This window comes from Amphritea sp. HPY, from assembly GCF_050870985.1.
Lineage (GTDB): Bacteria > Pseudomonadota > Gammaproteobacteria > Pseudomonadales > Balneatricaceae > Amphritea.
Window position 1 is genome coordinate 4483874 of record NZ_CP194015.1, and the last position, 915475, is coordinate 5399348.

The window sequence follows — 915475 nt, forward strand, 5'->3', positions numbered from 1 at the left end:
GTATTCGGTGCGACCTTACACAGCTGCGGTACAACTCTGGATAGACGGTCGATATCTTCCATGGTGAAGTCGATCTCGGCTTCCTGTGCGATAGCCAGCAGGTGCAGGATCGTATTAGTTGACCCGCCCATGGCGATATCCAGAGTCATCGCATTTTCGAATGCTTTGAAACCGATTGAACGCGGTAGCAGAGCATAATCATCTTGCTCGTAGTGACGCTTGGCCATCTCAACAATGCTACGGCCTGCCTGCAGGAACAGCTCTTTACGATCGGCATGGGTTGCTACGACGGTGCCGTTTCCTGGTAATGCCAGGCCGAGTGCTTCCGCCAGGCAGTTCATTGAGTTTGCCGTGAACATGCCCGAGCAAGAGCCACAGGTCGGACAGGCAGAGCGTTCGACTTCGTCGACCAGCTCGTCAGACGCATCCGGATCTACCGCCAGCACCATCGCATCGACCAGATCCAGCTTATGCTCGGATAGTTTAGTCTTGCCGGCTTCCATCGGGCCACCGGAAACGAAGATGACCGGAATGTTGAGGCGCATAGCGGCCATCAGCATTCCCGGTGTGATTTTGTCGCAGTTAGAGATACATACCAGGGCATCGGCGCAGTGCGCGTTAACCATATACTCAACTGAATCTGCGATAAGATCCCGCGATGGCAGAGAGTAGAGCATGCCGTCGTGACCCATCGCGATACCGTCATCGATCGCAATTGTATTGAATTCTTTTGCCACACCGCCGGCTTTTTCAATCTCGCGGGCGACCAATTGGCCCATGTCTTTCAGATGGACGTGGCCCGGTACAAACTGGGTGAAAGAGTTGGCAATAGCGATAATAGGCTTCTGGAAATCATCATCCTTCATACCGGTGGCGCGCCATAGTGCACGGGCACCTGCCATGTTGCGACCTGCGGTGGAGGTCTTGGAGCGATATTGTGGCATGCACAGATCCTCAACGACTTAACTGGGTTTATTTCAGACCGCGAATTATATCAGAAACTGCATTGCTGAATGTTGAAATATTCACCTTGGCCCAAGGTTTACTATGGAACCGATATAGGAGCGCGTATGATTAGCGGTTGAACAATCTGTGGAGAGTAAAATGGCTGTGGATAAAAAACAGATCCGAGCGGATCGCTGGCTGAAAATGATGATGCGTACCGGGGTGCCGGTGGCTATCGTCAGTATCCTGTTTCTCTGGCTGGGACATTTCTTTGAAAGCCAGGCTTTTGGTAGCGTGTTCGTAGTAACTATGCCGATCGCCCTGGTCTTTGGTTTTGCCTATAACCTGCGTTATGTCATGCTGGCTGTGCGCGCGCAACGTGAAGAGAACAATACACCGCCAGCCAATGACTGAACGAGTAAATGAGCTACAACAGCTTACCGAGCGCTTTCCGATACTGACTGAACTGGATCAGATCGGGCATCTTATTCTGAGCCGGGCGCGAAAGGTGGTGCTGCCAGCTAATCAGATAGTATTCCATCAGGGTGACAGCTGCGCCAATTACATTATTGTTGTTTCCGGCACAGTTAAAGTTCTGGGGCGTAGTCCTTCCGGGCGTGAAATTATCCTCTATCGGATCGAACAGCAGGGCTCCTGTGTCCTGACTACATCTTGTCTGCTCGGCGGTGAGCAGTACCCGGCGGAAGGCATTACCGAGACTGAAGTCACCGCCTATCTTATATCGCAGATTGACTTTCAGCAGGCTCTGGCTGAATCTGCTCAGCTGCGCAGTTTCATTTTCGACTCCTATGGAGAACGTTTGGCGCGGATGATCGGGCTGGTGCAGGAGATCGCCTTCGAGCGGATCGAAAAGCGCCTGGCGCGTTATCTGATCGATCATGCGGGTAGTGGTTTTGTGCTGTTGCGATCGCATCAGGAGATAGCCGATGAGCTTGGTACCGCACGTGAAGTCGTCAGCCGGCAGCTTAAAAGTTTTGAGCAGAAGGAATGGCTGGCGCTGAGCCGAAATCAGGTGATGTTCCTCAATAAAGAAGCGATAGCCGTCATCGCTAAAGGTTAATTACTGAGAAAACTCTCTACTGTGTGACTTTGTCACAGACGCAGCTCTCAGAACTCCCGATAATTGGCTCATCACTGATTAGTCGAGGGTTGGGAAAATGGAAAACAATATTGGCTCTGTGGATAAAGTGCTACGGATATTGGTTGGACTGGTACTGATCGTATTGGTCTTTGTCGGCCCGCAAACAGTATGGGGCTGGGTCGGTGTGCCGGTAATACTGATCGCTCTGTTTGGCTGGTGTCCGCTGTATAAAGTATTGGGCATCAGCAGCTGTAAGAAGTGTGCCGCTGAATAGCCTTGTTCAATAAATGAAAAAAAGCCCGTCAGCTATGCTGCGGGCTTTTTGGGTTTGTAGTATTTACATCCAGTTTGCAGCCAGATCTGGAGCGAGTACTGCGGCGTCTGCAGGATCTACTACAGAACCCACGCCGCTTGGTACAGCAAAGCTGGCCATCGCGGTGACCAGCGCTTCGACACCTGCTGTATCAATAGTAGAGCTGTTGCCGATCATAATCTGTTCGATTTTGAAATCGCCGGAGGCTTCAAACCAGTTCAGTACTTTTACCTGATCATCACTACCGACAACGTTAATAAGCAGGTCATCATTCTGTTGTGAGAACCACATATCGGCTACATCAGTAACACCACCAAAAACAAACTCGTCTGACGTACCGCTGGAGTCGGTGACAAAGTCGGAACCGTCGCCGACAGCAAAGGTATATTTGTCATCGCCACTGGCGCCTTTCAGACGGTCGGTACCAGTACCTCCGACCAGCGTATCATCACCCAGGCCACCATCAATCAGATCGTTGCCCTGGCCGCCAACCAGCAGGTCGTTACCAAAGCCACCCAGCATACGGTCATTACCAACATTGCCATACATAGTATCGGCACCGTTGCCGCCCTTCATCAGGTCTTTACCGTCGCCACCCCACATAGTGTCATCGCCAGCGCCGCCTTCCATGATATCGTCACCAGCACCGCCACCCATTGTGTCGTTACCTTCGCCGCCATAAAGGGTGTCATTGCCGTCGGCAGCAAATACCCGGTCATCGCCTTCGCCGCCATCCAGTATGTCATCACCGAAGCCACCGATCAGCAGGTCGTTACCGTTACCGCCATTGAGGATATCGTTATCGGCGCCACCGTTGAGACGATCAGCACCTTCACCACCATTCAGGGTATCAGTGCCGAGCCCGCCGTTGAGGCGATCATCACCATCGCCACCGCTAAGAGTATCGTTACCGTTGTTGCCATTAAGCAGGTCATCACCTGCTCCGCCATCAACGGTGTCGTCACCCGCGGCAGCAACAACAGTATCGTTGCCGTCACCCGCAGTGATAGTATCGTCGCCAGCCAGTGCTTTAATGAAATCCGGCTCTGAAGTGCCTACAAGAGTATCGTTGTCAGAAGTGCCAGTAATTGTAGCCATAGTAAAACTCCCTGTTTATAAATCGCCGCAGAAGAAACTGAAGCGGATAGTTCATCCTTGATTAATATGTGACTGCCACAGTAAAAATAGCAGTGCTGTATATTATTTGAGCGTATTCTAGAACAAATTAACCTGTTCATGAATTAATTTGAATGCTTATTTCTTATTTTCTTGAAAAAGCATTTGAAATGTAGTGTTTTTTGCTAAAAACAAGTTCAGCCATGATTCAGTCGCCAGCCCCGACAATTGATTCCAGAATTCAGCACTATTCTGAATCCGAGGAGAGGCGAAATGAAAAAAATTATTACTGTTGCCGTCCTGGCATTAGGTCTGTCAGTTTCGATCGCACAGGCCGGTTCGCATTATGATAAGCGACACAATAGCCACCGTGATTTTGCCAAAGTTGTTGGTGTAAAGCCGATCGTTGTGCAATCAGAGCGTAGGATTCCCCACCGTGAATGCTGGGATGAAGAGGTTAGCTATGAGCAGTCCCGACAGCGGAGGAACTCCTATACAGCACCGATTCTGGGCGGAATAATTGGCGGAGCTATTGGCAACGAGCTGGGACATAACAAGAGCAATAAACGGGTTGGCGCGGCAGTAGGTGCCGTATTGGGGGCGTCTATTGGCCATGATATTACCCGGGATAGTGCCTATAGTGGGGATAGAGTGCGCTATCGCACTGAAACCCGTTGTAGCGTTCAACACGATGTTGAGTATTATGAACGGATAACCGGTTATAACGTAACCTATCGCTATCGGGGGCGCACTTATCATACTCGTATGGATCAACATCCGGGTAAGCGCATCAGGGTCAGGGTGAACGTAGTGCCGGTCTCCTGAATACTGTCTTGTAAGGTGATTATTGATGTTAAAAGCTCTGCTTAAATTAGTTCGGCCGATGGGGTTTTTTATGCTCATCATTGGCGCATCCCAGGCGTCTTCAGTGGCATCGGCAGAGCTGAATACAAGCTTGTTTACTTCCCCTTTAGTTTTGGCAGAAGCGGGCATCAGTCTGCAAAGTGCGGCCAGTAAAGCCCGGGCCAAGCATGGCGGTAAGGTGGTCAAGGCAGAAACAGTATCTAAGGGGGGGCATCAGATACACCAGATTAGGCTGGTCAAAGAGGGGCGGGTCAAAACTGTCAGGATAGATGCCACTACAGGCATTGAGATAGCACGTTAAGATATGCGGCAGGCTGCATAGCAAGGAGTAGTAAATGAAATTACTGGTAATTGAAGATGATGCTGATCTGAGACGGCAGCTGGTGACCGGATTGACGGGTGGTGGTTATACCGTTGAAGAGGCGAGCGATGGCGAAGAAGGGCTCTATCTTGGCTCAGAATTTCCGTATGACCTGGCGATTATAGATCTTGGCTTACCAAAGCTGTCAGGGGTCGAAGTGATCAGGAAATTGCGAAAGGCGAATATCAATTTTCCGATTATTATTCTGACCGCCCGTGGGGATTGGCAGGATAAAGTGGAGGGCCTGGAAGCCGGTGCTGATGATTATCTGGTGAAGCCTTTTCACATGGAAGAGTTGATGGCCCGTCTGAATGCTTTATTACGCAGAGCTGCAGGCCATGCCACGCCGATGCTTGTTTTTGGTCCGGTTACGCTGGATAGCAGCGGCCGCAATGTGTTTGTCAATGATGAGCCAGTTAAACTGACCAGCTATGAATACCGCACCCTGGAATATCTGATGCTGAATGCCGGCAAAGTAATCTCCAAAACGGAGCTGACTGAACATCTCTATCATCAGGATTTTGACCGCGACAGTAATGTACTGGAAGTGTTTATCCGCCGTTTACGGCAGAAACTGGATCCGGATCAGGTGCTGCAACCGATCGCTACTGTTAGGGGACTGGGGTATCGCTTTGATCTGGCATCGGGGGATAGTCTCAGCAAATGATGCCCAATGCGCTTCGGGCCCGACTCCTGTTGGCATCATTGCTTCTGTTACCGGTATTCTTCGGGCTTACCGGGTTTGCTCTACAGCAAGCTTTTCATCATAGCCTCGAAGCGGCCGAAGAGGAGCGCCTCAAACTCCAGGTATATTTGATTCTGGGTGCAGCTGAACTTGATGGTGATCAGATAATGATCCCTGATACGCTGCAAGAGCCCCGCTATGCGCAGCTTGAATCAGGCTTATATGGAGTGTTGCACGGCAGTAACCAGCGGCTGATCTGGCGCTCGGGTTCCAGCACCCTGATTGCTGATGAACTGTTGCAGCAGTTAGCTGAAGCTGAGCTGGGAACCGGTGAATCGAGCTTCTATGAACTGCCGGCACAAGCACTGTTTGTCTATCAGTTTGCCCTGATCTGGGAGATCAATGGCAATGAACAACACTACCTGTTCACGGTGCTGGAATCGAACAGTTCGGTCAGGGCGGAGCAAAAAGCGTTTAATACCCGTTTGTGGGGCTGGTTGGGGGCTGCAATTTTCCTGTTCCTGTTGGTGGAAACATTGTTGATCAGCTGGGGCTTGAAGCCGCTTACCCGTCTGGCTAAAGACCTCAAACGGATAGAGCAGGGGCAGAGCGATCACCTTACCGGTGAGTATCCGACGGAAGTGCAGGCGGTAACCGATAATCTTAATCTTCTGATCGATAATGAGCGCCAGCAACGGGAACGATATCGTAATACCCTGGGGGATCTGGCGCATAGTCTGAAAACTCCCCTGGCCGTTGTTCGAGGGGCGAAAGAGGAAACTCTCAGTTTTGATCAATACCAGGCATTGATAACTGACCAGGCTGCGAGGATGGAACAGATTGTGCAGTATCAGCTGGCCCGGGCGGTAAAAAGTCAGGGCCGGACTTTAGCTAAGCGCGTTCCAGTGGCACCAATTGTCGAGCGGATGGTTGGTGCGTTACAGAAAGTGTATCGGGATAAGGCGATTGATGTTCAGTTAGCCCTGGAAGGCGGTTATCAGCTGGCTGCTGACGAGCGGGATCTGATGGAACTGATCGGAAATATCCTTGAGAATGCATTCAAATATGGTTGTTCTCAGGTATCTGTAGGCTTGAGTCATGGTAAAGGTATGCTGCATATTGAAATAGCCGACGATGGCGCGGGAGTATCGCTGGCGCAGCGGCAAACTATTCTCAAGCGTGGTCAGCGGGCTGATACATCAGCCCCGGGGCAGGGGATTGGCTTGTCGGTTGCGGTGGATATCCTGAGTAGTTACGACGGCGAACTGGATGTTTCCGAATCTGATCTCGGTGGAGCACTGTTTACTGTCAGCTTGCCACTGCATTGAAAAATCAGCCGTCGTTGAGTTGCTTAATTCGTTCTGAAGTCGCCGGATGGCTGGATAGCCAGGCCGGTGGCTGATCATCCGGTTCGCCGCTCAGGCGTTTGAGCATAGTAACCAGATGCTGAGGATCTTTTCCCTGTTCGATAAGCAGGGTCTTGGCAAACAGGTCGGCCTCCAACTCGAAACCTCTGGAATAATGGCTCTCGACCAGAATAGTCGGTAAGGCCGCTAACAGGGTGCTTGCGGTCGCCATATCCCCGGTGATCGAGATCAGCAGCAGTGGCAGGGCGCTGCTTTGCAATACTGTGCGCAGTCCGTGACGTTGATTTACATGTCCAAGTTCATGGGCCATTACAGCCTCAAGTTCAGCATCATTCCCGGCCAGTGTGACCAGTTGGTCGGTGATGATAATGTCCCCCGAAGGCAGTGCAAATGCGTTGGCGCCGACTTTTCCTCCATCGCGCAGATGCAGTCGGTATTCAAATTCATCATCTCTCAGGCTGACCAAGTGTTCGAACTGTAATGTGATGCGGTCACTTTGCTTGCTGTCCAGGCTGGATTCGTCGAACACGTATCGGTCCAGTGTCTCTAGTGTATGCCGGGCAATCTGTTGATTAGTACTGACAGGAAGTTGAAAGGCGACCTGCTTTGCAAGTCCGGGTAAGCCGTATTGCACTCCCCACCAGACGAACAACATGACCGCACATACTGAAATGATTACGAAACGTAGCTTACTTTCGAGAAAATGAATCCAACCCTGAGGGTTATCTCCATCAAACTGGCGGGTTAACTGATCGATCTGGTCATTGGCATTGCTTTCAAAGCGAAAGCCGTTGGGTAGATCCAGGTAGCGGGCGCTGGAACCGATTCGTGGACTGATATTCAGATCGGACCAATGGCAACCGCTGGTACCCAGTTCGGTACTTTCAAACCTTACTGAGCCTTGTTCGCAGACAATCAGCGTGGCGCTGTGGCTGTTTGACGTGTGACCGTCAAACAGCCTGCCTGATAAACGAACTTGCTGAGGTGTATCCTCTGGCTTTCTCTGCTGCATCAGAGACCGAACTCCACATCCATAATATCGGACATCTCTTCGCCGATAGCATCCTGTTCACTCAGTTGTGACTGGGTAAATGAATTCATATCGCCACAGGTGATTAGTTGTGTGCATTGGGCGCGGTAGCGAGCTATGCGTATTCGTGCCCAGGGAATAAGCAGACCGATAGAAAACAGGATTGCTAGTGTGTTGCTTAAATAGATCCAGAATAAGCTACGGGCGCGGAGTTGGCTATGCAGGCGATGTTGCTCAAGCAGGCAGTGGTTCAGGGTTGCATTGGTAACTCTGGAACGGATGTAAACAAAAGCAAAATAATAGATAGGAAGCATCAGCAGACCGGAAAAAACAGCAGCCATCTCTCGAAGGTCTGGCCCGTTGCTCAGGTCATTTTTCAGTGTTTCAGTGCCGCTATCGCCATAGTAGGCCACTGCTGCTGCGACTATCGCAATCAGAATAATACCGCCTAATACCATCAGGAAAGCCAGACTATAGGCTTTATATATCGGCCCGGACTCCAGTTCGGAGGTGAATTTGGTCTGACCAAAGCTACTGTGTTTAACCAGCCAGCGCTGCTGCAGGTAAACGGCAAACGGGTAGAGAATACCCAGCGTAAAGAGACTTAATCCGGGCAGTAGAACAAAATTGATGAAGGCATCCCAGTACTGGCCATCAAAATTAAAACGAATATTCCGGTAGCGGGTATTGCGGGCGCGGAACTTGAGCGAGCGTGAGATTAACCAGGGCAGCAGGCCAAAGAACAGCAGCATAAACACGGGCGATGTCAGTGGCCAGACGCTGGTTGTAGCAACGTAGATAACAATACAAAACATTGCCAGCAGTCGTCCCTTGAGAATGGTCATCGGCTTAGCGGTGTATTCAAAGCTGCTGCCAGCGACAGATGTATGGCCATAAAAATACTGATTAGTGCGTACTTTGGCCCACGCAGAGTAGATGCCTAAGGTGACAATGGTAAGACAGACGTTAACGATCCAGATACGAAAGAATTCACCGGCCTGACCGGTGAAACTGAACCCATGGTGCAACTGTTGTTCTTGTGTCGATGACTGAGTTGACGCCTGAGCCTGAGGTGGAAAAGTATTCACGTATCATCAATCCTTGATGGTCAGATTACAGCGCTTTAGCAAAGGCTTTGGAGTTGCGCTGGTAGTTATATAAGGTTTGTTTCTGGGTCGGCAGCTCGGTGACATTCAGTTCACTGAAACCTCGCTCTATAAACCAATGGGCTGTTCGGGTAGTTAATACAAATAGCTTGAAGAGCTGTTGTTTCCGGGCTGATTCTTCCAGTGCCTGTAACAGTTTATCGCCCCGGTCACCGCCTCTGTATTCAGGTGCTATAGCAACGCAGGCCAGTTCGCCAGCATGTTCTTCCGGGAAGGGATAGAGTGCAGCACAGCCGATAATTGCGCCATCCAGATCAACCACGGTGAAATGATGAATTTCAGCTTCAAGCCGTTCTCTGGAGCGGCGTACCAGTACGCCGGCTTGCTCCATTGGCTGTATAAGCTCAAGCACGCCGCCAACGTCTTCAATCGTAGCTGACCGTACCTGTTCGTAGGATTGTTCAATAACCATAGTGCCGGTGCCGTTGCGGCTGAACAGCTCGCTGACCAGAGCGCCATCCTGTTTATAACTGAGCAGATGGCTGCGGGGTACACCGTTTTTACAGGCTTTTGCCGCGGCGGCAAGATTACGTGACAGCTCAGTGGATCGCTCCGGCGAGGTTAATTTAGCTTTATACTGTTTGACCAGCCGCTCAGCAGTATCTGCCAAAAGTTCGGAGCGCAGGCTGTCTTTACTGTCCATGACGCCTTTTTCTGAGCCGAACAGAATCAGTTTGTCGGCCTTCAGGGCGATGGCTGTCTGGGTAGCAACATCCTCAACCGATAGATTAAATATCTCTCCAGTGGGTGAATAGCCGAGGTGGGATAACAGCACGATATTGTTATGGTCCAGCTGTTGCCGGATCGCCTGTTTGTCGATCCGACGGACTTCACCTGTATTACACAGGTCGATGCCTTCAAATATCCCAACCGGACGGGCGGTGACGAAATTACCACCACAGACCCTGATCTGAGCGCCATGCATGGGGGAGTTAGCCAGTCCCATCGATAGCTTGGCTTCAATCTCAATACGTTGGGTCGCAGCGGCTTCTATAACGTATTTCAGCGTCTCACTGTCGGTCACCCGCAGGTGATGATGCAGCCGGGTCTTAACTTGCTGTTGCGATAGTTTTTCTTCGATCTGTTGGCGCGAGCCGTGAATCAGCACCAGCTTCACGCCGAGGCTGTTCAGCAGTGCAATATCATGAATGATATTGGCAAAGTTATTATCGGCGAGTGCCTCGCCCCCGAGCATCAGGACGAAAGTCTTGCCCCGGTGCGCGTTGATATAGGGAGAGCTGTGACGAAACCAGTTAACGTATTGGGTCAGATCATCATTCATGATTAAAAACAGTACTTTGCAATCAGTTGTTCCAGTATCGCTACTGTAGGCTTTATCTGGTCAAAAGCCAAATACTCATCCGGCTGGTGGGCCTGATCGATAGAACCGGGCCCCATCACAATAGTATCCATGCCAAGATCCTGGAGGAACGGAGCCTCAGTGCCAAAGGCAACAGCCTCAGCCTGGTAACCGGTCAGTTTCTCTGCCGTCTGAACCAGCTCCGAGTGCTTATCATTGTGAAACGCAGGAATGCCAGGAAATAGCGATTCGGCTTTAATCTCTACATTAAATTGCTCTGCCAGGGGCGAAAGACGTTTGAAGACAGCCTCTCGTAGCAGGTCGGCGCTCATTCCTGGAAGTGGACGCAGGTCGTATTCCAGCTCGCAGGCGCCACAGATCCGGTTAGGATTATCGCCGCCATGAATGCAGCCCAGGTTGAGGGTCGGCACTGAGACTTTGAAATCACTGTTTTGATAGTCGCGCTGTAATTCTTTACGAAAGCTGATTAGCTCTCCCAGTACTGAATGCATCGCGTCCAGAGCATTTGATCCCAGGCCCGGGTCCGAAGAGTGGCCAGCGCTACCGGTAACCCTGACCGACTCCATCATCATCCCTTTATGCATGTAGATGGGGCGCATGGAGGTTGGCTCGCCGATTATCGCATAGCGGGCTTTAGGTTTACCGGCTTCAGCCAGTGCACGGGCGCCGTTCATTGAACTTTCTTCATCGGCGGTTGCGAGGATGATTAAGGGCTGTTGCAGTGCCTGATCTGTGAATTTTCGTGCCGCCTCAATTGCTATCGGAAAGAAACCTTTCATATCGCAGGTGCCCAAACCATAGAAACGGTTGTCTTTCTCAGTAAGTTGGAACGGGTCGCTGTTCCACAGTTCGGCGTTGAAAGGTACGGTATCGGTATGTCCGGATAACACCAGACCGCCTGGGCCTGAGCCTAAAGTTGCGATCAGGTTAGCTTTCTCCGGGTGGCCCGGAATGGGCATTATCTCGGTCTTAAAACCGAGGCTGGAGAGCCAGCTTTCCAGCTTGTTGATAACATTAAGGTTACTCTGATCCCAATGGGCAGCAGTACAACTAACCGAAGGAGTAGCGATCAGCTCGGTTAGCATAGTTACCAGGTCTGGTACGGTTTCGGACATAGCAATTACCGGAAATATGACGGGTGATAGGGCTATTGTGCAGGGTTTGAGCGGAAGGGTCCATTTTCAGGATAAACATCGCGACTCTTTTTTGCAGATATAAAAAAGGCGAGCCCGATGCTCGCCTTTTTTGAAATTGTCAGTGCTTAGCTGAATATGCCCTTGAACATAAAGAAGAACATGATAGACAGTGCAGCACCTGCAGGCAGAGTCACTATCCAGGATACGAAGATGGTACCAACAACCCGCAGGTTCAATGCTGATAAGCCACGGGCAAGACCTACACCCAGTACCGCACCTACTAAGGTGTGGGTGGTGGATATCGGCAGACCAGTACCTGATGCGAACACTACAGTGGATGCTGCCGCCAGCGTCGCAGCAAAGCCACGGCTTGGCGTCAGTTCGGTAATATTGTTACCAACAGTGGCGATAACCTTGTGGCCATACATAATCAGACCAGCGACGATACCTGCGCCACCCAACAACAGTATCCATACCGGCATCGCAGATTTCTGAGCTACTTCGCCGGCAGAGGATACTACACCAACAATCGCAGCCAGTGGGCCTACCGCGTTAGCAACATCGTTCGAACCGTGGGCAAAGGCCATTGCGCAGGCGGTGAACATCATCAGTACACCGAAAACTTTTTCGACGCTGGCAAAGTGGTAATCACGGTTGTCTTCTACGCGGGAATGGATCTTACGCAGCATCAGCATACCCAGGAACATGGACAAAAACCCGACACCAATAGAGATGATGGCGCTGGTACCGAAACCCGGGTTAAGGCCGATATGCTTAAGACCCTTGGTGAAGGTCACCATTGAGATCATGAAGCCAACAATGAAGATGTACATAGGTACATACTTCTTGGCGTTTTTGAACGGGTCTTCGGTATCCAGGATCAGTTTCTGTACGCTACGGAACAGGAAGAAGGCTATAAAGCCTGCCGTCACCGGTGAGACTACCCAGCTGGCAACGATCTTCATGACCTTGCCCCAGTTGACCGCATCGACCGAGATGCCGACGGCGGCGAAACCGACTATAGCGCCGACAATGGAGTGCGTTGTCGATACAGGCCAGCCCATGAATGTGGCTATTAACAGCCAGATACCGGCTGCCAGCAGCGCTGACAGCATACCGTACACCAGCAGTTCAGGCGTGCCCGAGAGCAGTGCCGGATCGATAATACCTTTACGTATTGTGGCGGTAACCGCGCCACCCGCCAGGTATGCACCGGCAAATTCGAATAAGATGGCAATAACAATTGCTTGTTTCAGGGTCAGTGCCTTGGAACCAACGGATGTACCCATCGCGTTAGCTACATCGTTCGCGCCCACACCCCAGGCCATAAAAAATCCAAAGATACATGCCATGATGATCAGGACGTCACCATACTGTGCAATGATGCTCATGATTTTTACCTATTAAGAAATATATTCAGAAACTTATTGAGCCAGCAGTAGCTGTAGACGGCTACCAACCTGTTGTGCTTTATCCGCGACATCGCCGATCCAGTTGACGATCTTGTACAAGAACATGGCATCGATCGGATGCATCTCTTTTTCGACCGCGAACAGTGCTAAGCGTACCCGACGCTCCATCTCATCAGCATCGTGCTCCAGATCGTCGAGTTCATGGATCATGTCTTCGACAACATCCACCTCGTGACCACGGAAACCGGTGGTGACCAGTTCATCCAGCTCATTCAGTGCTTTAAGTGCCTGAGCTGACGCTTTCAGTGAGGAGCGGATATACTCCTTCATGATCGGCTGGATTTCAGTAGGAATGGTCATCTTACGACCCAGTGTCAGGCCGGCAATGTCTTTAGCTCGGTTAGCGATTTTGTCCTGCATGCGCAGCAGGTCCAGCAGATCGGTACGGGGTACCGGCAAGAAGATGTTTTTCGGCAGGTTCTGACGAACATCTTTCTTCATGACGTCTGCTTCGCCTTCCAGCACAGCAATTTTGTGCTGTACTTTAGCGGCTTCATCCCAGTCTTCGGCCATCACTGCGTCGAAAAACGGGATCAGCTCAACCGCACAGGACTGTGCTTTAGCGATATGCTCCTGCATCGGTTTAAACGGGGAGCGGGCAAACATCTGCATAATCGGGTTATTTGTAACCATAAAATCACCAGGTTAGATGCATAAAATTTGCGCGAGTATACGCGCAGAAGTTTGTGGTTTGTAGTCAATCTGAAACATAAATGCCATGGGGTTGACATAAAACCGCAGTCATCGACTGTTATAAGTTAATCGGGACTCTTATAAAGCCCTGAATTTACTGTATTTCGGGCATGATATTACAGTTATGTTAAAGATTTGTTACAACAGTATGGCAGATAAAAATATCGAGTAGGAATTAGGCTTTTGGTAAGCTTAATGGAATACACGGCCAACAAGAGTAAATGGACATATGCTCAATCTACAGATCACAAAGCTACCGGAAGTTCTGCAACCCGTCCTGATTCAGAATTGGGATAAAGTTGAGGCGAGAGTCTCTACGCTGGAAACCCCACCGGACCGTTTCGCTGATGATCTGGCCCGGGTGCTGACCGGCAGTGATTATGTGGCTGAACAATTTAGCCGAACCCCCGGATTGCTGGAAGATCTGCTTGAGAGTAATGATCTTTATCGAGAATATGATGCAGATACTTATGCTAACTCATTAGCAGAGAAGCTACAGGTAGCCGATACTGAATTGCTGCTGCATATGCTGCTGCGGCAGTTCAGGCAGCGGGAGATGGTGCGGATCGTGTGGCGTGACCTGACCCGTATCTCTGATATGCGGGCGACCACCCGTGACCTTTCAGCCCTGGCAGATGCCTGTATCGATCAGGCTTTGAACTGGTTGTATAAAGAGTGTTCCGGTAAGTGGGGCGTACCCCATTCCAGGGCCAACGAAGATTCTCCTGCATTGCCTCAGCAGATGGTCGTACTGGGGATGGGTAAGCTGGGTGCCAATGAGCTGAACCTGTCTTCCGATATCGACCTGATTTTTGCCTATCCGGAAAAAGGCGAAACCGAGGGTGGTCGTCGCTGCCTTGCTAATCAGGATTTCTTTAGCCGGCTGGGACAGAAGCTGATTCAGGCGCTGGATAATATGACTGCAGACGGCTTTGTCTTCCGTACGGATATGCGGTTGCGCCCTTATGGCGCAAGTGGTCCTCTGGTGTGCAGTTTCGCCGCGATGGAAGAGTATTATCAGGATCAGGGGCGGGACTGGGAACGTTACGCAATGATTAAGGCCCGGGTGGTCGGTGGCAATATTCAGGCCGGTGCAGAACTTCAATCGATGCTCAGGCCCTTTGTCTATCGTAAGTATATTGATTTCAGCGCGTTTGATTCCCTACGTTCTATGAAGGAGATGATCAACCGCGAAGTGCGGCGTAAAGGGCTGCACGGTAACGTAAAGCTTGGCGCGGGTGGCATCAGAGAAGTTGAATTTATTGCTCAGGCGTTCCAACTGATCCGTGGCGGTCGGGATCCGCGGCTGCAACAGCGGGAGCTGATGAACATCCTGCCCTTGCTGCCAGACACTGTGGGGCTGCCAGAGCAGGCGGTTACTGATCTGACCGGTGCCTATACATTTTTACGAAATGCGGAACATGCGATTCAGGCTGTAGCTGATCGTCAAACCCAGGAGCTGCCCACCGATGAGCAGGGGCAGGCCCGACTTGCCTACAGCATGGGGTTTGATGACTGGGGTAGCTTTATTGCAGAGCTTGATCAGCAGCGCGGTAAGGTGACAGAGCATTTTGCCAACGTGATAGCGCCCTCAGAAGATGAAGGCTCTGAGCAGAAGGAAGATGGCGATAGCGAATGGTTACTGCTCTGGAACAGTGATTTCGATGATGAGGAAGGCGTAGCCTTCTTTGCTGAACATGGTATGGATGATCCACAAGCTGCCTGGAAAGCATTCGGTAATCTTAAGAGCAGTCGTAATGTGCAGTTAATGCAGGCAGTGGGGCAGGAGCGGCTTTGTGCGGTGCTGCCAAAAATGATGAATGAAGTTGTCGGAACCGAAAACCCCGCGGAGACGCTGGGACGTGTATTACAACTGATTCAAGCGATTATCCGTCGTTCCGCCTATCTTGTATTGCTGGCAGAGAACCCGGGAGCGATGCGCCAGCTGGTACAGTTGTGTTCGGCCAGCTCATGGTTTGCCGACACCCTGGCGAAGCAGCCGGTATTATTAGATGAGCTGATTGATCAGCGAGCGTTGTATTCACCGCCAAGTAAAGCTGAGCTACAAACGGAACTGAGACAGCAGTTGCTGCGCATTCCTGAAGAGGATGTGGAAGAACTGATGGAAACGCTGCGCTATTTTAAAAGTGCGCATTCGCTGCGGGTTGCCGCGTCGGATATCACCGGGGCACTGCCGTTAATGAAGGTCAGTGATTACCTGACCTGGCTGGCGGAAGCGATTCTTGAGGTGGTGCTGGATATCTCCTGGCGATTGATGGTCGAGAAGCATGGCGCACCATTGAAGGCTCCGGGAGTGCCTTGTGATCCTGACTTCATCGTTGTTGGTTATGGCAAGATGGGCGGCATTGAGTTGTCCTACGGTTCCGACCTTGATCTGGTGTTTGTCCACGATGCGGATGCCAATCTGTTTACCGATGGAAAAAAACCGGTGGCTAACTCGGTCTTCTTTACTCGCTTAGGTCAGCGCATCATCCATATTCTTAATACTTTCACTACCGGTGGTCAGCTCTATGAAGTTGATATGCGGCTGCGCCCTTCTGGTAATTCCGGCTTGCTGGTCAGTTCATTGAAAGCGTTTCAGGAATATCAGGAGAAAGAGGCCTGGACCTGGGAGCATCAGGCATTGGTTCGGGCGCGCGTTATTGCCGGATCGGATGAGCTGAAAGCGCGTTTTGAAAAAGTTCGAGGCGAAATTCTGAGTCGACCAATAGAACCGTCTGAGCTGGCTGATGAAGTAGTCAAGATGCGCGCTAAGATGCGTGACCATCTGGGTACGTCGACTAAAGAAGCCGACGAGAAGTTTAATTTGAAGCAAGACCGCGGCGGAATTGTCGATATTGAATTTATCGTACAGTACAGTGCTCTGGCGAATGCAGAGCGCTTTCCCGAACTGATAGAGTTCACAGATAATATCCGGATTCTGGATGCGATGGAAAAAGTCGGCGTGATTCCTGCTGAGGATGCTGAAACACTGCGTGAGGCTTATAAAACTTACCGTGCTGCGGGTCATCGACAAGTACTGCAGGATAAGTCGAGTACAATTACGGATCACGATCTCGAAGGTTGCCGTAGCGAGGTCAGCCGGATTTGGGATGCTCAGGTGGCATCGCAGCAGTCTGCATAATGCCTGACTCTGAAACTCAAAAGTAAAAACAAAAAAAGCCCGCATCAGCGGGCTTTTTATAGACTTATGAATGCAGCTCAGATGCTGGTCAACCAGCCGTGCTTATCTTCTGCCTTGCCCCACTGAATGTCGTTCAATGCCTGACGCAGCTTAACGGTTGTTGCGCCAACTCCGCCGTTACCTACCGGATACTCTTTACCGTTGTGGATCAGGGTGCCGACCGGAGTCAGTACTGCTGCAGTGCCAGACAGTGCGGCTTCGCAATTTGGTTTCGCAGCGCGCTCAAGTAGTTCATCGACAGTTAGCTGGCGCTCAGACACTTTCATGCCCAGGTCGCGGGCGATGGTCAGGATTGAGTCACGGGTTACACCGTGCAGGAAGCTTTCGTCCAGCGCCTTGGTGATTACTTCGTCGCCATCGATCAGCAGGAAGTTCGCGGCCCCTGTTTCCTGAACATCGCCATCCGGGCAGAACAATACCTGGTCGGCGTTCAGATCAGCTTTCGCTTGCATAATTGGGCGCAGGGCGCTGGCGTAGTTGCCGCCGCTTTTGATCATTCCCATATGGGCAGCACAACGGGCACCGTTTTCTTCGAGGAGCAGGCGCAATGTTGTATCGCCGCCAGAGAAGTAATCGCCAACCGGAGACAATAGCATGTACTGGCAGGAAGTCAGGGATGGGCTGGCCGCTTTGCCTATCGCCGGTTCAGTACCGAAATGGGTCGGGCGGATATACATGGATCCGGGAGGTTCAGGTACGTCGCTTTTAAAACGGGTAACGATATCCAGAATCATTTTTTGTGTTGCCGCTTTGTCGATTTCAGGTAGCGCGAGTAGTTGGCTGCTCTGGGCAAAACGTTCGAGGTTACGATCCATACGGAAGATTTTTATTGAACCGTCTTCGTGGCGGAAGGCTTTCAGACCTTCAAAACAGGTGCTGGAGTAGTGCAATACGTGTGCACCCGGATGGAGTTGAAGGCTATCGCTGCTGACGACTTCTGCGTCGCTCCAGCTATTACCATCAAACCAGGAAATTGCCATTTCAGGCATGAACACCGTACCGAAAGCTGCCATTGACTACCTCAAAAAAAATAAAAGATTGATTACCCTGTTACTCGCAGCGTGTGTAAGCGACTCAGTTAAGGGCATTGATTGTAATCAGCAACGGCTGAAAAGGGAATTGCCCGGATCAAGAAAAAACATTAATTATGCATAGGTTGGTACGACAAGGTATACCCAGAACGGGATAGTGGATTGCGCCAGTAAAAACAGTGGCTGCCGTTAATCGTCAAACATCGGTATAATGCGGGTAATTTGATGACTTGTATTGCCTGTCATCTTCCCCTGACTTTGTTAAATGAGTAATTGTGTGAGTAATCTGGCTGAGCGTGCACGACGCTTTCCTAAAATATCCTACCTCCTGATTATTGCTGCGATAGTGGTGCTGGACCTGTTATTGGTACGGGATCTTTCGTGGTTTCTTGAGAATTTTGCCGGTAAACGCTTCTGGGTCAATCTTGGCTTCAGTACGCTGGCTATGCTGCTGTTGCTGCCGCTTGTTGTCGGCACGCAAAACCGATTAGTTCAATGGCTGGTTATCGGCTTGATTCTGGTGCCGCAGCTGGTTCAGCTGTCGTATTTCAGCGTTTACCGAAATTTTGTCACTGTATTTGATCTGCGTTTCTTTGCTGAGGATCCATGGCTCTCTTTTGAACTCTGGTTTGATAATGCGGTGGTCTTCAAGCCTTTGCTGCTGATCGTGCTGGAGCTACCTTTGCTGTTACTGATTTTTAAGTTACAGCTTAAGCCCCGCTGGTGGTGGCAAACCGGTAATGGCGTGCTGGGCACGCTACTGTTTCTGTTAATAACCTTTAACTGGTATGGCGCAGCGAAATTTCAGTTAAGTTCGGTTGCTTACATCGGCGTCTTTCCCAGCCTGATCGAACGGCAGGCATTTGCTGATACGCTGGCGGCAAAGCCGGTTATTGAAGCGCGTAAGGCCGCTGCGGATGCTCCCAATATTGTGTTTGTTGTTGGCGAATCGCTGACCCGCAGGAATCTCGGTGTGTATGGATATGACCGTGATACTACACCTAACCTGCAACGCCTGGCTGATCAACAGCAACTGGTTGTCTATAACAATGCAGTCAGTATCGGTACACGGACCCTGAGTTCAGTGCCTTACATGCTAACTGGTCTGCAGGGCATCGATCCATTGGGGCAGATCTATTCGACCCCGACGATATTTAATTACGCCAGGGCGGCGGGTTACCAGACCGGGTTTATTACCGCTCAGGACTTTCAATGGCGCAATATCGATCAGATCTTTGTCGATCAGGATATGGGCTATTACCGCAACGGTACCGATTTCAGTGCCGAAGTTTCCGTATCGATCGGTGCCGACGATATGAAGGTGCTGAACCGGGGTGTGAAACCGTATCTGGATCAATTGGATGCTGCAAAGCCATTTATGCTGGTGGTGCAGATGAATGGCAGCCATTACCCTTACGATGAACACTCCCCGGCCGAGGTTAAGAAATTTCTGCCGGAAACCGATCCGAATGGCCTCAATGCTTACGATAATACGGTGCTGTATACCGATCTTTACCTGAGTGAACTGGTTAAAGCGGTACGGGCGAAAGATCCTCAGGCATGGGTTTTTTATTCCACCGACCATGGTCAGGATGTCTCAGCTGATGAGACCTTTTTCAACCGGGGTTATAGTTCAGGGACTATCCACAACGCTATGATGGTTTTTCCGCCGCCGCAAATGTATGAACTGTTGCAGCGGAATCAGGATAGCCCGGTGAGTCAGGCTGATATTTTTGCGACAATTCTGGCCTTAATGGATATCGAACCGGTCGTAGATATCGATGGAGTTGATCTGCAGCAGGAGATATCGACAGAGCGGTTACGGGTGGTTTCAGCCTATATGAAGACTCTGCATAATGAGCCTAATGCGGTGTTGGTGTTTCCTGATATGCGTTATATCCATGTTGACTTTGAACGCGGTAGCGCGACTCTGCGAGATGGTAAAACACTGACAAAATATGAGGCGTTGCCTGCAGAATACCGGGAAGTTTTTGAGCGCCGTATGCAGTCACAGCCGTCGATACAGGCCTCAGCTTTGGACAAGGAAAAGTAATGGATCAGGCAGCACTGGTAGTCGGGCCTTCCTGGGTGGGCGATATGCTGATGAGTCAGGCGCTTTATCGCCGCATGAAACAGCAGAACCCTGAACGCAGAATTGATGTGCTGGCGCCGGACTGGTGTCGGGCTGTGTTATCGCGGATGCCTGAGATTGATAACGCCATTGCCATGCCGGTGGGGCACGGCAGCTTACAGCTTGGTGTACGCCGGGAGTTGGCCAAAGAACTGAAAAAAAACGGTTATCATCAGGCTTTTGTACTGCCGAATTCGCTTAAGTCAGCGTTGGTTCCCTGGTTGGCAGGAATTCCTCGTCGTATCGGTTGGCGCGGTGAGATGCGCTATGGTCTTTTGAATGATCTGCGGGTATTGGATAAGCAAGCGTTTCCGCTAATGGTGCAACGTTATGCTGCGCTAGCCGAGGCTCCGTTGGAAAGTGCTGAGCAGTTACCGCCGATTCTGAAGCCTAAGCTGCGTATCGATAACGATGGTCAGCAGCAGGCGCTGGCGCAGTTTAATCTCGTTACGGATAATGCGGTTGCCTTCTGTCCCGGAGCCGAATTTGGGCCCGCAAAGCGCTGGCCTGACTATCATTATGCCGCTTTAGCCGCAAAGCTGATCGCTGAAGGTAAGCAGGTCTGGATCTTCGGTTCCAAAAAAGACCATCCGGTGGGTGAGCAGATTCGGCAGCAGCTGAGTCCGTCGGAACAGGCGCAATGTATCAACCTGGCGGGCGAGACCTCTCTTGAACAGGCTATCGATCTGTTAGCACTGGCGGATGTTGCAGTAAGTAATGATTCCGGGCTGATGCATATGGCAGCTGCGGTAGATACGCCCCTGGTCGCACTGTATGGTCCGACCAGCCCTCAGCATACGCCGCCTTTGTCTGACAAGGCGGAAGTGATTCGCCTGATCGATGGCTTTATCAAAATCCGCAAAGGTGATGCTGATCAGGGATATCATCAGAGCATGATCGATATATCGCCTGAACTGGCATTCCAGTCTTTGCAAAAGTGGCTGAAGGGCTAGGTTTCAAAAGGATTAAGCGGTTGAAAGTACTGATTGTAAAAACCTCCTCGATGGGAGACGTGATCCATACCTTGCCAGCGCTGACCGATGCAGTGAAGGCGATCCCCGGTATCCGTTTTGACTGGGTTGTTGAAGAGGGCTTTGCTGAGATACCTGCCTGGCATCCCGCGGTGGATCGGGTTATTCCAGTGGCGATTCGCCGCTGGCGCAAGAGCTTCTGGCAGACCTGGCGAAGCGGTGAGTGGAAAGCCTACCGTGAAGCCCTGTCAGCGCAACAGTATGATTTTGTGATCGATGCCCAGGGGCTGATGAAGAGTGCTATGCTGGTTACTCGATACGCCCGGGGAATCCGTTGTGGCTTCGACCGGGATTCAGCCCGGGAGTCGTTAGCATCCCGTTTATATGACCGGACTTTTACCGTCGATAAGCAGCAACATGCAGTAGAGCGAACCCGACAGTTGTTTGCCAAAGCGTTGGGCTATGAGCTGGAAGGTCGGGGAGATTTTGCCATACGTAGCAGTTTTGTAGCGCAAGATGCTCCTGCTTCTGACTACCTGGTGTTCCTGCATAGTACTACCCGCTTCGATAAGCACTGGCCTGAGGTTTACTGGCGTGAATTGATTGCTAAGGCAACTGAAGCCGGTTGGAAGGTTAAATTACCCTGGGGTAATGCTGAAGAGCAGGCCAGAGCTGAGCGGTTGGCTGTTGAAAATTTGGCAGTAGAAGTATTACCAAAGCTCAATCTGGCAGAAGTGACTAAAGTGTTGGCGGGTGCTGCTGGTTGTGTCTCGGTCGATACCGGTCTGTCACACATGGCGGCAGCACTGGATAGGCCAAATGTTATACTCTTTGGCCCGACCGATCCTGGCCTGGTTGGCGGCTATGGCAAAGATCAGCTGTGTCTGGAGTCCGCTAAGCAGTCGGCAATTGATTCGAATGTGGAACCTGCAGTATTTGCGGCCCTGACTCCTGCCATCGTTTGGCAGGAAGTGACTCAGCTGTTATCGCGCTGATCGCAGAGCAGCATCAGCTTGGCGTATTTGTAGTAGGTAGCTTCGGCATTGGTTATCGCCAGCATTAAGCCTTGTTTACCGTCGAGAAAACCTGCCCGTAGTAGGTAAGTACGGAAAAAGGCCCAGAAGCCCTTCAATACGGCTTTGGTCAGGCCTGAGCGTTTACCCTCTTTGAATAGTTTTTCTGCCCCTAAGTCTGAATAGAGGTTGGCTTTCTCCACCGCCTGAAACAAGGTGTCGTAGGTGTAATGCATCAGCGGATTAGATAGCTTTCCGGTCTCACCTTTACAGATTACCCGTTCGTGCACGATATCATCACTGAAGCGAGCTGACTCCCTTCTGAACAGCCGCAGTACATGATCCGGATACCAGCCGGAATGCTTCATAAACCGGCCACAGAAGTTGGAGGAGCGGGGGATATCAAAACCGTTCTGCTGGGTTTCTGACCGGATTAGAGCCTGTATTTCATCGCGTAACTCCGGCGTAATCCGCTCATCTGCATCAATAGATAATACCCACGGTTTCGATGCCAGGGCCAGCGCCCGGTTTTTCTGCGGACCGAAACCCGGCCAGTCAGTTTCCAGAACGATACAGCCAAACTCTTTACATATATCGACAGTAGAATCGCTGCTACCTGAATCCACGACGACTATCTCGTCAACCCAGCTAATAGAGTTCAGACAGGCGCGAATATTAAGTTCTTCGTTTTTGGTAATGAGGATGGCGCCGATCATCTGTCAGTTTGTTCCTGGGATATTAGTTCTTCAGTTGTCTTGTATAAGGGAGTATCCCAGTTGCTACCGCAAAACAGGGCTATAAGTATCATGAACAGGGTGCCGTCACCGTGATCCATAAAGGATGAATTGAATAGACAGGAGATCAGGATAGTAATAAATATAGCGGCCTGAAATTGCCGCTGTTGGGAAATGGCCTGCTTGTCTCGTTTGATCAGTAACGAAAGAAGAAATGCACTAAATAGAATTACACCGGGGATACCAGTCTGAACGCCTATGTTAAGGAATTCATTATGCGGGTTGTTGGTCTGGCCGTAGTAAGTTTCCATTGACGAATGAAGTTGTAGGTATTCGGGCCCGAAATCACCAAGGCCTGTTCCAATGACCCAATCTTGTAAGAACAGAATTGTTGATAGGAGATAGAACTCAACCCTTTGATCTGCTTTCTGCAAGTTCAATAAGCTCAGGGAGGAATTGCCTGTTAACAGGCTCTGATCCTCGGCAAAAATTCTTAATTCAACGAGATTATAAAACCACATGGTAATAGTTAAGGCAGAAGCTATGAATATGGCGACTATGGCAAAACCTCTCCAGCGAAACATTTGCCAGAAGAACAAAGCCGATAGGCTGATAATCAGAAGATAGCCTGTTCTGCCATTCTCAATGAAAAACAGGTTAGCAAGTGTGGCACAATAAATAAGTGCAAACAGCCAACGGTACGAAGGGATTCGTACCGCCAGTTGAAGACTCATATAGGCGAAAATTGACATGCTAATGCCGTGATAAATCCTATTGCTAAGACTGTGTTGGTTCTCCGAGAGGTCGGCTATTTGGAAGTGGATTAGATAAGATGCTACCAGTGAAAGAAGCATTGCGATGTAAATTGAGGTGAACGCTGCATGCCGTTGCTTGGATGCAGCGAATATTAGCATGAACATCGGAATTAATAAGAACTCCCGAAACTTGGAGAGGTATTTTACGCTAACAGCTATTTCGGAATTGGCCCAGCTGATACTTAAGCCCAGATAAATGAATAAGACTGTACCAATCAGGGCTGTTTTATTGGCAGATAACAGGCAGCGATATTCTTTTATCTGGGGAGTAAAAAGCAGCAATATTACGGATAAGCTCAGAAATATATTGTTTGCGGCAGTCAGTGCTAGTGGCACCGTGAAAGTGCCTATGATCGTCAGCCATGCGGCTGACTGAAAGGCAGAATTACTTTGAGCCTTTGCATTCTCAGAGTAGTTATACATCTATTAGACTCTTATAAATATGTATATGCTGTTGCGCTAGGTCGGCCCAGGTCAGATCCAGGTTGTGTACTAACTCTGTTTGTTCTAGCAGGCTTTTGCAGTGTTGCGCCCATAGTTTAATATCTCCCAGTGGTAGGGATGAACCTTGCTCTTCAGATATTAAAGGGCTGATACCGCATAGGTTCGAAATCAGAACAGGAATGCCTGTCGCATTAGCCTCGGCCATGACCATGCCAAAGGGCTCTACCTTTGCCGGGTGAATCAGCAGATCTATTTGCGGCAGCATATCTTCCGCTCGGGTCCAACCCAGCAGCTGATAGCTATCTTTGGGCCAGCCTTTAAACAAGTGGATAATATCATCCGGTTCGGGGCCTGCGACCACAAATGATATCCCTGAGTCTTGCTTACGCAGTTCTGAGATAACTGAAACCGCAAAATCTAATCCCTTTCGCTTCCACTCTTTGCCAATAAAGCCAATAGTATGCCCATCTGAACTCTTTTTCAAAGTTGAGAATAAAGGGTCAACTCCTGGGTATGCAGGAGCGCCGATCTTAACTGCAGCCTCTGGATAAAAAGTCTCCAACTGAGCAGCTACAGGCAGAGAGTTTGGTAGTACACGTTGGACGTTATCAGCACAAAGCTCTCGGCGCTCAAGGTATTCCCAGGTCATGATCCGGGGTGATAACCAGTCCAGTACTTTTGGTTTCCGCTGTAAAATTGGAGGGCCGTGAAAAGTGGTAACCTGATGAACAGCCGTTCTTTCATGACTGTGTATAATCCAGCCTGCCCGATCAAAAGTGTTAAAAAACTTAGAGACCCGTCGGGAGAAACGTAGCATCGCCAGCCAGCGAGGTTTGGGTTTAACCTGTCCAAGCTCTACTACCTCAATATGTTCAGTCGTTGGTTCATGAAGCTTCTCACAGACGACCATGACTTTCTGGCCTTGCCTGGCTAAGGCGTGGGTCAGTTCCCAGACATACCGTTCCATACCCCCGACGGGGCCAAACTGTCTGACAATATGTATTGAAGCTGTGATCATGAGATAACGTAGTTTCTGTAGAAGTGGATCGAATAAAGTCAGCGGGTATTGTAACTGAATATATGTATTGATGGTGCGGCTCTTCGTGCTGTTTCAGGGTAGATGTACACATTTTGTGCGCTGTGGAAGACCTTTTGAATAGCGGTTCATATTTTTACTCAATCAAATGGTTGGGCCGTGGTATTAAAATAGTCGATCATCGCTTCAGCCCCCAGTCGATAGCCGGCAGATGACCAGTGGGTATCGTTCGGCAGGTAGATATCTACAGTTCCTTGTGCCACTTCCTCTTTCAGGAGCAGGTCCAGTCTGATCAAATTAAGGCTTTTCTGCTTTGCCAAACCTGGAATAATACTGAGTTGGGATAGTGACTCATTGGCCAGGACTTCAGAATACGCTGTCAATTTATCAGGAATGACCATTATAACTACTTTTGTATAGCCATTAGCTTCTATTCTCTGCTGTAAATTCAACAGGTTGCAGGCCGTTGTTGCCGAACTGTCTTCCGGCCAGTTACGTTTTTCAATATCAGTTGTATAGATCAGAATATTATCCTTTACTCGGCTTGAAAACAGATCGTCACGTGTAAGTGCCAACTCAGTTACATCAGAAACGTTGAGTCCGAGAGCTCTGGGAATCGCTTTTATCAGGTAGTTTCCTGCATTATCAAGGTTCAACCCCTGTTGATAGGTTTCACGCTTGAATGCGTTTGTTTGATACAGCTTATCGTTGGCCAGTTTTGTATCATAATGCTGTTTAGCAGGTAGCTTCTGTTCTGATACCTGACAGTTGCGGTTAGGAAATCGACGATAAATACTCTCTTCAATACTTTCAATGACCAGATATTTTGGTGGTGTCTGGCGAAAGACGCTGCTGCTGATGATTCGTTCTATACCGCCTTGATTGAAGCTAAATACCTGGGTACTTACACCGGTTCTATCGACAAAATAATTTACCCAATTTACTGTCGGGATTTCTCCCGAGAATGAATCCCCCAAAACCACCAGGTCACTGTGCTCATGGTAGTTGCCTTTATTGGACTGATAAAGTGGTTTGGCATAAGCGTGCTGAGGCTTATTCCAGCCATAGTCGTTTTCACTATAGCCTCCAAGCCGGGTCATGTTGCCCCCGGCAGACTTATCCAGATAAAGACTAGTGGCTACCAGAATTGCGCTGATTATCGTAACCACACTAACCAGTATTAGATTGAAACGATGGAAATCGGCCATAAATTAAAACCTGAAGTACAAAAAATCGCTGACATTATTCATCTTTAAGATCACCGTAATAGCCAGGCCGGATATAAGTAATATCCAAACATAATTGGGCTTCAGCCGAAACCTGCTTGCGCCAGGTGCTAAACCTACAATTTGCAGACTATTAGGCAGGAATAAAACGGTAAGGATCAGGACGCTAATCCAGTTAGTGATGGTTGATGACCTGCGGAACAGTTCATTATAAAAATAACCCTGACCATCTGAAAGTGGATTCAGGCCCAGCATTGCCTGCCAGACCCGTAGGGCACTATCCATATTCTCTGCCCGGAATACTACCCAGGCGAAAACCACCGCCGTAAAGGTTAGTAGCCAACTCAAAGAATTTGACAGCAGCGAAGGCAAACGGGGTATCTGTAATCTATTTATCAGGGATTGCCACAGGTGGTTAACAGCAAGCATCAGGCCGTGCATCCCCCCCCAGATTACAAAGGTCCAGCCGGCTCCATGCCATAGGCCGCCGAGCAGCATAGTAAGCAGCAGGTTTTGGTAGCGCCTGAATTCCCCTTTACGGTTTCCACCCAGAGGGATATATACATAATCCCGCAAAAAATGGGACAAAGTGATATGCCAGCGGCGCCAGAAATCGGTGATGTTTAACGATTTGTAGGGGGAGTTGAAATTAAAGGGAAGTGTGATACCAAACAGTAGTGCTATCCCAATAGCCATATCGGCATAACCGGAAAAATCGAAATAAAGCTGGAAAGTATAACAGAGCGCGCCATACCAAGCCTCAAGGGGGGACAGTGCGACCCCATTATCTGCGGCATTGAACACCTGATGAACATAGAGAGATAGTTTGTCCGCGATAATGACTTTCTTAAACAAACCAAGGGTAAGTAGAGTAAGTCCCTGGGCAACTTTTTTTGCGTTATAACGATAAGTTGCTTCGCTGAGGAACTGTGGCATCATCTGTTTGTGGTGTACGATCGGACCAGCGATTAGCTGAGGAAAGAAAGTGACAAACAGGCAGTACTGCAGGAAATTATATTCTCGGGTGTAGCCGCGATAAGCATCGACCAGATAAGCGATCTGCTGAAAGGTAAAAAATGAGATTGCCAGTGGCAGCAGTACCTGACCAAATTCGATCGGGCTGGACAGTATCTGATTCAGGTTGTCGATAAAAAAGTTGGCGTATTTGTAATAACCCAGCAGGCCTAAATTGGCAGCGATACCCGAAAGTAACAGTAATTTTCGACTCGTAGAGCTATTTTCGCTGCTATGCAATTGGGTGCCTAGTGCGTAGTTAAACAGCATTGAGCCCAGAATTAATCCCAGGTAAGCCGGATTCCACCAGCCATAAAAGAACAATGATGCGGCTACCAGCCATGAGACTGCAACCCGGTGATGGCCGCGTGTACCGATTAGCAGGAAGCCGGCCCACACAATTGGTAAAAATAAAAATACAAAAGTATAGGAGTTAAAAAGCATTACAGAATCTAAGAATTTCCGTGGTTTTAGTAAGACCCCTACTAGCCATAAGAGGGACAAGATCAAGGGCAACTTGATATATATCTGGTTTGAAAATGTACGGGCTATTTCAAACCGGAAAGTTAACTAGGTATCTCTCCGGCTTTTGAGGGTGGTTCATTCTTAAACAGAGTTGCCGAAAATAGCATTCGCTATCAGGGTTTATGTTTATTTTCTGATTTTTTCAAATCAGTGTAATGTTTTTTACTAATTTCGATATTCAGAGCATCTTCAACTTTCAGCTTTAACCTGACCTTCTTATCCCGCTTGCTCAGTTTGTAATCTGGGTTCTGGGCAAAGTCCCATTCAGCATCTTTTTCCAGCCATTCCTTCATGATTGCAGGATGGGTCCCTTTAAAAGGACGGATTACTGCAGTGTCGATATCGCCGTAGCCTGGGAATGGCTCTGGTTTATGATCCCAGTACTTCGATACCTGATTAATTTTTTCCTGCATATTTTCAACATTACGAACATGACCGTAATGGTAAACGTTACCGCCCGCGTGGACCGCTTTCGGATAACGGCCCTTCTTATTTTTATCCAGCACTACGAAGAACAGCCCGTCAGGAGCAATGCTCCGCAGCGAATTACGGATGATACGTGGAGCCCGGCGGTAACCTGAAATGCCGACCTGATCAGGGCGTCCATAAAAGTGATAAAAATCGAAGTAGAAGGCTTCTACCTCTTTGTCATCGAGAAAGCGTTCCATATTGCCACGAATTGTATCCAGTTCATCTTCGTGTAGTACTTCATCACCTTCTATGTAAAGCGCCCAGTCGCCGCTACAGTTGAAGTGTGCAATCATTTTTTGCTGACCGTAAACATAGCCCCGGTCCTGCATCTTTTCATTCCAAGTAGTATGGATGATACGAATTTTAGGGTCGCCGATGGCGAGGATTTTCTCTTCTGTATCATCATCGCATTGACCTAATGCAATGATGAACTCATCACAGATAGGCAATGCAGACTTTATACTCTCAACGAACGGATAGCCCAGAACGGAGCCGTTTTTCAGGAAGGTAAATCCACTGACTTTCATAATGTCTCCGTGGGATCTCGTTAGCAGTTATGGATCTGATACAGTTTCTGATTGCCGTCAGGTTGAGTCTTGAAACGCTTATGCACCCACATGTATTGACTGGGAGCGGTGCGAACACAGCCCTCGATCGCTTTGTTGATCAGTGCCGCGTCGGTAGTTTCATCGCCTGATGGAAAGCCTTCTACTTGCCTTATTTCCAGGGTGTAGCCGCTGTTGTCCAGATTACGGGAGCATCCTAACACGACTAGCGGTGAGTTGTTCAGGGCGCTCATCTTAGTAGTCGCGGTGATGGTCGCGGCAGTCTGGCCAAAGAAAGGCACGAATACACTGCCTTTGCTGCCGAGGTCCTGATCCGGGGCATACCAGATGCAGTGGTTTTTACGCATGTCACGCAACATCTGGCGCGTCTTCGATCGCTCCAGAGGTTTGCTGAAACGGCTACGGCCTTTGCAGAAAAACCACTCCAGCAGTGGGTTATTATGCTTACGATATAAAGTACTGCAGGGTACATCATAGAATGAAAACAGCAGGCCGCAGAGATCCAGTGGAGAGTAATGTCCGCCCATCAGAATTACGCCATTATTGTTAGCCAGGGCATCATCCAGAATACCAAAGCCCTTGAAATGGGTAATACCCCGGAAAAAATCTTTGTTGCCCCAATAAGCCCAGCCGGTTTCTACCAGGCCGATACCGTTATTATGGAATACTTCACGGACCATAGTTTGCTGCTGTTCGGCGCTCAGCTCAGGAAAGCACAGGGCTATATTCACTTCTGTAACACGGCGTCGTTTTGGCACGGCGAAATACAAAAGGTTGCCCAGCTGTTTACCAACCCAAAGTCCGGTTTTGAATGGCAGTAGGGCTAAAACGCGTAGAATTCCGATAAATAACCAGATAAACCAGTACTTTGGCGCTAAAAAATCGGACCAGCTTGTTTCTTTGTTGCCCACAACGTATCCAGATACTGTAAAATCACGCAATTATAATGTTCGCCGCCGATGAACACTAGTTTTCTATCTGCCAGATTGTGCAATCCGTATGCGCTTATCTGTAAGACTTGATCGGTTGGTTGCGAGCTGTATCTATTATCAGACAAGGTTAGAGCAGTACGTGAAAAACGATAACAGTATGCAGGTATATATCCGCCTGCTGAGCTATGTAAAACAATATTGGCCGGCTTTTTCCGTCAGTGTTGTCGGCTTTGTGATTTATGCTGCTTCACAAACCGCTTCGGCAAAGTGGTTGGAGTTTTTTGTCGATTCTATAGAGGCTGGCGAGTTTGATAACCGGGTCTTACTGGCTCTTTCGATCATCGCAATCTTTTTTGTTCGTGGAGTCGGTACTTTCCTGGGTAACTACGGCCTGTCTTACGTTGCCCGATATGTGGTTCACCTATTACGCATCGACTTGTTCAATCACCTGATGGTCCTGCCGAGTAATTATTACCACCAAAACTCATCCGGAGAGTTGTTGTCCCGCTTAACCTACAACGTAGAGCAGGTTACGGGTGCTGCCACCGATGCGCTTAAGATTGCGATCAGGGAAGGGCTGACAGTAGTGGGCCTGTTTGGTTATATGCTCTATCTGAACTGGAAGCTGACCTTGCTTTTTCTGGTGATCGGCCCTGTGGTTGGCTGGGTCGTGGGTATTGCTGCCCGACGTATGCGGCGAATCAGCCATAATGTGCAAGGGTCCGTCGGAAACATTACGTCTGCAGCATCGGAAGCGATAAAAGGTTACCAGGTAGTACGTATCTTTGGTGGTGAACCATCCGAGAAAAAGCGCTTCTTCGATGCCAGCCAGTACAACCGGCAACAGTTTATGAAAATGGTAGTAACCCAGTCGGTAACCATTCCGATAGTCCAGATGCTGGTGGCCTGCGTGATCGCCTTGCTTACCTATCTGGCGATGGAGCCCAGCCTGATTCAGCAGATGTCGACCGGTCAGTTTATCGCATTTATCTCGGCAGCTTCACTGATGGCTAAACCGATACGATCGTTGACTGAAATCAGTGGTATGATTCAGAAAGGGGTGGCTGCGGCCGAGAGTCTGTTTGAAGTGATCGACTCTCCTCCGGAGAAAGACACAGGCTCAATCAGTGTTGAGCGGGTAAAAGGTAAATTGGAACTTAATAATTTGAGTTTCACTTACGCTGACCCTGAGAAGATGGAACCGGATAAGATGATTCTACAGGGGATCGATCTGACCGTTGAATCCGGTGAAACCGTCGCCCTGGTGGGGAAGTCCGGTAGCGGAAAGTCGACCTTGGCTAGCCTGCTACCCCGTTTTTACGATCTGACCAGCGGTGAGCTGAAGCTGGATGGTTTGGATATAAATGATTATCAGCTGGATAACCTGCGCCGTCAGATCGCTCTGGTGAATCAACAGGTCGTTCTTTTTAACGGCTCCATTGCCGACAATATCGCGTACGGTGCGATGGCCGGCTGCAGCAGAGGGCAGGTAGAAGCGGCAGCTGACGCGGCCCATGTCACTGAGTTTGTTAAGCAATTACCGGACGGTCTGGATACGCTTGTCGGTGAAAACGGTATGCTGCTTTCCGGCGGTCAGCGACAACGTATCGCTATCGCCCGGGCGATCCTGAAAGATGCGCCGATTCTGATTCTGGACGAGGCAACCTCGGCGCTGGATACCGAGTCCGAAAGACATATCCAGGATGCGCTGGATAATGTTATGCAAGGTCGAACAACGATAGTGATCGCTCACAGGCTTTCTACGATCGAGAACGCAGATCGTATCCTGGTGATGGATTCCGGGTGTATTATTGAACGCGGCAGTCATGCTGAACTTTTACAACAAGGTGGCGTCTACGCTAACCTGCATAAGCTTCAGTTTACCGAGCAGAATGAAAGCCCGGCAGATGCTGCCGGGGATAGTACGCAACAGGAAGATAAAGTATGAAACTGGTGATGCCCCGTTTTGATAATGCCCAGGTGCTTGTAGTTGGTGATCTGATGCTGGATCGTTACTGGCACGGAGCAACCTCCAGGATCTCCCCCGAAGCGCCGGTGCCGGTGGTCAAAGTTGATCAGCGGGAGGATCGTCCCGGTGGTGCTGCCAACGTAGCCCTGAATATTACTGCTCTGGGTGCCGGTGTGTCGCTGGTGGGTATAGTTGGTAAAGATGAAGCGGGTCAGGCGTTGCAACAACAGCTGGAATCGGCACGGGTTAACTGTCAGTTCTGCCTCAGCGAAAGCGAACCGACGATCACCAAGTTACGGGTATTAAGTCGTCATCAACAACTGATCCGGCTTGATTTTGAAGAGCCTTTCGCTGTGGACTACAGTGCTCAGCTGGAACAGCAGGTAGCAGCTTTGCTGGAGAATGTAAGCGCGTTGATCTTGTCGGATTACAACAAAGGAACTCTGAGTGATAGCCAGGCGTTGATCAAAGCAGCGCGGGCGGCAAAAGTGCCGGTGCTGGTGGACCCTAAGGGCAGCGATTTTGCCCGCTATCGGGGGGCTACTCTGCTGACTCCCAATCTGAGTGAATTTGAAGCGGTGGTCGGTCATTGTGCAACTGAGCAGGAGCTAATCACAAAGGCTCAACTACTTGTGAGTGAATTGGATCTCGAAGCGTTGCTGGTAACCCGAAGTGAGCAGGGTATGACCCTGATTAAGCCGGGACAAAATGAAGTGCATTTCCCGGCCCGTGCCCGTGAGGTTTTTGATGTTACCGGTGCCGGTGATACGGTTATCTCAACTCTGGCTACCGCGCTGGCGGCGGGTCAGTCGCTGGAAGTGGCTACTGGACTTGCCAATATTGCCGCAAGTATCGTCGTTGGTAAGCTGGGTACTGCTGCGATCAGCGCTCCGGAACTGCGTCGTGCAGTGAATGAGGAGCATGGCTACGAACGTGGTGTTGTTTCAGATGAGCAGTTGTTGATTGCGCTTGAAGATGCCCGCGCCAGTGGCGAAAAGATCGTCTTCACCAATGGCTGCTTTGATATCCTCCACGCAGGCCATGTTGGTTATCTGGCGCAAGCTCGCGCCCAGGGTGATCGGCTGGTGTTGGCAATTAATGATGATAGCTCGGTGAAGCGTCTCAAAGGCGAAGGCCGTCCTATCAATCCGGTTGAGCGTCGTAAGGCTGTGTTGGCTGGTTTGGAAGCGGTCGATTGGGTGGTTAGTTTTGCTGAAGATACGCCTGAACGCTTGTTGCAGCAGGTGCGACCCGAAGTGCTGGTAAAAGGCGGTGATTACGGTCTGGATGAAGTGGTAGGTGGCGAATTTGTCAAAACCTACGGTGGCGAAGTTCGGGTACTATCCTTCCTTGATAATTGCTCAACAACGGCGATCGTCGAAAAAATTCAGGCGGGTGAAGAGGGCTAGTTTATTTAGTCTATAGGCAAAGGCTGGCGCGGGGCTAATACCTCGCTCAGCCGGGTTCCTGTTGGTGCCCGCATCGGTACTACATTGCCTCTGATCAGCTTCCCCAGTTGAGTAATCTTGCCTTGGTTTAGCCGCGCTAGCCAGAGATCGGCACTGAGTTCTACTTCTAATAACTGATTTGCCGGATTCAACTTTTCCTCCGCGTGCAATAGCGATAGTGTTTCACTATCTGGTAGTTCCAGTCTTAGTGGATACACCAGCTGTACCGAACAGGTCTGTTTGTGGATATACAGTAGCGGCTGGCCTTTGAGAGGCTGTTGATTGATAAATACTTTTGTCTGCGGCAGCTGTAGCGGATTATAGTCTTCACTCATGAACTCCATGCTGAGCTCATCGTTATAATCCAGCTTGCTATAGGGCTTTTCCAATTGGCACCCGTTCAGAAGGCTGAGGCAGAACAGTTTTCCATCGAGTAACAGACACTCTTCAGCCAACTCCTGAGCCAGAGTCAGATAGGGATTGCTGAACTGCTGCTGGGGAATATAACCGGAAGGAAGTTTAAGAACGGAGTGATCTTTGTGCTCCTGGCGAACCAGTAGAAGGTATTCCTGCGTATCTATGCGAAGGTGGATCTGTGCTGAAATGCCAAGGTTGGCAAATTGCCCAGGTATAGATGCAGAGCAGGATTTTCGCCGGCGCTGCATAGTTTCAAAATCTATAGGGTTGCCGACAGAGGTGATATTGATGCCGCCAGCGTAAGGGGTCAGTTCGATCCCATAAGTTTGAAAATCGCCTGGATCTTTGCTGGCTAGAATCATATCTACTCCATCGAAGCTAATATATTTACAAACCCAGTGCCTTTTCTACCGCTGCTGCGTTACTGCGCAAGTGCAATGGATTAATAGTGCCTATGATGGCACTGCTCACCCCCGGATGAGCAAAAATGAAATCAAAGCTGGCCTGCACCGGGTCCTGCTCATCCCTCAAACAAGCATGACCGGATGCAAGGGCTTTCTTAACCAGAATCCCTTTATCATGTTGCTGGGCGTAATCGATTACCGGTAGCTCTTCTGCATGGGACAAGTTATAGGTCACCATCGCAACATCTGAGCGTTTCAGGGTTTCGATACCACCCTCGACTGTTTTAGTGGACATGCCTCCGGCGCGGATTTTACCTTCCGTTTTGAGATCGTCGAGCAGTTCGAGCACACCGTAGCGCCGGATGATATCCATATCGTTGCCGTCGGAATGCACCAGCATCAGGTCGATAACATCTGTTTCCAGTCGGCGCAGGCTTCGTTCTACACTTAATCGTATATGTTCAGGGGTGAAATCAAAGTGTGACTGTCCAGTCTGGTTATCAAACTCTTCACCAACTTTACTGCAGATCAGCCATCGGTCGCGCTGGCCGCGGAGCAGAGGTCCCAGCCTCTCTTCGCTGCGGCCATAGGCGGGAGCAGTGTCCAGCAGATTGATGCCCAGGTCGTGGCACAGTGCCAGCAGATTAGCGGCTTCGCGGTCGTCCGGGATAATGAAGCTATCAGGGTATTTTACACCCTGATCCCGGCCTAGCTTGACAGTGCCTAATCCGATCGGACTAACTTTCATATCGGTACCGGCTATCAGGCGTTGTTGCAGCGGTTTTAGCTGTTCTTTCAGATCGGATCTCAAAACAAGGTCTCCCATACCGGCTCAGCTACTTCGGGACGGGGGAGATCAGTTAGTAAACTCAGGTCAGCTTTTTCTAGTGGAACGATGGCCTGCTGGTTTAGCTGCTGCAGAATCTGATCGGCAAGGTCCGGTGACAGCGCCAGCTTGGTTGGCCAGGATACGATGCCGTTATTCACTACCTGTGCAAAGGCGGAATCGGGTCGGGTCAGGGAGGATTGCTTAGGTTCGGCCCGGTCTATCCGGAAGCTGGCCCAGCGCGCGTTTGGCAGCTCGATCCAGGGCAGCAGTTTTTTCAGGATCTTTTTCGCTTCAGCTACCTGCTGCTCTGGACTCCGCTTAACACCGCTTTCTGCCAGATCGCCGCCGAGATACCAGGCTTGCTCGCCATTGCTTGCGGGGTGGGTGGTGATAGTAACGACAGGCTTACTGCCGGTACTGATGCAATGCGCAAAGGTTGGTAAATTGGCACTGTGCCGGACCACCACCATATGCAGCGGTCGTCGCTGCATCTTAGGTTGATCAATGCCCCACTGAGCAAGCAGGTCCTGAGTGCCTTCACCGGCGGTCAGGATATAGCGTTGTGCCTTTAGCTCAATACTTATATCACTAAGTTCTATCGCTTCGATTGTACCTGCAGGGTTGGTTCTAATATTTGTCGACTTTGCATTGTTTTTGAAAATACGGTCTTTATGGGGCTCAACCAGTGCCTGAATCACTGAAGGTACGTCGAGAACGATTTCATTCAATTTGTACAGGCCGCCGCGAAAGTCTTTGTGGTTGAATACGGCAGGGCGATCCTGTTCAGGGACATCGTCAACTCTCCCTTTCAGCGCTTTGCTGGCAAAGAAAGTGGTCATTTTTGATCCTAAAGAGCCTTTTGACCACATATAGTGCGCGTCGGACAGAACGTTTGCGGATCGCAAGTCCAGCTCGCCGCTGCCTCGCAGGCATTCACGCCAGCGTGACGGCATGTCTGAGATCGCATTGGATGCCTGGGTCAGTGCGCCACTCAATGCGTATTTTGTACCACCATGGATAATTCCCTGCGAGCGGACACTCTGTCCACCACCGAGGGTTTCGCTTTCCAGTAACAGGGCATCAAAACCGGCCTGGCGGGCACGGTTCAGCAACCAGAGGCCTGCAATACCGCCGCCGAGAATGATCAGGTCTGTGTTAACTGTCTGCATGGTGTTTTTAGTCCTTAATGGTTGCTCGCATTATAACCTTTCATCCAGACAGACTGATAATGTTAAACTGATGTTTTACGAAAGGATTTCAGGTATTCCTTCTATGGCGCGACTGCTCTATACACTGTTGCTGTACTGTTTGACCCCGCTGATTTTGTTAAAACTCTGGTTTAGAGGCCGAAAGTCTCCGGAGTATCGCCAGCGCTGGGGGGAGCGGTTCGGCTTGATTCCCGATTTTACGTCCAGTCACGCAGTCTCACCGTTGTGGATACACAGTGTTTCATTAGGGGAAACTGTTGCTATAACTCCCCTGGTTGAACAGCTTCTGGCGCAATACCCGGAACAGCCGATCATTATGACGACCATGACCCCTACCGGTAGCGAGCGGGTCAGGGCACAGTTCGGCGACAGGGTGATGCATGTCTATTGCCCCTACGATCTGCCGGATGTACTGGCCCGCTTCCATAACCGTGTTAAGCCTCGTTGCTGCATTATTGTTGAAACCGAACTATGGCCAAATCTTATTCGCAGTTGTGCCAGCCGTGATGTCCCGGTGCTGGTTGCCAATGCCCGGCTTTCGGCCCGCTCGGCGAAGGGCTACCAGCGGTTTGCCTGGCTGACCCGGCCTATGCTGCGTGATATCAGCTGCATTGCTGCTCAGAATCCGGTGGATGGTCAGCGTTTCCTCGATCTGGGATTAAGCACGGCACAGCTGGCTGTGACCGGCAGCATCAAATTTGATATCACACCGCCGCAAGGTGATGAAGAAGAGATAAAACAACTGCGAAGCGCCTGGGGAATCGATCGCCCAGTGTTTATCGCAGCTAGCACTCATGACGATGAAGAGCAGCAACTGATTGGGCTTTACAAGGCTTTACAGAATCGTAGTCCAGAACTTTTACTCATCCTGGTGCCGCGCCATCCGGAGCGTTTTGTCGAGGTGTATAACCAGTGTTTGCGGGCCGGTCTGAAAACCTCTCGGCGTAGTCTGCGCGAGCCGCCCGCTACGGATATCAATGTCTATCTGGGCGATACCATGGGCGACATGATGAAGCTCTATGCCGCGGCGGACATTGCGTTTGTAGGTGGCAGTCTGATCGAACGGGGCGGGCATAACCCTCTTGAGCCTGCTGTATTAGGTAAGCCTGTGTTGATGGGGCCGCACCTGTTTAATTTTCAGCAGATCGCGGATCAGCTGGAGAAGCAGCAGGCGTTAACAGTTGTCTCAGATATCGAGCAATTGCAATTAGTCGTAAGGCAGTTGCTGGATAATCCGGAGCAGGTAAAGATGATGGGGGCTGCTGGGCAGGCCTATATGGATGCTAACCGTGGTGCGCTGGTAAGGTTGTCTCAGCTGGTGCAGAAATACAGCCAGCCGAGTTAGCAGGCATCGACTATTAGTTGGTACTTACCTAGTCAGAATTTATTAGTCCGTGCTAAGCAGATAATCCATCTCTTCGCAGAGCCAGTGGCCGATAAAGATATGGGCTTCCTGAACTCTCGCTGTTTCTGCGGCCGGGACTTTGATGATGTTGTCTGCGATATCAACCAGCTGGCCACCGTTTTCTCCGGTCCAGGCCCAGCACTTTGCACCAATTGTCTGAGCGGCTTTAATAGCATCGATAACGTTTGCACTATTGCCCGAGGTGGATATGCCGATCACCAGGTCTTCCGGGCGGCACAGGGCTTCAATCTGACGGGTAAAAACCGAAGCAAAGCTGTAGTCGTTGGAGTGAGCGGTCAGGATAGAGCTGTCCACTGTCAGTGCAATAGCGGGCAGAGGCTTGCGTTCCGCTTTGTAGCGCACGACGAACTCGGCAGCCAGGTGCTGGCTATCTGCGGCGCTGCCACCATTACCCATAAAGAACAGCTTGCCCCCGGCGGCAAAAGTTTCTGCGATCTGGTCGGCCAGTTGTTCAACGTCGGTCTGTATTTCCGGCAGACGGTTGAAGGTCTCAGTATGGCGCTGTAGGGCGTTACTAAAAGACATGGTCATTCCTTAATTGCGGTGAAAAATTACAGAGCGAAATTAAATGTTTCACCGGCCTGCTCGGTGAAAACGGTGTGGAGTACATCATTTAATGGTGCTTTGTCACTGTCTCTGAGCCAGGTTTGCACATCGAAATCATAATCAAAATGAAAGCCGCCACTTCGGGCAGCCAGCCAGAGTTGCAGGACCGGGGTCTGGCGAGTAAAAATTATCTGGCTCTGGTTCTCACAGATAACGGTCAGTACTCCGCCATTGTTGATATAGTCGAGGTCAGTCTCGGCTTCATCTAACAGTTCTTCGATGGTGCTCAGGGTGTCATCAACCCGCTGGTTAAATTCAGATTCGTTCATTGCTGCACTCGTTACTGCCGGATTGGAAATTAGTGGACAGAGTATATAGCAGTTCGTTCCGCTACTCATCTTTAGCTCAGGCTAGTATGGCGGCATGAATCCGGTTCCTGCCAGCACCTTTGGCTTCGAGCAGCTTTTGATCGGCAAGCGTTAGCAGCTGGTAAGGAGTTTGATCGGTAATCACTCCAGATGTTGCAATCCCTATACTCAGTGTAATAGTCGAAAAATTATCAGCATCGGCCCCTTTTTTATCCGCGGACAGTTGATGCTGAATTTTGTGGGCGATTAACCTGGCCCCTGCCTGATCGGTGTCTGGCAGCAACAGGATGAACTCTTCACCGCCATAGCGGAATGCTCTGTCAGCGGGACGTTGGATTGCCTGTTCGATGACTGAGGCGGTGCTGCGCAGGCAATCATCGCCGACAAGATGGCCGTAATTATCGTTATATTGCTTGAACAGATCGATATCGATCATCAGCAAAGAAAGTGGTTGTTTGGATCTGGAAGCCCGTAACCATTCCAGCTCTAATTGGTGTTCAAATTCTCTGCGGTTATAGAGCTGAGTCAGATGGTCCCGGTTGGATTGTTGTAATAACTGGTCCGTCAGGCGCTTAAGAGTGATTAGCCTGTCTATGCGAGAGATCGATACTTGTACAGGAACGTCCGGATGCAGGTAGTCACTGTAGCCAAGCTGGCAAGATAATGCATGCTCCGTAGGGCAGTATTGCTGGCTCAACATGATGACTGATAAATGCTGTAACGAATGTTGCTTAATCAGTTGCAGGCAGCGCATGTTATGTTCATTGTCAGCAACCCCGGTCAGGAGCAGAAGGTCTGCTTGTTCAGGTCCATCGTGAAATGCGCTGAATTGATCGGCATCGGCAATCACCCGGATATCATAGTCATCACGTAAAGGTTGAATCTGCGGCCAGTATTCGGTCAATGATCCCAACAGCAGGATGATAGGGCGAGGCTTAAAGCTGCAGCTGGCAATTGTATGGGACTGTTGATGATCAGCTTTAATAAGGTAGCTTAATATATCCTGGATACTGGCTAAGCCTATCAGAGGTTCACCTTTCGGGTGTTGCATAACCGGTATTCTTTGATCGTACCTGCCTTGTTCCCAGTTCTTTTGCCAGTCGCTGAGAGTTTCTTTCACTACAGGATTGAATTCTGGTTGATGACTACCAGCCTGCTCTAGCAACTGTTGTAGAACCTTGGGGGTTGATATATCCAGGCCATCTTGCCACAACGCTCTGTAGACCAGCTTTCTGAACTGTTCCGATATATCGTTCCGTATCTGCCTGAGGGACTCGGCAATTACATTCGCCTGTTCAGTATTAGGCCTGGACGGGGGAAGGGCAATGCTGATGTCCGGCGCCCGGTGACGAACGGTGGCGACTTCGGAAGTTAGTTCAATCTGATCATCGGTAGTGCTCAGATGGCTGCTGACTTCTGGAGTGTGTTGAATTAACCGCCACTCGACCAGTTCCAGGCGATTGTGCGTCTGCAGATGTTCGTGCAGGGCATAGCAGAAGGGGCAGTTGAAATCTCCATATACAACAATCTTTTGCAGTGTTGTCTGTGGCATAGCTTCTCAATAATTCGGCAGCTGAATTCTAATAATAGATAGATACGTAAGAACTTAACAAGTTATCTTGCAATTCTGTTGTCAGAACGCGTCAGTGGCAGGTACTCATCATGCCGTCGGAACGGTATAATCTTCGCATTAACCTCGGATCAGGATGCAGAACAGTGAAACATTGGTGGGTTGCTCTATTTGTCAGCACCATAGTGCTGGGTGGTTGTGGTCAGAAAGGCCCGCTATATTTGCCTGAAAGTGGGGCAGGTGAGGTTCAGGAAGGTGCTGCAGCTAACTAAGCGCGGTAGCTAATAAACAGCCCGGCAAATAAAGACCGGGCCGTAACAGAATTTAATAAGATCAGAATATTTCGATGGATAATTTTGAATATCGTAACGGCCGCCTGTGTGCCGAAGAAGTACTGGTAAGCCGAATAGCGGAAGAATTTGGTACGCCAACTTATATCTACTCCCGGGATAGCCTGGAACGGGCTTATCTGGATTATGCCCAGGCTTTGGAAGGCCGTGATGCGCTGGTGTGCTATGCGGTCAAAGCTAACTCCAACATCGCAGTATTGAATGTACTGGCGCGACTGGGTGCTGGCTTTGATATCGTCTCGGAAGGCGAACTTGAGCGGGTCCTGAAAGCGGGCGGCGATCCATCGAAAGTGGTTTTCTCAGGTGTAGCCAAACGTGAGAATGAGATGCGCCGGGCACTGGAAGCGGGTATCCACTGCTTTAATATCGAATCCGAAGCTGAGCTGGACAGACTCAATACGGTTGCCGCAGAACTGGGTAAGGTTGCTCCGATCTCGCTGCGGGTGAATCCGGATGTCGATGCCGGTACTCATCCGTATATATCGACCGGACTGAAAGACAATAAGTTTGGCGTGGCGATAGAAGATGCTGCCCGTATTTATAAATATGCTGCCAGCCTGAGTCATCTCGATGTGCAGGGTGTGGATTGCCATATCGGTTCTCAGCTGACCGAGATCGATCCGTTTATTGATGCGCTGGATCGTCTGTTGGTTTTGATTGATAAGCTGGCTGCTGATGGTATTACTATTAAGCACCTGGATCTGGGTGGTGGCCTTGGTGTGTGCTACACCGATGAAGTACCGCCGTCTCCGCAGCAGTACATAGCTGCAGTGGTTGAAAAGCTGGGTGATCGTCCGCTGAAACTGATCTTTGAGCCTGGCCGTTCGATTGCCGCCAATGCGGGTATCATGATCACTAAGGTTGAGTTCCTGAAGTGTGGCGATCACAAGAACTTTGCCATCATCGATGGGGCAATGAACGACCTGATCCGTCCGGCACTTTACAGTGCGTACATGGAGATTATTCCGGTACAGGCACGTGATGAAGGTGAAAGCCGAAGCTATGACCTTGTTGGCCCGGTATGTGAAACCGGAGACTTCCTGGGTAAAGACCGGGAATTGAATATTGAACCAGGTGACCTGCTGGCGGTTTGCTCTGCAGGAGCCTATGGCTTCACTATGAGCTCCAATTACAATACCCGAAACCGGGCCGCTGAGGTCATGGTCGACGATAATCAGGCGCACCTGATCCGTAAGCGTGAAACTGTGGTTGATCAGTTGCGTGGCGAGAAAGTGTTACCCGGTTGAATCCTTTTTTACTAGGGCCCGCTAAAAGGCAAAGCTAAGAAGGCAACCGCTAAACTAAGGCAAAAGTGTCGTCCATATCGACCCGGCCTTACTGAGAGAGTTATGTTAGTTAGATTTACAAAAATGCATGGTCTGGGGAATGACTTTCTGGTGCTGGATACTATCACCCAGAAGGTGAAGGTTAATTCCGCGCTGGTAGCGAAACTGGCGGACCGTAACTTCGGGGTGGGTTTTGATCAGATGCTGATCGTTGAACCACCGAGCGACCCGGATATGGATTTTCGTTACCGTATCTTCAATGCTGACGGCAGCGAAGTTGAACATTGCGGCAATGGTGCCCGCTGTTTTGCTAAGTTCGTGCGCGATAAGCGCCTGACGGCGAAAGAAACCGTTGCGGTAGAAACCCAGAAAGGTCCGATCTACCTGACAATAACTGAAGATCGTCAGGTGGTGGTCGATATGGGTCAGCCAGTATTGGAGCCACAGCAGATTCCGTTCAGTGCGGATCAGCAGGCGGCAACCTATCCTATTGATGTGGCAGGACAGACCATTGAGATCAGTGCTGTTTCAATGGGTAACCCTCATGGTGTGCTGGTGGTAGATTCAATCGATACTGCCCCGGTTGAAAGCTGGGGTCCCGAATTGGAGGCCCACCCTAAGTTTCCTGCGAAAGCGAATATCGGTTTTATGGAGATCGTTAATCGTAACTCAATTCGCTTGCGGGTCTTCGAACGTGGCGCAGGAGAAACCCTGGCCTGTGGTACTGGGGCCTGTGCCGCTGTTGTCGCGGGCCAGTTAAGGGGGTTACTTGATCCCGGTGTAACAGTGCAGCTGCCCGGTGGTGCATTGCAGATAGACTGGAACGGTGTCGGTCAGCCATTGGTTATGACCGGACCGGCAACTACGGTATACGAGGGGCAGATCTTTCTATGACGGATAATAGTGTTACTGAGCTTCAGGTAGTTGAATACCTGAAGGCCCATCCGGATTTCTTTACCGGCAATGAGCAGCTGCTGGAAAAACTCTATGTGCCCCATCAGCGTGGCAATACGGTTTCTCTGGTAGAGCGTCAGACCAGCCTGTTGCGGGAAAAGAACCGCGAGCTGCATGATTACCTGGGAGACCTGGTCGGCGTTGCCCGGGAAAATGATATCCAGTTTACTAAGACTAAGAAGATGGTCGTAGCATTGCTGGAAGCTGAAACTCTGGATGATGTGGCGGTCGCGGTTGATGAGAGCCTGTGTCAGGACTTTCACAGCGACACCACCTCATTGGTTCTGTTCAGTAAAACAACCGCAGAGCAGAGCAATCTGCGTTTGTTGCCGCAGGACGATGCCGCTGCAATTCAACCTCTGGCCGATAGCTCGCAGACCAGCTGCGGCAGCCTGAGTGAGCTGCAGAATGAGTTCCTGTTCCGCGAGCAGGCTTTCAAAGTTAAATCTGCCGCTGCGGTGCCCCTGGTTAAAGGTGAAACTTTAGGCTTACTGGCAATCGGCAGTTTCGATCCTACCTATTTTCAGAGTAATCAGGGAACCTTGTTCCTGGATTATATCGGCCAGGTTCTGAGCCGGGTATTGTCCCGTCTGTTAAAGGACCAGCAGGTCTGAAACGGTGAACAGCGTCGATGAAGCCCAGGTACGCTTCTTCAACTACCTGGGCAGCGAGCGCCAGCTTTCCCCACATACTCTGAGCAATTACCAGCGCGACCTGCAGCGTCTGCAGGATTATCTTATCGATTGTCAGCTGTTTACCCCGGATAACAGTCAATGGCAGCAGGTTGATGCGCGCCATATCAGGGGCTTTGTTGCCATTATTCATCGTCAGGGGCTGGCTGGTAAGAGTATCCAGCGGGTGCTGTCGGCGGTGCGGTCTTTCTACAAATTTCTCAATCGGGAAGGGCTGGCTCAGCAGAATCCGGCGCTGGGTATTCAGGCGCCAAAGAGTCCCCGTAAACTGCCTCAGACGCTGGATGCCGATCAGGTCGGCCAGTTGTTAGATGCCCCCGATGGTGGCGACCCTCTGGTATGCCGTGATCTGGCGATGATGGAGATGATCTATTCCTCAGGCCTGCGTTTATCAGAGCTGGTCAGCCTGAATCTGAACGATCTTGATCTGTACGATTCCAGCCTGCGGGTGACCGGTAAAGGGCGCAAAGCCCGGATGCTGCCTATCGGCCGTAAGGCGATGCAGGCATTGGATCGCTGGCTGGACCTGCGGGATAGTATGGCTAAGCTGGATGAAATGGCAGTGTTTGTCAGTCAGCGTGGCACCCGAATAACTACCCGAAGTGTGCAACAACGGATCGACCGACTCGGTAAAATGCAGCATACTCAGGGTAAAGTGTATCCACACAGATTACGCCACTCGTTTGCCAGCCATATGCTGGAATCCAGTGGTGACCTGCGAGCGGTACAGGAGCTGTTGGGGCATTCCGATATATCGACAACCCAGATCTATACCCATCTCGATTTCCAGCATTTGATGGATGTATACGATAAGGCTCATCCAAGAGCCCATAAACAGAAAGATAAAGACCATGATTAAGTGCATTACGTTCGATCTGGATGACACCCTGTGGGCAGTTGATCCGGTAATAGTACAAGCGAATAAAACACTCTACAGTTGGCTCAGTGATAACGCCGAGCTATTTGTAAAGTGCCATCGTTTGGATGATTTTAATGAACTCAAGCGACAAGCGTTGGAGCGTTTTCCAGAGATCTCTCACAGCGTCACGCTGATCCGTGTTAAACAACTTGAAATTGGCCTGGAACAAGCAGGCTATCCAGAGGATCAGGCGGCAGCACTTGCCAGTCAGGCCTTTGAAGTATTTATTGAAGCCCGCAACCAGGTTGAACTGTTCGAACATGCCAGGGCTATGCTGGAACAGCTCAAGCAGGATGGTTATACCATTGGCGCTTTGAGTAATGGCAACGCTGATGTAAACCGGGTGGGGCTGGGCGATCTCTTTGATTTTGCCCTCAATGCCGATGGTGTGGGTAAAGAAAAGCCTCATCCGCTAATGTTTGAACAGATGCTGGAGCAGAATCAGTTGCGCCCGGAACAGGTAATCCATATTGGTGATAATCCCCACCATGATATTGAAGGGGCGAAGCATGCCGGTCTGTGGACGATCTGGGTAAATCTGGATAATCGTAAATGGCCTGATGGTGAACCCGCCGATCAGGATGTCAGTTGTCTTAGCGCTATTCCAGAGGCAGTAAATGTAATCGCTGGGCAGGCTTCGTCCCGGGTAACATTGTAGGAATTCAGTATGGCTGAACAGATTGGGCATAATCAGATCAATATGAGTTACGATGCGGCGGAAGACCGGATCCTGATACGGGCCACTGAAAACGGTAAAGAGTATCGAGCCTGGTGGACCCGACGTCTGGCGTTGCGCATGCATAAGCTGTTTGGTGAACATGCGTTTCCTACGGAAAACAGTGGTAGCCATCTGGCACCGGCTCAACAGCAAACCTTAGGCTCGATGGAAAAACAGGGTGCGGTGCAGCAAGCCGATTTTGCTACACCTTTTCAGGCAGAAGCCAGCCTCTATCCATTGGGAGAAGAGGGTGTTCTGGTGCAGCGGGTAGACGTCAAGACCGAAGGCAAAGTGGTCAAGTTCGTAATGCTGCCCAAAGAGGGCGAAGGGCTTACCCTGGCGCTACCACCGAGTCAGCGTTACTCCTTCGAACATATGCTACAGCAGGTAATGCAAGCCGCCGAGTGGATCACGCCACAACAGACAGAGGCTATAGACTCACTTGTTGAGCGTGTGGCGCATTAAAGTCGACTCTGAGACAGCTCAGTGGTGCTCGTCGTTACACAGCGAGTGATCCGCCAATACTTCGAGCACCTTGCACTGGTGCTCATCATCATAGTTGCAACTTTCAATCATCCGCGCCAGTTCTGTTTCCATCGCCTGAAGCTGGCGAATCTTATACTGAACATCGGCTAAATGTTGTTTTGCTATCCGGTCAGCCTCAAGGTGATCATCCACGCAACAGCTACAGAGTGTTTGTAGCTGTTCTATTGCCGCCAGATCGAAACCCAGCGCCCGGGCATGACGGATAAAGCGCAGCATCATCAGGTGCTGCTCTGTATAGCGCCTTTGATTGCCCTCGCTACGGCTCGCTACCGGTAGCAGGCCTCTTTCTTCGTACCAACGAATGGTCGTGCTTTTACAGTCGGTTAGTTTTGATAACTGGCCGATGGAATAGTGTTTTGACATTTTTTAAATTAAGCCTTGAACCTCTAGTTACTAGAGACTTTATAGTTTCCTTATCAATTAAGAAACTATAGAGGCTTTTTTCATGTCCCACTGCTGCGGCAACACTACGTTTACCGGACTGGATCCGGCCTACAAGCGGATACTCTGGCTGATCATCGGGATCAACGGCGTGATGTTCGGTGTCGAGATGGTTGCCGGTATTGCGGCTCAATCCCAGGCACTGCAGGCCGATGCTCTGGATTTTCTGGGTGATACCCTGAGCTACGGAGTCTCGCTCTGGGCGATTGGCAAAGCGGTATCAATCCGCAGTAATGCTGCACTGTTGAAAGGTCTCAGCCTGATCCTGATGTCACTGTGGGTGTTCGGCAGTACGGTATATCGGATTTTTGTAATGAGCAGCCCCGATGCATTCACTATGGGTGGCGTTGCTATCGCGGCATTTGTTGCCAATATGCTCAGTGTTCTGCTGCTGATGCGCTATAAAAATGGCGATGCCAATGTTCGCTCGGTCTGGCTCTGCAGCCGCAACGATGCGATCGGAAATCTGATCGTACTGGTGGCTGCTTCCGGTGTCTGGTATTCGGCTAGTGCGTGGCCTGATCTGATCGTCGCGGGGATCATGGCTGGCCTGTTCCTCTCCTCAGCCTGGCAGATTACCAGGCAGGCCTTGCTCGAGAAAAAAGAGTCTGAGAAGAAAGTGTCTGAACAACAGCCTGAACACTGTAATTCCCGGCAGGGAGTATGAGTTCTGAACGTGGTAGTTTTTTAAGGCAAAGCGCTGTGAAGGGCAGCGCTTTGTGAAAGGTGAAGTTACCGGCGTTCAGGGTCTATGCGACCAGACCTGAAATTATCAGGTTCGGGGTTTTCGGTAACCTGCGATAAGGGATCCGGCGACGATGGCAAGGCAGGCCAGTGCCAGTGTTGAATCTGCAGTGGCCATTCCAGCTAATACCAATAACAGGGCTGAGATGAGCGGTGCCGAATAGGCTAATACGCCTAATAGTTGGAGGTTGCCGTGTTTAATGCCGTAGTCCCAGGTGAAAAACGCGATACCCACTGGTCCGATGCCTAAACCGATAATACCGATCCATTGGCTGGTGGTCTCAGGCCATAGGGTGGTTTCCCACAACAGATGGCAGATCAGGGCTAATAGGGCAGTAACGGCACAAAACCAACCGGCGGCATCGGTGGAAACCTGTTTTACCAGACGACTCAGTACGGAATAACCGGACCAGATAAAAGCGCAGCAGATGGCCAGCAGGTAGCCGCTCAGGTATTCAGAATTGAAGCCGGAGTTGCCCTTGCCTATTAGTAGCCAGCAACCGTAAAGCGCAAGTATTGCCCCGATAAGGTGACGCTTCAATCGCTTCTCTTCTGGCAGGAATCCGGCCAATAGTACTATCAGTAATGGCCACATATAGGCCAGCAGGCTGACTGTAACTACCGGCGCTTTGGTCATCGCGACGAAATAACAGAAGTGATAACCGAAGTAACCACCTACTCCTAATAGCCAGGCCAGTTTAGGCTGGCGCAGATGTTTCAGTCCCAGATGCCCCTGCCGCCACCAGTTCAGGCTCATCAGTAAAAATGCCAGCGCAAAGGTCATGGCCATCATCTGAAAGGGAGGGATACGGCCTTCGGTCAGGCTGGTTAACAGGGCCAGAGTGCCCCAGAGAAAAATAGAAACCGAGCCGATCAGTGTTGCACGTATGACCTGGGTGTGAAGAAGTGCAGACATAGTCTTATCCAAATAAAATAATCTTCGAGCATAATATGTCGGTACGCTATGGCAGTCTTTGCCAATAAAGCGGGACTATTTGCCGGATCGGCGGAAGTGGCTGGGGGCGATATCAAAATGTTTACGGAAGCGGTCACTGAATGCCGCGAGGCTGCTATAGCCAACTCGCTCGGCGACTTGTTGCACGCTTAAACTATCAGTTTCCAGTAGTTGCCAGGCCTGCTGCATTCGCTTCTCGATCAGGTATTGCTGGGGCGTCATGCCCAGCTGACGGCGGAACAGTTCGCTGAGTTGGCGTGGGCTGATACTTGCTACGGTAGCCAGCTGAGCAATACTGATTGCCTGGCTGAAATTGTTATCCAGATAGTCCCTGGCAGTTGCTATGCGGCGGTCAATACTGGTCTTTTCTCCGTATTGCTCGTGGAGCAACTGAATAAGTAACAGCAGCATTTGGCGCTGGCTACTGATAGTCGTGTGTTGCTGCTGCATTTGTTGGAACAGGAAGCACACATACTGATTCAGGGCTGGATTCAGCGTGATAAATGCGGGTAAGCGCTCCAGTTCCGGTGCCAGAAGGTCAGGAATATCGGCAACCAAAAAGCAATTATCCGGGGAGCCGGAAAAACCGTGATCTTCACCTGCAACAACCACAGCAGCTTGTTGCGAAGAAACCAGACCAGAGCGATGACCTACGGTCATATCCAGCTGGCCGGAAACCGGCAGTACCAGCTGATGATAATCATGCTGGTGGCTGCTCGTCTCGGCACTGTAACTGCGCAGGTCTAGTGTAAGGTGGAAAGCTGTCTGGCTCATAAGCGGATTGTAGCAGCCTTGAACCAGACGAATAGCCCTGGGCTAACTAAAAGTTAAAAGCCCTGAGTAAGTAAAAAGCCTTGAGCCAGACTAACGGTTCGTTAGCTCATGTACTCTCCGCCATTAACCGACAGATTAGTACCGGTAATATAACCGGCATCTTCTGCGGTCAGGAATGCCACAGCCCTGGAAATCTCTTCTGGCTGCCCCAGACGGCCTACTGGAATTCCTGCAACAATCGATTCCAGTACGTTTTCAGGTACCTGGCGTACCATCGGGGTATCGATAAAGCCAGGTGAAACGGCGTTTACAGTCACCCCTTTGCGGGCGCCTTCCTTTGCTATCGCCTTGGTAAAACCATAAATACCGGCTTTGGCGGCTGAATAGTTGGCCTGGCCGAACTGGCCCTGTTCACCGTTCAGGGATGAAATATTAACAATCCGGCCGAAACCGCGGCTGCACATGGCATCGAATACCGGCTGGCACATGTTATACATGGAATCCAGATTGGTACGCAGCACTTCCTGCCACTGTTGCGGTTGCATCCGTTTCAGCGGCGCATCGCGGGCAATACCTGCGTTGTTAACCAGGATATCGATCGGGCCAAGGTCTTTTTCAACCGTTGCGATAAAGCTGCAGCAGTTATCGTAATCGGTGACGTCCAGAGGGTAGATAGCCACCTCATAGCCCGCTTCTTTCATGCTAGCCTGCCAGCTACGGTTAGCCTCTTCGGTGCCTGGCACATAGCTACCGACCACTGTGTGCCCCTGATCGGACATCGCTTTGCACATGGCTTCACCAAGACCGCCGCTGGCGCCGGTTACTACTGCTATACGTTGAGTCATGATTGTCTCCATTAGGTTTTTATATTTACTGTCTGTTTTTAGATATATGAGTCTGTTTAATCTTTGAGCAGGTGCTTCAGCGCTGATGACTGGGCGACCTTACCCTGTAACGTGTAATCCTGACTGCGGGATTCAATATGTGGCAGCTGGTACAGGTAGTTCACCATGATACCGGCGGATTGCTGTATGCCCTTTTCTGATGAGTCAGCCATCCAGTTAAGTTGCGCAATCTGCGCGCCATTACTCAGATGAAAATGGCTGACCGGGTCTTTACTGAAATGACCCCGGCCCTTTTCATTGTTCAGGTAATGACAGGCCAGTTTCAGCAAAGCCTCTTTGCTATCCGGCTGGTTCAGATGCTCATCGCAGATACGAGGCTCGGGTAAATGGCTCCAATACCTGCCGCCAGGAATCTGCTTCAGCTGTGAGTCGTTTAATCCGCTGAGCCAGCGGCAAAAGCCGGGTACCGGTGACAGTGTCGAAAAATTCTCCAGTTGAGGGTAATCCTGTTGCAGACGGGCCACCACGCGCTTAATCAGGAAATTACCGAAACTGATGCCTGCCAGCCCTTTCTGGGCGTTGGAGATAGAATAGAAAATTGCCGTATCAGCATGGTGGATATCCTGTATCGGAGCGTTCTCATCAAGCAGTGCCTGAACGTTATCCGCGAGCCCTTGTACCAGGGCGACTTCGACGAAAATAAGCGGTTCATCGGGCATGTTAGGATGAAAAAATGCGAAGCAACGGCGATCTGAGTCAAGACGGTTTTTCAGGTCGTCCCAGCTTTGTATCGCATGGACGGCTTCGTACGCGATCAGTTTTTCCAACAGTCCGGCGCTGGACTGCCAGCTGATCTGTTCCAGTTGCAGCAGTCCGATATCAAACCAGCTGATCAGTAAGCGTTTCAGATCCGCTTCCAGCGCCGCCAGCTGTGGATAAGTTTTCTTCAGCTGCAACAGTTCGGCCCGCATATCGACCAGAAATTTAACCCCTTCCGGCAGGCCGTTAAACTGGGTCAACAGTTGCATCCGCGGTGGGTCCAGCGCTTCTCGCAGCGCCATTCCAGTGCTGGCTCGCTGATCTTCCGCTGCGTGATACCAGCGTTGAAAGCTTTGCTCCACTTCTTCGCGATTAACGTCATAACGTTCCGCAAGCAGGATAAGGAAGCGAATTCGTCCCTGCTGATTCAGTTCCAGATAGCTACGGCCGAGTATCACCGCCCGGCTGCGCGCTGTGACCTCGTCGCCATCGTTGATCAGGCAGGCATCCATCCATTGCATCAGCGGCAGGGTATCACTCTCTTCCAGGTCCGGGTTGAGCTTAAGTTCAGACATTTTGAGATCACTGCTGGATTGGTCCCGCCACACTTTTTGCAGTTTGTTCAGGCGCAGATGGCTGAGGGTTCGCTCTATAAAGCTATTTCTGGCTGGTGCCGACATGATTAGCTCCCCGGTATTTCCCGTTATTGATACTGAATTCTTGTCAGGTGCGAATTAAATTAACAAATGATCTTGAAAAAACCAAGGGTTTTTACTTGGTTTTATAAGTAAAAACCATTATTGTTAACTGCATATCCAATCTTAATGCTTGTAAAAAGCCTCGGATTCCCAACCAATAAGAACAATGATAGAGGACACTCAAATGCATGATTTACATGGCTATTATCTGGAAGACCTGGAAGTAGGGCAGACTGCAAGCTATGCAAAAACAGTCACAGAAGCTGATGTGGTGCTGTTTGCCGGAGTATCCGGGGATGATAATCCGGTGCACATTAATGCCGAGTATGCGGAACAGACTATGTTCGGTCAGCGTATAGTCCATGGCATGTTCAGCGCCGCCCTGATCTCAGCAGTATTAGGTACGCGGATGCCGGGGCCGGGTGCGATCTATATCGATCAGCAATTGAAGTTTAAGGCGCCGGTACATATTGGTGATACCGTCACTGCGACCGCCAAAGTGCTGGAAATTAACGAAGAGCGGCGCAGGGTGGTACTGGAAACGGTGTGTACGGTAAAAGGTAAAGTCGTCGCTGCTGGCGTTGCAACCAACATGGTCGATCGTCGTCCGGTCTGAATCGAGGGATAAAGAATGCTGATTAATAAAGAACGAAGCGCGCTGCTAGTGATCGATGTACAGGCTAAGTTATTGCCAGGTGTGTATGAAAGCGAAGACCTGGTCAAGGGTTGCCGCTGGTTGATGGAGCTGGCTCAGCTAGTGGGTGTTCCTGTATTGGGCTCTGAACAATATCCACAGGGTGTCGGACCAACTACCGATACGTTGAAAGAACTACTGCCGGCAGAAGACTTCATTGGTAAGACTTATTTCTCCTGCGCGGATTCCCCTGAATGCAGCGCCCGTATCGATGCGATGGACCGGGAAGAGATCGTCATCTGCGGTATGGAAGCCCACGCCTGCGTTATGCAAAGTGCTTTACGCTTGCTGGAGCAGGGTAAAAAAGTCTATGTAGTCGCTGATGCGATCTCGGCGCGTAACCCGGTTGATACTGAATATGCCATCGCCCGAATGCGCGAAGAAGGCGTCAAAATAGTCACCCGTGAAATGGTTGGCTTTGAATGGATGATGCGTTCTGATGTGCCGGAGTTTAGAGACTTCAGTATGAAATTCCTGCGTTAGTAAAACTATTGCGACTTGGCTATAGGTCGTTAAAAGTTCGCTCAAGATGCTCATTTACATTAGTAACCCCGCAAGGGGACAGTGACTGCGCTCTTTCACTAACTTTTGCCTACTCTAGCCTGCGCTCATGACGTTTTAGAATTTTGATGTGATCGAAAAGGAGTCTGTATGGAAAACAAAAATAACAATCCGTACGAAATGGGCCTGGAGCAGAACAGCGCGAATTTTTCCGCGCTGAGCCCGATCGGCTTTATCGAGCGTGCCGCCAGTGTTTATCCACAGCGGACCGCCGTTATTTACGGAGACCTGCAGCGCAATTGGTTGGAAACCTACCAGCGCTGTCTGCGGCTGGCATCGGCCCTGAGTAAAAGGGGCGTGGGTGTCGGCGATACCGTTGCTGCGGTACTGCCGAATATACCGGAAATGCTGGAGCTGCATTTTGCCGTACCGATGATCGGTGCGGTTCTCAATGCCCAGAATACACGGCTCGATGCCGAGACTGTCGGTTTCATGCTGGATCATGGTGAAGCCAGTGTATTGATTACCGACCGGGAGTTTTCCAAAACAGTAAGTAAGGCACTGAAGATCTGTCAGCAGCAGCCATTAGTTGTCGATGTGGATGATCCGCAATTTGATGGTGGTGAACTGTTAGGCGAACTGAGTTACGAGGCGCTGTTAGCCGAAGGGGATGCAAACTTTGCATGGCAGCCGCCTGCGGATGAGTGGCAACCGATTGCACTGAACTATACCTCGGGCACCACCGGCAATCCGAAAGGCGTTGTGTACCACCACCGTGGTGCTTATCTCAATGCGATGAGTAATATTCTGGGGCAGAACCTGCCGCCCCATGCGGTGTATCTCTGGACCCTGCCGATGTTCCATTGCAACGGCTGGTGTTATCCCTGGGCGGTGACGGCTGTTGCGGGTACTCATGTCTGTCTGCGTCATCTGCTACCAGAACGGGTATTTCAATCGATTCAGGCTTACGGGGTGACCCATTTCTGCGGTGCGCCGGTGGTGTTGAATATGCTGCTCAATGCGCCGGAGGAGGTAAAACTACCGATCGATCATCCGGTTACAGTTACTACTGGTGGCGCCGCGCCCCCGGCTTCAATTATCGAAGGGATGGAGCAGATCGGGATTCAGGTGGTGCACGCCTATGGCCTGACTGAGACATACGGCCCCAGTGTATTCTGCTCGTTTCAGGATGCGTGGGCGCAACTGCCATTGCCGGAAAAGGCCGCCAAAATGGCCCGCCAGGGAGTGCGGGCACCAGGGATGGAGCGATTGATGGTTGCTGATCCGATGACGCTGCAACCGGTCACAATGGATGGCAAGGCGATGGGCGAGATCTTTATGCGTGGCAATACTATGATGCAGGGTTACCTGAAAAATCCGTCCGCAACGGCGGATGCGTTTGCCGGCGGTTGGTTCCATACCGGGGATCTGGCGGTGTGGCATCCGGACGGCTACATCGAAGTAAAAGACCGCTCCAAGGATGTGATTATCTCCGGCGGCGAGAATATCTCGACCATTGAGGTGGAAGATACCCTCTATCGTCACCCGCAAATTCTTGAAGCAGCGGTGGTGGCACAACCCGATGACCATTGGGGGGAGGTGCCCTGTGCGGTGGTTACTCTGAAACCCGGTGATGAGGCGACGGAGCGGGAAATTATCGATTTCTGCCGCGATAACATGGCGCATTTCAAATGTCCCAAGCGGGTTGTATTTGCCGAATTACCGAAGACCTTAACCGGTAAAATTCAGAAATATGCGCTGCGTAATATGCTGCAACAGATACAGCAATCTGTGCCTAAACCTATGCCTCAACTCTTGCCAGAGTCTATGTCTCAAGAACAGGACTCCTGAGGTGTTGTCGGCCACTGTACAGGTCGCCGTTGTGGGTTCGCTTTTGTTACTATCGGGGGGATGATCAATGTTATTGAGTCAGCCACCCGATAACTCTGTTAAGAGTAAGAACAAGAGCAATACCAGAATGAAGCAGCGCCCCGATAAAGATAGATCTGAAGTTGTGCCGGCCAGCACCGCCGACAAGGCCGCAGAAACCGAGCGTAACCGTCTGCTGGCGGAGATGGCCGAACAGTCGACCGATATGATCTCGAGGCACACACCGGATGACTGGTGTTTTATTTACGCCTCACCTGCGGTAACCCATCTGTTGGGCTATAGCGTAGCCGAGATTATCGGCATGTCGGCCTATGAACTGTATCACCCGGATGATGTCGAAGATTTCAAGCGTCGCTCGCCGAGCGTCAGCTATGAGCGTGGTCTGTACACCCATACCTATCGATTTCGCTGTAAAGATGGCCACTATACATGGCTGGAAAGCACCAGCCGCTCGATACGTGATCCTGACACTGATGAACTGCAGGAAATTCTCGTTGTATCCCGTGATGCCAGTCAGCGTATCAATGCTGAGCAGGCGAGCCGCAGGCTGGCCCGGGTGCTGGAATACAGCAGCGATCTGGTGGCGTTCGTAACGCCCGATCATCGGGTTACGCAACTCAACGAGGCCGCTCGCGAATGTCTGGGTATTGAAGTGCCTGAGCATGACCGATTGTTACTCAAGCAGCTGTTTCTGCCGGATAGCTATGCCCTGCTGCAGCAGGAAGCTTTTCCCCAGGCTCTCGATCAGGGACGCTGGCGGGGTGAGGCTGAGATGTTCAGCCAGGCCCGGCAATGTGTTATCCCGGTGATGCTGGAGGTTCTGGCTCACCGTACCCTGGATAACCGGTTGGAATACTATTCAACCGTGGCCAGGGATATGAGCGCAGTAAAAGACGCTGAAGCGAAAAAACAGCAGTATCAGCTGGAAATCGATCATGCTGCACGGCTGATTACTATGGGCGAGATGGCAACCGGGCTGGCCCACGAGATCAACCAGCCGCTGACCGCCGTTGTAAACTATGTGCGGGGCATTCAACGCAGGATGAACCTTGAGCAATCAGTCACGATGGCAGATATTGCCATACCGCTGGAACGGATCAGCAGTACCGCGTTGCGGGCCGGTGAGATCGTTCACCGGATGATGGACTTTACCCGTAAGACCGAACCGAAGTGGCAGATGCTGGAACTGAATCCGCTGGTGGATGATCTGTTGCAGTTTTGTGCTAACAGTGCCCGGCGACATAATGTTGAGATTGAGAATCGTCTGCCGCAATCTTTACCGGCGGTATATGCCGACCGGATTCAGCTGGAACAGATTCTGCTTAATCTGCTGTTAAACGGAATTGAAGCCTGCCACCGTGACAGCGATGAAACTTCGCTAAAGGTATGGCTTGACGCTTCTATGGTGAAAGCCGATCAGGTTATAATTTCGGTGCAGGATCAGGGGCCCGGTTTACCGGTGGCTGATCCGGAAAAGTTGTTTGAGCAGTTCTTCACCACTAAGGCCGATGGCCTGGGTATGGGGCTGGCCATAAGCCGGACTCTGATTGAGCGGCACGGCGGACAACTGCAAGCAGCCAACCGAGAAGGCGGCGGTGCTATTTTCAGCTTTGCGCTAAGTACTAATTGAAGAGGTACTAAGTGAACAGATACTAGCTGAATAGATATCGGTAAATGGCTGCCTGAAAATTAACCACAGCAGTGAAGGGCAATATGGCAGAGCAGACAGTATACGTAGTGGATGATGATGCCGATGTCCGTGACTCGCTGCAGTGGTTACTCGAATCTGTTGGTTTAAGCGTAACCAGCTTTGCCAATGCCCAGGATTTTCTCGACAGTTATCCGCCCGGTAGTAGCGGTTGTGTGGTGATGGATGTGCGAATGCCGGGACTCAGTGGTATTTCAGCGCAGAAAAAACTACCGCAATACCATATCGATATCCCGCTGATTATGATCTCCGGCCACGGTAACGTGGATATGGCGGTAACCGCCATGACTCAGGGCGCCCGCACCTTTATCGAAAAACCTTTTAATGACCAGGTATTGCTCGATCATGTCCAGCAAGCGCTAGAACAGGATTTGGCAAACCGCGCGGGTCAGCATCAAATACTGGCAGTACAAAAGAATTATGCAGCGCTGACCAAGCGTGAACGGCAGGTATTTGAGCAAGTAGCGAAAGGATTAGCCAATCAGGATATTGCGGATGTTCTCGGTATCAGTCGTAAAACCGTAGAAGGTCATCGAGCCAATATGATGAACAAGATGACGGCACACTCCCTGCCGGAACTGATCCAGATGGCGATTAGTCTGGGAGTTGTTGGCGGTTATGGGGCAGGGTAGGCGCTAGTTGAGCTTCGGGTGAATTAATTTTATCAGATTCCATTTATTATCTTAAATAACGGCATTACCATGAGATCCCGTCTTAGCGAGGCTTTTGGTGTTTTATGCCTAGTAATAAATTAACAAGGGCGTGATTCAGTTTTCGTGCAGCTCCTGTCCTTGTTAGCTTCCATAAACGACTGTAAATTGGTTTTTTCCGTTTAAAGGATTCAGTTCGATCATTACTGATACTTGATTGTTCTTCTGCGAAGTCGGCAGGTCTTATGGGTGGTTCTACAAATCCATAAAGTGATATTTTTTTATGTCTTCGTAATTTTTTCCATGCATCTATTGGTGATTTAATTTTATTAAATTCAATCAGCATAACTTGCGCCGCTTCTCGAGAAATATAATAGGAGCAAGTTAAGTCAGATGCATAACCTTCTACGCATGTAGCATTTCCTAGCGACCATATAACCCTTCTTCTATAATATGACGAAAGCCAGGAGAAAAGGATGACGTGGTTTGGTTTATAGCTGTGACTTTCTATCTTATTGATAGTGTCCATAATGTTATTTTCTTTAATAAAGACATCATCTTCAAAGATAAAGGCGCCTTTTGATCCGCTTTGAATGATTTCTTTATAAATTTTTAGATGGCTTAGGGCGCAGCCTATCTCATTTGCCAGGATTTCGCGTCCCCAAAACTTTTTTGCGAGGTCAGGGTCGTAAACAGTTTGAAGTTCTTCCTCACTTAAATCTTTCCCATATACAGCTTCTATAAACTCATAATTAAGGATCCCTTTTTCCTTAAAATGCTTTGTTATATAGTCTTTTTTGTCAGTATCTTTTTTAAGATTAATGACGTAAATGTTCATGGGTATCCTTTTAGGAATTGCTTGTCAGATTGGAAAGTATAAGAGTTGACAAGGTTTTTATAAATTATTCAGTGTATAAAGGGCTTGATATTTCAGTTGTCGAAGATGTATATGCTGATGTCCTAATGGTCTCACATAGCGAGGCTCATTAACAGACTCAATCCATGACTGTTTTGAACTGACAGAAGCAAGATTAGCCGCTATTTAAACGGTAAAAGGCGGTAATTATGCAGTGTAGTGAACGATATCTGTTCTGCTAGAATTGGTAATAGCTTGTTAGTTGATACAAAACAGTTGCTTAGGAGGTAGGGGGGAAGCGTATTCTTGGAAAAATTGATGCTTACAAGTTGCGTTGACTTTGGGCAGAGTTTGCGAGAATGTTGGTTTTTTAAGAAAACATTGCCCTGAAGCTCTACGTAATCTGGCGATGAATAAGGTTGTGACTTGAAATGTGAATGCTCACAAGTATATGTTAAATGTTGTATATTTGTTGTGAAGATGTAGTTCTTTGTTTGTAAAAGGATATTGCCCGGGGAATGGTCGTGAATAACGTTAAGAGTGAACATGATTTTCTTGTTTTTACATCAGCAGGAAATAATAGTAACTTAAAGGAATGGGTTAAAGGTAAACCAAATTTTGATCTTTGGATTACTTATTATGGTGAAAAGGGCTCGCTTTATGAAGAAGTAAGCCCGTTCTATTGCCGTCGATCTGACGGAAAGTTTCCCAACCTGCACGATCTATATACAAGTAACCCAGGATTTTTACAGCAGTATAAAGCAATCTTTGTTATGGATGATGATATAGAAATATCAACGGAAGAGATAAATGAGCTGTTTGAAATTCAACAAGAATACAATCTTTGGGCATTGCAGCCTTCGTTTGATGAACATGGAAAAATAAGCCATCGTATAACCCGGCAGACTCCGGGTTACTATATGAGGTATTGTAATTTCATCGAGATGACATGCCCCCTTTTCAGAACTGATAAACTTCTGGATTTTTTGGATGTGTTTGACCCCGCCTTGAAAGGCTGGGGCACAGACTATTGGTTTATGGATAGTATGGGCGATGATTTAAAATATAAGGTGGCTGTTGTGGATTCCATAAGCTGCTTAAATCCAAAAGACTGCTCAAAGCCAGGGGGGGGGCGAGAAATTGATAAGCTGCAAACAACCGATGACCGCAAGGTTATTTGGAAACGAATAGCCGACAAATATAATATTCCGCTCGAAGGAAGGTCGAAAAAAACATTCTATAAAATGAGAAGAAAAAACAGCGTTATTTTATCTTTCCTTATATGGGTGTCAACAAGAATGAATAAGGTCCGTAAGGGGGAGTAAATGACTAAGCAAAAAGTATTATATATCGTTGCTGCATATCCACAAATTTCTGAGACATATATCAAGGTAGAAATAGAAACATTAGCTAGTCAGTATGATCTTGAGATTATATCGATCAACAAGGCTAACTACGCTTTTGAAAAACCGCATCCATTTCATGAGATAAATAACTATGATGATATCCTGAATTTTGCTAAGAAGTTTAAGCCAGATGTTATACATACTCACTGGATAGACTTTCAGCTGGAAAGAGTATTCAGGCTATCAAAGGAACTCAATATTCCTTTTACCATTCGTTCACATTCATTTGATACCCTGTGGAAACCGGCTCGCTGGTATAAACGGATTCTTGGTGGCCCGGTTCCGGCCAAGGTCCGTAAATATATCAAGATGGTGAACCATCCATTGTGCCTGGGTGTGCTTGCCTTTCCTTATGCTGTACCAAAGCTGATTACGGCTGGCGTAAAACCCGAAAGGGTTGTCGAGTCCGGGCCGGTTTTTGCTTATGATCTTTTTAACGATCAATCATCTAATGGCCAAGGTATTGTTAATGTTGGTGCCTGCTTGCCAAAGAAGAAGTTTGAAGATTATATACACTTAGCAACTCTGGTACCTGATCGGAAATTTCACCTTTATTCATTGGGGTATCTGACGGAGGATATAAATAATAAGAATAATGCTGTGGGAAATCCAGTTCTGATGCATGAACCGATTCAACACTATGAAGTTGCAAAAAAACTAAAAGATATGCAATGGATGGTGTATACCGCTGACCCTGAGCTTGCAACGGTTGGCTTACCACTGACTCTGCTTGAAGCCCAGGCATCCGGAGTCGGTGTTTGTATGAGAAAACTCCGTCCTGATCTGAAAGAATATCTTGATGGCGCTGTTATTTTATATGATTCAGTTGAAGAGCTGGTTGAAATCGTTAAGAAGCCTGTGTCCGAACAGATGCGGCAGCGAGGTTTTGAAAATGCCAGGCGCTATGACATCCGTACAAATATCCATCAATTGACTGATTTATGGGATCCCCTACAGGCTGAATCATCACCGAAATCAGGTTTGAAGTAAGAGAGCAGTAAGCATGACTCACTGCCATATTTGAAAATCTCTCACTTTAATGGATGTGCTGTCATTAAAGTGAGATTAAGTGCTATTTAACAATGAAATCAATTCTTAACATAAAAACATATTAAGCATAATGTATGAAATAAATCGAAAAAATCCTTATATTAATCTTCCAAAAAACATTGTTTAAGGCGTAAGGATGATTTTAAAGCGACTGCCCGTATGATGTCGTTTAATTTTTTAATAGTACTTTTGTTCTCTAATGTTGAACAAACGTCTTTTATCGTTTTGTGAAAATTGAAAAGTGATAAGTCTTCCCAATAGACATAGAATTTTTGTAAAAAAAACTGTGCATATAAGGTTTCCTTTTTCTTACTACCTAGCGTTCCTTTGTCATGTTTTGCACCATAGCCTATTAAAATGGCAGGGATTCCTCTGGCCCATGAGTTTACGGCCATATGATAAACATCTGTTATTACAAAGTCATAAGAATAAAGATTCTGTATTATGTCGGATGGTTGCTGTTGTTCTTGACTAACTTTGCCAGACAAAAGGTAGGAAAAAATACGGTCTCGATTTTTCTGAGGGAACCACTGTACCCATTTTGGTTTTTTGCCTGATTTTTTGGTTACAAAATAGGCGAAGGTCAAAAATTTAAGACGCTCTAGTCGACCAGACCTTCCGAAGTAAACAGCAACTTTATTATTGATTTTTGTGCTGATTGGGTAAGTATTAGAGTTTAATATAGCGCAGTCAGTGCCATACATAGACCGGTCACTATCAAGAAATGAGTACTTAGCGTTGGAAAGTGCGTCACGGAAAAACACGCCTCTCGAATGCGACAGTAATCGCTTAATCCCGGAGAAATATCTATCTTCTGTAAGAACTGTCGAATCGTCAGGCAGCATAGTGGAACCATAAATAACAACTTTATTTAACACTGAAGTTTCAGCACCTTCTAAAAGGATTGTTTTGTATATGTGTTCGATAGACTCGTCAAAGCTGCTGGATACTTTATGTGCTAACATCCGGGGGATCAGGTCGTTAATCCAATATGTGTATGAATGTAAAAAATCACCCCAGTAGACGATACGGTCTGATGAAATAAATGATTCATAGTTGTCCAGCAATGACATGTAGTTTATCGTTTCTTCACTTTCACCACTATCAAACTGGCTTAAGTCGCCGATGGTGTAGAACGATAATTTTGCATCGGGGAGGTTCTTAAAAAAATCTAATGCGGCTTTGTCAACAGTATACATTCCGGTATTTCTGTTGGGATTGAAGGCGCAAACAATGGAAATTTTCATTTATAACACCAGTAAACTTAACTGAACTATGCTCAGTACATATAAAATATAATTGAATTGTTTTCAGGATTGTAGGTTCTATTTTATCTTAAAGCTCCGTGCTGAGAATAAAGTCTGTTTTGGTTTTATACTTTTTACAAGAGTAAAAAAGTAATTCTTCTATCTTATTCTTTATTCAGTTCTCTTGATCTAATAATGTAATTTCCCCGTTTCAGCGTGGAGGAGAGTGTTTAATGCCGAAGGCAACATCAATAAGATAGTTAGTTGTTGTCCTGACGATACCTGATCTTGTTTTTTTCCATAGACGACTGTATAGGGGCTTTTTTTTCATGAAAGCATCTTGCCTGTCATCGCTTATGCTTGATTTGTCTTCTGCAAAATCAGCAGGTGCTACGAAAGAAGAAGTTAAACCATATAGGGATATTTTATTCTCTTTGCGTAATTTGCTCCAGGCATCAATAGGCGCTTTTATTTTTTCAAACTCAAGGAGCATAACTTCAGCGGCTTCTCGAGAAATATAATAAGAACAAGCCAGATCAGATGAGTAACCTTCGACGCATGTGTGATTGTTAATGTTCCATATAACTCTTCTTCTGAAAAAAGAGTCAAGCCATGAGAAAAGAATAATAGGATTTTCTTTGTACCTATGGCTTTCGATCTCATTAACGAGTTTCATGATGTTGTCTTCCTTGATAAAAACATCATCCTCAAAAATAAAAGCGCCTTTCGAACCGTTCTTAATGATTTTTCTATAAATCTTCAAGTGACTGAGAGCGCAGCCTATCTCATTTGCCAGGATCTCTCGCCCCCAGTATTTTTTTGCCAGATCAGGGTCGTAAACTTCGTCAAGTTTTTTTTGGCTTAGGTCTTTCCCGTATACGCCTTCTATGAACTCATAATGAAAGATCCCCTTTTCTTCGAAATGCTTTCGAATATATTCTTTCTTGTCGGTATCTTTTTTTAGGTTAATAACATATATATCCATGCCAGCCCCTGCTGAATAATAGTTCGAATCTGTCCAGGATATGCCGTTAGGAGGTCGTTAGCCGGGAGATCGGTCAAATTTTTGTTGAATCATCGGGTTCGTTTTTAACTTGCTTATTTTCATCTTCATACCCTGGCTAGTGCGCTGATGGAAAAGGCGCGTAAGCTGGTATCGCTTGAAAATAAATCTGGCCAGAAGATAGCAGAGAACATGATGGTCGTCGAGTACAGGTAAAGGTGTGTCTATGTACCTTTTCTAATGATACAGGGACTGTGGGCATCGTTCGTATTATGAACAGGTAAGGATTATTATTTCTCTGAAGTTGATTTCGATCCATTCTCCCAAAGATGTATCGCCTGCTTGCGCTCTGCACCCCAGCGATAGTTTCCGCTCTCCCCAGTCTCCCGGATCACCCGATGGCAGGGGATAAGATAGCCGATATTGTTGGCGGCTACTGCACTGCCAATTGCTCGTTGAGCTTTAGGCGAGCCGGCGATACCCGCCAGCTGGGAGTAGGACAAAAACTGCCCTTGTTCAGTGTTAAGCAGGGCTTCCCAGACCTTGATCTGAAAATTGGTACCGCGCAGCAGCAAGTGGAGTTTGCCCGGTTGTGGCGTGCCGGGAAATATCTTCCTGGCCAGTAAATCCGCATACTGATTATCTTCAGCAGTGCTGGCGTTAGGCCACTGATTGAACAGCTCCTGTAATCTGCCGTCCTTGTCTGCGTCGAGGAAGGCAAGATAACAGAGGCCGCGCTCGGTCCAGCCAAACAGGGCGAGGCCGAAGGGGGTGGATGCTATGCCATAGTTCAGGGTGACACCGAGGCCGCCGGACTTTATTTCACCGGGGGTCATCGCTTCGCAGCTGATCATCAGATCGTGCAAGCGGCCACTGCCGGACAACCCTGCATCCAGCGCGGCACTCAGAGTATCAGAGGACTGCTGTAGTGCTTGTTTAGCATGTTCTTTGGTCAGGTATTGCAGAAAACGCTTCGGTGAAATACCAGCCCAGGCGCTGAAGGTTCGCTGCAGATAGTGCTCACTCAGACCGACCGTTGCGGCGATTTCTCTCAGCTCTGGCTGGTTCGCGGCGTTGTCACGGATATAACGAATTGCACAGGCAACTATCTGATATTGCTTGGGATCGAACTGTTCAGACATAATCTGCTTTCCGCCTTTGGCTTTGCTGACAGATTCTTAGTTTTGCAGGTTAGCTTAGTTGTTAGCCACCCGATTCTTGCGCTGTTATAAGAAAATTACTCGTTTAGAAACAGTTCCAGCAGGTTATTCAGGAACAGTCGGCCCTGTTCCGTCGGCGCTATACGTGCCGGATCGTCGACTAGCAGACCCTGGCTGCGGGCTTTGCTTAGTACAGGAGCTATGCTTTGCAGGCCAAGCCCGGTACGTGGAGTGAATAGTTCGGACTCAACACCATCAGTCAGTCGTAGGGCGTTCATCATAAACTCAAACGGCAGTTCATCCAGCCCGATATTCTGCTCGCCACTCAGTGTTGATAGAGCATCCATATAGGCTTTAGGCTGACGCTGCTTCCAGCGGCGCTGAATTCGATTCTGCTGTGGATAAGTGATTTTTCCGTGGGCGCCGGCACCGATCCCGATATAGTCACCAAAGCGCCAGTAATTCAGGTTATGCCGTGCCTGCTTGCCGGTCTGGCTATAGGCCGATATCTCATACTGTGTATAACCTTCAGCTGCCAGCAGGGCCTGGCCCTGTTCCTGTATTGCCCAAAGGGACTCATCTTCCGGAAGTTGTGGTGGTTTGCTGTGAAATTCAGTATTGGGTTCGATGGTTAGCTGATACCAGGACAAGTGCTGCGGCTGCATACTGATCGCCAGCTGCAGGTCATCAAGCGCCTGTTGCGGGGTCTGCCCGGGCAGACCGTGCATCAGGTCTAAATTGAAGTTATCGAAGCCGGTTTCTCTGGCTTTGCTGGCAGCCAGGAGCGCATCATCCCGGTTGTGGATGCGGCCGAGAGTTTGCAACTGCTCGCTGTTGAAACTCTGGATGCCGATCGACAGTCGATTGACCCCGGCGGTATGGAAACCGGCAAAGCGCTCCTGTTCGAAGGTCCCGGGATTGGCTTCCATCGTGATTTCGGCGGTCGGGCTGAGCGGGGTCAGGTCGGCTACGCCGCGAAGTATCCGGTCGATACCTGCAGCGCTAAACAGGCTGGGGGTACCGCCGCCGATGAATATGGTTTCGATAGTGCGGCCCTGAACTCCGGGAAGTTCTGCTTCGAGGTCCCTGAGCAGGGCGTCGATATAGCGCTGCTCGGGCAGCTCGCCGGTCAGCGCATGGGAATTAAAGTCGCAGTAAGGGCACTTACGCACGCACCATGGGATATGGATATACAGCGATAGCGGCGGCAGCGTGAGTGCCTGTTGTAAGGGAGCAGACAGTGTCATCTTCAGAGGTAAGCCTGAATGTTCTCGATCAGTTGTTTAACCGCCTGGCCGCGATGGCTGCGGCTGTTTTTTTGCTCCGGCGTCAGCTCTGCCGAGGCTTTGTCCAGTTCGGGTACCAGAAACAGGGGGTCGTAGCCAAAGCCGTTATCTCCCCGTGCAGAATCAAGGATCAGACCGTCCCAGGTACCCTGGCAGATCAGTGGCGTCGGGTCTTCAGCGTGGCGCATATAGACCAGCACACAGCGAAAGCGGGCGCTGCGTTCGTTGCCTGTTTTGCCTTCAAGTTGCTGCAGCAGCTTACGGTTGTTATCGGCATCGCTGGCACCGGGGCCTGCAAAACGGGCAGAGTAGATACCCGGCGCGCCTTGCAGGGCGTCTACTTCCAGCCCTGAATCGTCGGCCAGTGCCGGCAGACCGGTTAGCTGACAGGCGTGGCGGGCTTTAAGAATGGCGTTTTCAACAAAGCTGAGGCCGGTTTCATCGGCGTCGGGCACCTGATAATCGGATTGCGGGACAACGCTGACGCCCAGACCACCTAATACCTGATTAAACTCTTTAAGTTTGCCTTTGTTACCGCTGGCGAGAACGATTTTGCTGGTCATGTCTGATCCTTAGCAGGTTGTTGAGAACGTTTGTTACTCTTGTTACGAGAACGGTAACGTTATCAACAATCTGTTGCTGAGCTGCTATATGAATTATCCGGCGAACTATTAATCGACGTAGAAACGTTGTTCGAAATCGATGTCATAAGCTGGCTGATTTGGGTCTGGCTGCACCTGCAGGCTGAAGCGCAGTACCTGATCGTCGGTAAAACCAAAGTCTGCCAGATAGTAGAGTGCATTGGTCTCTTCTACTTTATCGAAGCTGAGTTCCTGCTTCTGGGATATCAGATTTGTAACCGCTCCGCTAACAACAGCAGAAACTGGCTTAGTCGAACCGTCAGATTGCTTTTGCAGTACAGAAATATTCAGTAAGGCTTTGGTTTTACTCCGCGTAATGCCGTAAGCCTGGGCCACTTTGGGTTGCAGAAAACTGCTGTTGAATGCGTTGTAATGGATCATGTAGTCGCCGTGGGACACCATCTGTTCGGCAAAACTACTGCTGCTGAACAGTACAAAAACAAATGCCAGTGAGCTCACTATGCGCTTATACCAGGCCAAATTGATGTTCATAAATAGACTCCCTTAACTTCCTTTTGTAGTACTTGTTTCACGCTTCTTTGTTTCTTAGCTTAGTTTCTCAGTACTGATTCTGGCTACTAATTCAAGCTACTTAGTGATCCGGTAGATGGCGACTTCGCCAAGCATATTAGGCCATAACCGGATCGACCAGTGATGTTTGTGCTGATTATCCACCACGGTACGTTCCATAATGTATATGTTGCGTTCCAGGCAGAGGTTTTCAAAATCCTTGAAGGTACAGAAATGGATATTGGGCGTGTTGTACCAAGTATAGGGCAGGAATTTAGATACCGGCATTTTGCCGCGCAGTGCCAGATAACCCCGCGCCCGCCAGTGGCCGAAGTTCGGGAAAGTGACGATACACTCTTTTCCGATGCGTAGCATCTCATCGACAATCTGATCCGGGCGGTGCATGATCTGCAGGGCCTGGGTCATGATGACAGTGTCGAAACTGTTGTCTTTAATACTGGGGAGGCCTTCATCGATATTCTTTTCGATGACATTGACGCCTTTTTCGATACAGGCGGTAATGTTGTCGTGCTCGAACTCCAGGCCGTAACCGGTGATATTTTTCTGTTGCTTCAGGTTGGCCAGCAGTTCGCCGTCACCGCAGCCCAGATCCAGTACTTTTGAGTCTGGAGCGATCCACTCCTGAATGATTTCCAGATCTGCGCGCATTACTTGGCCTCCTTCTGTTGCCGGGGAATATCGGCGCTTACCTGTTGCATATAGGCGGCAAAGATATCCATATATCGGGGATTAGGAATCAGGAAGGCATCATGGCCATGGCTGGAATCGATCTCTGCATAGCTGACCTGCTTTTCCGCATCGACCAGAGCATCAACAATCTCCCGCGAGCGTTCCGGTGAGAAGCGCCAGTCAGTAGTAAATGAGATCACCATGAATTTACAGCGAGCCTGGGCCAGTGCCAGTGGCAGGCAGTGGTCAAAATCGGCAGCCGGGTCGAAATAATCCAACGCTTTGGTCATCAGCATGTAGGTATTGGCATCGAAGGCGGTGGAAAAGCGCTCGCCCTGATAGCGCAGGTATGATTCCACTTCAAACTGGGGATTGAAGTCGTAGCTGAGCTTGCCTTCGCGCAGCTCGCGACCAAATTTATCGCGCATACCATCGTCGGAAAGATAGGTAATATGACCCAGCATCCGCGCCAGCATCAGGCCGGTCTTAGGTACTTTACCCTCTTCATAGAAGTGACCATCGTTGAAATCAGGGTCGCGGGAGATCGCCTGTCGGGCGACTTCATTAAAGGCGATATTCTGAGCGCTGAGCTTAGGCGCTGCGGCGATCACCATGCAATGACGCAATCGCTCCGGGTAGTTGATCGACCATTGCAAGGCCTGCATACCTCCCAGACTGCCGCCGACGATGGCGGCCCACTGACTGATACCGAAATGATTCGCCAGCCGGAGCTGGCTTTCGACCCAGTCCGCTACCGTCATAATCGGGAAGTCAGGGCCAAAAGGTTTGCCGGTTTCCGGGTTTATGCTCTGTGGGCCGGTTGAGCCGTGACAGCCACCCAGATTATTCAGGCTGATAACAAAGAACTTATCAGTATCGATCGGTTTGCCCGGGCCAATTGCAGAATCCCACCAGCCGGGTTTCTTGTCTTCCATACTGTGAAAGCCGGCGACGTGGTGGTTGCCGGAGAGAGCATGGCAGATCAGTACTGCATTGGATGCGTCGGCATTCAGGGTGCCGTAAGTTTCGATCACCAGATCGTAACTTTCCAGAGTTCGGTCACAGGATAACTTAAGGGGTTGATCAAAATGGATGGTCTGTGGTGAGACGATGCCAACTGAATCGGCGGGTATTGATTGAGGCATTGTTAATTACTCAAAGTAGCACTTGGAAACGCAAAGAATATGAAGCTGTCAGCTCGCTATGAACTTCACATTTCGTACAGCAGGGCGTAGCTATCGATGATCAGATAGCCGGCCGGGCGGTCTCTTTGTTGCGTTATAAGTTTCACTTTATTCCTGATCAATCGCTGAGTTTAATCGATAAGCTTTCAGGTATTTTTCCTGGTTGGCTAATTTTATGTACAGGACGTACGGTATGCCGCGGGTGCATGGATGCACAAGAGCGGCGTCCCTTTTCTGACGGTCCAGTTCACCGCTGATAATGCTGATGGCGCTTTTTGCTACGCTGAACTGTTTCGCCAGATACCCATTTCAAATGGGCATTCGCTTTGCTTTCAATCGGCGGCGCCGTAATGCGAATCTTAAGGCTATCGCCATGCAGACCGACAATACTGTCATTGCTTGCTTTCGGTTGCAGGGGGCAGTTCAGAATAAGGTCATCACCCTGCCAGCGATAGAATTCTGTCATTACTACGCTATAACGCCATCTGAGTGATCGTACTGAGTTGTGAACGGGCAATCTGGATGACAATGAAGATCAGGATGGGCGAAAGGTCCAGCCCGCCCAGTGAAGGCACTACTTTACGGGCCAGGTTAAACACCGGCTCGGTAATCTGGGTAATAAGTTGTGGACCGGGGTGGTAGCTGCCCGGAGCAACCCAACTGATAATAACCGAACCGATAACGGCCCAGAAATAGATAGTCAGGATGGTATCCAGTACGGTGACCGCGGAAATAACCAGAATCGCGGATAAGTTTGAACCCAGGCCATGACCTTTAAACATGATGATCAACAGCCAGGTGGCAATATTGACTATAAATGCCAGTAGCAGCGGTGAAAAATCAATATTTGCCGGGCGCGGTACTACTTTTTGTAACGGCGCCAACGGTGCTGAGGTGATTTTTACTATCGCCTGACAGATTGGGTTGTAGAAGTCGGCTTTAGCGAGCTGCAGCAAAAAGCGTAGCACCACGAGAAAAGCGTATAGCTGGCCAAATAGCTGGATAACTGTGCTTAACGGATCCTGTCCCATGTTCTATTCCAATCCTGTAACAGATTAATAAATCAGTATTTTAAATGAGTATAGAGCCTTTCGCTGGTTCTATGAAAGGCTCAATTTCTTGTTACTTATTTACCAAGCTCTTCGGCCATTGTAATGGCTCGATCATGGCAAGCCTGCATCGCTTTATCGAACAGTTCGATCAGACCTTCCTGCTGGAACGTTTTGATCGCCTGTTCAGTGGTACCGTTGGGGGAGGTAACCCGACGCCGTAGTTCGGCGGGCTCTACATCGCTTTGACTGGCCATCTCGGCCGCGCCCAGGGCGGTCTGGATAGTCAGTTGTGCGGCGATCTCTTTGCTCAGTCCTAATTTTTCGCCAGCGGCAACCATCGCCTCCATGACCATGAAGTAATAGGCCGGTCCGCTACCGGATACTGCAATGACGGCATCAAGCTGAGCTTCCTGCTCTACCCACAGGGTGAGACCAACCGCGTTAAGAATCTGTGTTGTCTGTTGTCGCTGGATCTCAGTGACCATGCTGTTAGCGCATAAACCACTGGCGCCTTTCTGGACCAGTGAAGGGGTGTTTGGCATGCAGCGAACCAGGGCAATATCGCCTCCCAGCCATTGCTCAAGGCTGGCGCTGGTGATGCCGGCTGCAACAGAGACGATCAGCGGCTGACGGCTTTGTACTGTCGCGGCGATGGTCTGGCATACTGCTTTCATAATCTGCGGCTTCACCGCCAGGATAACGATGTCGGCATTCGCGATTGCATCATTGTTATCGGTGGTGGTATTGAGCCCTTGCGCCTGCAGATCGGCAAGATTTTCCAGTCGCGTTGCTGTCGCCCAAATATTATCAGTTGGATAGCCATTGCTGATCAGGCCGCCGATAATAGCGCGGGCCATATTGCCAGCGCCGATGAATGCCAGAGTCGGTTGTGTGCTCACTGTATATCCTTGAAAACGAATTTGATAATTAAGCCGATTATGCCCGGTTAAGGGCATCAAGCAAAAGCTATTTGCCTGATACTATTTGCAGCAGTGCTATTTACTGTAAACCCTGGCGCCGAAGATCGCGGTGCCGATTCTGACGATGCTGGCGCCTTCAGCGATTGCAGCATCCATATCCCCGGACATGCCCATCGACAGGGTATCCAGCTCGGAGTGGTCAGGATGATTTAGCTGCAGTTGCTGTAGCAACTCCCGCATACGGGCAAAGGGGCGTCGTTGTTGCTGCGGATCTTCACTGCTGGCCGGAATCGCCATCAAACCGCGTAGTTGAATATTAGGCAGTTGCAGAACCTGACTGGCCAGTTCTGGCAGCTGCTCTGGTAAAATCCCCGACTTACTTTCTTCACCGCTGATATTGATCTGCAGGCAGATATTAAGTGGAGGCAGTTGATCCGGACGTTGGGCACTGAGACGCTGGGCAACCTTGAGCCGATCAACGCTGTGTACCCAGTTGAAACTTTCCGCTATCGGCCGTGTTTTGTTGGACTGGATAGGCCCAATAAAGTGCCAGCAAATCTCAAGATCCTGCAGCTGTTCGATCTTTTCCAGCGACTCCTGCAGGTAATTCTCGCCGAAATCCAGCTGTCCCTGGGTATAGGCAGCACGCAGCTCGTCTGCCGGGCGGGTCTTGCTGACAGCCAGTAATGTCACAGTCTCAGTACTACGCTGCGCATTTTGGCAGGCAACGTTGATCTGTGAACGGACTATTTCAAGGTTATTTGCTATGTTTGTCATATAGTTATAACGGTCAGTGGCTTGAATAAAGTATTTTGCAAAATATAGATGGTGTGACGGGCTGATTTGTATTGCTATCAGGCTCAGTCCGGCCGCTTTTAGGTTACTATATTTACGCTACTATGATTTGCGACCATATAATAACAGAGATCACACAGCGCCAGAGACATTATGGATATTACAGAACTATTATCGTTTACAGTACAGCAGGGAGCTTCTGACCTGCATATCACCGCCGGCATGCCGCCCGTTATCAGGGTTGACGGTGAAGTCAAAAGGATTAAGCTCCCCTCTCTGGAGCATAAGCAGGTACATACGCTGATCTATGACATCATGAATGATAAGCAGCGTAAAGATTTTGAAGAACGCTTCGAAACGGATTTTTCTTTTGAAGTGCCAAAACTGGCCCGTTTCAGGGTTAACGCATTTAACCAGAACCGCGGTGCTGCTGCGGTATTCCGGACTATTCCCAGCAAAGTACTGACGATGGATGATCTGGGGCTGGGGACGGTGTTTCAGGATCTGGCTTCTAAACCACGGGGACTGGTGTTGGTTACAGGACCGACCGGTTCTGGTAAGAGTACGACTCTGGCGGCGATGGTGGATTACATTAACGAAACCCGCAACGACCATATTCTGACCATCGAAGATCCGATCGAATTTGTCCACGAAAGTAAGAAGTGCCTGATCAACCAGCGGGAAGTTCATCGTGATACTCTTGGTTTTGATGCAGCACTACGTTCAGCGTTGCGTGAAGACCCCGATGTTATTTTGGTAGGCGAGATGCGAGATCTGGAGACTATCCGGCTGGCGTTGACCGCTGCCGAGACAGGCCATCTGGTGTTCGGCACGCTGCATACAACTTCTGCAGCGAAAACAATTGACCGTATCATCGATGTGTTTCCCGCCGCGGAAAAATCGATGGTTCGCTCCATGTTGTCGGAGTCACTGCAGGGCGTTATTTCCCAGACCTTGATGAAAAAGCCAAAAGGCGGTCGTGCGGCAGCGTTTGAGATTATGGTGGGTACCCCGGCAATTCGTAACCTGATCCGTGAAGATAAGGTAGCTCAGATGTATTCGGCGATTCAGACCGGTGCCGCATTTGGTATGAATACTCTGGATCAGTCTCTGACGGATCTGGTGCAGAAGGGTATGATCAGTCGCGAAGCGGCCCGTGAAAAAGCCCTTATTCCGGCTAACTTTTAATTAGGGAAGGAGTATTAAGTTTTGGATATTACTCAACTCTTAAAGGTAATGGTGGATCGCGGTGCGTCGGATCTGTTCATCACCGCGGGTGCCCGTCCCAGTATTAAAGTGGATGGTTCGATCAAGCCCCTGACCAAAGAGTCACTGAAGCCTGCCCAGGCCCGCTCGCTGACCTACAGCACGATGAATGATCGTCAGCTGTCCGAGTTTGAAGGTAGCCGGGAATGTAATTTTGCTATCAGTGCGCCGGGTATCGGACGCTTCCGGGTCAGTGCTTTTTTTCAGCGCAACTCCCCGGGTATGGTACTGCGCCGTATCAATACCCACATACCGAGTATGGAAGATCTTAACTTGCCGCCGGTATTGAAAGACCTGGCGATGACCAAGCGTGGCCTGATCCTGTTTGTGGGTGGTACCAGTACCGGTAAATCGACTTCACTCGCCTCGATGATTGATTACCGCAATACTAATACTGCCGGCCATATTATTACTATCGAAGACCCGATCGAATATATCCATGACCATAAACAGAGCGTGATTACCCAGCGGGAAGTCGGTCTGGATACCGAATCATTTGAGATCGCCCTGAAAAACACTCTGCGTCAGGCGCCGGATGTTATTCTGATGGGTGAGATCCGTAGCGCCGATACGATGGGTTATGGTCTGACCTTCGCCGAAACCGGCCACCTCTGTATGGCGACTCTGCACGCGAACAATGCCAACCAGGCGCTGGATCGGATCATCAGCTTCTTTCCACCGGAGCACCATGCCCAGATCTGGATGGACTTGTCGCTTAATCTGAAAGCGATTGTGGCGCAGCAGCTGTTGCCGACAAAAGACGGCAAAGGCCGGCGCGCGGTTGTTGAAGTGCTGATTAATACGCCGCTGATGCAGGATCTGATCCGCAAGGGTGAGGTACATGAGCTGAAAGAGGTGATTAAGAAGTCGACCAATCTGGGTATGCAGACCTTCGACCAGGCGCTGTATAGCGAATATAAGGATGGCACCATCAACTATGATGTGGCGCTTGCTCACGCCGACTCGCCTAACGACCTGCGTCTGATGATCAAGCTGAACTCAGATACTAATCCGGATATCGACAATGGCGGCGATGACTCTGCATTCTTCCTGCAGGATGACGATGACTTCCTCAGTAATGAAGGCTCGCTGGATGTGAAAGGGATGTAATCGTTACTTACAGTGACAAAAAAACCGCCGAATGGCGGTTTTTTTATTGATCTGATATTAGCGCTTAACGCTGATAGACGACCTGACCATTGAGCAGAGTATTGTGGACCACCCCGCGGAGTGGGTAGTTCAGGAACGGCGTATTGATACCCGCTGAGTGACTGTTTTCTTCATTCAGAGTCCACTGCTCTTCCGGGTCGAAGATACAGACATCAGCGTTACTGCCTGTGCTGAGGGTACCCAGTTCCAGTCCGAGCACCCGTGCCGGTCCCGCCGTTAGCTTGTCGATCATCTCCGGCAGCGAAATCAGTTCCTGTTGTACCAGCATCAGGGACAGGGAAAGCAGGGTTTCCAGTCCGGTCATGCCCGGTTCCGTTGCGGCAAAAGGTGCCTGCTTAGCCGCCAGCTCGTGGGGCTGATGGTCAGAACAGATAGCCTGGAAACCATCTGACAGTAGTGCCTGGCGCAGGCCTGCCCGATCCAGCTGGCTGCGTAGCGGTGGAATCAGGTGGAAGTTCGGGTTAAAACCACTGACATTTTCATCGGTGAGCAGCAGGTTTTGAATCGCGACATCGGCGGTGACGTTTAATCCGCGCTTTCGGGCATCCATCACCATTTTGATCGAACGCTCACAAGACAGCTGGCCGAAGTGGGCTTTGACACCGGTCTGCTCAATCAACAGCAGGCAGCGGGCGACTTCAACGGTTTCAGCGGTTTCCGGAATACCATTCAGGCCTAGACGGGTGCAGGTGGTATCTTCATGCATCGCACCGCCATCGGCCAGCTCAGCATCCTGGGCCTGAAACAGCACCAGCAGATCATGGGTTGCGGCATACTCCATGCAGCGAGTCAGGATCAGCGAGCTTCTTATTGGATTGCGGGTGTTAGTGAACGCGACACAACCGGCTTTATGTAAAGCAAACATCGGGCTGAGTTGTTCGCCGGCTAAACCCTGGGTCAGGGCGCCGATCGGCAGGACCCTGGCATTGCCTGCTTCAGCGGCACGGTCCTGAATCAGGTCAACCACTGCGGTATTGTCGGCGATCGGTTTAGTCGTTGGTGGCGTACAGATCGTAGTGACACCGCCGGCTGCCGCGGCCGCGGTTTCGGTGGTGATGTTGCCTTTACGGGTATAGCCAGGCTCACGCAGGTGGGCGCACAGATCGATAAAGCCGGGGCTGACAATCTTACCGCTGGCATCGATGGTCTGGTCGGCTTTGAAACCTGATGGAGCATCACCTATTGCTAAAATTTTTCCGGCAGCGATATAGAGATCACTTAGCTGGTCCAGTTGATTTGCAGGATCGATAATGCGGCCGCCCTGAATTTTAATATTCATACTGTTGCGTCCCTTATTCGCTATCGATCTTATTTTGATGTTCGGTCGTCTGTCCGCTCATGGACATCGACATTACCGCCATACGTACCGCGATTCCGTTGGTGACCTGATTCAGGATCAGTGACTTAGGGCCGTCGGCGACGGCTGTTTCTATTTCAACGCCGCGGTTGATCGGGCCAGGATGCATTACCACTGAATCGGGTTTGGTCAGCTTCAGTTTCTCTTCAGTGAGGCCGTAAAGGCGATAGAATTCTGCTTCACTGGGTAGCAGGGCGCTCTGCATACGTTCCTTTTGGAGCCGTAGCATCATCACCACATCGACATCCTTCAGGCCTTCATTCATATCGGTAAAGACCTTTACCCCGAGTGCTTCTATGTGCCTTGGCAGCAGGGTATTTGGCGCAATTACCCGAATCTCAGCTGCACCCAGAGTACGCAGGGCGTGGATCTGTGAGCGGGCCACCCGGGAGTGCAGTATATCGCCGACAATCGCCACGATCAGTGGCTCGAAGCTGCCTTTATGCTGGCGGATAGTCAGCATATCCAGCATCGCCTGGGTTGGATGCGCGTGGCGGCCATCACCGGCATTGATAACGGCAACATTCGGGGTCACGTTTTCGGCTATGTAATGGGCCGCGCCACTGTCGGAGTGACGGACCACAAACATATCCGAATGCATCGCTTCCATCGTCATCAGCGTGTCTTTCAGAGTTTCGCCCTTGGATGTCGAGGAAGTCTTGATATTCAGGTTCAGCACGTCGGCAGATAAACGTTTAGCGGCCAGCTCAAATGTACTGGCGGTTCGGGTGCTGGCTTCGAAAAACAGGTTTACCACGGTGGCACCGCGCAGTAACGGTACTTTCTTAACCTGTTTAGCGCTCATGTCGACGAAAGAATCAGCGGTATCGAGTATCTCTGTCAGCAGCTCCCGGCTTAATCCTTCGGTGGTCAGGAAGTGTTTTAACTGACCGGCGCTGTTAAGTTGGATCAGATTAGGATCTTGGGTTTCGAACATAGCGAATTCCGGCAGTCAGTTTATTGGGAGTCTTTCTTTCGGATTTCCAGAGCCAGCGGCTCTGGTCCGGTCAGCTTGACCTGTTCATCTCGGGCCAGCGGCAGCAGTTCGCCGATCACATCTGCCTGGATCGGCAGTTCACGTCGGTTCAGATCGAGCAATGTGACCAGGGTGATGGATGCAGGACGGCCATAATCGAACAGTTCGTTCATTGCCGCCCGGATAGTCCGGCCACTCATGATGACATCATCTACCAGAATAATATTGCGGCCTTCGGTGGCGCTTGGCAGTACCGATGGCTGAACTTTAGGGTTCAGCCCGACCCGGCTGAAATCATCCCGGTAGAACGAAATATCCAGGGTGCCCAACGGGTTGTTGATCTGTAGCTGCTGATGCAACCGCTCTGCCAGCCAGACACCGCCAGTGCGGATGCCGATCATCATAGGATCTTCAATCTGTCTGGTTTTCAGCAGGGCGTTCAGCTCAGCTGCCATTTTATCCAGTAATACGTCGACCTTAATTACGCCCGATACCATAGAGGTCCTCCAGTCGGGTTTCGCTGGGAATGCGCTGCTCTGATGCAAACCAGTCTTCCAGAATAAGTTGGGCGGCGATGCCGTCCACTGAATTTTCTTTAAAATTAGTACTGCCGCCACGGCTCAGACTGATCTGTTTAGCTTCACGGGTTGTCAGCCGTTCATCAATCAGGAAACAGGGGACTTTGCAGCGTTCGTGAAGCCGGTTGGCAAACTTACGGGCACGGCGAGCCATATCGCTGATCGTGCCATCCATATTCAGGGGGATGCCGATTACCAGCGCTGCCGGTTGCCACTCACTGATCAGTTTATCGAGGACATTCCAGTCGGGAATGCCATCGCGGGCCGCGATTGGCTGTAGTGGGGATGCCGTACCGGTCAATGACTGGCCACTTGCTACGCCGATACGGGTCGTGCCGAAATCAAATCCTAGAACGGGTCCTGATAATGTGTTCATGTTGCATCTTATAGTTGGCGGTGCCGTCAGGCGTGTCCACTCTGGCCGGTCAACAGATCAAGGTTGACCCCCAGGCTTGATGCGGCCGCTTGTAAACGATCAGCGGCCGGAGTGCGGAACATTATATCCAAATTAGCCGGGCAACTTAACCATGCATTATCAATCAATTCCTGTTCCAGCTGACCTGCGCCCCAGCCGGCATAGCCGAGCGCTACCAGATATTCGTCGGGGCCTTTTGAATCGGCGATTGCGCTCAGGATATCGGTTGAGGTGGTCAGGCTGAGTTGATCGGAAATAGCAAAAGATGAGGACCAGTCTGAAGCGTTAGGACGATGCAGGATAAAGCCTCTGTCGCATTGTACCGGACCGCCTGCATACACGGGTACAGAGGCCAGTTCCGGTGGCGGAGTCATGTCCAGCTGTTGCAGCAGGGCATCGAGTTCCAGTTCAAGTGGCCGGTTGACTACGATACCCATAGCCCCATACTCATTGTGATCGCAGATGAAGGTGACAGTGTGATCGAAATTCTGGTCATCCATGTGCGGCATGGATATCAGGAAATGCCCTTGCAGACTGTCTGGAGAGTAAGGTGACTCTGTACCGGATGAACCTTGTGAGCTGGATTGGCTGGTCATGGTGAGTACCTGTTTGTGGCGGATCTTTTCGATCGGTTATTGGAGAACTGCGCGTAGCGGATATTTATAAGGTATAACTCCCTGTTTTGCTGATGTTGTCCTTGTCTTCTCCGTGGTTACTATATTACGCAAAGCACCCTATCTGCCTGACAGTTAACTCTTAGTATAAACGGGTGGATTTCTCAAACTTCCAGGTCCGGATAATCTCAAGTATGTCGGTGTTTTTACGCATCTCAATCGGAAATTGCTGGAACGGTGATGCCATCTGTACGATACGCACTGCGGCGTCATCGAGGACTTTATTCCCGGAAGAGTGCAAAATTCTGATCTCTTTAACTGATCCGTCCGGCAGTACTGAGACCATCAACCGTAAGCTGCCATAGAGTTGCTGACGTCTGGCTTGCTCCGGGTAATTCAGGTTACCGGTGGCCTCGATCTTTTTGCGCCAGTTATCCAGATAGACGGCATCGGAATGGCTGCGGGTGGACGCTGATGTTAAACGCTTTACCCTGGGGCGTTTAGCATATTCCTGGCGCTGAAGTTCAAGCTGTGCTTCCAGACTGGCAATTTCCAGACTGCGGGCCAGCAGAGATGTTGAGCTGCCAGGGGCGGGTGCCGGAGCTGTCGATTTTTTCCGTGGCGCAGGTTTCTCATTGGTTTGCGGCTTGTTCTGAGCGCTCGTGCTTATAACCTGCGCTGTTGGCTTGGATTCAGACTGTTCAGCGTTTTCGCTGAGTTCAGGGGTTGGCGCCTCAGGTTGTGGTTGAGCCGGTTTTGGAGTGGTCAGCTGCGGCGGTGCCTGGGGTTGAAGGGGCGCAGTTTCCTGAATGTCCCGGTGCTGAAAATCTGCCTTTTCCCGGGTTGTGGGAATGAGTTTTTCATCGCTCTGGCCGCTGCCAAGCTGATCGGCCTGAGCGAGAAAATCGGCTTCTTTGGGGGCCTCTTCACTCTGGTAATGAGCCAGGGTAACCTCTATCGTTTGTGCCGGAGGTTGTTTTTCGCTCAGACTAAAGCCAATACCGAGAATACCGGCGGCATGCAAAGCAATGGCGAGGAACAAGGTAAAACCGAGGCGATCAGATGCAGAAACTGCGGCCACCGTCGCGCCGTTCATAATACCGTTCCCTGTTGTATATATGCCATTGCTCTATCCGTACTGGCAATTATGCGTTGAGCTTACGTTCAATCGCATTCATCAGATCCATCGCTATATCCAGACCAAACTGGTCATCCAGCTCCCTGATACAGGTCGGACTGGTAACGTTTACTTCGGTCAGGTAATCGCCGATTACATCGAGACCCGCGAACAGGATGCCCTGAGCTTTCAGAGTTGGGCCTACTTGCGCTGCGATCCATTTTTCCCGCTCGGTTAATGGCCGGCCTTCACCCCGGCCGCCGGCGGCCAGATTGCCCCGGGTTTCACCCCCGGTAGGGATTCGGGACAGGCCATAAGGCACGGCCTCACCGTCAACCAGCAGAATGCGCTTATCGCCATCGACTATCTCTGGCAGATACTTCTGCGCCATGATGGTTTCGGTGCCAAATTTGGTCAGGGTTTCGATGATCACACCCAGGTTCACCCCCTCCTCCTGAATACGAAAGACCGAGGTGCCGCCCATACCGTCCAGCGGTTTGAATATCACGTCTTTGTATTCGGCGTGGAAATCCCGTAGCAGATCATCCCTCCGGGTTACCAGGACCGGTGGACAGCACTGTGGGAAATGGGTCGCGAATATCTTTTCGTTATAGTCGCGCAGGGACTGCGGTCGGTTAACGACCAGGGTATTGCCTTCGGCAGCTGCCAGCTCCAGCAGATGGGTGGTATAGATGAACTCGTTATCGAAAGGCGGATCTTTACGCATCAGGACGACGTCCAGCGTCGACAACTCCAGGGTCTGGTATTCGCCCCGTTGATAAAAGTCATCCGGGTTCATATCGACAGTCAGTGGTGCCATTTTGGCCAGAACCTTGCCATCGCGCAGATAGAGATCTTTCTGCTCCATATACCACAGCTCCCAGCCTTTGCGCTGAGCGGCCCAGAGCATTGCCAGAGAACTGTCTTTTTTGAAGCTGATGTCCTCAATCGGGTCCATCACAATACCGACTTTAACTGTCATCTAGAAACCTTAACTAACATGTTGATTGAATGTGAGTTTACCTGTGCCGGGCGGTGACCACCAGTACCGGTTTGGATGCCCGGAATTAACCCAGGTCACCCCATATATATTGCAGAACCGATAATGCCGCAATGGGGGCCGTTTCGGTACGAAACACCCGAGGGCCGAAAGCGACCGGCTTAAACCCCTGTTTCAGTGCCAGACTGACTTCATCTTCAGTCAGGCCTCCTTCCGGGCCGACCAGTAAGGCAACCGATTCAGGCAGCTGAAACTCACCCAGCGGCTGTTCTGTATGGTGGTGCAGCACCAGCTTCAGATCGGCTTCAACGCTGCCGATCCAGTTCTTCAGCTGTTCCGGAGCCGCTATCTCTGGGACATCACAACGCAGGCTTTGTTCACAGGCGCTGATGGCGATCTGTTGCCAGTGGCGTTGCCGTTTCTCCTGTCGGTCACTGTTGAGTTTGACCTCGCAGCGTTCTGAGAACAGCGGTGTCATGCCGCTCATGCCCAGCTCGGTGGCTTTCTGAATCGCATAATCCATCCGCTCACCGCGGGATAGTGACTGGCCGATCTGAATCCGTAGTGGCGATATTCTTCGGGGCTGGGAAATTTCGTTGATCTCGGCCTCAACGCTGCGCTTGGCGATATTAGTTAACGTCGCCAGGGATTCGTTACCGTCACCGTTAAACAAAATAATCTGCTCGCCGGGACGCATTCTTAATGCCCGGGCGACATGTTGGGTGTTGCTATCGCCCAAAGTAACAGTTGTGCCAGTCGTGAGTGTTTGCGGCTCGTAGAAACGTGGGGTTCTCATAATACTTACTATTCTGAAATCGATGCGGTTGGATTATACAGCGCCCTATTATGCCATGGGGATTACTGTATCAGTGTATTTTTTGCTGCGTGATTTACTCCGGCAGTTGGCGTTAAGCCTTTGCTACTCCTAGGCTAAATCATACCACCATCACTCGGATATATGCCGTTGGTATGAAATTGTTGAATCGTGAAAGTGAGCTGCTGCGGGCGTTGTTGAATCGAGACGAACAGGGATACCAGTTTGCCGTACGCAAGTATTCAGCGGGGATGCTGGCAACAGCGCTACGGTTGGTCGATAGCGCGACCGCGGAAGATGTGGTGCAGGATGCCTGGGTAACGGTGGTCGATGCAATTGGCAGTTTTGAGCAGCGTTGCTCACTGCAAACCTGGTTGAACACGATTACCGCTAACCGGGCACGCTCCCGCTTGCGACGCAGCTGGCGCGAGTTGAGTCTGGACCAGCAGGATATTGAATCTGACTTCAGGTCGCGTTTCAGTGGTGAGGGCCGTTGGAAGCAGATGCCTGCGGTCTGGGATACGGTATCACCTGAGCAGCTTTTGCAATGCGATGAGCTACAGAATTGCCTGAATCAGCATATTTCCAGTTTGCCGGAAAACCTGAGAACGGTATTGCAGTTGCGTGATATTTCACAGCTGGAAGCGGACCAGATCTGTAACATTCTGGATCTTAGCGCGTCCAATTTCAGGGTTATGCTGCATCGGGCAAGGCAGCGGGTTTATCTGATGGTGGAGCACTTTGAGGAGACCGGGCAATGCTGAAATGTCGGGATATAGTCGAGCGAGGCAGTGACTTTATTGACCAGGATATGACCCTGGTACAGCAACTTGAGTTTCGCGTCCATCTGATGATGTGTCACCGGTGCCGGACGTTTGTCGGTAACTTACGCAAGGTTGTGTTGTTGTTACACCGTGCGCCAGAGGATACCGTGCCGGCAGATCTGATGGCCAGACTGGATAATGTAATTGTTAAAAAGCTACGTCAGGCAGAAGACAGCGACTAGCTTCTGAGGATTGATCATAGAAGGAATAAGCTGCGGAGGATTATATGAATCACCAGCGAATATCTATTTATACTGCTATCGCTCTGATAATGATACTTGTCTTACCTGTTAAATTGACGCTAGCAGGAACAGCACCTTCAAGCCCCGTTTTTACCGGACATGTTCAACCATTCGTTTTCTCGTTCGTACCGGCACCGTCGATACCTTTTTTTGATTCTGTTAATCAGCTACACAGGTTGTCGGACTTTAAAGGACAAGTGTTAGTGGTGAACCTTTGGGCGACCTGGTGTGCCGCATGTTTGCAGGAGATGCCGGAGCTGGAAGCGCTGCAGCAGACTATGGGTGAACAGGGGGTGACTGTGCTTGCCCTTAATCAGGATCTGCCCGAAGGCGAAAAGGTACGGCGTTTCCTCGATGTACGCGGATATTCCGGTTTAACCGCTTACCGGGATATCAATATGCTGTTTGGTGAGGCGGTAGGACAGAAACTGTTGCCGATGACACTGTTGTTTGATCGTAGCGGGCAAGGCATCGGTTATCTGATCGGTCCGGCAGACTGGAACTCTGCGGCAGCCAGGGCATTAATCAGCCGCTATCTTAACGAATAATCCAGTTTCCATTCCCGCAGGAAATGTCCTTCTCGTTTCCTAAGTATGTCTGGCCCCTTATTGGCGTTATTCATGAAGTTGTTCTAATACGAAAGACAGTATTAAACAGTGATTGTAAGTGTAACGTTCTCCTGTGTTATGCGTCTCAATCTAAACCGGTGCTTGTCATTATCCGTTGTTGTGACCGGTGAAACTGTTTTATTCGGAAATAAGAGATTTAAAACCTTCTGATGCTGGTTGCAGGGAACTTAACTGGTTCATCCAGAATAATAACGAGAAGGTAGACCAAAATGGACATAATAATAAAACGATGTTGCATCGCTCTGTGTAGCTTCGTTACATTTTTACTGTTGAGCCAGAACGTGATTGCCGGACCAGAACATGAGTATCGGTATATAGGGACTGTTGATATAGCTAATACGCTGGCTGCCGCGAATCCTTGCGCTGCTAACCCATGCGCTGCAAACCCCTGTGCCGGGAAAAACCCATGCGTGGCTAATCCCTGTGCTGTAAACCCTTGTGCCGGGAAGAACCCCTGCGGAGCTAATCCCTGTGCTGCAAACCCTTGCGCCGGGAAGAATCCTTGCGGAGCTAATCCCTGCGCTGCAAACCCTTGCGCCGGGAAGAATCCTTGCGGAGCTAACCCCTGTGCCGCGAGAAACCCATGTGCAGGTAATCCGTGTGCTGCGAAGAATCCTTGCGCTGCAAACCCTTGTGCTGGAAATCCATGTTCGGCAGCCGCGGCTGTTAATCCCAAATTGATTACCCGGCCACCCAGTGCGGCGGTGTGGTATGGCAATATGGCGGAGCTAAGAGTATTGGGTGAAAAACTGTGGAGCGATACCAGTGTCAGCAGTAATGGCTTAAGCTGCGACACCTGCCATCAGAATAACGGTGCCTTTATGGCCAGCTTTAAGCAGCCATACCCCCATCGTGTGGCAATGGCCAGCAGCAGGGCCGGGCTTAAAACTATCGCTATGGATGAGATGGTCCAGCTCTGCCTGGTAGTGCCGATGGCAACTCATCCGATGCTCTGGGGCTCAAAAGAACTGGCTGCTCTGACGGCTTATACTGCGATCATTCAAAAATCATTCCGGTTGAGTGCAATGAATCCTTGCGCCGCGAGAAACCCATGTGCAGGTAATCCGTGTGCTGCTAAGAACCCTTGCGCTGCAAATCCATGTGGCGCAATGAATCCTTGCGGAGCTAACCCATGTGCCGCAAAGAAACGATACAGTAAATAGCCGTTGTCTGGTTTGGAACCGCGAGGCTGGCAAGTGTTGGCTGAAACTGGCCTGAGAAAGTCATCAGGCTGGGGGCTGGGGTATCTTTTGATATCCACCCTGGCGGGTTGCTTGTGGGCGAGTCCAGTCCTGGCAGAAAACCAGGTGGCTGATTTTCTGCAACAACACTGGCAACGACCTTTGTTACCCCAGGGGGATAGGCCGGAGGGCTATTCAGATGTTGAGGCATCACTGAGCCCGGAAGCCTGCGGAACCTGTCATGCGGAACAGTTAGCTGACTGGAGTAGCAGCATGCACAGTAAGGCTATGGGGCCGGGATTAATGGGCCAGCTGGTGACTATGGCGCCCCATGCACGTAGTGAACAGCAGGCCTGTTTGAGCTGCCACGCACCATTGGCAGAGCAGGCTGACAGTCTGGTTGATGAGTTGAAAACCGGTGATGGCAGTGGCCTGCATCGACAGGGACTGGTCTGTGCCGCATGTCATGTCAGGCGGCATAAGCGCTTTGGTCCTGCCCGTAAGGATGGTTCAGTTCCGGCAATCGATCAAAAGTTACCTCATGATGGCTGGGTTGTGACTAATGCATTTCAGGACAGTCGTTTCTGCGCCGCCTGTCATCAGTTTGACGAAAGTGGCTTTGCGCTGAACGGGAAGCTGCTGGAAAACACCTATGAGGAGTGGCGACAAAGTCGGTATGCCGATGCCGGTGTTAGTTGTCAGCAGTGCCACATGCCGGGTCGCCGGCACCAGTGGCGTGGCATTCATGATCCTGAAATGGTACGTAGCGGAGTCAGTATTGAGGTAACCGATATTACCCAGGCCGGCACTGAGCTTCGTGGGCAGATGGCAATGACCAATACCGGTATCGGTCACCGCTTTCCCACCTATGTAACACCACAGGTGGTGATGCAGGGGTATCAACAGTCGGCAGCGGGAGAGCTGTTGCCGGGGACCGACAGCTACTTCGTGGTTGCCCGGCGGGTGGCGCTGGATCTGTCTGCCGAGATTTTCGATACCCGTTTGGCGCCGGATCAGACCGCCCGCCTCGATTATCAGCTGCCACGTCACCCAATGGCGAAGATGCTGGTGTTCCGGATCTGGGTGGAGCCGGATACCTTTTATCAGCAGTTCTTTACCAGCAGGCTGCAGCATGCACCGCCGGGTCCCGCCACGGATATGTTACAGAGTGCTTTACAGGCAGCTGCAGAATCCCGGTTTACCTTGTTTGAGCAGCGTTTGGCATTGCCTTATGAATAAATAGCGCTTCCCCGTTGTCTGAGTACAAGGGAAGCTGTGAACAAGGTCTTTAGTATTTACATCTAACGCCTTCCTTTGGCGAGGTGGTGAATTATGGTTATTGAAAGCAGATATGTTGTGGCCGGTCTCCTGTTGCTGGTTCTGAATAGTGGCCAGGTGGTTGCAGCGGATCCCAGGGTGGTTGTTCTGACACAGCAGGCCTGCCAGTTCATTGAAAGTGAAAATGGTCTCGATCGTGGTTATAAGTCATTCAGCGCGGAGGACTGTCTTACGATCAATAGAGCAACATCAGAACAGCGCTTGCAGCAGGCCAAAGTGCTACAGCTTCGCCCCGGAAAACATCTGTTCAGGGTGACAAACGAGGACGTGCCCTATGAACTGGGTTTCTGGCTGCGTGGCCATGGGGTGTTAGGCTACGCAACTTTGCCCAGTATTTCAGGAGGTGGTTTGACTACAGGTAAGACCCAGGATTATCTGATCGAACTGAAACCGGGCAGTTATATCTATTCCTGTCCGCTTAATCCTACCCCTGACTACCGCTTGATTGTGAGTGAATAACGTTTGGCTCAGATAAAAAAAAGGCAGAGTATTAACTCTGCCTTTTTTGTTTCCAATGGCGGTTTTTTACCGCTCGATCAGATATTACAAGCCTGCAGCGTCGCGCAGTTCGTCGGCTTTGTCGGTCTTTTCCCAGCTGTATGCGGTAAAGGTATCGTTACCCACCGTCATCTCAAATGGGTTATGACCAAAGTGACCGTATGCTGCAGTCTGACGGTACATCGGGTGCAGCAGGTCCAGCATGCGGGTGATCGCATGTGGGCGCAGGTCGAAGTGGTTGCGGATCAGTTCGATGATCTTAGCGTCGGCTATTTTACCGGTACCAAAGGTATTGATTGACATCGAAGTTGGCTCAGCAACGCCGATCGCATAAGAGATCTGAATCTCGCATTTGGCAGCCAGACCTGCGGCAACCACGTTCTTCGCTACATAGCGGCCTGCGTATGCTGCAGAACGGTCTACTTTCGATGGGTCTTTACCGGAGAACGCGCCGCCGCCGTGACGGGCCATGCCGCCGTATGTATCAACGATGATCTTGCGACCGGTCAGACCACAATCGCCTACCGGACCGCCAATAACAAATTTACCGGTCGGGTTGATGTGGAACTTAGTGCTGGCATCGATCCATTCTGCTGGCAGAGTATGCTTGATGATCAGCTCCATTACTGCTTCCTGCAGATCGGCCATCGATACTTCAGGGTTGTGCTGGGTCGACAGTACAACAGCATCGATGCCAACCGGCTGACCGTTTTCATAGCGGAAAGTTACCTGGCTCTTGGCATCCGGACGCAACCATGGCAACAGGCCTGATTTGCGTGCTTCTGCCTGACGCTCAACCAGACGGTGGGCATAGCAGATCGGTGCTGGCATCAGTACATCAGTTTCGTTGCTGGCGTAGCCGAACATCAGGCCCTGGTCACCGGCACCCTGGTCTTCAGGCTTGGCACGGTCAACACCCTGGTTGATATCCGGAGATTGCTTACCGATGATGTTGATCACACCACAGGTTTCGCCATCGTAGCCAACTTCTGATGAGGTATAGCCGATATCGCAGATAACGCCACGAACCAGAGCTTCCAGATCAACCCATGCAGAGGTTGTGATTTCGCCGGATACTACGGCAACACCAGTTTTAACCAGAGTTTCACAGGCAACACGGGCGTGTTTGTCTTCTGCAATAATCGCATCAAGTACCGCGTCAGAGATCTGATCGGCAATCTTATCTGGATGGCCTTCGGAAACTGATTCCGAAGTAAACAGGCTGTATTCGCTCATTTCGCGTCATCATCCTAAAAATAGAGGGTTTGAAGAAGAGGGGATTCAGATTTGAGGGCCCCGGATCTTAAATTGGAGCGTATTTTAATCCGGTTATGCCTCGATTGCATGATGAAGATTAGCTTTTTAGATGATTTTTTTACTTTTTTAGATGAAAACCGTTCATTTTGGTCAATTTCCTGCGAAATAGGTTTGAAGCTGGTACCCGGTTGCGAGAAAATAGCGGCCTAAATTTTTAGTGATGTTTCTAAATATCGTTTTTAACGACCACAACTTGGGTTTCACCCCTGGAGTTAATGAATGTCCTCGCGTAGAGAACTTGCCAATGCTATCCGTGCCCTCAGTATGGATGCTGTTCAGAAGGCTAAATCCGGTCACCCTGGCGCACCTATGGGTATGGCAGATATCGCTGAAGTACTCTGGAATGATTTCCTGAAGCACAATCCGGCGAATCCACATTGGCTTGATCGTGACCGTTTCGTACTGTCTAACGGCCACGGTTCCATGCTGATCTACAGCCTGCTGCATCTCAGCGGTTATGATCTGTCTATCGATGACATCAAAAACTTCCGTCAGCTGCACTCCAAAACCGCAGGTCATCCTGAATATGGTTATGCTCCGGGTATTGAAACGACCACCGGCCCTCTGGGTCAGGGCATCACCAATGCAGTAGGCTTCGCGGTTGCAGAGAAATCTCTGGCGGCGCAGTTTAACCGTGTCGGTCATGAGATTATCGATCATCATACTTATACATTCCTGGGCGATGGCTGCCTGATGGAAGGTATCTCCCACGAGGCGTGCTCGCTGGCGGGTACTCTGGGTCTGGGTAAGCTGATCGCATTCTACGACGACAATGGCATCTCAATTGATGGTGAAGTTGAAGGCTGGTTTACTGATGATACGCCGAAGCGTTTTGAATCTTACGGCTGGCAGGTTATTCCAAACGTTGACGGTCACGATGCCGAGCAGATTAAAGCAGCTATCGAAGCGGCGCAGGACAACGAAGATCAGCCAACACTGATCTGCTGTAAGACTGTTATCGGTTTCGGTTCTCCGAACAAGCAAGGTAAAGAAGATTGTCACGGCGCACCACTGGGTGAAGAAGAGATCAAACTGGCGCGTAAAGAGCTGGGTTGGGAGCACGATGCTTTCGTTATCCCTGAAGATATCGCAAGCCAGTGGAATGCGGCTGAATCCGGTACCATTCTGGAAAACGAGTGGGAAGAGCGCTTTGCCGAGTACAGCAAAGCTTACCCAACTGAAGCACGCGAGCTGATCCGTCGCTACACTGGCGAACTGCCCGCTGATTTCTCTGCCAATGCCGATACCTTCATTAAAGAGCTGCAGGAAAAAGGCGAAACTATCGCTTCCCGTAAAGCTTCTCAGAATGCACTGAATGCGTTTGGTCCGTTGCTGCCGGAACTGATGGGCGGCTCTGCCGACCTGGCCGGTTCCAACCTGACCCTGTGGTCTGGTTGTAAAGGCGTTACTAAAGACGATGCTTCCGGTAACTACATGTTCTACGGCGTACGTGAATTCGGTATGTCTGCGATCATGAACGGTATCGCTCTGCACGGTGGTTTCATCCCTTACGGCGCGACCTTCCTGGTATTTATGGAGTATGCCCGTAACGCGCTGCGTATGGCGGCTCTGATGAAGCAGCGTGCTATCCACGTATATACCCATGACTCTATCGGTCTGGGTGAAGATGGCCCGACGCACCAGCCGATTGAGCAGATCGCTAACCTGCGTCACACGCCAAATATGAGCACCTGGCGTCCGGCGGATGCGGTTGAATCTGCGGTGGCATGGAAGTCTGCGCTGGAGCGTAACGACGGCCCGACTGCGATGATCTTCTCTCGTCAGAACCTGCCACATCAGGCGCGTACTGATGAGCAGCTGGCGAACGTAGCCCGCGGTGGTTACATCCTGCGTGATACTGCAGGTACTCCGGACGCGATCATTATTGCCACCGGTTCTGAAATTGGCCTGGCGATGGATTCTGCAGAAGCACTAGCTGCTGAAGGTAAGCAGATACGCGTAGTATCTATGCCTTGTACCGATCTGTTCGATAAGCAGGATGCTGCATACCGTGAAGCGGTATTGCCTGCAGCAGTGACGGCCCGTGTTGCGGTTGAAGCAGCGCAAGCTGATTATTGGTACAAGTACGTGGGCCTGAACGGCGCTATCGTCGGTATGACCAGCTTCGGTGAATCTGCTCCGGCGGGTGAACTGTTTAAGCTGTTCGGCTTTACCGTTGAGAACGTAGTTGAAAAAGTTAAGTCTGTTATCTGATAACAGGCATTGATAAAAGGCCAGCTGATTCAGTTGGCCTTTTTGGTTTAGCCAGGTTTGGATTAAGAATGGCATATCGCGTTGCTATTAACGGCTACGGCCGAATCGGACAGTGTGTACTGCGAGCTATCTATGAAGGTGGTTTTCGTGATCAGTTGCAGGTTGTTGCACTGAATGAACTGTCTGATATTGATACTGTCAGTTATCTGACCCGTTATGATACGACCCATGGCCGCTTCCCGCTGCCGGTCGACCATGATGGCCAGAATCTGCTGATCAATGGCGATTCGATCCGGGTGTTGAGCAAGGAAGATCCTCGCCAGCTGCCCTGGGCGGAGATGGATATCGACCTGGTTCTGGAATGTTCCGGCTCGTTCAGTGACCGGGCTACGGCGCAGTTACATCTGGATAGCGGTGCTAAGCGGCTGTTGTTTTCACAGCCGGCGGAGCCTGATGTCGATGCTACCATCGTGTATGGCTATAACCAGCAGTTACTGGCGGCCAATCAACAGGTGGTTGCGGCGGGTTCCTGTACCACCAACTGTATCGTACCAGTGCTGGATCTGTTGCACCGGGAGTTAGGAATTGTCAGTGGTGTAACTACCACAATTCACTCGGCGATGAATGACCAGCCAGTAATCGACAGTTATCACCAGACCGATCTGCGTTTGACCCGCAGTGCGATGCATTCGATCATTCCGGTTGATACCGGGCTGAATAAAGGTATCGAACGACTGTTACCGGAACTGACCGGGCGTTTTGAATCCCTGCACTTGCGGGTACCGACAATCAACGTTTCGGTGCTGGATATCTCCCTCGACCTGGCGACAAAAACCAGTGCCAGAGAGATAAACGGGATTCTCCGGCTGGCGGCTGCGAACCAGCTTAACGGACTATTGGGCTATACCGAAGAACCGCATGCTTCGGTAGACTTCAACCGCGATCCCCGTTCCGGCATTGTCGATGGTACCCAGACCCGGGTCAGCGGCGGTAACATGCTGAAATTGTTGTGCTGGTTTGATAACGAGTGGGGCTTTGCCAACCGGATGCTGGATGTGGCAGATAGCTGGCTACGATGTAAATAGTCGGCAATGTAATTGATTATTGTGTGACTGCTTAACTGTGGTTGCATACGTTCTGAGCAGAACGTTTGAGATTTAAAACTTAAAGGAAGTAGGAAGCGTCATGAGCGTACTGAAAATGACTGATCTGGATCTGAACGGCAAGCGTGTTCTGATTCGTGAAGACCTCAATGTGCCGGTTAAGGATGGCCAGGTAACCAGCGATGCCCGTATCCGGGCGTCACTGCCAACGATTAAGTTCGCCCTTGAGGCTGGCGCGAAGGTGATGATTATGTCGCACCTGGGCCGTCCGACTGAAGGAGAATATGATGAGGCCAGCTCTCTGGCACCGGTAGCCGCTCACTTGGGTGGTCTGTTGGGTCGTGAAGTTCCGCTGATCAAGGATTGGCTGGAAGGTGGCTTTGATGTAGCTGAGGGCGATCTGGTACTGCTGGAAAACGTACGCTTCAATGCTGGCGAGAAGAAAGACAACGAAGCACTGTCACAGCAGATGGCCGGACTGTGTGACATCTACGTGATGGATGCTTTCGGTACTGCTCACCGCGCCCAGGCTTCTACCCACGGTGTCGCAAAGTTTGCTCCTGTTGCCTGTGCCGGTCCTCTGCTGGCGGGTGAGCTGGATGCGCTGGCCAAGGCGCTGGATAACCCGGCCCGACCTATGGCAGCTATCGTTGGTGGTTCCAAAGTATCAACCAAGCTGACCGTACTTGAATCTCTGTCAGATAAAGTCGATCAGCTGATCGTCGGTGGTGGTATCGCCAATACTTTCCTGGCGGCTGCAGGCAAGCCGGTTGGTAAGTCTCTGTGCGAGCACGATCTGATCCCTACGGCTAAGGCGCTGATGGAGAAGGTTAATATTCCACTGCCGGTTGATGTTGTTGTGGCGACAGAGTTTGCTGAAACGGCTACTGCAACCGTTAAGTCGGTTGATGATGTTGCTGAAGATGACATGATTCTGGATATCGGTCCGCAGACTGCTGCTAACCTGGCCGGGTTGCTGAAAGACGCCGGTACTATTATCTGGAACGGTCCTGTTGGCGTTTTTGAGTTCGACCAGTTCGGTGAAGGTACTAAAACCTTGTCTCTGGCGATTGCTGAAAGCAATGGTTTCTCTATCGCAGGTGGCGGCGATACGCTGGCTGCTGTGGATAAGTACAACATTGCGGAACAGGTGTCTTACATCTCTACCGGAGGCGGCGCATTCCTGGAGTTTGTGGAAGGAAAAGCGCTCCCTGCTGTTGCTATGTTAGAGTCTCGCTCTTAATAGCAAATCATTATAAAAAGTGGCTGTTGAAAATAGCCACTTAAGATAGAATTTAAAGCCGCTAACCGGCTCAATTTTTTTAAAGGTGAACATATGGCTCTTATCAGTATGCGTCAGCTGCTGGATCACGCAGCAGAGAACAGCTACGGTATCCCGGCGTTTAACGTTAACAACCTGGAACAGATGCGTGCCATCATGGAAGCGGCGAATAAGACCGATTCTCCGGTAATCGTTCAGGCTTCTGCCGGTGCTCGTAAATACGCAGGGTCTAACTTCCTGCGCCATATGATTCTGGCGGCGATTGCTGAATTCCCGCATATTCCGGTATGTATGCACCAGGATCACGGTACTTCTCCGGCAATCTGCCAGCGTTCTATCGCAATGGGCTTCTCATCTGTAATGATGGATGGTTCCCTGATGTCCGACGGTAAGACTCCGTCCAGCTACGAATATAACGTTGATGTAACCCGTCGTACTGTTGAGATGGCACACGCTTGTGGTGTATCTGTTGAAGGCGAGCTGGGTTGCCTGGGTTCTCTGGAAACCGGACAAGCTGGTGAAGAAGATGGCGTTGGCGCAGAAGGTACTTTGTCTCAAGAGCAGATGCTGACTGACCCTGAAGAAGCGGCTGATTTTGTTGCCAAGACCGGTGTTGATGCGCTGGCGATCGCTTGCGGTACTTCCCACGGTGCATACAAGTTCACCCGTCCGCCTACTGGCGATATTCTGGCGATCGATCGCATTAAAGCGATCCATGACCGTATTCCGAACACTCACCTGGTTATGCACGGCTCCTCTTCTGTTCCGCAGGAGTGGCTGGCGGTGATCAATGAGTTCGGCGGTGAGATTCCTGAAACTTACGGTGTGCCGGTTGAGCAGATCGTTGAAGGTATCAAGCACGGCGTGCGTAAGGTCAACATTGATACTGACCTGCGTCTGGCGTCTACCGGAGCGGTACGTCGCTTCCTGGCTGAAAATCCTTCTGAATTCGATCCACGTAAATTCCTTAAGGTAACTATGGATGCGATGGGCGATATCGTAACTGATCGCTATGAAGCGTTTGGTGCTGCGGGTAACGCCAGCAAGATCAATGCGATCTCACTGGAAGATATGGCAGACCAGTACGGTTTATAAGTCGTTAGTGGCCAGAGCGTCACGTATGCGTGACTAGTTAGACGTCGCTACTCGACTTGCTAGGAAAAACAAAAACCGCCAATTGGCGGTTTTTTTCTGACTACTCGCAATTTTTTAAACTTCTTCCTCTTCAATAACCTCAGTTTCCTGCTTGGCTAACTTAAGCCATTCCATACAGGCTGGGAGGTTCAGTATCCGTTGTTTATAAGCTTCCAGTTGTGGTGGTAGTTCAACACCGTAACTGTTAAAGCGATACACCACAGGTGCGTAGAACGCATCGGCGATACTGAACTCTCCGTACAGGAACTGCTCTGAACTGCTCAGTTCGAGTGCTTCCGTCCAGAGCGTAATGATGCGGTCGATATCCGTCTGTACTCCGCCTGATACCCTGAAGTTATCAATAATCCGACGGCAGTTCATAGGTACTTCACTGCGCAACTGCATAAAACCGGAGTGCATCTCTGCGCAGCTGCTACGGGCATGGGCGCGCAGATGTTTATCCTCAGGCCAGCAGCTGCCATCAAGGTATTGTTCGTTAATATATTCGCAAATCGCCAGTGAGTCCCAGATGGTATGGCCATTATCGATCAGCACCGGAACCTTGCCGGCGGGATTGTACTGTTTTATCTGATCGGTAAAGTCCGGTGCAAACAGGGCAATTCGAACGGTTTCAAATTCCAGTTCTTTATACTGCATCAACAGCCAGGCCCTTAATGACCAACTGGAATAATTGTAATTACCGATCACTAATTTCATCGTTATATGTCCCTGTTTACGGATAGATTGGATTGATTTAGTCTGGCGTTTAATCCGTTGTTCCACAAACCAATTAAACTGATACCAGGTATTTATCCCGCTGATGCTTGATCACGAACTACTCAGAACCTTCGTTGCCGTTGTCGATACCGGCAGCTTCACCCGGGCCGCTGCTCAGATATTTCGTACTCAGTCTGCGGTGAGTATGCAGATGAAGCGATTGGAGCAGCAGCTTGAAAAGACGTTATTTGTTAAAGACAAACGTGAGCTGCAGCTGACCGATGATGGCCAGAAGTTGATCGGCTATGCCCGCAGAATTCTGAAATTGCATGATGAAGCGATGGGGGTTATGGCGTCTGAGGCGACGTTGCGTCCGTTACTGCTTGGTTGCCCTGATGATTATATTTCCGGAGTGCTGCCTGAACTGCTGGCACAGGTGAGAAAGCTGATTCCCGGGCTGCCGGTACAGGTTCGTTCCGGATCATCCGGGCAGTTGCGTCAGCTGATGGATGAGGGGCAACTGGATCTGTCCGTTCTGACCCGGCCAGCGGATAAAGAGGAGGGTTACCTCTTACTGCAGGACAGAGGAGTATGGATCGCGCCATCGGCTGACTTTATTGATAGCTGCGATACTTTACCTCTGGCCCTGGTGGAACCCGATTGTAAATTTAACAGTTCGGCTGTGGATGGTCTGATTAAGCAGGGTGTTGATTTTGATGTGATCTGTATCTCTGGCAATTGCACTCTATTGTCAGAGATGGTCAGGCGGGGGGAAGCGGTCAGTACGTTAGCATCCTGCAGCGTACCAAACGATCTTTACCGGGTGCCAGCTGGCAGAGGATTACCTGAGCTGCCCGAAGTTGAGATAGTGCTGCAATCGGCGGCTAATTCCCACCCTGAACTAGGCTCAGATCGACTCTCTCTGTTGGCAACCCGGACCGCAGAAGTGATTGCACAACGCAGTCCGACTCTTAGCTGATCAGCAACATCCACCACTGTCTGGCAGAGTCTCAGTCAGGTCAAACGGCAGGCTGGTACCGCAGCCGTCAAAGATACCGAAGTGGTTGTCGAAGTTACCGATAAATTCAAAGTGTGCCTTGAAGCGCGTATCGTGCAGCATCTTCCAGGTATTACCGCATACCGGGAATATTTTGCCTTTTTCTATGGTGTGATGCTTGTCCAGGGTAAAGGCGTTAGGGTGATGCTCGATCGTTCCCTTATAGATAACCGCCTGGCCGTAGTCTTCACAGTGGCTTTCCAGATCCGGAAGTTTGAACAGGCGATAGGTAGCGGAGAAAAAGTTTATATGGCCAATGCGATCGATGATTTTCGGATTATCGATCGTGATAGGGCGATCACTGACCAGACGGGGATCGGTAAAGCCAGCTTTCTTGGCAAGGTTGTGGAAATCATTCCAGTACAGGGCGCCGCTAAGGCACTCGCCATACAGTACCGGGTCATCGACCAATTCTGCCGGGATTCTGCGTTCGGCGTAAACATCGGAGAAGTAGATCTCGCCGCCGGGTTTCAGCAGGTCGTAGGCTTGCTTCAGTACTGCTTCTTTATCCGGTGAGAGGTTGATTACACAGTTGGATACGATGATGTCGAAGCTGTTGTTTTCCAGCCCCAGTTGGTCCAGTTTTTCAATATAGCCTTTTTTAAACGAGGTATTGGCCTGGCTGAAGCCAAATTTCTCACGGTGATAATCGATGTGGCGGTTAGCGACTTCCAGCTGTTCGTCAGTCATATCCACACCGACCACCGAGCCCTGTTCTCCAACCAGTTGAGCCAGCGCGTAGCAATCACGACCTGAGCCACTGCCCAGATCTAATATACGCATGTCTGCAAGCTCTTCCGGGCAGACCAGGCCACAGCCGTAGTAACGCACCATCACTTCATCATGAATGTTGCTAAGTACCGGTTTCAGGAATTCGGGCATCCCATCATCGGTGCAGCAGGCATTAGTTTGAAGATCGTCAGAGCCCTGCAGGGTCTTGCCGTAATATTCCTGTACTTGATCATGCATTGTTGGTCACTCGTCTGGTCCGGTTTGGGGGGAACTGCGTGCTATAAATAGCATAAGGCTGAAGGTATTAGAAATGACTTATTGGCCTAACGAAATAGCGCCGGTGAAGGGGTTTTATAGAGCCTGAAACATTTGCCTGATTCGTGTCATTATTTCCTATAGGAAACTGTTGACTTGTATAGTGGACTGTTGCACTGTGCGCACCTTCTTTTTACTGATCAGGGAGTGTACAGCTCACTATGAATGCTGTGATTGTTGCGGTTCTTACTATGTTGGTACTGAGCCTGCTACGAACCCATGTTGTGATGGCTTTGCTGATAGGGGCAATTGCCGGTGGTCTGGCCGGTGGCCTTGGCCTTGAGGGCACTATTGCCGCTTTTAACTCCGGTATCGGTGGCGGTGCCAGCGTGGCATTAAGTTATGCGCTGCTGGGTGGTTTTGCGGTCGCTATTTCACAATCGGGTTTGCCCCATGCGCTGGCGGATCGGGTGGTTGTCATGCTGGGTCATAATCATAATCCGCAACGGGTTACACTGGTCAGAAACGCAATGTTGCTGGTTATTCTGCTGGTGGCAATGTCATCCCAGAACATTATGCCGATCCATATTGCGTTTATTCCGCTGCTGATTCCGCCATTGTTGCTGGTGATGAGCAGAATGCAACTGGATCGCCGTTTAGTAGCCTGTGTCCTGACCTTCGGTCTGGTGACGCCTTACATGTTTCTGCCAGTAGGCTTCGGTGGCATCTTCCTGAATGAGATCCTGCTGAAAAATATCAGTGCCAGTGGCCTGGACGTTACCGGCATCAGTGTAATAGAAGCGATGGGGCTTCCGGCACTGGGTATGTTGTGCGGTCTGTTGATTGCCGTTTTTATCAGCTACCGCGGTAAGCGTAATTACGATGTCGACCGGGTTGCAGCGACTGAGCATGCGGCAATACAGTACAGCCCACGAAGTATTCTGTTCGCATTGCTGGCTATCGCTGTTGCCTTTGTTACTCAACTGTATACAGACTCGATGGTGATGGGCGCGCTGCTGGGATTTATCCTGTTCTCGGTAACCGGAGTGGTACGCTGGAATGAATCCGACGACCTGCTGACTGACGGCATGAAGATGATGGCGATGATCGGTTTTATCATGATCGCTGCTGCTGGTTTTGCTCAGGTTCTGCGCGAAACCGGCGAGATAGCCACGCTGGTGAGCAGCTCGGTTGAGATCATCGGCCAGAATAAAGCGCTGGCTGCATTTCTGATGTTGTTAGTGGGTCTGTTGATAACTATGGGTATCGGCTCATCGTTCTCGACTATTCCTATTATTGCCTCGATCTATGTGCCCCTGGCGATGGAACTGGGCTTTACCCCGCTGGCTATCGTTGCGCTGGTTGGTACAGCTGCAGCGTTGGGTGATGCCGGTTCTCCGGCCTCTGACTCTACCCTGGGGCCAACATCCGGTCTGAATGTGGATGGTCAGCACAACCATATCTGGGACAGTGTGGTGCCAACATTTATCCACTACAACCTGCCGTTACTGGTTGCAGGTTGGATCGCTGCGGTCATTCTCTGATCCAGCTATTAGTTAGTAGTGAAAAAGAGACCTGACTGCCACAGAAATCAACATCTGTGGCAGTCAGGCAAAATATGGAACAACAGCAGGCATTGTTCCACAGGCTGACTGTTTAGCTATCTGCTTAATCAAAAATCTCTGGTTTTATCGGTTCCATCTCAGTAATCAGGTCGCGATAGTGCTGCGGTACTGCAGCTTTGCAGTTTTGTTTGTAATCGACACAAACAATTACCCCTTCACCCTCTGCGGCTACCGCATTATGCTCCGGGCTATAGATCAGGTGTTCCATGGTAAAGCGATCCTGTTCCAGCCGGGTTACCCGGGTAGCTGAAATTACACTACCGGGAAAGGTTAACGGAATCCGATAGCGGATACGGCTATCCCTCAGAATTGGACCAATACCGGTTTCCTGCATCACTTCCAGATAATTACAGTTACCAAAGTACGCCATACGCGCGCTTTCAAACCAGCGCAGGTAGACCAGATTGTTTACATGCTGAAAGGAATCCATTTCGCCCCAGGCGATGGGGATCTCAAGCTGTACCGGGAAACGTTCCAGAATATCACTGCCCATATGCTCTCGCTTATTATCTGTTTCAATCGTTATAAGGCTATTTAGAAGGAATTAGTTGAATAAGTGAAATCTTTAATAATTATTTAAAGCATAAATATAATTTATAGTTTGGATGGGCTATTGTGATTTCTCATAGCGTTGCTACTGACATAAGCTGGGTAATAAAGCGGAGGACATGATATGCAAAGCGAACAGAATCAATATCGTGGTGGCTGCCATTGCAGCAATATCAGCTACCAGCTGAGCAGCCGCCGGGACTGGCAAAAGCTGGTTCCACGACAGTGCCAGTGCAGTTTCTGTATGAAGCACAATAACCGTTATCTGTCCGACTCCGCAGGCCGGTTGCAGGTATCTATAGGACAGCAACGGGTTTCATATTACCGATTTGGCCATCAGCTGGCCGACTTTATGGTGTGTGGTTGCTGCGGCGTGATGCCTCTGGTCTGCAGTGTGATTGATGGTAAACGCTATGCAGTTATAAATATCAACACGTTAGAGCCCGCGCTTGAGTATTCTGCTGTAGTAGCGGTTGATCATAATGGTGAAGGGCTGGAAACGCGCTTACAGCAATGCCGTGAAAGCTGGATAGCGGATGTGACTATTATCGCGGAGAATTAGTATGGAAATTCGTCAGGTTTGTTACTTTCTTGCGGTACAGGAAAGCGGAAGTGTCACCAATACCGGGGGGAACTAGTATGGAAATTCGTCAGATTCGCTATTTTCTTGCGGTACAGGAAAGCGGAAGTTTTACCAAAGCGGCGGAGAAGATGTTTGTCACTCAGCCGGCGCTGTCCGCCGCAGTCAAGTCTCTCGAAGAGGAGCTGGGCGTTTCGCTGCTGCGACGCAGTCATAAACGGGTGACACTGACGCCCGCAGGATTGCGATTTCGGGACCGGGCTTTTGCCATACTGGCTGAGTGCAGCGCTGCGAAAAGTGAGCTGATGAATGAACAGGACCAGAAACAACTGAGAATCGGTGTGCTGGATACACTGAATACGCCACCAATTAATCAGTTACTGCACGAGTTTCATACCACCTACCCAGAAATTCTGATCCATCTGCATAGTGGCAGCAAAGATGAATTGGCCAATAAACTGGGCCAGAATAAAGTCGATATGCTGCTGACTTCATTTGCTGACGAAGTTTCTTCAGAAACCACGTTGCCGCTTTATCAGGAGCGCTTCCAGTTGATGGTGTCCCGCCAGCACCCGCTCGCTAACCGGGCCAGCGTGCGACTGGCTGATCTGCATGGCCTGCCTTTTGTATTGCGAAAAAACTGTGAAGTACTGAATGAGGGCAAGCGGGTGTTTCTGGCGGAACAGGCGCAGCCACATATTACCTGCCGGACCGACAACGATTCATGGGCGCTGACCATGGTACGTAATAATCTGGCTGCAGCAATTCTAGCGGAAACCGTGATCGAAGAGGGTACAGTCAGTATTCCTATTGTGGATTTCGGTCTGGTCAGGACTGTTGGCTGCTTGTGGCGCAATCACTGCGACCAGGAAACTGTTCCGGTATTTACCGCATTTGCCGCCCAGAATAGTTGGCGCGGACTGGCCCGAATCAGTTAATACGATTGAATATAGTCGAGCCGAATCCTGAAGCGTTTTCCGGCACGGTTCTCTGCCACCAGAAACTCTTCTGAGTTGCTGATTTCAAGATCCAGAAAGCGTAGTTTCTGTTTATGAATACGGCCCTGCGGGTCTCGCCAGATCACCTGATAAATGGCGCGGCGCAAACAGGCCAGTTCATAGTCATCGTGTACTTCGCAATTGATCGGTTTATAGCTATCCATTAGGCTAACCTCGGTGCTGCAACAGCCGGGGATATGCTGACCGGCTGCTAACAGTAAGGTTAGTTGAAACGGCTATTTTTGTCCCGCTAACTCATAGCGCTGATCGGTCAGGGTGTGCATAAATGCGACCAGAGCGTCGATGCGCTGGTCATTCAGAGCGGGTCCGGACTCCAGCTCCTGGAGAGAGATGTTTTCGATCACTTCCGGCTGTTGCCACTGGGTACCCGATTCAGGATTGATCTGACGTGCCGCATTGCGGCTGTTGTACTTATTGTAGAACAGTACGACGGTACGCAGATCCTGGAATACGCCGTTATGCATATAAGGTCCGGTTACCGCTACATTACGCAATGTTGGCACTTTAAATTTACCCGCCTGCGCAGGATCATTAACCGCCGGGTTATTGAGTAGTCCGATATCTTTGTAGCCCTCAGCTACGCCATTGATTTTCCGTGCAGCGCTATTCTCCGGAATGCCAATATTATGGTACTCGTAGTTGCTGAAGGTTTCAGCCTCTGCCCCCGGTCGCGATTTTAGCTGATGACACTGGTTGCAGTTAGTAAACTGCTGGGAAAAGAACAAAGTACGTCCTAACTCTTCCTGCTCGCTGAGCTGGTATTCACCACGCAGGAAGCGATCATACTTTGAATCAAATGGAGCAAACAGTTCAGTCTTTTCAAAAGCTGCGATGCTATCTGCCATAGCAGCGTAAGCTGCTTCGCTGTCTGAAAAAATATCTTTGCCATAGAGTGCACGGAACGCGATCTGGTAGGTGGTATTCTCCTGTAATCGTTCTGCGGTAAGCTGTTTTGACGGCATACCCATCTCTATCGGATTGGTTGGCGGCCCACCGGCCTGACCTGACAGGTCGTTTTCTCGTCCGTCATGAAACTGCCCTCCCTTATACTTGCCATCGATGGTCAGCTGAAACGCTGGGCTGAACATAGCGTAAGCCGCGGTTGGGGCGTTACGGTCGCCGAGGGAGTGGCCATCATCGCCTAATGAAACTGCGCCTTTTACCCCGTTATCTCTGGGGTCGGCAAACCCCTGTTCGGGTGAATGGCAGGTTGCACAACTTTGAGTGCGGTTGGCTGAGAGGTTGATATCAAAGAACAGGCTTTGGCCAAGCTCGGCTTTAGTCATTATTTTGGTTGGTTTTTCCGTAGCTCCGGATATGCAGCCGGACAGAGAGAAAGCAGACAAAATCAGTGGTAGGAGAATGATTTTTTTCATACAAATCTAAATGTTAATGAATCGTATTCGCAATAATATCATCTTGTGATCCACATGTGTTGATTAGCATCAAAATCTTGGCATAATCCGGATCCCGTTTTGTATCAGAGGCTTTCTGGCTTGTTTTGCTCTTGACGGAGGTGCTGCTGAGGAATGAACAGTTACCCATTTCAGGTAGCCTGCTGCGCTTTGCCAGGGCAATTATTGGTAGGCTATGGAGCAGATTAATATAGCTATCTAAAGATCATTTGATTCTTAGGCATGCTGGTATGTAGCACAAGTATTGCGGCTTTCTGCATAGGCTTGGGCTACGGTGATGTCTGGTGTAGTACATGAACTGAGATGGTGGGTATGGCCAAAATCAAACAGATCAGAAAGCTGTTTTCTGATCTCTCATGGAAAGAAATTCTGACCTCAGGGTATTTCATAAGCACCCTGGTTTTTGCCGTGCTTATCTGGTTGGTGGGGCCTGCGGTTAACTCAGTATTGACGGCGGATGGTAGCTTCTGGAGCCGCTTAACTCAGCCTCAAGCTACATCTGTAGTTATTAGATTTCTGGCATCGTTGCTATTTTTACTGTTTGGATTGGTTGGCAGTGCGATGATGATCCATTACCGCAGGCAACAGCATGAGCTGCTGGAACAAAGGGAGCAGACGGCCAGTATCATTAGTTCTGAGCCTGAGTGCGTAAAGACCGTTGCCCGGGATGGTATTCTGTTGGATATGAACCCTGCGGGGTTAAAGATAGTCGAAGCGGAAACCCTCGAGATGGTGCAGCACCGTTCGGTATTTGACCTGATTGCACCTGAAGATCGGCAGCGGTATATCGAATTTAATGATCGGGTTTTTACCGGTAACAGAGAGCAGATTCAGTACGATATTATCGGCCTCAATGGCACCCGCAAGCATGTGGATAGCCATGCTGTACCGCTGTTTAACCGTCAGGGAGAGGTGACTGCACACCTTGCCATCACCCGTGATATTACCGAGTTTAAACAATCACAGGAGCAGTTGCTGCGTTTTTCTCTGGCTATTGAGCAGAGTGCCAGTATGGTGATGATCACCGACCTGGGTAGCTCTATCTGCTATGTGAATTCCCGTTTTTGTGAGGTAACCGGATACCAGAAAGAGGAGTGTATCGGGCAAACACCTGCGATTATTCAGTCGGCACAGACCTCACGTAAGACGCTGGAACATCTCGACCGGACGATTCATGCTGATAAGGAGTGGCGCGGCCAGCTGCAAAACCGTTGTAAGGACGGTGCCTTGTTCTGGGCCTCTGTGGTGATCTCCCCGATCCGTAATGCTGATGGTGTTACCACTCACTTTCTCAGTACTCAGGAGGATATTACCCATACTCAGAATCTGGTTGATGAATTAAATTATAAGAACAGCCACTGTACCTTGACTGGTTTGGTAAACCGTTCAGCATTTGAAAACCGTATGCGTAGCGTGGCGGCCCGGTCAATGATCGATGACAGCAGCCATTCTGTGTTGTTTATCGATATTGACCAGTTTAAGTTAATTAATGATACCTGTGGCCATCTGGCCGGTGATCAGTTGCTGATACAGGTGGCTCACCTGCTGCGGGATGGTACTCGCCAGCAGGACAGCGTTGCCCGTTTATCCGGCGACGAGTTTGCTGTTTTGCTGGAGTATGTTTCGCCGGGAGAAGCACTGCAATACGCACAGCAGCTGAAACAGGCGGTTGAGAGCTTTGTTCTTACCTGGAAAGATCAGAACTACCATACCTCTGTCAGTATCGGCATCGCCTGTATTAACAATAAATCGGCCAGTGTCACGGGGATATTGAAGAATGCGGATACCGCATGTTACCTGGCAAAGGGGCTCGGCCGGAACCGGGTGCAGGTCTATAGCGATGATGAATCGACAGCACTGCATTACCGGGAAATGAACTGGGTCGCAAGAATTCATCAGGGCATCGAGCATGACCGGTTTTGTCTTTATGCGCAGAAAATAGTCGGTCTTAACCGGGTTGAGCAAGGGTTACACCTGGAAATACTGATTCGCTACCAACAGGATGAAACAGTTGTAGCCCCGATCGAATTTCTGCCCGCAGCAGAGCGCTATGGCCTGGCGCCGAAACTGGATCGCTGGGTGATTAATAAACTGTTTCGTACGTTACAGCATGAAACCGGCTTCCAGCGTCGGCTGGCATTGGTTTCGGTTAATTTATCCGGGCTCTCTCTGGCCGATCAGCAATTTCTTGAATTTGTTGAACAGCAGTTTTGTGAATATCAAATTGATCCCGGGATGATCTGTTTCGAGATTACTGAAACTGCAGCGATCAGTAATCTTAATACGGCGGTCGACTTTATTACCCGCTTGAAGCAGTTAGGCTGTAGTTTTGCGTTGGATGATTTCGGTAGCGGGTTATCTTCATTTGGTTATCTGAAAAGACTGCCGGTGGACTACCTCAAGATCGATGGAATTTTCGTAAAGGATATTGCTGAGGATAAGATCGACCTGGCGATGGTACGTAGTATCAATGATATTGGCCATCTGATGGGCAAACAGACCATTGCAGAATTTGTCGAAGATGATGCTATTCGGGCACATCTGCGTAGCCTGAATGTCGATTTTGGTCAGGGCTACGGTATCGACAGGCCTCAGCCGCTGCAGACTTTTATCGATGACAACGCAGAGAAATCAGCCCCGGGTGAGCGAATCAAAGTTGAACCCTTTGCCTGGTAGTCCGGCTCAGGCAGACACTTTAACTTCTTCAATAATATCGATCACTGTTTCGTAGCAGCAGCCGCAACCGGTATTTGCCGTGGTTTCTTCGCGTACCTGTTCGATGCTGAACAGTTGTTTTTCGGTGATTTCAGCGACAAAGGCTTTCTTGCGGATTTTTCTACACAGGCAGACGGCGGTATCCAGAGGATCTCTTACCTGAGTACTGTTGATTGTCATAAAGATTATCTCATTATGGGGATGGTATGGTGGCATAACAATACTTGTGTGCTTGGATATAAAACAGTGATGGCGAAGAATTGCTCTCTTTCCGGTCAGGAAAAAATCATAGTGATGCTCCGCTTTTTAAAACTGTTGGCTGATAGCGTCAGTTATCCGGTGTGTAAGTCTTAGGGTAACGCCTGCACCTTGTTACATCGCCTGACGGAGGTGGTATGGATTCGATTAAAACGGTGGTATTACTGGTCGCACTTGACCCTGATGCCGAGCAGATGTTGCAGCAGGCGCTGCCGGATGAAGAAACGCAGATTCTGAGCGCTGAAGGGCTGGAGCAGGCGCTAGCTATGATCGGTACTGACGTTGTTCATATCGTGGTGCTGGATCAACGACAGGGTGAAGACCTGGCGCTGGAATATTTGCAGCAACTAAAAACCGTAAACAACGATCTTGAAGGTTTTCTCCTGACGACGGACTACCTGTATCAGCCACAGGGCCAGGTGGCTGCGGATGGCTTGATTCATCATTATATTGAGTTTCCTTCTGATCCTCAGATTCTGGCTTACCGTATGCGTCAGGCGGTACGGGTGGCTCGCCTTAAACAGGAGCTGGAAGGTGCCAGAACAGACTTCGACCATGATATGGATGCTCAGCGCAGCCAGTTTCGGCGTCGTCAGCAGCACTTAGTAGGCAAGATCCAGGCGAGTGAAGCTGAAGTTGCACGCTCCCATCATCAGTTGGATAAAACTAATCAACAACTGGCTGATGGTTACCGCCAGGTTATACGGATGTTCTCTAATATTGCGTTACATCGCATGGGGCAGCGGGCCAGTGGCCAGAACCAGCTGCTCAATCGCATGGTGGCTGATGTGGCTCAGGCAAGCTCGCTGGGTGAAGCTGAACGTAAGCATCTGACAATGGCCTGGATGCTACGCAGTGTCGGCAAATTGAGTTTTAGCGATCATCTACTGGCAACTCCTTATCTGATGTTGTCGCCGGAGCAGCAGCGGGAATTTCATAGCCATCCGGATCATGCCTACGCGATGATGACAATCGTGCGGCCGTTGAACCGGGCTGCTGCCATCGTACGGCAGCATAAGGAATATCTCGATGGCAGTGGCTATCCTCAAGGGCTTAAGGCTGATCAGATCTCGTTGGGAGCTCAGCTTCTGGCGCTGCTTAATGATTATACCGAGTTGATTGGCGGGCTCTATCATGAGCGCCAGCTCAGTACAGCAGAGGCTCTGGAATATCTGCGCGTTACTGCCTGTGAACGCTATAACCAGACGCTGGTGGATATCCTGCAGGCAGTGCTCTCAGAGCTGGCACCAGTTACAGACCTGTATACCGATCAATTGCTCAGTACCGTTGACCTGCAGCCGGGTATGGTACTGACCCGGGATCTGATCAGTAAAGAGGGGGTGCTTTTATTAGGCGAGGGAGAGATTCTGGACCAGGAGACAATTGAGCGGATAAGAGAGCTTGAGTTTAACTTCTCAGAATTCTTTCAACTATATATTGAGCTGCGTTAAGTCGAGCCTGAAGAAGCGCATTCAGGTGTAATATATTTTTCAAAACCGATAGGCAGGACATGGCAAAAAGCTGGGTGGTGCAGGCAAAACAGCTGTTCTCACAGGTCAAGCCTGAGCATTTTACCGATTATCGGCATTGTGATGAGTGTGGCGAGCATGATCAGACCCTGCTCCAGTGGGATGTTGATAGTATTGGTCTGGCCCAGCTGGGTAATCCGGGCTGGGATCCTATCTGCTTTTGTTCCTGCGAGGGCAAACAGTATTACTTGCCAGCAATGATTCGCCTGACGTTGGATACGATTGAGACGGAGCTGTATCTGGAGCAATTACTGTTTCATCTGTCGTGGGATGGTGAGAATAATGCATTTTATCTTAGCTGCAGCCTGCAACAGAGGCAGTTTATAGCCGCATTTATAGTGCATCTGACAGATCATTACACTGATCAGGTTGAGCAGGCATTGTGTACTGACGATCTGCTGCGGGTGTATCAGATATGGTCTCAGTAAGTTGTTTTGCCTACCTTAAACGATAAGGCTTAGGTAAAATCAGGGCATGATTGAATTTCCGACTACTCCTTCCGATAGGCAACACCGCTTACAGCTTCTGGATCAGCTACTACAGCAGTCTGAGCTGTTGTGGCGTCCGCAGCCGTTTAAAGAACCGCGTCCTGAATGGTGTCGGAAGTATCCAGAGCTTAGTGCTGCACTTCTGCAGTTAACTGATGCAGAGCTGGAACGTTTTGACCGCACTCCGGATAGTCTGTTGCCCTGGCTAAGCCGTTATCTGCCCCAGCTTGATTTGTTGCCGCAACTGACAAGCTTAGCTGAACTCCCTGATAAAAGACCGGTTACTGTGGAAAATCGTTTCTTCGATGCAATGCCCGGTCGTAAGCGTGCACAGGTTGAAGCCTTTACCGGCACGCTCGGTGAGGTCTCTCGTCCCCTTCTGGAATGGTGTGGCGGTAAAGGCTTTCTTGGTCGTCTGCTGGGCTTTGTCTGGCAGCAACCTGTGACTACCCTGGAATGGGATGCAGCACTCTGCAGGGCTGGCGAGAAACTAAGCCAACGAGGTCGGGTTGAGCAAAAATTTTATATACAGGACGTATTGCAGTCCGAACTGCCGGTAATTCTTACCAACAAGCATGCGGTCGCCCTGCATGCCTGTGGTGGACTGCACCGTCAGTTGATCCGTCGCGGCGTCTCTGAGCGTACAGAGATGTTGGATATTGCCCCTTGTTGCTATGCGGTGGGGGTGCCGGATAATTACCAACCGTTCTGTGACTTTACCCAACTTAAGCTGAGGCGGGATGATCTGCGTCTGGCGGTGACTGAAACGGTCACCGCAGGGCGTAGCGAGATCCGCCAGCGGGATACTGAGATGGCCTGGAAGTTGGGTTTTAACCGGCTGCGTTCCGCGCTGTCCGGTAGTATCGAATACCAACCTCTTAAACCGATCCCTAAAGCCTGGCTGAAGCTTGGCTTTACCCAGTACTGCCTTAATCTGGCGAACCGGGAAGGGCTGGAGTTACCTGTCGACATCGATTGGCAGATGTATCAGGAATATGGCTTGATGCGGCAACGGGAGGTAATGCGCTTGTTGCTGGTACGTCACGCTTTTCGTCGGGCTATTGAGCTATGGTTAGTGCTGGATATGGTGTGCTGGCTGGAGCAACAAGGGTATCGGGTTCGGTTAGGCACTTTCTGCGCCCGAGAACTCACACCTCGAAACATAATGATTTCGGCACGTAGAGAGCTATAACTTAGATTCTTAAACCAAGTTTCTTAAACCAGGATTCTTAAATCCTGGCTCCTGCAGGAGATGTCAGCTGATGGAAACCGAAGAGCAGCTAATTCAGCGGATACATAATTGCACGTTGTGTGAAGAGTATCTTGCCGATGGGGTCCGGCCAGTGTTTCAGTTCAGTTCGTCGGCGCGGATTCTGGTAGCAGGTCAGGCTCCAGGCAGAAAAGTGCATGAAACGGGTATCCCTTTTAACGATCCTAGTGGTGATCGGTTGCGACAATGGATGGGAATCGATCGGGAGACTTTTTATGACGCATCGCGCATAGCTATTCTACCGATGGGTTTCTGTTATCCGGGGCACGGTCGCTCTGGCGATCTGCCACCGCGTAAAGAATGCGCGCCGCAGTGGCGGGGCCTGCTGTTGGAACGTTTACCGGAGCTGCAACTTACTCTGTTGATTGGCCAGTATGCTCAGGCCTGGCATCTGCAGGAAAAGGGCAGCGTTACCGAAATAGTATCCCGTTGGCGCGAGTATGCACCGGATAGGTTTCCGATGCCGCATCCAAGTCCACGCAATAATCTCTGGCTGCGACGTAATCCCTGGTTTGAGAAGGAGCTGGTGCCGGAGCTGCAGAAGCGGGTTAAGCGGGTTCTTGCGTTGTAGGAGGCGCGCCCTCGCGCCGATTGATTTAATTGTGGCAATGAGCTTGTTCCACTGTCCTATTATCATAGTGAGACAGAGCTTTCTGTTCCGCTCTCGCTGAGCGGGTTAAGACTTTTGCTCGGCCAAAAGTCTTAACAATCTAAAGGCCGCCCTTACTGCTTGCTCGGCTGCGCCGACTGCCCTGCGCGTTTCATTTTTCAATGACATGGGAAAAACTCGATTGCTTCGCAGTCTCAAACAGTTCCCATGTTTTCCATTGAAAAATTCCAATGCTCGGCTGCGCAGAAGGGGAGCAGGTCCGTGCCAATCTGATGGCTCAGATCAATTGTCTGGAACTGATCTTTCAGGCAAACTCAAGTGAATGGATATGTATAGCTTAAGCTTAAAAAAGCTCCGGCAAGAAGTAGACGAAGATGGCAATGCCTAACAAAAAGGTCAAGTACACTCTGCCACTTCGTAGCTGCGCGGGACTGTCCAAGCTTAGCTTGGTCAGCCCCTTACCTTAGGCGTTAAAATGCTACGAAGTAAGTAGCTCAATCACTCATGGGTAACGCCCATACGAGGCAAGTGAAGCGATGCCGAAATCTGAATAGGCCGCACGTAATTACGGTAGAAACAGATCACTTGAGCCTATTCAGATATAAACAAAAAGAGAGCCGTCAGGCTCTCTTTTTGTTTCGCTTTTTCTAGCGACTAACCACTAGCAAGTCGCGAAGCGACGTCTAGCTACTGCTCTTAATGCAACTCGGCATACTTCTGCTGGATCGCCATCAGGGCCGGTTGTGCTTCCAGTGGAGCATAGGCTATTGCCTGATCAAACAGTTCCTTATTTTCTTCAGATAGACGTTCATCTTCATTCATTGCAGATAGTTTCTGCATCGCTTCGATAAACTTCGGGTGCTGTTTCTTTGCAGGTTTCATAGGAACTACCTCCTTAAGCGTTGCCGTTACGTGCGAAAAATGGTTTGGATGAGGTGAAAACCGAACTGGGTTTTCACCGGACCATGAATTTCCAGAACCTTCTTCCGGAATACCACATTATCGAACGCTTTTACCATCTGTCCGGGCCGAATTTCGCCCAGCTCACCACCGCGTTTGGCCGAATTACACTGGGAGTACTTTTTTGCCAGTTTGCCAAAATCTTCACCCTGGGCCAGTCGCTGTTTAAGTTTCTCAGCTTCTGCTTTTGTTTTTACCAGAATATGCCGTGCGGATGCTACAGCCATATTACGCCTCATTATAACCGGATTTTAAAGAATACGAACCTTGAAGCGGCTACCTTTAATTTTGCAGTTGATCAGACTGCCGTGTGCTTTACGGGCAATGCTGCGTTCAACTGCAACGTAGGCGACAAAATCATAAATGTCGATCTTACCTACGGCGGATCCGGCAATGCCTGCTTCACCGGTAAGGGCGCCCAGGATATCGCCTGGACGGATCTTGTCTTTTCGACCACCGGCGATGCAGAGGGTTCGCATCAGCGGTTTTTCTGGCGCTTCCAGCGAGGTTTTTTTCAGGCTGGTCAGCGACTCCTTACGTAAGGTCTGGCTTTGGTATTCGCTGATACTGTCCAGTTTATACTCTTCTGAATCACGGTAGATGCTCAGGGCAAGGCCCTCTTTACCGGCCCGGCCGGTGCGGCCGATACGATGGATATAGATCTCAGGATCGCGCGGCAGATCATAGTTGATGACCACTTCCAGATCGTCGATATCAAGACCACGGGCGGCAACGTCAGTGGCGATAAGGATTGAATTACTACGGTTGGAAAATTGTACCAGTACCTGGTCCCGTTCCCGCTGGTCGAGGTCACCATGCAGGGCTGCAGCAAAGTAGCCCTGATTACGCAGGTGGTCAGAAACCTCCCGGCACTGGTCTTTAGTGTTGCAGAAGATAACGGCCGATTTTGGTTGGTGATGACTTAGCAGGCGGGACAGGGCCTCAGGCTTCTTGGTTTTATCCAACGGATAGAAAACCTGCTCAATCTGCCCGGTGCTGTGCAGCGCTTCAACTGTAACTTCTACCGGGTCTGTTTGCAGATCAGCACTCAGCTTCTGAATTCCTTCCGGGTAAGTTGCCGAGAATAAAAGGGTTTGGCGTTGTTTTGGCGTGTTATCGATGATCCCTTCGATCTGGTCGAAGAAGCCCATGTCCAGCATACGGTCGGCTTCATCCAATACCACTGTTTTGCAACGCTCCAGGTGCAGTTTACCTTTGCGGATAAGATCCTGAATCCGGCCAGGGGTTCCAACGATGATGTGCGCGCCATGCTCCAGCGAGCCGATTTGCGGACCGACCGGCTGGCCACCAGACAGGGTTACTATCTTTATATTGTCTTTAAAACGGGCCAGGCGGCGGATCTCTTTGGCAACCTGAGTACTGAGTTCCCTGGTTGGACAGAGAATCAGCGCCTGGGTACCAAAATCACGCTGGTTCAGTTTCAGCAACAGACCGATGCCGAAGGCCGCTGTCTTACCGCTACCGGTCTTTGCTTTTGCAATCAGGTCGCGGTTGTCCAGGGCGTAGGGAATGCTTTGTGCCTGGATCGGCGTCATTTCCTTGTAGCCAAGGGCATCAAGGTTATTCAGCATCGCTTGGGGCAATGCCAGGGAGGAAAACAGGGTATCGGTCACTGGAGGCTCGGAGAAAAGAGTTGAATTGGGCCGATTATACCGAAAAGCGTCGGTTTTTGCTGCATATCTTCTTCAAACGGCCACTCTGAATCGGTTTGCTTAATTTCATTTGTCCGGAGGGTGTCATGATGGGTGACTGGGGCTTATTAGCAGCTAGTTCTGAGTTGTTAACAGTCGGTAAGCGGCAACGAATTATTGGCGCTTGGGCTAAGCAATTTATCGCCCGGCCAGGCTGATCTTTTGAGTTCAAAGGTGCAGTTTAGCCGCTCGATTGTGGTCTTTTGTTGGTAGGAATAATAGAGGGGTATTTGTTTAAAATTTTTTACGATATGGTTTGGAAGTTTTTTGATATAGCCCCTGGTTAATATAGATGCCAATCTCTATTTCTTGATTTTCAGGCAAAACTTTTCACTATGCGGAAGCAGTTTCGTTTAATTGTGCTTGTTCGGTGTTTAAAAACAATTGAAACGATTGTTTGAATTGTTTAGCTTTGATGATAGTTTCAGTGATGACTTTGAGTATCGCTGCTGAGCTCCTCTGCTGAGGATGAATAACTAACCGAGTGAGATTGATTTGATGCGTATATTTTTCGTGTTTCTGTATATGTCCCTGACCGCTGGCCATGCTTATTCTTTCGATACCAACCAGCGTTACTCATCAAGTTATTCCCCTGCGGCCGATCTGCAGTATCAAAGCTCAGTTACAGATCAGCGGTATCGGGAATGGCAGCAGCTACTGGATTCAAAGTTTGATGATAGTAGCGAGATTGATCTTATTCGCAGGGTGAATTTTTTTATTAACCGTACGGATTATGTTTCTGATATAGAGCAATTTGGTGTTAATGATCACTGGGCCTCTCCCCGGGAGTTTATAAGTTCGGGACAGGGTGACTGCGAGGATTATGCTATAGCGAAATACTTTACATTGATAGAAATGGGCGTTCCCAGGCATAAACTCAGGCTGGTCTATGGCTTGCAATCGAGCAGGTCGGTCGGGCATATGGTTGTGCTTTATGATCCTGAGAGCGGTGGTGAATTAATGACCCTGGATAATCTTTCGTGGTCGCTTACTCCAATTAGCCAGCGCAGGGATTTTAAACCTATCTATAGCTTTGATCGGACGAATCTCTGGTTTATGCGGGGCTGGCAGTTAGACTCAAAAAGCTCTAAGTCATTAAAGGCCGGGAAATGGCAGCGAATTGTTGACGTCTGGGATCTGCAGCAGTCAGAGCTGCGGGGTTGATCGCAGGCTTAATCCCGAGCAGTTAGCAGGTTGGCTAAGGGGTTAAGGTAATCGGTGATTTCACCATCCAGTTTTAAACTCAGCATATCATCTGCCCGGGTTTTACCCCGGGTCAGGGCTAGGATCGGTTTATTCATTTGCGTTGCTCGCTTACAGAACCTGTAGCCTGAATACACCATCAGTGATGAGCCAACGACCAGCATGGCATCGGCTTTCTGTAAGCTGTCCAGTGCCTGAAATACGCGCTCTTTTGGTACGTTGTCGCCAAAGAAAATTACATCGGGTTTGAGCAACCCGCCACAATCCTCACAGTCAGTTACCTGAAACCGGCTGAAATCCACATGCTCCAGATCGGCATCACCATCGGGTGCAGCCGCTGCTGTGAAATTGGCATAGTAATGGTTGTTGTCCAGCATCTGTTGGTGGATGCGGTTGCGATCATAGAGCCGGTCACAGGACATACAACGGACCCGATCCGACCGGCCATGCAGGTCGATGACTCTTTGCTGGCCCGCCTGTTGATGCAGGCGATCAACATTCTGGGTGACGAGCTGCTGGCAATAGCCTTTCTGTTCAAGTAACTGTAAGCCTTGATGGACCGCGTTTGGACGAGCCCGTGCCATGACAGGCCAGCCGATAAGGCTGCGTGCCCAGAATCGTTGGCGGGTAGTGTTGCTGGTCATAAAGTCTTTGTGCTGAACCGGTGGCGGTCGCTGCCAGCAGCCATTTTGATCCCTGTAGGCGGGTATCCCGGAAGCAGTGCTGCAGCCGGCTCCGGTGAGGATAAACAGACGGGGATAATTCTGGATAAATCGACTTAGTTGCTCAGGCATTGCAGTAGTGTAATCGTTCCCCGGGCAGGCTACAAAAAATGACACTCACTTGCTCGTTTCCAGTCTGAGAAAGGTTCGAACTCTGAGACCGTTAAACCCAGAGGTTGTTTGAAACAGGGGGGCATTTAAGCTAGGCTGCTTTTCGGTGTCCTGATGTTGTAACTGCCTGGTTATAACTGCAACAGACTCTTTCATGGATGAAAGTTACAAGACAAGGAATGTCTGTATGTTCAAAATCGCCCTCAGTCTGGTGGTAATGTTTAGTTGTTTGACTCAGGTAAGCGCTGTCGAGGCGCCAGCTTCTGAACTTTCAGCCAGTAGCGTTTATCCAACGCCATCTGCAAAGCTACGTTTATCCCGCTGGCACAATCTTATCGCAACCAAAGACAGCTTCCGCTCAGAAAAAGAGCTGGTAGTTGCGGTTGATGAGTATATTAACCGGGTTGATTATCAACCGGATGGTCCGGTGTCTGCGGATGTGGATGACTGGGCTCCTCCCTGGGAGTTTGTTGCTGCCGGTCAGGGTGATTGCGAGGATTTTGCCATCGCCAAGTTCTTCACTCTGCAGGCGATGGGGGTGCCCATTCAGCGTTTGCGCTTAGTCTATGTGATTCTTGATGATTGGCGGAATCGACATATGGTGCTGGCATACTATCCTGATGACCGATCCGAGCCTTGGGTATTGGATAATCTGACCAGCTATATTACTTTTGCCGGACAGCGGCCGGACCTTCAGCCAGTCTTCAGCTTTACCCCGCAAAACGTCTGGCTTATGAATGGCTGGCTGCCAACGATAACATCGCCTAAGTCGTTGAATTTGCCAAAATGGAACCGGATAACCCGAAGCTGGCAGGAAAAACTGAATGAGCTTTCCCGAAGTTAATTGGCAGGAGACGAAAATAAACCGCGCGAAATATCAGGTTTATGAACAGCTGGCAGTAAATGATCACTCTTCCCAAGCAGCTGGGTTTTCTGCAATAGCAGCATCAATTAGCTGACAGAAGAGGAAAAAAAACCGCGCAATGCGCGGTTTTTTTCAGGCTGAAAGCATTAAGCACCGAATTTAGCTTTGGCTTCCAGGCGACGACGGTGCAGCACCGGTTCGGTATAACCGTTCGGCTGAACCCGGCCCTGAACTACCAGCTCTACGGCTGCCTGGAAGGCAACGCTGCCTTCGAAATCGGCTGCCATGGGGCGGTACAATGGATCATCAGCGTTCTGGCGGTCGACAACCGCAGCCATCCGCTTCAGGGTTTCCATGACCTGCTCTTCAGAACAGATGCCGTGGTGTAGCCAGTTGCAGATGTGCTGACTGGAGATACGCAGAGTCGCGCGGTCTTCCATCAGCCCGACATCATTGATGTCAGGAACTTTGGAGCAACCAACACCCTGGTCTACCCAGCGTACAACATAACCCAGGATGCCCTGAGCATTGTTGTCCAGCTCCTGCTGAATCTCTTCAGCAGACCAGTTCGGGGAGGTCGCAACCGGTACCGAAAGGATATGATCCAGGCTGGCGCGGGCTCGGCTTTTCAACTCTTCCTGACGGGCAAATACGTCTACCTTATGGTAGTGCAATGCGTGCAGGGTAGCTGCAGTCGGAGATGGAACCCATGCGGTGTTGGCGCCGGACATCGGGTGGCCGATCTTGGCTTCCAGCATATTCGCCATCTGATCCGGAATTGGCCACATGCCTTTGCCGATCTGAGCGCGACCTTGCAGGCCGCAAGCCAGACCATTGTCGACGTTCCAGTTCTCGTAGGCACCGATCCATGCCGCGGCTTTCATATCGCCCTTACGGATCATCGGGCCTGCTTCCATGGAGGTATGAATCTCATCGCCGGTGCGGTCAAGGAAACCGGTGTTAATAAATACAACACGGTCTTTAGCTGCGCGGATACACTCTTTCAGGTTTACTGTAGTACGGCGCTCTTCGTCCATGATGCCCATTTTCAGGGTGAACCGGTCCAGACCCAGTACGTCTTCGATGCGACCGAACAGTTCGTTGGCAAATGCCACTTCTTCCGGGCCGTGCATCTTCGGCTTAACGATATACATAGAGCCGGTGGTGGTATTGCTGAACTGACCGGTGCCTTTAACATCATGGATAGAGATCAGGCTGGTAACGATACCGTCCAGGATGCCTTCAGGAATCTCGTTGCCTTCTTTGTCGAGAATCGCGTTGTTGGTCATCAAGTGGCCAACGTTACGTACGAACATCAGGCTGCGGCCTTTCAGGCTTAGCTGCGAGCCATCCAGCGCAGTGTACTGACGGTCTGCATTCATGCTGCGGGTAAAGGTTTTACCACCCTTGCTGACTTCTTCAGTCAGGTCACCTTTCATCAGCCCCAGCCAGTTGCGGTAGGCAACGACTTTGTCGTCAGCGTCAACGGCAGCAACGGAATCTTCACAGTCCATGATAGCGGTCAGGGCTGATTCTACAATCAGGTCGCTGACGCCAGCGGCATCGCTTGAGCCGATCAGGCTGTCATGGTCGATCTTGATTTCAAAGTGCAGACCGTTATTGCTTAACAGGATTGCAGAAGGTGCTGCTTGCTCGCCATTATAACCGGCCAGCTGGGTTTTATTTTTCAAACCGGTTGCAGAACCGTCTGCCAGTGTGACGATCAGCTGGCCATTCTCGATGCCGTAGTGGGTGGCATCCTGATGGCTTCCAGTTGCCAGTGGTGCCGCTTCGTTGAGGAAGTTGCGGGCAAATTCAATAACTTTGGCGCCGCGGATCGGATTGTAACGATCAAGGCTGCCAGCGCCTTTTTCACTGGATATAGCATCAGTACCGTACAACGCATCATACAGGCTGCCCCAGCGGGCATTGGCGGCATTGAGTGCGAAACGTGCGTTCATTACCGGAACAACCAGCTGTGGACCAGCCATTGTTGCCATTTCCGGATCGACATTGCTGGTGGTCGCGCTGAAGTCTTCGCCTTCAGGGAGCAGGTAACTGATCTCCTGCAGGAATGCTTTATAAGCCGAGAAATCAAATGTCTGACCCTGGCGTTCTCGGTGCCAGGCATCAATCTGCTCCTGGATAGCATCACGCTTAGCCAGAAGTTCGCGGTTCTTTGGTGCCAGATCATGAACGATGGCATCCAGACCGGACCAGAACTGATCTTCGGTAACGCCGGTACCCGGAATTACCTGATTGTTCACAAAGTTGAATAGAACTTCGGCGACCTGCAGGCCACCCGTCTGTACCCGTTGACTCATATTTTTACTGCCCCATTATACTTGTGCCGCTACCAGCGCGAGGCAACCGGTGCGGTTATTTCTATTTCAGTTTAGCCCGGAACTCCTATCAGTTCAGGGGGATAAGCTGTGAATAAATCATTGTTTGTGCAACGCAACAATAGCGTAATTAATAAGGGCTGTCGCCCCCACCCGCACCTAAAGTATGAGGCTTATCCCCCAATTGAGGCAGCTATCGTTTTCACATACTAAAAAATCACAAAAGCTGACTTGTAAGTCAGATTTTTTGTGCTAAGGCTGATTTCTGGTGCTGATTCTCAGTCTGTAATGCTCGCACAAGGGAATTAAACAGTGATTGCCAGGCAGATTATAAGATAAGGGAAGTGATATTTTTCTTATGCTGAAATATTTTTTCGGATCTGGTCTGGTAACGGAACTGAGCGGCCGCTGCTGTGATCCATCCACACCACCTTAGAGTAGCCTTCGCTGCAGAGGATGTCCGGGGCGTCGGTTGTGCTCAGTTCATAATGCACCATAAAGCTGCTACGGCCGATTTCGCCAACAAAGCTTTTTATAATCATGGTTGCGGGATAATTGACCGGGCGTAGAAAGGTACAGCCGACATTAATGACTACAGGGTCAATTCCATTGCCATCCATAGCAGCTCCTATATCGGCGAGAAATTGTACCCGGGCCTCTTCAAGGTAACGCATGTACAGCGCATTATTGACATGGCCATAGGCGTCCATATCGCCCCAGCGTACTGGAACCTGGCAGCTGTGGAGCAGCGTTTTGTTGTTAGTATCCGTCATTTGTCTTCTCAGAGAGTCAGGTTGAGAGCCTGATACTACTCTATTTTTGTGGCGGATTGTCACCCCGAAGATTGACATCGAGCTGCGGAAATGCGATCTCAATTTTATTCTTGCGAAATAGCTGGTCGATGGCTGTGTGCAGCTCGTGGATGGTCTGGCTGCGGCTATCCATCGAGCTGACATGGGCCCGGAGTTCAAAGTCCAGCGTGCTTGCGCCGAAGGCCAGAAACAACGCCGTTGGGGGGGGCTCTTTGAGAACGTTGCTGTTATTGCCCGCAACCTGCAGCAGTAATCGCTGTACTTTGTCGGTATCGGTACCATAAGCAACACCGATATTGATGATGATCCTGGTGACTGCATCGGTCAGGGACCAGTTAATCAGCTGGTCGGTAATAAAAGTCTTGTTCGGGATGATGACTTCTTTGCGATCCCAGTCGGTGATTGTCGTTGCCCTGATCTGGATGCGGCTGACGGTACCGGTTACACCGCCGATAGTTACGGTATCACCGATTCGTACCGGTTTTTCAAACAGGATAATCAGGCCGGAGACGAAGTTCGCCACAATTTCCTGTAAACCAAAGCCCAGCCCGACACCGAGTGCGGCAATCAGCCATTGTAGCTTGCCCCATTCGAGACCAAGGAAGTTTAGGAAACTGATCAGGCCGGTGATGATCAGGATATATTTCAGCAGGGTGGATATAGCGAAACTGGTGCCCTGGGCCAGGGGCAGATAATTGAGAATCAGCAGCTCAAATAAGCCGGGCAGGTTACGGGCCGCGATCAGCGTAATAATCAGGGCGGCGAAAGCAAATAACAGTTGCTTAAGAGTGATTGCATCGAGTACTTCACCTTCAGCCGAGACGCTGCTGGTTGACCAGAGAGTGACGCTGTCTAATATCTCCAGTGTTGGCAGTGTCCAGCCCAGCGTCAACCACAAAAGGCTGATAAATATGACCGCAATGGCTGTTTTGAGTAGCATGCTGCCCTGGGCTGAGATCGTTTTCAGATCGATAAGGTCCTCCTTTTGCGGCGGCTCCTCTTTTTGTTCTTCGCGGGCGCTGACAATTTCAGCCCGGCGGGCTTTTACACGGGCAAAGTGAAGCTTTCGTTCTTCTATCAGTAGCCATCGCTGACCCAGTTGATAAAGCAGATAGATCAGAATGCCGATGCAAACCAGAATAAACAGCAGGCTGATCAGGATGCTGGCGGAAAGCATATAGCCCCAGAGTATCAAGCCTATCATGGTCAGATTAAATACTGTGATGATAGCGATCCAACCGCGGATATTGCTCCAGATCCTGAGATGTTTGCGGTTTTGTAACAGCATCGGGCCGTTGCGCCACAGGCTAAGCCAGAACAAGGTAAAGTTAAGCGTCAGCAAGATCAGTAATAACCGGCCAGGGCCGGAACGAATCTGCTCTGAATCAAAAGCATCAATTAATAACAGTGCCAGGATCAGAGGAGTATTGCTCCAGAATAGCCAGCGGATTCGTCGCTTCAGGGTTTGTATCAGTGGTTCAGGCAGGTTGAACTGACCTTGTAATAAACCTGTAGGTTGTTGCATCCAGAATATCAGGGTCAGGTAGAGCCAGCTGAGAAATGCTGTGACGTAGAACGCATTTCTCAATGCCGGGTGAGGGTCGTCCGGGCTAAAGCTAAGTCCGATCAGGTAGAACAGCAACGGCATCGGGATTACGCATAACGGCCCGTAGAACACGGGTCGCAGCGTATGACTGATATGATCGAGGGATACGTTACCGATCTGCTGCGACCAGAGAGACTGCCGGGCCGTCAGATAGCGTTTTAAGAACCAGGCGGGTATCACCGACAGAAAGAAAGCCAGCAATGGCCATGTTCGCCTGGATGCCAGATGTTCGGACTGCTCCCTGAGTACTAACGGGGCTCGTTGGATCAGCTCACCAGTACCTCCGATGATATCGATGGCCCAGTTACTGTCAACCGGGCGGGTGCTTGGAAACCAGAGCAGGTGTTTATTGAATAAGGCTTTGCTACTTTCAATCTGATTATTAATCTGATCCTGTAGCGAGAGCAGCAGCGATAGTTCATTGATCTGTTGCTGCCGGGCGGTGCGCAGCTCTGCGGCCAGGTTCAGGTAGTCCTGTTCAATCCGGCTGAGTTGTTGCTGCTGCAAAAGGGGGAGAGGTTGCTGACTTTCCAGTTCTGGCAACGGCTGTTTCAGGGTTAGCTGGCTCAGCCTGAGTTGATTGAGCCGGGTACGTGTTTCTTCGGTATCCAATGGCTTAGTCAGCTGCTGAATATGATGGCGAATTTCTGACCCCATATAGCCGATACTGAGCTCCAGTTGTAACTGAATTGCCCGGTAACTTTGGTTTATCAACAGTAGTTGTTGTTCCAGGTCCTTACGCTGGAGCAATGTTTCTTCTCGTGCGGTCAGTGTTCTTCTGATCTGTTCACTGGTGTCGTTGTTGCGTTTTACTGCTTGCTTCAGGCGTGGATGGTCCAGTTCCTGCTCCACCGTTTCCAGCTCGCTAAGTGTCTTTTCTGTGGCGGCTCTGCTTTGCTTTTGGAGTTGATTTTCGCTGTTGCTTATCCATGCTGCGTATTGTTCAATCTGGTGTTGCACCGTCTTCTGTTGCAATGTCGCCAGTTCGGTGCGGCCCGGCAAGGCAAGGATCTTCAGCTTGAGTACTTCGAGCGTGGCTTGGTGTTCTCTGAGCAAGGCTTGTTGTAACTGTACTTTTGCCTTTTGCTGCTCGGTTGACGGAGACGCATCAGTGCCCGAGGGAGTTGTATTCAGCTTTTGTTGCAGGTCTGCCTGTTGCTGCCTCATGTTCAGGAGCTGCTGATCACTTTTCTGAATTTGCTGACTCAGTTCAGCTTGCTGCTTCTGTAAGTTGATCTGCTCAGCTTTGTAGCGCACCAATAATTGTTCTAGTTCCGGGACCGACTGCCGATCTATAGAGGGTAAGGGGGAAGGTTTTTTTGGTGAGCGGGTTCTGGCCAGGTCTAACTTATTGGGTAATTGTTCAATCCGGAGACGAAGCTCGTTGCTTAACTCTAACTGCTGTTTTGCCTTCTTAAGGTGCTTATAGGTTTCTCGGTAGATATCAAGCAGTGGGTTGTCTGTTGTATCTTCAAACTGTTTTATTTGAGAATCCAGTGCTTGCAACTCTGTTTCAATGTCCGCCCATGCTGAGCTGATGTTAAGCAACAGTAGTAATAACAAGGTAAACAGAGCTCGCATGCATTCTTAACCCGATATCAGTTAGTTTAGCTGTTTCAATATAGTTGAAAGTGTACTGAACAAGGAAACTATCCCGGATCTGGCCTAAATTTATATAAGCGAGAAACGTTGCTTTCACCATAGCCGGCAATGGCTGTCGGACTTAAGGGGAAACGTTATGCAAATGCTGAATCCTGAGCTGTTGCGTCGCAAGCTGCCCGTATACAGTGGACACACTACAATAGCGACCGGGGAATTGTTGGATGAATACCTTGGCTGCTTCCGGTTGCAACAGATTCTGAATGCAGGACACAGACTGAATGCCACGCAGCAGTCTGTGCTTGGGCGCTCTCTTTTTGTGCAGCATTATCGCAGCAGGCACCTGGCTCGTGGCACTGTGGTGGTCTTGCACGGTTACTTCGACCATAGTGGCCTGTATAAGCACCTGATCTGTTATCTGCTGGAGATAGGCTGGGATGTGCTGATTTTTGATCTGCCGGGGCATGGCTTATCGGAAGGAGAGCCGCTATCGATAGATGCCTTCTCTACCTATGCAGCACAGCTGACTGAACTGTTGGATAGCCGCAAAGGTCAGCTTACAGCCCCCTGGGCGATGCTGGGACAAAGTACCGGTGCGGCAATTCTGATGGAGCAGCAGCTTAAGTTTGGCTATCGTAACTGGCCGGTCGAAAAGCAGATTCTGCTGGCACCTCTGGTGCGTCCTTGTGGCTGGCAAAAGATAGCGGAGAAATATCGTTGGCTGAGGTTCCTGTTACGCCGCGTAAAACGAACCTATGGTGATAGTTCAGGGGATCAGGGTTTTCTGGATTTCGTCGAGCATAAAGACCCGTTACAACATAAATATGTCCCGGTGAAATGGATTGGCGCTATGCTGCGCTGGATTAACGAGGTGGAGCATGCAGAAAGTTTGCCGACCCGACCGCTCTGTATTCAAGGTGTTGAGGATACGACGGTCGAATGGCGGCACAATCTGGGTGTGATCGGCCGTTTATATCCAGGATTGGATATTCATCTGCTGGAGAAGGCGCGGCATCATCTGGTCAATGAGGAAGCTAAAATCCGGTTACAGGTGTTTAAGCTCATTGAAGAGCACCTTAATCAGACTTAGCTAAGTTATAAGTACAAAAAAGGCAGCCAATGGCTGCCTTTTTTAGTTACCGAAGGAGGGATCAGAACAGGCGGCGGGCGCGGATAGTACCGTTAACCTGCTTCAGCTTATCCAGCGCAACCTCAGAACTGCCAGCATCAACGTCGATTACCACATAACCGACCTTCTCGTTGGTCTGCAGGTACTGACCAACGATGTTGATATTGTGCTCGGAGAACAGGTTGTTGATCGCACTCAGTACGCCAGGAACGTTCTCGTGAACGTGCAACAGACGGTGAACATTGGTGTGTTCCGGCAGTGCAACTTCCGGGAAGTTGACGGAGGTGATGGAAGAGCCGTTATCACTGTATTTGATCAGTTTTTCAGCGACTTCATAACCGATGTTTTCCTGCGCTTCCATAGTGGAACCACCGACGTGTGGCGTCAGGATAACGTTGTCAAATTCACGCAATGGAGAGATGAACTCGTCATTGTTGGTGCGCGGCTCAACCGGGAATACATCAATCGCTGCGCCGAGCAAACGTTGCTCTGCCAGAGCACCGCACAATGCATCGATATCGACAACAGTACCGCGGGCAGCATTGAGGAAGATAGAACCTTGCTTCATCTCAGCAAACTGAGCCGGGCCCATCATATCTTTCGTTGCAGCTGTTTCCGGTACGTGCAGTGAAACAATATCACAGGTATTCAGCAGCTCTTTAAGGGAACCCGCCTGGGTTGCATTACCCAGTGGCAGCTTGGTAACAACATCATAGAAGTATACGTGCATACCCATGGACTCAGCGATGACGCTCAGCTGAGTACCGATGCTGCCGTAACCGACAATACCGAGTTTCTTGCCACGGATCTCGTAAGAGTTTTTGGCCGATTTCTGCCATTCACCGCGATGCGCTTTAGCATTCTTTTCTGCAACGCCACGTAGTAACAGAATCGCTTCAGCGATAACCAACTCTGCGACCGAACGGGTGTTGGAGTATGGTGCGTTAAATACAGCCACGCCACGCATAGTCGCAGCTTGCAGGTTGACCTGGTTAGTACCGATGCAGAAACAGCCGACCGCAACCAGTTTCTTTGCAGCATCGAAAACCTCAGGGGTTAGCTGGGTACGGGAACGGATGCCGATGAAGTGAACATCTTTCACTCGCTCGAGCAGTTCATCTTCAGGGAGGGAGCCGGTCAGGTACTCAATATTGGTATAACCGTGCGCATTCAGCGTATCCAGTGCAGACTGGTGCACGCCCTCCAGCAGCAGAATCTTGATCTTGCTCTTATCCAGAGAGGTATTTTGGCTCATCGTCTGAAACTCTTATGTAATTGGTGGTTATCCCGTGTGTGGCAGGATTCCACCGGATTATCCGGTAAAAGAAAGCGCGCTATGTTACCACAGTGTGAAACGGTTTTGTGGGACCAAAAAGGGGGATCTGGTGGATTTTTATTCAATCGAATATGAATCCAATTCAGAAAAGAGTGTTTATGTGTGACTGTAATTCATATTTTTGAGTGCTTAGCCCGAGCTAAAGGCTAAACCGGGATCAGTTATTACAGCTGATCCCAAACGCTTAATCGTAAACGCTTAGCCGTAATAGCAGAGGTAGGCAGTCGGAGCCGCGACCTGCAGCTGGAAGCTCTGGTTGGCAGCAACTTTGAACTCTGTTCCGGTAGGGAAGGACTGCCATTCGTCGCTCCCTGGAAGCTTAACAATCAGCTCGCCGCTAACGACTTTCATCAGTTCGTTTTCAGAAGTGCCGAATTCGTATTCGCCAGCGGCCATAACGCCAGAGCTTACCTTGCCTTCTGCGTTTTCAAAGCCGATAGATTTAACGGCGCCATCAAAATATTCGTTTACGGTCAGCATGTGCCACTCCTGTTAAAGGAACCCGGAAGCCTGAAACATTACGGGGCGCTAACCCGGGTTCTGTAAATTTGGAGCGACATAGTATGCAGATTTGTTTATTTTGTCATCTTTGCGCTGCCGTGGCGGAATGCTCCAGCAAATAATCGACAAATGCGCTGTTAGCTTTGGATAGGTAGCTGCCTTTACGCCAGGCAATACACAGATCGAGCATGACCGGTTCGGTAAAAGGTATACCGATGAGATCGCCGGCATCCTCTATCGCCCGGTTAAGCAGCGCTGAGATACCGAACCCCTGTCGTACTATCGCCTGAATCAGGGGGATTAGATTGGTTTCAAAACTGATCTTCGGTATTAGTTGCAACTTCTTTGCGATCTGTTCAGTGACCTGGCGATGAAAGAATCCTTCTTTAAACAGGACCAGTTCTTCGGCAAAAAACTCCTGGTAACTGATACTCTGCTTCTGAGCTAGTGGATGATCCTGCGGCACGCAGACCAGCATCTGCTCCTGCAGGAAAATTTTTCCCTCAAGAGATTCTGGTTTCAGCTCGTCGACAATGATGCCGATATCCAGTTCTCCCTGCTCCAGTAACTCCTGAATCCGGGCGGTTCCACCTTCAACTACTGATAGGCGCAATCCAGGGTAGCGGTGGCGAAAGCCCATCAGTAGCGGTGGAAAATAATAGGAACCCAGCATGCTGGGGATGCCGACTCTGACCTCGCCATTGGTCAGGCCGGTTAACTCCTGCATTTCCAGTTCCGCATCATTGACCGCCTGCAGAATTTTATCGGCATGAAGTCGTAATCGATGGCCTTCATCGGTCAGCGAAATTTTACGTTCTTTGCGATGGAACAGGGTCAGGCCCAGTTGCTGTTCTAGGCGTTTGATCGTCATGCTGACCGCTGGCTGGGCCAGATGAAGTTGTTCGGCAGCCCGGGTGAAACTGCTATAGCGGGCGACGTTACTGAAACAACGGAGCGCTTTAATGTCCATACTCTTTAATCTCGATAAATAGGCATCACAAATATTGATGGGTGAGATAATTATTATATATTTTTGTGATTAATGCGCCGCTGTTAACCTTGCTTTTCATTAACAGTGGGAGGTTATGTGGTGATTGAGGCAGGTTCTTTACAGTTCTGGCGCGCTACGCTGGCACTCTGTATTGGCTCATTTATGATCTTTGCCAATGTATACATCACCCAGCCTTTGCTGCCGATGTTACAGCAGGAATTTCAGATTTCGACACTGCAGGCGGGTTGGTCGTTCACCATAACAACGCTGACTCTTGGTATCTCGCTGCTGTTTTTCGGACCTCTGTCTGATGTCCTTGGCCGCCGGGGGCTGATGCTGCTGAGCATGGCCGGGGTTACTTGTATTACGCTGCTGCTCGGTTTTGTGGATAACTATTGGTTGCTGTTGTTGTTGCGGGGGCTGCAAGGTTTTTTTCTTGCCGGATTGCCGGCTATAGCTATCGCATATATGGGGGATGAGTACAGTCGTAAAGCGCTACTGCTGGCGGTGGGTTTATATATCAGTGGCAACACTCTGGGCGGGATTTCCGGCCGTCTGATCGGGGGATTCGTCGGTGACTGGCTGGGCTGGTCAGCTGCTTTTCAGGCAATGGGACTGATCAGCCTATGCTGTGTGATGTTATTTGCTCTGTTATTACCTGGGTCAAAGCGCTTTTTGCAACAGCCCCTGCATCCTGGAACGATGCTGCTGGCGCTGTGGAACCATCTGCAAAATCCGCTGTTACTGCTGGTTTATCTTATCGGTGGCTTCAATTTCTTTATCTTCATCAATCAATACAGTTATATCACCTTTGTTTTAGCGGCTGAGCCATTCAGTCTGAGTGCCAGTTGGCTGGGGATGTTGTTTGTAACTTATCTTAGTGGCACTTTTGGCTCGGCTATCTCCGGCAAGCTGGCGCAACGTTTTGGACCGTTGCCGTGTATAGCTGCGGGAATTGTGATTCTGATGCTGGGTAGCTGCGTTACTCTGATGGCTGACCTGACTGCCATAGTTGTCGGCTTTTTTCTAAACAGTTTTGGTTTCTTCTTTGCGCATTCGACCGCGAGTAGCTGGGTCAGCCGTCACGCTATGCATTCTAAAGCGAGTGCTTCTTCATTGTATCTGGCGTTTTACTATCTGGGGGCCAGCAGCGGTAGCTTCTATCTGGATCCGTTCTGGCAGTTTCATGGCTGGAGTGGCGTGATTGCCGGTTCGCTACTGGTGCTGTGCGGCACTCTGCTGGCAACCCTGCTACTGTTTAAGTATGATCGGGTGCGGCATCTTGAGGCTATGGAGCAGCCATGAGCGGTAATAGCTGTCTTGAGCGATAACAACAGCCCTGAGCGGCAATAGCAGCCCTGAGCGACAACAAGCAGTCCTGAAAGTGGAGATTACAATGCAGTATAAGCATCAGTTTGTTGATGGCACCGAGCCAAGCCTGCCGGTAGGAAAGGTGGTCTGTGTCGGACGTAATTACGCTGATCATGCTGCGGAACTGAATAACCCGATACCGACATCACCGATGTTGTTTATGAAGCCGTCAACCGCGGTTGTTGAGATGTCTGAGCCGTTTGCTGTGCCAATGGATTACGGTACTGTGCATTTCGAAACGGAGATGGCGGTATTGATCGGTCAGCCGCTAAAAAATGCGAATAAATATGAGATTGAAGACGCGATCGTCGGCATAGGTCTGGGTCTGGATCTGACTTTGCGCGATCTGCAGAGCAAGTTAAAAGAGCGGGGACATCCCTGGGAAAAAGCAAAAGCCTTTGATGGCTCCTGTCCGTTATCTCCTTTTATTGAACCCGCAGCGATCGATGATATCCAGAATGTTCAGATACGCCTGACCGTTAACGGCAAGGTGCGTCAGGACGGTAACAGCAGTTTTATGCTGAATAAGGTCTATCCATTGGTGGCGTATATGAGCCATTACTTCACCCTGCTGCCAGGCGATGTCATTCTGACAGGTACCCCTGCGGGTGTTGGCGCGGTCAGCCCAGGCGATAAACTGATAGTCGAGCTGGACGAAAGACTGCGGATTGAAACCCAGGTCCTCTAGGTTTGAGTCTGCTAAGACTGATGCTGTAATACCCAGGTTTTGTAACATTCAGATATTTTCTAAGTAAGGCTCAGGAGTCTAAACCTTGTGTTGTGGATAAAAGCGTTTCATATTTTGGCAATGACCAGCTGGATGGCTGGTATCTTCTATCTGCCACGCATTTTTGTGCATTATGTTGAAGGGCGTGAAGCAGGTCAGGATGTTGCCCGGCTGGAGATTATGGCAGGTAAGCTATACAGCTTTATGAGCATTATGGCGTTGTTTACGCTGGGGCTGGGGTTGTGGCTTTGGTTTGGCTATGGTTTTTCCGGGGGCTGGCTGCACGCTAAATTAGTCTTTGTTGCATTACTGATTGGCTATCATTTCTGGTGTCAGGCTTATCTGCAGAAGTTGCGGGGAGGTGTGCTGGATAACAGTGGTCGTTACTTCCGTTTATTTAACGAGCTGCCGCTGCTGATCTTTATTCCGATTCTTGTTTTTGTCGTAGTTAAGCCGTTCTGATCGCCTGGATTAATCGTCGGGGCGAATACTAAGAGTTGGAACGTAAAGGCTGGAACGTCAGGAAAGTTTTGCTTTCAGGCGCTGTAGCCGGGCTTCGGCCCGCTCTGTGCTTTCACTGAGTGTATCGACCTGATCACTGAAATGCTCAAGCTCCGGTCGTGTCGGCAGTAGTCGGATCTCTTCTTTAAGGTATTCTTCCATATTCTGCATCAGGCTATTGCCGGCATTGATATAAAATGCAGCTTTCCAGCGCAGGTAGCTGCCCAGCTGGTGGGCGGGCAGGTCGCCGATGATATCAGCCAGAATGCCTTCCCAGTCCATGCCGGCATCGATCAGAATCTGGCTGAACCGGGTAGCAAGACCACTATCGCCGGTTATGCGTATGCTCTTACCGAACAGCGCGTCAGTTTTTTCCTGTGCTGTCAGTAAGCGCAGGAAATCACTGACATTCCCGGTGAGAGTCACGTCAGTGTCATCCTGGTCGATCAATTCGATCTGCAGGCCTTTGCGGTGGGGGCGCAGAGAGAGGCTGCAGGCTGGTGCTTCAAGCTTTAGCCCAATCACTTTCCCTTCCAGTTCTGCCAGGCGTCGCAAGGCTTCCGGGTTGTGTCCCAGAAGCTGGTTAAGCGACGTTTCTGTCAGGGTCAGCAGTGTGGCGTTGATCGTCTCGAAGGTCATCGTCAAACAGTCCGCCGGTTAAGGCTTAATGCCGGTATGCAGCGCGACAATGCCGCCGGTCATATTCTGGAATTTACACTGTACCAAACCGGCCTCTTCCATCATCTGTTTCAGGGTTTCCTGATCCGGATGCATACGAATCGATTCCGCCAGATAGCGATAACTTTCTTCATCGCCGGCGATCAGTTTGCCAATTTTTGGCAGCAGGCTGAAAGAATAAAAATCGTATGCTTTAGTCAGCAGAGGATTATCAGTCTTGGAAAACTCCAGCACCATCACTTTGCCGCCAGGCTTAAGTACACGGGCCATAGAAGCCAGCGCACGGTCCTTGTGGGTGACGTTACGCAGGCCGAAAGCGATGGTGATGCAGTCGAAGGTGTTATCCGGGAACGGCAGCTCTTCAGCGTTTGCCTGAACAAACTCAACATTGCCGGTGATGCCTCGATCCAGCAGGCGGTCACGGCCCACTTTCAGCATTGAGTCATTGATGTCGGCAAGAACCACTTTACCTTCAGGGCCTACCAGGCGAGAGAAACGCATGGTCAGGTCGCCGGTGCCGCCGGCGATATCCAGCACTTTATGGCCACGGCGAACACCACTTTGCTCGATCGTCAGTCGTTTCCATATGCGGTGCACACCACCGGACATCAGATCGTTCATCACATCGTATTTATTGGCTACGGAATGGAATACATCGGCAACTTTGGCCTGCTTGTCTTCTACATCAACCTGTCTGTAGCCGAAGTGGGTTTTGCCCTGTGTGTCTTTCTGGTCAGTCATGGGTAACCTGTTATCTGCGATTTAGCGTAGGCGCATTCTACCCGGACGCTGCTGGTTTGTCTTTGCCGGAAATTAACCTTTGGCGATCATATTGTGATTGCGGGTTTCGCCCGCCTCCTCAAGTGCCTTGAGGTAACTGTTCCAGTACTGGTCGTGATTATGGCAGAGGTCGTATAAATATTCCCAGGTATACAGGCCGCTGTCGTGACCATCATCAAAGATTATCTTCAATGCATAGTTGCCAGAAGGCTCAAGACCTTTGATGCCAACCAGTTGCTTACCGGTTTGCAGTACGCCGTTACCACGACCATGACCACGTACTTCAGCTGAAGGCGAGTGAACCCGCAGGTACTCAGCGGTCAGTTCAAAATTTTCGCTATCACTGTAGATCAGCTCAAGGGTGCGGGATTTTGTGTGTAACTTAATATCCTGGGGGAGCGGGGTTTGTGCCATTTTAGGCCTCCGATGGTGGAACAAAACGGACTGTTTTGCTCCACCTGCGGGTTAATTACAGAATGTAGTGGCTTAGATCTTCGTCCTGGCTCAGTTCCGCCAGATACTGATTGACGTAATCGGTATCGATGGAGATCGACTGGCCCGATTTATCTGCCGCAGTGAATGAGATCTCTTCCAACAGGCGTTCCATCATCGTATGCAGACGACGGGCTCCGATATTTTCAGTTTTCTCATTGACCTGATACGCCAGCTCGGCGATACGGCTAATGCCTTCTTCGCTGAATTCAACAGTTACGCCTTCAGTCGCCAGCAGCGCCCGGTATTGCTCAGTCAGGGACGCGCTTGGTTCGGTCAGGATACGACGGAAATCATCCGGTGTCAGGGCGTTGAGCTCGACTCTGATCGGCAGACGACCCTGCAGTTCCGGGATCAGGTCGGACGGCTTGGCCAGGTGGAATGCACCTGAAGCGATAAACAGAATATGATCGGTTTTAATCATGCCGTACTTGGTGGAAACGGTGCTGCCTTCGATCAGTGGCAGCAGGTCGCGCTGAACCCCTTCGCGAGAAACGTCGGCACCTGTACCTTCGCGCTTGCAGACTTTATCGATCTCATCGAGGAAGACGATACCGTTTTGCTCGACCGAATCGATAGCCATCTGTTTCAGGTCTTCGTCGTTGACCATTCTTGCGGCTTCTTCGTCGATCGACTGTTTCAGTGCGTCCGAAACTTTTATTCGACGGCTTTTCGTCTGACTGTTGCCCATGTTAGAGAACATGTTTTGCAGCTGGCTGGTCATCTCTTCCATGCCGGGAGGCGCCATTATTTCCACGCCCATTTGAGACTGGCTCAGTTCGATATCAATCTCTTTATCGTCCAGTTTGCCTTCGCGTAGCTGCTTGCGTAGCAGTTGCCGGGTTGCGCTGTCCTCTTTAACTTCAGGCTTCTGGTCAAAGTTGGTTGGTCGTGCTGGTGGTAACAGAGCATCAAGGATACGCTCTTCAGCGGCATCTTCAGCGCGGAAACGAACTTTCTCCATCTCCTGTTCGCGCAGCATCTTAACCGCCATATCCATCAGGTCGCGGATAATCGTCTCAACGTCGCGTCCAACGTAGCCAACTTCGGTAAACTTGGTGGCTTCAATCTTAATAAAGGGGGCGTTGGCCAGTTTCGCCAGACGGCGGGCGATTTCGGTTTTACCGACACCGGTCGGGCCGATCATCAGGATGTTCTTAGGTGTTACTTCAACGCGCAATTCAGCGTCGAGCTGCATCCGGCGCCAGCGGTTGCGCAGTGCGATAGCGACGGAACGCTTGGCATCGTCCTGACCGATAATGTGGCGGTCCAGTTCAGAAACGATTTCACGGGGAGTCATATTAGACATTGGATCAGATCTCCAGATCAGTTAGTCAGCCAGCCGGATTTATTAAACGTTAGGGGAAACGTCAGATGACACGTTAGATTCCAGCTGCTCAACTGTCAGGTTGGCATTGGTGAAGACGCAGATATCGGCAGCGATCTGCAGGCTTTTCTCGACGATCTCGCGGGCATTCAGCTGGCTGTTGTCGACCAGGGCGCGGGCTGCTGCCAGAGCGTAATTACCACCGGAACCGATAGCGATAACGCCATCTTCAGGTTCGATAATATCGCCGCTGCCTGAGATCAGATACGTTTTCTCGCTGTTGGCAACCAACATCAGGGCTTCCAGCTTGCGCAGGGCCCGGTCGGTGCGCCATTCACGGGCCAGACCGACAACCGCATTAAAGATATTGCCCTGATGTTTTTCCAGCTGCTGCTCGAACAGGTCCAGCAGAGTGATAGCATCGGCGGTGCTGCCTGCAAAGCCGGTAATGACATCGTGTTTAGGCAGGCGTCGAACCTTGCGGGCGGTGCCTTTCATCACAGTGTTGCCAAGTGAAACCTGGCCATCACCGCCGACTACAACCTGGTCGTCACGGCGTACAGAAACAATGGTGGTCATGGGGTTATCGATCCCGTATCAGTTCAATGAATTTGATATAGATATGGGACTGACAGTCAGGATTTCAAGGCTGGCGTAAAGATAAAGCAGATCGTCTGGCTGGCCGGTGTAGTTAGCAGATCTGCGGGGTGAGCTTAACGCTGTCTAATCGATCTGGCGCAACAGGGGCTGGATGTTCATCCGGGCAAGCCGATCCTGGGCTTTATTGAGCAGCGATCGGTTGTCGAAAGGGCCGACTCTGACCTGGTACCAGAGTGAGCCGTTACTATTGGTTACCTTACGGGTATGCACGCCGGGCAGTCCTTCGAGAATTAGTCGGGCACGCATTCGTTCCGCGTCACTGGCGTTCTGAAAGGAGCCGGTCTGCAGTACATAGGTATGTTGAGATTTAGCATCTTTAGGCGTCGATTTGTAAGGCTCGACATTGGTGGTATCGACTTCGCTCTCTTTGAGCATGCGATAGAACTCGAAGCGTTCTGATTTGTCTTCTACCGGTGTAACGGTTGTATCTGCTGACGGCGTTGTGACTTTTGTCTGACTGGCTGTTTTTTGTGCCGGCTTAGGAGTAGGTTTCTCTGCTGGTTTGGTTGTTACTTGCTGCGGTTTGCTTACCGGAGCCTGCTTAGCATTGCTGCCTGCCGCTTGTTTGTCGTTGGCTTGCGGATCCGGAGATACGCTGGTCAGTTGTACCAGGGCGTAGCCGAAGCCGACCAGAAAAAGCAAGCTAAGGACTACGCGAATCAAAGGGAAAGAGCGCTTAGGTGGCGCGCTCTTTTTTCTGCCGGCAGGGCTGGCAGATGATTTGCTGCGCTTCTTTTTCGCGTAGTCCCTGGGTGCCATCGGTTACATCTGCTCCGGTGCGGTTACACCCAGCAGGGCCAGGCCGTTTGCCAGAATCTGACGGGCAGCGACGCTCAGGGTGATGCGGGCGTTACGCAGAGCGGTGTCTTCGATGATCATTTTATTAGAGTTGTAGTAAGTATGGTAATCACCAGCCAGTTCGCGCAGATAGTTTGCCAGCGCATGAGGCTCATAGTTAACCGCAGCGTTTTGCAGTACTTCCGGATACTTGGATAGCTTGGTGATCAGGTCTTTCTCGTGTTCCGTGTCCAGCAGGGCAAGATTGCTCAAACCATCTTCCTGATCCCAGGCCAGAGACTGTTCTTCCAGTTTACGCAGCACGCTGCAAACACGGGCGTGAGCATACTGAATATAGTAGACCGGGTTATCTTTGGATTCTGACTTAGCCAGTTCCAGGTCGAAGTCCATATGCTGATCGGCTTTGCGGGTCACGTAGAAGAAGCGGCAGGCATCGGCGCCTACTTCTTCGCGCAGCTCGCGCAGGGTTACGAATGAACCGCTACGGGTGGACATCTGCACCCGTTCCTGGCCACGGTAAAGAATGGCGAACTGAACCAGCTTCACAATCAGGTTATCCGGGTTGTAGCCCAGTGCCTGAATAGCCGCTTTAACCCGGGTGATATAACCATGGTGGTCGGCGCCCCAGATGTTGATCACTTTATCGAAGCCGCGTTCAAACTTGTTCATATGATAAGCGATGTCAGACGCGAAGTAGGTAGTCTGGCCATTGGCGCGCTTGACTACCCGATCTTTGTCGTCGCCGAAATCGGTTGAGCGGAACCACAGGTTGCCATCTTCCTCGCTCTCGTAGATGTGCCCTTTGTCGATCAGGCTTTGCAGGGCGCGATCAACATCTCCGGTGGAGGTCAGAGAGCGTTCGGAGAACCAGTTCTGGTAGTTTACGCCGAACTGGCCCAGGTCATCACAGATATCATCGCGAATGCTGTTAAGGCCAGCATCGAAAACAATACCGTAGCCTTCGTCACCTAACAGGCTCTGCGCGCGTTCGATCAGGGCGTCGATATGCAGATCCTTGTCGCCGCCGACCGGCTCATCAGCAGGAATGTCGGCAAAAACATCCGCTACCGGGCGTTGAAACTTGTTACCGTTATTCTCAAAAAGCTGTGCCGCGATAGTGTGTATATAAGCGCCCTTATAGCCGTTGCTGGGAAAGGTGATCTGCTCGCCACACTTTTCCAGATAGCGTAACCAAACGCTGGTACCGAGGATGTTCATCTGACGGCCAGCGTCGTTGACATAATATTCGCGTTCTACATCGAAGCCTGCGGCCTGCAACAGATCGGCAACAGTGGCACCGTACGCTGCGCCACGACCGTGGCCTACATGCAGAGGACCGGTCGGGTTGGCTGATACAAACTCAACCTGAACTTTGTCGTTTGAGTTGGCTGGCTGACGGCCAAACTGTTCGCCCTGTTCGAGAATCTGGCTAACAACCTGTGCGGTAGAGGCACTGTTAACAAAAAAGTTGATAAAACCGGGACCTGCGATCTCTGTACGATTCAGAATGTCGGATTGAGGCAGGTTATCGCAAATTTTCTGAGATAACGCACGCGGGTTGGATTTTGCTGCTTTTGCCAGAGTCAGTGCAACATTGGAAGCAAAGTCACCATGGCTCTTGTCGCGGGTGTTTTCCACCATAATGCGGGGCTGAATATCGGCCGGCAAAGTGCCGTCTTCAATCAGTGTGGTGAGGGCTGTATTAATTAAATCCGCAATATGTTGTTTCATGATGGAATACTGTTACCGGTTGTTTTTCAGGGGAACGGAAAGCTTGAAATTTAAGGACCGCGTATTATCCCTTGTTGTGAGGGTTTTGTTAAGCCCTGATCGCAATTGATAAGGGCTGGTTTTTATGGGTATGTTTTATATCGGGGTAGTTACCTGAGTGTTAAAACATATCGACCGGGTCAACATCCAGCGACCAGCGTATTTTGCGTGATAGTGGGTTAGCTTCCATATAATGGGTCAGGGCGATAAGTTGCCGGTGCAGCGCTTTGCGATCAGGGCACTGCAATACCAGCTGAGCCCGGAACTGACCTGCCCTCTTCTCCATTGGTGACGGAAAAGGACCAAGCCACTGCACTCCTTGAGGCTGAAGGATATCTTCTTCCAGGTCCTCTCTTACCTGACGCAGTAATCGTTCGGCGGTGCTTTGGTGATTAGCCTCGGCTCTTAATAGTGCGCAGTTAGTTAGTGGAGGTAGCTGTGCGGCCTGGCGTTGTGCTAACTCCTGGCGGGCAAATTCAAGATAACCCTCGCTGACCAGGCTGTTGATGATCGGGTGGTCGGCATGATGAGTTTGCATGACGACTTTACCCGGATGGTCGGCACGTCCAGCACGTCCGGCTACCTGGAGAATGAGTTGCGCGGTGCGTTCCATACCCCGGAAGTCGGCGCTGAACAGGCCGCTATCGGAATTAAGGATGGCGACCAGTGTGACTTTCGGGAAGTGGTGGCCTTTGGCCAGCATCTGGGTGCCGACCAGAATGCAGGGATCACCCTGGTGAATCTGCTCCATAATCTGTTGCATGGCGTTTTTGCGCTGTGTGGTATCCCGATCAACCCGTACCACCGGAAATCCCGGGAACAGCTTTAACAGGGCTTCTTCGGTGCGTTCGGTGCCTGCGCCAACCGGCTTCAGTTCGTCGCTGCCACAGTTATCGCATGCTTTGGGTACCGGTCGTTGGCTGTCGCAGTGATGACAGTGCAGATGCAGTGGTTTGCGATGCAATGTCATATGCGCATCGCAGCGACGACAATCGGCCAGCCAGCCGCAATCGTGACACATCAATGTGGGGGCAAAGCCACGGCGATTGAGAAATACCAATACCTGGGTGCCCTGTTGCAGGTGCTGGCCAATTTGTCCGATAAGCTCGCTGGAGAGTCCGTCTTGCAGTGCCGATTGGCGAATGTCCAGTAACTCGAATTTTGGAGGAAGGGCGTTGCCTGCGCGCTGGGTGAGTCGAAGCCATTGGTAGCGCCCCTGCTGGGCATTGTGCAGGCTTTCGATTGAGGGTGTCGCGCTGCCGAGGATCACCGGTATATTTTCATAGCTGGCGCGCATGACTGCCAAGTCCCGGGCGGAGTAGCGATAGCCTTCCTGTTGTTTGAAAGAGTTGTCGTGCTCTTCGTCGATAATGATGATGCCGGGGTGTTGCAATGGTGTGAATATGGCAGAACGGGTACCAATAATTATTTTCGCGATACCTTCCCGCGCCTGCAGCCATGCATCCAATCGTTGGCGGTCGGTCATATTGGAGTGCAGGGCAACTATTGGCAGATTAAAACGGGCTTTGAAACGGGCGGTTGTCTGTGGTGTCAGGCCTATCTCCGGTACCAGAACCAATGCTTGCTTACCTTCCCGGATTACCTTCTCTATGGCCTGCAGGTAAACCTCGGTCTTACCTGAGCCGGTGATTCCCAGTAGCAAAAAGGGCTTGAATTTATCTTCCGCAATGATCTGTCGAAGGGCTTCTTGCTGTTCCGGGTTCAGGGTTAATGGTGCTTCATGCAGCGGTTCGCGGATCTGCCGCTCAGTGTTTGGATGGTGAATGAATGATTCTGCGAGGTCTTTAGCTTCGAGCTTTTTTAACAGGCTGGTCTGGCCGCCTTCGGCCCGGATGGCATCGCTGCTGATACCTTTAGGATGTTCAATAAGAAGTTGCAGTAATTCTTTTTGCCTGACCGCGCTGCCTGATAGTTTGTTGATTTCAGCGCCTTTTGCTGCGCGCCACAGATGTTCATGGGCATACTCGCAAGGGTCGCCTTTCCTTAATAGTACCGGTAGTGCCTGGCTGATCGCTTCGCCAATCGGGTGTTGATAGTAGCTGGCGCCCCAACGTGCCAGTTTGAATAACTGAGGTGGCAGCGGTGGTGTGGCATCCAATATTGCGATAGCGGGCTTCATTTTAGCTATAGGAACGTCGCTCTGTTCAACGACCTCCATTAATACCCCGACCAGCTGGCGCCTGCCAAAAGGCACCATTACCCGGACCCCGGGCTGCAGCTGTTCAATGCTACAGCCTTCTGGTGGCAGGTAGTCAAACAAGCGGCGCAAAGGGGTAGGGATCGCCAGGCGAAGAAATGGCATCGGGTCGTTGTCCAAGGTTACAGATGGCGCCCAGTTTAAGTTGTTTTAAGTCTGGGATAAATGCCTGGGGAGGTGCTAGCCAGCCCGTAAGTCCTGGCTTAAAGGGAATATATCGGACTTGTTTGTTCCTTCTCTTGCTGTGCGGTTCGAGTCTGCGTATAATGCGCGGCCTTGATCCCATAAGGCAGCAATGCCTGGGTGCGGTGCCCGGCACAAGATCGGGTGGCGGCATACCAAAAATACTGAGGTTTAAAATGAAAAACGGAATCCATCCTGAATACACAGAGATGAGCGCTACCTGCTCTTGCGGTAATGTTGTTAAGACTCGCTCTACTCTGGGTAAAGATATGCACCTTGATGTGTGCAGCGCTTGTCACCCTTTCTACACTGGTAAGCAGAAAGATGCTACTACCGGTGGTCGTGTTGATCGCTTCAACAAGCGTTTCGGTGGTCGCGGCCTTAAGAAGTAATTCTGGCTTAACGCGTTCTGAAAAAGGCACCCAATCGGGTGCCTTTTTTGTTTCTGGTCAATACAGGCTGATTTTTATTAAACTTTGGGATAACTAGTTGGATCCCCTGATTTCGCTGTTTCCATCTTCAGTAAATTCTGTTTAACCCCTCAAAAGTAGTAGAAAATGCACTGAATATCCTGTTTTTATCAGGTTTTTGGGCTGTTTTTCGTGTTGAGTGGGTCGATGCTTTTCTATATGATGCCAAGTCCGTATTTTTATAATTAGTTGGAACCGCGACAATGTCTGAAGATATGAAACAAGCTGCACTCGATTATCACGAGTTTCCTCGCCCAGGTAAAATCAGTGTTGAGCTGAGTACTTCTGCTGCGTCTGCCCGTGATCTGGCACTGGCGTATAGCCCGGGTGTTGCTGAGCCTGTACGCGCTATAGCAGAAAATCCTGATGATGCTTACCGTTATACTGCAAAAGGTAACCTGGTAGCTGTTATTTCTAATGGTAGTGCGATTCTGGGTCTGGGTGACCTGGGGCCTCTGGCTTCTAAGCCTGTTATGGAGGGTAAGTCCCTGCTGTTCAAGAAGTTTGCAGGCGTTGACTCTATCGATATCGAAGTTGACTCTGAAAGCCCGCAGGCGCTGATCGATACTGTTGCCCGTATCGCAGATACTTTCGGTGGTATTAACCTGGAAGATATTAAAGCTCCTGAATGCTTCGAAGTTGAGCGCGCGCTGATTGAGCGTTGCAAGATTCCTGTATTCCATGATGATCAGCACGGTACTGCGATTGTAACTGCAGCCGGTATGATCAACGCTTTGGAAATTGCTGGTAAGAAGCTGGAAGAAGCTTCTATCGTGTGTCTGGGTGCCGGTGCTGCTGCGCACGCCTGTATGACATTGCTGGTGAACATGGGTGCTAAGGTCGAAAATATTTACATGATCGACCGTACCGGTGTTATCCATTCTGGTCGTGATAACCTGACGCCACAGAAAGCGGCTTTCGCTTCTGAGACTGACAAGCGTACGCTGGATGATGCGATCGAAGGTGCTGACGTATTTGTTGGTCTGTCCGGTCCAAACCTGCTTTCTGCTGAGCAATTGAGCAAAATGGCTTCTAGTCCTGTTGTATTCGCATGCGCAAACCCAGATCCAGAGATCCGTCCTGAACTGGCTCATGAGACCCGTGATGATGTGATCATGGCAACAGGTCGTTCTGACTTCCCTAACCAGGTGAATAACGTACTGGGCTTCCCGTTCATCTTCCGTGGTGCGCTGGATGTTCGCGCTTCTGCTATCAATGAAGAGATGAAGGCGGCTGCAGTACTGGCGCTGGCTGAACTGGCTAAGCAGCCTGTACCACAGGACGTGCTGGATGCTTATGAGCTGGATTCTCTGGAATTCGGTCGTGAATACATCATTCCTAAACCGACTGATACTCGTCTGTTGGGTGCTGTGTCTGGTGCTGTTGCTCAGGCTGCGATCGATTCTGGTGTGGCGCGTCTGCCACTGCCGGCTCATTACCCGCTGACAACTGTTGATGCGTTGCTGAAGTAATAATCAGCGAGCAATAAAAAAACCCGGCATTAGCCGGGTTTTTTGTATCTGGGGTTTGTTTAGTGTGATTCTGTTGTATCCAGTGGCAGTTTAGATGATCTGGCTGGTCTGGTTTTTTCCGCAGTGCCAGGTTGCTCAGGGTTGTATGCGACTCTGGTGTGGCGCGTCTGCCACTGCCGGCTCATTACCCGCTGACAACTGTTGATGCGTTGCTGAAGTAATAATCAGCGAGCAATAAAAAAACCCGGCATTAGCCGGGTTTTTTGTGTCTGCATTCTGTTTTACTGTTCCGCGGGCCTAATTGGCGCTTTAAAAAATTTCGTCGGTCTGGTTGCTGTCGGCAGTATTGGGCAGTCCTGGGTTGCGTGCTACTTCTGTTGGCGCGCTTTCCTCCGGGAATAACTCAAATATTGCGTTTTCCTGACCCGGATAGGCTAGCAGTCCAGTTTTAGGATCGATCTTTACACTGACGATATCGTCAGGTTGAGGTGTTGGCTGATCAGGACTGTTGCTGAGTGCCGTTTGCATGAAATCGATCCAGATTGGCAGTGCTGCGGTGCCGCCGAATTCGCTTCGTCCCAGAGTTGATGGCTGGTCAAAGCCCACCCAGGCGGTGGCGACAAGGTCGCGGTTGAAGCCGGAGAACCAGGCGTCTTTCTGATCGTTGGTGGTGCCGGTCTTGCCTGCAAGATCGGTCCGCTTCAATGACTGAGCACGGCGCCCTGTGCCCTGGGTGATAACATCCTGCATGATGTTGTAAATCATGTAAGCAGTGTTGGGAGCCATAATTCGTGGGGCCAGTGGTGCTGATGTGATCTGGCTGCCTGCAGGGGGGGCTGCTTGTATTGCGTCTTGTGCAATAGCTGCTTCTGCAGCTTGTTCAGTGATTGTCGGCGTGCTTGCTGGCTGGCTGTTGTCTTCTGCGTCTGGATGCTTGTTGTTCAGCTGAATGTCAGAGAACTTGCTTGGTGCCAGTTGCTGAGCTGGCTGGTAGTAACAATCCGGGCAGACGCGGGCTGGTTGTGCGGCATAGAGCAGGTTGCCTGATGAATCTTCAATGCGACTGATAAAGTAAGGTTGTACCTTGAATCCCTGGTTGGCCAGACCTGCATAACCTGTTACCAGCTCAAGCGGTGTGATATCAGCGCTGCCGAGAGATAAAGACAGGTTGCGCGGCAGGCGGCTTTTATCGAAGCCAAACCGGGTCAGGAATTCAGTTGCTGTATCGATTCCAATAGAGCGAAGGATACGGATCGAAACCAGATTGCGTGACTTGTACAGGGCTTCCCGAAGGCGTGTTGGGCCGTAGAACTTTTTACTGTAGTTCTCCGGTCGCCAGCTGGCTTCCAGGTTGTTGTCATGAAATACAACAGGTGCGTCATTGATCATTGTGGCGGGTGTAAAACCCTGTTCAAGCGCAGAAGCGTAGATGAACGGTTTCAGGTTTGAACCGGGTTGACGTTGTGCCTGGGTCGCGCGATTAAACTTATTGTGATTGAAGTTAAATCCACCGACTAATGCTTTAATGGCTCCATCCTTGGGTGATAGTGCTGTGAAGGCGCCCTGTACACGTGGGATTTGTGCTAGTCGCCAGTTTTTATCTTCGAGTTGACGAACGCGTATCAGATCACCCTTGTTGAGAATGTCAGCGGCCTTCTTGGGCTTTTTGCCTAACCGGTTTGGTCCTTTGTATTCCCTGGCCCATTTCAGGTTAGTCCATTTCAGTGTGGTGCTGGTGCCATCTTTGAGGCGTATCGTTGCCTGTTGCTTATCAATACTGGTAACTATTGCGGGTTGTAGTGGGCCGAAAATTCGCTGTTTTTTAAGTTGCTCGGAAATGTTTTCCGGACTGATGTTATCTAGTTTGCTTTCGGCGCCGTAATATCCGTGGCGTTCTGTGTAGGCGAGCAGGCCGTTTTCGACGGCGGTATTGGCGGCTGTTTGCATCTGGCTGTTGAGTGTAGTGAATACTCGCAAGCCGTCTGTATATAGGTTGTCGTTAAAATATTGATGTAGCTCATTGCGAACCATTTCTGCGACATAAGGGGCATACAGGTCTATCTGGGTGCCGTGGTACTCTGCACTTACTGGCTCGCTACGGGCGGTTTCGTATGCCTGGTCATCAATGAAACTCAGGCTGTGCATGCGTTTCAGAATCCAGTTACGGCGTTCCAATGCGCGGCTTGGGTTAGTTATTGGGTTGTATGCTGACGGAGCCTTAGGCAAGCCTGCGATCATCGCATACTGGGCAACACTTAGCTGGTCGATGTTTTTGCCGTAATAGATGTTGGCGGCGGCCTGGATACCGTACGAACGATGGCCCAGGTAGATCTTGTTAATGTAGAGCTCAAAAATTTCCTGCTTGCTAAGTTCCTGCTCAATACGTAGTGAGAGCAGTATTTCGTTGAATTTACGGACGAAAGAGCGCTCTCTGCTGAGAAAGAAATTCTTAGCTACCTGCATGGTTATTGTGCTGCCGCCGCTTTGTATGCGGCCGGTGCTGGCAAGCTGTACTGCTGCTCTGGCAAGACCTTTTATGTCGATACCGACGTGGCTGAAAAAATTACGGTCTTCGGCTGCCAGTAGTGCATTGACAAAGGTTTGTGGAACTTCGTCATAGGTGATCGGGGATCGCCTCTTTTCTCCGAATTCGGAGATCAGGGCGTTATCTGCAGAGTAGATGCGCAGCGGTGTTTGCAGTTTAACTTCTTTCAGCGTTTGAACGTCGGGAAGCTTGGGGGCAAAGTAATAATATGCACCAGCAAGCGCGATCGCTCCGATAAAGCAACTCAAGATGGTGAGTTTGAAGCCTAGTTTCAATAACGTCGTCAGTATATTCATGCTAAGTTGCTTAAAGTTAAGTTGTTTGTGGCCGAGCTATTATATCTGTAAGAAACAGTTGGTCACTAGTGAAACAGTGGTTTAATTTTTATCAATTCCGCGATAAGGTTCTGAGTCGGCGGACTGTGCTGGATATTTAAGGACTATTTATTGTGCTCAGCTTTCTTAATAAGCAGGAAAAGGGATGGGTCGGGATCGATATCGGATCTTCGTCGGTCAAACTTGTAGCGTTGTCAAAGCGCGGTAAAAATCTGGCACTTGACTCCTATAGTGTAGTGCCTTTGCCTGCGTCGGCGGTGATCGATAGCAGTGTTCAGGATGTCGGGCAAGTATCTGAAGCTATTGAAAAGGCGGTTAAACTCTGCAGCAGCTCTCTAAAGAACGCCGTAACGGCGGTTCCTTCCTCTGCTGTTATCAGCAAAAAGATCGAGTTAAGCTCTGCATTCACTGAGTTTGAACTTGAAGATCAGATTAAGCTGGAAGCTGACCGTTTTATTCCCTATCCACTGGATGAAGTTGCGCTTGATTTTGAAGTGCTGGGGCCGGTTGAAAACAGTACCGCGGAAATGAATGAAATAATGCTGGTCGCCTGTCGCCGGGATGATGTTGAACAGCGGGAAGATGCTATCAACGGCGCTGGGTTGAAGTGTGAAGTGGTTGATGTCGATCGTTTCAGTATTGAGCGGGCTTATCCTCTGGTGCTGGCTGAAGCTGCAACCGGTTCAGAATTGGTCGGACTGGTAGATATCGGCGCCTCGACGTTGACCCTGAATGTTTTTAAGAATGGAGAGATCGTTTATAACCGTGAGCAGGCGTTTGGCGGTAATGATCTGAGCAACGTGATTCATCAACAGTCCGGGATGCCAATTGCAGAAGTAGAGCATCAGTTACGGAGCGGAGAATTATCGGAAGAGATCCTGCAAACCCTGGTTATTCCATTTCGAAGTACTGTTTCGCAGCAGGTCTCCAGGGCGTTGCAGTTCTTTTATTCTTCAGGACCCCATAATGAACTCAGCAAACTATACCTGCTGGGTGGTACAGCGACTATCGGCGGTTTGGCTGATCAGCTACAAGCCGAGGTTGGGGTGATAACAGAAACAGCTAATCCGTTTGTCAGTATGGCGGTTGATTCGAAAATCAATCCGTCCCGGCTGGAACGGGATGCGCCAACTCTGGTGAAGGCGTGCGGCCTTGCTTTGAGATGCTTTGAGCAGTAGGGATCAGATATGGCGAGAATAAATCTTAGGGCCTGGCGGGAAGAGCAGGCGACAGAAAGGCAGCGACAATTTGTTGTGAATATCGTTGCTGCTGCGTTTCTGGCTGCGGTTATAGTATTTCTGGTTGGCTTTTATTTTGATCTGCAGACGGATCGTCAGAAAGCACGGAACAATTATCTGAAACAGGAAATAGCGCAGCTTAATGTCCAGCTGAAGGAAATTAAGCAGTTGAAGGCAACCCGGGCGCGTCTGTTAGATCGCCTGAATGCTATTCAGGAGTTGCAGGGGAGCCGGCCGCTTATAGTCAGGAGCTTCGATGAGATGGTGCGGGTGCAGCCGGATGGCGTGTATTACCTTAGCCTGGATCGTAAGGACGATCGGATCAGAATGGTTGGTCGGGCCGAAAAGAGTGACGATGTTTCGTCCCTGATGCGGCGGATTTATGCCAGCGTCTGGTTTGGTGAGCCAAACCTGTCCACGGTTGCAGATGATTCCGGAATGAAGAAGTTCAACCTCAGCGTGCCGGTGCTGAAGCCGAAGCTGGAAGAGGTGAACTGAGATGGCATTAAACACAATAAAGAATAGCTTTCGCGGATTTGATCCCGACAACCTGGATCTCAATGCGGCAGGTAACTGGCCGATCGGTGTAAAGGTCGTTGCCTATCTGCTTGTATTTGCAATCATTGCTGGTCTGGGTCTGCATTTCTATATCAGTGATATCCAGAAAGGTCTCGACCGGGAAGTGAAGAAAGAGGCCGGGTTGAGGCAGCAGGTGCAGATTAAGACGACACAGGTTGCCAGTTTGGCTCAGCTGCGTCAGCAAATGGCTGATGTTGAGGAGCGTTTCGCCGAGTTGCTGAAACAGTTGCCGACGGAAAAAGAAGTGCCTGGATTACTCGAGGATATAACTGATATCGGCCGTTCCAGTGGCTTGAATATCGCCAAGATTGAATTGGCGGCGGAGAAGAAAAGTAAATTTTATATCGAGTTACCGATCAATATTCAGGTTAGTGGAACCTACCATCAGATGGGACAGTTTGTCAGTGGCGTCGCGGCTATACCGCGAATTGTAACCCTGCACGACTATAGTATTTCTCCTTCCGGTGGAAGCCTGGCAATGAAAATAAGTGCGAAGACATACCGTTATGATGATACTAAATAGTCGTTTCCGCTGGTCTGTTTTGCTTGCTCTGATTATCAGCAGCAGCGGTTGTGTCTGGATCGATGATGCAGAGGATCTGCGCCGCTTTGTCAGTCAGGAGAAACAGAAAAAGAGTGTAAAGGTTAAGCCGTTGCCCGAGTTTAAACCCTATCATAGCTTTGTTTATGAAGGGGCCAGCTTACGCAGCCCGTTTAAGCCTTTGGTGGCGCTGATAGAGTTGGTTGATGATGACACTAGCCAGTCAGGTACTGATAATGGAATAAAACCGGACCAGCAGCGTGCTAAGGCGTATTTGGAAGGTTTTGCGCTGGATAACCTGAAGATGGTTGGCACCATTGGGGTGAAGAGCGGTAGCGGTTTGTGGGCACTGATCCGGGATGGTCAGGGTGAGGTGCACCGGGTGTCGGTTGGCGACTTTATGGGCCTCGATTTCGGTGAAGTGGTTACCGTAAAAAATGGCCGCGTGGAAATAGTAGAAATTGTATCGAATGGCAGGGGTGGATGGATGAAACGTCCCCGTAGCGTAGTGATGGATTTATGACGATGATGGTGAATACTGTGAATAGATATATTCAGGTGAGCAAAGCAGCTGGTTTGGCGCTCACGCGGGTAGTGGGGATGTTCATCGGGGTTCTGATGCTCAGTCAGTCGGTCTATGCTGCTGACGCGAAGCTGTTGAAATCCTCTTTTGTCGCATTGCCAAATAGTAAGTTGGAGGTGCGTTTCGATTTTGACGTGCCGCCAACAGTCCCTAAATCCTATATGACGAATAGCCCTGCGCGATTAGTGTTGGATATGTGGGGGGTTGAAAATACTCAGGATAGTCGTCAGCTGAGTGTCGAAAATGGTGCGGTGGAGAGTATCAGTTATGCCCAGGTTGCCGGTCGGTTAAGAGTGGTGGTGAAACTGTTTGAAGCTGCAAACTATGATCTGAGTGCTGATGGCAATAGTTTATTTCTGGTTGTCGGCGGAGAGCAAGCAGGACAAACAAAATCTGCAGTGGTCGCTAAGCAGGATGCTTCTCCTAAGCAAACAGCTTTAGCTAAGCAGGTTACTGCATCAGCTTTACCTGAGAGGACCCGGGTCCAGGGCGTTGATTTTGAACGTACCAGCGAAGGCGCAGGTCGGGTGGTGATATCCCTTTCCGATGATAAGGGCGGTGTCGACGTTATAGAAGAAGGTAACAATATTGTTGTTAACCTGTTAGGCGTGGATATTTCAGGCAGCTTGCAGAACCGTATCGATGTGCAGGATTTTGCCACACCGATTATGTTTATCGATTCGATGGCCAGTGGCGAGAATACTTCAATTCTGGTTAAGCCTACGGCCGAGCCATATGATTATATGGTGTATCAGACCAATACTCAGTTGGTGATCGATTTTAAGCCCCTGACGCAGTTTGAAAAAGATGCAATCGAGGAAGCTAAATTCCCTTACACCGGAGAGCGGATTGATCTTGATTTTCAGAATGTAGAGGTCCGCTCAGTACTTCAGATTCTGGCTGAAGTGGCTGAAATGAATCTGGTAGTGAGTGATCAGGTTGGCGGTAATATTACGCTGCGCCTGAAAAACGTACCCTGGGACCAGGCGCTGGAGCTGATTCTGAGTACCAATAAACTCGATAAGCGTGAAGTAGGTAATGTGCTGCTGATCGGTACTGCTGAAGAGATCGCTGAGCGCGAGCGGGTTGAGTTAGAAAGCAGCAAGCAGGTTGAGGAGTTGTCGCCTTTGCGCACTGAATTTATTCAGGTCGATTTCCGTAAGTCTTCAGATATGATGGCGCGTCTGAATGAGGCCAAACTGATTTCGGAGCGGGGCTTTATTCTGGCGGATGACGAGACCAATGTACTGATGGTTCGGGAAACCGCCTCCCGGATGGAGGAGATTCGTAGCACGTTGCGTCGCTTTGATACCGAAGTCGCTCAGGTATTGATTGAAGCCCGTCTGGTAACGGCTAATACTGATGTGTCTAAGGATCTGGGTATCAAATGGGGACTTGGTTTGGGTGACACTATCGGCGATAGTGCGATCTCGATTGGCGGTTCGATTGCCGATGTTTCCAGTCCGGGTACTGTGCCTGGCGGATTAATGGTTGATCTGGGCGCAGCAGTAACCAGCCCTACTTCTGTCGCGATAGGTATTACCGGCGGCAGTAGTTCTCTGTTGCAGCTTGAGTTGTCGGCGCTTGAAACTGATGGTCGGGTAGAAGTAATCTCGCAACCTAAGATCGTTACTACTAACGGTAAAGCGGCGATGATTCAGTCCGGTCAGGAGATTCCTTATCAGACCGTTGAAGACGGTGAAGTGAGCGTAGCGTTTAAGGATGTGGTATTGTCCCTCGACGTGACTCCCCGAATCAATCCGGGGGACCGTATCGCGATGGATCTGGTAATTAAGAAGGACTCTGTCGGCGATCTGTTGCCAAACGGAGAGATCAGCATTATTAACAATGAGCTGGAAACTTCTGTAGTGGTACCTGATGGCCAGACCATTGTTTTAGGCGGTGTGTTTGAGAACGAGACCCGTGATGTGTTAAATAAGACTCCTCTGCTGGGAGACCTTCCGGTTGTCGGAGCGCTATTTCGCAATTCTCAGACCAAGAACAGTAAGTCCGAACTGCTGATCTTTATTACACCAAAGCTGGTACGGGAATCTCTCGCCAATCAGTAAGGCAAATAGATTTTGAATATTTTTCTTGTAGGCCCTATGGGAGCTGGAAAGAGCACCATAGGGCGACTTCTTTCCAACGAACTGAAACTTGAGTTTGTTGACTCAGACAAAGTGATCGAAGAGCGAGCCGGGGCGGATATTCCCTGGATCTTCGATGTCGAAGGTGAAGACGGTTTTCGTAATCGCGAAGCCAATATTATCGATCAACTGACTTCAGATGAGGGGCAGGTGCTGGCCACTGGTGGTGGTGCCGTGATGCGTCCTGAGAATCGTTCCTGTCTGCAGGGCCGAGGCACTGTGGTTTACCTTAAAGCGTCCGTCGAGCAGCAGCTTGAGCGTACCGCCAGGGATAAAAACAGACCGCTGTTGCAAACTGAAAACCCACAGCAGGTTTTAACTGAGCTGATGGCGTCCAGGGATCCTTTGTATCAGCAGGTTGCTGATTTTATAGTGGAAACTGACCGACGTAATCCTAAAGCAGTGGTTGCTGACATAGTTGCCCATCTTCGCGAACAAAAGATTATCAGATAGATATACGACCATGAATACTCAAATATTGAATGTTGATCTGGGTGATCGTTCTTATCCTATTTTTATCGGTGCGGATCTGTTTCAAACTGAGATGATAGCGCCATATATCAAGGGTAATCAGGTGCTGATCGTCAGTAATGATACTGTTGCGCCATTATATCTTGATGCTTTGAAGTGCGTTTTGCCTGATGTTCAGGTCGATCAGGTGATCCTGCCGGATGGTGAGCAATATAAGACCGTCGAGCAGGTCAATGCTATCTATGATGCGCTGCTACAGCAGCGGCATAACCGAACCACTACGCTGATAGCTCTGGGTGGTGGTGTGGTTGGTGATATGACCGGGTTTGCCGCAGCTAGTTATCAGCGTGGTGTTAACTTTATTCAGGTGCCAACGACATTATTGTCGCAGGTTGACTCATCAGTCGGCGGTAAAACCGGAGTAAACCATCCCTTGGGCAAAAATATGATCGGTGCTTTTCATCAACCGCAGGCGGTTCTCGCCAGCATTGATGTACTGGCGACGTTACCTGATCGTGAACTGGCCGCCGGGATGGCCGAAGTTATTAAATACGGTCTGATCTACGACTATGACTTTTTCTGTTGGCTGGAGCGGAATATGTCGGCTCTGATGGCCAGGGATAGTGCTCTGTTGTCTCAGGCGATCTACCGTTCCTGTGAGATTAAGGCTGAAATTGTTGCCCTTGACGAGAAAGAATCTGGCATTCGAGCGTTGCTGAATCTGGGACATACTTTCGGTCATGCAATAGAAGCAGATCAGGGCTATGGTAACTGGCTCCACGGCGAGGCGGTTGCAGCAGGAACAATGATGGCTGCTGACCTGTCGATGCGGCTCGGCTGGCTGACCGAAGCGGACGTTGAGCGTACCCGCAATATTATGTTGGCAGCGAACCTTCCTGTGGCTGCGCCACAGGGGATGACTGCGCAACAGTTCATGGACCTGATGTCGGTCGATAAAAAGGTGATAGACGGTCAGTTACGGCTGGTGTTGTTAGAACAAATGGGCAAAGGTGTCGTAACCGCCGAGTTTGCGCCGCAGCTGTTGCAGCAGACCTTACAGCAGAATATCAGCTAGAAAGGCTTGAGGGGGAGACGATGGCGATTGCTCAGACGAATCAGCAGGTGCTGGAAGCGGCTTTTGAGTCCGCTGAGAAGCGCAAACGTTTCTTTTTTGAACCCGGATCGCGCCTGCAGCTTGTTGAAAAGCTGCAGCACCTGGTTCGTTTCAGTGACTTTTTGTTATTAATAACAGGCCCTGAAGGAGCAGGAAAAACGACTTTACTGGATCAGCTTGTTTCAGCTGAAACAGATACTACGCTGAGAAGTTGTCGTATATCAGGGTCGAGTCACGGACAACTCGATGCCATGCTGCAGCAGCTTGCGCTTCAGCTGGTGCCTGGTGTCGAGCCTGATGCTGGTCGAGAGCGGTTGTTGAGCGAGATCTACCAAGCCGCATCGATGATGGCGCAAGAGCGTATCCAGTGGGTCGTTATGGTCGACGACGCAGAGCAGCTCGGTGCGGATGCCCTGAGCTTCTTGCTGCAGTTGTTGAGTGATGCGGAAGGTGCAGCGTTGAAGCCTCACCTTATGTTGCTGGGGCTGCCCGCACTGCAGCAGAAGCTCAGTCAGGATCATGACTTCGATCTGCTTGAAGGGCAAACTCATCATCAACAGTTACCGCCTTTTTCTGAGGCAGAGTCCCGCAGTTATCTGCAACAGAGATATAGTGCCGCTGCATCATTGTCTGATAAGCAGTTGCGCCAGGTATGTGAGTCTGCCGAGGGCTATCCTGGGCAACTCAATAGTGCCGTTGAATCCTTGTTCCGCTCTGGTAGTGTAAGTAAACCACCTGCCCGGACCGGGCTACCTAAGTTGCACCTGGTCAGTGTTGTTGTAGTGCTGCTGGGTGTATTAGCAGCATCGTTATGGCAGTACTGGCCGGCAGGTGGTGGTGATCAGGAAAGAACTCTCGTGCAGCTGGATGTGTCTGTGGCACAGAGTCAGGTGGAGGTAGCTGATATTGTTGAACCGGTGTCAGAGATTAAGGTTAATCAGCCAGGTTCGTTCACGCATCAGGCTGAATCAGGTTCGTCAACTGCAGAGGCTGTTGAGGTAAAAGTTGCGGATGAGCTTAAAGCGCCTGAAGTTGCTTCTCTAAAAGATTCTCCCAAGACTGAGGTTGTCGCTGATGAGGTTCCTGGCGATGTTTCATCTGAATCTGTTGTTATCAGAAAGCCTGCGCCTGCAGTGCCGGTTCCTGCCGAAACCGTGGTGACTAAGACTGTTCAACCTGCACCTGCACCTGCACCTGCACCTGCACCTGCTATTGTTGTGGCTGATAAGGTATCAGAGAGCAAGGTTCAGGCGGGAGACGCAAAGGCTTTGTTAAGCTGGCCTAAAACCAGCTACACGCTCCAGGTGCTTGGGGCTGCGGTTGAAAAAAGTGCCCGTGATTTTATCGCCCGACAGCAGCAGCCACAAAAATTTTATATATTTGCTACTACGTATAAAGAAAAGCCTTGGTTCGTAGTGGTTTATGGTCAATATAAAAGTCGTAAAGCTGCTGTTTCTGCAAGTAAAAATCTGCCACAGGCTCTGCGCAAATTACGTCCCTGGGCACGCTCTGTTCAGGGGATTCAGGCTGATCTTTCCGCTATCAAATAGTTATTTTCGGTATTGCTTACCGAAACAAAAATATCTTCTGTGTTGCTTATAATTTGTCCTTCATACCCTCGCTGTGTAAAATACCTGTCCCTTTTTCCCTGTAAGCGCAACTACAGCTGGAAATCGATGGCGGTAATATACTGATAATTAAAGAATATTGGGTGGGATTCGTTTTATGAGCAAAGGTCTATTTCGTCCTGGCGAGTTCAAGGATAACTGTGGTTTCGGTTTGATGGCCCATATGCAGGGTGAGCCAAGCCACGACTTGCTATTGAAGGCGATTGAAGCTCTAACCTGTATGACTCACCGCGGTGGGATCGCAGCAGACGGTAAGACAGGCGATGGCTGTGGCTTACTGATGCAAAAGCCGGATGCTTTTATGCGAGCGGCTGCGAAAAGTGAGCTGGGTGTCGAGTTGGGAGACAACTATGCAGTAGGCATGGTCTTCCTGTCCAAAGAGCCTGCACAAGCTGATGCAGCGCGTAATAAACTAAATGCTGAACTGGCAGCTCAGGGGCTGACTGTCGCTGGCTGGCGCGTAGTGCCGACAGATGAGAGCTGTCTGGGCCCGATCGCAAAAGATACCTTGCCAACAATTGAGCAGGTATTCATAACAACTGATACAACTCAGCGTGAGTTTGCTATCAGCCTGTATACGGCGCGCCGTAAGGCTGAAAATGCACTGGCTGACGATCAGGATTTCTACATCTGTAGTCTGTCTGACACTGTTATCTCCTATAAAGGTCTGACTATGCCGGTGGATCTGCCGGTGTTTTATAAAGATCTGGGTGATGAGAGTCTTGAGACAGCGATCTGTACTTATCACCAGCGTTTCTCTACCAATACGGCCCCTCGCTGGCCTCTGGCGCAGCCATTCCGGCTGCTGGCACATAACGGTGAGATCAATACCATTGATGGTAACCGTAACTGGTCACGTGCCCGCTCCAGCAAGTTTGCCACTGAGATGCTGCCTAATGTTGATGAGCTACAGCCGATCGTAAACACCACCGGTTCTGACTCTTCCAGCATGGATAATATGCTGGAATTCCTGATGGTCGGCGGTATGAACCTGTACCGTGCCGCACGTATGATAGTTCCGCCAGCCTGGCAGAATGTCGATACTATGGACGCTGAACTGCGCGCTTTCTACGACTATAACTCCATGCATATGGAGCCGTGGGACGGCCCGGCCGGTATGGTAATGACCGATGGTCGCTACGCCGTATGTATGCTGGATCGTAACGGTCTGCGTCCATCGCGTTGGGTTATGACTAAAGATGGTTACATCTGTACCGCTTCTGAAATAGGCGTATTTGATTACAAGCCTGAGGATATTGTTTCCCAGGGTCGTGTTGGTCCGGGACAGATCCTGTCTATCGATACTCAGACCGGTGAAGTACTGCATACCGCTGATGTTGATGATCGTCTGAAGAAGGCTCAGCCATACAAGAAGTGGATGCGGGAAAATGCTCTGCCACTCGAGCAGACCATGAACCTGACTGAAGAGTCACAATCTTTCTGCGAAATGACGCCGGAAGAAGTGAAGACTCATATGAAGATGTTCCAGGTCACTTTTGAAGAACGTGATCAGGTACTGCGTCCACTGGGTGAAACCGCTATGGAAGCGGTGGGCTCCATGGGTGATGACAAGCCGATGGCGGTGTTGTCGTCTAAAGTGCGCTCTGTTTATGATTACTTCCGTCAGCAGTTTGCCCAGGTAACTAACCCGCCAATCGATCCGCTGCGTGAAGCGATTGTGATGTCGCTGGAAACCTGTGTTGGTGCCGAGCGCAACGTATTCGAAGAGACACCTGAGCATGCTCGCCGTGTGATTCTGACCACGCCTGTGCTGTCGGCAAGTAAGTTTCTGCGTCTGAAAAACAATACCGAAGAAGGTTTTGGCGTTGCGACTATCGATCTGAACTACGATCCGCAACAGATCGATCTGAAAGCGGCTGTTGAAGCGGTTGCTGATCAGGCCGAACAACTGGTTCGCGAGGGCAAGGTTATTATTATCCTGTCCGATTTCAATATCGCTCAGGGTAAGCTGCCGGTTCATGCTGCTATGGCAACCGGCGCAGTGCATCACCGCCTGATCAATAAAGGTCTGCGTGCCGATGCTAACATCGTCGTTGAATCCGGTACCGTTCGTGATCCTCATCACTTTGCGGTGCTGTTTGGTTTTGGTGCGACGGCGGTTTACCCATACCTTGCCTACCGTGTACTGACTGATCTGTGTGCGACCGGCGAGTTACAGATGGACTGGCTGGACAGTCATGAGAACTACCGTAAGGGTCTCAATAAGGGCTTGATGAAGATCCTTTCTAAGATGGGGATCTCAACTATCGCTTCTTATCGTGGCGCGCAGCTGTTTGAAGCTGTCGGTATCAGCGAAGATGTTGTTGGTCTGTGCTTTACCGGTGTTACCAGCCGAATAAAAGGCGCGGACTTTGAGGACTTCCAGCAAGATCAGCTGATGCTTTCTGAGGATGCCTGGATTGCGCGTAAGAAGATTCAGCAGGGTGGTTTGCTTAAGTATGTCCACGGTGGTGAATATCACGCTTATAACCCGGATGTGATCCGTACTATCCATACTGCCGTACGCAGTGGTGAGTCGACGGATTATCAGCAGTATGCTGACCTGGTTAATCAGCGGGGTGTTGCGACTATCCGTGACCTGATGTCCCTGAAAAAGGGTGCTAAATCGATTCCTTTGTCTGAGGTCGAGCCGGTAGAGAATATTTTCCCGCGCTTTGACTCGGCTGCGATGTCTCTGGGGGCATTGTCCCCTGAAGCACACGAATGTCTGGCAATGGCGATGAACTCGCTTGGCGGCCGTTCTAACTCCGGTGAAGGTGGTGAAGATCCAGCCCGTCACGGAACCAATAAGCGTTCCAAGATCAAGCAGGTTGCTTCCGGTCGTTTCGGTGTAACGCCGGAGTATCTGGTAAACGCTGAAGTTATGCAGATCAAAGTTGCCCAGGGTGCTAAGCCGGGCGAAGGTGGTCAGCTGCCGGGTGGTAAGGTAAACAGCCTGATCGCCCGTCTGCGTTTTGCGGTCCCTGGTGTCACTCTGATATCACCACCGCCGCATCATGATATCTACTCGATTGAGGATCTGGCTCAGCTGATCTTCGATCTTAAACAGGTTAACCCTGCTGGTCTGGTATCGGTGAAACTGGTATCCCGTCCGGGTGTTGGCACTATCGCTTGTGGTGTTGCCAAGGCCTATGCTGATCTGATTACTATCTCCGGCTACGATGGCGGTACTGCAGCGAGTCCGCTGACTTCTGTTCATTATGCCGGTTCGCCATGGGAACTTGGTCTGGCTGATGCTCACCAATCCCTGCGCGGTAACCATCTGCGCGGCAAGATCCGTCTGCAAACAGACGGTGGTCTGAAGACTGGTCTGGATGTTGTTAAAGCGGCGATCCTGGGTGCAGAAAGCTTTGGCTTCGGTACTATGCCGATGGTTGCTGTCGGTTGTAAGTACCTGCGTATCTGTCACCTGAATAACTGTGCCACCGGTGTTGCTACTCAGAACGATGTTCTGCGTGACAAGCATTACAACGGTACCGTTGAGATGGTTAAGAACTACTTCCGCTTCGTTGCAGAAGAGACCCGTCAGTGGATGGCGTCAATCGGTGTGCGCTCGATGCAGGAACTGGTTGGCCGGGTTGATCTGCTGGAGCTACTGGACGGTACTAACGCGAAGCATCAGAAGCTCGATCTGTCACCGTTGATCAGTGATGCAGGTATTCCGGCTGAGTATCCGCAGACATGTGAAGTTGAGCAAAACGATCCTTACGATCTGGCAGAGCTGAATACTAAAATGGCAGAACTGGCGCAGCAGGCTATCAATGATAAGTCTGGCGCAGCGTTTGAGCTGGTTATTACTAACTGTGACCGCTCTGTGGGTGCCCGTACTTCCGGTGCTATTGCTAAAGTTCACGGCAACCTGGGCATGGCCGATGCGCCTATCCGCTTTAACTTTACCGGTCATGCCGGTCAGAGCTTTGGCGTTTGGAATGCTGGCGGTCAGGAACTGTATCTGAAAGGTGATGCTAACGATTACGTTGGTAAGGGTATGGCTGGCGGTAAGATCGTTATCAGTCTGCCTGATGCTGTTACTTTTGCCAGTAACGAAACCGCGATTATCGGTAATACCTGCCTGTACGGAGCTACCGGCGGTAAGTTGTATGCAGCGGGTAGCGCTGGTGAACGTTTCGCCGTACGTAACTCCGGTTGCCATGCCGTAATCGAGGGTGCCGGCGATCACTGTTGTGAATACATGACCGGTGGTCTGGTAACTGTGCTGGGTGAGACCGGATACAACTTCGGTGCAGGTATGACCGGCGGCTTTGCTTACGTACTGGATATGGATAACACCTTTGTGGATAAGTACAACCACGAGCTGGTTGAGATCCACCGTGTGGCTCCGCACCACATGGAAGAATACAAGAACCACCTGCGTACTGTGATTACTGGTTTCGTTGACGAGAGCGGTAGTGTATGGGGTGCACAGATTCTTGAAAACTTCGATGATTACATCGGTCGTTTCTGGCTGGTTAAGCCGAAAGCGGCAAGTCTGGGGGCGCTGTTAACTGACATGCGTTCACGCCCGGAATAATAGGTTCATCGATCAGGTGTTAAGTTAATAGTGTGCCTGCCGTAAGGCAGGCGCCGGTGGACGGGGTAGGAATATGTCTGAACGTCTAAGTAATGATTTTCAGTTTCTGGAAGTAGAGCGCCAGGGGCCAGGTAAGATAGAAGCAGATGTGCGTAAGCAGGAATTTGCTGAGATCTATGAGCCGTTTAAGGCTGATGAAGCATCCACCCAGGCACACCGTTGCCTGGAATGTGGTAATCCATATTGTGAGTGGAAGTGCCCGGTGCACAACTATATTCCGAACTGGCTCAAGCTGGTATCGGAAGGCAACATCATCGAAGCGGCAGAGCTGAGTCATCAGACCAACTCGCTGCCAGAAGTCTGTGGACGGGTTTGCCCACAGGATCGTTTGTGTGAAGGTGCCTGTACCCTGAACGATGAGTTCGGAGCAGTGACTATCGGTTCCGTTGAGAAACACATTACCGATACCGCGTTTGCTATGGGTTGGCGTCCGGATATGAGCAAAGTAACTGCAACCGATAAGAAGGTTGCGGTGATCGGTGCTGGTCCTGCGGGTCTGGCCTGTGCCGACATCCTGGTGCGTAACGGTGTTAAGCCGGTAGTGTTTGATCGTCACCCTGAGATTGGCGGTTTGCTGACCTTTGGTATACCAGAGTTCAAGCTGGATAAAGACGTGATGGTTCGCCGTCGTGAAATCTTTACTGATATGGGTGTTGAGTTCCGTCTTGGTACTGAAGTCGGTAAAGATATCCAGATGCAGGAGCTGATTGAGCAGTACGATGCTGTCTTCCTTGGTATGGGTACTTATACATACATGAAGGGTGGTTTCCCGGGCGAAGACCTGGACGGTGTCTACGATGCCCTGCCGTTCCTTATCTCTAACGTGAATCGTTGTCTGGGTTACGAAAAAGACGCGGCGGACTACATCGGCGTTGAAGGTAAGAACGTTGTTGTACTCGGCGGTGGTGATACGGCGATGGATTGTAACCGGACGTCGATCCGTCAGGGTGCGCAGAATGTATTCTGTGCTTACCGTCGTGATGAAGCGAACATGCCAGGTTCCAAGCGTGAAGTCGAGAACGCCCGGGAAGAGGGTGTACAGTTCATGTTTAACCGTCAGCCGGTAGAGGTTGTCGGTGAAGCGGGCAAAGTGACCGGCGTTAAAGTGATCACTACCCGGATGGGTGAGCCGGATGAAAATGGTCGCAGTCGTCCTGAAGTCGTTTCCGGTAGTGAAGAAGTGCTGCCTGCTGACGCTGTGCTGGTTGCTTTCGGCTTCCGTCCAAGCCCGGCGCCATGGTTTACGGATTTCGGCATCGAGCTGGAACAGGATGGCCGGATCAAGACCTCTGCAGATGAGCGCTTCGCATTCCAGACCAGCAACGACAAAGTTTTTGCCGGTGGCGATATGGTGCGAGGTTCCGATCTGGTGGTTACGGCTATCGATGAAGGGCGCAAAGCCGCAGAAGGAATTATGGATTACCTGAAGGTGTAAGCCGAACGGATAAGAAAAAGGCCGCTTAATGCGGCCTTTTTTATGATCTGGAATAGAGGCAGTTTTGTCCCGAACCATGTAAAATGCGGACATATTTTAGAATTGAATTGACCGATTAAGTTGAGAGACGTAATGGCTGAACTGAAGAATGATCGTTTTCTGCGCGCGCTGATGGGCGAGCCTGTCGATGTTACACCGGTATGGATGATGCGCCAGGCCGGCCGTTATCTGCCGGAGTATCGTGCTACCCGCGCTCAGGCAGGTGATTTCCTGAGCTTGTGTAAGAATAAAGAGCTGGCCTGTGAAGTGACGATTCAGCCTCTGGAGCGTTATGAGCTGGATGCCGCGATTCTGTTCTCTGATATCCTGACGATTCCTGATGCAATGGGGCTGGGGCTTTATTTTGAAGAGGGTGAAGGGCCTAAGTTTAAGAAGGTTATTCGCACCGAAGCTGATGTAGAAGCGCTGCCTGTACCTAACTCAGTGTCCGATCTTGATTACGTGATGAACGCGGTGAAAGAGATTCGTCGTGAATTGAATGGCAGGGTGCCGCTGATCGGTTTCTCTGGCAGTCCGTGGACGCTTGCGACTTACATGGTTGAAGGTGGTTCCAGCAAGGACTTCCGTCATATTAAAAAGATGATGTATGCGACACCTGAAGTGCTGCATGAACTGCTGCGTAAGCTGGCTGAGTCTGTGACCGATTACCTGAATGAGCAGATCCGCAGTGGTGCTCAGGCGGTACAGATCTTTGATACCTGGGGCGGTGCATTAAGCGGTCCTATGTATCAGGAGTTCTCGCTCAAGTATATGCAGCAGATCGCAAATGGCCTGATCCGTGAATACGATGGCCGTAAAGTGCCAGTGATTATGTTCACTAAGAACGGTGGTCAGTGGCTGGAGCAGATGGCTGAAGCCGGAGCAGATGCCCTGGGTCTGGACTGGACTACCAATATTGATGACGCTCGACGTAGGGTCGGTGATAAGGTGGCACTGCAGGGTAATATGGATCCAAGCGTACTGTACGGCACGCCGGAGCGTATCCGTGCTGAGGTAGCCGATATACTGGGGCGTTACGGCAACGGTTCCGGCCATGTCTTCAACCTGGGTCATGGTATCCATCAGTTTGTTGATCCGGATCAGCCGAAAATATTTGTTGATGCGGTGCATGAACTAAGTGCGAAGTATCACGTCTAACACAAGAATTTTTAATAAGAGGGCATATCGCCCTCTTTTATTGTGTAACAGGACTTGTTGACAGACACCTAAGATGAAAAGACTGACAGAACTACTGGAAAGTAATCGTAAGTGGGCGGAAAAGATTAATCAGGAAGATCCGCTATTCTTTGAAACACTGGCCCAGCAACAGGCGCCGGAGTATCTGTGGATAGGTTGTTCCGATAGTCGGGTGCCGGCGAATGAAATTGTGGATATGATGCCCGGTGAGCTGTTCGTGCATCGTAATGTATCTAACCTGGTGGTCCATACCGATATGAACTGTCTGTCGGTGATTCAGTACGCGGTAGAAGTGCTCAAGGTTAAGCACATCATGGTGGTGGGGCATTACGGTTGCGGTGGTGTTAAAGCCGCTATCGAAAGCACTCCACACGGTTTGATCGATAACTGGCTGCGGCATATCCGGAATGTTTACAATAAACACCGGACACTGTTGTCAGCCTGGGATCATTCCCATCAACAGCTGGATCGGTTATGTGAACTGAATGTCATTGAGCAGGCTTACAATGTCTGTGAAACAACGATCGTGCAGCAGGCCTGGGCTAATGGTCAGGAAGTCGCCGTGCATGGCTGGGTCTATGGTTTGAACGATGGTCTGATGAATGACCTGGAGTTTAATGCCTGCAGCCTGAATGATGTGGATAATGAGTATCAGGTCGCGATTAATAAGATTGAGAAACTGCGGGAACTGGCCGTGGCATCAGAAAAAGGCCATAACGCCCGTTCCTTGTGGGACAAGATGCGCAAGCTTTTTAATTAGAGCTGTTTAGTTATCTGAAACAGAAAAGGCCCCGAAATCGGGGCCTTTTGCTATCTGAATCTTTTGTTAACTAAAAGATCGCAGTTTTACTGAACAGTTGCCTGCAGAGCCTGATCGAGATCGGCGATCAGGTCGTCGATATGTTCGATACCAACCGACAGGCGAACCATCTCAGGTGTAACCCCTGCAGCCTTCATTTCTTCATCATTCAACTGACGGTGAGTGGTCTCTGCCGGGATTGAGGCCAGCGACTTACAGTCACCAATATTCACCAGGCGCAGGAATACGTTCAGCGCATCGTAGAATTGACGGGTTCCTTCGCGACCGGACTTCAGTCCGAAGCTGAGGATGCCGGATGCCTGGCCATTCATGTACTTCTTCGCCAGCGCATGATCTTTGTGACTTTCCAGGCCTGCATAGTTAACCCAGGTTACCTGCTCGTGATTTTCCAGGTACTCAGCCACTTTCTGCGTATTTTCGCAGATCCGTTCCATGCGCAGGGTAAGGGTTTCCAGGCCTTGCAACAGCAGGAAAGCGTTCATTGGTGACAGCGCTGCACCGGTATTACGCAGAGGTACTACACGGCAGCGGCCGATGAAGGCAGCGGGGCCAAATGCTTCGGTGTAAACCACTCCATGATAAGAAACATCCGGAGTGTTAAGCAGAGGGAAACGATCGGCATTGTCAGCCCACGGGAAGTTGCCGGAATCGATGATAACGCCGCCAATGGAGTTGCCGTGGCCGCCAATATACTTTGTTACCGCCTGGATCACGATGTCAGCACCATGCTCGATCGGGCGCCACAGGGCCGGGCTGGCAACTGTGCTGTCGACGATCAGTGGCAGGCCGTGTTTGTGCGCAAGTTCCGCCAGTTTCTCGATATCGGCGATGCCACCGGATGGGTTGCCTATTGATTCGCAGTAGATAGCGCGTGTGCGGTCATCAATCTGTGCTTCCATTGCCGCGAAATCGTCTTTCAGGGCGAAGCGGGTTTCGATACCCTGACGCGGCAGGGTGTGGGCGAACAGGTTATAGGTGCCTCCGTACAACTCGCTGGTAGCGATGATGTTGTCGCCGACTTCTGCGATGGTCTGGATTGCATAGGTAATAGCTGCCATGCCTGAAGCGACGGCCAGCGCCGCTACGCCACCTTCCATTGCCGCGACACGTTGTTCCAGAACGTCACTGGTCGGGTTCATGATACGGGTGTAGATATTACCCGGTACCTTGAGGTCAAACAGGTCAGCGCCGTGCTGGGCGCTATCGAAAGCGTATGACGTTGTTTGATAAACCGGTACTGCTACTGCTTTAGTGGTTTCTTCCGGGTTGTAACCGCCATGAACGGCAATGGTTTCCAGTTTCATTCGCGAATCCTCAAAAACTATTTTGATACGTTTTTTTTAGTTAGATCGTTAGTTACGTAACGCTCGATTGTAGACCTTCGGGGGAATAAATAAAGCCATCTTTTGTACAAGCACTCACCGGCTTTGGGTAGAATAGCCGGAGTTAAATAAGGAGAGCCCCGATGGCGAAGGTAAAGACCGCGTACGTCTGTAATGATTGCGGTGCTGATTACACCAAATGGCAGGGTCAGTGTACTGCATGTAATGCGTGGAATACCCTGACCGAGGTTCGCCTTGGTAGTAGTAAATCAACAGGTGCCCGAAACGCTCGCTTTGAGGGCTACACCGGTGCTGCCTCTCAGTCTCAGATACAGGATCTGTCAGAAGTAAATCTGGCTGAGATGCCTCGTTTTGCATCGGGCTCCAACGAGCTGGATCGGGTCCTTGGTGGCGGTTTAGTGCCGGGCTCAGCCATATTGATAGGCGGTCATCCGGGAGCTGGTAAAAGTACTCTGCTACTGCAGACAATGTGTCATCTGGCGCAGCAGATGTCGGCGCTTTATGTTACCGGCGAGGAGTCGTTGCAGCAGGTTGCGTTGCGGGCTAATCGCCTGGGTATTAACAGTCAGAATCTGAAAATGCTGTCGGAAACCAGTGTCGAGCAGTTGTGCCGAACCGCGGAACAGCTTAAGCCGAAAGTATTGGTGGTGGATTCCATCCAGGTGATGCACGTCGAAGATGTGCAGTCGGCGCCGGGCAGTGTTTCCCAGGTGCGGGAGGCTGCTGCTTATCTGACCCGTTTTGCTAAACAGACCGGTACGGTACTGTTTCTGGTCGGGCACGTCACCAAAGATGGCTCTCTGGCGGGGCCAAAAGTGCTGGAGCACATGATCGATTGTTCGTTGCAGCTGGAAGGTGACAGCGATGGTCGTTTCAGAACTCTGCGCAGTCATAAGAACCGTTTTGGTGCAGTAAATGAGCTGGGAGTATTTGCCATGCTCGAGACCGGACTGAAAGAAGTAAAGAACCCCAGTTCGATCTTTCTAAGCCGTGGCGATCAGCCGAGTCCTGGTAGTCTGGTGATGGTTGTTTGGGAAGGTACGCGGCCATTATTGGTTGAAGTGCAGGCCCTGGTTGACCAGAGCCATATGAATAATCCGCGGCGGATTGCGGTTGGTCTGGAACATAACCGGCTGGCGATGTTGCTGGCGGTATTGCACCGTCATGGTGGCTTGCAAACCGGTGATCAGGATGTCTTTGTTAACGTGGTTGGCGGTGTAAAAGTGCTGGAAACCAGCGCCGATCTGGCGTTATTACTGTCGGTTGTTTCCAGTTTTCGGGACCGGGCGTTACCGCAGGAGTTGATTGTCTTCGGTGAGGTGGGGTTATCCGGCGAGATTCGTCCGGTGCCTAATGGTCAGGAAAGGATTCGCGAGGCGGCTAAACATGGTTTTACCAGGGCAATCGTGCCTAAAGCCAACGCGCCAAAGCAGTCACCTGAAGGGATGGAAGTGGTAGGCGTCAGTCGTCTGTCTGAGGCGCTGGAGGCTATCTGAGCAGCAGGCCAGGTTCAGATGTGGATCAGATGATCCAGTTCGCGCTCCAGTAGCTCTTCGTCGCCCAGGTTGAGTTCAACCAGGCGGCGCAGGTGAGATATGCTGTCCAGATCCATATTTTCTGCTTCAAAGCCAAGGTGATCGGCTTCCTGATGTTTCAGAACTGCCGGCATAGTGATCACAATGTTATTAGCAAGGTGAATCACAATATCTGCTCTGTCGCCGGGCTCAAGCAGAGGTGTGATCTCAATTTCCGCCAGTATGCCTTTAAGTGAGATGTCTATCAGCTTGATCGGCCAGCTGCATTCGGGGGTTCTTACTTCGCTCTGGGCGTCAAATTCGATACGTTGGAAGCGACGTCGTTCTTGCACGTAATCTACTCCTGAAATGATCTAACCTTTTTCATTAACTACAGCATAATAGTACAGCATGACTTTGCTTGATTGATGTGATTGCTCAGAGTGAGTAACAACAATAAAAAAAGCCGGCTTGTGCCGGCTTTGATTGTTGTGCACTGGGCTAGCCGATGCGCTTGTACTTAATCCGCTCCGGCTGATGGTCTTTACCGTAGCGACGCTTATAGTCATCTGCGTATTCGGTATAGTTACCTTCAAAGAACTCAACCTTAGAATCACCCTCGTACGCCAGCATGTGGGTACAAACACGGTCCAGGAACCAGCGGTCGTGGGAGATAACCACGGCGCAACCCGGGAAGGCCAGCAGTGCTTCTTCCAGCGCTCGAAGAGTTTCTACGTCCAGATCGTTGGTTGGCTCGTCAAGCAGTAATACGTTGCCGCCCTCTTTCAACAGCTTGGCCATATGCAGGCGATTGCGCTCACCGCCGGACAGATCCTTAACAAACTTCTGCTGGTCAGCGCCTTTGAAGTTAAAGCGGCCACAGTATGCGCGGGAAGAGGTGCTGTAGTTGCCAACAACAATGTTGTCCTGGCCGTCTGAGATCTCTTCCCATACGGTTTTGCTGCCTTCCAGGTTACGGCTCTGGTCGACATAAGCCAGCTGTACCGTTTCACCCAGTTCAATAGTACCGGAGTCAGGCTGTTCCTCGCCGTTAATCATTTTGAACAGGGTGGACTTACCAGCACCGTTGCCGCCGATGATGCCGACAATCGCGCCCTGCGGAACGTTCAGCGACAGGTTCTCAAACAATACCTTGTCACCGAAGGATTTAGTGACATTGTTCAGCTCAATTACTTTTTCGCCCAGACGTGGTCCCGGCGGAATATAGATCTCTGAGGTTTCGTTACGGGTCTGGAAATCGCGGGAGTTCATCTCCTCAAACTGTTTAAGGCGTGCCTTGGATTTAGCCTGGCGACCTTTCTGGCCCTGACGTACCCATTCCAGCTCGGAGTGTACAGCTTTCTTGTGCGCCGCTTCCTGTTTTGATTCCCGTTCCAGGCGTTGCTCTTTCTGCTCCAGCCAGGAAGAGTAATTGCCTTCATAAGGGATACCGCGACCGCGGTCCAGCTCCAGAATCCAGCCGGCAGCATTATCGAGGAAATAACGGTCGTGGGTGATTGCCACTACGGTGCCGGTGTATTCCTTGAGGAAGCGCTCGATCCAGGCTACTGATTCCGCATCCAGATGGTTGGTCGGCTCGTCCAGCAGTAGCATATCTGGCTTGTCCAGAAGCAGGCGGCACAGCGCAACCCGGCGTCGCTCACCACCGGACAGGTTCTTCACTTCAGCATCCCAGGGTGGCAGGCGCATCGCGTCGGCGGCACGTTCCAGCATAGTATCCAGGTTATGACCATCTTTCGCAGCGATCAGGTTTTCAAAGCGGGCCTGCTGCTTCGCCAGTTCGTCAAAGTCGGCATCTGGCTCGGCATAGGCGGCATAGACTGCATCCAGGCCGGCCAGTGCATCTTTAACGTCGGAAACTGACTCTTCAACAATCTCGCGTACGGTCTTACTGTCATCGAGTATCGGTTCCTGCGGCAGGTAACCGACATTGATGCCGGGCATCGGGCGGGCTTCACCGATGTACTCCTGATCCAGTCCGGCCATGATTTTAAGCAGGGTAGATTTACCCGAACCATTCAGGCCCAGAACGCCGATTTTGGCACCCGGAAAAAAGGATAGAGAGATATCTTTAAGGATTTCACGTTTGGGTGGCACAACCTTGCCAACCCGATTCATGCTGTAAACGAACTGAGCCATTGTAAGACCTGTTTAACTGTTAACTCGAAATTGCTGCATATCTTAGCGGTACCGCGACTTGATTGCCATTTGATATAGATCAAAAGATACGATTGGAGAACTTAATTATTGGCTTCTAAGCTTAGAGTGCCCCTGTGCAGGGGTGACCCTTGTCTGTGTAGTGAAGGGCCTGCCTGAATATAAATAGGGAGGTATAACTATGAAAAATCTGACCCGATTTAATAGTTTGTTTGATGATACTTTTTTCAATGATTTTTTTCGCCCGGGTGTGCGTAGTGATAGCGGTGACAGAGTACCTGCAATTGATGTGCATGATGCAGATGGACAATATCTTGTAAAAGTAGATCTGCCGGGTATAGCCAAGGATGACATCAAAATAAGCCTGGATAACGGAGTGCTGTCGATCAGTGCAGAAACGTCTACAGAAGATAAAGAGGAGAAAGATGGCAAGCTGATCCGGCAGGAGCGGCATTACGGTAAATTTGTAAGGCAGTTGAGTGTTGGTTCCGATGTCGATCCGGCAGGTGTTAAAGCGGCCTTTGATAATGGTGTGCTGAGCCTGACTTTGCCAAAAATGAAGCAACTACCGCCTTCTACAGTATCGATTGATATCGATTGATTGGCTGGTGTAAACAGCGACCCTGCTGCAGCGGGGTTTTATTGCTGCAGGGTTTCTGGTCGGGAATACTTAATATTGATGGATCTGTCGAAGAGAGAGTGACATTAACTAATTCTTCAGTGCTTATTTCTGCATGAACGGCATTCTGCTTCAAATGACGCTATTTCATGTGCGTTTTACATAATAAATCGACTATAATACGCGCCTTTTTCCAGGCCCCGGCTATCGCTACTGCACTGGCGACATCCGGGCCACGCATAATCTCAAATCTTGGGGACCGCTAATGTTTAGCAAAGAGATGACTATTGCCGATTTTGATCAGGATCTTTGGACTGCGATGCAGGCTGAGGCGAAACGTCAGGAAGAGCATATCGAGCTGATCGCTTCTGAAAACTACACCAGCCCACGGGTTATGGAAGCGCAGGGTTCTGAGCTGACCAATAAGTACGCGGAAGGTTATCCTAACAAACGTTACTACGGTGGTTGTGAGCACGTTGATGTCGTTGAACAGCTGGCAATTGATCGTGCCAAAGAGCTGTTTGATGCAACGTACGCAAATGTTCAGCCGCATTCCGGTTCCCAGGCTAACGCTGCTGTGTTTATGGCTCTTTGCAAGCCCGGCGATACAATTCTGGGAATGAGCCTGGCACATGGTGGGCACCTGACACACGGTTCTGCAGTAAGCTTTTCCGGTCGTATCTACAATGCGATTCAGTACGGTCTGAATGCTGAAACAGGTGAGATCGATTACGCTGAAGTAGAGCGTCTGGCACTTGAGCATAAGCCAAAAATGATCATTGCAGGCTTCTCTGCATACTCTCGTGTTGTTGACTGGAAGCGTTTCCGCGATATCGCCGACAAAGTAGGTGCTTACCTGTTTGTCGATATGGCTCATGTTGCAGGTCTGGTTGCTGCGGGTGAGTACCCGACACCGCTGCCATTTGCTGATGTTGTTACCACGACGACCCATAAAACTCTGGGTGGACCTCGTGGTGGTTTGATTCTGTCTGCGAATGCTGACGAAGATTTACAGAAGAAACTGAATTTTGCGGTATTCCCTGAATCTCAGGGCGGCCCTCTGATGCACGTAATCGCTGCTAAAGCGGTATGTTTCAAAGAAGCGCTGCAGGATGACTGGAAAGCCTATCAGGGCCAGGTTGTTAAGAATGCTCAGGCGATGGCTAAAATATTCATGGAACGTGGTATCAAGATCGTTTCTGACGGTACTGATGATCACCTGTTCCTGGTTGATCTGATCGATAAAGAGTACACAGGTAAAGACGCTGATGCCGCTCTGGGTCGCGCTAATATTACTGTGAATAAAAACTCTGTACCGAATGATCCACGTTCACCGTTTGTTACTTCCGGTCTGCGTATCGGCAGCCCTGCGATTACCCGTCGTGGTTTCAAAGAAGCCGAAGCGGAGCAGCTGACACACTGGATCTGTGATGTTCTGGATAACATCGAAGATCAGGCAGTGAGTGACAAAGTGAAGCAGAACGTACTAGATATCTGCGCTCGCTTCCCGGTTTACAAGTAAACCGTTACAATAGGACCTCCGAGGGCCCAGGCTCTCGGTTTGATTCTTTTATCAGGGCGCTTTTAGCGCCCTGATTGTTTGATAGATCGTTGTTTTTAAAAACGAACTTTTTAACTGGTCAGACGTTCTGACCTACGCTCTTTGAGGTTGATGCATGTATTGTCCATTCTGTGGTGCCCACGAAACCAAGGTCGTGGATTCCCGTCTGGTGGCCGAGGGCCAGCAGATCAGGCGCCGCCGCGAATGTATCACCTGTCACGAACGTTTTACTACCTATGAAGCAGCTGAGCTGCTTATGCCTCGCCTGATCAAGGCTGACGGCACCCGCCAACCTTATGATGAAGACAAGCTCCGTGCCGGTATTCAGCGAGCGCTGGAGAAACGTCCGGTTGGTGTGGAAGAGATAGAAGCTTGTATCAGCCGTATAAAGCATCGTCTGCGCGCCACCGGTGAACGTGAGTTACCATCCCGTTCGGTTGGTGAAGAGGTGATGCGTGAACTGCGTAAGCTGGATGAGGTTGCCTATGTTCGCTTTGCATCGGTATACCGCAGTTTTCAGGACATTAACGAATTTAAAGAAGAGATTGAGCGTCTGTCTGAATTAAAAGACGCGAATGGCAACGGCGGCTGATCTGAATATGATGCAAAGCGACGTTAGCTGTGACTGGAGTGAAGCAGACCACCGCTTTATGGCCAGGGCCATTCAGATAGCCTGGAATGGGCTATATACCACTGAGCCTAATCCAAGAGTAGGATGCGTACTGGTAAAAGACAGTGCAATAATTGCCGAAGGCTTTCATCAAAAGGCGGGCGAAGGGCACGCTGAAGTTAATGCGCTGCGTGCTGCTGGTGAAAAAGCCCAGGGTTGTACCGCCTACGTGACGCTGGAGCCTTGCAGTCACTTCGGCAAGACACCACCCTGTGCCGATGCTTTGATTGATGCCGGGGTTGCTGAAGTTATTATCGGCATGGTCGATCCCAATCCGCAAGTGTCGGGGAATGGCATCGCCAGACTTGAGCAATCAGGTATAAAGGTACGCAGCGGTTTACTTGAAGCACAGGCGCGGGAACTGAATCCGGGCTTTATTAAACGTATGGAAAGCGGCTTGCCATATGTGCGTATCAAAATGGCAACCAGTTTGGATGGGCGCACCGCGATGGCATCCGGTGAGAGTCAGTGGATTACAGGTCCGCAGGCACGTCAGGATGTGCAGCGTTTGCGGGCCAGGAGTTCGGCGATAATCAGCGGCATTGGCTCAATTATTCAGGATGATTCGGCGCTGACTTTACGCGCTGAACAATTGGGTCTGGAAAATGCTGAAGAGATCGTTAAGCGGCAGCCCCTGCGGGTGGTTCTGGACAGTTCCGGAAGAATGCCGGAAAACGCTAAGATGCTGAATCTTCCGGGCCAGACTCTGATTTTTAGTTGTGCCGAAGCGCCAGCGTTTATCGCCAGGCATGAAACTGTTGAGTGGTTGCAGATTAAAGCAGGTCAGGGCGGTATTGATCTGCAGAAAGTGTTGCACACCCTGACGCAGCGTGGCTGCAATGAGGTGCTGGTGGAAACCGGCGCTACCCTGGCGGGGGCATTTGTTGAAGCCGGGTTAGTGGATCAGTTGGTGATCTATCAGGCGATGAAGTTGCTGGGTAGCAGTGCGCGGCCTATGTTCCTGTTGCCGCTGGATACTATGAATCAACAAGTTGAGTTAAAACTGACCGATAGCCGTGTGCTGGGGCAGGATATTAGATTAACGCTGGAGCGGGCGGAGGATAGCCAGTAGTGTTTACCGGAATAATTGAAGCGATAGGTACTATTGCTGCAGCAGAACAGGTGCAGGGCGATCTGCGCCTTTATATACGCACCGGTGATCTGGATCTGAGCGATGTAAAGCTGGGCGATAGCATTGCTGTCAATGGCGTTTGTTTAACTGCTGTAGACCTGCCGGGTGACGGTTTCTGGGCCGATGTCTCCTGTGAAACGCTGGTTCATACGCGTTTTCCTGATCTTGTCGCGGGCGAGAGAGTGAACCTGGAAAAAGCGATGTTGCCGACCACTCGATTCGGTGGTCATATTGTGACTGGGCATGTGGATGGTCTGGGTGAAGTATTGTCTCGTGAAGACGATGCTCGCTCGGTACGGTTTAAAATCAGTGCGCCAAAGAATATTGCCCGGTATATCGCTGCGAAAGGCTCGATTACGGTAGATGGCGTTAGTCTTACTGCTAATGCCGTAGATAAGCATATGTTTGATCTGAATATAGTGCCTCATACGGCGCAGGAAACTATAATTGCCGGCTATCAGGCTGGTCGCAAAGTGCATCTGGAAGTTGATATTATCGCTCGTTATATGGAACGACTGATCAGCTACAACGAACAAAATGAAACGGAACCGGCAGCGGGAGTGAGTATGACGACTCTGGCCGCTGCGGGTTTCCTGAATCGCCGCTAATCCGGCTACAGAGGTTTTAGATTAATGGATCTGAATACACCGCAGGAAATTATTGAAGATATTCGTCAGGGTAAGATGGTTATCCTGATGGATGATGAAGATCGTGAGAATGAAGGTGATCTGGTTATCGCGGCCGAAATGGTGCGTGCTGAAGACATTAACTTCATGGCTACCCATGCCCGCGGCCTGATCTGCCTGACCCTGACTCAGGAGCGTTGCGAGCAGCTGAACCTGCCGCTGATGGTGCAAAGTAACGGTGCTCAGTTCTCCACTAACTTCACCATGTCTATCGAAGCGACAGAAGGAGTTACCACGGGTATCTCTGCTGCCGACCGTGCGCTGACCGTACGTACCGCCGTACGCCATGATGCCAAGCCTGATGATATTGTACAGCCGGGTCATATTTTCCCGCTGATGGCGCAGCCAGGTGGTGTGCTGAGTCGTGCAGGGCATACCGAAGCGGGTTGTGATCTGGCGCGTCTGGCTGGTCTGACTCCGGCTTCTGCGATTGTCGAGATCATGAATGAAGATGGTACTATGGCCCGTCGCCCTGATCTGGAAGAGTTTGCTCAGAAGCATGATCTCAAGATCGGAACCATCGCTGACCTGATCCATTATCGTACTACCAACGAGCATACTGTGATTCGTGAGAGTGAAGGTACGCTGGAAACAGAGTTTGGCGACTTCAATTTTACGACTTACCTGGATGAGATTCAGGGCTGTACTCACCTGGCGATGTCTCTGGGTGATATCAGCGAAGAAGAGCCTACTATGGTTCGTGTACATCTGCGCACCGAAGTGCTGCGTGATGTTGTAGGTGTTGCTCAGACCGAAGAACTTAAATGGACTATGCGTCGGGCACTGCAAAAGATTGCCGAAGAAGGTAAAGGTGTTGTGTTGTTACTGGATACCGGTGAGCGTGTTGATCTGGGGGATGCCCTGAATCAGATGCTGAATACCGAGAAGAAGATCCGTCAGCATAATATCAGTTCATCCGGTTCTTACCTGACGGTAGGTACCGGTTCGCAGATTCTGCGTGATTTAGGGGTGGGCAAAATGCGAGTGCTGAGCTCACCAATGAAATTCAATGCGATCTCAGGTTTTGATCTGGAGATCGTAGACTATGTTGCATGTGAAGAGTAAAGAATATGTCAGTTCAGTATATTGAAGGTGATTTTCTGACCGGTAATGGTCAGTACGCGATCGTAGTGGGTCGGTTTAATAGCTTTGTTGTTGAGAGCCTGCTGGAAGGTGCTATCGATACGTTGAAGCGTCATGGTGTTGCAGCGGACAAGATCCGTGTAATCCGGGTGCCAGGCGCGTTTGAGATTCCACTGGCAGTGCAGAAAGTAGCGCAACAGAAGAAAGACGATGCGATCATCGCGCTGGGTGCCGTGATTCGTGGTGGTACACCGCATTTTGAATATGTCTCAGGTGAGAGCTCTAAAGGTGTAGCTCAGGTTTCCCTGGAGCATAACGTGCCGGTAGCTAACGGTATCCTGACAGTTAACTCTATCGAGCAGGCTATTGAGCGTTCCGGCACTAAAGCGGGTAACAAGGGTGCTGAAGCAGCCCTGTCCGCGCTGGAAATGGTTAGCTTGCTGCGCCAGCTTGAGGTTTAAGGTCGATGAGCGATAGTCCTGCGCCGAAAAAGCAGAAGAAACCTTCTCTGACCGAGATGCGTCGTGCGGCTCGTAGTTTTGCGCTACAGGCCCTGTACCAATGGCAGATCTCAGGTAACAGCGTTACCGATATCGAACTGCAGTTCCGTATGGACAACGATATGTCAGGTACTGACCTGGCGCTGTTCAGCGAGTTGTTACACGGTGTGCCTGCGAATGCCGGCGATCTGGACCGGTCTTTCGAACCGTTCCTGGACCGTGCGCTGAACGATCTTGATCCGATTGAGCTTGCGGTACTGCGAATTGGCAGTTTTGAGCTGGTGCATCGTATCGTCGTGCCTTACAAAGTGGTCATCAATGAAAGTGTTGAGTTGGCCAAAGTGTTTGGTGCTACAGAAAGTCATAAGTATGTTAACGGTGTGCTGGATAAGTTGGCTGCCCGGGTACGAATGACTGAGATCAATGCCAAGCGTGGCAAGTAACTCCTGATCACTGGTGCAGCATGTCAGTAGGTGAATTTGAGCTTATCCGGCACTATTTCAGTGCTTTGGGTAATGATTCAAGCGGTTCCGTACGACTCGGTGTTGGCGATGATTGCGCGGTAATAGCGCCGCCGGTCGAGCGGGAACTGGTGATCTCTATCGATACCCTGGTGGAAGGTGTTCATTTTCTGCCGGGAACTGCTCCTGAGCATGTTGCTACTCGCTTGCTGGGGGCCGCCCTGAGTGATCTGGCGGCGATGGGGGCAGAGCCTGGGTTCTTTACCCTGGCTCTGACCTTGCCTGAATCCGATCCCCAATGGATGGCACCCTTTGCCCGTGCTTTAGCTGAAATGGCTAAGCAGCATGGCGTGGCGCTGGTTGGAGGAGATACCACCCGGGGGCATCTTACCCTGAGTGTACAGGTGCATGGCTGGACCCGTCCCGGTAAGGCGTTGCTGCGTAGTGGTGCTCAAGCCGGTGACAGGATCTTCGTTAGCGGCACTCTCGGTGATTCCAGAGGTGGTTTAGAAACCTTGCTGCAGAAATCCAAACCGAAGCATAGCTGTAATTACCTGCGACAACGCTTTTACCAGCCGGAACCGCGCCTTACCACCGGGCAGTTGATCAATGAGTTTGCGACAGCTGCGATCGATATTTCGGACGGTTTGCTGGCTGATCTCGGGCATATTCTGCAACAAAGCAACGTCGGCGCGACGTTAAATGTCGCAGAACTGCCGATATCCCAATCTCTGCATGCCTGGGCGGGTAATAAAAAATCCCGCGAATGGGCGCTGAATGGCGGTGAAGATTTCGAGCTTTGTTTTACTGTGCCGGCGTTACTGGAACAGAAGTTAGCCTGGGTGTTACGTGATCATCCGGTTGCGGTGACTTGTATCGGTCAGATAACATCGGATTCCGGTATTCTGCTCGCCGAAGATGGTAAGCTGACACCGGCTGACGCCAAGGGATATAACCACTTCCGCACTGCTACTGCTAATTAGCAAGGACCTCTGAGCTATGAACCGAGCGCCCGCATCCGTATGGCGAAATCCGATCCACTTTCTGGCCTTTGGCCTGGGTAGTGGTGCAGCGCCAAAAGCGCCGGGAACCGTGGGAACCCTGGCTGCAATTCCTTTCTACCTGCTGTTACAACCGTTAGACCTGACCTGGTATGCCCTTGTCCTAGTCGCCACGTTTCTGTTTGGCATCTACCTGTGCGGTAAAACCTCTGAGGATATGGGGGTACACGATCACGGAGGGATTGTCTGGGATGAGTTTGTCGGCTATTGGGTAACTATGTTTGCCGCCCCGGCTGGCTGGTTATGGATAGTGCTGGGTTTTGTCCTGTTTCGTTTCTTCGATATCGTTAAGCCCTGGCCAATCGGTTGGGTCGATAAGAAAGTGGCCGGTGGCTTCGGGATTATGCTGGATGACTTGCTGGCAGGTCTTATGGCTCTTGGCTGTCTGCAGATTGTTGTGTTCTTTGTTGGCTGACCGACGCCTGAGCCCTTTTGTATCCCATTGTTTTCAGCTACATTTCAGATTTGCCTGTTAGCCTGAGTTATAACCATTATTAAGCTGCATATGATTTTAATTTGTAGCGGGGTGGTTTTATAGATCAGGGATCTGTTTATGAAATGTATTTATGGACTGGTGACGGCACTTGTATTGATGTTATCAAGTGTTGGCTATGTCCATAGCGCAGGGGTCGAGCGGCTTGATTATGAGTCCTGTCGTTTGTTGGTCGAAGAAAAAGAGATTTTATCTATCGCTGAGTTATCCGAGCGTGTACACCAGCTCCGATTGGGTCGGATGATTGATATGATGCTCTTGAAAGTGGCAGATAAATATATCTATGAGATGGAGATAGCCGAGTCAGATGGAGAGATTCGACTATTCTATATTAATGCTCGAAATGGCAGACTGATAAAAACGGAAGATGCACTATTAAACCGTGCACCGGAAGAGGATCTGTTCGAGCAGCTTTTCCCAGGCTACAGGCGGTAGCGTATTGGCAATGGATCTGCCAAATCCAAGTTGATAATCACAAAAGAACAAGGTATTGATATGAAAAGAGTATTTGCTGCTATTTTTTTAGCTGCCATGCTTGTGAATAGCAATGTGCAGGCTGAAGACATCACAATGAATACTCTGGACTATGACGCCTGTCGGGTATTAGTCGAGCAGGGCGAGATCCTCTCTATGATTGAGTTGATGGAGCTGGTAAAAGGGCTTTCAGATGGCCGTATTATCGACACCCGGTTATTGCAACTAGGGAATGTGTATACCTATGAAATGGAGATCGCAGGTAAAGACGGTATGGTGACAATGCTATATGTTGATGCTCGTAGTGGAGCATTGAGCCATCACCCAATTGCTGAGGAGCAGCTGAGTCAGTCAAAAGGGGGCTGAGTAATGCGTATTTTGTTGGTTGAAGATGATCCTGCTCTGGGACCTGAGCTGAAAACTTCGCTGGCCAGAAATGGTTATGCTGTCGATCTTGCGGTTAACGGTATCGACGCCGAGATAATGGGCAAAGAAGATATCTATGATCTGGTGGTGCTCGATCTGGGACTGCCGGACAAACCCGGACTTGAGGTGCTGAGGCACTGGCGGGCGATAAAGAACAATATCCCGGTATTAGTATTGACCGCCCGCAGTGCCTGGCAGGAGCGGGTCGATGGTTTTGACGCCGGCGCGGATGACTATCTGCCTAAACCCTTTCATACCGAAGAGCTGCTGGCTCGCATGACCGCGTTGCTGCGCAGAGCTAACCAACAGATATCATCACAGCTGGAGACCTCCGGGCTGACGCTGGATGAAAATACCCAGTCCGTCATTAAAGATAACCAGGAGGTCGCCCTGACCGGTACTGAGTATCGTTTGTTGCGCTATATGATGCATAACCCCGGTCGGGTGCTGTCCAAACTGCAGCTGGTCGAACATATGTATGATGATGGTGCCGAAAACGACAGTAATGTGGTTGAGGCCTATATCAAAATGATCCGCAAGAAGATCGGTCATGAACTGATTAGAACCAAGCGTGGGCAGGGGTATGTATTCGGAGCCCCCCGTTGAGATCGATCCAGACCCGGCTAAATTTCAGTTTTGTTGTTGTCACGTTGTTGCTGTTCGCACTGTTCTGGCTTGGCCAGAGCTGGTTTTTGCGGCAGATGGCGTACGAGTTTGTATCGACCCGGCTGTCCAGTGATGCCTACACCGTATTACGCGCGGTTGAAATGGATATCGGTCAGGGCTGGCGGGTGAATGTCGATAACACTTCGTCGGTTTATCAGCAGCCGATGTCTGGTCACTATTTTCAGGTTGCGGTGGATGATAAGTGGTTCTTTTCCCGCTCCCTCTGGGACGGAAAAATCCCCCATGATGAAGGTCAGGATGTTGGCCAGGAAGATGTTCAGTTAGTCACTCAGAACGATGCACCCTGGCTGGTATATTCCAAGCGCTTCATGAAACAGGGGCGTGAAATTCATGTTGTGCTGGCCGAAGACGTAAGTCGTATCGAATCTTCCCTTATTCAGCTGGGCTGGCTCATTGCTGCTTTGGGCGTTGCCGCGGTACTGATTTTACTGATATTGCAGATCTGGATTATCCGGCGCGGACTCAGCTCGCTTAAAGATGTGAAACATGACATCTCCAGACTTAAGGCGGGAGATATCCGGCAACTCTCTTCGGTGACGACTGCCGAGGTTGAGCCCCTGGTTACTGAGATCAATTATCTGGTTCAGAACATGGAGCTGCGCTTGCAGCGTTCACGCAATGCGGTGGGCAATCTGGCCCATGCGGCAAAAACTCCCCTGACCGTCATTGATCGCCATGTCGACACTCTACTGGAGTCAGATATTCCCCAGGGTAAAGATATTCAGGAGCAGTCAATAAGGCTGCGAGAGATGATCGAGCGTGAGCTGACACGGGCCCGGATTGCTGGAGCAGCGTTGCCTGGTCAGCGTATTTATATCGAAGATGAGTTGGCAAAGCTGACCCGAACTCTGAAAGCGATCTATCGTGAAAAGGCGCTACGCTTCAATGTAAATGTTTCTGCGAAAAGCTATTTCCCCGGCGAACGTGATGATCTGGTTGAGCTGATGGGTAATCTGTTGGATAACGCCAGTAAGTGGGCGAAGGGACAGATCAGTGTTACTGCAAATATGGATGAGCACTGCCTTGAAGTGATCGTAGAAGACGATGGTCCGGGTATCTCTGAAGCCGACCGGGAGCGATTGATGAGTCGTGGCGAACGGCTGGATGAGTCGACCACCGGTCACGGGCTGGGGATGAGTATTATTGCCGAGATCGTCCGTCAGTATCAGGGAAAGTTCTTTCTCGATACGTCAGAGAGGCTTGGTGGGCTGGCAGTGCAGGTGATGTTACCACGCCGGATCGACAGTGATATGCCTGATCAGGACAGCACAAAAAACGACTGAAACCTTGTATTTGGTCAGTTGGCCCCCAAATCAAGGTATGCACCTTAGTCTGATGGCTGGTAGAATACCGGCCTCATTTTGTGAAGGAATTTGTTAGTGTCAGTTAAATACGTTGCATCATCCAAATTACCGACCCCGTGGGGTGTATTCACCATGGTCGGATTTGAGGATCTGACCACAGGTAAAGAGCATGTCGCCCTGACCTTTGGTGAACTGACTCCTGATGCTCCGGTACTGGCTCGAATTCATTCCGAGTGCCTGACCGGGGATGCCCTGTTTTCTCTGCGTTGTGACTGTGGTTTCCAGCTTCAGGAAGCTTTAAAACGGATATCTGAGGAGGGCGCTGGCGTGCTCTTGTATCTGCGCCAGGAAGGCCGCGGTATCGGTTTACTGAACAAGATAAAGGCTTATCATCTGCAAGATGGCGGTGCCGATACTGTTGAGGCGAATGAAAAGCTGGGCTTTGAAGCTGATATGCGGGACTACAGCATGTGCCAGCAGATGCTGGAACATCTGAATGTAGCCAGCGTAAAGCTGATGACCAATAATCCGCGTAAGGTAAAGGCCTTGCAAAAGGATGGTTTGAAGGTTGCTAAGCGGGTGCCGCTACAAGTGGGCAAGAACCGCCATAACGAAGATTATCTGGCAACCAAGATGGGTAAGCTGGGGCATATGATGTCGGAGCATCATTTCCAGGACGATGATTAAGGCTTATTCTGCAATAAGCCTGTTATTTAACAGAAGCCCTTAGCTTTAAATAACAAAAAACCTTAGCTTGCACTTACCAGGAAGCCTTTAGCTTTATATCTGGTTTTCAAGCGCCTGCTTAATCGACTGCTCTATACCCGCCTGATCCAAACCACACTCATGCAACTGTTGTTCCCGGGACGAGTGTTCTATCCAGCGATCCGCTACTCCCAAATTAAGCAGTCTATTGCAGTACATTTGTGAGTGTAGGTATTCACTTACTTCAGAGCCAGCGCCACCTTTGATTGTATGATCTTCGATCGTCACCAATAGAGAGTGGCTATCAACAATTTTATCGATCACTGCAGTATCTAAAGGCTTCACAAAGCGCATATCGATCAGGCTGTATCCGAATTTTTCAGCCACCTCTCTGGCTTGTGGCAGTAGCACGCCGAAATTAAGAATGGCGACCTTTTGGCCATTTATAATTGTCCGGCTGCAGCCCAGTGTTACAGGTTGCGCAGTGGATGTTGCTGTGCCACACCCGCTGCCTCTGGGATAGCGCACGGCGGCTGGACCGGTGAAGTCATATCCGGTTTGCAACAGATTACGCAGTTCCTGCTCGTCGGATGGTGTCATGATCAGCATGCCGGGAATACAGCGCAGGAAACTGATATCGTAGCAACCCGCATGGGTCGCACCATCTTCACCAACCAGTCCTGCGCGGTCGATCGCCAGCAGCAGATCCAGTTCCTGAATGGCGACATCGTGGATCAGTTGATCATAAGCCCGCTGCAGGAACGTCGAGTAGATAGCAACGACCGGCTTGATCCCCTGGCATGCCATACCAGCAGCAAGAGTAACTGCATGCTGTTCGGCGATAGCAACATCAAAATATCGCTCGCTGAAGCGCTGGGAGAACTCGATCAGATCTGAGCCTTCGCTCATCGCTGGCGTTATGGCCACAGTACGGGGATCGGTTGCCGCTTGTTCGCAGATCCAGCTGCCGAAAATATTGGCGAATTTTGGTTTCTTAACAGTGTTGACAGGTTTACTGTCGACCGGCTCGATCTTAGTGATCGCATGGTAGCCCACAGGATCTTTTTCGGCAGGTTCAAAGCCTTTACCCTTGCGGGTAGTGATATGCAGGAACTGTGGTCCCGGGGTGTTCAGTGATCTCTGCAGCGCGGGTAATAACAGTTCAAAATCATGTCCATCCACCGGCCCGCTGTAATGGAAGTCCAGCGCTTCGAAGAGGGCAGCGGTGGTTTCGCCCATATTATCTTGCAAGGCATCTTTCAGATTTTTTGACAGATAAGTCGCCAACCCTCCTTCATTGTGGGAGATCGACATATCATTATCATTCAAAATTACCAGCAGATCGGCTCCCGTATGGGCTGCGTGATTGAGTGCTTCAAATGCCATTCCCGCGGTCATAGCGCCATCGCCAATTACTGCAACGGTACGACTTTCTTTGCCGAGTAGCCGATCCGCCAGAGCCATACCTAAAGCCGCGCTGATTGAAGTGCTTGAGTGCCCGGTACCAAAATCATCGAATTTACTTTCCTGCTGGCGAGGGAAAGGCGCCAGGCCATCCTGCTGACGGATAGTTTGCAGCGCTTCACGGCGGCCAGTCAGAATCTTATGCGGGTAGCACTGGTGGCCAACATCCCAGATCAGATGATCGTCCGGTGTCCGGAGCAGATAGTGCAGGGCGATAGTGAGTTCTACCACACCGAGTCCGGCGCCGAAGTGGCCGCCGGTTTTGCCAACGCTGTATAACAGGTACGCACGCAGTTCCTGTGCTAACTCTGATAGCTTTTCTTCCGGTAACAGGCGTAACAGAGCAGGATCCGCGATAGTATCCAATAGCGGGGTTACAGGGCGCTCTGTGGGGATTTCATAGAACATGTTCAGTGGTTGCGCTCAATAATTGCGTTCAACTATATAGTCAGCCAGCCAGTGCAGTGGAGCAGCGGCGTCGCCATAACCGTCGATGGTAGCATGAGCCTGCTGGTTTAGTAGGTCCAGTTTCTGTTTTGCTCCGGCCATACCCAGCAAGGCGGGATAGGTAGGTTTGTCCTGTGCCAGGTCGGATCCCTGAGGCTTACCTATGGTCGCAGTATCGCCTTCGATATCGAGGATATCGTCTTTTACCTGGAAGGCCAGGCCGATCGCAGCAGCATACTGCTGAAGGGAATGCAGGTCCTGTTCAGTTGCCTTACCGCTGGACAGCGCACCCATCTCTATACTGGAACAGATTAACGCGCCGGTTTTATGCTGGTGCATCAGTTCCAGTTGCTGCAGGCTGACCTGCTTGCCGACATTGCACAGATCGATAGACTGGCCGGCGACCATACCAAAGTTGCCACTGGCTTTAGCCAGTGATTGCATCATCTGCAGTTGAATGCGTGGCTCAAGCGAACTGTCAGGAGAACTGAGCAGATCAAAGGCCAGCGCTTGCAGGCCATCACCGGCCAGTATGGCGGTCGCTTCATCAAAAGCGATATGGCAGGTCGGTTTACCCCGGCGCAGGTCATCATCGTCCATCGCCGGAAGGTCGTCATGCACCAGCGAGTAACTGTGAATAGCTTCAATCGCGCACGCCGGTATATCTGCGTTTTTCAATTCACCCTGTAATAACTGGTTGGCCATATAGACCAGTACCGGGCGCACCCGTTTACCGCCATTGAATAGCGAATAGTGCATGGCTTGCTGCAGATGGGGGGCGGGTTGTTCTGCCTGCATTACTTTTTCAAGATGGGTTTCGACCCGCAGTCGGTATTCTGCCACCAGGTTTTTCAGATCCACGGGCATTATTCCTCAGGCATTTCAAATGGCACCTGTTCAAGCTGCCCATTTTGTTGAATTAGCATCTGCACTTTTTGTTCCGCCTGAGCGAGAATAGACTGACAGTCCCGGGTCAGCTTTACGCCCTGCTCGAAAGTTTGCAGCGATTGCTCTAGCGACAGGTCGCCCTGTTCCAGTTGTTCGACCATAGTTTCCAACTGGGCCAGCGAGGATTCAAAATCAGGAGTCTTTTTCTTTGCGGGCATTGCTGTTTCTCAGGGTGTTTTTCGGTGTTAAGAAGTCGATAAAACTACCGGACATAGAGGTAGCGGTCAAACTGAGCAGTAAATTGTACTCTAAACATATCGATAAGGGTGAGCCCGGTGATTTTTTTGTTATCATCGGGCTAAAGTTGGATGGGTATGCGGGCGATAACAGGTTTTACATCGGTGCTGTTGATTGTTCCGGTATCGATAACTAATTTATGAAACTGGGAGTATAGAGTGGATATAGCGTCGCTCATCGGTATTTTAGGCGCCTTTGGTATTGTAGTTGCTGCAATGGTTACCGGAGGCGACGCCGGAGTATTCATTAATGTTCCGTCAGCGTTGATCGTTCTTGGCGGGAGTCTTTTTGTCGTATTGATGAAGTTCCCATTGGCGCACTTTCTGGGTATGGGAAAAGTGATTGGTAAGGCCTTCAAGTTTAAATCAGTTAAGCCGGAAGATATTATCGCTGAAACAGTCGATCTGGCTGATGCCGCGCGTAAAGGTGGACTGTTGTCCCTGGAAGATAAAGAGGTCAGCAGTGACTTCATGCAGCGGGGGATACAGTTGCTGGTCGATGGGCATGATCCTGATATTGTTAAAACATTGTTGAATAAAGAGAAAAGCCTGACCACAGAGCGGCATGAGTATGGCTCAGATATTTTTAAAGCGATAGGCGATGTCGGCCCTGCGATGGGAATGATAGGTACCCTGGTGGGACTGGTGCAGATGCTATCCAACATGTCTGATCCTAAATCGATCGGTCCGGCGATGGCGGTTGCACTGTTGACGACACTCTACGGCGCGATGTTGGCAACTATGTTCGCCTTGCCTGTCTCGGATAAGCTGGATGCACGTAAAGCTGAAGAGGAACTCAATCAGGCATTGATTATTGATGGCTTGCTGGCTATTCAAGCGGGACAGAATCCGCGGGTTATCGAGCAGATGTTGCGTAACTATCTGCCAGAATCTAAACGTGCAGTCGCTGCTGAAGGTTAAAGGGACAGAATCGGATGAGTGAAGAAGAACATAAATGTCCTCCTTGTCCGGCGGGATTGCCGGGATGGTTAGCGACCTTTGGTGACCTGATGTCACTGTTGATGTGCTTCTTCGTACTCCTACTGTCTTTTTCAGAGATGGACGTGCTTAAGTTCAAGCAGTTGGCGGGCTCAATGCGGGAAGCCTTTGGTGTACAGAACCAGGTAAAAGTGCAGGACATCCCTAAAGGTACCAGTATTATCGCGCAGGAGTTTAGTCCCGGGCGGCCGCAACCAACGCCACTGAATGAAGTTCGCCAGATGACCACTGATAACGATATGCAGACCCTCGACGTACGAACGGCGGAAGGCGAGTCGGAAGTCAGTGATAAGAAGCAGGGCGAAACCGCTGAGCAGCTGCAACAGATGATCGAACAGTTGGAAGCTAAAGCTGAGGCACAGGCGCAGGAGGAAGCGGTGGAGTTTGCCGCGGCACTGCGACAGGAGATTGGCCAGGGCAGTGTCGAAGTCGAAACCGACGGTAAGAAGATTATTATCCGGGTTAAGGAGAAGGGCTCCTTTTCGTCAGGTTCTGCGGAGCTGAAATTTGCCTACATTCCGGTGATCGCCAAGATCCGTGATGTATTGCTGAATGTTCGGGGTACAGTGGCCATTGAAGGTCATACCGATAATATTCCGGTGTCCGGTGGGCAGTATGAGTCAAACTGGGGGCTGGCAACAGCCCGGGCACTGTCGGTGGGCCATGAGTTGTTCGCCGACCCACGGATCGATCAGTCTCGCTTTACGGTTATTGGGTTGGCGGATACCCGGCCACTGGCGCCAAATAATACCGCTGAGAATCGAAGTATTAATCGTCGGGTAGAGATTATCATTCAGAAGGGTAATGACCCGGAAGCGCTGGAAAAACTACAGACCCGCGAGCCGGGGGATGATGACTTCGGACCGCTGGAACCTCAGGAAGTGTTCTGATCAGCTTTTTCAGATTGTAAAAACATAAAAACCGGCAATAGCCGGTTTTTTTATGCTCTGAGTAAATTTGGCTTACTTAGAGTTGTCCATCATGTGCTGGATAGCGGCTTTCAACTCGCCATCGGTGCAATCCATGCAGGTGCCACCATTTGTGGAGTGGCATTGCGTTAATAGAATTAGCGGCGGCTTTCAGCTCACCATCGGTGCAGTCCATTCAGGTGCCCCATATGCAGTGAGGTGGTATTGCGTAAACGGAGTTGTCGGCGGCTGATCTGATCATTTTTTTCATATTCTAAAAACAAAAAAAACCGGCAATAGCCGGTTTTTTATGCTCTGAGTAAATTTGGCTTACTTAGAGTTGTCCATCATGTGCTGGATAGCGGCTTTCAGCTCGCCATCGGTGCAATCCATGCAAGTGCCCATCGGAGGCATCGCGTTAATACCGCTCTTAGCAGTTGCCAGCAGACCGTCGATACCTTTTTCAATGCGTGGAGCCCACTGGTCAGCTTTACCTACGATAGGAGCGCCCGCAGCGCCTGTCATGTGGCATGCCATGCACTTAGTGTTGTATACGGTAGCGCCGTCACGTTCAGCCATCGCTGCAAGAGGGGTCATCAGCATAGCGGTTGCTGCCAGGATCAATGCTTTTTTCATAATAATATTCCTTCAGATCTCTTTACTGTATTTGCCAGAAATCTGGCCCGTAAATGTGGTCTGCGCAGTGTATGCGCTTGGGGTACTTACTGTAAATACCTCATCTGGTCTGAATAGAATCTGAATCAATAAAACGGGGATCGCTGAAAGTGATCCGATAATAGCTTATAAACTCATCGCATAAGCCGCCTGACTGTGCTGAGTAATCGCTCTGCGATGCTGCTGGCGGAGGTACTCAAAATGGTTGTTCCGGATCTCGATTATCTGATTGCTGGAGAGGCCGGTTGTGGCCGAAATTTGTTCCGGCAATTGTCCGGCATCGATTAGTTGTTTGATTTTATGTTCACTTTGTTCGCTCATCATTGTTTTAATCCTTTTGTCATTTAAAACAATGATACGTCGGGAAGTGTTACAAAACTGTTGCAAAAGCCTAATTCTATTAGAAAAAAGGGGGTATATGTTGTCTCTATTGGTATTTATAGTATATGTTTAAGTTATTAATTTAGTATCAGATCTGTTTAACTGAGAGCAGTGCGCTGAAGGAACGGTAACAGACAGGGGGAGTCAGTATGGAAAAACGCACGGTAGCTTTGAATAGTTCGGATCAGGAAAACACAAAATCTCTGATAGGAGACGGTATGCCAACAAGCCTGAGAGCGAGTTATGATGCGGATGAGCTGGCCCAGAAACTAGGGTTTGTGTCATTTTCCACTGATTTTCTGATTCGTTGTTATCGGGTATTCGATGGCGACATCAAATCAGCCATTATTTTTAATGTGATCTCTTTGTGGGCGTTACGCCAACGCGAAGAGACTGAGAACTCTCAGGAAGTTGCAGGTTTCTCATGTAATAACCACTCCATCAGTATTGCTACCGGTATTCCGTACGAAACAGTACGCCGTAAGGTCAAAGCGATGGTTGAAAATGGCTGGCTTGAATTCAGTGACTCTTCCCATGTGGTGCTGAATTCAGATAAGTGGCGTGAAGTGCTCAGTGATGTGATCGATCCGGAGCGTTGTGTCGTCGGTTATGTGCGTAGCACAGATATTTCTCCTGATTTCAGTGGTCGTGAGCGAGAGCGTCGTGGTTCTGCTGCTGACCGCCGGGGAACGCCTGCTGATCGTCGCAGTTGAAGCCGACAGCAATACACTGTTTGATTGAAGGCTGCCTTTTGGCAGCCTTTTTTGTGCCTGATGATTGTTATTCAGATCAACTAAACGGTTAAAGCGTTTGCTTCGCTGTTGGAAATCCTATATTTAACTGCAGCAACACAATACGTTATCTACGGTTTGGGAGTGAGTATGGCTGAGCAACCACTGTTTGAGCAGATCGCCAATGATATATACAGTCAGGGCTACAGTGTGCGGGAGGCTGCCTTGCCGGCATCACTGGCCAGTGCTTTAGCAGAGCAGGTCCGATCGCTACCCGATGACAGTTTCAGCCGCGCGGGTATTGGGCGGCAGCAGGATCATCTTAAAACAGAGCAGGTTCGTCGTGATGAGATCTGCTGGATTGATGATTCAACTTCAGCCGGTGCTGATTGGCTGGAGTGGACCGGTGAACTGCAAAATTATATTAATCGGCGTTTGTTTCTGGGTTTGTTCTCGTTTGAAAGCCATTTTGCACACTATCGGGCAGGGGATTTTTATAAAACTCACCTGGATGCTTTTCGTGGTCAGCAAAACCGGGTGCTGACCGTAGTCACTTACCTAAATCCGGACTGGCAGCGGGAATATGGCGGTGATCTGGTGATCTATCCTGAGCAGGGTGATGCCCCGCTGATGCATGTACCTCCGGCGATGGGCACACTGGTGGTCTTTCTTAGCGAAGAGTTTCCCCATGAGGTGCTACCCGCCGACCGGGATCGCTACAGTATCGCTGGCTGGTACCGGATCAACAGCTCGGCAGGCTCTTCGGTTGATCCCGAAAGCTGATAACAGCAAAAGTTCAGAACAGCTCGACCTCGCCAGCATCCATATTATGCGTGATGTCCTGCCGTTTCTGGTTGCGTTGCATGGTTGCTTTTTGCAGATCCCGGCAGCGCTTGATGCAGAGTTGCGCGGCATCGCAGTCGACAGATCCCTGCTGCGGTGCAATTTGGGCGATCAGGTAGGCAATTTCACTAAGCGCCTGGGTATTGTGCTCTATCGACTGTAGTGTCTGGGTTGTTATATCGTCAAACTGCAGTGAACGAACCATCTGATCGACGGATGAGCTGAGTTGTACGCTAATGTCCGATACTTCTGTGACCCGTTGTTGTAAAAACTGACTCATAGCGCCCATATGGCCCATCATCTCATTCATTTTTGATTGAGTGGACAGCGTATCGTTCATATCGGCACTGGCCATACCGTTGACCGAATCATGCAAGATTTCAATTGTTTGTTTGGCTGATCCTACCTCTTTTCGAATCAGCTCATTGAGCTGACTTGAGTTTTTTGAAAGGGCTCTGACCTCTTCTGCAACTACAGCAAACCCGCGCCCGGCATCGCCGGCCCGGGCTGCTTCGATACTGGCATTCAGTGCCAGCAAGTTGGTCTGGCTGGCCAGCCCTTCGACATTTTCGATCAGGGTGAAAATACTATCCAGCTTGGTCATCATCTCGTCGATATGCAGCACCGTTTCCTGACGGTTATTGCTCAGGTTGCTCATCAATGAAACAAACTGGTCGAGAATATTCTGTGTTTCATCAATAAATGTCTGAATGCTAAAGTGATTGTTGTCGCGGTCGGAGCTCTGTTCTGCCTGGGTCTGGGATAAAATTTCAGTAGTGATTGAGGCTTGTTGGGCAGTCAGTGCATGCATGCTCTGAAAGCTGTCATTCATGAGGCTGGTTGCTTCACTGACCAGGCCTTGCACCTGATCCAGTTCCTGATGCACGGTACTGGTTTCATTTTCCAGAGCCTGCGATAGCTCTGCTACAACCTGCTTGATAATAACGCTATCCTGAGGTTCCGCTTCTGCGTCATCAGGGGGAGCTGGTGCAGTATCCTTGCCGGAGATCAGTAGCAGACAGAGGCTTAGTAGCAGAGCGGAAATGCCAGCCCAGAATAGTAAACTGTTAAGGCTGAGCAGCTCGGTGATGGCCAGCAACACAGTGCTTAACAAGGCCAAAAAAATTAAAAGCTTTTGATTTGTCATAATGTGACCCTCTATTCCTTTAGGATGACAGATGCTTAGTTAGCTTTGCGGGCATTTTTTGTAAGGAAACAATCTCTTTTGCGGCGCCATATTTTGCTGCTGCCCCCGGCATTCCCCATACCAGGCTTGAAGCCTCATCCTGGACTATCGTGTGAGCGCCGCTGTCGAATAGCCGTTTCATCGCTTTAGCGCCATCCTTGCCCATGCCGGTCAGCATCATCGCGGAGACTTTAAATGGTGTCACCTCGAGCAGCGAGTCAAACATCACCTCAACCGAGGGTTTATGCCGGTTTACCTCAGCACCATTGTTAAGATTGCAGATGAGTTGGTGCCCCTGCTTTCTAATCTGCAGATGGTGGGAGCCAGGCGCTATATAGACACAGCCCGGCTGCAGTATATCGCCCTCTTCCGCTTGTTTGACGGTCAGGCTGCATAACTTGTTCAGGCGCCGGGCAAAGCGTTCACTGAAGCTTGCCGGAATATGCTGGGTGACTATTATCGGTGGAATATTATTGGGTAACTGAATCAGTAACTCGGCCAGGGCTTCGGTACCTCCGGTTGAGGCGCCAATCGCTATGACCTGTTGCTTGCCACCCAGAATGTCGGAGACTGGGCCGATTTGAGGTGCCTGACGTAAATGACGTTCGGCGACCGGTTTGCGGTGAAATTTAAGTTTACTGGCCGATGCCGCAGCGGTTTTTACTTTGTTGCATAATTCACTCTCAAATACTGCGAGTATATGGCTTTGATCGGTCGCCTTAGGTTTGGCAATAAAGTCCACAGCGCCTAGTTCCAGTGCCTGCAGGGTTACTTCTGCCCCGGCATGGGTCAGGGTTGAGAGCATAACCACCGGCATTGGATTGAGTTTCATTAAGTTACGCAGAAAAGTGATGCCGTCCATACGGGGCATCTCGATATCCAGCGTCAGGACGTCAGGCTTAAGCTGCTTGATCTTATCTCTGGCATCATAAGGATCGACTGCGGTGCCGGCGACCTCAATGCTGGGGTCATTAGCTAATAGTTCTGAAATGACGCTGCGCACCAGCGCAGAGTCATCGACAATCAATACCCGGGTTTTATTCATACTATGACCCTTAGTCCTTTAAAAATAACTGCGCATCGGAGGCGTCGAGCTGATGATGAACGTCAACACGATAGCGCTGTTCCTGTTGGGCGAGACCGAGGTTGCCGCGAGTATCCAGCTTCCTGATCAGGAGCTTTCCGGTAGCCGGAAAGTAAGCGATCCTGCGTGCCTTGTTACCGCCCAGATCCGATGCTGCAAGGGGTAAGCCGTCAGTGGCCAGATACTGCTGTATAAAGTCGATGTTCTGATCACCTATATTCGTCGAACCGCCCATCATATCGCCACCACCACAAATCTTTATTTCCATATCCTGGCGCTGACAGCCTAGCTTCATCAGCTCGTTGATCAGTTTTTCCATCGCAAACATGCCGTAGCGAAGGGGGCGGCTATGATCACCCTGTTGATCGCCATCGGGTAGCATAAAGTGATTCATACCGCCGATACCGGTTGCAGGATCGCGGATGCAGGCTGAAATACAGGAGCCGAGTATCGTGGTTATGGCCAGATTTTCGCGGGTAACAAAATAGTCGCCAGGGGATACCTTTATGGTAAACAGCTGCCATTTCGGATCCCAGTAGCGGTTGTCATCGGCCTGTGACTGAGACGGGTTTAAGCAGGTCGCCGGGCTCGTCATATTTCAGCGTTCCTTCTGGTAAATCGTGTTGCCGATCAGGCGAAAGCGTTGTTGTTGCCTGGCGAGGGACTCCGAGTGGCCGACAAACAGATAGCCGCCGGGTTTTAGCAGGTCGGCCATGCGGTTGAGCAGTTTTTCCTGATGTTGCTTGTCAAAGTAGATCATCACATTGCGACAGAAGATAAAGTCGAATGGTCCTTTCATCGGCCAGTCATGCATCAGGTTAAGGTGATTAAAAGTCACCAGACGCTGTAGCTCCGGACGAATCCGAACCTGCCCCCGGTTAGCTCCGGTGCCTTTTAAAAACCATCTTTGTGGCTGGCTGATAGGCAGTGACTCGATGCGTTCCAGGGGGTAGATCCCGCTGCGGGCACTGTCCAGCACATTGGAGTCGATATCGGTCGCCAGAATCTTCAGATCACAGCTGCTCAGGTCGACCGCTGAGTTGAGCAGTGTTATCGCCAGGCTATAAGGTTCTTCACCCATTGAGCAGCCGGCAGACCAGGCCCGGATGCGCCGTTGACCGGCTGCCGCCAGTTCGGGGAGGATAGTCTGTTCGATAAAATCGAAATGATGCTTTTCCCTGAAGAACGCAGTCAGATTGGTGGTCAGGGAATTGATAAACAGCGGGTGTTCGGCCGGCGTCTCCCGGAGATAACAGAAGTAGTCATCAAAATTGTTAAGAGAGAGCGCCCTTATACGGCGGATCAGCCGGTTATACACCATGTTAATCTTATGATCGGCCAGCACGATGCCTGCAAACTGATACAGTTCGTCACGCACCAACTCAAAATGCTCAGGCGTAAAATTATAATCCTTGCTAAGCGTATTGGCTGCGGTTACCGGCATATCGTCATGTGTCATCGGCATCTGATCCGGGCCGGCGCCTCAGAACTCCTCCCAATTTTCATCGTCGGGCGATATCGTTGAGGCCGGTCTTGCGGTCTTGATAGGTTGCGCGGGGGTTGCTGCTGCCGACGTCAGGGCTCGGATCCGGTCCAGATCGTTGCGGGTATTGGCCGTGATATGCTGGTCTGTATTGGTACTATTTACCGAGAATACGCTAACCAGGCCCTGTAACTGATGGGCCTGATCTTTCAGCGAAGAAGATGCGGCGGCGACCTCCTCAACCAGCGCGGCATTTTGTTGCGTGCCTTCATCCATCTGGGTGACGGCAATATTCACTTCTTCAATGCCGATCGCCTGTTCCCGGCTGGCACCGGCAATTTCACTTATAATGTTGGAGACGTTTTTGATTGCGGCCATCATGGTTTCCAGCGCCTGGCCGGATTCATTGACGAACAGGCTACCCTCTTCAACCTTAGCGACACTGTCGTTGATCAGCTCTTTGATCTCTTTGGCTGCACCGGCACTGCGTTGTGCCAGGTTGCGTACTTCGGATGCCACTACCGCAAAGCCCCGCCCCTGTTCGCCGGCTCGTGCTGCCTCGACTGCTGCGTTCAGTGCCAGCAGGTTAGTCTGGAAGGCGATCTCATCGATCACGCTGATAATCTCTGCAATACGGCTGGAGCTGGAGCTGATATTGCCCATGGATACGACGACTTTATTGGAAATATCACTGCCTTTCCCGGCCAGTTCCAGCGCATTGCTGGCCAGTTTTCGTGCCTCTTCGGCATTGTCCGCGTTTTGTTTTACGGTGCTGGTCATCTGTTCCATGCTGGCGGCGGTTTCCTGCAGGCTGGCGGCCTGGGCTTCGGTGCGTTGACTCAGTGTGGCATTACCGCTGGCAATTTCGGTAGAGCCTGTGTTGATGTTGGTACCGGCGTTACGGATCTCACCGACCATACCTTCCAGGTTTAGTATTGAGCGGTTGAGTGCGTCGTTCAGTTTGGCGAATTCACCGTGGAAATCACCCTCCATCTGTTGCGTCAGATCACCTTCGGCAAGCGCTGAAAGTACCCGGGTTACTTCCCGCATCGGGGTAACTACTGCGTCCAGCATCTGGTTAACGCCGTTTGAGATATCTTTCATGAAACCGCTATAGAGTTCGCTCTCCAGGCGCTGATCCAGATTGCCGCGGCTGGCATTCTGTATCATCTGCTCGACTTCACTTTCGGCATTCAACTGATCGGTGATATCGGCCCATTCGACAACCGTACCGAGGCGATACCCCTGATCGTCGATTACCGGATTGGCGGTCAGTTCAAAGCGTCGCTGGCCCACTTTAATCCGGCCAACATGGGTGGTCTTAAGCGCCTCCAGCATCTTGCGCTGATGTTCCGGGTGCTTATGGAATATATCAATATTAGCACCGAGGATTTTGCTGGCGTCAAAGCTGGGCAACTGGGCCTGGATATCTGATTCAGCGATACTCATCATATTTAGCACCGCATCGTTGCAGTAGATGATATCGCCGTTGTTATCGGCCAGCATGACGTTGGATGATACGTTATCCAGTGCGACTTTAATGCGCTGTGCACGGCGGGCGGCTTCGTTGGCATCGTTGACCTCGAATCCAAGGCGGACGGCTAACATTTTGGCAATCCGGTTCAGTTCCCCCGTTTCGCCGGGCTCACCGATTGGAATCGGGGTCAGGTAGTCGCCTTCCGAGACATTCAGCATCTGGCGTTTGGTCGCAATAAGCGGCGCGATAACCTTGTTGCTGACAAAGTGACGGCTGCCCAACAGCATTACTGCAAATGCAATGATCGGTCCTGCCATCAGTGCAGCATCGGGAAGGCCGGAAAAATAGATGGCCAGATTGATCAGCACCGCGGCTCCGGCACCGCTCAGGGCGTATTGGTTGAGCATACCGCCAAGATTGCTACTAGGAATCTGAGCCGGGCTGGGCAGGCTTGCTTCACCATTGTTGAGTTCACGGTACAGCGCTATCGCCTGCTCGATCTCTTCCTGAGAAGCGCGGGTACGCACCGACATATACTCTATAATCTCACCGTTGCGGAAAACCGGAGTGACGTTAGCTTTTACCCAGTAATAGTCGCCATTCTTGCAGCGGTTCTTCACCAGTTTGGACCAGGGCCGACCAAGCTTGAGGGTTTCCCATAGATCCTTGAACGCGGCTGGTGGCATGTCCGGATGGCGGACAACGTTATGGCTCTTATCTACCAGTTCATCATAGCTGAAACCGCTGACCTCGATGAATGCCGGATTCGCATAAGTAATAATGCCTTTCAGGTTAGTCTTAGTGACAAGTTCCTGATTGTCAGTGAGTTTTACTTCGCGATCGGTAACCGGTTCATTGATCTTCATTGTCGTTCCTCCACCTGCGCCAGCGTTATACTTCCAAATCCGTGGGTATCGTGACCGCCAGTTCATCTGAATTCATTAGTTCGTCGATATCGATCAGTACGATCATGCGTTGTTCCTGTGCCACCAGGCCGGTAATAAATTCCGGATTAATTACACCGCCAAGCTGGGGCGCTGACTGGATCTGGTCGATGGGAAGGGTATAGGTTTCGGCCACGGCATCGACGATAATTCCCATGATTCGCTCATTGTTGCCGCTCAGGACATTGATAACGATAACGACCGTTGTCGGCCCGTACTCGACCAGTGGCAGGCCAAAGCGTTGCCGCAGATCGATCACCGGAATGATCGCACCGCGCAGATTCAATACACCTTTAAGGTAGTCCGGCATATCCGGAACCCGGGTAACAGGTATCCAGCCGCGGACTTCCTGAACCCGTAAAATATCGATGCCGTATTCTTCATTATCCAGCAGGAAACTAAGGTACTGCTGGCCATCAGTATTCTGCTCAAGGGAATCTCCCTGGGCCTGCCAATCCTGTGCCGTCATGCACTACTCTCCTGCTTCTGTGTTCTTAAAATACTATTTCGTTTGATGGCTGACTGGGCCAGAGAATGGTCCAGGCCCCGTTTCATTAATCCGGCAATATCCAGAATCAGGGCGACGCTGCCATCGCCCAGAATAGTGGCGCCGGTTAAGCCTTCGATGCGCTTGAAATTGACTTCCAGGCTTTTGATCACAACCTGTTGCTGACCATATAGCTCATCCACAATCAGTCCGGTTTTGTGACCGCCGTTCTCGACAATTGCTACCAGCAACGCCTCCTGCCCGGAGTCATTGTCAGCTGAGGGCAGGTTAAACAAGGTGCGCAGGTTGATCAGGGGAATATATTCGTCACGGAACAGCAGCAGATTATTTTCCCCGGCCATCGGGCTAAGGTCTTTGCTGCGGGCCTGAATTGTTTCGACAATGCTGATCAATGGAATAATGTAGGTTTCCTTATCCAGGCGAACCAGCTGCCCATCCATGATTGCCAGCGTCAGTGGCAGCCGCACGCTGATTTTAGTGCCTTTACCCGATTTAGAGCTGAGGCGAATGTTGCCGCCCAGCGATTCAATATTGCGGCGTACCACATCCATGCCGACGCCGCGCCCCGACAGGTCGCTGACCTGTTCGGCGGTGGAAAAACCGGGGCGAAAGATAAGTTCATTAATCTCACTGTCAGAGAGTTGTTGCTCTGCAGTAATCAGACCGTTGCTGATCGCTTTCTCATAGATCACTTTGCTGTTCAGGCCGCGGCCGTCGTCTTCGATATCAATAACAAAGAAACCGCCCTGATGGTATGCGCTGAGCTTTAGCGTACCGGTGGCAGGCTTGCCTGCTGCTTTTCGATCTTCGGCTGTCTCCAGGCCGTGATCCAGTGAGTTACGGATCAGATGAACCAATGGATCCCCGATCTTCTCCATTACGGTTTTATCGATCTCGGTCTGTTCTCCTGAAATTTTCAGTTCGACCTGTTTGCCCAGTTTCGAACTGACATCATGAACCAGCCGGGGAAAACGGTTGAATACAAAGCTGATCGGGAACATCCGGACCCGCATCACGTCTTCCTGAAGATCCCGGGTATTGCGCTCCAGCTGTTCCAGTCCGGCCTTGAGTCGCTCGACATCGATACCCGCTATTTCGGCCAGATCTGCGCCGATCTGGCCCAGCATCGCCTGGGTTATTACCAGTTCGCCAACCCGGTTGAGCAGGGTATCGATCTTATCTGTATCGACCCGTACCGAGCTGCTTTCCGACGCGTTCTTGCGCGGCGTCTGACTGTTGCTGCCAGTGCCGGTGGTTTTCGGTGTGCTGGCGGGTGTTGAGGTTGATTCCCGAGCGGTCGCAGGTTCGGATCTAACGGCTGTTATCTCCGGGCTCGGCTCAGGAATCGGTGCGCTTGCCTCCGCTGTATCTGATACCGCTTCAGCAACAGCGGTTATCGGTTCCTGTACTGACTGTGCAGAGGAGTCTTCAGAAGATTGTTGATCAGAGTTTGTCAGAGCGTGAATAGTCAGCTGGCACTCACCTTCTACCCATTCAAAAACCTCTTCGATCTGCTCCCGGCTGCATTCTGAGGTCAGTATCAGATCCCAGCTGAGGTAGAGTTGTTCGGGCTGCAGAGCGTCCAGCTGTGGCAGTGTGCCGGTGTCAGCTGTTATCTCAAGCTTGCCCAGCTCGGCCAGCGCTTCAAGCATAAAACCGGGTTCGTGTCCGGCCTGGAGTAATCCCGGGACAGGGATGAAACTGATCTGCCAGCGATTGTCGGTCTGTGGGGTATTACTATTACAGCGCTGAATGTTCAGCGTGCATTGGTCTTCGGCCCATTCGAAAACTTCCCTGATAGCATCTTCGCTGCAATCGGATTCAAGCTTCAGTTGCCAGCTCAGGTATATCAGTTCCGGGTCAAACTGCTCAATGTCATCCAGTTGAGTGGTATCCACCAGAGTGTGCAGAGTACCCAGTTCAGCCAGTGCTTCAAATAGGAATGCCGGCTCATGGCCCTGCTGTAATAGCTCCGGCACTGGTGCAAAATCGATCTGCCAGTAGTCGGACTCTGCGCTAACAGTATCCTGGACGGGTTGTGGAGTGACGTTTGCTTCTGGTGCCTGTTCCACTGTTTGTGGGACTTCTGTTTCAGAAGAGCCTGTTTCAGGAAGGTCTGTTTCAGGAGAGTCTGCATGATGTGCATCGGTCAGATGCGCTGCTATCTCTGAGTCTTGTACCACTGGCTGCTCGGCGACAGGGGTCTCACCATTAATAGCTTGCTGTACCCGTGTCTGCAGCTGGTCGACCTGCTCCGTCGGCGCTGCTGAACCGTCTTGCGAGGAGACCAGCAACAGGCGTATGCAGTCGACAGATTCGAGCAGCAGGTTGATCAGTTCCGGAGATATTTCAAGCTGATCATTACGCAGCTTATCCAGTAGCGTTTCTACGCCGTGGGTAAATTCGGCGATGGCATCAAAACCGAAAGTCCCTGCACCGCCTTTGATCGAGTGAGCCGCGCGAAATATGGTATTGATCGTTTCCGGATCACTATCGTCCAGATTGAGCAGGCTGGACTCCATAATATCCAGACCTTCGTAGCTCTCTTCCAGAAAGATGCTGATGAATTGGGAGAGATCGATGCTCATATGGCTACCTTACAACCCGTTTTATGGTGCTTAGCAGCTTTTCAGGATTAAACGGTTTAACCAGCCAGCCAGTTGCTCCGGCGGCTTTGCCTTTTTGTTTCATCTCGGTGGAGCTATCGGTGGTTAGCATCAGCACCGGCGTGAAGCGGGCAGAGGGTAGCTTTTTAAGTGCGGTGCAGAAAGTAATGCCATCCATTACCGGCATATTGACGTCTGCCAGCACCAGATCGAAACGGGATTGTTTTGCTAAATCCAATGCCAGCTGACCGTTTTCAGCTTCGCTAACCTGATAGCCTGCCTGCTTCAGGGTAAAAACGACCATGCTTCGGAGCGAGGCAGAGTCATCGACAACTAATATATTTGCCACAGGCATTCTCCCGTTACTTCTGAGAGGCGTTAAACAGCAATTGATCGAGGCCCAGTTGTTGGGCTGTCGTCTTTAAATTGTCTGATACTGACAGCCAGTTAATATTGACGCCTGAGTCCCGGGCGGTATTTGAAAAAACAGTGAGCAGCTGAACCGCTGCGGTATCTAAGCGGGAAAGGTCTGAGGCATCGATATCGATGCCTGATGCCTGTTGCAACAGGTCGCTGAGTTCTGAGTGCCATTGGCTGATATTGGCAATAGAGATCTCTTCCGGCAACATCAGTGTTTTGTCTGTCGTCATGGTCACCCCCCAGTGGTCATAAATACCTGCTGAACAGCCATATAACCGGATGCAATTGCGCTGCAGAAGCTTTTATAGCTCACTGGAATTTGGCTGAGATATTGAGTTAAGTCAAAGGATTGAAGGCTGGGGGGTGCCCATATTGGGGGGTGAGCCTTTTTATTCTCCGCCACCGGACCGGGTGTCGAAACCGGTTCTGTTGGCGGAGAATGTCAGACCGCTGATTACTCGGCAGTCACAGTGGATAGGAATGTACTAAAGCGTTGCCAGGACTTTTGATCGGCATCCTGGCGGTAGCGATCACTGCCGAACACTGTAAATGCGTGGGGAGCACCGCTATAGGTGATCATTTCATGACTGATACCGTTACTCTCCAGTTCGGTGGCAAGACCAGCAAACTGATCCATTGTGATAGCGGAGTCGGCGCTACCATGCATGATCAGTATTTTGCCTGACGTTTCGCTGTAATCCTGGCCCTGCGGTGTGGCCAGACCGCCATGAAAAGTGGCGAAACCTTTGAGCGGCATGCCTGATCGGGCCAGTTCCAGTACCGCAGCACCGCCGAAGCAGTAGCCCATGGCAACGCTGTTATTGGTGTTGGCACCCAGTCGCCGGGCTTCCCTGAACGCTGCCAGCATCAGGTTGCGTAGCTTCTTGCGGTCCTTATAAAGTTCACCGGTATGCTGGCGTTTATCTTCCAGCTTTGTAGGTCGTACGCCGTGACCAAACAGGTCTGCGGCGAACACCGCGTAGCCCATCTGTGCCAGCATATCAGCACGTTTAATCTCGTAATCGGTCAGGCCATCCCAGTCGTGTATCAATAATACCAATGGAGCATTTTTTGAAGTGGAAACGTAATATCCCTGATAGAACTCACCATCTACCTGATAGAGAACATGATTGTCAGACGCGTGAGCAGAAGAGGGGAATAAACAGCATAAAATAAAAAGCAGAGTCTGTTCCATGACAGCCTCCTGTTGGTAGTTGTTGCATATTGTTTAAGTGTAGTTTGCTTACTAGAGTTTCGGCTGCCTTTAATCAAGATCCCCAAAATGGCGTATACCGACAATGTGGCCAGATATTCGTGTGGTACATTGGGTTGGTCAAGGTTTTTTTATATAGCCTGTATTGATATGTAATTTCTGCGCACCGGGAGATATAGATGTTATCTTTACTGAGGATTAAACGCCTGTTCTGGCTCATCCCAACCCTGTTTTCTTTGGTTGTACTAAGCGCTTGCTCCGAATCTGGGCCCGTTGCCGGTAAACAGAACCAGCCTGCTGCGATGGCAGAGGAAAAGGAAGTTATCGCCCTGGTAATGAAGACCCTGACTAATCCATTCTTTATTGAGATGGAGCGGGGAGCACGTGATGCTGAACGGGAGCTTGGGGTGAGGCTGGTGGTGAAAACCGCGGCCCAGGAGACATCGATTCAACAGCAGATAGGCATAGTTGAAGATCTGATCCGGGATCAGGTTGATGCGATCGTTATTGCGCCCGGCGATTCGGTTGAACTGGTGCCGGTGCTTAAGCGGGCTCAGGATGCAGGGGTTGTCGTAATTAATATCGATAACCGGTTGGATCAGGAGTTTTCCCGAGTGTCCGGGCTAACCGACGTACCGTTTATCAGCGTGGATAATGAGCAAGGGGCCTATACCGTGGTACAGGCGTTGACCCGGCCGATGACCGTACCTACCCAGATCGCAATTCTGGAAGGCATCCGGGAAGCGGGCAATGCGATAGAGCGGAAGAACGGCGCTTTAAGAGCGATCAGGTCTCAGCCACTGGCTGAACTGGTGGCGCAGGAAACCGCGCACTGGAAAATTGATGAAGCCTATGACGTGACCCGTCAGATGTTTGAACAGCACCCGCAGATCAAAGCCCTGTTCTGTGCCAACGATATGATGGCTCTGGGGGCGGTTCAATACCTGCAGGAAACCGGCCGACAGGATGTCAAAGTAGCGGGTTATGATGCCCTTGAACAGGCTCTTACCGCGGTTAAAGAGGGATCTATGGTTGCGACTATCGATCAACAGGCTGCCGAGCAGGGATACCAGGGTGTGTTGTTTGCCCACCGGGCTTTACATGGCGAACGTCAGCCCGCGGTTGTGCTGATCGATACCCGTCTGGTGACCGCTGATTCTTTGTAAAAGTTTTTCTTAGCCTGATAGTTGTAGATATATGATCAGACCACAGAAAAAAATCATCATTAAATATCTCAGTTTTCTGATGTGTATCGCGATAATTCCTATGTTGCTGATAGGTTATTTCTCTTATCAGACCTCCAGCAATACCCTGCAGCGATCTGAGGATCAATTCGTTCGTACGCTGTTGAACAGTCAATCTGAACGGTTGGATCAGCAATTGGGACAGGTCGAAAGCCTGATTGCCAATATCGCCGGTGTGGAGGAAATTACACGGGTACTGGACGACATAAATTCACCGACTAACACCTATACCCGGCTGGCGACTCAGGCCCGCATCGGCTATATCCTGAACGGCTATCTGAATCTGCAAGGATTGGTCTCTATCGATATATTTACCGAAGGTGGTGCCCATTATCATGTCGGTGATAGCCTGGATATTGAGGAGATCAACACAACGGTACGTGACCGGATTCGGGAGGCTGCCATGATTTCTGGCCAGCAGGTATATTGGGCTGGCGTGCAGCCTAATGTGAGCAAGGCATCAAGTTATAAAAAGGTTCTCACTGCGGCCCGTGTTTTCAACACTATTGATCGTGAAACCATGCGACAACGGCCAACCGCAATGCTTATGGTCAACTACAGTCTGGAGTATCTGGCGCAGCAGTTCGCGCAGTTTGAATTGATGGCGGGTAGCCAGTTAGTGCTGCTGGATCAGACCGGAAATATCATTTACAGCAACCAAACGACTCGGGTAGGACAGCCTGCCGAAGGTATTTTTGAACATCTTCTGCAGACCGACATTAAGGGGGATGGGCTAACCTGGAACCAGCAACGTTTTCTGGTGCGGGACCGGCCGATGGCAAAGTATGGCTGGCATCTGATCAGTGTCATACCGGAAGAGAGCTTGTTGGCCGGGGCTAAAAATATCCGTGAGGTCACGCTGTTGCTGTTGCTCATCGGATTTATGATGGTTGCGCTGGTGGCCTGGTATTTTAACCGGAATATACTCACCCCGATTCGCGCGATTATTGATGGCTATAAACAGCTGCAGGCTAATGCCTTTGATCCCGAACGACGTCTTACTGTCCGTAGCAGTGATGAAGTGGGCGAGCTGGTTAAAGGATTTAACAGCTTTCTAGATAACCTCGCTGCCCAGAAAGCTTCTGCGGCGGCTCTGATAGAAAGTGAACGGCGCTACGAGCTGGTGGTTAATGCCTCCCGTGAGGGGTTGTGGGACTGGAACCTGAAAACCAATAGCTTATATCTGTCACCGCGTTTTTTGACCCTGATCGGGTTAGATTCCAGTGTTGATTTTTTAAGTGACAGGACCGAGAGCTGGTTTGACCTGATTCATCCGGATGATCTGGAAATAGTGCAGCAGGAGGTCGATCAGCATATCTGCGGCAATAGCCCGCATTTCGAATGTGAGTATCGTCTGCGGCATAATGACGGTAGCTATCTTTGGGTGTTATCCCACGGTCTGGCTGAACGGGACTCAACAAATCAAGCGATTCGGATGGCAGGCTCCCTTTCTGATATCAGTGACCGCAAAGAAGCCGAACATCAGCTGCGCCATGATGCATTCCACGATAACCTGACCGGCCTGAGTAACCGCTTCTGGTTTGTCAGTTATCTGGAGAAAAAACTGAACCATATCAGCCGGCATAGTGAAGAAGTCTTTGCGGTGCTGTTCCTTGATCTCGACCAGTTTAAACTGACCAACGATATTCTGGGTCATGCTGCCGGTGATAAATTACTGATTCAGGTCGCCGGACGCCTGCAGGATTGCCTGCGCAGTAGCGATCTGTTGGCCCGGTTTGGAGGGGATGAATTCGTTATCTTGCTGGAGCACAGCGAGGACTTCCACTATATCAACGTAGCAGAGCGGATTATTGAAGCCCTGGCCAGGCCGTTTCAGATTAATGGTCAGGAAATCATGTCCGGAGCCAGTATCGGTATCACCCTGAGTATCTCCGGCTATACCGATCCGGATGAGATGCTGAGGGATGCGGATATAGCGATGTATCAGGCGAAACTGTCTGATAAGCAACGCTATATGCTGTTTGATGAGAATATGCGCAAGCTCTTGCTGACTCGTACCTCACTGGAACAGGACCTGAAAGAAGCGCTCGCGGCGAATCAGCTGGAACTGCATTACCAACCGATTATCGCGCTGGCGGATGGCAGTCTGGCAGGCTGTGAAGCTTTACTTCGCTGGCGACATAAGAGCCGGGGTATGGTCAGCCCTGATGAATTTATTGCGGTCGCCGAAACCAGCAACCTGATCAACAGTCTGGGGCAGTGGGTGCTGGAAACGGCGTGCAAGCAGATACAGCTCTGGCGGCAGTTGCCTGGGCTGGATGACTTCCGCTTGTCGATCAACCTGTCGGCACGGCAGTTTCATGATGAGCAGTTTCTCCAGGGGCTGCCGCAGACCCTGGCAGACTTTGATATCGACTGTACTGATCTGGCATTTGAAATTACCGAAACCGCCATTATCAGAGATAACAAACTAGCGGCGCGGGTTATCGGGGAGTTTAAGAAGATGGGTATAAAAGTACATCTGGATGACTTCGGTACCGGCTTTTCGTCCCTCAGCCATCTGTCAGATTTTCCGATTGATCAGATCAAAATTGACCGCTCATTCGTGATGCAATGTATCGAACACAAAAAACATGACCGGGTGGTGCGGGGTATTCTGAATATGGCTCAGGAGCTGGGTATCCACTGCACAGCCGAAGGCATTGAAACCCCGGAGCAGCTGCAGTTGCTACAGGAAAATGGCTGTGAGTATGGTCAGGGCTATCTGTTTGCCAGGCCGATGCCGGCACCAGAGATGGAGCGGGTGATTAAAAACTATCAACCGGCTTGCGTGGAGGAGGTTTAGAGGTAAGAGGGAATAAGTATTAGTTTAACCGTTGTCGTTCAATTCAATCTTACCGGGTATCGGTTCAATTTCGCATTTGGTCTGAATGGACGATGTCACGGAGCCAGGGAAGGCCGAGGATCAGAACATACAATATGTTGATCCTGTTGAAATAAGGAGAAAGGTCGTGGCAACAGCAAACAGTACTGGCCGGTGGGGTAATCTGCATGCGCACTATGCATTGCTGATGCTCGCGATTATATATGTCTTCAACTACATAGACCGGCTGGTTATCTCGATCCTGATCGAGCCGATTAAGTCTGAGTTTGGTATTACAGATACTCAGGTTGGTCTGTTATCAGGCGTCGCCTTTGCAATTTTCTATACCGCGTTCGGTTTTCCTCTTGGCCGGTTATCCGACAAAATCGGGCGCAAGCCGGTAATTGCCCTGGCCTGCATCGCCTGGAGTGCTATGACCATGCTTTGTGGCGTCGCAACCAGTTTCGCCATGTTGCTGTTGTTCCGCATCGGCGTTGCTGTTGGTGAAGCGGGGGGCACAGCGCCCTCAGTGGCGATGGTGTCAGATCTGTATCCACCGGAGAAGCGTTCCCGTGCCCTGTCCGTATTTCTGATGGGACCCAGTCTGGGCGCCCTGATCGGATTAGGCCTGGGTGGCTGGATCGCGCAGACCTACGGCTGGCGTACCGCCTTTATCGCGATAGGTGCACCCGGGGTCATACTGGGTTTGATATTTATGCTCACCGTAAAAGCACCCACACTGGTCCGCTCTGCTTCAACAGACGCAGGGCAAAACTGGCGGGCAACGCTGAGCTCGATACTGGAGACCCCCGCGTTCCTGCTGATCGTTGCTGCAGGCACCTCGGCAGCCGTGATGGGCTATGCCATCGGCACCTGGAATCCCAGCTTTCTGATCCGTTCTCACGAGCTTACCCTGCAACAGGCCGGGCTGCTGGTAGGTGTTGGCGGTGGTATTACGGCAACTATCGGCACCCTGATGTGTGGTGCTGTTACCGACCGTCTCGCGGCCCGTGATCCCGGCTGGCAGCTGGGCATTCCGCTGATCGCCTGTCTGGTGAGTATTCCATTTGGTCTGGGTTTCTATCTCTGGCCCACGGGAATCGCGTTCCATGCCGGCTCTATACCCGTTCCGCAAGCCTATCTTTTCTATCTGGGATTCAGCTTCTTCGCCACCTGGTGGGCGGTGCCTTGTTTCGGCGCCATCAGTCATCTGTTTCCGGCCAATAAACTGGCACAGGCCTCTTCGCTGTTCGTTATGGCGATGACCCTGCTTGGCGTGGGGCTGGGGCCGATCCTCGTCGGTGGCATCAGCGATTACCTGAGTGCCAGTATTGGTAGCGAAGCCCTGCGTTACGCGCTGGCCAGCTCGGTAGGCTTGTATGTAGTTACATCGCTCTGTTTGCTGGTGGCCTTGCCGCGCTATCGGCGTCAGCAGCTGGCTGTGTCGAAGCAAACTGAGGATGCCGTTAACGCAGAAGCTGAAATGGCCTGAATGGTACGGACAGGTCCTGCTTCCCGCTTGTGCTTTGAGTAGAGCCGTCAACAGAGCTGAGAGCAGGGCTTCGAATTGAGCAGCGAATGGCAACAATTAAGCTATTGGCTGGTCAGTTCGGGGTTTCTGACTGATAAAAGGCATAGCTGAACAGCAGAAAATTGAATCACAGCACAACAATTGCGCTAGTCAGACGGTATAGATCAGGAGAGATTAAGTCATTCAGGGAAGGATAACGAATACCGGTTACCCGACAGCCAGGACGATGTTCCCAGTGCCAGTGTAACCGGTGTTGCCCCGTTATTATTTTTATTAGAGGCGGTGTTGTTCACTTCGGGTCGCAGTTATTTTTATTTTGACCGTTGCTTACAAATTTTTTGTTGTTGTTATTATTATTTTTGTTGTTATTGATCTATATAGAGCAGGTGACGTGCCAGAAGTGATAAGTTGTTGATTTTTAACGGTATGTCATTTTGTTGTTACCCGGTGTGCGATCCAGAATGGTGCAAGTGTTACCTTCTGACCCAAAAGGGGTAACAGTTAGTTGGGTCGGAAGGTAACGTTGGGTGTTTTGTTACCCTGATTATGAAGTCAACTTGTAGGTTGCTTGTTCAGGAAACAATAGGGGAAAAGCTTCAGGCCTAATTTTAAATAAAGGTCCTTTTTCAGAAACCCTACCTTTAGGATTTCGCTTAATTAGGTGGTCAAGGGTGATATCTCCCCGCTCTAGCAGAAGATCAAATGCTGAGGCGATAGGTTTTCTGGTATGAAGGATTTTTGTATATGAGAAGCACTCAACACCTTGTTCTATTTCGCTTTTAGCTTCTATCCAAAACGTTTCGTTATGTTTCTCGAGGAGTTGTTTACGTAGCTCTTTAAGTGACCAGCATGCAAATTCACCACATTCGTTATTGGATGAATGTTCTGTGAGCAGCCCGTTATCATAATCGATAGCTAGGCTTAGACCTTGGCTATTGATTGTTTGGGTCGATACTGTGCAATAGAGCTTGAAGTCAGCTCCAGATTCATAGCCAAAGTGACTGAGAATTTCCCGACTACTCTTGAATTTACTGATTTCCCAGTTTGGGACCTTGGCAAAAAGCGTTTTTCTATTCTTATCCTTTCCACTGTTATTCTTTCTGTAACTTTTAAGCTCAATGCCTTTGTAATCGGGAGATTTTGAGCTGTTGGCTGCAATTCCTAATGCGGTTTCCAAAGTGAAGCCTACAGCAGTATCACCGTGACGAACTGTCCTGATTGGTCCAATAGCTGCAATTTTCTTAAGCTTATGTAATAGCTCTTTCGAAGTTTCGGTTGTGTCTGCTCGTTTCCTGCTTAAAATTTCATTTAATGCATTTGGGGTAGAGACTTGTTCAAATAAGTCTAGGCATCTAGGCGAGGGTTGTTCACATGCTTTATTGCGGGGATGGGTTCTTGAAATCTCATTTGTGAAAGTAAGATCCAACTCAATTGCTTCTTGAGTGATATTTAGTACGTAAATATGATTCTGTAGGTTAAATGTTGCGATGATATCTTTTGGCGTAGCGTGATTATTTAGCCCATAAATCCAAACTCTGGGGTCGCCTTTTTTTGTCTCAGGACGATAGAGAGACATTTTTGTTTTATATGAGCTCAAGCGGGTTAGGATCGTTGCGGGAATGACCTCTTTATATGACGGTCCTTGCTTCTGGTTGCCAAAGTCGTGTATGTCCTGTTCAAGCAAGTAGTTTCGGAATGGTATTGTGGCATCCATAATCCCTTTCTTTAGTCCCGTTTCCGTGACTTCAAGTAAAGATGTTTCGATGGATGCGTTGATAAGTAATTGAATTCTAGATCTTTCTATTTCCGTAAGGCGGCGCATATTATTCCATTAATCTATTCAACTGAATGTATCGATGATATTTGAGTCGTTGGTCTAAGTGAATGACTTACGTGCTACAAGATGCTCAGTTTGGTGAGGCGCATTCTTCAGCTAAAGAGGATAATTAGCCTGGACTTTTACAGGCGTCTGGATTAGAATAAATCCTTCAGAATTTTATCTATTGAAAGTAGAAAGGCCGACATTGAATCATATTGAGCTTTTTGCAGGTTGCGGTGGCCTAACTCTAGGGCTAGAAGCAGCTGGTTTCGAACTAGTAATGGCTAATGAGCTATCCCCAATGGCGGGAGAGACATTCGCGTACAACTTTTTCGGAGAAAACTTGAGTGCCATTGCTGATGGTACTGAGGAAATTGATGGCCAATTGAGGGTTAAGTGGCTGAGTAGCCAGTTTCAACTGGCCGATATGAAAAGCCGCATGCGGGAAAATCCTCGTGAATTCAAGCCGTTAGGTGATGGAATTTGCGACTTTAAAATGACAGAAGAGTTGAATGGAAGCCTTGTCATAGGAAGTATTGTTGAGCTGAACAAGTGGCTACAGTCTAGCCCAACTGGACAGGATAAGATTCGTGACGGTTTTGGGCGAGGAGGGGTCGACCTAGTTTCAGGCGGCCCTCCTTGTCAAAGCTTTAGTATGGCGGGATTACGTCAGAGGTCTAATGATAGGAATTCACTGCCATGGGAATTTGCTCGTTTTGTTGAGGTCGTTCAACCCCGTGTAGCAATGCTTGAGAATGTGACTGGCATCCTACGTGCTTTCACCGAGAATGGTGAAAGTTTCCATGCATGGTTTGAAGTTGCGAAGGCGTTTGCTGAGATTAACTACGTGCCATTGTGCTTGCACGTAAATGCTAAGCTAGCGGGGGTGGCTCAGAACCGTCCTCGCTTTATCATGATTGCTGTACGCCATGACGTATTTCAAAGCTTACAACCTACATTTGATGGTGTGGAGAATGACTTATTCACTCCGTCTTATACTTTCTTTCGTGACCTCACCAAAGGGAAGCCAACCCCTTACGGTTCATTGCCATATTTTGATGTTGTAAATGCCAGCCATTTCTCTTTATACGAGAAGTCTTTCTTAAGTCCTCTTGTTAACTATAGTGATAACCTTCGCTCTGTACGTGATGCTATTGATGATCTTAAGAAAAACAAGCCTGTAGAGCCTTCTCAGTATGTTGAGCAGATTAATAGCGTGTTCAGCAGGCATATCCAGAACGATGATATGCTGAACCATGAGCTCCGCCAAAATGGTAAACACGTCCAACGTCGCTTCCGTATATATCAAATACTTCAGTTGCTGGATAAGCCAATACAGAAAGAAGTGCGAAAATTCCTTAAAGGCGATATCGATACGCTTAGTACAGACTATGCCATTAAGCTTTTGGAAAATGACTACTTAACTGAGGATGATAGCTTTAAATTCTTTGAAAGCCAGCAAGAGTTGGAATGCTACCTTCGACAGCATCAAACGAAGAAGCAGACGCAGAAAGCCTTGAATGCGGACTCCCCAGCACCAGCAGCCCTTTCTATCCCCGATGATGCATGCCATTACGACCATGGTGAACTGCGTACGTTGTCAGTTCGTGAGATGGCTCGTATCCAGTCCTTTCCGGATGGCTTTGCTTTGCGCTCCAAAGTAACAACTGGTGGGCAGATGCGGAAGTTTGAGGTGCCACAGTACACACAAGTAGGCAATGCTGTACCGCCACTACTAGGCCGAGCACTGGGGCTTGTAGTTTCAGGGTTACTAGGAAGGCTAGACGCTGATAATTAACAGGTGTTAGATAGCCTAAAATGTGCTTCAAGCGAAACATATGGTATGAGTAGCGGGCTACAGCAGCTTCTCAAGTCTATTTTGAAGTTTTGCAGGGTTATCTAACTCACACTCCCAAATAACCTCTACACGCCACCCCATATCTCGCAGGTCGTGCTCGTTTCTCTTATCTCTTAACTTGTTAGCCTTAAACTTTTCCGACCAATACTTACTATTGGTTTTTGGTTTAGATGCCAGGTAGCAACCTTGATGCTGATGCCAAAAACAACCATTTACAAAAATGCAAAGTTTCCTGCCAGGTAGAACGATATCCGGCTTTCCTGGTAGGTCCTTCCTGTGAAGCCTGAAGCGAGCCCCCATCGCATGCAGCATCCGGCGAATGTCTAACTCAGGTTTAGTATCCTTACTCTTGTTGGCTTGCATGATCCGACGGCGTACATCGTCTGTGATTTCTGCCATGGTGAAGCTTTCAATGTTTTTGGTGCTTAAACTATAGCCTGTAGTTGGTATAACTAAACTGAGTCATAAGTTAGCACCGGAGGCCTCAGGGTAGCATCGCCCCAATCGAACACATTCTCCGTTCAATAAAGGAGTCACCATCTAAATATACTTCTTTTGTCTGGCGGATGAATTACTAGAAAACCCATTGATCGTGAGCGGATCTCCGGGCTTGAGATACAAGAAGGAGTGTCAGATTCAGCCAGAACTCATCCGCCTCAACATTGAGACCTTCATAGGGGAAACACTCACTGATAACAAAGTTCTATTCCAAAATATCTATAAATTCAGGAAACTCCTGGGCCACATCCAGTAGGACATGCGCAAAGCTTGACTCCAAATCATCAATACTGATAACCAAAGTGTCGATAGGTCGAGTTAATGGAATCAACAACTTCCGCCATGCTTCTCGTGCTGCAATATCATCTATATCCTCAAAGGCTTTCTCTTCCTCAATAGTTAGTCCTGTAAGCTTCCTAATAGACTTACACTCATCCCAATAAGTATCAGCATTATGTAATACAACAGTCCACCCCTCTAAGCCGCGACAGGAAGCATACTGAACAACTCTGAATTGCTTCTTTGATCGAGGGAAATCCCTTCGTGATAAGTCATCAACTCCATCCCATACTTCATAACCTTGCTGGGAGAGAAAGTTACCTATCTTACTTTGCTTATATCCATCATGCTGAATTACGCCTGACGGTGGCACACAATGGAGAAAATCTAACTCCGCATTTCCCTTTTCTTTTGCTGCCGCCAATAAATCCACATGGAGCTCGGGACGTGTAGTGTAAGGCTTCTTTAGGATAATTACCTTACCGCCACCAGCCTTATCATTTGGAGTAACTTGCCACTTAACCCCACTCAGGTCTGCAACTTTATTGATGAAGACCGCCAAGTTCCTCTTCATGCGAAGGCAGCGATTCAGAGAGATGGTTTCCCTTAACTCAGGTTGAACTCCGCATTCCCATTCAGCCCGTCCTCCCCGTATTATTTGGTCTACACCATCTGCAAGGCAGATATTTTCAGGGCTATATAAAGCCTTAAGCAACTCAATCTCTCCTTGAGGCCAATCCTGTGCCTCATCGACTATGACACAATCATAATCATACCGATCAGGATTCCCTGAGATGATCTCAGCGATATCTTCCTTGGAAATTGCTCCAGCCGTTAGCATTTCTACAGCGGCATCACAGTTCCCTTCATAGTTATCATAAGAAAGATCCTCTTCCTCAAGAAACTGCAAACGGCTGAACCAGGAGTACATAAAAGACATTACAGTCTCAACCACAATCCCACCTTCCTCTGGGTTGGACGGTATGTGTAGTAATGCAAGTAACCTTCGGATATCTGCTGCCAAGGCATGGTTATAAGTAAGTACCAAGGTTCGCAATCCCTTTTCATCAAACGCCTTCCATGCCATTTGTAGGCACATAACTGTTTTTCCTGTTCCTCCATGGCCACGTAATCGGACCATTTTTCGGCCCATGCTGGAAAGGAGGGCATCACTCTCTGGAGTGTTAACCGCTATCATGTCCATCCGCTTACGATCGAGAGCTGTAGGTACGATCGAGCAAAAGACAGGCGCTTTTAAAATAGGAGTAATTTCTGCATCCGTGCCCGAAGATAAGCTGAAGCCTTTTGCAGTCTTTCTGACTTTAGAAGCTGATGCAATTGCCGTGAAGAAGTCATTTCCATCAAATCCTGCAGCCAAGGCTCCACCAATGTTATTGAGAGACCCTAAGCCCCTCATATACACACACCTGTGTATATAAGCCCCCAAGCCTAAGTCTTTAAGGTAGTGGTTTAACGAATGTACTTGATCGATGTTTTGGTCTGTAGCACTCTTCCAACCAGTCTTGGCTCCCCTTGAATACTTAACATTGATTTTATCTCCAATGATTTGGACACTACTCTCATCGTGATCCTTTACCTCAATTGCCACAACAAAGTTCTGCACTTGAACCGGTTTTCTCATGACACGAGAGCCAACAAAGTCATAGATAACCTTTCTAGGAATAAATGCCCGCATACGGCGAAAAACCCCACAAACAACTACATCTATATCAGTTATCCTATAACCCGATATCTTTACGTTTGCTGCTACACGGATATGTTCTTGGTCAGGAGCGGACTTCTCCACCCCTGGCCATAGCCTTGAAATAGCATCTGCTATCGAAACCGCCGCGCTATACTCCCTTGTTCCTTCTTCCCCTATGACCTCAAGCATCTGGTTGCCCTATTTTCAAAATATATTGCTGTGGTCGCATCCTAAATTCGCGAATGTCTACAAAATCAACCGACAACTCAGCACCATACTTGGATTGGAGATCATACTTAGCATTTAACTGCCGATCAGTAATCAATCCTTCCCTCATATGCCACAATGGATGCCCAAGGACCAAGGCACGGCTTCCCTGATAAACAAGGGCTGGTAGGGAGTCAGCCATTTCAGCTGTAACGTCCATCTCGCTTTGCTTGCAGAGTTCAGCAAACCGATCAGCTACATCCTTGCCATTTTTCAACCACCGATCTTCAATCAAGGGTTTGCCTAGTACTAACTCAGCAACATCCAGCGCCAGCCTCCAATCTAACAGGGCATGAACCATACGATTCCCATAGTTTCTTAGGCAATCTGGGCATGAAACATCACAATCAGCATGGCTATTGGATTCCCAATCACGTCTTATAACCAAGTAGTACTCTTCCAATAGCTCCAGCAGCATTTTCTTGTCATACAATCTCCTTGTATATCCAGCTCCATTTTCTAGGGCATCCGCAAGGAACAACTGCTGTGTAACGCATTCCTGCAATCGATACCTCTGCCGGCCAATACGAATTTCCATTGGGTCGATATCCAAATACGTCGATGCTGCCATTCTCAACAATTCGCCGAATGAGGCAATGGCTGGCTCCGCCGAAGGCTGTTCTTCTACATCAAGTACCCCGTCGTATCCAACATCTGGCGCGGAAGTAATCAAGAAGCTTAGAACATCTGTTTTAAAAACAGTCCCTATAGCCCCACTCTCAAAAACGGGGCTCTTAACATACCTCTCAAGTGAATCATTGCGATAAAGGTGAGAATCGGTGACGACAACAGAGTCATAATCCTGATGGAAGTCATACATTCGACCACTATTATCGTTAACCAATGCAATAGGCTCCTGATCAGTTAATGCCACCTGAGCTATGCCAAGGTTAAGTGCATGGTCGTAGTTAGGCTGGAAAGCCAATATTGGTGGGGCAATAGTTGGGCCCCTTTGTCGCTGCCCATCATAGTCAAAGGGCTTGCTGGTGGTTCTGAACCCTTTAGGTTGGAAGAGGTTGAATATCTCAGATGGGCTCATACAGACATTACAGCTTTCGTGCTCACCACTAGCTATTGCCATGCAATCTGGATCAGTACACTTTGAAAACTTAAGTGAGGGCCCTAAGGGGGTCTTATCAGCAAAAGTTCTCCCTCCAAATGAGACCTTATGCATAAAGCCGCAGGCGGTATGTATCTGCTTATCCTTGGGGATCTCTGCACCAGGGGAAAATGCCCAGATTGCATGATCAAGAGGCCTATCACTAACAACCATATCATCAGCTGAATCCCCCCCCCTTGGCGTAAATAAGCTTCTAACTTGGGTTGGGAATCCAAACATTGGGAGTATGCCCGCAGTTGCCAAGCGCTCACTCAACTCTTCCTGAATAAACTTTTGGTCAGCTACAACACCAGAAACCACATTACAAAGCTGCTGCCTACAATAGAACTCAATATCAGAAGCTCCACTCCCTTCTCGCGGAGCGTAGGCACATAAACGAGCTACCACATCACTAACTTCGTTGGAGCTTTCTAGCCAAAACTTTAGCTTAGGCTTGTGAATGCTTTCCCACTCATTAGCCTTACCAAACGCACCATGGGTACTATCAGCACTTCGCTCAGGGGGATTGCTCAATTGATTAAAGGCCCTCCGAAGAACTTCTGCAGACACAACACGCTTAATAATTTCTGTTCTACTCAAATCTAAGTACGGCTGTGGCGGAAGGTCCCCTGTAATCCTCTCTGGATGGTTATAGTAAAAGTCATCATGGGAGCCTCCGCGACAAACAGTTAGGGCGTAAGAAAAAGACTGGCCTGCTCGACCTGCTCTACCAACCCTTTGTTGATAGTTAAACCGCTGGGGCGGCATATTTGCCATCATCACAATATTTAGTGAACCAATATCTACACCAACTTCCATTGTCGTTGTGACACTGAGGACATCAATACCTTGGACTCTTACACTCTCACCCTCTATAAAAGCCCCTTTAAAGCATCTTTGCCTCCTACGCTGCTCGCTTAGCGGCTTGGTTTGCCCTGTCAGCTCCTCAACATGAAGCCTGTGAGCAGCTTCACCAGCCAACCAACGGTAATAATCTTCATCAGAAGAGCTAACTCCTGTAAAAATACGCGACTCGCACTGAGGGGTAATACAAGCACTCAAAGGAGTATTAAGCAGTAAGGATGAGCAGTTCGTGCATCTTTTAAGGTTTCTTAAATCACTTGAGCAAATTTCTAGCTTCAATCCGGCATTATTAGAAGTCCTAAGTATCCAGTTATCAGTAATAATGCCGCCTTGCTTTAGAACATCTTTAACATTTTCAATGAACTCTGTTGCATTCCTAGATGCGCTACTAGCTACTCTTTCTAAGTATGTCTTCAAGGGCCTTGGAGCTTCAGTAGTTGAGCGATTTCTTCCGGCCCCCTGATAGTACTTTTTCTGGCCAAGGATTCTTAATGTATTGGCCAAGATACCGTGGGCAATATCATTTGCCATTCCTAGCTTACTGGTTACATCATGTTCAGGAGCTAAATACGCCACCCCCATAGACTCGAGATCTCGCCCCCCTGCATCAAAAATCGCGCCGGCTATATATTCGGACAAATACTTTCTTAGCTCCTGTTGACCGTCCTTTGCAATAGTTGGCTCGAGTGGCTCCCAGTCTCCTTCTTGTGGCGGATCATAGAATCGCCACCACGGTTCCCCATCTATGTTGCTTCTTGATACTTCTGGTCCTGCAGGGTTTATACCTAATGCTAAAAGTTGCTTCTCTACCTTCCTGAGCAACAAGGGCCAAGAAATCACGCCTGCTTTCATATGATTTGATACATACTCTTCTATTTGCTTCAGCTGGATCTCAGTCGCAACTCCTGCAGCATCTAGCATCAAGGCAGTCCATACATCAACGGAAGCCTGCTTTAGGTCATCAGCAATTGATTGTTCTTCTGACGTTAGCTCTTGCGTCGAGGAACGAGAAGCTATCTGTTTAAGACTTTCTAATGATGTGCACGAGTTACTATTTAGAACCTGAAAAAGCACTTGTCTCATCAAATCTCTAAAGTGATTGAGCTCCAAGCCTGCTGCCACGTCAGCCGCATCATCACGGCTGTCAGTAAATGCAATCATCTGAGCAGCTTTTCCATCTTCTCCCAAGAAGGAAACCGCTCGGTCAGCAATTAACTGCGTTGTGACATTAAGGCCTGTTCGTTGGGCACGGATTGGAGATTGAACCGACCCAGAGAAGAAGGACTTAAGGTTTGACTGATATCTCGCTGAGTAACACTTAGGGCACTTTTCTGGCAATGCTGCGACCGAAGAGCCTTTAGAACAAATATACATAGTACCGGCAGCATTATCGCCATGGGCTGCAGGTTGCAATAAACCAAGGCTAGGCCAGTAGGAAGCAGGAACGAAAGAAAAAGTAGCATTTTTATTAGTATCAGGGTTTTTATGGCTCCAAGATGCAAAGTCTCCAGTTATTTGATTCCCTGGCCAATACCACATGTATTTTCCATACTCGCGCTCAAAAACTAAGGTAGGGGATACATTGTTCGCCTCTGAAGACCCTGATTCCAGAAAATAACCTTCATCATCTAGCATGCCCTCTGGTGTAGGGGTGACATAACCTCCTAGGTACATCTCTCCACAATCGTAACAGTAGAGCAGCTCTAGGACTTGGCCTCCACAATTACATTTCAATGATGGAGATTTAAATAGCCTACCAATGGTTCTATTTTCGTATCTGTGCTCTTCTTCCACCTGATCACATTTAGGATTAGAGCATGCCCACATTCCTTGTATTTGACGTAAAAACATATGTGCCCGGAAGGCGGGTAGAGGCTTTTCATATGATTCAAATTTCTCGTATTTTGCTGCGTTAAAAACTGCATGGAGGGCCTCAGGGCTAAAATTATCACCCAATAATTGAGAACCTAGCTCATTAAGCCGTGCGGGCACATGCCGCCCATCAGCCAATTTACCTGCAGCTATACATGCTGCACCAATAGCGTTCCTTGGAGAAAATTCCGATATGAAATTATCTACTGCACTTTGATCATCACTATTCACCGGATCGGTAAGTGCCAAAACCTTTTCATGGTCTAAAGGTAATTTGGCGGTTGGCATAAGAGGATTACCAGGGAAAACATCGAATGTATCCCGGTTTACCCCAAAGAACTGTTGAAGATAGGTTCGTCCCTCTTCACCGTCCAAAGAAGCACTCGTACCAAGGCAGCGAAGTTGTGGTGAATCTGGCTCTAATCCTAATCGATGCAGGAGGTTTCGTACTACGAGGGCTACTTCTGTACCTTGAGTGCCCCTGTAGCTGTGAAGTTCATCAACAATTAATGAGAAATGATTATCTGGAGACTCTTCCAGCCACTTTCTGGTTTTTAGAAAAATCTCATCCTCATTTTCCCTCATCAACATTACGTTGAGCATCGATACGTTTGTAATCATAATGTCCGGCGGACAGTCGATCATATCCCAGCGCGTCATCATCTCGCCGCAGTAAGGATCTGAGAATTGTGCGCGCGTTTCAGGATCAGTCCCCCGCAGGCGCTCCATTTCCCGCTCAATCTCTTTAACTTCCCTTGCGACCTCTTTTATTTTTCTACGGTCTTTACTGCCTAATTCTTCAGATGGATAGTACATCCCCCCAGCGGTTGCACCGGTATAACGGCCAAAGAAAAACAATGGCGAACCATGTATTTTCTGGGCGCGAAAAGCAGCTTGTCTAAGACGAGAAATTTGATCCTCAACTAGAGCGTTTGTTGGATATAGTAGCAGTGCACGTACCGCCGGCTTGGAAGCAGCATTTTCGCAGGACCTTAGGGAATTCCATGTCTTTTCCTTATCCCATGGTTCTTTCCACCATGGGTATAAACTCGCAGGGCCACTTCCCAAACGCTCAGCTATTAGGCGTGCAATAATTGGCAACAAAAAGCTTTCTGTTTTACCTGAGCCAGTACCTGACGTAACTACAACATTTCTCTTAGTTGCTGAGTTAGGAGCCAATGAGGTAATTAAGGATTGGGCTTGGTGGAGGCGTAACTTAAAGTCTCCCCCCTTCCCAAAAATAATGCGCCCTAAGTTTTCAGCGACTTCTGGTGCAAGGCCTGCTTCTAAGCAAGCTTCATTGATCGTAACCTCAGAGGGATAAGGCAAAACAGTCTCAAGCAAAATTTCCTGAGCTGTTAAGCCTTTCTTACCAAGTAACGCTCGCCTCTCCTTCATGAGGGCTTCATCCCTCATCCAAAACGCGCTATCGTAGTACTTGTGATACGCCTCTTGGATATACGGCAATACTTCCATCGGTGTATTTTTTTCCATAACTCAGATCCCTATGAATAAAGCTTAGTAATCAAAGCTTTTGCTAACTCTTCGGAAACACCTGAAAAAGTTAGTTTCCATTCTCCTCTTTCTGGTACCAGCCCAGAACAAGATATCAGCATCCTGCGATAAAGATCAGGTGGCTCACATCCAATAATACATTCAAGGTTCCCAGTCCCTTTGTTGTAGCCGTGTAACCTAATGCCAGCATCACGGGCAGCTATAAGCTTCACAACCTCATAACCAGCCTCGTAAGATTCACCGTGCTCATTTAGATAAAAGTATCGGCGACCGGCGAAAGATGTTCTGTATCCTCCTACTCCTTTAAGAGGGTGCTTTGACCAACGCCCCGTCTTGGGATCAAAGCGCTCTATGTCACCTTGATCTTCAATATGGATTGGCCGTAGCATCTGCTTCATCTCATAGATTGAAGGCATAAAGTTATTGATAGAAGAGGCCGGTGAGTTCACTACTTTAATCTTTCTGCCGTGGGGGTCCTTAATGTTCCCCAAAAGCCCCTCTACGTCTGTAATCGTTAAATTACTCAGTTCCCAAACATAAGCAGGAGGTGCAAGCTCTTGTTTCACGACTCGATGAGAACACCCCTCCCCAGAAAGTGCAGAGGCCACCTCCTCAAGTAGTGTGTCATTCCGAAACCCAGATAAATAAACCTCTCCATTTGGGGTTGCAACTAAAGCAGGTGGGCTACATGACCAAGATACCGGCTTCCTACCATCTTCACTTAAAGTAACATCGATATATCCCAAGTCGACAAGTCTTCTAGCAAACTCTGTTATCTGCCATGGGAGCTCTACATGTGCAGATATAACTGACTCAATGGACCTCCAGCTACCCGCTCCTAGGTAGCAAATTGCATCGAGCACAATCTCTGGGCTTACATTATCTATAGATCTAGATTCAATCCTCATACCTGAAATCGAGCGTGCCTGAGCTCGGAAAATATTCTTCTTACGCTTCAATCCTCGGCCGACTCTTTTTGATAGGACAGAAGACTTGCAGTCCTTGCAGGTCATATGCTTTGCAGAATATCGATCACCGTGGCTAACACACGGTTCACACTCCCATACGTGGTAGCCTCTTAATATGCAGGACTCAGCAAACCCCTTCACAGGATCATGATTGTAGTCCCCCCAAAAATCTTCTTCCTCATGCGTAATGTCGAGGCCATGGTCAAAGTCGGTCAGAAAGCTTCCAATACCCTCTTCAGGGCCGATATGATCACCCTCAATAATCATCCCCCTTAGCAACACCGTATCGTCCTTACAGCCATTTAACGGAAGTGCGCTACTCCACCAGCCCCTTCTCTCATGGTTGAGTTTGTAACCGAGTTCTTGGGTTCGGCTTGAGTTTAGTTTTCTTGGTAATTTAGCTGATCGAAATGAAATATCTTTTTCAGCTACTTTTCGTGAATTCCTTATTGCAGCTACCGTGTAGGTTCCAGAGTCTAGATCTATCTTGCTGGACTTCAAGAAGGCTGGGTTATCTGGTTTGATCTTCTGCTCAAATTGAAGCTCTTCTTCTCCTTCTAATGCTATGTAACTCACTTCCAATTCAAGTAGGCCCTTATCATCCGAAGAAAGAATCTCCGGAGGCGCTTTCGAATGCCAAATATTAGGAGATAGCTTCAATCCCCCTGTTAACTGGATTGAAACCCCTTCTGAAAGGGGGACTATCGGTTGAAGGTTATCCTCAACACTTTCTTGTGGAGCACTTAAATACTCCACACCTTGAAAGATAATCCACTGTTCAGGTAACCCAGTAACATCCTTCGCATTGTGGGAAACAAAACCTGATCGGGCGTATTTTTCTAGATGGCTATCCACCCTAGCTTTCCAGTTTTCATGGCATAGGATGATATGGTCAGTATGGAGCGATACACGAGATACCTCGCGAAAGTATGGGCTAGATTCTAATTTAATTAGCGGTATAACCGGGCGAATATCATGCTTATAGCACCCCCGGCCATTTTCAGTGACTAATTGGAAAGGAGAGAGCATCAATGCGTCAATATTCAACTTATCAACAGGCTCGATACACTCCAAGTTGGCACCTTGGAGCGGAGATAACCATATATTGCCATTACACTTTTCAAATGCTTTGGCAGCGAGCTCGGGAGTTTTATCGCTTAGTTTCAGACTACTTTCTTCAATCCCATCATTGGAGGCACCAGCTAGGTAAAGCTTAATTCTCTTGTTTGGAAAACTTTGAATTATTGCTGTCCAGCTAAGCCTTTTGATTGAAAGGCTACTGCCATTATTCCCTTGCATATCTCCATGCCAGCACTCAAGTTCCTGAATGGCAGAGGATGCTACTCTTTCCCTCAAGTCTGGTACCGCCCAAATTTTCTTCAGCCACTCTGAAGGGCCATGGCCAGTCATCCACTCATGGATATACAATGATATTTCAGCTTCACTCAAACTTTCATGAGGCGATATGCCGAATTCCGCAAACATCCTGTGAAATCGCTTTCGATCTGCATCTCTTACAAGGGACTGTGATAAGGCAAAACTAACATACTTCCAGTTATTCACTCGTCTAGCAGTAGGCCGGCCATATTCATAGTCGTTCCACATAAGCCATCGATTGAGGGAGTTCCAGAAAGAAAGGGTATGCTTCGCCCCGAGACGGGCCTTATTCTTGCTAGCCTCATCATCAACACCAAGTATTTCAAATAAGCGCTGATAATAATTAGTTGAAGAATACTGGCTATCTTGCCGCATATGTTCAGCAGCTAATGAAAATGTTAGCAGAATAGTAGTATAAGGAGGGTAGCCTAATCGTGATTTAGCGTTCCAAGCCCTAAGACCCTTCAGATGCGTCTTATAGATATTGGAACAGGACCAATCTAGAGTTCTAGAAACAGTAGTTCCTATTAGCAATTCAATATCAGCCGCAGCGCAGTCGAGTCGCTGGGCTAGTTCGGATCTGATTTCATCCTCTAAATCTAGATAAACAGGAACTGATTCATAGCGACCATCAAAGAATACTTGATTTACTACATCATTTACCTTTCCGTATGTATATGTTTCAACCAAAACAACCCCTTTACCTTTAGCAGTCCATTGAAGATATAAGCAGTCTAGCTATTAAAACCTATTCTATCCTGCCAATAGCAGTCAACTGATGTGCCATATACAGCCTCTCAGATTGGTGGCAATGGTCAATGTGCGGTTCATTGATTGCATACCCCGCACCCAACAGAAAGTCCCGCTCGTTAGAATCGTTAGCGTTCTTAATCTGTGTTTAAGCTGGGCTTGGTGCGGTGAGTTGATTTAACTAGGGAATATTGACAGGGTATTGTTAGATTGACATTAATGTCACTCGTTAATGAATGCTATGGGCTATTAGTACCTGTGACTGACTTTAACTGAGGTCGTATACTTTGCTTTGAAATAAGTGGGGTCAGATGAAACTTATTTATGCAAAGAAAAGACTGCCTGATTGAGGGGGATTGTGCAGAGTTGAAAGTGCATGGTGGCGGGAGTGTTAGCTATAATAAATGGGGTCAGAGTAAAAGAAGAGTGGCGGGAGTATTCGCTTCTGCGCAGCTCACCCTGCGGGTCATCGCGAAGAGCAGCGATGATGTGTCGCGCAAAGAACGCGCTCGGTTCGACCCCGCTCCGCGGTTATCAACACCCTTCACACACCACGGATACACAAAAGGCAGGGGCATTGTGCAAAGCTGGAAGGTTAAGTGGCGGGAGTACTAAGGCCGTTCAGGCCTTGCCCTTCGGGTCATCGCGAAGAGCAGCGATGATGTGTCGCGCAAAGAACGCGCTCGGTTCGAACCCGCTCCGCGGTTATCAACCCCCGATCCACATTCCACGGATACAAAAAAAAGGCCACCCCGATGGGATGGCCTTTTCTTTGTATTTGGTGGAGGTGGCGGGTGTCGAACCGCTGCCTACTCTGTCCAATAAAATCAGGCAGTTATCTCTGAAGACCGTGTGGCCGTAGTGTATCTTAGTAGCAAACTTAGTAGCAAATTCTGGAATGGAGATCTTATTTCGTCAGTAACGGTTCTACTGTTGCGGTTGCTTGGGTAGTTCTACTGGTCTGTGTTCGTATAACCTCAGCCGGTCATGAGGATGCGTTAAGGATGACTTTTGGGGTGATGGAATGGATTTGAATAAGTGTCTACATGATATTGCAATAAGTAGGGGGTAGTACTGGGTGCTGAGTGATAGCTTCCCCCCGGCGTGTCTAGCCCACTTAAAGTATCTCAACGCAAGTTGCGTATCAAAAGGGTATCAGAGGAACAGTTCAAACGGTTATTTAAAAACGTGACTCCGTAGGTATCCCTATACACTGAAAAGAAAATTTTTTACGGTCTTGGTAATCAATACTGATATATATCTGTTCGTCACCACAGAGCTGACCTTTGGTCGTCACATATCACTAAATTATGATGTAATCCCTTAAATAGAGGTTTTAGTAGCACTAATTATCTTAACGATTTTACCTGCAGCACTGCTGCTTACTAAATGCTTTCCAAGAATGTTGTTATAAAAATATTACTGAAAGTCCGATATTAAACATAAATGTTACTGCAAGTAAGATATTCGTATTAAATGAAACTTTCAGTACGATATTTTATATAAAAATCACTGATGGTGATGTTTTGATGTGATCGTATTGTGATGGCTGTTTTTGTTGTAAGATATTTCTTGACTGTTTGATTTGTAAGGCTTAGGTTAGTGTGTAAATATCAAGGAGAAGTGTTATGAGTAGCGTTATGAACGACTCGGACATATATAAAGGATTGCTTAAGTTTATTATAACAGATGACAAGATAAGATATATTACTGAGTTAATGGTTGCCATTGATATTGAAAATGGAAAGATCTGGCCTAGTTCCAGACAGCACATGCTAGAGATTTTAAGAGATACAATTTTTGAAAATATGGCATATAGTGATTCTGATTTATATGACATAATAATGGAAAAAGTTAAAGGCACACCTTCTGAAAAGCTAGACAAACTACTTCGCTTTGATGATCTTGATTTGCTTTTAAAGAAGTTTGATCATCAAGATAGCTTATTCCCAAAAAAGGAAAAAGAGCCAACTCCTGATAGAAGAAGCTTTCGCACAGAATCCGACATATCAAAATTATTGTCTTTAGCAACGGATGAACAAATAGATATAATAAACAGAGTAAACAGTGATAATAGATCTATTACTTTGCAGGGCTATGCTGGCTGCGGAAAGACTACTGCGATAGAGCAAATATTTTACTCAAACCCATCAAGGCAGAATGATACGTTATTTACCGCATTTAATAGGTCAATAGTTAGATCTGTTACGTATAGAAATGAACACTTAGAAGCAAAGACATTTGATTCCCTTGGGTGCAAGTTCGGATTAAAGCGCTCACCCTGGATCGGTGAAGATCTAACAGTAGAACATATTGATTATACTAAGCTATCAGAAATTCTTGGTATTAAAGGATCTACAGAAATTACTGGCCATCCATCTATAAAGGGCAACAAAATAAGTAGGCTATGCTATTCAATAGTTGAGTCATACTGTAATAGCTCCCTGAACAGCCTCGATATCTCTCTCGTTCCAAAGGAAATAACAGGCATTGACGCTAGACTAGAAATTCTTCACCTGTCAAATAACTTATGGTCAATAATGATAGCCACTCCTGACTTATTTGGTGTTCCAGTTATAAGACCTTCTTTTGTAACTAAACACTGGAGTTTGATGGGGGGGAGGCTGCCTAGGAAATACTCACGAGTGTTTTTAGATGAGGCGCAAGATGTTAACCCTGCTTTTTCTGAAATAATTAATCGATCTACAAACGCTCAAGTAATATCAGCTGGAGACCACTTCCAACAACTGTATACATGGCGTGGGGCTATTAATGCCATGAAAAACTCACAAAATGAATTGTCTGTCACTAAAACATTTAGGTTTGGTCAATCCATAGCAGAGCTTTCAAACAAGATATTATCTAAGACTATGGAGCCACCTACTGATAAAATATCTCCCTTTAATGAAAATCATATTTCTGAAATAAAGTCTTATAATTCCATACCAGATGAGTGTGATATAATTCTAACGAGAACTAGAGCTGAAGCTTTTTATCTTGCAAGAACGCTGTCAAATAATAATCATTCGTTCTATCTAAATGTTGATATTAGCGAATGGAGAGACCTTATTAAAAGCTCTCTTGATCTTTATAATGGGGTTTCTGGAAGAAAGCACCCTAGAATTAGTTTTTTTGAGGATTGGTTTCAACTTGAATCATATGCTGAAACATCTATGGATAGTGATTTGTTAACATGCATAAATATTGTTAAGAGCTGCCACGCGACATTGGACGATGACTTAAAAAAGATTATAAATTTAAATCAGGCGCGTGAAGAAGATGCTAAAATAATATTATCTACGACCCATAGAATAAAAGGCAGAGACTGGAATAATGTAGCTATACATACTGACTTTACTAAATCAATATTTAGAGCAAAAAATGATGATGCAAGGTTGGATGATGAGCTCAAGATTTTGTATGTGGCAATTACTCGGGCCAAGAAAAAACTCTTTTTACCTGAGGGCCTTCTCGAAGAATTAAACAGCCTATCAATTGAATGAATGGTGATTTTTTTGGACCCGGTAGTTTCTTTTATAAAGATTAGCTGAGGTACCTGCTAATAGAATAACACCAAGGCTAAGCAGTGTATAAACCATCTGAAGAATTGTCCTTGAAACTGCTTCTGTTACAATTTTGTGAAGCCCTATACCGGTATTGGTTTGCCTGAGGTTCCCCCATAGGGGGGCTTCATCTGCCCCTGAAACAACAATAGCCCTCCCCCTATAATCTCCCCAGTTTTATACATATATTGACCTGAAAATGGCTGTTTTTGACCATCGCTGAAACCCGCATGGTTACTGGGTTTCTCTTTAGTGACCACACTAGGAATACCAGCGCGCCGAAAATACCCCTTAGATTACCCTACTGAATCACACATAAATCAGCACCAAATTGATCCATTAATTACCTGTTGATTAGCCAGGAATTACCTGTTTTTAGTGATTTATGAAACCCCCGTGGTTACTGGGCTAGCGAATAGGGCCTCTACTAGGAATACCAACGTCTCCAAAAGCACCTCTATTTATTATCAATAAGGTACACCTCTGTGATTGGTGATAAACATACCTGAATTGGCTATCAATAGGGTTGATATGATAGATATGATATGAAACTATCACAGCATCGATACTCTACTGATAGGCATCATCGACATGAAAGTATACGGATATGCACGGGTAAGTACTGAAGATCAGGATCTGACTATTCAACGGGAAGCTCTGTTAGCTGCAGGGTGTGATGTGGTCAGGGAAGAGAAGGTATCTGGTCAGGCTTCTACAGATGATCGAAAGGAATTATCCACTCTGCTGGAGTTTCTCCGAAAAGGGGACTGTCTGGTGGTTACCCGAATAGATCGCTTGGCACGTAGCGTAAAGCATCTACAGGATATTGTTCACCAGCTGAAAGAGAAGGGCGTATCGTTACGTGCTACAGAGCAGCAGGTCGATACCAGTACAGCAGCCGGTAAAGCCTTCTTCGATATGCTGGGGGTGTTTGCTGAGTTCGAAACTAACCTGCGTAAAGAGCGTCAGGCTGAAGGTATCGCTAAGGCCAAGCTGAAAGGTGTTTACAAAGGCCGTAAGCCTACTGCCCAAGAGAAGTCTGATGAAGTGCTGCAGTTGATCGGTGAAGGGCTTAAGCGTCAGGAGGTTGCTGATCAGCTAGGGATAGGCATTGCCAGTGTTTATAGGATTCTGAAGAGTAATAAGCCTGCTACGGTATAACAACAGTGCATCTGTAGATGGCTGCTGAAGGGTAATAATATAGTGGTCACTAACCAGAAAGCTCTTTAGTCTACCTCCTAGGAACACACAAACATTTTTACCCTCTGATCTGCATCTGATCAACCAATCCAATTGAACATATCTGCGTTATCTACACGGCTCATCTGCTGTGGGCTTCCGCACGTCTGCTCTTTATTAACTCTTTCCTCCATCCGTTTCAGGGGGGAAGTAACTCCCATTAACCAACACCACAACTGTCATAACTAACCAATAGGAAAACCACCACGACATGACTAAACAAGAACCAAAGAAACAGTACCTGACACGTAAAGCGATAAGCCAGCGGATAGGTCTGACTGAAAGCTCTGTAGAAACTCTTCGAGATATCAAGAAGGTCTTAAAGGCGTTCACTAAAAAGGACCACAGCAGGGCTTTGCTGATCCGGAGAGCCGTTGAGGTCTACGCTGAGTACCTGCTGGAGCAATACCATAAAGGCCTTCTATCTTCTGAGACGTATTACATAGAAGAGCTGACAGGCATCAGGGGTCGACCACCGAAAGTTTCCGCTGCTGAAGGCGAAACCTCCAAAGCAACACAAGGGGGGATATAGCTATATTGAATCTTAGATGGGTCATCGTATCCCTTACCCTAGAAATCCTCCTATATCCCCCTTTGTATCAAGTGACAGGGCTACTGATAGTCCTGCACGTAGCAACTCCGTTCGACCAATAACAACAATAATAATAACTATAAGAAGAATAACTACTCATCATGATTACACCGACCGAATGCCCCAAATGGGAAAGCTGCTCTGCGCCTGTCTGTCCACTAAACCGTTCTGGCAAACACCTGAAGGATGAACCGATCTGCTTCTATGCAATGGAACTGGTTAAACCTAATGCCTATCTCCGATTTACAGAACACGACCTGGACTGGTTACACGAAGGACTAAAACCCAATCTTAACTGGCTTCATGATCAATCATCTGATCTTCGAAAGAGGCTGTTTAAAGCTTCACTGACACGCCCAAGACTGATCGTTTAACCAATTAAAAAAAACTGCTGTGTTACCTGCAATAGGCGACACAGACCCAATAACCAATTTTGTACTTAGTATGGAGGAGGTGGTCTTAGGATCTCTCTCTGAAGATGGAACTGAGGTATATCTATAGATAACTATGATAGGTGATATTAGATGGATACCTATACCAGTACCTAGGAATATCCAGAAGATAACCTCTAGGTGTCTGCTAGTGGATCTACTACAGATTACCTTAGATATTCCCTGTGATATTCCTATTGATACCTCCTATAGATACATCTCACCGGTACATCTATACCACCACCAGAGATATCTATAGACCTCTCCGGAACCCCTCTCTCCATACTAAGTACGTTTTTACTGAACGACTTTAAATACTAATGATTAATACAATAATAACTAACGATATTTACCTGTCCCAGCAGATGTCTCTGGATTTGGACGATGCACTGTCCATGAACTTTAACGTACGACCTGTCCACGATGATCTCTTACGGTTAGCTGAAGAACTGGTCGCTGAATTAAACCCTAAAGGATTAACCACTTTAAAGACTCAGCAGGCTCTTGAGGCGATGAACATGGTGATTGCTAACCTGTACTTGTGCTATCAGCATTGGAGGTTTCTTGGCGCAGTCTGTGGGCATATTCCATGGCTTAGCTTTAGCCGTAACAAGAATAAATACGGTATAAAAGAACGGTACAGGAGGCCTGAGATTACTTATCGGACTGTAGTTGATAAGACGGTAAATCCTTTGATGATGGCAGGCCTTCTGTATGAAGTGCCGGGCTCCTTTAACAAAGTAACAGGCTCCGGTAGACAAGGCCGATTAGGCTTTGAAGGTATGCGCTTAACGTCTGAGTTTGAGGATGTTTTCGTCAGCTCCCAGTTGCTGCATAAGTCTGCGGTAGAGCTTCTACCTGATGCTGAAGTGCTGATTCTAAAGGATCACGAAGGGAATCTGATTGACTATGAAGATACCTCAGAAACTAATGCTACCCGTTTCAACCTTATAGAAGGCAATGCTCTCTTGGCTGCGCAGTCGATTACTCTGAACGGTCAGCAGTTAAGCCCTATGCATATGCGTAGAATCTTCAATAACGAAAGCTGGGAACAGGGTGGTCGATACTATTGCCATGCCTGGCAGAATCTTCCAAAGGATGACCGTAAGCAGCTCAAGATTAACGGTAGCGTTACTGTTGAACGGGACTTCAGTGGTCTGCACATGAATATGGCGTATGCGATGGCTACCGGATCAATCTGTCCGACCTATCCCTACGATTATAGTGACTATGGATTAGACCTGCATACGTTCAAGCCATTAATGAAGGCTGCTACGTTGATTGGCTATAACTGCAATACTACAAAGCAGGCCAAGGGTGCTATCAACAAAGAAATCAATGAATTGCCTGAAGAGCTGAGAACGCAGGTCTCTGGTGAAACGGTACTGCAGATGATCCAGGAAAAACACGAACCGATCTCCCTGTTCTTCTGCACAGGCTTCGGTCTGACTCTCCAATACGCTGACTCCCAACTTACCTCCTCCATTCTGGGTCAGTGCATGCGTGATGGTGTGGTAGCTTTGCCCGTGCATGACTCCTATATCGTGCCTGTAGAGCATGACGATTACATTCAAGGGTTGATGGGAGATGTCTTTAGGCAGGCATACGGATGCGAGATCGGCGTTGAGTAAGGCTGATTCCTAGGGGGATATAGCTACATAAAGCCTTAGGTGTACCGATGGTCTTCTTAGTGGCTATGTATTTCTATATTCCCCAATGAAGGGCCTGAAGAGGAATGTGGTACCTGCATCCGACACGAATCTTCCGCTCTAGCACTAGTGCTTAAAACAATTACGAGCATTTTATAATCAGTATTCAAGCCTTCGCTCATCCTTTTAGTTGCTCTGTGGGAAACCAGCCCCTCTCAGTGTTTCAGCAATTTGATTAATCGTAATATGTAGCGACTTTTGGTCAGCTATATCGACGAACTGGACGATTAAGCCACAACCTATGAGCCCTGCACCAACATGAGGAAGATCTTGGTCTACCTGAAAGGATTCCTTTGGATCAGGGGTTTCAGCTTCTAACCAACTGCTATACCAGTTGTTATTTTGGTCTGTTATCGGGCGATACGCATATATTTCTATGCGACTTTCCGTAGATTCTGGTGGCGCTATTGAAAGAGGATCAGGCTCAATACGACCAACGCCCTCTTCATAGAATACAGAATCCGTTATCACCCGAATTTCTAATAACCATTCCTCCACTGACTGTTTGTTGGCGTCCTTTGCGTTGGTGAATACAAGGCAAGTTTCAAACAGCGGCACCATGTCCCACGCCCACCGAGATAATGGATTTGTTGTAAGATTTCCCAGACGGCTGAAATGCGCAGGTTCCCATACATAAAACTTAACGCCCAATCCATCAGCAATCGCTTTCACCGAATCTTGAATTCTCTGGTAATATGCCACCAGCAACCGCTGAGACTTACGCACTTCCAGCATCAGTTCATCCATTACATTCTCTTCCATTTTTCAAAGCATTTAGGTGCTAAGTTAACTGAATAACCGGTAATATCATCCCAGTTCCTTTCAGAGGAGAGAGGAGTTTCTCGCTCCCAGTCAAATATTAAATTTTGATTTATGCTACAACCGTTTAATAGGTCCTGTAACAGGTGATTTAGCCCATCCATACATCGATATTCCCGAATGCCGTATAATTCACAAGATTCGATCATATCGTTAATAATCCGAGATTCTTCATTGTCACTGTCAAGATTGAGTGCTAACTCTTTCAATACCTTGTAGAACTGTTGCCAGCTTGTCCCCTTAACCCATACAGAAGAAGGGATGTTTTGTAACTGACTAGACAAAATGTCAGTAACCTCTTTCGGGTTGTCGCCTAGCCCTCCCAATGCAAGGAATAGTAACGGTTTCTCTGTTGAAATATTTTCAAAAAAAGCATCAAGTTCCTGCTGCCACTGTCGGCTATTCTGAGTAATACCACCAGGCCTCTTAACCTCAACCAATAGTTCACAATGCTCGAATCTCATAAGCACATCGGGTTCGACTTCTCGACCTTCAAGCCTCCAACGAGGCCAAAACTCAAGTTCGACAATACGACCAAACCCTGGATAAAAATCAGGAAATAGTTGGATTAAAAGTTGATTAGATGTTGGCTCTCGCAGATAGCTTAACCGGCTAAAAATAGCCGCAGAGAGAAGATCTTCGCGTTCCTGGAATAGAGAACGCCAACTTTTGTTCACTCCATTTATATCAACTCTACCCGCCTTTCCTTGCAGTATTGCGCGTAACATGCCGGTTCCCTATATTTTGATTCAAAATACGCTGACTTGATAGATCAGGCTTCTAACTGAAGTTTAAGTTGAAGCTTTGCAAAAGCTCTATTGTACAAACCATGGGCTAGCGGTCGCTATGAGCCAATGAGAGTCTAACTTTAGTTTCTGAACCTTTAACCGCAATTGGTTTAAATCAGATGTAATGCCTGCTCTGAAAGATAACTTTGTTGTCATTGCTGTTGTAAGATTCTGGGATAGGTTAGATAACCTTCATCTAACGCTATCCCTCCACGTCCTGCAGTACAGAGCGATGAGGCAAGAATATCCCCACACAGTTACCCACAGAATATGTGCATAACTGATCTTGAAGACTTGTTGTGAATATGTCGAGTTTGCAGGATGTATTGTTACTAATAAATAGTTACTTCTGTAGCTTTGAATCTATAAGCGGTCATGTTTGTATTCATAGGCGCAGCTTTATCTGCTTGAGCAATTACATAGTACTGCCCTCCCGGGGAGAAATATCCAGTAGGCTTTGCTTGTAATTTTGCTAAAACGGCTTCTCCTTGATACAAGGCTCCATGGAATGATAAGTCACCAATATTCCTGTTTCCTGTGTACTTCACTAAGAAGCGCCATTGCGTTTGTGATAGCTGCTCTATATCAACCACTTCAAGTAACCCATTAACAGCTTTTATATTAGCTATTCGATTCGACTGTCTTTGTTCTTCAGCCTTGGCCTCTAAGTGCTGTGTATATGACTGTAGGCTAGCTGATAATAGTGAAGCGAGCCCCCCACCTTGTCCAGCTTCAGGTCCATTGTCTTCTTGATATGCAAACAACGAATTACTCTTCAGGATAGACTGGTGGTTTGGATTTATATTTCCGGCTTTGTAATATTGGCTGACTTGTTCTGCTACCGACTTTGTTTGTGCTGCACGTTCAGAATACACGGGATGATCTACGAACATATCCGAGCGATCACCAGATTTCTTATAGAACCTATTCCACACACGGTGTGCTCCGTAAGGATCAAATCCAGCCAGAGCTGAATATAGAATTCCTATTTTGTCTGCTTCTTCCTCACCTTCGTGTGTAAAGGCCGTTTTAAATGAGCTGCGCTGACTTGAGTTGGATCCCATCAAAGATGCTAAGTTATGATGGCCGCTAGACTCTCCAATATGATTTGCTGCTACGTGAGCAAATTCATGACCAATAACAGCAGCAAGTTCAGAATCATCTGACAGCTCATTCATCAGCCCTATATGAACAACTACATACGTGCCACCATTTACAGAGGCATTAAACGATTGCTCTGGTATCAGTAAAACCTGCCACCGTTCATCCTTTAAGTGGCTTACAGATTGAATTCTGTCGAAAACTCTAACGAGCCTTGCATACGCTTTCGCATCTAAACTAGCGTTATACTTTAAGCCTTTTTCGTCGGCATTCGCTATTGCTGCTTCGATGAATGCATTTCCTTTTTTAATTTGCTCTTCCCGAGAGCTAGATACAGTGCGCTTTCCAGTTATTTTGTCTTTTTGAGTAAAAGACTCTGATACAGAATACAAGCCTTGATCAATTGCCTGCATTGCTTCACAACCCGTTAGAGCTAGAAGAGTCAACACAATAAAAGCCAACCTCATTAACTACTCCTTGAATTCGTTGATACTGCTTTTTAAAGAAATATATAGATATGTTACAGAGCTAAAACTCTCGCTGAAGTCCCTAGCAGTCATGGAATTCACTTCTAGGTAATGTTGTTACTTTCATTCCTGATGGTTTAGAAGCATTGTCATAATTCAGTCAAATAAGGCCCCATAAGGAGCCTTGGTAGCATCAACAGCCGCGATAATGGCCAGAAACGAAAGTACCATCTTTGCGATAGTATCCATTAATCCACTGACACTTAGTATCCGCTTGGGCTGGTATTGAAGAGAAACCTTGCGTGGATTGATCTTGAGCTGCGACAGGCAGTGAAGTAAAGAGAGCTACAGATAATATCAGTAGTAATTTTTTCATTATATTGTCCTTCTTCTTATCGATTAATATCCTAAGCCAAACGATATAAAGCGAAGAGAAGTGGTGATATAGGAAATAGTCCTAGTTTCAGCCATTTAGTCTGGATTAACCTGATTGACTACTCATTCTGGGTTTTATTGTTTATCTGAACAGCTGCATAATTCTTATATCAGCTTTAGCAAATCCGTCCGTAGGTTCTTCAAAGCAGTCTGTTCACCGTACTGGTCAGCAATGGATTCCCTACTACAGCCCTGAAGCTCTTTGATACGCGGTTCAGGCACATCGACATTCTTCAACATGGTACGAAGCGTGTGCCTCAGCCAATGAGGTGTCTGGCACTCTAATCTCTTCATGACCTTACGCATCGCAGCAGATGTCCGCAGACGTTTCAGACTTATCCTCCATTCCGGGTCAGTGCATGCGTGATGGTGTGGTGGCTTTGCCCGTGCATGACTCCTATATCGTGCTGGTAGAGCATGATGATTACATTCAAGGGTTGATGGGAGATGTCTTTAGGTAAAAGTGCTGATACGAGATTGGTGTAGAGTAAATATTAACAATGAGGGCTACTTAGGTTTAGTCTAGGGGGCTGTTCCTGTTGCATAGCAGCAAGATCGATATTACTCTGATCACGCCTCAAAGGCGCTTTTTTTAGTTTTATGTGGTCTTTTTTTTGGTTTGTTTTTTACGTGATTGAAGTTTTATAAATGGATTGTAGATAATGGAATTTGAAGATCGACTAAAAAGTCTAAATGATATGGGAGTTAGTGGGCGCTACATGACCGAAGCTTTTATATTGAATTTGCTTCGAAAATATATAGAAAATCAAGGGAAAGAGTTTGTAGAGAATCTTAAGGTTTCGAGTTACTTAACAGATAAGGTGACTAAAACTATAGCGTTTTTTGATGCTTTTGCCCCTGAAGGTTTTGATGATTTTGCAGAGCCTACTTATATTGAAGTGACATCGTCAGTTAGTTTTGAAAAGCTTGATAGTTTAGGTGATATGTTTGAAAGGGTGGTTTCTGATGGCCTTCCTGCTAGGCTGTTAATACTTGTAACTAAGTCGTACGATGAAGAATTTTTAACAAGATGTCGTGATTATTTTGATGCGCTGAATATTGCTGTTAGTATTTGGGGGGTTAATAGAATACAAGCTATAGCCGATAGTCTAGTTGATGATGTTAATGAGATTGGTAATAAGTTATTTCACTTAAGGCTAGAGTCTGCTTTTAATAAAGATTCTGAAGACTGGAAGGATAAAAGAGATGATGTTATAAGAGATGTAAGTACTTCATATGGAACGGGTCAGTTCTCTCTTTTTCTTGGGGCAGGAGTTTCGAGTAGTGCAGGTTTGCCTGATTGGGATACATTACTAAATTCATTATTTGTATCCTTATTAACATCCGAGCTGGATCAGCATAGAAAAATAGAGAAGGCAGAGATATCTAGCATTGTAAAAAGACTTCGCGACGTAGACGAACCATCTGCGTTAATGTCGGCCAGATACATTAGGAAAGGGATGTCCAGCAGTGGCTCAGTTGAACAGAATACATTTATCAATGAGGTTACAGAACAGTTATATAGTTTGAGGGATCAAAGGTTTTCTCTAGAATCACCTCTAATAAAATCAATTGCTGATATGTGTATGCCTGGAAGAACTGGTGCGAAGGTTAAATCAGTAATTACTTATAATTTTGATGATTTAGTTGAAAGGCAGCTGAATAATAAAGGAGTTGTCCATAAAAGTATATTTGAAGAAGTAGAGGTGCCTAGCCCCGAAGAACTTCCTGTGTATCATGTTCATGGTTACCTTCCTGAAGATAGATCTGCTTATAATAATCTTGATCGTAGTACATTGGTTTTTTCAGAGGAAGGTTATCATAAAATATATGGGGACTCATACCACTGGTCGAACTTGGTTCAGTTAAATAACCTTAAAGAATCTACCTGTATGATGATAGGGTTATCATTAACAGATCCAAATTTGAGAAGGTTGTTGGAGATTTCTGCTCGTTCAATAGAAAAGCCTAAACATTATGCTTTTATGCAGAGGATTGATATCGATTACTTTAGTAAGGAAGGCTCTAAGAAGATTGTTAATGCTCCTTTGTCAACAATAAAAACTTTTTTGGATAGGCATCATATTCTTAACGAAGAGGTTTTAAAGGAACTTGGTGTTAATGTTATATGGTATGAGAGCTATGATGAAATACCGAGGATAATTAATAAAATCCATAGGTATAGCTGATTTTTTTTGAAGGGCGTAAGGTCACGTTGTGACGAAAAGTTACAGGGGTGTTATTTTACTCCAATTAACTACAGTTGTTGTGTTACGCCCCCCTATTTGTAAGCCAGATAGTCCCTCGTACGGTTACCCTGCGATAGTGAGAATAACCCTACGATTATGACTCTATTAAAATGCCACCTGATTTATCGCCTTTGCCAATAACTTGATATCGGTTGATCCATACCGGTCATGAGTTTCGCTCTGTGTTGCATGACCCATGATACGTTTGATGACGTAGTCTTCAGTGCTTAGACCGCGTAGCTTATCGGCCATCGTGTGTCGGTACGAATGAAAGGTCTTGCCATCCTCAACACCTGCTTTCTTTTTGGCCCGACTGAACCACTTCGATACATTGTGACTGTACTTACCGTCGGTTTTATATAGTTCAGGGAATATAAGTCCATCCGGAGCTTGTTGATCGGCTTTCGTTAGGTAGTCAATGAACCCTGCTTCAATCAGGTGTGGGTGCAGAGGGATAACACGCGGGCTTTGCTGGTTCTTTAGGTGCTGATCCGGGCGTGAGGCGTTGATATCAATGAAATGGATTCCCTCGACCTCTTTTATATCCCCTGTATGCAGCTGGCAGAGTTCTTCCAGTCTGGCCCCAGTGTACATGCCCAGACGAGGTAGCCAGAACTGATGCGGTTTCTTCGCTGAGAGCTTGTTAATCTGGGAATGCTTCAGAATGCTAGTGACATCAGCATCATTCAGCGGGGAGCGTTCATCGCGGGTGTTATGTTTTCGCTTCGGGATCATGCCTTTGGCTGGGTTCTCTGCGATAAAACCGTTACGTTGGCACCAGTCTAAGAATGATGAGATCAGATTCAGGTACTTTTTAATGCTGGTGGGACTGATGTAATTGTCACTGATGCCTGAATCAACAATTTCCTGGATGCCTAGCCCGGTAAAGCGCTTATCTTTAGTGATGTTCTTTGGCAGGCGGGCCAGTGTTTCTTTCACCTTTAGGATATCAGCCTTGCTGATGGTTGATACGGACTTGTCACCGATAAAGCCGATTAAGAGCTTTAGGGCGTAACGGTGTTCGTGCTGAGTCTTCTCTACCCAGTCTTTATTCAGTAGCTTTTCTGAAGCGTAGGTTTCGAAAGTCGTCGACATCAGGGCATCACAATAGGCGTCATCATCGACCCCAGCGGTTGATGTGGTGTTGGATGTTGGAATCTTACCTTTATATAGCTGGGTCTGATGCTCTATCGCCTCAATGCGGGCTTTGGCCAGTTCGTAGGCTAACTGCTGAACATCAGTTGGTGCGTGTGATTCTTTACTCAGGAGTTCAGCTGCTTCTTCTGTCAGGTCAGCGTAGTTATTCAGTGCAAATCGTTCACGCAGGTCGCTTAGTAGCAGCTCTATCGATGTCAGCTGTTCTTCGTGCGCGCTGAGAGTAATGACGCTGGCAGTCGCTTTGTCCTCTTCCATGGACATCAGGTGACGGGTCTTCCAGTGTTGAGCAATGCGCTTCAGGTCAGCTTTAGTGAACTGGGTGCCCATAGCAGTCTCCAAGGTACGTTTCAGTGTTAACGCCATCCCTGTGCTGATATGTTTTGCTTTATGCATGTCGCTGATATGTAAGGGCAGTTGCAGTTCATTACAACCCACTGCGGATCGAAAACGTGCGGGTATCTGGTAACGGAAATAGAAGCCTGAAGGACGTCGAAGCAGGTATGAGGGTGTGCGTAGATGGGTCATGACACTGAAACCTTAGTAGCAAACTTAGTAGCAAATTGGTTTCAGAGAGAGCTGTAGACAGCAAAAAGCCCCGGAATACGGGGCCTTTACAGTGTTTGGTGGAGGTGGCGGGTGTCGAACCCGCGTCCGCCAATCCTCTGCCTCTAGATCTACATGTTTAGACACTTCTACTGAGTTAACCCACCACGGCCCGAAGGTCAGGGCGTTTAGGGCGAGCCTCTTTAAGTTTTAACCGTTCCGCTTGAGACAAAGCTTCCGGGCGATTCTATCTCGAATGACACTGCAAAATCCTCTAGTTATAGACACCTGAAGGAGCAGCGCAAGCTGACTTATGCAGCTAGAGCGTAGTTATCGTCGTTTGCAACTATAACTGTGTAGTAATTGATTTACGTGATTCACTACACTCACGACATGCACCAAAGGGTTCGTAATCAGCGTCGAAGCCAAGTCACCCCCGTAGTATTTCCGACAACAGAGTAACGCGGTAGTTCTCTGAAGCAGGCGGCCATTATAGCCGTTATGACAAAACTTACATCAACATTTCTGCTGATTTGAAAAGAAAGTGTAAAAAAGACGCTTACTTGGCGGCCATCAGGCGTTGCTTCTGGCGGTTCCAGTCGCGATCTTTTTCTGTATCCCGTTTATCGTGCTGCTTTTTACCTTTAGCCAGTGCAATTTCACACTTAACCTTGTCGTTCTTCCAGTACAGGGAGAGGGCGATACAGGTATAGCCTTTGGCCTGGGTAGCGCCGATAAGCTGATCGATCTCACGCCGGTTCAGCAGCAGTTTGCGCTGGCGGGTGGGGTCGGCCACAACGTGGGTACAGGCGGTTTTCAGTGGTGTGAAGTGGGCGCCGGCAAGCCAGGCTTCGCCGTTATGCAGAATCACGTAGGAATCCACAAGCTGGGCGCGGCCATCGCGCAGACTTTTCACTTCCCATCCGGCCAGGGCTAATCCGGCTTCGAACTTAGTATCGATGTGATACTCGTGTCGGGCCTTTTTGTTCTGACAGATGGTGTTACTACTGGTTTTTGCTTTCTTCTTTGCCATGGGCCGGGATTATATAGATATGCAGGGAAAGAGGCTACGCCGATTTAGGAATCTGTCTTAAAGACGCAGACTGAATATAGATATACTATTTTGTTTCAGGTCCCTTGATGCAGACCGTTGTATTTGGCGGGCAAAACCCGGAAAATCCACAATCCGAAATTTGTGCTTATTTTAAGAGATTTTAATGAAAGATCGTCAAAATATTCATGGTTCCTGGGCGAACCGCTGGATCTTTATCCTGGCAGCAACTGGTTCCGCTGTCGGCCTTGGTAACATCTGGAAGTTTCCATACATCGCGGGTGAGAACGGCGGTGGTGCTTTTGTGCTGGTGTACCTGGCGTTTATTCTGGCGGTTGGTGTGCCGATTATGATGGCCGAGGTGCTGGTTGGCCGTCGTGGCCGGCAGAGCCCGATCAACTCCATGCGAGAAGTAGCCATTGAGTCTGAACATTCTCCGAAGTGGGCTTTAGTCGGATGGGTCGGTGCACTGGCCGGTTTCCTGATCTTCTCCTTCTATTCGGTGGTGGCCGGTTGGGTGCTGGCTTATGTTGCCGGTATGGCGAATGGCGACTTCCTGGATATCGGTAGTGAGCAGGCGGGCAAGGCGTTTAATGATCTGCTGGCAGATCCACAGGCGCTGGTGATCTGGCACACGGTGTTCGTCATTCTGGTTATGACCGTGGTGATGGGCGGTGTTAATAAGGGGCTGGAGCGTGCGACCCGCATCATGATGCCGGCACTGTTTGTGCTGTTGACGGTGTTGCTGGGCTATTCCATGACTACCGGTTCGTTTGGTGCCGGTGTGGATTTCCTGTTCCACTTTGATCCGTCTGAGCTGTCCTGGGATGCAGTGCTGGTGGCGCTTGGCCACTCTTTCTTTACCTTGTCACTGGGTATGGGCGCGATTATGGCGTACGGCTCTTACATGCCGAAGGATGCGTCTATCGGTGGTACTGTGCTGACCATTGCTGCGCTGGATACTCTCGTCGCGCTGATTGCGGGTCTGGCGATCTTCCCTATTGTGTTTGCTAACTCGCTGGATCCTGGTGCGGGTCCTGGCCTGATGTTTATTACGCTGCCGGTGGCCTTTGGTCAGATGCCAGGCGGTCAGATCTTCGGCTTCCTGTTCTTCGTACTGGTTGCTTTGGCGGCGTGGAGTTCTGCGATCTCGCTGATGGAACCGGCGGTTGCCTGGATGGTTGAGCGTTTTGGCCTCGGTCGTGGTCCGGTCTGCACCCTGCTGGGTATTGTGGTCTGGATGCTGGGCCTGGCGGCGCTGAGTTCATTTAATGTCGGTAGTGATGTCGCTCTGTTTGGTATGAATATTTTCGATTTCCTGGATTTCATTACCGCTAATGTGATGTTGCCACTGGGTGGCTTGTTTGTTGCGTTCTTTACCGGTTGGGTGCTGAAGCAGAAGATCACCGAGGATGAACTGGATATTAAAGAGGCTCGTATTTATATGGCCTGGTCTTTTTCGATCCGTTATATTGCACCGATCGCAGTGGCTGCGATCTTTATTCTTAATCTGATTGAGAAGCTGGGCTGATTCGATGACACAGGTAGACCGTAGCGCACTGGTACTGCACACCGCTGAGCAGATGTTTGATCTGGTTAACGATGTGGCAAACTATCCCGAGTTCCTGCCATGGTGCTCCGGTTCTACCATTATTGAATCGACCCCTGAGGTGATGCAGGCAAGCCTGTATGTGGCGAAAGCGGGACTGAAGTACAGCTTTACGACCCGCAATGCGCTGCAGCGACCCGGTGAGATTCAGATGGAGCTGGTGGAAGGTCCTTTCTCCAGCCTGTCCGGGGTCTGGACCTTTACGCCGCTCAGTGAAGAGGCGTGTAAGGTTGGTCTGAGCCTGCAGTTCGATTTTTCCGGTAAACTGGCGAGTATGGCGATGAGCAAAGTGTTTAACCAGATGGCTGCGACCATGGTGGATGCGTTTGTTAGCCGTGCAGACCAGGTTTATAGCTAAAGCTCACTGAGAGAGTCAGCAGGAATTTATATGATTGATGTAGAAGTCGCTTACGCGTTACCCCACGAACAGAAAATTATAGCGTTGCATGTGGCGGACGACTGCTCTGTATATGATGCGGTGATTCAATCGCGTATTGCTGAGATCTTTCCGCAGATCGATGTTGAAAATGATCCGATGGGGGTCTTCGGCAAGACTATTCGCAATCCTAAAGATACGACTATCAGGCAGGGGCAGCGGGTCGAGATCTATCGGCCATTGATTGCTGATCCTAAAGATGCACGGGCGAAGCGGGCGGCGAAAGCCAAAGCGGAACGGGATGCCGCTAAGTAACATTAGTTACCTGCGTTAAATCCCGGACATAAAAAAGGCCAGATATCTATCTGGCCTTTTTATATACAGGACGTACAGTATGCTGCGAGTGCAGGGATGCACAAGAGCGACGATATTGTTGGTCTTACTGCGGATTCGGACGGAAGTCGCCGGACAGTCCGATCAGTTTTCCTTCATCATCAAAGGTCAGTTGTATGCGTTCCTGGCTAGTCGTACCTGTTTCACCAGACTTAAGGCGGTACAGGTAATCCCAACGGTTTTTGTTGAAACTGTCGGTGATCAGGGGTGTCCCCATTACATAACGAACCTGGTTTTGGGTCATTCCCGGACGAAGTTTGTCGACCATTTCCTGTGTGATAATATTTCCTTGTGGAATATCGATCTTGTAAACACCAGGGAATTCGGCACATCCAGCGAGTAATACGGCAGCAATAACGCTAATAAGAACTTTTTGCATCAGTAAATGACTTCCACTTTCGCGTATAAAATCAGATAATTGGGTCAGCAAGTCTATCATTCGTTTAGGCAAACATCATAGAGAAAGATTATGGCACTTGAAAATCAGGAATTAAGGAAAGCGGGACTTAAGGTTACGTTGCCCCGGGTTAAGATCTACCAGATTCTGGAGAAAGCAGGAGAAGGTGATCATTTCAGTGCTGAAGATATCTATAAGATCCTGCTGGACCAGAGCGAAGATGTTGGTCTTGCTACAGTTTACCGGGTGCTGACCCAGTTTGAAGCGGCAGGTCTGGTATCACGTCACCACTTCGAAGGTGGCCATTCGGTATTTGAGCTGTGCAAAGATGAGGAGCATGATCACATCGTTTGCGTTAAGTGCGGCAAGGTACGTGAATTTACCGACCCGGAGTTGACTAAACGTCAGGATGAGATCGCCAAGAAGCTTGGCTTCACTGTAACCGACCGGACATTGTATCTGTACGGTGTCTGTGCCGATGGGTGCGAGCGCAAAGGTTAATTATCTACGCTAGAAAAAACCGGCTTTTGCCGGTTTTTTTTGGTTCAGGTTTTGCGTCAGGGATTGTCGTCTGAACTCAACGGATGCCAAGCATCTCCCGGGCATGGTCGAGGGAGGTTTCGGTAACATCGATTCCGCCAAGCATGCGCGCAACTTCGCCGACCCGCTGATCCTGGTTGAGCTGGTCGATGCGGGTGTGGGTTTTATCTTTATCGCTTTGCTTACTGACAAACAGATGTTGATGACCCTGAGAAGCTACTTGCGGCTGATGGGTAACGCAGAGTATCTGGCTGTGTTCGCCCAACTGGCGAAGCAGGCGGCCAACGACTTCGGCGATTGCGCCGCCGATGCCGACGTCGACCTCATCGAAGATCAGGGTCGGGGTGCTGGACGACTGCGCGGTTATCACTTGTATGGCAAGGCTGATCCGGGACAACTCGCCGCCAGAGGCGATCTTGTTCAGTGGTCGTGCTGGCAAGCCTGCGTTGGTGCTGATCAGGAATTCGATCTCTTCCAGGCCATGGGGGCTGAGATGATCGGCTTTGTAAGGTGTCAGCGAAACTTTGATCTGCGCGGCGGGCATGCCCAGACTGTGCAGCTGTTTGTTTACTTCGCTGCTTAGGGTTAGAGCGGCTTTTTGCCGGTTCTTGCTTAGTTTACTGGCGCTGGTGACGAATTTCTGACGCGCCTGTTCCGTATCTTGCTGCAGTGATTCAAGTTGCTGATCTGACATGGTCAGATTACTGAGCTCTTGTTGTAGCTGTTGCAGGAAATCAGTCAGGGTTTCGGCGGGTATCTTATGTTTACGGGCAAGATCAAAGATGCTGCTGAGTCGCTCTTCGACGATGGCCTGACGACCGGGGTTCAGCTCAACCCGATCCAGATAATGGCTGATTTCCTGAGCCGCTTCTTCGATCTGAATATGTGCGTTGTTGAGCATTTCGACGGTTTGAGTAATCGAGGGGGATTGTGCTTTTATGTTACTCAGCAGGTGCAGGCTTTGATTCAGCAGATTAAGGCAGTTTATCTCTTCGCCTTCACTGGTCAGTTGTAGTAGTTGCTGACCGGTCTGCAGTATCTCACCGGCATTGGCCAGCGTTTGCTGTTCTGCAACCAGGGCTTTGAACTCGCCGTTTTCCATGCTGAGCTTTTCCAGCTCTTCGATCTGATAGCTGAGAAGCTGAACCCGGGCGGCCTGCTCTTCGCTCTGTTCCGACAAGTGAGCAAATTTATTGCTCAGGCTTTGCCAGTGGCGATACAGTTGTCGGGTGGTTTTTGCCAGCTCGGTCTTGCCGGCATAAGCATCCAGCAGATAGCGATGATGGTCTTTCTTAAGCAAGCGTTGGTGTTCATGCTGGCCGTGGATCTCGATCAGGTATTCACCGAGTTCTTTGACTTTGGCGATCGGGCAGGGGCTGCCATTGATATAGCAGCGGGAGCGGCCTTCGCTGGTGATTACCCGGCGCAGGATACATTCGCCATCACCATCCATATCTTGTAACTGCAGCCACTTCTGGGCGGCAGGGATGTTGCTGATATCGAAGCTGGCGATGATCTCTGCCCGCTCGGCGCCATTGCGCACGGCGCCGCTATCGGCACGGTCGCCCAGGGTCAGGCCCAGAGCATCGAGCATGATTGACTTGCCGGCACCGGTTTCGCCGCTGACCACTGTCATTCCCTGTTGCAGCTCAAGATCAAGCTGTTCGACTATTGCGTAATTATGGATATTGAGTTGAATAAGCATAAGGTAAACATCTGTTTTTTTATACAGTGTTTACTGTATAAGACATTACAGGCTGATGCGCAACTTCTTTGTACCCAGCGAGAGTAGAAAGCTGCCGGAATAATTTGTCGAAAAGACTCTTGAATCTTGTGGCTATAACCCCATATAGAAGCTCAACGACAATTTTTACGTGACATGTTTGGAGAAAGTGATGGCGGGCGAAGATAAAGCGCAAACCGAAACAGTACAGCCGGAAGCGATGGCTGAAGATGTGAACAGTGCATCTGATGCGGCGGACTTTGTCGAGCCTGCTGCTGAAGCGGATGTCGATGCGCTGCAACTTGAACTGGCGAAGGCTAAGGATACGATTTCTGCGCTGGTCGATCAGGAGTTACGGACTAAGGCCGAGATGCAGAATCTTCGTCGCCGCGCCGAGCAGGACGTTGAAAAAGCACATAAGTTTGCTTTGGAAAAGTTTACCAATGAACTGCTGCCGGTTATCGATAGCCTGGAACGTGCTGTCGAAGCCTGCAACTCTGAAGATGAAGCTATTCAGGCGATCGCTGAAGGCGTTGAGATGACTCTGGGCATGTTTGTCAGCGGTATCGGCAAGTTTAATGTTGAGCAGCATGATCCGCTCGGCGATGCTTTCGATCCTGCATTGCATCAGGCGATGTCGATGGTACCGAACCCGGAAGTCCCGGCAAATAATGTTATGGCGGTGATGCAGAAAGGCTACAGCCTGAATGGTCGTCTGATTCGTCCGGCGATGGTTATCGTTTCAAAAGGTGCTGAATAAACGCACAGCGGTACTTGAAACTGAGAAAACCGGACTTATATAGCTAGCAAGTATTAGTTAAAGAATTTAGCCCGTCCTAGCGGGCACAGAACTACGGGAGTTATTCGAATGGGTAGAATTATTGGTATCGACCTGGGCACAACCAATTCATGTGTTGCTGTACTGGATGGTGAGAAGTCTAAGGTTATTGAAAACGCAGAGGGTGAACGCACCACCCCTTCCATCATCGCCTATGCGAATGATGGTGAGATTCTGGTAGGCCAGCCGGCTAAGCGTCAGGCGGTTACTAACCCGGATCATACCCTGTTCGCGATCAAGCGTCTGATCGGTCGTCGTTTTAAAGACGATGTGGTTCAGAAAGATATCACTATGGTGCCATACAAGATCGTTGAAGCTGACAATGGCGATGCCTGGGTTCAGGTAAACGATACTAAAATGGCTGCGCCTCAGATCTCTGCCGAAATTCTGAAGAAGATGAAGAAGACCGCAGAAGACTACCTGGGTGAAGATGTAACTGAAGCAGTTATTACTGTACCGGCTTACTTCAACGACTCTCAGCGTCAGGCAACTAAAGATGCCGGTAAGATCGCTGGCCTGGAAGTTAAGCGTATCATCAACGAGCCAACTGCTGCGGCACTGGCTTACGGTATGGATAAGTCCAAGGGCGATAAGACTATCGCGGTATTCGACCTGGGTGGTGGTACTTTCGATATCTCTATCATCGAAATCGCTGAAGTTGATGGCGAGCACCAGTTTGAAGTACTGGCGACCAACGGTGATACATTCCTGGGTGGTGAAGACTTTGACCTGCGTCTGATCGAGTATCTTGCGGCTGAATTCAAGAAAGAATCCGGTATCGACCTGCACAACGATCCACTGGCGCTGCAGCGTCTGAAAGAGGGTGCTGAGAAGGCTAAAGTTGAGCTGTCTTCTACCCAGTCTACCGATGTTAACCTGCCGTACATCACTGCCGATGCGACCGGCCCTAAGCACCTGAACGTTAAGATCAGCCGTGCCAAGCTGGAATCTCTGGTTGAAGAGCTGGTTGAGCGTACGCTGGGACCTTGCCGTCAGGCGCTGAAAGATTCCGACCTGTCTGCTTCTGAAATCGATGAAGTAATCCTGGTTGGTGGTCAGACCCGTATGCCAATGGTGCAGGAGAAAGTAACTGCATTCTTCGGCAAAGAGCCACGTAAAGACGTTAACCCGGATGAAGCCGTAGCGATGGGTGCTTCTATTCAGGGTGCGGTACTGGCCGGTGACGTTAAAGACGTACTGCTGCTGGACGTTACTCCGCTGAGCCTGGGTATCGAAACTATGGGTGGCGTAGCGACTCCGGTTATCGAAAAGAACACCACTATCCCGACGAAGAAGTCTCAGATCTTCTCAACTGCGGATGATAACCAGAACGCGGTAACTATCCACGTTGTTCAGGGTGAGCGTAAGCAAGCGTCCGGCAACAAGTCTCTGGGTCGTTTCGATCTTTCTGAGATTCCACCGGCACCGCGCGGTATTCCGCAGATCGAAGTAACTTTCGATATCGATGCTAACGGTATCCTGCATGTTGGCGCGAAAGATAAGGCGACCGGCAAAGAGCAGTCTATCGTGATCAAGGCCTCTTCCGGTCTGAGCGATGACGAAGTCGAGCAGATGATCCAGGATGCTGAAGCTAATGCTGAAGCGGATAAGAAGTTTGAAGAGCTGACCCAGGCCCGTAACCAGGGTGATGCGATGGTTCACTCTGCTAAGAAGACCCTTGAAGAAGCCGGTGATAAGGCGACTGAAGAGGAAACTAGAGCAATCAACGCTGCTACTGAAGAGCTTGAAGAAGCGCTGAAGGGCGATGATAAAGAAGCGATCGAAACTAAGACCGCTGCCCTGACTGAAGCTGTTTCTGGTCTGGCGCAGAAGATGTACGCTGAAGCTGCACAGCAGGCTGAAGGTGCAGAAGGCGCTGAGCAGGCTCAGGCTGAGCCGGCTGACGACGCTGTAGATGCAGAGTTTGAAGAAGTTAAAGACGACGACAAAAAGTAAGTCGGCTTTAGCAGATTCAATGTTGTAAATGACAGCGCGGGCCGGTCCCGCGTTGTCGCGTTTTTATTGCCAGCTAATTGCATAACGCGGTTAGCGAGAACAGATTGCGAAACAGATTATGTCGAAAAAAGATTTTTACGATGTGTTAGGCGTTTCCAGAGACTCATCTGACCGGGATATCAAGAAGGCGTTTCGTCGCATGGCGATGAAGTACCACCCGGATCGTAATCCCGATGACAAAGCTTCAGAAGACGCTTTCAAAGAGGTCAACGAAGCCTACGAAGTGCTGTCTGACCAGCAGAAAAAAGCCGCCTATGATCAATATGGTCATGCCGGTGTAGATCAGCAGGGTATGGGTGGAGGTCACGGTGCTGGTGGCTTCAGCGATGTCTTCGGCGATGTCTTCGGTGATATTTTTGGTCAGGGTGGCGGTGGACGTCGTAGTCACGTGCAGCGTGGCGCGGATCTTCGCTATACCATGGATCTTTCACTGGAAGAGGCTGTTCGTGGTTGCGAGAAAACCATAACCGTACCGACGCTTGTTGCCTGTGAAACCTGTGATGGTAGCGGTGCTAAGCCGGGTACCAGCGCTAAGACCTGTGGTACTTGTGGTGGTGTAGGCCAGGTTCGGATGCAGCAGGGTTTCTTCTCGGTACAGCAGACTTGTCCGCACTGTCACGGCGAAGGTCAGGTGGTATCTGACCCTTGTGGAACCTGCCATGGTCAGGGCCGTAAGCAGCAAACCAAGAAGCTATCGGTTAAAATTCCGGCGGGTGTTGATACCGGTGACCGTATTCGCCTGTCCGGTGAAGGCGAAGCTGGCTCTCACGGTGGTCCTGCCGGCGATCTGTTTGTTCAGGTTAACGTACGTGATCACGCTATCTTTGAAAGGGATGGCAAACACCTGTTCTGTGAAGTGCCGATCAGCTTTATCGATGCAGCCCTGGGCGGTGAGCTTGAAGTTCCGACCCTGGAGTCCCGCGTTAAACTGAAGATACCTGCTGAAACCCAGACCGGAAAGTTATTCCGTCTGCGGAATAAAGGTATTAAGCCGGTTCGCGGTGGTGCAGTTGGCGATTTGTTGGTACGGGTTATCGTGGAAACCCCGGTAAACCTGAGTGGCAAGCAGAAAGAGCTGTTGCGTGAGTTTGAAACAGCGATGGATGAGCGTCAAAAACATCATGCCCCGAAGAAACATGGTTTCTTTGACAGTGTGAAGAAGTTTTTTGAAGATATGACCTGAAGGTTACTGCCGGGGCGCTGAGAAAGGCGCCCCGTTAACTTTTGGATGAGCGGGAGTAGTTTTGAAATGAGCGATTGGCCGGTCAAACCCGATCCGTTATGGCAGCTAATTCAGCAGGAAGCTAAAGAAGAAAGCAAGCGCGAGCCATTCCTGGCAACCTTTTTTCATACCAGTATCAATGGCCATAACAGCCTGTGCGCTGCGGTCAGTTATCTGCTGGCGAGTAAACTTTCCGATGAAGTAATGCCCGCGGTCGCTCTACGTGAGCTGATTGAAGAGGCGTTACAGAAAGATCCGGATATTATGGACCGCATCTGCCGCGATCTGATTGCGGTACGTACCCGTGATCCGGCGATCGATCGGTTCACTACTGTATTGCTGTACCTGAAAGGTTTTCATGCCTTGCAGGCATACCGTATAGCGCACTGGATGTGGAAGCAAGAACGGCGCTCGATGGCGCTTTACCTGCAAAGCAGGATCAGTTCGGTATTTCAGGTGGATATTCATCCGGCGGCGAACATTGGTCATGGTGTCATGTTTGACCATGCTACCGGTATTGTTGTGGGTGAGACCTGCGTGATTGAGAACGATGTCTCTATTCTGCAATCGGTGACGCTTGGTGGTACCGGTAAAGAGTGCGGTGACCGTCATCCGAAGATTCGTGAAGGGGTAATGATTGCCGCCGGAGCGAAGATTTTTGGCAATATTGAGATCGGTAAAGGCGCTAAAGTTGGCGGTGGTTCTGTGGTGCTGGATAATGTTCCGCCTCACACAACGGTTGTAGGTGTGCCGGCTAAAGTAGTTGGTCATCCTGATTGTGCCAAACCAGCCCTGGATATGAACCAGAACGTTCACCAGGACGAAAGTTAAGATTAGTGGCCGTTGCCGGCGATTAACAAAGATTCAGGAATTGATAATGATCAGAATCGCAGTAACCGGCGCCGCCGGGCGTATGGGAAAGACCAATATTGAAGCAATTCAGGCTGCCGAAGGTGTTGAGCTTGGTGCGGCTATTGTTGAGGCTAGCAGTAGCCTGATCGGAGCCGATGCCGGTGAAGTGGCTGGTGTTGGCAAACTGGGCGTTGCGATTGTTGGCTCGCTGGCTGAGGCGATCAATGATTTTGATGTGTTGATCGACTTTACGACGCCTGAGTCTACCCTGGCTAATCTGGCGCTGTGTGCTGAAAGCGGCAAGGCGATTGTGATCGGTACCACCGGTTTAACTGATGCTGAGCGTGCTGAGCTGAATGGCTACGGCACTAAGATGCCGGTCGTTTTTGCGTCGAACATGAGTGTAGGGGTCAACTTGTGCTTTAAGTTGCTTGCTGAAGCGGCTAAGGCGTTGGGTGATGACTACGATGTTGAGATTATCGAAGCCCATCACCACCACAAGGTTGATTCACCATCCGGTACTGCGTTGAGTATGGGAGAGGCTGTAGCGGGTGCCTTGGGTCGCGATCTGAACGAATGTGCAGTCTATGGCCGTGAGGGTCAGGTCGGTGCCCGGACTCAGAAAGAGATCGGTTTTGCCACGATTCGTGCTGGCGATGTGGTCGGAGATCATACCGTCTTGTTTGCCAATGAAGGTGAGCGGATTGAGATCACCCATAAGGCGAGTTCACGTATGACCTTTGCTAAAGGTGCAGTACGGGCAGCTGGCTGGTTAGCGGGTAAGGCTAATGGGGTCTATGATATGCAGGACGTCTTGAGTCTGCGTGATTAAAGCCTGGTCGGTCGGATTTCAAAAAAACCGCCGGCAGGCGGTTTTTTTGTTTCTGTAGGAAGCTTTTCCGGTGACTTAAATCAGTCATCAGTTCGGGGAATCAGGGTTTTCTTTCAGTTAGTTTTTTTAGTATGTTGTTGCTGTGTCCGGAAGATCCCGGGTAATCAGGTTTAATAAGGGAGTGATGTGAATGTCCGCCGAAAAATTTTCCACTTTGAAAGAGATGGGCTTTGAAAACCCGCATGAAATCCAGCGTTTTTCAACGCGTACTGAGAACGATGTTGATGTACTGAAGGTCTATCTGCACCGCCATCAGGGCGAGTGGATGGCTAAGAGTAAGAAATTTAAGTTTAAGCGCAAGCATACGAACGTGCCTGTTGATGGTGGTCTGGTACCTTACCGCGCCAGCACGGAACCATCACCTTACTACCTGCGCGCACTGACGGAGCTGGAGCAACTGGTTGACCAGGATAAGTCTTCTAAAGATAAGAAAGAACATCTTCTGGATGAGCTCGAACATCTTGAGAAAGTTGTCGCCCGTAAAGTGGAAGATATCAGACGTCAGATCGAAGAGCTCTGATATAGTGCCGGAGAAATAGCCTGGATGGCTATCCGACAACATGCGTATCACTCTCGGCTGAAGGGCAACACCCTTCGGCCGTTTTTGTTTTTGCAGTGAAGAATATGGGTAGCAGTGATGTATAAGTTAGCTTTTTTTGTTCCTGAATCGGATCTTGAGCCGGTTAAGCAAGCGCTCTTCAGTGTTGGAACCGGGCGAATTGGTGATTACGATAACTGCTGCTGGCAGGTTTTAGGTGAGGGGCAGTTTCGGCCGTTGGTGGGGAGTAATCCCCATATAGGCGATCAGGGGGTTGTTGAGCGGCTGGCTGAGTGGAAGGTGGAGATGGTGTGCCAGGATGAACTTATTCACAAGGCCGTGGCTGCACTAAAGCAGGCGCATCCGTATGAAGAAGTAGCCTATGAAGTTTGGCAGCTAGCTGAAATTTGAGTTGTTTTTTTGTTGTTTATAAAATTTGCTGACGATTGAATTTAGTTGCTAACAGATTCTGTGTGTAAGCCTGTTGATTAGTTTTGGATAAGTCTCCTTAAGGTCTCTTAAGTTATTGTAATATAGGCTTTAATTATGTTTGTGCTATTTCTGTTCAGGTTTTCAATAGGGAGCTGAAAAGGGCCTGTTTTTAGTCACAGATTCTGTGGATAAGGTTGTGAGTAATTGTTGTGTATAGTAGGGGTAAGCGCTGCGGGGCCCGTTATTGCAGGCTCCGCTAAAACTGGTGCTTAGATGAGCAGTGCTAGATAAGCATCAGTAGAACTTATTGAACCGATGCTAAAAATCCGGTGACACCTGTGAGTACAATTTGCGAAGCCATTGCCGCCAGTACCAGGCCGGTGATTTTACTCAGGATGTTCAGACCGGTACTGCCGAGTAAGCGTTCCAGCCAGGATGCTGCGTGCAACAGGATCAAAAGCCCCAACAGTGCCAGAAACATACCGCTGAGACCGAACACCAGGTCTATACCGGTTAACTCGGAACCGTATACCAAAATAGCACCGATGGTCGCTGGCCCGATGATAGTCGGTATCGCCAGTGGAACAACTGATTGATCTTCTCTGGGAGCGTCGGGCAGTTGAGCGTGAGTGCGAACCCCTTCCTTAACCAGGCTTATAGCAGATAGAAATAGCAGGATGCCGGCTCCGATACGGAATGAATCGATGGTGATGCCGAGTATTTCAAACAGGGTATTACCGAAGAAGAACAGTACGATGGCGGCACACAGGGCCGCAAATACCGCTTTGTTGGCGATGCTGCGGCGCTCGGCCGGGGTGTCGTTGCGGGTCAGGGAAAGGAACATCGAGACGACAAAGAAGGGCGCGAACAGGAAGAAGAATTTGATCCAGGTTGAGAACAGTAAGGTCATTTAAGTAGCTCAGATAGTCGCTGGGTAAGCGTTGAAGGGGGCGTATAAGTCCCTTCCTATGATAAAAAAAACGGCCTTGTGAGCCGTTTATCTGTTGCTTATTTTAACACCAGCCAGAGGCCATGGAGAATCCCCGGGATGTAGAAAATCAGACAGAGAACGATATTAATCAACAGTTGCATGCCAACACCGGCTTTGAGGAATACTGCGATCGGTGGCAATAGTATGGCAAGGATGATCAGTACCAGCTTGTTATCCATAGTTTAAAGTCCTTTTTGTTGTAGTTTAAGGTTGTTCTACATAGCGTCCTGGCGGCATATCAAGATCGATATGCCGTGTTGGAAATATACCGGATTTCCGGTCTTCAAAATAGAAGTGTAAAGCGTTGCGGATGGTCTGGAAGGCTAGTTTGTCCCAGGGGATATCCTGCTCGGTGAATAAACGTACATCAGTGGTTTCGTCTCCGGCGCTGAAGTTAAGGTCCTCCAGTTGTGCCAGATAGATCAGTTGCACGTGGCTGACCGGTGTCAGTGAGGTCAGAGTGTAGAGTTGCAGGTCGCTGACGCGGGCGTTAGCCTCTTCCAGCGTCTCTCTTTGTGCCGCGTGGCGGGTTGATTCACCATTTTCCATGTACCCGGCCGGCAGGGTCCAGTATCCGTTACGTGGCTCGATAGCGCGTTTACAGAGCAGAATCTTATCTTCGAAGACGGGCAGACAGCCAGCAACGAGTTTAGGGTTGCTATAGTGAACATGGTGGCACTGGGTGCAGATATGGCGCGGCCGGTTATCATCTTCAGGGATTTCAAATTTAACCGGTGAACCGCATTGACTGCAGTAATTCATAATGAGCCCTTCAGCGCTAAACTTTCGCAACCGCGAAAGGTATGATGGGTAGATAGCCTCTACTGTAATGCATAATGATCAATAAGCTCAAACAACGATTGCACAGCTACGCCCCCCGGACTATTTTGAGTGACTGTCCGGAAGCGGGAGTACTGATCGCCCTGACCGATAATACTGCCGATCCGGAGGTGGTGTTGACTCGCCGTGCCAGTCATTTGTCGACCCACAGCGGTGAGATCGCTTTTCCTGGCGGTAAGCGTGACGATACTGATACTGACTTGCTCTATACCGCCTTGCGTGAAGCTGAAGAAGAGGTCGGGCTGGATCCTGCCGCGGTTGAAGTGCTGGGCCCGCTGGGTCAGGTGCTGTCTAAGCATATGCTGCAGGTCACGCCTTTTGTTGGCATTATCGCCAGTGACACTGAGTTGGTGCCTAATCTGGATGAGCTGGATCGGATTTACAAGGTGCCGCTCAGCTTTTTTCTGGAGGATCGGCGCCATCATACCGATACCATTCAGTTCAAAGGGATGACCCATTATGTGCCTGCGTATGAATATGAAGGTGATATTATCTGGGGACTGACCGCTTATATGTTGGTGGAATTGCTGAATGTTGGTTTTGACGCCAATATTCCAATGAAGATACGTCCTGAGCACCGTTAGAATTATATAAGGATACCGATATGCTTTTTTCTGTCGACGATCGTAGCGTTAACCTGATTGGCGATGAACACTATATTGCGCATAACGCGACAGTGATCGGGTCGGTTGAGATACATGACCTCGCCAGTGTCTGGTTTAATGTCGTGATACGGGGTGATAACGATCTGATCAGTATTGGTGAAGGCTCTAATATTCAGGATGGTTCGGTACTGCATACGGATCCCGGTTTTGCGCTGAAGATTGGGCGTAATGTTACGATTGGCCATCAGGCGATGCTGCATGGGTGTGAGGTGGGCGACGGTTCACTGATCGGAATTGGAGCGGTGGTGCTTAATGGCGCGAAAATAGGCCGGGGCTGCCTGATCGGTGCTAATGCGCTGATCCCTGAGGGTATGGTGGTGCCAGATGGCGCGATGGTTGTTGGCTCGCCGGGTAAGGTGAAGCGTCAGCTCAGTGATGAGCAGCAGCAAGGATTGCTGGATAATGCAGCGCACTATGTGGAAAATATGCGTCGTTACCGTAGCGATTTTAAACAGCAGAACATAAGTTATGAATAATAGACAGAATGAACCTCTTTTCACTCGCTCTCCTTGTATCGGGGTCTGTGCCCTGGATGAGAAAGATATCTGTATAGCCTGTCGTCGCAGCGCAGTAGAGATAGGGGAGTGGGGGGTAATGAGTGAGCCGCAAAAGGCAGAAGTTATGGAGCTGATTGTTCAGCGTATAAGACAGGAACGTGAAGAGAAGCTAAATCAAGCCGGGAAAACTGATTAGCTTTCTTAGCAGGAAGATTAACAGCGTTAATCTTCCTCACTCTCATGGGCTGGTTTCTCCAGCTTAATCATACGGATGGTCTTTATCAGGTTGTCACTGACCTGAAGGGTTTCCAACTGGTAGCGATCTATCATCATGCAGACATTGGCATCGGGGATAGCTTCCAGCAGTTCCGTTACCAGTCCGTTGATGGTTTTCGGGCCGTCAGTGGGCAGGTCCCAGTCCAGCGATTTATTAACATCCCGGATGTTGGCTGTGCCATCGATAAAGAAGCTGCCATCCTCCTGGGGATAGATATCCTGATTATCCTCTTTGTTACTGCTCGACAGTTCACCAACAATCTCTTCGAGAATATCTTCCAGCGTAACGATGCCCTGAATGTCTCCGTATTCATCAACCACCAGGGCGATACGTCGGCTCTCTTTCTGGAAATTAAGCAGTTGGGTCTGCAGCGGAGTGCTCTCCGGAACAAAGTAAGGTTCATGGATAACCTGCAGGATAGCTGCCTTGGAAACCGCGCCCTGCTGAAACACCTGCGCCAGGTTACGCATATGCAGGATGCCGACAACTTTGTTGATCTCGCCGCTGTATACCGGCATCCGGGTATGCGGTGTTTTGCTAAGTTGTTCGATGATCAGGTCAAGATCGTCATCCAGATCGATGCCCAGTACTTCGTTGCGTGGGATCATTATGTCGGTGACTGTGACATCGTCCAGCTCCAGCACGCCCAGCAACATCGACTGGTTACGCTGCTGTAATACCGCGCCTGATTCATTTACCAGGGTACGTAACTCTTCAGTGCTGAGGTGGTGATGATTACCTTCGGTCAGTTTAATACCGAATAGCTTGAGCAGGCCATTGGTGATCATATTAACGATCCAGACCAGCGGATAGAGCAGTTTAAGTAATGGATGCAGAATATATGCTGCGGGAAAAGCGATCTTTTCCGGGTGCAGGGCGGCAACGGTTTTGGGGGTCACCTCAGCGAAGATCAGGATCACAAGGGTTAATGCAGCGGTCGCAATTGCGATACCTGCTTCGCCCCAGAGTTCTACTGCGATAATTGTGGCGATGGCCGAGGCCAGAATATTAACAAAGTTATTACCGATCAGGATGACGCCGATCAGGCGGTCCGGTCGTTCCAGCAGTTTGCCGGCTTTGGTGGCTGAGCGGTGTTTGTTCTTTATCATATGGCGCAGCCGATAACGGTTGAGCGACATCATGCCGGTTTCTGAGCTAGAGAAAAATGCAGAGCAAAGAATGAGAAAGAAGAGAAGTCCCAGCAGGGACTCGATCGATGCGTCTTCCAAGACGGTATAACCTTAGGTGGCCAGTTGGATAGCCATTGTCAGGTTATCCATAAATGCTGTCAAGCGTGCTGTATCGAAGCTTACTTCCGGGCCAAATCAGAGCAATTCAATTACAAACTTACTGCCGAAGAAAGACAGCATCAGAACGATGAATCCGCCCACTGTCCAGCGAATCGCTTTATGACTGCGCCAGCCCAGAAAGTGACGGCCAATTAACAGAATGGCATACAGCAGCCAGGCCAGAATTGAGAGTACGGTTTTATGGACCAGGTGCTGGGCAAACAGATCTTCAAATACCAGCGCGCCGGTAATCAGTGAAACCGTCAGCAGGATCAGGCCGGTCCAGATCATCTCGAACAGCAGGCGTTCCATTGTTTGCAGTGGTGGTAACGAGCGCAACAGGCCTCGTGTGACGTGATGTTTGAGCTGATAATCCTGTTTCGCCAGTAAAATGGACTGGAAGGCGGCCAGGGTGAAAATGCTGTACGCCAGAATTGATATCAGAATGTGAAATACCAGTGCTCCGTCATAATGCTTGCTGGGGTGAGTGTCGAGGCCGAAAAGCGTGCAGGCAAGGGCCAGAGCTGCAACCGGGAAAATACCGATAAACAGATTGTCGATCTTCTGGCGTAAGCTACTGAGCAGAACCAGTGCTGCAACCAGCCAGCCGATCAGAGAGCCAATACTAAAGAAGTCCAGGTGGATCCCGCCATCACTGTGCAGATCGAGATACACTGAATATGCATGGCTGATTACCGCGACCAGACCAAGCAGTTTAATCAGCTTGCCCGACGGCTTACTGCGCTCGGTCAGGATGCTCCACTGCATCGTGGCAGCACTCAGGTAGCATACAATAGCGATAATGATTGGCAGTGTTTGCATCGGGGCTTAACTCTTAAGTTCCATTTCAGGTGGCTAAGTTTGTCATAAATATGAAGCCGATGAAAATAGTCGGCGGCTAAATTTACCGGTCTTTTGACCACAGATAGCACATTGGGCTTATTCGCATGTTCCTGAGACCGATGCTGCTGTATAATGCCGGGCAAATTTGTATATTCTTTTTATCCACTGCGGCGTGAATGGCTGCACCAGATAATACTCCTCAGGATAATAACCATGTTTGAAAATCTGACGGACCGTTTATCGAAGACGTTAAAATCGGTTACGGGTCAGGCGAAACTGACCGAAGATAATATTAAAGGCACGCTGCGTGAAGTGCGTATGGCGCTGCTTGAGGCCGATGTCGCGTTGCCGGTTGTTAAAGAGTTTATTAACAACGTCAAAGAACGTGCTGTGGGTACCGAGGTAAGTAAGAGCCTCAGCCCCGGTCAGGTTTTTGTTAAGATCGTCCAGCAGGAGCTGGAAAAGGTCATGGGTGAAGCCAACGAAGGGCTCAACCTGGCTGCACAGCCTCCAGCCGTTGTAATGATGGCGGGTTTGCAGGGTGCTGGTAAAACCACTTCTGTTGCTAAGCTATCCCGTTTCCTGCGAGAGCGGGAAAAGAAAAAGGTTCTTGTAGTTTCTGCCGACGTATACCGTCCGGCGGCGATCAAGCAGCTGGAAACTCTTGCGGCTGAAGTCGAGGTGGATTTTTTCCCATCGACGGCTGAACAGAAACCGATCGACATTGTTAATGATGCGATCAACCACGCAAAGGTTAAGCACTTCGATGTACTGATTGTCGATACTGCCGGTCGTTTGCATGTCGATAGCGGCATGATGGATGAAATCAAGGATCTGCATGCGGCGGTGAATCCGGTTGAGACCCTGTTTGTGGTCGACGCAATGACTGGTCAGGATGCTGCTAATACCGCGAAGGCGTTCAATGATGTGCTGCCGCTGACCGGTGTGGTTCTGACCAAGACCGATGGTGACGCCCGTGGCGGTGCTGCGCTGTCTGTTCGTCAGATTACCGGTAAGCCGATCAAATTCCTGGGTGTCGGTGAGAAAGTTGATGCTCTGGAACCGTTTCATCCGGATCGTGTTGCTTCCCGTATTCTGGGGATGGGCGATGTTCTCTCCCTGATCGAGGAAGTTGAACATAAGGTCGATAAGAAGAAAGCCGAAAAACTGGCGAAGAAGGTCAAGAAGGGTAAAGGCTTTGATCTGGAAGACTTCCGCGACCAGTTGCAGCAGATGCAAAATATGGGCGGCATGTCTTCGCTGATGGATAAATTGCCTGGTATGGGGCAGATGGGCCAGGCGATGCAGGGTGCCAACATGGCCAATGCTGAGAAAGGCTTTAATCAGATGGAGGCGATTATTAACTCTATGACGCCCCATGAGCGTAAACGCCCGGATGTTATTTCCGGTTCGCGTAAAAAGCGTATCGCTTCCGGTTCCGGAACCCAGATTCAGGACATCAATCGTTTACTGAAGCAGCATAAGCAGATGCAGAAGATGATGAAGAAGTTCTCTACCAAAGGCGGCATGCAAAAAATGATGCGCGGCATGAAAGGTATGATGCCGGGCGGCGGTGGTATGGGCGGCCCGGGCGGTTTCCCAAGAATGTAATTCAGTCCCGGTTTATAAACGGGCTTATATCGCCAAAAAGCTTTTCAAGGGCGGGGTATTCGCGTAGAATTCCCGCCCTGTTTTATATGATAGGTGCAGTCTGCATCGGTTACTATGCCGGAATGGGGCTGTTATCTGTAAACCGTGAGCGATTTTAAAACTCACTTAATAAAGGGACCAAACGCATGGTAACTATTCGTCTATCTCGTAGCGGCGCTAAGAAGCGTCCTTTCTATCACCTGACTGTGGCTGATTCTCGTAATCCGCGTGACGGTCGTTTTATTGAGCGTGTGGGTTTCTTCAATCCGCTGGCTAAAGGCCAGGAAGAGCGTCTGCGTGTAAGCATGGAGCGTGTTGAACACTGGGTATCTAAAGGTGCACAGGTTTCTGATCGTGTTGCTACACTGCTGAAAGAAGCTAACAAAGCATAATTTAAGCGATCAGTCGGGTTATAGAGATGAGTGGCTTTACGTCAGACAAGGTTACAATAGTAGGGCGGATCACCACGATCTACGGCGTTAAAGGTTGGGTTAAAGTTTATTCCCACACCGAGCCGATGGAGAGCATCCTTAACTACTCACCATGGCTACTGAAGATTGATGGTCAGTGGCAGCCGATCAAGATTAGTGACGGCAAAGTACATGGTAAGGGACTGGTAGCTAAGCTGGCAGGTATCGATGATCGGGATGTGGCGCGCCAGTATTGTGGCATGGATATCGCGATTGAGAAGGACCTGCTGCCAGAACTGGGTGACGGTGATTATTACTGGAGCCAGCTGGAACAGCTTGAAGTATTAACCGAGTCCGGCGTTAAGCTGGGTAAGGTGAGTCATCTGATTGCAACCGGCGCAAATGATGTGCTGGTAGTGAAAGGTAAAGCGGATAGTGTCGATCGTAAAGAACGACTCATTCCTTACCTGCCAGATCAGGTGGTTAAAGAGATAAACCTTGAAGAAGGTACGATTCGGGTCGATTGGGATCCGGAGTTTTAACCGGTGTGGATCGGTGTTGTAACCCTGTTTCCTGAAATGTTTGAGGCGATAACCCGCCATGGCGTAACAGGTAGGGCAGTGCGCAACGGCTTGCTCGATGTGCAGTGCTGGAACCCTAGGGAGTTCACAAGGGATAAACATCGTACGGTAGATGACCGCCCTTATGGCGGTGGTCCCGGTATGTTGATGAAGGTGCAGCCGCTGCGGGACGCGATCCAGGCAGCGAAACAAACTGCCGGTGAAAAGACCAGAGTGATCTATCTTTCACCGCAGGGGCGCCGACTCGATCATGCAGGGGCAAAGGAGTTGGCCGCCAGTGAGCGGTTAATCCTGGTCGCAGGACGCTATGAAGGTATTGATGAGCGTCTGGTGGAGACCGAAATCGATGAAGAGTGGTCGCTGGGAGACTTTGTTCTCAGTGGTGGCGAGTTACCAGCGATGGTAATGATCGATGCGGTTTCCCGGCTGGTTCCAGGTGTCTTAGGGCATCAGGACTCGGCGGCAGAGGACTCCTTCAGTGATGGGATGTTGGATTGCCCGCACTATACCCGACCGGAAAAACTTGACGATATGTCCGTACCGGATGTGTTGCTTAGCGGTAATCACGAGGCGATCAGACGCTGGCGTCTGAAACAGCAACTGGGCAGAACCTGGCAACGGCGCCCGGAATTGCTGGAAGAACTCGTATTAGATAAAGAGCAGCAATCATTGTTAAACGAATTTATCCGTGAGACAGAAACATCTCAGGATTAGTATTTAGGAGCGAGCTATGAGCAGCAAAAACCTAATCATTCAGCAGATCGAAGCTGAACAGATGAACAAAGCAGTACCAGAATTTGCACCAGGCGACACCGTTGTCGTTCAGGTAAAAGTTGTTGAAGGTGAGCGTCAGCGTCTGCAGGCGTTTGAAGGCGTGGTTATCGGTATGCGTAACCGCGGCGTAAACTCCGCATTTACCGTGCGTAAGATCTCTCACGGTGTTGGTGTTGAACGTACTTTCCAGACTTTCGCTGCTACCGTTGATAGCATCGAAGTTAAGCGTCGTGGTGACGTTCGTCAGGCTAAACTGTACTACCTGCGTGAGCGTAGCGGTAAGTCTGCACGTATCAAGGAAAAGCTGGCTAAGTAATTTTTTACCTGTCAGTTTGAGTAAAAAGGGTGGCTTAGGCCGCCCTTTTTGTTGTCTGGGATTCGCTGTGAGTCGGTTTGAACGCTAAAATCACCTGAATGGATTTATACGTGCTGCAGCCCTTTCGTAGTGGGAGACACGCTTTTCGGGAGTGAAAAATGGCCAAACTGTTACGGCGTCTGGTGATCATGGTGCTGGCGGCGTCGTTGGTGCTTACGACGGTCGCATTCTATTATCGGCTGCAGGTTCAGCAAGCGGTTGATAGTGCTGTGGCGCAGGTCGCGTCGTTAGTGGTGGTCGATTACGGTTCGCTGAGTGGTGATGTCGATGGCGCGATCGAACTGCAAGATGTTGTGCTTACCCCTGCAGGCTCTCAAGCCCGGCTTAATGTCGAACGTATCGTGCTTCAAACTTCTGGGTGGCAATACCTGTTGCAGGCGGGAGAACAGCTTGATCAGGGTGTCTGGCCTGCGCAGATACGTGTTGAGCTTCAGGGGCTCAGGCTGCAACTAAATCCCGCTAATAGCCAGTTGGTCGATCGGTTTTTAACCAGGGTCGTTCCTCAGAGTGAGACTGTGGCTTTGCTAGCCATGGCTTGCGGTGGCCATAAACCCCTAAGCTTTCAACAATTGCACGAGATGGGCGTCACGCAGTTACGGGGCGGACTGACGTTTAACTATCAGTATGATTCAGAAACGGGTGCTGTCGATGCATCTGTTTCACTTAATCCAGAACAAATGTTTGCCTTGGGTTTTGATCTCCAGGGGATGATGCCGGCTACCCAACTGACAACGGCGTTGTTGGATTCTTTTCCTCTTCGGTTGAAACAGCTGCAGATTGGCTACCGCGATACGGGCTATCATCGGCTAAGAAATGGCTATTGTGCCGGTCTTGATGATGATCTTGTCAGTCAGTATATGAAGATCCATGGCTTACGGCTGAGTGAGAATCTTAAGCAGCAAGGGTGGGCTGTACCGCTTCGTGTAGCGACCGATTATCAGGTGATGATGGCCGATGGTGGTGGTTTTGAGTTGAGTCTGATGCCTGGGGATCCGCTCTCTTTAGATGTAAGGGGCTGGCAAGCGTTGCAGGAGATGTTGCCGCAGGGGGTGTTACAACGGCTGAATCCGATTCTGACGGTTAATCGGCGTTCGGTTGATCTGCAGGCTATGTTGCCGGTCGTCAGAGATCAGTCGTCTGAAGTTGTAGCTTTGTTGCAGCAGACAGAAGATCATGCGCCTGGAGCGGGAGTGTCAGCGCAAGAAGCGTTGCAGGATGGGGCGCAAGCACTATCGCCTGAGCAGATCAGAAGGCAGCAGACGCAGGCGTTATTGCGGGATGCTATGAAGGCTACTGATCAAGATGACCTTGCGGTAAAAAGTTATAAGTCGGTATCGGTTGATGAAGTCATTAAACATGTTGGCCGCTCAATCCGTTTGCAAACCTATTATGGCCGTCAGGTTGAAGGTACACTGCAGCGTGTAGAGGGTAAGATGTTGTATGTGACTCAGCATCTGCAGCAGGGTAGTGCCGTCTACCCAATAGATAAAACCAAGCTGTCTGAACTGGAGGTGTTGCACTAAAGGGATTGCCCGGGTGTTGCGCTGAATGTGTCAGGTAAGCGCTAAAGGTTCATACAGTGACATCTGATAATCAAGCAGTCGATGCCCGAAAGGCAAAGCAGCAGCCATCCAATGTTGATCAGTCTATTATCGAGCAGTTTGTTGATGCGCTCTGGCTTGAAAAGGGCTTAAGTGATAATACCTTGTCTTCCTATCGACGGGACCTTTCCCTTTATGCCTGTTGGTTGAACGAGCGCAGTACTATGTTGTTGGGCGCAAGCAGGCTTGATCTGATGGCGTATCTTAACTGGCGTATGCGGCAGCGCATGAAGCCCAGTTCTACCTCGCGCATGTTGTCCTGTCTGCGGGGTTTCTATCGTTACTTTCTGCGAGAAAATCGTATCGACCAGGATCCTACCCTTGAGATAGAGAGTCCGAAGCGTGGTCGTCCGTTACCGAAAACCCTGACCGAAGCCGAAGTTGAAGCGCTGCTGGCGGCTCCTGATATCAATGATCCGTTGGATTTTCGTGACCGGGCGATGCTGGAAATGCTCTATGCATCAGGTTTGCGGGTGACTGAACTGATAAGTCTCACGTTGCAGCAGATTAACCTGCGACAGGGGGTTATTCGGGTGATGGGCAAGGGGGATAAGGAGCGCTTGGTGCCATTGGGTGACGAAGCGCGTGATTGGTTGTTGCGATACATGAAGGATGTCCGGCCGTTATTGATTGGTGATTCGTCCAGTGAGGTGGTGTTTCCCAGTCGCAGGGGGCAGCAGATGACCCGGCAGACTTTCTGGCACCGGATCAAGCGTCACGGTCTGGTGGCCGGTGTAGACAAACTGCCGTCGCCCCACGTGCTGCGGCATGCTTTCGCCACTCACCTGCTTAATCATGGTGCTGATTTAAGGGTCGTGCAATTGCTGTTGGGGCATAGTGATCTTTCGACGACTCAGATCTATACGCATATCGCACAGCATCGTTTACAATCGGTGCATAAACAGCATCACCCGCGGGGGTGATGTGGCTGATCTTCGGCAAAGTTTTTCAATTTGTTTTTAGCTTTACCCGCAAGCCTTGAACTTTTGTTGCTGGCGGGTGGTCACACTGTTAAACCAGGCAACTGACAATATTATTTATAGAGGACTCTATGCGTAAACTGATTTTGATGATGGTGGCGTTCTCTGCGCTGAGTTTTAGTGCGGTCGCTGAAGAGACTGAAGAGTCTGCTATTCGAGAAGCCTTGCGCGGCCTGAATGCGATAGTGCCAATTACGGCGGTGAATCCTGCGCAGTTCCCGGGCCTTTACGAAGTAACGCTGGCCAGCGGCGAAATACTTTTCACGAATGCCGAAGGTAGCCATTTCCTGGTAGGTGAAATGTATAAGGTTAAGGCGGACGGTCAGCTTGTTAATATGACTGAAGAAGGCAAAAAAACAGGTCGGACCGGTATGATGGCGGGGATCGATCGCCAGGATATGGTGATTTTTCCGGCAACCGGTGAGACTAAGTCCCATGTAACTATCTTTACCGATGTCGATTGTTTCTACTGCCGTAAACTGCATAAAGAGATCGATCAGATTAACGCTAAAGGCATAGAGGTTCGCTATCTGGCGTTTCCCCGTGCCGGCGCCGGATCTGCGGCCCATAAAACTATGGATGCGATCTGGTGTTCAGACAAGGCTGAGCAAGGCTCATTGATGACTAAAGCCAAAGCTGGTCAGTCGTTGCCAGCCAAAAGCTGTGATAGCCCGGTGATGGAACAGTGGCAGCTGGGTCAGAAAATGGGTATTACGGGTACGCCTGCGCTGATTCTGGAAGACGGTTCATTGGTGCCGGGGTATGTGCCTGCTGATCAGCTGGCGAAGATGCTGGGTGTTGAAGGTTGATAGTCTGTTCATAGGGCGGTAAGCCCTGTATAACATTTAAAAGGGAGCGTTTTGCTCCCTTTTCTCTTTACTGGCCGCTAATTCGTGGAGCTGAGGGCAGCTTTTCGCTATAATGCGTGCCTATTTTTCGCCGCAGTCGAAAGCTCTGGATGAGTCCTCGGTTTTCGGCACTGCAACAGCAAAGAAACAGCGCGAGGTAATGGTTTGAAACCGGTTAAAGTAGGTATCTGTGGTCTTGGCACCGTTGGTGGCGGTACGTTCAACGTACTGCAGCGTAACGCTGAAGAAATTTCCCGTCGTGCGGGTCGTCATATCGTAGTTGAAGCGATTGGTGCCCGTCGTGAAAATCCTGATTGCGATACCAAAGGGACGCATATTACGGCGGACATTTTTGAAATCGCCCGTAACCCTGAGATCGATATCGTAGTCGAGCTTATCGGTGGCTATGACGTTGCACTTGAGCTGGTAATGACAGCTATTGAACACGGCAAGCATGTTGTTACTGCCAACAAAGCCCTGATTGCTGTTCACGGCAATGAGATTTTTGAAGCGGCGCAGAAGAAAAACGTAATGGTTGCGTTTGAAGCGTCTGTTGCCGGCGGTATACCGATTATTAAAGCGATGCGTGAAGGTCTGTCTGCCAATAAGATTAACTGGCTGGCGGGTATCATCAACGGTACAGGTAACTTTATCCTGACCGAGATGCGCGATAAAGGTCGTGATTTTGCTGATGTGCTGGCTGAAGCTCAGGCGTTAGGCTATGCCGAAGCAGATCCGACGTTCGATGTTGAAGGTATCGATGCCGCGCATAAGCTGACTATCCTGGCATCCCTGGCGTTTGGTATTCCACTGCAGTTTGACAAGGCTTATACCGAAGGTATCAGCAAGGTCACCGCTGAGGATGTGCAGTATGCCGAAGAGCTGGGTTACCGGATCAAGCATCTGGGTATCAGCCGTCGCACCGAAAACGGTGTTGAGCTGCGGGTGCATCCGACTATGATTCCGGAAAAAGCGCTGCTGGCTAATGTGCACGGTGTTATGAATGCGGTTCTGGTTGATGGAGATGCCGTTGGTCAGACCATGTATTACGGTGCCGGTGCTGGTGCAGAGCCAACCGCTTCCGCTGTTATTGCCGACATTGTTGATGTTGTGCGTACCCTGACAGCAGATCGCGATAACCGTGTACCGCATCTGGCATTCCAGCCGGCTAGCCTGGCTGAAACTCCGGTACTGCCGGTTGAAGAGGTAATCAGTGCCTATTACCTGCGTCTGAACGTTAACGAACGTCCGGGTGTGCTGGCGATGGTAACGTCTATTCTGAGCGAGTCGGGCATCAGTATCGATGCGATTGTTCAGAAAGAGACTCACGAACAGCAGGTTCCTGTCATCATCCTGACTCAGGAAGTTCAGGAGAAGCAGATGAATGAGGCGATTGCCAGTATTGAGGCGCTTGACGACGTAAATGATGCGGTTACCCGTATCCGCGTTGAGCACCTTTAAAGCAATCATAACCATCGGGAAATAAGACAGTGAAATATATTTCTACCCGGGGCGACGCTCCAGCACTGAATTTTGAAGATGTCCTGCTGGCGGGTCTGGCCAGTGATGGTGGTTTGTACGTACCGGAAGTTCTGCCGACGTTCAGCAAAGAAGAGATCGCTTCCTGGGCGGGACTGCCTTACAACGAACTGGCTTATAAAGTGATTAAGCCGTTCGTTGAGGACTGCGTTGCTGACGCCGATCTGAAGCAGATGATCGACGATACCTATGCCGGTTTCAACCATACTGCGGTTGCGCCGCTGAAAGAGCTGGGTACCAACGAGTGGGTTCTGGAACTGTTCCACGGCCCGACGCTGGCATTCAAGGATTTCGCGCTGCAGTTGCTGGGCCGTCTGATGGACTATGCCCTGACTAAGCGTCAGGAGCGTCTGGTAATCATGGGTGCGACTTCCGGTGACACCGGTTCTGCCGCGATCGAAGGTTGCCGCCACAGCGAGCACCTGGACATCTTTATTCTGCACCCTTACAACCGGGTATCAGAAGTTCAGCGTAAGCAGATGACCACGATTATCGAAGATAATGTGTTCAATATTGCGCTGGAAGGTAACTTCGACGACTGCCAGGAGATGGTTAAAGACAGCTTTGCTGATCAGGGCTTCCTGGGTGGTCGTAAGCTGGGTGCTGTGAATTCGATCAACTGGGCACGCATCATGTCCCAGATTGTTTACTACTTTTCTGCGTCGCTGGCTGTGGGTGGCCCGCACCGTGAAGTAGCCTTCTCTGTACCGACCGGTAACTTTGGCGATATCTTTGCTGGTTATCTGGCGAAACAGATGGGCCTTCCGATTAGTCAGCTGGTGGTTGCGACCAATAATAACGACATTCTGCACCGGGTTATCTCCGGTAATGATATGAGCAAAGGCGAGCTGGTACACACCCTGTCACCGTCCATGGATATCATGGTGTCGTCTAACTTCGAGCGCCTGTTATTCGATGTGTATGGCCGTGATGGTGCAGCGATCAGTGAGCTGATGGCTAAGTTTAAGTCTGAGCCGGTACAGCTGGACGAGGCACGCTGGGCTAAGGTTCGGGAGCTGTTTGACAGCCATGCCTGCGACGATGAGTCGACCTGCGATACGATCGCTAAAGTGCATGCCGAGACCGGTTATCTGCTGGATCCGCATACTGCGATCGGTGTTGCTGCCGGACGTGAGTGTAATCGTGATGCCAGCGTACCGATGATCGTGCTGTCTACCGCGCACCCGGTTAAGTTTCCGGATGCTGTGCTTAAGGCTGATCTGGAATCACCACAATTGCCGACGCATATGGCCGACCTGTTCGAGCGTGAAGAACAGTTTACCGTACTGCCAAACGAGCTGAGCAAGGTGCAGCAGTTTGTTGCTGGTCATGTGCATAGCGATTAAAGCTTCATAAGGCTAGAATAAGCCCGTTACAGCTGACTGTAGCGGGCTTTTTATTTGGGGGAATAAAGCTGTATGGATCTGTTTTTTCTGTTATCCAAGACGCTTTGGGTGTTGGCGAACCCTGGCAATTTTTTAATTTTCATTCTGATTTTATCCGTGTTAATGGGGTGGCGAGTGCTTACTTCACTAGCGCTGCTAAGCCTTTTTCTGGTAACGCTTTATCCGTTTGGTAATCTGCTGCTGCAACCGTTGGAAAAGCGCTTTCCCACACCGCAGGAGTTACCGGTTGAGGTTGCCGGTATTATTGTGCTTGGCGGGGCCGAGGAGGCTGAATTAAGCAGTATCTGGAGCCAGCCCCAGTTCAATGCTGCGGCTGAGCGGAATATGGCAATACTGCCATTGTTACAGCGCTATCCTGGGCAGCCGGTGTTGGTCAGCGGTGGCTCCAGTTCGGTACAGAAGCCTGAATATCGCGGTGCAGATGTTCTGCAGGAGTGGCTGGCTGATCAGGGGCTGGAGCAATCGGTAATCTTTGAACGGGATTCCAGAAATACCTTCGAGAATGCCATCTATAGTCAGGACAGTCTGCCCGTCGGCGCCGATATAGCCGATCCAAAAGGCTGGCTGTTGGTGACCTCTGCATTTCATATGCCTCGCTCGGTTGGTATCTTCCGTCAACAGGGTTGGCACATAATCCCCTATCCTGTGGATTATTACTCGAAACCGCTGACTCTGGCGAACTGGCGGCCAGACCTGGGGAAAAACCTGTTTGAGCTGAGTCTTGCGGTGCGGGAATGGCTCGGGCTTACCGCGTACTATCTGACTGATAAAACCGATAGCTGGTTGCCGGCTAAGGAATTAAGCAATGAGTGAGCTGCTGATCCGGCGCCGTGAAGCGCCCGTTGATCTGCCGATCTACAACCAGGTTCATCCGTTGCTGGCGCGTATCTATGCCAGCCGCGGTCTGGATAACCTGGACCATCTGGGCCGCAGCCTGCAACAATTGCAAACCGGGACCGATATTCGGGGACTAGATGCTGCCGTTGCTCGCCTGATTGTCGCGCTGGAGCAGGATCAGCATATCCTGATTGTCGGTGATTTCGACTGTGACGGTGCCACTAGTACTGCGGTCGGTATGCTGGGGCTTGGAATGATGGGGGCGTGCCGGGTGGATTATCTGGTACCCAACCGGTTTGAGTATGGTTACGGCCTGAGCCCGGAAATCGTTGCCGTCGCGGCTCAACAGCTGCCGGACCTGATTATTACCGTAGATAACGGCATTTCCAGTGTGGAAGGCGTTGCCGCGGCTAACGGTTTGGGTATCGATGTCATTATCACCGACCACCACCTGCCGGGAGATACTCTGCCGGATGCCTGCGCCATCGTAAATCCGAATCAGCCGGGTTGCAGTTTTAGTGAAAAATCGACCTGCGGTGTCGGCGTAATCTTCTATGTGATGACCGCGTTGCGTCGTGCGTTGGATCAGCGGGATTGGTTTAGCCAGCGTAATCTGGCGAAGCCGAATCTGGGCTCTCTGCTGGATCTGGTGGCCCTGGGCACTGTCGCCGACGTGGTACCGTTAGAGCAGAATAATCGTACCCTGGTGTATCAGGGAGTGCAGCGGATCCGGGCAGGTAAAGCGCGGCCGGGTATTCTGGCCCTGATCGATATCAGCGGTCGGCAAGGTAGCCGACTGACTTCCACCGATCTTGGTTTTGCGCTCGCACCACGCCTCAATGCGGCGGGGCGTTTGGATGATATGTCGATCGGTATTGAGTGTCTGCTGACTAATGATCCTGAGCGGGCCCGACAGCTGGCGTTGCAACTGGATGGTCTGAACCAGGAGCGGCGCAGCATCGAACAGGAGATGCAGCAGCAGGCGCTGACCCTGCTGGATGAGCTTGAACTGGATGCCGAAGGTGAGCTGCCGTTCGGTCTCTGTCTCTATGATGACGACTGGCATCAGGGTGTAATCGGTATTCTGGCATCCCGGATCAAAGAAAAGGTCAATCGTCCGGTAGTTGCGTTTGCCACCGGGGATAGCGGTGAGCTGAAAGGTTCGGCCCGTTCTGTTCCCGGCTTTCATATTCGTGACGGACTGGATGCGGTAGCCGCTAAGCACCCTGAGCTGTTGAAGAAATTTGGCGGGCACGCGATGGCCGCGGGTATGACTATCGCTGCGGATAAGCTGCCTCTGTTTCAGCAGGCATTTGATGCTGAGGTGCGACGCCAGCTGCCCGCAGAAGCGTTGCAGCATTCTGTACTAAGTGATGGTTCCCTCAACGGCGATGAACTGACCATGGGTATGGCAGAGCTGTTGCGTGAGGCGGGTCCCTGGGGGCACAATTTCCCGGAACCGCTGTTTGATGGTGAATTTTCCCTGTTGCAGCAAAGAATAGTTGGTCAGCGCCACTTGAAATTGGTGCTGATGGAACCAGATAGTGGTATCGCGGTTGATGCTATCCATTTCAATGCTGATACTAAAATCTGGCCCGATGAATCGATCCAGAAAGTGCGTGCAGTATTTCGCCTCGATGTGAATGAATTCCGTGGCCAGAGAACTCTGCAGCTGATGATCGATCGGCTGTTGCCGCTTTGAAGCGGCAATGGTTGATTCATAATGTTATAGACAAAAAGAGAACAGAATAATGAATGATTTTACCCTTGATGAACTGAATGTACTGGTTGCCGTATTTGAAAAAGCAGGTATCGCTGAAGGCAATGGCAGTGAAGGCGAGATGTTCAGCCGAATCAAGTCTGCGCAGGCAGAACGCGCTGAACTGGAAAGCATGGATTTTGATGACTGTCTGGGCGGTGCTTGCAAGCTGTGAGTCAGGAACAAGCTAACTACTACGTCGGTGCTCATGTTAGTGCCGCCGGCGGCGTAGAAAATTCGCCGCTTAATGCTGCTAAGCTGGGGGCCAATGCTTTTGCTTTGTTCACTAAGAACCAAAGGCGCTGGGAAGCCAAGCCGTTGACGGCTGGCAGTATTAAAAAATTTCGCGATAGCTGTGATCGGCTCGGTTTTCTGCCCCAGCAGATCCTGCCCCACGATAGCTATCTGATCAATCTCGGACATCCTGAGGCCGAACCGCTGGCAAAATCCCGTGCCGCTTTTATCGATGAACTGCAGCGCTGTGAACAGCTGGGTTTGTGTTATCTAAATTTTCATCCCGGCAGCCATCTGCGCAAAGTCGATGAAGAGACCTGCCTCACTACCATCGCCGAATCGATCAACATCGCACTTGATCGAACAAAGGGTGTCACGGCTGTCATCGAAAATACCGCCGGTCAGGGCAGTAATCTGGGCAACCGGTTTGAGCACCTGGCACACATTATCGAGCGGGTCGAAGATAAAAGTCGGGTCGCGGTATGTCTCGACACCTGTCATACCTTCGCTGCAGGCTACGATATGCGCGACCGGGCCGACTGTGAAAAGACCTTTGCTGAGTTTGAGCGAATCGTTGGTTTTCAGTACCTCAAAGGGATGCACCTGAACGATTCAAAAGGTGAGTTTGCCAGCCGTAAGGATCGTCATCACAGCCTGGGTATGGGTGAGATCGGTCTGGAAGTGTTTCGCTATATCATGTCTGATGACCGTTTCAGGGGCATCCCCCTGGTGCTGGAAACCATCGACGATACTATCTGGCCTGAAGAGATTCAGATGTTGCGGGAGTTTAGTCTGTAATACCCGTTTAACTGGTCTTACGTTTTGACGAGCGATGGTGCAGCTTAATTTCCGTATCGCGTCATCGGTGGTAAAGAATACCTTGCCCGGCCGAATATGTTGCTGGGCGTTGGCATTACTAACAATGGTGCTTTTCAATTGATCTATTATCGGTTTCTTTACTTTCGCAGCAGCAAATATCAAGTTAGCTTATGAAACCCGATCAGTGGGTCTTACGTTTTGGCGAAGGGTGGTAGCAGCAGCTAAGCTCCCGTACCGCTTCGTCGGTGGTAAAGAATACCTTGCCCCGTTCTTATATGTTGAAGGGCATTGGTGTATATCAAGAGTGGTGTTTTTCAATTGATCCATTGCCGGATATTCTACTTACTCTAAGGACGTAGCAGATTGATTGAAGTGTTTAAATGTTCTTGCCTTTTGGTGAGGGGTGGTAGCAGCAGCTAAGTTCACGTACCGCTTCGTCAGTGGTAAAGAATACCTTGCCCGGTCTTATATGCTGAAGGGCATTGGTGTATATCAAGAGTGGTGTTTTTCAATTGATCCATTGCCGGATATTCTACTTACTCTAAGGACGTAGCAGATTGATTGAAGTGTTTAAATGTTCTTGCCTTTTGGTGAGGGGTGGTAGCAGCAGCTAAGTTCACGTACCGCTTCGTCAGTGGTAAAGAATACCTTGCCTGGTCTTATATGTTGAAGGGCATTGGTGTATATCAAGAGTGGTGTTTTTCAATTGATCCATTGCCGGATATTCTACTTACTCTAAGGACGTAGCTGATTGATTGATGTGTTTAAATGTTCTTGCCTTTTGGTGAGGGGTGGTAGCAGCAGCTAAGTTCACGTACCGCTTCGTCAGTGGTAAAGAATACCTTGCCCGGTCTTATATGCTGAAGGAAATCAGTGTTTTTCAACTGATCCATCACTGGCCCTTTGACTTCAGAAAGGTGTAGTGTGATGCCTTCTGAGGCCAGGTGAACAGACAGGTTTTCCAGGGTTTCCAGGGCGCTGGCATCGATGAAATTCACCGCATTACAGATCAGCACGACATGTTCTATTTCCTGACGATGTCCACATTGCCGGCGGATAAAATCTTCAACAAAGCGAGTGTTAGCGAAGTACAGGCTCTCATCGACCCGGATAGATAAAAGCTGCTTGTCGGTAGTTACATCGTGACGATCAATGTTGCGGAAATGCTCGCTGTCACCAACCCGGCCCACGACCGCTATATGGGGCTGACTGCTGCGATAGAGCAGCAGCAGAAAGGAGATGGCGATACCACTGAGTATGCCCAGCTCAACCCCTAATATTAATACCAGACAAAAAGTACTCAACAGAGTCAGTCCGTCTGCTTTATTGAAGCGCCAGCTGTTGGTAAAGGCTTTCAGGTCGATCAGTGGTATCACTGCCATAATAATCACCGCACCTAACGCGGCTTTGGGCAGGTAATAAAACAGGGGCGTAAAAAAGGCGACAGTCACGGCTACAATCAGCGCAGAAATCATCGATGCGATAGTGGTTTGTGCACCAGCTGAAAAGTTCACCATAGAGCGGCCGAAGCCGCCGGCGACCGGAAAGGTGCCGCTGAATGCCGAACCGATGTTGGCGACGCCCAGGGCGACCAGCTCTTTATTAGGATCGATCCGTTCGCGGCGCTTGCTGGCCAGGGTTGTCGCCACTGAAACACTTTCCAGGAAGCCAATAAGGGCGATCAGTGCTGCCGGGGTGATCAGCTGTTGCCATAGTTGCAGATCGATCGATATATCTGAAATTGTTGGCAGGCCTTGTGGAATTGTACCGACAATCGCAACGCTATGGTTTTGATCGAGTTGCATTGATGCCACTACAAGGATACCGATAACCATCGCAAACATCGGTCCGGCACGACAGATCGGTTTAACCAGCCAGTCCGGCAGAGGAGAGCGTTCCAGCATGCAGCAGAGCTTGTCTTTAACAAACCAGAGTACCGCGATGGATAGCAGGCCGAGTAATAGCGTCGCGATGTTTGTCTGCTGCAGGTTGTTGAAAAGATAGATAAACGGGTCGGCGATGAAGCCGCCATTGGGGATATCGAGACCGAAGAGATGTTTGATCTGGCTGATAGCTATCAATAGTGCGGCGGCACTGGTAAAGCCTGATATCACTGAGTGGCTCATGAAATTAACGATAGAGCCGAGCTGGAGTGCGCGCAGTAATATCAGGATGACGCCGACCAGCAGCGACAGGTTAATCGCAATGTTGATCGGATCCCCCAGCCCTTTGGCGGCAGTGTCTGCGATAGTTGAGCCAACCATCAGCGATGCGATAGCAACCGGGCCGACCGCCAGGCTGCGGCTGGAACCAAGCAGGGAATACAAAAACAGCGGGATAATAGCTGCGTAGAGACCAAACTCCGGTGGCAGTCCGGCAAGAAAAGCATAGGCCATGCCCTGTGGGATCAGCATGATACCAACGACGATGCCGGCGACCAGATCGCTGGCAAAGCTATCCCTGTGGTAATGCTTCAACCATTGGCTTAGCGGCAGGTAGTCGATTATCCGGCCCATAGGTACCTCTTTGGGTGAGGAATATTAGCTGCATCTCGCATATGATATAAAGAGATATGTATATTCTCGATGATTATAACTGGCTCCCGGAGGCTGTGACCAGCCATGTTATATTGGCACAAGACCTATGAGTGAGTTTTATTGATCTGAGGCGCAGGCCAGGGGTATTAGTAAGCGATGACTGACTGGAAACCGCGCTTTGGCGCACAGCATATGGAAGTAGTTGAGCAGGAACGGGTGTTCGATGGTTTCTTTAAAATTAACCGGATGAAAATTCGTCATGCTCTGTTTCAAGGCGGCGATATCGAGATCGTCCGGGAACAGTTTCAGCGTGATGATGCGGTCTGCGTGTTGTTGTTCGATCCGGTAAAAGATGTGGTTGTGCTGATTGAACAGTTTCGGGTTGGCGCTATCGCAAAAGGGCGCGATACAGTGGGGAGTCCCTGGTTGCTGGAGCTGGTGGCTGGTATCGTCGAACCCGGCGAAACAGCGGAAGATGTGGCGCGGCGAGAGTCGGTTGAAGAGGCTGGCGCGCAGATCAGCGATATTGTGCCTATTAACCGTTATCTGCCGAGTGCCGGAGGCAGCGATGAATATATTGATCTGCTCTGTGCCAGGGTCGATAGTAGCGGGCTTGGTGGGGTGCATGGCTTACCGGAAGAAGGGGAGGATATACTGGTGCACCTGATTCCGCTGGCCAAAGCGTTTGCTCTCGTGGCTAGTGGTAAGATAGATAATGCTGCAACCATTATTGCGTTACAATGGTTACAGCTTAATAAAACAGAACTGTTGTCCCGATGGCGGGTACTGTGAGTGGTTTTATTTAAAAACAACAGGTTACCGTTGTAATAAGATTTAAGACGTAACTGTATTTTAGAAGAGTGTAATGAGAAAGCGTTATATACCCGATCTGGTGAAGCAGATGGCCGATTGTGAGGCCAACTACTTGCGGCTGATGCGGTTGATGCCGGATATCGAAGAGTGCAATGAACGTGAGTTCGAGGTTCACTGGCAGCAACAGCAGAGTACCGTGCGCCTGCAGATCGAAGAACGCTTTAAGTACACGACGACTGTGGTTGTTTCGCAAAGTTTCGATCACAGTTGGCTGGAGGTTCCCAGCCTGGTGGTGCGAATATACCACGATGCCCGTGCCGCCGAAGTGATCTGTATGAAGAGTAGACGTCAGCTACGGGGTGTTTATAGTTACCCCAATACGCAGATGCATCAGCGCGATGAAAAAGCTCAGCTGAACCAGTATTTGGGTGAATGGCTGAGCCACTGCCTGACCCACGGCCATGAAGCTGAACCCGTTTTTTAGTTATTAAAGAACGATTATTAAGTCAGTAGCTATTAATTAAGAGAGTTCCCCATGAGCGCTGCGCTGACTCTGGTTCAGATAACTGATTGCCATCTGCAAAATAATCCCCGCCACTTATATCGTAACTATGATGTTGAGTCTGCCCTGAGCCGGCTGCTTACCGATATTCTGAGTTCCATTACAGATCTTGATGCTCTGCTCTGGACCGGTGACCTGGTACACCATGGTGGTTCGGACGGTTACCGCCGGTTGCAGCAGCGTATAGCACAGCTAGCGCTGCCAAGTTACTGGATTCCGGGTAATCATGATGATGCCGAATTGATGCAGCAGATCGGAGGCTCGTTAAATCAACGTAGCTTCTGTTCTGATTACTGGGTTGTGATCCTGTTGGACAGTTCTGCGATGCCAGACGGTAAAGGTAGTGGTTCGCTGGCGGAATCCGAACTGAGATTTCTCAGACAAGAACTTGAGCAATACCCTGATAAACACTGTTTGGTGGTGCTGCATCATAACCCTTTACCGGTAAACAGCCGCTGGCAAGACCGGATTATGCTAGCCAACGCTCTCCCATTCTGGGATGTCGTGACAAGTTATCCCCAGGTTAAAGCGGTGCTCTGTGGTCATGTCCATCAGGAGTGGGGTCTTGAGCATCAGGGCGTACAGGTTTTAACCACGCCTGCCAGTTCCGTGCAGTTTAAAAAGTGTTCTGACGATATGTTGCTGGAGGATAAACCAGAGTTGCAGGGGCCCGCCTATCGGGTATTGCAGCTGCATCCGAATGGCAGTATTACGACTTCAGTCAAAAGGATCGCGGTTGATGGTTGCAACGATTGAGCCGGTCCGGTACTTTTAGCAAAACTCTGTATATTTATACATAATTTTATCGGGCTTTATCGGCACTGCTTAGTGGCGACAGTGGCCCGACGAAACAGAACCTTATTTAAGGCATCCGATGTCGCAACCCCTGATTATCTATATTCACGGTTTTAACAGCTCGCCTGATTCTTTCAAGGCACGTTGTTTTGTAAAGTGGATGGCCGAGGCTGGCCGCAGTGACGAGGTCTTGGTGCCCAGACTGCCACATTGGCCGCAACAGGCGATCAGACAGCTGGAACAGCTGGTGGAAGAGCATGCCAAGCGTGATATTACGCTGGTTGGCAGCTCGCTGGGCGGGTATTACAGCACCTGGCTGGTGGAAAAGTATGGCCTGCGCGCGGTGCTGATCAATCCTGCTGTACGCCCCTATGAACTACTGGCAGAAATGTTAGGAGAGCAGGGTAACTTTTATACTGATGAGCGCTATGAACTGACTTCTGAGCACCTGGAGCAGCTGCTGGCGGTTAACTGTGGTGTACTTAAAGAGCCAGCGCGCTATCTGTTGCTGACCCAGACCGCCGACGAAACCCTGGATTACCGTGAAGCGGTGGATAAATTTTCTGATTCCCCCAAACTGGTACAGCAGGGTGGCTCGCATGGTTTTGATCAATTTGAACAAGTAATCCCGTCACTGCTGGCCTTTGCCGAAGGACGGGTTGAATTGCCGTTGCAGACCGACTTAACGGTAGCGGCTGAGAAGGACTAAGACTTCTGATGACCAATTATAATGCAGATGCAATTGAAGTACTGAGTGGCCTGGATCCGGTGCGACGGCGTCCCGGTATGTATACCGAAACCGATCGGCCAAACCATCTTGCTCAGGAAGTGATCGATAACAGTGTCGATGAGGCGCTGGCTGGTCACGCAACTCAGATGGACGTGGTCTTGCATAAAGATGGCGCTATCAGTGTTAAAGATAACGGCCGCGGCATGCCTGTGGATATCCATCCGGAAGAAGGCGTCAGCGGTGTCGAACTGATTCTGACCCGGCTGCATGCCGGTGGTAAGTTTTCTAATGAAAACTATAACTACTCCGGTGGTTTGCACGGGGTGGGGGTATCGGTAGTAAACGCCCTGTCGAAGTTGCTCGAGGTGACCATCCGGCGTGGCGGTAATGTCTATCGCATGACATATGCCGATGGAGAAAAGGTTTCTGATCTGGAGATCGTCGATAGCTGTGGTCAGCGTAATACGGGCACAGAAGTACGTTTTCTGGCCGATGGCCAGTATTTCGATACACCGAAATACCATGTCACTAAGCTCAAGCATATGTTGCGTGCTAAAGCGGTACTCTGTTCTGGCCTGACGGTGACGTTTACCGATGCTACCGGTGACAGCAAAGAGAAAGAGCAGTGGTATTACGAAGACGGCCTGGTTGATTACCTGAAGGGGACCACCCAGGTCTTTGAAACCTTACCAGAAGAACCGTTTACTGCGTCTTTGCAAGGTGAGATCGATGCCATGGATGTAGCACTGCAGTGGTTGCCGGAAGGTGGTGATCTGACCTGTGAAAGCTACGTTAACCTGATCCCTACCGCTCAGGGGGGTACCCATGTTAATGGTTTGCGTACCGGACTGTTGGATGCGATGCGGGAGTTCTGTGAATTCCGCAATCTGTTGCCCCGTGGCGTAAAGATTTCAGCCGAAGATATCTGGGAGCGATGCTGCTACGTTCTGTCGGTAAAGATGCAGGATCCGCAGTTCTCTGGCCAGACTAAAGAGCGACTTTCCTCCCGGCATATTGCCGCTTTTGTGGCCAGTGCCGCAAAAGATGCCTTCAGTTTGTGGTTGAACCGCCATGTAGACGATGGTGAAAAACTTGCTGAGCTTGTGATCAGTCACGCACAGAAACGTTTGCGCTCGAATAAAAAAGTAATTCGTAAGAAAGTTACCCAGGGGCCGCCACTGCCAGGCAAGCTGACCGATTGTACCGGTAACGATGCGATGCAGGGGGAGTTGTTTCTGGTGGAGGGTGACTCCGCTGGTGGTTCAGCCAAGCAGGCACGGGACCGTGAATATCAGGCGGTGATGCCGTTGCGGGGTAAGATCCTTAATACCTGGGAGGTTGATGCGAGCGAGGTGCTGGGCTCTCAGGAAGTGCATGATATCTCGGTGGCGATCGGGGTAGAGCCGGGATCAGATAACTTTGATACTCTGCGCTACGGTAAGGTCTGTATTCTTGCCGACGCCGACTCCGATGGACTGCATATCGCGACTCTTCTCTGTGCCTTGTTTGTGCGTCACTTCAAGCCGCTGGTCAGCGCGGGGCATATCTTCGTTGCGATGCCGCCGTTATACCGGATCGATGTTGCAAAAGATGTCCATTACGCACTGGATGATGCCGAAAAGGATAGTGTCGTTGAGCGGATTAAAAGTGAACGTAAGAACGCGAAGATTGGCGTTCAGCGCTTTAAGGGTTTGGGTGAGATGAACCCGCTGCAGTTACGGGAAACCACTATGTCCCGGGATACCCGCAGGTTGGTTCAGCTGACCATAGAACCGGGTGACGGGACTAATGAAGTAATGGATATGTTGCTGGCCAAGAAGCGGTCTTCCGATCGTAAAGAGTGGTTGGAAACTAAAGGCAATCTGGCTGAAGTCTGAGTCGAGCTGTAGGAAAAGTAATGAGCGGAACAGTACATATTGACGAAGGCGTAGAACGCCTGTCATTGAAAGAATATACCGAGAAAGCATACCTGGACTATTCCATGTACGTTATTCTCGACCGCGCCTTGCCTCATATCGGCGACGGCCTGAAACCGGTTCAGCGACGCATTGTTTATGCCATGTCCGAGCTGGGGCTGAAATCAACGGCCAAGTATAAGAAATCGGCACGTACAGTCGGTGATGTGTTGGGTAAGTTCCACCCCCACGGTGACAGTGCCTGCTACGAAGCGATGGTGCTGATGGCGCAGCCGTTCTCTTATCGTTATCCGTTGATTGACGGTCAGGGTAACTGGGGTTCGCCGGATGACCCTAAGTCATTCGCCGCGATGCGATATACCGAATCCAAGCTCGCGAAATATGCTGAAGTGTTACTGAAAGAGGTTGCTCAGGGGACCGTAGAGTGGGGGCCTAACTTCGACGGTACTATTCAGGAACCGTTGACGTTGCCGGCGCGTCTGCCGAACATCCTGCTTAACGGCACTACTGGTATTGCGGTCGGTATGGCAACGGATATTCCGCCGCATAATCTGCGTGAAGTAACTCAGGCCTGTATTCAGCTGCTATCTAAACCGAGTACCAGTATAGAAGAGCTATGTGAGATTATGCCCGGGCCGGATATGCCGACCGATGCCGAATTGATCACGCCGCGTAATGAACTGCGTAAGATGTACGAAACTGGCAAGGGCAGCCTGCGGATGCGGGCGGTATATAGCCGGGAACAAGGCGATATCGTTATTACTGCGTTGCCGCATCAGGTATCGGGTGCGAAGATTCTGGAACAGATTGCACAACAGATGCAGCAGAAGAAGCTGCCGATGGTTTCAGACCTGCGCGATGAATCGGATCATGAAAATCCTACCAGACTGGTAATCGTCCCCCGTTCAAATCGGGTGGATGTTGAGCAGCTGATGGCGCACCTGTTTGCCAGTACTGATCTGGAACGAACCTATCGCGTCAACATGAACATGATAGGTATCGATGGTAAACCACAGGTTAAAGATCTGAAACGGATCCTGACCGAGTGGCTGACCTATCGGACTGAAACAGTACGCCGCCGGCTGCAGCATCGACTGGATAAGGTGCTGGCCCGGCTACATATCCTTGAAGGCCTGATGGTCGCGTATCTGAATATCGATGAAGTGATCGAGATCATTCGAACCGAGGATGAGCCGAAACAGGTGATGATGGAGCGTTTTAACATCTCTCTGATTCAGGCCGATGCGATTCTCGAAATAAAGCTCCGACATCTGGCGAAGCTGGAAGAGATCAAGATTCGGGCAGAGCAGGAAGAGCTTGCTGAGGAGCGTAACAAGCTCGAGGAGATTCTTGGCTCAGATCGTCTGATGCGTAAGCTGATTAAGGATGAGCTGAAAGCGGATGCCAAAGAATTTGGCGATGATCGACGTTCGCCAATAGTTGCCCGCGAAGAAGCCAAGGCGCTGGATGAGAAAGCGCTTCTTTCTGCTGACCCTATTACTGCTGTTATCTCCAAGCAAGGTTGGATTCGTGCGGCGAAAGGACATGATATTGATCCTGAAGGGCTAAGCTACAAGTCCGGGGATGGTTTCAAGCTGGCGTGCGCTGGTCGTATGAATCAACCTATTATTCTGCTCGATACTACTGGCAGAGCGTATGCGTTAGAAGCACATACGTTGCCATCAGCCCGCGGACAAGGGGAGCCTGTTACTGGTAAGTTAACATTGCCCAAGGGTGCCACCATAGATGCTGCTGTCGCAGGTAAAGATAATGACGCGGTATTGCTGGCGTCTGATGCGGGTTACGGTTTCGTAACTAAAATTGGTGACATGACCAGCAAGACCCGAACTGGCAAGGCAACGCTTACTCTGCCGAAAGGCTCAAAAGGCATGGCACCTTTGCCGGTTAAAGACAAAGCCAGAGATCTGTTGGTTGCGGTGACCAATGAAGGCCGAATGCTGGTATTCCCGGTAAGCGAGTTACCTGAGCTGGGGCGGGGTAAAGGTAACAAAATTATCAATATCCCATCGGCCAGAGCTGCGACGAGAGAGGAGTTGCTGGCAGGGATGGTGATCTTATCTCCTGAAGATACTTTGCAGGTTAACTCCGGCCGCCAGCACCTGAAGATGAAACCCGCGGATCTTGAGCATTACCGAGGCGACCGTGGTCGTCGTGGTAACAAGCTACCAAGAGGATATCAGCGGGTAGATTCCCTGGAGGTTCTCGTTAAGGTGGGTGACAGAGCTGGGGAAGAGCCTGGTACTTCTGAAGGTTAGATCCACAAGACCGCCTCGCGGGCTCGGCTAGCTAGAATGGAAGGTAAACCTTCCTGCTAGACGCGACTGCGTCGCTTGCTAGTGGCTAGAAAAAGCAAAACCAAAAACCGCCGCCAGGCGGTTTTTGAGTTTTGGCAGAGCCAAAACGAATACAGTGGCGAGACCGCCAAACAAGTTTGGCTCGCTAGAGCGACACTACGTGACTTGCTAGTAGCTAGAAAAATCAAAAGCCAGTTCAAAAACGACAGTCAAAATCAAAGTCAAAAGTAGAATCTAAATCCCCACCGCTATCCCTTACTCCTGCGTTTTCACCACATTCAATTAAGAAGGTTTTTTCTAGCCACTAGCTACTAGCAGGAAGGTTTGCCTTCCGTTCTAGCGAGTCGCGCAGCGACGGTCTGTCTTTTCAGGCTTTTTCTAGCCACTAGCAGCAAAGCTTGCTTTGCGATCTAGCGAGCGACTCAGTCGCGGTCTAGCCACTGGCCTTATCGAAGTGCGATGTATTTCATAAAAACGACACTATTTTGTGCTCCCCTGTTGACTCCTCTGCCAGTCGATGTAGAATGCGCTTCCTCGCTTGAGACAGCAGCCGGCAACGGCCACTGAGACAGGTTGAGGTGTTGAGTTTAACTCTTTGAAAAACAGTGTTTTTTAAACGAATTAATCACAACATGAAGCACAACGGTTTGTTTGTAAGTTTATTACAACTTCTCAAATAAAACGGTTGACTTCAACAGGGTGTTGAGTAGAATACGCACCTCGCTTGAGACGACACACCGGCAACGGTTTGAGTCACTCAGGCACGCTCTTTAACAGATTGATCAGATAATTCGTGTGGGCGCTTGTTGAGATGGAGCACAAAAGCTTTATCAAAGACAAAGCGACCATATGTGAATTCATTTACATGTAGTTGTTTAGTACTTTGAGCTAGATTTACAGAATGTCTTTTTCCGACATTCTTGATTTAAACTGAAGAGTTTGATCATGGCTCAGATTGAACGCTGGCGGCAGGCCTAACACATGCAAGTCGAGCGGTAACATTTCTAGCTTGCTAGAAGATGACGAGCGGCGGACGGGTGAGTAACGCGTAGAAATCTACCTAGTAGTGGGGGATAGCCCAGAGAAATTTGGATTAATACCGCATACGTCCTACGGGAGAAAGCGGGGGATCTTCGGACCTCGTGCTATTAGATGAGTCTGCGTCGGATTAGCTTGTTGGTGAGGTAATGGCTCACCAAGGCGACGATCCGTAGCTGGTCTGAGAGGATGACCAGCCACACTGGAACTGAGACACGGTCCAGACTCCTACGGGAGGCAGCAGTGGGGAATATTGCACAATGGGCGCAAGCCTGATGCAGCCATGCCGCGTGTGTGAAGAAGGCCTTCGGGTTGTAAAGCACTTTCAGCAGTGAGGAAAGGGGTGTCGTTAATAGCGGCATCCTGTGACGTTAACTGCAGAAGAAGGACCGGCTAACTCCGTGCCAGCAGCCGCGGTAATACGGAGGGTCCAAGCGTTAATCGGAATTACTGGGCGTAAAGCGCGCGTAGGCGGTTTGTTAAGTCAGATGTGAAAGCCCCGGGCTCAACCTGGGAACTGCATCTGATACTGGCAAACTAGAGTACAGAAGAGGGTGGTGGAATTTCCTGTGTAGCGGTGAAATGCGTAGATATAGGAAGGAACACCAGTGGCGAAGGCGACCACCTGGTCTGATACTGACGCTGAGGTGCGAAAGCGTGGGGAGCAAACAGGATTAGATACCCTGGTAGTCCACGCCGTAAACGATGTCTACTAGCCGTTGGGAGACTTGATCTCTTAGTGGCGCAGCTAACGCACTAAGTAGACCGCCTGGGGAGTACGGCCGCAAGGTTAAAACTCAAATGAATTGACGGGGGCCCGCACAAGCGGTGGAGCATGTGGTTTAATTCGACGCAACGCGAAGAACCTTACCTACTCTTGAAATCCAGAGAATTCGCTAGAGATAGCTTAGTGCCTTCGGGAACTCTGTGACAGGTGCTGCATGGCTGTCGTCAGCTCGTGTTGTGAAATGTTGGGTTAAGTCCCGTAACGAGCGCAACCCTTGTCCTTATTTGCCAGCACGTAATGGTGGGAACTCTAAGGAGACTGCCGGTGACAAACCGGAGGAAGGTGGGGACGACGTCAAGTCATCATGGCCCTTACGAGTAGGGCTACACACGTGCTACAATGGCCGGTACAGAGGGCTGCAAACCTGCGAGGGGGAGCTAATCTCAGAAAACCGGTCGTAGTCCGGATTGGAGTCTGCAACTCGACTCCATGAAGTCGGAATCGCTAGTAATCGCGAATCAGAATGTCGCGGTGAATACGTTCCCGGGCCTTGTACACACCGCCCGTCACACCATGGGAGTGGATTGCACCAGAAGTAGCTAGCTTAACCTTCGGGAGGGCGGTTACCACGGTGTGGTTCATGACTGGGGTGAAGTCGTAACAAGGTAGCCCTAGGGGAACCTGGGGCTGGATCACCTCCTTAAACGATAGCGAAATCTTAGCAAGCGTTCACACGAATTATCTGATCTTCTTTAGAGAGAGCAACTGGGGCTATAGCTCAGCTGGGAGAGCGCCTGCTTTGCACGCAGGAGGTCTGCGGTTCGATCCCGCATAGCTCCACCATTTCTTCTTAACTGAAGAATACCCAAAAGCTCTAAAACATACTCACTGCTTAAGTGACTATCTTTTAAAGCTTTTTGCTTTAAACGCTCTTTAACAATTGAATCCTGTAACGAGAATGAAAAATATGTACAAGCGCTAATCCGGCGTAAATGTATCGTTATTTCATCGTCATTGAAAAATGACATGAAGTTTTATCAGTCTCTTCGATCAGACCCTTTTGGGTTATATGGTCAAGTGACTAAGCGTGCACGGTGGATGCCTTGGCAGTCAGAGGCGATGAAGGACGTGTTAACCTGCGATAAGGTTCGGGGAGCCGGTAAATGGGCTTTGATCCGAACATTTCCGAATGGGGAAACCCACCCAGTATAAGCTGGGTATCTCTTAAGTGAATACATAACTTTTGAGAGGCGAACCCGGGGAACTGAAACATCTAAGTACCCGGAGGAAAAGAAATCAACCGAGATTCCCCTAGTAGCGGCGAGCGAACGGGGACCAGCCCTTAAGCTGTAATGTAGTTAGCAGAACACTCTGGAAAGTGTGGCGATAGTGGGTGATAGCCCCGTATGCGAAAACTTACTTACAGTGAAATCGAGTAGGACGGGACACGTGATATCCTGTCTGAATATGGGGGGACCATCCTCCAAGGCTAAATACTCCTGACTGACCGATAGTGAACCAGTACCGTGAGGGAAAGGCGAAAAGAACCCCTGTGAGGGGAGTGAAATAGAACCTGAAACCGTGTACGTACAAGCAGTGGGAGCGGTCCTTGAGACCGTGACTGCGTACCTTTTGTATAATGGGTCAGCGACTTAATTTTAGTAGCAAGGTTAACCGTTTAGGGGAGCCGTAGGGAAACCGAGTCTTAATAGGGCGTACAGTTGCTAGGATTAGACCCGAAACCGAGCGATCTATCCATGGGCAGGTTGAAGGTTGAGTAACATCAACTGGAGGACCGAACCGACTGTCGTTGAAAAGCCAGCGGATGACTTGTGGATCGGAGTGAAAGGCTAATCAAGCTCGGAGATAGCTGGTTCTCCTCGAAAGCTATTTAGGTAGCGCCTCATATCTCACCTACGGGGGTAGAGCACTGTTTCGGCTAGGGGGTCATCCCGACTTACCAACCCGATGCAAACTCCGAATACCGTAGAGTGCAATTATGGGAGACACACGGCGGGTGCTAACGTCCGTCGTGAAAAGGGAAACAACCCAGACCGTCAGCTAAGGTCCCAAAGTTATGGTTAAGTGGGAAACGATGTGGGAAGGCTCAGACAGCTAGGAGGTTGGCTTAGAAGCAGCCACCCTTTAAAGAAAGCGTAATAGCTCACTAGTCGAGTCGGCCTGCGCGGAAGATATAACGGGGCTCAAACCATACACCGAAGCTACGGACGCAATTTATTGCGTGGTAGAGGAGCGTTCTGTAAGCCGTTGAAGGGAAAGCTGAGAAGCATCCTGGAGGTATCAGAAGTGCGAATGCTGACATGAGTAACGATAAGGGGAGTGAAAAACTCCCCCGCCGGAAGACCAAGGGTTCCTATCCAATGCTAATCAGGGTAGGGTGAGTCGACCCCTAAGGCGAGGCTGAAGAGCGTAGTCGATGGGAAACAGGTTAATATTCCTGTACTTTTTGTTATTGCGATGGGGTGACGGAGTAGGCTAGGCCGGCACGGCGTTGGTTGTCCGTGTTTAAGGCAGTAGGCTGAGATCTTAGGAAAATCCGGGATCTCATACGGCTGAGAGCTGATGACGAGTCCTCTTTTGGACGAAGTGGTTGATGCCATGCTTCCAGGAAAAACCTCTAAGCTTCAGATAACAAGAAATCGTACCCCAAACCGACACAGGTGGTCAGGTAGAGAATACCAAGGCGCTTGAGAGAACTCGGGTGAAGGAACTAGGCAAAATGGTACCGTAACTTCGGGAGAAGGTACGCCGCTGACGGTGATGGGATTTACTCCCTAAGCTGTTGGTGGTCGAAGATACTAGGTGGCTGCGACTGTTTATTAAAAACACAGCACTCTGCAAACACGAAAGTGGACGTATAGGGTGTGACGCCTGCCCGGTGCTTGAAGGTTAATTGATGGGGTTAGCTTCGGCGAAGCTCTTGATCGAAGCCCAAGTAAACGGCGGCCGTAACTATAACGGTCCTAAGGTAGCGAAATTCCTTGTCGGGTAAGTTCCGACCTGCACGAATGGCGTAACGATGGCCACACTGTCTCCACCCGAGACTCAGTGAAATTGAAATTGCGGTTAAGATGCCGTATATCCGCGGCTAGACGGAAAGACCCCGTGAACCTTTACTATAGCTTCGCAGTGGACTTTGATATTACTTGTGTAGGATAGCTGGGAGGCTTTGAAACCTGGACGCCAGTTCAGGTGGAGCCAATCTTGAAATACCAGCCTGGTAATATTGAGGTTCTAACTCAGGTCCCTTATCGGGATCGAGGACATTGTGTGGTGGGTAGTTTGACTGGGGCGGTCTCCTCCTAAAGAGTAACGGAGGAGTACGAAGGTGCGCTCAGCATGGTCGGAAATCATGCATTGAGTATAAAGGCAAAAGCGCGCTTGACTGCGAGACAGACACGTCGAGCAGGTACGAAAGTAGGTCTTAGTGATCCGGTGGTTCTGTATGGAAGGGCCATCGCTCAACGGATAAAAGGTACTCCGGGGATAACAGGCTGATACCGCCCAAGAGTTCACATCGACGGCGGTGTTTGGCACCTCGATGTCGGCTCATCACATCCTGGGGCTGAAGCCGGTCCCAAGGGTATGGCTGTTCGCCATTTAAAGTGGTACGCGAGCTGGGTTTAGAACGTCGTGAGACAGTTCGGTCCCTATCTGCCGTGGACGTTTGAGATTTGAGAAGAGTTGCTCCTAGTACGAGAGGACCGGAGTGAACGAACCTCTGGTGTTCGGGTTGTCATGCCAATGGCATTGCCCGGTAGCTATGTTCGGACAGGATAACCGCTGAAAGCATCTAAGCGGGAAGCCCCCTTCAAGATGAGATCTCACTGGGGCCTTGAGCCCCCTGAAGAGCCGTTCAAGACCAGGACGTTGATAGGCTGGGTGTGTAAGCGTTGTGAGGCGTTGAGCTAACCAGTACTAATTGCTCGTGAGGCTTGACCATATAACGCCAAAAGCGTTTGTTGAGCTGATAGATTAAGATACACTGTTCGATAAGAACAGACGAAGGATTAGAGCTTGTACTCTCCTTCTCTTACAGGATTACTTTTGTTAACAGTTTTTGCTTGGCGACCATAGCGAGATGGAACCACCCGATCCCTTACCGAACTCGGAAGTGAAACGTCTTAGCGCCAATGGTAGTGTAGGGTTTCCTTATGCGAGAGTAGGTCATCGCCAAGCACCTAATTACGGAAAGCCCCGATCACTTTGTGATCGGGGTTTTTTCGTTTCTAAGGCGTCGCTTAGAAACGAAAGGACAGTAGCTAGAACGTCGCTACGCGACTCGCTAGAACGGCGCGCAAGCGCACCTGCTAGTGGCTAGAAAAATCTTAAAGGCAGTGGCTAGATCGCGTCTGTGCCGCTGGCTAGAGCGGAACCTTTGGTTCCTGCTAGTGGCTAGAAAAATCAAAAGCGACAGTCAAAGACAAGGTCAAAAGCAAAACCTAAAACCCCGCAGTCTTTCCTTACGCCAGCGTTTTCACATTATTGATTAAGAAGGTTTTTTCTAGCCACTAGCTACTAGCAGGAAGGCTTGCCTTCCGTTCTAGCGAGTCACGTAGTGACGGTCTGCTTTTACAGGCTTTTTCTAGCCACTAGCAAGTCACGCAGTGACGTCTAGCAAGCGCGTAGCGCGTTCTAGCCACTGCTTTATCTTATTGATATCTCTGCCCCCGGTGCTCTATCCAGCCGTCAGGATGGTCGCCGTCCGGATCCCGGTGGGTCCAGTGGATAACACCGCCCTGATTATTCCATTCATAGACACCGTAAAATCGAATAACGTCACCTTTACGGAGGTCATTGATACGCGAAGCAAGATCAATATTATGTGCAATAAGGATTGTCTGTCCGTGCTTTAAGCTAATCAGGAACCTTTGGTGGCGGATATCTTTCAGGTCATCTGGCAGGAGTTTTTTTACTACGGCACTGCCCTCTATTTGCAGGTCGCTTTCCAGGTCATTAAACGCTTGAAGTAATCTTTGGTCAGTGCTGACGGGGTGGTTTGTTACCGGCTCAGGAGATTGGTAAGGTAACATCACCGAAGCGCCGACAGCTATGACTAGCAGTATTATGATTCTGTTTAGTCGGTTCACAGGTTATCTCTCTTATCTTGATCGTCTGACAGCGCCAGGTGTTTGGCCAGAGATAATTCTATTAGCTTTTCTGCAAGATACTACTGAATTATAGCCGCACAGCTGTGCATAACCGTTCGCTGGGTATGCTGGTTTTCATAGTATGGGGGTGGACTGTTCAGCTATGTATAAGTGTTAGCTATAGGCATGCTGATAAAGGAGCGTCCTGTATTGAGGGCGGATGGTCGTTTCAGAGGGTGTTATTGGATAGAAAATACACATCGTAGAAGAAGTAGATGGTTATTCCTGTGCTGGCAACTATGACGAAGTTTCGTACCCATTGTTGCGGCAGTTTACGGGACAGGTGAGCAGCGAAATAACCACCTGCCAGAGTGCCTGTTAATACAATTGTTCCTTCATACCATGCAATTGCGCCGTCATAGATAAACAGGGCGATGGCGATCAGTGATACGAAGGATGATATCAGCAACTTCAGCCCGTTCATTGTGTTGATGTTGGTGTAGCCGGCCAGAGCCAGATAGCTCAAGGTGATGATGCCCAGTCCGGCGTTAAAGAATCCGCCATACAGACAGACCCCCAGAAGCAACAACGTTAGCAGTAATGCTCCCATCGATGAAGCGTGGCGGTGACGAGTACTCAGAGTCTTTAGAAGGCTATTTAGCTGGCCGCCAAAGATGAACAGTACAGTAGCAAAGAGCAGTAGCCAGGGAATTGCCACGCGGAATGCTGTTTCTGGTGTTTGCAGTAACAACCAGGCACCCGCGATACCGCCGATCAGGCTAATCAGAATGAACTTGGGTAACTGATCTTTTACTTCTCGAAGGTCTTTTCGGAACGCCCAGGTGCCACTCATATAGCCAGAGCAGGCTGCAAAAGTATTTGTTGCGTTAGCGCTGATAGGCGGAATGCCCACAAACAGAAGTGCCGGAAATGTGATAAAACTACCGCCGCCGGCAATCGAATTGATCATGCCGCCAAAAAATCCGGCAGCAAGTAGAAATAGCAGTTCCAGCATAGGACAATCCGGCCTGTTGAAAAATTAAATAGTAATCAGATTGTTAAGGTTACAGGCTGAGATGTTTTGGCAAAAGATACAGTTAACACAGGTGTTTATGAATTTCTGTACTGTAGTTCGACGTTGTATTGGCCCTGATTGGGAAATAGTTGAGTAGTAGGCTTATACCGGAATCAGGGAAATAGTTTATTCAGCAGGTGCTTAGCCTGTTTATCCAGTAGCTTCTGGTAGTTTTCATTAACCGACAGAATGAGTACTTTGTCTTCTTCAGCGCGTTGTATTTCAGCTCCTGCCAGTAAGCTGACTTTTAGGTCAGGTGCTTCGCTTAGGGCTGTGTGCGTGATCAGTTCGTTGCTTTCTGTGCTATGCGTCAGGTAACGGGCTTCTTCCTGCAGTCTGGGAAGTTTTTTGTAATGGCCCCGTACCAGTGCCATATGCAGATTCAGGACCGGCTGCATATTCCGGATGCGCTGCTGGTTAAACAGCTTATAGAGTCGGTTGAACAGCTGGCTGGCACAAATTGCATTGACGCCGTGGGAGTCATCTTTATGTGGTTTGAGGAATGCCAGTTGCAGATCTCCATTGCTGACTTTTGCCGCTTCTCCCTGGTAAATTGCGATTACCATATCCAGCATTCGGTAATAAAATTCCTGCATTTCATGCAGTTGCTTTTGGGATATGTTGTCAGAATGGCCGCTGGCCAGGTCTAGATAAAGCAGGTAGCCTGCATTATCAGCTGAAACGATCAGTTCCAGTTCTTGTTCAAACGAATAGAGGTCTAGCTGTACCTCTTTTTTGTCATTCTCAAACAGTGGGTTTTTGAACTTACTCTTTTCTTTCTGAAGCGGAGAGAGATTGATCTCTTCGACGATAGGTTTTGCTTCAGGAGCTGTCTGTAGCTTGCTTTTCTTCGCTGACTCTTTGTATTCGGTGAACGGAGCAAAGCCCGGCATTTCTGGCGCATCTTCGGCAGGGCGTAGCAGGTCGACCAGCTCTTCTGAATTTTCTATGTTGGATTGAGAGGTGTTAAATGGAGTTGTCTCTAGAATATTTTCAGCCTCGACAGACGTTTCGATATTCGCTTCGTTCGAAGGAATTATTTCTGTTTCCTCAGGCAACGATTCAGCTGTTGCGAAGGGGTTGGTTTTTGATCGAGTCGCGGGTGAGGAACGAAGGTAATACCAGAGTGAAGATAAGGCGATGATAATCACGATCAGGCTTAATATCAGCGCCTGAATCAATAACTCATAATATGGGGTGCGATAGTAGGTCGGGTTAAGGCTTAGCTCAAGAAAGGCGAGAGGCTGATTCTGTTGGTTGATATCTGCCTGCAGGGTGACCAGATCGTCGTTAGTCTCTTCTCCGGCCCTCCCCAGCAGGCGGTCCTTGGTGTCGGTTAACTTGATCGCGGCGATATGATCTTGTTGTACCAGCTGATTGAGTACAAAGTTCAGGCTTACCGGGTCTGCCGCCAGCAGGGCGGGTTTGATCAGAGTGGCGGTTTGCTGGCTGAGCAATTCACCCTGGGATCGGGTTTGCTGGTTAGCCAGGCGGTCGGCTACCAGTGCGAGATAAACTCCGGACAACAGTAAACCTGCCAGTAATATAGCGGCAAGTACTACGACCAGCCGGTTGTATTGCTGGCCGCGTTGATTGTTGTCGTACTCTGAACTCTGCGGTTGATCCATATTCCGACTGCACTGATTCCCTGACTATAGCTGTATAAAACAGAACCCGCAGATGATAACAGCTTCTTATATGGCCGATAAACGGCTTTTTTCAATGAATCTAAGGTGCAGGCTATGGTCCCCGCTCTGCAGCGGGTTATAATGTGCGATCTCCGACCGGGAAGGATATATATGAACGTTAAACAGTATATGGCAGAGTTGGGCCAGCAAGCACGCGTTGCGTCCCGCGCTATCGCTAAAGCTGATACCAATGTTAAGAACCAGGCATTGCTTGCGATGGCTGAGGCGATCGATGTTGCCCGTGCCGATCTGGTGGCGGCTAACGCTAAAGATCTTGAGCAGGGGAGTAAGAATGGCCTCGATGATGCGATGCTGGATCGTCTGGAACTGAAGCAGTCCCAGATCGATACTATGATTGAGGGCCTGCGTCAGGTTGCCTCCCTTCCCGATCCGATCGGTGCGATTACCGATATGAACTATCTGCCAAGTGGTATTCAGGTAGGTAAGATGCGGGTGCCACTGGGGGTGATCGGTATTATTTATGAATCCCGTCCTAATGTGACGGTGGAAGCTGCTAGTCTGTGCCTGAAATCAGGCAATGCGACTATCTTGCGTGGTGGATCGGAAGCGATCCACAGCAACGCTGCAGTTGCTGAATGTATCAAGGTTGGTTTGCAGGCTGTCGGGCTACCGGAAAATGCGGTGCAGGTGGTTAAGACTACCGACCGTGAGGCGGTGGGCGAACTGATCACGATGCCAGAATACGTGGATGTGATCGTCCCCCGGGGCGGGAAAGGCCTGATCGAACGGGTTAGTCGCGACGCTAAGGTGACAGTGATTAAGCACCTGGACGGTATCTGCCATGTTTATATCGATGACGATGCCGATAAGACTAAGGCGATCAACGTCGCGATCAACGCCAAGACGCATCGTTATGGCACCTGTAATACCATGGAAACTTTATTGATTCATGAAGCACGGGCAGCTGAGATACTGCCAGAGCTAGCGGAACGCTACCAGTCTATTGGAGTTGAACTAAGGGGCTGTGAGAGAACCTGCGCGCTGCTGCCATCGGCTATCGCAGCGACGGAAGAAGATTGGCAGACAGAGTACCTGGCACCGATTTTGTCGATCAAACTGGTCGGTGATATGGATGAAGCGATCGCTCATATTAACCAATATGGTTCGCATCACACTGATTCAATCATTACCGAGAACTACACTAAATCCCGCAGTTTTTTGCGTGAAGTGGATTCCAGCTCGGTCATGGTTAACGCTTCAACGCGTTTTGCTGATGGCTTTGAATACGGCCTGGGAGCAGAAATCGGGATCTCTACAGATAAGATTCATGCCCGCGGACCGGTTGGCCTTGATGGTCTGACCTCACAAAAATATGTGGTTCTCGGCGATGGTCATATTCGGCAGTAATCTTTAATGACAGTTACAGCACTGGCCTTTATGGGGGGGACATTTGATCCTATCCATAATGGTCACCTGCGCACGGCTTTGGAAATTCAGCAATGGCTGGGTATTGATCGGGTCGCGCTGATGCCATCTAAAGTGCCGGTGCATAGGGCGCAACCGGAGCGCAGCCCACAACAGCGACTTGATATGCTGCAGCGCGCGGTCGAAGACGAACCGGCGCTGTATGCCGACGCGCGGGAAATTCTATCATCTAAGCCCTCTTATACTGTGCTGACACTGGAAGCTTTGCGGCGGGAATTTGGGGCCGAGTTGCCGATCTGTATGATCATGGGGATGGATGCATATCTGTCCCTTCCGACATGGGATCGCTGGCAGGAGCTGCTGCAACTGGCTCATATAGTGGTGGTTAAACGGCCCGGTTGGGTCTACAAGCCAGGCGATCTGATCAGCCGGGTGACCAGAAATCATGAGGTTTCTGATAAACAGCGGCTGCTCAGTAGTGCCGCAGGGCATGTTATTTTTCATGAGCTGACTCCTCTCGGGATCTCAGCAACTCAGATACGCAACCTGATAGGTGATGGGCATTCGCCCCGATACCTTATTCCGGATGGTGTCTGGGATTATATTCAACAACAGCAGCTATATGGCTGCAGCGAAATTAAAGGTAAACGGTAACCGATGGAAATTGACCAGATGATCAGCGTTGTACGTAACGCCCTCGACGATTTGAAAGCGAAAGAGATCGTTGTACTGGATGTGTCCGGTAAGTCGACTGTCACTGATCGAATGATTATTGCCAGCGGAACTTCCAAGCGTCATGTGATGTCCCTAGGTCAGCACGTACATGAAGAAGTAAAGCACAACGGTATTTTGCCGTTGGGTATTGAAGGGCAGGATACCGGTGAATGGGTGTTGGTCGATCTGGGTGATGTGGTGGTACATATCATGATGCCGGATGCGCGCAGCTTCTACGACCTGGAGCGCCTGTGGGGTTTTGATGAGGATGAAGAGCAGACTTCCTGATTAGTGAGACAGAACAACTGATGAAAATACGTCTGATAGCCGTAGGCACTAAAATGCCGGGTTGGGTGAACGAAGGGTGCAACGAATATATCAAACGCCTGCCTCAGGAGTTTTCTCTTGAAGTGATTGAGATCGGCCTTGGTCATCGCGGTAAAGGTGCCGATCTGGCACGGGCTAAACGGCAGGAAGGTGAGCAGATGCTGGCGGCGATTCCTAAAGGGGATCGGGTGATCGCTCTGGAAGTCGGTGGCAAGAACTGGAGCACCGAACAGTTAGCGCAGCAGGCTGAAAACTGGCAGATGTCGGGGCAGAATGTATCATTACTGGTCGGCGGTCCCGAAGGGCTGGCGCCAGAGTGTGTAGCCATTGCTGATCAGAAATGGTCGTTGTCAGGTCTTACCTTACCTCATCCATTGGTGCGAATCCTGCTGGCTGAACAACTGTACCGTGCCTGGAGTATCCTGCAGGGCCATCCATACCATAAGTAAGCGGTTTTGAGCGAACATTAATGTCGGCATTCGATAGCTTTAAGGATCATTCGAAAGAGGGAAAAGTATTCTTTTCCCGGGCTCTTATCGCCTTTCTGGTGGTTATATTGCTGATGGGAGTATTGATTAGTCGTCTTTATTATCTGCAGGTGATCCAGCACGATCAACAGGCGGCTAAATCTGATGATAACCGGGTACAGCTAAAGCCTGTCGGTCCGACCCGCGGGCTGATCTATGATCGTAATGGCGTATTGCTGGCGGATAACCGCCCCAGCTACAGTGTTACCCTGCTCAAGGAAGAGGTTAAGGATATTGATGCAACTCTCGCCGAATTAGAGGCGCTGATACCGATTACCGAACGTGAATTAAAGTCCTTTCGCAAACGCCTTAAACAACGCCGTCGTCCCTATGAAACCGTACCATTGCGTTTTCGCCTTACCGATGAGGAGATCGCCCGGATTGCCGTTAATTACCAGCGCCTCCCCGGGGTGCAGGTGGAAGCGGATCTGATCCGATATTATCCGTACGGCGCCAGCCTGGTACATGCAATGGGTTACGTAGGACGAATTAATGAAAATGAACTGAAGCGGGTCGACGGGACTAATTACAGTGCAACTCACTATATCGGTAAGCTGGGTATCGAGAAGTTCTATGAGCCACTGTTGCATGGTTCTGTAGGCCATCACAAGGTAGAAACTAACGCCCGGGGACGGGTCATGCGGGTGCTGGAGCGGACCGATCCGATACCGGGTCGGGATATAGTGCTACATCTTGATATCCGTTTGCAGCAGGCGGCGGAAAAACTGGTCGCCGGACGACGCGCCGCGATTGTCGCTATCGATCCCAGTAACGGCGGGATTCTGGCCCTTGTGAGTACCCCCGGGTATGACCCGAATATGTTCGTTACCGGGATTAGCAGCAAAGACTACAATGCGTTGCGTGAATCACGGGAGTTACCATTGTTTAACCGCGCGTTGCGCGGTCAGTATCCTCCGGGCTCAACCATTAAACCGATGGTTGCGATGGGAGTGATCGACAGTGGTTTGATTAGCCCTAACCATACCGTACATGATCCTGGATTCTATACCTTGAACAAAGGCGGTCGTCGGTACCGTGACTGGAAACGGGGCGGACATGGCAAAGTGGATATGGAAATGGCGCTCTATCAGTCCTGTGATGTCTGGTTTTATGATGTCTCGAACCGCGCAGGAGTCGATGTGATCTCAGATTATCTGGGGCGTTTTGGCTTTGGCCAGGTAACCAGTCTTGACCTGCCAGAAGCGCTGCCCGGCATTCTGCCTTCTCGGGCATGGAAAAAACGTACTGGTCGTGGTTCCTGGTACCCCGGCGATTCTCTTAACCTGAGTATCGGCCAGGGCTGGATGTTAGCAACCCCGCTACAGCTTGCAACTGCTTCATCGGTTATGGCAAACAGGGGCATCTGGAAGCAACCCCGGATGCTTAAAGGTGTGGTACAGCAACCCGCTGTCGCAGAGGGCGAGCTGCAGAATACAAATTTGGAAGCCGGTGCTGGCATCGAGCGTAATTCGTTGCTGGAAGGCAGTGTTATCGATATTACAGGGTTGGAAGGCACTGGTGCAGTGTTGCCCGATGTGCAGCTGAAAACGCCGGAATACTGGCAAAAAATTATCGATGGCATGATCGCTGTGGTACATGGAAAACGGGGCACTGCGAGAAAAATTGGTAAAGGTATCGATTTTCAGATCGCCGGTAAAACAGGTACTGCGCAGGTGGTCGGAATTAAACAGGATGAAGAATACGATGCCGATAAGCTCGATGAGCGGCATCGGGATCATGCCTTGTTTATCTCTTTTGCGCCGGCGGATAAGCCGGAGATTGCGGTCGCAGTGATCGTTGAAAATGGTGGTGGTGGTTCCAGTACCGCAGCCCCGGTCGCCCGTGGTGTGATTGACGCTTTCATGGCCCTGAAGCAAGCTGACCAGGAAAAAGAGTTACAGCATGCTCAATTAGGATCACCACAGGCAGCCCTGAGCATCGTTCAACTAGCGCCGGGAGATCAACCCTGATGCGTGACTTTCAGCGCAGTATGCCTGATGCTCAACCGCACCTGGCCAGACGCCGGGGGGTATGGTCACATACCCGGCTGGATGCCTGGTTAATGGTATTTGTTCTTTTGCTTTGCAGCTATGGTTTGTTGATTCTGTACAGCGCCTCTGGCGGTGATATGGGGTATGTCACCCGGCAGGCTGTGCGCATGGGCGCTGGGTTTTTTGTCATGGTGGTGCTGGCACAGTTCCGCCCCAGAATCTTTGCCCGCTGGGCGCCTGCGATGTATGTGGTTTGCCTGGGATTATTGCTAGCTGTGCTGCTGTTTGGTGTCGGAGCTAAAGGCGCGCAGCGCTGGTTAGCTTTACCAGGTTTTCGTTTTCAGCCATCAGAAATTGTCAAATTAGTTCTGCCATTGATGATCGCCTGTTATATGGCTAACCGCCCACTGCCGCCGAGCTTCAGGCATATTATTATTTCATTGGTGCTGATCTTTGTGCCAGTGGTGATGATTATGAAGCAGCCGGATCTGGGCACTTCTTTGCTTATTGCTGCCTCCGGCGTGTTTGTGCTGTTGTTATCGGGTATTTACTGGCGTTATATCTTCGGTGCCCTGGCGGTTGCTGCTGCAGGATTGCCAGGGTTGTGGATGGTAATGAAGGATTATCAGAAACAGCGGGTGCTGACCTTTTTAGATCCGGAAAGTGATCCGCTGGGCTCGGGCTGGAATATTATTCAGTCTAAGGCGGCGATCGGCTCCGGTGGTATCGATGGCAAAGGCTGGATGCAGGGGACTCAGTCACAACTGGATTTTCTGCCGGAGAGCCATACCGACTTTATTATCGCGGTGCTGGCGGAAGAGATGGGTATGATCGGGGTGCTGGTCCTGCTAGCCATCTATCTGCTGATTATCGGCCGAGGACTGATTATCGCGGTGCGGGCCCAGGATAGCTTTGGCAGGCTGGTCGCGGGCAGTGTGACCCTGACTTTCTTCGTATATATTTTTGTAAACATCGGCATGGTAAGTGGTTTGCTGCCGGTAGTCGGGGTACCGTTGCCGCTGGTGAGTTATGGCGGCACCTCAATAGTAACCCTGATGGCAGGCTTTGGTTTATTGATGTCGGTTCAGGCGCACAGGCAGATGATTAGCCATTAGCGTTGTTTATTTGCGTTATTTTTTGCAACAGGTTTGATAAAGGCCGGATTAAGATTTAGGGTGCTTAAGTAGCGCTTTCAGCCCAGGGACAGTTAAGGTAGCAGATGATGATAAAACAGACACTGACACAGTGGATTACAACCGGCATTGTTGTAAGCGGACTGGCGCTGGCAGCACCGGCGTTCGCAACGACAGACAGCACAAATTATGCAGAACATCCGCAGGCGCAGCAGCTGATAACTGAGCTGGGCGATGAAGGTTTTGATAGCGCCGAAGTAAAGCGGGTATTGGCGGGTGCTAAACGCCAGGAGAGTATTCTTAAAGCGATATCCCGTCCGGCTGAGAAGCGCCTTAACTGGGGTGAATATCGTAATATTTTCCTGAAATCAAAGCGGATTAATCAGGGCGTCAGTTTCTGGAACCAGTACGCAGATGAATTGCAGCGTGCCGAACAAACCTACGGTGTCCCGGCCGAGATAATTGTTGCAATTATCGGTGTCGAAACCCGTTATGGCCGGAATATGGGTAGCTACCGGGTGGTTGACGCGTTATCGACACTCGGCTTCGATTATCCGAAACGGGGTAAATTTTTCCGTGGCCAGCTGAAACAGTATTTCTACCTGGTGAGGGATGAAAAGGTCGAACCGTTCAGCTTAAAAGGCTCGTATGCCGGGGCGATGGGCTATGGACAGTTTATCCCAAGCAGCTTTCGCAGCTTTGCCGTCGATTTCGATGGCGATGGTAAAAAAGATATCTGGAACAATCCGGTAGACGCTATTGGTAGTGTAGCTAACTACTTCAGCGCCCATGGCTGGAAGAGCGGCGAACCGGTACGCTCCAATGTCGTGATTACTAAGGCTGCACAGGATGAATGGTTTAATAACGGCCTGAAACCAGAGCTATCTCTTACGGAATGGGGTGAGCGGGGTATCTCTACCCGTAATGATCTGGCCGGGGATAATATGGCGACGTTGATGCGTATGGAGTCCAACGGTGAATTTCATTACTGGTTCGGTCTGCATAATTTTTATGTCATAACCCGCTATAATCACAGCCGGCTGTATGCAATGGCGGTGTATGAACTGAGCCGGGCCGTCGTTGAAAAACGCAGCGCCAAGGCGGGATAAGTGATAGGGGTGGTAAAGACAATGAAGCTGGGTAGTAAACTAATCCTGTTAACTATACTTGCCTCCCTGGTGGGGTGCTCTGGTAATAGTGGTCGTTATTCGATCAAGCAGGATCATGGTCCTGCCCAGGCGGTCGATGTTTCGAATGTGCCTGATGCGGTGCCACGCGCAGAACCGAAGAGCCGTGGTGGCAATAAGAGTCCCTATCGGGTATTGGGTAAAACCTACTATGTGATGCCGAGTAGTCTTGGTTATAAAGAGCGAGGTACGGCGTCATGGTATGGCAAAAAATTCCATGGCCACAAAACGTCTAACGGCGAAGTCTACAATATGTATGGCATGTCGGCGGCGCATAAATCCTTGCCGCTGCCGACCTTTGTTAAAGTAACCAATACCGCAAATGGTCGACAGGTAATTGTAAGGGTAAACGACCGTGGTCCCTTTCATGGTGGCCGGATCATCGATCTTTCCTATGCCGCGGCAAAGAAGCTGGATATGTTGGGCCACGGAACTGCAAACGTAGAAGTCGAAGCGATTGATCCAGGTAGCTGGAACAGCACCACGGTGGTTGCTGCCGGAAGTGCGACTGCTCCTGTGACCAGGTCAGAGCCCGGAGGTAGCCGTTATCTGCAGGTTGGAGCATTTAGTCTGCAGGCAACGGCGGATGATGCTAAGCGCCAGCTACAAACGATGTTTCCGGGATACCCTGTCCGGGTTGCACCGGTGCAACGCAGTGATCAGGTTTTGTACCGGGTTCAGATCGGCCCGGTGCGGCTGGATGCCAACCTGGCGGAATTAGTTTCGAGAGTGGAAGCGGCAGGTTATCTGCGGCCACATCTGGTAGACTAGGCAACTAATTTCTTGAATTGAGAACCATTCAAGTTTTTATCGGTCCTATTTGCTGTTGTTCGTTCTTTTGTCGCTCATTGTAAGTCAGACCCACTGTAACTGTTGGAAATAGTTAAAAATCATGATCAAGAATCTTATTATCCGTTCTCTGTTGTTGGCAATGGTTATTATTTTACCCGCGCAGGCCGCAAGCCTGATACCTGCACCACCGCAAGTGGCGGCCCGGGCATATATGGTAATGGATGCTGATACCGGCAAGGTGATCATGTCCAGTCGTGAGGCTGAGCGCTTCCCTCCTGCCAGCCTGACCAAGATGATGACCAGCTATATTATTGCGGCTGAACTGGCTAAAGGAAATATCAGTAAGAGTGATCTGGTGCCGGTTTCAGTTAAGGCCTGGCGTTCACCGGGATCGCGGATGTTTATCCAGGAGGGCACTCAGGTTCTGCTGAGTGACTTGCTGAAAGGTATTATTATTCAATCCGGCAATGATGCCAGTGTTGCCATGGCGGAATATATTGCGGGCAGTGAAGCGGCCTTTGCTGACCTGATGAATCAGCATGCCGGTTTGCTGGGTATGCAGAACAGCCACTTTATGAATGCTACTGGTTTGCCGGCAGAGGATCACTATGCATCAGCCGAGGATCTGGCGTTGCTGGCCCGCGCGATTATTCAGGAATATCCAGAACATTATGGCATTTATTCCGAGAAATATTTTACCTATAACAAAATTCGCCAGCCCAATCGTAACAAATTGTTATGGCGGGATAACAGTGTCGATGGCCTGAAAACAGGCCATACGGATGCTGCAGGTTACTGTCTGGTATCTTCTGCTAAACGTGAAGGTATGCGTCTGATCAGTGTGGTTATGGGTACTAACAGCGAAGAAGCCCGCGCCCAGGAGAGTCAGAAGCTGCTGGCTTACGCTTTCCGCTACTTCCGCACACACAAGCTTTATGATGCCGGCCAGGTACTGGAAACGACTAAAGTGTGGGCCGGTGAGCAGGATCAACTGAAGCTGGGCCTGACAGAAGAGTTGGCGGTGACTATTCCCCGTGGCCAGTCAGAACAACTAAAGGCGGTACTTGACCTGGATAAAGTGATTTCCGCACCGGTTACTAAAGGTCAGGCATTCGGTATGGCTAAGGTGATGCTTAACGACCAGGTTGTTGCAGAAGTACCGGTAGTTGCATTGGAAGCGATCGAAGAAGCAGGGTTATTGAAGCGGATCTGGGATGCGATCGCACTGTTTTTCTATAATTTAATTAACTGATCCGGCAGCAGATTACTCAGGGAGGAATGCCTGCATCAGCTGATGCGGGCATTTGTCGTTTATAGATGAACATAATATATTTGAACGGCCAGTTGTTACCGGCTGAACAGGCAAAAATTTCGGTATTCGACCGGGGCTTTCTGTTTGGTGATAGTGTCTACGAAGTGATCCCGTTTTATCAGGGCGTAGGGTTTCGTCTGGAGGCTCACCTACAGCGCCTTGAGCACAGCTTAAAAGCGGTACATATAAAGGCTGAGCGAGACTGGCAGAGTATATTGCAGCAGTTGGTGGCCGCCAATGGCGGGGGTAACTTGTCGGCATATCTGCAGGTTTCCCGGGGTGTTGCTGATGGTCGAAGCCATAGTTACGATGACAGCATGGAGCCTACGATATTTGCCTGCTGTAATCCGATCAGGGATATCTATCAAGGGGGCGCTGAGCAGGTTGTCGGAATCCGCGCGATAGTAACTGCGGATCTGCGCTGGCACCGCTGTGATATTAAAGCCAATGGCCTGCTACCGAATATACTTGTAGTGCAGCAGGCGAAGCATGCCGGGGCCGACGAAGCGCTGATGATGCGTGATGGATTTCTCACCGAGGGTGCTTCGTGTAACCTGTTTGTGATCGATAAAGGGGTTATTTATACCCCTAAGCGCAGCTCAGAGATTCTTGGCGGGACCACTCGTGAGCTGATACTCGATCTGGCTGATGAACATGGCATTCCCACCCAGGAGGTGGATATTGATTATGAACGACTGATGGCTGCGGATGAAGTCTGGATCAGTAGTTCAACCCGGGCGATCGTGCCGGTCCTGAATATAGATGGACAACCGATTGCCGATGGAAAGAAGGGAGCCTTATGGGCTCAGATGTTTGATCTGTTTATCCGCTATCAGCAATCCCTGATGCGGGGTGACTGTAGCTGATGCGTTAGAGAGTTAGAAAATGAACGAACAAGAAGCACCAAAAATTGAATTTCCCTGTGCCGACTATCCGATCAAGGTTATTGGTCGTGACGGCCCAGACTTTAAAGAGCTGGTGATTGATATCGTGCGCAAGCATGCGCCTGATCTTGACCTGTCAACGCTGGAGCACCAGCCAAGTAGTAAAGGCACTTTCGTTTCTATTCGCCTGAAGATTACCGCGACCGGAGCAGAGCAACTTAATGAGCTGCATCTGGAGTTGAAAGCTAGTGGCCGGGTGCAGATGGTGATCTGATGGGGTTGTCTGAACAACTGATAATCCGCAATCTGGGACAGGTTCCTTACCTGCCGACCTGGCAGGCGATGCAGGACTTTACCGCCAACCGGGGCGCCGATACAGTCGATGAAATCTGGGTCTTGGAGCATGAGCCCGTATTTACTCAGGGGCAGGCGGGTAAAGCAGAACATATAATTAATACCGGAGATATTCCGGTCGTGCAGGTTGATCGCGGTGGTCAGGTGACCTACCACGGTCCGGGACAGGTCGTGGTATACCTGTTGCTGAATCTGCGCCGTAAGAAATTCGGTGTACGTGAGCTGGTTGCACGGATGGAGCAGAGCATTGTTGAAGTGCTGGCTGAGTCCGGTGTTGAAGCTTACGTAAAACCGGATGCGCCCGGAGTCTATGTCGAACAGGCGAAGATCTGTTCCTTAGGTTTGAGGGTGCGTAAAGGCTGCTCTTTCCATGGGTTGGCATTTAATCTGAACATGGATCTGGAACCTTTTAACCGGATCAATCCCTGCGGCTATGCTGGCATGGCGGTAACCTGCCTTAGTCAGCTGGTACCAGGCCTTGATCCGACTACTGTGAAAACTTCGCTTACAGAGATACTGGTTAAAAGACTCGACTATACCGAGCGGACCAGCAAGACCACACTGGACTAATATAGCCATGTCTGAAGAAAAAAGCTCAAAACCGCAACGTGCAGAAGCCGGAGTGAAGCTGAGAGGCGCTGAAAAAGTCTCACGAATTCCGGTAAAAGTAATTCCAACCGAACGTGACCAGATGCTGCGTAAGCCTGAATGGCTCAGGGTTAAGTTGGGATCATCGCCGAAAGTAAATGGCATTAAAGATAAATTGCGCCAGCATAAATTGTCTTCCGTTTGTGAAGAGGCCAGTTGTCCGAATCTGGGTGAGTGCTTCAGCCATGGTACGGCTACGTTTATGATTATGGGCGATATCTGTACCCGCCGCTGTCCGTTTTGCGATGTTGCCCATGGCCGACCTAATGCCCTGCCGGAGAATGAGCCAAAAGAACTGGCTGCGGCGATTGCTGATATGAAGCTTCGCTATGTGGTTATTACCTCGGTGGATCGTGATGATCTGCGCGATGGTGGTGCAGGGCACTTCGCTGAATGTATATCTGAAACCCGTCTGGCGATCCCTTCTATACAGGTGGAAACCCTGGTGCCGGACTTCCGTGGTCGCATGGATATTGCGCTGGATATCCTGCAACAGACACCGCCGGACGTGTTTAACCACAATATGGAAACCGTGCCGCGACTGTACCGTAAAGTACGCCCGGGTGCTGACTATGAGTGGTCGCTGAAACTGTTGCAGCAGTATAAGAAGCGCTGCCCCGATGTACGTACTAAATCAGGCCTGATGGTGGGTGTCGGCGAGACCAAGGAAGAGATCTTTGAAGTATTAAAAGACTTGCGCGCCCACGATGTCAATATGCTGACCATCGGCCAGTACCTTCAGCCGAGCCGGGATCACCTGCCGGTAGACCGCTACGTCACTCCGGAAGAGTTTGACGAGTATGCGGCAGTGGCAAAAGAACTCGGCTTCTCCCAGGTCGCCAGCGGGCCTTTAGTTCGGTCTTCCTACCATGCCGATCTTCAGGCTATGGGTGAAAAAATCACCTAAAGGCAGTAGCTAGACCGTCGAACAAGTTCGACTAGCTAGAACGTCGCTCTGCGACTTGCTAGTAGCTAGAAAAAGCCAGTCCTGAAAGAAACGTACCTGTTGCAAAGCCGGTGCGTTTATTTATTTTGGGGGCCTCTATATAAAGCTTTAGATGGTAGATAAAGAATGCGTAAATCTGATAAGAAAATGGACAACAACATTCGGATCGCTTTAACCGATGTGTGTGAAACGGCGTTGAAGCAATTAGATGGCTTTCAATGGCTGACTCACCTTGTTAACTATTCTGATTTTCCTGAAAGCCTCAAGATTGTTTGTGTCTTTGATAGCAATGAAAACCTGGCATTTTGTATGTCGCAGGGCAGAACAAGTGAACTGGCATCTCTAATCCAGAAGAAGCTTGGTGAAATTGATGTAAATGTTAAAAATATATCCTCCCAGATTACATATGACACTGAGGAAAACTGTAAAAACCATAACAATGGCAGTTGGGCTGATAGACTTGGTTGAATCGACCAGCCTCTCCTAGCCACTAGCAGTGACGCTTGCGTCACGTTCTAGCTAGCCGCGAAGCGGCGGTCTGACAGCTGGCGTTCTCATCCCCCCAAAGCGTTAGTCCTCTATATAGCTTCTAGGCCTAACCTTAGGCATAATGTATACATTAGATAATTCTTATGTAACTTAAAAGGACTTCCATGGCTAACAAAACTATCTCTGTATCGACTTCTATGCTGGCGGGCGCAAAAGTAACCTCTGACATTCGCGGCCATAAGCTGACTATCGATCAACCACAACCGGCAGGTGGTACCGACGAGGGGCCGACGCCGCTGGAATATTTTCTGTTTTCGCTGGCGGGCTGTATTCAGAGCATTGCCCGTATCGCAGCGACTCAGCAAAAGATTGAAATGCGCGGTATGGAGATCAGTGTTGATGCAGAGCTAAACCCTGCGGGCCTGCTGGGGAAGGATACTGAGGATCGGGTAGGCTTTCAGACCATTACTGTTAAAGCACAGATCGATGCCGATCTTACCAAAGCTGAAAAAGCTGAGTTTCTCGATGCAGTATGCGAGCGCTGCCCACTACATGACAACATCCGCCTGGAAACAGCTGTCAATCACTCAATGACTTAAAGACAGTCGCTGACCAAGTATAAAAAAACCGCCACCGGCGGTTTTTTAGGTTTTCAGCTTTTGATTTTTCTAGCCACTAGCAGTGACGCTTGCGTTACGTTCTAGCTAGCCGCGCAGCGGCGATCTAGCTACTTAAGTTCAACCGTACCCCAGCCAGTTGCAGGACGATACCGGTCAAAGTCAGCCAGGCATCCCCCGGGGCACCTTTGATCTGTTGGTCCGCTTCAAAACAGCGGCTGAGCATCTGTTTAAGGGTATCGGCAGGGATGCGTTGAGCAGCTGCGCCAACCAGGTTCTTTCGTTTGCCCCAGATACGTTCTTTCTGGCAGATGGTATCGAATGGGGTGCCGTCTAGCATGCCTTGCTGGATAGCCAGCAGGGAGCGGACTTCGCGGCTGATTGCCCATAAGGCGACAGAGGCTTCGGTGCCTTCCTGTTTCAGTACTTCGATGATCTTGTTGCTGCGCGGTACCTGCTGCTGAATTGCGGCATCGACCAGACCGTAAATGTCATAGCGCGAGCTGTCGGAGACGCTGTCGATGACCATGTCTGCGGTCAGGGTCTGTCCAGGATGGAGCAGGTTAAGTTTGTCCAGTTCCTGCTTTGCCGCCAGCAGGTTGCCTTCGATTCGCTCACAGAGTATCTGAACGGCATCGTGCTCCAGTGTCAGGCCGATCTGGCGGGCGCGGTTATTAATCCAGCCCGGCAGTTGCTGTAGCTCGACCGGCCAGATCTCAACGATAATGCCTTGTTGATCGATCGCTTTGAACCAGGCGCTTTTTTTTGCCGCGGCGTCCAGTTTGCCGGCGATAATGAGCAGTACGTTATCCGGTGGCGGATTACTCAGGTACTCCCGCAATATGTCACTGGCCTGTTTGTTGGGTTTGTTGCTCAGGCGCAGTTCTATAATTTTCTGTTCGGCGAACAGGGACAGGGCGTTGGCACACTCGAGCAGGTATTCCCACTTGAAGCTACCGTCGGTGTATAAGGTTTCGCGTTCGATAAAGCCTGTTTTGAACAGGTGTTGCCGTAGCAGATCGCCGCTTTCCTCGACCAGCAGGGTTTCATCGCCGGTGATCAGATAAACCGGAGCAGGTGTCTGGCTGAGTTTCCCCGCGAGCTGTTCCGGTTTAATCTTCATGCTGGTGTTTCCTACTGGGCAGGCTGGATAGCGGTATAGAAACGTACTATCTGGCTGGCCAGTTGTAGATTCATTTCCTGGCGCAGCTGCTGTTCCTGTGCTTCGCTGGCGGTTTCGTTGTCAGCGTCGTAGTCATAAGTACGCTCAACGATAACCGTTTGTTCCGCCAGTACGATCTCATCAGCACGGTCTTTCACCAGGAAGCGGACTTTTCCGGTCAGCTCATATTCGTCGATATCAGCCGATGCGCTTAGTGTTGCGGTACGACGGGTATGGCTTTCTTCGATGATCTGCAGCAGATAGTTAGCCTGGGTAGCTGGCAATATCTGAACGCCGTTGGCCTCCAGATATCGTTGCAGAGGTTTTTCAACCTGACTGCGAACCTTCTCTGGAGTCTCAATCGCGAGCTGTTTCAGTGGCTCGGCGATATCAACAAAACCACGCAGCTGAAAGCCGCAGGCGGTTAACAACATTGTGCAACACAGCAAAAGTGATGCTGCTACTGCTGATGGGCGCATACGGCTTGTCATCTTGAGTTCCCTGTTAGCCTACGACAATATTAACCAGTTTGTTTGGTACCACGATCTGTTTACGAATCGTTTTACCATCCATGTGGCGTTGTACGCCTTCATCGGCAAGCGCAGTGTGTAAGACGACGCTTTCATCGGCGTCAGCTGCGACCTGGATCTTAGCCCGGACTTTACCGTTAACCTGCACCACCATCTGTACGCTGGCACGGGTCATTGCGGCCTCGTCGGCGACCGGCCATTCGCTATCCAGCAGGCTGCCATCGTTACCCAGATCAAGCCATAGCTGGTGGGTAACATGAGGTACGATAGGCGCCAGCAGGCGAACAGCAGCAGACAGTGCTTCACGGGTTACCGCGCGGCCCTGATCGCTGGCATCAACAAAACGACTAATGGCGTTGCTCAGCTCCATCACCGCAGCGATTGCGGTGTTGAAGGTCTGGCGGCGCTCAATATCGTCGCTGACTTTCTTGATCGTTTCGTGGGTCTTGCGACGCATCTCTTTTTGGCGTTCATCCAGCGCATCAGCATTCAGTGCGACGTTATCGCCGGGGCTCTGCAGATGCTCGTATACCAGTTTCCACAGGCGGCGCAGGAAGCGCTGGGCACCATCGACACCGGAATCAGACCATTCCAGAGATTGCTCCGGTGGTGCGGCAAACATCATGAACAGGCGCACGGTATCGGCGCCGTACTTATCGATCATCATCTGCGGATCGATACCGTTGTTCTTCGACTTGGACATTTTGCCCATGCCGGCAGATTCAACTGGCAGGTTGTCTTCGATATGAACCGCTTTAATAACACGGCCTTTATCGTCGCGCTCAACCTTAACGTCCTGTGGCGAGATCCAGTCCTTGCCGCCTTTCTCGTCTTCACGGTAGTAGGTTTCGGCGAGCACCATGCCCTGACACAGCAGGCGTTCGAATGGCTCGTCGGAATTAACTAAACCTTCATCGCGCATTAGTTTGTGGAAGAAACGTGAGTACAACAGGTGCAAAATTGCGTGCTCGATACCACCGATGTACTGGTTCACCGGCAGCCAGTAATTGGCTTGCTCAGGATTCAGCATAGTCTCTGCGTTGCGACAAGCGTAACGGGCGTAATACCAGGAGGATTCCATGAAGGTATCGAAGGTATCGGTTTCCCGTTCGGCAGCGCCACCGCAGGTTGGGCAGGTAGTCTGCTTGAAGCTATCCATCTTCTTGATCGGAGAACCGACACCGTCGAAGGTGACTTCTTCTGGCAGAACTACTGGCAGTTGGTCTTCAGGTACCGGAACCGCACCACAGCTATCGCAATTGATCACCGGAATCGGCGTGCCCCAGTAACGCTGGCGGGATACACCCCAGTCACGCAGGCGGTAATTAATGGTTACCTTGCCCTTGTTGCTGCTTTGCAGTTCGGCGGCGATCGCCTTAAACGCCATCTCGAAATCAAGTTCGTCGAAATTACCGGAATTAACCAGTAAACCCTTATCAGTAAAGGCTTCACTATCGATGTCGATAGCCTGACTGTCGTCTGTCGGACGGATTACCTGTTTGATCGGCAGGTCGTATTTCTTGGCGAATTCGTAATCGCGCTGGTCATGGGCTGGTACTGACATGACCGCGCCGGAACCGTAATCCATCAGGACGAAGTTTGCCGTCCATACTGGTACTTTATCGCCGGTAATCGGGTGGATGGCTTCAATACCCAGAGCGAAGCCTTTCTTTTCCATGGTGGCCATGTCAGCTTCGGCCACTTTCATGTTCTTGCACTCTTCAGCGAAGGCGGCAAGTTCAGGATTGTTTGCCGCAGCTTGTAGCACCAACGGATGACCTGGTGCTACGGCAACGTAAGTCACGCCCATCAGCGTATCCGGACGGGTGGTGAATACTTCCAGTTCGCCAAAGCCGTCAACATGGAAGTTCAGCTCAACGCCTTCGGAACGGCCGATCCAGTTACGCTGCATCGTACGCACCTGTTCCGGCCACTCTGCCAGCTTGTCCAGGTCGTCCAGTAGTTCGTCAGCGTAATCGGTAATCTTGAGGAACCATTGTGGAATCTTCTTGCGCTCAACCAGAGCGCCGGAACGCCAGCCGCGACCATCGATAACCTGTTCGTTAGCCAGTACTGTCTGATCCACAGGATCCCAGTTCACTTCAGCTTCTTTCTTATAGACCAGGCCTTTTTTCAGCAGGCGGGTGAAGAACCACTGCTCCCAGCGGTAATATTCCGGATGGCAGGTGGCAACCTCGCGGCTCCAGTCATAACCAAAACCCATCAGGTCCAGCTGAGTACGCATGTAATCGATGTTTTCGTAAGTCCAGTTAGCTGGGGGTACATTGTTTTTCAGCGCGGCATTTTCTGCCGGCAGGCCGAAAGCGTCCCAGCCCATAGGCTGCAGGACATTTTTACCCTGCATCCGCTGGTAGCGGGAAACGACATCGCCGATGGTGTAGTTACGAACATGCCCCATGTGCAGCCGACCACTAGGGTAGGGGAACATGGACAGGCAATAGAATTTTTCTTTGGAAGGGTCTTCAGTTGTTTTGAAACTGTTGTTATCAACCCAGAATTTCTGAACCTCAGGTTCAATGTGCCGTGGCTTATATTGTTCGTTCATTTTGACTCAAATTATAAGAAAGCCGGCCAACTTATCGGTACCGGCTTTAATCTCAAATGGAAAGTTTCAGCTATGGCGCATAGGATACAATATATGCAATGCTACATATAGGCTTAAGTCGTTTTTGGAGAAGGATTATGGGCGATAAAAACAGTAGCGGAATGGATCGCAGTGCTCAATATGACCGGGTTCTGAACCGGTTACGGAGTAATCTGGAGGATGCAGAGTACAGATCATGGGATTATCTGCAGTCGAAGATCGAAGAGGCGGTTGAGTTAGAACTGACCGCAGAAGAGATGACCCGAGATGAGATGGACCTTCTCAACGCTTATCTGAAACGGGATCTTAAACGACTGGGCTATTATGCCCACGAGACCGGAGAGGGGATTGCTGCCTGGTTGAGTTTTGATCTGAATACTCTGGAGCAGAAGGTAGCCCAGCAGTTAATGGATCTGGCCGACCGTACCCGTATTGGTATAACTGAACTGGAACAGCGGTTGCAGCATGGAGAAGAACAGTATGCCTCCGGTGAGATCGCCGCGGCTGGTACATTCTCCTGCCTTATGTGCGGTGAACCGATGACTCTGACCCGGACCAGCCGCATTGAACCCTGCTACAAATGCGGATCAGAGAGTTTTATACGTATTTCGGCGCCCTGGGAAGGCGATCAAAGCGACGAATAGCATTGCTGGAACAGCAGCGCTGATCAGGAAGTTTGATACGTTCTTCTGCGATTCGCCCTTGGTCGGGTGATCAAAGCGAAGAACAGCATTACCACTACCGCGACCTGTAACGGTTTCACGCCATATTGTTGGTATGGGGTGAGACCTTCCATACGCTTGACGTTGCCGATCAGTACGGCCTGCTCAAATTGTGGAATAGTTGAGGTTATCTCGCCTCGGGGTGAGATCAGTGCGCTGATACCGTTATTGGTGCTGCGGATCAGCCAGCGGCCGGTTTCCAAAGCCCGCATTCGGGCTATTTGAAGATGTTGGGCGGGGGCAATTGAGTGGCCGAACCAGGTATCGTTGCTGACCGTGAGTAACAGGTCGCTGGTCAGACTGGATTGCCGGACCAATTCCGGATAGGCGATCTCATAGCAGATGTAAGGGGCTATCTTAAGTCCGTTAACTTCAAGTGGTGGCTGATTTTCAGGGCCGAGACTGAAGTTAGACATCGGCAGGTTGAAGAAATCGATCAGTCCACGCAGCTGTTGCTCCAGCGGTACATACTCGCCGAATGGCACCAGCCGCTGTTTATGATAGCTGCCGCTACCGCCAGCAAAAACGCTCAGACTATTGTGATAGCCGATATTACGGGGCTTTGTTGGGTCTGGATATACCGAGGGGATGCCGCTGATCATTCCGGTATTGTTCTGTTGCAGATATTCCATCAGTGGGCTGAGCATAGTTGATGCGTTGCGATAGAAGGTCGGAATCGCTGTTTCCGGCCAGATCAACAGGTCGACTTTGCCGCTATCCTGGCTCAGGTCGACATACTTTTGCATGATCCCGTCCAGTTCGCTGCGTTGCCATTTCAGTTGCTGCGGTATATTAGCCTGCACCATCATCACGCTGACTTCGTCACCTTGTTCCCGGGTCAGGTCTGTGGGTATCTTGCCTTTTTCTGCCGCAAACCAGGGGATAATAATTATGGCTATCATCGCGAAAGCCTGTAGCGGATGCTGCCAGCGCTTAATGATAGTGATCAGCAAGGTCCCGCTCAGTACGACATACAGGCTAAGCAGCCACACGCCGCCGAAAGGTGCGTACTGGGCCAGGGGGGTATCGAGCAGTGCGTATCCCAGGTAGAGCCAGGGGAAGCCGGTCAGTAGCCAGCTGCGTAGCCATTCAAACAGCAGCCATAACGCAATGAAGCCGAGTACGTTATAGAACAGTCTGCGGTAGAGCCAGCACTGAATCACCATCAGGATCGCCATCGCCGCGACAAATAGTCCGGTTAAGCTTCCCGCCAGCAACGTGGGAGCGTTGCCGTGTTCGTGGATGCTGACGAAAACCCAGGATATGCCAACGCCGAAGAAGCCGAGTCCGTAGCACCAGCCAAGCCAGCCGGATGCTTTCGGGGTGCAGCCCTGCAGGGTAAAGAAAAGTAGTGCGACAGATATGGCTGACAGGTACCAGTAGTCGAACGGTGCCAGTGCCAGTGGGGCAATTGCGCCGGCAGTAAGGGCCAGTAGCACCCGTAACAGGATAAACTGAGTGCTATCGGCCATGAGCTGTATTCCTATTCGCTTCTGGTAACCTGCAACAGGCGTATGCGGCGGGTATCCGCACTGAGAATTTTAAAGTGAAATTCATCGATCTGTACTGTTTCTTCCTTGCGTGGCAGGTGACCGAACTGCTGTGTCACGATACCGCCGATAGTATCAAATTCATCATCCGGCATGCCAACATCGAAAAATTCATTGAAATCTTCGATCGGAGTCAGCGCTTTGACTATATAACCGTTTTCATCAAAAGGCTTGATATTACCATCATCTTCCTCGGCATCATGTTCATCTTCGATCTCGCCAACGATCTGTTCAAGCACGTCCTCAATCGTAATCAGGCCGGAAATGCCAGCGTATTCATCGACCACTATCGCCATATGGTTACGGGTAGCACGAAACTCATTTAGCAGGACGTTCAGACGCTTACTTTCAGGAATGTAGGTTGGTTTGCGCAGTTGTTGGGTGATATCGAAGTTTTCCAGATTACCGTCCAGGATTAGTGGCAGAAGGTCTTTTGCCAGCAGAATGCCAAGGATGTCGTCGGGATTTTCACCGATTACCGGAAACCGGGAGTGGGCGCTGGAGATGATAATAGGTAGAAATTCTTTTGGTGTCAGGTCGGATTCGACCACCACCATTTGCGAACGGGGGATCATGACATCCCGCACCTGCTGATCGGATACCTGCATAGCGCCTTCGATAATGCTGAGGGCTTCCTGATCAAGTACGTTTTCATCGGCAGCGTCTTTCAGGTCTGCCAGCAGGTCAGCTCGGGTTTTCGGCTCGTCAGAAAATGCTTGGGCCAGCTTGCCCAGCCAGGTTTTCTGCGGGCCATTGCCCGATCGGTCTTCGTTCATGGTGTTCCCCAATGATTATTCATTAATAAGGTAAGGGTCTGGAATGCTCAAAGACGCGAGTATTTCAGTCTCCAGCGCTTCCATCTCCTCTGCCTCGTCATCATTTATATGATCGAATCCAAGCAGATGCAAGACTCCATGAACAACCATGTGGGTCCAGTGGTTAAACAAAGGTTTTTTTTGCTCTTCGGCTTCCCGGCTGACGACCTCTGCGCAGATTACCAGATCACCGAGCAGGTCCAGTTCTATGCCATCCGGCACCTCAAAAGGAAAGGATAGAACGTTGGTCGGTTTGTCTTTGCCCCGGTATTCAGCGTTAAGCTGCTGGCTCTCTTCGGCATCAACGATACGGATCGATAGCTCGGCCTGATCCATTTTGTTGTTAAGGGCGGCACTGACCCATTGGGTCAGTTGTTCTTCTGAGGGCAGGCCTGAATCTTCGATCTGGCACTGGCGGTCTACGTAATAGCTCATCGTTCGTTCTGCTTAGGCGGATGTTGTTGTTCAAACTTATCGTAGGCCTGGACTATATGCTGCACCAGCGGATGACGCACCACATCTTTAGCTGTGAAGTGGGTAAAGCCTATGCCTGTCACGTCTTTCAGTACTTCCGACGCATGGATCAGGCCGGAACGAACCCCTTTTGGCAGGTCTATCTGAGTGGTGTCACCGGTAATCACGGCGGTTGAACCAAAGCCGATACGGGTCAGGAACATCTTCATCTGCTCGCGGGTGGTGTTCTGGCTCTCATCAAGAATGACAAACGAGCCGTTCAGTGTGCGGCCGCGCATATACGCCAGCGGAGCCACTTCAATGACATTGCGCTCAATCAGTTTGGTGACCCGTTCAATACCCAGCATCTCATACAGAGCATCGTACAGCGGGCGCAGGTAAGGATCGACTTTCTGGCTCAGATCGCCGGGCAGAAAACCCAACTTTTCACCGGCTTCAACAGCGGGACGCACCAGCAGTATACGGCGAACTTCTTCCCGCTCCAGCGCTTCGCAAGCACAGGCTACCGCGAGATAGGTCTTACCGGTACCCGCAGGGCCGATACCGAAATTGATATCGTGGGTCAGGATCGAACGGACATAGCTTTGCTGGTTAGGACCCCGTGGGCGGATCAGAGCCTTGCGGGTTTGAATAGAAATATCCGCCTGTGGAACAGTGGCCGATGTAACAGCGCCCTGTAGTTGTTCAACGCCTGACTGTTGCAGGATCAGATGGACCTGATCCGGGGTGATCAGCGTACCTTTCTGCGCTTCTTCATACAGCTGTTCCAGCATTTTAGCGGCAGCTCTGATCAGGCTGGATGAACCTTGAAGTTTGAAAGTGTTACCGCGATTGCTGATATCGATGCCCAGACGTTGCTCCATCAAACGCAGATGCTCATCTAACTGGCCACAGAGGTTGGACAGGTGTTGTGGGTTGTCCGGTTGCAGAGTGAGCTTGATCGATTGCGCTGTATTCAAAAAAAATTCCTTAACGGGTCACTGTTAATAGTTTAGTTCAGCCTGCTTAAAACAGGCTATTCAGCCGTTGCTGAGCGAGCGTTTAGTCTAGCTCGGAGCTGACCAGTTCGCCTACCAGAGAGTTGGTGTAGACATCGATAATACGGACGTCGGCAAAGTGACCGATCATATCAGGATTGTCGCAACGGAAGTTCACCACCCGGTTGTTTTCGGTGCGGCCCTGCAGTTTACCCGGATCTTTCTTTGAGTAATCGGTCACCAGAATGCGCTGGACGCTATCGACCATGCGGCGACTGATCTGTTGCGCCTGCTGGGTGATGCGATCCTGCAGAATACTCAGGCGCAGTTTCTTGGTTTCTTCAGATACATCATCCGGCAGGTCGGCGGCGGGTGTGCCAGGACGACGGCTGTAGATAAAGCTGTAGGAGGTATCGAAACCGATCTCCTGAATAAGGTTCATGGTCGCTTCGAAATCGGCATCGGTTTCGCCGGGGAAACCGATGATGAAGTCTGAGGATAATGTAATATCCGGTCTGGCGGCACGCACCTTGCGGATCAGCGACTTGTATTCCAGCGCCATATGACCACGCTTCATCGCCATCAGTATCCGGTCGGATCCGCTTTGTACCGGCAGGTGCAGGAAACTAACCAGCTCAGGCACGTCACGGTAAGCTTCGACCAGACTGTCGCTGAACTCCACTGGATGGGATGTAGTGAAACGGATGCGGTCGATACCGTCGACGGCGGCTGTACAGCGGATCAGCTCGGCCAGGTCGGCGATGTCACCGTCATGGGTTGGCCCGCGATAAGCGTTGACGTTCTGGCCCAACAGGTGGATCTCACGTACCCCCTGTTCAGACAGTTCAACCACCTCTGCCAGAATATCGTCCAACGGGCGGCTGACTTCTTCGCCACGGGTGTAAGGTACCACGCAGAATGTGCAGTATTTGCTGCAACCTTCCATAATTGAAACAAAGGCTTCGGCCCCTTCAACCTTAGGTGCGGGCAGGTGATCGAACTTTTCGATCTCCGGGAAACTGATATCGACGATGCCCTTGGCCTCGACATTGGTCAGGTCGATCATTTCAGGCAGTCGGTGTAGGGTTTGTGGCCCAAAGATCATATCCACGTAAGGTGCGCGCTTAAGGATAGCTTCGCCTTCCTGGCTGGCGACACAGCCGCCAACGCCGATCTTCAGATCAGGGTTCTTCGCTTTCAGCTTGCGCCAGCGGCCCAGTTGGTGAAATACCTTGGCCTGCGCCTTCTCCCGAATCGAACAGGTATTCAGGAGCAGCACATCGGCCTCATCCTGGTTATCGGTCAGTTCCAGTTCGTGGCTGTCACCCAACAGATCCGCCATACGGGCGGAATCATATTCGTTCATCTGGCAACCATGGGTTTTAATGAATAGCTTCTTCGCCATTACACACCTGTTCTTTCGGGGGAATTAAAGGGGCAGGAATTATACGTTATGGCAGCCGGAGTGCATAGTTTTTAACCTGACTTGTAATCATACAGAGTCAGCCCCATATAGCAGGCTGATAAATCTTATGAGTAAGTACAGAACCATGGCTAAAGACCCTATATATCGTATTAAATTTGTTAATCAGGACGAGGTGTACGAGATTTACGCCCGTTATATCTATCAGAGCGATCTGTGGGGCTTTCTCGAAATAGAAGAGCTGGTATTCGGCAGCCAGACACAAGTGGTGGTTGATCCATCTGAGGAAAAGCTGAAGCAGCAGTTTGAAGGTGTCGAGCGCAGCTATATTCCGATGCACTCGGTGATCCGTATCGATGAGGTAACCCAGGAAGGCGTAGCGAAAATTACCGAAGCGAAAGGCACCGGTACGGTAAGCCATTTCCCGATGATGCCGCCGCGGAATTGAGTTCTTAAGACTCTGGATTGTGAACCAGCAACGTTAGATGTTGATTTAACTCTGGAGTCGTTTCGTTATTCTTTGTCGTACGTGTTTGTATTCAACCCTCCCATTCTTTGCCCCCGAAATACTCTTCATCTAATTAGATTTTTCGACCCGGACAAACTCGGCCTGACTTCGTTTAGGGGCGCCGGGGTACTGATAGGTTGTTATGTATCTATGAGTAGTTGCTTTAGCAATTGATGGCTGAGCTTATTGCAGGCTGAAGCAACTACATCACCTATTGGTTGGAGTGGTTGTGATTGTTCAATCTGGATAGCAAACAATTGAATGTCAGGTAGTTCATGTCCGGTTATCATTGCGAGTTGCAGGCTGTCCGCGATGCCTAGTTGATGGCTGCTTCGGCCTTGCAGTTCAGCGCAATCCAACAGTTCCTGCAAACTGAATCGCTTGATAGCACCTGCTGTCCAGCCAGCCATACAGGCATCGATCAGTATGGCCCGGTCGCAATCGCGCAAGTAACCTAGTAGTGCCGGTCCTGGTCTGTCCAGACTGAGCAGCTCTATATTTTCCGGCAGCTCCTCCTGTTCTACTTTTCGAATCACTTGCCAGCCGGCCTGGTCATCGCCATGGGGTGAACCCAGACCGATGATTTTTATCCTTAAAGTCCTGTCGCTCATTGGCGTACCGTATTGAGTTTAAGGAAGTGGGTGGCGCAGGAAATACAGGGGTCGTAGTTACGGATTACTTTTTCACAGTGCCGGCGAATATCGTCGTCGCTGTTATCCAGCCCGAAATTCAGTAATGATTGGTGCAGGTCCTGTTCGATGCGTGCCTGGTTCTGGCTGGTGGGCGGTACCAGGCGGGCGTTCTGTATGATGCCCTGGTTATCCAGCTCATAGCTATGCCAGAGCAGACCGCGGGGGGCTTCACTCCAGCCAGAACCGTTACCTGCTCTTGGTGTCGGTTCGATAAAGGTCTGGTCCGGGCGGCGATAGTCACGCAGGATCCGGATCGCTTCCTGCATCGCAAAGCAGATTTCGATACCCCGGGCCAGCATACTGTCGAACATATTGTGACTGGGGAAACGGTCGTTAAAACGATTGAGTATTGCCGCACTCTCACAGGGTAGAGTCTGTGAGGTCAGGTTCATCCGGGCCAGAGGACCGACCAGATAAGCCTCTCCATCCATCTGGCTCCACAGTGCGGTGGATTGCTGCTGGTGGAATTCGTTGAAGTGGTTTTCATACTGCTGTGGATTCAGTTTGAGTCCGGTGTTACTCACCAGTTGACCGTTTTCGACCGCATAGTTGTCGGCGCAAAGCGCAGCATAATTGAACTGTTGCTGATCATCGGGCAGGTCTATCGTTGCCAGCCACTCCGTCATTTCGATCGCTTCCGGCAGGCCTTGTTCCAGCGCTCGCAGCAGCAGTTCCAGTTTCTCTTCATCCGGTGCATTGTGCATACCGCCGACTTTGATCGATACCGGATGCACCGAACGGGCGCCGATAGTGCGCATTATTTCGTTACCCAGGTTCTGCAACATAAGGCCGCGGCGGACTTCGGTGGGATGATCTTTGGCCATCGCGATGCCGGTGTCGTAGCCGAAAAAGTCAGGCAGGGCCAGCAGGTGAATGTGCAGGGCGTGGCTCTCTATCCATTCGCCGAGGTAGATTAAGCGGCGCATCGCCGCAACCCAGGGGCCGGGGTCCATATTGAACGCACTTTCTATCGCGTTAACCGCACTGACCTGGTAAGCCACCGGGCAGATACCACAGACACGTGCCACGATATCCGGAATCTCATGGTAGGCACGGCCTTCAAGAAATTTCTCGAAGAAGCGCGGCGGTTCGTAAATCCTTAACTGAAGCTTTTCGATAATACCGTTGCGGATTTCCAGGTCCATCGCGCCTTCACCTTCGACCCGGGCCAGAATCGGTACTCTGATACTGAGATTCTTTTTAGTCATCGCTTTGCTCCGACCGAATTACGCTTTGATATTGCTCTGCGGATGAGTGGATCAGTTGGAAACGTCTTTGTATCTCATCGGGTACCAGACCCAGTCCGCTAAAACGATTAGCCAAACCGCTCGCGTTGCTGCTTTCTGCAGGCCCGTAGCAGCCGAAACAGTCGCGGCCAAACTTGGGGCACAGAGCTCCGCAACCGGCGCGGGTGACGGGGCCAAGACAGGGCTTGCCTTGGGTTACCAGAGTACAGACAACCTGTTCCTGCTTACAGCTGAGACAGACTTTGTCGGTATGATCGGTCGGACTGACACCTCTTAGCAGAGAGTTAACCAGTTCAATCACCTGGGCACTGTTAATAGGGCAGCCCCAAAGCTCAAAATCAACCTTGATGTAATCGGCTATCGCACCGGAGCAATCCAGAGAATCTATATATTGTGGCTGGCCATAAATCTGTGCCGGCCATTGTGCTGCGTCATCGGCCAGGTTCTTCAGCGCCTGAATTCCGCCGGAAGTGGCGCAGGCCCCTATAGTGATAAGGTAACCGGAGTTTTTCCTGATTTGACGGATGCGCTCTTCATCGTGTGCGGTGACGACGCTACCCTCAATAAAGGCGATATCTACCTTGGCGCTCTCGGCAACGGCACCGGCTTCGGCAAAATGAATAATATCTACCTGCTCGGCGAGGTTGAGCAGGTCTTCGCCCATGTTCAGGAAGGCCAGCTGGCAACCATCGCAGGAGCTGAACTTATGCACAGCAATACGTGGCTTGTTACTCATACTGTAGTTCCTCCAGTTCAGAGCGGTATGGCCTGAAATATAATCCGGCCATCATAATCCGGGTACTCCCAGTCGATCCTGTATCTCCGGGTAGGTAAAGACCGGTCCGTCTTTGCAGATGAAGTCTTTACCGTACTGGCAGTGGCCGCAGTGACCGACGGCGCACTGCATATTACGCTCCATACTGAGGTAGATCCGTTCGGCCTGCAGGCCATGTTCGAGCAGTCCTTTGCTGGCTGCCTGCATCAATCCTTCCGGTCCGCACAGCATAGCAAAGGCGTCACCCGTATCGACAATGCTCTGCTCCAGCAGGTCGGTTACCAGGCCGCGGTGAAATGGCCAGAAAGTACCGCCGTTGTCTGCCGCGATCAGAACCTGAGTCTCCGGCAGGGTATTCCAGTATTCGTAGCGTTTTCGCCAGATCAGATCATCGGAATGTTTGACGCCCTGAACGATAGTCAGCTTGCCGAATTCAGTACGCCGCATGAGGATGTAATTGATCACCGCTACTACGGGGGCGCAGCCGAGGCCGCCGGTGACGATGATCACATCATGCCCCCTGCTTTGCTGCATCGGCCAACCACGGCCATAGGGACCTCTGAGGCCGAGACGATCGCCCTTGCGTAACTGTTGCAAACCTCGGGTGGTACGGCCGACTGCACGGATAGTATGGTCTATCAGGGTTTCATCCTGTGGGTCCGAGACTATGGATATAGCGACTTCACCGACGCCGTGCAGATAAAGCATGTTGAACTGTCCCGGCTGAAAGCTGTAACACTGGTTATGCTGGGTATCGGTTAAACGCAGACGCAGGGTGAAGATTGTCGGAGATTCTTCGATGTATTCCACTACCTCAGCCTCCATCGGCAGGTAGGGGTGGGTGTCGCACTGTGGCTTCGGGCTTGGCCGTGTCATTTATCACCTCCGCAAATTTCGGCGACTTCGAGGGGGAAGTCGATAGCGGCCGGACACCAGGTAGAGCAGCGCCCGCAACCGGTGCAGCCACTGCGACCGTATTGCTCATGCCAGCTACTGAGCTTATGAGTCATCCATTGCTGATAGCGTTGTTTAGTGTCTGGTCTGGCCTGATGCCCGGCCATATAGCCATGGCCTTCGCTGAAGCAGGAGGCCCATTCCCGAACATGCTGGCTCTGGCTCTGATCCAGAGTGGCCAGATCGCTCTCTTTATGACAGAAACAGGTTGGACAAACCTGGGTACAGTTACCGCAGGCCAGGCAACGTTCGGCAATATCATCCCAGCGCGGGTGGTCTCTATGCTTCGTCAGCAGATCTTTGATCGGAATATTGGGCAGTGCCCGTTGCTGCTGGCTGGCCTGCAGCTGTTGTTGCAGTTGTTGGTGCAGTTCGTTATGGCTCGCTTTACGCAATGGTAATTGTTGATACAGGCTTTCTCCGAGTACGCTGCCGGCACTGATCAGAAAACCATCATGCAGCTCAGTCAGACACAGGTCGAAGCCATTTTCAGCGTGGGGGCCGTCACCGGTCGAGGTACAGAAGCAGGTGTCAGCCGGGTGTGAGCAGTTAACTGCAATGATCAGAAGCCCCTTGCGGCGAGAGGCATAGTAAGGATCATGGTACTGGCCATTGAGAAAGTGTTGGTCCTGAAGTTTCAGCGCGGCCAGGTCGCAGCTGCGTACGCCAATAATTGCAAGCATGCGGTCAGGTTGTTCTGGCTGGCTGAATTTCAGCGTGCCATCAGCATCTTTTTCCGCCTGCCAGATGATCTCGCGAGGTGCGAACAGATAGGGTTTTAAAGCCTGGGGGCCGTTAGCCCAGGAGAAATTCAGTTCAGTGCCGGTGTGTTGTAAGCGGTAGCTGCCGGGAGCCTGTTGTTCCTGCCAGCCGAGTGGCAACTCATCACAACTTTGCAGGGGCTTATAGAGTATGGTGTCATCCCGGATGATCGGGCCAATAACTTCATAGCCATGGGATATCAGCACCTGAAACAGCTCGGTGAGGTCGGGTCTTCGCAGAAAGCCGGTTTCTGTTCCGTTCATCTTCAACTCGCTTTTTTTGTTATCGGCGATTTACCCAAGACTAGCGCAAGAACAGTATGGGTTAAATTGATCTCAGTCGGGGACTGATCAAACTGGGCATAAAGGCTCTTGCAACTATTGGAAAAACCAAGTTTATCAGTCAGACTTTCAACGAGTTACGCTGTTCTGACAGTTTGCAGCTGTGAGTTGTAGCTTTTTAGTGCTTATCATTGTTCATTACACGCCTGGAACGGAGGTTACTGCGTGGGGATGTCCCTGTTTAGTCGTCTGCTGACAACTCATGTATTACCTGGTTTAGCGTATTATGTCGTGGCTAAGCTATCTATTTTGCTGCTGGCGATTCCGCCCAGCGAAGCATCTGCTGTGTGGCCTGCCGCAGGTATCTCTCTCAGCGCGATAATGCTGGGCGGTTACCGGGTCTGTTACGGACTGTTCGCAGCGTTATTGCTGCTTTATTCAGAATCCTGGCTGGATCTGAGTTCGGCCAGTGAGATATTAAAGTCTTTATCGCTGATTACTCTGCTGAGCATTGCAGGCCTGAGTCAGGCGGTCGTCGGTGTGTGGCTGGTGAAGCGGCTGATCGGATCGGATGATCCGCTGATTGACGATAAACGGATCGTCTATTTCCTGCTTATCATTGGCCCCCTGGCATCGGTAATCGCCAGCAGTATCGCAATCACCAGCTTTTTCATGCTTGGCATCATTACGCGTAGTGAGTTTTTAATCAGCTGGCTTACCTGGTGGGTTGGCGACAGTATTGGCGCGATGGTGATGACGCCCTTGCTACTAACCTTTCTGGCCCGTTCAAATCCAGCTCTGTATAGCAGACGAATGACCGTCGGTTTACCGTTGCTTGGGATGTTGATAACGATATTTTTGTTGTTTTTTATCACGTTATCCTATGAAAAGAATGACCGGCAACAAACTTTTGAAAGGCAGGCCCGGGAGCTGCATTCCTATGTTGAAAAACGCTTGCAGGCAAACTTTGAAGTACTGTACTCGATTCGTAGTTTTATTAATGCCAATGACGGTGTAAATGGCCGAGAGTTCAGCCTCTTCACTCAACATCAATTGTTACGTTATCCGGAAATTCAGGCATTGGAATGGACGCCGCGGGTGAGTCAGAAACAGCGCATTGTATTTGAGGACAGGGACGATGGCCCCGGTGTCATTACTGAATTAGGCGCTGATGGTCAGATGGTCATTGCTGCTCAGCGCGATGAGTACTTCCCGATTATGTATATTGAGCCTTTGGCGGGTAATAGTCGGGCCCACGGCTTCGATATCTCGACTAATGAGCAGGCCCGGGAGGCGCAGCAGAGAGCATTGCATGCGGGGGGCTTTGCACTGACAGCACCTATTCGCCTGGTGCAGGAAAATGGCACTCAGCGGGGGCTGGTGGCTTATCTGAAATCCAGCCAGCCAGATATTGTCAGCAGTTTGTCCGGTTATGGGCTTATTGCCGGAGTGTACCGTATGGATGACTTTGTTTCTTCAGTAATGCAGCAGCGGGAGGACCTTTCGGTCAATGTTGCGGTGAGGATTCTGGATATCTCTACTGAGCCTGTCGTGTTGTACCAGGGCAATAATGAGGCATCGACCGGTAATAGGGCTTTGGCAGAGTTTACCTGGCAAGCCGATTCTGCGATCGGAGGCCGGGTGTACCGTTTTGTTTATCATCCTCAGTATGGATTTCTGGCTGACCTGGTGCAGTGGAGTAGCTTGCTGGTGCTGCTGGCCGGGCTGTTTTTTACCGCCTTACTTGGTGGTTGGTTGTTGTCTCTGACCGGCAGGACAATGCGGATCAGCCAGCTGGTAGATGAGCGTACCTCTTCGTTACAGCACGAAGTTGAAGAACGTAAGCGGGCGCAGCAAGAACTACTGAAGCTCTCCAAGGCGGTTGAATTTAGCCCGTATATGGTGTTGATAACCAAGCCCGGTGGCGAGATAGAATATGCCAGCCCTAAGTTTACTGAAGTGACCGGGTACAGTGCTGAAGAAGTGGTTGGTCATAACATCAATATGTTGCACTTTGCTAAGCAAGGTGAGACCTCATATTCCGAAGTCTGGCAGACATTATCTGAGGACCCTGACTGGACCGGAGATATCATTAATCAGAAAAAGGCGGGAACGTTGTATTGGGCGCAGGTACATATAGCACCGATCTATGATGCAGAAAACCTGTTAACCCATTTTGTTGTGACGCAGCAGGATATAACCGAAGCCAGAATGATATCTGAACAGATCAGCTATCAGGCCAGTCATGATCAGTTGACCGGCCTGGTTAATCGGCGTGAGTTTGAAGTCAGGCTGAATAACTTGTTGCAGTTGAATGCTTATGCCGAGTCTAAACATGCCTTTTGTTTTCTGGACCTTGACCAGTTTAAAGTAGTTAACGACACCTGTGGCCATATTGCCGGGGATGAGTTATTACGGCAAATTTCTGTGTTGCTGCAGGAGCGGATCCGGGCATCGGATACCCTGGCCCGCCTCGGCGGCGATGAGTTCGGTATCCTGATGCAAAATTGCCCTTTATCGAAAGCCCAGATGATCGCTGAAGAGATTCGCGATGCGGTCGCGCAGTTTAAATTTGGCTGGGAACAACAGGTTTTCTCAATCGGTGTCAGTATCGGCGTAGTGCAGATCGATATTAATTCGGTGAGTATGACCGAAGTGTTGCAGCAAGCTGACTCTGCCTGCTATACCGCAAAAGATTCCGGGCGCAACCGGGTTCACCTGTACCAGCAGGGGGATGAACTGCTGGCGCAGCGGGAAGGCGAGATGCACTGGGTGTCAGAGATTAACTCGGCACTGGAAGAGGACCGTTTTCTGCTCTACGGGCAAGTGATTTTGCCGTTGCAAAATAAGCAACTGAAGCCGGATGTCGAAGTGCTGGTCAGGATGCTGGACCGGGAAGGCAATATTGTCCCGCCGGGGGCATTCCTGCCAGCGGCAGAGCGTTATCAGCTGTCCAGCCGGATCGATCAGTGGGTGGTACGTCATGCTTTTAGCTGGCTGGAGGAAAATTTTACGGCTTTCAGTCAGCACCTGGGCTGCTGTGCGATTAATCTCTCCGGTGGCTCATTAGGCGACAATATGATCCGCGATACGATAAGCAGTCATCTGGAAGGTTCTTCGCTGTTGCCGTATAAAATCAAGTTTGAGATAACTGAAACCTCGGCAATTGCTAACCTGTCGGAAGCCCGGCGTTTTATCCACAGTATTAAATCCTATGGTTGCCAGTTTTCGCTGGATGATTTCGGCAGTGGTTTATCATCGTTCGCTTATCTGAAAAACCTGCCGGTGGATAATCTCAAGATCGATGGGCTTTTTGTTAAAGGTATTGCCGAAGACCCGCTGGATCTGGCGATGGTTAAATCAATTAACGATATTGGTCATGTGATGGGTAAAACCACTATCGCAGAATTTGTTGAAAATGATGAAATACGGCAACTTCTGGTAGATATAGGGGTGGACTATGGTCAGGGGTATGGCCTTGGCAGACCATTACCGCTGGATCAGTTACTGGCCGAGTTCAGTGCCCCTGTGAACGATAATTATTATAGCGTGTAGTTGTCGAAACGCTGCAGATCGTTGTACTCGATCATGTTTCTCAACCGTTTAATATAAGTGTCACCCAGTTCGCTGTAGCTACCCAGGTGCTGGATCAGCTGCAGTGGATTATCCGTGTTACTGCGGGCTGCTCGCAAGGACCGGTAAGGGCCGCCCCGGCCCAATGTCATAAAGTAGTCATCCACCGCGCCTAACAGCGAGTCATATTTCTTTACATAGATAGCCTTGCCATTGCGACTTTCGCTGGCTCTTATTCTGGGTTCCCGGGCATCAACCGACCATACGCCGAAGATGTTATTACCTTCCAGGAAAAAGCGGGAGGTGCCCCAGCCGGTTTCGATCGCCGCCTGCGATAACACAATACTGTTAGGCATATCGATCATCTTCGCCGGCAGTTGTTCCGGTGTGTCGGCCCGGTATCGGGCCATATATTGATCAAGCCATGCTTGTTCGGTGTCACTGAGTGTTGTTTTCTGAAGCAGTAATTCAATCTGTTGTCGGGTTTGTTGCAGGCGTTGCTTACCGATCAGAATCGCCGGTAGCATCATCGCAATAAACTTATCTTTCTTGGCTTGTACTGGTAGTGCCTGCAGCGAGATTACACGGGTATAAGCGATCGCTGCGACTCTGTCGGATTCGAGGCTGCGGATATCTTCAGGGCTGTTTATATCCTGGTAGATAACTGATAATTCAGGCTGCACAGGCTCAGACGCTTGCTGAGCGATCTGCAGTAGCGCTCCGATGCCGAACATAGCGACGGCAAATAACAGAATGGCAGTTTGTGCGGTTGAACGCATGAATACATGCTCCTGGCTGATAACAGCGGTAGTCCAATTGGGCGTTTAGCTGAGTTAATTAATCGAACTTTATCAGTAAAACTGTTTTGGCGCCTTTGTCGTCGGGTACTTCCCTGCCAATTTAGGAACTTGCCTGTAACAGCGATAGTTCAATTGAGAGCTTTGCTTCCTTATCTAATCGAACTGTATAGGTAACACGGTTTTAGAACCCCTGCCGGGGACTTCTCTGGCTAACTTAGGTACTAAGTAACCCGGAAGTTCCATATGCAGCTGTTGCATCAGTTGCTGGGCGTCACTATCGGCAAAGTCGAAATGGGCAGCACCGGCTACCGGGTCAAAAGTGAACAGATAGTAAGGCAGTATACCGCTGGCAAACAAGGTTTCACTTAACTGTTTAAGGACTTCAACAGAATCATTGACTTGCTTCAGCAAAACTGCCTGATTTAATACGGTGATACCGGCCTTCTTTAACTGTTGCACAGCGGCTGTAACTGAGTCATCAATCTCATTAGGATGGTTGATGTGCAGCACGACAACGCTCTGCAGGCGGGTGTCCCGCAGCGTGGTTGTCAGCGTATCCGTTACCCGCTGAGGAATGACTACCGGTAGTCGGGAATGGATACGTAAGCGTTGTAAGTGAGGGATCTGTTCCAGGTCAGCGATCAGCTTCTGCAGCCGTTTATCACTAGAAACCAGTGGGTCGCCACCGGAGAAGATAACTTCTTTAATGCTATCGTCGTTTTGGATGTAGTTGAGCACCTGCTGCCATTGTTCAGGCCCCAATCGGTTATCTTCATAAGGGAAGTGGCGTCGAAAACAGTAGCGGCAGTTGATCGCGCAGGCACCGGTTATTACCAGCAGGACCCGCCCTTTATATTTATGGATCAGGCCATCACGATGATTGGCCGCCATCTCAGCTAATGGATCAGTGACAAAGCCCGGTACCTGGCGAAGCTCGTCGCCTAGCGGCAGTACCTGACGCAGTAAAGGATCATTGATGTCACCTTTACGGATACGCTGCAGGTAGGGCGCCGGTATCCTGAGAGGAAAACCCTTGCTGGCTTCCCGGGCCGGCTCAATCAGCTCTTCAGGAAGCTGCAGATGCCTGATCAGCGCTTCCGGTGAGTCGATGGTCTGGCTGAGAATTGTCTGCCAGTTATCCAGCAAGGGGGTAGATGAATTCATAAAGAGGCAGGTCTGCTCCGTTAATATAACTCCCGAATAGTTGACCTTGATTGGTCTGGCGGGATTATTTTTTGTGGAAAATTGGCTCGCATTCTCCTTTCAAGTAGAATGTCTGTCAATTTCGTGGCGGTAATCCGCCTTTAGCGTCCACATTATTCAGAGATCGATATGGCAAACTACTCTACCAACCAGTTCAAGAACGGCCTGAAAGTCATGCTCGATGGTGATCCATGTTCCATGGTTGATGTTGAATTCGTTAAACCAGGTAAAGGTCAGGCCTTTACCCGGGTTAAAATGAAAAATCTGATGTCCGGTCGTACCTGGGAGCGTACCTTTAAGTCAGGCGAAAGCGTAGAAGGTGCCGATGTAATGGATACAGATATGGAGTATCTGTACAGCGATGGTGAGATGTGGCACTTCATGGATCCAAACACCTATGATCAGGTTGCTGCTGATGTGACTGCGATTGGCGATGCACATCTATGGCTGAAAGAGCAGGATTCCTGTCAGGTGACCTTGTTCAATGGTAATCCGATCTCAGTGACTCCGCCCAATTTTGTTGAGCTTCAGGTAACTGAGACTGATCCGGGCCTGAAAGGCGATACAGCTCAGGGCGGCTCTAAGCCAGCTACTTTACAATCCGGAGCCGTGGTTCGTGTACCGCTGTTTATTGAAGAGGGTGAGGTGCTGAAGATTGATACGCGGACAGGAAGCTATGTCTCCCGCGCATAATTAAAGCTAATGCTCTAATCCAAAATGGCAGCTTCGGCTGTCATTTTTGTTTCCGGATTTTGCTAATTAACAGGTGAGAGAGGGTCAGTTGAAAGAGAGTCGGGTGAATAATAACTGGCAGGCAACGGCGCCGATAGAAAACCTGCGCAGGCGGGCGGAGATCTTTGCTCAGATTCGCCGCTTCTTTGTTGTGCGGGATGTACTGGAGGTGGAAACTCCGCTGATGACCACTGCTGCGGTCAGCGATCCATATATAGATACGATCGAGTGTCGCTATCATCCTGTACCAGAGCAACAGGAGTCAGCCCGTTATCTGCAAAGTTCGCCGGAATATGCCATGAAACGGCTACTGGCCAGCGGCAGTGGATCGATTTTTCAGATCTGCAAAGCGTTTCGTAACGGTGAGTCCGGCCGTCGTCATAATCCGGAATTCACCATGCTGGAGTGGTATCGGGTGGGCTACGACCACCGCCAGTTGATGGACGAAGTAGAAGCGCTGATCGCCCCGATACTAGGTCTCAATCAATGCCATCGACTTAGTTATGGTGAGCTGTTTCAGCAATATCTGAATGTTGATCCGCATACTGCATCAGTAACAGAACTGAAGCAGATAGCCCTGTCACGTATAGAGCTGGAGATGGACGATGATAATCGGGATAACTGGTTAAACCTGCTGATGTCCCATGTGATCGAGCCACAGCTGGTTGGTCAGGGTGGTGTGTTTGTTTACGATTATCCTGCTTCTCAGGCGGCATTGGCTAAAACCAGCGAGGATGCTTCGGGAAGATCTGTTGCCTGTCGTTTTGAACTGTTTATTAACGGTGTTGAGCTGGCGAATGGTTATCACGAGTTGACCGACGGTGCGGAACAGGCTCGACGTTTTGATCTGGATATCGCCCAGCGCAAAGCGGAAGGGCTGCCACAACGCCCTGTGGATAACCAGCTGGTGGCTGCACTGACCGCTGGTATGCCTGATTGCGCCGGGGTCGCTATTGGGCTGGACCGGTTGGTTATGTTGGCGCTGGGTGCGGTCGAAATCAAAGATGTGATTGGATTGCCGTTTGATCGGGCCTGAAAAGCAGTGGCTAGATCGCCGCTTCGCGGCTGGCTAGAACGGAAGGCAAGCCTTCCTGCTAGTGGCTAGAAAAATCAAAAGCGAAAAGGCATTGATTCATGGGTCAGTGGCTTTTTTCTATTTAGGTAATAGTTAGTGCCTGCTTTATACAAGAAGTAACCTTATTAGGCATGGCTGCTTGAGCTGGGGCTACCTGTCATTAGAAGTCAGTTCAGCTCCGACATAATCATTTCATCACAACACTGTTCTCCACATATTCCCCATTAAGGCATCGATATTTCCTTATCGTCTCTGTGTCTTGACTTAATGCAACCAGCAACTACTTTTTAAGTTATATCCGAGTCGAGGTTAGTGCCTTCCAGCAGAAAAAAAATAGCGTAATCGCTGTATCTAGCCCTTCAAAATCACACAAGGAGAATGGCATGTTAAAGGCTACTTCGCTAAAAGGACTCACAAAAAAATATGGAGCAATCCTGCTGTTAATTGCGCCGTTTGGCATTAGTGATGCTGCTGCTAAAGAGGATCTGGCAGGATTCGACGAGTTTCGTGCATCTTGTGCTTCTTGTCATGGTATTGACGGAAAAGGTCGTGGCCCTCTACGTAAGCATCTGACCATAAAACCAGCAGATCTGACTGTACTGGCAAAAAATAATAACGGGCAATACCCTTTTAAAAAGGTGATGGAGACCATTGATGGAAGAGCAGGAGTCTCAGTTCATGGTGAGAGCGCAATGCCTGTTTGGGGGCAACGCTACAGAGAAGAGGCGGGGCTGGAGATTCATTTCGTGGATTATGAGAGAGTTATTCGTGGAAGAATTCTTGAACTGGTTTATTACATCCAGAAGATTCAGGAGAAGTAACTCTAATCGCTAAAAGTTTCGAGTTGCAAGTAGGGTTATTCCCTCCAGCTCTAATGAGCTGTACTAATTCAGACCCGATCTGACAGGTACTGATTTTTGGATCCTGTAAATAATTCTGTCTACCTGCCAGTGTTAAATGTAATCCGCGACGTTTGTTGAAACTCGTCAGTTATTGCAAGAGTGACCGCTCTGTGTCGAAAGCGGAAATTTCAAATAAAAATATTCAATGATAAAATCTTCGGCCAAATACTGATCCAGTGATTTGTCACTCTTCTATATGTTTCATCGTCATGAGAGGCAGAGTGTGCTTATGGCTATTCACAAAACAACATGAAAAATACATGGCATGAAATAAGTTGCTTAAAGCCAGTAGCTAGATCGCTAGCTTCGCGGCTAACTAGCAAGGAAGGTAGGCCTTCCTGCTAGTTGTTAGGAAAAGAATTCCCGCGTTGCGGGAATAAGAAACCGCCAATAGGTGGTTTTTTTGTTTTTGATTTTTCTAGCCACTAGCAGGAGCCGAAGGCTCCGTTCTAGCAAGCAAAGCTCTGCTTTGCGTCTAGCTCCTGCCCTTACCCCCCTGGCAGGTGATTGAGCATGGCCTTACGTATCCGGTTAACTGCTTCGATGACCATCTCTCGGGTGCAGCCAAAGTTAAGCCGCATAAAACGTTCATCGCCGAAGTCCCTTCCCGGTGACATGCCGACGCCGGCTTGTTCGAAGAAGTGCGCGGGGTTTTCCAGTTTGGCGGCGGAGATGTCAATCCAGGCAAGGTAGGTCGCCTCGATATTGTTCAGTGTCAGGCCGGGGATCTGGTTGATCTCTTTGACCAGATAGTCGCGGTTGCCCTTAAGGTAATCCAGTTGTTGCTGGTTCCAGTCGTCGCCCTCTTTATAGGCGGCGAGAGCGGCGGTAAATCCGAGCAGATTAACGTCAGGAACGATACCTTTACGTGCCTGATTGAACTCTTTGCGCAGGTTTGCATCGGCAATGATAGCGAACGAGCAACCCAGCCCTGCAATGTTGTAGGTCTTGCTTGGTGCCATTAGCGTAATAGTGCGGGCGCTTATCTCTGCATTAAGGGAAGCCAGCGGGATATGCTTCAGCCCGGGTTCCAGAATCAGGTCGCAGTGGATCTCGTCAGAACAGACATACAGATTATGCCGAACGCAGATTTGCGCCAGTTGTTCCAGCTCATCCTTGCTATATACGCTGCCACCTGGATTGTGCGGGTTACAGAACAGTAATAACTTTGATTCTGCCGTGATCGCTTGTTCAAGGGCCTCGAAATCGATTAACCAGCGCTTGCTCTCCTGTTTCATGGGAATAGTTGTCAGGGTTCGGTCTGACAGGCGCGGGGCCGACATGAAAGGTGGATATACCGGTTTGGGCGCAATGACGTTGTCGCCATTGGTGCCGATGCTGCGGCAGGCAAGGTTCAGGCCGCAAACTAATCCCGGTAACCACACCAGCCAGTCGGTTTCGATCTGCCAGTTATACAGATCCTGCATCCGCTCAATCACCAGTTGATTCAGCTCTGCAGGCGTGTTGGTATAACCAAAAATGCCATGATCGATACGTTCCTGCAGAGCTTCAATGACGGCAGGTGGTGCCAGGAAATCGGTGTCTGCCACCCACATAGGAAGGATGTCGCTATCACTGTATTTTGCCCACTTTAAACTGGAGGTGGGGCGGCGATCGACAGACTGATCAAAACGGTTACTGCTCATCGGCTGAATCCCTTTAATAAAGCGCTTAACAGACTGTTATTTGTACGTCATTAAGTTGCAAAAAGCCATCAGCAAGTTATATTAGTCGGTAACCAATTATTGAGTTGGCGTGGCCCTGTATCAGGCAGATTTAAACGCTGTTTTGAGTACTATTCAGTACACGTCACTTTCCTGCCCGTCCTGGGTAACCGTATTTAAGCGTTAATCGCTGCATTGCACCGAACTGGTTCAATGAGCGAGCAGTTTCTGGAGTTTGGCAATGACCGATAATAACCGAGTAATTATTTTTGATACCACTCTGCGTGATGGTGAGCAGAGCCCGGGCGCGTCAATGACCCGTGAAGATAAGATGCGGATCGCCAAACAGCTTGAAAAGATGCGGGTCGATGTTATCGAAGCGGGTTTTGCTATTGCCAGTCCGGGCGACTTTGAGTCGGTCAAATCAATCGCTGATACGATTAAGGATAGTACTATATGTTCACTATCCCGGGCGCTGGATGCCGATATTGATCGTGCTGGCGAAGCCCTGAAAAATGCCAACTCCGGTCGTATTCATACGTTTATCGCGACCTCTCCTATTCATATGCAGTATAAGCTGCAGATGGAACCTTCTCAGGTGGTTGAACAGGCGGTATATGCGGTAAAACGCGCCCGTAACCTGGTTGGCGACGTTGAGTTCTCGCTGGAAGATGCAAGTCGCTCGGATCTGGACTTTATGTGTAAGATTATCGAGCAGGTGATTGCTGCCGGTGCCCGGACGATCAATATTCCCGATACCGTCGGTTATGCAGTACCAGAAGAGTTCGGTCATACTATTAAACAGCTGATTGAGCGTGTGCCAAACGCCGATCAGGCGATCTTCTCGGTGCATTGTCATAATGACCTCGGCCTGGCGGTGGCGAATTCGCTGGCAGCGGTCAACTACGGTGCCCGTCAGGTGGAATGTACTATCAATGGTTTGGGTGAGCGGGCTGGTAACGCTTCACTTGAAGAGTTTGTGATGGCACTGCGCACCCGTAAAGACGTGATGGGATTAGAGACCGGTATTGATACCACTCAGATCGTACCGGCTTCCCGGCTGGTTTCCAGCGTTACTGGCTTTCCGGTACAGCCGAATAAGGCGATCGTAGGTGCCAACGCTTTCGCCCATGAGTCTGGTATTCATCAGGACGGTATACTTAAACACCGGGAAACCTACGAGATCATGACTGCTCAGGATGTTGGCTGGAATGCTAACCGAATGGTGATGGGTAAGCATTCCGGTCGTAGCGCTTTCCGTGCTCGTTTAGAAGAGTTAGGCACTACGTTTGAGACCGATGCTGAATTGAATACCGCATTTGCCCGGTTTAAGGATCTGGCGGATAAGAAGCATGAAATCTTTGATGAGGATCTGCAGGCACTGGTCAGCGATACTCAGATTTCACACTGTGAGAAATTCAAGCTGAATAGTCTGAGTGTCACCTCTCAGACCGGTGAGGTGCCAGTGGCTACTATCACTGTTGCGGTGGAGGATCAGGAACAGACGGGCGAAGCTTCAGGCAGTGGCCCTGTTGATGCGGCATTTAAAGCGATTGAATCTATCGTTCAGTCCGGTGCCGGACTGGAACTGTATTCGGTGAATGCGATCACCAGTGGTACCGATGCCCAGGGTGAAGTAACCGTTCGGTTGGAAAAAGGTGGTCGTATGGTTAATGGTCTGGGCGCAGATACCGATATTATTATCGCCTCCGCTAAAGCCTATATTCATGCCCTGAACATGCTTGAGTCGACTGAAGAGAAAGCCCATCCGCAGGTCTGATCGGGTTATTAAACTAACAATGAAAAAGAGTCGCCGGAATGGATGAGCAACTACGCCATCAGTACCTTGAAGCCATGGGGATTTCCAGCTGGTTGCCACGGCAGCAGTTATCTGGCGCCCGTGCGACTCCCGACTGGGTGTTTGAGTTTACTTACCCGGATAACGCGGTTACTGAAGCTGGAACCCGGGGCGGCGTAAGGAGCTCCGTTCATAGTGCCTCTTCGGCGCCTCTGGCAACGCCTGCAGAAGTAAAAAAAGCGGCGGCGCAAGCGCGCTCTGATCTGGCGGCCAGTATTGGTGGACTGGATCCTGCTGCAGATAAAGTAAAGACTAAACCGGGCATGAAGCCTGCAGCGACCCCATCAGAAGCCGTAGCAGGTTCTGTGGACAGTGCAGCGCCGGTGAGTACTGATAGCAGGTTCAAAGCTGCTGAGATGGTCGAGCAGCGTCCGGATACTTCAATCGAAGTGAACATCCCTGAAGTGAGGATGCCTAACGCTGATAGCCAGCATCAGGAACCTTTTAAACTCGCGTTCATAGCGTATCAGGATTGTCTGGTGGTGGATTCTTTGCCGCCCCGGTCGCGGCAGGGTGTATCACCGCAGCATCAGATTCTGCTGGATAAGATTCTTCGTTCTATTGGGCTGCTGGGTGGCGCCGCCGCCGATCAGTTTATGTTGCCCTGGCCGATGTTTGCCAGCCGCTCTCTGGATCAGGGGGCAGAGCAGGCAAGGCTGACGGTGCAGCATAAACTGGCGAAAAGCCTGCAACATAACAAAGTGTCGCAGGTGATCTTATTGGGTGAAGCGGCTGCGCGAATGGTGCTGGAGCGTGATGAACCTTTGGATCAGTTGCGCGGAATGCTGTTCAGTCTGCGCTCTGATGTTAAGACGCTGGCCAGCGCAAGTCTGACCGAGATGATTGCGGTACCTGGCTGTAAGCGGGATGTCTGGCGTGACCTGCAGCCGTTGCTTGAACATATTGAGGCAACCGGCAATCATGACTGATCTCCAGTCTGTGGATAACCTTACAGAAGCAGACCTGGATCGCCTGATCGATATTGAGAATGAATGTTTTACCTCTCCCTGGTCCCGGTCTCAGCTAGCCTCGTGTCTGAATAAACAGCGATATCTTTGCCTTGGTATCCGATCGAACCAGACGCTGCTGGGCTTTGCTATTTTTTCCTGGTTGTTGGATGAAGCAGAACTGTTGCAAATTGCTTTGCTGAAAGAATTTCGCGGTCGGGGAGGCGCAGACCAGCTATTGCTTGAGGCTTCTGCTCAATTACAAACACTGGGGATTAACCGGTTACTACTGGAGGTGCGTGAGTCGAATGTCGCGGCAATCTCGCTGTACCGGCGGTATGGCTTTACCGAAGATGGCCGGCGCAAAGGTTACTATCCACTATCGAACGGTCGTGAAGATGCCATTCTGATGAGTTACAGTAAAGTATAAGATTTTATTTCTGATACACTTTTTAGTAAATCTCAAGAAACTCTTTACAGTAAATATTGGATCGACCTGATGAATCTTACGACGGATCTGATTGGCGGATTCTGGTTCTGGTTAGCCCAGGGTGTCTATTTTCTGGGGTTGTTGATCGCCTTATATTCCGCTCCCTGGCGTACGTTGCTGAGTAATCGTCAGCTGCAGCACCTGTTTCTCGGTACTACGGTTATTCTGATGCTGTTATGGCAGATGCGGGCGGGTATCTCGCCGGGTTTAGGTATTCATTTTCTTGGGGTGACGGTTCTGACCCTGATGTTTGGCTGGGATCTGGCTATCCTTGCTGCCAGCCTGGCGTTGTTAGGTACGAGTATTATCGGTCAGGAAAGTTGGCAGGGATTTGCTGTTAATGGCCTCTGCACAATTATTATCCCAGTGTTTGTCAGCTATGGGATATTGCGGCTGGTGGAGGCGAAACTGCCGCTGAATTTCTTCATCTATCTGTTTCTCTGTGGTTTTCTGGGGGCGGGTGTTGCGACAGTGAGCGGCGGCCTGAGTATGGGGTTCCTGCTGTGGATCAGTGAAGTCTATAGCGGCGCCAAAATCTATCAGGAGTATATTCAGTATCTACCTCTGATTATGTTTCCCGAAGGGCTGCTCAACGGTATTATCATGACCGGGATGATGGTGTTCTATCCGGACTGGATCAGAACCTTCGATGCAACAAAGTATATCGATGAGCAGTAAGTATTTACTGCGCCTATCGGCATTGTTATTGCTTTGTTGGGCGTTTCATCAGTTTTCGCTGAAGTGTGCGGCGGTGCATACCCAAAGCACGGGCTGTAGCTGAAATATTCCCCTCATGCTCCAGCAATACCTGTTGAATATGTTCCCACTCGAGGCGTCCTACTGACATTGGCTTTTCGGCAATCTCAATATCCGGATCGGGTTCACGATGCTGTAATTTCGCCAGAATCTGGTCGGCGTCGGCTGGCTTGGCCAGGTAGTCGGTTGCTCCCAGTTTGATAGCCTCCACAGCGGTGCTGATACTGGAGTAGCCGGTCAGGATCAGGATCTTAACCTGTGGATTACTTTCCAGTAACGCGGGAATAAGTGTAATACCTGAGGCTCCTCCCATCTTCAGATCGACAGTGGCATAGTCCGGGCGGAACTGCTGCAGTATTTCACAGGCCTGCTCAGCGCTGTCGGCAACCATCGTATTAAAGCCGCGGCGCCTGATAGCTTTACTCAAGACCTGAGTAAAAACAGGGTCATCATCAACGATCAGAAAGTCAGGTTTAGGGTCTGGGGTAGTCATCGTTTTACTCTTTATCTGAACAGATCAGCAGCGGAATTATCCAGGCAGAGCTGTTGCAGTATTTTACTGACATGTTCTGACTATCGACAATTAAAAAATCAGCTTTCTGGTTTGTCGAGGTCATCGATTTACTCTTTATCTGCATGGGGTAATGTTATCTCTGTCAGGGTGCCGCCTTGTGGGTGGTTATACAGGCGCACTTCGCCGCCATAGCTGGTCAGGGCTGATGCTGTTAAAAACAGGCCGATGCCAAGGCCTTTGCCTTTGGTTGTTATAAAAGGTTTACCCAGGTCTTCGGCCTGCTCCAGTGGGATGCCGGGGCCCTGATCATGAATCTTAACCACAATCGCCTGTTTCAGATAGTCGAGTGAGATCTCTAACGGCTCCGGACTGGCATCGGTGGCATTGTTCAGCAGGTTTATAAAAGACTGTTGTAGTGGGATAGAACTCTTAATCATCGGACTGGTGCCTGACGAGATAACTGGCGTTTCAAAACGTGCATCAGGACGCAGAATCTGCCAGCGATGCAACAGCTCGTTAAGGAACTGATCGGCGGGCAGGTAGCGGGCTTGCTCATGCTCCTCTTTGACCGAATCGGCGAGTTGTTTAAGCCGATCGCTACAGTTAGCAACCTGGGATTGCAGAATACGGATGTCGTCACTTAGTTCGTTGTCCTGACAATGGTCTAGTGACATTTCGTGTAGCAGTACCCGCATGGTGGCTAAAGGCGTACCCATTTCGTGTGCAGTACCCGCCGCCATTGTTGCCAGAGAGAGCAGTTGCTGGTCGCGCAGCCTTTGCTCCCGGGCTTTGGTCAGTACCAGGTCTTTTTGTTTCAGGTGTTCGCCGATATTGACCACAAAGTAGGTGATCAGGGCCGCTGTAATCAGAAAGTTTATCCACATACCGGTCATATGTAGATTCATCAGAGCAACAGCCTGATGCTGATGACCGGTGTCGGGTAAGGTGATCGGAATATTAAAGTTAAGCAACAAACTGAAACAGACACAGGCCAGAGTAGCGATCGCCCAGGTGAAGTTACGACCCAGGGTGGTTGCGCTGAGTATTACCGGCATCAGCAGCAGCGATGAAAAAGGATTGTTCGAACCGCCGACCTGATAGAGCAGACAGCTATAGAGCAGAATATCGGCAATAAGCTGGATGAAAAGCTCCTGCGGCGTGGTCGGTGTTGCCGATTGTAGCCGGATCAGGGTAAAGAAATTCAGCAACGCCAGCGCCAGCAAGGTAGAGGTCGTCAGCCATGGATTTAACTCTGCACTGAGGGCAAAGAAGGTATACAGCAGCAACGCACCCTGACCGAATATGGTGATAGTACGGATATAACTGAGTTGCAGTAACTGGTGCCGGGTGTTGCTGGAATAAGTCATAGTTTTACCCGGATTTTTCATAAAGGCGCTCAAATAACGATACGGGCCAGATAGTTAGTAGGAAAGCAGCTTATAGAAGAAAGATGCGCTATGTAATGAAGTATCGCTGATCGGTTTTCTGAAAATTCTAGCGTTGCATTTGGCTCTATTTTCCTCGAGCCATAGAATGACTAGGGCTTTTCGAAAGATCAAGCCAACTGCTTAGCCAGATTTCCCAGAAGTCCCAATCCCCTCACGAAATACCCGGATTAGCTTCGCAGAAAGCAGGATTATAACCAATAGTTTTACTTCACAGGTGTGGCAGATTGTCGCAGGGCTGGTGATCTCTATAGGTTGTTTTTATTCAATATTGTGGATCGGGGCTGTTTCAGGGCAGTGATATATTGTTTCATCAACTGCTATCTTCCGAAGTTTTTTTTATTTCACATTGAGGGTCGGGTTCGTTTCAGCAACGGTTATCTCGGGTGGTTATTTTTATTTAACATTGTGGATCGGGGCTGTTTCAGGGAAAATAGCGCCCAGTTAAATTTTAACCATGCAGTATCCGGGACTACTTACCATTAGGCCGATGCTGTTTTCTTGATTACCGGATCACTATGTCTAGCAGTGCCATTGCCCAGGAAGTTTCGACCCGTCGGACTTTCGCGATTATCTCCCACCCGGATGCGGGTAAAACCACGATTACCGAAAAACTGCTGTTGTTCGGAAACCTGATTCAGAAAGCCGGTACCGTTAAGGGTAAGAAGGCTGATCGCCATGCCACGTCTGACTGGATGAGTATGGAGAAGGAGCGTGGTATCTCGGTAACGTCTTCCGTGATGCAGTTTCCGCATAACGGCCGTATCGTCAACCTTCTGGATACTCCTGGACACGAGGACTTCTCGGAAGATACCTATCGTACGCTGACCGCTGTGGATTCGGCTTTGATGGTAGTTGACGGCGCAAAAGGTGTCGAGGACCGGACTATTAAGTTGATGGACGTTTGTCGTCTGCGGGACACGCCGATCTTGTCTTTTGTCAACAAGATGGACCGTGATATCCGGGAGCCAATTGATCTGCTGGATGAGATCGAAGCGGTATTGAAGATAGCCGCAGCGCCGATAACCTGGCCGATCAGCATGGGACGGGATTTCCGCGGCGTGTATAACTTGTACACCGATACTATCCATGTCTTCACGCCGGGACAGGGCAGCATCATTCCTGATGATATCCAGATTAAAGGGCTGGAAGGGGATGAGGCTAAAGAGTTACTGGGTGATCTGTACGAAGACTTTGTCGAAGAGATAGAACTGGTGCGTGGTGCAAGCCATGAATACGATCAGGATGAGTATCTGGCGGGTCGCCAGACGCCGGTCTATTTTGGTACTGCACTGTCTAACTTTGGTGTGCGTGAGATGCTCGACGGTTTCGTTGATTTTGCTCCGGCACCGATTGCTCGCTCAACTATCAGTCGTGAAGTAGCGGCTGATGAGGAGAAATTCTCCGGTTTTGTGTTTAAGATTCAGGCTAACATGGACCCTAAGCACCGTGACCGTATAGCATTTATGCGGGTCTGTTCCGGTCGGTATTCTAAAGGCATGAAGATGCGTCATGTGCGGATCAAAAAGGATGTGAAGATCGCGGATGCGGTTACCTTCCTGGCGGGCGATCGCTCTAATGTTGAAGAAGCCTGGTCCGGCGATATTATCGGTTTGCATAACCACGGCACGATTCAGATCGGCGATACTTTTACTGAGGGTGAAGACCTTAAGTTCACCGGCATCCCGCATTTTGCACCGGAAATGTTCCGCCGGGTTCGGCCACTGGATCCACTAAAGATGAAACAGTTGCAGAAAGGCTTGCAGCAGTTATCGGAAGAGGGTGCGGTACAGCTGTTTCAGCCTATCGCTAAGAATGACATGATTCTCGGCGCTGTCGGTCAGTTGCAGTTTGAGGTAGTGGTTTACCGCCTGAAAGATGAGTACAAGGTTGATTGTAAATATGAGCCTGTGACCATTGCGACTGCCCGTTGGGTTGAGTGTGATGATGAACGCAAGCTGGAAGAGTTCCGTCGTAAAGGCGGTGACAACCTGGCAATTGACGGTGGTGGTTTGCTGACATACCTGGCACCAACCAGGGTGAACCTGAGCCTCACGGAAGAGCGCTGGCCGGAGATGCAGTTTCGGGCAACCCGCGAACACTGATCTAAGATTGTATAAAAAGCCGGCATCTGCCGGCTTTTTTATGTACAGGGTGTACGGTATGCCGCGAGAAAGTGGATGTGCAGGAGCGGCGATATCAGGATGTACTCGCGGCATCTTGTTATCCTCGCAATTAATCGGTTTATACTGAAGCTATGGAACTGATTGATACCCACTGCCATCTGGATTTTCCCGCTATCAGTAATGATATTGACGGTGTGCTGGAGCGTGCCCGAAATAACGGTGTAACCCGTTTCGTCGTGCCAGGAGTGAGTAGCGAAAACTGGAGCAGGGTACTCGAACTCTGTGCTGAACATGAAGAGCTGTATCCGGCCCTGGGTCTGCACCCTTGTTTTCTTAAGGCTGATCATGGTGCTGATCTGATGCGATTGGAACAGCTGCTGAAGCATCGCCCTGAATTGATCGCTGTAGGTGAAATCGGACTTGATCTGTTTATCCCGGATGCTGATCTTCAGTATCAGCTTGAAGTGTTGCAGCCTCAGCTGAAGCTGGCGAAAGAGTATGAGAAGCCGGCTCTGTTGCATGTTCGCAAAGCTCATGATCAGATGTTGCAACGGCTACGGCGGATAAAATTACCCGCTGGGGGCATCGTGCATGCCTTCTCCGGTAGTGAACAACAGGCTAAGGAATATCTGAAACTGGGGTTTAAGCTCGGTATTGGTGGCGGTGTGACCTATGAACGGGCCAGAAAACTGAGGCAGTTGGTGACAAACCTGCCCTTAGACAGTTTTGTGCTGGAAACGGATTCGCCCGATATGCCCCTGAGTGGTTTTCAGGGGCAAACCAATTATCCGGAAAGAGTCTCGCTGGTATTAAAGGTGATTAGCGAGTTAAGACCTGAAACTAAGCTGGAGATTGCCCGTAATATGTTATTAAACGGGCGGCAGTTGCTTCGAATTTAATGAGCTCTATCGTAGCGGGACTGAATCTCGGTCAGTGTTTTCCATACGGTATCAGTCATATCGTTTGCGGGTACGCGATGGTACCGGCCATTCTCGCTAATCTGTTCCGATGTATAGCTCTTATTAGCTGGTGTCAGGATCATTCTAGCCAGGCTGGCTCGGTAGTTAGGGCCGGTAATTTTCTGTTTGTAGCTTTCCTCAATGGCCCCGGCGAAATAGGCATCAATGGTAATGCTTGTCATACTCTGGCAAACGTCGCTCAGGCCTTTGCAGAAGTCAAATTCTTTCAGATCAACGACATAGTAACTGGTATCTGCAGGTTCAGCAGGAGTTGTTATGCTGTTCATACAGCCAGTAAGGCCTAGGGCCAGAAGTGCTGCAGTAAATGCTCTGAGCATAGTGTTATCTACTCTAATCTCAAAAATGGGGTTAGCTCATATCGCCAAACGGATTTTCAATGTCCAGGCTAACACTCTTGTTATAACCAGGAAGCTTGATTTCATGCTCGCTGATCTCCAGGTCTTGGCCTTCCAGTACATTATTGTCATACAAGTAGATCGGCCGGGTCAGGCCTTTAATGCTCTGCTGGTCATATGCGCAGGCATGCTCTTGTGTCATCGACAGCTTGTTCTGGTACTGGTTCAGGGCTTCCTTTCCATGGCGCTTTAACAGCATTTGGTGCGTGATGTGAGGGGCCAGAATAACCGCACTCGCGTTGTTGCCACCAAAGCCTTTGGAGTTCAGGATGACGGAGTCCATACCTGTTGTACCGACCTCCATATGCTGATTGCTAAGGTGCAGGTTGCTGGCATGGATATCATCGGCAAATTCAGGAGTGGTGGCGATGCCTGGTATATAACCATACTGCCATATACCTAAAGACAGGTTGAGCTGATCGCCACCGGCTGTCCCCTGGGAATGTCCCAGGTAGCACTTCAATGCAGCAACTTTCCAGTCATTGATACCGAATGCCTTGGCTGTTTCATTGATCACGTGAGATTCTGTGACCCGGTTCTGAGGAGTACTGGTGCCGTGGGCCTGGACAAAGCTACGCTGTTGCAGGGATTGTTGTCCCAGCATATTACCTACCAGTGATGCGGCTTTTGCCAGCGTAATGTAGTTGCCGATGCCAGGGGCAGAAATTGATTTCTTGTGGCCGTCGGCGTTGACGAATACTTCCGGTACAGCGCCGTAGATCTGTGCACCCAGCTCAAGCGCCAGGTCGTCACTCATCAGTAAAGTGAACTGGGTTGATTCGGCAATAGTGAAACCGCAGTTATTACCGAATGGTCGGCAGGTTTTGCGGAAGTCGGCATCGGTTAGTGAACTCAGACCATCCAGAGCCAGCAGGTCTTTGTTTTCTGCCAGCGCACCCATGGCGCGGAAGCCTTCGATAATTTCAGGGGTAACCGGGGCATCACTACCACCGACTAATACTACCTTGCGTCGGCCAGAGCGAATATCATTTACTGCACTGCGCAGGTTATACAGATAGGTTGCACAAGCGCCCAGAGCGCCGCCAGTAACGCCTACGCTGCCAAGTACATAGGCATTGACAAAATCTGCTGGCATCTGGGCATAGCCAAGCGGCATCTGTTTTGAGGTGGTGCGTTTGCCGATGGCCGGGAACTTGGTCAGGCCGCCAAATCCGAAGTCATCCAGTTGGCCAATGGAGTTGCTGGCGTAAACGCCAATCTGATCGGGGCGTACGCTATCGGCAATTTTATCCCAGGGAATACCGCTGGACTGCAGCGCGTCTGAAGCCCCGAAAACGGTCATCTGCAGATTGCGCGGGTGATTTCGGGATTGATAAAGCTTGCCGGGTTGGAAGCCGGTCGGTAACTGACCTGCCGCCTGAACCTGTGCTTGCTTGGTATCCGGGAAGATGACGTCAAGATCACCCTGCAGAGTGACCTCAACCTGACTTCCGCTCAGCTGTTTGATATCCCAGTTTTGCGGGATGTTCAGAGGCAGTTGGCGCTTGCGCAGAGTGAATCGGATGGTCTCTTCGCTGTTGATGGTAGCGGGGCGGTTGAAGGTGACCTTGTCGACATCAAAGCACTCTTTCTGAATCTTGCGGATCAGCGTGTTGTCTTTGATCTGTTCGCTGATATTGCTAAGCAGTTCAGCGGTGCTCTGTTGTCTTCCTTCAGTATCGATATAGCAGCCATCCTCGAACGAGGCCAGACCCATCAGGGTCGCCAGATCGAGTAATGTCTCGTCGCGTTTCGCGTCATTCAACCGTTCCAGAATCAGACGACGGTAGCCGTGATGAAAAGAGCTGCGTCCGGCAGGGCTGACGCCGCCGAAACCTACGATTACAGGAAGTTGAGACAAAGGACTATCCTCGGGACTGATCAATACAAAGTCATTACTGCAGAGATTCTATAAGTTGTTGTATCGGGTGACCAGATCTATCACTGCTATTTTGTGCAACTAAGCTAATATTCAGTTAAAAAAAGTAATATAACTGTGATAAGCAGGAACTTTTTGTAAATGCTCAGGCCCCACGCTGTTCCAAAGGGGATCAAATTTTATGGTTGAGGCGAGGTATTGGTAATGAAAAAAGCAGTGATTTTGGTAGCGGCATTAACCCTTTCGGGTTGTCAGACCCTGGACCCTTATACTCAGGAATCAAAAACCAGTAATGCGACTAAAGGAGCCGGTATCGGTGCTGTTACTGGGGCGGTGCTGGGCGCAGCGGTATCAAGTAAGAAGGATCGTACCAAAGGTGCGATTACCGGGGCGTTGGTTGGTGGCGCAGTGGGTGGTGGTATCGGCTATTACATGGATCAACAGGAGATGCTGCTGCGTCAGGAGTTGGAGGGAAGCGGTGTTCGGGTTGAGCGTATCGGAGATCAGATTCGCCTGATTATGCCTGGCAATATTACCTTCCCAACCGATTCTTATACGGTCAGTGGCGGTTTTTATCCAGTGCTGGATTCGGTAACCAAGGTGTTTATAAAGTTTGATAAAACTGTCATCAGTGTTGATGGTTTCACCGATAGCACCGGTTCTTTTGAATATAACCAGAATCTTTCCGAGCGGCGTGCTGCCAGTGTTTCTCAATACTTTGCCAGCGGCGGCGTGGCAGCGTTACGGTTGCAGTCCCGAGGTTACGGCGAGCGCTATCCGGTGGCCAGCAACGATACTTCTTCCGGCAGAGCGCAGAATCGTAGGGTAGAAGTAAATATTCGCGGAAATCAATAAGGCAGACCGCAGCGCAAGCGCTGCTAGCTAGAACGTGACGCAAGCGTCACTCGCTAGATCGCAAAGCAAGCTTTGCTGCTAGTGGCTAGAAAAATCAAAAGCATAAAAACCGCCAGCAGGCGGTTTTTTAGTCTCTGGTTTTGAGGTCGGGAATTTGGATGAAATCATTGTTCCCACAAAACAAATTGTTAATGCTATTCGATTTTGACTTTGCTTTTTCTAGCCACTAGCAGGAAGGTTTACCTTCCGTTCTAGCTAGCCGCGCAGCAGGCGATCTAGCCACTGCTTTTTGCACTATGCGCAAATTACCAGGCCATAACCACATCGTCGGGCTGAATGTTGTAAACGGCGCCATCCATAGCCAGGCGGCCGATAGCAAACATCGGTTGTACTTCAGTGACTGTCAGTGTCTTGCGAGTATTAATCAGTTGTACATGGCTGCGCATATCCTCAGTAAAGAAGCTGGATTTGCGGTAAACCGTTAGCTTATCGCCTGCTTTGATGCCGGATAAAGCCCCTGCGTTGAACCATATATGCTGGCCATCGCTGCGAGTTATCTTGGCTGAAAAGGGCATGCAGCGCAGCTTATCGCTAAGGTCATTGCCGATTTGCTGTAACAATTTCTGGCTCTGTAAACCGTAATCCTGTTGCCAGAATGCGGCACTGGCAAAGCCGGTACGTGTTTCCGGCGAGAGATTCCAGCGACCAGCAGTTATATATTGCTTATTGAAGAGCAGTGCACCAGAAAAGCCATCGTGGACATACAGATCCAGCGCCAGGGTGCGCAGATGGCGTTTGCTGCGATAATCCATACGGTTGTAGAAATCTATCAGGATGTTGCGTTGTACTGCGGTAGTCGCCGGGTCATGCATGCTTACGTCCCGAATCACGCCGGATACAATATACTGCACATCCAGTTGACGGGTATGGTCCAGTACGGTTGTCAGAGCGCCTGCGCTAAGTTGTCGGCTGGGAGCTGTTTGCGCCGTTTCGTGAACGCTAAGCTGGCCGGCATTGAGTGCGCGCAGATTGCTGTTTTGGTTTAGCAGGTTGCTAAGCTGGTTACCTAGTTCGGTTTGTATGTTGCTGAGGTCTCCAAGGTTGGCCTGAGCAGGATATAGCAAGGGAAAAGCGGTTATAGCGACCGACTTCTGATAGCCGTGGCCTTCCACGCCGCCAGCGCAACCCTCTTCAAAATTAACGTCAGCACGGATCTTAAGCCATAGCATACGGCCTTGAATTTTCTCATCCAGAATTTTGATATTGCTGATCATGCCCAGGGAACTGACCTGCATATTATCGATGCTGAGCACGCCTTGATTGATGCTCTGGGTGCTGCTGACATACGCGCTAGCCTGCAGTGATGCCTGTTGTGAGGCACTTTTAATTGCCGCCTGACGGGCAGAGTCGAGATCTTTATTAAAGATCAGGGCGCGACCTTCGGCCTCCATAGTGATGGCTTGTGTGGTAAGGCAGAAGCAACTGAACAGCAGGGTTGTGATGAAACGCAGCATAAGGTTAAACATAATTAGTAGATGACCGATAACCTAAAGTATGCAATTTGCCGGTCAGTTGCAAATATGCCTGAGCAATATCGGAACACCTGTTTAAGTAACTGATTTATGTTAATTTATGCGGATAGATAACTGTGGGTGTGGGTTCTCGATGAGATACTGTTTATTGCTGTCGGTTTTGCTGCTGTCTGCCTGTGCTTTGGATAAGCCGGTGCCGGTAACTGTTGAAAGTGTAAGTCCTGAAGCGATAGAGGCGATCCGACAAGCGGATGCCGCTAACCTGGAGGCCGAAGCTGCGAACCTGAAGGCTCGCCGTGAGCTGACCAAATTTGAGGTTGCAGTTGTCGATGGCCAGGCTAATGGCGCCGACCCGTTGAGCGAGGCAGTCGCTCAGATGGCAGTGCAGCTGAATGCCGGATTGCAACAGAATAGGGTTAAGAAACTGCCGATTGCGATACTACCGTTTGTTAAACTGGGCGCTAAAGAAACCGGTACTCCGACCGGAGAACGGCTCAGCGAGAACTTTATTTTTCAGTTACAGCAGCATGGTTATAACCTGGTGGATTACCGGGCTGTTAGCCTGAATACTTCAGCAAAAGATCCATTGTCGACGGGTAATCTTTCGGCGCTGCATAATCGCTACCGTATCTATTTTGTGTTGACCGGCACGTATACCCAGCATCCGGATGGTGTCGTAGTGAATGCAAGAGTGCTGGATACGACTACCCGTCAGATATTGGCCGCAGCGCAGACCAATGTACCGATATCCCGACTGGAAGGGGCTTTGCCAGGATATGATCCTATCCAGTCTATGGATAAGGGGATGATAATTGAAAATGGTACCCGGACCAGTAGTACCAGGAGAGAAGAGCAGTGAGAAATAACGCTAAACGGTTAAATGGAGCTGTGATGATGAGGTTTTATCGTGGCTTATTCTGCGGAATCTTGGTTCTGATGTTGAGTGGCTGTGAAACTTTTGTTGAGTCGACCAAAGATATAGTTTCAGCTCTGCCAGATCTGCCGCCCTCTGTAGACACCACACCGCTTGAACCAGACTGGGTGCAGGTAACCGGTTATGCGCCGATCAGTCTGCAATCAGGGCTGACCGAACAGCACAAAGTCTTGATGGCGATGAAGGCTTCTAAGCTGGATGCCTATCGCGAGCTGACCGTTCTGGTGCATGGTCAGCATCTGGCTGGCACGTCTTCGGTAAAGGATATGATGTTACAGGATAATCAGTTCCGGGGCGCTGTGGCGGGTATTGTACAAGGCGCCCGGGTGGTGAAAAGCTATCCGGTGCAGACTGATGTGTACGCCACAATTCTGGAGATCGATATGAATCAGGTTCAACGAGCCTGGAAGGCGGGTAGCTGACTTTAGCCCGACTTTTAAGACCAAAAAAACGCAGGCGATGGCTGCGTTTTTTTTTGGCTATAGCGGCAACGTTTATTTCGGTTTTTGCGTCGCTTCAAAAGCGGCCAGTTGTTCCGGCGTCGCTTTTTTCTGGTGTTGTGCTTTCCATTCAGAGTAGGGCATGCCGTAAACCTGCTCACAGGCCTCTTCGTAGCTCATTTCTACGCCTTTCTCATCCGCTGCGGCTTTGTACCATTTAGACAGGCAGTTGCGGCAGAAACCCGCCAGAATCATCAGGTCGATATTCTGTACGTCTTTGCGATCATCCAGATGTTTAACTAAGCGGCGAAATGCGGCGGCTTCGAGTTCTGTCTGTTGTTGCTTATCCATTTTGCTTATCCATGTTATTAGTCTTAATGCTTATTTGTTATTCGGATTGAATATGTTCATCCAGCTGCTGGCAGATAGCGTCCTGAAGCTGCAGGCAGATATTCGGATCACTGATTGGCTGGCCCTGATCATCGGAGATGAAGAAATAATCTTCTACCCGCTCACCGATACTGGCTATTTTTGCTTTACGTACTGAAATGCCAAAGTCGACAAAGATGCCGCCAAGGCGTGCCAGAAGACCCGGGCGGTCAGGAGTAATGACTTCCAGGGTGGTCAGCAGGGTATTAGGGTCAGTACTCAGGTTGACCTGAGTCGGATAGGCAAAAAGTTTCATCTGTCGCGGTATGCGTCGCTGGATTATCGCCGGAAAGTCATCCGGGTCATCAAGCTCTTCAATCAGGCTTAGCTGGATCTGATCCAGATACACGTCATCGTCTGGAAGCGGTAAATTGTCTTCGGTCAGTACCGTGTAGGTATTTAACGCCTGATTATTGTCTGCCACCATAATTCGCGCATCCTGGATGTTCAGGTGCAGCTGATCGAGTGCTGAGGCCGCAGCGGCAAACAGGTTGTGAGAGTCTTTTGTGTAGATGAAAATCTCGGTCGCGCCCTCAAATGCCCGGTATGAGGTCTTGCGAATCATTACCAGTGGCAGGTCTGAGTCGCCGTGTTCCAGTATCGCCTGGGTTTGCCAGGCAATATGCTGAGGCTGCTCGGGTAGGAAATAATCTTCGCCAAGCATGCTCCAAAACTCGAGTATCTCTGTTTCGCGATAACCTTTGCGTTTGAGGATGGCCATCGCTTCGTTCTGGATTTGTTCGATGCGGTCTTCTTTGTTAATCGGGTTTTCCAACCCTCTGCGTAGCGCCCGCTTAGTATCGGTGTAGAGCTGGCGCATCAGAGTTGCCCGCCAGCTGTTCCAGAGGGTGTGGTTGGTGGCGTTGATGTCGGCTACCGTCAATATATAGAGATAATCCAGATGTACGATATCACGGACCTGCAGGGCAAAATGATGGATTACATCCGGGTCTGAAATGTCTTTACGCTGTGCTGTCATAGACATAAGCAGGTGGCTGCGAACCAACCACTGCACCAAATGAGTGTCCCATCTGCCCAGGTGGTGGCGTTCGCAAAAATGAATGACATCTTCAGCGCCAAGTTCCGAGTGGTCGCCACCACGGCCTTTGCCTATATCGTGATATAGCCCGGCGACATAAATCAGTTCGAGTTTGGGCAGTTGATTGATAATGCGGTGGGCGATGGGGAACTTTTCCCGATAATCGCTATGCCGGAACTGACGGATCTTCTGAATTACTTTCAGGATGTGGGCGTCGACCGTATAGATGTGAAACAGGTCGTGTTGCATCTGACCGACGATTCTGCCAAATTCCGGCAGATACAGCCCCAGAATGCCATAACGATTCATGCGCTTCAGTTCTGTGGATACTTTATTTTCCTGCTTCAACAGTTCCATGAACAACGATACATTGCGAATGTCGCTACGGAAATCGTCATCAATCCGGTGCCTGTTATCCCGTATCAAGCGAATAGTCGAAGCCCTGACACCTTTGATCTCATCGTGTTGAGCCAGCAGGACGAACATCTCCATCATGGCAAATGGATGGTGTTCAAATACTTTGGGGTGGGCTGCCTTGATAAAACCGTTATGCAGGTTGAAGCGATTGTTCAGTGGTTCAATAGCCTGCTTTTCTTCGCCGCGAAGGATTACCTCATCAAAATATTGCAGCAGCATATTATTGAATTCGGACATCGCTTTGGCGATCCGGTAGTACTTGACCATGAATTGCTCGACCGCCAGTGCTCCATCGCTGTCGGTATAACCGAAAAATTCAGCCAGAGTCCGTTGATGGTCAAACAAAAGCCGGTCTTCCCGACGATTACAGAGCATGTGCAAAGCGTAACGCACAGTCCAGAGGTATAGCTCGCCTTTATTCAGAGTTTCCAGTTCTGATTCGGTAACAAAACCGTGATCAACCAGGTCTCTGATATAGGTGGCGCCGAAGTGGCGTTTTGCGACCCAGCCGATGGTCTGTAGATCGCGCAGACCACCGGGAGAGTTTTTCAGATTAGGTTCCAGGTTGTATTCGGTATCATTGGTTTTATCGTGCCGGCCTCGCTGCTCTTCGACCTTGGCGATGAAGAACTCTTTATCCGACCAGGCGCCTTCTGAGGTGACTCGCAGGTACATCTGGATATGCAGATCTTCATTGCCGACCAGGGGGCGGGACTCGATCAGGTTGGTGGCGATGGTGATATCGTTCATCGCTTCTTCGTAGCATTCGTCGATAGTGCGAACGCTGGAGCCAATGTCCAGGTTGATATCCCAGAGTAGTGTCAGGAAACCGCTGATACTTTCCTGAACAGTGTCGTCTTTGACATTATCGAGCATTATCAGCAGATCGACGTCGGAACGGGGGTGAAGCTCTCCTCTGCCATAACCACCAACGGCGAGCAGTGCATAATGCCGAGCATCCGGCCAGTCGAACAGGCCCCATGCCTGAAGCAGAAGCTGGTCAATTAACCAGGCTCTGCCGTAGATCAGTTTGCGGATATCTTCGCCATTCCTGAATCGCTCATTCATTTTATCCTGAGCGTCATTGAGGGTCTGTTTAAATACAGGGATAGGTGAATCTGATTCGGTCAGTGCTGATTCAAATTCTGCCGCCGAAAACAGTGTTTCATCGGCGGCGAAGGCTGTACTAGGCATAGAGACAGGTTTCCGGTAATTAGCGCCAGAGCAAACGGCCAGAGGCTGTTAGCCGTCGTTCAGAATTTTTCTTCTGAACGTTTGGTCAGAACTTCGTAGCCATCGGCGGTGACCAGCAGTGTATGCTCCCATTGTGCAGATAGCCGCTTATCAACGGTTTCTACCGTCCAGCCATCCCGTTTTAATAGTTTAACGTGGCGTTTGCCGGCATTGATCATCGGCTCGATGGTAAAAGTCATGCCTTCCTGTAATTCTACACCGGTATCAGGCTTGCCGTAGTGAACGACCTGTGGGTCTTCATGGAACTCAGCTCCGATACCGTGCCCACAGTACTCACGTACTACGGAATAGTGATTGCTCTCTGCGTGGTGCTGAATGACGTGGCCGATATCACCGAGGCGGGCACCGGGTTTTACCAGTTCCATGCCCTTGTAAAGGCATTCAAGTGTGACCTCGCACAGTCGCTCGGCGTGGGCCGGAACTTTGCCAACATAAAACATTTTGCTGGTGTCGCCGTGATAGCCGTCCTTAATTACGGTGATGTCGACGTTGATAATATCCCCGTTCTTCATTTTCTTATCGTTAGGAATACCATGGCAAACAACGTGGTTTACGGAGGTGCAGATAGATTTCGGAAATCCATGGTAGTTCAGCGGCGCAGGGATGGCATCCTGCTCATTGACAATATAGTCGTGACAAATCTGGTTGATCTCGTCGGTAGTAACGCCGGGTTTGATGTAGGGCTCAATCATTTCCAGGACTTCAGCAGCCAGACGGCCGGCTACCCGCATTTTTTCAATCTCTTCCGGCGTTTTAATCGTAATGCTCATATTAACCCTTAAAATAGTGTGTCTTGGTGGCTGTTGCTTTGTGGTCGATTGTAGCCAATTAACGCTGCGAGGACAAAAGGCTTCAAACTTTAACTTCAAAAGTTGTCTGGTTTATGGTATAAATCCGCGCTCGAAATTTGTGGCAAAGATCACAGGTTTTTAAATCCACACATGTACCGTCACATCGCCTTGGGTGCCGCTTGCGGTTGGGGGATGGGGTGCATGGAGGTCTAACCCTTACATATTTAGGAAAATATAATGGCAAAAGTTTCAATGCGTGACCTGCTGAAAGCAGGTGTTCACTTCGGTCACCAGACCCGTTACTGGAATCCAAAGATGGGTAAATACATCTTTGGTGCTCGTAACAAGATTCATATCATCAACCTGGAGCACACGCTGCCAGCTTTGAATGGTGCTCTTGATGTAATCCAAGGTATGGCTTCCAACAAGAACAAGATCCTGTTCGTTGGTACTAAGCGTGCTGCGAGCAAGACCATCAAAGAAGAAGCAAGCCGTGTAGGTATGCCATACGTAAACCACCGCTGGTTGGGTGGTATGCTGACGAACTACAAGACTATTCGTCAGTCTATCCGTCGTTTCCGTGATCTGGAAGCACAGAGCCAGGACGGTACTTTCGCTCAGCTGACCAAAAAAGAAGCACTGATGCGTCAGCGCGAAATGGAAAAGCTGGAGCGTTCTATCGGTGGTATCAAAGATATGGGCGGTCTGCCGGATGCTCTGTTTGTAATTGACGTTGATCACGAGCGTATCGCTATCAACGAAGCAAACAAGCTGGGTATCCCTGTTATCGGTATCGTTGATACTAACAGCAACCCGGATGGCGTTGATTACGTTATTCCAGGTAATGACGATGCACTGCGTGCGATCCAGATCTACGTTAAAGCTGCTGCTGATTCCTGTTCTGATGGTACTGAAGGAAACGCTGCCGATAAAGGCGAGTTTGTAGAAGTACAAGACGACGCGGCTGCTGCTGAGTAATCAGGCTGGCAGGTGGTTTGAATCAAGTATTCAAACACGCAGGAGGGGAGCGCTGCTCCCCTTTTTTGAATTTGAAATTTTAGATTGTTGATGGGGTAAAACCAAATGGCAAAGTTCTCCGCTAAGCAGGTTAAAGAACTGCGTGATCGTACCGGTCTGGGTATGATGGAGTGTAAAAAAGCGCTGGCTGCTGCTGGTGGCGACGTAGATGTGGCTATCGAAGAGCTGCGTAAAGCGTCTGGCATGAAAGCTGCTAAAAAAGCTGGTCGTACTGCTGCAGAAGGTGTTGTTGTAGTTCAGGTTGCAGACGATAACAGCTATGCGGTTGCTGTTGAAATTAACTCTGAAACTGACTTTGCTGCCCGTGATGAGAACTTCCTGGCATTCACAAAGACGGTTCTGGCGAAAGCGTTCGCTGAGAAGCAAGCTGATGTTGAAGCGTTGATGGCTGGTGAGCTGGCTGAAACTCGCGAAGCGCTGGTTCAGAAAATTGGCGAAAACATTAGTGTTCGTCGCGTGATGATCGTAGAAGGCGACGTTGTTGCTGCATACGTGCACGGCACTGGTACTTTGGCTGCTCTGGTTGCACTGACCGGTGGTGACGCGGAGCTGGCTAAAGACGTTGCAATGCATGTTACTGCTGTTAACCCTCAGGTTGTCAGTAAAGAAGATATGCCTGCTGATGTTGTTGCGAAAGAGAAAGAGATCATCCTGGCGCAGCCGGATATGGCTAGCAAGCCAGCCGAAATCGCAGAGAAGATGGTTGTTGGTCGTATCAACAAGTTCCTGGCTGAAAACAGTCTGGTTGAGCAGGCGTTTGTTAAAAATCCAGAACTGACCGTTGGTCAGCTGGTTAAAAATGCCGGCGCTTCTGTTGCTTCTTTTATCCGCGTTGAAGTGGGTGAAGGTATTGAAGTTGAGAAGAAAGACTTCGCTGACGAAGTTGCTGAACAGCTGAAAGGTTAATATAACCTTTCTGACTGATTGCGTGCCTGTTCTGGGTGCGCAATCACTTTTTTTCTTGTTACACTGGTGCGAACTCAGTCTGGGTGGAGACGATACCAATGCCGGCCTCAAATCAGCATTCCAAATATAAACGTATTCTTCTGAAACTAAGCGGTGAAGCCCTGATGGGTGATGAGAACTTTGGTATTGATCCCAAGGTTATGAGCCGTATGGCGCTTGAAATTGGCCAGTTAGTGGGGATTGGCGTTCAGGTAGGCATAGTTATTGGTGGTGGCAATCTGTTCCGTGGTGCTGCATTGAGTGCTGCGGGCCTGGATCGTGTCACTGGCGACCATATGGGTATGCTGGCGACGGTGATGAATGCTCTGGCAATGCGCGACGCTCTGGAGCGCTCCAATATACCGACCCGTGTAATGTCGGCAATTCCGATGACCGGGGTTGTTGATGATTATGATCGCCGTAATGCGGTCCGTTACCTTAATCAGGGTGATGTAGTTATTTTTTCTGCCGGTACCGGCAATCCATTTTTTACCACCGACTCTGCGGCCTGTTTGCGCGGCATTGAGATCGATGCGGATGTCGTTATTAAAGCGACTAAGGTGGATGGCGTGTATACGGCTGATCCGATGAAAGATCCTACGGCAAAGCGTTATCGCCATCTGACGTTTGATGAAGCGTTAGATAAGCAGCTCGGTGTAATGGATCTTACAGCTCTTTGTCTGACTCGTGATCATGATATGCCGATCCGGGTGTTTAATATGAATAAACCAGGTGCGCTGGCCAATCTGATTGTTGGCAGCGATGAAGGAACCGTCATTGATAACAATGAGACGGTAGGAGAAAAGTATGCTGAATGAGATCGCAGAAGACGCTCAGGCGCGGATGCAGAAAAGCCTTGATGCACTGGCAACTAACCTGAAGAAAATCCGTACTGGTCGTGCTCATCCGAGCATTCTTGAGACGGTTCAGGTGAACTACTATGGTTCTAACGTTCCGCTAAGTCAGGTTGCCAATATTAGTGTTGAAGACGGTCGGACTTTGTCGATTTCCCCGTGGGAATCCAACCTTGTGCCTGATATTGAAAAAGCAATTTATAAGTCGGATCTGGGGCTTAACCCTTCGACAGCGGGTGCGGTGATTCGCGTGCCGATGCCTGCGCTGACAGAAGAGACCCGTAAGGGATTTATTCGTCAGGCACGCCAGGAAGCTGAGAATGGTCGCGTTTCTGTGCGCAGTATTCGTCGAGATGCTAATGGTGATATCAAGGATCTTCTTAAAGAGAAAGAGATTACCGAAGATGAGAGTCGTGGTGCCGAAGATCGGGTTCAGAAGCTGACAGATAAGTTTATTGCTGAGGTGGATAAACTGCTGGAAGCGAAAGAAGTCGATCTGATGGAAATCTGATAGGGATATAATCCTGTCTGCGGTAGTCGATATTGCAGACGGGATTTTGGTTTATATATGCCGGAAAAAATACAATTGCACCTGCCCGATGGTAAGTCTGTGCCAAGGCATATTGCCATTATCATGGATGGTAATAATCGTTGGGCCAAAAAACACAACAAAGCCAGCCTTTCCGGTCATAAAGCTGGTGTTAGCAGTGTGCGAAGTGTTGTTGAAGGTTGTGCAGAGATGGGTGTTGAAGCTCTGACTCTATTTGCTTTCAGTAGTGAGAATTGGCAACGCCCTGCGCTCGAAGTCAAAGGCTTGATGGAGCTTTTTGCATTCGCACTTGAACGCGAAGTCAAAAAGCTACATAAGCACAATATCCGTCTTCACGTTATTGGCGATAAAGGCCGGTTTAGCCAGTCCTTACAGAAAAAGATAGCTAAAGCTGAGCAGTTAACGGCGGGCAACTCCGGATTGATTTTGAATATCGCGGCCAACTACGGTGGTCAGTGGGATATTGTGCAGGCGGCCAAGCAATTTGCTGAAGCTTGTCTGAGGGGGGAGGCAAAGCCTGAAGACCTCAATGAAGAGGTGTTGGGTTCTTATATCACCCTGAATGACCAGCCGGCACCGGATCTTTGTATCCGAACCGCTGGCGAACAGCGGATCAGTAATTTCCTGATCTGGCAGATGGCCTATAGCGAATACTACTTTAGTGATCTGCTGTGGCCTGATTTTGATAAATTTTCATTGGCAGAAGCGATTCAGAGCTATCTGACCCGTGAACGCCGTTTCGGAAAAACCAGTGAGCAGATAGGGGTAGATAATGCTTAAACAACGATTCTGGACCGCCCTGGTGCTGGCGCCAATTGTTCTGGCTGGGTTGTTCTTGTTGTCGTTTGAACTGTTTAAGTTATTTATAGCCGCCATAGTCCTGTTGGGGGCCTGGGAATGGGCTAACCTTTCCGGTATCCAGTCTGCTACAGGGCGTTTTGGTTATGTGTCTCTGGTTGCTGCGCTGCTTGCACTAGCTAATTACATTTTGCCCGGTGGCGATTATGAATCATTGCTGTTGCTTGCCGTTGGTTTCTGGATTGTTGCCCTGTTTTGGGTGGTTAATTACCCGTCAGCCAAAGGCTGGCAGTCAGGTTGGCAGCGTTTCCTTATAGGTCTGGTGGTATTGGTGCCGAGCTGGATGGCGCTGGTCAGTATTCAACGTCATCCAGGGGGTGATGTTATTTTGCTGATGCTGTTGCTGCTGATCTGGGGGGCTGATATCGGGGCGTATTTTGCCGGTAAAACCTGGGGTAATAAGAAATTGGCGCCTCACGTCAGCCCAGGTAAGACCCTGGCTGGGTTATGGGGTGGGTTAGTCGCTTGTGCTTTGGTTTCGCTTGGTTTTATTGTCTATCTTGAACTCGAGCTGATGGTCGCTGTCTATCTGTTGCTGTTATCAGTAATCGCAGGGCTGGTATCAGTCCTTGGTGATCTGTTTGAGAGTATGCTTAAGCGCTATCGTGGCATTAAAGATAGTAGTAATTTGCTACCGGGTCACGGCGGCATTCTTGATCGAATTGACAGTATTACTTCAGCGGCACCTTTGTTTGTAGTTGGAATTCATGCCCTGCCTATTTTTTAAAGGTTGTTGGTTGATGGGGTTTCTCAATACAGTATTAGCTTTAATCGTTACTTTGAGAGTTCTGGTAACCATTCGTTTTAAAAGGGCTGTTTAGTCGATGGAATTTCTCAACACTGTTCTTGCCTTAGTCGTGACTCTGGGAATCCTGGTGACCATACACGAGTATGGACATTTTTGGGTTGCCCGGCGTTGTGGTGTCAAAGTGCTGCGTTTTTCGGTTGGCTTTGGCAAACCGCTGCTTAGCTGGCGAGATAAGTCAGGTACCGAGTACGTAATTGCGCTGATCCCTTTGGGTGGTTATGTCTCAATGCTGGATGAGCGTGAAGGAGATGTGCCTGATGAACAGTTGAGTCAGGCGTTCAATCGTAAGCCGGTGCTGCAGCGGATAGCTGTTGTCGCGGCCGGTCCATTGGTTAACCTTGCTTTTGCAGTATTCGTTTACTGGGCCATGTTTGTGGTCGGCGTTGAGAAAGTCGTACCTTTGATTGATGCCGTCGTGGAGCAGAGTGTTGCTGAGCAGGCTGGAGTGCTGCCCGGAGGTGAGCTGGTTTCGATCGGTGGCCGTTCAACTGAATCCTGGGATGAGGTAAATCTGGCGCTGGCGGCTTTTGTTGGAGAGGATCGCGAGGTAGTGGTCGAGGTGCGCTATCCAGCTACTCCGGCTTTGAAGCGTTTTACGCTGGATTTAACAGGCTGGCAGGTTGATCTGGAAAACGAAAGTCCGTTGATGGCGGTTGGTATCGAACCATTTCGACCGTCGATACCTGCCGTACTGGGCGAATTGGTGGCAGGTGGTCAGGCTGAGTTGGCAGGGTTACGGCAGGGGGATCGGGTCACTCATATTGATGATGTTGAGCTGAAAGACTGGGATGAGTTAGTCGAGAAGGTTCAATCAAGCCCGCAGCAGTCGCTGATGTTTGCGGTCGAAAATAACGGAGTAGCACGAAATGTGGCTGTTATTCCTGCTGAAATAGTGGCCGATGATGGTCGTAGAATCGGAGTGGTTGGGGCTGCAGTAGTGCCGGTTGCCTGGCCGTCAGAGATGTTACGCACGGTGCGCTACGGCGTATTAGAATCGGTGCCGCAGGCATTTACTAAAACCTGGCAGATGATATCGCTAACCCTTGATTCTATTTGGAAAATGCTCGAAGGGATCTTGTCAGTAAAAAACTTGAGTGGGCCGATAACCATTGCTAAAGTGGCGGGGGCTTCTGCTGCTTCCGGTATCGAGGCTTTTGCCGGTTTTCTTGCTTACCTTAGTATCAGTCTCGGTATTTTAAACTTGTTACCAATACCGATGCTGGATGGTGGGCACTTGTTGTATTACAGTGTGGAGCTGTTTCGTGGTCGACCGGTCTCTGAAAAGATTCAGATGTTCGGGTTGCGGATCGGAATGACTCTGTTGTTTATGTTGATGGGCGTCGCGATTTTCAACGATCTGATGCGGCTTTAAATAGAATTTTATAAAAGAAGTAGTTCATGAAAATCAGACTCGGGCTTCTCTTCTCTCTGGCTCTGCTGGCTTCAGCAGTGCAGGCAGAAAGTTTTCAGGTAAAGGATGTACGGCTAGAAGGTCTTCAGCGGGTGGAACCTGGCCTGGTACTGAGAAATTTTGACGTGGATTCCGGCGACCAGGTTGATCAGTCCTCACTGGCAACGGCTACCCGGCGGGTATTTAAAACCGGCTACTTTGATGATATACAGATCGCTCGGGATGGTGATGTCCTGGTGCTGACCCTGCAGGAACGACCAGCAATAAGCCTGATTCGCCTGGAAGGCAATAAAGCGATAGAAGACGAAGCGCTGTTGAAAGGTCTGGAGCAGACCGGATTGCGTGAAGGTGATGTGTTTAAACGGGCTACTTTAGAAAAAATTCGCCTCGACCTGCTCCGTATGTATGCGGGGCAGGGGCGCTATGGCGCAGATATCCAGACTGAGATTGAACAATTGTCAGGTAACCGGGTGGCCCTGAATATTGATATCAAAGAGGGTAAAGTTGCCACCATTCAGCATATCAATATTATTGGGAACAGCGTTTTTGTTGATGAAGATCTGAAAGATCTGTTCTCGCTTAAATTGCCGAGTTTTTGGAAGTTTTTCAGTGACGATGATAAGTACGCGCGGGAAAAACTGGCCGGCGACCTTGAAAGACTACGTTCCCATTACATGGATCAGGGTTATGTGAATTTCAGTATCGACTCATCGCAGGTGTCGATCTCTCCTGATAAGAAGCATGTTTATATAACCATTAATATCACCGAAGGTGATCAGTTCACCGTGCGTGATGTTGGTGTCGCCGGTGAGTTGGTGATTGATGAACGGAAGTTGCTTGACGCTATTGTAGTCGAGCCGGGCACTGTCTTCTCGCGTAAGGATATGACCCTGTCACAGGAGGCTGTACGTCGCAAGCTGGGTGATAATGGCTATCTGTTTGCTAATGTCAGCCCGGTTCCTGAGCTGAACGATGATAAGACTATCTCATTAAAGTATTTTATCTCGCCGGGTAAGCGGACTTACGTGCGCCGTATAAACGTCAGGGGTAATACTAAGACTGCAGATGCTGTAACACGGCGCTCTCTGTCGCAAATGGAGGGCGGTATTGCTTCAACGGCGGCAATCGAACGTTCTAAAGAGCGGGTCGCACAGACGGGTTATTTTAGAGATATTAATGTTGAGACAGTGCCGGTGCCAGGTACCGACGATCAGGTTGATCTTGAGTATTCAGTCGTTGAAGATAATACCGGTAACTTCACCGCCAGCGTCGGATTTTCACAAACCAGTGGTGCGATACTGAACCTGAGCGTTTCCCAGGATAACTTCCTTGGTTCCGGCGACAACGTTAGCTTTGGCATCACTAACAGTGATAGTGTAACAGAGTATAAATTCAGTTATTTTGAACCTTACTATACCGTCGATGGTGTGAGTCGGGGATACAATTTCTTCCTCCGTGAAACCGACTATGAAGAGGAAGATATCAGTAGCTTCAGCACCGATGAATGGGGTGCGGGTGTTACTTTTGGTTATCCTATCGATGATTATCAGCGTTTGAGCTTTGGCTTGAGTGTTGAAGGGGTAAAAATTAAACCGTCAACTGATGTTGCCGCAGAAGTGTCAGCGTTTATTGCGCAAGAGGGAGATACGTACACTAACTTTATAGCTAAGGCCAGTTGGAGTAATAATCACCTGAATAGACGTATATTCCCTACTAACGGTTACTCCCATAGTGCCTCGGTTGAAGTGGGCGTTCCGGGTAGTGACCTTAGCTACCATAAAGAAGAATACAAGTATCGTATGTATCAGCCATTATCTGAAGATAGTGGCTGGGTCCTTTCTACACGGGCCCGGCTTGGTTATGCCGGTACTATGGGGGGGAATGACTATCCGTTCTTTAAGAACTTTTACGGTGGTGGTTTGCGCTCAGTACGAGGCTTTGATGCTAACTCGCTGGGCCCTCGCGATTCAAATAATGATCCGTTTGGCGGAACTGCGGCAATAGACTTCAGTGGCGAATTGATCTTCCCTATCCCGTTTATTCAAGATTCCAATTCGATGCGTACGCTGTTGTTTGCTGATGCCGGTAACGTGTTCCAGATGGATTGTCCTGCTGGTAGTTCTAACTGTGAATCAGGAATTAAGTTTGATGAGATCCGTTATTCTGTCGGCTTAGGCTTTAGCTGGCTGACACCGATAGGGCCATTGTCGTTTGCTTTCAGTAAACCAATGAATGCTAAAGACGGTGATGATGAACAGTTCTTCGAGTTTGCCCTGGGCAGAACTTTTTAATTGAACTTGTAGTCAAGCCTTTTGTAGAAAGTTTTTACCGCGCCATCTTAGTTCTAAGGAGAGAGTTATATGAGTTATTTGCGTTCACTTGTTGCTGTTGTGTTAGTTTTATTCAGTGTCTCGGCGATGGCCGATAAAGTGGCAACTTTGAGTGTCCAGCAAGCTTTGCTTTCCAGTAAATCCGCAGAAAATTTCAGGGCAAAGCTGAAGTCCGAGTTCGGCTCTGAGCAGAAGAAACTGGTTGAACTGGAAGCTCAGGCTAAGAAAATGCAGCAGGATATGCAGAAAAGTCAGGGGACTCAGTCTAAAGAGGTTGCTGATAAGCAGCGCTTGCAGTTCCAGAAGGTGTTTTCTGAGTATCAGCGTCTGGGTCAGGAGCTGCAGCAAAAGCAGCGTGACCGGGAGCAGGCTTTTCTGCAGGAGATGCGTCCGAAGCTGGATGCGGTTATCCGTAAGCTGATCGAGAGCAAGGGCTATGACCTGGTGATCAACAAGCAGGCGACTATTTATGCTAAGCCTGAGTTGGATATCACGCAGACCGTTATTGATCTGTTAAATAAACAGTAACAGTAGCCGTAAGATCTGAATATGAGTGGTTGTAGTTATACCGTTGCAGAAATCGTTGAATTCCTTGGTATTGAATTTTCCGATGATGCAACGCTTTGTCTGAAAAGCATCGCTACGCTCGATTCGGCAGGTGCTGATCAGCTGTCTTTTTTCCATAACCCGAAATATGCTGAAAAGCTTTCGCGCAGCACTGCGGGAGCTGTTCTGGTTACAGCTGAGTATGCAGATCAGGTGCAGGGTGTTGCTCTGGTCGTATCGAATCCTTATCTTGCCTATGCCCGCTGTACAGCGTTGTTTAATAACACTGCAGATGCTGAGGCATCGATAGATGTTTCAGCTTGCGTTGCAGAAAGCGCCAAAATTCACGAATCCGCCCAGTTAGGACCGAATGTAGTCGTCGGTGCCAACGCTGTGATCGCTAAAAGTGTAGTGATCGCAGCCAATACGGTGATTGGTGATCGTTGTGTTGTCGGTGAAGGGTGCCAGATTTTAGCTAATGTAACCCTTTACCCTGATGTTAAGCTGGGACAACGTTGTCGTATCCATAGTGGTGCTGTGTTGGGGGCTGATGGTTTTGGCTTCGCTAATGAGCAAGGGCGGTGGGTGAAAATACATCAGCTCGGAGGGGTCTCCATTGGTGATGATGTTGAAATCGGCGCAGGAACGACCATCGATCGTGGTGCGCTGGATGACACTGAGATCGGTAATGGCGTGATCCTGGATAACCAGATTCAGATAGCTCATAACGTGGTAATAGGTGAAAATACTGCGATCGCAGGCTGCACCGCCGTCGCAGGCAGTACTCGCATAGGTAAAAACTGTACAATAGCAGGCGCTTGTGGAATTACCGGGCATCTTGAAATTGCTGATGGCACGCATGTGACTGCTATGACGCTGGTCAGTAAATCGATTAGTAAGGCTGGAGCCTATTCGTCCGGGACAGTTGCGGAACCGCATCACCAATGGAAAAAGAATGTGGTTCGCTTTCGGCAGCTTGATGATATCTCCCGGCGCGTAAAGAAATTAGAATCAATTGTTAAGCAACAGAACAGTAAAGGTCAGTCTGAATGATGGATGTAAATGAGATTCGCAAATATTTGCCCCACCGCTACCCGTTTCTACTGGTAGACCGTGTGGTTGAGCTAACGCCGGGCGAGTCAATTGTTGCCTATAAAAATGTGACCGTAAATGAGCCGTTTTTCAATGGTCACTTTCCGGACCATCCGGTGATGCCTGGTGTTCTGATTCAGGAAGCGATGGCGCAGGCGGCGGGTATTCTTGGTTTTAAAACTATGGATAAGACGCCGCAGGATGGCTCCATTTACTATTTTGTAGGCTCTGATAAGCTGCGTTTTAAGCGTCCTGTAGTGCCAGGTGATCAGCTTCAACTGGAGGCCCGTATCGTTTCTGAGAAACGGGGTATCTGGAAGTTTGATGTACGTGCTACAGTAGATGGTGAGCTGGCAAGCTCCGCAACTATTCTTTGTGCTGACAGAAAGGTTTAGTCTTGATCGATTCACGTGCAATTGTTGATCCTTCTGCCCGGTTGTCTGACGATGTTAAGGTCGGCCCCTGGAGTATTATTGGCCCCGATGTTGAGATTGGGGCGGGTACAGAAATTGGCCCGCATGTGGTTGTGCGAGGACCGACTCGAATCGGCGCAAACAACCGAATATTTCAGTTTTCCAGTATTGGAGAAGACTGTCAGGATAAGAAGTACGCGGGTGAACCCACTGAACTGGTGATCGGAGATAATAATATATTCCGTGAAGGCTGCACCATTCACCGTGGCACTATTCAGGATAACAACATTACTATCATCGGTAGTAATAACCTGTTTATGGCCAATGCGCACGTTGCACACGACTGTGTCGTTGGCGATAACAACATTATGGCCAACAATTCAGCGATCGCCGGACACGTACACCTGGGGGATAATATTATTCTGGGTGGGTTCACTGCAGTGCATCAGTTCTGTCGTATCGGATCTTATAGCATGTGCGGTGCCGGTACCGTGGTGCTGAAAGATATCCCTGCGTTTGTGATGTCGAACGGTAATAGTGCCAAACCTCATGGGATAAACTCTGAAGGGCTTCGCCGTCAGGGATTCAGTGCTGAGTCTATTCGCAAAATCAAACAGGCGTACAAAGTTATCTACCGTAGTGGTCTGAAAGTTGAAGAAGCTTTGCTTGAACTTAAGATTATGGTGTCAGAGACTTCTGAAATTCAGCTGATGATTGATTCTTTAGAGGCCTCAGATCGGGGCATTATCCGCTAGGGACTGTGATGGGGAACAAGCTACGTGTCGGGATTGTTGCCGGTGAAGCATCCGGGGATATCCTCGGTAGCGGTCTGATTAAAGCCCTGCAAGCTCGCTTTCCTGAAATAGAAGTAGAAGGTATCGGTGGTGATCTGATGATCGCCGCCGGATGCCACTCACTCTATCCGATGGAGCGACTGTCGGTTATGGGGTTGGTGGAAGTGCTTGGTCGGCTGCGTGAGCTGATGGGCATACGCAAACATCTGGTCCGGCATTTTATCGCCACTCAGCCTGACGTTTTTATCGGTATTGATTCTCCGGATTTTACACTTAATCTAGAAGGTAAGTTGCGTGCCGCGGGTATCGCAACCGTTCATTACGTCAGTCCTTCCGTCTGGGCCTGGCGCCGTAAGCGCGTATTCAAAATTCTCAAAACGACCGACCTGATGCTGACGCTGTTTCCTTTTGAGGCACGCTTTTATCAACAGCATGATATGCCGGTACAGTTTGTCGGCCATCCTTTAGCTAATATGATTTCGCTAGAGCCGGATCAGCAAGCGGCAAGGACCGGTCTTAACTTACCTGCCGATGCTAAGTTGGTGGCGATCATGCCCGGGAGTCGTGGTGGTGAGCTTAAATATCTTGCTGAGCCGTTTCTTGATACCGCAGGTTGGTTAGCGCAGCGTCATCCACAGTTACAGTTTGTCATGCCTGCGGCTAATCAAACACGCTTTGATCAGTTACGAGTACTGCTGGATGAAAAGTATCCACAGCTAAATGTTAAGTTGATTTTGCAGCGCTCGAGAGAGGTTATGGCTGCGGCTGATGCCATTCTCATGGCGTCGGGTACTGCAACGCTTGAAGCGATGCTACTGAAGAAGCCGATGGTGGTTGCCTATCGAATGGCTCCATTGAGTTATAAGATTCTTTCCCGGTTGGTAAAAAGTGCTCATATTTCATTACCGAACCTGTTGGCTGATGAAGCACTGGTTCCAGAAATACTGCAGGATGATGTTACCCCTGCAATACTGGGTCCGGCGGTAGAGCAAGCCTTGAGGGATAGTGAGCAAGGTAGTCCGCTCAAGGAACGCTTTACTGCAATACATAAACAGTTACGCCAGGATGCTGATCAGGGTGCCGCCGAGGCGATTATTCAACTGTTACAGCAGCGTGGTTATAAACCTATTCCGGAGACTGATTAATGCACCCGCTTGGGTTTGATTTTACCGGCACGGATCTGGTCGCCGGGGTTGATGAAGTTGGTCGCGGACCATTAATCGGCAATGTTGTAGCTGCAGCAGTGATTCTTGATCCAGCGCGCCCTATAGCCGGTCTGACAGACTCTAAAAAATTATCCGAGAAGAAACGTGAGCAGCTGTACCCTTTGATTAAAGAGCGGGCGCTGGCCTGGCATATCGCCTGGGCGAGTCCGGTTGAAATTGATGAGCTTAATATTCTTCATGCGACAATGCTGGCGATGCGGCGCGCAATTGCCGGGCTTTCGGTGCAGCCTGAATTTGCCCTGATTGATGGTAATCGCTGTCCAACCGGATTGCCATGTCCAGCGGAGCCGATAGTGAAAGGTGATCTTAAAGAGCCTGCTATCAGTGCCGCCTCTATTCTGGCTAAAGTGTACCGTGATCGAGAGATGGTTGAGCTGGATCAGCGCCACCCTGATTATGGCTTTGCCAAGCATAAAGGCTATCCTACTGCGCTGCATATGCAACGTTTACAACAGTTGGGGCCGCTACCTGAACATCGTCGTAGCTTCCGGCCGGTAGCTGAACTAATAAACCGTTAACCTTCAGGCAACTAAGATAACGATGACCGATCCTTCCTTTGTTCACCTTCGTCTGCATACAGAATTTTCCCTGGTAGACGGGCTGGTTCGTATAAAAGAGCTGGTGAAAGCCGCTAAAGAGCAGCAGATGCCAGCCGTTGCGATGACTGATCAGGCTAATTTATTTGCCTTGGTTAAGTTTTATAAAGCGGCAACCGGTGCCGGTATAAAACCAATTTTTGGTGCCGATATCTGGGTTGAAAACGAAGCAGAACCAGAATCTGAACCCTATCGCATGACCTTGCTGGTCATGAATGACAAGGGCTATCGTAACCTGATGGAATTGATTTCCCTGTCATATGAGCAGGGGCAGAATATTGTTCCTGAAAAGGCGCTGCTGAAACGTAGCTGGATAGCTAAAAAGTCTGCAGGCCTGATCGCTCTGTCCGGAGCAAAAGAGGGCGAGGTCGGTTGTGCGCTATTGGCCGATAATGGCTCAGCACAAAGTGTCCTGGATAAATGGTTGGCGGTGTTTCCAGAACGTTTTTATCTAGAGATACAGCGCACTGACAGGCCGGGTGATGAGGTCTGTGTTCATGGTTCAGTTGCGCTTGCTCATGCAACGGGGTGCCCGTTGGTGGCGACCAACGAGGTTATGTTTATCTCAGCAGATGATTTTGAAGCCCATGAAACCCGGGTTTGTATTAATCAGAGTCGAACCCTGGATGATCCGAACCGTCCAAAAACTTATAGCGATAAACAGTATCTGCGGACTGCTGACGAGATGGCAGAGCTGTTTTCTGATATCCCCTCGGCAATTGAAAACACGATAGAGATCGCTAAGCGTTGTAATGGCGAGCTTGATCTGGGTACATATTACTTGCCTAAGTATCCGATCCCTGCCGGTAAAACGATGGATCAGTTTTTTGCTGATGTTTCCTGGAAAGGATTGGAGGATCGCCTGGAGATCCTGTTGGACCGCGACGATCCGGATTACGCAGAAAAACGTCAGCCCTACGAAGACCGGCTAAATTTCGAGCTGGATATCATTACCCAGATGGGTTTTCCCGGTTATTTTCTGATTGTTATGGACTTTATTCAGTGGGGTAAAGATAACGGTGTTCCGGTAGGTCCGGGGCGGGGGTCTGGTGCCGGATCTCTGGTTGCTTATGCCCAGAAAATCACCGACCTCGATCCATTGGAATATGATCTGCTGTTCGAGCGATTCCTGAACCCGGAGCGGGTATCGATGCCCGATTTCGATATCGACTTCTGTATGGATAACCGGGAGCGGGTTATCGATTATGTTGCAGAAACCTATGGTCGGGATGCGGTATCGCAGATCGTTACTTTTGGTACGATGGCCGCCAAAGCGGTAGTGCGTGACGTTGCCCGGGTGCAGGGCAAGGCGTTTGGTCTGGCGGATAAACTATCCAAGCTGATCCCGTTTGAGATCGGTATGACGCTGCATCGGGCGATGGATGAAGAGCCGTTGATGCGCGAATTTGTCCAGGGCAATGAAGAAGCCCAGGAAATCATGGATATGGCTTACAGGCTGGAGGGTGTTACCCGAAACGTGGGTAAGCATGCCGGTGGTGTGGTTATCGCGCCAACTAAGCTGACTGATTTCGCAGCAACCTATTGTGACGAGCATGGTCACGGTCTGGTTACGCAGTTCGATAAGAACGATGTCGAAGAGGCTGGTCTGGTTAAGTTCGACTTCCTCGGTTTGCGGACCCTGACTATCGTCGATTGGGCAGTAAAAACCATTGATCGTATACGCGCCAGGGCCGGTGAAGAGCCCTTGGATATAGCACTGATCGATCTCGAAGACCGGACTACTTTTGATCTGTTGCAGTCGGCTGAAACGACGGCGGTATTCCAGCTTGAGTCCAGCGGTATGAAAGACCTGGTACGACGCCTGCAACCAAGTCGCTTTGAGGATATTGTGGCCTTGGTGGCACTGTTCCGTCCGGGGCCGTTGCAGTCCGGCATGGTGGATGACTTTATCCTGCGTAAGCATGGCCAGGCTGAGCTGGCTTACCCGCATGCGGATTATCAGTTAGAGAGCCTTCAGCCAGTGCTGGAACCGACCTACGGTATTATCCTGTATCAGGAACAGGTCATGCAGATCGCCCAGGTTATGGCTGGTTATTCCCTCGGTGGTGCAGATATGCTGCGTCGGGCGATGGGTAAGAAAAAGCCTGAAGAGATGGCAAAGCAGCGGGCCTCTTTTCTTGAGGGTTCTGAAAATAACGGTATTGATCGTGATCTGGCAGGGAATATCTTCGATCTGGTGGAGAAGTTTGCCGGCTACGGTTTTAACAAGTCTCACTCAGCAGCTTACGCTCTGGTTTCCTATCAGACGGCCTGGTTAAAGGCGCATTACCCGGCACCCTTTATGGCGGCGGTACTGTCCTCTGATATGCAGAACACCGAAAAAGTGGTTATCTTCATCGAAGAGTGCCGCACCATGAAGTTACCGCTGGTGCTGCCGGATGTTAACTGTGGCGAGTATATGTTCACGGTTAACGATAATGGTGAGATCGTCTACGGCCTGGGTGCCGTTAAAGGTGTTGGTGAGGGGCCGATCGAGTCAATTGTCGAAGCTCGGGAAAAGGGCGGAGAATTCAGCGATATTTTCGATTTCTGTAAGCGGGTTGGCAGTAAGAAACTAAATAAGCGAGTACTGGAAGCGTTGGTTCGCGCTGGTGCTTTAGATCATTTAGGGCCTGACAGAGCTCAGCTCTGGGCGGCTATACCTGAGGCCCTGAAAGGTGCTGATCAGCAAGAACGTAACCAGAATGCAGGGATGTTTGATCTGTTTGGTGAGGTGGAAGCTGAACAGCCGCGGGATCCATATTCAGAGTATATGAAACTGCGCACCTGGACCGATAAAGAGCGTCTTCAGGGTGAGAAAGATACTTTAGGCCTGTATGTTACTGGTCATCCGATCGATGAGTACGAATCAGAGCTGCCTAACTTTATATCCAAACGTATTGTTGAGCTGGTTCCGGCCCGGGGCCAGCAACAGAAAATGCTGGGTCTGGTTGTTGATCTGCGGGTGAAAAAAACCAAGAAGGGTGACCCGCTCTGTTTTGTCACCCTTGATGACAGAACCTCGCGTATCGAGGTCTCTCTGTTTGGTGAGTCTTATGATGAAAATCGTCATGCCCTGGCTAAAGATGCGATTTTACTGATTGAGGGCGAGATTACGGTAGATAGCTATTCCGGCACAGATAAACTCAAGGTGCGGGGGAATAAGGTGACCAATATTACCCAGTGTCGGGCGCGCTATGCCAGCCATCTTGAGATCAGTTGTTCGGCGGATCGCCTTAAAATGCAGAGTTTGAAGTTGCTTGAGCAGACTTTGCAATCAGCTAAAGGACGATCTCAGCTTGAAGTGGCATTACGCTATCAGCGTGAGGATGCGGCAGGAACGATAGGTCTGGGGCAGGGCTGGCAGGTTGAGCCGACCGATGAGCTGTTGCTGAAGCTTAAAGACCAGTTTGGCGGTGATGCCGTCAATATTCGCTATTGAACACACTGGTTCTTGAGTCGATCTACAGGTAGAATTAGCCCAATTTTTTATCGTTCAGCAGAGCATTTATATTATGCGACTGGGCTGAATGAAGTAAAACAAACGGAACACGTGACCTATGAATCCCAATTATCTGGATTTTGAACAGCCGATTGCCGACCTTGAAGCCAAAATTGAAGAGCTTCGCCTGGTGGGTGACGACAATGAGCTGAATATCGAAGAAGAGATCGGTAAGTTGCAGGCTAAGAGTCGCAATCTTTCTGAATCACTGTTTAAGGACCTGTCTGAATGGCAGATTTCGCAGATCGCACGTCACCCTTTGCGACCGTACACCCTGGATTATGTGAAGCATATCTTCGATGATTTTGAAGAGCTGCACGGTGATCGTCATTTTTCCGATGATCATGCGCTGGTTGGTGGTATAGCCCGGCTGGAAGGTCGTCCGGTAATGGTTATTGGTCATCAGAAGGGCCGTGAAGTAAAAGAGAAGGTGCGTCGCAACTTTGGTATGCCGCGGCCTGAAGGTTATCGTAAGGCGTTGCGCCTGATGGAGATGGCTGAGCGCTTTAAGATGCCGATCCTGACCTTTATCGATACACCTGGAGCATATCCGGGCATAGACGCTGAGGAGCGTGGCCAGAGTGAAGCGATCGCTTTTAACCTGGCTGCGATGTCGCGTCTGAAGACCCCTATCATTGCCACGGTTGTTGGCGAAGGTGGTTCCGGTGGCGCGTTGGCTATCGGTGTCTGTGATGAACTGCTGATGCTGCAATATTCAACCTACTCGGTTATCTCTCCTGAAGGTTGTGCGTCTATCCTGTGGAAGAGTGCGGATCGTGCTCCGGATGCAGCAAAAGCGATGGGCCTGACCTCTGACCGCTTGCATGAGCTGGGTCTTGTCGATCAGATTGTCGATGAGCCTTTAGGTGGTGCGCATCGTGATCATGGTCTGATGGCTGCGAACCTGAAGAAGCATCTTCTGGAAACCCTTGATCGCTTCGTTGACCTCGAGCAGGAAGAGCTGCTTGAAAAACGCTATCAACGACTGATGTCCTACGGCATCGAGTAGAAGAAATACCGCTGGCCTGTCCGGCGGTTTTTGTTTATGGCCGATATCGAACAACAATTCACTAAGGCTCTGCAGCAAGCAGATTCACGTATGGATATCCGGCGTTGGGTTATCGGCCTTAGTGGTGGTCTCGATTCGATGGTGTTGCTGGCATTAGCTGCCAAAGTTTTACCTGCCGATCAGATAGTCGTTTTGCACGTCGACCATCAATTGCAGATCCGCTCTTCTCAATGGCGTGACTTTTGTCAGCGTCAGGCGCAACAACGAAATCTCAGTTATCATTCTGTTAGCGTTACTGTCGATGCCTCAGCCAGTCTTGAGAGAGCTGCCCGGGATGCCCGTTATCGGGCATTTGAGGAGTTTCTGAATGTCGGTGACTGTCTGCTGCTGGCACATCACAGTAATGATCAGGCTGAGACCATGTTATATCGTTTATTGCGTGGTGCTGGCTTGCGTGGTTTGAGCGGTATTCCAGTAACCCGGACTGTCGGTGCCGGCCGACTGTTAAGACCATTGTTACAGCGTAACCGCGCAGAACTGCAAAACTGGGCTGATCAAAATCATCTGGATTGGATTGATGATCCAAGTAACCTGGATCCGACCTTTGACCGGAATTTTCTACGCCATCAGGTGATGCCGTTGCTGGAATCGCGCTGGCCGGGCTTTGTCGGGCGTTGGCAGCGTACAGCCGAATATATGAGCGATGCTGACCAGCTTTTGGATGAGCTGGCGGCAATTGATCTGTCGCACATCGCTACAAAGTTCACTGCCTTGGATCTGAATCTGCTTTCCGAATTATCACTTTCCCGGCAGCATAATTTGTTGCGCTTCTGGATCGCCAGGCAGGGCGGGGGGCGAATCAGTCGCCAGCAGCTGGCGGTTGTTTTCAGTGATGTAATTGCAGCACAGCCCGGTAGTTCTCCAGAATTGCAGCTTGGTGAAAGGCTGTTGCGGCGCTATAGGAATAACCTTTATCTGACAGTTGCATCTGAAGCAGGCATTGAGTGGCCTGTGCTGCCTTTGACTGAGGAGGGGGTCTCTCTGTCGCAGGGGGAGCTGCAGGTTGAGGTTGCTGATTCAGGGCTGAAAACCCTGGCTGGAGTGGTTATTCGAAGTCGCCGTGAAGGAGACCGCTGCCGGCCTGCCGGACGGGGTGGCTCCTGTCCTTTGAAAAAGCTATTTCAGGAAAAAAACATACCACCATGGCTACGTGCGCAGTGGCCGGTTTGCGTTGTTGGCGATGAAATTGTGGCGGTTCCCGGAATCTGTATTTGCGAGGGTTGGCAGAGTGAAAAAAATGTCTCTGGATTTGTCTTGAAATGGCGTTCTGCTGCATTGTCTGCCAGTGGCGAATCTGGTACCCTGTAGCCCCATCTCGTATAGCTGTTTTCAAAGCAGTTTTATCATTTTTTCAAGACCAGATACAGGTTCCTCATGACGCGTTATATTTTCGTCACAGGCGGTGTTGTTTCCTCATTGGGTAAAGGCATCGCATCCGCATCACTCGCAGCTATTCTTGAAGCGCGGGGGCTGAAAGTAACTATGCTGAAGCTGGACCCATATATTAATGTTGATCCGGGTACTATGAGCCCGATCCAGCATGGTGAAGTATTTGTCACCGAAGATGGTGCCGAAACCGATCTGGATCTTGGCCATTACGAACGCTTCATTCGTACTACCATGAACAAGCGTAATAACTTTACTGCCGGTCGTGTATATCAGCACGTACTGCGTAAAGAGCGTCGTGGTGATTATCTGGGTGGTACGGTACAGGTTATTCCGCATATCACTGATGAGATCAAGCGTCGGGTCATTGAAGGTGCTGGTGATGCTGATATCGCGTTAGTCGAGATCGGCGGTACTGTCGGTGATATTGAATCCCTGCCGTTTATGGAAGCGGTACGTCAGCTGAAAGTTGAGATGGGCTTTAACCGTGCGATGTTTATGCATCTGACCCTGGTGCCTTACATAGCCACAGCTGGCGAGCTTAAAACCAAGCCGTCACAGCACTCGGTGAAAGAACTTCGCTCCATCGGTATTCAGCCGGATATTCTGGTTTGTCGTTCTGAAGTAGCAATTCCAGCATCTTCCCGTCGCAAGTTGTCGCTGTTTACCAACGTTGAAGAACGTGCGGTTATCTCTCTGCCAGACGCTGACTCTATCTACAAGATTCCACGGATGCTGAGTGAGCAGAAACTGGATCAGATCGTATGCGAGCGTTTCAACCTGGATTGCCATGCTGCAGACCTGACTGAATGGGATCGCGTTGCGGATGCCAAGCTCAACCCGCACCGTGAAGTGACTATCGCCATGGTCGGTAAGTACATGGAGCTGTTGGATGCGTATAAGTCACTGATCGAAGCGATCTCCCATGCGGGAATCGAGCTTCGTACCAAAGTTAATATCAAATATATCGACTCCGAGCACGTTGAGCGTGATGGCGTAGAGCTGCTGAAAGATGTTTCAGCGATTCTGGTGCCAGGCGGCTTCGGTGAGCGTGGTGTTGAAGGTAAGATCGCGGCGGTGAAATATGCCCGTGAGAATAAAGTCCCTTACCTGGGTATCTGTCTCGGAATGCAGGTTGCTGTCATTGAGTATGCTCGGCATGTTGCGGGTATTGAAGATGCCAGCAGTACCGAATTTGATAAAGATTCGGCTTCTCCTCTGATCGGTCTGATCACCGAGTGGATGACTGAGGAAGGCGCTACCGAAGTCCGTGATCACGCTGATGACCTGGGTGGAACTATGCGCCTGGGCGCACAGATTTGTCATCTGAAAGAGGGTACTACAGCGCATAAAGCGTATGGTGCTACTGAAGTCAGTGAGCGTCATCGTCATCGTTATGAAGTAAACAATAACTATGTTCCTCAGCTGGAACAGGCAGGCCTGATCATCTCTGGTCGCTCGGTTGATGGTGAACTGGTTGAAGTGGTGGAAGTGCCGGATCATCCTTGGTTTGTTGCTTGTCAGTTCCATCCGGAATTTACCTCTACTCCGCGGGATGGCCATGGTCTGTTCCGGGGCTTCATTGAGGCAGCCCTCACACAGGCTGACCTGCAGAAGTAAAAAGAATACTTATAATTTTTGGAGTTTGATCAATGGCACAGATTGCTGATATTAAGGCCCGCGAAGTTCTTGATTCGCGCGGTAACCCTACCGTCGAAGCCGACGTTATTCTGACCTCTGGCGTAATGGGTACTGCCTGTGCACCATCCGGTGCGTCTACCGGTTCCCGTGAAGCGCTGGAATTGCGTGACGGCGACAAGTCCCGCTACCTGGGTAAGGGTGTATTGAAAGCAGTTGCTGCCGTTAACGGTGTTGTTCGTGACGCTTTGATGGGCATGGATGTTATCGACCAGCGCGCGCTGGATAACAAGATGCTGGATCTGGACGGTACTGAAAACAAAGCGACACTTGGTGCTAACGCTATTCTGGCGGTTTCTCTGGCAGCAGCTAAAGCGGCTGCGACTGAGAAAGGCGTTGAGCTGTATGAGCATATCGCTGATCTGAACGGTACATCTGGCCAGTTCTCTATGCCGGTACCTATGATGAATATCATCAACGGTGGTGAGCACGCTGATAACAACGTTGATATCCAGGAATTTATGGTTCAGCCGGTAGGTGCGCCGAATTTTGCTGAAGCTCTGCGTTGTGGCGCCGAGATCTTCCACGCACTGAAAGCGGTGCTGAAAGCCCGTGGTCTGAACACTGCGGTCGGTGATGAGGGTGGTTTCGCACCTGACCTGGGTTCTAATGAAGAAGCATTGGTAGTGATCAAAGAAGCGATCGCTAATGCCGGTTACGAACTAGGTAATAATGTAACACTGGCACTGGACTGTGCAGCGTCTGAATTCTACAAAGATGGCAAGTATGATCTGTCCGGTGAAGGTAAAGTGTTCGATGCAGAAGGTTTTGGTGATTACCTGGCTGAGCTGACCGAAAATTACCCAATCGTTTCTATCGAAGATGGCCTGGATGAGTCTGACTGGGATGGTTGGGCGTACCTGACTAACAAGATCGGCGACAAAGTACAGCTGGTTGGTGACGATCTGTTTGTAACTAATACTAAGATTCTGAGCCGTGGTATCGAGCAGAGTATCGGTAACTCGATTCTGATCAAGTTTAATCAGATCGGTTCCCTGTCTGAAACTCTGGACGCTATTAAGATGGCGAAAGATGCTGGCTTCACTGTGGTAATTTCTCACCGTTCCGGTGAAACTGAAGACACTACCATTGCGGACCTGGCGGTCGGTACTGCTGCAGGTCAGATTAAGACTGGTTCCTTGTGTCGTTCTGACCGAGTCGCTAAGTATAACCGCTTGCTGCGCATCGAAGGCGAGCTGGGCGAAAAGGCTGTTTATAACGGTCTGAGCGAAATTAAAGGTCAGGCTTAATCTGCCTGCTGACTTGTGAAATACTAAGGGGGGCTTTATGCCCCCTTTTTTATGAAATAAAAGTATCGCTTCACCCATAGACTGAAAATTATGTTTCGCTGGATTCTGTTACTACTGACCATAACCCTGTTGGGGCTGCAGTACCGACTTTGGTTCGGTGAGGCTAACCTGCGTGAGGTTTGGGCGTTGCAACAGGAGATTGAACGGCAACGTTCAGAGAATGATCATCTGGTGGCGCGTAATCATCAGCTGGATGCTGAAGTGAAAGACCTGAAACAGGGGTTGGCGGCGCTGGAAGAGAGAGCCCGAAATGAACTGGGAATGGTAAAACAGGGTGAGACTTTCTTTCAGTTAGTGCCTGCGTTGCCACAAGCCGTTCCATTACCCATTGACAAGAAAAGTAATTAGTAACCGATGACATTAACTAACGATTCTACTATTCCTTCTTCCCCAGCTCTGGCCTTTCCTACAGATCTTAGCTACCTCTATGGTCAGCCAGAATGCAGTGCAGTGATTCGTACTGAGCCTGATGATTTTCAGGTTTACGAGAATCTTTCCTTTGAGCCAGAGGGTGAGGGTGATCATGTCTTTTTGTATATTCGAAAGACCGGGGAAAATACCGACTGGGTCGCCCGTCAGCTGGCTCATTTTTGTCAGGTAAGCCCTAAGGAAGTGGGTTATGCCGGGAAAAAAGATCGCCATGCGGTGACAGAGCAATGGTTCAGTGTGCACCTTCCGGGACGCTCGCCGCTGACCTGGTCGTTGTTTGAGACCGATACTATTAAAGTGCTGAAAGCAGTGAAGCATACCCGCAAGCTTCGTTTGGGGAGTCTGACTGGCAATCGCTTTGTTATCCGCTTGCGGGGCGTCAGCGATGCTGTCGAGTTGGAACAGCGGCTGGAGATGATCCGACAAGGTGTTCCAAACTACTTTGGTGAGCAACGTTTCGGGCATCACTACGGCAACCTGACCAAGGGCGCGGCCCTGATCGCGGGTAAGCTGAAGGAGCGCCAGCGGCATAAGAAAGGCTTGTATATCTCAGCTGTACGTTCGTTTCTGTTCAATCAGCAGGTGTCTGGTCGGATTGAGCAGCAATTGTTCAGCCGCTGTATGACCGGTGATGTACTGATGTTGAATGGTAGTCAGAGCTGTTTCAGTTACGATGCTGCAGAGGCGTCCATAGAACCCAGGCTGGCTGATGCAGAAATCCATCTGACCGCATCTATGTGGGGACGTGGTCGTTCAATTTGCAGTGATGATGCTTTTGCCTGGGAACAACAGCAACTGTCTGGATATGATGAGCTGCTACAGGGCCTGGAGCGTTTAGGGTTAAATCAGGAGCGCCGTTCAATTCGCCTGATGCCCGAAAATCTAGTCGCTGTAAAAGAAGCGGATGACCAGTTTCAACTTAGTTTTGACCTGCAGGTTGGATCATTTGCGACCAGTGTTTTGCGCGAGCTGTGCAACGTTTCGGCGCCATCCAGAGATCAGTCTACAGGTGGAGAATCCTGAGTATGCGGATTTTACTGTCAAACGATGACGGGGTGTTTGCCCCCGGACTGGAAGTCATGGCCAGGGTGCTGGCGGAAACCATGGATGTTAATGTAGTTGCGCCGGATCGTAATCGCAGTGGTGCCAGTAATTCATTAACCCTGGATCGGCCACTTGAGGCGCACCATCATCATAATGGTTTTATCGGCATCAATGGCACGCCGACCGATTGTGTCCACCTTGGTATTTCAGGCGTATTTTCTGAACGGCCTGAGATGGTGGTGTCCGGTATTAATGCCGGCGCTAACCTGGGCGATGACGTGATCTACTCAGGTACAGTTGCGGCGGCAATGGAAGGGCGTTATTTGAAGTTGCCCCCAATCGCGGTGTCTTTGGCGGGTGGTAGTAGCCCGGTTCATTACGAAACCGCAGCTGAAATTGTTAAGCAATTGCTTAACAATATTCATACTCTGAATCTGGCACCGCGGACGGTACTCAATGTTAATGTGCCGGATCTGCCGATCGCAGACATTAAGGGAGTTCATGTTACCCGTCTAGGACATCGGGTGCTGGCGGATAAGCCGGTAGAATCGATCGATCCGCGAGGAGTACAGCGCTATTGGATTTCTGGCGCAGGTGCTGCAGAGGACTGCGGCCCGGGGACGGATTTTTATGCAGTAAAATCTGGCTATGTATCCGTTACCGTTTTGAATATAGATATGACACAGTATTCAGGCATGGATAACCTGAGCAGCTGGCTCGAGGAGTTGGTTTGAGGGGAGTGTGAATAAGTTGCAGTTGCTGAATATTGATATGGCTAAGCCTTGCTGTATGGGTAATCGAAGTAGTTTGCTTGAGGAGTTAGCGTGAATAAGTTGCAGTTGCTGAATATTGATATGGCTAAGCCTTGCGGTATGGATAATCTGAGTAGCTGGCGTGAGGAGTTAGTGTGAATAAGTTGCAGTTGCAGGGAATTGGTATGACCTCGCAGCGTACCCGTGGCCGATTGGTTGAGCGGCTGAAAGAGCAGGGCATATCTGATCAGCAGGTTCTGGATGTGATGGGTGGGACGCCGCGACATATTTTTATTGATGAGGCTCTGTCGCACAGGGCGTATGAAGATACTGCTTTGCCAATCGGTTTTAACCAGACAATCTCTCAGCCCTATATCGTCGCCCGGATGACAGAGGTTTTGCTCAGTGAAGGGCCTTTAAAGAGAGTGCTTGAGGTGGGTACCGGCTCCGGCTATCAGACCACTATACTGGCCCAGTTGGTTGATCAGGTATACAGCGTTGAGCGGATTAAACCGCTGCAGGATAAGGCCAGGCAGCGGTTTTCGCTGCTCAAGCTGAGAAATATCATGCTCAAGCATTCCGATGGTGGGATGGGCTGGCCCGAACGTGGCTCGTTCGATGGTATTATCGTCACTGCGGCCCCGGAAGAAGTGCCAGAAGAATTATTGCAGCAATTGGTTGTTGGTGGGCATTTGGTGATTCCTGTGGGTGGCAGTCGTGGGCAGATGCTCAGGCTGGTGACGCGCAAATCAGAAACTGAATTTAAGACAGAAGTACTTGAAGGGGTGAAGTTTGTCCCCCTGTTGAGTGGTACTGTACGATAACAGGCTTAGAATGGATCAGATGAAAACTGGACGGAATCTGAGGGATTTCATCTCTCTGTTTTTTAAAGGGATGATGATGGGCGCCGCGGATGTTGTTCCGGGTGTTTCGGGCGGTACTATCGCTTTCATTACCGGTATTTATGAAGAGCTGATCAATACTATAAAGAGTTTTGATCTGGCGGCTGTCAGGATTTTGTTTAAGCAAGGCCCGGTGGCTTGCTGGCGGCATGTGAACGGGACTTTTTTATTAGTTTTAGTGGCCGGTATTATAACGAGTATCGCTTCCGTAGCCGGAGGGATACTTTTCCTCTTAGGTAATTTCCCGGTACTGCTATGGGCGTTTTTCTTCGGCCTTATCCTGGCTTCAAGCTGGTTGGTGATGAGTCATGTGGACCGCTGGGATACCGATGTACTGAGTAGTTTTAGTATCGGCATACTGGTCGCCTATCTGATAACCAGTATTTCACCTTCCGCTGTAGAACCAACCAGTCTGATGGTATTACTGGCAGGTTCTGTCGCCATCTGTGCCATGATTTTACCGGGTATCTCTGGTAGTTTTATCCTGCTGCTTATGGGGATGTATGCTCCGATTCTTGTGGCAGTTAAGGCGTTAGATCTGCAGGTTATCGGGCTCTTTGTAATGGGCTGTATTATCGGCATTACCAGTTTCTCCAGGGTTCTGAGCTGGATGTTCAGCCACCATAAGGTTGTGACACTGGCCTTGTTGTCTGGCTTTATGCTGGGTTCGCTAAATAAGGTCTGGCCGTGGAAATATACGGTTGCCTATACCATCAATCGCCATGGTGATCAGGTACCACTACAGCAGGAAAATGTTTTGCCATGGAGTTATCAGGGGATTACCGGTGAGCCGGCATTCCTTATTTTCTCCTGTGGGCTGGTGCTGTTGGGGGCGGCGATGGTGATAGTGATGGAGCGCTCCCATAAAACTAACGGATAGGATATAGATGCGACCAGCCACCAGACAAATGACCGTTTGGCTGACACTGATTATTTCAGTGCTGCTGTCTGGTTGTGGTGGCTCCAGTGCATATACTCCGGTCAGTGAGCGATCAATCGGTAGTCGCGGTCCTGTTCAGGTTGTCTCCTCAGTTAATAGACCTTCTGTTTACCGGGTGCGTAAAGGGGACACTCTTTACGCTATCGCATTCCGCTACGGCCTGGATTACCGTCAGTTAGCTCAAAATAACGGCATCAGCAGAACAAGCTTTTCGATCTATCCAGGGCAGAAACTGCACCTTAATGCTGCTAACCCGGCGGTAAAAAAGACTGCTGTCAGAAAAAAAACTCAACAACCTGTCACCCCTGCCGTTACACAAAAGACCAGAGCAACGACTCCTGCACCAAAAAAAACCTCGAGCCAACAGCGTTCAGTGGTTGCTGCGACCCCGGCTGGCCGTGCGCTAAAATGGCGCTGGCCCAGTGCCGGACGGGTTGTTCAGGGCTATTCAAATAGTGGTAAGGTAAACAAAGGAATTAATCTGGCCGGCCGCAAAGGAGATTCAGTAAGTGCTGCAGAGGCAGGAAGGGTTGTCTATGCCGGTAGTGGTCTGCTAGGTTATGGGAACCTGGTCATTATCAATCACAATCAGCAGTATCTGAGTGCTTATGCACATAACAGTCGCATACTGGTGAAAGAAAATGATATGGTAAAAATAGGTCAGAAAATAGCCGAGGTTGGTAGTAGTGGTGCCACCCGGGATATGCTGCATTTTGAAATCCGTAAAGATGGCAGGCCGGTTGATCCTACCAAGTATCTGCCACGTAAGCGTTAAGGTAAGGTGTAGCGAGAATAAAAAAAATTGCTTGGGGTAAAGCAATGACAAATAGCGAGGATGGCTCTCTGGAGCCGGATCAGGTGTCTATGGAAACTGAAGAACTGAAAGCTGATAGCAAACAAGCGAAACAGGGTTCGGCTAAGGAAGAGCCTGCATTTCTCAATAGCGGTCGCGGCAAAGGGAGTATGGCGCATAATGACCTGCTTAATGCTAAGACGCTTGATGCAACACAGTTATACCTAAATGAGATAGGATTTTCACCGCTGCTTAGTGCAGAAGAAGAGGTCTATTTCTCCCGTCGGGCACTGAAGGGTGATGAGGCTTCGCGTAAGCGGATGATCGAAAGCAACCTTCGATTAGTGGTTAAGATTGCGCGGCGTTATATCAACCGCGGGCTGACCCTGCTGGATCTGATAGAAGAGGGTAACTTAGGCCTGATCCGGGCGGTTGAGAAATTCGATCCGGAGCGGGGCTTTCGTTTTTCTACCTATGCCACCTGGTGGATTCGACAGACCATAGAACGGGCGATCATGAATCAGACCCGGACCATCCGGTTGCCTATCCACGTTGTTAAAGAACTTAACGTCTATTTGCGAGCGGCCCGTGAACTGGCTCAGAAGCTGGATCACGAACCAACCGTTGATGAAATTGCTGAAGCGGTCGATAAACCGGTGGAGAACGTCGAACGGATGTTCGGGCTCAATGAGCGGGTAACTTCAGTCGACGTTCCGGTCGGAAAAGACTCCGATAAAATGTTGCTCGAGACTATTCCCGATGAGGAATCGTCCGATCCTGAAACGCTGCTGCAGAAATCCAATATAAGCGGTAACCTCGAAGGCTGGCTGGATATACTCCCGGAAAAACATGCGGAAGTCCTGTCGCGTCGCTTTGGTTTGCGTGGTTACGAAATGAGTACCCTGGAAGAGGTCGGCAGAGAGATTGGTCTGACCCGGGAACGGGTGCGTCAGATACAGGTAGAAGCGCTTCGCAAGTTGCGTGAGATAGTTGAACGCAACGGCCTCAGTGGCGAAGATCTGCTGAAAGAATGATGGAAATGTGAAATAAAAAACGGGCTCTGGGCCCGTTTTTTTATGTACAGGGTGTGCGACAGTTTTTTGCTCCTGCAAAAACTGCATTTCCGCCTTCTGTGGCAGTCGTATGCCGCAAAAGCCATGGATGGCGGTGCGGCGATAAATGCAGAAGTGACAAACTACTGTCGTTCAGCTTCTTTCTTTAGCAGGTACAGCAAATCCAGGGCCTGACGTGGTGTAAGGCTATCAGGATCAAGTTCCTGAAGTTGTTTCAGGGCTGGGTGAGGCTTAGGGGCAAAGAACAGGTCGTCCTGTACCGGTGGTGGCAGTCGGCGTTGTTCACCATGGCCGGCATCCTCTTCAAGCTGGATCAGCTTCTGCCGGGCTCGACCAATGACATGTCCCGGAACGCCGGCCAGTTGAGCGACCTGCAACCCATAACTCTGGCTGGCGGGGCCTTCCTGAACTTCGTGCATGAAGATAATATGGTCCTGGTGCTCCATCGCAGTCAGGTGAACATTAAATACATTCTGACAGAGCTCAGGCAATACGGTCAGTTCGAAATAATGTGTGGCAAACAGGGTCAGGGCTTTTACTTCATTAGCCAGATATTCTGCTGCGGACCAGGCCAGCGACAGACCATCAAAGGTACTGGTTCCACGGCCGACTTCATCCATCAGAACCAGGCTTCGCTCGGTTGCATTGTGTAGAATGTTAGCTGTTTCTGTCATCTCCACCATGAAGGTGGAACGGCCGCCAGCAAGATCATCAGACGAGCCCATACGGGTGAAAATTCGATCGACCAGGCCGATAGTAGCGCTTCTGGCCGGCACATAGCTTCCGATATGGGCTAATAGGGTGATCAATGCTGCCTGACGCATATAGGTGGATTTACCACCCATGTTCGGGCCTGTAATGATCAGCATCTGACGGTCAGCGGAAAGGTTCAGGTTATTGGCGACAAATGGATCGTCGAGCACATCCTCGACTACCGGGTGGCGGCCTTGAGCGATATCTATCTGCGGGTGATCAGTCAGAGTTGGTGCAACATAGTCCAGCCTATCGGCACGTTCTGCAAGATTGCTGAGAACGTCGATCTCAGCCAAGGCTGAGGCGCTGTCCTGTAGCGGGGCCAGTTGTTCGGCAAGGGTCTCAACTAACTGCTCATAGAGCATTTTTTCACGTGACAGGGCGCGACTCTTGGCGCTAAGCGCTTTGTCTTCAAACTGCTTAAGTTCTGGTGTGATGTAGCGCTCAGCGTTTTTCAGGGTTTGGCGACGCACATATTCTGCAGGAATATCACCATTCTGAGCTTTGCCTATCTCAATGAAATAGCCGTGTACCCGGTTGTAACCGACTTTAAGGGTCGCGATACCGGTGCGTTCCCGCTCCCGTGTCTCCAGCTGTACTAAATAGTCCCCGGCATTTTCACTCAGGCCTCTGAGTTCATCCAGTTCGGCGTCATAGCCTGGTGCGATAACGCCGCCGTCGCGGATAACTACCGGAGGGTTTTCAATCACTGCGAGTGATAACAGTTCGCTTAACTCGGGAAAAACTGATGCGGTTTCCGCCAGTTGTGCGATTAATGCAGAGCTGGCATCGACCAGTTCCTGTTGCAGCAGCGGCAGAATTTCGAGTGCAAGTTTAAGTCGTTCAAGGTCGCGGGGGCGTGCTGAGCGTAGAGCGACCCGGGCCAGTACGCGTTCGATATCGCCGATCTGTTTGATCGGCGGTGCTATATTCTCGTAACGGTAGTCACTGATCAGCCATTGAATAGCGGTCTGACGGCTGGTCAGTGTGTTACGACAGCGTAACGGGCGGTTGAGCCAGCGTCGCAGCATTCGGCTGCCCATCGGTGTTGCTGTCTGGTCGATTACCGAAGCCAGGGTATTTTCTTTGCCACCGCCAAGGTTGATATCAATTTCGAGATTCTTACGGGTAGCCGCGTCCAGAATAACGCTGTCGTCACGTTGCTCGAGTAACAGGCGGCGAATATGGGGCAGAGAGGTGCGCTGGGTTTCTTTAGCGTATTGCAGCAGGCAGCCGGCGGCACCCAGTGCAACCGGCAGGTGCTCGCAGCCGAAGCCGGTCAGATCTTTGGTTTGAAATTGCTGGCATAACAGGCGTTCTGCGGTTTCGATTTCGAAGTTCCACGGGGCCTGGGGGCGCAGTCCGCGATTGCCATCTATGATCGAAGCTATATCGTGACCATCGTTAAACAGGATTTCAGCCGGTTTGAGGCGTTCGAGCTCACCGAGCAGAGCTTCTTCGCCGCTGATCTGCATTAAGCTGAAGCGACCGGTGCTGATATCGACGATGGCAATACCGTAGTGTTGCAGATCGGTATTGATTGCGATCAGCAGGCTGTCACTGCGCTCATCAAGCAGCGCTTCGTCACTCAACGTGCCGGGGGTGACGATACGCATCACTTTTCGATCGACCGGTCCTTTGCTTGTAGCGGGATCACCGACCTGCTCGCAAATAGCAACGGACTCTCCAGCACGAACGATCTTAGCTATGTAACCGTCGGCAGAGTGGTACGGGATACCTGCCATCGGTATCGGCTCGCCGCCGGATTTGCCGCGGGCGGTCAGGGATATATCGAGTAGCCGTGAAGCTTTCTTGGCGTCATCGTAAAACAGCTCATAGAAATCACCCATCCGATAAAACACCAGCTGATCGGGATGCTCTGCCTTTATTTTCAGGTACTGCTGCATCATCGGAGTGTGTTTAACTGCTGGCGTATTCATGGCTGTCATAGGCGTATAGAAGCTGAGATTTAATTGCTTAATTTGAAAAATAGGGTAAAGCACTTGCGCGCTGTAATGAAGCAAAGCATTCTACGTGAAATAGTTGAGGTTGCGTAGCGTGAATCGCGCCCTGAATAACAGGCAGGATATCGAGCAGGAAATGGTACAAAGTAAACTGGAAAAATTAGTAGTCGAGTTGGCTCGTCAAGCGCAACTTAAACGGATCCGCATAGCAACGGCTGAATCTTGTACCGGAGGCTGGGTGGCGCAGGAACTGACTGCTCTTGCGGGCAGTTCAGAATGGTTTGAGTGTGGCTTTATTACCTACAGTAATGAGGCTAAACAGAGCATGCTGAGTGTGCCGCAAGAGCTGTTTTGTACTGAAGGTGCAGTAAGTAAAGCGGTGGTCATCGCAATGGCGCTTGGTGCTGTACAGAACAGCAGGGCTGATCTGTCTGTTTCGATCAGCGGCGTTGCAGGTCCTGGTGGTGGTAGTCCGGAAAAACCCGTTGGTACGGTCTGGCTGGCCTGGTATCTGGAAGGCAATGAGGTCGAGAGTCGCTGTTATCACTTTCCTGGTGAGCGCTCAGAAGTTCGCCAGCAGGCGGTTGAGCAGGCGATAAAAGGTCTTATAAAACAGTTGTCTAAAAGTACTGTATAAAAAAACATATTTTTTGCTTGCAAAGTGGTCCGGCACTGTTAATAATGCTGTTCAAACGTACAGTATATTAATTCGTCTGCCGAGATAGGTCGCCACTATGGATAACAATAGAAAGAAAGCACTTGATGCAGCTCTGAGTCAGATTGAGCGTCAGTTTGGTAAGGGCGCTGTTATGCGTATGGGCGACCACCCCCGCGAAGCAATTCCTGCAGTTTCTACCGGCTCGCTCTCACTGGATATCGCACTGGGTATAGGCGGCCTGCCAATGGGGCGTATCGTCGAGATATACGGTCCTGAATCTTCTGGTAAAACAACTCTGACTCTGCAGGTTATCGCTGAAGCTCAAAAAGCTGGCAAGACCTGTGCTTTTGTTGATGCGGAGCATGCTCTGGATCCAGGCTATGCAGAGAAGCTGGGGGTAAATGTTGATGATATGCTGGTTTCTCAGCCGGATACGGGAGAGCAGGCGTTGGAAATTACCGATATGCTGGTGCGTTCCAATGCGGTTGATGTGCTGGTTGTCGACTCGGTTGCTGCGCTGACACCAAAGGCCGAGATCGAAGGTGATATGGGCGATCATCATGTTGGCTTGCAGGCGCGACTGATGTCCCAGGCGCTACGTAAGATGACGGCTAACGTTAAGAATGCTAATACACTGGTGATCTTCATCAACCAGATCCGGATGAAAATCGGAGTTATGTTTGGCAACCCTGAGACCACGACCGGTGGTAATGCCTTGAAGTTTTACTCTTCAGTCCGACTGGATATTCGTCGTACCGGTGCGGTGAAGAAAGGGGATGAGATTATCGGTAACGAAACCCGTGTTAAAGTTGTAAAGAATAAGGTTGCACCGCCTTTCCGTCAGGCTGAGTTCCAGATTTTATATGGCGAAGGCATCTACCATATGGGCGAAGTTATCGATCTGGGCGTGAAAGAAGGGCTGGTGGATAAGTCCGGTGCCTGGTACGCCTATAAAGGCGATAAGATCGGGCAGGGCAAGGCGAATGCGGCTAAGTTCCTGGTTGAGAATCCTGAGATTGCCAATGAAATTGAATCGATAATCAGAGACAAGTTACTGAGTGTGCCTGAGCCTAAGAAAAAGGGCGAAGAAGACGCGGTACCGCAGCTTGATCTGTAATTAATCTGATATAAAAAGAGCCTGCGGGCTCTTTTTTTGTTTCTGATCCGGAGCCTACTGTGTTTAAGACTGAGCAGGAAGCCAAAAGCGCAGCACTGTATCTGCTATCAAGGCGTGAATATTCACGCAAAGAGCTAACTGAAAAGTTGGCTAAAAAGAGTGAGTCGATAGGACTCGATAATGTTCTGAATGAGCTGGTACAGTCAGGTTATCAGAGCGACAGACGTTTCACCGAAAGCTTTATCAGAATGCGTATTGGCCAGGGGCACGGTCTAATACGGATCCGTTTTGATCTGCAGCGCAAGGGTATTCAGAGCGAGATGATAGAGCAAGTGCTGGAATCAATGGAGCCAGATTGGTTCGAGTTAGCGCAAGAGCTGTATCGTAGAAAATATCGCACAGCATTAGCCGCTAATGACTATAAAGATAAAGCAAAAAGAATTCGTTATATGAGTCAGCGAGGCTTTTCAATGGATCAGTGCCTCTATGCGATGGCTGAAAATGATCAAAATTAAACAGAAAGAACATCGCTGCTAAGGCGGAAGGAACTGTTATTGAGGCCTTTAGGCACCGTTTTTTCAAAAAAATTCGTAGAATTTATAATCACGTTATATACTATATCGCCATTTTTACAGTGATTTCCACGCCTGTTTCTAAGTTTTTGTTTTATATCAGAAACAGAGAGTGGTGACGGTTAGCTATTACGAGCGATAAAAGCTATGAAAAATATGACAAGTGCTGAACTGCGTCAGGCGTTTCTGGGATACTTTGAAAACCAGGGTCACCAGATTGTAGAAAGTAGTTCCCTGATTCCTGCGAACGACCCAACCCTGATGTTCACCAACGCAGGTATGGTGCAGTTTAAAGATGTCTTTCTCGGCAGCGACAAACGCGCGTATAACCGTGCGACGACCAGTCAGCGCTGTGTCCGCGCCGGTGGTAAGCATAACGACCTTGAAAATGTAGGCTATACCGCCCGCCATCACACCTTTTTTGAAATGTTGGGTAACTTCAGCTTCGGTGACTACTTCAAGCGCGATGCGATCAATTTTGCCTGGACCTTCCTGACTGAAGTACTAGAGCTGCCGAAAGAGAAACTGTGGATAACAGTTCATATCTCTGACGATGAAGCTGAAAAAATCTGGAAAGAGGAAGTGGGCGTTGACCCGCAGCGTTTCTCTAAACTGGATGAAGATAACTTCTGGTCGATGGGAGATACTGGTCCTTGTGGCCCGAGCACCGAAATTTTCTATGATCACGGTGAAGGTGTCTGGGGTGGCCCTCCGGGCAGTCCGGAAGAAGATGGCGATCGTTATATCGAAATCTGGAACCTGGTATTCATGCAGTTCAATCGTGATGCCGACGGTTCAGTTGAGCCTCTGCCAAACCCTTCGATTGACACAGGTATGGGCCTTGAACGTATTGCTGCGGTACTGCAGGGTGTTCACTCAAACTACGAAATCGATCTGTTCCAGAATCTACTTAAAGCAGCTTCTACTGCGGTTGGTTGCAAAGAAAAAGATAACCAGTCGCTGCGAGTTATTGCCGACCATATTCGTTCTTGCGCATTTCTTATCTGCGACGGTGTAATTCCTTCTAACGAGGGTGCTGGCTACGTGCTACGCCGTATTATCCGTCGCGCTGTGCGTCATGGTAATAAACTTGGCGCAAACGGTCCGTTCTTTAACACGCTGATGGCTGCGTTGGTTGCAGAGATGGGTGAAGCCTACCCTGAACTTAAAGAGAAGCAGGCACAGGTTGAACGTGTGCTGCTGAAAGAAGAAGAACAGTTCGCTAAAACCCTTGATCATGGTTTGCGCCTGCTTGAAGAAGTGATCGCAAACCTTACGGGTTCTGAAATTCCGGGCGAGACAGTATTTAAACTGTATGACACCTACGGATTCCCAGTTGATCTGACCGCCGATGTTGCCCGCGAACAAGAACTGTCTGTTGATATGGCTGGTTTTGAGAAGGCGATGGATGATCAGCGTAATCGTGCTCGTGCGGCGGGCAAGTTTAATGTTGATTATAACGATGCTATCCGTCTCGAGGGTGAAACTGAATTTACCGGTTATGAACAGTTAGTGGGTGATGCGAAAGTAGTTGCCCTGTTCCGTGAAGGAGAGGCTGTTGATCAGCTTAATGCTGGTGATGCAGGTATGGTCGTGCTCGATGAAACGCCATTTTATGGTGAATCCGGTGGTCAGGTAGGTGATAGAGGTACGCTGACTACTGGCTCTGTTGAGTTCGAAGTGCAGGATTGTACCAAAGAGTCGAAAAACCATCTGCACCATGGTGTGCTTAACGCGGGTGTACTTAAGGTTGGTGACAATGTACAGCCGAAGGTTGATGCTGAAAAGCGTCGTGCTACTGCGGTGAACCACTCTGCTACCCATATTCTGCACGAGGCGCTTAGTCGTGTTCTGGGAAATCATGTTCAGCAGAAAGGCTCGCTTTGCGATGCTGATCGTCTGCGTTTCGATTTTTCGCACTTTGAGGCGGTCAAGCCGGAAGAACTGCAGCAGATTGAACAGATCTGTAACCAGCAGATTCGTCTTAACTCCGAAGTACGGACCGATATCATGGATATCGAGTCGGCCAAAGCAACCGGTGCTGCGGCATTGTTCGGTGAAAAGTACGATGAAACTGTGCGTGTCCTGACGATGGGTGGTGACTTCTCTGTTGAGCTTTGTGGTGGTACCCATGCATCCCGTACAGGAGATATTGCTCTGCTTAAGCTTGTTTCAGAAGGTGGCATCGCCGCTGGCGTACGTCGGATTGAAGCAGTAACGGGTGCTAAAGCGCTGCAGTTCATCGATCAGTCTGCACTGCAGCTTGAGGAGAAGTTACAAGAGCAAAAAGCCAAGAGTCGCCAGCTTGAGAAAGAGCTTGAGCAGATGAAGGCTAAGCTGGCTGCAGCTAAAGGCTCAGACTTGCTGAGTAACGCTGTTGACGTTATTGGCGTCAAGGTTCTGGCTGAACTTCTGGAAGGTATTGAGCCTAAGGCGTTGCGGGATACTATTGATCAGCTGAAAAATAAGCTTGGCAGTGGTGTCGTTGTTCTGGCAACTGTTGCTGACGACAAGGTTAGTCTTGCCGCCGGCGTTACTAAAGATCTGACGGCTAAAGTAAAGGCCGGCGATCTGGTGCGAGAATTGACCACTAAGCTTGGTGGTAAAGGTGGTGGTCGTCCTGATTTTGCTCAGGGTGGCGGTACTGATGTTGCAGCGTTGCCTGATGTTCTGGCTGAAGTTCAGTTGTTGGTTGAAAAGAATTTGTAACAACTTACAGCCCTCGGGCTGATTAAGGGAACAGTTTAGTATGGCCCTATACGTACAAAAATATGGTGGAACTTCTGTTGGCACAGTTGAGCGTATTCAGGCTGTTGCTGACAAAATAAAAGGCTTTCGCGAAGCTGGGCATGACATTGTTGTTGCTGTGTCTGCGATGAGCGGTGAAACCAATCGCCTGATCGGTATGGCTAAAGAGATGCAGGAGCAGCCAAGTCCTCGTGAGATGGATGTTCTGGTGTCTACCGGTGAGCAGGTAACAATAGCACTGCTGTGTATGGCGCTTGAGTCGCGTGGTGTAAGCGCTCGCTCTTATACGGGTGCTCAGGTCAAGATCCTGACTGATGACGTGCATATGAAAGCCCGAATTCAGGACATTGAAGTTAATAAGATGCGATCTGACCTCGAGCAGGGTCGGGTGGTGGTGGTTGCTGGCTTCCAGGGTGTTGATGATGGCGGTAATATTACCACGCTAGGGCGTGGTGGTTCAGATACTACCGGTGTTGCGCTCGCGGCTGCTCTGAAAGCTGATGAGTGTCAGATCTATACTGATGTTGATGGCGTATATACCACCGATCCGCGCGTTGTTGAAGGCGCGCGGCGGATGGAAAAAATTACTTTCGAAGAGATGCTGGAAATGGCCAGTCTTGGTTCGAAAGTGTTGCAGATTCGTTCAGTTGAATTTGCTGGTAAATATAATGTGCCGTTACGGGTTCTTCATAGCTTTCAGGAAGGCCCGGGCACACTTATAACAACAGAGGAAGAGGATACTGTGGAAAAACCAGTCATCTCAGGGATAGCATTTAACCGCGATGAAGCGAAGCTGACAGTTCTGGGTGTGCCAGATATTCCAGGTGTCGCCTCTCGTATTCTGGGACCTATCAGTCGCGCCAATGTTGAAGTGGACATGATTGTTCAGAATATTGCGGCCGATAATACGACCGACTTTACGTTTACCGTTCATCGTAATGACTATGATAATGCAGAGGTTATTCTGCAGAAAGTCAGAGAGGAACTGGGAGCGCGTGAGGTAGTCGGTAATAATAAAATCGCTAAAGTCTCAATTGTGGGCGTAGGAATGCGTTCTCATGCTGGTGTGGCAAGCAAGATGTTTGATACATTAGCCGGCGACAACATCAATATTCAGATGATCTCGACTTCTGAGATTAAAGTGTCTGTGGTGATCGCAGAAAAGTACCTGGAATTGGCTGTACGCGGTCTGCATTCGGCGTTTGATCTGGATGCTGCTGATACTGTAAGTGAATAACAATCGCGGTTGTGGTCTATATTAAGACTGCTGTTGCACATTAATTTTGTTTAACGCAAGGTAGGGGCTGCGACAGCCTGTTTCGTAGATGCAGTAACTACGAATTGGATATGTCAGGTCAGTAGTACTTGTCGGTTAAATATGGAGATTTATTAAATGCTAATTCTTACTCGTCGTGTCGGTGAGACCCTGATGGTCGGTGACGATGTTACCGTTACTGTACTGGGTGTTAAAGGTAACCAGGTTCGTATCGGTGTTAATGCGCCTAAAGATGTTTCTGTCCACCGTGAAGAGATCTATCAGCGTATTCAGAAAGAAAAACAACAAGATAGCGAATAATGTTGGTTTTTTTAAAAATGCGCTTTTCTTTTTAAAATCAATCTTGTACTATACGCGCCGTTGTTGAGGTGAGATGGCCGAGTGGCTGAAGGCGCGCCCCTGCTAAGGGCGTATAGGGGAAACTCTATCGAGGGTTCGAATCCCTCTCTCACCGCCATTTGCGCCCGTAGCTCAGCTGGATAGAGTACCTGGCTACGAACTAGGGGGTCGCACGTTCGAATCGTGCCGGGCGCACCATCAAACAGATTACTTAGGTGTTCGTTTGTTGGTTTGATAATGGATACAACAAGTTTGGGTTTTTAAGCGCCCGTAGCTCAGCTGGATAGAGTACCTGGCTACGAACTAGGGGGTCGCACGTTCGAATCGTGCCGGGCGCACCAACCTAACCCAAACGTCACAAATGCAATACCTGCTTAATGATCAACCGATACGCGCCCGTAGCTCAGCTGGATAGAGTACCTGGCTACGAACTAGGGGGTCGCACGTTCGAATCGTGCCGGGCGCACCATCTTCTGTAATATCCTGCTAAATTTGCATCGTCTTTCTAATCGCAGAGAAACTGCGAAAGAATTGGTCTTTCAGAATCTAAAGCTTGTTTCCTGATTACACTCCTTTATCTAGTAAAAATCATCAGACGTTAAGTTTTGTTTATTGTCTGGCGCGCTTAGGCTGCAGCAGGCGGGCTTTTTTGCTTTCGTCGTGTTGGGCGTCGAGTTTTAGAGATTCTCTTATGCAGCTGTTCTGAGGCTGTTTTTGCTATCATATCAATGCTCAGATTTTAGTGCTCTGTTTTTAGCTCTAAGCTTCGAGTACCGTTGAGGTATCTGTAACCAGAACCGAAAAAAAACCGCCATCGGGCGGTTATTTGGCTGTTTAGGTAGCGCTGCTAAGAGGGCTGTAGTGGTGGTTTAGCGCTCTCTGAATGCGTTATTAAAGCCGCGAGAGATCGGTTTAAGCAGATAGTCGAGGATCGACTTTGATCCAGTCTTGATATCTGCTGTTACGGTCATTCCCGGAGTTACCTGAAAATCCTTGTTGTTCGCCAGGTTGGCCTGGCTAAGGCTGATCTCTGTACGGAAATAAGGATCTTTCTTTTCGTCCAGGTAGGTCGATGCAGATATTCGCTCGACGATGCCCGGTACGCTACCGAAGCGGGCAGAGTCGTAGCTGTCTACTTTAACGTCGACTTTCTGTCCTGGATGGATGTGGCCAATATCAGTCGGCAGTATTCTGGCTTCTACCACCATATCGTCCCCGGTGGGAACCAGTTGCATGATGACCTGGCCGGGTTCAACTACTGCATTGATACGGGTGATTGACAGATCCTGGATGATGCCGGTCAATGGTGCATAGACATCGAGGCGGCTTACCTTATCCCGGGCTCTGATCAGTGTCTGTTCGACCTCTGCCAGTTCTTCGGCAACTGTACCTGCTTCCAGTTCGGTTTCTTTGTTGAAGCGTGCGGTAAGCTCATAGTGCCGGGTTTTAGCTTCTGCGAGTGCTGACTGCGAGACTCTTATACCATCATGCAGATTGCTTTGTTCGCTTTGTGCTTCGGCCAGGCTAGTTTGGGTTGTAATCAGATCAGATTTTGAAACTACATTACTTTCTGATAACTCTATGCGCATGGCTACTTGCTGTTCCAGCAGTTTAACTTTCCTTTCTACTGAGCTGGCCTTGTTGCGTTGCTGTTGAAGTTCCTGTTTGCGCTGAGCTATCTGGGCATCGATGACGCTCAGTTCGCTTTCGTGACTGGCTAGCTGGGCGGTGTAAATTGTCATCTGCTTCCTGGCAAGATTCGGATACTGCTTACCGATGTTCTCGAAGTCCGGTTTCCGGTTTTCGATAATGGCTTGTAAGCGTTCTGCTTCCAGAATGAAAGAGCTGCGGCGAATCTGGGTCTGCTCCAGTTCGGACTTAGAGGTCGGTGGCGAAAAGCGTAGCAGCAGGTCTCCCTCACGGACTTTGTCGCCGTTGCGCACTTTTATTTCGCTGACGATGCCGCCTTCGAGGTGCTGTACTTCATGGATCAGGCCTGCAGGTACCACTTCGCCGCGGGCCGATGTTACTTCGTCAACGTTGGTTAGAGCGGCCCACATGATTGCGGCGATAAGGATGAAGGCGGTGAAGTAGATCGCCGTGTTTATGATGGCGGCTGGTTCATGTTCTTCCAGTTGAATAGCCTGGGCCAGGAAGCGGGCTCTTGCCCGTGGCAGGCTAGCCCCGCCGCGGGATGAAAATACATTGGTGTTATCGGTCATGCCACATTCTCCAGCAGCAGGGCAATTACTTCGTCAGGATTTCCGATATTAACAACGGAGCCCTGATCCATTAATACAGCTTTATCGGCTAGCCGAATATGACTCGGTCGGTGACTAACCATTACTATTGATCGTTTACCTTTCATTTTTTTCAGCTGTTCTACAAAACGGTTATCAGATTCTTCATCCAGAGATGCGCCGGGCTCATCCAATAGCAGTATCTTAGCCGGGCTTACAAATGCCCGGGCCATCGATAGAGAACGCAGGAAGCCTGGCGGCATGCGATCAATCATTGTATCGCCGATGCGGGTATCAAAACCCTCAGGCAGCGCCAGAATCTCTTCGAGTACGCCGGCCTCCTCGGCTGCCGAGTGTATCTGCTGGTCGGTAGCCAGGCTGTTATTGAGGCGAATGTTCTGGGCGATAGTGCCGTGGAACATGTGTGTTATCTGGGGTACATAGGCGATGGCCCGGCGCAGATCCATAGCGTTCAGCTGGCGCAGATCCATTTTGTCGACTGCGATAGCGCCTGCCTGTGGCGCGTACATGCCTGCGATCATTTTAATCAGGGTCGACTTTCCTGAGCCAGTGTTGCCTGAGATAGCGACCATTTCGCCGGGTTTGACCTCGAAGGATACGCCCAGCAATGCTGGATCCCGGTCGGGTCCGTAACGGAAGCTTATTCGTTCAAGTTTGATATCACCCTGCAACTTATCCAGGATCAGTCCTGATTTTCCGCCTTTGCGCTCGTTACGCAGCTTCATCAATTGATTGATCTGTTTAATCGCCTTCAGGGTCTGTTGAAATTTGGAGAATGAGAGGAAAGCGCTCTGCAATGGTGACAGTACCCGCCATACCAGTGCCATAATAGCGATCATCGCGCCGATTGTGATCTCACCGGCCATGACCTGCATTGTACCAACGCCCAGTACTGCTACGCCGGCAAACGTCATTAGTCCCTGCGCCAGATTGTTCATCACGTTGCTGGACAGAAAGGTCTGATAGTTTGATAACACGGCTTCGCCGGAATTTTCTCTGAAGCGCTCCCACCAGACGGTCTCACCACCGATAGACTTGATCTCTTTGCGACCAGCGACGGTTTGCATAATGATCCGTTGTTTATCGGTACGGGCTTTTCCAGAGCGAAGAATTTTGCCCTTAAGAATAGGAATCCAGATTAAACCTAAGATAAAAAAGGCCAGTACCATGGCTAATGGAATGAGCGCAAGTGGTCCGCCAAGTATGCCGATGACGATTAGAAAAAGGGCGACGAAGGGAAGCTCAAGAGCAACCGCTGCACTTGGTCCGGTAAAGAAGTCCCTGACTGAATCGAACTGTTTCAGCCTTGATAGTTGTGCTGCTACGGTAGACCGCTCGGTATAAAGCGGCGGCAGATAGAGCATGCGTTTGAACGTCTCTACGCCGATCAGGTAATCAAGTCTGCCGGCTGTAATGCCAAGTAGTTTTGCCCTGAGAAAGCGCAAGCCAAGATCTGCGCAGAGTAATATTGCTGCTCCACTGATCAGGTAAGGCAGGGTTTCAGCGGATTTGGCGCCGATTACCTTGTCGTAAATTACCATGATAAATAATGGCACTAAAAGTGCGGCAAGGTTGATGATAAGTGTCATGCCGAGAAGATGGACAATCATCTTATGAAAGCGCTGCAGAAGGTTGCCGAACCAGTCAGAGTCGGTCAGATCGGCCGGGTTTTGTCCGTATGATGGATGGCTGTCGGTGAACAGGTAAGCGGTTCCGCTCATGTTCAGGGTGCTGCTTATCAGGTAGTTATCACTTTTGGTGTCGTAGTAGTGAATCTCATCGCCAATTTTGCCTTGCAGGAGGAGTACTTCTCCCTTGTCGCTAATAAAGAGGGCGGGATAAAGTTCATGCTTAAGTTCACTGATACGGCTTTTTACCGGGGTGCTCTCGTAGCCCAGCGAAGCCAGAATATTTCGCAGATCGATAAGGTCCAGTTGCTCGGAGAAGTGTGGCAGGGCTTCAACCAGCTCTTTGGCATAACTATCCCAGCCTAATTCACGTAGCAATGGTAGCAGACAGGCTGCGTAAGGTGATGCCGAAGTGAATTCATCCGTAGTGCCGTTGCGCAGCGCTTCGGCCAGGGTTTCCGATATGAGTTCAGGGCGCTCTGATTGTTGAGTTGATGTCGACATACTACGCTACACCTCCTCTTTCTGTGGCTGCTGTTGAGATTTTGCTTTAGCTTTAGCTGCAATATAGGGATCGATATACTCTTTCAACCGACCTTCCGTCAGTTGATACTGACGATCACAAATGCGCAGGAATGACGGGCGGTGAGTAACGATGATCATGGTTCTGTCTCCCCTCATCTGCTTGATGACATTGAGCAGTCTGCCGTCATTTTTAATATCAAAGTTCGCATTGGCATCATCGAAGAGAATTATTTTGGGGTGCCCGACTAATGAGCGAACCATTATTATTTTTTGTCTTACGCCTTCCGACAGAGTGTCTACGGCCGAGCCGCCAACCTGGGTATCAAGACCGTCGGGCAGGCGGGCAACGATTTCTTCAAGGCCTAAGACCTTCGATAGTTCCAGTGCCTGCTGGAGCGCGCTTCCTTCGCGGTATAGCGTCATGTTTTCAAGAATGGTTCCTTCAAATAAGATGCCTTTCTGCGGCATGATGCCGACCTGAGCGCGCAGGTATTCCAGATCATATTCATGGATGTTGTGTTCATCCAGATAGATCTCGCCCTTATCAGGGTGAATAAATCCTGAAAGAAGGCCGATCAGGGTTGATTTGCCGATGCCGTTATTGCCGGTAATACCGATTGTTTCACCAGACCGGACAGTTAAAGACAGATCTTCGATCAGATTTTCAGCTTGGCTTGGGTATTTAAAGCTTACGTTGCGAATATCAATATTGCCGGCCATTTTTTGTTCTTGTTTGATGCCACCACCGGACTCTTTTTCCAGAGCATAGAGCTCTTCAATTTTCACCAGCGCCAGACGCAGGGTTTGGAACTGCGACCAGAAGCCCATCGCCTTCAGGCCAGGCTGGAGTACGCGGCTGGAAAGCATTGTACCTGCGGCTAAAGCACCGACTGTGAGGTTGCCTTCGATAACGGCCATGCTGCCAATACCAACAAAAGCGACGACCGCCAGTTGTGAAAACGTGGCGCCGATACCCTGTACGATGCTGTTGATCCGGCTCAGGTCGTAAACGCTTTCCGCCGATTGCTGCTGCAGTTTTTCATAGCGGCGCAGCATCAGTGCTTCCATCGCCATAGATTTGATGGTGTGGATCCCTTTGAGGGTTTCAATAATAAAGTTTTGCCGTCGGTCCTCCATGATCGAGCGGGTTTCCAGGGCAGTGCGCAGTTTTTTGCCGGTAATTGCAGCTACAGCAAAGAAAATGAGTAGCAAACTGATGGGAATGAGAATAAGTGGTCCCGCGATGGCCCAGATCAATACCAGGAATATCAATACGAAGGGCAGATCCATGATTAGTAAAACAGACTGCCCGGAATAAAACTCCTGAATTTGCTCTAAAGCATGAATCTTGTCGAGGTAAAAGCCGGCAGGTTTAGATTCGAAAGCCTGGTTGTCGGCGTCCAGAATGTGGTTCATCGCCTTGAGGCTTTCCCGGTGATCAAATTTTGCACCGTTCCAGCTGAGTATTATCGAACGGAAAATTCGTAGTGCAGTGTCTAAGACCACCACGCCTAGCATGCCCAATATGAGGAATATAAAGGTCCCTGTGGCTTGATTGGGAATTATTCGGTCATAGACTTGCAGTATGACAGTAGGTAAGGCCAGCGCCAGGATATTAATGGCAAGCGATGACATCAGAACGCTGGGTTTACTCCAGGTTCTAGGGGTTTTTAACCGTTTGACGGTAAATAAACTGGACCTTTTACTACTCATGAAAGCTCTTGCTGATAGGTCAGGTTCTGCAACCTGTTGAATTATTGAATCTTCCGGAAGTTATATTGCATTTCTTCGGTAGCTATCTCAAGAGCTTAAAGGTTTTATGTACCCCAAATTGGTGCCCCATTCCCGTTGTTGGGAGTGATGGCCGGATTATTTCGATGTAGAGGCATTTTGTATGGCTGATAACAAGTATCCAACTTCTGATTCCACCCGGAATGCGGCAACAGAAGACCTGTTTAATCAGGAGGCCACTGCGCGTATTAATCCAAACAGAAAAATGTCAGATGACCTGCATGGCCATGATGAACTTAGGTCAGAAGAGTTGTTTATGCAAAATCTTCAGGGGCGGATTGATCATGATACTGCTGATGATTTGCTGCCAACTATTCGATCTGAAGGATTTAGTTTTGAGCCTGCACCAGAGTTGCTTGATTCATTAACGGAATCAGGCGCTATTCCTGCGGGTACCGTTTTGGCAGCCATGAGTGTTCCGGTAGAAGGAGGAGACTTTTCTTTTACCCTGAATGATGATCGCTTTGTTTTAATGGGTGAACGGCTTGCTCTGAAACAGGATCTGACTCCCCAGGTTGGCGAAGAGTTCTCTTTTGCGGTTCAGGTATCCAGTAATACCAGTAGCTTCGAAATCGATGTGCCGGTACGGATCGATTTTAATGATCTCGCAGAGTTTACTGAGGAATATATTAACCAGGCACCGCAAGCGATCGAGCTGTCCGCTGGCAGCCTGGATGAAAATTCAGAGGCGGGTACATTTGTAGCGAACCTCATAGCAGTGGATGTGGATAATGATACGGAGGCAGCTTTTGAACTGACCGGAGTAGGGGCCGATCTGTTTGAAGTTGTCGGTACTCAGTTGCTGGTAAAAGAAGGTGCTGTTTTAGATTTTGAAAGCCAGTCGCAGTTGTCTGTAGAGATAACGGCAACTGATTCCTCCGGAAATAGTTTTACACAGACAGTTACGATCGACCTGAATGATATTAACGAAGCTCCTTTGCTTGATTCTGCAGCTTTTGCGCTTAATGAGGGGGGCGGGAGATTTAGCGCTGCACTACAAGCGGAAGATCAGGATATAAATGACCAGCTGACTTTCGTTATCGAAGATGGTTTTGAAATGCCAGCCGGTTTTGAGTTATCCACAAACGGTGATTACAGCTTTGATCCCGCCGATGCCGGCTATGATCATTTGGCGCAAGGCGATAGCCAGATTATTACAGTCCCGGTAAAAGTGATCGATAGTGGAGGCTTGGAAAGTACAGCTCAGATCAAAATTACAATTACTGGTACTAATGACGGCCCGGTCGCTGGAGCTGACTTTGTTTTCACTGGAGATGAAGGCGACAGCGCCATTTCCGGATTATTGGGCGGTTCCGACGTCGATGCGGGTACCGATCTTAGCTACAACGCCGATGTCACGTTACCAGCCGGTTTCACCCTGGATACCGATACCGGCGCGTACAGCTTTGACCCAACCGACGCTGCCTACAACAGCATGGCGGTGGGCGACAGTCAGACTCTGAGTATTCCGGTGACTGTATCGGATGGCGACGGCGGCGAAGCCCAGCAGATGATCACCATCACGATCGATGGCACCAACGATGCGCCGGTGGCCGGTGCCAATGTTGTGGCTGACGTTAACGAAGGCGACAGCGCCATTTCCGGTTCGTTAGGCGGTTCCGATGTCGATGCCGGTACCGATCTTAGCTACAACGCGAACGTAGATCTCCCAGCCGGTTTCACTCTGGATACCGATACCGGCGCGTACAGTTTTGATCCAACCGACGATGCCTATAACAGCATGGCGGTGGGTGATAGCCAGACCCTGAGTATCCCGGTGACGGTGACCGATGGCGACGGCGGTGCTGCACAGCAGATGATCACCATCACCATCGATGGTACTAATGATGCGCCGGTGGCCGGTGCGAACGTCAATGCGTCTGTTGAAGGAGGTGACAGCGCGATCTCCGGTTTATTAGGCGGTTCCGATGTCGATGCCGGCACCGATCTTAGCTACAACGCCGATGTCACGTTACCAGCCGGTTTCACCCTGGACAGCGATACCGGCGCGTACAGCTTTGACCCAACCGACGATGCCTACAACAGCATGGCGGTGGGCGACAGTCAGACTCTGAGTATTCCGGTGACCGTATCGGATGGCGACGGCGGCGAAGCCCAGCAGATGATCACCATCACGATCGATGGCACCAACGATGCGCCGGTGGCCGGTGCAAATGTGGTGGCTGACGTTAACGAAGGCGACTCTGCAATCTCCGGCTCCTTAGGCGGTTCAGACGTCGATGCGGGTACCGATCTAAGCTACAACGCCGATGTCACGTTACCTGCCGGTTTCACCTTAGATACCGATACCGGCGCGTACAGTTTTGATCCGACCGACGCTGCCTATAACAGCATGGCGGTGGGCGACAGCCAGACCCTGAGTATTCCGGTCACCGTATCGGATGGCGACGGCGGTGCTGCCCAGCAGATGATCACCATCACGATCGATGGCACCAACGATGCGCCGGTGGCCGGTGCCAACGTGGTGGCTGACGTTAACGAAGGCGACTCTGCAATCTCCGGCTCCTTAGGCGGTTCCGATGTCGATGCGGGTACCGATCTAAGCTACAACGCCGATGTCACGTTACCTGCCGGTTTCACCTTAGATACCGATACCGGTGCATACAGTTTCGATCCGAGCGACGCTGCTTACAACAGCATGGCGGTGGGTGATAGTCAGACCCTGAGCATTCCGGTCACTGTATCGGATGGCGACGGCGGCGAAGCCCAGCAGATGATCACCATCACCATCGACGGCACCAACGATGCGCCGGTGGCCGGTGCGAACGTGGTCGCCGATGTGCAAGAAGGCGACAGCGCGATCTCCGGCTCATTAGGCGGTTCCGACGTTGATGCCGGTACCGATCTTAGCTATAACGCCGATGTCACGTTACCAGCCGGTTTTACCCTGGACAGCGATACCGGCGCGTACAGTTTTGATCCAACCGACGCTGCCTATAACAGCATGGCGGTGGGCGATAGTCAGACCCTGAGCATCCCGGTCACCGTATCGGATGGCGACGGCGGCGAAGTATCGCAGATGATCACCATCACGATTGATGGCACCAACGATGCCCCGGTGGCCGGTGCGAATGTTGTGGCTGAAGTAAGTGAAGGCGATGCAGCGATCTCCGGTTCATTAGGCGGTTCCGACGTCGATGCCGGCACCGATCTTAGCTACAACGCGGATGTGGCGTTACCGGCGGGCTTTACTTTAGATACCGATACCGGCGCGTACAGTTTTGATCCGACCGACGCTGCCTATAACGGCATGGCGGTGGGTGACAGTCAGACCCTGAGTATTCCGGTCACCGTATCGGATGGTGACGGTGGCGAAGCCCTGCAGATGATCACCATCACCGTGAGTGGCACCAACGATGCCCCGGTGGCCGGTGCCAACGTGGTGGCTGACGTTAACGAAGGCGACAGCGCGATCTCCGGTTCATTAGGTGGTTCCGATGTCGATGCCGGCACCGATCTTAGCTACAACGCGAACGTAGATCTCCCAGCGGGCTTCACCCTGGATACCGATACCGGCGCGTACAGTTTTGATCCAACCGACGCTGCCTATAACAGCATGGCGGTGGGCGACAGTCAGACCCTGAGCATTCCGGTGACTGTGAGTGACGGTGACGGCGGTGCTGCACAGCAGATGATCACCATCACGATCGATGGCACGAACGATGCGCCGGTGGCCGGTGGCAACGTGGTGGCTGACGTTAACGAAGGTGATGCAGCGATCTCCGGTTCATTAGGCGGCAGTGACGTTGATGCGGGCACCGATCTTAGTTACAACGCAACAGTCGACCTGCCAGCGGGTTTCACCCTGGATGCCGATACCGGCGCGTACAGTTTTGATCCAACCGACGATGCCTATAACGGCATGGCGGTGGGCGACAGCCAGACTCTGAGTATTCCCGTGACCGTCAGTGACGGGGACGGTGGCGAAGTATCGCAGATGATCACCATTACTATCGATGGCACCAACGATGCGCCGGTGGCCGGTGCGAACGTGGTGGCTGAAGTTAACGAAGGCGACTCTGCAATCTCCGGTTCATTAGGCGGCTCCGACGTCGATGCCGGTACCGATCTTAGCTACAACGCCGATGTTGATCTGCCAGCCGGTTTCACCCTGGATACCGATACCGGCGCGTACAGTTTTGATCCGACCGACGCTGCCTATAACAGCATGGCGGTGGGCGACAGCCAGACTCTGAGTATTCCGGTCACCGTATCGGATGGCGACGGCGGTGCTGCCCAGCAGATGATCACCATCACGATCGATGGCACCAACGATGCGCCGGTGGCCGGTGCCAATGTGGTGGCTGAAGTAAGTGAAGGCGATGCAGCGATCTCCGGTTCATTAGGCGGTTCCGATGTCGATGCCGGCACCGATCTTAGCTACAACGCCGATGTCATGTTACCAGCCGGATTCACTTTAGACAGTGATACCGGTGCATACAGTTTTGATCCGACCGACGCTGCTTACAACAGCATGGCGGTGGGTGATAGTCAGACCCTGAGCATTCCGGTGACTGTCAGTGACGGCGACGGTGGCGAAGCACAGCAGATGATCACCATTACTATCGATGGCACCAACGATGTACCGGTGGCCGGTGCCAACGTGGTGGCTGACGTTAACGAAGGCGACTCTGCAATCTCCGGCTCCTTAGGCGGTTCCGACGTCGATGCCGGTACCGATCTTTCATACAGCGCAGACGTAGCTTTACCAGCAGGCTTCACCTTAGATGCCGATACCGGTGCCTACAGTTTTGATCCAACCGACGCTGCCTATAACAGCATGGCGGTGGGCGATAGTCAGACCCTGAGCATCCCGGTCACCGTATCGGATGGCGACGGCGGCGAAGTATCGCAGATGATCACCATCACGATTGATGGCACCAACGATGCCCCGGTGGCCGGTGCGAATGTTGTGGCTGAAGTAAGTGAAGGCGATGCAGCGATCTCCGGTTCATTAGGCGGTTCCGACGTCGATGCCGGCACCGATCTTAGCTACAACGCGGATGTGGCGTTACCGGCGGGCTTTACTTTAGATACCGATACCGGCGCGTACAGTTTTGATCCGACCGACGCTGCCTATAACGGCATGGCGGTGGGTGACAGTCAGACCCTGAGTATTCCGGTCACCGTATCGGATGGTGACGGTGGCGAAGCCCTGCAGATGATCACCATCACCGTGAGTGGCACCAACGATGCCCCGGTGGCCGGTGCCAACGTGGTGGCTGACGTTAACGAAGGCGACAGCGCGATCTCCGGTTCATTAGGTGGTTCCGATGTCGATGCCGGCACCGATCTTAGCTACAACGCGAACGTAGATCTCCCAGCGGGCTTCACCCTGGATACCGATACCGGCGCGTACAGTTTTGATCCAACCGACGCTGCCTATAACAGCATGGCGGTGGGCGACAGTCAGACCCTGAGCATTCCGGTGACTGTGAGTGACGGTGACGGCGGTGCTGCACAGCAGATGATCACCATCACGATCGATGGCACGAACGATGCGCCGGTGGCCGGTGGCAACGTGGTGGCTGACGTTAACGAAGGTGATGCAGCGATCTCCGGTTCATTAGGCGGCAGTGACGTTGATGCGGGCACCGATCTTAGTTACAACGCAACAGTCGACCTGCCAGCGGGTTTCACCCTGGATGCCGATACCGGCGCGTACAGTTTTGATCCAACCGACGATGCCTATAACGGCATGGCGGTGGGCGACAGCCAGACTCTGAGTATTCCCGTGACCGTCAGTGACGGGGACGGTGGCGAAGTATCGCAGATGATCACCATTACTATCGATGGCACCAACGATGCGCCGGTGGCCGGTGCGAACGTGGTGGCTGAAGTTAACGAAGGCGACTCTGCAATCTCCGGTTCATTAGACGGCTCCGACGTCGATGCCGGTACCGATCTTAGCTACAACGCCGATGTTGATCTGCCAGCGGGTTTCACCCTGGATACCGATACCGGTGCCTACAGTTTTGATCCGACCGACGCTGCCTATAACAGCATGGCGGTGGGCGACAGTCAGACCCTGAGCATTCCGGTGACTGTGACCGATGGTGACGGTGGCGAAGTATCGCAGATGATCACCATCACCATCGATGGCACCAACGATGCCCCGTTGGCCGGTGCCAACGTGGTGGCTGACGTTAACGAAGGCGACTCTGCAATCTCCGGCTCCTTAGGCGGTTCCGACGTCGATGCCGGTACCGATCTTTCATACAACGCGAATGTAGATCTCCCTGTCGGTTTCACCCTGGATGCCGATACCGGTGCCTACAGTTTTGATCCTACCGACGCCGCTTATAACAGCATGGCGGTGGGCGACAGCCAGACCCTGAGCATCCCCGTCACCGTATCGGATGGCGACGGAGGTGCTGCACAGCAGATGATCACCATCACGATCGATGGCACCAACGATGCGCCGGTGGCCGGTGCCAACGTGGTGGCTGACGTTAACGAAGGCGACTCTGCAATCTCCGGCTCCTTAGGCGGTTCCGACGTCGATGCCGGTACCGATCTTTCATACAACGCGAATGTAGATCTCCCAGCCGGTTTCACTCTGGACAGCGATACCGGTGCCTACAGTTTTGATCCTACCGACGCCGCTTATAACAGCATGGCGGTGGGCGACAGCCAGACCCTGAGCATCCCCGTCACCGTATCGGATGGCGACGGAGGTGCTGCACAGCAGATGATCACCATCACGATCGATGGCACCAACGATGCGCCGGTGGCCGGTGCCAACGTGGTGGCTGACGTTAACGAAGGCGACTCTGCAATCTCCGGCTCCTTAGGCGGTTCCGACGTCGATGCCGGTACCGATCTTTCATACAACGCGAATGTAGATCTCCCAGCCGGTTTCACTCTGGACAGCGATACCGGCGCGTACAGCTTTGATCCGACCGACGCTGCCTATAACGGCATGGCGGTGGGTGACAGTCAGACCCTGAGTATTCCGGTCACCGTATCCGATGGTGACGGTGGCGAAGCCCAGCAGATGATCACCATCACCGTGAGTGGCACCAACGATGCACCGGTAGCCGGTGCCAATGTGGTGGCTGACGTTGATGAAGGCGACAGCGCGATCTCCGGTTCTCTCGGTGGCAGCGATGTCGATGCCGGCACCGATCTCTCGTACAGCGCGAACGTAGATCTCCCAGCCGGATTCACACTCGATGCTGATACCGGCTCGTACAGCTTTGATCCGACCGATGATGCTTACAACAGCATGGCGGTGGGTGATAGTCAGACCCTGAGCATCCCGGTCACCGTATCCGATGGCGACGGCGGTGCTGCACAGCAGATGATCACCATCACGATCGATGGCACCAACGATGCACCGGTGGCCGGTGCCAACGTGGTGGCTGACGTTAACGAAGGCGATTCTGCGATCTCCGGCTCCTTAGGCGGTTCAGTTGTCGATGCCGGAACCGATCTTAGCTACAACGCGGATGTTACATTACCGGCGGGATTCACTTTAGACAGTGATACCGGCGCGTACAGTTTTGATCCAACCGACGCTGCCTATAACAGCATGGCGGTGGGTGATAGTCAGACCCTGAGCATTCCGGTGACTGTGAGTGACGGTGACGGCGGCGAAGCCCAGCAGATGATCACCATCACCATCGATGGCACCAACGATGCGCCGGTAGCCGGTGCCAATGTGGTGGCTGAAGTCAGCGAAGGCGACAGTGCCATTTCCGGTTCATTAGGCGGCAGTGACGTTGATGCGGGCACCGATCTTAGTTACAACGCAACAGTCGACCTGCCAGCGGGTTTCACCCTGGATGCCGATACCGGTGCCTACAGTTTTGATCCGACCGACGCCGCTTATAACAGCATGGCGGTGGGCGACAGCCAGACCCTGAGCATCCCGGTCACCGTATCGGATGGCGACGGCGGTGCTGCACAGCAGATGATCACCATCACGATCGATGGCACCAACGATGCGCCGGTGGCCGGTGCCAACGTGGTGGCTGACGTTAACGAAGGCGACTCTGCAATCTCCGGCTCCTTAGGCGTTTCAGACGTCGATGCGGGTACCGATCTAAGCTACAACGCCGATGTCACGTTACCTGCCGGTTTCACCCTGGATGCCGATACCGGCGCGTACAGTTTTGATCCGACCGACGCTGCCTATAACAGCATGGCGGTGGGCGATAGTCAGACCCTGAGCATCCCGGTCACCGTATCGGATGGCGACGGCGGCGAAGTATCGCAGATGATCACCATCACGATTGATGGCACCAACGATGCCCCGGTGGCCGGTGCGAATGTTGTGGCTGAAGTAAGTGAAGGCGATGCAGCGATCTCCGGTTCATTAGGCGGTTCCGACGTCGATGCCGGCACCGATCTTAGCTACAACGCGGATGTGGCGTTACCGGCGGGCTTTACTTTAGATACCGATACCGGCGCGTACAGTTTTGATCCGACCGACGCTGCCTATAACGGCATGGCGGTGGGTGACAGTCAGACCCTGAGTATTCCGGTTACCGTATCGGATGGTGACGGTGGCGAAGCCCTGCAGATGATCACCATCACCGTGAGTGGCACCAACGATGCCCCGGTGGCCGGTGCCAACGTGGTGGCTGACGTTAACGAAGGCGACAGCGCGATCTCCGGTTCATTAGGCGGTTCCGACGTCGATGCCGGCACCGATCTTTCGTACAACGCAGACGTCACGTTACCCGCGGGTTTCACCTTGGATACCGATACCGGTACCTACAGTTTTGATCCGACCGACGCTGCCTATAACAGCATGGCGGTGGGCGACAGTCAGACCCTGGACATTCCGGTCACTGTCAGTGACGGCGACGGCGGTGAAGCACAGCAGATGATCACCATCACCGTGAGTGGCACCAACGATGCGCCGGTGGCCGGTGCCAATGTTGTGGCTGACGTGCAAGAAGGTGACAGTTCCATTTCCGGTAGTCTGGGCGGTTCCGACGTCGATGCGGGTACCGATCTTAGCTATAACGCCGATGTCACGTTACCAGCCGGTTTTACCCTGGACAGCGATACCGGCGCGTACAGTTTTGATCCAACCGACGCTGCCTACAACAGCATGGCGGTGGGCGACAGCCAGACCCTGAGCATCCCGGTCACCGTATCGGATGGCGATGGCGGTGAAGCACAGCAGATGATCACCATCACCATCGATGGCACCAACGATGCCCCGGTGGCCGGTGCCAATGTGGTGGCTGACGTTAACGAAGGCGACAGCGCGATCTCCGGTTCATTAGGTGGTTCCGATGTCGATGCCGGCACCGATCTTAGCTACAACGCGAACGTAGATCTCCCAGCGGGCTTCACCCTGGATACCGATACCGGCGCGTACAGTTTTGATCCAACCGACGCTGCCTATAACAGCATGGCGGTGGGCGACAGCCAGACCCTGAGTATTCCGGTGACTGTGAGTGACGGTGACGGCGGCGAAGCCCAGCAGATGATCACCATCACCATCGATGGCACCAACGATACACCGGTGGCTGGTGCGGCGGTAAACCGTGAAGTGAGCGAAGGCGATGCGGTAATCTCTGGCAGCTTGGGAGGCTCCGATGTCGATGCCGGTACCGATCTCTCATACTCTGCAAATGTCGATCTGCCGGCGGGCTTCACTCTGGACGGTGATACCGGCGAGTACAGCTTCGATCCGACCGATACCGCATACGATAGCCTGTCTTCGGCTGAAAGTATTCAATTGCAAGTACCGGTTACTGTATCCGACGGTGACGGCGGCACAGCGCAGCAACTGGTCACCATCGATCTGCAGGGAACCAACGATGCACCGGTGGCAATAACGTCTGTTGGAAATACAGTGGATGAAAATGCCGGATCGGGAATAGTGGTTGCAGCGCTTAGTGCTACTGATGTCGATGCCGGCGAGACCTTCAGCTACAACCTGACCGACAGCTCCGGTAACTTTGAGATCGTCGGCAATCAGATCCAGGTGAAAGCCGGCGCCAATATCGACTTCGAATCCGCTGAGTTGCACAACGTCAGCGTTGAAGTGATCGACTCTGCCGGCAACACCTACTCTGAAAACTTCGCGCTGAGCGTAAATAACCTCAACGAAGGCCCGACCGATATCACCCTGAGTGGTGGTTCTGTGGATGAGAACGCAACCGGTGGCGCTGTGGTCGCTACGCTGGCCACAGCCGATCAGGATGTCGGTGAGGCCTTCACCTATAATCTGGCCGACAGCTCCGGTAACTTTGAGATCGTGGGTAATCAGATCCAGGTGAAAGCCGGCGCCAATATCGACTTCGAATCCGCTGAGTTGCACAACGTCAGCGTTGAAGTGACCGACTCTGCCGGCAACACCTACTCTGAAAACTTCGCGCTGAGCGTAAATAACCTCAACGAAGGCCCGACCGATATCACCCTGAGCGGTGGTTCTGTGGATGAGAACGCAACCGGTGGCACTGTGGTCGCTACGCTGACCACAGCCGATCAGGATGCCGGTGAGACCTTCACCTATAATCTGGCCGACAGCTCCGGTAACTTTGAGATCGTGGGTAATCAGATCCAGGTGAAAGCCGGCGCCAATATCGACTTCGAATCCGCTGAGTTGCACAACGTCAGCGTTGAAGTGACCGACTCTGCCGGCAACACCTACTTTGAAAACTTCGACCTGAGCATAAACAACCTCAACGAAGGCCCAACCGATATTACCCTGTCCGGCGGGTCTGTGGATGAGAACGCAACGGGCGGTACCGTTGTGGCGACTCTGGGGGCGGCCGATCAGGATGCTGGTGAGACCTTCACCTATAGCCTGCCCAGCGATGCCTCCGGTCACTTCGAGATCGTAGGCAATCAGATCCAGGTGAAAGCCGGTGCCAATATCGACTTCGAGTCAGCTGAATCCCATAACATCACCGTTCAGGTGTCAGATTCAGCTGGTAATACATATTCCGAACAACACACTATTCAGGTAATTGACCAGGACGACACAGCTTACGCGCCGGTCATTGAGGTATCTGTCGGTGAAGCGATCATACACCAGGGGTTTGAGGCCAGTGTTAGTGATCCTGTTCAGCTACTTATAGACAATAGCTCATTTGAAGATGCGAACTTAAAAAGTGGCAAGGGTACATATTCAGTTAGCGGCTGGTCGGATACTGGTACCGGCGGGAAAAGTGATGTACTTGATCCAAACGGCAAACATACTCAGGGCGGCAAGACCAGTGATGGTCAAAATCTGCTCTATCTTGGTGGTGATACTGGGGTAGAACAGGCTCTGAGTGACACCTTTTCTGCTAATAGCCAATATACGTTGAGTGCAGATCTGGGGGTGCTGAAAAACGACACTGGTAATGGTGATTTTGAAATTAGATTGTATGCTGGTGATCAATTGGTTGGTTCGGTTGATGATACAAATATAAATCTTTCGAGTAGTACGACAACTTCAGTTACTTTGAATGTTGATAGCAGTGATTTTCCCTCTGGCTTCAGTGGCTTTGGTGAACCGCTAAGAATTGAAGTGGTTAATATGCAGAGCACAAACAGTAGCTATTTCTCTTCATCTGCATTTACTGTGGATAATATTCAGTTGACGGAAACCACTGTTGTTGAAGCTGTTCCTGCCATAGTTGAATACCCACTGGATATCGCTGTCTCGCTGACTGACACCGATGGTTCTGAATCTGTTGGTGATATTACAATTTCCGGTCTGCCTGATGGTGCAGTTTTATCGGTTGGTGTACATAACGAAGATGGCAGCTGGACCGTGAGTCAGGCCGATCTTGAAGGCTTGAGGGTGACCGTGCCTGAAGGTTCCGGTGAACTGAACTTTACGGTGAGCGCGACATCGACGGAAGAGAATGGTGGTGATACTGCAACCACCACGGTTGATGTGAATGCCAGTGGTGGCAGCTCAGGTGGAGAAGGATATAGTTCTGGAGGGGGGCAAAATAGTGACGAATTCTCTGAACCAACCATTGATGATATTGATACCGACGGCCTGAATCTGATCGAGGGCACCCCCGGCAATGGAACTTTTCATGCCGGCTCTGATAACGACCATTTTATCGGAGATGAAAGTGATGAAAAGGTCCAGGGCGATGGTGGTAACGACGTTATCGAAGGTGGGCTGGGGGATGACACCCTGCGCGGCAACGATGGGAATGACGCAGTATTTGGCGGCGTCGGCGATGACTATATCCGGGGTAACGATGGTAACGATATTGTATCCGGCGGTGAGGGCGATGACTATGTCGGCGGCGGAGTTGGAGATGACAAAGTCTTCGGCGGTGCGGGTGATGATGAGCTGGATGGTAGCTCGGGGGCTGACCTTCTTTCCGGAGGTGCAGGTAATGACACTCTGGATGGCGGCAGCGATGATGACAGGTTGTCTGGTGGTCAGGGCAATGATACGGCTATCGGCGGCAGCGGTAACGATACTTATGTATTTAACCCATTCGATGGTAACGACAGCTTCTCTGGTGGTACTGGTGGTGGCTGGACCGATACTATCGAGCTAAGTGCTGATGGTTCCAGTGACCCGGATAATCCATGGACGATTACCGTCGATGGTCAGGAACTGGAATATGACATTGCGGCTCAGGCGTTGGAGCTGAATCCGGATACCTCCGGTGTCGTGACCATGGCGGATGGTAGCGAACTGACCTTTGAGGGTATCGAAAAGATCGAGTGGTAAGCCAGTATTTAAAGAGAAAGTTGAAATAAAGGGGGTAATGAAGAAAAAAGAGGCTGCGGCCTCTTTTTTGTTTTTATAGGCATGAAAGTGTCGTAAGCATGAATTTTGCCCCACTGCAGCGGCGATGTATAATGGCCGCCTTTTTAACCTGGCATAGATAACCATCATGAAGTTCATCGTTAAGCTGTTTCCGGAAATTACCATCAAGAGCAAGCCGGTACGTAAACGGTTTATCCAGCGTTTGCAGTCTAATTTGCAGGTAACGCTGAAGCGAGTGGATAACGATATTAAGGTTCGTGGCCTGTGGGATAAAGTCGAAGTAGAAGTACCTTCGGAAGATGCCCAGCTGCGCGAACAGGTTATCGAAGTGATGAGTCGCACACCGGGGATTCTGCATTTTCTCGAAGTGGTGCAGCATCCGCTGGGTGATTTCGATAATGTGTTTCAGATCACTAAGGCCGCTTATGCCGATAAGGTGAAGGGCAAAACCTTTGTCGTGCGGATCAAGCGTGGCGGTAAACATGACTTTAAGTCTGGTGATCTGGAGCGTTATGTTGGTGGTGGTCTGCTGCAGCACTGTGATACTGCAGGCGTCGATCTGCACAATCCTGAGGTTAAAGTGAAACTTGAGATCCGTAATGAGGATCTGTTTGTTATATCGCATCAGCATCCGGGCCTGGGGGGCTATCCACTGGGCAGCCAGGAAGCGGTGTTGTCACTGGTGTCCGGAGGCTTTGATTCGGTGGCTGCAAGCTATATGACCATGCGCCGTGGCTGTAAAACGCACTTCCTGTTCTTTAATCTCGGTGGCCGTGCCCATGAGATCGGCGTAAAACAGATCTCATTGCACTTGTGGCAGCGCTACGGTACGGCTGCAAGGGTTAAGTTTATCAGCGTTCCGTTCGATGAGGTTGTTGGAGAAATACTACAAAACGTCCATCACACCCAGATGGGGGTGATATTGAAGCGGATGATGATGCGGGCGGCAGAAAAGGTTGCCGATCGGATGAAACTGCCGGCGATTGTCACCGGTGAATGTATTGCTCAGGTGTCCAGTCAGACCTTGCCGAATCTGCAAATCATTGATTCTGTGACAGATAAACTGGTAATACGTCCTCTGATCACTATGGATAAGCAAGATATTATCGACCTGACTAAGCAGTTGGGTGCTTATGATATGGCGAAGAATATTCCGGAATATTGTGGTGTTATTTCAGACCGGCCGACCACTAATGCCAAGCTAAGCCGGATCGAAGAAGAAGAGGCTAACTTTGACTACAGTGTGCTGGAACAGGCGCTGGAGAACGCTCAGGTAATTGCAATCGATAAAATGGTTGAAGATGTCAACATACATGCAGACATCGCCGCGATGACCAAAGTCGGAGACAATCAGGTGATCATTGATATCCGTGCTGAGCATGAGCAGGAACGTAAGCCGCTGAATATGCCGAAGGCCGAAGTGTTGACAATTCCGTTCTTTAAGCTGGAATCAGGTTTTGCTGAGCTGGATCAGGAAAAGGAATATTTACTGTATTGTGAAAAGGGCATGATGAGTCAGATGCATGCTCAACACCTACAGGAGAAAGGGCATCTGAATGTTGGTGTTTTTCGCCCAGAAGCCTGAATAGATTAGATAAAATCAGCAAAAGTTAGGATCTTAACTTTATGGATTTTCAAAGATTTTTGTAGTTTTTTTACAGAAGTTTGCAGTACTTTATGTCATGTATTTATGACCTAATCGGTTGCCAGTTAACGCGTTTTCGGGTTTAATTGTTGACCATTTATTAACTGTTCATCTGTTCTGCCACAGCCGGTTAGTCCCTCCGGGGGTGATACTGCGGTCACAAGCCAACGGCAGACTTATGGGTTTCGATACACAGAGGAGCTCCCGTTAGATGGATAATCTAATGTCAGAAGGCCTTAATTTAATGGTCTTTGGAATGGGATTCGTTTTCGTATTCCTGACACTGCTGGTTTTTGCAACCGGTTTCATGTCCAAGCTTGTTAACAAGCTGGTACCTGAGCCGGAACCTAAGCCTAAAAAGCCAGCGGCACCTGCTGCGGCAGCCGGTAATAATGATGAATTGATCGCTGTAATGACAGCGGCGGTTCACCAGTACCGCTCCCGTTAAGTAACGGCAAAGACAAAGAATTTAACCTTAAGAGTAATAATCGACAAAAGGCCTATACCCATGTCCGATAAAAAACCTCTTGGCATTACCGACGTAGTACTGCGTGACGCACACCAGTCATTGTTTGCTACTCGTATGCGCCTGGATGACATGCTGCCAATCGCTGAGAAGCTGGATAAAGTTGGCTTCTGGTCCCTCGAAAGCTGGGGCGGCGCAACCTTTGATTCCTGTATCCGTTTTATCGGTGAGGATCCTTGGGAGCGCATTCGCGAATTGAAGAAAGTAATGCCGAACACTAAGCAACAGATGTTGCTGCGTGGTCAGAACTTGCTGGGCTATCGTCATTATGCTGACGACGTAGTAAACAAGTTCGTTGAACGTGCTGCTCACAACGGTGTGGACGTATTCCGTATCTTCGATGCGATGAACGATCCGCGTAACCTTGAAACTGCAGTTAAGGCAGTTAAGGCAACCGGTAAGCACGCTCAGGGCACCATCTCTTATACCAAGAGTGCAGTACATACCAATGACACCTGGGTAGAGTACGCTAAGACTCTGGAAGATATGGGTGCAGATTCCATCGTAATCAAGGATATGTCCGGTATCCTGACACCTTACGATGGCTTCGATCTGGTTTCCCGTCTGAAGGCGCAAACTGATCTGGAAGTTCAGTTGCATGCACATGCAACTTCCGGTCTGTCTGACATGACTATCCTGAAAGCGGTAGAAGCCGGTATCGACCGTGTCGATACAGCAATTTCCTCTATGTCCATGACTTACGGTCATACAGCGACTGAATCTGTTGTAGCTGCACTGGCAGGTACCGACCGTGATACCGGTCTGGATCTGCTACAGCTGGAAGAGATCGCAGCTTACTTCCGTGAAGTACGTAAGAAGTATGCTAAGTTCGAAGGTTCTCTGCGTGGTACTGACTCCCGTATCCTGGTTGCTCAGGTGCCTGGTGGCATGCTGACCAATATGGAAAACCAGCTGCGTGAGCAGAATGCTTCCGATAAGTTCGATGACGTACTGGCTGAGATCCCACGGGTTCGTGAAGACCTTGGTATGATCCCGCTGGTAACGCCTACTTCTCAGATTGTTGGTACCCAGGCGGTAATCAACGTTCTGATGGGGGAGCGCTACAAAACTATTTCTAAAGAAGTTCAGGGTATTCTGAAAGGCGAATACGGTGCTGCTCCAGCGCCTTATAACGCTGAGCTGCAAGCGCGAGTGCTGGATGGAGGTGAAGCAATTACCTGTCGTCCTGCCGATCAGCTTGAGCCTGAAATGGATAAGCTGGTTGTTGAACTTAAAGAGCTGGCTGCTGAGAAGGGCGCAAGCCTGGCAGCGGGTGAGAACGAAATTGATGACGTTCTGACTTACGCTCTGTTCCCACAAGTTGGTCTTAAATTCCTTGAAAATCGCGGCAACCCAGACGCATTTGAACCCGCACCTACATTAGAGGACGCCCTAGCAATGGCTGCACCTAAGAATACTGGTCCACAGACTTATACTATCAACGTTAATGGGCAGAACTACGTTGTTCAGGTTTCTGAAGGTGGTGATATCACCGCTGCTGCGCCTGCTGCTGCACCTGCTGCTGCCGCTGCACCTGCTGCCGGTCCTGCAGAATCCGTACCGGCTCCACTGGCGGGTAACATCTGGAAGGTTGAAGTGGCTGCAGGTCAGGCTGTTCAGGAAGGTGATGTACTGGTAATCCTGGAAGCGATGAAGATGGAAACTGAAGTGCGTGCCGCTCGTGCGGGTACTGTAGTGACTGTTGACGTTAAAGAAGGCGATGCTGTACAGGTTGGCGACAGCCTGCTGACTCTGGCATAAGGGCGGGTTCTTTATGGAAAACCTACTTAACCTATGGCATGCCTCCGGGATTTACAACCTTACCCCGGGTCAGGTCGTGATGATTCTGGTTGGCTTGCTGCTGTTGTTCCTTGCGATTCGCAAGAACTTTGAGCCACTGCTGCTGGTTCCGATCGGTTTTGGTGGCATCATGGCCAATATTCCGGAAGCGGGTCTTGCATTTTCTGCTGTAGAAAATGCTCTGCATCTGGGCGGTCCCGAAGTAATGCAGGCGCTGGCTTCAGCACTGGGTATTGACTCTGTTGATCCTTATGCAATTAAAGAGGCGTATAACGCATCATCTGCTCAGGCTCATACAGCGGCTGTATATGCGGCCAATGATAACGGCTACAACAACGGTATGATGTATAACTTCTATACCGTTGCTATCGCCTCTGGCGTCGCGCCCCTGTTGATCTTTATGGGTGTTGGTGCGATGACCGATTTTGGTCCTCTGCTGGCAAATCCAAAGACTCTGTTCCTGGGTGCTGCGGCGCAGTTCGGTATCTTTGCTACCGTACTGGGTGCGGTTGGCCTGACGACTCTGGGTCTGATGGACTTCAGTATTCAGGATGCAGCCGCTATCGGTATCATCGGTGGTGCTGATGGCCCGACTGCGATCTATGTGGCAAGCTTGCTGGCGCCGGATCTGCTGGGTGCTATCGCCGTAGCGGCTTACTCTTACATGGCACTGGTACCTATGATCCAGCCGCCAATCATGCGTGCCCTGACTAACGAGCGGGAACGTAAGATTGCGATGGTTCAGCTACGCCACGTAACCAAGTCTGAAAAGATCATGTTCCCGATCGTTCTGCTGATGCTAGTGGCTATGTTGCTACCGGATGCGGCACCACTGCTGGGTATGTTCTGTTTCGGTAACCTGATGCGTGAGTGTGGTGTTGTGGATCGTCTGAGCGATACAGCTCAGAACGCCCTGATCAACATCGTAACCATCTTCCTGGGTCTGTCTGTTGGTTCTAAGCTGTCTGCTGACAAGTTCCTGGACGTTGAAACACTGGGTATCCTGCTGCTGGGTGTTGTTGCATTCGGTATCGGTACTGCCTGTGGTGTCCTGATGGCTAAGATCATGAACAAGATGCAGGGTGGTAACTCTATCAACCCGCTGATCGGTTCTGCGGGCGTATCTGCTGTACCTATGGCGGCGCGGGTATCTAATAAGCTGGGTCTGGAAGCTAATTCTCAGAACTTCTTGCTGATGCACGCGATGGGTCCTAACGTAGCCGGTGTAATCGGTTCTGCGGTAGCGGCTGGTGTGATGATCAAGTTCGTTGGCTAAACGCACACGGACACTGAAAAAGCCGCTGCTCTTAATGAAGAGCAGCGGCTTTTTTGTGTCGAAAGCTTAGACCGGAAAACAAGTTTTCCTCGCTAGACGCGACTGCGTCGCTTGCTAGATCGGAAGGTAAACCTTCCTGCTAGTGGCTAGAAAAGTCAAAGGCAAGATCATAAGCTAAAAGCACGCCCTCCCTTACACCTGCGTTTTCACCTCATTCATTAAAGAAGGCTTTTTCTGGCCACTAGCTAGCAGAACCTGTTCGGCGATCTAGCGAGTCGCGAAGCGACGTTCTAGTTACTGCTTAGAAGTGATGCCTGGCTAATAGCCAGCCATCACTTCTAAGTGTGCCTGCACACTGAAAGCCAGAGCTACAGGGTTATAGCCACCTTCCAGTACCGATACGATACGTCCGCCGCAGGTTGTGCGTGCAGCATCCATCAACAGCTGAGTCGCCCAGCGGTAATCGTCTTCAGTCAGGTTAAGATCGGCCATCGGGTCTTCGTGGTGCGCATCAAACCCTGCAGAGATAAAGATGATATCCGGTTTGTGGCTCTGGATTGCGGGTAGCCAGAACTTCTCCAGCTGCTCCCTGAATACAGAGGCGCGGGTATGGGCTTCGATAGGGCAGTTAATAATATTGTCGCGCTGAATATCGGAATAACGTTCGGGATAGTAGGGATGCTGAAAGGTTGAGCAAACCAGTACTTCGGGTTTGTCTTTAAAGATATCGACCGTGCCATTACAGTGGTGTACGTCGAAATCGACAATCGCAACCCGGTTAACATTAGGCTGCAGCAGGGCGTGCAGAGCACCAATGGCAACGTTATTAAAAAAACAGAAGCCCATAGCGGCATTGTGCTCTGCATGATGACCAGGTGGGCGGACTGCACAGAAAGCGTTGTCGACTTTGTCCGCCAGAACCTGATTGGTTGCCAGTACGGTAGAACCTGCAGCAAGGCTGGCTGCGTGCAAAGAGTCGGGACAAAGCGCAGTATCTTCATCGGCATAAACTACGCCTTCAGCTGGCAGCTTCATTTCAAGCCTGGTCTGATGCAGGTTGGCGTGTGCGAGTTGGATCTGTTCTTTAGTTACGTGTACCGACTCCATCTGTCTTAGCTGGTCGATAAGGCCGGTTTTCTGCAGCACTTTCTGAATCGCCAGTAGTCGAATCGGGCTTTCCGGATGCTCCGGGCCCATGTTGTGCAGGCCACAATCCTGGTGGGTAATAAATGCGGTAGTCATATTGGCTCAGATTCTTTTATTTTTCTTAAGTTTACTGGAATACCACTGTGGCAGCGCTTAGTCAAAGGTTGTAGTAAATCATCATTAAAAGATTGCAATCTTGATTTGGATCATTATCTGTTTTGGTGTTTGGGGCTAGTATGTTTGTCACAGCATAGAACTGTATTTAGCACCGAGTGTTTCACCCTACACCGGTGCTTTTTTTTGCCTGAAATAAATCAGATCCCGTTTTGGTGTGTTTTTACTTTCTACTCCCTACTGCGACTCATATAATCAACTTATTGTTTGAAAGTAAGGATATGGCGCCCAGTGAGTGTGATCCGTGAAAAGCTGTCGGAAATTAATGTTGATTACAGTGATAAAAATGTATTGCTGATCGACAGCAGCGGTAATATGCGCGCAACCATCTACTATATGCTGCGTGAGCTGGGTATCAGTAATGTTAAGGCCATTACCATCAATGATCGGGTAATTTCACTAATTGCGCAGAATGATTTTGATGTGATTCTGCTGGGGCATAACGCCAGCGATAGTATTACCGGTATTCAGATCCTTGAAGAGGCGCGTTTTAGAGGCTACATCAAGCCCAGTGCGGCCTGGATCTGTATGACCAGTGACTCGTCCCAGGAAGTTATTTTACACGCTATAGATAGTCACCCTGACGATCTGATCACTAAGCCATTTTCAATAGAAGAGCTAAAATATCGCCTCGATCAGATTATGCGGCGTAAAAAATCGTTACGCCCGGTTGATCTGGCTATTGAGTCAGGAGCCTTGCACCAGGCGCTGCAGATTTGCGAAGCGCTGATTGATCGGCAGCATCCTGATTACGACCACCTGCAATTGCTGCGCGGCACACTCCTGCTTCAGCTTAATGAGTATGAACAGGCGAAGCAGCTATTTGATGCGATCTACTGGCAGTCCAGAGATAAAGAGGCCGGACTGTATCTGGCTCAGGCTTACTGTGGCCTGGATGATCTGGACGCCTCAGAGCAGTTGCTACAAGAGCTTATTAGCAATCATCCGCTGTTGATCGCGGCTTATGATCTGTTAGCTGAAGTGCATGAGCGTATGGGCGATCTTGAGCAGGCAAGAGACACTCTGAAGCAGGCTACCGCAAGAGCACCGTTAGGCATTCCACGACAGATGGAGTTGGGCAGGGTGGCAATACAGACCCAGGAGATAGAACTGGCGAAGGGAGCTTATCGTAAATCTATCTCGTTAGGTCGGCACAGCTGTTACCGCTCGGCAGAACCTTACCTGAAGCTGGCAAATATCCGGCGGATGGAGGTCAAAGGGGCTGATGATGCCACTCAGGAGCAGATCGAACGTGAGATCGATGGGCTGTTGGTCAGTGCGCGAAAGAAATTTCCTGCAGATACCGAGTCTGAAGTTAAAGCGTTCCTGATTCGCAGCCAGTTTGCGGAAGCGATAGGTGAGAGCAAAGAAAAGGAGCGTTTTCTGCGGGAGGCCAAGCTGGTTAACCGTCAGCTTGAAACGCCGGTTGATCTGGATCGGGAACTGCTGGTTATGTCCGGCGATGCCGTACCTGTTCTTGAAAAGCCTGCTAAACCAGTAGCAGAGCAGACTGAAGCCAAGCCTAAGCGGCTTAACCCTGAGATGAGTGAAAAAGCAAATCGCCTGGGTATTAAACATTACCTGGCTGGAAAAGTAGGTGCCTCGATTAAATCATTTGGTGCTGCTGTTGATTTTGACTTCAATAATCACGCAGCAGTATTGAATCTGGCGCAGCTGTTTCTGGAGACTGCGCGGGATGATAAGGAGCGTCGGGACGGGCGACTTAAAATGGTTGATCGGTACCTGGGGCTGGTCGAGCGCCGGGTTCTGGATGGCGAACTGAATGATAAGAAAATACTGCTGAAGAAGCTGCGTAGTCAGGATCCGGGTGAGCTACCGTCTGGGTCCCTTGGTGTTTTGTTGAAGTAATTCGATATAGGGTAAGACTGGCCTCCCCGAGAGGACTCGAACCCCTATCTAAGCCTTAGGAGGGCCCTATTCTATCCGGTTGAACTACGGGGAGGCAGTGGGGCAATTCTACATATTTTGGTGGGTGGCGTCACCCGTAAACAGTAAGAAAATCAGGCTTTTCCAATTCGGCTCTGGGCTGAATAATTACCCTTTTCTCCACTCTGGTCGTAGAGCATTGTTTTCTGGTTCTGGCCGCGGAGTATGCTCAGTAATTGTTCCAGATTACGGCTGTTTCGACTGATGATCAGTTCGTTACGCTGGTTCTTATCGTTAACCGAGTGCAAGATCTGCTCCAGTTTGCTCCATTGGCTTTTGAACGTCGTCGCCTGAGTCTCAGGTAGCTGGTCACAGTATTGCTGAAGACCTGCTTTATTTGGCGTGATGCCAGCCTGTATAAATAGCTGATTTCGGGCAGTATTGTTTTCTTCCAGCTGAGTAAGTGCGTCGGTTTTCTGTACGATGAGTTGTTGCAGCTGATCGATATTGCGCTGATTGAGCGCCTCGAATTCCTGCTCAAGCAATTTTTCCAGAGTATCGAGCAGCAAAACGCCCTGATGGGTCAGGGCATTGAGTGGTTCGAATGGCGGTAGCGATGACACGTTCTTGGTTAGTCCAGTTGAGTTTCGATCTGGAAAAGATTACGTGCGGTGCTTTCGTAATCTATCTGGTACGTACCGTTATCGATTGCGGCTTTAAGTTCGGCGACCCGTTGTTCGTTGATGCTGCCGGTTTCGTTTGAAAGCTGCTCTACACCTTTCTGAATTGCCTGTGCTGCATCGCTGAGGCTGACGTTACTGTTCGTAACGCTGCTCTCAGGCGCTGTCTCAGTGGTTTGCGCCTTGTTCGCGGCTGCAGGTTGCTCATTTACCTTGCCACGAGAGGTAGTCGCCTGGTTTGACGTATAACTCGTGATATCCATAACCATCTTCTGGTCCTCATAATGTTCTGAGCAAAGCTATCGGCTACCGCAGAGAAACCTTTAGCAAAATTTTACTTTTGAGTAGCGAAATTATAGCAGTCTGCCCGGGAGGTGGCGACGTTTCTGTTAGCGGGAAACATTAATCACGCCTTTGGCCGTTACATAGCCACGAACGACTTTACCGGAGCGATTGTTTTGTACGGATATTTGTTGTCCCATGGTGCCATCCTGCAGCGCTGTTCCTGTCATGCGAATCTGCATATTAGTAACACCTGCTTCGATGTAAACCATATCACCTTTTTTGACCAGCATATGCTTTGCCAGTAGCGAGGGCGAGAATGGCTTGTGTTGGCCCAAACTTCGTTTCAGCTCCCGGCCAATCAATTCACTGGCATCGAGGAAGTAAGGTTTGTTGAAACGGCGGACATCGATATCCTGCAAAAAAATGTCCCGATCTCCCAAAATGGTGCCTTTGCTCAGCGGTCGGCTACTGGTGGCGATGGCGCGCCATTGCTCGATACTTCCAGTGATGAAAATTGTCCATTCCGGGCTGCTGCATTTTGCTTTAAGGGATAATCTGCTGGAGCGTACAGGCGCATGGATAAAGGCTATTGGCTGATTGCAGGGTCTGTTTGCAAGCGTTGCAGGCAGGGGGTTCAGTTTAATAACTGTTCGTGCCAGGGGGGCCTGTGCATAGTATAGCGAGAGGAGGTGGTTTTCTGCCTGTTGTGTAATTCCTGTACGGATGTCGCCGGCATAGCTCTTTACTGGGTGGGCGAAGATCGCTATAAGTGTGATTAACACAGCAGTGAACACACTGTGCTTCAATTTACTGGCAAGGCCGTAATAAATGGTTTTGATCAAAGTTTTTTCGTCGTTGCTAAATATGCAGAGATCATCATGTCAGGTATCAACAGTACTGTAAACCAACGCACCAGCCAGTCAGGCCAAAACCGGCTGGAGTTGCTATTGTTTGGCCTCAATAGTAATCAGGAATACGGTATCAATGTCTTTAAGGTAAGAGAGGTGCTGCCCTGCCCTGACCTTACCGGTATTCCGAAGCAGCATTCATCGCTAAAAGGGTTGGCACATATCCGGGGCGAGACTATTCCTGTGATTGACCTGGGAGAAGCGATCGGTGAGGCGCCTGTAGCTGAAGATCAGCGAGCGGATTGCTTTCTTATTGTGACTGAATATAACCGGATGGTTTTATCTTTTCTGGTACGTCGGGTGGATCGCATTTTGCCAACCAAATGGGATCATGTGTCGGCACCACCGATGGAATTGGCGGGTGGCAACTATCTGACCGCAGTGGTAGAGCATGACGGCAAATTGATTGAGATATTGGATGTGGAACAGGTGTTGTCCGATCTGATTCCGGTCTCGGCCGAGGTGAGCAAGGGGATCGCGACTGAAGAAGTTAAACAGCGGGCTGAACATCACCATATTCTGGTGGTTGATGACTCGAGTGTTGCCCGTAATCAACTAAAAACCGCCCTTGAAAGTCTCAATGTTAAGGTTACAACAGCGAATAATGGTCGGGTTGCGCTGGATATTTTGTTGCGCCTGGCGGATAAGGATATTGATATTTCCTCGCTTTTTCTGATGGTTATTTCTGATATTGAGATGCCGGAAATGGATGGCTATTCTTTTGTGAAGAAGATTCGGGAAGATGTAAGGTTGCGTGGTCTGCATGTGGTTTTGCACAGCTCCCTCAGTGGTCGATTTAATCTGTCGATGGTCAAACGAGTGGGAGCGAATGCTTTTATCGGTAAGTTTAACGCTGACGAATTAGCCAGTACGGTCATTGAGCGGATGCAGTCATTAGCCGCCCAGGGATCAGCTAATTAAGGGTGGGGTGCGATTCTGAACGGATCAAAGGTACAGATCTCTGAACGAGATTTTCAGCTTTTCTGTGAATACCTGGAGCAGGTATGTGGAATCTTGCTGGCCCGGCATAAACAGTACCTGGTCGAGAGCCGGTTGGGTAAAATTCTGCATGAGCGTGGCGATGGTGGGCTGGGTGAACTTGTTGCAACCTTAAAGAAGCCTGGTAACAGCGCTTTACAGGAACAGGTTATTAACGCTATGACGACCAACGAAACGTTGTGGTTCAGAGATAACCATCCATATGAAATACTCAAAAATAAACTGTTACCTGAACTCTCAGACAGTAGTAATTTTAAGCGCCTTAAGGTCTGGTCTGCGGCCTGTTCTACCGGCCAGGAACCCTATTCCATCAGTATGATTGTTGATGAGTTTAAAGAGCAGAATCCAGGCTCTTTGCGTGGGGAGGTCGAGATTACCGCGACCGACATTTGTACCCGGGTTCTGGCGCAGGCAAAGCGGGCAGAGTACGAGATGCTGGCGTTGGGGCGGGGGTTGTCAGAAGAGCGGCTGGTGCGGTTCTTTGAACCTGGCAAAGATGAGGCCTGGGGGATTAAATCGCATATTAAGTCGAGGGTGCGTTTTCGTGAAATCAACCTGCTCGGGTCATTCGACGCGATGGGGTCGTTTGATCTGGTTTTTTGTCGTAATGTGCTGATCTATTTTTCCAGCGAACGAAAGCGAGATATCCTGCGTAAGATTCATAAGTCATTGAACCCTGGTGGGTATCTGTTGTTAGGGGCGTCAGAGTCGGTTGCTGATCTGAACGATTTGTTTGAGATGATCCACTGCCGGCCGGGGATTGTTTATAGGGCTAAATAGGGTAGTGGCTAGATCGCCGAACAAGTTCGGCTAGCTAGAACGCTTCGCTGCTAGTGGCTAGAATAATCCTTCTTGCTTGAGTGTGATGAGAAGTGATAGATGAATACTTTGTAAGATGGTTTTGTATGTTAAGACGCGCCCTGGGCGCGTTTTTTTGTACTAGTGAGTTGATAACTTAGCCTCTCTTTTCTGGTTGCCGCCTTTGATGGGCTCCTTGCCGCTGTATGTCGGTACGGTTTGTATCCCGGTCACGTATCTGTTGAATAAAGTAGCTAGACCGCCGAACAAGTTCGGCTAGCTAGAACGCTTCGCTTGCTAGTGGCTAGAAAAATCCTTCTTACTCTGAATTGGTGAGAAGCGATACATGAATACTCTGTAAGATAGTTTTGTATGTTAAAACGCGCCTTGTGCGCGTTTTTTTGTACTAGTGAGTTGATAACTTAGCCTCTCTTTTCTGGTTGCCGCCTTTGATGGGCTCCTTGCCGCTGTATGTCGGTACGGGTTGTGTCCCGGTCACGTACCTGTTGAATAAAGTAGCTAGGCCGCCGAACAAGTTTGGCTAGCTAGAACGCTTCGCTGCTAGTGGCTAGAATAATCCTTCTTGCTTTGAATTTGTGAGAAGCGATACATGAATACTCTGTAAGAGAGTTTCGTTTGTGAAGACGCGCCTTGTGCGCGTTTTTTTGTATCTGTGAGTTGTGAACGTCCTCCTCTTTCCTGATTGCCGCCTGTCGTGGGCTCATTGCCGCTTTGCCGCTTTTTGTGGGCATGGGGTTGCCGCTTAATTATCTTGCTCCTGTTAAGTTATTGAAATTATAGGGATTTAATAGTTGGCATTAGTATTGCTTTATAAGTCGTATAACGGGAACAGAGGCAAGCCGATGGCCATTAGCTTTGATAGTGCATTAGGAATTCATGAGAAAGCGGTTAACGTGCGGGTACAGCGCGCGGAGATGCTGGCGAATAATATCGCGAATAGCGATACCCCTAACTACAAAGCCCGTGATCTGGATTTTGAAAGCATTCTTAAAGGTGTTGAATCCGGTCAGTCGATGGCTATGAAAGTAACTGATGCAGGGCATCAGGGCTCAGTTATCAATCCAGACTTCGCAGCGGAGATGATGTTTCGCATCCCGAACCAGCCGAGTGTGGATGGTAATACAGTCAACCTGCAGGAAGAGATGGCGCGGTATACCGAGAATGCGGTGGACTACCAGGCGTCTTTTTCGTTTCTGGATAAAAAGTTTAAAGGCTTAGTAAGCGCGATTAAGGGTGAATAACGATGTCATTGTCTAATGTTTTCAATATAGCCGGCTCTGCGATGAGCGCTCAGACTATCCGTCTTAATACCACTGCGAGCAATATGGCGAACGCCCAGAGTGTCAGCAGCAGTGAAGGTGAGACTTATCGTGCCCGCAAGCCCGTGTTTGAGCTGCAGCAGGCCGAGACGCTGCAACCTGGCTCTATTCCGCTTGGTGTACAGGCAGGCCAGGGAGTTAATGTTGCAGGTATTGTTGAAAGCGATTCTCCGCTGCGTCAGGAATACAGCCCTGATCATCCGATGGCGGATGAAAATGGCTATGTCTACTACCCTAATGTAAATGTTGTTGAAGAGATGGCGGATATGATCTCAGCGTCGCGCTCTTTTCAGATCAATGCTGAGATTATGAATACTGCAAAACAGATGATGCAGCGGGCGCTGACCTTAGGTCAGTAAAAGTGGCCTGAGCGCCCGTCCATTTAAGAGGTAAATATTATGGCTGATGTGAATAACGTCAATAATACACAGTCAGTATTTGATCAGATCAATACTCAGAATAAGGCTTCAGCGACTAGTCAGGGTTCTTCTAGTCAGGGGGCTGACAGTGAGATGTTTATGAAGCTGATGATTGCTCAGCTTCAGAATCAGGATCCGACCAGTCCGGCCGATACCACTGACTTTATGCAGCAGATTTCCAGCATGAGTACGGTGGAGAATATTGCCAATCTCAATACGACGATGGAGCAGATGTCTGCGTCGTTATTATCCAGTCAGGCTGCTTTGCAAGCCTCATCGCTGGTCGGTCAGACTGTGTATGCAAAAACAGATGCTGGGCAGTTGGGAGACTCTGGAGAGATTAAAGGGGTTGTTGACCTGCCGGTGAGTACACCCGATCTAAGGGTGTCGATCTACGATTCTAAAGGTGATCTGGTCGATTCGATAAGTATGGGAGCGCAGGTTCAAGGGGATCATAATTTCACCTGGAATGCCGGCGATCGCCCCCAGGGGGCCTACCGTATTGTGGCTGAAGCTAAGGTTGATGGTGAATACGAATTAGCCAACAGCTACATCGCATATAACGTGAATAGTGTCACATTGGGACAGAACGGAATCGGTATGAAAGTGAATACCGATGCGGGCTCGGTCTCAATGAATGATATTAAACAGATAGGTTAAACGAGGAGAACACCATGGCGGGTTTTAATACTGCGATTACCGGTCTGAAGGCGGCAACCACTGATCTGGATGTAACCGGTAATAACATTGCCAACGCAAGTACGGTGGGTTTTAAAGCTTCTCGTACCGAATTTGGCGACATCTATACATCGGCGGTAGTGGGGGCGGGTTCCAGTAATACACCGGGGTCAGGTGTTACCGTGACCGATATCGCGCAGGATTTCAGTGCCGGTACCGTTGAGTCCACTAACAATAACCTTGACCTGGCAATTAATGGCGGCGGCTATTTTGAACTGGCTGACGAGCAGGGGGGGAAAACTTATACCCGTGCAGGCGCATTTGAGCTGGATAAGGATGGCTTCATTGTCAATAAAACCGGCCAGTTTCTGCAGGGCTTTCCAGTCGAAAATGGTGTCGAGCTGCCCCTGGGTAATCTGGCAGTGACCGAAAAAGAGAGTCCGCCTCAGGCAACTTATGAGATGTCGTTGGAGCTGAATATTGATGATCGAAAAGACGCTAGTCAGCTGCTCTCTAATTACAATAAAGATGTTCCTGCTTCGTATACTTACAGCACGACGATGGAGCGGGTTGATAGCTTAGGCGACAGTTCAGTTATTAAGTATAACTTCGTTGAACAGCGTCCGGTTAAAGAGGTGCATACTTACGACTTTGTCGATGGCGGTTCTGGCGATCTCTCCATATCTGGTTTTAGTCTTAATACTGCTGATTTTACTGGCCCGGGCGGAACCCTGGATGCAACAGTGCTGGGTAACCTTCAGGCTGCAGATCCTCGCATTTTTGACGTGGTCCTGAATCAGCCTTCAGCGGGTGAAATTCAGGTGATTTTCAATTCTGAGTCGACCCAGTATGGCAACTTGGTCACAACTGATGTGGCAGGTGGCGTGGCGTTAACCAATGAGTCTATAACGGAGATTGCTGCGGGCGAGCAGCATATCTTTAATTTTACTGGTGGTCCTAATTATGGCGCAGGCGATGTTATTGAGCTGAGCGTTGCTGGCGTGAATATTTCGATAGACGGTGGCGTCGGGGGGGTTACCGCCGAAGATATTGTCAATGAGATCAATGCTCAGCGTAGCGCTATTACCGATTCGAATTCGAATATTGATACCTTAGTGTATGATTCTGCAAATAACTCGCTGGTTATTAGCTATCGTGCCGATGCCGGCGATATTGCCAGTGATAGTCTGGACATGCAGATTCTGTCTGGGCCGGTTGACCCGTTTGGTGGTGCTGTACCATCGGCTGCTGCTATAGCTCCTGATACCGAGGTAAATGGCGATGATAGTTATGAGGGTACATATCGATTGTACGCTTATCTTCTGAATGCCGGCGCTAGCGGTGAAGATCAGACGCTTACTATTGGTAAAGCACCTGATCCGGGTGAGCTTGGCAGCCTGCCGGAAAAAGGTCCTGTGTTGATTAACTTCAATCAGTCTTCAGGTATCTTGTCTGAAATTAACGGCGTTGCCGTGACCAGTAATTTGTCGGTGCCTGGGCTGACTGTTCAGGGCTTCTCGGATAATGATCCGATCCTGGCAAACGGTACCGATTCGCAGGATGTCATAACGCTGGATCTGAGTAATACCTCACAGTTTGCGTCTGACTCGATTGTTAAGAACTCTTCTCAAAATGGTTATGCTAAAGGCGACCTGATTGGCGTAAGTTTCGGTATTGACGGTGAGATGGTTGCCAGCTTCAGTAATGGTCAGAACCAGACCCTGGGTGTGGTTGCGATAGCGACCTTTGAAAACCAGGCGGGTTTGCAGCCGGTCGGTGATACCCAGTGGGCAGCTTCTCTGAGTTCTGGTTCGGCAATTACCAACCCGCCGGGAACCGGGCTTAACGGCACATTGAAATCCGGCTCACTGGAGCAGTCCAACGTTGATCTATCTGAGCAGTTGGTAAAGCTGATCGAGGCGCAGCGTAACTTCCAGGCAAACTCGAAGACGCTGGAAACCCTTAATACGGTAACCCAGGCTATTTTGCAGATCTAAACCGTATTCAACAATACTAAAAGGCGACTACGGTCGCCTTTTTTTGTGGTCTTTTTTATTGTTCGGGACAGGTTGGCACAGGCATTGCATTTTACTCTGTAACAAGTTTTTTCAGGCTAAAGCGGCAACGGTTAACCGCTTCTGTTGCCGCTTAACAGCCCGGTGGCTAAAGAGGGATGGTATGGACAAAGTATTATATCTGGCAATGAGTGGTGCACGGGAAACGATGCGCTCCCAGCAGGCCCATGCCAGTAATCTGGCCAATGCCACGACCACGGGCTTTAAGTCAGATTTTGCTCAGGCCCGGGCGATGCAGGTGTATGGCGAAGGCCACGCCTCCCGGGTTTATGCTATGGCTGAAAGACCGGGTACTAATCTGTCAACCGGCACTCTGATTCAAACCGGGCGGGAGCTGGATGTAGCGATCGGCGGCGAAGGCTGGATCGCCGTAATGGATGCTAACGGTAAAGAAGCCTATACCCGGTCCGGTGAATTGCAGGTAAACCAGTTTAACCAACTGGTTACCGGCGGAGGCCGTGCGGTAATGGGTAATGGTGGTATCCCTATCACCCTGGCTCCCTTTGAAAAACTCGATATCAGCGGTGATGGCACTATCACCATCCGGCCTTTAGGCGAGGGTGCTGCGGAACTGGCGGTGCTGGATCGGATTAAGCTGGTTAAAGACCAGGATGGTAGTCTGTTCAAAGGTACTGATGGCCTGATGCATACCGGCAATAACCAGCCGCTGCCACTGGCAAATGATGTCCAGCTGCGGGCTGGTTATCTTGAATCCAGCAACGTTAACTCAGTGACTGAGCTGACCTCAATTATTGAACTGTCCAAGCAGTTTGAGATGCAGGTCAAAATGATGAAGAACGCGGAAGAGAACTCCTCAGCGGCGGCCAAGATATTACAGCTTCAGTGATATTGCTAATGATAAGACTGAAGTAAGAACAGGAATTTGAACGTAAATAGGTTCAGCGGAGAATAAGCATGCACGGTGCTCTATTTGTAGCAAAAACAGGCCTTAGTGCCCAGGATACCGCGCTTAAGGTGGTGTCAAATAATCTGGCCAACGTCAGTACCGTCGGTTTTAAGAAAGACCGTCCGGTGTTTGAAGATCTGATGTATCAGATTCAACGCCAGCCTGGTGCGCAAAGCGCTGAAGGCTCACAACTGCCTTCTGGCCTGCAACTCGGCTCCGGTGTGCGGGTGGTAGGCACCCAGAAACTGTTCACGGGGGGGGAGCTGCAAACCACCGGTGAAGCTTTTGATATCGCTATCGCCGGGCGGGGCTTCTGGCAGGTAACGCTGCCCAACGGTGATACCGGTTATACCCGTCACGGCCAGTTTCAGCTCAGTGCCGATAATGAAATAGTGACCGCCGAAGGCTATCTGCTGGATCCGGGTCTTACCCTGCCGTCAGAAGTGCTTTCGATGACGGTCGGTGTTGATGGCGTGGTCAGTGTGGTGACTGCCGGAGACCCGGCTGGGCAACAGATAGGTCAGCTGCAACTGGCTGATTTTGTTAATCCACAAGGTTTGCAGGCGCTGGGGCAAAACCTGTTTATGGAAACTTCAGCCAGTGGTACCCCGGTGTTGAGTAATCCGGGGGAAGGCGGCACAGGACAGCTGCGGCAGGGGATGTTGGAAGGCTCTAACGTCAATGCGGTGGAAGAGCTGGTGAATATGATTACTACTCAGCGGGCCTACGAAATTAACTCAAAAGTAATCTCTACAGCGGATCAGATGCTGTCCTTCGTGACACAGCAGCTGTAACGGTCGCCTGAAGGGGAGATAGAACGATGCAACGGTTATTAATTCTGATTATCGGTACGCTGCTGGCACTGACCGGGTGTGTTAATACGCCGCCGAAGCCGGATAATCCTCATTTTGCACCGATCCGGCCGCAGGCGCTGCAGGCGCCGCGGGAGGTTACCGGCTCTATCTATAACGCTGCAACCAGCAATAACCTGTATGGCGATGGTCGTGCCCATCGCGTCGGAGATATTCTGACCATAGTGCTGCAGGAAAGTACCCAGTCTTCGAAGCAAAATAAAACCAGTGTGGATAAAGAGAATACCCAGACTCTGAGCGCACCGACGCTTTTTGGTCAGGGAGTGGATGTGTTTGGTCGTCCTCTAAGTGCCAGCCTCCCTACCTCCACTACTGAGTTTGAGGGTGAAGGTAAGTCGGATATGAGCAACAGCCTGAACGGCAATATTACGGTCACTGTGCATGACGTTCTGCCCAATGGCCTGTTGATTGTTAAAGGTGAAAAGTGGCTGACCCTGAACCAGGGGGATGAGTATATCCGTGTCAGCGGAATGGTCAGACCGCAAGATATAAGCAGCGCTAACACCGTGGCGTCAACCCAGCTTGCCGATGCCCGGATCACATACAGTGGGACCGGTGCGGTACATGATTCTAACGCGATGGGCTGGCTGGCGAAGTTCTTTGTCGGGCCGTTGTGGCCATTTTAAGGGCCGAAGGAGAAAAGTGATGAAACGTTTCTGGATTACAGCTCTGCTGCTTTCGCTGATCAGTACTACTATCAGCACGACAGTGCTGGCTGAACGGCTTAAGGATCTGACCACTGTTGCGGGCGTGCGTGGTAACCAGCTGGTGGGCTATGGTCTGGTGGTTGGTCTCGACGGTACCGGAGATAAGACCTCTTTTACCTCGGCTACGTTCCGCAACATGCTGAATAACTTTGGCGTGGCAATACCGGCAAATATTAACCCTTCGTCAAAGAATATTGCCGCCGTCGCGGTTCATGCCGATCTGCCGCCGTTTGCCAAGCCAGGTCAGGTAATTGATATTACAGTGTCGTCTATCGGCGATGCCAAAAGCCTGCGCGGCGGAAGCCTGATTATGGCACCACTGAAAGGTGCTGACGGCCAGGTTTATGCAGTAGCCCAGGGCAATATGGTGGTCTCCGGTTTCGGTGTACAGGGGGCGGATGGCTCCCGCTTATCGTTGAATGTACCTAGTGTCGGTCGTATTCCGGGAGGTGCGACCGTCGAGCGTACAGTACCTAATGCATTTGGCCAGGGCGATAGTCTGGTACTGAACCTGAATCATCCTGATTTTACCACCTCGCGCCGGGTTGCTGAGCAGATTAATAGCTTGCTTGGGCCGAACATGGCGCAAGCTCTGGACGCAACCTCAATCAGAGTTGCCGCGCCGCGGGATCCTTCACAGCGGGTGTCATTTGTATCGGTATTGGAAAACCTGCAGGTTCAGCCCGCGCAAGAGGTAGCAAAAGTTATTATCAACTCGCGCACCGGTACCATCATCATTGGCCAGAATGTGCGGGTCTCGCCGGTGGCTATCACCCATGGCGGCATGACAGTCGCTATTACAGAGGACCTGGATGTAAACCAGCCAGAAGCGTTGTCGGGTGGTGAGACTGTAGTAACACCGCGTACCGGGATTGAAGTCGATGAAGGCAGTGGTCATATGTTTGAGTTTTCTCCGGGCGCGTCTCTGCAGGATATTGTCGAAGCGGTCAATCAGGTGGGCGCTGCGCCGGGGGATCTGATGGCGATCCTTGAAGCTCTGCGCCAGGCCGGTGCCCTGAAAGCCGAACTGATAGTGATCTGAGGTCTGATATGAAAACTGATCCGAGTCAGCATGCTCAGCTATATACCGAACTGAGCGAGATGCAAAAGCTGCGGCAGCAGGCAAAAAATAATGATCCGGCAGCATTGCAGGCGGTGGCGGAGCAGTTTGAGCAACTGTTCCTGAATATGCTGATGAAAAGCATGCGCGAAGCAAATGCCAGCTTCGCCGAAGACAGTTACTTCAACAGCTCCCAGGTGCAGTTCTTTCAGGATATGGCGGACAGTCAACTGACCAAAGATATCGCCGAGAATAAAGGTTTTGGTCTGGCAGAAATATTAGTGCATCAGCTGGGCGGCAAGATCGATTCACGGGCGGCGGATAACGAACAGCCAATAAAACCGTTGTCAGAATCGGAACGGATGTTAAACCGCACGGTGGATTCCGCAGCCAGTATGGCAGCATCGGCAATCCTGGGCCAGGCGCAGGCCGATGCTCGACTGCAGACCCGACAGCAAGTCGGTATTGAAAATGCTGTATCAGCGCCAGAGCAAAGTGTGGCGGCTAGCCCGAACACCACTGCGAATGTTTTGACGAGCAGCCCGGCAGATAAACCGCCAGTAGCCAGACTTCCGGATCGTTTCGAATCGCCAGAAGCGTTTGTACAGGCATTATTACCTATGGCAGAAGGGGTAGCCCGGGAGCTGGGCGTTGATCCTAAAGTATTGCTGGCTCAGGCAGCGTTAGAAACCGGTTGGGGTCGTTATCTGGTGCAAAAGCCGGAAGGTGGTACCAGCTTTAATCTGTTCAATATTAAGGCAGACAGTCGCTGGAGTGGTGATCGTGCCCAGGTTGGAACGGTGGAGTTCCGTGACGGGATAGCGCAAAAAGAGCGGGCTGCATTCCGGGTGTATGACTCATACGAGCAGAGCTTTCGTGATTATGCCGACTTTCTGAGCAACAGTTCGCGCTATGAGGGGGCTTTGCAGCAGGCGGCAGATCCTTACCGCTACCTTACTGGTTTGCAGGAGGCAGGCTACGCCACCGATCCCAAGTATGCAGAAAAGATCAGCAAAATATTTGATGGGGATATTCTGGCTGGCGTTAGTCGCGGGTCTGAAACTAAAGGACCTGAAACTAAAGAAAGTTAGCCGTTGGCCGCTAATTAACGGAGTAAAAGGTGAAACCTGTCTGCTCCCTGCTATTGCCGATAGAGTGTTCCCGGGAGTTAAAGTATGTCCAGTTTCAATTTGTTAAGTATTGGTAATCAGGCGCTGCAAGCCAACCAGAATGCGTTAAATACGGTTGGCCAGAATATCAGTAACGTTAATACCCCTGGTTATAGCAGGCAGGTTGCCAACTTTGTTAGTCGGGAAAACCTTTCCGGTTCCTACATTAATGATATAGAACGTGTCGCCGATGATTTTATGACCCGCCAGGTCTGGTCTGATACGTCAAATTATAGCTATTACCAGAAGCTGGAAAGCTTTGCTAACGAGCTGGATAACCTGCTGGCGACAGAAAACACCAGTTTGTCTTCGGCGATGAATGAATATTTCGGTGCCCTGCAGAGTGCTGTGGATGATCCTACTTCACTGCCTAACCGTCAGCTGTTTCTGGCTCAGGCCGGAGCCTTGGAGAATCGGATCAGTGGTTTGCATGAAAGCCTGACCCGGCAGAATGAATCGATCAACGTGCAGCTCGACAGCACCGTAGCCCAAATCAATAATATTGTTCCGTATATCGCCAGCCTGAATGATCAGGTCGCCAAAAATAGTGCGTCAGATACGGTGCCGAACGAGGTGCTTGATCAGCGAGATCTGTTAATTGAGGAGTTGTCAGGTTTTATCGATATCACCACTTCGGTGGGCTCTAACGGTTTAGTGGATATCTATATTGGTGAAGGGCAGCCGCTGGTGGTCGGTACTAATTCCAATCGTCTGGTGTCTATTCAGGGCAGCCCGGATCCTTCGAAAAATGATATAGCACTGGATATCGGTTCCACCCCCAATGTGATTACTGATCGTATTAAAGGAGGCTCCCTGGGCGGCCTGCTGGAGTACCGTGAATCTAACCTTGCCAATGCGACTAATGAGCTGGGTCGGGTGGTGATGGCTTTTACTGAAACCATGAATGAACAGCATAAGCTGGGCGTGGATCTGGATGGCGATCTTGGCGGTTTGCTGTTTAAAGATATTAATGACCCGGAATTGGTGGCTAATCGAGTTAATGGTTCGAGCAGTAATGGCGGCACGATTCAGCAGACTAAGGTTGAAATAACGGATGTTTCGGCGTTAAAGGCTTCCAGTTATAGCTTGATCTTTAATAGCAGCGATAACTTCACTCTAATCCGCAATCAGGATGGTCAGCAGACCAACCAAAGCGCCTTTGGTGCGGCTGAGGCCAGTGCCAATGATGTTGATCAGGACGGTGAGTACTTCTGGGATAAAAGCAGCAATGAGCTGATAGTTCAGGTCGAAGGCTTTAAGCTTACGTTAGATGGCCAGACCGCGTTCGTCGGTGGTGACAGCTATCTGATCGAGCCGGTCAGTAACGGTGCATTTGATTTTGCCGTAGCGATGACTGACCCGCGTGATCTTGCTTTGGCGTCGCCTTTGGCGGGTAGTTCATCTATCAATAATACCGGTACCGGTTCGATCGAAATTAACGTTACCGATACCTCTGCCACAACCTTCAGCACCGCTGCTGGGGTAATGACTCCAGCTATCGATATCAGCTTTAGTACTGGCGGCTCAGGGCTCGAATATACGATTACCGAGCAAGGTACCGGTACCGTTATTACACCCGCAACGGCTTATGTGGCTGGCGCAGCTATTATGCTTAATGGCTACGAAGTGACCATCAGTAACTCGCCGGCGGCTGGCGATACTTTTAGTGTTAATTTTAATACCAATGGCGTGTCGGATAATCGCAACGCCCTGGCGATGTCTGATCTGCAATTTGCCAAGGTTGTTGAAGGTGCCTCTTATCAGGGGGTCTATGCCAAGCTGGTGGAGCAGGTCGGTAGCGAAACTAAAGTGGCCCAGTCCAATACCCTGGCCAGTCAGGCTGTGTTGAATGTCAGTATCGATCAACGGGCTTCGGTCAGTGGCGTAAATCTGGATGAAGAAGCGACTAAGTTGATACAGTACCAGCAGGCTTATTCAGCCTCGGCGAAGCTGATCAGCGTATCCCAGACAATTTTTGATACATTGCTGCAGAGCGTATAGCGTCTGTAATAATGAGGTTTAGTCTATGAGAATCTCGACCGCACAGGTTTTTGCAAAAAGTGCCGAAAGCCTGAATAGCACCAGTAACAGTCTGTTTAAAATACAGCAACAGTTATCGACCGGTAAAAAAATATTACAGCCGTCGGATGATCCTTTGGCGTCAGCACAGATTCTGAAGCTGACTCAGGAGGTGGAAAAAACCGAACAGTATCAAAGTAATATTGATATTTCCCGGCGCCGCATCAGCCTTGAAGAAACCACGCTTAATGCGATCAATACCGCCACCCTGCGGGTTAAAGAGCTGGCAATACAAGCCAACAGCGGAGCGGTGTCAGATACCGATCGCACGCTGATTGCTAATGAGCTGAAAGAGGTTGAAAAAGAGCTGCTGGGCCTGATGAACACTAAAGATGTTCAGGGGGAATACCTGTTCTCGGGGTATAAGGGGTTTGAGGCCGCTTATAGTTATGATGGAGCTTCCGACAGCTATGTCTATAACGGCGACGAGGGCCGGCGTTCTATTCAGGTTGGTTCTGATAACAAAGTGGTATCGACCGATACGGGTTTTGAAATTTTTGAGAAAGTGCCAGGTGTTCTGACGCTTACGGCAACGGCGGGAACTGAGTTTTCTGAACGGATAATTACCGATCATACGGCGTTTCAGAAATTCACCGATGATCTGGGGCCGGCAACTATCAATTTTGATACGGGGGCAGGTACTTATTCGGTGACTGATAAAAATGGAGATCCGGTGTTCAGTGGTAATCCGGCAGCCGAGCTGACAGGTATCGCCTATCAGCCGGGTGATGCCATTGAATTTGAAGGCGTTCGTTTGGTTATCGATAACCCAGCGGATGGTGCGCTAGTGTTAGGAACTGAAGAGCAGCGCGAGAATGTGCTGAATATGGTGCATAATCTGGCGGCTTCTCTATTGAGTACCAATACAGCCGGTGCCGAAGGGAATAATAAACTCGATGAAGCGGTCGACCGGGCGTTGCTGCTGATGGAAGGCATCCAGAACAAGAATATCGAAGCCCGGGGTTCAATTGGTGGGCGGATTAATGCGCTTGATCACCAGCAGGATGTGAATGAAGATTTTCTGCTGTTTACCAAAGAAGCGCGCTCCGCGTTTGAAGATCTGGACTACAACGAAGCGATCAGTGAATTTGCTCTGCAGCAGACATCGCTGAATGCAGCGTATTCCAGTTTTGCTAAGATCCAGGAGCTGAGCTTGTTTAACTTTATTCGTTAAACTGATAGGTCAGACATAAAAAAACCGGCTTTTGCCGGTTTTTTTGTTGCGAGTGTAAAGCCGCTGATCTGGGTTAAATATCCTGAGTCTGACGGTAGGCGTTGATGCTGCGTCCGGCTTTTTTACTTTGGCTGGACTGCAGTAGCAGGCCTTGCCGTTTGTTTGTGACGACCTCAGTCAGCTGTTTGTGATTGTGTTGTAGTAGCTCGATCTTTGGCTGTAGTTCGGTCACATCGGCGGCGCTAAGCTCGCTGAAGGGCAGCTGTCGGATCGCTGAATCCTGTTTCGGGATCAACTGATTGAGACGTTCGGTTGCATCTTCACTGTCATCCCGCAATACGGCATAAATTTCAGACTGGAGGGCCTGGATGATAACAAACAGATCCAGCCAGCGTTGTCGGGAAGAGCTTCTGCTTTCGGTCATTTGGCTATTTTTCAACCGGGCTCTGGGTATTGTGGTGCTCCGTCGGAATCTGTTCCCAGGAGGATTTGATATCCAGTAGCAGAGAAGTGACTTCGTTTAACTTTTCCTGGGAAGACTGAACATTTGCCTGTACTAACTGATCCGCCATGTAGGTATAAAGGTTATCCAGATTCTGCGCGATCTCATTGCCTTCAGTCGTTGTCAGGGATGCCTGTAGACCACCGACAATAGAGATGGCCTTGCTGATGCTGGTACCTTTCAGTTCAAGATCTTTGCGCTCAATAGCACCTTTTGCAGTAGCGATGCGTTCCAGAGCGCCATTCATCAGCATAAGAACCTGCTGGTGGGGTGTGGCGTTAGCCAGTGCTGAGTTCAGGCCAACTTTCTGATACTGCTTCATGCCTAAGTGGCGATTCATGGTTAATCCTTAAAATAATAGTTATGCACAATACTTGTAGCGTAAAGAGGTGGACTGAGTATTGTCGTGAATGGTGTCTGCCGGTAAGTAATATCGGTAACTTAATTAGTCTTTTTTTACCACGCCGGGCAAATTATCTAAAGCGGATGTCAGCCACTGTCCGGTGGAGTTTAGCTGGTTGACTAACAGGTCCATTGCGTTGAATTGCTTAAACAGTCTGGCTTCCAGTTTGGCTGATTTAAAGTCCAGCTTTTCCCGCTCTTCCGTAAGACCTTCAAGTTTATTGTTGATCGAATCCGTTCTGCTATCAAATGTGCCACTGCTCTTAAGGTAATTTTCAAGAATGGTATCAACCTTCTGAGCCACACCAATGTCCTCCCCAGAGAACAGTGTGGTAACGCCAGCGTAGTCATCATTCAGTGCAGTATCTAATTTATCGCTATCAAGTTTAAATGTTCCATCAGCTTCGGTAGTGATGCCGATAGATGACAGCGAGGTGTAACTACTGGAAGAGTTGCTGATTTGGCTGGTGAGCGCGTTGCGAATCTGTGATTGCAGATTGTTAACCAGTGAGTCGCCGAGCAATGCGCCTGCTGCATTGGTTTCACTGTTATAGCTGGTTTGCTGGTTGATCAGAGTGATCAATTCATTATAGCCATCAACAAGCGTCGAAATCTGGTTTTTTATAGCGCTGCTGTTTTCACTGATCGACAGGGTAATAGGTTCGCTCGCATTGCTCTCTTTCAGGGTGATGGTCGCATTGGGTATGACATCTTCAATTGTATTGGTGGCACTGGTCATCGGTTGACCATCGACACTGAATACAGCATCGGCCGCGGCAATTACTTGATCGTAATAGCCTGTCACATCACCTTTGTTCGGGTCAGATGCATTTGGTGTTGCAGTGCCTGAGTTGTAATCATAAATATCCAGATCACCGCTGGTGTCAGTGCCAGTGATCGTCAGCTCATTGGCCGTCCCGGTTTCATCGGTACTGAATACCAGTCGCTTATCGCCATTTACTACCAGAATGGTGGCAGTAACACCGATATTATCCTCGGCATTGTTGATCGCATCGCGCACGTCTTCAATGCTGGCGTTGTTATTGCTGTCTAGTGTTACGGTAAAGCTATCATTGGCATTGGCAAATTCCAGCGTACCTTCGCTTATCACATAGTCCTGTTGGGTCACCAGTTTCTGAGCAGTTGCCAGGCTGGTGATCTCCAGCGAGTAACTGCCGGCCGCTGCATCATTATCGGCTGTGAAGCCTGCAATTGCAGAGTCCGATGATGAGGCGCTTCTGTTACTGAACGTTGACGCGTCTTTTAAACCGCTTAATTTGCTCTGGAAGTCTGATAGTGCTCCTTTCAGAATGCCAACGGCAGAGAGCTCGGTCTGGAGCGAGGCTTCTTTTCGGGCGAGACTGTTCAGGGTTGGTTGACGTTCAGCAGCGACCAGATCAGGAACAATTGTCTTGATGTCGATGCCGGAGCCTATGCCCGGTGATGAAAGGGCCATGGTAGCCTCCTGTTACAGCTCTCTGGGGAAACGAAGCGGGAAGGCGGGTCAGGCCTTCTCGCTGAACAGCAGATTATTCATCTGCTCTATGTGCTTACTGATCTCGATAAAGTCTTCCGATGGAATCTGGCGTACCAGTTCATCGTTGGACGTATCGATGACCTTGATTATGGTCTGTCCTGCGGCAATATCAACAGAGAAGTTGAGGGTGCGCTTGAACTGGGACATAAAGTCATTAATGGCAGCAACGGTTTCGTGAATCGCTTCAGCACTCTGTTCGGATAATTCTGCCGGGCTAGGCCCTTCCGGCTTCTTCACTACAGGCTGTTGCTGTGTTTGTTGCGCCTGCTCAGTGAGCTGAGTTTCGGTAGCAGGTTTAACACTGGCCTGAGCGGATGTGACTTGCATTTCACCAGCCATGATAGAACTCCTTCTCAGATTAAAAAGGCGGGCAAAGCCCGCCCTTTCAGTTTTTCTTAATTAAAACCAAATTGCTTATTGCAGCAGGGACAGCACACCCTGTGGCAAGGTATTCGCCTGTGCCAGCATCGCAGTACCGGCCTGTTGCAGAATCTGGTTTTTAGTCAGGTTCGCAGTTTCAGCGGCGAAGTCGGCATCCATGATACGGGATCGGGCAGCAGAGACGTTCTCACTGATACTGGTCAGGTTAGAGATAGTGCTATCTAAACGGTTCTGCACCGCACCTAGGTCTGCACGCTGCTCGGCGATAAATGCTAAAGCGTTATCAATGACAGTCAGAGCTGAGTTCGAGCCAGTTTGAGTGGCGATGTCTACATCGGCTACTGAGCTAAGGGCTGCATCCAAGCCATTTGCATTATTGGACAGCGTGGAGGAAGTGCCCTGGTCAGAGGTTACAGTGAAGTCAGCTGCTGCAGAGAAAGTAACGGTGCCCGATACCATCAGCGCCTCATCTGAGACTGCGCCGGTAGTATCACCGAAAGAAGTAGTAGTGACTGTGCTGCCGTCATTGCCAACAGTTTTCGCGCCCAGAATATCTGCGTCAGCAGTGGCATCATCATTGTTAACATTGGTCAAACCAATGTTATAGCCCTGACTATTAGTCAGTGTAACTGTCGCAAGATCTGATGATAGTGTTGCCGTAATTCCTGTTGAATCGCTTTCTGCATTTATCGCATCAGCTACATCAGTAAGGTCGCCTGTGTCATTAACGGTAACGCTGAAGGTTTTGGCGGTACCAACATTATTGGCTGCTGTAGTATAAGAACCTAAAGTCAGTTCCAGAGTATCACCGTTCGCCAAGTCTGCGCCTGAGGTAATATCAACTGTTGTCGAAGCTGTAGCGGTGACCCCGGTATCTGTACCATTAACCTTATCGGCTAGCTCCTTAGCAGAATCTGTTGCAGCAAAAGTTACATTCTCGGAGCCATTAGGACCTGCAACGGTGATTGCTTCTGCGGTACGGCCAAGGTCTCCTAAAGTAGCGCTGCCCGCAACATCAATGCCAGTGTTACCTTCAGAGGCAGTGCTATATGCTCCCATGTCGGTTGCTGCAGATGACTTGATGCTTACATTAATTGTTTGGTCTGCATTGGCGCCCACATGGAATTTCGCTGCGGTGAAAGACCCGTCCAGAATGTTCTTGCCGTTGAAGGTAGTACTTTCCGAAATGCGGTTCAGCTCGGATTGCAGCTGCGCAACCTCTTTCTGCAAGTTAGCACGGTCAGATGCGCTGTTAGTATCGTTGGCAGACTGGATTGCCAGCTCACGCATACGTTGCAAAATATTGGAAGATTCCTGCAGAGCGCCTTCAGCTGTTTGTGCCAGAGAGATTCCATCATTAGCGTTACGCACAGCCTGATTCAGGCCACGGATCTGGGAGGTCATACGATCGGAGATCGCAAGGCCGGCAGCGTCATCTTTAGCGCTGTTGATACGCAGACCAGAGGACAGACGTTGCAGAGATGTCTGCAGGTCGTTCTGAGATTTGCTCAGGTTGTTTTGAGCATTCAGGGATGCAACGTTTGTGTTAATTACGGCCATTTTCTTATCTCCTTTACCTGATCAGCTTGGTTGTCCCCTGACCGGTACTTCTGAGCTTGGGGTAGCGTTGGCTACCTTCTTAGAATTTCTTAACGTGGAAGGGTTAACGGCGCTCGGTTTTTAAACTTTAGGAAAAAGATTTCGTTTTTCGTGAAGTTTTGAAAAGCCCTTGAATACTGGGCTTTACAGGCGATTTAATGATTACCCATTTTGTGTATTTGCCTATATCGTGGATATCTTTAGAAGTAAAATGGAGGCGTTCCTGGGGCATAGTTTTACTGCAGAATGATAGCGTCAAAAAAATAGCAGGTTATTTGGTTGTAATCTAAATTGCGATGTCATAAATTTGACGTGTGTGGTTTTTGCTCAATCGACCGGAGCCGGGAAATACAGGGTTATGACCAATCCATTGCACCTTATATATATAGATGACGACAGTCGGGCCCGTACTGAGCTTGCCGGGCGGCTCAGTTTTGCCGGTATTAGTCATTCGGTAACGGACTATGTGGCGTGGTTGCAGGGCGGCATACAAGAGCTGCCATCGCGGTTGACGGTGATCTGGCTGGGGCATTGTTCGCTGCCGATCTCACTGGAAAAACTGATGCAGCAATTTGTCGAGCTGGATCAGCAACTGCCACTGATCGCCATCACCCCCTGGGATGAGCTGGATAGCCTGAATCCGAAATTGCAGGACCGGATCATCGGTCGCCTCAATCCAGATGCCAGCCTGGATCAGCTGACCCGGATGTTGCACCGGGCGCTGGTTTACCGTCAGCTGGAACAGCAGATCGCCGGTCAGCCGGATCTGTTTTCGCCGAAAACCGTCGCCAGTCAATTTGAAGGTATGGTTGGACAGTGCGCTGCTATGGCGCTGGTACGCAAGATGATCAGCCAGGTGGCCGGGCGGGATGTCAATGTGATGATTACCGGTGAGAGTGGTACCGGTAAAGAGATCGTCGCCAATAATCTGCATCGGGCATCAAAGCGCGCCGATGGGCCTTTCGTACCGGTTAACTGCGGTGCTATCCCCTCTGAATTATTAGAAAGCGAGCTGTTTGGCCATGAGAAAGGCGCCTTTACCGGTGCTATTTCCAGCCGTGCCGGTCGTTTTGAGCTGGCTAACGGCGGCACCCTGTTCCTCGATGAGATCGGCGATATGCCGCTGACCATGCAGGTTAAATTGCTGCGGGTGTTGCAGGAGCGCTGTTTTGAACGGGTCGGTGGCAGTAAAACGATCGAGTGCGATGTACGGATTATCGCCGCCACCCATAAAGACCTTGATGCGATGATACTGGATGGCAGTTTTCGCGAAGACCTTTATTACCGGCTCAATGTCTTCCCTATCGATATGCCAGCGTTGCGTGATCGGGTGGAAGATATTCCGCTGCTGGTGGAGGAATTTGCCCGACGGCTGGGTGAGGATGGCTTCGGTCGTTTGCGCTTTCATCCATCGGCGATCAGCTCGATGCAACAGCATAACTGGTCGGGCAATATTCGGGAACTGGCTAACCTGGTGGAGCGGTTGGCGATTCTTTATCCCGATGGGGTGATCGGTATCAGCGAGCTGCCGGCCAAGTTTCAACATGGTGTTGAGCCCGACCCGGAAATTTATCAAACAAGAGAAACGTCCAGTCAGAGCACTGCGGTGTTACCTGACGCGAATTCAGATAGTGACAGGTCCCTGTTGCCGGAAAGCGGCCTGGATATGAAAGGTTATCTGGAAGGTATTGAGCAGGATCTGATCGAACAGGCGCTTGAAGCTTGTGGTCATGTGGTCGCCCGGGCGGCGGATAAGTTGCAGATTCGACGCACTACTCTGGTCGAAAAAATGCGTAAGTACGGCATTCAGCGTAAGTAATACAGGTCTTATGAACAGTTCACAGAACACAAAAGCAGCAGTAACTGACTCGGAAACTGATCCAGAAACTACGATCGCCGATCTGCAAGCTCAGGTGGCCGGGCTGCAGCAGCAACTCGCCGCGATGCAACAGGCCGATGAAGCCCGTCAGCAAGAGCATCATCAGCTTTCAGGGCGAATGGAAAATCTGCTTAATCTGTTGCCTGCGGGCATTATGGTGGTGGATAACCGGGGGTTGGTTGCATTGTGTAACAGCGCCGCTGAATCATTGCTGGGTTCACCATTGCAGGGGGAGAAATGGCTTGCGGTGATAAATCGTAGCTTTGCCCCGCGCAGTGATGACGGTCATGAGGTGTCGCTGAAAAGTGGTCGCAGGGTGAGCTTGCAAACCCGCTCACTGGAAAATGAAACCGGGCAACTGGTGATGCTGACCGATCAGACCGATACCCGCTTATTGCAGGGGCGTCTGGCGCATTATCAGCGATTATCCGAGATGGGGAGAATGATGGCGTCGCTGGCGCATCAGGTGCGTACCCCGCTATCAGCCGCGCTGCTTTACGCCAGCCATCTGATGAAACCGGAGCTAAGGGCGGATCAACGGATCAATTTTGCCGGCAAAGTAAAATCCCGGCTTGAGACTCTGGAATTGCAGGTCAGGGATATGCTGGTATTTGCCCGGGGTGAAACCCGGCTGGAAGATAAGCTGACGTTGGCGCAGCTGTTTCGAGAACTGGAAGATGCGCTGGATATGCCGCTGCTGTCCTGGGATGCCGACTGTGAATGCCTGAATCAGGTACCGGATCAGACACTGCAATGTAATAAGGAATCGCTGCTGGGGGCAATTATGAACCTGGTGAATAACAGTTTGCAGGCGGTAGGCAAAGGTGCCGAACTGGTTATTACGGCAAAGCTGGAAGCTGACATGCTGTGCATTGAGGTGCAGGATGACGGGCCGGGAATGGATCAGGCAACCTGCGCCAAAGTGCTGGAGCCTTTTTACTCGACTAAGTCGCACGGTACCGGTCTGGGGCTTGCGGTTGCGCAGGTCGTTGCGCGGGCGCACCACGGTGAGTTTCGACTACAGTCAGAGCCTGGCGTTGGCACCCGGGCGGCGTTTCTCATCCCTTATGTAAAAGATAATAACGGGCAGGCTGAATAGATTATGAGCACACAGATTCTTGTCGTGGAAGACGATGCCAGTTTGCGCGAAGCGCTGGTGGATACCCTTGAACTGGCCGGCTTTGGTTATGTGGAAGCCGAGTCCGGTGAGCAGGCGCTGGAGCTGATTGCCGAACATCCGGTGGATATGGTGGTCACTGACGTCAATATGGGGGGGATGGATGGACATCAGCTGCTGGAAAAAATACAGCAGAATCAGCCCTGCCTACCCGTTATGCTGATTACCGCTTATGGCCAGGTGAACAAAGCGGTCGATGCGATTCGCAGTGGCGCGGTGGATTATCTGATGAAGCCTTTTGCCCCGGAAGCACTGATTGAGGTGGTAAAACGTTTCACCGGTGCAGAGATCGATCAGAAAGAAAATGCTAAGCCGATCGCAGAAGAGCCAAGTAGTAAGCAGTTACTTCAGGTGGCAAGAAGGGTGGCTGAAACCGATTCTACCGTATTGATTACCGGTGAGAGCGGAACAGGTAAAGAGGTGCTGGCGCAGTATATTCATGCCCACTCCCCCAGAGCGGATAAGCCGTTTGTCGCGATCAACTGCGCGGCGATTCCTGAGAACATGCTTGAGGCTACATTGTTTGGTCATGAGAAAGGTGCTTTTACCGGAGCGTATGCCAGTAACCCGGGTAAGTTTGAGCAGGCTAATGGCGGAACTATATTGCTGGATGAAATCTCAGAGATGGATCTTGGCCTGCAAGCGAAACTGTTGCGGGTGTTGCAGGAGCAGGAAGTAGAGCGGGTTGGCGGCCGCAAGGTTATTCACCTTGATGTGCGGGTGCTGGCGACGACTAACAGAAAGCTGGAAGAGTATGTCACGGAGAACAAATTCCGTGAGGACCTCTATTACCGGCTCAATGTGTTTCCATTGCAATGGTTACCGCTGCGCGAGCGCAGGGCTGACATCGTACCCCTGGCGAGCCGCTTACTGGCTAAGTATTCGGTGAAGATGAATCGTACTTCGGTATCGCTGAGTGATGAGGCGCAGCAAACCCTGCAGGCGTTTGACTGGCCCGGTAATGTGCGTGAGCTGGATAACGTGATGCAGCGGGCGCTGATCTTGCAGCAGGGAGCGTTGATTGGTGCTAATGACCTGCATATTCAGCCCGGCAGTATTCAAAGTGCCGATATTTCGGCACGATTATCCCAGGACAGGTCAGCGGAAGATGACGGTGGCCAGTTAGGGGCCGATATGCGGCTGCATGAATTTCAACTGATCGTTGATACTTTGCGGGCAACTAACGGCAGCCGTAAAGAGGCTTCTGAAAAGCTGGGCGTCAGCCCCCGGACTTTACGCTATAAACTGGCAAAAATGCGTGAATCGGGTATCGACCTGGATGCAGAACTGCAAAGCTGATCTATTCTTAATTCAGGCTCGGGCGAGCTGTCCGAGCGTTCATATTGGCTGTTTTATACGCCTTAGGTCGTAGGTTTTTGCCGTTCTACGACTAATGGCCTGTGCCGGATAGACCAATGTCTAATTTAGTCAGAAATGGTCGATTAGGTATAAATCTATACCAGAAATAAACCTCGTTTGACTCACCGCGAAAAAACAACAATAACGGCTGAGCAGAGATAGGGAGTCGTGATTGCATGAAGTACCGCTCACGATTACTGCATAACAAGAATATATAACAAGCTAAGGGCATCATAATGAGCGATTCTAAGGTATATCCAGTAAGCCAGGAGATGGCTGCATCTGCACATATTGATAATGAAAAATATCTGGCGATGTATGAGCAGTCAATTAACGATCCGGATGCTTTCTGGGGAGAGGAAGGTAAGCGACTGGATTGGTTCAAGCCATACACTAAGGTTAAGAACACCTCTTTTGATCCGCACAATGTTGATATCCGTTGGTTTGAAGACGGTACCCTGAACGCATCCTACAACTGTCTTGATCGTCATCTGGAAACACGCGGTGATCAGGTTGCGATCATCTGGGAAGGCGACGACCCGAGCGAATCCGAAAATATTACCTACCGTGATCTGTACGAGCGCGTTTGTAAGTTTGCCAATGCACTGAAATCCCAGGGCGTTGAAAAGGGTGATGTGGTTACCCTGTATATGCCGATGATCCCTGAAGCGGCGGTTGCTATGCTGGCCTGTACCCGTATCGGTGCGGTGCACTCTATTGTATTCGGTGGTTTCTCTCCGGAAGCACTGGCTGCGCGTATTGAAGGTGCTAACTCTAAAGTAGTCGTGACTTCCAACTACTCGCTGCGTGCGGGTAAGTCCGTACCACTGAAAGCGAATGTTGATAAAGCTCTTGAGCAGGACGGCGCTAAAGCCTGTATTGAAAGTGTAATCGTTGTTAAGCGTGTCGATCAGGATGTTGCCTGGAACGACAACGTTGACGTTTGGTACGAAGATCTGGTGGCTGATGCCTCTGCTGAATGCGCTGCTGAAGAGATGGAAGCGGAAGCGCCGATGTTCATCCTTTACACCTCCGGTTCTACAGGTGCTCCGAAAGGTCTGAAGCATACTACCGGTGGTTACATGGTGTATGCGGCGATGACCCATGAGTACGCATTCGATTATAAGGATGGCGATATCTACTGGTGTACTGCCGACGTTGGTTGGGTAACCGGTCACAGCTATATCGTTTACGGCCCGCTGGCGAACGGCGCGACCTCGCTGATGTTTGAAGGTGTGCCAAGCTATCCGGATAACAGCCGTTTTGGTCGTGTTATCGAAAAACATAAAGTTAATCAGTTCTACACGGCGCCAACGGCGATCCGTGCACTGATGCAGCAGGGTGAAGACGTTCTGGGTGATTCCGACCTGTCCAGCCTGCGTATTCTGGGTTCTGTAGGTGAGCCGATCAACCCTGAAGCATGGGAATGGTATTACCGTATTGTCGGTCAGAACCGTTGCCCTATCGTTGATACCTGGTGGCAGACTGAAACCGGCGGCATGATGATTCTGCCTCTGCCTGGCGCTACGCCTGCTAAGCCGGGTTCTGCAACTCGTCCGTTCTTCGGCGTACAGCCAGCGTTGCTTGATGCCGAAGGTAAAGAGTTGGAAGGTGCGGTTGACGGTAACCTGGTATTGAAAGACTCATGGCCGGGCCAGAGCCGTTCTATCTGGGGCGATCATGAGCGCTTTATCCAGACCTACTTCTCCACTTACAAAGGTGTTTATACCACCGGTGACGGCGCCCGTCGTGACGAAGATGGTGACTACTGGATTACCGGTCGTGTTGATGACGTAATCAACGTCTCCGGCCACCGTATGGGTACTGCCGAAGTTGAATCTGCACTGGTTGCCCATGAAGCCGTTGCTGAGGCTGCGGTGGTAGGTTATCCACATGAGATTAAGGGTCAAGGGATCTACGTGTACGTCACTCTGCAGTCCGGTTTTGAACAGTCTGATGAGCTGCTCAAAGAGCTGCGTCTGCACGTACGTTCCGAGATCGGTCCAATCGCATCTCCGGATCTTATTCAGTTCGCGCCAGGTATGCCTAAGACCCGTTCCGGTAAGATCATGCGTCGTATTCTGCGTAAGATTGCTGAGGATGATTTCGGTGCATTGGGTGATACTTCTACCCTGGCCGATCCGTCGGTTGTTGACGATCTGATCGAGCACCGCATGAACCGTAAGTAATTGTTTTCCGGGCGTCTACCTGGGCACAATTAATCTGCTCCCTCCCGGTTTTTAAGCCGGGGGGGAGTTTTGCGTTTAAAGTGGTGGTACTATTTAATTAAGTGCAATACTAATAAAAGTAGAGAAGTGCATCATTGATGTGCCTGAAGGCCGGTGCTGTCGGCAGGTGCAGAGGGAGATTAGCTGAATGCAATTGGCGCAGAAGATAATTATTGCGGATGACCATCCGTTATTTCGGGCTGCTCTTAAGCAAGCTGTAACTCAGGCTGTTCCAGGTGTGGAGATCGTAGAAGCGGACTCCCTGGTGGCTGTACAGGAGGCGGTGGATACTCACTCCGATGCTGATCTGGTGTTGCTGGACCTGCATATGCCGGGCACTAATGGTTTTACCGGACTGGTTTTTCTGCGGGGACAAAACCCCGGCATCCCGGTGGTGGTGGTTTCCGGTAGCGAGCAAACACAGGTGATGAAGCGGGCGATCGATTACGGCGCGTCGGGCTTTATTCCGAAATCCTCACCGTTGGAAGTGATTGCTGAAGCGATAAGGGTTGTTCTTGAAGGGGAAGTCTGGCTGCCGCAGGATATCGCTGATAATTTTGATGATGTACCGGAAGAGGATCAGAAGTTTGCTGCTAACCTGGCTTCTCTGACACCACAACAATTCCGGGTACTGACTATGCTGACCGAAGGCTTGTTGAACAAGCAGATCGCCTACGAGCTGAGCGTGTCAGAAGCCACTATCAAAGCCCATGTCACGGCAATTCTGCGCAAGCTGAGTGTACACAGTCGTACCCAGGCTGTTATACAGGCGCAGCGTCTTGGTGTAGAGCCACCGAAGACTGAGCTTGGTTAAGCCTGATTAGTGGCTAGACCGCCGAACAAGTTCGGCTTGCTAGACGCAGCAAAAAGCGCTGCTTGCTAGTGGCTAGAAAAAGCTAAACAAATAAAACCGCCTGCAGGCGGTTTTTTTTGTTTATTCTCCGATAATAAATCTACGGAAGTTCTTGCTGGTTACTACCAGGCTTTTGTTGGCGTTTGTCCTGCCGCGATGGATGCCAACCAGAGACCATTTGTCTTTGTTTCGTATCAGCACCGGTCCGCCGGAATCGCCGCTGATGGTGTGGCAGCTGGTTTGGATTATTTTTCCGTTGTCGTACGTTTTGTCTACCCGGCAGTTTCGTTCTACGGTGAGCACAAATTCCCTGTCTGCCCGGTAGCCGGTTTGAATGATATTCTGACCAGGGCTTACTTGTGCAGCTAAGGGCAGGAATCCCAGTGACTTACCGATCGGTTTGGCGAGTTTAATTAACGCCCAGTCGTGTTCCAGCGCTTCAGGGTTGGTTAGTGTCCTGGGTGAGAAACCATCGGCGATCTCATATGAGACCGCGTTAGCGTAATCCTGATAGCTCTCTTTTTCAGCGCCAGCAACAAATGTGACATATTGTGCCGGAAACCATCGGTCAGTGCTGCGGTTCCACAGGCAGTGGGCTGAAGTAATAACCGTATCTTTGGCAACCAGAACCCCGCTGCAGTGACCCCGGCCGGCCAGATTGACCCGGCCAATTGTCCGCCAGGGGTAATCACTGCTGGAGACCCATTTTCTCTCTTGTGGATAACTTACAGGTGCCACCTGCTGCCAGTCAGTCCCGCCTTTATCTATATCTGCGGCATTGCATATAGAACTGATAAGCAGATTGAGTAGCAGTATTGGAATTAGCTTCATTAGGTAACCCGTACTGTTTTTCGCTTTCGTTTTTTCTAACCACTAGCAGTTGCGTAGCAACGTTCTAGCTAGCCGAACTTGTTCGGCGGTCTGGACTGACTGAGCGCTTTGCGCTCAGTCAGTCATGCGCTCAGGCTTTCGTGCTGGCGATCATCTTGTTGATCATCGCCCGCAGTGCAGCAGGTTTGATCGGTTTAGTCAGTAGTTGCGCTTCGGATTGTGCTATCTCTTCCTTTACGGTATCGGTGCGGTCGGCAGTGATCACAACAGCCGGGATCGGCTTGTGCCATAGTTCGCCAAGTTCCTGCAGTGCCATAATGCCGGTACGGGTTTCGTCAAGATGATAGTCGGCGAGAATGATATCTGGAATGAACTCCTGTTCGACAACTTTCTGCCGGGCTTCGGCAGCTGAGATGGCGGTCAGGGTTGAGCAGGACCAGCCCTGTAGCAGGGCTGACATGCCTTCCAGAATTTTTGGTTCATTGTCTATTACCAGAACTTTGATCCCCTCGAGCCCTTTGCTGCGGATCCAGCCGCGTTTCTCAGGACGGGATTTGATCGCCTTGTCTTTCTCGCCCAGCGGTACACTGACGCTGAAAACGGTACCGCTGCCTGGCCATGAACGCACGTTGAGCGTGTGCTTAAGCATTCGGGCAATACGCTCAGTGATTGCCAGACCCAGACCTAAGCCGTCGACCTGTGAGTGTTTCGGGTTATCGATGCGCCGGAACTCTTCGAACACCTCGCCAAGTTTATCTTCTGGTATGCCTACGCCGGTATCCCAGACTTCAATACGCAGGTTGTTGCCCCGGCGGCGACAGCCCAGCAAAATTGTTCCTTGCTGGGTATAGCGGATCGCATTGGACAGGAAATTCTGCAATATCCGGCGCAACAGTTGTTGGTCGGAGTGCACTACCTGGCTGCATTTGACGTTGTGGAACTGTAACTGTTTTTCATCAGCCAGGGCGGTGAATTCCGCGTTAAGGTTGTCAAACATCGCGTCGATACTGAAGTGGCTTAAGTTGGGCTCAAGTGCGCCGGCATCAAGCTTAGATATGTCGAGAATGGTTGTTATCAATCCTTCTGCCGCTTTCAGTGAGCCGTCCAGGTTATCTACCAGTTGTTCTGTCTCTGAAGTGTGCCGCTGTTGTGCCAGGGCTGAGGTGAACAGGCGGGCGGCGTTAAGGGGTTGTAACAGGTCGTGACTGGCTGCTGCAAGGAATCGGGTTTTGCCCAGGTTGGCGGCTTCAGCGTCGGCTTTTGCCTGGCGTAACTCATCCTCTATCAGGGCTCTGATAGTATTTTCTTTGCGTAGCTCTTTGTTGACTACAGATAGTGTATGGGTTCGTTCCCGTACCCGTTGTTCCAGGTTTTCGTTGGTTTCCTGCAGGGCGACTTCTGCTATGCGACGTTCGGTAATGTCCTGGTACAGGGTGAAATAGCCCAGCATTTCACCCGCTTCGTTGGTGTGTGGGATGTAGGTGACTTCGGCATAACGGACAGAGCCATCCGGCGTGGGAAGCTCTGTTTCAAAGCGTTGCCGTTCGCCCTGGATGACTTTGCTGATGTATGGGCTGCGCTTATCGTAATCTTCCTGTGACAGAACGGTAACGCAGGGCGTACCGGCTATGGTGTGACGGTCTACGCCAAAGGTGTTGGCGTAGGCCTTATTAACAAACAGGTAGTTACGATTGATGTCGAGGAAGGCGATCAGGACCGGCACGTTATCGGTGTAGTTTCGGACATTCTGCTCGCTCTCTCGCAGAGCTTCCTGGACTTGTTTGTGCTCTGTTATATCCATGTAGGTATTAACAAAGCCGCCGTTGGGCATTTTGTTGCCACGTACTTCCAGCACCGTACCGTCCTGACGGTGGCGCTCGTATGAGTGGCGTTTGCCCGCGCGTAATACGTTGACCCGTTTGCGTACCTGATCGTCAACCGGACCTGAGCCGTACTCGCCTTTGGCTGCGTTGTAGCGGAACACTTCTTCAATCGGCCGGCCAACACAGATCAGGCCATCCGGATAGTCAAACATCTCGACATAGCGCCGGTTCCAGGCGACCAGGCGCATCTGCTGATCGACTACGCTGATACCCATAGTGATGTTTTCGATGGTTGATTGCAGCAGTGATCGGTTGAATCGCAGAGCCTGTGATGCTTCATCGACGATAGTTACCACGTCGCCGATCTGCATATCTTTGCCGCGCAGTGTCGAGGCCAGTACTATCCGGGCAGAGGATGCGCCGATGACACCGGCCAGCAGACGTTCGGTGAACTGAATCATTTCCGGGCTGGCACGGTCGCCAGATAGTGGTGGATCGATTCCCGCTTTCAGGGCGAAGCCGGTAAAGGCGTGCTGGGTCCGGCTGATACCAAGGAAGCGCTCGGTCAGGATCTGCAGGTCGCCGACGGTGGCGTGACTGAACACCCGGGAGGGTTCTGAAAGGTCTTTGTTGTAGACATCAACAAAAGCGCTTGCCTGAATCCGGTCCACCAAACGGGGTGAGGTGTAGCGGGAGATGAAGAAGTAAAGCAGAGCGTTGACGCTGACGCTCCAAAAGGCACCGTGGCTGAGCGGATCGAGACCGCTGAGGCCGAATAACTGCATCGGTTTAAGTTCCGGATAGCCGAACAGACCGGTCTCAATAAATCCGGAAGGGATTAGCCCTGCGCTGGCCATGGTTGGCAAAACCAGGGTGTAAAACCAAAGAATAAATCCGGCACTGAGTCCGGCCAGCATGCCGTAGCGGGAACCTGTTTTCCAGTATACCCCGCCGATGATGCCTGGCAGGAACTGTGCCGATGCGACAAAGGCCAGCAGGCCAAATGAAGCCAGGGTGCTCTGGTCACCCAGGATACGATAGTAAAAGTAGGCCATTATCATCAGGCAGATGATGGTGATGCGGCGAACTTTTAACAGCAGTGCGCCCAGGTCTTTGTTTTTCGAAAGTTTGAGCCATGAGATGCGAAACAGCAGTGGCATTACAATGTCGTTACAGACCATTGTTGCCAGCGTGATTGAAGCGACGATTACCATGCTGGTGGCTGCTGACAAACCGCCGATAAAGGCGAATGTCGCCAGGTCTTTATGTCCGGACTGGAGTGGCAGCATCAGCACGAAAGTATCGGCATTGGTCTGGCTGGGGTCGAACGAAGCCATACCCGCAGTGGCGAGTGGTAGCACGAACAGCGCCAGCAGGATCATGTAAAGAGGAAACATCCAGCGGGCGGTTTTCAGGTTGTTGACGTCGGTGTTCTCGACGATTGTTACGTGAAACTGACGTGGTAGACAGAGGATAGCTGCGCATGCCAGCAGAATCTCTGTGATAAAACTGTCACCCAGCGAGTTGCTGAAGTTTTTGTTGTAGCTGAGCTGATTACTGATGTTGAAAATGAGATCGTCAACGCCGTCAAATATTTCAAAGGTAACCAGTAATCCCACCGCCAGAAAAGCGGTGAGTTTGACTATGGATTCGAAGGCAACCGCTAATACCATGCCTTCATGGTGCTCTGTTGCATCGATATGCCGGGTGCCGAACAGGATGGCAAACACGGCCATCAGCAGGGCGACGAATAGTGCAGTATCGCTACCTTTGCTCATCGCCTCAGTTACGCCGGGAGCGATAGTGTCATAACTGATGGCGACCGCCTTAAGCTGCATTGCGATATAGGGGATGGTACCAAATACCGCAATGATCGTTACCAGAACTGCGAGAGCCTGGCTTTTGCCATAACGGGAGGATATAAAGTCGGCTATAGACGTGGTGTTTTGCTGCTTGCTGACCAGGATGATTTTTTCAATGATCCGCCAGCCGAAGATGAACACGATGGCGGGGCCAAGATAGGTTGCAAGAAATTCCCAGCCGGTAACTGAAGCCCGGCCAACGGCGCCATAAAAGGTCCAGGATGAGCAATAAATCGCCAGTGACAGGGAGTAGATGACCGGATTGCCGGCATAGGAGCGGCCTTTAGCACTGCGATCACCGAAATAAGCGATGGCAAATAAAAGGCCAACATAAGCCAGGGATATCAGGATTATTGAACCGCCGGAAAGCATCGTGTGGTCTACTCGCTTAAATCGAAGTTAAAAAACAGTGTAACCGATCTTGCATATAAGCCCCCTCAACGCAGTTCGTATTGAAAGCAACGTTGGCCCAAAACAAAACCGAAGCCTGCCGAAAATGCCAGAGAGATTCTGATTCTTGAGCCGCCGGAAAGCGTTCGGTGGTCTGTCCGCTATAACTAAAGTCGAAAAGTAAGTGTAACCGATCTTTGCGGGCCACCCAATTGCTCTTATACCTTTGTCTAGCGCTTTGAGTTTTAAAGATTTTTTAATATTGGCTGGAGCCTGCGTGAACTCTGGGATAGGGCTGTTTCGTTGGCTTTACGTTTGTTCTGATCAGACCAAAGTAGGGGCTTTGTTTGCTATGCCAGTTTGTTAAATTCTAATGGTCCACAACTTTTACTTAATCTAATAACAAAAAAATAAGGATGGTGCCGATGTCTACTAATGACAACGCTCAGGCCTATTGGTCCGAAAACCTGCGCATTATCATTACGTACCTGTCTATCTGGTTCGTAGTCTCATATGTGTGCGGTATCCTGCTGGTTGACCAGCTCGACGCAATTCCGTTTTTCGGTTTCCCACTGGGTTTCTGGATCGATCAGCAAGGGTCTATTTTTATCTACGTTGCTCTGATCTGGGCTTATGTAGTTAGCATGAATAAACTCGATGAAAAATACGACGTTCACGAATAACAATAACAATAATTAATTATAGGACGGCATAATTATGAGTCTTGATTTACTTACTTACCTGTTTATAGGGGGCTCTTTCGCACTCTATATCGGTATCGCAATCTGGGCCCGTGCAGGGTCAACTAAAGAGTTCTACGTTGCTGGTGGTGGTGTGCACCCGATCGCAAACGGTATGGCAACTGCAGCTGACTGGATGTCTGCGGCTTCCTTCATCTCCCTGGCGGGTCTGGTATCTTTCATCGGTCGTGATGGTAGTGCTTACCTGATGGGCTGGACCGGCGGTTACGTGCTGCTGGCAATGCTGCTGGCGCCTTACCTGCGTAAGTTTGGTAAGTTTACCGTGCCGGACTTTGTTGGTGACCGTTTCTACTCTAAAACAGCGCGGCTTATCGCGATTATCTGTACTATCGTTATCTCCTTCACGTATGTGGCAGGTCAGATGCGTGGTGTAGGTATCGTATTCTCCCGCTACCTGCATGTTGACATCAATACTGGTGTAATCATCGGTATGGCGATCGTATTCTTCTATGCTGTACTGGGTGGTATGAAAGGTATCACTTATACACAGGTTGCTCAGTACTGCGTACTGATCCTGGCGTTCATGGTACCGGCATTCTTCATGTCTATGCAGATTACTGGTCACTTCCTGCCACAGGTTGGTCTGGGTGCGACGCTTGATACAGGTATGTCAGTTCTGGCTACGCTGGATCAGCTGTCTGTTGACCTTGGTTTTGCTGAGTATACCGCCGGTAAGAAATCGACTATCGATATCTTCTGTCTGACAGCTGCGCTGATGGCCGGTACTGCAGGTCTGCCACACGTTATCGTACGTTTCTTCACTGTGCCTCGTGTAAAAGACGCGCGTACTTCTGCTGGTTGGGCGCTGATCTTCATCGCTATCCTGTATACATCAGTACCAGGTGTTGCTGGTTTCGGTCGGGTTAACCTGATTCAGACTGTTAACGGTGCGGATAACGCTGGTACTGAATATGCAGCAATGCCTCAGTGGTTCAAGAACTGGGAAAATGCGGGTCTGCTGGGCTGGCACGATTACAATGGCGATGGCAAGGTTCAGTATGCTGCCGGCGCTGCGTTTGACGGTGCTAAAGGTAAGCCTGCGTTTGATGGCGATGCCCGTGGCGAACATGGTGAGCGTGCGGTAACTAACGCTAAAGCTAACCCTGTTGCTGTTAATGGTGCTCCATATGCCAACGAGGTGTACGTTGACCGTGACATCATGGTACTGGCTAACCCTGAGATCGCTCAGCTGCCAAACTGGGTAATTGCCCTGGTCGCTGCTGGTGCGGTTGCTGCGGCACTGTCTACTGCGGCAGGTCTGCTGCTGGTAATCTCTACCGCGATTGCGCATGACTTGATGAAGACAATTATCAATCCGAAAATTACCGAGAAACAGGAGTTGATGTATGCACGTCTGGCTGCGATCGTGGCTATCTGTATCGCCGGTTACTTCGGTATCAATCCGCCTGGATTCGTGGCGCAGGTAGTGGCACTGGCCTTTGGTCTGGCTTCTTCCTCCGTATTCCCGGTTATTGTGATGGGTATCTTCAACAAGCGCATGAACAAAGAAGGTGCTATTGCCGGTATGGTTGTAGGTCTGGGTTCCACTATGGCTTACATGATTTACTTCACCTTCATGGGCGGCGATAAAGCTGACCTGTTCCTGGGTATCTCTACCGGTGGCTTCGGTGCTATTGGTATGATCCTGAACTTCATCGTGGCATACGTTGTTTCAATGATGACTCCTCCTCCGCCAGCGGAGATCCAGGAGCTTGTTGAGAAAATCCGTGTACCACGTGGTGCGGGTACAGCTCACGCTCACTAAGATCTGAAAGGATCTGGCTAAATGTAAGGCGCGTCAGCTAAGGTTGGCGCGCCTTTTTGTTTGTCAGATGGATGTCGTTCTGGTTTAGTTAATACAGAAACAGAAAATAGATGTTCTGGCTTTGATTGGTTAAAGCTTCGGTTTAAAGGGTTGGTTACAGACTCTTTATGCAGAGACTTTAGATGGTGCTTATGGCCCTTAAGGAGAGAGATTCATGCCTTCTTCGTTCAAAATGGAAAATATGCCATTCAGCCTGCTGGATGAGCAGGAACAGAATCAGCTGCGCGCCAGCCTGGATATTGGTTATTACCAGGCCGGTGAAACATTGCTTGCCGCCGGTGATGTGCCTGAAGGTGTTTACGTAATACTTAAAGGGCAGGTTGGTGAGAGTGATGTAGTCGTGTCCGATGATGAGGAAGACCGGCATGAACATGTGTTTGTGCATTACACCAATGAAGATTATTTCGGTGCCTGGTCGGCTATTCGGGGTAAGGCGATCCATAACTTCATCGCTGAAGAGGAGACTATTTGCCATATATTGCCAACTAAAACTTTGTTGGATCTGTCGGCCAGCAATAGTCGTTTTGCCGACTACTTCCAGCAGAGCCTTTCTGCCAAGACTGAGATACAGGCTCAGGAAGGCGGCGATCAGGATATGGCCGAATTCATGCTGGCACAGATTAAAGACGGTGTGATCCGAGAGCCGTTGATAGTGCTGGAAGGGACTACTATCTATGAAGCAACTCTGATGATGCGTGAAAAGCATGCTGATTGTGTGCTGGTTAAGCGGGGAAATCGTTACGGTATGGTAACTGGAACGGACCTGCTGGATGCCGTGGTTATCAACAAGCTCGAATTGACTTCTGATGTGGCTGAGATCGCCAGTTATCGCCTGATCTCAACGACCTCAGATGATTACCTGTTTAATGCACTGATTACGATGACCCAACAGCATATTGAGCGGGTTGTGGTAATGGATGATAACCAGCTGGCCGGCGTTGTTGAGCTGACCGATGTGTTGAGTTATTTTTCCAGTCATTCCCATGTTATCGGCTTACGTATTGAGCGGGCCAAGACGATTGAAGATCTGTACGAGGCTGCTCATGGCCTGAATGATCTGATCAAGGCTCTGGTAACTCATGGCGTTAAAGCCCGCTTTGCTATGGATCTGATCGCGGCAATGAATGGGCGGGTTATCGCTAAACTATTCGATCTGATCGTACCAGTGGATATGCAGCCCCATGTTTGCCTGGTCGTGATGGGTAGTGAGGGGCGTGGGGAGCAGGTTATTAAGACCGACCAGGATAATGCGCTGATCTATCGTGATGGTCTGATCTGGCCGGAGATGCAGGAGACGATGAATAAGTTCAGTGAAACGCTTATCTCGTTTGGCTTTCCGAAATGTCCGGGCGATATTATGGTTTCTAACCCGGCCTGGGTTAAGTCTATCGGGGACTGGACGCAGCAGCTGAGTGACTGGTCATACCGGTGCGAGGGTGAGGCGCAGATGAATCTGGCGATTGCTGTTGATGCACACCCGGTGGCCGGTAATCACGCTTTGTTCAAAACGTCCCGGAACTGGTTTCTGCGGCACCTGCAGGATAATGATGTTTTCTTCTCACATTTTGCCAAGGCGTCGCTGGAGTTTGATACCCCGCTGACCTTCTTCGGTAACCTGAAGGAGAAGGGTGAGCTGGATGTTAAGAAGGGCGGAATTTTCCCTATTGTGCACGGTATTCGTACCATGGCGTTGCAGTATAAAATTCTGGAAACAAATACCTTCAAGCGGATAGAGGCTTTGGTGGAGCTGGGGCAGATGAAAGAGGAACATGGCAGGGAGATGGCAGAGGCTCTGGCGCTGTTTATTCAGACCCGTTTGCGCCAGCAGGTAAAAAGAATTGATGACTCAGCTGATGGCGTAGACCAAACGCCTAATACCATTGAGTTGGCAAATCTGGATAAAATGGAGCGTGACTTGTTGCGTGATGGTCTGCATATAGTCAAAGGATTTAAAAAGCACCTGTCACTCAGGTATCACCTGGGAGGATAAGCCGGAATATGATTATTCCCAGATCGATAAGAAGAATGAAAGAGCGTATGGACCATAAGACGGGTCCATACGCGCACCTGTTTGAACCTTACGACGGTGATGAGGTTGTATCGCTGGACTGTGAAACGACCAGTCTGAATGTAAAAGAGGGCGAAATTTTATCTATCGGCGCTGTAAAGATAAAAGGGCGCAAGGTGATGACCAGTGAACGGCTGGATATCAAGTTGAAACCACCGAAAAGCCTGACAGGTGATTCGATTAAGATCCATAAGATTCGAGCCGCGGATCTGGTGGATGGTGTATACATGGATGAAGCGCTTGAGAAAGTGCTGGAGTTCGTGGGTAATCGCCCGATTCTCGGCTACTACGTCAACTACGATATCCGGATGCTGGAGAAGTACCTGCGACCCCGCTATGGATTTGGATTGCCGGGTAAGGCGATTGAGTTGTCCCATGTTTATCATGACATTATTAAGTGGCGACATGTCGGCGGCGATGTTGATCTGCGTTTTGATACGATCTCTCAGAATCTCGATATTCCAATGCTGGAGCGGCATACCGCATTAGGTGATGCGATTACGGTAGCGCTGATGTATGTCCGACTACAGCATGGCTCACCGCCTAAGGCGAACTGATAACGATAGAGCGTCAAAAAATAAGCGAGCCACTGGCTCGCTTTTTGCATTATATATTATGAAGATTGTTTTTTGACGTTGTAGTGTGACGTTTTATTGGCGAAAGCGGTGGTTTTAATGCTTGCGATGCCTGAGACCTTACTTATAATGTCAATATAATGCCGTTTTGGGGTGGTTATGATTGAGAGAACTGACATTAATTCTGTGCTGGAGCAGATGCGTTCGCTTCAGGCGCAGGCTCAGCAGGGCTCAACGCAGCAAGGTGTCAATCAGTCTGTAGCGATCAATAAGGGCTCAGACGCGCCGGATTTTGGCGAGATGCTGAAAGGTGCCGTTGATAGCGTTAATGAAACTCAGGGTGAGGCCAAGGCTCTGGCAACGGCGTTTGAGCGTGGTGATGCTGGCGTAGATCTGCATCAGGTGATGATCAGTATGCAGAAAGCATCCGTTTCGTTTCAAGCGATGACCCAGGTACGGAACCGTATGGTAACCGCCTATGAAGATATTATGAAAATGCCGATCTGATCGGTGGCTTTTGATTAGTACGGTTTTTCGATTGATTCAACTTTTTATTGGTAAAGACAGATATTCATGATTCGACAGGTGTCCGACTAAATGGATAACGCAACTATGCAAGCAGGAACCGGAAGTGGCGGTGGTCCCGTAACTTTTGGTTTTAACCGCTTAGGGCTTGTGCGTCAGCTGGGGCTGATGGTGGGGCTTGCTGCCACTATCGCCATCGGCTTTGCTGTTGTGCTCTGGTCTCAGGAACCCGATTATCGGGTGCTTTACAATAATGTTGCATTCGCCGACGCCAACGAAATAATTGAGCAGCTACAATTTAATAATATCCCCTATAAATTTGATGCCAGTGGTCGGGCCATTCTGGTGCCTGATGAAAAATTGCATCAGGCGCGATTGCGGTTGGCTGCGGAAGGTTTTACTGGCGACAATACCGTCGGTTTTGAGCTGCTCGATAAGGAGCAGGGCTTAGGTACCAGTCAGTTTATGGAAAATGCCCGCTATCGCAGGGGGCTGGAAGGTGAGTTAGCGCGGACGATTACCAGTATGATCGCGATACGTAAGGCGCGGGTTCATCTGGCTTTGCCTAAGCAGTCAGTATTCGTTCGTGATCAGCGTAAACCGACCGCCTCGGTCTTTCTTGAGCTTCTTGCAGGTCGCAGGCTGGAGCAGAATCAGGTAGCCGCAATCGCTAATCTGGTGGCTTCGAGTATTCCGCAGCTTGCCAGCGACGATGTTACCGTGGTCGATCAGAAAGGCCGTTTGCTGAATACCCGTGAAGCTGATGTCGATGTAGTGCTGGCGGCAAAGCAGCTCGAGTATACCCGCAAAGTAGAAGAGACTATGCTTAACCGGGTCAACAGTATACTGCAGCCGGTATTGGGGCTGGGTAGGTTCCGGGCTGAGGTTTCCACCGATATTGATTTCACCTCGGTTGAGCAGACCGATGAGATTTATAATCCTGAACTGCCTTCTCTGCGCAGTGAGCAAGTCCTTGATGAAAGTACTACGGGTCAGAATAAAGCGTCGGGTGTACCCGGAGCCTTATCTAATCAACCCCCCGGAGCCAGCTCTGTACCTGAAACGACTGCTGACGGTCTGGATGCTGCAGGGGAGGGGGTTCTTGCGCGTCAGGGCGGGCCGAAGAGTGCTCGTTCGCAGGCGACCCGAAATTATGAACTGGACCGCTCTATCAGCTATACCCGGCATCAGATGGGACAGGTAAGGCGTCTGTCCGTCGCAGTCGTGGTTGATGATCTTTCGACAGTTAATTCGGACAGCGGCGAGGTTACCCGAACACCCTGGAGCCAGAATGAGTTAGATCGTTTAACAATCCTGGTACGTGATGCGGTCGGTTTTTCTGCCGCCCGTGGTGATAGTGTTAACGTAGTGAACTCTCCTTTTGCAGTACCTGAAGCTTTTGTTGAAGAGGAAGTTCCTATCTGGCAGCAGGAATGGGTCTGGGATATCGCAAAACAGGTATTGGCGGGGCTGTTTGTGCTGATATTGGTGTTTGGTATTCTGCGACCGATTATGAAAAATCTGGCCGGTGCGGCGGCTCAAAGTACCGATAAAGACGCTGCTGAAGGTGAAGCTGGCGGTATTGGGGCAGAGCTTGAATCCCTTGAAATGGCGGATATTTCTAAGGATCAGGTGACCTTTAGTGGCATCGATAATGCGTTGGCACCGACCCCGAATGAAACCTATGAGTACCAGTTGAATGCTATACGTAGCATGATCGCTGAAGATCCGGCCAAAGTGGCTCAGGCGATTCGTCAGTGGGTGGTTGAAAATGAATGATCAGGTAGAGTCTTCTGTAGAACTGACCAATATCCAGAAAGCGGCGGTACTGCTGATTTCGTTGGGTGAGAATGATGCGGCTGAAGTGTTGCGTTATCTTGGCCAGAAAGAGGTGCAGCAGATCGGTCTGAGTATGAGTAATCTGGATAATATTCCTCAGTCCACGGTTGAATCGGTAATGGTCGATTTTATGGAGTCGATTAGCGACCAGACCAGTATCGGTATCAATAATGATCTTTATATCAAGGAGATGCTGAATCAGGCGTTGGGTAATGAAAAGGCTCAGTCGTTGGTCGATCGTATCCTGATGACAACGAATACCTCGGGTCTGGAGACGCTGAAGTGGATGGAGTCGCGTCAGGTTGCCGATATTATCCGCTATGAGCATCCGCAGATTCAGGCGGTGGTGCTGGCTTATCTTGATCCCGATCAGGCCGCCCATATATTGCAGCGTTTTGATGAAAATGTACGCCTTGAAATTATGATGCGAATCACCTCTCTGGATCAGATTCAGCCGTCAGCATTGCAGGAATTGAACGACATTCTGGAAGCTCAGTTTACTGGTGCCGGTAGCCAGGCAGCCAGCCTTGGAGGTCTTAAGACCGCAGCAAATATTATGAACTTTGCTGATAGTAGTGTTGAGCAGGAGTTGATGGAGAAGATTAAAGAGGTTGATGAAGCGCTCAGCGATCAGATCTCCGAAATGATGTTTGTATTTGATAATCTGGCGGATGTGGAAGATCGGGGTATTCAGGTTATTCTTCGTGAAATTAACACCGAGGTTCTGATAGTAGCCCTTAAGGGTGCTGATACCTTCTTGCAGGAAAAAGTTTTCAAGAATATGTCGAAGCGGGCGGCAGAGTTGCTGCGTGATGATCTTGAGGCTAAAGGTCCGGTACGGGTAAGTGAAGTTGAAGATGCTCAGAAAGAGATTCTTTCTGTGGCTCGCCGTCTGGCTGATGAAGGTGAAATCATGCTCGGCGGTGGTGGCGAAGAGATGTTGTAATAGTGATGAAAGCGGTCGATAAGTCGGTTATCCGGATTCGGGCTGAAGATGCCAGGGCTGCAGCGTTGTGGACGCTTCCTGTGGTGAAAAGTGCGCATGTCGTGGGTCTGCAGGAGAAAGCCGAGGCCTTTGAGCCGGTCACTGTCGAAGATGAGATTGTTGCCGAAAAGGTGACGGTCTCCGAACTAGAAAAAATTCGCGAAGATGCCTATCAGGAGGGGTTGGCTCAGGGGCGTAAGGATGGTCTTGCCCAAGGGGTGGAAGAAGGTCGCGAAAAGGGGCTGCAGGACGGTCTGCTTGCCGGTCAGCAGCAGTTAGATCAGCGCTTACAATCTCTGGCTGAGGTTTTTAGTGAGTTGGAACAGCCGTTGCAAAAACTGGATGTTCAGATTGAAAATCTTGTTGTCGATCTGGTACTTGAGTTAAGCCGGGCTGTAGTTGAGCATGAGTTGACAGTTGCACCTGAAGCTATCGCTGGCGCAGTTTCTGATGCGGTTGCCCAATTGCCCCATGGCTCTTCAGAGGTTCGTATCAAGGTTAATCCAGAGAACGTCGCCAGCCTTTCTGAGCTGGTCGCCGAGCATGAGCGCTGGGTTCTGGTTGAGGATGTCTCACTGTTGCCGGGTGGCTGTAAGGTCTCAACCAGTAATACGCTGGTCGACAACTCTGTCGAAAGTCGTTTCGAAGCGGTCGCAAAGCAGTTATTACACGCCCTGGCTCAGCCTCCGGTGGATGGTTCTTCAGATGAGCAATAAGCGTCTTTTAGATCGCTTGTCCCGCCTTAAAAGTCTGCAATACTCGGTTCCCGCGCCAGTCGCTCAGGGCCAGATAACCCGTCTTATAGGTCTTACCCTTGAAGCTGTTGGTATTAAAGCTTCTATGGGTGAGTACTGCATGATCTATCCGGATAAAGGTGATCCTGTGGAGGCCGAGGTGGTTGGTTTTTCCGGTGATCGAATCTATCTTATGCCGATCGATCTTGTCGAAGGATTGTCGCCGGGAGCGTTGGTTCGACCTATAGCCGGTGGTGGTGATGTGCAGGTTGGTTTTGAGCTGTTGGGCAGGGTAGTCAGCGGGGTTGGTCAGCCGCTTGACGGCAAAGGTGAGCTGGGTTGTGAGCAAAGTGTGTCGTTGCAGGGGCGTGCAATCAACCCTTTAAGCCGGCAGCCTATCAATCAGACGCTGGATGTCGGTATCCGGGCAATAAATTCTCTGTTGAGTGTTGGGCGTGGTCAGCGTCTGGGATTGTTTGCCGGAAGTGGTGTCGGCAAGAGTGTTCTATTGGGCATGATGACCCGCTTTACTGAGGCCGACATTATCGTGGTTGGTCTGATTGGTGAGCGGGGACGGGAAGTAAGAGAATTTATCGATCATAGCCTGGGCGCTGAGGGTATGGCGCGTTCGGTGGTGGTTGCATCGCCAGCCGATGAATCACCGTTAATGCGGTTGCGGGCTGCGCAGCTGGCAACACGGCTGGCTGAGTACTTCAGGGAGCAGGGCAAGAATGTTCTGCTGCTGATGGATTCGCTGACCCGTTACGCTCAGGCGCAACGGGAGATCGCCTTAGCAGTGGGCGAGCCGCCGGCCACTAAAGGCTACCCACCATCGGTATTTGCCAAGTTGCCCAAGTTGGTTGAGCGAGCCGGTAATGGTGATCATGGCAGCGGCTCTGTTACCGCTTTCTATACGGTGCTGACAGAAGGTGATGATCAGCAGGATCCGATTGCTGATTCAGCCCGGGCTATTTTGGATGGCCATATAGTGTTGTCCCGAAATCTGGCTGAGCGGGGCCATTACCCTGCAATCGATATTGAACAGTCGATCAGCAGGGCGATGCCGCAAATCGTCGGTGCAGATCATCTGCAGGCGGCGATGGCCTTCAAGAAGCTATACTCAAAATACCAGCAAAATAGCGATCTGATCTCGGTGGGGGCCTACGTGCGGGGTAGCGATGTAGAGACTGATTTTGCCATCGAGCGGATGCCGTTGATGAATGCCTTCCTGCAGCAGGGGTTGGATGAATCTTATCAGTTTCAGAAGAGCCTTACCGATCTGGCGTTAGTGTTGACGCCGAATCCTGCAGGTACGCAGCAGGCCGCCCAGCAGCAGATCCAGATGGGGTAGTGACTAATGGCTAAGCGTTCAAAACGATTGCAAGTAGTCCTGGATCTGGCCGAGCGAAAGCGTAAACAAGCCGACCAATTACTGGCTGAAGCGCAGAATAGGGTGCTTCAGGATCAGCAAACGCTGGAACAGTTGCAGCAGTATTACAGTGAGTATGCGAATAACTTTTATGCCGACGGTGCTGCGGGTGTGAGTGTTTCTCAGTTGCATACCCATCAGGCATTTATGCATAAGCTGCGCCAGGCAATAGCTCAGCAGCAGCAAGCCCGACAGATTAATGAGGACCAGTTGGCGCGGGTTAAGGAGCACTGGCAGTCTGTTTACGGTCATTTCAAGGCGATCGATTCACTGGTGGAAAAAGCCCGTGATGAAGAGCGTATCCAGGAAGAAAAATCGCAGCAGAAACAACTCGATGAGCGATCGCAGCTGATCAGGCCCCCTTATATCTGATTCATATTCGTGTTGTTCGGCTTGAGTATCCGATTGTCGGTATATTGACGCTTTTTATGTGGCCGCTGTTTTTTATCCGATTGGCACTTTTTATGCAGTAGTCTAGGTAATAGGTAATCTGCACTTGGAGTGCTGCATGAATCAATCTTTGCCGGTTTCAGCCGGAATCGGATCTTTATTAAGCCCTGGTAATGGTGCGGGTCGCCCGGATGGTGCGGCTGTAACACAGCCTGATATCGCTGGCTTTGACTCCGTGATGGGGCATGCTGCGGCACAGAGTGAAGCCAAGCCTCAGTCAGGGGAGGTTTCATCAAAGGTTGGCGACGGAGAAGGTTTGCCGGTCAGAGGCGATTCTTTGCCGGAGAGTAATATGGCAGAGGTTGTTTCGACGGCGGCCGTTGAGCCGGGGCGATCTGTAGCAAGCGAGGCTGAATCGATAGTTCAGAATGTTGCGGCAACGGTCGCCCAGATCAGTGGTTTTCGGGAGGCTGACCTTGGTGTTAGCGGTGGGATACTGCGATCCGCTGCTGAAACTCCAGCTGCTCTGGCGGTGCAGGAGCGTATTGCTGCGCTTGCATTATCTGAGGTTGTGGATAAGACAAGGAGGGGGGCAGGTGATGGTACTCCTTTGGCTGCTGAGAGTTTGGCGGCAGACTCTGCTTTAGATAGCTCAGCCCTGAAAGGCGCTGTGTCGGCTGAGTCTGCATCACCCGTAGCTGGGTTAAATAGTCCACTTGATAAAGGCGCTGGGCAAAGGCAGTCTAGCCCCGCTGATACTGTTTCTCCAGAGTTGGCTGTCCGGCGAGTAGCAGAGGCTTTCAGGCATTCTGAGAGCAGTGCTGCCGTAAAACCAGGTGCAACCGGTCAGACCGCAGGTGTTGAGCAATCTGTTGTTGATCCTGTAATGCCGTCTGCAACCGCTCATGAAGAGGCATTGTTAGCGGCGGTGCAGCGGGGTAATGAGCAGCTGGCCGGGCAATCGCAGCAGGTTGCTGCTATCGATACTGTTGCTGAGAATATTCCCGGAGCCGCCGTAGGCAATGTTACTGCAGGGGGGCAGCAAGGCGGGAGGGATGTAGCTGCTGTTGTTGATTCTGTAGCGCCGCAGGTTAGTGTTATCGATGAGCAGGTTGCGTTTGTTGCTCAGCCGGAAGAGGCTCAGGCACAATCCCAGGCTGTGGGTCAGAATGTTGATCAGAGTAGAACAAGCGCTACAGATATTGCGCAGCCCTTGAGCCAGGGTACGGTTGTAGATGTAGCTCCTGTGGATACAGCAGTGCATCGTGATATTGCCGGGTGGGCTGCTATTGAACCCGACTCCCTGCAGCGCTCCGGTTCGAGTTCGCAGGCGTTGGAAAGCCGGTCAGCTGTTGTATCGTCTAATGTAGTGTCGACTAATGCAGCGTCGACTAATGCAGCGTCGACTGTCGCAGCCGATAGTAAACCATTGGGTGAAGATACTCATAGTCAGCCGGCATCACCAGTGTCTCAGAAGTTGGCGCCGGGCAGTCAGTCTGAGCAGGCGCTAAAACAAACCGGTGATGGCTTGATGGAGTCGGTGGCGAGTGAAGCTAATACTAAAAATCTGTCTAAAACCCAGGCTCTTGCGGAATCTTTTGCCGCGAGTCTGGCTAATAGTACCGAGCGTGCTGCTAAAGTGGCAACTGAACCCCAGGTCCCGACATTGCCAAATGGTGTTAAGCCCGGAATGCCGGCCTGGAATCAGGCCATTAATGAGCGGATTATGATGCTATCCTCCCAAAATGGGCGGTTTGTAGAGATTCAGCTTGATCCACCGGAGTTGGGTAGTTTGCAAGTGAAGCTGCAGCTGAAGAATGATCAGGTCAGCGTCGTCTTTAACACCCCTCATGGCAGTGTAAGGGAGGCTTTAGAGCAAGGTATGCCAAAGCTGCGGGAGATGTTTGAAGAGCAGGGCCTGAACCTGGCTGATTCATCTGTTGAAGATCAGGGGGCGGGGCAAAGTGGTGCCGACCAGGAGGGTGAGTCGCAACAGGCTGCGTCGAGTTATGGTGAGTTTGATAGCGGGTCTGCGGCTGAATCTGTTACGGGTGTTGAGCAGGCTTCTCTGTCGTTGGTGGATTATTATGCCTGATAATCTTGGCTGAACAGATCCTATCGCTTCTTCCGCTGTCGAATCAGTATGTTATATTAGCGGCATAGTTTTTTTCGAGTGCGGTTGTGCGCCCTGAGCGCTTTGCCAATGGAGCATTGGGTATGGCTGAAGATACTACTGCAGTTGATGCAGAAGAGGGTATGGAAGAGAAGAAGTCGGGAAAGCTGAAGCTTATCCTGATCATCGTTGTTGTTTTGTTGGTACTTGCGCTGGGGGGTGTCGGTGCGCTGCTGTTTTTAGGCGGTGATGATGAGTCTGCCGAACAAGCGGTTGCCGAACCTGCGCGGCCTGCGCAGGCGCTTTATACTAAGATACGAACCCTGGAGGGTAACCCTTCCTTTACGGTAAGCGTTCAAAGTAATGATGGGCGCACCCACTATCTGCAGGTTTATGTCGAGGCTAAATCTAGGGAAGATGAAGTCGTGGCTGCAATGACTAAGCATATGCCAAAAATCGTTGCCAAACTGAATCAGCTGTTTTCACGACAGACTCTGGCCATACTTCGTACCGCGGAAGGCAAAAAATCACTACAGCTGGCTGCGCAGCAGGAAGTTCAGGCTGTATTGCAGGAAAAAATAGGCAAGCCGGGTATCGAAAAAATACTCTTTACCGGCTTTATCATGCAGTGATGGGTAACAGGCTATGACGGTAAAAGACCTGCTTTCTCAGGATGAAATTGATGCATTACTGCACGGTGTTGACGATGGTGACGTTGAAACTGAGGAAGAGTTAGCCGAAGAAGAGGGCGAGATTCGGGTATATGACCTTGCCAGCCACGAACGGATAGTCCGTGGTAGGATGCCGACGCTGGAGATGATTAACGAGCGTTTTGCCCGTCATACCAGGATCAGCTTATTTAACCTGTTGCGCCGCAACGCTGATGTTTCCGTTGGCAGTGTGCAGATTATGAAGTATGGCGACTATATTCATACTTTGTATGTGCCGACCAGTATAAATCTGCTCCGGGTGTCGCCATTGCGGGGCACCGCGTTGCTGGTTATGGATGCCAAGCTGGTGTTTAAGCTGGTGGATAACTTTTATGGTGGCGATGGACGTCACGCCAAGATTGAAGGGCGGGAGTTCACCCCAACAGAAATTCGCCTGATTGAGCGCGTTATCGAGCAGTTTTTTGGTGACCTGGAAGAGTCCTGGGCGCCGGTCATGGCACTAAAGTTTGAAGTTAACGGCCACGAAGTAAATCCGGCTATGGCCAACGTCATTAACCCATCTGAGGTAGTCGTGGTGAGCTCGTTCCAGGTCGACCTCGAAGGTGGAACCGGTGAGTTTCATGTGACGATGCCTTACTCGATGCTGGAGCCGATCCGCGATCTGCTTGTTTCCGGATATCATCCTGCTGAAGAGGAGTTGGATGAGCGCTGGCTGGATTCGATGCGGCGTGAGGTTATGGTGGCGCCGATGGATATCTCGCTGAAGGTTGCCGAGCGAAAGATGACGCTGAGAGATGTGCTGGAATTTGAGCCTGGTGATATTATCCCGGTTGATATCCCGTCGGAATTGCCTTTGTCGATAAACCGGGTTCCGACTTTTTCCTGCAAACTGGGAACCTCCCGTGGCAATCTGGCGGTAAAGATTGTTGATCAGATAAAAGAACATAGAGATGAATAAGCGTGGTCACTCATGAGCGATGAAGAGATAGGTAGTCAGGATCAGGATGCGGCTGATGATTGGGGCGCTGCGATGGAAGAGCAAGCGCAGTCTGAGGCTGCGGGTCAGTCTGTCGGGCTGGATGAGCTAAGCGATGATGGAGCGCCGCTTAGCAACCCAAATCTCGATGTTATTCTGGATATTCCGGTTAAATTATCGATGGAAGTCGGGCGCACAGATATTGCTATCCGCAACTTATTGCAGCTGAATCAGGGGTCAGTCATTGAACTTGATCGTGTTGCTGGTGAGCCTCTGGATGTAATGGTCAACGGCACCCTGGTCGCCCATGGTGAAGTGGTGGTGGTCAATGACCGTTATGGTATACGCCTTACCGACGTGATCAGCCCGCAAGAACGCATAGATAAGCTGAGGTAGTGCTGTTGCATTACGTAGCTGGTTTTCTGGCGTCAGTTTCAGTTCTGTTTGCGCAGCCTTTATTTGCGGCTGTCGCGTCTTCCGCTGCGCCAGTAGTGGTAAAGCCTGCCTATGTTGAACCTTTTAATAGTGGTTCACTGATGCAGTTACTGTCAGGTTTGATTCTTGTTGTTACGCTGATTTTTGTACTGGCCTGGTTTTTAAAGCGCTTTACCGGCATGCCGGGACAGAACCGCGCGCTTAAAGTCGTCGCTTCCGTGCCTTTAGGTACCCGTGAAAAACTGGTTTTAGTCGAGGCCGGAAAAAAACAGCTGTTACTTGGAGTTGCGCCTGGGCGGGTTAATCTGATTGAAAGTTATGATGAGCCTCTGATTGAGTCGGCTGGGCAGGGTGGTGAATTTGCTGCACGCTTGCAGCAGGTGTTGAACAGGAAGGATGCCGAGTGAAGCCGCAGGGTCTGATTAAGCATATGTTGCGTTTGTTACTGCTGATAGCCTCTTTGGCTCCGTCACTGGTACAAGCAGCAGACACGGGTATACCGGCGGTAACCCTCACCACGAATCCCGATGGTAGTGCTGATTACAGTGTAACGATCCAGATTCTTGCGCTGATGACCATGCTGACATTCCTGCCGGCGGTCATGATGATGATGACCTCTTTTGCGAGGATTATTATCGTTTTCGCCATTTTACGGCAGGCGTTGGGTTTGCAGCAGACGCCGTCTAACCAGATTATGGTAGGCCTGTCGCTGTTTCTGACGTTGTTTATTATGTCGCCGGTGCTGGATCGGGTGAATGAGACGGCGGTGCAACCCTATCTCGATGAGCAGGTTACCTCGCTTGAGGCGGTACAGGCTGCGAGTATACCTTTTCGTGAATTCATGCTGGCGCAGACCCGCGAAAATGATCTTAACCTGTTTATGGATATCTCGCGTACGCCTGCGGTTGAGACGCCCGAAGATATTCCGTTTACGGTGTTGGTGCCATCGTTTATCACCAGTGAGTTAAAAACTGCTTTTCAGATCGGCTTTATGCTGTTTATACCGTTTCTGGTTATCGACCTGGTAGTTGCCAGTGTGCTGATGGCGATGGGTATGATGATGCTGTCACCGGTTATTATCTCATTACCGTTTAAGATTATGTTATTTGTTTTGGTCGATGGCTGGGTTATGGTTGTCGGAACGCTAGCCAGCAGTTTTGTAGTCTGACGAGAGGTCGCTATGACACCTGAGATGGTACTTGACCTGTTTGCTGAAGCGCTCTTTCTGGTGGTGGTGCTGGTAGCCGTTATCGTGCTGCCATCGCTGGCGGTGGGTCTTGTGGTATCAATGTTTCAGGCGGCAACCCAGATTAATGAGCAAACGCTGAGTTTTCTGCCTCGTCTGCTGGTGACGCTGGCTACTATTATGATGGCCGGGCCCTGGATCCTGACCCGCTTGCTGGACCATTTCAATAATATCTTCGCCAATATACCTCTCTTGTTAGGGTGATTGGGTATGGAGTTTTCTTCACTACAGATTGAGCAGTGGGTGGCTCAGTTTCTGCTTCCTTTTTTTCGCATTGCGTCTTTCTTTATGGTTATTCCAATGGTCGGAACTCAGTTGGTACCGGCGCGTATCAGGATGGGGCTGGCATTGGCTATGACCGTAGTGTTAGTGCCTGTTCTGCCAGACATGCCTCCGGTTTACGGTATGTCACTCGATACTTATATTCTGATTGCTCAGCAGGTTCTTATTGGTACTGCATTGGGTTTTGTGGTGCAGGTTCTGTTTCAGGTCTTTGTTATGGGAGGGCAGCTGGTTTCATCGCAGATGGGTCTGGGTTTTGCCTCTGTCAGTGACCCCGCTAACGGTGTCTCGGTGGTGGTGCTGTCACAGTTCTATCTGACGATGGTTATGTTGCTGTTTCTGGCGTTCAATGGCCATCTTGTCTTGTTTGAAGCGCTGGCGCGAAGTTTCTATGTACTGCCGGTGGCTGATGGTGGAATGCCTGCTGCCGGTTTTCTGGCGTTGGCCCGCTCGGGTAGCTGGATGGTGGCCAGTGGCTTGTTAATGTCATTGCCCGCGGTGACCGCTTTGCTGGTAATTAACTTTGCCTTTGGTGTGATGACTAAGGCAGCGCCGCAGCTGAATATTTTCGCTATCGGCTTTCCGTTTACTATGATGATGGGGTTGCTGATAACCTGGGCTAGTCTGGAAGGGTTTCTGGGGCAGTATCAGCGTTTTACTCAGCTGGCTTTTAATTACCTCGATTATATACTGGGCGTTGGAGGGCTGTAGATATGGCTGAAGATAGCGGCCAGGAAAAAACCGAAGAACCCACACCCAAACGGCTGCAAGACGCCAAAGATAAAGGCGATGTGGCCCGATCCAAAGAGCTGGCCACAACAGTTCTTTTGCTGGCTTCTGCTGCCGCTGCACTGATGTTTGGCGGTCAGGTGGCTGACGCCATGTCCGGCATGATGGAATATAATTTCAAACTCGATCGGCAGGCGGTCTTCGATAGTAATCTGATGTTTACCCATTTGGGGAATTCCCTGCGCGAAGCGTTCGCTTCCGTGGCGCTGTTTTTTCTTATTATGCTGGTGGCTGCAATCGTTGGGCCCCTTGGTCTGGGGGGGTGGAATCTTAGCCTTAAGGCGATGGCGCCAAAGTTCAGTCGCCTCGACCCTTTGGCGGGGCTGAAACGGATGTTTTCCCTGAAAGCGTTGCTTGAGCTGTTTAAGGCGCTGGCTAAGTTTCTGCTGATCGGATCGTTATCGTTTTTAGTACTTATCGGATCCAAGCACGCCTTGTTTGCTTTGGGGGCTCAGGATGTCATGCCGGCAATGTCCGCTGCGGTAGAATTAGTGATCTGGGCGTTCCTGATTATGAGCTCGACGTTGATTCTGATTGCGCTGATCGATGTGCCGTTCCAGATTTACGACTATACGAAAAAACTGAAAATGACGCTTCAGGAAGTCAAGGATGAGATGAAAAATACCGAAGGTAAGCCTGAGGTAAAAGGGCGGATTCGGCAGTTGCAGCGTGAGATATCTCAGCGCAAGATGATGAGCGCTATCCCGGAAGCCGATGTGGTGATAACTAACCCGACCCATTATGCGGTCGCACTTAAATATAATCAGGCGGGTGGTGGCGCGCCGATGCTGGTTGCTAAAGGTGCTGATTTTATCGCTCTGAAAATCCGGGAAGTCGCCAATGAGTATGATATTCCGGTGCTGTCTTCGCCGGCGCTGGCGAGGGCGATCTATCACTCGACAGAGTTGGAAGAAGAAATTCCGACCGGGCTGTTTAAAGCAGTCGCTGAAGTGCTGGCTTATGTGTTCCAGTTGAAGCGCCATCAGCAGCGCCAGGGCCCGGCTCCACGAGAGTTGGGGGGCGATATGGATATCCCGGAAGAATACCGTAAGGACGAATAGTTTTCAGCGGTCAGTATCTTACATCCGCCCCCTCCATTCTATCCTCTCGTTATTATTTGGCGGGATTCTTGCTGTATTTTCACCATAGTGGGTAAAGCGTCAAAAAATTGATGTTTTGTGACGCTTATTGGTGTTATTTTTGTTTTCAGAGAAAGTATATTTTTTATTGATGTTTTTTTGACGCTTTTGTTTCGATTTAAGGCGTTAATGGTCTAACCGAGCAGGTATTGAGTGGACAGAACCGCTATTTATAGTAGTGTGCGTAGCGCCAGCAGAGGGAATCTGGGTATCCCGATTTTGCTGCTGGTGGTGCTGGCGATGGTTACCCTGCCGATGCCGCCTTTCCTGCTGGACGTACTTTTTACGTTTAATATAGCGCTTACAATCGTGGTGCTGCTGGTTTGTGTCTATGCTATGCGGCCGCTTGATTTTGCGGTATTTCCCACTATTTTGCTGATCGCAACGCTGATGCGGTTGGCGCTGAATGTCGCTTCAACACGGGTTATATTGTTGCATGGTCACGAGGGTGGCGATGCTGCGGGTAAAGTGATCGAGGCGTTTGGTGAGGTCGTAATCGGCGGTAACTATGTCGTTGGTCTGGTGGTGTTTCTTATCCTTGTAATTATTAACTTCGTTGTAGTTACTAAAGGTGCAGGCCGTATTTCTGAAGTGAGCGCTCGCTTTACGCTTGATGCAATGCCAGGTAAGCAGATGGCTATTGATGCCGATCTTAATGCCGGACTGATCGGCCAGGATGAAGCAAAGCTGCGTCGTCAGGAGGTTACCCAGGAGGCTGATTTCTACGGCTCGATGGATGGTGCCAGCAAGTTTGTTCGTGGCGACGCGGTTGCCGGTATCCTGATCCTGGTGATAAATATTCTCGGTGGTCTGGGTATCGGCATGGTGCAGCATGACCTGTCATTTGATCTTGCAGCCCGTTATTACTCGTTGCTGACCATCGGTGATGGTCTGGTAGCGCAGATACCTTCATTACTGCTGTCGACAGCTGCGGCTATTATGGTTACCCGGGTGAATGCCTCCCATGACATGGGGAGTCAGATTATCGGTCAGTTGTTCGGTTCGCCAAAAGCTTTGGCGGTGGCTGGAGGGATCCTGTTCGTGATGGGCTCAATTCCCGGTATGCCCCATGTCGCGTTCCTCTCTCTGGCCATTGTTGCCGGGGTTGGCGCCTATTATATTCATCAGCGTAACCTCCAGATTGAGCAGAAACAGGCGGCACAGGCTGCTGAACAACCGAAACAACCGGCTCAGGAGCAGGATGTTAAAGAGCTGGACTGGGATGACGTCATGCCGGTGGATATGATCGGCCTTGAGGTGGGTTACCGGATGATCCCGATGGTGGATAAGCTCCAGGGTGGACAGCTGCTTAATCGGATTAAAGGCGTGCGGAAGAAGCTATCACAGGATCTTGGTTTTCTGGTACCTTCAGTGCATATCCGGGATAACCTTGATCTGCTGCCGGGGGCTTACCGGATTACGTTGATGGGGGTCGTGGTTGGTGAGGCAGAAGTGTATCCCGACCGGGAGCTGGCAATAAATCCGGGTCAGGTATTTGGTTCGCTGAATGGTATTGAGGTTAAGGATCCTGCTTTTGGTCTGGATGCGGTGTGGGTTGAGCAGAGTCAGAAAGAGCAGGCGCAGACCCTGGGCTATACCGTAGTCGATGCCGGAACTGTAGTGGCAACCCATCTGAATCAGATTCTGCAGGCTCACTCGCATGAGTTGTTAGGGCATGATGAAGTACAGAAGCTGCTGGATCTGCTGGCTAAAACGTCCCCAAAACTGGTAGAAGAGTTGGTTCCAAACAGGCTATCTGTGAGTACTATGTTGAAAGTGCTGCAGAATCTGTTAATGGAGCAGGTACCGATCAGGGATTTCAGAACAATTACCGAAGCGTTAGCTGATGGCGTTGCCCGGAGTCAGGATGCGGTGGCGTTGACTGCGGCGGTCAGAGTGGCGTTGTCGCGACTGATTGTACAGAACATTATTGGTTCAGAATCTGAGCTGCCTGTGATAACGCTTGATCCGCAGCTGGAACAGCTGTTGTTAGGCTCGGTACAGCAAGGTGAAGGTGGCGGTGAAGGTCTGGTTATTGAACCAGGCATGGCTGAAAAATTGCAGAACTCTCTGGCTGATGTGGCGCAACAGCAGGAGATTGCCGGGCGAGCTTCAGTGTTGCTGGTCGCGGCTCCGGTGAGACCGCTGCTGGCTAAGTTTGTACGTTATGGTGAACATCAGATCAGCGTACTTTCTTATCAGGAAATTCCGGAGAATAAGCGGGTAACGATTATTGCAACAGTGGGCGGTCAGGCAAATGGTTAACATAGCCATTAACCGGTTGATGAATAGGGACAGCTATGAAAGTTAAACGCTTTTTTGCCCCGGATATGAGGCAGGCGATGCAACGGGTCCGTGAGGAGATCGGAGCGGATGCTGTTATTGTTTCGAATCACCGTGTTGCTGGTGGCGTTGAAGTCGTTGCAGCGCATGAGCACGAGTATGAAGCTGCGCAGGAAGAGTTTAAGCGTAAGCGGGCGATAGAAAAACGTAAGCAGGCAGATGCCCGCAGATTGAGTGATGAGGATAAGGTTCATAGTAACCTGGCGGAAGAGTTACGAAAGGCGCAGGCCCGGATAGCAACAGCGCAGGTTGGTGGCGAACCTAGTCGGGATAAGAATCGCCAACTTGATAATGATGATGCTGAGCTCAGTGACATTCTGGATACTCTTAAGCAGCGACAGCGGGGGCGTACGCAGCAAACGGTGCGTAACGCTGATAGCAGGCCGGTAGTTGATAATCGGCATTCAGACCCGGGCTCGTCTCTGCTGAAAAGACAGGGGGAGGCGGCTACCAATATTGAATCTGATCAGCGGTTTCAGCCAAAGCTGGACCCTACTCGTTTTGAATCGCCACCTGGTGGTGCTGTTGATAGCGCAGCAGGCTCTCAGGGTTTTGAGCATGAGCAGCAGGTTATTAGTTCAATGCAAGAGGAGATCGCGTCCCTCAAAGCGGTTCTGAAGCAGCAAGCTGCGGCGCAAGAGAATGTGCCCGAGCCGGTTATTCCTGTATCCCCGGTGTCACAATCAAATGTGGCTGAGTCGGTACCTGATCGTGTTGAACGCCGTCTTGAACGTATTGGTTTGGGTCAGCAGTTGAGCCAGCAGCTGACCGGCGACCTGGCTGATCGGGCAGGGCTTGATGATGCCTGGCGCAGCACTCTGACCCGTTTGAGTGATGTTATCCCGGTCAGTGGTGAAGATTTTATTGAGCGAGGCGGGATGATCGCCTTTGTCGGGCCAACCGGTGTCGGTAAAACGACGACTATTGGTAAACTCGCGGCTCGTTACGTGCTTAAGCATGGTAGTTCTAGTGTCGCTCTGGTCACTACCGATTCCTATCGGATAGCCGCCCATGAGCAGTTGCTGACCTTCGGTCGTATTCTTGATGTGCCAGTTCGGGTAGTCGATGAGAATAATCCCCTTGAAGAAGTATTAAACTCGTTACGCAGTAAACGGCTGGTTTTGATCGATACTGCGGGTATGAATGCCCACGAGCCACATACTCAGGCACAGCTGGATATGTTGCTGGATGTGCCGTTACGGTTGAAAAAGCTGCTGGTGCTATCCTGTTCCAGTCAGCGTCATGTTATTGAAAGCGCTTACCAGACCTATACTGCGCTGGGTCTGAATGGTTGTGTACTTAGTAAGCTGGATGAGTCGGGTAATCTGGGTGAAGCGATCGACCTGATCGTAGAAAACGGCTTGCCGGTTACTTACGTGACGGATGGTCAGCGGGTTCCTGATGATATCGATGTGGCTCATAAACGTGATCTGGTGAGTCGTGCTGTAGTTACCGCGCAGAAGGCATCCCGTAGCCACCGATTGTTCAATGAGCAGCAGCGTGAGCGGTTGTCCCATGATGAACAATGGGAGAACTGATGTTGTTATTAATGACAGGAAAGAACAATGAGTAGCCCGCGTCCGGTTAAAGTGATTGCCGTTACCGGAGGTAAGGGTGGCGTCGGTAAGACCAATGTGTCTGTCAATATGAGTCTGGCTCTCGGAGAGATGGGGCAAAGGGTTGTGCTGATGGATGCTGATCTGGGCCTGGCGAATGTTGATGTCCTGCTGGGTGTTAAGGCGGAAAAAAATATTTCAGACGTTCTGTCCGGTGACTGTAGCCTTAAAGACCTGCTGATCAATGTCGATGAAAATGTACGTATAGTCCCGGCAGCATCAGGTACTCAGGAGATGACTTCGCTGAGTGTGCATGAGCATTCTGAATTGATTCACGCCTTTAGTGAGATCGGCGATGATCTGGATGTGCTGGTTATCGATACCGCTGCTGGTATCTCGGATGCGGTAGTCAGTTTCGTCAAGGCGGCACAGGATGTGATTGTTGTGGTCTGCGATGAGCCAACTTCGATTACCGATGCTTATGCGCTGATGAAGTTATTAAATCGTGATTACAATATGACGCGGTTCAGGGTATTGGCCAATATGGTACGTAGCGAGCAGGAGGGCAGGAACATGTTTAATAAGTTATTGACGGTTACTGATCGCTTCCTGGATGTAACGCTTCAATACCTGGGATCAATCCCTTATGATGAATCTGTGCGTAAAGGGGTTCGTAAGCAACGTGCTGTTTTAAAAGCATTTCCTAATAGCAAAGCCGCACTGGCATATAAGCAGTTAGCGACCAGGGTAGAGACCTGGCCGGTGTCTTCCTCATCCAGGGGGCATCTTGAATTCTTCGTTGAAAGACTGGTTAAGGGCGCTTAGTAGTAGCAAAGGAAACGATGGACTGTATGTATAGTCAGACTCAATCCAGAACCAATCAACAGGTGATTGAACAGCATGGGGTGCTGGTCAAAAGAATCGCTCATCATCTGCTTGCGCGTCTGCCATCGACGGTTGTGCTGGATGATCTGATTCAGGCCGGGATGGTTGGTCTGCTGGAAGCGGCAAAGAAATATGATGCCAGCAAAGGTGCTAGTTTTGAAACCTATGCCGGAATCCGTATCCGCGGTTCTATTATCGATGAAGTTCGCCGGGGTGACTGGACTCCGCGTTCGGTGCACCGCAATGGCCGTCGAGTGTCTGAAGCGGTTCAGGCGGTAGAGGCGCGCACCGGAAGAGATGCCCAAGATGGGGATGTTGCCGCTGAACTGAATATAACTGTAACGGAATATCATGCATTATTGAAGGACTCAGCAGAGAGTCGGTTATTCAGTTTCGATAAGCTGATCGGACCGCAGGATGAAGGCCCCGGCGAATCGATCGCGGGCAATACCCCAGATCCGCAGGCTCAGCATGAGCAGGAAGATTTTATTAAATCGATCGCCCGGGAGATTGAAGGTTTACCGGAACGGGAAAAGCTGGTTTTGTCACTGTATTACGATGAAGAGCTTAATCTGAAAGAGATCGGTCAGATTCTGGGTGTCAGTGAGTCCAGAGTTAGTCAGATTCATAGTCAGGCAGCGTTGCGATTACGTAGCCGGCTGAAGGACTGGCGCTAATTCAAGGTTGCCGGAGGTAAAGCAGTAGCGGCAACCAGTATTCTTATTTGCTGCTAGGAGAAGTTGTCTTGAATAAAGACATGAAGATACTTGTCGTTGATGATTTCTCTACTATGAGACGTATCATTAAAAATTTGCTTCGGGATCTGGGCTTTACCAATATTGTTGAGGCCGACGACGGAGCCACCGCACTACCCATTCTTAAAGCTGGCGGCATCGATTTTCTGGTTACTGACTGGAATATGCCGGTGATGACGGGTATTGATCTGTTGAAAGCCGTTCGGGCTGATCCTGGGCTGCGCCACACGCCGGTACTGATGGTGACGGCTGAGGCTAAGCGTGAACAGATTATTTTCGCGGCCCAGGCAGGGGTAAACGGTTACATTATCAAGCCTTTTACTGCGGCTGTTCTGAAAGAAAAAATCGAAAAGATCTTCGAACGTATTCAGGGGTGATTGCAATGGCAAATGCCGGGCTGTATCAGGATAAACTTGGTTTTGAACAGGCGTTGCAGGGACACGCTGACACGTTAGTCAATCTATTGGCAAAGGGCGATATGACTGCAGCAATGCGGCAGATTCAGGCGCTTAACGAGATGCGTCATCAGGCGCTTTATCATGAGGTTGGGAGGCTAACCCGGGCGGTTCATAATACGATTATCTCTTTTACTGACGATGTCACCGCCTCTGAATTGCTGGAAGACTCAAAAGTTCAGATCGCATCTATCGCCGATGCCAGTGATCGGCTTTCTTATGTAATTGAATTGACAGAAAGTAATGCCCATAAAACCATTGATAGCGTCGATGAGTCACTGTCTCTGGTGGCCGAGCTGGAGCAAGGTTTTCTGCGTCGTACCCAGGTACTGGCTGAATTTGAGCCGCTTAAGTCTGGCAATCCCCAGTTGGAGATGTTGTACGATAAAGCGTGCGCTTATGCCGATGATCATTCACAGGCGTTGGCGGCCATAAAAAATCGTATGACCGATATCCTGTTGGCACAGGAGTATCAGGATATTACCGGGCAGCTGATTAAGCGGGTTATTCAGCTGGTTTCCGATATTGAGGATGAGTTAGTTGGCCTGATGGAAGTTGCCTCCAGAGTTAACCGTTTTAGCGGGCTTGAACTTGAGTCTGAACCGGAAGCGCCAACGCCAACGGTGGCAGCACCGGTATCAGTTAAAGGTGAAGGCCCTCAGTTGGCAGGCAGGCCTGCAGCGGAAGTTGCATCCAGTCAGGATGAAGTAGATGACCTGCTTTCAAGTCTGGGTTTCTGAGCGGAGATAGCTATGGCATTGGATGTAGATCAGGAAATTCTTGCTGATTTTCTTGTCGAAGCGGGAGAGATACTCGAGCTGCTTTCTGAACAGTTAGTTGATCTTGAACAGCACCCGTCCGATCGCGAATTGCTTAATGCAATCTTTCGCGGTTTTCATACCGTAAAAGGTGGTGCGGGATTCTTGCAACTGGAGCCTATGGTGGACTGTTGTCACAGTGCAGAAAACCTGTTCGACCGGTTGCGTAATGAAGAACTGCAGGTCAGCTCGCAGCTGATGGACCTGGTGTTACAGGCACTGGATGCAGTGAATGCTATGTTTGAGTCAGTACATGAGGGGGATTTCCCTGAACCAGCGGCGCCCTCGTTAATCGCTGATCTGAATCGGATGGCCAGCGGGCAGGCGGTGGCTCAAGCGGCTGTTCCTCCTGTTAATACTCCTACAAATATTTCCGCTGCAGAGCCCCGGCTGGCTCCAGTGCAAAGTGATATTGAACTTAGCGCTGTGTTTGATCAGTTAGTGGCGGATCTTGGGGGCGAATCTGTTGTGCAAGTGCAGCCTGCAGCGGTAGCCCCGGTTGATTCTGATCTGATTACAGAAACTGAATTTGATGCCCTGCTGGATGAGTTGCATGGTGACGGTGCCCCCGGGATACCTGTTAAACCGGCAACGCCGGTGGCCGATCCTGATCTGATTACCGAAGCTGAATTTGATGCCATGCTTGATCAGTTGCATGGGCCTGCCGGGACTCCCGGTCAGGTTGTTAGCAGTGCAGCTAGCAATACAGAGGGCGCACAGGCGGATAGGGAGTTTGATCAATTGCTGGGGCAGCTTACTGCTCAGCCTGAAACGGTGCCGGGTGCACCTGCTTCGGATATGATCACTGAAGATGAATTCGAAAGTTTGTTGGATGACCTGCAACAGAAAGGTGAAGGAGCATTTGCCGCACTTGCACCGCGTGTTGTCGGAGCGACTACAGCGACTACAGCGACTACATCAAGAACTGCCAGTAAGCCCCATGCGCCGGCAAACAAAGCACCGGCTAAGGTCGATAATAAAAAAACGTCAGCCGACAGCAATGTCAGGGTTGATACCCGGTTGCTTGATCAGATCATGAATATGGTTGGCGAGCTGGTACTGGTGCGTAACCGGCTGGTTCGTCTGGGCGCTGAAAGTGAAGGTGACGAGCTGAATAAGACGCTGGGTTCACTGGATATGGTGACCGCCGATCTGCAGGCGTCGGTTATGAAAACCCGTATGCAGCCGGTAAAAAAAGTATTCGGCCGTTTTCCCCGTTTGGTTCGCGACCTGTCCCGTCAGCTGGGCAAGGAGGTATCGCTTGAGCTGAAAGGGGAAGATACAGATCTTGATAAGAATCTGGTAGAAGCGCTTGCTGACCCATTGATTCACCTGGTACGAAATGCAATCGATCACGGTATCGAAGCTCCGGCTACCCGTCAGCAGCAAGGTAAACCCCGTGAAGGTCACGTGCTGCTTTCTGCTGAGCAGGAAGGCGACCATATCCTGTTGGTGATAGAAGATGATGGTGCAGGGATGGATGCTGAAAAGCTCCGTGCTCTGGCGGTAGAGCGGGGGATGCTTGAACATGAGGCCGCGGAACGCCTTACTGAACAAGATTGTTATAACCTGATTTTCTCCGCCGGTTTTTCGACCAAAAAAGAGATCTCCGATGTTTCCGGTCGGGGGGTCGGGATGGATGTGGTGAAAACCAAAATATCCCAGCTAAATGGTAAACTGGAGATTGATTCCTCCTTAGGTGAAGGTTCCCGTATTGAGATTCAGGTGCCTTTAACTCTGGCGATAATGCCGACTTTAATGATATTGCTGGAAGGGCAGGCTTTTGCTCTGCCACTGGTTAATGTCAATGAGATATTCAGTCTTGATCTGACTCAGATTAACCGGGTTGATGGCCAGCAAGTGATTATTGTTCGGGATAAGGCGATGCCGGTATTCCACCTCAAACGCTGGCTGATTGCCGGGCATTCGGATGATCCATTGCCGCAACAAGGTCATGTCGTGATCGCAAATGTCGGAGCCGTGCAGGTAGCATTTGTTGTTGATCAGCTGGTCGGTCAGGAAGAAGTTGTAATAAAACCATTGGGCTCAGTTCTGCTGGGAACTCCTGGTTTGTCCGGTGCAACAATAACCGGCGATGGCAAGATCGCGTTGATTCTTGACGTGCCAAATCTCCTGAAACATTACACATCATGATAAGTAACCCATTTCACTGCGGTGGTAGATAGTATGCCGGTTAAAGTACTGATAGTGGATGATTCGGTGTTTTTTCGTAACAGAATTAGCCAGATTCTCCGCGCGGATAGCCGAGTTAAGGTGGTAGGTACCGCGAAGAATGGTGCTGAGGCGGTTACGTTGGCCGAACAGTTGCAGCCGGATGTTGTGACTATGGATGTGGAAATGCCGCAGATGAACGGCATCGAAGCGCTGAAGCTGATTATGCAACGCAGTCCATGTCAGGTGCTTATGTTGTCATCACTGACCCGGCGCAGTGCGACTACAACCCTGGAGGCGCTGGAGTGCGGAGCAGCCGATTATATGGAGAAGGATGCCAGAACCTGGGTCGCTGATGCCGATAAGGTTGGTACTATGATGGTTGATAAAGTCATCATGCTGGGGCGTAAACAGCAGCAGCTAAGTCGCCGTAATACTATTGAACGGTCGATGTTGCAGCGCCAGTCGGATACCGTCAGTAGCCTGGTGGCTAACAGAGCAGAAATACGGAGCTCTGAACAGCAGCGGAGGCTGCGAAATAACAGCGTAGCGCCAGAAGCAGCATCGCGCAGAGATAATCCTGACAGTGTTCGGATTCCGGCTAACCGGATTCTGGCGATAGGTGCTTCAACTGGTGGTCCGGCAGCGTTACAAGCTATCCTGCCGCAGCTACCGGCCAGCCTTCCGATGCCAGTACTTCTGATCCAGCATATGCCTAAGACTTTTACTTCTGTATTCGCCAAGCGGCTCAATGAGCAGTGCCAGATCACCGTGAAAGAAGCTGAAGACGGTGATCGGCTGTTACCTGGGCACGCTTATCTTGCGCCGGGGGGGCTGCAGATGGTTATTGACCCTGCAGCAGAAAACCGTATTAAGGTTATTGCCGGAGATGATCGGATTACTTACCGGCCCAGTGTTGATCTGACTCTGGCTTCGCTGGCTAAAGTCTACGGTAATAAAGTGCTTGCGGTGATCCTGACGGGTATGGGATCGGATGGTTGCGATGGCGCACGATTATTGAAAAATGCCGGAAGCAGTGTCTGGGCCCAGGATAAATCAAGCTGTACTATTTTCGGTATGCCTAAAGCGGTAATAACCGCCAATCTTGCGGATAATATATTTTCGTTGGATGATATCGGTAAATTATTTCAGCGGGGGCGTTGATGGATCTGGTAAGTATTGCAGGGGTGTTACTGGCCATATTGGCAGTATTCGGCGGTAACTTTCTCGAAGGCGGTCAGCCTGAAGAGTTGATGAATCTGCCGGCTCTGGTCATTGTGTTGGGTGGTACTTTTGCTGCAGCGGCGGTGCAATCGCCGCGGGATGATTTCAGAAGGGCGTTTCGTTTATTGCGCTGGTCCTTTGGTAAAAACAGGCTGGACTATGAAGAAGGTATTCATCAGGTCGTCAGCTGGTGTGTGATTGCCCGGCGTAAGGGGTTGCTCGGTCTGGAAGCGGAGATTGGCAAGCAGTCTGATCTGTTTCTGCGTAATGCCTTGCAGTTGCTGGTTGATGGTCGCACCCCGGACGTCATACATGGCGTGCTTGAGGCCGAACTGGTGAGTCGGGAACAGCGTGATTTGCGGGGCGCCAAAGTGATTGAAAGTATGGGCGGCTATGCGCCTACGCTGGGTATTATTGGTGCGGTGCTTGGCTTGATCCATGTGATGAGCAATCTGGCGAGCCCTGATAGTCTGGGCGCAGGAATCGCAACCGCCTTTGTTGCGACAATCTATGGCATCGGTCTGGCTAACCTGTTTCTGCTGCCTGTAGCGGGCAAGATCCGTGCTCTGGTGCAGCAACGTTTCCATTATCAGGAGATGATGCTGGAGGGCTTGATCTATATTGCCGAGGGGCAGAACCCACGGGTAATTCAGCTGCGTTTGCAGGGTTATCTGGACCAGGACGCCTGAGATGCCCCGCCGTCGAATTAGCGATGATGATATCCGTACCGATCGTTGGGTTATCTCCTACGCGGACTTTATAACCCTGCTGTTTGCTTTTTTTGTGGTGATGTACGCTATTTCGTCGGTTAATGAAGAGAAGTACAAACAGGTTGCGGAATCACTGTCAGGGGTCTTTACCGGTCCGGCCGGGGAGTCCCAACGCCCGGTAGAAGGTGAGGCTGAAACAGATCCTTCGGGTATTGGCGTATTTGCCGGAGGCGAATCCGATGCGGCAACCCCTACGGTGAAGATAGTGCCGCCGAATCCGGCGAATAATTGGGTCCTGAAGCAGATCGGCGAACAGATGGAAGTGCAGTTTCGCAAGCTGATTCGGCAAGGTCATGTTGCGGTCCAGAGTAATGACCTTTGGGTGACAATCGAGATGGGTGCCAATCTGTTGTTTCCTGAAGGGGGCGCTCTGCCTGCGATCACTGCTGACCCTGTGTTTGAAAGATTAGCCCTGGTGTTGAAAGACCAGCCGAATCCGATCCATGTAGAGGGCTTTACCGACAATCAGCTTATCTCGACAGATCAGTTTCCATCTAACTGGGAGTTATCTGCAGCGCGTGCTGCGGGAGTGGTTCGGATTCTGGAAATGAATGGTATTGAACCTGGTCGAATGTCTGCAGTCGGTTTTGGTGAATATCAACCGTTGCAGAGTAATTTTACCGAGCAGGGGCGGCAGATTAACCGGAGAATTGTTATTGTCGTATCCCGGGATCGTAAAACCCAGCGCGTCGTATCGGCCTTTGGCAGTCAGCAGGTCAGTGAAGATGCAGTCAGTGGCATTTTAACCGAAGAGGCTCTGCCGCCTTCGGCCATCGAGCAGGTGACTACCGATGACGGTAGCGTAATGTTCCGGCGTAGAGAACTGTCTGCAGAGTTGCCCGGCGAATTAGATCTTGAGGCGCTTCGTGAAAACGAATTTAATGCTCAAAGTACACTCCTGGAGGATGCGCAATAATGCAGGTTTGGGCGGTTGCTAATCAGAAAGGTGGAGTCGGAAAAACCACGACTGCGATCGCTCTGGCTGGGTTGTTGGCGGATGCCGGTCAGCGGGTATTGCTGGTTGATCTTGATCCGCACGGTTCTATGACCAGTTATTTCAGGTATGACCCGGATGAGCTGGAGCACAGTGTTTATGACCTTTTTCAGGATGCCGAGCCTATCGATATGCGCATTCTGGAACCTCTGCTATTACCCACCTCTGCTCAGAATATCGATCTGATTCCCGCTACCGCTGCGCTGGCGACATTGGAGCGAAAGGCTGTAGGAAAAGAGGGTTTGGGTCTGCAGGTCGCTAAAGCATTACGGCTGGTGAAAGATCGTTACGATTATGTGTTGATCGATAGTCCGCCGGTCTTAGGTGTGTTGATGATTAACGCGCTGGCTGCTTGCGGTCACCTGCTGGTGCCGGTGCAAACTGAGTTTCTGGCTCTGAAGGGGCTGGAGCGGATGCAGCGTACGATCGCAATGGTGAATCGGGCGCGTTCACGGCAGCTGACTTATACTCTGATTCCCACATTCTATGACCGCAGTGTACCGACCGCCGTAACATGTCTGCGAGAGTTACATCAGCGCTACCCTGACAATATGGCCGCGGCAGTGGTGCCGGTGGATGCGAAGTTTATTACAGCAAGTTCCCGGGGTGTTGCACCGTCAGCGCTGGATGATAGCTGTGCAGGTGTGCAAGCGTATATGCGGATTCTGCGTCGGTTGGCGCAACGGAGGGTAGCATGACCGGCTGGCTTATGAATCAGCAACAACAGGTGGTGCAGGACTACCTGGAGTCCCTGTTGCGGGATGATGATACAGAATCAGCGAATCATTTTGTGTCAGAGCCAGGAGCGTTCGAGGTTAGTGCTGTTCCGACAGTGCTTACCATTGCGGCTGAAGAGCAGGGCCTCCCGGCCATGATCGAGGTGTGCATTGATTCCGCAGAAACTTCAGTGGGTTTTGATGAAGAGCCTTCAGCGGGCGTTGAAGATGAGCCTTCAGCTGTTTTTGACGATGAGGCCGAAACTGACATTGTGCTTGATTCTGTCGGGTTGCTGGTAGCTGAGCAATGCGTGCCGCAGCAGGTTGCCGGTGTAGCAGAGGTTGTGATGTCAGACTCTGAAGTGCTGGCCGGGGTTGTTGAACCTTGCGCAGTTGTAGCGGATGCTGACGATGATGAAGAGCTGGATCTTGAAGATTTGGAAATAGTGATAGATCTGCCTGAAGATGAGTTAGAGGCTGAACAACCAGAACCAGAACCAGAACCAGAACCAGAACCAGAACCAGAACCAGAACCAGAACCAGAACCGGAAGCAGAAGCAGAAGCAGCAGCAGCTGCAGCAGCAGCGAAAATTGGCCACGCGACAGAACAAGAAGCGTTAAAGTGTTTGCTGGTGAATATGTTTGGCGTGAAACTGGCGCTGCCGATTAAATATATCCGGGCGGCGCGCTATCTTACGACAACAAATTTGTTGTTGGATAACCGGGATGACTGGATTCTGGGTAACTTCACTGAACAGGGTGTGGATATCCATCTGGTTGATAGTGGAATGTGGATGATTCCTGAGAAGTATGAGCCGGACAGTGCTGAATATGATCAGCTGCTGTTGCTGCAGGAGCCGGGCTGGGCCATAACCTGTGACTCTATGATCGGGTCTCAGGTTATTGATATGGCAGACATAACCTTGAACAATCAATCGGTTAATCGTGGCTGGCTATTGGGTACTTGTATGAAGTATCGTTGTGCAGTGGTCAATGTGCCGCTAATGGTGCAGCAATTTAAGGCTCGGTTGGGTTAATTAACGGGCTTGGTTGTTCATCTTTTGATGGTATCAGGAAAACTGATCTAAGCGATTAGTGATGTAGGCAGAGGAACTAGACGATGATCTGGATAGCAATGGTTATAGTAGCGCTTATCGCGGTAGTCGCTATAGGCTATAGCATTAGTGCACAACGTCGTTTGCAGCAACATCAGCGGCAGTATGAAGCGTTGATCAATGTTCTGCGAAATGAGATTCAGGCGATGACCAGCAGTTCCATTGGCATGGGCCATCGTTTGATGGAAATTGAAAATAAGCTCAATATGACCGCTGAAAAGCAGCAGGAGCTGGCAAACCGGGATCCGGGAGTACTGGCCTATAATCAGGCAGCCCGCCTGATGGAGATGGGTGCCGATGTTGATGATCTGGTTAAAAACTGTGGTATTGGCCGGCCTGAAGCTGAGCTGATGGCGCTGTTGCATAAAGAGGTTGCTGCGCCGGAAGGTGATCGTTAAGTCGTTACTTTTTCAGACTATAGGCAAACGCAATAATCTCTGCAATAGCCCGGTACAGGGCCTCCGGTATTTCATCCCCTAGTTCTAATCTTAGTAAAACTTCAACCAGTTCAGGGCTTTCGTGAATGTGTATGTCGTGCTCCTTGGCGAGTGCGATAATCTGTTCCGCAATCAGCCCCTGCCCTTTTGCTGTCAGCGTAGGTGCGCGTTGATGATCGTAGTTGATCGCGATCGCTTTCTGCCGTGGACGTGAATCTTTTTCAGTCATAGAGCATCCTGTTTTTCGTTGAAGCTGTGCTGTCAGGTAGTCACATCGATAAGCTGTTCGACGCTGGTTGATGGTTTTGGTGCCTGGCCTTCGCTACAGTGCAGGGCATTGATGGCAAAGCCTTTGTCCCGCATCTGCTGGTTAAAATCCTCAAGCCGGTGCTGCATAGTTTGATGCATGTCCGGGTTGCTACACCAAAAGCGCGCGGTTATCTGATGTTCCTGCTCCAGAATCAATTCTGCATCGATAGTACCTTGTTTTTGCAGGTCAAAATGTAACCGAACCCGCCATGTGCTTTGCCATTCCGTTTCTGTCTGGGGTTGGCGGTGCTCCGATATTTTAAGTTCGACGTTGTCCAGTTGCTGGCCGTGCCGGATCGGCAGATCGAGGGCGAAGAAACGTTCAAGGCCGCCATCGTTGTTGGTTCGGGTATTCTGAATGCTTTCGAGTTGTTGACTGGTGACCCGGTTGAGCAGGCCTTTGACCAGCTCAAGCATCTGCTGTCGAGGCTGCTCTGGTAGTTTCTCAGCCAGCTGTAATAGCTTGCCTAATTGCCCTTTCATCTCGCCGGTCGGTAGTTTACCGCCCGGGGTGGTTAGTCTGTTTTCTGTAAATAAACCGCCGTTCACCAGGTTCTGCTGGATGCTTTGGCGGGCTTCACTACCGGCATCGGTTTTTACTGCGAACAGGTTGATCATTGAGCTTACAATGCTGTTAAGGGCGCTGCGCCCTGATTCCGGAGTATTACCGGCCAGTTGTTGTAGCTGTTGCAGCACACTGGCAACAGGTTGTTGTGCCGGCAGCGTAAGCCGTAACGCGTTGTTGATACTCTGTTGTGTGATAGCTGTATCGGCGCTATTGGCTAATGGCTGTAGTACCACCTGTTGTGCAGATGTACGGATGAGCAATGCTTTTTCACCTGAAGGCATCGTTTGTGGGCTGTTTAACAGAATGCGCTGGTTGCCAATACGAACACTCAGGTTGTGTTGCTGAGGGTTTCCTTTATCAGCAATTGATGAGTTCTCAATAGTGACCAGTAGCGGTCGGTTGAGCGGTAGCTGACGACTAAGTTGTGCGGGTAATCTGGATTCGATACTGGCACTGACCGGGCTCTGCCGGGGTGGTATCGGTTTATCGCCGGCTGTTGCGGATTGTCCTGGCTGGCGCTGTGATTGCGGTTGATTATCCTTTTGTCGGGAACTTATCCGGACAATAGGTTTCTCATTGGGGGCAATGCTCTGGTTGCTGGTGGACTGATGGCTGGCGGTTGTTTGCTGAATGGGCTTTTGTTGGGTTGTCGCTGGTTGGTTTAGCGGCTGGTAACCCGTAGTTGTAGCGGCGTTTTGAGTGGTCTGGCCAGGCGTTGCGGATGTACTGAGAATTAGCTGGCCGCCTGCTGTTCGGGTCAGGGTTGCATGGCTGCCGGGGCTGAGTGGCTGATCGCTTTTAAGTTGATACAGTGCGCTGCCAAGTTGTACCTGCAGAGTAAATTGTCGGGGTTGAGCGGGATTAGCAACAGACTGCTTAACGGTGATGTTGGTGGGGGTGTTCAGCGGCAGGGCGCGCACTAGTTCCGCAGCGGACAGGCTTTTGCCGGAGTTGCTTTGCAGGCTTTGTATACTGAGCGGATTCAGCATCGGCGTATCTCTAATTGCTGACTACTTAAAATGGGTTTAATTGGGTAGTTCTTTTGACCCAGTTCTGCACCATGGCTGATTATTTTGTATATAATGCCTTGCTTTCGGCGGGTTGCGGTAAAATTGTAGGCTTGTCGGGATATTTCCTGTTATTGAGATGGTTTAGTTCTGAGGTCGTTCTGTTGTCTATACCAAGGCTGAAAGTCGATAATCTGTTCTGTGAACGGGACGAGCGTGTTCTGTTTGATCAACTGAGCTTTGAGGTGCAGGCCGGAGAGGTGGTTCAGATAGAGGGGCAGAACGGTAGCGGTAAAACAACGTTATTGAGAATTCTGGCCGGATTATCACGTAATTACGAGGGAGACCTGTATTGGCGTGATCAATTGATCTCTGATTGCGCGGAAGAGTTTCGTGAGTCGTTATTGTATTTTGGCCATCAGCCTGGAGTAAAGGCCACGCTGACGGCTGAAGAGAATCTGCGCTGGTACGCGGCAATGCATCCTAGTATCGATCTCAATAAGCTCGAGTACGCCTTGCAGCAGGTCGGTCTGAGCGGTTATGAAGATGCACCTTGTCATACCTTATCAGCGGGTCAGAATCGTCGTGTCAGTCTGGCGCGTTTATACCTGAGTTCCGCACCGATATGGATTCTTGATGAGCCTTTTACCGCCATCGATAAGCGTGGTGTCGCTGAAAAAGAGGCGTTGATGGCGCGTCATGCAGACGAGGGTGGAATGGTTATTCTGACGACTCACCATGAATTGGCGATCAGAGATAGAATTCGCCGGGTTAACCTTGATCAATTAGCGGGAACTTCATGAGCGATATCATGACTAAACAACCTGCAGACAGTATTGATGTGATGAATCAGGCAAAAGTGGACGGACCGTTTCTCGGCGCTTTAAAACGCGACCTGTTGCTATCTTACCGGCGCAAGAGTGATCTGGTTAATCCCCTGATTTTCTTTCTTATGGTGGCAACACTGTTTCCTCTGGGCGTGAGCCCTGATCCTAAATTCCTGGCTGATGTGGCGCCGGGAGTGGTCTGGGTTGCCGCCTTGCTGGCAACGCTGCTGTCAATGGATAGTCTGTTTCGTTCCGATTTCGAAGACGGCACACTGGAGCAGTTACTGCTGAGCCCGCAACCTCTGTTTATGGTGGTGCTGGCAAAAGTATTGAGCCACTGGATGATGAGCGGCTTGCCGCTGACGCTGTTGGCGCCTTTGCTGGGCGTAATGTTGTTCTTGCCCGCCGATGGCATGCTGGGGCTGATGCTGAGTTTGTTGCTGGGCACGCCAACGCTGAGTCTTGTCGGTGCGATTGGTGCGGCGCTGACGGTAGGCCTGCGTAAAGGTGGGGTGTTGATCTCCCTGCTGGTGCTGCCACTGTACATTCCGGTGCTGATTTTCGGTAGCGGAGCGGTGCAGGCGGCGATAACAGGGATTCCTCTCGGTGGTTATCTGGCGTTGCTCGGAGCGATGCTGGCGCTGGGGTTGATTATGGCACCGCTGGCAATTAGCGCTGCGCTACGTATAAGTGTAAGTGGATAGAGAGATTTTAAGGGTTAAAGATGGCTGAGAAGAAATGGATGCCGCGTTGGTTTTATCAGTTGGCATCACCCCGTTGGTGCTACGAAATTACCGGCAAATTATTACCAATTTTCGCAATTCTTGCGCTGCTGTTATTAGGCGCCGGAATTGTCTGGGCGTTGGCCTTTGCGCCGGCTGATTACCAGCAAGGAAATAGCTTTCGAATTATCTATATTCATGTGCCGGCAGCCATTCTGGCACAGTCCTGCTACATGATGATGGCAGTCGCGGGGGCGATCGGCCTGATCTGGAAGATGAAAGTGGCCGATATGGTGGCCAAATCATGCGCCCCGATCGGTGCCACTATTGCGATTCTCGCACTGGCAACCGGTGCTATCTGGGGTAAGCCAACCTGGGGCTCCTGGTGGGTCTGGGATGCCCGGCTGACCTCAATGCTGATCCTGCTGTTTCTCTATCTTGGTGTGATCGCGCTGCACTCTGCAATCGAGAGTGAGGCCACCGCGGCACAGTCCACTGCCGTTCTGGCTTTAGTAGGGCTGGTCAATATTCCAATTATTAAGTACTCGGTGGACTGGTGGAATACCCTGCATCAGCCGGCCACTTTTACCCTGACCGAACGTCCGGCAATGCCTTCTGAGATGTGGGTGCCGTTGCTGGTTATGGTGATCGGCTTCTACTGCTTCTTTGCCGTGGCGATGATGTTGCGACTACGTAATGAGATTGTGCGCCGTGAGCGCCGTGCCGGTTGGGTGCGCGAGTTGATCTCCCGGTCAAACTAATATTTTTTTATTGTTTTATAACGCCCTTGTGAGGTTGTTGTGAGTTTTGAAACGTTTGCTGATTTTATCGCCATGGGTGGTCATGGCCTCTATGTCTGGCTCAGTTATGCCATCGCGCTGGCTGTGATTGCGGTCAATATCGTTAATCCACTGGTTCATAAGCGCCAGATCTTTACCGAACAGGCCCGGCGCCTGCGCAGGGAGAAACAAAACCCATGAATCCGAAACGTAAACAGCGACTGATGATTGTTCTCTTCATCGTGTTTGGTGCCGCTATAGCGGTAGGTCTGACGATGTATGCGCTGAATCAGAACATTAATCTGTTTTACTCGCCAACCGATATTGCCGAAGGTAAAGCGCCTGAGTCGACCCGCATTCGTGCCGGCGGCATGGTGGTAGAGGGCAGCGTTAAGCGTGATACTCAAAGTCTGAAAGTCGAGTTTGGCATGACCGATTATGCACACAGCGTAACAGTCGTTTACAACGGTATTCTGCCGGACCTGTTCCGCGAAGGGCAGGGTATTGTAGCTCAGGGTGAAATGAACAGTGAGGGCGTATTTGAGGCCGTAGAAGTGCTGGCTAAGCACGACGAGAATTATATGCCGCCAGAGGTCGCTGACGCACTGGAGAAAGCAGGTCAGATGCCGGATCAGCTACGTAAGAAGGAGGCCCAGGCACAATGATTCCTGAATTAGGTCAATATGCGCTGATCCTCGCGCTTTGTATGTCCGCCGTGCTGGCGGTAGTGCCGATGGTGGGTGCTTCCACTGGCAATACGTTGCTTATGTCTTACGCCCGTCCGCTGGCGACGGGCATGTTCCTGTTTCTGCTGATCAGTATTTTTTGTCTGGGGTATGCTTTCGTTACCGATGATTTCTCGGTGGTGTACGTTGCGAATAACTCGAATACGGCATTACCTTACTATTACAAGATCAGTGCGATCTGGGGGGGGCACGAAGGTTCTCTGTTATTGTGGGTAGTGATTCTGGGTGGCTGGACTCTGGCGGTTGCACTAAAAAGCGATAACCTGCCGCAGGAAATTATCGCACGGGTGCTTTCTGTGATGGGCATGGTCGGCGTTGGTTTTGCACTGTTTACCCTGCTGACTTCGAGCCCGTTTGATCGTTATCTGCCGGGCTTCCCTGCCGAAGGTGCGGATCTTAATCCACTGCTGCAGGATATCGGTCTGATTATCCATCCGCCGATGTTGTACATGGGCTACGTGGGTTTCTCTGTGGCCTTTGCATTTGCCATCGCAGCGCTGATGACCGGGCGTCTGGATGCAGCCTGGGCACGCTGGTCGCGGCCCTGGACTAATGTTGCCTGGGCGTTTCTGACGTTGGGTATCGGACTGGGTAGCTGGTGGGCGTATTACGAACTTGGCTGGGGTGGCTGGTGGTTCTGGGATCCGGTTGAGAACGCTTCTTTCATGCCCTGGCTGATCGGTACTGCGTTGGTTCATTCACTGGCGGTGACTGAGAAACGTGGTGTATTCAAAAGCTGGACAGTACTGCTGGCAATCTTTGCTTTCTCTCTGAGTCTGCTGGGTACTTTCCTGGTACGTTCCGGGGTGCTGACGTCGGTTCACGCCTTTGCTTCAGATCCTGACCGGGGCTACTTTATTCTGGCCCTGCTGGCGATATCTGTCGGTGGCTCACTGGTGCTCTATGCGGTTAAAGCCGGCAGCGTTAAGAGTGAGTCCAGTTTTGATCTGCTGTCCCGGGAAAGTTTGTTGCTGGTCAATAATATTCTGCTCGTCGTTTCGACCATGATGGTTCTGTTGGGCACTATCTATCCGTTGATTGTCGATGCCCTGGGCTGGGGGAAAATCTCCGTTGGCCCGCCATATTTCAATTCGCTGTTTATTCCGCTGATGCTGATGTTAGTAGGTGTCATGGGGATCGGTGTTCAGTCCCGCTGGCGCAATACTACCGTGGCGGCGCTGGTAAAGCAGTTATGGTTACCGGCCATTTTTTGTGTGCTGGCCGGGCTCGGTTTCCAGTGGTTATATGCCGGTGAGTTTACCTTTACCGTTGCCGGTGTGATGATGCTGGTGTTCTGGGTCGTCTTTAGTGGCATCCGGGATATTCAAAATAAGATAGCCAATAAAGCCAATGCGGTGAAAGGCCTGAAAGGTCTGTCCCGCAGTTACTATGGCATGGTCTTCGCTCATATCGGTATCGCTGTCACTATCGTTGGCGCGGTGATGGTGAGTGTGTACAACGAAGAACGCGATCTGCGTATGGCACCGGGTGATGTGCTGACATTCAACCATTATCAGTTTGTATTTGATGGTGCGGATCAGGTTAAGGGCCCTAACTATAGCTCTGATATGGGCCGAATCCGGGTGCTGAAGGATGGCCAGCCTTATGGTGAAATGAATCCTGAGAAGCGGCTCTATACCGCCCGGGGTAACGTTATGACCGAAGCGGCTATCGATCCGGGTCTGTTCCGCGATCTGTATGTTGCAATGGGTGAGTCACTGGGTGATGGTGCCTGGGCTATCCGTATCCAGTATAAGCCATTTGTACGCTGGCTCTGGCTGGGCGGGCTGTTGATGACCTTTGGTGGGTTGTTGGCTGCTACTGATCCTCGTTACCGGAAGCAGGCGCGGCGTGAAGCCGCGCGAGCTGCTGCCTGAGCTTGACTCGGGAGTATAGTTAGAATGACTGGAAAGGTGTCCTGATGCGTCGTTTATTGGTTTTTATCCCCCTGGTGCTATTTGTTGGGCTGGGACTGTTTTTATGGAATGGTATCGGTAAAGATACCGAAACTATCCCTTCTCCGTTACTGGGTAAGCCGGTTCCGGCATTTGCCCTGAGCTCAGTATACGATGAGAGTCGAATCCTGACTGCCGATGATCTGAAAGGCAAAACCGCACTGATCAATGTCTGGGCGACATGGTGTCCGACCTGTAAACAGGAGCATGCCCAGCTAAACCGGATTGCACAGGATGAAGGTGTCGTAATCTACGGAGTCAACTATAAGGATGACCGGGCTAAGGCTAAGATCTGGCTAGAGAAATATCTCAACCCTTATGCGCTGAATATCTTTGATCCGCAAGGCAAACTAGGTCTGGATCTGGGGGTCTATGGCGCACCGGAGACTTATGTTATCGATGCTCAGGGCATTATCCGTTATAAGCATGTCGGAGCGGTGGATCAGCGAGTCTGGGAACAGCTGCGCGAGATCATGCAGAAACTGGAGTCATGAGTGTGAACGCTATTTCTAACATGATCAGTAAATTGTTGTTTGTGGTGTTATTCAGCTTGCCGCTGGCCGCTAACGCAGCAATTGATACCTATGAGTTTAAAGATGATGCCACCCGGGAGCGGTTTCAGGTGCTGGCGGCGGAGTTGCGTTGTCCGAAATGTCAGAATCAGAATATTGCCGATTCCAATTCGCCGATCGCTGAGGATCTGCGTACTGAGCTGCACCGTATGTTACAGAGTGATGCCACCAATGACGAAATTATCGACTTCATGGTGACCCGCTACGGTGAGTTTGTACTCTACCGTCCGCGATTGAGTGAGCACACTTACTTGTTGTGGTATGGCCCTGCAGCATTGTTGGTGCTGGGGATTATTGTGGTTCTGGTAGTCTCCCGTAAGAAGAAACAAAAAACTGATTCCGCTGGCAGCGGGTTATCCGCTGATGAACAGCAGCGACTAAATGATCTATTGAAGCAGGATAAAGATAAATGACGGCTCTTTGGTTGGGTATTGCGCTACTGACTTTATGCGCGGTCGCGATTGTTATGTTGCCTGTAGTGAGGTTACGACGACAGTCTGCTGAGGCGAACGTGGATCGTAAGGATCTGAATATAGCCATCTATGAGGAGCGGGTTGCGGAGCTTGAAGAAGAGCTGGCGGTCGCGAATCTGGATCAGGAAAGCTTTGCTGCACTGAAGCTGGAACTTGAGCGTAACTTGCTGGTGGATGTGTCCGATACTGACACAGACACAGACACAGACACTGAAGTGGCAGCGCCGCAAAAGGTTACGTTAGGCGCGAAGGTGACCGCATGTGTGCTGGCGCTCCTGGTTTCAGTGATGGCACTGTCAATCTATGCTAAATATGGCCACCAGGCGGAGCTGGCAATGGCGTTGGATCCATCACTGGCTCCACAACAGGCGGAAGGTGAAATGCCGACTATGGAGCAGGCGATAGCCCAGCTTGAAGCACGCCTTGAGGTAGAGCCTGAGAATGCCGAAGGCTGGTATATGCTGGCTAATACCTATATGGGATTGGAGCAATTTGATAAGGCGGTGGCCGGTTTTGCCAATGTCTTGAAATACCTGCCTCAGGATGCGCAGCAATACGCTGGTGTATCGGGCCAGTATGCCCAGGCGCTGTTCTTCGCTAAAGGTGGCAAGATGGACGCTCAGATCCGCCAGGTTATTGATCAGACCCTGGCCCTGGAGCCGCTTGAAATAACCGCTTTAGGCTTGCTCGGCATCGAAGCATTTGAGATGGGTGATTATCGCACTGCGATGGAATACTGGCTGAAGGCGCTGCCGAATGCCGATGGCCAACCTGCCGAATCACTGCGCTCAGGCATTCGCTCAGCCCGCGAACGTTTGATTGAAGCAGGTGAAGAGGTTGCTGAAATACCTGAATTGAAACAGGTTGAACTGCGCTTGAACGTCAGCCTGGATCAGAATCTACTGGCTCAGGTTGATCCCCAGCAACCCGTATTTATCTTTGCCCGTCCGGTCGGTGGCAGAATGCCGTTGGCGGCAGTTCGCCTGACGGTTGCAGATCTGCCAGCGACAGTAGTACTGGATGATAGCCTGGCGATGCAGCCGCAAAGTAAGCTTTCTTCTGTTGATCAGGTCGAGGTCGTTGCCCGTATTTCGACCTCCGGTGAGCCGAAGCCTCAGGCCGGTGATCTGATGGGAGTAATTTCACCTGTTGCTGTTCAGGGGCAAGTTGATATATTAGACCTGTCTATTGATCAGATTGTTGAGTAACAGTCTGATAACGGGACAGGTGATTTTTCAGGGTGAATCGGATTTAGCGATAGGGGTTACGCCGGGCGATGGAATTAAGTTTACGTGAATGGCTGATAATTGGTGGTGGGATCGTGGTGGCGCTGATCGTACTCGATGGCTGGCGACGTATGCGGGGCAACAGAAATACCCTGAAGATGGGTATTGATACTTCCCTGACGGATACCTCCCTGAGCGATGAGGATGAGGAAAATTATAATCCGGAACTCCCTGGTGGCGGGTTCCGGGTGCTGGACGCTGAAGGTAAGGTCGTTACTAAACCGGCTGAAAACCCAGCGTTGCAGTTGAATACTTTTGTTGATGTCCCTGTTAATAGCTCTTTAGATAGTTCTGCTGGTTCTTTGGGGCAAACTTCAAGCCAGCCTGGCTCGAATACTGCCTTTTCTGCCGAACGTGATCCGCTGTTTGAACCCCTCGATGATTTCAATAGCCTTAGCGAGGGTGTATCCGCTGTGCGGGTGGTTAAGTCTGAGGATAAGGCTGAGCCTGAATTCAATTCAGCTGATGTCGTTGATCCTGTCGTGACTGAAAGCGGCGCAGCAGAGCCCAACGATGAAATTCCAATTGTCTCTGATACTTATGTTACTGATCTGGGGCCTGCAACCGATCAGTATGAGCAGCCTGGATTTGACCCCGACCCTCTACTTGAAACGCTGAATGATGAGCTGACGACACAAGTGTCTGACGAGGCGCATCAGACGTATTCTACTGATCAAGAGATTGCGTCAGCTGAAGACAAAGCCGATACCCAGCAACCAGAATACAAGGTTGAGCCTGAACCTGAATTTGAGTCTGAACTTGAATCTGAGCCGGAACCTGAATTTAAAGAGCAGGCTGAAGAAGAGCAGTTATGCTTCGATGCTTACTCTGAACCAGAAGCGGAACCCAAACCAGAACCTGATACAGCTCCTGAGCCGGAACCAGACATAGTCAGGCCGCAATTCACCGCCAGCAGGACGCAGTCTGCAGACGAGGATGATCTGATCGCCTCTTTACCTGAAGGCTTTAGTTTTGAACCGCAACCCCCGGCTGGCCAGAGAGTTGAAGCAGAAGCTTATAGTGAAGATGAGCTTGACCTGACCCGGCCAGTCTCTGAGCTGATGCGGCGCACTCAGGTTGACGAAAATAGCCCGCAGCAGGAAAGCATGGAGCTGGTAGAAACCCCGGAGCCGGAAGCTGAATCAGCATTAGCGCCACTACTGAATGAAGAACCGGTGACGACTGAAGCGGATTCTTTGTATACCGATGATCTGTCTGATAATTCAGATATCGATCCCTTTGTGGATGGTAAGTCGTTACAGACATTACCTGAAGCGGATAAGGTTCTGGTGATTTCGGTCGTCGCACCTGAAGCAGCGCCAGATTTTAATGGTCGTAGCCTGCTTCAGATAGTGCTGGCTTGCGGTATGCGTTATGGCGATATGAAAATCTTCCACCGCTATGAAGATGGCATTGATAAAGGTGCGATCCAGTTCAGCATGACCAATGCACTGGAGCCGGGTTATTTCGAGCTGGATACTATGGATCAGCTGGAAACCCGCGGCGTTACTTTTTTTATGTCGATGGAAGAACCACGTGATGTGATGAACGCCTATGAATGTATGTTGGCGACAGCGGAGGCGGTTGCCAAGAATCTGCGTGGTGAGCTGATGGATGAAAACCGCTCGACCATGCGCAGCCAGACCAAAGAACATTATCGCGAACGTATCCGCAAGTTTGAGATGCGTAAGCTGAAACAACCCGTCTAAGGCATACAGCCAGTAGCCGGTTGTTAATAGCTTGTAGTAGCAACCTGAAGTAAACAGCCCGTAGTTGATCGCTAATTACCAGCCGTTCCCGCCAGTACAACCGACCGGACCCCTGAATGAGTTCTGAACTATCCATAACGCAGCTGATCAGTCAGCTGCGTGAGCAGTTACAGCAACATAATTATCAGTACTATGTGCTGGATAATCCGACAATTCCTGACGCTGAATATGATCGTCTATTCCACCAGTTAAAAGCGCTTGAACAAGAGCATCCCGAACTTATTACTGGGGATTCGCCAACCCAGCGGGTCGGGGCGCAGCCGTTGTCGGCGTTTAGTCAGGTTAGTCATGAGATGCCGATGTTATCGCTGGATAATGCCTTCAGCACTGAGGATATGCAGGCGTTTGAAAAGCGTCTGTATGATCGTCTCAAGTTGGTTGATGATCAGGTGATCGAGTATGCCTGCGAGCCGAAGCTGGATGGTATTGCGGTCAGCCTGCTGTATGAAGATGGTGTGTTGGTGCGTGGTGCGACCCGGGGGGATGGTTCCACCGGTGAAAACATCACCCTGAATGTACGTACTATCCCCTCTATTCCGTTGCGTCTGATGGGCGATGGCTACCCTGTACGCCTCGAAGTGCGCGGCGAGATCTATATGCCTAAGCAGGGATTTGCAAAGCTCAATCAGATCGCAGAACAGCACGGTGATAAGCCGTTTGTTAACCCGCGAAACGCATCGGCGGGTAGCTTGCGTCAGCTGGATCCTAAGATTACCGCTTCCCGGCCGCTGGAAATGTGCTGTTACAGCGTAGGTATCGTCGAAGGCGGTGAGCTACCCCACAGCCACACAGACATACTGCATAAATTGGCGACCTGGGGATTGAAGATCAATGCTGAGATGGCGGTTGTTAAAGGCTCAACCGGTTGTATGGAGTATTACGCTGAGCTTGCCGAGCGGCGCAATGAGCTGGCGTATGAGATCGACGGTATCGTATTTAAGGTCAATGATATCGGTTTGCAGCAAAGGCTTGGTTTTGTATCCCGGGCACCGCGTTGGGCCATTGCTCACAAGTTTCCCGCTCAGGAAGAGATTACCAGGGTTCGCGCGATCGAATTCCAGGTTGGTCGCACCGGGGCGGTAACGCCTGTTGCCAGGTTAGAACCGGTCTTTGTTGGCGGTGTTACTGTGAGCAACGCGACCCTGCACAACATGGACGAAGTGGAACGTCTGGGAGTACGCTCTGGCGATAGTGTCATTATCCGGCGGGCCGGCGATGTAATCCCTCAGGTGGTCAGTGTGGTGCAAGAGCGCCGTCCTGAAGGGACTGAGCCGGTGCAGATGCCGGCAACCTGTCCGGTCTGTGATTCTGAAGTGGTGCGCATTGAAGATGAAGCAGTAGCCCGATGTTCCGGTGGCCTGAGTTGCGCGGCCCAGCGTAAAGAAGCGCTGAAGCACTATGTGTCACGTAAGGCGATGGATATCGATGGTCTGGGTGAAAAGCTGATCGACGCACTAGTCGAACGGGAATTGGTACATAGCCCGGCTGAACTGTACCGTTTACATCACCGTCAGCTGGCCAGTATGGAGCGGATGGGTGATAAGTCGGCGACCAAACTGCTCAATAGCATCGAGAAAAGCAAGGCGATTGAGTTGGCAAACTTTATCTATGCCCTGGGTATCCGGGAAGTAGGCGAAGCGACGGCAAGAACCCTGGCGTTACATTTTGGGTCCCTGCCTGCGATCAGGGCTGCCGACGAAGAGGCTCTGCAGCAGGCGTCAGATATCGGGCCGATTGTAGCGAAATATATCGTCAGCTTTTTCCATCAGCAGCACAATCTTGAGGTGATTGAAGCCTTGATTAGTGCGGGGGTTCACTGGCAGGATATTGAGGTCTCAGATCAGGCGTTGCCGCTGGATGGCAAAACCTATGTTTTAACCGGCACGCTGGAGCTGATGAGCCGGGCCGAAGCAAAGAAACAGCTTCAGGCGCTGGGGGCCAAAGTAGCCGGTAGTGTATCAAAGAAAACTGATTGTGTTGTTGCAGGCCCCGGCGCAGGTTCTAAACTGCAGAAAGCAGAAGAACTGGAAATTCCGATTTTAGATGAAGCGGCAATGATCGCTTTACTTGAGCAGTTAAACAGTTAATTACGGGGCGAAAGCCAATGAAAGCATTGATTACCGCAGTTATGGCCAGCCTGATTCTGCTGACCGGCTGTAGCAAGGTGGAGACTTTGTTGCCGGTTATCGAAGAGCAACCGAGTTCCGATTTTTGTGAGGCACTTAAGTCAAATAATGCATGGCTTGATGGTGCGGTTGCTGCAGAGTCTCGCTGGGGGATACCGATCTATGTATCGCTGGCCGAACTGAATCTTAAGATTGGTACCGAAAGCAGCCGTTATATCGACCCGGTAGCGGGTGATTGGGAGCAGTACCGTATCAGTACTGAGGCCTGGGATGCATCGCCTGCCGATGTCGATTCGGCGCTGGACTTTATTGGCTGGCATAGCCGCCTTGCAGTAGAGCGTAATCAATTGAAGATGGAGCAGGCTGGTCAGCTATATCTTGCATCACGTCTGGGGCATGGTGGTTTTCATCGTTTCCAGCAGCAGCCTGACCTTGTGCTTAGCCGACAGTCTGAACAGGTGGATCTGCGGGCCGCTGAATACAGGGAACAGCTTAAATTCTGTCCGAGAATTCGAGAGCGGGCGGGTAGCTTCTTTCGCTGGCCCTGGTAAATTTTTTAAATACTGAATAGTCGATATGATAATTCCGATACAACAACTTCCTGCTGATACTCTGCGTAATATGATTGAAGAGTTTGTCACCCGCGATGGCACAGACTATGGTGAAACAGAGGTAGGCATCGAACAACGGGTTGAGCAGGTTAAAGCCCGCTTGATCTCTGGTGAGGTGGTGGTCCTGTTCAGTCAGAGTACAGGCCAATGCAATATAGTGGCCAGTAATATGCTTGATTAACGACGCTTGGAATTGCTCTTCCAACCGTTTGGAGGGTAATTACTATGGATCAACTGGAACAGATAACGGCGCTGATCGCCCTCACGATGGGAGTGGGCTGGGCCAGTGGTATCAACCTGTATGCCACTATCCTGATGTTGGGCGTCCTGTCCAACATGGGGCATATGGAATTGCCCGCAGGCCTTGAAGTTGTGGGTGATCCTCTGGTACTGATGGCCGCAGGTTTTATGTACTGCGTTGAGTTTTTTGCCGATAAGATCCCCGGCGTCGATTCCGGCTGGGATACCCTGCATACCTTTATCCGTATACCCGCGGGTGCCGCGCTGGCAGCTGGCGCTGTCGGCGATATGAATGAAGCGGTTGTCGTTGCCGCGGCATTGGTAGGTGGATCACTTGCCGCATCCAGTCACGCCCTGAAGGCCGGTACCAGGGTGATGATCAACACCTCGCCAGAACCTGTATCAAACTGGGCAGCTTCGTTTACCGAAGATATCGCCGTATTAGCAGGTCTTTGGGCTGCTTTGAATCATCCTCTGTGGTTCCTGGGGGCTTTACTACTATTTATTATCTTGCTGATCTGGGCGTTGCCAAAAATCTGGCGCGGAGTGCAGAAGGTATTTAAATTTCTGTCAGGTTTGTTTGGTGGTAAAAGCGCTGTTGAGGATACTACCGCGCCAACTGATAAGGATTATCGCGAAGCAGTAGGTGGAAAAGAGGGGAAAGCAAACCCCTTGCCTGGTGGTAAGACCTGATCATTGTTAATCTTCTTAAAGTCGGCCCTCTTAAGTCGAGCCTTTTAAAGCCTGTTTTTATAGAGTAGTTCTAATAGCCGTTAATTCTAACGGCTATCCAGCCACTCATTATTAATCAAAGACTGTAACAGATCGGTACGGGTGACAATCCCGTTGAGATTACCATTATCCTTAACGATCGGGATACAGGACAGCTGGTGCTCGACACAGCTGACGGCCAACTGGCGAATATTAGTATCCGGTGTGGCAGTAATGATCTTAGTCGAATAACAACCTTCAATACTGTCTTCAAGTGTTGCACGACTGGCAATGAGTGCTGTCAGATGCTGCAGTAGAAGCTTTTCGGTAATAACGCCCATAATTCGCCCTGAACCGGACAATACCAGCAGGTGGCTGATATCAAACTGGCGCATTTTGTAAAATGCCGACTGGATAGAGCTACCTTGCATGACAGCCTGCACCGGATGCGACATGATCAGAGAGGCTGGAATGTAGCTACGCGGCTGCTCCTCTTTTGGGCTGCTACCGCCGGTTTGCTTATACAGGCTAGCCACCTGACGGGCCTTTCCGCCGGAAGGGCTGCTTTTTTGCTCGCGGGGAGGAACCGGATTAACCCGTTCACGATCATGCTGGCCTGCAGTCTCCGCTGCAGGGGCAGGTTCACTAAGTTGTTCCACTCCGCCCGGTCTGAATATTGATTTTACCGGGGTTTGAATACGATATCCCTGATCGTAAATTACCAGTGCCATAGAAAAAACCGCTTACCTTTTAGATAAATATACTGCCTATATCGCCCGACGGATGAGATTCTTGATGATAAACCGTGCTGGATTGAGCTTATCGATCAACTCATTTGCGATCGGTAAAGTCTCATTTTCAAGCATAGCAGCAATGATCTCTCCACTGATTGGACCAGTGATTAGCCCTTTAGATCCGTGCGCGAGATTAACATATAAGCCAGGGTAATGCTGCGGCGGTGTTTCGATTTTAATGGTTCGATCATTCCGTAACTTCGCGTAATCTTCACAAAAAGCATCGAAAACCGGTGCCGGGCCAACAATTGGTAGCTTGTCAGGGGAGGCGCAACGAAAAGCGACCCGCCCATGAAACTGATCGACAGGCGTACTTTGAGTAATTGACACGGCAAGGTCGGGAGCCATATCAGCTATCTTGCCGATATTATGACTGTGCCCATCGGGCCGTATATCGGTACCCTCATCTTTAAGATCGAAGGTTGCGCCGAAGCAGAATCGATCTTCTTTTGCCGGGGATATATAGCCCTCGCTGCAAAGAACAGTGTTTAGCTTAGTTGTCGTATCGTCTGTTTTTGCAATAGAAACCTGACCGCGGATTTTCTGCAGCGGAAGGTGATTGAGCTGAACGAAGCGAGCGCTATCGGCCGCAGAAGCAACAACGGCAACGGAAGCTTTGCCAATAATTGATTGATCAGATAGAGCGGACCACTGTTTGCGCACGGCATCGTATTCAAGCTGAGTAACTTCCTGGCTGAGCTTAAGCGTGATATTCGGATGTTGATTTAACCATTGGCACAGCAGAGGCGGCGTAACCCAGCCCGCATCAGGAAAGAACAAACCGCTATTGGTAACAGAGGTGCCTGCAACTTGCGAAGCCTCAGCCTGACTCAAGTGTTGTACTAATGATCGTGGATAATTACCTGAAGCCACCAGATCAACCTGCTTCTGTTGCTCCTTATCGTTAGCCGCGATCTGAAGCAAACCACAAGGTGACCAGATATTACGATCATCGGGCAGCTCACGGGTCAGAAAGTTACTGCTATAAAGAAAGCCTGCCAGGTGTATCTGGCTGGCCGGAATCGGTTGTACCGGTAGCTTGGCATAAAGCGCGCCCTGACGATTACCAGAACCTTCCTGGGCTATAGAATCATTACGGTCAATCAGCATAACCTTCCAGCCTCGCTGAGCTAGGGAATAGGCTGTTGAACATCCGGCTATGCCTGTGCCAATGATCAATACCGTATTGCTTCTAGAGTGCGCTTCAGGTAATTGAAACCAAGCAGGTGAAGAGTAAGGTTGGTTTGTTTGAGAAGTAGTAATAAGTATCTCCTGATAAATCTGTACATTTGGTAGCATATACCACGATCAGACTATTTCGGGTGTTAAAGTTATTCTAATTGCAGATGGAGAGATATTTGTTGATACAGTTTAAGTTTTGATTGCTTAGATGTTTGGCTTGATAAACATGATAAGAGATGCTGTATCAGGGCAACACAAAGCCGAACTGGAAATCGTGACTGTATAGATTACTTTGTGAAATAAATTATACCGCCAGGAGTAGGAGTTTCCGAAAGGAAATTTGATGCCAAGCTTGTGATTGTTATATGGTACTGCAATCTAAACTCAAATGGCTAATGCCATGCAGGTATAAGACATGTTGTGATATCATTTATGTCAGTTGTAGGTGCCTTGTGTATCTGCCTGGCGCTATGATTACTCTGTTTTATAGAATGGAATGCGAACAGGTAGACTGAAGGGGATTGGCAGGAGCGCAAACTGAATTGATTGATAAAATCAAACTAACTGTGAAATTAATACCTGTCATAAAATTAAAATGAGTTGGTAGTCATTGGACGCTTGTTTAGGAGTAACGGATTACAATAGTTTATTATTGAATATGATTTGAATAGACCTGAGAGTGATAATATTTTGGATATGTTAAGCAAGAAAAAGCAGACTCTCAGTTCGGATTGCTATACACCTCTCAACATCCCTTCCCCTTCACACACCCTTCCAGAAAAAAAGTTTTATATCTCTTTGAGCTCGTACGAATTAAAATTAATTACTAAGTGGTATTTATAGGCTTATGAGTGATAATTCATCAGGAAGCGTCTTTCGTCAGTTGGTAGAAGGTAAGTTGTTTTTCTTATCATTCTCAATGTTTTTAATGAAGTTAGACTTTAAGGGCTTTGTGCTAGGCGTGCTTTATAAGCTGTTGGCTAAAGTTTTGATATTCATATCAATGATTCTACCTATTAAGATAATCCTGTTTTTAGCTCCAGCTCAGGAAGTTCCAGGGATATTGTCTCAATATTTTGAGAATAAAGTTCAATTCGTTGGCTTGCTGTGTGTCTTAATGTTAATTTTTATGGTTTTATCTTCACTTTTTTCGAAATTGGCAGTAAATGTTTCTAAAACAAAAGTAGATAAGATCGCTAATATATCCAAGAAAGAATTTGGTGTAGAAGCAATAGAAAAAATAAAGAAGAATGTTGATATTTGCATGTTATCGCATGCGTTATTTTTGTTTTGTTTGTCTTGTTCTATAACTGTATATTTTATCTATCCAGAGCTTTTGTTAGTTTTTTTTCTAGTGTTGGTTATTTCTGCTATCTTTTTTATGGCTGTTGGTAGGTATGAACATTCAACCTTGCAGAGATTTAATGAGAGTCCTGATAAGATGCTAAATGGTATAGCAAAGCTCATTTTTCTAACTTCATTCTTTTATATTGTGTATGACTCAATATTTAATAGTTCAGCCTTAGAGCTGATTTTGATGGTGGTTGGTTTAATTATGATTAGGCAGTCTGGCTTGTTAATTAGCCAGTTATTATTATTGATGATAAAGTTTAATAAAATTAGTAAACCTGCGTTAAAGTTGTTGGAAGTAAAATAATGAAAGGTTATTTGTTGAGTGGAGGCAAGTTAGGTTACAGATATTTTCCTAAGGTTGCTTGTACTAGTATTAAAACAGCTTTGTATGAAATTGATGAACAGAAGCGGTTTTCTAGAGATGAATCAGGAATGCACATTCATCAATATGTTAAAATGAATAAGTTAGCCGAAATGGATGGATGTGAAAGAAGATTTGTTGTAATTAGAGATCCGGTGAAGCGTTTGTTATCAGCTTACAGTAATAGAGTTACTTATCATAAAGAATTAAGTGAAAAATATATAAGAGAAAAGGCAAGTAAATACTACGACACTATCCCCTATTTTGACCCTACTCTGGATCAGTTTGTCGATAATTTAGGAGTGTATTTAAATATAGGTGTGATAAAGCACCATGTCAGGCCAGTTTCTTACTTTATGGAAGGTGAGGGGCTCAACTATTTTACTGATGTATATAGAATGGAGGATATCTCACAATTCGAGTCAGATCTTTCTGAAGTGTTCGAACGAGAGGTTACGTTTGAACATAAGCAGACAGGAGGAAAAAAGTTGTCGTTAAAAGATTTAAGTGCAGGTCAAGTAAGAAAGCTACTTAAATATTACAAGAAAGATTATACACTGCTTCGCAATTATTATTCGGAAGATGCTGTGTGGGAAGAGTGGAAAAAAGAAAATAACTGTTCAAATTCATCATTAAAATTTCAGCTTATTTGTGATTGGGTGGGTTTTTCGCGCTCTAAAGTAATAAAACAAAGGCAGTCAGCATGACTGATAATCCACTAGTATCGGTGTTGCTACCAGCATACAATGCTGAAAAATTCATATGCCGAGCAATCGATAGTATCCTCTTGCAAATTTATGAAGAGTTTGAGTTGATCATAGTTAATGACGGCTCTTCTGATAAGACGCTAGAGTTAATGACTGGTTATGAAGATGCTCGAATAAAGATAGTTGACCTAGAGGATAATGTCGGAATAATTGAGGCGTTGAATATCGCTATTTCGAAGGCTAATGGTAAGTATATAGCGAGAATGGATGATGATGATATCTCTATGCCGCAACGCTTCTTAGAGCAAGTTGAATTCTTAGAGTCTAACCCTGATTATGTGGCTTGCGGATCTTCGATTGTTAATTTTAATGAAAAGGGTGATCAATCTGCGATGGCGTATCCAACAGAGCATGGTGAGATAATGTCGGCGTTGAAGTTTTTTGAGCGAAATATATGTCATCCCTCAGTAATGATTCGTTCTGGTACTATAAAGAAAAATAATATTCGTTATCGACGAGAATACCGTTACGCTGAAGATTACGTCCTTTGGAATGAATTATCTGCATACGGTAAACTGCATAATCTCAGATCGTATCTTCTTTTGTATAATCGCCATGAAGATCAAATTTCATCAAGATATTATTCGAAGCAAATAGAAATTTCTAAAGAAATTGTTAAAGATAACATTGGAGATTTTTTTGATAAGAAAGAGTTAAGATATAGATCAACAGTGTATTTAAATTTCTTGATCCAGGATGCCGAAAATAAAAATGTATCTTTGTCTCCGGCTGAGGCTGAAGGAGCCTATGAAGACTTGTTGTTGTATTCAGAATCTAAAGATGACATGGATACACGGTATGCAAAAAAAATTCTAATGTTCAAATATGTACGAGCTACTTTTCATTATGAATATTCTATTATTCATAAGATTAAATCATTAATTCGATGTATATTTACGAGTCCACGTTTAATGGTAATGAATCTGTTAGAAATTTATCGTTTGTTTTCCATTATAAAAATTAAAAAAGAAGTTGCTAATAATAAATAGTAGGTAATCAGTTGAAAATATTATATGTGGTTAATGTTGATTGGTACTTTTGTTTGCATTGGCTTGATCGTGCCGAAGCAATGCGTGATAAAGGTTATGATGTTCATGTGTTGACAACAATCACATCTTCTGAGCACTTGCTGGATATGGAAAGTCGTGGATTTACTGTTCATCAGATGAGGCTGAGACGAATAAGTATAAATATATTTTATGAGTTTTATACGCTCATGACTATCTTTAGGTATTACTTGAAGTTGAATCCTGATTTGACACATTTGATAACTATAAAGCCTGTGATTTATGGCGGTATTGTTTCAAAGATTCTAAATGTTAAAGCTATTGCCAGTCTTGTTGGTTTTGGGCTGGTGAACAGTAATGATGATAATTTGAGATTGAAAAGATTAATAAAGTTTCTTTTACGATTATCATTGCCAAGTGATATTGTTCTGGAAAATTCAGATGATAGATCTCATATAGAGAAGTTAAAGCCTAATTCTAAACCTATAGTCATAGATGGGGCTGGCGTTGATATTACTAAGTTTTCTTATACGAAGCGAACAACGGGTGGAGCTATTAAAGTTCTTTTTGCTTCAAGATTACTTTGGTCGAAAGGGCTGGGATGCCTTGTTGAAGCATGTCAAAGATTAAAAGTCGAGGATATTCATATTGAGTTGCATGTAGCTGGCATACAAGATACTGACGCAAAAAATGCGATTCCTGATGAAATCATTAATCAATGGGCGGGGGACGGCGATATTATATGGCATGGCAATGTTCAGGATATGCCTGGTTTGATTTCTCAGGTAGATATAGTGTGCCTGCCAACTACATATGGCGAAGGTGTTCCTAGAATACTCATAGAATCGGCTGCGTGTGGAAGACCAATTGTAGCGCCAAGTGTTCCAGGATGTAGCGATATTGTGCAGCATAATGTTACTGGCTTATTATACTGCCCGTTGGAAGATGACGGGCTTTATTTGAGCTTACTCGAAATGGTCAAATTAAGGGATTCATATCACCAATTTGGCAGAGAGGCGAGACAGCTTGTAAAGCATAGATTCAGCAATGAGGTAGTGATAGGGCAATGGATGGAGTTTTATAAGGAACGGCTGGTTGATGTAGGTGCTTATAGATGAAGTTACATTTACACCTGGGAGCACATAAAACAGCTACAACACATTTTCAGAACGTGCTTGAGGTTAATCGACACCTTTACAATAGAAATATTAATTATATTTCTATGGAGGAGTTTAGAAAAGAACTGAATTGGCGCGATGGGTGCTTAAATTACACACTATGCGAAAGATATCTTGATAAGCTAAAAAGTAGCTCACCTGATACATTAGTGATCTCTGAAGAAAACCTTTCGGGTGAGACTAAGGATATATACAAACATTTTTTTTTATATTCTGATATTGCAAAAAGATTGAGTAGTTTTGTTCACTTTACAGAGTCTTTTGATGAAGTTGAAATATGGTTCAGCATACGGAGCATGGATGGGTTCTTACCATCAATATACTGTGAGTCATTAAGACATTGGCCGTATAACAAATTTGAAAACGTGTACTCTGGAAATTACAATCAAACTTGGCTGCCAGTTATTGAATCAATTCGTCGAGTTTTTCCTGAATCCAGGATCAACGTAATAAGATATGAAAACTACACTGCGTCTTTACCATATGTAATAGACAGGGTTTTTGGTGGAAGTGAGAGTTGGGAGTATCTTGAGTCTGAAAGGTCAAGAGTATCAATGAATCACTATGCATGTAAGTTAATGAAGGCCGGAAGATTCTTCATTCCCCGTAATAAATCCTCATGCGTGATACAGTCGTTATCAAATATTCTTGATAGAACAAAAATTGGTTTCAAATTTTCACCCTTTAAAAAGCCTCAAGTTGAAGGGTTTTTGGATGTTTACTCTAGTGATGTTAGACAAATTAGATTTCTTGAGAATGTCCATATCTACTGAATCATAATAATTATTATCTTGGATGTAGATAATTATTAAATACATAACGTTCGCGAAATGAGTTCTTCAGGGAGAGGGCATAGTTTGCGATTTGCAGAGAGTAAAATGAATCAAGTCAAGGTTAGCGTAATAATACCTGTATATAATACAGAGGTGTATTTAGAACAATGCCTGGATTCTGTTCTGTCACAATCTCTAGATGATATTGAAGTTATCATTGTAAATGATTGTTCATTAGATGGATCATCAGATGTTATTAATGATTATGCTGAAAATGATAGTAGAGTTTTCCATATCGATCATGAAGTGAATAAAGGATTACCTGAGGCAAGAAATAGCGGTGTTTCTATTGCGAGAGGTCAATATATAATCCATTTGGATAGTGATGACTTTTGGCTAGATAAAAATATGCTTAATACCCTCTATCAGACAGCCGAAATTGACAACTGTGATATTCTGAAATTTGACGGATTACACGCTGATAATGATAATATTTCACGGCCTATCTTTAAAACAGAAAATATTGTTAATGGTAGTTTCAAGAAGAATCGTGAGTTTTGGAGTTATAGATCTGTCTATTTGTATTTTTTCAGAAAGAACTTTGTAGATAAACACAATCTTAGGTTTGTACCGGGTATTAATTTGGGAGAGGATGCGATATTTTTATCTTCAGCTCTAAAATGTGCTAATAAAATTTCATCTATACCTGATATGTTCTATGCATACAGAGTTGATAACGTCAGTCTGATGCGAAAGCCTTGGGCTTTAAAGGATTATTTAGAAGAAGAAGACGCAGCGAGAATTGTTTCAAATAATATTGAAGGAATAAATGAGCCTTTTGTGAACTATTGGGCCTTTAGATTAAATCATTATTGGAGTACTAAGCTTATTGTTAGGGCTTTCAATGATCTTGATTATAATGAACGGCAAGAACTATTAGCATATGTTTCCGCAACACTAGATCAAGTAGATGTAAAGGAGATAGAAGAAAGTGGATTTTTGACAAGTGTAGGACAAAACGTTTTAAAACTTTTGATAAGAAAAGACTTCTCGGCTCTGGAAAAGTTTATAGCAAAGGTTAACATGTTGCCTTGTCACTATTCTCAATTTTCATCAGTTTTAAAAAAAATATCGTATGTTAAAAATAAACTAAGACCTTTGCTTGTAATGCTCTTTTGGAAGTGTAAAGGGTTACTTAGATTGATCCTTGGCAGGATTAAAAGAATCATTGGTCGTGCTATTTTAAAGGATAGAGTTTTTCATAATATCGAAGGTGATTCTGACTATAATTTTGTACTGACAAAGAAAGGGAAGCTGCTTGGTGCCAGTGCAATGCTGAGAGTTAAAAATGAAGAAAGGCGTATTGTTTCTTGTTTGGAGTCGATCGTAGATTTATTCGATGAGATTGTAGTTATTGATAATGGCAGTAAAGATTCAACTAAAGAACTTGTTGAAAAATTCAAAGTTGAGCATGTTTTGGGTGATAGAGTTGTAGTGCACTCCTATCCTTTTACCGTAGCTAAGTGTGGGTCAGAACATCAAGCTACAGAGGCGAATTCTCTAAGAAGCCTGGCCTATTATTATAATTGGTGTGTTAGTCGATGTGGATATAGTGTTATCTGTAAGTGGGATGCAGATATGTTACTGGGTTCGAACATGGATAGTAGGGAAATATTTAGGCGTTATATCCTAAGCGTTGTAAATGCAAGGCAGTGGCATATCGGTAGCATACCAGTTCAAACTATGTATATTGACGCTGCTGGCAATAGGTTTATTTCTCGTAATGAAATACATCAAGAAGTTAGGCTGTTTCCAAATATACCTGCCGTTTATTTTATAAAAGCGGAACTTTGGGAGGCCTTACAAACAGCGTTTCCAATTAACAACAAGATTTTGGATCCTTGTGTTATTTATGAGTTAAAAGATGTTTCAGAAGATGAGTTTTCACACTGGTCATCTACCACATTTGTTGGGGGAAGAAAGGCCATAGAATTCAGAAACTATATGCGTGTGAAAAAATTAATGCACTTAAATGATTCTAAAGAATTTCTGTCTTCTAACGGCTTATGATATTTGGCATTATATTGAATTTTTTGTCGGAGATGCACATGTGCTTGGGTAAAAGTACGAGCCATCGATCCTGTGTTAATCTTGCTTGGATGTTTAAATGAGAAAACTATATCTTCATATCGGTACTGAAAAAACCGGAACAACTTCCATTCAGGAATTTTTGTATTCCAACAAGAAGGCCCTCTCTAAAAGTGGTTATCACGTTTTGCAGTGTGCAGGAAAGAAGAACCATAGGGCTATCCCATCGTACTGTATGTCTGAGAATAGTTATGATGATTTTTATTTTGATAGACAGATCGATAACCTAGAAAAAAAGCGAATATTTAAGAAGAAACTGTATAATTCATTTGTTAAAGAAATTAATTCATTGAGCGATAATATTCACTCAGTAATTATTACTAGCGAGCACTTTCATTCAAGGCTAAAAACCTTGGAGGAAGTGGCTGCAGTTAAAGATCTGGTTTCCCCGTTTTTTACTGATATAGAAATAATTTGTTACCTCAGGGAACAGTCAGATTTAGCTTCTTCACTATATTCTACAGGTATAAAATCTGGCTCTAACATCGATTTTTCATCTTTTTTGGAGAGGTGTTCACCTGATAATACTTACTACAACTATTATTCTTTTTTGAACAGATGGTCCAATGTTTTTCCTTCAGAAAGCTTAAGTGTAAGGGTTTTTTCTAAAGGCAGTTTTTATAATAATGATTTGATTGACGATTTTTGCTTCGGTATTAATGAAGATCTTCTCTCAAAGGTGGATAGGAAGGTAAACATTGAAAATGAATCGTTATCTAATTTTGGGAAAGTAATTGGGCGGGCTGTAAATTCAGTATCTCCAAAGTATAACGGAGACGGGTCCGTTAATAAAAGTAGAGCTAATGCTTTGCGCAGAGTAGCAAGCTCCTTTGGCGGGCATGAGTCGAATCTTAGTATTGAACAATATAATACAATTTATAAAAGCTTTCTTGCTTCTAATGTTAAGGTTGCTAATGAATACCTGAAAAGTAGTGACCCTTTATTTCCGTCAAACCCACCTGCTGCCTCTAATAAGCCATTAAACGAGATTCAGGTAGCTGATCTTGCAAAAATAATTCTTGATGTGAAAGGTATCGCGCAGGTTTCTGATCAAGATGCCGTTCTTTTTAGAGATGCAGCAATTTTATTGGAAAATATTGATATTAACATTGCATACCGACTTATGAGGCTAGCTCAGCTGGGTAGACCAAAAGGACCATTTATCAAAAGTAAGCTTGAGGAGTATGAGAGTAGACTCTAATGATTATTTACTAAGTCGTTTTTATTCTGTTGTTACCGTAGTGTATATTTGCTTAGTAGTAAAAAGTATTCTTTTTGTTGGTGTAGCATATGTTTAAGTTTGCATCCGGTTAAGTGTTTTTAGCGTGTGCTTTTTCTAAGCTGACTCTGTCTTGTTGTCTTCGTTTTTTGAACAGAATTTTGGTGGTTTCTAATGAGAACATTTTATTTAGGTGTTGGTGCTCAAAAAGCAGGTACAACTTGGTTGTTTAAACAAATTATTAAATCAGATAATTTCCGTAGAGGTTTTTCTAAAGAATATCATCTGTTTGATGCTTTGTATTTGAATGATGGTAAGTCTGCAAGAGCTAATGTTTCTAAAAGAATTAAAAACTACCCTTTTCAGGAGGGAGAGTTTTTTTTAGAAAAATATAAAAATATAATGCTGAGTTTTTATGCTGACAAGAAAAACTACTATGATTATTTTGATTCTATATTGACGGATGATGACTCTTTTTCTTCTGATATTACGCCTTCCTATTCAGGCCTTTCGAGTGAAGTTCTTTTTGAGATAAAGGAAGAATTTAAACGTCGAGATATTTCTCTTAAGATTGTTTTTATAATGAGGGAACCTATTACTCGTCTTGAAAGTGCGATCAGAATGCAGATGAAACGAAAAAAATGTCTACGCGAATTAAGTAGCGTCGATATGACGAAAAAAATGTTTGATTCACTCAACTCTACAAGCGATCGTTCACGAAGTGATTATTTATATACTTGTCAGCAAATAGACAAAGTGTTTTCTAATGATGAAGTTTTTTATGGTTTTTATGAAACTTTATTTTCTCAGATTGAAATTGTTAAATTAAGTTCGTTTTTTAATATGCGGCCACATGAGTTTGATGCTTCTAATATAGTTAATTCTACAATCAAGCCGTTTAAATATAGTTTGCAAGATGTTAATGATTTTCAAACTTCGGTGACTGACCGGTACCAGTTTGTGTTAGATAGGTTTGATTTTGATTTGTCTGTATGGAATGAAGCTGTTTATAACATGGTGGATGAAATGTCTTAGTTCTTCGTGAGTTAATTACTACTCAAATGACGTTTTTACAAACGTTAACTGTGCTACTTGCCTTTTGTAGCCATAGCGCTGTTTTCTTTATACTCAGATTAATGCGTTAAAGTGTTTGTCTGGTTTAGGGTGCTCATCTTGTCAAATTAATGCTAAAGATTTATTTCTTATGCGTTTTTTATTTTTGGTATGATAGACTGATCTCTTGATTTTTTATATCTGCCAGTCTCTTTTATATGATTATATAAGGTAATATCCTTTTCTAAGTGTGATTCTAGTTTTGTTCGTGTTTTATATTCAAGTTCTTCTACTTTTTGTTTTGGTGATATGTTTTTTTGAGGAATAATGATTTTTTTTCCGGTTTTAACCTCTAAAAAGTCTGACACTGCGCTTAAGTTATCGACTGTAAATATGTTGTCGACATAAATTTCATCTGAGCTGGATTTAATGAAGTCAAATTGCGTGGGTAATATGGCAAAGGGAGGTCTTTTTCCGTTACTAGTATAGGCCTCAATAAATTCATTGTACGTAATATCACCTGTATAATTTTTATGATTAGGGTGGCTTGTACTTTTAAGCTCTGCTCTTGCTCTATACTTATACCAGCTCTCAATCCATTGATAGGGATCTCTAAATATACAGAATGACTCTATTTCAATTTTCGGATAGATTTTGAGATGAAAGTTTTCTAAGTATGTCTCAAACCCCCTGGCATTCATGTGTTTGATTTTTGGATGACCTGCGAATTTTATATTACATATGTCGTCTATTGCGTTTTCAATAGACGTTGATGCACATTTAGGATTGCATAGAAATGCAAATCCATACTTAGTAGATATTTTCAACTTTTGTCCTTCCCTAAAAAATACATGAAGGGTCTGATCTATTAGGATCAGCTTCCAAATTCAGTTTTTGCAGTATAAGTTACTGAGCAGGAAAACTTTCCTGATTTTGACCATCAGATAAACTTAGATAGCTGAGCTGAGGCGGCTTAACCAAGCCTGCTTCAGGTTAGATTAGTCCGCTATTGGTTACAGCGGTACCTGCAGTCAGTTAGCCTTGTTCCTGTGTCAGTTGTTGTACCAACGCTTTTGCATAATTACCTGAAACTATCAGATCAACCTGCCTCTTGTCACTAGCCGTGATTAAAGTAGGATCGCTAGTAGACCATATATTATGATCATCGGGTAATTCCCTATTTAGAAGCTCACTGCTATAGAGAAAAGCAGCCAGATGAATTCGGCTGGTAGGAATCAGTTGTACCGGCAGCTGTGTTTACAACACGCCCCAGATAGGCTGACCGCTCAGCCTCATTGAGCGGGAGACTATGTCGTTAAGCAGCCTACGATTCCGGTGCCAATAATATGGTTTTTTCGGTTATCAAATGTTTGCCAGGTAACTGTAACCAGGCGGGTTTGATTGGTTTTCTTAGACGAAGTTGCGATGGGTGCCCCCTGTTGTGTTCAGTTCAGAAGTTTGCTTTGATTTCTCGCGTCAATAAGGCCGTATAAGGTCGCTTAGGGCAGTAAAAGACTTTAACTCACTTCTCAAGTGAAGGTTGTTGATACAGTTTAAGTTTTTGTACTTTTAGATGTGTAAGTAGCATGAAGTTACTATTGGCTGCTGTATCTAAGAAGCGGTTCAACCGGATTGGGCCGATGAGTCTGGCATACTGCTAGGGATTGAATCGTCAGGATATGACATCACCTAAAGGAGATTGATCTGAAGCATCAACACGATCATTGTCTGATTCTTTTACAACCCAAAATGAGTATCGGTGTTGAACAAATAAAATTTGTTGTGATATTGTCTGCACGAATTTTAGGCTGTGTCTGTATAGGTAAAGATTTTGCTGCTATGATAGCCCTGCTTTATTTATTCAGATCGTAAATAGCAAGCCTAAAAAGGAATAAACAAGTTGCTCTCAGCAACTTGTTTCTATATGCCAAACAGGATGTTTGCCGTGAAATTAATCCCCGTTATTATGTCTGGAGGAGTGGGTAGTCGTCTGTGGCCCGTTTCTCGCGTATCCCATTCAAAGCCTTTTATCCCGTTGCCTGATGGCGAAAACCTGATTCAAAAGACATTTACCCGTGCGTGTGGGCTAAGTAATGTCGAAGAAGTACTTACTGTTACCAATCGTGAGCTTTTCTTTAAAACTGAAGATGAATATCAACAGTCTTCAGCACTACCTTGTGCGCAAAGCTTCATTTTAGAACCTTTTGGCCGAAATACGGCTGCTGCAGTGGCAACGGCTGCGCTTCATCTGGAAAGTATTTATGGCACTAATGCTCAGATTTTAGTGCTGGCGGCTGATCACCTTATTAAAGATCAACCGGCATTCGCTGAAGCTGTCCTTAAGGCCCAGACGTTAGCGGCTGAAGGCTTGCTTGTGACCTTTGGTATTCAACCAGAGTCTCCTGAGACTGGTTTTGGATATATTGAAGCCGATAGAGAAGCACCGCTACCCGGCGGCATGCGAGTTAATCGTTTTGTTGAAAAACCTGATTTGGCAACCGCAAAGAGTTATCTAGAATCCGGTAATTATTACTGGAACTCAGGCATGTTTTGTTTCAGTGTCGGTACCATTATTGAAGAGTTCGAACGTCATGCGCCAGAAGTAATTGATTCAGTACGTACGGTATTGGAGCAATCACGGATTAGTGAGAGTGAACAACATCGAAGTCTGAAACTGGATGCCAAAAGCTTTGCTACTGTGCCGGATATCTCCATTGATTATGCTTTGATGGAGCGCTCCGAAAGAGTAGTGACAGTGCCTTGTGATATAGGCTGGAGTGATATCGGCTCCTGGACTGCAATGAGTGATCTGACAGATGCCGATGAGAATGGTAATCGCTTTGAAGGTGAAGTGATGTCCCATGAATCCAAAGGCAATTATGTGCAGAGCAAGAATCGACTTGCAGCTTTGGTTGGCGTTGATGATCTGATTGTTGTCGATACACCCGATGCTTTTCTGGTGGCACATAAAGATAAGGCGCAAGACGTTAAGCATATCGTAAGCCGCCTTAAACAAAATGGACATGATGCTCATCTGCATCATCAAACAGTTCATCGCCCATGGGGAACCTATACCACTCTGGAAGAGGGTGAGCGTTTCAAAATGAAGCGTATTTCGGTAAAGCCTGGCGCTTCGTTATCATTACAGATGCATCATCACCGCTCGGAACATTGGATCGTTGTAAGTGGTATGGCACGTATCATCAACAACGATAAAGAGTTGCTGTTAAGTACTAATGAATCGACATACATCCCTGCAGGCCATAAACACCGTTTGGAAAATCCGGGTGTCATCGAACTTGTAATGATCGAAGTGCAGAGTGGTGATTATCTGGGTGAAGACGATATTATCCGCTTTGAAGATAAGTATGGTCGAGCCGGGCAGTAAATCTGGTTTTCAGACCGCTACTCCGGTTCTTGCACTGGTCGTGTTCTTGAATTAGAGAGCTAGGTGTGACTATTTTTTCATGGCTCGATAAACCCTTATTGTAGGTTTTTGATCTGCACTTGTTTAATGAAAATGTTTAAGTTTATCTGAATGATGGTCCCAATGAAGATACTATTAGTATTTGGAACACGGCCTGAAGCCATAAAAATGGCGCCGGTGTATTTTGCACTCAAAAATGCCGGTGTTAGTGTGAAAACATGTATAACCGCCCAGCATCGAGAGATGCTTGACCAAGTGTTGAGTTTTTTTAAGATTGCACCGGATTATGATCTTAATGTGATGAAGCCTGGTCAGAGTCTGACGGTAATAACTTCATCTGTTTTATTAGGATTGGAGAGTGTTATTGATGAATTTTCCCCTGATTGGATAGGTGTTCATGGGGATACTACAACAACGCTTGCGGCGACAATTGCCGGTTTCTATGCGAACGTTTCAGTTTTCCATGTTGAGGCGGGTTTAAGGACCGGGAATAAAAAGTCACCTTGGCCTGAAGAGATGAATAGGCGAGTAGTTGGCTCTGTAGCTGATTTACATTTTGCACCTACAGAAATATCTAAAAATAATCTCATTAGTGAAGGGATAAGTGCAAATGATATTGTGGTTACGGGTAACACTGTAATAGATGCCTTATTGTATACGTTAGATCAGCAAGGTTCGGAATATAATTGCGATATTAGATTTCCCTTTATGGAAGATGGAAAGTCGATAATATTGGTTACGGGACATAGGAGAGAAAATTTTGGGCGGGGTCTAGAGCAAATATGCTTTGGGCTGAAAAAAATAGCCAAAGAATTCCCGAGTTGTAGGGTTGTTTATCCAGTTCATTTAAATCCCAATGTACAGGAGCCGGTTAAGCGTATTTTAGGAGGTATCTCAAATGTATTTCTAATCGATCCTCTTGATTATCCCTCTTTTGTGTTTTTGATGTCGCAATGCCACATTATTCTGACAGACTCCGGTGGTATTCAAGAAGAGGCTCCTTCATTAGGCAAGCCAGTATTGGTTATGCGAAATACTACTGAACGATATGAAGCAATTGAGGCTGGTGTGGTTCGGTTAGTGGGGACGTCGGCTGATAAGATATATTCAGGTGTAGCCGAGCTATTAAAAATGCCAAATTTGTATGCAGAAATTGCTAAAAGATCAAATCCGTTTGGGGATGGGCAAGCGAGTAATCGGATTGTGCGTGCGCTTTTAAACGAACGCAATAAATAGATATTTACTTTTAGAGGTTGTAGATGGAAGAGTTGTGTACAACACCATTAGAGTCCCGTCAAAAAGTTAAAGAGTCAAGGTACTCTTTAGCTTTACGGGATCTTCTCGGAGGTATAAATAAGGCTTCTATATGGAGTGTCCTGGGTTGGCAGGACATAAAGCAACGCTATAGAAGATCTGTGCTGGGACCATTTTGGTTGACAATTAGCAGCGCAATTATGGTTGCAGCACTTGGTATTTTGTATGCAACGTTGTTGGGGCAGAGTATTCAAGAGTTTATACCTCATGTTGCTGCCGGTTTACTTGTATGGACATTTTTGTCTACGATGATCCTGGAAGGCTGTACGGTTTTTATAGCGTCTGAAGGCCTCATTAAGCAAATTCGACTGCCTTTGACTGTGCATGTTTGCAGAATGGTGTGGCGTAATGTAATGATTTTTTTACATAACATCGTTATTTTATTTTGTGTTTTGTATTTTGTGCCTGAAGTAAATATTCCTGATCTTCTATCGATACCATTTTCAATTTTTCTTATTGCCTTAAATGGAATCTGGCTTGGTATCGTCCTAGGAGTGTTATGCACTAGGTTCAGAGATATTCATCAAATTATTACAAACTTTGTACAAATCCTGTTCTTTCTTACTCCAATTTTCTGGAAACCAGAGTTGTTGCAAGATAGGGGGTGGGTTGCAGTTTATAATCCGGCATTTCACTTTATTGAGCTTGTTCGATCGCCTTTGATGGGCAATGGCATTCCGGTTTTTTCATGGGGAGTAGTAACGGCGCTAACAGTTGCTGGTTTTATGTTTGCTTACGTCCTACTTGCGCGCTACCGACATCGTGTCGCCTACTGGTTGTAACGGTATTAATATGGCTTTAATTGAAGCAGAAAACTTGGTTGTAGAGTTTCCGGTATTTACAAATTCGCACCGGTCTTTAAAAAACACGCTTTTGAACGCAACTACGGGCGGTCGTATTGCTCATGCTGCAGGTAATAAGGTATCCGTACGTGCTAATGATCAGCTCTCTTTTAAAATTAGTGAGGGCGAACGTGTTGGGCTATTAGGTCATAATGGTTCGGGTAAAACAACACTTCTAAGGGCATTGGCAGGGGCTTACGAACCTACAGAAGGTTATCTTAATGTTCAGGGTAGAGTGGCATCATTGCTCGATATATCGCTGGGCATGGATGTTGATGCATCCGGCTATGATAATATTTTTCTTCGTGGGATTATGATGGGCCTCACTCCCAGGGAAATTAGGGGGAAAATGAATGAAATCGCTGAGTTTACCGAATTAGGCGAATATCTTGATATGCCTGTAAGAACCTATTCAAGCGGTATGCAACTGCGCTTGGCATTTGCTGTTTCAACAAGTATAGATGCAGATATCATAATCATGGATGAATGGTTGAGTGTAGGAGATGCTGACTTCAATGAGAAGGCCTCACAAAGGCTAACCAGCTTCGTAGAAAATGCCTCAATTTTGGTAATAGCAACCCATTCAGAAGATTTACTGCGAAATGTTTGCAATAGGGCCTTTAGACTGGAACATGGGCGATTCGTTGAAGAGTTTGATCCACGGATGGAGACTGTTGGATGAGTCTGAAGTTTTTAAAGCTTTCGCAAGGTGTCTTGAGCGCCACAGTTGCATATCCGTTGGCAGAGAAACTCGAAAAGAGGGATATAAGAGCTAAGTTCCGTGAGCTTAAGAAGTATTATCGGCTTCCTTTTCAGCAACGAAAGCTCATCGCAGAAAAAAGGCTAATAGAGACGATTGAATTTGCTGCTCATCATGTGCCTTATTACCGGGATTTATTTAGAAATATATCTTTTAATGTTTCTCAATTAAAAAAAGATACCAGGTACTTACAGGAGATTCCTCTACTAACGAAAGATATTATTCGAGAACAAGGTGATAGATTGCTCTCAGCTCCGTTGGAAAGAGTTAGGCATCATGTGTGTAAAACGGGTGGTTCCACCGGTCTTTCAGCTCACATCTTTTATGATCAGATAGCCGCGGATTACTCGTCAGCTGTAACGTTGTTTGCCAGGAGGGCAATCGGCAAGAGCAAGCATAAATTTGAAACCCATTTTGCTTGTCGATTTCCTGACGACGTTCCCCAAAAATGGCCTACACGTGAAGATTTTAAATGTTTCGCGATGAATAGAAACAATATCTTTTTTGATAGTGTTGATAGTCAAGGCCTGGAAGAAATATGGACAGCACTTAAAAAGAATCCGGCATATCTGGTGCATGCCCATCCATCCACGGTCTATGCGCTTGCCTGCTATATCGAGAAGACCCAAGGGACAGCAAAGGCGTTTGAAGTATTTGAGTCAAGTGGTGAACTTCTGGAACCTTATATGAGAGAGCTTATATCAAAAGCGCTCCAGTGTCGGGTGGTTGACCGTTATGGATTGGCAGAACTGGGCGTCATGGCCTATGAATTATCAGATCAAGGCGGATTGCAAGTATTGGACTCTGAAGGCTGGCCAGAGTCACAGCCACTTGAAAACTCTTCAGGTGATGAACAATTGATCTTTACCGGCTTTAGAAATCGTCTGATGCCATTAATTCGTTATTGCACTGGTGATATGGCTAAAGTTGAAACATTGGATGATGGCTTTTATCTAACAAATGTTGTTGGCCGAATACATGATATTGTGCCGATAAATGGAGTGGATCATCCGACTCACCATATACAGGATATGCTAGATCATCGCGTAGGCGGAATTCAGGAATTTCAAATCGATTTGAGATCCAAGCCGCCCATATTGAAGATAGTACCGGAACCCTCAGCGAACACTGAAGAAATTCAAAGCAAAGTTAAAGAATTTTGGGGGCAAGGCTTTGAAGTGAATTTTGTAGGACATGATGAATTCACCAGGGTTGGGCGTCACGCAAAATTCAGACATGTGGTAACCCAATGAAAAAACTTTTAGTCATAACATCTGCCAGAAATGGATTGTTAGAAACTTTAGGTGCTGCTCTGAGACGTTCTTTCACTCGTGGAGTTGTTGTTGAGGCTTCTGTTGCATTATGGAAGCAGTATTTGTCTGAAGACAGGTCATTCGTACTGGTCGTTGCAGATCCTCGTCCAGAGTGGGGTGAGTTAATTCGAGCTACCATTGATAAAGCTGGATCAAAGGTTATTATTTTTGGGGCAGTCCCTGATAACCTATTGGGAATTCTGAACGTGCAAACGTTTCCTTATTTTAATGGGGATGAAGTGTCGTTATTCGCGTCTCTTCCAGCAGAAACTAATAATTATTCTGAAAGTCCGGCTGCCGTTTTTTATAACACTGACAATGAACTCGGTGCTAAGTCTCCAATCCAGATAAGGCGCTGTGAACGTTTCGACTTTATGGCCGAGTGGAATAATCTTGGTTTTGGGGCAATCAGAGCGGATCAGTCTATCTGGGCAGTTTCATCTAAAGTCACAATCCCTCAGGAAAATATCGTTGCAGAAGTGAGGGTCGGTTCACGGTCAATCACTTCCTATGCGGGGCTCTGGAGCATTGCAGGCTCTTGTTTATTATGGATTAACAGACCTGTCGGTTCTGTTGACTCTCAAGAATGGTTAGTAGTTGAAGAATTTGTTAGCAGCTATGCCTTTGAGTCTGCTATATGTTTGCCTGTGATTTCAGAGATACCTCCAGGTTATGATGCTTGTGTAACCATGCGGCTGGATTGTGACGAAGATATTATATCGGCCAAGCAGCTTTATGAGCTATATAAAGACAAATCTGTACCATTCTCCTTGGCAGTCCATGCCAGTGTACTCGAAGATGAATCTCATCACTCATTTCTCAAAGAGTTTGTCTCTGAAGGAGGGAGTGTATTAACGCACTCCTGGAGTCACCCTGTTAACTGGGGAGGGAGCTATGAGGAGGCTATATCTCAAGTTAATCGATCAGTTGAATCTATCAAAAGTGTGTTGGGTGAAAAGGGTTCGGTAAAATATGCAGTGTCACCGTTTCACCAAAACCCATCCTACGCTGTTCAAGGCATGGCAAATGCCGGCTTGACAGGGTTTGTGGGCGGAATTATATGTAATGATCCTGAATACCTTATTGCGCGAGGCGGTGAGGTTCCTTTTGCTCCACATGGTTTTATAAGTCACTCCCAGCAATGTATGTTGCACGGTGAGTGCATGCTGACAGGAGAGGATCCGTTAGAAGTTTTTAAAGAATCATTTGATATCGCAAAGCGCGGTAAAAGCCTCTTTGGTTTTCTTGATCACCCCTTTTCTCCAAGGTATGCCTACGGTTGGTCTTCTGAAGAAGACCGGTGTGAAGCCCATAGCCAGTTTATCGATTACATCAACTCTACCGGAAAGGTTCTTTTCCTGACTGAGGATCAAGCTATGGACTGGATCGCCTTGAAGGATTCGGTTGAATTAACACTGGATGGTAATGGCTATATAAGCGCTGTATGGACCCCCCGACTGGTTGAGAACAGGCTGCCTGAAGTCAGGTATCAAAATCAAGCATATTCACTAGGGGAGCTGGAAAAATTCATGGATGAGGTTGTTGCTGGTGGTTAGTAAAGACGTAATTCTTTTTTCCACTGCTGATTGGGACACTCCTTACTGGACTAATAAGCAGCACTCTGCCAGACAACTCGCGCAGAAAGGGTATCGCGTGCTCTATATCGAGAGTGTAGGGCTTCGTCCTCCAAATCTTGGTAGCGGTCGTGATCTTTCCAGAATTCAGCGACGCCTGAAGCGTGGGTTACAAGGCGTCCGGCAGGTTGAAGATCGTATATGGGTGTTGTCGCCGCTGGTGGTTCCCTTTAAGCATCAGCATCCTCTGATACGAGCTTTCAATCAAGGATTACTGCGTAGAACGATCCATCGTTTTTTGCGAAGAAAGTCTTTTAAAAGCCCGACGGTGTGGACTTATCATCCATTCATACTTGAAACCCTGAAAGGCTTAACGGTGGGACCATTGGTTTACCATTGCGTGGATGATCTTTCAGCCATACCGGGTATTGACGCCAATAGTTTCAACAGAGAAGAGCAGCGCTTATTGGGAAATGCGACAGTGGCTTTTACTACCAGCCCTGCCTTGCAGGAAAAGTGTGCCGCTCATTGCTCCAATGTGCATTATTTTCCAAACGTAGCGGATTTATGTCATTTTAATCAGGCATTTGATAAATCCCCTCTGCCAGATGATTTACAGGCGATTCCAGAGCCAAGGGTCGGCTATATCGGAGTGCTTTCTGATTTCAAAGTGGATTTCCAGCTTCTCTCCGAAGTAGCAGCTAATAGACCGCATTTGAACTTCGTATTAATCGGTGAAGAACGGGAAGGGCAGTCCAGCCCGCTGGTCGAGCATTTGCGAACACTACCTAATGTACATTTTCTGGGCTATCGGCCTTATGAAGCTTTGCCAAGTTACTTGCGGGGAGTCAATGTAGCTCTATTGCCGACCCTGATTAATGGCTACACAAGGGCGATGTTTCCGATGAAATATTTTGAATATCTGGCGGCAGGTGTGCCCGTGGTGTCAACTCCCTTGGATTTTACAAGGTACCATCAGGCAGGGCTTGAGGCAGGAAGTGATGCTGTTAGCTTCGAGAAAGCTATTGATCAACAGTTGAAACGTGGGAAATTGACAGCGAATGAGTCGATCGATTTTGTTGGAGAGAATACCTGGAGTGCACGAATGGATAATATGCTTAAGATTGTGGAAAAAACCTTATGAAGGTTATGTTTGCTACTTATCCTATGGCTTTCCACACTCCTGGCGGAGGTGAAATACAGCTACTGGCTTACCAAAAGCATCTGCCGGCTCAAGGAATAGAAGTCATTCCTTTTGATCAATGGAGTCCGCGTTTTCTCGAGTACAATCTTGTTCACTTTTTTTCTTGTGTGGGTGGGTCATCTCATTTCTGTGGCTTCGTAAAACAGTTGGATTTACCTCTGATTGTGTCTTCCAGCCTTTGGATTACCGAAGAGACTAAAGATCTTTATCCAATCGGTGAAATACGCACACAACTGGATCTGGCAGATTGTGTCGTAGCCAACTCGGATATGGAATGCGATATGCTGTCACAGGTTCTTGACCTGCCAAGGGATAAGTTTTCGACAGTTTACAATGGCGTCGACGATATCTTTTTTGATAAACCGAGCCCAGATCTTTTTCGACGGGAGTTCGGGATTGGTCAACCTTTCATCCTCAATGTCGGGAATATCGAGCCACGTAAGAACCAGCTGCGGCTTGCTCAGGCGATGAAATCTTTTCCTGATTACAAATTAGTCTTGATCGGCCATGTTCGAGATCAGGCCTATTTTGAAAATCTGATGGAAACAGCAGAAGAGCAACTCATCCATATTGGTTCGTTGCCGCATGAGTCCGAATTATTAAGATCAGCCTACCAGTCCTGCGAGGCATTCGTATTACCGAGCACATTGGAAACTCCAGGGCTTGCCGCATTAGAAGCTGCTGCTCAAGGGGCAGCTTTAGTGGTGACCAAAGAAGGCTCCACCCAAGAGTATTTTGCCGATGATGCTATTTATGTTAATCCTGAAAGCATCGATTCGATCAGTCAGGGAGTCAGCGCTGCCTTGAGCGGGCAGCTATCTGCTATAGACGTAAAGCGGTTGGAAGAACGTGTGCGCAGAAGCTTTTCCTGGTCGTCTGCAAGTAGACGCTTAAGCCTGGTTTACCGCGAAGTTACAACTAAGAAGGAATTTATAAATGAAACCTGAAGTGGCGGCCATCATCCCTACAGTGAACGACGATATTAAGATTGTTTCAGGTGGGTACGATCTGGAGACCGCTGATCAAGGTCCTTTTTTCTGGTTGGGCGAGTCAGTCGAGATTGAGGTCATATCAAGCGGTGGCTTGATGACACTGGGTGGCTGGAGTCCACTCGGCGGAAAAGTAAAGATCACTACCCCTCAGGTTTCTTTTGACGTTGGCTTGAATAGGGAAGAGGATACTGAGCTGGTTATTCCTATCGGTCCAGCAGATGGAAAGCAACGGGTGCTGATCGAGTTCCAGCAATCTCTGGATATAGAGTCAGACAGTCGTAGCTTAAGTTTCAAAGCATATTGTCTCTCTTGGCAAGAGTTGCAATCCCCAAGAGAGAAAGAAGTATCGGCAACCCCTTTGTTTGAAAGCCGAGGGTTATTGTCAGGTCAGGTTGCCACCGTGTTTTCAGCGGGCTGGTTAAGAATGTCTGTCCAGAGGCTGGATGATGATAAATTAAGAATCAGCGGTATCCTGGTAACTCCTTCCTGGCGAAAAGAAGTAGCTGTACTAACCGCGAATGGAGAGCCATTGCAGGAAGTCGAGTATGGCTTATTCAATCCAGATTATGCCTTCGTAGGAAATGTAGCCTTCGAAGGCACAGTCAACCTGAAGCTATATGCTGATACTGATCATATTCGATTTGGGAGTCAGTACCCAATGGATGGATCAATCGCAACGCCTTGGTATCAGGACTGGTTCTATCCTATTCGCAATAGCAGTCTTCCGCTGCCTAAGGGAGAGAATATGCGCCGCATAGGATCATCCGAAGCGGATTGGTTTCTCTTCTCTGGGGCGAGCTTTGTTGGCAAATTAGCTGACATATTTCATCAGTTTTCGGGTTCTGACTCTTTGAAAGAAATCAGCGTTCTTGACTGGGGCTGTGGATGTGGGCGTCTCACCCGACAGCTGATTGACGAAGACTATGGCGATGTAGCAGGTATTGATATTGATCCGGTGAACATTGAATGGTGTACAGCCAACCTTCCCGGAGCATCGTTTTCATTGGTCGGTCCTGACCTCCCTACTGAGTTGCTGGCCGAAAACTTCGACCTGATCATTGGTCACTCTGTATTTACTCATCTGACAGAGCTCGACCAGTTTATGTGGCTGGCAGAAATCAATAGGTTACTCAAGCCAGGAGGCCTGGCCCTCGTTACTGTTATGGCAAACTACTCAACAGCGATAGAGCCATTCTCTCCGGTGGGCTACACCTCTTTGATGAACGATGGTTTCCTTGATGTCGGTTGGCAGGAGGATGGCGTCGACAGTCAGAAGCCCGGATTCTACCGCCGCATTTTCCATACTTCCGATTATATAAATAAACACTGGACTAATTCTCTTGAAGTGGTCTCTATACAGGATGGGTATTCTGATCACCAAACCGCAGTAGTTCTCAGGAAAAGAAAGAAGTAATAACCCAGGTTTAATTGACTAGCTAGTGGCAATGAAAAAGTTAATCTTGTTGGTGTGAATTTCTTGTCATAGCACTTATAAACAGCACCGAATATTTATTTAGTTGAAAATTATATGCCGATTCGAAAAAAGGATAACCCCACCGTTGAGATTTCTGATGTGTCTTCAACGCCTCGTATGGACCTGGCAATTATCATCCCATTTCTCGAAAAGTATGGCGGTGCTGAGAGATATCTGATCGAGTGTATAAGCCGGTGGCAAGACCGCCACGATATTACACTTTATGCTACAAAAATTAGCGACAAGCTCCTTGTGGAGCACGGTATTGGAGATCAGGTAAAGCGGATTGAGTTGTCTCCCTATTTTGAGGGTGAGCACTCTATGGTTTTAAATGCCCAGCTTCTGCCAAAAGTTTGGCGAGAGGAAATTGGTCGTCACGAGCTTTATCATACCCATTTATGGCCAACCCATATTATCGACTTACACCCGATGGTGTGGTTTCCACATGAACCTTTACGTGTGTTGCATGACCTGCGCTATGAACAGAATGTTGAGAGTGTGGGTAAAGACGCTGCACGTAATATCCATATATATCCAAAATATAACTATGACCGTATTGGAGATTCTTTATATAGCGCGTATTTGAGTTCCATTGAAGCAATGGATAAAGCTGCTAAGCCGGAACGGATTGTAGCGAACAGTGGTTATACCGCAAAGTATCTGGAAGATGTATACGGTTCTCCTGTAAACGATATAGTTTACCCTGGTGTCGAACCAGAGATGTTCATCGACCTGCCTGTGGATAAAAACCTGTTTGTAACAATCAGTCAGCTCTGGCCTCATAAAAGGATCAACCTGCTTATCGAAGCCATCGCGCTGACAGATGATACCCAGCTGATGGTGATAGGGTCAGGCCCGGAAAAGGAACGTCTGATCGAGATAGCCACAAAACTGGGGGTTGAGAATCGGGTGTTTTTCCTCTCCGGTTTAACTAACCGGGAGCTTAGTTTGGTACTCGCTCGCGCCTGCGCCTTTCTGTTCTCTCCTATAAAAGAGCCGTTTGGCATTGTGGTGCTTGAAGCTATGGCTGCAGGTAAACCGGTGATCGCTGTTAACCAGGGAGGGTACATGGAGGCTTGCGAACCGGATAACTCATTCTTGGTACCACCCTTTCCGTCAGCTTTCGCGGAAAAAATAACCTATCTTCAGAAAAATCCGGATGTCGCTCGAAGTATGGGGGAAGCCGGTCGATTAGTTGCACCACGGTACACGTGGCAGCGCGCGGCGCAGGAACTGGAAGAAATTCTCCTCGAAACATGGCATGAAGAAGGTGGTAGACGGAAAGAGGTTTCAGTTAGTGCTGATGGGAAAACCCTGGTAGGAATACAGTACTACCTCTGGTATGGCGAAGGCTTCGGGGCTTCGCACTGGAATGACAATCCTAAAAGTGGTCATGTGGGCGACAAGCCTATGCTTGGATATTATAGCTCGACCAAAGGGCAGACCATTGAATATCACTTTGACCTGTTCGAGCAGATGGGGTTGGACTATGTCGTATTGAACCTTCACGTCGATGCTAACGGAGCTAATGGTCTGGAGTTAATGGGGATTCAGCACGTATTCGATATTGCTAAAGAGCGCGGCAGCAAGCTACGTTTTGCTGTTCAGCTTAACCCTTACGCAGATGATGTGCCGGAGCTGGAGCGTGTCATCCGTATGGTAACTAAGCTTTACTCGGGTCACCAAAATTATTTTAGTCTCAATGAAAAACCAGTGCTTTTCTGGTTCTGGACCAGCGCCCATGATGGGAATAAGAGTCTGATTGGTAAATTGAAAAACGCCACAAGCCAATACGTAAATTTAGCTACCAGTCTCAGGCTACCGAGTGATGTGGATGAAGATAAATTGACCTTCGGATTATTCCAGGGTTTTACTCCATTCTCGCCACTTGAATTATCTGAGGAGAAAAACTGGAATAAGGTTTGGAATGCCGCATATCAAGGTGCAGATAAGGCCGGAATGAGATACCGCATGGTTTCTCTGTCACCGGGTTACGATGATGTTGCACTTGATGATGATGTTCGGGTGGGTAATCCTTATCGATCAGTATCCCGCTTGGAAGGAAAGACTTATCAACAAGGTATGAGCTTTGTGGAAAATCTCGAGAATCAACCTCATTTGATTATGATTTCCACATTTAATGAGTTCCATGAGAATACCCACATTGAACCATCTCAGAGTAATGGGGTGCACTATATAGAAATGACCGAGAAGTTTGTTTCAATGGTCAAGAATAAATGGGAACTGTCATGAACCAGGTACATGCTTTAGAGACTCAGCCTAAGATTGCTTTTGTTAGCAAAGATATTGTGCTGGCTGAGGGGGGGGGCTTTGAACTTGAGCTCTCAGAGGGGACTTCCAGCTTGGATGTTTCTTTGGTTATCGATATTTATGACCTGGATAATCCAGTTCATCCCGAAGGGCATTTAGGTTGGTGGCAGTTTTCAGTCGATTCTATAAAAAACAGTGTTAGTGGAAGTCTTGCGCTGCGTAACGGCAGTCTTGATTTGATGCTTGATGATCTGCCTGTGCAAAATAATTGGCTTAACGAACAGGAGGTCGCCTTCGATCGTTTTGTCGTCAATGCAGTTTTACGAGACAATATTACCAACAGTATTGTGTATCTGGATAAAATAGCCGGCTTTAATAATGACAAAGACCTTGCAATGTTTCGTGCAGGTTTTAATCGAAACTGGGATACTCCGAGATACGAAACTAGCGGTTATATCTTCCCAAAAGAGAGTACTATTCGCCTTGTTACTCGAAACCTCTATGCGGGCGATGCAGTCGGAAATTTATGCTTAGATATTCTTCGAATGCTGGTTCAAAACGGTATAAAGGCAGAAGTGTATGCTGAAAATTTTGATCTCACGCTGAATGATTTTGTTCATAGAGTCGATAACCTTCGAGATGAAGCATACGATAAAGATCAGCTGCTTTACTTTTATTCTACTTATGATCCGTATCTTGAAGAGTTGCTATCTATACCCTTTGCTAAACGAGTGGCTTATTACCATGGCATTACTAAGCCTGAACTGTTGCAGGTCTTTGACCCTGAATTGAGCGTAGTTTGTCGCAGGGCTTATGCCCAGCTAAGTAAACTCCAGGGCTTTGATGTTCTGGCTGCTAACTCATTGGCTTCAACCCGCACCATGTTGTCTCAGTTTGAATTGGATATTGAAGCAGATACCGGGTTAGAAAATGGTTTCGATTCAGAATCGAACCATAAACTTCAGAGTAAAGTTATTGGTTCACAGGGGGAGACTCGCACCCTCGTATTGCAGTTAGAATCGGACGTTAAGGTTGAAGCCCGATGGACTGAAAAAGATGTAAACATAATACCACCAAGATTGTTGAGTTCCTGTTTTGTTCGTGAAAAAAATCAGGAGGTTACAAATAAGGGGGCAAAGCTACTTTATGTTGGGCGTATAAAAAGTCATAAGAAAATTGAGCATCTTCTGGAATTATTTTCAGCTTACCTTGAATTTGATGCTGATTCTGAGTTGTGGTTGGTCGGGGGGGCTGGTGATAAGGCGTATTCGGATTACCTGCAATGGGTTGAAACATCTCAGTTGAATATAGCTGAGAATAAAGTGCGTTGGACTGGCCATGTAAGTGATGAAGAGTTAATGGGCTGCTATGCGTCCGCAAGTGCTTACATCTCAATGAGTGAAGACGAAGGTTTTTGTTTACCTGTTCTTGAAGCAATGTTGTCAGGGTTACCTGTTTTTGCATATGGAGTTCCTGCGATCAGAGAGGTTATGCAAGAGGCAGGCAACTACTTTCTGGATAAGGATTTCAGGTACTTGGCAAAACACATGAATAAATTACTCAGCGATAGTGAGCGCATCGCAGATATGATATCCAGGCAGAGAGTGCGAGCACAAGAGTTATCCAATCAGATGGATGGGAGAGGTTTTCTAAACTTACTGCAGCCGGAATAATATTGCTGTAGATGAGAAAAAATAGATATCATCAGTATGGGATTTACGGATAAACGTTGTTAAGCCACCTTCTATGAAGGTGGCATTTCTACACGTTAGCAATAATTAGTCGAATTATTTAGATTAGTGATAGTTGTAAATGGAATAACCTATCAATGAAAGTACTTCATGTTTTTAAAACCTATTTTCCTGATACTGTAGGTGGGGTCGAGCAAGTTATTAATCAGATAGCGATCGGGACGGTTAAACTAGGTGTCACTACCGAAGTATTCGCTTTGAGTCGTACTGCAAAAAATAGAACAATAAATGTGAATGGGCACTTGGTGCACCGTTGCCGCTCCAACTTCGAGTTGGCATCGACTCCTTTTTCTGTTTCGGCATTCTACAGGTTTAGGCGGTTGGCCAAGGAAGCTGATCTTGTTCACTATCACTTTCCATACCCGTTTGCTGATGTTCTGCATCTTTCCGCAGGAATAAATAAACCAAGTCTTGTGACTTATCACTCAGACATCGTTAAACAAAAGCAATTATTAAAGCTCTATCGCCCTCTGCAGCAACGGTTTCTGAATAGTGTTGATCACATCGTTGCGACCTCTCCCAATTATCTGCAGACCAGTAATGTTCTTTCGGGCTTTAAAAGTAAGACCAGCGTCATTCCAATAGGTCTCGATAATAGCAGCTATCCTAAAGCATCTACCGCGAGGTTAAACGTCTGGCGGGAACGATTTGGTTCTCGATTTTTTCTCTTCGTGGGTGTGATTCGCTATTACAAAGGGCTACACATACTTCTCGATGCCGCCCAAAAGTCTAGCTATCCAATTGTGATCGTGGGGAGTGGGCCTATCGAGGTGGAGTTGAAAGAAAAAGCTGCGAAGCTTGGTTTGCGAAATATTCATTTTCTCGGCCGCTTATCGGACGAAGATAAAGTAGCACTTTTGGAACTTTGCTATGCAGTTATTTTTCCATCACACCTTCGGTCAGAAGCATTTGGTATCTCGCTATTGGAAGGTGCTATGTATGGTAAGCCTTTAATCTCCAGTGAAATCGGTACCGGAACTACGTATATAAATATCGATAAAGAAACAGGTGTAGTGGTGCCGCCTAGTAACCCTTCAGCGCTTCGGGATGCCATGGATTACCTGTGGAATAATCCAGAAGAGGCTGATGCGATGGGTAAGCGTGCAGAGGCTCGTTATTGTAAATTGTTCACAGCTAAACAGATGGCCCAGTCTTACGTGGATACATATAAAGGTCTGTTAGATCAACGCATTTCTTGAATTTAACTTTGTGCTGAGATTCTCTTCTCTCAAACTTCTAGCCAGCCTACCTCTTCCTGTTATCTCTTCAGTGGGTATTTTGGCACTTGAAGCAGCGGTGCTCTTTTTTATGATTAACTCCTGAACTTTGTAACAGAGGCAAGGGAAGCGTGCGTCTGGGCGATAGGGCTGCTTTCATGTAACTATTTGCACAAATTTATTTGTATCATTTATCCGTTAGTCACTGATGGTATATTGGATCTCAATAGCGTGAACGTAGGTATCATTGGGCTTGGATATGTAGGCCTGCCTCTGGCCGTAGAGTTTGGAAAAAAGCATCCTGTTTAAGGGGCGATATTAACCCCGTACGCATCGAAGAACTCTAAATGTGGATGCCCCTATTCTAGGGGAGGTTTACAATAGCTTATAAATGGACACCTTGTTTTTGCCTTTATTGTTACGCTATCAAGTGTTTAGGAGACTAGGGCTTGGCAGTCTGAAAGTACTAGTAAAGTAGGCTCTCTACCTGTCGCTATGTTTCAAATTGAGTACTTCAGTTCAGATTCTGACCGCTGTTGTTGTAAAGTGGTACATCGATAATTCGATTCTATATAATGTTGAAGGTGTATCTTAATCACTCGCTTGTTTAATAAATTTCCTGATTTCTAATAAGAGAGAATGATTACTGGTTGAATGAGAATTTGTGAGATAACAAGTACTTAACATAAGTCAGGTCACGATGAAAATTACTATTGCCGGAACAGGTTATGTGGGTCTTTCCAACGCTATGCTATTAGCGCAGCACAACGAAGTTATTGCTGTCGATATCGTAGAAGAGAGAGTGGTCCTCCTGAATGATAGAAAGTCGCCGATCGTAGATGCTGAGATCGAACAGTTTCTGCTGAATGAGACTTTGAACTTCAGGGCCACGCTAGACAAAGAAACGGCCTACAGCGGGGCCGAGTTTGTGATCATTGCAACGCCCACAGACTATGATCCGGACACAAACTACTTTGATACCAGCAGGGTAGAGTCGGTAATCGAAGATGTTATAGCGATCAATCCAGCAGCAGTGATGGTCATTAAGTCTACAGTACCTGTTGGCTACACGGCTAAGATCAAACAAAAGCTGGCAATAGAAAACCTGATCTTCTCTCCGGAGTTTCTAAGAGAGGGTAAGGCGCTGTATGACAACCTGTACCCATCCCGGATAGTTGTAGGTGAGCAATCAGAACGGGCAGAAGTGTTTGCTAACCTTCTAAAAGAGGGAGCCGTTAAGCAGGATGTAGAAATACTGTTTACAGATTCTACTGAGGCCGAAGCAATTAAGTTATTTGCTAATACTTACCTGGCAATGCGGGTCGCTTACTTCAATGAGTTAGATTCTTATGCCGAGACCCATGGCCTGGATACCCGCCAGATTATAGAGGGGGTTAGTCTGGATCCTCGTATCGGCAATCATTACAACAACCCTTCTTTTGGCTATGGTGGCTACTGTTTGCCTAAGGACACAAAGCAGCTTCTGGCAAACTATCAGGATGTCCCAAGCAATATTATTCGAGCTATAGTTGATGCTAATACAACGCGTAAGGATTTTGTTGCACAGGCTATACTCAACACTAATCCAGCCGTTGTTGGTATCTATCGTCTGGTGATGAAGTCCGGCTCAGATAATTTCAGGGCATCTGCAATCCAGGGGATTATGAAACGAATTAAGGCGAAAGGGGTAACGGTTGTGGTTTATGAACCAGCAATGCAGCAGTCTCACTTCTTCAATTCACGTGTTATTCGCGACCTGGATGAGTTTAAAGATATCAGTAATTTGATTGTGGCGAACAGGCTATCAGATGAGCTAGTTGATGTGAAAGGTAAGGTCTATACACGTGATATCTTTGGTAGTGATTCATAATGAAAATTATGGTGACCGGTGGGGCAGGCTTTATTGGATCGGCAGTAATTCGCTACATTATTAATGAAACAGATGATCATGTGATTAATGTCGATAAATTGACATACGCAGGAAACCTGGAGTCTCTTGTTGAGGCTATCAAGAGTGACAGGTATTCATTTGAACAAGTTGATATCTGCAATCGCTTAGAATTAATCAGAGTATTCAAAGAACATAAGCCGGACTTAGTGATGCATCTCGCGGCAGAATCACATGTTGATCGGTCAATTGATGGTCCGGCGATATTTATTGAAACAAATATTGTAGGTACGTACACGCTATTAGAAGTCTCATGTGAATACTGGCAAGAGCTGGGCGAACAGAGAAAGGAGGCGTTCAGGTTTCATCATATTTCAACCGATGAAGTTTACGGGGACCTGGAAAATCCGGAGGGCCTGTTTACTGAAACTACAGCTTATCAGCCGAGTTCTCCATACTCTGCCAGTAAAGCCAGCTCAGACCATCTTGTCAGAGCATGGCAGCGGACGTACGGTTTGCCAACGCTGATTACGAACTGCTCTAACAACTACGGCCCCTACCACTTTCCTGAAAAATTAATTCCATTAGTAATCCTCAACGCGCTTGAAGGTAAAGTGTTGCCAGTTTATGGCCAAGGTACACAGGTAAGAGATTGGCTGTATGTTGAGGATCATGCTCGGGCTTTGTACAAAGTTGTATCTGAAGGTCGGATCGGTGAAACCTATAATATTGGCGGTCACAATGAAATTCAGAATATTGAGGTTGTGAGAGAGGTTTGCAGCTTGCTGGATGAAATTAAACCGTCAGCAAATGGTTCCTATAACACTCTAATAAGGTACGTGGCCGACCGGCCAGGTCATGATCTGCGTTACGCAATAAATGCGGAAAAGATAAAAAAGGAACTAGACTGGTATCCAAGAGAATCCTTTAGAACAGGGATCCGGAAAACAGTTGAGTGGTATCTGAATAACCTGGCTTGGTGTAAAAGGGTTCAGGATGGTAGCTATCAGCGCGAGCGTTTAGGGCTATAGCTATAACAACAATTATTTTGAAGTGGTGTTTGTACTAAAAGATGATAATTCTACTCTTGGGAAGCTCTGGCCAGGTCGGCTTTGAGCTTCAAAGAACCCTGGCTCCATTAGGAACAGTTGAAGCCCCCGTAAGGGGGGAGCTGGAACTTATGAATGAGAGTGCTGTTGATAAATACCTTGTCGGCACCGGGCCAGAACTAATCATTAACGCCGCTGCCTGGACCAATGTTGACGCCGCTGAAGAAAAACATGCTGAAGCTGAACGATTAAATGCAGGCTTACCGGCTCAATTGGCCGCTTATGCAAAAAAAAACGGTATCCGGTTAGTGCATTTCAGCAGCGATTATATCTACTCTGGCAGTGGCCATAATCCTTGGCTGGAAACAAGCCCTGCCGGACCTCTTAGCGTCTACGGCAAAACCAAGCTGGCTGGTGATCAGGCAATTGAACAATCTGGTGCAAATTATCTTATCTTTCGCACCAGCTGGGTTTATAGCGCACGCGGTAACAATTTCATAAAAACCATGTTGCGCTTAGGCAGTAGCAATAAAGAACTGAATATCGTGGCTGACCAGATTGGCGCACCCACACAGGCCAGGCTGATAGCTCAGATCACAACGCAGGCTATAAACAACAAATTAAAAGGTGGTCTTTATCACCTGGTCTCACGAGGGGAGACAAGTTGGCACGGCTTTGCGCAGAAAATATTCGAAATAGCGCGTAAGGCGGGAGAAGAGCTAAGTATGGGACAGGAAAATGTGCTGCCTATTCTAACTACCGACTACCCAACTCCGGCCTAAAGACCGCTTAACTCAATGATGAACATTATAAAATTGGAACAGGCCCTGAAAATTCAACTCCCGGATTGGCAAAGTCAGCTTGACCTTACATTGGCAGAATATCTGCATTGTTAAGGCGATTTTTGGGAAAAAGGAGAGCAAATGAAAGGCATAATACTGGCAGGCGGATCCGGTACCCGTCTTTATCCAATTACTCGGGGTATTTCTAAACAATTACTCCCGGTGTACGACAAGCCGATGATCTATTACCCGCTTTCAGTCCTGATGTTGGCCGGAATCCAGGATATCCTTGTTATAACAACTCCAGAAGATCAGGTTGGCTTCAAGCGACTTCTGGATGACGGTAGCCAGTGGGGGGTTAACCTTAGTTACGCTGTACAACCAAGTCCTGACGGCTTGGCCCAGGCCTTTATTATTGGTGAGCAATTCATCGGTGATGACAACGTTTGTCTGGTACTGGGTGATAATATTTACTATGGCCAGGGGCTAAGTAACGTATTGCAAACCGCTGCAAGTCGTGGCAAAGGGGCCACTGTATTTGGCTATCAGGTATCTGATCCGGAGCGCTTTGGTGTGGTTGAGTTTGATGACAACCAGCGAGCAGTCTCCATAGAGGAAAAACCCACTATCCCGAAATCTGACTACGCAGTTACCGGGCTATATTTTTATGATAACGACGTGGTTGAAATTGCTAAGTCCGTAACTCCATCGGCTCGTGGCGAGCTGGAGATAACCTCCGTTAATCAGGCATATCTTGAACGGGGCGAGTTAAATGTAGAATTGTTGGGCCGGGGCTTTGCCTGGCTGGATACAGGAACTTTCGACTCCCTCCAGGAAGCCGCGGGATTCATTGAAACACTGGAAAAACGTCAAGGGCTGATGATAGCCTGCCTCGAAGAGGTAGCTTATCGTATGGGCTATATTGGCGAGGATCAGCTTCTGGCGGAAGCAGAAAAACTAGCAAAGAACACATATGGCACCTATTTGAAAAAACTGATCAGCCGACCTAATAAGTGAACAGATATGAAAATCAGATCAAACAACGCCAGGGTAAACTTGTGAGAGTGACAAGCGGTGAAGTGTTAGATGTAGCTGTAGACCTTCGTGAAAATTCACCTACTTTCGGTCAATGGCTAGGGGAGTACCTATCAGAAGATAACAAACGGATGCTCTGGATACCGCCTGGGTTTGCCCATGGTTTTTTGGTAACCAGTGAGGTCGCTGATTTTCAGTACAAATGTACAGATGTTTATGCGCCAGAACATGAAGGAGTAATTTATTGGGCTGACGAAACTCTAGATATTAAGTGCCTCTTTAATAGGGATATAAAACCTGTAATTTCTGAAAAAGACCGAAAAGGATTGTCGTTACATAACGCTGAATTTTACTAAGCTGCTAGGTGTTTTATATAGGTGTTTTATATAGGTGTTTTATATAGATGATTCACTTAATATGTGTTGTTAATAATTTATTTATAATAAGGCTAAGAATTAATTGAACTTGATTAGCAAGAAGCAACTTGTTAAGAGCTTTGTGGGTGTTGGCGTCATGAAGCTTATTTCCATACCTATAAGTTTACTGAGTAGTATTATACTGGCGAGATCTCTCGGTCCTGAAGTTTTTGGGCAGTATTCTTTTGTCATGGCATTGATAGCTCTCATAGCTCTCCCAGTTCATGGGGGGATGCCACAATTGGTGACGAGGGAAGTATCACGCTTTGCTAGTTATAAAGTTTGGCCCAATTATAAAGGTTTAATTAAAGCCTCATATGCTTGGGTGCTTGGGATGTCAGTACTCATTATCGTACTATATTGTCTAAGTTATTCCGTTGGACTTATTTCTGATGAAGGCAAGTGGTCGATGCTATTAGTAGCAATATTTATTATCCCTTTAACAGGATTGTCAAGTATATGTAACGGGGTTGTGAAAGGATTAGGGTTGCCTGTTTATTCTGAAATTCCAGGTCAACTTATACAACCTATATTACTATTAATGTTTGTCGCTGTTATGGCATTATTTAAGTCCGTAAATGGGATGGTTGCTATATGGATTCAGCTAATCTCTTCAATGATTGTTTTTTTTGTTGCTTGCTACATATTCAATCAATTTCAGCCAGTTAAGCTTTCAGGTGTTAAAACAGAGTATTGCTTGTCAGAATGGGGAAAGGCCTTATTACCTTTTTCAGTTTTAGCATTGGTAAGTACACTTAACGTGCAAATAGCTGTTGTTATTCTTGGCCTGGTAGGGACTGATGGTCAGGTTGCTACAATGCGTATAGCTGAGCGTGGAAGCCAATTTGTTGTTCTTTCGCTGACATTAGTAAACCTGATTATAGCTCCTCATATAGTTCGAGCCTATCATGAAGGTAATCGGAGTAAATTGCAGAAGCTGGCTAAACAATGTGCTAGAGGGAGCGTTATTATTTCTTTGCCGATTGCAATAGTGCTCATCTGTTGGGGGGAAGTACTGATTTCTATTACATTTGGGAATGAGTATGTCAGTAGTTCTTACACGCCCTTAGTTATTCTTGTATTAGCCCAACTATTTAACGTCTTTATTGGGTCTGTTGGACACTTGTTATCAATGAGTGGTTTTGAAAGAGATACGCTTGTTGGACATGGCTTTGGGTTAGTTATAAATGCTTCGTTATGCTTGATTTTGTCACCTCAATATGGGGCTGTTGGTGCTGCTATCGGTGTTGCATTAGGTATTGTGATATGGAATTTGATTTTGTCATATATGGTGGTTAGGAGGCTTGGAGTTAAGCCAACGGCATTGTAGTATTATTTGTTTTTGTGTTGTTAAAGTAAAATGGGTTTTGTTAATAGTTTAGGAGTGTTTGATGCCTATTTTTTCTAAAGGTAATAAACGTTTGTTTTTAATTCATATACCAAAATCTGCTGGATCAAGTGTTGAAAAAGTGGCAAAAAGGTATGGTTGGCAAGAAAGTTTTTCGGAAAGAGGAAAATCGTTAGGTGATTTGCAGTATTACCGGTCTACGCCTCAACACCTTCACGCTAGTGTGCTGGAGAAAATTTTTGATTTTGAAAAATTTAATGCGGTTATAATGGTCGTTAGGAATCCATATGTGAGATTTAAATCTGAATATTATTGGCAAGTTCGTCAAGGAATAACTAGGTTGATGCCTTCGGTGTGGATAGAGGATACGCTTTGTAAATATTCTGATAATAAATATATATATGATAATCATATTCGACCGCAAAGCGAATTTCTTTTAAGTTTTGAAGATCTTCAGGTTTTTAAGTTGGAGGATGACGGTGTGAGAAAGGCCGAGGAGGTTTTTTTGAATTTGTCACCAGCTGGTTTGTCAGTAGAAGGGATAGTGCAGAACTTTAAAAGAAATTTTCTTGGCGAAACTCGGGAAAAAGTTTCTATTAAAGACGAGGGTGTTGAGGCTGAATTTTATTCATGTCGTAGTGTGATCTATGATTTCTACAAAAAAGATTATGAGTTATTCTCTTATGATAAGCTATAAGCTATAAGCTATAAGCTATAAGCTATAAGCTATAAGCTATAAGCTATAAGCTATAAGCTATAAGCTATAAGCTATAAGCTATAAGCTAAAAGATATTTATATATGGTTTGTAGGAGGCTAAATGAGAATATCTATTGCTATGGCAACCTATAACGGTGCCAAGTTTCTGGAAGAACAGCTCAATAGCTTTCTTGACCAGACGAGGCTGCCGGACGAGTTGATAATTACTGACGACTGTTCATCGGACGAAACGGAAGAGATCATAGTTTCTTTTACTCAGACTGCTCCGTTTAAAGTGATTTTCTCTCGAAATAATAAAAATCTCGGGTACTGCGCTAATTTCAATGCAGCCCTAATGAAAACGACAGGTGATTTGGTTTTTCTGAGTGATCAAGATGATGTTTGGTTTCCAGAAAAGATTGAACATATGATTGCTGTTGTCGAGAAACACCCAGAAGCATTAGTTGTAATGAATGATGCAGCGCTTACTGATGAAGGGCTTAACGAAGTAGGCGTGACCAAGTTAGGTCAGATCAAGTCTATGGGATTATCGGTGGATAGTTTTATAATGGGATGTTGTTGCGCTGCAAGGCGTGAGCTTCTTGACTTATGTTTGCCAATTAGTGAAGACTATAATTCTCATGATAGATGGATAGTAAAGTTTGCTGACGGATTGAATGCAAAAATTGTTGATAGAAGGGTTTTGCAATATTATCGCCGTCATGAAAATAATGAATCTCAATTTATTGCTAATCGCACCAGTAAAGTGACTAAATGGCATCGATATATTCAGGTTATGGTTAAATCTTATAAATCAGATGTTGCTGTTTATGATGGAAAGCTTGAGCAACAGGTTTTATTATTAAAAGGTATAAATCGTGCTGCTGAGAATAATGATAAATATAGATCTGAGTTTGCAATTATGAGACAAGATGCTGAGAAGATTGTTTTTCGGCTGAAAATAAGGAAAAACAATTTTGCGAAACGTGTTTTAGCTGCTTTTTCACATTTTGTTTTTGGGGGAGATAAAGATTACAGAATAAGATCCTTGGTTATGGATATTTTGGGTTGAGTTTTAGGTTTAAGGTTTTTTATGAATTGTGATATAAATATTTCTGTAATAGTGCCTGTTCATAATAACAATAAAGGGTTGGACCGCTGCCTGTTGGCGCTGTCGCGTCAAACTATAAATTCAAGCGAATTTGAGGTGATTATTGTAGATAATGACTCAGCTGATGACCCAGTTAATATCACTAAGAAGTATGATGTTAAATTACTTAGAGAGTATCAGTACTTAAATAGTCCTTACTCCGCTCGAAATCGTGGTTTTGAAATAGCAAAAGGCGATATTCTGATTATGTTGGATACAACGTGCGCTCCCTGTCCAACCTGGCTTGAGGAAGGAGTTAAGTGTATCAACTCTGGTGCAGATCTGGTTGGTGGTAATGTTGTTTTTGACGTTTCGGATAAAAGTAGTTTAGGTGAGCTTTACGACTCTATCACCAATATTCGTATGAAAGATTCAGTTATTAATCGTAACGTGGCAAAAACAACAAACCTTTTCGTTAAGAGGGATGTGATTGACAGTATTGGGAATTTCCCTGAAGGGTTGAGATCCGGTGGAGATGTTAGCTGGACAAAAAATGCCACTAGTAGTGGCTATAGCCTGGTGTATTCAGATTTAACTAAAGTTAGTATGACTCCTCGTCCTTTGATTCCTCTAATTTATAAACAGTTTCGAGTTTCGAAAGGGCAGGTTGATATTTGGATTAACCATGGTGGTTTTTTCAAAAGTTTTTCGACAAAAGCTCTCTTGTGCTTTATTCCACCTAACCCATATAAACTACGTCAACTCTCTATAGAAGCTAATAATGATTTTGCCCTGAAAAGATTAGCCGGTTTGTTTTGGGTTGGCTACTTACTACGAATTGTAACTGGTTTAGGAGTTTTTTTTGGTGTTTTTGGGATGTTATATAAGAAGATAAAAGGTTAGTCTGTTGGTAAAGTTTATATCTGATTTCCTTGTTAGATATAATATGAGAATTAAATTTATGTCGGGAATGGTGAATTGAAAGAAGAGTTGTTATCTATAATTATTAAGATTTCTGATCAGCAAATTGAAAAAGCTGTAATGTTATCTGAAAATATGGCTTTTATGCCTCCGGGGCATAACGGGCCTTACTTTGATATCGAAACTCCAATACGCTCTACATCACACTGGCTTGTAACCTACTCAGTCTTATATTCTATAACTAACGAAAGCAGATACAGGGTTTTGGCTATTCTTCTTGCTAACTTTCTTGTTGATGCTCCTGGGTATGTTAGAAGTGGAGTATTTATACACCGTCAGAAAAAAAGCAAAGATTGGTGCAATGGCGTGATTGGGCAGGCATGGGTAATAGAAGCGCTTGTGACTGCTGGAAAAACTTTAGAAAGACCAGATCTATTACAAAAAGCTAAAGAAGCGGCATTATCTTTTCGATTTGATAGGTCGAGTAGGGCATGGAAGAAGAAGGATCCATGTACATCCAGATGGAGTGTGGATTATACCTTAAACCACCAGTTGTGGTTTGCTGCAGCTATATCAGAAATCGGTGACCCAGAGTTAAGACAGTCAGTTGAGGCTTTTATGGATGGTCTCAGTGAAGGGGCGTTGCGTGTCCATAATAATGGTCTAATATCACACTTAATGTATAAGCGAACAGCACATGGCATATGGGTTCAGGTGCGGTATGCTATTGCGGGTATACGTAATAAAAATAAAATACGTGAGAAAGAATATGGTTACCATCTCTATAACCTGCACCCGCTAGCGCGATTATTCAAGATTATGCCTGATCATCCATTGTTCTCAAGCGAAATGTTGAAAAGTTCGATTGCATTAGTAAGTACTCCTGAGTTTCTTGAGCAACTTTCACAAAGTGCATACGCATACCCATATAATGCCCCTGCTTTTGAACTGCCCCTTTTGGCTGATACTTTTGGCGTTAAGCTTTCTAATGATGTTGCCATTAAGCAGATTAATGAGCATTTAATCGAATCTAGTAGTGTCACAGGATTTATCAATAATTGCCCTGATTCAGTTACGCTAAACGCGCGGATCTATGAGTATTTAATAAGAGGCTATGATGTTTAAAGAAATTTCAAGATTGTGGCGCTTCATATTTCTTTACCTTAATGGAATCGTTTTCTATTCAAGGACTGCCCAAGAATCATATGAAAGGCATGAAAATGTAAAGCGACTGGTTATTGTTGGTCTTCCCCGAAGTGGTACTAGTGCTTTTATAAGGCTTGTTAATAATATAAATGGTGTCTTAGTCCTATATGAATCAAGTTTCTCACCCGTGTTTGTCCGTTGTAGGCGGGTAATGGTCAATTATTACTATGAAGTTGCTAAACAAATAAAGTTTTTATCAAATGATAATTCAATTCCACTAACGTCACTCTATAATTATAGTTTTTTTGGAGATAAAATAATTTTTGATTCTTCAAGATATGTTAATCAACAGCTTACTAAAGGAATAAAGGCTGCTGATTTAGATAGAGTGATTTTTTTAGTGAGAGATCCGCGTTCAGTATACACTTCTTATTTGAAGTGGGTTAAAGATAGAAACACTGCTTACGTAAATACCTCTCCTGTTAAATCTAAAGATGTTGAACGCTTCTGTGCTAAGTGGAATAAATATATTGAATATTTTGATAAGTACTACTCTAATGATAATGTGCTTGTTGTTAAATATGAGGATGTGGTTACAGATGAGATGGTTGTTCGAGGTGAGATTCTAAAGTTTCTAGGCTTGTCGCAGAGTGATTTTATTAGTTCAGATGCCTTAATGAAGACCGACTCTCTCACTAAATGGCAGGAATTACTTTCAATAGACGAGAAAGATATGATCATTGCTTGTTGTGGAAAAAATATGCGTAAGTTAGGTTATCATGCTGATGTTAATAGCTGATTGTGTAGGGTTTTTTTCCGTTAATTTGTTTGTGTTGGGTCTGGGGGTTAATTAGTCGCGAATGCTTTATATAAAGTGTTTAAGATCGATTGACATTGAATTATACGATCTATGAATTTTATAGGGTACTGCTTGCTTCAAATGCAAGGGTGGACTAGTAATGAAATTTGATGTTTGCAAGCCAGTTGTTTCTGTTATTATTCCTATTTTTGATCAGTGGGATTTGGTTAGTGGCCTTTTTGATGCTCTTTCAAATCAAACTTTAGCAAATGAAAAATGGGAAGTTATTCTTGTTGATAACGGATCAGATTATATTCCAGATATAGAAGAACTTGATTACAAGATCAGTTTGTTCTGTTGTGAAAAACCAGGGTCTTATTCAGCCAGGAATTTTGGTGTCAATGAATCTCAAGGGGAATTGCTAGTATTTACTGATGCTGACTGTGTTCCAGAGCCGTCTTGGTTGGAAAGTATTTATTTTAAATATCTTGAATGTGAAGGCAAATTTCTCATGGCTGGTGATGTTATTGTTGATAAAGTTTCCAATACTACGCCTAATATTGTTGAACTTTTTGATATGCTTACCGGTTTGCCACAATCAAGATATGTTGATAAGGGCTATGCTGTTACTGCAAATCTATCAATTCCTAGGAAGGTATATGACAGTGTTGGTGGCTTCGATGAAACACGATTTTCTGGAGGAGATGCAGTTTTTTGTCGGGAAGCTACATCTAAACCTGGTGTCGAGTTGCACTTTCTTTCAGAAGCCGTTGTCCACCACCCAGCAAGAACCCGTTGGTCTGAAATTGCGACAAAAGTTCGTAGAGTTAAAGGTGGTCAGATTCGATCTGGTAGCATAAAGCGACGGTTGAAGTTCCTTATCATTACTGTTGTTCCTCCTTTTTGGAAAATTTATAGAATTGTTATCTCAGATAGGGTTTCATTAGCTCAGAAGCTTAAAATCTGTTGCTTTCAGCTTCTATTGTGGTTTTTCGAGTTGTATGAAACTGCTTTACTTTTATTAGGAAAGTCACCAGAAAGGCGTTGACAGAATGTTCGACTTAGAAGTTTCAGTTATAATGCCATCATATAATTCTGCAGATCATATATCAGCGTCTATTAGCTCAGTTCTACAACAGACTTTTACAGACTGGGAGCTACTTATTATTGATGACTGTTCTTCAGATAATACGGCTGAAGTTGTAAAGGGTTTTCTGCAGAATTCTAGAATTAAGCTTATTCAACTGGAAAAAAATGAGGGCGCTGCTATAGCAAGAAATGTTGGTATAGAAAGGTCTCAGGGAAGATATATTGCTTTTCTTGATAGTGATGATATTTGGCTTCCTTATAAGCTTGAAACTCAATTGTCATTTATGAAAAAAAACAATGTCTATTTTAGTTACGCAGCATATAAAAAAATTGATGAAGAAGGTTCCTTTCTTGGACATGTAAGGGTTCCTGATAGGGTTAACTATAATTCACTATTAAAGTCATGTGTGATTGGTTGTCTTACTGTCGTTTATGATACTGATTTTTTTGGGAAGATTTATATGCCAAAAATCAGAAAAAGACAGGACTTTGGTTTATGGCTAAAGATGTTAAAAAGAGTTGATTTTGCATATGGAATTAGTGAGCCTCTTGCTCTATATAGGGTGAGGGTCGGTTCAATATCTCATAATAAAATTATTGCGGCTGGTTATACTTGGCGTCTTTACCGTGAGGTTGAACAATTAAGTTTAATTAAAAGTATTTATTTCTTTTCACATTACTTTGTCAAAGGAGTTGTTCGTTTGAATTTTCCTCGTCTGGCACACAAACTAAATTGGTAGCAATTGTTTTATGAATGTATTAATTACAGGGGCAACTGGTTTTGTTGGGAGTCGTTTGTTTGAGCGTACTCAGGCTATGCATAAGTTTCAGGTTTTTGGTACAAGCCGTAAGGCGTGCGAGAAAAACAATATATTCAATGTTGGTATGTTAAATTCAGAAACAGATTGGAGCTCAGTTTTACGAGGCGTTGATGTTGTAGTGCACACGGCAGCGATGATAGATGCTACGAAATACAATGATTTTTATTCTGAAAGTGAGCTTAGACAGGTTAATGTTGGCGGTACCATGCATTTGGCTAATGAAGCTGCAGCTGCAGGAGTTAAGCGTTTTGTCTTTATCAGTACTATTAAAGTAAATGGCGAAAGCACCGAGCCAGACTTGCCATTTTCACCTCTTGATTTACCTTCACCGGAGGATTGGTACGGTGTTTCGAAAATGGAAGCCGAACAGGGACTAAGGTCTATATCTGATATTTCCGGTATTGAGGTTGTGATTATCCGGCCTCCTTTGGTTTATGGTCCAGGTGTAAAGGGAGGATTTCAAAGCTTGATGAAGTTAGCAAATACAAGTTACCCCTTGCCTCTAGGAGGGATAAATAATAGCCGCTCCTTTGTCTCCCTGGATAATTTGGTTGACCTTATAATCACTTGTTTAGATCATTCTAAAGCAGCTGGAGAGATGTTTCTGATATGCGATGGTAAAGATCTATCAACATCTGAACTGTTGGATAAACTAAGAACTGTGGTTGGCAAGCCCGCTAATCTTTTTTGGTTTCCTGCGGTTCTGCTTAAGATGGTGAGTATCCTTCTCGGTAAACGCTTTGTATATGATAAATTGTTCAGCTCGCTACAAGTTGATGATAGCTATACACGGAGAACACTTGATTGGCACCCACCACTAACTTTAGATGAGGGCCTAAGTGTTTGTTCTCGAAGTACAAAAGAGTCTTGATTTATGATGCGTGTTTTCGATTTACTCCTCGCTTTTTTTGGTCTTATGATTCTTTGGCCATTATTGATCGTGATTGTTGTTATTGGCTTATTCGACACTGGTTCACCGATTTTTTTGCAAGAGCGGGTTGGACGTTCTAAACGGCCCTTTACCCTTATCAAGTTTCGCACTATGTCCGTTGAAACTAAGTCAGTTGCTACCCATCTGGCCAGTGCCTCCTCCATCACTAAGTTTGGCAACTTTCTTCGCAAAACTAAGATTGACGAGTTACCACAGCTTATCAATGTGCTGAAGGGAGATATGAGTCTGGTTGGCCCGAGGCCTTGCCTGTTTAATCAGGAAGAACTGATCACTGAGAGAGACAGTCGCGATGTCTTTGATGTATTGCCGGGTGTTACAGGTTTAGCTCAGATCAACGAAATTGATATGTCGACCCCCGCGTTACTGGCGGAATGGGATCAAAAGATGGTTCAGTCAATGTCGGTTAAATCCTATTTCCGCTATATTATTGCTACAGGTCTTGGTAAAGGCTCTGGTGATCGGATTCGCTGACAGCGTCTCTTTATGTTTCAAGAATAAGGATTTCCTCGTTGTTTCAGTCGCTAGTTAATTCATCTCGAAAATCTAAAAAAGCTGTTTTTCTTGCTTTTGATGCACTGGCTTTACCTTTTTGCTGCTGGCTTAGCTTTGCACTTCGTTACGGTGATTGGACTGCTAAAGACTTTGCTCACTGGCCTGCCTATTTGATTGCTCCGGTGATCGCTATCCCCATATTTATCAAACTTGGATTGTATAGGGCAATAATTCGGTACATTGGGCACCGTGCCCTGTGGACAGTTGTAAAAGCCGTGTCCCTTTCATTGCTTATATGGGCTGTGTGTACTTACCTGCTTGGTCTTGAGCAAAGTACTCCTCGTTCAGTGATTTTCATCTTCTGGTTTATTGCTGTTTTTGTTATTGGTAGTAGCAGGATGATTGCCCGTTGGATCATTTTGTATCAATTCCCAGGCGGAACGAATAAAGCTAAGTGTCATTCAGACAGGGTGATTGTCTATGGTGCAGGTACTGCGGGGCGGCAGATAGCGACAGCCTTATCTCATTCTAAGGAATTCAGCGCTATTGCTTATGTTGATGACGATGAACAGTTAGAGGGTTTAGATGTAAATGGGATTCGGATTTTCAGGTCATCAGAGATACGCAATCTGATTGAGCGGTTTGATGTTGAGTCCGTACTGCTTGCCTTGCCGTCTGCCTCCAGGCAACGTCGAAAGAGCATAGTTGATTCTTTGAGTCATATGCGAGTGAGAGTCCTTACGTTGCCAGTTCTTTCCGACATCGCAGGTGGAAAAATAAGCGTTAATGACGTGCGGGAGGTTGATATTGCGGATCTGCTCGGTCGGGAAGAGGTGCAGCCGGATCAGAAATTGCTGGATGCGTGTATTGCGAATCAACATGTAATGGTTACTGGTGCTGGTGGCTCTATTGGCTCAGAGCTTTGTCGGCAAATTTTAAAGCAGAAGCCGCTTACCGTGGTTCTGTATGAGCAGTCTGAGTTTGCACTTTATACTATCGAAAGAGAACTTAATCAGCTTGAGTTGCTGGGCATTACTGTTATACCCATCCTCGGTAGTGTTCTTGATTATGCTCATCTGGCTAAAGTTATGGCTCATTATCAGATAGATACTGTGTATCATGCTGCCGCTTATAAGCATGTGCCACTGGTTGAGAGTAATGTGATAGCCGGTGTACGGAATAATCTGTTTGGAACCTGGAATACTGCTGAGGCTTCTATAGCCTGCGGTGTTAAGAACTTTGTACTTATCTCTACTGATAAGGCGGTACGCCCAACTAACGTGATGGGGGCTAGCAAGCGCTTTGCTGAATTGGTGCTGCAGGGATTAAGCCAAAGAGAGAGTGGTATTAATGGTATTCGCTTTGCCATGGTCCGGTTTGGAAATGTGCTTGGCTCTTCCGGGTCGGTAATACCTCTATTCCGGCAACAAATACAGGCCGGTGGGCCTGTGACCGTAACTCACCGTGAGATGACGCGTTACTTTATGACAATCCCTGAAGCTGCATCTTTGGTTATACAGGCGGGTTCTATGGGTGCGTCCGGCGATGTGTTTGTTCTGAATATGGGAGAGCCGGTTAAGATTCAGAGTCTGGCTAAGAAAATGGTCAACCTGACTGGGCTTTCTGTGCGGGATGCGCAGTATCCTGACGGTGATATTGAGATTATATATTCTGGCCTGCGGGATGGTGAAAAGCTCTATGAGGAGCTTCTTATAGGCGATGATGTACAAGAAACGGATCATCCAATGGTCATGCGTGCCGAAGAGGTTATGTTGTTGTGGTGTGAGCTGGAGCCCACTCTGCAACAGATGTCTGCTGCATTAGATCGCTATGACTATGAGCGGGTGCGCTCTTTGCTACTGAATACAGTTAATGGCTATAATCCACAGCATGAAATTCGCGATTTGATTTACTCACAGGAAAAGAATGGAGTAATACCTCTTTGAGGTTTCTGTTACTTGTTTAACTTGTCGAATAAGTTCTTCTATGAGAAATGCCGACGGTTGATGTGGATAAGACCGTCGGCATCTTTCTTTAGCCTTAGATTTTTCCAGCCTCTATCAGATACTGAATAATCTGATCAGCAGCTTCTTCTGCTGTTATCTCAGCTGTTTTTATAACGCTTTCCGGATTCTCCGGTGCTTCATAAGGTGAGTCTATGCCGGTGAAGTTCTTCAGTTCGCCGCGACGTGCCTTACGATAGAGTCCTTTAACATCTCTCTCTTCGGCGATCTCTAGTGGCGTATCAACATGTACTTCGATGAATTCGCCATCGTCAACCAGCTCCCGTGCCATATTCCGTTCTGAACGGAATGGTGAGATAAAAGCGGTAATAACGATCAGACCTGCATCGACCATCAGTTTTGCGACTTCGGCTATACGGCGGATATTTTCCACCCGGTCGGCATCGGTGAAGCCCAGGTCTTTGTTAAGTCCATGGCGCACGTTATCACCGTCGAGCAGATAGGTGTGACGTCCCATTGCATGGAGCTTGGTTTCTACCAGGTTGGCAATGGTAGATTTACCTGCTCCGGACAGGCCTGTCAGCCAGACTACGCAAGGCTTCTGATGCTTTGTTTCGGCCCGCAACGATTTATTGATATCGGTATGCTGTACGGTGATGTTATGGCTGCGACGCAGGGCAAAATTGATCAGGCCGGCGCCAACGGTGTTGTTGGTCATCCGGTCGATCAGGATGAAGCTGCCGGTGTCCCGGTTTTCCGTGTAAGCATCGAATGGAATTGCCTTATCCAGGCTGATATTGCACTCACCTATACCGTTCAGCTCAAGCTTCTTGGCGGCCAGGTGTTCCATTGTATTTACGTTGGTCTGGTATTTTATGTCGGTAATGGTAGCCGATACAGTCTGGGTACCGATCTGCATCAGGTAAGTACGACCAGGCAGTAGCGGCTCTTCATGCATCCAGATTATCGTCGTTTCAAACTGCTGGGCAATAGAAGCAGGTTCTGCCGCTGAACTGATAGTATCGCCGCGGGATATGTCTATCTCTTCGGTCAGCGTAATAGTCACCGACTGCCCGGCAACGGCTTGTTCCAGTTCGCCATTGTAGGTAACGATTTTATCGACTGTAGTCTCTTTTCCGGATGGCAGGGTGCGGATCTTATCGCCTGGCTTAATGCTGCCGCTGGCGATTTGGCCGGCAAAGCCCCGGAAGTCGAGATCGGGCCGGTTCACCCATTGCACCGGCATACGAAACGGCTTGCTCTGCATGCGCTGATCATCGACTTCAATAGTCTCAAGATAACCCATCAGCGTGGTGCCATGGTACCAGGGGGTGTTCTGGCTGGGCTCGGTAATATTGTCACCGGCAAGCGCAGAAAGAGGTATGAATGTGATCTGTTCGATGCCGATCTGTTTGGCGAATTCTCGGTAGTCTTCGCAGATCTGATTAAAGCGCTGTTCGGAATATTCAACCAGATCCATCTTGTTGATGGCCACAATAATATGCTGAATGCCGATCAAAGATACAAGGTAACTATGCCGGCGAGTCTGGGTGAGGATACCTCTACGGGCGTCGACCATCAGAATAGCAGCATCAGCTGTCGAAGCACCTGTCACCATGTTGCGGGTGTATTGTTCGTGGCCCGGCGTGTCGGCAACGATATATTTTCGATTATCGGTTGAGAAGAACCGGTAGGCGACGTCGATGGTTATGCCCTGTTCCCGTTCAGCTGCAAGGCCATCGACTAACAGTGCAAAGTCTATCTCTTGCCCCTGGGTGCCGAATTTCTTTGATTCAGCTTCAACTGCACTGAGCTGGTCTTCAAACAGCATCTTTGACTCGTACAGTAGTCGCCCGATCAGGGTGCTTTTACCATCATCGACACTGCCGCAGGTAATAAAACGTAGTAAGCTCTTGTGCTGATGGTTATTCAGGTATTGCTCAATATCTTCTGATATCAGATCCGATACGTGTGCCATTAGAAGTATCCCTCCTGCTTCTTCTTTTCCATCGATGCCGCTGAATCGTGATCGATGACTCGTCCTTGTCGTTCAGATGTTTTAGTCAACAGCATCTCCTGGATGATGCTGGGTAGCGTATCAGCTTCAGATTCCACCGCTCCGGTGAGTGGATAGCAGCCTAACGTTCTGAAACGCACACTTTTCATGATCGGGACCTCACCTTCATTCAGCGGCATCCGCTCATCATCGACCATGATCAGTGCACCATCACGCTCGACCACAGGGCGTTCTGCTGCGTAGTACAACGGAACAATCGGAATCTGCTCCAGATGGATGTATTGCCAGATATCCAGTTCAGTCCAGTTGGATAGCGGGAATACGCGGATCGATTCACCTTTCTGTTTTCTGGCGTTGTAATGCTTCCATAGCTCAGGGCGCTGGTTTTTCGGATCCCAGCGATGATCGCTGGTACGGAATGAAAATACCCGCTCTTTAGCCCGGGATTTCTCCTCATCGCGACGGGCGCCACCGAATGCGACGTCAAAGCCGTATTGGTCCAGTGCCTGTTTTAGCCCTTCAGTCTTCATGATATCGGTATGCAGAGCTGAACCATGGGTAAATGGGTTGATGTTTTTCTCGATGCCTTCAGGGTTCATGTGGCTGATCAGCTCCATGCCCAGCTCTTTGACCAGTTGATCGCGGAAGCTGTACATCTCGCGAAACTTCCAGCCGGTATCGACATGCAGTAACGGGAAGGGAGGTTTACCAGGAAAGAAGGCTTTCATCGCCAGATGCAGCATTACAGCGCTGTCTTTGCCTATAGAATAAAGCATGACCGGGTTATCGGCGTGAGCGATAACCTCTCGCATGATCTGAATGCTTTCTGCTTCGAGTCGTTCTAAGTGTGTAAGTGCCATTGTGTTCCTCACATATGACTGATCGGCTGTTGCTTGTTGCTGCGATCGGTTGCTTTGTATAGGTCTGGCAATAGTGGGGTCTTCCCCATGCTTGCTCTCATCCATGAAAGTATGTAACAAAAAGGCTGGTTGATTGTTGAGCCAGTTTGTAATCCGGGGGTATTTGTCCAAAGGGTAGCTCTTAAAGAAAAACTGTGTTTTATCCGGGAACTGTTGGCTCAGACGGTCAAGGAATTCAACGATTAGATCCTGTAAAGGTATCGTGTCAGACGCGAGCCAGTAGATTTTTTTACGCAGGTCCCGAGCGTAAATTATATACAGCGGCCGGTTATTAGTATCGGTCTTGTCGGATAAATTTCGCTGCGGAGAGTGGATGCCGCCAATGAGGATTCTTTGCTTTGGCTTTCCTTTAAGAGCACGTGCTGCGGGAAAGTGTTCTTCATGCCAGGATTTTGTCAGGGCTGTCGCCATTTTTGGCGGTCTTGGCAGAAAATCCCATTGTTGTAGTAACCGGGAAATGTTCTTTTCAGAATAAATGCAGTGGTAATTATGCTCAAAGAGCTGCTTAGCAGATGCGATTGTCCAGAGCGGTTGCGGTAGAGAATTTGAGAGTGGAACCTTTTCTAGGAGGGAGCGGACGGCTGTTTGTGGATCTATATCCTGCTGCAAACTGCCTTCGGGCCGACCTCTTTTTTCTGTGCTGACACCATTCCAGCCATATTTTATAAAGTTCTGATAGGCGGAAATTATCGTCGGAACACTAAGGCCTGTCTTCTCATGAATCTGGCTCAGGGAAAATTTTCTAAGACGTAGCTCAACTGCCTTTTTTCGCAGTTGATTGAGCTGTTCTTGTGTCATTCCATTGCTCTTCATAGCAAATTGAAGGTCTTTTGGAATAGATTTGAAAGATTGAACATCTGAACTATACTTCCTTATAATTTAATTTTATATCAACTAGTTATGCCTTCTTTTAAAACAAAATTGGCGCAACGTTCCCTGTCGATAATTGATATCTTACGATTATGAAGGTAGGATCTCAACCCTGGGTGTTAAATATTTTTTGTCCCAATATTTGCAGAAAAGGATTTCTGAGGCCTTATGAGTACTGTTATATGGAACTAACCGCCTATCTTACATTGGCGATAACGGCTTCGGTGCTGTTGTTGCTCATCTTTACTAATATCGCTTCCGACCTGGTGCTGATGCTGGCACTGGTTATTCTGGTCGTGTCCGATATATTAGCTCCGGCCGAAGCGTTAGCTGGTTTTTCAAACCCTGGTGTGATGACTATCGCAGCCTTATATGTGGTTGCGGCAGGCTTAAAAGAAACCGGGGCTGTGCAATGGCTTGCTAATTTCCTTTTGGGTTATCCACAGTCAGGCAGGGCAGCGCTGTTCAGGTTGTTTTTACCCAGTTCATCGCTCAGCGCCTTTATGAATAACACCGCCGTGGTAGCAATGTTTATTCCAGCGATCCAGGGCTGGGCGGTGCGTTTGAATATATCGCCCTCAAGGCTACTGCTGCCGCTGAGCTATGCCGCTATTCTTGGCGGTACCTGTACCTTAATCGGTACCAGTACAAATCTGGTAATTGATGGTTTATTGCGTAGCGAAAAAGCAGTTTCACTGGGTATGTTTGAGCTGGCCTGGGTTGGCGTGCCTGTATTGCTGGTGGGTGGCTGCTTCGTCATTTTGTTTGGCCATAAACTGTTACCTGACAGAGTCGGAATTGTCGATCAGTTGGAAAGGGTGCGGGAGTATACCGTTGAACTTATCGTTGAATCGGATGGCCCTGTGTCGGGCAGAAGCGTTGCTGAAGCGGGTTTGAGGCACTTGCAACATGGCTATCTGGTGGATGTTCAGCGTAACGGTAAGCTGCTGGCGGCGGTGCCGCCAGAGACTCAACTGTATGCCGCTGATGTGTTGGTATTTGTTGGATCACCGGAGTGTGCTCATGAATTAAGGAGCTTTCGCGGGCTGACGATGGTTAACGGTGATGCTGAAAAGTTGGATGTGGCGCTACGACATCGGTGCCTGGTTGAGGCGCTTATCGGTCCGGAGTTTTCGGGCCTGAATCGAACTGTAAAAGACGCCCGGTTCAGGAGTCGTTTTCAGGCGGCAATTTTGTCGGTCAGTCGTGAGGGGCGAAGGTTAGACGGTAAGATTGGTGATATCCGGCTGCAGGTGGGTGATACCCTGTTATTGGAAGCCAGCAGAGACTTTGTTAGTCAGTATCGGTCGCGCAGAGATTTTCTGCTGGTAAGTATGGTTAATGATCAGAGTCCGCCTGATTTCGACCGGGCGCCTTATGCCCTGGCTATTTTGATGTTGATGGTATGTGTTAGCGCTACAGGTCTGTTATCTATTCTTGAGGCGGCATTTCTGGCGGCTGGCGGGATGTTACTAACAGGCTGCTTGTCTGCTGCAAATGCCCGCCGTAGTGTAGATCTGACAGTATTGGTGGTGATCGCGGCGTCGTTCTCTATTGGTATGGCGATGGATAAAACCGGTGCGGCACAACATATTGCTGGTTTGCTGTTGTTTAGTGATCAGCTGAGTCCGTTGATGGCGTTGGTGCTGATCTATGTTATGACAGTGGTGTTTACCGAAGCGATTACAAATAATGCCGCAGCGGTGCTGATGTTCCCTATCGCAGTTGCAGTGGCGGAGCAGATGCAGGTAAATTTTATGCCGTTTGTGATCGCGGTAATGTTTGCTGCTTCGGCCAGTTTTATAACTCCGCTTGGCTATCAGACGAATCTGATGGTGATGGGGCCGGGGGGCTATAGAGTATCGGATTATCTTCGACTGGGCCTGCCATTGAGTATGGTGGTTGCTGTGACAAGTATCCCCTTGATACCAATGATATGGGTCTTTTAAAATTGTTTATGATTAAAGTAAAAGCAGGGATGGTGGGATGATTGATAACAATGAGGTAATCGATCTGGCTAAGTTGGCCGGCGATCGGATAATGGATATATACCAGCGGGATTTTGAGGTCTCTGATAAAGCAGATCAAAGCCCTTTGACGGAAGCTGATCTGGCGTCTCATCATTGCATTGTCGATGGTCTTAAGGCGTTGACGCCGGATATTCCTGTATTGTCGGAAGAGTCGGACGAGCAGGTGATGCAGGATCGGATCAACTGGTCCTGCTACTGGCTTATCGATCCTCTAGATGGAACTAAAGAATTCATTAAGCGTAATGGCGAGTTTACCGTCAATATTGCATTGATTGAGAATGGCAAAGCGGTGTTCGGTGTTGTGCATGCGCCGGCTTTGCAGATCACCTACTGGGGTGGTGCAGATATCGGAGCATTCAAGCAGGAAAGTCGTGGCAACGTAAAACAGATAAAAGCTGCAGAAATACCATCGGAGAACAATAACTGGCGGGTAGTGGGCAGTCGCTCCCATCAATCAGACGATTTCAGAGAGTTTATGACCCGGCTGCCCGGTGCCGATATTGTCGCTATGGGCAGCTCTCTCAAGCTTTGTCTGGTTGCCGATGGTAATGCGCACCTCTATCCGAGGCTGGGTCTGACCAGTGAATGGGATACGGCCGCCGCGCAGGCCGTTGTTGAGGCTGCGGGAGGGCAAGTGTTGCAGTATCCGGAATTAACCCCGCTGCTTTATAACAGTCGTGAAGATACGTTGCTTAACCCCTACTTTATTGTTTGTAAGCAGGTTGTGCCGCAATGGGCTGATGAGTGCTGAAAAACATCTTTAACAAACGCTATAAATGCCTGAGGTAATCCTTGGGCATTTTTTTATCTATAGAACCTGTGATCTGTGGAATGCTCTCTAATTTCCTGTAGTGTCGCTCAATCGCTGATGGATTGATCCCTGTGCCTGCTGCTATGTACGGTATTTCAATTCAATTGCAGGAGCCCTTCTCAGCCATCATTCGTGCCCGTACTTATACAACTTCCTTTGCCCTGATTGCTCAGCATGAAAATACTCTGACTCTTTTTTCGCTGTAACCGACTGTGTTTGCTAGCCTTTATTAAGGGGTTAGGATCAAGTTTCGCTATATATTCGTGACCTATCTCTTATCTGGACAATCGATGGCTTTTGGTCGGAATGTAACAGTAACGACTGTTTGAAAGTTGATCGGGGCAGAGAAGGTTTTCAGATTTACGAGTGAATGTCCGTTTTTGCCTTGAAGGTTCATAGCTAAGCCAGAATCTGATTTACGCTCGCTTTTGTGAATTGATAAAGTATAAACACAAAAAGGCACTGACCGATGATGAAGCCAGGAGATGTGAAAACGATTGCTGACGCTAAGCAGATCATTACCGAGCGAGGTTTGTCCCACGTAAAGGTGGGCTTGTTCGATAACGACGGCATTATGCGTGGCAAGTATATGAACAAAGGGAAGTTCTTCTCTTCTTTAGATAGTGGCTTTGCATTCTGTGATGTAGTTTTGGGTTGGGATTCTCAGGATCAGTTGTATGAGGATGCGGGTATTAAGTATACCGGTTGGCACACCGGTTTTCCGGACGCGCCGGTGAAGGTTATACCCGATAGTTGCCGGGATATTTCCTTTGAACCGGGAATGCTGTTGTTCCTGTGTCAGTTTGACGGCAATGCTGCCGAAATCTGTCCGCGCAATACGCTGGGTCGGATTCTGAAAAAGGCGGATGCTATGGGGCTTGAGGCCTACGCTGCGTTTGAGTATGAGTTCTTTATGTTTAATGAGACTCCGCATTCTGCCCGGAATAAGAGCTATCGTAATCTTGAGCCAATTACACCGGGTGCATTTGGCTACTCTATTCTGCGCAATTCGGTGCAGTCTGATCTGCATAAAGAGCTGCTGGAACTGGGTGAACGGATGGACTTTCCAATTGAATCTTTGCATACCGAAACCGGGCCCGGTGTATTAGAAGCAGCTCTGGCTGTGGACTGCGCCCGGGCGGCTGCTGATAAGGCCGCTCTGTTCAAAACATTCACTAAAGTCTGGGCTCAGCGCAGGGACATGATGGCTACATTCATGGCTAAGTGGTCAAACGACTGCGCCGGCCAATCTGGGCATATTCATATCTCATTGCGCCACAATGATGGCACAGGCTCGGCCTTTTACGATCCGGATCAGCCGATGAATATGAGCCGCTTACAAAGACATTTCATCGCAGGTCAGCAGAAGTTGATGCCGGAGTTAATGGTGATGATGGCGCAGACGGTCAATGCCTATTCTCGACTTGTGCCAGGCTTCTGGGCTCCAGTCGATGCAACCTGGGGCTGTGAAAACCGTACCACAGCGCTGCGGGTTATCCCTGGCACAGACAAGTCACAACGGGTGGAGTTTCGCCTGGGTTCCGCGGATGCCAATCCCTATATAGCGCTGGCTGCATCTCTTGGAGCTGGATTGTACGGTATTGAACATAAGCTTGAGCCGGATCCAATGGTGATTGGCAATGCCTATGAGCAGGAACATCCGTCACACCAGGCGCTGCCGCAAAACATAATGGATGCTGCAGCCGCGCTACGTGATTCTGTAGTAGCGCGTCAGTTATTCGGTGATGAATTCGTGGCACATTATGCCGCCTCCCGTGAATGGGAGGGGCGAGAATTTCGCAAGCATATTACCGATTGGGAGCTGGAGCGTTACTTCGAAATTATATAGAGCGATAAGCCCACGGCTGGACTATCTTAAAATCGCTATGCGGATCTGTTTCCCGGACCCGATTCCGATATTTTAAGGCCGAACAGTAAGGAGTCATTTATGAGCCAGTTACAAGCCAACTGGAGTTACCCCAGCAGCATTCGTACTGGTGCCGGACGCCTGAAAGAACTGCCGCAAGTGTGTCTGCAACTGGGGATGCAGGCACCATTACTGGTTACTGATCCCGGGCTGGTGGGGCGGTCAATGGTTCAGGATGCTCTGGAACTGTGTCGTGGAGCGGGGCTGCAGGTAGAGCTGTTCAGCGATGTTCAGGGTAACCCTACGCTAAAAAATGTCGAAGATGGGGTGTTTACCTACAGGGCTGGTAAGCATGATGGCGTGATCGCATTTGGCGGTGGGTCGGCTCTCGATGCCGCCAAAGCGGTAGCATTAATGTCCGGGCAGGACTGCTCGCTGTGGAATTTTGAAGATGTCGGAGGTAGTGGGAAGCGAATTGAGGGAACAGAAGTAGCGCCAATTGTGGCATTGCCCACTACAGCCGGAACCGGCTCTGAAGTGAGTCGGGCTGCGGTGATAACCGATAAGATCAAACATAGAAAAAGGATTATCTTTCATCCGGATATGCTGCCAGCCGTTGTCATCCTTGATCCGAAACTGACTATAGGCCTGCCGTCAGATATCACGGCTGCCACCGGGATGGATGCACTGTCACACAACCTGGAAGCGTTTTGCTCGCCGTTATACCATCCTATAGCGGATGGTATTGCTGTCGAGGGAATCCGATTAGTAAAAGACTACCTGGGGCGGGCTGTTGAGGACGGTAATGATCTGGAGGCGCGTACCCAGATGCTGGTGGCTTCCAGCATGGGGGCCACGGCTTTTCAAAAGGGGTTGGGCGGTACGCACGCGCTCGCACATCCATTGGGGGGGCTATATAACGCCCACCATGGCCTGTTAAACGCTATTCTGATGCCTTATGTGTTGCAAGCCAATCGACAAGCGATTGAAGGACGGATCGAGCGTCTTGCCCGTTACCTGAATCTACCCAATCCCGGCTTCGATAGTTTTCTTCGCTGGGTAGTGGAGTTGCGTGATGAGTTAGGTATTCCGCATAGCCTGGCATCTATTGATATAGACGATAGCGCTGCTGAAAAAATCGGTAAGATGGCGGCGATGGACCTTTCGGCTGGCAGTAATCCGATTTTATTTGATGCTCAGGAATATGCCACGATCTTCAAAGATGCAGTTCGCGGACGGCTTTAATTCTATAGGGCAGTAACTAAATCTTCATACTGCACGTACTACCTGCCCGGCTCCTATAAAGAGTGAGTCGGATACTATTACAGATACAGGAATAGGGGGATGGTGCCTCTTGCAGGACTTGAACCTGCGACCGATCGATTATGAGTCACAGGAACACTCAGGATATGGTCTTTTAAGTCCAAGAACTCTAAGTGATTTTTCTGTGTGCAATAGAGTCAATGCTAGTTTCCGAACCTATCCCGAACAGGTTTTTACCGCCCCCTTATCTGTCCTCTCGTAAGTGGAAGAATTATAACAAGTTTCCAAGACCGAACTCCGAACAGAATCCGAAGATCGGTAGTTATTGAGCGATTCTACAACCAAAGGAAAAAGCGTAAGCTAACTCAAACCGCTCTTAACTGACTGTCCGTGAAAACGGGGTAAAACCAATCCTAACCGTTATCGGTACCTTCGATCTAGGTAAGCGTGTTTGGGATATGTGTAAGGGCTCTACTGCAAGGTTGCGTGATAGATCAGAGTAAATAATAGCCAACAATCTAAAGGGCAATGCAAAAAAGAAATTGCTTAAATTAATGAGTTTTTTTTTGGGCATAACCGTTGCGTCCAAACTAAGGTAAATAGCATATTTGGGTGGAAGGAAATTCGAAGCATGCGATATATGCTACTGCTCGGGCTGTTTTGGGGGCTGGTTGGATGTCTGGGGGATACGCGACAACACGCTCCCCCGCAGGACTACAGTTTTTATTACAATGCAGTTGACTGTTATTCGCCAGGTGTCTCTGACGTTACGCGCTGTGAAAAGGACGCGAAGCGAAACCAGCGGCGCAAACGTGCCGCGAATATCGACATAGCCCAGGGGATCGCTCGGCAATATCCAGGGTTTAGCGAGACCTTTGTGCTGCCCGGTGTGCCAGTGAACCAGCGCGGGGATATCATACCTTACAGTGCCTTTACCTTGGTTAATATCATCCGGAGCACCCCGGATATTCTGGTGTTTGGGCATGCCAGTTATTTTTATGATCTGACCGTGCGCGACCCTGGACTTGATAAAAACAGAGTCGTCACAGGATTGCGTTTGTCCCGAGTGGTCGAATGTGGTGGGCTAGGACCCCAACAGCGATGGGGGTCATACTCCTTTTATAGGGTAACGCTAGTTACCTGCGACACTCTAACTCTGCAGAAACCATAGGCCAGGATGTTTAGGTCATGGCGTGTTTGGGAGAGGGAGAGGGAGAGGGAGATGAAAATCATCATTATGGCAATCATAGGTTTGCTGTTATCAGCCTGTGACACCGAGCCTCCAGTGGCGGGGAGTATGTCGGTCACGACCGTTTGTAGCACTGCCGGATACCTTATACGTCAGCGTTTAGGAAGGGAGTTTAAGACCGTAAACGAGCCGTGCCGGGTGAGTAGTCTAGGGGGCGAACGGGTAGAGATTGAATCCGGATATGTGTCGCCCATCGGCCAGACACGATTGCGTTATACTGCAATCGGAGTGGTGTACGGCAACACGTTGCGTTTAGATGAAATAAGGGTGCATGGCGTGGATGCGGCGTTTATCCCGTTCCAAAATTTTCCGTGAAATTCGGGTCGGCTAGTTGGACAATGGAAAGCGCTGTAGGACGATCAATCGGAAACTACTAATACTCAGCTAACTTTTCACAGATACCGAATACCATATCAGCACTGCTAACAGTAATATCATCAATTGATGTGGTAATGCCTATATTCGCAAATGATAAAGTCTTTTTGTTAAGCGAAAAGCGGCCGCGATCATCATTGCACTCAACTAGGTCTTTGTTAACTTGGACAGCAGAACAAAAGCGCAGCCAGGTACCATTGATACGGCTAATAGCGAACTCATTCTCTCTAATGTGTTTAAACATAAAGCTATGAAGTTCAACAGCATGATCTTCTAACTTAAGCCACGTAGCATCATCTCCAAAGTTGGCGTATTCGACTTTATCTCTTGGTGTACATATATAAGTCTCAGCTAGTGCTGTAGACGACATAGCCAGTAGAGCTATTGTTAGGTAGTGTTGCATCGTGTTTGGATCCTTTAAGCACGTTTCCTCCCTAATTAAATCACTGCCTCAAGAAATACTCCATATGAGCTTATATAGGAGTTATCCATAATGGGCAGAATGGTTCGATCTGCCGTTAAAGCCTTTGGATTGGATGTAGATGGAGCATAGTGTTGTAAATCAGGGATGGAAGATGACGGAAACTGCAGCAGGGAATGACATATAGGACAGCTGAGTAGCGCAACCCGGCACGGTCGTAAAGTTTTTAGAAAGGGGCGTTGCACCCCTTTCTCTTAACCTTTGCTTTTCTGATTGGGGTTCAACTGCTTTCCGCGGTTACCCTGATTCTGTGCATTCTGCCGGTTAGTGCCCGATGTCCCTTTATTGGCATTTTGCTGGTTGGCAGAGTTGTTGGCCGGTGTAATCTTCTTGCCCATAGTCTTAACCCTCTACGCTTGCCCCTTCACCTGAAGTTTAGCTCTTCTGGAGCGGGCATTTGTGCTTGCCCCTGAAGCCCCCAACTATCCGTGAAATTTTTGCATTCCGACGGCAGTGTGCGCGTCAGGCGCTATAGTTTGGCTGATACCCTGATTGTTTTGTGAGGTAGCAATGAAAACGTTTACCCTTTGGCTGGGCCTGCTCGCGGCGTCCGTCGGCAGCGCTGCGCCACCAGCCGCTGCACCGGATGTGGCCGTGATCAGCTGCACCCACCTAACCAATACTACCCATCTGACGGTCACCGCATGGTCGACCTCCGCCGTGCTGGATCCGGACATTTTTGCGACCGGAGAGTGTGCCGTGATACTGGCCAACCTGATGGCAATTGACTACGACCTGCAACTGTCGTCCGGTAACGGCAGCGGCAATACTGTGTACACCCTGACAATTGAGGGCAAGTGAGATGCTGTGAAAAGTTTGAGGGGCAGTAAACCAACTGAAACTAAGAGGAGAGGGTATGAAACAGCTAATCCACCCCCTGTTGTTTTCGGCGCTGTTGTATACGGGTGCCGCCCTGGCAGGTGACTGGCAATGGATTTCGCTCGATCTTGCCGCGAACGAAAACCGTCTCACTCCTCGGCCTGCTGAGGTGGTTAGTCAGGGCGCCAGCACCACCATTGTCCTAACCAACGAGTCGCCAACCCAGCCCACCATATTCACCTGTGAGGCTGGCGATGCTGCGCTCACCTGTACTAGCAATGCAGGAGGCCAGTACGCCGGCTACACCCGCAAAGGTCGGTCTATCTGCTCCCGCAGGGAACCTCGACCAGAAAAAGAGCCGCCGAAGGAAACAGACTCCAGAGTTAGAAATCCATTTGCTGGGATCGGCCGCTGTGTAGAATGGGCTGAGCCGATACGGTCGTTTATCGTTCTTTACCGAGACAACACAATGATTCTGCTGCAGGACTAAACGTTTCCGTGGCGACGGGCGTTATTCTGAACTTTCCGTGAAGCTGACCCCTGGACGTGACGGCGTGCCCTTCCATCTATAGTTAGGGTAAGTAGTTTCAGTTTCGAAGGAGGCCATCCGGAAAATGAAGATACTGCTAATGATCGGCGGTGCGCTGGCACTGGCGGCCTGCGCCAACCTGGGGCAGACCTTCGCGGCGTGGGAGGGGCGCCATGTTGATACCTTAGTGGCAGCATGGGGCCCGCCTGCCGCAACACATCGTATGGATGATGGCCAACGGATCCTATCCTATACAGCACAGCAACACTATCAGGTCCAGGGACCGGGGATTGAGGTGCCGTTTTCCGGCACCTACTGGTGTGAGGTGACCTATTGGGTCGATCCGGGTGGCATGATCACGTCCAGCCGCCTTAACGGCAATCTCGGTGGTTGCAACACGCTGTTGCGGCGGAAGGGGCTACCACCGCAGTAGGCCGACTTTCCGTGAAAGTGAGATGGTTCAGTCGCTGCAGCACTGCATTCCCTATCAGTTGCCTCTTTGTTGTCTACATGGCACCATTAAATGGATATTTGTTTACATAGGATGTTAAGAGCATGCCTGCCGTTGTCGTGGAGAAAAACGACAGAAAACACCTCTTTAAAGTCACCGAAGCTTGCTCCCAGCTGCCGGAACGTGATCTGGCTTTGCTCGGCATACTCTTTGGCACTCCCATGAAAGTTATTGAAATTGCCCAACTAAAAGTTAGCGATGTATTGGACTGCAAAGGGGATTACTTAAAAGAATCGAAGATCCGTGCAGAAATCGCATTTAATGGCCTTTCTCGGCCCCTGTACTGGTCATCAAAGCCATTACTGGAATGCTGGATGCGTATTTCTTAAAGCGCGTGAAACTGGATCAGGGGCTAACAAACAACACTGCAGCTTATCGCCAGCTAGACCCAAACTCCCCCGTATTTCTCAACAAGCATGGCAAGCCATTTCCTTTGCTGGAGCGGCCCGATAAATCAGGAAAGATCCGATATACCTGTACATCATTATCCAGGCTATACAGCAATCTCTTTTCTAAAGCTGGGATCGATGGGGCTACAGCAGAAAGTGGACGAAGAACGTTTGCAGTGACATTGAGGCGCATAGGGTACGATATTCCACATATTCACACTCTGTTAGGTAACCAGAATTTGAAAACAACTCGTCGGATGCTTGATAGTGATCCGGTAGATATGGGCAGCATTGCTGCAAAGGCGTTTTGATATTTTAGAAAGGAAAAACAATCGCCTGAGAAGGTGAGGATTTAAAAGGATAGTTATTCATGCTTACAGATATCTTTGCTCACAGATACATGAATGTAGTTTTGTGGGATCGGTTTGACGAAAATGCCCGTCGCTTGTTAGTCCAATCCTTTCGAATTATTAGTGAACAGCTTTTTCCCTATTACTCTTATGATGGCAAAGAAAACCCTAAGATGAAGGAGACCTGGGAACAATTAAACAAACAGCTCGCGATGGAGCTTGGGTTAAAAGATCTTTCAACACCAACTTATGGGTACTACTCACAATGGAATGGGAACAAACATTGGACTAGTGGTTCTTTGGCCAAGGTGACAGTATGTGAGAATTTTGTTTGTTCTGACTTTGATGGAACGATCGCTGCTGACCAATTTATCAAAGAACGCCTTAGCTTCATTGAAATAGCATTCCGCTGTCGTACAGAACAAATAGCCACGATGAATGCTGGTCTTGAAAAGAATGTTCATGAAGCAGAAATAAGTTCGAAGAGAAGAGCCCATCGTGGCGTTGTCCGAGTTTCTGATAATCCAAGCGATAGGTTACGCGCCGCTAATGCTGCTATGAATAACCAGTTTCAAGCCTCCTGTGATGAATTGAATGCACGGTTTAGACAGGCAAGAACCAGACTGGATTACCACAACGGCTTCATACAAATATCATCAGACGAAACAATGACAGACCAAATCGAAAAAACGTTTTGGAATCTTGTTTCTGCACCTGAGTGGAGGAACGTCGATAATGACATAAAGGAAGCTATTGATCTCCGAGACAATGGGGGGCGGGATCCGGCTTGGTATGCTGCTAAAGCACTCGAAAGTACCATTAAGATTATATCAAACGAAAAAGGTTGGACTCAGGGCAATGAAAGAGGAGCAAGTAACTTCGTTGATAACCTGCGATCGAAGAAGAATGGCGAATTCATTTCCGGTTGGGAATGTGATGATATAAAAAGCTTTTTCAGAAACGTAAGAAATCCATTTGGACATGGTGCAGGTGATGACAACATGCCAAAACTGTCACTAGCACAAACTGATTGGGCGATAGAGTTTTGTATGATCTGGATTAAGAACCTGATTCGGAGAATGTAATCCTATTTCTCTCCGCCAAGGTTGGAAGTAGATCGAAAATCGTCACTTCACGCGCATTGCGTTCTATTCAGAGGTGGTAAGCTGGTGGCTAATAAATTCACGGAAAGGCGAGGGAACGACGGTGGCAAGAGAAGATATATCTCAGCATGAGCATCAGCATTAAGGAAGATAGGTTGATATAGGGAGGGGGAAACTTTGTTTAGAAATATGAATGTGAAGGACTTCTCAAGGCTTGAAAATGAAGAGTATGCAGTCTGCAATTCATGTAGAGGTCGTTTCTTTGCTGTGGACTCTGGACATCAAGAGCTATGCTTGAATTGCGTCGAGCAAAGAAAAAAATCCGGGAAAAAACGAAGCAAATATTTTTTTGCTTTAAGGTCTGTTATATCTATTAACCCCGTAATCTCAATCATATCTATCCTGCTTGCTACAATATCAATTTCTAAGTTGGTTTTTGATATTTTCACACTCGAACCCATTGAGTTGTTCCAGAATATTTACACGACATATGCGGTCCTTTTCTATACGGCATTTGATTTTATATTTATGTGGTTACCGGTGCATATACCACCCATTATCAAGGATTTATTTGCTTTGTATATCATTATGGCCACAACCGTATATCGCACGCTTCAAACCAAAGGGCAACGTCGTGCCTCTGTATGGCTTGAAACAATCATATTGATTCGAATGGCCTTTCTTTGGCCATACTATATTCACTTCGCCGTTGGCGGGTCAGCGGGATTTATGGAAGGGCAAACATTTCATATTGTAAGGATTAGACCAGTCTTCGTATTCCGGCTGATTGCAGTAATTCTGTCTACCCTGTTTGTAATAGCGGTAAATTATGCTTATTCCATATAGTGGAATTAATGTGTAGCGCATTCATAGCGGTGAAGTATGCCACAACCCATTTTTTGATCTTCGATATGGAGACAGGTCAGCACTATGATACGGGCGGTCGATGTCTGAACCTTCCGATCACTGAATATCGTGTTGATCTCCAGGCGATGAATTAATGTCACCTGATAACCAGTAAATCACGGAAAGGATAGGGATATGGAAAACCAACGCATAATTGATCAAGGCAATACTGCATACCAGATAGGCGCAAGCCTCGCGGATAATCCTTACGAGGCATACAGTAAAGAGGCGTTCGACTGGATAACCGGCTGGGCTAAAGCCGCTGACCAGTGCTGCTCAGATTGGAAAATGCGTTACGGCGGTGCTCCCGCAGAACTGCCGGAAGATCTTGAGAGTAAATCCTACCGAGAGTTAATCCTGGAACTGAAGGGCGAGATCCCTGCCTGGGTTTGTGCTTTTAGTGACCGCACGGCGTATTCGCTTCTGTGTGAAAATTTCAACAGCCTTCAGCAAGTTAAATTGGCTGTAGATGAGGGGCTTGAAATTGATCAGATCCCTAGCCTGGGACGCAAGGAAGTGGCTGAAGTAGAGCAGCTTCTGGAGTCCGTGTATAAGTGACCAGACTTTAAAGGAGAGGAACCAGGGACCGATGATGAGCCAGAGAACCAAGGTTACCCAGCTGCGACCGGTAGAACGTGACCGGTCGACAGTGAGCGATGAATTAGATGCCCTTGATTGGTCTCTTCAGCAGATTGCGGTACGCCTGTCACTTATTGAAGGTTTCAGCACTCCAGATGGTGGATACTCAGTTGAATCTGCCCGGCGTCATTTAAACGATGCAGTCCAACGTTCTTACCGCGCCAAACAGGTGAGCAGAGGCCTAAAAGTTTACAAAGCATAATCACGGAAAGCATGCAAGCAAACCATATGAGCTACGCTTTATGATGCAAATCCAGGCAGCTCATTGGTTGAGGTTAACCACACCTCAATGTGTATTTAATTTCGGCAGGGTGAAGTTATGGTGGATAAGGAGTTTCTGTCTTATTGGCTAATGCACATAGGGCCGAAGGACGTGTTTTCATGGTTAGAAGAGAACAGGCCAAAACTTACAAAACTTTCACTCTCCTCATATCGTGATCCGGAAATTGAGAGTTTGTTACTGAGCCGCAGTGATCCTTTGATTGATCTTGGGTTGGCGTTATACGGTCACTGTTCAGAAACCGGAATGGAGCTGTATAAGCGTGGCGGTGAAAAGAAAGAAACTACAGTTATATCCGGCCTTTATTTGCCGTCAGACAGCTCTGGCGAATTGTTCCAGACGACAGAGGTAGATCAGATTAAGAAGGCGGTTTTATCCGGTTCGACAGTACAAGGTAGTTTTGGGCGAAGCTGGGTTGTTGAAAACGGGATTTTAGGTGAGTTGATTACTTCAGGAAGCTACTACCTGGTGAACTCATTCCTTTCTAACGGTTTTTGCGGTGATGAAATAATTGAAAATATTTTTGAAAAGAAAGGCGTTTTTGAGCACCTGGAAGATGAGCTGTGGTTAAACTTTATTCGTCAGGCTGCGTCAAATCCAAGGTTGTCTTTTCCGGTCGATGACCTTGAAATGTTTGGTTATCGGTTTTCAGAAGGCTGGAAGCTATTTGAAACATTACCTGTAAGTGATCGCACAGCTTCAACGTTGGCAGTTTTGGGAAAAAGGCTGTTGCCGGAGAGAGCTCATGGTATGAAGATACTAAAAGCTATAGAGCGGTGGCGCGTAAAGAATTCAGATAAGCCGGATAGTAACTATTTCTGCTGTCGTTTTCTTCTTTCTGGTCTGATTGAAGACTTTAATGAGAAGTTTAAAAAACTGTGTGACAGTGATGATCCGGCTCTTCGGTACTCTTACTATTCCAGATTTTCTACACGTAAACTAGAAAGGGTAAGGGAGCTGTTTAATAAGGATGAGATAACCTTTCTTGAACCGGCTTTGAAAAATGAAAACCTGTATAAATATCAGGCTGTCAGAGAAGAGTTGAGAGAATGTTGTTGCGATTACAAAGACCCTGATCCGGATATCATGATAGTAGACGTATTTGACTATCAAGCCGATCAGAGGGCAAAACAGCATCCGGAGTGGTTTGATAATCTGGATGATATTTTGCGAGCTCTTGATCTTATTGATGATCCTTGTGAAAGATATAGTAAGCAGCTGGAGCTGTTATCACGGCAGGTACAAAATATCTTAAAGCCAGATGATAAGAGCAATGTGAAATATGAAGGTATTCAGGGGAATCCTGCCAGTGCATCTGGTGAGAAATTTATTCCCGAAAGTAAGAAAGGGCGTTTTTTGTTTGGTATTCTGGTTGGCGCTGTGATTGTTTATGTGCTCCATCTTGTATAGAGCCAATGGGTTTCCGGTCTTCCAGCTGATATATCACACCTATTTGGGCATAAAATATGCGGAAATTTCAGGCAGGGCGGAAATGATAGCCAATTAGGAGGGCACATGTTTGAAGAAACCCGTCTCGGTCACAAAGTCGCAGTGGCTACCACCTGGCGTCAACTGTTTTCCGCTGTTCACTCCGCAAGAGAGGTGAATACTCCAGATGGTAAAGGGCTGTACTTCAGCAATTGGCGGATCTGCCAACCCTCTACCGCAGCAGCGAATATCCACCTGATCAGAAATGGTGAATTGAGCCTGCGTTGTGTGACGCGCAATTATGGTCTTCGAGCCAAAGTTGCCGAGTTAATGAACCAACCTGCCGGTTAACCGGCTCACTTCTCAAGCTTGTCGCGATAACTGCAGGTTTGCGAAGTGGATCAGAATTTAACGGAAAGCACCAATTTGCATGATCAGGGATCTTTGAGAAGCTGGTGGGCATCAAACAACACGGAAAGGGGACCTATGTTTAGTAACAAAGCAGTAATTGCTGAAATCGAAGCAAAAAAGATATTAAAACTCGCCATGCTCACTCAATGTAGCAGACGCAAGCTCTGCGTCTCGTAACAACAGATAGCGATGAACAAGCTTTGGTCCAGATCGCCGGAATAAAATTAGTTAGACAGGAAGAACAAGGCTTGAATCGACCAGTTTTTCGTAGACATTAATACAGTTCTTAATGGACCGATCCTGGCACAAAGCGGCTGTTCTTCAGATCAAACAGTAAAGCCTGCTTAGTGCTGTAAAGCAGACAGAAATGCCAGATTGAGGACTAATATTCACTCCACTTTCGACTGCACCCACGTCTTCGCGTTACCCCATTGTTGCTTCGTCAGCTCAAGATAATCCTGCCTTTCGCCTTCCTGGGTTATTGCTTCATCACTTTTGCTCCAGAGTCCTTTTCCCCAAGTAGATATCTTCGCAAGAATACTTCCCTGATCATCAGGTGCAGCCTCTGTAACATTGGATTCTTCAGGTAATTTGTCCAATATTGTTGCGATTGAAGGGATCTCTGGATGGCATATTTTGTCAATAATTTCTGGCGTCGTCGTATCCTTGATGTTCATCTCTGAGTGAAGCTGACCAATATCTGTTACATCGGCACAAGCATCCTTCACCTCAAGGGTTGTCACGGCAAGTATCATAGCGACGCCGAGATAAGGGACAGACTCAAGGGGTATCGAAGCGACGCTTCTGGCGGTTCTTTTCGCCGTGCGTTTAATAACTCGGTTTCCGTATTTCTTAACAGCAGCAGTTCGTTTGCTCATCACTGACTCTACGCCAGAAATCGAAGTTAGCGCTGTTGATAAAGTAGCATTAAAGGCTCCCCAGGTAAGCGTCAACACGTTACTCGTCAAGAGGCCAAAGATTAATATGAAAGAGAAAATTCTAAACATACTGATGAGTCCTTTCTTAATATTCTGAAAACTTAGCCTGAAGCTATATGATGACGATCAGTTTATCACCAACAGCGCAGTGAGCGTTCCTGCTGTGACCTAGCGGCTCTGACCTTAGGCTAGAAGGGTAGCCATCCCTGGATACCAAGATTCCCAGAGGTTGCCACTGAGGCAGACAGGCAGGGCCTTTCGACCCCACCCTGACTACTGACACACTTCAGCTAGCTTCGGAGAACGCCCCATCAATACACATCGATGCACTGGCTGCTGCAGCCTGTAGTGCACTGCTAGACAGATGGGCATATCGTTGCGTCACCGATGGATCAGAGTGCCCTAGTATTTGCTGAACCTCATATAAGGTCCTCCCATCGTTCACCAAGAATGATGCATACTGATGGCGTAGATCATGCAGCCGAAGACGTGGTAGACCAGCCTCCTTTCGCAACCGTCCCCAGACTTTAAGGATTGTGGTGTACGGTTTGCCGGTGTTCTTATTTATGAATAGATACTCATACCTCTGTTCAGTTGTTAGTTGATTAATAATTTCCAAAGCTGAGTCGTTCAACGGTACCGAACGGATTTTCTTAGATTTGGAGTTAGCTGCGGGGATCCGCCATACACGGTTCTTCTGATCAATGTTATTCCAAGTGGCGGTTAGGGCTTCATTGAGACGAGCCCCAGTACTCAGCAGGAATAATGCAATATTGCACACCATTCGGTTAGCATCGGATCGTAATACATGGATCAGGCGCTCAAGCTCATCTCGCTCCATATAGTTCTCAACTCGATTATCCTCTCTGAATAGAGGGACGCGGCGGGCAGGATTCTGGCTGATGATATCCCAATCAACAGCCAGGTTAAGTGCATGACGGATCAGTTTTATGTAATGGTCACAGTAAGCTCCTGATCGTCCTTCCTCCTTCAATCGGGTATGGAAGCTCTGTATCTGTTTTCGCGTAATTTGATTCAGGCGCATATGACCGAAAACAGGTATCAGCTCCCGATTCATCATACCCTCGTCACCTTTCCATGTTCGTTTATGGCTTTTTGCATGAGGCATGTATTGGTCTTGCATAAACTTAGCAAAAGTAGGAATCGCTTTTCGGGCGATTACATCCGCTCGGGGATCAGCTCCCTGAGAGATTTCTGCTCTAATTTGTAGTGACTTTTTACGAGCGTCTTTGAGGGATAGGTCAGTGGTGCGACCTAGCTTATTAGCTCGTTGCTGGCCTGCTTCATTACGGTAGCGGAGGTAGTATGTACCAACACCTTGTTTGGCACTGGATACTTCAACGAGAAGGCCTGGTGTCGTTGTGTCCCGGTACTCGATTTTGCGCTTTCCTTCAGGACAGATCAGTCCGTTTTTTATGAAAGATTCTGTGAGTGCGATCGTAGCCATATTGGCCTCCTAGTAAATTTAGATCGAGTGATGCTATGGCAGCATTTGCATGCCACCGTATGTCGGGATTAAGGGAGTGCCTACAAGACGAGGTTGAATTGTAGGCTTAGCGGTTTGTTAGGGTGTACAAACTCGGTACCGGCAGTGGTTACTGCCGTCTGTTCCGATGAATTCAAGGGGAAGTAGATTCAGTTCAGCTAAACGCTTAATTTCCACCCCTATCTGAGTGCAAACGCCACGGCCTTGAGTCATCCAGAAATTTTGTTTGAAGAGGTTTTTTGCTTTAATTACGTCACCTGCGTTGAATGTTTCAATCTGTGTAGAAGCCATATTTAACAGCTGCTGTTCATCGTTGGTAAGTGTGTGAATTGATGTGGTCATTATAAAATTCTCATTGTTTGAGTTGGATATAGTTAGTTGTTTGCTTTGGCCAAATGACGCAGCACTTGATGCGTTTTTATGTATCCGGCTAGCCTGTTGAGAGTGGATATATTTAGTTGTTTGCTAAATTTTGGACATGGTGGTTCCTCATAAAGCCTTACGATTAATTGAATACCTGGGTTTCGTGAGCGTTAGCCCGGTTGGAATTCATACCGCCAGAATGGGGTTTCGGCGGTTTTGGCGATATGAATCTGGGGGGCTAGCACGTCCTACTCGAGGGCAGGATTCCAGCGAAAATGTTTCGTCGGTCGCCCACCCGAAGGGCCTGAAGGGCGGTTCATCTCAATCAAATAGTTGTGATCGAGCAGACAATTAATGGCATCCTGAATGTCGGAAGATTCAGTAAGTGCTGCCCACCCTTTTCTACGGATATCGCGAACTGTGAATATCGGGTTTAACCCTGAACGCCGCTTAAGTATCAGTTTTGCACTGTCCATAGCTGAACTATTGGAGATGCTATAAATACGTAACGCGTGCGATTGTAGAAAGGGAGCCCACGTCAGAGCTCTGAGTAACGATTCTTTGCTTACATCAGTTCTTGCACCATCTATCAATTCAAAGAGCAAAGCGATAGCGGTAATTGTTTTAGGGGATTTTGTGAAGTGGCTCTCAGCAATCGGGTGATAGTCTCCATTCCGAATATCGGCATGCAATTCTTCCATCCACTTTGCAAATAGTGCCTGCGCTTCCGGAGAAAATCTTAATACGGTAGGACCTTCCTTTCCGGCCGATTGCATAGCATGGAAATCACGGACAAGACTTCTGTAAGCCTCGTAGGCTTCGGCGTGAGGGGCTTGGTCTTTCCACTTCCAGTTAGCACCAATATCAGGCCATACGGCAAGTTGCAGACGCTGTACCAATCCATCATCAGCATGCCCGCTCTTAGCTAAACTAATCAATCGGGCTATTTTACTTGGCTGTATACCGCCAAGAACGCTGAGGGTGCAGTTTTCGATGGCAATCGTTCCTCGGCCTATTCTATCGTAGGTGAAGCGACCGTCACCGTCGAAGCATTCTAGGTAAAATGCCCGCTCCACTTGGCTATCTTCTTGAGACAGTTTAGCTAAAAAGCCCGACAGTTCATCTCGTAATAGAAGTAGACCGTTAGGGTTCTCATTCAACAATTCGCCCAGCTTTTCAACAGTTGCATCATTGACAACATAGCGATGCATTGACGCAAGCTCTTCGTTGAATTCAGCATCTTTTATTGTTGAAAAGGCTTCTTCGCGTTTGCCTTCCCTAAATAAGGTTTCTGCTTGTTTCGTTGCTTCAGTGATGTCTGCTTTTGCTAACTTGCTAAACACTTTGTATTTTTCCGTATCCACCTTTAGTTTATCGGCGTTCTCTTTTTCTAATTCATGGATGGCTCGAGTCGCATCTTTTAGTGCTGGTGATTTCATCGCAGAAGGAGGTCCTATCAATGCACCCCACTGGTTAATTCGTATCTCCCAGTCGTCATTCTGTTTAGGCCGGATTGCATACTTATTCCCCACTACTGCAGAAAGCACAATAATGGCGGAAATAGCGACATACTCTGGTGGACATTGTGTTCTTTCGGCTACATCAAACACATAGTCGCAAAGCTTATTAGGTAGCATGTCTCTGGTGAGTTTTTCTACCTTGGGAAACTCCGACTTCAGAGGTAGGGGCTTTTCAATGGTAGATTCTGGTTGGCTCAGAATGTCTTTAGTATCAGTCATTGTTTGTTTCCCGGTCAAAGCAGTTGGCATAGTCATTGAAGTCGGTGCATCGACAGTCTTTGTATTGGCAAGGTAGAGGGGGGCTGACAATGCTAGCTCCGATAGCTTCGGCTGCCTCTCTACCCTTCGTTAGTCCCGGGTTGCCCTCAGTACGATGATCGTTATCTGCAGCAACAATGAACTCTATTGAAGTGGGAGCCATCGACACCACTGTTTGGCAAACTTCTAGGAGATTACCTGCAAACATTGCAACTATTACGGGATGGCCTGTTTCTTCATGGATCGTTGCTGCTGTTGCCCAGCCCTCACAGATGTAGAGAGTATCGGTCGAAAATAAGCAGCCTACAGTAGCGAATAAGCCTTTGACGCGCCCTCCTTTGAGAAAGCTTTTGCTGCAGTCGGGGTATATTTTTTGTGCATTCCAAATTTTTCCTTTGGTGTCTTGCAAGGGCACGAACAACACTACGCCACTTTGTTTTAGGTTGTGGGGGGATACTAGCTTTTGGGTCAAATACTGATGGAGTACGTTGGCAGGTCTTGCAGAGCTAAGGAGGTTTTCGGCGGTTTTGGCGGCAACCTTTTGATCACCTTCCCGTTGCTCTCGGCCTGCCTGTACGTCCTGTGCGATCTGTGCCTCGAGGGCTGCTGATTGATGAGGTGTGAGCTGTCGAGTAGTGCTCAGTCGCCAAGTGAATTTTTGGTCTGTGATATAACAACCGTAAACCGCAAAAGTGGCACTCGGATGGAAGAATACCCAGCAAGCAGTGTTACTGCTGTCCTTCCCTGGAGCAGGAAAGCGTTGAACACTCTCCCTAGGCTCAGGAACGAAATGAACCCCTAGATTGTGATAAATGTCCTCTGCTAGTTTGAGACTGGCAGTGTTTGTATCCACAGCGTGGTAGTTAGAGTGTTGTGTTGAATCTATTGCTTGTTGTTTCATCTGAAACTCCTATATCGCATTGATTTAGGAGCTAGATTACTTGGGCTTAAACCGGATTAGTTTCTTTAGGAAAAAATCCAAAGTTCAAAGTTTAGATGGATAGTCATGCTCTTTGAGAAGAGATTTTCCTTCTCTAATATGATTTATGATTGTGCCTTTTTTTAGCCCTTTAAAGTCTTCAGGAGCAAATGATGCAACGATTTTGCTGAGGTTTGGTTCACCGGAGAGCACCCAGTTAGTTTTGATTTGGTTGTCTTGAGAGGTCTCATACAATTTCTCAGTAAGCAGAGCAATCAGCATTAAAAACGCCTCTTTCGTATTTTCCTGCAGCTTTCGAGGTTTCTTTTTAGGTGTTAGTTCTGGCTCAGTCTCGCTCTGTGATGCCGCATTCCTCAAGTCATCGCTAGTTAATTCTTTCTCATTGTGGCCACCTGCACAAAACCACGCATATACGCTTTCTCTGGTGAGGGTGGTGGTGTTGAAGTTCAACTGGGGAGTTTTAGTGTCTATAGCTTCGTCCATGTGAAAATCTTCATAACAAGTGACCAATAAAGTATCGCGCAGATTGTGCTTCCAGTCAGTGAGTTCATTTTGCATCTTACGGCGCAGTTTTTTTGCTTTTTGATATGTATCTGTCTCTTTACGGAGGTGCTCGCGGAGCTGCTCGATTACTGAGTCTGGGTCATTTCTTTCAACGGATGCATCTAATTCATCTTGTAGATCGTCGATGTAGAAGTCTGGATCGTAGTTATCAATGTCATGCACGATACCCACAACTTCATTAATGGTTAGGTGGGAACATAGGCGGTTATTGATTTTGTCTTTGGACATGTCGATACCTTGGAGGTTAGTGTGCCCTTCAATCAAGGCCGGAGAAGGGGGGCAGGCTGTTGTCTTTGCCCCAGATCGATACCGCCGAAACCGCCAATACTGGGTTTCGGCGTATCTTTTGAGGAGGCTGTCGGCAGCGTATCAGATCACTTATTTAAACAGTGTAGTGATCATGAACTGACCATCGATATTTATCAATCCAGCCTCCTGCTATTTGTGGTTATTCCTCCTCGTAAGGCTGTAAGCCAAGCTCTAATCGCTTGTGTTTTAGATACTGCATCAGGTATTCCTCCAAGGCATTAGGTTCAAAGTCATCAAACTCACTATCCAGAATCTGGATGGCGGTCATCTCGTAGCGTTCGTATTGTTCGGTAGGACTGGCAGGCTTACCTGGTAGAGTTTTAACGGCTTTTTCCAGGCGAGCGCCAACCTCCGCGAGAGAGCGGATAGTCATATTTATCTCCAAAATTTAGGGGTTAAAGCAGAAAAGGGGGCATTAGATAGGGGGTAGGGGAGTTGTTCTGATGCGTTATTTGATCTTGGGTTTGTTCCTCATACGATTTCTAAACTGTTGTATAGATGCAGTACCTTTCCATCGCCATAGTGCTACACAAGCCAGCAACAGGATGCCGCCGACAGGGAAGAGGTACATAAACAGCAAAAAGAGCATGATGCCGATTAGATATAGATCCACAATTTCGGCGAAGAATATGACTGAGATAACGACTGCTAAGGCTAAAAACATAAGTCCTCCTTGATGAGTTAAATAGTGCGGTTACGGCGAATGCGACTAACGATCGGTACTGAGAACTGACCATCCCTAGCTGTGGTTAGTCCTCGCGCATTGAGTGCGTCGGCTATGGCTCGGCAGGTGGTCAGTCCCTCGACAGCTTCAAGATGGCTAATGACCTTTAGGATCTTGGTCTGCCAGTCCTGTTGTCGCTGTACTCGTTGGGCGTTGGCTACTGATACGTCATGGTTACGGTGTATCTCCAGTTGCGGGTTGCCCAAGATGACTCCTCGCTCCTTTGCAACCTGTAAAGCCTGCTTAGTTCGCTGAGAGATCATTCGGGCTTCGTGCTCGGCCATTGCGGCCAATATGTGGATGGTGAGTTGATCGATCTCAGGAAGATCGCAAAGCTTGAAACGAATGCCTCGTTTTTGAAGACTAGTGATGAAGTGCAGGTCTCGGGAGAGTCTATCCAGCTTTGCTACCAATAAAGTCGCATTAGCTAATTCGGAATAGTCTGCAGCCATTGTGAACTCCGGTCGATCAGCTCGTTTACCGCTCTCGACCTCGACAAACTCAGCAATGACCTCTCCGCCCATTTGGCTTAGAAATTCACTGACAGCGTGCTTCTGGGCATCCAGACCTAGGCCGGATAATCCCTGTTTCTGGGTGCTCACTCGGAAGTAGGCGACATAGCGTTTATTCATTGCTGTTGCTCCTGTTTGTGGATAAGTAGACGGGCACGGCAAAGCGCTGCGATACCCGTCGGATATTGCATTTCGCTAAAGGTCCCTTTTGTGTAATGTGAAGTGAGGATTGGAAAGAAAAGTTGTGAAGAGGAGATGTTGCTGGTGGATTTGATTACTTGTTCTTGGCAGTTTTCTTCATCGTTTTAATCAACTCCTCTCGTTTGTCGTCCTTTATTTTTTCAGCTGCAGCTACCTCATCCTCCAGGCTGACTTGGTCCTTGATAGGTTTTTGCATGGCTGAAGTTAACGCCTTAATGTCTCCCTTGGTGTGGGATAGTTTTTGCTTCTCCGCAGGTAGTAGTAGCTTCTCTGCTCGAAGTGCAGCCGCAAGGAATCCATGGTTGTTGGCGCTGTTAGATTGATAGAGGCGCTTAAAGATCAGTGCTTTGAATGGGGCGTTTGTTTTGTTGGTTTCTATCAATTTCCAGATACTTTCAATATTGATCCATTCATTACTGAAAAAGCCGCCAGTGCTATTAGCCGTGATGCGCAGAAATAGTGATTTGGCTTTATCATCATAACCGACGTTGTAAGTGATTGTGGGCTTGTCTGGTGAGCTAATTTTTGAGCAGAGGGATTGCTTGATGATGCGAATGTTAGCTTTCATTTCAAAGTCTCTTGTTGATTAATTTGTGCGGAGGCTTTCTCCATTAAAGGTACCGAGCTTTCCTCAGTTTTTGAGGGCTCTGAAGGGGCTGTGGGGGCGTATTCGCAGGCAAGGGAAGGGATTTGATCTGATTGGGTATTGCTAAAACTAGTTTCAATTATCTCTATGCAAATGTACTTGTTATGTCTGGAGTATTGCTCCGGTTTCGATGCAATTCATTACACTCGGAGTTGGTACGAATTTATTCCAATTCGTTGAATTATTGATAGATTTTCAGTTAATTTGGACTGGTGATTTTGGGTAGGCTGGTTGTAAAATTTGATGTTTGGATGTGTATACTCATACACACTTAGGATGTGATCGACTGAGCCGCAAGAGCTGCATTCGTTGAGAATGAAGCAAGGCTTATGATGTTAAAGGACTAAAAATGATACGTACTATCATCACCACCGCCACAATTTCTCTTCTGTGTTCAATTTTCTTTAATAGCATCATTGGTGCTTTTGACTACGCTGCTGTTTCTGTAGATAAGCTTAGAGATCTGAAAGCTTCGCATTCTATTGTTGAGAAAATGAAGACAAGGTTCCTTAAAAAGCCAAGTAATAAAGCACTGTTTTATTACTTGTAACCATAACTAAAAGGATTTTATATGCTCTCATCTATAGTCGAAGATCTGTTGCGTAACACCGGAAGCGACAGTATTACCAACCTGTTTTTATGGGGACTGTTGGCTTGCTTCGTTTTTGCGATAGTACTTAAGAAGACCAACCATTCACATTCATTTACCTCATATGCCCCGACATTGTTAACAACCCTTGGGATACTGGGCACTTTTGCCGGAATCATCTCGGGCCTATTGGGCTTTAATGTTGATGATATTGATGGAAGTATCGATGTTCTTCTTTCAGGCCTGAAAACGGCATTCACGACCAGCCTGGCAGGGATGGCCCTCTCGATCCTGTATAAACTCATCCTTTCCACCGGCATTTTGTCTCCAATACAGAGTGATCAGATAGATGAGGATGAAATCGGTGTCGCAGAACTCTACTCGGCGATGCAAGAGCAAGTGAGCGGAATCGATGCACTCAAGTCCGCGATTGGGGGCAATGATGAATCCAGCTTAGTTGGTCAGATGAAACTGATGCGTTCTGACTTCAGTGATCAGCATAAGGCTCTATTAAAACCAGTTCAGGCTGCTGCAGAGAGTACGGCCGAACTTACCGGTGCTGTGCAGGCTCAGCAACAAGCGTTTGAAGCTTTCCAAGATCGCTTATGGATAAAGCTTCAGGACTTTGCAGACATGATGTCGAAATCTGCAACGGAACAAGTGGTTCAGGCCCTGAAAGACGTAATCACAGACTTCAATACAAACCTGACAGAGCAGTTTGGTGAAAACTTTAAGCAACTGAATGCGGCTGTACTTGAGTTAGTTAAGTGGCAGGAAAACTATAAGCAACAACTCGACCAGATGTCTGAGCAGTATCAGCAGGGTGTGCAGGCAATTACACAGACTGAAACCGCCGTGGCTCATATCAGTGAGGAGTCCAAAGCGATTCCGAGCAATATGGAAATGATGAAAACCGTATTGGATGTGAATCAGCACCAGTTGCAGGAGCTTGAACGTCATCTCGATGCATTTAAGGATATTCGCGATCGTGCGGTGGAAGCTGTTCCGGAAATTCGCACTCAGATTGATGAGACTGTTGAGGGCATGAAGCAAGCGACGGCAACAATGAATGACGGCTTGGCGAAAACAACGGAAACTCTGACGGATGGATTAAAGAGTGCTGCTGATACTGTCACAAAGGATGTTACCGAAGCAGTAAGTGCTATGTCTTCTGGTGTAACTGATAGCAGTAATACTTTGAAAGAAAACCTGACGGCATCGGCCGAGGCACTTGTTAAGGGGGTTGTTGATGCGACTGATTCTGCGGCGAAAGGGATTACCGACGCATCGGAAAAAATGTCTGAAACAGTAACTGAAAGCTCGGTTGAGCTTGGCAAAGCAATTATTACGGGCAGTGAAGATTTCCGGAATAGTAGTGAGCAAGTCAATACTTCTTTGCAAAGCGCATCTGACGTTATCCAAAAAAACAGCGAAGAAACAAAGCAAATGTTCGATGACGCGCTTTCAGAAACAAATTCTGTGTTGCGGAATATGGTTGCTGACCTGAAGGATGATAGCAGTAAGCTGGTAGAGTCCTATAAAACTGCGGGTGAAACCTTAGTCACGGAGATGGGGCAGGTTCGACAAACCTTCGAAAAAGGTCTGGACGGCATGCGTGGTGAGTTGACTGAGAGTATGAATGCATTGGCGGAGCGTCAGGCTCAAGAAAACCAGCGCGTGTTGAATGGCCTGTCTCACCATGCGGATGAAGCGCTTAAAGATACCGGTGAATCCGTTAAGAAACAGATCAGGATGCTGGAAGAGGCTACTCAACATCAAATGAACGAAGTGATGAATGAGTTTGGCCGGGCATTGACGACAATCTCCGGTAAGTTTACTAGTGACTATCAGCAGCTTGTTAACGAGATGCACCGGGTTACGCGGATGCGTGAAGAGGTGTAATCATGAACAGATTGCTGGATCCGAAGTCTTCCGAACAGGAAGAGTCCCACTGGCTCTCGGTTTCTGATTTGATGGCCGGGCTGATGATGGTTTTTCTGTTTATTGCAGTCGCTCTGATGCGTGAGGCGTTTATAGAACGAGATAAAATTAAAGAGGTGGCGGTTGCCTATCAGGATAATCAGGTCGCGATCTACGATGCGCTGATGACTGAGTTTAGTAAAGATCTCAGTAGTTGGGATGCGACTATTGACCCGGAGTCTTTAACCTTCACCTTTCAGTCTCCTGATGTATTGTTTGCGCAGGGCAAAATTAATCTGAGTAAGCGTTATCAGGAGTTGCTTAAAGATTTCTTCCCTCGTTATATGACAGTGCTGGATAAATTTGCCCCTTCAATCAATGAAGTGAGAATTGAGGGCCATACCAGCAGTGTATGGAACAATCACGTATCCGATACCGAGGCCTACTTTTTGAATATGTCGCTTTCTCAGGGTAGGACGCGAAGTGTATTGGCTTATATCTATCAGCTGCCTGAGATTCAGCAGTACAGTCCGTGGATTAAACGCCATTTTGCAGCTGTTGGATTTTCTTCATCACGACTGGTTATGGATGAACAAGACAGCGCCAAAGAAGACCGGGTCCAATCACGCCGTGTTACTTTCCGTGTGATTACCAATGCGGACATCAAGATGCGCCAGATTCTGGAGCTTGAAGGATGAAGCTGGATGTTGATCTGAGTGGACTGTGGGCCAGTGTAAAAAAAATGGGAGAGCATGATAGTGACTTTACCATTGATACAACCTATGGAGGTCCCGGCTTAGAGTTTGATGATGAACTTTCCAGTACGGCAGGGATGGATATTCAGCTTGAGGATCTTGAGCTGGATAAAGGGGTACTCAGTGTACATGGTCGGCAAGTCCTGCTTTTTATACCCGATCAGGGAAGTCAGATTATGGAAGTGATGTCTGATGGCGGGAAGGGTAAGAAATTCCATGTGGCGGACTGCGTCACGCTTAATGAGATGCGAAGAAAGAAGCGCTTTCAACGTTATAAAGCGACCTACAATGTGTCCGGGACGTTCCAAGTTTACGGTACAGACTATCACTCAGGAGACAGTATCGAAGGCGAGGCTGAGCTGAAAGTCTGTAAGAACTGCCTCAAGTACTTGAACTATAAAGGCTATCAGACTGGTGCGGGCCTGCCAAAGTCCAAAATTTTTCAAGGCTTTGATATTGCAGCGTTTCTTTCAGAGTACAGCACTCTGTTTAAGACCATGCCTGATCGGGCTGCAATGATCGATATGGGCGGGTACTCAGATGATTGGCGGGAGGTTTCATCGAAATACCGTCAATCAGTGAATTATACGTGTGAATCGTGCAGCGTTGAGTTGAATGAACATCGCCAGCTCTTACATACACACCACATTAATGGCAATAAACGGGACAACCATAGCTCTAACCTGAAAGCGCTGTGTATTGATTGCCATCGCAAACAGCCTCTGCATGATTATATGCGGGTCAGGCACGAAGACATGGTGTTGTTGACTCATCTGAGGAAGGCACAAGGGTATCTTGAGACATCCAACTGGGATGAGGTCATTGAAATGGCTGACAAAGCGCTTGATGGGTTGCTCAGGCACTATGAGAAAAAGGGAACGCCTTTGCCTGAGGTGGGGTATGAGCTATGTAAGCCCGACCAGTCAGTTGCTGCTGAGCTGGAAATCGCCTGGCCGAAAATGAAAAAGGGGATTGCCATCAGCAATGATGATCTTAAAGCGGCAACAGAGCTTGGCTGGAATGTACTTACCGTAGGACAGGCGTTGAGTAGTATGAACCCATGAAATAAGCCAATGCTGCTCTCAGCTTCAAGGAATAATAGAGTGTTCCAAACATTGAGTGGCTGGAACTGTAATCACGAAGTATTGGTGAGGCCAGCAAGTACTGGCCCTCAGCCAAGAAGTGAACTATGGAAGTTTGGGTCATCTGTCGGTTTGTGTAAAGACGATATACAGTAAAACCAGTAAGGCACAGGATACTAATAAATGAATATACCTCTAGGAGTACAAGAGCCGGTGCTGGCTCATGAGCAACTCTGCCAACAGCAGTTTAAGCAAATGCTGCATTGGTTTCTTGTTATTGTTGTTTTAACCCTTGTGGTTGGATATGTAGATACAGAGGTATTAGCACTAGCTGAAGTTCCGGTTAAGTTTTTGTTCCTTGCCATGATGCTTTGTTCACCCCTATTGATAGTTTTAACTTTTAAGGTATGGCGGTACTTTAAAGCTAAAGGCCAATTAACGGCTTATCAATACATGCTGGAAAAGCTCGGTCGGGCTCGCTTTGAATCGTCAATTAAAATAATTCAAGGGACTATCTCCGAAGCTGTGGCGTTGGAAACAACGAATCATCTGATTACCCGATTACTAGAATACTATCAGCCTATCTTGCAAAGCCATATGACGGCATTGAATCAAAAATCATTAATGAGTGCATTGAATAATGAAACCGCTTTATTGAAGTTATCTTGTGATAGAAAAATTAACGAAATTGCTAGGCAAGTACCACTAATAAAGGCGATGAATCACATAGAGACTTCGCTAGCCTTTCTGACTAAGCGTCGTAAAGAAATGACTGTCCAGTGGGAAGAGGCATATGAAGGTTTTTCTTGGTGGAATCAAATTAAGTTCGCTACTGGACCAGACTTTTCTGAAATTGATGATGCAATAAATGAATTGTCGGTATTGAAACGAAGATTGGTCGCTAAGCATGAGGAAGATTTTGACCAGCTTGATAATCATTTTGAACAATTGAAAGAGAAAGCGCTGTTACGTATTTCCTCCGCAAAGATAGAGGCAGAGCGTTTTATTCAGGAAGCTAGCTATCAGGATGATTTTGGTGCGACGATATTACACAAGGCGATGTGGTTTTCTGCCATGTCATTACCAGTGTCGATATGGTCCGATGTTGATCGTGCGATGGATGTCTACGATGCCCTTAGAGGTGTTAGCGGCAACTTTGCAGGTATGTCAGATGCTGAAATTTGGTTGGAATCATTGTTTTTACCCGCTGAAAGTCTCGCAGGTCTAACGGCTTTAACCAAGGGTGCATATTTCGAGCAATTAGTAGCCGATGATACCGGTGGACAGCTTTTTGAACATTTTAATAACCCTGATACGGATATTGTTATTGATGGTGTGGCTTTTCAGCTTAAGGCGACGGGCAGTGAGGCTTATATATATAGCGTGGATGAGTCGGTACCCGTCATTGCCACCACTGAAGTGGCACAAACTACCGGAGTATTAGACAGTGGCTATAGTAATGAGGAGCTGACGAATACAGTTGATAACGCCTTGGGAGGTACGATTGTCGATATAGGGGATACAACGGCTGATTCGATTCTTGCCGGGCTTGGTGGTCTGGGTTTTTTTGCCACTATCGACGGTATTAATCATGCTGCTACCAAGTATGAAAACGGTGGTGATGCGGTTGAAGCGATGTTTGAAGGGGCTGGGGTAGCTATCGAAGGCACTGCTCGCGCATTGGTTGGGGCGGCTGAAATGGGGTACAAGGTATTAGCATCGAGGCCGAGTCGATTCATTGGTCGGACATTGTTAAGCGGCTTAGAGAAGCTTGACCAAAAATTGTTTGAAGAGCCAAATAAAAAGTGAATATTGATCAGCTTAAGGAGAGTGCGAATAAGGAGAAACCAGTGCCTTCACTTTTCAATCTATCTTCCATTAAATACTGGATCGCAGTTTTTATTTTTTTGCTCAGTCAGACTGTTCATGCCCTAACTTTAGCAAAGACTACAGCTAACTCACTGAATCTTAGGTCATCGCCGGGTGGTGAGGTGGTTTTCTCTCTTCCTAAGGGCTCACATGTTGGGCTGGTGGAAGTCAAAGGGACTTGGGCCATGGTTATCTATATGCCAAATGGAAGTGCTGATGACGCCAAGTTTGGCTGGGTCAGTACTGCATACCTTGAATTATTGAATGGACGAGGAAAAATAGGGCCAGGGTATAGCGTTAGTGGAGACAGCTGCAGTTTCGAGTATGACTCTGGTGCGCAGGTGTGTGTCACGGCTACTGATATTGATATTGATTGTCGGGAGTCGTTTGACCGGACATATTATCGCGGGTGTGATGTTGAGGTAGATTATGAGGTTTCAACCGATTATGAGGGCGAGGACCATCTTAGTGCTGATGTAGAGTGTGAAGTGGATATAAAGTACAAGGAAAGAGATGGATATTTATGGAAGTATGATTCAGATGATGAGTCAGAAAATCATTCGCTTTACTCCTATGGTAGTGAGTCAGGAGACATGGATCTTGAGTTTACGTTTTCATCTTTTAGAGAAGTCATTCAGGTCAAAGTAGATGGTGTCGAATGCGAGATTAGTAGTGTTTACCATTATTGAGCTCATATCGACGTCCCGACGCTTCGTCGCCAGTGGCCACTGTGAGCAAGCTTGGCAGGTGAGTCCTGTTAGTTACCTGCATTTTGATTTTGAAGTACCAGGTTGAGCGTTCTTCGATCTGGTGTCAGATGAGTCAGGCTTTATGAGATCAAACCGCGGCACACGAACCCAGGACCTGTCTAGAATTTAATAAGAGTGAGTCGGATGCTCTAACAGATATAGCGGGGAAAATGGTGGGCCTTCCGGGACTCGAACCCAGGACCTGCCGATTATGAGTCGGGATGGTGGGCAGCTTCTCGGAGCGTGTATTGTTAGTTATCGTACGGCTCTGGAAGTCATGGTCATCTCTAGCTCTAACTCTTCGCTCAGTGCGTGGAATTTTGGTTCTAATTTATCAGCATCCTCGTTTGTTACTTTGATGGTAATGTCTAGCTGCGTATCTGAGGCCGAGTATCGAGCTATCTCTTTGCCTTTGGACCTGGCAATGAAATTAAATGGCTTTTCCGTGTTTGTATTACGTTGATTGTTTCCGTTGAAACGATTCTTAATCACATCGGAGGCAACTCGCCGGAAGCGCTTTTCAATGGATGCGCTAAAAGATGGGCTCATGTTTTTATCCATATCTTTGATGGTGTAATAGGTAAAAAACCGCTTCCTGATAACGTGTAACTCAACTCGCATCGGTTTGTCTACGGGGGATATAGCAGGGTGATAGGGTGGTGAGAAATGCAGACTCCACGAATCATCTTCTTTGTAAGGTGTTGCAACAATCACTTGTTCATTTAGAGTTATCCTCTTTAACTTCTTGCTGAGTCTAAAGTGCTTAGCCCCTTTTTTTGTTAGGACAAGAATTAAGGTGCAGGTGTCAGCAAATTTTAGCTTTCGTTGAAGTTGTTCAAGATCTCTGACGGCCCAATCCGATAAGCACTCAAATAAGACCTGCTTGTATCCCCTTTGGCCTGCTCCATCACAAAATCCATTGTGACCTTTGATACCAATGCCTCCGTCATAGGTTAAGTAGCCAAGTTGCTGCAGAGCATTCAGACAGTTATGCCTAAGCGCGCGGTGTGTATGGCCTTCGGACTCCAACTCCCTATCATCATAAGAGTTTGTATGCTGTGAACCGTCGGCGGTATCGGTCACATAGATATCTTTAGCGAATACCCAGGGGCTTGATTCAAGCGGAATGAGGTCTTCGGGTTTTAGGCTGGAGTGTCGTCGCGTTTCGTTCATGTGGAGGTGCATCTCTAAAGGCTCTTTAAGTGATCAATCTATGTTAGTCCTAGGTTAAAGCCGGTAACCTTTTTTGAATAGTAGGTCAGGTAACGTAACCGCAAATCCCGCAATACTTTTACAGTTAGGAATAATGATTTGTCCCTAATCATCATGATAGACGGCCGAAAGATTTATAAGGGCCTGCTTTCCGGCTAGTTAAATTCGGCAAGCCCTCACGTTCGTTAAATTTCACCTGCATAAATATCAGTGGTGACATTCTCCTCAGTGCCACACAGTACATCAAGTACTGAGTTTCTATAGGGTAGGCCATCCTTGGCCCTGGAATTACCTTCCGGAACTCGAACCCAGGACCTGCCGATTATGAATCGGAGCAAGTGGTCTTGCTCTCTATTGCACTACAATCTACCCGAGCCGGGATTTGACAGTTTTCTGGGCTGGGTGTTGGAGCTTCGCGATGAATTAGGTATTCCGAATAGTCTGGCGGCACTCCCTGGGTCACACTGATAGATCCAAATGGAGTGGTTGCGTTTGACGGATTCCATATCGATATCGATCAGTTGATCAGCTATTTGAGAGAGAATGCTTAGATTTTCAGAGGGCGCCTGAAGAAGCAGTGTTTAAGTGGACAGCGGATGGTCCAAGTTTGCCGGGATCGGACAAAAAAATATCGAGTGGTGTAAATGGTAGAAAGGGGTAGCAACGCTGAAAACTGCAGGGTCTTTGGGAATGGTGGGCCTTTCGGGGCTCGGGCTTAGGATCTGCCGGCTCTTATAAAGAGTGAGTCGGATACAATTACAGATACAGGAATAGGGGGATGGTGCCTCTTGCAGGACTTGAACCTGCGACCGATCGATTATGAGTCGAGCGCTCTAACCAACTGAGCTAAAGAGGCAGTGCGGTAAATGCTATGTCAAAAAACATTTAAAATGTTAAATCGACATTTAACTTACTAAAAACCAAAGGCTTGGTTTTTAATAAGAGTGAGTCGGGTTCTCTAACTAACTGAGCTAAAGGCCCTCATCAAGAGGGTGCCCATAATACCGATTAGGCAGTATGGGCACAATACTTTGATTTAAAAGATTTTAGTGCTCGTCGAGGAAGCTTCTTAGATGATCTGAGCGGCTTGGGTGGCGCAGCTTGCGCAGCGCTTTAGCTTCGATCTGACGGATACGTTCCCGGGTCACATCAAACTGCTTACCAACCTCTTCCAGAGTGTGGTCAGTGTTCATGTTGATACCGAAACGCATACGCAGAACTTTAGCTTCACGGGCAGTCAGACCGGCCAGAACTTCCTTGGTTGCTTCACGCAGGCCTTCGCCGGTCGCGGAATCTACCGGAGAATCGATAGTTATGTCTTCGATAAAGTCGCCCAGGCTGGAGTCTTCGTCGTCGCCGATCGGAGTTTCCATTGAGATCGGCTCTTTCGCGATCTTCAGTACCTTGCGGATCTTATCTTCCGGCATATCCATACGCTCAGCCAGCTCTTCCGGAGAAGGCTCGCGGCCCATCTCCTGCAACATCTGACGGGAGATTCGGTTCAGCTTGTTGATCGTTTCGATCATGTGAACCGGAATACGGATAGTTCGTGCCTGGTCGGCAATCGAGCGGGTGATCGCCTGACGAATCCACCATGTAGCATAAGTCGAGAACTTGTAACCACGACGGTATTCGAACTTATCCACCGCCTTCATCAGGCCGATGTTACCTTCCTGAATCAGGTCCAGGAACTGCAGGCCGCGGTTGGTGTATTTCTTGGCGATAGAGATAACCAGACGCAGGTTGGCTTCAACCATCTCTTTCTTGGCGCGACGGGCACGGGCCTCGCCGATCGACATGCGACGGTTAACTTCCTTCATCTCATTCAGGGTGAGCATGATTTCCTGCTCGACCTGAACCAGTTTTTTCTGTGCACGCTTCAGTTCAATCTCGTGGCGCTTCATCGCCCGGGCATAATCCGCATCGGAATCGATCAGGCCTTGCAGCCACTCAGTATTCGTCTCGTTGCCTGGGAACTCTTTGATGAACTGGCGACGTGGCATTTTGCAACGCTGTGTACAGATCTGCAGGATCAGACGTTCTTGCTTACGGATACGGGTAATCGCATCGCGCACGTTGCTTACCAGCATTTCGTAAAAGCGAGGTGCCAGTTTTATCGGTGAGAAAGCTTCAGCAAGCTCTTCGAAAGCTTTGGCGGCAGTTTTACTGCTGCGACCGTCTTTCTCTACCGCTTTGATATAGGTAATGTAGGTGCTGCGGATCAGTCCGTAACGGCGCTTTGCCTCTTCCGGATCAGGGCCGCGCTCCTTCTCTTCTTCATCATCGTCATCTGCGGCAGCGGGCTGTTGTTGCTGTTGCTGCGCGGCAGAAGGGATGATTTCGCCATCATCCGGATCGATATAACCACTGAAGATGTCGCTGAGACGACCCTCTTCTTCAACAGTGCTGTCGTAAGCTGTGAGGATCGCATCGACTGAGCCGGGGAATGCTGCCAGACCGGCCATAACTTCGCGCAGGCCTTCTTCGATTCGCTTAGCGATCTCGATCTCACCCTGGCGGGTCAGCAGTTCAACCGTACCCATTTCCCGCATATACATGCGAACCGGGTCGGTCGTGCGGCCAGCGTCGGATTCAACAGCAGCCAGTGCGGCTACTGCTTCTTCATCGGCATCGTCGCCGGTGCCTGAATCGCCTTCGGTCATCAACAGGGTTTCTGCATCAGGAGCAACTTCCGATACAGTGATACCCATGTCATTGATCATACGGATGATGTCTTCAACCTGATCCGGATCGGCAATATCTTCTGGCAGGTGGTCATTGACTTCAGCGTAGGTGAGGTAGCCTTGCTCCTTACCGCGTGCGATCAGTTCCTTGAGGCGTGACTGCTGCTGCTGGGACTTGTCTGACATAGGTGCCCTTCGTGATGACAGTAATGAAAAAATTAGCCCGCCATTATAGCGATAGAAGAGGTTAAATTCTACCGATAGTAGCGCAGGCTGTGGATATTTATTGTTTAAAAAATAGACTAATTTTCAACAATATTGGTCTAATTCGCAGTGAAATCTAATGACTGCGTTGTAATACGTGTTTTATGGGGGCAGGTTGAGCTGGTTTCAATGGCTTGTTGGTTGTTTTTCAAGCTATTTTTCAGGCGTGTCCCTGAAGCGGCTGCTGTGCTGTTGTATTAGCAGGGTAGACAACTGTTTTTTCTCGTCGCTGCTGAGTTGGCCGCGGTTCTTCAGGGCCAGGATTTTATTATCGATGGCACGCTCTCTGAGGCGATTAAGTGCATCATTCAGTACTTGTTGGGCGTTAGACTCATTTACTATCGGTTCAAGGTGAGATATCTCATTGAGCTGGTTGATCAACAGTCTGTTTTCCGGATCGCTTTCCCAGTCGACATACAGGGTGCCAAGGGTGGCGTTAGGTGTGTGTGTCAGGTAAGTGGTCAGCTTGCAGAGTAGCTGATCGCTACTGTTATCCGATTGCTGCAGAAATTCAAGGTCGGTACAGCGGCTGGCCAGAGCAGGGATGTGCAATAGAATCGAGATTGCGCTGCTGCTAGGTGAAATACTTACCGCGGAGCCGCCAGGGGGCATTCGACGTGGTTTGTCATCGTAGTTGTCCCACTTCTTGCCTTTTTTGCGGCCCTTGCCGGTTTTTTTTCGGGGCTCTTCGTAATCAAAATAGCCGTCATCAGAATACTGGGATTCAGCTGGATAGTAATCGTCCGCGCCCTGAGGTTCATGGTATTCATGATGCTGTTGCGACTGTTGCGACTGCTGCGCCGGAGCAGAGTGATGAGGCTGGGTCGCCTGCTGCAAATTGCTGACGCTGTTGAGTTGCTCCAGGCTCAGGCCGGTCAGTTCGGAGATCTTCTCCTGCATCATCTGCTTCAGGATGCCGGGCTGCATCTGTTCGATTAGCGGCAGAGCCTGATTGCTGAATCGGGCGCGACCATCGAGTGAAGTCATGTCTGAATCTTCGCCGACGCTGCGGAAGAAATATTCCGACAGGGGTAATGCTTCGCTGAGTCGCTGCTCAAATGCTTCGGTGCCTTCCTGGCGCACCAGGCTATCCGGGTCTTCGCCTTCTGGCAGAAACAGAAAGCGGGCTTCTTTACCATCGGTTATCACCGGTAGGGTGGTTTCCAATGCACGCTTAGCTGCTTTACGACCGGCTTCATCGCCATCGAAACAGAAGATAACTTCCGGCACCATCTTCATTAATCTTTCAAGGTGCTGCGCGGTGGTAGCAGTGCCCAGCGTGGCAACCGCATAGCCGATGCCGTATTGCGCAAGGCCGACGACATCCATATAACCTTCGACAATGATCAGTCGGTTTAGCGACTGATTGAATTTGCGCGCTTCATATAAGCCGTAAAGTTCGCGGCTCTTATGGAAGGTGTCTGTTTCAGGGGAGTTCAGGTATTTTGGTTTTTCATCACCCAGTACCCGGCCGCCGAAAGCGATAACCCGGCCACGCATATCACGGATTGGAAACATGATGCGTTCCCGGAAGCGGTCATAATAGCGGTCGGTATCTTCTTTCTTAATTAACATGCCGGCCTGTTCAAGACGCTCTTTACCGCTCTCGTCTTTTGCTAGCTTGTTGAGCAGGTTGTCCCAGCCAGGCGGGGCGAATCCGATACCGAATTTGACCGCGATCTGGCCAGTCAGGCCACGATCCTTGAGGTAGTTAACGGCGAGCTCTTTTTTACTGTGCTCGCGCAGTTGCTGCTGGTAGAAATCGGAAGCTTCTTCCAGTAAGGCGAAAATATCTTTCAGCCGCTGTTCCCGTTGATGGTCAACCGGGCCCTGCTGTTTAGGCATTTCTACGCCGGCCAGCTTGGCTAACTCTTCAACCGCTTCGGGAAAACTCAGGCGATCGTGTTCCATCAGGAAGCCGAGCGAGTTGCCACCGGCGCCGCAGCCAAAGCAGTAATAAAACTGTTTCTCGGAATTAACGGTAAAAGAGGGGGATTTTTCTTTATGGAACGGACAGAGTCCGGAATAGTTTTTGCCGCTACGCTTGAGCTTGACTCGTGCTTCAACGATATCAAGCACGTTGACGCGTGCCATTAGATCATCGATAAAGGATTGCGGGATGCGTCCGGCCATAGAGAGTTACCAGCTGAATTGTGTAGAAGGCTTCAGCGGTAATCTTAGCTATTCAGGCGCTCTTTGACGAGTTTGCTGATGGCGCCCATATCTGCACGGCCCTGAGCCTGGGGTTTAACCAGTCCCATTACCTTGCCCATATCCTGCATGCCTTGTGCTCCTGAGTCGTTGATAGCTGTATCAACAATTACAGTGAGTTCCTCTGCAGTGAGAGGTTGAGGCAGGAACTCCTGGATAACCAGAAGTTCCTCTTGCTCGATATCGGCCAGATCATCGCGACCGGCAGTAGTGAACTGCGCGATCGAATCGCGGCGCTGCTTTTGCATTTTATCCAGCGTCGCGAGTACGCGGGTATCGTCCAGCTCAATACGCTCATCGACTTCGATGCGTTTGAGCTCAGCCAGAACCATGCGGATAGTACCAAGGCGTGCCTTTTGTTTGGCGCGCATTGCTGCTTTCATCTCATCACTGATGCGTTGCTTCAGTTCAGACATTCCGCTCTCCTGGCTAATTTGGGCTATTAATGCGTAGTGAAGATCTTAGTACAGACGAACGCGGCGCTGGTTTTCGCGCTGAACTTTCTTCAGGTGACGCTTAACAGCAGCAGCAGCCTTACGCTTACGTACAGAAGTAGGCTTCTCGTAGAATTCACGACGACGAACTTCAGCCAGAACACCGGCTTTCTCGCAAGAACGCTTGAAACGACGCAGAGCTACGTCAAATGGCTCGTTTTCTTTAACTTTAACTGCTGGCATAAATACCTTTCCTTTCGAAATTATGTCTGTTTACTACTGAGTTTAGACTCAGCTGGCCAATAAGGGCCGGTATTTTATTCCGATGCCCTTGCGCTGTAAAGCCTAAATCCGATGAAATCACGAGAGAATTAGCGGATAATAGCGCTTCGTTGAATTACAGAGCCCAAGAATCAGGGCTGGCGGCGATTGTACAGGATTTCAGATTGATATGTACCCTTCTCAAATGGGTACCAGAATTGGATAAAAATATGCGTGTGCTTGGAATTGAAACCTCTTGTGATGAAACCGGTGTGGCTATCTATGATAGTGAGGCTGGATTGCTGGGGGATGCCCTCTATAGTCAGGTGGCGATGCATGCCGAGTATGGCGGTGTAGTGCCTGAGCTTGCTTCGCGGGACCATGTGCGCAAATTGCTGCCACTGATACGGGAAACGCTGAGTGAGGCTGATACTACGCCAGAACAGATTGATGCCATTGCATATACTGCAGGACCGGGGCTGATCGGTGCGCTGATGGTCGGAGCCTCCACCGGCCGGGCGATGGCGCTGGCCTGGGGTATTCCGGCGATTGGCGTGCATCATATGGAAGGTCATCTGTTAGCCCCGATGCTGGAAGAACAGCCGCCTGAATTTCCATTTGTTGCGCTACTGGTATCCGGCGGTCATACCCAGTTAGTGCAGGTTGATGGTATCGGCGAATACACCTTGCTTGGTGAGTCGCTGGATGATGCCGCTGGCGAGGCCTTCGATAAAGCTGCCAAAATGCTGGGGCTGGATTATCCAGGCGGACCTGAAATCGCACGTTTCGCACAGCTGGGTGATAATTCCCGGTTTCGTTTTCCACGCCCGATGACCGACCGCCCGGGGCTGGATATGAGCTTTAGTGGTTTGAAGACATTTACCCTCAATACCTCAAATGACCTGCGCGTCGATGGCGAATTGTCGGCTAAAGATCAGCGTGATATCGCAGCGGCTTTTGAAGATGCGGTTGTTGATACTCTGGCTATTAAGTGTAAGCGGGCACTACAGCAGACCGGCTTTAAACAGTTGGTTATTGCTGGTGGCGTGAGTGCAAATCAACGTTTGCGGGAAAAACTGGAAACCATGGTAAAGAAAGAGCGGTCTAAGCTGTTTTACGCCAGACCCCGTTTCTGTACGGATAATGGTGCGATGATCGCTTATGCTGGCTGTCAACGCCTTGTTGCAGGACAGAGCAGTGACCTGTCCATTATCTGTCAGCCACGCTGGCCGATGGACACCCTCGAGCCTATTAATAAATAGCCTTGAGCCCATGCAACCGTGTAAGACGGGTAGGAGGCGCGCTAGCATGCCCCTTCGGGTACCTCGCGGCGATTGCTCTTGATTGTGTTGGGTTGAGCAAGGGAATTTAGCTTAGTCAGTAATCGCGACGGGGCGTCGCTCCCACAGATGTTAAGCAGATTGGTGTGGAGTATCTAAATCTGGTACATAGCGAGCCGAACGTGTTCGGCGGTCTGCTTTATAATCGGCTCTCCCTGCCGTCCAGTAGGTTACGGATGTTCTGATGATGGGTCGCGATAATAATCAGGCTCATCATCCCAACTGGAATGATCAACTCTGGTTCAAGTAACCAGCAGATCACCGGACTTAACATCGCCATACCGATCGCCGCGAGTGATGAGATCTTTCTTATTACTAGCAGGCAGAGCCAGATACTGCACTGAATCAGTCCCAGCAGGTGGTTCAGCAGCAGGCAGACGCCGAGCATTGTGGCGACTCCCTTACCTCCCCGAAAACGCAGAAACAGTGAACAAATATGGCCGCCTAGGGCTGCCAGGCCGCAGCAGGCCTGCAGTAGCAGGTTAAGGTCGAACCAGCGGGCGATAGCTACTGTGAGTGCCCCTTTAACCAGATCACCGAACAATGTAAGCACTGCCGCCTGACGGTTGCCAATCCTTAAAACATTGGTCGCACCGGGATTGCCTGAACCTTGTTGACGGGGGTCGTTGATCCCCATAAAGTGGCAGACCAGAACCGCAGTAGGTATCGAGCCGAGCAGATACGCTACCGCCAGAACAAACATAAAAGTGCCGAATTCGGTGCCGATCATAGGAATAATCCACAGGTCAGTTAATGGATATAGTCTACATTCGAGAGCTTGAAGTTGAAACGGTCATTGGAATATATGACTGGGAACGTGAAATTCGCCAGACCGTGAACCTGGATCTGGAGATGGGGACTGACATTCGCCAGGCGGCATCCACTGAGGATATCGAGAACTGTGTGAGTTATCAGACGGTATCAGAGCGACTGATCAGCTTTATCTCCGAGAGTGAGTTTCTGCTGGTCGAAACGATGGCTGAAGAGATCGCCCAGATTATTCTCAATGAGTTTCCAGTGCCCTGGGTACGCTTGCGACTGGGTAAGCCCGGAGCAGTGCCTGAGGCAAAAGATGTCGGCGTGATTATCGAGCGGGGAGAGCGGCTCTGATGGCGCAGGTCTTTGTCAGTATCGGTAGCAATATCAACCGGGAACACTATATCAATAGCTGTCTCGATGCGCTGCAGATCGAGTTTGGTGAGCTGGAACTGTCTTCTGTGTATGAAAGCGAAGCGGTCGGTTTTGATGGCGACTGCTTTTATAACATGGTGGCGGCGTTTCATACCGAACTGTCCGTAGGTCAGCTGAATCTGGCTCTCAAAGGCATTGAAGATCGTAATCAGCGTAGCCGTCAGGGGCCAAAGTTCAGTGGCCGTACCCTGGATATCGATATCCTGACCTACGATGCATTAATCGGAGATATCGAAGGGGTAGCATTACCCCGTGAAGAGATTATCCACAATGCTTTCGTACTCTGCCCGCTGGCTGAACTGGCTCCGAAGGAGTGCCATCCTGTGCTGGCAGAAACCTATCAACAGCTGTGGCTGGAGTATGATAAAGCCAGCCAGAAGCTTTGGCTGGTCGATTTCAGCTGGCAGGATGAGAAAATATCCCAGATGAGCGGTTGAACCTTAGACCTTCAACCTCAGACCTTGAGATGTAACTTGTGTATATCTTAATTCTTAGTGTTATAAAAAAGATCAGAGAATAAGGAGTGTGAAATGGAGATCGGCACTATTGTTTTTTTAGTTGTAGTTGTAGTTGCGGCACTGATTCTTTATGTGGTGGCGATCTATAATCGCCTGGTGGCACTGAAAAATCGTTTTGAGAATGCATTTTCTCAGATCGATGTGCAGCTGAAACGTCGTTATGATCTGATCCCTAACCTGGTGGAAACCGCTAAAGCTTATCTGGACCACGAGCGTGGCACGCTTGAGGCAGTTATTGCCGCTCGGAATGAAGCTATGGCCGGCTTAAAAGCGGTGGCAGATAATCCGGCCAATGCTCAGGCGATGGCGCAATTGGCTCAGGCCGAAGGTGGTTTGCAGGGCGCGTTGGGTAAATTCAGTCTGGTGGTGGAAGATTATCCTGAACTAAAGGCCGACGTTAATATGCGTCAACTCAGTGAAGAGCTGACATCGACAGAAAACCGGGTCGCATTCTCCCGTCAGGGCTTTAACGACTCGGTCACCGAATACAATGCCTACAAGCAGAGTTTTCCACAGGTGATGTTCTCGGGTGTATTTGGTCATAGCCTTGATGCTGTGCTGCTGGAGTTTGCCGACCGTGAGCAGATTCAGGTCGCCCCGAAAGTAAGCTTCTGAATCTTTAGGTTTTTCAATGAATTTCTATCAGGCGCAGGATCAGGCTCGTGGTCGCACGCGCCTGCTTGCCCTGCTGTTTCTACTGCTTAACCTTGGCCTTATCCTGCTGGTTAATCTGTTGTTTGCCTGGTATCTGTGGGTCAGTGACGACCCGGTGACAGCGGCCGACAGGGTGTTTTTTGATTACCTGAGCTGGCAGCGATTGCTTATCGTGGGCTGCGGCGTTTTTCTGCTGTTATTGTTTGCAGCCTGGCTGAAGTGGCTGGATGTAAGCCGCGGTGGTGGTGCCGTCGCAGAGGCGCTAGGTGGGGAACGTGTCGTTTACGCAACGCCCGACCATCTGCAGCGTCGCTTACTCAATGTGGTCGAGGAGATGGCTCTGGCGGCGGGTATGCCGGTGCCACCGGTCTATGTGATGCGTCGGGAAAAGGGGATTAATGCCTTTGCCGCCGGGCTTGGCTTATCCGATGCGGCGATCTGTGTTACCCGCGGGGCGCTGGAAGGTCTCGACAGGGATCAGTTGCAAGGGGTGATCGCCCATGAGTTCAGTCATATCCTTAATGGAGATATGCGGCTCAATATGCGGCTGATGGTGGTATTACATGGAATGGTGTTCTTTGCCGAGCTGGGGCGGGAATTTATCAACAGCCGTACCAGTTGGTGGGTGGACGCCACAAAGTCACGTAGTTCCTCCCGTGGTTATCTGATCCTGTTGGGGTTAGGGCTGATTGCGATTGGTTGGTGCGGGGTACTGCTGGGCAATATCATTAAGGCCGCTATCAGTAGGCAGCGTGAATTTCTTGCCGATGCCTCGGCGGTGCAATTCACGCGCAATCCTGGAGGCATCGCCGGTGCCTTAAAGGTAATCGGCGGGAGTACTTTTCAGGGCACTGTTCAGCACCCGGGTAGCCATGAGGCCAGCCACCTGTTCTTCTCTGCAGTCGCTGCACGGCAACTGTTTACCAGCCATCCGCCGCTGGTAAAACGCATTCTGCGGATTGATCCAAAGTGGGATGGGGAATATCTGGAGCCTTTACCTGCGCCCGCGCCGCCTGTTTTTGAAGACCGGGTTGAGCAGCGTAGGGCGAAGTCTTCAGCGGCGGTAATCGATAGTCTGATCGGTACGCTGGCCGGTGCTGAACTGATGTCTGATTCCGCTTGGCAGGTTACTCAATCTGATACTGCGGTTAAAGCTGAAACCTTGGTAGCCACTCATAGCCTGATTAAACTGGCCCGCGATCCATATGACGCAAGAGTCTTGCTGTTGGGCTTATTACTGGGCCCTGAGGCGCAGTTAAGACAACAACAGATGCTGCTGATCAGTCGCGCCGAGCAGGCGTTGGCTGAACAGTTGAAGCGTTTTCAGAAAGAGATTGATGCGCTGCCAAGGGCGCAGCATCTGACACTGATTGAGATCGCGTTGCCGGCTTTGAAGGCCCAGTCTGGCGCGCAATATAAGTTGTTCAAACGGCTGCTGATGCGGGTGATTCAGGCGGATAACAAGATCGATCTGTTTGAGTGGGTGCTGTATCAACTGGTTAGCCGCTACTGTGATGCGCACTTCGGCATAGGGCGGAGCAGTGAAGCCGGGGCTGGTAAAATTCGGGGTAGTAAACTTAAGTACCGCAAACTGGCTCCACTGGCAGAACCCTATGCGGTAGTGTTGTCGGCACTAGCGCATCATGGCTGCGGTGATGCTGAAAGTCGTCAGAAAGCATTTAATATCGGCGCCAACAGCACCGGTCTGTATACGCTGAAGCTGCTATCCGAGGCGCAGTGCGGGCGTAAAGCTTTCTCTACAGCGGTCTCTGAACTGGCGCTGGCGACACCCTTTATCAAGCAGCGATTATTGAAAGGGCTGGTGCGGGCGGTATGTCATGATGACGTTGTTAATCCGCTGGAGAAGGAGTTAGTCACTGCCGTTGCTGCGGTAATGGAAAGCCCGCTGTTGGGGCTTGATGGTGACTGATTGCTTCTTGGCTACGCAGTTATTGGCTGAGTTGTTACTGGCTAGCTGCTAATAACTAACAGCTAATGATTGGACTTGGACTGCCCCCCCGAAAAAGTGGACTGCCGGATTCATGCTTGAGACTTATGCTTTAGATTCATGCTCAGTTCCCGGTTGTGTTCCGGTAATTTGCTGTTGGCAGATCTGCAACTGTCTCAGCTGAATCTCCTGTCCCAGTGCCTTGCCCTTGAAGCCTTCGCTCATCAGTTGTTGCGGACTGATCCGGGTCATCGACCTGAGCAGTTCGGGGATCAGTTGTTCTGCCTCGAGCGAGCTTTGTCCGGCGATAACTTTGGCTGCGGTGATCAGGTCGGTGAGCTTTTCGCTGCGTCGTACCAGATCGAGATTAAGAATCAGCTGTAACCTTTGCCCGGCATCGAGGCTGGCGAAATTGATCAGTTGTTCTGCGCAGCTGCAGAGCTGTAGCGCAAGATCCCGGTACAGATTGGGGCTGCGCTGGCGTTCGCAAAAGCTTCGAATGATGGCTTGTTGTTCATCTGCGGGGCGCTGCATAACGGCCCGTGACATTAAAATAGCAAAGCGGGATGGTGCGGCTAGTTCAGCTCTGAGTAGCAGCAGGCTATGGCTATCAGAGGCAAGCTGAACCAGCTCTGGAAACAGTGCTGTCAGGGCGCCACAACGTTGCAGTGTCGTAATAAATACATCAGCAGCAGGTTCTCCCAGAGCGCGCTGAAATTCCTGCCATACCCGTTCGGCGGTGAGGTGCTGCAGTTCATCGCTGGCGGCAAGCTGACGCATAAGCTCGAGCGTTGGTTCGGCAATGGTAAAGCCAAGATGTGTGTAGCGTGCGGCAAAACGGGCCACCCTCAACACCCGTAAGGGGTCTTCGGCAAAGGCGGGGGAGACGTGACGTAAAATACGTTGCTGCAGGTCTTGCTGGCCGTTGTAGGGGTCGATAATCTGACCGTTGTCATCCTGCGCCATGGCGTTGATGGTCAGATCGCGGCGAATCAGGTCCTGTTCCAGGGTAACGTCCGGGCTGGCGTAATACTGAAATCCGGTATAGCCCTTGCCGGACTTCCGTTCGGTACGGGCCAGGGCGTACTCTTCACCTGTTTCAGGATGGATAAATACAGGAAAATCTTTACCTACCGGGCGAAAGCCCTGGTCCAGCATCTGTTGTGGTGTGGCGCCGACGACGACCCAGTCCTTGTCATACACCGGGAAGCTGAGTAGCTGATCGCGAACCGCACCGCCTACCAGATAGATTTCCATGGACTGTCCTGTCTAGCTGTTGTTATCGATGGCTGCTAAAAACGATCAGGAGTGACTAAGTGTTACTGCACTGCTCGGGTTTGGTTGACTGCCAGAGCTCAAAGCCACCATCGAGGCTATAGACCTCTTCGAAACCCTGTCCGATTAATAGCTGCGCGGCGGACTGACTGCTAAAGCCATGGTAGCAACAGACGATAAGTGGCGTGTCGAGGTCTGCCTGTTGAATGAATGTGTGCAGGTTGTCATTACTCAGGTGAAGCGCATCACTGATATGGTTCTGTTGGTAGCTCTGTGGATCGCGGATGTCGGCTATGACCGCACCATTGGCGATCAGTTGAGCGGCCTGTTCCGGGTTAATGCACTGATAGGTTTCCATTTTTACTCACTGTCGCGTTGTTTGCTTGGTACCGAAAACATCTTCTGGTCTTCCAGTCGCATGGCGGTCAGGGTGCCGCCCCAGACGCAACCGGTATCCAGGGCAAAGACACTTTCGTGGTCAGCCTTGCCTTCAAGTGCTGCCCAGTGGCCAAATATTACGCGGCCCTTGTGTAGCGCCTTGCCGTGATGTTTGTACCAGGGCAGGAAGCCTTCCGGTTGATTCTTCAGGCCGCTTTTGACAGAGAAGTCTAGTCGCCCTTTGGCATCACAGAAGCGCATCCGGGTGAAGTAGTTGGTGATAGCCCGCAGACGATCCCAGCCCTCCAGCGAGCCGGACCAGTGATCGGGTTTATTACCATACATATGGTTGAAGAATTCCCGGGCCAGTGTGCTCTGCAATATCTGTTCGACTTCGGCAGCACGCTTAAGTGCCTTTTTAACACTCCATTGTGGCGGAATGCCAGCATGAACCATGGTGTAGCCAAGCGCTTTGTCGTTGACGAGGAGCGGCTGGTGGAGCAGCCATTGCATCAGTTCGTCCCGATCAGGGGCATCCAGAATGTCATGAAAAGTATCGCTGCGTTTCGGCCCTGTTGCGGCATAATGGATCGCCAGCAGGTGCAGATCGTGGTTACCCAGGACGATCTTTACCTGGTCTTGCATCACTTTCAGGTGGCGCAAGGTTTCCAGTGACTGGGGGCCGCGATTGACCAGATCGCCGGCTACCCAGAGCTGATCCTGCGGTGAAAAACTGACCGCTTCAAGCAGACTGATGAGCTCATCATAGCAGCCCTGGATATCACCGATTGCGTAAGTCGCCATTGTGTTGCCAGTCCCTAGTGCAATGCGTTGGGTTGAGCCAGGGTGAATGGCTGGATTGCAGCCTGGAACAGTTCGCCATCGTCGGCTTTCATCTGATAGTGCCCCTGCATGCAGCCAACCCGGGTCGCCAGTACGGTGCCGCTGGTGTAGCTGTAGCTTTGTTCCGGCGCTATGACGGGTTGCTCACCGACTACCCCTTCGCCTTCCACTTCCTGGATCTTTTCATCACCATCAACAATCAGCCAGCGTCGACTCAGCAGCTGAACCGGTTGTTCATTATGGTTGGTAATAGTGATGTGGTATGAGAACACAAACCGCTTTTTGTCCGGGTCGGATTGCTCCGGCAGGTAAGCTGTTTCTACATCGATATCGATGCTTTGTTCGTCCGGGGTATGAATCATAATAGGGTTATCTTTCACTCTAAATAGTGTCAGTTGCTCAGAAAATCGGCGATAGTGATAAAGTCTTTTAGTGATAGCCGTTCCGGGCGCAGGCCAGGATCGATGCCGAGCTCGCTGATATCATCGGCACTGAGCAACGGTTTAAGGTTGTTACGCAAGGTCTTGCGGCGTTGACCGAAGGCGGTGCGTACAACAGTTTCCAGCTTGCTGATATCTTTGGCAACCAGCGGTAGTTCTTTGTAAGGTATCAGGCGTACGATAGCTGAATCAACCTTTGGTGCCGGATCAAAAGCTTCAGGTGGCACCAGAAATAACGGTTCTACATGGCAATAATACTGGGCCATGATACCAAGGCGGCCGTAGGCGCTGTCACCGGGTTTAGCCGCCAGACGGTTAACCACCTCTTTTTGCAGCATAAAGTGCATGTCTTCGATCTGATCGGCAAAGCTCAGCAGGTGGAAGATCAGCGGTGTGGAGATATTGTAAGGCAGGTTGCCGACAACTCGCAGCTGGTGTTCACCGTCGTAGAAACTAGCAAAATCAAACTCCAGTGCATCGCCCTGGTGGATAGTGAACTTATCGCTGTAACTGAAGAATTTAGTCTGCAGGATAGGTATCAGGTCCCGGTCCAGCTCGACTACGTCAAGACGGCGGCAGCTATCCAGAAGTTCTTCTGTAATTGCGCCAAGGCCAGGCCCTATCTCAACCAGGTGTTGTGCTTCGGTCGGACCGATCGAGCGGATAATACGGCGGATAATTCCCTGATCTTGCAGGAAATTCTGGCCAAAGCGCTTACGGGCTTTGTGGCCAACAGGTTTTTTACTCATCGGTTATTCCGGTTGTGAAAGCGGTTAGCAGACATGTTAGCTGTGTAATCGCGTATTTTGGTTATGGCAGCGATTGGCAGCATAATTACTTGCTCCGGCTGTGAAAACGGTTTTCAGCCATGTTAGCTGCGTAATCGATAGCTGTCAGCAGACTGCCGCTATCAGCGGTGCCTGTGCCAGCCAGATCCAGCGCGGTGCCGTGATCAACAGAGGTGCGGATGATCGGCATACCCAGTGTAACATTGACGGCGCGGCCAAAGCCCTTATATTTAAGTACCGGCAGGCCCTGGTCATGGTACATGGCTAATACGGCATCGGCAGTCTTTAGCAGTTTATCGGTGAACAGGGTGTCTGCAGGCAGAGGTTCACTCAGGTTAAAGCCCTGTTGTCGTAAGCGATCAAGCACCGGGATGATAGTGTCGATCTCTTCCCGACCCATATGACCCCCCTCACCAGCATGGGGGTTTAATCCCGCAACCAGAATACGTGGTTGTTCGATACCAAAACTGCTTATCAGGTCATGCTGCAACACGTTAAGGACCTGTTCCAGCAATGGCTGGGTGATTGCGGCAGGCACATCCGCCAACGGCAGATGCGTGGTTGCCAGTGCAACACGCAGCCCTTCGGTGGCCAGCATCATCACTACCTTATCGGTAGCGGTTAGCTGTTCCAGATACTCGGTGTGGCCACTGAACGGGATGCCTGCATCATTGATCACCCCTTTGTGAACCGGCGCTGTGACGATGGCTGAAAACTCATTATTCAGGCAGCCTTTTGTGGCGCGGCTCAGGGTGTCGAGGATATATTGAGCATTATCCGGATTCAGTTCGCCTGCAACTGCGGGAGTACTCAGCTCGACGGGGTCAACCCATAAAGTCCCAGGTGCCGTTGCCTCAATTTCCTGATCCTTATCATAGGGCAGGATTGTCAGAGGCAGGCCAAGCAGTTCAGCGCGTTGTTGCAATAGTTCTGGGTCGCAGATTGCAATTAATTGCTGGGGGTGACCTTGCTGGGCGATCTGAATGCAGAGGTCTGGCCCGATGCCGGCGGGTTCGCCGGGTGTCAGGGCCAGTCTATAAAGTGACATTATCTAATGGTTCTCTGGAGTTGGTTTGAGCAGCTGAAGCTGTTAGCTATTTTAGCTCAATATAGGCCTGGGAGCGGATCTCTCGCATCCAGTTTTGCAGTTCTTCGTTGAACTTACGCTGGCGAATCGATGCGCGGGCCTGGTTTACCATCATCTCTTCGCCAAGATCTTGCTGACGGCGATCTTCAACTTGCAGAATATGCCAGCCAAAGCGGGATTCAAAAGGCACGCTGGTCTGGCCCGCTTGCGTATTGAACATCACCTGTTCAAACTCAGGCACCATCTGACCGGCCTGTGCCCAGCCGAGGGAGCCTCCTTCGGAGCCACTGGCAGGATCATCGCTGTACTGTTTGGCCAGTGCATCAAACGGCTCGCCATTTTGCAGGCGGCCATACAGCGTTTCAGCTTCACGGCGGGTTTGTGCGGCTGAGCGTATCTCATTTGGTTTCAGCAGGATGTGACGCACTTTCACCTGATCTACTAGCTGCACCGCGCCACCCTCTTTCTTATTCACCTTGAGCAGGTGAAAGCCGCTTGGGCTGCGTAGTGGTTGTGTAATTTCGCCCGGAGACAGGCTGTTAACTGCTGCTGCAAACTGCTCAGGCAGTTCATTCTGTTTACGCCAGCCCATCTCGCCACCTTTCAGTGCATTAGGACCCTGGGATTGGGCGATAGCAGTTTCAGCAAAATCGGCACCGGCTTGCAGACTCGCTGAAATTTCCATTGCCTGCTTTTCGGCTTTCTGGATCAATGCCGGACTTGCCTGAGTTGGCACGGCAATCAGAATGTGGCTGAGATCGAAGCGGGTTGCGGTTTGCTGTTGCCCCAGTTCGGAGTTCAGGTAGTTATCGATCTCCTGTTCCGATACCTGAATGCGGCCATTTACCAGGCGGCGCTGGATCTGGGTGATGAGCATTTCCTGACGGATTTGCTGACGGGCCTGGGCGTAATCCTGACCTTCGGCAATCAGTGCTTCACGGAACTGTTCGAGGCTGAGACCTGACTGCGCAGCAATTCTTTCCAGCGCGGAGTTGAGTTCGCTATCGGAGATCCGGATGCCCCGTTCGCTGCCTATCTGGAGCTGGATACTATCCAGAATCAGGCGCTCCATAACTTGCTTACGCAGGACCTCATCAGCAGGTAGGGCGGTCCCACGGGCTGCGAGGCGGTCTTTGATCAGCGATTCACGCTGGGTCAGTTCGCTCTGCAGGATAATATCATCATTAACAATTGCGATGATCCGATCAACTGGAATAGTGGCGGCCTGGACCGAAACAGTCAGTCCGAGGGCCAGGGCAGCCAGTGTTGGCTTCATTTTTTGTAGGAGCTTAGTATTCATTAGTCTCTTCACGTTCTTTAAAGCCAATAATATCGTAGAAGGCACTGTTGCCACCGGTTCCCAGTGAGCCCAGACCCTTTAGAATAAATTGCAGATAGAGGGCGCTGTCTTCGCTAGCTGTAGCATCATCCTCTATCCACTGACGGGCAGCAACCCGCACCTTCCAGCAGCAGCTGGAGTATTCCAGTCCAAGCAGCGCTTCCGGTGTTTGTTTATTTTCCAGATCTTCCTGCCAGTGACCAAGGATATTCCAGTTTGTTGCCAGCGGCCAGATAAACGACAGATCAGTTTGTTGGCGCACGTCTTCACGATGACGGTAGCTAAAACTGAATCGTTGGTTTAGCGATGGTGCGTAACTGAGTTTAAGGTTGTTCTCCTCAACACCAAAGTTGCTGTTATCCAGTTCGGTATCCAGTGTAATTCGCAGATCCTGGTTTACATTCCAGCTTGCTTCTGCAGCAATGTTCGACTGTTTTTCAGTATCTGTTGCGGTGATCCCATTCAGCTGTACTTTGCGGTCATCAAAGTAGTAAGCCTGGCCAATACTTAACCGGGCGCGCTCGAAACCACTGGTTTCATAAAAAGCAGAACTCAGCCCCAGCGATAGTTGCTGACTGTCACCGATTTTATCCAGGCCGTTGAAACGGTTTTCCCGGAACAGACCGTTGTAACTGAAGTCGGCTTCTGATGTGTCGAAATCCGGGGTGCCATCCTGATCTTCTTCAGGAACGTAGAGTAGAAAGGCTCTGGGTTCCAGGGTCTGGGTGAAGCTGCTATTGCCGAATTGAGTCTGCTTTTCAAAAGCCAGACCGGAATCAAGGCTGAATATTCCTGCACCGATGTTAATGTTACTGTCTTTACCGGCGACCTGATTGTCCAGAGTATATTGATTGTACCAGTAACTGACTTTTGGCGTCAGGTGAGCCCAGGGCCACAGCATTGGCATACTCAGCGACGGTTGCAGGTGCACTCGATCACCGGTGATCCGATCAATACCGCTGAGATCGGTAATATCCCGGTCAAAACGGGTGACGCTGGCTTTGTAACCCAGTTCCAGTTGGCCTGGCAGGTTATCTTTCTGGCCTTTTAATTTCAGTTGCGGCAGGCGGCGGTATGGCGACTTGCTGCTATCATCAATGGTCTGATAGCTATGCACGGTAGCCGTTACCGACCAGTCGTCCTGTTGATAAGTCGCAGTAGCTTTCTTATCCAGATGAGATTGGCGGTCGACTTCGAGGCTGGTTCCCAGATCATCGAAATATTCATTATCACTGACGGTAGTGAAATCAACCTGGCTGCTCCAGTTACCCTGGTTGCCATTATGATTTAAACCCAGCAACCAGCGGTCCTGTTCGGCTTTACTGTCGTCCATCATGATGCCGGTACTGAGTGTTTGTTCGCCATAGGTGTTCAGATAGCGGAATTCATTCTCCAGCAACAAACCCCTTTCACTGAAAATTACCGGCGTTAGAGTGTCATCGTAGTTGGCGGCCAGGTTGAAATAGTAGGGGATAGCCAGTTCCAGACCGTCATTACTTGAATAGCCGACGGTTGGAAACAGAAAGCCTGAATGACGCCTGTCGTCGATCGGGAAAGTGAAGTAGGGAAAGTAAAATACCGGGGTATCACCCACTTCAAGAACGGCATGCTTGGCTTCACCGAAACCAGTGTTGGGATTCAGAACTAAGCTCTCGGCTGCAATACGCCAGCCATTATCGTCTGGTGGACAGGAGGTATAGGAACCTTGTTCCATGCGAATACGGTCATCTTGCAGGCGAATTATCCGTTCGGCAGAACCGCGTATTTCCGGCTCGTGCAGGACATACTCGGCGCCACTGAATACGGTTTCACCACTCAAAGTATTGGACTGTGCCATCTGTCCACTGAGCAGTAACCCAGGTTCCCGGTATTGTACATTGCCAGTCAGGCTGGCCAGATTGGTCACCTGATCCAGCTCAGCCTTGTCGCTGCGTAGATAGTGGCCGCCCTGACGAAGTAATACATCGCCAGTAAGAGTGGTCAGGCCGCCCAGTTGGGTTTGCGAGCGGTCAGCGTCAATTCTTAAAGCATCGCCAGTTTCGTCAAGTTGATAGTCTGGCTCGATATATCGCCCTTTACAGGATTTGCCGGCACTATCCGCGTATGGATACCAATCCAGATTAGCGTGGCTGGATTGCGCTAATACGTTGTTCTGTATGCTGTTCGAGGTAACGGCTGCAGTACTGACTATTGGCTGGTTTTGTTGGCCGGAGGTCGTCGCAGCTGTTTTTGCATTCGTGACACTCCGGTTGCCTTCATTACAGACCCAGTTTCCCTGGCCGTCAGCTTCACAGTTCCAGGCGCTGGCTGCAACCGGGCGGGTTGATACCTGATCAGTTGTTATTGCCTGGGCTGGCGCGGATGCTGCTTGTGTCGTTGGGGAGACAGTTACCGGTTCGCTTTGCTTGATAGCAGTGGCAGCAGTGGGTTTAGCTATTGATGACCCGGTATTGTCTGTTTTACTCCGAGACTGAACCGCCGTTTCGGCTTCATTTTGCTGTTGCAATTCAGGGCTGATATTACATCGCCAGTCCTGTCCTTTAGTCATCGAACAGTCCCATAGGGTGTCACTGGGCGCAGTGTTGACAGTTGTTTCCCCTGCATGGCTGAACGCCGGCTGCAGAAATAGCGGTGTGGCTGCAACGATCGCCAGTGTCAGGGTATAGGAGGAGCGTCTTTTGAACGGCATTCAGATTGTCCGGTAGGAAGCTGAGAAAAAGCTTCGATTTCCTTTATCGCCAAAGCGTGATTCGGGTAACATATTCATAAAGCCATGAATGATAAAGGAACCTGCGAATAAGTCCAATGTGTTCTCGATGGGCGACAGAACACCGATGAGACAAAATTGCTTGTTCGCAGCATCCTGTTGGCGCCATTATTTTTAGGGGATTGATAGTTATGGGGCAGCGCTTAGCCAGTCTGAAAGAGTGGGTTGAACAGACCTTTAATGAGCTTAATATTGACCTGGCGCCAGACTGGCAGTGTCTGCCTGTGTCCGGAGATGCCAGTTTTCGACGCTATTTTCGTCTGCTCAGCCACGGTATGAGCTGGATTCTGATGGATGCGCCGCCGGAAAAAGAAGATAGTCACCCTTTTGTTCACATTGCCCGGGCCTGGGAACCTCTGGATATACATGCGCCGATAGTGCATGCGGTAGATTTTGATAAAGGCTTTATGTTGCTGTCGGATCTGGGGGATGAGCTTTATCTGGATCATCTCAACGATGACTCGGCTGATCACCTATACGGCAACGCTTTTAGCGCACTGACCCGCTTGCAGCAATGTCAGGCGGTAGATGGTTATCAATTACCGCAGTACGACGCGCAGCTGTTGCAACGTGAAATGGATCTGTTCCGTGATTGGTTCGTCCGCGATCTGCTGGGTATCAAGCTGGGGCCGGGGGTGAATCATCTGTTCGAAGAGGTGTCCCGTTTTCTGATCGGTTCGGCGCTGCAGCAGCCACAGGTCTGTGTGCATCGTGATTATCACTCTCGGAATCTGATGATCAACGGTGATCAGACGCCGGGTGTGATTGATTTCCAGGATGCTGTTATTGGCCCTGTTACTTATGACCTGGTATCTCTGTTGCGGGATTGCTACATCGACTGGCCGGAATTGCGGGTATATGGCTGGGTTGATCGGTTTGGCGAGATGCTGGTAGCAGATGAGCTGCTGGAAACATATGATCGGGCACAGTTCTATCAATGGTTTGATCTGATGGGGGCACAGCGCCATCTTAAGGCGGTCGGTATTTTTGCTCGTCTTAACCTGAGAGATGGTAAGCCGGGTTATCTGGGCGATATCCCCCGCACCCTGAATTACATTGTCCGGGTCGCCGGTCGTTACGATGGTTTACAAACGTTTGCCGCCTGGCTGCAGGATATTGTCATACCGGCAATGTATCGTTGCGATAGCTTTGATGATGAGCTACTGAATAAGTGGTTTGACTGATGCGGGCGATGATTCTGGCTGCGGGCCTGGGTACTCGTATGCGGCCTCTGACGCTGACCACACCGAAACCGCTATTAGCGGTCGCCGGAAAACGACTGATCGAGTATCACATAGAGCGATTGGTCGCTGCGGGTATTGATCAGCTGGTTATTAACCATGCCTGGCTGGGTTCGCAGATTGAAGAGTATCTGGGAGACGGTAGCCGTTATGGTGCCAGTATCAGTTACTCGACAGAGTCTGAACCGCTGGAAACAGGTGGAGGTATTTTCAAAGCATTGCCGCAGTTATCTACAGCGGGAGAGCCTTTTGTGGTGGTTAACGGTGATGTCTTTACAAATTACCCATTACAGCGTTTTGTTGCGCAGGGTTTGTCCGGTAATGAGCTGGCCCGACTGGTACTGGTGGGCAATCCGGAACATAATCCTGCCGGGGATTTTCATCTGGAACAGGAGAAGGTCAGCCTTGAAGGGGATGATAAATGCACTTTCAGTGGCCTTAGCCTGTTATCTCCAGAGCTTTTTAACGGGTGCGAGCCGGGCAAGTTTGGCCTGACGCCATTGCTAAAACAGGCGATGGCAGATAACCGGGTAAGCGGAGAATATTTTTCAGGATACTGGCGCGATATCGGAACTCCGCAACGACTAGGGCAAGTAAGCGATGACGTATTAGAAAACCGTATCGATGGCATTTGATAGTGAATAACAGATAAACGACAACTGTTTTCTAGGTTGCTGGCAGGATTTTGGTAACTTACAGCATTGCCTTGAACAAGTTAGCGATGACATATTAGAAAAACGCATCGATGGCATTTGATAGTGAACAATAGATAAGCGGCAAATGTTTTCTGGGATATTGGCGGGATTTCGGCAACTCACAGTATTGCCCTGAACAAGTTAGCGATGGCGTATTAGAAAAACGCATCGATGGCATTTGATAGTGAACAATAGATAAGCGGCAACTGTTTTCTTGGTTACTGGCAGGATTTTGGTAACTTACAGCATTGCCTTGAACAAGTTAGCGATGGCGTATTAGAAAAACGCATCGATGGCATTTGATAGTGAACAATAGATAAGCGGCAAATGTTTTCTGGGATATTGGCGGGATTTCGGCAACTCACAGTATTGCCCTGAACAAGTTAGCGATGACGTATTAAAGGATCGTATCAATGGCATTTGATAGTGAAAAAACAGGCTTCAGTCTGGGGCAGATCATTCGTAATAACAGCACTGCCCTGGTTATTGGTGGGCTGATTGGATTGTTCAGCGGCGGCTTTATCGGGTTGTTGTTTGGTGGCGCTCTCGGTGTTGCTATCTCCAACGCTTTGAAAAAATCGCTGGGCAAGGCGCTGAATCCTCAGGATGCGTTCTTTAAAGCCACGTTTTCCGTGATGGGTAAGCTAGCCAAAGCGGACGGTCGGGTCAGTGCTGAAGAGATACAGTACGCCCGGGACGTTATGAACCGGATGGGCTTGAGTGAAGAGCGTAAGCAGCAAGCTATTGAGCTGTTTAATCAGGGCAAGGAAAGTGATTACGATATTGCTGATGTGATGCGGCCACTGAGTTCACTGATCCGTTTTCGTATTCCTCTCAAGCTGATGTTTGTCGAGATTCAGTTGCAGGCGGCGATGGCGGACGGCCAGGCCAGCGAATCGGAACTGATGATTATTCGGGAAGTTTGCGGTCTGTTGCAGATGTCCCAGGCTGAGATGGCGGCGTTGATGGCTCGAATGCAGTCACAATACTCTTATCAGCAGCATAGTTATCAGTCCCATCAGCATTCCCATGTGTCTGAGCAGACGCTACTGCGGGAGGCTTATGGCGTACTGGGGGTCAGCGAAACCGTTACCGACGCTGAACTGAAAAAGGCCTATCGTCGCCTTATGAGTCAGCATCACCCGGATAAACTGGTAGCCAAGGGCCTGCCTGAAGAGATGATGCAGTTAGCGAAAGAGAAGACTCAGGAGATTCAGGGCGCTTACGACAGGATTCGCATCGCCCGAAAGAATCGTTAAGTCAGGCTTGTCGAGATAACGATCATATGGCCGTCAGAGCTTAATTGCCGGGTGTTATCTGTGTCGGCTGAGCCTGAATTGCTGCCGGCTTAGCCGCTACGTTTTTAACAATGCGGCTGTATAACAGGCCCTGAAGCTGGCGGTTCAGCCACTGTTTGCTCTTTTTCGAATCATCGCTGCGCTGATTTATTCTGACCTGTTGGTAATCGTCAATTTTGCTGCGCAGAACGATGCGCTTGCGCAGCTTCGCACTCTTTAACTGTTGTTGATCACTGCTGAAAAAAAGATCCAGGGTTGGTGTTTTGAGTTCGGCTAACTGCTCTGACAGTTTGGGAGCAGAGTCGTCTTTTGCCTGTATCGGATTGATCAAAACCAGATGCAGGTTTGGGTTAGGTTGATTTTGTAATATATAGTCGGTGGCCCAGGTCGCCGCATCGCCAATACCGATGACGACCTGAGTCGCATGTCCTTTCTGGTTCAGCAGCTCACTGCCTGCTGCAGCTATCCTGCTGAATGTTTGCTGGTAGCTTTCTGTAGCCGCACTCTCTTCCGTCGCTGTATTTGTCTCATTGGCAGCATCATTACTTTCAGCCTGAGTCGCTTCCTGAACCTGATCTTTATCTTGTAATGCCGGTATGGTGCGTTCCGGGACTATCTGTACAGAAGGTACTGGGAGACTGATTGCCAGAGTGTTCCAACCATGATCGGTAAGGTCGCTACGCAATGGATTGACCAGTGTCGGCCAGTCGGGACCAGTCGCTTGATCATGGAATATCATAATGCCGCCGTGGGATTCCCCGGTACCTGTTTGCTGGTACAGCGCCAGCCTGCTTTCCTGCGCAGTTTCCAGCCAGATCACTTCAGTTTCGCTTGCCTGTTCCTGTTGCAGGGCTGCAACCAGAGCGGTGATACGCAGGCTTTCAGGATCGGGTTGCACCCGTTCGCCTGCACCAGCGCTCTTGGTACCGGTACTAGTATCTGCACTACTGGTATCAGGTACGGCAGGTTTCGGAGTTGAATCTTCAGCGCTAAGGGCATTGCCGCTAAGCAACAGCAAAAGACCGGCGGAGAGTATTGTTGGCAATTTCATAGGCTGATTATTCAAGAGCTTTGTTCTTGAGGCAAGCGTTGTATGGAGTTTGTACTGACTGACTGTATAAAAAGGGCTGACATATTCTCTGAGGTTCGCTCTTAGATTGATGAGACTGCGGCCAAAGGACTTGTTTGCAAATTCTCTGACAGTACGGAGTTGGCTGACATATTCTCTGAGGTTCGCTCTTAGATTGAGGAGACTGCGGCTAAAGGACTTGTTTGCAAATTCTCTGACAGTACGGAGTTGGCTGACATATTCTCTGAGGTTCGCTCTTAGATTGAGGAGACTGCGGCTAAAGGACTTGTTTGCAAATTCTCTGACAGTACGGAGTTGGCTGACATATTCTCTGAGGTTCGCTCTTAGATTGAGGAGACTGTGGCTAAAGGACTTGTTTGCAAATTCTCTGGCAGTACAATGTGCGGCATATTCTCTTTCTCTTCTACCGTGAAGACTTTTCCTGAGTGAACATTATGTCCGACTTTAAAATTGCACCATCTATCCTTTCTGCCGACTTTGCCCGCCTTGGTGAAGAGGTGGAAAATGTACTTGCCGCGGGTGCGGATTATGTTCATTTCGATGTTATGGATAATCATTACGTACCGAATCTGACCATCGGTCCAATGGTATGTAAAGCGTTGCGTAACCATGGTATCGAAGCGCCGATCGATGTTCACCTGATGGTTAAACCGGTAGATCGGATGATCGGAGATTTTGTCGAGGCCGGCGCGAGTATTATTACTTTCCATCCTGATGCTTCGGATCATATTGATCGTTCACTGCAATTGATCCGTGATGGCGGTTGTAAGTCGGGCCTGGTATTTAATCCGGCAACGCCGCTGAGCTATCTGGATTATGTTCTGGATAAAGTCGATATGATTTTGCTAATGTCGGTTAACCCCGGATTTGGTGGTCAGAAGTTTATCCCGGGCACGCTTAAGAAGCTGCAACAGGCGCGTAAGATTATCGAAGAAAGTGGTTTGGATATTCGCCTTGAGGTTGATGGCGGCGTTGGCATCGGCAATATCCGGGAGATCGCCGCTGCGGGTGCTGATACTTTTGTGGCCGGTTCTGCCATTTTTAATACCGATGACTACAAGGCGACCATCGATCAGATGCGTGCCGAACTGGCTAAAGTGTAATACTGGCTCAAATTCATAAGGGTTCAGATAGGCCTGATGAAGTCACTGTTTAAAGGCGAGATGCCGGGATTGGTGCTGTTCGATCTGGACGGCACCTTGCTGGATAGTGTGCCGGATCTTGCCCTGGCAACAGACCAGATGTTGCAGACTCTTGGACGACCTCCCGCAGGCGAAGAGCAAGTGCGCAGCTGGGTGGGCAATGGTGCGCCAATGCTGGTGAAACGTGCACTCAGTGGTCAGCAGGAACCTTCGCAAGCAGAGCTTGATCAGACATTGTTTGATCAGGCTTTTCCTCTGTTTCTGGATTTTTACGGCAATTGTTGTGCCGCCAAAAGTCAGCTATACGCCGGTGTACGGGAATTTCTGGATCAACTGGTCGCTGAGTCTGTGACGATGGGCTTAATTACTAATAAGCCGATCGGTTTTACCGAACCGTTACTGGAAGAGTTCCGGTTGCAGCAGTATTTCTCGATAGTTCTCGGCGGCGATAGTCTGGAGCAGAAAAAGCCAGATCCGTTACCCTTGCTTCATGCTATGCAGCAGTTGCAGATCAATCCTGAGCAAACACTGATGGTGGGTGACTCGCGCAGCGATATTCATGCGGCAAGGGCTGCAGGCTGCCCTGTTGTGGCGGTGAGTTACGGGTACAACCATGGCGAGCCGATCAGTGGCTATCAGCCGGATCTGATTGTGGATAACCTGCTTGAACTGATCTGAGCTATAGGCCGTTCCCGGATTCTTCTGTTTCGATTATTCAGCCTGTTGCTCTGCAGTTGCCGGTTCTTCAAACAGTGCCATTCGGGCAGCATTACAGACAGCCAGTACGCCTGGGTGACTGACCCTGCGCTCCAGAGAAATCGCGTAAAAACGTTCCCGGATATCATCCATCCGACCGATAACTTCGACACCGTATTGTTGGGTCATCTGCTGCTCAATAACGCTGGGCGCACAGAATATTCCTGCACCGGAAAGGCCGAAGGCTTCGATCAGTGCCGTATCGGCACATTCGACACGGATATCCGGGCGGATCTTATGACGATCAAACCAGCGGGCCAGTCCGGTGCCCCGTTCGGTCTCGGCAGATGGCATCAACATAGGAGCCCCTTCCAGGGACTGGGGAAAGTTATCCCGGTATTGTCCGGCATCTTTGGTGGTGGCGAAAAAACTAAGGCCACATTCGCCTAACAGATGGTTATAGGCCCTGACATGAAAGCTGCTGTCCAGTGGGCGGTCTGCCAGGACCAGGTCCACTTTTCGGGTGGCAAGGTCGGCCAGCAGGCTGGGCAAGGGGCCTTCGTGGCAGATCAGGCGGGTGGGGTCGGTCAGGCTGAGTGAAGGTTCCAGCAGGTGATAAGTGATCAGCTTTGGCAAAACGTCGGCGATACCGATATTAAAGCGTTGTACCTTGTAACGATTATCGCTACGAATTCCTTGCTGCAGCTCATCGCCCAGCAGGAAGATCTCCTGGGCATACCCCAGGGCGTGTTGCCCGGCTTTAGTCAGCTTCAGATTACGCCCCCGTTTTTTAAATAGAGGCGCTCCGAGCTCATCTTCCAACAGCTTTAGCTGACCGCTGATTGTCTGCGGGGTCAGGTGTAGTTTTTCGCTGGCACGGTTGATGCTGCCTTCCTGGGCAACCGTCATAAAGTAACGCAGATGTTTAAAGTTCAAAGTTAACACCTCGTAAAAATCTTACTGTTTTTCTGTAAAATACGAATTTTATTTAAAATTTATCTGACTATACTGGGACTCATTGCAGCTGTCATGCTTTTTAAAACAGAGCATTCGGGACCGCTACAAAGGTTGTAAAGTAAGGTTGTTAAGTAAGCTTGATAAATACGGTTATCAGGTAAGCTTGTTAAGAAAAGTTGTTAACGTAAGGTTGTAAGACTCTCCCAGTCTTTTTAAGTAAATGGACTCTCATCCAATATTCTCCCGGCTCCCAAGGCCGGGTTTTTTTTTGTCTGAAAATTGAGGCTGCGATGTTAAAGGAATTTATTAAACTCGAATCCGCCAGTGGCATCTTACTGATTGGCGCGATGGTGCTGGCGATGTCGCTGGCCAATTCTCCGCTGTCCGGCTTTTACTACGATTTTCAGCATCTGAATGCCGGCGTACGGATTGGTGATCTGGCTCTGGAAAAATCGCTGCTGCACTGGATCAACGATGGCCTGATGGCCGTTTTTTTTATGCTGGTGGGTTTGGAACTGAAGCGGGAGGTAATGGAAGGGCAGTTGTCCAACCTGTCCCAGGTTAGCTTGCCGGGTATTGCTGCAGTAGGCGGCATGGTGGTGCCGGCGCTGGTGTTCTACGTTGTAAATATGAATGGCCCGGAAGTTGATATGCGTGGTTGGGCGATTCCAACCGCAACCGATATAGCCTTTGCGCTTGGCATTCTTTCCTTGCTGGGGCCACGAGTCCCGCCATCGCTGAAGCTGTTTCTGATGGCGTTGGCGATTATGGACGATCTTGGGGCGATTATTGTTATCGCGTTGTTCTATACCGTGGATCTGTCTGTTACTTCATTGACCGTTGCCGGCCTGGCAATTGCGACGCTGGTGTTGATGAACCGTCTTGGTGTGGTGCGGATCGCAGCGTATATGCTGGTCGGTGCTGTACTCTGGATTAGCGTACTTAAATCCGGTGTCCACGCCACGCTGGCCGGGGTTATTCTGGCGCTGGCTATTCCTCTACATACCAAGAGCAAAGAAGAAACCCCATTAAAAGTGCTGGAGCATTCATTGCACCCCTGGGTTGCGTTTATGATCCTACCGCTGTTTGCTTTCGTTAATGCGGGAGTGGATCTCTCAGGTATATCGCTGGAGAAGTTATTTGCATCAGTGCCCCTGGGTATTCTGCTTGGCTTATTTGTCGGTAAGCAGTTAGGTGTATTCATCTTCTCCTGGGTCTGGATTAAGTTAGGCCTGGCCCGTAAGCCTGATCAGGCAGGCTGGTTGATGCTCTATGGCGTATCGGTGTTAACCGGAATAGGCTTTACCATGAGCTTGTTTATTAACTCTCTGGCCTATGAGGGGATGGGAGAACTATACGGTTCTGCCGACCGTCTGGCAGTGTTGCTGGGCTCTGTCGCATCTGCTGTGGTCGGTTATCTGATCTTACGTATAGCGATCAGAAACCGTCCGATAGCGGACAGCCTGCCAGAGGAGTAGAGGAGTTCTGGCATAGTTGATTCGTAAGCGCCGCTGCTATATTGTTAGCGGCAATTACTTAATTGATTTGATGGATCTGTCAGTGTCTCAAACGATGCTAATCCGGTGTTCCGGGATAACAAACAGCCCGCTTTACGTGGGCGAACGATGGCGATGGCGTAACTGAACCCTGCTTTGTCAGTACTGCGTCGTCATTTTTCCGATCGACGCCATTTACATCGTTATCCATAACACCTTCAAAGTGTTAAATATTGAGATCAGATCATGACTCCAGAACAATTTTCTGAGCTGGCCGCTCAAAACTATAATCGTATCCCTGTTATCCGCGAAGTGTTAGCCGATCTGGATACTCCGCTTTCCACCTATATGAAATTGGCGAATCAGCCGTACAGCTACTTGCTGGAATCAGTTGAGGGCGGTGAAAAGTGGGGCCGCTATTCGATCATCGGTCTGCCTTGTCGCACTGTATTGAAAGTCTTTGGCCATCGGATCCAGGTCGAAACTGACGGTGAGATTGTCGAGCAGGCCGAAGTCGCCGATCCTCTGGATTTTGTTGAGCAGTTCCAAACCCGTTACCGGGCACCGGACCTGCCGGATCTGCCACGTTTTAATGGCGGCCTGGTGGGCTACTTTGGCTATGACTGTGTGCGTTATGTCGAAAAAAGACTGGCCGATAGCGCGCCGGAAGATGTGATTGGCACGCCGGATATTCTGTTAATGGTATCCGATGAAGTTGTCGTGTTTGATAACCTCAGCGGCAAGCTGGTATTGATAAGTCATGCCGATCCGGATGAAGAAGATGCGTTGGATAAAGCGCATTTGAAACTGGATGAGCTGGTTAGTCGCCTGCGTTTTTCTATCCCCCATCATGGAACGCCAGCCGGACAACGTCGTGAAGTGGACGAGGCTGAGTTTAAATCCAGCTTTGGCGAACAGCAGTTTAAAGACTCTGTGGATAAGATTAAGGATTACATCCTGTCCGGCGATGTCATGCAGACTGTTATTTCACAGCGCATGTCGATTCCATTCCACAGCAGTCCGCTGGACCTGTATCGGGCACTGCGCTGCCTGAATCCGTCACCTTATATGTACGTACTGCACCTGGATGACCATCATGTTGTTGGCTCCTCGCCGGAGATTCTGGCGCGGGTAGAAGATGGCGTAGTCAGTGTGCGACCTATTGCCGGAACCCGCCGCCGTGGCATGACTGAAGAGGAAGATCTGGCGCTGGAAAAAGAGTTGCTGGCGGACCCCAAAGAGATCGCCGAGCATCTGATGCTGATCGACCTTGGGCGTAATGATGTGGGTCGCGTTGCCGAAATCGGTAAAGTCGAACTGACCGCAAAAATGGCAGTAGAACGCTACTCCCATGTGATGCATATCGTGTCGAACGTTAATGGTCAGTTGAAGCCCGATGTCTCTGCTATGGATGTACTGCGTGCGACACTGCCTGCAGGCACCCTGAGTGGTGCACCGAAAGTGCGGGCGATGGAAATCATCGATGAGATGGAGCCGGTCAAGCGGGGCGTCTATGGTGGCGCCGTCGGCTACCTGTCCTGGAACGGTAATATGGATACTGCGATCGCAATCCGTACCGCGGTAATTAAAGATAATGTACTGCATATTCAGGCCGGTGCGGGCGTAGTCGCCGATTCTATTCCGCGTCTGGAATGGAAAGAAACTATGAACAAGGGGCGTGCGATTTTCAAAGCCGTCGATATGGTTGAGCAGGGGCTGGATAACCTCTGATCTTTAACCGTAGTTTTTCTTTTTTAAGCCCCGATCATGGGGCTTTTTTTGGTTCATTCTCAGATCGCGTGGAAGTTACGATAAAAACGACGAAATGGGTTGTGGTGAAGTTGCCAAACAATAATCATAACCAAGTCATCGTTTATGCTTCAGGGTTGTACCCTCAGTGATAAACCTAAAACCTTGCACCACCGAGACACCTAGATAAAACCTTTTCTTTGATTAATCTCTTTTCTGTATTCTCTGTGGTAAATACGCTCTTATCAAGAACCAATTTCCAAGCCTTTACGCCGCAGAGAGTACTTAGTACTTAATTCATGAAGATTAGGCCTGCGTTCTCTGGTAATTGACGATTAACCTTTTTTAGAACAAGCGTTTGATTGTCCTCGAAGTGAGGTGTCAGGTAGTATAAGAAATCCCTGAAGTTGATTACTGTGGATATAAGGCTGCCTGTGCAAGATTCAATAGCGGTTGTCGTTGTTTCTTTTGTCGGATTGGAGAATTAGTAGAAACAAAGCGTTTTAAAGGGGTTATCGATTCAATATTTTAAACGGGGTAACAAAGCTCTCTAATCAACTCAGTCGAAGCATTACCAGTTCCAATATTATTTGAACTCATCACCTCAAGGATTGCTGTACTATCGGCATAGAAGGTGCAGTTTCGGCCATTCTCTTTCGCTTTATATAGAGCCATATCAGCGTTTTTAATGGAATCCCTAATATCACTTCTTTTACAAAGTACGGCGATACCAAAAGACGCTGTTACTCCTAAAGATTTGCCATCCACATCAACAGTAGAGTTAGCCAGTTTTTCGCGAATTCTTTCAACTGATTGCTGAGCACCTAGCAGGTTCATGTCTGGCAACACAAAAAGGAACTCTTCTCCACCAAATCGCGCAACAGTATCATGGCGTCGGATACTCTCATGAAATACTGATGCTGAGTGTTCAAGAACTAAGTCACCTACAGCGTGACCGTGCGTGTCGTTGAATAGTTTAAATTTATCAATGTCAGCCAAAGCGATAAAACAATTTGAATCCACTGATCGTTGCATGCGGTGCTTCTCATTAGAGAGAACAGTGTCCACTGTGCGCCGATTCATTAATTTAGTGGTTGTATCAAACTGATGCTTATTAATTACGGAGAACTCAAAGATCATCAGAACCAAGTCAAAAAACTTTTTCTGAATATCCAGAAAATTTTTGTAAAGTTCGATGTCTACATCACCTTGACCTTTTAACTGATTCATTAATTTACGAGCAGTATCATGTAGTTGGACATGCAATTGATCAACTTTAAGGAATGATCCATGGTGAAAAATGGGATCAGTAAGAAAACGGTTCATCAACTTACCGAAGCGACAGTGCTTATGGGCGTCTTCAGCAATAAAAGCATTGGTATTGATGGGCTCACGACTGACAATGGCAACACTTATTACTTGCATCCACTTGCGATGTTCAGCAAGAGATTGCTTGATACTATCTGCAAGCTGCTCAAATTCATGCTGATCAATTCGTTCTAATAGATCTTCTAACATCACGATATACCCAAACAACATAAAGATACTTCAGTAACAATTTAACACTTCTGATATATATAAAATTGTTGGGTATCAACTTCAGTCACCATTTTGTCATATATTAGCGACACTAGATCTGGAGCCTCGCTGGGAGTGAAGAGTTTATACATTGGGTGAAAGAAGTCATTAGTCAAATATGTTCGAGTGAATTCTGATGTTCGATTCTGTTAAGGGTTATCTGATGCCAGCCAACGGTTACACACTTCGTCATCTCATTCTGGGGGGGGGGGGGGGAGGGGGGATCGGATAGGCTTCGAGGGAGGCAACTGCGTGGTTCGAAGATCTAGTTAGCGGCTGCTGTTGGTCAATGGGGATAAAGGCACCAGCCGTTTGTAACGCCAGCAACAGGAGCCACATTTGTATTAATGGGGTCTATTCTATTGTATTTTCTCCTAAGACCTTTAGTTTCTCGATATGCTGTCGTTATATTTGGTTATGTTAAGTTGAATAAATTTTTTTGAGTAAGTGAAAATGGAAGAACAACGAATTAACGGAATGCCTGATCAGAGAAATGAAATAGGAGATGCTGTTCATATTGAATGCTCAGTTTTTTTTGAAATAAATGGAGAGATGAATCAAAGCTACAGTGCAACAGGATTACCGGAAGGTGTTCGCATTGATCCAATTACAGGTGTAATTCTAGGTGTGTGTAAAGCGCCCAATTCTGGCGATTTTTCACATCAGCAGGCCTGTTCAGTTATAGCTGAGGGAGAATGTGGGGACTTATTGATCGACTTCTTTAGTTGGCATCTGGCTAATCCTGAAAGTGTTCGCGGTAGATCCATTCCTGATCAAGTACACAATATATCTGATAATGTAGAGATCAGTACTGCTGGGTATTTTACTTCCATTGGGGAGCTTTGTTTTTGTGCTGAAGGTCTGCCTGACGGATTGGATATAGATCAACAAACAGGAGATATTTCAGGTAGCTGGCATGAAAATGTCTGCTTAAAAAGTCCATATTTTGTATCAATCACCGCTAAAGATAGCGCTGGCGGGGAAGAAACAGACTATTTTGAATGGCATGTTTGTGATCTTTCCTCAAGTCTTGAGCCATTCTGTGACGGTCAAATAGTTACCGAAGATACTAGTTCTAATGATGAAGTGTGTATAGTACCGTCCTCTGATGATCAGCCACTGCAGCCTGTCATCATGGACATGCCCTCTACTCTAAAAAAAAAAGGGTGATAGGTGCACCGTCTGAATTATTGGCTGGCATGAAGTCAAGAAAAAAACTCTTTTTCATCTGTTTATTGTCTTTTTTGATTATGTTTGTCGTTCCAATACGGGAGTCAATTGTTGTCCCGGGGCGGTTAATACCTGAAAGTCAGGTTCTGGTTCGTTCTGGAATGACGGGAGCTGTGGATAAAGTTATCGTCAGCCTTGGGGAAAAGGTACTAAAAGGTGATTTGTTATTTACCCTGGATAGCTCTGAGCTAGAACAAAAACTTAAACTTGCTCTATTTAGCTTAGAGGCAGCAAAAGAGGCATATGATAAATCGGCAAGAAAACTGTTGTCCTCTAAGAATGAGAGTAATCAGATTTCGGTTGCTCTGTCTCAGGCAGCAGTTGCAACGAAACAGGCTGAAGTTGCGTATCTTCGTAATCAACTTGAGTTGACTTCCATTTATGCTCCGGAGTCCGGGGAAATTTTTTATGATCTTGATACGGAATTGCTCGGGCGTTCAGTCAATGCTGGTCAACGGCTAGCAGTGGTGGCAACTGGGGATAATGCTGACGTAGAAGCATGGATTCCATCAGGATATCTAGTTGAATTTCCTGAGTTTGTGGATGCAACTTTCAGAAGTGGGCAGAAACCTCTTATTGAAGCTGAAATATTTTATATTTCACACTCACCCGTGGTATTGCCGGATGGCAGTGTTGCTTACCGGATGAGAGCAAAAGTTAAGAACGAGCAGAATGGTGTAACCTTTGGCGCTAGGGGAGAGGTTGAAGTTAAAGGAAATTATGTACCTATTAGCCTCTTGCTTTTGCGTGGTCCCTTAGATGCCATCAGAAAAATTATCGGCTTATAAAAAGTAGATTTAGTATTGTTAGATATTTTCTGAGTGTTTGATGAGGATGTTGAATTTATGGAAAGTAAAGATTCAAAATCAAACCCTGTTTTCTCTGGGTATTCATCTATTTGGATTATCTGTTTTTTCCTGTTAATTATTGCCGGCTTCCTGCCGCTTAACTTCCGCGTCGGTGCTCAGGCGGTGCTGGAACCGGTGAACTCTTTTGCCCTGTATGCGCCTGCGCCAGCGCAGCTGGTGGCGCCGTTGCCGCCGTCCGGAACACAATTAGCTGCTGGAGAGCTGTTGCTGGAAATGCAGTCGCCGGTACTGGATCAGCGTGAACTACTGACTATCGCCGAGCTGACCACCGTCGCCTGGCAGCGTCAGGCGGCGGCACTGGATATACAGATGCGACCGCAGTTGCCACTGATTGAGAAACAGCTGGCAGAGGTTAACTCTAAGCTTAAAGGCATCCATCAGGAGCAGAAACTGCTCAGGCCGGTGGCGCCTTTCAGAGGGCAGTTGGTGGATCCGATGCCGGATCTTCGGCCCGGTGACTGGGTACAGAAGGATGCTCAGATTGCGACCCTGATCGACCCATCCAGCTGGCAGGTGGAAACCTTTCTCAAAGAGGGTGATATTTCGCGAATTAAGCTGGGGGATAGCGGCCGCTTCTTCACTGAAACGCCGGGTTCGGATCCGCTACGCCTGACGGTGACCAATATCGACCGCGACACCAGCCGGGTGTTAACTGAGCCGATGCTGGCATCGGTCAATGGTGGTTCGATTCCGGTTCGTCCGCAGAAGGAAACCCTGATCCCCGAACAAGCGTTGTACCGGGTGACTTTGCAGGTCGACAAATTGCCAGAGCAGGGCTTTGGCCAGGTAGAACGAGGTCAGGTGCTTATCAGCGGTGAGGCGGAGAGTATCTTAGGCTATTACCTGACCACCGCGTTGGCGGTACTGATCAGGGAGTCTTCCTGGTAAAAAGCTATTGTGCTTTTTCGTGTATCAGGGCGAAGCAGTGATTGTTAAACAGTGTTTTCCCTTTATAGGGTAAAACTGTTTCATCGGAAAAGGCTTGATTGTTATAATGTAACAATCAAGCCTTTTTTATTTATCATTACTAGCTAAGAAGTCGTCGCTGATGCCTATCCTGAAATCGATCCCCACTAACATCATCACCGGCTTTCTCGGCGTTGGTAAAACCACTGCTATTCAATATCTGCTGGCGAATAAGCCGGAGAACGAACGTTGGGCCGTGCTGGTCAATGAGTTCGGCGAGATCGGCATCGATGCCGCCCTGATGAACAGCGACGATTCGGACCAGGTGTTCCTGCGTGAGGTACCAGGCGGTTGCATGTGTTGTGCTGCCGGTTTACCGATGCAGATCGCATTGAATCAGCTGATCCAGCGGGCAAAGCCCGATCGCCTGTTAATTGAACCGACAGGCCTGGGTCACCCGCGGGAAGTGCTTTCCGTACTGCACGGCGAACACTACCGGGGAGTACTTGATCTTCGCGCAACCCTGACTCTGGTGGATGCCCGCAAGATCAGCGACAGTCGCTATACCGACCACGATACCTTTAATCAGCAGTTGCAGGTAGCGGATATCCTGATCGCCCATAAACAGGATCGTTATGCCGAGGCTGATCTGCTGCAGCTATCGGCTTATCTTGAAACACAGGGTTTAGAGAACACGCCGTTGTATCCCGTCACTCAGGGGCAGCTGGAGCGCGAGTGGCTGGACAGTGTTATGAATGTCACTGGAGTTGAGGCACCTGCAAAGCATCACCACTTTGAAGATTCTTTGGTAATTGACGATGAGATACCAGCTTGTGGCTATCTGCGCCGGGATAACCGGGGTGAAGGCTTCCATAGCAGCGGCTGGATCTTCGAGCCGGACTTCGAGTTTGATTTTAACGGCTTGGAGAACCTGCTTTACGGACTCGCTGCAGAACGCCTGAAAGCGGTGTTTATAACAACTGAAGGGGTGTTCGCCTTTAACCTGGCCGATGGTGTACTGAGTATGCAGGAGCTGGATGAAACGATGGACAGCCGGATCGAAGTGATCGGTTCCGATCCGGCACAGTGGGCAGAGTTGGAAAACCAGTTGCTGGCAATTTCAGAACGGCTTTAATTGTTATCTTTTTGCTGGCTTTGTAACGCTTAGCTGCGAATCTTGCAATGGTGCTGCGATATCTAACAATGGCGCGGCATCAAGAACCTCCGCATCCATCATGCTGGCGATATGCTGCAGCGATGACAGGATCTGGGCCAGTATTAGCCAGCTGTTTTCTCACTTTTAGCCGATCCGGTAACGTTGGCTTGTGAATCTTGTAATGGTGCTGCGATATCCAGTAGTGGCGCGGCATCGAGACCCTCCGCATCCATCATGCTGGCGATATGCTGCAGCGATGACAGAATCTGAGTCTGCTCCCAGCTTTCCAGATTATCTAATTGTTCAATAAAGGCCTCATGCAGCAGTGGTGGGGCACTGGCCAGTACTTCCTCGCCTTCCGGCGTCAGGCGGGCATTGACTATTCTCCGGTCACTGGCGCAGCGTACCCGTTCGACCAGTAATCGAACTTCAAGACGGTTCAAAATAGTCGTCACTGTCGCCTGACTCAGCGAAACCTCATCCGATAACCTTTTTACCGTGACATCACCCAGGGTCTTAATCGAGCGCAGCACCATCACCTGCGGGATGGTCAGGCCGCATTCCTTAGAAATACGTTTAGACTGCAAATCAGTTGCCCTAATAATCCGTCGCAGGGAGATAAGTATTTCTTGCCAGTATGGTGTGTTATTCATATTTAATATCAGTTAGTTACTTCGGCAGTGAACAATACATAACTAATTAATAATTAGTGCTGTAATAGTTTGAACTCTAAATATTAGAGTTGTAATATGATTTGATCAATTATTAAAAAATAAAATTTTCTGAGAAGGACTGGAGAGAATATGAAACGAATGGCTAAGACCGCTCTACTGGCAGCGGCACCGTTTATTCTGGCGAGCTCTTTTACGCAGGCCGCTGATGATTGCGGCACCGTGACCATTGCTGATATGAACTGGAGCTCGGCAACGCTGATCGCCAATGTGGATCGCTTTATTCTTGAACATGGTTATGGCTGTGCGGCAGAACTTGTTCCTGGCGATACTATGCCTACCGGTACTTCGATGATCGAGAAGAATGAACCGGATATTGCGCCTGAAATGTGGAGTAACTCCATGAAGGATGCGCTGGATAAAGGTGTTGCTGAGAAGCGTCTGCGCTATGCCGGTAACTCTCTGTCCGACGGTGGAGAGGAGGGCTTCTGGGTACCGGAGTTTCTGGTGAAGAAGTATCCTGAGCTGGCAACCATCGAAGGCATAAAGAAACACGCTGCACTGTTTAAACACCCTGAAGATCCAGATCGTTTTGCTTTCTACGGCTGCCCTGCTGGCTGGAACTGCCAGATCTCAGCGGGCAACCTGTTTACCGCTATGAAACTGGAAGACTCCGGTTTTGAAATGATCGATCCTGGTTCAGGTGCTGGTCTGTCAGGCTCTATCGCTAAGGCATTTGCCCGTGAGGAAGCCTGGTTTGGTTACTACTGGGCGCCGACTGCGGTACTGGGTAAGTACAAAATGGTGAAAGTTGATTTTGGTTCAGGTGTCGATGAAGATGAGTTTGTTAACTGCACAACTGCTGAAGACTGTGCTGAACCGAAAGTGACTATGTATCCGCCATCGCCGGTACAAACAGTGACGACGGAAGCCTTTGCCTCTAAGTCTCCGGCAGCGTACGACTATGTGGCTAACCGTTCTTTTACTAACTCCCAGATGAATAGCTTGCTGGCCTGGATGGAAGATAACCAGGCTGATGGCGAAGTCGCTGCTGAATATTTCCTGGCGGAACATGAAGCAACCTGGAGCCAGTGGGTTTCAGAAGATGTTGCAGCGAAAGTAAAGAAAGCGCTGCAGTAAGGTGATTTAAAGTCGTACTGATTAACTGCCCGGTTACCGATGGTGATCGGGCAGTGTTGTTTTTGAAAGAGGTGTTATATGGCTGATTCATCCTGGTGGAGCAAAGTGCCTCAGCTGGACCGTGCCGAACTGACCAGCATTCGTAAAACGCTGGATTCCGCTTACCGTGATTTTTCCCGCGAATATGGCGAAGTGATCGAGTCTCTGTTCGATCCGCTGCTGTCTTTTCTTGTATGGTTTGAAAAATTGTTGCTGGCGACGCCCTGGTGGCTGGTTATTATCGTGGTGGCAGGCCTGGCTTATATGGCCAGCCGTTCCTGGAAACTGGTTGTCGGGGTGATTATCTCCTTCTTCCTGATCGGTTATTTCGGGATGTGGGATAACACCATGCGGACCATGAGTATTATTCTGGTGTGCACCCTGATGGCAATCATAATTGGCATACCGATAGGTATTGCCATGGCCCGTTCCGATAAGGTGCAAGCGGTTATCACGCCGCTACTCGATGTGATGCAGACGATGCCCGCTTTTGTCTATCTGATACCGGTGGTTATGTTATTGGGTATCGGCAAGATACCGGGTGTTATCGCGGTAATTATCTATGCTATACCACCGGTTATTCGCCTGACAAACCTGGGTATCCGGCTGGTGGATAAGGAAGTTATGGAAGCCGCTACCGCCTATGGCGCCAGTTCAATGCAGCGCTTAATGGGCGTGCAGATGCCGCTGGCGATGCCGACTATTATGGCCGGTATCAACCAGACCATTATGATGGCGCTGTCGATGGTGGTAATCGCCTCGATGATTGGTGTTAAGGGACTGGGTCAGCCGGTACTGAAATCGATCACAAACCAGTACTTTACTTTGGGTCTGTTCAACGGCTTAGCCATTGTTGCCCTGGCTATTATTTTCGACCGGGTATCCCAGGCGTATGCTAAACGGGCCCAGCGTCACATGGGAGGCTTGGATAATGGCTGAGGTAAATAACACGCCGCAGGCGCTGATCCGTATCGAAGGATTGTACAAACTGTTTGGTAACGATCCTAAAAAACATATGCCGCTGGTACACCAGGGTAAAAGCAAAGACGATATTCTGGCGGCCACAGGCCATACTCTGGGCCTGAAAGATATCAACCTGACCATCAATAAGGGCGAAATCTTCGTGATTATGGGCCTGTCCGGCTCCGGTAAGTCCACCCTGATTCGTCACTTCAATCGTCTGATTGACCCTACTGAGGGGGTGATCGAAATTGAAGGCACCGACGTAATGCAGTTGGGTAAGAATGATCTGCAGGATTTCCGCCGGCATAAGATGTCAATGGTATTCCAGCGCTTCGGCCTGCTGCCTCATAAATCGGTGGTTGATAACGTCGCTTATGGCCTGTCTATTCAGGGTGTGAGTAAAAGCGAAAGCAAGGCCAAAGCTAAAGAGTGGTTGGAAACAGTTGGTCTGGCTGGCTACGAAGAGCAGTATCCGGCACAGCTGTCCGGTGGCCAGCAACAGCGGGTTGGTCTGGCCCGTGCGTTGTGTACCGATGCCGAAATTCTGCTGATGGACGAAGCTTTCTCCGCACTTGACCCTCTGATCCGCTCCGAGATGCAGGATCAGCTGATCGAACTGCAGGAAAAACTGCACAAGACCATCATCTTTATCACCCACGATCTGGATGAAGCGCTACGCATCGGTGATCGCATCGCGATTCTCAAAGATGGCGAGATGGTACAGCAGGGCGAGCCGGAAGATATCCTGCTCAACCCGGCCACCGACTATGTCGAAGCCTTTGTCCGCGACGTAAACCGCGCCCGCGCACTGACCGTAGAAACGGTAATGAAAGATCCGGCCTACCGGATCACCGCCGACACCATCGAAGAAGCCCTGAAACAGATGAAAGGCTTCAAAGAGGACTACGGCTACTACGTCAACGATGATGGCTATCAGGGTGTAGTCACAGAGGAAGCGCTGGAAGAAGCCTATGCTGAAGATCAGGCCGCCGAGATGACAGCAGAGTGCTGCGAAGAGCTTGATGCTATCTCTCAGGACGCGGTGCTGGAAACAGTTATTCCCGATACCCTGGGCTCCGACTATTCGCTGCCTGTGGTCGACGATGACGGTAATCTGACGGGACGACTCACCAGAAGTACGCTTGCTGAAGTGCTGGGGAATGAATCCTCCGATGATTCAGAAGAAGCTGATAAAAAGGCAGATTCTGAGGGGAAGAACGCTGCGTAGCAGCTGCCAGAACGTCGCTTCGCAACTCGCTAGTGGCTAGACGGAAAACACGTTTTCCTTGCTAGAAAAAGCATATAAAAACCGCCTTCGGGCGGTTTTTATTTTATCGAGGGCTCTATTTGCTATTGCGTGCGATTAGAAATAGCGTCTTCTAATGACTGAATCTCGGGGAAAAATTGAGCAAGAAGGTCACCACAGTGCTCTTGTACCTTGCCTTCAAGGTATTCTTGATCGACTTGATCAAGCAAATTGAATCTTTCTTTGGCTTTATAAGCGTGGGATTTTTCTTTTCGAATACTACTGATAGATATGCCTGCAAACCCGGCAATTTCCTCAGAGTGTCCGGTTATCTTGTCAGTTCGAATGATCAGTAACCGATCTTCTGGGACTGTATCGATCACAGTGCGATTATGATGTGCCCAGTATGAAAGATAGCCATCGAGTGTATAGAGTCCTTTTTTCTTTAACAATAGTTCTCCCGGTTGGTGAGTATATATGTCAGGTCGGAACCTTAGATCGCGCAGTTTCATCCATTTTTCGGAGCCTCCGCGAGCGAGCTGATGATTTACGAAAGAATCAAGCCATGAGTATGGATTACGGATAGTTAAAATGAATTTCGCATCAGGGAATAATTCTACGAGTTTACGGAGGAGGAAAAAGTTTAACTGTGAGGAATCGATGTCGAGCGACAATCTTCGATCACGCTTTAACAAGTAAGCGCCAAGTTCAGCATCGCTAATGTGCCCAGCTGCTTTAGCTAAGATCATGTTTATTACTTTGTCGCTTTCAGGTTCATGATCAGAGTGCAGCTCATCACCAAACAATGCTTCTATCGAGTGTGTTCCTGATTTAGCCGTTCCTATGCAATAGATATGACTTTTGCGGGTGCTCTTTACTAAATGAAATAAGAATGTGGATCTTAACGCTTTGTTCAGCTTTCTTGTAATTCGCGGCAGCATTATAGTCTGTTTCCGGCAGGTGCTATGTAACAGTTAGATCGTGTACGTGCATGCTTTGATGCGCAGTGATAACTTTGGCAAAGACGAGATATCAATCTGAAACAACGGTGATTTCTGAAGCACGCAGTCTGCATTTTACCTGAAAATACTCTGCCGGACACTAGTATCGGGATGGGTTGTCCAAAAGTACCCTTGTGAAGATTATGGGAATGAATCCTCCGATGATTCAGAAGAAGCTGATAAAAAGGCAGATTCTGAGGGGAAGAACGCTGCGTAGCCCGCGAAGCGGGAGTTGCTAGAACGGAGCCTTCGGCTCCTGCTAGTAGCTAGACGGAAAACAAGTTTTCCTTGCTAGAAAAAGCATTTTAAAACCGCCTTAGGGCGGTTTTTTTGTGGGTTTTTCTATGCAGTCTGTAGGCTGGGGAGAGTGCAACGATGCCCAACATAATGTTTTGACTCAGGATTGTTGGGCATCGCTCCGCTCCGACCAACCTGCAAAAGCTGTCTACTGCCACATATATAGAAGGTTTTTTCTAGCAAGCGGCGTAGCCGCGTTCTAGCTAGCTGAGCTTGCTCAGCGGTCTGGCGAGTCACGCAGCGACGTTCTGGCAACTTAGGCTAAGCCCCAAGCCAACCGCCTATGCCCTTATAGATAACCACAATTGCAGAAACTGCGGAAACGATTAAAAGAACCGGCTTAGCGCTGTCAGCTCTGATCTTTCCCTCCAGCCGTTTTGCCAGCCAGAATCCGATGATTACGCCGGGCAACATCTTCAGGCTGAGCATTGCGGTGTCGATGTCGACATTACCTTGCTGGATTAACATCAGAATCGAGAAGGGCGTACCTATGAGGAAGAAGGCGGCGAGTTCGTTACGGATGGTGATCCGGTTTTGTTCCTGATACACCAGTGCCATCGGCGGGCCGCCGACGGAGGTGGCGGTGCCGATTAAGCCGGAGAAGAAGCCGGCAATTATCAGGTTTAGTTTGGTGGTCTGGACTTTGAACACTTTCCAGCTCAGCAACACTGCTAACAGCAGCGTGACTCCAAATAGCAGGCTCAGACTCCAGGCTGGAATTGATATCAGTAACAGGGCGCCCAGCCAGGCACCGGGCAGCCGGGCAATAATGGCCGGCGCGATTCTGCGCCAGCTCAGTTCGCCCTGGCTTCTCAACATCACTGACCTGAGGACCACCAGTACCGACAGGCTAAAGCCCAGAATCAGGATCGGACCCGGCACGTATTCCGGGTTAATCAGGAACAGCAACGGTGCTGCGACCAGACCAAAGCCAATACCAAACCAGCTCTGCAGCATAATACCGCAAGTCACTATTAACAGAGCAATTAGCTCTGGAAAGGTGTAAATCATCGTGTCCGTATAAAAAAGAGTGGCTAGAACGCGGCTTCGCTGCTTGCTAGACGTCGCTTCGCGACTTGCTAGTAGCTAGAAAAAGCCTGGAGCATACCCCGCAGCTCAAAATGACACTAGCAGAAATTCAGGCTACAACGTTTATTGTTATGAATACTACTGTGTGAATAAAGAAAACCATCTAGCTACTAGCAAGGGAACGTAGTTCCCGTCTAGCAAGTCGCGTAGCGACGTCTGGCCGTATTGAACTGAGAAGGTTTAATCTACTGCATTCGTGTTTGTAAAAAAAGACCCGCACGCCGATTGGTGCAAACCGGAGTACGGGTCGTTTGTATCAAGCAAAACGGGGGGGAGCCCGCATTACCTAATCTGTTACAGCAACGCTGCGTAAGCTCAGTTGCTGATCAGCGACCACCGGCTCCCTGCCGTGAACGCTCACTGTTCTCGACCAGAATACCTTCACCGATCTTGTTGATCTTAGCCCACAGCGCTGCATCGATATCGATACCGAAATCGACGCTGTGTTCCTTGTTCAGCTCAACCTGTTTGGCACTGACATAACGTGCATTACGATTACCTTTGGAGCGCTGCAGGGACGAAGTCAGATCGACCCGGGAGCTGCAGATAATGGTCAGCGCCTGCTTGTCTTTTTCATTGGAAGACAGGTTGGTGGTGGCCTCACTGTAGCTCGGGTAGCGCTCGCCGGCCTTGATCGCCGCAGTATGCTCGGTGACGGTCTGGCTACCGTTCTGCCAGTAGGCTGCAACGCTGATACCACGACGGCCACAATCGGTCAGGGCCTTGAGGATAAACATCCGGTTATGGCAGTTATGCACAGTCACCGTTGCGATGCCATTTTCCAGCGCCTTGGCGTGGGCGAGGTCAACGGAGGCGGCGATGCAGTTAAGTGCGCTGCGGCCGTTACTGTCGATAATCGCAGATGTGCTGTCTTCATAGATAACGGTGCTCAGTGGCTTGGCTTTGTCTTCGTTGATGAAGGGTAGCGCCCGTTGCAGTTCATTAAGGCCGTTGAGACCATGTTTTTCCAGCCACAGAATCATGTTGGCGGCATCTTCATAATTGCCGACAAAATATCCGGTTGCCTCGAAGCAGCGACGCAGTGCAGCTTTCAGTTCGATCATTGATACATGCATTGCTATTCTCCTTGCTCTTGAGGGGCCAGTGGCATAAACCAGTCGTCGTTAAATGTCTTACCAATATCTTCCAGCAGCGGTGCGCCCTGGAACATAGTGTTACGAACCCACAGCTTGGAGCGTGGATCAAACTTACCGACACCGAAGAATGCCAGCTTGGCACGCAACAGGTGCATCGGCAGGATCTCGCGGTCCAGAAGATTGGCCTGAATATCGCCGTAGATGCAGCGATTCATGCTCTGGATCCGGCGTACGATGCCGCGCAATTTTGGTTGTGCAACCATAAAACGGGCGGTGGTATGTTGCGGATTTTCGGCAACATATTCACTCAGCTGGTCGTAGCATTTGCGTACAGCGTAAGCGACGCCAAGGGCCATCTGCTTCTCTTTGCCGTCCTCTTCTTTAGTGTCACCCAGACGGGGTTCCATCTTTTCTTCCGAGCGGTACCAGAAGATATCTTTGGCACCCTCTACAGCGAAATCAAAGCTCAGTGCCCACTGGTAACGCTCTTCGATAACCTGCTTGAGTTGCTGTACCGGCATCACCGGATCGAGATCGAGATACTCTTCTGCTGCATGGTAATCTTCAAGGTCATCGACCAGTTCCGGATACAGTTCCAGCATTACTGAAACCAGCATCTCCTGGCCCTGCAGGGAGCAGTTTTTCTCGCTCCATTGCAGCAGTTCATCCCAGCTGCTGAAGTCGGTCGCAGTCTGTTGTTTGATCGCGGCCAGATCTTTCAGCACCTGCTGGTTATTAGCGGTTTGCCACTCATCTTCGGTGACGGTCTGCTCGGTGTGAATAGCGCAACGGTCGAGCAGTTCAGGCAATTGTTGCAGTACCGGGCGGTTGATATTGCCCAGTACCCGAATCCGGGCCAGCGCCAGCTCACGCATCTCAACCCACTGGTTGATCAACAATGGATGGTTGATCAGGTAAGGCGCCATTCCCAGACCGGTGGAGTTGCCGATACCGAAGAAGCGCTTAATTTCAGGCTGCATCGGATTGTAAGTCTCCGGTGCACGGTATTGTGCGATATGTTCAGTCTGCAGCAGGCTGAAGTTACGCAGCATCAGGCAGACAAACATTTCGGCGGCAAATGGACGGGCGAAATCAGCGTGACGGGTGGATACTTTCTCCCAGTCAGCCATACCCAGTTTACCGCTGCCGTATACGGCGGTGGTGCGGTACAGGTAACCGACTTTAGCGATCTGTGCGACATCAGGTTGTTCACCTTTAGCCAGCTGATCGACTACATAATCAAAGTTGCGTGCGCTGCGGTTGGCTCGGGATAGTACAAACACCCGTGCATCGACCCGGCCTGCTTCCTGTAACGGAACATTCTGGCGCAGTTTTTCCAGGTAGATATCGTCAACCTGACCGTCAACCAGGGCCATGGTCAGGTCCCACTTGGTTGCGATAACCCGATCGTTACGCTCGTCCGGAGACAGGTAATCGGAGAACAGAACGAAGCTGTACAGCTTGTTTGGCGTGGTGATCTCATAGATCACGGTGCCGTAGCCCTGTTCATCCAGTTCAAAGCGGGCTGGCTCAATCTGCCAGCGTTCACGCATGATGCGACGTACCAGAGTCCGCATGAAGCTGAGTCGGCTCTGGTGAATTGCGCCCAGACGTTCCAGGTCCATGACCTGGTTGATCGGCCGCAGCGGCAGTGCGTTGTCGCCGCGCAGGGCAGCGTTTATGGCAGCTGGCGTGGTCATTATTTTTATCCTCGTTAAATAGCTACTCGAGACTGTCTGAAAGCTGTTGCGCTTTCACTCAGTCCCTACACATCTGATTTTTTGTTTACAGCATAGATGCGTTCGAAACCGGGTAATTCCTGCTGACTCTGCTGGTTCCGTTTGTAATCGTTATAGGCAGAGCCGGTTACACGGAAAGGAAATAGCTACTGCTTCAGTATGGATCAGATCTGTCGGATACCATAACGACCTTCCTGTGTGTCACTTATCATGGGGTAAAAAGAGGATGCCGCACAAATCAGAAGGTTATATCGCTTAATAAGAGAAACTTATCAAAAGCAGTGAAAGTATTATTTTTTCTATGCATTCAGGGTGGTTAGAATCCGGGTCGCAGCCCGGATTTTTTATTGGCAGGCTTAATTCAGGCGGATTGCTTTTCTCCAGAATGAATTTACCAGTACCTGTGCCGTCAGTGACTTGTTAGTCAGCTTTACCAGGCTTAATTCAGCCAGATTACTTTTCTCCAGAATGAATTTACCAGTACCTGTGCCGTCAGTGACTTGTTAGTCAGCTTTACCAGGCTTAATTCAGCCAGATTACTTTTCTCCAGAATAAAGTCGACCAGTGCCTGTGCCGTCAGTGACTTGTTAGTCAGCTTTACCAGGCTTAATTCAGCCAGATTACTTTTCTCCAGAATAAAGTCGACCAGTGCCTGTGCCGTCAGTGACTTGTTAGTCAGCTTTACCAGGCTTAATTCAGCCAGATTACTTTTCTCCAGAATAAAGTCGACCAGTGCCTGTGCCGTCAGTGACTTGTTAGTCAGCTTTACCAGGCTTAATTCAGCCAGATTACTTTTCTCCAGAATAAAGTCGACCAGTGCCTGTGCCGTCAGTGACTTGTTAGTCAGCTTTACCAGGCTTAATTCAGCCAGATTACTTTTCTCCAGAATAAAGTCGACCAGTGCCTGTGCCGTCAGTGACTTGTTAGTCAAATTTACCAGGCTTTATTCTGCCGGATTACTTTTCTCCAGAATGAAGTCTACCAAGGCCTGGGCCGGAGGGGTCAGTGACTTGTTCGTCAGCTTTACAATACCGATGCGACGCACAACCACCGGTGTGCTGAGGGGAATGAAGCATAAGGTCTTGCTGTCTTTAGGTACGGCATAGCGGGGCAGGGTGGTAACACCAAAGCCAGCTTCCAGCATCGCGATCAGTGAGATCATATTGGATATATAGAACTGAGAGTGACCCAGCAGCGGCCTTGCTTCACTGTCTTCCAGCAGGCGGGAGGTACCGTTGCCGATCAGCCGGTGGTTACGCAGCTCTTTCCAGTGCAGCTCTTTATGTTCAGCCAGTGGGTGATCTTTCGGGCAGACTACCCCGATCTGGTCTTCCCAGATCGGGATAAAGGTTTTATCGCTGTGTTCCTGTTCGTGGAACAGGTGGGCGATGCCGAAGTCCACCTGCTGGTTTTCGACCATCCGGTAAACCGCATCGGAGTTATCGTCAAAAAAACTGATATGCAGTTCCGGTACGTCGTTGACAAATTCCAGTAACAACTCAGGTAACACCTGGCTGGCTATAGAAGGAACTGATGCCAGTCGCAGATGACCGGTCTTATGCTCAGCCAGCAGGGTCATATCCTGGGATATACGGTCGTGGTGCTCGATCAGCTCCTTGGCTTTAGGCAGGAAGTGCTGACCGAACGGTGTCAGTTCGGTCTTCGCGGTTTTGGCGTTGCGCTTTTCAAACAGGGATTCTCCCAGTTTATTTTCCAGGTCACGAATCGATAGTGAGATTGCCGGCTGGGTGCGGTGGGCTTTTTCTGCGGCTGCATGAAAACCTTTCAGTTCAGAGACCCAGACAAAATGACGAAGTTGAGCGATCTTGAATTCAGGCAGCATGGCGGGCCTCTATCGGTATTCATAAGCCTTAATAAGTAAACCTTATCGCGGAATATTATTTATTAATTATTTTTATTAAAGCACAGGGCCTATGATTGATCCATACACATTCGGGAGGTTTATATGTCTGATTCAGTTTTTCGTAATTACATTGCAGGTGAGTGGGTCGAAGGTAACAAAGGCAGCGTGGCAAACATCAGCCCTGCCGATACCAGCGATGTGATCGGTCACTATGCTCAGGCTGACAAAGCTCAGACTGAAGCAGCAATCGCTGCTGCAGCGGCAGGTCAGGTTGAGTGGCAGAAGAGTGGTCTGGAACAGCGCTACTCCGTATTGATGGCGATCGGTGATGAACTGATCTCTCGTAAAGATGAGCTGGGCGAGATCCTGGCCCGTGAGGAAGGTAAAACTCTGGCAGAAGGTGCAGGTGAAACTTACCGCTCCGGTCAGTTCTTCCATTACTACGCTGCGGAAGTGCTGCGTCAGATGGGTGAAACCGCTGATTCAGTTCGCCCTGGCGTAGAGATTGAAACCCGCCGCGAGCCTGTTGGTGTTGTGGGTATCATCACGCCGTGGAACTTCCCGACCGCTACCGGTGCCTGGAAAATTGCTCCGGCGCTGGCGTTTGGTAACGCTGTTGTCTGGAAGCCTGCCAATCAGGTGCCGGCTTCTGCCTGGGCACTGACTGAGATTATCTCCCGCCAGGGTCTGCCTGCCGGTACTTTCAACCTGGTCATGGGACCGGGCGCTGAAGTCGGTGATGTGCTGATCAACTCTCGCGGTATTAATGCCCTGACCTTTACCGGTTCTCTGGAAACTGGCCGTAAGGTTGCTGCTGCTACAGCGGTAAACCTGGTTAAGTGCCAGCTGGAAATGGGCAGCAAGAACGCTCTGGTAGTACTGGATGACGCTGATCTGGATAACGCTGTTGAGTGTGCCGTCGGTGGTGCGTTCGGTGGTACCGGACAGAAATGTACTGCGTCTTCCCGCCTGATCGTTACTGAAGGTATTCACGATCGTTTCGTAGAAGCGATGGTTGAGCGCATGAAGAAGCTGGTTATCGGCCATCCTCTGAAGGAAGGCGTTCATATCGGCGCCGTGGCTGATGCCCGCCAGATGGAACAGAACCTGCAGTATCTGGAAACCGCTAAAAACGAAGGCGGCAAGCTGGTCTACGGTGGTGATGTGCTGACCGAAGACACCGAAGGTTACTACATGCAGCCGGCGCTGTTCACTGAAACAACCAATGCGATGACGATCAACCGTGAAGAAGCCTTCGCGCCGATCGCCTGCATCATCAAGGTTAAGGACTACGCCGAGGCGCTGGATACGCTGAACGATACTAACTTCGGTCTGACCGGTGGTATCTGCACTGAGTCCCTGAAATATGCGACCGATTTCAAGCGTAATGCCAAGACCGGTTGCGTCATGGTTAACCTGCCGACTGCAGGTACCGATTACCACGTGCCGTTTGGCGGTCGTAAGGATTCCAGCTTTGGTCCCCGTGAACAGGGTACCTACGCGAAAGAGTTCTACACCATCGTTAAAACTACTTACATCCGTGGCTAACGGAGGTTTCTTATGCAACAGCAACAAGAGCTTCACTCATCCCTTCACTCGGATCTGATCGTTGTTGATGGCCTCCAGTACTCCAACTGGAATCGGGCGATCTTCGAACAGCTTCGCGAAGGTGGGGTAACGATGGTGCACGCCACCATCGTTTACCACGAGCAGATTCGTGAAACCCTGATGCGTATCGCTGAGTGGAACCGTCACTTCGAAATGAACAGCGATCTGATCATGCCGGTCAGAAGCGCAGCGGATATCCGTCTGGCTAAACAGCTGGGTAAGGTTGGCGTCATGTTCGGGGCGCAGAACTGCTCCCCGATCGAAGATGACATCGGCATGGTCGAGGTGATGCGTGAGCTTAACCTGATGATTATGCAACTGACCTATAACAACCAGAGCCTGTTGGCCTGCGGTTGTTACGAAGCGGAAGATAGCGGCGTGACCCGCTTTGGTCGCCAGGCGATCAAAGAGATGAATCGGGTTGGCATGATTGTCGATATGAGCCACAGCGGCGAGCGCAGCACTTTGGATGCGATCGAAATTTCTGAGCGCCCGATCGTGATCTCCCACGCTAATCCACTGAGCTTCCATGAAGCGAAGCGGAATAAGTCCGACAAGGTACTGAAAGCGCTGGGTGAATCCGGTGGTCTGTTGGGCTTCAGTCTCTATCCGTTCCACCTTAAGAACGGTCCGGACTGTACCCTGGAAGATTTCTGCGACATGGTCGCCAGCACTGCTGACCTGATGGGTATTGAGCAGATCGGTATTGGTACCGACCTGTGTCAGGAGCAGCCGCTGTCGGTACTGGAGTGGATGCGTAACGGTCGCTGGTCAAAGTCTATGGACTACGGCGAAGGCTCTAAGGCGAATGCCGACTGGCCACGTCCGCTGTCCTGGTTCCGTGATAGCCGTGACTTCCCGAACCTGACCGCTGGTCTGTTGGCTCGAGGCTTCAACAATGAAGATGTGGCCAGGATTATGGGTCAGAACTGGCTGAACTTTTTAGATGAAGGGCTGAAGGCTCGCTAGACGAAGGGCTTAAGCCGCAGTAACTATTTACACAAAAAAAGCAGTTCTATAACCGTTTATGGTGCCGACCGATGAGAGTCCGGTATGCACCATAGATTTACCTGATAACTAATAAATATAAAGATCCGTCAGGAGACTAAAATGAGTAACACAACGCAAGCTGCTGTTGCCGGGCAACAGACAGCAAGTTCCGAGGCTGGTATGGCCGATAAAAAATTTCTGGCAGGCGTCGATCTGCCGGTATTCCTGATCAGTGGCGGTGTACTGCTGCTGTTCGTAGCATTTTCCCTGTATGACATCGATCTGGTGTCTGGTTGGGTAAACAGTGCTTTTGCTACCTCGACTAAATATTTCGGCGCCTACTGGCAGGTGCTGTTGCTACTGACCTTTGTTATCGGTCTGTTCCTGACCATCGGTCGTACCGGTTCTGTCGTTCTTGGCGGTGTTAAAGCGCCGGAGATGCCGACTTTCCAATGGATCTCTGTGATCATGTGTACCTTGCTGGCGGGTGGCGGCGTATTCTGGGCTGCGGCTGAGCCGATGGCGCACTTTACCTCAGCACCACCGTTGTTTGCAGGGACTGAAGCGGGTACTGTCAATGCGGCATACAACGCGCTGGCACAGAGCTTTATGCACTGGGGCTTCCTGGCCTGGGCTATCCTCGGTAGCCTTACCGGTATCGTATTTATGTACCTGCACTATGAAAAAGGTCTGCCGCTGAAGCCGCGTACTTTGCTGTACCCTGTATTCGGTGACAAGGTAATGACCGGCCCGCTGGGTGCGATCGTAGATGCAAGCTGTGTACTGGCCGTAGTTGCCGGTACTGTAGGTCCGATCGGCTTCCTGGGTCTGCAGGTGAGCTTCGGTCTGGAAAAACTGTTTGGTATCCCAAATACCTACATGACTCAGGTGATGATCCTGGTTGGTCTTATCGGTATCTACACCATCTCTGCTGTAAGTGGTGTTACCAAGGGCATTCAGATTCTGAGCCGTGCCAATGTCATACTGGCGGTTATTCTGATGGCCTTTATCCTGATATTTGGACCTACCGCGTTCATCATTGATGGTTACCTGCACTCGTTCGGTATCTACCTGGATCAGTTCATTCCGATGGCGACTTTCCGTGCCAGCCCTGGCTGGTTGGACTGGTGGACAGTATTCTTCTGGGGCTGGTTCCTGGGTTACGGTCCGCTGATGGCGATGTTCGTTGCGCGTATCTCTAAGGGTCGTACTATCCGTGAAATGGTATTGCTGATCTCTATCGTTGCACCGGTTATCACCTGTTTCTGGTTCACTATCGTGGGCGGTAGCGGTCTGGCTTATGAACTGGCTAATCCGGGTGTAATCTCTGAACCGTTCACCGGCTTCAACCTGCCTGCAGCACTGCTGGCGATTACTGAACAACTGCCGCTGGGCTTCATGATTTCGGTACTGTTCCTGATCCTGACCACCATTTTTGTGGCCACTACCGGTGACTCCATGACCTATGCGGTTTCTATGGTAATGACCGGCACCGATCATCCACAGGCTTCTGTTCGTGTGTTCTGGGGCATCATGATGGGTGTGGTAGCAGCGCTGCTGATCTCTATCGGCTCCGGCGGTATCTCTGCCCTGCAATCGTTCATCGTAGTGACTGCGGTACCGGTATCGCTGGTATTGCTGCCATCCCTCTGGACGGCACCGCAGATCGCTCGCAAGATGGCCGACGAACAAGGCCTGTAATCTGATCTGTTTAATCTGCTTATCCAGGGAGCGGCTTTCGCCGCTCCCTCTTTTTACCCCCATGTTTTTACCCCTAGAATTTTTACCCTTATTTATTTTTGTTAATTTTTGAAAGTGAATCGTTATGAAACAAGCTGTAAAAACTGAACTGTTCGCCTCTAAAGCACCACTGGAATGGGCTGTTATCGCTAACGGCCAGCTGTCGACTGCACAGATTCCAATCAATGCAGAAGGTCAGGTAGTTGAGGGCGGTATCGAAGCTCAGGCACGCCAGACCATGGAAAACTTCAAGCACACCATCGAAGCGGCTGAGCTGACTATGGCTGATGTCACCCAGGTGCTGATCTACGTGACTGATCGCAGCCAGCTGCCGGTATTTAACAAGGTATACGCTGACTACTTCGAAGCACCGTATCCGAACCGTGCGGCGATGATTGTTGCTGGTCTGGCTCGTGAAGAGATGCTTTGTGAAGTTGTCGCTTACGCCGCCGTACCTACCCGCTAAAGCGGGAGTGGCTAGAACGTCGCTCCGCGACTGCTAGTGGCTAGATGGAAAGCGAGCTTTCCTTGCTAGAAAAAGCGTTTTAGCTTCAGAGTTTTATCCCAGATAGTCCAAGCCATCAGGCTATTGGCGCATCGGTTAACCGATGCGCCTTTTTTATTTTGAGTGGCTAGAGCGGAGCCTTTGGCTCCTGATAGTGGCTAGACGGAAAGCGAGCTTTCCTTGCTAGAAAAAGCGTTTTAGCTTCAGAGTTTTATCCCAGATAGTGCTTTGCCGTCAGGCAATTTGTGCATGTTAATCAATGCGCTTTTTTTGAGGGTAACGCCGCCAGCAGAGGTATGAAAACCAAAGTGAAGCGACGGTTTTTGTATCCCCCTAGCAGGCCTTGTTATGCCACCAATACTTTTTTCATCAAAACTGCATTTTCACCATAGCTTGAACATACCTCTGTCCCTTGAACCTCTCTGAAATCAAGTAATGACCAAAAGCTTTCCGATCCCTGGACTGCAACTAGGCTAATCTTAATAATTCCCTTTCTCTGTACTACCTCAATTAGCTTTATCATCATCGCACGACCTATGCCTTGCCCTTTTGATTGAGAGCTAATAGCCATGTCATGAAGATATAAACATTCACCGCCCTGTATATTTGGTAAAGGCTCAAATAATTTCGGTGGCTCTACCTCATTCCAAGGATGTGCCAACAAATAACCAAGCACAGCACCTTGATTTGATAAACATACAAAGCAAGTCTCTGGAGAAGCTGCCCATTTACTCTTGAGCACCTCTAAATCTTCAGGGCCAACCTCTTGGTAAGCTTCGCCTTGAATTTCTAAAATGTTATTCCAGTTCGTTTCTTTGATTTCTTGAATGTTCATATATTCCACATGGGCATAACAGCTTAATTGTGTGCGTGCGCGTTTTGCTGCCGCAGGGTTTGCGGCAAGGGGGAGGTATCTATCTGAGAACAAGAAGTTCCTTGATGCTCATTGTTTTTCATCCTCTGAAAACGAGCTGGCACGCTTTGTCACTTTCAACAGGCCGGTAAACCCGCCTGTTGATATCCGTATCTGACTGATACTCTACGACTTTTCATAGTTATTCAAGTGGCAAAGCGTGGCAGATAATTAGGTGTTTTTAAATAGATTGGCAGAAACTCTTCTTACGAAGTTCTTTGTCTTGAACACTGCTTTGTTGATACAGAGAACCTCTAGCTACTAGCAAGATGCGAAGCATCATTCTGGCAAGTCGCGCAGCGACGTTTAGCGAGCAGCGAAGCTGCGTTCTAATTACCGCAGGCCATTTGGATGCGTCCTGCTGGAACGCGTAACTGTTCTATCAGGTACAGCTTGAACGACTCTTCGTAGGGCTGCAGTTCAACGGCCTTCTGCATGCAGAGGATCCAGGCGTCGCTCTCTTTTGCGCCGATGTCGAGGTGGCTGTGGGAGGCGGGGATGCTTATTGGGCCGAAGGTTTCCCTGTACAGCCTTGGGCCGCCGAGCCAGCCGGAGAGGAAGTAGGCCAGTTTCTGTCTGGATTCGCTGAGGTCGTCGGGGTGCATATCCCGGATTCGTTTTGATTCCGGGATGTCGTCCATGATGTCGTAGAAGTCATTGACCAGTTTGGTCAGGCCGGGCAGTTCACCCGCCGCCAGGTAGGAGTTATCTCCTACGCCGTATTCTGGTGTATTGGTTGTATGAGGTTCAGTATTCATCGGTCTATCCGGGAGCTTAGAGGTTTAGTGCTTTTTCTTCCAGTTTCCCCAAGGGTCAGAATTAGAAGCATCGGAATCGCCTTTATCCGAACTATCTCGGGAACCTGAGGGTTTACGGTTGGCTTTCCATGTGTCATCGCTGTCCCGATTGCTGGAATAGCCGCCGCGTTTAGCGCCATAACTTTTGCCAGCGCGATGTCCGCCACCTTTGCCATGCTCGGCCGCTTTCTTAGCGCGTTTTTCACGTAACCGCTCAGCATCTTCGAAACTCAGTTCAGCAGGTTCACCGGGTACCTGGCCTTCTGGCACAATACGATCCCTGGGTGGCAAGGCAAACTGTGTGGAAGAGGCTCGGGGCAGGTTCTTATATGTATACAGATAGAACACTTCAACTTTCTCGCGCGCCCAGTCGGTTTTCTTGAGAAACTTCACGCTGGATTCGATGCTTGGCTTGGTCTTGAAGCAATTGATATTCAGGTAGGCGAAGAGTATTTCAAAACCGTAGTGATCGACTATTTCAATCAACAGGTCTTTTAAACTAAGACCGTGCAGTGGGTTGTTCTTGTAGTTGATCTCATCATTCATAGTCGTATCCGGCAAAAGGTCGAAAAAATGGGTTTTAAAAAGGGCCTGTAATTGCGCCATCATACCTGTCACGGCACAGACAAAATATAGCACGACAACGAATCGACCAGATTTCTACAGAACCGCCTGTCGCTTTTTCTGGTAAGTATCGCTTGCGATACGTCTGGCTACTGGCAAGCGGCGGAGCCGCGTTCTGGCGGATGTTTACATTCGTCGTTCATGCGGCACAATATCTGCGGCGGTTTTGTAATAACTGGCCGGTTCCAGTGACAGGCGGGTCAGGTTAGCCGTTTTTCTCAGTGCACTAATACTGCGCAGCTTGTGCTTGCAGGGAGAGCCGTCCAGGTAGCTGAACATAGCCTGTTCGGCGTTTACTTTGATATGACTTAAGCTAACGCTTTTAGCATCATCGCGGTGCATACAGACGGACTGGTGGCCGGCAATTGTATGATGACCCATCTGGATCAGATGGCTGCTAACTTGCGGTTTACTTTCTAAAAGCTGATGGCCCTTTATAAGCTGATGGCTCTGATGAAAAGCCAGTAAGTGGTTTGCATCGGGATTCTCAGATAGCCCTTTGAAATGTTTCTTACGGGCTTTGGATACCGACGCGAACTCAACTGATGAGGAGGTCATCGGGCTGCAGATATCAAGCTTTATCAGCTCAACGCCGTCCCATTGGTAGCCTCGTGAAGATATATTTATAACACCGGTTTCAGAAGCGACACGGGCGAAGGCCAACAAAGTAAACGGGGCATACTGGCGCAGGTTAATAGCAGACAGCTCTGCGCTGATTTCTTGCTGTGAGCCTAAGGTCGACAATGACTTAAGAAGCTGTCCCCGGCTCTTCAGTACGCCATCGGGTAACTGTCCCTGATAGAAGTTCAGCAAACACAGGCTAAGGCCTTTTTCATTGACCGATATCCAGCTACCGCCACCATCGGGATCAACCGGCATCAGTGCGCTGGTTCCTTCACTTTCATGGTGTTGTGGTGGCAGTGCGATGCTGCGGCTGCGCTGTTCATCGCGATTGAAAAACAGCTGGTAACCGTTCGCTTCAAGTAGCCAGCTTACTGTGCACACGGTTGCTGCTCCAGTGAGCGAAGGTAAGATGCCGTCGTTGGTGCAACGCCATACTGGCTGTTGACCTGGCAGCCCAGAACTTTGGCCAAAGTGGCCATCAGTGCCAGGTGATGAATCGCATGGGTTGAGGCAAACAGCAGTTCTCTGCCAAATGAGGATTGGAAGGTGGCACAGCGCTGTTCGGCGATATCGACTTCAGAGCTGATACTGACTGGCCTTTCGAGATCGGCCGGGGTTAATGTTGTCAGCCATTGCCGGATGGCGTTCAGCGCAAAAATCCCTTCATTCTGATCTGTCTCCAGAGGGATGCCTCGCTGACGAATATCATAGTCGATCAGCGGGTTGTGGATATCGCGTATCAACGCATGGTAGATATCCAGAATGTGCCGCAGGTGCTGGCCGATGGTGCTGTCAAACAGGGGTTTAGACCCCTGCTGATAGGTCTCGGGGTCTAAGCCGACAATAAATTCCTGTAGCTGATCGAGGATGTCCACAGTACTGTCGATAACGTTCTGCATGTTAGTGTTCCGTTTTACTAAGCTGTAAGTTCGCGGGTGCTGTGGCTGAATCTGATCCGTTCAAGCCGGTTTCTGCTGTTGTTATCGCTTCCCCCGGGGATGTGTAAACCAGGTAGATCAGTGCGATAGGGGTCAGTATCAGGTAGACCGATGACAGTGCTGACTGAATATCGGTAAAGTAAAATGCCAGCAGGGCGATCAGACTGTAGAAAACCACTATCCCCATTTGCGACAGATAGCTTTTTGCCAACAGATATTGCAGCGGGCTTTGCTGGCGGGCGTTGTCGAAAAAGCGTTTGTTAAAGCTTAACCGGAAGAAGGTGGTTAAGAAGGCGATTACAAGGATTGCTGGATAGATCCAGTAGGTTGGCAACTCCGTATCCAGGGCGCTGCGCAGTAACCAGGACAGGGCATAGAAAACCACCGCGGTGATATAGACTTTATTGCGGTCCATACCGTCAATTCTGTTTTTCAGCAGATAGAAGATAACCGACAGGAAAATTGTCAGCGTGACAACGATAAGCCCCAGCTGTTTGACGTTTTCCTGAGTGATGTAATACAGCGAAATTACCCAGAAATAACTCTCCAGAAACAGAAAGACACCGTCGAGATAAAACACCACCGCCGAATTATGTTCGTCTTTAAAGCTGAATATGGATCTGTGACTGGCTTGCTTTAGGCCAGTCGGACTTTGCTCGTCAGTTTCGGACGGTGCAGGCTCTGCCAGAGATGGATTGATAGCAGAAAAAGCGCTGAGACTGTCGGCGCGTAAAAACCATAGCATCGCGCTGACTGAAATGACGGTACTGAGAAACCACAGTTGGAATTCGTAACCCGCTTCCAGCAGAAACGCGCTGATGATGATACCCAGTTTAAGCAGCACAACGACAACGATCTGGAAGTTGCCGAAGTTTCTACCCGTTTGGTGATCTGCTGGGTTTTGCTGGTCGGTAAAGCTTTGGTTGGTGGTGTGGTGAACCGGCTCAGCGGTCATAGTACTGAACAACACCCGTTGGGTGGTCCAGTAGAAACAGTTGTAGGCGCCGTTAAGCAGAGCGGCGCACAGCAACAGCAGTGACTCATCACTGAACAGCAAGGCTGCTACCAAGAGTATCTCTACGACAAAAGAGGCTGCCGTGATCAGGCGCCAGTTAGCCCGGTGGTAGATAATTTCCCAGAGCTTGAGGGACGCGATAAAACCAATACCGGTAACGGCAATGAACAGGGCGATACCTTCTATTGAGGCACCCTGTTGCAACAGCAACACCGGAATAAAGAATGGCAGCAGTCCGATCAGCAGGGAATGAACCCCTGCAAATTGGAAAAAGTTTCTCGCGATATTGTTCATCAGTAAGTATCTGCGTTGCTGATGTCTAACCGGTCGAGTTTTTGGTAATAAGGGCTCAGATCCTCTTTTTCACCAAACCGCGGATAATCATGCATCTTCAGGTAAGGGCGGGAGTTGACCTCGAGAAAGATACATTTCTGATCTTTATAGGAGTGCTCGATCCCTTTTTCAAAAATAACGTCGATGCCCAGGATGTTGGCGTCGAACATCTCCAGTACGTCGAGAAATAGTTGTTTGTTGTCCTCTGGGATAGTGCTTTTATCTATTGTTCTGACGGTGCCGCCGGGGGCCAGAGATATACGGTAAAACAGGGTGATAACGTTACCTTCAGCGGGCACTGAATCCATGCTGAGGTTCTGCTTTTTGAGGAAGTTTATCGTCTGTTCGTTCTTCTGGATCGGATAGATGGTCGGGTGTAGTTTCATTTCAGCCCGAATAGCATTCTCCTCATCGATCAGCTCGCTAATGCTTTTAGTTCCATCACCGGTAACGGTTGGTGGGTAGCGCTCGATCACGGACATCAGTTCACCTTTAATAGCCACTACCCGGTAGTTACTGCCCTTAAGGTACTGTTCGATCACTGTGGTTGGCCACCAGATCTTTGCCAGGAAGATCGCTTTCCAGAGCTGTGCATAAGTGTTGATTGGAAAGTAGCTGCCACGAGAATAGCCGCTGACGTTGGGTTTAATCACCAGCGGGAAACCGTGCTGTTTGGCAAAGCTATGTGCTTTAAAAGGGTTAAAAAATATTAATCCCCTGGCATGGGGAACATTGCCCTTATTAAATACAGCCCGCGCCTGCTCTTTAGAGCGACAGCCTTTTCTTACCTCAAGGTTGTTATAGCTGCTGCAGCCGTTCATATAACGCTGGCTGATCCAGCTATAGATCGCTTTCTTTATTGCTTGCATCAAATAATCACTCAATCAGTACGGTCTGTGCGGCGGATAAATGCCAGTTTTTTAAAGAATATGACCGGTTCTTTCTCTATGTTTGGCAGGGTTCTGGTTACTTTGGCCAACAACCAGGTGCACTTCAGCGCAGCCTTAAATCTAGCCCGGGTGTTGGTATTTGAGGTTAACAACACCAACGGCATCGGCAGGAACAGGTTGATCTCGATGATCTTGAACTCGCCCTGCAGTAAACTTTCCACTGAGTCTGCCCGGACACCGAAGCGGGATATACGAAAACGGCCAACCGCTTTCAGATAGCTCCAGAGCTGGTCCAGATTGTCGTCGCTCAGCTGGGGGGTGATATCAAGATACTCAGTATTCTTGTTATAGATGCCGTTAATTGGGAAATCGTCATCTTCGTGGTTGGCCACCTGGGTAACTGAAAGCATTGCGTATTTATCTGCAGAGGTGGCTGAGGGGATGGCGAAGATCTCAAACTCGATTTTCCCGGTAGCGGCTTCCTGCACCAGGTATTGAACCTGCGCGGTGTTGTCCTGCTGCGCCCGAATTTGATTCAGCTCCTCGCTATTATCTGCCCGCAGTATCCCTTTTGAGTTCTGGCCCCATTCCGGTTTTATGAATACCGGAAAGGCGTCAGGTGTCACTTCGGGGCTATCAATCCATTGTGCTAATTGCCACTGTTCGGGAATCAGGTCGTTTATATCCTGCTTGGAGTAGAGCCCTTTTTCCTTATTGAAATAGTCAGCATTGAGCTGAAAGTAGCGCCAGGGCTTCGCTCTCAACCGGATGCAGGACGCAATATATGAAATTACCAATACTATTCGAATAATCATAAAAGTCAGGTGGCTCTTAGCGAGTAATATGTGACCAATAAATGTGTGACCAGTTACGGTTTTTAATTCAGCTGGCAGATTTAAGTGAGCGCCAGTAAGTAAAGTTAACCAGAGCCATTGTAAAGCCTAGGACCAGAATAGAAACCGCAGCATAGAACAGTGAACCATGATCGCTCTGACCATTATGCAATACCACAATACCCAGTGGCGTCGCCAGGTGGAAAAATACGGCGCCAAGCATTACCGATGCAGCCATAACGCCACCGACACTGTGAATCAACGCCCGTTCCGGTGTTTTGCTGATAATGTTGAGCTTTTTCAGAATAAAGAAAACCGCAGGCAGTAGCAGCACCACAGAGATAAACAGTTCGGTAGAGCCGACAACGTAGGCTCCATACTGGGTGAACCAGTTACCCAGGCCAGAGGAAATAGTGTTACTCATCCAGCCGCCGATGGTAGAAAAGATGTGCTGTGTATCCGGATGACCTGAAAACTTGTAAGGCAGAGAGCTTAAGAAAACTTTGCAGGTCCAGAGTACAACGATCCAGCTGGCTACAGATATGATTCGGGATTTCATGGCATGTCCTTAACGGTTTAATCGGGATTTTATTATTAACAGTGAAAGCCTGTTATCGGATAACGCCGGGCCAGTTGCTATCGGCCTTTTCGATCAGGTTTACTTTATCTTTCAGCCACATTGATTGAACTTTGGCATCGTAATTAAGGTATAGCTTGCCATCATGTATGGTCCACTGTTGTGGGTCGCCGGAAGCGGTATCGTTGTTGGCAACGGCCCAGGCGCAGTAGCCGCCATATTGTGGTGCATATTTTTCAGGAGATGCTTTAAATGCAGCCAGGTTAGCTGCAGTTTTGAAGTGCCACTGTGCACCTTTATATTCACTTACAAAGTTGCTGCTGCCTTTTTGTGGTTTGTTTTCAGTAAAGTAGGCCACGGCGTCATAGCCGGAAATCGCTACATCACTGAAGAAAGATGTGTATACAGGCTCTTTAGCCACCGCCGGAATTGACAGTAGCAGCAACAGCGTTGCAAAAATGGAGGGGATGGTTTTGTTCTGTTTCGCTGAAGCAATCATTTGAATATCCTCACTGATATTAATATAACTCTGAGCTAGGCTTTTTAATCAGACACTTATGTCTGTTGGCGTAACTCTCTCCCTGTTGGGCGAAGTATATAGAAAGATAGTTATCTTTTCTGCCTGCCCACCATCATTTTCTGAAGACCCTGGTTGCGCAAAGGCTGGTCTGGCAATGATCTGTACGGGCAATACAGTTTCTCTCTGAAAGTGCGCTAACTATATATATCTAATATGAAATTAACCTGAAAGAGGGAGATGGTTTTGAGTCTGGTAGCTACTGAGGATAGAATTCCTTAGAAACTGAAGTAGTTACCATTCGGTATAACCTTTCTATGATCCTTACCTGTTGTGTTATCCCGCTTTCTGTTGCTGTACTATATCCGTCATTCTCCGCAATCATCCTTTTCCAGTCACGAGAAAAGCGGGCAATACGCCGGGTAATAAATCGATGATTAGCGACTAAATCTGCATAAAACAGTTGGTTAGATTTAATATGTTGTTAATGATAGATAACTACGACTCCTTTACTTATAACGTCGTACAGTATCTGGGTGAGCTGGGTGCCGATGTACAGGTGCATCGTAATGATGAAATTACGATTGAGCAGATCGAAGCGCTCAACCCTGAACAACTGGTGATATCTCCCGGACCGTGCACGCCGAATGAGGCGGGTATTTCTGTGGCGGCGATCAATCACTTTGCCGGCAAATTGCCGATCTTCGGTATCTGCCTGGGCCATCAGGGTATAGGTCAGGCGTTTGGTGGGGATGTCATCCGTGCCCGTCAGGTTATGCATGGTAAAGTGTCACCGGTATACCACAATAACAGCGGGGTTTTTGAAGGCCTCGAAAATCCGGTATCCGTGACCCGTTACCACTCACTGGTTGTCGATAAAAATACCCTGCCGGACAGCCTTGAAGTGACCGCCTGGACCCAGAATGAAGATGGTTCGATGGATGAAATCATGGGTGTGCGGCACAAAACGCTGGATATCGAAGGCGTTCAATTTCACCCGGAATCGATTCTGACCCAGCAGGGCCACGATCTTCTGGCTAATTTTCTTAAGCGTAAAAAACAGTAAGCGGATACAGCAATGGATATTCAACAAGCTCTGGAAGCTGTGGTTGAGCGTCAGGATCTGACTGCCGACCAGATGAAAGCGGTAATGAATCAAATCATGACCGGCAACGCGACCGATGCTCAGATCGGCGGGTTGCTGATCGCGCTACGTATGAAAGGCGAGACCGTCGCAGAAATTACCGGCGCGGCCGATGGTATGCGCGCACTGGCGATCCCGGTTTCGGTAAAAGCCACGAATGCGGTGGATATTGTCGGCACCGGTGGTGACGGATCTAACCTGTTTAATGTATCAAGTGCTTCCTCTTTTGTGGTTGCTGCTGCGGGCGGCAATGTCGCTAAGCACGGTAACCGTTCGGTTTCCTCAAGCTCCGGCGCTGCCGATCTGCTCGAGGCTGCTGGGGTTAATTTGGCGATCAACCCGGAGCAGGTCGGGCGTTGTATCGATGAAGTGGGAGTTGGTTTTATGTTTGCCCCGCAGCATCATAGTGCTATGAAATATGCGATCGGTCCGCGTAAAGAGATGGGCCTGCGTACCCTGTTTAATATCCTGGGACCGCTGACCAACCCTGCCAGCGCTAAACATTACCTGCTGGGTGTATTTGATAAGTCGCTTTGTCGTCCGCTGGCCGAAGTGTTGCAGGCACTGGGTGCTAAGCATGCCCTGGTGGTACATGCCGGCGATGGTCTGGATGAGATCAGTCTGGCAGCGAATACTTTTGTAGCAGAGCTGAAAGATGGCGCAATCAGTGAATATACAATCAATGCTGTCGATGCCGGGCTGGAGGTTCAGTCGCTGGATGGATTACAGGTGAATAGCTCTGCCGAGAGCCGGGCGCTGATCGACGCAGCATTTGCCGGTGAAAATATGAAGGCGGTCGATATGATCGCGTTGAATGCCGGTGCTGCAATCTATGCTGCTGATCATGCAGACAGCCTGAAAGCCGGTGTGGTTAAGGCAAAAGCCGTCATTCTTAGTGGTGCTGCTGCTGCCAAAATGAAACAGCTGGCTGAATTTACGCAAAGTTTTAAGGGCGAATAATGAGCAATCCAGATACACCAACCATCCTGAAGAAAATCATTGCCCGCAAATACGAAGAGATCGCCGAGCGTCAGCCGGTTACTACTATTGCCGATCTGAAAGCGCGTATAGAACAGCAGAAGGGCAGTGAATCTGATCCCCGTGGTTTTGTGGCGTTTATGGAGAAAGCACTGGCCGAAGGCCGTTCAGCGATTATTGCTGAGGCAAAGAAGGCGAGCCCTTCCAAAGGTGTTATCCGCGATCCTTTTGTGCCAGCTGATATTGCCCGTTCTTATGAGGACGGTGGTGCCAGCTGTTTATCAGTACTGACCGATGCTGATTACTTTCAGGGTCATGAAGAGTACCTGATGGAGGCCCGTGCGGCCTGCTCCCTGCCTATTATCCGTAAGGACTTTATTGTCGATCCGTATCAGGTTTATGAAGCCCGTGCGATCGGTGCCGATTGTATCCTGTTGATTGTTGCTGCGCTGAGTGATGAACAGATGGCGGAGCTGAATGCGCTGGCGATTGAGTTGGGTATGGATGTACTGATCGAAGTGCATAACAAAGAGGAGTTGCTGCGCTCCCTGCCATTGGGTAACCGTCTGGTAGGTATCAATAACCGTGACCTGCACAGCTTTGAAGTTACCCTGGAGCACACTTACGAGATGCTGGATATGATTCCGGATGACCGTATCGTAGTCACTGAAAGTGGTATTCTGGGGCACGAGGATGTATTGGCGATGCGCGAGCACAATGTGGATAGTTTCCTGGTGGGTGAAGCCTTTATGCGGGCGGATGATCCAGGTCAGAAGCTAGCTGAGCTGTTCGCCAAATAAGCTGCTAAGTAAGTTGTTAAATAAGCTGCGCACACACGCAGCTTAATTATAAATATTAAGAAGAACTCATTAAAAGAGTCATAAGAAGAGCTAAAACTATGCAAGCAAAAGTACAGTGGGACGGCGATGTTCGTTTCAAAGGAACTACCGGTTCAGGTTTTGATATTACTCTCGATGGTGAACTGAAGCAGGGCCCTCGGCCGATGGAACTGATGTTGCTGGGTCTGGGTGGCTGCACCTCCTACGATGTGATCGGAATTCTGAAGAAGACCCGTCAGGATGTGGTTGACTGTGTTGCTGAGATCGATGCTGAGCGTGCCGATGAAGTACCCGCGGTTTTCACTAAGATACATGTAAAGTTCGTGGTTTCCGGTCGTGGCCTTAAAGAAAAACATGTTGAGCGTGCAGTAAAACTTTCAGCTGAACAATACTGCTCTGCATCCCTGATGCTGGAGAAGGGCGGGGTAGAAATTACCCACAGTTACGAGATCAAAGAAGTCGAATAAAGGGCAGTAGCCACTAGCAGGAGCCTTCGGCTCCTGCTAGTGGCTAGGAAAAACCTTCTTATTAGAATGGGGGGAAACCTGCTCTGTAAGATTGATCGAATTTGAAAACCGCCTGTTGGCGGTTTTTTTGTATTACAATTAGTCAGGATCGTTGCTGGTTTTGTAGGGGGGGCTATGTTTCGTTTAGGGGTAATACTATGGCTTATATTGCTGAGCCTGCCAGGAAAAGCCGACGAGAATAAAGTCTACCTGCTAGGTGGATTCAACTATCGGGGGACGCCAGTGACTATGGGGGTACTGTTGTTTGATAAACAGGTAACCGATGTTGAGCAATGTCGCGAATATGTTGATAAGCGGGTACGTGGTAAACCTTACGAGAAAGAATATTATCGGCACTTTGTTGGCCCCCAACGGCAAGGGGTGAGTATATTTCGGCGTTACTCTTGCTTAAAAATCAGTCATGAAATCGAGCCTTGGGAAGAGCGTAGTTTCTACAGTTATGTGTACCTGGTTGATCTCCGTAATGGGCATTCATTCACCCCCTTTCCAAACCTTGACCGTTGCTGGGCCTCAATTCGTAAAGAGCCTTTGAAACATAGCAGTAAGTTATTCTGTGCCAAGATGAGCCAAGCACTTCCTGATATAAACTAATTAAAGCCCGGCGTTACGCAAGCGTAGCTTATTAGCGGCTAAGAAAAGCTATTGTTACTAGAATGGGTGGAAACCTGCTCCGTAAGATGGATTGAATTTAAAAACCGCCGTTGGCGGTTTTTTGATTTCTGACAGAGGTGAATGATTCCAGATCGAATTAGCTTAACGATTTTTTTGGTTTTGTAAGAAACTCAGCCCTGCCAATAGAGCGAAGAAGGCTGGGTCTGACCAGCCGAAGCCTGTGAATACCTTAGTAAGGCAAGCGTACAGGGTGATGATGAGGCCAAGAATATTGGTCCACATCAGGCCGTTAAATAGTTTTTGCGCGCTCTGACTGCCTGTTGCAATATCACGAAACAGAAAGCTGATAATCGCCAGCCCTCCCAGGAATATGCTGTTGTGCTGTGACAGGAAGTAGGCGTACTGATCGTTTACGCTTACACCGTAAAGCGGCCATAGCTGGGCCGGTATAGAGAAAAGCGCGATAGCAAAAGCTGCGTATATAACGCTGTGAATAGTTAAGAAAACTCTGTTGTTCATAAGTTACCTCGGATCATTTGCTCTTCTATATCTCATTGTGCCCGGAGTGTAGCCCGGACGGATTTCTGGACTATTTTCAGACTTAACTATTTTCGATTTAACTATTTTCGATTTAACTATTTTCGATTTAACTACCTTCAGACTAAACTGCAGGGCCCTTTGTTAATGAGCGATAGCGTTTCATTAATATCGAAGAGTTTGCCTCGTACTTCATCGATGCCCATCGCTTTAAGGCGTGCGGCGTGCATTTCAAGATAGGCCTGAGCAGTGGTTGCATCTTGAAACAGGTATACGCCACCTGCTAGCTGAGCTTTCTCGTTCTCGGTCCATAGCTTCCAGATCATTCCGGGCTCAAGGTTGATCGACTCGGCGAGTTCTTTCAGGGCGCTGCTCATTACCTCACCAAAGGGGCCCTGATAATCAAAATCCACCTGCAATAATGTCTTCATTTTCTCTACACCATATTTCTAAATGAACAATAATTTTTGACTCAAGAATTCAAAGTGACCGGTCAGGAACGTCTAGAGATGGGGAAATGATACCTCTAAAAAATACAATAAAAAGTTCAATAAACTGCCTTCAAGTGTGTAAAATTTAGGCCATGCGATTAAAAACAACCTTAGATCAATGGCTGACGCTTATCGAAGTCGATAAAGCCGGCAGCATCCAGGCAGCAGCTTCACGCTTGAATAAGAGCCATACAACGCTGATTTATGCGATCAAAAAGCTGGAACAGCAGCTGGGGGTGTCGCTAATCCGTGTTGAAGGACGCAGGGCAGTTTTAACCGATGATGGAAAGTCTTTATTACGCCGGGCTGAACCTATAGTTGATCAGGCAAATGAGCTTGAGTTATTAGGGAGCCAGTTGTCTAAAGGGATTGAGTCAGAGATCACTGTTACTATCGATCACTTATGCAACCGCGACTGGCTGTATCGCCCCATCTCTGAGTTTCTTGCCAGTAATGCAGGAACATCTATACAGGTCAGGGAAACATCACTATCGAGTACCCGGGATGCGGTGATTAACCAGCAGGCTGACATCGCAATTATCACCTTGCCAGTCACAAACTATCTGGCTGAAGCTTTTGGTGTTGTCACTATGATTCCGGTGGTATCGAGGCATCACCCATTAGCTCAGAAAAGCAGTATTTGCTCTGAGGATCTGCTATCTGAAACTCAAATTATTGTGCGGGATCTGGGGCATATTGAAGATCCGGATGAACAGGACGTTGGCTGGCTGAAATCTCAACAGCGCCTGACAGTGGATAACTTTGACCATGCCTGGGCGGCGGTGAGTCAAGGTCTGGGGTTTTGCCGCTTACCTGAACATATACTGGCCAGCCTGGATACAACGCAGGTCAAAAAGTTGCCCTTACTGGGAGGCGCGCGTTATCAGGTACCTATCCACCTTTCTCTGCCAAAGGCCGTTCAAACCGGGCCTGCAGCTAGCGCCCTTTACGAATTTCTCTTAGCCGATGCAAACCGGAGAATGGATAATATATAGCCTCCTGTTGGCGGCTTTTTGCTAATAATCCAGACGTGACTTTCAACGTTTAGCGCAATATCTGCTTTGTATTGCAGCGGATAACCAACATGCAAATAGCGATCACTCAAACAGGCAGCTGATGCTCAACTGTCAATTCCTACGCTAATTGACGCAAAAGCCTGCTTGGACCTTCTGCCCTTTTGTGGGTATTTTTTTGACTCAAACTTTCTCGTATTGTTCGATCTGAAAATGCTGCCTGGTAGTGAATTAATGCCCTGTTATTGGCGTTGCAGTTTTTACAGTTACTTAACTTTGTATAAATAAGGTGGAAATATGCTCTCTAACGAAGAAATGGAAGATATTGTGGTGGCAATTAAAGAGGGACAGGACAGCTTGTAATTGAAGCTGGCACGGTCTTCTCAAACGAGCTGAACAAGGGGATTGTCGCTTAGTGTCGAAAGACGGCATTAAAGTAGAAGCGTCGATCTCCTTTTCCGCATAGCCATATTCTTTGTATTCAGAAACTTTTTCTAACTTACGTAGCACGATGTCACATCAGGTTAGAAAGAAGGTTTCCCTGGCCTCTGGCAGGAGCCGAAGGCTCCGTTCCAGGTGTAGATTATTTACGGTCTATTGTTCGTCTACAGAGCGCCGCTCTGTCTTAAATCGTACGATTTCATTCAAGCCTATAAAGAAGGTTCTTCCTAGCGACTAGCAGGAAAGCTTGCTTTCCGTTCTAGCGAGCCGCGAAGCGGCGTTCTAGCCACTCGCGAATAGAATCTGCCCAACGTCCAGTTCGATCAGTACTCAATAAATACCCAATAACATTTGAGTTACCCTCCCTGCGAGCGTATAATGCCGCGTCCCTGAATGGTTCGCCCTCAGAGGAACTAACTTTAACTCCTTGCTTTCTATCGTTTATCGATTCGATTTGAAGGCTGTATAACCCGTAAGGAGCAATTAATGCGTCATTACGAAATCGTTTTTCTGGTTCACCCGAACCAGAGTGAACAGGTTCCAGCTATGGTTGAGCGTTACACCAAGCTGATTGAAGAATCTGAAGGTACAATCCATCGTCTGGAAGATTGGGGCCGTCGCCACCTGGCTTACCCAATTAACAAGATCCATAAAGCTCACTACGTTCTGATGAACGTTGAATGTGCTCAGGAAATCCTGGACGAACTGACTAACATCTTCCGTTACAACGATGCGGTTATCCGTAACATGGTTGTACGTCGTAAAGATGCAGTTACTGAAGTATCTCCAATTAAAGCTGCCGAAGGCCGTGAAGAGCGTCGTCCACGTCGCGATGATCGTTCTGAGAAGCCTGCTGCTCCAGCTCCAGCTCCTGCTGCTGAAGCCGCTCCTGCTGAAGCTGCACCAGCTGAAGAAGCTCCTGCTGCTGGCGAAGCTGCTGCCGAGTAATCGGTTTAATATTTATTTAGAGGAGATATATCATGGCTCGTTTTTTCCGTCGTAGAAAATTCTGCCGTTTTACCGCTGAAGGTGTTACTGAGATCGACTACAAAGATCTGGATACCCTGAAAGGTTACGTTACTGAAACCGGTAAAATCGTTCCTAGCCGTATCACTGGCACTAAAGCTCGTTACCAGCGTCAGCTGGCGACTGCTATCAAGCGTGCTCGTTTTGTTGCACTGCTGCCGTACACAGACGCGCACCAGTAAAAACGGTTAGTCTGCTGCGCTGATATCAGCGAAGCAGATGATTAAACAAGTTTCAGTTCGGTAGTGCGTTTGCACTGGCGAACAAGATTTAACAATGAGGTTTGCGAGATGGAAGTTATTCTACTCGAGAAAGTTGGCAAACTGGGCGGTCTGGGTGACCAGGTAACTGTTAAAGGCGGTTACGGTCGTAACTACCTGCTGCCTTACGGTAAAGCGGTTCCTGCAACTGCTCATAACCTGGAAACGTTTGATGCACGTCGTGCTGAACTGGAAGCTGCTGCTTCTACTAAGCTGCTGTCTGCTCAGGAACGTGCTGCACAGCTGAACGAAATCGAACTGTCTATCGTTGCCAAAGCTGGCGATGAAGGTAAGCTGTTCGGTTCTATCGGTACTAACGATATCGCTGATGCGATCTCTGCTTCCGGTATTGCTGTTGCTAAGAGCGAAGTTCGTCTGCCAGAGGGCGCGCTGCGTCACACTGGTGAGTTCGAAGTTGCTATCCAGCTGCACCCTGAAGTAACTGCTCACGTCGGCATTATTGTTGTCGGTGAGTAAAAGTTACTGCTGATCTGAATGTTTCAGATCAGGGTGAGTTAAGAAGCACTGCGTAGTATCATACTGCGCAGTGCTTTTTTCGTTTTGGCTCGTTGTTTCGGCAGACCTGGCCAGTCTGAAAAGTTTGTAACATTACTTGTGAATAAGTTTTGTGCTGTTTCCGTTTGAGACAGCAGAGAAGTTACTCAGAAGGTATTAGTTTAAGGTGTTTGCGACTATGGATTATCTGGATCCTGAATCGGCGGAAGTCGAGCGTATTAAGGTACCGCCCCACTCTCAGGAAGCTGAGCAGTCGGTTCTCGGCGGCCTGATGTTGGATAATAATGCATGGGATGCAGTATCGGAAACGGTGATGGAGGATCAGTTCTACCGTCATGATCATCGTCTGATCTACCGGACTATCGAAAAACTGGCAAATAATATGCGGCCGCTCGATGTGGTGACGCTTTCCGAAGAGCTGGACCGTACCGGTAATCTTGAGGCCGCCGGTGGTCTCGATTATCTGGTAGAGCTGGCGCGGAATACTCCGAGTGCTTCCAATATCCGGGCTTATGCCGAGATTGTGCGCGATCGAGCCATGCTGCGTAAGATGATCGAAGTTGCCAACGAGATCGCCGATAGCGCTTTCATGCCGGAAGGCCGTGCCAGTGAAGATGTGCTCAGCGAAGCGGAACAGAAAATTTTCCAGATCGCTGAAGACCGCCCGAACGAGGGTGGCCCGGTCGGGGTGAACCCACTGCTGAAAAAAGCAGTGGATAAGATCGATGAGTTGTTTAACTCAGATGGTGCCATGACCGGTGTTACCACCGGCTTTGAGGAGCTGGATAAGTCTACCGGTGGCATGCAACCTTCCGACCTGATTATTGTCGCGGCCCGTCCATCGATGGGTAAGACTACCTTTGCCATGAACCTGGTAGAGAACGCCCTGATGGCGCAGGATAAACCGGTTCTGGTATTTAGTCTGGAGATGCCGGCAGATCAGCTGGTAACCCGGATGTTGTCTTCCCTGGGACGTATCAACCAGACCCGGGTACGCTCCGGTAAGCTGGAAGAAGATGACTGGCCAAGGCTGACCACTGCGGTAAATATGCTGCGGGATAAACCACTGTTCATCGATGACACCGCCGGTATCAGTCCGACGGAAATGCGTAACCGTGCCCGGCGAATCGTCCGTGAGCATGGTGATATCGCGATGATCATGGTGGATTACCTGCAGTTGATGCAGATTAAGGGCGGTAATACCGAAGGCCGAACGGCAGAAATCTCTGAGATCTCCCGATCCCTTAAAGCGCTGGCGAAGGAACTGGAATGTCCGGTAATTGCCCTGTCTCAGCTGAACCGTGCACTGGAGCAGCGGCCAAATAAACGGCCGGTAAACTCTGACTTGCGGGAATCGGGTGCGATCGAGCAGGACGCCGACGTAATCATGTTTATCTATCGGGATGAAGTATATAACGAAGATTCGCCGGATAAAGGTATCGCAGAGATCATTATCGGTAAGCAGCGTAACGGCCCGATCGGTAGTAACCGGTTGGCATTTATTGGTCAGTTTACTAAGTTTGAGAACCTGGCACCGGGCTCATATCAGGACTACGATGAGTAGTCAGTTTCGATAAACAAAAAAACCGCCAGCTGGCGGTTTTTTATGCTTTGTTGAAAGTGCCGTTGTCAACTTTTAGTTATTAACAGAAACAGTCATACAAAGCTGTGCATAAGTCTAGGATAACTCTCTCTATAGCCCGTTCTATAAAGAGTTTAGCTTATCGTTTATTTCCCGATCAGTGATTTTTTTTTACATTTTTTTCGTCAAATCAGAGTGAAAATAAAGGCTCTATACAGGCAAATATAGCTTGATTTTATGCGCTGCTATTCTGCCTCTTTACAGATGCTGTTTCTGAACCCCTGAGGCACGCCAACGACTTTACGTTCGTTGTAATCGAAGAATACTATTCCGGTTTTTGCGTGGGCAATTTCAACTGCCGTTTTCTTATTGCTAAGCAGGTAGTAGATGTCGCAACCGTATTTGTTGAAGTCGCCAACAGTCACGTCGATCTGCACCTGGTCGCCATGAAAGCCTTCCGCTTTATAAACAATGGCTGAGTCGGTCATAATGATGCTGGCGCCTTCGATGTCCAGCTCGGTATAGTTATAAGAGTTGAGGTAACGCACCCGGGCTTCGTGCACCATGGAAAGTACGGCATCGTTGCTGAGATGGCCGCCGTAGTTGATGTCGCTGATACGCACCGGCATTTCGGTACTGAAACTGTAGTTCTCTGGCATATCGATCTTAATACGTGCCATAAATGTAACCCCTTGAAAAACTATATGAATTTATTGCACCGCAAAATAAGAGAATAGAGGAAGTGCCGGTTTGAGTCTACGCAGTTTTAACCCTTACTATCGCTGGATTTTCCCCTGGATACTGGATCGGGTGTCTAAGGTCGTAACCCCTGAAAGGGAGTTGTTATTACAGCAAGCAGAGGGACTGGTGCTCGAAGTCGGTTCAGGTACCGGTACCAGTTTTCATTGCTACCCAGAAACCATAAGCAGGCTGTATGCATTGGAGCCGGATGCAGCCGTTATGCAGAGGGCTGCGAATACTCTGGCGGATATGCCGTATGAGAAACAACGTAAAATAGAGCTGATTCGCGCCGATGCGATGGTTATTCCGCTGGCTGATAATAGCTGCGATACGGTAGTTTGTTTTCTGGTTCTGTGCTCGGTACCGGATCCGATTAAGGTACTTACAGAGATTAGCAGAGTGCTTAAGCCCGGTGGCCGTTTGCTGTTCTTTGAACATGTACTGTCTGATAGCAAGATAGTGCAGCGCTGGCAGCATCGGTTAAATCCACTGTGGCAAAGCTGCGGCGGCGGTTGTCAACTGAACCGGGAAACCGCAAAGCTGATCGAAGCAGCGGGCTTCAGACTGGCAGAGTATGACAGATATCAGCACCATTCGTTTCCGCGGCTGGTTGGGCAGCTCATATCGGGTACGGCTGTTAAGGGCAGTGGCTAGAAAAAGCTATTAAACCGTTCTTTTCGGGTGAGCCTGAATCCCTTAAGCAATTTCTCCGTAAGGCAATATTGTCACGGAAATCTCAACCTTTTCTTGTAACAGCTAACGATGTGATGATTTAGTAGCTTTAAAGTTTTTCTCTGATGTTAGCTTTCGACACATAGCGGACATCGGAAACAACAGGTTAGCAAGTAATAAAACGTCTGCGATAGTCTGGGGAATTCAGATGGTTATCATCTACATACATATTGTTTTATATAAGCCTGACGGCTACCAATTCTAAACGATAAAGTTTAAACGGATTAATAGCATAAAATGTGGTGGAAGTACGAGAAAAGTTCGCTTGAGAGAGGGTATATGATAGCTCCTGACGAACCTGTTCAGGGCTTTAGTAGCAACTACAGCAAGCCGTGATTCAGATCAACTTATCTACTTAAACATCTATATTAGTAAGCTTCGATATACCTTTCTCATAGTAGTTTACCTGTTAAACTGTAAAACTAACGAACGAAAAAGGACTTTTAAGATGAATAGATTGCGTAAGACTATCTTTAGTTTGTTGAATTTAGAAATGCCATCTATCAATCACATGTTAAGTGTATTTTTGTTCTTAACGATCTTACTATCAACAACCGCAAGCTCCGCCGTTATATCTTGTTCTGGCACTGAAACAATTAGTTCTGACTCTGCTGTTCGCTACGATGATAGCGCGGGTACCTGTACTATAAGTGATGATACTACTCCGCTGACAGGATTAGACGACATAACCTTTGTAGTTAAACCAGACCCTAATGCAACATATGATTATCCTGCGGACGATGCTACGGAAGAGGTATATTTCGGAACAGGATCGGGAAGTAATCAAACATTACATACAGGTTGTACTTTAGGGGTTTCCGTTATCTCAGCCGGAAGTACCTGTAAAAAACCTAGTTTTCACGTTAACGCTACATTTAATAACACTGTAAACCGAACAGACTCTTCAGGTAATAGTGTTGTTATGAATGTTAATGTGACAACTTCTTCTGGAGCTGGAGTAGCAAATAATTTCAGCATCAACACTGCTACTATCACCATAGATACAGCACCGAATATTATTTCAATCACTCGTCAGGCTCCCTCTACATCTCCTACTAATGCTGACATCGTTACATGGCGAGTTACTTTTGATGAAGGGGTAAAAAATGTTGATAGTACTGACTTTTCTGTTTTAGGCACAACAGCAGTAGTAAGTAGTGTAAGCACTGTTAGTTCTTCTGTTTATGATGTGACTGTTAGCGGGGGTAATCTTGCGAATCTAAATTCAACTGTTACATTGGGCTTCTCTGGGTCCCAGAATATACAAGATTTAGCATCTATTGCTCTCTTTAGCACTACACCTACAGGAAGCAACGATAATACATTTGTGATTCAGAATGACCTTGCCAGCCCTTCTGTAGATATATTGAATGCTCCTTCCAGTATTACTAATAGAGACTCTTTCAATGTCACATTTGAATTTAGTGAAGATGTAACTGGTTTTGCTGTTGGTGACATTTCTGTTGGCAACGGAGCGGCATCTAACTTTGTAGCAGATGATGGAAATTCGTATATAGCAGATATAACCCCGAATGGGGCTGGAAACGTGACTATTGATGTATCTTCTGGTGTGGCTACAGATGCTGCCTCTAATCCCAATACCGCGGCGACACAAGTGTCAGTAACCTGTGGAGCGGGCTGTGGAGAGAGTGCGACAATCGCTAAAACACAACAAGTTATTCGTAACTTTACCGCAAATAAAATTCGTCATATGACCGTTCAAGGACCGGGTATTTCTGGATTCCTAGATAGCGATGGTATGGGGGGCAGCATAAATGGTTACTTTGAAACCCCAATCGACCTCCAGCTCAATAATGTGAGCCAGAGTAATTCAGGTCAGTTTTCAACTAGTTTCCAGCAACTCTCTTCAGTTTCGCAGAATAATAACGCTGCATCACAACCCCCTATGAGCCATAACCAGTATAAGCCGCCTATAAACATCTGGATTAAAGGTCGCTGGAGTAAAATAAATGATAACCGAGGTGGCCTGGATGACGAAATAGACTTCGGAATTATATATCTGGGTACGGACTACCGTTTGTCTGAAGATTTACTAATTGGCTTTATGGGGCAATACGACTGGTTCAATCAGTCTGAAGTAAACCTTGGTTATCAGGCTGAGGGAACTGGATGGATGTTTGGTCCATACATGGTTAAACGTCTGAAAGATAAGCTAACGTTAGATTTCCGGTTAGCTTGGGGTCAGGCGGAAAATAAAGTAAACCCTATAGGCAGCTATTGGGATGAATATGATAGCGAACGCTGGCAGGTGGAAGGTAATCTAACCGGTAGCTATACATTCGATAAATGGCACGTGGCTCCAACATTGGGACTTAATTACTTCATAGAAACCCAAGAGGAGTACATTGATAGTAATGCCTTCACAATACCCGAAGATTCTGTCGAGCTAGGAACATTAACATTTGGTCCTAAAATCACATATCTTGCTGAATCCTCAGATGGAAATGTAATCAGGCCATATGTTACAGCCAAAGGGGTATGGGACTTTACGGCTCCAGATATATACGATGTCAATGGAATAGCGTCTGGTACTGAGAAGCTCAGAGCTAAAGTCGGCTTTGGTTTGAACTTAGTCATGGAGAACGGAACGAGTCTTAACGTCGGTTACACATACGATGGTATAGGGCTCGATGACTATGAAGCCCATACTTCAGAACTTTCTGCTAGCGTTTCGCTAGATGATACAGGGATGCCAGAAGGCTCGACATTGAGTACTAGTTATTCAGTAAAGAACTCCATGTTACTGACGAAGGAGAGCCTGCAGTATTCTGAAGTTAAACTGGACATTCCATTCTAGATATTTGAAGCATTATGAATAGCTAATAAGATTATTTCCTATAGGTTGCCCAGCTCAGTTAACTTTATAGCTGGGCTTGAGGATGCCACAGCTCTTATAATAGCCCTCCGTACTCTATTAAGCGCCCTCTGCGGCGCTTTTTTTAGGTCCGCTTTTGGCACAAAGCCGACTCGAAATAAGGTGCCAGTATTGTGTCAACATAGGCTTAAACTCTCTTAATTGTGACTAAATCAGTTACATATTGAATAGGCTATAGCGCCGTAAGTGATTGAATTTTCATTATTTAAAGATTTCCAACAAAAATTGAAAATCCTCGTGTCGATGGTTCGATTATTCTCCATTCCGTAGCCCTCTTCTCTCACTCACAATCAGCTTTATAACTTAATTTTCCACAGACTTTTGCAGCAATCAGCAGGGGAAGACTTACCCTTGCCCAATAGAATTTCATTGCCTACTTTTAGACTATCGGGCGGGGACGATTACTCTTGATTACAAGCCCGATAGGTAAAAGCCATCAAGACTCTTTTTACAATCAGACAAAGAATGAGAAACATCTTTAGGGAGGCACCATGAGCCAGAAATTTATCGAAGTAACTACCGATCATCCATCAACCGAGGATGTCTATAAATTGCTGTTACAGGTTGATCAGATCATTCAGATTCGGCCGGAATTCAACGTAGAGGGCAGCCTGCAACATGAACCGATAGCGGTTGTTGTTCTGACATCCGGAGAAACTATGATATTGAAAAACACTTACAAAAGCCTGATGAATCAGCTTGATGAGGTGAATATGGTGGTACGCTTATAAGCAAAACCTTTTCGAAGGTGTTACCAAATGAGCAGCAACTGTTTGAGGAAATGCTTGCAAAGCTGGAAACTGACTTATTGAATTATGCCAATCGCCAGATTATCTTGCCGGAACACGGAGAGCCTTCAAACAGATGCTAACCGAAGGCTTCCGAATCTTTCAATTCATAACTTGCCCCCCTGCTTATTCTCATAGCAAGCATAAACTGAATCGACCAGCCTTTAATAGAAACTTTATAGCTTTGCACTCTACCCCTCATAAACATTCCTCATTTAGAAACAGGGATATCTGTTGTCTAGGATTACATTGAGCTGCCTTGATTCACTCAAACAGATAGGAGGTGAATCATGTCTATCAAAGTGTAAAACGGTCAGTGGTAGATGACTGCTAACGACCCGAAGCAGACATATGGCGCTCAAATTCACTTTAGCTCCTAATCACAGTTATAGTTAGTGGCAACACCACTCCTAATTACATGTGATGTACGAAGCTAATGGCCAGATTTACAATCAGTTCCGCCGCAAGAAATGCCGGAGTAGGCGTTGAAACTATCAGGTATTATCAACGCATAGGGCTAATCCAAGAGCCTTCAAAACCTGTAACAGGCTATCGCTCATACACCAATGAAGACCTCCAGCAACTGAAATTTATTCAACGAGCAAAGCAACTCGGATTTAGCCTTGCTGAAATTAAAACGTTGCTATCTCTGGGCGATGGAAGCTGTGATAAGACTAAGCAGCTGGCTTCCAGCAAGCTTGATGATGTGAAAGGTAAGATCAAAGATCTTAAGTCCATAGCAACAACCCTTGAAAAGCTTGTTGAGTCCTGTGAAAGCAACAGGGGCAATTCGGCCTGTCCAATTATTGAAGCCATCTCACGAGACGAATAACTCTCGCTTGATTCCGTACCATAGTACGGAGTTTATACTCAACGTATCAACGGTATGCCTGATGAGGTTGAGTTATTCATATGCATCTTTCAGTATTGACCGAAAAGCAGGGGGCTTTAGGTGCTGTCGTGTCGGCTATGGGCTGCGCTTCATGCTTTCCTGTAGTGGGTTCTCTTGGATCAGCACTGGGGCTGGGGTTTCTGGCTCAGTTTGAAGGTCTATTCATAAACAAGCTGTTACCTGTATTTGCAGCCATTGCACTAGTTGCTGCCTTAGTCTCATGGTGGTCACATAAGCAGCACTTCAGAGGGGGACTCGCCAGCGCAGGCCCAATCATGGTGATGGCAACTTTATACCTCTTCTGGACAGATAATTGGAGTACCTACATGTTTTATGTAGCCTTGTTGCTCATGTTTGTCGTCGCAGTTTGGGATTTACTGTCACCACCCCATCGAGCTTGCCAGATTCCCGTAGGGGAAAGGAGTGATAATGAGTAAGATCATTTTAAAGTCGACTATCACCTGCCCGAAGTGCGGTCATTCAAAAACCGAAACGATGCCAACCGATGCCTGCCAGTGGTTTTATGAGTGCCAAGGGTGCGGCACTCTTCTTAAGCCGTTAAAGGGCGATTGCTGCGTTTACTGCTCATATGGCACGGTGCCATGCCCTCCTATACAGGAAGGTACAAGCTGCTGTTCATCGGAGTAAGCAGGTAAGGAGAATCAGAATGTCTACATCACTTCTTAAGACGGGCATAGTCGGAACGGTTATCGCGGCTATTTGCTGCTTTACACCGTTTCTGGTGGTTTTGCTCGGAGCGATAGGTTTAGCTTCACTTGTTGGCTATCTCGATTATATTCTTCTGCCCCTGCTTGGAGCCTTTATCTGCATAACGCTTTATGCTCTGATCCGGCGATACAAAAGTTAATTTTTTCGATAAGGAGGCAGGCGTTGGGTAGTGAGGAGGCTTACCACTCAACAGCTACCGATGTCCGCAAATGGCAAAAAGCAGGCACTTACCATTTAATAAGCAATAAAAAACCACTGATCTGTGAATCAATGGTTTTTCGCTTTTGATTTTTCTAGCCACTAGCAGGAAGGTTTACCTTCCGTTCTAGCTAGCCGCGAAGCGGCAGTCTAGCTATTTTTCAGCAGTATATTGCTGAATGACTTCGTACATCCCGGCTGTCAGAGTCTGCAAATCATCGTCAGACATAACATAAGGGGGCATTACGTAAACCAGTTTGCCGAAGGGGCGGATCCAGATCCCTTTTTCGACGAATAGCGGTTGGATCTCGGCGGTGACGACTGGTTGTTTCATCTCGACTACACCGATCGCGCCGAGGCAGCGAACTTCTGCTACTGAGTCCAGTTCAGCGCAGGGGGCGAGGCCTTGTTTCAATTGCTGTTCAATGCGGGCGATGTTGCTCTCCCAGTCGGATTCGCGCAGCAGTTTCAGGCTGGCGTTTGCGACTGCGCATGCCAGCGGATTACCCATGAAGGTAGGTCCGTGCATAAAGCAGCCAGCACCTCCTGCAGAGATGGTTTCGCCGACTTCGGTGGTGGTCAGGGTCGCTGCCAGCGTCATATAACCACCGGTGATCGCTTTACCCAGACACAAAATATCAGGCGTAATATCGGCATGGTCGCAGGCAAACAGTTTACCGCTGCGGCCAAAGCCGGTGGCGATCTCGTCGGCTATCAGCAGAACATCGTATTGGTCGCAGAGGCTACGGGCACGCTTCAGATATTCCGGGTGGTAGAAACGCATTCCGCCTGCACCCTGCACGATAGGTTCGAGAATTAGTGCGGCGATCTCATTGTGGTGATTAACGAATAGCTGCTCCAGCTCGGCGCAATCCTTTTCATCCCACGACTCGCCGAATTTGATCTGCGGCGCCGGGGCAAAGAACTGTTGCGGCAGCACACCGCTGAAAATCTCATGCATGCCGGTAACCGGATCGCACACTGACATCGCACCGAAGGTATCGCCATGATAACCATTACGAATCGTCAGGAGTTTATGCTTTTCAGCTTTACCTTTGGCATGCCAGTACTGGATCGCCATTTTCAGGGCTACTTCAACAGCAACAGAACCGGAGTCTGCCAGGAATACTTTCTGCAGCGGTTCGGCGCTCATCTCTACTAACTGGCGGCAAAGATCGATCGCCGGTTGATGGGTGATACCGCCAAACATTACATGGGACATTTTATCTATCTGGCCGTGGGCGGCGGCATTCAGTTCGGCATTATTATAGCCGTGGATGACTGACCACCAGGATGCCATGCCGTCGATCAATTCCCGGCCATCAGCCAGTTGCAGGCGAACACCCTGCGCTGCAACCACGGGATAGGCTGCAGGAGGATTGATCATCGAGGAATAGGGGTGCCAGATGTGTTGTTGATCGTACTGAATCTGTTCGCTGCTGATGCTCATTGTCTCGCCCGGATAAGTATAAAATCCGGGCTATTACAGCCCGCTTTTAACCATAAAGCAAATCCCATGCACTTTTTGCTGCTCACTGAATTGGTGCTTTTATTGATTATCACGAGACTGATGTATGCGGGTTTAAGCCTTTATGTAGCGTGGTCTGCGGCTAGTCTCAGGTTAGTAAATACGCTATATGTATAAGCTATTTCTAATGTAATGAAATTATAGTTTTACAGGTTTTAGTTAAATTTTATTCATCTTTTCAGTTTTATTTCAGATACCAAATTTATAGTTGATCACAAGTTTCAGAGAGGGAGCAGATTGAGGTCGGAAGGACCCGATCCCGATGAAACTTCCACAACAAGATTGATAAAAATTACTGAGGTGAACTATGAAAACTCAATTTAAAACTACGACTACGATTAAGCCGATTACTGCCGCTGTTGGTGCAGTTCTTTTAGCAAGTGTTGTTGCTATGCCTGTTGCCAATGCCGCAACTGAGAACCCATTTGCAGCTCAGGAACTGACCTCGGGGTATCAACTGGCCGACGCTACTAAAACCGCAGAAGGCAAGTGTGGCGAAGGCAAGTGCGGTGGTGATTCAGTCGAAGCGAAAGCCGATGGCGAAGGTAAGTGTGGTGAAGGCAAGTGCGGTGGTGATAAAGCGGAAGTAAGCGCTAAAGCAGATGGCGAAGGCAAGTGCGGGGAAGGCAAGTGCGGCGGTGATAAAGCCGGGGCAAGTGCCAAAGCTGATGGTGAAGGTAAGTGTGGTGAAGGTAAGTGTGGTGGCGATAAGAAGACTGGCTAAGGGTTAGTCAGAATACGGAGCCCCTCTGAGGAGGGGCCGTTACAAATAGTCTCAGAGGGAATAAACCATGACTGCCAAGATGTTTGAGATTGAAGGTGCCGGGCTGGGCTTTCGTCGCTGCATGACCAAAACGCTTGCCGATATTGATTCGTCCCGGATCGACTTTATGGAAATTGCGCCGGAAAACTGGATCGGTCTTGGAGGACGTTTTGGTAAGGCCTTTCGCGAATATAGCGAACGTTTCCCATTCGTCAGCCATGGTTTATCTCTTTCATTAGGTGGCCCGACACCGTTGGATACAGATTTTCTCTACCAACTGAAAACGTTTCATAAAGAGCACAATATCCAGGGTTACTCCGAACATCTGAGTTACTGCTCCGATGACGGCCATCTGTATGATCTGATGCCGATCCCATTTACAGCTGATGCAGTAAAGCATGTAGCGGCCCGGATTCGTCAGACTCAGGATATCCTGGAGCAGCGCATTGCGATCGAAAATGTATCTTATTATGCGGCCCCAGGCGCTGAGATGAGCGAGATCGACTTTCTGACGTCGGTACTGGATGAGGCGGATTGTGATCTGTTACTGGATGTTAACAATATCTATGTAAACAGCGTTAATCATGGTTATGACGCCGCTGAATTTCTGGCACAGATACCCGGTGACAAGATCAGTTATATCCATGTTGCCGGGCACTATAACGAAGCGGACGATCTGATTGTTGATAGTCACGGTGCGGATGTGGTTGATCCAGTGTGGGTATTGTTGCAGCAGGCATACTCGGAGTTCGGGGTTAAACCGACTTTATTGGAACGTGACTTCAATATTCCGCCGATAGATAAATTGTTGCAGGAAGTTGAGCAGATTCGCAGTTATCAGTTTGCGGCCAATACCCGGTCCATTAATGGGGAGGTGCAGTATGCGAGCGTCTGAGCAGGATTTAGCCCAGCTGCAGTATCAGTTTGCCGCCCATATCCGTAACCCGCAGCTGCATGCAAAGCCGGCAGATGTTGATGATCGTCGGATGAGTATCTACCGGGAGCTGTTCTTTAATAATATCGATGGTTTCATCAGTGGTGGTTTTCCGGTACTGAAAAGTATTACCGGTGATGCTCAGTGGCAGGCATTGGTAAGACAGTTTTTTGATCAGTACCGCTGTCAAACGCCCTATTTCCTGGAAATTGCCGGCGAGTTTCTTAGTTATATCAATGATCAGCGGGATCCTGAAGCAAGTGATTTTCCATTTATGCGTGAGCTGGCGCATTACGAGTGGGTGGAGCTGGCGCTGGATACCTCTGAACTGAGCATTGAGGATGTAATCGCGGACCCGGATGGTGATCTGCTCGACGCTTATCCTATGCAATCTCCATTGGCATGGTCTCTGGTGTATAGCTACCCGGTACATAAAATCTGTTCTGATTTTTTACCACAGAACGCTCCTGAAATGCCTACTTACCTGATCGTCTATCGCAACCGTGAAGATCGGGTGAAGTTTATGGAGATCAATCAACTGACCGCGCGGTTGCTCTATCTGCTTTCTGAAGATGAGGCTTTAACAGGACGGCAGGCTTTACAGCGTATCGCCGTTGAGATGGCTGCTCCCGATGTTGAGCCGATTATTCAGGGTGGCTTTGCGATCCTGCAACAACTAAAGGCTGCTGAGATTATTCTCGGTACGCGCCGCTGATTATAAATTGATAGTGATCGGCAAATTGCCGGTCGGGGGGAATCACATGGCTAATACACTGATAAAACATTATAACTCGTTGCACGACTTATTGGATAAGACCCGTTTTGCCGATGGTATGGCGCCGCTGTTGCTGAGGCTCTATCTGGCTCCGATCATGATGCAGGCGGGTTATAACAAGCTGTCTCATTTTGAAGATACAGCGGCCTGGTTCGGTAATGCTGAATGGGGGCTGGGTTTGCCTATGCCGGAGGTGATGGCTGCACTGGCTGCCGGTACTGAGCTGTTAGGTGGAGCCTTGTTAATCGTAGGTCTCGCTGTGCGCTGGATCTCTATTCCGTTGATGGTGACTATGATTGTTGCTGCTTTGACAGTACATATTGATAACGGTTGGTTGGCAATATCCGATAGCTCCAGCTGGTTGGCGAATGAGCGGGTGATGGAAGCGGGAGAGCGTCTGTCCCGGGCAAAGAGTATTTTACAGGAAAACAGTAATTATGGCTGGATAACCGGGCGCGGGTCGGTGGTTATCCTGAATAACGGAATCGAATTTGCTGCTACCTATTTCATCATGCTGTTCAGTCTTTTCTTTACCGGAGCGGGTCGTTTCTTCAGTGTGGATTACTGGCTGTCGCGATCATATCGTGAGCAAAGCTAGAGTGAAGGTTGTGGATTGTTAGAAAGGTGTTGTTCTCCAGCAACAAACTTTAGCAGCGCTTAGCGCTGCTTTTTTTATGTTTGCAGATGACGTATGAGCCGCTTCTTTTGATGGTTAACTTACCCCTTGTTTACGGCATATTTAACTGGCCGGTCAAAGCTGGATAAAGCTACTGGCTGGTGCTTAATTTTATTCATAGCGTTGATCTGTTGGGTAACCAGAGAGGTTTCATAGAGTGCCCGATTAACTTTGTAGTGGCCGCTGTTATACATCCATTGCAGGATATCTTTGAGATGCCAGGTGTTGCCCTTGCCGGAGTTGATTTTTGCAGGGAACTCCCTGGCTTTTGTAGAACACAAAGCAGTCAATTGGGATTCATTCAGGTTAAGTAGCTGGCATAGTTTTGATTCAGGTATCAGATCCGGAGAGATCCTTTTTATGGAGGCTTCCGGTAGAATCGAGCGGATTTCAGATATTGCGTTAAAGATTACCTGATAAGCTGATTCGCCGCAGCGTGCGAAGCACAGGCTTATCTTTTCGCCACCGACGGTGATAACAGCATCGCTGCAGCAATCATTCTCCTGGAAACGGGAACTGATATCGTTCATATAACCGGGCAGGCTTAAGTGGAGCGAAGACTTATAGCGTTCCATGCTTGGCTTCCTGTCATCATCCATAAAAGGTGAGGCAAGGATAACCTGGCAGAAAGGTAGGACAGATAATCAGAAAGTTGGGGGGACTGACTTCCTGTCATTCTTCGATACCCGGCGATCCTTGCCTCGGGGGAAGGTCTAACTTAGATTTCCGGGTTCTATATGTCAAGCTATGACAGATTGTTTTATTGTCAGATATTGAAAAACGACCTGATCAGAGGCTCTGATCAAGTAACTTTTCACTGGCCTGCGGGGTGTCTGAATCAGGCTGCTGTTGCTGTATTTTTCGCACCAGATCATCGAGCAAAAATTGACAAACTTTACCGGTGGTCAGCGCTTCACTAATGAAACGACGCAGATCCATAGGTTCAGAGGGGCTGATCGCCTGTTGTTGTTCCAGGCATTGAAGGTAGTTTTCGGCTTCCTGGCCCAGCTCTTCGGCTTGCAGATTAAGCGAGTCGAACATCTGTTGTAACAGCGTCGGATCGAAGCGATCCAGGAATTGCTGAAGCTCTTCAATACTGATCTGCGGTGGCTGGGTATCATCCGGTTCGGGCTGGTCGGCAGTGGCCTGTAGCGGTAGTGAACAGCCCAGGCAAAGTAGTGTAGCTATAAGTGTTTTTACAAATGTATATGGCATAGAAAATAGCTCTTTATAAATTGTCTGCCAGTGTAATGGTAGTCACCCGAATATGATCTGAACAGACCTGCCAGCGAACATTCAGGTCGTGCAGTCGCGCGCCGTATTACCGGTTGCTATTTTAACTCTTATGATAGACGGTCGGGCTTCATTCAGTCACCTCTTTATGCATCGTCTGAGAGAGTGATCGTAGTCACATAAATATGGTCTGAGCAGACCTGCCAGCGAATATTCAGGTCGTGCAGTCTCACGCCATACTCCCGGTCACTGATCTTTCCTTTATGGTAGGCGGGACGGGGATCGCACTGCAGCACTTCATCAATTTGCAGGTCAAGGGGCAGAGCTAAGCGTTGCATATGTTGCTGTAGTGACTGCTGCGCCTGTGTACTGTACTGCAGGGGAAGCTCCAAACGCTCGATGCCTGTTGCCAGCTCAAATTCGGCTTCTGGCAGAATATCAGCGTAGGGCAGGTAGGGTTTTATATCGATAATCGGGGTCTGGTCCAGCAGGTCGGCACCGCTGACATCGAGCAATACTTTGCCATTATCAAATCGGATAGCCTCTAGTTTTACCGGTGATAAACCTACCGGGTTAGGTCGGAACGGTGAGCGGGACGCGAATACTCCAAGTCGGTCATTACCGCCTAAACGTGGTGGCCTGACCGTCGGCGACCAGCCTTTATCAACGCAAGCGCTGAATATGAAGAGCAACCATATATGGCTGCATTGTTCTAATCCGCGTACGGCTTCGCGGTTATCATAGGGGGCTGATAATTCAATGGTGGCGGTCATAGAACTGGCCAGACCGGGCTGACGCGGGATACCGAATTTTTCTTTAAAGCCGCTGTGGATAATACCGATCGGCTGGATCGTTAACGCGTCACTACTCATAGTCTGACTTAATCTTATGGCTTGATTTTCTGATGTGGAATATCAGGTATCTATTAAAAACCGCGTGGATAATGCCTGGCGGGCAGGTTATTTACGCGTCACGACTCATCCACTGATTTGATGCTTTGACCTAATCTTCTGACTTGTAGCCAGGCATAATCTGTGGTGCCAGGGTGCTGAATATGCTGTTTTTTTCAGACTCGCTCAGCCTCAGCTGATTTAGCCCTTTATGAAGTCCGTTGAGCACATCCTGTTGCTGGCCCTGATCGCCGCTGTTGGCTATTCTACTCAGTTCCATACCCAGAATCATGTTGGTCTGTTCCGGTGATTGGGCATATTCCGGGTTTTCTCCCCGTACCTTAATCGCATGGCCGATAAACTCACGGGTTAGCTGGCAGGCACGGTTTTCCAGGTTGTTTTCAGTCATGATTCTGCTCGGTCTTCTTTAAATGGGTGACGGCGATATTGTGCGTGTTCCTGGGCAGTATGGCCAGCGCCTATATTATTCAGCAATTGCCTTTCGTGGCTGCTCGGGAGGCTTTCCCGAGCTGTTATCCCCGGCATCAGAGACTTCATCGATAGCGTCGGACTCGGCTTCGGTCATTTTCTCATTATCCGTTTCGCTAAGTTTATTGCTGTGCTTATGCTCGGTGTGTATGGGTTCGCGGTGTTCAATCGGACTCAGGCTACTCCAGTAGCGGCTGCTTTTTTCGGCTTGTTCCGCCAGACGGTGAATATGGCTTAGCGAATCCAACAGATCGGTACCCTCTTTTGGCGAGAGGCGGGATTCGATCATTGCATCCAGTATATGCTGTTTGATCTTTTGGTATTTTTTTTCCAGCTTGTGCAGCAATGTCCGACTGTTGGCGGAAGAGAGGTCGACCTCATCATCGATGATAGTTGCATTGAGCATCTTGTTAGTGATTTTTTTCAGGTTGTAGATATCCCGCTGAGTGTTACTGTCAGTCACCTGTGAAAAGCGTTCGCTGTACATGACAATCAGGCCTGATAGCCGGGCAATTTCGTTATGGTAACGAGCTACCCGCATCGCAGAAGGAAGAATCTCGGCTGATTCTTCGCTCAGGTTCTGTTGTGCCAGTTTCTGGTTAAAGCTGCCGATCTTAGTGATCAGTTTATTGATACAAACAATCTGGGCCTGAATATGGCTCCGGTCGTTAGCTTCGGCGCTGAGTGCTTCTTTGGCCAGCGTACCGGACATGCGACTGACCCGGGCCAGCTCCCGGGTCATGGCATCAATTGCCAAAGGTGGAGTCTCGAGAATGTTTTTATCCAGATAGACCGGTTTGGCGGCATCGGCTTCAGCGGTTCTGAAGCGGCGATTGAGGAACTTCTCCATTGGCGTGGTGAGGGGCCACATTAGCAGCACGCCCAGCAGGTTAAACAAGGTATGGAACAGGGCCAGAAGTATCACCATGTCAAAAATATCAGTCAGGCCGGAGCTGTTAATTACACCGGACAGTGTCATTAGTAAGACCAGCCCTACCAGTCCTGTTATCAGATTGAATATAACGTGGGCGCAAGCGATACGTTTGGCATTGGATGTAGCGCCAATAACCGAGAGTGCTGCGGTGGATGTAGTACCGAGGTTCGCGCCGATTACCAGGGCTCCGGCGGCTGTAAGCGGAATTGCTCCGGCCGCGGCTAAAGACAGGGTGATCGCCATAGCTGCGCTGGAAGACTGGATCAGTACTGTCAGAGTGAAACCTGCCAGCATGAAGAGTGCCAGGCCGACAGAGGTTGTTCCAACCTCCTGCAATGGAAAAGCATTCTCAAGGCCAATGAATGTGTCTTTGAGAAATGACAGGCCAATAAAAAACAGGCCGAAGCCGGTCATGGCGGTACCAAAATGGGCCTGTCTCCGGTCACCTCCTACCAGCCGTATAAGCATTCCCAGGCCGATCATGGGCAGGGCGAATATGCTGATTCTGAAATTAAAGCCGATGGTCGCAACCAGCCAGCCGGTCATCGTGGTGCCGATATTGCAGCCATAGATCACCGCGATGGATTGGCCGAGGTTGAGTAAGCCGGCATTGACGAAGCCGATTGTAGCAATAGTGACGGCTGTAGAAGACTGCACCAGCGCGGTAATCAGGGTCCCGGAGGCTAACCCCCGTAAGCGAGATTTAGTCGCGGCCTGTAAGGCTTTTCTGAGGCTTTGTCCGGCTGCGCTTTTCAGACCGTTGGTCATCATTTGCATACCGAGAAGAAAGAGGCCAAGGCCTCCGATAAGATCGCCAATATTGGATAGATCCATTAGGGCTCACTCCTTGGCACAGTCATTTTGATGGCGGATGCTGTGCGACTAGATAGCTATGAAAGAGGCGCATAAAAGTGCAGAAACAGTGTGTAACCCTGCCGGGTGTTATCGCAGGGATCGCCTGTATAAGCCTCACGGAAACATAAGAGACCTATTTAAAAGCGCCTAACCTATTAATCAGCTGTATAACCTATAAATCGGCTGCAGTACTTAAAAGTTAATACTCTTTTGGTGTTCGGGCAAGGGCCCATATATCAACCCGGTCGCAACCGGCCCGCTTCAGTGTTCTGGCTATTTCGTTTGCAGTGGTGCCGGTAGTGACAACATCATCGATTACCGCAACGTGTTTCGGTGGTGCTTGCCTGCAGCTAAAACTATTCCGCAGATTACGTTGCCGCTGAGCGGCATCAAGCTGTATTTGATGCTCAGTGTCAGTGTTTTTTTCCAGAAGGTAGTAATTGCTGGGTATGCCCGTGTGATGGCTCAGACATCGGCTGATGATCGCCGCCTGATTGAACTGGCGCTGTAGCAGACGTTGCCTGTGCATCGGCACCGGGATAAGTAGGTCCGGTCTGGTAGAAATATCCAGACGGGCTAATAAAAGCTGCGTTAACAGGTTGAGGTAATGCACTTTATTATTAAATTTAGCCTGCATGATCATCAGATTAATCGGAAATTGATACGAGAAGGCTGCGCTGACTTTATCGTAAGCGTATGATTTTTTTAGACACTGGGCGCAAATCAAATTACGGGCATCGCTGCTTGTTGCGGACAGAGCCAGGGGTAGAGAGCAGCGTTGGCAGCTCTGCTTCAGCCAGGGCAGGTCGTTTCTACAACCAGAGCAGATAGGCAGAGAGTTTCGATGGTTTTGAGAGCAGAGTAAGCATTTGTTGAGCTGGCTAAACAATAACCAGTAGTTCTTGTTTTGGAAAAACATAGTTGACAGTTCCTTCTGTCGCTTTATCATTAACCGTTAGCCAAATAGGCGAGTCTCAAACACTCTAAACTGGTTGTAAACACTCGCCGAACACCTTAGATCACAGGATTTTGACCACGATGCCACAGACTATTACAGCGATCAGACATGACTGGAGCGAAGCGGAAGTTCGCGCTCTGTTTGAACTGCCTTTCAACGATCTCATGTTCCAGGCTCAGACTGTGCATCGGCAGCACTTCAACCCTAATGAGGTACAGGTTAGTACACTGCTATCGATCAAGACAGGCGCCTGTCCTGAAGACTGTAAATATTGCCCGCAAAGCGGTCACTACAATACAGGGCTTGAAAAAGAGCGCCTGATGCAGGTCGAAGCGGTACTGGAGAAAGCGAAAAAGGCCAAAGAGACGGGTTCTACCCGGTTCTGTATGGGGGCTGCCTGGAAGCATCCGGCCGATAAGGATATGCCTTATGTGGTTGAGATGGTCAAAGGGGTTAAAGAGCTGGGTCTGGAAACCTGCATGACGTTAGGCATGTTAGATGAGGATAAAGCAGGTCAGTTGGCTGATGCGGGTCTGGATTATTACAACCATAATCTCGATACCTCACCGGAATTCTACGACAAGATTATTACTACCCGTACCTATCAGGATCGCCTGGATACGCTGCACAATGTACGCGAGTCCGGCATGAAGATCTGCAGTGGCGGTATTTTAGGTATGGGTGAGACGGCAACTGACCGTATCGGTTTGCTGCGTCAACTGGCTAATATGCCGAAGCATCCCGAGAGTGTGCCTATCAATATGCTGGTTAAGGTTGCCGGTACGCCGATGGAAAATGTCGAAGACCTGGATCATCTGGACTTCGTTCGTAATATCGCAGTTGCCCGTATCATGATGCCGCAGTCCCATGTTCGTCTTTCCGCTGGCCGTGAAAGCATGAGCGATGAGATGCAGGCGATGACCTTTATGGCTGGCGCTAACTCTATCTTCTACGGTGAATGTCTGTTGACTACGCCGAATCCTGGCACCCACCGGGATCTGCAGCTGTTCAAGCGTCTGGGGATCAATCCTGAACAACGTATCTCTGAAGCAGATGATACTCAGGAGCAGGCGATCCTGAGTGATCTGCAGAAGCAGCAGGATAGCGGTCACTTCTACGAAGCTTAATCTTTATTGGCGGATCGCTACGGCGGTCTGCCACCACAGGGATCTTAACCGATGTCTTTTGATCAGCTAGGTGCAGAGCTTGCAGAACGTAAGCAGCAATCTTTGTATCGTCAGCGCCGTATCCTGCAGAGTCCGCAAGCGCCCTTAGTACAGGTCGATGGTAAAACCTACCTGGCGTTTTGCTCCAATGATTATCTGGGTTTAGCCAATCATCCTGATGTTATTGCCGCGCTGAAACAAGGTGCCGATAAATATGGCGTAGGCGGTGGTGCTTCTCATCTGGTGAACGGTCATAGCCAGGCGCATCACCAGCTTGAGGAAGAGCTGGCTGAATTCACCGGTCGGCCCAAAGCGTTACTCTTTTCTACCGGCTATATGGCCAATATCGGCGCTATTAATGCACTGCTGGATAAACGTGATGGCGTATTTCAGGACCGGGTAAATCACGCTTCCCTGCTCGATGCCGGACTGCTCAGCGGTGCCCGTTTTCAACGCTACCTGCATAACGATGCGGATAACCTTAATACCCGGCTGCAACGTACTGAAGCCCGGCGCAAGCTGGTGGTCACGGACGGTGTGTTCAGTATGGATGGTGATCTGGCTGAACTGCCGGCTATCTGCTCAACTGCCGCAGACCACAAAGCCTGGGTGATGGTCGATGATGCCCATGGGATCGGTTGCATTGGCCGACAAGGGCGGGGAACTGCAGATCATTTTAATATGGGATCTGATCAGGTTCAGGTGCTAATGGGAACATTAGGTAAAGCCTTTGGTACCGCCGGTGCTTTTGTAGCCGGCTCCGAAGAGCTGATTGAAACTCTGGTGCAACACGCCCGTACCTATATTTATACCACCAGTATGCCGCCAGCAGTGGCCGAAGCGACCCGGGCCAGCCTTAAGTTAGTGCAACAGGATGAATGGCGTCGGGATAAGTTGAATCAGCTGATTAAACGGTTCCGTGCCGGCTGTGAACAGCTGGGACTGGAGTTGATGGATTCACCGACGCCGATTCAACCGATCATGGTTGGTGAAGCAGATAAAGCGATGCAGATGAGTGCTGCCCTGGAAAAACAGGGGATATTTATCGGGGCGATCAGACCGCCGACGGTACCGCAAGGGGCTGCCCGGTTGCGGGTAACCCTGAGTGCAAGTCACAGTGAAGAGCAATTGGATCGCCTTCTCGATGCACTTGATAAAGTGCAACAGGAGAGTGTGGTATGAGTTTGTACTCCGCGCACTATGGTAATGCCGATGGCACACCACTGGTACTGTTGCATGGCTGGGGAATGCACAGTGGTGTCTGGCAACCGTTGCTGGAACAACTGTCGGACTATTCGATCACCCTGATTGATCTGCCGGGGCTGGGGCGCAGTGCTGCCGCAGTGCCTGAGCCCTATACTCTGGATGCCGTCTCTGAATTGCTGGCTGAAGTCGCACCTGAACAAGCTGCCTGGCTGGGTTGGTCACTTGGTGGCATAGTAGCAATGGCGTTTGCAGACCGCTATCCACAGCGGGTCAGTAAGCTGGTTACCCTGGCTAGCAGTCCTTGTTTCGTACAGCGGGGTGACTGGACTGCCGGGATGGATAGACAGACCTTTAATGAATTTGAAGCGGCCGTGGCTGATAACCCGGCTAAGACTCTGCAGCGTTTTAATATGTTGCAGGTGCAAGGTAGCGCAACCGCCCGAGCGGATCTTAAACAACTCAAAGCAGTGCTGGCTGAGACAGAGATGCCTCATGTTCATGGTTTGTTGAATAGCCTGGCGCTGTTGCAGGATGATTACCGCGATCTGTTTGCCGAAGTTGAACACCCTGCTCTGCATATACTGTGTCAGCTTGATACATTGGCCCCGGCGGACATTGCCAGCCAGCTCACAGGGATCTGTCCGCAGGCGGAAACAGCGGTGCTGCCTGGGCAATCCCATGTGCCTTTTATTTCAAGCGCTGAACAGCTGGCCAGTGTTGTGGATAACTGGATATGAGTATGTCGTCTGCCGGTTCTCATGGTGTCACACAGTTCGCTAAGGCCGATATAGCTGATTCATTCAGCCGTGCTGCTGTAAGTTACGATGCGGTGGCGGAGCTACAACGAAGTGTAGGTACAGAGCTGCTGCGACAGCTACCAGACGATAATGTCGGGGTGGTGCTTGATCTTGGTTGTGGCACCGGTTTTTTTGGTCCACAGCTGAACCGGACATTACAGCCTGATCATCTTATATCGCTGGATCTGGCCCAGGGGATGCTGCAGTTTGCCCGTACCAACCGGGCTACTGAAAATGGCAGTTGGTTATGTGCCGATGCTGAAGCGCTGCCGCTGGCAGATAGCTCGGTTGATCTGATCTTCTCCAGTCTGGCCATCCAATGGTGTGAAAATTTACCGGCCCTGTTTTCCGAGGCTGCGCGGGTATTGCGTCCTGGTGGACGTTTTCTATTTTCTACCCTGGGCCCGGATACGCTCAATGAGTTACGCAGCGCGTGGTCCAGTGTCGATCAATATCAGCACGTGAATCGTTTTATAAGTCATTCGACTTTGTCAGAGTCAGCCGGGAATTATTTTGCTCAGGTCGCTGTGGCCGAACAGCGTCAGGTACTGCTGTATGATGAAGTACGAGGCCTGACAAACGAGCTAAAAGGTATTGGTGCGCACAATATTAGCCATGACCGCCAGGGTGGGCTGACCGGTAAGGCGCGTATTACTGCTTTTAAGCAGGCTTATGAAAAGTTTCGTGGTGATGACGGTAAGTTGCCAGCCACATATCAGGTTTTTTACGGGGAATTGATTAATGGCTAGGAACGCAATCTTTGTTGCAGGAACCGATACCGATGTCGGTAAAACGTTAGTCGCCGCAGGGTTACTACAGGCAGCCAATAACCGTGGATTAAAGACTGTGGCTGTTAAGCCGGTCGCAGCTGGTTGCGAGCAGACTGAAGATGGATTACGCAACGCCGATGCATTGTTGTTACAACAAACCGCATCACTGAAGATAAGCTATGAACAGGTTAACCCGATAGCGCTGGAGCCGGCGATAGCTCCTCATATAGCCGCACAGCAATTGGGACGCAGGCTGGATGCTGACCGGATGGCTGCGTTGTGTCGCGGTGTGATGATGCAACCTGCCGATCTGGTGGTGATAGAAGGCGCCGGAGGCTGGCGGGTTCCGCTAAACAGTCGGCAGACACTGGCTGATCTGCCCAAACAGCTTAAAGTACCGGTGGTATTAGTGATCGGTATGAAATTAGGTTGTATCAGTCATGCCTTGCTGACGGTGGAAGCTATCGTCAAAGATGGTTTGCGACTGGCAGGCTGGGTGGCAAATCGGATTGATCCTGATATGAGCTGCTATCAGGAAAACCTTGATACCCTGAAAGGGATGTTGTCAGCACCTTTGTTGGGCGAGATTCCCGTACTTAATGACACGTCGCCAAAAACAGTTGCTGACTACCTGGATATAGATCCCATAGTGGGATGTTCATAAAATGACCACCGGCTCTGGCTGGGCTATACTGCGCTGAGAATAAATACGAGTTACTGTGCTTGGTCTGCTGTTTGTACTTTGTTTGTACTTTGTTTGTACTTTAAGTTCAAAGGCTTAGGTTTGAATACTTAGCTAAAGACTTAGTCATGGCATCGTCCTTTTTTGAGGTGTGATTATGAACGTTACATCAGCACTGAGTAGCGGTCTGCTGGGGCTTAACCGAGGCCTTGACGGCGTCCAGAAAGCGGCCAGCGATATCGCGGGGTCGGGTAAATCCGATACCCCGGAGCAGGCTACCGGCAAGGATGTTAACCAAGCGTTGACCGAGCTGGTGGTAGAAAAGAATGCGGTGGCAGCCTCTGCGAAAGTGGTGCAGTCTGCTGAAGAAACCCTGGGTACATTGATCGATACCCGAGCCTGATTCAATTCAGGTGTAATCGGGATAAGTCATAGCAGGAGGTGGTATTGATGCAGTTACAGACAGCTGTCAATTCACTGGCTGTTAATACCTATCAGTCACTTTCATCCGCCAGCGTTAATCAGCCTGCGGTCACAGGAACCGTTGCACCTTCGGCTCCATCCCCTGAAAAAGTACAATCCGCTCCACCTCCATTGATCGTGCCTGCCAATAGCGCTGGCGCAGAACTTAATGGGCACTCTGAAGATCGTCAGCGATTCAATAAAGATTCCCTTACTGAACGTAGCAATGATAAGCCGCCGGAACTGTCAGTTAGTGATGAAGAGCTGCGCCTCATTCGGGAGCTGGCTGCCCTCGATCGTGAGGTGCGCCAAAAAGAAATTAGCGATTCGGCTGTAAGCGCTGGGCAAACAAATGCTAGCGGTCTGGAATATGAGCGTGGCCCGGATGGGCGTAGCTATGTGATCGGGGGGGAGGTGAGTATTGATACTTCTGCCGTGCCTGATGATCCTGAAGCGGTACTGGAAAAAACAGAATTGATTCTGAGGGCAGCACAGGCAGTAGCAGAGCCTTCGTCGCAAGATCGAGCGGCAGCCGACCGGGCCGTTGCCCTGGGAGATGAGGCGAGAGCAGCGCTTAACAAAACAGAGTCTGGCCGTCAGGATTCTGAAGCCCAGGAAGCTGATGCAGCCCGAAATGATGCAGCAGAGTTGCGTGAAGCGCTGCGCTCAGAAAAGCAGCAGCGACAGTTTGAAGAACAGTTGCAGCGTAAAGAGGTGCTGGCGGAAAAACTGCAGGACTTTAATCAACAGCTTGAAGAGGTGAATCAGAGGTTTGCCGAAATCAACCAGCTTATGATTGATGCCGGCGTCTTCAAGAAGTTATTTCCTGAAGGAACGGTTTTCGATCAAATAGTTTAAGGGCCGTAGCTAGACCGCCGCTACGCGGCTCGCTAGAACGTGACGCAAGCGTCACTGCTAGTGGCTAGAATAATCAAAAGCAAAAAGCAAAAAGCAAAAAGCAAAAAGCAAAAAGCAGGAAAGTCAGTCTCTTCACTTTTAATTTTAAAACTAAGCGCTAGCTTACGAAGCAGGTTTCCCTCTGTGTAAATTAAGAAGGCTTCTTCTAGCCACTAGCAGCAAAGCTTGCTTTGCGATCTAGCAAGTCGCGAGGCGACGTTCTAGCTACTGTTTTTTCACTTCTGCAGGTATTTCAAAACCATCTTAGTAAAGATTGCTGCCTTTTCAGCGTGGGGCCAGTGGCCGGCGTCCTGAATCATGCGGTAGTCCGCCTGGGGAAATAGCTTAAGCAGCGGTTTCCTGTAATCGGCGGTCAGGTAATCGGAGTTTTCACCTTTGATGAATAGCACCGGGGCCTGATAAGCTGGACCTTCGGGGGCTGCGCTGATGTTATCGTAGCAGGCTTCCAGAACGGGCAGGTTCATGCGCCAGGCGAAGGCTTTCTGTTCGTCACGGTAAAGGTTCTTAAGCAGGAACTGGCGTACCGCCATTTCCGGAATAAACAGGCTTAGTTGCTGATCGGCATCGTTACGGGACTTCAGCGTACCGAGGTCTACAGCATTGAGACCGCGCAGCACATCCTGATGGTGGTGTGGGTATTGTACCGGTGCGATATCGACAATAATCAGCTTGTCGATCCGTTGTGGGTTATTCAGCGCCAGCTGCATCGCTGCTTTACCACCCATTGAGTGACCAATAATGCTGGTGCTACTCAGGCAATGATCGTCCATCAGCTGGATGATATCTTCAGCCATCTCTGGATAACTGATGGTGTCATTATGGGGAGAGCGGCCGTGGTTACGCATATCCACCGCATAGACCGTGAAATGTTCAGCTAAAGCTTTGATCTGCCCCCCCCAGTTTTCCAGGGTGCCAAACAGACCGTGCATAATGATCAGGGGCTTACCGTTACCCAGGATCTGAACATTCAGTTTCATCTGTCTCTCCGATGTTGGTTTGTTAATGAATATTAGTTCATCGCATAAAAAAGCCGATGCAGTGAGTAAACGCTGTATCGGCTTTATATTACTGAGAGTAAGTATTTACTCTTACAGGATTTCCAGCAGTTCTACGTCGAATACCAGAGTGGCAAACGGCGGGATACCACCTGGAGAACCTTGCTCACCGTAAGCCAGCTGGTATGGCACGGTCAGACGCCATTTAGCGCCTTTAGTCATCAGCTGCAGAGCTTCAGTCCAGCCAGCGATTACGCCGCCAACAGGGAATTCAGCTGGCTGACCACGGTCATAGGAGCTGTCGAATACTTTACCGTCTGGGAAAGTACCGTGGTAGTGAGTGCGAACAGTCGACTCAGGAGTCGGGTTTGCAGCGCCTTCTTCACCGGCGGTCAGGATTTCGTACTGCAGACCGGAATCGGTAACAAATACTTCTTCACGCTGGGCGTTCTTATCCAGGAACAGCTGGCCTTCAGCCGCTGCTTCCTTCGCTGCTGCTTCAGCTTGCGCTTGCAGGCGAGACTGAATCTCGTTAAATGCTTCCTGGATCTTTTCAGCTTCGATGCTCAGTTCGTCACCGGCAAAGGCTTGTTTGATACCTGCTACAACAGCGTCAAGCTCAACGCCTTCGAAGCTTTGGTTGGCAACGTGGTCGCCCATCTGACGGCCGATACCGTAGCTGGCGATCTGTTCAATCGTTTCAAGTTTTAGTTCAGACATGATTCTCAGTCGATTCGGTTTTTAAAGAAGGCGAAGCCTAGCATATTTGACAGGCTTTTTCTCACCTACAATTTCTCATCTACAAACAGTAACGGATCAACACGGGTGTTGTTCAGGCTGACGCTCCAGTGCAGGTGGGGGCCGGTTACCCGGCCGGTCTTGCCTATAGCACCAATACTATCGCCGGTCTGGACAATGTCGCCTGGCTTAACGTCGGTACGGCTCATATGGCAGTACATAGTGGTCAGGCCATGACCATGGTCGATAATGACAGTGTTGCCGTTAAAAAAGTAATCGCCGACGGCAACTACAGTGCCTGTTGCCGGTGCTTTGATTGCGCCGCCCTGACCGCCGGCTATATCCAGCCCGCTATGTGGGTTGCGGGGCTGGTCGTTAAAAAATCGCTTCAGGCCAAAGGGGCTGCTGAAGCGGCCCTCGGCAGGCAGGTTAAATTTCAGGGTTGCCAGGTCCGGTGACGACCAGTGGGTAAACGCGGCGGTCATCTCATTTTTTTCACGTTTATAGCGGGCCAGATCCTGCTTGTTGGGGTTGACGTGACGCTTATTGGTTACCGTCAGGCGCTGTTCTTTGTAGGCTTTATCCTGAACACGGAAGGGGAAGCGAACACCGTCGGCTTTCATCAATTGTTCTTTATCCGGCTTAGCTGACAAGGGGATGCCAACGATAGCCAGCCATGGCGACTGGCCCTGAAAGTCTGTGTTGGTGCTGGGTATAACCATTACCCTGTTGCCCCGGTACCAGGCTGAGGGTGCGGTGGTTGTATTTAGTCCGGTGAGTGGCATCAGCGAAATGCCGCCCGGTACCCGGGATTCTTCAGGTAGCTCCATGGCGGTTGCGCTGTAACTTAAGGTTAGAGTGCTTAGGGCTAAAGTTAGGGCGGCTAAAACTGTGCGCATCGGAAAACTCCTTAATCCGTTTCTGTGGCGATAACCTGGCTGCGAATACGGCCATTATGCAGACGGGTGGTTATTTCCTGTCGGGGCTGTATAAGGCCGATATCATGGATAACTTTACCTTCAGCATCCTGAACGATGGCATAACCCCGTTCCAGGGTTGCCAGCGGGCTGACGCTGTTAAGCTTGCCGGCCAGCGCTTTCAGGTTGAGTCGGTGTCTTTCCATCAGACGGCCGGTCTGCTGCTGCAAGCGGTGTTGCAGCTCTTCAACTCGAAGCTGGTATAGCGCAATTTGCTGTTCAGGTACTGCACGCTGATAGCGGAATTGAACGGTTTGAAAACGATCTTGCAGATGACTCAGTTTGAGTTGTATCGCACGCTGCAGTCTTATTTCAAGCTCATCCAGCTTTTGTGCGCGCTCAGCGAGCCTGTCTCCCGGGTGCTTGAGCCGTGAACTGGTCCATTCTAACTGCTGTTTTCGTTGCGCCAGGGAGCGCTGCAGTGCCAGCACCAGCCGTTGCTGTAGTTGCTGAATACGCTGCAGGATCTGTTGCTGATCCGGGCTGATCAGTTCGGCTGCGGCTGAGGGGGTCGGTGCTCTCAGGTCGGCAACGAAATCAGCAATGGAGACATCGACTTCATGGCCGACAGCGCTGATGACCGGAATTGCACTCTGGAAAATGCTGCGGGCAACGATCTCTTCGTTAAACGACCAGAGATCCTCCAGTGAACCACCTCCACGGCCAACAATCAGAACATCGCACTGGCCTTGATGGTTTGCTATCTGAATCGCATTCGCAATCTGTTCCGCAGCACCTGTTCCCTGCACTGCTGTCGGGAAGATCGTTACCGGCAGAGAAGGAAAGCGACGTTTTAATACCGTCAGGATGTCGTGTACGGCTGCGCCTGTTGGTGAAGTGATGACGCCCAGGTGTTGCGGATGTTGTGGGATTGGTTTTTTAAACGCCGAATCAAACAAGCCCTGCTGCTCTAGTTTGATTTTCAGCGCTTCATAGGCCTGTTGCAAAGAACCAGTGCCGCTCTCTTCCATATAGTCACAGATCAGCTGGTAATCACCCCGTCCGGGGTAGAGGCTGACCTTGGCCCGGACCATTACCTGATCGCCATTCTTTGGCTGGTATTTGAGGTACTGACAACGACTTCGGAACATCGCGCAGCGCACCTGTGCGCCGCTGTCTTTGAGGGTGAAATACCAGTGACCCGAACTGGGTCTGACAAAGTTGGAAAGCTCTCCCTCGACCTGAATAGTGAGGAATGAACTTTCCAGCAAAGACTTGACCTGGCGGTTAAGTTCTGTGACGGATAGGGCCTGGTTTTTAGGGGGATTATTTGCCTGCATAAGCGGCATCTTAAACTAACCGGCCAGTGGTTTGTAATCTGCTATCAGGATAATTGTGAAAATGGTTGAAATTCGCTGTAAAGGGTCGCTTTTTGATTGTCCAAACTACTACAAAAGGCTATAATCCCGCGTCTTATTTTTTCTAGACTACAGGCAAGCTCTTACTATGTTGCGAATCGCTGAAGAAGCACTCACTTTTGACGATGTTCTGTTGGTACCGGGTTACTCCGAGGTTCTGCCAAAGGATGTATCGCTGAAGAGCCGCTTGACTAAGGGAATTGAACTGAACATTCCTCTGGTTTCGGCTGCAATGGATACTGTGACAGAGTCCCGTCTGGCTATTGCCATGGCGCAGGAAGGCGGTATCGGTATCATCCATAAAAACCTGACTATCGAGCAACAGGCAGCAGAGGTGCTGGCTGTTAAGAAATACGAAGCAGGTGTGGTAAGTGATCCGGTTACTTGTAGCTCTGATATGTCTGTTGGCGAGCTGAATCAGCTGGCTGCACGTCTTGGTTTTTCAGGTTTCCCTGTTATCGATAATGGTGAGCTGGTTGGTATCGTTACCGGCCGTGACGCCCGTTTCGAAAAGAAGCTGGACGCTACCGTCGCTTCGATTATGACGCCTAAAGATCGCCTGGTTACCGTTGAGGAAGGCGCCGATCCGGATGATGTGCGTAATTTGCTGCGTCGGCACCGTATCGAAAAAATTCTGGTAGTCGGTGATAACGATACCTTGCGCGGTATGATGACCGTAAAAGATATGAACAAGGCGCAGACTCACCCGAATGCCGCAAAAGATGAAAAAGGTTGCCTGATCGTTGGTGCCGCTGTCGGTACTGGTCCTGAAACCGCTGATCGTGTCGATGCACTGGTTAAGGCTGGCGTTGACGTGATCATTGTAGATACCGCTCACGGTCACTCTAAAGGTGTTATTGATCGTGTTGCCTGGGTCAAGCAGACTTACCCACAGGTACAGGTAATCGGCGGTAATATTGCAACTGCCGATGCCGCTATCGCTCTGGCTGAAGCCGGTGCTGATGGCGTTAAGGTCGGTATCGGTCCTGGGTCTATCTGTACTACCCGTATCGTAGCCGGTGTTGGTGTACCTCAGATCAGTGCTGTTGCTAATGTCTCTGCGGCGCTGGAAAAATACGGCGTGCCTTGTATTGCCGATGGCGGTGTACGTTTCTCCGGTGACCTGTCCAAGGCGGTTGTTGCTGGTGCTTCTGCGGTAATGATCGGCTCCATGCTGGCGGGTACCGATGAGGCGCCGGGTGATGTTGAGCTGTTCCAGGGACGTGCCTATAAGTCATACCGTGGTATGGGCTCTCTGGGTGCGATGGCGCAGAGCACTGGTTCTTCTGACCGTTACTTCCAGGATGCGACTCAGGGCGCTGAAAAGCTTGTACCTGAAGGTATCGAGGGTCGCGTTGCCTGTAAAGGTCCGATGTCGGGTGTGGTACATCAACTGGTTGGTGGCCTGCGAGCTTCCATGGGCTATACCGGTAGCAGCGATATTACGATGATGCGTACGGTGCCACAGTTTGTTCGTATTACCAGTGCGGGTATGGCTGAAAGCCACGTACACGATGTAAGCATTACTAAAGAGGCGCCAAACTACCGCGTTGGTTAGGCGACTCAAAGCAAGTAAAACAGGTGGGATGGCTTCGGCCCTCCCACTTTTTCTTTTTTAACAACTACTGAAAGCGGTCTTTAATTGTTCGCTCAAGGTAGAGATTCCTTTGGAGTCATTACGATGTCACAAGATATTCATGCTCAACGAGTTCTGATTCTGGACTTCGGTTCTCAGTACACTCAGCTGATTGCGCGTCGCGTTCGGGAGATCGGTGTTTACTGCGAAATCCATGCCTATGATATGGATGAAGCGGCGATCCGCGAATTTAACCCTAAGGGTATTATCCTGGCCGGTGGCCCGGAGTCTGTTACTGAGGGTGATTCTCCTCGTGCGTCACAGGTTGTATTTGACCTGGAAGTGCCGTTACTGGGTATTTGCTACGGCATGCAAACCATGGCGGAGCAGCTCGGCGGTAGTGTAGTTACTTCCGATAAGCGTGAGTTTGGTTACGCCAAGGTTCGTCTGGAAGATAGCCCTAGCCGTTTGCTGGAAGGAATTGAGGATCATATCGCCAACAACGGTTCGCTGTTGCTGGATGTCTGGATGAGTCATGGCGATAAGGTCGGAGACCTGCCGGAAGGTTTTGGTGTGATTGCCAGTACTGAAAGCGCTCCGGTTGCAGCGATGTGCCATCCGGGTAAGAATTATTACGGTTTGCAGTTCCATCCTGAAGTAACTCATACCAAGCAGGGTGGCCGTATTCTTGAGCGTTTCGTACGCGAGATCTGTGGCTGTGAAGCTTTGTGGAATCCTGCCAATATCATCAGTGATCTGATTGAGAAAGTTCAGCAGCAGGTGGGTAGTCAGAAGGTCCTGCTGGGTCTGTCTGGTGGTGTTGACTCTTCGGTTGTTGCCGCCCTGTTGCATAAGGCGATCGGTGACCAGCTAACCTGCGTGTTTGTTGATAATGGTCTGCTGCGTAAGAACGAAGGTGACCAGGTGATGGACATGTTCGCCAAGAATATGGGCGTTCGAGTAATTCGCTCTGATTCCGAAGATCTTTTCCTGGGTCGTCTGCTGGGTGAAAGTGATCCGGAAGCTAAGCGTAAAATTATCGGTAATACCTTTATCGAAGTGTTCGATGAAGAAGCGACCAGGCTGAAAGATGTTAACTTCCTGGCGCAGGGTACTATCTATCCTGACGTTATCGAGTCCGCTGCTGCGAAGACAGGTAAGGCGCATGTCATTAAGTCACACCACAATGTAGGTGGTCTGCCTGATGATATGAAGATGGATCTGGTTGAGCCGCTGCGTGAGCTGTTCAAAGATGAAGTACGTAAGATCGGTCTGGAGCTGGGTCTGCCATACGATATGGTTTACCGTCATCCGTTCCCTGGTCCGGGTCTGGGCGTGCGAATTCTGGGCGAAGTTAAGAAAGAGTATGCCGATATCCTGCGTGAAGCGGATGCTATCTTTCTGGAAGAGCTGCATGCTGCTGACTGGTATCATAAGACCAGCCAGTCTTTTGCGGTATTCCTGCCGGTTAAATCGGTCGGTGTCGTTGGCGATGGTCGTCGTTATGAATATGTGATCGCACTGCGTGCGGTTGAAACTATCGACTTTATGACAGCGCGCTGGGCGCATCTGCCATATGAACTGTTGGAAACCGTATCTGGTCGTATCATCAATGAGATACCACATGTTTCCCGTGTAACTTATGATGTAAGTTCTAAGCCGCCAGCCACGATTGAGTGGGAATAAGTAGCTTAAGCTAACCACTTTAAAAGCCCGCATCCGCGGGCTTTTTGTTATATTGCGGTGCTATGACTAAACAAACAGATACAGATCAGAAGTGGATGGAGCATGCGCTTGAGTTGGCTGAACGAGCGGCTGCAGTCGGCGAGGTTCCGGTAGGTGCGATAGTCGTGTTAAGCGGTGAGGTGATCGGTGAGGGTTGGAATCAGCCGATATCAGGGCATGACCCAACTGCCCACGCAGAGATTATGGCGTTGCGTGATGCCGCTGCGCGGGTGGAAAATTACCGCCTTGTTGGCGCTACCCTGTATGTCACTATTGAACCCTGCACTATGTGTGCCGGAGCTATTATCCATTCCCGGGTTGCCCGTGTGGTGTTTGGTGCGAGCGAGCCAAAGGCCGGTGCTGTGGTCAGTAATGGGCAGGTGTTTGAACAGCCCTGGATGAACCATCGACTGGAGTGTGAGGGAGGCGTGCTCGCCGACCGCTGTAGCGGTCGGATCAGTGATTTTTTTCGTCAGCGCAGGGCTGAAAAGAAGGCTGCAAAAGCGGCGCGACTGGCCGGTGGCGCCAGGTCGGGTTAAAGCGGTGAGTTGTTGCTATCACTGCTTTTCCGCGCCAATAGTGTACCGTCGCCTTCAGTTCTCAATTTAATCCAGTGGATCAAATCGCTCCACATGCGATTCATATCTTTCTTTTTCGGCATGATTCCGGCGTGTTTCAGCTCGATTGTCATGACTGGAATCTGTTTTACAAACCAGCCATAGTTACCCAGAGAGCCGGGATAGGTTCCCAGTTGCTTAAGCCGTAAAGGGCCGAGCTTGGTCGGTGGTTTGATAGAGCCATCAAAATCAAGGATGCCGTGGGGAGCATGCACAGAGACGATCACATCAGGCTTCAGTTCTTCGATCAGCTGATGTATCGCCTGGCTTTCCGGTTCGCTGAGCGGGCTGGTTCCCGGGTAGTAGCGGGCGCGCTTCCTGGCGTAGGTTTGCCAGTGTTGCAGTGGATCGATCGAGATCTGGGCGGGAATAAAGTTGCGGTTAAGATCAACTTTGTTGGCATTCACCCGGCTGGATCTTTTCTGTAGCAGGCCATCGGGGTTGGTCAGGGGCATAAAGTGCCATTCAAAGATTCCGCTGTGGTGTTCTTTGAGCGTGGTGAGCCACTTAAAGGACACGCTGACACTGGAATATTCATCACCATGGATGCCGCCGAGAAATAGAATTCGGGGTGCGTGGCTGCGGGCGGTGGCCGGGAAGTGTTTTTCCAGCAGCACCTGTTCTTTATTAGAGTAAAAGCGCGGTGCGTCGAAGTCGATTGCTAAGCATTCGCTGGTGGATACGCTGCTGAGTTTGCTGCCGATTGACTGGCACAGGCGATTGATAGCAGTGCGGTCTACTGTGTTGGCTGTCGTCCCGACAGTTGTTTGTTTTTCAGGCTGGGGGTCAGTTGTATTGGTTTGCTGTTGGGGTTGCTCTGAACTGTACTGTTCGAGTGGGTCAGCGGGCTCAGCCATACTGAAACCTGCGCTGGTTAGCATGCATAATATCAAAAGCTGGCGCAGTGTTGTGATGAGCTGGGGCAAGACAGGTACCTGTTAATCGGGATGGCCACGCGGGCATTGAATTGGTTAGGTCGGGTATTTTAATCTGCTTTGCCGGTGATGTGGAGTGTTTAGAGGGGATTAGGTCAGAGAGCGGTTGGGATGCTGTTTATAAGCTCGCTGGCCTGCCTGTTTTGCTCAATGCTTTTACGGCCGGGCATTACGATCTCGCCTTCATTTTCAGCGGGGGATAGCTGATTTTGATTGGCTGTCAGTTGTTCATGTTGTAGTTCCCAATTGAGCAGATCGTAATAGTTGCGGATATTCTTAACGTACAGGACCGGCTCGTAGCCTCTGGCATAACCTCGTTTGACCGTGCTGTAATATTTGCTTTGGGTAAGCAGGGGCAGGAATTGCTTAACGTCATCCCACAGGTCGGGGTTCTTGCCCGCTCTGACAGTCAGGATTCGGGCATCCTCAAGGTGGCCAAAACCGACATTATATGAGGCCAGGGCAAACCAGATCCGGTCAGGCCCCTGAATTCTTTCAGGAATTTTTGCCATTACTTTTTCAAGATAAGCGGCGCCGCCATGAATGCTTTGGATCGGATCTGTACGGTCCTGGATGCCGACCTCTTTAGCGGTGTCTTTGGTCAGCATCATGATACCTTTTACCCCGGTGGGGGAGACTGCAGCAGGATTCCAGTGGGATTCCTGATAGGCGATGGCTGCGAGAAGGCGCCAGTCAATATCGGTATCCTGTTCCGCCATGAGGAAGTACTGTTCCAGTTTACAGAAGCGGTTTTCTTTATCGCGGCGGAAGGTTTCGATGTCGACGTAGCTGAGTCGGTTCTGTCGCGTCAGATACTTTTTCTTCAGGCTGACCAGAAGCTCCTGAGTAGTTGCGCGTTCAAAAAAACGTCGCAGTGCCCGTTGCAGGCTCTGATCATTTTGCTTGACCATCATCCAGGCTACAGGTTCCGGTTTGCTTAAGACCAGGGCTTTGTTAAGGCCTGGGAAATATGACTTCTGCGCATCAAACACCAGATCGTCTGAGATGGTGTAATCAAGTTCTTTGTTATATACGTTCTCGAGTAGCTGGGTCCCGGTCATGGTGCTTGTTTCCTGCCACTTCAGGTCAGGATTGGTTTGTTTCAGGGAGCGTAATAATTCGGCGTGGCTGCTGTTGGCAATGACTTTCAGTTCTTTGCCTTCAAGGTCCGCGATGGTCTTAGGCTTTGGTTGGCCGCGGGTCGTACGATAGATGATAGTCGGAGTACTGTAAGCATAAGGTGGCGAGAAGCGGAATTCCTCTTTGCGCTGTTCCGTCATGCTCAGGCCGGCTGCCGCAATGTGTGCACTGCGATTTCGCAGCAGGTCGAATATCTCGCCGAAAGTGTCGGGGATAATCAGTTCAAGCTCAACACCCAGGTATTCAGCAAAGGCTTTTGCCATTTCATATTCAAAGCCGGCAGGCTGGCCATTATTGTCGATATAGTAGGTTGTTGAAGTGTTTCGGGTAGCCAGACGCAGCACGCCATTTTGTTGAATCGCATCAACCTGGGTGCGAGTGCTTTGGCTGAACATGAATAATGCTGCAAATAGTGACAGCACTATCAGCAGGAAAAGTAGCTCTCTGGCATGAAAAATATTAATTCGCATAAGAATCTTGGGCTTTTTCTGGTAACTAAACCGCTATTTCAGTAAAATTTGCCCTTAATTTTCTCCTACATACTACCTAACAGTTAGGCACACTCAAGAGGCTCGATATTAACATGCTGGTACTGCGTGGAGCGCCCGCTCTTTCTGCTTTTCGTCACGATAAGCTGCTGTCTGTCCTGAAATCAAAAAATGCACAGATCACCGGTGTTTACGGTGAGTTCATGCATTTCGCGGATCTGGAGCAAGCTCTTTCATCCAATGAGCAAGCAACTCTGGAACGAATCCTCCGCTACGGACCTAAAGCTAAAGCGGAAGAGCCTTCAGGTCAATTAATTTTAGTGGTGCCACGTTCTGGTACTATCTCTCCATGGTCCAGTAAGGCAACCGACATTGCTAAAAACTGTGGTCTGACTGCAGTTAAGCGTCTTGAGCGGGGCATTGCTTATTATGTTCAGGCTGCGCAGTCATTGACTGAATCTGAGCTGGAGCTGGTTAAGCTCGAGTTGTTTGACCGTATGGTCGAAGAGGCGCTTGCCTCAATCGATCAGGCCGGGGCGCTGTTTCGGGCCGAAGAGCCTGCACCATTTACCCGGGTTGATATCCTGGCGGGTGGTCGTGATGCATTAACTAAAGCGAATACTGATCTGGGTTTGGCGTTAGCTGACGACGAGATAGGGTATCTGGTGGATAGTTTTGTTGAGCTGGGCCGCAACCCGACTGACGTCGAGCTGATGATGTTTGCTCAGGCTAACTCTGAACATTGCCGTCATAAGATTTTTAATGCGTCCTGGGATATTGATGGCGAAGCGCAGGAAAAATCACTGTTTGCGATGATCCGTAACACGAATGAACTGGGTGGTGAGAACATTCTTTCGGCTTACTCCGATAACGCTGCGGTTATGGTAGGTAGCGAAGCGGGTCGATTCTTCCCGAATCCGGAGACCAAGGAGTACAGCTACAATCAGGAAAGTATTGAAATTCTGATCAAGGTTGAAACCCACAACCATCCGACAGCGATAGCGCCTCATTCCGGCGCCGCTACTGGTTCCGGTGGTGAAATTCGTGATGAAGGCGCGACCGGCAAAGGTTCAAAGCCGAAGGCGGGTTTGACTGGTTTCACAGTATCTGATCTGAATATTCCAGGCTTTGAGCAGCCGTGGGAGTCTAAGTATGGTAAGCCTGAGCGCATCGTCAGTGCTCTGGATATTATGCTTGAAGGTCCTGTTGGCGGCGCAGCGTTTAACAATGAGTTTGGTCGCCCGGCCCTTAACGGATACTTCCGTACCTTCGAACAGAAGGTTAATGGTGCCGCGGGTGAAGAGGTGCGTGGTTACCACAAGCCGATCATGATCGCCGGCGGTTACGGAAATATTCGTACCGATCATGTGGATAAAGGTGAGATCCCGGTCGGCGCTAAACTGATCTGTCTGGGTGGTCCTGCGATGCAGATCGGTCTGGGTGGTGGTGCGGCTTCCTCGATGTCTTCCGGTACCTCTTCTGCAGATCTGGATTTTGCATCGGTTCAGCGCGATAACCCTGAGCTGGAACGTCGCTGTCAGGAAGTTATCGATCAGTGCTGGCAGCAGGGTGATGCTAACCCTATCGCATTTATTCATGACGTTGGTGCCGGTGGTCTGTCAAATGCTTTCCCTGAACTGGTAAAAGATGGTGGTTGCGGCGGTGATTTTGAACTGCGTAACGTGAATAACGATGAGCCGGGTATGTCTCCGCTGGCTATCTGGTGTAATGAAGCCCAGGAACGTTACGTGATGGCGGTTGAGCCTAAGGATATGGCTCGCTTCGAAGCAATCTGTGCCCGTGAACGTTGCCCATATGCAGTTGTTGGTACTGCAATCGAAGAGGAGTACCTGACCCTGGGTGATACTCACTTTGAGAATAAACCGGTCGACCTGCCGATGAGTGTTTTGTTTGGTAAGCCGCCTAAGATGCATCGCAGCGCTAAGCGTACTGCGTACGAAGTACCAGCGTTTGATTCTTCTTCTATTGCGCTTAAAGAAGCGGCTGAGCGGGTACTTAAATTACCTGCAGTGGCATCTAAGTCATTCCTTATTACTATTGGCGATCGCTCGATTACCGGTCAGGTAGCACGTGATCAGATGGTTGGCCCATGGCAGGTTCCGGTGGCGAACTGCGCCGTGACAACGGCATCATTTGATACCTTTGCCGGAGAAGCGATGGCGATGGGTGAGCGTACCCCGCTGGCGCTGGTTGATTCGCCAGCATCAGGCCGCATGGCGATAGGTGAGACTTTAACAAACCTGGCTTCGGCACGGATTGCTGATATTGTTGATATCAAGCTATCGGCGAACTGGATGTGCGCTGCTGGTCATCCGGGTGAAGACGACAAACTCTACGATACCGTTAAGGCGGTAGGTATGGAGCTGTGTCCACAACTGGGAATCACTATCCCGGTTGGTAAGGACTCAATGTCAATGCGCACTGTCTGGAATGAAGATGGTGAAGATAAGTCTGTAACGGCGCCGACCTCGCTGATTATCACCGGCTTTGCACCGGTAACGGATGTACGTAAAACGGTAACGCCACAGCTGCGTACCGATCAGGGTGAAACCGATCTGATTCTGCTGGATCTGGGTAATGGCAAGAACCGTCTTGGTTTGTCGGCACTGGCGCAGGTGTATAGCGAAGTAGGTCAGGATGTACCGGATGTGGACGATGCTGAGCAGCTGAGCGCTTTCTTTGCTGCGATTCAGGAGTTGAATGAGCAGGGTCTGTTATTGGCATACCATGACCGTTCTGACGGTGGCTTATATACTACCCTGGTGGAAATGGCATTTGCCGGACATGTAGGTGTTGATATTAATCTTGATATGCTGGCGGCTGACAGTTCTGAGTTTGCTGCTGCATTGTTTGCTGAAGAGCTGGGTGCAGTCATTCAGGTTAAGCGTGATCAGCTGCAAACGGTTCTGACTGAATTGAATGCTGCGGGTCTCGCGGATATCACTAAGGTGATCGGATCCCTTAACCCGGATGATGAGTTGCGTTTCCACTTCGACGATGAAGAGATCTACGCTGAATCCCGTACTCAGCTACAGCGCTGGTGGGCGGAGACCTCATACCGGATGCAGGCACTGCGTGATAATTCAGAATGCGCTGAGCAAGAGTTTGATGCGCTTCTTGATAAAGCTAACCCAGGTCTGAGCGCAGAGCTCAGCTTTGACCAGAGCGACAATGTTGCCGCGCCGTTTATTCAAACCGGTGTCCGGCCGCAGATGGCGATTGTTCGTGAGCAGGGAGTTAACGGTCAGATCGAAATGGGCGCTGCCTTTGATCGTGCCGGTTTTGCTGCTGTGGATGTTCATATGAGTGATATCCTGGAAGGCCGGGTTGATCTGGAGCGCTTTAAAGGTCTGGTTGCCTGCGGTGGTTTCTCCTACGGTGACGTCCTGGGTGCTGGTGAGGGCTGGGCTAAGTCGATCCTGTTTAACAGCCGTGCCCGCGATCAGTTCCAGTCATTCTTTAATCGTGACGACACCTTTGCCCTGGGTATTTGCAACGGTTGTCAGATGCTGTCAAACCTGCACGAGCTGATTCCTGGTGCCGATCTGTGGCCGCACTTTGTGCGCAATATGTCTGAGCAGTTTGAAGGCCGGGTAGCGATGGTCGAGGTTCAGGAAAGCAAGTCGGTTCTGCTGCAAGGTATGGCTGGCTCGCGTATGCCGATCGCTATCGCCCATGGCGAAGGTCGTGCTGAGTTTACTGATCAGGCGCATCTTCAGAATCTGCAAAGCTCAGCTTCGGTTGCCCTGCGTTATGTGGATAACTATGGTCAGGTTACCGAGACTTATCCGGCCAACCCGAACGGTTCGCCGGAAGGTATTTCTGGTGTTACTTCTGCCGATGGTCGGGTGACTATCATGATGCCTCATCCTGAGCGTGTGTTCCGTGCTGTGACTAACAGCTGGGCGCCGGAGGAGTGGAGCGAAGATGGTGCCTGGATGCGGATGTTCCGTAATGCCCGGGTCTGGGTTGGTTAAAGGCAGTTGCTAGAACGCCGCTGCGCGGCTTTTAGTGGCTAGACGGAAACTGCGTTTCCTCGCTAGAAAAAGCAAAACAAAAAACCGCCTTTAGGCGGTTTTTTTGTGGAGCGCTGCAATGGCTTGTAGGGTGGCTTTTTGAATTGTCTGGAAAGAAGGGTTTTTCTAGCGACTAGCAAGTTGCGAAGCAGTGTCTAGCTAGCCGCGGAGCGGCGGTCTAGCAACTATGTCTGTTCCGTTGCTAGCTTAAGCTTCCACCATTTAAGCATTCCGCCTTCCAGTTCTCGGGCATTCAGCCCTGCTTTCAGAAGTTTGCGAACGGCGGGTTTGCTGCGGTGAGCGGAAAGGCAGATACAGATAAAGGGCTTATCTGTCGGTAGCTGAGATATTCTGTCTCTGTTTAGTTTGTACAGTGGGATTGATATCGAACCGGGTATATGGCTTTTTTTGAATTCCGAAAGGCTCCGGACATCGAGAAAGGTGTATTGCTGCGATAGTTCAGCCGCTTGTTTTGTTGGTATAGACGGAACAGTCCCTAGTGGAATCCAGCTAAGCCAGTCTGGCAGGCTTTTGAAAAAAATCATGGGCGGACGTAGATGTAGCCTTTCTGTTGCAGATCGACGATAGCAGGTAGTCCGGCCTGAACCATATCTTCTGCTTCAACTTCATAGAGATCGTCAAGGGTGATGTTGTAACCGTTGAGGGTGTTTCCGCATACCAGAAATTGAACACCGCTCATTCTGAGTGAGTCCAGTTGCATCTGCTTGCCTTCATCTTTTACGGCTTCAATCAGGTACTCGACCGCTTTGCCATGCATCATAACCTTAATATCGACCCGCTCTTCTCCGAGCGCTTCGAGGTGGTTGGCGACGTTGACCAGGGTTTCGCTTATCCGGAATTGCTCATGGTAGTTCACATGATAGAGAACTTTCTGTTCCTGATACTGTTCAGCGGCGATCAGACTCTGGCTGATTAGCAGGGTAAGCAGTGCGGTGAATATTGTCTTCATAGTATTTAACGCAATCTCCAGATATAAAAAAACCGATAACCCAAGTATAAAATACCTGGATTATCGGTTTATATCAGACTTTACTGTTCTACTTATTGTTGTACGTGGACCTGCTTCTTACCGCTGATAGAGACTTCTACACGACGGTTTTCAGCCAGGCAGCTCTTTGTTGATGCGCCAGCATCAGTACAAGCTTTAACCGGGTTTGCTTCACCGTAGGAGTGAGTTACTGTTTTAGCAGTATTGATACCGGAAGCGGCGAGGGCTGCGTCAACAGCTTCTACACGTCGCTGGGACAGGGCGTCGTTATACGCGTTGCTGCCGATACGGTCAGTGTAGCCTTTCAGTTCGATCGAACCCAGCTCTGCCAGAGAGCCAACGTAGTTTACGATAGCGCTGACATCGGTTACCTGGCTGCTGTCGAAATCGAAGTAAACGATATGTTTTTCTTCAGCATCGATCAGAGCCATTTTCATAGCTGGTGCTGGTGCTGGTGCTGGTGCTGGTGCAGCTGCTTCAGCGCCACAAGCTTCTGTTTTATCTTCAGCTTTCCAGAATCCGTGCTGCCAGCATTCGCCATAACCTGTCTTCCAGACTGTTTCGGAACCGTTGGTAGCGTAACCTTCGTTTTCAGGGTGGGCCTGAACCGTTGCAGAAATACCCATTGCCATTGCCAAGGCTGCAGTCAGAGCAATTTTTTTCATCGTATATATCCTTATTCAGAACGTAGTTTCTATCACAGTAGACTATATATACCAGATTAACCTGAACCCAAGCTAAACGAGCAAGGAAATCCGGTATTAAAGTTGGCAATCCCCCCCTTTGGGAATTACTCCATGTAAATCTGTTTCTTATGGTAAAACTTTTTTATAGGGTTTGACTACAACCCGTTGGTATACGCCGGCAGAAATATAAGGATCAAGATCGGCCCAGGCTTGTGCCTGCTCCAGTGAATCAAACTCTGCGACTACCAGGCTTCCGGTAAAGCCTGCCGGGCCCGGGTCTTCGCTATCGATGGCAGGATGGGGGCCGGCAATTAGCAGCTTTCCCTGGTCTCTCAGTGCTTCGAGGCGCGCGAGGTGTTCCGGTCTGGCTGACATGCGTTGTTCCAGTGTGCCGGGTTTGTCTTCGCTGATAATGGCGTAAAACATACTTTAAGTATCCTTATTATTCTGAATTGTTTTCACTGGTTTCAGGCTCTATGTGCTTTGAGATATAGAAGCCTTGCAGCAAAATAAACACAAACGTTAAGCCGAGCATGCCGAATAACTTGAAATTGACCCAGGTCTCTTCGCTCATGGTGAAGGCTACAAAGAGGTTAACGGCACCTAGAATGAGATAGAAAATAACCCATGCATAATTCAGTTTTCGCCATGCACTGGCGGGCATTTCAATAGCGCCCTGCATCAGGCGCTGGATAATGGTTTTGTCACCGATGTACTGGCTGCCCAGGAATGCCACAGCAAACAGCCAGGTGACAACGGTTGGTTTCCATTGAATAAAGGTTTTGTCTTGAAATATTACAGTTGCACCACCGAGTAAAACAACCAGTACCAGCGTTACTATTTGAATCATCTCAATTTTGTGGGTTTTGAACCAGGTGTAGGCCATCTGTAGCAGCGTGGCAGGAATCAGAACCGCTGTCGCCATAATAATATCGTCAGTGCTTTTATACACGATAAAGAAGATAATGACGGGTAGAAAATCTAACAGTAGTTTCATAGCAATGATAATCCAGCATAAATGATGGGAGAATTATAAAGTGAGCCAGAGCAGTTATAAACCCGGAGATGATGCAGATTTGCCTTTTTCTGACCTGCATTGTCACTCGCGGTGTTCCGATGGCGAGCTATCTCCCCGGGATCTTGTCAGGCGAGCTGCAGAGCGAGGGGTTGAATTGCTGGCGATAACGGACCATGACACGGTTGCTGCAATAGGTCCTGCGCAGCAGGAAGCAAGTCTGTTGGGGTTAGAGCTTATCAATGGTACCGAGTTGACGTGTTTCTGGGATACTCGGGTTGTTCATATATTAGGCCTGGGCTTTGACCATCAGCAGCCGCAGTTGCTGGCTTATCTGGAGCGCCTGGTCGGACTGCGTAATCAGCGTGCCGAGATTATAGCTCAGAAGCTGATTAAGAAAGGCTGTCCCGATTTGCTGCAAGCTGCGGTTAGTATTGCTGGTGATGGACAGGTTGGCCGGCCTCATTTTGCCCGGGCTCTGGTCGAGGCGGGTGTAGTTAGTACTGAGAACCAGGCATTTAATCAGTATCTGGGAGCTGGTAAGGCGGGTGATGTTAAAGTCAGTTGGCCTACGATGGCTGAAGCGATCGGGGTAATTAATGATGCCGGCGGTATTGCCGTTTTAGCACATCCGACAAAATATAATCTCAGTTTTACAAAAATCAGAATCCTGGTAGAGCGTTTTGCTCAAGAGGGTGGCGGTGGCATTGAGATTAGTTATCCTGGTGCAGATGCTGGTCATATTATTCAGTTAGATAAACTTGCCCAAAAGCATGGTTTGGTAATATCGGCGGGCAGTGATTTTCATAAAACGGCTTGTCATTGGACCGGGTTGGGTAAATATCCAAAGTATAAAAGTAATTCCCCCCATATTCTGAATTCTTTACTTTAGCTGTAGCCCGGTATTCAGTACACTTCTTTGAAAACTTCTTAAATATAGGTTTATCAGTGAGCCAGCTCTTTCAGATACATCCGGACAATCCTCAGCAAAGGCTAATTAACCAGGCGGTTGAGATCATTAATAAAGGCGGGGTAGTTGTCTATCCTACTGATTGCGCTTACGCGCTGGGCTGTCATCTGGGTGATAAGAAGGCGCTGGAAACGATTAAGCGAATTCGTAAACTGGATGATAAGCACAACTTTACTCTGGTATGTCAGGATCTTTCTGAGATCGGTACTTACGCTAAAGTTAATAATAAGGACTATCGTTTGCTTAAAGCTCATACGCCGGGAGCCTATACGTTTATTTTAAATGCGACTACTGAAGTACCGCGCCGATTGTTACACCCAAAGCGCCGGACTATTGGTTTGCGTATACCTGAAAATAATATTGCCCTGGAGTTAATGCGTGCTCTTGGTGAGCCTATTATGAGTACATCGCTAATTATGCCTGGCGATGAACTGCCTTTAACTGACCCATACGAGATTCGTGATCTATTACAACATGAAGTCGATCTTGTTATCGATGGTGGTTATTGCGGAATGGAAGCTACGTCGGTTATAAATCTGGTCGATGATGCGCCGGTAGTGGTCCGGGAAGCGGCTGGTGATGTTTCTAATTTTATTTAATTGGGGTTGACGAAGGATTGTTTTAAATATTTTCTTGAAAAGTTAATAATATTAACGAATACTTAAGTAAGTTCCCTATTTAAATTTCCTGGTGATTAAAAATGACCGATTTTGTAAAGCTGCTTACTCGTAAGAACTCCCTTAGAAAGCAGTGTCAGTCCCTTTCCTGCGCAGAAATTGAAAAAGCGATTGCTGATCTGAATGAGATCATGGCAGAGAAACAGCAAGAAGAAGAAGCGCTGCAGGTGGTTGAGCGTGAGCGGCTGGCCAAGATCGAGGCGATCAAAAAGAGTATGCAGGATGCCGGTATTGAGCTGGATGACCTGCTGGGCATGATTGATGCGCCGGTTAAGAAAAAGGTTGAGCCAAAATATCAGGTTACCGACGATGCTGGCGAAGTACATAAGTGGTCTGGCCGCGGCCGTACTCCTGCAGTATTTCAGGCCTACTTTGCTAAAGGGTTTAGCAAGGAAGACTGCTTAATTAAATAAGCGTTTTCAGGTAGAATACTTAGAAGCTCCCCGGTTGCGGCTGGGGGGCTTTTTTATTGTGCGCCGCAAGTTGTCTTGTCGGAACACTATTATAGTTATCCATATTTATTAAGAGGAAGCGTCGATGGGTAATGAGAAGCTGCAAAAAGTTTTGGCGCGTTCCGGATTAGGTTCACGTCGTGAGATGGAACGTTGGATTGAGGCTGGCCGTATTTCAGTAAATGGCGAGACTGCAACCCAGGGCGATCGCATCTCAGCCCGGGATGAGGTTCAGGTGGATGGTCGTCCACAAAAGATGATTTTTGATCGTGATAGTGAACGCCGGGTGCTGATCTATAATAAGCCGCTGGGTGAGGTTTCAACCCGTCATGATCCTGAGGGCAGGGCAACGGTTTTTGAACATCTGCCGCCTTTGAAACAAGGGCGCTGGATCGCAGTCGGCCGTCTGGATATTAATACTTCAGGGTTGCTGCTGTTTACTACCGATGGTGAATTGGCAAATAACCTGATGCATCCATCTGCTAACGTTGACCGTGAATACGCTGTGCGGATTCTGGGTAATGTTGATGATGAGATGATTGACCGACTGAAGCAAGGGGTCTTGCTGGAAGATGGTATGGCACGCTTTTCTGACGTGCAGTTCTTCGATGGTGAAGGTGCAAACAAGTGGTATCACGTCGTTGTAATGGAAGGTCGTAACCGTGAAGTTCGTCGCCTGTGGGAGTCTCAGGGGGTGCAGGTTAGTCGGTTGAAGCGGGTGCGCTACGGGCCTTTCTTTATGCCGAGTGAAGTCAAAGCTGGTACCTGGAAAGAGTTGGAGCAGAAAGAGATTAATATGCTCTCCAACATGCTCGGTATGAAGCAGAAGCGAAACAAGCCGCTGAATCCGAAAGAGAAGGTGCAGGCTGAACGCAGAACTAAGCGACAGCGTCCACGTCGTGAAGTTGGTCCCAAGCGGGAACAGTAAGCTTCAGTCATAACAAAACGCAGCCCGGGGCTGCGTTTTTTTGTTGCAGTAGCGGTTTATTGGGCGTTCAGCGACTGGCCGTTAGTGCCTTTACTGTCTGGGCCAAAAAGGAACAGGTAGAGTGGCATGATCTCTTCGGGGGTTGGATTGGTCGCTGGATTTTCACCGGGATAGGCGGTTGCACGCATATTGGTGCGGGTGGCTCCGGGGTTGATGCAGTTTACCCGTACATTGCCGGAATGCTCGAGTTCATCAGCCAGTACCTGCATCATGCCTTCGGTGGCAAATTTTGATACTGAGTAAGCGCCCCAATAAGCCCGGCCCTGGCGTCCCACGCCAGAGGAGGTAAATACTACAGACGCGTCTGTAGATTCCTGTACCAGGGACAATAATGCCTGGGTCATCATAAAGGCCGCGTTGACGTTGATCTGCAAGACCTGTTGCCAGACGGTAGGGTCATAGCTTTCAATCGGTGTGCGCAGGCCGAGTACGCCGGCATTGTGCAGTATGCCATCCAGACGGCCAAACTCCTGTTCCAGGGTTGCAGCCAGGTTATCGTAATCAGTTTCTCCGGCGGTCTCCAGGTTAAAAGGAATAAGTGCGGGTTGTGGATAACCTGCCGCTTCTATCTCGTCATAAACCTGTTCAAGCTTATCTTCGGTACGGCCAAGCAGGATCACTGTTGCGCCATGGGCAGCAAAGCTGATAGCTGCGGTGCGGCCAATGCCGGCACCGGCGCCTGTAACCAGGATGATTCTTTTGTCTAACAGATTGTCTGGTGCTTGGTAGTCAAACATGGTTAATTCCGTTTTCTGTTCGGTTGTCTGTCGCTATAGATTGCTTCTAGCAGGGGGCGTATCTCGCTGGCGTGATCAACCTGGTGGTCACTGTGCCAGTTGTTGATATCTTCATCTTCGTCGATATAGCCATAGCTGACTGCGATCGTTAGCATGCCGGCCCGCTGTCCTGCTTCAATATCCCGTTGATGATCGCCAATGTAGATGCATTGACTGGCATCGACGCCGATTTCCTGGCAGGCAAGGAAGAGTGCTTCCGGATCGGGTTTTTTCTGGCTGACGTGGTCTGGGCAGATGACGCTGCTGGCGGCTGGAGTCAGTTTCAGGCCCTGCATTACCGGAGTGGTATAAAGTTCAGGCTTGTTAGTGACAATTCCCCAGGGAATATCCTGCTCGCCAAACCAGTTAAGTAACTCTGTTATTCCGGGAAAAGGGCGGGTGTCGACGTCGAGATGTTGCAGGTAGATCTCCAGCATTCGCTGGTGTAGCTGATCAAACCCCGTGCTTTGTTCATCGATCTTAAACGCGGCGCTGACCATCGCACGGGCACCGTTGGAGACATAGCGTCGCAGGAATTCATAGCTGACCGCCGGGCGCTGGTGTTCTGCCAGCAGACGGTTAATTACCTGATGAAAATCCGGTGCCGTATCGATCAGAGTACCGTCAAGATCGAATAGCACTGCAGCGGGCCTGGTTGAATTCATAGTTGATGTTATCCGTTAACCGGCTTGTGTGTTGCGATCATGTAGTTAACGTCTACATCTTTTGGATTCAGGCTGTAAACCTTGGTCAATGGATTGTAGGTTAGTCCGGTCATTTCCAGAGAACTGAGGCCGCTTTGGCGAATCCAGTTAGCAAGCTCTGAAGGGCGGATGAATTTCTTAAAATCATGGGTGCCTTTAGGTACCAGCTTAAGCAGATGTTCTGCGCCAACGATTGCCATCATGTAGCTTTTGGGATTTCGGTTCAGGGTTGAGAAAAACACAAAGCCACCGGGTTTAACCAGTTTGCTGCAGGCTTCAACAATTGAGGCTGGATCCGGAACATGTTCCATCATCTCCATACAAGTGACGACATCGAATGATTCAGGTTGCTCGGCAGCCAGTTGCTCTACGGTGATCTGTTGATACTTTACGTTGACGCCAGATTCCAAACCGTGCAGCTTAGCGACTTTCAAAGGGGCTTCGCCCATGTCGATGCCGGATACTTCAGCGCCGCGTTGTGCCATTGCTTCAGATAATATGCCGCCGCCGCAGCCGACATCCAGTACGGTCTTGCCTGCCAGTTCTGCAATACGATCGATAAAATCAACACGTAGCGGATTGATGTCATGCAGTGGCTTAAATTCGCTTTCTCTGTCCCACCAGCGACTGGCAAGCTCTTCAAACTTAGCGATTTCCTGAGGATCTACGTTGGCTTTCTGGTCTTGTGCAGAATCGGTCATGGTGGGTTACCGGACGGTCGTTAACAGCAAAATTTTGCGCCATTCTAACATTGGCGAAGGGGCGAATACAGGGGCAGATCAGGGATTATGCCAGAGATGCTGTACTTGCTCGGGTGGCGGCTGGCAAGGTCTTAATTTTAGGGGAATATTGCGATTTCTTTATGGTATACTCGGGCGGTTCAGGTTGGCCGTAAATCAGACCGGTTCAACCACTTAATTCTCAGCAGTCAGATTCAAGGATAGCCAAAGCTATTATGGGTGATTTAGCCAGAGAGATTCTGCCAGTTAACATCGAAGATGAACTGAAGCAGTCATATCTCGATTACGCAATGAGCGTAATCGTCGGACGTGCGTTACCAGATGTACGTGATGGTCTTAAACCAGTGCACCGTCGTGTTCTGTTCGCGATGAGCGAGCTGGGAAATGACTGGAATAAAGCGTATAAAAAATCAGCCCGTGTGGTTGGTGACGTAATCGGTAAATATCACCCTCATGGTGATAGTGCTGTATACGATACTATCGTACGTATGGCGCAGCCGTTTTCGATGCGTTATATGCTGGTCGATGGTCAGGGGAACTTCGGTTCAGTTGATGGAGACTCGGCAGCAGCGATGCGTTATACCGAGATCCGGATGGCCAAGATATCTCACGAGATTCTGGCTGACCTGGATAAAGAAACTGTAGATTTTGTACCGAACTATGACGGTACAGAGCATATCCCTGAAGTGATGCCGACCCGGGTGCCGGCGTTGCTGGTCAATGGTTCTGCCGGTATCGCTGTTGGTATGGCTACCAATATTCCACCGCATAGTCTGAGTGAAATTGTACGTGGTTGTATTGCGCTGATCGATAATCCAGAGCTGACTATCGAAGATCTGATGGAATTTATCCCAGGTCCTGATTTTCCAACGGGCGCTATTATTAATGGCCGTGCAGGTATTCTGCAGGCGTACCAGACCGGCCGTGGCCGGATCTATATCCGCGCTAAGCATCATATAGAAACTAATGACAAAAACGGTAAAGAGTCGATTATCTTTACCGAGATTCCATACCAGGTAAACAAAGCCCGTTTGATCGAAAAGATCGCCGAGCTGGTGAAAGAGAAGAAGCTGGAAGGTATCACTGAGCTGCGTGATGAATCCGATAAGGATGGCATGCGGATCGTGATCGAACTGCGTCGTGGCGAAGTATCTGAGGTTATCGTTAATAACCTGTTTATTCAGACGCAGCTGCAAAACGTATTCGGTATCAATATGGTGGCGCTGGTTGATGGTCAGCCGCGTACCCTTGATCTGAAATCGATACTTGAGTGTTTTGTTCGCCATCGCCGTGAGGTAGTGACCCGTCGAACCGTTTATGAGCTGCGTAAAGCGCGGGAACGGGGGCATATCCTTGAGGGGTTGGCAATTGCCCTGGCTAATATCGATCCGATTATTGAGCTGATTAAGAACTCACCAACGCCGGCTGAAGCTAAAGAACGATTGCTTGCCACGCCTTGGCAGCCGGGTAATGTCACCGATATGCTGGCCCGGGCAGGTGAAAACGCCTGTCGTCCGGAAGATCTGGCGCCTCAGTTCGGTATGCATGACGGTGCTTATAACCTTTCACCAGCACAGGCTCAAGCTATTCTGGAACTGCGCTTACACCGTCTGACCGGTTTGGAACACGATAAACTGATCGCTGAATACCGCGATCTGCTGGAAAAGATTGCTGAGCTACTAGAGATTCTGAACAGTTCTGTTCGTCTGATGGAAGTGATCCGCGAAGAACTGGAAGCGATTGTTGAAGAATATGGCGATGAGCGTCGTACAGATATCATCGCGTCCCAGCAGGACTTTACGGTCGCAGACCTGATTGCCGAAGAGGATATGGTGGTTACCATCTCCCACGGTGGTTACGCCAAGACTCAGCCGCTGACCATGTATCAGGCGCAACGTCGGGGTGGTAAGGGTAAATCGGCGACGGCTGTTAAAGATGAAGACTTCGTTGAAAAGCTGTTGATTGCCAGTACCCACGATACCATTCTTTGCTTTACCAACTTCGGTAAAGTGTATTGGCTGAAAGTGTATGAAATTCCGCAAGCCAGCCGTACTGCCCGTGGTCGACCTATCATCAATATCCTGCCGCTGCAGGAAGGTGAACGCATCACCACTATTCTTCCGGTTAATGAATACGCTGAAGATCACTATGTGTTCATGGCAACCTCTGCCGGTACGGTTAAGAAAACACCATTGACCAACTTCTCCCGTCCACGCTCTACCGGCCTGATTGCGCTGGCTCTGGATGAGGGTGATACCCTGATTGGCGCGGCGATTACCGACGGTACTGCTGAAGTGATGCTGGTCTCTAACCGTGGCAAGTCTATCCGCTTCCCGGAAGGTGATGTGCGTGCGATGGGCCGAACAGCCCGTGGTGTGCGTGGTATTAAGCTGCTGGAAGATGCTGAGGTGATTTCGCTTATTATCCCTCAGGAAGGTGGCCGGGTGCTGACAACCAGTGTTAATGGTTACGGTAAACAGACCGCGGTCTCTGACTTCCCGACCTACGGTCGTGGTGGTCAGGGTGTCATTGCTATGCAGTGTACTGAGCGTAACGGTGATCTGGTCGGCGCTGTACAGATGTTTGAAGGCGATGATGTGATGCTGATCAGCGATCAGGGTACATTGGTGCGTACCCGCAGTGACGAGATCTCCGTGCTGGGTCGAAATACCCAGGGTGTTACCCTTATCCGGGTTGCTGATGATGAAAATCTGGTCGGTGTGGCGCGAATCGAAGAGCCTGAAGAGTCCGATGAAGATATCTCAGAAGGTGCCGAGGTAGTTGAGGGTGAAGCTTCAGTCGATGTTGCAGTTGACGCCTCAGTCGATAATCCTGCGGATACTGGAGCAGAAGTCGATAGCAGCGAAGATTAACTGATATTGCAAAGGAAAATGTGCGGCCAAGGCCGCACATTTTTGTCTTATAGTCTTTAAATGATCTAAACCAATATGACGCGTAATTATAATTTCAGCGCTGGTCCTTCAGCGTTACCGGAAGCGGTTTTAAAACAGTCACAACAAGAGATGCTGGATTGGCATGGCTTTGGTCTTTCTATCATGGAAATGAGCCATCGTAGTAAAGAGTTTGTCTCTGTTGCTGAACAGGCTGAACAGGATCTGCGGGATCTGATGCAGATTCCTGATAATTATAAAGTTCTGTTTATGCAGGGCGGCGCCAGTAGTCAGTTCAGTATGATCCCGATGAACTTGTTGCGCGGCAAAACGACTGCGGATTATATCAATACCGGTGATTGGTCAAAGAAGGCAATTAAGGAAGCATCCCGTTATTGCGATGTGAATGTAATTGCTACAACTGAAGACAATAACTTTACTTCGGCTCCGTCCCAGGCAGAGCTGAAGCTAAATCCTGATGCGGCCTATGTGCATTACACGCCGAACGAAACTATCCGCGGTGTCGAGTTCGATTACATTCCTGATACCGGTGATGTACCGCTGGTAGCAGATATGTCATCTAATATTCTGTCCCGCCCTATCGATGTCAGTCGTTTCGCGATGATCTATGCTGGCGCACAGAAAAATATCGGTCCTGCCGGGTTGACTGTCGTTATTATTCGCGATGACCTGCTGGGTGATGTGCTGCCTGCAACGCCAGCTTTATATAATTATAAAGTGACCGCCGATGCCGGTTCTATGCTCAATACACCACCGACCTTTGGTTGGTATCTTGCTGGCCTGGTTTTTCAATGGCTTAAAGATCAGGGCGGTGTGTCGGCAATAGCTGAGATCAATCAGCGTAAAGCTGAGAAGCTCTATAGTGCGATAGATAACAATCCGTTTTACTCAAATCCGGTTGCTTTGAATTCCCGTTCCTGGATGAACGTGCCTTTTATTCTGGCCGATCAGTCGCTGGATAAAGTGTTTCTGGCTGAAGCAGAAGAGAAAGGGCTGCTGAACTTGCCGGGCCATCGTTCGGTAGGAGGTATGCGCGCCAGTATCTATAACGCAGTACCGGAGCAGGGAGTCGAAACCCTGATTGACTTTATGCAGGACTTCGCTGAGCGCCACGGCTGAGCCTGGCCGACAAGCAGAATAAGTTATCCTAGCCAGATAGTTAAGAGAGTTAAGTTATGACCGTGAGTAATCAGGAAAAAGAACTTAAGATTCTGCGCGATCAGATCGATTCGATCGATCGCCAGATTCATACCCTGTTGAATGATCGTGCCCGTTGTGCCCAGAATGTTGCTGAAGTAAAGCAGAAGTATCAGGGTGAGACTGATGCCGTGTTTTATCGTCCGGAAAGAGAGGCGCAGGTACTTCGGCGGGTGATGGATCGTAATGAAGGTCCGCTGGCGGATAAAGAAGTTGCGCGTTTATTCCGTGAGGTTATGTCGGTTTGCCTGGCGCTTGAAAAACCGATGCATGTGGCGTTTCTTGGCCCTGAAGGTACATTTACCCAGCAGGCAGTGAACAAGCATTTCGGTCACTCAGCGCGTTGCGTGCCATTCAGCTCTACCGATGAAGTTTTCCGTGAAGTTGAATCGGGCGGTGCGCATTACGGTGTAGTGCCGATCGAAAATTCTACCGAGGGTATGGTTAATCATACCCTGGATCTGTTTAAACGGTTCAATCTGCAAATCTGTGGCGAAGTTGAGTTACGTATTCATCATCACCTGTTGCGTGCGGGTGAAGGCGGGTTGGCCGGTATAACCAGGATATACTCTCATCAGCAGTCGCTGGCGCAGTGTCGTAGCTGGCTCGATAGTAACTTTCCTTCGGTGGAGCGAATTGCGGTCAGCAGCAATGCGGAAGCTGCGCGATTGGCTGCTGAAGAGGGGGGTCATGTGGCGGCAATCGCCAGTGATATGGCTGCGGACCTGTATGAGCTGAACATCGTTACACGAAATATTGAAGACCGCTCTGATAATGCGACCCGATTCCTGATTATTGGTGATCAGGAAGTTGGCAAGAGCGGGCAGGATAAAACCTCGATTCTGATATCGGTGAGGGATAAGGCTGGTGCGCTGTATGAGCTGCTGGAGCATTTCCATAAGCATAAGATCAGCCTGACCCGAATAGAAACCCGTCCAGTGGCTAGTGGTGGCTGGAGTTTCATGTTCTATATCGATTTTGTCGGGCATTTCAGTGATGTAAATGTGCAGCAGGTGTTGCAGGAATTGGAATCAGAGTCGGTTGAGTTGAAACTGCTTGGTTCTTACCCGGTCGCAGTGATTTAAAGGGGCAGATAAGATGGCATGTGATTTTTTCGAACTGGCAACACCCGGTGTGCAGGGGCTGCATCCATACCTGCCTGGTAAGCCTGTCGAAGAGCTTGAGCGTGAGTTGGGCATCAGTAACAGTATAAAGCTGGCCAGTAATGAAAACCCATTGGGGCCCAGTGAGCTGGCTATGGCTGCGGTTCGGGATTCCTTGTCAGAAAGTTGTCGTTACCCCGATGCGAATGGTTTCAAGCTTAAGCAAGCGCTGGTCGCGCGCTACGGGCTGGAAGAAAAATGTATTACTTTGGGTAATGGCTCCAATGATGTGCTGGAACTGATCGGCCGTGCTTTTTTACAGCAGGGCGATGAAGTCATCTATTCGCAGCATGCATTTGTTGTCTATATGTTGGTGGCTCAGGCGACCGGTGCTAAGGCTGTGGTGACGCAGGCAAAGGACTGGGGGCATGATCTCGATGCGATGACTAAGGCAATTACTACTAAGACCCGCGTCATTTTTATTGCTAACCCGAACAATCCAACGGGTACCTGGTTATCGCAAGCTGAACTCGAAGGGTTCATGGCCCAGGTTCCGGAAAATGTCATAGTTGTTCTGGATGAGGCTTATACCGAATATGTTGCTGAGCCGGAGTTTGCTAATGGATTTGTGCTGCAGCGACAGTTTAAAAATCTGATCGTTACCCGTACTTTTTCAAAAGCGTTTGGTCTGGCTGCATTGCGGGTTGGCTATGCGGCAGCTGATGTGGTTATTACCGACCTGCTAAATCGGGTACGGCAGCCATTCAATGTCAATGTGCCTGCGCTTGAGGCTGCGACAGCGGTGCTGCAGGATGATGCTTATCTGGCGCGCAGTGTGGAAATGAACCGCGCAGGTATGGCGCAGCTTGAGCAGGGGTTTGCACAGATGGGGCTGAGCTGGATTCCCTCTGTCGGTAATTTTATTACTGTCGATTGTGGCGGGGAGTCTATACCGGTCTACGAAGCTCTGCTGCGTGAAGGGGTAATCGTGCGCCCGGTAGCTAATTACAGTATGCCGAATCACCTGCGGGTTACAGTTGGGTTGGAATCAGAAAATAGTCGCTGTCTGGATGCATTCAATAAGGTGATTAACGGGTGAGCAAACTAACCAAGCGAATTCTGATTGTTGGTCTGGGATTGATTGGTGGATCGCTGGCAAAAGCCTTACGTAGCCGTACTATATGCCAAACCGTTATCGGTTATGATCGGGATCAGGCAGAGCTGGATACAGGTTTACGCCTGGGGGTAATCGACGAGGCTGCAACTGATCTGATGGGGGCGGTGGAAAACGCGGATGTTGTCGTGCTGGCTGTGCCGGTTAAGGCGATGGAGACAGTGCTTGCTGAAATGCTACCGGCGTTGCGCAGTGAAACTATTATTACCGATGTTGGTAGTGTTAAAGGTAATGTTGTTCGGGCTGCTGAGCAATTGTTTGGTGCGGTACCGGAAAACTTTATACCGGGGCACCCTATTGCCGGATCAGAAAAAAGTGGCGTGGCGGCGGCCGATGAAACACTGTTTGAACATCACAAAGTTATCATTACGCCATTGCCTGAGAGTAATCCTGCCGCGGTGACACTTATCGCCAGATTGTGGCAGGCAGTGGGTGCAGAGGTTCTGCAGATGGATGTGGAGCGTCATGATGAGGTGTTGGCCGCTACCAGTCATTTGCCCCATCTGTTGGCCTTTTCACTGGTTGATACACTGGCGCAGGAGCAGGATCGAACCGATATATTTCGTTACGCTGCCGGTGGTTTCCGTGACTTTACCCGGATTGCGGCCAGTGATCCAACGATGTGGCACGATGTGGGGTTAGCCAATAAATCGGCGATCCTGCAGAAGATCGATGAATTTACCGAAGGTTTAGCGCAGCTCAGAGATGCGATTGAAACCGAAGATGGGCGCACTATGCTGGGTATTTTTACCCGGGCAAAAGCGGCTCGTGAACATTTTTCTAAAATTTTATCAGGCTCAGCCTACTCGCAAGTTATGAATATAAAAGAAACTACATTTCACGTTCAGCCTGGTGGCCAGGCAAATGGAACGATCCGGGTTCCGGGCGACAAGTCAATTTCGCACCGGTCTATTATGCTGGGTTCACTGGCTAGCGGTGTTACCGAGGTCAGTGGCTTTTTGGAAGGCGAAGATAGCCTTGCAACACTGCAGGCGTTCAGAGATATGGGCGTTGTGATCGAAGGTCCGCACCAGGGCGAAGTAAAAATCTATGGTGTTGGCGTCGATGGTTTACAGCAAGCGCCAGGGCCGCTGTACGTAGGTAACTCCGGAACCACCATCCGCCTGCTGTCAGGTTTGTTGGCAGGGCAGAAGTTTGATTCTGAGCTGAGCGGTGATGCTTCCCTTAGTAAGCGTCCGATGGAGCGTGTTGCCAAGCCATTGCGTCTGATGGGTGCAGTTGTTGATACCGGAGAGAATGGTTGTCCACCGGTAAAGATCAAAGGTGGGCAGGCACTGAAGGGCATGCACTACGATATGCCTATCGCCAGTGCTCAGGTCAAGTCCTGCGTGATGCTGGCGGGGCTTTATGCTGAGGGAGAAACCTCGGTGACTGAGCCTGCGCCAACCCGGGATCATACGGAACGGATGTTACGTGGTTTTGGGTATCAGGTTGAGAAACAGGACAATAAGGTGACCTTGAGCGGTGGTGGATCGCTTCAGGCTGGAAAAATTGATGTGCCCGCTGATATTTCCTCGGCGACATTCTTTATGGTTGCCGCAGCAATTACGCCTGGCTCAGATATCACCCTTGAGCATGTCGGTATTAACCCGACCCGTATCGGGGTGGTTAATATTCTGAAGCTGATGGGCACAAATATTGAGTTGCTGAATGAGCGCGAAGTTGGAGGTGAGCCGGTCGCTGATATTCGGGTGCGTTATGCTCCTCTGAAAGGGATTAACATTCCTGAAGATCAGGTTCCTCTAGCGATTGATGAGTTTCCGGCGCTCTTCATTGCTGCCGTTTGTGCTGAAGGTGAAACGGTTCTTACCGGTGCTGAAGAGCTGCGGGTTAAAGAGAGTGACCGGATTCAGGCGATGGTTGATGGTCTGAAGATTCTTGGTGCCGATATTGAGGGTACCCCGGATGGTGCGATCATTCGCGGTAGTGAGATGGGCGGTGGTGTGATCGAAAGTCATGATGACCACCGTATCGCAATGTCCTTCACTATTGCCGGTTTGCGCGCTAAAGGCGAGATTGAAATACGAGAGTGCGCAAACGTCTCTACTTCGTTCCCGAATTTTGTTGAGCTGGCGCAGCAGGTTGGCATCAATGTTCGCAAGGAGGAGCTGTAATGGTAGCGCAGTACCCGGTTATCACGGTTGATGGGCCTAGCGGTTCGGGTAAAGGGACAATATGTAGTTTGCTGGCCGGAGAGCTTGGCTGGAACCTGCTTGATAGTGGTGCCTTATATCGTTTGGTTGGTCTGGCTGCGCGACATCACGGTGTGGCACTTGATGATGTTGATGCGCTGGTAGTATTGGCTGCACACCTTGATGTGCAGTTTGTAGCACAGGATGGTCAGGCTGAAGCATCTATCATCCTGGAAGGTGAAGAAGTGACTAATAGTATCCGTACCGAAGAGTGCGGTGCCGATGCTTCGGTGATTGCTGCACTTGGTCCGGTACGGGAAGCCCTGCTGGAACGACAAAGGGCGTTTGTATCTGAGCCCGGATTGATTGCCGATGGTCGGGATATGGGGACGGTTGTGTTTCCGGATGCACCATTAAAAATCTATCTGACGGCTAGTTCTGAAGAGCGCGCAAACCGTAGGTATAACCAGTTGATAAATAAGGGGCTGGGTGCTAGTCTTCAGACAATATTAGAGGATATACAGGCCCGGGATGCGCGGGATATGAATCGTGCAGTAGCGCCCCTCAAGCCGGCAAAGGATGCCATTAGTCTCGATACTACTAAGCTTAGTATCGAGGAAGTCTTGGCATCAGTTCTGGATTACGCGAGGCATAAGGGTCTGCGTTAACGGCAACTATGCGAGGTTGTGCCGGTATGAGTGATAGTTTTGCTGAGCTGTTCGAAGAAAGCCTGAAAGAGCTGGATATGACCCCCGGCTCGGTTGTCACTGCAACTGTAGTAGCGATAGATGGTGACTATGTTACAGTTAATGCTGGTCTTAAGTCTGAAGGCGTAATCCCCCGTAATCAGTTTTTGGATGATGATGGTAAGCTGAGCCTTGCTGTTGGTGATCCGGTAAAAGTAGTACTGGTTTCGCTGGAGGATGGTTCTGGAGAAACACAGTTATCCCGTGAAAAAGCCAAGCGTGCCGAAGCCTGGCTGGTGCTGGAAGATGCTTTTGCCAACGATCAAATCGTTAGCGGTCACATCACAGGTAAAGTCCGTGGTGGCTTCACCGTTAACGTTAATTCTATCAATGCTTTCCTGCCAGGATCCCTGGTTGATGTGCGTCCATTACGGGATACGTCACATATCGAAAATCAGGAGCTGGAATTTAAGCTGGTTAAGCTTGATGCTAAGCGCAACAATATTGTGGTATCTCGCCGCGCAGTCCTCGAAACAGCATACAATGAAGAGCGTGAAAAATTACTCTCTACCCTGGATGAAGGCATGGTCGTTAAAGGTGTCATTAAGAACCTGACGGACTATGGTGCTTTTATCGACCTGGGAGGGGTCGATGGCCTGTTGCATATAACCGATATGGCCTGGAAACGTATTAAGCATCCCAGTGAATTGTTAACCGTTGGTGATGAGATTGATGTTAAGGTGCTTAATTTTGATCGTGAGAAAAGTCGTGTTTCTCTTGGCCTGAAGCAACTTACTGCTGACCCATGGGATGAATTCAAAGCGGCTCACCCGATAAGGACTAAGGCTGCGGCCAAAGTTACAAATATCACTGATTATGGTTGTTTTGCAGAGATTCAGCCGGGCATTGAAGGCTTGGTTCACGTATCCGAAATGGATTGGACCAATAAAAATCTGCATCCGTCTAAAGTGGTTCAGCTCGGTGACCCGATCGAAGTCATGATTCTGGATATTGATGATCGGCGGCGTAGAATCTCACTGGGTATGAAGCAGTGTCAGTCTAATCCATGGGATGCTTTTACAGCCAGCCACGCTAAAGGCACTCATGTTTCCGGAGCTATTAAGTCGATTACTGACTTTGGTATATTTATCGGTTTGGATGGCGGAATTGATGGTCTGGTGCACATCTCAGACCTGTCCTGGGATGAAGATGGTCATACCGCAGTTAAGGCATATAGCAAGGGAGATACGCTGGACGCTATAGTGCTGGCAGTGGATTCCGAAAAGGAGCGGATCTCGCTGGGTGTTAAGCAGCTGGCAGGTGATCCTTTCAGTGATTATGTAGTAGCGCATGGTAAGGGTAGTGTAGTTACCGGGACGGTCAAGGAAGTTGCCCCACGAGTGCTGGTGTTGAGTCTTGCGGAAGGTATCGACGGTATTGTTAAAATTTCTGAGATTAGTCAGGAGCGTATCGATGATATTGGCAGTCTGTTCTCGGTAGGAGATACCGTAGATGCGCTGGTCGTTAATATTGATCGACGGAGCCGCTCGATTGCGCTGTCGATAAAGCAGGTTGAAAGGCAGCAGGAAAAGCAGGCTCTTGATGCGATTAAGCAGCAGGAGGTTGAATCCAGCGGCCCCACCACTATTGGTGATTTGATAAAAGCACAGATGAAAAAAAAATAATCAGGCAGTGAACTGTCGGATATTCCCGTATCGACCAGTGCTGATAGAAGTGCTGGCCAGAATATTGTGAGGGGTGGCTATGACCAAATCTGAATTGATCGAGAGATTAATCGACCAGAACCAGCAGTTATCTATAAAGGATGTCGAGCTGGCGGTAAAGACGATGCTTGATCACATGACGGAGTCTCTGTCACAGGGGGACCGTATTGAGATCAGGGGCTTCGGTAGCTTTAGTTTGCATTACCGGGCTCCGCGACAGGGGCGTAACCCTAAAACCGGTGATTCAGTGTCGCTCGATGCCAAGTACGTGCCGCACTTTAAGCCCGGCAAAGAGTTACGTGAACAGGTGAACGAAAGCCTGAATAATGAACGATAAGTGATAAGTAATTTTATCAGGGGATAGTGATGCGTTGGTTAAAGGCGCTAGTAGTGTTTGTTGCATGCATTTTTGTATTGTTCGTTGGCTGGACTTTTTCAACTTTGAATACTGAGCTGGTGCAGATTGATCTGTTTTTCGTATCTCTGCCAGAAGCGAGTTTGTCAGTCTGGCTGATGGCGAGCTTTGTTGTAGGTGGGGTCGTCGGGGTTGTGATCAGTAGTTTCGTGGTGGTGATGCTCAAAGTCCGCTTAGGGGCTGCAAAGCGCAAGATTAGTGCGGCTAATAAAGAGTTGGATCAGCTACGTACCAGCTCTTTAAAGCATAGTGTTTGAGGCTTCCGATTATCTGCTGATTATCCTGCTGTTTATCGCGGTCGGGCTGGGTTGGTTTTTGGGGAGAAAAGATCTTTGGCGCGGTTCCCGACCTGCTCAGGCATCGCTGCAGAAAGAGTACTTTGCCGGACTTGATTACCTGCTCAGTGAGAAGACCGATGAAGCGATAGAGAGTTTCATTCGGGCTTTGGAGATAAATTCCGATACCATTCCCGCCCATATTGCCCTGGCTAAGCTTTTTCGTAAAAAAGGTGATGTAGACCGGGCAATTCAGATTCATCAGAATCTTCTGGCCCGGCCGGATCTTTCACGCAGTGACTTTCTGAGAATTCAGATGGCTCTGGCGAAAGACTATTTCGCGGTTGGTCTGTTTGATCGGGCTGAAAACCTGTTACAGGAGATCGGTGAGCAGAAGCCTCCCCAGGAAACCCGGCAGAAAGTTCTTACTCTACTGACAAAATTGTATGAGAAAGAGCGAGAGTGGGAGAAGGCGTTGACCGTTGCGCGACAATTGGCGGCAAATGAAACCCGTGAATTGCATGTTGAGCTGGGGCATTATTGTTGTGAGCTTGCGCAAAAGGATCTCCAGCAGGAGGGGTTCAGGCGGGCTAAAGAGCGGTTGAATCAGGCGTTGGCCTATGATCCCCAGTCGGTGCGGGCTTCTCTTTTGAAGGCAGATGTGGCGATGGCGCAGCAGCAATGGCGTAAGGCGATAAAAGCCCTTAAGTCTGTAGCGCATCAGGACGCCGCATTTATTCCTGAAACGATCCCTAAAGTCAGAAGCTGTTATGTGCAACTTGGTCAGGCGGGTGAGTTAGAAAGTTATCTTCAGCAGTGTCTGCTAAGCTGGCCTTCGACAACGGTAATGCTGAACCTGGCAGAGTTCCTGATGGATCAGAGGGGAGCATACGCGGCAGGCTCCTTCATTACGGATGAATTAAAGAAGCGGCCCTCAATTAAGGGCTTTAATAGTCTTATAGATTTGTATATCGCGCATGCATCAAAAGGCGCCAATGAAAGTCTGATGGTGCTGCGCGGACTAACTGGTCAGTTAGAGCAGAGTAAACCGGTATATTGTTGTCAGCGTTGTGGCTTTTCGGGTAAAACCCTGCATTGGCAGTGCCCTTCTTGTCAGACGTGGGGTGGCACTAAACCGATTCAGGGGCTGGAAGGCGAGTAGAACGAAATTTTTGATTTTAAGAGTATGTTATGAGCAGTGATACACAGATTATTGTAGCTCTGGATTATCCGGAGCAAGCCGCGGCACTTAATATGGCGGACCAGCTAGACCCGTCACGTTGTCGGGTAAAGGTGGGTAAGGAACTTTTTACCCGCGCAGGTCCCCAGGTGGTAGAGCAGCTTCATAGCAAGGGCTTTGAGGTGTTTCTGGACCTGAAATTCCATGATATTCCGAACACAACTGCGAAGGCTGTGCGTGCCGCTGCCGAACTGGGGGTGTGGATGGTTAATGTACATGCCAGTGGTGGCCGGCGGATGATGGAAGCGGCGCGCAATGAGCTGGAGCAGGTCAGTGGTGCGAATACCCTACTAATTGCGGTCACTGTGTTAACGAGTATGGAGCGGCAGGATCTGGCTGATATAGGGTTGGATATTGACCCGCTGGAACAGGTCAAACGGTTAGCTCTTTTGACTGAGCAAAGTGGTCTTGACGGCGTTGTATGCTCAGCACAGGAGGTCAGCCCGCTACGGCAGATTATTTCTCCTTCATTTCAGCTGGTAACGCCGGGTATTCGACCTGCCGATGCAGCCGTTGGTGATCAGAAGCGCATTATGACACCGGGTATGGCGATTCAGGCGGGTAGTACACATCTTGTTATTGGTCGGCCAATAACTCAGGCAGAGGCACCGATTGCAGCGCTGGAGCGAATTGAGCAGGAAATTCTTGTGGCACGCTAGTTGTCTCTTGGCTGTCTTATGCTATGAATTAAGGGCTGGTCTTTGACCGGCTCTTTTTTTTTGGCTAAAAGGAGTTAGCAATGAATATCATGTCTTATCTTAAAGCGGTGCTTTTTTCGGTTCTATTGATTCTGCCAGTGGTGGGATATAGTGAGCAGACGGTAAACATCAATACAGCGACTGCTGAACAGCTCGCGGTGACTTTACAGGGCGTCGGCGATAGTAAAGCTAAAGCGATAGTTGCATATCGAAATCAGCATGGCCCCTTTACTGCGGCCGATGATCTGATGATGGTGAAAGGTATTGGTGCAGCAACGGTGAGTAAGAATCGGGATCTGATCAGTGTCGAAGTTGCGCAATAGTAAACAAGCTGCCCTTTCGGGCAGCTTTCTTCAAAGAGGTTCTCTTAAAAGTTACTTTATTTTAAGTTACTTTCTACAAAACAAAAATCAGAGTGGCAGGAATAAACAGTAATGCGCCAATGTTGCCAAGTAGCACGATAGAGGCGACCTGTTTGGGCTCCTGATTGTATTGTTCTGCAACAATGTAGTTCAGTACCGCCGGGGGCAATGCCCCAAAAATGATCAGAAAGGCAAACTGGGCCTGATCCAGCTGTAGTAGCTGCTGAATAATGATAGCAACAGCGATACCCGCAGCCGGGCAAAGTATCGCGCCGGTTGCCCCGATACGCCAGGAGCTGAAGTCGACAGTAATTAGTCGCACGCCCAGTGTGAAAAGCAATAACGGTATTGAGATCTGGCCCAGCATATCCAGCGAGGTGGCGATGCTTTGTGGCATGGGCAGTGTGAAGCTGCTCCAGGATAAGCCTGCAATAGTCGCGATGATTATCGGCATCCGGAGCAGGCGCAGTGGGTTCGTTCGATGGTCCATCATGTAAATGCCGACGGTGAAGTGCAACGTCATTTCCACAATGAACATAACGATTGCTGCGGGCAGGGCTTGTTCACCGAAAGCCAGAATAATAAGTGGCAGTCCCAGGTTGCCGCTATTGCTGAACATCATTGGCGGTAGGAACGTCTTGGCCTGCACTTTGAGCAGTTTGCATACTGGCCATAGAATCAGGCCAGAGGCCAGAATTACGGTTGCGGCGCCGATGGCCAGTGATTGATACTTGACCAGGTCAAAGGCTTTGTCTGAAAGCACGAAGAAGATAAGTGCTGGGACAAATATATCCATATTCAGCTGGTTAGCCAATGTCATGTCGGGCTTTTTGTAACGGCCATACAGGTAGCCTGCAACGACGATGGCAAAGAGTGGAAATACCGTAAGGAATATTCGCTCGGCGAGCGCTTGTGCAGTGGCATCCATTAAGCGGCCTCAGGCTTCAAGCATGAAAGTAACAGGGCCGTCATTGACCAGGGATACTTGCATATCTGCGCCGAACTGACCGGTGCCAATATCATGGTGTAATTCCCGGGCTTTGGCGACAAAATGGTTATACAGGTTTTCTCCCTGCTGAGGTGTTGCGCCTGAAGAGAAGCCTGGACGTAGACCCTTGCGCGTGTCGGCTACCAGTGTGAACTGGGAAACGATGAGCAGGCCGCCTTCTGTTTGCTGTAGGTTCAGGTTCATTTTGCCTTCACTGTCGGCAAATATGCGGTAATTGAGTGCTTTACTGAGTAGTTTGTCGGCCGCAGCTTCAGTATCTGTTTTTTCGACACCTAGTAGTAATAGAATGCCAGGACCAATTTCTCCGTGCCGTTGTCCGGCAATATCTACAGACGCGGAGCTGACCCGCTGAATGAGCGCTTTCAATAGTTATCCTTACGCCAGTGAGAGGGCGAACTGTTTGGTGGCTTTAATCAGGTTGTCGGTGATGCCGGGCTCTGCTGCGCTATGTCCTGCGTCTCTGACTATATGCAGTTCCGCCAGGGGCAGGGCATGATAGAGCGCAAACGCCTGATCGATCGGGCAGACCATATCATAGCGGCCGTGCACAATTGTGGTTGGAATGTGTCTGATTTTATCGGCATCACGGATGATTTGATCCGGTTCGATAAATGCCTTGTTGATGAAATAATGGGCTTCTATGCGCGCCATCGCCAGAGCCACGTGCGGATCAGCAAAGTGATCGACGACATCGGCGTTTGGGTCCAGTGTAGAGCAGCGTCCTTCCCAGACGGACCAGGCTTTGGCCGCCGACATGCGGGCAATCTCATTGTCTGAGGTCAGGCGTTTGTAGTAAGCCTGTAGCATATTGTTCTGTTCGTGCTCGGGGATTACTTTACGGTACTCGTTCCAGTAATCGGGGAAGATTGCGCTGGCGCCCTGCTGGTAGAACCAATGTAGGTCCTGATCACGACACAGGAATATACCGCGCAGAATCAGTCCCAGAGCGCAATCGGGGTAAGCTTGTGCGTAAAGCAGACTAAGGGTTGAGCCCCAGGATCCACCGAACAGCAGCCACTGATCGATCTGTAGGTATTGGCGAATCTTTTCTATATCGTTGATCAGTTCCGGGGTGGTATTGCCGGTTAATTCTGCATGGGGTGTTGATTGCCCGCAACCACGCTGATCGAACAGAATTATGCGATATTTTTCCGGATCAAAAAAGGAGCGCTGATAACTGCTGGTACCGCCGCCGGGGCCGCCATGAATAAAAAGTACCGGAATGCCCTGAGCATTACCGCTTTCTTCTATATAGAGGGTGTGGATGTCATCGACAGGCAGTTGATGTTGCTTGAAGGGATGGATATCAGGATAGAGAGAGTTCATTGAGCCGGCGTCCTTTCTGTTAACAACGACAACCGGGAGTATAGCCCGGAACAGTTGTTACTGTCCGGGCTTTTTGTGCCTGAGCTCTGAAAGCTAAATAGGCGCAATCAAGCTAAAAATCTTATTTAGCTGCGCGTGACTGACGCTTACGCTCGTTTTCAGTCAGTAGCTTTTTACGCAGACGAATGCTCTCTGGTGTTACTTCTACCAGTTCGTCGTCTTCGATAAAGTCCAGTGCCTGCTCAAGTGTGAAGTTGATTGGCGGAGTCAACTGGATGTTTTCATCGGTACCGGAAGCTCGAACGTTGGTCAGCTGCTTACCCTTAATAGGGTTGACCGCCAAGTCGTTGTTGCGGCTGTGAATACCCAGCAGCATGCCTTCATACACATCGATGTTAGGTACAACACACAAGCGGCCGCGGCTTTGCAGGTTCCACAAAGAGTAAGCCAGTGCTTTACCGGATACCATGGAAACCAGAACACCGTTGCTACGGCTGACGACTTCACCCTGCTTTACAGGACCGTAGTGGTCAAACACAGAAGTCATGATGCCGCTACCGGAGGTCATTGTCATGAACAGGGAGCGGAAACCGATCAGGCCGCGGGAAGGCATCAGGAAGGTCAGACGTACGCGTCCCTTTCCGTCAACTTCCATGTTGGTCATGTCTGCTTTACGCTTGCCTAGCTCTTCAATGATGCTGCCCTGATGCTGATCTTCAACATCGATCAGTACAACTTCGTAAGGCTCATGGATTTCGCCGTCAACTTCTTTCTGAATTACTTCAGGGCGGGATACACCCAGTTCGTAACCTTCACGACGCATGGATTCGATCAGCACCGACAAGTGCAGTTCGCCACGACCGGCAACCTGGAACTTCTCAGGTGAGTCGCCCTGTTCAACGCGCAGTGCTACGTTGTGGATAAGTTCACGTTCCAGGCGATCCTTGATATTACGGCTGGTAACAAATTTACCTTCTTTACCAGCAAAAGGAGAATCGTTGACCTGGAAGGTCATAGAAACTGTAGGCTCATCAACGGACAAAGCCGGCAGTGCTTCAACCTGTGCCGGATCACACAAAGTATCGGAGATGTTGAGAACTTCGATACCGGTTACGCAGACGATATCGCCGGCCCGTGCAGTTTCAACTTCAACACGTTCGAGGCCCAGGTAGCCCATGATCTTCTGCAGCTTGCCGTTACGTACTTTGCCTTCAGCGTCGATAACTTTAATCTGTTGATTAAGTTTCGCTGTTCCGCGGGTAATACGGCCAACACCGATAACACCAACGTAGCTGTTGTAGTCCAGTGCAGAGATCTGCATCTGGAAAGGACCTTCGGTATCAACCTTAGGAGGCTCAACGTGCTCGACAATTGCTTCGAACAGTGGGGTCATATCATCGGCAAGTTCATCAGCCTCAAGACCTGCAATGCCGTTCAGGGCGGAAGCGTAGATTACCGGAAAGTCCAGCTGTTCATCGGTAGCACCCAGGCTATCAAACAGCTCGAATACCTGATCGATAACATAGTCAGGACGAGCGCCAGGGCGGTCAACCTTGTTGACTACAACGATTGGGCGCAGGCCCTGATCGAATGCTTTCTGAGTTACGAAGCGGGTTTGTGGCATAGGACCATCAACGGCATCAACCAACAGGCAGACGCAATCAACCATCGACAGAACTCGTTCTACTTCACCACCGAAGTCGGCGTGTCCAGGAGTATCTACGATGTTGATATGGTAGTCATTCCACTCAATGGCGGTGTTCTTAGCCAGAATGGTAATACCACGTTCTTTTTCCTGGTCGTTCGAATCCATGATTCGTTCGGTGCCTTCGTCACGACGGCCCAGGGTTCCGGACTGTGCAAGAAGTTTATCAACCAGGGTAGTCTTACCGTGGTCAACGTGGGCAATGATGGCGATGTTTCTGAGTTTTTCGATCACGTCTGGGAACCTGTGCAGACAATTTAATAAGGCGGGCATTATACATGAGTTATGGCCACTCTGTGCGTTTCTTGTGCTGAGAATCCGCAAAATAGGTTTTTTTCTTGTTTATTGATCTGTTTTAGAGGATATGTCCAAATTGTTGGAGTATGATGTCGGCACCTTTTTAAGGCCAGATAGAGTGATAAGGTATACTAAAAAATAATCCGCACCAAAATGGTTCGCTTTGCTTTGTTGGTGCGCGTTATTGGTGCAATATTTTGATATTGCGATCACTATATCTGCTTTAAACGCAGTGCTTTCGCTGTTGGAGAGATCTGGCATGTTGTTTGCTCTGTAAAAGCGATATGAGCTTATGGCCTGTTATTCAATGCTCCTAATTGAGTTACGGGCAGTAAGAATTCTGGCGATTTAATCTAGTGGAGAAAGCCAAATGTCAGAGACTATGAATCTGATCAAAGCCAACGAAGTTCGTTGGGTAGATATGCGTTTTACCGATACTCATGGTAAAGAGCATCACGTAACTATTCCTGCAAGCGAAGTAAATGAAGATTTCTTCGAAGAAGGTAAGATGTTCGATGGTTCTTCCATCGGTGGCTGGAAAGGTATTAACGAGTCTGACATGATTCTGATGCCTGATGACAGCGCGTCTGTTATGGATCCGTTCTCTGAAGATTCAACTATTATTGTTCGTTGTGACATCGTTGAGCCTGCTACTGGTCAGGGTTATGAGCGTGATCCACGTTCTGTTGCTAACCGTGCTGAAGCGTACCTGAAGTCGACCGGTATTGCCGATACAGCTATTTTTGGTCCTGAGCCAGAGTTCTTCGTGTTTGACGAAGTTAAATGGCACGCTGATATCAGTGGTTGCGGCTACTCTATCGGTTCTCAGGAAGCTTCATGGGCTTCTAGCCACAGCATGGAAGGCGGCAACACTGGTCACCGTCCACGTGTTAAGGGCGGTTACTTCCCAGTACCACCGGTTGACTCTCTGCACGATCTGCGTGGCGCTATGTGTGACGCAATGGAAGCGATGGGTCTGGTTATCGAAGTACACCACCACGAAGTAGCAACTGCTGGTCAGTGCGAAATCGGTGTAGGTCCAAACACTCTGACTGCTAAGGCAGACGAAGTTCAGATCCTGAAGTACTGTGTACATAACGTTGCTCACGCTTACGGCAAGACTGCTACATTCATGCCTAAGCCAATCGTTGGTGACAACGGTTCAGGTATGCACGTTCACATGTCTCTGTCTAAAGATGGCGTTAACATCTTCCACGGCGATGCATATGCTGGTCTGAGTGAAACTGCCCTGTTCTACATCGGCGGTATCATCAAGCACGCTAAAGCACTGAATGCACTGACTAACGCTTCTACTAACGCATACAAGCGTCTGGTTCCTGGCTTTGAAGCACCGGTAATGCTGGCTTACTCTGCCCGTAACCGTTCAGCTTCTATCCGTATCCCTTATGTGACTAACCCTAAGGCATACCGCGTAGAGACTCGCTTCCCTGATCCTTCTGCTAACCCATACCTGTGCTTCGCAGCACTGATGATGGCTGGCCTTGACGGTATTCAGAACAAGATTCACCCTGGCGATGCTGCAGATAAAGATCTGTATGACCTGCCAGCTGAAGAAGCGGCTGAGATTCCAACAGTAGCAGCATCTTTCGAAGAAGCGCTGAATGCTCTGGATAACGATCGTGACTTCCTGACTGCCGGTGGTGTATTCACTAACGACATGATCGACGCGTATCTGGGTCTGAAGCGTGAAGAGTGCGAGCGTGTGAGCATGACTACTCACCCGGTTGAATTCGACCTGTACTACTCTGTTTAATCCTTAAGGATTAACGATAAAAGCCTCCCTCACGGGAGGTTTTTTTTTGTCTTTCAAAATTACCAAAAAACACCAGTTGCACTAATGTGGTGCAAATATTGTTGATTGCCCTACACTGCAACATATAAGTGCAATTAATATGTTCCAGATGATACTGGTATTGCTTGAATCCGGTTGATTCTGGCTGGTTACTGGTTTTATTGGATATTGAACATATTGGTTTGCTTCTTGCTTTGTTAATAAGGAATGACGCTATTTGTTTTAGGTTTGCTGAAGGTTCCCGATGAAAGCATCTGATCTGCATAAACATATACTGGACAATCTGACCACCGCGGCGATTCTTGTTGATGGTGATCTTGAGCTTGTCTATATGAATCCTTCAGCGGAGATGTTGCTTGAGGCCAGTTCCAGAAGGTTGCAGCAGATTGCCTTTAAGGACTGGTTTCTGGTTGATGATAACCAGCAGGCGCTAAACGCTTCTCTGAAAACCGGGCATCCGTTTACCAAGCGCGAAGCAAAGCTCAATACTCTTAAAGGCACTGAACTGACGGTTGATTACAGTGTAAATCCGCTGCCTCAGAAATATGGCCGGCTATTGCTCATTGAGGTCACCCCGCGGGATCGATTAATTCGAATTTCCCGGGAAGAGGAGTTGTTAAGTAACCATGAGACGGTGATTAGTCTGGTGCGGGGTCTGGCCCATGAGATTAAAAATCCTTTAGGTGGTTTGCGTGGTGCTGCTCAGCTATTGGAGCGGGAGCTGGATGATGAGTCGTTGCATGAGTATACCCGGGTGATTATCGATGAGGCCGATCGGCTGCGTAATCTGGTCGACCGTCTGCTGGGGCCGCATAAGATGCCGCAGTTGGAAGAGGTTAATATTCACGCGATTCTGGAGCATGTCTGCAGCCTTGTGAGTGCGGAAACCGGTGGCAGGCTTCAGCTGGTGAGGGATTATGATCCTAGCTTGCCTGAGTTTATGGGGGACCGCGAACAGCTGATTCAGGCGGTGCTTAATATTGTGCGTAACGGCATGCAGGCGATGCAGGAATCTGAGGTTGAACATCCGGTGATAAAGCTCTGCACCAGGGTTGTGCGCAATATTACCTTGGGTGCTGAGATGCATCGGCTGGTGTGTTGCGTCGACATAATCGATAACGGGCCGGGTATTCCGGAAGATATTCTGAGCAAAATCTTCTATCCGATGGTTAGTGGTCGTGCAGCCGGAACAGGGCTTGGCTTATCGATCGCCCAGTCTGTGCTGGCGCAGCATAAAGGCCTGATTGAGTGTGAGACTCAACCAGGCACAACCAAATTTCAACTATTGATACCGCTGGAGTAAATAAGATGGCTAAGGCAGCGAATGTCTGGATTGTCGATGATGATCGATCCATCCGATGGGTGCTTGATAAGGCGTTGTCCGGTGAAGGGGTTGATGTCACTCTATTCGAGAATGGTGATAGCTTATTGCAACAATTGGAACGGGATACTCCCGATGTTGTTGTTAGCGATATTAGAATGCCGGGTATAGATGGGCTGGACCTGCTGGAGCGGATTACTGCGCGCTTGCCCGAACTGCCGATCATCATCATGACAGCGCATTCGGATCTGGAAAGTGCAGTCGCTTCATATAAAGGCGGTGCGTTTGAATACCTGCCAAAGCCTTTTGATATTGATGAGGCGGTTGCTCTTGTTATGCGGGCAGTTGAACACGCCAGAGAGCAACAACAGCAGCAGCAAGCTCAAGAGGAGGTGGAACCGCAGACTGAAATTATTGGTGAAGCGCCAGCAATGCAAGAGGTGTTTCGGGCGATAGGCCGGCTGTCGCAGTCCAATATCACAGTCCTTATCAATGGTGAATCCGGAACCGGTAAAGAGCTGGTTGCTCAGGCGCTGCATCAGCACAGCCCCAGGGCTGTGGCACCTTTTATCCCCCTGAATATGGCAGCGATACCGAAAGACCTGATCGAATCTGAGTTGTTTGGCCATGAGAAGGGCGCGTTTACAGGGGCGGCCAGTGCACGGCCCGGTCGCTTTGAGCAGGCTAATGGTGGCACGTTGTTCCTTGATGAGATCGGTGATATGCCGGCTGATACGCAGACCCGTTTACTTCGGGTATTGGCAGAAGGTGAGTTTTACCGGGTTGGCGGTCACACTTCGGTTAAGGTAGATGTGCGAATTATTGCGGCTACCCATCAGGATCTTGAAAAACTGGTTGCTGAAGGGCGCTTCCGGGAAGATCTGTTCCATCGTCTGAATGTTATCCGGATTCATATACCTAAGCTGGCCGAGCGGCGCGAGGACATTGCTCGTCTGGCACGGCACTTTCTGCAAAGCTCAGCCGAAGAACTGGATGTTGAAGCTAAGCAGCTGCACCCTGATACCGAGGCATTCTTGTGTTCACTGGCCTGGCCGGGTAATGTGCGGCAGTTGGAAAATACCTGCCGCTGGCTGACAGTCATGGCGTCAGGCCGTGAAGTACTGGTTGCTGATTTGCCACCGGAGTTGCTTGAACAGTCCGACGATGACAATGTCACCACTTCGAACTGGGAAAAGGCGCTACGGAACTGGGCTGACCAACAGCTACAACAAGGCCATTCCGCCATTCTCGATGATGCGGTTCCTGCATTCGAGAAAATAATGATTGAGACCGCGCTTAAGCATACTGCGGGCCGCCGTCGCGATGCCTCTTTGCTACTCGGCTGGGGGCGCAATACCCTGACCCGGAAAATAAAGGAACTGGGTATGGATGATGACGTTGAAGAGGGCGTTGAGTAGAGAGAAGGTTTCCTCTGCGGTGACCGGTTCAGTTATAATCCCTGCCTCATTCAGAGTCAGGGATTTTTTATGCTCCACGTCGTTCTTTATCAACCTGAGATTCCACCCAATACCGGTAATATTATCCGTCTGTGTGCCAATACTGGTTTTCAGTTGCATCTAATCGAGCCGCTGGGATTTGATTTCGATGATAAGAAGCTGCGCCGTGCCGGGTTGGATTATCATGAGTTTGCCAAGGTGCAGCGTTACCAGTCTCTTGTTGAATGTCTGCAGAAGATCGATGGTGGCAAGGTCTGGGCATTAACTACTAAGGGCAGTCAGAATTACGCAAAGGTTGAGTTTTCTGTCGGTGACGTACTGTTGTTTGGGCCTGAAACCCGTGGTTTGCCTGCCGATGTTTTAGATTCTCTGCCTGCAGAGCAGCGCCTGCGTCTGCCGATGAATGCTGATAGCCGTAGTCTGAACCTGTCTAACACTGTGGCTGTGATGGTTTATGAGGCCTGGCGTCAGTTAGATTTTGGTGGTGAGTCTTAGCTGTTTTTACAAACAAAAAAGCCGGGATACTCCCGGCTTTTTTATGTCTTGTGATATCGCTTAGTGTTGCGCTTCGCTACCCGCTTCTTCCTGAGCGCGTTGCTGCATCTGCTGTGCATACAGTGCGTCAAAGTTTACCGGTGCCAGCATCAGGGCAGGGAAGCTGCCTTTGTTTACCAGGCTATCAACCGCTTCGCGGGCATACGGGAACAGGATGCTTGGGCAGAATGCTCCCAGAGTGTGGTGCAGCTCTGCTTCGCCAAGGCCGGAAATAGTGAAGATGCCGGCCTGCTGGATTTCAGCAAGAAAAGCAGTGTCATTATCGTTTTTAGCAGTAACGGTCAGAGTCAGGATAACTTCGAACACACCTTCGTCCAGTTGCGAGGTGGCGGTGTTCATATCCAGATTAACATCGGGTTGCCACTGCTTGGTGAATACCTGAGGTGAATTTGGTGCTTCAAAAGAAGAGTCTTTAATGTACACGCGCTGGATAGCAAACTGCGGAGCTTGTGGCTCCTGGTTTTGTGCGTTCTGTTCGTTCTCTGCCATTGTCTTAGTCCTTATATCTGTCTTATTAGCTGGTGAGCAGCAGGTCTAATTTACCTTGTTGCTCCAATGCATAAAGGTCGTCACAGCCACCAACATGGGTGTCTTCAACGAAAATCTGAGGGACTGATGTCCGCCCGCTACGTTCAATCATCTGCTGGCGAGTGCCTACTTCGCGTTCAATATCGATCTCAGTATATTGTGCGCCTTTGTGATCGAGTAGCATTTTTGCGCGGCGGCAAAACGGGCACCAGGCGTTACTGTAGAGGGTGATCGCTTTCATCGTATTTACTTGATGACCGGCAGGCTTTGAGCTTTCCATTCTGTCATGCCGCCGGACAGGCGAATGACATTTTCAAAGCCAGCGGCTTTCAGTTTCTTACTAACAGCACCGGCAGTCTGGCCCATATTGCAAACTACAATAAGTGGCTTCTGCTTATGCTTGTTGAGTTCGGTCAGGTGGTTGTCGATATCGCTGGCCGGAATATGTACGGCATTAGTGATATGACCGGTGGCGAACTCTTTCTTCGGACGAATATCCAGTATAACACCGCCTTCTTTGTTGATCAGGCGTGTCGCTTCATGCGTGTCGACAGACTTGCCAGCTTTATTCTGTTCGGTCCATAGCAGCATGGCGATAGTCAGGGCCCAGGCAGCGACCAGAAGAATGTTGTTTGTTGCAAAATCGATCAGTTGTTCCATCGTATATTTGTCCAGCTGTGAGAATCGTAGCCGCTTGCTTTTAGAAGCGGTCGATATTATCAAAGATGTTAGCAAAACCTATAAGGCGGCTAAGTATACCTTGCTGAGTTTGCTGAGGTAACAGCTAAGCCGTTTTTCCACGGCAAAAAAACGTAAAAATTGATTTGCAGCTGCTTATGCCTGGTCGGAGTGGGTTTTAAGCGAAAGGTGAGTCAGGTAACTGATTGTGTCTGGCTGTCGGTAATTCGCCTTGAGACCGATTTCAACGTAAAATGCTGATCCTCCACAGTTACCCGATATATAAAGATTACATATGACTGATCAACGATCCACGAAAGCGTTAATTATTCTTGATGGCTTTGGCGTCGAGAGTACCGAATCCAGTGCTGTAACCGCAGCGAATACGCCAACCTGGGATAAGCTTATGGCGCAGGCGCCACATAGCCGCGTTGCAACTTCCGGTATGGCTGTCGGTCTGCCTGAAGGCCAGATGGGTAACTCCGAAGTGGGTCATATGAATATCGGAGCCGGACGAACTGTTTACCAGAATTTTACCCGGGTCAGTAAGGCGGTCGAAGACGGTTCTTTGTTTAGCAATGAGGTTTTAGTTAAGGCTATCGATGCAGCTGTTGCAGCCGATGGCGCTGTACATGTGACCGGATTGTTATCCCCGGGTGGCGTGCACAGTCACGAAGAGCATCTGTTTGCATTGCTGGAGATGGCGGTTAAACGTGGTGCCAATAAGATCTACCTGCACGGCATTCTCGATGGCAGAGACATGCCGCCGCGTAGCGCTAAGGCTTCTATCGAAGCGGCGGAAGCTAAATTCGCCGAGCTGGGTACCGGTGCTATTGCCACAATTGTTGGGCGTTACTTTGCCATGGATCGCGATAATCGCTGGGATCGGGTCCAGCTGGCATACGATGCGATGACAAAGGGCCTGGCACCTTGTTATGAAGCAAGTGCAATGGATGCGCTTAATAACGCCTATGAGCGGGATGAAAATGATGAGTTCGTTCAGGCGACGACTATTATTGGTGAAGATGGTCAGCCAAAAGGGTTGATCCGTGATAATGACACTGTGATCTGTGCCAATTTCCGTCCGGATCGCGCGCGGGAGATTACCCGGGCTTTTGTCGATGCTGAATTTGATGGTTTTAGCCGTTCTGTAGAGCCGCGGCTGAGCGACTTCGTGATGTTGACTCAGTATGCCTCCGATATTGATGCAAGCTGTGCATATCCGCCGATGAAGTTTAAGAATTGCCTGGGAGAATACCTTTCTACACTAGGTCGAACCCAGCTGCGTATCGCCGAAACAGAAAAATACGCCCATGTAACTTTCTTCTTTAATGCTGGTGAAGAACAGGTTTATGCTGGTGAAGACCGGATTCTGGTACCTTCGCCTGATGTCGCTACTTATGACCTGAAGCCTGAGATGAGTGCGCCGGAAGTGACAGAAAAGCTGGCTGCTGCCATTGCCAGTGGCAAGTATGATCTGATCGTATGTAACTTTGCTAACCCTGATATGGTCGGCCACACCGGTAACTTTGACGCAGCAGTTAAGGCGGTGGAAGTGATTGATGACTGTATCACTAAGGTGCTGGCCGCGATGGAAAAAGTTGCTGGAGAAACGCTGATTACTGCCGATCACGGCAATGTCGAGTTAATGCTCAATCCCAAAACCGGGCAGGTGCATACAGCGCATACCACGTGGCCGGTGGCATTGGTTTATGATGGTCCGCGTAAAGGGAAGATTAGTCTGCAGGACGGCGCTTTGTGTGATCTTGCCCCAACGTTGCTGGCGTTAATGGATCTGGATCAACCGGAAGAGATGACCGGACGATCGTTGGTAAACTTTCAATAATGGATTATAGGCCGCTCGTTGAGCGGCCATTTTGTATATGCTGAAGAATTTTTTTATCTTTCTGTTCCTTATGTCGGGCCTGCTGAATGCGCCGGTGATTAATGCCGCGTCAAAAGATCAGGCGACAGAGGCGCAGGTGAAAGCGCTGAAGAAGAGTATCAGAGAGCTGGCTCAAACCCTGGGTGAAGTGAAGGGAGAGCGTAAGTCGGTACAAAATGAATTACGCAGCACAGATAAAAAGATAGGTGTACTGGCTAAGGAAATATTGGTTCTTGACGGTCAGCTCAAGGGGGCGGAAGTTAAACTGAAGCAGCTTGAAGCGCAGCGCAAACCACTGCTGCATTCATTGCACAGCCGTGCTGGAGAACTGCAGTTGCAGTTACAACAGCAGTATAAACAGGGACGCCAGCCCCGGTTGCAGCTGTTACTTAATCAGCGTGATCCGGAGCAGGTGTCCCGGATGTTGCGTTACTATGATCAAATTAATATGACTTTGAGTCGAAAGCTCCAGTTGTTCCATGATGATCTGCAACAGCTGGACCAGGCTGAGCAGGATATTCGTTCCGCGCAGATAGATATTTTCGATCACAGGGATCAGTTGAAACTGCGTGCCACGAGTCTTGAACAGACTCGCAAGGAGCGGAAGCAGGTATTAGCAAAGCTTGAGCAGGAGTTGAAGGCCGGTAGCCAGCAATTGAAAACGATGCAGGCTAATCAGGCCCGTCTTGAAAAAGTGCTAAATGAGATACGGGTTTCGGTCGATAAAATAGCCCTGGGTGGTGATGACCGTGCTTTTAAAGAGCTTAAAGGGCGTCTGCCCTGGCCTAACAGCGGAGTGCTGAGTCGTCGTTTTGGCAATGTTCAGGCGGGTGTCAGATTTGATGGTGTTTTGTTATCTGATCGGTCGGGGCGTTCAGTTAGGGCTGTTCACCATGGTCGGGTGGTCTTTTCTGACTGGCTGAGGGGCTATGGTTTACTGTTGATTATTGATCATGGTGGCGGCTATATGAGCCTCTATGGGCAAAACGAAACGTTGTTAAAAGATGTTGGCGAATGGGTGTCAGCGAAAGAAACAGTGGCAACTATTGGTAATAGCGGCGGTAATACTAAACCGGGGTTGTATTTCGCTGTCCGATATAAGGGAAAACCAAGTAATCCATTGAAATGGCTGGCGAGAAGGTAGGCAGAGCGGTTATCCTGCAATTACACTGTCAGTATCGGTTTAGCTAACTGAAGGACTCACTATGAAGCTGATTAAACAGCTATCAACAATCAGTACATCACTACTTTTATCTACCTTGCTTCTCGGTAATCCGGTATTGGCCCAGTCCGAGCCCGAGCCGGTTCAGGATTCAATTCCACTGGAAGAGATTCGCTTGTTTGCAGAGGTTTTTGAGCGTATTAAAAAAGCCTATGTAGAGCCTGTTGATGATGCCAAGTTACTGGAAGATGCGGTGCGTGGCATGTTAGCAGGGCTTGATCCTCATTCCACTTACCTTGAGCCGGATGCCTTCGATGAGTTGCAGTCCCATACCAGTGGTGAATTTGGTGGCCTGGGTATTGAGGTAGGTCTCGAAGACGGTTTTGTCCGGGTTATCACGCCGATCGATGATACGCCGGCGCAACGTGCCGGGGTTAAAGCTGGCGATCTGATCATCAAGTTGGGTGATCAGCCGGTTCAGGGTATGGATCTGAATGATGCAGTTAAGCTGATGCGGGGTAAACCGGGTTCGGAGCTGATTCTAACGGTCGTTCGTGACGGCGAAGACAAGCCTTTGGAAATTCCGGTAATCCGGGATGTGATTCGTGTTGCCAGCGTTAAACAGCGACTGCTTAGCGAGGATATTGGTTATCTGCGAATAACTCAGTTTCAGGTGAATACGGGCAAAGATCTTAAACGGGCGCTGGATAAGCTCAATCAGCAAGCCGAACTTAAAGGCTTGGTGCTTGATCTGCGTAATAACCCCGGCGGCGTTCTTCGTGCTGCAATTGAAGTAAGTGATGCGTTTCTGGATCAGGGTTTAATTGTCTACACTAAGGGGCGATTGCCTAATTCTGAGCTACGTTATAGCGCAACCACAAAGACACTGGGTAATGGCCGGCCTTTAGTTGTGTTGATTAATCAGGGTTCCGCTTCGGCATCTGAAATCGTTGCTGGTGCGTTGCAGGACCAAAAACGCGCCGTGATTATGGGTGTCGATAGCTTTGGTAAAGGTTCAGTGCAAACTATCCTGCCACTGGCTAAAGACCGTGCGGTTAAACTAACCACTGCCCGTTACTATACGCCGAGTGGTCGTTCTATTCAGGCGCAGGGTATTGAGCCGGATATCTATGTTGGTCAGGCAGATATTAAGTTGCGTGAAAACGGTGACTTTATCAAAGAGCGGGATCTGAGTGGCCACCTTGAAAATGGCGATGCTAAAAAGGCTGCCGCGGCTACTGATCAGAGTGGTCTTGCGGAAACTGACTATCAGCTCTATGAGGCGCTTAATCTTTTAAAAGCGTTAGCTATAGCGGGACCAATTACACTCGGGAACTCAGCCGCTATAGCACCGGCAGAGCAACCCCAGGTTAAGAGCGATCAGTGATAAGGCGTTTTTATCTTAAACCGGTCCCGGCAATTGCGCTGGGACTTGTTTTTGCTTTATTTATATTCACCGGGCAGGCTGTTGCCGAAAGCAGGTTGCCACGGCTGATCCTGATTATCGACGATATCGGTGATAATCTTGCACAGGGTGTGGCTGCTGTGGCCTTGCCGGGGCCGGTGGCCTATTCGGTGCTACCCCATACCCCTCACAGTAAAACCCTGGCCCGAATGGCGCATAGTCAGGGCAAAGAGGTTATGTTGCATGTGCCTATGGCAAATACACATAATCGGCGGCTGGGTCCGGGGGCATTAACATTAGATCTGGATAAGGCCTCTCTGCAGCAGATACTTAAGCAGGATATTGCGGCGATTCCTTATGTCTCAGGCGTCAATAACCATATGGGAAGTCTGTTAACCCAGCGTGGGAAGCAGATGAGCTGGGTGATGGATGTTATTGCCGAGCAGGGATTGTTTTTTCTGGACAGTGTGACAACCGCGAAGACGACGGCTTGGAAGTCGGCTTATCAACGCGGAGTACCCTGGATGATGCGTGATGTTTTCCTGGATCATGAACAGACCACCGAATTTGTTGATAAACAGTTCCGTTATGCGCTTAGGCTGGCCCGGCAACAAGGTTTTGCTGTGCTGATTGGTCATCCTTATCCGGTGACCGTAAGTTATCTGGCGGAAGCGATTCCCATGCTTGGGGAGCAAGGAATTCAGTTGGTCGCGCCTAGTGGATTCCTGTTTCAGCAGGCAGAAGCCCGGCGTCTGGTTGATGCGCAGAGAGCTGCTGCAGAATTGAGTCAGCAAAGTGCAGATAAGGCGTGTTGCAAAACGGCATTGGCTGGCGATGGCTCAATTCAGGCTAAGCCCTGATTGCCAGAGCCAGAATCCATCACTGATCAGTTTTATTCCCACTACAATTGTCAGGCATTCAAATGCCCTTTTTACCCATTGATTGCCTTTTTTCAGGGCTAGATGGGCGCCGCCATAAGCACCTATAATCGCACCAATGATCAATGGCGGTAACCAGCTCCAGTGAGGCGGTTGTTGCAGTGCGACAGTTATTGCACCAGATCCATTCCAGAACAGTCCGACCAGAATCAGAACATAGGCAACAGAGGATTTGTAATCAAGGCCAAACCAGCGTACCAGCCACAATGTTACAAACAGTCCGGTGCCCGAGGTCAGTGATCCGTTCAGAATGCCGATCAGAAATAACACTGAACCACCGATCAACAGTCCGTTAAGGTCTCTGTGCCGAGGGCTGCATACCAGGCCAAGCTGGTGTTTGAATATTGAATAGATACCGAGACTGGTGGTGAGAATACCGAGGCTGAAAATGGTTAGGGATTCAGGCAGGTGGAGAATAGTCAGGCCGCCAACTACTACGCCTGGTAATCCGCTAATCAGGATAAAGCCGCAGAAGCGAAGATCCAGATTACCTTCTTTCAGGTGGCGCAGAGTGGCACCAATGCCCAGAGCGACGCTGGCTATTTTGTGGGTGGCCAGCGCGCTGCTGAAACTGAGCCCGAGAAACAAAAGAACCGGGAGTTGAAGCAGGCCGGCACCACCGCCTGCCATGGCAGATAAACCATTGGCCAGCAAGGAGATGCCGAGCAGGCCAAGTTGTTCACTCAGCACTGCTTAACGGACGATTGCTACTGAAAGTACAGCCCATTGGTCGGCCCAGTTAATGGTTGGGCGACTTTTAAACTCACTGCGTACAAATTGACGGATTTTGCCTTCCGCTGACGCCAGCATCAGATTGGACGTAGCACCGCCTGGTAATGCTGTGCGCAGGCCTTCGCTTTGTTCTGCGGTACGCAGGATCTGTTTCAGCTGTGTTTCAAGCCGTTCAAAGAACTGATTGATCCGCTGGCGCAGGCGATCGGTTTCGCCGGCCAGGGCGTCACCGGTCAGAATTCTGGCCATCCCCGGGTTTTTTTCGACGAACGCGAGTAATAAGGTAAGGATCTGTTCACACTGCTTTAGCGCACTGGCTTCAGAATTAGTAATAATTGCTATCCGGCTGAACATTGTATCTTCGATAAAGCTGATCAGGCCTTCAAACATTCTGGCCTTACTTGGAAAGTGACGATATAGCGCAGCTTCCGATACACCAACGTGTTTAGCCAGAGCTGCTGTTGTGATCCGGGCGCCCGGATCATTTTCCAGCATCAGCGCCAGCGATTGCAGTATCTGTTCCCGGCGAGATATTTTTTCCTTAGCATCCATACTTATTACACCTTGTGGGCTTTATTACTGATCAGGGTACCGACACCTTCATCGGTGAAAATTTCCAGCAAGCAGGAATGCTCAACCCGGCCATCGATAATATGTGAGCTGTTGACACCGCTTTTCACCGCGCTCAGGGCGCAATCGATCTTAGGTAACATTCCGCCATATATAGTGCCATCTTCAATCAGGGCATCGACTTGTTCGGTACTCAGTCCGGTCAGTACCTCTCCCTCTTTGTCCATCAGGCCTGCGATGTTAGTCAGGAGAATCAGTTTTTCTGCCTGTAGGACTTCGGCGACTTTGCCAGCAACCAGGTCGGCGTTGATATTGTAGGAAGCACCATCTTTACCGACACCAATCGGTGCGATAACCGGAATGAAGTCAGAATTAACCAGCATGTTCAAAACATCGGTATTAACATGTTCGACTTCACCGACATGGCCGATGTCGATAATTTCCGGGGCTGACATTTCCGGAGATTGATGTTTTACCTTGAGCTTGCGGGCACCCAGTAGCATACCGTCTTTACCGGTCATACCGATCGCTTTACCGCCGTTTCTGTTTATCAGACCAACGATATCTTTGTTGACCATGCCGCCGAGCACCATCTCGACCACGTCCATCGTTTTGGAGTCGGTGACCCGCATGCCGTTAACAAAATGGGATTCGATCGAAAGCTTATCAAGCAGATCACCTATCTGAGGGCCGCCGCCATGTACCACGATCGGATTGATACCGATGAGCTTCATCATAACGATGTCACGGGCGAAGCTATTCTTCAGCTTATCGTCGATCATCGCGTTGCCGCCGTACTTAATTACCACGGTCTTACCGGAAAAACGTTGGATGTACGGCAGTGCTTCGCTTAGCACGTTAGCGGTATTGATCGCTTCTTTACGTGTCAGGGGCATTCTAGGGTTCTCTGTCTATAGTGTTTGTGTAGTTTGTAACCGCTAACTCCGGTATTTGCAAGTCAGGATTAACCAGTTTAAGTTTTTTCTTTATCAGCTGCTGCAAACGGGCCAGCGCTGATGGGTTGTCAGCTTCAATACGAAGGGTCAGAACCGGTGTGGTATTGGAGGCTCGGATGCCGAACCAGCCGTCTTCATACTCGACTCGTAAGCCGTCGATGGTATGGCAGGTGGCCGCTTCAAATGGCTGTTTTATGAGATCATCAATAAGTTGAAACTTCTCAGCTTCACTGACCTTAATATTGATCATCGGGGTTGCCAGTGGCTGTGGGTAGACTGCAAATAACTGGTCGGCACTGACACCGGACTTGGCCAGTTCTGATAGTAGTCTGACCGAGCTATAGAGCCCGTCATCAAAACCATACCAATGATCGGCAAAAAACAGATGGCCGCTGAATTCCCCCCCCATCAGTGCGTTGGTTTGCCGCATACGGTTTTTAATCATCGAGTGGCCGCATTGCCACATGGTAGCGATGCCACCTTTTTCGCGGATTAGCTTGCTCAGTGAGAGGGAGCTTTTAACATCGTGGACGACTTCTGCACCGGGATGCTGTTGCAACAGGCGGTCGGCGAACAGGCAGATTAACTGGTCCGAAGTGATTACAGCACCGCTATTGGTTACCACACCGAGGCGATCGCCATCGCCATCTAACGCCAGTCCGATATCAGCCTGCTCTTTTACAACGCAGTGGATAAGCTGTTGCAGGTTCTCAATCTCTTCTGGATTAGGGTGGTGGTTAGGAAAGGTGCCATCGACATCGCAGAAAAGTGGAATAACTTCGCAGTTACATAATTCCAGCAGTTCGGTTATCCAGGGACCGGGGACGCCGTTACCGCAGTCAATCGCTACTTTAAGAGGCTTACCTGCGGTATCGATTGGATGGGCATCGCATACTTTCTGCAGATAGCCGCTTCGGATATTTGCATGGCTAAGCTGGCCGGCCTGCGTACAATTTAAATTCTGTTTTTTGATTCGCTGCCACAGTGCGCTGATCTCGTCGCCACATAAAGTGTGGCCGCCGAGCATGATTTTAAAGCCGTTGTAATCGGTGGGGTTGTGGCTGCCGGTTACCATAACGCCGGATCCGGTATCTAATGCAACCGTCGAGTAATACAGCGCGGGGGTTGGCGCTAGGCCGATGTTGATTACATCGATACCACTATTGAGTAGTCCCCGAATCAGAGCGTTACTGAGTTCGATGCTGGACAGGCGGCCATCATAGGCAACGGTAAGACTTGATTGGTCGCGTAAACGCGCCTCGCTGCCAATAGCCAGGCCGATCAGTTCGGCCCAGTCAGCATTGAGGGTTTTGCCGTAGATGCCGCGGATATCGTAAGCCCGGAATATTTCGGCCGGAATTGTGGCAATTGCATCCTGCAGTGTTTTTTTCATTATCCTGAATTTGCCTTAGTAGCACTCTGACGGGCCTTACCATCTATTGCCTGAGCGATTAGTTCTGCACAGTCAGTATTAAACGTATTTTCATGGAAATCGCGGATATCGTAAGCCCGGAATATTTCGACCGGAATTGTGGCAATTGCATCCAGTTGTGTGTTTTTGATCATTCTATTCAGCCTTAGTGACGCCCGGATGAACCAAAACCGCCATCACCACGATCACTGTCGCTGAACTCATCAACCACTTCAAACTCGGCTTGTACCACGGGAACCAGTACTAACTGTGCAATACGTTCACCCGGTTCTACGGTAAAGCTGGTATCGCCGCGGTTCCAGCAGGAAACCATGAGCTGACCCTGATAATCGGAATCGATGAGACCGACAAGGTTGCCCAGTACAATACCGTGTTTATGCCCCAGACCTGAGCGGGGCAGAATCATAGCGCATAACGCAGGATCAGCGATGTGTATCGCGATGCCTGTAGGTAGCAGTTCTGTTTGTCCCGGCTCCAGAATTATTGACTGATTCAGGCAGGCCCTCAGATCAAGACCGGCAGAGCCTTCGGTGGCGTAGTGGGGAAGTGGAAACTGTCCGCCAATGCGATCATCAAGAATTTTTACCTGTAGCTTTTTCATAGTCTGGTCTCTTACTCTTCTGCGGTTTCGTACTGGCTGGCAATCATTTCAATCAGTTGACCGGCAAGCTGGCGCTTGCTGCTTAGCGGTAATGGTTTGACATGATGACGGCTGACAACGGTGACTGCATTGTCATCACTGTTAAAGCCGATATCGCTACGGGATACATCATTGGCAATAATAAGATCCAGATTTTTGCGCACCAGTTTGCCCTGAGCATAGGTAACTACATTCTGGGTTTCAGCGGCAAAACCGACGGTGAAAGGTTTTCTTTCTAAACCGGCTACGGTAGCAACGATATCCGGGTTTTTCACCAGATGCAGTTCCATTATCTCTTCGTTGCCTTTCTTCATCTTATGCTCAGCAATCGAAACCGGGCGGTAATCTGCTACGGCGGCTGAGGCGATGAAAATATCGCACTGGCTTATATTCTGCAGAGATGCATCAAGCATCTGTTCGGCACTCTCTACCCGAATAACTTCGCAGCGCTGCGGAGCTGGTAAATTAACCGGACCGCTGATCAGGGTGACTTGAGCGCCGGCGTCGATAGCCGCTTCGGCCAGGGCGTAACCCATTTTTCCTGAGCTGTGGTTACTGATATAGCGAACCGGGTCGAGCGCTTCGCGGGTAGGTCCTGCGGTAATAAAGACCCGCTTGCCGCACAATAGTCCGAGATCAAACAGATCGGCTGCCTGTTGCGCTATTTGCGTAGGTTCGAGCATCCGCCCCGGACCAGTATCACCACAGGCTTGTTCACCGACACCGGGCCCCAGCAGACGGATGTTTTTCTGTTGCAGGCTCCTGGCATTCGCCTGCGTCTGAGGATCGCGCCACATCGCCTGATTCATTGCCGGTGCCAGCACAATAGGTGCCTCAGTAGCCAGGCAGATAGTCGTTAGCAGGTCATTACCATGGCCGTTATCGAGGCGGGCCATGAAATCTGCGCTAGCCGGGGCGATCAGTACCATATCAGCCCATTTAGCCAGTTCAATATGACCCATGCCAGCCTCAGCTTCAGGGTCAAGCAGGTGCTGGTGTACCTGATGACCGGAGAGAGCCTGCATCGTCAGCGGTGTGATGAATTCTGTCGCGGCGGCTGTCATGACAACCCGGACGTCCGCACCGGCACCTTTCAGGATGCGGGTTAATTCGGCACTTTTATAGGCGGCAATACCGCCGGTAATACCTAAAACGATCTGTCGATTTGTAAGTCTTTGCATACCGTATAACTGTTATGTCAGCTGAAAACAGGGAGCTAAAGATACCATTAACCGTTAGCGGGGAACATTGCTGGCATTAAAAAACGTCTAAACTGCTTCTGCATGATTGAATTAAGAGACACAAAAGGAGTTGTGTGATGACGATTACGGATTGGCCTGAAATGGAACGGCCTCGAGAAAAGTTACTGCATAAGGGAGCGAGAGCCTTGTCGGATGCAGAATTATTAGCGATATTTCTGCGAACCGGAGTGAGGGGGCGCAGTGCCGTTGATCTGGCCAGGGATCTGTTAATACGTTTTGGTACGCTGCGGGAACTGATCCGCGCATCACAATCGGAGTTTTGCGAAGCTAATGGTTTAGGCACGGCTAAATATGTACAGCTACAGGCGGTTATGGAGATCAGTCGCCGTACTGCTGCAGAGAGGTTGCAGCGGGATTCAGTGCTGGACTCACCGCAAGCGGTAAGGAGTTATCTGCAGAGCCAGTTATGCAACCGTTCCCGGGAAGTCTTTGGCTGTCTGATGCTTGATAATCAACATCGGGTGATCTGCTTTGATGAACTTTTTGCTGGCACTATCGATAGCGCATCGGTTCATCCCAGAGAAGTGGTGAAGCAGGCTTTGTTGAGAAATGCGGCGGCGGTAATTCTGGCCCATAACCATCCTTCCGGTGTGGCCGAGCCCAGCCATGCCGATTGCAGTATTACCAAACGTTTGCAAGAAGCCCTGCAGCTGGTGGATATCCGCTTGTTGGATCATATGGTTATCGGCGACGGAGAGACTGTTTCGTTGGCCGAAAGAGGCTTAATATAGAATCTGTATTTTACGGTAGCTATGGACGGTCATATTCTGTACAATGCGCGCTCTTCTATCCACTGGTACGGTAAATTGTCTTGGTATAAGACGCTCCGCCTGAGGATCGCAAAGCTACCCGTGTATTTGGGAATCATAGCTTTCGGCCCAATAAGTATCTGATAGAAGATGTAATTGAATTTATTAAAGGTGTTTTAATATGTCTCGAGTTTGCATGGTTACAGGTAAGCGTCCTGTAACAGGAAACAATGTTTCCCACGCATTGAACCGTACGCGTCGTCGTTTTCTTCCGAACCTGCACTGGCATCGTTTCTGGGTAGAGAGCGAGCAGAAGTTTGTACGTCTGCGTGTTTCTTCTAAAGGTATGCGCATCATCGATAAGAAAGGTATCGATGTAGTGCTGACTGAAGTTCGTAAGAACGGCATCAAGGTTTAAGGAGCAGTAACATGCGCGATAAGATTAAGATGGTATCTTCTGCTGGTACTGGTCACTACTACACTACGACCAAGAACAAGCGTACTACTCCAGACAAGCTGGAAATGAAGAAGTATGATCCGGTTGTACGTCAGCACGTAACGTATAAAGAAGCTAAGATCAAATAAGGATCTGTGCTTAAAGAAAAACCCGGCTGGTCCGGGTTTTTTTGTGTCTGGTGATTTTTTGCCTGTTCATTATCAGTGAGTTTTCGATTTCGATTATGCCTGAACTGCCCGAAGTAGAAACGACCCGTCGTGGGATTGAACCCCACTTACAGGGACAAATTATTACCGGCCTGGTGGTACGTCAGCCAAAGCTGCGCTGGCCGGTACCGGGAGGCCTTGGCGATCTGATTGATGGTCAGCGTATTGAAGCGGTGGAGCGTCGGGGTAAGTATCTGTTGCTTCACACGATGCCAGGTGCCGTTATGATCCACCTGGGGATGTCGGGCAGCCTCTACCTGGTGGCGACCGACCAGCCTGCGGCCTATCATGACCATGTTGATCTGCAGTTGGATAGCGGTATGGCTCTGCGCCTGACTGATCCGCGGCGGTTTGGATCCGTATTATGGCAGCCGGCTGGTACGCAGCATGATCTGCTTGCCAAGCTGGGTCCTGAACCCTTATCCGATCAGTTTAATATTGAGTATTTGTGGCAGCGCTGTCAGGGGCGAAAAGGTGCTATCAAGCAATTGATAATGGATAGTCATATTGTTGTTGGTGTGGGTAATATCTATGCCAATGAAGCATTGTTCAGTGCAGGCATTCATCCTAAGCGGGCTGCAGGTCGGGTTTCTAAAAAGCGTCTGGCGGTCTTTGTTACAGAAATTAAACAGGTACTGTCCCGTGCTATCGCTCAGGGGGGGACGACCTTAAAGGATTTTGTCGGCGGTGATGGAAAACCGGGTTATTTTAAGCAGGAACTGCAGGTCTATGGGCGTGCAGGAGAAAGCTGTGTGCAGTGTCGTAACAGTCTGAAAGAGATCCGCCTGGGTCAGAGAAGTACCGTTTATTGTCCGGAGTGTCAGCGCTGATGAGTATTATTGAACCGTTATTGAAACCAACCCCGCTGGGGGGCGATGTCTGTCCAACCCGGGAAGATCTTTGGCGCGCATTGGGTAATGGGGAGTATCTGCAGCATCGTGAAACATTTCATGTCGGATCATTGCCGCTGCACTGTGAAATATATGAACACAGTATTGATGCGCCGGTTTTAATCTTCCTGCCGGGAATTGGTACTTACGCTGAGCTGTATGCCGAGATGCTGCACCATATCTCAGAGCAGGGATTCAATGTAGTTGCTATAGACCTTCCGGGCCACGGCTATAGTGGCGGTGAGCCGGGTCTCTACACTGTCGAAACGGTATGTCAGTCAGTTGAATTAGTCATGAATGCCCTGGAGCAGCGCTATACCGGCTCATTTTCTCTGTTTGGCTATTCGATTGGTGCGTTGCTGGCGGTGGCCGCAGCTGAGAAAGATCAGCGAATCGCCGCCGTCTTATGTGGCACATTGCTTACTACTGAGGAAGCGCCCGATCTGTTCCATTATCTGGGCTGGCAATGGACCTGGGGTAGTGGTTTGCTGTTTCCTCATATCAAGCTGCCGCTGTCCTGGATTGTGGATTATGATCAGCTGCTGGCCGGCCACCCGGCTGGTCAGCTGATTAATCAGGACCCTATGATGGTGCTGGATTACCCGTTTAAGACGCTGTCCAGCCTGTTTTCGCATCGTGCCGGAATTATGCAGCAACGCTATCCGTTTAACTTGGCGATTGTTCAGGGTGATCAGGATGAGGTGTTGTCGCTAAATTATTCTCGGCGGGTGCAGGCTAAGGCCGAGCAACCGATTGAGTTAATTGCGGTGCCGGGTGAAGGGCATATGATGCCGTTGACTGCGCCGCACAAACTGGCAGGCATAGTCACGGACTGGCTTAAGAAGAGCCTGATAGCATAATTAAAGTAGGATACAGCTGGCTAATTCAGATATTTTGAGTCGATGGGGTTGGCTGAAGTGTGTGCTTAATTGGGCCTTGAGGAGTTAAAGCACGGGCTGGAATATTCATCGCTTTAACTAACCAAATACCCTGATGTGGTAGCCGCACTGCCGCGGTGGATCAAAATTTGATGTGGCGGGTCTTTATCTGAGGCTAGCCTAGTGAGTTTCTATGGGAATGAGGGGGGGCGTTTATAGCAATTGTCTGCGCTGCTGTGATATTTCAGCGCTGATTTGCAAGAAAAAAAGAGAGTACTTAGTTCCCCTTAAGTACTCTCTTCAGGTTGGCACTTCATAATCCTTATGAATCTTTCTGCGAAATCTACAGCTGGCATCCTGCCGACTTCCATGTATCCTTTTTCGCCTGACCTTCTACTGAGCCACTCTTTTATCAAGAGCGGAGTAAACAAGTCGCCATCCTTTTTCGTCATCCTTGAAGTGTATCGATCCTTCAGTGCCTATTATGGTGATATTCAGACGCCTGGCTATAGGAAAAAGTCCTATACGGAGTCAAAAATCAAACAAATGTTTTATTTACGCATAAAAAAGAGAGTACTCAGTTCCCCTTGAGTACTCTCTTCGTCCTGGCTTCCATGATCCCTGCGGTAATATCCCAGGCATCATGCCTGCATTCCTTGCCATCCTTTCCGCGTTGCTTGGCCGTCCCGTATTCGGTCCATGAATGCTCTTAAATCCTTGAAGCACATTATCTGCGGTGTGCCATGAGAAAAATATAGGAAAAATTCCTATTTTTTAATGTTAGAACGATACGTTATAAGAGGTTTTCTCTTATTACGGTTAATAGATAGACAGACTGGCGTTGTGATCATAAACTAGCCCTATCTTGGTCGGGGTGCCCGTTGGGGCTGAGAGCTGCTGAATTCTTCTTTTGAATTTTATAATGGCAGTAACCCGCGAACCTGATCCGGTTAATTCCGGCGTAGGAAATCGAGATAAACCGTAATTCTCCTCAGTGTTGTATTCGGTTTAGCTCATAGTTGCTGGACTAAGTACATGCCACATAAAACAGTTCCAATCGCGCTTACAATTGCTGGCTCAGATAGCAGTGGAGGTGCGGGTATCCAGGCAGATCTGAAGGCTTTTTCTGCTTTAGGTGTCTATGGTGCGTCAGTGATTACTGCTGTGACCGCCCAGAATACCAGCGAAGTGCGGGCTATCCATCCTATACCTTCAGACGTTCTCGGTTTGCAGCTCGATGCTGTGTTCGATGACCTGAATGTTACTGCAGTTAAGATCGGCATGTTAGGTGATGTGGAGACTGTTGAGCTAGTCGCTGATAAGCTTTTACAGCATGCACCAGCCAGGCTGGTGGTCGATCCCGTTATGGTTGCAAAAAGTGGCGACGCGTTACTGCTGAGCAGTGCCGTTGATATGCTTAAAGCCAAACTGATTCCTCAGGCAACCCTGATCACGCCCAACCTCCCGGAAGCAGCAATACTTTTAGATTGTCCTGAGCCTGCATCAATGGCTGAAATGGAGTTTGCAGCGGAACAGCTTGTGCAACTTGGTTGCAAAGCAGTACTGCTCAAAGGCGGACATCTGGAAGGTAGTAAAAATTCGATTGACCTGTTGTTTGATGGTAAGCAGATGCAGCAGTTTTCTGCTCCTAGGATCGCGACAGGCAATACCCATGGAACGGGTTGTACTCTCGCATCCGCAGTAACTGCTGGGTTGGCTCACGGTCTGGATCTGGCAGCGGCAGTACAGCAAGCAAAAGAATATATTCACGGTGCAATAGTTGCAGCGGACACTCTTGATGTAGGTAAGGGGCACGGCCCGGTACATCACTTTTATAAGTTCTGGTAAGCAGACGAAGAATAATCAAAAAGCAGGTATTAAAATGGCAGACTCAAATACAGTTTTAAGCCGCAGCGCCCAGGTTGACGAAGCATCCGTTCAGCCATTCCCGAGCTCGCGTAAAGTTTATATCGAAGGCTCCCGCGCGGATATTCAGGTACCGATGCGCGAGATCTCGCTGGACGATACCCCGACTGATATGGGTGGCGAGAAGAATGAGCCATTGTATGTCTATGACACCTCCGGTCCTTACACCGACCCAAAAGCTGAGATCGATGTCCGTAAAGGTCTGGCGCCGCTTCGTGCAAGCTGGATTGATGAGCGTAACGACACCGAGCAATTAGATGGCCTGAGCTCTGAATACGGCCGCGGCCGGGAGCAGGATCTGCGTCTGGATCACCTGCGTTTTGAGCTGACGCGAAAGCCACTGCGCGCCAAAGAAGGCGCTAACGTTTCCCAGCTGCACTATGCCCGTAAAGGCATTATCACGCCTGAGATGGAATACATCGCCATCCGCGAGAACATGAAGCTGGCCAAAGCCGGCGCCGAAGGTCAGATGGTTGACCAGCAGCACCCGGGCCACAGCTTCGGCGCCCAGCTGCCGGAACAGATCACCCCTGAATTCGTGCGTAAAGAGGTGGCTGAAGGTCGTGCCATTATCCCGGCCAACATCAACCATCCGGAAGTCGAGCCGATGATCATCGGTCGTAACTTCCTGGTCAAGATCAACGGTAACATCGGTAACTCGGCGCTGAGCTCTTCCATCGAGGAAGAAGTGGAGAAGATGACCTGGGGTATCCGCTGGGGTTCCGATACCATCATGGACCTGTCTACCGGTAAGAACATTCACGAAACCCGCGAATGGATCCTGCGTAACTCGCCGGTACCGATCGGTACCGTACCTATCTACCAGGCGCTGGAAAAAGTCAGCGGCGTGGCCGAAGACCTGACCTGGGAAGTGTTCCGCGACACCCTGATCGAACAGGCTGAGCAAGGGGTGGATTACTTCACTATTCACGCCGGTGTACTGCTGCGCTACGTACCGATGACCGCCAAGCGGATGACCGGTATCGTCTCCCGCGGTGGTTCCATCATGGCGAAATGGTGCCTGGCGCACCATGAAGAGAACTTCCTCTACACCCACTTCGAAGAGATCTGCGAGATCTGTAAGGCCTACGATGTGTCCTTTTCACTGGGCGATGGCCTGCGTCCTGGCTCGGTTTACGATGCCAACGACGAAGCGCAGTTCTCTGAGCTGGAAACCCTGGGCGAGCTGACCAAGATCGCCTGGAAGCACGACGTACAGGTGATGATCGAAGGCCCTGGTCACGTGCCGATGCACATGATCAAAGAGAACATGGACAAGCAGCTAACTGAGTGCCACGAAGCACCGTTCTACACGCTTGGACCGCTGACCACCGATATTGCACCGGGCTATGACCATATCACTTCCGGTATCGGTGCGGCGATGATCGGCTGGTACGGTTGCGCCATGCTCTGTTATGTAACGCCGAAAGAGCACCTTGGCCTGCCAAACAAAGACGATGTTAAGACCGGCATCATCACCTACAAGATCGCTGCCCATGCGGCAGACCTTGCGAAAGGTCATCCGGGTGCCCAGATCCGTGATAATGCGATGTCCAAGGCACGCTTCGAGTTCCGCTGGGAAGACCAGTTCAACATCGGCCTTGACCCGGACACCGCCCGTGCGTTCCACGATGAGACCCTGCCGAAAGAGTCCGCCAAAGTCGCGCACTTCTGCTCCATGTGCGGCCCGAAATTCTGCTCGATGAAGATCTCGCAGGAAGTACGTAACCTGGATTCCAGCGAAGTCGCAGCGATTGAAGCGGCGGCGGAAAAAGGGATGCAGGAAAAGTCGGAAGAGTTTAAAGAGACCGGTGCCGAGATCTACCATAAGCTCTGATCATACGAGCTGAATATAAGATCAAAGCAAAGCACAAGATCTTAGCCCATAGGAAGTAAAAGAAAGCCGCGCTTTAGAAGAAGGTAGCGGCTTTTCTATTTCTGGACGGTTAAAATTTGTTGCAGTACCGTTTCAAAGACTTTCAGGTGATTTTCTATAGTCTGCTCGAGTTTAGCCGTGATGAGACCGCCTGTGGTATCCGTTGCTCCGATCATCATCAGGTTGTCAGGCATATCAAAAGCTTCAATACTGTAGCCTTCGGCATCGGTCAGCTCGCCATTAACCCGCTCAGCATAGTTACGGTTATCTAGTGTATAACCCCACACAGGTTTCTTCATCGCTGCTACATAGCCCATCTCGAATGCTGTACCTACATCCATGCTGGGGCCTCTGAAGGGGGTCATGTTGGCAATAATAAGGTCGCAGTCATTCATTAGGCTGGTATTTGCATTGAATATAGATAGCCCCGCCTGATAGGGGGATAACCCTGTCAGATCCAGTTCCGTATCCAGTGGAAAGTGGCCACAGAACCCATATTCCAGGCACAGGGCTTTTTTGGCGGCTCCTATTGCGGCAGCCTCTGGCCAGAAAACATCGGGGCCGGCCAGATAGATCTGCTTGGCAGCCACCGGTTCAGCCTTTCAGTAACGGATGGTCGTTGGGCAGTTGGCGTGAGATCCACAGGGCCAGTTTATGCTTCATGTTCGGTTCGTTGTCTTCGCCTTTAGCCAACGGTTGAATCAGCTTGTCCAGTACTAGCAGACGGTATATCGCTGTTATCTTATCGCCGGCACTATCGGTGGCTTCGAACATACCGACGCCTCTGGTTTTCATATAGACGCCGCCAACACGAATGGCTTCTTTTACCAGTGCGGCTTCGTTTTTCAGTTTTGACAAGGTCGGAACTCCTTTCTTAGCTATCAGTGCAAACGTTTAATATAACCGACGGTCTAAGGATGACAAGCGCTATGATGCAAACTCTGATGTGGGGTGGTTGCATGGCAAGATTAAAATATTTATGTGTGTTGATATTGTGTTGTTTTCTTTCAGTTTCATCAGCCTTCCCGGGTGACCAGTCAGTCCAGGTGGAAGTAGCCACATCTGAAGTTCGGTTTTTTAATGTACGTGTATATCAGGAAGCTGATAAAAGCTGGGTACTACGGGGCAGAATTACCCGTAGCAATAAAGATATCAAGGTTCCTGTTGGCAAGGTAAAGGTTATAGTTCTCGATGAACGCGGTCGTCAAAGTTATATGGAAACATCAGATTACAAGCCGTCATTCATTCATCGTAAAACAGATAGAGCTTCATATTTTACGGTCAGATTGCCCAGGAAGGTGGTGACGGATAAGAGCACCCTGAAGCTTTCCTTTACAAGGTAAAGCTTTTCAAGCGACCCTGATCAGGTCGCTTGAAGTGATGCTTTAATGGCTGATAAGGCCATGGGGCAGGTCGGTCATGACCCGTTTGAAGGTGGATTGAGACAGGCAGAGAAGGTCCTGATGATCTCCTGCTTCCATATAGCAGTCTGGTTCTTCAGCCAGATGCTCGTCCCAGATTACCCGCATGTTATAGGCTTGTCCCAATGCCGGAACAGCCCCTTTATTGCAGTCACTGAACAGAATTTTTACATCCCGTTGCGCTGCGGGTGAAAATACCCGGCCCATACGGCGGTTAACTGCATTCAGATCGACCCGGCGATCGGATGGTACAACGGCCATCATAAAGCCTTCGTCGTCTTTCAGAACCACTCCTTTAGCCATTCGTCTGGCAGGCACATGTGCTGCAATAGCTGAGCTCAGAGACGTTTCAGCATAAGGATGGCGAATTAACCGGTAAGGTATATCCCCCCGGTTCAGATAGGTTTGTAAGGTCGGTGAAACAGACATTCGAAAATCCTCCCGACATGCTTTAGCAACATGCCATGTAGCATATCGAAGGATAGTTCAGAAATAGAGTATAATTGCGTACTTGTTTTCATCAACACTGGCATCTTCATGAAATACAGTATTATTCCGGTTACTCCATTTCAGCAAAACTGCACTTTATTGTGGTGCGAAGCGACAAATAAGGCTGCAGTCGTTGATCCTGGAGGGGATGTAGCGAAAATCATCGCAAAAGTTGATGAGTTGGGGTTAGTGCTTGAAAAGATCCTGTTAACCCATGCTCATATCGATCATGCCGGTGGTACTGCTGAGCTGTCTGCTACCGCTGGAATACCGATTGAAGGCCCTCATCAGGAGGATAAATTCTGGATCGATGGCTTACCCCAACAGAGCCAGATGTTTGGTTTTCCAGATGTGGAAGTGTTTGACCCTGATCGCTGGCTGGTTGATGGGGACACCGTCAGCGTTGGTAACGAGACTCTGAATGTTCTGCATTGTCCCGGTCATACACCAGGACATGTTGTGTTTTTTCATGCTGCAGGACAGCTGGCACTGGTAGGTGATGTGTTGTTTCAGGGGTCGATTGGACGAACTGATTTTCCTAAAGGTGATCACCCTACACTGATAAGCTCTATTCGCGAAAAACTATTCCCTCTGGGTGATGAAGTCGCTTTTATTCCGGGTCATGGGCCGATGTCTACTTTCGGTCAGGAGCGCAAGAGCAACCCTTTTGTCAGTGATCATCGGGGCTGATAAATCATGCTTGCGGATTCTTATTGTCAGTGGCTGAAACACCGCCACTGACAACGAATGTCGTCACTTGACCCGCCGGTGCATGCAAAGGCACTACACGATTGCCGGGCACGATGATCAGATTTCCGGCAAAGTTATAGGATTGCGGCAGATAGACGGCAACGTCTTCTGGCAGACCGAATTGCTCCAGACCATCACTGGTCATGAATCCCATCGCTTTTATGGCTTTATCTTCAGTAAGATATACCAATACCGGGCGATCGAAGCTTTTCTTTTCTCCCAGTAATGCATTAAACAAGTCTTTCAACGAGTTATAGAGCATTTTTACGACTGGGATTCGTTCCATCAAGCTATCGATGAAGGCCATCAGATGACGGGTCAGATAAAGTGAGCCGGCAATCCCGGTGAGGGTTATCGCGATCACTGTTCCCAGGGTGCCAAGGATTGTCGCAGTGATACCCGGCTCTATCTTTGGATAAACATATGCGATGACTGATCCTACGGCAGAAAACACTGTTTCGTTGAGCGCGGTGAAAATCAAAAACACCAGATAGATAGTGAGTACGAAAGGTAGCAGGATCAGTAGTCCCTGAAAGAAAAATCTGAACAGTGTCTTCATGAATAAATTTCCTGTTGAAAATCAGCTGTGACGGGGGCTTCAGCTATACTAAGTCTACGCTTGCCTGCATTCTGGAGGAGATCGATGCATCAGATAAATTATGGTGAATACAAGATCACAGCGTTGGTCAGACCTGTCGGCCGTAACCGTTGGCTTTTGGAGCCTAAAATCTATCATAAGGACCTTAAAGATACGATTTTTCATAATGCCGGTGAAATTGAAACCGGCCCTGAAAACCAGGTCATTGCACAGACTGAAGAAGAGGCTATTAAACAGTGCTTTGAGCTGGGCAAACTAGTGATAGATGCTGACCTGCACTAACTACCAATCAATTCAGTGATTAAGATTGATCTGTCAGTTCTGCGTTCAAGGCAGATGCTGACGAGATTGGTATTCGGCTGACTGCATTTCTGTAAGACGACTGTAGGTCCTGGCAAATTCAAAAGTAAGGCTACCCTCCATATATAGCTGATCCAGCGGTACTGCGCTGCTCAGGAAAAGGTTAACGCAGCGATCATAGAGTTCATCAATCAGACTGATGAAGCGGCGGGCAGGATCATCCATCCTGGCCAGAATTACCTGTCGTGCTCCCGCTGCGACGGCAATGCTTCCATCCTCAGTTCCTCTGGCTTTAATCTGTTCTCGCACGACTCCTCCCAGAGGGGGGATGTCGCTCAGCATAATCGTATTAAAGCGGCTGGCTAATTCAATATAATCGAGTTGGCTGCGTGGACCTTCGCACAGATCAGAAAAACGGAACCAGATACAATGTTCAGTTTTTTGTATTACCGGGATCTCCCGGCCCTTAACTGTAACCGGTGCCGAGTTATGCTTGCTCAGGCTTATGTCATCAAAGTGCTGTCGCAGTGATTGCACATCATTTTCATAAAAACAGGCGCGATGGTCTAATTTACGGAGCCTGAAATCCTGCTTTCCATCAAGGTTTCGGATAATCATCTCTTGCTCTATTTTCGTAATAATCGGCGTGACTCTGTCCCGGTAGATCGTATCCTGATAAAGCTCTTTCGGCGGGCGGTTGGAGGTGCTGATCAAAATAACTCCGCGTTGGAACAGCTCCTGTAATAAACCACTTAAGATCATCGCGTCGGCAATATCGTTGAGATAAAACTCATCGAAACAGATAACCCGATATTGTTGCGCCAGTTCTTTCGCGACTATGCGCAGCGGGTCTTTGTGCCCCTGTTTTTCCTGCAGCTGTTGATGTACCTGTTCCATGAATCGATGAAAGTGAAGTCGTAAACCGCTGTGTGTTGGTATGTGCTTGAAAAAAAGATCCATCAGGAACGTTTTGCCTCGCCCGACCGGACCCCATATGTAGAGGCCCTGAATATGTTTTTTTCTGAAAGCCGGGCGCTGCAAGTGGATAAATAGACGGTCAAGTTCAGTCGCCAATTGCTGTTGTGCAAGATCTTCCTGATAGCCTTCGCTGGCAATAGTTTGCTGAAAGATTGTTTGAAATGAGGGCTGCATATCGAAGTATCTGGGATCTGAAGAATCAAAGAATCCTATGGTATAGGTTTTCGCACTGCGACGTATAGGGTAGTCTGCGTCTCAGAAATCTAATCCGGAAAGAGTAATGGTTGAGCAACTGAATTCTGAATTACCCTTGAGACAGGGAACGATGCCGCAAGAGCAGCAGGTAATAACTGATTACCTCGAGAAAGGGGTGGCAAAGCCTTCGTTTTTACTTTGGCAGTATCAGACCCCCGCCATTATCATGGGGTGTTCGCAACGACCCGATGAGGAACAACTACACCGAGCTGAGCAGGCCGGGTTGCCTATCATGCGTCGGGGATCCGGTGGTGGTGCTGTGCTTGCGGGTCCCTGGATGTTAAGTTTTACTGTCTTTATTCCGACCGGGCATCAGGTTGCTGAACTGAATCTCATTGAGATTTTTGGCTGGTTAGAACAGATCTGGATTGCAGCGCTGGAGTCTGTCGGGGTTGCTTGTAAAGGTGTGGATAAACCTCTCATCGACTATTCGAAGCAGGTATCAAAGCAGCATGAGATTGATTGGGCTTGTTACGCTGCGTTGTCTCATGGTGAGGTGGTTAGTCTGGATAATCGAAAGCTGGTGGGGCTGGCTCAGATCCGTAAACGTAAAGGAATTGCTCTGGTCAGCGGTTTGCACTTGTCGTCTTGTGACTGGTCTTTACTGAGTCATGTTGTGGTAAACCGGCCGGAACAAGGAGGTATTCTTGAGTCCCTGAACTGTGATGCCGAGCAGCTGAGTGGTATTTCTGGTGTAGAGTTATTACCCGCCGTGATTGATGCTTTTATTGCGGCTCTGCCGGATGATTTTGAGCTGATCCTGAAGTAACAAAGGGGCAAGCCGCCACTTGATATAAAAAATGACAGTTTGTGACTTACGGAACTCATATTATCAGAGCCCTATTTACAGGGCTCTTGTTTTAGAAGCGTTATTTATGGAGCAGCTGGGCCAGTTCAACCAGTTGTGGGTTGAGCGATTTTTTCTTCTCCATAACTTCTTGCAGAGGGGTGATGCTGATCTGGTTATTAATCATCCCGATCATTATGTCACTGTAACCTGCCTGCAGATAAGTGACAGCAGATGCTCCAAGGCAGGAAGATAGTACCCGATCATGCCCGGTGGGGCGGCCACCACGCTGGATATGACCGAGTATGCAGACCCCAGGATTTTCTCCCTGCTCTTGCAGTTGCTGGGCAAGGCGGTAGGTCAGTCCGGGGCGGGGGCCTTCGGCAACAACGATGATGCCGCTACTGCCTTTTCCTGTGGCACGCTCATTGGCGAGTGAGAAACACAGTGATTCGAGCTTAAATTCATACTCTGGCACGATAATCATTTCGGCACCACAGGCTATTCCTACTTGAGCTGCAATATGCCCTGAGTCACGCCCCATCACTTCTACCAGAAATATCCTTTCGTGGGAGACCGCAGTATCCCGGATCTTATCGATAGCTTCCAGTGCCGTATTTACTGCTGTATCAAAACCGATAGTGTCATCGGTACCGTAAACATCGTTATCTATAGTGCCTGGCAGACCTATTACAGGTATTCCTGTTTCCTGGGTAAGCAGATGGGCGCCGGTAAGAGAACCGTCACCTCCTATAACAATAAGCCCGTCAATAGAGTGCTCTTTAAGTATCTCTGCCGCCTGATTGCGCACGACCGGGTCTTTAAATGCGAGGCAGCGATCACTTTTTAGAATTGTACCGCCCCGTTGTACTATGTTGGTCACGTCGGAGGATGTGAGTTCGGTCATATCTCCTATAATCAGGCCGCTATACCCCCGGTTGATACCGAAAACCTGGATGCCCTGATTGAGCGCAGCCCGGGTAATGGCACGAACCGCGGGATTCATGCCTGGAGAGTCTCCGCCACTGGTAAGCAGGGCGATAGCGTTTAAAGGTCTGGTCTTTTCCAGCTCGGGTAAACGGTACATCGGCGCGTCCTCTCGGATATTTTCTTTAGTATTAAGCGGTTATTGATTTTAGACAACATTTTTTATTAGCTGTTTAAGCTTTCTATTGCAAAGGCCTGGGTAGTGAAAATGGCAACTATAACCGCAAGCTGCTACAAAATAGTGTCATAGGCTTAAATAATAAGACGGGTAAGTGATGATGACTGAGTCCTCCTCTGATTTAATCGCGTTACTGATTTTATCGGGTTTTTCTGATTATCGTACTCAATTCCAGCGCATTACTGCAGGGGCTCAGGGGGATTTTGAAGCAGCAAACTGGTCGGGAATTCAGCAGTCTGCTGCGCAGCGTATCGATCTTTATGAAACTATGGCGGTTGAGGCTGCTGATAAAGTCAGGGCCGCTGTTGGTGAGCAGGTTAATGATCATAATATATGGGTTCGTGCCCGGTCGTATTATCTGAAATTAGCCTCAGAGCGTAATGATGTTGAGCTGGCAGAGACCTTTTACAACTCAATTTACTGCCGTCTTCTGGGTCATCATCAGATCGACAACAAGCATATGTTTATCCGTTCGGCACTTGAGACTCGTGAAATAGTTTCCGGGGATGAAATTTACCGTAGTTATCCTATGGAGTTCGGGCTAATAGACCTGCTCAGGAAAATGCTTGATGATTTCAGTTTCAATATCCCCTGGGAGCACCGACGTAGGGATATCCGAAATCTGGTCCGGTATATTCATGCTAATTACCCCGACAATCTGGTTGCCGCAGAAGATACCGTGATCGAGGTTATAAAGAGTGTTTTTTATCGCAATAAAGGTGCTTATCTTGTTGGCCGGGTTCACTTTGGTGATAGCGCCATACCTTTCGTTTTACCGGTGTTGAATAATGAACAGGGAGCGGTTTATATCGATACTGCGATTAGTCAGGAAAATGATGTATCGATCATATTCAGTTTTACCCGGGCCTATTTTATGGTCGATGTGAATGCGCCCTCTGAGTTTATCCGCTTTCTTCATTCTTTGATTCCGATGAAATCCCAGGCTGAGCTATATAACTCAATTGGTTTTTATAAGCAGGGTAAGGCTGATTTTTACCGCAGCTTTGTCGATCATCTGGAGTTATCTAATGATAGGTTTGAAATTGCTCCAGGCACGAAGGGGATGGTTATGACGGTATTTACCCTGCCATCTTATCCGGTGGTGTTCAAAATTATTAAGGATAGCTTCTCTTCTACAAAACAGATTACCCGCACAGGGGTGATCGAAAAATACCAACTTGTGAAACGACATGATCGGGCAGGCCGAATGGCAGATACTCAGGAATTTGTGAATCTGTCATTACCCCGCAGTCGTTTCTCTGAAAGCGCATTAGCCGAATTGCAAAAAGATGCTGCCTCTTCACTAAAAGTTAATGATGCAGAAATATTAATAGGACATTTGTGGATAGAGAGAAGGATGACTCCGTTGAATCTCTATCTCGATGACGCGTTATTACGTGATGATGAAGATGCAATTTTTCATGCAGTTAATGAGTTTGGGAAATGTATTAAGGAGTTGGCAGCAGCAAACATATTTGCCGGAGATATGTTGTTTAAAAACTTCGGCGTGACCCGCCATGGACGCGTTGTGTTTTATGATTACGATGAGATCCTTTATCTGACTGAATGCTATTTTCGTCCAATACCTGAAGCCTTGTATCCTGAACAGGAAATGGCAAGTGAACCCTGGTATTCGGTTGCACCGAATGATGTATTTCCGGAAGAGTTTAGTCTTCTGACCGCCTGTAATAGAAAAATAAGAAAGGTGTTTAATGGGCTGCATGGTGATCTTCTGGATTACCGATGGTGGCAAAATATGCAGCAACAGGTGAGAGGGGGAGAGGTGGTCGATCTGTTTCCTTATCGTAAAGCGCGACGCTTTCCCCGTGCCTGATCTGTAAATGTATTCTTTATCAGGTCGATAGCCAAAAGGTTTATGAAAGCGCTGAATAACTTCTAGTGACTCCTGTGTGTTTGTGATATTTCTAAAGGGATCGTGGCATAAGGATTGATGCTTCTCCTCTTTTCATCACAAGTAACTGGTTTTTAATTGTTTTTTGCGATTTTAAAACTGGAAGTTGCAGAAAATCAGGCTACTCTTCTTAAGTACAACTTCGTCATGTCAAAGCGGGTGCAGGGCGTGATATATCTATAAATCATAGGGAGTTCGATATGACTTTGCGAAACACAATTACTTCAGCGTTGGTAGCAGTGGGTGTGGGGGTGGCAACAATGGGCGCTACCACAGCAGCATCAGCGCAAGAATTTATAACTATTGGCACAGGTGGTGTTACCGGGGTTTATTATCCGACAGGTGGTGCAATTTGTCGGCTGGTTAACAAGGGGCGTAAAGATCATGGAATTCGCTGTTCGACAGAGAGTACCGGTGGTTCAGTATATAACCTGAATACAATCAGGGCCGGTGAGCTGGATATGGGCGTTGCTCAGTCTGATTGGCAGTTTCACGCATATAATGGCACCAGCAAGTTTGCTGATGCGGGGGCCAACAAAGATTTAAGAGCTGTTTTTTCAGTTCACCCAGAGCCTTTTACAGTTGTGGCTCGTGCTGACAGTGGAATCAAAAATTTTGATGATCTTAAGGGTAAACGGGTAAATATTGGTAATCCCGGTTCTGGTCAGCGCGGTACAATGTCGGTGCTGATGGAAGCTAAGGGCTGGACCATGGATGATTTTGCTCTGGCCTCAGAGTTAAAAGCCTCGGAGCAGGCCAGTGCCCTGTGTGACAATAAGATCGATGTAATGATCTATACCGTAGGTCATCCGAGTGGCGCTATTAAAGAAGCAACGACCTCCTGTGATAGTGTGCTGGTAAATGTTGGCGGAGCAGATGTTGATAAGCTGGTGGGTGATAATAGCTATTACCGTACAGCGACGATACCGGGCGGCATGTACCGTGGTAATGATAGCGATACGATGACTTTCGGTGTCGGTGCGACGTTTGTCTCTTCTGCAGCGGTCCCTGAGCACGTGGTATACGAAGTAGTAAAAGCGGTGTTTGAAAATTTTGATACCTTTCGTAAGCTGCACCCGGCTTTTGCAAACCTGAAGAAGGAGCAGATGATTCAGGATGGATTGTCAGCACCACTGCATCCAGGTGCTATGAAGTATTACAAGGAAGCTGGCCTGCTATAAGGGCTGGTGTATAAGGACGGGGCCTTCTGAACTGTAAACAGGTACAGCTTCTGACAGGCCCCGTTTTTATTTAAAGGAACTAATCAGTGGGGGCATATATTGTGTCAGATGATAAGCCGACGCCGGAAATGGCGGATAATGTTCAGGATATGGTTGCCCAGGCCGATAGCGGAGCGCGGGCTCCAGTCGGACTGGCAAAACAACTACTGTGGAGTGTTGCGTTATTATGGGCACTGTTTCAGCTGTGGTATGCCTCGCCACTACCCTTTATTCTCAATTTTGGCGTTATTAACGATACACAGGCCAGAGCAATTCATCTGAGTTTTGCTATCTTTCTGGCATTTACCGCATTCCCTGCATTAACGCGCTCACCGAAAGATTATATCCCACTCCAGGATTGGATTTTTGCTTTACTCGGTGCGTTTAGCTCCGCCTATCTGGTTATATTTCATACTCAACTTGCAGACCGCTCAGGAGCCCCTACGACGGCCGACCTTGTCGTTGCTGTGTGTGGCATGGTGTTACTGTTAGAGGCAACCCGGCGAGCCTTGGGCCCACCCTTAATGGTTGTCGCAACTGTGTTTCTGATATATACATTTGGCGGACCTTATATGCCGGATGTGATAGCTCATAAAGGAGCCAGTCTGAATAAGACTATGTCGCACCAGTGGCTGACAACAGAAGGCGTTTTTGGTGTTGCCCTTGGTGTATCAACCAGCTTCGTATTTTTGTTTGTTCTCTTTGGTGCACTGTTGGAAAAAGCCGGAGCAGGCAATTATTTCACTAAGGTCGCCTTTTCGCTGTTAGGTCATATGCGTGGAGGCCCGGCAAAAGCAGCTGTTGTTTCTTCCGGTTTAAGTGGTTTGATATCTGGCTCTTCAATTGCCAATGTAGTTACAACCGGAACTTTTACTATTCCCTTAATGAAACGGGTTGGTTTTCCGGCCAGTAAGGCGGGGGCTGTCGAAGTGGCAGCATCAACTAATGGCCAGCTGACACCTCCAATCATGGGCGCCGCCGCCTTTCTGATGGTCGAATATGTAGGCATTTCCTACGTTGAAGTTATAAAACATGCAATTTTGCCAGCCCTGATCTCTTATATCGCGTTGATCTATATAGTCCACCTGGAAGCTTCCAAAGCAGGGATGGAAGGTTTGCCCCGGCGTTATAAGCCGACGCTTGCGCAGAACTTGATGACCTGGTGCGGAATTATTGTTGGCGTATGCGTCTTATCACTGGCGGTGTATTACGGGATTGGCTGGACTAAAGATGTATTAGGCAATTGGGCCAGCCCAATTCTAGCTGTTGTGATTATTGCGGTGTATATGGGCTTGCTGAAGTTTTGCGCAGGCTATCCTGAACTGCTTATGGACGATCCGGATTCCCCGGTAGTTGAGCTTCCGGAGCCTGGGCCGACAGTTAAATCAGGGTTGTATTTCTTACTGCCGGTAGTTGTTTTGGTTTGGTGTTTGACGGTAGAGCGCTTATCTCCGGGTCTATCAGCCTTCTGGGCCACGTTGTTTATGATCATAATTGTTATGACCCATAAACCGATCAAAGCTTATTATCGAGGTGAAACGAACTTTAAGTCCAGAATGATACAGGGTTGGGATGATCTGCTTGAAGGTCTGGTGACCGGATCACGAAATATGATCGGCATCGGTGTGGCGACAGCTGCAGCTGGCATTATAGTTGGCACTGTTACCTTGACAGGAATCGGGTTGGTTATGACCGAATTTGTCGAGTTTATTTCGGGTGGTAGCATCATGCTAATGTTGATTTTTACCGCCGTGATAAGTCTGATACTCGGCATGGGCTTACCGACAACAGCAAACTATATTGTAGTTTCGACATTGATGGCCCCGGTTATAGTAACCCTGGGGGCTGAACATGGTTTGTTGGTCCCGCTGATTGCAGTACATCTATTCGTTTTCTATTTCGGTATTCTTGCTGATGATACGCCTCCGGTTGGTCTGGCAGCGTTCGCCGCAGCGGCTATTGCGCGCAGCGATCCTATAAAAACCGGTATTCAAGGATTTACCTATGATATACGGACTGCGATATTGCCCTTTATGTTCATTTTTAATACTGAACTGCTTCTAATTGGAATTCAGGGGCCGGGACATTTGCTACTAACGATATTGAGTTCGGTGACGGCAATATTGGTATTTGCAGCAGCAACGCAGGGATTCTGGTTGGTCCGTAGTCGCTGGTATGAAACACTGCTTCTGTTGCTGATTGCGTTCACTTTGTTTAGGCCTGGTTTCTGGTGGGATGAAATATATCCGCCAATTAAACAGGAAAGTGCAAGCAGGATAGAGCAAGTGGTGGATGCTATAGAAGTTGACCAGAATATACGCATGGCAGTAGCAGGTGAGACCATTGACGGAAACTTTGTCAGTAAGATCGTTGAGTTACCAATGGCTGCCGGTGGTAGTGCGAATGAACGCATCGAAAATGCGGGACTGGTCTTAAGAGAAGATGAAGGCAAAGTAATTGTCGATATGGTGACATTTGATAGTCAGGCCCAAAAAGCGGGTATTGATTTTGACTGGGAGATTCTCAGTATAGAAGTGGAGAACCCACGACCGCCGAAACACCTGATGTATATACCGGCAGTTTTACTATTGATAGGCATGGGAGCTATGCAGCTTCGCCGCCGAAAGCAGCAGAGCGCTTAAAGAGGACGACTATGTTTAATAAAATACTGGTGCCAATTGATCTGCAGGATTTGAAAGGTGCCCAGGAAACTCTGAAATCAGTTAAAGATTATGCGAACGGCAATATGCAGATCGAGCTTTTATCGGTGCTGCCAGGCTATAGCATGCCACTGGTCGCTTCATATTTTCCGAAGGATATGGTCAAACAAGCGTTGGATGCGATGCGTAAGGAGTTAAGTAAATTAGCTGAAGATCAACTGGGAGATGCTGTTAAATATGATGTCTGGGTAACTGCGGGAAAGGCAGCTAGGCGGATAGTTAAGCGAGCAGCGGAGATCGATGCTGAACTGATATTAATCAGAGCGCAAAAACATGGTGCCATAGAGCACGCTATGATGGGATCGGTAACCGCAAAGGTAGTAGAAACAGCAAATTGCTCTGTGTTAGTGCTTAAGTAGCTAAAACGTTGCTGCGCAACTTGCTAGATCGGAAGGTAAACCTTCCTGCTAGTGGCTAGAAGAAACCTTCTTAATAGCATGAGGTGAAAACGCAGGTATAGAGACTATGCTTTTAGCTTTTGACCTGGCTTTTGATTTTTCTAGCCACTAGCAGTAGCGCTTGCGCTACGTTCTAGCGAGTCGCGCAGTGACGGTCTAGTCACTGACCTATCGTAACTACAGTTTTTTCGACCCTTTTTGAAGTTTATCGGGCCTTCCCTGTTGACTCCTCTGCCAGTCGATGTAGAATTCGCTTCCTCGCTTGAGACAGCAACCGGCAACGGCCGCTGAGACAGGTTGAGGTGTTGAGTTTAACTCTTTGAAAAACAGTGTTTTTTAAACGAATTAATCACAACATGAAGCACAACGGTTTGTTTGTAAGTTTATTACAACTTCTCAAATAAAACGGTTGACTTCAACAGGGTGTTGAGTAGAATACGCACCTCGCTTGAGACGACGCACCGGCAACGGTTTGAGTTACTCAGGCAACGCTCTTTAACAGATTGATCAGATAATTCGTGTGGGCGCTTGTTGAGATGGAGCACAAAAGCTTTATCAAAGACAAAGCGACCATATGTGAATTCATTTACATGTAGTTGTTTAGTACTTTGAGCTAGATTTACAGAATGTCTTTTTCCGACATTCTTGATTTAAACTGAAGAGTTTGATCATGGCTCAGATTGAACGCTGGCGGCAGGCCTAACACATGCAAGTCGAGCGGTAACATTTCTAGCTTGCTAGAAGATGACGAGCGGCGGACGGGTGAGTAACGCGTAGAAATCTACCTAGTAGTGGGGGATAGCCCAGAGAAATTTGGATTAATACCGCATACGTCCTACGGGAGAAAGCGGGGGATCTTCGGACCTCGTGCTATTAGATGAGTCTGCGTCGGATTAGCTTGTTGGTGAGGTAATGGCTCACCAAGGCGACGATCCGTAGCTGGTCTGAGAGGATGACCAGCCACACTGGAACTGAGACACGGTCCAGACTCCTACGGGAGGCAGCAGTGGGGAATATTGCACAATGGGCGCAAGCCTGATGCAGCCATGCCGCGTGTGTGAAGAAGGCCTTCGGGTTGTAAAGCACTTTCAGCAGTGAGGAAAGGGGTGTCGTTAATAGCGGCATCCTGTGACGTTAACTGCAGAAGAAGGACCGGCTAACTCCGTGCCAGCAGCCGCGGTAATACGGAGGGTCCAAGCGTTAATCGGAATTACTGGGCGTAAAGCGCGCGTAGGCGGTTTGTTAAGTCAGATGTGAAAGCCCCGGGCTCAACCTGGGAACTGCATCTGATACTGGCAAACTAGAGTACAGAAGAGGGTGGTGGAATTTCCTGTGTAGCGGTGAAATGCGTAGATATAGGAAGGAACACCAGTGGCGAAGGCGACCACCTGGTCTGATACTGACGCTGAGGTGCGAAAGCGTGGGGAGCAAACAGGATTAGATACCCTGGTAGTCCACGCCGTAAACGATGTCTACTAGCCGTTGGGAGACTTGATCTCTTAGTGGCGCAGCTAACGCACTAAGTAGACCGCCTGGGGAGTACGGCCGCAAGGTTAAAACTCAAATGAATTGACGGGGGCCCGCACAAGCGGTGGAGCATGTGGTTTAATTCGACGCAACGCGAAGAACCTTACCTACTCTTGAAATCCAGAGAATTCGCTAGAGATAGCTTAGTGCCTTCGGGAACTCTGTGACAGGTGCTGCATGGCTGTCGTCAGCTCGTGTTGTGAAATGTTGGGTTAAGTCCCGTAACGAGCGCAACCCTTGTCCTTATTTGCCAGCACGTAATGGTGGGAACTCTAAGGAGACTGCCGGTGACAAACCGGAGGAAGGTGGGGACGACGTCAAGTCATCATGGCCCTTACGAGTAGGGCTACACACGTGCTACAATGGCCGGTACAGAGGGCTGCAAACCTGCGAGGGGGAGCTAATCTCAGAAAACCGGTCGTAGTCCGGATTGGAGTCTGCAACTCGACTCCATGAAGTCGGAATCGCTAGTAATCGCGAATCAGAATGTCGCGGTGAATACGTTCCCGGGCCTTGTACACACCGCCCGTCACACCATGGGAGTGGATTGCACCAGAAGTAGCTAGCTTAACCTTCGGGAGGGCGGTTACCACGGTGTGGTTCATGACTGGGGTGAAGTCGTAACAAGGTAGCCCTAGGGGAACCTGGGGCTGGATCACCTCCTTAAACGATAGCGAAATCTTAGCAAGCGTTCACACGAATTATCTGATCACTGATAGAGAGAGCGAATTGGTTCTAACCAATGTAAAAGCTTGTAGCTCAGCTGGTTGGAGCGCACCCCTGCTTTTAATAAAGAGTGGGTGAGGTCAAACCGATAAGAGAACAGGTTATGAAATAGGCTTGTAGCTCAGCTGGTTAGAGCGCACCCCTGATAAGGGTGAGGTCGGTGGTTCAAGTCCACTCAGGCCTACCATTTTAAAGCTTCGGCTAGGTAGATGGTTAGTTAGAACTGAAAGCCAGCTCAGCTGGTTAGAACGCATCCCACACTTCATCTAAAAGAAGGGGGTGAGGTCGGTGGTTCAAGTCCACTCAGGCCTGCCAAGTAATCACATATTATCTGGTCAATCCGCTCTGTAAAGACAGAGTTTTAAAAAATATCTGCGCAGTTTGCAGCTATCTTTTAAAGCTTTTTGCTTTAAACGCTCTTTAACAATTGAATCCTGTAACGAGAATGAAAAATATGTACAAGCGCTAATCCGGCGTAAATGTATCGTTATTTCATCGTCATTGAAAAATGACATGAAGTTTTATCAGTCTCTTCGATCAGACCCTTTTGGGTTATATGGTCAAGTGACTAAGCGTGCACGGTGGATGCCTTGGCAGTCAGAGGCGATGAAGGACGTGTTAACCTGCGATAAGGTTCGGGGAGCCGGTAAATGGGCTTTGATCCGAACATTTCCGAATGGGGAAACCCACCCAGTATAAGCTGGGTATCTCTTAAGTGAATACATAACTTTTGAGAGGCGAACCCGGGGAACTGAAACATCTAAGTACCCGGAGGAAAAGAAATCAACCGAGATTCCCCTAGTAGCGGCGAGCGAACGGGGACCAGCCCTTAAGCTGTAATGTAGTTAGCAGAACACTCTGGAAAGTGTGGCGATAGTGGGTGATAGCCCCGTATGCGAAAACTTACTTACAGTGAAATCGAGTAGGACGGGACACGTGATATCCTGTCTGAATATGGGGGGACCATCCTCCAAGGCTAAATACTCCTGACTGACCGATAGTGAACCAGTACCGTGAGGGAAAGGCGAAAAGAACCCCTGTGAGGGGAGTGAAATAGAACCTGAAACCGTGTACGTACAAGCAGTGGGAGCGGTCCTTGAGACCGTGACTGCGTACCTTTTGTATAATGGGTCAGCGACTTAATTTTAGTAGCAAGGTTAACCGTTTAGGGGAGCCGTAGGGAAACCGAGTCTTAATAGGGCGTACAGTTGCTAGGATTAGACCCGAAACCGAGCGATCTATCCATGGGCAGGTTGAAGGTTGAGTAACATCAACTGGAGGACCGAACCGACTGTCGTTGAAAAGCCAGCGGATGACTTGTGGATCGGAGTGAAAGGCTAATCAAGCTCGGAGATAGCTGGTTCTCCTCGAAAGCTATTTAGGTAGCGCCTCATATCTCACCTACGGGGGTAGAGCACTGTTTCGGCTAGGGGGTCATCCCGACTTACCAACCCGATGCAAACTCCGAATACCGTAGAGTGCAATTATGGGAGACACACGGCGGGTGCTAACGTCCGTCGTGAAAAGGGAAACAACCCAGACCGTCAGCTAAGGTCCCAAAGTTATGGTTAAGTGGGAAACGATGTGGGAAGGCTCAGACAGCTAGGAGGTTGGCTTAGAAGCAGCCACCCTTTAAAGAAAGCGTAATAGCTCACTAGTCGAGTCGGCCTGCGCGGAAGATATAACGGGGCTCAAACCATACACCGAAGCTACGGACGCAATTTATTGCGTGGTAGAGGAGCGTTCTGTAAGCCGTTGAAGGGAAAGCTGAGAAGCATCCTGGAGGTATCAGAAGTGCGAATGCTGACATGAGTAACGATAAGGGGAGTGAAAAACTCCCCCGCCGGAAGACCAAGGGTTCCTATCCAATGCTAATCAGGGTAGGGTGAGTCGACCCCTAAGGCGAGGCTGAAGAGCGTAGTCGATGGGAAACAGGTTAATATTCCTGTACTTTTTGTTATTGCGATGGGGTGACGGAGTAGGCTAGGCCGGCACGGCGTTGGTTGTCCGTGTTTAAGGCAGTAGGCTGAGATCTTAGGAAAATCCGGGATCTCATACGGCTGAGAGCTGATGACGAGTCCTCTTTTGGACGAAGTGGTTGATGCCATGCTTCCAGGAAAAACCTCTAAGCTTCAGATAACAAGAAATCGTACCCCAAACCGACACAGGTGGTCAGGTAGAGAATACCAAGGCGCTTGAGAGAACTCGGGTGAAGGAACTAGGCAAAATGGTACCGTAACTTCGGGAGAAGGTACGCCGCTGACGGTGATGGGATTTACTCCCTAAGCTGTTGGTGGTCGAAGATACTAGGTGGCTGCGACTGTTTATTAAAAACACAGCACTCTGCAAACACGAAAGTGGACGTATAGGGTGTGACGCCTGCCCGGTGCTTGAAGGTTAATTGATGGGGTTAGCTTCGGCGAAGCTCTTGATCGAAGCCCAAGTAAACGGCGGCCGTAACTATAACGGTCCTAAGGTAGCGAAATTCCTTGTCGGGTAAGTTCCGACCTGCACGAATGGCGTAACGATGGCCACACTGTCTCCACCCGAGACTCAGTGAAATTGAAATTGCGGTTAAGATGCCGTATATCCGCGGCTAGACGGAAAGACCCCGTGAACCTTTACTATAGCTTCGCAGTGGACTTTGATATTACTTGTGTAGGATAGCTGGGAGGCTTTGAAACCTGGACGCCAGTTCAGGTGGAGCCAATCTTGAAATACCAGCCTGGTAATATTGAGGTTCTAACTCAGGTCCCTTATCGGGATCGAGGACATTGTGTGGTGGGTAGTTTGACTGGGGCGGTCTCCTCCTAAAGAGTAACGGAGGAGTACGAAGGTGCGCTCAGCATGGTCGGAAATCATGCATTGAGTATAAAGGCAAAAGCGCGCTTGACTGCGAGACAGACACGTCGAGCAGGTACGAAAGTAGGTCTTAGTGATCCGGTGGTTCTGTATGGAAGGGCCATCGCTCAACGGATAAAAGGTACTCCGGGGATAACAGGCTGATACCGCCCAAGAGTTCACATCGACGGCGGTGTTTGGCACCTCGATGTCGGCTCATCACATCCTGGGGCTGAAGCCGGTCCCAAGGGTATGGCTGTTCGCCATTTAAAGTGGTACGCGAGCTGGGTTTAGAACGTCGTGAGACAGTTCGGTCCCTATCTGCCGTGGACGTTTGAGATTTGAGAAGAGTTGCTCCTAGTACGAGAGGACCGGAGTGAACGAACCTCTGGTGTTCGGGTTGTCATGCCAATGGCATTGCCCGGTAGCTATGTTCGGACAGGATAACCGCTGAAAGCATCTAAGCGGGAAGCCCCCTTCAAGATGAGATCTCACTGGGGCCTTGAGCCCCCTGAAGAGCCGTTCAAGACCAGGACGTTGATAGGCTGGGTGTGTAAGCGTTGTGAGGCGTTGAGCTAACCAGTACTAATTGCTCGTGAGGCTTGACCATATAACGCCAAAAGCGTTTGTTGAGCTGATAGATTAAGATACACTGTTCGATAAGAACAGACGAAGGATTAGAGCTTGTACTCTCCTTCTCTTACAGGATTACTTTTGTTAACAGTTTTTGCTTGGCGACCATAGCGAGATGGAACCACCCGATCCCTTACCGAACTCGGAAGTGAAACGTCTTAGCGCCAATGGTAGTGTAGGGTTTCCTTATGCGAGAGTAGGTCATCGCCAAGCACCTAATTACGGAAAACCCCGATCACTTTGTGATCGGGGTTTTTTCGTTTCTAAGGCGTCGCTTAGAAACGAAAGGACAGTAGCTAGAACGTCGCTGCGCGACTCGCTAGACCGCCGAACACGTTCGGCTAGCTAGTGGCTAGAAAAATCAAAAGCCAGGTCAAAGTCAAAAGCACAGTCAAAAGCAAAACCCAAACCCAAACCTAAACCTCCAACCGTTTTTCGTTAAACCTGCGTTTTCACCGCATTCAGTTAAGAAGGCCTTTTCTAGCCACTAGCAGGAAGGCGTGCCTTCCGTTCTAGCAAGTCACGTAGTGACGTTCTGCCCTTTCGCTTGCCTTCCGTTCTAGCAAGTCGTTCAGCGACAATCGGCGCTCTGATGTCTATTAATGTGAATTTTCAATGACAGGCTGTGACTATCCCAGCTTTTCAGGCAGGTTTCAGTCGGGTTGACTAGAGTGAATAGTGAGGTAATTCGAGGAGAACATTATGAAAAACCTGATCAAATCCGTGTTTGCGGTACTGGCAATTTTCATGCTGGCAGGTACGGCAACAGCTACTGATACTATTCGTCAATCAAATGATTTTGACGATGATCAATGGCAGGAACGTGTTCTGCGCTTTACTGTTAAACACGAGCAGGAAGAGCTCTGAATAATCGATTTTTAGCCTATCTGACAAGCCTGGTTCAAATTCTACGGGAGCATGTAGTACTGTTTGTTGCCCGAATCAGGCTTGATATGAGCCTCAGTAAGAGAGGGCGTAGTATCCATCTTGTATGCCTTCTAACAGACAGGAAGGGCTCACCTTCGAGCCGAAATCAGCTGAGAGATAGGAAGATCTAAATGTAATGGTAATGCAAATGAGAAAGATTATCATAAGCGTTGACATGTTCTTGTTATAGTGTAAAAATGCCCGCCGTCTTAGAGTAGATCCTGATAATAGTTTCTGGCTGTTAATTATGCAGATTGTGTTTCTATTTTGTATTTTTAACCTTTATTAAGACGTCTTAATATTTTAGTAACCAATTAGTAATAAATGGCTATTAATATGGCGCCTGTTACCCATAGCGTACTAATGTATTTATTAAATATTATCAGAAAATTATATGGTTTTGATTAGGTAGTGAGATTGCTGAAATGGTATTTTTTTCAAAGGTTGTTCTGTTTTTATCTCTTGTTTATACACCCTATATATGGTCGTCAGTGGTTATTGAGCTTGGACCTGGAGTAGTTTTATTAGCCGCTAATGGTGACTCTATTGAAGAGGGAGTTAAGAATGTAAGTAATACTATTTTGCCTAATGGTATTAATCAGCTGGTTGTTCACTATGAGGCAGAGATAAAAATTGCGTCTAGTGAATACGAAATCGAAAATAGCAAAAGCTATGTTATTGTTTTTGATCAAGTTAATCAGAATTTGACCTTGTCGGCTCCACATATAAAAACACAGCGTGAACTTGATAGGTTTAATGTTAACGGTGATTGGCAGCTAGCTGATAAAAGTAATCTTGCAGTTCAATATAAAGCGGATGTCTTGAAGAAAGAGGGCTTTCAATTAAATCGAGATTATCAGCGCGAGCTGGAAGAGTTTAATTTGTCAAATTCGCCAGCAGCTATTCGTTTTAAAAGCAGGCCTTATGAAAGTTCTGCTGATAGCACACAGTCAGAGCAGTCTGGTCGATCAGAAATGGCTGGTAAAATGCTTGAGTTCTGGTATATGAAGGCCGATGCGGAAACAAGAGCATCTTTTAAAGCCTGGATAAATCAATAGTATTTTTCTTGAATTAAAACCAAAACTTATATCTGGAAATTTTTCTCATTGAATAAATGAGGCAAGGGATTGCTTTGCTTAAAAAATATCAAACTAACTGTTAGTTTTCTTAATTGGAGATAAAAATGAAAAAGCTGATCCTGGCTGCTGCTATTGCAGCGACGATTGCTGGTGCTGCTAATGCTGCGACTATTTACGAAGGTAATGGTCTTACTTACAAACTGAAAGGTGATTTCCAGGTTCAACTGCGTCAGGATGCAGGCGATGATCAGGATTTGGACATTGAGTTTGATGATCTGGAGCTGAAAAACTCTGTAGTTTATGATTTGGGCGATGATATGAAAGCGTTCGGTCAGGTAGATTTTAGCTTCAACTCTGCAGCTGATGACGATACTAAAGAGTCTGCTGCACTGGAAGAGGCCTACCTGGGCCTGCAGTTTGGTGATGTTGCTGTTTCTGTTGGTAAACAGGATCTGGCTGTTGATGCTTTCGGAATTGAAAACCAGTACGAAGATCACGAAGATCAGTCTCAGTTCGCTGAAACAGGTGGTGACAATGTTGTTCGTGTGGACTATGCGGGTGCAAACTTTACCGTAACGGCTTCTACCCTGGTTCAGGCTGAAAGCGAAGGCGACAATGTTGAAGGCTTTGATATCCTGGCAGCGACCTCTGTTGCTGATGTTGAACTGGTTGCGGCTTACCAGGACTACAACGATAACGCTGGCACAGAGTATGATGCTTGGGGTGTAAGCGCAGCATTCGACGCTGGCTTCGCTGCTTTCGGTGTTGACTACAGCTCTGCTGATGACAAAGATGCCAACGAAACGAACGAGACTTACGGTCTGGTTGCTGTTGTTCCTGTTGCTGAAACTACCGATGTATCTGTTGGTTACACCAGCACTGATAACGAAACTGCAACCGACGTTGCTGAATGGTACGCGAACGTAACGTATAAGTTCCCAACTCAGAAGAACGTTCGCCTGTTTGCTGAAATCGCAGATACAGATGCTGCAGGTGCCGATCTGGGTTACCTGGCAGGTATGCAGCTGAAGTTCTAAAAATCGAATATCCAGCACCTGTTATCGCCCCCTTCAGATAGTCCGGTGCTGCTGACGATTCTGGCCAGGTTTAACCTGGCTTTTTTGCTCAGGGATAATTTTTATTCTGGTGATCCTGTTTACTTAATCGTTATAATCCCGGAATGAAATTTCTATGGTTGTTTATCTTCTCAGCTGTTTTACTTTGGTCAGGGATCAATCCTAAAGATCAATTTACCTGGTTTCTTGAGGTGCTTCCTGCCCTGATTGGTATCATCGTTCTAGCGTTTACCTACAAAAAGCATCCGATAACACCGCTCTTATATCTTCTAATACTATGCCACTGTGTAATTCTGATGGTCGGTGGTCATTATACTTACGCTGAAGTACCTATATTTGACAGTTTATCTGAGCTGATGGGTTGGGATCGAAACAACTACGACAAGGTTGGGCACTTTGCGCAGGGCTTTATACCTGCAATCATAGTCCGTGAAATACTGATTCGCTGTAAAGCCGTGAATAGTAAAGCCTGGCTTAATACGTTCGTAATCAGTTTCTGCCTTGCTTTTAGTGCGTTCTACGAGCTCATTGAATGGTGGGTTGCAGAATTATCCGGGGAGTCTGCTGAAGCGTTTCTGGGTACTCAGGGCTACGCCTGGGATACGCAGTCAGATATGTTGCTGGCACTGACCGGCGCGATCACAGGCCTGATACTGCTGTCCACACTTCATGACAAACATCTTAGAGAGCTGCCCTCAAAGCCTAGTCAGTTAAGTCAATAATAAGTAATAGAGCTACACTGATATCAGACCTATTTACTATCTGAGGTGTGATGATGGACAGTCATAAACTGGTTCCCGGCTCTGTTTTTCCCGCTTTTAAAATCGCCACTATCGATCACGGTGAAATTACCGTTGGGCGGCCCGATTCAGGTTGGGAGATGTTGATTGTCTATCGCGGTAAACATTGCTCTATGTGTCGCCGTTACATGGACGCTCTGCATGAGATGCTGCCCCATTTTTCAGAAATAGATACAAGGGTTATTGCCGTTTCAGCTGACCCTGAAGAACGCGCAGTTGCGTTTAAGCGGGAGGGGTCTTATCACCACATAACGATCGGCTATGAGATGACTACCGAGCAGATGCATCAGCTTGGCTTGTATATATCAGATCCACGTAGCCCTGAGGAGACCAAGTGGCCTTTCGCTGAGCCAGGCCTGTTTATTATCCGTCCGGATCACCGATTGCAGATAGTAGATATTTCCAATGCGCCTTTTTCAAGGCCGGATCTTGGCCTGATCTACAACGGCATTAAATTTATACAGGAAAATAGCTACCCGATCCGTGGCACTCATGATTTTAATCTGTAATTTCGGGTTCTTCGCTAACAGATGATCGTCTGATCACTTATAATCGTTGTGCAATCATCTGTGGGCCAAATCATGCGCGAAAATACCGATAACTACCGTCAACTATTCCTTAACGACACTCCGATGATCGATCTCCGGGCTCCGATTGAGTTTAATCAGGGGGCTTTTCCCCACGCGGTTAGTCTACCGCTAATGACGGACGATGAGCGTGCTTTGGTCGGTACCTGCTATAAAGAGAAAGGGCAGGATGAAGCAATCAAACTTGGCCATCAACTGGTTAGTGGCCAAACCAAAGTCCAGCGTATGGAAGCATGGATAAAATTCGCACAGGCCAACCCCGAAGGCTACCTGTACTGTTTCAGGGGTGGTTTACGTTCCCATACAACACAACAGTGGCTGAAAGAGGCCGGGATAGAATATCCATTGGTCCTTGGTGGCTACAAGGCGCTGCGTAACCAGCTGTTGCGTGAGCTTGAACAGGGTAGTGAACAACTATCTTTTTCTATAGTCGGTGGCAAAACGGGTAGTGCTAAAACGCTGATGGTGAATGTGCTGGAAAACGCGATCGACCTTGAAGGTGCAGCCAACCATCGCGGGTCAAGTTTTGGTAGTTATGTATCGCCGCAAAGTACTCAGATCAATTTCGAAAACGAAATTGCCATAGCGATGCTAAAGAAGCAGCATGCGGGTGCTCAACATCTGATACTTGAGGATGAAGGACGTAACATCGGTAGCGTTGATCTGCCACGTAATCTTTATCTTAAAATGCAAGATGCGCCGGTTATTGTCATTGAAGATCCACTTGAGTTACGAACTCAACGCCTTTTGAAAGACTACGTTATCGATATGGTCAGTTCGTATACAGCGCATTACGGTGATGTACAGGGCAACACTCTATGTGCGGATTACCTGCTGAGTGGCCTCGATAGAATTCAGAGGCGTCTGGGCAATGAACGCTGGCAAGTACTAAGGTCTGAGATGGAAAAGGCGATAGCCATCCATCAAGCCGGTGAGGGCTACGACAAGCATCTCAATTGGTTAAGTCCTTTGCTTGAGTGGTATTACGATCCAATGTACGAGTATCAGCTTGAGGCTAAGGCCGACCGTATTGTTTACCGTGGTAACTGGCAGGAATGCGAAGAGTATTTGCGTTTTAATACTCAAAGCTAAGCTTAGAATTAAGCTCAGACCTCTGCCCAGAATTAAGTTTTAATCTCATCCGGGGAGCAGTCTTGCAGCTTGAAAAACCACCCCGTAAACCGTTTATTGCCCGCGGCTCAAAAATTGAGCGATGCGAGAATTGCATGCTGCAAAAGCAAAGCTGTATTTGTGCTCTCAAGTCGCAGATTCAGGCCAAAGCGCAGTTCTGTTTGTTATCTCACCCTTATGAATTGTATAAGCCGACCAATACCGGTCGGCTTATTGTTGATTCTATCGCCGGTACCCGGGTTTTCAGGTGGCATCGAACAGATCCGGATCCTGATTTTATCCGGTTAATAAATGATCCGGCCATTGATCCCTATATCGTATTTCCTGCTGCGGCGGATTATCAGCAACGTATGACGTCTTTTGTTGATAAAGAGAGACGTCAGCCGTTGTTTATTATCCTGGATGGAACCTGGCGACAAGCACGGCGGATTTTCCGTCTGAGCCGGTATCTGGATCACCTGCCAGTGATCGAGTTGAATGATCCCGGATGTTCGAGTTACTGTCTGCGCAAGGCTGTTGATGAAGGTCGGCTCTGTACCGTAGAGGTTGCGGCAGCATTATTGGAGCAGATTGGTGACGCGCGCGGCGCAACGCATTTGCAATGCTATTATGAAATATTTAACGAAAGGTACCGGTTAATCCGTCATTGCTAATATTGGCATATCACGGGATATCGAGTGGCGTGAGTATCAATTTACTACCAGTTGTATCGGCTTCAGTAGTGGGGAGGATATCGGTACTGGGCCATAGTCCACTGATAATGGCTTTCTCGTAACCATAATTCAGACCTGCAGCAGCCATTTTTTCAGCGCAGGTTTCTGCATCGTATTTCAACCTGTGCCAGCTTGCTTTAATCCCATGATTTTGGGGTGTTAGCAGCATATACCAGGTATCAGCTGTTCCATCATTAGCGGGCATGCCCACGACTCCGGCATTTAGCCAGTATCCATTCCCGGTATTCTCACCGAAGGGAATGCCGCTGTGGCCGCCGATAATAATGTCTGTACCCGCCTGTTTTAACTGTGACTGCTTTTCATCTGGCGAAGTGGAGGGGAAAATAAATTGATTGATGCTGTTGATACCCCCATGTATCGCCAGACAGTCAATATCGTTGAAACGAAATCTGAGTTGAGAAGGCAGATCGGCCATCCATGATTTGTTATCTTGGCCTATCCGAGGCCTGGAATAGTTATACCAGGCAACAGATAAAAGATTACAACTGCTGCCCTCTTCAAAACCGCAGCCACAGTCATCGGCATCATTACCTATGGACTCTTCACAGTTTCCGAGTACTACACTGATATTCCAGTCACGGATCAGGTTCACAGTCTCCTCCGGCGAAGCACAATAAGCAACGAGGTCGCCGGTACAGAGAATATTACAGGGTGGAATCTGCTGCTCTTCCGCGAACTTACGCATAGCGGTTGTTGCTTCAAGATTGCTGTATGGACCACCAAACACCAGTAGCGGGTGCTCTGATGAAGGGTTAAAGCCACTCATTACGGAGTGGCTTCTGCTGGTTGCGGAGCGCTCTGACTTAAGCGTCCAAACCAGAATAATGCGCAGCCAATTATCAGAATCAAAGCCGAAATAATTAATAGCTTAGTGTATTTATGCATATCGCCCATCAGGGCAGTATGGCCAGCTGATTCGACGAAGTAGAGTACTGCTCCGGCTATTGCCAGAAAGAACGTTGCTACATAGCTCCATACCGGGATGTCGTCGCGTCCACCCCATAGAGAGAAGAAGATCACCGGTGCCAGATACATTGATGCGGTACCACTTACGGCGACTGCGCTGAACAGGTCTTTGTTACCCATGAAGACACAAAGGAGGCCGAGAAGGATAAATACAGCCATAGTAATACGGCCGTTTTTCAGGCTCGGCTGTACGCACTTCATATCGACGGCAACCAGTTTCGATGAGCTGGATAAAGTGCTGTCCAGAGTCGACATCGCCGAGATCACCAATGTGATATTGAACAACAGCATCGGCATTTCGCCTAATATTCGCATCAATGTTGCATTCATCGTTTCGCCAGATGCTGCGTTAGCTCCGGCAAATACGCCAAATAGTCCAAACAGGGTTATGCATAAGATACTGATCCAGGCGGCATGCATAAAACTTTTACGGGTGGTGTCGCGGTCTGCAAGAAAGCCCCGGTCCATCATCACCGGATCGTGCATCGGATAGCTCCAGACCTGCAGGAAGGCGACCAGCATAAGGATTGGACCTGGATCGGTAATATTAAATGGCTTAAACATAAGGTCTTCAGCCGCAATATTGCCACTGCCCAGGGCCAGTACTGCAAGTACCGCAAGAACTATAAGGAACAGTAACATCTGGAACAGGTCTGTGCGCAGGGAGGCGTGTAATCCGCCGAGCATCGAATATAGCAGGGTTACAATTGCAAACAGTGCAACAGCAATTGTGTATGAGGTACTCCCGGCGACGCCGAACAGAATCCCGATAACCAGGATATTAGCAAAAACTTCACTGACCAGTCTTATCCCGATAACGAAGTTGTAGCAGCGGGTTCCGCAACCACCAAAACGATCTTCCAGAAACTCCTGGATGCTATTGAAACCATGCTGGAAGCGGACCGAATCGATAATCTTTGCGCCGGTCAGAAACGACAGATAATAAGCAGCGTAAGCTAAAGTGCCCCAGATGCCATAGTAAAAGCCAAGGATTGCTGCGTTTAAAAGGGAGCGGGCAAAGATCCAGGTGGTTACCTGTGAAAAAATCAGTAGTAGTAAGCCTGGTTGCTCACCGCAGGGAGAGAGACCTCTGAAAAAAGCGCCATTACTGTTTGCTTTCGGTGTCAGCATGATAGAAACAACAGCAATAAGACCAACTGCGATGGCCAACGACAGTTCCATAAAGGGCTCCATGTCATACGAGGTAAGTTATCGGTATAGGTCTATGATTAGATTCAATTGAGCTAGTTCCGTCAAGCTCTCAAAAAACTGGTTTATATAACTTGTAGACATAAAAAATGGTTATAAAAAAGGCCCGCTATGTAGCGAGCCTTTTTTGATGAACGGTTGGTTACTTGAATTTCTTACCGGTAGGTACTGCAACCACTGGTACTTTAGCGCCTTTGATAACCTGACGGGTTGTCTGGCTATGGTGACCAAAGGTGTTTTCAGAACCCATAACGATCATATCAGCGTTACGCTTGCTGGCGGTATGCAGAATAGCGTCAGTGTAGTTACCTTCAACAATGACATGCTCAATATCGAGATCCAAAGCTTTATCCAGTGAGCCGAGTTCCTCTTCACAGAACTTAGCAACACGGGTTTTCATCTGCTCTTTTACCTGAGAAATGCCTTCATCGTGCATCTTCTTGACTGTATCTTCCGGCAGGTAGTTTTGAATTAGGGCGTGACCCAGCTCGCCAATCGGCTCGATAACGTGCAGCATGACGATATGCGCATTGAACTGCTGTGCCAGGTTCACGGCTTGTCTGAATACCGGGCGGGTGTGCTTGCCCAGCGATGTGGTGTACAGAACTGTCTTAATTTCAGGGAGTGCCATGCGTATATTCCTTTTACTATATTGATCCAGACTCGTTTCTAGTTGGTCTGAATCAGCTTATTCTCATCGGTTGATGCCTGTTCACTCAGTATTGGCTGAGTGACACGATCAACCAGATAAATGATTGATTTATAGTCTATGCCGCTATGATGAGAGAGTCCTATCTCACAGGTTCGGCTGGTCGAATAGCCGGTGTTACATCCCTTTACCGCCGGTTTAAGTGTTCTCAGAGCTGATTCGTTCAGCTCCGGTGTACTGAAACCTTTATCACCAGCGAAGCCGCAACAGGTAATATGATCCGGAATAATTACTTTTGTTGCACACTTCTCAACGATATCTTTCAGCTTATCTGCGACCCCCATGCGGGTTGTACTGCAGGTTATGTGTAGTGCTACTGGTTCATCAACAGGCTTGAATATCAGTCGATCAAGTAGAAACTCATGTATGAACTCTACCGTATCAAATAACCGGATTCGTTGATCTGCATTATCCTTTAGTCTAAGACTGCAGGGGCTGGTATCAGAAAAGACGGGATACTCACCATTTTGTGTTGCCGTGAGCAGCATCTGCATCGTTTCAGTGGCCTTATAGTCGGCGGCATCGAACATACCTTTAGACTGAAAAGGCATACCGCAGCAGAGCTGATCAAGGTTATCGGGATAGATCACCTCAAAGCCCGCTTTGCGAAGCAGGTGTTCGGTTTTATCAGCTAGAGATACCTGTTCCTCATCGCCCCGAGCAGGCCCCATAGCCCGGCTGGCGCAGCTTGGCAGATAGACAACTTTTGGCGCGTCCGGATTAATAACCGGACGCTGGGTATCTATCTTTGGCGCTGCAGTCGGCATTGAAGGGGTCCATTGCTGGACCCTGTTACCCGACAGTTTACGTGTCGTATCACATACAGCGGACATCGCTTTAGTACCAATCAAACCATGGGTCAGATTAGCACCGGCGAATGCCAGCTTACTGATCTTCATTACGCCGCCATAATGCTCGGCTAACCATTGTGCCAGCTTGGTATGGCTTTCATTATTGCGGCTGCGAATTGAGCGGGTCAGATCGCCAGTATTGATACCTACCGGGCAGGTGGTGGAACATAACCCACAGGCGGCACAGGTATCAATCCCCTGATAAAGGTACTCTTTGCGCAGCTCTGCCAGTCGTTCCGGATCTTCTCCATTATCTTCCAGTCGGGCAATCTCACGCCAGATTACAATGCGTTGTCGAGGTGTCAGCGTCATATCCCGTGAAGGACAGGTTGGCTCACAGAAACCGCACTCAATACATTTATCGATTAGAGGGTCTGCTGCAGGCATAGGCTTGAGGTTATCAAGATGTACATGAGGGTCTTTGTTGAGCAGCACCCCCGGGTTCAGTATGTTGTTAGGATCAAACAGTTCCTTAAGTTCCCACATCAATGTATAGGCTTCCGATCCCCACTCTTTCTCAACATAGGGTGCCATATTCCGGCCGGTACCATGTTCGGCTTTAAGTGAGCCGTCGTACTTATCCACAACCATGTTGGCGACATCATCCATCAGGCCCTCATAGCGATCGATCTCTTGCTGCGCGTCAAATGACTGAGTGAATACGAAATGCAGGTTACCTTCTAAAGCATGGCCGAAGATAAGTGCTTCATCGTAGTGCCATTTCTCAAAAATCTGGTGCAGGTCATGTACCGCATCTGCCAGTTGGGGTACCGGGAAAGCAACGTCTTCAATAATGACTGTCGTGCCTGTCTGGCGCATAGCGCCCACCGCCGGGAACAGTCCTTTGCGGATTGCCCAGTACTTGGAATATTCAGCTGGATCTGTCGTGAAGTCGACTGGCTGAACCGTCTCCAGATCCGCTATAGAGGCTTTGATCTCTTCTACCTGGGCCGCCAGATGCTCAGCGCAGGCGGAACGGGTCTCAATTAACAGAGCCGCAGCATCTTCGGGTAATTCTTTTATAAAGGCAGGCATGCCAGCTTTATTTTCTACTGAACGCAAGCCAGCCCGGTCCATCATTTCAACCGCAGAAACCGGGGTGCTCTTAAGAATGGCGACCGCTTCACAGGTGGTTCGAACGGTTGGGAAAAAGATCAGCGCTGATGCTTTGTTCGGATGCTCGTCTACGGTGTTATAAGTGATCTCGGAGATGAAACCTAAAGTACCTTCTGATCCGATCATCAGGTGCTGCATCACGTCCAAAGGATCGCTGTAATCGATCAGCGCATTAAGGGCATAACCGGTGGTATTTTTCAGGCGGTACTTATGCTCGATACGTTGACGAAGCGTTTCATTTGCCTTGGTCTGACGAGCCAGGGAATCAAGAGCGGTAAGCAGGCCTTTATGATTCGACTGGAATTCAGCCCGGGATTTTTCATCGCCGGTATCAACTGAGCTTCCGTCGGCCATAACCAGTTTCATACTGTTCAGAGTCCGGTAGCTATTCTGTGCTGTACCACAGCACATCCCGCTGGCGTTATTGGCGGCGATACCCCCGATCATCGCAGTATTGATTGAGGCAGGGTCTGGACCGATCTTTTTATTGAAAGGTGCCAGGTAGCTGTTCGCCTTGCCACCAATTACACCTGGCTGCAGTGAGATCTGTGTAGCATCATCATTGATTTGATGGCCTTGCCAACCATCCTTGAGCTGAATCAACACAGAATCTGTAATTGCCTGGCCTGACAGGCTGGTGCCTGCAGCGCGGAAGGTAACCGGGATTTTATGGTCGTTCGCCAGAGTGACGATACGGGCTACTTCCTGTTCTGTTTCAGGACGTACTACCAGCTGTGGAATCAGGCGATAAAAGCTGGCGTCAGTGCCATAGGCCAGAGTACGAAGCGGATCAGAGATCAGGCGCTGTTCAGGAATAAACTCTAGCAGACGTTTTTGAAAATCTTGATATTCCTGTTTCATGGGCAAAATCTCACCTTAGGTTTCTGCAGCGAGACAGAACCTTTTTTTATTACTGCCCGATGGTTGGGCGGGGGTGTTTATTAGGATAGGGGACAGAGGCGGGACAGAATAATCCCGCCTCTTGAGTTTCTGGCTTAGCCGTAGGCTGCGGCAGGTAGCCAGAGCACCAGCTGTGGCCAGAATACCAATATCAGCAGAGCAACCAGCTGCAGCACGATAAACGGCATAACACCTTTGTAGATATCACTCAGTTTTACGTTTGGCGGGCACACCCCTTTGAGATAGAACAGGGCAAAGCCGACGGGGGGGGTCAGGAACGACGTCTGTAATGTCATCGCGACCAGCATTACGAACCATACTAACTCAGGGTAATCCACAACACCGTAACCATCGATATCGAGTCCCAGGGCCGATATTACCGGTGCTAATAAAGGCAGAATAATCAGTGTGATTTCGATCCAGTCCAGGAAGAATCCCAGCAGGAAGATCACGCCCAGGATAAAGAAGATGATGCCGTACTGACCAAATGGCAGGCCGGTCAGGAAAGACTCGATCAGTTCATCGCCGCCCAGTTCACGAAGCACCAGGGCAAAACAGGTCGCCCCGATAAAGATCGCGAAGATATACGCGGTGGTGTTGTACGTTCCCGCAACAACTTCTTTTAATACCTTGAAATTAAATTTGCTGTTATACACGGCCAGTATGGTTGCACCAAAGGCACCGACACCAGAAGCCTCCGTCGGTGTGGCGATACCCGCAAAGATGGAACCGAGTACCACGAAGATCAGCGCCAGGGTTGGGGTTACTGCTTTCAAGACATTAATTAATGTCGCAAGCGTAACCGGTTTAGCGTCTGGCGGAATCGGTGCTGATTCCGGCTTAAGCCAGCCGGTAACCAAAATGTAAATGATATACATTGCGCCAAGCATAAGGCCTGGGAATACCGCACCCATGAACAGATCACCTACAGACAAGCCAAGCTGATCAGCCATGATTACCAGCATGATACTTGGTGGGATCAGGATACCCAAGGTGCCGGCGCTGGCAATGGTGCCCAGTGCTAGCGGCATGGCATAGCCCTGTTTAGTCATCGCAGGTAGTGACATCACCGCCAGTAATACTACGGATGCGCCAATGATGCCGGTAGACGCTGCCAGAATTATACCGATAGCCGTAACTGTAATCGCAAGGCCGCCACGAACATTGCCGAACAGCTCCTGCATCGACTTCATCAGTCGCTCGGCGACACCGGATTTATCCAGCATAATACCCATAAATATAAACATGGGCAGGGCGACCAGAATCCAGTTGTCCATGATCTTCCACAGACGGTTAACCACCAGACCCAGAGTCAGAAAATCCAGACCGGTAAAGGTATCCAGATAAATATCTGCCAGATAGCCTATACCCGCAAATAATACGCCGATACCACCTAGTACCCAGGCAACAGGAATACCCGTGAAGAGCAGAGCGATGAACGACAGGAACATCGCAATAACAAGGATTTCATTAGCTTCCATTACGCATTACCTTTAAACAGCAGAACAGTGTCACGATACAAACGGGATAAAACGGCAAGACCTAACATCAGCATGCTGAGCGGAATTACGCTTTTGACCAGCCATCGCCAGGGTAGGCCGGAAGGTGATTCCGAATGTTCATTGATGCGCCATGAGTCGGCAACAAAATCGAGGCTGTGGATGAAAATAACGCTGATAAAAGGTAATACCAGAATCAGAATACCCAGAATTTCGATGATGTATTTTGTTTTGGCCCTGAATGAGGAATAGAACAGGTCAACGCGGATGTGCGAGTTAGTGGTTTGAGCATAAGAAAGACCAAACATCACCCCCACGGCATAGAGATGCCACTGTAGTTCTTCCAGAACGATTAAGCCGCTGGCGAATCCCTTTCGCAGAATGACCTGAGTCATGATTACCAGGACCAGCAGGACATACGCCCAGGCGATACTTAGCCCTACTCTTTGAATTGCTCTGTCGATACTGTCCGCCAGGGGAACTGGAGGCAGGCTGCTTTGCTCATTCACCGTGATGCACCTTTACCGATTATTATTCTATTAATTGCGTAGAAACTTTTTACAAAAGTTCTGAAAAACGAACTGGACAATACATTTTGCAGAAATCTTGACTGTCATGGCTGACTTTTTTGATAAAAGCTGGGGAGTTGTACTCCCCAGCTTTTAATGGTGAGTCTTACTTAGTAGTACGAGGCAGGAATGCGTTAGCTTCCCAAAGGTCATAACCTTTACGGAAAGTGCTCAGGTCAGCCCAAACTTTATTAAAGAATGGGTCAGCAGCAGTTTTTTCTTCAACCACTTCCTGCCATTTCTCTTCAAATGCTTGCAGCATAGTGTCATTCCAGTAGCGGATTTCGACACCGTTTTCCTGTGCTTTTGCCATCACTTCGAACTGCATGGATTCACCCTCTGCAATTGCGTTAGTCATAGACGCTTTACAGGTGTTCTCAACAATTGCTTGCTGGCCTTCGGACATCTTGCCCCAGGCACCTTTGTTGATCAGCAGTTCAAATACAGTCGCCTGCTGGTGCCAGCCAGGGAAGTAGTTGTATTTCATGATTTTGTGGAAGCCAAGACGCTGGTCGATAGCAGGCTGAGAGAACTCACTTGCGTCGATTGCACCTTTTTCCAGAGCACCGAAAATTTCACCGCCAGGCAGCTGTGAAGTAGAAACACCCATTTTCTCCATAACAGAAGCACCCAGACCGAAGAAGCGCATGTTCATGCCTTTCAGGTCTGCTGGAGTGTTAATTTCTTTGTTGAACCAGCCAGATGTTTCCGGGGAGATAATTGCACAAGGGATAACTTTTACGTTGTAACCATTGGTGTCATACATCTCTTGATACAGCTTCATGCCGTTGCCGTAGTACAACCACGCCATATATTCACCGGCTTCAGGGCCGAAGGGAACAGCAGAAAACAGTGCTGCAGCTGGCATCTTGCCCTGCCAGTAACCAGCAGTAGCGTAACCGGAATTAACTTTACCTGAGGATACGGCATCCAGAATCTCTTTCGCACCAACCAGTTTACCCGGCTCGTAGATCTTCATTTTCATGGAGCCGTCACTCATTGTCGGCAGCTGTTCAGAAACCCATTTAATCGGGGTGCCGAGTGCCGGCAGGTGAGAACCAAACGCGATAGGAGTCTTTAGCAGAATCCGGTCAGCCGCTTCTACAGTAGCAGTAGTCGCCGTAAATCCGGACGTTAACACCGCAGCAGAAACAAGAGACATTGCGAATTTTTTCATGGTTTACCCTCATGATGTTTGTTGTTTTTGTATTTACTTACAGGCTTCAGGGCTGGTTATTCGGAAACCTTTAATATTGCCCTTGAATAATTGGTCTTACCAATTTACCATGTAATGTATCGCTACCTTAAATTTTTGAGGTGCAGTTTGTCAATCATTTTTTTAGTTATAAATCTAGACTCTTTTTCTGAAATTGTTCTACTTTTCAATGAAAAGATTCAAAAAATGAAAAGTTTAGATAAGGTAAGACCAATTTATTGTTGGTGGTTTATGATCCGCATCTGTAAATTGCACACCACTAAAATAATGGTTTAAATATATTGAAATCCACAGTGAACAGACTCTTCTAAAGTGTTCTGATGTGGTGGAGAGAGTTTCTGATGGCGTATCAAAGGGTAAAGCAGCCAAAAATATCTGATGTCATTATGGGGCAGCTGGAAGAGATGGTACTGGAGGGGACGTTAAAGCCAGGTCAAAAACTCCCACCCGAGCGCGAACTGGCAAAGCAGTTTGAAGTCTCGCGTCCATCACTGCGTGAAGCGGTACAAAAGCTAGCGGCGAAAGGGTTACTCATTAGCCGACAAGGCGGTGGCACTTATGTGTCTGAAGATATCGGCAGCGCTTTTTCTGATCCTTTACTAGAGTTATTCAAAAGCCATCCCGAAGCGCAATATGATCTGCTGGAGTTCCGGCACGCACTGGAAGGGGTTTCTGCTTATTATGCTGCGCTGCGGAGTACACCTGCCGATAAAGAGAATATCCGGGCCTGTTACAACGCTTTGCAGGAGCACCATGACCGTAAGGAATTCGATAAAGAGGTGTATGCGGATGTGGATTTCCACCTGGCGATTGCTGAGGCAGGGCATAACATGGTGTTGCTGCACATGATGCGGGCACTGTTTAATCTGTTGCGTCAGCACATCTGGGATAACCTGCATGATATTTACCCAAAATCGGATATTCGCAGCAAAATACATGAACAGCACTCGGTTTTGATGGAAGCGATTATCGATGGTAATCCGGAGCTGGCAAAGAAGGCCGCTCATGATCACCTTGCTTATGTTGAGGATGCCCTTTTAGAACAAGGACGAGAGAACACCCGGCTGAAACGGGCGCTGCGTCGTTCGGATATCACGCCACTGTAATTATCAGGCTGTATAAAAACTACAGCCTCTGTCTATTCTGTAGTCAAACTAGACTTCAAAAGGTTTTTTTTGTAGTATTACTACAAAATCAAGTTCAACCATAAAAACAGACAGGCTTGCTGCGGTGCAGCATGAAGCCTGCGCCAGAGCTGTTTAAGCATAAAGAGACGTACTGCAGGCTAGACCAGAAAGTGCTGAAGATACAAAAACAAACACTGTTTTTGGCTTCTGCCCTTTTTTTGTCTGTTTTCGCTTGCATTGCTGATCGCTGAATTGCTCACCGTTCGCCAGCGGACCTATTGGGAGGTCCGGTTTTGAGTGCAAGAATAGTGGAGAAAGGCAAAGTGCAAGACATAATCGATGATATTGATCCAATCGAAACTACTGAATGGCTAGACGCGCTGGAATCAGTTGCCAAAAATGAAGGCAGCGATCGCGCGCACTATATTCTGAAAAAACTGGGTGAAAAAGCATCCGACCTTGGTGTTGATGCAAATACTTCCCTGAATACTCCTTACCGCAATACCATCGCGCCGAAAGATGAATCCCGTATGCCGGGTGATCTGTTTATGGAGCGTCGTATCCGTTCCTTCATTCGCTGGAATGCGATGGCGATGGTAATGCGTGCCAACGATAATGATGACGGTCTGGGTGGTCACATCTCCAGCTTCTCATCTTCGGCAACACTGTACGATATAGGTTTTAACTATTTCTTCCGTGGCTCCGAAGGTGAGCAGGAAGGTGACCTGGTATTCTTCCAGGGTCACATCGCGCCGGGTATTTACTCCCGTGCATATCTGGAAGGCCGCCTGACTGAAGAGCAGATGGACAACTACCGCCGTGAAGTAGACGGTGTAGGCCTTTCCTCTTATCCACATCCTTGGTTGATGCCGGATTTCTGGCAGTTCCCGACAGTATCGATGGGTCTGGGTCCAATCCAGGCTATCTACCAAGCGCACGTTATGCGCTATCTGTCTGCCCGTGACCTGATCGATCGTGGCTCCCGTAAAGTATGGGCGTTCCTGGGTGATGGTGAGTGTGATGAGCCGGAATCCCTGGGTGCGATCGCACTGGCAGGTCGTGAGCAGCTGGAAAATCTGGTGTTCGTTGTTAACTGTAACCTGCAGCGTCTGGATGGTCCGGTTCGTGGTAACGGCAAGATCGTTCAGGAACTTGAAGGCGTGTTCCGCGGTGCTGGCTGGAACGTTGTTAAGTGTCTGTGGGGCCGTCACTGGGATCCACTGTTTGAAAATGATGATAAAGGACTGTTGCAGAAGCGCATGGACGAAGTCTGTGACGGTGAGCTGCAGAACTACAAGGCTAACGGTGGTGCATACACCCGTGAGCACTTCTTCGGTAAGTACCCTGAACTGCTGGAGATGGTTAAAGATCTGTCTGATGACGAGATCATGAACCTGAACCGCGGTGGTCATGACCCTTATAAAGTATTTGCTGCCTATCAGAATGCAATGGATCACAAAGGTAAGCCAACTGTAATCCTGGCACAAACTGTCAAAGGTTACGGTACTGGTAAGTCTGGTCAGGCGAAGAACGATACCCACTCAATGAAGAAAGTGGCGATGGATGACCTGATGGACTTCCGTGATCACCACAACATTCCTCTGAGTGATGACCAGCTGAAAGAGGTTCCATACTACCGTCCGTCTCCGGATTCTCCGGAAATGAAGTATATGATGGACCGACGTAACAAGCTGGGTGGTGTGTATCCTACCCGTCGCTCTGACTTCGATGCTCTGGAAATTCCGCCACTGGAAACGTTCGCAGCGCAGCTGAAAGAAAGCGGTAAGCGTGAGATGTCCACTCAGATGGTTCTGAACCGGGTTCTGAGTACACTGGTAAAAGATAAGAATGTAGGTCAGCGGGTCGTGCCGATCGTACCGGATGAGGCCCGAACCTTTGGTATGGAAGGTATGTTCCGCCAGCTGGGTATCTATACCTCGGAAGGTCAGCGTTACGTACCACATGATTCCGATCAGATCATGTTCTACAAAGAATCCAAAACTGGTCAGATCCTGGAAGAAGGTATCAACGAAGCGGGTGCAATGTCTGCGTGGATGGCGTGTGCCACATCCTACAGTAACAACAACTGCACCATGCTGCCGTTCTATATCTACTACTCTATGTTCGGTTTCCAGCGGATTATGGACCTGGCATGGGCCGCAGGTGACATGCAGGCACGTGGTTTCCTTATCGGTGCTACTTCCGGCCGTACTACGTTGAACGGTGAAGGTCTGCAGCACCAGGATGGTCACTCTCACCTGATGGCGCAGATGATCCCGAACTGTGTATCTTACGATCCAACCTTCGGTTACGAACTGACAGTTATTGTTCAGGACGGCCTGAAGCGTATGTACCAGGACAAAGAGAACAAGTTCTACTACATCACCACCCTGAACGAAAACTATGCTCACCCGGCAATGCCTGTTGGTGCTGAGGAAGGTATCGTGAAAGGTATGTACGTTCTGCAGGAAGGTAAAGATTCCGATAAGAAAGTACAACTGATGGGTTGCGGTACTATTTTGCGTGAAGTGATCGCCGCTGCCGATATCCTGCGTGACGAATATGGCGTTGAATCCGACATCTGGAGCACTACGTCTATCAACGAAGTACGCCGTGATGCGCAAGCTGTAGCTCGCTGGAATATGTTGCACCCTGAAGAAGAGGTTCGCACCTCTTATCTGGAAGACTGCCTGACAGATCGAGAAGGTCCGGTAATCGCCGCAACCGATTACATGCGTATGTACGCTGATCAGCTGCGTGAGTATATCCCTCGTAACTACAAGGTACTGGGTACTGACGGCTACGGTCGCTCCGATACCCGTACCAAGCTGCGTGAATTCTTTGAAGTTAACCGTTACTACGTAACAGTTGCTGCCCTGACTGCGCTGGCAGAAGACGGCAAGATCGAGCGTTCTGTTGTAGCTAAAGCGATGCAGAAGTTTGGCATTAACCCGGAAAAACCAGCCCCTTGGACTGTGTAACCCGTCGCTGAACTTTTAAGAGAGGATAATAACGTGAGTACTGTAAACATTACGGTTCCTGATATTGGTGGCGCTACAGACGTAGATATCGTTGAGGTATGTGTAGCGGTTGGCGATAGCATTGCAGAGGGCGATTCCCTGATCGTCCTGGAAACAGATAAAGCGTCGATGGAAGTACCATCGACTGAAGCGGGTACAGTGGTTGAGCTGTTGGTTCAGGAAGGCGATACCTGTAATGAAGGTCAGGCAATCGCAGTGCTGGAAACCGGTGCTGCTGCTCCTGTAGCCGAAGCGCCTGTTGCTGAAGCAGCACCAGCGCCTGTCGCTGCAGCACCTGCTGCTCCGGCAGCCGCAAGCGCAGTAGAAAAGGTACTGGTACCTGATCTGAGCGGTGCCACCGACGTTGATGTTGTCGAAGTGCTGGTTAAGGCCGGCGACAGTGTTGAGGAAGGCGATTCCCTGATCGTACTGGAAACTGACAAAGCCTCTATGGAAGTGCCTGCACCGAAATCCGGTGTAGTCGTTTCTATTAATATTAATGATGGCGACACTATCAACGAAGGTGATCACCTGTGTGATCTGCAGGTTGCTGGTGCAGCGATGGCAGTTGAATCAGAAGCACCTGTAGCAGCGGCTCCTGCTGCAACATCGACTCCGGCAGCAGCTCCGGCGGCACCAGCTCCTGTTGCTGGTGGCGTAGAAGATGTACTGGTTCCTGATCTGAGCGGTGCTACCGACGTTGACGTGGTTGAAGTCCTGGTTAAGGACGGCGACAGCGTTGAGGAAGGTGACTCCCTGATCGTGATCGAGACCGATAAGGCCTCTATGGAAGTACCGGCACCTAAAGGGGGTGTGGTTAAGTCCATGAAGATCACCGAAGGTGGTCAGGTTAACGAAGGCGATCTGCTGATGCAGCTGGAAGTTGTTGGTGTTGCTGCACCAGCAGCGGCTCCTGCACAAGCGCCTGCTCCGGCACCTTCTGCTCCGTCTAAAGCACCTGCAGCTGCCCCAGCTCCTGCTGCTGCTGCAAGTGGCGCGGTTGACCGTGAAGCACTGGAGAAGAAGAACAAATCCGTTCATGCCGGCCCTGCAGTTCGTGCAATAGCCCGTGAGTTCGGTGTTGATCTGTCCCTTGTAACCGGTACCGGTCCACGTGGCCGTATGCTGAAAGAAGACGTTCAGGCCTATGTTAAAGGTGCCCTGAAGCAGCTGGCTGAGAAGCCTGCGGCAGCAGCGGTAACCGGTGGTTCAGGTATTCCGGCGATTCCAGAAGTAGATTTCAGCCAGTTCGGCGAAATCGAAATGGTGAAGATGTCCAAGATCCACAAGCTGACCGCGGCGAACATGTCCCGCTGCTGGCTGAACATTCCGCATGTTACTCAGTTTGATAAAGCGGATATTACCGATCTGGAAGCGTTCCGTGCCAGCATGAAAGAGGAAGCAGCGCGCGATGGCGTTAAGCTAACTCCTCTGCCATTCATGCTGAAGGCTATCGCTATTGCACTTAAAGCGCATCCGAAGTTTAACGCTTCTCTGCATGCCGATGGTGAGCATGTGGTGCTTAAGAAGTATGTAAACATCGGTATGGCGGTTGATACGCCAAACGGCCTGATGGTTCCTGTGATCAAAGATGCAGATAAGAAGAGCATCTATGAGCTGTCTAAGGAAGCGGTTGAGCTGGCTGGTAAGGCAAAAGACCGTAAGCTGAAACCTGCAGAGATGCAGGGTGCATGCTTCACTATCTCCAGCCTGGGTGGCATTGGCGGTACTGGCTTCACGCCGATCGTTAACGCACCTGAAGTGGCTATCCTGGGTATCTCTAAAGCAGATATCGAGCCACGCTGGAACGGTAAGGAGTTCGAACCACGTAAGATGCTGCCACTGTGCCTGTCTTACGATCACCGCGCCATCAACGGCAGTGATGCAGGTAAATTCCTGACCTACCTGAATCAGTTGCTGAGCGACGTGCGTCGCATGGCGATGTAACAAAAGCTTTATTCGGCTTTGCAAGCAGAGCCTGAAAACAGTTTCTCATGGCTATTTAATGCCAATGACTCAAGCCCCTTCTCATTTTTGAGAAGGGGCTTTTTTTATCTGACGAATTTTCGGGAGCGCTTTATAGCGGTAGAAGGTTGGTGATAACTGATTAATCCCAGAGATAAAAGCAGCATGAAGGTTGCTGCATTTGCTGGAATTTGAAGGTTGAAATCGACGGTAGAATGAATAGCGAAAGCGATAATTGCCATGATCGAACTGAACGCTATACCAATATGTAAGCTTGATCGTCTCTTACGTAGCGCAAGTAGCGCATAGATAAAAACCAAAACGACCCCAGTAAACAAGGCAATGCTTGGCAGTAAACCATATTCGATGATGAACTGTAGATAATCATTGTGGGTATGAAGGTAGAAACCATCGCCACTGTCGTAAGTTCGGTAGCCCGGAAATAAGGTATAGAAAGAACCTGCACCTGAACCTGAGTAATCAAGGTTATCAATCATAGCAAGAGAGTGACTGTTCACTTCGTCTCTGCTTTCATTGGCGCTGGTTGTGTTTTGCAGTCTTTCTGCGATTTTGGATACGCCAAAAAAGCTACCTACAACAAAGAAATCAATCACCAGAATCGTTATGAAAAATAAAACCATAGATTTCGTAGAACGTTGATGAAAGAGTAGCGTAATGATCGAAGCAATGCTCAGGCTGATAAAGAAGGCACTATTGCCCATTCTGGAGTGCGTCATAACGAGACCAGCGACAAGCATTACCAAAGCTAAGCGTATCAGGATTTTACTGCCGAGCACTGAACGAATTATCTCACGAGTGTGATATTTGATAGTTGATCGGAGACCGCTGCCAAGTTTGCTGATCATTAGGCCAATTCCTGCACAGAGGCAAAGCACCAGGTAGCCGGCCAGGTGATTCCTGTTGATAAAAGTACCGGTAGCGACTCCCAGATAGCTCTCTTTTTTCATAAATACACTGTATTCAGTGCCGGTTAGCGTCATCAGTGTTCCATAAATGGATTGAAATAATCCGCTAAAAATCAGGACGATGATAATGATTTGGATGCGCGACTTGTCGGTTAGTGTCAGTAAGCAGAGCGTCATGAACAGAATCAGGCATACACCGAGTAAGGCCTCGTGAGATGTGCTGCTGATATCGATAGACATAAATATCGGACCCGCTGGAAAAATTAGCTGGCAAATGGCAACCAGAGGGGGGGCTGATAACAGTGCTATTACCGGGAGTGCTTTGTGAACCTGGACAGGAATGGTGGCCTTATCTTGCAGGTATAGATAGATCCAATAGGCGCTTAGCATCAGAATAATCAGGCAAAATAAGCTGCTGGACCAAAGTCTGTTACTGCCGAAAGGTAAGGGAAGCCAGAATACTAATAAACAGATGCAGTAAAAAAGAGCCTTGTCGGCATGGGGCTGTTTGTTGGTTATGTCGTTAGTCATGATTTTGGGGGGCACTGCCAATAGCACTAGCTGTCGCTGATGCCGCCGCGCCCGTTAATGTCAGCAAAGGGTACTGCAGAGGTCGAGTTTATCAGCTGCGAAATCGGCGGCACACCTGCGGAAGGTTGTTCGAGCAGGGCGGTGATATCGGCATTAGCAGCCAATGCCATTGTGATGAGCTGAACTTCTGTAATACCGTTATTTAAAGCACTTTTACCGATAATAGTAAGCGCCTCATTATCATTGCTGAATACAGAAATGAGGGCCGCGTAGATCGCTTCTGTATTGCCCTCGGCACAGGCGCAAGCAATATCTGCGGCAAAGTCATTGGCTGTTTCTTGTGCCAATGCGTCGTCAGTGTCGATCTCTTTTTTCAGTAATGCTTCAGGTTCGCGGAGTCGGCATTGCTCCAGTCTCACCTCTAGCTCGTGATTCTTTTCCACCAGCTCTTCAGATTCATCATAGCGTTGTGATATATCAGCATCTTTCAGACAGCTTGTCAGTAGTTGATCCAGAACGAGTTGTAACGGTTGCTCTTGTTGGACGGCTTTAGTGATTGCTGATATCAGTGAATCACCAGAGGACAGGTCGGAGCTGATGTCACTGTAGCTGTTGAGAGGGAGGAATAATAGACAGGCAAATAAACCTGAGATAATGCGATTCATTGTCACGTGCTCCATGTGTTACAAAAGCTCTGTAGCTTCTGGTCTGAATCCTTCAGATAGACAGCATGGTAGCAGTGTTTTGTTTGAAAAGTAAGCAGGTTTGTCTGTAATATCTGGCCTGTACTAGAAAATAGTACTTGCTTTTTGTTTAGTAGCACGTAAAAATTAGCTCAAAGTATTTAGCTTTATTCAGAATACGCATATCAGCAAATGGAATTGCGAACTTAAGGTAACATTACATGGATGTCATTCTGCCGCATCGGCGGCGTCTGCTTAAAAATTACAAATCATTGACGCTCTGGTTTCAGCTTGCTGCTGATACGATAGCTATTAGTGTCTCTCTTGTTGTTCTTACCTTGCTAAAGTTACAGGATGTTCCTGATTTTTATCAGCTGTTAGCGGTTATCGCTGTTCTTTGTATGTGGATTGTCTATCCGCTGCAGGGAGTCTATCGACGTTCGTCGGCAATACTGTCTTCTGTATACCGCTTGGGTAGCGCCTGGCTGATCACGCTGCTTATGCTGGTTTTTATTGGTTTTATAACTAAAACCAGTGTTCATTTCTCCCGTGAGGTTTTGTTGGGTTGGGCACTTGTTGGCGGCTTATGGCAAGCGCTGAATTTGGTTCTGTTTAGTTACTTTTACAAAAACTACCGACATAAATTCTCAACTGTTGTTAGTTCTCTGGTTATAGGTACCGGAGCATTATCACGAAAGTTGGTTAATGATCTTAATGGTAACAACTGGTTGCCAGATAAGGTCATTGGCCATGTATTAGGTAGCGATGAGCCTCTGGATGATGATCAAACTGCGAGTTTTGTGGTGCCCGTTTTAGGCCGCTTAGAGGCATTACGCATAATTATTAAAGAGAACGATATTCGCCGTGTTTATGTAGCGTTGCCAATTAATGAGTCGAAGGTTATTGAAGGGATTAGTTTCGACCTGCTGGATATGAATGTCGATGTGATCTGGGTGCCAAACATTTTTGCTTTGAACCTGCTGAATCACTCTGTACGGGAAATCGGGGGCATACCGCTTATTTTTCTGAATGAGACACCTCTAATCTCATCTAAGGGTTCTATTTTTATTAAGAACCTGATGGATAAACTGCTGGCATTGATCGCGTTGATAGTGCTCAGTCCGTTGATGCTGGTGATCGCGTTGTTGATCAAAAAATCTTCCCGAGGGCCTGTTTTTTTTAAACAGGCAAGGCACGGCTGGGATGGCAAGGTCATTGAGGTCTGGAAGTTTAGGAGCATGATTGTTCATAGTGATGATAGCGTTACGCAGGCGGTCAAAGATGATCTAAGAGTGACTGATATTGGTGCTTTTATCAGGCGGACTTCGATTGATGAAATTCCCCAGTTCATCAATGTGTTGCAAGGCCAGATGTCGTTAGTCGGCCCGCGACCTCATGCAATAGCTCATAACGATTATTATTCCGGCAAAGTGGATGCTTATCTTGGCAGGCACAGGATCAAACCTGGCATTACCGGGTTAGCTCAGGTGAGTGGCTACCGGGGAGAAACAGATTCGATCGAGAAGATGGTAAAACGAGTCGAATTGGATCTGAAATATATTAACAGCTGGTCGCTACTGTTGGATCTAAAGATCCTGATTAAAACACCACTGTCGCTGTTATCAAAAGATATCTACTAAAAGGATTTATGTAGTGAAGAACCTCAAGCTGTTTGGTGAAAGAAACACCAATACGAATTATCTGAGTAAGCTTATCGCTCTGAATCTTTCAGCCTCAGAGATGAGGGGGGTGGTACCTGATGCCATTATTAAGAGTCAGGCTGCATTACCGGGTAAGGAATGGCTGAATGATCTGTACTTTGGTTTAACTGAGGAAGATAACTTAGGTTGGAAGCATGCCCGGATCCTGCCGTTCAATAAAGCTCAGCAGCAAAATGTAGAAGACAAAAAAGTGGGGTTTGTCTCGGTTACCAAGAATCCATACTCATGGTTGCTATCCCTCTATAAACGGCCTTATCACGACTTTAATGGCAAGGTAGATTGTTTTGAAGACTTTCTCAATGCACCCTGGCTGACAGTTAAGCGGGATAACTGTCAAAGTGTTCTGAAGAGCCCGGTTGAACTGTGGAACATCAAAAATCGGTCATATGATCTGTTGGCCGAATATAGCTATCTTCAGTTACGATCTGAAGACGTATTTGAGAGCCCTGAGGGGGTGATTGATCGTATCAGCAATGATCTGGAAGTTGATCGTTTAAACGATGATTTTGTGAACTACACCCGCTCGACCAAAGATAAGAGTAAAGACTTTGCTTATTATCGGGATTATTACCTGAATGAGGAGTGGAGAACGCTACTGAGCGATAGTGCAGTCGAAATTATTAATGAATCAGTCGATCAGTCGCTGATGGATAGGTTTGGTTATGCGACTATCTCCTGAATTGTCGACTAAAAGAATAAAGCTGCTTCATCTGATTAATGATATGTCCATCAATGGTGGGGCGCAGCGATTTGTTATGGATCTGGTGAGCCGAACGCCTGGTAACTATATGATCAGGGTTGTGACGTTGGATTCGATTAACGACTATTCACAGCAGATCACTGACCTGGGGCATGAGTGTTATTGCTGGTCTGAACTTACGCTGTCAGAAAAACTGAGCATGATGCGCTGGCCTGAGATCGTGCATGGCCACCTGTTTCCGTCTGTTTACCTGGCAACATTGTTTCGTGGAAATAAGCTCCAGACTGAACATGCAACGCACAATCGGCGTCGTGATTTTCCCAAATTGAAACTGATTGAATGGTTAATGTATCGACGATATGAACGTGTTGTCAGTATTAGTAAGCAGGTAGAAGAGGCTTTGCTGACGTTTTTGCCGGGCTGTCGTGACAAGTCTGTTGTCATTGAAAATGGTGTTGATCTGGAGCAGTTCGATGCCGCTGCTCAAAGCAGGATCAAATCGTTAAGTAATGTTCGTATTGGCATGGTTGGGCGTTTTCATCCCTATAAAGATCAACTGGCAATTATCAAGGCACTGGCTCTGCTTGGGGAGGGTTATGAAGTGCTGTTTGTCGGCGATGGCGAGTTACGTCAGATGCTTGTTACCGCGGCACGTGATTTGGGTGTGGAAGAGCAGATCAGATTTATCGGAGTGAGTGATGATATTCCTGGTTTTCTTGCCGGTCTTGATATCTACGTTCAATCTTCAAAGGTTGAAGGGTTTGGTCTGGCTGCAGTTGAAGCGATGGCAGCAGGCTTGCCAGTATTGGCATCTGATATTCCAGGTTTGAGGGAAGTTGTCGGCTCTAGCGAGTACCTTTTCTCTGTTGGCGATGAGCGGGAGCTAGCCGACAAAATCAGTCATTTTAATAATGCAGAGTCTTATACCCGGGCTAAAGAGTATGCAGGGCAAAGAGCTCAGCTGTTTGGTATCCAGACATTTATTGAGCGCTATGCGGCTGTCTACGCTGAATTGGCGGCCCAGGGCTGATGTTATGACTCAGTATATGGATATACTCAGGCGCTACTCGCCCTTCATTATCGCGCTTTACTTTTTCCCTTTCGGACTGAGTTTGGCTGGTGTGCAGATTTTTCTTGCTGATATCTTTGCGTTAGCGAGTGTACCGGTTTTTCTATATCTGATGCTGCTGGGTAAATTCGAGTCAGGCTTGTTCCGAAGAAATGTTATTTTATTGTTTTTTATTGCCTATATTATTATTGCTTCTATTCTGCTTCGTTCAAATTTTGTATTGTCTTTTATCGAGGCTTTACAGTGGTTTTCACTGTATTCTCTGCTTTTCCTAATTGGATTTTCGAAAGCTTATTCTGATTCTGGCTTTATCCACAAGTTGGTTGTTGTGCTGTTTTTAATTGCTATTTTTGTTGCAGCTTATCATGTCAGTACTGGGTGGTATATAAGCTATAAAAAGCTGGGTAATTCTAAATACGTATTTGGTTTTCTTTGTTTAATATTGTTTATTTATCGGGATGTAAATAAAAGTTATAAGTACCTTTTGATACTGGCTGTTGTTCTTTTATTTCTGTCACAGGAGCGGAAATCAATACTGGCATTTTCGTTGGTTGTGTCAGTGTATTACCTTTCAGTTATAGCGGGGCAGTACGTAAAAGGTATTTTATTGGTGCTTACATTAACGGTTGCCAGTGCCGTAGCTTTTTATATCTCCTGGTATGGATACGAGGCTGTAATTGCAGGAATGGAGCTATCTGAATTTGATCTCTTTGCCTACGATGAAAGTGAGGCGCGATGGGTATCAAATATTCATCGAAAGTTATTGATATCAAACGGGCTCGATATTTTAAATGAACATCTGGTGCTAGGCGTTGGTGCTAAAATGCTACCTTATTATATGGCAGACTACTTTTCCTATGATCAGTTGGCCATCTACACACATAACTTTATGTTGGATACTGCGATTGAATACGGGGTAGTTGGCGTAGCAATTCTGTTTGGTTTGTATCTGGTTGTGATGGGGCAGCTATATAGTCAAGGATTTAAAACATTCTATCTGGCATTGTATGCATTGATTACCATACTTTTTGCAGCGGTGAATAGTGTGGTCATGATCATGTTTATGTTGCCGCTTTTTATAGGGGTATACCGGAATTAGCGAACGGTAATCATAGTTAATTATTACTATTAAAGAATTAGATGTGCTCTCTTTTTAAAAGAGGGTTTATACAAATAGCTTATATTAAATGGAGTTAATATGGCTTGCTTAATGTGGAAGCGTTATCAGTCTACGCTTCGGAAAAGCTGCAAGATCAAGGATGACAATTTTGTGCTGGTTTACCAGATGGGTAAGGTCGGATCTTCTTCGATTGAAGCCTCTCTGGAGCATTTGAATATTCCATCAATGCACCTTCATTCATTCAAAGATCATGAAGAGTTTCTGATCTACCGAAACCGGAAAGATGTTAAATGCTTCTTTAAACCGATGGAGCGCATGGCGTACCGGATGGTTCTGATGCAGCGATATAGGATGCTGAAACGTAAAGATAAACTTAAAATTATTACGCTGGTAAGAGATCCGGTTGCGACATTGGTTTCACGGTTCTTTCAGGATCTGCATATCCAGTTTATCGAAGCCAAGAAAAATGAATCGCTTCATCAGAGTACAGAAAAAACGCTAGAACACCTGATTTCTGCTTTCGAAAATAACATTAACCATGAATATTTTTATAATTGGTTTGAAGCAGAGCTGAACGCCAATTTTGCCGTCGATATATTCGACTCTCAACCAGACCCCGAGCAGCAGTTTTTTCGCCTTGAAGGTGGCAAAGTCGACACATTGATTTTGAAATGTGAATACCTGAATCAAAACCAATCCTCGCTTGCAGGTTTTCTGCAATGTGAAGGGTTTAAGCTGATCAATTCAAATGAAAGTGCTGAAAAATGGTATAGCGAACTTTATCAAAAGTTCAAAGCTATATATCCCTTTGAAAAGCTTTTCTATCTCTACGATACCCCTCTTTATTCCACTCTGTATTCAGCAAAGGAAATTGCTGGATTCAGGAAGTATTGGAGTACACTGGCATGAAAAAAGTATTACATCTGACTGAAGCATTTGGTGGCGGTGTTCAAACCGCATTGATAAGTTACGTAGCCTCAAGCAAAGGATTGGAGGTAGAGCATTCGCTGGTTGCTCGATCACGAAGCGCCGATGATACCGGAGAATCCTACAGTGGATTATTTAACCGGGTTGATATCTGTAGTGGCTCCCTGCTGGATTTTATTTCGATGGCTAAGCAAGCTTTTTGTGACATAAAGCCTGATGTTGTCCATCTTCATTCCAGTATCGCCGGTTTTATTTTTCGTTTTTTTAACTTTGGTGACGCTAAACTAATTTATACCCCGCATTGTTATGCTTTTGAACGGCAGGACATAGGCAGTGCATTTTCATTTGTATACCGGAACCTTGAGCGTTTTATGATCAGTCGTATTGATGTTGTCGCCGGTTGTAGTCAGCGGGAATGTCAGTTAGCGGAGGAGCTTGGTGCGCGAGAAACGACTTATCTGAATAACTATGCCGTTCATGAACCAGATGCTGTTGAGGAGCCTCCTCATCCATTGAATGTGGTAACTGTCGGGCGGGTTTCTCCCCAGAAAGATCCTGCTTATATAGCGACTGTATTAGAGCACCTTAAAAAACTGCGGGCAGATCAGGATGTGCACTTTACCTGGGTCGGGGGTGGCGATCCGGAATTGGAGCAGCAGTTAAGGTCTGTCGGAGTGGAAGTGACAGGAATGCTCTCAAGAGACAGGGTGATGGAAATCCTGGCGAACGCAGATCTTTATTTGCATACTGCGGCCTGGGAAGGGATGCCTTTGACTTTATTAGAGGCGGCTAAACTTGACCGGCCAATATTATGCCGCAGTATAGGAGCGACCGCTGAGCTTCCCCAGGTAGTGACAACCGCGCAGGATATGGCGCTTAAGATCGCAGCATTTGGTAAAGGTGATATGGATGTAATCAGGCCATGTGCTGAATTGACTCGTTATATCAATAGCTTCTTTACTCGAAAGCGACAGAAAAAAACCTTACAACAGTTATATGGCCAATAGAATAGGCGAAATGAATATGCCACTCCAGCGTCGGAAGTTGATTAAGGCGTCATTGCTCAGTTTAATTGTCCGGATTATTGGCGCTGTTTTATCTCTGTTTTTTATGTCGGTGATTGCCCGGCAGCTGGGGGTCGCTGAATCAGGTTTGTTTTTTTTGGCAATGAATCTGATTCTATTTATCTCCGTTGTGGCAAGGGTTGGTCTTGATAATACAGTGTTACGCTTCTGTGCCGCAGCGCAGGCAGGTGGCACCCAGGGGGAGGCTCGTGATGTTTTACATAAAGGCCTGGGCCTTAGTATATGTTCGGCTGGAGGGCTGGCATTAATCTGTATGCTTGGTAGCGAACTGATAGCAAGGTTCTGTTTTGATAAACCTGAGCTTGCCGAAGTTATTATGTATATGTCGCCCGCTATTCTGGGAGTCGCTCTGTATAGTTTGATAGCAATGGGATTGCAGGGCTGGGGGCGGATTACAGCCGCTATATTTGTTCTGAATATACAGGTCTTTGTTCTGGCATTGCTGTTGACCCTCTGGGTTCAGCCAGTCCGGGCTGCACAGGTCGGTGGTATATTCTCGATGTCGGCGTTGTTTACTGCCATGTTCAGCTATCTGATCTGGCACAAGTGGGTTTTTCGGGATAGCACTGCCTGCGCCAGTCAAATCAGCTGGTCCAAGATTTTTGCCAGTTGTAAGCCTCTATGGCTGGTGGCAATAATGGGGCAACTAACCCAGTTCTCTGGATTATTTGTGGCTGCGGCCTGGGTTGCTCCTGAACAATTGGCACAGTTAGCGACAGCGCAGAGAATGGCTATGTTGATTAGTTTTGTTCTGATTGCTGTTAATTTTGTGGTTGCTCCTAAGTTTGCTGCTTTGCATAAATTAGGCGATAGTGCCGGCTTACAAAGCCTGGCGCTTTACTCTGTTCGACTAATGCTGGTTGTTAGCTTACCGTTATTATTTCCAATCCTGATGTTTCCTGAACTGATAATGTCATTTTTTGGTACTGGTTTTTCTGACGGGGGATATCTACTACAGATATTTGCTGTGGGGCAGTTTGTGAATGTTTTTACCGGTTCGGTTGTCTTTATACTTTCTATGTCGGGCAATGAAAAGGCGTTACGTAATTGCGTGTTAGTCTCAGGTCCTTTTGCTATTCTGATGAACTTGATTTTTGTTCCCCTCTGGGGAGCCTTAGGCTGTGCGGTAGCGACAGCTCTGGCTATTACGGTTCAAAATTTACTTGCTGTAAGGTTGGTGAATAAACATATTGGATTTAATACGCTGGCATTTTGGAAGTAAGCAGTAGATCGTAAAATAACGATGTTGTAGTTAGAACCCGCACATCCCTTGTCTGGTCAGGTCTGCTTGCATATATGCGCAGACCAGTGCTGTTTTGTTATGCGCTTGAATGATCTGCCTGATCTCTTTGTTATTACGTCTCAGGCCCCGGGCAATATTATCAACAACCACCTGGGTCAACGCAGGATTATTGTGAGACCAGCCTATTAACCCGGCCTCGGTAAGGGCGATATTGACGCTGTTTTCCCAAGGTCCCAGTTTGCTGGCTTGATGGATTGCTGAACGGTATTCCTGATCGAATTCTGCCAGATAAGCCTTCATCAGAGCGATATAAGCCCAGCTATAGGGCCACATGGGACGCGTCCGGGTCGAGGTTTTGAAACTCGCTAATGCCTGACGGAAATGGGGTGTGAAATCGGCTTGCTGATCCGAAATGGAAACCAGTCCCTGATAATAATATAAAAAGCCTTGGTAATCAGTGTATTCAGGGTTTTCAGGGTCCCACCATAGTGCCTTGTTAATATTATCCATTGCCCGATCCAGCTCGACCTGCGCTGGCAGGCTACTCTGTTGATGCCAGTCTTTAACGGCATACCTGACAGGATAGGTATAGATGTCGCCAATCGCCCAACGTACTGGAAAAACTATTATGCCCAGTAGCGATAGCATTAATACAAACGCAGATAGTTTGCGCTTGTTGCATTTTTTTGAAATGAACTTTATCGACATTTACTCTGCTCGCCGGGGCTAAGTAATTTTTGTGGGTTAGTGTAAATCAGCGTATCAGCTTTAGCTGCGCCTATGATGTAGGCGGCAGCACGAGCGCCTTTGCTTAAAATTGCCGGTCTATGCAAAAGATGATGACTATCGGTGGCGATAAACGACGCCCAGTCACGTTGTAATATCAGCTCGGCGGTGTGTTTGGCCCCCGGTCCAAACTCACCGGTCACCGACATGGCAGTAAGTTGCAGCAGGCAACCTTGTTCAATCAAAGGACTGAGTTTGTCGATGCGCTGCATCAGCTCTTTGTTACGTTCGGGGTGGGCGATAACAGGCAGAATATTATGTTCTTTTAACCAGCGAATAAGCTCTTCTGTTCCTGGCGGGACATGGCTGTGAGGGAGTTCGAGCAAGATAACATTGAAGCCATTCCAGGTGCCGATATAAGGTACCTGATCTCGGGTGACCATCGTAATCAGCTCCGGGCTAAGTCGTATCTCTGCTGCCAGAGTGACCTGCAGGGGTATATCCAGCTTTGACAGGCGGCTTTTAAACCGGTTAAAAACAGGAACGATGGATTTCGCTGTATTGGAATAGCGACCAGGGTGAATATGGGGTGTAACTACACTGTGGCAGATACCGTCAGCGACGGCTTGTCGGGCCAGGCCGACTGCAGTATCCATGCAGTCAGCTCCGTCATCTATGCCGGGTAGTATGTGACAGTGCAGATCAATCATATCAGTTGCTACAGCCAGGCTTTGAATAGCCGTAGCTATCATAGTAGCCACTGTAGTGATCACTGGAGTAACGTGCCGCTTTGCGGGTGTCTATCTGATTCAGAACAACGCCGATAACCGGTGCGTTGATCTCCTGTAAACGTTTCAGACCCGAGCGGGCAACAGGGCAACTGGTGGCATCGGCCTTTACGACGTAGATCATGCCGCTGATAAGCTGGGAAAGAAGCAATGCGTCACTGACTGCAAGTGTCGGCGCTGTATCGATAATTATCCGGTCATACCGGCCTTCCAGGCCTTTCAATAGCTCTTTAAATCTTTGCGAGCCCAACAGGTCCAGAGGGTTGGGTGGCAGGCTACCGGCACTGAGCAGATCGATACCATGCTCGGGCATCTGTTGAATACTCTCTTCCAGTGTTGCCGTACCAGCGACCAGTTCAGACAAGCCTGAATGGTTATCTGGGATAGAAAAGGCTTTAGCGATAGAAGGACGGCGCATATCGGCATCAATAAGCAGTACTTTTTCCATCTGTCCTAAACAAAATGACAAGCTAAGGGCTAATGTTGTTTTGCCCTCGCCAGGAACCGATGAGGTGCAGGCGATTGTTTTGTATGGCTTGTTTAGTGAAGAAATAACAAGTCCAGTTCGAATGGTGCGCACTGACTCGGCAAAGTCCGATTTTGGCTCCTCAACATAGCTGAAATAACTCTCTGGAGGTTCTCTCTTGTTGTTTTTAAGAAAAGGCAATAGTCCAAGAGTGCTGGCGTAAAGTTTATCCTCAATATCGGTGATTGAACGCAGCGTATTGTTCAGGGCTTCGAGAACAAAGCTGAGAACCAGGCCAATGATCAGGCCTAATACAAATGAGATCGCAACGGTTAGCTTTGTTCTCGGCTTCGCCGGTTTCAGAGGTGGCAGGGCCGGATCAGCAATACGGGCATTAGCTGTTTTAAGGTTGCCTGCGGCGTTGGTCTCGTTGAGCCGGTTAAAGAAGGTTTCGTATAGTTGACGGTTGGCATCAACTTCCTGTTCCAGCTCTTTCAGGCGGTATTCTTTGCGATTAATCGATTGCAGATCCTGCTTACTATCATCAACCGATGCCTGTAATCCGCGCTCGGCGGTTCGGGCCAGCTGGTAGTCATTTTCGATACCGCTGACGATCGAACTGAACTGAATTTTCAGGCTGCTCTGTACATCACTGAGTTCTGATTGAACAGCGCGCATTTTCGGATGCTTTGGTCCGTAACGTTTTGCCAGCTCAGCTTTCTTGAGGGTAACTTCAAGTTCTGCTTTTTTAAGTTCCCGGATTAGCGGGTGTTGCAGAATCGCCGGGATTTGTTCATAAGCCAGGTTAGACTGACGATCAACCGATTTGATTTGACGGTAAAGGCTTTCTGTTTCCAGTCGTTTGCGCCGCGCATCGACCAGTCTGGAAGCAACCAGATCGAGTTCAGTATTGGCGATATTAAAGCCACCGTCAGTGCCGATGATATTTTCCTGTTCGCGGTATTGCTGCAGTCTTTTTTCTGATGTCTTAAGTTGTTCTCTTAAGCCGCTCAACCGCTCCAGTAACCATTCAGATGCTTTGTAAGTGAGTTGGAGGCGGGCTTCCAGGTTGTTATCGATATAGGCTTCACCTACCGCATTAGCTATCTGAGCGGCTAGCAGCGCATCACCGGCTTCAAAACTGATAGTAACCAGTTGAGTTTTACGCACCGGGGAGATAGTTAGTTTTGCCAGAAAGCGTTCGGTAATCTGTTGCTTATGTCGCTGTGCCTGATCGATACCCGTATTGCTTTTCTCGGGTAATTGAAAAGGGATCAGGTCACGCCAGTTGAATTTAGAGCCGTTCGCAGCAGGGTTAAACTCAGGATGATCACTCAATTGCAGTTTGTCGATCACCGTTTCGGCTAACTGGCGCGAGCGCAGGATCTCAAACTGGGTCAGGTAATACTCATTGTTCGTTGGATCGAGACCATAGACCTCTTCGATAGAGACAATATTGGCCTGACTGGATTCTATAAGCAGGGTGGCAGATGCTTTGTATACCGGGCTCATGGAAAAAACCACAAGAGTTGTCAGCATAGCGATGGCCGATGCAAGACCGAGAATGCCCCACTTATAGCGGTTTATTATGGCCAGGTACTGGCGCAGATCGATTGTCTCCTGAGAATGATGGGAGACTTTATTATTCAGAGTGTCCATATAAGTATTTTCTTCCTTGAAAATAATCTGTTTTCTGAGCGGGTAACGCTGTTGTCAGAAGAAGCTTTGCTCGATAGTAATAATGTCACCCGGATGTATCTTGGTTGAGAGCTTAATTCTTAGTTGCTTGTCCGGTTGCTTATCCCGGGCGATAAACAGCTTGGTTTTCGAGGCGCGTTCGGTGAAACCACCGGCAATCGCGACCGCTTTTTGCAATGTCAGACCTGGCTGATAGGGGTAGCCGCCGGGTTTTTCAACTTCTCCGTTTATAAAGAACTCCCGGTATTCAAGTACGGTGACATAAACATTAGGGTTTATCAGGTAACCGTCGGCCAGCCCGACGGTAATAGTCTCGCTAAGCTCTTTAATCGTCATATTCAAAACATCCATCTCGCCAAGAAATGGATAGGCAAGGGTGCCAGCATCGCTGAGGCGGACTTCAATACTAAGATCATCCTCTCCAAATACTTTAATACTAAGCAAGTCACCGGAACCCAGTTGATAATCTGATAGTTTTTCGGCTGCGGAACTGACAGTGCTGAAGGCCAGTAAGAGGCATAAAATGCACAGCATAAAGCGGCCGGTAAAAAGTGAAACAAGTCTCATAGTGTTTTTCTCAAATAAGTCATAGCGCGATAGATTCATAGTGAGGCGTCTACCGATATCGCAAATACATTTCTCTTGAATGGAATGCCCCGGACATTAGATTCAGTATCTTGCATAGTCCAGGACCCGCCAATTGATAACCAGCGTCGCAGGTCGTAATTCAGTTCGATGCTGACATGGTCCGAGTCGTCCACCCGATTGTTCGCCAGGCGGTTTCCCTGGTTGTTTAGCGAACCGATGAATTCGTCATGGGTTTTGCCCAGTCTTATTACAGACAGGAACTGATCATTCCAACGATGGTTCCAGCTGAGCCGAATCGCCTGCGAGTTAATAAAGTCGGCTCGGTTGTTGCTCTCTTTTTCGGTTTGGCTTGTTGATATGCGAAATGTTGAATAGGTTCGGGGCGACCAGAGCAGTATTGCCTGCCAGCTGTTACCACTGAAATCATCCCGGGTCGGAGACGGAAGGTGTCGCTCTACACGGCCCAGTTTAATGGTGCCGGTGGTTCTGGCGCTGGCTTCCCAGCTTAGGCCGGCCAGCAGGCGCAGGGTAGTGCTATCCAGGCTGCTGTCATAGTCGGTGATATAGTCGATATCTTTGTAGCGTGCTTCCAGTAGTAATGAGGTCTTGGGTTTAGCCTGATATTGCAGGGCTGCTCCTGCATAAAAAATCTCGGTGTCACGAAAGGTAGTAATATCGCGAAAGTTTGTATATTGCTTATCTTCGTAGCCGACGTCGATGATCAATTGTCCCTGTGCGGTTTCTGCGCCATGGGTATAAGAACCGCTAAGCGCCAACTCATCATAGCGCAGCGGCTTATCAACGTCGTAGGCAGTATTATTAAATTCGGCAATACCAGTACCTTGAGCTTCATGGCGATCACTGATACGGGCGCTGATATCAAAGCTGTTTCGGGCGTCGGTTTCGATATGCGCATCCAGTACGGCGTCATAATCAAGAAAGTTATCTCTGCTGCTGGCGTAATAGACACCTTTTTGCAGCAGGAAGCTGGCACGATATGCGTTCAGGCCATCTTCGGCGACCGCTTCGATGGTTGGGGATAAAATGGTGTAGAAGCTGTCTTTGATATCTTCTTCGATCGAAGCGCTGTAGATATTGTCATCGTAGCCTTGTTCGATCTGGATAAACGGAGTAATAGATATTGGGCCGGCTGCAATGTCGGCAGGCTGAACGGCAGCCATGGTAGCATTGCAAACCATTGCCGCCAGAAACAGTAACTTGTATTGTTGGTTATCCATTACACAACATCCATGTTTTTATTCTTACTACTCATACTTACGGTAAGTACCGCCAGAATTCCTTTCTGATCGTGTTATACCTAAGCGTACATAAAACCCGAATATTAACATAAAGCCGTATAGCTGGTCAGTTTTGGCTCTATGTTGTTATTACGAAGGGTTCCTATTTTTCATGTTGCGACAGCAGCACTGATTAAGTAATTTTCTGATCGGTTTAAATCGTGCTTTCCCTTTATCAGACCGTTTTTTAGCGGTTCGTAATGAAACTCAGCTAATTCGATCAGGGCTGATTCCAGTTCATGGCCTATTTTATCAAGGTATTGATCAAAATAATCCAGCTCAATTGTTTCTGTAGGAATCTTTGTTGCTCGGGTAGACATAAACTCTTCCTTGTCTGGGGGGCGCCTTTCCGTAGGCAATAATTTTATGTAGCACGTACTTTATCATATAAATTTAAAATGTGCAGTATTCCAGGAGAGCAGAAGAATAGGGGCTGGCTTAAAGATATTGTGACGTATTTGTAGTTCTGGGGATATAATGTGCCACTTGAAAGGAATACCCCCTCACGAGGATTTGTGAAAAATGAAAGTTACTGTCTTTGGCATCGGCTATGTAGGACTGGTTCAAGCAGCGGTTCTGGCAGAGGTTGGCCATGATGTTTGTTGCGTTGATATTGATAAGCAGAAAGTTGAGAATCTCAAGCAGGGAATTATCCCTATATACGAGCCCGGGCTAACACCTCTGGTACAGTCAAATTATGAAGCAGGCAGACTGAAGTTTACAACCGATGCAGAAGCCGCTGTCAATTTTGGTGATATTCAGTTTATTGCGGTAGGCACTCCGCCTGATGAAGACGGCTCTGCTGACCTTCGCTATGTATTAGCCGTAGCAGAAACCATCGCTACGTATATGCAAGGGTCGAAAATTGTAGTGGATAAATCCACAGTTCCAGTGGGAACTGGCGACAAGGTAGTGAGCAAAATATCAGAGGTTCTTTCGAACCGTGCGGTTGAGTTTAATTATCACGTTGTTTCAAATCCTGAGTTTCTGAAAGAAGGCGCCGCAGTAAGTGACTGTATGCGGCCTGACCGGATTGTTATTGGCACTGACAGCGAGTTAGTAAAGGAAACAATGAATGAGTTGTATGCACCGTTTAACCGCAATCATGATCGTATAATTTACATGGATGTCCGCAGTGCAGAACTTACCAAATATGCTGCGAATTGTATGTTGGCCACTAAAATCAGTTTTATGAATGAGATGGCAAATATTGCTGAGCGGGTCGGTGCGGATATTGAGCATGTAAGGCAGGGTATCGGTTCTGATGAACGAATTGGTTACCACTTTATCTACCCTGGATGTGGCTACGGAGGTTCCTGTTTCCCTAAAGACGTACAGGCTTTAGTCAAAACTGCTGAACATATTGATTATGAATCTGAGATTCTTAAAGCAGTTGAGTCTGTTAATTCTCGCCAAAAGCAAAAACTATTCTCCTTAATTCACGAGCACTTTAAAGGTGCCCTTAAAGGTAAAACGATAGCCCTTTGGGGGCTTTCATTTAAACCTAAAACAGATGATATGCGTGATGCATCAAGCCGGGTGCTAATGGAGTCATTGTGGGATGCGGGTGTTAAGGTGCAGGCATTTGATCCCGAAGCGATGGAAGAAACGCAAAGAATCTATGGTTCAAGAGAAGACCTGATGTTGATGGGCACTAAAGAGAGCGCGTTAAAAGGTGCTGATGCCCTGGTTATCTGTACTGAATGGCAAAATTTTAAAGCCCCGGATTTTGATCTTATAAAAGAAGAACTGAAAACAGCGGTTATTTTTGATGGGCGCAATCTTTATGAGCCTTCGCGTATGGAGCAGCGTAATATCCAATACTATGGTATTGGTCGGGGAGCATCTGTTACCGCAAATGCCGGATATTAAACTGAATTTGAAAAGGTTTTTTAGCCTGAAAACTTTAGATAAAGAATAAAACTATTCTGTGAGTAGCGTAACGGTGTTCAGCTGAACACCAATAGCGATACGCTTATGAAAGCGAACCTTGTTAAGTAGTCAAGATTGTTCGTATTAGCTTTTAAGGAATCTTCCGTCACCATTGATGGATTTTTAAGGATTTTTAAGGATTGTAAGATGAAAGTTTTGGTTACTGGTGGGGCCGGCTTTATCGGCAGCGCTGTTATTCGGTATATTCTGGAAAAAACTGATAATGAGGTCGTCAACGTTGATTGCCTGACCTATGCAGGTAATCTGGAGTCTCTGCCAGATGTTGCGACTTCCCCTCGCTATAGTTTTGCCAAAATCAATATTTGTGATTATGACGCTCTGCAGACCTTGTTCCAGCAGCAACAGCCTGATGTAGTGATGCACCTGGCAGCTGAATCTCATGTTGACCGATCTATAGAAGGGCCTGGAGAGTTTATCCAGACCAATATTGTCGGTACTTATAATTTGTTGGAAGCCAGCCGGAAATACTGGACTGATCTAGACGGAAGCAAGAAGGCGGGCTTCCGTTTTCATCACATATCGACGGATGAAGTTTATGGTGATCTGGAAGGTACAGAGGACCTGTTTACTGAATCAACGCCATACGCACCGAGCTCACCCTACTCGGCAAGTAAAGCTGGCTCTGATCACTTGGTACGAGCGTGGAATCGCACGTTCGGTTTACCTGTTCTGATCACAAATTGTTCAAACAATTATGGGCCGTACCATTTTCCAGAGAAGTTGATTCCTCACATTATACTCAATGCGATACATGGGAAACCGCTACCGGTGTATGGCGATGGTCAGCAGATCAGAGACTGGTTATTCGTAGATGATCATGCAGCAGCACTTTATAAAGTAGTAACTGAAGGTGCCGTTGGTGAAACCTACAATATCGGTGGCCACAATGAGAAAGCCAATATTGATGTTGTAAGGGCGATATGTGAATTACTTGAAGAACTTGTCCCTGAAAAGCCGGAAGGTGTAGCGGAATACCAGGAATTGATTCAATTCGTCAAAGACCGCCCTGGTCATGATCTTCGATATGCTATTGACGCAAGTAAAATCAGCAATGATTTAGGCTGGCAGCCGGAAGAAACTTTCGAAAGCGGAATCAGGAAAACAGTTATCTGGTACCTGGAAAACCCAGGCTGGTGGCAACGGGTGCTCAATGGTGAATATCAAATGGAACGCATAGGCTGATAAGCGAGGGAACAGCATGAAAAATTTTAAAGGTATAGTACTGGCTGGTGGATCTGGAACCCGGCTACACCCGATTACTCAGGGCGTGTCTAAACAGATGTTGCCGATTTATGATAAGCCTATGATCTATTATCCGATCTCAGTGTTAATGCTTGCAGGTATTCGGGAAATTCTGATTATCTCAACACCGGAAGATATGCCAGGATTTCAGCGTTTACTGGGGGATGGCAGTGCGTTTGGTGTTACTTTTGAGTATGAAATACAGGAAAGTCCGGACGGCCTGGCACAGGCATTTTTGATTGGAGAGTCATTTATCGGCGACGATAATGTTTGCCTGGTATTAGGCGATAATATTTATTATGGCCAGCACTTTTCGGACAAGCTTATTTCTGCAGTACAGCGGGATTCCGGAGCAACAGTTTTTGGTTATCACGTGAAAGATCCACAGCGTTTTGGGGTGGTAGAGTTTGATGATCAGGGGCGTGCCATCTCTATCGAGGAAAAACCCCTTAAACCGAAATCTGAGTATGCTGTAACAGGCCTGTATTTTTATGATAACAATGTCGTCGAAATAGCGAAAAATGTTCAGCCTTCAGAGCGGGGTGAGCTGGAAATAACCGATGTAAATAATGCTTACCTCGAAAAAGGCCAGTTAAACGTTGAACTGCTCGGCCGTGGTTTTGCGTGGTTAGATACCGGAACCCACGACTCGTTGATAGAGGCTGGGCAGTTTGTACAGACAATTGAACACCGGCAGGGCTTGAAAGTTGCTTGTCTGGAAGAGATCGCTTTCAGGCAGAACTGGATCTCCTGTGAAGAGCTGGCGATTCGTGCGGATGCATTAATGAAAACCGGCTATGGGCAGTACCTGCAAAGCCTTCTGGATGGAGCTTGTTAATGAATGTTATCAAAACTGAGATTGCCGGAGTCGTGATCATAGAACCCCAGGTGTTTGGTGACGAGCGGGGATTCTTTCTTGAGACTTTTCAGGAGGAAAAGTACCGTAGGGAAGCAGGTATAGACCTTCAATTTGTACAGGACAATCATTCCCGATCGGGAAAAGGTGTTCTACGGGGCCTGCACTTCCAGAAAACCAAACCCCAGGGCAAACTTGTCAGAGTGGCTCAGGGAGAGGTGTTTGATGTTGCGGTGGATATCAGGCCAGGTTCTGAAACCTTTGGCAAATGGGCAGGCGTCTATTTAAGTGGCGAAAATAAACGCCAGTTTTGGGTGCCGCCAGGCCTGGCTCATGGCTTTGTGGTGCTTTCCGAATCAGCCGATTTCGAATATAAATGCACCGATTATTACGACCCCACTGACGAGGGGAGCCTGATCTGGAATGATCCTGATATTGGTATTGAGTGGCCGCTGGAATCACCAATATTATCAGATAAAGATAAAGTGGCTTCCCGGCTCAGAGACCTGAAGCTATGAAGGTTCTGATGGTGGGTAGCAGGGGGCAGGTAGGATCGCTATTATCATCTCAACTGCTACAGGCAGGCTTTGAAACCGCAGCACTGAACTCGCAAGAGCTGGATATAAGCTCAATAGAGAGCGTAATGAGCTGGCAGTCCTGGCAGCCTGAGTTGATCATCAACGCTGCAGCCTACACTGCTGTTGATCTTGCAGAATCGGAGCCGGAGAAAGCTTTTCAAGTAAATGAAGCAGGGCTGGAAAACCTACTGTTGCTGGCACAGTCTTGTGATTGTCCGATCTTTAATATCTCAACAGACTACGTATTTGACGGATCATCTGTCAGGCCATACATGGAATCTGATCCAGTGTCCCCATTGGGGATTTATGGCCGGAGTAAGCGGGCAGGCGAGGTTAAGCTTGAGAATGCAGACCACCCCTATATAAATATCCGAACCAGCTGGGTTTTTGGTGAAAACGGAAATAATTTTGTTAAAACCATGCTCCGTCTGGGACGGCAGCATGAAACCCTGAATGTTGTCGCCGATCAGTACGGTTGTCCGACTTATGCTGGCGATATAGCCAATGTACTGGTCACCCTGGCTGAAAAATTACGTGCCGGTGAGGATCTTTATTGGGGGCATTTTCACTACAGTGGCGCAGAGCAAGTCAGCTGGCATGGTTTTGCTCAATTTATTTTTCAGCAAGCTGTTCGGGCCGGGCAAATTACCAGAGAGCCTGTTGTTAATCCAATATCGACAGAACAGTACCCAACCGCAGCAGCGAGACCCGCATATTCAGTATTAGATACGGCTGAGATAAATAAACGATATAATATTGAACCTTCTAATTGGAAAATAGCTGTGAGAGAGCTAATGCAAAAACTTGAAGTGCCTTCTTATTAGGTTCCTTAGTTCCTTGCTCGTTATCACATGTTTAATAATTGATCTCAATATAGTTTTATTAAAGCCTGTCTTTAGGGCGGGTTGTGGGGAATGAAAAAGTTTAAATATTAAACAGGGGGGGGCCGCAACTACGAACTTCTGCGGCGCTGGTTAGAACGCATACTTACGATTAAATATTCGCAAAATCAGGACATGGCTGCCAGACCAGATCAGTATCGTCGATAGTAGCAGTGCCCAGGACAATTGATAAAAGTAAGGAACAATAAAACCGACCGCAATATATATAAAAGGTTTTAGTTCATACCAATCAATTGTTAATTCAGAATATGTAATCGTTTTCTTTGTTCTTCTATCCTTCCTTCTTGCATGAGACCGGTGTATCCAAACCAGAGACCCTGAGAAAAAAAGCGTCAAACTACTTAATGCTCCTTCGATATTTTCTCCGAGAATCAAGGCAATTACACCACCAAACAGACAAACCAATGGCTTCATCTCGTACATAAAATCACCCATAAAGACCTCCTGTCTTATGAAGTTATTTTTGTACTACGGGACGAATTATCGATCAGGCTTGTTGGTCAAACAAATGTTTGAATACTCATTATGGGTACAATCGTAATAATCAGAGCAGAGCAGAGCAGTTTGAGTGTGCTCCCTGTTAGGAAGAGTGAGGCTCAGGCTGTCTATTTCTCGCCTTCTGGCGCTGCCTTCCAGGCGATATTCCTATCAATCCATCTCAGGGCAAGTACATACCAGGCAATGATCGGAATCATCATCGCGAACCAGCTCCAGTCATCGATTAAAAAGATGCTGCTGATCCAGCTGAATTGGGGGAATAACTGTGCCCAGGGGAGGCAGTACAGAGTGAAGGCGGCGCAAATATAAATGAGTATTAAAGCCCCTTTTCTGGTTGTGATACTTGAAAATGCCAGGAAAACCCATAGTGGCATATTGTTTGTTCTTTCCATGTAGTTGCACTCCTTGTTTTGTGTATCAATTGCAGAAAACGGTACCCGGGGGTTAATACCCCTCCGGGTTGTTTTTCTGCCAGTTCCAGTGATCTCTGACCATATCTTTCAGGCTGTGCTCGGCTTTCCAGCCGAGCCTGTCTGAACTGAATGACGGATCAGCATAGTATTCAGCGACATCACCGGCCCGGCGTTCGACTATCTGGTACGCAATATCCAACTGGTTCTCTTGCATAAACGTATTCACAACGTCGAGAACTGAGTAGCCAACACCTGTACCCAGATTGTAAGCAGCGCAACCATGGTTCTCAGCCAGTGCTTCAAGTGCCTTCAGGTGCCCTCTGGCAAGGTCCTGAACATGAATATAATCACGTACCCCGGTGCCGTCCTGAGTAGGGTAGTCTCCACCAAAAATACTGAGCTTTTCAAGTTGACCTGATGCTACCTGGGTAACAAAAGGCATCAGGTTGTTGGGGATTCCCTTAGGATCCTCGCCAATCAGTCCGCTTGGATGAGCACCAACCGGATTGAAATATCTCAGCAGTGCAACCTGCCAGTTGTTGTCTGAGATATGCAGATCCGTAAGAATATTTTCCACCATCATTTTGGAAGTTCCATACGGATTTGCCGGAGCATAAGGGGAAGATTCCGTGACGGGGATGCTGGCAGGATCGCCATAAACTGTTGCAGAAGAGCTGAATACCACTTTTTTACAGCCATGTTGCTGCATGACCTCGAAAAGTGTAATCGAGCCTGCAACATTATTCTGATAATAGAGCACAGGGTTTGCTACGGACTCTCCGACGGCTTTCAGCCCTGCGAAATGAATAACCGAGTCGATCTGATTATTTGAAAATATGGTATCCAGCAACACTGCGTTGCGTACGTCACCTTCGATGAAAGCGGGACGGCGGTTACAGATTTTTTCGATACGATTAAACACTTCTGGATTGGCGTTACAGAGGTTATCCAGAACGATGACGTCATTCCCTGATTCTAATAACTGAATAACGGTATGGCTGCCAATGTAGCCCGCTCCGCCGGTTACTAAAATTGTCATAATTGTTCTCCATGAACTTAAGTCGATATTGTTTGGTAATCTGTTAGAGCATGATAACAGAATGTATTTTCAGGTCGGGGCGTTCTTATAATATGAATCATTGTGGCAGGCGATGCTAGCATCCCCCTTCGGGTACTCGTCGCGATAAAAACATTAGATCGCCGCGAGGGCGCGCCTCCTACAACTAATGATTCATACTATGTGGGAGCGACGCTAGCATGCCCCTTCGGGTACCTCGTCGTGATAAAAACATTAGATCGCCGCGAGGGCGCGCCTCCTACAACTTTAATGATTCATACATTGTGGGAGCGCCGCTAGCATGCCCTTTCAGGCCTTATCGCCTCCTACAACTAATGATTAATGCTATGTGGGAGCGACGCCCCCGTCGCGATAAAGACGCTAGCATCCCCTTCGGGTACCTCGTCGCGATAAAAACATTAGATCGCCGCGAGGGCGCGCCTCCTACAATTTTAATGATTCATGCCTTGTGGGAGCGACGCTAGCATGCCCCTTCGGGTACCCCGTCGCGATAAAGACGCTAGCATCCCCTTCGGGTACTCGTCGCGATGAATACTTTAGATCGCCGCGAGGGCGCGCCTCCTACAACTTTAATGATTCATACATTGTGGGAGCGACGCTAGCATGCCCTTTCAGGCCTTATCGCCTCCTACAACTAATGATTAATGCTATGTGGGAGCGACGCTAGCATGCCCCTTCGGGTACCCCGTCGCGATAAAGGCGCTAGCATCCCCTTCGGGTACTCGTCGCGATGAATACTTTAGATCGCCGCGAGGGCGCGCCTCCTACAACTTTAATGATTCATACATTGTGGGAGTTTGGGTACCTCGTCGCGATAAAAACATTAGATCGCCGCGAGGGTGCGCCTCCTACAACTTTAATGATTCATGCCTTGTGGGAGCGACGCTAGCATGCCCCTTCGGGTACCCCGTCGCGATAAAGACGCTAGCATCCCCTTCGGGTACCTCGTCGCGATGAATACTTTAGATCGCCGCGAGGGCGCGCCTCCTACAATTTTAATGATTCATGCCTTGTGGGAGGCGACGCTAGCATCCCCTTCGGGTACCCGTCGCGATGAATACTTTAGATCGCCGCGAGGGCGCGCCTCCTACAACTAATGATTCATGCTATGTGGGAGCGGCGCTAGCATGCCCCTTCGGGTACCCCGTCGCGATAAAGCCGTCTACTGCCTCAGCCTCTAAGAATACTCAGTAGCTCGTTGGTCTTAGCTTCCATTAGTGCGGCATCACCACGGGTTTCTACATTCAGCCTTACAACCGGCTCGGTATTTGATGAACGCAGGTTAAAGCGCCACTGTCCCATATCCAGGCTGATGCCATCGGTATGATCGATTGAAACAGCATTGTCTTTGTATGCTGCAAGCACTCTTTCGATAGACGCAGCCGGATTATCCAGCTTACTATTTATCTCACCTGGGGAAGGGTATTTGCTGATGCGATCATCGACCAAGGCTGACAGGGGTTGCTGCTTAGCACAGATCAGCTCGGCAACGAGTATCCAGGGGATCATACCGCTATCGCAATAAAAGAAATCCCGGAAGTAGTGGTGAGCACTCATCTCACCGCCATAAACTGCATCTTCTTCACGCATACGTTCTTTAATGAAGGCATGGCCGGTCTTACTCTGAATTGCTTTGCCTTCCGAGGCTTCGACAATATCGAGAGTGTTCCAGGTCAGGCGCGGGTCATGAATTATGGATGCACCTTTATGTTTGGTCAGAAAAGCCTCAGCTAGTAATCCAACTATATAATAGCCTTCGATAAAGCGGCCCTGCTCGTCAAATAGAAAACAGCGGTCAAAGTCGCCGTCCCATGCTATGCCCATGTCAGCTTTGTGCTCCAGCACTGCAGCAATAGTATCTGCACGATTCTCGACCAGAATAGGGTTAGGAATTCCGTTGGGGAAAGTGCCGTCAGGCTGATGATGAATCTTTATAAACTCAACAGGGATCGAAGATTCAATAAACTGTTTTTCCAAAGCATCGATAACGTGTCCAGCGACGCCATTACCTGAGTTGACCACCAGTTTCATCGGTTGCAAAGCTTTAAAATCGATGTAACCGTTAAGGTGCTCTATATAAGCATCTAAGGTATCCACCTTTGTATAGCTGCCACGTTTTTCCAGGTCAGGGGCGGCAAAGTTATTCTCGCGGCTGAGTTGCTCAATTTCATTGAGTCCGGTGTCGCCGCTAATAGGCTTAGACCCCTTACGGACCAGCTTCATTCCGTTATAGTCTTCAGGGTTATGGCTTGCCGTAACGACAATGCCACCGTCCGTTTGAAGATGAGACGTAGCAAAGTAGATCTCTTCGGTACCGCAAAGACCGATATCCAACACGTTAACGCCAGCATCTCTTAAGCCATTAGCCAATGCCTGCTTAAGTGATTCAGTCGAGAGGCGCATATCACCCCCTATAACGACATTGTCGGGCTTAAGAAACTCAGCATAGGCTCTGCCAATGCGGTAAGCCAGGTCCTGATCCAGTTGAGTGCCGAGTTGGCCACGAATATCATATGCTTTGAAACAGGCTAGTTTATCCATCATTCTTCTCTGATTGACTAAGGCGTAATGGTCTGCAGTTAATTGTTGCAGGCTAAGATGTATTTTTTCTTAAAAACGGTCGCTAAATAGATACCTGACATAACACCAGACAGGTTAGCGATGATGTCCCACAAGGAGAACTCTCTGTCTGGTCGGAATGTTGCCTGGAAAAACTCAGCGCCTATTGCAAAAAACAGCAAGGGGGTGAGCAAATACAAGTAGTGCACTCTTGGTAATGAGAACCGTCCGGCAAATGATAGACCGGCGAAGGCTGCAAAGTGCCCGGCCTTGTCCGCATGGGGAAACAGCCCCGTCAAACCGGTAGGGATGAAAAGCGCAAAGAATAAAGCAGCGAATATGACAAGAAATAATAGAATACTGGCCAGGCTATAAGTTTTTCGTGAGGGCATTAGTTGATTATCTTCCTACACCAATGTAACTGAAGCCATACATTTCAAGGGCCTCCTTATCGAAGATATTCCGGCCATCAATAATTAGCGGAGTACGCATCTCTTCAATAAGCTTCAGATAATCCGGTGACCAATATTCGGGCCATTCGGTAATAAGCAGAACAGCGTCACAATCTTTAGCGGCCTGATAGGGTGAATCACAGTAGCTTAACAGTGGCTCATCAGTATAAAGGTTCTTGAGGTTAGGCAGAGCTTCCGGGTCATGCACATTAACATGCACCCCCTGAGCCAGCAGTGCGTCAATAACTTTGAGGCTGGGAGCGTTGTCGATGCTTGCTGTACCCGGTTTGAATGAAGCTCCCCATATTGCCACAGCCTTACCGCTGAGGTCGCTCTTGTAGAACTGCCAGAGTTTACGGAACAACAGCTCTTTTTGTATTTCGTTCTCATCGATGACAGTTTTAAGGAGCGAGTTGTGTCGTTTCTTTTGGAAAATTTCAGAGAATCGGGAGATATAATTATGAAAATTCTGGCCACCGAAGCCGCATCCCGGCTGCAGGTAGTGATTACCTATTCGCGGATCGGCCCCCATACCATCCCTAATGACATCGATATCAACATCCAGCTGATCGGCCAGATTGGCTAATTCATTTATATACCCAAGGCGTAAGGCGAGCATGCCCGTTGTCGCAAATTTAGTGAACTCAGCTTCCCGTGAGGTCATGAGTTGAAGGTGCTCAATATTCTGCAGGAACGGTCGGATAAGTGAGCGAGTGACGGTCAGAGCCCAGTCAGAATTAGTACCGAGAATAATCCGCTCGGGTTGGCTGAAACCTTGCAGCGCTTTACCTTCCTGAAGGTTGTCAGGAATATAAACAATCGCTTGGTTTTTGTCTTCATCAAGTTGTTGTTGCAGCTCGTCGGTAGCGCCGACACCAAAGCTGCACTGGTTGACGACTAGCAGGTTTTCAGGGGTATAGCCTGATAGATTATCAATTATTACTTCTGCTGCGGCGCGTTCATTCGGCTGCAGGGCCAACCAGTGAATGTCGGCATCAATTGCTGATATGTCCCGGCTAAGACGATTTTCAGATATCTGTCGTTCGATCTGATTAAGTAGCCCTGGTTCGTCACGTATTGCAGAGATTGACTGCAGTGGCTTATCGATTTGGTTGTCCGGGCCTTGAATAACAACATTGTTGCCAGCCTTTGCCAGACAGGCTGCAGCAACCCAGGCTGTGAGATCTGATCCATATATGATTACTTTCACTCGGAAAATCCTCCGCGCTGCTGCCGGATATAATTCATTAGTCCGTAGGTTGATGCATCAAGCGTGTCTTGGTCCGGGTTGTCAAAACAGTCAAGTAATGACGTAGCGACCTTTTTACCCAGTTCGACGCCCCATTGATCGAAGGGATTAATTTCCCAGATAACCGCCTGTACATATACTTTATGTTCGTACAGTGCGATAAGAGCGCCGAATGTTTCCGGGCTTAAAGTTTCAAACATCAGGGTCGAGCTTGGCTGATTACCACGATAGCGTTTATGTGGTGGTGCGTTTTCGATATCGTCAAGTATGCTGTCACCTAAGGCCAGCAACCTGGATTGCGCAAAACAATTGGCAAGCGCCAGTTGGTGCTGGGTTTGCAGTTCTTTGCCGTTGTCCTGGTAGCGCAGCGCCGGCGCAATAAAATCACACATAACTGATTCAGTACCCTGATGCAGCAGCTGATAAAAAGCGTGCTGTGCATTCGGGCCGACTTCCCCCCAGAGTATCGGACAGGTCGAGTAATCTACTGCGTTTCCGCTATGGGTGACATTCTTACCATTGCTCTCCATCTCCAGCTGTTCAAGGTAGGCCGGCAAGTGTGCCAGTCGACCATCGTATGGCAAAACGGCATGAGCATGAATATCCAGAAAATTAATGTTCCAGACACCGATAAGGCCGAGTAAAACCGGAAGGTTCTCCTGCAGAGGTGCATGCCTGAAGTGCTCGTCCATCTGGTGGGCACCATTAAGAAACTTACGGAAATTGTCCATGCCGATCTGTAAAGCGATAGGCATTCCGATAACGGACCACATGGAGTAGCGGCCCCCTGTCCAGTCCCAGAACCTGAGGTGGTTTCTTTCAGGAATACCCCATTCGATAGCTTTTTGGGGGCTGGCGGTTGCTGCAATGAAATGATGTCGGGTAATAACATCCTGAGACTCGCTACTATTACTTATCAGCCACTCCCGGGCGGTATTAGCATTGGCCAGAGTATCGATAGTAGTAAACGACTTGGAAGACAGAATGAACAGCGTTGAAGCCGGGTCAAGCTTATCTAATAACCTGGCCAGCTGGCTACCATCCATTGATGAGACAAAATGCACATCCAGGTTTCGGGCATATTCTGGTGAGTGCATCGCCAGTGCTCGACAGGTCATTAGCGGCCCCAGGTCTGACCCACCAACACCGATGTTAATAACTGTCTTTATAGGGCTACCGTCGTAACCTCGCCATTGCGCGTTATGTATCTGGTTGACCAGTGATTCCATCTGCTTAAGTGATTTATGCACTGCGGAATTAACGTCAATGTCCCCAACGATCAGAGGTTGCTCTTCCGGTTGGCGCAGCACAGTATGCAGTGCAGGGCGGTTTTCAGTCGGATTGACAATAGCGCCACTGAAAAGTTTTTCAATAGAATCGCCAAGCGATTGCTGTTCGGCCAGTTGGTAGAGCTTTTGCAGTGTTTCAGATGTAATGCGCTGCTTTGACAGATCAAGCATGCAGCCAGCTGCCTTAAAGCTGAGATGCTCAAAGCGATGCGGATCTTCTGCAAAGAGATCCTTAAGGTGCTTGTTCTTTATCTCTCCGGCATGCTTCTGTAGCGCAGACCATGCTTGTGAAGCAGCGACACTCATCAGAGTTATACCTGTTCCGTTAAGAAGGATTTCAAGCCTGAAGCTGTTTCCGGGTGTTGTAGCCCATACGCAATATTCGCTTGAAGGTAGCCTAGTTTGTTGCCACAGTCGTAGGTTTTACCTGACATGCGGTAGGCTTCAACTTTCTGCTCTTGCAGAAGTTCATCAAGAGCGTCAGTCAGTTGAATTTCACCGCCGGCACCCGCCTGGGTAGTGGCAAGCAACTCCATGACCCGTGCAGGTAGTACATATCGTCCGACGACGGCCAGGTTGGAGGGCGCCAGGTCAGGGGCGGGCTTTTCGACCATACCTTTAATATTCACGGATTCGCCCGGAGGGGGCGTGATGCCGCCACAATCAGCGATTCCATACATCTGAACCTGATCCTGTGGCACAGACTCAACCATGATTTGAGCAGCATTATGCTGGCTGAAAGCGTTAACCATTTTGCTCAGGTCGTTATCGGTCTGGCCATGATTGTTAACCAGAACATCCGGCAGGATTACTGCAAAAGGTTCGTTATTAACACTGCTTGCTGCACAAAAAACCGCATGGCCCAGCCCCAGTGCTGCAGGCTGTCGAACAGAAGCAATAGTCACGTCTTGAGGGACAATGCTGCGAATAGATTCAAGAATCGCAGTTTTGTTTTTGCGCTCCAGTTCAGCTTCGAGTTCATAGTGCTTATCAAAGTGATCTTCGATAGCCGACTTACCGCTACGGGTAACCAGGATTATATCTTTAATGCCCGCTTTTACAGCCTCTTCAACGACGTGTTGAATAACAGGTTTATCGACAACGGGCATCATCTCCTTTGGGATCGCCTTGCTGGCAGGAAGTACCCGGGTACCAAGGCCCGCAACAGGAATGACAGCTTTTGTTACAGAATTCATTAACTATCCTTTGCGTGTGTTAACTATTATTAATTATCTTAAGATTGTACCCGAGTGCTGCTACGACACCTAGAGTTGCAACGATGATTGAGCTATCTCTGCATTTTTATAAATCATATTTAAGGCTCATCCCGCCACTGAGTTCAGAGTAACTCCGGGCGAAGATATCAGAATCTCTTTTCTCATAGCGGGTAAAAAGGCCGGCGGTCATTTGCCGGCTCAGTTGGTGCTTATAGTTAACTAAAGCAGTTGTTTCCCGGTAGTCACTGATTGCATCGAATTCGAAATCGGCTTTCTTTCTGCTGATACTGAAATTAACAGTTGAATAGGGGGTGATATTTAAGCGAATAAACGCTGAGAGTGAGCGCTCTTCAAGGTTTTGAATGAGCAGATTAACGTGCTTTTCCTGCAACCATGTCGCGTCAGCGCCTATAGTGCAAATATTGCAAAATTGAGAATAGGCATAACTTATAGCCAGTTCTTCCCGGGTCAATTGATCAAGTTGCTGGCTGCTACCAGATGTTGAAGTGTCGTCAGAAATAGGGTCGAGATTACCATCGCCAAGGGAGGTGTCGGTAATAATACTCGATCCGGAAGCGGCTAATGTGTGCACACTGTTGTCAAACGTGATGTCAAAGCGGTAATAAGGCTCGCGGGTTTCATTACCCTGAGCTGGGTTTATCAGGTTATAACCCGCTTCAGCAGAGTAACTCAGCAGCCTGAGTTCAGAATTAAAGCCGATAAAGGCGCGTTCGTAGTTCTGGTCGTTCTGCGAGCTGTCATATTCTATCTTTGTAAAAGAGTAGCCAGCAGTAAGATCATTAACAGACGATAAACTGTGCTGCCAAAGGCTGTTTATTCCATAACGCTTACTATCCAGCTCAGAGGCGTTTTCATAGGAAATCAGGCTTACCTCCGGAGTCAGAATAAGGCGATCAACCGGGGTGACAGCAAAAGTACCCTGAAGGTCAATACCCGTAATACTCCGCTCATCGGTATTGCTGAGCAGTGTTTGTTGTTTTGGATCAGAAACAACTTCCTTTCTGCTGAAGTAAGCGGTTGTCTCCAGGTATTGGTTGATCTGTGCGATAGCCTGGGCGAGTCCTTCTGCGGTAATTTCGTCATCATCCGAGTCTTTTGAAAAAGAGCGGTGATTAATGTCGAAGGTAAGCGTTGTCTCTAAGACCTCACCGCTGTGCTGGCTATTAAGTAACAGGCCAAGGTTATCTTGCCTTTCGCCGGTGTGATGAGTGGCGGTCTTAAATGTATTGTCAGTGTACTCAGAAGCAGCGGTGAAACTAACATCAACTTTGTTACTTTGATCCGCGGCCTGCAATCCGGGTGCGCCGAACAAAATAAAGGCACACGGCACGATAAAGTCAGATCTGCCCATAATGTATCCCTGTAAAGTTTGAAAACAGTCGGATTGTTTTAAAACAAGCGTTCGGGAACAGTGATGATGTCAGAGGGTATCAGGGAGTAGTTTGTATCCAACTGGCCTTTTCTGAGGATATCTTCAAGGTAAACAGGGTAAGTCTGTACCGAATTACCCACTTTCCGATATAAGAAGGCTTTGTTCTCAGAGGCAAATTCAGTAGTGCCACCCGATAAAAGAACCAGGTCAAGTACGGTCATGCCAGAGCGCCAGGGTGTTGATGTCGGGTTCGAAATGGCGCCGGTAATTCGTACCCGCTGCAGAAACTCAGCACTTTGCGGGTCAGTAACAATGACTGTGACCTGAGGCTGCTTAATAAAAACAGAAAGCTTCTCTACCAGTGTTTCTGTGAGCTCTGCAGTAGATTTTCCGGCAGCAGTAACTTCCCCGGCCAGAGGGATCGATATTTTTCCATCCGGGCGAACAGGCAGAGATACTGATAATTCAGGGTTACGCCAGACCCGGATATCCAGTTTATCGCCATTACCTAATACATAATCAGCTATCACTTGTTCCTGAGATGGCTGGGGTGGAGGGGTAGCAGAGACCGGGTTCTGTGTGGCGCAGCCAGAGATAATCATTGTCAGGCAGGCGAGAAAAGGTGCCGCGACAGTTTTCCAGGTAGTCATCGTGTAGTAGTCCTTTAAACAGATCCGTGTATCCGTACTTTCAGATCACCGCATAACGGAAATAGTGTCAATGAGTAGATTAATTTGCTGGCCGCTATTTTGTTTGCTTTTGCTGAAAAATGCAAAAGCAATTGACTGGAATGTGGTTAAGAATCGACCTGACAGGATAGTGGGTGATAGAAAACTCGACACATCGAAATTTATTCAATGAATTGAAGCGTAATGATCAATCAAAAAAATGGCCGGTGTCGGAATATATTACAGGCTGTGTTATGGCGTTTTCCGTTAAAAATAGTGCGTTTAGCTGGTTTTTAAGCGGGTGTTTTCAGGTGGGGAGTACTTATCGATGCGGGTAATCAGTAATGAGTGTCGGGAAAGTTTACATAGATACTATAGATAGCTGGTTATAAAAAAACGGAATCGACTAAACTCTTGTAATTACGGCGTTTTATATTGTTGGCATAGTGTGTGCATTAAAGATCGCAGCATCCGGTTGGCGTTGAAGTTATTGGGTGATAAAAAAGTAAGCGCCAGTTTGAAAGAATACAATTTTATGGGAGAAATTTGACTATGTTGTCAAAAGTAAAAATGATGTTAGGGATGCTGCTGGTAATGGCGTCCTTTGGTGCAAATGCGGCTGCAGTAGATGTTTCAGTTGGTGTTGGAGAGATTGGTCGGTCTTTTGGAGCGCTACCTGTTGGTGATACCGATATTTTTGTTCAGTTAGAAGATAATACGACCACTTCCATGTGGGCATTTACGTTTACGCCGGATGTTGAGGATTCAGAAGAAAATCCATTTTTCTACCCGGTACCTGCTACATTCTCGGCGAGTATTTTCGATAGCCTGAATCAGTTGGTTGGTACGGTAGCCCCGACATCTGATAGTCCGGTTTCATTGGTGCTGAGGAATCTGGTGGCTGATACGTATCGAGTGGTCATGAATACTGATGTTGATGGTGGTTATACATTTGCTGTATCCACTGTTCCAGTTCCTGCGGCGGCTTTGCTGTTCGGTTCTGCTCTGCTGGGTTTTGCAGGTTTCTCTGCACGTCGTAAGGTTTCCTGATCAGCAGTTGAGTTTGACTACGCAGAAGAGAGGGCTCCCCCCGCCTTCTCTTCTGCGTTTTTATCAGATCTGTATAGTGTCTGCTAAGTGTGTGTTCGCAGTTGTTTTCTGAACCCCGCCTTCCCTATTCTTTTCGAAAGTAATATCATCTGTTGCACGTTCTGTACGTGGATCAGCATGGTGGACGCAGCTGATGTCATGGATGTTTCAAGCGGTTAAAAATCTCACGCTATTTTTATAAGCGGGCTGTTACTGTTGAGGAGAGTTGCTGGCAACGCAACTGAGAAAAGGAATACATGGAAGATATTGAGTCCATCGCGAGTATAGGGCGGCCTTTATTGCAAAGGCGGAACTCGCTGACAAACGTTCTGCAGTCACTGATTGATGCTTTTGTTGTACTGACGATATTCGCCTTGCTGATGTTGAATATGGTTGGTGCTATTAGTTATGATCACGTTCTTTTTGCATTGATCATGCTTGGCGCAATGGCAGGCGTGTATGACTATTTTGGCATCTATCGCAGAAACTCAAACCCCTTCAAAAAGTCGTTTGACCTGATCAAAGCCTGGCTGATCTCGTTAATGATTGCGCTGACATTGGTTTACCTGTTGCAGGTTCTGCATCATATATCCCGGGAATTTCTGGTCAGCTTTGCTGTTGCAGGTTTTTTTGGCCAATTTTTTGCGCACCTGTTATTAAGAGCAATCCATATTGCCAGAACAGGCAAGGCTAAAGTAAACGCCATAATTATTGGCAGCGATTCTTTTGCTAACTATTTGAGAAAAAGGATTAATACCAATCCATGGGTGCGCGACCATGTGATAGGCCTTTTATCGCTAAGCGAAAGTAAAACACCTGAAGGCTGTATTGGTAATATTGCGAACCTGCTGAATGTAATGCATCAGCATGAAGTGCGTACCGTCTATCTGGCGTTGCCGTTCGAAGATGCTGGTCAGATAAAAAGCATATATGAAAAGTTACAAGACCTTAATGTCGATGTTCACTGGGTTCCGAATATTCACGCCCTGAAACTCATTAATCAAAGCGTAAAAGAGTTGGCAGGCTTTCCTGTTATAACATTGTCAGAAACGCCGCTCATAGGCACGCATCAGCTGAAAAAGTCAGTGGTCGATAAAGTCTTGGCAACAATCGCGCTGATAGCCTTTTCTCCAATAATGCTGGGTACCGCCCTGGCGATAAAATTCACCTCTGCAGGCCCTGTGTTTTTTAAACAGCCACGGACCGGATGGGACGGCCGGGAGTTCATGATCTGGAAGTTCCGCAGTATGTATGTGCATCAGATCGAAGCTGATAAATTGCAACAGGCAACCAAAGAAGATCCTCGCATTACTCCGGTTGGTCGTTTTATACGGCGCACCAGTATTGATGAGCTACCGCAACTGATCAATGTATTAATCGGCAACATGTCCATGGTCGGTCCGCGTCCCCATGCTGTGCAACATAATAAAGAATACTCAGAGCAGATATCTGCGTATCTGTGTCGACACAGAATAAAGCCCGGTATTACCGGCCTGGCACAGGTCAGAGGCTTGAGGGGGGAAACCGAAGAGCTTGAGCTGATGAGTAAGCGGGTAGAGTCAGATATGGAATATATCAATAACTGGTCGATCACGCTGGATATTATTATTTTGTTTAAAACTGCATTCACTTTATTTGGCAGCAGAGCCTACTGAGCCGTATTAAATCGATGATGGTTCAATTGGATTTTAAACGCGGTTGAATGCAGCACTTTTCAAGGAAAGGATAGTAAGAGTGGCCTACGAAGATTACGAAGACCAGATAGAAGTGCCAACCAATTATATAGCGGCAATCGCACGCTATAAGATCCATCTTATCGCTGCGGTAGTGTTGTTGTCGCTAATTTCTGTCGCAGTAGTAACGGCGATACCCGCGGTATACCGCTCTCAAGCAATTGTTCTGGTTGAAACCCAGCAGATACCCAGTGATTTAGTCCGTTCAACGGTTACATCGATCGCGGCTGAGCGAATTCAGATCATAAAGCAGCGGGTAATGACCCGTGACAGGCTTCTCGAAATAGCCAATAAGCATCCATCCATAAAAGCTAACTCAGGTACAGAGCTGGTTTCCAGGCTAGTGCAGGATATGCGTGACAATATAGCGGTCGAGCTGATAACCGGCAGTATGAATAAGCGGAATAAAGCAGCGGCAACTATAGCGTTTAAAGTATCTTATGATGCGCTGAGCCCCGGTGTTGCGCAATCAGTAGCCAATGATCTGGTGACACTGTTCCTTGATGAAAATGTAAAAGCCAGAACCGAGCGAGCGTCAGAAACCACCGAGTTTTTACAATCAGAAGCCGATAAGCTGCAGCAACAGCTGGATAAGACTGAGCAGGCGATAGCCGATTATAAACAGCAGAATAAAGATGCCCTGCCGGAACATCTTAATCTGTATATAGCCATGCTGGAGCGTGCACAAAGTAATCGGGCTGAACTGCAACGAAAAATTGAATCAGAGATTAATCAGCGTTCGTTATATGAGGTGCAGGGCGGCGGTGTGGCGGCAGGTTCGGTACCACGTCTTGTAGAGTTAGAAACAGAATACGAAAGGTTAAGTGCGCTTTACCAGCCTTCTCATCCGGACCTGATCGCCCTGCAGCAGGAAATTGAACAACTAAGCAGTGCACCTGATAAAACAGATTCTTCAAAAACATCGGGTAACTCGGTTGTCGCTGCAAAAATAGCTTCTGCAAATACACAAATCGCATTGCTGCGAAAGCAGTTAGCTAAGGCCGATCAGCAAATTGCTGAGCTGGAAGGCAAAATAATTAAAATCCCGCAGGTGGAAAGGGGGTTGTTGGCATTGAATCGTGACTATCGGACTGTGCAGGAACAGTACGAGCAGATCGTGGGCAATACGATGCAGGCAAAGATGGCAGAAAGTCTTGAACAAGGTAGAAAAGCAGAGCGATTCTCTATCCTTGAGCCGCCGCTTTTACCCGATCAGCCGTATAAGCCTGATCGGAAGAAGTTCCTGGGGGTAGGTCTGGCAATGTCGCTTGGTATACCTTTTGGCCTGGTAATACTGGCAGCGTTTTTTGATAAATCAGTCAGAGGCGCGGCAGCTGTAGAAGTGATTACTAATCAGGCACCACTGGTGGTGATAAGCTACATAGAAACTGATGATGAGAAGGGTAAGAAAAAGAAAAATATTATCAGAGGGGTGGGAGCCGTACTGGTGTTAAGCATTGTTTGTATAGTTATATTCCACACTATTGTGATGCCACTGGATTTTCTGATGTACAAATTAATGTTTCGGTTCGGGCTTAGTTAAGGGAGTAGCAGTGATGGCCACAATAGATGATGTTGTAAAACAGGCAAAAAGAGCCAGAAGAAAGAGCGCTAAAAGAAAAAATTCGCCACAAAGCAGTGAAGAGATAATTTCAGATATTAATTATTCAACCACTAAGGTAATTAATGTAGACAATGAAACCCTGACAAAAAACAGGGTAATAGCGCAGAACAAAGAGGACCCAAGGTCGACACCCTTTCATATGTTAAGAACTAAGGTTCTGCGTGAACTTAGAGATAACGATTGGAACAGTATCGCTATTTCTGCACCGACACCGGGGGCAGGTAAATCGCTGGTCACCGTGAATTTAGCGATGAGTATCGCGATGGAGACCAATCAGACCGTTTTAATCGTAGATATGGATCTGAGAAAGCCTTCAATCCATAAGTATTTCTCTTTCGAGCCGGAATATGGCGTACAGGACTATATCGAGAATAATGCGTCGGTAGAAGATGTAATGATCAATCCAGGTATTGAGCGGCTTGTTGTTATGCCTGGACGTATGCGGACCCTGAACTCTGCTGAGCAGCTCGCTTCTCCAAAGTTAAAAGCATTGACTGAAGAGTTAAAAAACAAATATAAATCCCGCGTTATAATTTATGACTTGCCGCCATTGCTGGTTTCAGATGATGTGATGGTGTTTCTTCCGAATGTAGACTGCTCCTTATTAGTTGTAGAGAGTGGGGTGAATACTAAAGAAGAAATTGAAAGCTCAATAGGGATGTTAGATCAAAAACCGCTTCTTGGGACGGTTTTGAATAAAGAAATTGAACAGAAAAAAATATATGTTTATTGAGTATGTGAAATGAAAATGGAAGTTATTATTGCAGGTGCTGCACCTGACTCTGGAAATTTAGGTGTTTCGGCTTTATGTCGATCTGCTGCTGAGGGTGTTTCATGGGGTAGTCCAGAGTTAAATATTAATATACTCGATTTTAAAAACGGTTTGAGAGAGAATGCTTATAAAGTAAATGAAAATAAGTATGCGAATCTAGTGGGTGCAAATTTTAGTAAGAAGTTATATAAACAGTCAACATACTCAAATATAAAGTTTTTTTTGAATAGAGGTTTCGCTGTAAACAAAACTGTTGAAGCTTTTATGAAGTCGAGCTGTGTTCTCGATGTTAGTGGCGGTGATAGCTTTAGCGATATGTATGGTCAGAAAAGAATGGATATGGTCTGTTGTCCAAAGGAGTTGGCCATAGATAATAAAATTCCATTGATATTGTTGCCGCAAACGTTTGGGCCATTTAAATCACAAAATAACATCGATAGAGCTAGGCGAATAATTGAAGCTGCGGACTTGGTTTTTGCAAGAGATAAATACTCTTTTGAATATTTATCTACTATTATGAAAGATGGGATGGATAAGGATAAAGTTAAGCTGGGTGTTGATATGGCTTTTTTGTTGAGGTGTCAGGAAAATACTTTAATTAATAAGCTAGATGGGTTTGAGTATTTTGGGGTAAATGTAAGTGGGCTTTTATATAATAACTCGAATCAGTTAAGTAATAAATATAACATTGATTTGAATTATAGAGATTTAATGAAGTCGATAGTTGAAGGGATTTTGAGGGAGAGTGGTGGTCGAGTTGTTTTGGTCCCTCATGTAATACCTGCTGATATTAATAGTTTTGAATCTGATATTTTGGCTTCAGAGAGGCTGAAATCTTCTTTGTCTTTAGATAACCAAGAGCGTGTAGATATTGTTACTGGTGATTATAACGAGCTGCAGATTAAGTATGTTATATCTTCTCTTGATTGGTTTTGTGGATCAAGAATGCATGCAACAATTGCAGCGTTATCATCAGGTGTTCCTACTGTAAATATAGCGTATAGCAGTAAGTCAAAAGGTGTGTTCGACAGTATCGGACAAGAAGATAAGGTGCTAGATGCGAGGGATATGAATTGTGATGAAATGGCCTGTAATGTGTTAGATGAGTGGAGAAACCGGCACGAAACAAAGAAAAGAATTGCGTCCTTTCTACCTGAAGTAATTAATACAGCCAAAGCGCAATTTGAAGTTATAACCAATAAAATACATACGTATTAGTGGTGGAGCTGTGGGGGCATTAAATAAAGGAGGATGCCTTGCCCTGAGTCAGGGTGTAGTAGCATTAAGTTCACTAATTCGAAATATTGTTATTGCAAGAATAATATCTCCTGAAGACTTTGGGATAGCAAGCCTTTTTGCAGTTCTTGTTACTTTTTTAGAAATGATGAGTGGTATGTCTTTTGACCGACAAATCGTTCAGCGTAGAAGTGAAGGTTTAACAGATTTTATCGGTACAGTTCATACTGTGGAGATTCTGAGAGGAGCAATCCTTTCTGTAACGCTATTTTTCTTATCAGATTTATATTCTTCTTGGTTTAACCTTAATGATCTTGGCTGGGCATTCAAAATATTAGCACTCGTACCTCTGTTAAAGGGGTTTATTAATTGGGATGTGGCGAATCAGCAAAGGGATTTGTTATTTGTTAATACTGCACTAGTTGATTCTATACCCCAGGTTGTTACCGTTTGTTTAGTTTTGCCTTTGGCAGTTTATTTTAATGATTATCGTGTTGTTCTTTTCTTAGTTGTGTTACAAGTTTTAATAAGTGTAATTCTAACTCATATTTTATCTAGAAAGACTTACTATGTTAGGCTAAATTATGAGTGTTTGCGACGGATATTCGGTTTTGGCTGGCCGTTGTTGCTGAATGGTTTTTTGATTTTTTTAGTGTTTCAAGCTGACCGGGTTATAATTGGGAAGTTGTTTAGCTTGGAGTTGCTTGGTTATTTTAGTGCAGCTTTTGCTATGACTATCATGCCTTCAGTAATAGTCGCAAAGGTATACAGTATCGGAATGCTTCCATTGTTATCTCGTTCACAAGAACGCGGAGATGATGAAAATCCAAATTTGATAATGTTAATGTTCCACCTTTCACTATTGACGGGGTTGCTGGTACTTGTATGCGCTGTTCTGTTTGGAGGTGATATCTATGTTTTTGCATATGGAGATCAGTACATCGAAGGTAAAAGTTTTTTTGTGTTTTTAGGGATTATGCATAGTATACGAATAATTAGAGTAGGCCCGACGATAATAGCAACGTCTAGAGCTCAAACAAAAGTTATTTTGAAATCAAATATTGTAAGATCGCTAGCAGTCTGCTTTTCTATTCTTTGGGTTTATTCAGGGGGAGGGGTATACGGAATACTAGTGGCAGGTATCATTGGTGAAGTATGTGCGTTAATTTATCAAGTCAATTTTGTTAACTATGGTGCTCATGATAAAACGTTGACTTTGATGATGAATAAATTAATCACTGTAGGGTTATTAATCGGTAGTTTTGTCTATTATATAGGACAGTATTGGTTTGTTTCTGATATTTACAATTTTATCTTTCTTGTGTTTTTCATACTTTTATTTGTTTTCATGTGGTTGGTTTTGTTTGATGATTGTTTGAATTATAAGAAAATTATCAAGGTGATTAATGAATAAGATTCTTCTGAGGCTTTGTAAATATTCATTAATAAGGCGCTGTTTGATAAAGTGCCTGGTTCGTAATGCTGTTTCTGAAATGTATTCGGTGCTTTACAGGGCTGTGTATAAAGAATATTTTGAAATAGATATTGGCATGTACAGTTATGGTTTAATTAGCATGAAAACCCTACCTAGGGGGTTAGTAGTTGGTAGATATGTCTCTATAGCTGATGGTGTTAAAATATTCAGACGAAATCATCCAGTTGATACTTTAACGCAGCATCCTTTTTTTTATAATAGTCAGTTGGGGTATGTAAAAAAAGATACAATAGCTAACGATTGTGATAATCCCTTAGTAATAGGTAGTGATGTATGGATAGGTGCGAATGTAATAATACTACCTTCCTGTCGCTCTATTGGTGATGGGGCTGTAATTGGCGCTGGTTCAGTCGTAACAAAAGATGTACAGCCATTCTCTATTAATGTTGGAAATCCATGTGAAAAAATTAAAATGAGATTTGATGAAGAGATTGTCGATAAGTTAACAGAGTCTAAATGGTGGGGCTTAAACGTAGATGAAGTAGTAGGGAGTCAAAGAACTCACTTTATCTTTAAGAATAATTCTCATGACAGCTAGTTTTTAAAGGCTTAATAATGACGGAAAGGGTAATGCCTGATGGCTTCGGGCAGGGTGAATGGGTCGGAAATATAACTATACATCCAGTAGGGGTTGTTATTCTTCTGGTCTGTGTTCTATTTACTTTTGTAAATAAGCGTTCTAATGCTTTACTTCCGTTTGTGTTTTTGCTTTGTTTTGTCTCGCCGGCACAGAGAGTAGTTGTTGCTACAATAGACTTTAATTTTTTTAGGCTTCTTCTCGTTCTTCTTTTTTTTAGGATTTTAATTAATGGTGAGTACAAACATATAAGAGTTTGTATGTTTGACAAGTTTTTTGCAGTATTTGTTTTGGTGAAAACAAGTATATATTTGATATCTAGCGGCAATCTTGGTGATCCGCTGGGGTCTGGTGGCGATATATTCATTGTATATTTTGTTGGTCGGTGCCTAATAAGAAGTACAAAGGATTTTGAAGTTATTCTACGTTTCTTGGCATTACTAAGTATTCCTGTATGCGCTTTATTTGTTGTAGAAAATACTACTGGTAGAAACTTATTTTCAGTGTTTGGAGGAGTTCCTGAATATACCAAAGTTCGTGATGGAAGGCTTCGTTGTCAAGGCGCATTTCCACATCCGATAATTGCAGGTTGTTTTTGGGCGGTCCTTTTTCCGCTGTTTGTTGGGGCAATTAGCTCTAATAAACGAAATTTAATATTTTACATTGCTTGTGTTTGTAGTGTGGTAATTGTGGTAACCACTGCTTCAAGTACACCATTATTGTCATTACTATCAGCTGTGATTTTAATTGTCATGTACATGTTTAGAAAGCATCTAAGGAAAATTAGATGGGCTACCTTGTTAATATTGGTTTCTCTGCATTTAGTGATGACTGCGCCAGTTTGGCATTTGATATCAAGAGTGGGGGCTGTTGGGGGATCAACTGGGTACTTCAGGTTTCTACTGATCGATAGTTTTATCTCAAGATTTAACGAATGGGCTTTACTTGGTACAAATTATACTGGGCACTGGTTTTTTGGTGCCCAAGATTTGGCTAATGAGTTTGTACTAATGGGTGTTAGAAGTGGCTTTTTAGGACTGAGCTTGTTTGTTGTTGTTATAGCACTATCCTTTAAGTATGTAGGCCGATCTTTACACTTGCTAAATGGTTCGCCAAATATATTTTTTATATGGTGTATTGGAGTATCTTTAACAGTTCACTGTATATCTTTTATTGGTGTGTCTTACTTTGGGCAGCCAGTCTTTTTGTTTTATCTAATGTTTCCAGTTATTTTTAATGTCTATATACATAATTTGCAGAAAAAAAAGGCAGCGCTACTTGAAAGGAGAGAGGTTTGAATAAATTAATTTTTACTGTTTTCTTCTTGTTGATTTCCAACTTGTCGACAGCAAATGTTTTCTATGTTGATCCGGTTTTGGGGTTGGTTGATGGTGATGGATCTGAGAGTCGGCCGTGGAAAAGCTTACAAAAGCTTTTTGATGGTGATTATATTGACAGCTATAAATGGAGTATTCCATATTCAGATAGTTCGTATTTGATCCGTAGAGGAATTGAAGCTCCTATTAGAGGTGGTGATAGGATTGTTCTTAAGGATGGGTATTATGGTTCATTAAAGATTAGAGGGTTTACTAACAGGTTCCCGATAACAATCATATCAGAAAATAGACATGGGGCTAGGTTTTCAAATATTGACATATCAGCTTCATCCAATTGGATCGTTGATGGTGTTTCTATTAGTTCAACTGTCTCTGATGGGGCGGTCAGAGGGCTTTTTTTGGTCGAAGATCATAGATTTCATGGGCCGAGTAATAATATAACCCTTAAGAGTAGTAAATTGTTTTCTATTCAAGATTCTAGTACTTGGACTGCTGCTGATTGGCGTAATGAGGCTATCTCAGGAGTAGTGAGTTATTCCGATTATACCAAGATCCTAAATAATCATGTTTTTAATATTAAACGTGGTGTTTTACTTGCTGGTGATTATTCTACTGTGAAGTCTAATAGGATAAGCTTTTTTTCTAGAGATGGTATTCAGACTATTGGTGATTTTAATGACTTTATATCAAATTATGTTTCTGATTCAATAAAAGTTGATGGGAATCATGCTGACCTATTTCAGAGTTGGTCTGTAGGGAAAGGCGGCAAAGTTGGTAGTGGGACTGTTTATAATAATAGAGTTATAGGTAACTACTTTATTGCACAAACAGACCTTAACTCTCCACTAAGTGGCTATGTTCAAGGTATTGGTTGCTTTGATGGTTTTTATGAGAATTGGGTCGTTGAAAATAATTTGATTGTTGTTAGTAACTGGAATGGTATTGCCTTTTATGGTCTTAATAATTCTAGAGTGTCGAACAATACTGTTGTTGATGTTTGGAATGATACCGTCGGTCCTGCACAAATTCGAATATTTCCTCATAAAAATTCCTTGGCTGGTAAGGGGAATGAGCTATATAACAATTTTTCTTATAAATTAGTAATTCTTCCAGATAGCGGTGTTGTTGCGAGTGGTAACAATATTAACCAATTTAGTCTTTCTTCACATTTTAAAGATCCACTTGTGTTTGATTTTTCGCTTAAATCAAGCTCCTCAGCTATTAATAATGGCTCTTCGTCAAGCTCAGTTAGAATTGATATATTAGGCAATTCTCGTGACGAAAGTATTGATGTTGGTGCTTACGAATATATTGTTGATTAAGGTTAAGTAGGCTTTATATGAAAAATATTAGTGATATTGTTGATTATCAGCAATGTAATGGCTGTGGAGCTTGTAGCTATATTGCACCTGATTCCATACGAATGGTTGATTTTGAGGATTACGGTATTAGGCCTGTGGAGACCAGACCGCTAACAGAAAAAGAACAAGCCTCTGCTATAAAGGTTTGTTCTGGTATCAGTCTTAGTCACGATAAATCTGAATACTCTACAGATATCAATGAACAATTATTTGACATGTGGGGTCCTGTACTTGAAGTTTATGAGGGTTACGCCACTGATAGTCATTCACGTTGGAAGGGGTCAAGTGGAGGCTTGTTGACTGCTCTAAGCTTGTTTGCAGTAGATAAAGGGGAGTTTTCTGGTGTTTTGCACACAGTGCCTTCAAAATCTGATCCCGTAGTGAATAGAGCTCATTATTCAACAACCAGAGAAGATATCTTGCGTGCTTCTGGATCGCGTTACGCCCCATCTTCACCATTATCAAAATTATCTGAGGTTGTAAGTCGCAAGAATTCTGTAGTCATTGGTAAACCATGTGATATTGCTGCTTTATACAAATTACAAAAAGAAAATCAAGCTGTTGCTAATTCGGTTGGTGTTTCTCTCGCATTTTTCTGTGCTGGTGTGCCATCTACTACAGGTAATCGAGAATACATAAAAAATCAACTTGGTTGTGAGCCAACAAATATTCATTCGTTAAAATATAGAGGTGAGGGCTGGCCTGGTGTATGGCGAGTTAATGCTAATATCGACGACGTTTCTACACAATCTGAAAGTTCCTATGCTGAGTCTTGGTCTGTGCTTCAGAAGTCTCGACAATGGCGCTGTTACATCTGTCCTGATCATAGTGGTGAGTTTGCAGATATTTCTGTCGGTGATCCCTGGTATAGAGAAGTTAAAGATGGTGAGCCTGGTTCTTCTTTGATTGTAGTCAGGTCTGAAAAAGGTCGTAAGTATCTTAATGATGCTGTTTCTGCAGGTTTTATTACGCTTATTAAAGCAGATTCCTCATTAATCGAAAAGTCTCAACCTAACCTTATCGCAGCGCGCGGAGGCCTTTGGGGCCGACTTTTAATGCTAAAGCTATCTGGTGCGCCACGTCCTTCCTATAATAATTTTAAGTTCTTTAAATACTGGATTCCTCTATCGTTTTCTTTAAAGAAGAGCTCAATATTTGGCACCATTAAACGAATATTTGTAAAAAAAATGCATAAGCGCATAAGTATATCTCGGCAGGATTACTAATTCATGAATCCACATGTTAATATAGTTTTTGTGTGTTTTAATTGCGGTCAAGATATACAGCAAGCTATCAGTGATATTGTTCAAGGCGACTACCCACTTGATAAATTATCTATAACTGTTGTCGATAATGCATCACAGGACAATTCTGTAAAGCTACTTACTAGCATTGATTGTATTGATGTCAATGTTATTGAATCAACTGAAAATGTTGGTTTTGGATCTGGGTGTAATCTAGCGATCAGTCAAGTTAATGGCGGTGACAAAGTATTATTATTGAATCCCGACATTAGATTGAATGTTGATAGCATCTCTAAACTTATTGAGTATTCTAATGAAACACCAGAAGCGCTTATATGGGGTGGAAAAACCCTTGATGAGAATGGTAATGTCGATGGTAAGAATGCCTGGAAAGAACCTTCATTAAGCGGCGTAATATCTTGGTCATTTTTCGGTGATATCCTGTTCAAGAAGCTCGGATTAAGCATTCCTGATGCCTATTCAGAAAAAGAGTTGTTTGCCTCAGATTCTGTCGACGCTATCTCAGGCTGTTTTTTTCTAATAGATCTAAATCTTTTAAAGCAACTTGGTGGATTCGACGAGCAGTTCTTTATGTATAGTGAAGAAGTTGATCTTTGTCGTCGTGCCAGAGAATTAGGTGCACAACCAAAATCAACAACTTCAGCCACTATTGTTCATATTGGTAGCAAGACGATAACCAGTAGGAATAAACTGAATTTCTTATATGAGTCTAAGCTCAAATATTTTAAAAAGCACTGGTCGCCACTTAAATTTTATGTTGCCAGGGTTAGCCTGTTCTTGGGCAGTTTTTTACGTCTTGTTTTAATCTCTTCAGCTTCTTTGTTTATGGCAAGCAAACGAAATGATCGCTCTATCTGGTTTGAGTTCGTTAAGAACCAACTGAGCTGGAGGTTTTAATTTGAACGCTTTAGATAATCTTCCTGTTGTTATTGTACCTGCGTACAATGAATCGACTGTTATTCTTAAATTACTTCGTTCTCTCAATGAAGGGGTAGTTTCAGGTCATTACAATGTTGTCGTCGCTTGTAATGGCTGTAAGGATGATACCACTGAGCTGGTCATACAAAATTTCCCTGAATATATCTGCCTCGATATTGAGAAAGCATCAAAAACTAACGCACTCAATGAGGCTGAATCTCTCGGCTTAGGCTATCCCCGGGTTTATGTTGATGCCGATGTTGATATATCTTCAGAATCTGTCTTAAAGCTCATTCAAAAAGCTTCATATCATAATGAGGCGCAGCTTGTTGCTCCCAGGGGCAGTATCAATACCAGCCAGTCAGATACGGCTGTCAGCTTATTTTATTCCGCATGGACAAAAACGACATTCTTTATTAATCAGGGTTTTGGTTCGGGTGTTTATGTTTTAAATAAAGCTGCACGAGACCTGTTTGATCGTTTTCCTGATGTTATTGCAGACGACGGTTTCGTAAGGCATTTGTCAGCTGGTCAAAATACTCTGGTCTGTGAAGACGCAGTCAGTGCGGTTGAAGCACCCAGAACCTTATCTGACCTTATTAAAATTAAAACTCGGGTTAAGGTTGGAAATAGTCAGTTAGCAGGTGTTGTTGATACTAGTACAGTTTCTTTACCTGGGCGTCGTTTTGTTGTCAGGCCAGGTGTTCTTGAGTTTATTATTTATTCGCTTGTTAACCTGTATGTTCGATTTAAGGTAAATAGTGAATTACAGAAGGGATCAGTGCCTGTCTGGCACAGGGACGAGTCTTCCAGGACCTGATCTCTTCTAAAGAATACGTAGTTAATTTTTACATTGGATTTTTCATGAAAGTACTTCTCGTCTCTTCTTCCGGTGGCCATTGGGTTCAGATGTGTCGACTGGAGCCTGCCTTCCAGGGTTGTGATCTTGTATACGCCTCTACTGAGCGCAGCTATCATCAACATCACCCTGATTCGCCGTTTCATTATATCCCTGATGCGTCTCGGTGGAATAAAGTGCGTCTTCTATGGCAGGCCTTTGTTGTGCTTATAACACTGCTCAAAGTTCGACCGGATGTGATCATTACTACCGGTGCTTCTGTCGGTCTTTTTGCTTTGTTTATTGGTCGTAAGCTTGGCGCAAAAACTATCTGGGTTGATAGTATCGCAAACTGCGACACGCTCTCCCTCAGTGGGCTTAAAGCTAAAAACTATGCTGATCTTTATCTTACGCAATGGCAGCATCTGGCGTCTGAAGATGGTCCGGGGTTTGCGGGGTCTGTTATATGATTTTCGTCACTGTCGGGACCCAATTACCCTTTGAGAGGCTTATCAAAGCGGTTGATGACTGGGCAGCAAACAATCCTCAGGTGGAAGTTATCGCTCAGATAGGGAAGACACGCTATGCTGCTGAGCATTTACGTACCGTCGTCAGCATGACCCCAGACGAATATGATCAGCAACTATCGGCAGCAGAGCTCATTATTGGCCATGTTGGTATGGGCACTATCATTTCTGGTGTTAAGCACAAGAAGCCTCTGATCCTGATGCCACGGCATGCAGCTAAAGGTGAGCACCGCAACGACCATCAATTATCAACGGCTAAGCAGTTCGGTAAGTTATCGCTGGTTACCGTGGTTGATAGTGACATTGAACTTGAACAAGGTATCAATAAAGCATTAACATTGAGCTCTGATATGCAAGGCGGTGAAGTCTTAGAAGTCTCATCAGATCTGGTTAAAACAATATCTGATTTCGTACGAGGGATCTAAATGACTTCTGTAGCCCGGGATGGTAACGCGCGCCTTCTGACAGTACCTACTGTTCTCCTGCTTCTTGGTTTCATTCTTTTACTGTTTGCTGAGAGCCTGGTAACACTGGTTAATCAGTGGTGGGATAGTGAAGAGTATGGGCATGGTTTATTCATGCCGTTTATAGGCGCTTACATTCTCTGGTCTAAACGAGATGAAATCAGCCGCTTGCCAATGCGTTCAGCATCATCTGGCATTGTGTTCTCTTTTATCGGGCTATCGTTATATGTCGCTGCCGTATTAGCCGATCTGGAATCTGTTAAACATTATTCCTTCATAATTGTCCTGGCAGGCTATGTCCTGTTCGTCGGTGGCTGGAAGTTATTTAAGATTGCTTTGGTTCCACTAGCACTATTGTTGCTCGTTATCCCCCTGCCTTATCTGCTGATATCATCACTGACCGCTGGCTTACAGTTAATCTCCTCTGAGCTGGGTACATGGATGATACGCGCTATGGGGATACCGGTATTTCTTGAAGGCAATATCATCGATATGGGGGCCTACAAATTACAAGTTGTTGAAGCCTGTAGCGGGCTTCGTTATCTCTATCCGCTTGCCAGTATCGCATTGATAGTCGCCTACTTTCTTCGCTCGCCTCTCTGGTTCAAGGCTTTACTGATCTTATCCACAGTGCCCGTGACCATCGTTATGAATAGCCTGCGTATTGCTGTTACTGGCCTTCTGGTTAACAATTTTGGTGTCGCGGCCGCGGAAGGCTTTCTGCATGATTTTGAAGGCTGGGCTGTGTTCATGGCCGCTTTTTTGTTGCTGCTGGTTGAAGTCTGGCTCTATAAGCTTCTATTTAGTTCTGCTAATAGTTTTTTTGATCTGTTTGATTTCGGTGATGCTGATGATAGTAAAGCCAGTAACGACATTCGTTTTTTAATACCCACAATTATGATTGTAAGCTTTGTAATCCCGGTATTCTTATTCGGTGGCCTGGCCAACTATTTTGCATTCAATGAGCAGACCGTTATTCCGTTACGTGAAAAGTTCGACTCCTTTCCGATGCGTATAGGGGGCAGAAATGTCAATCTGTCCTACCTGGAACAGGATGTGCTGGATATCCTTAAAGCTGATGACTACTTCCTTGGATCATACCGGGATAGTAAGGCGGATGATGAAGTTAATCTTTATATGGTTTATTACCAGCAGCAGAAAGACGGCAGCGCGCTGCACTCTCCTAAGGTCTGTATACCGGGAGGGGGCTGGAAGGTAACAGATGAAGATGTTGTTGAATTTAATTACCGTGCTACCGGTGAAACGAAAGCGGCTAACCGGGTTGTTATCCGAAAGGGTGAATATACCCAGCTGGTTTACTATTGGATCGAGCAGAAAGGTATCAGCTATACCGATGAATACGTCGCCCGGGCATCGCTTATCTCCAGTGCGGTATTTGATAAACGTTCTGATGGTTCATTAGTTCGGGTCAATGTGCTGGTTAAAGATAACGATTTTGAAAAAGCTGATTTGAAGCTGCAAAGCTTCATTCGTGATATGGCAGTCTACCTGCCTTCGTTTTTACCGCGATAGTCATTTTAGATATTCAGGTAGTGCGGTAGGCCCTGCCTTGTTTTTTGGGGAAATATTATGTTCAGGTCAAAATTTCGTATCGCGTTACTGGCGGTTTCTATCGCTCTGGTGGGTTGTGATTCGCCGGATCAGAAAGCGCAGGCTTATGTTGATAAAGCCAAAGTGTTCTTAGCTGAAGATAACTACGAAGCTGCACATATCGAATTCAGCAATGCGATGCAGATCAACCCCAATCATATTGAAGGGTTGTATCTGCTTACAAAAGTGTTTGAACAGAATAAAGAATGGCCCAAGGTTTATCGGTATCTGGAAAAGGTGTTAGAGCTTGATCCAAACCATGTTGAAGCTATCTTAGCTATTGGTAACCTCGAGCTGGCTGCGCAGCAGCTTGATGGTGCAATTAAGAGAAGTGAAAAGGCGATCGAATTAGCCCCAGAGTCAGTTGATGTGCGAGCATTCAGATCTTTGTTGTTATATAAGCTTGGGGACCTTGAGGGAGCGGTAACCGAGGCTGAGTTTGTGTTGGCTAAAGAGCCTGAAAATATCGAAGCGATTATGGTGCTTGCCTCAGAGCGCCTTGAAGCTGATGATCCCGCTAAGGCAATCGCCTATCTAGACAATGTCAGCATAAATGACAATTTGCTGCTCCACGTTATGAAGATTAAAGCCTTTAATATAATGAAGGATCTTGATGGGGCGGTCGCTGTATTTAACAAGCTGATCGAGCTGGAACCTGAGAAAGATGAATACTACTTTGCGCTGGCAAAGCAGTATATCTCGTTTAAAGACCTGGAAAATGCAGAGGTTGTGTTACGTAACCTTATTCAGCAGGAGCCTGACAATAATCAGGCTAAATTGGCATTGCTGGAGTTTATCAGTACTTTTCAGGGGGAAGAGTATGCAACTGTTGCCCTGCAAGAGTACCTCCAAGCTCAGCCTGATAACTATGACTTAAGTTTCAATCTTGTGCGCCGTCTATTGCAGAGCGACAACACCACTGAAGCACAGACTCTGCTTGAAGATATCGCCGCTAAGGACGGTAACAGTGATGTCGGTCTGAAGGCAAAAAATATGCTGGCTAATATGGCTTTTGCTGCAGGCGATCTGGAACAAGGCGATAGCTATTTAAGGCAAGTGTTGTCTGTTGAGCCTGATAACGCAGAAGCTGTTGTGACCGAGTCTAAGCGACTGCTACAGGATAATAAATCTGAGCAGGCTATCTCAAAACTCAGGGCTGTTCTCAAGTCCAATACTAACTCGCCTACAGTGCTTGGGCTTCTGGGGGCCGCACATGAGCAGCAGGGGCGTACTGAACTGGCTGTCGATCTGTACGCAAAAGCTTTTCGGGCTGACGCCACAAATCGGTCAGTTATCCTTTCATATAGCCGCCTCCTGATTAAATTGACACGTTACACTCAGGCGCAAGAGATATTAAACAGCTTATTGCTTTCAGCCCCGTCGGATATTGAAGCGTTGAAGCTTATGGCTCAGGTTAAGCTTACGTTGCAGGATTGGGAGGGGGCGCAGAACATTGCCCGGAGTCTGGATAGTGTAGAGAAGGATTCCGCAGAGCAGATCCGTGGTGCAGCTTACCAGGGTAATAAACAGTTCAAGCAAAGCGTTGCTTCCTTCGAGAAAGCCTATGACGTAGCCGAGGATAAAGTGCGGCCAATGGCTGCGTTGGTTCGCTCTTATATTGTCACAGGTAACACCGATGCGGCGGTCAGTTTTTTGCAATCCATATTGAATCTGGATGCAGATAACTATCCGGCTCAGCTGTTGCTTGGGCAGTTGTATAGTTTTATGCAAAAAACTGATCAGGCAGAGGCTGCTTTTCAGTCAGCCATAGCATTACATCCAGGTAAAGTTGATGCCTATCGTGCGTTAAGCCGCGCATTAGTCAGAGACAAGCGAAATGATGAGGCGGTAGCTGTTCTGAAGGCAGGGCTTGAGAACATCTCAAATGACCTGAATTTGACAATGACCCTGGCCAGTGTTTACGAGCGAAGTGGTAAATACGGGAAAGCGATTGACCTTTATACCTCTGTTCTTGAGCATAATCCGGATGCGGATATTGCCGCAAATAACCTTGCTGTTATCCTCAGTGAGTCGGAACAGTACCGTGACCTGGAGCGCGCTAAGAAATTAGCATCGCGTTTCCGGGATTCTGAAGTGCCGCATTTTCAAGACACTCTTGGATGGATAAATTACAAACAGGGTGAGTTGAATAATGCACTTTATTTCCACGAGAATGCAGTAGAATCGCTGCCTGAGTTTGCTGAGTTCCGTTACCACCTGGGTATGTCATATAAGGCTGCTGGTGATTTAACTAAAGCGCGAACTGAGCTGGAAAAGGCGTTATCACTTGCTGAAGATTCTAATGCGCTATGGATAGCTTCTGCCCGGGAAGCCCTGAAAGGCTTATAAGCTTCTACAGCTATACATCGTTGCGCAAGGGAGTATTTCATTGTACGAAGAATTTTATGGTTTTAACGAGAAGCCATTTACTTTGCAAACAGACCCCAGTCTTTTGTATATGGGGAAGTCGCATACTGCGGCTTTTGCGATGCTGGAATACGGCCTGTTAAACCAGGCCGGTTTCAGTGTTATAACCGGTGAAATTGGTGCCGGAAAAACTACGCTTGTTGCCAGGTTGCTCGATTCCCTCGATGGCGATCAGACAGTTGGCTTACTGAACAATACCCATGAAAACATGGGCGAGTTGCTGCCCTGGGTCCTGCATTCCTTTGGGCAGGATTATCTTGCTGAGAACCCAATAGTACAATACGACCAGCTGAAGCATTTTCTTGAAGCAGAGTATGAGAGTGGTCATCACTCAATTCTGATTATTGATGAAGCTCAAAATCTCTCTATTGAGCTGCTTGAGCAGCTGAGAACCCTGTCGAATATAAACTTTGGTGCGCGGCAGATTCTTCAGATCGTGTTGATTGGTCAGCCGGAATTGCGGGATAAACTGAAGCATCCTAAGTTGCGGCAGTTTGTTCAGCGAGTGGCGGTTGATTACCATGTGCCAGTACTCAGCATCGAAGAAACTATTGAATACCTTGAGCACAGAATGCTTTTGGCAGGCCGGTCTGAGCCTCTTCTGACGACCAGGGCATGTCACATGATTCATTACGTTAGTGGTGGCGTGCCCCGTATTTTGAATGTTGTTTGCGATACTGTTCTTTCTTATGGTTTTGCGGATCAGAAGGAAAGTATCGATGAGGTGTATGTGCGGACTGTTCTTAAAGATCGGGCTGAAGGTGGTTTATTGGCCCTGGGTTGTGAGCCGAAAGTAATGCGTAAGAGGTCTCTACCTGTATTGGAAGAGTAGGTCTGTTTCAATTATTTACTATTTCGGAATCTGCAGTTCTGGGCCGGGTACTATTAAAAACGTTATGCCTCTACATCTCAGTATTTCAGGGTTAATCTATGTATTGGCTCATAGGATTTTTGTTCCATCACCGAGCTCTCCCCGGTTACCGGAAATACGGGAAATAGTGTCGGAATATTTTACAGATGATGAGTTGATAACCTATTCGGTCTTACTATAGCTCTTGATAAACAGAGGCTTGTCATTTTTGGATCGAAAATTGCCTTCTATGTTATAGTGGTTCTTTTTTGAGCAATCACGCAACCTTTACCGGACTAGTTTTTACCGGGCTCTTGTTATTCGTTGTCGATGAGTCTGGGGTCAGAGTGGCGCTGCAAAGAGTATATGTCGCGCATTGAATGAATATATGGACTTAAGTCATGACAACATTAAAAAAATCGATTCAACGCTTTTTATTTGCTGTTTTTTTTGCTCCTTTAGGAGGGGCGTCGGTCAGTGCTGCTACCCTGGCTATTTCAGATGACACGGTGGTTGGGACTGTGGATCTGATTTATGCAACAGCTAAGCTGCAGAATAATGCTAGAGAAACTGAGCTTGCCTGGGTGCAGGGCGTGCTTGGGGCTGATATGGTTTTTGCCGGTAAGCTGGAAGGCGGTGCTATGTCCTGGCTTGATGTGTATATAGGCGGCGCTAAGAGTACGGATATCAAGGCGATAGAAATTGATTCTAGTATTGATTATTTCCTTGTCAAAACAGGTAAAAAAAGCGCGCTTGAAGGGAGTCCTACCCACTTTCTGTTTGATAACAGGGATACGTCTTCATGGGCCGTTATCAATCTTGCTTTGATGGGATTTGATACTGCAAAAGTAGATATATCAAAAGTCAGCCATATTACCAGTTTTAAGGATATTTCTGCCGTGCCAGTACCTGCAGCTGCATGGCTGTTTGGTTCGGCAGCATTGGGGTTGATCGCGTTATTCCGCCGGCGGCGTATTCCAGCCTGAAAAAAAACCGCCTCACGGCGGTTTTTTTTGGAGTTTATGAAAGCCTTAGGAAGACTGCTCCTGGGTTATGCCGTACTTTTTCATCAGGTCATACAAGGTTGGTCGTGATACGCCTAACAGCTTTGCTGCAGCCGAGACATTGTCTGCAATTGACAGTGCCCTTGTAATCGCAGTGCTTTCGGCTTGCTTGCGGGTGTCTTTCAGAGAGATTGAAAGGTCGTTTTCCTGACCGTCATCTAGTAACCCTAGCTCGCTAACCCCCAGATATTTATTGCTGCACATTATGGCGGCTGTTTTCAGTCGGTTCTCCAGTTCTCTGACATTGCCTGGCCATTCATATTTCTCTATGGCCAGCAGAGCATCACTGGTGAAGCCTTTTAGGTTCAGGTTGTTTGCTTCACTGTGTTTTTGCAGAAAGTATTTTGCCAGCAGGGCTTTATCGCCGGTCCGTTCACGAAGGGGCGGAATCTCGATCTCCATCTCACAGATGCGGTAATACAGATCTTCCCGGAATGTACCCAGGCTCGACATCGCTTTCAGGTCTTTATTGGTGGCGCAGATTACCCGGGTATCAATTTCTATCTCATCGGTGCCGCCGACTCTTTCGATAACTCTTTCCTGTAAAAAACGTAAAAGCTTTGCCTGCAGGCTAAGCGGCATATCGCCAATTTCATCGAGAAAAAGCGTACCTTTATTGGCGGTTTCAATTTTTCCAGCAGTGCGTTTTGCCGCACCGCTGAAGGCGCCTTTTTCATAACCAAAAAGTTCGCTTTCAATCAGGTTCTCTGGAATTGATGCGCAGTTAATCGCCATGAAGCGGTTGTTCTTTCTTGGGCTGTGCTTATGCAGGGCTTTGGCCAGCACCTCTTTTCCGACGCCACTTTCCCCAAGCAGCGTACAAGTAACCTCTGTAGGTGCTAATTTTTCAATGACCTTGCAGATTTCCAGCATTTTTGGGTCACTGGTAATCAGCCCTAAGATCCCTCCGCTCGTTTGGTTTTCCCGTTGTCTGTTTTGTTCTTCCAGTTGGTGGAGCCGCAGCGAGCGCTCAATGATAAGGTCGAGGGTTTCGGTGTTAATTGGTTTATGAAAAAAATCATGGGCGCCCAGCGAAATAGCTTGTAAGGCGTTTTCCTGTTCGGCGCGGCCGGTCATTACAAGAATCTTGCAATTGGGGGTTGTATTAAGAATCTCTTCGATACAGCGCATTCCCTCACTCACCCCATTTGGATCAGGGGGGAGACCGAGGTCCTGTAATACTATAGCGGGGCGGTATTCTTTAACCGCTGCCACGGCGTCCTGTCGATTATCAACAGCAATAATCTCATACTGGTCGAAATGCCAGCATAATTGTCTTTGCAGCCCCTGATCGTCTTCTACGATCAGGATAACCGGGATGTTTACTTTGTCATCCATTACTTATCTCTGAAATACATTTAGTTTTATCTGAAAGGTTGTGCCGGCACCTACTGCGCTATGAACGGAAACTTGTCCATTTAGCTGATTGATATAATCCCTGGTCAGGTATACGCCGATGCCCATTCCTTTAGTGGATTTTGTCGATTCGAAAGGCTTGAACAGTTTTTGATGAATGAATTGTGTGTCCATGCCTTTTCCGGTGTCTTTTACCTCTATTACCGCGTCACTGTCTGTAGTCGTTAGCTTCACATTCACAGAACCTGTGGCTGGTGTAGCATCTTGTGCATTTTTTATTAAGTGGGACAGCGACATCATCAACCGGTCGCGGTCAGCATTGATGAACATTTCCGGGCCCTGGTACTCAAATACAGGTTGTGGAAGCGAGTCTTTATTATGCTGAATTGCCGCTTCGATTATCTGAGTTATCGAGATAGGTTCAACCGATTCAGGCTTGTTGCTTCTAAGCTTGAATAACAGACTTTTCATCCGTTCCACTGAATTGCTGACGGTACGGATTGTATCGGCCACAAACGCCGGATTGTTAATATGTTTTTCTGCGTTTTTTACAACCAGGTCTTGTTGTGCAATCAGGTTGTTAAGGTCGTGCATGACGAATGAGCTTAGTTTGTTATAGACGTTCAGCTGCCTTTGCTCTTCAATCTTTTCTTCCTGCCGGTGTAGTTTCAGGTAACTGGCCAGCTGGCTGCCAACTGTTTTAATCAGGTCAAGGTCTTCCCAGGTTGGCTGTGTATCTGGTGCTTTTCTGGTCAATGCGGCAAAGCCAACCAGTTCATTGCTGGTAATGAGTGGAACTAATAACCAGAGGTTTTCAATTTCAGGGCTCCAGGGCGGCAGTTCATCATTGAAATTGGCAATTACTTCCTGGGGATTGGCTGCGGGAAAAAATATCCATTCATCATTGAGCATTCTGTGACAGAAGTGAGAGCTGGAGTTTTCAGTCAATAATTCGGAAGCGGCTTGCTCAGTATTGTTGAATACCGGGATGTAGTCGTTGTCTGACCGGATCCAAATAATTCCTGTAGGGCTATCGAATGTATTGGCCATAATTGAATATGCCAGGGCGTATGGCCCCTCTTCGCTATAGCCTTGAGACAGCTGGTCGCTGATTCTTAACCACTCTTTGCGGTAATCATATTTGTGACTGAAAAAATGTTTATTGATAAGTACGACGATTCTTGCGCGGATCTGGCGTGATGCAAATACAGAGACAATGATGAATACAACGCTGAATGAGATGAATATATAGGCGATGGTACTCCACTCATCACTGAATACTTTTATGTAGTAGCCGCCCAGAAAAATAAGAGTAATGAACAGTGCGGAGGTGACTAATGTTGAAGTGTAAAACGCTGCACTGTGAGACAGTTGAAAGCGACTGGTGTTGGAGGAAGCAGTATTCAGCAGGGCGACGCCCATTGCCATCATGAAGCATGCCGCCAGATAAACTGACGCCCTGACCTGGGAAGCAATTGCGTTTTGTTGTTCAGAGACTAGGTTGAAGCTATGAAAGAACAGATCATAGAACAGCAGGATGCCGAGGCTGATACAAAGCACTTTCATCTGACGGTCGTAGCGGTTGATCCGATAGAGTTGCTCAATACTTGAGAGGGTGATTATGGTCAGGATCAGAGCCAGAAGACTGCTTAGTAAGGGGCTTGTTGTCAGATTGCCAACGGCGGCTATAAATGTTGATAAGGTGATTGCCCAGCAAAACCAGAACAGAAACTGCTGCTTTCTGAGTAGTTCAGTGGGGATATTATCGGGCAGTGAGCGTGAGATCGCCAGGACCCAGATGCTGTAGTGCATACTTTCAAAGAAGAGATCTAGCTGAGCAGGTAAAGTGGGGCCGGAAGCTGAAAAATCCGGAGCCAGATTAAATAGCCAGAAAGAATTAAACAGGGCCGCAAGGGTCAGTGCATAACCACTCTTTCTGCGGTAAAACTGGACAACAAAAACCACAGCCAGAATCACCGAAATGATACTGGCGCTTAAATAAGCAGCAAATAAACTCATCTGTCTATACTCCGGATCGTGATCAGAGTGACAGGCTGTATGATCTAAGCGCTTTATCGCTGCTATGAGTAATAGCCGATGAACACTTTAATGAAGTAAGCTGTGCCAAGATGATTTTGCCAAACAACAGTTTTTTACTTTGCAAGAAATTCATTCGACAAATATCCCTATTGCCAGTAGTGGTGTTGTGCCAAAGAAATCAATACAACAGTTTCTTTATGACTGTTTCTGGAATCGAAATATATCATATCTGCAGCTATTCCTGTAGCACGGCATTCTATCTATTAGTCGCGTTTTTTGAAAAGGAGAGTTCGGACTGGCGATTGAGTTTCCGGGCGTTGATGCTACAGGGTTGTTTCAGGCTTTTTATGACACTGTTCGAATCATGATTAATATCAAACGAAGGGTATGTAGCCGCCGTCTATGCTGACGAACTCTTTGGTGGTAGCTGGATCAAAAGGGGTACAATACGGTAACAATTGATCTTTGTTATTGCAGTTGTCACAGGTTTCGCTATAAATACTGCATTGTTTGCCGGTAATCTGTCCGGCATCGTTAAATTTAGGAGATATTCAATGGGTCACGCTAAGAAAGATGTACCTTTCCAGCCATTACAAATAGCGGTTCTGACTGTATCAGATACTCGTACTCCGGAAAACGATACTTCCGGCGACGCCCTTGTGGCGGGCCTGACAGAGGCGGGTCATCATCTGACGGATCGTACTATCAGTAAAGATGACGTTTACCAGCTGCGTGCCGTTGTTTCACAGTGGATCGCAGATGATAAGGTGCAGGCTATTCTGGTAACCGGTGGTACCGGCTTTACGTTGCGTGATAATACCCCTGAAGCGCTGACGCCTTTGTTCGATAAGGCGATTGAGGGCTATGGCGAGCTGTTCCGTCATATCTCTTATCAGGAGATCGGTACATCTACTGTACAGTCCCGCGCGTTTGGTGGTGTGGCTAACCGTACTGCAATTTTCTGTATGCCTGGTTCTACCGGTGCTTGTAAGACCGCATGGAACGGTATTATTCGCGAGCAGTTGGATGCCCGTCACCGTCCTTGTAACTTTGTTGAGATGGTTATGACAACTAAGCCCGTTGAAACTGCGTGTGGTACACGGGGATGAGCGGCTGCGGATGTGATGCGCCCCGTCATGGCCAGAACCTGATGCCGGTCAGCGAAGCGCTGGGAAAATTACTGGATCAGGCAAAAAATACGACTGAGATTGAAGAGGTTTCTCTGGTTGCTGCGCTAGGCCGTGTCCTGGCTGAAGATCAGCTTTCCGCAGTCGATGTACCGCCTCGTGATAACAGTGCGATGGATGGCTATGCGGTGCGCTGTGCTGATCTGGAAAGCGCCAGCCGTCTGACTATCTCGCAGCGTATTCCTGCCGGTACTGCACCAACGGCATTAGTGTCGGGCACTGCTGCCCGTATATTTACCGGTTCAGAGATCCCGGAAGGGGCTGATGCGGTTGTGATGCAGGAAGATACCTGCTCTGAAAACGATGATGCGGGTAATACCTGGGTGCAGATCAATTCTGAGCCGGGTATTGGTAGTAATATCCGGCCGCAGGGCCAGGATATTAAAACCGGTCAGACAGTTATGCCGGCGGGTACCCGTTTGCAGGCTGCACATCTGGGTGTGCTGGCTTCTGTGGGTATCGGCATGGTTAAAGTTTACCGGCCGCTTAAAGTTGCGATTGTGACGACCGGTGATGAGCTGGTAATGCCGGGTAACCCGCTGCAGCCGGGTCAGATCTATAATTCAAATCTGTTTACTATTCAGGGGCTGTTACAGGGCCTGGGCTGTGAAATAGTTGATCTGGGCATTATCGAAGATACTTTTGCAGGTACTCAGGATGCGTTGAAACGTGCGTCTGAACAGGCTGATTGCATCATCAGTAGTGGTGGTGTTTCTGTTGGTGAAGAGGACCATGTCAAGACTGCGGTTGAATCTCTGGGTGAGCTGTCGCTTTGGAAGATGGCGATTAAGCCGGGTAAGCCGATGGCCTTTGGTTTTGTTAATGGCACGCCGATTTTGGGTTTGCCGGGAAATCCGTCATCCGTGTTGGTGACATTTACTGTGCTTGCCCGCCCGTACCTGTTGAAAATGCAGGGTTGTGAGCAATTTATGCCGAACAGTTTTGCTGTGCAGGCCGGTTTCAGCCGGACTAAAACGACTGCCCGGCAGGAATACTTACGGGTAGAGCTAAATGATGGCTGCGCTGTATTAGGGCGTAGTCAGAGCTCCGGTGTGCTGAGCTCTGCTGTAACCGCTGCTGGTTATCTGGTTGTACCCGAGAATACCCAGGTAGCTGAAGGTGATCAGTTGACCTTTATACCGTTTAGCGAAGTAACTAATTAATACGATCAGCTGAAATAATTGATTGAGGAGTCGTGATGATTAATGTGTTGTATTTTGCCTCCTTGCGAGAGACTTTGGGGTTAGCTCAGAGCAGTCATGAGCTGACGGCGGGTTCCAGTGTTGCTGAATTCGTCGATACTTTGCGAGAGCAGGGTGATGAGTGGCAGCAGGCTTTAAGTGGACAATTGCTATGTTCAGTTAATCAGGAGATGGTGGCGATGGAAACCATTCTCAGTGATGGCGATGAGCTGGCGCTGTTTCCTCCGGTTACAGGTGGTTGATCGTTGAATAACTTAACCGCGGTAATCCTGGCGGGTGGTCAGGGGCAGCGTATGGGTGGTCGTGATAAGGGGTTGGTCGAGTTTCGCGACCGGCCGATGATCGGTCATACCATCGAGCTGGTCCGGCCTCATGTCGATTCACTGATTATCAGCTGCAACCGTAATGAACCGAGTTATCAGGCGCTGGCTGATAAAACGGTAGTTGATCCGCTGGATGACTTTCAGGGGCCGTTAGCGGGTATTCTGGCCGGACTGAAAGCGTGCGATACTGAGATGTTACTGGTGCTGCCTTGTGATACCCCGTTATTGAGTAACCAGGTGCTTGAGCGTCTGTTTGCCGCTGCAGCCGCTAAACCGGATCATATTACGGTGTTGGCTGAAGGCGATGAATGGCATCCGCTGCATTCGATAATCCCGGCCGGACTTTGTGCTGATCTGGAACAGTGGCTTGAAGGCGGGCAGCGGGCGGTACAGCGCTGGATGCGAGGACACCCGTTTCAACTGGTGGATATATCGGATCTGTCTGAGCAACTTTATAACCTGAATACTCAGCAGGAGTTGTCAGAGAGGGAGTAAAAGCCAGGCAGTGAAGGCTGGAAAGTGAAGGCTTGGAAGTAAAAAAAAGAGTCCGGACAATTAACTTGTCCGGACTCTTTTTGTTATATCTTTGGCTTCGAATCAGCTAAGCCCAGACACCACCAATATTCTTCGTGTTATCGAATATTATCTTCTGTTTTCGTTGTTACGAAAGTATCTGCAAAGCGTGTAGAGTCGATCTCAACATCTGCAATACCGGCGATGGCCTCAGCACTATCACCAAAGAAACTTGCGCTTACCGAACCATTGGTGACATTTGGAGATAAGTTACCATTACTCGCGATCAGGTTTGCGCCTGAAATTGAGCCGCTACTTACCCCAAAAGCAACTCCCTGATCGACAATGAAACGCCCGCTCCAGGTCGAATCAGTGAAGTTGACCCGGATGCTTACATTGCTACTATCTAAAGAGCGTAAAAAACTGCCTTCGTAGCTGGCTGAAGTGTTTCCTGCCAGAGCCTGTATCGCACCAAGTGAACTTGCAGTACCGCCAATGAAAGTGCCTTTGGTCAGGGTGCTGCCGTTAGCGGCTGTAATTATGCCGGCATTTAAACCGTTGATTGCGGTATTTAGAAACGCTACCCGATCAAGTGTTCCACTATTGCCGGCAATTGTCAGATCCCCGAATGGAGCGTTTTCTTCTAGGAAAATCAACTGATCGGAGGTGAGGCTGTTTTGGTATTCATCTGTAGCTGTGAAGCTGCCTAAGCCTGCCACCGTAAACTCTTGATCCTGAGGGAGGTCGGCAATACCTTCGATAGATGTCAGGGTTGTCAGGGATGTCATTACACGGTTGTTCTCCGTGAATGCATCCGGGGCAGCCAGGCTGTCAAAATCATCAGGGCCATTCTCGAAGGGAATAAGGCTGCTATCAAGTTGGTCTACATCGCCTAATGCGCCGAATAAAACGCTGTAAGCTTCAGTCGTATCTGGGATCTCAGTAACGAACTGTCCTGAGTCAGTGACATTCTGAGAAGGCGCTGCTTGCAGATTAAGGCGGACAGTAGGGTTGCCACCCGCTGCGGTTGCTATGGTGGTCCATGGGCCCCACTCTTTAACTGAATCTTCATCGGAAGATACAGCAGCATAGGCTGAGCTGGATGCAAGTTGCGCAGTTAGCACAGCAGCGCAAGTAATAGCTGTGCAGAAAATATCCTTTTTCATAAGTATGGCCTCAAGTATGCGAGCGATGAGCGAGAGTTAGTTTAACCTTCGCAAATATGCGTACTGGCAGGCATCACTATAACTGTATCTAAATGGCAACAGGTATTTTAATGAATTAAGGAGGAAATGCAATATGAGGAATAAAGAGAAAAGCCAGGAAGGTAAAGTAGTTACTTTAATAAGCTTTGGCTGGAATTTGATTGTGTATAATGCCGCGGCATTTGTAAGGAAAGCTAAAGCTGGTGCGAGATTCTTGTCGGAGATGATGGTGGAGTTGTGTGACGGAATACGTCCAGCTGGCGGTTGTTGATTATAGTGGATGATATGTATGGGCGTAGTAGATATAGCTTCCGGCGCATTTTTGCTGGTTTTTCTGGCTGAGTTTGGTGATAAGAGCCAGTTAGTGTGTATGACACTGGCAGCAAGGCATCGGCCGTTACCGATTCTGTTTGGGGCAAGTGTTGCTTTTGCCCTGCTTAACCTGATTGCAGTCAGCCTCGGCGCTATGGTGGCTGCCTGGGTGCCGCAGTGGATAGTTCTGGCTATCGTGGCGGCACTGTTTTTGTGGTTTGGCGTGCAATCATTTACCAATAGTGATGACGAGGATGATGAAGAGTCATCTCTCTCATTAAAGAGTCTCGTGCTATCGGCCTTTATGTTGATCTTCCTGGCCGAATTTGGCGATAAGACTCAGTTGGCTGTAGCGGGGCTTGGCAGTGCTCGTGAGCCGGTTGCAGTCTGGGCTGGAGCCACACTGGCACTGATCGCAACGACGCTGATTGGCGTATTGTCAGGTCAGGCGTTGATGCGTTATATCTCGTTGCAGTGGTTGCATCGGGCCAGTGGCGTGTTGTTTATTGGTTTTGGTTTGTTGGCAGTGTATGAGCTTGTTTCGATCGTTTATATTGCCTGATTCTATGAAAGGTTGCTTATGTTAGTCGGGTTGTTGGTGCTGTTGCTGTTTCAATTCGTCGGTGAGCTATTTGTTCTTACGGTCGGTATGCCGGTGCCGGGACCGGTGGTCGGCATGGTCTTGTTGCTGGCTTGCCTGATTCTGAAAGGTGACGTGCCAGACTATCTGCGGATTCCCAGTGAAGCGCTGTTGAAGCATTTAGCGTTACTGTTTGTGCCTGCTGGTGTGGGTTTGATGGCGCATTTCCAATTGCTGGAAGCTGACTGGCTAGCGATTCTGGTAGCGCTGATAGTGAGTACTGGTGTAACTATTATTGTTACTGGCCTGATTCTGAATCGTTCAGCGAAGGCGCTGCATCAGATGGACGGGGAGGGGTAGGTATGGAATTCTGGACCTTTTTTACCGCCAAACCGCTGCTCTGGCTAATCGTCACTATTGCTACTTTTATTGCGACCTCCTGGTTTAACCGTCGTATTGGCGGTACCCCGTTGTTGCATCCGGTTTTGGTGTCACTGTCACTGATCATACTGTTTTTGCTGCTTACCAGGACTGAATATGAGACCTACTTTGAAGGGGCTCAGTTTATCCATTTCCTGATGGGGCCGGCGATCGTCGCCCTGGCAGTGCCGTTGTTTGATCATCTGGAACGGGTTAAGAAGATGCTACTACCACTGTTGGTCGCTTGCATGGCGGGTGCGGTAACTGCTGCAGCCTCTGCTGTGCTGGTGGCTCAGTTGATGGATGCTCAGATCGGCACGCTGTTGTCTCTGGCGCCAAAGTCGGTGACCTCGCCTATTGCGATCGGTATAGCGGAAAAGATTGGTGGTTATCCCTCGCTGGCTTCGGGACTGGTGCTTATTACTGGTGCTATTGGTTGTATTTTGGCACCGCCGATCTATCGCATTCTGAATATCAATGATGACGCGGTCAAAGGCTTTGCTCTTGGTGTGGCCGCGCACGGTATGGGAACCGCATTCGCCTTTGAATACGGCCTGATGGCCGGCGCATTCGGAGGCCTGGCGATGGGTATGACCGGTGCCTTTACCGCATTTATGCTGCCGCTGCTGATACCACTGCTGGGAATTAATTAAAGGCTTGAGTCTTTGCTGTGGGAGGCGCGCCTTTGCGGTGATTGCATTAAGTCGGAATAAATCGCGACGAGGGCGTCGCTCCCACATGCAATTGTAACAACTGTGATTGATTATTTATTGTAGGAGGCGCGCTAGCATGCCCCTTCGGGTACCCGCGGCGATTGGATTAAGGCGAGATGAATCGCGACGGGGGCGTCGATCCTACATGTAATTGGAGCAACTGTGGTCGATTATTTATTGTAGGAGGCGCGCCCTCGCGGCGATTGGATTTAGGCGAGATGAAACGCGACGAGGCGTCGCTCCCACAGGTGTTGCTCTCATTAGAGGGCTATTCTGCATTTTGGTGGGAGGCGCGCCCTCGCGGCGATTGGATTAAGGCGAGATGAATCGCGACGAGGCGTCGCTCCTACATGTGTTGCTATCATTAGAGGGCTATTCTGCATTTTGATGGGAGGCGCGCTAGCATGCCCCTTCGGGTACCCCGCGGCGAATATAATTCAGGAGAAAATGATGAAAGGGAATTCATCAGCATTAAGGCATGGCCGTTATTCCGAAGTCGGTCGGGTTTATCTTGTTACTTTTGTAACCCGGGGGCGGCAGAAGCTGTTTGATAATTTTCAGCAGGGGCGATTGGTTGTTGATGTGCTTAGGGCTGAATCGGTTGCAACTGATACTTTAGCCTTTGTGGTTATGCCTGATCATGCTCACTGGTTACTTCAATTACGTGAAAAGCCTCTTAGTAAAACTGTACAGACTGTAAAATCACTCTCAGCGCGAAGGCTTAATCAGGTATCTGGATGCTTGGGATCTGTCTGGCAGAATGGATTTCATGATCATGCAGTTCGTAAGGATGAGGATCTGGTAAGGCTTGCGCGCTATGTCGTTATGAATCCTGTGAGGGCTGGGCTTGTGAAAACTGTCAGGGAGTACTCTCTCTGGGATGCTGTTTGGCTTTGAGTCTGATTTTCCAGAAAGCGAAAATCGCGACGAGGGCGTCGCTCCCACATGTAATTGGAACAACTTTGGTTGATTGGTTGGTTGTAGGAGGCGCGCCCTCGCGGCGATTGAATTAAGTCGGGATAAAGCGCGACGAGGGCGTCGCTGCCACATGTAATTGGAACAACTTTGGTTGATTGGTTGGTTGTAGGAGGCGCGCCCTCGCGGCGATTGAATTAAGTCGGGATAAAGCGCGACGAGGGCGTCGCTCCAACAGGTTGCTCCGGTTAGAATCTGTAGCTTTACAGTGACTTTTGGCTTTTTCTAGCCACTAGCGGTGGCGTTTCCGTCGCGGTCTGGCCGATTGAAACTGCGATATCCCGGTAAGGATTAATTCTCTGGGCCTTTTGTTGCGTTGCAAAAACTAATCTGGATAGGTAAAGTGCGCGCCCAAACAGGTAACTTTTTATTCAGATGGTATGGGCTCAGGTATGACTCCTTTAGAGCGTTATAAAGTAGATCTTAAACGGGACGATTTTTCTTACGATGCCGCGCAGGAAATGGCGGTTAAGAATCTCCAGCGTTTGTATGATGATCTGGTAGCTGCGCAGGCTCAGCCTAAGAGAAAGAATGGCCTTATGGGCCGTCTTACCAGTAAGCTGAAAAAAGAGAAGGTTGAGCCGATTAAAGGCCTGTATTTCTGGGGTGGTGTCGGCCGTGGCAAAACCTACCTGATGGATACTTTCTTTGACAGCCTGCCATTTGAGCGTAAAGAGCGGACTCACTTTCACCGCTTTATGCAGCGGGTTCATAAAGAGCTGAAACTGCTGGATGGCACGCCGAATCCTCTGGTCACTATTGGTAAGAAGTACGCCGAAGAGTTCCAGATTATCTGCTTTGATGAATTCTTTGTTACCGATATCACCGATGCGATGATTCTGGGTGGCCTGCTAGAGCAGTTATTCGCTAACGGTGTCAGTCTGGTTGCCACATCCAATATCGTACCGGATGGTCTGTATGAGAACGGTTTGCAGCGTTCCCGTTTCCTGCCGGCGATAGCGATGCTGAATCAGTATACTGAAGTGGTTAATGTCGATAGCGGCATTGATTATCGTCTGCGTACATTGGAGCAGGCTGAGCTATACCACCATCCATTGGATGCGGCGGCAGATGTCAGTCTGAATACCAGTTTCGAAAGCCTGGCTCCTGATCTGGAGGAGGTTGTAGAGGCTGAGGTTCTGGATATCAATGGTCGTGATATTCAGTCTCGCCGTTGTTGTGAAGACGTGGTCTGGTTTGATTTTGCAGAGCTGTGCGAAGGGCCGCGCAGCCAGAACGATTACATTGAGCTGGCGAAGATCTTCCACGCCGTACTGATCAGTAATGTCCCGCAGCTAGGTCGCAGTAATGATGACGCGGCGCGACGCTTCATCAACCTGGTTGATGAGTTCTATGACAGCGGCGTGAAGCTGATTATCTCGGCTGAAAAATCGATCTACGAGATGTATACCGAAGGCCGTCTGGAGTTCGAAATAGAACGTACCCAGAGCCGTTTGCTGGAGATGCAATCTCACGAATATCTGGCCAGAGAGCATAGGGCGTAAAAAGCGAAGCTTTTTTACAGTAGCTAGAACGCTGAGCAAGCTCAGCTGCAGTGGCTAGAAAAAGAAACGTGCTTATTGCGCGTTTTTTTTTGCTTCGTAGGAGGCGCGCCAACATGCCCCTTCGGGTGCCTCGCGGCGATAGCTCTCTCAGTTGGCTGAATTAACCGCGACGGGGCGTCGCTCCCACAAGTTGAGTGTTTATTTTCTTTTGTAGGAAACGCGCTAGCATGCCCCTTCGGGTGCCTCGCGGCGATAGCTCTCTCAGTTGGCTGAATTAACCGCGACGGGGCGTCGCTCCCACAAGTTGAGTGTTTATTTTCTTTTGTAGGAGGCGCGCTAGCATGCCCCTTCGGGTACCTCGCGGCGATTGTATTAAGGCGGGGTGAATCGCGAAGGGGCAAGCCAGCATCGCTGCAACAGGGCTATGCGGTTTCAGGTTTTGTTTTTTGATCTTGCCTTTTCTAGCAAGCAAAATTTATTTTGCGTCTGGCAAGCGGCTTCGCCGCGTCTAACTACTAGCAACTGCTTTTTTAGTTGGCATCTTTGTGCGGTTGCAGTATAATCCGCGCTCCTTCGATTCAGGTCGAAGTTTTATGACGTTGTAGTCCTCGGATTACAACCAATAATTATAAGGTCGTCGATCTACGTTAAGCGTTTGATTTAGCGGGATTAGACTGATGTATAGGCGAAATTATCATGACTACATTTAGCGCAAAGCCTGCAGAGGTAAAACGCGATTGGTATGTTATCGATGCTGAGGGTAAAACCTTAGGTCGTATGGCTACAGAAATTGCTCGTCGTCTTCGCGGCAAGCATAAAGCAGAATACACCCCTCACGTTGATACTGGCGATTACATCGTTGTTATCAATGCTGAAAAAGTTAACGTAACCGGTAACAAGCGTAAGGATAAGACTTACTACCGTCACACTGGTTACCCTGGTGGTCTGCGTGAGACTTCTTTCGAGAAGATGATTGAAACTCACCCGACACGTACTGTTGAGCTGGCTGTTAAAGGCATGCTGCCTAAAGGTCCTCTGGGTCGTGCTATGTACACTAAGATGAAAGTGTATGCTGGTGCAGAACATCCTCATGCGGCTCAACAGCCACAAGAACTAACTCTTTAAGGGGCGGTCAATATGTCTTCTACTCAGTATTACGGCACAGGCCGTCGTAAGTCCTCTACTGCGCGCGTATTCTTGCGTCCAGGTACAGGCAAAATCACTGTTAACCAGCGTGAGCTGGATGTTTACTTCGGTCGCGAAACTGCTCGCATGATCGTTAAGCAGCCACTGGAGCTGACTGGTAACGTTGAAAAGTTCGACGTATACGTAACAGTTAAAGGCGGCGGCGGCTTCGGTCAGGCTGGCGCTATCCGTCACGGCATCACTCGTGCTCTGATGGAATATGATGAGACTCTGCGTCCTGAACTGCGTGCAGCTGGGTTTGTTACCCGTGATGCTCGTGAAGTTGAGCGTAAGAAAGTGGGTCTGCGTAAAGCACGTAAGCGTCCACAGTTCTCCAAGCGTTAATTCGCTTCCGATACCTTTACGGTATCGCAGAAAAAACGCCCCGACCTTATGGTTTGGGCGTTTTTTTTTGACCTGTTTTCAGGTGGTTTTTTTATTCGTCTGAACTGGGTCGACTATAGGCGTAAAAAGCGGTCTTTGAGTACAAATTACCTTGTAAGAACAAGGGATTTTCTTTACTATTTGGCCCATTTTAAAAATCCGTTAATTCGGTATTCGTTACGAGCAGCCAGACAAATACTGCATTGCAACAATGCAGGGGGCGGAATGGTTGAGTGAGGGGAGATAATCTTAATGAGTAATGATGGCGTGAATAAGGGGCGGCGACGTCTCCTGATCGGTGCTACCTCTGCTGTTGGGGCAGTGGGTGCCGTCGGAGCTGCGGTTCCGTTCGTAGCTTCCTGGAATCCGAGTGCTGAGGCAAAAACTGCTGGCGCACCGGTTAAGGTCGATATTAGCAAGCTTGAGCCTGGTCAGCAGACGATCGTAAAATGGCGTGGTAAGCCGGTATGGATTGTTCGCCGAGGCGATGAGGCCCTGGCGAACCTGGCAACGATTTCAGCCAGTCTGTCCGATCCAGAGTCGAAGATTCCACAGCAGCCAGAATATGTTCCAGGTACGCCTGCTCGTGCACTGCGTGAAGATATCTCAGTATTGGTTGGTATCTGTACCCATCTGGGTTGTTCTCCGACTTATCGCCCTGAAGTGGCACCTGCTGATCTGGGTGATGAGTGGATTGGTGGTTTCTATTGTGCGTGCCACGGTTCCCGATTCGATCTTTCCGGTCGTGTTTTAAAGGGATCTCCGGCGCCGAGTAATCTGGTGATTCCGCCTCATTCTTATGAGAGCGATAACGTGGTTATCGTTGGTGTTGATCAGGAGGTTGGATAATGGCTGGCTCACGGAATAAAGGAAATCCAGGCATGATGGGCTGGATTGATGATCGCTTCCCGCTGACTGCGATGTGGGATGATCATCTGGCAAAATACTATGCGCCAAAGAACTTTAACTTCTGGTACTTCTTTGGTTCGCTGGCGCTGTTGGTTCTGGTTAACCAGCTGTTGACCGGTATCTGGCTGACTATGAGCTATAACCCGACTGCAGATGGTGCGTTCGCTTCTGTTGAGTACATCATGCGTGATGTGGATTATGGCTGGTTGCTACGCTACATGCACTCTACCGGTGCTTCTGCATTCTTCGCTGTTGTTTACCTGCATATGTTCCGCGGCATTATGTACGGTTCTTACCGTAAGCCACGTGAATTGGTGTGGATCTTTGGTATGGCGATCTACCTGGCGCTGATGGCTGAAGCCTTCATGGGCTACCTGCTGCCGTGGGGTCAGATGTCTTACTGGGGTGCTCAGGTAATCGTATCTCTGTTCGCTGCTGTACCGGTGATTGGTCCGGATCTGGCAGAGTGGATTCGTGGTGATTACGTTATTTCCGGCGTTACCCTGACGCGTTTCTTCTCGCTGCACGTTGTGGCTCTGCCAATCGTTCTGCTGGCGCTGGTTGTAATGCATATCATCGCGCTGCATGAGGTTGGTTCTAACAACCCGGACGGTATCGAGATCAAAGACAAGAAAGACGAGAACGGTATCCCGCTGGACGGTATTCCTTTCCACCCTTACTACTCCGTTAAGGATATTGTAGGTGTGGTTGTGTTCCTGTTTGTCTTCTGTCTGATCATCTTCTTCTTCCCGGAGATGGGTGGTTACTTCATTGAGAAGCCGAACTTTGAGCCTGCTAACCCGCTGAAGACGCCTGAGCATATCGCGCCGGTATGGTACTTCACACCGTTCTACGCAATGTTGCGTGCGATTCCGCCTATTGCTGGTTCCCAGTTCCCGGGTGTTGTTGTGATGGGTGGTGCGATTGCAGTCCTGTTCGTATTGCCATGGCTTGACCGTAGCCCGGTTAAATCAATGCGCTACAAGGGCATGATGAGCAAAATCTGGCTGGCAATCTTCTGCATCAGCTTCGTAATCCTGGGTTACCTGGGTGTGGTTGCATCCTCACCTGGTCGTACTGTGGTTGCGCAGATCTGTACAGCGCTGTATTTCGCGTACTTCTTCCTGATGCCGTTCTACACCAGAATGGAAAGCACTAAACCGGTACCGGAAAGGGTGACAGGCTAATGAAAAAGTTTTTTATCGCATTCATGATGGTGCTGCTGCCAATGGCAGCGAGTGCTGCTGGTGGCAAGGCGCCTCTGGATCATATGAAAGCAGATCATGCTAACAAGGAATCCTTGCAGCGTGGTATGCAGACCTATGTAAACTACTGTTTGGGTTGTCACTCTGCTGACTATCAGCGTTTTGAACGTGCTGCAGTTGATCTGGGTATGCCGAATGATCTGGTTGAACAGAACCTGATTTTCGGTGATCAGAAAGTAGGTGAGCAGATGACTAATGCTATGCCTAAGGCTGATGCGGCTGAGTGGTTTGGTACTGCACCACCGGATCTGACTCTGGAAGCGCGTCTGCGTGGTGAAGACTGGTTGTACACTTATCTGCGCAGCTTCTACAAAGATGATGCTCGTCCGTACGGTGTAAACAACGTAGTATTCCCTGATGTTGGTATGCCTAACATTCTGGAAAGCCTGCAGGGCGTACAGATGAATAGCTGCTCTAAAGATGAGTTGTTGCACCAGGAGAAGACAATCGATCCTCTGACTGGTCTGACTATGGGTGGCTGTCTGTCTGTGAGCGAGAAAGGTTCGCAAACTGCCGAGGAGTTCGACAATACTGTATATGATCTGGTGAATTTCATGTCTTACATGGGTAACCCTGTTAAACTGGAATCACAGGCTATCGGTACTAAGGTCCTGATCTTCCTGGCAATCTTCTTTGTGTTTGCTTTTGCACTGAAGAAAGAGTACTGGCGAGACATTCACTAAACGTCTTTAATAGTACTACTGATAGATGCGCGGCTCGCTTTTTGGTGGGTCGCGTATGCTTTTTTACGGAATAAGATAACGGGGTGATTTAATGGGCGTAGTGGCCAAGCGTTCTTCCATGACTTTTTACTCTGATGGTGAAGATCATTACAGCCATCGGGTACGTATTGTATTGGCGGAAAAAGGTGTTGCAGTCGAGATTAATGATTGTGATCCGAATAACCTGCCGGAGGATCTGGCGTCATTGAATCCGTACAACAGCTTGCCGACTTTGCTGGATCGCGAGTTGGTGCTGTACGAGCCGAATGTGATGATGGAATATCTGGATGAGCGTTTCCCGCATCCTCCGTTGTTGCCTGTATATCCGGTTGCGCGGGCGGAAAGTCGTCTGTACATGTACCGTATTCAGCGTGACTGGTGCTCTCTGGCAGATGTGATTCTGACTAGTGAAGATCAGGATGAGGTCGATAACGCGCGTAAGTCGTTGCGTGACAGCCTGGTTGCTGTATCGCCGATCTTTTCTGAGAAAGACTTCTTCATGAGTGAAGAGTTTACCTTAGTGGATTGCTGTATCGCTCCGCTGCTGTGGCGCCTGGAAATTCTGGGTGTTGAGCTGCCGGAAGATCAGAGCAAAGATCTGCTGAAGTATATGGAGCGCTTGTTTGAGCGTGAGTCTTTCCAGGTCAGTCTGTCTGAAGAAGAGCGCGAGATGCGTGATTAATCACGCAACTGAATAAGTATGAAAAGGATGGCAATTGCTCATCCTTTTTTTTTGGAGTTTTTGTATGCAACCGAGTCGAGGTTACCTGATCCGCGCTCTTCATGAGTGGATTATGGATAATGACTGCACACCACATATTGTCGTGGATGCTGAAATTCAGGGGGTGATGGTGCCCTCTCAGTTTGTTACTGATGGGCAGATAGTGCTCAACGTCTCACCGGGTGCGGTGCAGGGGTTGTCGCTGGATAACGCTTCTGTGAGCTTTAGTGCGCGTTTTGGTGGTGTACCGGTAAATGTCTATGTTCCGGTCGTTGCGGTGCTGGCTATCTATGCTCGTGAGAACGGTGCGGGTATGGGATTTGGTGCTGAGCCGGGAGTGGAGGCGTTTGATCTAGAGTCGCCAGAACCTGATGATGAGCCGCCTAAGCCGAGTGGCCCTAAATCAGTACCTAAGTCTGTCGATGGTAAAGGTAAGGGTGCTAAGTCGTCTTCCAGGGCGTCACTGAAGGTTGTGAAATAGCGCTGTAGGTGGCACGTCTTCGCGGCGATGGTTAGTTGCCTGGGCTAAATCGCGACGAGATGCCCGAAGGGGCATGCCAGCGTCGCTCCGACAAAGATCGCATGGTAATTCCCACCGGTAGGAGGTGCGCCCTCGCGGCGATGGTTTATTGCTTAGGCTAAATCGCGACGAGATGCCCGAAGGGGCATGCCAGTGTCGCTTCCACAAAGATCGCATGGTAATTTCCACCGGTAGGAGGCGCGCCCTCGCGGCGATGGTTTATTGCTTAGGCTAAATCGCGACGAGATGCCCGAAGGGGCATGCCAGTGTCGCTTCCACAAAGATCGCATGGTAATTCCCACCGGTAGGAGGCGCGCCCTCGCGGCGATGGTTTATTGCTCGGGCTAAATCGCCGCGAGGTGCTCGAAGGGGTGTGTCAGCGTCGCTCCGACAAAGATCGCATGGTAATTCCCATCGGTAGGAGGCGCGCCCTCGCGGCGATGGTAAGTTGCCTGGGCTAAATCGCGACGAGATGCCCGAAGGAGCATGCCAGCGTCGCTTCCACAAAGATCGCATGGTAATTTCCACCGGTAGGAGGCGCGCTAGCATGCCCCTTTGGGTACCTCGCGCGATGGTTTATTGCTTAGGCTAAATCGTCTTGCTCTTATAAGTGGCTGATCACTGAGAAGGATTAGCCAGGTAGTTGCCTGAAAAAACGAAAGCTAAAAAGCCGCCATATGGCGGCTTTTTTTCGTCTATTGCTGGGTGGTTGTTGGGGTGGTTTGGTGCGGCGATAGCGGTGCTATAGCTGCTTTATATTGGGAATTTGGTTGTAAAGATTTTCGACACTTTGATTTGTAATGCTCAATATAAAGGTGTGTGGTGGGTTTAAAGTCTATTCAGCGGTAGTGATAATTAGGAGATAATACATTGTGTCGAGTTATTTTACATGGTCTTTGGGTTTTGTTTTGTTATCACTAATAAAGCGCTGTATTTTCAATGGTTTATCATTGCTGGCCTGTTTTGTGCTTTAATATTGTGGATTTTGGGCAGAAATGAGGCGAATAGTTGTGCTTGCTTTTCTGGTAACGAATACAGATTGCACATTGGGGAAGAGATGAAAAAATACTTATTTATATGCTTTTTTATGTTTGCGGCAACGTCTAATGCGGCTACATTGGGAGGCTTTGATGGAAGCTATGCAACTGGTAACTGGACTCAGGATCTGAATGGCGGCCTAATTGATACGATTAATGCTCCTTCAAGTGTTGCTTTGACCGGTCGAGATGATTACAGCAGTCAAGCTGCGGTAACTGATTTTACTATTGCTGCTGTGGCTGCTGGGTCTGTATCTTTCGATTGGGATTATACTACTCTAGATGGTTCGGCTTCATATGATCCATTTGGCTGGGTATTGAATGGTGTTTTTACCCAGCTAACTGATGATACTTTGTCTGGACAGTCCGGTGTAGAATCGTTCCTGGTTGCTGCGGGCGATATTTTTGGTTTCCGTGTTGCTACAGAAGATAGTGGATTTGGTGCGGGAACTGCTGTGATTTCAAACTTCTCTGCGCCAGAGGTGTCGGCTGTGCCGGTACCGGCTGCTATACCTCTGTTTGCCTCAGCGCTCGGTCTGTTTGGTTTGATCAGGCGTCGTCAGCTGTTGAAGCGCAAAGGCTAATTCAATCTATTAGGTTGTAGAGCTGGTAATGAAACAAAACAGTCCTTATGGGCTGTTTTTTTTTGTGTAAGTTTGGTCTTGTGTGTTCAGTCCGGTTTTCTTTGTCGGTTTAAAGGTTGCGGAATGTGTGGCTTGCAGTAGTGATGCCTTGTGGTTGTTATGGTATATGATCAGGTTTGTTGCTGGCTGTTGGTGTCTTGGCGGCGTTGTGGTTGTGGGATTCGTTGCGAAGGATAGTTTGCGGTAGAGGCTAATCGCGACGAGGCGTCGCTCCCACAATTGCGTAGGGGTCAGTGCTTTAGGTGTGGGAGGCGCGCCCTCGCGGCGATGGTTGTTGCCTGGTGTAAATTGCGATGAGCTGCCTCGAAGGGGGATGCCAGCGCCGCGCCCATAAAGATCGTATGGTAATTCCGCCTGTAGGAGGCGCGCCCTCGCGGTGATGGTTGTTGCCTGGTGTAAATTGCGATGAGCGCCCCGAAGGGGGATGCCAGCGCCGCGCCCACAAAGATCGCATGGTAATTCCCATCGGTAGGAGGCGCGCTTGCATGCCCCTTTGGGTGCCTCGCGGCGGAGGTTTATTGCTTGCTTGGTATAAATCGCGATGAGATACCCAGAAGGAGTGTGCCGGTGTAGCTCCTAAAAGTTACTGATTATCTAAAACAAAAAAACCGCCTTATGGCGGTTTTTGCATATCTGTAATCGGGTGTTAGTTAATGTATTCGAAAATCTTAACGATTTTTTGAATGCCATTGACTGTGCGCACCAGATTAACCGCATCTTCGGCTTCCTGTGGATAAACCAGGCCCATCAGGTAGACGACGCCGTTCTCAGTAACAACCTTGATGCGGGTGGCATTAACGCGCTCGTCACCCAGCATGTTGGCTTTAATCTTAGCTGTGATCCAGGTGTCGCTGGCCCGGGTCAGGCTTGAGGTTGGGCTGGTGACGGTTAGCTCATTGTGGATGCGGCGGATCTTACGTACCTGGCTGACTATCGATTCAGCTTCCTGTCTGCTGCCTTCGGAAGCGACCTGCCCCGCGATCAGAACAACGCCGTTAAAGCTAGTAATGCTGACGTGGCTGCTTTTGAGTTCTTGCGAGCCTTTGCCGATGTTTACAGCGGCTTTGATTTCAATCAGTTCGTCATCAACAAAGCTGCCTGAGGTTCTGTTGCCGCTATCTTCCTGGATGGGTTCCTCTTTTACCGCGCCAATAAAGGATGAGCAGCCGCTGATAAGCACGCCAGCAATAAGCAGGGCGATAATTCGTTTCATTTATTCTTCTCCGCCAAAAAGTTGGTAATCAATAAGGTCGCTGAGGGCGTGCAGAATCAGCATATGCGCGCTGTAGATAAGCCCTTCGTCATCTGCCGGAATACAGAACTCGACCTCGTCAGGCAGTAATAGAGACTGAATGTTGTCATTAGTTCCGCCGGTAAGAGCGATAACCAGCATATCCCTGTCGTGAGCAGCCTGAATAGCCTGGACCAGATTAGCTGAACGGCCATCATTGGACAGGATCAGTAGAAGGTCGCCGGGTTGTCCCAGGGCGCGGATCTGCTTTGAGAATATGTCGTTATAGTGGCTGTCAGAGGCGATGCCGGTCAGTGCGGAGCCATCGCTATTGAGTGATATGGCTGGCAGGCCGGGGCGCTCATGGCGAAACTGATTCATCAGCAGTGTGCTGAAGTGTTGCGCGAGCGCGGCGGAGCCGCCGTTGCCGCAGCACAGAATTTTGCTTTCAGTCACCAGGCAGCCCAGCAGGAGTTCTCCGGCGTGGGCTATGAGTGGTGTATATTCTTCGATGGTCTGGGCATTAACCTCCATAGTGTTATGGAAAAGGCTAATTACACGGTCTTGAAGTACCATCGGGGCTCCTGTTCAGAAAGTAGCTTCAGGTCTGAAGGCGTCTTTATACCACATGGGGCAGGAATCGCCAGTACTGCCTGTAAAACATCCCTCATAGGCTACAACATCGAAGCGGCAAACGACATCACTAAAGCCAGGGTTTTGGCTAAGAAAGTGCTGTGCGGTTTTGATTAGTTTGCGCTGTTTGATGTTATCCACAGAGGCGCTGGCGCCACCCCAGCTTTTATGGCTGCGGGAGCGTACTTCAATAAACACCAGGCTGCCACGATCCAGCATGATCAGATCGATCTCCCCGGCGCGGCAGTGATAGTTTTGGAGGAGCGGTTTAAGGCCCTGCTGTTTAAGGTATTTAAGGGCGTCTGCTTCGGCGTCCCTGCCGTGTTTTTGTCTGTCCATAGGGGTGTTTGTTTACTCTGCCAGTTGTGGGCTGCCGTTGCGAAATAGTGTCCAGGTTAGTTGGCGTTGTACCTGATTGCTTTCAGTGATTGATAATTTTCCGGTTTCACCATTTATTCTGGCGGCGGGTGAGGCGGCCAGTTGTGCCAGGTAAGGATAGAGCTGAAATGCGTCTATTCCAAGTGCATACAGGCGGCCGAAACGAGAGTCGGTGTTGTCACGTAGTTGCGCCAGTTGCAGGTGCTCTGCAGAGGGTTGCTCAACCAGCCATGGCGTCGCAACAAAGCGAATGCCGTTCAGGTCCTGATCTTCAATGGGGGATTCTTTGCCGCTATAGAGATGCGATGTGGCGTAGACCGGAATTTTGCCTGCGTAATGGAAAGCCAGGGTTGGTTTGATCTGGCGGGCGGCTTGTGGCTGTGCTGACAGGAAAATAGCGTCTACGTCCTGGCGTCGGCGATCTTCGCTTTCGGTGCGCTCACCTATAATCTGGTTGATACGCTTGCGTCTTTCGTTGCTCAGCTCTGTGCCTAGCATGATAGCAATCTGCTCTGAGTAGTTGGCATCTTGCGGGTAGCTTGAGCTGCTGATGACAGTGCCGCCTAAAGTGTTGAGCTGCTCGCTGAAGGCTGTCTCGGCGCGGCGTCCCCAGTCGGTATCCGGGGTATAGGTAATGATGTTTTTATGGCCGTCTTGCCAGGCCTTGTTCGCGGCTTGTATCGCTTCGTCTTCGATGGCCAGACCAAACTGATAGATATTGTGCTGGCTCTGGTTGGCAATAGTGTTCAGGGTCAGAATCGGGGTGCTGGCAGGGCCTTGCTCCAGAATCAGTTTAACCAGATTCTTCTCTAAAGGGCCGATAATCAGGTCGATCTGCTTTTCCTCGGCAACCTGGTATAACAGGGCTGGATCGGTGATCAGTGTTGAATCAAGAATGGTTACTTTAGAGGTCTCGTTACCTGCTCTTACCGCATTATAGTGAGCTGTCATGAAGCCGGTCATTATTGCTTCAGCTGGTTTCTGTAGCTTGCCGCTCAGAGGGAGTAGCAAGGCGATGTGGCGGGCGCTGAGCTGGTCGATGCTGGTAATGGCCAGTAACATGGTGGGCGGTAATTCGAAGGCAGGGTGGGATTGCCAGAGTACCTGCCATTGCTGCATCTGACTGGATTGGCTGCTCAGGTCTGTAGCGCTTTTGGCTGTCACAGCCAGTTCATACCAGCCCTGCTCATAATAACTGTTACCCGGATTGTGGCTGAGTTGTTCCAGCTGATGTTGTGGAAAGCTGTTCAGGCGGCTCCAGATGCGATCATGCAGTGCTTGTTGTTTGTCGGCAGGGCTATAGCTGCTCATCTGGATGAGTAGCTGAGTTTCACTCAGGTTATCCTGTTGATAATGATATGCATCGGCTTCCATCTCGCCCAGCTGGTACTGACGCTCGGCGGGCAGGGCCTCGCGTTGTTCTGGCGGTAGTTGTTGCAGGTAGCGCAGGGCTGAGGTGCCGTCTTCCCGGTCCAGGGCCGCGCGGGCTTTGAGTTCAGCGATTTCGTAGCGCAGGGCTGGCGTAAGCAGGGCGAGGTCGATCTCTTCCAGCAGGCTTGCTGCATCCTCTCTGCGGTCGAGACTGACCAGGATGCGTGCTGCTTGTGCTTTTAATTCGGCGCTTTTAATTGGTGCTGCAATGTCCGCCTGGGCAAGTAGTTTTTCGACCTGCATTATGTCTTGTTGCGGTGTTGTTACCTGGTCGGAATCTCCAGGCTGAATACTACAGCCGGAAATAAAAAGCGCTACGCATGTAGTTACTATAAGAGACAGACGGATTGGAAACGTCATATACTTTCACACCCTGAAATTAAAATTAGTTCAAATACCGATGTCTGAATCAGCTCTATATGTAGTGGCAACGCCAATTGGCAACCTGGATGATATGACTCCGCGCGCGATCCGAACTTTAGAGTCGGTCGCCTTAATCGCAGCTGAAGACACCCGGCACAGTGGTCGTTTGCTCTCACATTTTAATATTAAAACGCAGATGATAGCAGTTCATGATCATAATGAACGCCAGCAGCAGCAAAAAATTATCGCAATTTTGGAAAAAGGTGAGAGTGTTGCGCTCATTTCGGATGCCGGTACGCCGCTGATCTCAGATCCGGGGTTTGTTCTGGTGCGAGAGGTACGTGCTGCAGGCCATCGTGTAGTTCCGGTGCCTGGTTGCTGTGCCATGGTTGCGGCTCTGAGTGCGGCAGGGATTCCATCGGATCGTTTCGCTTTTGAGGGCTTCCCGCCAGCGAAGTCACAGCAGCGTTTGAATTATTACTCGGCATTGGCCGGTGAAACACGGACGTTGATGTTCTATGAGTCTCCGCATCGGATTGAAGATAGTCTGTCTGCGGTTGTCGATGCGTTTGGTGCTGACCGTCCTATTGTGCTGGCCAGAGAGCTGACAAAAACCTTTGAAACCTACCTTTCGGGTACTGCGGCAGAGGTGTTGTTGCAGGTTCAATCTGATCCGAACCAGCGCAAAGGTGAGTTTGTGATGATGGTTCAGGGCGCGCCAGCTAAGGATGATTCTGCGCTGGATCAGCAGGCCAGTGATACGCTCGATATTTTGCTCGAAGAGCTGTCAGTTAAGCAGGCCTCTGCGCTGGCGGCTAAGATTACGGGCATCAAAAAGAAGGTGCTGTATCAGGCTGCTTTGGAGCGAAAGTAGTAATCTCAAGAATTATCTCTTTTCTGGCGAAACTTCCTTGCTTCCCTCGCCTGTGCTGGTATCCTTTGCGCCGAAGAGTCCGCCAGACAGTCGTCGCCTTGCTTTAGAGTAGGGGGGAGGAAAGTCCGGGCTCCATCGGGCAGGGTGCCAGGTAACGCCTGGGGGGCGAAAGCCTACGGAAAGTGCAGCAGAGAGTAGACCGCCTAAGTTTTTTGTTTTCGGATAAGAAGCCGGTAAGGGTGAAAGGGTGCGGTAAGAGCGCACCGCGTGAGTGGTAACACTTCATGGCATGGTAAACCCCACCTGGAGCAAGACCAAATAGGAATCCATTAAGGTGTGGCCCACACTGGATTCGGGTAGGTCGCTTGAGACCTGTGGCGACGCAGGTCCTAGATGAATGACTGTCCACGACAAAACCCGGCTTATCGGCGGGCTCTTCACAAAATTCCATAGTGCTTTCAACGGGTTACGGATGATTCGTTGAGGATATTTTCGCTATGGTACATAAACTGGTACAAAACTCCCATCCCTTCGTTGTCCTTCGCGGCAATACTTATTACTTCCGTTACGCTATTCCTGCTCATATTAGAAAATTGTGCCCTTCGTTGCCTACTGAGGCGAAGCGGAGCCTTCATACAGACTCCTTTTCAGAAGCTGTTTACCTGGTTAGTCAGAAGCTTAAGTTCATTCGGTTGCTTAAACGCTGTCAGGATGCTCTACAGGTAGAATCATTGTGGAACCAATTGGTGGACTTCTCTGTTCAGGTGAAGGACTGGGTTGGTCGGCAACTAGTTAAGCTCAGTGCTTCTCCTGTTCAGCCAGATGGCGAGACTTCGGTTCGAGTGGAACCTGTGATAAAGACTCCAGAGCCGAAGACTCCTAAGCTTTCAGAGGCATGGGAAAGGTTTGTGACGTGGAAGTCATGGACTGAGAAAAGGACCAAAGATAACCAGCGTGTCTTTGATAATTTGCTGTTCTTCATTGGGGATGTCCCGGTAGAACAGATCACAAAAGCAGATCTGAAAGCTGCTTTAGCATCTATTGCTGGTCTGCCTCAGAGAAACTTAAAGCGATATAAAGGACTGCCTTTGGATAAGCTGACCTCTATGACTATCTCTGATGAGCATCTGGTATCCGGTAAGTACGTTAAAGAACACCTGAAGCTGTCTCAGAGCTTGTTCAATGCTTATCTGGTGCGTGATGTCGATGTTCTGGAATCATCTCCTACAGAGGGGCTGAGGTGGGAGCATGATGATAATCGTTATGCCAGTCTGACAGATGCTCAAGTTCGATCTGTTCTACAGAAGGTAGCGAATAAGCCTGAATGGTTCAGGTGGTTTATGTTGATAGCTATCTATTCAGGGGCTCGTAGGTCTGAGATAGCTTCTCTTCGTCCTTGTGACTTCAAGCAGTGTGAGGATACTGGCCGTTACTACTTCGTTATCAGTGAGGGTAAGACGAAAGCTGCGAGGCGTATGGTGCCTGTGCATAAGTCACTTGAGGAGGCAGGACTTCTGGAATGGATTGGTAACGGTCAGAGACTGATATTTCCGATAGTTGCTAAGAACCCCAGTCGTGTTACTGATAGCTTCAATCGGCTGTTAGATGATCGCTTCAACGATTTGGGTGAAAGGATAGTATTCCACTCCACGCGACACACCTTTATTACGAAGGCTCGAGCAGCAGGTATGACTAATGTGTTGGTGCAGCAGGTCATAGGTCATGAGAAGACTGGGGCGGGGATGACTGATCGATATACACATACATTCCAGTTGAAGGATGTGCTACAGGTAGTTGATGCCGTTGATTACGGAGAGTTAACCACCGAGCAGTGATAGAGTAGCTCTTTAATTCAAAGAACTATGCTTGAATTTGTCTATAGAAGTGAGCTGAGAATTAAAGCAGAATAGTCGTATTAGTACGCTCAGGGAATAGAATGGATTCATTTATGGTAGATATATCAACAGAACGTCTTATCAGAAGTGCTAACTTTAAAGACTTAGAGCTCTTAGCCGCAAAAATTCTCAATCAAGACAATGTAAAACTACAAATTCCGAATACCTTATCTTTTTCTGGTGGGTTTGGCATGGAAGGCGCTGTATTACAGGTGTTTGCTACCTGGCTCAGATCTTCTCGTTCTCACATTATTCATACAGCAGCTAGTGAACCTGGTAATTCTGAGCTTTTTGAAAGCTTGTGTAATCAACTTTTTGGATTATGCGCGTTAAGATTAGCTGACAAAGTATGGTCAACTTCAAAACTAGATGTAAGCATTCAAACAGCTTTGAAACCAGCAATCCCTATTTTCCAAAAATTGAGGGCTGAGGATTATAAAAATGCTTTCAAAGGGATGTATCTGACAATTCCTGCTATTAAGGCACCAGTTGTTCCAAAAGGACGAGATAGGGAGTATGACAGTCCTTTGTATAATAATGATCAAGTTGTGGGAGCTGAAAAGTTTTTTAAAATCACCGATCGGGCACTGAAAGCTGTTTTACCGAACTCTGTGTCCCACAGTTCAATCAATGATCAAGTTATAGAAAATTTATCGGAAATTCTGCGAGAGCTTTTTACAAACACCCATAGACATGCTCGAGCTGATGTAAAAGGTCACCCTTATAAGAAGAACTTTAGGGGGATTATTTTTAATATGATTGAGTTGAGTGCTTCTAGAATGGATGAGCTCTCTACCGCATCAGGCGCAAGTGTTCTGTTTTTGGGGGATTGGAAACCTTCTGGTAATGAAAAATTTAGAGCTTTAGATATTACTGTGGTTGATTCGGGTCCGGGTTATGCGAGGAGGTGGCATGGTTTGGATAAGGATAAGCTGACCTTGGAACAAGAAAAAGTAGCAATAGTTGAGTGTTTTACAAAGCATAGGTCATCTGATCAGACAGACTCTTCTGGATCAGGTTTATCCAATGTTCTTCGTGACCTGAAGGAGCTTAAAGGGTGGTTCCGTCTGAGAACAGGCAGAACATTAGTTGAAAAGTCATTTTTCAATTATGAAGGCAGTAATAGAATTGAACTAGAAAATATTAAGGAAATGGACTCGTTCATGGAAGGTGTGGTCTTTAATGTCGTCATCCCACTAAAAAGCTTGGTGGGGAAATAAATATGTATATTTATGAATCGTCAATAAGCGTAGGTGATAGCAAGAAAGATGTGCTGGTAATATTCTCAGGTCAACTCGAATGCTCTGCGATTAATTTTGGAGAGGTAGTCGAAACAGAGCTTCAAAAATACTCAGTAAAGCCTGAAGAGTTGCTGTTTATATACCCTGATTACATTAAAGAAGAAGTCGACACTGCTGTTATTGAAGGTGGTTCGTTTTTATCTGGAGTCACCCGTTATGAGTCAATTCCTGTTACTGCGATAGCCTTTGATAGTTCAGCTAATCTAAATGCTACAGCTATTCGGGGGGAATCTCTAGTTTGTAATGATATGATTTTGTTACAAAAAGAACTGATGAAGGGAGGGCTTCATAATTTAGCTAGATCAAGAAAAGATCAAGTTATTATGAAGGCCCCATCTGGTACTATTTTCATCAAACCATCTAATGACGAATATGATGAATTTATTCGGGCCAGTGGGCTGGCTGTTGGGGACTCAGAACACCAGTTTGTTGCGTTTTGTCTTTTGTCAAAAAAGCCAGCTGGGAGGGACATAAAGAAGCTATTCATTGATAGCAGTAGTATCTCAGCTTATGTCGAAGTAATTGCTTTCTATTTATCAAAGTTTTCTAAGGCTGCTTGTAGAACTGTTTCGTATGACAGCTTCAGTTCTTATGATGGGGTAGATTTTTCTAAGCCAGATATTGTAGATGATGTCTGGGTAATTATTTCTGCATCCAGGAGTAATAGCTTAGGTAAAAAGATCGCAAAAGAGTGGGGGCTTGATAATGATCAAGTTATCACTATTCTTTCTTATACTAAGACTGAAGACGAAGTTTGTGGTGATGAAACTTTAGTTAATATTTCCAGTCTATCAGAATCTTCTAAAAAGGAACTGGATACTGGGGCTTTGGTTAAAGTAAAAGTTGTCGGTGAGCACTTTACTGCTGAAGTTGAAGCTCCAAACTCGGTCATGATTAAGTCTATACATAAAAGCAAAGCAATAGCTTCATGGATAGATCCTAACGGTAGCAACGGATTAGTTAAGTGTAATGTAAAACATGCGGCTACAGCAAAAGTTTCTTCAGTCTATGTGGACTGCGAACGTTATCTAAATGAAGATACTTCACTTCGTGATTGGTTAATTCGCATTGTTGAATGGTATGTGCCTAAGAAAGTGAATTTTTTAGTCTATGAGCATGATGAGACTTCAAGTGAAGCCTTGGCTAGTTTAGTTACGGATGTATTGGGTCAAAATGGAATTACCAACTTTTCTAAGGTTGATTTCTCTTCGGCTGAAACACAAGTCAATGGAGATGGTGCGGTAATTATTTTAACACCAGTTCTATGTACTGGAGAGAAACTGCTTAAGCTTAATAGGAATTTGAGAATTTCTGGGCACATGGGGAATCGTATTTTTATATCCCCTTTTGTTATATTCGACAGCAAAGCTAAATTGGATAAATGCGTAAACAGTCTGCTTTATGGGCCTAATAATATGAAGTATCTCTTCTATTCGAAAAATCAGGCTTTTACCGGTGCTGGTGTTGAAGGTAATAGTTGGGAATCTGAATTGCAGATCACTGATAACCTGAGTCATTCATTTTGGCAAGCGCGCTCTGATCAACTTAGACAGTATTCTGTAGGATTAAATGGTTGTATCGGCACGCCGTCTTTACATGTTGATCAGAAATTGGAGTTTACTAAAGATTTTGCTTTTTGGCGTGAAGGCTATGATCCTGAGGAAATTAATCCTGAAGCAGTGTATCTGACTATTTCAACAATTCTTCAAGGGTTAAGGGACAAGAAGGTTACGGAGTTTGATCAAGACTCACTATACTCATATGTATATCAGCACTCAGTCATATCTCCAGATAACTTTACTCGCTTTAACGATAGTCTGTTACAAAGTTGTCTTTGGAGAGCAGCTAGCTCAAGAGAGCTTGATTATAGGAGCTCCGTCGATCTTAGTGAAGGTTTCACAACTATCTTGAATCGTTTGATTTCAGACAATGCTAGTGGCACGTGTAATGCTGCGTTAGATTTATTGATTGGTATTGCTACAAATAGAATTAAGGTATCGAGGGACCATTTACGATTAGTCCTGGAGCACGGCAAAAAATTATATGAGGATGTTGACTATAGCCACTCAGTTGAATTGATCGACTATATCTATAATCGAGATTTTTCTGTTGATGTCGGTATGACTGAAAATGAGGTTCCCATCTAAACTTGCTAGATATTAGCTGCCCCTGTTCGAACGAATAATTTTTTATTTGTTCTGTTTTGAACCTAGGGCAGCTCTTCACTTCTTGGGGGCAGGGAGAGTCTAAGATTCCCTTCAAATTATGATATTTACAAACTCAGTACTAGGGAGCTCTCAATAAAATTTAATTCGATTTTACTAGGCTTAGCTTAGGAGGATTTTTCCGATTTACTGATACCTTGTTGTTGGATGTTGCAATAGAAACTTTAAATAACAAGCTTGCAACTTCATCTAGGGGTAATTCCAACTGGTCAGCTAACTTAGGAAGAGTGATTCCTTGTATGAGAAGTGCAGGAAGGACTTTTTCAATGATAAGAGATCTTTCTCTTTCAATACTATTTGGCTCAGTCTTTCTATAACCCGCCTTAGACATTTCAACCATTAACGTTCTGTATTGCCACTCAGTTAAAAGGTTTAGGTGCTTCATTCTAACGATTGTAGCCCCAACTGATACGAGCCAGTTTCTTTTCAGCTTAATGATATCGTCTAGTGTGACAAAGCTTGGGGAGGCCTCTAATAAACTTGATCTTGGTATTAGAAACGAGGAAGAAAATTTATCAGCCTCTATCTCAACTTCTCTTCCTGTAGGGCCTCCATGCTTATGAAGTACAAGATGACCAAGCTCATGAGCTGCATCAAAGCGGCTGCGCTCGCTTGATTTTTGGTTGTTAAGGAAGATGAAAGGAATGCCGTCTTTCCAGAATGAGAAAGCATCCACATCTTGTGTGTTCTCGGCTAAAGAGAAGACCCTGATCCCTTTCGACTCTAAAAGGTGGATCATATTTTTGATGCTTAGGTTGCCTAGGCCCCAGCGTTCCCTTAAAGACTCAGCTGCTACCTCTGGCTCTAGTCCTCTTAAATCCGGGAGGTTTGTTGCTGGTAAATTAAACTTGCTTTCGAAGAAATCGTTGAGAATGAAAGCTATTTGTCCTGCACCAATTGCTGCGTGTTGCTGTGCAGCCTTCATTGATTTCAAGGATCGAAAAGAGACAGTAGAGGGTTCTAGTGCTTCAATATCACTTCCATAGAAGAACGCTGGAGGATAGTTAAGGGCTTTCGCTAGTAAATCTACAGTGTCCTTAGGGGGTTCATGCAAGCAATCATCTTTCTCATATAGTGAAACCATTTTTGACGACATACCAACCGCCTCGGCTAGAGCCTTAAATGTTAGTTTTCGTCTAATTCTGGCGAGCTTGAGGCGTGTTGAATTGAATGGTTTATTCATACTGCTACAACTTTATTGAAATATCGAAGTCCACGTCTTCGTTGAACTCCGTTTTACCATTTGTATTTGGCTTGTCATTTACCAGCGCAATTGTATCTAAGATTATCCTCTTGCTCCAAGAGCTAATCTTCCCATTACCTGACATTCCTGTAGGCAAAGACAGTTCATATCGAACCTCTTCGTTACTAGTATCTATGAAATACAAGAGCACCCAAGTTTGGTTCGATAGTAGTTCGGCTGTATCTACATCATCGCTGTGATCGTTGAATAGATCAAAGTTTGAATGTACTACCTGAGTAGTTGCGCCGCCTTTGCTATTCTTTGTCGTTGGGTAGCCATCTGCTCTTCCGGTGTCTTTGTCGCCGCTTGTTACAATGATAGAAACATTCAGGTCTCTGTTGTAGGTAAGGGCTAGACCGTACTGGGTTTTTGGTTTCCACCCCTCAGGGATGAGCTGTTCTCTAAGTGTTCGGACGGCCTCTCCATAAGCTGTCACTCCGGCATGAGTAATAGGGTGTAATTTTGTCGAACGCTTAAAGGCCATAGCTCCTTGTTCAACTGCGTTACGTAGCACAAGTGGAGACACTCCTAGCGATTGAAGTATTTCTGCCTGCGAATCAGGATTTTTAGCTTGGTAGACCTGGTAAGACATGGTAGCAGCCTTTAATTGTTCATTTCCGATAATTATACCTCAATTGAGGAGGTAAAAAAGGAAATGGTTATGAAAAATTATTATTCCCTGTTCATTCCTGTAAGCCCGCATAGTTACTGGGCTTTTAATTATTCCCTACAAAAGGAACATTGGCGCACCCAAAATCATTCCTGACTGATGCCTCTGAAGCACTGCATTTAGGAATGATTTGACACAATTTTGTGAAGCCCTATACCGGTATTGGTTTGCCTGAGGTTCCCCCATAGGGGGTCTTCATCTTACCCTGAAACAACAATAGCCCTCCCCCTATAATCTCCCTGTTTTATACATATATTGACCAGAAAAAGGCTGTTTTTGACCATCGCTGAAACCCGCGTGGTTACTGGCTTTCTCTTTAGGGCCTATCCTAGGAATACCAGCGCGCCAAAAATACCCTTTGGATTACCCTATTGAATCACAAATAAATCAGCACTAAAGCGGTCCATGAATGACCTGTTAATTAGCCAGGAATTACCCGTTTTTAGCGATTTCTGAAACCCGCGTGGTTACTGGGCTAGCGAATAGGGTCCCCACTAGGAATACCAAAGCCTCCAAAACCACCTCTATTTATTATCAATAAGGTATACCTTTGCGATAGTCGGAAAACATACCTGAATTGACTATCAATAGAGTTGATATGATAGATTTGATATGTAACTATCACTGCATCAAGACTCTACTGATAGGTTGGTTAACCATGAAAACATACGGATATGCACGGGTAAGTACTGAAGATCAGGATCTGACTATTCAACGGGAAGCTCTGTTGGCTGCTAGCTGTTATTCGGTCAGGGAAGAGAAGGTGTCTGGTCAGGCTTCTACAGATGATCGAAAGGAGTTATCCACACTGCTGGAGTTTCTACGTGAAGGGGACTGTCTTGTGGTTACCCGGATAGATCGATTGGCACGTAGCGTTAAACATCTACAGGACATTGTTCACCAGCTTAAAGAGAAGGGCGTATCGCTACGTGTTACAGAGCAGCAGGTGGATACCAGTACAGCAGCCGGTAAAGCGTTCTTCGATATGCTGGGGGTGTTTGCTGAGTTTGAAACTAACCTGCGTAAAGAGCGTCAGGCTGAAGGCATCGCTAAGGCCAAGCTGAAAGGTATCTACAAGGGCCGTAAGCCAATCGCGCAAGAGAAGTCTGATCAAGTACTGCAGTTGATCGGGGATGGGCTTAAACGTCAGGAGGTTGCTGATCAGCTAGGAATAGGCATTGCCAGCGTCTACAGGATTCTGAAGAACAGTAAGGCTGCTACGGTGTAGCCCTTGTTAGTATTCACTCCGCAAAAAGTCTATTACCCACCACACTAGGAATACAAAATCATCTCTGATCAATTAATGATCAAATGTGAGTGGCTACTTCGCAAAAAGTCGAATAGTCTACCCCCTAGGAACCAAAACATTTTTCCACTCTGATCTTCATCTGATCAACCAACCCAATTGAACATACCTGCGTTATCTACACGGCTCATCTGCTGTGGGCTTCCGCACGTCTGCTCTTTATCAATTCTTTCCTCCATCCGTTTTAGGGGGGAAGTAACTCCCATTAACTAACCCGACCACCATAACTAACCAATAGGAAAACCTGCGACGTGACTAAACAAGAACCTAAGAAACGTTATCTGACACGCAAACTCATCAGTCAGAGGATAGGTCTGACCGAAGGCTCTATAGATACTCTGAAAGATATTAAGAGGATCTTAAAGGCACTCTCAAAAAAGGACTACAGCAGAGCATTGCTGATTCGGCGGGCCATTGAGGTCTACGCTGAGTACCTGCTGAAGCAATACCATAAAGGTCTCCTTTCTTCTGAAGCGTATTACATTGATGAACTGAAAGGCATCAGAGGGAGGCCTCCGGAATTAGCAGTGAATCAGGATAAGTCCTCTAAGGCCACAGCGGGGTACGAATAGCCCCTATGAATATCAGACTGATGATGACGCATATAAGCCTGTACACCCCTCTATTCGAACCCTCCTGTGCTGCTACAGCACTACTTTTGACCCTTTAACCAACCAACCCTACAAGAATAATAAAAAACTATGAAAAGTATTGATTGCCCTACATGGGAAGGATGCTCTGCGTCCGTTTGTCCACTGGATTGCTCCGGTAAGCACCGTAAACGTGAACGCATATGCTTTTACGCATTTGAGTTTGTTAAGCCGGGAGCTGCTGAGAGGTTCAGAGAATATGGCTTTGAACCGATATACGACCAGATCAAGAACAATCTGGACTGGCTGATTCTGGATTCAACAATATCAAAGAAGCCATCAGCGGATTTAACCAAGCGGCTACGTAAGGCTGGTCTTACCAAACCCAGAATGACTTGGTAGTAACGGCTGACTTTCCCCCTCTTTGATAACAAGAATAATAACTACAAGAAGAGTATCCACTCATCATTATGATTACACCGACTGAATGCCCGAGATGGGCAAGCTGTTCAGCACCTGTCTGTCCACTGAACCGTTCTGGCGAACACCTTGAAGGTAAACCTATCTGCTTCTACGCGATGGAAGTGGTGAAGTTCGATGCCTACCCACACTTTGAAGGCAACGACCTGCTGTGGCTCTACGAAGCGATGAAGAACAATCTTCACTGGCTGTATGACCAATCAGCGGATCTACGTAAGCGTCTGACCAGGTCGTCGATGACACCTTCCAGACAGGCTGTTTAAGTAATCAACATAACACCTGTGTATTCCTGAATTAGGGGCACAGATAACAACAATCAATTTTGGACTTAGTATGGAGGAGGAGGGGGTCTTAGGATTCCTCTCTCTGGAATATATGTATAGATATATTGGAGATGGCTATAAGAGGTATCTTGAGATAGATATGCTGAGGTAAGAGATACCTTAGGAATACTATATAGTTACCAATAGACACTCCTGCAATACCTCTATAGATCTTCTATATACGATACCTACCATACCTCTGTGACCATCTAGTAATACACACTATCTGATCTTCCTATAACACTCTCTCAGATACGTCTCTAGAACGTCCACCAGGTAGTCTCTCTCCATACTAAGTCCATTTCTCAGAACCTATAGAAATGAACACTAATAATACAACTACAACAACCAACGATATTAACTTGTCCCAGCAAATGTCTGGGGATATGGATGATGCACTGTCCATGCACCTTAACGTACGACCTGTCCATGAGGATCTATTACGACTGTCTGAAGAACTGGTCACTGAATTAAACCCTAAGCGATTAACACCATTACAGACAAAGAAGGCCCTTGAGTCGATGAACATGGTGATCGCTAATCTTTACCTGTGCTACCAACACTGGAAACTCCTTGGCTCTGTCTATGGGCATATCCCGTGGCTGAGCTACAGCCGTAATAAGAACAAATACCTAATAGCCTCCCGCTATAAAGCTTCAGATATTACTTACCGAACTGTAATTGAAAAGACCGTAACACCTTTGATACAAGCAGGTCTGCTGTATGAAGTGCCCGGCTTCTTCAACAGTGCTACTGGTTCCGGTAGACAAGGCCGACTGGGCTTTGAAGGCTTTCGCTTGATGTCTACCTTTGAGGATGTGTTTGTAAGTTCTCAGTTGAGGAAACAGCCTGCAGTAGAGCTTCTACCGGATAGCGAAGTGTTGATACTGAAGAATCATGAAGGTGATCTGGTCGACTATGCAGATACTCCAGCCACTATTGCTCAGCGGTCGTTTATTGTTGAAGCGAATACCTTTCTGACTTCTCAATCGATCACACTGAACGGTCAACAGCTGGCACCTTTGCGAATGCGTAGAATTTATAATCAGAACAGTTGGAAGCTGGGTGGTCGGCTCTACGAACATGCATGGCAGAATCTTCCGAAGATTGTTCGTGCTCAGCTACAGAGTAACGGCAGCGAAATGATAGAGCGTGACTACAGTGGTCTGCATATGAATATGGCGTATGCGATGGTAACTGGAGCTGTCTGTCCAAGTTATCCCTACGATTACACAGCCTATGGATTAGATCTGGCGCTGTTTAAACCATTGATGAAGGTAGCAACATTGATTGTGTATAACTGTGACAATGTGAATAAGGCCATGCGGGCCATTAATATGAAGATCAGAGAATTACCAGCAGAACTCAGGAAGCAGGTTTCTGGAAAGAAGGTCCTGAAAATGATCCAGGAGAAACACCAGGCAATCTCTAACCTGTTCTGCTCCGGCTTCGGTCTGGCCCTCCAATATGCTGACTCCCAGCTTACCTCCTCCATTCTGGGTCAGTGCATGCGTGATGGTGTTGTGGCGTTACCTGTGCATGATTCCTATATCGTGCCGGTAGAGCATGATGATTACATCAAGGGATTGATGGGTGATGTCTTTATGCAGAAATACAGATGTGAGATTGGCGTTGAATAAAAGCTGAGTTGGATGGGAGATATAACTACAAAGTGGTCTAAAGAGATCAATAGTAATCTGAAGAGCTCTGTATCTCCTATATCTTTCATGTGAAAATCATTAATTGTTAGTTGATTTTGTGACTACCACATCTATTGATGTCTTGTTGTAACTCAATTGGTAATGTTATCAGAAAATAGTACAGAAAAATGCTGTTTGTGGTTGATTTTTAAGGGTTTATCAGTAGGATGCGTATTTTTTGTGACACTATATGGAAGGCTTGATGTGAAGGGAGTTAATAACAAAGGGGTTTTTCGGGATCGTGCTCAGTTTGCTTATGGAATGATCTTAATTTCTATTGGAGTTTTATTTCTCATCGCAGGGCAATACAATCTTATTAAGAAGTTTGATGATGAGTGGTTTTTGTTAAGTTCTTTTCTTTCATCTTTATTTGTATTGTTTGGTTTTGTGCTTCTTGTTTTTGCAACTAGAGTTAAAGAACTTGCGTCAATAAGAACTTGGTTGATCGTTGACGTTAATAGTCGACTATTTATATATAAATTGACGTGGGTGGTAGCATTTTCGATTGTCGTAATAACATTGGGTGTTCTAGTTTCTATTTTTGTTAAAGGCTTTATAGTTAAATCTGTAGTTTTTATTGCATTGTCTTCCTTGCTAATTTTGTCTCTACTAAGTTGGGTCGATTATTCGTTGGATAAGCAAAGCTGGTATTCTAGAAAGATTTTGTTTGGTCTGATTTCTATAGTGGTGGCTATAGCTTCTTTTTGCTCTTTGTCGCTTACCTATTCCGTGATTAATTCAATTTTTAAAGTCGATCCATCATTTTTTCCTCTAGCTATTTCATTTGGAACGGTTGTTCACTTTTTTTGGTTGTTTAATATATTCTTTTCGATAACCCTGTGCTTGGTTGGTGCTCTACTAGTAATGGTTTTTCTGTATGAGGTTTATTGCGCATGCTTTAAAGAGTATAACCCGCTTGAATCTTATAGAAGGGGTAGAGTTATTTTTGTTTTGTCTTCAGCTTTTTTTGTGAGCTATTTTTATCTGTTGGCTCCAAAAATGCTATTGGGTAAAGAGTTAGATGATAATGTTATTAAGGTGATGATTGCTGATGTTGCATATGAGCTTGATTTTAATTCGAGTCATTTGTGTGATAACTCTGAATTAACATATTCTGCTGATGGAGGAAAAACAGGGGAGAGTAAAAAGGTAATATTTTTAGGGCCTAACTATTCAAAGGTTCTATATGGTGTCTTAAATAAACCTCAGGATCATGCTCCAAGTGAATATGCTATTGCTGAATGTATGAGAAAAAATGCCCCACCCTTTGTTGTGCTATACCAGCTTTTCTAAGTCAGATTTAATAATGAGGTTTGTTCTCCGTACTGATCAGAAATCGATTTCCTACTCCAGCCTTAGAGCTCCTTAATCCGGGGCTTGGGTGCGTCTATGTTCTTCAACATCGTTTTGAGTGTATGGCGAGGCCAGTGCGGGGTTTCACAATTCAGTCGGGCCATAATTTACGCATGGACGCTGAGGCGTTCTGGTTCTTAACCCCATTATCATCCATATGCCGAGGGAACAGGAACTTTCCGCCTTTTGCCTTTGCTACAGCGCGTTGGCTGCTAACAGGGTTTCACCAACCAGAGGTACTTTGTGGCTTGAGGCTTTGGTTTTGAGTCTCTTCAGAAGCTTCTCATGGATTATAATGTGTGGCACTTCAGTTTCCAGCAGGACATCTTCAGTCCACAGACCGCCAATTTCAGACACCCTTGCATCGGTAAAGAGCAGTATATCGATCATGTTAGTGGTTTGACTGGACTTTTCCAGAACATAGCCATGTAGTCGATTGAGAATGGATTCTCTCATGCTTGTAATGGTGAATGTAATTGAAGTGCTACCCAATCTGAGGAGCTAGGTTCAGTTAGGAAACATGGTTACACTAAAAGCCTGTCTCCATCGACTTTAAAAGCAACAGAATAACAAGCAGTATAGCGTCTACAAAAAGCTGGTCGATTCAGATTTTAACTAATTTTCAGATTCATATAGCAAAGGAAACGTTATGTCGAATACAGCAGCATCTCAAGAAATCCAGAGATTCTATGAGATCAATGCTCAAGAGAAAAAATGGAGAAATAAAGTTGCTTTTAGAGAAACTCGGAGAATCCAGTTTGTAAAAGAATTTCCTTTGACTCGCATGGAGAAAATAGAGATTGATGACTATGCGATAGGGCGTAACAAGAATAATTTTTGCTACTCAATCGAGCAGAAGTACAAGGATTTAGGTTATATTTTTGGTTCAACCTCTGCGAAGTTTGGTGTGTACTTTGGTGAACTTAAACCTGACACCAGTAAAAAATGGAGGATCGGTAAAAGAGGGTTGGGAAGCACTCCTGAACAAGCTTTCTTGACTGTTAGGGAAAATATAGTAGATCTAATAAAGAATTCTGTTCTGCTAACTCAAAAAGAATTTGATAGTAACGAAGTTTCATCAATGCTGAAGTTAAAGATACTATCAATCTACCACCCTGTGACCTACTTACCTATATTCTCAGATAGTCATCTTGCACATTTTGTATATGAATTAGGTTTACCTGTTGATGGGAAGGGGCATATCCATCTTCAAAAGGCGCTGATGGATTTTAAGCAATCCCATGAGGCTTTCTCAAAAGTGAGTAACATGGAGTTTGCCCGAGTGCTCTACGAAACTATTCGACCGACTAAAGAAGAATCAGATAAAGCGAAAAATAGCGTTATTCAGGCAAAGAACTTGATCGATCTTGAACTTAGTAGTGTTGAAGAGTTTGGTATGAGCTTGAGTGGCCCTTTTGGGCAGGGTAAAGGGAAGGTTGATTATGAGGCTAAAGGAAGAGAGCAGTGTGCGACTGGAGAGGCTGGAGAAAGGCTAGTTGTAGAATATGAAAAAAATTTCCTCTCTTCGAATAATAGAGATGACCTTGCACGAAAGGTAAATCATGTGGCTCTAAAGGAGGACGGACTAGGTTATGACATAGAGTCATTTGAGTTAGATGAAAGCCCAAAGTACATCGAGGTTAAGTCTAGTAAGGAGAGTATGGGTAGATCACGTTACTACCTTACTCGAAATGAATATGAGGTAGGAAAAGTAAAAAAAGGCTATTCACTTTATATTTTGAGCGAGATCAGCAAGAAAAAGGGGCAGCTATTGAAGTTAGACGACCCGTTTACTCGAAAGGATCTTAAAATTGATCTTGAGCCAATGCAGTTTCTATTGAAAATGTCGAAGAGTTAGAAATAAGGATGATACAGGCTTTCAGTGAACCGGATGAGCATAAGCTGATGGATCTATAGCATCTCGGTACCGTGTGGTCGTGGGATTTGAATCCGTTTTCACACTGCTTGAAGTTATTGAGGAGGTTTTACCTCCTCTAGATTTATAGCTGAATCAACCAGTCTTGGTCTTCAGATTCAGCGGAAGGATTCAGATGTTGTCGAAAAGATCCTGACCTTGAGTGTAGAGCAGAATATCCCTGTGCTGCCTATTCATGACTCTTTCATGGTTCGTCAGTCAGATGAAGATTGGCTGCGGGATGTAATGGAATCTGAGTACAGGAAGGTCATGGGGTTTAATCCTGTGGTTCATGCTGCTTAACGTTTCTCAACTAGACACTTAGAAGGGGGAGAGAGTCGCTCCCTCTCTATCAAGAAAAATTCTGTTTTCATCAGACTAATTAAGTAGAGCTTTAAAAGTGATTGTTTCAATTCATAAATTAGCTGTACGATTAACTAGTTGATTTGTTGAGTTAATTTTCTAGTAATAATTCTATTCGAGTGCGACAAAGGAAATCATGGACGTTAGAGAAAAGCTTTCAGAAGGGAAGTGGCAGTTGGGTGGAGGGTGTGCTGCTCTACTATCTACAGGAATAATTAATTACTCCTTTTTTCATATCATAGCCTATTTGGCAGGGCCAATTTTAATCTGCCTAGGCGTCTTCAATGTATCAAGTTCCTTTGCCATGATATACGGCTGGAAGAGGACCTTACCTTTTCAGATTCTAGGTCCGCTACTCATAGGTGGTATGGCAGCGTTTCTATTTATTCCAGAGTCCGGTGTTCTTAATATTAAAGCGTATGTAGGACAGGATGACGCAGTTCTGCTTCTAGGAATATATGCTGCCGTTGCTTGGGTTTCATGGATGACGGCTCATGAAATGAATCTAAAACTTCCAGTTAGAGCTTTGCTTATTTCGACAGCAGTAGTTTTTGTACTTTGTAAGATGGGAGAGTATGGAGTATCTCTGGATAGGGATTCTGAGGAAAGTCTGAATTCACGGCAAACTCAGTATCTGGCTGAGAATGGTAAATTCTTTTTTCAGTACGTGACCTATTGGTTAGTTAGCCATATCACCATTCTCTTTGTCTGGTTTAAGCGAGTGGCTCAAGGGACTGGATTCCAATGTTCATAATGGCTTGAAGTTAAGCGGGGGGGAGCCAGTCCTTAAGGTTTTCGCTTATATCAAGCCATACTTAGGGAGTGTTAGAAATAATGCTCCTTGAGATCTTTGCAAAGCCCTTCCAGATCAGGGAATAGGGTTCCTGTGCTGATGCCCATGAGTCTTAGCTCATTTAACACCCTTTCTTTGCTTTCGACAGGGATGTCATAGGCTCTTAGGTATTGTTTATTGTGAGATCTGCCCTTTGCATTGATTAGCCCTTCAATGAAATCAACATTTGATAGCGTAGATACGCCTTGTTGAGGGGTTGCTCTTCTGTTCCCTGAGGCGAGTAGTTCGCTATATGTGACCGTGATGCCATGTGTAGTATGTGAGGGGGATTGAAAGTTGAATTGACGCCAGCTTTCAATATCAAATTGATGGATTCTGACATGTGTGGATTCTTTAGGGTTTGCGGTAATGAACGCAAAGTAAGCTGCAACGAATGGTGATAATGACCAGTCGAGCAATGGCGTAGGGTAGCCGTGATGCTGTGCTAAATATAGTAAAGATCCTATGTCGTCATTATTATTGAGATCAAACTTCAATGATGTAAGTGCGTGTATATGCCTATAAAGACGTGGAATGTCATCGGCGAAGTAATTGATTAAGTTGACTCTTCCAGTTCTGTGAAGAGATGTGCGTATGGGCCATGATGAGTTACTTTGGCCTCGGTATAGAAGCTTGTCTTGGGCTTTAAGTAGTACCTTGTTTCTAAAGCCTTCCCATTCTACTTCCTGGGCATTTGTTAATGTGGCTAGTCTTTCACACTTGGTCAGTGAAAGCTCGCCAGCTGGCCCGACATCAGAAATGTTATCCCCGAAGGTTTTGTATTCACCAAAGATGGTATCGATGTCATTGTTGATTTCAGCTTTTACGGCAATGCTGGATAAGAGATATCCCATTGGGTAATGCTGTTGTACATTCTCTTTAGCAAGGATGCATCCAGTTTCAGGGTTTAATGCTCGGATATTACTTCCAGACAACGTCATATCAGTGCCAGTTACTTCGGCGCGAACGTCAAAAACTACTGATGGTATACCGTTGTCTACTTCCCATAGAACAGCATAACCAGCATAAGTGTCCTTCCCAGTTTCTTCGATATTTAGGATTAGTTCGCCATTGTTATCGCCAATTACGGAGCCGTACCATTGTCCTTGCATAAAGTCTTTATGTCCTATTGTAAGTCGTATCCAGGTTGTCGGAAGTTTACTTGGTCTTTTTTATCGAGACCATATGAATGCTCTATTTCTGCGTCAGGTGGTACTTTAAGAAGACGCACACGCACAGAATTTTTGGGGGTATTTAAACAGAAGCTATACTTCTGCATGGAATAACAAGCAAGGATGTTTCAGACGAAAATGCTGGTCGGTTGTATTGTTTGTTTTCTTTCTTTGAAGGTTGGTGGTTGTCTCAATTAAGAGCCAAGAAGCAATCACCAGGATCATGGAAATTAAAAAAGGAGATAGGAACATGCAATCATGGTTGAGAGAGCATTGGTTGAAAATCGATAATTTAGGAGAAGAGGCAATTAGGTTAGGTTATATCCCGAACTGGTATTTAGATGAACCGAGTGATAAGCAGTTAGCTCATTTAAGAAGAAAGGGGGTGAGCGTTGACAAACATCTCACTAAAGGCAAAGCGTCTGATCTAATAGGGCTGTTAATCTTGCCTACAGCTGATGAGTTAGAAAAACTTCGTTTCTTCAAATCTGATAACGGAGTAGAAACCCAGACCCAAGCTCGTATCATACTGCAAGATTTGTTTAAGGATACTACTAATGTCGAGAAGTGGGATAATCGTCCAGCAAGTTTGATGGATAAGGAGTTTTGCCGTTTTTTTAAGATTCAAGCTCCAAAAAAAATCTCACACAAAGACTCCCTTAAATTTCAGAAAGAATACATCTCGGAGGCCGATGACTGTTTGGTAGAGGATTGGAAGAACTACTGCTACATGTTTGAAGACCTCATAGAGCCTGAGTTTCGTGATAGCTATGACCTGAAAGAAGTTGAGTTGTCAGTATTTCGGAAAGCAGTAAAGCAGGTTGGAAAAGAAGAAGATATTGATATCTCTGAAATGGATATTGATGATGTCATTTGGACAATACTGGAATTGCGACCAGATCTTCAAAAAGATTAGTGCTCAATGTCCGTTAATCTTTTTCCTTGGTACAATCATATTGGTACATGTGAAAACCTTGGAGGCCCCGGAGTAGAGTTGTTTAGGGCTTCCAAGTGTTGTGACTCTAGGCTGATGGGGTTGCCTCCTCAAAAGAATCTCCTTACACACGCGCGGCTTCACGTTTGTGCTCGGAAGAATATTTTCTTCGGGAGTTAGGCATCTTTATACATTGTTCAAATAGATAATCTACTCTTAACTAAGCGTCCGTGGAATCGGGGTAAAACCACTTTCTAGCTTGAAGCGCTTCACCTCCACAATCTGAACAAAAAGGACATTAATGCTTAGCACAAGGGGCGTTGAATGCGTAGTTTACGGAGGTCATGTCGCAAGTGGCCAAAGTGCTGTAACTTTTTAACTTTATTTGCCCTTTCCCTCAGGCAAGCCAGTAATGTGGCTAGTCGCATCGAAAGGAACTTGCTCTAAGCTATCCCTTTCCTCATCGACTTCCCAGAACTCGACTTCGTCAGGAATGACATGGAAGTGGGTTCGTATGTAGTAATCAGTGAGTGATTCATTGGTTCTTGGATTTAGGTCTCGTTTCACTACAAAGATTTTCTTATAGCTACGCGGTGCCAAGAAAAAATACAGCATTGCTTGGTCCCACGTAGTGATCTTAGCCGAAGGCACATTCCCACCTTCAGTCCAGGTATGCGACTTGCATTCAACGATAACCTTCTCGTTTTTACACCCCAGATCAAATTTGTGCTGTTTCTGGCCTAGGTAGCCTATCGGCAGCCAAAAAGGGCGCCTCAATGACCGGAAGGACTTTTTTAGATGCGAGTGCACAAGTTCTTCAAACTCTGCACCAACGGCGGTGTTACTGGTCGCATTCTTACGCTGATGGTTTGTCATAAAATCTAACTTTTATATACACAGATCATAAAAGGTTAGTACAGCTTCCAAACTATATCATAGAGGCTATTCGTTAGGTTGTAGCAAAGAAGGCAGAGGGTATGGCCTGACTGTTCAACGGTTTAGAGTCAGAAACCGAACTCGCTACATTTTAGCTGAGGTTTACTGGCTACAGTGGCCCAGACAGTCACTAAAAGAAAGTAGCGGTCATTGGTAGTTCCCTTCCACTAGGTCTATCCTTCAAGCTACAGCCAGTGCAACCCCACTACCTTGTGAAGGTCCTTAATTAAATACGTTATGCCCATGAAAAAGAATGCCTAACTTCAACTCTGTACTAACGGTTCTCTCCGCCATAGTTTTGCTTGGTATCTCTTCTTTATTTGGTTTTATGTCAATGCCAACTGAAATGGGATTCGCGATATTGGCAGGGGCCTTGGGGATGGCTTTCTCAAACATCGATAAAATTTCTGAATTCAGTGGTGCAGGGTTTTCCGCAAAAATGAAAGATCAATTTCAGGCCGTAATAAATAAGGAGACAGAGCCAGATATAGATCAAGAATCCAAGGAATTACCACAAGAGGTAGATAGACTTAAAGAAAAAGATGAACATGCTGAAAAAGCATTACTTGCACTGACAAAAAGCAAATACACATGGCGCTCAATAGGCGGCATTAAAACTGTAACCTCTCAAAGGCCCAGTGACGCATTAAACACACTTGAGCTTTTGCAAAGAGAAGGTCTCGCAAAAGAGGGGCGATCAAGCTCTGGATCACGAATTTGGACACCAACGGTACGTGGTTCGATTATTGGAGCAATGATTGAGCTTCATAGCACTAAATCTGATACATAAGAAATAGCTTAAGGAACGAGATACGCTAAAGCTCGCTTCTTGGCTCAAGCATTTATGGCCGCTTCTGGTCGGTTCCCTGCTTATCCCTTAGTCCGAAGTTGGCACAAACCTGTCTAAGCATTACCTCATATCTAACGTTGTCAGATGGGCTGATCCATATACAAATACTCAAGATACTTTCTGTGATATGCCACGGCATTTAGGAAATTGAGAGCACCCCCAGAACTGCTTTCCTATGTCTTGCCCTTTCCTTGCTTTCCTCAAAATCATGGGGCTACTGCATTTAGGACAGCGGGGATCGGCAGCTTTCTTCTCTACAATCTTCTGAACATGCTTAGCGTGTTTCAAATGGGTCTTGATAGAAGGCGTGAACCTCCCCTTTTCTATCTGGTGAGTGACTAATCTTACCTGCGCCTCAGACAAGACTTGCTCCTCTCTAGACTTAATGTAACGGATATATCCACCAGCATAGGTCACGTTTTCTGGCATATTTGTTTTGAAGGTACTGTCTCCTACAAAGACGACTAGAGAATGGATATGGCTTGGATCAATGTCCAAGACCGTTTCCAATGTCTTCACGTGCTTGTAGTTCTGCCGAAGGGGATTCTGAAACTTACTTTTGTGCTTAAAGATCTGCTGAGTCCAATAAGGCTGATTAGCCTGCCCGAAGATCCAGCCTTTCATGTTCTTGGTCTCGATAACAAAGACGCCGTACTGAGAAACAATGATTTGATCAATCTGAGTTGTGCCATCCTCTGTGGGCAGAGTGACATTTTTAATCAGGTGGTACTGCTTCTTATCCAGGAAGAGCTTAGCAGCGAAGTTAACGATAACTTCACCGATGAAACCTTTGAACCAAGGTGTGCGTATTATGCCAAGGGTAATAAATAGTGGTATCAGATACCAAAAGCTGACTAATGATGTGTAGAGCGGCGTTAAGTCCATGTCCTCCTCCTGAGGATTGATAGTCCTGTTCGCTAATCCAATTAGCTAAACTCATTAATGGCCTGAGTATGCCAAGAAGTTGGACGATAATCATCTGCTTTGATCATAAGGAACTGAGTAGATCAGATTTCCGTCAACAACCGCTTTCCCTTGCAGAGCCTCCGATACAGGAATAAGCCCAGAGTGTTCACACATGGTTATCCACAGGATTTGTGTGTAACTGGCTGCTACTGCGGATCTATCCGAACAAAACCAAATGATCGTCAAATCTGATTTTTCAAGAGTAATGAGATTATGTCGCTTGTCTTGGTACATAAACTGGTACAGAATAGCGCCAGAATTGAATAGAGGCTTTATGCCGTTAACCTTTGGGTACTATGGAAGAGTTGTGGAGCAAGACCAAATAGGAATCCATTAAGGTGTGGCCCACACTGGATTCGGGTAGGTCGCTTGAGACCTGTGGCGACGCAGGTCCTAGATGAATGACTGTCCACGACAAAACCCGGCTTATCGGCGGGCTCTTCAATTATCTTTTTTCATGCGCAATCTTTTTATTCATACGCAATGGATCCCCGCCTGCTTGCAGGTGTCTGCATTACTTCTCAATAGGTTGTTTTTTAAGCGCTTTTTTTAGGCCTCTCTGGGCTTCTTGTTCGCTGTATTTATTCTGCTAATGATTTCACCTGTTTCACTGCCCGGAATGGGGTTGCGGCCTTGCAAAAAGAGGGCTTAATTTCTATAGTGTCGTGTAGTGGGTAATTGTGGGTAAATGTGGGTATTTGTAACCCAAGGGGAACGTGCAAGGCGTGTTCAGAGGCGTAAATCCAATTAATCTTGATGCCAAAGGCCGTATGGCCGTGCCGGCGCGCTACCGTGACAAGATCACGGAGTACTGCTGTGGTCATATGGTTGCGACGATTGATACGGAAGAACGCTGCCTGCTGTTGTACCCGTTGGCTGAGTGGGAAGAGATTCAGGAAAAGATTGAAGCGTTACCCAGCTTTAACCCGGCGGCCCGTCGTATTCAACGCTTGCTGATTGGTCATGCAACTGATCTGGATATGGATGCTAACGGCCGCTTGTTATTGTCAGCACCGTTGCGGGAATATGCCGAACTGAATAAAAAGATCGTATTGCTTGGACAGGGCAATAAGTTTGAGATCTGGAGCGAAGAACGCTGGCTGGCTACCCGGGAAGAATACCTGGCTGAAGCTGAAGGCGGCATGGCGCTGCCAGAAGAGTTACAGAATTTATCACTTTAAACCGACAGGGGTTAGCGCACATGAGTGCAGAATTTCAACATATCACAGTATTGCTGAATGAGGCTGTGGATACCCTGGTCGGCGAAGGGGACGGTTTTTATATCGATGGTACCTTTGGTCGTGGTGGTCATTCGGCGCTGGTGCTGAGTCGCTTGTCTGAAAATGGCCGGTTGATGGCTATCGATAAAGATCCTGAAGCTATCAAATGCGCTGCTGAACGTTTTGCCGATGAATCCCGGTTCAGCATAGAACGTGGTTCTTTTGCGCAGCTGGAGCAGTTTGTAACTGCCAGAGGGTTGCAAGGGCAGGTTGATGGCGTATTGCTTGATCTGGGTGTTTCATCACCGCAGCTTGATGATCCCGAGCGGGGCTTTAGTTTTATGGCCGATGGCCCGCTGGATATGCGGATGAACCCGGATGCGGGTGAGAGCGCGGCAGAGTGGCTGGCGCGAGCCAGTGATAAAGAGATCGCCGATGTACTTTATACCTACGGTGAAGAACGCCATTCGCGGCGTATGGCGCGAGCGATTCTTGCGGAACGTGAAATCGAGCCAATTACTACGACAGCGCGCCTGCAGAAGATTATCGCGGAAGCGAATCCATCCTGGGAAAAAGGTAAGAATCCGGCGACCCGGGCGTTCCAGGGGATTCGAATTTTTATCAACCGTGAGCTGGAAGATCTGGAAAACTGCCTTGATCAGGCGCTCGAAATGCTCAAGCCCGGTGGCCGTTTAGTTGTGATCAGCTTCCACTCTTTGGAAGATCGGATTGTTAAGCGTTTTATTCGCAAATATGTAAAGGGTGATGAGCATTTGCCGCCGGGAATTCCGGTTACCGAGGATATGATGAATAAGCGCCTTGAAGCCATAACTAAGGCGGTTAAGGCTGGCAAGAACGAGGTAGCGGAAAATCCTCGTTCACGCAGTGCGGTTATGCGGGCGGCCAAGAAGATAAAATGAAACTGAAGCTGCCAGGATGGCTGCGGGAAGCTGAGCTGGAGCATGGACCGCTGATTAAACCGGTTGAGTTGCTGCGACAGGGGGTAATACTAATGCTGGTTATCGTTCTGTTGATTGGTTCTGCCCTGATGGTTATCTGGTCTGCACATCAGTATCGGTTGTTTTTTAACCAGCAGCAGGAGCTTGTGCAGCAGTGGGATGAGCTTCAGGTTGAGTGGGGGCAGTTGTTGCTGGAACAGGGAACGTTGGCGGCTAATAGCCGGGTTGAGTCGGTAGCGATTAAACGATTGGAGATGATAGTGCCGGAGCAGGTTGAGGTGATTCGGGATGAGCGCTGAGCAGGATCTGCAAACCAGAGCAGCCAGGGGCTGGCGCTTGTGGTTAGTGTTTGTCCTGCTATTAGTGATCGCCGGTGTCATCGTTACTAAAATGTTGTCTCTGAACTTTCAGGATCAGGCTTTCCTGCAGCAGCAGGGTGATGCCCGGGTCCTGCGAAATGCGGCAATTCCTGCACACCGGGGGGTTATTACCGATCGTAATGGGCAGCCATTATCGGTGAGTGCTCCGGTGTCGACTGTTTGGGTTAATCCGAAAGAGTTCGACCTGAATCATGGTTCGGTTGATCGTCTGGCAGCGTTGTTAAAAAGCGACCGTCCTGCGCTACAAAAAAAGATATCCCGTTTCAGGTCCAGGCAGTTCTTATATCTGAAACGCCAGATAACCCCCGCGCTGGCTGCGCAGGTTGAGCAGTTAAAAATCCCTGGTTTATATGTCGATCGCGATTATAAGCGTTTCTATCCTGCTGCTGAGGTTACAACGCACTTGGTTGGCTTTACCAATGTTGATGGTGTCGGGCAGGAAGGTCTCGAGCTGGCGTACGAGGACTGGCTCAAGGGGGTGCCGGGGAAAAAGCTGGTGATGCGAGACCTGCTGGGGCGTACCGTCAAGCATATTCGGGAAGTCGAGCCGATGACGCAGGGTAATGACCTTCAGCTCAGTATTGATCTGCGCATGCAATACCTGGCATACCGCGAGCTAAAAGCGGCGGTGCAGGCACATAAAGCCGATTCAGCTGCGATGGTTGTATTGGATGCGCTAACCGGGGAAGTGTTGGCGATGGTGAATCAACCTTCGTATAACCCGAATGACCGGAGTGGTCTGGGTAGTGATATGAAGTCGCTCCGAAACAGGGCGGTGACGGATGTCTTTGAGCCGGGCTCGACGATGAAGCCGTTAGCTGTTTCAGCCGCATTGATGAGCGGAAAATACACACCGGATTCAGTCATTGATACATCACCTGGTTATATCCGGGTTAAAGGCAAAACGATTCGTGACCATCGCAATTATGGCGAGCTTGATCTGTCACACATAATTACTAAATCGAGTAATGTTGGTATGACCAAACTTGCCTTGAGCATGCATGAAGATGCCGTCAGAAATGTATACCAGAATGTCGGACTGGGGCAGGTGCCGGGTACCGGTTTTCCGGGTGAACAGGCCGGCGTGCTGCCGTATATAAGCAAGAAACGATTGATAGAGAGGGCAACGTTATCCTACGGTTATGGTTTGGCAGTGACGCCTTTGCAATTAGCGCAGGCTTATATGCCGTTTGCCAGCGGAGGTGTTGTCCGGCCAGTATCTCTGCTTAAACTGGATCGGCCGCAAGCAACCACCCGGGTAATGCCGCAGCAGGTTGCCGAGCAAGTACTACGCATGATGGAGACAGTAACCCAACAGGGCGGAACCGGACGTCGAGCAGCCATTGACGGTTACCGGGTTGCGGGTAAAACCGGCACTGTGCATAAGGTTGGTCGCGGCGGTTACAAAGATGATCAGTATGTTTCAGTTTTTGCCGGCGTCGCGCCGGTGATTAATCCTCGTATCATCGCGGTAGTCATGGTGGATAATCCGAAGGGGCAGGAATATTACGGTGGTGAAGTGGCAGCGCCGGTTTTTTCCCGGGTCGTAGGTGGTGCTTTGCGTGCCTTGAATGTTGCTCCGGATAATTGGCAGCCGGCAGAAACCCGGATGGTGATGCAATGACACAGCCGATGATGACATTAGGTCAGTTACTGCAACCGTTCTCAGACATTGAACTGGGATCAGAGTGTGCAGCTCTGGCCATTCAAGGCCTGAGTCAGGATAGTCGCGCAGTGAACCCCGGGCATCTGTTTCTGGCCCGTACCGGGGTTAGCCATAAAGGTATAGATTTTGTTCAATCCGCTGTAGCAGAAGGGGCAGTCGCTGCAATTGTTAATCGTGCAGAGCTGGCTGCAGCGGAACCTATTAAAACAGCGATCCCGGTGATCGCTGTGGCGGATGTTAACCGGTTGATCGGACCGGTTGCAGCGCAGTTTTACGGTAATCCATCCACTGATATGAAGATGGTGGGTGTTACCGGGACTAACGGTAAAACCTCATGCGCCCATTACATTGCGCAGATGCTGGAGTATGCGGGTGAGACCTGCGGATTGATCGGCACTGTGGGTAACGGCTTGCTGGGCAAGATGACTGATGCCAGCCACACAACACCGGACGCAATCAGTTTGCAGAAGATGCTGGCTGAATTGAAGCAGCAAGGTGCAACAGCGGTCGTGATGGAGGTTTCCAGTCACGCGCTTGATCAGCATCGGGTCGCGGGTGTCGAGTTTGATGTTGCCGCATTTACTAACTTATCCCGTGATCATCTGGACTATCACGGCGATATGGAGTCGTATGGCGCTGCAAAGGCTCAGTTGTTTACCTGTATGGGGGTTCCCCATCGGGTGATAAATATCGATGATGACTATGGTATCCGGCTGGCTGAAATTGCCAGTGGGGAGCCGGTTCTGACATTTGGTGAAACTGCTGAAGCTGACGTCAGTGCTAATAATGTTCGACTCTCTGCGGATGGTATTAAAGCAGATTTATCTACGCCCTGGGGAACCCTTGGCCTGGATACAGGTCTCATTGGCCGGTTTAACCTGAGTAATCTGTTACTTGCGATAAGTGTTTGCGGTGAACTTGGATTGAAGTTGGAGCAGATTGAGTCAGCAGTGAATCTGATAAGCGCTGTGCCAGGGCGAATGCAGTTAGTGCAGCGTCGATTACCATTGGTTGTGGTGGATTATGCGCACACCCCGGATGCACTGGAGAAAGCCTTGCAGGCTCTGACTAAACATTGTCAGGGCAATTTGTGGTGTGTGTTTGGCTGTGGTGGCGATCGTGATACCGGTAAAAGACCGGAGATGGCCAGAATTGCTGAGCATTTATCGGATCGGGTAGTGATCACCAGTGATAACCCCCGTGGTGAAGATCCACAAAGCATTATCGATATGGTACTGGCAGGAATCACTGAGCCCGATGCGGTTACAGCCATTACGCTGCGTGAGCAAGCGATCGCTTATGCTGTGGCAGAACTTAAAGAACAAGATATTTTATTGATTGCTGGGAAAGGCCATGAGACCTACCAGGAAATAAAAGGGGTAAGAATGCCGTTTGATGATGTCGCGGTAGCTAACAAGGCGTTAGAGCTGAGGGTCGTAAAATGAATGGTCCGTTTGCTCTGTCGCAGCTGGAAAAAGTTCTTTCTGGTCGTTTAGTAGGTGCTGATCTCTCCATTAACGGAGTGAGTACGGATACCCGGAATATAAACGCCGGAGATCTGTTTATAGCACTGAAAGGTGAAAACTTTGATGCCCACCATTTTATTGACCAGGCTGCTGATAGTGGGGCTGCCGCGGTTGTGGTGGAGCATCAGGTTGACACTGATCTGCCACAGCTGATTGTTGCTGATACCCGTCTGGCTCTGGGTGTAATTGCGCAGTTTAACCGTGATCAGTTTAAAGGCGCGTTGTTTGCGATTACCGGTAGCAGTGGTAAGACCACGGTAAAAGAGATGCTGGCAGCGATCAGTGCCGAGCGAGGGCAGACCCTGGCGACTCTAGGCAACTTGAATAACGACATCGGTGTACCACTAACGTTACTTCGTCTGAGCGAGGGTGACCGCTATGCGGTGATCGAAATGGGGGCAAGCGGGCCCGATGAAATTGCTTACAGTACAGGGTTGGCGAGACCTGATGTGGCGCTATTGAACAATGCCCTGGGAGCCCACCTGGAAGGCTTTGGTAGCTTGCAGGGAGTGGTCGATGCGAAGGCGGAAATTTTCTCGGGTTTGACTGAGCAGGGCACTGCAGTTGTCAATTTAGATGACCCTCACAGTTCGGTCTGGTTAGAGGGGCTGCAACAACAGCCTGTTTTGACTTTCTCGATGTCTGAAACAGAAGCTGGTAAAGCGGACGTATCTGCAACCGATATCCAGTTGCAAAGCAGTGGCTGCTACCGCTTTAACCTGAACTTCAAAGACCAGGTTCAACCGGTCACATTATCACTACTGGGTCGGCATAACGTAGCTAATGCACTGGCCGCAGCAACCGCAGCGATAGCTGATGGATGCGAGTTAGCAACTGTTGCAACCGGTTTGGCTAACTGTCGCACCGTTGCTGGCAGGATGCAACCGATCCAGCTGCACCCATCTACTCTGTTAATTGATGACAGCTATAACGCTAACCCCAGTGCTGTGAAAGTCGCTATTGATGCGCTTACCGAGCTGGATGGTGAGGCTGTTCTGGTATTGGGGGATATGGGTGAGCTGGGTAGTGATGAAGTAGAGCAGCATCGGGATGTGGGGCGTTATGCGGCTGCAAAAGATGTTAAACGGTTATTTACCTGCGGCAAGCTTTGTATTGCCGCAGTCGAAGGCTACTTAGAAGCCGGTGGTAGTGAAGCAATGAATCTGGAAAGTAGAGATGCGCTGGTAGCTCATCTGAGTAACCTGCCTGCATCGCAGTTTAGTAAGCAACGAAACATTCTGGTGAAGGGGTCGCGCAGCGCGGCGATGGACCAGGTTATAAATGGATTGGTAAACGGAGGGGCTTGCTGATGCTACTACTTTTAACAGAGTGGCTATCACAATTTCACAGTGGTTTCGGTGTATTCAGTTATCTGACCCTACGAGGCATTCTTGGCGTGCTGACCGCGCTGGTTATCTCTCTGGTGCTGGGGCCGAAGCTTATTCGCAAACTGCGTACCAAACAGATCGGGCAGTCAATCCGGGATGACGGCCCGCAATCTCATTTGAGCAAGGCAGGCACGCCGACGATGGGCGGCGCGCTGATTATACTTGCAATTATGATCAGCAGTTTGTTGTGGGGAGACCTGAGCAACAGATATGTCTGGATTGTGCTGGGTACTACCTTTGTTTTTGGTGCAGTAGGCTGGGTCGATGATTACCGGATGGTTATCGAGAAAAATCCACGTGGTTTGCCTGCTCGCTGGAAGTATTTCTGGCAGTCAGTCGGTGGTTTAGGTGCTGCAGTTGTACTGTATTTCACCGCACAAACACCGGCTGAAACCCAGTTGATTATTCCGCTATTCAAAGACGTTGCGATCGACATGGGGATATTTTTTATTGTCTTTACCTATTTCGTGATTGTTGGTACTTCCAATGCTGTGAATCTGACCGATGGACTCGACGGTCTGGCAATTCTGCCAACGGTAATGGTTGCTGGCGCGCTGGGTATTTTTGCATATCTGGGCGGTAACGTTAATTTTGCTGAATACCTGCATATCCCTTATATCAAAGGCTCAGGTGAGCTGATAGTTATCTGCGGTTCGATTGCGGGTGCCGGGCTTGGTTTCCTCTGGTTTAACACATACCCGGCTCAGGTATTTATGGGTGACGTAGGCGCGCTTGCTCTGGGTGCGGCACTGGGGGTGATCGCCGTGATCGTTCGTCAGGAACTGGTGCTGTTTATTATGGGCGGCGTGTTCGTAATTGAAACCGTATCGGTGATCCTGCAGGTTGGTTCATTTAAGTTAACCGGGCGCCGGATTTTTCGCATGGCACCGCTGCACCATCATTTTGAACTTAAAGGCTGGCCGGAGCCTCGAGTGATTGTACGGTTCTGGATTATTACGGTAGTGCTGGTACTGATTGGGCTGGCAACGCTGAAGATTCGATAAGTTGTTTCAGTATTTTTAGCTACAGATAAATATAGATAAGAAAAGATAAAGGGGACAGAAGTGAGTCTAATCGCTACGGATCAGTTAAGAGTAGTGATAGGTCTGGGACAGACCGGGCTTTCCTGTGCCCGCTATCTGACGCGTAACAACCTGCCTTTTGTGCTGATGGATACACGTTCAGCGCCGCCAAACCTGGAACAGATCAGAGCTGACTTTCCGGATGCAGAGATTATATGCGGTGAGCTGGATGCTGATCTGTTGAGTCGTGCCAGCGATATTCTGTTGAGTCCTGGTGTAGCAAAAGATCAGCCCGCTATTACACAGGCGGTTGCTGCGGGAGTGAAGTTAAGCGGTGATATCGATCTGTTTTGCCGTGCGGTCAGTGCACCGATCATTGCTATTACCGGGTCGAATGCAAAAAGTACTGTAACCACTCTGGTGGGGCAGATGGCGATTGATGCCGGAATCGATACCGGAGTCGGTGGCAATCTGGGGACGCCGGTGCTGGATATGCTGGTGGACGGTGAGCAGCAACTTTATGTGCTTGAGCTATCCAGCTTCCAGTTGGAAACGGTTAATGATCTGCGCGCTGAAGTGGCAACGGTGCTCAATGTCAGTCCTGATCATCTGGATCGTTACGCTAACAATATGCAATTGTATTATCAGGCCAAGCATCGGATCTTCCGAGGTGCCAGGCAGGTGGTGGTTAATCGTGATGATGCGTTGACGTCGCCGTTGGTGAATAGCAGCGTTAAAGTGACAAGCTTTGGTCTTGATAAACCAGACCTGAAAACATTCGGCTTAATTACAGAGCAGGGCAAACAATTTCTGGCACAGGGGCGGGATAAATTACTGTCGGTGAAGGAGTTAAAGACCCGTGGCGAGCATAATTTAGCTAATGCCCTGTCGGCCCTGGCCTTAGGCGATGCCGCGGGTTTACCGATGCAATCTATGTTGCATACGTTGAAGCAATTTAGCGGCCTGAAACATCGTTGTCAGTGGGTTGCCGAGCGGCAGCAGGTTAGTTATTTCAATGACAGTAAGGGGACCAATGTTGGTGCCACCGTTGCTGCATTGAACGGGTTGGGTGCGACCTTGCCTGAAGAATCAAAGATAGTTTTGATAGCTGGTGGTGTTGGCAAAGGGGCGCAGTTCGATGAATTGAATGTTCCAATGCAGAGCTATGGTCGGGCTCTGGTTCTGATCGGAGAAGATGGCCCGCAGATAGCTGCTGCGGTGAGTTCAGCGGCTGCTGAATACGCTGGCGATATGATTGCGGCAGTGCGTCAGGCGCAAGCGATAGCACAGCCTGGCGACATTGTTTTGTTGTCACCAGCTTGCGCCAGCTTTGATATGTTCAGTGGCTTCCCGGCCCGTGGTGATGCCTTTATCGCGGCGGTAGAAGCATTATGATTGCCGCTGCGCTGGATCGATTTTTGCCCGACAGGTTTATGTCAGGCAGGGCTACGCCGGATTCGGTTGCTGTAAAGCCTGTAGCAAAGTTTGCTTCGGTACTGCCTTTTGATCCCTGGTTATTGATGGCTGTTCTGTCGCTGATATGTATCGGCTTTATTATGATCAGCTCTGCATCGGTTGAAGTCGCTGCGGTGAAGAACAGCAATCCGTTCTTTTATATGTACCGCCATGGCATTTTTATCATTCTGGGTCTTATCGCCGGGATTGTAATGTTAAGGGTGCCAATCAGTTATTGGCAGCGTTCCGGCCCATGGTTGCTGTTGCTGGGGTTCGCTTTGCTGGTGCTGGTGTTGCTGGTGGGGCGCGAAATTAATGGTAGTGTGCGCTGGATTCCGCTGGGGCCGGTTAACTTGCAGGCTTCTGAAGTGGCGAAGTTTGCCATGGTCGTGTATCTGGCGGGTTATCTGGTGCGGCGCCTGTCCGAAGTGCGTAACAGCTGGAAGGGCATTGCTAAACCGGCATTACCGCTAGCGTTGTTCGTCTTGCTGCTGATACTTGAGCCTGACTTTGGTGCTGCGGTGGTTCTCATGGGGACCGTCATGGGAATGATCTTTCTCGGAGGCATGCGCTTCAGTCAGTTTATTCTGGTGGTGATGGGTTGTTTGGTTGTGATCTCGACCCTGGCTGTAGTGCAGCCATATCGTATGCAACGATTACAGTCGTTTCTTGACCCCTGGTCGGATCCCTATGGTAGTGGTTATCAGCTGGCCCAGGCGCAGATCGCGTTTGGCCGGGGTGAATGGTTTGGCACCGGTTTAGGCAATAGCGTACAGAAGCTGTTCTATCTGCCGGAGGCGCATACAGACTTTGTTTTCTCTGTTCTGGCCGAAGAGATGGGGCTCATTTCAGCGCTAATTGTGATTGCTCTATACGGCTTGTTAGTAGTTCGTGTTTTCCGTGTGGGGCGCCGGGCGGAAAAGCTGCAGCAGTTCTTCATGGCGTATATCGCCTATGGTTTTGCGATCATGTTAGGTGGGCAGGCGTTGATCAATATCGGCGTAAATGTCGGCGCGTTGCCAACAAAAGGATTGACGCTGCCACTGCTGAGTTATGGTGGCAGTAGTCTGGTGGTTAGCTGCGTAATGTTGGCGATTGTTATGCGTATCGATTATGAGCTGAAACAGTTACTTGCTACAGGCGAGATTTACCCGGGCAAGATTGCCGATCAGATAAAACAGAAGCGGCAAAAGAAACAAAAATCAGAGTCAAAGAGCAAAGATAAGGGTAAACCGGATGACTGACTCCAGAACAGCACTGATTATGGCGGGCGGTACCGGTGGACATGTGTTCCCGGCACTGGCGACTGCTGATCAGCTCCGTGACAAGGGAATCCGTGTTGAATGGCTCGGAACCCGGGTCGGAATTGAGGCCGACGTTGTACCTGCGGCGGGAATCAAACTGCACTGTATTAATGTTACAGGGTTGCGTGGCAAAGGTAAGTTAAGCCTGCTGCTGGCACCGTTCCGTTTGCTACAGGCGTTATATCAGGCGTTAACTGTATTGCGTCAGGTTAAACCGGATGTCGTGTTGGGCATGGGTGGTTTTGCTTCTGGCCCTGGTGGGCTTGCGGCCTGGTTGTGTGGTGTGCCAGTAGTGATTCATGAGCAGAATGCAGTTGCGGGTATGACCAACAAGATTCTCTCCCGGATGGCAAAGCGCGTATTGGAAGCTTTTGGTGGTGCTTTTAAAGGTAAGGCTAAAACCGAAGTGGTGGGTAACCCGGTGCGGGGTAATATTCTGCAGCTGGACGCTCCTGAACAACGTTTTGACGGACGTAGTGGGCCGATACGACTGTTAATAGTTGGCGGTAGCCTGGGAGCTAAAGCGATTAACGATCTGTTGCCACAAGTGTTAGCTGATCTCCCCGAAAATGTCAGGCCAGAAGTCTGGCATCAGGTTGGTAAGCGCAATATCGTGGAAGCTCAGCAGAATTACCAGCAAGTGGGCCTGGCAGAAGATTCCACTATCCGTGTAGTGCCTTTTATTGAACGGATGGATGAAGCGTATGGCTGGGCGGACCTGGTACTTTGTCGGGCAGGTGCGTTGACCGTAAGTGAATTGAGTATTGCCGGTGTGGCATCGGTGTTAGTACCATTTCCGTTTGCTGTTGATGACCATCAGACCGGCAATGCCGGTTACCTGTCAGAGCAGGGCGCAGCGGTGCTGGTACAACAAACTGAATTAGATAAGCAGCGATTAAAGAATCTATTAACAGAGCAGTTCATAGATCGATCTGTGCTGTTAACAATGGCAAATAAGGCCCGTAACCTTGCCCGGCCTGAAGCCAGTGCAACCGTGGCGGATGTTTGTCTGGAGGTAATGAAGCCGTGACTGAGAATATAGCAACAGAGAATGTATTAGCTGAAAACGCAGCAGCTGTATATGAAGTACCAGAGATGCGTCGTATCCGTCGAATTCACTTCGTCGGTATTGGTGGCGTAGGAATGTGCGGTATAGCCGAAGTTTTGTTGAACCAGGGTTACCAGATATCCGGATCTGATATCCGGTCATCGGCGGTTACCAATCGGCTGCAGGGAATGGGGGCTGAGATCTTCATTGGCCATAGTGAAGATAATATTACGGCGGCTAATGTCGTGGTGACTTCTACAGCGGTGAATGAAGAAAATCCGGAGGTGAAAGCTGCCCGGGAGCGTCGGATACCCCTGGTGCGCCGGGCTGAGATGCTGGCCGAGCTGATGCGCTATCGACATGGCATCGCTGTGGCGGGTACTCACGGTAAAACCACGACCACCAGTCTGATCGCTTCGATTATGGCAGAGGGTAAGCTGGACCCTACATTTGTCATAGGAGGGCGCCTGAACAGCGCCGGTACCAATGCCAAGCTGGGCGGTAGTCGTTACCTGGTAGCAGAGGCCGACGAAAGCGATGCTTCTTTCCTGCACCTGCAGCCGATGGTTGCCATCGTGACTAATATTGATGCCGACCATATGGACACCTATGGTGGTGATTTCGGTAAGCTGAAAAAGACCTTTGTTGAATTCCTGCATAACCTGCCGTTTTATGGTCTGGCGGTGCTGTGCTCTGATGATCCTGTAGTGCAGGAGATCATTCCTGAGATCGGTCGTCCGATAGTAACCTATGGTCTCAATGACGATGCTGATTACCGGGCGGTTGATATTAGCCAGAACGGTATGGAGACGCGCTTTACGGTTAAGCGTCCAGATGGTCGGGCTGATCTTCAGGTAGCCCTGAATATGCCCGGGGAACACAATGTTTTAAATGCACTGGCATCTATCGCCGTGGCATCCGATGAAGGCATTGATGACGAGGCGATCTGTCTTGCTCTGCAGAAGTTCCAGGGCGTTGGTCGACGTTTCCAGGTGCTGGGTGATATCCCGGTTGATGGCGGCAGTGCCATGCTGGTTGATGATTATGGTCATCACCCCCGTGAGGTGCAGGCGACGATTAAGGCAGTTAAAGATGGCTGGCCGGACAGGCGTTTAGTCATGATAAATCAGCCTCACCGTTATAGCCGCACCCGTGATCTGTATGAAGATTTTGTTCAGGTGCTGTCGGATGTTGACGTACTGCTGCTGATGGAAGTCTACGCTGCTGGTGAAGAGCCTATTGCCGGAGCGGATAGCCGCAGCTTATGTCGTAGTATACGCCAGCGAGGAAGCGTCGATCCGGTGTTTGTCGAGTCGATCGAAGCAGTGCCTGAAGTGTTGAAAAACCTACTGCGCCCCGGCGACCTGTTGCTGACTCAGGGGGCGGGTAATATTACCGCTCTTGCACATGATCTGGCCGGGCTGGATCTGTCTGAAGTAAAAAGCGAGGCAAACTGATGAGCGGTTATCAGATTACTGCGGCTGAGCAGCAGCAATTCGGACGGGTTGCTGTTATCTACGGAGGTTCATCTGCGGAACGTGTTGTTTCACTTAAGAGTGGTGCTGAAGTATTGAAAGGCCTGCTGGCGGCTGGTGTGAATGCGTTTGGTATTGATCTGTGCGGTGATGGTGCTGATCCGGTACGGCAGATCCATGACGCTGATTTCGATCGGGCATTTCTTATTCTTCACGGTCGTGGTGGTGAAGATGGCACGATACAGGGGCTGTTGGAAATAATGGAGAAACCTTATACCGGCAGCGGCGTGATGGCATCAGCACTGGGTATGGATAAGGTCAAGTGTAAGCAGATCTGGGAAGGTGCGGGTATGCCTACCCCGAAATACGCTGTTTTGCGGGGGGATATTAATGCTGCTGAATTAGCTGCAGAACTTGGCTTCCCGATGATTGTGAAACCGGCCCATGAGGGTTCCAGTATCGGTATGAGCAAAGTTGACGATCTGGCAGGTTTGGAGCGAGCATATGCCGAAGCAAAAGAGTACGACCGGGCGGTATTAGCTGAAAGCTGGGTTCAGGGGCCTGAATTTACTGTCGCTGTTCTTAACGGTTCAGCGCTACCGGTTATTCGCCTGGAAACTCCCCATGAATTTTATGATTTTGATGCCAAGTATCAGGCAAATGATACCCAGTACCGGTTTGATCATGGTCTGACCGAGACGCAGGAAACTGAACTTAAACGCCTCTCAGAACAAGCTTTCGAAATGGTTGGCTGCGATGGCTGGGGGCGGGTCGATGTGATGATGGATGATGTATCAGGTTTTCAACTGCTGGAAGTGAACACTTTACCGGGAATGACCGATCATAGCCTGGTACCGATGGCCGCACAGCAAGCGGGTATCAGCTTTGAAGAGCTGGTGGTAACTATTTTAAGAGGCGCTGCTTAGTTATGTTGGCGGATCTTTTTTCTAAACAATCATCAGAAGATGCGAAGGATGGCGCTAAAGGCGCTACCCGTTCATCGGCTGTTGGTCGGAAAAAAGAGCGGTCAGCAGTTGTTAAAAGCAAAGAGCCGTCAGCGGGTGTTAAAAGCAAAGAGTCTTCAACCGGTTATAGAAGCAAAGAGTCATCAGCTGTTTTACCGAATAGAGAGTCTGCAGCAGAGACCGTATCTGATGCGCAGGCAGGTAAACCGAGTGCATGGGCAACTGATGGCGACTGGTGGCTGAAACCGGCGACTATTCTTAGCGCATTAGCGGTATTTATTGCGTTGGGTAGCAGCCTGTTAGGCAAAGCTTATGTGTGGCTTGATCAGCCAGTGGCCGCCGTTACAGTGAGTGGCGAAACCAGCTATCTGGATAAAACAGAACTGGCAAATAATACTATCTCGGTTTTGACCGGGGGATTGCTGTCTACTGATCTTGAAGCGGTTAAGAGTGAGATTCAGGCGCATCCCTGGGTTTATCAGATCAAAGTGAACCGGCAGTGGCCCGCAAGTCTGCAGCTTGTTGTGCGTGAAGAGGTTCCGGTTGCTCGTTGGGGTAATTCAGGTCTGCTTAACCATGAGGGAGATATCTTCTGGCCAGAGCAGAGTGAAAAATATATGCAGTTGCCGCGGTTACAGGGGCCGTCGAGCAATACCGGGCAGATGATGTCGCAGTATTATGACCTTAACCAGATGCTGCGCAATATTGGATTGCAGGTGGTTGGGTTGAATCTGGAAGCCAGAGGTGCCTGGACACTGCAACTGAATAACGGTGTGCGTTTAGTGGTGGGCAGGGAGCAGATCGTTGAGCGGCTGGATCGCTTTATTAAGTTGTATCAGAACCGCCTCAGGAATGATGCAGAAGCTGGACGTATAGAGCAGATAGATATCCGTTATAACAACGGTTTGGCAGTTAAGTGGCGTAAGCAACCAGCTTTGGAAGCAGAGTCAGTACAGAAAGGTTAATGAGTGTGATCAGGCGTCTAGAGTCAATGGTTTTAGTATAAGTGGAACTGTGAACAGAGTGCTAAACGGATCGTATTGAATGTGTATTTGGCAGTATTAAGTGGTGTAAGCAACCGGCTTTGAAAACAGGGTCGGAACTCAAAGGGTACTACAAGGGTACTAAAAGGTTAATAAGTGTGAACAGGCGTTTAGAGTCAGTTAGCAATATGATCGTAGCATTAGACATAGGTACCTCTAAGGTAGTCTGTCTGGTGGGTGAAGTAGGCCTCGACGGCACGATCGATATCGTAGGCATTGGTTCGCATGAGTCCCGTGGTTTGAAGCGAGGGGTGGTGGTCAATATCGAATCCACCGTGCACTCGATCCAACGGGCGGTTGAAGAAGCTGAGCTGATGGCTGGTTGTAAGATCCACTCGGTAACCGTAGGTGTGGCCGGGAGCCATATTAACAGTATGAATTCCTACGGTATCGTCGCAGTGCGCGATGGTGAAGTGATGCAGCATGACCTGGAACGGGTGATTGATGCTGCGCGTGCGGTGGCAATTCCCGCCGATCAGAAGATTTTACATATCCTGCCGCAGGAATATGTAATCGATAACCAGGAAGGTATTCGTGAGCCGCGGGGGATGTCTGGGGTGCGCCTGGAAGCCCGGGTACACCTTGTCACCGGAGCGGTGAATGCGGTCCAGAATATAGAGAAGTGTGTTCGGCGTTGTGGCCTCGAAGTGGATAACGCCGTACTGGAACAGCTGGCCTCCAGCTACTCAGTACTGACCGAAGATGAGAAAGAGCTGGGCGTGTGTATGGTGGATATGGGTGGTGGTACCACCGATATTGCTATCTTCACCGGTGGCGCGATCCGCCATACTGCGGTGATTCCGATCGCCGGAGACCAGGTTACAAATGATATCGCCATGGCGCTGCGGACTCCGACGCCCCATGCCGAAGATATTAAGATGAAATATGCCTGCGCGCTGGCGCAGCTAGCTAATGCTAATGAGACGATCAAAGTACCGAGTGTCGGTGATCGTCCGGCGCGGGATTTGTCCCGCCAGGCATTGGCTGAAGTGGTAGAGCCGCGTTATGACGAACTGTTCACCCTGATACAGGCAGAGCTGCGACGTAGCGGATTTGAAGATTTAACGGCAGCTGGCATCGTTCTGACCGGCGGCACGGCAAAGATGGAAGGCGCGGTCGAACTGGCCGAAGAGATCTTTCATATGCCGGTACGGCTGGCGATCCCGAAAGGGGTGCGGGGCATGGAGGATATTCTGTGCAGCCCTGTTTATGCCACCGGTATCGGCCTGCTGCAATATGCTAAACAGGACAGTATACAGCCGGTAGGTGAAGCGGTATTGATCGAGGAAGAGATCATGCGGCCGAATGTATTGAACCGGATGAAAGCCTGGTTCAAGGGCAATTTTTAACAGTAGTACCGTTTTTAAATAGTAGTACCGTTTTTTGATATTAAGTGTTTTATCCTCCGCCAACCGGACGGCAGGGATGAGCAGAAAAAAGATTGCAATAACCAGGTGCGGGTTGGGCACTGAACCTGAGGGGAAAGGGATATGTTTGAATTACTGAACAGCGTAGCATCGAGTGCTGTAATTAAAGTTGTTGGCGTCGGCGGTGGCGGCGGCAATGCAGTACAGCATATGGTATCCGCGGAAGTGGATGGGGTCGAATTTATCTGCGCCAATACGGACTCGCAGGCACTCAACAATATGGGTGCCGAAAGCGTATTGCAGCTGGGTTCTGAGATTACTAAAGGGCTGGGGGCCGGTGCTAACCCGGAAATCGGCCGTCAGGCTGCACTGGAAGATCGTGACCAGATCGCTGATATGCTCAGTGGTGCGGATATGATCTTCATCACCGCAGGTATGGGTGGTGGTACCGGAACCGGTGCGGCCCCTATCGTTGCGGAAGTGGCTAAAGAACTGGGTATACTGACGGTTGCGGTAGTTACTAAGCCGTTCCCGTTTGAAGGACGTAAGCGCCTGAAAATTGCCGAGGAGGGGATCAAAGAGCTGTCTGAAAATGTTGATTCCCTGATTATCGTACCGAATGAAAAGTTGATGCAGGTGCTTGGTAAAAACTGCAGTCTGATCAATGCATTCATCGCCGCTAATGATGTTCTGAAAGGTGCGGTACAAGGTATCTCCGATCTTATCATCCGTCCGGGTATGATCAACGTCGATTTCGCCGACGTGCGCACCGTGATGTCTGAAATGGGTACCGCGATGATGGGTACCGGTTCGGCCAAAGGTGAAAATCGTGCGGTTGAAGCGGCTGAGGCGGCGGTACGCAGTCCGTTACTGGAAGATGTGGATCTGCAAGGTGCCCGCGGAATTTTGGTCAATATTACTGCAGGTCTGGATCTGGGCCTGGGTGAGTTCTCTGAAGTCGGTCAGGTAGTGGAAGAGTTTGCATCAGATGACGCCACTGTTGTTGTCGGGACGGTTATCGATCCTGAGATGACTGATCATATTAAGGTCACTGTTGTTGCTACGGGATTAAACCGTGATATTAAGCAGGATGAAACCGTAAAAGTGGTCAGTAATACCCGCAAGCCGGATGGCTCGCTTGACCTGCAACGGCTTGAATTACCCGCAGTATTGCGTCGCAAAGCAGACGATATCAAGGCTGAGAATAATATGAAGCCGCAAGCTGAACTTTCTGAGCCGAAGCTATCGAACACCGGAACAGATAATGAGGTGGAGTCTTATCTGGATATCCCGACATTTTTACGACGTCAGGCTGATTAAACTGGATTTGTTCAGGTCGTTGGCGAGACGGATTCCTGAGAATATCTCAGGCTAATATATTATTGCTGCGAATGCGTTAATATTGTTACAATGTCGCGTTAATATTGCGTGAACTCAACCTTGGCAGGAAATATGATCGGACAACGTACTCTACGGAACAGCATTAAAGCGACAGGCGTTGGCCTGCACACCGGGCAGAAAGTGTACTTGTCACTGAAACCGGCGCCGGTTAACACTGGTATTGTTTTCCGCCGTGTCGATCTTGAGCCTGTTGTAGAAATTCATGCCTGTGCCAAGAATGTTGGCGATACGACTTTGTCGACCAACCTGCAAAAAGGCGATGTCCGGGTATCTACCGTTGAGCATCTTTTATCGGCAATGGCTGGCCTGGGTATCGATAATGCCTATGTCGAACTGAGTGCTGAAGAAGTACCCATCATGGATGGTAGTGCTGCACCCTTTGTTTTTCTGATTCAGTCTGCCGGAATCGAAGAGCAGTCTGCACCGAAACAATTTATCCGGATTTTGAAAGAAGTCACTGTTTCGATGGATGATAAAGTGGCGAGCTTTAAGCCATTCAACGGCTTTAAAGTAGGCTTTACTATCGACTTTGATCATCCTGCTTTTGCCGGTCGCAATATGGAAGCCAGTCTTGATTTCTCAAGTACCTCATTTGTCAAAGAAGTAAGCCGCGCGCGTACTTTTGGTTTTATGCGTGATATTGAATACCTGCGCGCTCAGAACCTGGCGCTGGGTGGCAGCATGGATAATGCTATCGTAGTTGATGACTATCGGATTCTGAACGAAGACGGTCTGCGCTACGATGATGAGTTCGTTAAACATAAGGTTCTGGATGCGGTCGGTGATCTGTACCTGCTGGGTAAGAGCCTGATTGGTGAGTTCCATGGTCACAAGTCGGGTCACTATCTGAATAACCTGCTGCTGCGAAAACTGCTCGAGACAGAGGATGCCTGGGAGTTGGCGACCTATGAGGAGCAGGACTCTGCAGCACCTATCTCCTATCTGAAACCAGCAATTGTTGTTTGATTCAGAACTTTAATTCCAGGAAACCGGGCTTTAAGCCCGGTTTTTTTATGCCTTGAATTTTTTGGAAATATATCAGCTACCGTGGTTCGTTTCATGCCCTGAATCAGGTAAAAGATGTTGGCTATTGAGGTTCGTTTTCATGTCTTGAATCAGGGGAATAAATAAAAGCTATTGAGGTTCATGTTCATGCCCTGAATCAGGGAAAAAAATAATAGCTATTGAAGTTCGTTTTCATGCCCCAATACAGGTAGAATGTTGCGTTAAATTTCAGGGATATAGGGTATCTGACTCAGTTAGTTCCCGGTATAGATTCCATCAGCTTAAGCCAGCTCTCAAGGGTTAAAAATCAGACTATGTTGACTTCGATGTTAAAGAAGATTTTTGGAAGCAAGAACGATCGTGAACTCAAACGGATGGGGAAGATCGTTAAGCAGATAAATAGTTTTGAGAGTGAGCTGGAAGGTTTGTCTGCTGATGGTCTGAAAGCCAGGACGGCCGAGCTGAAGGGACGTATCGCACAAGGTGAAACACTCGATGCAATTCTTCCCGAAGCGTTTGCCCTGGTCCGGGAAGCGTCGAAGCAGGTAATGGCAATGCGTCACTTCGATGTGCAGATGGTTGGTGGTATCACGCTGCACGATGGCAAAGTCGCAGAGATGCGTACCGGTGAAGGTAAGACGCTGGTAGCAACACTGCCTGTTTACCTGAATGCATTAACCGGACGTGGCGTACACGTAGTAACAGTAAACGATTATCTGGCGAGTCGTGATGCTGAATGGATGCGCCCACTCTATGAAGCCCTGGGGCTGACCGTCGGCGTGGTTTTATCTGGGCAGGAGCCTGAAACTAAACGTGCCGCTTATCAGGCTGATATTACCTACGGTACTAACAACGAATTTGGCTTTGACTACCTGCGCGACAATATGGCGTTCAGCGTAGAAGACAAAGTCCAGCGTGATTTTCATTTTGCGGTAGTCGATGAGGTGGACTCCATCCTTATCGATGAAGCGCGGACTCCGTTGATTATTTCCGGTCCGGCTGAAGACAGCTCAGAAATGTACCGCCAGATGAATACCCTGATACCTTCTCTGCGCCAGTATGATGGCGAGATCGATCCGAAGAGCGAAGAGGAGATCGATGGTGATTTTGCAGTTGATGAAAAGAACCGTAGCGTAGAACTGACCGAACAGGGCCATCAGCGCGTTGAAGAGATGCTGGTTGAGAAAGATATTCTGGGTGAAGGTGAAAGCCTTTACGCACCACAAAACCTGAGCCTGTTACACCATGTGCTGGCAGCTCTGCGTGCGCATAATCTGTTCCAGCGTGATGTCGACTATATTATCCAGGATGACCAGATTGTTATCGTCGATGAGCACACCGGACGGATCATGCCAGGCCGTCGCTGGTCTGAAGGCCTGCATCAGGCGGTTGAAGCCAAAGAAGGCGTGCATATCAATCAGGAAAGCCAGACGCTGGCATCGACTACCTTTCAGAACTACTTCCGCCTCTATGAAACATTGTCCGGTATGACCGGTACTGCGGATACTGAAGCGTTCGAGCTTAATCAGATCTACGGTCTGGATGTGGTTGTTATTCCGACTAACGTGGCCGTTGCCCGGAACGACTATAACGATCTGGTTTTCCTTACTATCGAAGAAAAGTACGAAGCTATCCTGAAAGAGATCGAGCACTGCGTTGCAGAAGAACGTCCGGTATTGGTGGGTACTGCATCGGTAGAATCATCGGAACTGATCTCAGCTTTCCTGAAGAAAAAGAACATCGCGCATAACGTTCTTAATGCTAAGAAGCACGGTATGGAAGCGGGCATTATCTCCGAAGCCGGTCGTGCCAGTGCCGTTACTATCGCAACCAACATGGCGGGTCGTGGTACGGATATCGTATTGGGCGGCAAGCTGGAAGCAGTATTGGAACAGCTCGAAAATCCGACAGAGGCTGAGATTGAGCGGGCTAAAGCTGAATGGCAGAAGCGCCACGATGCGGTGCTCGAAGCCGGTGGTCTGCACATTATCGGTACCGAGCGTCACGAGTCCCGTCGTATCGATAACCAGCTGCGTGGTCGTGCCGGTCGTCAGGGTGATAACGGTTCCTCCCGTTTCTTCCTGTCGCTGGAAGATGATCTGATGCGGATCTTCGCTTCTGAGCGAGTGCGTCAGTTTATGCAGGCGCTGGGTATGGAGAAAGGCGAAGCGATCGAGCATAAGATGGTTTCTAATGCGATCGAAAAGGCGCAGCGTAAAGTTGAAGGCCGCAACTACGATATTCGTAAACAGCTGCTTGAGTATGATGATGTGGCTAACGATCAGCGTCGCGCGGTTTACGATCAGCGTAATGAGCTGATGGCGACCAGTGATATTTCTGAAACTATCGAAGCCGTGCGTACTGAAGTAATCGAAAGCGGTATCAATAACTATATTCAGCCACAGAGCCTTGACGAGCAGTGGGATATTCCCGGTCTGGAAAAGCATATTCAGGCCGAATTCGGTCTGGAAATGCCTATTCAGGAATGGCTGGATAAAGATGACAGCCTGCATGAAGATCTGCTGCGTGAGCGAATTCTGCGGGACATTAACGAAGACTATCAGGCTAAAGAGGCTTTGGTGGGAACTGAAAACATGCGCCTGTTTGAGAAGCAGGTGATGCTGCAGGTACTGGATACGCTGTGGAAAGAGCATCTGCAGTCGATGGACCTGTTGCGTCAGGGTATCCATCTGCGTGGTTATGCACAGAAAAACCCGAAGCAGGAGTACAAGCGCGAATCTTTCATTCTGTTTGAAGAGTTGCTGGAGCACATTAAGACCGACGTGATTAAGATTCTGAGTAACGTGCAGGTGCGTCAGCCGGAAGAGATCGAGGCGATGGAACAGCAACGTCGTGAACAGGCCGAACAGCAGCAGATGAATTTCCGTCACGAGGAAAGCTCAGCGCTGAGCGGACAAGGTAGCGAAGCGGTAGATGGTGAGGCCGAAGAAAGTGGAAAAGCCTCTGAACCTTTTGTCCGTGAGGATAAGAAAGTAGGTCGCAATGAGCCTTGTCCTTGTGGGTCGGGTAAGAAGTACAAACAGTGCCACGGCAAACTTAACTGATAGCCTGATTAAGGTATTGTGATTAAATAAGAAAGCAGCGAAGCTGCTTTCTTTTTTTGTAGAGATTAAAAGGTTTTAAGGAGTCCGTTATGGCGGTAGGTCCAGATACTCTTCCAACACTACATCCGGTGGCGGGATTTCGTTTAGGTACAACGTCTGCCGGTGTTAAAACTCCTGGCCGTAAAGACCTCGTTATAATGGAGTTGACTGCAAACGCGACTGTTGCTGGTGTGTTCACGCTCAATCAATTTTGTGCAGCGCCGGTACAGATCAGCAAGGCGCATCTGGCGAAAGGGATGCCTTCGTACCTATTGATCAATACCGGTAACGCCAATGCCGGTACTGGCAAAGAGGGTTATCAGGATGCACTGACCTGCTGTCAGGCGGTGGCGGACCATGCCGGTATCACAATAGAACAGGTGTTACCTTATTCCACCGGTGTTATCGGTGAAAAGCTGCCGGTCGAGAAGATCACTGCAGCGGTGCCTGCTGCATTTGATGCTTTGACCGAGGATGGCTGGCTGGCGGCAGCGAGCGGTATCACGACAACGGATACCCGGCCAAAAGCCTATTCAGTACAGTTCGAATACCAGGGCGAAGTTATCACCCTGACCGGTATCTCTAAAGGTGCCGGCATGATCAAGCCAAATATGGCGACGATGCTGGCTTACGTTGCTACCGATGTGACCGTTGATGCTACATTGCTACAAAAGATGCTGAAGCGTTCTGCTGATCTGACCTTTAACCGGGTGACGATTGACGGTGATACTTCGACTAACGACTCCTGCATGTTGGTCGCCACTGGGGCCAAGGCACTGCAGGTTAGTGAGTCTGATCAGGCCTTGTTCGAGGCGTTTAATACCGCTTTGGATGAGATAATGCTGGCGCTGGCACAAGCTATCGTGCGTGATGGTGAAGGTGCGACTAAGTTCGTTACGATCAGCGTTGAACAGGCTGCCACCTCTGAGGAAGCGCTGAAGGCGGCTTATGCCGTTGCCCACTCTCCACTGGTCAAAACTGCACTGTTCGCCAGTGACCCTAACTGGGGTCGTATTCTGGCTGCTGTCGGTTATGCCGGTGTTGAAAACCTGGATGTCGATGCGTTGCAGATCTACCTAGGCGATGTTTGTATCGTTGACAATGGTGGCCGGGCTGATAGCTATACAGAAGCTGCCGGGCAGGCAGTGATGGATGAAGAAGATATTCTGATCCGTATCGTGCTGAACCGGGGCGAGCTGTCCGAAACGGTCTGGACAACAGATCTGAGTAAAGACTACGTAGCGATCAATGCAGACTATCGATCTTAAAAAGTGCTGTTAAAGTAAGCGCCTTGTTAAAAGGGCGCTCTCAAAGTAAGTCAGTTCGTAATCTGACACCCTAAGAATAACCTTACCTGCCACGGGGGCTGTTTCATTGTCCAGACTGATTCATGTGGCGGCCGCCGCTATTTTTAATACCCGGGGCCAGCTGTTGCTGGCTTTACGTGATGAGAAGCAGCATCAGGGTGGCCTTTGGGAGTTTCCCGGTGGCAAGGTCGAGGCCAGTGAAGATGTTTGTCAGGCTCTCGCCAGAGAACTGTATGAAGAGCTGGGCATAGAGATCGATCTGGCGGCAACCCGGCCTTTGATTAAAGTGCCGTATCACTACCCGGATAAATCCGTATTACTCGATGTATTCTGCGTCAAGGGCTACTCTGGACAGGCTTATGGCAGGGAAGGGCAGGAAGTGCGCTGGGTTAAACCGGATCAGCTGACGGAGTATCAATTTCCTGCGGCGAACCAGCCTATAGTTAACTCACTGCTACTGCCTCAAACTATCGCTATCACCCCTCAAGTCGTTCTATCTGAGTATTCTGCTATAGCTGAAACTGCTATCGGCAATGGTGCCGATTGGTTGATGTTAAGGGCTAAAAACCTTAGTAGTACGGCTCAGGTGCAACTAGCAGCTCAGTTGAAGCAGCAGCTGTCAGGGCGAGCGGGGTTAGTTCTTAATGGCACTGTCGAGGAGGGTAATCTTGCCGGTATCGATGCCCTGCACCTGAGCTCCGCACGTCTGCAAGATCTACAACAGCGTCAGCAATTTAACGGTCGCTGGTTAGGTGCTTCTTGTCATAACGAAGTACAGCTTGAACGTGCAGTTAGCTTAGGTTTGGATTATGTCACGCTGTCGCCGGTCAAGCATACCAGTAGCCATCCGGAAACACCGGCTTTAGGCTGGCAGGAGTTTGCCCGGCTGGCTAATGCTTATCCTATTCCTGTATATGCGCTGGGTGGGGTTGGCCCGGATGATTTAGCCGATTGCCAAGCGTCCGGAGGTCAGGGTATCGCTGCTATATCGGCTTTTCAGAAAGCAGAACAAACTACCGGGTAATCGTTAGTGTAGCTTTCGATGCCCTGGCATCATTCCGCTTTCCGGATCTTCAAAACTACTGCTGTATTCATTCTCGGTTGGCTCGGTAGGGATCTGATATTCTTCGCTGGCCCAGGCGCCAAGGTCTATCATGCGACAGCGTTCGCTACAGAAGGGGCGGTGCGGGTTGTCCGTTGACCACTCTTGCTTTTGGCCACATTGCGGGCAGGCGATCTTAGGTCTATTCATACGGCGTTACTCAATCAAAGTTATTCGGCTTTGCTGGATTCAAGCAGTAAGCCCAACATATTTGCTTATATTATTAATGTTCCGCTTCCCAGTCCTGCTGCGCCTGTTTGAGAAACTGTTCATGCAGGGCCAGAGCTAAAGGTTGCAGGTCATTTTCACTGCCGCTGTTATCGACCAGGTCATCTGCTTTACCGATCCGTTCGCTGCGTTCCATCTGGGCGGCGATAATGGCTCGGACTTGTTCTTCACTGCTCGAATCACGGGCCATTGTACGCTCGATCTGCTGTGCTTCAGGAGCATCGACAACGATTATATGGTTTACCAGCAGATGCTGGTCCGTTTCCAGCAGCAGGGGGGAACTGAGGATGGTGTAGCGTGAGTCAGACTGCTCGAGCTTTTGCATGATCCGGTCACGAATGATCGGGTGCAACAGCTGTTCCAGCCAGTTTCGTTGTTTCGGCTCGGCAAATACCACCTCACGCAGATAGCGGCGATCTAATGAGCCGTTCTCAAGCAGTGCCTCTGCACCAAAGCGGGTGACGATGCTGCTCAATGCCGACTCGCCAGGTTCAACTACTTCGCGGGCGACCTGATCGGCATCAATGACCAGAATACCGAGTGCTTCAAAGTGACGGGAGAGCGCCGATTTTCCGCTTCCGATACCGCCTGTTAAGCCGACTACAAACATAGTGCTTCCTATTTAATAGCTGTATAACTTTCAAAAATCCCGGCTGATAACCAGGTGCATAGCTTATGGTTTGATTATAACCCGATATAACTCAGATACAGACCGGTAATTTCATGGCCCCAGAGCAGGGCTATCCAACCGGCACCAGCCAGATACGGGCCGAATGGGATAGGCGTTTGCGATCCGTGGCGGGTGAGCGCAATCATAAGCCCGCCTACTATTGCGCCTATAAGCGATGAGCAGAGAATAATCAGCGGCAGCATATCGGCTCCGGCCCAGGCGCCTAAGGCAGCAAGCAGCTTAAAGTCGCCGTAACCCATGCCCTCCTTACCGGTCACCAGCTTAAACAGCCAATACACCGACCACAGCGAGAGGTAGCCCAGGACAGCTCCCCATAAGGCCAGGGGCAGGGTAGTGAATATACCAAAGCTGTTGATGATCAGGCCGAGCCAGAGCAGGGGCAGGGTGATTTTATCGGGCAGTAATTGGTGATCTATATCGATAGCGGTCAGAGCGACCAGACACCAACTGAAAAATACCGCACTCAGCGCAATCAGATTGAAGCCATAGAGGTAAACGATAAGTGCGGAAATAGCCGCCGTCAGCAGTTCTATAACAGGATAGCGAAGTGAAATAGGCGCTGCACAGGAAGAACACTGGCCTCTTAAAAAAAGGTAACTGATAAGCGGGATGTTTTCATACCAGCGAATCCGGTGCTGGCAACCGGGGCAGGTCGAGGCGGGTACCGCAAGATTATAGGGCTGTGTCAGTTCGGGTGAGACCTGTTGATGGCCGGAATCGTCCGTTGCTGCAGCCATAAGCTGAGCCTCAAGCTTCCATTCCCGCTCCATCATTAGCGGGAGGCGGTGGATAACGACATTGAGAAAACTGCCGACCAGCAGTGAAAAAATAAAGGCCAGCCCGACGGCCAGCCAGATGTTAGCGGAAATAGTCTGCAACAGCATCGCAAGCCCTTATTTTTACGAAGAGTGATTACCTGGTATGCAAAGCTTCAGGATCATGATGTAATTCTTTAAACGTTCGTTAAACTACGTTACCCAGCTGGAAGATCGGCAGGTACATTGCGATAACCAGGCCACCGACCAGAACACCCAGTACCGCCATAATCATCGGCTCGATCAGTGTTGATAAATTATCTACCGCATCGTCTACTTCATCTTCATAGAAGCTGGCGACCTTATCCAGCATCATATCTAAGGAGCCCGCTTCTTCACCGATAGCGATCATCTGTGTGGCCATCGGTGGAAAAAGTCCGGTCATAGTGACAGCATTTTGTAGCGACTGGCCAGTGGATACGCCGTTCTTTATCTGATGAATCGCTTTTTCATAGACCACATTGCCGGAAGCGCCTGCAGCGGAATCCAGTGCATCGACAAGAGGTACACCTGCAGCAAAGGTTGTGGCAAGAGTTCTGGAGAAGCGGGCGATGGCTGAATTATGCAGAATCTTGCCGATGATCGGCAGCTTTAATACCGTACGATCGAGAAATTCGCGGAATTTTTGCGACTTTTCATGAGTCTTCTGAAATATGAAACCGCTGGCGATTATGGCTATCAGCGCTATAAACCACCAGTCCTGGGCTATTTCAGACAAGCCTACAACGAAAAGGGTAAATGCGGGCAGGTCGGCACCGAAACTTGAAAAAACGGCCTCAAACTGCGGCACTACTTTGATCAGCAGTATGGCTGATACGATCAGGCCGATGACGATAACTGCGATCGGGTAGGTCATCGCTTTTTTTATCTTTGCCTTTAGTTTCTCCATCTTCTCTTTATAAGAAGCGATTCGGTCGAGCATGGTTTCTAACGCACCGGAGCTTTCGCCGGCGTTGACCAGAGAACAGTACAGGTCGTCGAAATGCTTTGGGTGTCGTTCCAGTGCTTTTGCAAAGCTGGTACCGCCGTTAACGTCGCTTTTCAGGTCGTGGATCACCTGCTTCATTTTGGCCTTTTCAACGCCGTTGGCAACGATCTCGAAGCCCTGCAACAGTGGCACGCCGGATTTCAGCATAGTCGCCATCTGCCGGGTAAACAGCGCTATATCGAGTGGCTTGATCGGTTTGTTATGTGAACTGAACATACTGTGAGTCTGCTTGCGCACTTTCTTGGGCATAATGCCTTGTTTGCGCAGCAGTGCGCGTGCCGTCGAGACGCTTTCCGCATTGATCGAGCCTTTACTGGCGTTGCCACTCTTGTCCTTGCCCTCCCAATTGAAAGTAACGGGCGGCTTTTCACGCTTGGTTTTTTGCTTAACTGTGGCCATCTGATGCGGTTCCGGTAGTCAGGAATAACTTAAGGTTAACGGCAATAAACCAGTTAAATAGAGTTTGGTTATTGAACTTAAATTATATTGAGCTTGTATTATATTGAGCTTGGCCTTGCTGAATCCAGCGTGAGCCACTCATTTTGATGACCATAGTTTAATAACCATAGTCAGGTTTTTATTACCCGATTCATCTCTTCCAGGCTGGTAACGCCCTGGGCAACTTTGAGCAGTCCTGATTTTGCCAGTGGGCGGAAACCCTGTTTTTCTGCAACCTTGATAATATCCAGGGAGTTGCCATTACTCATAATTACCTCCTGGATATCCGGGGTCATCTGCATGGTTTCATAGATGCCGACCCGGCCTTTATAGCCTTTGTTACATTTGTTACAGCCGTCGGGGTTATGCTCAAACAACTGCAATCCTGCATCGATCTGTTGCTGGGTGAAACCCTCTTCAAGCAGGGTGATCTCGGGAATATTTGCCGGTTTCTTACAGGCAGAGCAGAGGCGGCGACCAAGCCGCTGGGCGATAATCAGAGATACAGAAGTCGCAATGTTGAAGGCGGGCACACCCATGTTACGAAGTCGGGTCAGGGTCTCCGGGGCACTGTTTGTGTGCAGGGTAGAGAGTACCATATGACCTGTCTGGGCCGCTTTAATCGCTATTTCTGCGGTTTCGATATCCCGGATCTCACCGACCATCACTACATCGGGGTCTTGACGCAGAAAGGAACGCAGAGCTTCGGCAAAGGTCAGGCCCACCTTGGTATTCACATGTACCTGGTTTATACCCTCAAGGTTGATCTCCACGGGGTCTTCCGCGGTAGATATATTCCGCTCCACGGTGTTGAGTATATTCAGGCCGGTATAGAGGGATACTGTTTTACCACTACCGGTCGGCCCGGTAACCAGAATCATCCCCTGGGGCTTATGCAGGGTTTGCATAAACATCTCTTTCTGGTCGTCTTCATACCCCAGCGCTTCGATACCCATTTTAGCGCTGGTCGGGTCGAGGATACGCAGTACCACTTTCTCGCCCCATAAGGTCGGCAGGGTGTTTACCCGGAAGTCGATAGCACGGTTTTTTGAGATCTTCATCTTGATCCGGCCATCTTGCGGCATACGTCGCTCGGAGATGTCCATCTGCGACATAACTTTAAGACGTGCGCAGAGGCGGGAGGCCAGATTAGACGGGGGTTTAGCCACCTCCTGCAGTATACCGTCGGTACGGCAGCGAATACGGTAGCTTTTTTCGTAAGGCTCGAAATGGATATCTGAGGCGCCGTTCTTAATAGCGTCGAGCAGAATCTTATTGACGAAACGGACGATAGGCGCATCGTTAGCGGCCTCTTCGCCGTTATCTTCCTGAACCTCTTCTACTCCCTCATCGATCTCCAGGTTATCCAGATCGGTATCATCCAACCCGTCCAGAGCCGAGTTCTGATCTTCGAGAAAGCTCTCTATCAGCCGGTTGAGCTTATCCTCTTCGACTATTACCGCTTCAGTAGTGGTGCCAGTATGGAACTTGAATTCGTCAAGCGCCTGGATATTGGTCGGATCGGAAATTGCCACATAGATACGGTTTTCCCGCTTGATCAGGGGCAGCGCATGGTGTTTATTGATCAGTTTCTCATCGACCAGCCCCTGGGGGATCGCATCCGGGTCCAGCACGTCGAGATCAAACAGAGGAATACCGAATTCGTCGGCGGCTGCGGCTGCTGCACGATACGCGCTGACCAGCCGGTTTTCGATAATATGTTTGATAAAGGGCGTATTATCTTTGCGGGCGGTTTTCAGGGCATCCATCGCTACATCGGAGGAAAAAACACCATCATTGACTAACCGACGCGCAAGACCACTCAGCGGCTGAAAAGGTTGCACACTCATCTGTATCCCCTAAAGAAAATCACCTTTGATATCATTCCGAATCTTACTCCGATTTTATCCCGAAGATCGACTCAGGGCATCCTTGTATTGTTATCTATTTGTAAAGTAACATTATTGCGTCGGTTTGAAAATCAACGGGCACTTGCTCTGGGTCACTGGACACCAATATTTGTTAGGCTATTATCGTATCAGGCTTGTATGGAGCATGGATGAAAAGTCGCTAGGCAAGGGAAAGAGTCGTTCGGAGCAGGGATGATGATGAATACTTTACTCGCTGGAGAGTTAACAATGATTAACACAACAAAGAAACAACAAGGTTTTACCCTGATTGAATTGATGATCGTCGTGGCGATTATCGGTATTCTGGCTGCGATTGCGTTGCCGGCTTATCAAAACTATACGAACAAAGCTAAATTTTCTGAAGTAGTTGTTGCAACTTCTGCGGTTAAAACTGCATTCGAAGTAGCATATGCTGAAGAAGGAACTATCGCTTCTGCTGCCGCGAATACAGGAGTTACTTCAGCTGTATCTGATGCAAATGGTCAAGGCGGTTATGTAGCTTCAGTAACAATCACAAGTGGTGGTTTAGTAACTGCTACTTCTCAAAGTATTACTGCGTCTTCCGCTACATATACATTGCAAGCAGGTATCACATCTAACTCTGTCCAGTGGACTAAGGGCGGCTCCTGTGGAACTAACGGCTGGTGTTAATAGCATAATTTTGTAATACGCCATTAAAATTAAACCTCGGTATCTATCCGGGGTTTTTTTTTGCGTGTTATCCTTTTTTCTACTATCCAAATCAGTTGATATCCTGTCTTATCAACACAGTCAGTATCTATAAGTAGAATTAATAAATGAACAAAAAAACAATCTTGATCGCCCTGATCGCTATTACCGCAGCGGTTACTTATTTCCTCTATGAAGAGCCTCTATCTATTGATAAGCGAGCAGTCGTTGAAGCCGACCTTGCAGCACAACCAGACAAATACCCGGCAACGCCGGTATGGTGGTCTGACGGTGGTGTACTGGCGATAGGTATGTTGCCCCGCGATGACGGTGAGAAGCGTCATTACAGCGCAAAAGAGATCTGTAAGATCCTCTGGCGCCACGATATCAATCGTACCGTGGTCGAGGTCTACGATATCCTGAAAATCCAGAAAAGCGATGATTGGGAGATGATCGGTGGCGCCGATTGCCGGCGTAAAAGCGATTAAATATTACTTCTGCCAAGGTCTGCTACCCAAACTGGGTAATCTGATAAAACAGCGTTATTGTTTCCGTTTAGGAAATAATAAGTCAAAAAAAACCGCCCTGCAGGCGGTTTTTCTTTTTCTTAATTCAAGCCTGTCATTCACTGAAAAATTCAGCAAAAACTAACGAATTTATCTAGCCACTGGCAGGAAGGTTTACCTTCCGTTCTGGCAGTCGCGAAGCGACGTTCTGGCTACTTATATAAACCGCATCGAAAGATCAACCGCAGAACAATCCTTAGTCAGCAAACCAATAGAAATATAATCAACCCCGGTCTCGGCAATGCTGCGCAGGGTGTTCTGGTCGATACCGCCGGAAGCTTCGAGCTTGGCCGGGGTGGGGTGCTGCTTGTTCCGCTCCACCGCAAGGCGCAAGCCTGCGTGGTCGAAGTTGTCGAGCATGATGATATCAGCGCCGGCATCCAGTGCCTGTTGCATCTCATCGAAGGATTCGACTTCGACTTCGACCGGCTTACCCGGTTCATTGGTCTTGGCAGTGCTGATCGCGGCCTTGATCGAACCGCAGGCCATGATGTGGTTCTCTTTGATCAGGAACGCGTCGTACAGGCCTATGCGATGGTTGAAACAGCCGCCACAACTTACCGCGTATTTCTGGGCGTTGCGCAGGCCGGGGATAGTCTTGCGGGTATCGAGAATTTTTACGCCGGTACCGGTCACCAGTGAAGCATAGAAAGCGCTGGCCGTAGCGGTGGCAGATAGGGTTTGCAGAAAGTTAAGTGCGCTGCGTTCAGCGGTCAGCAAGGAGCGGGCAGAGCCTGACATCTCGAACAGTGGCTGATCTTCGCTGACGCTGTCGCCATCCTTCACCAGCCAGTTGATCTGGACGCTGTCGTCAACCTGGCGGAACACTTCATTGACCCAGTCAACGCCGCAGATAACAGCATCCTGGCGGCAGATTACCCGTGCCTTTGCCTGCTGCTGCTCCGGTATCAGGCGAGCGGTTATATCGCCATCGCCGATATCTTCGGCAAGAGCGATCCGTACGGTGTTTTCAATGTCCTGCAGCAGTCTGGTGTTGGCCATAGTGTCGGTCTGTCTCTAATCAAAGCAGTAATTAAACAATAGTTAAGCAGAATGTAAGTCGGAAGAGCTTGTATTCAGCTTTGCTTAAAATACGGCTAAATGTTGATCTGGTACGCCGCTTTCAAGCTTCTTGTAGGGAGCCTGGGCGTGCTACTATCGAGGCTCGCTATTTTAGCGGAAAGTGTCGTGACCAGATAGCAAAAATCGGTGCTTTCTTATAGAAGGGTACTGGTTGTAAAGGATATTAGTTGTAAAGGGTATCAGTTGTGAAGGATGTTTATCGCATGGGAATAATGATCAGGGACGGCTGGATTGAAAGTGCAGAGCGCTGCCCGTCGCCGAATCATAATGACCGGCCCGAAACAGCGGTACCTGAGCTTCTGGTGATCCATAATATCAGCCTGCCGCCGAAACGCTTCGGCGGTGGCTATATCCAGCAATTTTTCCAGAATAAGCTGGATCAAGATGCGCACCCTTACTTTGCCGGGATTGCCGGACTGACTGTTTCGGCACATCTGCTGATTCAGCGCGATGGCACACTGATTCAGTTTGTACCTTTTGATAAGCGGGCCTGGCATGCCGGGCAATCGGAGTATTGTGGCAGAACAGAGTGCAATGATTTTTCTATCGGCATCGAGCTTGAAGGTGCCGACGATATACCTTATACCCGGCAGCAGTATGTCAGTTTAGCCGAAGTGACTGCGTCCCTGATCAGGCAATATCCTGAACTTAATGCAGATGCTTTGACCGGCCATAGTGATATTGCGCCGGGGCGCAAGACAGACCCCGGGGATGCTTTTAACTGGAACTATTATCGCGAGCTTTTGAACCTGGAACAGAGAGTACAACCAGACAGCGCTGACCAGAAGGAAATCACATGAAATTTTTAGCATTGATGTTACTGATGATTCTGGGGCGCTTCAGGAGTCGTCCGGCCTGGGCTACAGCCATGGCAAGACGCTATACGGTTACCGGCGAGGGTTGGTTTCAGTGGGGCATGATCATCGTTTATCTGGTGTTTATTGAATACGTGCTGCAACAGTTTGGCTACTGGGGCTATGGCAGTGGTATTTTGCTTATCGAGTTACTGATTCTGTTTATCTACCTGCCGCACTGGTCAGCCTATAATCTGACGGCTGGCTATGCCGAAGACTGGTGCCGGGGGGATTATCAGGCGGCGTATCTGGATGCAGCAACAAGCTTTGATCTGCCTGACCGGGAACCGGTTGATGATGCCCGCAGCGTGCATTATGCGGTGTGCAAGCAGTTTGCCTTTCAGAGCCTGGTATCTTTTTTCCTGTTGCTTTTCTGGTATGCCTGTCTCGGTGTTCCGGGTCTGTTCCTTGGCTTATGGACCGCATGGTGTCTTAATTCCCAAGCTCAGGTTCAGCCTCAGTCTCAGAAGGGGGCCGTAGCAGGGCAGAAGTTCGCTTCTTTACTGCTTTGGTTGCCTTGTCGGTTGCTGGGTTACAGCTTTTTTATCGTCGGTAATGGGCTGGGGGCCTATGACCAGTTGAAAAGTCACGGCAACCGGGATGCAACCAGCGAGCGATGGTTGTTCCATATCGCCTTAGGCGCGATCGGTGAAGACAGTCATCAGCAATACGCTAACCCTAAGGTAATGTCGGATTCCGAGTTCCGTCTTCAGGCCGCCGATGAACTGCAACGGATCACTACACTGGTACGCCGTTCTGCTGTGCTCTGGCTGGTGGTATTCGGCTTACTTACTATGTTGGGAATAGAGAGTCCGTTGCTGTAAATAGAATATGCTTTAGAAACAAAGATGATAGTCATCAGCAATACGACTATGTTAAACCCGGGCAAAAGTAATGTCAGACTCTGAGTTCCGTCTTCAGGCCGCCGATGAACTGCAACGGATCACTACACTGGTACGCCGTTCTGCTGTGCTCTGGCTGGTGGTATTCGGCTTACTTACTATGTTGGGAATAGAGAGTCCGTTGCTGTAAATAGAATATGCTTTAGAAACAAAGATGATAGTCATCAGCAATACGACTATGTTAAACCCGGGCAAAAGTAATGTCAGACTCTGAGTTCCGTCTTCAGGCCGCCGATGAACTGCAACGGATCACTACACTGGTACGCCGTTCTGCTGTGCTCTGGCTGGTGGTATTCGGCTTGCTGACTATGCTGGGTATCGAAAGCCCTTTGCTTTAAGTCCTTTTTTTAGCGGACTCTTGGTATTCGGGCGCCAGACTATCCTTTGTGAGCCTCGTGGCGATTCGCCGCGAGGGCGCGCCTCCTACATGTACCGGTCGTTCTTGCGGAGTGAGAGCATAAACCTGGCGCACAGGAATTTAAGAAGGTTGTAAGCTTTTTCTAGCCACTAGGAATCGAACTTGTTTGATGTTCTGGTAGAAAGGCTTGCCTTTTGTTCTAGCTAGCTGCGCCAGTAGCGGTCTAAAGCTTTTGCGCTGCGTCATTGTTTTACAAATTATGTGGATATTATCTATAACTGATAATGATTTGTATTTATAATACGCAGCACTACATTATCATTAGTTATCTGTTAAGAGCCAATAATGAGCAATCTGCTTGAGATCCGGTCCCTGAGTTGCGGCTACGATAATATCGAGATCGTCGAACAGCTTGATTTTGTTATCGAGCCGGGCGAAATCGCCTGTCTGCTTGGCCCCAGTGGTTGTGGTAAAACCACGGTGCTGCGTGCTATCGCCGGTTTTAACCCGGTGTTGTCCGGTTCTATTCAGAAGCATCAGCACCAGATCTCTTCAACGGAATACACAGTACCGCCGGAGCAGCGGGAGATCGGCGTGGTCTTTCAGGATTACGCGCTGTTTCCACACCTGAGCGTGTTCGATAATATCGCCTTTGGCCTGCATCGTGAGAGTCGTTCTGTACAGCGCTCCCGGGTGGCTGAACTGCTCAAACTGGTTGAGTTGCCGGATATCTCAGAGCGTTACCCTCACGAACTTTCCGGTGGTCAGCAGCAGCGTGTCGCCCTTGCGCGCGCGTTGGCGCCAAAGCCTAAGTTGCTGTTGATGGATGAGCCGTTTTCCAACCTGGATACCGATCTGCGTCGTCAGCTGGCGTTGCAGGTGCGTAGTATCCTTAAAACGCAGAATATTGCCGCGATTATGGTGACCCACGATCAGGAAGAAGCGTTCGCGATCAGTGATAAGATCGGCGTTCTGGCTGACGGCAAGATGCAGCAGTGGGGAACGCCTGCTGAACTGTACTACAATCCCGTTAATCCGATGGTCGCCGGTTTCGTAGGTAAGGGGGAGCTGTACGATGGCAGCTGCCTTAGCGATACCTGTATTAAAACTGAGTTAGGGACTATCGAATTTGCCGAGCCTTTTGGCGCGACACAGGGCCGCGACCTGTCGCTGTTTATACGCCCCACCGATATTCGTCCGAGTATTGAGCGCGGCGATGTGATGGCGACAGTCGAACAGAAGGAGTTTTTAGGCAGTTCGGTGGTGTATCAGCTGAGCTTGCCATCAGGGCGTATGATCGAGTCGGAAATATTCGAGCCGTTGCTGATCGACGTTGGCGCTCAGGTATCCCTGCATATCGCTCCGCACCGGCCTATCGCGTTTAATCTTTAAAGGCTTGTGGGAGCGACGCTGGCATGCCCCTTCGGGTACTCGTCGCGATGTAGCTCTTTGCTACAATCAACTTCTTCGCCGCGGGGCACGCCTCCTACTACATATACCAACTTCTTGTATGAGTCTGTAGGAGTGACGCTGGCATGCCCCTTCGGGTGCTCGTCGCGATGAGTTCTTTGCTACAATCAATTTCTTCGCCGCGGAGGCACCGCCGCCTACTCATAACAATTTGCGGTAAGAGTCTGTGGGAGCGACCCTCGTCGCGATGATTGAGATTAATGACCTATAACAACCCGCAGGGCTGTTATTAGTTGCTGCTTCGTGTGGATGAAATAGTCCTGCTCAGCAATATCACCGGAATAATACCAACCAGTACAATCAGCAGCGCCGCCAGCGAACTTGCTTCAAGCATCTCATCGGATGCAAACTGATAGACGTAGGTGGCCAGAGTGTCGTAATTGAACGGTCGCAAAATCAGGGTCGCTGGCAGCTCTTTCATGCAATCAACAAACACCACCAGGGCGGCGGTCATAATACCGCCTTTGATCAGGGGCAGGTGAACCTTTATCAGCGTCTGCAGTGGGGTGTAGCCCAGTGAGCGGGCTGCCATATCCATACTTTGGGTTACCTTAGACAGGCTGGAATCAACCGAACCTGCGGATACCGCCAGGAAACGTACCACGTAAGCAAAAACCACTGCGAATACTGTACCGCTGAGTAACAGACCTGTGGATATACCAAACATCTGCTCCATCAGGCTATCTACCGCATTATCGAATGCAGCCAGCGGGATAATAACACCAATAGCCAGTACCGCACCGGGCATAGCGTAACCCAGGCTGGAGAACTGCGCAGCAAACTTAAGGCTGCTTCTGTCATGTAGTCTTTTTGAATAGGCCAGCAGCAGCGCGATCAGGATTGTGATAATCGCTGCGCTGCTGGACAGTATAAAGCTGTTGCTGGCATAGCTGATGAAGTCCTCGGTCCAGAGCTGATCGATATTATCGAGTGCATAGTCAGCCAGTACCCAGACAGGAATCAGGAAGCCGGTGATAACCGGAATGGCGCAGAGCAGGGTTGCGCCCCAGGCCTTGAATCCGGAAAGCTGGTAGCCGGTCAGGGTTTTGTAACGATCAGAACTGTGAAACTGGCGCTGCTTAGCTCGTGCCAGTCGTTCCAGCCAGATCAGCATGACCACAAAGATCATCATCATACTGGCGATCTGTGCTGCGCCACCCAGGTTGCCCATGTTAAGCCAGGTGTCGTAGATACCGGCGCTCATGCTCTTAACTGCAAAATAATCCACAGTGCCAAAGTCATTGATGGTTTCCATCGATACCAGTGACAGGCCAACAGCAATGGCGGGCCTGGCGATGGGCAGTGAAACCCTGTAGAAACTCTGAAACGGAGTGCAGCCTAAGGTCCGGCTGGCATCATGAATAGTGGTAGATTGTTCGAGAAACGAGGCGCGGGCCAGCAGATAGACATAAGGGTAAAGCACCATCGCCAGCATCAGTATTGCACCGCCAAGGGTGCGGATATCCGGGAACCAGTAATCTCTGGCACTTTGCCAGCCAAAGAGTTCGCGCAGGGCGATCTGAAGCGGGCCGGAATATTCCAGCAGGTCGGTATAAACGTAGGCGATTACATAGGCGGGAACGGCAAAGGGCAGGAGCAGGGCCCATTCAAAAATACGTCGTCCCGGGAAGCGACACATAGTCACCAGCCAGGCGCCGCAGACACCGGTCGCTACCGCAAGCACCCCCACGCCAATCATTAGCTCAAGGGTGGTGATGATATATACCGGCAGTACGGTATCGGCCAGGTGAGCCCAGATATTCTCTTTTGGGAAAAAGGCCAGATAGAAGACGGAGAGTACCGGCAGTGCTACCATCAGAGCGGTGCTCCAGGTACAGCTATACCAACCCAGCAGATAATTCTTGCGGCGCGGTATCGATGCGGTTACTGCAGTATTCTGTTCCATCATTCTCACAACCAAAAAACGGTAGCGCGAAGACTACCGTTTTCAATACTAATTGTCGATTAAACCCTATAACGTTCGGGTTTAATCGACAGGCTGGCTGGATGATTAGTTATCGAAGCCAACCTTATCAGCCAGACGTGCAGCCTGAGCACGCAGCTCGGCAACCTTCTGCAGGTTGATAGTGTCTTCCTTAAACTCACCCATGTACTGCTCGATCAGCTCAGAACGCTTAGTGCCTGGACGAACCGGGAACTCATAGTTTGCTTCGGCATACATTGCCTGAGCCTGAGCTTCACTGAGGAATTCCATCAGCTTAACAGCGCTATCCGCGTGAGGAGCGTATTTAGTCAGAGCTGCGCCTGAGATGTTCATGTGCGCGCCACGATCAGCCTGGTTAGGGAATACCAGGTTTACAGAGTTAGCCCAGTCTTTCTGTTCCGGGTTCTTCTCGTTGGTGATCATCTTACCGAAGTAGTAAGAGTTACCCAGTGCCAGGTCGCAAACTCCCTCTTTAACCGCTTTAACCTGTGCCCGGTCGTTACCTTGTGGTTTACGCGCCAGGTTAGCCTTCAGGCCTTCAAGCCATTGTTCAGCTTGTGCTTCACCGTGGTGAGCGATCATAGAACCAACCAGAGACAGGTTGTAGGAGTGCTTGCCGCTACGGGTACAGATACGACCTTTCCACTTAGGGTCAGCCAGGTCTTCATAAGTTGCAAACTCGCCCTCTTGAACGCGATCTTTAGACGCGTAAACCAGACGGGTGCGAGCGGTCAGGCCGAACCAGTGATCAGCTGGATCACGGAATTGAGCCGGGATATTCTTTTCCAGTACATCGCTCTGTACCGGCTGAGTCAGGCCTTTAGCCACAACATCGTACAGTGGGCCGATATCGGAGGTCAGTACGATATCTGCAGGAGAGTTCTTGCCTTCGTTTTCCAGACGCTCAATCAGGCCCTTCTTAGCGAATACTACGTTGGTTTTGATGCCGGTCTTTTCAGTGAAAGCATCCAACATAGGCTGAATCAGGAACTGTTGGCGGTAAGAGTAGATATTTACTTCTTCGCTGGCTTGTACAGATGTAACTGCAATAGTCAGTGGCAGGGCGGCGAAAGCCAGTTTTTTAAAAGTATTGCGCATTGTTAGTATCCTGATCGGTCTGAGTTCGGGAACGAAATCATACATAGAATATGAATGCGAAGTATTCTCATTAATATTTAACTGCTTGTCAATACAAATGAGTATGATTCTCAGTTGTATTGATGCAGATCATATTTTCCCCGCTGTTTGAGTTAGCTGATACAGGGGCTATCGCCGAGTATCTATAAAGGTAGAACGTTGCCACAGATGAAAGTCAGTCAGGGATCAGTCAGACAGGAAACAACCGTGCCAGGATAACCGGTACTGCATTTTCTACCCGCAGTATCCGGTTGCCGAGATGAATGGATTCGAAACCGGTTTGGTTGAGTTTTTCGACTTCATAGGGAATAAATCCGCCTTCCGGGCCGATGGCTATGGTGGTAGCGACGTTCTCGGCGGGAGGACAGGACGTTGCGTCATAGGGGTGTGCGACCAGCGCCCGGGTGCCTGCAGCGATGGCGGGCAGCTCATCTTCGACAAAAGGTTTGAAGCGTTTACGCAGATGTATCTCTGGCAGAACGGTATCACCCGCCTGCTCCAGGCCTAACAATAGTTGTTCATGGATTTTCTCAGGGCTGAGCAGGGGGGATGACCAGTAGCTTTTATCGACCTTATAGGCGTTGACCAGATACAGCTGCTTTACCCCCATGCTGGTAATTGTTTGCAGGGTTCGCTTGAGCATTTTAGGTCGCGGCAGGGCCAGAATCATAGTGGCTGCTAACGGTGCAGGTGGTTGCTGCTGCAGATCGACAGTCAGGGAAATACCTGAATCTGTAAGCTCAGTCACTGTGCCCTGACCAATTAAACCGTCAAGTGAGCCTACTTTTAAAGTGTCGCCGGGCGTCGGTTGATGGATATCGCGGATATGATAAAAACGTCGGTCTGAGATCTGTACCCGGCTATCGGCGATAAAGTCAGATTCAAACAGCAGGATTAGATTCATTACAGAGCCGATGTTAATAAAAGGAGGCCATTCTAATGCAGTGCAAACCTGGCCGCCAGCAGCCAGGCTAGTGCTGATAGTTAGTTGCTTAATCGTCCTGTATTTTTTTTAATCGGTAAGCCAGCGCCGGTCGGGTCAGTCCCAGTTTCCTGGCTGCCTTAGAGACATTACCATTGGTCTGCTCCATCGCCCTATCGATCAGTTCCCGTTCCAGTTGTTCGAGGCTGAAATCCTGGCTCAGTAACTGATCTACCGATGCTGGTTCATGGCCAGTAGTTTCGGGTTCCTCTGATAACAGGCCCTTACCGTTGATGATATTCAGTGGATGGGAGGGCTCAGATAATGAGGGAAAGAAGCTGGTCATACCAATAGTCTGATTATTGTCGGTGAGAATAACCCCGCGTTCGATCATATTTTCCAGCTCGCGGATGTTACCTGGCCACTTATACTGCATCAGCGCCAGCATCGCTTTATCAGAGATGCCGCCGGTTTTTTTGTTGTATAAGGCGCAATATTTTTTCAGGAAATGTTCTGCCAACAGGGGGATATCTTCAGTACGATCCCTTAATGGGGGAATATGCACAGGGTAAACATTTAACCGGTAGAACAGGTCGGCGCGGAAACGATTATCCTTTACCGCCTGTTCCAGGTCTTCGTTCGCTGCGGCAACAACCCGCACATCGATGCGCCGGGTTTTCGTATCGCCAACCCGTTCCAGTTCACTTTCCTGTAATACACGCAGTAGCGTCGCCTGAGCCCGGGGGCTGAGTTCTATCACTTCATCGAGGAAAATAGTGCCCCGGTTAGCCCGTTCAAATTTACCTTCGCGGGACTGAGTGGCACCGGTATAGGCGCCTTTCTCGACACCGAACAGCTCGGCTTCAATCAGATCCGGTGGGATGCAGGCACAGTTGACCGCTACAAAAGGTTTATCAGCCCGATCGCTGCTGGTATGCAGGCCGCGGGCGACTACCTCTTTACCAACACCGGTTTCGCCCTGCAGCAGCACGGTTACTTTGCTTTTGGCGGCTTTACTGATCAGGTGACAGATATTTTTGAATGCACCGGAGTGACCAACACTGTTGAACAGCAGGTCTTCATCGGCTTCGTTGCTGCGGAACTGGTTTTTCAGAACGGTGACTTCACTTTGCAGTTCCAGCAACTGTTCGATCATCGGGTCCGGTAACAGGTATTTCTCGGTTTCTTCGCAGTCATCCCACTCTTCTGCAGGTCTGCCGATGATATGGCAGTGCTCCTCTCCGGTACCGGCGCACTGGGTTTCCTTAAACAGGATCTGGCGATTCATGTAGTAGGTTGAAAATCCGCTGGCATAGCCGATCAAGGTCCAGCATACCGGCATTTCCGAGTTGCCATAGCTAGCCAGGTGGGCTTCAACTTCGTGGGAGTTGTACCAGTCAAATTCAGCAAAGAAATGGCCGCTTTCGACGTTAAAGTCCAGTGCCTTTGGTACGACTTTAACCATCCCTTTGATCGCATGCAGTTGCGGACCCACCATAAAAGCTTCTTCGTGGGTCATATCCGGCCGGATTTTTTTAGCCAGTTCTGCATCACGCCAACCGGTATGGTAACCAAAGCGCATCAGGAACCCTTTGGCTCTTTCGATACCCATGGTCTGAATCAGTTCTTTACGCAGCAGCCCCATAACCGCGGAGTGGATAAGTAGCATCCGTTGTTCTTCAAGCCAGATCTTACCTTCATGACTTTCAAAGTGAATCTGTTTTAACAGGTCCTGAGTATCGGGCAGTGCAAGAGTATTTTCAGTCATCTTATTCTTTTAATTTTTTTGATTAACAGTGAAAAGCTTACTTATTGTGGCGGTATTTATGTCTAAATAACAACCGAATTTTACTGAGAACAACAAATCCATATTGAAAAATTGAATCATAAAATTAACTTTTTCATTCAATTTTAATGATTTCATTATATTTCGTTGCATCGCTGATCAGCGCTTTCTGCGACCAGTAAAACCTTCCTTCTCCTTTTTTATTAAAATTTAAACAACTACTAATCAATAGGTTAGGTGTTTTTTTGGGTTGGGTTTTATATTGCCTTTGGCTAGCTGGCATAACCATTGCTCTGTCTATATTGATCAAACCTTAATTCACAGGAGGCCACCATGGTGGATGTACAACTGCATACCCGCAGCGAAAAACAGGATAAGCCTGTGTTCGAGCAGCTTACCAAATACGTCAGGGTACGCAGCTCCGGGAATTCACGTTTTGTTGAGTTTGATTTTGCTATTGGCGATCCGAGCCTGTTTGTCGAGCTGATTATGCCGCAGGGCGCGTTCGACCATTTCTGTAAAGCCAATGATGTTGTCTATATGACAGAAGATCAGCAGTTGGCGGTCGATGCCGAGATGGAAAAATGGCGCTACGGCGAAGAGACACTGATGGCAAAAAATCACGGTTAACGGGCTGTTAACTGAGGCTTTGACAATAACAACAACGACCCTGACAAGTTGGGATAAAGCAGATGACCATTGAGATAAAAACAGCAACGCTGGAACCGGTACGCAATACCTTTGCTCATATTGAACGTCGCTTTGGCGACAAGCCAGCAACACGCTATCAGGAAGCGACTTACGATGTGGCATCGGAAGTTAACTTTCACTATCGCCCACTGTGGCAGCCGGAATATGAACTGAATGACACCGGGCGTACCGCCATTGTGATGCAGGACTGGTATGCCTTTAAAGATCCGCGTCAGTTCTACTACGGCACTTATGTTCAGATGCGTGCCAAGCAGCAGGAGATCGCCGAAAGCAACTATAGCTTCTTTGAAAAGCGAGACCTGGCGCGTCTGATTCCTCAAGAGATTCAGCAGAAAGTTATCCGCTTGCTGTTGCCCCTGCGCCACGTTGAGCAGGCAGCGAATCTGAATAATGTCTACGGCAGTTCATTGGGCTATGGCACGGCGATTACTCAGGCGCTGCTGTACAACGGTATGGACCGTCTGGGTAATGCCCAGTACCTGTCACGAATCGGCCTGATTCTGGATGGTAATAGTAGCGATTCACTAGCCGAAGCCAAGCGTTACTGGATGGATGATGTTGTATGGCAGGGGCTGCGAGCTTACTGCGAAGCAAATATCTGCGTTGAAGATTGGTTTGAATCTTTTGTCGCTCAGGACGTGGTGCTTGATGCCCTTATCTATGAGCTGGTTTACCTGCAGTTCGATCAGTGGCTGGCGGATAACGGTGGTCAGGATATCAGCATGCTGACCGAATTTATCCAGAACTGGAACAAAGATACCAATCGCTGGATCGATGCTGTTGTTAAAACCGCAACCGCCGAGTCCGATGCTAATAAACAGCAGTTGGAACAGTGGATCAGCCGCTGGAAAGGTAAAGCCATTGAAGCTTTAGCGCCGCTGGCGGAAGAGATGGTCGATGCTGATGCGCTGAACAACGCGGTGGCTGCGCTGGATAAGCGTTTGAACAAAGCCGGCCTGTTTAAGTAAGGCTGCTGGTAATAAGAACAAGGATTACAACAATGTCAAAAGTATATATCGCACTCCAGGATAACGACGAATCCCGCTATATCGTGGAAGCTATCGAAGATAGCAATCCGGATGCAACCGTTATCCATATGCCGGCCATGATCCGTATCGAGCGGGAAGGCAGGTTGGTTATTGAACGTGAAATAGTGGAAGAGAAGATGGGGCGTGACTGGGATGTGCAGGAGCTGCATATCAACCTGATCACCCTCGGTGGCAATGTAGATGAAGATGACGACCAGTTCGTTCTCGAGTGGAAACTGTAGGGGTATAGAGTAATGGCAGCTAAAAAACTAAATATAAAAGACAAATATCGTCTGCTGACCCGTGATCTGGATTGGGATTTCTCCTACGAAGATCGTAAACAAGCGTTCCCGTATGAAGAGTTCGAAGGTATTAAAATTACCGACTGGGATAAGTGGGAAGATCCGTTCCGCCTGACCATGGACTCCTACTGGAAGTACCAGGCCGAGAAAGAGAAGAAGCTATATGCGATCTTCGATGCTTTTTCTCAGAATAACGGCCATCTGAACGTGGTTGATCCGCGCTATGTCAACGCGGTTAAAATCTTCCTGACCGGCGTATCCCCGCTGGAATATCAGGCGTATCAGGGCTTTGCCCATGTAGGTCGTCAGTTTGGTGGCGTTGGTGCCCGGGTTGCCTGTCAGATGCAGTCCCTGGATGAGCTACGTCACGTGCAGACTCAGATCCATGCGATGAGCCACTACAACAAGTTCTTCGATGGTTTCCAGGAATTCAGCCATATGCATGACCGGGTATGGTACCTGTCTGTACCACGCTCATTCTTTACCGATGCCCGCTCCGCCGGACCGTTCGAGTTTATGATCGCGATCGGTTTCTCCTTCGAATACGTACTGACTAATTTATTGTTCGTTCCATTCATGTCCGGTGCTGCACATAACGGTGATATGGCTACGGTAACTTTTGGTTTCTCTGCTCAGTCTGACGAAGCCCGTCATATGACGCTGGGTCTGGAAGTGATCAAGTTCATGCTGGAGCAGCACGAAGATAATGTACCTATCGTTCAGAAGTGGATCGATAAGTGGTTCTGGCGTGGCACCCGTCTGTTGACCATCGTTTCAATGATGATGGACTACATGCTGCCGAATAAAGTGATGTCATGGAAAGAAGCATGGGAAGTTTACTTTGAAGAAGCCGGCGGTGCGTTGTTTAAAGACCTGGCGCGTTACGGTATTACCATGCCGAAGTACTCAGAAGTAATTGAGAAAGAGAAAGAGCACATCTCGCATCAGGCGTGGTGGACCTTCTATACCCACGGGCATGCTGCAGGTTTCCATACCTGGATCCCATCCGACGAAGAGCTGGATTGGCTGTCTGAGAAATACCCGGATACTTTCGATAAATACTACCGTCCGTTGTGGGAGCTGGCGAAAGAGCAGGAAGCTAAGGGTGAGCGTTTCTATACCTCTGGCCTGCCACAACTGTGCCAGACCTGTCAGATTCCGATGTTGTTTACCGAGATGGACAACCCGAACCAGAACTCCATGCGCGATACCCTTTATCAGGGCGAGCGCTATCACTTCTGTTCCGACGGTTGCTGCGACATCTTCGAAGAAGAACCGGAGAAGTATGTCCAGGCCTGGTTGCCGGTGCACCAGATCTTCCAGGGCAACTGTGGTGGTCCTGAAGTGGGCGATATCCTGAGTGATTACTACCGCATGAATGTCGGTCACGACAACATGGATATTAAAGGCTCGCCCGATGAAATTCGTTGGAATGAATGGAAAGGCCTGGCGTAAGTCTTAAATAAGAATAAGAAAACCTGGGGTAGCACTGCTACGCCCAGGCAATTAGGAGGATATAAAAATGCCTGTATATGCATTAAAGCCTGGTTACACCGGCGAGCGAATGGATCGGGTTGAGAATTTTGGTGGTAATCAGATCGTGTATTTTGGTTGGGATGAGCACCGTATGTTTTGTGCCGCAAAGGCCTTTCCCCTGCCGCCATCAATGCCGTTCTCGGCGGTGATGGAACAGATCATTCCGGAAGCCTTTAGTCAGCACCCCGAATTTAACCAGATCGATTGGAATAAAGTTGAGTGGTTGCTGGATAACGAACCATTTAAGCCGCAGCAGGATGTGTCTCTTGAAGCCCAGGGTGTTGGTCATAAATCATTGATCCGCTTTAAGACCCCGGAGCTTAAGGGTTATGCCGGAGCCGGCGTTTAAGACTGCGGCATAGCGGCCTGATTGCCACATTACTGCGTTAAAAGTCAGATAATAATGCTCAGCGGCAACATTGTTGCCACAACGTCAAAAGGACGGCCCAATAGGGTGAGCGAAGCGAATATTTACAATTGTAAACTCCGCTTTTTCTCTGATTTTTGCCTTGTTCTGAGCCAATCATTCTCGCTATGTCATTGTCTTCTTCTAGTAAGGCTGGGCTGCCGTTTATTTGGCGGCCCTGTAGCAAGGTGAAATTATGAGTTATGAAGTAACAGTTGAGCCAACCGGTGATGTGATTGAGGTTGAAGAGGGGCAGACGATTCTTGATGCCGCGTTGCGTCAGGGGGTGTGGCTGCCATTTGCTTGCGGTCATGGAACTTGTGCGACCTGTAAGGTGCAAGTGCTGGAGGGAGACGGTGATCTGGGTAATGCTTCACCTTTCGCGCTGATGGATATGGAGCGGGAAGAAGGTAAGGTGCTGGCCTGCTGCTGTACCCCGGAATCCGATATGGTGATTGAAGCCGATATTGATGTCGATGAGGACTTTGCCGGTTACCCGGTACTGGACTTCGTTGGCACTGTGACTGAAGTCAGAGATCTGTCACCGACTATTAAAGGGATCTTCTTCGAGCTGGATAAAGCGATGGAATTCCAGGCCGGTCAGTATATCAACCTGAATATTCCGGGTGTCGAGGGTAACCGGGCTTTCTCCATTGCCAACAAGGCATCTGACGCGAATTTACTGGAACTTCATGTTCGTAAGGTGCCTGAGGGTGCTGGTACAACTTACCTGCACGAGCAATTACAGGTCGGTGACACTATTGATGTGACAGGACCTTATGGCCAGTTCTTCGTGCGAAAGTCTGATGACCAGGGCGCTATCTTTATCGCCGGCGGTTCAGGCCTGTCCAGCCCGCAGTCGATGATTTTGGATATGCTGGAAGAGGGTGATACCCGCCCGATTACCCTGTTGCAGGGGGCGCGTAATGTCTCCGAGCTGTATAACCGGGAACTGTTTGAGAATCTTGATAAAGAGTTCGAAAACTTTACCTATGTTCCTGCCCTGAATGCGCCGGAAGAGGGCGATGACTGGCAAGGCTTTACAGGCTTTGTTCATGAAGCGGCTCAGGCGCATTTTGACGGCCGGTTCGATGGTAATAAAGCCTACCTATGTGGTCCTCCACCGATGATAGATGCCGCCATTACCACTCTGATGCAGGGGCGATTATTCGAGCGTGATATCCATATGGAACGTTTTGTAACCGCCGCCGATGGCGCTGAGGAGCAGAGTAAATCAGCTTTGTTTAAGAGGATATAAGCCTCAAATAAAACCCGCCGCTGGCGGGTTTTTTTATGGCAGTAGCTAGCTAGCAAAGCTCCGCTTTGCTATCTAGAACGGAAACAGCAGTTGCTAGAACGCGACGGCGTCGCTCGCTAGAACGGTGCGCAAGCGCACCTGCTAGTGGTTAGAAAAGTCAAGAATAAGAACAAGAACGTTCCTCCTTATATCCAACAATTTCTTACGAAGCGGTTAGTTGTCGATTACCGGTGGCCTAGTTATAGAAGGGGGTTACGTTTTTTCTAGCCACTAGCAGGAAAGCTTGCTTTTCGTTCTAGCTAGCCGCGAAGCGGTGATCTAGCTACTGCTTGTGCTGAAATAATGAATTCGATTACTGAAATCATTAATTATTTGATCAAGCGCTGAGGTTTGTCAGCACTATAAATGTTCGTGATAGCTGAGTGCTTCTGTTCTTGTATAAAAATAACGCTTTGTAATCAGTATCTTGTGGTTTTTATTGCGCTCTTTTGCAGTGCTGGCACAGAGGTTGCTCTTACTAATAAGAGTTAAGTAGAACGTTAAAGGCATCTCATTGGAGTGAACCATGACTACAGATCAGATTTTCCGAATCCAGGTTGTTAATCGGGAACAGGAGTTTGTCTGTGCAGAAGATCAGGTGCTGTTGATCGGGATGGAGCGCCATAACGCCAGCAGCATCAATGTAGGGTGCCGGGGCGGAGGATGCGGAGTATGCAAGATCCGCATTCTGCAAGGAGAGTATGAAACCAAGCGTATGAGCCGGGCGCATATTTCTGCATCTGAACAGGAGCAGGGTTATGTACTGGCTTGCCGGATTTTTCCACGCACTGATCTGCTGATCGAATCTGATCACTATCTTGCTCCGGAAGAATCTTCATACCAGCAGGCGGCGGCTCAGCTGTCAGCCAGCTAAGAACTTAAAACTAAGCACTAAGTAGCCATTAAAAATAAAAGTAATAAAGCTGAGGAATTCGACATGAGAAAAGGAGTAATGCGTCCAGGTCATATCCAGATTCGTGTACTGGATGTTGAAGAAGCGCTGAAACACTATCGTGACCTGTTGGGTTTAATTGAAGTTGAGCGTGATGCCCAGGGCCGTGCATACCTTAAAGGTTGGACTGAGGTGGATAAGTTCTCGGTGGTACTGCGTGAAGCAGATGAACCGGGAATGGATTTTGTTGGTTATAAGGTTCTGGATAACCAGGTTCTTGAGCAGCTTCACGGCGAACTGGTGGAGTACGGTTGCAACGTTGAGGAGATCCCTGCCGGTGAACTGAACGGTTGTGGTCGTCGTATCCGTTTTGATTCTCCAACCGGTCATATGTTCGAGATCTACGCTGAGAAAGAGCAGACCGGTAAATGGGGCCTGTCAAATAAGAACCCAGAGGCATGGCCGCGTGGCCTGACCGGCATGAAAGCGACTCGCTTTGACCACTGCCTGCTGTACGGTCCGAATATCGCAGGCACCCTGGACCTGTTCCAGAAAGTGCTGGGCTTTGATCTGGCTGAGCAGGTGCTGGACCCTGAAGGTACCCGTATCGCTCAGTTCCTGACCGCTTCTATGAAGGCCCATGATGTTGCGTTTATTGAGCATCCGGAGCCGGGTAAGTTCCACCATGCCTCTTTCTTCCTGGATACCTGGGAAGATGTACTGCGCGCGGCGGATCTGATCTCTATGGAAGATGTATCCCTCGATATAGGCCCGACCCGTCACGGTCTGACCCACGGTAAGACGATCTATTTCTTCGATCCATCCGGCAACCGTTCCGAAGTGTTCTGTGGTGGTGACTATCACTATCCGGATCATGAGCCGGTGACCTGGACCGCCGACGAGCTTGGTAAGGCAATTTTCTACCATGACCGGGTTCTGAATGAACGTTTCCTGGGTGTACTTACTTAATTGAGCTTAGCCGATCGTTTTTGCCGCGCGGGATTGGCTGTTTAAGCAATCGCGCGGCTTTATATAGCTGTTGATTGTCGGTGACTGTTTGTCCCAGGGAGATGTGAATAAGTCCAATACTTGATCTTCAACCTATCTGCAAGCCAGAGGTGTATGGGACTTGTTTGTACCTTCCATAAGGAATTACCGCAATGTTAGTGAGAAAAGATAATGAGTGAATTTAAGAATTTTATTAACGGCGAATTTGTTGCCAGTGCCAGCGGTAAGACTTTCGCAAACCGTAACCCGGTAGATGACAGTTTGATCGGTATGGTGCATGAAGCGGGACAGGCGGAGGTGGATGCCGCGGTGCAAGCGGCTAAAGATGCTATGCAGGGGCCTTGGGGCAAGATGACCCAGGCAGAACGTATCAGCTTGTTGAATAAAGTGGCGGACCGGATCAACGAACGTTTCGAAGAGTTTCTCGATGCGGAATGCAAAGACACCGGCAAGCCTCGTTCTATCGCATCCCATATCGATATTCCCCGCGGTGCGGCCAACTTTAAAGCGTTTTCTGAAACCCTGGCCAATCATCCGACCGAAGGCTTCATGCTGGATACGCCGGATGGTAAAGGCGCCATGAATGTCGGGCACCGGGTGCCGAAAGGCGTTATTGCCGTTATCAGCCCATGGAACCTGCCTTTACTGTTGATGACCTGGAAGGTCGGACCAGCGCTGGCCTGTGGTAATGCGGTAGTGGTTAAGCCCTCAGAAGAAACCCCGGCAACTGCAACCCTGCTGGGTGAGGTCATGAACGAGTGCGGTATCCCGGCGGGCGTTTATAACGTAGTGCATGGTTTCGGCCCTGATTCTGCGGGCGCATTTCTGACCGCTAATAAAGATGTCGATGCGATTACCTTTACCGGCGAGACCCGTACCGGCGAGATTATTATGCAATCAGCGGCGTTGGGTTTACGCGATATCTCTATGGAGTGTGGCGGTAAGAATCCGGGCATTGTGTTTGCCGACTGCGATATCGAAAAGGCTGTTGAAGGCACTATGCGTTCGGCGTTCGTTAACTGTGGTCAGGTCTGCCTGGGTACGGAACGGGTTTATGTCGAACGGCCGATTTTTGAACAATTCCTGGCGCGCATGAAAGAGGAAGTGGCAAAGCTGAAGCTGGGTCGTCCGGAAGATAGCGAAGCCAACTTTGGTCCGCTGGTCAGCCAGGAACATAAGGAGAAGGTTCTTTCTTACTACCGTCTGGCGGTAGAAGAGGGAGCAACGGTTGAGATCGGTGGCGGCGTACCGGATATGGGGGCCGAATTGAACGGCGGAGCCTGGGTTGAACCGACTATCTGGACCGGACTGGCCGATGATGCCCGGGTGATTAAAGAGGAGGTGTTTGGCCCTTGCTGCCATATTCGTCCGTTCGATTCTGAAGAGGAAGTTATTCACCAGGCGAATGATACCGACTATGGCCTGTGTGCCGCGATCTGGACTGAAAATAGCTCGCGAGCCATTCGCGTAGCGCAGCAGATGGAAGCGGGGCTGGTATGGGTTAACAGCTGGTTCCTGCGGGATCTGCGAACTTCATTTGGTGGTGCTAAGCAGTCAGGTATTGGCCGTGAAGGCGGAGTGCATTCGCTGGAGTTTTATACCGAGCAGAAGAATATCTGCATCAAGTTGTAAGGCCTGATTCCAAAGCATATGGCCTAAACGATTTCAGGCCCGGTTGCGGCGCTAAGTGTCGCGGCTTGAGTGCTGCAGTCGGATCTGAATATACAGTTCTACGGGGACTAAAAATCATGAATAAAGAACAGATTATTCAATGCGGTGATGAGCTATTTGAGGCGTTGACTGAGCGTCGTACTTTGCGCCCGTTCACCGAACGCCACGACGACATCACTATCGAAGATGCGTACCACATATCTCTGCGTATGGTTGAGCGCCGTGTGGCAGCAGGTGAACGTATTATCGGTAAAAAGATCGGTGTTACCTCAAAGGCAGTGCAGAACATGCTCAATGTTCATCAGCCGGATTTTGGTTACCTAACCGACAAAATGGCTTTTTCTGAAGGTCAGGAGATGCCGATCAGCGAGCATCTGATTCAGCCAAAAGCGGAAGGTGAGATCGCCTTTATCCTGAAGAAAGATCTGATCGGCCCGGGTGTCACTAATGCCGACGTACTGGCTGCTACCGACTGTGTTTTACCTTGCTTTGAAGTTGTCGATTCACGGATCGAAAACTGGGATATCAAGATTCAGGATACGGTGGCAGATAACGCTTCCTGCGGTCTGTTTATTCTGGGTGATCAGGCGATCGATCCGCGTAAAGTTGATCTGGCTACTTGCGGGATGGTGGTTGAAAAGAACGGTGAAATTATCTCTACCGGTGCCGGTGCCGCAGCACTGGGAAGCCCTGTGAACTGTGTGGCATGGCTGGCCAATACGCTGGGCCAGTTCGGCATTCCCCTGAAAGCGGGTGAAGTTATTCTATCAGGTTCTCTGGTACCCCTGGAGCCGGTTAAGGCGGGTGATTTTATGCGGGTATCTATCGGTGGTATCGGTTCGGCCTCAGTACGTTTCACATAAGTCGCGCTTTTTCTGAGTGATTTTATGCTGAGCAGATACGAATAAGTTAGGAATTTTATAATGAGAAAGAAATTAAAAGCAGCAATTATCGGTCCCGGTAATATCGGCACCGACCTGTTGATGAAAATGATGCGTTCAGACTGGATTGAACCGGTCTGGATGGTCGGTATCGATCCTGATTCAGAAGGCCTGAAGCGGGCAAAAGAACTTGGCCTGAAGGTTTCCACTACCGGCGTAGATGGTCTGGTTCCCCATGTTATTGAAGATGATATCCGGGTCGCTTTCGATGCAACCTCTGCCTATGTCCATGCTGAGAACAGCCGTAAGCTAAACGAGCTTGGCGTGATCATGATCGACCTGACGCCAGCAGCAATTGGCCCGTTCTGCGTGCCTCCGGTAAACCTGGCTGATCATGCTAAAAACCTGGAAATGAACGTCAACATGGTGACTTGCGGTGGCCAGGCGACGATTCCTATGGTGGCGGCTGTATCGCAGGTGCAGGAGGTCGAATACGGCGAAATTATCGCCACGGTATCTTCACGCTCTGTTGGGCCGGGCACCCGTCAGAATATCGATGAGTTTACCCGTACAACTTCCGGAGCAGTTGAGAAAGTGGGCGGTGCTAAGCAAGGTAAGGCGATCATTATCATCAATCCGGCCGAGCCGCCATTGATGATGCGCGACACTATCCACTGCCAGACATCAGATACCCCGAATCAGGCCGCTATTACAGAGTCTGTTCACCGTATGGTGGAGCAGGTACAGAAGTATGTGCCGGGTTATAAACTGGTCAATGGGCCGGTGTTTGATGGCAACAAAGTGTCTGTATTTATGGAGGTTGAAGGTTTAGGTGATTTCCTGCCGAAATACGCCGGTAACCTGGACATTATGACCGCTGCGGGCCTGCGTACCGCCGAGATGTTTGCTGAAGAAGCAGAGGCCGGCAGTATCGAACTGCCAGCCCGATAAGTGGAGGAAAAGTGATGAGTATTAAAGGAAAGAAGGTCACCCTTCACGATATGAGCCTGCGTGATGGTATGCACGCCAAACAGCACCAGATCTCAGTAGAAGAGATGGTGAATATAGCCACCGGACTGGATGAAGCGGGTATGCCGCTGATTGAAGTTACCCACGGCGATGGCCTGGGTGGTGCATCCCTGAACTACGGTTTCCCGGCGCACACCGATGAGGAATATCTCTCAGCGGTTATTCCGAAGATGAAAAACGCCAAAGTATCGGCTCTGCTGTTGCCGGGTATAGGTACCGTTGATCATTTGAAGATGGCGAAAGATCTGGGTGTGAATACCATCCGTGTCGCAACCCATTGCACTGAGGCTGATGTCTCTGAGCAGCATATTGGCATGGCGGCGAAGATGGAGATGGATACCGTCGGCTTCCTGATGATGGCGCATATGGTGTCGCCTGAAAAGATTCTGGAACAGGCGAAACTGATGCAGAACTACGGTGCTAACTGTATCTATTGCACCGACTCCGCCGGTTACATGCTACCTGAAGAAGTTAAGCAAAAAATCGGCTTGTTACGCGCAGAGCTGAATCCGAATACCGAGCTGGGCTTCCATGGTCACCATAATCTGGGGATGGGCGTTGCTAACTCTATTGCCGCAGTTGAGGCCGGGGCAAACCGTATCGACGGTTCCGTAGCCGGGCTTGGCGCGGGTGCCGGTAATACACCGCTGGAAGTATTTGTTGCAGTGCTGGAACGGATGGAAGTGGATCACGGCATAGATCTGTACAAGATTATGGATGTTGCTGAAGATCTTGTGGTACCGATGATGGATCATCCGATCCGACTCGATCGGGATGCGCTGACACTGGGTTATGCCGGTGTTTATAGCTCGTTCCTGCTGTTTGCCAAGCGGGCAGAAGCAAAGTATGGCATTCAGGCACGGGATATTCTGGTTGAGCTGGGGCGTCGCGGTACTGTAGGTGGTCAGGAAGATATGATTGAAGACCTGGCTCTGACAATGGCTAAAGAGAAGGGGCTTATCTGATGACTGATGTTAAAGATAATAAGCTGACTAAAACACAGATCGAAGAACTGGCAATTCACCTGGAAAATGCAGAACTTCAGGCGTATGACGTCACTAAAATCACCAATGATTTTCCGGATATGACTTACGAGGATGCCTTTGACATCCAGTGGGAGATCCGTCGCCGTAAAGAAGAGCGCGGCAATAAGATCGTCGGTATGAAGATGGGCCTCACCTCCTGGGCGAAGATGTCGCAGATGGGTGTGGAGCATCCTTGTTACGGTTTCCTGGCCGATTATTTCTCGGTACCCGATGGAGGGACGATTAAGCATGATGAATTGATCCATCCGAAGATCGAAGCGGAACTGGCATTTGTCACTAAAGCGCCGCTTAAAGGTCCGGGTGTACATATTGGTGATGTACTGCGTGCCACCGATTTTGTCATGCCGGCGGTCGAAGTGATCGATTCCCGTTACCGTGACTTCAAGTTTGATCTGAAATCGGTTATCGCTGATAACTCATCCTCTTCCCGCTTTATTACTGGCGGTCGGATGGCCGATGTCGCGGACCTGGATCTGAAAAATCTGGGTGTGGTGATGGAAGTTAATGGTGAAGTGGTTGAATTAGGTGCAGGTGCTGCGGTATTGGGTCACCCGGCTGCATCTGTCGCAATGCTGGCGAATATGCTGGGTGAACGGGGCGAAGAGCTGCCAGCCGGATCTTTCATTATGATCGGCGCGATTACTGCGGCGGTGCAGGTCAATAAGGGAGACTCTTTCTGCGTTCGTTATCAGGGCCTTGGCTCGATCAGCGGCAAGTTTGTTTAAGCGCTGGTTGAACTGACTATGACTGAATGCTGTATTCAGGAACAACTGACAGAGCCGGGTCGTGAAGGCCCGGTGACTGTCAGTATTTCGCGGCGGGTGAAACCGGGGATGGAAGTGGCTTACGAGGCCTGGGTATCGGGTGTAATCGAAGCTGCTGCCAGCTTTGGCGGGCATCAGGGCAGTAATGTGTTACGCCCCGGTCCTGCGACGCAGAATCGCTACGTATTGATCTATCGTTTCGACAGCTTTCAGAATTGCGATGCCTGGGAGCAATCGGATCTGCGTAAAAGTTGGTTGACTAAACTTGGCTCTATGGTTGAGGGCGAGGCGGAAGTTCAGCGCGGTACCGGGTTGGAATTCTGGTTCGATCTGCCGGAGCTGCCGGTTAATAAGCATCCGTCGCCGCATAAGATGGCTTTGGTGCTTATATCAGTCGTTTATGTTCTGGTCATAGCACTCAACCTGATTCTTCAGCCAGTGTTGCATGATAGCGGATTATGGTTCAGGTCAGCTGTGATCGTTATTGCGCAGGTACTGCTGATGACCTATCTGGTAATGCCCCGGGTCACCCGCTTGCTTAAAGGCTGGTTATACAAATAAGGAGTTAATTATGCCGATTGTGACCGTCAATATTATGGAAGGCCGTTCTGACGAACAGAAAGAGCGGATGATCGATGAAGTGAGTGAAGCACTTTCCAGAACCCTGGATGCACCTAAGGAAAGTGTCCGGGTGATGATCAATGAGATGCCAAAGCAGCATTTTGGCATTGGAGGTAGTTCGGCTAAAAAGCTCGGACGCTGATAATTGGCAACAGCCTAAGCCTCCTTCGGGAGGTTTTTTTTTGCCAGTCATTTAAAACGATGTTTTTGAAATGGATTATTTGATTAAGCATTTGCTGAAAGGCTTGATGATTTAATTAATGAACTGTTTTTTATCATGGACATTGAT

829 protein-coding genes, 8 tRNA genes, 6 rRNA genes, 2 other RNA genes, 3 pseudogenes and 1 riboswitch (1 of these 849 only partly in view) are annotated in these 915475 nt (G+C 48.9%); of the genes and pseudogenes, 544 read left to right on the top strand and 304 right to left on the bottom strand.

Annotated elements, in window-relative coordinates:
• Nucleotides 1-944, bottom strand: partial view of a dihydroxy-acid dehydratase gene (ilvD, locus tag ACQUQM_RS19890; protein ID WP_432471608.1) — the 5' portion only. The gene continues 889 nt to the left of window position 1, outside the view; only the first 944 of its 1833 coding nucleotides appear in the window; the start codon lies at nucleotides 942-944; its stop codon lies off the left edge, out of view.
• Between the two features lie 160 nt (nucleotides 945-1104).
• Here ilvD and ACQUQM_RS19895 point away from each other — a divergent pair, with 160 nt between their 5' ends.
• The 3 genes from ACQUQM_RS19895 to ACQUQM_RS19905 all read left to right on the top strand — a co-directional run bounded on the left by ACQUQM_RS19895 (nucleotide 1105) and on the right by ACQUQM_RS19905 (nucleotide 2321).
• Nucleotides 1105-1359, top strand: coding sequence for a hypothetical protein (locus ACQUQM_RS19895; protein WP_432471609.1), 255 nt, complete (start codon nucleotides 1105-1107; stop codon nucleotides 1357-1359).
• Nucleotides 1352-2026 carry a Crp/Fnr family transcriptional regulator gene (locus ACQUQM_RS19900; protein WP_432471610.1) on the top strand — a complete coding sequence of 225 codons (675 nt, stop codon included), beginning with the start codon at nucleotides 1352-1354 and terminating at the stop codon, nucleotides 2024-2026. The genes ACQUQM_RS19895 and ACQUQM_RS19900 overlap by 8 nt, the downstream gene beginning before the upstream one ends.
• Nucleotides 2027-2123: 97 nt before the next feature.
• Nucleotides 2124-2321 carry a YgaP family membrane protein gene (locus ACQUQM_RS19905; protein ID WP_432471611.1) on the top strand — a complete coding sequence of 66 codons (198 nt, stop codon included), beginning with the start codon at nucleotides 2124-2126 and terminating at the stop codon, nucleotides 2319-2321.
• Nucleotides 2322-2384: 63 nt separating this feature from the next.
• Here the strand turns inward: ACQUQM_RS19905 and ACQUQM_RS19910 are convergent, their stop codons facing one another.
• The gene (locus ACQUQM_RS19910; RefSeq protein ID WP_432471612.1) at nucleotides 2385-3458 is read right to left on the bottom strand and encodes a calcium-binding protein; all 1074 of its coding nucleotides are present in this window, start codon (nucleotides 3456-3458) and stop codon (nucleotides 2385-2387) included.
• 291 nt (nucleotides 3459-3749) lie between these two features.
• Here ACQUQM_RS19910 and ACQUQM_RS19915 point away from each other — a divergent pair, with 291 nt between their 5' ends.
• From ACQUQM_RS19915 to ACQUQM_RS19930, 4 genes are read left to right on the top strand one after another with little or no spacing between them, the layout of a single operon-like run.
• The gene (locus tag ACQUQM_RS19915) at nucleotides 3750-4301 is read left to right on the top strand and encodes a glycine zipper 2TM domain-containing protein (protein ID WP_432471613.1); all 552 of its coding nucleotides are present in this window, start codon (nucleotides 3750-3752) and stop codon (nucleotides 4299-4301) included.
• Nucleotides 4302-4326: 25 nt separating this feature from the next.
• The gene (locus ACQUQM_RS19920) at nucleotides 4327-4641 is read left to right on the top strand and encodes a PepSY domain-containing protein (protein ID WP_432471614.1); all 315 of its coding nucleotides are present in this window, start codon (nucleotides 4327-4329) and stop codon (nucleotides 4639-4641) included.
• A 34-nt stretch (nucleotides 4642-4675) separates the two neighbouring features.
• The gene (locus ACQUQM_RS19925; protein WP_432471615.1) at nucleotides 4676-5368 is read left to right on the top strand and encodes a response regulator transcription factor; all 693 of its coding nucleotides are present in this window, start codon (nucleotides 4676-4678) and stop codon (nucleotides 5366-5368) included.
• A complete protein-coding gene (locus tag ACQUQM_RS19930) occupies nucleotides 5365-6714 on the top strand; it encodes an ATP-binding protein (protein ID WP_432471616.1) in 1350 nt (449 codons plus the stop codon). Before ACQUQM_RS19925 ends, ACQUQM_RS19930 begins: the two co-directional genes overlap by 4 nt.
• A gap of 4 nt (nucleotides 6715-6718) precedes the next feature.
• On the opposite strand, the gene ACQUQM_RS19935 is transcribed toward ACQUQM_RS19930, so the two are convergent.
• From ACQUQM_RS19935 to ACQUQM_RS19960, 6 genes are all read right to left on the bottom strand, one after another.
• Nucleotides 6719-7765 (bottom strand): M48 family metallopeptidase, encoded by a 1047-nt coding sequence (locus ACQUQM_RS19935; RefSeq protein WP_432471617.1) that lies wholly within the window; start codon nucleotides 7763-7765, stop codon nucleotides 6719-6721.
• Nucleotides 7765-8871 carry a YjgN family protein gene (locus tag ACQUQM_RS19940; protein ID WP_432471618.1) on the bottom strand — a complete coding sequence of 369 codons (1107 nt, stop codon included), beginning with the start codon at nucleotides 8869-8871 and terminating at the stop codon, nucleotides 7765-7767. Before ACQUQM_RS19940 ends, ACQUQM_RS19935 begins: the two co-directional genes overlap by 1 nt.
• Before the next feature lie 25 nt (nucleotides 8872-8896).
• Complete coding sequence (gene argA, locus ACQUQM_RS19945; protein ID WP_432471619.1) at nucleotides 8897-10231, bottom strand: amino-acid N-acetyltransferase; 1335 nt, start codon at nucleotides 10229-10231, stop codon at nucleotides 8897-8899.
• A 2-nt stretch (nucleotides 10232-10233) separates the two neighbouring features.
• A complete protein-coding gene (gene argE / locus ACQUQM_RS19950; protein WP_432471620.1) occupies nucleotides 10234-11385 on the bottom strand; it encodes an acetylornithine deacetylase in 1152 nt (383 codons plus the stop codon).
• Nucleotides 11386-11531: 146 nt separating this feature from the next.
• Nucleotides 11532-12797: an inorganic phosphate transporter gene (locus ACQUQM_RS19955; protein ID WP_432471621.1), complete on the bottom strand. Its 1266-nt coding sequence runs from the start codon at nucleotides 12795-12797 to the stop codon at nucleotides 11532-11534.
• Nucleotides 12798-12830: 33 nt separating this feature from the next.
• Nucleotides 12831-13511 carry a TIGR00153 family protein gene (locus ACQUQM_RS19960; protein WP_432471622.1) on the bottom strand — a complete coding sequence of 227 codons (681 nt, stop codon included), beginning with the start codon at nucleotides 13509-13511 and terminating at the stop codon, nucleotides 12831-12833.
• 289 nt (nucleotides 13512-13800) lie between these two features.
• Between ACQUQM_RS19960 and glnE the strand changes: the two genes are divergently transcribed.
• Nucleotides 13801-16716, top strand: coding sequence for a bifunctional [glutamate--ammonia ligase]-adenylyl-L-tyrosine phosphorylase/[glutamate--ammonia-ligase] adenylyltransferase (glnE, locus tag ACQUQM_RS19965; RefSeq protein WP_432471623.1), 2916 nt, complete (start codon nucleotides 13801-13803; stop codon nucleotides 16714-16716).
• 77 nt (nucleotides 16717-16793) lie between these two features.
• On the opposite strand, the gene ACQUQM_RS19970 is transcribed toward glnE, so the two are convergent.
• Complete coding sequence (locus ACQUQM_RS19970) at nucleotides 16794-17789, bottom strand: branched-chain amino acid aminotransferase (protein ID WP_432471624.1); 996 nt, start codon at nucleotides 17787-17789, stop codon at nucleotides 16794-16796.
• 295 nt (nucleotides 17790-18084) lie between these two features.
• Here ACQUQM_RS19970 and ACQUQM_RS19975 point away from each other — a divergent pair, with 295 nt between their 5' ends.
• From ACQUQM_RS19975 to rfaC, 3 genes are read left to right on the top strand one after another with little or no spacing between them, the layout of a single operon-like run.
• Nucleotides 18085-19860, top strand: coding sequence for a phosphoethanolamine transferase (locus ACQUQM_RS19975; protein WP_432471625.1), 1776 nt, complete (start codon nucleotides 18085-18087; stop codon nucleotides 19858-19860).
• A complete protein-coding gene (gene waaF, locus ACQUQM_RS19980; RefSeq protein ID WP_432471626.1) occupies nucleotides 19860-20891 on the top strand; it encodes a lipopolysaccharide heptosyltransferase II in 1032 nt (343 codons plus the stop codon). Before ACQUQM_RS19975 ends, waaF begins: the two co-directional genes overlap by 1 nt.
• A 20-nt stretch (nucleotides 20892-20911) precedes the next feature.
• On the top strand, nucleotides 20912-21904 hold the full coding sequence (gene rfaC / locus ACQUQM_RS19985) for a lipopolysaccharide heptosyltransferase RfaC (RefSeq protein WP_432471627.1): 993 nt from the start codon (nucleotides 20912-20914) through the stop codon (nucleotides 21902-21904).
• Here the strand turns inward: rfaC and ACQUQM_RS19990 are convergent.
• The 7 genes from ACQUQM_RS19990 to ACQUQM_RS20020 form a co-directional block, all read right to left on the bottom strand.
• Nucleotides 21886-22638 (bottom strand): glycosyltransferase family 2 protein, encoded by a 753-nt coding sequence (locus tag ACQUQM_RS19990; RefSeq protein WP_432471628.1) that lies wholly within the window; start codon nucleotides 22636-22638, stop codon nucleotides 21886-21888. The genes rfaC and ACQUQM_RS19990 overlap by 19 nt on opposite strands.
• A complete protein-coding gene (locus ACQUQM_RS19995; protein ID WP_432471629.1) occupies nucleotides 22635-23894 on the bottom strand; it encodes an O-antigen ligase family protein in 1260 nt (419 codons plus the stop codon). Before ACQUQM_RS19995 ends, ACQUQM_RS19990 begins: the two co-directional genes overlap by 4 nt.
• Entirely contained in the window at nucleotides 23887-24933 is a 1047-nt protein-coding gene (locus ACQUQM_RS20000; protein ID WP_432471630.1) for a glycosyltransferase family 4 protein, read from the bottom strand. Before ACQUQM_RS20000 ends, ACQUQM_RS19995 begins: the two co-directional genes overlap by 8 nt.
• A 158-nt stretch (nucleotides 24934-25091) precedes the next feature.
• The gene (locus ACQUQM_RS20005) at nucleotides 25092-26159 is read right to left on the bottom strand and encodes an alginate O-acetyltransferase AlgX-related protein (protein ID WP_432471631.1); all 1068 of its coding nucleotides are present in this window, start codon (nucleotides 26157-26159) and stop codon (nucleotides 25092-25094) included.
• A gap of 3 nt (nucleotides 26160-26162) precedes the next feature.
• The gene (locus ACQUQM_RS20010; RefSeq protein ID WP_432471632.1) at nucleotides 26163-27635 is read right to left on the bottom strand and encodes an MBOAT family O-acyltransferase; all 1473 of its coding nucleotides are present in this window, start codon (nucleotides 27633-27635) and stop codon (nucleotides 26163-26165) included.
• A gap of 194 nt (nucleotides 27636-27829) precedes the next feature.
• Nucleotides 27830-28714: a glycosyltransferase gene (locus tag ACQUQM_RS20015; protein ID WP_432471633.1), complete on the bottom strand. Its 885-nt coding sequence runs from the start codon at nucleotides 28712-28714 to the stop codon at nucleotides 27830-27832.
• 20 nt (nucleotides 28715-28734) lie between these two features.
• Entirely contained in the window at nucleotides 28735-29664 is a 930-nt protein-coding gene (locus tag ACQUQM_RS20020; protein WP_432471634.1) for a lysophospholipid acyltransferase family protein, read from the bottom strand.
• Between the two features lie 178 nt (nucleotides 29665-29842).
• Between ACQUQM_RS20020 and msbA the strand changes: the two genes are divergently transcribed.
• Together msbA and hldE are read left to right on the top strand one after the other, a co-directional pair.
• On the top strand, nucleotides 29843-31633 hold the full coding sequence (msbA, locus tag ACQUQM_RS20025; protein WP_432474855.1) for a lipid A export permease/ATP-binding protein MsbA: 1791 nt from the start codon (nucleotides 29843-29845) through the stop codon (nucleotides 31631-31633).
• A complete protein-coding gene (gene hldE / locus ACQUQM_RS20030; RefSeq protein WP_432471635.1) occupies nucleotides 31630-33063 on the top strand; it encodes a bifunctional D-glycero-beta-D-manno-heptose-7-phosphate kinase/D-glycero-beta-D-manno-heptose 1-phosphate adenylyltransferase HldE in 1434 nt (477 codons plus the stop codon). The genes msbA and hldE overlap by 4 nt, the downstream gene beginning before the upstream one ends.
• Before the next feature lie 5 nt (nucleotides 33064-33068).
• On the opposite strand, the gene ACQUQM_RS20035 is transcribed toward hldE, so the two are convergent.
• From ACQUQM_RS20035 to ACQUQM_RS20045, 3 genes are read right to left on the bottom strand one after another with little or no spacing between them, the layout of a single operon-like run.
• Nucleotides 33069-33881 carry a hypothetical protein gene (locus ACQUQM_RS20035; protein ID WP_432471636.1) on the bottom strand — a complete coding sequence of 271 codons (813 nt, stop codon included), beginning with the start codon at nucleotides 33879-33881 and terminating at the stop codon, nucleotides 33069-33071.
• Nucleotides 33882-33906: 25 nt separating this feature from the next.
• Nucleotides 33907-34671 (bottom strand): aldo/keto reductase, encoded by a 765-nt coding sequence (locus ACQUQM_RS20040; RefSeq protein ID WP_432474856.1) that lies wholly within the window; start codon nucleotides 34669-34671, stop codon nucleotides 33907-33909.
• Between the two features lie 59 nt (nucleotides 34672-34730).
• A complete protein-coding gene (locus ACQUQM_RS20045) occupies nucleotides 34731-35921 on the bottom strand; it encodes an FAD-dependent oxidoreductase (RefSeq protein WP_432471637.1) in 1191 nt (396 codons plus the stop codon).
• A 103-nt stretch (nucleotides 35922-36024) separates the two neighbouring features.
• Here ACQUQM_RS20045 and waaA point away from each other — a divergent pair, with 103 nt between their 5' ends.
• Nucleotides 36025-37305 carry a lipid IV(A) 3-deoxy-D-manno-octulosonic acid transferase gene (gene waaA, locus ACQUQM_RS20050; protein WP_432471638.1) on the top strand — a complete coding sequence of 427 codons (1281 nt, stop codon included), beginning with the start codon at nucleotides 36025-36027 and terminating at the stop codon, nucleotides 37303-37305.
• A 42-nt stretch (nucleotides 37306-37347) separates the two neighbouring features.
• Here the strand turns inward: waaA and ACQUQM_RS20055 are convergent, their stop codons facing one another.
• From ACQUQM_RS20055 to ACQUQM_RS20065, 3 genes are all read right to left on the bottom strand, one after another.
• A complete protein-coding gene (locus ACQUQM_RS20055) occupies nucleotides 37348-37911 on the bottom strand; it encodes a D-sedoheptulose-7-phosphate isomerase (RefSeq protein ID WP_432471639.1) in 564 nt (187 codons plus the stop codon).
• A 26-nt stretch (nucleotides 37912-37937) separates the two neighbouring features.
• The gene (cyaY, locus tag ACQUQM_RS20060) at nucleotides 37938-38261 is read right to left on the bottom strand and encodes an iron donor protein CyaY (protein WP_432471640.1); all 324 of its coding nucleotides are present in this window, start codon (nucleotides 38259-38261) and stop codon (nucleotides 37938-37940) included.
• A gap of 76 nt (nucleotides 38262-38337) precedes the next feature.
• Complete coding sequence (locus tag ACQUQM_RS20065) at nucleotides 38338-39852, bottom strand: diguanylate cyclase (protein ID WP_432471641.1); 1515 nt, start codon at nucleotides 39850-39852, stop codon at nucleotides 38338-38340.
• Nucleotides 39853-40016: 164 nt separating this feature from the next.
• Between ACQUQM_RS20065 and lptM the strand changes: the two genes are divergently transcribed.
• The 7 genes from lptM (at nucleotide 40017) to ACQUQM_RS20100 (ending at nucleotide 45254) form a co-directional block, all read left to right on the top strand.
• Nucleotides 40017-40142 carry an LPS translocon maturation chaperone LptM gene (gene lptM, locus ACQUQM_RS20070; RefSeq protein WP_432471642.1) on the top strand — a complete coding sequence of 42 codons (126 nt, stop codon included), beginning with the start codon at nucleotides 40017-40019 and terminating at the stop codon, nucleotides 40140-40142.
• Nucleotides 40143-40216: 74 nt separating this feature from the next.
• The gene (gene lysA / locus ACQUQM_RS20075) at nucleotides 40217-41467 is read left to right on the top strand and encodes a diaminopimelate decarboxylase (RefSeq protein ID WP_432471643.1); all 1251 of its coding nucleotides are present in this window, start codon (nucleotides 40217-40219) and stop codon (nucleotides 41465-41467) included.
• A 102-nt stretch (nucleotides 41468-41569) separates the two neighbouring features.
• Complete coding sequence (dapF, locus tag ACQUQM_RS20080; RefSeq protein ID WP_432471644.1) at nucleotides 41570-42400, top strand: diaminopimelate epimerase; 831 nt, start codon at nucleotides 41570-41572, stop codon at nucleotides 42398-42400.
• Nucleotides 42397-43074, top strand: a complete 678-nt coding sequence (locus ACQUQM_RS20085; protein ID WP_432471645.1) for a DUF484 family protein — start codon at nucleotides 42397-42399, stop codon at nucleotides 43072-43074. Before dapF ends, ACQUQM_RS20085 begins: the two co-directional genes overlap by 4 nt.
• A 4-nt stretch (nucleotides 43075-43078) precedes the next feature.
• Nucleotides 43079-44011 (top strand): tyrosine recombinase XerC, encoded by a 933-nt coding sequence (xerC, locus tag ACQUQM_RS20090; protein ID WP_432471646.1) that lies wholly within the window; start codon nucleotides 43079-43081, stop codon nucleotides 44009-44011.
• Nucleotides 44004-44729, top strand: a complete 726-nt coding sequence (locus ACQUQM_RS20095) for an HAD family hydrolase (protein WP_432471647.1) — start codon at nucleotides 44004-44006, stop codon at nucleotides 44727-44729. The genes xerC and ACQUQM_RS20095 overlap by 8 nt, the downstream gene beginning before the upstream one ends.
• A gap of 9 nt (nucleotides 44730-44738) precedes the next feature.
• Nucleotides 44739-45254, top strand: coding sequence for a hypothetical protein (locus tag ACQUQM_RS20100; protein WP_432471648.1), 516 nt, complete (start codon nucleotides 44739-44741; stop codon nucleotides 45252-45254).
• A gap of 18 nt (nucleotides 45255-45272) precedes the next feature.
• On the opposite strand, the gene ACQUQM_RS20105 is transcribed toward ACQUQM_RS20100, so the two are convergent.
• Nucleotides 45273-45698: a MerR family transcriptional regulator gene (locus ACQUQM_RS20105; RefSeq protein WP_432471649.1), complete on the bottom strand. Its 426-nt coding sequence runs from the start codon at nucleotides 45696-45698 to the stop codon at nucleotides 45273-45275.
• An 82-nt stretch (nucleotides 45699-45780) separates the two neighbouring features.
• On the opposite strand from ACQUQM_RS20105, the gene ACQUQM_RS20110 reads away from it, so the two are divergent.
• Nucleotides 45781-46443, top strand: coding sequence for a cation transporter (locus ACQUQM_RS20110; RefSeq protein ID WP_432471650.1), 663 nt, complete (start codon nucleotides 45781-45783; stop codon nucleotides 46441-46443).
• 105 nt (nucleotides 46444-46548) lie between these two features.
• Here the strand turns inward: ACQUQM_RS20110 and yddG are convergent, their stop codons facing one another.
• From yddG to ACQUQM_RS20130, 4 genes are all read right to left on the bottom strand, one after another.
• On the bottom strand, nucleotides 46549-47436 hold the full coding sequence (gene yddG, locus ACQUQM_RS20115; protein ID WP_432471651.1) for an aromatic amino acid exporter YddG: 888 nt from the start codon (nucleotides 47434-47436) through the stop codon (nucleotides 46549-46551).
• Nucleotides 47437-47511: 75 nt separating this feature from the next.
• The gene (locus tag ACQUQM_RS20120) at nucleotides 47512-48249 is read right to left on the bottom strand and encodes a helix-turn-helix domain-containing protein (protein WP_432471652.1); all 738 of its coding nucleotides are present in this window, start codon (nucleotides 48247-48249) and stop codon (nucleotides 47512-47514) included.
• Between the two features lie 101 nt (nucleotides 48250-48350).
• Complete coding sequence (gene phbB, locus ACQUQM_RS20125) at nucleotides 48351-49094, bottom strand: acetoacetyl-CoA reductase (RefSeq protein WP_432471653.1); 744 nt, start codon at nucleotides 49092-49094, stop codon at nucleotides 48351-48353.
• A 56-nt stretch (nucleotides 49095-49150) separates the two neighbouring features.
• A complete protein-coding gene (locus ACQUQM_RS20130; RefSeq protein ID WP_432471654.1) occupies nucleotides 49151-50533 on the bottom strand; it encodes a malonyl-CoA decarboxylase in 1383 nt (460 codons plus the stop codon).
• A 202-nt stretch (nucleotides 50534-50735) separates the two neighbouring features.
• On the opposite strand from ACQUQM_RS20130, the gene ACQUQM_RS20135 reads away from it, so the two are divergent.
• The 5 genes from ACQUQM_RS20135 to ACQUQM_RS20155 all read left to right on the top strand — a co-directional run bounded on the left by ACQUQM_RS20135 (nucleotide 50736) and on the right by ACQUQM_RS20155 (nucleotide 55976).
• On the top strand, nucleotides 50736-51167 hold the full coding sequence (locus ACQUQM_RS20135) for a MaoC family dehydratase (protein WP_432471655.1): 432 nt from the start codon (nucleotides 50736-50738) through the stop codon (nucleotides 51165-51167).
• 15 nt (nucleotides 51168-51182) lie between these two features.
• Nucleotides 51183-51728, top strand: coding sequence for a hydrolase (locus ACQUQM_RS20140; protein ID WP_432471656.1), 546 nt, complete (start codon nucleotides 51183-51185; stop codon nucleotides 51726-51728).
• Between the two features lie 168 nt (nucleotides 51729-51896).
• Nucleotides 51897-53597 carry an acyl-CoA synthetase gene (locus tag ACQUQM_RS20145; RefSeq protein WP_432471657.1) on the top strand — a complete coding sequence of 567 codons (1701 nt, stop codon included), beginning with the start codon at nucleotides 51897-51899 and terminating at the stop codon, nucleotides 53595-53597.
• A gap of 67 nt (nucleotides 53598-53664) precedes the next feature.
• Nucleotides 53665-55266: a PAS domain-containing sensor histidine kinase gene (locus ACQUQM_RS20150; protein WP_432471658.1), complete on the top strand. Its 1602-nt coding sequence runs from the start codon at nucleotides 53665-53667 to the stop codon at nucleotides 55264-55266.
• 83 nt (nucleotides 55267-55349) lie between these two features.
• A complete protein-coding gene (locus tag ACQUQM_RS20155; protein WP_432471659.1) occupies nucleotides 55350-55976 on the top strand; it encodes a response regulator transcription factor in 627 nt (208 codons plus the stop codon).
• Between the two features lie 82 nt (nucleotides 55977-56058).
• Here the strand turns inward: ACQUQM_RS20155 and ACQUQM_RS20160 are convergent, their stop codons facing one another.
• Nucleotides 56059-56832 (bottom strand): glycosyltransferase family 25 protein, encoded by a 774-nt coding sequence (locus tag ACQUQM_RS20160; RefSeq protein ID WP_432471660.1) that lies wholly within the window; start codon nucleotides 56830-56832, stop codon nucleotides 56059-56061.
• Nucleotides 56833-57374: 542 nt separating this feature from the next.
• Here ACQUQM_RS20160 and ACQUQM_RS20165 point away from each other — a divergent pair.
• Both ACQUQM_RS20165 and ACQUQM_RS20170 read left to right on the top strand, forming a co-directional pair.
• Nucleotides 57375-58175 carry a hypothetical protein gene (locus tag ACQUQM_RS20165; RefSeq protein WP_432471661.1) on the top strand — a complete coding sequence of 267 codons (801 nt, stop codon included), beginning with the start codon at nucleotides 57375-57377 and terminating at the stop codon, nucleotides 58173-58175.
• Nucleotides 58176-59246, top strand: a complete 1071-nt coding sequence (locus tag ACQUQM_RS20170; RefSeq protein ID WP_432471662.1) for a hypothetical protein — start codon at nucleotides 58176-58178, stop codon at nucleotides 59244-59246.
• Between the two features lie 161 nt (nucleotides 59247-59407).
• On the opposite strand, the gene ACQUQM_RS20175 is transcribed toward ACQUQM_RS20170, so the two are convergent.
• From ACQUQM_RS20175 to ACQUQM_RS20230, 12 genes are all read right to left on the bottom strand, one after another.
• Nucleotides 59408-60553 carry a hypothetical protein gene (locus ACQUQM_RS20175; protein WP_432471663.1) on the bottom strand — a complete coding sequence of 382 codons (1146 nt, stop codon included), beginning with the start codon at nucleotides 60551-60553 and terminating at the stop codon, nucleotides 59408-59410.
• Between the two features lie 211 nt (nucleotides 60554-60764).
• Complete coding sequence (locus ACQUQM_RS20180) at nucleotides 60765-61538, bottom strand: glycosyltransferase family 25 protein (RefSeq protein WP_432471664.1); 774 nt, start codon at nucleotides 61536-61538, stop codon at nucleotides 60765-60767.
• Nucleotides 61539-61846: 308 nt separating this feature from the next.
• A complete protein-coding gene (locus tag ACQUQM_RS20185) occupies nucleotides 61847-62698 on the bottom strand; it encodes a methylated-DNA--[protein]-cysteine S-methyltransferase (RefSeq protein ID WP_432471665.1) in 852 nt (283 codons plus the stop codon).
• 95 nt (nucleotides 62699-62793) lie between these two features.
• Nucleotides 62794-63963 (bottom strand): radical SAM family heme chaperone HemW, encoded by a 1170-nt coding sequence (gene hemW, locus ACQUQM_RS20190; protein ID WP_432471666.1) that lies wholly within the window; start codon nucleotides 63961-63963, stop codon nucleotides 62794-62796.
• A 2-nt stretch (nucleotides 63964-63965) separates the two neighbouring features.
• The gene (gene rdgB / locus ACQUQM_RS20195) at nucleotides 63966-64565 is read right to left on the bottom strand and encodes an RdgB/HAM1 family non-canonical purine NTP pyrophosphatase (RefSeq protein WP_432471667.1); all 600 of its coding nucleotides are present in this window, start codon (nucleotides 64563-64565) and stop codon (nucleotides 63966-63968) included.
• 108 nt (nucleotides 64566-64673) lie between these two features.
• Nucleotides 64674-65135 carry a DUF4426 domain-containing protein gene (locus ACQUQM_RS20200; protein ID WP_432471668.1) on the bottom strand — a complete coding sequence of 154 codons (462 nt, stop codon included), beginning with the start codon at nucleotides 65133-65135 and terminating at the stop codon, nucleotides 64674-64676.
• 96 nt (nucleotides 65136-65231) lie between these two features.
• Nucleotides 65232-65822 carry a methionine biosynthesis protein MetW gene (gene metW / locus ACQUQM_RS20205; protein ID WP_432471669.1) on the bottom strand — a complete coding sequence of 197 codons (591 nt, stop codon included), beginning with the start codon at nucleotides 65820-65822 and terminating at the stop codon, nucleotides 65232-65234.
• Complete coding sequence (gene metX / locus ACQUQM_RS20210) at nucleotides 65822-66988, bottom strand: homoserine O-succinyltransferase MetX (protein WP_432471670.1); 1167 nt, start codon at nucleotides 66986-66988, stop codon at nucleotides 65822-65824. Before metX ends, metW begins: the two co-directional genes overlap by 1 nt.
• A 286-nt stretch (nucleotides 66989-67274) precedes the next feature.
• Nucleotides 67275-67493 (bottom strand): DUF167 family protein, encoded by a 219-nt coding sequence (locus tag ACQUQM_RS20215; protein WP_432471671.1) that lies wholly within the window; start codon nucleotides 67491-67493, stop codon nucleotides 67275-67277.
• A gap of 7 nt (nucleotides 67494-67500) precedes the next feature.
• Complete coding sequence (locus ACQUQM_RS20220; protein WP_432471672.1) at nucleotides 67501-68058, bottom strand: YggT family protein; 558 nt, start codon at nucleotides 68056-68058, stop codon at nucleotides 67501-67503.
• 95 nt (nucleotides 68059-68153) lie between these two features.
• On the bottom strand, nucleotides 68154-68978 hold the full coding sequence (proC, locus tag ACQUQM_RS20225) for a pyrroline-5-carboxylate reductase (protein ID WP_432471673.1): 825 nt from the start codon (nucleotides 68976-68978) through the stop codon (nucleotides 68154-68156).
• A gap of 96 nt (nucleotides 68979-69074) precedes the next feature.
• Nucleotides 69075-69776, bottom strand: coding sequence for a YggS family pyridoxal phosphate-dependent enzyme (locus ACQUQM_RS20230; protein ID WP_432471674.1), 702 nt, complete (start codon nucleotides 69774-69776; stop codon nucleotides 69075-69077).
• A gap of 171 nt (nucleotides 69777-69947) precedes the next feature.
• On the opposite strand from ACQUQM_RS20230, the gene ACQUQM_RS20235 reads away from it, so the two are divergent.
• Both ACQUQM_RS20235 and ACQUQM_RS20240 read left to right on the top strand, forming a co-directional pair.
• Nucleotides 69948-70982: a type IV pilus twitching motility protein PilT gene (locus ACQUQM_RS20235; RefSeq protein WP_432471675.1), complete on the top strand. Its 1035-nt coding sequence runs from the start codon at nucleotides 69948-69950 to the stop codon at nucleotides 70980-70982.
• Nucleotides 70983-71003: 21 nt separating this feature from the next.
• Nucleotides 71004-72170: a PilT/PilU family type 4a pilus ATPase gene (locus tag ACQUQM_RS20240; RefSeq protein ID WP_432471676.1), complete on the top strand. Its 1167-nt coding sequence runs from the start codon at nucleotides 71004-71006 to the stop codon at nucleotides 72168-72170.
• Between the two features lie 64 nt (nucleotides 72171-72234).
• Here ACQUQM_RS20240 and ACQUQM_RS20245 read toward each other — a convergent pair whose 3' ends face one another.
• From ACQUQM_RS20245 to ACQUQM_RS20280, 8 genes are all read right to left on the bottom strand, one after another.
• The gene (locus tag ACQUQM_RS20245) at nucleotides 72235-73509 is read right to left on the bottom strand and encodes a dihydroorotase (RefSeq protein WP_432471677.1); all 1275 of its coding nucleotides are present in this window, start codon (nucleotides 73507-73509) and stop codon (nucleotides 72235-72237) included.
• A gap of 13 nt (nucleotides 73510-73522) precedes the next feature.
• On the bottom strand, nucleotides 73523-74524 hold the full coding sequence (locus ACQUQM_RS20250; protein ID WP_432471678.1) for an aspartate carbamoyltransferase catalytic subunit: 1002 nt from the start codon (nucleotides 74522-74524) through the stop codon (nucleotides 73523-73525).
• Nucleotides 74525-74544: 20 nt separating this feature from the next.
• Nucleotides 74545-75060, bottom strand: a complete 516-nt coding sequence (gene pyrR, locus ACQUQM_RS20255) for a bifunctional pyr operon transcriptional regulator/uracil phosphoribosyltransferase PyrR (RefSeq protein WP_432471679.1) — start codon at nucleotides 75058-75060, stop codon at nucleotides 74545-74547.
• Nucleotides 75041-75517 (bottom strand): Holliday junction resolvase RuvX, encoded by a 477-nt coding sequence (ruvX, locus tag ACQUQM_RS20260; RefSeq protein WP_432471680.1) that lies wholly within the window; start codon nucleotides 75515-75517, stop codon nucleotides 75041-75043. The genes pyrR and ruvX overlap by 20 nt, the downstream gene beginning before the upstream one ends.
• 26 nt (nucleotides 75518-75543) lie before the next feature.
• Complete coding sequence (locus ACQUQM_RS20265; protein ID WP_432471681.1) at nucleotides 75544-76152, bottom strand: YqgE/AlgH family protein; 609 nt, start codon at nucleotides 76150-76152, stop codon at nucleotides 75544-75546.
• A gap of 160 nt (nucleotides 76153-76312) precedes the next feature.
• A complete protein-coding gene (locus ACQUQM_RS20270) occupies nucleotides 76313-77266 on the bottom strand; it encodes a TonB family protein (protein ID WP_432471682.1) in 954 nt (317 codons plus the stop codon).
• 49 nt (nucleotides 77267-77315) lie between these two features.
• Nucleotides 77316-78269 (bottom strand): glutathione synthase, encoded by a 954-nt coding sequence (gene gshB, locus ACQUQM_RS20275; protein WP_432471683.1) that lies wholly within the window; start codon nucleotides 78267-78269, stop codon nucleotides 77316-77318.
• Between the two features lie 85 nt (nucleotides 78270-78354).
• Nucleotides 78355-79083 carry a 16S rRNA (uracil(1498)-N(3))-methyltransferase gene (locus ACQUQM_RS20280; RefSeq protein ID WP_432471684.1) on the bottom strand — a complete coding sequence of 243 codons (729 nt, stop codon included), beginning with the start codon at nucleotides 79081-79083 and terminating at the stop codon, nucleotides 78355-78357.
• Between the two features lie 173 nt (nucleotides 79084-79256).
• Here ACQUQM_RS20280 and ACQUQM_RS20285 point away from each other — a divergent pair, with 173 nt between their 5' ends.
• The 3 genes from ACQUQM_RS20285 to ACQUQM_RS20295 all read left to right on the top strand — a co-directional run bounded on the left by ACQUQM_RS20285 (nucleotide 79257) and on the right by ACQUQM_RS20295 (nucleotide 80715).
• Nucleotides 79257-79865, top strand: coding sequence for an RNA polymerase sigma factor (locus ACQUQM_RS20285; protein WP_432471685.1), 609 nt, complete (start codon nucleotides 79257-79259; stop codon nucleotides 79863-79865).
• Nucleotides 79859-80107, top strand: a complete 249-nt coding sequence (locus ACQUQM_RS20290; RefSeq protein ID WP_432471686.1) for an anti-sigma factor family protein — start codon at nucleotides 79859-79861, stop codon at nucleotides 80105-80107. The genes ACQUQM_RS20285 and ACQUQM_RS20290 overlap by 7 nt, the downstream gene beginning before the upstream one ends.
• Before the next feature lie 89 nt (nucleotides 80108-80196).
• Entirely contained in the window at nucleotides 80197-80715 is a 519-nt protein-coding gene (locus tag ACQUQM_RS20295) for a TlpA family protein disulfide reductase (protein WP_432474857.1), read from the top strand.
• 217 nt (nucleotides 80716-80932) lie between these two features.
• On the opposite strand, the gene ACQUQM_RS20300 is transcribed toward ACQUQM_RS20295, so the two are convergent.
• Complete coding sequence (locus ACQUQM_RS20300) at nucleotides 80933-81472, bottom strand: hypothetical protein (protein ID WP_432471687.1); 540 nt, start codon at nucleotides 81470-81472, stop codon at nucleotides 80933-80935.
• 43 nt (nucleotides 81473-81515) lie between these two features.
• Here ACQUQM_RS20300 and ACQUQM_RS20305 point away from each other — a divergent pair, with 43 nt between their 5' ends.
• The 3 genes from ACQUQM_RS20305 (at nucleotide 81516) to ACQUQM_RS20315 (ending at nucleotide 83774) form a co-directional block, all read left to right on the top strand.
• On the top strand, nucleotides 81516-81959 hold the full coding sequence (locus ACQUQM_RS20305; RefSeq protein WP_432471688.1) for a hypothetical protein: 444 nt from the start codon (nucleotides 81516-81518) through the stop codon (nucleotides 81957-81959).
• 33 nt (nucleotides 81960-81992) lie between these two features.
• Nucleotides 81993-83216, top strand: a complete 1224-nt coding sequence (locus tag ACQUQM_RS20310) for an ammonia-forming cytochrome c nitrite reductase subunit c552 (RefSeq protein ID WP_432471689.1) — start codon at nucleotides 81993-81995, stop codon at nucleotides 83214-83216.
• 93 nt (nucleotides 83217-83309) lie between these two features.
• Nucleotides 83310-83774: a hypothetical protein gene (locus tag ACQUQM_RS20315; RefSeq protein ID WP_432471690.1), complete on the top strand. Its 465-nt coding sequence runs from the start codon at nucleotides 83310-83312 to the stop codon at nucleotides 83772-83774.
• 84 nt (nucleotides 83775-83858) lie between these two features.
• On the opposite strand, the gene metK is transcribed toward ACQUQM_RS20315, so the two are convergent.
• Nucleotides 83859-85049, bottom strand: a complete 1191-nt coding sequence (metK, locus tag ACQUQM_RS20320; protein ID WP_432471691.1) for a methionine adenosyltransferase — start codon at nucleotides 85047-85049, stop codon at nucleotides 83859-83861.
• Nucleotides 85050-85349: 300 nt separating this feature from the next.
• On the opposite strand from metK, the gene tkt reads away from it, so the two are divergent.
• The 4 genes from tkt to fba all read left to right on the top strand — a co-directional run bounded on the left by tkt (nucleotide 85350) and on the right by fba (nucleotide 90824).
• On the top strand, nucleotides 85350-87344 hold the full coding sequence (gene tkt, locus ACQUQM_RS20325; RefSeq protein WP_432471692.1) for a transketolase: 1995 nt from the start codon (nucleotides 85350-85352) through the stop codon (nucleotides 87342-87344).
• 68 nt (nucleotides 87345-87412) lie between these two features.
• On the top strand, nucleotides 87413-88429 hold the full coding sequence (locus ACQUQM_RS20330; RefSeq protein WP_432471693.1) for a type I glyceraldehyde-3-phosphate dehydrogenase: 1017 nt from the start codon (nucleotides 87413-87415) through the stop codon (nucleotides 88427-88429).
• 100 nt (nucleotides 88430-88529) lie between these two features.
• Nucleotides 88530-89690 (top strand): phosphoglycerate kinase, encoded by a 1161-nt coding sequence (locus ACQUQM_RS20335; RefSeq protein WP_432471694.1) that lies wholly within the window; start codon nucleotides 88530-88532, stop codon nucleotides 89688-89690.
• A 93-nt stretch (nucleotides 89691-89783) separates the two neighbouring features.
• Nucleotides 89784-90824 carry a class II fructose-bisphosphate aldolase gene (gene fba, locus ACQUQM_RS20340; RefSeq protein ID WP_432471695.1) on the top strand — a complete coding sequence of 347 codons (1041 nt, stop codon included), beginning with the start codon at nucleotides 89784-89786 and terminating at the stop codon, nucleotides 90822-90824.
• 114 nt (nucleotides 90825-90938) lie between these two features.
• On the opposite strand, the gene ACQUQM_RS20345 is transcribed toward fba, so the two are convergent.
• Nucleotides 90939-91580, bottom strand: a complete 642-nt coding sequence (locus ACQUQM_RS20345) for a glutathione S-transferase family protein (protein WP_432471696.1) — start codon at nucleotides 91578-91580, stop codon at nucleotides 90939-90941.
• Between the two features lie 103 nt (nucleotides 91581-91683).
• Between ACQUQM_RS20345 and ACQUQM_RS20350 the strand changes: the two genes are divergently transcribed.
• On the top strand, nucleotides 91684-92559 hold the full coding sequence (locus tag ACQUQM_RS20350) for a LysR family transcriptional regulator (RefSeq protein WP_432471697.1): 876 nt from the start codon (nucleotides 91684-91686) through the stop codon (nucleotides 92557-92559).
• Here ACQUQM_RS20350 and ACQUQM_RS20355 read toward each other — a convergent pair whose 3' ends face one another.
• Nucleotides 92560-93606, bottom strand: coding sequence for a methyltransferase domain-containing protein (locus tag ACQUQM_RS20355; protein WP_432471698.1), 1047 nt, complete (start codon nucleotides 93604-93606; stop codon nucleotides 92560-92562).
• 239 nt (nucleotides 93607-93845) lie between these two features.
• Between ACQUQM_RS20355 and ACQUQM_RS20360 the strand changes: the two genes are divergently transcribed.
• Nucleotides 93846-95168 (top strand): Na+/H+ antiporter family protein, encoded by a 1323-nt coding sequence (locus tag ACQUQM_RS20360; protein WP_432471699.1) that lies wholly within the window; start codon nucleotides 93846-93848, stop codon nucleotides 95166-95168.
• A 124-nt stretch (nucleotides 95169-95292) separates the two neighbouring features.
• Here ACQUQM_RS20360 and ACQUQM_RS20365 read toward each other — a convergent pair whose 3' ends face one another.
• On the bottom strand, nucleotides 95293-95742 hold the full coding sequence (locus ACQUQM_RS20365; RefSeq protein ID WP_432471700.1) for an acyl-CoA thioesterase: 450 nt from the start codon (nucleotides 95740-95742) through the stop codon (nucleotides 95293-95295).
• Nucleotides 95743-95922: 180 nt separating this feature from the next.
• Between ACQUQM_RS20365 and ACQUQM_RS20370 the strand changes: the two genes are divergently transcribed.
• On the top strand, nucleotides 95923-96360 hold the full coding sequence (locus ACQUQM_RS20370; protein ID WP_432471701.1) for a hypothetical protein: 438 nt from the start codon (nucleotides 95923-95925) through the stop codon (nucleotides 96358-96360).
• Between the two features lie 77 nt (nucleotides 96361-96437).
• Nucleotides 96438-97316 (top strand): LysR family transcriptional regulator, encoded by an 879-nt coding sequence (locus ACQUQM_RS20375; protein ID WP_432471702.1) that lies wholly within the window; start codon nucleotides 96438-96440, stop codon nucleotides 97314-97316.
• Here ACQUQM_RS20375 and ACQUQM_RS20380 read toward each other — a convergent pair.
• Both ACQUQM_RS20380 and ACQUQM_RS20385 read right to left on the bottom strand, forming a co-directional pair.
• Nucleotides 97313-97540, bottom strand: a complete 228-nt coding sequence (locus tag ACQUQM_RS20380) for a Rho-binding antiterminator (RefSeq protein WP_432471703.1) — start codon at nucleotides 97538-97540, stop codon at nucleotides 97313-97315. The genes ACQUQM_RS20375 and ACQUQM_RS20380 overlap by 4 nt on opposite strands.
• Nucleotides 97541-97612: 72 nt before the next feature.
• Nucleotides 97613-98773: a cytochrome-c peroxidase gene (locus ACQUQM_RS20385; RefSeq protein WP_432471704.1), complete on the bottom strand. Its 1161-nt coding sequence runs from the start codon at nucleotides 98771-98773 to the stop codon at nucleotides 97613-97615.
• 351 nt (nucleotides 98774-99124) lie between these two features.
• Between ACQUQM_RS20385 and ACQUQM_RS20390 the strand changes: the two genes are divergently transcribed.
• Complete coding sequence (locus ACQUQM_RS20390; RefSeq protein WP_432471705.1) at nucleotides 99125-101488, top strand: putative bifunctional diguanylate cyclase/phosphodiesterase; 2364 nt, start codon at nucleotides 99125-99127, stop codon at nucleotides 101486-101488.
• Between the two features lie 6 nt (nucleotides 101489-101494).
• Here the strand turns inward: ACQUQM_RS20390 and ACQUQM_RS20395 are convergent, their stop codons facing one another.
• A complete protein-coding gene (locus ACQUQM_RS20395; RefSeq protein ID WP_432471706.1) occupies nucleotides 101495-101707 on the bottom strand; it encodes a (2Fe-2S)-binding protein in 213 nt (70 codons plus the stop codon).
• Between the two features lie 215 nt (nucleotides 101708-101922).
• Between ACQUQM_RS20395 and ACQUQM_RS20400 the strand changes: the two genes are divergently transcribed.
• The 4 genes from ACQUQM_RS20400 to ACQUQM_RS20415 all read left to right on the top strand — a co-directional run bounded on the left by ACQUQM_RS20400 (nucleotide 101923) and on the right by ACQUQM_RS20415 (nucleotide 105643).
• Nucleotides 101923-103236 carry an HD domain-containing phosphohydrolase gene (locus tag ACQUQM_RS20400; protein WP_432471707.1) on the top strand — a complete coding sequence of 438 codons (1314 nt, stop codon included), beginning with the start codon at nucleotides 101923-101925 and terminating at the stop codon, nucleotides 103234-103236.
• A 59-nt stretch (nucleotides 103237-103295) separates the two neighbouring features.
• Nucleotides 103296-103742, top strand: coding sequence for a hypothetical protein (locus ACQUQM_RS20405; RefSeq protein WP_432471708.1), 447 nt, complete (start codon nucleotides 103296-103298; stop codon nucleotides 103740-103742).
• 46 nt (nucleotides 103743-103788) lie between these two features.
• Entirely contained in the window at nucleotides 103789-104994 is a 1206-nt protein-coding gene (locus ACQUQM_RS20410) for a methyltransferase (protein WP_432471709.1), read from the top strand.
• Nucleotides 104995-105064: 70 nt separating this feature from the next.
• A complete protein-coding gene (locus tag ACQUQM_RS20415) occupies nucleotides 105065-105643 on the top strand; it encodes a uracil-DNA glycosylase family protein (RefSeq protein ID WP_432471710.1) in 579 nt (192 codons plus the stop codon).
• Nucleotides 105644-106378: 735 nt separating this feature from the next.
• On the opposite strand, the gene ACQUQM_RS20420 is transcribed toward ACQUQM_RS20415, so the two are convergent.
• From ACQUQM_RS20420 to dbpA, 3 genes are read right to left on the bottom strand one after another with little or no spacing between them, the layout of a single operon-like run.
• Nucleotides 106379-106564, bottom strand: a complete 186-nt coding sequence (locus ACQUQM_RS20420; protein ID WP_432471711.1) for a hypothetical protein — start codon at nucleotides 106562-106564, stop codon at nucleotides 106379-106381.
• Nucleotides 106565-106590: 26 nt separating this feature from the next.
• The gene (locus tag ACQUQM_RS20425; protein ID WP_432471712.1) at nucleotides 106591-106869 is read right to left on the bottom strand and encodes a peptidylprolyl isomerase; all 279 of its coding nucleotides are present in this window, start codon (nucleotides 106867-106869) and stop codon (nucleotides 106591-106593) included.
• Between the two features lie 24 nt (nucleotides 106870-106893).
• Nucleotides 106894-108276 carry an ATP-dependent RNA helicase DbpA gene (gene dbpA, locus ACQUQM_RS20430; RefSeq protein WP_432471713.1) on the bottom strand — a complete coding sequence of 461 codons (1383 nt, stop codon included), beginning with the start codon at nucleotides 108274-108276 and terminating at the stop codon, nucleotides 106894-106896.
• A gap of 576 nt (nucleotides 108277-108852) precedes the next feature.
• Here dbpA and ACQUQM_RS20435 point away from each other — a divergent pair.
• Complete coding sequence (locus tag ACQUQM_RS20435) at nucleotides 108853-109518, top strand: transglutaminase-like cysteine peptidase (RefSeq protein ID WP_432471714.1); 666 nt, start codon at nucleotides 108853-108855, stop codon at nucleotides 109516-109518.
• 8 nt (nucleotides 109519-109526) lie between these two features.
• Here the strand turns inward: ACQUQM_RS20435 and ACQUQM_RS20440 are convergent, their stop codons facing one another.
• Nucleotides 109527-110396, bottom strand: coding sequence for an NAD-dependent protein deacetylase (locus ACQUQM_RS20440; RefSeq protein ID WP_432471715.1), 870 nt, complete (start codon nucleotides 110394-110396; stop codon nucleotides 109527-109529).
• A 181-nt stretch (nucleotides 110397-110577) separates the two neighbouring features.
• Between ACQUQM_RS20440 and ACQUQM_RS20445 the strand changes: the two genes are divergently transcribed.
• A complete protein-coding gene (locus tag ACQUQM_RS20445; protein WP_432471716.1) occupies nucleotides 110578-111234 on the top strand; it encodes a transglutaminase-like cysteine peptidase in 657 nt (218 codons plus the stop codon).
• 167 nt (nucleotides 111235-111401) lie between these two features.
• Here ACQUQM_RS20445 and ACQUQM_RS20450 read toward each other — a convergent pair whose 3' ends face one another.
• The 3 genes from ACQUQM_RS20450 to ACQUQM_RS20460 all read right to left on the bottom strand — a co-directional run bounded on the left by ACQUQM_RS20450 (nucleotide 111402) and on the right by ACQUQM_RS20460 (nucleotide 117596).
• Nucleotides 111402-113579, bottom strand: coding sequence for a malate synthase G (locus ACQUQM_RS20450; RefSeq protein WP_432471717.1), 2178 nt, complete (start codon nucleotides 113577-113579; stop codon nucleotides 111402-111404).
• 374 nt (nucleotides 113580-113953) lie between these two features.
• Nucleotides 113954-114370 (bottom strand): acyl-CoA thioesterase, encoded by a 417-nt coding sequence (locus ACQUQM_RS20455; RefSeq protein ID WP_432471718.1) that lies wholly within the window; start codon nucleotides 114368-114370, stop codon nucleotides 113954-113956.
• 40 nt (nucleotides 114371-114410) lie between these two features.
• Nucleotides 114411-117596: a mechanosensitive ion channel domain-containing protein gene (locus tag ACQUQM_RS20460; protein WP_432471719.1), complete on the bottom strand. Its 3186-nt coding sequence runs from the start codon at nucleotides 117594-117596 to the stop codon at nucleotides 114411-114413.
• Between the two features lie 157 nt (nucleotides 117597-117753).
• Here ACQUQM_RS20460 and ACQUQM_RS20465 point away from each other — a divergent pair, with 157 nt between their 5' ends.
• Nucleotides 117754-118704 (top strand): alpha/beta hydrolase, encoded by a 951-nt coding sequence (locus tag ACQUQM_RS20465; RefSeq protein WP_432471720.1) that lies wholly within the window; start codon nucleotides 117754-117756, stop codon nucleotides 118702-118704.
• A gap of 61 nt (nucleotides 118705-118765) precedes the next feature.
• Here ACQUQM_RS20465 and serA read toward each other — a convergent pair whose 3' ends face one another.
• The 3 genes from serA to ACQUQM_RS20480 all read right to left on the bottom strand — a co-directional run bounded on the left by serA (nucleotide 118766) and on the right by ACQUQM_RS20480 (nucleotide 121550).
• Nucleotides 118766-119998, bottom strand: coding sequence for a phosphoglycerate dehydrogenase (gene serA / locus ACQUQM_RS20470; protein ID WP_432471721.1), 1233 nt, complete (start codon nucleotides 119996-119998; stop codon nucleotides 118766-118768).
• Nucleotides 119999-120277: 279 nt separating this feature from the next.
• The gene (locus ACQUQM_RS20475) at nucleotides 120278-120559 is read right to left on the bottom strand and encodes a pyrimidine/purine nucleoside phosphorylase (protein ID WP_432471722.1); all 282 of its coding nucleotides are present in this window, start codon (nucleotides 120557-120559) and stop codon (nucleotides 120278-120280) included.
• A gap of 103 nt (nucleotides 120560-120662) precedes the next feature.
• Nucleotides 120663-121550 (bottom strand): LysR family transcriptional regulator, encoded by an 888-nt coding sequence (locus ACQUQM_RS20480; RefSeq protein WP_432471723.1) that lies wholly within the window; start codon nucleotides 121548-121550, stop codon nucleotides 120663-120665.
• A 120-nt stretch (nucleotides 121551-121670) separates the two neighbouring features.
• Between ACQUQM_RS20480 and ACQUQM_RS20485 the strand changes: the two genes are divergently transcribed.
• From ACQUQM_RS20485 to ACQUQM_RS20495, 3 genes are all read left to right on the top strand, one after another.
• A complete protein-coding gene (locus ACQUQM_RS20485) occupies nucleotides 121671-122876 on the top strand; it encodes an MFS transporter (RefSeq protein ID WP_432474858.1) in 1206 nt (401 codons plus the stop codon).
• 91 nt (nucleotides 122877-122967) lie between these two features.
• A complete protein-coding gene (locus ACQUQM_RS20490; RefSeq protein WP_432471724.1) occupies nucleotides 122968-123630 on the top strand; it encodes a fumarylacetoacetate hydrolase family protein in 663 nt (220 codons plus the stop codon).
• Between the two features lie 87 nt (nucleotides 123631-123717).
• A complete protein-coding gene (locus ACQUQM_RS20495; protein ID WP_432471725.1) occupies nucleotides 123718-124131 on the top strand; it encodes a CopD family protein in 414 nt (137 codons plus the stop codon).
• 57 nt (nucleotides 124132-124188) lie between these two features.
• Here the strand turns inward: ACQUQM_RS20495 and ACQUQM_RS20500 are convergent, their stop codons facing one another.
• The 8 genes from ACQUQM_RS20500 to ACQUQM_RS20535 all read right to left on the bottom strand — a co-directional run bounded on the left by ACQUQM_RS20500 (nucleotide 124189) and on the right by ACQUQM_RS20535 (nucleotide 132998).
• Nucleotides 124189-124809, bottom strand: a complete 621-nt coding sequence (locus ACQUQM_RS20500) for a ubiquinone biosynthesis accessory factor UbiJ (protein ID WP_432471726.1) — start codon at nucleotides 124807-124809, stop codon at nucleotides 124189-124191.
• An 18-nt stretch (nucleotides 124810-124827) separates the two neighbouring features.
• Complete coding sequence (ubiE, locus tag ACQUQM_RS20505; protein WP_432471727.1) at nucleotides 124828-125589, bottom strand: bifunctional demethylmenaquinone methyltransferase/2-methoxy-6-polyprenyl-1,4-benzoquinol methylase UbiE; 762 nt, start codon at nucleotides 125587-125589, stop codon at nucleotides 124828-124830.
• 72 nt (nucleotides 125590-125661) lie between these two features.
• Nucleotides 125662-126042 (bottom strand): gamma-butyrobetaine hydroxylase-like domain-containing protein, encoded by a 381-nt coding sequence (locus ACQUQM_RS20510; protein ID WP_432471728.1) that lies wholly within the window; start codon nucleotides 126040-126042, stop codon nucleotides 125662-125664.
• Between the two features lie 55 nt (nucleotides 126043-126097).
• Nucleotides 126098-127429, bottom strand: a complete 1332-nt coding sequence (hslU, locus tag ACQUQM_RS20515) for an ATP-dependent protease ATPase subunit HslU (RefSeq protein ID WP_432471729.1) — start codon at nucleotides 127427-127429, stop codon at nucleotides 126098-126100.
• A 42-nt stretch (nucleotides 127430-127471) separates the two neighbouring features.
• Nucleotides 127472-128026: an ATP-dependent protease subunit HslV gene (gene hslV, locus ACQUQM_RS20520; RefSeq protein WP_432471730.1), complete on the bottom strand. Its 555-nt coding sequence runs from the start codon at nucleotides 128024-128026 to the stop codon at nucleotides 127472-127474.
• A gap of 144 nt (nucleotides 128027-128170) precedes the next feature.
• Entirely contained in the window at nucleotides 128171-128866 is a 696-nt protein-coding gene (locus ACQUQM_RS20525; RefSeq protein WP_432471731.1) for an SPOR domain-containing protein, read from the bottom strand.
• 3 nt (nucleotides 128867-128869) lie between these two features.
• Nucleotides 128870-130636, bottom strand: a complete 1767-nt coding sequence (argS, locus tag ACQUQM_RS20530) for an arginine--tRNA ligase (protein ID WP_432471732.1) — start codon at nucleotides 130634-130636, stop codon at nucleotides 128870-128872.
• 160 nt (nucleotides 130637-130796) lie between these two features.
• Nucleotides 130797-132998 carry a primosomal protein N' gene (locus tag ACQUQM_RS20535; RefSeq protein ID WP_432471733.1) on the bottom strand — a complete coding sequence of 734 codons (2202 nt, stop codon included), beginning with the start codon at nucleotides 132996-132998 and terminating at the stop codon, nucleotides 130797-130799.
• 254 nt (nucleotides 132999-133252) lie between these two features.
• On the opposite strand from ACQUQM_RS20535, the gene rpmE reads away from it, so the two are divergent.
• Nucleotides 133253-133468: a 50S ribosomal protein L31 gene (gene rpmE / locus ACQUQM_RS20540; protein ID WP_432471734.1), complete on the top strand. Its 216-nt coding sequence runs from the start codon at nucleotides 133253-133255 to the stop codon at nucleotides 133466-133468.
• A gap of 281 nt (nucleotides 133469-133749) precedes the next feature.
• Nucleotides 133750-135018, top strand: coding sequence for a malic enzyme-like NAD(P)-binding protein (locus ACQUQM_RS20545; RefSeq protein WP_432471735.1), 1269 nt, complete (start codon nucleotides 133750-133752; stop codon nucleotides 135016-135018).
• A gap of 309 nt (nucleotides 135019-135327) precedes the next feature.
• On the opposite strand, the gene ACQUQM_RS20550 is transcribed toward ACQUQM_RS20545, so the two are convergent.
• Nucleotides 135328-137859, bottom strand: coding sequence for a penicillin-binding protein 1A (locus tag ACQUQM_RS20550; protein ID WP_432471736.1), 2532 nt, complete (start codon nucleotides 137857-137859; stop codon nucleotides 135328-135330).
• A 152-nt stretch (nucleotides 137860-138011) separates the two neighbouring features.
• Between ACQUQM_RS20550 and pilM the strand changes: the two genes are divergently transcribed.
• The 12 genes from pilM (at nucleotide 138012) to can (ending at nucleotide 154242) form a co-directional block, all read left to right on the top strand.
• Entirely contained in the window at nucleotides 138012-139076 is a 1065-nt protein-coding gene (gene pilM / locus ACQUQM_RS20555; RefSeq protein WP_432471737.1) for a type IV pilus assembly protein PilM, read from the top strand.
• 9 nt (nucleotides 139077-139085) lie between these two features.
• Complete coding sequence (locus tag ACQUQM_RS20560; RefSeq protein WP_432471738.1) at nucleotides 139086-139634, top strand: PilN domain-containing protein; 549 nt, start codon at nucleotides 139086-139088, stop codon at nucleotides 139632-139634.
• 1 nt (nucleotide 139635) lies between these two features.
• The gene (locus tag ACQUQM_RS20565) at nucleotides 139636-140238 is read left to right on the top strand and encodes a type 4a pilus biogenesis protein PilO (RefSeq protein WP_432471739.1); all 603 of its coding nucleotides are present in this window, start codon (nucleotides 139636-139638) and stop codon (nucleotides 140236-140238) included.
• The gene (locus ACQUQM_RS20570; RefSeq protein ID WP_432471740.1) at nucleotides 140222-140779 is read left to right on the top strand and encodes a pilus assembly protein PilP; all 558 of its coding nucleotides are present in this window, start codon (nucleotides 140222-140224) and stop codon (nucleotides 140777-140779) included. Before ACQUQM_RS20565 ends, ACQUQM_RS20570 begins: the two co-directional genes overlap by 17 nt.
• A gap of 17 nt (nucleotides 140780-140796) precedes the next feature.
• Nucleotides 140797-142908 (top strand): type IV pilus secretin PilQ, encoded by a 2112-nt coding sequence (pilQ, locus tag ACQUQM_RS20575; RefSeq protein ID WP_432471741.1) that lies wholly within the window; start codon nucleotides 140797-140799, stop codon nucleotides 142906-142908.
• Nucleotides 142909-142920: 12 nt separating this feature from the next.
• The gene (gene aroK, locus ACQUQM_RS20580; protein ID WP_432471742.1) at nucleotides 142921-143439 is read left to right on the top strand and encodes a shikimate kinase AroK; all 519 of its coding nucleotides are present in this window, start codon (nucleotides 142921-142923) and stop codon (nucleotides 143437-143439) included.
• A 10-nt stretch (nucleotides 143440-143449) separates the two neighbouring features.
• The gene (gene aroB, locus ACQUQM_RS20585; protein ID WP_432471743.1) at nucleotides 143450-144532 is read left to right on the top strand and encodes a 3-dehydroquinate synthase; all 1083 of its coding nucleotides are present in this window, start codon (nucleotides 143450-143452) and stop codon (nucleotides 144530-144532) included.
• A 20-nt stretch (nucleotides 144533-144552) separates the two neighbouring features.
• On the top strand, nucleotides 144553-146121 hold the full coding sequence (locus tag ACQUQM_RS20590) for an SPOR domain-containing protein (RefSeq protein ID WP_432471744.1): 1569 nt from the start codon (nucleotides 144553-144555) through the stop codon (nucleotides 146119-146121).
• A gap of 175 nt (nucleotides 146122-146296) precedes the next feature.
• Complete coding sequence (gene gltB / locus ACQUQM_RS20595; protein WP_432471745.1) at nucleotides 146297-150751, top strand: glutamate synthase large subunit; 4455 nt, start codon at nucleotides 146297-146299, stop codon at nucleotides 150749-150751.
• A gap of 73 nt (nucleotides 150752-150824) precedes the next feature.
• Nucleotides 150825-152246 (top strand): FAD-dependent oxidoreductase, encoded by a 1422-nt coding sequence (locus tag ACQUQM_RS20600; protein WP_432471746.1) that lies wholly within the window; start codon nucleotides 150825-150827, stop codon nucleotides 152244-152246.
• A gap of 132 nt (nucleotides 152247-152378) precedes the next feature.
• Nucleotides 152379-153443, top strand: coding sequence for a uroporphyrinogen decarboxylase (gene hemE, locus ACQUQM_RS20605; RefSeq protein ID WP_432471747.1), 1065 nt, complete (start codon nucleotides 152379-152381; stop codon nucleotides 153441-153443).
• Nucleotides 153444-153516: 73 nt separating this feature from the next.
• The gene (gene can / locus ACQUQM_RS20610; RefSeq protein WP_432471748.1) at nucleotides 153517-154242 is read left to right on the top strand and encodes a carbonate dehydratase; all 726 of its coding nucleotides are present in this window, start codon (nucleotides 153517-153519) and stop codon (nucleotides 154240-154242) included.
• Between the two features lie 86 nt (nucleotides 154243-154328).
• Here can and ACQUQM_RS20615 read toward each other — a convergent pair whose 3' ends face one another.
• Nucleotides 154329-155606, bottom strand: coding sequence for an O-acetylhomoserine aminocarboxypropyltransferase/cysteine synthase family protein (locus ACQUQM_RS20615; RefSeq protein ID WP_432471749.1), 1278 nt, complete (start codon nucleotides 155604-155606; stop codon nucleotides 154329-154331).
• A 161-nt stretch (nucleotides 155607-155767) separates the two neighbouring features.
• Between ACQUQM_RS20615 and radA the strand changes: the two genes are divergently transcribed.
• A complete protein-coding gene (gene radA / locus ACQUQM_RS20620) occupies nucleotides 155768-157141 on the top strand; it encodes a DNA repair protein RadA (RefSeq protein ID WP_432471750.1) in 1374 nt (457 codons plus the stop codon).
• 14 nt (nucleotides 157142-157155) lie between these two features.
• Here the strand turns inward: radA and ACQUQM_RS20625 are convergent, their stop codons facing one another.
• The gene (locus tag ACQUQM_RS20625) at nucleotides 157156-157512 is read right to left on the bottom strand and encodes a PilZ domain-containing protein (RefSeq protein WP_432471751.1); all 357 of its coding nucleotides are present in this window, start codon (nucleotides 157510-157512) and stop codon (nucleotides 157156-157158) included.
• A 148-nt stretch (nucleotides 157513-157660) separates the two neighbouring features.
• A complete protein-coding gene (ettA, locus tag ACQUQM_RS20630; RefSeq protein ID WP_432471752.1) occupies nucleotides 157661-159319 on the bottom strand; it encodes an energy-dependent translational throttle protein EttA in 1659 nt (552 codons plus the stop codon).
• A 199-nt stretch (nucleotides 159320-159518) separates the two neighbouring features.
• Between ettA and ACQUQM_RS20635 the strand changes: the two genes are divergently transcribed.
• From ACQUQM_RS20635 to ribA, 15 genes are all read left to right on the top strand, one after another.
• Nucleotides 159519-159938 (top strand): Hsp20/alpha crystallin family protein, encoded by a 420-nt coding sequence (locus ACQUQM_RS20635; RefSeq protein ID WP_432471753.1) that lies wholly within the window; start codon nucleotides 159519-159521, stop codon nucleotides 159936-159938.
• Nucleotides 159939-160221: 283 nt separating this feature from the next.
• Nucleotides 160222-161478: a serine hydroxymethyltransferase gene (gene glyA, locus ACQUQM_RS20640; protein WP_432471754.1), complete on the top strand. Its 1257-nt coding sequence runs from the start codon at nucleotides 160222-160224 to the stop codon at nucleotides 161476-161478.
• Nucleotides 161479-161632: 154 nt separating this feature from the next.
• Nucleotides 161633-162109, top strand: a complete 477-nt coding sequence (gene nrdR, locus ACQUQM_RS20645) for a transcriptional regulator NrdR (RefSeq protein ID WP_432471755.1) — start codon at nucleotides 161633-161635, stop codon at nucleotides 162107-162109.
• Nucleotides 162093-163259 (top strand): bifunctional diaminohydroxyphosphoribosylaminopyrimidine deaminase/5-amino-6-(5-phosphoribosylamino)uracil reductase RibD, encoded by a 1167-nt coding sequence (gene ribD / locus ACQUQM_RS20650; protein ID WP_432471756.1) that lies wholly within the window; start codon nucleotides 162093-162095, stop codon nucleotides 163257-163259. The genes nrdR and ribD overlap by 17 nt, the downstream gene beginning before the upstream one ends.
• Nucleotides 163259-163927: a riboflavin synthase gene (locus tag ACQUQM_RS20655; RefSeq protein ID WP_432471757.1), complete on the top strand. Its 669-nt coding sequence runs from the start codon at nucleotides 163259-163261 to the stop codon at nucleotides 163925-163927. The genes ribD and ACQUQM_RS20655 overlap by 1 nt, the downstream gene beginning before the upstream one ends.
• Before the next feature lie 24 nt (nucleotides 163928-163951).
• Complete coding sequence (gene ribBA / locus ACQUQM_RS20660; RefSeq protein WP_432471758.1) at nucleotides 163952-165070, top strand: bifunctional 3,4-dihydroxy-2-butanone-4-phosphate synthase/GTP cyclohydrolase II; 1119 nt, start codon at nucleotides 163952-163954, stop codon at nucleotides 165068-165070.
• 5 nt (nucleotides 165071-165075) lie between these two features.
• Nucleotides 165076-165549, top strand: a complete 474-nt coding sequence (ribH, locus tag ACQUQM_RS20665; RefSeq protein ID WP_432471759.1) for a 6,7-dimethyl-8-ribityllumazine synthase — start codon at nucleotides 165076-165078, stop codon at nucleotides 165547-165549.
• Nucleotides 165550-165554: 5 nt separating this feature from the next.
• Nucleotides 165555-166031: a transcription antitermination factor NusB gene (gene nusB, locus ACQUQM_RS20670; RefSeq protein WP_432471760.1), complete on the top strand. Its 477-nt coding sequence runs from the start codon at nucleotides 165555-165557 to the stop codon at nucleotides 166029-166031.
• 20 nt (nucleotides 166032-166051) lie between these two features.
• A complete protein-coding gene (thiL, locus tag ACQUQM_RS20675; RefSeq protein ID WP_432471761.1) occupies nucleotides 166052-167032 on the top strand; it encodes a thiamine-phosphate kinase in 981 nt (326 codons plus the stop codon).
• 16 nt (nucleotides 167033-167048) lie between these two features.
• Complete coding sequence (locus tag ACQUQM_RS20680) at nucleotides 167049-167525, top strand: phosphatidylglycerophosphatase A family protein (RefSeq protein WP_432471762.1); 477 nt, start codon at nucleotides 167049-167051, stop codon at nucleotides 167523-167525.
• Nucleotides 167526-167663: 138 nt separating this feature from the next.
• The gene (locus ACQUQM_RS20685) at nucleotides 167664-168038 is read left to right on the top strand and encodes a PepSY domain-containing protein (protein WP_432471763.1); all 375 of its coding nucleotides are present in this window, start codon (nucleotides 167664-167666) and stop codon (nucleotides 168036-168038) included.
• A gap of 60 nt (nucleotides 168039-168098) precedes the next feature.
• A complete protein-coding gene (locus ACQUQM_RS20690; RefSeq protein WP_432471764.1) occupies nucleotides 168099-168443 on the top strand; it encodes a PepSY domain-containing protein in 345 nt (114 codons plus the stop codon).
• A 3-nt stretch (nucleotides 168444-168446) separates the two neighbouring features.
• Nucleotides 168447-169109: a response regulator transcription factor gene (locus ACQUQM_RS20695; protein WP_432471765.1), complete on the top strand. Its 663-nt coding sequence runs from the start codon at nucleotides 168447-168449 to the stop codon at nucleotides 169107-169109.
• Nucleotides 169106-170473: a sensor histidine kinase gene (locus tag ACQUQM_RS20700; protein ID WP_432471766.1), complete on the top strand. Its 1368-nt coding sequence runs from the start codon at nucleotides 169106-169108 to the stop codon at nucleotides 170471-170473. Before ACQUQM_RS20695 ends, ACQUQM_RS20700 begins: the two co-directional genes overlap by 4 nt.
• A gap of 96 nt (nucleotides 170474-170569) precedes the next feature.
• Nucleotides 170570-171181, top strand: coding sequence for a GTP cyclohydrolase II (gene ribA / locus ACQUQM_RS20705; protein WP_432471767.1), 612 nt, complete (start codon nucleotides 170570-170572; stop codon nucleotides 171179-171181).
• Between the two features lie 93 nt (nucleotides 171182-171274).
• Here ribA and dxs read toward each other — a convergent pair whose 3' ends face one another.
• Genes dxs through ACQUQM_RS20720 form a run of 3 tightly spaced genes read right to left on the bottom strand, consistent with a single transcriptional unit; the run spans nucleotide 171275 to nucleotide 174216 of the window.
• Nucleotides 171275-173071 carry a 1-deoxy-D-xylulose-5-phosphate synthase gene (gene dxs / locus ACQUQM_RS20710; protein ID WP_432471768.1) on the bottom strand — a complete coding sequence of 599 codons (1797 nt, stop codon included), beginning with the start codon at nucleotides 173069-173071 and terminating at the stop codon, nucleotides 171275-171277.
• Nucleotides 173072-173086: 15 nt separating this feature from the next.
• On the bottom strand, nucleotides 173087-173971 hold the full coding sequence (locus tag ACQUQM_RS20715) for a polyprenyl synthetase family protein (RefSeq protein WP_432471769.1): 885 nt from the start codon (nucleotides 173969-173971) through the stop codon (nucleotides 173087-173089).
• Between the two features lie 5 nt (nucleotides 173972-173976).
• Nucleotides 173977-174216, bottom strand: coding sequence for an exodeoxyribonuclease VII small subunit (locus tag ACQUQM_RS20720; RefSeq protein ID WP_432471770.1), 240 nt, complete (start codon nucleotides 174214-174216; stop codon nucleotides 173977-173979).
• Between ACQUQM_RS20720 and ACQUQM_RS20725 the strand changes: the two genes are divergently transcribed.
• From ACQUQM_RS20725 to ACQUQM_RS20735, 3 genes are read left to right on the top strand one after another with little or no spacing between them, the layout of a single operon-like run.
• A complete protein-coding gene (locus tag ACQUQM_RS20725) occupies nucleotides 174207-174431 on the top strand; it encodes a hypothetical protein (RefSeq protein WP_432471771.1) in 225 nt (74 codons plus the stop codon). The genes ACQUQM_RS20720 and ACQUQM_RS20725 overlap by 10 nt on opposite strands.
• Before the next feature lie 22 nt (nucleotides 174432-174453).
• Nucleotides 174454-175215, top strand: coding sequence for a flagellar motor protein PomA (gene pomA / locus ACQUQM_RS20730; RefSeq protein WP_432471772.1), 762 nt, complete (start codon nucleotides 174454-174456; stop codon nucleotides 175213-175215).
• 14 nt (nucleotides 175216-175229) lie between these two features.
• Nucleotides 175230-176183 carry a flagellar motor protein MotB gene (locus tag ACQUQM_RS20735; RefSeq protein ID WP_432471773.1) on the top strand — a complete coding sequence of 318 codons (954 nt, stop codon included), beginning with the start codon at nucleotides 175230-175232 and terminating at the stop codon, nucleotides 176181-176183.
• A gap of 348 nt (nucleotides 176184-176531) precedes the next feature.
• Here ACQUQM_RS20735 and ACQUQM_RS20740 read toward each other — a convergent pair whose 3' ends face one another.
• Together ACQUQM_RS20740 and ACQUQM_RS20745 are read right to left on the bottom strand one after the other, a co-directional pair.
• Nucleotides 176532-176837, bottom strand: a complete 306-nt coding sequence (locus tag ACQUQM_RS20740) for a c-type cytochrome (protein WP_432471774.1) — start codon at nucleotides 176835-176837, stop codon at nucleotides 176532-176534.
• A gap of 165 nt (nucleotides 176838-177002) precedes the next feature.
• Nucleotides 177003-177200, bottom strand: a complete 198-nt coding sequence (locus tag ACQUQM_RS20745; RefSeq protein WP_432471775.1) for a hypothetical protein — start codon at nucleotides 177198-177200, stop codon at nucleotides 177003-177005.
• 206 nt (nucleotides 177201-177406) lie between these two features.
• On the opposite strand from ACQUQM_RS20745, the gene ACQUQM_RS20750 reads away from it, so the two are divergent.
• A complete protein-coding gene (locus tag ACQUQM_RS20750) occupies nucleotides 177407-177970 on the top strand; it encodes a hypothetical protein (protein ID WP_432471776.1) in 564 nt (187 codons plus the stop codon).
• 168 nt (nucleotides 177971-178138) lie between these two features.
• A complete protein-coding gene (locus ACQUQM_RS20755) occupies nucleotides 178139-178771 on the top strand; it encodes a 2OG-Fe(II) oxygenase (RefSeq protein ID WP_432471777.1) in 633 nt (210 codons plus the stop codon).
• Between the two features lie 13 nt (nucleotides 178772-178784).
• Here ACQUQM_RS20755 and ACQUQM_RS20760 read toward each other — a convergent pair whose 3' ends face one another.
• The 10 genes from ACQUQM_RS20760 to ACQUQM_RS20805 all read right to left on the bottom strand — a co-directional run bounded on the left by ACQUQM_RS20760 (nucleotide 178785) and on the right by ACQUQM_RS20805 (nucleotide 189734).
• Nucleotides 178785-179978, bottom strand: a complete 1194-nt coding sequence (locus ACQUQM_RS20760) for a methyl-accepting chemotaxis protein (protein ID WP_432471778.1) — start codon at nucleotides 179976-179978, stop codon at nucleotides 178785-178787.
• Between the two features lie 19 nt (nucleotides 179979-179997).
• Entirely contained in the window at nucleotides 179998-181062 is a 1065-nt protein-coding gene (locus ACQUQM_RS20765) for a protein-glutamate methylesterase/protein-glutamine glutaminase (RefSeq protein WP_432471779.1), read from the bottom strand.
• A gap of 10 nt (nucleotides 181063-181072) precedes the next feature.
• Nucleotides 181073-181696: a chemoreceptor glutamine deamidase CheD gene (gene cheD / locus ACQUQM_RS20770; protein ID WP_432471780.1), complete on the bottom strand. Its 624-nt coding sequence runs from the start codon at nucleotides 181694-181696 to the stop codon at nucleotides 181073-181075.
• A gap of 3 nt (nucleotides 181697-181699) precedes the next feature.
• Nucleotides 181700-182560 (bottom strand): CheR family methyltransferase, encoded by an 861-nt coding sequence (locus tag ACQUQM_RS20775; RefSeq protein WP_432471781.1) that lies wholly within the window; start codon nucleotides 182558-182560, stop codon nucleotides 181700-181702.
• A gap of 24 nt (nucleotides 182561-182584) precedes the next feature.
• Nucleotides 182585-184927 (bottom strand): methyl-accepting chemotaxis protein, encoded by a 2343-nt coding sequence (locus ACQUQM_RS20780; RefSeq protein WP_432471782.1) that lies wholly within the window; start codon nucleotides 184925-184927, stop codon nucleotides 182585-182587.
• A gap of 25 nt (nucleotides 184928-184952) precedes the next feature.
• On the bottom strand, nucleotides 184953-185474 hold the full coding sequence (locus ACQUQM_RS20785) for a chemotaxis protein CheW (protein ID WP_432471783.1): 522 nt from the start codon (nucleotides 185472-185474) through the stop codon (nucleotides 184953-184955).
• A complete protein-coding gene (locus ACQUQM_RS20790; RefSeq protein ID WP_432471784.1) occupies nucleotides 185471-188101 on the bottom strand; it encodes a chemotaxis protein CheW in 2631 nt (876 codons plus the stop codon). The genes ACQUQM_RS20785 and ACQUQM_RS20790 overlap by 4 nt, the downstream gene beginning before the upstream one ends.
• Nucleotides 188102-188105: 4 nt before the next feature.
• Nucleotides 188106-188468: a response regulator gene (locus ACQUQM_RS20795; RefSeq protein WP_432471785.1), complete on the bottom strand. Its 363-nt coding sequence runs from the start codon at nucleotides 188466-188468 to the stop codon at nucleotides 188106-188108.
• A 13-nt stretch (nucleotides 188469-188481) separates the two neighbouring features.
• Entirely contained in the window at nucleotides 188482-188769 is a 288-nt protein-coding gene (locus ACQUQM_RS20800; protein ID WP_432471786.1) for an STAS domain-containing protein, read from the bottom strand.
• Between the two features lie 224 nt (nucleotides 188770-188993).
• Nucleotides 188994-189734 (bottom strand): dienelactone hydrolase family protein, encoded by a 741-nt coding sequence (locus tag ACQUQM_RS20805; protein WP_432471787.1) that lies wholly within the window; start codon nucleotides 189732-189734, stop codon nucleotides 188994-188996.
• 197 nt (nucleotides 189735-189931) lie between these two features.
• Between ACQUQM_RS20805 and ACQUQM_RS20810 the strand changes: the two genes are divergently transcribed.
• The 3 genes from ACQUQM_RS20810 (at nucleotide 189932) to ACQUQM_RS20820 (ending at nucleotide 195312) form a co-directional block, all read left to right on the top strand.
• Nucleotides 189932-190918 (top strand): substrate-binding domain-containing protein, encoded by a 987-nt coding sequence (locus ACQUQM_RS20810; protein WP_432471788.1) that lies wholly within the window; start codon nucleotides 189932-189934, stop codon nucleotides 190916-190918.
• Nucleotides 190919-190949: 31 nt separating this feature from the next.
• The gene (locus ACQUQM_RS20815; RefSeq protein WP_432471789.1) at nucleotides 190950-193802 is read left to right on the top strand and encodes a bifunctional diguanylate cyclase/phosphodiesterase; all 2853 of its coding nucleotides are present in this window, start codon (nucleotides 190950-190952) and stop codon (nucleotides 193800-193802) included.
• 166 nt (nucleotides 193803-193968) lie between these two features.
• A complete protein-coding gene (locus tag ACQUQM_RS20820; protein WP_432471790.1) occupies nucleotides 193969-195312 on the top strand; it encodes a spinster family MFS transporter in 1344 nt (447 codons plus the stop codon).
• Between the two features lie 583 nt (nucleotides 195313-195895).
• Here the strand turns inward: ACQUQM_RS20820 and ACQUQM_RS20825 are convergent.
• A complete protein-coding gene (locus ACQUQM_RS20825) occupies nucleotides 195896-197173 on the bottom strand; it encodes an MvaI/BcnI family restriction endonuclease (protein ID WP_432471791.1) in 1278 nt (425 codons plus the stop codon).
• A 202-nt stretch (nucleotides 197174-197375) separates the two neighbouring features.
• Here ACQUQM_RS20825 and ACQUQM_RS20830 point away from each other — a divergent pair, with 202 nt between their 5' ends.
• Complete coding sequence (locus tag ACQUQM_RS20830) at nucleotides 197376-198968, top strand: DNA cytosine methyltransferase (protein ID WP_432471792.1); 1593 nt, start codon at nucleotides 197376-197378, stop codon at nucleotides 198966-198968.
• A 57-nt stretch (nucleotides 198969-199025) separates the two neighbouring features.
• Here ACQUQM_RS20830 and ACQUQM_RS20835 read toward each other — a convergent pair whose 3' ends face one another.
• The 4 genes from ACQUQM_RS20835 to ACQUQM_RS20850 form a co-directional block, all read right to left on the bottom strand.
• Nucleotides 199026-199427: a very short patch repair endonuclease gene (locus ACQUQM_RS20835; protein WP_432471793.1), complete on the bottom strand. Its 402-nt coding sequence runs from the start codon at nucleotides 199425-199427 to the stop codon at nucleotides 199026-199028.
• Nucleotides 199428-199731: 304 nt separating this feature from the next.
• The gene (locus ACQUQM_RS20840) at nucleotides 199732-201699 is read right to left on the bottom strand and encodes a hypothetical protein (protein WP_432471794.1); all 1968 of its coding nucleotides are present in this window, start codon (nucleotides 201697-201699) and stop codon (nucleotides 199732-199734) included.
• Nucleotides 201692-207106, bottom strand: coding sequence for a DEAD/DEAH box helicase (locus ACQUQM_RS20845; protein WP_432471795.1), 5415 nt, complete (start codon nucleotides 207104-207106; stop codon nucleotides 201692-201694). The genes ACQUQM_RS20840 and ACQUQM_RS20845 overlap by 8 nt, the downstream gene beginning before the upstream one ends.
• Nucleotides 207107-207117: 11 nt before the next feature.
• Complete coding sequence (locus ACQUQM_RS20850; protein WP_432471796.1) at nucleotides 207118-210162, bottom strand: hypothetical protein; 3045 nt, start codon at nucleotides 210160-210162, stop codon at nucleotides 207118-207120.
• A 1688-nt stretch (nucleotides 210163-211850) separates the two neighbouring features.
• Here ACQUQM_RS20850 and ACQUQM_RS20855 point away from each other — a divergent pair.
• From ACQUQM_RS20855 to ACQUQM_RS20870, 4 genes are all read left to right on the top strand, one after another.
• On the top strand, nucleotides 211851-213725 hold the full coding sequence (locus ACQUQM_RS20855) for a 3'-5' exonuclease (RefSeq protein ID WP_432471797.1): 1875 nt from the start codon (nucleotides 211851-211853) through the stop codon (nucleotides 213723-213725).
• Between the two features lie 651 nt (nucleotides 213726-214376).
• Nucleotides 214377-214946, top strand: a complete 570-nt coding sequence (locus tag ACQUQM_RS20860) for a recombinase family protein (protein WP_432471798.1) — start codon at nucleotides 214377-214379, stop codon at nucleotides 214944-214946.
• Nucleotides 214947-215235: 289 nt separating this feature from the next.
• Nucleotides 215236-215556, top strand: a complete 321-nt coding sequence (locus ACQUQM_RS20865; protein WP_432471799.1) for a hypothetical protein — start codon at nucleotides 215236-215238, stop codon at nucleotides 215554-215556.
• 811 nt (nucleotides 215557-216367) lie between these two features.
• Nucleotides 216368-217678 (top strand): hypothetical protein, encoded by a 1311-nt coding sequence (locus ACQUQM_RS20870; protein WP_432471800.1) that lies wholly within the window; start codon nucleotides 216368-216370, stop codon nucleotides 217676-217678.
• Nucleotides 217679-217882: 204 nt separating this feature from the next.
• Here ACQUQM_RS20870 and ACQUQM_RS20875 read toward each other — a convergent pair whose 3' ends face one another.
• From ACQUQM_RS20875 to ACQUQM_RS20890, 4 genes are all read right to left on the bottom strand, one after another.
• Nucleotides 217883-218503 (bottom strand): hypothetical protein, encoded by a 621-nt coding sequence (locus ACQUQM_RS20875; RefSeq protein WP_432471801.1) that lies wholly within the window; start codon nucleotides 218501-218503, stop codon nucleotides 217883-217885.
• On the bottom strand, nucleotides 218503-219303 hold the full coding sequence (locus tag ACQUQM_RS20880; protein WP_432471802.1) for a hypothetical protein: 801 nt from the start codon (nucleotides 219301-219303) through the stop codon (nucleotides 218503-218505). The genes ACQUQM_RS20875 and ACQUQM_RS20880 overlap by 1 nt, the downstream gene beginning before the upstream one ends.
• A gap of 392 nt (nucleotides 219304-219695) precedes the next feature.
• Complete coding sequence (locus tag ACQUQM_RS20885; RefSeq protein WP_432471803.1) at nucleotides 219696-220931, bottom strand: M48 family metallopeptidase; 1236 nt, start codon at nucleotides 220929-220931, stop codon at nucleotides 219696-219698.
• Between the two features lie 193 nt (nucleotides 220932-221124).
• Nucleotides 221125-221307, bottom strand: a complete 183-nt coding sequence (locus ACQUQM_RS20890; protein ID WP_432471804.1) for a hypothetical protein — start codon at nucleotides 221305-221307, stop codon at nucleotides 221125-221127.
• 721 nt (nucleotides 221308-222028) lie between these two features.
• On the opposite strand from ACQUQM_RS20890, the gene ACQUQM_RS20895 reads away from it, so the two are divergent.
• Nucleotides 222029-223555 (top strand): SIR2 family protein, encoded by a 1527-nt coding sequence (locus ACQUQM_RS20895; protein ID WP_432471805.1) that lies wholly within the window; start codon nucleotides 222029-222031, stop codon nucleotides 223553-223555.
• 165 nt (nucleotides 223556-223720) lie between these two features.
• Here ACQUQM_RS20895 and ACQUQM_RS20900 read toward each other — a convergent pair whose 3' ends face one another.
• From ACQUQM_RS20900 to smpB, 3 genes are all read right to left on the bottom strand, one after another.
• A complete protein-coding gene (locus ACQUQM_RS20900) occupies nucleotides 223721-225298 on the bottom strand; it encodes a tyrosine-type recombinase/integrase (RefSeq protein ID WP_432471806.1) in 1578 nt (525 codons plus the stop codon).
• Between the two features lie 96 nt (nucleotides 225299-225394).
• Nucleotides 225395-225754, bottom strand: a transfer-messenger RNA (tmRNA) gene (gene ssrA / locus ACQUQM_RS20905).
• Nucleotides 225755-225875: 121 nt separating this feature from the next.
• Nucleotides 225876-226349, bottom strand: coding sequence for an SsrA-binding protein SmpB (gene smpB / locus ACQUQM_RS20910; protein ID WP_432471807.1), 474 nt, complete (start codon nucleotides 226347-226349; stop codon nucleotides 225876-225878).
• A gap of 184 nt (nucleotides 226350-226533) precedes the next feature.
• Here smpB and ACQUQM_RS20915 point away from each other — a divergent pair, with 184 nt between their 5' ends.
• From ACQUQM_RS20915 to ACQUQM_RS20925, 3 genes are read left to right on the top strand one after another with little or no spacing between them, the layout of a single operon-like run.
• Nucleotides 226534-227898: a sodium-dependent transporter gene (locus ACQUQM_RS20915; protein ID WP_432471808.1), complete on the top strand. Its 1365-nt coding sequence runs from the start codon at nucleotides 226534-226536 to the stop codon at nucleotides 227896-227898.
• A gap of 4 nt (nucleotides 227899-227902) precedes the next feature.
• Nucleotides 227903-228334, top strand: a complete 432-nt coding sequence (locus tag ACQUQM_RS20920; RefSeq protein ID WP_432471809.1) for a type II toxin-antitoxin system RatA family toxin — start codon at nucleotides 227903-227905, stop codon at nucleotides 228332-228334.
• Nucleotides 228335-228364: 30 nt separating this feature from the next.
• Nucleotides 228365-228667 (top strand): RnfH family protein, encoded by a 303-nt coding sequence (locus tag ACQUQM_RS20925; RefSeq protein ID WP_432471810.1) that lies wholly within the window; start codon nucleotides 228365-228367, stop codon nucleotides 228665-228667.
• A gap of 124 nt (nucleotides 228668-228791) precedes the next feature.
• Here the strand turns inward: ACQUQM_RS20925 and ACQUQM_RS20930 are convergent, their stop codons facing one another.
• On the bottom strand, nucleotides 228792-229124 hold the full coding sequence (locus ACQUQM_RS20930; protein WP_432471811.1) for an outer membrane protein assembly factor BamE: 333 nt from the start codon (nucleotides 229122-229124) through the stop codon (nucleotides 228792-228794).
• Nucleotides 229125-229214: 90 nt separating this feature from the next.
• On the opposite strand from ACQUQM_RS20930, the gene fur reads away from it, so the two are divergent.
• Nucleotides 229215-229643 carry a ferric iron uptake transcriptional regulator gene (gene fur / locus ACQUQM_RS20935; protein WP_432471812.1) on the top strand — a complete coding sequence of 143 codons (429 nt, stop codon included), beginning with the start codon at nucleotides 229215-229217 and terminating at the stop codon, nucleotides 229641-229643.
• Nucleotides 229644-229719: 76 nt separating this feature from the next.
• On the opposite strand, the gene recN is transcribed toward fur, so the two are convergent.
• Entirely contained in the window at nucleotides 229720-231387 is a 1668-nt protein-coding gene (recN, locus tag ACQUQM_RS20940; RefSeq protein ID WP_432471813.1) for a DNA repair protein RecN, read from the bottom strand.
• A gap of 190 nt (nucleotides 231388-231577) precedes the next feature.
• On the opposite strand from recN, the gene grpE reads away from it, so the two are divergent.
• From grpE to ACQUQM_RS20975, 7 genes are all read left to right on the top strand, one after another.
• Nucleotides 231578-232165: a nucleotide exchange factor GrpE gene (gene grpE, locus ACQUQM_RS20945; RefSeq protein ID WP_432471814.1), complete on the top strand. Its 588-nt coding sequence runs from the start codon at nucleotides 231578-231580 to the stop codon at nucleotides 232163-232165.
• A gap of 108 nt (nucleotides 232166-232273) precedes the next feature.
• Nucleotides 232274-234199 carry a molecular chaperone DnaK gene (gene dnaK / locus ACQUQM_RS20950; protein WP_432471815.1) on the top strand — a complete coding sequence of 642 codons (1926 nt, stop codon included), beginning with the start codon at nucleotides 232274-232276 and terminating at the stop codon, nucleotides 234197-234199.
• Between the two features lie 118 nt (nucleotides 234200-234317).
• On the top strand, nucleotides 234318-235442 hold the full coding sequence (gene dnaJ / locus ACQUQM_RS20955; protein ID WP_432471816.1) for a molecular chaperone DnaJ: 1125 nt from the start codon (nucleotides 234318-234320) through the stop codon (nucleotides 235440-235442).
• Nucleotides 235443-235508: 66 nt separating this feature from the next.
• The gene (gene cysE, locus ACQUQM_RS20960; protein ID WP_432471817.1) at nucleotides 235509-236312 is read left to right on the top strand and encodes a serine O-acetyltransferase; all 804 of its coding nucleotides are present in this window, start codon (nucleotides 235509-235511) and stop codon (nucleotides 236310-236312) included.
• Between the two features lie 46 nt (nucleotides 236313-236358).
• Nucleotides 236359-237165, top strand: a complete 807-nt coding sequence (gene dapB / locus ACQUQM_RS20965; RefSeq protein WP_432471818.1) for a 4-hydroxy-tetrahydrodipicolinate reductase — start codon at nucleotides 236359-236361, stop codon at nucleotides 237163-237165.
• 190 nt (nucleotides 237166-237355) lie between these two features.
• A complete protein-coding gene (locus ACQUQM_RS20970) occupies nucleotides 237356-237745 on the top strand; it encodes a DUF3461 family protein (protein ID WP_432471819.1) in 390 nt (129 codons plus the stop codon).
• Nucleotides 237746-237862: 117 nt separating this feature from the next.
• A complete protein-coding gene (locus tag ACQUQM_RS20975) occupies nucleotides 237863-238174 on the top strand; it encodes an NGG1p interacting factor NIF3 (RefSeq protein ID WP_432471820.1) in 312 nt (103 codons plus the stop codon).
• A 325-nt stretch (nucleotides 238175-238499) separates the two neighbouring features.
• Here the strand turns inward: ACQUQM_RS20975 and ACQUQM_RS20980 are convergent, their stop codons facing one another.
• The 3 genes from ACQUQM_RS20980 to ACQUQM_RS20990 all read right to left on the bottom strand — a co-directional run bounded on the left by ACQUQM_RS20980 (nucleotide 238500) and on the right by ACQUQM_RS20990 (nucleotide 239948).
• Nucleotides 238500-239105, bottom strand: coding sequence for a MarC family protein (locus tag ACQUQM_RS20980; protein WP_432471821.1), 606 nt, complete (start codon nucleotides 239103-239105; stop codon nucleotides 238500-238502).
• A 98-nt stretch (nucleotides 239106-239203) separates the two neighbouring features.
• Nucleotides 239204-239365 (bottom strand): YqaE/Pmp3 family membrane protein, encoded by a 162-nt coding sequence (locus ACQUQM_RS20985; protein WP_432471822.1) that lies wholly within the window; start codon nucleotides 239363-239365, stop codon nucleotides 239204-239206.
• Between the two features lie 25 nt (nucleotides 239366-239390).
• On the bottom strand, nucleotides 239391-239948 hold the full coding sequence (locus ACQUQM_RS20990; protein WP_432471823.1) for an NUDIX hydrolase: 558 nt from the start codon (nucleotides 239946-239948) through the stop codon (nucleotides 239391-239393).
• Between the two features lie 74 nt (nucleotides 239949-240022).
• Here ACQUQM_RS20990 and ACQUQM_RS20995 point away from each other — a divergent pair, with 74 nt between their 5' ends.
• The 3 genes from ACQUQM_RS20995 to ACQUQM_RS21005 are packed head-to-tail and all read left to right on the top strand — an operon-like array spanning nucleotide 240023 to nucleotide 241384.
• Nucleotides 240023-240610, top strand: a complete 588-nt coding sequence (locus ACQUQM_RS20995; RefSeq protein ID WP_432471824.1) for a CoA pyrophosphatase — start codon at nucleotides 240023-240025, stop codon at nucleotides 240608-240610.
• Between the two features lie 20 nt (nucleotides 240611-240630).
• On the top strand, nucleotides 240631-241167 hold the full coding sequence (locus ACQUQM_RS21000) for a gamma carbonic anhydrase family protein (protein ID WP_432471825.1): 537 nt from the start codon (nucleotides 240631-240633) through the stop codon (nucleotides 241165-241167).
• Nucleotides 241160-241384 carry a DUF1289 domain-containing protein gene (locus ACQUQM_RS21005; protein WP_432471826.1) on the top strand — a complete coding sequence of 75 codons (225 nt, stop codon included), beginning with the start codon at nucleotides 241160-241162 and terminating at the stop codon, nucleotides 241382-241384. The genes ACQUQM_RS21000 and ACQUQM_RS21005 overlap by 8 nt, the downstream gene beginning before the upstream one ends.
• Nucleotides 241385-241410: 26 nt before the next feature.
• On the opposite strand, the gene ACQUQM_RS21010 is transcribed toward ACQUQM_RS21005, so the two are convergent.
• Both ACQUQM_RS21010 and ACQUQM_RS21015 read right to left on the bottom strand, forming a co-directional pair.
• Entirely contained in the window at nucleotides 241411-242694 is a 1284-nt protein-coding gene (locus ACQUQM_RS21010; RefSeq protein WP_432471827.1) for an HlyC/CorC family transporter, read from the bottom strand.
• Between the two features lie 96 nt (nucleotides 242695-242790).
• Complete coding sequence (locus tag ACQUQM_RS21015) at nucleotides 242791-243576, bottom strand: cytochrome C assembly family protein (RefSeq protein ID WP_432471828.1); 786 nt, start codon at nucleotides 243574-243576, stop codon at nucleotides 242791-242793.
• Nucleotides 243577-243810: 234 nt separating this feature from the next.
• On the opposite strand from ACQUQM_RS21015, the gene ffh reads away from it, so the two are divergent.
• The 14 genes from ffh to nfo all read left to right on the top strand — a co-directional run bounded on the left by ffh (nucleotide 243811) and on the right by nfo (nucleotide 257390).
• Nucleotides 243811-245208 carry a signal recognition particle protein gene (ffh, locus tag ACQUQM_RS21020; RefSeq protein ID WP_432471829.1) on the top strand — a complete coding sequence of 466 codons (1398 nt, stop codon included), beginning with the start codon at nucleotides 243811-243813 and terminating at the stop codon, nucleotides 245206-245208.
• A gap of 185 nt (nucleotides 245209-245393) precedes the next feature.
• Entirely contained in the window at nucleotides 245394-245639 is a 246-nt protein-coding gene (rpsP, locus tag ACQUQM_RS21025) for a 30S ribosomal protein S16 (RefSeq protein WP_432471830.1), read from the top strand.
• A 26-nt stretch (nucleotides 245640-245665) separates the two neighbouring features.
• The gene (gene rimM, locus ACQUQM_RS21030) at nucleotides 245666-246199 is read left to right on the top strand and encodes a ribosome maturation factor RimM (RefSeq protein ID WP_432471831.1); all 534 of its coding nucleotides are present in this window, start codon (nucleotides 245666-245668) and stop codon (nucleotides 246197-246199) included.
• Nucleotides 246200-246202: 3 nt separating this feature from the next.
• The gene (gene trmD / locus ACQUQM_RS21035; RefSeq protein ID WP_432471832.1) at nucleotides 246203-246952 is read left to right on the top strand and encodes a tRNA (guanosine(37)-N1)-methyltransferase TrmD; all 750 of its coding nucleotides are present in this window, start codon (nucleotides 246203-246205) and stop codon (nucleotides 246950-246952) included.
• 16 nt (nucleotides 246953-246968) lie between these two features.
• Nucleotides 246969-247328, top strand: coding sequence for a 50S ribosomal protein L19 (gene rplS, locus ACQUQM_RS21040; protein WP_432471833.1), 360 nt, complete (start codon nucleotides 246969-246971; stop codon nucleotides 247326-247328).
• A 158-nt stretch (nucleotides 247329-247486) separates the two neighbouring features.
• Nucleotides 247487-248911: a hypothetical protein gene (locus ACQUQM_RS21045; RefSeq protein ID WP_432471834.1), complete on the top strand. Its 1425-nt coding sequence runs from the start codon at nucleotides 247487-247489 to the stop codon at nucleotides 248909-248911.
• 56 nt (nucleotides 248912-248967) lie between these two features.
• Nucleotides 248968-249912, top strand: coding sequence for a site-specific tyrosine recombinase XerD (xerD, locus tag ACQUQM_RS21050; RefSeq protein WP_432471835.1), 945 nt, complete (start codon nucleotides 248968-248970; stop codon nucleotides 249910-249912).
• Between the two features lie 128 nt (nucleotides 249913-250040).
• On the top strand, nucleotides 250041-250778 hold the full coding sequence (locus ACQUQM_RS21055) for a DsbC family protein (protein ID WP_432471836.1): 738 nt from the start codon (nucleotides 250041-250043) through the stop codon (nucleotides 250776-250778).
• A gap of 204 nt (nucleotides 250779-250982) precedes the next feature.
• Nucleotides 250983-252278 carry a homoserine dehydrogenase gene (locus tag ACQUQM_RS21060; RefSeq protein WP_432471837.1) on the top strand — a complete coding sequence of 432 codons (1296 nt, stop codon included), beginning with the start codon at nucleotides 250983-250985 and terminating at the stop codon, nucleotides 252276-252278.
• Nucleotides 252279-252307: 29 nt separating this feature from the next.
• On the top strand, nucleotides 252308-253702 hold the full coding sequence (gene thrC, locus ACQUQM_RS21065) for a threonine synthase (RefSeq protein ID WP_432471838.1): 1395 nt from the start codon (nucleotides 252308-252310) through the stop codon (nucleotides 253700-253702).
• A 174-nt stretch (nucleotides 253703-253876) separates the two neighbouring features.
• Nucleotides 253877-254575: a YdcF family protein gene (locus tag ACQUQM_RS21070; protein ID WP_432471839.1), complete on the top strand. Its 699-nt coding sequence runs from the start codon at nucleotides 253877-253879 to the stop codon at nucleotides 254573-254575.
• On the top strand, nucleotides 254568-256301 hold the full coding sequence (recJ, locus tag ACQUQM_RS21075) for a single-stranded-DNA-specific exonuclease RecJ (protein ID WP_432471840.1): 1734 nt from the start codon (nucleotides 254568-254570) through the stop codon (nucleotides 256299-256301). The genes ACQUQM_RS21070 and recJ overlap by 8 nt, the downstream gene beginning before the upstream one ends.
• A gap of 49 nt (nucleotides 256302-256350) precedes the next feature.
• Entirely contained in the window at nucleotides 256351-256533 is a 183-nt protein-coding gene (locus ACQUQM_RS21080) for a hypothetical protein (protein WP_432471841.1), read from the top strand.
• Complete coding sequence (gene nfo, locus ACQUQM_RS21085) at nucleotides 256530-257390, top strand: deoxyribonuclease IV (protein WP_432471842.1); 861 nt, start codon at nucleotides 256530-256532, stop codon at nucleotides 257388-257390. The genes ACQUQM_RS21080 and nfo overlap by 4 nt, the downstream gene beginning before the upstream one ends.
• A gap of 785 nt (nucleotides 257391-258175) precedes the next feature.
• Here the strand turns inward: nfo and ACQUQM_RS21090 are convergent.
• On the bottom strand, nucleotides 258176-259927 hold the full coding sequence (locus tag ACQUQM_RS21090) for a SulP family inorganic anion transporter (protein WP_432471843.1): 1752 nt from the start codon (nucleotides 259925-259927) through the stop codon (nucleotides 258176-258178).
• 177 nt (nucleotides 259928-260104) lie between these two features.
• Between ACQUQM_RS21090 and ACQUQM_RS21095 the strand changes: the two genes are divergently transcribed.
• From ACQUQM_RS21095 to rrf (ACQUQM_RS21140), 10 genes are all read left to right on the top strand, one after another.
• Nucleotides 260105-260740, top strand: coding sequence for an NUDIX domain-containing protein (locus ACQUQM_RS21095; protein ID WP_432471844.1), 636 nt, complete (start codon nucleotides 260105-260107; stop codon nucleotides 260738-260740).
• 73 nt (nucleotides 260741-260813) lie between these two features.
• The gene (locus ACQUQM_RS21100) at nucleotides 260814-261245 is read left to right on the top strand and encodes a DUF1249 domain-containing protein (RefSeq protein WP_432471845.1); all 432 of its coding nucleotides are present in this window, start codon (nucleotides 260814-260816) and stop codon (nucleotides 261243-261245) included.
• A 51-nt stretch (nucleotides 261246-261296) separates the two neighbouring features.
• Nucleotides 261297-262079 (top strand): phosphodiesterase, encoded by a 783-nt coding sequence (locus ACQUQM_RS21105; RefSeq protein ID WP_432471846.1) that lies wholly within the window; start codon nucleotides 261297-261299, stop codon nucleotides 262077-262079.
• Between the two features lie 118 nt (nucleotides 262080-262197).
• Nucleotides 262198-262827, top strand: a complete 630-nt coding sequence (locus ACQUQM_RS21110; RefSeq protein ID WP_432471847.1) for a YqiA/YcfP family alpha/beta fold hydrolase — start codon at nucleotides 262198-262200, stop codon at nucleotides 262825-262827.
• An 8-nt stretch (nucleotides 262828-262835) separates the two neighbouring features.
• Entirely contained in the window at nucleotides 262836-264725 is a 1890-nt protein-coding gene (gene parE, locus ACQUQM_RS21115) for a DNA topoisomerase IV subunit B (protein ID WP_432471848.1), read from the top strand.
• 20 nt (nucleotides 264726-264745) lie between these two features.
• The gene (parC, locus tag ACQUQM_RS21120; protein ID WP_432471849.1) at nucleotides 264746-267040 is read left to right on the top strand and encodes a DNA topoisomerase IV subunit A; all 2295 of its coding nucleotides are present in this window, start codon (nucleotides 264746-264748) and stop codon (nucleotides 267038-267040) included.
• A 966-nt stretch (nucleotides 267041-268006) separates the two neighbouring features.
• Nucleotides 268007-269547 (top strand): 16S ribosomal RNA (locus ACQUQM_RS21125).
• Nucleotides 269548-269611: 64 nt separating this feature from the next.
• Nucleotides 269612-269687, top strand: a tRNA-Ala gene (locus ACQUQM_RS21130).
• A 228-nt stretch (nucleotides 269688-269915) separates the two neighbouring features.
• Nucleotides 269916-272808, top strand: a 23S ribosomal RNA gene (locus ACQUQM_RS21135).
• A 120-nt stretch (nucleotides 272809-272928) separates the two neighbouring features.
• A 5S ribosomal RNA gene (gene rrf, locus ACQUQM_RS21140) occupies nucleotides 272929-273044 on the top strand.
• Together the 16S, 23S and 5S rRNA genes with 1 tRNA gene alongside form the textbook arrangement of a ribosomal RNA operon.
• A gap of 473 nt (nucleotides 273045-273517) precedes the next feature.
• Here the strand turns inward: rrf (ACQUQM_RS21140) and ACQUQM_RS21145 are convergent.
• The 3 genes from ACQUQM_RS21145 to ACQUQM_RS21155 form a co-directional block, all read right to left on the bottom strand.
• Complete coding sequence (locus ACQUQM_RS21145; RefSeq protein WP_432474859.1) at nucleotides 273518-273898, bottom strand: DUF3465 domain-containing protein; 381 nt, start codon at nucleotides 273896-273898, stop codon at nucleotides 273518-273520.
• Between the two features lie 286 nt (nucleotides 273899-274184).
• Nucleotides 274185-274970, bottom strand: a complete 786-nt coding sequence (locus ACQUQM_RS21150; protein ID WP_432471850.1) for a sulfite exporter TauE/SafE family protein — start codon at nucleotides 274968-274970, stop codon at nucleotides 274185-274187.
• Between the two features lie 173 nt (nucleotides 274971-275143).
• Nucleotides 275144-276658, bottom strand: a complete 1515-nt coding sequence (locus tag ACQUQM_RS21155) for a hypothetical protein (protein ID WP_432471851.1) — start codon at nucleotides 276656-276658, stop codon at nucleotides 275144-275146.
• Nucleotides 276659-276829: 171 nt separating this feature from the next.
• Here ACQUQM_RS21155 and ACQUQM_RS21160 point away from each other — a divergent pair, with 171 nt between their 5' ends.
• From ACQUQM_RS21160 to ACQUQM_RS21230, 15 genes are all read left to right on the top strand, one after another.
• A complete protein-coding gene (locus ACQUQM_RS21160) occupies nucleotides 276830-278086 on the top strand; it encodes a glutamate-5-semialdehyde dehydrogenase (protein ID WP_432471852.1) in 1257 nt (418 codons plus the stop codon).
• A 6-nt stretch (nucleotides 278087-278092) separates the two neighbouring features.
• The gene (gene nadD, locus ACQUQM_RS21165; protein WP_432471853.1) at nucleotides 278093-278758 is read left to right on the top strand and encodes a nicotinate-nucleotide adenylyltransferase; all 666 of its coding nucleotides are present in this window, start codon (nucleotides 278093-278095) and stop codon (nucleotides 278756-278758) included.
• Nucleotides 278759-278761: 3 nt separating this feature from the next.
• Complete coding sequence (gene rsfS, locus ACQUQM_RS21170; RefSeq protein ID WP_432471854.1) at nucleotides 278762-279106, top strand: ribosome silencing factor; 345 nt, start codon at nucleotides 278762-278764, stop codon at nucleotides 279104-279106.
• Between the two features lie 20 nt (nucleotides 279107-279126).
• A complete protein-coding gene (gene rlmH / locus ACQUQM_RS21175) occupies nucleotides 279127-279594 on the top strand; it encodes a 23S rRNA (pseudouridine(1915)-N(3))-methyltransferase RlmH (RefSeq protein ID WP_432471855.1) in 468 nt (155 codons plus the stop codon).
• A gap of 20 nt (nucleotides 279595-279614) precedes the next feature.
• Nucleotides 279615-281642, top strand: coding sequence for a penicillin-binding protein 2 (gene mrdA / locus ACQUQM_RS21180; protein WP_432471856.1), 2028 nt, complete (start codon nucleotides 279615-279617; stop codon nucleotides 281640-281642).
• Nucleotides 281642-282778 (top strand): rod shape-determining protein RodA, encoded by a 1137-nt coding sequence (gene rodA, locus ACQUQM_RS21185; protein ID WP_432471857.1) that lies wholly within the window; start codon nucleotides 281642-281644, stop codon nucleotides 282776-282778. Before mrdA ends, rodA begins: the two co-directional genes overlap by 1 nt.
• A 104-nt stretch (nucleotides 282779-282882) precedes the next feature.
• On the top strand, nucleotides 282883-283905 hold the full coding sequence (mltB, locus tag ACQUQM_RS21190) for a lytic murein transglycosylase B (RefSeq protein ID WP_432471858.1): 1023 nt from the start codon (nucleotides 282883-282885) through the stop codon (nucleotides 283903-283905).
• 21 nt (nucleotides 283906-283926) lie between these two features.
• Entirely contained in the window at nucleotides 283927-284754 is an 828-nt protein-coding gene (locus ACQUQM_RS21195) for a septal ring lytic transglycosylase RlpA family protein (protein WP_432471859.1), read from the top strand.
• Nucleotides 284755-284875: 121 nt separating this feature from the next.
• On the top strand, nucleotides 284876-286027 hold the full coding sequence (locus ACQUQM_RS21200; protein WP_432471860.1) for a D-alanyl-D-alanine carboxypeptidase family protein: 1152 nt from the start codon (nucleotides 284876-284878) through the stop codon (nucleotides 286025-286027).
• A 65-nt stretch (nucleotides 286028-286092) separates the two neighbouring features.
• Nucleotides 286093-286953 (top strand): aminotransferase class IV, encoded by an 861-nt coding sequence (locus tag ACQUQM_RS21205; protein ID WP_432471861.1) that lies wholly within the window; start codon nucleotides 286093-286095, stop codon nucleotides 286951-286953.
• Nucleotides 286954-286972: 19 nt separating this feature from the next.
• Nucleotides 286973-287245 carry a YbeD family protein gene (locus tag ACQUQM_RS21210; RefSeq protein WP_432471862.1) on the top strand — a complete coding sequence of 91 codons (273 nt, stop codon included), beginning with the start codon at nucleotides 286973-286975 and terminating at the stop codon, nucleotides 287243-287245.
• A complete protein-coding gene (gene lipB, locus ACQUQM_RS21215; protein WP_432471863.1) occupies nucleotides 287245-287895 on the top strand; it encodes a lipoyl(octanoyl) transferase LipB in 651 nt (216 codons plus the stop codon). The genes ACQUQM_RS21210 and lipB overlap by 1 nt, the downstream gene beginning before the upstream one ends.
• 7 nt (nucleotides 287896-287902) lie before the next feature.
• The gene (gene lipA / locus ACQUQM_RS21220) at nucleotides 287903-288880 is read left to right on the top strand and encodes a lipoyl synthase (protein ID WP_432471864.1); all 978 of its coding nucleotides are present in this window, start codon (nucleotides 287903-287905) and stop codon (nucleotides 288878-288880) included.
• 165 nt (nucleotides 288881-289045) lie between these two features.
• Nucleotides 289046-289387, top strand: coding sequence for a Fis family transcriptional regulator (locus tag ACQUQM_RS21225; protein ID WP_432471865.1), 342 nt, complete (start codon nucleotides 289046-289048; stop codon nucleotides 289385-289387).
• A 185-nt stretch (nucleotides 289388-289572) separates the two neighbouring features.
• Nucleotides 289573-290007, top strand: a complete 435-nt coding sequence (locus ACQUQM_RS21230) for an OsmC family protein (protein ID WP_432471866.1) — start codon at nucleotides 289573-289575, stop codon at nucleotides 290005-290007.
• 124 nt (nucleotides 290008-290131) lie between these two features.
• On the opposite strand, the gene holA is transcribed toward ACQUQM_RS21230, so the two are convergent.
• The 3 genes from holA to leuS are packed head-to-tail and all read right to left on the bottom strand — an operon-like array spanning nucleotide 290132 to nucleotide 294283.
• Complete coding sequence (holA, locus tag ACQUQM_RS21235; protein ID WP_432471867.1) at nucleotides 290132-291148, bottom strand: DNA polymerase III subunit delta; 1017 nt, start codon at nucleotides 291146-291148, stop codon at nucleotides 290132-290134.
• 11 nt (nucleotides 291149-291159) lie between these two features.
• Nucleotides 291160-291678: an LPS assembly lipoprotein LptE gene (gene lptE / locus ACQUQM_RS21240; protein ID WP_432471868.1), complete on the bottom strand. Its 519-nt coding sequence runs from the start codon at nucleotides 291676-291678 to the stop codon at nucleotides 291160-291162.
• A 13-nt stretch (nucleotides 291679-291691) separates the two neighbouring features.
• Nucleotides 291692-294283: a leucine--tRNA ligase gene (leuS, locus tag ACQUQM_RS21245; protein WP_432471869.1), complete on the bottom strand. Its 2592-nt coding sequence runs from the start codon at nucleotides 294281-294283 to the stop codon at nucleotides 291692-291694.
• 137 nt (nucleotides 294284-294420) lie between these two features.
• On the opposite strand from leuS, the gene ACQUQM_RS21250 reads away from it, so the two are divergent.
• Nucleotides 294421-294966, top strand: a complete 546-nt coding sequence (locus ACQUQM_RS21250) for a zinc ribbon-containing protein (protein ID WP_432471870.1) — start codon at nucleotides 294421-294423, stop codon at nucleotides 294964-294966.
• Between the two features lie 23 nt (nucleotides 294967-294989).
• Here the strand turns inward: ACQUQM_RS21250 and lnt are convergent, their stop codons facing one another.
• The 5 genes from lnt to miaB all read right to left on the bottom strand — a co-directional run bounded on the left by lnt (nucleotide 294990) and on the right by miaB (nucleotide 300265).
• Nucleotides 294990-296516 carry an apolipoprotein N-acyltransferase gene (gene lnt, locus ACQUQM_RS21255; RefSeq protein WP_432471871.1) on the bottom strand — a complete coding sequence of 509 codons (1527 nt, stop codon included), beginning with the start codon at nucleotides 296514-296516 and terminating at the stop codon, nucleotides 294990-294992.
• An 11-nt stretch (nucleotides 296517-296527) separates the two neighbouring features.
• Entirely contained in the window at nucleotides 296528-297370 is an 843-nt protein-coding gene (locus ACQUQM_RS21260) for an HlyC/CorC family transporter (protein WP_432471872.1), read from the bottom strand.
• 15 nt (nucleotides 297371-297385) lie between these two features.
• Nucleotides 297386-297844 (bottom strand): rRNA maturation RNase YbeY, encoded by a 459-nt coding sequence (ybeY, locus tag ACQUQM_RS21265; RefSeq protein WP_432471873.1) that lies wholly within the window; start codon nucleotides 297842-297844, stop codon nucleotides 297386-297388.
• Entirely contained in the window at nucleotides 297841-298842 is a 1002-nt protein-coding gene (locus ACQUQM_RS21270; protein WP_432471874.1) for a PhoH family protein, read from the bottom strand. Before ACQUQM_RS21270 ends, ybeY begins: the two co-directional genes overlap by 4 nt.
• 82 nt (nucleotides 298843-298924) lie before the next feature.
• Nucleotides 298925-300265, bottom strand: coding sequence for a tRNA (N6-isopentenyl adenosine(37)-C2)-methylthiotransferase MiaB (gene miaB / locus ACQUQM_RS21275; protein WP_432471875.1), 1341 nt, complete (start codon nucleotides 300263-300265; stop codon nucleotides 298925-298927).
• A 145-nt stretch (nucleotides 300266-300410) separates the two neighbouring features.
• Here miaB and ACQUQM_RS21280 point away from each other — a divergent pair, with 145 nt between their 5' ends.
• Nucleotides 300411-300731 (top strand): DUF1820 family protein, encoded by a 321-nt coding sequence (locus ACQUQM_RS21280; RefSeq protein ID WP_432474860.1) that lies wholly within the window; start codon nucleotides 300411-300413, stop codon nucleotides 300729-300731.
• Nucleotides 300732-300931: 200 nt separating this feature from the next.
• Here the strand turns inward: ACQUQM_RS21280 and ACQUQM_RS21285 are convergent, their stop codons facing one another.
• The 5 genes from ACQUQM_RS21285 to ACQUQM_RS21305 are packed head-to-tail and all read right to left on the bottom strand — an operon-like array spanning nucleotide 300932 to nucleotide 305484.
• Entirely contained in the window at nucleotides 300932-301402 is a 471-nt protein-coding gene (locus ACQUQM_RS21285) for a hydrogenase maturation protease (protein ID WP_432471876.1), read from the bottom strand.
• Complete coding sequence (locus ACQUQM_RS21290) at nucleotides 301399-302691, bottom strand: Ni/Fe hydrogenase subunit alpha (protein ID WP_432471877.1); 1293 nt, start codon at nucleotides 302689-302691, stop codon at nucleotides 301399-301401. Before ACQUQM_RS21290 ends, ACQUQM_RS21285 begins: the two co-directional genes overlap by 4 nt.
• Nucleotides 302684-303466 carry a sulfhydrogenase subunit delta gene (locus ACQUQM_RS21295; RefSeq protein ID WP_432471878.1) on the bottom strand — a complete coding sequence of 261 codons (783 nt, stop codon included), beginning with the start codon at nucleotides 303464-303466 and terminating at the stop codon, nucleotides 302684-302686. Before ACQUQM_RS21295 ends, ACQUQM_RS21290 begins: the two co-directional genes overlap by 8 nt.
• A gap of 51 nt (nucleotides 303467-303517) precedes the next feature.
• Entirely contained in the window at nucleotides 303518-304381 is an 864-nt protein-coding gene (locus ACQUQM_RS21300; protein ID WP_432471879.1) for an FAD/NAD(P)-binding protein, read from the bottom strand.
• Nucleotides 304378-305484, bottom strand: coding sequence for a 4Fe-4S dicluster domain-containing protein (locus tag ACQUQM_RS21305; protein WP_432471880.1), 1107 nt, complete (start codon nucleotides 305482-305484; stop codon nucleotides 304378-304380). The genes ACQUQM_RS21300 and ACQUQM_RS21305 overlap by 4 nt, the downstream gene beginning before the upstream one ends.
• A gap of 249 nt (nucleotides 305485-305733) precedes the next feature.
• On the opposite strand from ACQUQM_RS21305, the gene ACQUQM_RS21310 reads away from it, so the two are divergent.
• Entirely contained in the window at nucleotides 305734-309057 is a 3324-nt protein-coding gene (locus ACQUQM_RS21310; RefSeq protein ID WP_432471881.1) for an EAL domain-containing protein, read from the top strand.
• On the opposite strand, the gene ACQUQM_RS21315 is transcribed toward ACQUQM_RS21310, so the two are convergent.
• Nucleotides 309045-309854 (bottom strand): glucosaminidase domain-containing protein, encoded by an 810-nt coding sequence (locus tag ACQUQM_RS21315; RefSeq protein ID WP_432471882.1) that lies wholly within the window; start codon nucleotides 309852-309854, stop codon nucleotides 309045-309047. The two genes, ACQUQM_RS21310 and ACQUQM_RS21315, sit on opposite strands and share 13 nt — an antisense overlap.
• Before the next feature lie 174 nt (nucleotides 309855-310028).
• Nucleotides 310029-311039, bottom strand: coding sequence for an EF-P beta-lysylation protein EpmB (gene epmB / locus ACQUQM_RS21320; protein WP_432471883.1), 1011 nt, complete (start codon nucleotides 311037-311039; stop codon nucleotides 310029-310031).
• A 168-nt stretch (nucleotides 311040-311207) separates the two neighbouring features.
• On the opposite strand from epmB, the gene efp reads away from it, so the two are divergent.
• The 3 genes from efp (at nucleotide 311208) to ACQUQM_RS21335 (ending at nucleotide 313706) form a co-directional block, all read left to right on the top strand.
• Nucleotides 311208-311771: an elongation factor P gene (gene efp / locus ACQUQM_RS21325; protein ID WP_432471884.1), complete on the top strand. Its 564-nt coding sequence runs from the start codon at nucleotides 311208-311210 to the stop codon at nucleotides 311769-311771.
• A 103-nt stretch (nucleotides 311772-311874) separates the two neighbouring features.
• Entirely contained in the window at nucleotides 311875-312846 is a 972-nt protein-coding gene (gene epmA, locus ACQUQM_RS21330) for an EF-P lysine aminoacylase EpmA (protein WP_432471885.1), read from the top strand.
• A 422-nt stretch (nucleotides 312847-313268) separates the two neighbouring features.
• Complete coding sequence (locus ACQUQM_RS21335) at nucleotides 313269-313706, top strand: c-type cytochrome (RefSeq protein WP_432471886.1); 438 nt, start codon at nucleotides 313269-313271, stop codon at nucleotides 313704-313706.
• 569 nt (nucleotides 313707-314275) lie between these two features.
• Here ACQUQM_RS21335 and ACQUQM_RS21340 read toward each other — a convergent pair.
• Nucleotides 314276-315433 (bottom strand): MalY/PatB family protein, encoded by a 1158-nt coding sequence (locus ACQUQM_RS21340; RefSeq protein WP_432471887.1) that lies wholly within the window; start codon nucleotides 315431-315433, stop codon nucleotides 314276-314278.
• A gap of 259 nt (nucleotides 315434-315692) precedes the next feature.
• On the opposite strand from ACQUQM_RS21340, the gene ACQUQM_RS21345 reads away from it, so the two are divergent.
• From ACQUQM_RS21345 to ACQUQM_RS21360, 4 genes are all read left to right on the top strand, one after another.
• A complete protein-coding gene (locus ACQUQM_RS21345; protein WP_432471888.1) occupies nucleotides 315693-317231 on the top strand; it encodes a 2-isopropylmalate synthase in 1539 nt (512 codons plus the stop codon).
• 38 nt (nucleotides 317232-317269) lie between these two features.
• Nucleotides 317270-318238, top strand: a complete 969-nt coding sequence (locus ACQUQM_RS21350) for a hypothetical protein (protein WP_432471889.1) — start codon at nucleotides 317270-317272, stop codon at nucleotides 318236-318238.
• The gene (gene rimI, locus ACQUQM_RS21355; RefSeq protein WP_432471890.1) at nucleotides 318231-318686 is read left to right on the top strand and encodes a ribosomal protein S18-alanine N-acetyltransferase; all 456 of its coding nucleotides are present in this window, start codon (nucleotides 318231-318233) and stop codon (nucleotides 318684-318686) included. Before ACQUQM_RS21350 ends, rimI begins: the two co-directional genes overlap by 8 nt.
• Before the next feature lie 69 nt (nucleotides 318687-318755).
• Nucleotides 318756-319424, top strand: coding sequence for an energy-coupling factor ABC transporter permease (locus tag ACQUQM_RS21360; protein WP_432471891.1), 669 nt, complete (start codon nucleotides 318756-318758; stop codon nucleotides 319422-319424).
• A gap of 25 nt (nucleotides 319425-319449) precedes the next feature.
• Here the strand turns inward: ACQUQM_RS21360 and ACQUQM_RS21365 are convergent, their stop codons facing one another.
• Entirely contained in the window at nucleotides 319450-319995 is a 546-nt protein-coding gene (locus tag ACQUQM_RS21365) for a response regulator transcription factor (protein ID WP_432471892.1), read from the bottom strand.
• A gap of 128 nt (nucleotides 319996-320123) precedes the next feature.
• Nucleotides 320124-321383, bottom strand: a complete 1260-nt coding sequence (locus ACQUQM_RS21370) for an ATP-binding protein (RefSeq protein WP_432471893.1) — start codon at nucleotides 321381-321383, stop codon at nucleotides 320124-320126.
• Nucleotides 321384-321979: 596 nt separating this feature from the next.
• Between ACQUQM_RS21370 and ACQUQM_RS21375 the strand changes: the two genes are divergently transcribed.
• Both ACQUQM_RS21375 and ACQUQM_RS21380 read left to right on the top strand, forming a co-directional pair.
• Nucleotides 321980-323566, top strand: coding sequence for a peptide chain release factor 3 (locus tag ACQUQM_RS21375; RefSeq protein ID WP_432471894.1), 1587 nt, complete (start codon nucleotides 321980-321982; stop codon nucleotides 323564-323566).
• A gap of 152 nt (nucleotides 323567-323718) precedes the next feature.
• Nucleotides 323719-324486 (top strand): TatD family hydrolase, encoded by a 768-nt coding sequence (locus tag ACQUQM_RS21380; RefSeq protein ID WP_432471895.1) that lies wholly within the window; start codon nucleotides 323719-323721, stop codon nucleotides 324484-324486.
• Here the strand turns inward: ACQUQM_RS21380 and ACQUQM_RS21385 are convergent.
• Both ACQUQM_RS21385 and ACQUQM_RS21390 read right to left on the bottom strand, forming a co-directional pair.
• A complete protein-coding gene (locus ACQUQM_RS21385) occupies nucleotides 324483-324833 on the bottom strand; it encodes a hypothetical protein (RefSeq protein ID WP_432471897.1) in 351 nt (116 codons plus the stop codon). The genes ACQUQM_RS21380 and ACQUQM_RS21385 overlap by 4 nt on opposite strands.
• A gap of 82 nt (nucleotides 324834-324915) precedes the next feature.
• Entirely contained in the window at nucleotides 324916-326823 is a 1908-nt protein-coding gene (locus tag ACQUQM_RS21390) for a beta-ketoacyl synthase (RefSeq protein WP_432471898.1), read from the bottom strand.
• Nucleotides 326824-327045: 222 nt separating this feature from the next.
• Here ACQUQM_RS21390 and ACQUQM_RS21395 point away from each other — a divergent pair, with 222 nt between their 5' ends.
• A complete protein-coding gene (locus tag ACQUQM_RS21395) occupies nucleotides 327046-327696 on the top strand; it encodes an OmpA family protein (RefSeq protein WP_432471899.1) in 651 nt (216 codons plus the stop codon).
• Between the two features lie 305 nt (nucleotides 327697-328001).
• On the opposite strand, the gene ACQUQM_RS21400 is transcribed toward ACQUQM_RS21395, so the two are convergent.
• Nucleotides 328002-329222 carry a flagellar assembly protein T N-terminal domain-containing protein gene (locus ACQUQM_RS21400; RefSeq protein WP_432471900.1) on the bottom strand — a complete coding sequence of 407 codons (1221 nt, stop codon included), beginning with the start codon at nucleotides 329220-329222 and terminating at the stop codon, nucleotides 328002-328004.
• 139 nt (nucleotides 329223-329361) lie between these two features.
• Here ACQUQM_RS21400 and ACQUQM_RS21405 point away from each other — a divergent pair, with 139 nt between their 5' ends.
• Together ACQUQM_RS21405 and ACQUQM_RS21410 are read left to right on the top strand one after the other, a co-directional pair.
• The gene (locus tag ACQUQM_RS21405; protein WP_432471901.1) at nucleotides 329362-330087 is read left to right on the top strand and encodes a FlgO family outer membrane protein; all 726 of its coding nucleotides are present in this window, start codon (nucleotides 329362-329364) and stop codon (nucleotides 330085-330087) included.
• Nucleotides 330088-330119: 32 nt separating this feature from the next.
• Nucleotides 330120-330584 carry an LPP20 family lipoprotein gene (locus tag ACQUQM_RS21410; protein ID WP_432471902.1) on the top strand — a complete coding sequence of 155 codons (465 nt, stop codon included), beginning with the start codon at nucleotides 330120-330122 and terminating at the stop codon, nucleotides 330582-330584.
• A 72-nt stretch (nucleotides 330585-330656) separates the two neighbouring features.
• Here the strand turns inward: ACQUQM_RS21410 and ACQUQM_RS21415 are convergent, their stop codons facing one another.
• The 3 genes from ACQUQM_RS21415 to map are packed head-to-tail and all read right to left on the bottom strand — an operon-like array spanning nucleotide 330657 to nucleotide 334511.
• Nucleotides 330657-330953 (bottom strand): DUF1244 domain-containing protein, encoded by a 297-nt coding sequence (locus ACQUQM_RS21415; RefSeq protein ID WP_432471903.1) that lies wholly within the window; start codon nucleotides 330951-330953, stop codon nucleotides 330657-330659.
• A 37-nt stretch (nucleotides 330954-330990) separates the two neighbouring features.
• Nucleotides 330991-333681 carry a [protein-PII] uridylyltransferase gene (locus ACQUQM_RS21420; protein WP_432471904.1) on the bottom strand — a complete coding sequence of 897 codons (2691 nt, stop codon included), beginning with the start codon at nucleotides 333679-333681 and terminating at the stop codon, nucleotides 330991-330993.
• Between the two features lie 59 nt (nucleotides 333682-333740).
• Nucleotides 333741-334511, bottom strand: coding sequence for a type I methionyl aminopeptidase (map, locus tag ACQUQM_RS21425; protein WP_432471905.1), 771 nt, complete (start codon nucleotides 334509-334511; stop codon nucleotides 333741-333743).
• Between the two features lie 258 nt (nucleotides 334512-334769).
• On the opposite strand from map, the gene rpsB reads away from it, so the two are divergent.
• The 26 genes from rpsB to rpoS all read left to right on the top strand — a co-directional run bounded on the left by rpsB (nucleotide 334770) and on the right by rpoS (nucleotide 362852).
• Nucleotides 334770-335510, top strand: coding sequence for a 30S ribosomal protein S2 (rpsB, locus tag ACQUQM_RS21430; protein WP_432471906.1), 741 nt, complete (start codon nucleotides 334770-334772; stop codon nucleotides 335508-335510).
• A gap of 105 nt (nucleotides 335511-335615) precedes the next feature.
• Entirely contained in the window at nucleotides 335616-336476 is an 861-nt protein-coding gene (gene tsf / locus ACQUQM_RS21435; protein WP_432471907.1) for a translation elongation factor Ts, read from the top strand.
• A gap of 98 nt (nucleotides 336477-336574) precedes the next feature.
• A complete protein-coding gene (pyrH, locus tag ACQUQM_RS21440) occupies nucleotides 336575-337333 on the top strand; it encodes a UMP kinase (protein WP_432471908.1) in 759 nt (252 codons plus the stop codon).
• Nucleotides 337323-337880, top strand: a complete 558-nt coding sequence (frr, locus tag ACQUQM_RS21445) for a ribosome recycling factor (RefSeq protein WP_432471909.1) — start codon at nucleotides 337323-337325, stop codon at nucleotides 337878-337880. Before pyrH ends, frr begins: the two co-directional genes overlap by 11 nt.
• Nucleotides 337881-337937: 57 nt before the next feature.
• Nucleotides 337938-338699, top strand: coding sequence for a polyprenyl diphosphate synthase (gene uppS, locus ACQUQM_RS21450; protein ID WP_432471910.1), 762 nt, complete (start codon nucleotides 337938-337940; stop codon nucleotides 338697-338699).
• Nucleotides 338692-339504 carry a phosphatidate cytidylyltransferase gene (locus tag ACQUQM_RS21455; RefSeq protein WP_432471911.1) on the top strand — a complete coding sequence of 271 codons (813 nt, stop codon included), beginning with the start codon at nucleotides 338692-338694 and terminating at the stop codon, nucleotides 339502-339504. The genes uppS and ACQUQM_RS21455 overlap by 8 nt, the downstream gene beginning before the upstream one ends.
• A 97-nt stretch (nucleotides 339505-339601) precedes the next feature.
• Nucleotides 339602-340957: an RIP metalloprotease RseP gene (gene rseP, locus ACQUQM_RS21460; protein WP_432471912.1), complete on the top strand. Its 1356-nt coding sequence runs from the start codon at nucleotides 339602-339604 to the stop codon at nucleotides 340955-340957.
• A gap of 26 nt (nucleotides 340958-340983) precedes the next feature.
• On the top strand, nucleotides 340984-343287 hold the full coding sequence (gene bamA / locus ACQUQM_RS21465; protein WP_432471913.1) for an outer membrane protein assembly factor BamA: 2304 nt from the start codon (nucleotides 340984-340986) through the stop codon (nucleotides 343285-343287).
• Nucleotides 343288-343356: 69 nt separating this feature from the next.
• Nucleotides 343357-343854 carry an OmpH family outer membrane protein gene (locus ACQUQM_RS21470; protein WP_432471914.1) on the top strand — a complete coding sequence of 166 codons (498 nt, stop codon included), beginning with the start codon at nucleotides 343357-343359 and terminating at the stop codon, nucleotides 343852-343854.
• Nucleotides 343855-343875: 21 nt separating this feature from the next.
• The gene (lpxD, locus tag ACQUQM_RS21475) at nucleotides 343876-344925 is read left to right on the top strand and encodes a UDP-3-O-(3-hydroxymyristoyl)glucosamine N-acyltransferase (protein ID WP_432471915.1); all 1050 of its coding nucleotides are present in this window, start codon (nucleotides 343876-343878) and stop codon (nucleotides 344923-344925) included.
• Nucleotides 344922-345359: a 3-hydroxyacyl-ACP dehydratase FabZ gene (gene fabZ / locus ACQUQM_RS21480; RefSeq protein WP_432471916.1), complete on the top strand. Its 438-nt coding sequence runs from the start codon at nucleotides 344922-344924 to the stop codon at nucleotides 345357-345359. The genes lpxD and fabZ overlap by 4 nt, the downstream gene beginning before the upstream one ends.
• 2 nt (nucleotides 345360-345361) lie before the next feature.
• Nucleotides 345362-346132: an acyl-ACP--UDP-N-acetylglucosamine O-acyltransferase gene (gene lpxA, locus ACQUQM_RS21485; protein WP_432471917.1), complete on the top strand. Its 771-nt coding sequence runs from the start codon at nucleotides 345362-345364 to the stop codon at nucleotides 346130-346132.
• Between the two features lie 8 nt (nucleotides 346133-346140).
• Complete coding sequence (lpxB, locus tag ACQUQM_RS21490; protein WP_432471918.1) at nucleotides 346141-347316, top strand: lipid-A-disaccharide synthase; 1176 nt, start codon at nucleotides 346141-346143, stop codon at nucleotides 347314-347316.
• The gene (rnhB, locus tag ACQUQM_RS21495; RefSeq protein ID WP_432471919.1) at nucleotides 347316-347915 is read left to right on the top strand and encodes a ribonuclease HII; all 600 of its coding nucleotides are present in this window, start codon (nucleotides 347316-347318) and stop codon (nucleotides 347913-347915) included. Before lpxB ends, rnhB begins: the two co-directional genes overlap by 1 nt.
• 22 nt (nucleotides 347916-347937) lie before the next feature.
• Nucleotides 347938-351435 (top strand): DNA polymerase III subunit alpha, encoded by a 3498-nt coding sequence (gene dnaE / locus ACQUQM_RS21500; protein ID WP_432471920.1) that lies wholly within the window; start codon nucleotides 347938-347940, stop codon nucleotides 351433-351435.
• 118 nt (nucleotides 351436-351553) lie between these two features.
• On the top strand, nucleotides 351554-352504 hold the full coding sequence (gene accA / locus ACQUQM_RS21505; protein ID WP_432471921.1) for an acetyl-CoA carboxylase carboxyl transferase subunit alpha: 951 nt from the start codon (nucleotides 351554-351556) through the stop codon (nucleotides 352502-352504).
• A gap of 36 nt (nucleotides 352505-352540) precedes the next feature.
• Nucleotides 352541-353872: a tRNA lysidine(34) synthetase TilS gene (gene tilS, locus ACQUQM_RS21510; RefSeq protein WP_432471922.1), complete on the top strand. Its 1332-nt coding sequence runs from the start codon at nucleotides 352541-352543 to the stop codon at nucleotides 353870-353872.
• Nucleotides 353873-353938: 66 nt separating this feature from the next.
• Nucleotides 353939-355570 (top strand): CTP synthase, encoded by a 1632-nt coding sequence (locus ACQUQM_RS21515; RefSeq protein WP_432471923.1) that lies wholly within the window; start codon nucleotides 353939-353941, stop codon nucleotides 355568-355570.
• Nucleotides 355571-355602: 32 nt separating this feature from the next.
• Nucleotides 355603-356898: a phosphopyruvate hydratase gene (gene eno / locus ACQUQM_RS21520; protein ID WP_432471924.1), complete on the top strand. Its 1296-nt coding sequence runs from the start codon at nucleotides 355603-355605 to the stop codon at nucleotides 356896-356898.
• 90 nt (nucleotides 356899-356988) lie between these two features.
• Entirely contained in the window at nucleotides 356989-357306 is a 318-nt protein-coding gene (gene ftsB / locus ACQUQM_RS21525) for a cell division protein FtsB (RefSeq protein WP_432471925.1), read from the top strand.
• A 6-nt stretch (nucleotides 357307-357312) separates the two neighbouring features.
• Nucleotides 357313-358410, top strand: a complete 1098-nt coding sequence (gene truD / locus ACQUQM_RS21530) for a tRNA pseudouridine(13) synthase TruD (RefSeq protein ID WP_432471926.1) — start codon at nucleotides 357313-357315, stop codon at nucleotides 358408-358410.
• Between the two features lie 2 nt (nucleotides 358411-358412).
• Entirely contained in the window at nucleotides 358413-359165 is a 753-nt protein-coding gene (gene surE / locus ACQUQM_RS21535; RefSeq protein WP_432471927.1) for a 5'/3'-nucleotidase SurE, read from the top strand.
• Nucleotides 359166-359338: 173 nt separating this feature from the next.
• The gene (locus ACQUQM_RS21540) at nucleotides 359339-360007 is read left to right on the top strand and encodes a protein-L-isoaspartate(D-aspartate) O-methyltransferase (RefSeq protein ID WP_432471928.1); all 669 of its coding nucleotides are present in this window, start codon (nucleotides 359339-359341) and stop codon (nucleotides 360005-360007) included.
• A 10-nt stretch (nucleotides 360008-360017) separates the two neighbouring features.
• Nucleotides 360018-360965, top strand: a complete 948-nt coding sequence (locus ACQUQM_RS21545; RefSeq protein WP_432471929.1) for a DUF368 domain-containing protein — start codon at nucleotides 360018-360020, stop codon at nucleotides 360963-360965.
• A 28-nt stretch (nucleotides 360966-360993) separates the two neighbouring features.
• The gene (locus ACQUQM_RS21550; RefSeq protein WP_432471930.1) at nucleotides 360994-361800 is read left to right on the top strand and encodes a peptidoglycan DD-metalloendopeptidase family protein; all 807 of its coding nucleotides are present in this window, start codon (nucleotides 360994-360996) and stop codon (nucleotides 361798-361800) included.
• 44 nt (nucleotides 361801-361844) lie between these two features.
• Nucleotides 361845-362852: an RNA polymerase sigma factor RpoS gene (rpoS, locus tag ACQUQM_RS21555; RefSeq protein ID WP_432471931.1), complete on the top strand. Its 1008-nt coding sequence runs from the start codon at nucleotides 361845-361847 to the stop codon at nucleotides 362850-362852.
• Nucleotides 362853-363013: 161 nt separating this feature from the next.
• Here rpoS and mutS read toward each other — a convergent pair whose 3' ends face one another.
• Nucleotides 363014-365584 carry a DNA mismatch repair protein MutS gene (mutS, locus tag ACQUQM_RS21560; RefSeq protein WP_432471932.1) on the bottom strand — a complete coding sequence of 857 codons (2571 nt, stop codon included), beginning with the start codon at nucleotides 365582-365584 and terminating at the stop codon, nucleotides 363014-363016.
• Nucleotides 365585-365702: 118 nt separating this feature from the next.
• Between mutS and ACQUQM_RS21565 the strand changes: the two genes are divergently transcribed.
• The 10 genes from ACQUQM_RS21565 to ACQUQM_RS21610 all read left to right on the top strand — a co-directional run bounded on the left by ACQUQM_RS21565 (nucleotide 365703) and on the right by ACQUQM_RS21610 (nucleotide 372787).
• On the top strand, nucleotides 365703-366245 hold the full coding sequence (locus tag ACQUQM_RS21565; protein WP_432471933.1) for a CinA family protein: 543 nt from the start codon (nucleotides 365703-365705) through the stop codon (nucleotides 366243-366245).
• Between the two features lie 97 nt (nucleotides 366246-366342).
• The gene (gene recA, locus ACQUQM_RS21570) at nucleotides 366343-367383 is read left to right on the top strand and encodes a recombinase RecA (RefSeq protein ID WP_432471934.1); all 1041 of its coding nucleotides are present in this window, start codon (nucleotides 366343-366345) and stop codon (nucleotides 367381-367383) included.
• A gap of 59 nt (nucleotides 367384-367442) precedes the next feature.
• On the top strand, nucleotides 367443-367898 hold the full coding sequence (locus ACQUQM_RS21575) for a regulatory protein RecX (RefSeq protein WP_432471935.1): 456 nt from the start codon (nucleotides 367443-367445) through the stop codon (nucleotides 367896-367898).
• 213 nt (nucleotides 367899-368111) lie between these two features.
• Nucleotides 368112-370664: an alanine--tRNA ligase gene (alaS, locus tag ACQUQM_RS21580; protein WP_432474861.1), complete on the top strand. Its 2553-nt coding sequence runs from the start codon at nucleotides 368112-368114 to the stop codon at nucleotides 370662-370664.
• Nucleotides 370665-370704: 40 nt separating this feature from the next.
• Entirely contained in the window at nucleotides 370705-371940 is a 1236-nt protein-coding gene (locus ACQUQM_RS21585) for an aspartate kinase (protein WP_432471936.1), read from the top strand.
• A gap of 156 nt (nucleotides 371941-372096) precedes the next feature.
• Nucleotides 372097-372279 carry a carbon storage regulator CsrA gene (gene csrA, locus ACQUQM_RS21590; RefSeq protein WP_432471937.1) on the top strand — a complete coding sequence of 61 codons (183 nt, stop codon included), beginning with the start codon at nucleotides 372097-372099 and terminating at the stop codon, nucleotides 372277-372279.
• Nucleotides 372280-372346: 67 nt separating this feature from the next.
• Nucleotides 372347-372436: transfer RNA gene (locus ACQUQM_RS21595), tRNA-Ser, on the top strand.
• A gap of 3 nt (nucleotides 372437-372439) precedes the next feature.
• Nucleotides 372440-372516 (top strand) — tRNA-Arg (locus ACQUQM_RS21600).
• Between the two features lie 66 nt (nucleotides 372517-372582).
• Nucleotides 372583-372659: transfer RNA gene (locus ACQUQM_RS21605), tRNA-Arg, on the top strand.
• A gap of 51 nt (nucleotides 372660-372710) precedes the next feature.
• A tRNA-Arg gene (locus ACQUQM_RS21610) sits at nucleotides 372711-372787 on the top strand.
• A 400-nt stretch (nucleotides 372788-373187) separates the two neighbouring features.
• Here ACQUQM_RS21610 and ACQUQM_RS21615 read toward each other — a convergent pair.
• Genes ACQUQM_RS21615 through ACQUQM_RS21625 form a run of 3 tightly spaced genes read right to left on the bottom strand, consistent with a single transcriptional unit; the run spans nucleotide 373188 to nucleotide 378445 of the window.
• Nucleotides 373188-374540, bottom strand: a complete 1353-nt coding sequence (locus ACQUQM_RS21615) for an HlyD family type I secretion periplasmic adaptor subunit (RefSeq protein ID WP_432471938.1) — start codon at nucleotides 374538-374540, stop codon at nucleotides 373188-373190.
• Nucleotides 374537-376711 carry a peptidase domain-containing ABC transporter gene (locus ACQUQM_RS21620; protein ID WP_432471939.1) on the bottom strand — a complete coding sequence of 725 codons (2175 nt, stop codon included), beginning with the start codon at nucleotides 376709-376711 and terminating at the stop codon, nucleotides 374537-374539. Before ACQUQM_RS21620 ends, ACQUQM_RS21615 begins: the two co-directional genes overlap by 4 nt.
• Before the next feature lie 6 nt (nucleotides 376712-376717).
• Nucleotides 376718-378445 (bottom strand): peptidase domain-containing ABC transporter, encoded by a 1728-nt coding sequence (locus ACQUQM_RS21625; RefSeq protein ID WP_432471940.1) that lies wholly within the window; start codon nucleotides 378443-378445, stop codon nucleotides 376718-376720.
• A gap of 181 nt (nucleotides 378446-378626) precedes the next feature.
• On the opposite strand from ACQUQM_RS21625, the gene ACQUQM_RS21630 reads away from it, so the two are divergent.
• The 5 genes from ACQUQM_RS21630 (at nucleotide 378627) to ACQUQM_RS21650 (ending at nucleotide 396488) form a co-directional block, all read left to right on the top strand.
• On the top strand, nucleotides 378627-391202 hold the full coding sequence (locus ACQUQM_RS21630; RefSeq protein ID WP_432471941.1) for a VCBS domain-containing protein: 12576 nt from the start codon (nucleotides 378627-378629) through the stop codon (nucleotides 391200-391202).
• 166 nt (nucleotides 391203-391368) lie between these two features.
• The gene (gene thiI, locus ACQUQM_RS21635) at nucleotides 391369-392826 is read left to right on the top strand and encodes a tRNA uracil 4-sulfurtransferase ThiI (protein WP_432471942.1); all 1458 of its coding nucleotides are present in this window, start codon (nucleotides 391369-391371) and stop codon (nucleotides 392824-392826) included.
• Between the two features lie 271 nt (nucleotides 392827-393097).
• A complete protein-coding gene (locus ACQUQM_RS21640) occupies nucleotides 393098-393334 on the top strand; it encodes an OadG family protein (protein ID WP_432471943.1) in 237 nt (78 codons plus the stop codon).
• Nucleotides 393335-393394: 60 nt separating this feature from the next.
• On the top strand, nucleotides 393395-395173 hold the full coding sequence (gene oadA, locus ACQUQM_RS21645; RefSeq protein ID WP_432471944.1) for a sodium-extruding oxaloacetate decarboxylase subunit alpha: 1779 nt from the start codon (nucleotides 393395-393397) through the stop codon (nucleotides 395171-395173).
• 13 nt (nucleotides 395174-395186) lie between these two features.
• Complete coding sequence (locus ACQUQM_RS21650) at nucleotides 395187-396488, top strand: sodium ion-translocating decarboxylase subunit beta (protein WP_432471945.1); 1302 nt, start codon at nucleotides 395187-395189, stop codon at nucleotides 396486-396488.
• A 318-nt stretch (nucleotides 396489-396806) separates the two neighbouring features.
• Here the strand turns inward: ACQUQM_RS21650 and ACQUQM_RS21655 are convergent, their stop codons facing one another.
• The gene (locus ACQUQM_RS21655; protein WP_432471946.1) at nucleotides 396807-397730 is read right to left on the bottom strand and encodes a histone deacetylase family protein; all 924 of its coding nucleotides are present in this window, start codon (nucleotides 397728-397730) and stop codon (nucleotides 396807-396809) included.
• Between the two features lie 309 nt (nucleotides 397731-398039).
• Here ACQUQM_RS21655 and ACQUQM_RS21660 point away from each other — a divergent pair, with 309 nt between their 5' ends.
• Nucleotides 398040-399677, top strand: coding sequence for a response regulator (locus tag ACQUQM_RS21660; RefSeq protein WP_432471947.1), 1638 nt, complete (start codon nucleotides 398040-398042; stop codon nucleotides 399675-399677).
• A gap of 18 nt (nucleotides 399678-399695) precedes the next feature.
• Here the strand turns inward: ACQUQM_RS21660 and ACQUQM_RS21665 are convergent.
• From ACQUQM_RS21665 to flgA, 4 genes are all read right to left on the bottom strand, one after another.
• Nucleotides 399696-399771, bottom strand: a tRNA-Arg gene (locus ACQUQM_RS21665).
• Nucleotides 399772-399829: 58 nt separating this feature from the next.
• The gene (locus ACQUQM_RS21670; RefSeq protein WP_432471948.1) at nucleotides 399830-400318 is read right to left on the bottom strand and encodes a flagella synthesis protein FlgN; all 489 of its coding nucleotides are present in this window, start codon (nucleotides 400316-400318) and stop codon (nucleotides 399830-399832) included.
• A gap of 8 nt (nucleotides 400319-400326) precedes the next feature.
• A complete protein-coding gene (flgM, locus tag ACQUQM_RS21675; RefSeq protein WP_432471949.1) occupies nucleotides 400327-400638 on the bottom strand; it encodes a flagellar biosynthesis anti-sigma factor FlgM in 312 nt (103 codons plus the stop codon).
• A 126-nt stretch (nucleotides 400639-400764) separates the two neighbouring features.
• Nucleotides 400765-401502, bottom strand: a complete 738-nt coding sequence (gene flgA, locus ACQUQM_RS21680) for a flagellar basal body P-ring formation chaperone FlgA (protein WP_432471950.1) — start codon at nucleotides 401500-401502, stop codon at nucleotides 400765-400767.
• Between the two features lie 36 nt (nucleotides 401503-401538).
• On the opposite strand from flgA, the gene ACQUQM_RS21685 reads away from it, so the two are divergent.
• From ACQUQM_RS21685 to flgL, 13 genes are all read left to right on the top strand, one after another.
• Nucleotides 401539-402489: a chemotaxis protein gene (locus tag ACQUQM_RS21685; RefSeq protein WP_432471951.1), complete on the top strand. Its 951-nt coding sequence runs from the start codon at nucleotides 401539-401541 to the stop codon at nucleotides 402487-402489.
• A gap of 36 nt (nucleotides 402490-402525) precedes the next feature.
• Nucleotides 402526-403347, top strand: coding sequence for a CheR family methyltransferase (locus ACQUQM_RS21690; protein ID WP_432474862.1), 822 nt, complete (start codon nucleotides 402526-402528; stop codon nucleotides 403345-403347).
• Nucleotides 403348-404228: 881 nt separating this feature from the next.
• Nucleotides 404229-404627, top strand: a complete 399-nt coding sequence (gene flgB, locus ACQUQM_RS21695; RefSeq protein ID WP_432471952.1) for a flagellar basal body rod protein FlgB — start codon at nucleotides 404229-404231, stop codon at nucleotides 404625-404627.
• Between the two features lie 2 nt (nucleotides 404628-404629).
• Nucleotides 404630-405064 carry a flagellar basal body rod protein FlgC gene (gene flgC, locus ACQUQM_RS21700; RefSeq protein ID WP_432471953.1) on the top strand — a complete coding sequence of 145 codons (435 nt, stop codon included), beginning with the start codon at nucleotides 404630-404632 and terminating at the stop codon, nucleotides 405062-405064.
• Between the two features lie 39 nt (nucleotides 405065-405103).
• Complete coding sequence (locus ACQUQM_RS21705; RefSeq protein ID WP_432471954.1) at nucleotides 405104-405784, top strand: flagellar hook capping FlgD N-terminal domain-containing protein; 681 nt, start codon at nucleotides 405104-405106, stop codon at nucleotides 405782-405784.
• Nucleotides 405785-405798: 14 nt separating this feature from the next.
• A complete protein-coding gene (locus tag ACQUQM_RS21710) occupies nucleotides 405799-407799 on the top strand; it encodes a flagellar hook-basal body complex protein (RefSeq protein WP_432471955.1) in 2001 nt (666 codons plus the stop codon).
• Between the two features lie 181 nt (nucleotides 407800-407980).
• On the top strand, nucleotides 407981-408724 hold the full coding sequence (locus ACQUQM_RS21715) for a flagellar basal body rod protein FlgF (protein WP_432471956.1): 744 nt from the start codon (nucleotides 407981-407983) through the stop codon (nucleotides 408722-408724).
• A gap of 68 nt (nucleotides 408725-408792) precedes the next feature.
• On the top strand, nucleotides 408793-409578 hold the full coding sequence (gene flgG, locus ACQUQM_RS21720) for a flagellar basal-body rod protein FlgG (protein ID WP_432471957.1): 786 nt from the start codon (nucleotides 408793-408795) through the stop codon (nucleotides 409576-409578).
• A 26-nt stretch (nucleotides 409579-409604) separates the two neighbouring features.
• A complete protein-coding gene (gene flgH / locus ACQUQM_RS21725) occupies nucleotides 409605-410282 on the top strand; it encodes a flagellar basal body L-ring protein FlgH (protein WP_432471958.1) in 678 nt (225 codons plus the stop codon).
• Between the two features lie 19 nt (nucleotides 410283-410301).
• Complete coding sequence (locus tag ACQUQM_RS21730; protein WP_432471959.1) at nucleotides 410302-411405, top strand: flagellar basal body P-ring protein FlgI; 1104 nt, start codon at nucleotides 410302-410304, stop codon at nucleotides 411403-411405.
• Nucleotides 411406-411413: 8 nt separating this feature from the next.
• Nucleotides 411414-412514, top strand: a complete 1101-nt coding sequence (flgJ, locus tag ACQUQM_RS21735; protein ID WP_432471960.1) for a flagellar assembly peptidoglycan hydrolase FlgJ — start codon at nucleotides 411414-411416, stop codon at nucleotides 412512-412514.
• A gap of 84 nt (nucleotides 412515-412598) precedes the next feature.
• Entirely contained in the window at nucleotides 412599-414593 is a 1995-nt protein-coding gene (gene flgK / locus ACQUQM_RS21740; protein ID WP_432471961.1) for a flagellar hook-associated protein FlgK, read from the top strand.
• A gap of 25 nt (nucleotides 414594-414618) precedes the next feature.
• Nucleotides 414619-415845 (top strand): flagellar hook-associated protein FlgL, encoded by a 1227-nt coding sequence (gene flgL, locus ACQUQM_RS21745; RefSeq protein WP_432471962.1) that lies wholly within the window; start codon nucleotides 414619-414621, stop codon nucleotides 415843-415845.
• A 73-nt stretch (nucleotides 415846-415918) separates the two neighbouring features.
• On the opposite strand, the gene ACQUQM_RS21750 is transcribed toward flgL, so the two are convergent.
• The 6 genes and pseudogenes from ACQUQM_RS21750 to ACQUQM_RS21775 all read right to left on the bottom strand — a co-directional run.
• On the bottom strand, nucleotides 415919-416269 hold the full coding sequence (locus tag ACQUQM_RS21750; RefSeq protein ID WP_432471963.1) for a hypothetical protein: 351 nt from the start codon (nucleotides 416267-416269) through the stop codon (nucleotides 415919-415921).
• Nucleotides 416270-416273: 4 nt separating this feature from the next.
• A complete protein-coding gene (fliS, locus tag ACQUQM_RS21755; RefSeq protein ID WP_432471964.1) occupies nucleotides 416274-416687 on the bottom strand; it encodes a flagellar export chaperone FliS in 414 nt (137 codons plus the stop codon).
• 105 nt (nucleotides 416688-416792) lie between these two features.
• Nucleotides 416793-418205, bottom strand: a complete 1413-nt coding sequence (gene fliD, locus ACQUQM_RS21760; protein WP_432471965.1) for a flagellar filament capping protein FliD — start codon at nucleotides 418203-418205, stop codon at nucleotides 416793-416795.
• 48 nt (nucleotides 418206-418253) lie between these two features.
• The gene (locus ACQUQM_RS21765; protein ID WP_432471966.1) at nucleotides 418254-418625 is read right to left on the bottom strand and encodes a flagellar protein FlaG; all 372 of its coding nucleotides are present in this window, start codon (nucleotides 418623-418625) and stop codon (nucleotides 418254-418256) included.
• A 75-nt stretch (nucleotides 418626-418700) separates the two neighbouring features.
• Complete coding sequence (locus ACQUQM_RS21770) at nucleotides 418701-419126, bottom strand: flagellin (RefSeq protein ID WP_432474863.1); 426 nt, start codon at nucleotides 419124-419126, stop codon at nucleotides 418701-418703.
• 165 nt (nucleotides 419127-419291) lie between these two features.
• Nucleotides 419292-420227 (bottom strand): annotated as a pseudogene (locus ACQUQM_RS21775) (flagellin hook IN motif-containing protein); the annotation flags it as partial.
• Nucleotides 420228-420624: 397 nt separating this feature from the next.
• Here ACQUQM_RS21775 and ACQUQM_RS21780 point away from each other — a divergent pair.
• The 5 genes from ACQUQM_RS21780 (at nucleotide 420625) to ACQUQM_RS21800 (ending at nucleotide 427723) form a co-directional block, all read left to right on the top strand.
• Nucleotides 420625-422085 (top strand): sigma-54 interaction domain-containing protein, encoded by a 1461-nt coding sequence (locus ACQUQM_RS21780; RefSeq protein WP_432471967.1) that lies wholly within the window; start codon nucleotides 420625-420627, stop codon nucleotides 422083-422085.
• Nucleotides 422086-422095: 10 nt separating this feature from the next.
• Nucleotides 422096-423244 (top strand): sensor histidine kinase, encoded by a 1149-nt coding sequence (locus tag ACQUQM_RS21785; protein WP_432471968.1) that lies wholly within the window; start codon nucleotides 422096-422098, stop codon nucleotides 423242-423244.
• 3 nt (nucleotides 423245-423247) lie between these two features.
• Entirely contained in the window at nucleotides 423248-424621 is a 1374-nt protein-coding gene (locus ACQUQM_RS21790) for a sigma-54-dependent transcriptional regulator (protein WP_432471969.1), read from the top strand.
• A 296-nt stretch (nucleotides 424622-424917) separates the two neighbouring features.
• Nucleotides 424918-426870 (top strand): acetate--CoA ligase, encoded by a 1953-nt coding sequence (gene acs / locus ACQUQM_RS21795; protein WP_432471970.1) that lies wholly within the window; start codon nucleotides 424918-424920, stop codon nucleotides 426868-426870.
• Nucleotides 426871-427057: 187 nt separating this feature from the next.
• On the top strand, nucleotides 427058-427723 hold the full coding sequence (locus tag ACQUQM_RS21800) for a response regulator transcription factor (RefSeq protein WP_432471971.1): 666 nt from the start codon (nucleotides 427058-427060) through the stop codon (nucleotides 427721-427723).
• A 120-nt stretch (nucleotides 427724-427843) separates the two neighbouring features.
• On the opposite strand, the gene ACQUQM_RS21805 is transcribed toward ACQUQM_RS21800, so the two are convergent.
• On the bottom strand, nucleotides 427844-428593 hold the full coding sequence (locus ACQUQM_RS21805; RefSeq protein ID WP_432471972.1) for a trypsin-like serine peptidase: 750 nt from the start codon (nucleotides 428591-428593) through the stop codon (nucleotides 427844-427846).
• A gap of 130 nt (nucleotides 428594-428723) precedes the next feature.
• Nucleotides 428724-432650, bottom strand: a complete 3927-nt coding sequence (locus ACQUQM_RS21810) for a hybrid sensor histidine kinase/response regulator (RefSeq protein ID WP_432471973.1) — start codon at nucleotides 432648-432650, stop codon at nucleotides 428724-428726.
• Nucleotides 432651-433093: 443 nt separating this feature from the next.
• Between ACQUQM_RS21810 and ACQUQM_RS21815 the strand changes: the two genes are divergently transcribed.
• The 32 genes from ACQUQM_RS21815 (at nucleotide 433094) to ACQUQM_RS21970 (ending at nucleotide 465651) form a co-directional block, all read left to right on the top strand.
• Nucleotides 433094-433351: a DUF4212 domain-containing protein gene (locus ACQUQM_RS21815; RefSeq protein ID WP_432471974.1), complete on the top strand. Its 258-nt coding sequence runs from the start codon at nucleotides 433094-433096 to the stop codon at nucleotides 433349-433351.
• Between the two features lie 34 nt (nucleotides 433352-433385).
• Nucleotides 433386-435194 carry a sodium:solute symporter family protein gene (locus ACQUQM_RS21820; protein WP_432471975.1) on the top strand — a complete coding sequence of 603 codons (1809 nt, stop codon included), beginning with the start codon at nucleotides 433386-433388 and terminating at the stop codon, nucleotides 435192-435194.
• 214 nt (nucleotides 435195-435408) lie between these two features.
• On the top strand, nucleotides 435409-437244 hold the full coding sequence (locus tag ACQUQM_RS21825; protein WP_432471976.1) for a DUF294 nucleotidyltransferase-like domain-containing protein: 1836 nt from the start codon (nucleotides 435409-435411) through the stop codon (nucleotides 437242-437244).
• A gap of 8 nt (nucleotides 437245-437252) precedes the next feature.
• The gene (locus ACQUQM_RS21830; RefSeq protein ID WP_432471977.1) at nucleotides 437253-437879 is read left to right on the top strand and encodes a 3'-5' exonuclease; all 627 of its coding nucleotides are present in this window, start codon (nucleotides 437253-437255) and stop codon (nucleotides 437877-437879) included.
• Between the two features lie 177 nt (nucleotides 437880-438056).
• Nucleotides 438057-438404 (top strand): flagellar hook-basal body complex protein FliE, encoded by a 348-nt coding sequence (fliE, locus tag ACQUQM_RS21835; protein ID WP_432471978.1) that lies wholly within the window; start codon nucleotides 438057-438059, stop codon nucleotides 438402-438404.
• 90 nt (nucleotides 438405-438494) lie between these two features.
• Nucleotides 438495-440201, top strand: coding sequence for a flagellar basal-body MS-ring/collar protein FliF (gene fliF / locus ACQUQM_RS21840; protein ID WP_432471979.1), 1707 nt, complete (start codon nucleotides 438495-438497; stop codon nucleotides 440199-440201).
• On the top strand, nucleotides 440194-441207 hold the full coding sequence (fliG, locus tag ACQUQM_RS21845; protein ID WP_432471980.1) for a flagellar motor switch protein FliG: 1014 nt from the start codon (nucleotides 440194-440196) through the stop codon (nucleotides 441205-441207). Before fliF ends, fliG begins: the two co-directional genes overlap by 8 nt.
• A 5-nt stretch (nucleotides 441208-441212) precedes the next feature.
• Nucleotides 441213-441962 (top strand): flagellar assembly protein FliH, encoded by a 750-nt coding sequence (locus ACQUQM_RS21850; protein ID WP_432474864.1) that lies wholly within the window; start codon nucleotides 441213-441215, stop codon nucleotides 441960-441962.
• A complete protein-coding gene (gene fliI / locus ACQUQM_RS21855; protein WP_432471981.1) occupies nucleotides 441952-443331 on the top strand; it encodes a flagellar protein export ATPase FliI in 1380 nt (459 codons plus the stop codon). The genes ACQUQM_RS21850 and fliI overlap by 11 nt, the downstream gene beginning before the upstream one ends.
• A gap of 6 nt (nucleotides 443332-443337) precedes the next feature.
• Nucleotides 443338-443781 (top strand): flagellar export protein FliJ, encoded by a 444-nt coding sequence (fliJ, locus tag ACQUQM_RS21860; protein ID WP_432471982.1) that lies wholly within the window; start codon nucleotides 443338-443340, stop codon nucleotides 443779-443781.
• A 136-nt stretch (nucleotides 443782-443917) separates the two neighbouring features.
• The gene (locus ACQUQM_RS21865; RefSeq protein WP_432471983.1) at nucleotides 443918-445894 is read left to right on the top strand and encodes a flagellar hook-length control protein FliK; all 1977 of its coding nucleotides are present in this window, start codon (nucleotides 443918-443920) and stop codon (nucleotides 445892-445894) included.
• Nucleotides 445895-446016: 122 nt separating this feature from the next.
• Complete coding sequence (locus ACQUQM_RS21870) at nucleotides 446017-446544, top strand: flagellar basal body-associated FliL family protein (RefSeq protein WP_432471984.1); 528 nt, start codon at nucleotides 446017-446019, stop codon at nucleotides 446542-446544.
• A gap of 13 nt (nucleotides 446545-446557) precedes the next feature.
• Nucleotides 446558-447541 carry a flagellar motor switch protein FliM gene (gene fliM / locus ACQUQM_RS21875; RefSeq protein WP_432471985.1) on the top strand — a complete coding sequence of 328 codons (984 nt, stop codon included), beginning with the start codon at nucleotides 446558-446560 and terminating at the stop codon, nucleotides 447539-447541.
• 12 nt (nucleotides 447542-447553) lie between these two features.
• The gene (gene fliN / locus ACQUQM_RS21880) at nucleotides 447554-447955 is read left to right on the top strand and encodes a flagellar motor switch protein FliN (RefSeq protein WP_432471986.1); all 402 of its coding nucleotides are present in this window, start codon (nucleotides 447554-447556) and stop codon (nucleotides 447953-447955) included.
• A gap of 5 nt (nucleotides 447956-447960) precedes the next feature.
• Nucleotides 447961-448401 carry a flagellar biosynthetic protein FliO gene (gene fliO / locus ACQUQM_RS21885; protein ID WP_432471987.1) on the top strand — a complete coding sequence of 147 codons (441 nt, stop codon included), beginning with the start codon at nucleotides 447961-447963 and terminating at the stop codon, nucleotides 448399-448401.
• 23 nt (nucleotides 448402-448424) lie between these two features.
• Complete coding sequence (fliP, locus tag ACQUQM_RS21890; protein ID WP_432474865.1) at nucleotides 448425-449162, top strand: flagellar type III secretion system pore protein FliP; 738 nt, start codon at nucleotides 448425-448427, stop codon at nucleotides 449160-449162.
• A 12-nt stretch (nucleotides 449163-449174) separates the two neighbouring features.
• Nucleotides 449175-449444 (top strand): flagellar biosynthesis protein FliQ, encoded by a 270-nt coding sequence (fliQ, locus tag ACQUQM_RS21895; RefSeq protein ID WP_432471988.1) that lies wholly within the window; start codon nucleotides 449175-449177, stop codon nucleotides 449442-449444.
• A 6-nt stretch (nucleotides 449445-449450) separates the two neighbouring features.
• Nucleotides 449451-450233, top strand: a complete 783-nt coding sequence (fliR, locus tag ACQUQM_RS21900) for a flagellar biosynthetic protein FliR (protein WP_432471989.1) — start codon at nucleotides 449451-449453, stop codon at nucleotides 450231-450233.
• A 2-nt stretch (nucleotides 450234-450235) separates the two neighbouring features.
• The gene (flhB, locus tag ACQUQM_RS21905) at nucleotides 450236-451372 is read left to right on the top strand and encodes a flagellar biosynthesis protein FlhB (RefSeq protein WP_432471990.1); all 1137 of its coding nucleotides are present in this window, start codon (nucleotides 450236-450238) and stop codon (nucleotides 451370-451372) included.
• Nucleotides 451373-451603: 231 nt separating this feature from the next.
• Entirely contained in the window at nucleotides 451604-453715 is a 2112-nt protein-coding gene (gene flhA, locus ACQUQM_RS21910; RefSeq protein ID WP_432471991.1) for a flagellar biosynthesis protein FlhA, read from the top strand.
• A gap of 35 nt (nucleotides 453716-453750) precedes the next feature.
• On the top strand, nucleotides 453751-455331 hold the full coding sequence (gene flhF, locus ACQUQM_RS21915) for a flagellar biosynthesis protein FlhF (protein WP_432471992.1): 1581 nt from the start codon (nucleotides 453751-453753) through the stop codon (nucleotides 455329-455331).
• A 27-nt stretch (nucleotides 455332-455358) separates the two neighbouring features.
• The gene (locus tag ACQUQM_RS21920; protein ID WP_432471993.1) at nucleotides 455359-456174 is read left to right on the top strand and encodes a MinD/ParA family protein; all 816 of its coding nucleotides are present in this window, start codon (nucleotides 455359-455361) and stop codon (nucleotides 456172-456174) included.
• Nucleotides 456175-456200: 26 nt separating this feature from the next.
• Nucleotides 456201-456911 carry an RNA polymerase sigma factor FliA gene (locus ACQUQM_RS21925; RefSeq protein WP_432471994.1) on the top strand — a complete coding sequence of 237 codons (711 nt, stop codon included), beginning with the start codon at nucleotides 456201-456203 and terminating at the stop codon, nucleotides 456909-456911.
• An 80-nt stretch (nucleotides 456912-456991) separates the two neighbouring features.
• Complete coding sequence (locus ACQUQM_RS21930; protein ID WP_432474866.1) at nucleotides 456992-457366, top strand: chemotaxis response regulator CheY; 375 nt, start codon at nucleotides 456992-456994, stop codon at nucleotides 457364-457366.
• A 5-nt stretch (nucleotides 457367-457371) separates the two neighbouring features.
• Nucleotides 457372-458184 carry a protein phosphatase CheZ gene (locus ACQUQM_RS21935; RefSeq protein ID WP_432471995.1) on the top strand — a complete coding sequence of 271 codons (813 nt, stop codon included), beginning with the start codon at nucleotides 457372-457374 and terminating at the stop codon, nucleotides 458182-458184.
• Between the two features lie 12 nt (nucleotides 458185-458196).
• Entirely contained in the window at nucleotides 458197-460416 is a 2220-nt protein-coding gene (locus ACQUQM_RS21940) for a chemotaxis protein CheW (RefSeq protein ID WP_432471996.1), read from the top strand.
• A gap of 33 nt (nucleotides 460417-460449) precedes the next feature.
• Nucleotides 460450-461598 carry a protein-glutamate methylesterase/protein-glutamine glutaminase gene (locus tag ACQUQM_RS21945; RefSeq protein ID WP_432471997.1) on the top strand — a complete coding sequence of 383 codons (1149 nt, stop codon included), beginning with the start codon at nucleotides 460450-460452 and terminating at the stop codon, nucleotides 461596-461598.
• A complete protein-coding gene (locus ACQUQM_RS21950; protein WP_432471998.1) occupies nucleotides 461598-462347 on the top strand; it encodes a flagellar motor protein in 750 nt (249 codons plus the stop codon). The genes ACQUQM_RS21945 and ACQUQM_RS21950 overlap by 1 nt, the downstream gene beginning before the upstream one ends.
• Before the next feature lies 1 nt (nucleotide 462348).
• Complete coding sequence (locus tag ACQUQM_RS21955) at nucleotides 462349-463344, top strand: flagellar motor protein MotB (RefSeq protein WP_432471999.1); 996 nt, start codon at nucleotides 462349-462351, stop codon at nucleotides 463342-463344.
• Nucleotides 463344-464120: a ParA family protein gene (locus ACQUQM_RS21960; protein WP_432472000.1), complete on the top strand. Its 777-nt coding sequence runs from the start codon at nucleotides 463344-463346 to the stop codon at nucleotides 464118-464120. Before ACQUQM_RS21955 ends, ACQUQM_RS21960 begins: the two co-directional genes overlap by 1 nt.
• The gene (locus ACQUQM_RS21965; RefSeq protein ID WP_432472001.1) at nucleotides 464117-465175 is read left to right on the top strand and encodes a hypothetical protein; all 1059 of its coding nucleotides are present in this window, start codon (nucleotides 464117-464119) and stop codon (nucleotides 465173-465175) included. Before ACQUQM_RS21960 ends, ACQUQM_RS21965 begins: the two co-directional genes overlap by 4 nt.
• An 83-nt stretch (nucleotides 465176-465258) precedes the next feature.
• Nucleotides 465259-465651, top strand: a complete 393-nt coding sequence (locus ACQUQM_RS21970; protein ID WP_432472002.1) for a DUF2802 domain-containing protein — start codon at nucleotides 465259-465261, stop codon at nucleotides 465649-465651.
• A gap of 4 nt (nucleotides 465652-465655) precedes the next feature.
• Here the strand turns inward: ACQUQM_RS21970 and ACQUQM_RS21975 are convergent, their stop codons facing one another.
• Both ACQUQM_RS21975 and ACQUQM_RS21980 read right to left on the bottom strand, forming a co-directional pair.
• Entirely contained in the window at nucleotides 465656-465919 is a 264-nt protein-coding gene (locus ACQUQM_RS21975; protein ID WP_432472003.1) for an EscU/YscU/HrcU family type III secretion system export apparatus switch protein, read from the bottom strand.
• Between the two features lie 32 nt (nucleotides 465920-465951).
• The gene (locus ACQUQM_RS21980; RefSeq protein ID WP_432472004.1) at nucleotides 465952-467556 is read right to left on the bottom strand and encodes a flagellar hook-length control protein FliK; all 1605 of its coding nucleotides are present in this window, start codon (nucleotides 467554-467556) and stop codon (nucleotides 465952-465954) included.
• A 182-nt stretch (nucleotides 467557-467738) separates the two neighbouring features.
• Here ACQUQM_RS21980 and ccmA point away from each other — a divergent pair, with 182 nt between their 5' ends.
• From ccmA to ACQUQM_RS22050, 14 genes are all read left to right on the top strand, one after another.
• Nucleotides 467739-468377, top strand: a complete 639-nt coding sequence (gene ccmA, locus ACQUQM_RS21985; RefSeq protein WP_432472005.1) for a cytochrome c biogenesis heme-transporting ATPase CcmA — start codon at nucleotides 467739-467741, stop codon at nucleotides 468375-468377.
• 41 nt (nucleotides 468378-468418) lie between these two features.
• Nucleotides 468419-469105 carry a heme exporter protein CcmB gene (gene ccmB / locus ACQUQM_RS21990; protein WP_432474867.1) on the top strand — a complete coding sequence of 229 codons (687 nt, stop codon included), beginning with the start codon at nucleotides 468419-468421 and terminating at the stop codon, nucleotides 469103-469105.
• A gap of 20 nt (nucleotides 469106-469125) precedes the next feature.
• Nucleotides 469126-469884 carry a heme ABC transporter permease gene (locus ACQUQM_RS21995; protein ID WP_432472006.1) on the top strand — a complete coding sequence of 253 codons (759 nt, stop codon included), beginning with the start codon at nucleotides 469126-469128 and terminating at the stop codon, nucleotides 469882-469884.
• Between the two features lie 39 nt (nucleotides 469885-469923).
• The gene (ccmD, locus tag ACQUQM_RS22000) at nucleotides 469924-470103 is read left to right on the top strand and encodes a heme exporter protein CcmD (protein WP_432472007.1); all 180 of its coding nucleotides are present in this window, start codon (nucleotides 469924-469926) and stop codon (nucleotides 470101-470103) included.
• Nucleotides 470100-470567, top strand: coding sequence for a cytochrome c maturation protein CcmE (gene ccmE, locus ACQUQM_RS22005; protein ID WP_432472008.1), 468 nt, complete (start codon nucleotides 470100-470102; stop codon nucleotides 470565-470567). The genes ccmD and ccmE overlap by 4 nt, the downstream gene beginning before the upstream one ends.
• Nucleotides 470564-472525, top strand: coding sequence for a heme lyase CcmF/NrfE family subunit (locus ACQUQM_RS22010; RefSeq protein ID WP_432472009.1), 1962 nt, complete (start codon nucleotides 470564-470566; stop codon nucleotides 472523-472525). The genes ccmE and ACQUQM_RS22010 overlap by 4 nt, the downstream gene beginning before the upstream one ends.
• A gap of 44 nt (nucleotides 472526-472569) precedes the next feature.
• Nucleotides 472570-473097, top strand: coding sequence for a DsbE family thiol:disulfide interchange protein (locus tag ACQUQM_RS22015; protein ID WP_432472010.1), 528 nt, complete (start codon nucleotides 472570-472572; stop codon nucleotides 473095-473097).
• Nucleotides 473098-473099: 2 nt separating this feature from the next.
• Nucleotides 473100-473588 (top strand): cytochrome c-type biogenesis protein, encoded by a 489-nt coding sequence (locus tag ACQUQM_RS22020; protein WP_432472011.1) that lies wholly within the window; start codon nucleotides 473100-473102, stop codon nucleotides 473586-473588.
• The gene (gene ccmI, locus ACQUQM_RS22025; protein WP_432472012.1) at nucleotides 473585-474856 is read left to right on the top strand and encodes a c-type cytochrome biogenesis protein CcmI; all 1272 of its coding nucleotides are present in this window, start codon (nucleotides 473585-473587) and stop codon (nucleotides 474854-474856) included. The genes ACQUQM_RS22020 and ccmI overlap by 4 nt, the downstream gene beginning before the upstream one ends.
• 68 nt (nucleotides 474857-474924) lie before the next feature.
• Nucleotides 474925-476643, top strand: a complete 1719-nt coding sequence (locus ACQUQM_RS22030; RefSeq protein ID WP_432472013.1) for a cell division protein ZipA C-terminal FtsZ-binding domain-containing protein — start codon at nucleotides 474925-474927, stop codon at nucleotides 476641-476643.
• Nucleotides 476644-476759: 116 nt separating this feature from the next.
• The gene (gene ligA, locus ACQUQM_RS22035) at nucleotides 476760-478790 is read left to right on the top strand and encodes an NAD-dependent DNA ligase LigA (RefSeq protein WP_432472014.1); all 2031 of its coding nucleotides are present in this window, start codon (nucleotides 476760-476762) and stop codon (nucleotides 478788-478790) included.
• A 17-nt stretch (nucleotides 478791-478807) separates the two neighbouring features.
• Nucleotides 478808-479380 carry a hypothetical protein gene (locus tag ACQUQM_RS22040; protein WP_432472015.1) on the top strand — a complete coding sequence of 191 codons (573 nt, stop codon included), beginning with the start codon at nucleotides 478808-478810 and terminating at the stop codon, nucleotides 479378-479380.
• Nucleotides 479381-479405: 25 nt separating this feature from the next.
• On the top strand, nucleotides 479406-479621 hold the full coding sequence (locus ACQUQM_RS22045) for a YheU family protein (protein ID WP_432472016.1): 216 nt from the start codon (nucleotides 479406-479408) through the stop codon (nucleotides 479619-479621).
• A gap of 44 nt (nucleotides 479622-479665) precedes the next feature.
• Nucleotides 479666-480373, top strand: coding sequence for a DUF4126 domain-containing protein (locus tag ACQUQM_RS22050; RefSeq protein WP_432472017.1), 708 nt, complete (start codon nucleotides 479666-479668; stop codon nucleotides 480371-480373).
• An 86-nt stretch (nucleotides 480374-480459) separates the two neighbouring features.
• On the opposite strand, the gene ACQUQM_RS22055 is transcribed toward ACQUQM_RS22050, so the two are convergent.
• Together ACQUQM_RS22055 and mnmC are read right to left on the bottom strand one after the other, a co-directional pair.
• The gene (locus ACQUQM_RS22055; protein WP_432472018.1) at nucleotides 480460-481122 is read right to left on the bottom strand and encodes a CBS domain-containing protein; all 663 of its coding nucleotides are present in this window, start codon (nucleotides 481120-481122) and stop codon (nucleotides 480460-480462) included.
• A gap of 36 nt (nucleotides 481123-481158) precedes the next feature.
• Complete coding sequence (gene mnmC / locus ACQUQM_RS22060; protein WP_432472019.1) at nucleotides 481159-482484, bottom strand: FAD-dependent 5-carboxymethylaminomethyl-2-thiouridine(34) oxidoreductase MnmC; 1326 nt, start codon at nucleotides 482482-482484, stop codon at nucleotides 481159-481161.
• 730 nt (nucleotides 482485-483214) lie between these two features.
• Between mnmC and ACQUQM_RS22065 the strand changes: the two genes are divergently transcribed.
• The 8 genes from ACQUQM_RS22065 to ACQUQM_RS22100 all read left to right on the top strand — a co-directional run bounded on the left by ACQUQM_RS22065 (nucleotide 483215) and on the right by ACQUQM_RS22100 (nucleotide 492208).
• Nucleotides 483215-484024 carry a hypothetical protein gene (locus ACQUQM_RS22065; RefSeq protein WP_432472020.1) on the top strand — a complete coding sequence of 270 codons (810 nt, stop codon included), beginning with the start codon at nucleotides 483215-483217 and terminating at the stop codon, nucleotides 484022-484024.
• Entirely contained in the window at nucleotides 484024-484788 is a 765-nt protein-coding gene (locus ACQUQM_RS22070; RefSeq protein ID WP_432472021.1) for a sulfotransferase family 2 domain-containing protein, read from the top strand. The genes ACQUQM_RS22065 and ACQUQM_RS22070 overlap by 1 nt, the downstream gene beginning before the upstream one ends.
• The gene (locus ACQUQM_RS22075; protein ID WP_432472022.1) at nucleotides 484785-485837 is read left to right on the top strand and encodes a glycosyltransferase family 2 protein; all 1053 of its coding nucleotides are present in this window, start codon (nucleotides 484785-484787) and stop codon (nucleotides 485835-485837) included. Before ACQUQM_RS22070 ends, ACQUQM_RS22075 begins: the two co-directional genes overlap by 4 nt.
• An 11-nt stretch (nucleotides 485838-485848) precedes the next feature.
• Entirely contained in the window at nucleotides 485849-486973 is a 1125-nt protein-coding gene (locus ACQUQM_RS22080; RefSeq protein WP_432472023.1) for a glycosyltransferase family 4 protein, read from the top strand.
• Nucleotides 486970-487806, top strand: coding sequence for a hypothetical protein (locus ACQUQM_RS22085; RefSeq protein WP_432472024.1), 837 nt, complete (start codon nucleotides 486970-486972; stop codon nucleotides 487804-487806). The genes ACQUQM_RS22080 and ACQUQM_RS22085 overlap by 4 nt, the downstream gene beginning before the upstream one ends.
• A gap of 105 nt (nucleotides 487807-487911) precedes the next feature.
• Nucleotides 487912-489876, top strand: a complete 1965-nt coding sequence (locus ACQUQM_RS22090; protein WP_432472025.1) for a glycosyltransferase — start codon at nucleotides 487912-487914, stop codon at nucleotides 489874-489876.
• 97 nt (nucleotides 489877-489973) lie between these two features.
• On the top strand, nucleotides 489974-491155 hold the full coding sequence (locus ACQUQM_RS22095; RefSeq protein ID WP_432472026.1) for a hypothetical protein: 1182 nt from the start codon (nucleotides 489974-489976) through the stop codon (nucleotides 491153-491155).
• 192 nt (nucleotides 491156-491347) lie between these two features.
• Entirely contained in the window at nucleotides 491348-492208 is an 861-nt protein-coding gene (locus ACQUQM_RS22100; RefSeq protein WP_432472027.1) for a hypothetical protein, read from the top strand.
• 167 nt (nucleotides 492209-492375) lie between these two features.
• Here ACQUQM_RS22100 and ACQUQM_RS22105 read toward each other — a convergent pair whose 3' ends face one another.
• Nucleotides 492376-493053: a hypothetical protein gene (locus ACQUQM_RS22105; protein WP_432472028.1), complete on the bottom strand. Its 678-nt coding sequence runs from the start codon at nucleotides 493051-493053 to the stop codon at nucleotides 492376-492378.
• Nucleotides 493054-494171: 1118 nt separating this feature from the next.
• Here ACQUQM_RS22105 and ACQUQM_RS22110 point away from each other — a divergent pair.
• From ACQUQM_RS22110 to ACQUQM_RS22245, 28 genes are all read left to right on the top strand, one after another.
• The gene (locus tag ACQUQM_RS22110; protein WP_432472029.1) at nucleotides 494172-495614 is read left to right on the top strand and encodes a mannose-1-phosphate guanylyltransferase/mannose-6-phosphate isomerase; all 1443 of its coding nucleotides are present in this window, start codon (nucleotides 494172-494174) and stop codon (nucleotides 495612-495614) included.
• Between the two features lie 162 nt (nucleotides 495615-495776).
• Nucleotides 495777-496889 (top strand): non-hydrolyzing UDP-N-acetylglucosamine 2-epimerase, encoded by a 1113-nt coding sequence (wecB, locus tag ACQUQM_RS22115; protein WP_432472030.1) that lies wholly within the window; start codon nucleotides 495777-495779, stop codon nucleotides 496887-496889.
• A gap of 23 nt (nucleotides 496890-496912) precedes the next feature.
• Nucleotides 496913-497749, top strand: coding sequence for an ABC transporter permease (locus ACQUQM_RS22120; protein ID WP_432472031.1), 837 nt, complete (start codon nucleotides 496913-496915; stop codon nucleotides 497747-497749).
• Nucleotides 497750-497759: 10 nt separating this feature from the next.
• Nucleotides 497760-498491, top strand: coding sequence for an ABC transporter ATP-binding protein (locus ACQUQM_RS22125; RefSeq protein ID WP_432472032.1), 732 nt, complete (start codon nucleotides 497760-497762; stop codon nucleotides 498489-498491).
• Nucleotides 498488-499822: a hypothetical protein gene (locus tag ACQUQM_RS22130; protein WP_432472033.1), complete on the top strand. Its 1335-nt coding sequence runs from the start codon at nucleotides 498488-498490 to the stop codon at nucleotides 499820-499822. Before ACQUQM_RS22125 ends, ACQUQM_RS22130 begins: the two co-directional genes overlap by 4 nt.
• Entirely contained in the window at nucleotides 499819-501438 is a 1620-nt protein-coding gene (locus tag ACQUQM_RS22135; RefSeq protein ID WP_432472034.1) for a polysaccharide deacetylase family protein, read from the top strand. Before ACQUQM_RS22130 ends, ACQUQM_RS22135 begins: the two co-directional genes overlap by 4 nt.
• Nucleotides 501431-502600: a glycosyltransferase gene (locus tag ACQUQM_RS22140; RefSeq protein WP_432472035.1), complete on the top strand. Its 1170-nt coding sequence runs from the start codon at nucleotides 501431-501433 to the stop codon at nucleotides 502598-502600. The genes ACQUQM_RS22135 and ACQUQM_RS22140 overlap by 8 nt, the downstream gene beginning before the upstream one ends.
• Nucleotides 502597-503607, top strand: coding sequence for a glycosyltransferase (locus ACQUQM_RS22145; RefSeq protein WP_432472036.1), 1011 nt, complete (start codon nucleotides 502597-502599; stop codon nucleotides 503605-503607). Before ACQUQM_RS22140 ends, ACQUQM_RS22145 begins: the two co-directional genes overlap by 4 nt.
• Nucleotides 503597-505066 carry a class I SAM-dependent methyltransferase gene (locus ACQUQM_RS22150; RefSeq protein WP_432472037.1) on the top strand — a complete coding sequence of 490 codons (1470 nt, stop codon included), beginning with the start codon at nucleotides 503597-503599 and terminating at the stop codon, nucleotides 505064-505066. The genes ACQUQM_RS22145 and ACQUQM_RS22150 overlap by 11 nt, the downstream gene beginning before the upstream one ends.
• Before the next feature lie 114 nt (nucleotides 505067-505180).
• The gene (locus tag ACQUQM_RS22155) at nucleotides 505181-507379 is read left to right on the top strand and encodes a glycosyltransferase (protein ID WP_432472038.1); all 2199 of its coding nucleotides are present in this window, start codon (nucleotides 505181-505183) and stop codon (nucleotides 507377-507379) included.
• Nucleotides 507376-509070 carry a glycosyltransferase gene (locus ACQUQM_RS22160; RefSeq protein WP_432472039.1) on the top strand — a complete coding sequence of 565 codons (1695 nt, stop codon included), beginning with the start codon at nucleotides 507376-507378 and terminating at the stop codon, nucleotides 509068-509070. The genes ACQUQM_RS22155 and ACQUQM_RS22160 overlap by 4 nt, the downstream gene beginning before the upstream one ends.
• A 155-nt stretch (nucleotides 509071-509225) precedes the next feature.
• Nucleotides 509226-510347: a glycosyltransferase family 4 protein gene (locus tag ACQUQM_RS22165; protein WP_432472040.1), complete on the top strand. Its 1122-nt coding sequence runs from the start codon at nucleotides 509226-509228 to the stop codon at nucleotides 510345-510347.
• 718 nt (nucleotides 510348-511065) lie between these two features.
• Complete coding sequence (locus ACQUQM_RS22170; RefSeq protein WP_432472041.1) at nucleotides 511066-512235, top strand: nucleotide sugar dehydrogenase; 1170 nt, start codon at nucleotides 511066-511068, stop codon at nucleotides 512233-512235.
• Nucleotides 512235-513284: a dTDP-glucose 4,6-dehydratase gene (gene rfbB, locus ACQUQM_RS22175; protein WP_432472042.1), complete on the top strand. Its 1050-nt coding sequence runs from the start codon at nucleotides 512235-512237 to the stop codon at nucleotides 513282-513284. Before ACQUQM_RS22170 ends, rfbB (ACQUQM_RS22175) begins: the two co-directional genes overlap by 1 nt.
• Nucleotides 513285-513325: 41 nt before the next feature.
• Nucleotides 513326-514084, top strand: a complete 759-nt coding sequence (gene rfbD / locus ACQUQM_RS22180; RefSeq protein ID WP_432472043.1) for a dTDP-4-dehydrorhamnose reductase — start codon at nucleotides 513326-513328, stop codon at nucleotides 514082-514084.
• A 141-nt stretch (nucleotides 514085-514225) separates the two neighbouring features.
• Complete coding sequence (gene rfbA, locus ACQUQM_RS22185; RefSeq protein ID WP_432472044.1) at nucleotides 514226-515101, top strand: glucose-1-phosphate thymidylyltransferase RfbA; 876 nt, start codon at nucleotides 514226-514228, stop codon at nucleotides 515099-515101.
• Nucleotides 515098-515475: a dTDP-4-dehydrorhamnose 3,5-epimerase family protein gene (locus ACQUQM_RS22190; RefSeq protein ID WP_432472045.1), complete on the top strand. Its 378-nt coding sequence runs from the start codon at nucleotides 515098-515100 to the stop codon at nucleotides 515473-515475. The genes rfbA (ACQUQM_RS22185) and ACQUQM_RS22190 overlap by 4 nt, the downstream gene beginning before the upstream one ends.
• A 103-nt stretch (nucleotides 515476-515578) precedes the next feature.
• Nucleotides 515579-516865 carry a flippase gene (locus tag ACQUQM_RS22195; protein WP_432472046.1) on the top strand — a complete coding sequence of 429 codons (1287 nt, stop codon included), beginning with the start codon at nucleotides 515579-515581 and terminating at the stop codon, nucleotides 516863-516865.
• A gap of 61 nt (nucleotides 516866-516926) precedes the next feature.
• The gene (locus ACQUQM_RS22200) at nucleotides 516927-517580 is read left to right on the top strand and encodes a sulfotransferase family 2 domain-containing protein (RefSeq protein ID WP_432472047.1); all 654 of its coding nucleotides are present in this window, start codon (nucleotides 516927-516929) and stop codon (nucleotides 517578-517580) included.
• Between the two features lie 121 nt (nucleotides 517581-517701).
• Complete coding sequence (locus tag ACQUQM_RS22205; RefSeq protein WP_432472048.1) at nucleotides 517702-518652, top strand: glycosyltransferase family 2 protein; 951 nt, start codon at nucleotides 517702-517704, stop codon at nucleotides 518650-518652.
• A 21-nt stretch (nucleotides 518653-518673) separates the two neighbouring features.
• On the top strand, nucleotides 518674-519573 hold the full coding sequence (locus ACQUQM_RS22210; protein WP_432472049.1) for a glycosyltransferase: 900 nt from the start codon (nucleotides 518674-518676) through the stop codon (nucleotides 519571-519573).
• Nucleotides 519574-519648: 75 nt separating this feature from the next.
• Complete coding sequence (locus tag ACQUQM_RS22215; protein ID WP_432472050.1) at nucleotides 519649-520716, top strand: hypothetical protein; 1068 nt, start codon at nucleotides 519649-519651, stop codon at nucleotides 520714-520716.
• The gene (locus ACQUQM_RS22220; RefSeq protein ID WP_432472051.1) at nucleotides 520709-521536 is read left to right on the top strand and encodes a sulfotransferase family protein; all 828 of its coding nucleotides are present in this window, start codon (nucleotides 520709-520711) and stop codon (nucleotides 521534-521536) included. The genes ACQUQM_RS22215 and ACQUQM_RS22220 overlap by 8 nt, the downstream gene beginning before the upstream one ends.
• Nucleotides 521537-521696: 160 nt before the next feature.
• The gene (locus tag ACQUQM_RS22225) at nucleotides 521697-522584 is read left to right on the top strand and encodes a glycosyltransferase (RefSeq protein WP_432472052.1); all 888 of its coding nucleotides are present in this window, start codon (nucleotides 521697-521699) and stop codon (nucleotides 522582-522584) included.
• Nucleotides 522585-522588: 4 nt separating this feature from the next.
• Complete coding sequence (locus ACQUQM_RS22230; protein WP_432472053.1) at nucleotides 522589-523365, top strand: glycosyltransferase family 2 protein; 777 nt, start codon at nucleotides 522589-522591, stop codon at nucleotides 523363-523365.
• 10 nt (nucleotides 523366-523375) lie between these two features.
• Complete coding sequence (locus ACQUQM_RS22235) at nucleotides 523376-524317, top strand: NAD-dependent epimerase/dehydratase family protein (protein ID WP_432472054.1); 942 nt, start codon at nucleotides 523376-523378, stop codon at nucleotides 524315-524317.
• Nucleotides 524318-524323: 6 nt separating this feature from the next.
• A complete protein-coding gene (locus ACQUQM_RS22240; protein ID WP_432474868.1) occupies nucleotides 524324-524869 on the top strand; it encodes a sugar transferase in 546 nt (181 codons plus the stop codon).
• A 38-nt stretch (nucleotides 524870-524907) separates the two neighbouring features.
• Nucleotides 524908-526836, top strand: coding sequence for a polysaccharide biosynthesis protein (locus ACQUQM_RS22245; protein WP_432472055.1), 1929 nt, complete (start codon nucleotides 524908-524910; stop codon nucleotides 526834-526836).
• A 94-nt stretch (nucleotides 526837-526930) separates the two neighbouring features.
• On the opposite strand, the gene cysN is transcribed toward ACQUQM_RS22245, so the two are convergent.
• On the bottom strand, nucleotides 526931-528832 hold the full coding sequence (gene cysN / locus ACQUQM_RS22250; RefSeq protein ID WP_432472056.1) for a sulfate adenylyltransferase subunit CysN: 1902 nt from the start codon (nucleotides 528830-528832) through the stop codon (nucleotides 526931-526933).
• Complete coding sequence (cysD, locus tag ACQUQM_RS22255) at nucleotides 528832-529836, bottom strand: sulfate adenylyltransferase subunit CysD (protein ID WP_432474869.1); 1005 nt, start codon at nucleotides 529834-529836, stop codon at nucleotides 528832-528834. The genes cysN and cysD overlap by 1 nt, the downstream gene beginning before the upstream one ends.
• 1007 nt (nucleotides 529837-530843) lie before the next feature.
• Between cysD and ACQUQM_RS22260 the strand changes: the two genes are divergently transcribed.
• From ACQUQM_RS22260 to ACQUQM_RS22280, 5 genes are all read left to right on the top strand, one after another.
• A complete protein-coding gene (locus tag ACQUQM_RS22260; protein ID WP_432472057.1) occupies nucleotides 530844-532610 on the top strand; it encodes an SLC13 family permease in 1767 nt (588 codons plus the stop codon).
• A 37-nt stretch (nucleotides 532611-532647) separates the two neighbouring features.
• Entirely contained in the window at nucleotides 532648-533442 is a 795-nt protein-coding gene (gene cysQ / locus ACQUQM_RS22265; protein ID WP_432472058.1) for a 3'(2'),5'-bisphosphate nucleotidase CysQ, read from the top strand.
• A gap of 529 nt (nucleotides 533443-533971) precedes the next feature.
• On the top strand, nucleotides 533972-535351 hold the full coding sequence (locus ACQUQM_RS22270; protein ID WP_432472059.1) for a glutamine synthetase family protein: 1380 nt from the start codon (nucleotides 533972-533974) through the stop codon (nucleotides 535349-535351).
• Nucleotides 535352-535450: 99 nt separating this feature from the next.
• Nucleotides 535451-536614 (top strand): iron-containing alcohol dehydrogenase, encoded by a 1164-nt coding sequence (locus ACQUQM_RS22275; RefSeq protein ID WP_432472060.1) that lies wholly within the window; start codon nucleotides 535451-535453, stop codon nucleotides 536612-536614.
• Nucleotides 536615-537854: 1240 nt separating this feature from the next.
• Nucleotides 537855-538196 (top strand): hypothetical protein, encoded by a 342-nt coding sequence (locus ACQUQM_RS22280; protein WP_432472061.1) that lies wholly within the window; start codon nucleotides 537855-537857, stop codon nucleotides 538194-538196.
• Nucleotides 538197-538254: 58 nt separating this feature from the next.
• On the opposite strand, the gene ACQUQM_RS22285 is transcribed toward ACQUQM_RS22280, so the two are convergent.
• Both ACQUQM_RS22285 and ACQUQM_RS22290 read right to left on the bottom strand, forming a co-directional pair.
• On the bottom strand, nucleotides 538255-538659 hold the full coding sequence (locus tag ACQUQM_RS22285) for a hypothetical protein (protein ID WP_432472062.1): 405 nt from the start codon (nucleotides 538657-538659) through the stop codon (nucleotides 538255-538257).
• A 272-nt stretch (nucleotides 538660-538931) separates the two neighbouring features.
• Nucleotides 538932-539075: a hypothetical protein gene (locus ACQUQM_RS22290; RefSeq protein ID WP_432472063.1), complete on the bottom strand. Its 144-nt coding sequence runs from the start codon at nucleotides 539073-539075 to the stop codon at nucleotides 538932-538934.
• A 154-nt stretch (nucleotides 539076-539229) separates the two neighbouring features.
• On the opposite strand from ACQUQM_RS22290, the gene ACQUQM_RS22295 reads away from it, so the two are divergent.
• From ACQUQM_RS22295 to ACQUQM_RS22345, 11 genes are all read left to right on the top strand, one after another.
• The gene (locus ACQUQM_RS22295; RefSeq protein WP_432472064.1) at nucleotides 539230-539538 is read left to right on the top strand and encodes a hypothetical protein; all 309 of its coding nucleotides are present in this window, start codon (nucleotides 539230-539232) and stop codon (nucleotides 539536-539538) included.
• 55 nt (nucleotides 539539-539593) lie between these two features.
• A complete protein-coding gene (locus tag ACQUQM_RS22300; RefSeq protein ID WP_432472065.1) occupies nucleotides 539594-540046 on the top strand; it encodes a hypothetical protein in 453 nt (150 codons plus the stop codon).
• Between the two features lie 124 nt (nucleotides 540047-540170).
• Complete coding sequence (locus ACQUQM_RS22305; RefSeq protein WP_432472066.1) at nucleotides 540171-540518, top strand: hypothetical protein; 348 nt, start codon at nucleotides 540171-540173, stop codon at nucleotides 540516-540518.
• Nucleotides 540519-540640: 122 nt separating this feature from the next.
• Nucleotides 540641-540925, top strand: coding sequence for a hypothetical protein (locus tag ACQUQM_RS22310; RefSeq protein WP_432472067.1), 285 nt, complete (start codon nucleotides 540641-540643; stop codon nucleotides 540923-540925).
• The gene (locus tag ACQUQM_RS22315; protein ID WP_432472068.1) at nucleotides 540904-541296 is read left to right on the top strand and encodes a hypothetical protein; all 393 of its coding nucleotides are present in this window, start codon (nucleotides 540904-540906) and stop codon (nucleotides 541294-541296) included. The genes ACQUQM_RS22310 and ACQUQM_RS22315 overlap by 22 nt, the downstream gene beginning before the upstream one ends.
• A 59-nt stretch (nucleotides 541297-541355) precedes the next feature.
• Nucleotides 541356-542420, top strand: coding sequence for an AbiJ-NTD4 domain-containing protein (locus ACQUQM_RS22320; RefSeq protein WP_432472069.1), 1065 nt, complete (start codon nucleotides 541356-541358; stop codon nucleotides 542418-542420).
• A gap of 195 nt (nucleotides 542421-542615) precedes the next feature.
• Nucleotides 542616-543284, top strand: coding sequence for a hypothetical protein (locus ACQUQM_RS22325; protein WP_432472070.1), 669 nt, complete (start codon nucleotides 542616-542618; stop codon nucleotides 543282-543284).
• Nucleotides 543285-543479: 195 nt separating this feature from the next.
• Complete coding sequence (locus ACQUQM_RS22330) at nucleotides 543480-543902, top strand: hypothetical protein (protein ID WP_432472071.1); 423 nt, start codon at nucleotides 543480-543482, stop codon at nucleotides 543900-543902.
• 31 nt (nucleotides 543903-543933) lie between these two features.
• A complete protein-coding gene (locus ACQUQM_RS22335; RefSeq protein WP_432472072.1) occupies nucleotides 543934-544185 on the top strand; it encodes a hypothetical protein in 252 nt (83 codons plus the stop codon).
• A 117-nt stretch (nucleotides 544186-544302) separates the two neighbouring features.
• Nucleotides 544303-545673, top strand: coding sequence for a hypothetical protein (locus tag ACQUQM_RS22340; RefSeq protein ID WP_432472073.1), 1371 nt, complete (start codon nucleotides 544303-544305; stop codon nucleotides 545671-545673).
• A gap of 105 nt (nucleotides 545674-545778) precedes the next feature.
• Nucleotides 545779-546042: a hypothetical protein gene (locus ACQUQM_RS22345; RefSeq protein WP_432472074.1), complete on the top strand. Its 264-nt coding sequence runs from the start codon at nucleotides 545779-545781 to the stop codon at nucleotides 546040-546042.
• Between the two features lie 449 nt (nucleotides 546043-546491).
• Here ACQUQM_RS22345 and ACQUQM_RS22350 read toward each other — a convergent pair whose 3' ends face one another.
• The 9 genes from ACQUQM_RS22350 to ACQUQM_RS22390 all read right to left on the bottom strand — a co-directional run bounded on the left by ACQUQM_RS22350 (nucleotide 546492) and on the right by ACQUQM_RS22390 (nucleotide 554506).
• The gene (locus ACQUQM_RS22350; protein ID WP_432472075.1) at nucleotides 546492-547109 is read right to left on the bottom strand and encodes a hypothetical protein; all 618 of its coding nucleotides are present in this window, start codon (nucleotides 547107-547109) and stop codon (nucleotides 546492-546494) included.
• A 217-nt stretch (nucleotides 547110-547326) separates the two neighbouring features.
• Nucleotides 547327-548508, bottom strand: coding sequence for a tyrosine-type recombinase/integrase (locus tag ACQUQM_RS22355; protein ID WP_432472076.1), 1182 nt, complete (start codon nucleotides 548506-548508; stop codon nucleotides 547327-547329).
• 117 nt (nucleotides 548509-548625) lie between these two features.
• A complete protein-coding gene (locus ACQUQM_RS22360; RefSeq protein ID WP_432472077.1) occupies nucleotides 548626-548889 on the bottom strand; it encodes a hypothetical protein in 264 nt (87 codons plus the stop codon).
• Nucleotides 548890-549158: 269 nt separating this feature from the next.
• On the bottom strand, nucleotides 549159-550649 hold the full coding sequence (locus ACQUQM_RS22365; RefSeq protein ID WP_432472078.1) for a YfjI family protein: 1491 nt from the start codon (nucleotides 550647-550649) through the stop codon (nucleotides 549159-549161).
• The gene (locus tag ACQUQM_RS22370) at nucleotides 550642-551589 is read right to left on the bottom strand and encodes a toprim domain-containing protein (protein WP_432472079.1); all 948 of its coding nucleotides are present in this window, start codon (nucleotides 551587-551589) and stop codon (nucleotides 550642-550644) included. Before ACQUQM_RS22370 ends, ACQUQM_RS22365 begins: the two co-directional genes overlap by 8 nt.
• A gap of 84 nt (nucleotides 551590-551673) precedes the next feature.
• Nucleotides 551674-552420: a hypothetical protein gene (locus ACQUQM_RS22375; protein ID WP_432472080.1), complete on the bottom strand. Its 747-nt coding sequence runs from the start codon at nucleotides 552418-552420 to the stop codon at nucleotides 551674-551676.
• Nucleotides 552421-552640: 220 nt separating this feature from the next.
• A complete protein-coding gene (locus ACQUQM_RS22380) occupies nucleotides 552641-552874 on the bottom strand; it encodes a hypothetical protein (RefSeq protein WP_432472081.1) in 234 nt (77 codons plus the stop codon).
• A gap of 308 nt (nucleotides 552875-553182) precedes the next feature.
• Entirely contained in the window at nucleotides 553183-553857 is a 675-nt protein-coding gene (locus ACQUQM_RS22385) for a recombinase family protein (protein ID WP_432472082.1), read from the bottom strand.
• 154 nt (nucleotides 553858-554011) lie between these two features.
• On the bottom strand, nucleotides 554012-554506 hold the full coding sequence (locus ACQUQM_RS22390) for a hypothetical protein (protein ID WP_432472083.1): 495 nt from the start codon (nucleotides 554504-554506) through the stop codon (nucleotides 554012-554014).
• Between the two features lie 649 nt (nucleotides 554507-555155).
• On the opposite strand from ACQUQM_RS22390, the gene ACQUQM_RS22395 reads away from it, so the two are divergent.
• From ACQUQM_RS22395 to ACQUQM_RS22415, 5 genes are all read left to right on the top strand, one after another.
• Nucleotides 555156-557075, top strand: coding sequence for a hypothetical protein (locus ACQUQM_RS22395; protein ID WP_432472084.1), 1920 nt, complete (start codon nucleotides 555156-555158; stop codon nucleotides 557073-557075).
• A gap of 2 nt (nucleotides 557076-557077) precedes the next feature.
• Nucleotides 557078-557791 (top strand): OmpA/MotB family protein, encoded by a 714-nt coding sequence (locus ACQUQM_RS22400; protein ID WP_432472085.1) that lies wholly within the window; start codon nucleotides 557078-557080, stop codon nucleotides 557789-557791.
• Nucleotides 557788-558912: an HNH endonuclease gene (locus tag ACQUQM_RS22405; RefSeq protein WP_432472086.1), complete on the top strand. Its 1125-nt coding sequence runs from the start codon at nucleotides 557788-557790 to the stop codon at nucleotides 558910-558912. Before ACQUQM_RS22400 ends, ACQUQM_RS22405 begins: the two co-directional genes overlap by 4 nt.
• 201 nt (nucleotides 558913-559113) lie before the next feature.
• Entirely contained in the window at nucleotides 559114-560739 is a 1626-nt protein-coding gene (locus ACQUQM_RS22410) for a hypothetical protein (RefSeq protein WP_432472087.1), read from the top strand.
• The gene (locus ACQUQM_RS22415; RefSeq protein WP_432472088.1) at nucleotides 560736-561488 is read left to right on the top strand and encodes an SH3 domain-containing protein; all 753 of its coding nucleotides are present in this window, start codon (nucleotides 560736-560738) and stop codon (nucleotides 561486-561488) included. Before ACQUQM_RS22410 ends, ACQUQM_RS22415 begins: the two co-directional genes overlap by 4 nt.
• Nucleotides 561489-561803: 315 nt before the next feature.
• Here the strand turns inward: ACQUQM_RS22415 and ACQUQM_RS22420 are convergent, their stop codons facing one another.
• The 6 genes from ACQUQM_RS22420 to rpsU form a co-directional block, all read right to left on the bottom strand.
• The gene (locus ACQUQM_RS22420; protein WP_432472089.1) at nucleotides 561804-562721 is read right to left on the bottom strand and encodes a hypothetical protein; all 918 of its coding nucleotides are present in this window, start codon (nucleotides 562719-562721) and stop codon (nucleotides 561804-561806) included.
• A gap of 818 nt (nucleotides 562722-563539) precedes the next feature.
• Nucleotides 563540-563616, bottom strand: a tRNA-Ile gene (locus ACQUQM_RS22425).
• A 190-nt stretch (nucleotides 563617-563806) separates the two neighbouring features.
• Nucleotides 563807-565630: an RNA polymerase sigma factor RpoD gene (gene rpoD / locus ACQUQM_RS22430; protein ID WP_432472090.1), complete on the bottom strand. Its 1824-nt coding sequence runs from the start codon at nucleotides 565628-565630 to the stop codon at nucleotides 563807-563809.
• Between the two features lie 231 nt (nucleotides 565631-565861).
• On the bottom strand, nucleotides 565862-567841 hold the full coding sequence (gene dnaG / locus ACQUQM_RS22435) for a DNA primase (protein WP_432472091.1): 1980 nt from the start codon (nucleotides 567839-567841) through the stop codon (nucleotides 565862-565864).
• A 44-nt stretch (nucleotides 567842-567885) separates the two neighbouring features.
• On the bottom strand, nucleotides 567886-568335 hold the full coding sequence (locus ACQUQM_RS22440) for a GatB/YqeY domain-containing protein (protein WP_432472092.1): 450 nt from the start codon (nucleotides 568333-568335) through the stop codon (nucleotides 567886-567888).
• Between the two features lie 45 nt (nucleotides 568336-568380).
• Entirely contained in the window at nucleotides 568381-568596 is a 216-nt protein-coding gene (gene rpsU, locus ACQUQM_RS22445; protein ID WP_124926012.1) for a 30S ribosomal protein S21, read from the bottom strand.
• A gap of 248 nt (nucleotides 568597-568844) precedes the next feature.
• On the opposite strand from rpsU, the gene tsaD reads away from it, so the two are divergent.
• Nucleotides 568845-569876, top strand: coding sequence for a tRNA (adenosine(37)-N6)-threonylcarbamoyltransferase complex transferase subunit TsaD (gene tsaD / locus ACQUQM_RS22450; RefSeq protein WP_432472093.1), 1032 nt, complete (start codon nucleotides 568845-568847; stop codon nucleotides 569874-569876).
• A 217-nt stretch (nucleotides 569877-570093) separates the two neighbouring features.
• Here the strand turns inward: tsaD and plsY are convergent, their stop codons facing one another.
• Nucleotides 570094-570684, bottom strand: a complete 591-nt coding sequence (gene plsY / locus ACQUQM_RS22455) for a glycerol-3-phosphate 1-O-acyltransferase PlsY (RefSeq protein WP_432472094.1) — start codon at nucleotides 570682-570684, stop codon at nucleotides 570094-570096.
• Nucleotides 570685-570707: 23 nt separating this feature from the next.
• Here plsY and folB point away from each other — a divergent pair, with 23 nt between their 5' ends.
• The 4 genes from folB to ACQUQM_RS22475 all read left to right on the top strand — a co-directional run bounded on the left by folB (nucleotide 570708) and on the right by ACQUQM_RS22475 (nucleotide 574247).
• Nucleotides 570708-571064 carry a dihydroneopterin aldolase gene (gene folB, locus ACQUQM_RS22460; RefSeq protein ID WP_432472095.1) on the top strand — a complete coding sequence of 119 codons (357 nt, stop codon included), beginning with the start codon at nucleotides 570708-570710 and terminating at the stop codon, nucleotides 571062-571064.
• On the top strand, nucleotides 571064-571582 hold the full coding sequence (gene folK / locus ACQUQM_RS22465; RefSeq protein ID WP_432472096.1) for a 2-amino-4-hydroxy-6-hydroxymethyldihydropteridine diphosphokinase: 519 nt from the start codon (nucleotides 571064-571066) through the stop codon (nucleotides 571580-571582). Before folB ends, folK begins: the two co-directional genes overlap by 1 nt.
• A gap of 93 nt (nucleotides 571583-571675) precedes the next feature.
• Nucleotides 571676-572278: a LemA family protein gene (locus ACQUQM_RS22470; RefSeq protein ID WP_432472097.1), complete on the top strand. Its 603-nt coding sequence runs from the start codon at nucleotides 571676-571678 to the stop codon at nucleotides 572276-572278.
• 16 nt (nucleotides 572279-572294) lie between these two features.
• On the top strand, nucleotides 572295-574247 hold the full coding sequence (locus tag ACQUQM_RS22475) for a M48 family metallopeptidase (RefSeq protein ID WP_432472098.1): 1953 nt from the start codon (nucleotides 572295-572297) through the stop codon (nucleotides 574245-574247).
• Between the two features lie 123 nt (nucleotides 574248-574370).
• On the opposite strand, the gene ACQUQM_RS22480 is transcribed toward ACQUQM_RS22475, so the two are convergent.
• The 8 genes from ACQUQM_RS22480 to lptD form a co-directional block, all read right to left on the bottom strand.
• Nucleotides 574371-575522 (bottom strand): hypothetical protein, encoded by a 1152-nt coding sequence (locus ACQUQM_RS22480; protein WP_432472099.1) that lies wholly within the window; start codon nucleotides 575520-575522, stop codon nucleotides 574371-574373.
• A gap of 55 nt (nucleotides 575523-575577) precedes the next feature.
• On the bottom strand, nucleotides 575578-575898 hold the full coding sequence (glpE, locus tag ACQUQM_RS22485) for a thiosulfate sulfurtransferase GlpE (RefSeq protein WP_432472100.1): 321 nt from the start codon (nucleotides 575896-575898) through the stop codon (nucleotides 575578-575580).
• Between the two features lie 2 nt (nucleotides 575899-575900).
• Nucleotides 575901-576722 (bottom strand): symmetrical bis(5'-nucleosyl)-tetraphosphatase, encoded by an 822-nt coding sequence (locus ACQUQM_RS22490; RefSeq protein WP_432472101.1) that lies wholly within the window; start codon nucleotides 576720-576722, stop codon nucleotides 575901-575903.
• Between the two features lie 14 nt (nucleotides 576723-576736).
• Nucleotides 576737-577123, bottom strand: a complete 387-nt coding sequence (apaG, locus tag ACQUQM_RS22495; protein WP_432472102.1) for a Co2+/Mg2+ efflux protein ApaG — start codon at nucleotides 577121-577123, stop codon at nucleotides 576737-576739.
• Between the two features lie 29 nt (nucleotides 577124-577152).
• Nucleotides 577153-577950 carry a 16S rRNA (adenine(1518)-N(6)/adenine(1519)-N(6))-dimethyltransferase RsmA gene (rsmA, locus tag ACQUQM_RS22500; protein WP_432472103.1) on the bottom strand — a complete coding sequence of 266 codons (798 nt, stop codon included), beginning with the start codon at nucleotides 577948-577950 and terminating at the stop codon, nucleotides 577153-577155.
• An 85-nt stretch (nucleotides 577951-578035) separates the two neighbouring features.
• Nucleotides 578036-579037: a 4-hydroxythreonine-4-phosphate dehydrogenase PdxA gene (gene pdxA / locus ACQUQM_RS22505; RefSeq protein WP_432472104.1), complete on the bottom strand. Its 1002-nt coding sequence runs from the start codon at nucleotides 579035-579037 to the stop codon at nucleotides 578036-578038.
• Nucleotides 579038-579083: 46 nt separating this feature from the next.
• On the bottom strand, nucleotides 579084-580376 hold the full coding sequence (locus ACQUQM_RS22510; RefSeq protein ID WP_432472105.1) for a peptidylprolyl isomerase: 1293 nt from the start codon (nucleotides 580374-580376) through the stop codon (nucleotides 579084-579086).
• Nucleotides 580366-583104 carry an LPS assembly protein LptD gene (gene lptD / locus ACQUQM_RS22515; RefSeq protein WP_432472106.1) on the bottom strand — a complete coding sequence of 913 codons (2739 nt, stop codon included), beginning with the start codon at nucleotides 583102-583104 and terminating at the stop codon, nucleotides 580366-580368. The genes ACQUQM_RS22510 and lptD overlap by 11 nt, the downstream gene beginning before the upstream one ends.
• Before the next feature lie 209 nt (nucleotides 583105-583313).
• Here lptD and ACQUQM_RS22520 point away from each other — a divergent pair, with 209 nt between their 5' ends.
• The 3 genes from ACQUQM_RS22520 (at nucleotide 583314) to djlA (ending at nucleotide 586377) form a co-directional block, all read left to right on the top strand.
• Nucleotides 583314-584366 (top strand): aminoglycoside phosphotransferase family protein, encoded by a 1053-nt coding sequence (locus tag ACQUQM_RS22520; protein WP_432472107.1) that lies wholly within the window; start codon nucleotides 583314-583316, stop codon nucleotides 584364-584366.
• A complete protein-coding gene (gene murU, locus ACQUQM_RS22525) occupies nucleotides 584366-585058 on the top strand; it encodes an N-acetylmuramate alpha-1-phosphate uridylyltransferase MurU (protein ID WP_432472108.1) in 693 nt (230 codons plus the stop codon). Before ACQUQM_RS22520 ends, murU begins: the two co-directional genes overlap by 1 nt.
• Nucleotides 585059-585531: 473 nt before the next feature.
• Nucleotides 585532-586377, top strand: coding sequence for a co-chaperone DjlA (djlA, locus tag ACQUQM_RS22530; protein WP_432472109.1), 846 nt, complete (start codon nucleotides 585532-585534; stop codon nucleotides 586375-586377).
• Between the two features lie 40 nt (nucleotides 586378-586417).
• Here the strand turns inward: djlA and ACQUQM_RS22535 are convergent, their stop codons facing one another.
• Entirely contained in the window at nucleotides 586418-587467 is a 1050-nt protein-coding gene (locus tag ACQUQM_RS22535; protein WP_432472110.1) for a DUF3530 family protein, read from the bottom strand.
• Nucleotides 587468-587940: 473 nt separating this feature from the next.
• Here ACQUQM_RS22535 and rpe point away from each other — a divergent pair, with 473 nt between their 5' ends.
• Nucleotides 587941-588609: a ribulose-phosphate 3-epimerase gene (gene rpe / locus ACQUQM_RS22540; protein WP_432472111.1), complete on the top strand. Its 669-nt coding sequence runs from the start codon at nucleotides 587941-587943 to the stop codon at nucleotides 588607-588609.
• Between the two features lie 36 nt (nucleotides 588610-588645).
• Nucleotides 588646-589326, top strand: coding sequence for a phosphoglycolate phosphatase (locus ACQUQM_RS22545; protein WP_432472112.1), 681 nt, complete (start codon nucleotides 588646-588648; stop codon nucleotides 589324-589326).
• A 33-nt stretch (nucleotides 589327-589359) separates the two neighbouring features.
• On the opposite strand, the gene nhaR is transcribed toward ACQUQM_RS22545, so the two are convergent.
• Complete coding sequence (nhaR, locus tag ACQUQM_RS22550) at nucleotides 589360-590280, bottom strand: transcriptional activator NhaR (protein WP_432472113.1); 921 nt, start codon at nucleotides 590278-590280, stop codon at nucleotides 589360-589362.
• 311 nt (nucleotides 590281-590591) lie between these two features.
• Between nhaR and nhaA the strand changes: the two genes are divergently transcribed.
• Complete coding sequence (nhaA, locus tag ACQUQM_RS22555) at nucleotides 590592-591779, top strand: Na+/H+ antiporter NhaA (RefSeq protein WP_432472114.1); 1188 nt, start codon at nucleotides 590592-590594, stop codon at nucleotides 591777-591779.
• Nucleotides 591780-591876: 97 nt separating this feature from the next.
• Here nhaA and ACQUQM_RS22560 read toward each other — a convergent pair whose 3' ends face one another.
• On the bottom strand, nucleotides 591877-592008 hold the full coding sequence (locus ACQUQM_RS22560) for a hypothetical protein (RefSeq protein WP_432472115.1): 132 nt from the start codon (nucleotides 592006-592008) through the stop codon (nucleotides 591877-591879).
• Nucleotides 592009-592043: 35 nt separating this feature from the next.
• Between ACQUQM_RS22560 and trpE the strand changes: the two genes are divergently transcribed.
• Nucleotides 592044-593528: an anthranilate synthase component I gene (trpE, locus tag ACQUQM_RS22565; RefSeq protein ID WP_432472116.1), complete on the top strand. Its 1485-nt coding sequence runs from the start codon at nucleotides 592044-592046 to the stop codon at nucleotides 593526-593528.
• A 546-nt stretch (nucleotides 593529-594074) separates the two neighbouring features.
• Here trpE and ACQUQM_RS22570 read toward each other — a convergent pair.
• On the bottom strand, nucleotides 594075-595064 hold the full coding sequence (locus ACQUQM_RS22570; RefSeq protein ID WP_432472117.1) for a diguanylate cyclase: 990 nt from the start codon (nucleotides 595062-595064) through the stop codon (nucleotides 594075-594077).
• Nucleotides 595065-595577: 513 nt separating this feature from the next.
• Here ACQUQM_RS22570 and ACQUQM_RS22575 point away from each other — a divergent pair.
• The 4 genes from ACQUQM_RS22575 (at nucleotide 595578) to ACQUQM_RS22590 (ending at nucleotide 599264) form a co-directional block, all read left to right on the top strand.
• Nucleotides 595578-596294, top strand: a complete 717-nt coding sequence (locus ACQUQM_RS22575) for a putative Ig domain-containing protein (protein WP_432472118.1) — start codon at nucleotides 595578-595580, stop codon at nucleotides 596292-596294.
• Between the two features lie 29 nt (nucleotides 596295-596323).
• Nucleotides 596324-597142: an efflux RND transporter periplasmic adaptor subunit gene (locus ACQUQM_RS22580; RefSeq protein WP_432472119.1), complete on the top strand. Its 819-nt coding sequence runs from the start codon at nucleotides 596324-596326 to the stop codon at nucleotides 597140-597142.
• Nucleotides 597143-597199: 57 nt separating this feature from the next.
• Nucleotides 597200-598111, top strand: coding sequence for an HlyD family efflux transporter periplasmic adaptor subunit (locus tag ACQUQM_RS22585; protein WP_432472120.1), 912 nt, complete (start codon nucleotides 597200-597202; stop codon nucleotides 598109-598111).
• Between the two features lie 160 nt (nucleotides 598112-598271).
• Nucleotides 598272-599264, top strand: a complete 993-nt coding sequence (locus tag ACQUQM_RS22590; RefSeq protein ID WP_432472121.1) for a CobW family GTP-binding protein — start codon at nucleotides 598272-598274, stop codon at nucleotides 599262-599264.
• Between the two features lie 143 nt (nucleotides 599265-599407).
• Here the strand turns inward: ACQUQM_RS22590 and ACQUQM_RS22595 are convergent, their stop codons facing one another.
• Nucleotides 599408-599938, bottom strand: a complete 531-nt coding sequence (locus ACQUQM_RS22595; RefSeq protein ID WP_432472122.1) for a MarR family winged helix-turn-helix transcriptional regulator — start codon at nucleotides 599936-599938, stop codon at nucleotides 599408-599410.
• Nucleotides 599939-600097: 159 nt separating this feature from the next.
• Here ACQUQM_RS22595 and ACQUQM_RS22600 point away from each other — a divergent pair, with 159 nt between their 5' ends.
• From ACQUQM_RS22600 to ACQUQM_RS22610, 3 genes are all read left to right on the top strand, one after another.
• Nucleotides 600098-601096, top strand: coding sequence for an ABC transporter substrate-binding protein (locus tag ACQUQM_RS22600; RefSeq protein ID WP_432474870.1), 999 nt, complete (start codon nucleotides 600098-600100; stop codon nucleotides 601094-601096).
• A gap of 78 nt (nucleotides 601097-601174) precedes the next feature.
• Nucleotides 601175-602074: an ABC transporter permease gene (locus ACQUQM_RS22605; RefSeq protein WP_432472123.1), complete on the top strand. Its 900-nt coding sequence runs from the start codon at nucleotides 601175-601177 to the stop codon at nucleotides 602072-602074.
• Entirely contained in the window at nucleotides 602067-603326 is a 1260-nt protein-coding gene (locus tag ACQUQM_RS22610; protein WP_432472124.1) for a quaternary amine ABC transporter ATP-binding protein, read from the top strand. Before ACQUQM_RS22605 ends, ACQUQM_RS22610 begins: the two co-directional genes overlap by 8 nt.
• Before the next feature lie 122 nt (nucleotides 603327-603448).
• Here the strand turns inward: ACQUQM_RS22610 and ACQUQM_RS22615 are convergent, their stop codons facing one another.
• The 6 genes from ACQUQM_RS22615 to ACQUQM_RS22640 form a co-directional block, all read right to left on the bottom strand.
• Nucleotides 603449-604285 (bottom strand): sulfotransferase, encoded by an 837-nt coding sequence (locus ACQUQM_RS22615; RefSeq protein WP_432472125.1) that lies wholly within the window; start codon nucleotides 604283-604285, stop codon nucleotides 603449-603451.
• Nucleotides 604286-604903: 618 nt separating this feature from the next.
• A complete protein-coding gene (locus ACQUQM_RS22620) occupies nucleotides 604904-605653 on the bottom strand; it encodes a sulfite exporter TauE/SafE family protein (protein ID WP_432472126.1) in 750 nt (249 codons plus the stop codon).
• 404 nt (nucleotides 605654-606057) lie between these two features.
• Nucleotides 606058-606807: a DUF3726 domain-containing protein gene (locus ACQUQM_RS22625; protein ID WP_432472127.1), complete on the bottom strand. Its 750-nt coding sequence runs from the start codon at nucleotides 606805-606807 to the stop codon at nucleotides 606058-606060.
• A gap of 2 nt (nucleotides 606808-606809) precedes the next feature.
• Entirely contained in the window at nucleotides 606810-608528 is a 1719-nt protein-coding gene (locus ACQUQM_RS22630) for a hypothetical protein (RefSeq protein ID WP_432472128.1), read from the bottom strand.
• A 478-nt stretch (nucleotides 608529-609006) separates the two neighbouring features.
• The gene (locus tag ACQUQM_RS22635) at nucleotides 609007-609498 is read right to left on the bottom strand and encodes a hypothetical protein (protein WP_432472129.1); all 492 of its coding nucleotides are present in this window, start codon (nucleotides 609496-609498) and stop codon (nucleotides 609007-609009) included.
• A 12-nt stretch (nucleotides 609499-609510) separates the two neighbouring features.
• On the bottom strand, nucleotides 609511-610410 hold the full coding sequence (locus tag ACQUQM_RS22640; protein WP_432472130.1) for a LysR family transcriptional regulator: 900 nt from the start codon (nucleotides 610408-610410) through the stop codon (nucleotides 609511-609513).
• Nucleotides 610411-610533: 123 nt separating this feature from the next.
• On the opposite strand from ACQUQM_RS22640, the gene ACQUQM_RS22645 reads away from it, so the two are divergent.
• From ACQUQM_RS22645 to ACQUQM_RS22660, 4 genes are all read left to right on the top strand, one after another.
• Entirely contained in the window at nucleotides 610534-611979 is a 1446-nt protein-coding gene (locus ACQUQM_RS22645; protein ID WP_432472131.1) for an aldehyde dehydrogenase family protein, read from the top strand.
• 12 nt (nucleotides 611980-611991) lie between these two features.
• Complete coding sequence (locus ACQUQM_RS22650; protein ID WP_432472132.1) at nucleotides 611992-613008, top strand: dipeptidase; 1017 nt, start codon at nucleotides 611992-611994, stop codon at nucleotides 613006-613008.
• Nucleotides 613009-613149: 141 nt separating this feature from the next.
• Nucleotides 613150-614730, top strand: a complete 1581-nt coding sequence (locus ACQUQM_RS22655) for a BCCT family transporter (protein WP_432472133.1) — start codon at nucleotides 613150-613152, stop codon at nucleotides 614728-614730.
• Nucleotides 614731-614854: 124 nt separating this feature from the next.
• The gene (locus ACQUQM_RS22660) at nucleotides 614855-615235 is read left to right on the top strand and encodes a RidA family protein (RefSeq protein WP_432472134.1); all 381 of its coding nucleotides are present in this window, start codon (nucleotides 614855-614857) and stop codon (nucleotides 615233-615235) included.
• 385 nt (nucleotides 615236-615620) lie between these two features.
• On the opposite strand, the gene ACQUQM_RS22665 is transcribed toward ACQUQM_RS22660, so the two are convergent.
• The 10 genes from ACQUQM_RS22665 to ACQUQM_RS22710 all read right to left on the bottom strand — a co-directional run bounded on the left by ACQUQM_RS22665 (nucleotide 615621) and on the right by ACQUQM_RS22710 (nucleotide 623317).
• Nucleotides 615621-616109 carry a GNAT family N-acetyltransferase gene (locus ACQUQM_RS22665; protein ID WP_432472135.1) on the bottom strand — a complete coding sequence of 163 codons (489 nt, stop codon included), beginning with the start codon at nucleotides 616107-616109 and terminating at the stop codon, nucleotides 615621-615623.
• A 407-nt stretch (nucleotides 616110-616516) separates the two neighbouring features.
• On the bottom strand, nucleotides 616517-616945 hold the full coding sequence (locus ACQUQM_RS22670; protein WP_432472136.1) for a group II truncated hemoglobin: 429 nt from the start codon (nucleotides 616943-616945) through the stop codon (nucleotides 616517-616519).
• A 24-nt stretch (nucleotides 616946-616969) separates the two neighbouring features.
• Nucleotides 616970-617530, bottom strand: a complete 561-nt coding sequence (locus ACQUQM_RS22675; protein WP_432472137.1) for a VF530 family DNA-binding protein — start codon at nucleotides 617528-617530, stop codon at nucleotides 616970-616972.
• Between the two features lie 204 nt (nucleotides 617531-617734).
• The gene (locus tag ACQUQM_RS22680; protein ID WP_432472138.1) at nucleotides 617735-618613 is read right to left on the bottom strand and encodes an NRDE family protein; all 879 of its coding nucleotides are present in this window, start codon (nucleotides 618611-618613) and stop codon (nucleotides 617735-617737) included.
• Nucleotides 618601-619131, bottom strand: a complete 531-nt coding sequence (locus ACQUQM_RS22685; RefSeq protein ID WP_432472139.1) for a DinB family protein — start codon at nucleotides 619129-619131, stop codon at nucleotides 618601-618603. The genes ACQUQM_RS22680 and ACQUQM_RS22685 overlap by 13 nt, the downstream gene beginning before the upstream one ends.
• A gap of 1 nt (nucleotide 619132) precedes the next feature.
• Nucleotides 619133-620479, bottom strand: a complete 1347-nt coding sequence (locus ACQUQM_RS22690; protein ID WP_432472140.1) for a hypothetical protein — start codon at nucleotides 620477-620479, stop codon at nucleotides 619133-619135.
• Nucleotides 620479-621387 (bottom strand): cyanophycin synthetase, encoded by a 909-nt coding sequence (locus ACQUQM_RS22695; RefSeq protein WP_432472141.1) that lies wholly within the window; start codon nucleotides 621385-621387, stop codon nucleotides 620479-620481. Before ACQUQM_RS22695 ends, ACQUQM_RS22690 begins: the two co-directional genes overlap by 1 nt.
• Nucleotides 621388-621398: 11 nt before the next feature.
• Nucleotides 621399-622223: a hypothetical protein gene (locus ACQUQM_RS22700; protein WP_432472142.1), complete on the bottom strand. Its 825-nt coding sequence runs from the start codon at nucleotides 622221-622223 to the stop codon at nucleotides 621399-621401.
• A gap of 67 nt (nucleotides 622224-622290) precedes the next feature.
• Nucleotides 622291-622800, bottom strand: a complete 510-nt coding sequence (locus ACQUQM_RS22705; RefSeq protein ID WP_432472143.1) for a hypothetical protein — start codon at nucleotides 622798-622800, stop codon at nucleotides 622291-622293.
• Between the two features lie 52 nt (nucleotides 622801-622852).
• Nucleotides 622853-623317, bottom strand: coding sequence for a YHS domain-containing (seleno)protein (locus ACQUQM_RS22710; protein WP_432472144.1), 465 nt, complete (start codon nucleotides 623315-623317; stop codon nucleotides 622853-622855).
• 496 nt (nucleotides 623318-623813) lie between these two features.
• Here ACQUQM_RS22710 and ACQUQM_RS22715 point away from each other — a divergent pair, with 496 nt between their 5' ends.
• The 5 genes from ACQUQM_RS22715 to ACQUQM_RS22735 all read left to right on the top strand — a co-directional run bounded on the left by ACQUQM_RS22715 (nucleotide 623814) and on the right by ACQUQM_RS22735 (nucleotide 627414).
• Nucleotides 623814-624401 carry an aminodeoxychorismate/anthranilate synthase component II gene (locus ACQUQM_RS22715; protein ID WP_432472145.1) on the top strand — a complete coding sequence of 196 codons (588 nt, stop codon included), beginning with the start codon at nucleotides 623814-623816 and terminating at the stop codon, nucleotides 624399-624401.
• A gap of 12 nt (nucleotides 624402-624413) precedes the next feature.
• Nucleotides 624414-625439 (top strand): anthranilate phosphoribosyltransferase, encoded by a 1026-nt coding sequence (trpD, locus tag ACQUQM_RS22720; RefSeq protein WP_432472146.1) that lies wholly within the window; start codon nucleotides 624414-624416, stop codon nucleotides 625437-625439.
• On the top strand, nucleotides 625439-626257 hold the full coding sequence (gene trpC, locus ACQUQM_RS22725; protein WP_432472147.1) for an indole-3-glycerol phosphate synthase TrpC: 819 nt from the start codon (nucleotides 625439-625441) through the stop codon (nucleotides 626255-626257). The genes trpD and trpC overlap by 1 nt, the downstream gene beginning before the upstream one ends.
• Nucleotides 626258-626355: 98 nt before the next feature.
• Nucleotides 626356-626763, top strand: a complete 408-nt coding sequence (locus tag ACQUQM_RS22730; RefSeq protein WP_432472148.1) for an OsmC family protein — start codon at nucleotides 626356-626358, stop codon at nucleotides 626761-626763.
• A 174-nt stretch (nucleotides 626764-626937) separates the two neighbouring features.
• A complete protein-coding gene (locus ACQUQM_RS22735) occupies nucleotides 626938-627414 on the top strand; it encodes a hypothetical protein (RefSeq protein WP_432472149.1) in 477 nt (158 codons plus the stop codon).
• Between the two features lie 162 nt (nucleotides 627415-627576).
• Here the strand turns inward: ACQUQM_RS22735 and ACQUQM_RS22740 are convergent, their stop codons facing one another.
• Together ACQUQM_RS22740 and ACQUQM_RS22745 are read right to left on the bottom strand one after the other, a co-directional pair.
• Nucleotides 627577-627954 (bottom strand): hypothetical protein, encoded by a 378-nt coding sequence (locus ACQUQM_RS22740; protein WP_432472150.1) that lies wholly within the window; start codon nucleotides 627952-627954, stop codon nucleotides 627577-627579.
• Between the two features lie 137 nt (nucleotides 627955-628091).
• The gene (locus tag ACQUQM_RS22745; RefSeq protein ID WP_432472151.1) at nucleotides 628092-628403 is read right to left on the bottom strand and encodes a monooxygenase; all 312 of its coding nucleotides are present in this window, start codon (nucleotides 628401-628403) and stop codon (nucleotides 628092-628094) included.
• A 152-nt stretch (nucleotides 628404-628555) separates the two neighbouring features.
• Between ACQUQM_RS22745 and ACQUQM_RS22750 the strand changes: the two genes are divergently transcribed.
• The 5 genes from ACQUQM_RS22750 to dnaB all read left to right on the top strand — a co-directional run bounded on the left by ACQUQM_RS22750 (nucleotide 628556) and on the right by dnaB (nucleotide 633283).
• The gene (locus ACQUQM_RS22750) at nucleotides 628556-629458 is read left to right on the top strand and encodes a LysR family transcriptional regulator (RefSeq protein ID WP_432472152.1); all 903 of its coding nucleotides are present in this window, start codon (nucleotides 628556-628558) and stop codon (nucleotides 629456-629458) included.
• Nucleotides 629459-630403: 945 nt separating this feature from the next.
• The gene (rpsF, locus tag ACQUQM_RS22755) at nucleotides 630404-630865 is read left to right on the top strand and encodes a 30S ribosomal protein S6 (protein WP_432472153.1); all 462 of its coding nucleotides are present in this window, start codon (nucleotides 630404-630406) and stop codon (nucleotides 630863-630865) included.
• A 32-nt stretch (nucleotides 630866-630897) separates the two neighbouring features.
• The gene (gene rpsR / locus ACQUQM_RS22760) at nucleotides 630898-631125 is read left to right on the top strand and encodes a 30S ribosomal protein S18 (RefSeq protein WP_432472154.1); all 228 of its coding nucleotides are present in this window, start codon (nucleotides 630898-630900) and stop codon (nucleotides 631123-631125) included.
• A gap of 108 nt (nucleotides 631126-631233) precedes the next feature.
• Nucleotides 631234-631680 (top strand): 50S ribosomal protein L9, encoded by a 447-nt coding sequence (rplI, locus tag ACQUQM_RS22765; protein WP_432472155.1) that lies wholly within the window; start codon nucleotides 631234-631236, stop codon nucleotides 631678-631680.
• Between the two features lie 217 nt (nucleotides 631681-631897).
• Nucleotides 631898-633283 (top strand): replicative DNA helicase, encoded by a 1386-nt coding sequence (gene dnaB, locus ACQUQM_RS22770; protein ID WP_432472156.1) that lies wholly within the window; start codon nucleotides 631898-631900, stop codon nucleotides 633281-633283.
• 263 nt (nucleotides 633284-633546) lie between these two features.
• Here the strand turns inward: dnaB and ACQUQM_RS22775 are convergent, their stop codons facing one another.
• The gene (locus ACQUQM_RS22775) at nucleotides 633547-633981 is read right to left on the bottom strand and encodes an acyl-CoA thioesterase (RefSeq protein ID WP_432472157.1); all 435 of its coding nucleotides are present in this window, start codon (nucleotides 633979-633981) and stop codon (nucleotides 633547-633549) included.
• Nucleotides 633982-634051: 70 nt separating this feature from the next.
• Here ACQUQM_RS22775 and ACQUQM_RS22780 point away from each other — a divergent pair, with 70 nt between their 5' ends.
• The 7 genes from ACQUQM_RS22780 (at nucleotide 634052) to merF (ending at nucleotide 640218) form a co-directional block, all read left to right on the top strand.
• Nucleotides 634052-634696: a class I SAM-dependent methyltransferase gene (locus ACQUQM_RS22780; protein WP_432472158.1), complete on the top strand. Its 645-nt coding sequence runs from the start codon at nucleotides 634052-634054 to the stop codon at nucleotides 634694-634696.
• A gap of 526 nt (nucleotides 634697-635222) precedes the next feature.
• Nucleotides 635223-637592, top strand: coding sequence for an autotransporter domain-containing protein (locus ACQUQM_RS22785; protein WP_432472159.1), 2370 nt, complete (start codon nucleotides 635223-635225; stop codon nucleotides 637590-637592).
• A gap of 569 nt (nucleotides 637593-638161) precedes the next feature.
• Complete coding sequence (locus tag ACQUQM_RS22790) at nucleotides 638162-638401, top strand: hypothetical protein (RefSeq protein ID WP_432472160.1); 240 nt, start codon at nucleotides 638162-638164, stop codon at nucleotides 638399-638401.
• Between the two features lie 493 nt (nucleotides 638402-638894).
• Entirely contained in the window at nucleotides 638895-639290 is a 396-nt protein-coding gene (locus ACQUQM_RS22795; protein WP_432472161.1) for a MerR family transcriptional regulator, read from the top strand.
• A gap of 80 nt (nucleotides 639291-639370) precedes the next feature.
• A complete protein-coding gene (gene merC, locus ACQUQM_RS22800) occupies nucleotides 639371-639787 on the top strand; it encodes an organomercurial transporter MerC (protein ID WP_432472162.1) in 417 nt (138 codons plus the stop codon).
• Nucleotides 639780-639998, top strand: coding sequence for a GDCCVxC domain-containing (seleno)protein (locus ACQUQM_RS22805; RefSeq protein ID WP_432472163.1), 219 nt, complete (start codon nucleotides 639780-639782; stop codon nucleotides 639996-639998). Before merC ends, ACQUQM_RS22805 begins: the two co-directional genes overlap by 8 nt.
• Before the next feature lie 19 nt (nucleotides 639999-640017).
• Complete coding sequence (merF, locus tag ACQUQM_RS22810) at nucleotides 640018-640218, top strand: mercury resistance system transport protein MerF (RefSeq protein WP_432472164.1); 201 nt, start codon at nucleotides 640018-640020, stop codon at nucleotides 640216-640218.
• 213 nt (nucleotides 640219-640431) lie between these two features.
• Here merF and bioA read toward each other — a convergent pair whose 3' ends face one another.
• Nucleotides 640432-641727 (bottom strand): adenosylmethionine--8-amino-7-oxononanoate transaminase, encoded by a 1296-nt coding sequence (bioA, locus tag ACQUQM_RS22815; protein WP_432472165.1) that lies wholly within the window; start codon nucleotides 641725-641727, stop codon nucleotides 640432-640434.
• Nucleotides 641728-642112: 385 nt separating this feature from the next.
• On the opposite strand from bioA, the gene ACQUQM_RS22820 reads away from it, so the two are divergent.
• The 4 genes from ACQUQM_RS22820 to ACQUQM_RS22835 all read left to right on the top strand — a co-directional run bounded on the left by ACQUQM_RS22820 (nucleotide 642113) and on the right by ACQUQM_RS22835 (nucleotide 644875).
• Complete coding sequence (locus ACQUQM_RS22820) at nucleotides 642113-642529, top strand: HvfA family oxazolone/thioamide-modified RiPP metallophore (protein WP_432472166.1); 417 nt, start codon at nucleotides 642113-642115, stop codon at nucleotides 642527-642529.
• Nucleotides 642530-642596: 67 nt separating this feature from the next.
• Complete coding sequence (locus ACQUQM_RS22825) at nucleotides 642597-643463, top strand: HvfB family MNIO-type RiPP peptide maturase (protein WP_432472167.1); 867 nt, start codon at nucleotides 642597-642599, stop codon at nucleotides 643461-643463.
• Entirely contained in the window at nucleotides 643450-644217 is a 768-nt protein-coding gene (locus ACQUQM_RS22830) for an HvfC family RiPP maturation protein (protein WP_432472168.1), read from the top strand. The genes ACQUQM_RS22825 and ACQUQM_RS22830 overlap by 14 nt, the downstream gene beginning before the upstream one ends.
• 46 nt (nucleotides 644218-644263) lie before the next feature.
• Nucleotides 644264-644875, top strand: a complete 612-nt coding sequence (locus ACQUQM_RS22835) for an HvfX family Cu-binding RiPP maturation protein (protein ID WP_432472169.1) — start codon at nucleotides 644264-644266, stop codon at nucleotides 644873-644875.
• A 119-nt stretch (nucleotides 644876-644994) separates the two neighbouring features.
• Here ACQUQM_RS22835 and ACQUQM_RS22840 read toward each other — a convergent pair whose 3' ends face one another.
• The 7 genes and pseudogenes from ACQUQM_RS22840 to ACQUQM_RS22870 all read right to left on the bottom strand — a co-directional run.
• A complete protein-coding gene (locus ACQUQM_RS22840) occupies nucleotides 644995-645528 on the bottom strand; it encodes a hypothetical protein (RefSeq protein WP_432472170.1) in 534 nt (177 codons plus the stop codon).
• A 214-nt stretch (nucleotides 645529-645742) separates the two neighbouring features.
• Entirely contained in the window at nucleotides 645743-646168 is a 426-nt protein-coding gene (locus tag ACQUQM_RS22845; protein ID WP_432472171.1) for a hypothetical protein, read from the bottom strand.
• 164 nt (nucleotides 646169-646332) lie between these two features.
• The gene (gene tsaA / locus ACQUQM_RS22850; protein WP_432472172.1) at nucleotides 646333-647058 is read right to left on the bottom strand and encodes a tRNA (N6-threonylcarbamoyladenosine(37)-N6)-methyltransferase TrmO; all 726 of its coding nucleotides are present in this window, start codon (nucleotides 647056-647058) and stop codon (nucleotides 646333-646335) included.
• Between the two features lie 130 nt (nucleotides 647059-647188).
• Complete coding sequence (locus ACQUQM_RS22855; RefSeq protein WP_432472173.1) at nucleotides 647189-647485, bottom strand: hypothetical protein; 297 nt, start codon at nucleotides 647483-647485, stop codon at nucleotides 647189-647191.
• 75 nt (nucleotides 647486-647560) lie between these two features.
• Nucleotides 647561-649333, bottom strand: coding sequence for a Na/Pi cotransporter family protein (locus ACQUQM_RS22860; protein WP_432472174.1), 1773 nt, complete (start codon nucleotides 649331-649333; stop codon nucleotides 647561-647563).
• A gap of 220 nt (nucleotides 649334-649553) precedes the next feature.
• Nucleotides 649554-649997 (bottom strand): ComF family protein, encoded by a 444-nt coding sequence (locus ACQUQM_RS22865; protein WP_432474882.1) that lies wholly within the window; start codon nucleotides 649995-649997, stop codon nucleotides 649554-649556.
• 75 nt (nucleotides 649998-650072) lie between these two features.
• Nucleotides 650073-650303, bottom strand: a pseudogene (locus tag ACQUQM_RS22870) (double zinc ribbon domain-containing protein); the annotation flags it as partial.
• Between the two features lie 89 nt (nucleotides 650304-650392).
• Between ACQUQM_RS22870 and bioB the strand changes: the two are divergent.
• From bioB to ACQUQM_RS22905, 7 genes are all read left to right on the top strand, one after another.
• A complete protein-coding gene (bioB, locus tag ACQUQM_RS22875) occupies nucleotides 650393-651439 on the top strand; it encodes a biotin synthase BioB (protein WP_432472175.1) in 1047 nt (348 codons plus the stop codon).
• Between the two features lie 51 nt (nucleotides 651440-651490).
• Nucleotides 651491-652660: an 8-amino-7-oxononanoate synthase gene (gene bioF, locus ACQUQM_RS22880; RefSeq protein ID WP_432472176.1), complete on the top strand. Its 1170-nt coding sequence runs from the start codon at nucleotides 651491-651493 to the stop codon at nucleotides 652658-652660.
• Nucleotides 652657-653421: a pimeloyl-ACP methyl ester esterase BioH gene (bioH, locus tag ACQUQM_RS22885; RefSeq protein WP_432472177.1), complete on the top strand. Its 765-nt coding sequence runs from the start codon at nucleotides 652657-652659 to the stop codon at nucleotides 653419-653421. The genes bioF and bioH overlap by 4 nt, the downstream gene beginning before the upstream one ends.
• Nucleotides 653418-654230: a malonyl-ACP O-methyltransferase BioC gene (bioC, locus tag ACQUQM_RS22890; protein ID WP_432472178.1), complete on the top strand. Its 813-nt coding sequence runs from the start codon at nucleotides 653418-653420 to the stop codon at nucleotides 654228-654230. Before bioH ends, bioC begins: the two co-directional genes overlap by 4 nt.
• Entirely contained in the window at nucleotides 654223-654915 is a 693-nt protein-coding gene (gene bioD / locus ACQUQM_RS22895; RefSeq protein WP_432472179.1) for a dethiobiotin synthase, read from the top strand. Before bioC ends, bioD begins: the two co-directional genes overlap by 8 nt.
• A gap of 175 nt (nucleotides 654916-655090) precedes the next feature.
• Entirely contained in the window at nucleotides 655091-655336 is a 246-nt protein-coding gene (locus tag ACQUQM_RS22900; RefSeq protein WP_432472180.1) for a hypothetical protein, read from the top strand.
• Between the two features lie 47 nt (nucleotides 655337-655383).
• A complete protein-coding gene (locus tag ACQUQM_RS22905; RefSeq protein WP_432472181.1) occupies nucleotides 655384-656253 on the top strand; it encodes a putative metalloprotease CJM1_0395 family protein in 870 nt (289 codons plus the stop codon).
• A gap of 275 nt (nucleotides 656254-656528) precedes the next feature.
• On the opposite strand, the gene ACQUQM_RS22910 is transcribed toward ACQUQM_RS22905, so the two are convergent.
• From ACQUQM_RS22910 to xseA, 4 genes are all read right to left on the bottom strand, one after another.
• Nucleotides 656529-657290 carry an alpha/beta fold hydrolase gene (locus tag ACQUQM_RS22910; protein ID WP_432472182.1) on the bottom strand — a complete coding sequence of 254 codons (762 nt, stop codon included), beginning with the start codon at nucleotides 657288-657290 and terminating at the stop codon, nucleotides 656529-656531.
• Nucleotides 657291-657401: 111 nt separating this feature from the next.
• On the bottom strand, nucleotides 657402-658028 hold the full coding sequence (locus ACQUQM_RS22915; RefSeq protein WP_432472183.1) for an FKBP-type peptidyl-prolyl cis-trans isomerase: 627 nt from the start codon (nucleotides 658026-658028) through the stop codon (nucleotides 657402-657404).
• A gap of 65 nt (nucleotides 658029-658093) precedes the next feature.
• Nucleotides 658094-658945, bottom strand: a complete 852-nt coding sequence (locus ACQUQM_RS22920) for a peptidoglycan DD-metalloendopeptidase family protein (RefSeq protein ID WP_432472184.1) — start codon at nucleotides 658943-658945, stop codon at nucleotides 658094-658096.
• 11 nt (nucleotides 658946-658956) lie between these two features.
• Complete coding sequence (gene xseA / locus ACQUQM_RS22925) at nucleotides 658957-660303, bottom strand: exodeoxyribonuclease VII large subunit (RefSeq protein ID WP_432472185.1); 1347 nt, start codon at nucleotides 660301-660303, stop codon at nucleotides 658957-658959.
• A gap of 166 nt (nucleotides 660304-660469) precedes the next feature.
• On the opposite strand from xseA, the gene guaB reads away from it, so the two are divergent.
• The 3 genes from guaB to tadA all read left to right on the top strand — a co-directional run bounded on the left by guaB (nucleotide 660470) and on the right by tadA (nucleotide 664221).
• Nucleotides 660470-661939 (top strand): IMP dehydrogenase, encoded by a 1470-nt coding sequence (gene guaB, locus ACQUQM_RS22930; protein ID WP_432472186.1) that lies wholly within the window; start codon nucleotides 660470-660472, stop codon nucleotides 661937-661939.
• A 123-nt stretch (nucleotides 661940-662062) separates the two neighbouring features.
• Complete coding sequence (guaA, locus tag ACQUQM_RS22935) at nucleotides 662063-663643, top strand: glutamine-hydrolyzing GMP synthase (RefSeq protein ID WP_432472187.1); 1581 nt, start codon at nucleotides 662063-662065, stop codon at nucleotides 663641-663643.
• Nucleotides 663644-663705: 62 nt separating this feature from the next.
• Nucleotides 663706-664221, top strand: a complete 516-nt coding sequence (gene tadA / locus ACQUQM_RS22940) for a tRNA adenosine(34) deaminase TadA (RefSeq protein WP_432472188.1) — start codon at nucleotides 663706-663708, stop codon at nucleotides 664219-664221.
• On the opposite strand, the gene ACQUQM_RS22945 is transcribed toward tadA, so the two are convergent.
• Complete coding sequence (locus tag ACQUQM_RS22945) at nucleotides 664218-665156, bottom strand: M14 family zinc carboxypeptidase (RefSeq protein ID WP_432472189.1); 939 nt, start codon at nucleotides 665154-665156, stop codon at nucleotides 664218-664220. The genes tadA and ACQUQM_RS22945 overlap by 4 nt on opposite strands.
• Before the next feature lie 173 nt (nucleotides 665157-665329).
• The gene (gene mltF, locus ACQUQM_RS22950; protein ID WP_432472190.1) at nucleotides 665330-666844 is read right to left on the bottom strand and encodes a membrane-bound lytic murein transglycosylase MltF; all 1515 of its coding nucleotides are present in this window, start codon (nucleotides 666842-666844) and stop codon (nucleotides 665330-665332) included.
• Nucleotides 666845-666957: 113 nt separating this feature from the next.
• Between mltF and purL the strand changes: the two genes are divergently transcribed.
• Complete coding sequence (gene purL / locus ACQUQM_RS22955) at nucleotides 666958-670860, top strand: phosphoribosylformylglycinamidine synthase (protein ID WP_432472191.1); 3903 nt, start codon at nucleotides 666958-666960, stop codon at nucleotides 670858-670860.
• Nucleotides 670861-671084: 224 nt separating this feature from the next.
• Here the strand turns inward: purL and ACQUQM_RS22960 are convergent, their stop codons facing one another.
• The 5 genes from ACQUQM_RS22960 to ACQUQM_RS22980 all read right to left on the bottom strand — a co-directional run bounded on the left by ACQUQM_RS22960 (nucleotide 671085) and on the right by ACQUQM_RS22980 (nucleotide 673591).
• Nucleotides 671085-671444, bottom strand: coding sequence for a rhodanese-like domain-containing protein (locus ACQUQM_RS22960; RefSeq protein ID WP_432472192.1), 360 nt, complete (start codon nucleotides 671442-671444; stop codon nucleotides 671085-671087).
• The gene (locus ACQUQM_RS22965) at nucleotides 671441-671869 is read right to left on the bottom strand and encodes a DsrE family protein (RefSeq protein WP_432472193.1); all 429 of its coding nucleotides are present in this window, start codon (nucleotides 671867-671869) and stop codon (nucleotides 671441-671443) included. Before ACQUQM_RS22965 ends, ACQUQM_RS22960 begins: the two co-directional genes overlap by 4 nt.
• 92 nt (nucleotides 671870-671961) lie before the next feature.
• Entirely contained in the window at nucleotides 671962-672573 is a 612-nt protein-coding gene (locus ACQUQM_RS22970) for an OmpA family protein (RefSeq protein ID WP_432472194.1), read from the bottom strand.
• 147 nt (nucleotides 672574-672720) lie between these two features.
• Nucleotides 672721-673020, bottom strand: coding sequence for a YciI family protein (locus ACQUQM_RS22975; protein WP_432472195.1), 300 nt, complete (start codon nucleotides 673018-673020; stop codon nucleotides 672721-672723).
• Nucleotides 673021-673036: 16 nt separating this feature from the next.
• Nucleotides 673037-673591 carry a septation protein A gene (locus ACQUQM_RS22980; protein WP_432472196.1) on the bottom strand — a complete coding sequence of 185 codons (555 nt, stop codon included), beginning with the start codon at nucleotides 673589-673591 and terminating at the stop codon, nucleotides 673037-673039.
• 40 nt (nucleotides 673592-673631) lie between these two features.
• Here ACQUQM_RS22980 and ACQUQM_RS22985 point away from each other — a divergent pair, with 40 nt between their 5' ends.
• The 4 genes from ACQUQM_RS22985 to rluB all read left to right on the top strand — a co-directional run bounded on the left by ACQUQM_RS22985 (nucleotide 673632) and on the right by rluB (nucleotide 676636).
• Nucleotides 673632-674501, top strand: a complete 870-nt coding sequence (locus ACQUQM_RS22985; protein WP_432472197.1) for a PHP domain-containing protein — start codon at nucleotides 673632-673634, stop codon at nucleotides 674499-674501.
• Between the two features lie 56 nt (nucleotides 674502-674557).
• Complete coding sequence (locus ACQUQM_RS22990) at nucleotides 674558-675178, top strand: L-threonylcarbamoyladenylate synthase (RefSeq protein ID WP_432472198.1); 621 nt, start codon at nucleotides 674558-674560, stop codon at nucleotides 675176-675178.
• Nucleotides 675179-675279: 101 nt separating this feature from the next.
• Entirely contained in the window at nucleotides 675280-675669 is a 390-nt protein-coding gene (locus ACQUQM_RS22995; RefSeq protein ID WP_432472199.1) for an H-NS family nucleoid-associated regulatory protein, read from the top strand.
• 124 nt (nucleotides 675670-675793) lie between these two features.
• On the top strand, nucleotides 675794-676636 hold the full coding sequence (gene rluB / locus ACQUQM_RS23000; protein ID WP_432472200.1) for a 23S rRNA pseudouridine(2605) synthase RluB: 843 nt from the start codon (nucleotides 675794-675796) through the stop codon (nucleotides 676634-676636).
• 56 nt (nucleotides 676637-676692) lie between these two features.
• Here the strand turns inward: rluB and ACQUQM_RS23005 are convergent, their stop codons facing one another.
• Genes ACQUQM_RS23005 through ubiG form a run of 3 tightly spaced genes read right to left on the bottom strand, consistent with a single transcriptional unit; the run spans nucleotide 676693 to nucleotide 678877 of the window.
• Complete coding sequence (locus ACQUQM_RS23005; protein ID WP_432472201.1) at nucleotides 676693-677433, bottom strand: YciK family oxidoreductase; 741 nt, start codon at nucleotides 677431-677433, stop codon at nucleotides 676693-676695.
• 2 nt (nucleotides 677434-677435) lie between these two features.
• Nucleotides 677436-678137 (bottom strand): HAD family hydrolase, encoded by a 702-nt coding sequence (locus ACQUQM_RS23010; RefSeq protein ID WP_432472202.1) that lies wholly within the window; start codon nucleotides 678135-678137, stop codon nucleotides 677436-677438.
• An 8-nt stretch (nucleotides 678138-678145) separates the two neighbouring features.
• On the bottom strand, nucleotides 678146-678877 hold the full coding sequence (gene ubiG / locus ACQUQM_RS23015; protein WP_432472203.1) for a bifunctional 2-polyprenyl-6-hydroxyphenol methylase/3-demethylubiquinol 3-O-methyltransferase UbiG: 732 nt from the start codon (nucleotides 678875-678877) through the stop codon (nucleotides 678146-678148).
• Nucleotides 678878-679131: 254 nt separating this feature from the next.
• Here ubiG and gyrA point away from each other — a divergent pair, with 254 nt between their 5' ends.
• From gyrA to ACQUQM_RS23075, 12 genes are all read left to right on the top strand, one after another.
• A complete protein-coding gene (gene gyrA / locus ACQUQM_RS23020) occupies nucleotides 679132-681789 on the top strand; it encodes a DNA gyrase subunit A (protein WP_432472204.1) in 2658 nt (885 codons plus the stop codon).
• A gap of 75 nt (nucleotides 681790-681864) precedes the next feature.
• Entirely contained in the window at nucleotides 681865-682947 is a 1083-nt protein-coding gene (gene serC / locus ACQUQM_RS23025; protein ID WP_432472205.1) for a 3-phosphoserine/phosphohydroxythreonine transaminase, read from the top strand.
• A gap of 62 nt (nucleotides 682948-683009) precedes the next feature.
• Nucleotides 683010-684110: a prephenate dehydratase gene (pheA, locus tag ACQUQM_RS23030; RefSeq protein ID WP_432474871.1), complete on the top strand. Its 1101-nt coding sequence runs from the start codon at nucleotides 683010-683012 to the stop codon at nucleotides 684108-684110.
• 13 nt (nucleotides 684111-684123) lie between these two features.
• Complete coding sequence (gene hisC / locus ACQUQM_RS23035) at nucleotides 684124-685227, top strand: histidinol-phosphate transaminase (RefSeq protein ID WP_432472206.1); 1104 nt, start codon at nucleotides 684124-684126, stop codon at nucleotides 685225-685227.
• On the top strand, nucleotides 685224-687437 hold the full coding sequence (locus ACQUQM_RS23040; protein WP_432472207.1) for a bifunctional prephenate dehydrogenase/3-phosphoshikimate 1-carboxyvinyltransferase: 2214 nt from the start codon (nucleotides 685224-685226) through the stop codon (nucleotides 687435-687437). Before hisC ends, ACQUQM_RS23040 begins: the two co-directional genes overlap by 4 nt.
• Nucleotides 687437-688123 (top strand): (d)CMP kinase, encoded by a 687-nt coding sequence (gene cmk, locus ACQUQM_RS23045; protein WP_432472208.1) that lies wholly within the window; start codon nucleotides 687437-687439, stop codon nucleotides 688121-688123. Before ACQUQM_RS23040 ends, cmk begins: the two co-directional genes overlap by 1 nt.
• Nucleotides 688124-688149: 26 nt before the next feature.
• Complete coding sequence (gene rpsA, locus ACQUQM_RS23050; RefSeq protein ID WP_432472209.1) at nucleotides 688150-689826, top strand: 30S ribosomal protein S1; 1677 nt, start codon at nucleotides 688150-688152, stop codon at nucleotides 689824-689826.
• A gap of 79 nt (nucleotides 689827-689905) precedes the next feature.
• Nucleotides 689906-690202 (top strand): integration host factor subunit beta, encoded by a 297-nt coding sequence (ihfB, locus tag ACQUQM_RS23055; protein WP_432472210.1) that lies wholly within the window; start codon nucleotides 689906-689908, stop codon nucleotides 690200-690202.
• 29 nt (nucleotides 690203-690231) lie between these two features.
• Entirely contained in the window at nucleotides 690232-690537 is a 306-nt protein-coding gene (locus ACQUQM_RS23060; protein WP_432472211.1) for a lipopolysaccharide assembly protein LapA domain-containing protein, read from the top strand.
• On the top strand, nucleotides 690530-691717 hold the full coding sequence (gene lapB, locus ACQUQM_RS23065; RefSeq protein ID WP_432472212.1) for a lipopolysaccharide assembly protein LapB: 1188 nt from the start codon (nucleotides 690530-690532) through the stop codon (nucleotides 691715-691717). Before ACQUQM_RS23060 ends, lapB begins: the two co-directional genes overlap by 8 nt.
• Before the next feature lie 29 nt (nucleotides 691718-691746).
• Nucleotides 691747-692454, top strand: a complete 708-nt coding sequence (pyrF, locus tag ACQUQM_RS23070) for an orotidine-5'-phosphate decarboxylase (protein ID WP_432472213.1) — start codon at nucleotides 691747-691749, stop codon at nucleotides 692452-692454.
• 80 nt (nucleotides 692455-692534) lie between these two features.
• Nucleotides 692535-692816 carry a ComEA family DNA-binding protein gene (locus ACQUQM_RS23075; protein WP_432472214.1) on the top strand — a complete coding sequence of 94 codons (282 nt, stop codon included), beginning with the start codon at nucleotides 692535-692537 and terminating at the stop codon, nucleotides 692814-692816.
• Between the two features lie 73 nt (nucleotides 692817-692889).
• Here the strand turns inward: ACQUQM_RS23075 and ACQUQM_RS23080 are convergent, their stop codons facing one another.
• The 4 genes from ACQUQM_RS23080 to typA form a co-directional block, all read right to left on the bottom strand.
• Entirely contained in the window at nucleotides 692890-693783 is an 894-nt protein-coding gene (locus ACQUQM_RS23080; RefSeq protein ID WP_432472215.1) for an AEC family transporter, read from the bottom strand.
• A gap of 9 nt (nucleotides 693784-693792) precedes the next feature.
• Nucleotides 693793-694230 carry a D-aminoacyl-tRNA deacylase gene (dtd, locus tag ACQUQM_RS23085; protein ID WP_432472216.1) on the bottom strand — a complete coding sequence of 146 codons (438 nt, stop codon included), beginning with the start codon at nucleotides 694228-694230 and terminating at the stop codon, nucleotides 693793-693795.
• A gap of 9 nt (nucleotides 694231-694239) precedes the next feature.
• The gene (pip, locus tag ACQUQM_RS23090) at nucleotides 694240-695190 is read right to left on the bottom strand and encodes a prolyl aminopeptidase (protein WP_432472217.1); all 951 of its coding nucleotides are present in this window, start codon (nucleotides 695188-695190) and stop codon (nucleotides 694240-694242) included.
• Nucleotides 695191-695311: 121 nt separating this feature from the next.
• Nucleotides 695312-697129: a translational GTPase TypA gene (typA, locus tag ACQUQM_RS23095; RefSeq protein WP_432472218.1), complete on the bottom strand. Its 1818-nt coding sequence runs from the start codon at nucleotides 697127-697129 to the stop codon at nucleotides 695312-695314.
• A 433-nt stretch (nucleotides 697130-697562) separates the two neighbouring features.
• On the opposite strand from typA, the gene glnA reads away from it, so the two are divergent.
• The 4 genes from glnA to trmL all read left to right on the top strand — a co-directional run bounded on the left by glnA (nucleotide 697563) and on the right by trmL (nucleotide 702278).
• Nucleotides 697563-698966 (top strand): glutamate--ammonia ligase, encoded by a 1404-nt coding sequence (glnA, locus tag ACQUQM_RS23100; RefSeq protein WP_432472219.1) that lies wholly within the window; start codon nucleotides 697563-697565, stop codon nucleotides 698964-698966.
• 283 nt (nucleotides 698967-699249) lie between these two features.
• Nucleotides 699250-700308 (top strand): nitrogen regulation protein NR(II), encoded by a 1059-nt coding sequence (gene glnL / locus ACQUQM_RS23105; protein WP_432472220.1) that lies wholly within the window; start codon nucleotides 699250-699252, stop codon nucleotides 700306-700308.
• Nucleotides 700309-700313: 5 nt separating this feature from the next.
• Nucleotides 700314-701744 (top strand): nitrogen regulation protein NR(I), encoded by a 1431-nt coding sequence (gene glnG / locus ACQUQM_RS23110; protein WP_432472221.1) that lies wholly within the window; start codon nucleotides 700314-700316, stop codon nucleotides 701742-701744.
• 69 nt (nucleotides 701745-701813) lie between these two features.
• Nucleotides 701814-702278: a tRNA (uridine(34)/cytosine(34)/5-carboxymethylaminomethyluridine(34)-2'-O)-methyltransferase TrmL gene (gene trmL / locus ACQUQM_RS23115; RefSeq protein ID WP_432472222.1), complete on the top strand. Its 465-nt coding sequence runs from the start codon at nucleotides 701814-701816 to the stop codon at nucleotides 702276-702278.
• A gap of 60 nt (nucleotides 702279-702338) precedes the next feature.
• Here the strand turns inward: trmL and secB are convergent, their stop codons facing one another.
• From secB to ACQUQM_RS23130, 3 genes are read right to left on the bottom strand one after another with little or no spacing between them, the layout of a single operon-like run.
• Nucleotides 702339-702827, bottom strand: a complete 489-nt coding sequence (secB, locus tag ACQUQM_RS23120; protein ID WP_432472223.1) for a protein-export chaperone SecB — start codon at nucleotides 702825-702827, stop codon at nucleotides 702339-702341.
• Nucleotides 702828-702852: 25 nt separating this feature from the next.
• On the bottom strand, nucleotides 702853-703146 hold the full coding sequence (gene grxC / locus ACQUQM_RS23125) for a glutaredoxin 3 (protein WP_432472224.1): 294 nt from the start codon (nucleotides 703144-703146) through the stop codon (nucleotides 702853-702855).
• On the bottom strand, nucleotides 703113-703526 hold the full coding sequence (locus ACQUQM_RS23130; RefSeq protein WP_432472225.1) for a rhodanese-like domain-containing protein: 414 nt from the start codon (nucleotides 703524-703526) through the stop codon (nucleotides 703113-703115). The genes grxC and ACQUQM_RS23130 overlap by 34 nt, the downstream gene beginning before the upstream one ends.
• A 313-nt stretch (nucleotides 703527-703839) precedes the next feature.
• Between ACQUQM_RS23130 and gpmI the strand changes: the two genes are divergently transcribed.
• From gpmI to ACQUQM_RS23150, 4 genes are all read left to right on the top strand, one after another.
• On the top strand, nucleotides 703840-705390 hold the full coding sequence (gene gpmI / locus ACQUQM_RS23135) for a 2,3-bisphosphoglycerate-independent phosphoglycerate mutase (protein WP_432472226.1): 1551 nt from the start codon (nucleotides 703840-703842) through the stop codon (nucleotides 705388-705390).
• 37 nt (nucleotides 705391-705427) lie between these two features.
• On the top strand, nucleotides 705428-706573 hold the full coding sequence (locus ACQUQM_RS23140) for a murein hydrolase activator EnvC family protein (RefSeq protein WP_432472227.1): 1146 nt from the start codon (nucleotides 705428-705430) through the stop codon (nucleotides 706571-706573).
• Between the two features lie 61 nt (nucleotides 706574-706634).
• The gene (locus ACQUQM_RS23145) at nucleotides 706635-707978 is read left to right on the top strand and encodes a S41 family peptidase (RefSeq protein ID WP_432472228.1); all 1344 of its coding nucleotides are present in this window, start codon (nucleotides 706635-706637) and stop codon (nucleotides 707976-707978) included.
• Complete coding sequence (locus tag ACQUQM_RS23150) at nucleotides 707975-708856, top strand: divergent polysaccharide deacetylase family protein (protein ID WP_432472229.1); 882 nt, start codon at nucleotides 707975-707977, stop codon at nucleotides 708854-708856. Before ACQUQM_RS23145 ends, ACQUQM_RS23150 begins: the two co-directional genes overlap by 4 nt.
• On the opposite strand, the gene ACQUQM_RS23155 is transcribed toward ACQUQM_RS23150, so the two are convergent.
• The 7 genes from ACQUQM_RS23155 to coaBC are packed head-to-tail and all read right to left on the bottom strand — an operon-like array spanning nucleotide 708836 to nucleotide 714445.
• Nucleotides 708836-709624 (bottom strand): sulfite exporter TauE/SafE family protein, encoded by a 789-nt coding sequence (locus ACQUQM_RS23155; protein ID WP_432472230.1) that lies wholly within the window; start codon nucleotides 709622-709624, stop codon nucleotides 708836-708838. The two genes, ACQUQM_RS23150 and ACQUQM_RS23155, sit on opposite strands and share 21 nt — an antisense overlap.
• Nucleotides 709625-709627: 3 nt before the next feature.
• Nucleotides 709628-710218, bottom strand: a complete 591-nt coding sequence (gene slmA, locus ACQUQM_RS23160) for a nucleoid occlusion factor SlmA (protein ID WP_432472231.1) — start codon at nucleotides 710216-710218, stop codon at nucleotides 709628-709630.
• A gap of 5 nt (nucleotides 710219-710223) precedes the next feature.
• Nucleotides 710224-711132 carry an acetylglutamate kinase gene (argB, locus tag ACQUQM_RS23165; RefSeq protein WP_432472232.1) on the bottom strand — a complete coding sequence of 303 codons (909 nt, stop codon included), beginning with the start codon at nucleotides 711130-711132 and terminating at the stop codon, nucleotides 710224-710226.
• 1 nt (nucleotide 711133) lies between these two features.
• Nucleotides 711134-712585, bottom strand: a complete 1452-nt coding sequence (locus ACQUQM_RS23170) for a phosphomannomutase/phosphoglucomutase (protein WP_432472233.1) — start codon at nucleotides 712583-712585, stop codon at nucleotides 711134-711136.
• A complete protein-coding gene (locus tag ACQUQM_RS23175) occupies nucleotides 712585-712758 on the bottom strand; it encodes a hypothetical protein (protein ID WP_432472234.1) in 174 nt (57 codons plus the stop codon). The genes ACQUQM_RS23170 and ACQUQM_RS23175 overlap by 1 nt, the downstream gene beginning before the upstream one ends.
• Nucleotides 712759-712769: 11 nt before the next feature.
• On the bottom strand, nucleotides 712770-713225 hold the full coding sequence (dut, locus tag ACQUQM_RS23180) for a dUTP diphosphatase (RefSeq protein WP_432472235.1): 456 nt from the start codon (nucleotides 713223-713225) through the stop codon (nucleotides 712770-712772).
• An 11-nt stretch (nucleotides 713226-713236) separates the two neighbouring features.
• Nucleotides 713237-714445, bottom strand: coding sequence for a bifunctional phosphopantothenoylcysteine decarboxylase/phosphopantothenate--cysteine ligase CoaBC (gene coaBC / locus ACQUQM_RS23185; protein WP_432472236.1), 1209 nt, complete (start codon nucleotides 714443-714445; stop codon nucleotides 713237-713239).
• A gap of 137 nt (nucleotides 714446-714582) precedes the next feature.
• Here coaBC and radC point away from each other — a divergent pair, with 137 nt between their 5' ends.
• The 7 genes from radC to thiC all read left to right on the top strand — a co-directional run bounded on the left by radC (nucleotide 714583) and on the right by thiC (nucleotide 721469).
• Entirely contained in the window at nucleotides 714583-715257 is a 675-nt protein-coding gene (gene radC / locus ACQUQM_RS23190) for a RadC family protein (RefSeq protein ID WP_432472237.1), read from the top strand.
• A gap of 199 nt (nucleotides 715258-715456) precedes the next feature.
• On the top strand, nucleotides 715457-715693 hold the full coding sequence (gene rpmB / locus ACQUQM_RS23195; protein ID WP_432472238.1) for a 50S ribosomal protein L28: 237 nt from the start codon (nucleotides 715457-715459) through the stop codon (nucleotides 715691-715693).
• A gap of 11 nt (nucleotides 715694-715704) precedes the next feature.
• On the top strand, nucleotides 715705-715860 hold the full coding sequence (rpmG, locus tag ACQUQM_RS23200) for a 50S ribosomal protein L33 (protein ID WP_432472239.1): 156 nt from the start codon (nucleotides 715705-715707) through the stop codon (nucleotides 715858-715860).
• Nucleotides 715861-715955: 95 nt separating this feature from the next.
• A complete protein-coding gene (gene mutM, locus ACQUQM_RS23205) occupies nucleotides 715956-716768 on the top strand; it encodes a bifunctional DNA-formamidopyrimidine glycosylase/DNA-(apurinic or apyrimidinic site) lyase (protein WP_432472240.1) in 813 nt (270 codons plus the stop codon).
• Entirely contained in the window at nucleotides 716768-717688 is a 921-nt protein-coding gene (locus tag ACQUQM_RS23210; protein WP_432472241.1) for an alpha/beta hydrolase, read from the top strand. The genes mutM and ACQUQM_RS23210 overlap by 1 nt, the downstream gene beginning before the upstream one ends.
• Before the next feature lie 878 nt (nucleotides 717689-718566).
• Nucleotides 718567-718691: riboswitch (TPP riboswitch) on the top strand.
• 50 nt (nucleotides 718692-718741) lie between these two features.
• A complete protein-coding gene (thiD, locus tag ACQUQM_RS23215) occupies nucleotides 718742-719554 on the top strand; it encodes a bifunctional hydroxymethylpyrimidine kinase/phosphomethylpyrimidine kinase (RefSeq protein WP_432472242.1) in 813 nt (270 codons plus the stop codon).
• Between the two features lie 34 nt (nucleotides 719555-719588).
• Nucleotides 719589-721469 (top strand): phosphomethylpyrimidine synthase ThiC, encoded by a 1881-nt coding sequence (gene thiC / locus ACQUQM_RS23220; protein WP_432472243.1) that lies wholly within the window; start codon nucleotides 719589-719591, stop codon nucleotides 721467-721469.
• Between the two features lie 95 nt (nucleotides 721470-721564).
• Here thiC and ACQUQM_RS23225 read toward each other — a convergent pair whose 3' ends face one another.
• Complete coding sequence (locus ACQUQM_RS23225) at nucleotides 721565-722098, bottom strand: nucleoside 2-deoxyribosyltransferase (RefSeq protein WP_432472244.1); 534 nt, start codon at nucleotides 722096-722098, stop codon at nucleotides 721565-721567.
• 4 nt (nucleotides 722099-722102) lie between these two features.
• Nucleotides 722103-722366 (bottom strand): DUF5062 family protein, encoded by a 264-nt coding sequence (locus tag ACQUQM_RS23230; protein ID WP_432472245.1) that lies wholly within the window; start codon nucleotides 722364-722366, stop codon nucleotides 722103-722105.
• Nucleotides 722367-722437: 71 nt separating this feature from the next.
• Here ACQUQM_RS23230 and ACQUQM_RS23235 point away from each other — a divergent pair, with 71 nt between their 5' ends.
• Nucleotides 722438-722851, top strand: a complete 414-nt coding sequence (locus ACQUQM_RS23235) for a hypothetical protein (protein WP_432472246.1) — start codon at nucleotides 722438-722440, stop codon at nucleotides 722849-722851.
• A 42-nt stretch (nucleotides 722852-722893) separates the two neighbouring features.
• On the opposite strand, the gene ACQUQM_RS23240 is transcribed toward ACQUQM_RS23235, so the two are convergent.
• Nucleotides 722894-723358 (bottom strand): aminoacyl-tRNA deacylase, encoded by a 465-nt coding sequence (locus tag ACQUQM_RS23240; protein ID WP_432472247.1) that lies wholly within the window; start codon nucleotides 723356-723358, stop codon nucleotides 722894-722896.
• A gap of 108 nt (nucleotides 723359-723466) precedes the next feature.
• Here ACQUQM_RS23240 and ACQUQM_RS23245 point away from each other — a divergent pair, with 108 nt between their 5' ends.
• Nucleotides 723467-724108 (top strand): MBL fold metallo-hydrolase, encoded by a 642-nt coding sequence (locus tag ACQUQM_RS23245; RefSeq protein WP_432472248.1) that lies wholly within the window; start codon nucleotides 723467-723469, stop codon nucleotides 724106-724108.
• A gap of 4 nt (nucleotides 724109-724112) precedes the next feature.
• Here the strand turns inward: ACQUQM_RS23245 and ACQUQM_RS23250 are convergent, their stop codons facing one another.
• Nucleotides 724113-724727: a DUF502 domain-containing protein gene (locus tag ACQUQM_RS23250; RefSeq protein ID WP_432472249.1), complete on the bottom strand. Its 615-nt coding sequence runs from the start codon at nucleotides 724725-724727 to the stop codon at nucleotides 724113-724115.
• A gap of 84 nt (nucleotides 724728-724811) precedes the next feature.
• Here ACQUQM_RS23250 and ACQUQM_RS23255 point away from each other — a divergent pair, with 84 nt between their 5' ends.
• Nucleotides 724812-725048 (top strand): hypothetical protein, encoded by a 237-nt coding sequence (locus ACQUQM_RS23255; RefSeq protein ID WP_432472250.1) that lies wholly within the window; start codon nucleotides 724812-724814, stop codon nucleotides 725046-725048.
• Nucleotides 725049-725093: 45 nt separating this feature from the next.
• Here the strand turns inward: ACQUQM_RS23255 and zapE (ACQUQM_RS23260) are convergent, their stop codons facing one another.
• Nucleotides 725094-726218 (bottom strand): cell division protein ZapE, encoded by a 1125-nt coding sequence (zapE, locus tag ACQUQM_RS23260; protein ID WP_432472251.1) that lies wholly within the window; start codon nucleotides 726216-726218, stop codon nucleotides 725094-725096.
• 106 nt (nucleotides 726219-726324) lie between these two features.
• Here zapE (ACQUQM_RS23260) and ACQUQM_RS23265 point away from each other — a divergent pair, with 106 nt between their 5' ends.
• Nucleotides 726325-727068, top strand: a complete 744-nt coding sequence (locus ACQUQM_RS23265; RefSeq protein WP_432472252.1) for a lipoate--protein ligase family protein — start codon at nucleotides 726325-726327, stop codon at nucleotides 727066-727068.
• Between the two features lie 100 nt (nucleotides 727069-727168).
• On the opposite strand, the gene pfkA is transcribed toward ACQUQM_RS23265, so the two are convergent.
• Complete coding sequence (pfkA, locus tag ACQUQM_RS23270) at nucleotides 727169-728173, bottom strand: 6-phosphofructokinase (RefSeq protein WP_432472253.1); 1005 nt, start codon at nucleotides 728171-728173, stop codon at nucleotides 727169-727171.
• A gap of 175 nt (nucleotides 728174-728348) precedes the next feature.
• Between pfkA and aceK the strand changes: the two genes are divergently transcribed.
• The 15 genes from aceK (at nucleotide 728349) to ACQUQM_RS23345 (ending at nucleotide 746481) form a co-directional block, all read left to right on the top strand.
• Nucleotides 728349-730085 carry a bifunctional isocitrate dehydrogenase kinase/phosphatase gene (gene aceK / locus ACQUQM_RS23275; RefSeq protein WP_432472254.1) on the top strand — a complete coding sequence of 579 codons (1737 nt, stop codon included), beginning with the start codon at nucleotides 728349-728351 and terminating at the stop codon, nucleotides 730083-730085.
• A 278-nt stretch (nucleotides 730086-730363) separates the two neighbouring features.
• Nucleotides 730364-731344 carry a TAXI family TRAP transporter solute-binding subunit gene (locus ACQUQM_RS23280; protein ID WP_432472255.1) on the top strand — a complete coding sequence of 327 codons (981 nt, stop codon included), beginning with the start codon at nucleotides 730364-730366 and terminating at the stop codon, nucleotides 731342-731344.
• Between the two features lie 128 nt (nucleotides 731345-731472).
• Nucleotides 731473-734025, top strand: a complete 2553-nt coding sequence (locus tag ACQUQM_RS23285; protein WP_432474872.1) for a TRAP transporter permease — start codon at nucleotides 731473-731475, stop codon at nucleotides 734023-734025.
• Between the two features lie 11 nt (nucleotides 734026-734036).
• Complete coding sequence (locus ACQUQM_RS23290) at nucleotides 734037-734462, top strand: universal stress protein (protein WP_432472256.1); 426 nt, start codon at nucleotides 734037-734039, stop codon at nucleotides 734460-734462.
• A gap of 691 nt (nucleotides 734463-735153) precedes the next feature.
• Nucleotides 735154-736694 (top strand): 16S ribosomal RNA (locus ACQUQM_RS23295).
• 170 nt (nucleotides 736695-736864) lie between these two features.
• Nucleotides 736865-736941: transfer RNA gene (locus tag ACQUQM_RS23300), tRNA-Ile, on the top strand.
• 371 nt (nucleotides 736942-737312) lie between these two features.
• Nucleotides 737313-740205, top strand: a 23S ribosomal RNA gene (locus ACQUQM_RS23305).
• Between the two features lie 120 nt (nucleotides 740206-740325).
• Nucleotides 740326-740441: ribosomal RNA gene (gene rrf, locus ACQUQM_RS23310) — 5S ribosomal RNA — on the top strand.
• 489 nt (nucleotides 740442-740930) lie between these two features.
• Entirely contained in the window at nucleotides 740931-741095 is a 165-nt protein-coding gene (locus ACQUQM_RS23315) for a hypothetical protein (RefSeq protein WP_432472257.1), read from the top strand.
• A 485-nt stretch (nucleotides 741096-741580) separates the two neighbouring features.
• A complete protein-coding gene (locus ACQUQM_RS23320) occupies nucleotides 741581-742213 on the top strand; it encodes a YccT family protein (RefSeq protein ID WP_432472258.1) in 633 nt (210 codons plus the stop codon).
• Between the two features lie 125 nt (nucleotides 742214-742338).
• A complete protein-coding gene (locus tag ACQUQM_RS23325; protein WP_432472259.1) occupies nucleotides 742339-743271 on the top strand; it encodes a porin in 933 nt (310 codons plus the stop codon).
• A gap of 143 nt (nucleotides 743272-743414) precedes the next feature.
• Nucleotides 743415-744032: a DUF2238 domain-containing protein gene (locus ACQUQM_RS23330; RefSeq protein WP_432472260.1), complete on the top strand. Its 618-nt coding sequence runs from the start codon at nucleotides 743415-743417 to the stop codon at nucleotides 744030-744032.
• A gap of 53 nt (nucleotides 744033-744085) precedes the next feature.
• The gene (locus ACQUQM_RS23335; protein ID WP_432472261.1) at nucleotides 744086-744619 is read left to right on the top strand and encodes a redoxin domain-containing protein; all 534 of its coding nucleotides are present in this window, start codon (nucleotides 744086-744088) and stop codon (nucleotides 744617-744619) included.
• Nucleotides 744620-744691: 72 nt separating this feature from the next.
• Nucleotides 744692-745789: a tRNA 2-selenouridine(34) synthase MnmH gene (gene mnmH, locus ACQUQM_RS23340; RefSeq protein ID WP_432472262.1), complete on the top strand. Its 1098-nt coding sequence runs from the start codon at nucleotides 744692-744694 to the stop codon at nucleotides 745787-745789.
• A gap of 62 nt (nucleotides 745790-745851) precedes the next feature.
• The gene (locus tag ACQUQM_RS23345) at nucleotides 745852-746481 is read left to right on the top strand and encodes a tRNA-uridine aminocarboxypropyltransferase (RefSeq protein WP_432472263.1); all 630 of its coding nucleotides are present in this window, start codon (nucleotides 745852-745854) and stop codon (nucleotides 746479-746481) included.
• A 10-nt stretch (nucleotides 746482-746491) separates the two neighbouring features.
• Here ACQUQM_RS23345 and ACQUQM_RS23350 read toward each other — a convergent pair whose 3' ends face one another.
• From ACQUQM_RS23350 to ACQUQM_RS23380, 7 genes are all read right to left on the bottom strand, one after another.
• On the bottom strand, nucleotides 746492-747328 hold the full coding sequence (locus tag ACQUQM_RS23350; protein WP_432472264.1) for a metallophosphoesterase family protein: 837 nt from the start codon (nucleotides 747326-747328) through the stop codon (nucleotides 746492-746494).
• On the bottom strand, nucleotides 747328-748710 hold the full coding sequence (locus tag ACQUQM_RS23355; RefSeq protein ID WP_432472265.1) for a sodium:proline symporter: 1383 nt from the start codon (nucleotides 748708-748710) through the stop codon (nucleotides 747328-747330). Before ACQUQM_RS23355 ends, ACQUQM_RS23350 begins: the two co-directional genes overlap by 1 nt.
• A gap of 169 nt (nucleotides 748711-748879) precedes the next feature.
• Nucleotides 748880-749368: a universal stress protein gene (locus ACQUQM_RS23360; RefSeq protein WP_432472266.1), complete on the bottom strand. Its 489-nt coding sequence runs from the start codon at nucleotides 749366-749368 to the stop codon at nucleotides 748880-748882.
• 38 nt (nucleotides 749369-749406) lie between these two features.
• A complete protein-coding gene (locus tag ACQUQM_RS23365; RefSeq protein WP_432472267.1) occupies nucleotides 749407-752274 on the bottom strand; it encodes an FAD-binding and (Fe-S)-binding domain-containing protein in 2868 nt (955 codons plus the stop codon).
• A 134-nt stretch (nucleotides 752275-752408) separates the two neighbouring features.
• Entirely contained in the window at nucleotides 752409-753794 is a 1386-nt protein-coding gene (locus tag ACQUQM_RS23370; protein ID WP_432472268.1) for a TRAP transporter large permease, read from the bottom strand.
• Nucleotides 753794-754321 carry a TRAP transporter small permease subunit gene (locus ACQUQM_RS23375; protein WP_432472269.1) on the bottom strand — a complete coding sequence of 176 codons (528 nt, stop codon included), beginning with the start codon at nucleotides 754319-754321 and terminating at the stop codon, nucleotides 753794-753796. Before ACQUQM_RS23375 ends, ACQUQM_RS23370 begins: the two co-directional genes overlap by 1 nt.
• Nucleotides 754322-754487: 166 nt before the next feature.
• A complete protein-coding gene (locus tag ACQUQM_RS23380; protein WP_432472270.1) occupies nucleotides 754488-755558 on the bottom strand; it encodes a TRAP transporter substrate-binding protein in 1071 nt (356 codons plus the stop codon).
• A gap of 380 nt (nucleotides 755559-755938) precedes the next feature.
• Here ACQUQM_RS23380 and pdhR point away from each other — a divergent pair, with 380 nt between their 5' ends.
• The 3 genes from pdhR to aceF all read left to right on the top strand — a co-directional run bounded on the left by pdhR (nucleotide 755939) and on the right by aceF (nucleotide 761691).
• A complete protein-coding gene (gene pdhR, locus ACQUQM_RS23385) occupies nucleotides 755939-756703 on the top strand; it encodes a pyruvate dehydrogenase complex transcriptional repressor PdhR (RefSeq protein WP_432472271.1) in 765 nt (254 codons plus the stop codon).
• 314 nt (nucleotides 756704-757017) lie between these two features.
• Nucleotides 757018-759705, top strand: coding sequence for a pyruvate dehydrogenase (acetyl-transferring), homodimeric type (aceE, locus tag ACQUQM_RS23390; RefSeq protein WP_432472272.1), 2688 nt, complete (start codon nucleotides 757018-757020; stop codon nucleotides 759703-759705).
• Nucleotides 759706-759738: 33 nt separating this feature from the next.
• Complete coding sequence (gene aceF, locus ACQUQM_RS23395) at nucleotides 759739-761691, top strand: dihydrolipoyllysine-residue acetyltransferase (RefSeq protein WP_432472273.1); 1953 nt, start codon at nucleotides 759739-759741, stop codon at nucleotides 761689-761691.
• A gap of 104 nt (nucleotides 761692-761795) precedes the next feature.
• Here the strand turns inward: aceF and ACQUQM_RS23400 are convergent, their stop codons facing one another.
• On the bottom strand, nucleotides 761796-762875 hold the full coding sequence (locus tag ACQUQM_RS23400; protein WP_432472274.1) for an O-antigen ligase family protein: 1080 nt from the start codon (nucleotides 762873-762875) through the stop codon (nucleotides 761796-761798).
• 317 nt (nucleotides 762876-763192) lie between these two features.
• Nucleotides 763193-763831 (bottom strand): hypothetical protein, encoded by a 639-nt coding sequence (locus ACQUQM_RS23405; protein ID WP_432472275.1) that lies wholly within the window; start codon nucleotides 763829-763831, stop codon nucleotides 763193-763195.
• 239 nt (nucleotides 763832-764070) lie between these two features.
• Between ACQUQM_RS23405 and ACQUQM_RS23410 the strand changes: the two genes are divergently transcribed.
• The 7 genes from ACQUQM_RS23410 to ACQUQM_RS23440 all read left to right on the top strand — a co-directional run bounded on the left by ACQUQM_RS23410 (nucleotide 764071) and on the right by ACQUQM_RS23440 (nucleotide 771693).
• A complete protein-coding gene (locus ACQUQM_RS23410) occupies nucleotides 764071-765489 on the top strand; it encodes an undecaprenyl-phosphate glucose phosphotransferase (protein WP_432472276.1) in 1419 nt (472 codons plus the stop codon).
• Between the two features lie 13 nt (nucleotides 765490-765502).
• Entirely contained in the window at nucleotides 765503-766249 is a 747-nt protein-coding gene (locus ACQUQM_RS23415; protein ID WP_432472277.1) for a hypothetical protein, read from the top strand.
• On the top strand, nucleotides 766233-767300 hold the full coding sequence (locus ACQUQM_RS23420; RefSeq protein WP_432472278.1) for a glycosyltransferase: 1068 nt from the start codon (nucleotides 766233-766235) through the stop codon (nucleotides 767298-767300). Before ACQUQM_RS23415 ends, ACQUQM_RS23420 begins: the two co-directional genes overlap by 17 nt.
• Nucleotides 767301-767304: 4 nt before the next feature.
• Entirely contained in the window at nucleotides 767305-768438 is a 1134-nt protein-coding gene (locus ACQUQM_RS23425; protein WP_432472279.1) for an O-antigen ligase family protein, read from the top strand.
• Nucleotides 768439-768624: 186 nt separating this feature from the next.
• Nucleotides 768625-769368: a putative capsular polysaccharide synthesis family protein gene (locus ACQUQM_RS23430; RefSeq protein ID WP_432472280.1), complete on the top strand. Its 744-nt coding sequence runs from the start codon at nucleotides 768625-768627 to the stop codon at nucleotides 769366-769368.
• The gene (locus ACQUQM_RS23435) at nucleotides 769365-770393 is read left to right on the top strand and encodes a glycosyltransferase (protein ID WP_432472281.1); all 1029 of its coding nucleotides are present in this window, start codon (nucleotides 769365-769367) and stop codon (nucleotides 770391-770393) included. Before ACQUQM_RS23430 ends, ACQUQM_RS23435 begins: the two co-directional genes overlap by 4 nt.
• Nucleotides 770394-770403: 10 nt before the next feature.
• Nucleotides 770404-771693 carry an oligosaccharide flippase family protein gene (locus ACQUQM_RS23440; RefSeq protein ID WP_432472282.1) on the top strand — a complete coding sequence of 430 codons (1290 nt, stop codon included), beginning with the start codon at nucleotides 770404-770406 and terminating at the stop codon, nucleotides 771691-771693.
• 30 nt (nucleotides 771694-771723) lie between these two features.
• Here ACQUQM_RS23440 and ACQUQM_RS23445 read toward each other — a convergent pair whose 3' ends face one another.
• From ACQUQM_RS23445 to ACQUQM_RS23470, 6 genes are all read right to left on the bottom strand, one after another.
• A complete protein-coding gene (locus ACQUQM_RS23445) occupies nucleotides 771724-772422 on the bottom strand; it encodes a VpsP family polysaccharide biosynthesis protein (protein WP_432472283.1) in 699 nt (232 codons plus the stop codon).
• Nucleotides 772413-773192 carry a tyrosine-protein phosphatase gene (locus tag ACQUQM_RS23450; RefSeq protein WP_432474873.1) on the bottom strand — a complete coding sequence of 260 codons (780 nt, stop codon included), beginning with the start codon at nucleotides 773190-773192 and terminating at the stop codon, nucleotides 772413-772415. Before ACQUQM_RS23450 ends, ACQUQM_RS23445 begins: the two co-directional genes overlap by 10 nt.
• Nucleotides 773152-775353 carry a GumC family protein gene (locus tag ACQUQM_RS23455; protein ID WP_432472284.1) on the bottom strand — a complete coding sequence of 734 codons (2202 nt, stop codon included), beginning with the start codon at nucleotides 775351-775353 and terminating at the stop codon, nucleotides 773152-773154. Before ACQUQM_RS23455 ends, ACQUQM_RS23450 begins: the two co-directional genes overlap by 41 nt.
• 54 nt (nucleotides 775354-775407) lie before the next feature.
• Complete coding sequence (locus ACQUQM_RS23460) at nucleotides 775408-775959, bottom strand: polysaccharide biosynthesis/export family protein (protein WP_432472285.1); 552 nt, start codon at nucleotides 775957-775959, stop codon at nucleotides 775408-775410.
• 35 nt (nucleotides 775960-775994) lie between these two features.
• Nucleotides 775995-777218, bottom strand: coding sequence for an outer membrane beta-barrel protein (locus ACQUQM_RS23465; RefSeq protein WP_432472286.1), 1224 nt, complete (start codon nucleotides 777216-777218; stop codon nucleotides 775995-775997).
• A gap of 170 nt (nucleotides 777219-777388) precedes the next feature.
• Nucleotides 777389-777598 carry a hypothetical protein gene (locus ACQUQM_RS23470; protein ID WP_432472287.1) on the bottom strand — a complete coding sequence of 70 codons (210 nt, stop codon included), beginning with the start codon at nucleotides 777596-777598 and terminating at the stop codon, nucleotides 777389-777391.
• A gap of 202 nt (nucleotides 777599-777800) precedes the next feature.
• Between ACQUQM_RS23470 and ACQUQM_RS23475 the strand changes: the two genes are divergently transcribed.
• The 5 genes from ACQUQM_RS23475 (at nucleotide 777801) to rfbD (ACQUQM_RS23495) (ending at nucleotide 782731) form a co-directional block, all read left to right on the top strand.
• Nucleotides 777801-779150 carry a UDP-glucose dehydrogenase family protein gene (locus ACQUQM_RS23475; RefSeq protein ID WP_432472288.1) on the top strand — a complete coding sequence of 450 codons (1350 nt, stop codon included), beginning with the start codon at nucleotides 777801-777803 and terminating at the stop codon, nucleotides 779148-779150.
• Between the two features lie 207 nt (nucleotides 779151-779357).
• Nucleotides 779358-780413, top strand: coding sequence for a dTDP-glucose 4,6-dehydratase (gene rfbB, locus ACQUQM_RS23480; protein ID WP_432474874.1), 1056 nt, complete (start codon nucleotides 779358-779360; stop codon nucleotides 780411-780413).
• Between the two features lie 16 nt (nucleotides 780414-780429).
• Nucleotides 780430-781311 (top strand): glucose-1-phosphate thymidylyltransferase RfbA, encoded by an 882-nt coding sequence (gene rfbA, locus ACQUQM_RS23485; protein WP_432472289.1) that lies wholly within the window; start codon nucleotides 780430-780432, stop codon nucleotides 781309-781311.
• Nucleotides 781311-781847: a dTDP-4-dehydrorhamnose 3,5-epimerase gene (gene rfbC, locus ACQUQM_RS23490; RefSeq protein ID WP_432472290.1), complete on the top strand. Its 537-nt coding sequence runs from the start codon at nucleotides 781311-781313 to the stop codon at nucleotides 781845-781847. Before rfbA (ACQUQM_RS23485) ends, rfbC begins: the two co-directional genes overlap by 1 nt.
• Nucleotides 781844-782731, top strand: coding sequence for a dTDP-4-dehydrorhamnose reductase (gene rfbD / locus ACQUQM_RS23495; protein WP_432472291.1), 888 nt, complete (start codon nucleotides 781844-781846; stop codon nucleotides 782729-782731). Before rfbC ends, rfbD (ACQUQM_RS23495) begins: the two co-directional genes overlap by 4 nt.
• Nucleotides 782732-782881: 150 nt before the next feature.
• Here the strand turns inward: rfbD (ACQUQM_RS23495) and ACQUQM_RS23500 are convergent, their stop codons facing one another.
• The 10 genes from ACQUQM_RS23500 to ACQUQM_RS23545 all read right to left on the bottom strand — a co-directional run bounded on the left by ACQUQM_RS23500 (nucleotide 782882) and on the right by ACQUQM_RS23545 (nucleotide 793607).
• Nucleotides 782882-783244: a hypothetical protein gene (locus ACQUQM_RS23500; RefSeq protein ID WP_432472292.1), complete on the bottom strand. Its 363-nt coding sequence runs from the start codon at nucleotides 783242-783244 to the stop codon at nucleotides 782882-782884.
• A gap of 170 nt (nucleotides 783245-783414) precedes the next feature.
• Nucleotides 783415-783699 (bottom strand): hypothetical protein, encoded by a 285-nt coding sequence (locus tag ACQUQM_RS23505; protein ID WP_432472293.1) that lies wholly within the window; start codon nucleotides 783697-783699, stop codon nucleotides 783415-783417.
• A gap of 52 nt (nucleotides 783700-783751) precedes the next feature.
• The gene (galE, locus tag ACQUQM_RS23510) at nucleotides 783752-784759 is read right to left on the bottom strand and encodes a UDP-glucose 4-epimerase GalE (RefSeq protein ID WP_432472294.1); all 1008 of its coding nucleotides are present in this window, start codon (nucleotides 784757-784759) and stop codon (nucleotides 783752-783754) included.
• 1209 nt (nucleotides 784760-785968) lie between these two features.
• Complete coding sequence (locus tag ACQUQM_RS23515; RefSeq protein ID WP_432474875.1) at nucleotides 785969-787339, bottom strand: phosphomannomutase CpsG; 1371 nt, start codon at nucleotides 787337-787339, stop codon at nucleotides 785969-785971.
• A 38-nt stretch (nucleotides 787340-787377) separates the two neighbouring features.
• A complete protein-coding gene (locus ACQUQM_RS23520) occupies nucleotides 787378-787749 on the bottom strand; it encodes a hypothetical protein (protein WP_432472295.1) in 372 nt (123 codons plus the stop codon).
• Nucleotides 787750-787756: 7 nt separating this feature from the next.
• Nucleotides 787757-789019: a nucleotide sugar dehydrogenase gene (locus tag ACQUQM_RS23525; protein ID WP_432472296.1), complete on the bottom strand. Its 1263-nt coding sequence runs from the start codon at nucleotides 789017-789019 to the stop codon at nucleotides 787757-787759.
• On the bottom strand, nucleotides 789016-790653 hold the full coding sequence (pgi, locus tag ACQUQM_RS23530) for a glucose-6-phosphate isomerase (RefSeq protein ID WP_432472297.1): 1638 nt from the start codon (nucleotides 790651-790653) through the stop codon (nucleotides 789016-789018). The genes ACQUQM_RS23525 and pgi overlap by 4 nt, the downstream gene beginning before the upstream one ends.
• A 5-nt stretch (nucleotides 790654-790658) precedes the next feature.
• On the bottom strand, nucleotides 790659-791543 hold the full coding sequence (gene galU / locus ACQUQM_RS23535; protein ID WP_432472298.1) for a UTP--glucose-1-phosphate uridylyltransferase GalU: 885 nt from the start codon (nucleotides 791541-791543) through the stop codon (nucleotides 790659-790661).
• 106 nt (nucleotides 791544-791649) lie between these two features.
• Nucleotides 791650-792936, bottom strand: coding sequence for a hypothetical protein (locus ACQUQM_RS23540; protein WP_432472299.1), 1287 nt, complete (start codon nucleotides 792934-792936; stop codon nucleotides 791650-791652).
• 38 nt (nucleotides 792937-792974) lie between these two features.
• A complete protein-coding gene (locus ACQUQM_RS23545) occupies nucleotides 792975-793607 on the bottom strand; it encodes an XrtA/PEP-CTERM system exopolysaccharide export protein (RefSeq protein ID WP_432472300.1) in 633 nt (210 codons plus the stop codon).
• 570 nt (nucleotides 793608-794177) lie between these two features.
• Between ACQUQM_RS23545 and ACQUQM_RS23550 the strand changes: the two genes are divergently transcribed.
• The 18 genes from ACQUQM_RS23550 (at nucleotide 794178) to ACQUQM_RS23635 (ending at nucleotide 814735) form a co-directional block, all read left to right on the top strand.
• A complete protein-coding gene (locus tag ACQUQM_RS23550; protein WP_432472301.1) occupies nucleotides 794178-794675 on the top strand; it encodes a hypothetical protein in 498 nt (165 codons plus the stop codon).
• 296 nt (nucleotides 794676-794971) lie between these two features.
• Nucleotides 794972-796369 (top strand): undecaprenyl-phosphate glucose phosphotransferase, encoded by a 1398-nt coding sequence (locus ACQUQM_RS23555; RefSeq protein ID WP_432472302.1) that lies wholly within the window; start codon nucleotides 794972-794974, stop codon nucleotides 796367-796369.
• 79 nt (nucleotides 796370-796448) lie between these two features.
• Nucleotides 796449-797990 carry a hypothetical protein gene (locus ACQUQM_RS23560; RefSeq protein WP_432472303.1) on the top strand — a complete coding sequence of 514 codons (1542 nt, stop codon included), beginning with the start codon at nucleotides 796449-796451 and terminating at the stop codon, nucleotides 797988-797990.
• 13 nt (nucleotides 797991-798003) lie between these two features.
• A complete protein-coding gene (locus tag ACQUQM_RS23565) occupies nucleotides 798004-798804 on the top strand; it encodes a CpsD/CapB family tyrosine-protein kinase (protein ID WP_432472304.1) in 801 nt (266 codons plus the stop codon).
• A gap of 9 nt (nucleotides 798805-798813) precedes the next feature.
• Nucleotides 798814-800061, top strand: coding sequence for a polysaccharide pyruvyl transferase family protein (locus ACQUQM_RS23570; protein WP_432472305.1), 1248 nt, complete (start codon nucleotides 798814-798816; stop codon nucleotides 800059-800061).
• Nucleotides 800062-800071: 10 nt separating this feature from the next.
• The gene (locus ACQUQM_RS23575) at nucleotides 800072-801493 is read left to right on the top strand and encodes an oligosaccharide flippase family protein (protein ID WP_432472306.1); all 1422 of its coding nucleotides are present in this window, start codon (nucleotides 800072-800074) and stop codon (nucleotides 801491-801493) included.
• Nucleotides 801486-802112: a CatB-related O-acetyltransferase gene (locus ACQUQM_RS23580; RefSeq protein WP_432472307.1), complete on the top strand. Its 627-nt coding sequence runs from the start codon at nucleotides 801486-801488 to the stop codon at nucleotides 802110-802112. The genes ACQUQM_RS23575 and ACQUQM_RS23580 overlap by 8 nt, the downstream gene beginning before the upstream one ends.
• Before the next feature lie 32 nt (nucleotides 802113-802144).
• A complete protein-coding gene (locus tag ACQUQM_RS23585; RefSeq protein ID WP_432472308.1) occupies nucleotides 802145-803449 on the top strand; it encodes a hypothetical protein in 1305 nt (434 codons plus the stop codon).
• Nucleotides 803446-804810: a choice-of-anchor Q domain-containing protein gene (locus ACQUQM_RS23590; protein WP_432472309.1), complete on the top strand. Its 1365-nt coding sequence runs from the start codon at nucleotides 803446-803448 to the stop codon at nucleotides 804808-804810. Before ACQUQM_RS23585 ends, ACQUQM_RS23590 begins: the two co-directional genes overlap by 4 nt.
• Before the next feature lie 17 nt (nucleotides 804811-804827).
• Complete coding sequence (locus ACQUQM_RS23595) at nucleotides 804828-806075, top strand: Coenzyme F420 hydrogenase/dehydrogenase, beta subunit C-terminal domain (protein WP_432472310.1); 1248 nt, start codon at nucleotides 804828-804830, stop codon at nucleotides 806073-806075.
• A 3-nt stretch (nucleotides 806076-806078) separates the two neighbouring features.
• Nucleotides 806079-807011 carry a glycosyltransferase family 2 protein gene (locus ACQUQM_RS23600; protein ID WP_432472311.1) on the top strand — a complete coding sequence of 311 codons (933 nt, stop codon included), beginning with the start codon at nucleotides 806079-806081 and terminating at the stop codon, nucleotides 807009-807011.
• Between the two features lies 1 nt (nucleotide 807012).
• Nucleotides 807013-807852 (top strand): glycosyltransferase, encoded by an 840-nt coding sequence (locus ACQUQM_RS23605; RefSeq protein WP_432472312.1) that lies wholly within the window; start codon nucleotides 807013-807015, stop codon nucleotides 807850-807852.
• Between the two features lie 44 nt (nucleotides 807853-807896).
• The gene (locus ACQUQM_RS23610; RefSeq protein ID WP_432472313.1) at nucleotides 807897-808340 is read left to right on the top strand and encodes a UDP-N-acetylglucosamine--LPS N-acetylglucosamine transferase; all 444 of its coding nucleotides are present in this window, start codon (nucleotides 807897-807899) and stop codon (nucleotides 808338-808340) included.
• Complete coding sequence (locus tag ACQUQM_RS23615; protein ID WP_432472314.1) at nucleotides 808337-808822, top strand: glycosyltransferase; 486 nt, start codon at nucleotides 808337-808339, stop codon at nucleotides 808820-808822. Before ACQUQM_RS23610 ends, ACQUQM_RS23615 begins: the two co-directional genes overlap by 4 nt.
• Complete coding sequence (gene xrtD, locus ACQUQM_RS23620; protein ID WP_432472315.1) at nucleotides 808823-810394, top strand: VPLPA-CTERM-specific exosortase XrtD; 1572 nt, start codon at nucleotides 808823-808825, stop codon at nucleotides 810392-810394. It abuts the gene before it with no gap.
• 57 nt (nucleotides 810395-810451) lie between these two features.
• Complete coding sequence (locus ACQUQM_RS23625) at nucleotides 810452-812821, top strand: tetratricopeptide repeat protein (protein ID WP_432472316.1); 2370 nt, start codon at nucleotides 810452-810454, stop codon at nucleotides 812819-812821.
• Between the two features lie 40 nt (nucleotides 812822-812861).
• Nucleotides 812862-813731: an ExeA family protein gene (locus ACQUQM_RS23630; RefSeq protein WP_432472317.1), complete on the top strand. Its 870-nt coding sequence runs from the start codon at nucleotides 812862-812864 to the stop codon at nucleotides 813729-813731.
• A gap of 419 nt (nucleotides 813732-814150) precedes the next feature.
• On the top strand, nucleotides 814151-814735 hold the full coding sequence (locus ACQUQM_RS23635) for a hypothetical protein (protein WP_432472318.1): 585 nt from the start codon (nucleotides 814151-814153) through the stop codon (nucleotides 814733-814735).
• A 45-nt stretch (nucleotides 814736-814780) separates the two neighbouring features.
• Here the strand turns inward: ACQUQM_RS23635 and prsR are convergent, their stop codons facing one another.
• Together prsR and prsK are read right to left on the bottom strand one after the other, a co-directional pair.
• A complete protein-coding gene (prsR, locus tag ACQUQM_RS23640; RefSeq protein ID WP_432472319.1) occupies nucleotides 814781-816151 on the bottom strand; it encodes a PEP-CTERM-box response regulator transcription factor in 1371 nt (456 codons plus the stop codon).
• Between the two features lie 3 nt (nucleotides 816152-816154).
• A complete protein-coding gene (prsK, locus tag ACQUQM_RS23645; RefSeq protein ID WP_432472320.1) occupies nucleotides 816155-818188 on the bottom strand; it encodes an XrtA/PEP-CTERM system histidine kinase PrsK in 2034 nt (677 codons plus the stop codon).
• 575 nt (nucleotides 818189-818763) lie between these two features.
• Here prsK and moaB point away from each other — a divergent pair.
• The 4 genes from moaB to mobA are packed head-to-tail and all read left to right on the top strand — an operon-like array spanning nucleotide 818764 to nucleotide 821416.
• Nucleotides 818764-819318, top strand: a complete 555-nt coding sequence (gene moaB / locus ACQUQM_RS23650) for a molybdenum cofactor biosynthesis protein B (protein ID WP_432472321.1) — start codon at nucleotides 818764-818766, stop codon at nucleotides 819316-819318.
• Nucleotides 819315-820559, top strand: coding sequence for a molybdopterin molybdotransferase MoeA (locus tag ACQUQM_RS23655; protein WP_432472322.1), 1245 nt, complete (start codon nucleotides 819315-819317; stop codon nucleotides 820557-820559). The genes moaB and ACQUQM_RS23655 overlap by 4 nt, the downstream gene beginning before the upstream one ends.
• Before the next feature lie 35 nt (nucleotides 820560-820594).
• Nucleotides 820595-820840, top strand: coding sequence for a MoaD/ThiS family protein (locus ACQUQM_RS23660; RefSeq protein ID WP_432472323.1), 246 nt, complete (start codon nucleotides 820595-820597; stop codon nucleotides 820838-820840).
• 3 nt (nucleotides 820841-820843) lie between these two features.
• On the top strand, nucleotides 820844-821416 hold the full coding sequence (gene mobA, locus ACQUQM_RS23665; protein WP_432472324.1) for a molybdenum cofactor guanylyltransferase MobA: 573 nt from the start codon (nucleotides 820844-820846) through the stop codon (nucleotides 821414-821416).
• A 137-nt stretch (nucleotides 821417-821553) separates the two neighbouring features.
• Here the strand turns inward: mobA and ACQUQM_RS23670 are convergent, their stop codons facing one another.
• Entirely contained in the window at nucleotides 821554-822600 is a 1047-nt protein-coding gene (locus tag ACQUQM_RS23670) for a hypothetical protein (protein ID WP_432472325.1), read from the bottom strand.
• 133 nt (nucleotides 822601-822733) lie between these two features.
• On the opposite strand from ACQUQM_RS23670, the gene ACQUQM_RS23675 reads away from it, so the two are divergent.
• The 14 genes from ACQUQM_RS23675 to ACQUQM_RS23740 all read left to right on the top strand — a co-directional run bounded on the left by ACQUQM_RS23675 (nucleotide 822734) and on the right by ACQUQM_RS23740 (nucleotide 834471).
• Complete coding sequence (locus tag ACQUQM_RS23675; RefSeq protein ID WP_432472326.1) at nucleotides 822734-822910, top strand: hypothetical protein; 177 nt, start codon at nucleotides 822734-822736, stop codon at nucleotides 822908-822910.
• An 18-nt stretch (nucleotides 822911-822928) separates the two neighbouring features.
• Nucleotides 822929-823513, top strand: coding sequence for a TMEM165/GDT1 family protein (locus ACQUQM_RS23680; RefSeq protein ID WP_432472327.1), 585 nt, complete (start codon nucleotides 822929-822931; stop codon nucleotides 823511-823513).
• Nucleotides 823514-823531: 18 nt separating this feature from the next.
• The gene (locus ACQUQM_RS23685) at nucleotides 823532-823891 is read left to right on the top strand and encodes a CidA/LrgA family protein (protein ID WP_432472328.1); all 360 of its coding nucleotides are present in this window, start codon (nucleotides 823532-823534) and stop codon (nucleotides 823889-823891) included.
• 2 nt (nucleotides 823892-823893) lie between these two features.
• On the top strand, nucleotides 823894-824604 hold the full coding sequence (locus tag ACQUQM_RS23690; RefSeq protein ID WP_432472329.1) for an LrgB family protein: 711 nt from the start codon (nucleotides 823894-823896) through the stop codon (nucleotides 824602-824604).
• Between the two features lie 507 nt (nucleotides 824605-825111).
• Nucleotides 825112-825561, top strand: coding sequence for an REP-associated tyrosine transposase (locus ACQUQM_RS23695; RefSeq protein ID WP_432472330.1), 450 nt, complete (start codon nucleotides 825112-825114; stop codon nucleotides 825559-825561).
• A 470-nt stretch (nucleotides 825562-826031) separates the two neighbouring features.
• Nucleotides 826032-827144, top strand: a complete 1113-nt coding sequence (gene zapE / locus ACQUQM_RS23700; RefSeq protein ID WP_432472331.1) for a cell division protein ZapE — start codon at nucleotides 826032-826034, stop codon at nucleotides 827142-827144.
• 696 nt (nucleotides 827145-827840) lie between these two features.
• Nucleotides 827841-828269: a 50S ribosomal protein L13 gene (gene rplM, locus ACQUQM_RS23705; protein ID WP_432472332.1), complete on the top strand. Its 429-nt coding sequence runs from the start codon at nucleotides 827841-827843 to the stop codon at nucleotides 828267-828269.
• Nucleotides 828270-828281: 12 nt separating this feature from the next.
• Entirely contained in the window at nucleotides 828282-828674 is a 393-nt protein-coding gene (gene rpsI, locus ACQUQM_RS23710) for a 30S ribosomal protein S9 (RefSeq protein ID WP_124925618.1), read from the top strand.
• Nucleotides 828675-828965: 291 nt separating this feature from the next.
• Nucleotides 828966-829562 (top strand): ubiquinol-cytochrome c reductase iron-sulfur subunit, encoded by a 597-nt coding sequence (gene petA / locus ACQUQM_RS23715; RefSeq protein ID WP_432472333.1) that lies wholly within the window; start codon nucleotides 828966-828968, stop codon nucleotides 829560-829562.
• Nucleotides 829562-830809, top strand: coding sequence for a cytochrome b (locus ACQUQM_RS23720; RefSeq protein ID WP_432472334.1), 1248 nt, complete (start codon nucleotides 829562-829564; stop codon nucleotides 830807-830809). Before petA ends, ACQUQM_RS23720 begins: the two co-directional genes overlap by 1 nt.
• Nucleotides 830809-831570 carry a cytochrome c1 gene (locus ACQUQM_RS23725; RefSeq protein ID WP_432472335.1) on the top strand — a complete coding sequence of 254 codons (762 nt, stop codon included), beginning with the start codon at nucleotides 830809-830811 and terminating at the stop codon, nucleotides 831568-831570. The genes ACQUQM_RS23720 and ACQUQM_RS23725 overlap by 1 nt, the downstream gene beginning before the upstream one ends.
• Nucleotides 831571-831661: 91 nt before the next feature.
• On the top strand, nucleotides 831662-832291 hold the full coding sequence (sspA, locus tag ACQUQM_RS23730) for a stringent starvation protein SspA (protein WP_432472336.1): 630 nt from the start codon (nucleotides 831662-831664) through the stop codon (nucleotides 832289-832291).
• Nucleotides 832292-832355: 64 nt separating this feature from the next.
• Nucleotides 832356-832811 (top strand): ClpXP protease specificity-enhancing factor, encoded by a 456-nt coding sequence (locus ACQUQM_RS23735; protein ID WP_432472337.1) that lies wholly within the window; start codon nucleotides 832356-832358, stop codon nucleotides 832809-832811.
• A 928-nt stretch (nucleotides 832812-833739) separates the two neighbouring features.
• On the top strand, nucleotides 833740-834471 hold the full coding sequence (locus ACQUQM_RS23740) for a hypothetical protein (RefSeq protein WP_432472338.1): 732 nt from the start codon (nucleotides 833740-833742) through the stop codon (nucleotides 834469-834471).
• A 706-nt stretch (nucleotides 834472-835177) separates the two neighbouring features.
• Here ACQUQM_RS23740 and ACQUQM_RS23745 read toward each other — a convergent pair.
• Genes ACQUQM_RS23745 through ACQUQM_RS23760 form a run of 4 tightly spaced genes read right to left on the bottom strand, consistent with a single transcriptional unit; the run spans nucleotide 835178 to nucleotide 838564 of the window.
• On the bottom strand, nucleotides 835178-835744 hold the full coding sequence (locus ACQUQM_RS23745) for a BON domain-containing protein (RefSeq protein ID WP_432472339.1): 567 nt from the start codon (nucleotides 835742-835744) through the stop codon (nucleotides 835178-835180).
• Nucleotides 835745-836338, bottom strand: coding sequence for an SIS domain-containing protein (locus tag ACQUQM_RS23750; RefSeq protein ID WP_432472340.1), 594 nt, complete (start codon nucleotides 836336-836338; stop codon nucleotides 835745-835747).
• A 12-nt stretch (nucleotides 836339-836350) separates the two neighbouring features.
• A complete protein-coding gene (locus ACQUQM_RS23755; protein ID WP_432472341.1) occupies nucleotides 836351-836734 on the bottom strand; it encodes a YraN family protein in 384 nt (127 codons plus the stop codon).
• Between the two features lie 12 nt (nucleotides 836735-836746).
• Entirely contained in the window at nucleotides 836747-838564 is a 1818-nt protein-coding gene (locus ACQUQM_RS23760; protein WP_432472342.1) for a penicillin-binding protein activator, read from the bottom strand.
• A gap of 40 nt (nucleotides 838565-838604) precedes the next feature.
• On the opposite strand from ACQUQM_RS23760, the gene rsmI reads away from it, so the two are divergent.
• The 6 genes and pseudogenes from rsmI to ACQUQM_RS23790 all read left to right on the top strand — a co-directional run bounded on the left by rsmI (nucleotide 838605) and on the right by ACQUQM_RS23790 (nucleotide 844784).
• Nucleotides 838605-839441, top strand: coding sequence for a 16S rRNA (cytidine(1402)-2'-O)-methyltransferase (gene rsmI, locus ACQUQM_RS23765; RefSeq protein WP_432472343.1), 837 nt, complete (start codon nucleotides 838605-838607; stop codon nucleotides 839439-839441).
• Nucleotides 839442-839515: 74 nt separating this feature from the next.
• An RNA gene (gene rnpB, locus ACQUQM_RS23770) (RNase P RNA component class A) lies at nucleotides 839516-839882 on the top strand.
• 56 nt (nucleotides 839883-839938) lie between these two features.
• Nucleotides 839939-840103, top strand: a pseudogene (locus ACQUQM_RS23775) (DUF6538 domain-containing protein); the annotation flags it as partial.
• Between the two features lie 426 nt (nucleotides 840104-840529).
• Nucleotides 840530-841276 carry a tyrosine-type recombinase/integrase gene (locus ACQUQM_RS23780; RefSeq protein ID WP_432474876.1) on the top strand — a complete coding sequence of 249 codons (747 nt, stop codon included), beginning with the start codon at nucleotides 840530-840532 and terminating at the stop codon, nucleotides 841274-841276.
• 101 nt (nucleotides 841277-841377) lie between these two features.
• A complete protein-coding gene (locus tag ACQUQM_RS23785) occupies nucleotides 841378-842556 on the top strand; it encodes a hypothetical protein (RefSeq protein ID WP_432472344.1) in 1179 nt (392 codons plus the stop codon).
• Nucleotides 842557-842558: 2 nt separating this feature from the next.
• The gene (locus ACQUQM_RS23790) at nucleotides 842559-844784 is read left to right on the top strand and encodes a hypothetical protein (RefSeq protein WP_432472345.1); all 2226 of its coding nucleotides are present in this window, start codon (nucleotides 842559-842561) and stop codon (nucleotides 844782-844784) included.
• Nucleotides 844785-844944: 160 nt separating this feature from the next.
• Here the strand turns inward: ACQUQM_RS23790 and ACQUQM_RS23795 are convergent, their stop codons facing one another.
• Both ACQUQM_RS23795 and ACQUQM_RS23800 read right to left on the bottom strand, forming a co-directional pair.
• A complete protein-coding gene (locus ACQUQM_RS23795; RefSeq protein WP_432472346.1) occupies nucleotides 844945-846045 on the bottom strand; it encodes a helix-turn-helix domain-containing protein in 1101 nt (366 codons plus the stop codon).
• Nucleotides 846046-846049: 4 nt separating this feature from the next.
• A complete protein-coding gene (locus ACQUQM_RS23800; protein ID WP_432472347.1) occupies nucleotides 846050-846697 on the bottom strand; it encodes a hypothetical protein in 648 nt (215 codons plus the stop codon).
• Nucleotides 846698-847433: 736 nt separating this feature from the next.
• On the opposite strand from ACQUQM_RS23800, the gene ACQUQM_RS23805 reads away from it, so the two are divergent.
• The 5 genes from ACQUQM_RS23805 (at nucleotide 847434) to ACQUQM_RS23825 (ending at nucleotide 852467) form a co-directional block, all read left to right on the top strand.
• A complete protein-coding gene (locus ACQUQM_RS23805) occupies nucleotides 847434-848003 on the top strand; it encodes a recombinase family protein (RefSeq protein WP_432472348.1) in 570 nt (189 codons plus the stop codon).
• A gap of 329 nt (nucleotides 848004-848332) precedes the next feature.
• On the top strand, nucleotides 848333-848653 hold the full coding sequence (locus tag ACQUQM_RS23810; RefSeq protein WP_432472349.1) for a hypothetical protein: 321 nt from the start codon (nucleotides 848333-848335) through the stop codon (nucleotides 848651-848653).
• A 488-nt stretch (nucleotides 848654-849141) separates the two neighbouring features.
• On the top strand, nucleotides 849142-849414 hold the full coding sequence (locus ACQUQM_RS23815) for a hypothetical protein (protein ID WP_432472350.1): 273 nt from the start codon (nucleotides 849142-849144) through the stop codon (nucleotides 849412-849414).
• Nucleotides 849415-849794: 380 nt separating this feature from the next.
• Entirely contained in the window at nucleotides 849795-851114 is a 1320-nt protein-coding gene (locus ACQUQM_RS23820; RefSeq protein WP_432472351.1) for a hypothetical protein, read from the top strand.
• A gap of 264 nt (nucleotides 851115-851378) precedes the next feature.
• A complete protein-coding gene (locus ACQUQM_RS23825) occupies nucleotides 851379-852467 on the top strand; it encodes a hypothetical protein (protein ID WP_432472352.1) in 1089 nt (362 codons plus the stop codon).
• Between the two features lie 255 nt (nucleotides 852468-852722).
• Here ACQUQM_RS23825 and ACQUQM_RS23830 read toward each other — a convergent pair whose 3' ends face one another.
• Nucleotides 852723-852983 carry a hypothetical protein gene (locus ACQUQM_RS23830; RefSeq protein WP_432472353.1) on the bottom strand — a complete coding sequence of 87 codons (261 nt, stop codon included), beginning with the start codon at nucleotides 852981-852983 and terminating at the stop codon, nucleotides 852723-852725.
• A gap of 193 nt (nucleotides 852984-853176) precedes the next feature.
• Here ACQUQM_RS23830 and ACQUQM_RS23835 point away from each other — a divergent pair, with 193 nt between their 5' ends.
• The 3 genes from ACQUQM_RS23835 to ACQUQM_RS23845 all read left to right on the top strand — a co-directional run bounded on the left by ACQUQM_RS23835 (nucleotide 853177) and on the right by ACQUQM_RS23845 (nucleotide 855559).
• A complete protein-coding gene (locus ACQUQM_RS23835) occupies nucleotides 853177-854385 on the top strand; it encodes a DUF3883 domain-containing protein (RefSeq protein ID WP_432472354.1) in 1209 nt (402 codons plus the stop codon).
• 216 nt (nucleotides 854386-854601) lie between these two features.
• Entirely contained in the window at nucleotides 854602-854745 is a 144-nt protein-coding gene (locus ACQUQM_RS23840) for a hypothetical protein (protein ID WP_432472355.1), read from the top strand.
• Between the two features lie 196 nt (nucleotides 854746-854941).
• On the top strand, nucleotides 854942-855559 hold the full coding sequence (locus ACQUQM_RS23845; RefSeq protein ID WP_432472356.1) for a hypothetical protein: 618 nt from the start codon (nucleotides 854942-854944) through the stop codon (nucleotides 855557-855559).
• Between the two features lie 71 nt (nucleotides 855560-855630).
• Here ACQUQM_RS23845 and ACQUQM_RS23850 read toward each other — a convergent pair whose 3' ends face one another.
• Nucleotides 855631-856749, bottom strand: coding sequence for an FRG domain-containing protein (locus tag ACQUQM_RS23850; RefSeq protein ID WP_432472357.1), 1119 nt, complete (start codon nucleotides 856747-856749; stop codon nucleotides 855631-855633).
• Between the two features lie 310 nt (nucleotides 856750-857059).
• On the opposite strand from ACQUQM_RS23850, the gene ACQUQM_RS23855 reads away from it, so the two are divergent.
• Nucleotides 857060-857725, top strand: a complete 666-nt coding sequence (locus ACQUQM_RS23855; RefSeq protein WP_432472358.1) for a hypothetical protein — start codon at nucleotides 857060-857062, stop codon at nucleotides 857723-857725.
• 399 nt (nucleotides 857726-858124) lie between these two features.
• On the opposite strand, the gene ACQUQM_RS23860 is transcribed toward ACQUQM_RS23855, so the two are convergent.
• On the bottom strand, nucleotides 858125-858619 hold the full coding sequence (locus ACQUQM_RS23860) for a hypothetical protein (protein ID WP_432472359.1): 495 nt from the start codon (nucleotides 858617-858619) through the stop codon (nucleotides 858125-858127).
• 313 nt (nucleotides 858620-858932) lie between these two features.
• Here ACQUQM_RS23860 and ACQUQM_RS23865 point away from each other — a divergent pair, with 313 nt between their 5' ends.
• The gene (locus tag ACQUQM_RS23865; protein ID WP_432472360.1) at nucleotides 858933-859469 is read left to right on the top strand and encodes a hypothetical protein; all 537 of its coding nucleotides are present in this window, start codon (nucleotides 858933-858935) and stop codon (nucleotides 859467-859469) included.
• 168 nt (nucleotides 859470-859637) lie between these two features.
• Here ACQUQM_RS23865 and ACQUQM_RS23870 read toward each other — a convergent pair whose 3' ends face one another.
• Nucleotides 859638-860414 (bottom strand): NERD domain-containing protein, encoded by a 777-nt coding sequence (locus ACQUQM_RS23870; RefSeq protein WP_432472361.1) that lies wholly within the window; start codon nucleotides 860412-860414, stop codon nucleotides 859638-859640.
• Between the two features lie 806 nt (nucleotides 860415-861220).
• Between ACQUQM_RS23870 and mraZ the strand changes: the two genes are divergently transcribed.
• The 19 genes from mraZ to ACQUQM_RS23965 all read left to right on the top strand — a co-directional run bounded on the left by mraZ (nucleotide 861221) and on the right by ACQUQM_RS23965 (nucleotide 885154).
• Nucleotides 861221-861676, top strand: coding sequence for a division/cell wall cluster transcriptional repressor MraZ (gene mraZ / locus ACQUQM_RS23875; protein ID WP_432472362.1), 456 nt, complete (start codon nucleotides 861221-861223; stop codon nucleotides 861674-861676).
• 20 nt (nucleotides 861677-861696) lie between these two features.
• Complete coding sequence (rsmH, locus tag ACQUQM_RS23880) at nucleotides 861697-862635, top strand: 16S rRNA (cytosine(1402)-N(4))-methyltransferase RsmH (protein ID WP_432472363.1); 939 nt, start codon at nucleotides 861697-861699, stop codon at nucleotides 862633-862635.
• Nucleotides 862632-862973 (top strand): cell division protein FtsL, encoded by a 342-nt coding sequence (gene ftsL, locus ACQUQM_RS23885; RefSeq protein WP_432472364.1) that lies wholly within the window; start codon nucleotides 862632-862634, stop codon nucleotides 862971-862973. The genes rsmH and ftsL overlap by 4 nt, the downstream gene beginning before the upstream one ends.
• Nucleotides 862963-864678 carry a peptidoglycan D,D-transpeptidase FtsI family protein gene (locus ACQUQM_RS23890; protein ID WP_432472365.1) on the top strand — a complete coding sequence of 572 codons (1716 nt, stop codon included), beginning with the start codon at nucleotides 862963-862965 and terminating at the stop codon, nucleotides 864676-864678. Before ftsL ends, ACQUQM_RS23890 begins: the two co-directional genes overlap by 11 nt.
• Nucleotides 864675-866165, top strand: a complete 1491-nt coding sequence (locus ACQUQM_RS23895; protein ID WP_432472366.1) for a UDP-N-acetylmuramoyl-L-alanyl-D-glutamate--2,6-diaminopimelate ligase — start codon at nucleotides 864675-864677, stop codon at nucleotides 866163-866165. Before ACQUQM_RS23890 ends, ACQUQM_RS23895 begins: the two co-directional genes overlap by 4 nt.
• Nucleotides 866162-867556: a UDP-N-acetylmuramoyl-tripeptide--D-alanyl-D-alanine ligase gene (locus ACQUQM_RS23900; RefSeq protein WP_432472367.1), complete on the top strand. Its 1395-nt coding sequence runs from the start codon at nucleotides 866162-866164 to the stop codon at nucleotides 867554-867556. The genes ACQUQM_RS23895 and ACQUQM_RS23900 overlap by 4 nt, the downstream gene beginning before the upstream one ends.
• Nucleotides 867556-868638, top strand: coding sequence for a phospho-N-acetylmuramoyl-pentapeptide-transferase (gene mraY, locus ACQUQM_RS23905; RefSeq protein WP_432472368.1), 1083 nt, complete (start codon nucleotides 867556-867558; stop codon nucleotides 868636-868638). The genes ACQUQM_RS23900 and mraY overlap by 1 nt, the downstream gene beginning before the upstream one ends.
• A gap of 60 nt (nucleotides 868639-868698) precedes the next feature.
• Nucleotides 868699-870051 carry a UDP-N-acetylmuramoyl-L-alanine--D-glutamate ligase gene (gene murD, locus ACQUQM_RS23910; protein WP_432472369.1) on the top strand — a complete coding sequence of 451 codons (1353 nt, stop codon included), beginning with the start codon at nucleotides 868699-868701 and terminating at the stop codon, nucleotides 870049-870051.
• Between the two features lie 125 nt (nucleotides 870052-870176).
• A complete protein-coding gene (ftsW, locus tag ACQUQM_RS23915; RefSeq protein ID WP_432474877.1) occupies nucleotides 870177-871355 on the top strand; it encodes a putative lipid II flippase FtsW in 1179 nt (392 codons plus the stop codon).
• Nucleotides 871348-872445 carry an undecaprenyldiphospho-muramoylpentapeptide beta-N-acetylglucosaminyltransferase gene (murG, locus tag ACQUQM_RS23920; RefSeq protein ID WP_432472370.1) on the top strand — a complete coding sequence of 366 codons (1098 nt, stop codon included), beginning with the start codon at nucleotides 871348-871350 and terminating at the stop codon, nucleotides 872443-872445. Before ftsW ends, murG begins: the two co-directional genes overlap by 8 nt.
• Nucleotides 872446-872510: 65 nt before the next feature.
• Complete coding sequence (murC, locus tag ACQUQM_RS23925; protein WP_432474878.1) at nucleotides 872511-873920, top strand: UDP-N-acetylmuramate--L-alanine ligase; 1410 nt, start codon at nucleotides 872511-872513, stop codon at nucleotides 873918-873920.
• The gene (locus tag ACQUQM_RS23930; RefSeq protein WP_432472371.1) at nucleotides 873920-874864 is read left to right on the top strand and encodes a D-alanine--D-alanine ligase; all 945 of its coding nucleotides are present in this window, start codon (nucleotides 873920-873922) and stop codon (nucleotides 874862-874864) included. Before murC ends, ACQUQM_RS23930 begins: the two co-directional genes overlap by 1 nt.
• A 2-nt stretch (nucleotides 874865-874866) precedes the next feature.
• A complete protein-coding gene (locus ACQUQM_RS23935; protein WP_432472372.1) occupies nucleotides 874867-875868 on the top strand; it encodes a cell division protein FtsQ/DivIB in 1002 nt (333 codons plus the stop codon).
• A 206-nt stretch (nucleotides 875869-876074) separates the two neighbouring features.
• Nucleotides 876075-877295, top strand: coding sequence for a cell division protein FtsA (gene ftsA, locus ACQUQM_RS23940; protein WP_432472373.1), 1221 nt, complete (start codon nucleotides 876075-876077; stop codon nucleotides 877293-877295).
• A 141-nt stretch (nucleotides 877296-877436) separates the two neighbouring features.
• Nucleotides 877437-878633: a cell division protein FtsZ gene (gene ftsZ, locus ACQUQM_RS23945; protein WP_432472374.1), complete on the top strand. Its 1197-nt coding sequence runs from the start codon at nucleotides 877437-877439 to the stop codon at nucleotides 878631-878633.
• 132 nt (nucleotides 878634-878765) lie between these two features.
• Nucleotides 878766-879680, top strand: a complete 915-nt coding sequence (gene lpxC / locus ACQUQM_RS23950; protein WP_432472375.1) for a UDP-3-O-acyl-N-acetylglucosamine deacetylase — start codon at nucleotides 878766-878768, stop codon at nucleotides 879678-879680.
• A 353-nt stretch (nucleotides 879681-880033) separates the two neighbouring features.
• Entirely contained in the window at nucleotides 880034-882784 is a 2751-nt protein-coding gene (gene secA / locus ACQUQM_RS23955; protein WP_432472376.1) for a preprotein translocase subunit SecA, read from the top strand.
• 89 nt (nucleotides 882785-882873) lie between these two features.
• Nucleotides 882874-884091: a bifunctional glutamate N-acetyltransferase/amino-acid acetyltransferase ArgJ gene (gene argJ / locus ACQUQM_RS23960; protein WP_432472377.1), complete on the top strand. Its 1218-nt coding sequence runs from the start codon at nucleotides 882874-882876 to the stop codon at nucleotides 884089-884091.
• A gap of 106 nt (nucleotides 884092-884197) precedes the next feature.
• Nucleotides 884198-885154, top strand: coding sequence for a Nudix family hydrolase (locus tag ACQUQM_RS23965; RefSeq protein ID WP_432472378.1), 957 nt, complete (start codon nucleotides 884198-884200; stop codon nucleotides 885152-885154).
• Nucleotides 885155-885157: 3 nt separating this feature from the next.
• Here the strand turns inward: ACQUQM_RS23965 and ACQUQM_RS23970 are convergent, their stop codons facing one another.
• The 5 genes from ACQUQM_RS23970 to pilB form a co-directional block, all read right to left on the bottom strand.
• A complete protein-coding gene (locus tag ACQUQM_RS23970; RefSeq protein WP_432472379.1) occupies nucleotides 885158-885382 on the bottom strand; it encodes a DNA gyrase inhibitor YacG in 225 nt (74 codons plus the stop codon).
• Nucleotides 885383-885455: 73 nt separating this feature from the next.
• Nucleotides 885456-886070, bottom strand: coding sequence for a dephospho-CoA kinase (gene coaE, locus ACQUQM_RS23975; RefSeq protein ID WP_432472380.1), 615 nt, complete (start codon nucleotides 886068-886070; stop codon nucleotides 885456-885458).
• 74 nt (nucleotides 886071-886144) lie between these two features.
• Nucleotides 886145-887035, bottom strand: a complete 891-nt coding sequence (locus ACQUQM_RS23980; protein ID WP_432472381.1) for a prepilin peptidase — start codon at nucleotides 887033-887035, stop codon at nucleotides 886145-886147.
• Nucleotides 887036-887114: 79 nt separating this feature from the next.
• Nucleotides 887115-888353 carry a type II secretion system F family protein gene (locus ACQUQM_RS23985; protein WP_432472382.1) on the bottom strand — a complete coding sequence of 413 codons (1239 nt, stop codon included), beginning with the start codon at nucleotides 888351-888353 and terminating at the stop codon, nucleotides 887115-887117.
• 170 nt (nucleotides 888354-888523) lie between these two features.
• Nucleotides 888524-890242 carry a type IV-A pilus assembly ATPase PilB gene (gene pilB / locus ACQUQM_RS23990; protein WP_432472383.1) on the bottom strand — a complete coding sequence of 573 codons (1719 nt, stop codon included), beginning with the start codon at nucleotides 890240-890242 and terminating at the stop codon, nucleotides 888524-888526.
• A gap of 252 nt (nucleotides 890243-890494) precedes the next feature.
• Between pilB and ACQUQM_RS23995 the strand changes: the two genes are divergently transcribed.
• Both ACQUQM_RS23995 and ACQUQM_RS24000 read left to right on the top strand, forming a co-directional pair.
• Nucleotides 890495-890953, top strand: a complete 459-nt coding sequence (locus ACQUQM_RS23995) for a pilin (RefSeq protein WP_432472384.1) — start codon at nucleotides 890495-890497, stop codon at nucleotides 890951-890953.
• A 146-nt stretch (nucleotides 890954-891099) separates the two neighbouring features.
• Nucleotides 891100-891459 carry a hypothetical protein gene (locus ACQUQM_RS24000; protein ID WP_432472385.1) on the top strand — a complete coding sequence of 120 codons (360 nt, stop codon included), beginning with the start codon at nucleotides 891100-891102 and terminating at the stop codon, nucleotides 891457-891459.
• Between the two features lie 234 nt (nucleotides 891460-891693).
• Here ACQUQM_RS24000 and nadC read toward each other — a convergent pair whose 3' ends face one another.
• Nucleotides 891694-892539: a carboxylating nicotinate-nucleotide diphosphorylase gene (gene nadC / locus ACQUQM_RS24005; RefSeq protein WP_432472386.1), complete on the bottom strand. Its 846-nt coding sequence runs from the start codon at nucleotides 892537-892539 to the stop codon at nucleotides 891694-891696.
• 266 nt (nucleotides 892540-892805) lie between these two features.
• Between nadC and ampD the strand changes: the two genes are divergently transcribed.
• The 5 genes from ampD (at nucleotide 892806) to ACQUQM_RS24030 (ending at nucleotide 896126) form a co-directional block, all read left to right on the top strand.
• A complete protein-coding gene (gene ampD / locus ACQUQM_RS24010) occupies nucleotides 892806-893420 on the top strand; it encodes a 1,6-anhydro-N-acetylmuramyl-L-alanine amidase AmpD (protein WP_432472387.1) in 615 nt (204 codons plus the stop codon).
• Nucleotides 893417-894298, top strand: a complete 882-nt coding sequence (locus tag ACQUQM_RS24015) for a hypothetical protein (RefSeq protein ID WP_432472388.1) — start codon at nucleotides 893417-893419, stop codon at nucleotides 894296-894298. The genes ampD and ACQUQM_RS24015 overlap by 4 nt, the downstream gene beginning before the upstream one ends.
• A 70-nt stretch (nucleotides 894299-894368) precedes the next feature.
• On the top strand, nucleotides 894369-894506 hold the full coding sequence (locus ACQUQM_RS24020) for a hypothetical protein (RefSeq protein ID WP_432472389.1): 138 nt from the start codon (nucleotides 894369-894371) through the stop codon (nucleotides 894504-894506).
• A 70-nt stretch (nucleotides 894507-894576) separates the two neighbouring features.
• A complete protein-coding gene (locus tag ACQUQM_RS24025) occupies nucleotides 894577-894714 on the top strand; it encodes a hypothetical protein (protein WP_432472389.1) in 138 nt (45 codons plus the stop codon).
• 365 nt (nucleotides 894715-895079) lie between these two features.
• Nucleotides 895080-896126 carry an ABC transporter ATP-binding protein gene (locus ACQUQM_RS24030; RefSeq protein WP_432472390.1) on the top strand — a complete coding sequence of 349 codons (1047 nt, stop codon included), beginning with the start codon at nucleotides 895080-895082 and terminating at the stop codon, nucleotides 896124-896126.
• Between the two features lie 307 nt (nucleotides 896127-896433).
• On the opposite strand, the gene ACQUQM_RS24035 is transcribed toward ACQUQM_RS24030, so the two are convergent.
• From ACQUQM_RS24035 to ACQUQM_RS24050, 4 genes are all read right to left on the bottom strand, one after another.
• Nucleotides 896434-898113, bottom strand: coding sequence for an ABC transporter permease (locus ACQUQM_RS24035; RefSeq protein ID WP_432472391.1), 1680 nt, complete (start codon nucleotides 898111-898113; stop codon nucleotides 896434-896436).
• 102 nt (nucleotides 898114-898215) lie between these two features.
• Nucleotides 898216-899247 carry a Fe(3+) ABC transporter substrate-binding protein gene (locus ACQUQM_RS24040; protein ID WP_432472392.1) on the bottom strand — a complete coding sequence of 344 codons (1032 nt, stop codon included), beginning with the start codon at nucleotides 899245-899247 and terminating at the stop codon, nucleotides 898216-898218.
• 229 nt (nucleotides 899248-899476) lie between these two features.
• Nucleotides 899477-900190, bottom strand: coding sequence for a 16S rRNA (uracil(1498)-N(3))-methyltransferase (locus ACQUQM_RS24045; RefSeq protein ID WP_432472393.1), 714 nt, complete (start codon nucleotides 900188-900190; stop codon nucleotides 899477-899479).
• Between the two features lie 88 nt (nucleotides 900191-900278).
• Nucleotides 900279-901976, bottom strand: a complete 1698-nt coding sequence (locus tag ACQUQM_RS24050) for a sigma 54-interacting transcriptional regulator (protein WP_432472394.1) — start codon at nucleotides 901974-901976, stop codon at nucleotides 900279-900281.
• Nucleotides 901977-902327: 351 nt separating this feature from the next.
• On the opposite strand from ACQUQM_RS24050, the gene ACQUQM_RS24055 reads away from it, so the two are divergent.
• The 15 genes from ACQUQM_RS24055 to ACQUQM_RS24125 all read left to right on the top strand — a co-directional run bounded on the left by ACQUQM_RS24055 (nucleotide 902328) and on the right by ACQUQM_RS24125 (nucleotide 915328).
• Entirely contained in the window at nucleotides 902328-902624 is a 297-nt protein-coding gene (locus ACQUQM_RS24055) for a phenol hydroxylase subunit (RefSeq protein WP_432472395.1), read from the top strand.
• Nucleotides 902625-902686: 62 nt separating this feature from the next.
• On the top strand, nucleotides 902687-903673 hold the full coding sequence (locus ACQUQM_RS24060) for an aromatic/alkene monooxygenase hydroxylase subunit beta (RefSeq protein WP_432472396.1): 987 nt from the start codon (nucleotides 902687-902689) through the stop codon (nucleotides 903671-903673).
• A gap of 32 nt (nucleotides 903674-903705) precedes the next feature.
• Complete coding sequence (locus tag ACQUQM_RS24065) at nucleotides 903706-903975, top strand: MmoB/DmpM family protein (RefSeq protein WP_432472397.1); 270 nt, start codon at nucleotides 903706-903708, stop codon at nucleotides 903973-903975.
• Nucleotides 903976-903987: 12 nt separating this feature from the next.
• Nucleotides 903988-905490, top strand: a complete 1503-nt coding sequence (locus ACQUQM_RS24070) for an aromatic/alkene/methane monooxygenase hydroxylase/oxygenase subunit alpha (RefSeq protein ID WP_432472398.1) — start codon at nucleotides 903988-903990, stop codon at nucleotides 905488-905490.
• A 67-nt stretch (nucleotides 905491-905557) separates the two neighbouring features.
• Nucleotides 905558-905920, top strand: a complete 363-nt coding sequence (locus tag ACQUQM_RS24075) for a phenol hydroxylase subunit P4 (RefSeq protein ID WP_432472399.1) — start codon at nucleotides 905558-905560, stop codon at nucleotides 905918-905920.
• A gap of 253 nt (nucleotides 905921-906173) precedes the next feature.
• A complete protein-coding gene (locus ACQUQM_RS24080; RefSeq protein WP_432472400.1) occupies nucleotides 906174-907235 on the top strand; it encodes an NADH:ubiquinone reductase (Na(+)-transporting) subunit F in 1062 nt (353 codons plus the stop codon).
• A gap of 565 nt (nucleotides 907236-907800) precedes the next feature.
• Nucleotides 907801-908148 (top strand): 2Fe-2S iron-sulfur cluster-binding protein, encoded by a 348-nt coding sequence (locus ACQUQM_RS24085; RefSeq protein ID WP_432472401.1) that lies wholly within the window; start codon nucleotides 907801-907803, stop codon nucleotides 908146-908148.
• A gap of 63 nt (nucleotides 908149-908211) precedes the next feature.
• Entirely contained in the window at nucleotides 908212-909135 is a 924-nt protein-coding gene (locus tag ACQUQM_RS24090; protein ID WP_432472402.1) for a catechol 2,3-dioxygenase, read from the top strand.
• A 210-nt stretch (nucleotides 909136-909345) separates the two neighbouring features.
• Nucleotides 909346-910806 carry a 2-hydroxymuconic semialdehyde dehydrogenase gene (locus ACQUQM_RS24095; protein ID WP_432472403.1) on the top strand — a complete coding sequence of 487 codons (1461 nt, stop codon included), beginning with the start codon at nucleotides 909346-909348 and terminating at the stop codon, nucleotides 910804-910806.
• A gap of 116 nt (nucleotides 910807-910922) precedes the next feature.
• On the top strand, nucleotides 910923-911708 hold the full coding sequence (gene dmpE, locus ACQUQM_RS24100) for a 2-oxopent-4-enoate hydratase (protein WP_432472404.1): 786 nt from the start codon (nucleotides 910923-910925) through the stop codon (nucleotides 911706-911708).
• Nucleotides 911709-911768: 60 nt separating this feature from the next.
• Nucleotides 911769-912677, top strand: coding sequence for an acetaldehyde dehydrogenase (acetylating) (locus tag ACQUQM_RS24105; RefSeq protein ID WP_432472405.1), 909 nt, complete (start codon nucleotides 911769-911771; stop codon nucleotides 912675-912677).
• Nucleotides 912678-912691: 14 nt separating this feature from the next.
• The gene (gene dmpG / locus ACQUQM_RS24110) at nucleotides 912692-913720 is read left to right on the top strand and encodes a 4-hydroxy-2-oxovalerate aldolase (protein WP_432472406.1); all 1029 of its coding nucleotides are present in this window, start codon (nucleotides 912692-912694) and stop codon (nucleotides 913718-913720) included.
• Complete coding sequence (dmpH, locus tag ACQUQM_RS24115; protein ID WP_432472407.1) at nucleotides 913720-914526, top strand: 2-oxo-3-hexenedioate decarboxylase; 807 nt, start codon at nucleotides 913720-913722, stop codon at nucleotides 914524-914526. Before dmpG ends, dmpH begins: the two co-directional genes overlap by 1 nt.
• A gap of 18 nt (nucleotides 914527-914544) precedes the next feature.
• Nucleotides 914545-915126: an antibiotic biosynthesis monooxygenase gene (locus ACQUQM_RS24120; RefSeq protein WP_432472408.1), complete on the top strand. Its 582-nt coding sequence runs from the start codon at nucleotides 914545-914547 to the stop codon at nucleotides 915124-915126.
• Nucleotides 915127-915136: 10 nt separating this feature from the next.
• Nucleotides 915137-915328: a 4-oxalocrotonate tautomerase gene (locus ACQUQM_RS24125; protein WP_432472409.1), complete on the top strand. Its 192-nt coding sequence runs from the start codon at nucleotides 915137-915139 to the stop codon at nucleotides 915326-915328.
• Nucleotides 915329-915475 lie beyond the last annotated feature (147 nt).

Excerpts from the sequence above, each read along its gene's own strand:
- ACQUQM_RS20380 (WP_432471703.1), bottom strand. The coding sequence starts at position 97,540 with ATGGATAGCTATAAACCGATCAATTGCGAAGTACACGATGACTATGAA.
- ACQUQM_RS22605 (WP_432472123.1), top strand. The coding sequence starts at position 601,175 with ATGGCTGATTCATCCTGGTGGAGCAAAGTGCCTCAGCTGGACCGTGCC.
- ACQUQM_RS22625 (WP_432472127.1), bottom strand. The coding sequence starts at position 606,807 with ATGCATGTATCAATGATCGAACTGAAAGCTGCACTGCGTCGCTGCTTC.
- ACQUQM_RS22570 (WP_432472117.1), bottom strand. The coding sequence starts at position 595,064 with ATGTTAGAAGATCTATTAGAACGAATTGATCAGCATGAATTTGAGCAG.
- ACQUQM_RS22125 (WP_432472032.1), top strand. The coding sequence starts at position 497,760 with ATGGCTTTAATTGAAGCAGAAAACTTGGTTGTAGAGTTTCCGGTATTT.
- ACQUQM_RS20750 (WP_432471776.1), top strand. The coding sequence starts at position 177,407 with ATGGAAAAACGCACGGTAGCTTTGAATAGTTCGGATCAGGAAAACACA.
- ACQUQM_RS20890 (WP_432471804.1), bottom strand. The coding sequence starts at position 221,307 with ATGAAAAAATTACTACTGATATTATCTGTAGCTCTCTTTACTTCACTG.
- ACQUQM_RS20765 (WP_432471779.1), bottom strand. The coding sequence starts at position 181,062 with ATGAATAAAACCCGGGTATTGATTGTCGATGACTCTGCGCTGGTGCGC.
- ACQUQM_RS24035 (WP_432472391.1), bottom strand. The coding sequence starts at position 898,113 with ATGATGGAACAGAATACTGCAGTAACCGCATCGATACCGCGCCGCAAG.
- rplS (WP_432471833.1), top strand. The coding sequence starts at position 246,969 with ATGAGCAGCAAAAACCTAATCATTCAGCAGATCGAAGCTGAACAGATG.
- ACQUQM_RS24095 (WP_432472403.1), top strand. The coding sequence starts at position 909,346 with ATGAGTGAATTTAAGAATTTTATTAACGGCGAATTTGTTGCCAGTGCC.
- ribBA (WP_432471758.1), top strand. The coding sequence starts at position 163,952 with ATGGATCTGAATACACCGCAGGAAATTATTGAAGATATTCGTCAGGGT.
- can (WP_432471748.1), top strand. The coding sequence starts at position 153,517 with ATGAAAAGACTGACAGAACTACTGGAAAGTAATCGTAAGTGGGCGGAA.
- cmk (WP_432472208.1), top strand. The coding sequence starts at position 687,437 with ATGGTAGCGCAGTACCCGGTTATCACGGTTGATGGGCCTAGCGGTTCG.
- ACQUQM_RS23750 (WP_432472340.1), bottom strand. The coding sequence starts at position 836,338 with ATGGTACTTCAAGACCGTGTAATTAGCCTTTTCCATAACACTATGGAG.
- ACQUQM_RS20590 (WP_432471744.1), top strand. The coding sequence starts at position 144,553 with ATGGCGATTGCTCAGACGAATCAGCAGGTGCTGGAAGCGGCTTTTGAG.
- ACQUQM_RS22655 (WP_432472133.1), top strand. The coding sequence starts at position 613,150 with ATGAGTAACACAACGCAAGCTGCTGTTGCCGGGCAACAGACAGCAAGT.
- ACQUQM_RS22350 (WP_432472075.1), bottom strand. The coding sequence starts at position 547,109 with ATGTTTAGAATTTTCTCTTTCATATTAATCTTTGGCCTCTTGACGAGT.
- ACQUQM_RS19925 (WP_432471615.1), top strand. The coding sequence starts at position 4,676 with ATGAAATTACTGGTAATTGAAGATGATGCTGATCTGAGACGGCAGCTG.
- ACQUQM_RS23745 (WP_432472339.1), bottom strand. The coding sequence starts at position 835,744 with ATGAAACGAATTATCGCCCTGCTTATTGCTGGCGTGCTTATCAGCGGC.
- ACQUQM_RS22170 (WP_432472041.1), top strand. The coding sequence starts at position 511,066 with ATGAAAATTACTATTGCCGGAACAGGTTATGTGGGTCTTTCCAACGCT.
- ACQUQM_RS21780 (WP_432471967.1), top strand. The coding sequence starts at position 420,625 with ATGACCAATCCATTGCACCTTATATATATAGATGACGACAGTCGGGCC.
- ACQUQM_RS23080 (WP_432472215.1), bottom strand. The coding sequence starts at position 693,783 with ATGGATGCCACTGCACAAGCGCTCGCCGAGCGAATATTCCTTACGGTA.
- ACQUQM_RS21820 (WP_432471975.1), top strand. The coding sequence starts at position 433,386 with ATGAGTCTTGATTTACTTACTTACCTGTTTATAGGGGGCTCTTTCGCA.
- ACQUQM_RS22070 (WP_432472021.1), top strand. The coding sequence starts at position 484,024 with ATGAAAGGTTATTTGTTGAGTGGAGGCAAGTTAGGTTACAGATATTTT.
- ACQUQM_RS23435 (WP_432472281.1), top strand. The coding sequence starts at position 769,365 with ATGAAAAAAGTATTACATCTGACTGAAGCATTTGGTGGCGGTGTTCAA.
- ACQUQM_RS22225 (WP_432472052.1), top strand. The coding sequence starts at position 521,697 with ATGAAATTTGATGTTTGCAAGCCAGTTGTTTCTGTTATTATTCCTATT.
- map (WP_432471905.1), bottom strand. The coding sequence starts at position 334,511 with ATGAGCATTACGATTAAAACGCCGGAAGAGATTGAAAAAATGCGGGTA.
- ACQUQM_RS20200 (WP_432471668.1), bottom strand. The coding sequence starts at position 65,135 with ATGAACATCAATTTGGCCTGGTATAAGCGCATAGTGAGCTCACTGGCA.
- ACQUQM_RS21650 (WP_432471945.1), top strand. The coding sequence starts at position 395,187 with ATGGAAAACCTACTTAACCTATGGCATGCCTCCGGGATTTACAACCTT.
- ACQUQM_RS22315 (WP_432472068.1), top strand. The coding sequence starts at position 540,904 with ATGCTGGATGCGTATTTCTTAAAGCGCGTGAAACTGGATCAGGGGCTA.
- glnL (WP_432472220.1), top strand. The coding sequence starts at position 699,250 with ATGAAAGCATCTGATCTGCATAAACATATACTGGACAATCTGACCACC.
- gpmI (WP_432472226.1), top strand. The coding sequence starts at position 703,840 with ATGACTGATCAACGATCCACGAAAGCGTTAATTATTCTTGATGGCTTT.
- nadD (WP_432471853.1), top strand. The coding sequence starts at position 278,093 with ATGACAGTTACAGCACTGGCCTTTATGGGGGGGACATTTGATCCTATC.
- ACQUQM_RS23870 (WP_432472361.1), bottom strand. The coding sequence starts at position 860,414 with ATGGACTTAACGCCGCTCTACACATCATTAGTCAGCTTTTGGTATCTG.
- ACQUQM_RS22210 (WP_432472049.1), top strand. The coding sequence starts at position 518,674 with ATGAATTGTGATATAAATATTTCTGTAATAGTGCCTGTTCATAATAAC.
- ACQUQM_RS19970 (WP_432471624.1), bottom strand. The coding sequence starts at position 17,789 with ATGGCAGCTTTCGGTACGGTGTTCATGCCTGAAATGGCAATTTCCTGG.
- rlmH (WP_432471855.1), top strand. The coding sequence starts at position 279,127 with ATGAAAATACGTCTGATAGCCGTAGGCACTAAAATGCCGGGTTGGGTG.
- ACQUQM_RS20970 (WP_432471819.1), top strand. The coding sequence starts at position 237,356 with ATGTCCGCCGAAAAATTTTCCACTTTGAAAGAGATGGGCTTTGAAAAC.
- ACQUQM_RS23335 (WP_432472261.1), top strand. The coding sequence starts at position 744,086 with ATGGACAGTCATAAACTGGTTCCCGGCTCTGTTTTTCCCGCTTTTAAA.
- ACQUQM_RS23980 (WP_432472381.1), bottom strand. The coding sequence starts at position 887,035 with ATGCTGTTGCAGACTATTTCCGCTAACATCTGGCTGGCCGTCGGGCTG.
- trpE (WP_432472116.1), top strand. The coding sequence starts at position 592,044 with ATGACTCCAGAACAATTTTCTGAGCTGGCCGCTCAAAACTATAATCGT.
- dnaK (WP_432471815.1), top strand. The coding sequence starts at position 232,274 with ATGGGTAGAATTATTGGTATCGACCTGGGCACAACCAATTCATGTGTT.
- ACQUQM_RS22090 (WP_432472025.1), top strand. The coding sequence starts at position 487,912 with ATGAATCAAGTCAAGGTTAGCGTAATAATACCTGTATATAATACAGAG.
- ACQUQM_RS22735 (WP_432472149.1), top strand. The coding sequence starts at position 626,938 with ATGTTTCGTTTAGGGGTAATACTATGGCTTATATTGCTGAGCCTGCCA.
- ACQUQM_RS20065 (WP_432471641.1), bottom strand. The coding sequence starts at position 39,852 with ATGCCACAGACAACACTGCAAAAGATTGTTGTATATGGAGATTTCAAC.
- ACQUQM_RS22645 (WP_432472131.1), top strand. The coding sequence starts at position 610,534 with ATGTCTGATTCAGTTTTTCGTAATTACATTGCAGGTGAGTGGGTCGAA.
- ACQUQM_RS22685 (WP_432472139.1), bottom strand. The coding sequence starts at position 619,131 with ATGCAGAACGTTATCGACAGTACTGTGGACATCCTCGATCAGCTACAG.
- tilS (WP_432471922.1), top strand. The coding sequence starts at position 352,541 with ATGGCCGATATCGAACAACAATTCACTAAGGCTCTGCAGCAAGCAGAT.
- ACQUQM_RS22395 (WP_432472084.1), top strand. The coding sequence starts at position 555,156 with ATGCTCTCATCTATAGTCGAAGATCTGTTGCGTAACACCGGAAGCGAC.
- waaA (WP_432471638.1), top strand. The coding sequence starts at position 36,025 with ATGGCGCGACTGCTCTATACACTGTTGCTGTACTGTTTGACCCCGCTG.
- rimI (WP_432471890.1), top strand. The coding sequence starts at position 318,231 with ATGACTGATCTCCAGTCTGTGGATAACCTTACAGAAGCAGACCTGGAT.
- accA (WP_432471921.1), top strand. The coding sequence starts at position 351,554 with ATGAATCCCAATTATCTGGATTTTGAACAGCCGATTGCCGACCTTGAA.
- ACQUQM_RS23440 (WP_432472282.1), top strand. The coding sequence starts at position 770,404 with ATGAATATGCCACTCCAGCGTCGGAAGTTGATTAAGGCGTCATTGCTC.
- ACQUQM_RS21750 (WP_432471963.1), bottom strand. The coding sequence starts at position 416,269 with ATGACCGAAAGCAGAAGCTCTTCCCGACAACGCTGGCTGGATCTGTTT.
- ACQUQM_RS23935 (WP_432472372.1), top strand. The coding sequence starts at position 874,867 with ATGTTGGCGGATCTTTTTTCTAAACAATCATCAGAAGATGCGAAGGAT.
- ACQUQM_RS23140 (WP_432472227.1), top strand. The coding sequence starts at position 705,428 with ATGCTGAAGAATTTTTTTATCTTTCTGTTCCTTATGTCGGGCCTGCTG.
- tkt (WP_432471692.1), top strand. The coding sequence starts at position 85,350 with ATGTCCTCGCGTAGAGAACTTGCCAATGCTATCCGTGCCCTCAGTATG.
- ACQUQM_RS21800 (WP_432471971.1), top strand. The coding sequence starts at position 427,058 with ATGCAATTGGCGCAGAAGATAATTATTGCGGATGACCATCCGTTATTT.
- ACQUQM_RS20135 (WP_432471655.1), top strand. The coding sequence starts at position 50,736 with ATGCATGATTTACATGGCTATTATCTGGAAGACCTGGAAGTAGGGCAG.
- ACQUQM_RS23660 (WP_432472323.1), top strand. The coding sequence starts at position 820,595 with ATGATTAATGTGTTGTATTTTGCCTCCTTGCGAGAGACTTTGGGGTTA.
- ACQUQM_RS20975 (WP_432471820.1), top strand. The coding sequence starts at position 237,863 with ATGTATAAGTTAGCTTTTTTTGTTCCTGAATCGGATCTTGAGCCGGTT.
- ACQUQM_RS23240 (WP_432472247.1), bottom strand. The coding sequence starts at position 723,358 with ATGTCTGTTTCACCGACCTTACAAACCTATCTGAACCGGGGGGATATA.
- ACQUQM_RS20755 (WP_432471777.1), top strand. The coding sequence starts at position 178,139 with ATGGCTGAGCAACCACTGTTTGAGCAGATCGCCAATGATATATACAGT.
- ACQUQM_RS21095 (WP_432471844.1), top strand. The coding sequence starts at position 260,105 with ATGACTGACTGGAAACCGCGCTTTGGCGCACAGCATATGGAAGTAGTT.
- hldE (WP_432471635.1), top strand. The coding sequence starts at position 31,630 with ATGAAACTGGTGATGCCCCGTTTTGATAATGCCCAGGTGCTTGTAGTT.
- ACQUQM_RS21365 (WP_432471892.1), bottom strand. The coding sequence starts at position 319,995 with ATGACTACCCCAGACCCTAAACCTGACTTTCTGATCGTTGATGATGAC.
- lpxC (WP_432472375.1), top strand. The coding sequence starts at position 878,766 with ATGATCGGACAACGTACTCTACGGAACAGCATTAAAGCGACAGGCGTT.
- ACQUQM_RS20860 (WP_432471798.1), top strand. The coding sequence starts at position 214,377 with ATGAAAGTATACGGATATGCACGGGTAAGTACTGAAGATCAGGATCTG.
- ACQUQM_RS20095 (WP_432471647.1), top strand. The coding sequence starts at position 44,004 with ATGATTAAGTGCATTACGTTCGATCTGGATGACACCCTGTGGGCAGTT.
- ACQUQM_RS22470 (WP_432472097.1), top strand. The coding sequence starts at position 571,676 with ATGGAGATCGGCACTATTGTTTTTTTAGTTGTAGTTGTAGTTGCGGCA.
- dmpH (WP_432472407.1), top strand. The coding sequence starts at position 913,720 with ATGACTGATGTTAAAGATAATAAGCTGACTAAAACACAGATCGAAGAA.
- ACQUQM_RS22980 (WP_432472196.1), bottom strand. The coding sequence starts at position 673,591 with ATGAAACTACTGTTAGATTTTCTACCCGTCATTATCTTCTTTATCGTG.
- fliI (WP_432471981.1), top strand. The coding sequence starts at position 441,952 with ATGAGCAATAAGCGTCTTTTAGATCGCTTGTCCCGCCTTAAAAGTCTG.
- ACQUQM_RS22630 (WP_432472128.1), bottom strand. The coding sequence starts at position 608,528 with ATGACCACGCCAGCTGCCATAAACGCTGCCCTGCGCGGCGACAACGCA.
- ACQUQM_RS22995 (WP_432472199.1), top strand. The coding sequence starts at position 675,280 with ATGACCGATTTTGTAAAGCTGCTTACTCGTAAGAACTCCCTTAGAAAG.
- ACQUQM_RS20105 (WP_432471649.1), bottom strand. The coding sequence starts at position 45,698 with ATGTCAAAACACTATTCCATCGGCCAGTTATCAAAACTAACCGACTGT.
- rsmH (WP_432472363.1), top strand. The coding sequence starts at position 861,697 with ATGAGTGCAGAATTTCAACATATCACAGTATTGCTGAATGAGGCTGTG.
- ACQUQM_RS20155 (WP_432471659.1), top strand. The coding sequence starts at position 55,350 with ATGGCAGAGCAGACAGTATACGTAGTGGATGATGATGCCGATGTCCGT.
- ACQUQM_RS23725 (WP_432472335.1), top strand. The coding sequence starts at position 830,809 with ATGAAAAAGTTTTTTATCGCATTCATGATGGTGCTGCTGCCAATGGCA.
- ACQUQM_RS20915 (WP_432471808.1), top strand. The coding sequence starts at position 226,534 with ATGAAAGATCGTCAAAATATTCATGGTTCCTGGGCGAACCGCTGGATC.
- ACQUQM_RS21810 (WP_432471973.1), bottom strand. The coding sequence starts at position 432,650 with ATGCTTTCCGGCGGTTCAATAATCCTGATATCCCTGGCTTATGTTGGC.
- ACQUQM_RS21160 (WP_432471852.1), top strand. The coding sequence starts at position 276,830 with ATGAACGTTAAACAGTATATGGCAGAGTTGGGCCAGCAAGCACGCGTT.
- dnaG (WP_432472091.1), bottom strand. The coding sequence starts at position 567,841 with ATGGCCGGACGCATCCCGCAATCCTTTATCGATGATCTAATGGCACGC.
- smpB (WP_432471807.1), bottom strand. The coding sequence starts at position 226,349 with ATGGCAAAGAAGAAAGCAAAAACCAGTAGTAACACCATCTGTCAGAAC.
- mrdA (WP_432471856.1), top strand. The coding sequence starts at position 279,615 with ATGTCGGCATTCGATAGCTTTAAGGATCATTCGAAAGAGGGAAAAGTA.
- ACQUQM_RS22775 (WP_432472157.1), bottom strand. The coding sequence starts at position 633,981 with ATGGCACGTATTAAGATCGATATGCCAGAGAACTACAGTTTCAGTACC.
- ACQUQM_RS23255 (WP_432472250.1), top strand. The coding sequence starts at position 724,812 with ATGCATCAGATAAATTATGGTGAATACAAGATCACAGCGTTGGTCAGA.
- argJ (WP_432472377.1), top strand. The coding sequence starts at position 882,874 with ATGGCGGTAGGTCCAGATACTCTTCCAACACTACATCCGGTGGCGGGA.
- rpmE (WP_432471734.1), top strand. The coding sequence starts at position 133,253 with ATGAAAAACGGAATCCATCCTGAATACACAGAGATGAGCGCTACCTGC.
- ACQUQM_RS22040 (WP_432472015.1), top strand. The coding sequence starts at position 478,808 with ATGAAAGCATTGATTACCGCAGTTATGGCCAGCCTGATTCTGCTGACC.
- rluB (WP_432472200.1), top strand. The coding sequence starts at position 675,794 with ATGGGTAATGAGAAGCTGCAAAAAGTTTTGGCGCGTTCCGGATTAGGT.
- rfbB (WP_432474874.1), top strand. The coding sequence starts at position 779,358 with ATGAAAGTTTTGGTTACTGGTGGGGCCGGCTTTATCGGCAGCGCTGTT.
- rsmI (WP_432472343.1), top strand. The coding sequence starts at position 838,605 with ATGTCTGAATCAGCTCTATATGTAGTGGCAACGCCAATTGGCAACCTG.
- dmpG (WP_432472406.1), top strand. The coding sequence starts at position 912,692 with ATGAGTATTAAAGGAAAGAAGGTCACCCTTCACGATATGAGCCTGCGT.
- ACQUQM_RS21920 (WP_432471993.1), top strand. The coding sequence starts at position 455,359 with ATGAGTAGCCCGCGTCCGGTTAAAGTGATTGCCGTTACCGGAGGTAAG.
- zapE (WP_432472251.1), bottom strand. The coding sequence starts at position 726,218 with ATGCAGCCCTCATTTCAAACAATCTTTCAGCAAACTATTGCCAGCGAA.
- argE (WP_432471620.1), bottom strand. The coding sequence starts at position 11,385 with ATGTCCGAAACCGTACCAGACCTGGTAACTATGCTAACCGAGCTGATC.
- metK (WP_432471691.1), bottom strand. The coding sequence starts at position 85,049 with ATGAGCGAATACAGCCTGTTTACTTCGGAATCAGTTTCCGAAGGCCAT.
- ACQUQM_RS20370 (WP_432471701.1), top strand. The coding sequence starts at position 95,923 with ATGCAAAGCGAACAGAATCAATATCGTGGTGGCTGCCATTGCAGCAAT.
- ACQUQM_RS22015 (WP_432472010.1), top strand. The coding sequence starts at position 472,570 with ATGCGTCGTTTATTGGTTTTTATCCCCCTGGTGCTATTTGTTGGGCTG.
- ACQUQM_RS21995 (WP_432472006.1), top strand. The coding sequence starts at position 469,126 with ATGGCTGAGAAGAAATGGATGCCGCGTTGGTTTTATCAGTTGGCATCA.
- ACQUQM_RS21370 (WP_432471893.1), bottom strand. The coding sequence starts at position 321,383 with ATGACTTATTCCAGCAACACCCGGCACCAGTTACTGCAACTCAGTTAT.
- ACQUQM_RS24085 (WP_432472401.1), top strand. The coding sequence starts at position 907,801 with ATGACTACAGATCAGATTTTCCGAATCCAGGTTGTTAATCGGGAACAG.
- ACQUQM_RS23800 (WP_432472347.1), bottom strand. The coding sequence starts at position 846,697 with ATGTCTTACCAGGTCTACCAAGCTAAAAATCCTGATTCGCAGGCAGAA.
- petA (WP_432472333.1), top strand. The coding sequence starts at position 828,966 with ATGAGTAATGATGGCGTGAATAAGGGGCGGCGACGTCTCCTGATCGGT.
- csrA (WP_432471937.1), top strand. The coding sequence starts at position 372,097 with ATGCTAATTCTTACTCGTCGTGTCGGTGAGACCCTGATGGTCGGTGAC.
- ACQUQM_RS22590 (WP_432472121.1), top strand. The coding sequence starts at position 598,272 with ATGCCTATCCTGAAATCGATCCCCACTAACATCATCACCGGCTTTCTC.
- ACQUQM_RS22050 (WP_432472017.1), top strand. The coding sequence starts at position 479,666 with ATGGATCAACTGGAACAGATAACGGCGCTGATCGCCCTCACGATGGGA.
- ACQUQM_RS23585 (WP_432472308.1), top strand. The coding sequence starts at position 802,145 with ATGCCTGATGGCTTCGGGCAGGGTGAATGGGTCGGAAATATAACTATA.
- ACQUQM_RS23425 (WP_432472279.1), top strand. The coding sequence starts at position 767,305 with ATGACTCAGTATATGGATATACTCAGGCGCTACTCGCCCTTCATTATC.
- ACQUQM_RS22535 (WP_432472110.1), bottom strand. The coding sequence starts at position 587,467 with ATGAAATTGCCAACAATACTCTCCGCCGGTCTTTTGCTGTTGCTTAGC.
- merC (WP_432472162.1), top strand. The coding sequence starts at position 639,371 with ATGCATCTTTCAGTATTGACCGAAAAGCAGGGGGCTTTAGGTGCTGTC.
- ACQUQM_RS20840 (WP_432471794.1), bottom strand. The coding sequence starts at position 201,699 with ATGCTTGAGGTCATAGGGGAAGAAGGAACAAGGGAGTATAGCGCGGCG.
- oadA (WP_432471944.1), top strand. The coding sequence starts at position 393,395 with ATGTCCGATAAAAAACCTCTTGGCATTACCGACGTAGTACTGCGTGAC.
- flgB (WP_432471952.1), top strand. The coding sequence starts at position 404,229 with ATGGCCATTAGCTTTGATAGTGCATTAGGAATTCATGAGAAAGCGGTT.
- ACQUQM_RS23685 (WP_432472328.1), top strand. The coding sequence starts at position 823,532 with ATGTTAGTCGGGTTGTTGGTGCTGTTGCTGTTTCAATTCGTCGGTGAG.
- hslU (WP_432471729.1), bottom strand. The coding sequence starts at position 127,429 with ATGTCTAATATGACTCCCCGTGAAATCGTTTCTGAACTGGACCGCCAC.
- ACQUQM_RS21965 (WP_432472001.1), top strand. The coding sequence starts at position 464,117 with ATGACCGGCTGGCTTATGAATCAGCAACAACAGGTGGTGCAGGACTAC.
- ACQUQM_RS20835 (WP_432471793.1), bottom strand. The coding sequence starts at position 199,427 with ATGGCAGAAATCACAGACGATGTACGCCGTCGGATCATGCAAGCCAAC.
- lysA (WP_432471643.1), top strand. The coding sequence starts at position 40,217 with ATGGATAATTTTGAATATCGTAACGGCCGCCTGTGTGCCGAAGAAGTA.
- ACQUQM_RS20815 (WP_432471789.1), top strand. The coding sequence starts at position 190,950 with ATGATCAGACCACAGAAAAAAATCATCATTAAATATCTCAGTTTTCTG.
- ACQUQM_RS22145 (WP_432472036.1), top strand. The coding sequence starts at position 502,597 with ATGAAGGTTATGTTTGCTACTTATCCTATGGCTTTCCACACTCCTGGC.
- ACQUQM_RS21300 (WP_432471879.1), bottom strand. The coding sequence starts at position 304,381 with ATGACACGGCCAAGCCCGAAGCCACAGTGCGACACCCACCCCTACCTG.
- ACQUQM_RS21290 (WP_432471877.1), bottom strand. The coding sequence starts at position 302,691 with ATGACTAAAAAGAATCTCAGTATCAGAGTACCGATTCTGGCCCGGGTC.
- ACQUQM_RS20985 (WP_432471822.1), bottom strand. The coding sequence starts at position 239,365 with ATGGATAACAAGCTGGTACTGATCATCCTTGCCATACTATTGCCACCG.
- ACQUQM_RS22945 (WP_432472189.1), bottom strand. The coding sequence starts at position 665,156 with ATGGCTGAGCCCGCTGACCCACTCGAACAGTACAGTTCAGAGCAACCC.
- bioA (WP_432472165.1), bottom strand. The coding sequence starts at position 641,727 with ATGAGCATCAGCAGCGAACAGATTCAGTACGATCAACAACACATCTGG.
- cheD (WP_432471780.1), bottom strand. The coding sequence starts at position 181,696 with ATGACGAGCCCGGCGACCTGCTTAAACCCGTCTCAGTCACAGGCCGAT.
- ACQUQM_RS22820 (WP_432472166.1), top strand. The coding sequence starts at position 642,113 with ATGAAAACTCAATTTAAAACTACGACTACGATTAAGCCGATTACTGCC.
- ACQUQM_RS21195 (WP_432471859.1), top strand. The coding sequence starts at position 283,927 with ATGAAGCTGGGTAGTAAACTAATCCTGTTAACTATACTTGCCTCCCTG.
- ACQUQM_RS20805 (WP_432471787.1), bottom strand. The coding sequence starts at position 189,734 with ATGGAACAGACTCTGCTTTTTATTTTATGCTGTTTATTCCCCTCTTCT.
- ACQUQM_RS23790 (WP_432472345.1), top strand. The coding sequence starts at position 842,559 with ATGTATATTTATGAATCGTCAATAAGCGTAGGTGATAGCAAGAAAGAT.
- ACQUQM_RS22660 (WP_432472134.1), top strand. The coding sequence starts at position 614,855 with ATGAAACAAGCTGTAAAAACTGAACTGTTCGCCTCTAAAGCACCACTG.
- ACQUQM_RS20775 (WP_432471781.1), bottom strand. The coding sequence starts at position 182,560 with ATGACACATGACGATATGCCGGTAACCGCAGCCAATACGCTTAGCAAG.
- ACQUQM_RS23930 (WP_432472371.1), top strand. The coding sequence starts at position 873,920 with ATGAGCGGTTATCAGATTACTGCGGCTGAGCAGCAGCAATTCGGACGG.
- ACQUQM_RS23460 (WP_432472285.1), bottom strand. The coding sequence starts at position 775,959 with ATGAGACTTGTTTCACTTTTTACCGGCCGCTTTATGCTGTGCATTTTA.
- ACQUQM_RS22790 (WP_432472160.1), top strand. The coding sequence starts at position 638,162 with ATGAGCCAGAAATTTATCGAAGTAACTACCGATCATCCATCAACCGAG.
- ACQUQM_RS21100 (WP_432471845.1), top strand. The coding sequence starts at position 260,814 with ATGAGAAAGCGTTATATACCCGATCTGGTGAAGCAGATGGCCGATTGT.
- argS (WP_432471732.1), bottom strand. The coding sequence starts at position 130,636 with ATGAAACAACATATTGCGGATTTAATTAATACAGCCCTCACCACACTG.
- msbA (WP_432474855.1), top strand. The coding sequence starts at position 29,843 with ATGCAGGTATATATCCGCCTGCTGAGCTATGTAAAACAATATTGGCCG.
- rfbD (WP_432472043.1), top strand. The coding sequence starts at position 513,326 with ATGATAATTCTACTCTTGGGAAGCTCTGGCCAGGTCGGCTTTGAGCTT.
- rplM (WP_432472332.1), top strand. The coding sequence starts at position 827,841 with ATGACTACATTTAGCGCAAAGCCTGCAGAGGTAAAACGCGATTGGTAT.
- ACQUQM_RS20315 (WP_432471690.1), top strand. The coding sequence starts at position 83,310 with ATGGTTATTGAAAGCAGATATGTTGTGGCCGGTCTCCTGTTGCTGGTT.
- lnt (WP_432471871.1), bottom strand. The coding sequence starts at position 296,516 with ATGGCCGATAGCACTCAGTTTATCCTGTTACGGGTGCTACTGGCCCTT.
- ACQUQM_RS22440 (WP_432472092.1), bottom strand. The coding sequence starts at position 568,335 with ATGTCTGAACTGAAGCAACGCATCAGTGATGAGATGAAAGCAGCAATG.
- bioH (WP_432472177.1), top strand. The coding sequence starts at position 652,657 with ATGAGTTTGTACTCCGCGCACTATGGTAATGCCGATGGCACACCACTG.
- ACQUQM_RS20215 (WP_432471671.1), bottom strand. The coding sequence starts at position 67,493 with ATGACAGAATTCTATCGCTGGCAGGGTGATGACCTTATTCTGAACTGC.
- ACQUQM_RS20925 (WP_432471810.1), top strand. The coding sequence starts at position 228,365 with ATGATTGATGTAGAAGTCGCTTACGCGTTACCCCACGAACAGAAAATT.
- ACQUQM_RS22710 (WP_432472144.1), bottom strand. The coding sequence starts at position 623,317 with ATGATTGCTTCAGCGAAACAGAACAAAACCATCCCCTCCATTTTTGCA.
- ACQUQM_RS22130 (WP_432472033.1), top strand. The coding sequence starts at position 498,488 with ATGAGTCTGAAGTTTTTAAAGCTTTCGCAAGGTGTCTTGAGCGCCACA.
- ACQUQM_RS22910 (WP_432472182.1), bottom strand. The coding sequence starts at position 657,290 with ATGAAACTGAATGTTCAGATCCTGGGTAACGGTAAGCCCCTGATCATT.
- ACQUQM_RS23835 (WP_432472354.1), top strand. The coding sequence starts at position 853,177 with ATGTCGAATACAGCAGCATCTCAAGAAATCCAGAGATTCTATGAGATC.
- ACQUQM_RS20150 (WP_432471658.1), top strand. The coding sequence starts at position 53,665 with ATGTTATTGAGTCAGCCACCCGATAACTCTGTTAAGAGTAAGAACAAG.
- ACQUQM_RS20800 (WP_432471786.1), bottom strand. The coding sequence starts at position 188,769 with ATGACGACAGACAAAACACTGATGTTGCCGGAAGAGATCTCTATTGCC.
- ACQUQM_RS22580 (WP_432472119.1), top strand. The coding sequence starts at position 596,324 with ATGAAGTCAAGAAAAAAACTCTTTTTCATCTGTTTATTGTCTTTTTTG.
- ACQUQM_RS20690 (WP_432471764.1), top strand. The coding sequence starts at position 168,099 with ATGAAAAGAGTATTTGCTGCTATTTTTTTAGCTGCCATGCTTGTGAAT.
- ACQUQM_RS22220 (WP_432472051.1), top strand. The coding sequence starts at position 520,709 with ATGTTTAAAGAAATTTCAAGATTGTGGCGCTTCATATTTCTTTACCTT.
- grpE (WP_432471814.1), top strand. The coding sequence starts at position 231,578 with ATGGCGGGCGAAGATAAAGCGCAAACCGAAACAGTACAGCCGGAAGCG.
- ACQUQM_RS21350 (WP_432471889.1), top strand. The coding sequence starts at position 317,270 with ATGGATGAGCAACTACGCCATCAGTACCTTGAAGCCATGGGGATTTCC.
- ACQUQM_RS20885 (WP_432471803.1), bottom strand. The coding sequence starts at position 220,931 with ATGAGGTTGGCTTTTATTGTGTTGACTCTTCTAGCTCTAACGGGTTGT.
- ACQUQM_RS20010 (WP_432471632.1), bottom strand. The coding sequence starts at position 27,635 with ATGCTTTTTAACTCCTATACTTTTGTATTTTTATTTTTACCAATTGTG.
- ACQUQM_RS22480 (WP_432472099.1), bottom strand. The coding sequence starts at position 575,522 with ATGGAAATCTATCTGGTAGGCGGTGCGGTTCGCGATCAGCTACTCAGC.
- ACQUQM_RS21930 (WP_432474866.1), top strand. The coding sequence starts at position 456,992 with ATGAAGATACTTGTCGTTGATGATTTCTCTACTATGAGACGTATCATT.
- ACQUQM_RS23430 (WP_432472280.1), top strand. The coding sequence starts at position 768,625 with ATGGGTAAGGTCGGATCTTCTTCGATTGAAGCCTCTCTGGAGCATTTG.
- ACQUQM_RS20305 (WP_432471688.1), top strand. The coding sequence starts at position 81,516 with ATGGCGGAGCTAAGAGTATTGGGTGAAAAACTGTGGAGCGATACCAGT.
- ftsW (WP_432474877.1), top strand. The coding sequence starts at position 870,177 with ATGGCTGTTCTGTCGCTGATATGTATCGGCTTTATTATGATCAGCTCT.
- ACQUQM_RS23845 (WP_432472356.1), top strand. The coding sequence starts at position 854,942 with ATGGACGTTAGAGAAAAGCTTTCAGAAGGGAAGTGGCAGTTGGGTGGA.
- ACQUQM_RS22270 (WP_432472059.1), top strand. The coding sequence starts at position 533,972 with ATGATGAAGCCAGGAGATGTGAAAACGATTGCTGACGCTAAGCAGATC.
- ACQUQM_RS21830 (WP_432471977.1), top strand. The coding sequence starts at position 437,253 with ATGATTATTCCCAGATCGATAAGAAGAATGAAAGAGCGTATGGACCAT.
- ACQUQM_RS20360 (WP_432471699.1), top strand. The coding sequence starts at position 93,846 with ATGAATGCTGTGATTGTTGCGGTTCTTACTATGTTGGTACTGAGCCTG.
- guaB (WP_432472186.1), top strand. The coding sequence starts at position 660,470 with ATGTTGCGAATCGCTGAAGAAGCACTCACTTTTGACGATGTTCTGTTG.
- ACQUQM_RS20270 (WP_432471682.1), bottom strand. The coding sequence starts at position 77,266 with ATGAACGGCGCGACGGTGGCCGCAGTTTCTGCATCTGATCGCCTCGGT.
- ACQUQM_RS23595 (WP_432472310.1), top strand. The coding sequence starts at position 804,828 with ATGAAAAATATTAGTGATATTGTTGATTATCAGCAATGTAATGGCTGT.
- ACQUQM_RS21230 (WP_432471866.1), top strand. The coding sequence starts at position 289,573 with ATGGCTAACAAAACTATCTCTGTATCGACTTCTATGCTGGCGGGCGCA.
- ACQUQM_RS20335 (WP_432471694.1), top strand. The coding sequence starts at position 88,530 with ATGAGCGTACTGAAAATGACTGATCTGGATCTGAACGGCAAGCGTGTT.
- ACQUQM_RS23610 (WP_432472313.1), top strand. The coding sequence starts at position 807,897 with ATGAAAGTACTTCTCGTCTCTTCTTCCGGTGGCCATTGGGTTCAGATG.
- ACQUQM_RS21625 (WP_432471940.1), bottom strand. The coding sequence starts at position 378,445 with ATGAGTAGTAAAAGGTCCAGTTTATTTACCGTCAAACGGTTAAAAACC.
- ACQUQM_RS21310 (WP_432471881.1), top strand. The coding sequence starts at position 305,734 with ATGTCCCTGTTTAGTCGTCTGCTGACAACTCATGTATTACCTGGTTTA.
- ACQUQM_RS23315 (WP_432472257.1), top strand. The coding sequence starts at position 740,931 with ATGAAAAACCTGATCAAATCCGTGTTTGCGGTACTGGCAATTTTCATG.
- ACQUQM_RS20395 (WP_432471706.1), bottom strand. The coding sequence starts at position 101,707 with ATGACAATCAACAGTACTCAGGTAAGAGATCCTCTGGATACCGCCGTC.
- ftsB (WP_432471925.1), top strand. The coding sequence starts at position 356,989 with ATGTTTCGCTGGATTCTGTTACTACTGACCATAACCCTGTTGGGGCTG.
- hemW (WP_432471666.1), bottom strand. The coding sequence starts at position 63,963 with ATGACACTGTCTGCTCCCTTACAACAGGCACTCACGCTGCCGCCGCTA.
- ACQUQM_RS22330 (WP_432472071.1), top strand. The coding sequence starts at position 543,480 with ATGGAAAACCAACGCATAATTGATCAAGGCAATACTGCATACCAGATA.
- rseP (WP_432471912.1), top strand. The coding sequence starts at position 339,602 with ATGGAATTTCTCAACACTGTTCTTGCCTTAGTCGTGACTCTGGGAATC.
- rpsB (WP_432471906.1), top strand. The coding sequence starts at position 334,770 with ATGGCAAAAGTTTCAATGCGTGACCTGCTGAAAGCAGGTGTTCACTTC.
- ACQUQM_RS23450 (WP_432474873.1), bottom strand. The coding sequence starts at position 773,192 with ATGATAGCTACGGCTATTCAAAGCCTGGCTGTAGCAACTGATATGATT.
- ACQUQM_RS22285 (WP_432472062.1), bottom strand. The coding sequence starts at position 538,659 with ATGCAACACTACCTAACAATAGCTCTACTGGCTATGTCGTCTACAGCA.
- ACQUQM_RS23900 (WP_432472367.1), top strand. The coding sequence starts at position 866,162 with ATGAATGGTCCGTTTGCTCTGTCGCAGCTGGAAAAAGTTCTTTCTGGT.
- frr (WP_432471909.1), top strand. The coding sequence starts at position 337,323 with ATGCTGAATGAGATCGCAGAAGACGCTCAGGCGCGGATGCAGAAAAGC.
- ACQUQM_RS23400 (WP_432472274.1), bottom strand. The coding sequence starts at position 762,875 with ATGTCTATCGATATCAGCAGCACATCTCACGAGGCCTTACTCGGTGTA.
- ACQUQM_RS20160 (WP_432471660.1), bottom strand. The coding sequence starts at position 56,832 with ATGAACATTTACGTCATTAATCTTAAAAAAGATACTGACAAAAAAGAC.
- ACQUQM_RS21730 (WP_432471959.1), top strand. The coding sequence starts at position 410,302 with ATGAAACGTTTCTGGATTACAGCTCTGCTGCTTTCGCTGATCAGTACT.
- aceK (WP_432472254.1), top strand. The coding sequence starts at position 728,349 with ATGATGACTGAGTCCTCCTCTGATTTAATCGCGTTACTGATTTTATCG.
- ACQUQM_RS22135 (WP_432472034.1), top strand. The coding sequence starts at position 499,819 with ATGAAAAAACTTTTAGTCATAACATCTGCCAGAAATGGATTGTTAGAA.
- ACQUQM_RS24070 (WP_432472398.1), top strand. The coding sequence starts at position 903,988 with ATGGCAGCTAAAAAACTAAATATAAAAGACAAATATCGTCTGCTGACC.
- ACQUQM_RS22360 (WP_432472077.1), bottom strand. The coding sequence starts at position 548,889 with ATGACCACATCAATTCACACACTTACCAACGATGAACAGCAGCTGTTA.
- ACQUQM_RS24050 (WP_432472394.1), bottom strand. The coding sequence starts at position 901,976 with ATGACTGAAAATACTCTTGCACTGCCCGATACTCAGGACCTGTTAAAA.
- ACQUQM_RS20735 (WP_432471773.1), top strand. The coding sequence starts at position 175,230 with ATGAGTGAAGAAGAACATAAATGTCCTCCTTGTCCGGCGGGATTGCCG.
- ACQUQM_RS23830 (WP_432472353.1), bottom strand. The coding sequence starts at position 852,983 with ATGAGAGAATCCATTCTCAATCGACTACATGGCTATGTTCTGGAAAAG.
- thiL (WP_432471761.1), top strand. The coding sequence starts at position 166,052 with ATGTCAGTAGGTGAATTTGAGCTTATCCGGCACTATTTCAGTGCTTTG.
- ACQUQM_RS23890 (WP_432472365.1), top strand. The coding sequence starts at position 862,963 with ATGAGCGCTGAGCAGGATCTGCAAACCAGAGCAGCCAGGGGCTGGCGC.
- ACQUQM_RS19995 (WP_432471629.1), bottom strand. The coding sequence starts at position 23,894 with ATGTATAACTACTCTGAGAATGCAAAGGCTCAAAGTAATTCTGCCTTT.
- ACQUQM_RS22560 (WP_432472115.1), bottom strand. The coding sequence starts at position 592,008 with ATGGATAACGATGTAAATGGCGTCGATCGGAAAAATGACGACGCAGTA.
- lipA (WP_432471864.1), top strand. The coding sequence starts at position 287,903 with ATGTCTGAAGAAAAAAGCTCAAAACCGCAACGTGCAGAAGCCGGAGTG.
- ACQUQM_RS22065 (WP_432472020.1), top strand. The coding sequence starts at position 483,215 with ATGAGTGATAATTCATCAGGAAGCGTCTTTCGTCAGTTGGTAGAAGGT.
- cysN (WP_432472056.1), bottom strand. The coding sequence starts at position 528,832 with ATGGCACACGTATCGGATCTGATATCAGAAGATATTGAGCAATACCTG.
- ACQUQM_RS21715 (WP_432471956.1), top strand. The coding sequence starts at position 407,981 with ATGGACAAAGTATTATATCTGGCAATGAGTGGTGCACGGGAAACGATG.
- ACQUQM_RS21620 (WP_432471939.1), bottom strand. The coding sequence starts at position 376,711 with ATGTCGACATCAACTCAACAATCAGAGCGCCCTGAACTCATATCGGAA.
- truD (WP_432471926.1), top strand. The coding sequence starts at position 357,313 with ATGACATTAACTAACGATTCTACTATTCCTTCTTCCCCAGCTCTGGCC.
- ACQUQM_RS22845 (WP_432472171.1), bottom strand. The coding sequence starts at position 646,168 with ATGCCATATACATTTGTAAAAACACTTATAGCTACACTACTTTGCCTG.
- ACQUQM_RS21405 (WP_432471901.1), top strand. The coding sequence starts at position 329,362 with ATGAGATACTGTTTATTGCTGTCGGTTTTGCTGCTGTCTGCCTGTGCT.
- ACQUQM_RS21145 (WP_432474859.1), bottom strand. The coding sequence starts at position 273,898 with ATGTTACCTTACCAATCTCCTGAGCCGGTAACAAACCACCCCGTCAGC.
- ACQUQM_RS20185 (WP_432471665.1), bottom strand. The coding sequence starts at position 62,698 with ATGTCTGAACAGTTCGATCCCAAGCAATATCAGATAGTTGCCTGTGCA.
- fliN (WP_432471986.1), top strand. The coding sequence starts at position 447,554 with ATGAGCGATGAAGAGATAGGTAGTCAGGATCAGGATGCGGCTGATGAT.
- ACQUQM_RS23970 (WP_432472379.1), bottom strand. The coding sequence starts at position 885,382 with ATGAATAGACCTAAGATCGCCTGCCCGCAATGTGGCCAAAAGCAAGAG.
- ACQUQM_RS21305 (WP_432471880.1), bottom strand. The coding sequence starts at position 305,484 with ATGAACGGAACAGAAACCGGCTTTCTGCGAAGACCCGACCTCACCGAG.
- ACQUQM_RS20290 (WP_432471686.1), top strand. The coding sequence starts at position 79,859 with ATGCTGAAATGTCGGGATATAGTCGAGCGAGGCAGTGACTTTATTGAC.
- ACQUQM_RS23445 (WP_432472283.1), bottom strand. The coding sequence starts at position 772,422 with ATGTCGATAAAGTTCATTTCAAAAAAATGCAACAAGCGCAAACTATCT.
- fliD (WP_432471965.1), bottom strand. The coding sequence starts at position 418,205 with ATGGCCCTTTCATCACCGGGCATAGGCTCCGGCATCGACATCAAGACA.
- mutM (WP_432472240.1), top strand. The coding sequence starts at position 715,956 with ATGCCTGAACTGCCCGAAGTAGAAACGACCCGTCGTGGGATTGAACCC.
- ACQUQM_RS19990 (WP_432471628.1), bottom strand. The coding sequence starts at position 22,638 with ATGATCGGCGCCATCCTCATTACCAAAAACGAAGAACTTAATATTCGC.
- radC (WP_432472237.1), top strand. The coding sequence starts at position 714,583 with ATGACGATTACGGATTGGCCTGAAATGGAACGGCCTCGAGAAAAGTTA.
- glnA (WP_432472219.1), top strand. The coding sequence starts at position 697,563 with ATGTCAGAGACTATGAATCTGATCAAAGCCAACGAAGTTCGTTGGGTA.
- prsK (WP_432472320.1), bottom strand. The coding sequence starts at position 818,188 with ATGAGTTTATTTGCTGCTTATTTAAGCGCCAGTATCATTTCGGTGATT.
- ACQUQM_RS21150 (WP_432471850.1), bottom strand. The coding sequence starts at position 274,970 with ATGCTGGAACTGCTATTTCTACTTGCTGCCGGATTTTTTGGCGGCATG.
- ACQUQM_RS20790 (WP_432471784.1), bottom strand. The coding sequence starts at position 188,101 with ATGAGCATCGATCTCTCCCAATTCATCAGCATCTTTCTGGAAGAGAGC.
- ACQUQM_RS20330 (WP_432471693.1), top strand. The coding sequence starts at position 87,413 with ATGGCATATCGCGTTGCTATTAACGGCTACGGCCGAATCGGACAGTGT.
- ACQUQM_RS23995 (WP_432472384.1), top strand. The coding sequence starts at position 890,495 with ATGATGATGAATACTTTACTCGCTGGAGAGTTAACAATGATTAACACA.
- ubiE (WP_432471727.1), bottom strand. The coding sequence starts at position 125,589 with ATGACTGACCAGAAAGACACACAGGGCAAAACCCACTTCGGCTACAGA.
- ACQUQM_RS20035 (WP_432471636.1), bottom strand. The coding sequence starts at position 33,881 with ATGATTCTAGCCAGCAAAGATCCAGGCGATTTTCAAACTTATGGGATC.
- ACQUQM_RS20685 (WP_432471763.1), top strand. The coding sequence starts at position 167,664 with ATGAAATGTATTTATGGACTGGTGACGGCACTTGTATTGATGTTATCA.
- mutS (WP_432471932.1), bottom strand. The coding sequence starts at position 365,584 with ATGAATACGCCAGCAGTTAAACACACTCCGATGATGCAGCAGTACCTG.
- miaB (WP_432471875.1), bottom strand. The coding sequence starts at position 300,265 with ATGGCGAAGAAGCTATTCATTAAAACCCATGGTTGCCAGATGAACGAA.
- ACQUQM_RS20220 (WP_432471672.1), bottom strand. The coding sequence starts at position 68,058 with ATGGGACAGGATCCGTTAAGCACAGTTATCCAGCTATTTGGCCAGCTA.
- ACQUQM_RS22340 (WP_432472073.1), top strand. The coding sequence starts at position 544,303 with ATGGTGGATAAGGAGTTTCTGTCTTATTGGCTAATGCACATAGGGCCG.
- ACQUQM_RS22855 (WP_432472173.1), bottom strand. The coding sequence starts at position 647,485 with ATGACTGAAAACAACCTGGAAAACCGTGCCTGCCAGCTAACCCGTGAG.
- ACQUQM_RS21285 (WP_432471876.1), bottom strand. The coding sequence starts at position 301,402 with ATGAGCGACAGGACTTTAAGGATAAAAATCATCGGTCTGGGTTCACCC.
- ACQUQM_RS23360 (WP_432472266.1), bottom strand. The coding sequence starts at position 749,368 with ATGGCACTCCCTGAAATTAAGACAGTTCTGTACACCACATCGCTGGGC.
- ACQUQM_RS20445 (WP_432471716.1), top strand. The coding sequence starts at position 110,578 with ATGTTCAAAATCGCCCTCAGTCTGGTGGTAATGTTTAGTTGTTTGACT.
- ACQUQM_RS21685 (WP_432471951.1), top strand. The coding sequence starts at position 401,539 with ATGTCAGGTATCAACAGTACTGTAAACCAACGCACCAGCCAGTCAGGC.
- murG (WP_432472370.1), top strand. The coding sequence starts at position 871,348 with ATGACTGACTCCAGAACAGCACTGATTATGGCGGGCGGTACCGGTGGA.
- trpD (WP_432472146.1), top strand. The coding sequence starts at position 624,414 with ATGGATATTCAACAAGCTCTGGAAGCTGTGGTTGAGCGTCAGGATCTG.
- cysD (WP_432474869.1), bottom strand. The coding sequence starts at position 529,836 with ATGGATGAGAGCAAGCATGGGGAAGACCCCACTATTGCCAGACCTATA.
- ACQUQM_RS19905 (WP_432471611.1), top strand. The coding sequence starts at position 2,124 with ATGGAAAACAATATTGGCTCTGTGGATAAAGTGCTACGGATATTGGTT.
- ACQUQM_RS23600 (WP_432472311.1), top strand. The coding sequence starts at position 806,079 with ATGAATCCACATGTTAATATAGTTTTTGTGTGTTTTAATTGCGGTCAA.
- ACQUQM_RS20995 (WP_432471824.1), top strand. The coding sequence starts at position 240,023 with ATGATCAATAAGCTCAAACAACGATTGCACAGCTACGCCCCCCGGACT.
- ACQUQM_RS22575 (WP_432472118.1), top strand. The coding sequence starts at position 595,578 with ATGGAAGAACAACGAATTAACGGAATGCCTGATCAGAGAAATGAAATA.
- ACQUQM_RS21380 (WP_432471895.1), top strand. The coding sequence starts at position 323,719 with ATGGAACTGATTGATACCCACTGCCATCTGGATTTTCCCGCTATCAGT.
- ACQUQM_RS21280 (WP_432474860.1), top strand. The coding sequence starts at position 300,411 with ATGGCTAAAGACCCTATATATCGTATTAAATTTGTTAATCAGGACGAG.
- folK (WP_432472096.1), top strand. The coding sequence starts at position 571,064 with ATGGCGCAGGTCTTTGTCAGTATCGGTAGCAATATCAACCGGGAACAC.
- ACQUQM_RS19915 (WP_432471613.1), top strand. The coding sequence starts at position 3,750 with ATGAAAAAAATTATTACTGTTGCCGTCCTGGCATTAGGTCTGTCAGTT.
- serC (WP_432472205.1), top strand. The coding sequence starts at position 681,865 with ATGACGCGTAATTATAATTTCAGCGCTGGTCCTTCAGCGTTACCGGAA.
- galE (WP_432472294.1), bottom strand. The coding sequence starts at position 784,759 with ATGACAATTTTAGTAACCGGCGGAGCGGGCTACATTGGCAGCCATACC.
- ACQUQM_RS23670 (WP_432472325.1), bottom strand. The coding sequence starts at position 822,600 with ATGAAAAAGGATATTTTCTGCACAGCTATTACTTGCGCTGCTGTGCTA.
- ACQUQM_RS22355 (WP_432472076.1), bottom strand. The coding sequence starts at position 548,508 with ATGGCTACGATCGCACTCACAGAATCTTTCATAAAAAACGGACTGATC.
- ACQUQM_RS21090 (WP_432471843.1), bottom strand. The coding sequence starts at position 259,927 with ATGGGCCGGATAATCGACTACCTGCCGCTAAGCCAATGGTTGAAGCAT.
- ACQUQM_RS22830 (WP_432472168.1), top strand. The coding sequence starts at position 643,450 with ATGCGAGCGTCTGAGCAGGATTTAGCCCAGCTGCAGTATCAGTTTGCC.
- ACQUQM_RS21345 (WP_432471888.1), top strand. The coding sequence starts at position 315,693 with ATGACCGATAATAACCGAGTAATTATTTTTGATACCACTCTGCGTGAT.
- ACQUQM_RS20695 (WP_432471765.1), top strand. The coding sequence starts at position 168,447 with ATGCGTATTTTGTTGGTTGAAGATGATCCTGCTCTGGGACCTGAGCTG.
- ACQUQM_RS23210 (WP_432472241.1), top strand. The coding sequence starts at position 716,768 with ATGAGTATTATTGAACCGTTATTGAAACCAACCCCGCTGGGGGGCGAT.
- ACQUQM_RS23130 (WP_432472225.1), bottom strand. The coding sequence starts at position 703,526 with ATGGAACAACTGATCGATTTTGCAACAAACAACATTCTTCTGGTCGCT.
- epmB (WP_432471883.1), bottom strand. The coding sequence starts at position 311,039 with ATGAATTCATCTACCCCCTTGCTGGATAACTGGCAGACAATTCTCAGC.
- ACQUQM_RS20000 (WP_432471630.1), bottom strand. The coding sequence starts at position 24,933 with ATGATCACAGCTTCAATACATATTGTCAGACAGTTTGGCCCCGTCGGG.
- ACQUQM_RS23855 (WP_432472358.1), top strand. The coding sequence starts at position 857,060 with ATGCAATCATGGTTGAGAGAGCATTGGTTGAAAATCGATAATTTAGGA.
- rsmA (WP_432472103.1), bottom strand. The coding sequence starts at position 577,950 with ATGAGTAAAAAACCTGTTGGCCACAAAGCCCGTAAGCGCTTTGGCCAG.
- ACQUQM_RS22595 (WP_432472122.1), bottom strand. The coding sequence starts at position 599,938 with ATGAATAACACACCATACTGGCAAGAAATACTTATCTCCCTGCGACGG.
- lptE (WP_432471868.1), bottom strand. The coding sequence starts at position 291,678 with ATGACAAGCCGTATGCGCCCATCAGCAGTAGCAGCATCACTTTTGCTG.
- rpoS (WP_432471931.1), top strand. The coding sequence starts at position 361,845 with ATGACAAATAGCGAGGATGGCTCTCTGGAGCCGGATCAGGTGTCTATG.
- pyrH (WP_432471908.1), top strand. The coding sequence starts at position 336,575 with ATGCCGGCCTCAAATCAGCATTCCAAATATAAACGTATTCTTCTGAAA.
- phbB (WP_432471653.1), bottom strand. The coding sequence starts at position 49,094 with ATGACTCAACGTATAGCAGTAGTAACCGGCGCCAGCGGCGGTCTTGGT.
- moaB (WP_432472321.1), top strand. The coding sequence starts at position 818,764 with ATGGGTCACGCTAAGAAAGATGTACCTTTCCAGCCATTACAAATAGCG.
- ACQUQM_RS22965 (WP_432472193.1), bottom strand. The coding sequence starts at position 671,869 with ATGAAGACAATATTCACCGCACTGCTTACCCTGCTAATCAGCCAGAGT.
- ACQUQM_RS23175 (WP_432472234.1), bottom strand. The coding sequence starts at position 712,758 with ATGATCAAAAACACACAACTGGATGCAATTGCCACAATTCCGGTCGAA.
- ACQUQM_RS23985 (WP_432472382.1), bottom strand. The coding sequence starts at position 888,353 with ATGGCCACAGTTAAGCAAAAAACCAAGCGTGAAAAGCCGCCCGTTACT.
- ACQUQM_RS23865 (WP_432472360.1), top strand. The coding sequence starts at position 858,933 with ATGCCTAACTTCAACTCTGTACTAACGGTTCTCTCCGCCATAGTTTTG.
- ACQUQM_RS21970 (WP_432472002.1), top strand. The coding sequence starts at position 465,259 with ATGATCTGGATAGCAATGGTTATAGTAGCGCTTATCGCGGTAGTCGCT.
- ribH (WP_432471759.1), top strand. The coding sequence starts at position 165,076 with ATGTCAGTTCAGTATATTGAAGGTGATTTTCTGACCGGTAATGGTCAG.
- ACQUQM_RS21110 (WP_432471847.1), top strand. The coding sequence starts at position 262,198 with ATGTCGCAACCCCTGATTATCTATATTCACGGTTTTAACAGCTCGCCT.
- ACQUQM_RS21950 (WP_432471998.1), top strand. The coding sequence starts at position 461,598 with ATGGATCTGGTAAGTATTGCAGGGGTGTTACTGGCCATATTGGCAGTA.
- ACQUQM_RS24015 (WP_432472388.1), top strand. The coding sequence starts at position 893,417 with ATGAAATTTTTAGCATTGATGTTACTGATGATTCTGGGGCGCTTCAGG.
- purL (WP_432472191.1), top strand. The coding sequence starts at position 666,958 with ATGCTGGTACTGCGTGGAGCGCCCGCTCTTTCTGCTTTTCGTCACGAT.
- flgK (WP_432471961.1), top strand. The coding sequence starts at position 412,599 with ATGTCCAGTTTCAATTTGTTAAGTATTGGTAATCAGGCGCTGCAAGCC.
- recA (WP_432471934.1), top strand. The coding sequence starts at position 366,343 with ATGGATAACAATAGAAAGAAAGCACTTGATGCAGCTCTGAGTCAGATT.
- lipB (WP_432471863.1), top strand. The coding sequence starts at position 287,245 with ATGGGGTTGTCTGAACAACTGATAATCCGCAATCTGGGACAGGTTCCT.
- ACQUQM_RS23245 (WP_432472248.1), top strand. The coding sequence starts at position 723,467 with ATGAAATACAGTATTATTCCGGTTACTCCATTTCAGCAAAACTGCACT.
- rpsF (WP_432472153.1), top strand. The coding sequence starts at position 630,404 with ATGCGTCATTACGAAATCGTTTTTCTGGTTCACCCGAACCAGAGTGAA.
- rpsI (WP_124925618.1), top strand. The coding sequence starts at position 828,282 with ATGTCTTCTACTCAGTATTACGGCACAGGCCGTCGTAAGTCCTCTACT.
- ACQUQM_RS22405 (WP_432472086.1), top strand. The coding sequence starts at position 557,788 with ATGAAGCTGGATGTTGATCTGAGTGGACTGTGGGCCAGTGTAAAAAAA.
- ACQUQM_RS21935 (WP_432471995.1), top strand. The coding sequence starts at position 457,372 with ATGGCAAATGCCGGGCTGTATCAGGATAAACTTGGTTTTGAACAGGCG.
- pdxA (WP_432472104.1), bottom strand. The coding sequence starts at position 579,037 with ATGTCACTTTATAGACTGGCCCTGACACCCGGCGAACCCGCCGGCATC.
- rplI (WP_432472155.1), top strand. The coding sequence starts at position 631,234 with ATGGAAGTTATTCTACTCGAGAAAGTTGGCAAACTGGGCGGTCTGGGT.
- ACQUQM_RS22745 (WP_432472151.1), bottom strand. The coding sequence starts at position 628,403 with ATGAAGACATTATTGCAGGTGGATTTTGATTATCAGGGCCCCTTTGGT.
- rfbD (WP_432472291.1), top strand. The coding sequence starts at position 781,844 with ATGAAGGTTCTGATGGTGGGTAGCAGGGGGCAGGTAGGATCGCTATTA.
- ACQUQM_RS22610 (WP_432472124.1), top strand. The coding sequence starts at position 602,067 with ATGGCTGAGGTAAATAACACGCCGCAGGCGCTGATCCGTATCGAAGGA.
- glpE (WP_432472100.1), bottom strand. The coding sequence starts at position 575,898 with ATGGAAACCTATCAGTGCATTAACCCGGAACAGGCCGCTCAACTGATC.
- ACQUQM_RS24075 (WP_432472399.1), top strand. The coding sequence starts at position 905,558 with ATGCCTGTATATGCATTAAAGCCTGGTTACACCGGCGAGCGAATGGAT.
- ACQUQM_RS20855 (WP_432471797.1), top strand. The coding sequence starts at position 211,851 with ATGAGTAGCGTTATGAACGACTCGGACATATATAAAGGATTGCTTAAG.
- dapB (WP_432471818.1), top strand. The coding sequence starts at position 236,359 with ATGATCAGAATCGCAGTAACCGGCGCCGCCGGGCGTATGGGAAAGACC.
- ACQUQM_RS20120 (WP_432471652.1), bottom strand. The coding sequence starts at position 48,249 with ATGAGCCAGACAGCTTTCCACCTTACACTAGACCTGCGCAGTTACAGT.
- ACQUQM_RS21805 (WP_432471972.1), bottom strand. The coding sequence starts at position 428,593 with ATGAAGCTAATTCCAATACTGCTACTCAATCTGCTTATCAGTTCTATA.
- ACQUQM_RS22420 (WP_432472089.1), bottom strand. The coding sequence starts at position 562,721 with ATGAACGAAACGCGACGACACTCCAGCCTAAAACCCGAAGACCTCATT.
- dnaJ (WP_432471816.1), top strand. The coding sequence starts at position 234,318 with ATGTCGAAAAAAGATTTTTACGATGTGTTAGGCGTTTCCAGAGACTCA.
- ACQUQM_RS21295 (WP_432471878.1), bottom strand. The coding sequence starts at position 303,466 with ATGAGTAACAAGCCACGTATTGCTGTGCATAAGTTCAGCTCCTGCGAT.
- rpsU (WP_124926012.1), bottom strand. The coding sequence starts at position 568,596 with ATGCCAGCAGTTAAAGTTAAAGAAAACGAGCCATTTGACGTAGCTCTG.
- dapF (WP_432471644.1), top strand. The coding sequence starts at position 41,570 with ATGTTAGTTAGATTTACAAAAATGCATGGTCTGGGGAATGACTTTCTG.
- xseA (WP_432472185.1), bottom strand. The coding sequence starts at position 660,303 with ATGCAGGCAAATAATCCCCCTAAAAACCAGGCCCTATCCGTCACAGAA.
- ACQUQM_RS20500 (WP_432471726.1), bottom strand. The coding sequence starts at position 124,809 with ATGACCTTCGAGACGATCAACGCCACACTGCTGACCCTGACAGAAACG.
- ACQUQM_RS22410 (WP_432472087.1), top strand. The coding sequence starts at position 559,114 with ATGAATATACCTCTAGGAGTACAAGAGCCGGTGCTGGCTCATGAGCAA.
- ACQUQM_RS23505 (WP_432472293.1), bottom strand. The coding sequence starts at position 783,699 with ATGGAAAGAACAAACAATATGCCACTATGGGTTTTCCTGGCATTTTCA.
- ACQUQM_RS23540 (WP_432472299.1), bottom strand. The coding sequence starts at position 792,936 with ATGGGCAGATCTGACTTTATCGTGCCGTGTGCCTTTATTTTGTTCGGC.
- ACQUQM_RS22075 (WP_432472022.1), top strand. The coding sequence starts at position 484,785 with ATGACTGATAATCCACTAGTATCGGTGTTGCTACCAGCATACAATGCT.
- ACQUQM_RS19960 (WP_432471622.1), bottom strand. The coding sequence starts at position 13,511 with ATGGTTACAAATAACCCGATTATGCAGATGTTTGCCCGCTCCCCGTTT.
- ACQUQM_RS20785 (WP_432471783.1), bottom strand. The coding sequence starts at position 185,474 with ATGACGGCACAGGATTGGCAGGCCCAGGGAGATTCCCTTGAGCAGAAT.
- ACQUQM_RS20845 (WP_432471795.1), bottom strand. The coding sequence starts at position 207,106 with ATGGAAAAAAATACACCGATGGAAGTATTGCCGTATATCCAAGAGGCG.
- mnmH (WP_432472262.1), top strand. The coding sequence starts at position 744,692 with ATGCGCGAAAATACCGATAACTACCGTCAACTATTCCTTAACGACACT.
- uppS (WP_432471910.1), top strand. The coding sequence starts at position 337,938 with ATGCCGGAAAAAATACAATTGCACCTGCCCGATGGTAAGTCTGTGCCA.
- ACQUQM_RS21815 (WP_432471974.1), top strand. The coding sequence starts at position 433,094 with ATGTCTACTAATGACAACGCTCAGGCCTATTGGTCCGAAAACCTGCGC.
- ACQUQM_RS20230 (WP_432471674.1), bottom strand. The coding sequence starts at position 69,776 with ATGACAAACATAGCAAATAACCTTGAAATAGTCCGTTCACAGATCAAC.
- ACQUQM_RS23815 (WP_432472350.1), top strand. The coding sequence starts at position 849,142 with ATGATTACACCGACTGAATGCCCGAGATGGGCAAGCTGTTCAGCACCT.
- ACQUQM_RS21015 (WP_432471828.1), bottom strand. The coding sequence starts at position 243,576 with ATGCAAACACTGCCAATCATTATCGCTATTGTATGCTACCTGAGTGCT.
- fliF (WP_432471979.1), top strand. The coding sequence starts at position 438,495 with ATGGATAACGCAACTATGCAAGCAGGAACCGGAAGTGGCGGTGGTCCC.
- ACQUQM_RS21410 (WP_432471902.1), top strand. The coding sequence starts at position 330,120 with ATGATGAGGTTTTATCGTGGCTTATTCTGCGGAATCTTGGTTCTGATG.
- ACQUQM_RS19930 (WP_432471616.1), top strand. The coding sequence starts at position 5,365 with ATGATGCCCAATGCGCTTCGGGCCCGACTCCTGTTGGCATCATTGCTT.
- ACQUQM_RS20375 (WP_432471702.1), top strand. The coding sequence starts at position 96,438 with ATGGAAATTCGTCAGATTCGCTATTTTCTTGCGGTACAGGAAAGCGGA.
- folB (WP_432472095.1), top strand. The coding sequence starts at position 570,708 with ATGGATATAGTCTACATTCGAGAGCTTGAAGTTGAAACGGTCATTGGA.
- tsf (WP_432471907.1), top strand. The coding sequence starts at position 335,616 with ATGGCAAAGTTCTCCGCTAAGCAGGTTAAAGAACTGCGTGATCGTACC.
- efp (WP_432471884.1), top strand. The coding sequence starts at position 311,208 with ATGGCAAACTACTCTACCAACCAGTTCAAGAACGGCCTGAAAGTCATG.
- nhaA (WP_432472114.1), top strand. The coding sequence starts at position 590,592 with ATGTTAAAGGAATTTATTAAACTCGAATCCGCCAGTGGCATCTTACTG.
- ihfB (WP_432472210.1), top strand. The coding sequence starts at position 689,906 with ATGACCAAATCTGAATTGATCGAGAGATTAATCGACCAGAACCAGCAG.
- ACQUQM_RS23720 (WP_432472334.1), top strand. The coding sequence starts at position 829,562 with ATGGCTGGCTCACGGAATAAAGGAAATCCAGGCATGATGGGCTGGATT.
- fba (WP_432471695.1), top strand. The coding sequence starts at position 89,784 with ATGGCTCTTATCAGTATGCGTCAGCTGCTGGATCACGCAGCAGAGAAC.
- ACQUQM_RS20085 (WP_432471645.1), top strand. The coding sequence starts at position 42,397 with ATGACGGATAATAGTGTTACTGAGCTTCAGGTAGTTGAATACCTGAAG.
- tsaA (WP_432472172.1), bottom strand. The coding sequence starts at position 647,058 with ATGAGTAGTGACGCGTTAACGATCCAGCCGATCGGTATTATCCACAGC.
- ACQUQM_RS22835 (WP_432472169.1), top strand. The coding sequence starts at position 644,264 with ATGGCTAATACACTGATAAAACATTATAACTCGTTGCACGACTTATTG.
- ACQUQM_RS22490 (WP_432472101.1), bottom strand. The coding sequence starts at position 576,722 with ATGGCGACTTACGCAATCGGTGATATCCAGGGCTGCTATGATGAGCTC.
- ACQUQM_RS21975 (WP_432472003.1), bottom strand. The coding sequence starts at position 465,919 with ATGACTGAAAAAGATTCACGTCCACGGCAGAAAGCGATCGCGATCAAC.
- pyrF (WP_432472213.1), top strand. The coding sequence starts at position 691,747 with ATGAGCAGTGATACACAGATTATTGTAGCTCTGGATTATCCGGAGCAA.
- ACQUQM_RS20280 (WP_432471684.1), bottom strand. The coding sequence starts at position 79,083 with ATGAGAACCCCACGTTTCTACGAGCCGCAAACACTCACGACTGGCACA.
- ACQUQM_RS23285 (WP_432474872.1), top strand. The coding sequence starts at position 731,473 with ATGGCGGATAATGTTCAGGATATGGTTGCCCAGGCCGATAGCGGAGCG.
- ftsL (WP_432472364.1), top strand. The coding sequence starts at position 862,632 with ATGAAACTGAAGCTGCCAGGATGGCTGCGGGAAGCTGAGCTGGAGCAT.
- merF (WP_432472164.1), top strand. The coding sequence starts at position 640,018 with ATGTCTACATCACTTCTTAAGACGGGCATAGTCGGAACGGTTATCGCG.
- ACQUQM_RS20615 (WP_432471749.1), bottom strand. The coding sequence starts at position 155,606 with ATGAAACTGGAAACCATTGCCGTTCATGGCGGTTACAACCCGGAAGAA.
- ACQUQM_RS20175 (WP_432471663.1), bottom strand. The coding sequence starts at position 60,553 with ATGAAAATTTCCATTGTTTGCGCCTTCAATCCCAACAGAAATACCGGA.
- ACQUQM_RS22975 (WP_432472195.1), bottom strand. The coding sequence starts at position 673,020 with ATGTTTTACGCCATTATCAGCGAAGACAAACCCGGCACACTGGAACAA.
- flgG (WP_432471957.1), top strand. The coding sequence starts at position 408,793 with ATGCACGGTGCTCTATTTGTAGCAAAAACAGGCCTTAGTGCCCAGGAT.
- ACQUQM_RS23625 (WP_432472316.1), top strand. The coding sequence starts at position 810,452 with ATGTTCAGGTCAAAATTTCGTATCGCGTTACTGGCGGTTTCTATCGCT.
- ACQUQM_RS20285 (WP_432471685.1), top strand. The coding sequence starts at position 79,257 with ATGAAATTGTTGAATCGTGAAAGTGAGCTGCTGCGGGCGTTGTTGAAT.
- flhB (WP_432471990.1), top strand. The coding sequence starts at position 450,236 with ATGGCTGAAGATAGCGGCCAGGAAAAAACCGAAGAACCCACACCCAAA.
- ACQUQM_RS24120 (WP_432472408.1), top strand. The coding sequence starts at position 914,545 with ATGACTGAATGCTGTATTCAGGAACAACTGACAGAGCCGGGTCGTGAA.
- ACQUQM_RS20740 (WP_432471774.1), bottom strand. The coding sequence starts at position 176,837 with ATGAAAAAAGCATTGATCCTGGCAGCAACCGCTATGCTGATGACCCCT.
- bioB (WP_432472175.1), top strand. The coding sequence starts at position 650,393 with ATGCCACAGACTATTACAGCGATCAGACATGACTGGAGCGAAGCGGAA.
- ACQUQM_RS23380 (WP_432472270.1), bottom strand. The coding sequence starts at position 755,558 with ATGAAAAAATTCGCAATGTCTCTTGTTTCTGCTGCGGTGTTAACGTCC.
- rpmB (WP_432472238.1), top strand. The coding sequence starts at position 715,457 with ATGTCTCGAGTTTGCATGGTTACAGGTAAGCGTCCTGTAACAGGAAAC.
- coaE (WP_432472380.1), bottom strand. The coding sequence starts at position 886,070 with ATGTTTGTAGTCGGCTTAACAGGCGGTATCGGAAGCGGAAAATCGGCG.
- aroB (WP_432471743.1), top strand. The coding sequence starts at position 143,450 with ATGAATACTCAAATATTGAATGTTGATCTGGGTGATCGTTCTTATCCT.
- ACQUQM_RS23785 (WP_432472344.1), top strand. The coding sequence starts at position 841,378 with ATGGATTCATTTATGGTAGATATATCAACAGAACGTCTTATCAGAAGT.
- ACQUQM_RS22230 (WP_432472053.1), top strand. The coding sequence starts at position 522,589 with ATGTTCGACTTAGAAGTTTCAGTTATAATGCCATCATATAATTCTGCA.
- pip (WP_432472217.1), bottom strand. The coding sequence starts at position 695,190 with ATGAACTCTCTCTATCCTGATATCCATCCCTTCAAGCAACATCAACTG.
- bioF (WP_432472176.1), top strand. The coding sequence starts at position 651,491 with ATGTCTTTTGATCAGCTAGGTGCAGAGCTTGCAGAACGTAAGCAGCAA.
- trpC (WP_432472147.1), top strand. The coding sequence starts at position 625,439 with ATGAGCAATCCAGATACACCAACCATCCTGAAGAAAATCATTGCCCGC.
- ACQUQM_RS21155 (WP_432471851.1), bottom strand. The coding sequence starts at position 276,658 with ATGGATCAACCGCAGAGTTCAGAGTACGACAACAATCAACGCGGCCAG.
- ACQUQM_RS20920 (WP_432471809.1), top strand. The coding sequence starts at position 227,903 with ATGACACAGGTAGACCGTAGCGCACTGGTACTGCACACCGCTGAGCAG.
- ACQUQM_RS22370 (WP_432472079.1), bottom strand. The coding sequence starts at position 551,589 with ATGAAACAACAAGCAATAGATTCAACACAACACTCTAACTACCACGCT.
- cyaY (WP_432471640.1), bottom strand. The coding sequence starts at position 38,261 with ATGAACGAATCTGAATTTAACCAGCGGGTTGATGACACCCTGAGCACC.
- ACQUQM_RS23250 (WP_432472249.1), bottom strand. The coding sequence starts at position 724,727 with ATGAAGACACTGTTCAGATTTTTCTTTCAGGGACTACTGATCCTGCTA.
- ACQUQM_RS21360 (WP_432471891.1), top strand. The coding sequence starts at position 318,756 with ATGAATCTTACGACGGATCTGATTGGCGGATTCTGGTTCTGGTTAGCC.
- ACQUQM_RS23820 (WP_432472351.1), top strand. The coding sequence starts at position 849,795 with ATGAACACTAATAATACAACTACAACAACCAACGATATTAACTTGTCC.
- ACQUQM_RS21790 (WP_432471969.1), top strand. The coding sequence starts at position 423,248 with ATGAGCACACAGATTCTTGTCGTGGAAGACGATGCCAGTTTGCGCGAA.
- ACQUQM_RS21210 (WP_432471862.1), top strand. The coding sequence starts at position 286,973 with ATGAACGAACAAGAAGCACCAAAAATTGAATTTCCCTGTGCCGACTAT.
- ACQUQM_RS23330 (WP_432472260.1), top strand. The coding sequence starts at position 743,415 with ATGAAATTTCTATGGTTGTTTATCTTCTCAGCTGTTTTACTTTGGTCA.
- ACQUQM_RS21415 (WP_432471903.1), bottom strand. The coding sequence starts at position 330,953 with ATGGATAAGCAACAACAGACAGAACTCGAAGCCGCCGCATTTCGCCGC.
- gyrA (WP_432472204.1), top strand. The coding sequence starts at position 679,132 with ATGGGTGATTTAGCCAGAGAGATTCTGCCAGTTAACATCGAAGATGAA.
- ACQUQM_RS22310 (WP_432472067.1), top strand. The coding sequence starts at position 540,641 with ATGCCTGCCGTTGTCGTGGAGAAAAACGACAGAAAACACCTCTTTAAA.
- ACQUQM_RS21960 (WP_432472000.1), top strand. The coding sequence starts at position 463,344 with ATGCAGGTTTGGGCGGTTGCTAATCAGAAAGGTGGAGTCGGAAAAACC.
- ACQUQM_RS20130 (WP_432471654.1), bottom strand. The coding sequence starts at position 50,533 with ATGTCGGCACCAGCCAGAAATAGCTTTATAGAGCGAACCCTCAGCCAT.
- ACQUQM_RS23635 (WP_432472318.1), top strand. The coding sequence starts at position 814,151 with ATGACAACATTAAAAAAATCGATTCAACGCTTTTTATTTGCTGTTTTT.
- pilB (WP_432472383.1), bottom strand. The coding sequence starts at position 890,242 with ATGAGTGTGCAACCTTTTCAGCCGCTGAGTGGTCTTGCGCGTCGGTTA.
- ACQUQM_RS21455 (WP_432471911.1), top strand. The coding sequence starts at position 338,692 with ATGCTTAAACAACGATTCTGGACCGCCCTGGTGCTGGCGCCAATTGTT.
- ACQUQM_RS21705 (WP_432471954.1), top strand. The coding sequence starts at position 405,104 with ATGGCTGATGTGAATAACGTCAATAATACACAGTCAGTATTTGATCAG.
- ACQUQM_RS20040 (WP_432474856.1), bottom strand. The coding sequence starts at position 34,671 with ATGAAAGTTAGTCCGATCGGATTAGGCACTGTCAAGCTAGGCCGGGAT.
- lpxD (WP_432471915.1), top strand. The coding sequence starts at position 343,876 with ATGAGTGGTTGTAGTTATACCGTTGCAGAAATCGTTGAATTCCTTGGT.
- ACQUQM_RS22690 (WP_432472140.1), bottom strand. The coding sequence starts at position 620,479 with ATGAACAATATCGCGAGAAACTTTTTCCAATTTGCAGGGGTTCATTCC.
- ACQUQM_RS20990 (WP_432471823.1), bottom strand. The coding sequence starts at position 239,948 with ATGAATTACTGCAGTCAATGCGGTTCACCGGTTAAATTTGAAATCCCT.
- grxC (WP_432472224.1), bottom strand. The coding sequence starts at position 703,146 with ATGGAAAGCTCAAAGCCTGCCGGTCATCAAGTAAATACGATGAAAGCG.
- sspA (WP_432472336.1), top strand. The coding sequence starts at position 831,662 with ATGGGCGTAGTGGCCAAGCGTTCTTCCATGACTTTTTACTCTGATGGT.
- ACQUQM_RS24045 (WP_432472393.1), bottom strand. The coding sequence starts at position 900,190 with ATGAATCTAATCCTGCTGTTTGAATCTGACTTTATCGCCGATAGCCGG.
- ACQUQM_RS23060 (WP_432472211.1), top strand. The coding sequence starts at position 690,232 with ATGCGTTGGTTAAAGGCGCTAGTAGTGTTTGTTGCATGCATTTTTGTA.
- apaG (WP_432472102.1), bottom strand. The coding sequence starts at position 577,123 with ATGATTCATACCCCGGACGAACAAAGCATCGATATCGATGTAGAAACA.
- ACQUQM_RS20365 (WP_432471700.1), bottom strand. The coding sequence starts at position 95,742 with ATGGGCAGTGATATTCTGGAACGTTTCCCGGTACAGCTTGAGATCCCC.
- rpmG (WP_432472239.1), top strand. The coding sequence starts at position 715,705 with ATGCGCGATAAGATTAAGATGGTATCTTCTGCTGGTACTGGTCACTAC.
- xrtD (WP_432472315.1), top strand. The coding sequence starts at position 808,823 with ATGACTTCTGTAGCCCGGGATGGTAACGCGCGCCTTCTGACAGTACCT.
- ACQUQM_RS22795 (WP_432472161.1), top strand. The coding sequence starts at position 638,895 with ATGGCCAGATTTACAATCAGTTCCGCCGCAAGAAATGCCGGAGTAGGC.
- ACQUQM_RS23010 (WP_432472202.1), bottom strand. The coding sequence starts at position 678,137 with ATGAATTCAACCAGGCCCGCTGCAGTGCTATTCGATCTTGACGGTACT.
- ACQUQM_RS22620 (WP_432472126.1), bottom strand. The coding sequence starts at position 605,653 with ATGATTTACACCTTTCCAGAGCTAATTGCTCTGTTAATAGTGACTTGC.
- rfbB (WP_432472042.1), top strand. The coding sequence starts at position 512,235 with ATGAAAATTATGGTGACCGGTGGGGCAGGCTTTATTGGATCGGCAGTA.
- ACQUQM_RS23515 (WP_432474875.1), bottom strand. The coding sequence starts at position 787,339 with ATGGATAAACTAGCCTGTTTCAAAGCATATGATATTCGTGGCCAACTC.
- ACQUQM_RS23005 (WP_432472201.1), bottom strand. The coding sequence starts at position 677,433 with ATGTTTGACTACCAAGCACCAGACAATCTGTTAGACAAAAGAATCATC.
- ACQUQM_RS23795 (WP_432472346.1), bottom strand. The coding sequence starts at position 846,045 with ATGAATAAACCATTCAATTCAACACGCCTCAAGCTCGCCAGAATTAGA.
- ACQUQM_RS23555 (WP_432472302.1), top strand. The coding sequence starts at position 794,972 with ATGGAAGATATTGAGTCCATCGCGAGTATAGGGCGGCCTTTATTGCAA.
- ACQUQM_RS20535 (WP_432471733.1), bottom strand. The coding sequence starts at position 132,998 with ATGCCATTTCTTCGCCTGGCGATCCCTACCCCTTTGCGCCGCTTGTTT.
- guaA (WP_432472187.1), top strand. The coding sequence starts at position 662,063 with ATGTCACAAGATATTCATGCTCAACGAGTTCTGATTCTGGACTTCGGT.
- ACQUQM_RS23755 (WP_432472341.1), bottom strand. The coding sequence starts at position 836,734 with ATGGACAGACAAAAACACGGCAGGGACGCCGAAGCAGACGCCCTTAAA.
- ACQUQM_RS21925 (WP_432471994.1), top strand. The coding sequence starts at position 456,201 with ATGTATAGTCAGACTCAATCCAGAACCAATCAACAGGTGATTGAACAG.
- flgM (WP_432471949.1), bottom strand. The coding sequence starts at position 400,638 with ATGGATATCACGAGTTATACGTCAAACCAGGCGACTACCTCTCGTGGC.
- ACQUQM_RS19910 (WP_432471612.1), bottom strand. The coding sequence starts at position 3,458 with ATGGCTACAATTACTGGCACTTCTGACAACGATACTCTTGTAGGCACT.
- ACQUQM_RS22260 (WP_432472057.1), top strand. The coding sequence starts at position 530,844 with ATGGAACTAACCGCCTATCTTACATTGGCGATAACGGCTTCGGTGCTG.
- ACQUQM_RS20355 (WP_432471698.1), bottom strand. The coding sequence starts at position 93,606 with ATGCATGATCAAGTACAGGAATATTACGGCAAGACCCTGCAGGGCTCT.
- ACQUQM_RS22970 (WP_432472194.1), bottom strand. The coding sequence starts at position 672,573 with ATGAAAAAAATTGCTCTGACTGCAGCCTTGGCAATGGCAATGGGTATT.
- ACQUQM_RS23545 (WP_432472300.1), bottom strand. The coding sequence starts at position 793,607 with ATGACTACCTGGAAAACTGTCGCGGCACCTTTTCTCGCCTGCCTGACA.
- pgi (WP_432472297.1), bottom strand. The coding sequence starts at position 790,653 with ATGAGTGTCGCTGCTTCACAAGCATGGTCTGCGCTACAGAAGCATGCC.
- metW (WP_432471669.1), bottom strand. The coding sequence starts at position 65,822 with ATGCGCGCAGATCTGGAAATCATTCAGGAGTGGATCGCTCCAGACTCA.
- ACQUQM_RS23265 (WP_432472252.1), top strand. The coding sequence starts at position 726,325 with ATGGTTGAGCAACTGAATTCTGAATTACCCTTGAGACAGGGAACGATG.
- ACQUQM_RS21865 (WP_432471983.1), top strand. The coding sequence starts at position 443,918 with ATGAATCAATCTTTGCCGGTTTCAGCCGGAATCGGATCTTTATTAAGC.
- ACQUQM_RS21515 (WP_432471923.1), top strand. The coding sequence starts at position 353,939 with ATGACGCGTTATATTTTCGTCACAGGCGGTGTTGTTTCCTCATTGGGT.
- rpe (WP_432472111.1), top strand. The coding sequence starts at position 587,941 with ATGTCCGACTTTAAAATTGCACCATCTATCCTTTCTGCCGACTTTGCC.
- ACQUQM_RS19895 (WP_432471609.1), top strand. The coding sequence starts at position 1,105 with ATGGCTGTGGATAAAAAACAGATCCGAGCGGATCGCTGGCTGAAAATG.
- recJ (WP_432471840.1), top strand. The coding sequence starts at position 254,568 with ATGAGTGAGCTGCTGATCCGGCGCCGTGAAGCGCCCGTTGATCTGCCG.
- cysE (WP_432471817.1), top strand. The coding sequence starts at position 235,509 with ATGAGCGATTGGCCGGTCAAACCCGATCCGTTATGGCAGCTAATTCAG.
- argB (WP_432472232.1), bottom strand. The coding sequence starts at position 711,132 with ATGCCCCTGACACGTAAAGAAGCGATCAATACCGCTAACGTGCTAAGC.
- ACQUQM_RS22275 (WP_432472060.1), top strand. The coding sequence starts at position 535,451 with ATGAGCCAGTTACAAGCCAACTGGAGTTACCCCAGCAGCATTCGTACT.
- ACQUQM_RS20140 (WP_432471656.1), top strand. The coding sequence starts at position 51,183 with ATGCTGATTAATAAAGAACGAAGCGCGCTGCTAGTGATCGATGTACAG.
- ACQUQM_RS24040 (WP_432472392.1), bottom strand. The coding sequence starts at position 899,247 with ATGCGCAATACTTTTAAAAAACTGGCTTTCGCCGCCCTGCCACTGACT.
- ACQUQM_RS21615 (WP_432471938.1), bottom strand. The coding sequence starts at position 374,540 with ATGACCGATAACACCAATGTATTTTCATCCCGCGGCGGGGCTAGCCTG.
- ACQUQM_RS23565 (WP_432472304.1), top strand. The coding sequence starts at position 798,004 with ATGGCCACAATAGATGATGTTGTAAAACAGGCAAAAAGAGCCAGAAGA.
- ACQUQM_RS22380 (WP_432472081.1), bottom strand. The coding sequence starts at position 552,874 with ATGACTATCCGCTCTCTCGCGGAGGTTGGCGCTCGCCTGGAAAAAGCC.
- glnE (WP_432471623.1), top strand. The coding sequence starts at position 13,801 with ATGCTCAATCTACAGATCACAAAGCTACCGGAAGTTCTGCAACCCGTC.
- ACQUQM_RS21850 (WP_432474864.1), top strand. The coding sequence starts at position 441,213 with ATGAAAGCGGTCGATAAGTCGGTTATCCGGATTCGGGCTGAAGATGCC.
- ACQUQM_RS21200 (WP_432471860.1), top strand. The coding sequence starts at position 284,876 with ATGATCAAGAATCTTATTATCCGTTCTCTGTTGTTGGCAATGGTTATT.
- ACQUQM_RS23350 (WP_432472264.1), bottom strand. The coding sequence starts at position 747,328 with ATGAGTGGCTTTAACCCTTCATCAGAGCACCCGCTACTGGTGTTTGGT.
- hisC (WP_432472206.1), top strand. The coding sequence starts at position 684,124 with ATGGCATGTGATTTTTTCGAACTGGCAACACCCGGTGTGCAGGGGCTG.
- ACQUQM_RS22860 (WP_432472174.1), bottom strand. The coding sequence starts at position 649,333 with ATGGATCTATCCAATATTGGCGATCTTATCGGAGGCCTTGGCCTCTTT.
- ACQUQM_RS22805 (WP_432472163.1), top strand. The coding sequence starts at position 639,780 with ATGAGTAAGATCATTTTAAAGTCGACTATCACCTGCCCGAAGTGCGGT.
- rpsP (WP_432471830.1), top strand. The coding sequence starts at position 245,394 with ATGGTAACTATTCGTCTATCTCGTAGCGGCGCTAAGAAGCGTCCTTTC.
- ACQUQM_RS20455 (WP_432471718.1), bottom strand. The coding sequence starts at position 114,370 with ATGACGGATACTAACAACAAAACGCTGCTCCACAGCTGCCAGGTTCCA.
- ACQUQM_RS23170 (WP_432472233.1), bottom strand. The coding sequence starts at position 712,585 with ATGAAAAAAACACTGCAGGATGCAATTGCCACAATTCCGGCCGAAATA.
- ccmE (WP_432472008.1), top strand. The coding sequence starts at position 470,100 with ATGAATCCGAAACGTAAACAGCGACTGATGATTGTTCTCTTCATCGTG.
- ACQUQM_RS22085 (WP_432472024.1), top strand. The coding sequence starts at position 486,970 with ATGAAGTTACATTTACACCTGGGAGCACATAAAACAGCTACAACACAT.
- ACQUQM_RS23325 (WP_432472259.1), top strand. The coding sequence starts at position 742,339 with ATGAAAAAGCTGATCCTGGCTGCTGCTATTGCAGCGACGATTGCTGGT.
- ACQUQM_RS20760 (WP_432471778.1), bottom strand. The coding sequence starts at position 179,978 with ATGACAAATCAAAAGCTTTTAATTTTTTTGGCCTTGTTAAGCACTGTG.
- ACQUQM_RS22280 (WP_432472061.1), top strand. The coding sequence starts at position 537,855 with ATGAAAATCATCATTATGGCAATCATAGGTTTGCTGTTATCAGCCTGT.
- ccmB (WP_432474867.1), top strand. The coding sequence starts at position 468,419 with ATGAATCAGGCAAAAGTGGACGGACCGTTTCTCGGCGCTTTAAAACGC.
- rpoD (WP_432472090.1), bottom strand. The coding sequence starts at position 565,630 with ATGTCAGACAAGTCCCAGCAGCAGCAGTCACGCCTCAAGGAACTGATC.
- ACQUQM_RS20465 (WP_432471720.1), top strand. The coding sequence starts at position 117,754 with ATGCAAATGCTGAATCCTGAGCTGTTGCGTCGCAAGCTGCCCGTATAC.
- ACQUQM_RS21420 (WP_432471904.1), bottom strand. The coding sequence starts at position 333,681 with ATGCCTAGTACAGCCTTCGCCGCCGATGAAACACTGTTTTCGGCGGCA.
- ybeY (WP_432471873.1), bottom strand. The coding sequence starts at position 297,844 with ATGAGCTATTACGTAGACCGCCAGTGCCAGATCGAAGATTCAGGCCTG.
- ccmI (WP_432472012.1), top strand. The coding sequence starts at position 473,585 with ATGACGGCTCTTTGGTTGGGTATTGCGCTACTGACTTTATGCGCGGTC.
- rsfS (WP_432471854.1), top strand. The coding sequence starts at position 278,762 with ATGGAAATTGACCAGATGATCAGCGTTGTACGTAACGCCCTCGACGAT.
- ACQUQM_RS23475 (WP_432472288.1), top strand. The coding sequence starts at position 777,801 with ATGAAAGTTACTGTCTTTGGCATCGGCTATGTAGGACTGGTTCAAGCA.
- ACQUQM_RS22300 (WP_432472065.1), top strand. The coding sequence starts at position 539,594 with ATGAAACAGCTAATCCACCCCCTGTTGTTTTCGGCGCTGTTGTATACG.
- ACQUQM_RS22155 (WP_432472038.1), top strand. The coding sequence starts at position 505,181 with ATGCCGATTCGAAAAAAGGATAACCCCACCGTTGAGATTTCTGATGTG.
- ACQUQM_RS21045 (WP_432471834.1), top strand. The coding sequence starts at position 247,487 with ATGGCCAAACTGTTACGGCGTCTGGTGATCATGGTGCTGGCGGCGTCG.
- ACQUQM_RS22120 (WP_432472031.1), top strand. The coding sequence starts at position 496,913 with ATGGAAGAGTTGTGTACAACACCATTAGAGTCCCGTCAAAAAGTTAAA.
- parC (WP_432471849.1), top strand. The coding sequence starts at position 264,746 with ATGAGCGGAACAGTACATATTGACGAAGGCGTAGAACGCCTGTCATTG.
- ACQUQM_RS22320 (WP_432472069.1), top strand. The coding sequence starts at position 541,356 with ATGCTTACAGATATCTTTGCTCACAGATACATGAATGTAGTTTTGTGG.
- ACQUQM_RS22345 (WP_432472074.1), top strand. The coding sequence starts at position 545,779 with ATGTTTGAAGAAACCCGTCTCGGTCACAAAGTCGCAGTGGCTACCACC.
- glnG (WP_432472221.1), top strand. The coding sequence starts at position 700,314 with ATGGCTAAGGCAGCGAATGTCTGGATTGTCGATGATGATCGATCCATC.
- ACQUQM_RS22920 (WP_432472184.1), bottom strand. The coding sequence starts at position 658,945 with ATGCGCACAGTTTTAGCCGCCCTAACTTTAGCCCTAAGCACTCTAACC.
- ACQUQM_RS21770 (WP_432474863.1), bottom strand. The coding sequence starts at position 419,126 with ATGGTATCGGGCACCGTTACTTTCTCTGCAGCAGCTGACTTCACTGTA.
- ACQUQM_RS24030 (WP_432472390.1), top strand. The coding sequence starts at position 895,080 with ATGAGCAATCTGCTTGAGATCCGGTCCCTGAGTTGCGGCTACGATAAT.
- recN (WP_432471813.1), bottom strand. The coding sequence starts at position 231,387 with ATGCTTATTCAACTCAATATCCATAATTACGCAATAGTCGAACAGCTT.
- ACQUQM_RS20250 (WP_432471678.1), bottom strand. The coding sequence starts at position 74,524 with ATGTTCGAAACCCAAGATCCTAATCTGATCCAACTTAACAGCGCCGGT.
- ACQUQM_RS24060 (WP_432472396.1), top strand. The coding sequence starts at position 902,687 with ATGACCATTGAGATAAAAACAGCAACGCTGGAACCGGTACGCAATACC.
- ftsA (WP_432472373.1), top strand. The coding sequence starts at position 876,075 with ATGATCGTAGCATTAGACATAGGTACCTCTAAGGTAGTCTGTCTGGTG.
- ACQUQM_RS21055 (WP_432471836.1), top strand. The coding sequence starts at position 250,041 with ATGCGTAAACTGATTTTGATGATGGTGGCGTTCTCTGCGCTGAGTTTT.
- surE (WP_432471927.1), top strand. The coding sequence starts at position 358,413 with ATGCGGATTTTACTGTCAAACGATGACGGGGTGTTTGCCCCCGGACTG.
- ACQUQM_RS19955 (WP_432471621.1), bottom strand. The coding sequence starts at position 12,797 with ATGAGCATCATTGCACAGTATGGTGACGTCCTGATCATCATGGCATGT.
- ACQUQM_RS19935 (WP_432471617.1), bottom strand. The coding sequence starts at position 7,765 with ATGCAGCAGAGAAAGCCAGAGGATACACCTCAGCAAGTTCGTTTATCA.
- ACQUQM_RS23895 (WP_432472366.1), top strand. The coding sequence starts at position 864,675 with ATGACACAGCCGATGATGACATTAGGTCAGTTACTGCAACCGTTCTCA.
- thiC (WP_432472243.1), top strand. The coding sequence starts at position 719,589 with ATGGCAGACTCAAATACAGTTTTAAGCCGCAGCGCCCAGGTTGACGAA.
- fliG (WP_432471980.1), top strand. The coding sequence starts at position 440,194 with ATGAATGATCAGGTAGAGTCTTCTGTAGAACTGACCAATATCCAGAAA.
- murC (WP_432474878.1), top strand. The coding sequence starts at position 872,511 with ATGCGTCGTATCCGTCGAATTCACTTCGTCGGTATTGGTGGCGTAGGA.
- ACQUQM_RS21640 (WP_432471943.1), top strand. The coding sequence starts at position 393,098 with ATGGATAATCTAATGTCAGAAGGCCTTAATTTAATGGTCTTTGGAATG.
- ACQUQM_RS23075 (WP_432472214.1), top strand. The coding sequence starts at position 692,535 with ATGAATATCATGTCTTATCTTAAAGCGGTGCTTTTTTCGGTTCTATTG.
- ACQUQM_RS20490 (WP_432471724.1), top strand. The coding sequence starts at position 122,968 with ATGCAGTATAAGCATCAGTTTGTTGATGGCACCGAGCCAAGCCTGCCG.
- ACQUQM_RS23550 (WP_432472301.1), top strand. The coding sequence starts at position 794,178 with ATGTTGTCAAAAGTAAAAATGATGTTAGGGATGCTGCTGGTAATGGCG.
- ACQUQM_RS21260 (WP_432471872.1), bottom strand. The coding sequence starts at position 297,370 with ATGAACGAAGACCGATCGGGCAATGGCCCGCAGAAAACCTGGCTGGGC.
- dxs (WP_432471768.1), bottom strand. The coding sequence starts at position 173,071 with ATGTTCTATGAAATCCCCACAGAGCGCCCTGTAACCCCGCTATTGGAT.
- ACQUQM_RS22100 (WP_432472027.1), top strand. The coding sequence starts at position 491,348 with ATGAGAACATTTTATTTAGGTGTTGGTGCTCAAAAAGCAGGTACAACT.
- bioC (WP_432472178.1), top strand. The coding sequence starts at position 653,418 with ATGAGTATGTCGTCTGCCGGTTCTCATGGTGTCACACAGTTCGCTAAG.
- mltF (WP_432472190.1), bottom strand. The coding sequence starts at position 666,844 with ATGCGAATTAATATTTTTCATGCCAGAGAGCTACTTTTCCTGCTGATA.
- ACQUQM_RS22160 (WP_432472039.1), top strand. The coding sequence starts at position 507,376 with ATGAACCAGGTACATGCTTTAGAGACTCAGCCTAAGATTGCTTTTGTT.
- ACQUQM_RS20245 (WP_432471677.1), bottom strand. The coding sequence starts at position 73,509 with ATGAATATTAAAATTCAGGGCGGCCGCATTATCGATCCTGCAAATCAA.
- flgJ (WP_432471960.1), top strand. The coding sequence starts at position 411,414 with ATGAAAACTGATCCGAGTCAGCATGCTCAGCTATATACCGAACTGAGC.
- ACQUQM_RS23805 (WP_432472348.1), top strand. The coding sequence starts at position 847,434 with ATGAAAACATACGGATATGCACGGGTAAGTACTGAAGATCAGGATCTG.
- thiI (WP_432471942.1), top strand. The coding sequence starts at position 391,369 with ATGAAGTTCATCGTTAAGCTGTTTCCGGAAATTACCATCAAGAGCAAG.
- ACQUQM_RS22045 (WP_432472016.1), top strand. The coding sequence starts at position 479,406 with ATGATAATTCCGATACAACAACTTCCTGCTGATACTCTGCGTAATATG.
- ACQUQM_RS20980 (WP_432471821.1), bottom strand. The coding sequence starts at position 239,105 with ATGACCTTACTGTTCTCAACCTGGATCAAATTCTTCTTCCTGTTCGCG.
- ACQUQM_RS23690 (WP_432472329.1), top strand. The coding sequence starts at position 823,894 with ATGGAATTCTGGACCTTTTTTACCGCCAAACCGCTGCTCTGGCTAATC.
- holA (WP_432471867.1), bottom strand. The coding sequence starts at position 291,148 with ATGAAGATTAAACCGGAACAGCTCGCGGGGAAACTCAGCCAGACACCT.
- fur (WP_432471812.1), top strand. The coding sequence starts at position 229,215 with ATGGCACTTGAAAATCAGGAATTAAGGAAAGCGGGACTTAAGGTTACG.
- ACQUQM_RS23580 (WP_432472307.1), top strand. The coding sequence starts at position 801,486 with ATGAATAAGATTCTTCTGAGGCTTTGTAAATATTCATTAATAAGGCGC.
- ACQUQM_RS22240 (WP_432474868.1), top strand. The coding sequence starts at position 524,324 with ATGCGTGTTTTCGATTTACTCCTCGCTTTTTTTGGTCTTATGATTCTT.
- ACQUQM_RS19920 (WP_432471614.1), top strand. The coding sequence starts at position 4,327 with ATGTTAAAAGCTCTGCTTAAATTAGTTCGGCCGATGGGGTTTTTTATG.
- ACQUQM_RS21785 (WP_432471968.1), top strand. The coding sequence starts at position 422,096 with ATGAACAGTTCACAGAACACAAAAGCAGCAGTAACTGACTCGGAAACT.
- ACQUQM_RS20525 (WP_432471731.1), bottom strand. The coding sequence starts at position 128,866 with ATGGCACCCAGGGACTACGCGAAAAAGAAGCGCAGCAAATCATCTGCC.
- ACQUQM_RS20560 (WP_432471738.1), top strand. The coding sequence starts at position 139,086 with ATGGCGAGAATAAATCTTAGGGCCTGGCGGGAAGAGCAGGCGACAGAA.
- hemE (WP_432471747.1), top strand. The coding sequence starts at position 152,379 with ATGGCTGAACTGAAGAATGATCGTTTTCTGCGCGCGCTGATGGGCGAG.
- ACQUQM_RS23470 (WP_432472287.1), bottom strand. The coding sequence starts at position 777,598 with ATGTCTACCCGAGCAACAAAGATTCCTACAGAAACAATTGAGCTGGAT.
- ACQUQM_RS23570 (WP_432472305.1), top strand. The coding sequence starts at position 798,814 with ATGAAAATGGAAGTTATTATTGCAGGTGCTGCACCTGACTCTGGAAAT.
- ACQUQM_RS21710 (WP_432471955.1), top strand. The coding sequence starts at position 405,799 with ATGGCGGGTTTTAATACTGCGATTACCGGTCTGAAGGCGGCAACCACT.
- ACQUQM_RS22150 (WP_432472037.1), top strand. The coding sequence starts at position 503,597 with ATGAAACCTGAAGTGGCGGCCATCATCCCTACAGTGAACGACGATATT.
- ACQUQM_RS24080 (WP_432472400.1), top strand. The coding sequence starts at position 906,174 with ATGAGTTATGAAGTAACAGTTGAGCCAACCGGTGATGTGATTGAGGTT.
- ACQUQM_RS21005 (WP_432471826.1), top strand. The coding sequence starts at position 241,160 with ATGAATAATAGACAGAATGAACCTCTTTTCACTCGCTCTCCTTGTATC.
- ACQUQM_RS22695 (WP_432472141.1), bottom strand. The coding sequence starts at position 621,387 with ATGCAAGCAATAAAGAAAGCGATCTATAGCTGGATCAGCCAGCGTTAT.
- ACQUQM_RS20405 (WP_432471708.1), top strand. The coding sequence starts at position 103,296 with ATGGCAAAAAGCTGGGTGGTGCAGGCAAAACAGCTGTTCTCACAGGTC.
- nrdR (WP_432471755.1), top strand. The coding sequence starts at position 161,633 with ATGTATTGTCCATTCTGTGGTGCCCACGAAACCAAGGTCGTGGATTCC.
- ffh (WP_432471829.1), top strand. The coding sequence starts at position 243,811 with ATGTTTGAAAATCTGACGGACCGTTTATCGAAGACGTTAAAATCGGTT.
- cysQ (WP_432472058.1), top strand. The coding sequence starts at position 532,648 with ATGATTGATAACAATGAGGTAATCGATCTGGCTAAGTTGGCCGGCGAT.
- ACQUQM_RS22375 (WP_432472080.1), bottom strand. The coding sequence starts at position 552,420 with ATGTCCAAAGACAAAATCAATAACCGCCTATGTTCCCACCTAACCATT.
- ACQUQM_RS23465 (WP_432472286.1), bottom strand. The coding sequence starts at position 777,218 with ATGGATAACCAACAATACAAGTTACTGTTTCTGGCGGCAATGGTTTGC.
- radA (WP_432471750.1), top strand. The coding sequence starts at position 155,768 with ATGGCGAAGGTAAAGACCGCGTACGTCTGTAATGATTGCGGTGCTGAT.
- ACQUQM_RS21955 (WP_432471999.1), top strand. The coding sequence starts at position 462,349 with ATGCCCCGCCGTCGAATTAGCGATGATGATATCCGTACCGATCGTTGG.
- ACQUQM_RS22705 (WP_432472143.1), bottom strand. The coding sequence starts at position 622,800 with ATGAAATCCCGAATCATATCTGTAGCCAGCTGGATCGTTGTACTCTGG.
- ACQUQM_RS20865 (WP_432471799.1), top strand. The coding sequence starts at position 215,236 with ATGACTAAACAAGAACCAAAGAAACAGTACCTGACACGTAAAGCGATA.
- secB (WP_432472223.1), bottom strand. The coding sequence starts at position 702,827 with ATGGCAGAGAACGAACAGAACGCACAAAACCAGGAGCCACAAGCTCCG.
- ACQUQM_RS23500 (WP_432472292.1), bottom strand. The coding sequence starts at position 783,244 with ATGGGTGATTTTATGTACGAGATGAAGCCATTGGTTTGTCTGTTTGGT.
- lptD (WP_432472106.1), bottom strand. The coding sequence starts at position 583,104 with ATGCCGTTCAAAAGACGCTCCTCCTATACCCTGACACTGGCGATCGTT.
- ACQUQM_RS23355 (WP_432472265.1), bottom strand. The coding sequence starts at position 748,710 with ATGGAACTGTCGTTGGCCATCGCAGTTGGTCTTATTGCTGTTGTTTCT.
- ACQUQM_RS24055 (WP_432472395.1), top strand. The coding sequence starts at position 902,328 with ATGGTGGATGTACAACTGCATACCCGCAGCGAAAAACAGGATAAGCCT.
- ACQUQM_RS22900 (WP_432472180.1), top strand. The coding sequence starts at position 655,091 with ATGAACGTTACATCAGCACTGAGTAGCGGTCTGCTGGGGCTTAACCGA.
- ettA (WP_432471752.1), bottom strand. The coding sequence starts at position 159,319 with ATGGCTCAGTTCGTTTACAGCATGAATCGGGTTGGCAAGGTTGTGCCA.
- ACQUQM_RS20825 (WP_432471791.1), bottom strand. The coding sequence starts at position 197,173 with ATGCGCCGCCTTACGGAAATAGAAAGATCTAGAATTCAATTACTTATC.
- ACQUQM_RS20350 (WP_432471697.1), top strand. The coding sequence starts at position 91,684 with ATGCTTGATCACGAACTACTCAGAACCTTCGTTGCCGTTGTCGATACC.
- rfbC (WP_432472290.1), top strand. The coding sequence starts at position 781,311 with ATGAATGTTATCAAAACTGAGATTGCCGGAGTCGTGATCATAGAACCC.
- ACQUQM_RS20435 (WP_432471714.1), top strand. The coding sequence starts at position 108,853 with ATGCGTATATTTTTCGTGTTTCTGTATATGTCCCTGACCGCTGGCCAT.
- ACQUQM_RS20235 (WP_432471675.1), top strand. The coding sequence starts at position 69,948 with ATGGATATTACAGAACTATTATCGTTTACAGTACAGCAGGGAGCTTCT.
- fliQ (WP_432471988.1), top strand. The coding sequence starts at position 449,175 with ATGACACCTGAGATGGTACTTGACCTGTTTGCTGAAGCGCTCTTTCTG.
- rfbA (WP_432472289.1), top strand. The coding sequence starts at position 780,430 with ATGAAAAATTTTAAAGGTATAGTACTGGCTGGTGGATCTGGAACCCGG.
- ACQUQM_RS22365 (WP_432472078.1), bottom strand. The coding sequence starts at position 550,649 with ATGACTGATACTAAAGACATTCTGAGCCAACCAGAATCTACCATTGAA.
- ACQUQM_RS20425 (WP_432471712.1), bottom strand. The coding sequence starts at position 106,869 with ATGGCTGTAGCATCCGCACGGCATATTCTGGTAAAAACAAAAGCAGAA.
- ACQUQM_RS20385 (WP_432471704.1), bottom strand. The coding sequence starts at position 98,773 with ATGAAAAAAATCATTCTCCTACCACTGATTTTGTCTGCTTTCTCTCTG.
- ACQUQM_RS22840 (WP_432472170.1), bottom strand. The coding sequence starts at position 645,528 with ATGGAACGCTATAAGTCTTCGCTCCACTTAAGCCTGCCCGGTTATATG.
- ACQUQM_RS22475 (WP_432472098.1), top strand. The coding sequence starts at position 572,295 with ATGAATTTCTATCAGGCGCAGGATCAGGCTCGTGGTCGCACGCGCCTG.
- ACQUQM_RS21980 (WP_432472004.1), bottom strand. The coding sequence starts at position 467,556 with ATGCTGAATCCGCTCAGTATACAAAGCCTGCAAAGCAACTCCGGCAAA.
- fliP (WP_432474865.1), top strand. The coding sequence starts at position 448,425 with ATGTTGCGTTTGTTACTGCTGATAGCCTCTTTGGCTCCGTCACTGGTA.
- ACQUQM_RS21945 (WP_432471997.1), top strand. The coding sequence starts at position 460,450 with ATGCCGGTTAAAGTACTGATAGTGGATGATTCGGTGTTTTTTCGTAAC.
- ACQUQM_RS21545 (WP_432471929.1), top strand. The coding sequence starts at position 360,018 with ATGGATCAGATGAAAACTGGACGGAATCTGAGGGATTTCATCTCTCTG.
- ACQUQM_RS21105 (WP_432471846.1), top strand. The coding sequence starts at position 261,297 with ATGAGCGCTGCGCTGACTCTGGTTCAGATAACTGATTGCCATCTGCAA.
- ACQUQM_RS20480 (WP_432471723.1), bottom strand. The coding sequence starts at position 121,550 with ATGGACATTAAAGCGCTCCGTTGTTTCAGTAACGTCGCCCGCTATAGC.
- ACQUQM_RS21630 (WP_432471941.1), top strand. The coding sequence starts at position 378,627 with ATGGCTGATAACAAGTATCCAACTTCTGATTCCACCCGGAATGCGGCA.
- ACQUQM_RS20460 (WP_432471719.1), bottom strand. The coding sequence starts at position 117,596 with ATGCGAGCTCTGTTTACCTTGTTATTACTACTGTTGCTTAACATCAGC.
- nadC (WP_432472386.1), bottom strand. The coding sequence starts at position 892,539 with ATGGCCAACACCAGACTGCTGCAGGACATTGAAAACACCGTACGGATC.
- mltB (WP_432471858.1), top strand. The coding sequence starts at position 282,883 with ATGATGATAAAACAGACACTGACACAGTGGATTACAACCGGCATTGTT.
- ACQUQM_RS20415 (WP_432471710.1), top strand. The coding sequence starts at position 105,065 with ATGGAAACCGAAGAGCAGCTAATTCAGCGGATACATAATTGCACGTTG.
- ACQUQM_RS22670 (WP_432472136.1), bottom strand. The coding sequence starts at position 616,945 with ATGAATACTGAACCTCATACAACCAATACACCAGAATACGGCGTAGGA.
- ACQUQM_RS22785 (WP_432472159.1), top strand. The coding sequence starts at position 635,223 with ATGAATAGATTGCGTAAGACTATCTTTAGTTTGTTGAATTTAGAAATG.
- ACQUQM_RS20510 (WP_432471728.1), bottom strand. The coding sequence starts at position 126,042 with ATGGCACAAACCCCGCTCCCCCAGGATATTAAGTTACACACAAAATCC.
- alaS (WP_432474861.1), top strand. The coding sequence starts at position 368,112 with ATGACAAGTGCTGAACTGCGTCAGGCGTTTCTGGGATACTTTGAAAAC.
- ACQUQM_RS21870 (WP_432471984.1), top strand. The coding sequence starts at position 446,017 with ATGGCTGAAGATACTACTGCAGTTGATGCAGAAGAGGGTATGGAAGAG.
- ACQUQM_RS23145 (WP_432472228.1), top strand. The coding sequence starts at position 706,635 with ATGAAGCTGATTAAACAGCTATCAACAATCAGTACATCACTACTTTTA.
- parE (WP_432471848.1), top strand. The coding sequence starts at position 262,836 with ATGACCAATTATAATGCAGATGCAATTGAAGTACTGAGTGGCCTGGAT.
- ACQUQM_RS22585 (WP_432472120.1), top strand. The coding sequence starts at position 597,200 with ATGGAAAGTAAAGATTCAAAATCAAACCCTGTTTTCTCTGGGTATTCA.
- ACQUQM_RS22205 (WP_432472048.1), top strand. The coding sequence starts at position 517,702 with ATGAGAATATCTATTGCTATGGCAACCTATAACGGTGCCAAGTTTCTG.
- ACQUQM_RS24065 (WP_432472397.1), top strand. The coding sequence starts at position 903,706 with ATGTCAAAAGTATATATCGCACTCCAGGATAACGACGAATCCCGCTAT.
- pfkA (WP_432472253.1), bottom strand. The coding sequence starts at position 728,173 with ATGTACCGTTTACCCGAGCTGGAAAAGACCAGACCTTTAAACGCTATC.
- fabZ (WP_432471916.1), top strand. The coding sequence starts at position 344,922 with ATGATGGATGTAAATGAGATTCGCAAATATTTGCCCCACCGCTACCCG.
- ACQUQM_RS22335 (WP_432472072.1), top strand. The coding sequence starts at position 543,934 with ATGATGAGCCAGAGAACCAAGGTTACCCAGCTGCGACCGGTAGAACGT.
- fliE (WP_432471978.1), top strand. The coding sequence starts at position 438,057 with ATGATTGAGAGAACTGACATTAATTCTGTGCTGGAGCAGATGCGTTCG.
- ACQUQM_RS22740 (WP_432472150.1), bottom strand. The coding sequence starts at position 627,954 with ATGAACAACAGAGTTTTCTTAACTATTCACAGCGTTATATACGCAGCT.
- bioD (WP_432472179.1), top strand. The coding sequence starts at position 654,223 with ATGGCTAGGAACGCAATCTTTGTTGCAGGAACCGATACCGATGTCGGT.
- ACQUQM_RS22095 (WP_432472026.1), top strand. The coding sequence starts at position 489,974 with ATGAGAAAACTATATCTTCATATCGGTACTGAAAAAACCGGAACAACT.
- ACQUQM_RS21000 (WP_432471825.1), top strand. The coding sequence starts at position 240,631 with ATGCTTTTTTCTGTCGACGATCGTAGCGTTAACCTGATTGGCGATGAA.
- ACQUQM_RS22905 (WP_432472181.1), top strand. The coding sequence starts at position 655,384 with ATGCAGTTACAGACAGCTGTCAATTCACTGGCTGTTAATACCTATCAG.
- ftsZ (WP_432472374.1), top strand. The coding sequence starts at position 877,437 with ATGTTTGAATTACTGAACAGCGTAGCATCGAGTGCTGTAATTAAAGTT.
- ACQUQM_RS24025 (WP_432472389.1), top strand. The coding sequence starts at position 894,577 with ATGTCAGACTCTGAGTTCCGTCTTCAGGCCGCCGATGAACTGCAACGG.
- ACQUQM_RS22165 (WP_432472040.1), top strand. The coding sequence starts at position 509,226 with ATGAAAGTACTTCATGTTTTTAAAACCTATTTTCCTGATACTGTAGGT.
- ACQUQM_RS20420 (WP_432471711.1), bottom strand. The coding sequence starts at position 106,564 with ATGAAACCTGCAAAGAAACAGCACCCGAAGTTTATCGAAGCGATGCAG.
- mnmC (WP_432472019.1), bottom strand. The coding sequence starts at position 482,484 with ATGCTACCAAATGTACAGATTTATCAGGAGATACTTATTACTACTTCT.
- ligA (WP_432472014.1), top strand. The coding sequence starts at position 476,760 with ATGAGTTCTGAACTATCCATAACGCAGCTGATCAGTCAGCTGCGTGAG.
- zapE (WP_432472331.1), top strand. The coding sequence starts at position 826,032 with ATGACTCCTTTAGAGCGTTATAAAGTAGATCTTAAACGGGACGATTTT.
- flgH (WP_432471958.1), top strand. The coding sequence starts at position 409,605 with ATGCAACGGTTATTAATTCTGATTATCGGTACGCTGCTGGCACTGACC.
- ACQUQM_RS23370 (WP_432472268.1), bottom strand. The coding sequence starts at position 753,794 with ATGGAAGCTAATGAAATCCTTGTTATTGCGATGTTCCTGTCGTTCATC.
- ACQUQM_RS22715 (WP_432472145.1), top strand. The coding sequence starts at position 623,814 with ATGTTGTTAATGATAGATAACTACGACTCCTTTACTTATAACGTCGTA.
- ACQUQM_RS20450 (WP_432471717.1), bottom strand. The coding sequence starts at position 113,579 with ATGAGTCAACGGGTACAGACGGGTGGCCTGCAGGTCGCCGAAGTTCTA.
- ACQUQM_RS23615 (WP_432472314.1), top strand. The coding sequence starts at position 808,337 with ATGATTTTCGTCACTGTCGGGACCCAATTACCCTTTGAGAGGCTTATC.
- ACQUQM_RS21400 (WP_432471900.1), bottom strand. The coding sequence starts at position 329,222 with ATGTTTAACCTTATGCTGCGTTTCATCACAACCCTGCTGTTCAGTTGC.
- ACQUQM_RS22960 (WP_432472192.1), bottom strand. The coding sequence starts at position 671,444 with ATGATTTTTTTCAAAAGCCTGCCAGACTGGCTTAGCTGGATTCCACTA.
- ACQUQM_RS21470 (WP_432471914.1), top strand. The coding sequence starts at position 343,357 with ATGAGTTATTTGCGTTCACTTGTTGCTGTTGTGTTAGTTTTATTCAGT.
- ACQUQM_RS22200 (WP_432472047.1), top strand. The coding sequence starts at position 516,927 with ATGCCTATTTTTTCTAAAGGTAATAAACGTTTGTTTTTAATTCATATA.
- glyA (WP_432471754.1), top strand. The coding sequence starts at position 160,222 with ATGTTTAGCAAAGAGATGACTATTGCCGATTTTGATCAGGATCTTTGG.
- ACQUQM_RS20265 (WP_432471681.1), bottom strand. The coding sequence starts at position 76,152 with ATGACCAGCCAATCCAGCTCACAAGGTTCATCCGGTACAGAGTCACCT.
- ACQUQM_RS23695 (WP_432472330.1), top strand. The coding sequence starts at position 825,112 with ATGATGAAAGGGAATTCATCAGCATTAAGGCATGGCCGTTATTCCGAA.
- prsR (WP_432472319.1), bottom strand. The coding sequence starts at position 816,151 with ATGGATGACAAAGTAAACATCCCGGTTATCCTGATCGTAGAAGACGAT.
- ACQUQM_RS23675 (WP_432472326.1), top strand. The coding sequence starts at position 822,734 with ATGAGGAATAAAGAGAAAAGCCAGGAAGGTAAAGTAGTTACTTTAATA.
- ruvX (WP_432471680.1), bottom strand. The coding sequence starts at position 75,517 with ATGAACACATTATCAGGACCCGTTCTAGGATTTGATTTCGGCACGACC.
- ACQUQM_RS20930 (WP_432471811.1), bottom strand. The coding sequence starts at position 229,124 with ATGCAAAAAGTTCTTATTAGCGTTATTGCTGCCGTATTACTCGCTGGA.
- ACQUQM_RS22650 (WP_432472132.1), top strand. The coding sequence starts at position 611,992 with ATGCAACAGCAACAAGAGCTTCACTCATCCCTTCACTCGGATCTGATC.
- fliJ (WP_432471982.1), top strand. The coding sequence starts at position 443,338 with ATGGCTAAGCGTTCAAAACGATTGCAAGTAGTCCTGGATCTGGCCGAG.
- ACQUQM_RS22520 (WP_432472107.1), top strand. The coding sequence starts at position 583,314 with ATGGGGCAGCGCTTAGCCAGTCTGAAAGAGTGGGTTGAACAGACCTTT.
- pyrR (WP_432471679.1), bottom strand. The coding sequence starts at position 75,060 with ATGGTATCGGGCGTAATTAAGGTCGACGTATTACTGGATAAAATGGCA.
- ACQUQM_RS20100 (WP_432471648.1), top strand. The coding sequence starts at position 44,739 with ATGGCTGAACAGATTGGGCATAATCAGATCAATATGAGTTACGATGCG.
- ACQUQM_RS21825 (WP_432471976.1), top strand. The coding sequence starts at position 435,409 with ATGCCTTCTTCGTTCAAAATGGAAAATATGCCATTCAGCCTGCTGGAT.
- ACQUQM_RS20635 (WP_432471753.1), top strand. The coding sequence starts at position 159,519 with ATGAAAAATCTGACCCGATTTAATAGTTTGTTTGATGATACTTTTTTC.
- ACQUQM_RS23735 (WP_432472337.1), top strand. The coding sequence starts at position 832,356 with ATGCAACCGAGTCGAGGTTACCTGATCCGCGCTCTTCATGAGTGGATT.
- eno (WP_432471924.1), top strand. The coding sequence starts at position 355,603 with ATGGCACAGATTGCTGATATTAAGGCCCGCGAAGTTCTTGATTCGCGC.
- ACQUQM_RS20170 (WP_432471662.1), top strand. The coding sequence starts at position 58,176 with ATGACTAAGCAAAAAGTATTATATATCGTTGCTGCATATCCACAAATT.
- ACQUQM_RS21385 (WP_432471897.1), bottom strand. The coding sequence starts at position 324,833 with ATGAACAGCATAACAACTCCTGCTGAACCTGCAGATACCAGTTACTAT.
- fliR (WP_432471989.1), top strand. The coding sequence starts at position 449,451 with ATGGAGTTTTCTTCACTACAGATTGAGCAGTGGGTGGCTCAGTTTCTG.
- plsY (WP_432472094.1), bottom strand. The coding sequence starts at position 570,684 with ATGATCGGCACCGAATTCGGCACTTTTATGTTTGTTCTGGCGGTAGCG.
- ACQUQM_RS23320 (WP_432472258.1), top strand. The coding sequence starts at position 741,581 with ATGGTATTTTTTTCAAAGGTTGTTCTGTTTTTATCTCTTGTTTATACA.
- ACQUQM_RS20545 (WP_432471735.1), top strand. The coding sequence starts at position 133,750 with ATGTCTGAAGATATGAAACAAGCTGCACTCGATTATCACGAGTTTCCT.
- ACQUQM_RS22730 (WP_432472148.1), top strand. The coding sequence starts at position 626,356 with ATGCAAGCAAAAGTACAGTGGGACGGCGATGTTCGTTTCAAAGGAACT.
- rimM (WP_432471831.1), top strand. The coding sequence starts at position 245,666 with ATGAGTGGCTTTACGTCAGACAAGGTTACAATAGTAGGGCGGATCACC.
- ACQUQM_RS23740 (WP_432472338.1), top strand. The coding sequence starts at position 833,740 with ATGGTCTTTGGGTTTTGTTTTGTTATCACTAATAAAGCGCTGTATTTT.
- ACQUQM_RS20565 (WP_432471739.1), top strand. The coding sequence starts at position 139,636 with ATGGCATTAAACACAATAAAGAATAGCTTTCGCGGATTTGATCCCGAC.
- ACQUQM_RS20055 (WP_432471639.1), bottom strand. The coding sequence starts at position 37,911 with ATGTCTTTTAGTAACGCCCTACAGCGCCATACTGAGACCTTCAACCGT.
- ACQUQM_RS20780 (WP_432471782.1), bottom strand. The coding sequence starts at position 184,927 with ATGAAGATCAATGAACCGGTTACCGATCGCGAAGTAAAACTCACTGAC.
- wecB (WP_432472030.1), top strand. The coding sequence starts at position 495,777 with ATGAAGATACTATTAGTATTTGGAACACGGCCTGAAGCCATAAAAATG.
- acs (WP_432471970.1), top strand. The coding sequence starts at position 424,918 with ATGAGCGATTCTAAGGTATATCCAGTAAGCCAGGAGATGGCTGCATCT.
- ACQUQM_RS23235 (WP_432472246.1), top strand. The coding sequence starts at position 722,438 with ATGATGCAAACTCTGATGTGGGGTGGTTGCATGGCAAGATTAAAATAT.
- ACQUQM_RS23850 (WP_432472357.1), bottom strand. The coding sequence starts at position 856,749 with ATGCAAGGACAATGGTACGGCTCCGTAATTGGCGATAACAATGGCGAA.
- fliM (WP_432471985.1), top strand. The coding sequence starts at position 446,558 with ATGACGGTAAAAGACCTGCTTTCTCAGGATGAAATTGATGCATTACTG.
- ACQUQM_RS22400 (WP_432472085.1), top strand. The coding sequence starts at position 557,078 with ATGAACAGATTGCTGGATCCGAAGTCTTCCGAACAGGAAGAGTCCCAC.
- ACQUQM_RS21080 (WP_432471841.1), top strand. The coding sequence starts at position 256,351 with ATGAATGATTTTACCCTTGATGAACTGAATGTACTGGTTGCCGTATTT.
- galU (WP_432472298.1), bottom strand. The coding sequence starts at position 791,543 with ATGAATTCTGTAACAAAAGCTGTCATTCCTGTTGCGGGCCTTGGTACC.
- ACQUQM_RS21655 (WP_432471946.1), bottom strand. The coding sequence starts at position 397,730 with ATGACTACCGCATTTATTACCCACCAGGATTGTGGCCTGCACAACATG.
- ACQUQM_RS20005 (WP_432471631.1), bottom strand. The coding sequence starts at position 26,159 with ATGGCCGATTTCCATCGTTTCAATCTAATACTGGTTAGTGTGGTTACG.
- ACQUQM_RS20680 (WP_432471762.1), top strand. The coding sequence starts at position 167,049 with ATGAACCGAGCGCCCGCATCCGTATGGCGAAATCCGATCCACTTTCTG.
- ACQUQM_RS24105 (WP_432472405.1), top strand. The coding sequence starts at position 911,769 with ATGAGAAAGAAATTAAAAGCAGCAATTATCGGTCCCGGTAATATCGGC.
- ACQUQM_RS20570 (WP_432471740.1), top strand. The coding sequence starts at position 140,222 with ATGATGATACTAAATAGTCGTTTCCGCTGGTCTGTTTTGCTTGCTCTG.
- rpsA (WP_432472209.1), top strand. The coding sequence starts at position 688,150 with ATGAGTGATAGTTTTGCTGAGCTGTTCGAAGAAAGCCTGAAAGAGCTG.
- gshB (WP_432471683.1), bottom strand. The coding sequence starts at position 78,269 with ATGACAGTTAAAGTCGGTATTGTGATGGACCCGATTGAGGACATCAGC.
- ACQUQM_RS22600 (WP_432474870.1), top strand. The coding sequence starts at position 600,098 with ATGGCTAAGACCGCTCTACTGGCAGCGGCACCGTTTATTCTGGCGAGC.
- ACQUQM_RS23760 (WP_432472342.1), bottom strand. The coding sequence starts at position 838,564 with ATGACGTTTCCAATCCGTCTGTCTCTTATAGTAACTACATGCGTAGCG.
- rodA (WP_432471857.1), top strand. The coding sequence starts at position 281,642 with ATGCGTGACTTTCAGCGCAGTATGCCTGATGCTCAACCGCACCTGGCC.
- ACQUQM_RS21225 (WP_432471865.1), top strand. The coding sequence starts at position 289,046 with ATGCGTAAATCTGATAAGAAAATGGACAACAACATTCGGATCGCTTTA.
- lpxB (WP_432471918.1), top strand. The coding sequence starts at position 346,141 with ATGGGGAACAAGCTACGTGTCGGGATTGTTGCCGGTGAAGCATCCGGG.
- ACQUQM_RS23420 (WP_432472278.1), top strand. The coding sequence starts at position 766,233 with ATGCGACTATCTCCTGAATTGTCGACTAAAAGAATAAAGCTGCTTCAT.
- rdgB (WP_432471667.1), bottom strand. The coding sequence starts at position 64,565 with ATGACCAGCAAAATCGTTCTCGCCAGCGGTAACAAAGGCAAACTTAAA.
- ACQUQM_RS23365 (WP_432472267.1), bottom strand. The coding sequence starts at position 752,274 with ATGAAACAGGAATATCAAGATTTTCAAAAACGTCTGCTAGAGTTTATT.
- rnhB (WP_432471919.1), top strand. The coding sequence starts at position 347,316 with ATGCACCCGCTTGGGTTTGATTTTACCGGCACGGATCTGGTCGCCGGG.
- ACQUQM_RS19900 (WP_432471610.1), top strand. The coding sequence starts at position 1,352 with ATGACTGAACGAGTAAATGAGCTACAACAGCTTACCGAGCGCTTTCCG.
- ACQUQM_RS24020 (WP_432472389.1), top strand. The coding sequence starts at position 894,369 with ATGTCAGACTCTGAGTTCCGTCTTCAGGCCGCCGATGAACTGCAACGG.
- gltB (WP_432471745.1), top strand. The coding sequence starts at position 146,297 with ATGAGCAAAGGTCTATTTCGTCCTGGCGAGTTCAAGGATAACTGTGGT.
- tadA (WP_432472188.1), top strand. The coding sequence starts at position 663,706 with ATGACTAAACAAACAGATACAGATCAGAAGTGGATGGAGCATGCGCTT.
- ACQUQM_RS22545 (WP_432472112.1), top strand. The coding sequence starts at position 588,646 with ATGAAGTCACTGTTTAAAGGCGAGATGCCGGGATTGGTGCTGTTCGAT.
- ACQUQM_RS23280 (WP_432472255.1), top strand. The coding sequence starts at position 730,364 with ATGACTTTGCGAAACACAATTACTTCAGCGTTGGTAGCAGTGGGTGTG.
- ACQUQM_RS20810 (WP_432471788.1), top strand. The coding sequence starts at position 189,932 with ATGTTATCTTTACTGAGGATTAAACGCCTGTTCTGGCTCATCCCAACC.
- trmL (WP_432472222.1), top strand. The coding sequence starts at position 701,814 with ATGCTCCACGTCGTTCTTTATCAACCTGAGATTCCACCCAATACCGGT.
- pdhR (WP_432472271.1), top strand. The coding sequence starts at position 755,939 with ATGGCGTATCAAAGGGTAAAGCAGCCAAAAATATCTGATGTCATTATG.
- ACQUQM_RS20550 (WP_432471736.1), bottom strand. The coding sequence starts at position 137,859 with ATGAATATACTGACGACGTTATTGAAACTAGGCTTCAAACTCACCATC.
- metX (WP_432471670.1), bottom strand. The coding sequence starts at position 66,988 with ATGCCTCAATCAATACCCGCCGATTCAGTTGGCATCGTCTCACCACAG.
- ACQUQM_RS20475 (WP_432471722.1), bottom strand. The coding sequence starts at position 120,559 with ATGCTGACCGTAAACGAATATTTTGATGGCGCCGTTAAATCTATCGGC.
- ACQUQM_RS20015 (WP_432471633.1), bottom strand. The coding sequence starts at position 28,714 with ATGAAAGTCAGTGGATTTACCTTCCTGAAAAACGGCTCCGTTCTGGGC.
- ACQUQM_RS22615 (WP_432472125.1), bottom strand. The coding sequence starts at position 604,285 with ATGCTGCCGCGAATTACAAGAAAGCTGAACAAAGCGTTAAGATCCACA.
- ACQUQM_RS23860 (WP_432472359.1), bottom strand. The coding sequence starts at position 858,619 with ATGACAAACCATCAGCGTAAGAATGCGACCAGTAACACCGCCGTTGGT.
- ACQUQM_RS23680 (WP_432472327.1), top strand. The coding sequence starts at position 822,929 with ATGGGCGTAGTAGATATAGCTTCCGGCGCATTTTTGCTGGTTTTTCTG.
- hslV (WP_432471730.1), bottom strand. The coding sequence starts at position 128,026 with ATGACCACCATTGTTTCTGTACGCCGTGACGACCAGGTTGTAGTCGGC.
- ACQUQM_RS20720 (WP_432471770.1), bottom strand. The coding sequence starts at position 174,216 with ATGCCCGCAAAGAAAAAGACTCCTGATTTTGAATCCTCGCTGGCCCAG.
- ACQUQM_RS22665 (WP_432472135.1), bottom strand. The coding sequence starts at position 616,109 with ATGAACATTCAAGAAATCAAAGAAACGAACTGGAATAACATTTTAGAA.
- ACQUQM_RS23410 (WP_432472276.1), top strand. The coding sequence starts at position 764,071 with ATGGATGTCATTCTGCCGCATCGGCGGCGTCTGCTTAAAAATTACAAA.
- djlA (WP_432472109.1), top strand. The coding sequence starts at position 585,532 with ATGGCATTTGATAGTGAAAAAACAGGCTTCAGTCTGGGGCAGATCATT.
- ACQUQM_RS22915 (WP_432472183.1), bottom strand. The coding sequence starts at position 658,028 with ATGTCTGAACTAAAACTTGAAACGATTGAACAGATCGCCAGCTACGGT.
- ACQUQM_RS23655 (WP_432472322.1), top strand. The coding sequence starts at position 819,315 with ATGAGCGGCTGCGGATGTGATGCGCCCCGTCATGGCCAGAACCTGATG.
- ubiG (WP_432472203.1), bottom strand. The coding sequence starts at position 678,877 with ATGACCGATTCTGCACAAGACCAGAAAGCCAACGTAGATCCTCAGGAA.
- leuS (WP_432471869.1), bottom strand. The coding sequence starts at position 294,283 with ATGAACGAACAATATAAGCCACGGCACATTGAACCTGAGGTTCAGAAA.
- flgL (WP_432471962.1), top strand. The coding sequence starts at position 414,619 with ATGAGAATCTCGACCGCACAGGTTTTTGCAAAAAGTGCCGAAAGCCTG.
- murU (WP_432472108.1), top strand. The coding sequence starts at position 584,366 with ATGCGGGCGATGATTCTGGCTGCGGGCCTGGGTACTCGTATGCGGCCT.
- ACQUQM_RS20045 (WP_432471637.1), bottom strand. The coding sequence starts at position 35,921 with ATGCAGACAGTTAACACAGACCTGATCATTCTCGGCGGCGGTATTGCA.
- ACQUQM_RS20880 (WP_432471802.1), bottom strand. The coding sequence starts at position 219,303 with ATGTTACGCGCAATACTGCAAGGAAAGGCGGGTAGAGTTGATATAAAT.
- ACQUQM_RS22305 (WP_432472066.1), top strand. The coding sequence starts at position 540,171 with ATGAAGATACTGCTAATGATCGGCGGTGCGCTGGCACTGGCGGCCTGC.
- ACQUQM_RS20345 (WP_432471696.1), bottom strand. The coding sequence starts at position 91,580 with ATGAAATTAGTGATCGGTAATTACAATTATTCCAGTTGGTCATTAAGG.
- ACQUQM_RS24090 (WP_432472402.1), top strand. The coding sequence starts at position 908,212 with ATGAGAAAAGGAGTAATGCGTCCAGGTCATATCCAGATTCGTGTACTG.
- ACQUQM_RS21550 (WP_432471930.1), top strand. The coding sequence starts at position 360,994 with ATGACCGTTTGGCTGACACTGATTATTTCAGTGCTGCTGTCTGGTTGT.
- ACQUQM_RS22055 (WP_432472018.1), bottom strand. The coding sequence starts at position 481,122 with ATGGCACTGGTAATTTACGATCAGGGATATCGTATTCAAACCCCGGTA.
- ACQUQM_RS20110 (WP_432471650.1), top strand. The coding sequence starts at position 45,781 with ATGTCCCACTGCTGCGGCAACACTACGTTTACCGGACTGGATCCGGCC.
- ACQUQM_RS20295 (WP_432474857.1), top strand. The coding sequence starts at position 80,197 with ATGATACTTGTCTTACCTGTTAAATTGACGCTAGCAGGAACAGCACCT.
- slmA (WP_432472231.1), bottom strand. The coding sequence starts at position 710,218 with ATGGATGCTAAGGAAAAAATATCTCGCCGGGAACAGATACTGCAATCG.
- ACQUQM_RS24125 (WP_432472409.1), top strand. The coding sequence starts at position 915,137 with ATGCCGATTGTGACCGTCAATATTATGGAAGGCCGTTCTGACGAACAG.
- ACQUQM_RS20895 (WP_432471805.1), top strand. The coding sequence starts at position 222,029 with ATGGAATTTGAAGATCGACTAAAAAGTCTAAATGATATGGGAGTTAGT.
- ACQUQM_RS20745 (WP_432471775.1), bottom strand. The coding sequence starts at position 177,200 with ATGATGAGCGAACAAAGTGAACATAAAATCAAACAACTAATCGATGCC.
- ACQUQM_RS22825 (WP_432472167.1), top strand. The coding sequence starts at position 642,597 with ATGACTGCCAAGATGTTTGAGATTGAAGGTGCCGGGCTGGGCTTTCGT.
- ACQUQM_RS22235 (WP_432472054.1), top strand. The coding sequence starts at position 523,376 with ATGAATGTATTAATTACAGGGGCAACTGGTTTTGTTGGGAGTCGTTTG.
- ACQUQM_RS21395 (WP_432471899.1), top strand. The coding sequence starts at position 327,046 with ATGAAAAAAGCAGTGATTTTGGTAGCGGCATTAACCCTTTCGGGTTGT.
- fliS (WP_432471964.1), bottom strand. The coding sequence starts at position 416,687 with ATGAATCGCCACTTAGGCATGAAGCAGTATCAGAAAGTTGGCCTGAAC.
- ACQUQM_RS24000 (WP_432472385.1), top strand. The coding sequence starts at position 891,100 with ATGAACAAAAAAACAATCTTGATCGCCCTGATCGCTATTACCGCAGCG.
- serA (WP_432471721.1), bottom strand. The coding sequence starts at position 119,998 with ATGAGCCAAAATACCTCTCTGGATAAGAGCAAGATCAAGATTCTGCTG.
- ACQUQM_RS20900 (WP_432471806.1), bottom strand. The coding sequence starts at position 225,298 with ATGACCCATCTACGCACACCCTCATACCTGCTTCGACGTCCTTCAGGC.
- flhF (WP_432471992.1), top strand. The coding sequence starts at position 453,751 with ATGAAAGTTAAACGCTTTTTTGCCCCGGATATGAGGCAGGCGATGCAA.
- mraY (WP_432472368.1), top strand. The coding sequence starts at position 867,556 with ATGCTACTACTTTTAACAGAGTGGCTATCACAATTTCACAGTGGTTTC.
- ACQUQM_RS23520 (WP_432472295.1), bottom strand. The coding sequence starts at position 787,749 with ATGCCCTCACGAAAAACTTATAGCCTGGCCAGTATTCTATTATTTCTT.
- rfbA (WP_432472044.1), top strand. The coding sequence starts at position 514,226 with ATGAAAGGCATAATACTGGCAGGCGGATCCGGTACCCGTCTTTATCCA.
- dnaE (WP_432471920.1), top strand. The coding sequence starts at position 347,938 with ATGACCGATCCTTCCTTTGTTCACCTTCGTCTGCATACAGAATTTTCC.
- ACQUQM_RS20390 (WP_432471705.1), top strand. The coding sequence starts at position 99,125 with ATGGCCAAAATCAAACAGATCAGAAAGCTGTTTTCTGATCTCTCATGG.
- ACQUQM_RS21765 (WP_432471966.1), bottom strand. The coding sequence starts at position 418,625 with ATGGCTGGTGAAATGCAAGTCACATCCGCTCAGGCCAGTGTTAAACCT.
- ACQUQM_RS22390 (WP_432472083.1), bottom strand. The coding sequence starts at position 554,506 with ATGAAAGCTAACATTCGCATCATCAAGCAATCCCTCTGCTCAAAAATT.
- ACQUQM_RS23455 (WP_432472284.1), bottom strand. The coding sequence starts at position 775,353 with ATGGACACTCTGAATAATAAAGTCTCCCATCATTCTCAGGAGACAATC.
- ACQUQM_RS22510 (WP_432472105.1), bottom strand. The coding sequence starts at position 580,376 with ATGAATACTAAGCTCCTACAAAAAATGAAGCCAACACTGGCTGCCCTG.
- thiD (WP_432472242.1), top strand. The coding sequence starts at position 718,742 with ATGCCACATAAAACAGTTCCAATCGCGCTTACAATTGCTGGCTCAGAT.
- ACQUQM_RS20600 (WP_432471746.1), top strand. The coding sequence starts at position 150,825 with ATGTCTGAACGTCTAAGTAATGATTTTCAGTTTCTGGAAGTAGAGCGC.
- ACQUQM_RS21340 (WP_432471887.1), bottom strand. The coding sequence starts at position 315,433 with ATGAGCAGTAACCGTTTTGATCAGTCTGTCGATCGCCGCCCCACCTCC.
- coaBC (WP_432472236.1), bottom strand. The coding sequence starts at position 714,445 with ATGCAAAGACTTACAAATCGACAGATCGTTTTAGGTATTACCGGCGGT.
- ACQUQM_RS21335 (WP_432471886.1), top strand. The coding sequence starts at position 313,269 with ATGTTAAAGGCTACTTCGCTAAAAGGACTCACAAAAAAATATGGAGCA.
- ACQUQM_RS21205 (WP_432471861.1), top strand. The coding sequence starts at position 286,093 with ATGAACATAATATATTTGAACGGCCAGTTGTTACCGGCTGAACAGGCA.
- ACQUQM_RS22290 (WP_432472063.1), bottom strand. The coding sequence starts at position 539,075 with ATGGGCAAGAAGATTACACCGGCCAACAACTCTGCCAACCAGCAAAAT.
- ACQUQM_RS20870 (WP_432471800.1), top strand. The coding sequence starts at position 216,368 with ATGATTAATACAATAATAACTAACGATATTTACCTGTCCCAGCAGATG.
- ACQUQM_RS21315 (WP_432471882.1), bottom strand. The coding sequence starts at position 309,854 with ATGCGTTCAACCGCACAAACTGCCATTCTGTTATTTGCCGTCGCTATG.
- waaF (WP_432471626.1), top strand. The coding sequence starts at position 19,860 with ATGGATCAGGCAGCACTGGTAGTCGGGCCTTCCTGGGTGGGCGATATG.
- ACQUQM_RS22750 (WP_432472152.1), top strand. The coding sequence starts at position 628,556 with ATGCGATTAAAAACAACCTTAGATCAATGGCTGACGCTTATCGAAGTC.
- argA (WP_432471619.1), bottom strand. The coding sequence starts at position 10,231 with ATGAATGATGATCTGACCCAATACGTTAACTGGTTTCGTCACAGCTCT.
- bamA (WP_432471913.1), top strand. The coding sequence starts at position 340,984 with ATGAAAATCAGACTCGGGCTTCTCTTCTCTCTGGCTCTGCTGGCTTCA.
- secA (WP_432472376.1), top strand. The coding sequence starts at position 880,034 with ATGTTGACTTCGATGTTAAAGAAGATTTTTGGAAGCAAGAACGATCGT.
- ACQUQM_RS22010 (WP_432472009.1), top strand. The coding sequence starts at position 470,564 with ATGATTCCTGAATTAGGTCAATATGCGCTGATCCTCGCGCTTTGTATG.
- tsaD (WP_432472093.1), top strand. The coding sequence starts at position 568,845 with ATGCGTGTGCTTGGAATTGAAACCTCTTGTGATGAAACCGGTGTGGCT.
- ACQUQM_RS22030 (WP_432472013.1), top strand. The coding sequence starts at position 474,925 with ATGGAATTAAGTTTACGTGAATGGCTGATAATTGGTGGTGGGATCGTG.
- dmpE (WP_432472404.1), top strand. The coding sequence starts at position 910,923 with ATGAATAAAGAACAGATTATTCAATGCGGTGATGAGCTATTTGAGGCG.
- ACQUQM_RS22675 (WP_432472137.1), bottom strand. The coding sequence starts at position 617,530 with ATGAATGATGAGATCAACTACAAGAACAACCCACTGCACGGTCTTAGT.
- ribD (WP_432471756.1), top strand. The coding sequence starts at position 162,093 with ATGGCAACGGCGGCTGATCTGAATATGATGCAAAGCGACGTTAGCTGT.
- dut (WP_432472235.1), bottom strand. The coding sequence starts at position 713,225 with ATGAAAAAGCTACAGGTAAAAATTCTTGATGATCGCATTGGCGGACAG.
- ACQUQM_RS20410 (WP_432471709.1), top strand. The coding sequence starts at position 103,789 with ATGATTGAATTTCCGACTACTCCTTCCGATAGGCAACACCGCTTACAG.
- ACQUQM_RS20180 (WP_432471664.1), bottom strand. The coding sequence starts at position 61,538 with ATGGATATATATGTTATTAACCTAAAAAAAGATACCGACAAGAAAGAA.
- ACQUQM_RS20145 (WP_432471657.1), top strand. The coding sequence starts at position 51,897 with ATGGAAAACAAAAATAACAATCCGTACGAAATGGGCCTGGAGCAGAAC.
- ACQUQM_RS21940 (WP_432471996.1), top strand. The coding sequence starts at position 458,197 with ATGGCATTGGATGTAGATCAGGAAATTCTTGCTGATTTTCTTGTCGAA.
- ACQUQM_RS21250 (WP_432471870.1), top strand. The coding sequence starts at position 294,421 with ATGGGCGATAAAAACAGTAGCGGAATGGATCGCAGTGCTCAATATGAC.
- ACQUQM_RS23290 (WP_432472256.1), top strand. The coding sequence starts at position 734,037 with ATGTTTAATAAAATACTGGTGCCAATTGATCTGCAGGATTTGAAAGGT.
- ACQUQM_RS23405 (WP_432472275.1), bottom strand. The coding sequence starts at position 763,831 with ATGAATCGCATTATCTCAGGTTTATTTGCCTGTCTATTATTCCTCCCT.
- ACQUQM_RS20875 (WP_432471801.1), bottom strand. The coding sequence starts at position 218,503 with ATGGATGAACTGATGCTGGAAGTGCGTAAGTCTCAGCGGTTGCTGGTG.
- nusB (WP_432471760.1), top strand. The coding sequence starts at position 165,555 with ATGAGCGATAGTCCTGCGCCGAAAAAGCAGAAGAAACCTTCTCTGACC.
- ACQUQM_RS21585 (WP_432471936.1), top strand. The coding sequence starts at position 370,705 with ATGGCCCTATACGTACAAAAATATGGTGGAACTTCTGTTGGCACAGTT.
- ACQUQM_RS22640 (WP_432472130.1), bottom strand. The coding sequence starts at position 610,410 with ATGCTGCCTGAATTCAAGATCGCTCAACTTCGTCATTTTGTCTGGGTC.
- ACQUQM_RS22865 (WP_432474882.1), bottom strand. The coding sequence starts at position 649,997 with ATGATCATGCAGGCTAAATTTAATAATAAAGTGCATTACCTCAACCTG.
- dnaB (WP_432472156.1), top strand. The coding sequence starts at position 631,898 with ATGGATTATCTGGATCCTGAATCGGCGGAAGTCGAGCGTATTAAGGTA.
- flgC (WP_432471953.1), top strand. The coding sequence starts at position 404,630 with ATGTCATTGTCTAATGTTTTCAATATAGCCGGCTCTGCGATGAGCGCT.
- rpsR (WP_432472154.1), top strand. The coding sequence starts at position 630,898 with ATGGCTCGTTTTTTCCGTCGTAGAAAATTCTGCCGTTTTACCGCTGAA.
- ACQUQM_RS20400 (WP_432471707.1), top strand. The coding sequence starts at position 101,923 with ATGGATTCGATTAAAACGGTGGTATTACTGGTCGCACTTGACCCTGAT.
- yddG (WP_432471651.1), bottom strand. The coding sequence starts at position 47,436 with ATGTCTGCACTTCTTCACACCCAGGTCATACGTGCAACACTGATCGGC.
- ACQUQM_RS21375 (WP_432471894.1), top strand. The coding sequence starts at position 321,980 with ATGTCTAGCAGTGCCATTGCCCAGGAAGTTTCGACCCGTCGGACTTTC.
- ACQUQM_RS22700 (WP_432472142.1), bottom strand. The coding sequence starts at position 622,223 with ATGATTATTCGAATAGTATTGGTAATTTCATATATTGCGTCCTGCATC.
- ACQUQM_RS22385 (WP_432472082.1), bottom strand. The coding sequence starts at position 553,857 with ATGAATAAACGCTATGTCGCCTACTTCCGAGTGAGCACCCAGAAACAG.